This window comes from Enterobacter asburiae (genome assembly GCA_011754535.1).
Lineage (GTDB): Bacteria > Pseudomonadota > Gammaproteobacteria > Enterobacterales > Enterobacteriaceae > Enterobacter > Enterobacter cloacae_N.
The window spans coordinates 1612012-2529575 of the sequence record JAAQVN010000001.1; the positions used below are offsets into that span (position 1 = coordinate 1612012).

Here is a 917564-nt window from a genome sequence, read left to right on the forward strand (position 1 = left end):
AAATATTCAAGCATCAGCCTGGTCTCCGTTCAAAGCGCGTCGCACGCAGGTCAATACGCTTGAGGATGTACTGACTGAGCAACGTGATCACCAGGTAGATAGCCGCCGCCACGATGTACCACGTAAAAGGCTCCTGGGTACGGGTGGCGATGCTTTTGGTTTGCAGCATTAAATCGTTAACGCTGATCAGGCTCACCAGCGCGGTATCTTTCAGCAATACCAGCCACTGGTTACCCAGCCCCGGCAGGGCGTGACGCCACATCTGCGGCATCACCAGACGGAAGAAGATGGCTGATTTCGACAGGCCTAACGCCTGACCGGACTCCCACTGCCCCTGCGGTACGGCCTTCAGCGCACCGCGCAGGGTTTGCGACGCGTACGCGGAGTAGAGCAGGGAGAGGGCAATCACGCCGCACAGGAACGGGCTGACGTCGAAGTTTTCAATCTGCATCTGCACCGGGATCTGCGTAAAGCCAAGATTGAGGGTGAAGCCGTCCGACAGCGTGAGCAGCAGCTGCGAGGAGCCGAAATAGATGAACAGGACCACCAGAATTTCCGGTAGCCCACGCAGCACGGTGACCAGCGCGGAGCCTGTCCAGGCGACGGGGAACCATTTCGCCGATTCCCACACCGCAAAGAACATCGCCAGCACGAGGCCGATAATCAGTGCGCAAACGGCAAGGCCGACGGTCATCCCGGCGGCGCTTGCTAAAGGAAATATTTCATTCATCAGGAATTACTTCTGGAACCATTTTTTGTAGATGGTTTCGTAGGTGCCGTCTTTCTTCACTTTTTCCAGCGCAGCGTTGAATTTCTGCTGCAGCTCGGTGTTGCCCTGACGAACGGCAATCCCCAGACCGGTACCGAAGTAATCCTTATCGGTCACTTTGTCGCCCACTGGCGCCAGTTTGTCGTTGGCTTTCAGCCACTCGGTCACGACAGCGGTATCACCAAATACGCCGTCGATACGGCCATTCTGCAGATCCAGCTTCGCGTTCTGGTAGCTGTCATACGGAACGGTGGTGATTTCCGGGTGTTTATCCATGATGAATTTCTGGTGCGTGGTACCGTTCTGCACGCCCACTTTTTTGCCTTTCAGCTGATCGACAGAGGTGAATTTACCTTTCTGACCAATAAACAGGGCGGAGTTGTCGTAGTAAGGGGTGGTGAACAGCACCTGCTTTTCACGCTCCGGGGTGATGTCCATACCGGCCATGACGGCGTCAATACGGCGGAACTTCAGGCTTGGGATCAGGCTGTCGAACGCCTGGTTGCTGAAGGTACAGGTTGCATCGATCTCTTTACACAGGGCGTTTGCCAGGTCTACGTCGAAGCCAACAATTTTGTTGTTCGCATCAATGGACTCAAACGGAGGGTAAGAGGCTTCCGTGGCGAAACGAATGGTCTGGGCTGCGGTAGCGGAAAGGGTAACGCCAGCAAGCAGCACGGCAAGTAATACTTTTTTCATTATATTTCCCCTGACACAATCAATGAGATAAATAGTTTTTGAAGGCATCGGTTTGCGGGTTCGCGAAGCAGCTCGCGTCACCTTGCTCAACGATGTACCCGTTTTCCATGTAGACCACACGGCTGGCGGTTTTACGCGCCACTTCCACTTCGTGGGTAACGATGACCTGCGTGATATTGGTTTCCGCCAGCTCGCGAATAATGCTCACGATCTGGGCAGTGATTTCCGGGTCCAGCGCCGCGGTCGGTTCATCAAACAGCAGTACCGCAGGCTCCATCATCAGCGCGCGGGCAATGGCTACGCGCTGCTGCTGACCCCCGGAGAGGTGCAGCGGATAGCGGTCGCTGTAGGGCTTAAGGCGCAGACGTTCCAGCAGCTTTTCGGCACGCGCGATGGCCTGCTCCTTGCTTAACCCCAGCACGCGGCACGGGGCTTCAATCAGGTTTTGCAGGACGGTCAGATGCGGCCAGAGATTGTATTGCTGGAAGACCATGCCGACGTTTTGACGCAGCTCGCGAATCGCTTTATCTGACGGGGTTTTCGCGAAATCAAAATGGTTACCAGCGATAGCCAGCGTACCGGAACGGGGCATTTCAAGCAGATTAAGGACGCGCAGAAGGGAGCTTTTGCCTGCACCGCTTGGGCCAAGTAAAACCAGCGTTTCGCCTTCCGGGCAGTTCAGCGTGATGTCAAACAGCGCCTGGTGTGCGCCGTAGAAGCAGTTAATGCCGTTTAGTTTAATACTCATCGGGGCAGTCTTTACTCATCCAGGCAATCTATAGCAATTGAGGCCGCAGATAGTACCGTTGACAGAATAGTTATGCAATATTTCTGCGTTAAAAGTTAAATATAACCCGTATTTCCTCTTAAACATAGCACAAAATAGCGAACGGCAAGGTCGGCGAGTATAAATGTCGGCATTCCGCACGAAATGCCGGACATTTTACGGGGGTAACATTTTTATCACTGATGATTTAGCGGTTCTCAATCGACTGGCGCAGCGTGCCGGCCGGGGCATGAACGCTGCCGCCGATGTAGCGCACGTCGTCCACCGCCCAGCACTGACCTTCACGGATCATCAGCACTTCATCCTGCCAGGTCTGGGTTCCCTGGGTCAGCTTCACGCGCAGCGGAATGTTCCGCGCATCGGTGTTCGGGATGGTTGACGCGCTGGCCACCTCGGCGCTGTCCGGCAGCGTGGCGCGGCTGGAGAACGAATCGGATTTCAGCAGGGCGTTATGCTGCGGATCGCGGGTTGCGTCGTTGAGCAGTTTTGCCAGGTTATCGCTCAGGTACGGGCGCAGGGCGGTCAGGTCATTCCCGCGATGCTGAATGCGGTAATCATAAAATTGTTGCGCCACGGCATCCGGGCCGCCGTCGATGCAGGGGCCGCTGCGGGTACCGATATCCTTAAAGGCTGGCGTGACCGTGGTGGTACAGGCGCTGAGCACCAGCGCGCAGGGCACTAAAAGTGTTAAAGCAGAGTAGCGCATGTTGATTTCCTTATTTATTAACTATCCTTTCAATCATAGCGTAACGAACCGATAATGCTGTGCCTAAGGCATTGAACGCTAAAGAAGGAGAAAAGAATGCAGTTTTCAACAACGCCAACCCTGGAAGGACAAACCATCACCGAGTATTGCGGCGTGGTTACCGGCGAAGCGATTCTCGGCGCGAACATTTTCCGGGATTTCTTTGCCGGCATTCGTGACATCGTCGGTGGACGCTCCGGCGCGTACGAAAAAGAGCTGCGTAAAGCGCGAGAAATTGCGTTTAAGGAGCTCGGCGAGCAGGCAAAAGCGCTGGGCGCGGACGCCGTTGTGGGAATCGATATTGATTATGAAACCGTCGGCAAAGATTCCAGCATGCTGATGGTGAGCGTAAGCGGCACGGCGGTGAAAACCCGTCGATGAAGCGTTCGCTTTCAACGCTCCTGCTGGCGATGTTGCTGGCAGGATGCGCCCCGGAAAAAGGTATTGTTGATAAAGGCGCCTACGAGCTGGATACGCGCCATCAGGCGCAGGCGGCCTATCCGCGTATCAAGGTGCTGGTAATCCACTATACCGCCGATGACTTCGACACCTCGCTTGCGACCTTAACCGACAAAAACGTCAGTTCGCATTATCTGATCCCCGCGAAGCCCCCGGCACCGGACGGCAAGCCGCGCATCTGGCAGCTGGTGCCGGAGAGCGAGCTGGCCTGGCACGCCGGCATCAGCTTCTGGCGCGGCACCAACCGCATCAATGATACGTCTGTCGGCATTGAGCTGGAAAATCGTGGCTGGCAGAAAACGGCCGGGGTGAAGCATTTTACGCCATTTGAGCCTGCGCAGATTGCGGCGCTGGTGCCGCTCGCGAAAGATATCATTGCCCGCTACAGCATCAGGCCTGAAAACGTAGTGGCCCATTCGGACATTGCGCCGCAGCGCAAAGACGATCCTGGCCCACTGTTCCCGTGGCGGGAGCTGGCTCAGCAGGGGATAGGTGCATGGCCCGATCCCGCGCGCGTGGCGTTCTATATAAACGGACGACCGCGCTTTCAGCAGGTAGATACCGTCGCGTTGCTCGATGTGCTTGCGCGCTATGGCTATGACGTGCCGGTTAACAGTACCCCGGCGCAGCAGAAACGCATCATCATGGCATTCCAGATGCACTTCAGGCCTGACCTGTGGAACGGCATCGCCGATGTTGAAACGATGGCCATAGGTGAAGCGCTCTTAGAGAAGTACGGGCAGGGGTAATCCTTCGGAATACCCCGAATCAGTTGTTTTTCCTGAAAACCCTTCAGATTAATCTTAAGTACAAACTCAATTCATTTTTAGTTAATTGACTTAAAATTATCCGGATTTAAGATAGACACATAGCTTGCTAACTAATGCAGCAGATAAATATATCGCATTCAGTTCTTAATTGTTCTCCTTGAGAACATCTTCAGAAAAATTTTCGAAGATTAAGGCTTTTATAGCCTTGGTCCTGCATCTTTAAAATTTCATATCTTAAATCGGGTATAACAATGTTAAGCATCTACGCAAAAAAATTACGTCCGCAACATGAAATGGAAGCCATTATTTCCGCAACTTCAGGTTTTGAAGAAAAAACTTTAAAGAAATGGCAAAAAATATCCACGTCTGATTCGCAATATATTCATATTATCGTCAGCGGCGAAGTGGAGTTCCGACGCGAATCCGACGAGCTGTGCATGTTCACGGTAACGGGTCAGTGCATTTTTGGCCTCGCGGCTATGTACTACAATGCGACCCACATGTACGGCCTCGTTCGCGCCAACACCGTGGTGCGCTCAATCAAAAAAGACGTCTTCGCGCAGCTGATGACCGATAAAAACTTATGGCCTGAACTGACCAAAGTGCTCTCCTGGTACATTTGCATGCTGAGCAAACGCGATGATGTGCTGGTTGCCCGCAGTGCTTATTCTGTCGTACGTGAATTTTTGTACGAAATTAACGATCTAATTGTTCATCATCAGCGCGATATCAATATTTATGATTATATTCAGGAATACACCAACCTGGCGCGCAGTACCATTATTAAAATCCTCTCCGATCTGAAAAAAGGTCAGTATATTGTCGTGGAAAAGGGTCGACTCCTTAACCTGACAACGTTGCCTGAAAAATATTAACTACTCCAGCCGGTCTCCTTTCTTACTCAAAGGTGACCGGGGATCCACTTTCTGCAATGAACCTTTCTGCGAATTATCCTGCGTCTCGTCAACCGGCGGCGCGGGAATTTTGCCTTGCGAATAATCCTGCTCTTGTTCTTTTAATGCCTGCTTAAATAATTCGGTTATTGAGGCATCGTCACCGCTCGCGCTGGCGGGTACCGCATCGTGCGCTTCGGTTCCGGGTAAAGTATCCCGCGAGGTATCGTGCGGCACGCCGCCGTCAGGTGCCTGCTGCCAGTCAGCATCATCGCTGTTGATGGGCAGATCCTGCATGGCGGGAACATCAGCGTGTACCGGCGCGGGTTTCGGATGCGGATGCGGGAACGGCTTACTTACATACACGTAGTGCATATCTGAAAGCTGTGTTTCGGGTTTCGCGACGCTCGCTTTAACCGGTTCCGGCACAGGATGGCGCAGGTTCCAGTAAACGTGCGCGTACAACCCTGCCATGACCATGGCGCACAAACCTAACGCCCATAAAAGGGTATTACCGCAAATTTTTCTCAGGCTGGGGAAGCGGTATGAAAACCAGACCGCCTCCCCGGTGACGTAGCTGCGCTGAGCCGCAAGACAGATGGTAGACATTAGGAATGCTTCTCCTGCGTTTTGGCGTCTGATGTGGCCTGGAGCAATACGCTCGGCGTGGTATGGGTTTCACGCATGAGCTGCATCAGCGTGTCTTCCCCAGGAATGCCATCCACGTGCAGATTCATTTTTTGCTGGAACTCGCGGGTGCGTTTCATCATCTCCGCCGTCCAGGTCTGAGCATGGGTTTCAGGCTGGGCAAGAGCCAGGCTCAGTTGCTGATCCAGCCAGCCCATGTCTTTCGCATCGCTGGCGGCACTGATGGCGTCTTTACCTTCCGGCGTCAGGCGGTGCAGCTGGGTATAGTTCCCGGTCGCATGCTGGTTAAACCAGCTGCGGCTTACCTGCCAGGTGCGGTTGTTCATCAGCAGGTCGATAGAGGTATCCCCAACGCGGGCGACCACGGCGTAGTTAAGATGGTCACCGGTTTTGAGTTCACTGACCCACGGATAACCCTCTCGTGCCAGCGCATCCGGCGAGGCGTTGCCCTGTTTACACATCAGGTTCACCTTCGCGGCGTTTTGACACAGGGCGTCATCCGCCAAGGCGTCGTACCCCCACGTCAGGTAAAGCTGGTGCATCGCATCCGGCTGATTAACCATTTCGTTGTCGATAACCGGCAACGCGGGTGCCTCAACTTTTGGTGCCTGCTGTCTCCAGCTGACGGGCACCGGCAGTTGAACGGGAAGTTTTGCGGTGATCGAGGAGGTTAAATACCAGCCGCAGGCGGCGAACAGCACGGAAGCGAACAGTCCCACGGTCGCCAGGCGCTTACCGTGTTTTTTCGCAGGAAGGATCTCACCGGCCGCCAGGCGTAAATGACGCGGGCTAACCTGTAGCGCACGTTCGGTCCAGGCGGCCAGCATTGACAGGTGTGCCAGTTCATTCAGCTTGCTGATATTCCCTTTGGTCAGCGCGTGCATCTTACGCACGCGCGCCGGCGTAAGCGGCGAGTTCTCGCACCCGTGCTCTTCACACTGCGCCTGCACTTAGCCGAGAAATTCCCGGCAGGTCAGGGGGCGAAGCGTGTGGCGGGTATGCGCATATTCACGCAGTTCAGATTGCTGCATCAGAACGGCGTCCTGATCCTTCGTGCCCATCAGCACCACGGCCAGGCGAAACTCCAGCTCCTGGGCGCGCGTGAGCAACATACCCAGCACCTCGCGGCAGCTCTCTTTCATGGCTTCGGTATGGGTAATGACCAGCACTTTCGTTCTGGCTTTCCCACCCTGCCACTGCTGCAGCACCGCATCTACCGCCTGAATCCGGTTCTTGTTCTCTTTCGTTCCCGGGTTGAGCTTGTACAGCAGGCTACTGGCGCTCAGTTTTGGAAACGCGTTGATGGCAAGAACGCCGGGCGTCGCGGTTTTCAGCGCATGGCTGAACTGACCTAACAAACGGGCGTCGTCACAAAAGAGACCGCTCACGCCCGCCTGTTGGGTTTTCTCTTTCAGCAGGTTGAACACGTCCTGATGATAGGGCACCAGAAAATCCCCGGATGAGCGGGCAATCTCCCTGAACGGCGGGTTTTTAAAATGAAAGTGGCTCTGATACATAACGACTTACCGTCTCTGATTAGGAATAGCAACAGGACGAGAAAGTAAAGCAACGCTATAGGGTGGTCAATTTGCGTGCAGGGTAAAAATATCCAGTGGATGATGCCTAACATCTGGATTTTATACGGTCAATATTTTTCTTTATGAAAGTTAGCGGCAAAGTCAGTGGTCGTATTTACAGCAGCTAATTACTATTTTCTCACATATTGGCGCAGCACGACGCTGCTTATTTTCGCTTTGTTAAAGGCCAGATGAAAAATGAGGTTCTCATTTCTGTCACGGTGGATAACGCCTTGCATTATGTTTGCGCTGTTAATTTTTTGCGGCCAGCAAGGCTATCTGACGTTTAAAGATTATAAAAAAGTTACGAATAAGTTGGCTAAATCTGATGAACAGCCACTGAAAAATCGTCGTGAAGAAAAAAAGTTCACCCTTTTCACGGCTGCGGTGCGTCAGGACAACTTACCGACTGCGACGAAAGCCCCGCTGGCAGCGGAAATAGAAGGTATCGTGCGTAGCGATGACGCCTGGCTTTCCTTCGCGGTTATCAAAACACCGGGGGGGGAGAAGAGCTATCGTGAAGGCGAGCCTCTGACCGGTTTCAACGATGCGTTTATTCAGGAAATTAACAAAGACAATGTGGTGGTTAATTACGAAGGTGCTACGCAGGTACTGGCGTTAAATAAGCCTGACTATTTTAAGGGTGGCGTTGACAGCGGCCCGGTAACCAAATCGACGAAAGATGCAGGTGCGGAAAGCGTGCATCTGGATGATTATCTGGTGCTCAAACCGTTAATCGAAAAAGGCCAGCTGGAAGGCTACAACATTAATCCAAGGAATGCCTCCTCGTTCTATAGCCATTCCGGGCTACAAAAGGGCGATGTGGCGGTAGAAGTTAACTCTGTCGATATGACCGATGAAGCAAAGGCAAAAAGTATTATTGCCAACTGGTCGACAATGAAAGAAGCGGAGGTCGTCGTCAGACGTCACGCTCACCTTGAAAATATTCGGGTCAATGTTCTAAACAATTAACAAGTGTACAGACATGAAGAAATTTCCTTGGGCGTGCGTGGCGCTGACCGCATTGTCGTTATATTCCAGTTCGCTGCTTGCAGCCAACTTTAGCGCGAGCTTTAAAAATACCGATATCCGCGAGTTTATCGATACGGTAGGCCGCAATCTTAACAAAACCATTCTCGTCGACCCGTCCGTTCAGGGCACGGTGTCGGTCAGAACCTATAACGTGCTGACGGAAGATGAGTATTACCAGTTCTTCCTGAGCGTGCTGGATCTGTATGGTCTGTCGGTGATCCCGATGGACAACGGGATGGTGAAAGTGGTGCGCTCAAGCGTAGCCCGCACCGCGGGTGCGCCGCTGGCCGACAGCAAAAACCCGGGCAAGGGCGATGAGATCATCACCCGCGTGGTGCGCATGGAAAATGTGCCGGTGCGCGAGCTTGCCCCGCTGCTGCGTCAGCTTAACGATGCCACCGGTATCGGGAACGTGGTCCACTTCGAACCGTCCAACGTGCTGCTGTTAACCGGTAAAGCCTCGGTGGTTAACCGCCTGGTTGACCTGGTGCAGCGCGTCGATAAAAACGGTGTTCAGCGTCGCGAAATTGTGCCGCTGCGTTTTGCTTCCGCCAAAGATCTGTCGGATATGCTGAATAACCTCAACAACGAGGAGCAGAAAGGGCAGAACGCACCGCAGCTGGCCACAAAAGTGGTGGCCGATGACGAAACCAACAGCCTGGTGATCAGCGGCCCGGAAGACGCGCGCGCGCGTACCCGTTCCCTTATTCATCAGCTGGACCGTGAGCAGAACAACGAGGGGAATACCCGCGTCTTCTATCTCAAATATGCCAGCGCCACCAAAGTGGTTCCGGTTCTCACCGGGATTGGCGAGCAGCTGAAAGACAAGCCGGGCACCGCCAAAGCGAAAACCGCGAGAGCCTCAACGGATCTGAATATTACCGCCGACGAGTCAACCAACTCCCTGGTGATCACCGCGCAGCCTAACGTGATGAACTCCCTGGAGAAGGTGATCGACAAGCTGGATATTCGTCGTCCGCAGGTGCTGGTGGAAGCGATCATTGCTGAAGTGCAGGACGGCAACGGCCTGGATCTCGGCGTGCAGTGGACCGGCAAGCACGGTGGCGTACAGTTCGGCTCCACCGGCCTGCCAATCAGCCAGATTAAGAACGGCACCATGAAGGGGGCGAGCTTCACCGGCCTGGCGACCGGCTTCTTTAACGGTGATTTCGGCGCCCTGATGACCGCGCTCTCTACCGACGGTAAAAACGACATTCTCTCCACGCCAAGCGTCGTTACGCTGGATAACAAAGAAGCGTCGTTTAACGTCGGCCAGGACGTGCCGGTCCTTTCCGGTTCGCAGACCACCAGCGGCGACAACGTCTTTAACTCCGTTGAGCGTAAGACCGTCGGTACCAAGCTGAAAATTGTGCCGCAAATCAACGATGGCGACATGATCCACCTGAAGATTGAGCAGGAAGTGTCCAGCGTTGACAACAGCGCAACGGAAGACGCCAGCCTCGGCCCAACCTTCAACACCCGCACCATCAATAACGAAGTGATGGTGCACAGCGGTCAGACGGTGGTGCTTGGCGGCCTGATGGAAAATGTCACTAAACAGTCGGTCTCCAAAGTCCCGCTGCTGGGCGATATCCCGCTGGTCGGGCAGCTGTTCCGCTACACCTCGCAGGATACCTCCAAGCGCAACCTGATGGTGTTTATCCATACCACCGTCCTGCGTGACGACGAAAACTACAGCGCGGCGTCGAAAGAGAAATATGACCAGATCCGCGTTCGCCAGATGCAGCGCGCGGAGGAGAAAAAGCTCGGCATTCTTGAACCGGCGGATAACGCCGTTTTACCCGCGTTTCCGTCGACCGGCACCAGTACCCACGCCGCTCCGGTGAAAACCAGCGCGACGCGCAATCCGTTTAAAGAGTAAGGCGGAGGGGCAACGTGGACGAACTGAGTAAAACTCTGTGTAGCAGCAGCTACGCAAAAGATAACGGCGTTTTATTTTATAACAATGACGTCTATATCCGTGATGACACTCCGGCATTTGCACTGCTGGAGGTGCGCCGGGTGCTGGGACGCGCGTTCGTCCCGGTCACCCTGACGCCGGAAGCGTTTGACGAGATGCTGGCCAAAATCTGGCAGCAGAGCAGCGGCGTGTCGCAGCAGCTGGTAGACGACATGGACGCGGACATCGACCTGATGGCGTTAACCGAGGAGATCCCGGACAACGAAGATCTGCTCGATAACGACGAAAACTCGCCGGTGATCCGCCTTATCAACGCCATTCTCGGCGAGGCGGTGAAAGACGGCGCGTCGGATATTCATATCGAAACCTTTGAGCGCACGCTGAGCATTCGCTTCCGCGTCGACGGCGTGCTGCGCCCGGTGCTTCAGCCGGCGCGCAAGCTCGCGCCGCTGCTGGTGTCGCGTATTAAGGTCATGTCGAAGCTGGATATCGCCGAGAAGCGCCTGCCGCAGGATGGCCGTATCTCCCTGCGCATTGGCCGCAAGGCGATTGACGTGCGTGTCTCGACCATTCCGTCCCAGTACGGCGAGCGCGTGGTCATGCGTCTGCTCGATAAAAGCAATCTGAAGCCCGACATCAACAAGCTGGGGCTGATTGATGAAGAGCTGGAGAAGTTAAAGGGGCTGATTGACCGCCCGCACGGCATTATCCTGGTCACCGGGCCGACAGGTTCCGGTAAAAGTACCACCCTGTACGCCATTCTTTCGGCGCTGAACGGTCACGAACGCAACATCCTGACCGTTGAAGACCCGATTGAATACGAGCTGGAAGGGGTGGGGCAGACGCAGGTTAACCCGCGCGTGGACATGACCTTTGCCCGCGGGCTGCGCGCCATTCTGCGTCAGGACCCGGACGTGGTGATGATCGGGGAAATTCGCGACGGTGAAACCGCGCAAATCGCGGTGCAGGCGTCGCTCACCGGTCACCTGGTCATGTCTACGCTGCACACCAACAGCGCCGCAGGGGCGATTACGCGTCTGCGGGATATGGGGCTGGAGTCGTTTTTAATCGGATCATCGTTGCTCGGTGTCATTGCCCAGCGTCTGGTGCGCCGGCTGTGCACGCACTGCCGGACCACCAGTCCGCTGGACGCCAATGAAAAAGCGCTGTTCAGCTTTATGGACGCGCCGCCAAAAGCAATCTATCGCGCGGTGGGCTGTGAACACTGCCGCCAGAGCGGCTATCAGGGCCGGGCCGGTATTCATGAGTTCCTGGTGGTGGACAGCACCATGCGCCGCGCCATTCATGAAGATAAAGACGAAATGTCGATTGAAACGCAGCTTTTTAAGCAGGCCTACAGCCTGCGTGAAAACGGGCTGCTAAAGGTGATTAGCGGCGTGACCTCTCTGGAAGAGGTGATGCGCGTCACCGCCGAGCGTGGGGGGGATGCGTAATGGCCTTCTACGCCTGGACGGCGACGGATGCCGCGGGGAAAACCCAGCGCGGTACGCTGCAGGCCGAGGGGCAAAAGCAGGTTCGCCAGATGCTTCGCGAGCAAAAGCTGATGCCCGTCAGCATCACCGAAACCCGTGAAGCGGCGTCCGCCGGAAAAGCAAAAACCGGGGCAAAGCTCTCAACGCCGGTGCTGTCGATGTTTACCCGCCAGCTTTCCACGTTGGTCAACGCCGCGCTGCCGCTGGAGAGTGCGCTGAAGGCGATCTCTAAGCAGACGGAAGACAAAAAGCTGGCAGCGATGGTGGTGGAGATTCGCGAGAAGGTGGTGGAAGGGCACACGCTGTTTGACGCCTTCAGCCAGTTTCCGCGCACCTTCGACAAGCTCTACTGCACGCTGGTGATGGCCGGTGAAAAGACCGGCCACCTGGGCGACGTGCTGGAGAAGCTGGCGGAGTACAACGAGCAGCGCCAGAAGATGAAGAGCAAGCTGACGCAGGCGATGGTCTACCCGATCACCCTGACCGTGGTGGCCATCGCGGTCATCAGCATTCTGCTGGTGGCGGTGGTGCCGCAGGTGATTGAGCAGTTCACCCACATGAAGCAGCAGCTGCCGATCACTACCCGCACGCTGATTGCGGTGAGCGATTTCCTGCAGGCGTACGGCATCTATATTGTGGGCATCCTGGGGGGCGGCTTTATCGGCTTTAAAACCTGGCTCAGAAATGTCAAAAACCGCTTTCGCTGGAACAGCTGGCTGGTGAACGGTTCGCCGATTAAAAAGCTGGTGTGCGCCATCAACAGCGCCCGCTATATCCGCACCCTGAGCATTCTGCAGGCCAGCAGCGTGCCGCTGCTGGAGGGGATGTATATCGCGATGGACGGTATCGAAAACCTCTACGCCCGGCAGGTGCTGGAGCAGGCGGCGGATACCGTGCGACAGGGGGCATCCCTTTACGCGGCGCTTGAACAGGCGAAATTATTCCCGCCGACCATGCTGTATATGATTGCCTCCGGCGAAGAGAGCGGGGAATTAGGTAATTTAATGGACCGCGCGGCGGAAAACCAGGAATCAGCATTACAGCATCGCATTACATTAACGCTGTCGGTATTTGAACCGGCGCTGGTGGTATCCATGGCAACGATTGTTTTATTCATCGTACTGTCAATATTACAACCGCTTCTGCAACTTAATAATATGGTAGGTTAAATCATGGCTTTAAAACGTAAAAACCTGGCGCGCCAGGCGGGCTTCACGTTGCTCGAATTAATGGTGGTGATTGTTATTCTCGGTGTTCTGGCGAGTATGGTAGTGCCAAACTTAATGGGGAATAAAGAGAAAGCGGACGAACAAAAAGCGACCAGCGATATTGTTGCGCTCGAAGGTTCACTGGATATGTATAAGCTGGATAACCACCGCTATCCGACCACAGAGCAGGGCCTGCAGGCGCTGGTGACCAAGCCTGAAATCGCGCCAATTCCGAACGGCTACCGCGCCGATGGCTATATCCGCCGCCTGCCGCAGGATCCGTGGGGCGGGGATTACATTCTGGTGAGCCCGGGCGAACACGGCGCGGTCGACGTCTTCTCAGCCGGTCCGGACGGTGAAGCGAATACCACCGATGATATTACGAACTGGTCTCTGGACAAGAAAGAGAAATAATGAATAAACAACGCGGCTTTACGTTGCTGGAAATTATTCTGGCGCTGGTGATATTTGCCAGCTGCGCCATGATGGTAGTGTCAACAATACCTTCGCGTAGCGGTGCGGATATATTTGGCCAGCAATTAAAAGCCCTCGTTGATTATGGTTCAGACCGTGCGGTGATGGACGGAAATATCGTCGGGCTGGTGATTACCACCGATAACTATCAGCTGGTGACGCTCGAAGATAAAAATGGCGAACGTCGCTGGGTGCCTTTATCCGCGGGGCGAATTACCACCAAAGGCGATTTCCCGGAGGAGATGCACGTTTCGCTCTCGCCGCAGCGCCTTGCCGCCACGGTAACCTCCGACCCGCAGGTGCTCTTTTTACCGGACGGCGAAATCAGCCGCTTCACGCTGACGCTGCAAAGCTACGACAAACAGCACCATTTCCGCGTGGTGTCGCAAGGCGCGGCCCCGGTATCGGTAGAAAACGATGGCTAACGGCAATAAAAAGCAAAAGGGGATGACGCTGCTGGAGGTAATGGTCGCGCTGGTGATCTTCTCCACCGCCGCGCTGGCGCTGATGAACTCCGTCACCCTGAACGTGCGTTTCACCCACGGTCTGGCCGAAACGCTGCAGGCCGGCTGGGTGGCGGAAAATCAGCTGGCGGAAGCGCAGCTCACGAAAACCGACTTCCCGGACGCCGAGGAGCAGGGGACGGAAATCATGGGCGGGCGCAGCTGGAACTGGCGCAAGCAGCGGGTAAAAACCGCCGACAACGTCTGGGCGAACGCGATTCGCGTCTACGCGGAAGGCGACGACAGCCAGCCGGTTATTGCCCTGCACATCATTCCGCCGGGAGAGAGCAAGTGAAAAAAACGCGACGCCAGCGCGGATTTACCCTGCTGGAGATCATGATTGCCCTGACCATCTTCGCGGTGATCAGCACGCTGGCCTGGCAAATTCTGGACGGCGCGATGCGCACCAGTTCGGCGACGGATGCCAGCGCCGCAAAGCTCAACCAGTTGCAGCGGGCCTGGAATCTGATGGAGCGCGATTTTTATCAGCTTCAGGCGCGCGCGCCGCGTAACGAGCCGGAACTGTTTCGTCAGGAGGGCGATGCCCTTGAGCTGACCACCCTGAACGGGGTGAGTGGAACGGTTCAGCTGGAGCGCGTGCGCTGGCGGCTGGAAGAGGGGCGTCTGTATCGCGACGTCTGGCCGGTGATTGACGGCCCGGCGGACGTTAAACCCGATGAGGTGCCGATTGTCAGCGAGGTGAAATCCCTGCAGTGGCGTTTTTACCGTCAGGGCTGGCAGAAAAGCTGGAGCGACGCGGCGCATCTGCCGGACGGCGTGGAGCTGACGCTGACCATGGAAAACGGCGACACCTGGCGCTGGGTCTTCACGACCCCGGGCGATATGCCCGAAGCGGCTGCGCCCGCCGCTGCGTCTGCGCCGCCACCAGCACCAGCACCAGCACCGGAAGCAAAATCATGAGTGCATTACGTAAACAAAAAGGGGTCGCGCTGCTGGTGGTGCTGATCCTGCTGGTCATGATGTCGGCGCTGGCCGCCAAAATCAGCCAGCAGTTCTGCCGCAACCTGCAGAAAACCCATTACCAGGTGAGCCAGCAGCAGCTGCGCTGGGCGATGCAGGCGCAGGAAAAGGTGGTGAAAGACCGCCTGCAGGCCGACGCCAGCGGTGAAAACAAGGCCCTGAACCTTGACGGCGACTGGCATCAGCCGCTGGAAACCCGGGGCGAAGATTACACGGTGGTCAGCCAGGTGGAAGACGCGCAGGACTGCTTTAACGTCAACAACCTGCTGGCCGCAGAGAAAATACCGCAGGGGCAAAACGCGCCCGCGGTGCCGGAAAAACCGCGTAACGAGCAGATTGTTGAACAGATCCTGACGGAAAGCGGCATCAGTCACGCTACGGCGGAAGAGGTGTATCAACAGCTGGTGGACTATCTCGATGGCGACGCGACGACGGCCAAAGACGGTGCAGAGAGCGATGCCTGGGCCGGCGTCGTGCCTGCCCGCCAGCCCGCAAACCAGATGATGCGCACCATTGCTGAGATCAAACAGCTGCCCGCGTTCCCGGCAGCGGCATACCCGAAGGTGAGCAAGCTGCTCTGCGCGCTGCCGGACTCTGCCAGCAAAGTGGATGTGAATACCCTGAAACCGGAGCAGGCCGCCTTACTGGCCGCCCTGTTCCCCGGAAAATTAACGGTAGATGACGCCGTTCGCCTGATTGATTCGCGTCCAGAAACCGGCTGGGAAAATATGGAAACCTTCAGTAAGGCGCTGGAGCAGACCTTCCCGCAGTTGAAAGACGATCTCCCACAGGTGGCTGAGCTTCTCTCCATCAGCAGCCGGTATTTCCGGGTGAACTATACCGGCAATACCGATGAATTAACGCTTCGCGTGGTTAGCCAGCTTCAGGTCAATAACGAAGCCGGTGAGATCGTGACGTGGCAACGTCGTTACCGAATGATTGAATAAGAAAAGTAGATCGCTATGAAACAGGTACTTTTTGTTCGTCCCGATAACCGCGAGGGCGGGAAAATTATGGGGTGTGTCTCCGGCAGCCAGCAGGTTGAGACGCTGGAGAGCCTGGACGCGCTGGCGGACCATCCACTGGCGTCCCGTGTTTGTCTGCTGCTGCCCGCCAGCAGCATGATCTTCCGTCATTTTACGCTGCCGAAAAAAGTCGCCTCTCAGGCGACGGCGTTCTCCTGGATGGCGGAAGAGACGCTGATTGGCGACGTGGATAATCTCCACTGGACGGTGCTGAACAAAAAAGGTGCCGAAGTGGATGCGGTGGCGATAGACGCCGATCTGCTGCGCGGGTGGTTAAACCGCTGTCAGGAGGCGGGGTTAAAGGTGATTCAGGTGCTGCCGGATGCCTGGCTGCTGCCCGTGACGGCTGGCGGAAGTACCCTCGTCTCCCTGGATGACAGCTACTGGCTGCGTTTATCACCGCATATTGCCAGTGAGATGGAAGCGAGCCTGCTGCCGCTTCTGATGCAGAAGGCCGGAGAGGGGGAGGTGTGCTGCTACGGTGAAGCGCCTGCCGGCGTCGCGGTCGACATCGCCCAGCCCTGGCAGCATCCGCTGGTGCTGATCCAGCCCCAGTGGCAAGCCTGCCGCGTCACGCTCCTGCACGGCGAATTCAGCGCGAAAGCGGGCTCGGGGAAAGCCTCGAAGGGCATCAAAGCGGCAGTTGCCGCGGCGGGTCTGCTCTCTCTCGGCCTGTTGCTGGGCCCGCGCGTCGCCATGGCCTGGATGCTGGTGCAGCAGGAAAATCAGATTCAGCAGGAGATCCTGCAGGTTTATCAGCACCATTTTCCGAGCATGCGCCAGCAGACCAATATCAAATATCACTTTGGTCAAAACATGAAAAAGCAGAGCAAAGGGGTGTTTCTGCAGCTGGAAGATCTGGAGAAAGCCAGGCAGGCCGTACCCGCGCTGGAGATCACGCTGCTCGAATACGATGCTCAGCAAAACACGCTAACGCTGAGCGCCAGTTCGCAAAGCCAATCCGCGTTGCAGACGTTTGTAAACCAGGCGGGGGAATATTTTGATTTCACCTTACAGCCTGTTTCGACCTCTGCTCCTTATACCGCCATGATCGCAGGGAAATATAAATGAAAGAGCGAATCACGCAGCTTAAGTCTCGTTACCAGAATTACAGTGCCAGGGAAAAAATTATTCTGAAAATATGTGCCGTCGCGATAGCGGGGGCAGTTATTTATTACGCGGGAATGGTTCCGCTGGATAATATGATTCAGAACAGTAAGGCCACGCTGAGCAGACAAAAAGAGACGCTGAACTGGATGCGCAGTGAAATAGATAAAAACCATCTTCAGGTCCAGATTGTCAAAACGGATAATCCGCGCACGGTGGTGGAGAACAGCGCCCAGGAAATTCATCTGCCTCTGACAGACGTGCGTCAGGATGGGCAAACCTTATCGTTCGTGGTCAGTCGCGTAAATGTCTATGAATTAAAGAGCTGGCTGCGGGAAATAAACCAGACCTCCGGCGTCAGGCTGCAGAAAATGAACCTCACGCCGGTCGACCACCTCAGCGATGTGAAAGCGGAAGTCCAGCTCACCTGGAGCAAAAAGGCATGAACACGTTCGCGCTGATGCGGGACGTATACCCGGTGGGGTTCCCGGTAATGAGTGCGATCTTCGGCAGTATTATCGAGAGCTTTCTTGGGGTGGTTGCCGAACGCGTGCCGGGCATGGTGATGCAGGAGGAGGGGGGCGGTAATCTGCTCTTTCCGGCCTCGCACTGCCCGGTGTGCCAGCACAGCCTGACCGCCTGGGAGAATATCCCGCTGGTCAGCTGGCTTGTATTACGCGGGCGCTGCCGCCAGTGCAGAACGGCTATCCCCTTGCGGCTATTTTTAATCGAACTTTTTTCCGCACTGTTTTGCGGCATCACCGCCTGGTGTATGCCAGACATCCTGTCCCTTTTCGCCCTGTGGCTGCTGGCCGCTTTTTTGCTGCCCCTGGCAATGATTGACTGGCGGCATCAGCTCCTGCCGGATTGTCTGACGCAGCCTCTGCTGTGGGCAGGATTATTGTTCCATGCGTTTGACCACCAGATGCCGCTGCGCGATGCGCTGTTCGGTGCGGTCGCGGGCTATCTCTCCCTCTGGCTGCTCTACTGGGCATTCCGTCTGATTACCGGGCGGGAAGGGCTGGGATATGGCGATTTTAAACTGCTGGCGGCCCTGGGCGCCTGGTGCGGCTGGCAGGCGCTGCCTTCAATTGAACTCGCGGCAGCGTTGAGCGGTATTGTGGGTTATTTCACATTAAATAATTTAAATAAAAATAACCTCACTATTTCTTTCGGACCGTATCTCTCATTTGCTGGAATAGTGGTGTTTATTGGACAGCAGTTTGCTTTCATATTTTAAATATACAGGTCAAGTTTTTTTATAAATTTTTTTGACGGTGGAAGAGAAGGACGCCTCTTTGCGCTCAGTGTATCGTAAAGGATATAAGCTACACGGAATTTGGGCTTGTATCTTTTTATGGAGGAATACAACGCAGCAAAACGTTTTTTGTCACGGTTTTCAGGTTGGTTAAATACGCATTACGCGAAGAGATCCCATGCTCTCAAGGAAGACATGGATTATTAACGTTACGAATAAATTTATCAGGAAATAAAAATGAAATTTATGAAGCCTAAATATCTGGCGCTCTTTATTGCGGCGGCAACCAGCTCCGCATTTGCAGCGGCACCAGGCGCACCGACGATCGGCTATGGCAATGACAAATTTGCCCTGGTGGAAATCGATCAGACCGCTCAGGATTATAACAATCTGGTCAAAGTGCATAACGATGGCGTGGATGTAAAAGTGGAGTGGAACGTCTGGAGTGGCGATGCGCCAACCTCAGCTAAAGTTCTGCTGGACGGACAGACCGTATGGACCGGTGCAGGCGGCGCGACAGGCTCTGCAACGTTCAAGGTGAAGAAGGGCGGACGCTATCAGGAACAGGTTGAAGTCTGTAACACCAGCGGCTGTGCGAAAAGCGCCAGCAAGCTGATTATCGTTGCGGATACCGACGGTAGCCACCTGCTGCCGCTGAATGCGCCACTGCAGGAGAACAACAAAGCCTTTGCGAAACACACTGACAAAGTGGTTGCCGCCTACTTCCCGGAATGGGGCGTTTACGATCGTAACTTCCCGGTAGATAAAATTCCTGCGGCTAACCTCAACCACATTCTGTACGGCTTCATTCCAATCTGTGGCGGTGACGGTATCAACGACGGCCTGAAAACCATCGAAGGCGGCAACAGCTTCCGCGTGCTTCAGAACGACTGTAAAGGCCGTCCTGACTTCACCGTGGCGATCCACGACCCATGGGCTGCGATTCAAAAATCTCAGGCTGGCGTTTCCAACTGGGATGACCCGTACAAAGGTAACTTTGGCCAGCTGATGGCGCTGAAAAAAGCGCATCCGGACCTGAAAGTGCTGCCATCCATCGGTGGCTGGACGCTCTCCGATCCGTTCTTCCACATGGGCGACCCGGCAATCCGTGCCCGCTTCGTCTCCTCTGTTAAAGAGTTCCTGCAGACCTGGAAATTCTTTGACGGTGTGGATATTGACTGGGAATTCCCTGGCGGCGGCGGTGTGAGCGAAACGCTGGGCAACCCGCAGCAGGATAAAGCGACCTATACCGCGCTGATGCATGACCTGCGCACCATGCTGAACGAGCTGTCTGCTCAGACTGGCCGTACCTATGAACTGACCAGCGCCATCGGTGCCGGCCGCGATAAGATTGAAGACGTGGATTACACTGCGGCTCAGCAGTACCTCGACCACATCTTCCTGATGAGCTACGACTTCTACGGCGGCTGGAGCAACACCGTTCTGGGCCACCAGGCTGCACTGCGTGCGCCAGCATGGCGTCCTGACACCGATTACACCACTGAAAACGGCGTAAATGCGCTGCTTTCCCAGGGTGTACAGCCAGGCAAGATCGTGGTGGGTGCGGGCATGTATGGCCGTGGCTGGACCGGCGTGCATGGCTACACCGGTAACAATCCGTTCACCGGTACCGCAACCGGTATGGTGAAAGGCACCTGGGAACCAGGCGTGGTTGACTATCGTCAGATCGTCAACGAATACAAAGGCAAACCGGGCTGGGAATACGGCTACGATGCTGACGCGGAAGCGCCTTACATCTTTAACAAAACCACCGGCGATCTGATCACGTATGAAGATGCGCGCTCAACGACGGCGAAAGGTAAGTATGTTCTGGCGAATAAACTGGGCGGTCTGTTTGCATGGTCTATCGACTCTGATACCGGCGACATTCTGAACGCGATGAACGAAAGCCTGCTGGGCGGTGATTCTACTCCGGTTAACCCGGTCGTCACTAACCACGCGCCAATCGCGTCATCAGCGGATCAGAACGTATCTGGCCCGGCAACCGTCACGCTTGATGGTTCTGCTTCCAGCGATCCGGACGGCGATGCGATCACCTACAAATGGACCCAGGTTTCTGGCCCATCTGTAACCATCGCTAACAGCACCAAAGCGAAAGCAACCTTCAACGTTGCAGCAGCGACCACCGACCAGACCATGACGTTCCGCCTGACGGTAACGGATGCAAAAGGTCTGAGCAACGCGATTGATGTGCAGGTTGTGAACAAAGCGCCGAAAGCGAACCAGGCACCCGTTGTCAACCAGATGGAAGCGGTAACGCTGCAGGCAGGGGAAACCTATTCTCTGCATGCACAGGCTGCGGATCCAGACGGTGATGCGCTGACCTACGTCTGGAGCGTTCCAGCGGACATGCACGCTACCGGTACTGATACCGCTAACGTGAGCATCACTGCGCCAGACGTTGCTTCTACATCGACTTACACCCTGAGCGTGGTTGTCGGCGATGGTAAAACCAGCGTGCAGTCTAACGTGCAGGTGACTGTGAATCCGAAACCGGCTGACGTAACGCCACCGGCTGATGAGGTGACCCCACCAGCTGACGACGTGACCCCTCCGGCTGATGACGTGACTCCGCCATCTGACGAGGGCACGGCAACCGGCAGCTGCGACGCGCCTGTTGATGCTAACGCCAGCAAGCATGCCGCGTGGGATGCCAGCAAAATCTACAACAATGGCGATACCGTCAGCTTCGACCATCTGGTGTGGAAAGCGAAGTACTGGACGCAGGGCAACCAGCCTGGCTTCGGTGTGGACGCATGGGAACTGGTCAGCGACGTGAAGATGAACTGGCGTTCTGACCTGGTCTACAACGGCGGTGATACCACCACCTACGAGGGCAACGTTTACCGTGCCAAATGGTGGACTCGCGGTGATAACCCGGCTAACAGCGATGTATGGGTGAAAGAAGGTCCTTCAACAGACTGCAAATAATATAGCCCGATAAACACTCACCATCCCCGTGAGGGATGGTGAGTGATTCAAAATTCATTTTACAGGATGTTGCTAAGGAGAAATCACTGACGCTTACAGCAGGTAAAAATGAAAAAGGTAATATTGTTGTTATTAATAATAAGCCAAAGCGCACTGGCAAATTGTTGGGACAGAGCAGCGCACTATTATCATGTCGATCCGTATTTATTGTATGCCATAGCCAATGTTGAATCCGGTATGAATCCGTATGCGGTTGGGCAAAATCATGACGGCACGCGTGATGTCGGGCTGATGCAAATTAACAGTACACATTTTACGGAGCTGGAAAGCAGAGGCATTGACGAATATCGGCTGATGACCGAACCCTGTACCTCCATCATGGTCGGCGCCTCCATCCTTTCAGGGATGATCAAGGTGTACGGCTATAACTGGGAAGCGGTAGGTGCCTATAACGCCGGTTTAAAAAAAGAGAATTATCCGCAGCGAATGAAATATGCGCATAAGGTCTGGAAAAAATATCAACAATTGAAATTAGCGGCGCAATATTAAGGTTTTTTATTTTTGAAGAATTCCCGAGGGTGTTCTTCGAAAAGTGAAAACAGCTGTCTGTGGTTTATTTATTAACGGATTAATACATAAGCCGGGATTTAACTTTAACTTCAATTAACAGGAATACTGAAATGAATAAAAGGACGTTACTGAGTGTACTCGTTGCCGGCGCATGCGTAGCACCGTTTATGGCGCAGGCTGCCTCGCTGCAGGCGACCACCAGTGAACCATACACCATGAAAGCCAGCGATCTGGCGAAGAAAGAGAAGGAATTGACGGATTTCCCGCTGATGGCCTCCGTTAAAGAGACCATCAAGACTCTGGACAACGCTCAGGTTGAACTGATTGAACCAGGCCGCGCGGCGAACCCGGAAAACGTGAAGCGCGTGGAAGGGATTGTGAAAGCCAGCGACTGGGAATACCTGTTCCCGCTGCGTGCTCAGGCATACACCTACAGCAATTTCTTGAAAGCGGTAGGTAAATTCCCGGCGCTGTGTAAGACCTACAACGACGGCCGTGACAGCGACGCGATCTGCCGCAAAGAGCTGGCAACCATGTTTGCTCACTTTGCCCAGGAAACCGGCGGTCACGAAAGCTGGCGTCCGGAAGCCGAATGGCGTCAGGCGCTGGTGCACGTGCGTGAAATGGGCTGGAGCGAAGGCCAGAAGGGCGGCTATAACGGTGAATGCGATCCGAATGTCTGGCAGGGTCAGACCTGGCCGTGCGGTAAAGACAAAGACGGCGACTTCCTGAGCTACTTCGGCCGCGGTGCGAAGCAGCTGTCCTACAACTACAACTACGGTCCATTCTCTGAAGCGATGTACGGCGACGTGCGTACGCTGCTCGACAAACCTGAGCTGGTGGCGGACACCTGGCTGAACCTGGCGAGTGCGATCTTCTTCTTCGCCTACCCGCAGCCGCCAAAACCAAGCATGCTGCAGGTTATCGACGGCACGTGGCAGCCGAACGATCACGATAAAGCCAACGGTCTGGTCCCAGGCTTCGGCGTGACCACCCAGATCATCAACGGCGGCGTAGAGTGCGGCGGCCCGACTGAAATTGCCCAGTCTCAGAACCGTATCAAGTACTACAAAGAGTTCGCGAACTACCTGAAAGTGCCCGTTCCGGCCAATGAAGTGCTGGGCTGCGCCAACATGAAGCAGTTCGACGAATACGGTGCCGGTGCCCTGAAGATTTACTGGGAACAGGACTGGGGATGGAGCCCGGATACACCGACGGGTTCAACCTATGCGTGCCAGCTGGTGGGCTACCAGACGCCGTTCAGCGCCTTTAAAGACGGTGACTACACCAAGTGCGTGCAGAAGTTCTATAACGTCAACATCGTAAACGATGACGGCTCTGCCGTAACGCCGGACGAAACCCCGGTAACGCCAACGCCTTCCGAAGATGAAACGCCGGCACCAGCACCAGCGCCGACGCCGGATGAAACTCCGGCAGAGCCTGTAGTGGCAAACCATGCACCGGTTGCGCATATTGCGGGTCCAATCGGGGCTGTTGAGGCGGGCGCACAGGTCTCTCTGAGCGCGGAAGGTTCTACCGATGCAGACGGCAACAAGCTGACCTACACCTGGCGCTCTCAGGACGGCCAGACCGTGACCGGCGAAGACAAAGCGGTAGTGACCTTCACTGCACCTGAGTCCGCAACGGCGCAGCAGATTGAAGTGAGCCTGACTGTCAGCGACGGCGAGCTGAGCAGCACCACCTCATATCTGCTGAACGTGAAGGCGAAAGCGACCCCGTCTCAGGACGAAGGCACTTCCGGCTCTTACCCGGCGTGGAGCGCGAACAGCAAGTACAACGCAGGTGATATCGTGAACAACCACGGTAAACTGTTCCAGTGCAAACCGTTCCCGTACAGCGGCTGGTGTAACAACGCCCCGGCATACTATGAACCAGGCGCAGGTCTGGCATGGTCTGATGCCTGGACGGCATTATAAACAGCAAACGGCAACCGAAAGGTTGCCGTTTTAGTATTTGCACCCTCTCCCGGTGGGAGAGGGCCGGGGTGAGGGCATCAGGCCGCACACTCTGTCTTTTGCCGGGTGGCGCTGCGCTTACCCGGCCTACATGAGGCTGGAGGCTTACCGGTGCAACTTCCCGTGATCCCGTAACCATGCCGCCGTGCGCATAATGCCTTCATCCAGCGTCACTATCGGCTTATACCCCAGCTCGTTCTCCGCCCGCGAAATATCCAGCGTAAAATCAAAGTTGAGCTTCGATACCCCATAGTGCGTCAGCGCAGGCTCTTTGGCGGATTTACTGCCAAAACGCTCCATGCTGCGGGCGATCATGTCCAGCATCGGGTAGGGCACGGAACGGATACGGCAGTCGATCTGCAGTTCATCAATCAGCCGCTGCACAATACTGCGCAGCGTACAGGGTTCGCCGTTGGTGATGTTATACGCGCGCCCGGAAATCAGCTTGTCGCAGTCTGGCTGGCTCGCCAGCCACATGGCGTGGACGGCATTTTCGTAATAGGTCATATCCACCAGCGCATCGCCGCCGCGCGGCAGCAGCACGCTGCCGTAGTGGTGCATCATCTGCGCCAGACGCGGAATAAACACCTTGTCGTGCGGCCCAAACAGGCTCTGCGGGCGCAGGACCGTAAAACGGGTGTGCGGGTTTGACTGGGCCAGCAGGTCGATCACCTCTTCGCTGGCCGCTTTACTGCGGGCAAACTCACAGGCAAAGCGAGCAGGACGGAAATCCTCCTGCACGTCGCGATGGTGGTGATAGTCGAAATAGAGCGACGGAGAGGAGATATGGATAAAGTTACGCACGCCCCAGGCGACGGCCCATTCGCCCAGACGACGCGTGGCGCGCACGTTGGCGAGATCGAAGGCTTCCTGGGTTCCCCACGGGGAGGTAAAACTGGAGCAGTGCCACAGCGTGTCGATACCGGCGAGCATCACCTTCGCCTGCGAGGAGACCAGCTCCGTCAGGTCGGCATGGACGAACTCCGCGCCCATTTTTTGCAGCAGTTTACCCATCGCTTCGTTGCGACCGGTGGCCCTGACGCTGATGCCCTTGTTGCGCAGAAATTCGACCGCATTTCGGCCTAAGCCGCTGGTCGCCCCGGTAACCAGTACCTTCATATCAATCCACTGTGTTGAAAAGAATTTCGTGCGCATTCTTTCGTGAATTACGATGTGTTGCAATGGGAAAGGTGAAAGAAAGAGGGTTTTATTGAGTTATTTTCGTCTTTTGTTCTGCCAGTTGCGCAATGCGTTTCGCCATCCCCCTGAAGATAAACAGGTGCGCGGGGATCATCAGTAGCCAATAGAACAGACCCGGCATCCCGTGCGGGTGCCACCAGGCGCGAACGTCCAGTTCCCGGTGGTCGCCTTTGTCCCTGAGCGTAAAGCAGAGCCGCCCCAGGCCCGGGGCCTTCATGCCGAACAGCAGCGCCAGCTGTTTTTCCGGTTCGACGATGATGACTTTCCAGCTGTCGACCGTGTCGCCCACGTTGAGATATGGGGCGGCAGGGCGACCTTTCGCCAGACGATGGCCTACCAGCAGATCCAGCGCGCCGCGCGTTTGCCAGAGGATATTGCCGAAGAAATAGCGCTCTTTGCCGCCGATCTGGTTCACCACTTCCCACAGCGCGTGAAGGCTGGCAGAGGTTTTTACCGTGCAGCCCGCCTGCTTCGGGTAATAGCCGTATTCGGGCCGCCAGCGGGCAAAGGCCTGGGCGTCGTAACCCCAGTCGCTGGAGTTCACCAGCTTCTCTTCTTCCTTCAGCGTTTGGCGCACCGCGTCGTCAAAGCGGATCAATTCCTGGGGGATCAACGCGCGCAGCGCGCGATCGTCCGCCAGCAGATCGTGCTTCAGCCCCTGGATCAGCGCTTTCGCGGTCGTCGGGGGAACCGAGGTGATCACATTCAAAAACCACACCGATATCCAGCGGGTCGGGAAGGGGATGGGGATCAGCCAGCGGCGGCGGCCGCTGACGCGCATAAAGTGTTCGAACTGTTCCTGATAGCTCAGCACCTCCGGGCCTGCCGCCTCCAGCGCGCGGTGTTGCTCTGTCGGGTGATCCAGCAGGGCCACCAGATAATGCAGCAGGTTCTCCAGCGCAATCGGCGTGGTGCGCGAACGCACCCAGCGCGGTGGCGTGAGCACCGGCAGGTTGTAGACCATGTCGCGCATCACCTCGAAGGCGGCGGAACCCGCGCCGACGATGATCCCGGCGCGCAGTTCGGTGACGGGAATATTCGCCCCGCGAAGCGTGTCGGCCGTCAGCTGGCGGGCGCGCAGGTGATCGGACTGCTCGTGTTCGGGCGCCTGAAGCGAGCTTAAAAAAATCACCTGCTTCACCGGCGTTTGCAGCAGGGCATCGCGGACGTTCATCGCCACCTGCCGCTCGTGGGCGATGAAATCGCCGCCTTCGCCCATGCTGTGAACCAGGTAGTAAAGCGTGTCGACCCCTTCCAGCAGCGCGGGAAGCTCCTTCGGCCAGTTGAGATCGACGTTGTGACAGGTCACGCCTGGCAAAGTGAGTTTTTGCAGACGCTCGGTGCTGCGTGCCGCTGCCCGCACCTGATGCCCCTGCTGGCTTAACGCAGAGGTGAGATGCTGACCAATATATCCGCTGGCGCCAAGCACCAGAATGCGTTGCGGCACGTGATGCTCCTTAGCGCGGTAAAAACGCCTGCCAGTGTTTCACCACGTCCGCCAGCTGTTCGCGGCTCGCGTCGAGATGCATCACCAGACGCACGATCGGGGAGGCGTTGATCAGCACGCCACGCGCTTTCATAAATTCGCCCAGCGCAGCAGCGTGCTCTTCGCCCACGCGAACGAACAGCATGTTGGTGTCGTGACGCATCACGTCTGCGCCGATCTCGCGCAGCTGCGTCGCCATCCACGCGGCGTTGTCGTGATCGTCCTTAAGGCGGGCGACGTTATTTTTTAACGCGTACAGCCCCGCGGCCGCCAGAATGCCGGCCTGACGCATGCCGCCGCCGGTCATTTTACGCCAGCGGTTGGCGCGCTTGATGTAGTCCGCATTGCCGACCAGCAGGGAGCCCACCGGTGTACCCAGACCTTTTGAGAGGCAAATGGTGAACGAGTCGCAATACTGCGTTATCTCTTTCAGTTCGCAGCCGTACTCCACCACGGCGTTGAAGATACGCGCGCCGTCAACGTGCAGGCCGAGCCCTCGCTCGCGGGTAAATTCCCACGCCGCTTTCAGGTACTCTCGCGGCAGGACTTTGCCGTTGTGGGTGTTTTCGAGGCTGAGCAGCCTGGTGCGGGCGAAGTGAATATCGTCGGCTTTGATTTTCGCCGCTACCTTGTCGAGCGGCAGGGAGCCGTCCGGTGCGGCGTCAATCGGCTGCGGCTGAATGCTGCCGAGCACGGCAGCACCGCCGGCTTCGTAGAGATAGTTATGTGCGCCCTGGCCGACGATATACTCTTCACCTCGCTCGCAGTGGCTGAGCAGCGCCACCAGGTTCGCCTGCGTGCCGGTTGGCAGGAACAGGGCGGCCTCCTTGCCGCTCAGCTCTGCCGCATAGCGCTGCAGTTCGTTGACCGTCGGGTCATCGCCGTAGACGTCATCCCCGACCGGGGCGGCCATCATCTCTTCTAGCATGGCGCGGCTCGGGCGGGTAACGGTATCACTACGCAAATCAATCATTTCACATCCCTTTAGTTTAAGAGGTCATGCGAAATGTTTTACCTGAGCCAGTTGGTTTTTGCCAGTTCGATCACTTCGTCACCGCGCCCGCTGATGATGGCGCGCAGCATGTAGAGGCTAAAACCTTTGGCCTGCTCCAGCTTGATCTGCGGCGGGATGGCCAGCTCTTCTTTGGCGACGACGACATCTACCAGTACCGGGCCGTCGATAGAGAAAGCGCGCTGCAGGGCTTCATCCACCTCGGAGGCTTTCTCTACCCGAATACCGGTGATGCCGCAGGCTTCGGCGATGCGCGCGAAGTTGGTGTCGTGCAGCTCGGTGCCGTCCGTGAGATAGCCTCCGGCCTTCATCTCCATCGCCACGAAGCCCAGCACGCTGTTGTTAAAGACCACGATTTTCAGCGGGAGCTTCATCTGCACCACCGACAGGAAATCCCCCATCAGCATGCTGAACCCGCCGTCACCGCACATCGCTACCACCTGGCGCTCCGGTGCCGTCGCTTTTGCGCCCAGCGCCTGCGGCATGGCGTTGGCCATCGAGCCGTGGTTGAACGAGCCGAGCAGTCGGCGTCTGCCGTTCATCTTCAGATAGCGTGCCGCCCAGACGGTTGGCGTGCCGACGTCGCAGGTAAAAATGGCGTCGTCGTCCGCAAAATGGCTGATCTGCTGCGCCAGATACTGCGGGTGAATGGCTTTGTCGCTCGGTTTGGCGAGGTCGTCCAGCCCCTTGCGCGCGTCGCGATAATCGCTCAGGGCTTTATCGAGGAACTTGCGATCGGTTTTCTCTTCGAGAAGCGGCAGCAGGGCGGCAAGGGTGGATTTGATATCGCCCACCAGCGCCATATCGACCTTACTGTGCGCGCCGATGCTGGCCGGGTTGATATCAATCTGAATAATTTTGGCATCCGTCGGGTAGAAGGCACGGTACGGGAACTGGGTGCCGAGCAGAATGAGCGTGTCGGCGTTCATCATGGTGTGGAAGCCGCTGGAGAAACCGATAAGCCCGGTCATGCCCACATCAAAGGGGTTGTCGTATTCCACGTGCTCTTTGCCGCGCAGGGCGTGGACGATCGGCGCTTTGAGCTTACCGGCGAACTCAAGTAATTCTTTATGCGCGCCCGCGCAGCCGCTGCCGCACATCAGGGCGATATTGCTGGAGTAACGGAGCAGCTGCGCCAGCTTTTTCAGCTCTTCTTCTGCAGGCGTCACCACCGGCTGCGGGGCGTGGTACCAGTGGGTGCTGGCCCCTTCCGGCGCGGCCTTGAGCGCCACGTCGCCGGGGATAACGACAACTGACACACCACGGTTCAGCACGGCCTTGCGCATGGCGATCGCCAGCACCTGCGGGATCTGCTCCGGGGATGAAACCAGCTCGCAATAGTGGCTGCATTCACGGAACAGCTCCTGCGGATGCGTCTCCTGAAAATAGCCGCTGCCGATTTCGGAAGAGGGGATATGGGCGGCGATGGCCAGCACCGGCACGTGGTTACGGTGGCAGTCGAACAGGCCGTTGATCAGATGCAGGTTGCCCGGCCCGCACGAGCCCGCACACACGGCCAGCTCTCCGGTAAGCTGCGCTTCGGCACCCGCGGCGAAGGCGGCGACCTCTTCATGGCGGGTGGACATCCACTCGATGGTTTTCATCTTGTTGAGGCTGTCGCTAAGCCCGTTCAGGGAATCGCCGGTTACGCCCCAGATACGTTTTACACCTGCCTGTTCAAGGGTCTTCGCTATGTATGCAGCCACGGTTTGTTTCATGGTTGTCCGTCTCCTTTTTGTGATATCGCTTACAAGCTTAGAAGAAAGTCACTGTATTGCCTGCTCTATACCCCTCAATTAAAGGTGGTTTTCCTGTGCAATTATTCAGCATAATCTGGTCATCACTTGGATGAAAACAGGAATCATTTCAAATGGTTAAATCATTGTTAATTGCTGTTAATGAAAAGCTGTCGCACGACGATTTTGGCAAACTCTTGTTACGACTTACCGTCGGCGGGCTGATGCTGTTTCACGGTTTGCACAAGCTTTTCGGCGGCGTGGGCTTTATCAGTGGCATGCTGGCGGAGAAAGGGTTGCCGGGGTTTATCGCTTACGGCGTGTTGGTTGGTGAAGTGGTGGCACCGATACTGATTATTGTCGGCCTCTTCACGCGCCCGGCCGCGCTGGTGCTGGCGTTTACGATGATCGTGGCGTGGCTGATGGTGGGAATGGATGAGACATTCGCGCTCGATAAGGTCGGTGCATGGGCGATTGAAAGCCTGGTGTACTTCTTTATTGGCTCGCTGGCGGTGGCGTTTTTAGGGGCAGGGCGGTTTGCGCTGGGGAAAGGTCCGGCGTGGCGGTGAAAGCAACAAAAGCCCGGTGGCGCTAACGCTTACCGGGCCTGCGAAGAGCCAGCACGTACAAAGTAGGCCAGGTAAACGCAGTGCCACCCGGCAAAAATGGTGGCACCGCATCACATTACGCCAGCACCAGATCGCCCTGCGGGTGGCATGAACATGCCAGCACGTAACCCTCGGCAATCTCCGCGTCGGACAGCGTCATGGTGCTGGTGACGGTGTACTCCCCGGAAACCACTTTCGTCTTACAGCAGCCGCACATGCCCGCCCGGCAGGCCGCTGCTACCGGCACCTTGTTGCTTTCCAGCGCTTCCAGCAGCGTGGTGCCCACGCGGCCAAAGAAGGTCTGCGCGGGCTGCAGCTTGGTGAACTGAATCCCGCTGCTTGCCGCTTCCGCCACCGGCGTGAAGAACTGCTCTTTAAAGAAACGGGTTACGCCGAGCGCTTTCACCTCTTTCTCCACGATATCCATGTACGGCGCGGGGCCGCAGGTCATTACGGTACGGTTCGCAATGTCCGGCACGCTTTGCAGCATCTCGCGGCTCAGGCGGCCGGGCACAAAGCCGTGCGTCGCGTTGTGTTCCGCCACCAGCGTCACCGGATAATCACGCCACTCCTCGGCGAAAATAACGTCTTCCGGAGAGCGCACGCTGAAGATCGCCTGCACGTCGGCCTGCGGGCGGTTCTTCGCCAGCCAGCGGCGCATCGACATGATCGGCGTTACGCCGCAGCCCGCCGCCAGCAGCAGGAATTTATCGTCTGTCTTGTCGTCACAGGTGAAATCCCCCTGGGCGTCGGACAGCCAGATGTAATCTCCGCGCTTCACGTCACGGGTCAGCCACTGCGAGCCGGCACCGTCATCAATGCGGCGGACGGTGAGCGTGATGTACTCGCTCACGCCCGGCGTGGAGGAGATCGTGTAGGCGCGCAGGGTGTCCGCCGAATGGCGGACGCTGACCAGCGCATACTGGCCTGCACGGTACGGATAGTAGTCGTGACAGAGCAGCGAAAGCGTCCACACATCCGGCGTCTCCTGATGGATGTGATGAACCTGCATCCGCCACGGACATTGTGAGGTTGGCATGGTCATGAATAGCTCCTTACGCGCTCAGCAGTTGCTTCATATCATCTTCAACGTTGGTGACTGAACGCAGACCGAATTTCTCGTTCAGCACGGCCAGCAGGTCCGGCGTCAGGAAGCCTGGCGCGGTCGGGCCGGTCACGATGTTGGTCACGCCCAGAGAGAGCAGGGTGAGCAGGATGACAATCGCTTTCTGCTCAAACCAGGAGAGCACGAGGGAGAGCGGCAGATCGTTGACGCCGCAGCCCAGTTTTTCCGCCAGCGTGACCGCCAGAATAATGGCCGAGTAGGCATCGTTACACTGGCCTGCATCAATCAGGCGCGGCAGGCCTTCGATGTCGCCGAAGTCCAGCTTGTTGAAACGGTATTTACCGCACGCCAGGGTCAGGATCAGGCAGTCTTCCGGCACGCGGGTGGCGAAATCGGTGAAGTAGTTACGTTCGCCGCGCGCGCCGTCGCATCCGCCGACGAGGAAGATGTGGCGCAGCTTTTCACGGCTGACGAGATCGATCAGCGAGTCAGCGGCGCCGAGAAGCGTCTCGCGACCGAAGCCGACGGTGATCAGGTGCGGAATTTCGCTGTACGGGAAGCCCGCCATCTGCTGCGCCTGGGCGATAACCGGACCGAAATCGTCGCCTTCGAGGTGGCTCACGCCCGGCCAGCCGACGATGCTGCGGGTCCAGATGCGGTCGTCATACGCGCCCACGGTCGGGTCGATGATGCAGTTAGAGGTCATCACGATAGGGCCCGGGAAACGGGCAAATTCCACCTGCTGGTTCTGCCAGCCGCTGCCGTAGTTACCGATCAGATGCCTGAATTTACGCAGCTCCGGGTAGCCGTGCGCCGGCAGCATTTCGCCGTGGGTATAGACGTTAACACCGGTGCCTTCGGTCTGCTTCAGCAGGTTGTAGAGATCTTTCAGATCATGACCGGAAATCAGGATGCACTTGCCTTCGGTCGCTTTCACGTTGACCTGCGTCGGCGTCGGGTGGCCGTAGGTGCTGGTTTCACCTGCGTCCAGAATGCTCATCACCCTGAAGTTCATCTGGCCGATTTCCATTGAGCACTCAAGCAAGGCGTTCATATCGGCAGGCCAGGTACCCAGCCACGCCATGATCTTGTGGTACTGGGCGTAGATGTCATTGTCGTACTGACCGAGCACGTGCGCGTGCTCCATATAGGCCGCAGCGCCTTTCAGGCCGTACAGGCACAGCAGGCGCAGGCCGAGAATGTTCTCGCCAATCGCCGCTTTGTCTTTATTCGGGGTGAATTCTGCCGCCTGACGCTGGAGGTCGCCCAGATCGTCGCTCACCAGCTGAAGCTCTGACATAGGATTGTCCACATGAGCGTTAGCATCCACCTTCAGGCACTGCGCCTTCAGCGCTTCGCGCAGGGCAATCGCTTCACGGGCATAGCCGACAATGCGCGGAGAGTCGAAGTTAACGTTGGTCAGCGTGGAGAAGAAGGCGCGCGGGGCGAAGCTGTCGACGTAGTGGTCGACAACGCCGTATTCGCGGGCTTTGAACGCCCATGCGGAAAGGCCTTGCAGGGCAGCAATCAGCAGGTCCTGCAGGTCAGATGTTTCTGCGGTTTTGCCGCACATACCCTGTGCGTAAGAGCAGCCATTGCCTGCCGGGGTACGGATGGTTTGTTCACATTGCACACAAAACATAATCACACCTGTTAAAGTTATATTTGATATACATGTTTAAGGTTATGCCTGTGCCTGAACGGTGAAAAGGGCTTTCTGCGACAAAATAGGGGGAGATTGATTTAGCGCAATTTTGGCGGCAGGAAACCTACCGCCAAAGAAGTATCAGGCGGAGAAGAAGGCCATCATAACCGGAACCAGCAGACTTAAAATAAAGCCGTGTACGATGGCGGCGGGCACCATCTCCAGCCCGCCTGAACGCTGAAGGACCGGCAGGGTAAAGTCCATCGACGTCGCGCCGCACAAGCCCAGCGCCGTTGAGCGGCTGCGGCGAACCAGACCCGGGATCAGCATGATGGCAATCAGCTCTCGCGCCAGATCGTTAAAGAAGGCGGCGCTGCCGATGACCGGGCCGAAGGATTCGGTCAGCAGAATACCGGAGAGGGAGTACCAGCCGAACCCGGAGGCCATCGCCAGGCCGGTCTTCAGAGGCAGATCGAGAATAAAGGCATTAATGACGCCCGCCACCATTGAGCTGGCGACAACCATAACGGCAACGATCATTCCCCGACGGTTCAGGACGATCTGTTTCAGCGTCATGCCGTTATTTCGCAGCTGAATGCCAATCAGGAACAGCAGGAAGATCAGGGTATATTCGCTGGCCTCTGTTGCGTGCTGTAAAAATGTCCATCCGGTAAGGCCCAGAAGAAATCCGAGCACCACGACGCCGCAGAGCTTTAATGATTCCAGTGCCATTGCAATTCGGGAGGGCAGCTTTTCCTGGTGGTGATTATTTTTCCACGGAATAGTGCGTTCCAGCCACAGCAGGGCGGCAATATTGCACAGCAAAATAACCACCACGGTGACCGCAGAATAATGCAGGATGGAAAGTAAATTCGTCGCCAGATTATCCAGGAAGGCCAGGCTGATCCCCATAAAGAACAGAATGACGTAAACAATCCAGCTGAGAAAACGGTTGATAAGCTTTAAGGCCGATTCATGACGCAGCGGAATAAGATAGCCCGCAATCAGAGGCAGCAGAATAATGAGGAGTCCTGAAAACATGAACAGCCGGTCCTTTTGAGTATTCGTTAAGCGCCAGAGACACTACCCAATAAAGGCTATTCAGTAAAGCGGCAAAAGAAAGCCGGGTGGCAGCTGCGCCTTACCCGGCTTGTATGTGCGGCCTGTTGCCCTCACCCCGGCCCTCTCCCATGGGGAGAGGGAGGGATAGATTAATCGCGTTTTTCCAGCAGGGTGCGGTACAGCACGCCGCCCAGGATACCGCCGACGATCGGCATCACCCAGAACAGCCACAGCTGCTCAAGCGCCCAGCCGCCCTGGAAAATGGCCACCGCGGTGCTGCGCGCCGGGTTAACAGAGGTGTTGGTGACCGGAATAGAAATCAGGTGGATAAGCGTCAACGCCAGACCGATGGCAATAGGCGCAAAACCTGCTGGCGCATATTTGTCGGTTGCGCCGTGGATCACCAGCAGGAAGCCTGCAGTCAGCACAATTTCAATGACGATGGCAGACAGCATGGAATAACCGCCCGGAGAGTGTTCGCCGAAGCCGTTAGAGGCGAAGCCGCTGGCCGCTGCGTCAAAGCCCGCTTTACCGCTGGCAATGACGTACAGAACGCCCGCCGCAATAATACCGCCAACCACCTGCGCCACGATGTAGCCAATAACCTCTTTCGCCGGGAAACGGCCGCCCGCCCATAAACCTAATGTCACCGCCGGGTTAAAATGACCCCCGGAAATATGCCCTACGGCAAACGCCATGGTTAATACGGTTAAACCAAACGCCAGCGCGACGCCGACAAAACCAATGCCTAATTCCGGGAATGCTGCTGCCAGAACGGCACTACCGCAGCCACCAAATACCAGCCAGAATGTACCAAAGCACTCTGCTGCCAATTTTCTAAACATAACCACCTCAAAATTATTTTCCACGCGTTTTCCCGCGCGCGGGATATATCGCCATAAAGGGATGACGACTCAAAGAGCCCGTATTTTAAAAACCAACAACACCCCTTCGCCACTTAAATAAATTCGATTAATTTGATTTAAGGCAATGTGATGTCAATCCTTGTTCAAGTCAGCGGTAAATAGAGCATAGTTCAAATCTCACAAGGATGAATGTTCTGCTGTCGTGCCAGGATTCCTGCCGCTATACTGCTGATAACTTAAAGGAAAAAGTGATCATTTCGCGGGGGATTTATGCTTCTCGAACGTGTGGAAATTGTCGGGTTTCGCGGTATTAACCGCCTGTCGCTTCAGCTGGAGCAGAACAACGTCCTGATCGGCGAGAACGCGTGGGGTAAGTCCAGCCTGCTGGATGCGCTGACGCTGCTGCTTTCACCCGAAGATGATTTGTACCACTTTGTTCACGATGATTTCTGGTTCCCGCCCGGCGACGTGACGGGCCGCGAGAAGCATCTGCATATCATCCTGACGTTCCGCGAATCCGAGCCCGGCCGTCACCGCGTGCGTCGCTTCCGTCCGCTGTCGCCCTGCTGGGTGCCCTGCGACGATAGTTTCCACCGGATTTTCTATCGTCTGGAAGGGGAGATGGCGGAAAACGAGGGGGTGCTGACCCTGCGTGAATTCCTCGATGAGAAAGCCAACCCGATCCCGCTGGAGAATATCGACGATCTTGCGCGTCATCTGATCCGCCTGACGCCGGTGTTACGCCTGCGCGATGCGCGCTTTATGCGCCGTATTCGTAACGGCACCGTACCGAACATGCCGGAAGTGGAAGTCACCGCCCGCGAGCTGGATTTTCTGGCGCGAGAGCTGGTGTCGCGTCCGCAGAATCTTACCGATGGTCAAATTCGTCAGGGGCTGTCCGCGATGGTGCAGCTGCTAGAGCACTACTTTTCCGAGCAGGGCACGTCGGAGTCCCGCCATCGTTTGATGCGCCGCCGCTCTCATGATGAACAGCGCAGCTGGCGCTATCTCGACATCATCAACCGGATGATTGACCGGCCCGGCGGGCGTACCCATCGGGTGATATTACTGGGGCTGTTTTCAACGCTTCTGCAGGCGAAGGGCACCGTGCGTCTTGACCGGGATGCCCGGCCGCTGCTGCTGGTGGAAGACCCGGAAACGCGCCTGCACCCCATCATGCTCTCCGTGGCATGGCACCTGCTCAATCTGCTGCCGCTCCAGCGGATTACCACCACCAATTCCGGTGAACTGCTATCGCTGACGCCGGTGGAGCACATCTGCCGTCTGGTGCGCGAGTCCTCCCGCGTATCCGCGTACCGCCTCGGACCCGGCGGGATGAATGCCGAAGACGGGCGGCGTATCGCGTTTCACATCCGCTTTAATCGCGCTTCGTCGCTCTTTGCCCGCTGCTGGCTGCTGGTTGAGGGGGAAACGGAAACCTGGGTCATCAACGAACTGGCGCGCCAGTGCGGCCACCATTTTGATGCAGAGGGCATTAAGGTCATCGAATTTGCCCAGTCGGGATTAAAACCGCTGATAAAATTTGCCCGCCGAATGGGAATTGAATGGCATGTGCTGGTGGACGGTGACGAGGCGGGGAAAAAATATGCCTCAACCGTGCGCAGCCTGCTGAACAACGAGCGCGAAGAAGAGCGCGACCACTTAACGATGCTGCCCGCGATGGACATGGAGCATTTTATGTACCGTCAGGGCTTTGACGACGTATTCCACCGCATTGCGATGGTGCCGATCGACGTACCAATGAACATGCGGCGCGTGATCGCCAAAGCTATTCACCGTTCGTCGAAACCGGATTTAGCCATTGAAGTGGCGACGGAAGCGGGAAGGCGGGGCGTGGAGGCCGTTCCGACGCTGCTGCGGAAAATGTTCTCCCGCGTGCTGTGGCTGGCACGCGGAAGGGCGGATTAACGCCGGGTTGCCTGTTCTACCTGCTGAATCAGGCTATCCAGCAGCGCGTAGCGGCGGCGATATTCAGAACGTTTTTTGCTCGCAATCTCGTCCATCGGTTTACGCGGCATGGCAAGCGGCAGCATAAAGTGGCCGCTATCCTGTTTTTCCCCACCGAGGGAACTCCAGAAGCTGTCGTAATCGGCCAGCAGTTTCCCCTCTTTTTTCTTGCGGTAGCGCCAGCTGCGATAAATATGGGTGGCGTTACTGACGGCAACAATTTGCGCGACCGGGAATGCGGCGCCGAACGTCATGGCGGCTTCAACCAGCAGGCGTTTCGGGAACAGGCCGTGGCAGGCCTTCGTCGCTTTCTGGATCTGCTCATGGGGAACATGCACTTTCGCGCCCTGCAAACCGCCGATGAACAGCGTTGATTTTCCTTCAAACTGGCAGAGCGTAAAGGTTAGCTCCGCCAGCACCGTATTCTGACCGTCGCAGAAGGTGAGTGTGGCCTCGCCCTCTTTATCCAGAAACGCATCGGCACACAGGCGGACGGTAAATGGCTGGTCATCTTTCCCGGTTAAGGTCAGCAGCGTAGTCCCCTGCGTCGAAAGATAGCCCTTCAGGAGCGTGGCCGGAAGCTGGCGGCTCATGGCCTCATAGTGCCAGTTCAGGGATTCCAGTGCATGCTGACGGTCCATTTTCACCGTCAGCCAGGGACGGTGAAGCCGACACGGCAGACCGGGCTGCACCTGCAACATCTGCATCAGACGAGGCTGCTTAGCGAGGTTCGTTAACAGGCGAGACGTGCTCACGGGCGTTGCCAGCGAACGCAGCATGAACTTACGGCGATAGGCGGGGTTCTGCCATGCAAGGCCGGGCGCGATCTTACCGAACGCCAGGTTTTTGAAGAGCTGCCAGCCGGATGTCGGCTGCGTCAGGTTTGAAAGAGGTGTATCGACGATAGAAGACATGATAAATCCTGAGTCTTTTGGAATACCGCTATTTCAGCAGGGGAAATATCAACGTCTTGTAAACAAATTAAGGTGATTTCGGAGAACGGGGGTTTCGTTAAGGAGTCGTTTAGATAGAATCAACGTTTATTATTGCCAGAACATTTAATTGGAATATTTATGAACCTCAAGGGAAAACGCAGAACGCTGTTTCTGCTGCTGGCGCTGGTGATTGTAGCCGGTGGATTCTGGTTATGGCAGGTGCTCAACGCGCCTGTGCCGCAGTACCAGACGCTGATCGTTCGTCCCGGTGAACTGCAGCAAAACGTCCTTGCGACGGGCAAACTTGATGCGCTGCGCAAAGTTGACGTCGGCGCGCAGGTCAGCGGCCAGCTGAAAACGCTGTCGGTAGAGATTGGCGACAAGGTGAAAAAAGGCCAGCTGCTTGGCGTTATCGATCCCGAGCAGGCTGAGAACCAGATCCGCGAAGTGGAAGCTACGCTGATGGAGCTGCGCGCGCAGCGTGCGCAGGCGCAGGCAGAGCGTAACCTGGCGCAGGTAACGCTGACCCGCCAGCAGGCCCTGGCGAAAACCCAGGCTATTTCAAAGCAGGATTTAGACACCGCCGCGACTGAACTGGCGGTGAAACAGGCGCAGATTGGAACGATTGAGGCGCAAATCAAGCGTAATCAGGCCTCGCTGGATACGGCGAAAACCAACCTTGATTACACAAAGATCGTCGCGCCGATGGCCGGGGAAGTGACGCAAATTACCACGCTGCAGGGCCAGACGGTAATTGCCGCCCAGCAGGCGCCAAACATTCTGACGCTGGCGGACATGAGCACCATGCTGGTGAAGGCCCAGGTCTCCGAGGCGGATGTGATCCATCTTAAGCCGGGGCAGAACGCCTGGTTTACCGTACTCGGCGACCCGCAAACCCGCTACGAAGGCGTGCTGAAAGATATCCTGCCGACGCCGGAAAAGGTTAACGACGCCATATTCTACTATGCGCGTTTCGAAGTCCCGAACCCGAAGGGCGTGCTGCGTCTGGACATGACCGCCCAGGTGCATATCCAGCTGACCGGCGTGAAGAACGTGCTGACCGTTCCGCTCTCCGCGCTGGGTGAATCCGCCGGGGACAATCGCTATAAGGTGAAAGTGCTGCGCAACGGCGAGACGCGCGAGCGCGAGGTGGTGATTGGCGCGCGCAACGACACCGACGTGGTGGTGGTCAAAGGGCTGGAAGAGGGCGAGGAGGTTGTTGTCAGCGAAAGCCTGCCCGGAGCCGCTAAATGACCGCGCTGCTTGAACTGAATGACATTCGTCGCAGCTATCCGTCGGGCGACGGCCCGGTGGAGGTGCTGAAGGGCATCTCCCTGCGGGTGGAGGCGGGCGAGATGGTGGCGATCGTAGGCGCGTCGGGTTCCGGTAAATCGACGCTGATGAACATTCTCGGCTGCCTGGATAAGCCCACCAGCGGTACCTACCGCGTGGCCGGGACGGACGTCTCAACGCTGGACGGCGACGCCCTGGCGAAGCTGCGCCGGGAACACTTTGGCTTTATCTTCCAGCGTTACCATCTGCTCTCTCACCTTAGCGCGGCGCAAAACGTAGAGGTGCCCGCGGTGTATGCGGGCGTTGAGCGGAAGAAACGCCTTGAGCGCGCGAAGGGGCTGTTAACGCGTCTGGGGCTGGCGGAGCGGGTGGATTACCAGCCGTCGCAGCTGTCCGGCGGCCAGCAGCAGCGCGTGAGTATTGCCCGTGCGCTGATGAACGGCGGGCAGGTGATCCTCGCGGATGAACCGACCGGAGCGCTCGACAGCCATTCCGGCGAAGAGGTGATGGCGATCCTGCATCAGTTGCGCGATCAGGGCCACACGGTGATTATCGTTACCCACGATCCGCAGGTGGCGGCCCAGGCTGAACGCATTATCGAGATCCGTGACGGTGAGCTGGTGAGCAACCCGCCGCCGCGCGAGGCCAGAACGGCGGCACCGAAGGAAGCGCTGCCTGCTTCGACCGGCTGGGGACAGTTCTCCAGCGGCTTTCGTGAAGCGCTGACCATGGCCTGGCTGGCGATGGCGGCCAATAAAATGCGCACCCTGCTGACCATGCTCGGCATCATCATCGGTATTGCCTCGGTGGTGTCGATAGTGGTGGTGGGCGATGCGGCCAAGCAGCTGGTGTTGGCGGATATTCGCGCTATCGGCACCAACACCATCGACGTTTATCCCGGCAAAGACTTTGGTGACGACGAGCCGCAGTATCAGCAGGCGCTGAAGTATGACGATCTGGCGGCCATCCAGAAGCAGCCGTGGGTGAACTCCGCCACGCCTGCGGTTTCGCAAAACCTGCGTCTGCGCTACGGCAATATCGACGTGGCGGCCAGCGCTAACGGCGTGAGCGGCGATTACTTTAACGTCTACGGCATGACCTTCAGCGAAGGCGCCACCTTCAACGCCGAACAGCTGGCGGGCAGGGCGCAGGTGGTGGTGCTGGACGCCAACTCGCGCAGACAGCTCTTCCCCAATAAAGCGAACGTGGTGGGCGAAGTGATCCTGGTCGGCAATATGCCTGCCACGGTTATTGGCGTGGCGGAAGAGAAGCAGTCGATGTTCGGCAGCAGCAAGATCCTGCGCGTCTGGCTGCCGTATACCACCATCTCCGGGCGGATTATGGGCCAGTCCTGGCTCAATTCCATCACCGTGCGCGTGAAAGAGGGCTATGACAGCGCGCTGGCGGAAGAGCAGCTGGAGCGGCTATTGACATTGCGCCACGGGAAGAAGGATTTCTTCACCTGGAATATGGACGGCCTCTTGAAAACGGCGGAAAAGACCACACGTACTCTTCAGTTGTTCCTGACGCTGGTGGCAGTGATCTCGCTGGTTGTTGGCGGTATCGGGGTGATGAATATCATGCTGGTGTCGGTGACCGAACGCACCCGGGAGATTGGCATCCGCATGGCGGTAGGGGCCAGGGCCAGCGACGTGCTCCAGCAGTTTCTGATTGAGGCGGTGCTGGTGTGTCTGGTGGGCGGCGCGATGGGCATTGCGCTCTCGATGATGATTGCCTTTGCGCTCCAGCTCTTTTTACCCGGCTGGGAGATTGGCTTCTCGCCGATGGCGATACTCACCGCGTTTTTGTGCTCCACCTTTACCGGCATTTTGTTTGGCTGGCTGCCTGCGCGCAACGCGGCGCGGCTGGATCCTGTGGACGCGCTGGCTCGGGAATAACCCGAAAATAAAAATGCCAGCCGATCGGGCTGGCATTTTGACTGCGGGATGTACACAATAAAACAGAGAGCTATGCAACCGTTTCTGCTTCAACGGGTACGATAAGGCTTGCATGATTGCCTTTTGGCCCCTGGTGTACATCGAACCGGACGGATTGCCCGGCTTTGAGCGTCCTGTAACCATCCATCTGAATGGTGGAATAGTGAGCGAAGATATCTTCGCCGCCGCCTTCGGGGCAGATGAAGCCAAACCCCTTGGCGTTGTTGAACCACTTAACAGTACCCATTTCCATGCTTCGACATCCTTCGTAAATCTTATAAATTAAGATGGAATGAACCGGTGGTGGAGTGGGGGCTGTTCAAAACCTCGCCATCTCACGCTTGTACAATTTAGATAAACGAAAGACGTCGTCAAGCGTTTGGCGCTGGAGTTGGGACAATAATCAACCAAAGTTTGAAGCAGTTAACGCTATTGCAACAGTTTGTGACAGACATCGCGGATGACAGTAATAGATGATTGTTATCTAACATCTGAGGTAGATTCAAAGTGGTTATGCAAAATGGGTAAGACCAACGACTGGCTGGATTTTGACCAGCTGGCGGAAGACAAAGTGCGTGACGCGCTAAAACCGCCATCTATGTATAAAGTTATGTTAATGAACGATGATTACACGCCGATGGAATTTGTTATTGACGTGCTACAAAAGTTCTTTTCTTATGATGTAGAACGTGCAACGCAACTGATGCTTACCGTTCATTATCGTGGCAAAGCTATCTGCGGCATCTTTACCGCCGAGGTGGCGGAAACCAAAGTGGCGATGGTGAACGACTATGCGAGGGAGAACGAGCATCCGTTGCTGTGTACGCTGGAAAAGGCCTAATAAGGCATAAAATTGGGGGAGGTGCCTATGCTCAATCAAGAACTGGAACTCAGTTTAAACATGGCTTTCGCCAGAGCGCGTGAGCACCGACATGAGTTTATGACCGTCGAGCATTTACTGCTCGCACTGCTTAGCAACCCATCTGCCCGCGAAGCGCTGGAAGCCTGCTCCGTGGATCTGGTGGCGCTACGTCAGGAACTCGAAGCCTTCATCGAACAAACCACACCGGTGCTGCCAGCCAGTGAAGAGGAGCGCGACACGCAGCCGACGCTCAGCTTCCAGCGCGTGCTGCAGCGCGCGGTATTCCACGTCCAGTCTTCCGGACGTAGCGAAGTGACTGGCGCAAACGTCTTAGTCGCCATCTTCAGCGAGCAGGAGTCACAGGCTGCCTACCTGCTGCGCAAACACGAAGTCAGCCGCCTCGACGTGGTTAACTTTATCTCTCACGGAACGCGCAAAGACGAGCCTAACCAGGCATCGGACTCCAGCAATCAGGTCAATAACAATGAAGAGCAAGCAGGCGGGGAGGATCGTATGGAAAACTTCACCACCAATCTTAATCAGCTTGCTCGCGTTGGCGGCATCGACCCGCTGATTGGCCGCGATAAAGAGCTGGAGCGTGCGATCCAGGTGCTGTGCCGTCGCCGCAAGAACAACCCGCTGCTGGTGGGGGAATCCGGCGTGGGTAAAACCGCGATTGCCGAAGGCCTTGCCTGGCGCATTGTGCAGGGCGACGTGCCGGAAGTGATTGCCGACTGCACCATCTACTCGCTGGATATCGGCTCGCTGCTGGCGGGCACCAAATACCGCGGTGATTTTGAAAAACGCTTCAAGGCGCTGTTAAAACAGCTGGAGCAGGATACCAACAGCATCCTGTTTATCGATGAGATCCACACCATCATCGGCGCAGGGGCGGCCTCCGGTGGCCAGGTGGATGCCGCGAACCTGATCAAACCGCTGCTCTCCAGCGGCAAGATCCGCGTGATTGGCTCCACTACCTACCAGGAGTTCAGCAACATCTTTGAGAAAGACCGTGCGCTGGCGCGCCGCTTCCAGAAAATCGACGTGACCGAACCGTCCGTCGAGGAAACGGTGCAGATCATCAACGGCCTGAAGCCGAAGTACGAAGCGCACCACGACGTGCGTTACACCGCGAAAGCGGTCCGTGCGGCGGTGGAACTGGCGGTGAAATACATCAACGACCGTCATCTGCCGGATAAGGCGATTGACGTGATTGATGAGGCAGGGGCGCGTGCGCGTCTGATGCCGGCCAGCAAGCGTAAGAAAACCGTTAACGTGGCGGATATTGAGTCCGTGGTGGCCCGCATCGCGCGTATCCCTGAGAAGAGCGTTTCTCAGAGCGACCGCGACACGCTGCGCACCCTCGGCAATCGCCTGAAAATGCTGGTCTTTGGTCAGGATAAAGCCATTGAGGCCTTAACCGAAGCGATCAAGATGGCCCGTGCCGGACTGGGGCATGACCACAAGCCTGTCGGTTCCTTCCTGTTCGCCGGTCCGACCGGCGTGGGGAAAACCGAGGTGACGGTTCAGCTCTCCAAAGCGCTGGGCATTGAGCTGCTGCGTTTTGATATGTCCGAGTACATGGAGCGCCACACCGTCAGCCGTTTGATTGGTGCGCCTCCGGGCTACGTGGGCTTTGACCAGGGCGGCCTGCTCACCGACGCGGTGATCAAGCATCCGCACGCGGTACTGCTGCTTGATGAAATCGAGAAAGCGCACCCGGATGTGTTCAACATCCTGCTGCAGGTAATGGACAACGGGACGCTGACCGACAACAACGGGCGCAAGGCGGACTTCCGTAACGTGGTGCTGGTGATGACCACCAACGCCGGGGTGCGTGAAACCGAGCGTAAATCCATCGGCCTGATCCACCAGGATAACAGCACCGATGCGATGGAGGAGATCAAGAAGATCTTCACGCCGGAGTTCCGTAACCGTCTGGACAACATTATCTGGTTCGATCACCTGTCTACCGAGGTGATCCATCAGGTGGTGGATAAGTTCATCGTCGAACTGCAGGTTCAGCTGGATCAGAAAGGCGTGTCGCTGGAAGTGAGCCAGGAGGCCCGCAACTGGCTGGCCGAGAAAGGCTACGATCGCGCGATGGGTGCCCGTCCGATGGCGCGTGTGATTCAGGACAACCTGAAGAAACCGCTGGCGAACGAGCTGCTGTTTGGCTCGCTGGTGGACGGCGGTCAGGTGACCGTGGCGCTGGACCAGGCGAAGAACGAACTGACGTACGATTTCCAGAGTGCGGCGAAGCACAAGCCGGAAGCGGCTCACTAAGTTGTTTTAGTTCAAAAGCCGGGTTTTTAACCCGGCTTTTTTGTGCCCGCTTTTCTTCCTCTCACTGTGGGCTGAGGAATCTCCACAAATTAATGCGAGCAGTGAACAATCCCCTCGCCCCTTTGGGGAGAGGGTTAGGGTGAGGGGAACAGACCGCAGAAGAATTTTGCGAGGCGCTTTCCAGTTTCTTTCGAAGACTGTTGCTGGATAAATCCACAGTAATAAAATGGCGGCGTACCTGCAAAATCAGGTGCCGGGATTGGCGTCCTGAAAGTGTGTGCACAGACAATCTTACGTGCATAAAGGATCACCTATGACTGATATTAATAGCTTCGCCCAACTCTACACCGAACTCTCCCTCAACCCCGATCTCCCAACCCTCGCCGAGCGCTGCAAACTGCTCACCGAAATCCTCCTCGACTGCAAATCACTCCCGCAAACGTAGCCCGTTTGCCGTTGTCTCGGAGCTGACCTGGAAGAGTTGAAATCCGGCCTCACTGAATCAATGCGTGATTTTCAGGTGGTGGAATTTGAGGACGAAGCGGAACAACCGCGACAAAAAGAGTGGTTGCTGGAAGATACAGAAACGAAATGCGACTACTGCCGGGCGTTAAACCACGTACTCCTGGTTTCGCATTTTGACCGCGATATGTTGCCGCACCTGACGGGATTACTCCACGACATGGCCCATTCTATGGCGGGGGATTTAATCGCTCCTGTACAACCTTGGATGACAATACATCTTCCGACGCAGCAACATTAAAACCATAAATAAAAAAGGCCGGGATAATCCCGACCTTTTAAATATTCATCTGCCATTACAGGCGAAAACAATTAGCGACTACGGAAGACAATGCGGCCTTTGCTCAGGTCGTACGGGGTCAGTTCAACAGTCACTTTGTCGCCCGTCAAAATGCGGATGTAGTTTTTGCGCATTTTACCGGAGATGTGCGCAGTTACCACGTGACCGTTTTCCAGCTCTACGCGAAACATGGTATTAGGCAACGTATCAAGTACGGTACCCTGCATTTCAATATTGTCTTCTTTGGCCATCTAATCCTCTGGGGTATCACTACCAAGTTTTGAACCGGCAAGATAATGCCGAAATTCATCAATTAAGTAAAGAATTGCGCGTTTAAAACGCAGCAAAACAGTTTCGGCGCATTGCCCAAGCGTCACGGTACAACCGAACGGAAAGCGCATTCGTAAAGGGGATACAACAGGATAAACGTCAGGACGTTATCTGAAGCGAAGGTCCCAAACGGCGGCGGGGCAACAGGCAGAAGCTACTCTGCGGCATAATTATAACACCCTCACAAAAAATATGCGGAAAACATTTAGGCATTGGGCATAAAGAGCGTTCTGGGGATCCAGAAGTCGCGCGGGAGCTTCTCCTGACGGCAGGCGTCCAGATGCTCGATATACTGTCGTCGCGGGATGTCAACGGCACCGAGGGAGGCGGTGTGCTCATTGAGCACCTGACAATCGATCAGACGCCCCCCGCGTTGGGCAAAGGCCTGGCAGAAGACCAACAGCGCGGTTTTCGAGGCGTTGACCGCACGGGAGAACATCGACTCGCCGCAAAATAGCGTCCCTTGCGCCACGCCGTACATGCCGCCAACCAGTTCTCCGTTTTCCCAAACCTCAATGGAGTGGGCGTAGCCAAGCTCATGGAGCTGATGATAGGCGTTGACGATATCGCGGGTGATCCACGTCCCTTCATGGCGATCTTCGGCACAGCCTTCGATCACCTGTCCAAAGGCGTGATTCAGCGTTACACGGTACGGGGATTTTGCATGGAATCGCTTCATGCTGCGGCTTACGTGAAACTGCGCTGGCCACAGCACGGCGCGCGGGTCGGGAGACCACCATAAAATCGGGTCGCCCGGAGAAAACCACGGGAAAATGCCGCGCTGGTACGCCATTAATAGCCGCGCAGGGCTAAGGTCACCGCCAAGGGCCAGCAGCCCGTTGGGCTCACGCAGCGCTCCCTCCGGCGAAGGGAACGCGATGTTATGACGAGAAAGCTGGACCAGGCGCATGACAGCAAAACTCCATTACGCGAGTGAGGACGCTACAAATATAGTCTACAGACGCTGTTTGAACTGATAGTAGCGACCCTGTTTCGCCAACAGCTCTGCGTGACTACCTTGCTCAATAATGTGCCCGTTGTCCATCACAATTATCCGATCAAAACTTGCCAGCCCGCGCAGGCGGTGCGTCACCATCAGGACGGTTTTTCCTGCCATCACGTTCGCCAGCAAATCAAGGATTTGACTCTCGGTTGTCGCATCAAGCCCTTCTGTCGGTTCGTCGAGCAGCATCAGCGGCGCATCATGCAGCAGCGCGCGCGCAATGGCCAGACGGCGTAGCTCTCCGCCGGAAAGCTGACGACCGCCTTCGCCCAGCCAACTGTTGAGACCTTCGTCCTCAAGCAGCTTTTGCAGTCCGACCTGCTCCAGTACGGCGCGAAGATCATCGTCCGAAGCCTCTGGCGCGGCCAGCAGCAGGTTATCGCGCAGGGTGGCGCTAAACAGATGCACGCGCTGTGGAACGACGCTCACGGTCTTGCGCAGGGCCTGCTCGCTGAAATCGGTCAGCAGCGTATTATTAAAACGAATCTGACCGCGCTGTGGATCCCAGGCCCGCGTCAGCAGCTGCAGCAGCGTCGACTTACCGCAGCCGGTACGGCCGAGGATCGCCATCCGCTGCCCTGCATTAACAGAAAGGTTGATACCGTCCAGCGCGTTCTGGGCCTGCTTGTCATAGGCGAAGGCCACGTTATCAAGCTTCAGCGCCACCTGCTCAGGCACGGCGGTTTGTGCTGCGCTGAACCTGACTTCAGGCTCCTGCTCGGCAATCTGGGTGATGCGCAGGGCAGAGGCGATCACCTGTCCAAGATGCTGGAAGGCGCCCGTCACCGGGGCCAGTGCCTCAAAAGCGGCCAGCGCGCAGAAAACGAAGAGCGCAATTAGAGGGCCTGGCTGGGTATTACCGCCAATCCCGCCGGAAGCCAGCCACAGCATGGCGATCACCGCCACGCCGCCGATTAACACCATCAGCGCCTGCGAGAAGGCCGTCAGTTCAGATTGACGGCGCTGGGCGTCATGCCAGTTCAGCTCCGTATTTTCCAGTCGGGCGCGGTAGCGCTTGCTGGCACCAAAAATAGTCAGCTCTGCCTGCCCCTGAAGCCAGGAGGTCAGCTGCTGGCGATAATCCCCGCGCAGACGCGTCAGGTTTTCCCCGGTGGATTTCCCGGCGCGATAAAACAGCGGCGGCAGAATAAGGAGCGTCAGCAGCATAATTCCACCCAGCGTCAGCGCAACGGGAACATCCAGAACGGACAGCCCCAGCGTGACCACTACAATCACCACAAACGCGCCCACTATCGGGGAGATCACCCGCAGGTAAAGGTGGTCCAGCGTGTCGACATCCGCAACGACACGGTTAAGTAACTCACCCTGACGAAAACGCGCCAGCCCGGCAGGGGAGAGGGGCAGCAGTTTGCTGAAGGTGTAAATGCGCAGGTGCTGCAGAACACGGAACGTCGCGTCGTGGCTGACCAGCCGCTCGAAATAGCGTCCGGCAGTTCGGGTAATGGCGGTACCCCGCACGCCTGCCGCCGGCAGCATATAGTTGAAGCTGTATAATCCGGCGAACCCTGCGACGGCGGAGGCCGACAGGAACCAACCTGAAAGCGTGAGCAGGCCGATGCTGGCGAGCAGCGTCACAATCGCCAGCACGATTCCCAGCGTCAGCATCCATTTGTGGCGTTTATAGAGCGCAAGATAAGGCAGCAGAGCACGCATCAGATGTCCTCCTGACGGTTCGCCAGCAGGGCGGCGAACGGCCCCTGCGCGGCAACGAGAGCGGCGTAATCGCCTTGCTCAACAATTCGGCCGTTCTCCATGACCCAGATCTGGTCCCAGTCGGTAATGCCTTCCAGTTGATGGGTGACCATCAGGGTGGTTTGCTGCCGGGATGCGGCGTTCAGGGCCGCCATGACGCGCTGTTCGCTGTGGGCATCCAGGCTGGCAGCGGGCTCATCCAGCAGCATCAGTTGGCACGGGTTAAGCAGCGCGCGGGCAACGGCCACACGCTGCGCCTGTCCGACTGACAGCCCGGAGGACTGGTCGCCGACCACGGTATCAACTCCTTGCGGGAGCAGCGGCAGAAACTCGCTGACCCAGGCGCGGTCGAGAACGGACTGTAGTTCATCTTCACGGGCATCCGGGCGCGCCAGGAGCACGTTTTCGCGCAGCGTGGAGGCAGGAAGCTGCGGGTTTTGTCCGACCCAGCTGAGCTGCTTGCGCCAGGCGTCGGGATCGAGATTACGCAGTTCAGCTTTGTTTATCCGCAGCGAACCGGTGTAGGCGATAAAACCGGATAGCGCATTCAGCAGAGAACTTTTCCCTGAACCGCTGGTGCCGACCAGCACCACGCGTTTTCCGGCTGGCAGGGTAAAGTTCAGCGGACCCGCGAGCACTTTGCCTTCAGGTGACAGAATGGAAAAGTCCTGCGCTTCAATGGTCACGGGATCTTTAGCATTCAGCGTCACGTCACCGCGCTCCGGGTGCGCCAGCGGCGTCTCCAGGAAGGTTTTCAGACTGTCGGCCGCGCCAACGGCCTGCGCTTTGGCATGATAGAAGGTCCCCAGGTCGCGAAGCGGCTGGAAAAACTCCGGGGCCAGGATGAGCGCCAGGAAACCGGCAGAGAGGGTGACTGCCGTGCCGTAGTGGCCGAAATCCAGCGCGCCGAGATAGGAGAAACCGAAGTAAACCGCCACGAGGGCAATCGACAGCGAGGTAAAGAATTCCAGCACGCCGGAAGACAGGAACGCCAAGCGTAACACCTCCATCGTGCGCTGGCGGAAGTCCTGTGATGCCAGGCGAATATTCTCAGTTTCCGCTTCACCGCGACCAAAAATACGCAGGGTTTCCATCCCGCGCAGACGGTCGAGGAAATGTCCGCTCAGCCTGCCCAGTGCCAGGAAGTTGCGGCGGTTGGCATCAGCGGCCCCCATGCCGACCATCGCCATAAACAGCGGGATCAGCGGGGCGGTGCCCAGCAGGATCACTGCCGCCACCCAGTTGACGGGGAAAATGGCGATAACAATCAGCAGCGGAACAAAAACCGCCAGCGCCATCTGCGGAAGATAGCGCGCGTAGTAATCGTGCATATCGTCAATCTGCTCAAGGATCAGCGTCGCCCAGCTTCCGGCCGGTTTACCCTGGATCCACGCGGGCCCGGCTTCCTGAAGGCGATCCAGCACCTGACGGCGGATCTCGTAGCGGATATGCTGTCCGGCGTGGAAGCCGACGCGCTCACGCAGCCACACCACCCAGGCGCGCAGGACAAAAACCAGGATCAGAACAATAAAGGGCAGCAGGAGCGCTTCGCGGGGAATGTTCTCCATGATCATGTGATTAAGAATGCGGGCCAGCAGCCATGCCTGGGCAACAATCAACAGACCGCTAACGAACCCCAAAAGACGGGAGATCGTAAGCCAGCGGCGGGAAATAACGCTTTGCTGTTTCAGCCAGCGTGTTAACTCTTGTTGACGGGTTTTTTCCATTGCGTATTTTGCAGGTGACGTTATAAGAAATTAGACATCTGCATGTTACACGCGAGCAAAAATAAAGGCGACCTGTGGCCGCCTTTATTTACGTTTGTTACTGACTTGTAAAGATTATTTACCTTGTTCAGCCAGTCCATCGAGATAGCGTTCAGCGTCCAGCGCGGCCATACAGCCGGTGCCCGCAGAGGTGATCGCCTGACGGTAAATATGGTCCATTACGTCACCGGCAGCGAACACGCCCGGGATGCTTGTCTGGGTCGCGTTACCGTGGCTGCCGGACTGCACTTTGATGTACCCGTTTTCCAGCTCCAGCTGGCCTTCGAAGATCGCGGTATTCGGGCTGTGGCCGATAGCCACAAACAGACCCGCCACCTCCAGCGTTTCGACGTTATCGGTGTTCTGGGTATCACGAATGCGCAGACCCGCAACGCCCATCTGATCGCCCGTGACTTCTTCCAGGGTACGGTTGGTGTGCAGCACGATGTTGCCGCTCGCCACTTTATCCATCAGGCGCTTAATCAGGATCTTCTCGGCGCGGAAGGTGTCACGACGGTGGATCAGATGCACTTCAGAGGCAATGTTCGCCAGGTAAAGCGCTTCTTCCACCGCGGTGTTGCCGCCGCCGATAACCGCGACTTTCTGGTTACGATAGAAGAAACCGTCGCAGGTGGCGCAGGCAGAGACGCCGCGGCCTTTGAACGCTTCTTCAGACGGCAGGCCGAGGTAGCGGGCAGAGGCCCCGGTAGCGACGATCAGCGCGTCGCAGGTGTATTCGCCGCTGTCGCCCGTCAGGCGGAACGGACGGTTCTGCAGGTCAACCTTGTTGATGTGGTCGAACAGGATTTCGGTTTCGAACTTAGCAGCATGCTCGTGCATGCGTTCCATCAGCAGCGGCCCGGTCAGGTCGTTCGGGTCGCCCGGCCAGTTTTCCACTTCCGTGGTGGTGGTCAACTGACCGCCTTTTTCCATGCCAGTGATCAGTACCGGCTGCAGGTTTGCGCGTGCAGCATAGACCGCCGCGGTATATCCCGCAGGTCCAGAACCAAGGATTAGCAACTTACTGTGTTTGGTCGTGCCCATGAGATCCCCATTGTTGTTGGCAGGCAATGGGCTGGATTGTAGGGAATTTGTTGCCGTAAAAAAAGAGCGCTGGGATTTTGCTTTCGATATATGCAATAGCTGCGCCTGATGAATCTTGCGCCGTTACATCACGTTTTCTACTTAAAACCGCTCGTTTATAAGGCAGTAAAATGAGGATTAATACCCCCCCGTAATGAATATCCGGCATCTTGTACTAAAAAACGATGTTTTGCTTTGACAATCCCCTGCGCATTTGCGAAAACATTCAAGGAAGAAAAAAAACCGCGTTAACCGTATGCCGCATAGGCATGCACGTAAATGCCATTTTTACCGTGTCAGTGAAATCTACGCATGGCGTGGACAGACGCCATACGTGATGTCGGTGACAGCCTTCGGGCAGCGGTCTTCTTACCAACAGAACCCGAATCCGCATCGCGTCTAATACATAACCAGGCGATGTGATGACTAACGGGTACAGGCTCTGAACAGTGATGTGCACAGGGTCCAGGCAGGAGTAGGGAAGGAATACAGAGAGACAATAATAATGGTAGATAGCAAGAAGCGCCCTGGCAAAGATCTCGACCGTATCGATCGTAACATTCTTAATGAATTGCAAAAGGATGGGCGTATTTCCAACGTCGAGCTTTCAAAACGTGTGGGACTTTCCCCGACGCCGTGCCTTGAGCGTGTGCGCCGACTGGAAAGACAGGGTTTTATTCAGGGCTATACGGCTCTGCTGAACCCGCATTATCTGGATGCCTCACTTCTGGTATTTGTTGAGATTACTCTGAATCGTGGTGCGCCGGATGTGTTTGAGCAATTTAACGCCGCTGTACAAAAACTTGAAGAAATTCAAGAGTGTCATCTGGTGTCCGGTGATTTCGACTACCTGTTGAAAACCCGTGTGCCTGATATGTCCGCCTACCGTAAGCTGCTGGGGGAAACCCTGCTGCGTCTGCCAGGCGTGAACGACACCCGTACCTATGTGGTGATGGAAGAGGTCAAACAGAGCAATCGTCTGGTTATTAAGACGCGCTAACACGGAACAGGTGCAAAATCAGCGTAGTTTGATTACACTCCTGTTAATCCATACAGCAACAGTGCCGGGGAGCCCCGGCGCTGTTGTCCGTTTTAGCAAACAGGCAGGATATGCCTGATACCTGGAGAGCCTTTCTTGAGCCAGGAATACACTGAAGACAAAGAAGTCACACTATCGAAGCTAAGCAGCGGACGTCGTCTCCTCGAGGCTTTGCTGATCGTTATTGCCCTTTTTGCCGTCTGGCTGATGGCAGCCTTACTCAGTTTCAACCCTTCCGATCCCAGCTGGTCGCAAACCGCGTGGCATGAGCCTATCCATAATTTAGGCGGCGTACCCGGAGCCTGGCTTGCGGACACGCTCTTTTTCATTTTCGGTGTAATGGCCTACACCATTCCCGTCATTATTATTGGCGGATGCTGGTTTGCATGGCGTCATCGTCAGAACGATGATTACATCGATTATTTCGCGGTTTCCCTGCGCCTGATTGGCGCGCTGGCGCTGATCCTCACCTCCTGCGGGCTGGCGGCGATTAACGCCGATGATATCTGGTACTTCGCCTCCGGCGGGGTAATTGGCAGCCTGCTGAGCTCTGCGCTACAGCCGATGCTTCACAGTAGCGGCGGCACGCTGGCGCTGCTCTGCATCTGGGCGGCAGGGCTGACGCTGTTTACCGGCTGGTCATGGGTGAGCATTGCCGAGAAGATCGGCAGCTTTATTCTTACGATCCTGACCTTCGCCAGCAACCGTACCCGCCGCGACGACACGTGGGTCGATGAAGAAGAATATGAAGATGAGTACGAAGAGGAAGACGATGTTCCGGTGCAGCGTCGTGAATCTCGTCGTGCTCGTATTCTGCGCGGTGCCCTGGCGCGTCGCCAGCGCGTTGCTGAAAAATTTGCTAACCCGCTTGGACGCAAAACCGATGCGGCGCTCTTCTCCGGTAAGCGTATGGATGAAGATGAGCAGGTTGAGTACCGCGCAGCGGGTAGCGCAGTAGATCCAGATGATGTGCTTTTCTCCGGCAACCGTGCGATGCCGGGTGATTTCGATGAATACGATCCGCTGCTTAACGGGCATACCGTTACCGCGCCGGTTGCCGCAGCCGCAGCAGCAACGACCGCAGCACAGGCGTATGCCGCCCCTGTCGAAGCCGTGATGCCATCCGCGCCGGTTCCACCACCGGAATCCGCTATCCAGCAGCCTCAGGTTGCCTGGCAGACTGCACCGGGTGTCCACACGCCGGAGCCCGTTATCGCGCCTGAACCAGAGAACTATGTCCCTGTGCAGCAGGAGCAGTGGCAGCAGCCTTATCAGCCGCCGCAACCTGAGTATGAACCGAAGCACTATGAGCAGCCTGCGGCCCAGCCTTATCAGGCGTATGCGCCTGAACCGGTTGAACCCGCGCAGCCTTATGTGGAGCCTCAGCCTGAACCTGAGGTGGTGGAAGAGGTGAAACCGTCTCGTCCGCCAATGTACTATTTTGAAGAAGTTGAAGAACGCCGGGCTCGTGAACGCGAACAGCTGGCGGCATGGTATCAGCCTGTGCCTGAACCGGTGCAGGAGCCGGTTACAAAGGCACCTTCAGTTTCGGTTCCGCCGGTCGACCCGACGCCTGCTGTTGCCCCCGTAGCGGAAAGCGTGAAGCAGGCTACTGCGGCCTCAGCGGCGGCAGCACCGGTATTTAGCCTGGCAACGGGCGGTGCGCCGCGTCCGCAGGTGAAAGAGGGAATTGGTCCCCAACTGCCTCGCCCTAACCGCGTCCGCGTTCCAACCCGTCGTGAGCTTGCCTCCTATGGTATCAAGCTGCCTTCCCAGCGGATGGCCGAAGAAAAAGCGCGTGAGACGGACTATGAAGATGATGCCGATGAAATGCAGCAGGACGAACTGGCCCGCCAGTTCGCCGCGCAGCAGAATCAGCGCTACGGTGAAGCCTATCAGCACGATGAACCGATGCTGGAAGACGAAGATGACGCGGCTGAAGCCGAATTAGCGCGTCAGTTTGCGGCAACCCAGCAGCAACGTTACTCCGGTGAACAGCCTGCTGGCGCGAACCCGTTCTCATTATCGGATTTCGAGTTCTCACCAATGAAAGATCTGGTGGATGATGGTCCGAGCGAGCCTCTGTTCACCCCGAGCGTGATGCCTGAAGCAGAGCCTGTGCGCCAGCAGCCGGCGCCGCAGGCACAGACATACGCGCAGCCGCAGCAACCTGTTCAGCAGCCGTATGCGCAACCGCAGCAGCCGCAACAACAGCCGCCGCAGTTCCAGCAGCCAGCGCCACAGCCTCAGGAGAGCCTGATTCACCCGCTGCTGATGCGTAACGGTGACAGCCGTCCGCTGCAGCGTCCGAGCACGCCGCTGCCGTCGCTGGATCTGCTGACGCCGCCGCCGGCTGAAGTCGAGCCGGTTGATACGTTTGCTCTGGAGCAGATGGCCCGTCTGGTGGAAGCCCGTCTGGCAGACTTCCGCATCAAGGCGGACGTGGTGAATTACTCACCGGGCCCGGTTATTACCCGTTTCGAACTTAACCTGGCGCCGGGCGTCAAAGCCGCGCGCATTTCTAACCTGTCCCGCGATCTGGCGCGTTCTCTGTCGACAGTTGCGGTACGTGTGGTGGAAGTGATTCCGGGTAAACCGTACGTTGGCCTTGAGCTGCCGAACAAGAAACGTCAGACCGTTTACCTGCGCGAAGTGCTGGATAACACCAAGTTCCGCGATAACCCATCCCCGCTGACCGTAGTGTTGGGTAAAGATATCGCCGGCGACCCGGTGGTGGCTGACCTCGCGAAAATGCCTCACCTGCTGGTAGCGGGTACCACCGGTTCCGGTAAGTCCGTCGGTGTGAACGCCATGATCCTCAGCATGCTCTACAAAGCGCAGCCGGAAGATGTGCGTTTCATCATGATCGACCCGAAAATGCTCGAACTGTCGGTCTACGAAGGCATTCCGCATCTGCTGACGGAAGTGGTCACCGACATGAAAGACGCCGCCAACGCCCTGCGCTGGAGCGTCAACGAGATGGAGCGCCGCTACAAGCTGATGTCTGCGCTGGGCGTGCGTAACCTGGCCGGCTATAACGAGAAAATCGCCGAGGCGGCGCGCATGGGCCGTCCAATCCCGGATCCTTACTGGAAACCGGGTGACAGTATGGATGCACAGCATCCGGTGCTGGAGAAACTGCCTTATATCGTCGTGCTGGTGGATGAATTCGCCGACCTGATGATGACCGTCGGTAAGAAAGTGGAAGAGCTGATCGCGCGTCTGGCACAGAAAGCGCGTGCGGCAGGTATTCACCTGGTGCTGGCGACCCAGCGTCCGTCCGTGGATGTTATCACCGGCCTGATTAAGGCGAACATACCGACTCGTATCGCGTTTACCGTTTCGAGCAAAATTGACTCCCGTACCATTCTCGACCAGGGCGGCGCTGAGTCTCTGCTGGGAATGGGGGACATGCTGTACTCCGGCCCGAACTCCACCTCACCGGTGCGCGTACACGGTGCGTTCGTTCGCGACCAGGAAGTACACGCGGTGGTGCAGGACTGGAAAGCGCGCGGACGTCCGCAGTACGTTGACGGTATTACCTCCGACAGCGAAAGCGAAGGTGGCGGCGGTGGCTTTGACGGCGGTGAAGAGCTGGATCCGTTATTCGATCAGGCGGTTAACTTCGTCACTGAAAAACGTAAAGCCTCCATCTCTGGCGTGCAGCGTCAGTTCCGCATCGGCTATAACCGCGCGGCACGTATCATCGAGCAGATGGAAGCGCAGGGCATCGTGAGCGAGCAGGGGCACAACGGTAACCGTGAGGTGCTGGCTCCGCCGCCGTTTGATTAACCCTCAACATTTGCAAAGAAGGGTAAATCAGCAAAAATTAAGCATTTTCTTCTGTCGCCTGCCTGCGGGCAGGTCCAGAATAGATGACGGAACCCCCATTTCGGGAAGACGTATTTTAAGGAATAACAATGAAAAAAATCGCCATCGCCTGTGCATTACTCACCAGTTTTGTTGCCAGCAGCGTCTGGGCTGATGCAGCCAGCGACCTTAAAAGCCGACTGGACAAAGTCAGCAGCTTCCACGCCAGCTTCACGCAAAAAGTGACAGACGGCAGCGGCAACGCGGTGCAGGAAGGACAGGGGGATTTGTGGGTGAAACGCCCTAATCTGTTTAACTGGCATATGACCCAGCCTGATGAAAGTATTTTGGTGTCAGATGGTAAAACCCTGTGGTTCTTCAACCCGTTCGTTGAGCAGGCCACGGCGACCTGGCTGAAGGACGCGACCAGCAACACGCCGTTTATGCTGATTGCCCGCAACCAGGCCAGCGACTGGCAGCAGTACAATATTAAACAGAAGGGTGACGAATTTGTCCTGACGCCGAAAGGCAGCAACGGCAACCTGAAGCAGTTCACCATCAACGTAAGCACCAACGGTACCATTAACCAGTTCGGCGCGGTTGAGCAAGACGATCAGCGCAGCAGCTACCAGCTTAAATCTCAGCAGAACGGCGCCGTTGACGCATCGAAATTCACCTTTACCCCGCCGCAGGGCGTAACGGTGGACGACCAACGCAATAAGTAAGAGGCATGAGTGGGCAATCTGTCGCTCGATTTTTCAGATAACGCGTTTCAACCTCTGGCCGCCCGTATGCGGCCAGAAAATTTAGCGCAGTACATCGGTCAGCAGCATCTGCTGGCTGCGGGGAAACCCTTGCCGCGCGCCATTGAGGCCGGGCATTTACACTCGATGATCCTCTGGGGACCTCCGGGCACCGGCAAAACCACGCTTGCAGAAGTGATCGCCCGGTATGCTAACGCGGACGTTGAGCGTATCTCTGCGGTGACGTCGGGGGTGAAGGAGATCCGCGAGGCGATCGAGCGAGCGCGGCAGAACCGCAATGCCGGACGCCGCACCATTCTCTTTGTCGACGAAGTCCACCGCTTCAACAAGAGCCAGCAGGATGCCTTCCTGCCGCATATTGAAGACGGCACAATCTTCTTCATCGGGGCGACCACCGAAAATCCATCGTTTGAATTGAACTCGGCGCTGCTGTCCCGCGCGCGCGTTTATTTGCTTAAATCCCTGACCACCGAGGATATCGAAAAGGTCCTCACGCAGGCGATGGAGGATAAGGCGCGGGGCTACGGCGGGCAGGATATCGTGCTGCCTGACGACACGCGACGTGCGATTGCGGAGCTGGTCAACGGCGATGCGCGTCGGGCGCTAAACACGCTGGAAATGATGGCCGATATGGCCGAAGTGGATGATGCCGGGAAGCGGGTGCTGAAGCAGGAGCTGCTGACCGAAATTGCCGGGGAGCGCAGCGCGCGTTTCGATAATAAAGGCGACCGTTTCTACGACCTGATTTCGGCGCTGCATAAGTCCGTGCGCGGCAGCGCTCCGGATGCAGCGCTGTACTGGTACGCGCGTATCATCACCGCGGGTGGCGATCCGCTATATGTTGCGCGCCGCTGCCTGGCAATTGCGTCAGAAGATGTTGGTAATGCCGACCCGCGCGCCATGCAGGTTGCGATCTCGGCCTGGGACTGCTTTACCCGCGTAGGCCCGGCGGAAGGCGAGCGTGCCATTGCCCAGGCGATTGTCTATCTGGCCTGTGCACCGAAAAGCAACGCCGTCTATACCGCATTTAAAGCCGCGATGTCGGATGCGCGCGAACGTCCTGACTACGATGTGCCGGTCCACCTGCGCAATGCGCCAACCAAATTGATGAAAGAGATGGGTTACGGGCAGGAGTATCGCTACGCCCATGATGAACCCAACGCCTACGCCGCTGGCGAGGAATATTTCCCGCAGGAAATGGCACAAACCCGCTATTATCGCCCCACAAACAGAGGTCTTGAGGGCAAGATTGGCGAAAAGCTCGCCTGGCTTGCCGGACAGGATCAAAATAGCCCTATAAAACGCTACCGTTAGCGCTATCGTTGCGGTAATGTTGGCGTAGTATCCCTGTGGCCGCAGGCTGTGGTCACATTTTCCTATTTTAATTCGATAAGCACAGGATAAGCATGCTCGATCCCAATCTGCTGCGTAATGAGCCAGACGCAGTCGCTGAAAAACTGGCACGCCGGGGCTTTAAGCTGGATGTAGATAAGCTGCGCGCTCTTGAAGAGCGTCGTAAAGTTCTGCAGGTACAAACTGAAAATCTGCAGGCAGAGCGTAACTCTCGATCGAAATCCATTGGCCAGGCGAAAGCGCGCGGGGAAGATATTGAGCCATTACGCCTGGAAGTGAACAAACTGGGTGAAGAGCTGGATCAGGCGAAAGCGGAGCTGGACGTTCTTCAGGCCGAAATTCGTGATATCGCCCTGGCGATCCCGAACATTCCTGACGACAGCGTGCCTGTCGGCAAAGACGAGAACGACAACGTTGAAGTGAAACGCTGGGGCACGCCTCGCGAGTTCGACTTCGAGGTGCGCGATCACGTGACGCTGGGCGAAATGCACGCGGGCTTGGACTTTGCAGCAGCGGTTAAGCTGACCGGTTCTCGCTTCGTGGTGATGAAAGGCCAGATTGCCCATCTGCACCGCGCGCTGGCGCAGTTCATGCTGGATCTGCACACCGAACAGCATGGCTACAGCGAAACCTACGTTCCGTATCTGGTTAACCACGATACGCTGTACGGCACGGGCCAGCTGCCGAAATTTGCCGGCGATCTGTTCCATACCCGCCCGCTGGACGAAGAGGCAGACAGCAGCAACTACGCGCTGATCCCAACCGCGGAAGTACCGCTGACCAACCTCGTACGTGATGAGATCATCGACGAAGATGACCTGCCAATTAAGCTGACAGCACATTCTCCGTGCTTCCGTTCTGAAGCGGGCTCTTACGGTCGTGACACGCGCGGTCTGATCCGTATGCACCAGTTCGACAAAGTTGAGATGGTGCAGATCGTTCGTCCGGAAGAGTCCATGGACGCGCTGGAAGAGATGACCGGCCACGCTGAGAAAGTGCTGGAGCTGCTGGGTCTGCCGTACCGTCGTATGGCGCTATGCACTGGTGACATGGGCTTTGGTGCCTGCAAAACCTTCGACCTGGAAGTCTGGGTACCTGCGCAGAATACCTACCGTGAGATCTCCTCCTGCTCTAACGTCTGGGATTTCCAGGCGCGCCGCATGCAGGCACGCTGCCGCAGCAAGTCTGACAAGAAAACCCGTCTGGTGCATACCCTGAACGGCTCTGGTCTGGCCGTTGGCCGTACGCTGGTTGCCGTGCTGGAAAACTACCAGCAGGCAGATGGCCGCATCGAGATCCCTGAAGTGCTGCGTCCATACATGAAAGGCCAGCAGTACATCGGCTGATAATTTGTCTTAAAACAAAAAAGCGCCTCAGGGCGCTTTTTTTATGCCTTTGATTTGATACGAAGCAATAACCTCTCCCTCTAAAGTAGTAATACTCTTCCGAATGAAAGTCAGCATAAAAAGCTGATAACGAAGAAATTCGTTATAAATAAAACTATATAGCGGTCTATGCCGCCTCTCATTTCTTTGTGAGCAACCAAAGTGAGTCTTTATGAAAATCAACGCGCCTGAAGCGTTAATGGCTGCCGAGGTCACTCGCCGTGGGTTGATGAAAACCACGGCAATTGGCGGCCTGGCCGTAGCCAGTAGTGCCTTCACGCTCCCTTTCACCCGACTGGCGTCGGCGGCAGATGCACTGTCCCCAGCCTCAGCTCCGGAAAAAGTGGTGTGGAGTGCCTGTACCGTAAACTGCGGTAGCCGTTGTCCGCTGCGTATGCATGTAGTGGATGGTGAAATTAAATATGTCGAAACCGACAATACCGGGGACGATAACTACGAAGGGTTACATCAGGTTCGCGCCTGTCTGCGCGGTCGCTCCATGCGTCGTCGCGTGTATAATCCGGACCGCCTGAAGTATCCGATGAAGCGCGTCGGTAAGCGTGGGGAAGGGAAGTTCGAGCGTATTAGCTGGGATGAAGCCTACGACATCATCGCCACCAATATGCAGCGCCTTATCAAAGAGTACGGCAACGAATCCATCTACCTGAACTACGGCACCGGGACGCTCGGCGGCACGCTGACCCGCTCCTGGCCGCCGGGTAAAACGCTGGTGGCGCGCCTGATGAACTGCTGCGGCGGTTATCTCAACCACTACGGCGACTACTCTTCCGCGCAGATTGCAGCGGGTCTCAACTATACCTACGGCGGCTGGGCGGACGGCAACAGCCCGTCTGATATCGAAAACAGTAAGCTGGTCGTGCTGTTTGGCAATAACCCGGGCGAAACCCGCATGAGCGGCGGCGGGGTAACCTACTACCTGGAACAGGCCCGCGCAAAATCCAATGCTCGCATGATCATCATCGATCCGCGCTATACCGACACCGGTGCCGGACGTGAAGACGAGTGGATCCCAATCCGTCCGGGTACCGATGCGGCGCTGGTTTCCGCGCTGGCGTGGGTGATGATCACCGAAAACCTCGTCGATCAGCCTTTCCTGGATAAATACTGCGTCGGCTATGACGAGAAAACCCTGCCCGCCAGCGCGCCGGCTAACGGTCACTACAAGGCGTATATTCTCGGTCAGGGCAGCGATGGCGTGGCGAAAACGCCCGAGTGGGCCTCCACCATCACCGGTATTCCGGTGGCGCGTATCGTTCAACTGGCGCGTGAGATTGGCTCAGCCAAACCGGCCTATATCAGCCAGGGCTGGGGACCGCAGCGTCATGCGAACGGCGAAATCGCGACCCGTGCCATCTCAATGCTTTCTATTCTGACGGGTAACGTGGGCGTTCACGGCGGAAACACCGGCGCGCGTGAAGGCTCTTATGAAGTGCCGTTTGAACGTATGCCGACGCTGGATAACCCTGTTCAGACCAGCATCTCCATGTTTATGTGGACTGATGCGATCGAACGCGGCCCGGAAATGACCGCCCTGCGCGATGGCGTGCGCGGCAAGGACAAGCTGGACGTGCCGATCAAGATGATCTGGAACTATGCCGGTAACTGTCTCATCAACCAGCACTCTGAAATCAACCGCACTCATGAAATCCTGCAGGATGACAAGAAGTGCGAGATGATAGTGGTGATTGACTGCCACATGACCTCCTCGGCGAAATATGCCGATATCCTGCTGCCGGACTGCACCGCCTCTGAGCAGATGGATTTCGCGCTGGACGCCTCCTGCGGCAACATGTCCTACGTGATCTTTACCGACCAGGCGATTAAACCGCGCTTCGAGTGTAAAACCATCTATGAGATGACCTCTGAGCTGGCGAAACGTCTTGGCGTTGAGCCGCAGTTTACCGAGGGACGTACTCAGGAAGGGTGGATGCGCCATCTGCATGAACTTTCCCGTAAAGCGATCCCTGACCTGCCGGATTTCGATACCTTCCGCAAGCAGGGTATGTACAAACAGCGCGATCCGGAAGGGCACCACGTGGCGTACAAAGCGTTCCGTGAAGATCCGCAGGCGAATCCGCTGACCACGCCATCGGGCAAAATCGAGATCTACTCCGAAGAGCTGGCAAAAATCGCGTCGACCTGGGAGCTGCCGGAAGGGGACGTTATCGATCCGCTGCCGATCTACACGCCTGGTTTTGAAAACTATAACGATCCGCTGACGGCGAAATTCCCGCTGCAGCTGACCGGTTTCCACTACAAAGCGCGAGTGCACTCCACCTACGGCAACGTCGACGTACTGAAAGCCGCCTGCCGTCAGGAGATGTGGATCAACCCGATGGATGCCAAAGCTCGCGGCATCGGCAATGGCGATCGCGTGCGTATCTTCAACGGTCGCGGCGAGGTACACATTGAGGCCAAAGTGACGCCGCGCATGATGCCAGGCGTGGTGGCGCTGGGGGAAGGGGCCTGGTACAGCCCCGATGCCAACCGCATCGACCAGGCGGGCAGTATTAACGTGCTGACCACGCAACGTCCGTCGCCGCTGGCGAAGGGCAACCCATCCCACACAAACCTTGTCCAGGTTGAAAAGGTTTAAGGAGTAACCGATGACAACCCAGTATGGATTTTTCATTGATTCCAGCCGTTGCACCGGGTGCAAAACCTGCGAGCTGGCCTGTAAAGATTACAAAGATCTTACTCCGGATGTGAGCTTCCGCCGCATCTACGAATACGCCGGGGGCGACTGGCAGGAAGATAACGGCGTCTGGCATCAGAACGTCTTTGCATATTACCTGTCGATTGCCTGTAACCACTGTGAAGATCCGGCCTGCACCAAGGTCTGCCCGAGCGGGGCGATGCACAAGCGGGAAGACGGTTTTGTGGTGGTGGATGAAGATGTCTGCATCGGCTGCCGCTACTGCCATATGGCGTGCCCGTACGGCGCGCCGCAGTACAACGCCGCCAAAGGGCATATGACCAAGTGCGACGGCTGCCACAGCCGCGTAGCGGATGGTAAGAAACCCATCTGCGTCGAGTCCTGTCCACTCCGCGCGCTGGACTTTGGTCCTGTTGAAGAGCTGCGACAAAAACACGGTGAGCTTGCCGCAGTGGCGCCGCTGCCGTCAGCGCACTTCACGAAGCCGAGTATTGTCATTAAACCTAACGCCAACAGCCGTCCAACGGGTGACACCACCGGCTACCTGGCAAATCCGAAGGAGGTGTAAGATGGGAAGTGGATGGCATGAATGGCCGCTGATGATCTTCACGGTCTTTGGTCAGTGCGTAGCGGGCGGCTTCATCGTACTCGCGCTGGCGCTGTTGAAAGGCGATCTCAACGCTGAACAGCAGCAGCGTCTGGTGTTGAGCATGTTTGGTCTGTGGGTGCTGATGGGAATTGGCTTTATCGCCTCCACGCTGCACCTGGGTTCGCCGATGCGCGCGTTTAACTCTCTGAACCGCGTAGGAGCGTCGTCCCTCAGTAACGAGATTGCGAGCGGGGCAATTTTCTTTGCCGTCGGCGGGCTGGGCTGGCTGCTGGCCGCGATGAAGAAATTGCCTGCGGGTCTGCGAAGCCTGTGGCTGATCGTCACCATGGTGCTGGGCGTAGTGTTCGTGTGGATGATGGTGCGCGTCTATAACACCATCGATACCGTCCCAACCTGGTACAGCGTCTGGACGCCGATGAGCTTCTTCCTGACGATGTTTATCGGCGGGCCGCTGCTGGGCTACCTGCTGCTGCGCGTGGCGGGTATCGACGGGTGGGCAATGCGTCTTCTGCCCGCCGTTTCGCTGCTGGCGCTGGTGGTGAGTGCGATGGTTGCTCTGATGCAGGGGGCTGAGCTGGCAACTATTCACAGCTCCATTCAGCAGGCGTCCGCCCTGGTTCCTGATTACGGTTCTCTGATGGCCTGGCGCATCGTTCTGCTGGTCGCGGCGTTGGTATTCTGGATCGCTCCTCAGCTTAAAGGTTATCAGCCCGCGCTGCCGCTGCTGTCACTGGCCTTTGTGCTGGTACTGGCAGGGGAGTTGATTGGTCGCGGCATTTTCTACGGGTTGCATATGACCGTTGGTATGGCTATCGCCAGTTAACGTTGCATTTAGTTATATCAAGCCGGGCCTGAGCGCCCGGCTTTTTCTTTTTTCGATCATGAAATTTTTCGACTGTCGTTTTGTTTTAATTTCGGTCATTAATAAATAAAAACAGACACATAATTAATATCTATAGCAGGCGCTGCATTAGCAGGATAAGTTTTTTAAATCGACAGGGAACATATTGTGCGAGCCAGCTAAATCAGTGGATTGACTTTGTTTTTGCCAGTGGCATGATGCGCACGAAATCTGAACTTCCTCACGGTTTTTAATCCATGACCACCTATACCCGGCCAGTGCTCCTGTTGCTCTGTGGCCTGCTTCTGTTGACCCTGGCGATCGCAGTGTTAAACACGCTCGTCCCGCTGTGGCTCGCCCATGAAAACTTACCGACCTGGCAGGTGGGTATGGTCAGCTCGTCCTTTTTCACCGGGAACCTGCTGGGCACGTTATTAACCGGGAGCCTGATTAAGCGCTTCGGCTTTAATCGCAGCTATTATCTGGCGTCGCTGATTTTCGCTGCCGGGTGCGCCGGGTTGGGTCTGATGGTCGGCTTCTGGAGCTGGATGGCGTGGCGCTTTATCGCCGGTATCGGCTGCGCGATGATTTGGGTGGTGGTTGAAAGTGCGCTGATGTGCAGCGGCACCTCCCGCAACCGCGGACGTCTGCTGGCGGCCTACATGATGGTTTACTACGTCGGCACCGTGCTGGGTCAACTGATGGTCAGCAAGCTGCCAACCGACCTGATGAGCGTGCTGCCGTGGGTGACAGGCATGGTGCTGGCGGCGATCCTGCCGCTGCTCTTTACGCGCATTGTGAACCAAAACAGCGAACATCAGGAAGCGACCCACGTCTGGCCAATGCTGAGACTCCGTCAGGCGCGTCTGGGCGTTAACGGCTGCATTATCTCAGGGATTGTACTGGGCTCGCTCTACGGCCTGATGCCGCTCTACCTGAACCACCAGGGGGTCAGTGATTCCGGAATTGGCTTCTGGATGGCGGTGATGGTGAGCGCGGGTATTGTGGGTCAGTGGCCGATTGGCCGCCTGGCGGACCGCTTTGGTCGTCTGCTGGTGCTGCGCGTTCAGGTCTTCGTGGTGATCATGGGATGCCTCGCCATGCTCAGCAACGCCGCGATGGCGCCCGCGCTGTTTATTCTCGGGGCCGCCGGCTTTACGCTCTATCCGGTCGCGATGGCCTGGGCCTGTGAGAAAGTCGAACATCACCAGCTGGTGGCAATGAACCAGGCGCTGTTACTGAGCTATACCATCGGCAGCTTATTAGGGCCGACGTTTACCGCGATGCTGATGCAGAATTATTCCGATAATTTATTGTTTATCATGATCGCCAGCGTGTCGTTTATTTATCTCTTAATGCTACTGCGTAAAGCAGGCGAGCATCCAACGCCTGTGGCTCACGCCTGATTAAATAAAAGCCTGTCATAGACAGGCTTTTTTATCCCTGTCACATATAAGACTTTTACGTATTGTTTGTTTTTCCCGCCTGGCGATAATTCAAATGAGTTCTACCACTAAAAGGCAACAATCATGTCTATACGTCGTTTTTCCACTACCGCACTTGCCGTAGTGTTGTCTTTAACGTTTGCAACGGCTCCGGTCATGGCTAATCCTGGTAACGGGAACGGCGGTGGTCACGGAAACGGTGGCGGACAAGGTAATGGCGGCAATCATGGTAACGGGAATTCTGGTAACTCCGGTAACCATGGTAATAAGCAAAATAGCGGAAAGGATAACCCTGGAAAATCGGATAAGAGCTTCAAAAACAGCAAAGATGTCGGTAATGACGTTGATGCTCGCGTGAGCTTCGATCATGCCCGCCACCTGGCACTGAATTACGGCTTAACGGGCTATGAGTCTCTGCCTCCGGGTATTGCAAAAAACCTCGCTCGCGGTAAACCACTGCCTCCGGGCATTGCGAAGAAAACCGTGCCAGCGTCTATGCTCGGCCAGCTTCCTTCCTACCCTGGCTATGAATGGCGCGTCGTGGGTGACGATCTGGTCTTAATTGCGCTGAGTACGGCGATTGTGACTTCCGTTATTAACGGCGTCTTTAAATAGAATATAAAAAGGCCCGGTTCTCACCGGGCCTTCTCTTTAATACATGACCTTGTGACCGTACTGCTCAAGAATACCTTTCACGCGCTCCATCGTATCTTTCTTCGGCGGCTTCACGCCATCGAGTTTGTACTCTTCGCCCATCGCCACCCATTTATGCTTACCCAGTTCGTGATAGGGCAGAAGCTCAATTTTCTCGACGTTGCCCATGTCGCGGGTAAATTCCCCCAGGCGGTGCGCGGAATCATCGTCATCTGACCAACCGGGAACTACAACGTAGCGGATCCAGGTTTTGATGCCTTTGTCGGCAATGTACTTGGCAAACTCCAGCGTACGGTGGTTAGAAACGCCAACCAAATTCTGGTGGATCTCATCGTTCATCTGTTTGAGATCGAGCATCACCAGATCGGTCACTTCGAGCAGTTCATCAATAACCGGATCGTAGCGGCGCACAAAGCCGTTGGTGTCGAGACAGGTATGAATACCTTCTTTACGGCAGGCGCGGAACCAGTCGCGGACAAACTCAGCCTGCAGAATAGCTTCACCGCCGGACGCGGTCACGCCACCGCCGGACGCATTCATAAAGTGGCGGTAGGTCACCACCTCTTTCATCAAATCTTCCACGGTGACTTCTTTACCGCCGTGCGTGTCCCAGGTATCACGGTTATGGCAGTACAGGCAGCGCATCAGGCAGCCCTGGAAAAAGGTAATAAAGCGGATCCCCGGGCCATCGACGGTACCACAGGATTCAAAGGAGTGAATGCGACCAATAGTTGACATTGCGGTGATATCTCCGAATTTGGCCCATCCGGGGGCCTGTGTAGTTGCACAGCTCAAAGGCTATGTCGAGTCTGTTTTGGCTGTTATCCATAGAGTATAGATAGCGGACAAAAGAGACTGATGAAGCGAGGGTGTTAAAAAGGCCCCACTTGCGTGGAGCCTTTATTGTACGCTTTTTAACGCGTGATTTCAGTCAATTCCACTTACATGGACTGAGTGAAAGTACGGGTGATAACGTCCTGCTGCTGTTCTTTAGTCAGGGAGTTAAAACGTACTGCGTAGCCAGATACGCGGATGGTCAGCTGAGGATATTTCTCAGGGTGTTCCATCGCGTCGAGCAGCATTTCACGGTTCATTACGTTCACGTTCAGGTGCTGACCACCTTCGATGGACGCTTCGTGGTGGAAGTAACCATCCATCAGACCCGCGAGGTTAGTTTTACGCACTTCGTCGTCTTTACCCAGCGCGTTTGGCACGATAGAGAAGGTGTAAGAGATACCATCTTTCGCGTAAGCAAACGGCAGTTTAGCAACGGAGGTCAGAGAGGCAACCGCACCTTTCTGGTCACGACCGTGCATTGGGTTAGCACCTGGGCCGAATGGCGCGCCAGCACGACGACCGTCTGGGGTGTTACCGGTTTTCTTACCATACACAACGTTAGAGGTGATGGTCAGAACAGACTGAGTCGGGATAGCGTTACGGTAGGTAGTCAGTTTCTGAATTTTCTTCATGAAACGTTCTACCAGGTCAACCGCCATGTCATCAACGCGAGCGTCGTTGTTACCAAACTGCGGATATTCGCCTTCGATTTCGAAGTCTACGGCCAGGCCGTCTTCGTCACGAATTGGTTTAACTTTCGCGTATTTGATTGCAGACAGGGAGTCAGCAGCAACGGACAGACCAGCGATACCACACGCCATGGTGCGGATAACGTCACGGTCGTGCAGCGCCATCAGAGAGGCTTCGTAGCTGTACTTGTCGTGCATGTAGTGAATAACGTTCAGTGCAGTGACGTACTGTTTAGCCAGCCAGTCCATGAAGTGGTCCATGCGCTCCATGACTTCGTCATAGTTCAGCACGTCACCTTTGATTGGCTCAGACTTAGGACCAACCTGCATTTTCAGTTTTTCATCAACGCCGCCGTTGATAGCGTACAGCATGGTTTTCGCCAGGTTTGCACGCGCACCGAAGAACTGCATTTGTTTACCAACAACCATTGGGCTTACGCAGCAAGCGATAGCGTAATCGTCGTTGTTGAAGTCCGGACGCATCAGGTCATCGTTCTCGTACTGCAGAGAAGAGGTGTCGATGGACACTTTAGCGGCGAATTTCTTGAAGTTCAGAGGCAGTTTTTCAGACCACAGAACGGTGATGTTCGGCTCCGGAGAAGGACCCATGGTGTACAGGGTGTTCAGGAAGCGGAAGCTGTTTTTGGTAACCAGCGTACGGCCGTCAACGCCCATACCACCGATTGATTCTGTTGCCCAGATTGGGTCACCAGAGAACAGTTCATCGTATTCAGGGGTACGCAGGAAGCGAACCATACGCAGTTTCATGACCAGGTGGTCAATCATTTCCTGAGCGTCTTGCTCGGTGATTTTGCCTGCTTTCAGGTCACGTTCGATGTACGCATCCAGGAAGGTAGACACGCGACCGAAGGACATTGCTGCACCGTTCTGAGACTTAACCGCAGCCAGGTAGCCGAAGTAGGTCCACTGGATAGCTTCCTGAGCGTTGGTTGCAGGACCAGAGATATCGCAGCCGTATTTCGCAGCCATCTCTTTGATCTGACCCAGTGCGCGGTGCTGTTCAGCAATTTCTTCACGCAGACGGATAGTCGCTTCCAGGTTTACGCCGTTTTCCAGATCGGACTGCAGGGAAACAAACTGCGCGTACTTGTCTTTCATCAGGAAGTCGATGCCGTACAGCGCAACGCGACGGTAGTCACCGATGATACGACCACGACCATATGCATCTGGCAGACCCGTCAGAACGCCAGATTTACGGCAGTTCAGAATGTCTTTGGTGTAAACATCGAATACGCCCTGGTTGTGGGTTTTGCGGTATTCGGTGAAGATTTTTTTCAGCATTGGGTCCAGCTCGCGGTTATACGCTTTGCAGGAACCTTCAACCATTTTGATACCACCGAACGGGATGATTGCGCGTTTCAGTGGTGCTTCAGTCTGCAGACCAACGATTTTCTCAAGGGCTTTGTTGATGTAGCCAGCATCGTGAGAAGTGATGGTGGAAGCAACGGAGGTGTCAAAATCAACTGGCGCGTGAGTGCGGTTTTCCAGTTTAACGCCTTCCATTACGCTGTCCCACAGCTTGGTGGTCGCATCAGTTGCGCCAGCCAGGAAGGATTCGTCACCTTCATACGGGGTATAGTTTTTCTGAATGAAGTCGCGGACGTTTACTTCATTCTGCCAGTCACCTTTCGCAAAACCTTCCCAGGCTGTGGCTAACTTTTCATTAAGCTCGGACATGTAACACCTACCTTCTTAAGTGGATTTTTTATTTACTGCCTGAGAAAACCATCAATGATGATCGTCGCCACGCAGGTAAATGACCCAGTATGTCAACCCAACTAACAGACCCCCACCGATAATGTTCCCGATAGTGACGGGGATCAGGTTATCAGTAATGAAATTCATAATAGTCAGGTGAGAGAAACTTTCCGGGGATGAACCAACTGCGGTCCAGAACTCCGGGCTTGCAAAGTTGCGGATAACAATCCCCATCGGGATCATGAACATATTCGCAATACTGTGCTCAAAGCCGCTGGCAACAAACATCGCAACCGGCAGAACCATAATCATGGCTTTATCCATCAGGCTACGACCCGAGTAGCTCATCCAGACCGCCAGGCAGACCATCAGGTTTGCGAGGATGCCGAGAGCAACGGCTTCGATAAATGTGTGATGCATTTTGTGGTCGGCGGTCTGCAGGACGTTAAGGCCCCAGCCGCCGTTGGCGGTCATATACTCGCCAGAGAGCCACATCAACAGAACAAAGAGCAGACAGCCAATCAGGTTACCAACGTAGACGTTAAGCCAGTTGCGCGCCAGTTGACCCCAGGTAATTCTTCCGCTGGCCTTTGCCACGACAATCAGCACCGTTGAGGTGAAGAGGTCGGCGCCGCAGATGACGCAGAGAATCAGGCCCAGTGAGAAGCAAATACCGCCAATCAGTTTAGCTATGCCGAAAGGCATTCCGGCAGTACCGGTGGTGGCGGTGATGTAGAAGACGAAAGCGATTGAGATGAACACACCTGCGGTGATCGCCAGATAGAACGTCTTCATCGGGTGTTTCGTTGCTTTATAGACACCCGCTTCTTCGGCAACTTTTGCCATCGCGGCGGGGAGTAAAAGATCAAAAGGGTTGTCAGCTTTCACACTAACTCTCTCTTTATTAAGTCGGCGACGAGATACTAACAAAGCATTATAGAAGAGAAATTGATATAGATCATATCTCGCCTGGCTTATAGGCCCGCAGTGTGTATGGTTTTACAACAAATGCGGAGTAAGTATTTGATTATCCGTATAAAAATAAATTTTAAAAGTTATGAAAAGAGTTGAATTTTTTCGTTCGGCCCCCTTCGAAACAGTTAATTAATATGGGGTATTTACCATAAAAAGTAACAATAAAGCCCAGGCAAATATTATTATATTTACCCATGTTTAACTTTATTATTACAATCAATAATCATTGCCGAAGAGAATAAAAAACGGGGCAATGAAATTGCCCCGTAATATAGCCCAGACGATTGAATACGCCTACTGCTGTTAATGTTATGTGCGCTTATTTTGACCAGTAAGCGGCTTTTGCTTTCTGCAGCTTTTCATAGGCCTTCAGCAGAGACTGATGCGCCGGGAAGGCTTTCAGATCGCTGTCAACTGCCTGCAGACCGTAGAACGGCTCTTCACCGCTCAGCGCCGCGCTGGCGGCTTCAACCGCTTCAGCACCGTACATACGTACGAAAGCGTTCAGGTACTGCAGTGGCTCGCGATCGTCTTCCTGTGCAAGCAGCAACAGGGTTTGCAGGCAGCGGTAATAGTTGGTGCGCTCGGCGGAGAAGACCGACTGGTTAAACTCCATGGTCCATTCGGTCCAGGCCAGGGCCTGATCCAGATCGCCGCCCGCCAGCGCCAGCATCGCTTTCAGTTCGCCGATGCGCAGGGTGTACCAGCCGTTGTCTTTCCCGGTCGCCAGACCCAGCAGTTCGCGCACGCGGGTAAAATCATCGTGGCCCTCATCGTCCAGCTGGGCGATCAGGTTGAGATAATCTTCTTTCTCCCACTCGCTGCCCGGCAGGGACAGCAGGGTCTCACGCAGGTGCGCGCCCATGCTGTTGTTAGCCAGCCACAAATCTTCCGCCGGATAGATGTCGGACATGCCGGGCACGATGATGCGGCACGCGTAAACGCCCAGGTGTTCGTAGTCGGCAATGTAGACTTCCTGATCTTCGGCGTTGAAGATTGCCATCAGCGTGGCGAACTCTTCTTCCGTGGTACCGGCAAAGCTCCAGTCCACGAACGGATAGTCCGCGTCCTGCTTGAACATATCCCAGGAGATCAAACCGCTGGAGTCGATGAAGTGGGTTTCGAGGTTGGTATGCTCGGCCACTTCTTCATCGTCAAACGTTGGCGGGGTAAACACGTCGAGATCTTTCAGGCTACGGCCCTGCAGCAGCTCGGTCACGGTACGCTCCAGCGCCACACCGAAGTCAGGATGCGCGCCGAAGGAGGCAAAGCAGGTGCCGTTAGTCGGGTTAAACAGCACGACGCAGATAACCGGATATTTACCGCCCAGCGAGCCGTCGTAGGCAAAGATTGGGAAACCTTCCGCTTCCAGTTTCGCGATGGATTCCACCACGCCCGGGTAGCGCGCCAGAACGTCCGCCGGGATCTCCGGCAGGCTGATGGATTCAGCGATGATGCGGTTTTTAATGTGACGCTCGAACACCTCAGACAGGCCCTGTACGCGCGCTTCGTTGCGGGTGTTACCGGCGGACATGCCGTTGGACACATACAGGTTGCCGACGATGTTCATCGGAATATAAACGGTCTGCTCGTCAGACTGACGGGTGAACGGCAGGGCGCAGATACCGCGATCTTCGTTACCCGACTGCAGATCGATCAGCATGCTGGCAGTCAGTTCGTTTTCTGGATCGTAGAAAGCGCGCAGGCGTTGATCGAGGATCCCTTCCGGCAGTTCGTCGTCTTCGGTCAGTGGGAACCATTTTTCGTTCGGATAGTGAACGAAAGGACCTTTGGCGATGGTTTCACCCAGCCAGAAGTCAGCAAAGAAATAGTTGGTGGACAGACGCTCAAAATACTCACCCAGCGCAGAGGCCAGTGCCGCTTTTTTCGTCGCGCCTTTACCGTTGGTAAAGCAGAGCGCGCAGTCTTTGTCGCGAATGTGCACGGACCAGACGTGAGGCACCGGGTTGAGCCAGGAGGCTTCTTCGATGTTAAAGCCCAGGTCGGTCAGTTTCTGCTGGAAGCGAGTGATGGAATCTTCCAGAGCGGCGTCTTTGCCGGGGATAAACGTTTGAGTCATGGCGTTCACTTTTATCGTACGTAAAGCGCGCAATGATACGGGTTTTGCGTGACGGGTGCTATCTCCGGCGAAAATAAATGGCTGGGCTATGCTTAGTGACAGTAACTGACTGTTAAGGCATAGAAAAATGAAAGCATTTGATCTCCAGCGGATGGCGTTTGATAAAGTTCCTCCTGAATTTCTGGGCGAAGTGGCGCTGCGCAGCCTGTATACCTTCGTACTCGTCTTCCTGTTTCTTAAAATCACCGGCCGTCGCGGCGTTCGGCAGATGTCGCTGTTTGAAGTGCTGATCATTCTGACGCTGGGCTCGGCGGCGGGAGACGTCGCCTTTTATGACGATGTGCCGATGGTGCCGGTGTTTATCGTTTTTGTCTCGCTGGCGCTACTTTACCGTCTTGTCATGTGGCTGATGTCGAAAAGCGAAAAGCTGGAAGATCTGTTCGAAGGGAAGCCGGTGGTTATCGTCGAGGACGGCCAACTGGCCTGGCAAAATGTGCAAAGCGCCAATATGACCGAGTTTGAGTTCTTTATGGAGCTTCGCCTGAACAGCGTTGAGCAACTGGGGCAGGTGCGTCTGGCGATTATGGAAACCAACGGCCAAATCAGCGTCTATTACTATTCTGACGACGAGGTGAAGCCGGGACTGTGTATCCTGCCGGATATGCTCATAGAGCGTTTCAGAACGGTACCTGAATCAGGCGAGTATGCTTGCGTAAGATGTAGCCATGTTGTCGCGATGCAGCCAGGGGATCGTCAATTATGCCCCCGCTGTGCAAATCCGGAATGGACGAAGGTTAGCCGGGCCAAACGTATTACCTGACAGCCATTTTGTCGGTTTTGTCGTATCGAGGCGGCAGAATGTTTTGTGTGACGCGGGGCACATTTCCCCGGTCATAAGTTTTAGACATTGCGGCGCGTGTCACTGAATGATAAAACCGATATCCACAGTTATAACTTATGGCTTTTAGCGTGGTGAGGGGAAATGGCTCAAGTCTTTAATTTCAGTTCAGGTCCGGCAATGTTACCGGCAGACGTGCTTAAACAAGCTCAACAGGAGCTGTGTGACTGGAACGGTCTGGGTACGTCGGTGATGGAAATCAGCCACCGTGGTAAAGAGTTTATTCAGGTGGCCGAAGAGGCAGAAAAGGATTTTCGCGATCTGCTGAATATTCCCTCGAACTACAAAGTATTGTTCTGCCACGGCGGCGGCCGCGGTCAGTTTGCAGGCGTACCGCTGAATATCCTCGGTGACAAAACGACGGCTGACTACGTTGACGCGGGTTACTGGGCGGCAAGCGCCGTTAAAGAAGCGCACAAGTACTGCGTGCCGAACGTTATCGACGCCAAAGTGACCGTTGACGGCCTGCGCGCCGTGAAGCCTATGAGCGAGTGGCAGCTTTCTGATAACGCCGCCTATCTTCACTACTGCCCGAACGAAACCATTGACGGGATTGCCATCGACGAGACGCCAAACTTTGGCAAAGATGTTGTGGTTGCCGCCGACTTCTCCTCCACCATTCTGTCTGCGCCACTTGACGTCAGCCGCTACGGCGTTATCTATGCGGGCGCGCAGAAAAATATCGGTCCTGCGGGCCTGACTATCGTCATCGTGCGTGAAGACTTGCTGGGTAAAGCGCATAAATCCTGCCCGTCGATTCTCGACTACACCGTGCTGAACGATAACGACTCCATGTTCAACACCCCACCAACGTTTGCCTGGTACCTCTCCGGCCTGGTCTTCAAATGGCTGAAGCAAAACGGCGGCGTGGCGCAGATGGACAAGGTGAATCAGCAGAAAGCCGAACTGCTGTATGGCGTGATCGACAAGAGCGATTTCTACCGCAACGATGTAGCGAAAGCTAACCGTTCCCGCATGAACGTGCCATTCCAGCTGGCGGACAGCAGCCTGGACAAAGTGTTCCTGGAAGAGTCCTTCGCGGCAGGCCTGCACGCGCTCAAGGGCCACCGTGTGGTGGGCGGCATGCGTGCCTCTATCTATAACGCGATGCCGCTGGAAGGCGTTAAGGCCCTGACGGATTTCATGATCGACTTTGAACGTCGTCACGGTTAATTTGCTGTTTTTCACCCCCGCAGCGTCCCTGCGGGGTTTTTATTATGTTGAGTTGAGAGTTTAGTTTTCATGGAATCCCTGACGTTACAACCTATCGCGCGGGTAGATGGCACCATCAATCTGCCTGGTTCAAAAAGTGTCTCGAACCGCGCTCTGCTGCTGGCAGCTCTGGCAAACGGCACCACCGTCCTCACTAACCTGCTGGACAGCGATGACGTGCGCCATATGCTCAATGCGCTGAAAGCGTTGGGCGTTCATTACACACTCTCTGACGATCGTACCCGCTGCGAAGTGACCGGCAACGGCGGCGCGCTGCAGTCGAGTGAAGAGCTTGAGTTGTTTCTGGGCAACGCGGGTACCGCGATGCGTCCGCTGGCGGCGGCCCTGTGCCTGGGGAGCAACAACATCGTGCTGACCGGCGAGCCGCGTATGAAAGAGCGTCCGATCGGTCATCTGGTAGATGCCCTGCGTCAGGGCGGCGCGCAGATTGACTATCTGGAGCAGGAAAACTATCCGCCACTGCGTCTGCGCGGGGGTTTTACCGGCGGACACGTCGAGGTTGACGGCAGCGTCTCCAGCCAGTTCCTGACGGCATTGCTGATGACCGCGCCGCTGGCCCCACAGGATACGGTTATCACGATTAAAGGTGAGCTGGTCTCCAAACCGTATATTGATATCACGCTGCACCTGATGAAAACCTTCGGCGTTGAGGTGGAAAACCAGTCTTACCAGCGCTTCGTGGTGCGCGGGGCACAGCGGTATCAGTCTCCGGGTAACTACCTGGTGGAAGGGGATGCGTCATCCGCGTCCTACTTCCTGGCCGCGGGGGCGATTAAAGGCGGTACGGTAAAAGTGACCGGCATTGGCCGCAACAGCGTGCAGGGCGATATTCGTTTTGCGGACGTGCTGGAAAAAATGGGCGCTATTGTCACCTGGGGCGATGACTTCATCTCCTGTACCCGCGGCGAACTGAACGCCATCGACATGGACATGAACCATATCCCGGATGCGGCGATGACCATTGCCACGGCGGCGCTGTTTGCCAAAGGCACCACCACGCTGCGTAACATCTACAACTGGCGCGTAAAAGAGACGGACCGCCTGTTCGCAATGGCGACAGAGCTGCGTAAAGTCGGCGCTGAGGTAGAAGAGGGCGAAGATTACATTCGCGTTACCCCTCCGGCAAAACTGCAGTTTGCCGAAATCGGGACCTATAACGATCACCGTATGGCGATGTGTTTCTCGCTGGTGGCGCTGTCCGATACCCCTGTGACCATTCTCGATCCGAAATGTACGGCAAAAACCTTCCCGGACTATTTCGAACAGCTGGCGCGCATTAGTACCCTGGCATAATGAATACCTGCCGCATCACCTGATGCGGCATTTCCTTACGCTTCCTGACGATCTTTCCCGCTCATTTCTTCTACACTCTGCTTCAATCATTCCGCAATTTGCACGCAAAGGTAACAGTTGCGCACGTTGGCGCGTATAATGCGCGGCGTTCATGTTAACGGTATGCCTTATTTAAGGAGAAAAAGATGACGGCAATTGCCCCGGTAATCACCATTGATGGGCCGAGTGGCGCAGGGAAAGGTACTCTGTGCAAAGCGATGGCGGAAGCATTGCAATGGCATCTTTTAGATTCGGGAGCAATCTATCGCGTGCTGGCGCTGGCTGCGCTGCATCATCATGTGGATGTCGCCTCTGAAGAAGCGCTGGTACCGCTGGCTGCGCATCTGGATGTGCGTTTTGTTTCCACCGATGGCAACCTGGAAGTGATTCTGGAAGGTGAAGACGTGAGCGGCGAAATCCGTACGCAGGAAGTCGCTAATGCGGCCTCTCAGGTGGCCGCTTTCCCACGCGTTCGCGAGGCGCTGCTACGTCGGCAGCGTGCGTTTCGTGAAGCCCCGGGTCTGATCGCTGACGGACGCGACATGGGAACCGTAGTATTTCCTGATGCACCAGTAAAAATTTTCCTTGATGCCTCTTCGGAAGAGCGTGCTCAACGCCGCATGCTTCAGTTGCAGGAAAAGGGGTTTAGTGTTAACTTTGATCGCCTTTTATCCGAGATAAAAGAGCGCGATGACCGCGATCGTAACCGCGCCGTCGCACCACTTGTTCCTGCAGAAGATGCTTTAGTACTGGATTCAACCAGTTTAACTATTGAGCAAGTGATTGAAAAAGCGCTACAATATGCGCGCCAAAAACTGGCACTCGCGTAATTGCGACCGATTTAGCAGTACCCCCGCTGCAATGGACTGACGGCGGGTATGTGAAACAACCCCATCCGGCACGGAGCCAGGTGGACGTTAATATTAACCTGAAGATTAAACATGACTGAATCTTTTGCTCAACTGTTTGAAGAATCCTTAAAAGAAATCGAAACCCGTCCGGGTTCCATCGTTCGCGGTGTTGTTGTTGCTATCGACAAAGACGTAGTACTGGTTGACGCCGGTCTGAAATCTGAGTCCGCCATTCCGGCTGAGCAGTTCAAAAACGCCCAGGGCGAGCTGGAAATCCAGGTTGGTGACGAAGTTGACGTTGCTCTGGACGCAGTAGAAGACGGCTTCGGCGAAACCCTGCTGTCTCGTGAGAAAGCTAAACGTCACGAAGCATGGATCACGCTGGAGAAAGCTTACGAAGAAGCTGAAACTGTGGTCGGTGTTATCAACGGCAAAGTTAAAGGTGGCTTCACTGTTGAGCTGAATGGTATTCGTGCGTTCCTGCCAGGTTCACTGGTAGACGTTCGTCCAGTCCGTGACACCCTGCACCTCGAAGGCAAAGAGCTTGAGTTCAAAGTAATCAAGCTGGACCAGAAGCGTAACAACGTTGTTGTTTCCCGTCGTGCCGTTATCGAATCCGAAAACAGCGCAGAACGCGATCAGCTGCTGGAAAACCTGCAGGAAGGCATGGAAGTCAAAGGTATCGTTAAGAACCTCACTGACTACGGCGCATTCGTTGACCTGGGCGGCGTTGATGGCCTGCTGCACATCACCGACATGGCGTGGAAACGCGTTAAGCACCCAAGCGAAATCGTGAACGTGGGCGACGAAATCACTGTTAAAGTGCTGAAGTTCGACCGCGAGCGTACTCGTGTATCCCTCGGCCTGAAACAGCTGGGCGAAGATCCATGGGTAGCTATCGCTAAGCGTTACCCAGAAGGTACTAAACTGACTGGTCGCGTAACCAACCTGACCGACTACGGCTGCTTCGTTGAAATCGAAGAAGGCGTTGAAGGCCTGGTGCACGTTTCCGAAATGGACTGGACCAACAAAAACATCCACCCATCCAAAGTTGTTAACGTTGGTGATGTAGTGGAAGTGATGGTTCTGGATATCGACGAAGAACGTCGTCGTATCTCCCTGGGCCTGAAACAGTGCAAAAACAACCCATGGCAGCAGTTCGCGGAAACCCACAACAAGGGCGACCGTGTTGAAGGTAAAATCAAGTCTATCACTGACTTCGGTATCTTCATCGGCCTGGACGGCGGCATCGATGGCCTGGTTCACCTGTCTGACATCTCCTGGAACGTTGCAGGCGAAGAAGCAGTTCGTGAATACAAAAAAGGCGACGAAATCGCTGCAGTTGTTCTGCAGGTTGACGCAGAGCGTGAGCGTATCTCCCTGGGCGTTAAACAGCTCGCAGAAGATCCGTTCAACAACTGGGTTGCACTGAACAAGAAAGGCGCAATCGTAAACGGTAAAGTGACTGCAGTTGACGCTAAAGGCGCAACCGTAGAACTGGCTGACGGCGTTGAAGGTTACCTGCGCGCTTCTGAAGCTTCACGTGACCGCGTTGAAGATGCCACTCTGGTTCTGAACGTTGGCGACGACGTTGAAGCTAAGTTCACCGGTGTTGACCGTAAGAACCGTGCAATCAGCCTGTCTGTTCGTGCTAAAGACGAAGCTGATGAGAAAGATGCAATCGCAACTGTTAACAAACAGGAAGATGCAAACTTCTCTAACAACGCAATGGCTGAAGCTTTCAAAGCAGCTAAAGGCGAGTAATATCAGGTTCTCGGCATCATTTGAGCTGTAACGCATTTACAGCGCGAAGGATGAGGAGCAGACTTGACAGATTGCAGGATTCGTCCTGTAATCAATAACAAAGGGCGGCTACGGCCGCCCTTGTTTAATGAGCTGTTCAGCTAATTGGTTTGAAAGGAACCGGAGGAATCATGACCAAGTCAGAATTGATTGAAAGACTTGCCAGTCAGCAACCGCATATCCCTGCCAAGGCAGTGGAAGATGCCGTAAAAGAGATGCTGGAGCATATGGCCTCCACTCTTGCCCAGGGCGAGCGCATTGAAATCCGCGGTTTCGGTAGTTTTTCTCTGCACTATCGTGCTCCACGTACCGGGCGTAACCCGAAAACTGGTGATAAAGTCGAGCTGGAAGGTAAGTACGTTCCACACTTTAAGCCGGGTAAAGAGCTGCGCGATCGCGCCAATATTTACGGCAACTGAGTTTAGCCAGCCGGTTAAACTGGGTTCGAAAGAAAGCACCTGCGGGTGCTTTTTTTGTACCCGTCGCTTTCTTTCTGAAGGTGCCTCGCATTTTCCGTTTCGTTTTCTGTAACGCATAAAATACATTGCTGCGCTTGCTGTAAATCGCATCCTTCTTACCTGACGACCCGCACCACCCGCTAGCATACTGCCACCCTGAAACAGGGAGGTAGCAATGGGAATTCCCGCTTTAGGTATCTGCGCCATTCTGGCGATAGCCCCGTTACTCTGGTTACCCGAACTGCCATCGCGTTATACCGTGTGGATAATGATGGCTGGCGGGGCTGCACTGGCCGCACGCCAAAACATACGGCTTAAGTATGTGGGGCTTACGCTGCTCTTTTGCGTGTGGGGCATTCTGGCTGCGCAAGAGAGCGTCTGGCCGATGCAGCATTTAACCACAGGTGCCGTACAGGCCGAGGTAGAAATCTCCACCACTGATGGTGCCACTGTGCATCAGGGAAAAATACTCACCGTTGATGGCCAACGCTGGTGGGCGTCAACGGGCGTAACGCTTTATGGTCATTATCTGCCGCAGAAAGCGTGCGCCGGTCAGCGCTGGGCAATGACCCTCAGGCTCAGGCCGGCTCACGGCGAACTGAACGACGGAGGGTATGATCCCCAGCGCAGCGCTATTGCCCGCCATCAAACGCTGAGCGGGCGCTTTACCCATGCAGAACTCGTCGATGGGCGTTGCAGTCTGCGAGCGCAATACCTGACGTCGCTGCAAAACCGACTTTCTGCATATCGCTGGGGCGCAGTGATCCTCGGGCTGGGGATGGGGGAACGTCTGGATGTTCCAGAAGAAATAAAAGACCTGATGCGTGAAACCGGCACGCTGCATCTGATGGCGATTTCGGGCCTGCATATCGCGCTGGCGGCCTCCATCGTCTGGTTGCTCACGCGCGGGCTTCAGTTTTTATTACCTTGCCATCGTGTCCACTGGCAAATGCCTCTGCTGGCCGGGTTATGCTTTGCCGCTTTCTACGCCTGGCTGACCGGCCTGCAGCCGCCCGCGCTACGCACGGTCATCGCACTTGCCGTGCTGGCGGCACTGCGCATCGGTGCCCGGCAGTGGTCTCCCTGGCAGGTGTGGATCTGCTGTGTCGCGGCGATCCTGATAAGCGATCCCTTAGCCATGCTATCGCAGAGTCTGCTTCTGTCTGCATTTGCCGTCGCCGCGCTGATTTTCTGGTTTCAGTGGCTACCGCTTCCTGACTGGCAACGGGCTCGACGTATTCGGCCGCTGCTGAACCTTCTCTATCTTCAGGTCGGCATGCTGTTGCTTCTCATGCCGTTACAGGTTCTGATTTTCCATGGCTTTAGCATTTCATCGTTGATCGCCAATCTCTTTGCCGTTCCGCTGGTGACGTTTGTCTGCGTACCGCTGATTTTACTTGGCATGCTGCTCCATCTGCTGCCACTGGCGGGGCTGGAAAGCGGCATCTGGTATACGGCCGATAAGGCGCTTGCCGGGTTGTTCTGGCTGCTGATGCGCCTGCCAGACGGCTGGCAGAGTGTGGATCAACGCTGGCAATACATAACGTTACTGCCCTGGCTTATCATCATCGGCTGGCGTTTTCGTGCCTGGAAAACCGTTCCTGCCGTTTGTCTGGCTGGAAGTGTCTTACTGGCTTTTCCCCTCTGGCGAACGGCGAAAAGCGACGCATGGACGCTACATATGCTGGATGTAGGGCAGGGGCTGGCAATGGTCATTGAACGGCAGGGTAAAGCCATTCTCTATGACACCGGGCTCGCCTGGCCGGGCGGGGATAGCGCGCAGCGGTTAATCATACCGTGGCTGCGCTGGCATCACCTGCGGCCAGAGGGGGTTATTCTCAGCCATGAGCACCTCGACCATGCGGGAGGCCTTGCATCGCTACAAAAAGCATGGCCTGAGATATGGGTAAGAAGTCCGCTGCGCCTGGCGGGGCATCTTCCCTGTTTTCGTGGGCAAAAATGGCGATGGCAGGGGTTAACCTTCTCCGTCCACTGGCCTCCTGAAAATTATCCGGCTCAGGGGAACAATCACTCCTGCGTGGTAAAAATTGACGACGGCGAGCAGAGCGTTCTGCTGACGGGAGACATTGAAGCACAGGCAGAACAGGCTATGCTTAGCCATTACTGGAAACATCTTACGTCAACACTCATACAGGTACCGCATCACGGCAGCAATACCTCGTCATCTTTGCCGCTGGTACAGCGGGTGGATGGACAGATTGCGCTGGATTCAGCGGCCCGCTACAACGCATGGCGGTTCCCGTCGGTTAAAGTGGTCCGGCGTTATCGAAAAGAGGGGTATATCTGGCACGATACCCCCCATTCCGGGCAAATATCGGTGACGTTTTCGCACCATCGCTGGCAAATCCGGCTCTTGCGGGATCAATTTTTACCACGTTGGTATCATCAGTGGTTTGGCGCGCCCGTAGATAACGGGTAGAATATGCGGCTATTTCAACAAATGCTGGTTTTTTGAATGCATAACGACAAAGATCTCTCCACGTGGCAAACCTTCCGCCGACTCTGGCCGATGATTGCACCTTTTAAAGCAGGCCTGATCGTGGCGGGTGTAGCGTTAATTCTCAACGCAGCCAGCGATACTTTTATGTTATCGCTCCTCAAACCGTTACTGGATGACGGTTTTGGTAAAACGGATCGCTCAGTGTTGCTATGGATGCCTCTGGTGGTTATCGGGCTGATGATCTTACGTGGTATCACCAGCTATATCTCCAGCTACTGCATCTCCTGGGTTTCCGGGAAAGTGGTTATGACCATGCGCCGTCGTCTGTTCAGCCACATGATGGGCATGCCGGTCTCATTCTTTGACAAGCAGTCTACCGGGACGCTGCTGTCCCGCATCACCTACGACTCAGAGCAGGTAGCCTCCTCGTCCTCAAGCGCACTGATTACCGTCGTGCGTGAAGGGGCGTCGATCATCGGCCTGTTCGCGATGATGTTCTATTACAGCTGGCAGCTGTCGATCATCCTTATCGTTCTGGCGCCGATAGTTTCTATTGCTATCCGTGTCGTCTCGAAGCGCTTCCGCAATATCAGTAAAAATATGCAGAACACCATGGGGCAGGTGACGACCAGCGCAGAGCAGATGCTGAAAGGGCATAAAGAAGTGTTGATCTTCGGCGGTCAGGAAGTCGAAACCAAACGCTTTGACAAAGTCAGCAACAAAATGCGTCTGCAGGGGATGAAGATGGTCTCGGCCTCTTCCATCTCTGACCCGATCATTCAGCTGATTGCCTCACTGGCGCTGGCGTTCGTTCTCTATGCGGCAAGCTTCCCGAGCGTAATGGAGACACTGACGGCGGGTACCATCACCGTGGTCTTCTCCTCTATGATCGCCCTGATGCGCCCGCTGAAATCCCTGACGAACGTGAACGCCCAGTTCCAGCGCGGGATGGCCGCCTGCCAGACGCTGTTCAGCATTCTGGATTCCGAACAGGAAAAAGACGAAGGTAAACGCGAGGTAGAGCGTGCGCGCGGCGACGTTGAGTTCCGCAACGTGACCTTCACCTATCCAGGCCGCGAAACGCCGGCTCTGCGCAATATCAACCTGACGATTCCGGCAGGTAAAACCGTTGCGCTGGTAGGCCGCTCCGGCTCCGGTAAATCCACCATTGCCAGCCTCATCACCCGTTTCTACGACATTAACGAAGGTGAGATCCTGCTGGATGGCCACGACCTGCGGGAGTACACCCTGCAGTCGCTGCGTAACCAGGTTGCGCTGGTTTCTCAGAACGTGCATCTCTTCAACGATACGGTTGCCAACAACATTGCTTATGCGCGCACTGACGAGTACAGCCGCGAGCAGATTGAGAACGCCGCGCGTATGGCCTATGCAATGGACTTTATCAACAAGATGGATAACGGTCTGGATACGATAATCGGTGAAAACGGCGTACTGCTCTCCGGCGGTCAACGCCAGCGTATCGCCATTGCGCGCGCGCTGCTGCGCGATAGCCCGATTCTGATCCTGGACGAAGCAACCTCTGCTCTGGATACGGAATCTGAACGCGCGATTCAGTCGGCGCTGGATGAACTGCAGAAGAACCGTACTTCGCTGGTGATTGCGCACCGTCTGTCCACTATTGAGCAGGCGGATGAGATCGTCGTGGTTGAGGACGGCATCATTGTTGAACGCGGAAGCCATGCTGATCTGCTGGAACACCGCGGCGTTTACGCCCAGCTTCATAAGATGCAGTTCGGCGAATGATTGCACGCATCTGGTCCGGTGAATCCCCGCTGTGGCTGCTGCTTTTGCCGCTTTCCTGGCTGTACGGCCTGGTGAGCGGCACTATTCGCCTGTTTTACCGTCTGGGGATCAAGCGCGCCTGGCGCGCGCCGGTGCCGGTTGTAGTGGTGGGTAACCTCACGGCGGGCGGCAACGGCAAAACGCCGGTGGTGATCTGGCTGGTAGAGCAGTTGCAAAAGCGCGGTATTCGCCCCGGCGTGGTGTCGCGCGGCTATGGTGGCAAAGCGGCGCATTACCCATTGCTGCTGTCGGCGGAAACCACGACCGCAGAAGCGGGGGATGAGCCAGTATTGATTTTCCAGCGTACCGGCGCGCCGGTTGCGGTCTCCCCGGTCCGCAGCGACGCCGTTCAGGCACTGCTTGCCGAACAGGCGGTACAAATCATCATCACTGACGATGGCCTGCAGCATTACGCTCTGGCGCGTGATAAAGAGATTGTGGTTATTGACGGCGTTCGCCGTTTCGGCAACGGCTGGTGGCTGCCTGCTGGCCCCATGCGCGAACGCGCTTCGCGACTGAAGTCCGTTGATGCAGTGATTGTGAACGGTGGTGAGGCAAAATCGGGTGAAATCCCGATGAACCTGCAGCCGGGTCTGGCGGTCAACCTGGCGACGGGTGAACGCCGGTCGGTTGCTGAGCTACCTTCACTGGTGGCGATGGCGGGAATTGGTCATCCGCCGCGCTTCTTCGCGACGCTGGAGCAGTGTGGCGCCCGGCTTGAAAAACGCGTTCCGCTGGCCGACCATCAGGCGCTGGTGGAAGGGCAGGTGGATGCCCTGACCGTGCCCGGACAGTCGCTGATCATGACCGAAAAAGATGCGGTGAAATGCCGTGCCTTTGCGAAAGAAAACTGGTGGTACCTGCCGGTTGACGCTGAACTCAGCGGCGAAAAGCCGGAACAATTGCTCAAGGAACTGATTGCGTTGGTGCAGTAGAGACTTACGCGGTTCTGGTGGCGCTTTGACTGACAGGAAAACGCATGTCTTTACCGCAACTCTCGCTTTCAGCCGCACGTCATTTACACCTTGCCGCGCAGGGGCTGCTCAAAAAGCCCCGCCGCCGCGCGCAGCCTGCCGATATCCTCTCTACCGTCCAGCGCATGTCGCTGCTCCAAATCGACACCATTAATATTGTGGCCCGTAGCCCTTACCTGGTGCTGTTTAGCCGTCTGGGAAGTTATCCTTCGCAGTGGCTGGATGAGGCGCTCTCCAAAGGGGAGCTGATGGAGTACTGGGCGCACGAAGCCTGCTTCCTGCCCCGCAGCGACTTTGCCCTGGTGCGCCACCGTATGCTTGCCCCGGAAAAGATGGGCTGGAAATACCGGCAGGCGTGGATGCAGGAACACGCGGCCGAAATAGAGCAGCTTATCAGCCATATTCAGGAAAAAGGCCCCGTTCGCTCCGCTGATTTTGAACATCCCCGCAAAGGTGCAAGCGGCTGGTGGGAGTGGAAACCGCACAAGCGTCATCTGGAAGGGTTATTCACGTCAGGCAAAGTCATGGTCATTGAACGGCGTAATTTTCAGCGCGTTTATGACCTGACGCATCGCGTGATGCCCCACTGGGACGACGAGCGCGACATGCTTACTCAGGAGGCCGCCGAAGCCATCATGCTGGAAAACAGCGCCCGCAGCCTGGGTATTTTCCGTGCGCAATGGCTGGCAGATTATTACCGCCTTCGCCAGCCCGCGCTGAAGCCGCTGCTGGAGATATGGCAGCGCGAACAGCGAGTCATTCCCGTCACGGTGGAAACGCTGGGAGAAATGTGGCTGCATGCGGATCTCCTCCCTCTGCTGCCCGAGGCCCTGGAGGGGAAACTCCGGGCAACGCACAGCGCGGTGTTGTCACCTTTCGATCCGGTGGTCTGGGACAGAAAGCGCGCTGAGCAGCTATTCGATTTCAGCTACCGGCTGGAGTGCTATACCCCGGCGCCAAAGCGGCAGTACGGCTATTTTGTTTTACCGCTGCTGCACAAGGGGCAACTGGTCGGCCGCATGGATGCCAAAATGCACCGCAAGACCGGCACGCTGGAAGTCATTGCGCTTTATCTGGAAGAGGGCGTCAGGGTCACTGCGAGCCTGGAAAAAGGGCTAACCTCCGCCATTAGCGAGTTCGCGCGTTGGCAGGGAGCTCACGACGTGACGCTTGGCCGGGCACCTGACGGGTTATTCACATCCTGTCGAAGTGGCTGGGAAACAGGCACTCCCTGAAAAGGGAATGTGTTAAGCTTTAGCGATTACCCATACGGAGGAACTATGGATCACCGTTTACTTGAAATTATTGCCTGCCCGGTATGCAACGGCAAACTCTACTACAGCCAGGATAAACAGGAGCTGATTTGCAAGCTGGACAGTCTGGCCTTCCCGCTGCGTGACGGCATTCCGGTATTGCTGGAAAACGAAGCCCGTTCCCTGGTGGCAGAAGAGAGCAAACCATGAGTTTTGTCGTCATTATTCCTGCGCGTTATGCCTCAACGCGTCTGCCGGGTAAACCTCTGGTGGATATCAACGGCAAGCCGATGATTGTGCATGTCCTTGAGCGGGCGCGTGAGTCCGGTGCCGACCGCATTATCGTTGCAACCGACCATCCTGATGTCGCCCGCGCGGTTGAAGCCGCAGGCGGTGAGGTGTGCATGACCCGCGCCGATCACCAGTCCGGCACCGAGCGTCTGGCGGAAGTGGTTGAGAAGTGTGGTTTCAGTGACGATACGGTCATCGTAAACGTGCAGGGCGACGAGCCGATGATCCCGGCGGTTATTATCCGTCAGGTGGCGGAGAATCTGGCGCAGCGCCAGGTCGGTATGGCGACGCTCGCGGTGCCCATTCACCACGCTGAAGAGGCATTTAATCCGAATGCGGTGAAGGTTGTCATGGATGCCGAAGGCTACGCGCTCTATTTCTCGCGCGCCACGATCCCCTGGGATCGCGATCGCTTTGCGGTATCAAAAGAGACCATCGGTGATTCCTTCCTGCGTCATATTGGGATCTACGGCTATCGCGCCGGCTTTATTCGTCGCTATGTTGCCTGGGCGCCGAGCCCGCTGGAGCATATCGAAATGCTGGAGCAGCTTCGCGTCCTCTGGTATGGCGAAAAAATCCACGTTGCCGTTGCCCGCGAAGTACCGGGAACGGGTGTTGATACGCCGGAAGATCTTGAGCGCGTCCGCGCCGAGCTGCGCTAATCCCGCCTGCATCCCTCCTTTCGGGGGGATGTCCTCTCCCCGCTAATTCCCCTTTCTTTACCCTAATTGATCTCTTCCGGGTGACATCTTCACGCTGTGCGCTCATTATAAAAGCAGTAGTCTTAATGGGGGTAATCTCATATGGAACAGCTGCGTGCCGAACTTAGCCATCTGCTGGGTGAGAAGTTAAGCCGGGTCGAATGCGTGAGTGAAAAGGCCGATACCGCACTTTGGTCGTTGTATGACAGCCAGGGCAACCCGATGCCGCTGATGGCCAGAAGTTTCACCTCGCCGGGCGTTGCCAGGCAGCTTGCGTGGAAAATGTCGATGCTGGCGAGGGAGGGGACCGTCCGTATGCCGACCGTGTACGGCGTGATGACGCATGAGGAACACCCCGGTCCGGATGTACTGCTGATTGAGCGTTTGCGCGGCGTGCCCGTTGAAGCGCCCGCGCGCACGCCGGAACGCTGGGAGCAGCTGAAAGACCAGATTGTCGAGGCGCTGCTGGCCTGGCACCGCCAGGATAGCCGCGGGCTCGTCGGGCCGGTCGACAGCACTCAGGAAAACCTGTGGCCGCTGTGGTATCGCCAGCGGGTGGAAGTGCTGTGGGGGACGCTTAACCAGTTCAACAATACCGGTTTAACCATGCAGGACAAACGTATCCTGTTTCGCACCCGCGAGTGCTTACCGGCACTGTTCGAAGGATTTAATGACAACTGCGTTCTGATCCACGGCAATTTTACTCTGCGCAGCATGCTAAAGGACTCCCGCAGCGATCAGCTTCTGGCAATGTTGGGGCCGGGGATCATGCTCTGGGCGCCGCGCGAATATGAGCTGTTCAGGCTCAGCGACAGCGGGGCGGCGGAAGGGTTACTGTGGCACTACCTTCAACGCGCGCCCGTTGCAGAGGCGTTTCTCTGGCGACGCTGGCTCTACCTGCTCTGGGACGAAGTGGCGCAGCTGGTCAACACCGGACGTTTCAATCGCGCCAACTTCGATCTTGCGGCGAGGTCACTCCTGCCCTGGCTCGCCTGACGATCCTTTCAGCCACTGCCAGAGGCGTCCGAGCGTCTCGTAGCCGACGCGATCGCTATGCATCAGCCACATCGGAGATGGAATAATCCGCTCCCATGGGTTGAGCGGCGCGCTGATGGCCATCTGGTTTGCCGGTGCGGGAAGCGGGTGCAGGCCTTGCTTCTCGAAGAAAATCATCGCTCTTGGCAGGTGCGAGGCGGAGGTCACCAGTAAGAACGGAACATCGCCAATCGCCTGCTTCACCGCAGCGGCCTCTTCCTCGGTATCCTTTGGGCTGTCCAGGGTGATAATCGAGGAACGCGGGACGCCGAGCGATTCCGCGATTCTGGCGCCCGCTTCAGCCGTACTCACCGGGTTCGTTTTTGCCGCCGCGCCGGTGAAGATCATTTTTGATCCCGGATTCGCCAGCCAGAGGCGAATGCCCTCGTTTAGCCGCGGCAGGCTGTTGTTAATCAGGTTCGAGCTGGGGGCCCAGTCAGGATCCCAGGTATATCCGCCGCCCAGCACCACGATGTATTCAACTTTCTGGTTTCCCTGCCACGTTGGGTACTTAGCTTCGATGGGACGTAACAGGCCATCCGCCACCGGTTGCAGGCTCAGCAGCAGCAGGACAAGCCAGCCGAACGTGATAAGCGTTTTGCCACTTTTCTGAAAGCGACTAAACCACACCAGCGCCAGCCCCAGCGCAATGATGATGAGTAGCAGCGGAAGGGGAAGCATCATCCCTCCAACGTATTTCTTAAGGGTAAAAAGCATCCTTTTTGGTTCCTTTTTTGACCATATAGCAGGTGATTACCCGTGATATTACACCAGAGAGGTTCATTCTCCGCGCGGGTGTGACAAAATAGCGGTTTTGCAGTTAGCGAGTGGAACTCTCCCAATGCGGGATCGCAATTTTGATGACATCGCGGAAAAGTTTTCGCGCAACATTTATGGCACCACGAAAGGACAGCTCCGTCAGACGATCCTCTGGCAGGATCTGGACACCATTCTGGCTACCTTTGGCGGCCAAACGTTGCGCGTACTGGACGCCGGAGGCGGTGAAGGGCAGACGGCGATAAAAATGGCCGGGCTCGGTCATCACGTCACGCTTTGCGATCTTTCTGCTGAAATGGTCGCCCGCGCGACGCGTGCCGCAGAAGAGAAAGGTGTGAGCGACAACATGCATTTTATACAATGCGCCGCTCAGGACATCGCACAGCATTTGGAAACCCAGGTTGATCTGATATTGTTTCATGCGGTGCTGGAGTGGGTAGCCGATCCGCTAAGCGTGTTACAAACCCTGTGGTCGATGTTGCGCCCGGGCGGCACGCTGTCGCTGATGTTCTACAATGCTAACGGCTTCCTGATGCACAATATGGTGGCAGGAAACTTCGACTATGTTCAGGTCGGGATGCCTAAAAAGAAAAAACGCACGCTTTCCCCGGACTATCCGCGCGATCCGCAGCAGGTTTACGGCTGGCTGGAAGAGATTGGCTGGCAGATCGTCGGGAAGACGGGCGTCAGGGTGTTTCATGATTATCTGCGTGAAAAACACAAACAGCGTGACTGTTTTGACACCTTAACAGAATTAGAAACGCGGTATTGCCGCCAGGAGCCTTTTGTCAGCCTTGGCCGCTATATTCACGTCACCGCGCACAAGCCGCAGATGCAAGGATAACCTATGAGTGAATTTTCCCAGACAGTCCCCGAACTGGTTGCCTGGGCCAGGAAAAACGATTTCTCCATCTCGCTGCCGGTAGACAGACTCTCTTTCCTGCTGGCGGTTGCCACGCTGAACGGCGAGCGGCTGGACGGTGAAATGAGCGAGGGTGAACTGGTGGATGCGTTCCGCCACGTCAGTGATGCGTTTGAGCAAACCAGCGAAACCATTAGCGTGCGTGCCAACAACGCGATCAACGATATGGTGCGTCAACGTCTGCTGAACCGCTTTACCAGCGAGCAGGCGGAAGGAAACGCCATCTATCGCCTGACGCCGCTGGGCATCGGCATCACCGATTACTATATTCGCCAGCGCGAATTTTCCACGCTGCGTCTTTCCATGCAGCTCTCGATCGTGGCCGGTGAGCTTAAGCGCGCCGCCGATGCGGCGGATGAAAACGGTGACGAATTCCACTGGCATCGCAACGTTTACGCGCCGCTGAAATACTCGGTGGCCGAGATTTTCGACAGTATCGATCTCACCCAGCGCCTGATGGACGAACAGCAGCAGCAGGTGAAAGACGATATCGCGCAGCTGCTGAATAAAGACTGGCGAGCGGCCATCTCCAGCTGTGAACTTTTGCTGTCAGAAACCTCCGGTACTCTGCGTGAACTGCAGGATACGCTGGAGGCCGCAGGGGACAAGCTGCAGGCCAACCTGCTGCGCATCCAGGACGCGACCCTGGCGCACGACGATCTGCATTTTATCGACCGTCTGGTGTTCGATCTGCAGAGTAAACTCGACCGCATTATCAGCTGGGGCCAGCAGTCGATCGATCTGTGGATCGGCTATGACCGCCACGTGCATAAATTTATCCGTACCGCGATTGATATGGATAAAAACCGCGTCTTTGCCCAGCGTCTGCGTCAGTCGGTACAGACCTACTTTGATGCGCCGTGGGCGCTGACCTATGCCAATGCCGATCGTCTGCTGGATATGCGCGACGAAGAGATGGCATTGCGCGATGAAGAGGTGACCGGTGAACTGCCGCCGGATCTGGAGTACGAAGAATTCAACGAAATTCGCGAGCAGCTTGCGGCCATGATCGAAGAACAGCTCGCTGTCTACAAAACCAGACAAGCGCCGCTGGATCTTGGACTCGTGGTGCGCGACTATCTGGCGCAATATCCTCGCGCGCGCCACTTCGACGTTGCCCGCATTGTGGTAGACCAGGCGGTGCGCCTGGGTATCGCGCAAGCAGATTTCACCGGACTGCCGCCGAAGTGGCAGCCAATTAACGATTACGGAGCCAAGGTACAGGCGCATGTCATTGACAAATATTGAACAAGTGATGCCAGTTAAGCTGGCACAGGCGCTGGCGAATCCGTTATTTCCGGCGCTGGACAGCCAGCTACGTGCCGGTCGTCACATTGGCCTGGACGAGCTGGATAATCACGCCTTTTTGATGGACTTCCAGGAGTACCTGGAAGAGTTTTACGCCCGCTATAACGTGGAGCTTATCCGCGCGCCGGAAGGCTTTTTCTACCTGCGCCCGCGCTCCACGACCCTGATCCCGCGCTCTGTTCTCTCCGAGCTGGACATGATGGTCGGCAAAATTCTTTGCTATCTCTATCTCAGCCCGGAACGTCTGGCGAATGAAGGGATCTTCACCCAGCAGGAACTTTACGACGAGCTGCTGACGCTGGCGGATGAAAGCAAGCTGCTCAAGCTGGTGAACAACCGCTCCACGGGGTCGGATCTCGATCGTCAGAAATTACAGGAAAAGGTTCGCTCTTCCCTGAACCGTCTGCGCCGTCTGGGGATGGTCTGGTTTATGGGCCACGACAGCAGCAAATTCCGCATTACGGAATCGGTCTTCCGCTTCGGCGCCGACGTGCGTGCGGGCGATGACGCGCGTGAAGCGCAGCTTCGCATGATCCGCGACGGTGAAGCGATGCCGGTGGAAAACCATTTGCAGCTCAACGACGAGCATGAAGAGAATCTGCCGGATAGCGGGGAGGAAGAGTAATGATTGAACGCGGTAAATTTCGCTCACTGACGCTGATTAACTGGAACGGCTTCTTTGCCCGAACGTTCGATCTGGATGAGCTGGTCACGACGCTCTCCGGCGGTAACGGGGCGGGGAAATCCACCACCATGGCGGCGTTTGTTACGGCGCTGATCCCCGATCTGACGCTGCTTCACTTCCGTAACACCACCGAAGCGGGCGCGACAAGCGGCTCCCGTGATAAAGGTCTGCACGGTAAGCTGAAAGCGGGCGTTTGTTATTCCGTGCTGGACGTCATTAACTCGCGTCACCAGCGCGTGGTGGTGGGCGTGCGCCTGCAGCAGGTCGCCGGTCGCGACCGTAAAGTGGATATCAAACCGTTTGCCATCCAGGGGCTGCCAACCTCCGTGCAGCCGACCGCGCTGCTCACGGAAACCCTGAACGAACGCCAGGCGCGCGTGTTGACGCTGCAGGAGCTGAAGGACAAGCTCGAAGCTATTGAAGGCGTGCAGTTCAAGCAGTTCAACTCGATTACCGATTACCACTCCCTGATGTTCGATCTGGGCGTGGTGGCGCGCCGTCTACGCACCGCATCAGACCGTAGCAAATACTACCGTCTGATCGAAGCCTCCCTGTACGGCGGTATCTCCAGCGCCATTACCCGCTCCCTGCGAGACTACCTGCTGCCGGAAAACAGCGGCGTGCGTAAGGCCTTCCAGGATATGGAAGCGGCGCTGCGTGAAAACCGCATGACGCTGGAAGCCATTCGCGTTACCCAGTCTGACCGCGACCTGTTTAAACACCTGATCAGCGAAGCCACCAACTACGTGGCGGCGGACTATATGCGTCACGCCAACGAGCGCCGCGTGCATCTCGACCAGGCGTTAGAATACCGCCGCGAGCTGTTTACCTCCCGTAAACAGCTGGTGGCCGAGCAGTACAAGCACGTCGAGATGGCGCGCGAGCTGGGCGAGCACAACGGTGCCGAAGGCGATCTGGAAGCTGATTACCAGGCTGCCAGCGATCACCTGAACCTGGTGCAGACCGCGCTGCGCCAGCAGGAGAAAATCGAGCGCTATGAAGCGGATCTCGATGAGCTGCAGATTCGTCTTGAAGAGCAAAATGAAGTGGTGGCCGAAGCCGCCGAGATGCAGGAAGAGAACGAAGCCCGCGCCGAAGCTGCCGAGCTGGAAGTGGACGAGCTGAAAAGCCAGCTTGCTGATTACCAGCAGGCGCTGGACGTGCAGCAGACGCGTGCGATTCAGTACAACCAGGCGCTGCAGGCGCTACAGCGTGCGAAAGAGCTGTGCCATCTGCCAGACCTGACGCCGGACAGCGCCGACGAGTGGCTGGATACCTTCCAGGCCAAAGAGCAGGAAGCCACCGAGAAACTGCTCTCGCTTGAACAGAAAATGAGCGTCGCGCAAACGGCGCACAGCCAGTTTGAGCAGGCTTATCAGCTGGTGGTCGCGATTAACGGCCCGCTGGCGCGTAATGAAGCCTGGGACGTAGCCCGTGAACTGCTGCGCGACGGCGTGAACCAGCGCCATCTGGCCGAACAGGTGCAGCCGCTGCGTATGCGCCTGAACGAACTGGAACAGCGCCTGCGCGAGCAGCAGGAAGCCGAGCGTTTGCTCGCTGAGTTCTGCAAGCGCCAGGGCAAACAATACGATTTCGACGAGCTTGAGGCACTGCATCAGGAGCTGGAAGCACGTATTGCGGCCCTGTCTGATACCGTATCAAACGCCAGCGAACAGCGTATGACGCTGCGTCAGGAGCTGGAGCAGCTTCAGTCTCGTTCGAAGACGCTTCTGGAGCGTGCGCCGGTCTGGCTGGCAGCGCAAAGCAGCCTGAACCAGCTCAGCGAACAGTGTGGCGAGGAGTTTGAATCCAGCCAGCAGGTGACCGAATACCTGCAGCAGCTGCTGGAGCGCGAGCGCGAAGCCATCGTTGAGCGTGACGAAGTGGGCGCGCGCAAGCGTGACGTGGATGAAGAAATCGAGCGCTTAAGCCAGCCGGGCGGGTCAGAAGATCCGCGTCTGAATACCCTGGCCGAGCGTTTTGGCGGCGTACTGCTGTCTGAGATTTACGATGACGTTGGCCTGGACGATGCGCCGTATTTCTCCGCGCTGTACGGTCCATCCCGCAACGCAATCGTGGTGCCGGATCTGTCACTGATTTCTGAGCAGCTGGCAGGGCTTGAGGATTGTCCGGAAGATCTCTATCTGATCGAAGGGGATCCGCAGTCGTTCGATGATAGCGTCTTCAGCGTTGACGAGCTGGAAAAAGCGGTGGTGGTGAAAATCGCCGATCGCCAGTGGCGCTATTCCCGCTTCCCCGAGCTGCCGCTGTTTGGCCGCGCCGCGCGCGAAAGCCGCATCGAGAGCCTGCACGCCGAGCGTGAAACGCTGTCTGAACGTTTTGCGACCCTGTCGTTTGACGTGCAGAAAACCCAGCGTTTGCACCAGGCGTTCAGCCGCTTTATCGGAAGCCATCTCGCCGTGGCGTTTGAAGCCGACCCGGAAGCGGAAATCCGCAAGCTCAATACCCGCCGTGGCGAGCTGGAGCGCGCGATTACCAGTCATGAAAGTGACAACCAGCAGAGCCGCGTCCAGTTTGAACAGGCGAAAGAGGGCGTCGCTGCCCTTAACCGCATCCTGCCGCGCCTCAACCTGCTGGCGGATGATACGCTGGCCGACCGCGTGGATGAGATCCAGGAGCGTCTGGATGAAGCCCAGGAAGCCGCGCGTTTCGTGCAGCAGCACGGCAACCAGCTGGCGAAGCTGGAGCCCGTGGTGTCTGTACTGCAAAGCGACCCGGAACAGTTCGAGCAGTTAAAAGAAGATTATGCCTGGTCGCAGCAGGTGCAGCGCGAGGCGCGCCAGCAGGCGTTTGCCCTGACGGAAGTGGTGCAGCGTCGGGCCCATTTCGGCTACTCCGATTCGGCTGAAATGCTGAGCGGTAACAGCGACCTGAATGAAAAACTGCGTCAACGCCTTGAGCAGGCGGAAGCCGAACGTACCCGCGCTCGCGAAGCGATGCGCAGCCACTCGGCGCAGCTGAATCAGTACAACCAGGTGCTGGCCTCGCTGAAAAGCTCCTTCGACACCAAGAAAGAGCTGTTAAACGACCTGCAGAAAGAGCTGCAGGACATTGGCGTCCGTGCCGACAGCGGGGCGGAAGAGCGCGCGCGCATTCGTCGTGATGAGCTGCATAGCCAGCTCAGCAATAACCGTGCGCGTCGTAATCAGCTGGAGAAAGCGCTCACCTTCTGCGAAGCGGAAATGGATAACCTGACCCGTCGCCTGCGCAAGCTGGAGCGCGACTATCACGAAATGCGTGAGCAGGTCGTGACGGCGAAAGCGGGCTGGTGCGCCGTGATGCGCATGGTGAAAGACAACAACGTTGAACGTCGCCTGCACCGTCGCGAGCTGGCATACCTCTCTGCCGATGAGCTGCGTTCGATGTCGGATAAGGCGCTGGGTGCGCTGCGTCTGGCGGTGGCGGATAACGAACATCTGCGCGATGTATTGCGCATGTCAGAGGATCCGAAACGTCCTGAACGTAAAATTCAGTTCTTCGTGGCCGTTTATCAGCACCTGCGCGAGCGTATTCGTCAGGACATCATCCGTACCGACGATCCAGTCGAAGCCATCGAACAGATGGAAATTGAGCTGGGGCGTCTGACGGAAGAGCTGACCTCCCGCGAGCAGAAGCTGGCGATCAGCTCCCGCAGTGTGGCGAACATCATTCGCAAAACCATTCAGCGCGAGCAGAACCGTATCCGCCAGCTGAACCAGGGGCTGCAGAGCGTCTCGTTTGGTCAGGTCAACAGCGTGCGTCTTAACGTCAACGTCCGTGAAGCCCACGCGACGCTGCTGGAAGTGCTCTCTGAGCAGCACGAGCAGCATCAGGATCTGTTCAACAGCAACCGTCTGACCTTCTCCGAAGCGCTGGCGAAGCTGTATCAGCGCCTGAATCCGCAGATTGATATGGGCCAGCGTACGCCGCAAACCATCGGTGAAGAGCTGCTGGACTACCGCAACTACCTGGAAATGGAAGTTGAGGTTAACCGTGGTTCAGACGGCTGGCTGCGTGCGGAATCCGGGGCGCTCTCTACCGGTGAAGCCATCGGTACCGGGATGTCAATTCTGGTGATGGTGGTGCAGAGCTGGGAAGATGAAGCACGTCGTCTGCGCGGGAAAGATATCTCCCCATGCCGACTGCTGTTCCTGGATGAAGCGGCGCGTCTCGATGCCCGCTCTATTGCCACGCTGTTCGAGCTTTGCGAACGTCTCGATATGCAGCTCATTATTGCGGCACCGGAAAACATCAGCCCTGAAAAAGGCACCACCTATAAACTGGTGCGTAAAGTGTTCCAGAACAGCGAACACGTGCACGTTGTCGGGCTGCGTGGCTTTGCGCCGCAGCCGCCGGAGTCATTGCCGGAAACCACGGCAGACGCGTCCTGAGGCGTTTTGTTACAAAGAGCGGCGCAGAAGCGCCGCTTTTTTTATTCACTTAACTTGTGCTCAGGGCTGCGTTATCTTTAAACTTCTTTACATAAGGTAAGGCAGCAGAGTTGTCGTCTACCTATAATAAAAGAAAGCCCCACCGTGATGGGCATGTCGTGAAAACAGGGGGCAAGGGATGTTGCTGAAGAAAGAATGTGGTCGTCAGCTGTCAGCGCTGAGTTTATGCCTGGCAGTGATGTTTGCTCCACTGTTAACCGCCCAGGCCGACGAGCCTGAAATTGTGCCGACTGACAGCTCCGCAGCGACAGGCGCGCAGCCGACGTCATTGTCTCAGCCGCTGGAACAGTCTCCGGCAACGGCCATCATGGCCGGGATTAAGCCGTTGCCGGAAGGCATTGACGTCGAATCGCTCAGCCAGCAGCTCCAGACGGGGCTGCCGTCAGGCTACACGCCCGCCTATATCAATCAGCTCACGCTGCTTTATGCTGCCCGCGATATGAAACCCATGTGGGAAAACCGTGAAGCCGTGCGCGCCTTCCAGCAGCAGTTGGCGGAAGTGGCGATTGCGGGCTTTCAGCCGCAGTTTACGAAGTGGGTTGAACTGTTAACCGATCCTGCCGTCACCGGTCAGGCGCGGGATGTGGTCCTTTCCGATGCCATGATGGGCTACCTGCAGTTTGTGGCGGGTATTCCGGTTAACGGTAACCGCTGGTTGTACAGCGATAAGCCCTATAAGCTGGCGACGCCAGCCCTGTCGGTGATTAACCAGTGGCAATTAGCGCTGGATAACGGCGACCTGCCGCGCTTCATTGCCAGCCTCGCGCCGGCGCATCCGCAGTATGCCACCATGCACCAGTCGCTCCTCGCGCTGGTGGGGGACTCGCGGCCATGGCCGCAAATGCGGGGGACCGCAACGCTGCGTCCGGGTCAGTGGAGCAGCGATGTGCCTGCCCTGCGCGAGATCCTGAAACGCTCCGGTATTCTTGATAGCGGGCCGAAGATTGCCTTGCCGGGCGACGATCCGCAAAGCGCGGTGGTCAGCCCGTCAGCGCCCGTGAAAGAGAGCAAGGCCATTACCCTGAGTAATAAGCCCGCGGCCTATGATCGCGAACTGGTCGCCGCGGTTAAACAGTTCCAGGCCGCTCAGGGGCTAGGGGCCGATGGCGTCATTGGCCCGTCAACGCGTGACTGGCTTAACGTATCGCCTGCGCAGCGGGCAGGGGTGCTGGCGCTCAATATTCAGCGTTTGCGCCTGCTGCCGGGCACGCTGTCAACCGGCATTATGGTTAACATCCCGGCCTATTCACTGGTCTATTATCAGGATGGTAGCGAGAAGCTGGCCTCGCGCGTGATTGTCGGGCGTCCTGATCGTAAAACGCCGATGATGAGCAGCGCGTTAAATAACGTGGTGGTTAACCCACCGTGGAACGTACCGCCGACGCTGGCGCGTAAGGACATTCTGCCTAAGGTCTGGAACGATCCGGGTTATCTGGAACGTCATGGCTATACGGTAATGCGTGGCTGGAACAGTAAAGAGGCGATCGATCCTTATATGGTCGACTGGTCGACGATCACGCCATCTAACCTGCCGTTCCGCTTCCAGCAGGCACCTGGCGCACATAACTCGCTTGGACGCTATAAATTCAACATGCCGAGTTCAGATGCTATCTATCTGCACGATACGCCGAACCACAATCTGTTCCAGAAAGATACCCGGGCACTGAGTTCAGGCTGCGTGCGCGTGAATAAAGCCTCGGAGTTGGCCAACATGCTGTTGCAGGATGCGGGCTGGAACGATACGCGTATTTCTGACGCCCTGAAGCAGGGGGATACGCGCTACGTGAATATTCGCCACAACATTCCGGTCAATCTTTACTATCTGACGGCGTTTGTGGGCGAAGACGGGCGCACTCAGTACCGTACAGATATTTACAATTATGATCTCACCGCGCGATCCGGCGCACAAATTTTGCCAAAAGCGGAACAATTAATCAGGTAAATGAAGCAGTTCGGGAAAAATGATTGTCGTAAGTTATGGTGAATCGGGGCCAATATCGCTGTAAGCCGCGTATTCACTGGGGTTGGGCGCCTTGACGTACCCCGTTTTGCCAGTTAAGGTGCCCTTCGTGCGCTAAGCATATTACGATTTCTTTGACCTGTAGACCTGATTATCATGGACAAATTTGACGCTAATCGCCGCAAGCTGCTGGCGTTAGGTGGTGTTGCGCTTGGCGCAGCGGCCATCTTACCGACGCCAGCATTTGCCACCCTCTCGACACCTCGTCCGCGCGTTTTAACGCTCAGCAATCTTCACACCGGTGAGTCGCTAAAAGCGGAGTTTTTCGATGGCAGAGGCTATATTCAGGATGAATTAGCAAGACTCAACCATTTTTTCCGTGATTTCCGCGCGAATAAAGTAAAAGCCATCGACCCTGGACTGTTTGATCAGCTTTTCCGCCTTCAGGGCCTGCTGGGCACCAGCAAGCCGGTGCAGCTTATTTCTGGTTATCGCTCAATTGATACCAATAACGAACTGCGCGCCCATAGCCGTGGGGTAGCGAAAAAAAGCTACCACACGAAGGGACAGGCAATGGATTTCCACATTGAAGGCGTTTCGTTAGCCAATATTCGCAAAGCCGCGTTATCTATGCGCGCTGGTGGTGTAGGATATTACCCACGTAGCAACTTTGTGCATATTGATACCGGGCCGGTTCGGCACTGGTAATAACGAAACACAGGAGCAGTATGAACTATCGTATTATTCCGGTTACCGCGTTCTCCCAGAACTGTTCATTAATCTGGTGCGAACAAACCAAACTGGCCGCGCTTGTCGATCCCGGCGGTGACGCTGAGAAAATCAAGCAGGAAGTTGCCGACAGCGGCGTGACGCTGATGCAGATTTTACTGACGCATGGTCACCTCGACCATGTGGGTGCAGCGGCTGAACTGGCTAAATACTACGGTGTGCCGATTATCGGCCCGGAAAAAGAAGATGAGTTCTGGCTGCAGGGGTTACCCGCCCAAAGCCGCATGTTTGGCCTTGATGAGTGTCTGCCTTTGACGCCCGATCGTTGGCTAAACGAAGGAGAGCGCGTTAACGTAGGGAATGTGACTTTACAGGTGTTGCATTGTCCTGGGCATACGCCAGGCCATATCGTCTTCTTTGACGACCAGTCCCGTCTGCTGATATCCGGCGATGTGATTTTCAAAGGTGGCGTAGGACGCAGCGATTTTCCGCGTGGCGACCACGGGCAGCTGATTCAGTCGATCAAACAGAAGTTATTGCCGCTGGGTGATGACGTAACGTTTATCGCAGGACACGGTCCGATGTCGACGCTGGGCTATGAACGGCTCCATAACCCGTTCCTTCAGGATGAAATGCCTGTCTGGTAACCAGCATAAAAAAAAGCCTGCTTAACGCAGGCTTTTTTGTGGGCGCTATTACAGGACGGCGACAATCGCTTCGCACAGTGGCGCCATGTTGTCAGGGGTCATGCCTGCAACGTTCACGCGGCCAGAGGCTACGGCGTATACGCCGAACTCTTCGCGCAGACGCAGAACCTGCTCTTTGGTCAGGCCGCTGAACGAGAACATGCCGTTCTGTTTGATGATGAAGCTGAAGTCGCGGTCTGCGCCTTTCTCAGCCAGGGTGTTCACAAACAGCAGGCGCATGCGCTGGATACGCTGACGCATATCGTTCAGCTCTTGTTCCCAGATCGCGCGCAGCGCATCGTTGCTCAGAATGGTCGCAACAACAGACGCACCGTGTGCCGGCGGGTTAGAGTAGTTAGCGCGAATAACGGATTTCATCTGGCTGAAGGCGCGATTGGCGGTTTCATCGTTAGCCGCAACCAGCGTACAGGCACCTACACGCTCATTGTACAGACCAAAGTTCTTGGAGTAGGAGCTTGCAACGATCAGCTCCTGATGCACGGCTGCGAACGCGCGCAGGCCTTCGGCATCTTCTTCCAGACCGCGGGCGAAGCCCTGGTAAGCAAAGTCAAACAGCGGCAGCCAGCCTTTCTCAACGGAGAGCTTCGCCAGGTGTTCCCACTGCTCAAGCGTTGGATCGATACCGGTCGGGTTGTGGCAGCAGCCGTGGAACAGCACCACGTCACCCGCCTGCGCTTCGCTCAGACTTGAAAGCAGGCCGTCAAAGTCCAGAGCGTGGTTTGCCGCGTCGTAGTATGCATATTCGCGCACTTCCAGGCCCGCAGAATTAAAGACGCTCTTGTGGTTCGGCCAGCTTGGGTTGCTCACCCATACGCGCTTAACAGAGGTGTTTTTCGCAAGGAAATCCGCCGCCACGCGCAGCGCGCCGGTACCGCCAGGGGTCTGCGCCGTGCGCGCACGTTTGTCACTCACAATTGCGCTGCCTTTACCGAACAGCAGCTCCTGGGTGCAGCGACCAAATTCAGGGATACCATCAATACCGAGGTAGTTTTTGGTGGTTTCATTTTCCAGCAGATACTGCTCGGCTTTCTTAACGCTGGTCAGTACCGGAGTTTTGCCGGTTTCATCTTTATATACACCAATACCCAGGTTGATTTTGCCAGGGCGGTCGTCGGCACGAAACAGATCGGCCAGGCCCAGAATAGGGTCGGCAGGAGCGGCGGTAATGTTCTCAAACATGACGAAGTTCCATTGTGATTACAGAAGTGAAATCCGCTATCAGGTTAACGGTAGATTTACAAAATGCCAACCGTTTGCGACGAAAAGCGTGCGGCTTTTCAAAAGTCGCCATTATTTTCTGTCAGGCATAAAAAAACAGGGCCGAAGCCCTGTTCATTATGCATATAACAAAGTGGTGTTCTGATTAGAACTGGTAGGTTACGCCCACAGCAGCCATATCGTCATTGCCGTTCAGACCGCCAACAGCTTTCGCGTAGTCGGAGTCTTTGTCCAGCAGGTTGATGTAGTAGTCAGCCCACACGTTGAAGTTTTTGTTGAAGTAGTAAGTGGTGCCAACCTGGATGAATTTAGCCAGATCTGCATCGCCACCGCTGAAGCCATTGACGGCAGCCAGGTCTTTACCTTTGGTCTGCACGTAGGAGATTGCCGGACGCAGGCCGAAATCGAACTGGTACTGAGCAACCACTTCGAAGTTCTGGGTTTTGTTAGCGAAGCCAGCGTCACCGTTAGAACCGGTACGGGTGGTGTTACGGGTTTCAGCATAGGTGGTCGCCAGGTAGAGGTTGTTGGCGTCGTATTTCAGACCTACACCCCATGCTTCAGCTTTATCGCCCTGGCCATCAGCTTTCTGATTCAGAGTACGGTTAGCGTTGCTGTAAGATGCGATTGCACCGAAGCCTTCGCCGAAGTCGTAACCCAGGGAGTAGCCTACGCCGTCACCGTTAGAGGTTTTAACATCAGCACGGTCGTTTTTGCCCTGGTACTGAACGCCCAGGCTCAGACCATCAACCAGACCGAAGAAATCGCTGTTACGGTAGGTCAGCAGGCCGGTGCTGCGGCTGGTCATAAAGTTATCAACGTAGTTACCGCCCCAGGTCATACCTGAGAAGGACGGCGCCATATCGGTGTAAGATTCTACGTCGTATACGATACCGTAGTTACGGCCGTAGTCGATGCTGCCAGCGTCGCCCGCTTTCAGACCAGCAAAGGCCAGACGGTTTTTGTTAGACTGAGCGGTGTTCTCAGCCTGGTTAGCCATGAAACGGTATTCCCACTGGCCATAACCGGTCAGCTGGTCGTTGATCTGAGTTTCGCCTTTGAAACCGATCTGCGCATAGGTAGCGTCGTTATTGTTGGTGTCATCACCAGAGGTCACGAAATCGTGCTCGGCGTTAACTTTACCGTAGAAGTCCAGCTTATTGCCGTTCTTGTTATAGATTTCTGCAGCGTTAGCTGCACCGGCTACCAGCAGGGCAGGGATTACCACTGCCAGAATATTGCGCTTCATCATTATTTATTACCCTCATTGGTTTTTTTATGACACTCGCCACTGCCGTCAATAAATTCTGTCAATAAATATTTCCGGAACTATTGATGAGAGTTAGGTGTCTTTATGTATCTGACAGGCATCTTTCCATTCACCGAAGCGTTTCGCTAGCCTGAAAGTGCTACAATTCTCAAGATTGAGTTACAGAAAGAAAATATGTGTAACTAAATATGTATTTTTCGGAACTTTGTGAACCATCTCAAATTTCAGAGCGACCTGGCGAACTAAGCAACAGCACCTTTCCTATATATATGAATTCCTTATGTTTAATTTGAATAAAGGCAATTCCTATAAACGAATGTTAAACGACTCGTTTTTTCTTATGACCGTAGAAAGACTTCTGGATGGCTGAAAAATTGGTTGAAATTTGTGCTATTACTTCAGGATGTAATAATCGCAATAAGACTGAGGTTTATTTTTTGTGGCTGGATATTTCGCGGAAACAAAACGTAACAGGTAGTGGTTGTGACGGGGTGGTGGTTTATAAACGCTGACTTTACGCTGACAAAAACTGACAGGGCAGAATAAAATAATGGCCAGCAAATGCTGGCCATCGTCTGTTGTGTTACTTAGAAGCTGGCGTTGCGTGGAGTACGCGGGAACGGAATCACGTCACGCACGTTCTGAACACCGGTAACGTAGGCGATCAGGCGCTCGAAGCCCAGACCAAAACCGGCGTGCGGAACGGTGCCGTAACGGCGCAGGTCGCGATACCAGCTGTAGTCCGCAGGGTTGAGACCCATCTCTTCCATACGTGCATCAAGCACGTCCAGACGTTCTTCACGCTGGGAACCACCGATGATTTCACCGATGCCCGGCGCCAGTACGTCCATCGCTGCCACGGTTTTCCCGTCTTCGTTAAGGCGCATATAGAAGGCCTTAATGTCTTTCGGGTAGTTTTTAACGACAACCGGCGCTTTGAAATGTTTCTCGGCGAGATAGCGTTCGTGCTCAGACGCCAGATCGACGCCCCAGTAAACCGGGTTCTCGAACTTCTCACCGCATTTTTCAAGGACCGCTACCGCGTCGGTATAGTCCACCTGCGCAAAGTCGGCGGAGACGAAACGCTCCAGACGCGCCACCGCATCGCTGTCTACGCGCTCTGCGAAGAATTTCATGTCGTCAGGACGCTCTTCCAGAACCGCTTTGAAGACGTACTTCAGCATCGCTTCTGCGAGACCTGCAACGTCATTCAGATCGGCAAACGCCACTTCCGGCTCCAGCATCCAGAACTCCGCCAGGTGGCGGCTGGTGTTGGAGTTTTCGGCGCGGAAGGTTGGGCCGAAGGTGTAGATCTTAGACAGCGCACAGGCGTAGGTTTCGCCGTTGAGCTGGCCGGATACCGTCAGGAAGGCTTCTTTACCAAAGAAGTCTTTGTCATAGTCCACTTTACCTTCCGGCGTGCGCGGCAGGTTTTCCATGTCCAGCGTCGAGACGCGGAACATTTCGCCTGCACCTTCCGTATCGGACGCGGTGATCAGCGGAGTAGACACCCAGAAATAACCCTGCTCATCGAAGAAGCGATGCAGCGCCTGGGCCAGCGTATGACGCACGCGGGCCACCGCACCAATCAGGTTGGTACGCGGACGCAGGTGCGCCACTTCACGCAGGTATTCGATGCTGTGACGTTTTGCCGCCATCGGGTAGGTGTCCGGATCTTCAACCCAGCCGGTCACTTCAATAGCAGAGGCCTGGATCTCGAAGCTCTGGCCCTGACCCGGGGATGCCACAACCACACCGGTGACGATAACGGAACAGCCCGTCGTCAGGCGCAGAACGTCATCATTGTAATTGGGCAGAGAATTATTAATGACGGCCTGTACAGGATCAAAGCAGGAACCGTCATAGACGGCAAGGAAGGAGATGCCAGCTTTAGAATCTCGGCGAGTACGCACCCATCCGCGCACGGTGACCTCCTGGTCAACGGCGACACGGCCCTGGAGTACGTCGGCTACAGGCACAACGCTCATAATATTCTCTCTGTTAATAGTCGGAAAAAATAAACACTTGTCCACCCTTATGGGGGGATATCTATGTTACCTGCCATCCGCTATCAGACAAGTAAATTTCGCAGTCAAAAGAGAAGAATTGAGAAATAAATAAGGGAAGGGAGCCCTGAAGGCTCCCGTAAGCGCTTAACTGGCTTTTTTGATCTGAGGGAGATCGAACGCTTTGCGCAATGCGCGGACAAACGCTTTGTCATGGCAGATGGTTTTACCCGGGCTGTCGGAGAGCTTTGCCACCGGCTTGCCGTTACATTCCACCAGCTTTATAACGATATTCAGAGGTTTTACCTGAGGAATGTCGCAGGTCAACCGGGTACCGATCCCGAAGCCCAGATTAATTCTGGCATTGAAATGACGATACAGTTCTACGGCTTTCGCCAGGTCGAGATTATCGGAGAAGACCAGCACCTTGCACATCGGGTCAATACCGAGTTTTTGATAATGGGCAATCGCCTTTTCGCCCCATTCAACCGGATCCCCGGAGTCGTGGCGTAACCCCTGGTAACGTTCAGCGAACTCGGGACCAAAGTCGCGCAGGAAGGCATCCATCGTAATGCAGTCGGTCAGGGCGATCCCGAGTTGATCCGGGTACTCTTCAAGCCAGGCGGCCAGCGCCGCACGCTGGCTATTAGCCAGGTCAGGGCTAATTTGCTGATGTGCCTGGAACCACTCGTGTGCCTGGGTGCCCATTGGCGTCAGGTTGAGGCGACGCGCCAGATCGTAGTTACTGGTGCCCACGAACCACGGCTCCTGCTGCAGACGTTCAACGATAGCCTGCTGAACCTCGCGAGAGAAGCGGCGACGGGTGCCGAAATCCATCAGGCGGAAACGGGACATATCCAGCCCTTCGGTCAGGGTAGAGAATGCTGCAAGTTTGTTTTCCAGCGAGGCGACCGCCTGTTCGACGCCGGTTTCAGGCGAACGGTAGCGGTGAGCCAGCTCGCTGATAACGGCGAGGAGCGGCACTTCCCACATGATCACTTCCCGCCACGGACCTTCAAGACGAATATCCAGCTTGCCGTTTTCGTTGGTCACGGTGACCTGTTCAGGCTTATAGCGGAAGTCGCGCAGCCAGTTCAGATAGTCCGCTTTGAAGAAAGGCAGGCCAGAAAGCCACTGGTATTCATCGTCCTGCAGCGTCAGATGCTGCATCGCATCGACCTGTTCACGAATGGAGTCTGCGTAGATACCGAGCAAGTCGTCACCACGGCAGCGGAATTCCGCCGCGACGTGAACGTCATAGTAATGGTGGAAAACGGCTTGCTGCATATGCAGTTTATACGCGTCGGTATCCAGCAACGTATGCAGAACCGGAGAAGCGAATTGAGTCATAGGTGCGCTGTAGCATCCTCTCACGGGAGCGTTTAGTACAATAAACAACTCCGGAGTATACCTTGTTTAGTGATTTATTGAACCCCGATCACAACATAAGCACACTTTATGGTCGAGCGCATTTCGTGCCCCGTGTTATACAAATGTAGCGAAAAAGGTGTTTCTGCCTGAAAAGATGAACATTCTGCATAGCGCGTTTTGCGCAACAGGAATATATTGAAACGTTACTCGACAAACGATGCATAAGGTTTTCTATGACACAACAGCCACAAGCCAAATACCGCCACGACTACCGCGCGCCGGAATACCTGATTAGCGATATCGATCTGACTTTTGACCTGGATGCCGCAAAAACCGTTGTGACAGCGATAAGCCAGGTGACGCGCCACAGCGCGACAGCCGTACCGCTGCGTCTGGATGGCGAAGATCTGACGCTGGTCTCCCTGCATATTAATGATGAACCCTGGTCAGACTATAAAGAAGAAGGCAACCAGCTGGTCATCGACAACCTGCCGGAACGCTTTACGCTGCGCATCGTGAATGAAATCAGCCCTGCCGCCAACACGGCGCTGGAAGGGCTTTACCAGTCAGGCGTGGCCCTGTGTACCCAGTGTGAAGCAGAAGGTTTCCGCCACATTACCTGGTATCTGGACCGCCCGGATGTGCTGGCGCGTTTTACGACGAAAATCATTGCCGATAAAACGCTCTACCCGTTCCTGCTCTCCAACGGCAACCGCGTCGGTGAGGGTGAGCTGGAAAATGGCCGTCACTGGGTGCAGTGGCAGGATCCATTCCCGAAACCATGCTACCTGTTTGCGCTGGTGGCCGGTGATTTCGACGTGCTGCGTGATACCTTTAAAACCCGCTCTGGCCGTGAAGTGGCGCTGGAACTGTTCGTTGACCGCGGCAACCTCGACCGCGCGCCGTGGGCGATGACCTCGCTCATCAACTCCATGAAGTGGGACGAAGAGCGCTTTAGTCTCGAATATGACCTCGACATCTATATGATCGTCGCCGTCGACTTCTTCAACATGGGCGCAATGGAGAACAAAGGCCTTAACGTCTTTAACTCCAAGTACGTGCTGGCACGTACGGATACCGCCACCGATAAAGACTACCTCGATATCGAGCGCGTGATCGGCCACGAATATTTCCACAACTGGACCGGTAACCGCGTCACCTGCCGCGACTGGTTCCAGCTGAGCCTGAAAGAGGGCCTGACCGTCTTCCGTGACCAGGAGTTCAGCTCCGATCTCGGCTCGCGGGCGGTCAACCGCATCAACAACGTGCGTACCATGCGCGGCCTGCAGTTTGCGGAAGATGCCAGCCCAATGGCGCACCCAATCCGTCCGGACAAAGTCATCGAGATGAACAACTTCTACACCCTGACGGTGTACGAGAAGGGCGCTGAAATTATCCGCATGATCCACACCCTGCTGGGTGAGGAGAACTTCCAGAAAGGGATGCAGCTCTATTTCGAGCGCCACGACGGCAGCGCGGCCACCTGCGATGACTTTGTGCAGGCGATGGAAGATGCGTCCAATGTTGATCTCTCTCACTTCCGCCGCTGGTACAGCCAGGCCGGGACCCCAATTGTCACCGTTAAGGACGACTACAATCCGGAAACCGAGCAGTACACTCTGACCATCAGCCAGCGCACGCCGCCAACCGCCGAGCAGGAAGAGAAATATCCGCTGCACATTCCGTTCAGCATTGAGCTGTACGACAATGAAGGCAACGTCATCCCGCTGCAGAAGGGCGGCCACCCGGTGCACCACGTGCTGAACGTGACTCAGGCAGAGCAGACCTTTATCTTCGACAACGTCTACTTCCAGCCGGTGCCTGCGCTGCTGTGCGAATTCTCCGCGCCGGTGAAGCTGGAGTACAAGTGGAGCGACCAGCAGCTGACGTTCCTGATGCGTCACGCGCGCAACGATTTCTCCCGCTGGGACGCCGCGCAAAGCCTGCTGGCAACCTACATCAAGCTCAACGTGAACCGCTACCAGCAGGGCCAGCCGCTGACGCTGCCGGTGCATGTGGCAGACGCGTTCCGCGCCATCCTGCTGGATGAGAAGATTGATCCGGCGCTGGCGGCTGAAATTCTGACCCTGCCGTCTGCGACGGAAATTGCGGAGCTGTTTGACATCATTGACCCGATTGCCATCGTGGCCGTGCGTGAAGCGCTGACCCGCACGCTGGCGACCGAACTGGCGGATGAGTTCCTGGCACTCTACAACGCCAACAAGCTTGACGCGTATCGCGTGGAACATGCGGACATCGGTAAACGTTCTCTGCGCAATACCTGCCTGCGCTATCTTGCGTTTGGCGAGGCAGAGCTGGCAAACACGCTGGTGAGCAAGCAGTATCACGAAGCGGATAACATGACGGACGCGCTGGCCGCGCTGTCGGCAAGCGTTGCCGCCGAACTGCCGTGCCGCGATGCGCTGATGCAGGAGTACGACGACAGATGGCACCAGGATGGCCTGGTGATGGACAAGTGGTTCATCCTGCAGGCGACCAGCCCGGCGGCGGATGCCCTCAGCAAGGTCCGCAGCCTGCTGAAGCACCGTTCGTTCACCATGAGCAACCCAAACCGCGTGCGCTCGCTGATTGGCGCATTTGCCAGCAGCAACCCGGCCGCGTTCCACGCCGAAGACGGCAGCGGCTATCAGTTTATGGTAGAAATGCTGACCGAGCTGAACAGCCGTAACCCGCAGGTGGCTTCCCGCCTGATTGAGCCGCTGATCCGTCTGAAACGCTACGATGCGAAGCGTCAGGCGAAGATGCGTGCCGCGCTTGAGCAGCTGAAAGGGCTGGAGAACCTGTCTGGCGATCTGTACGAGAAGATTGCTAAGGCCTTAGCGTAATACGAAAAAGTGCCCGGTGGCGCTACGCTTACCGGGCCTACATATGGATTTCTCCCTCTCCCCGTGGGAGAGGGCCGGGGTGAGGGCATCAGGCATTGGCCTTAGCTCGTTCTAACTCCGTACCCCCGCGCTTCATCACCCGATCCAACACCTCCGCTTCCAGCTCCGCCAGTCTTGCTGAGCCCACGCGACGAGGCCGCGGAAGATCCACTGTCAGATCAAGACCTATTTTCCCATCCTCTATTAACAGCACCCGGTCAGCCATCGCCACGGCTTCGCTCACGTCATGCGTCACCAGCAGCACCGTAAATCCGTGCGCCTGCCAGAGCGATTCAATCAAATCCTGCATTTCGATCCGCGTCAGGGCGTCCAGCGCACCGAGCGGCTCGTCAAGCAGCAGCAGGCCGGGACGGTGAATCAATGCCCGCGCCAGCGCCACGCGCTGCTTTTGCCCTCCCGAGAGGGCCGCAGGCCATTCACCTGCGCGGTTTTCCAGCCCGACGGCGGCCAACGCCCTACGGGCTTCCTCCCGCCAGTTTCCTTTGAGCCCCAGCCCGACGTTATCAATCACAGTTTTCCATGGCAGCAGGCGCGCGTCCTGAAACATCATGCGGGTATCGTCCTGAATATTGGCCAGCGGCGTTGTTCCCGCCAGTATGTCGCCGCCGTTGGGGGCTTCCAGTCCGGCCAGAAGACGTAGCAGCGTACTCTTCCCACCGCCGCTTCGCCCGACAACGGCCACAAATTGCCCGGCGGGAATATGCAGATCCAGCCCGTTGAGAATGGTGTTTTCGCCGTAGCGTTTGGTTACGCCGTTCAGCAGCAGCGGCGTGCCCTGATTTAGTCGTGCAGTATTCATGCTTTCGCCTCCTGAAGGGTGTAGGCCGGGTTCCAGCGCAGCCAACTGCGCTCCAGCCACTGGGCGCTAACGTCAGCGAGTTTGCCGAGCAGGGCATAAAGAATAATGGCAACTACCACCACGTCCGTTTGCAGGAATTCGCGGGCGTTCATCGCCAGATACCCGATGCCGGAGTTGGCCGATATAGTTTCCGCCACAATCAGGGTCAGCCACATCAGGCCGAGCGCAAAGCGCACCCCGACCATGATGGAGGGCAGGGCGCCCGGCAGGATCACGTGAGTAAAGAGAGAAAAACCCGACAAGCCGTAGCTTCGTGCCATCTCCACCAGACCACGATCGATATTGCGGATGCCGTGCCAGGTGTTGATGTATATCGGGAACAGCGTGCCCAGCGCCACGAGGAAGATCTTGGCGCTTTCATCAATCCCAAACCATAAAATCACCAGCGGGATCAGCGCCAGATGCGGCACGTTGCGCAGCATCTGAATGGAGGTATCCAGCAGCCGCTCGCCCCAGCGGGAAAGGCCGCTGAGCAACCCCAGCACCAGACCAATGCTGCCGCCGATGGAAAACCCAATCACCGCGCGCCAGGAGCTGATTGCCAGATGCTGCCACAGCTCGCCGCTGACGCTCAGCGACCAGAACGCTTCGATAACGCCCTCGGGAGAGGGCAAAATGCGGCTCGACAACCAGCCGGTGGACGACGCGAGCTGCCAGAGAGCCACGATGCCGACGGGCAAAAACCACGGTGCGGCGCGCAGCAGCCATTTTTGTGAAGTGGCAGACATGGTCACTCCTTAGCTTTGTGCGGCTTTACGTGGAATAAACTCGTTTGCCACCGCTTCGCCCTGCAGCTGGAGCCGCTGCGGCTGCGGAATTTCTGGAATGGCGACGTCCAGATGTGGGAATAACAGCTCGCCCACCTTGTAGGCCTCTTCCAGGTGCGGATAGCCGGAGAGGATAAAGCTGTCGATGCCCAGGTCAGCGTATTCATTAATCCGCGCGGCCACGGTTGGCCCGTCGCCGACCAGCGCCGTGCCCGCGCCGCCGCGTACCAGACCGACGCCCGCCCACAGGTTCGGGCTGATTTCCAGATTCTCGCGCTTGCCGTTGTGCAGAGAGGCCATGCGGTGCTGCCCGACGGAATCGGTTTTGGCAAACGCAGCCTGCGCCTTTGCGATGGTCTCATCGTCCAGGTGGGAGATCAGACGGTCTGCCGCCTGCCAGGCTTCTTCATTGGTTTCACGCACAATCACGTGCAGGCGAATCCCAAAGCGTACCCTGCGGCCATGAGCGGCGGCTTTGGCCCGGACCTGGGCAATTTTCTCTTTCACCAGCTCCGGTGGCTCGCCCCAGGTCAGATAGAGATCGACCTGCTCGGCGGCCAGATCCTGAGCCACATCCGACGATCCGCCAAAATAGAGCGGAGGACGCGGCTGCTGCACCGGCGGGAAGTAAAGCTTCGCGTCGCGAACGTGAATATGCTTGCCTTCGAAGGTGACGGTCTCTCCTTCCAGCAGGCGCCGCCAGACGTGGGTAAACTCGGCGGAGGCTTCATAGCGCTCGGTATGGTCGAGGAACACGCCGTCGCCCGCCAGCTCCTGCGGATCGCTGCCCGTCACCAGGTTAAACAGGGCGCGGCCGTTGGAGAGTCTGTCCAGCGTTGCCGCCTGACGCGCCGCCACGGTGGGGGAGACAACGCTCGGGCGCAATGCAACCAGGAATTTAAGGCGCTGAGTGACCGGGATCATCGACGCAGCCACCAGCCAGGCATCCTCGCACGAGCGTCCGGTCGGGATCAGCACGCCGGTAAAACCGATTCGGTCCGCCGCCTGCGCAATCTGCTGCAGGTAGGCATGGTCAACCGGGCGCGAGCCCTCTTCTGTGCCAAGATAGTGTCCATCGCCGTGGGTGGGTAAAAACCAGAAAAGATTCAGACTCATGATTTAGCTCCTTCTTTGCCTGCGGGCTGCCAGATGCGTTCGCGGATATCGACCTGTTTTGGCACCAGACGGTTTTGATAGAAGAGGTCAGCGGTTTGTTGCTGAAGTGCGGCGACGTGTGCATCCACGGGCGCAATGGTGGTGGGCGGACGGTGGTTGAGATAGCTCGCGATCACCGGTTCAGGCAACCCCATGGTCTTCGCCAGCAGGGCAATGCTCGCCTGACGCTGGGTCTGGGTCAGCGCATCGGCCTGGGTAAAGGTATCCAGTACGCCCTGAATAAATGCGCCGTTCTTTTCCGCGTAAGGGCGCGCGGCGAGATAGAACGAGCCGGTCTGTTTCAGCGTAGTGCCATCTTTCAGCACCCGAACGCCCCCTTGCAGTAAGGCTGCGGAGTAGTACGGATCCCAGATAGCCCAGGCATCAACGTTCTTCTGCTGGAACGCGGCGCGCGCGTCGGCAGGCGTCAGGTAAACGGGCTGAATGTCCGTGAACTTGAGCCCGGCTTCCTGTAAGGCGCGCAGCAGCAGGTTGTGCGAGCTGGAACCTTTCTGGAAAGCGACTTTATGCCCTTTAAGGTCTGCGACGCTTTTAATCTCACTGTTTTCAGGTACCAGAATGACTTCGGCTTTCGGTTTAGCGGGTTCTACGCCGACATATACCAGGTCCGCCCCGGCAGCCTGAGCAAAAATAGGCGGGATATCGCCCGTGCTGCCCAGATCGATACTGCCGACGTTCAGCGCTTCAAGCATCTGTGGCCCTGCCGGGAACTCTACCCAGGAAAATTTGGTGTCCGGGAAGCGTTTTTCCAGCAGCTGGTGGCTTTTTGCCAGCACCATGCTGACGCTGCCTTTCTGATAGCCAATGCGTAAGCTGTCCGGTGCGGCTTCTGCAGCCTGCGCCTGCGCGGTAAACGCCATCAGGCCAGCCAGTCCGAGGTAGGTTAAGGTTTTAAACATGTGCGACCCCCTGCGGCGGATTAAAAGAAGGAACCTGGATATCCCGGCGATGCAGCGCGTGCCAGAAGGTTTCCAGCGCAGCATCAAGGCGGGTTTGCAGATTCGGCGTAAAGTGCGGCTTATGCTGGTAGTCAATGACCTGTGAATCATCCGCGAAAACCCCGTGAAGGATCTCCTGAGCCTTCAGGGCGTTCAGCACCGGCTTCAGGGCATAATCCACCGCCAGTAAATGGGCAACCGTACCGCCCGTTGCCAGCGGCAGAACCACTTTGCCGTCCAGTGCGCGCTCGGGGAGAAGATCGAGCAGGGTTTTCAGCGCGCCCGAAAACGAGGCTTTATAAATCGGGGTCGCAACGATGAGGCCGTCCGCTTCCTTGAGCTGCTCAATGAGGGTTTTCAGCGCGGGGCTGTCGAAGCGGGCATACAGCAAATCTTCAGGTTCGAAGTTATGCAGATTCCAGTGGCACACTTCCACGTCGAGGGCGTTGAGCTTTTCACGGGCATATTCCAGCAGGGCGCTGGAGCGCGAAGGGAATCGTGGACTTCCGGCCAGGGTAATGACGCGCATATCTCCTCCTTATAACTAATTGTTTGCTTTTATCTAACATTCATAACAATTTTCAGGAGTGTGACATCGCGCGGTTATTCCACTAAATGATTTATCCGCAATTAAAATGCGAAAAAGCGCATAAGAAATAGACAGGGAGGTAAACGATTGCGTTTTACGCCGATTTTTTGCCGCAGGTCAATTCCCTTTCTGAGCGGGATCGCCCATAATCCCCTCCCGGTTTGCACACCGGGAATCCAGGAGAGTTCATGTACTACCCCTTCGTTCGTAAAGCCCTTTTCCAGCTCGACCCCGAGCGCGCTCATGAATTTACATTCCAGCAATTACGTCGTATTACCGGAACGCCTTTGGCCGCTCTGGTGCGTCAGAATGTGCCGGAAAAACCTGTGCAGTGCATGGGTCTGACCTTTAAAAACCCGCTGGGTCTGGCGGCGGGTCTGGACAAAAATGGCGAGTGCATTGATGCCCTGGGCGCGATGGGCTTTGGCTCTATCGAAATCGGTACCGTCACGCCGCGCCCACAGCCGGGAAATGACAAGCCGCGCCTGTTCCGCCTGGTTGAAGCCGAAGGGCTGATCAATCGCATGGGCTTTAATAACCTCGGTGTTGATCACCTTGTTGAGAACGTAAAAAAAGCCCATTTTGACGGGATATTAGGCATCAATATCGGCAAAAATAAAGACACGCCGGTAGAGCAGGGTAAAGATGACTATCTGATTTGTATGGAAAAAGTCTACGCCTATGCCGGTTATATTGCGGTGAATATTTCTTCACCCAATACCCCGGGGCTGCGTTCCTTACAATATGGCGAAGCGCTGGACGATCTTCTGAGTGCCATTAAAAATAAGCAAAATGAACTCCAGACGATCCATCATAAATATGTTCCGGTCGCGGTTAAGATCGCCCCGGATCTTTCTGCCGAAGAATTGATCCAGGTTGCCGACAGTTTGGTTCGCCATAATATTGACGGCGTGATTGCAACGAATACCACGCTCGATCGTTCGCTCGTTCAGGGAATGAAAAACTGTGACGAAGCGGGTGGGTTAAGCGGACGTCCGGTACAATTAAAAAGCACCGAAATTATTCGCGCTTTGTCTGCGGAATTAAAAGGCCGTTTACCGATTATCGGCGTCGGCGGTATCGACTCGGTGATTGCTGCGCGCGAGAAGATGGCGGCCGGTGCATCACTGGTGCAAATCTATTCCGGCTTTATTTTTAAAGGACCGCCGCTGATTAAAGAAATCGTTACTCATATCTAATCTTTTCTCTTAATCAGACAACCAGGGCTTTATTTCCAGCCCTGGTTGTTTTATATTCCGTCACTGTTGCTTATTTAGACATTATAGTCTTTTATTACTAATGTTATAAACGAAGCGGCGAACAGGACATTTTTAGTACAGGACGTTTGGGGACGGGAGAGACACATGCGAATTAAACCTGACGATAACTGGCGCTGGTATTTTTGCGACGAGCATGATCGTATGATGCTCGATTTAGCCAATGGCATGCTGTTTCGTTCTCGTTTTGCCCGCCGAATGTTAACCCCGGACGCGTTTTCCCCGTCGGGCTTTTGCGTTGATGATGCAGCGCTTTATTTCTCCTTTGAAGAAAAATGCCGCGATTTGATGCTCTCTAAAGAGCAGCGTGCCGAACTGGTATTAAATGCGCTGGTGGCTATCCGTTTCCTGAAACCGCAAATGCCGAAAAGCTGGCATTTCCTGCCTCACGGCATGGACTGGACGCCAGCAACGGGCGATGCGGCCAGCGTTAACCTGAGCGATACCGCCGAAGAGGTGAGTTTATTAGTCGTTGAGCCGGGCGAAAATGCCGCACTCTGTCTGCTGGCGCAGCCCGGCGTGACGATTTCCGGGCGGGTTATGCAGTTAGGTGATGCGATCAAAGTCATGAATGACAGGCTGAAGCCACAGCTGCGCGTAGATTCCTTCAGCCTCGAACAGGCAGTTTAAGCTTCCAGCTGTACCGACGTTTTCGGTACGCAGCTACAGCACAGAATTGTGCCGTCATTTCCAATTGCAGATTTCTTCAGCGCACTCACTTCACCCTCCAGCAGCTTGATGCGGCAGCATCCGCAGATTCCCGCGCGGCAGGAATACGGTACGCGAATACCGGCTTGCTCCAGTTGCTCCAGCAGCACCTGCTGATTGTTGCCACGAATAATCTTGCCCTGCCAGTGAATATCCACCGCAGAGGCGACGTTCGTCTCGGCCTCGACCATTTCTTCTTCCTGGCCTGCGCCATACACTCTGGCCGGCCCGCGGGCGAGAATTTCAACCTCATCGCCTACGCGAATCACGCCGCTGGAGCGGGGGATCAGGTTCTGGCCGAAATCGACATCACCGTTATCCTGCGCGGTACGGAATGATTGCAGGGTTTTCAGCGGCTCGCCGGAAGGGTGCTTCTGGCCTTTTTCAGGACTTACCGTCGTGAAAATGCAGCGACTGCAGGGCTTCACCACGTCGAAAATAACGCTGCCGATGCGGATCGTTTTCCAGGTGTCTTCTTCCCATGCGTTAGCCCCCGTTACCACCAGGTTCGGGCGGAACTGCTCCATCTGCACGCTGGCTTTGCAGCGGTTTTGTAAATCACGCAGCGACGCCTCGTTGGTCAGCAGGAACGGGAAGCCATCGGCGAAGGAGAGCGGTACGGCCTCGTGGCGCTTTACGCGACGCGTCAGTTCCGGACCAACCCAGCGCAGCTGCACGTCGCGGGAGAAGAAACCGCTCAGCCAGCGGTTAATCTCATCCGGGGCGATGCGCGCGGTAAAATGATTACCCCATACTTCCGTTGGCGCGTCGACAGCCGCAAAATCAGCAAAGCGAATCACCGTGCTGGAACCGTCCGGCGCGGTCAGATGCAAACCGTCATAAAGCGGGGAAGGCGTAAAGCGAACCATCTGCGGGAACTGGCGTGCGGTAATGAACGTGCCGTCAGGCTCGGTGACCATAAAAATACGATCGAAGGCGAATCCGCTCATGTCGGCCAGCGCGTGAGAGACGCCGATGCCGCGCATGGATTTCACCGGATGAATAAAAAGCCTGGATAACGTCGCCACTGCACACTCCCGCAAATGAAAATAAGCCTTCAACTTTATGACATACACGCCATATTAGCTATAATGCGCGACAATTTTCTAAGAGTAAAAGTGACGATATGAATTCTCTGTTTGCCAGTACGGCCCGTGGGCTGGAAGAGCTGTTAAAAACTGAACTGGAAGCCCTGGGCGCGCAAGAGTGCCAGGTGGTTCAGGGTGGTGTCCATTTTGAGGGCGACACGCGGCTTATTTACCAGAGCCTGATGTGGAGCCGTCTGGCGTCGCGCATCATGCTGCCGATGAAGGAGTGCAAGGTCTATAGCGACCTGGATCTCTACACCGGCGTACAGATGATCGACTGGACAGAGATCTTCACGCCGAACGCCACCTTCGCGGTGCATTTCAACGGCGTGAACGATGAGATCCGCAACAGCCAGTACGGCGCCCTGCGCGTCAAAGACGCCATTGTGGACTGCTTCACGCGTAAAAATAAGGAACGTCCGAACGTCGATCGCGAAAACCCGGACCTGCGCATCAACGTCTGGCTGAACGGCGACACGGCGAGTATTTCTCTCGATCTGAGCGGCGCAGGCCTGCATCTGCGCGGCTACCGTGATCGCACCGGTATGGCGCCGATCAAAGAAACCCTGGCCGCCGCCATCGTGATGCGCTCCGGCTGGCAGCCGGGCACGCCGCTGCTCGATCCGATGTGCGGTTCCGGTACGCTGCTGATTGAAGCGGCCATGCTGGCTACCGACCGTGCGCCGGGGCTGCACCGCGGCCACTGGGGCTTCAAAGGCTGGGCACAGCACGACGAAGCGCTCTGGAAAGAGGTTAAAGACGACGCGCAGACTCGCGCGCGTAAAGGTCTGGCGGAGTACACCTCGCATTTCTACGGTTCGGACAGCGATCCGCGCGTGATTGAACGCGCGCGCAGCAACGCCCGTCGCGCCGGTATCGGCGAGCTGGTCACCTTCGAGGTGAAAGACGTGGCGAACCTGACCAACCCGCTGCCGAAAGGCCCGTACGGGACCGTGATCAGCAACCCGCCATACGGCGAGCGTCTGGACAGCGAGCCGGCGCTGATTGCCCTGCACAGCCTGCTGGGACGCAATATGAAGGACTACTTCGGCGGCTGGAACCTGTCTCTGTTCAGCGCCTCGCCGGAGCTGCTGAGCTGCCTGCAGCTGCGTGCCGATCGCCAGTTTAAAGCGAAAAACGGCCCGCTGGACTGCGTGCAGAAAAACTACCATCTGGCGGAGAAAGCGGCGGACAGCAAGCCTACCGGCGTGGCGGAAGATTACGCCAACCGTCTGCGCAAGAATCTGAAGAAGTTTGAGAAGTGGGCTAAGCAGGAAGGGATCGAGTGTTACCGCCTGTACGATGCCGACCTGCCGGAGTACAACGTGGCGGTTGACCGCTACGCGGACTGGGTAGTGATTCAGGAATATGCTCCGCCGAAAACCATTGATGCGCAAAAAGCGCGTCAGCGTATGCTGGACGTTATTGCGGCAACTATCGCCGTGCTGGGGATTGCACCGAACAAGCTGGTGCTGAAAACCCGCGAGCGTCAGAAGGGTAAAAACCAGTACCAGAAAATGGGCGAAAAGGGCGACTTTATCGAAGTGGGCGAATACAACGCCCGCCTGTGGGTGAACCTGACCGACTATCTTGATACTGGCCTGTTCCTCGACCACCGTATCGCCCGCCGCATGCTCGGCCAGATGAGCAAAGGGAAAGATTTCCTCAACCTGTTCTCCTATACCGGGAGCGCCAGCGTGCACGCCGGTCTCGGCGGCGCGCGCAGCACCACTACGGTGGATATGTCCCGTACCTATCTGGAGTGGGCGGAGCGCAACCTGCGTCTCAATGGCCTGACCGGACGCCAGCATCGCCTGATGCAGGCCGACGTGCTGGGCTGGCTGCGCGATACCGACGAGCAGTTCGACCTGATCTTTATCGATCCGCCGACCTTCTCCAACTCCAAGCGCATGGAGGATAGCTTTGACGTTCAACGCGATCACCTGCGCCTGATGACCGACCTGAAGCGCCTGCTGCGCAAAGGCGGCACCATTATGTTCTCGAACAACAAACGCGGCTTCCGTATGGATCATGACGGCTTAGCAGCCCTGGGCCTGAAAGCACAAGAAATCAGCCAAAAAACGCTGTCTCAGGACTTCGCCCGCAACCGTCAAATTCATAACTGCTGGTTGATTACCGCGGTCTGAAAGGAAAAATAAATGTCATTAATTAGTATGCACGGCGCGTGGCTCTCTTTCAGCGACTCGCCGCTTCTCGATAATGCAGAGCTGCATATCGAAGATAACGAGCGCGTCTGTCTGGTGGGCCGTAACGGCGCGGGTAAATCCACGCTGATGAAAATTCTCAACCGCGAGCAGGGGCTGGATGACGGCCGCATCGTGTACGAGCAGGATCTAATTGTCTCCCGCCTCCAGCAGGACCCGCCGCGCCATGTGACCGGCAGCGTGTACGATTTCGTGGCGGAAGGCATCTCTGAGCAGGCCGAATACCTGAAGCGCTATCACGAGATTTCGCATCTGGTGATGACCGACCCGAGCGACAAGAACCTCAACGAACTGGCGAAAGTGCAGGAGATGCTCGATCACCACGGCCTGTGGCAGCTGGAAAACCGCATTAATGAAGTGCTGGCCCAGCTCGGTCTCGAAGCGGATATGGAGCTCTCGGCGCTCTCCGGCGGCTGGCTGCGTAAAGCGGCTCTGGGCCGCGCGCTGGTCAGCGGGCCGAAGGTGCTGCTGCTGGACGAACCGACCAACCACCTGGATATCGAAGCGATTGACTGGCTGGAAGGGTTCCTGAAAACCTTCAGTGGCACCATCATCTTTATCTCTCACGACCGTTCGTTTATTCGCAATATGGCGACGCGCATTGTCGACCTCGACCGCGGCAAGCTGGTCACCTATCCAGGCGATTACGACACCTATCTGCTGGAGAAAGAAGAAAACCTGCGCGTGGAAGAATTGCAGAACGCCGAGTTCGACCGCAAGCTGGCGCAGGAAGAGGTGTGGATCCGCCAGGGCATCAAGGCCCGTCGCACCCGTAACGAGGGCCGCGTGCGCGCGCTGAAGGCCATGCGTCGTGAGCGCAGCGAACGCCGTGAAGTGATGGGCAGTGCCAAAATGCAGGTGGAAGAGGCGTCCCGCTCTGGCAAGATCGTCTTCGAAATGGAAAACGTCAACTACCAGGTAGACGGCAAGGTGCTGGTGAAAGATTTCTCCGCGCAGGTTCAGCGCGGCGATAAAATTGCACTGATTGGTCCGAACGGCTGCGGTAAAACCACGCTACTTAAGCTAATGCTGGGCCAACTGCAGGCTGACAGCGGCCGCATTCACTGTGGCACGAAGCTGGAAGTGGCCTACTTCGACCAGCACCGCGCGGAGCTGGATCCGGATCGCACGGTAATGGATAACCTCGCTGAAGGTAAGCAGGAAGTGATGGTAAACGGTAAGCCGCGCCACGTGCTGGGCTACCTGCAGGACTTCCTGTTCCACCCGAAACGTGCGATGACGCCGGTGCGCGCGCTCTCCGGCGGGGAGCGTAACCGTCTTCTGCTGGCTCGTCTGTTCCTGAAGCCAAGCAACCTGCTGATCCTCGATGAACCGACGAACGATCTGGATGTCGAAACGCTGGAATTACTGGAAGAGCTGATCGACGGTTATCAGGGAACCGTGATGCTGGTTAGCCACGATCGTCAGTTCGTGGATAACACCGTGACCGAGTGCTGGATCTTCGAAGGTGAAGGGCGAATTGGCCAATACGTCGGCGGTTATCACGATGCAAAAGGCCAGCAGTCGCAGTCTCTGGCGCAGAAACAGTCGAAGTCCAGAACAAGTTCTGAACCTGCTGTAACAAAAGCAGAAACTGTCAAGAAAACCTCGGCTAAACTAAGCTATAACCTGCAGCGCGAACTGGAGGGGCTACCTCAGCGTCTCGAAGAGCTGGAGGCCGCGCTTGAGGAGCTGCAAGCGCAGGTGGCTGATGCGTCATTCTTCACCCAATCGCATGACTATACTCAGAAAGTACTGGCTGAAATGTCCGCGGCTGAAAAAGCCCTGGAAGAAGCATTTGAGCGCTGGGAGTACCTTGAGTCTCTGAAAAACGGCGCATAAACAGGGATTAAATATGTGTGACCAGCACCATGCCGACAGGCATATATTATGCTCGCAATGCGATATGCTCGTGGCGTTGCCAGAGCTTGGTCACGGACATAAAGCCCTGTGTCCACGCTGTGGCGCGACGTTGACAACCGAGTGGGACGCGCCGCGGCAGCGTCCCACTGCCTACGCGCTGGCAGCACTGTTCATGCTGCTGCTCTCCAATCTCTTCCCCTTCATCTATATGAAGGTCGGTGGGATGACAAGCCAGGTGAATCTGCTTGAAATCCCGGGCGTGATGTTCTCGGAAGATTACGCCAGCCTCGGCACCTTTTTTCTGCTGTTTGTCCAGATAGTCCCGGCGTTTTGCCTGGTCGTCATCCTGTTGCTGGTCAACCGCGTCAGAATGCTGGCATCACTGAAAATCCGGCTCGCGCGTATCCTTTTTCAGCTCAAAAGCTGGGGGATGGCCGAGATTTTTCTGGCGGGGATACTGGTCAGTTTCGTGAAGCTGATGGCGTACGGCGATGTGGGGATTGGCAGCAGCTTTATTCCCTGGTGTCTGTATTGCGTTCTGCAGCTGCGCGCTTTCCAGTGCGTGGACAGGCGCTGGGCCTGGGATGATATCGCCCCGGCACCGACGCTCGCGCAGACGGTGAAGGTGGGCGTGCCGGGTATTCGTCAGGGGCTCCGTTCTTGTCCGTGCTGTACCGCCGTGCTGCCTGCCGATCTCGAGGTTTGTCCGCGCTGCGAAACGAAGGGCCATGTTCGCCGTAAAAACAGCCTGCAGTGGACGATGGCGCTGCTGGTGACCTCCGTCATGCTGTATCTGCCCGCCAATATTCTGCCGATTATGATCACCGATTTGCTCGGCGACAAAATGCCCTCGACGATCCTCGCCGGGGTCATACTGCTGTGGGGCGAAGGATCCTATCCTGTCGCCGGCGTGATTTTCATCGCCAGTATCATGGTGCCCACCTTGAAAATGATCGCGATTGCCTGGCTCTGCTGGGATGCAAAAGGCCACGGAAAGCGCGACAGCGAACGCATGCACCTGATTTACGAAGTGGTCGAATTTGTCGGTCGTTGGTCAATGATCGACGTGTTTGTAATTGCCGTTCTCTCTGCGCTGGTGCGGATGGGCGGTTTGATGAGTATTTATCCCGCGATGGGGGCTTTAATGTTTGCACTGGTCGTGATTATGACCATGTTTGCGGCCATGACCTTCGACCCTCGTTTATCGTGGGATCGTGAGCCTGAATCAAGCCATGAGGAAGAGTAAGAGCATGGAAAATAAGAGTGGAGAGGCGAAAGTGCAGAAGGTCAAAAACTGGTCGCCGGTGTGGATTTTTCCCATTGTGACTGCGCTGATCGGTGCCTGGATCCTGTTTTATCATTACAGCCATCAGGGGCCGGAAGTGACGCTGATTACCACCAATGCCGAGGGGATTGAGGGCGGTAAAACGACCATCAAAAGCCGTAGCGTGGATGTGGGCGTGGTGGAAAGCGCAACCCTGACCGACGATCTAACCCATGTGGAGATTAAGGCGCGCCTTAATGCCGGCATGGAAAAACTGCTGCACGGCGATTCTGTTTTCTGGGTAGTTAAACCGCAGGTGGGGCGTGAAGGGATCAGCGGCTTAGGGACGCTGCTTTCGGGTGCCTACATCGAGCTGCAGCCAGGTGCAAAAGGCAACCAGCCGGCGCAGTACCAGCTTCTGGATTCACCGCCGCTGGCACCGCCTGATGCAAAAGGTATCCGCGTGATCCTCGACAGTAAAAAAGCGGGCCAACTCACGGCGGGTGACCCGGTACTGTTCCGCGGCTATCGCGTGGGGTCGGTGGAGAAAAGCACGTTCGATCCTCAGAAAAGAGCTATCAGCTATCAGCTGTTCATCAATGCGCCTAACGATCGTCTGGTCACCAGCAACGTCCGTTTCTGGAAAGACAGCGGCATCGCGGTGGATCTGACCTCGGCGGGCATGCGCGTTGAAATGGGATCGCTGACAACGCTGTTTGGCGGCGGCGTGAGCTTTGACGTACCGGAAGGGCTCGACCTGGGGCAGCCGGTTGCGGAGAACACCGCTTTCCGCCTGTTCGACGATCAAAAAAGCATTCAGGATGCGCTCTACACCGATCACGTTGACTTCCTGATGTTCTTCAAAGATTCCGTCCGCGGTCTGCAGCCGGGAGCGCCTGTTGAGTTCCGCGGTATCCGCCTTGGTACGGTTGGACAAGTTCCGTTCTTTGTGCCTGGCCTGCAGCAGGTACTGGATGATGATTACCGCATACCGGTGCTGATTCGTATTGAACCCGAACGCCTGATCAACCAGATTGGCGAGAATCAGGATATTGCCACCCACATCAGCCAGCTGATGGAACGCGGTCTGCGTGGATCGTTGAAGACGGGTAACCTGGTGACCGGTGCGCTGTATGTGGATATGGACTTCTACCCGAAAGCACCGCCGATTACCGGTATTCGTGAATTCGGTGGCTATAAGATCATCCCAACGGTGAGCAGCGGTCTGGCGCAGATCCAGCAGCGTCTGATGGAGACGCTGGATAAGATCAACAATCTGCCATTGAACCCAATGATTGAAGCAGCGACAGGTTCATTGCATCAAAGCCAGGCGACAATGCAACGCCTGCAGGCCACGCTGGATAACATCAATAAGATCACCGCCAGCCAGAGCATGCAGCAGCTGCCGCAGGATATGCAGAAAACGCTGCGTGAGCTGAACCGCAGTATGCAGGGCTTCCAGCCCGGCTCGGCGGCATACAACAAGATGGTCGCAGATATGCAGCGTCTCGATCAGGTCTTGCGTGAACTGCAGCCGGTTCTGAAAACGCTCAACGAGAAGAGCAATGCGCTGGTGTTCGAAGCGAAAGATAAAAAGGATCCTGAGCCGAAGAGGGCGAAACAATGAAAAAATGGCTAGCGATTGCAGGAGCGATGGTACTCACGGCCTGTAGCTCCGGGAGCGAAACGAAAAGCTACTACCAGCTACCGATGGGGACGCAGGCGGTTACGCAAAGTAGCGCCTCGCAGGGCAACCGTCTGCTGTGGGTTGAGCAGGTCGCCGTGCCAGATTACCTGGCCGGCAACGGAGTGGTCTATCAGACCAGCGATGTGCAGTACGTTATCGCCAACAACAACCTGTGGGCCAGTCCGCTGGATCAGCAGCTACGCAATACGCTGGTGGCGAATCTTGGCAGTCAGCTTCCGGGCTGGGTTGTTGCCTCCCAGCCTCTGGGAAGCGATCAGGACACGCTGAACGTCACGGTAACGGGCTTCCATGGTCGTTATGACGGTGCCGTTGTCATCAGCGGCGAGTGGCTGTTGAATCATCAGGGACAGCTGATTAAGCGTCCTTTCCATCTGGAGCTGAAGCAGCAGAAGGATGGCTATGATGAAATGGTGAAAGTGCTGGCCCAGGGCTGGGCGCAGGAATCAGCCAGTATCGCCAGGGAAATTTCCCGGCTGCCATAAGTAAAATTCATCGTCAAAAACCGCAATCGGCCTGGTGCTGATTGCGGTTTTTTTTTTCGTTTTGGCGTCAGGTTGTTACTTGTGCCGCGTCACAATTTTTGTACAAATGATCTTCTGGCTAGCTCACAAATATGACACCCGTATGAATTTTGAACATTGACGCTGGGACTAATTCGGGGTATTCGTTATCTGTGCCTGCGCATCTGGCGCAGACACTGTTTTCTTTCCACCAGACAAAAGAATGAGGGAAACGAGGCATGAAGAGACAGAAACGAGATCGCCTGGAACGGGCTCATCAACGTGGTTATCAGGCTGGCATCGCTGGACGTTCGAAAGAAATGTGTCCTTATCAGACGATAAACCAAAGGTCACAATGGCTGGGAGGCTGGCGAGAAGCCATCGGCGACAGGGCACTTATAGCCTGATAACGTCTCTTTAAAAAAAGAAACCTCCGCACTGCGGAGGTTTCGCCTTTCTGGATGGGGCTAAAAGCCGTTATCAGAAAGCAGAGGTATCCTGGAACAGACCCACTTTCAGGTCGTTAGCGGTATAGATCAGACGACCATCTACCAGCACTTCGCCATCTGCCAGGCCCATAATCAGGCGACGGTTAACGATGCGCTTGAAGTGAATACGATAAGTCACTTTCTTCGCCGTAGGCAGAACCTGACCGGTGAATTTCACTTCGCCCACGCCCAGCGCGCGGCCTTTACCTTCACCACCCAGCCAGCCCAGATAGAAGCCAACCAGCTGCCACATGGCATCCAGGCCCAGGCAGCCAGGCATTACCGGATCGCCAATAAAGTGGCAACCGAAGAACCACAGGTCCGGGTTGATATCGAGTTCTGCTTCTACGTAACCCTTATCGAAGTTGCCGCCGGTTTCGGTCATTTTCACGACACGGTCCATCATCAGCATGTTCGGGGCCGGTAACTGTGGGCCTTTCGCGCCAAACAGTTCTCCGCGACCAGAGGCAAGAAGGTCTTCTTTTGTATAGGATTCGCGTTTATCTACCATGTTCTCAGTAAGCCTTATTTTAGTGAAGGACGCAGGATAGCTAACACGTGTACGCTGAACAAGTCCGATCAGTTCGAACTGAACCAACCCAGCCAGCGTAACGGCCATGGATAACGATGACGAGCGTCCTGCTGTGTCGCCTGAGCAATGCGCTCCTGGATAGTCTGCATCAGGGTCGTCTGCCCCTCGCCATCCCATACCAGGTTTGTCAGTAAGGGTAGTGCATCCTCAATCCCTTCGATTGCCCAGATGGCGAATTGTTCCTGTTCAACCGCGTCCAGAATATCCTGGCTCAGGCTGAGATGGCGTACGTTGGGCGCGGGAATAATCACCCCCTGTTTGCCGTTTAAACCACGCTGCTGACAAATAGAGAAGAAGCCTTCAATTTTTTCGTTCAGACCGCCAACGGGCTGAGCACGACCAAACTGATCGACCGAACCGGTGATGGCAATATTCTGGTTGATCGGCACGTCCGCCAGGGCGCTGATTAAGGCGCACAGCTCTGCCATAGAGGCGCTATCGCCATCCACTTCGCTGTAGGACTGTTCGAACGTCAGCGAGGCGGAGAAGGGGATTTGCTGCTCGAGCTGCAGCTCGGACATCAAAAACGCCTGCATGATCATCATGCCTTTGGCGTGAATGTTTCCGCCCAGCTCGGCTTTGCGTTCAATATCGGTAAACTCGCCATCGCCAATATGCACAACGCAGCTGATACGGGACGGTTCACCGAACGCGCGCGGATGGCCGGGAAATTCAATCACCGACAGGGCGTTAATCTGACCGACGCGTTCGCCTTCGGTCTCGACCAGAATTTGTTCCAGCAGAATTTCATCCTGCATGCGGTCAGCAAGATAGCCTTCACGCCACTCCCGCTGCGCCAGCATCTGGGTGAGCTGTTCGCCAGTAAACGCGCCGTTACCGCCGATGGTACCCACCTCACGCAGCTGCTTGCCGATCCAGAGCGGGCAGAGCGGCAAGGTCTCTTGGTCACCGGTATAGCGAACGGCTTCACGGATCAAACCCGGCCACGCGTCGGCGGCAGGCGTTGGCAATGCGAAACGTTCCGCCACGGCCATCACCCACTGACACCACTGCGCCATGTCGTCAGCATCGGCAATCTGGATGTTGTCTTCATATTCGCTGTAAACTGCCTGCTCGGCCAGTTCCGGCTCCATTTCCTGGAAGTCCGCCAGCGATTCGCGGTCGCCCGTCAGCACGACGGTCAGCGACAGCGGCATTGACGGCACGGAGACAGGAAGCGGACGAGACTCATCGTAACCGACCCAGTCAAAGCGCTGTTGGGTAACAATGGTTTTCAGGCGCATCCACAGCAGCGGCTGCGAGAGCAGGGTGCGCAGTGAGATGATGAGCACGCCGCCGTTTGCGCGATGCACCAGCCCCGGCTGCAGGGAAAGCTCGCCGTTAAACTGGCGCAGACAGCCAAAGAGCTGTTCAGCCTCGACCCAATTAGCGGTTATCACCTCGCCTTTAGCAGCAAAACGACCGTCGGCCTGGTCCGCCGGTTCGAAGGTAATAGTGTGCCCTACGATACGATACTGGCCGCCAAAGACCGCGTTGGTGTCCGGCTGCAGCTGGCGCATGGCATCCCCAAGCAGCGTCAGATATTCCGCTTCTTCCGGGGCTTTCAGCAGCATGAAGGGCGATGTCGCCCACGGACTTAACGCCTGCTCCAGCGCATAATGTAAGCGTGGTTGCGTATCGCTAAGGATGAATTCGTGTTCTTTTGCGAGATCGGGCTGTGCAAACAGTTCCTGATAGCTCTCGGCATCCGGAACAAGGTCACGCCATGCTAGTTTCGTAATGGTCAAAGTTGATGTTTTTTAGTCAGATGTAAAAGCGTGGAGTATACCGTAAGCGGGGGGCTCTACCCAAGCAGGATCGGGTATTTCAGCAGGCGGATTGGCCGCATTCACTCACAGGATATGATTTCTTTTCAGCAGATTGCTAAAAAACTGATATTCTGAACAGAGTTACGTGGTAACACTGAGATCGCAATGAAATATCAACAACTGGAAAATCTCGAAAGCGGCTGGAAATGGAAGTACCTGGTCAAAAAGCACCGTGAAGGGGAGCTGATCACCTGCTACATCGAAGCCAGCGCTGCGCAAGAAGCCGTGGATATTTTGCTGACCCTCGAAAATGAACCGGTACAGGTTAATGGCTGGATTGAGAAGCACATTAATCCTGCGTTGCTAAACCGGATGAAGCAAACTATCCGCGCGCGACGTAAACGGCATTTTAATGCTGAGCATCAGCATACCCGGAAAAAGTCCATCGATCTTGAATTCGTGGTCTGGCAGCGTCTGGCTGGGCTGGCGCAACGGCGTGGTAAGACCCTGTCGGAAACCATCGTGCAGTTGATTGAGGATGCCGAACATAAAGAGAAGTACGCTAACCAGATGTCGTCGCTGAAAAACGACCTTCAGGCGTTGTTGGGCAAAAAGTAGATTTTTGTTTTCTTAAGACAATAAAAAACCCCGCATGGCGGGGTTTTTTTTATAAGACGATAACTTATGCCGCTGGCTGAGTTACAACGTCTTTAACGCCTTTAACTTCGATCTCTACGCGACGATCTGGTGCCAGGCAGTCGATCAGTGCAGCGCGAGCTTTAACGTTGTCACAGGTGTTGCCAGTAACTGGGTTAGATTCGCCCATACCACGTGGGGAGATCTTGTTAGCTGGGATACCTTTAGAGATCAGGTAATCAACAACAGACTGAGCACGTTTCTCAGACAGTTTCTGGTTGTAAGCGTCAGAACCGATGCGGTCGGTGAAGCCCAGAACCACTACAGAACCGTCTTTAGGATCCAGGTTGCTCAGCTGGGTGTACAGCTGATCCAGTGCCTGCTGACCTTCTGGTTTCAGGGTCGCTTTGTTGAAGTTGAACAGAACGTCAGACTTCAGAGTGAAGTGCTTGGTCTGTACTTCTGGAGCTGGAGCCGGCGCTGGAGCAACAACTGGTGCTGCATCTTCCTGCTGGCCGAAACGGTAGGAAACACCTACGCTCAGCATGCCGTTGTCTGGACGAACGCCAACGGTAGCACCGTCACCGATGTTGTTAACCCACTGGTATTCCAGACGGGTAGCGATGTCACGGGTCATAGCCCACTCAACGCCACCAGCGAATACTGGGGAAACGCCAGTGTCATGGTCGTCGCCAGCGATGTTGTTGCTGGAGTCTGCACGCCATACCATGCCGCCCAGACGGGTGTACACGTCCAGATCGTCAGTTACTGGGTAACCCAGTTTAGCGGTCAGCTGAACGCCCTGAGCTTTGAAAGCGCCATTGATGGTGTCGCCTTTGTATGGCATACGACCTAACCAGTCGTAACCCATTTCAAAGCCAACATACGGGTTAACCTGATAGCCACCGAACGCACCTGCACCAAGCTGGCTCTCGTGAGTAGGGCCATCGTTGTTCAGGCTGCTGTTGTACCAGCCAGTGTCATGGAACTGAGACCAGCCCAGTTTACCACCTGCATACCAGGTATTATCTTTCGGAGCGGCCTGCGCTACGGTAGCGAAGCCAGCCAGTGCCACTGCAATCGCGATAGCTGTCTTTTTCATTTTTTGCGCCTCGTTATCATCCAAAATTCGCCATGAAGGTCTCAAGAGAGAATCACGGTTAAATCCTTCACCGGGGGGCGTGGTCAAATATAAATCTACCGATATCTTCGGCTTAGGCCGAGCACCCCTGGCGATGTAAAGTCTACAACGTAGCTGAAAACTTACAAGTGTGAAGTCTGTCAGGCATATGAAAAAAAAAGTTCCGTATACCTATTATTTAACATTTTTAGAACGAATTTTGTGCAATAAAATTAAGGAGAACCGCACCAGACAAGCCTTGCCGTAATTTTGAGGCCGGGAACTAAAACCGCATCTTGCGGTCAAAAAAAATTCCAGGAAAAATCTTAATTTCACTCAATGATACAAATTTGAGTGAATTTTTAGCCCAGAAAGTTGTCCTCTGCGATAAGAATCTGGACGAACCGGGCGCATGATAAACCCGATCGCATTCCCTTCTTCAGCCGCTTCGGTCAGACGAAAATGTTCCTCTTCCGTCAATTCTTCCGGTAACCACCCGATCACCACGCTGTAATTTCCGGTGCGCAACGCTCGAATCATCGACTCGACGGTATCACACGGTGAAAGTTGGTTGATCTGCATCACCTTTGCCAGGGGCAGGCCTGCGGACTGCACCCATTCACGGCTCAGTTTCTGCTGTGGCGTCAGCCAGAGTTGCCAGCGAGATTGCTGACCAAGCTGCTGTAATAGCGGCAGCAGCAGGAGTTGGGTCAACAGGGGCTGGTCTTCACGATAAACCACTTCACTAATAAGCCCCGTCGAAGCACCACCAACGGCGTTTTGCGCGACATTGCCCGCGGTAGAGGTGAGAGAAGTTGAGCGATTTGCATAGCCTGAAGTGTACATTTTCATTCCAGCCCTGTAGTTACTGTATGAATATACAGTAACCCCTGTATGCATAAAGATCAACCTCATTTTCGGAAAGCGACTCGCAAAATTCATTCAATATTGATGCCCTTCGAAAAATCATCTTGCTCAACGACGCTAAGTTGCCTATTTTCCTGCTAACGGATCCGCTAGTAAGAAACTTCGTTGTTACTTTATGATTTTGAAGGGAAATATCATGAAAAAGATATCTTATGAACGGATTTATAAATCCCAGGAATACCTCTCACCGCTGGGTGAAATTCATCATCGTGCGCTGTTCGGCGGCTATACCCTGGCGGTGGATGACGCGGTTTTTGCCATGGTGTCAGATGGCGAGCTTTACCTCCGCGCATGTGAAGAAAGCGCCAAATACTGTGTAAAAAATGCTGCGTCTTTTTTGACCCTGATGAAGCGGGGTCGCCCGGTGCTTCTCAACTATTACCGGGTGGATGACGGGTTATGGCAGGACAGGGAGCGTCTGCTTCAGCTCTCTTCGTTCGCGCTCAATGCGGCGAGAAAAGAGCGTTATCAGCGCCATCAGCGCAATCGACTTAAAGATCTGCCAAACCTGACCTTTCAGCTGGAAGTGTTGCTCCTTGAAGCGGGCATTACCAACGAAGAAACGCTGCGGGCGCTTGGTGCCAGGGAGAGCTGGCTGAAAATGCGGGCGAAAAATAAAGCGCTTGGTATCAAAGTGCTTTTCGCGCTGGAAGGGGCTATTGAAGGGCTACATGAGGCGGCACTCCCGGCCGGCATTCGCCGGGAGTTGACGGAGTGGTTTAATGCGCTGCCTGAGCCACAGGAAAATCACTCCTCAAGGTAGCGATTTGCTGTTGCAGCCGGCAAATTTCAGGCAGCAGGGCGATGAGCAGGCCAATCTGCTGTAACACCAGAGGCGCTTTGCTGTCGTTTCCGGGCTCCAGATGCGCTATACGTTGCGTCAGTTCATCCAGCGCTTGTCTCACGCGCGGTTCATCGGCTGGCCGGTGATGCAAAGCGTCATCGACATAACAGACCGCGTCATCCAGCAGGCTGAGGATACCTGGGTTGGTCAGTTTCTCGCGGTGGGCACCCAGCGTCGAAATATAGCTCGTGAAGGTATGGTTCAGGCAGAGCAGCCGGAAAGCCGTCTCACGAATCTCCGCCGTGGCGCGCGGCTCCGTTGACATGTTGGAGACGACCGAGGCCAGCTCGGCATCGCTGTTGTGCGCATCGCGGCGGGCTATACGGTAAGCCAGACGGTTATCGCGACCCTGATGGTATTGCTCAAGGATGGCATCCAGATATCGACAGTTGGCGTTCATGGCCCTGTCTAACACGCGCGGTAAGTTACGGAAACGCCAGTCCGGCCAGATAAAGCTGACCGCGGCCCAGGCGATAGCGCAGCCTATCAGGGTATCGATCACGCGGGGCAGGGCGACCTCGAAACCTTCACCCAGCAGGTTAAAGCAGAGCAGAACCAGCAGCGTGATGAACATGGTGGCATGAGCGTACTGTACGTTGCGAAACGCGAAGAACAACACGCCGGTGATCACGATCAGGATCAGCTGTCCTTCAACGGAGGGCACGAAATAGAGTACCGGAAGGCCGATTGCGACGCCGACCAGCGTGCCGATAATACGCAGCGCCAGGCGGTGTCGGGTGGCGTTATAGTTCGGCTGGCAGACGAACAGGCTGGTCAGCAGGATCCAGTAGCCGTGGTGCAAACCGGTTATCTGGATAAAAGCATACCCAACGCATAAGACCACGGACATTCGCACCGCGTGGCGAAACAGCGCCGACTCCGGCGTAAAATTGCGGCTCAGCCGCAGCCACATATCGCTCACGCTATGCACGCTGTCATCTGCAAGCTGGTTATCCACCTCGCTGCCCGGCAGTGCCATCGCCTGCTCGGACTCAATCGTCGCTAGCTGTGCATCAATCGCCCGCAGGTTGTTCAGCAGAAAACCCAGCGCTTTGATCTGTTCCGGTGACGTTCCGCTGGCCTGCACGCGGTCAAGCGCCGCATCAAGATGGCTAAATACCCGTTCGAAGCGTGAGTCATGCTGATAGGGCGTGCGCAGCAGAATGGATCGTGCGAGCTGCTGGCATGCCTGAGACTGCATGGATAGCAGGCGCTGGAAGCGGAACATCACGTCGCTGTAGCGGAACTTCTCGCGCAGAGCGGCGTACTGAACGTGCGAAGAGCTGGCGCGTTCATGGATATCCTGAGCAGCAAAATAGTAGTGTAAGGTCCTTCGCGTTCCGCGCTGGCCGCGATCCCCGCGCAGACGGGTAAGCAGCGAGGCTTTCGTCTGGTTTAGGGTGGCGACCAGTTGGCCGTTGGCCAGCGCCAGATCGTAAAGCGGCGCCTGGCTTTCTTCCTCGATATCCGGGTCGAACAGTCGGGATTTCAGTTCCAGATAGTGGGCTAACTGCTCAAAGCTGCGGGCGAGATTATCCTGCAGAGGGCGAACCGGGAAGATCAGATGCCCGGTTAACGTCAGCAGGTTATACCAGATGGCGCCCAACAGCAGCAGCACAGGCTGCTGGTACCACTGGTCGTACAGGGAAACGCCCAGCATGGTATAGATGGCGATGAGCAAGGCACCGAAGGCGATAGTGGCATAGCGCTGCCCCAGACCGCCCAGCAGAATAAACCCGCTGGTTGAAAGCGTAAGGCCCAGGGCAAACAGCCAGGGCCAGGGAAAGAGCAACTCAACGGACGCGGAGGCGATAAAAAAACAGACGAGCGTAATCACCAGGTTACGCAAACGGCCGGCCAGGCGATCGTCCAGATCTGCCAGCGCCCCGGCCACCACCCCCAGCGTGAGCGGGATGGTGAGTTTCACATCATTCAGCCACCACGGCAGGGCAGCCGTGCCGCAAAGCGCGATAAAAATCCTGACGTTGTAGAGCCAGGCGCTGTTCCAGGTATAACGGCGAAGCAGTGGGCTTAGCATAAACGCGGCCAGTCCTTATTTACTGAAAACGACGACGTGCGTTCGCTTCACGCGCCGCCTGGGCCACTTCGACCGGAACCACCCTGCGACCGACGGGCCAAAGGGCGATGGCGGCGATCTTAAAGTTTGCGAGCCCGACCGGAATACCAATTATTGAGATGCACTGCGCAATACCGGCAAAAATATGCATGATGCACAGCCACCAGCCGAAGAAAATCAGCCACAGAATGTTCAGCAAAGTTCCCCCCGTATTCATCAGGGCGCTTTTGCTCTCCGGGTTCAGCTCGTTAACGTGGATAGCTTCGTTACCGTAGGGGATGAACGACAGTTTCGTGATTTCCCAGCAGGAACGAGTCAGGGGAAGCGTGAAAATCAGGACGATGCTCACCAGCGTGGCAAAAAGCCAGGAAAGGGTGGTGGCAAAACCGCCCAGCACAAAATTCAACACATTCAGAACGGTACGCATAAACCCTCACTTCCTTTCGATAAAATTAACGCCCAATGATTGTAACGTTTTTTTAGGCTGGAGCACCTTAAAACTGGCAGTTAAACTGTCAGGTAAATTATCTCTTCGTGGATTTGGCGGGACATGGAACTGAAAGCAACTTCTTTAGGCAAACGCCTGGCGCAACACCCCTATGACAGAGTTGTTCTGCTCAATGCCGGGGTGAAAGTCACCGGAGAACGCCACGAATACCTTATTCCGTTTAATCAGCTTCTGGCTATTCACTGCAAGCGCGGGCTGGTGTGGGGCGAGCTGGAGTTTGTTCTGCCTGACGATAAAGTCGTACGTCTTCACGGCACCGAGTGGGCGGAAACCCAGCGTTTCCATCATCACCTGAACGCGCTCTGGCAGCAGTGGAGTCACGACATGAGCGTCATTGCCGCTCAGGTACTGCAGCAGGTGCTGGACGATATTGCCCATAGCAACGCGCAACAAACGTGGCTGACACGTCAGCAGACCGCCGGGCTACAGCAAAAGATCCGGCAGGCACTCTTGGCGCTGCCGCTCTCCGTGACGCGTCTTGATGAGTTCGACAACTGTCGCGACGCCTGGCGTCAGTGTCAGGCCTGGCTGAACGATATGGATAAAAGCCGGCTGGCGCATAATCAGGCCTGGACAGACGCCATGCTCACCCAATACGCCGACTTTTTCAGCACGGTGGAAACTTCACCGCTCAACCCTGCTCAGGCGCGCGCGGTGGTCAACGGCGAGCAGTCGCTGCTGGTGCTGGCGGGGGCCGGAAGCGGTAAAACGTCGGTGCTGGTGGCGCGTGCGGGCTGGCTTCTCACGACCGGGGAGGCCGTAGCCGAGCAGATCCTGCTTCTGGCCTTTGGCCGCAAGGCGGCACAGGAGATGGATGAACGTATCCAGGAACGCCTGCACACCCGGGATATCACGGCCAGAACCTTCCATGCCCTCGCGCTGCATATCATTCAGCAGGGCAGCAAAAAAGTGCCTGCCATCAGTAAACTGGAAAACGACGCGCAGGCGCGGCAGGCGTTGTTTATTAAAACGTGGCGTCAGCAGTGCAGTGAGAAAAAGGCGCAGGCGAAAGGGTGGCGCCAGTGGCTGGAGGAGGAACTCAACTGGGAGGTGCCGGAGGGCAGTTTCTGGCAGGATGAAAAACTGGCGCGTCGGCTCGGCTCGCGACTTGACCGCTGGGTCAGCCTGATGCGAATGCACGGCGGCTCACAGGCAGAGATGATTGAAAGCGCGCCGGAGGCGATCCGCGATCTGTTTTCGAAGCGGGTCAAGCTGATGGCTCCGCTGCTGAAAGCCTGGAAAACCGCGCTGAAAGAGGAAAATGCCGTCGATTTCTCCGGTTTGATCCATCAGGCTATCATCATTCTTGAGAAGGGGCGCTTTGTCAGCCCATGGAAACATATTCTGGTGGATGAGTTTCAGGACATCTCACCCCAGCGTGCTGCACTGCTCTCGGCGCTGCGGGCGCAAAATAAACATACCTCGCTGTTTGCGGTGGGGGACGACTGGCAGGCCATCTACCGCTTCAGCGGGGCGCAGCTTTCACTGACGACCGCGTTCCACCACTATTTTGGCGAGGGTGACCGCAGCGATCTGGACACGACATACCGCTTCAATTCACGAATTGGTGAGATCGCCAACCGCTTTATCCAGCAGAACCCGCATCAGCTGGCAAAGCCGCTCAATAGCCTGCGCCCGGGGGATAAAAAAGCGGTCACCCTGCTGGCGGATGATCAGCTGGAGCCGCTGCTGGACAAGCTCAGCGGCTATGCGAAGCCCGATGAGCGTATCCTTGTGCTGGCGCGCTACCATCACCTTAAACCCGCGGCGCTGGAAAAAGCCGCCACCCGTTGGCCGAAACTGCAGCTTGAATTTATGACCATCCACGCCAGCAAAGGGCAGCAGGCCGATTATGTGATTGTGGTGGGGCTGAAAGAGGGCAGCGACGGTTTCCCGGCCCCGGCCCGCGAGTCGGTCATGGAAGAGGCCCTGCTGCCGGTGCCGGAAGACTTTCCTGATGCCGAAGAGCGGCGTTTGCTGTACGTGGCCATCACCCGCGCACGTCATCGCGTGTGGCTGCTGTTCAATAAAGAAGAGCCATCCGTGTTTGTCGATATCCTGAAGAGTATTGATGTGCCGGTGGCGAGAAAGCCGTAACGGCGTCAGGCAAGATTTTCCATGCCGGGTAAGGCGTAGCGCCGCCCGGCAAAAAAGCTACTTCAGTCTTTCGGACAGATAGCGCTGATAGTCCGGAATAAGGATCTCAACCGGCGAGTTAAACTGCGGTGATTCAATGATGAAATCCGCCGTCGACAGGTTCGTCGCCACCGGAATATTCCACACCGTCGCCAGGCGCAGCAGCGCTTTGACGTCCGGATCGTGCGGAACCGCGTTCAGCGGATCCCAGAAGAAGATCAGCACATCAATTTTCCCTTCGGAAATTTGCGCGCCAACCTGCTGATCGCCGCCCATCGGGCCGCTCAGCATCGCATTCACCTCCAGACCCGTTTCGCGCTGGATCAGGTTACCGGTGGTACCGGTCGCCGAGAGGGCGTGCTTTTGCAGCAACGGCTGATGGCGGCGAACCCAGTTAAGCAGCATTTGTTTACAGTGATCGTGCGCCACCAGCGCAATGTGTTTACGTTCAGGCAGCGTGCGTGTTGTCAGTTCCATAATCATTTCCATCAGGTTAACTGACTACACGATGACGGGAACCGTCTGACCCTGCAAGAGAAAGGCGTAAAAAATGTGGCTTATGATGAAGGTTGCTGTTTTGCCCACTGTAAAAAGCGGGCCCGCGTGTCGGGATCGGCCTGCTGGAACCAGAATTTAAGACGCTGTTCCGTCAGCGTCTGGGACTGCGGCGGAATAACGTCCAATTCCGAGACGCCGGATAACAGCGTACTGTCGTCCGCCATCATGGTGGCAAACTGCGGAAGGGAGGCTCGTTTACCGGCTTTGTTATAGACCTGCGTCGCGGCCTCGTAGTCCGGGCTTTTCGGGGAGTGGGTCAACGCCAGAATATCCAGCTTCACCGGAATCGGCATCGCATTCCCGTCCAGCAGCTCAACGCGCGGCGAGGCGTCAAAGGCCGCTGATTCCTTCTCCGTTTCAAGGCGAGGCAGGGTAATGTTCACCTGACTGATTTGCCGGGTGTTAAAGCTGACAATCAGCGGCGGAGAGATGTACATCCGTTGCTCATGGTTGTTCAGGCCGATCGATTTTTCGACCCGGAACACCAGCTGATGCGGCCCGTTATCTAATTCAATGCTGTCAGCACCGCGCAATAACGAGCTGGAGACCTTTTTTCCGTCCAGTACCAGGAGATCAATATCGCCAGAAAGCCGGAGCGTGGTGGCAAATACGCAGACCGGCATCACTAACGCAATCAGAGCAGTGGCAATACCGGTTTTCATAGAAGGCTCCCGTCAGAAATCCTTTCGCCGCATTAATGTATCTAAATCTTTCGATAATCACGTTTACTAACATATAGACATATTTCGCCGTTTTGCCCTCATACATCTGTATGGGATGGATGGTTGAGATTTGCGCTTTGGCGTACACTTTTAAAAAAGCCAGGAGAAAAACCATGAAAGAGAACGATATTGCCGAGATTCTGACATCCACGCGTACCATTGCGCTGGTGGGCGCGAGCGATAAACCCGACCGTCCAAGCTATCGGGTGATGAAATACCTTCTCGATCAGGGCTATCACGTTATCCCGGTGTCGCCAAAAGTGGCGGGGAAAACATTGCTGGGTCAGCAGGGTTACGCCACGCTCGCTGACGTGCCGGAAAAAATCGATATGGTCGATGTCTTCCGTAATTCCGAGGCTGCATGGGAAGTGGCGCAGGACGCTATCGCCGTAGGGGCGAAAACGCTGTGGATGCAGTTAGGTGTAATTAACGAGCAGGCCGCCGTGCTGGCGCGTGATGCGGGGTTGAAGGTTGTCATGGATCGCTGTCCGGCGATCGATATACCTCGTCTGGGGCTGGCGAAATAATAAAAAAAAGCCCGTCATCGGGCTTTTTTTACACGCTTAGTTCCGCAGGCGCGGAGCCTGTAACTGTTTGCGGATAGTCTGAGCAAGTTCATCCATCGTGGGTTGTTCCGGATGCTCTTCCTGCAGCTCGCTACTCAGCTGCGCTTCGGCAAGGTAGGTATGAACGGGTTGTCCGTCGTCACCTTCCATCACCACATGGTACCAGGGCGCAGCGCGAAGCTCTGCGTTGACCGCCAGCTCGTCTGCTGACGGTTCATCAAGGGAATACTCCGGGTCGATATCCACGACCACACCCAAATACCCTAGCAAAGTGTGGCGGACCTGCTGGCCGATACCGAATTTGCTGGCAATCATAGTCACCTCCCGGGAAACACTACTTACACATTACGTGTGGGCAATATTTCTCTTTTCAAGTTACATGACGCGACAGGCAAACCCTTTCAGATACAGTCCTTCCGGGTAGGTAGCAATCACGGGGTGATCGGCTGCCTGACGGAACTGCTCTATAAATTGTACATCACGCCCGGCATCTATTGCGGCATCGGCGATGATTTTTTGGAATAAATCGGTGGTCATCAGGCCGGAGCAGGAGAAGGTGAGCAGAACCCCGCCCGGATTCAGCAGCTGGATAGCCAGCATGTTGATATCTTTATACCCGCGGCACGCGCCCATCAGCTGGCTTTTGTTTTCCACAAACTTTGGCGGATCCATCACGATGACGTCGAACTTCTCGCCCTGGTCGCGATATTTACGCAGCAGCTTGAACACATCATCGCGGACAAACTCCGCTTTGCTCAGATCCAGCTTGTTTAGCTCGACGTTCTGTTTTGCCACGCCCAGCGCTTCCTGCGAGGTGTCCACGCTGACCACCTGAGCACAGCCGCCCATCAGCGCCGAAACGGCGAAACCGCCGGTGTAGGAGAAGCAGTTCAGCACGCGTTTGTCGGCAACATACTGACGTGTCGCCAGACGGCTGTCGCGCTGGTCAAGGTAGTAACCCGTTTTGTGCCCGCCCTGAATATCCACCAGCAGCTTCATGCCGTGCTCTTCAATTGGCAGCAGGGCAGGCGGCAGTTCACCCGTGACCGGCCCCTGAGTCAGCTCCATACCCTCTTTTTTGCGCACCGCCACATCGCTGCGGTCGTAGATAGCGCATTCAGGGAACAGGGTTTGCAGCGCGCTAATCAGCGCGGCACGCTGGTATTCCGCCCCTGCGCTCAGGAGCTGCAGTACGAGGAAGTTACCGAAGCGGTCAATGGTGACGCCCGGCAGGCCGTCGGATTCACCGGCAATCAGGCGGTAGCTGTCCAGACCGTCGCGCTTTGCCAGCCAGTCGCGCCACTGCTGCGCCTGCTGCAGGCGGCGGACGAAGAAGTCGATATCAATGGTTTCGTCTTTATCAAAGGTCCAGACGCGAGCACGGATCTGGGACGCTGGCGAGTAGGCGCCTCGCGCTAACCATTTCCCCTGGTGGTCAACGATATCAATGGTTTCACCGAGGCTGGCTTTGCCTTCCATACGGGCAACCGCGCCGGAAAAGACCCAGGGATGACGGCGCAGTAATGATTTCTCGCGCCCTTTGGTTAACACTAAACGGGAAAACCTTGTAAAATCTGTTTTTTGGCTTTCTTCTGATGTATTCATTAGGTACTCCCATGGAAAAACGCAAACTGTATAGTTATATACGTTGGTCAAGTGATAAACAGGCAAAAGGTTCATCATTGCAACGACAGTTGGAAACGGCGCGTAGGGTAGCACATGAAAACGGTTTAGAGCTTGTTGAAATCATCGATGCCGGATTGTCTGCGTTTAAATCTAAGCATCTTGAAAAGGGCAGTTTAGGCGCATTTATCGAGGCAGTTAAAGAGGGGGAAGTCGCTAACGATTCATGGCTTACAGTCGAAAGTTTAGATCGGATAAGTCGCAATACAATTCTGAAAGCACAACTGATCTACCCCCAGGTTTAGATACAACCTTCAGTTAGTAATATCGGTTGGTTTTTCTTCATATTTCCTGTTTCGCCAGTCCGTTGCGAATTCAGCTGGTGTCTGGTAATCCAGCGATGAATGGGGACGGCACTCGTTATAATCCTGCCGCCAGTCATTAATCGTTTTCAGGGAATGAAGAATATCGCTGAACCCGTGTTCATTCAGACACTCATCGCGAAAGCGTCCGTTAAAACTCCCAATAAATCCGTTCTGCGTTGGCTTACCTGGCTGGATAAGCCGTAGTTCCACACCATGCTCAAAGGCCTATTGATCGAGCTCGCGGCAGGTAAATTCCGGGCCCTGATCGGTTCTTATTGTCGCCGGATAGCCCCTAAACAGCGCGATGCTGTCAAGAATACGCGTAACCTGAACGCCTGAAATACCGAAAGCAGCGGTGATCGTCAGACACTCCTTCGTGAAATCATCTACACAGGTCAGGCACTTGATCCTCCGACCGTTAGCCAGTGCGTCCATAACAAAATCCATCGACCAAGTTAGGTTCGGCGCATCCGGGCGCAGAAGCGAAAACCGTTCGGTTGCCAGCCCTTTACGGCGTCGTCTGCCTTTTACGCTCAGTCCATTAAGGTGGTAAATACGGTATACCCGCTTGTGATTGACGTGAAGGCCCTCCCGACGCAACCGCTGCCAGATTCGGCGGTAGCCAAAACGCCTGCGCTCCAGTGCCAGCTCAGTGTTGCGCCCTGATAAATGCGCATCAACTGCCGGACGCTGAGCCTCATAGCGGCAGGTCGAAAGGGACAAACCTGTAAGCCTGCAGGCACGACGTTGCGACAGACCGGTCGCATCACACATAAACTCAACGACTTCCCGCTTCTGGCTTGGCGTCAGTACTTTCGACCCAGAGCCACCTGAAGCGCCTCCTTATCCAGCATGGCTTCGGCGAGTAGCTTCCTGAGGCGGGCGTTCTCCTCTTCAAGAGATTTGAGCCGCTTCACCTCAGGAACTTCCATGCCACCAAACTTTTTGCGCCAGGTGTAGAAAGTGGCGTCGGAAAGGGCGTGCTTACGGCAGAGCTCACAGGCAGAAACTCCGGCTTCCGCTTCGCGAAGAATACTGATGATCTGTTCGTCGGAAACACGCTTCTTCATGGGGATGTCCTCATGTGGCTTATGAAGAAATTACTAACATCGGGGTATATTAATCAATGGGGAGTAGGTTAGCTGCATTTACATTTATTTACATAAATTCACTTTATCCATACATTTCTGTCGTGTGATAGTGAAATAGCACTTTATGTTAAAATGGAAAAGAGGGATTTTTATGTCAAATATCAGAGAATTAACTTTAAGTGAAATAGAACTGGTCAGTGGTGGTGGAAACTCTGGCGACCATGAACACAACTACAATAAACAATCTCAAACTGGAGCACGTAACACTCTGGGACGGAATGCACCGACACATATTTACAGTGACCCAAGCACAGCTAAATGTGGTGATGCTGTCTTCAGTGGGATGGTAGGTGGTGCAATCAAAGGTGGCCTTGTTGGAATGGCCAGAGGAACTATTGGTGGAGCAGTTGTTGGCCAGTGTCTCTCCGGTGGTGGAAATGGTAACGGAGGGGGAAACAAAGCTGGTTCCAGTAATTGTTCAGGAGGTAACTTTGGTGGTACCTGTAGCCGATAAGTAAGTATCAACGGAGGATGCTACAATGGTTATTAAAATAATGTCTTTTATCTTAAGTTTATTACTGGGTTTTGCGCTATTAAGTGGCTCCTCCATTATTGACCTATCTTGGTTTTCCTTTCCTGAGGAGTTTTCAAAGTTAGTAATTACATTGATCACCTTGTTTTCCACTGCTAAATTTACTGATATGATTTTAGCAAAAATAAAAACTTTCATAAAGTGACGCCCTTGTAATGAATGAGCGTACGAGCCAGTTTATATATAGTAAACAAAGCGCTATCGTTTTTCTTGTAGTGGTTATTATATCAACCATTGTAACTCTATCCCCAGCCTTTACGCTGCGTTATGTCGGGCTGGACACAGCTTTTACTATTGTTTTCATTACAGAGATTCTAATTTCTACTTTCGTTTATTTGTTTTGCCTGAAAAATATCCCTGGGTGTCGAATAAAAGTAAGTGCAAGCCCAGCCTCAGTTAAATTTTCAGCTGCAACATTTCTTATAATTATTTTTATACAACTTGCTGTTTATTGCTACAGAGACTATTTATACCATTACGAACCATCACAGATAAACTGGATCACAGTTTTAGTGATGACAATAGTAGTACCCTATTACGAAGAAATTATCTACAGAGGATGTGCCTTCGAAGTTGCATGCTCAATTTACCGGAAGAATCTGGTTATTCCGTGTGTAATAACATCTTTATTTTTTTGTCTAATGCATGGACAGTATTATGATATACTGGATCAGATCATTCTGTTTGTTGTTTCGATGTTATTGTTCGCGGTTAAAATAAAAAGCAAATCTCTTTTCTATCCTATATTGATACACTCAGGCATGAATGGGTTTGTTATATTGTTAAATATTCAGAACGTTTTATAACTATGAGTATATTCAGGGAGGAAGCATTAAATCATCATAATGATACCGGATACGGAGATATTGTCTTACCCGCTTCATTCGGCATGTCAGTATGCGCCGTTACTACAATATTCTTGGTTCTGAGCGTCGCATTATTCGTTTATTTTGGTAGCTATACTCGCAAGGCACATCTTACAGGCATCGTTATGCCTTCATCCGGACTGGTGAAAATAACACCTCAATATGCAGGGTACGTCACGCGACAGACTGTTTCAGAAGGTCAGCACGTCATTGCAGGTGAGTCCGTTTACCATATCAGCGGCGAGCATTATAACGAACAGGGCACAGGTACGCTGGCTGCCATGAGCATATCCTTGAGAACTCAATATGCCATGCTGTCTTCTCAACAGGCTCTGGAATTGCGTGACAACAGTCAGCAGCAGCAAGCCATACAACAGCGAATTGTCTCCCTGAAACCTCAGATTAACAGTGCAGAGCAGCGTTTGTCGCTTGCCGAGCATCAGGTTGCGCTGGCTGTGTCCGTCATGGAACGCTATAAAAAACTTGCCGGCACGCATTACGTTTCTGATATCGAATACCAGCAGAAACAGATTGACGTCTCCACGGCACAGCAAAACGTTGAGGATCAACGTCAGGGGCTTCTGCAACTACACACAGCAATGGAGTCTGCTGAAGATGATCTTACCCATCTCATCGTACAGGGCGAAAGCCGGAAAGCTGAATTGGACAGGCAGTTGCAGGGTATAAGACAACAGCAGGATGAACTGGCCGGACAGGAGCATTTTACGCTGACCGCTCCAGTATCCGGAACCGTTGCCGCCGTTCTGGTCAGACAGGGACAGTCGGTCAGGGCATCTGAACCTGTCATGACGCTTGTCCCCGACAATGCTCGTCTGCAGATAGAACTCTATGCCACCAGTCAGAACGCTGGCTTCGTCCAACCGGGGCAACGTGTTGCCCTCCGATTCGCCGCTTTCCCCTATCAGAAGTTTGGTGTTCAGTACGGGACTATTCGAGAGATAAGCCGTACAACGCTGACGCCGTCAGATTTAATCTCCGTATCCCCTGTCACCTGGAAGGAGAATGAAGGGCACTACCGTGTCATTGTCGAACCTGAGAATACTTTTATTCTGGCTTATGGAAAAAAAGAACCTCTTCGACCCGGTATGACCCTTGAGGGGGACGTCAGCTTGGATACGCGTCATTTGTGGGAGTGGCTTACAGAACCGCTCTGGAGCCTGAAAGGAAAACTGTAATGGGATCACTGAACTGGACAGGGAAAAGACGGCTTCCCCTCATCCGCCAGACAGAGTCAGCGGAGTGTGGCCTGGCGTGTCTGGCAATGATGGCCAGTTGGCACGGTCTGCAGACGGATCTACCCACGCTCCGTGAACGCTTCAGTATCAGTACTCAGGGAATGACCCTGCAGAGACTGATTGAATGTGCAGCCGGTATCCATTTGTCTTCCCGCGCCGTCAGGCTGGAGCCGGAAGACCTGAAGTCTCTTTCTCTACCCTGTATTCTCCACTGGAACATGAATCATTTCGTTGTACTTCATAAGGTTCGCGGTAGCAGGCTGGTTATACATGATCCCGATAAGGGGAAGGTGACAATTTCCCTGACGTACGCAGGGAAGCACTTCACCGGCGTCGCGCTGGAGCTGATGCCAGCCAGCGATTTCACCGCCAGGGATGAAAGAAAGAAAATTCGTCTGCGCCAGCTGACAGGAAAAACACCCGGCCTGCTGCCGGCAATGTCACGCATCATCGTTTTTGCCCTGGCACTGGAGATACTGACATTAGGAAGTCCTCTTCTCAACCAGTTGGTGATTGATGAGGTCCTGGTTGCCGCCGATCGAAGCCTGTTGACCGTTATTATCATCGCCCTGTTGTTGCTGTCACTTACCCAGATGCTGCTGTCGCTGGCCCGTCAGTGGGCCAGTCTCACCCTGTCTGTTAATTTTAATATGCAGTGGACTGCCCGGGTGTTCCATCATCTGGTCCGTCTCCCTCTCTCCTGGTACGATGCACGCAGTAAGGGGAGTATTAACGCGCGTTTTGATGCGGTAGATACCATCCAGCAGGCGCTGACCACGCAGGTACTTGAAGGCATTCTGGATGTGCTGCTTGTGGTGACTGCACTCTGTATGATGTTGTTATACAGTCCTGAAATGACGCTGATAGCGGTACTGGCAGCCGTCATCTACGGCGTGCTGAGAGTGCTCTGGTATCCGTCTCTTCGACAGTCTGCAGAAGACGCTTGGGATGCTGGTGCCAGGGAATCAGGATATTTTCTTGAAACCCTTAACGGGATCCTAAGCCTGAGAATAAACGGTGTGACTGCATTTCGGGAAGCCGCCTGGCTGAATCTCAACGTCACCCGGAGAAATACGCAGTTGCGCCAGAGTCGTCTGCTGATGTGCTATGACATTGCGCACACCTTGACCGGCAGTGTGGTATCGGCGGTTATTTTGTGGAAGGGTGCTGGCGAGGTGATGAATGGCACTTTTACTGTCGGTATGTTGGTTGCCTATTTGTCTTATCAGATGCGTTTTTCTTCGAGTATTAGCAGCCTTACTGACAAGTTTTTTTCCTGGCGAATGCTTGATGTTTATAATGAGCGTCTGGCTGACATTGTGCTAACCCAAACAGAAGGGCATCAGCAACGGTCCGTTCATGAAGATGTCAGTACTTCTGTCATTACCTCCGTAGTCAGTGGGACTCCGAAAGCTCATCCCCCGTTATCTATCGAGCACATCGTATTCAGCCACAAGGGCGGGAACAAACCGATACTTCGCGGAATTTCACTGGTGCTTCAGCCAGGTGAAGTAGTGGCCATTACGGGTAAATCTGGGTGCGGAAAATCGACGCTGGTAAAACTTATCTTGGGAATTCATATTCCTGATGAAGGGACAATCAGAACATTTGGCATACCGCAAACGCACCCCGATTATTTTCAGGTACGACGGCGGATTGGTACCGTATTGCAGGATGATCACCTTTTCAGAGGATCCATTGCAGATAACATCATTTTCTTCAGCGAAGACCGCAATCAGGAAAGAATGATCCAGTGTGCCCGTCTGGCGCTAATTGACACTGATATCATGGCAATGCCGATGGGATATCAGACATTAATCGGTGAAACCGGTGGTGTACTCTCCGGAGGGCAAAAGCAACGTATTTTGCTGGCAAGAGCGTTGTACAAACAACCGGGGTTTTTGTTACTGGACGAAGCGACCAGCCACCTTGATGTTGAGAGTGAAATACAGATAAGCCAGACACTACGCCAGTTGGGGCTACCTGTCCTGCTGGTTGCCCATCGCCCGGAAACCATTGCCTCTGCCGACCGGGTTCTGTATCTCGCAGATGGATATTTGGAAGAACAAAAATGCCAGTACACAGGTGATAACGATTATATAGTTTATGAAGCCAATGATGATAATGTGGTTAAGGAGACCTGACTATGGAATATGCTATATTCAGCGGGATATTTACACTCGCATGACCAAAAGAAAGTATGCAATATCTGCACCTTGCTCAGGGCGGGCGGTCATATCCGAGAGCATTCTTCCGATCTAATTCAAATATAATTAGTTTACTAACTCCTTCTTGATGCGGTAGAACGTTGCACGGCTGATATCTGCAGCTTTCATGATGTGGGCTGGTTTAACATTCTGCGCCAGCATTTCACGCACTGTATCACGGGCTTCCATATCTTTTTGTTTTCCCGTATACAAGCCTGCCTGTTTTGCTCTTTCGATCCCCTGTGCCTGGCGTTTACGGCGGGTTTCATAATCTTGTCGTGCCATTGTCGCAAGGATATCGATCATCATAGCATTGACGGCCCGAAGAATGCCGCTGGTAACGTCGTTACCGTACATTTCAACCATCTGCCAGCTTGTTGGCAAATCCATTATTTGCTGTTCTGTCGATTTCAGGGAAATGGCGCGTAGAGTAGCACATTCAGCCAGGCGCAATCCTCTGCGGATGCCGTTGAGCGTTTCGGCACAAAATCAAATCGCTTAAGCACATTACGTTATTGCGGCCGGCATTACAGTGGGGCTTCCGGTAAAGCAGAGGGAGCACCCATGAAAAAGCGAAGTGTGATCGCAATAGCCGCTCTGGCGGCAATCAGTTTTCAGGTTTCAGCGGCAACGCCTTTCAGCATCACCAGTCAGGATATTTCCGGCGAGCGCCATTTAGCGCAGCCGCAGGTATTCGAGGGATTCGGCTGCCACGGTGGTAACCAGTCTCCGCAGCTGGCGTGGACAAATCCGCCCGCGGGTGCGAAAAGTTTTGCCATTACGGTCTATGACCCGGATGCCCCCACCGGCAGCGGCTGGTGGCACTGGACAGTAGCCAACATTCCCGCGAAAACAACGACGCTGCCCGCTGGGGCCGGAAACCCTAATGGCGAGAAATTACCTGCCGGTGCGGTGCAGGGGCGTAATGATTTCGGTTATTCTGGATTCGGCGGAGCATGTCCGCCCGCAGGAGATAAGCCTCACCGTTATCAGATTACCGTCTGGGCGCTGGACGTGGATAAACTGCCTGTCGACAAAAATGCCAGCGGCGCGCTGGTCGGCTTTATGCTTAATAGTCACGTTCTGGCAAAGGCGCAGTTAACCGCAACCTACAGCAGATAAGGATGAACCGGTGCAGGAGTTCCATTTTCGACATAAACACCTGACGGCGGGTGAAGTGACCGCCAGCAAAATGCATCGCCTGCACCAGGTTAAGCTCTTTTTTCCGGCCATTTGTCATATCACGCATGGCAGCAAGGTGATTGTGCAGGACGACAACCGACTGGTGGCAACCCGGGATGAGCTGATTATTATCCCGGCCAATACGGCGATGGAGATTATCAATCAGCCTGTAAACGGTCTGTTTCACTCGGATTTGCTGATGTTGTCCCCGGAGATCGTCGCCGAGTTTAAGGCACATTACCTGAAATCCTGGCCGCGCACGACGCTGCATTCGCTTTGTGCTCCGCTGAGCGAAGGGCTGGCGTTTATGTGGGATAACCTGCTGCACGCCGTGCGTCAGGAGTTACCGGAGGCGTTGCAAAAACATCAGGCCTTCGGTCTGTTGCTGGCCTTGCTGCATGACGGCATGGCAGGTCCGCTGCTTGTTGAGCGGAGCAGTAACCTGACCGAGCAGGTGCGGCAGTTCATTATGCTGTCGCCCGCCAGAGCATGGACCGCGCAGGACGTTGCCAGCCGTCTCGCATTAAGCGTGCCGACGCTACGCAGGCGGTTACGCGAGGAGTCGCAGAGTTTTCGCCAGATTGTCGAGGAGGTGAGGATGGCCGTTGCTTTGTCGCAGCTACAGTCAACCCGATTACCGATTGGCGAAATCGCATTACAATGTGGGTATCTTTCCAGCTCTCGTTTCACCGCCCGTTTCCGGCAGCACTATGGTTGTTTGCCGAAAACGCTACGTTAAGGAGAAGAATAATGTCAAAAGTCTGCACCATTGCCTGGGTTCACGGCGTCGTTCAGGGCGTCGGGTTCCGCTACAGCACTCAGCGCGAGGCCGTTCAGCTTGGGCTTACGGGATACGCGCGAAATATGGACGACGGCAGCGTTGAGGTGGTCGCCTGCGGCGAAGCGGAGCAGGTCGACAGGCTGGTGGCGTGGCTGAAGGCGGGCGGGCCGCGCAGCGCGCGGGTTGATAAGGTGCTAACGGAACCGCATCAACCCGGCCGGGAGTACGTTAACTTCGGTATACGCTACTAAATGCACTTCACCGGTTTTGGCAGGCCGGCAATTTTAGTGGCCTGTTTTGCCGGGCCCTTCGGGAACAGACGATACAGATAGCGGCTATTGCCTTTCTCTTCGCCGAACTTGTTGGCCATGGCTTTGACCAGCATGCGGATCGCCGGAGAGGTGTTGAATTCGAGATAGAATTCACGCACGAAACGCACCACTTCCCAGTGTTCGGGGGAGAGGGCGATGCCTTCGTTTTCGGCGATTTTCTCCGCCAGCGGCTCGCTCCATAGCGTCGTGTCTTTCAGATAGCCTTCGCTATCGGTCTCAATTTCCTGGCCTGCAAAAATGAACATAGTGCTCTGTCGATAAAGTAAAAACCGCCCCTAGTCTAGCAAATAAGGGGCGGAGTGAGAAACCTCGACCTACAGAAGAAGCTGGAGCAGATTGTTGGCATTAAGCTTTTTCAGCGCGTTGCATTTATACGTCGAGACCTGTTTTTCACTCATCTGTGTCATATGCGCGACGTGCCTTACCGATTGTCCGTTCACCAGCCTGTCGAGAACGTTGAACTCCATGCCCGTCAGGCAACAATTCAGGGTCCGCACCCGGCGGGGCTCTCTGGCAAGCAGATATGCCGCATCCGCAACGGCAATCCGGTCGTCAATGATATATAAGGTCAGCGTGGCAAACCGCTTTCGCAGATGGGTAGCCAGCGCCCAGCCTTTTTCATTGCACACCAGATACACCGTTCCTTCCCAGCACCTGGCCTCCAGCTGCAGCAGAATGTCGACCAGCGCCAGATGCGCCCCCGAGACGGAAAAGCGGCAGCGAACAACGAGGGTGTCGCAGGCCAGCAGCGAACGGCACCACTTTACAGTACCGCTCTCAACCTGCGTCTGAGCGTTACGACGCAGAAGGGCATAGCGCAACCCTTCTGCATAAAAACGATTATTGTCGAGAATGGCGTAACTCACGATGGCCTCTTTATAAGGTACTGGGCGTATAGATAACGCGCAGCGTGCCGGTGTAATCCCCGGCATTTTTACTGCTGGCAGCAAACGCGGGCGTTTTCAGAACGATGGGGGCGGGGACACAAAGTACGCTCTCCCGTCCACCCGGCAGTACAACCTGACGCAGATATTGCGGGTCATTAGTGCCCTGCCAGACCAGCGTTTTGCCATTCGCCGCGGTTTCTACTGCGCCCGTTACCGGGTTGATCACCGTAACCTGATAATCGAGCCGATCCCGCGCTTCGGTCTGGCTTCCACCGCGTCGTCTGACGGAAAACGCCCCCTCAGTACGGCCCGTTGCCGCTAAACCGTCATCCTCAAAGCGCAGATAGACGCGCGTGCTGGCACTGTTTTTGCCGTCATACAGGCACATATCCAGCGCGCTCTCGCCCTGGATTTCGCTGCCGCCGGGCCGCCCCGGAAAATGGGTCAGATTGAGGTTAACCATCGGGGTTGAGTGGGGGAACGCCGGCAGATAAATCTGCTGGTTACCCGGATCGACCACCTCAATACGTATCGTCGCCTGCCAGCGGGCAATGGTGAGGTAGCCTGGGCATCCGACGTTGGCATCGTTAAAGTTGCCCCCGCACTCGGCGCTTCCCCATTCGCGCAGGTTCTGCTTCAGCGTTGCGGTCCAGATGCCCGGCTGGGCGAGCTTGTCCAGTTCGCCTTTAACGATGTAAAAATCAAAATAGGGCTCCCGCTTCCAGGCCGAGAGAATGTCGGTGCCGCCGGTGACAAAGCTGGCAAAGGTGAAGGTTATATTATTGAAAAACATATGTTTTTCCCCGTAGACCTTCACATCTGCGGTTTTATTTGTCGACGTGTGGGTAAAACGCAGCGTAATGGCGTAGGGGGCGGCCGGGTTCGCGGGAAACCAGACCGGTGCTGTCATACACGCCCCGTACGTCGGGTCGGTGCGGGACTCGCAGGTCAAGGTGTTGCGTCCCCACTTTTGCGGGTCGATAGTGTCGTAACCGCTCGGTTCATGGACCCAGATATCAAAACGCGCAGGCGGCACCGCGCGATCGTAGCTAATCCCTACGCTGGAGTTTCTTCCGGCAGGGACTCCCGCCAGCGTCTGGCAGCTCCACAAGGTCAAAAAAAGCAAAATAAAGAGGTAGTTGTTCACATCATTTCCCTTTGGTGAGGTGCTCTGCATTCATGGCCGTAGGCCCCGTCGGCACGTTACGTCCGGCGAGCATCAGTTGCGCCTGGTGCTGGACCGAATCCGGCAGGGCGGAGAAGGTGAGTTCCCGACACGGGATCGACCCGACGTAACGCACCACGTCGCGCATGCTTTTTACGCTCAGCTCACACTGATAAAACTGCTGCTGACGCACCAGATAAAGGTTGCGGAGCAGGGCGTCGCTCTGGGCGCTGAAACCGCCATTACCGAGATCGTTCCAGCCGTTCACGTTAAGCGGCACGCCGCCAACGAACGGTGAATGATGTTCGTCAGTGAGCTGGCCGAGCCAGGTGTAGCGGGTGGTGGTTTGCACGTCCCGGCGAAGCATTTTGCCCGGCACCATAAAGAGCGTTCGGCTCCCGGAACCCTGCGTGATTTCACTGCTGGCACCTGATGAGACGTTCAGCGACTCATTAACCGTCAGCGTTGTTGGCTGATAACCAGGCACCGCAAAAAGGGCGCGGCTGTTGGCCGGGATATCCGCGCTGCCGCCGTTATCCAGCGAGACGGCGACGCGTGAATCCCGGGAGTCCTCAGGCGTAGCCACGTTTACCGCAACGGCAGAAGCCGGGCGTCCGTCGCCCCAGCGGCCAAGCCACAGCCCGGAGCGCGACAGGGCGAGGGTGGAGCTGTAGTTGCCGCTGCTGCTTAACGTATGGCGCCGATCCTGGCGATCCCACGCGTCGCTCACCGTCAGGCTGGCGTTACCAAAACGTCCGCCCTGGCGCGTATACGCCGAGGCGTTGAGCGAATCGCTGTTGATCCCCGACGCGCTCAGGCCGTATTCATTCTCGCCGCGCGCGTCGGCATACCAGTTATGCGCCACGTTGTAGCTCAGCTGGTTTTTCTGATTCTGCTGGTGCTGCCAGGTTGCCCCAAGCGAGGTATAGCCTGACGCATCGCCCTGACGCTTATGCGCAAGTGAGAGGCTAACGCTCAGATAGCCGCCTTTGTCTTTCCCATCGCGAGAGTGGTCGTTGCGCATAAACAGGTTAATGCTGCTGTTGATGTTCAGACCGCGCGCGCTAAAGGTATTACTCAGCCCGCCCTGCCAGGCCTGCGTGCGGGAGCGGGTCACATACACCGGCTCCCACGGCAGGCCAGCGTCGTGACGATCGTCATGGTCAGGCAGTTCCCGGCGCGTAACGTAGCGCCCTTCGTTGCGGTTATCCGAATACCCCAGGTTGGCGTACCACGTGCCAACAGGCACGGAGAACATGACCGAGAGGCTACGATAACAGCCGTTGACGGCGTCAAAACCTGCGCTGCGGGTATTACAATTTTCAGCGGATAACGCGTTGCGGTAGAAGCTCAGCGAAAACCCGTCGTTATAGCTGATTTGCTGAATATTGCCGCGCTGACCCCTGCTGCCGTAGAGGTAGCTAAAGCGCGTGCTTAACACCCCGTCTATCGGACCCGCGTTAAAGCCGCGGCTCCAGTCGAGGGCATTTTCCAGAAAATGTTGTCTTTTCAGGACGGTTGCGCCGCTGGTCAGCGCCAGCGTCGGGGTTACGGGCAGGCGTACGCCCGCCTGCGCGACCGGGCTGCGTACGTCATTAGGATCGTTATTGGCCGTTTCTCCTGTCTGCATAAACCACTCGACGCGGTCGAATGGCGTAATGCCCGTACGGGTAAACGGAACCTGCTCGGTACGCGTCAGACGGTTATTTTCGTAAACTGACAGCGTCACGGTATAGCTTCCATCAGGAAACGCGCGGGTATCCAGGGTTTGCGCCCCGGCATTGAGGTAAAAGCTGGCCAGAAGCTCCTTGCCGCGGCGCGCGTCGATGCGCGCATCGTGCGAAAGCAGCACCGTAACGGGCGTGCCCTTCGATTGCTGAACCGGGTTGATCCAGGCCCGGGTCGAGCCCGCGCGCAGGCCACGAATTTTGCCCAGCGGCAGTTGGCTGAGGTTAATATTTCCCCCGGCGTTGCTGAACAGATCGCGCGTATCCATCTCGCCTATCTGTGCATAATATTCACGCCATAAATCTTGGCGGAACCAGGCATTGTTAACGGTTATTTCCTGCTGCTGCTGGTGACGCGAGCGTTGTCCCAGCCAGGTCCAGTCGAGGTTAAGATAGCCGTCCCGGGTCAGCGCCAGTGCCCCGTTGCCCTGAATGGTGGCGGACTGATAATCCCTGTCGGCAACAAAATTGATATTTTGCTGATGAATCAACGCATTCTCGGTCTCCTGCGTGGGCTGATACCACTGGTTTTCCACCGAGGGCTTTGGCAAAAAGCGCTTATCAAAAAACAGGTTTATACGGGCATTGTTTTCGTCATAGATGATGGCCGCACGGCGGGTTTCGAGATAATCACATCCCGTCGCGGAGCCGTTGCTGCTGCAGGCCAGGTTGCCGTTACGGGCAAGCGGAACGGCCAGCGCCGCGGAAACGGAGCCGATAAGGGCAGGATCGTCGTTAAACTGACGTTTGATGGCCGCGACCACGGTTTCAGGCGCGACAAAACTGACCGTTTCAAGATTGATATCGGTTTCAAAAAGGCCAAGCGACTCGCCGTATAAGCTCACTTCTGTCCACATGCGCTGCGTTTTTGCCAGGTCCTCGAATCCGGCCGGGACGGCCATCTCAGCGCAGGCGAGGTGGACAGATGCGGGTAATAAAGCAACAAAAAGGAGGGTATTTCTGTGAAACGCCATGAACGAGCCTCGACATCATCCTGACGTCAGAGGGCGGGCGCCCTCTGACGTTATTCCTTAGGTGCTGTGGTGTTACGCACCGCCTTCCGTGGTGGTCGCCTGAGTCAGCATCAGGCTCACAACGCCGCTGTACTGGCCGGTTTTCAGAATGCCTTTGGTAGTCTGGGAAATGGTCAGAGGCAGAACCGCAGAACCGTTTTCGACGCTGCCCGGGAACAGTTCGGTTCCGGTAAATTCGGCATCGGTGGTGGAGAGGGTTTTATCACCGAGAAGAACCGTCATCGGTACAATCTGATCCCCATCTGTGTTGGTGAGCTTAGCTGCGCTAACGAGGCGTACTTTGACGTTACTGGTAGCGGAGTTGGACCATACCTTGGTGTTCAGGCGGTAGCTTTCCAGGCCACGACCCGGCAGGTACTGCATGTCGATGCTGGCTGGCAGCGGCGTGTTATCGGCCTGGGTCATATCCAGCTGTGAATCAACGCTGGCGTTGACGGTAATATCTTTCTGGATCGCCAGCGCGCTGGCAGATGTGGTCATCGCGGCAACGATCATCAGAGGTTTAATAAATTTACGCATTGATATCTCCATATTTTACAAATGAGCACCCTGGCTCTTTAAACAAACCACAAGGGTTTTTACAGTGACGTCGTGTTATTGCACGACGGGTAAGTCAGCTTCTTCAGCGGTTTTTTTCACCCAGTTGAAGTAGCGGAATTTGTATTTTTTGCCGTTTACCTGATTAAGCGTTTTTAATTTCCGCTCGGTATCCGGGTAAATCGTGGCGTCTTCTTTAATCCATTTACAGGTGTCGTCTGACTGACAAATACCTATCTCCCTGAGCGGCACGCGCAGGGTGCCGGCATTAGTGACGGTCCCCCGTGCGGGATCGATATGCAGCGAAACGCGCTCCGTGGCAGGGGCCAGATGTACCAGCGCCCCCCAGATAACATTGACCCCTAGCCTTGCCGTCGCTGCCGTGCTTTCGGGCTGGCCGGCAATAATGCTGTCCGGCTGTTTTACCCCTTCAAAATAGACTCGCCAGGTGGTCTCTTTTTCCGGCGGCGTCAGTGAAACAAGGCGCACCACGCGCATTGCGCCTGCCGCCAGGGCAAATTTATCGGGCGTCACCACGACGCCGCCTTCCTTCCACGAAGCAACGTCAATCTCTTTTTCCTGGGCCGTTCCGGGGTTAAGAATTTTCTTTTGCCTCACCCGGATGAACTGAATATCATCCGTTTTCGATGCCACTTTTATTTGCGCTGCGCCGGTGCTATCCACGTTAAGTTCCATTGGATAGACGCTCATATTGGCCATTGTCATTTCTGAGAAAAATGACAGCGACAGCGCGGCGACATAAAACGCGGTTGTCATATTCACTTTTTGTTTCTGTTTCACATTCAGCCTGCCTGCTCTGAGTTCTTGTACGGTTTTTAACACCAGGACACCGTCTGCTTTCGTATCGCTTCAGGGCAGGGAAACTTTAACCAGAACAGCAGGTTGTGAAAATTTGTATTAGTTAACTGCTGATATACAGTGATTTATCCTGCTTTGATGGGCTTAAAGTTGTATAGTTAAAAGAAAATGCCGCTACCCAGGATGGGGAGAAAATTCCTGTTGATGAAAAAACAACCTGCTCAGGACGTGATTTTCTTGCCGATGTCACAGGGATAAAAGAAGCCTGCGGTAATAGCTGAGAGTGAAATATGTTTTTTATATGCAATAATTCGTTGTTATTTGATCCTGAAGCACATGCAATTAGTCTTGTTGGTCAACCGGAGTCTGTATTAACGCTCTCGGCGCCAGCCGTTCGCCTTTTGCAGGAGTTTATTCGTCATAAAGGGCACGATCTGAGTCGGGAAGAATTAATTACGCGCGTCTGGGAGGAGTATGGCTTTACGCCGTCTGGAAATAACCTCAACAAAGCGGTCAGTGAATTACGGAAAGGCTTCCAGTCCCTCGGTGAACATCACAATTTTATTGTGACGATACCCCGGTATGGATTCCGTTTTGTTGCCGATGTGATTTGCCAGCCTGCGCAAACCGTTCACCCTGCTGAACCGCAACCGCACTCTGTTGTGGTTCCGCCAGAGGCAAAACGTCAGCGTATTTCTCTGAAATGGGGCGCCGCGGCGGCGGTATTGTTAGCATCATCACTGGGGTTAGGCCTGCTGTTTAACCAGCAGCAGAAGATTGCTCTACCGATGACGCCAAAGCCCGTCGCGCAAAAAATAGCGGGCTGCAGCATCTGGCTTATTAACGATCATGGCCGGCTACTGGTGCTCTCGAAACTGACGGCGCTGCTGGAGGCGAATAACGTGGCGTGCGCGCGCGAAGCGTACAATATCTATTATTTCAGCGCCCGCTTTAACCTTGCAGCTGCGGATGAAGTGTTTATTGGTGCATGCCCGGTCAATAAAACCAGCCTGTGCAAAACCATTCGCTATAAAAGCGGGGCAGAAAAATGAAAACTAAACTTCTGTTCGCCGCGGGCGGTGCGCTTGTCGGCGGCGCGCTGGCGCTGTTTATCTATTCGGGCGGCCTGTATAAGCGTGATGCGCTGGCCTGCAGTACGGAATTTAACTTTACGCGCAACGAGGGAAAAGCGAATGAGGTCCGGGTCAATACCGTGGCCCAGTTCTATTTTCATCGGGACGGTACCGGCTTTACAACGTACAAAGGGGCTGCCATGGCTGAAGGCCGGGGCATGATCGTTGACAGGGATGTGGATTTTACCTGGTCGCGACGGGATGATGATAACGTTATCGTGTTGAGCTACACCAAAACCTGGCGTCGGCATAATGACAATACCCCGGACGAAAAGTGGGGAGGCTTTGCGAGGCCGACAGCCCGCTATTACCTCACGATCTCCGAGGTCGAACCCGCCGTGTGGCTGATACAGGACCGGCTCTATCCCACCTATATTTGCCGCGGTGACTAGGGCATAAAAAAAGGAGAATGCCTGAGGCATTCTCCTTTTTGTTTCAGCAGGTCAGCTTAATCCCGGCTGGCGAAGCCCAGGATGCTCAGCAGGCTGACGAAGATATTGTACAGCGACACATACAGGCTCACGGTCGCGCGGATGTAGTTGGTCTCACCGCCGTGAATGATGTTGCTGGTTTCGTACAGGATCGCGCCGGATGACAGCAGGATAAACACCGCGCTGATTGCCAGATGCAGGGCAGGCAGCTGCAGGAAGATGTTTGCCACCATGCCAATCAGCACCACCACGATACCCGCCATCAGCATACCGCCGAGGAAGGACATGTCCTTGCGCGTGGTCAGCACGTAGGCCGAGCAGCAGAAGAACACCAGCGCGGTGCCGCCCAGCGCCATGCCAATCACGTCACCCATGCCGGCAGACAGGTACGCGTTCAGGATCGGCCCCAGGATGTAGCCCAGGAAGCCGGTGAAGGCGAATGCGGAAAGAATACCGACCGGTTTGTCAGCGGTTTTGTAGGTCAGGAACATCAGGCCATACATGCCCACCAGGGTCAGAATCAGCCCCGGAGACGGCAGCATCAGCACGGTGCTGGCGGTAGCGGTGATCGCCGAAAACGCCAGCGTCAGGCTGAGCATGAAGTAGGTGTTGCGCAGCACCTTGTGGGTACTGAGTAGCGATGTGCGGTCGCGTGAGGAAGTAATTATACGATCCATGAGTCACTCTCTTATGACAGATGTAATTAACGGAAAGAATAGGAAACGGCGCGTCAGTCTCAAAGTGGTTTTACCCATCTTTACTCAGCAGGTTAGCGCCGGAGCTGGTTATTTCTTCTGCAGAAATACGTTTCATCAGTATGAACAACGGTTTGTCGAGATTAATCAGATCAACCTCTTATAGGTTACTGAAAAATATTGCTTTATTACCATAAGGCCGCTAAGAGTTATTTCCGGATCGTCACAAAACAGACAATAAGGCGAAGGAAATGAAACCACAAACACGCACGCGCTTTACGCTCTCTTTACTCACCGCAGGGATCCTGTGCGCCAGCACGGCGACCTGGGCGGCGAATGTGCCGGCAGGAACCGCGCTGGCCGAAAAACAGGAATTGGTCAGAAACAACGGTAGCGAACCGGCCTCGCTCGACCCGCATAAAGTCGAAAGCGATGTCGAATTTAATATTATCAGCGATTTATTCGAAGGTCTGGTGAGTGTTTCCCCGTCAGGGGAAATTCAACCACGGCTGGCAGAAAAATGGGAGAACAAGGACAACACCGTCTGGACGTTCCACTTGCGTCCGGGCATCACCTGGAGCGACGGCACGGCGATTACCGCAGAGGATGTGGTCTGGAGCTGGCAGCGTCTGATCGACCCTAAAACGGCTTCTCCCTATGCCAGCTATCCGGGCAACATGCATATCGCCAACGCGGCCGATATCGCTCAGGGGAAAAAATCCCCCGACACGCTGGGCGTAAAAGCAATTAACGACACCACGCTGGAAGTGACGCTCACCCAGCCCAACGCGGCGTTTCTGGCGATGCTGGCGCACCCGTCGCTGGTGCCAGTGGATAAAGTGCTGATTGGCCGTTTCGGCGAAAAGTGGACTAAACCGGAGCATTTCGTCAGCAGCGGCGCGTATAAACTGTCTCAGTGGGTGGTCAACGAACGCATTGTGGCGGAGCGTAACCCGCGCTACTGGGATAACGCGCATACCGTCATCAAAAAGGTGACCTACCTGCCCATCACCTCGGAGGCCTCCGATGTGAACCGCTACAAAGCGGGCGAAATTGATATTGTGTACACGGTGCCGATTAACCAGTTTGCCCAGCTCAAGAAAAACCTGGGCAGCCAACTGGATGTCTCCCCGCAGTTGGCGACCTATTACTACGAATTCAACACCACCCGGCCGCCGTTCAACGACGCGCGGGTGCGTAAGGCGCTAAATATGGCGCTGGATAAAGACATCATTGCCGGAAAAGTGTTAGGGCAGGGACAGCGCCCGGCGTGGCTGATTAGCCAGCCGGACATTGGCGGGGTCAAGCTGCAGAATCCGGATTACGCCAGCTGGCCGCTGGACAAGCGCATTGCTGAGGCGAAAAAACTGCTCAACGAGGCCGGGTATAACGAAAGCCATCCTCTGAGATTCAACCTGCTCTATAACACCTCTGAATCGCACCAGCGCATCGCGATTGCGGCCAGCTCTATGTGGAAGAAAAACCTCGGCGTAGACGCGAAGCTGCAAAATCAGGAGTGGAAAACCATGCTGGATACCATGCACACCCACAACTTTGACGCGGTACGTTACGCCTGGATTGCCGACTATGACGACGCGGCGACCTTCCTGAACAACTTCCGTACCGGCGACAGTGAAAATACCAGCCAGTACAGCAACCCGGACTACGATCAAGCCTTGATCAACGCCGCAAAAGCCAAAACGCCGGCAGAGCGGGGTAAGTTCTACCAGCAGGCGGAAGACCTGTTGGGCCGTGATGTGCCGGCCATTCCGGTTTATCACTACGTCCGTACGCACCTGGTCAAACCGTGGGTCGGTGGCTTTACGCCGGATAAGCTGGGGTACTACTTCACAAAAGATATGTACATCAAAAAGCACTAAGCGAGAGGGCTGGATTTTATGCTGATAAAATCGCCGATATGTTGTCAGTTCAACCGATTAAACACGTTTTGGCTATTTTTACAGCGAACGAGTGCAGCCGCTCTTTACAGCATGCGGTGAGGTGTTTATAGTTCGCCTCACTCAGGAAGTGTGGCCGAGCGGTTGAAGGCACCGGTCTTGAAAACCGGCGACCCGAAAGGGTTCCAGAGTTCGAATCTCTGCGCTTCCGCCAGATATAAACCCCAGCTTACTCGTTAAGCTGGGGTTTTTCTTTTGCGCTTATCTGTAAACCTGACGTCTAGGAACGAATAAAGGCCAGAATATCCGCGTTGATGGTATCCGCGTGCGTGGTATGCATCCCGTGCGGGAAGCCCGGATAGATTTTCAGCACGCTGTTCGCCAGCAGCTTATCCTGCAGAAGGGCGGCATTCTTATAAGGCACAACCTGATCGTCGTCGCCCTGCATCACCAGAACGGGAACCGTAATGGTTTTCAAATCCTCTGTCTGATCGGTTTCTGAAAACGCCTTGATCCCCTCATAGTGGGCTTTGGCGCTTCCGATCATCCCCTGACGCCACCAGTTCTGAATCGTACCCTGTGAAACCTCGGCTCCCTCCCGGTTAAAACCGTAAAAAGGACCGCTGGCGACGTCGAGGTAAAACTGGGCGCGATTAGCCGCCAGCGCTTTACGGAAGCCGTCGAAAACCTCAACGGGCGTCCCGCCGGGGTTAGTGTCCGTTTTGACCATCAGAGGAGGAACGGAACTGACGAGCACCGCTTTGGCGACGCGCCCCTGCGGTTGGCCGTACTTCGCAACATAGCGGGCAACCTGACCACCGCCGGTCGAGTGGCCGACGTGCACGGCATTGTGCAGGTCCAGGCTTTCAACCACGGCTGACGCGTCGGCCGCATAATGATCCATATCGTGCCCTTCACTGACCTGATCAGAACGGCCGTGACCACGACGATCGATAGCGATAACGCGATAGCCTTCTGCAAGGAAGAAGAGCATCTGGTTATCCCAGTCATCGGCACTCAGCGGCCAGCCGTGATGGAAAACAATGGGCTGAGCCTCTTTCGGACCCCAGTCTTTGTAGTAAATGTTGACGCCGTCTTTCGTTGTTACGAATGCCATACCGCAGACTCCTCTGTGAAAGACACAACGATCGCTGGCTGAACGCATAGCGAACCATTATTGTCCTGATGATGTTGGCTTGTTTTTTTCCCGTACCGACAGTACCCCTAAAGTGTAGGAGAAATAGTAAAAGCGGTGGGTTTCATTCCTGTGAAAGATATCCAGAAGGGGAGAGCGAATGATGGGCCCCGGTGAGATCCCCGGAGCCATCAGAGGAGCGGGCGTTAACGGTTCTCTTCAATATAGCGGGCAAGATCTGCCGGGGTTTTCAGCACCGTCGCCACGTCGGTCGGCGGGATCGTACAGCCGTAAACGTCCTGCACCTCCAGCACCATGTCGACCGCCAGAATGGAGTCGAGAATGTCGGATTCAATCAGTTCATCGTGAAAGCCCACCTTGCGGGATAACACTTTTTCAAACAGGGCGAGAATATCTTGTTCCATCATTTTTCCTGGGATAATTAATGTGTGCGGGCGTAAGCGTCCAGCAGCTTGCGGTCAATTTTGCCGTTAGGATTCAGCGGCAAAGCGTCTTTTACGATAATTTGTGAAGGCACCATATAGTGGGGAACCACCTTCGACAGCGAGGTTTTGATCGCATCCGGTGCCATATCCGTCACGCAGAACGCGGCGATGCGCAGCACGCTGCCGCAGGGTTTCATCAGCGGCATCACCACCGCTTCGTTAATGCCGGACATGGCTAGCAGGCGGTTTTCGATCTCGTTGATCTCAATGCGGTAGCCATTCAGCTTGACCTGGCTGTCGTTGCGGCCCTGGCAGTAGATAAGCCCGTCTTCATAGCCCAGATCGCCGGTCCGGTAGCCGCGGAACGCGTCATTTTCCCGATGCAGCAGTTTTGCCGCGTTCTCCTGCGGCAGGCCGAGGTAGCCGCGCATGACGTTTTTGCCCCAGATAATCAGCTCGCCCTCGGCGGAAATTTCCATTCGGCTGTCAGGCATCATGACTCCCACCGGCAGCACGGCGCTGTCGCTATTCAGGATCTCATCCGTGATTTCAACCACGGTCGTTGCGATGGTCGCTTCCGTTGGGCCATAGGAGTTGATGATTCTGGCCAGCGGGAAGCGGCGGCGCAGCTGTTTAACCAGCACTTTATTGAGCACTTCGCCAATAAAGATAAAGACGCTGAGTGCAGGTAAATACTCGCTGTTAAAGTGCGGGGAAAGCAGCTGCTGGTAGGCAAAAGAGGGGGTGGAAACCCAGGCGGAAACCGCGTTGCTTTTCAGCCGCGCCAGCCAGTTCTCTTTCTGGATATCCTCTTTAGCGTTCAGCACGATGTGGCCCCCCATCGCCAGATTCGCCAGTAAAGGGATCAGGGAGAGGTCAAAGCTGAACACCGCGTGGTTCATCAGCACCGGTTTTTCCGGCAGCGAAAAGTCCTGACTGACCCACTTCATGAAGTGCCATACGCTTTCACGACCAATCTGCACGCCTTTCGGTTTGCCGGTGCTGCCTGAGGTAAACATGATATAGGCCAGATCCTGCTCCTCCAGCACCTTGCCCGCCTCGCCGGTGGCGAGGAACTGCCGCGTCGCCACGTCGTAATAGTAAGGGGCGCTGGCCAGATGGCAGATCTCCCGCAGGCGCTCCTGCGGGTAAATGCAGTCCACCGGAATGTACGGAATGTTGTGCAGCAGGCAGCTATAAATCGCCACGGCGAACTCGGCCTGCTGATGTCCGTACAATACGACCGGCGTACCGGCAACAGGCTGGCAACGCTCATAGCGCTGTGCCCAGTCCGTCACGGCAGCGGAAAGCTGCAGCCAGCTTAAGGCCTCGTCGCTGCCGCTGATGGCCAGCTGCTGCGGGGAGGCGGGATCGTATAATGCCGCACGCAAGAAATCCTGCAGTTCCTGCAGATCGGTGTGATTTTTCATAGAGGTGACATTCCACTAAAGATGTAAAGGGAGCCCGCGGCGCTTCCCAGCGTCAGAATTCGCCCTAAAAACGCAACGGCCGGATACTGCAAGCCACGTTGTAACGCCGGGCTGCGTTTGGCTGACCACAACAGCATGTTGTGCGCGACGGAAATCGCGCCAAACAGCGCGCCGCTGATCACGTAATGGCGTTCCAGGCCGTTCCACGCCCCCATGCAGAACAGGGTGCAAAAAATACCGATATTTTGCGCCAGCGTTTTGTTCTGGCGGAAAAAGTTGAACTTCATCAGGTTCATATAAATGGGCATAAACACCACGTCGCGCAGCCATTCAGACAGGCTGATGTGGAAGCGGCGCCAGAAGTCCTGCGGATTTTTCGCCAGAAGCGGCATATTGAAGTTTGCCGGAATGTTCAACCCAAACAGGCGGCCTGCGCCGATGGCCATATTGCTGTAGCCCGCAAAATCAAAGTAGAGGTAGGCGCTATAGGCAATCGACATCACCACGCCCACGGTCAGCGTAAACGGCTTATGGCTCCAGGGCTGCACGACAAGTGAATCAACCAACATAGCAAACAGGAACTTCTGGATAATGCCGGTAATAATTTGCTCTAACGCGACTAAAAACTGCTCGCGGTTAAGGGCAAAGACGGGCTTGCTGACGTCGCTCATCCATGTCCGCCAGCGGTACATTGGGCCAGCCAGAATAATAAAAGGCATAAACAGATAGCAGAAATAATGCAGGAAATTCTGCCCTTCTTTTTTACTGCGATAGAGCAGCACGTCCACCGCGCGGAACGTCATAAAAGAGAGGCCGATCATGCCGAGATGATGATTAACGTGCAATTTCACCAAAAATAAAGGAAGCAGCGTTAACACAATAGCCTGCCAGGTTTTTAACCATCCTTTTTCTTTTAACGTGGCGACAAGGAAAAAACTGAAAAAAACGACCGCGGGAACACGGTAATCACCCTGAAAAATATAGCCCCAGCTTAATGCAGCCAGGACGGATAAGGCCGATAAATAAGTCAGACGATGACGTAATACGCGATTGACCAGCGCAAACACCAGGGCGGATGAAAACAAATACACAAAAAACATTCCTGAGCTATACATCATTCGGCCTCAGAACTTTTGATATTCAAAATGCAGCTGCATACTCATGCTGTCATCGACAGCGGTCCACGCGACGATGGTGATCGCCAGCAGGAGATAAAGGAAAAAAAGACGGATCGCGATTTTCATTATTTAAAGCTCTGTGCAATAAAGCGAATCATAGGAACCCAGGCCAGTTCGGAAGGGTGCAAACGATCCCAGTTCCAGCCATTCTGATAAGGCATGGCGTACATATCTAAATAAGGGATCTGGTTCTCTTTCAGAATGGTTTGAATTTGCTTATCAACCGGGCGGAAGGTGTCGGTATTGTAAAGCGCCCAGGGGTTTACCGGGTCGACGATCGCAATCACCTGCACGTGACGGTCTTTCAGCAACTGGACGGTTTTTCTGAATGCGGCGATTTGCGCAGGTACGACCGGCGTGTCATCCCACTGCTGCCGTGTACCGTCCTCCTCGTAAATCGTTTTGTCCATCCACAGGGTGGCCGCGCTCTGCTGGCGTTTTTTATTTAACTCGCGGGCATTCGCCAGCTCTTTATCCCAGTCAGGGGCAATGTGGGTGGTTGGCTGCGGCGGCCAGGGTTGCGCCGTTTTTGGCGTAATGTTGAGCAGCGACAGCCAGTCGTTTTTTATCAGGGTGCAAAAATTTGCAAATTGAAAACTGAGTTCATCCCAAATCAGGTCGGGGTGCCAGCCGTAGATACGCATTTGGCCAAAGGTTAAATGGCTTATCCCTTTAGGATCAATATGCTTTACGTCATTCACCAGTATCGGACGCGCTTGCGGATCTTTCATCAGAGGATTAAAAACAGAACCCGGGAAATTATCCGCATAGATAGCGGGCGGCAGACCTTTTGAGTAAAAGGCATCGGGTGCGAGAAGCAATACCACTTTGCTGTTTGCATTAAGGCTATTTTTAAAACGCGAGAGAAGTAAAAATTGCGTTTCGTCATCGACAAACGCATCGCCATAGGCCACGACGGGCTGGTGTAATTGCTTATTAAAATAATTATATACGGCGTAATGTTCATCTTCTGAGGTGGCAACCTCAGATGCACCGATGAAAAAAATAGCGTTCCCTTCGAGGGCATGAGAAATGGTGGCTATTTTTTCCGCCTGTTCTTTAGCCGTCCCCGCCATGGATTTGATCAGCGGCTGGAATGTAAGCGGCGGATCAAAGCTTGTCACCAGCGGGTGAAAGCTCAGGGCTAAAATGGCCAAAACCGCCATCAGGATATGTAAGCAAAACGTATTTTTGATTTTCATCATCAACCAGTAAGGTTATATGGCGGTAATGCGTTAAAACCCGCGTTACCCGGGTTTATTACAATTACACAACAATTGACCGTCTATTTTTGGGGCATTCTATACCACGGTGATTTAAAAGAATGAGCGTTGCTGTGTAACGGTATGTACAAGGTAGGAGGAAGCGATGTAAGGGCGGCGTCCGGGTGACTTTTTGCGCAGTCAAACGCCTGTGGGGAAAAATAGAAAAATTCCTGCTTTACAAGGCGCTAATAGATGTTTATAGTGCGCCTCACTTTGGAAGCGTGGCCGAGCGGTTGAAGGCACCGGTCTTGAAAACCGGCGACCCGAAAGGGTTCTAGAGTTCGAATCTCTACGCTTCCGCCAAATTCGAAACCCAGGTCGTTATGCGACCTGGGTTTTTTTGTGCACAGAAGACCCCCGGCCAGGCTGGAGGTTCAGCAAACCCGTCCGCTTTGATCCAGCGTTCAAAATCCCCTTTGATTTGTTAAAACCGCCCTAACAGGGAATTCTGGTGCAGCGGATACTGCGTCGATACTGCAGTGGCGTCTGACGCATCATCTTTTTAAAGCAGGTGATGAAATAGGTCACCTCGCTAAACCCGACTGCCAGGGCGATGGCGTCAATAGGCTCATCGCTGTACCGTAACAGCTCGCAGCTGCTTTTTATTCGCCGGGTCAGCAAATATTCGTGGATAGTACCGCCGGTCTGCTGGCGGAAAATGCGTGAGGTATAGCTGCGCGAAAGCCCCAGGTCGTGCGCTAGCTGGTCGAGCGAAAACTTGCTGGCATAGTGGGCTTCGACCCAGCTCATAATCCGCGAGGCGACGGTCTGCTGGCGCGGAGGGTAGGGCTGCGGCTGCTCGGGCAGAAACGTCATGAGCTGCATCACCAGAAATGCAACCTCGCAGGCCTCGGTCTGCTCGTTGCCCTCCAGGCGCTGAAACTGTTCAAGGATCCTCTCGATAAACGCCGCGTGATTGCTGAGATCGTAAATCTGTGCTGGCAGATTGCTGGCGGCCAGCGCGGCGAACCGGGCCTGATGGCGCGGGAAGGCGCTGAGCGCACTTTCGACGACCGATTGCTCAATGTGCATGGTAGTGCGGTGATAGGGGTTCTTATCGCTATGATCCACCTGCACTTTGTGCAAGCGGAAGGGTGGGAAGATAAATAATCGCCCCGGACGGGCGGTGTAGTGCTGATTATCCACCACCACGATGCCGTAGCCGCTGGAGATATAGAGCAATTCAACGCATTGATGCCAGTGGTAGTAAATCGCGCTGGTGGTGTACATGCGGTTGAAAGAAATGGCCTGCCGATCGAGCGTAATGCGTTCCAGCAGCTGCGCTTCACCCATTTTACCTCCAGAACAACAGATTTAAATTTTTAGGCCATCATTTGTAATTTATCCCCCTCGCGTTCGACAAAATCCAGTAAAAATGAAATGGCGGTTTAATTTTGTGAGTCTGCTCACTCAGCGCCGGGAATAAAAGCAGATACTCTTCATTCAGACGTCGCCCTCGTGGCTTTAAAAAGCCTAATAACAATAAGTTATCTCTACCCTCGTGTAATGCGGGAGGACCCTGTGCAACCTGAAAATATTCATCTGGATAATCCACTGACAAGCCGGGAAGAGGTGCAACGGCTGGTCAACGATATGCTGAACGCGGTGGCGCCCTGGTTTAAAAAAGACGCCAGCCGCATTGATTTAGCGAACTTTACCGCTCACTACGGCCAGCGTGTCGCGAGCATGGAAACGTTTTCCCGCCTGCTGTGGGGCGTGACGCCGCTGTTGGCTGGCGGCAGCGAGCCGCAGCACTTCTCATTCTATTTACAGGCAATAAAAAACGGCACCAATCCGCACCATGCCGATTACTGGGGCGACGTCGGGCCTTACGATCAGCGAATCGTTGAGATGGCGGCCTACGGGCTGCTGCTGGCGCTGGCGGGTGAAACCGTACTGGCACACTTCACCGAGACGGAGAAAGAGAATTTATGGTGCTGGCTAAAGCAGTGTGAGACTCAGGATATCCCCGATAACAACTGGCACTACTTTCCAATTCTGGTGCAGGTCGGCTTCCATTATTGCGGCATGCCAACCAACCCGCAGGCGCTGGAAGCTCATTTTGCTGCCATGGAGCACTACTACCTCGGCGATGGCTGGTATTCCGATGGTCCGGGACGGCCGCGCGACTATTACATCTCGATGGGCTTCCATTTCTATGGCCTGATTTACGCGAAGCTCATGGCCGGGGTCGATCCAAAGCGTTGTGCAACGCTGCGTGACCGGGCTGCGCGTTTCTCCTCTGACTTCATCCATTTCTTTGCCGAAGATGGCGCGGCGATCCCGTTTGGCCGCAGCCTGACCTACCGCTTTGCTGAGGCGGCGTTCTGGAGTGCGGCGGCCTTCGCCGGGCTGGAGGTCTTTTCGCCCGGCGTGATTAAGGGCATCGTTCTGCGCCATCTGCGCTGGTGGCTGAAGCAGCCGATGTTCGACCGCGACGGCGTACTCAGCGTCGGCTACAGCTACCCGAATCTGGCGATGGCGGAAGACTACAACGCGCCGGGTTCACCGTACTGGGGCCTGAAGACCCTGCTGGTGCTGGCATTAGATGAGGGCAATGCCTTCTGGCAGGCGGCTGAGCTGCCGCTGCCGCCGTTGCCCGCGCAGCACACGATAGCCCACGCGGATCAGGTGGTGGTGCATCAGGCCGATCACCTGTGGATGCTGACTTCCGGCCAGCTGGAGCTGAACAACTTCGTCAATACCGAAGCGAAATACTGCAAATTTGCCTATTCCACCCGCTTTGGCTTCACCATTGAACGCGGGCGCTACGGCCTGAACCATGCCGCACCCGATTCGATGCTGCTGCTGGCCGAAAAGGATAACTACTGGCGTGGCCGCCGCGAATGCCAGCACGTGGTAACCACAAACGGCACCATTTACAGCCGCTGGCTGCCGTGGCGCGATGTGGTGATTGAGACCTGGCTGCTGGCGTTGGGTGACTGGCAGCTGCGCGTCCATCGTATCGATACCCGGCGCGCGCTGGACTGTGCGGAAGGTGGCTTTAGCCTGGCAAACCGCCCGCAACCGCAGGTCCACGAGAGTGACAGCGCCTGCTGGTTACGCAATGTCCGGGATGTATCAGCCATTTTCTGTCTCCATGCGCACGCCCGCCGCGGCGAGACGGTGTTGACGCCGCCAAACAGCAATCTGTTGTTCGCCGAGCGCGCGGCGGTGCCGCTGCTGCGCGGTGAACTCGACCCCGGCAAGCATGTGTTAATCAGCGCGGTGTGGGCGGGAAATGCCGCCGACTTCGAGCCGCAACGCTGCCCACAGGCCATCATTAGCGATGACGCGGTACGCTTCGTGACGGCACGACAAGAAACGACGCTCGTTCTGGCTCCGGAGGCATCACTATGAGCACATCATCGTCCGTACGCGCCGCGCAGTACAAAATGAGTACCTTTATTTTCCTTTACTTCTTCACGTGGTCATCCAGCTTTGGCCTGTACGCTCTGTGGCTGAGCCAGAAAGTAGGCCTTGATAGCGTCACCATCGGCAGCGTGTTCGCTATTAATGGCGTCTTCGCGGTGGTCCTGAAGCCGGTGTACGGCTACATCATGGACAAAATCGGCATGAGCAAGTGGCTGCTCTATTTTGTCTGCGCCATTTCTGCGCTGATGGCGCCGTTTTTTGCGCTGGTATACCAGCCGCTGCTGCAAAGCCATGCGATGGCGGGAATTATCATCGGCGCGCTGTATCTGAGCCTGGGCTGGTACGCCGGCGTGGCGGCGTCTGAATCTTACGCCGACCGCTTTAGCCGCCTGTACGGGCTGGAGTTTGGCCGCATCAGAATGTGGGGTTCGCTGGGCTGGGCGATGGCGGCTTCGGTCTCCGGGTTGTTGTTTAACGTCACGCCGCTGGCCAACTTTCTGCTCAGCAGCGGTACCTCGGTACTGATGCTGCTGGTGCTGATTAGCCTCAAAATCGGCGACGAGCAGCTGCGCAACAACAGCGTCATCTCCGCCAATAAGATCGTCTTCGCCGACGTGCTGATGCTGCTGAAAAACCGCAAATTCTGGATGTTCAGCCTCTACGTTGCCGGGGTGGCGTGGATGATGTTTATCGCCGAACAGCAGTTCCCGCGCTACTTCGTGTCGTTCTTCGCCACCAAAGAGCAGGGGAATGCCTGGTACGGCTACCTGAGCACCGTCCAGTCGGGGATGGAGTTCGTGATGATGATGTTTATCCCGTGGCTGGTGAACCACTACGGCGCTAAGCGCGGCCTGCTGTTCTGCGGCTGTGTGGTCGGAGCACGGCTGATCGCCTCCGGACTGACCAGCGACCCGATTGTTATCTCCATCATCAAACCGTTTTATGGCGTCGAGATCGCGCTGCTGCTGATTTCGGTCTTCAAATACATCGCCGAACATTTCCATCGTCGGGTTAACGCCACGATGTACCTGCTGGGCTACCAGGCGATGATTTACGTTGGCTCGATTGTGGTCGCCCCGCCTGCCGGCTACCTGTACGACAGGATAGGCTTTGAGCATACCTATCTGCTGATGGGCTGCTGCGCCCTGATATTTACGCTGATTTCCGCCTTTACGCTGTCGCGCTGCCAGTCGACGCGCGATGACTCACGACCCTTTGCTCCGGCTTTAGATACCGCCCCGGTTGAACCGGCCAAACATTAATTCAGGAGTTGTTATGACCAAATCTGTTATCACCGAAGCGCTGCGGCCGATCGAACTGCTTCAGGTCGATCGCCTGGCGCTGAGCCAGAAGCTGGAAGCGGCGTTATCCCGCGTCACGCGCAAGCTCGACAAGAATATTGTCGCCTTCGGCGATAAGTTCCCCGGCGAAGCCTGTGAGAAGGGTGTCTGGCCGCGCACCGATAACGTGGAATGGACCACCAGCTTTTGGCCCGGCCAGCTGTGGCTGGCGTGGGAGATGACCGGCAAAGCGCATTATCGCGAAGCCGCCGAGCGCTATTTACCGTCGTTCGCCCGGCGTATTGAGCAGCGCATCGACACCGCAACGCACGATCTCGGGTTCCTCTATTCGCTCTCCTGCATCAGCGCCTGGCGGCTCACCGGCAACGAAGCCGCTCGCCAGTCGGCGCTGCTGGCGGCAGAGCGCCTGATGGAGCGTTTTAATCCGACGGCCAACATTATTCAGGCGTGGGGTGATTTAAACGACCCGGAGCAGCAGGGACGAATGATCATCGACTGCAATATGAACCTGCCGCTGCTGTACTGGGCCAGCGAACAGACCGGGGATCCGCGCTATGCGCAAGCGGCGACGGCGCACGCCGGACAGGCAGCGAAGTATATCGTGCGTGAAGATGCCTCGACTTATCACACTTACTATATGGATGTGCAGACGGGTGAGCCGCGCTTTGGCAATACCCATCAGGGCTACAGCGATACCTCGTGCTGGTCGCGCGGCCAGGCATGGGGCATTTACGGCTTTCTGCTCAGCTATCAGCACACCGGCGATAAGCAGATGGTTGAGCTATCACGCAGCCTGGCGCATTACTTCCTCAACCGTCTGCCGGAAGATGATATTTGCCACTGGGATCTGGCCCTGCTCGGTACCGACGCCGTGCGCGACAGTTCAGCGGCGGCGATTGCCGCCTGTGGCCTGCTGGAGCTGGTCAAGGCGCTGCCGACGCTCGACGCAAACCGCGCGTATTATGAAGAGATGGCGCTGCGTATTGCGCAGTCGCTGACCGATAACTACCTTGCCCATGACGACGATCCGACCGAAGGGCTGCTGCAGCACTCGGTTTATCACATGGGCAGCGGTAAGGGCGTCGATCAGTGCTGTAGCTGGGGTGACTATTTCTATCTTGAGCTGCTGGCGCGGTTGCGACAGATTTGGCATCCGTACTGGTAAGCCTTAAGCAATGGAGAGCAAGATGAAAAGCGTAGCCGTGCTATTAGCCCCCGGTTTTGAAGAAGGGGAAGCGATCGTCACTGTCGATATCCTGCGCCGCCTGAATATTACGGTGCAGACAATTGCCTGCGGCGAGAGTCGCGAAGTGGTGAGCTATCACGCCATCTCTGTGATGGCGGACAGCACTCTGCAGGTCAGCCTCGACCAGACCTTTGACGCCGTGGTGTTACCAGGAGGCCCGCAAGGCAGCGTTAACCTGGCGAAAAGCGCGGAGGTTATTGCCTTCGTCCGCCGCCACGATGAAGCGGGCAAATATATCTGCCCGATCTGCTCCGCCGCCGCTCGCGTGCTGGGCGGCAACGGACTGCTGAAGGGGCGTCGCTATGTCTGCTCCGGCGAGTTGTGGAAAACGGTCAGCGATGGCATTTACGTCAATGCCGACGTGGTGGAGGACGGCAATCTGCTGAGCGGCCGCGGGCTGGGCAACGTATTTGATTTCGCTTTTACCCTGGCGGCGCGATTACAGGGCGATGAAGCGTTGGCGCGCGAGCAGGCCAGCCATATTGATTACGCGTGGCAGCCGGGACGCGTCTGATAACAAAGCCTTACCGGCACATCTGAAAAACCTCCGGCTGTGCCGGAGGATATTTATTTCGTTTTACAGCCCGATCACCAGCTCCCTGGAATGGCTCCGAGAACAGCACAGCGCCACCTGCTGGTCCGTTGCGCTTTTTTCCGCCTCCGACTGCACGCTATCCCGGTGATCCACCACGCCGTCAATCACCGGCGTCAGGCAGGCACCGCAGATCCCCATTTCGCAGGACAGCGGCACGTCCACGCCGTTTTCCTGCAGTACCCGGGCGATGGTTTTATCCGCAGGCACAGGCCAGCGCTCCCCGGTGGAGGCGAGTTTGACCGTAAAGATCTCGCCGGATTCACCGCCCGTGACAGGCGCAGCGGGCTGAAACGCCTCGCTGTGGATATGGTCGTCCTCCCATCCCTTCGCCGTCGCCACCTCACGCACTTTTTCCATAAAGCCCGCAGGTCCGCACACCCAGGCGCGCAAACCTGCCTCGGGCGCGGGAAGGTGCTCTGCCAGGGTGGATCGCGGGCTGGTGGTATGAATAAAGCACTTACCGCACTGCAGGAGTTCGCGAGCAAACGCCGCGCTTTGACGGTTTTTGACGTAATAGTGCAGCGTAAACGGCGTACCGGACGCCTTCAGCTGCAGGGCCATCGCATACAGCGGCGTAATGCCAATCCCCGCCGCCAGCAGCAACACCCGCTCAGCCTGATGCAGTGGAAACAGGTTGCGCGGGGCAGAGATCGAAAGCGTCTGTCCGGGACGCAGCGTCTCGTGAACGTAGCGCGACCCGCCGCGCGAGGCGGCTTCACGCCCCACGCAGATAAGATAGCTCTCGTCCTGACATGCCCCGGTCAGGGAGTACTGGCGCACCACGCCGCTGGGCAGGTGTACATCAATATGCGCGCCGGGCTGCCAGGACGGCAGCGTTTCGCCGTTTTCGGCCACCAGCCTGACGGCAAGGCTTTTATCCCCCTCACGCCACAGCCCGTCGACAATCACGTTCAACATATCGGCCTCCGTCATACCAGGAAAAATTCGCCAAAGCCCATTTTTTTCAGTCCCCGGCGGTAGGCAATTGAGCTTTTATCGGCGGGAATATGGGCTTCCAGCGTCAGATCCAGCGGCAGACTTTCCGGGCGCTGGGTTTCCACCATCAGTCGATCTTCCTCGAAGATGCGCAGGTTAAAGGCATGCACGTCCTCCACCGGAATATGCAGGTCAAAGTTGCGCGCAATAGGGGCGAACATGCGGGTCACGCGCGATGACACGGGCGAGGCGGCGTTCATAATCACCAGCCGCGATTCACCCGGAAAATGAATCGTCAGCGTGGCGGTAAACGGCAGATGCATCTCGAAATGACGCAGCCACTGGAAGCCGTCCGGAGCCTGCACGTCAGAGCTGGCAGGGTAATTGCTCACGGAGCTCCAGTAATCGGCCACGAAGCCGAACGGCGTCTCCTGCGGCTGATAGGTGGGAACCAACTGATTATTGGGATCCGCAAAGGTATCGGTGTGGATCCATGCAAAGTGCGCCACGTCCAGAAACCCCTCCACCTGACGCCCGGCGAAGCCGTTCACCTCAAACGCCGGGCAGTTAATCTGCTGAAATCCATCGTCATCCCAGTGCGGCATGGCGGGCAGCGGCGCAGGATTGTCCGGGTCAAACGCCAGGCAGGTCCAGATCAGGCCGAAGCGCTCCTCCACGGCATAGTTAATCAGGTTCAGCTTCGCCGGAACGGGCTGGTCGGGGCTGGACGGAATACGGTTGCAGCGCCCGTCCTCCCCAAAGCGTAAGCCATGATAGGGGCAGATAATCCCGTGCTCGTCGTGAAAGCCGAGCGTCAGCGGCACGCCGCGGTGCGGGCACACGTCACGGGCGACCACGACCTGGTCGTGGATCCGGTAAATCACCAGCTGTTCATCCAGCAGGGTCGCTTTGACCGGTGCCGGGCCGACGTCGCAGGCGCGCGCAACCGGATGCCAGCATTTCGCCAGGCGCAGCCAGTCCTCTGGCTCAAACGTGCAGTGGGCGGGTGGAGTCGGTTCTCTTTTCATCGTTGTCCCTCTTGTTCAGCCTAACGGGCCGCCCTGAATGGTCTCGCACAGACCGTTGATAATGCGCTCCCCGGTCTCCTCTTTGAGCTCCTGATACCAGGCCTGCGTCAACGCCATATCTTTCCCGTGGGTGACGTCGCAGCGTTTACGCGCCTTCAGCACCAGGTCGCGCACCCGGTCGCAGCGCAGCGCCTCGTACTGCCGCAGCGCCAGCGTAATGCTGTGGTTTTCACGCAGGCACTCCCCCAGCACGACGGCGTCTTCCATCGCCGCACAGCCGCCCTGGCCGATATCCGGCGTGGTGCTGTGCCCGGCATCGCCGAGCAGCGCGACGTTGCCGCGCACCAGGCTGTCGAACGGCTCAATGTCGTGGATTTCAATGCGGTTGGTGGTTTCAGGATCCAGCGCCGCGATAAGCCTTTGCACCGGCGGCGCCCAGCCGCGGAAGTAGCCAGTGAGGTCGGCGCGCAGGGTGGTACGATCCTCCGCCAGGCCCGCGGGCAGCGGCACGTCAAAAAAGAAGTAGAAGCGGCCGCCGGAAACGGGCATCAGCGACACGCGCTTACCCTCGCCAACGAAGGTGGTCCACTGGTGCGCCGGGGCAATCTCTTCATCAATCTTTACCAGCCCGTTCCAGTTTACGTAGCCGGCGTAGCGGCGCTCCGGCGTATAGCCCAGCACATACGGGCGAACCGCAGAGTGGCTGCCGTCGGCGGCAATCAGGAAATCCCCGGTTGCCGTGGTGCCATCGGTGAAGGTCACGTTCACGCCCGCGTCGTCTTCATGCACATGTTCCACGCGCTTGCCGAACTGCACCTTGTCGCGTCCCCAGAAGTCCAGCATTTCGCGCTGGAGTTCAGTGCGCGAGACGGGGCAGGGGCGCCCGCCAGTACGCTCAACCAGCGGGGCGAGACTGAAGCGGGTCAGGGTGTCGCCGCGCCGGTAATCCTTGTAGGCCATAAAACGCATCGGCCCGCCGTACGTCTCGATGATGTCGCCCATGCCGAGGTGCTGCATGCATTTCACGCCGTTCGGCCAGATGGAGATGGCCGCCCCGACGGGCCTGATCTCTTTTACGGCTTCAAACACGGTACAGTCGATGCCCGCTCTCTTCAGCGCGACGGCGGCGCTCAGGCCGCCAATACCCGCGCCAATCACGATTGCTTTCATGCTTCTCTCCTTTTGCAGGGTGTAAAGGCATTCAGCAATTTGCGTACCAGGCTGCAGAGTGGCGAAAACGGCGTTGTGAGGGAGACGTTTGCACTGCTAAGGTGCGCAAACGCGGTGAGCGTGCCTTTTTATGAATCAAAAATTTCCAGTTGCGCTACAGGGAATCGACTGTTTCACGCCTGCGCTCAAGGTGGCGTGGTTTGTGCAATAGCCTGGAGAAGGACAATAAAGGAGACACTATGATCGCACTGCACGACTTCAATCATCTTCCCCACGAAAAGGCGTTAGCGCTGATTCACCCCTGTGTGGCGCTCCCCGACTGGGCCGATGCGCTGGTTCACGGGCGGCCTTACGCCAGCCGGGACGAATTGTTCAGTACGGCAAAATCGCTGATGCAAAACTGGGACGAAGCGGCGCTGGCGCAAGCTCTGAGCGCCCATCCGCGCATCGGGGAAAAGCCCGCGGGCTCACAGGCGGAGGCGGCGCTGTCGCGCCAGGAGCAGGGCGCGGTCAATGACCGCGATGCTGACCTTGCCCGGGCGCTGCGCGAGGGGAATGCCCGCTACGAGGCCCGCTTCGGACGCGTCTTTCTGATCCGCGCGAAGGGCCGCAGCGGCGAAGAGATTTTACAGGCGCTGCACGCGCGGCTGGAGAACAGCGACGCGCAGGAAGTTCGTGCCGCGCTGGAACAGCTGCGGGAAATTACGCTGCTACGGCTGGAAGGAGCTATTAGCGAATGAGCACGCTCAGCACCCATATTCTCGATATCTCAACCGGCAAACCCGCAGCGGGTGTGACAGTCCATCTGCAACAGGAGGGGGGCACGCTGGCCACGGGCGTGACCAACGCGCAGGGTCGCATCACTGCGTTCGTTCCCTCTCTGCCCGCGGGCCGCTATCGGCTGGTGGCGGAGATCGGCGCGTGGTTTAGCGAAACCGGTCGCGATACGCTCTATCCCTGCGCGCAAATTGATTTTGTGACGGGAGAGGCGGCAGACGAACACTACCATCTGCCTTTTGTGATTGCCCCTGGCGGGTGGTCAACCTACCGGGGTAGCTGACCACACCCGCTCGCCGTTGACCCAGGTCTCGCTGATGTTGCGCTCGTCGCCCAGGGTCATCAGCACGAAAAGCTGCTCGTAAATATCCTTGCAGCGGGAGTTGCGCAGGCGCTGCAGCGGCGTTACGTCAGGGTCGATAACCACAAAATCCGCCTCTTTGCCGGGCGCGAAGTTGCCAATCTTATCGTCCAGCCTGAGGGCATGCGCGCCGCCCAGCGTGGCGTGGTAAAACGCCTCGCTGGCGCGCAGGCGGTAGCTCTGCAGCTGGCCCACCTTGTAGGCTTCCCCCAGGGTGCGCAGCATGCTGAAGGTGGTGCCCGCGCCGACGTCGGTACCGATGCCCATCCGCACCCTGTGCTGCCAGCAGGCGGGCAGGCGAAACAGCCCGCTGCCGAGAAACAGGTTAGAGGTGGGGCAAAACGCCACCGCCGAACCGGTGTCATGCAGGCACTGCCACTCGCTGTGGTGAAGGTGAATCGCGTGGGCAAATACGCTGCGCTCGCCGGTCAGGCCGTAGTGGTGATACACGTCCAGATAGCGCTCATGCTCCGGCCAGAGATCGCTTACCCAGGCCACTTCGTTGGGGTTTTCGCTCAGATGGGTCTGCAGCCAGGTATCCGGGAACTCCTCTCTGAGCAGGCTGACCGCGGCAAGCAGCTCGGGGGATGAGGTCGGGGCAAAGCGCGGCGTGATGGCATACCCCAGCCGCCCCCGGTGATGCCAGCGCTGGATCAGCGCCCGCGTCTGCCGGTAGCTCTGCTTCGCGTCTTCGCTCAGGTAGTCCGGCGTGTGTCTGTCCATCATCACCTTTCCGGCGATAAGGCGCATGTTCAGGCGCAGGGCCTCGGTAAACAGCGCCTCGACCGATTCCGGATGCAGCGTGCAAAACACCAGCGCGGTGGTGGTGCCGTTACTCACCAGCTGCTGAATGAAAAATTCGGCGATCTCTTTCGCGTAGGCTTCATCGGCAAACTGGCTCTCCACCGGGAAGGTGTAGGTAGTCAGCCATTCCAGCAGCTGTTCGCCAAAGGCACCGATCATCTCCGTTTGCGGGTAATGAACGTGAGTGTCGACAAAACCGGGCAGCAGCAGCCTGCCGCGCAGGTCGGTGTAGCCCTTGCGGGGGTCAAGATACTGCTCGCCCTCCTGCCACGGCATCTGCGCCAGAATTTTTCCGTGCTGGATAAACAGCAGGCCGTCCTCAAGGTAGCGCGCGTGTTGGGCGATGGCGTCTGCGCTGTCGCAGACCCGGGCAATATCGAAAAATGCACCGCGTATCGCAGTCTGGTATTCCATCATGGTTCCTGCCTTAGTGTTTGCGTAGCGGGGTAAGAGGGCTTAGCAAGAACGGTGCCAGAATGAACGGGCCGCAGATAAACTGCGGCCGGAGGAAGGGGTTACTCTTTTTGCGTCGCCACGCGGGAGCTGAACGAGGTCGCGCCTGCCGTCTCGCGCTCTTCCCGCGCCAGCCAGCGGTAGGTCACGCCGCCCAGGAAGACGCCGATAAACCAGCTGAAGTTTGCCACCTCATGCAGGGCCGGGATAAAGCCAATCACCAGCCCCACGGCAACGGACGGGATTAGCGCGCCAATGGCTTTCGGGTTGAAGCCGTTGCGGTACCAGTATTTGCCCTTTGGCGTGTCGTCGAACAGATCGTCCACCGACACCTTGCCGCGCTTAATCAGGTAGAAATCGGCAATCAGAATGCCGAACAGCGGGCCGATAAACGCCCCGAGCACGTCCAGGGTGTAGTGAATAAGCTCCGGCGAGTTGAACAGGTTCCACGGGGTGAGCAGGATCGAGCCGACGGCGGCAATCATGCCCCCGGTGCGGAAGCTGATTTTCTGCGGCGAACAGTTAGAGAAATCAAACGCCGGCGAGACAAAGTTCGCGACGATGTTAATCCCGATAGTGGCGGTGATCATCGTCAGCAGGCCAATCGCCACGGCCAGATCGTTACCCACGCGGCTGACGGTTTCAATTGGGTCGGTGATCATGCGGCCAAACAGCGACTGGGTGCCGGAGACAATGACCACGGTGACGATGGAGAACAGCAGGAAGTTAAACGGCAGGCCCCAGCGGTTGCCGCGGCGGATCTCGCCCATGCTTTTGCCGTAGCGGGAGAAGTCGCCAAAGTTGAGCAGCGGGCCGGAGAAGTAAGAAACCACCAGCGCGGTCGCGGTGATCATCTGCCAGGTCTGCTCGCCCGCGCTAAGGGATTTGCTGGCGAGGGTGAAGGAAATGCCGTCAAAGCCGGTCTTGTATACAATCCAGCCTGCGAGGGCCAGCATCACCACATAAACCGCCGGACCGGCGATATCAATAAAGCGCTTGATGGCGCTCATGCCGTGCCAGAAGACCATCGCCTGGAGTACCCACATGATGGCAAAGCAGATCCAGCCCAGCGGCGACAGGCCCAGGAAGGCACCGATGGTAAGGCTCGCCAGAGAAGGCCAAAACTTCAGCACCACCAGCATCAGCGCGTTGGCGGCCAGCCAGGTCTGGATGCCGTACCACGCAAAGGCAATCAGCCCGCGGATCACCGCCGGAATATTGGCCCCGAAGACGCCAAAGGCCTGACGGCTGATCACCGCGTAGGGCACGCCCGCCATCTGGCTCGGTTTGGCTACCAGGTTGGCGCACAGCTGCACGATGCAGATCCCCACCAGCAGGCAGAGCAGCACCTGCCAGCTTGCCAGCCCGAGCGTGAAGAAGCTCGCGGCGACAACATAACCCCCCATGCTGTGGACGTCCGACATCCAGAACGAAAAGATGTTGTACCAGCTCCAGTTCTGGTCACGCGTCGGTGCCAGATCCTCATTGCAAAGACGTGGGCTGTAAACCGCACCGGAATCAGCGGCCGTACCTTGCTGCGCGTTTTGACTGTTTGGCATGAAACCTGCTCCTGTGTTTGAAAACCCGTTGAGTGGGAGTGGAGTCGGTGTTGCAGGATTCAGGCCAAAATATTAAATCTTGTATGCAATATTTTAATTTTATGTATACGATTCGATAAAGAAGAGTAAAAGACGGAGTGGTGAATGAATAACGTAAATGCCTTGCAGACCGCGCCAGACCTGCATGACAAAGACGAATCGATCTTTCAGGCGCTGATGACCGCGATTGTCGAACATCAGCTGCTGCCGGGGAGCAAACTGCCGGAAGAGGCGCTGGCCGAGGTGTTTGGCGTAAGCCGCACGGGCATCCGTAAGGTGCTGCAGCGACTCGCCGCTGTGCAAATGGTCACCTTAACGCCCAAGCGTGGTGCACACGTCGCCAGCCCGACGGTGGAAGAGGCGCAGCACATCTTTCGCACCCGCGCCCTGCTGGAGGTCGCCAACCTGCCGGACGTGCTGGCCCACTGTCAGCCGCCGCATCTCGCCGCGCTGGAGGCCATTATTCGCCAGGAGCAGCAGGCGCACGAGGCGTACGACGGGCCGGCGGCGATCCGTCACTCCGCCAATTTCCACATACAGCTGCAGGCCATCTCCGGTAACCAGGTGCTGACGGAGATGGTGACAAGCCTGAGCCAGCGATCCTCGCTGGTGATTGCCGCCTGGGGCGCGCCGTGGCGCCAGGGCTGCCGCTGCAACGACCACGAAAAGCTGGTGGAACTGTTGCGCCAGAAGGCGCTTGAGCCGCTCAGCGATGCCTTAATGCACCATTTTGAACATATCGTCGCCAGCCTCTGCTTCGAGCGGGCGGGCGAGTGCCTGCCTGATTTTGCCCGGCTGTTTGCCGGCCACAAGGAGTCGTAATGTCGTCTGTCTGTATACAAGTGATCAACCCCAACACCAGCCTCGCGATGACGGAAATCATCGGCGCGGCGGCCCGCGCGGTGGCGGCGCCAGGTACGGAGATCCTCGCGGTCTGTCCGGGCGCGGGCGTGCCGTCTATCGAGGGCCACTTTGATGAAGCCATCGCCGCCGTGGGGGTTCTTGAGCAGGTCAGGCTCGGCAGAGAGCAGGGCGTGGACGGTCACGTCATCGCCTGCTTTGGCGATCCGGGCCTGCTGGCGGCGCGTGAGCTGGCGCACGGGCCGGTGGTGGGCATTGCGGAAGCCGCCATGCATATGGCGACGCTGGTGGCGACGCGCTTTTCGGTGGTGACCACGCTGCCGCGCACGCTGATTATTGCCCGTCATCTGCTGCACCAGTATGGCTTTCACGATCGCTGCGCGGCGCTGCACGCTATCGATCTCCCGGTGCTGGCGCTGGAAGACGGCAGCGGTCTGGCGCAGGAGAAGGTGCGCGCGCGCTGTATTCAGGCGCTGAAAGAGGATGGCTGCGGCGCCATCGTGCTCGGCTGCGGCGGCATGGCGACGCTGGCACAGGAGCTGACCCGCGAGCTGCGCGTGCCGGTGATCGACGGCGTCAGCGCGGCGGTGAAGATGGTGGAGTCGCTGGTGGCGCTGGGGCTCTCGACCAGCAAGCACGGGGATCTGGCATTTCCGGAGAAAAAAGCGTTAAGCGGACATTTTCAGGCATTGAATCCATTTTAATTTTTGGGGGTGGCAATGGGACTTTTTGAACAGGATTACCCGCGGGATCTGCGCGGCTACGCGGGCAACCCGCCGCACGCGCGGTGGCCAAATCAGGCGCGCATCGCCGTGCAGTTTGTGCTCAATTATGAGGAAGGGGCGGAAAACCACGTTCTGCATGGCGATGCCGGATCCGAGCAGTTCCTGTCGGACATCATCGGCGCGGCCAGCTACCCGGACAAACACATGTCGATGGACTCCCTCTACGAATACGGCAGCCGCGCCGGGTTCTGGCGGATCCACAGTGAATTTCAAAAGCGTGGCCTGCCGCTGACGGTCTTCGGCGTGGCGATGGCGCTGGCGCGTCACCCGGAGATCGTCGAGGCAATCAGGGCAGCGGATTACGACGTGGTGAGCCACGGCTGGCGCTGGATCCACTATCAGCACATAGATATCCAACAGGAGCGCGAACATCTGCACAAGGCGGTGCACGTGCTGACCGACCTGTTCGGCAAGCCGCCGACGGGCTGGTACACCGGACGCGACAGCCCCAACACGCGCCAGCTGGTGGTGGAGCACGGCGGCTTCGACTACGACAGCGACTACTATGGCGACGACCTGCCCTTCTGGACGGAAGTGGCCTGCGGTGACGGCACCCAAAAACCTCACCTGATCGTGCCGTATACGCTGGATGCTAACGACATGCGCTTCGCGACCGCGCAGGGGTTTAACACCGCCGAGCAGTTTTACACTTATCTGAAGGACAGTTTTGACGTGCTGTACGAAGAGGGGGAAAGCGCGCCGAAGATGATGTCCATCGGCATGCACTGCCGTCTGCTGGGGCGGCCGGGGCGTTTTCGCGCGCTGCAGCGCTTCCTGGATTACGTGCAGCAGCATGAGCAGGTGTGGGTCTGTACCCGCCAGCAGATTGCCGACCACTGGCGGGAGGTGCATCCGTTTCAGAAGTAAATGTGCCGTGTTTAGCCGGGAGGCGGCTGCGCCTTACCCGGCCTACGGAACCATGTATTCCCGGTGGGGTTACACCATCAAACTCACCTGCGCTGCAACAATGCGCCACCCATATGCAAACCGCACCCACGTCTGCTGCTGGCGGCCAATCCGCTCCGTGCCCTCGCGGGTAAACTCGGTGCTGCACACCGCGTAATCCTCCCCGAAGGTGGTGATGACGGTGTGGCGCAACGTCCGCTGCAACCCGGCGGCGGGGCGCGCCGCCCGGAAGGCGCGAATTTCATCAATCCCGTACAGGTTTTCACCCGCCCCCAGACGCACCGTGTTTTTGTCGTGCCAGAACAGCTCGTCCAGCACCGCAATGTTGTTACTCACCAGCGCGTCTTCATAGCGGTAAAACGCGGCGGTCACCTCGGCGACTACCCACGGCAGGTTAATGTCATCGTGATTCATCATGCGGCCACCTCCGCCGGACGCGCGTCGGCGATGCCGCTCTCTTCCAGCACGTGCGCGACGCGCAGGCAGGCCTGCTCGTTAAACGGCGCGGCAATCAGTTGCAGGCCAATAGGCGCACCCTGCGCGGTACGCAGCGGAACGGTGGTCACGGGCAGACCCAAAAATGATATCGGCTGGGTCAGCATGCCCATGCTGGCGCGAATGGGAAGCGGCTGACCATTAATCTCCATGGTTTGTTCGCCAATCCGCGTGGCGCTGCGCGGCGTCGCGGGGGCGATCAGCACGTCGGCCTGGGCAAACAGCGCGTGAAACGCCTGCCGGGCCTGCGCGCGGAACCGCTGGGCCTGAATATACCAGGCGGAGGGGATCATCGCCCCGGCCAGCAGTCGTTCGCGGGAGTGCGGCTCAAAACGCTCGGGCTCGCGGCGAAGCGCGGGCAGATACTGATTTCCGCCCTCGGAGGCGCTGATGATAAACGCCGCCGAGCGCGCCAGTTCGGCGTCCGGTAACTGCAGCTCATCCTGCACGTCCAGCGCCTTCGCCACCCGCGCCACGGCGTCTCTGGCATCCGTGTCGCACCAGGTGGTGAAGTAGCCGCCGAGCACCGCGCAGCGCAGGCCGTCAAGCCCGCGATCGAGCAGGGGGCGCGTCTGCTCGCGCGAGCTCTCTGCCTGAAAACCGTCGCTGCTGTCCCGACCCTGCAGCGCGTCGTACACGGACGCCAGGTCGCACACCCGACGGGCAAAGGGGCCGATATGATCCAGGCTCGCGACAAACGGATGGCTGCCGGAGCGCGACAGGCGGCCAAAGGTGGGCTTCAGGCCGTAGATGCCGCACAGGGAGGCCGGAACGCGAATCGACCCGTTGGTATCGGTGCCGAGCGAAAAGTTCACCAGCCCGGCGGCCACGGCGGCAGCTGAACCGCCGGAGGACCCGCCCGCAATGCGCGTCAGGTCGTGTGGGTTACGCGTCGCGCCGTAGCGGCTGTTCTCGGTGGTAAAGCCGTAGGCGTAGGCGTCCATATTCACCATCCCGGACAGCAGCCCACCCGCGCTGCGCAACTGGCGCACGGCGAAGCTGTCGGCGGCCGCGGCGGGGCGCTGGCTGAACAGCTCTGCCCCCGCGAGGGTGGTGTGTCCGGCAACGTCGAACAGGTTTTTCACCGCGTAGGGCACGCCCGCCAGCGGCGGCAGGGGGCGCTTTTCGCGCCGCAGGGTGTCGATGTTCTCAGCCTCGGCGAGCATGCGTGCTTCCGTCACGGCGGTCCAGGCGTTGATCTGCGGGTTAACGCGCGCAATGGCCTCCAGCGTCTGGCGGGCAATCTCATGGGCGCTCAGCTCGCCCGCGCTCAGCGCCTGCTGAATGTCGCTGATACTCATCTCATGTAGCGTCATGCTTTATACACTCCTGCGATCTCCAGACGGTCGTCGAGCGGCAGCGCCATCAGCGGGGCGGCCATGCTGGCAATGCGGCTGAACTGCACATGCAGCTCGGCGCGGCGGGCATCGTCCAGCTCTACGCCGAGCACAGACTCCATTTGCGCAAGATAGGCCTGCCAGTTGGGTTGTGGTGTCGTCATTTTTTTCTCCTCAGAATCCGGCGGCTGCGCCGTTGCTGCGCGGGTCAAATGCCCCTTCGAATAGCCCGTTGGGATGGCGGACAATCGCGCCCGCGTGGCCCATCGCTTCACTGAAATCAGGGAACATTTCCACCTCATGTCCCCGCGAGCGAAGCCGAGAGACCGCCTCAGCGCTGAAGCGTCCTTCAAGTTTTAACGTGTCAGAAGTTTGTCCCCAGGTGCGCCCCAGCAGCCAGCGTGGGCGGGAGATACTTTCCTGTAAAGGCAGGCCCTGAACCACGTAGCGGGTAAAAAGCGCGGCCTGGGTTTGTGGCTGTCCGTCACCGCCCATCGATCCGTAGACCATCACGCGCCCGTCCTTAAGACGCGCCGCCGCCGGGTTCAGGGTATGGAAAGGCTGCTTGCCCGGCGCGAGTGCCAGAAGATGATTGGGATCGAGGCTGAACGATGCCCCCCGGTTCTGCCAGACGATGCCGGTGTCGGGCAGCACCACGCCGCTGCCGAACTCGTGATAGATACTCTGGATAAACGACACGGCGAGCCCGCTGTTATCCATTACCCCCATCCACACCGTATCGCCGGGGCCTTTTCCGGTGCCCCACGGCGCGGCGCGGCCGTCGTCAACCCTCTCGGCAAGCGCCTGCAGAGCGGCGGGATCCAGCAGACCCTGAATATCGGTTTTCAGCTCGCGCGGGTCGGTGATGTGGGCATCGCGCAGGCCAAAGGCCAGCTTGGTGGCTTCAACGATGCGGTGAATGGTGTCGGCGTCGTCTGCCTCCGCCATGTTCAGGCGGTCGGTGATGCCGAGTATCGCCAGCGAGACCAGCCCCTGCGTCGGCGGGGCGTGGTTAAAGATCTCGCCCTGCTGATGCAGCAGCTTCAGCGGCGCGGTGCGCCGGGCTGCGTGCGCGTTAAGATCGGCCAGCGTCAAGGGCAGGCCCAGCGTCTCCATGCCGTGCGCCAGCACGTCCGCCAGCGGGCCGCGGTAAAAGCTGTCCAGGCCGTCTTCCGCCAGGCGCGTCAGGGTTGAGGCCATGGCGGGCTGATAAAAGCGGCTCCCGACCTGCGGCGGCCTACCGTCCACCAGCCAGGTTTCCGCGAAGCCGGGGACGTCTTTCAGCTCGTCGAATTTGCTGGCCGTGGCATGAGCCTGTGAGGCCGTGACCGGCGTGCCGTTCTGTGCATACTCAATGGCGTCGGCCAGCAGGCGAGCCAGCGGCAGCGACTTGCCGGTCATCTCGCGGGAGACCTTCAGCGCCTCGTCCCAGCCGCTCACCGTGCCGGCGACGGTCAGCGCCGCCTGCGGCCCGCGATGGGGAATGTGCGTGAGCCCCTCGTAGGCGGCGAGCGTTGCCCGCGAACCCGCCGCGCCGCTGGCATCAATGGCGACAGGGTCGCCTTCCGGCGGCACGATAAGCCAGAAGCCATCGCCGCCCAGCCCGTTCATATGCGGGTAAACCACGGCGATGGTGGCCGCCGCGGCGACCATCGCTTCTATCGCGCTGCCGCCTTCGCGCAGCACCGCCAGCGCGCTCTGGCTGGCAAGATGGTGGGGCGCTACGGCCATGCCGTGCGTGGAGACATTACTTTGCATGAGGAGTCCTCGTAACCCTGAAAGTCACAAGGTGCTGCAAAAGCTGTTCCAGTTCTGAAAGAAAAGTTTCAGTAAACTGGCACGTATAATGAAAGGTAGAATGAAAGGCAAAATGTGATGAAACAAAAGTTACAGAGGCGCTATGGAACAACTGGATGAACGTCTGAAAGCACAGTACCCGTCGCTGTCGCCGCAGGAGCAGCGGGTGGCGGACTTTATATTCGACCATTTTGACGACCTGATCAGCTACAACAGCGCCGAGCTGGCGCAGCTGAGCGGGGTGTCGAAAGCCACGGTCAGCCGTCTGTTTAAGCGTCTGGGCTACGAGAAATATAAGGACATGCGCGACGAGCTGCGCACCCTGCGCCAGAGCGGGATGCCGCTCACCGATAACCGCGACGCGGTGCAGGGCAACACGCTGCTTGCGCGCCACTATAAGCAGGAGATGGCGAACCTGACCCAGTGGGTCAATGCCCTCGACGCGCAGCAGTTTGCCGACGGCATGGCCTGCATGGTCAAGGCGCGGCGCATCGTCATTATCGGCATGCGTAACGCCTATCCTGCGGCGCTCCACCTGCGCCAGCAGCTGCTGCAGGCGCGCGGCCAGGTGCTGGTCCTGCCGCAGCCGGGGCAGAGCCTGAGCGAGGAGATGGTGGACTTAACGCCGGACGATCTGGTGGTGATGATGGCCTTTCGCCGCCGCCCGCGCATTATCCGCCCGCTGATGCAGCAGCTTCATAGCAGCGGTATTCCGGTGCTGCTGATGTGCGAGCCGCAGGCGCACAGCCTGTTTCCGCTCGCGAGCTGGCAGCTCTGCGCCCCGCTGGACAGCGTCTCGGCCTATGACAGCTACTCCTCGGTCAACAGCCTGATTAACCTGCTGGCGAATGCCTTCCTGCATGAGATCCTCGATAAAGGGCGCCCGCGCATTCACGAGATTGCCTCCCTCTATCAGCAGCTGGACGAACTCGAACAACGATAATGGGGCATCAGACTGGTGCTTTTGCATTGAAATGGTGCAGGTGACGGGTCGGAGAAACGCACGTTTTTTCGACCCGTCCTTGTTTTATCAGGCTTCACAAGAATATTCCCCGCTTCGCCTTATCTGGCACATTAGTTGCAAAAACACATTCAAAGAATCTTTTGTTTCATGTTAACGTTACGGGGAAGCACCATGAAAAAACTGTTAATTGCACTGGCCGGGGCCGCATGTCTCTTCACACAGCTGCCGGCAAAGGCTGATCAGCTTCAGGATATCGAGAAGCGCGGCACTATCCGCATTGCCGTTCCGCAGGACTTCCCGCCGTTTGGCTCGGTGGGGACCGATCTGCAGCCGCAGGGCTATGACATCGACATGGCGCGCTATCTGGCCAAACAGATGAAGCTCAAGCTGCAGCTGGTGCCGGTGACCAGCGCCAACCGCGTGCCGTACCTGCAAACCGATAAGGTGGATCTGGTTATTTCAAGCCTCGGTAAAAACCCGGAGCGCGAGAAGGTGATCGACTTCAGCCGCGCCTACGCGCCGTTCTTCCTCGGCGTGTTTGGTCCGAAAGGGGCCGAGCTGAAGGACGCCGCCGCGCTGAGCGGAAAAACCATCGGCGTGACGCGCGGGGCGGTGGAGGACATGGTGCTGACCGGCCTGGCGCCGAAAGATGCCAACGTGAAACGCTACGAAGACAACAACACCACGCTCTCCGCCTACCTCTCCGGCCAGGTGCAGTATGTGGCAACAGGTAACCTCGTGGTGGCAGCCATTTCGCGCCAGAACGCGGATAAAGCCCCGGTGCCGAGCTTTATGCTGAAAGACTCGCCGTGCTTTATCGGCCTGAAGAAAAACGAACCGGCCCTGAAGGCAAAAGTGGATGCGCTGATTGAGCAGGGCATCAAGGACGGCACGCTGAACGGCCTGTCTGAGCAATGGCTGAAGGCTCCGCTGCCGGCAAACCTTGGCGCCTGAGCCGATGACGGAGCAACTTGATTTTTCAGCCCTCTGGCCGCACTGGCCGGAGCTGCTGGCGGGATTGTGGGTCACCATTCAGCTGACGGTAATGGCAACCATCGGCGGGCTGGCAATCGGGATTTTCGGCGCGGCGATCCGCAGCGGACGCACCACCTGGTACAGCCGGATCTGGGGCGCGTACGTGGAAATCATCCGCAACACGCCCTTTGTGGTGCAGCTGTTTTTCATCGTCTTCGGTCTGCCGAATCTTGGCCTGAAGATGACGGCGGGGGAAGCGGCGCTATTGGCAATGGTGGTGAACCTGGGCGCGTACAGCACCGAAATTATCCGCGCGGGCATTCAGGTCACGCCGAAAGGGCAGTGGGAGGCCGGGCGCGTGTTGGGGCTGACCCGTCTGCAGACCTTTATTCGCGTGGTGCTGCCGCCCGCGCTGCAGCGCATTTATCCGGCGCTGGTGAGCCAGTGCATCATCGTGATGCTCGGCTCGTCGGTGGTGTCGCAGGTCTCGTATGAAGAGCTGACCTTCGCCGCCAACCTGATCCAGTCCAGAACGTTTCTGAGCTTCGAGGTTTATCTGGTGACAACCGGGATTTACTTAGCGCTGTCGATTACCCTGCGCCAGCTGATGATGGCGGCGGGACGCAAATGGCTGGGGGTGCAGGCATGATGACCACCTTTACCGACTGGGACATTATTCGCAACCTGCTGCTGGCCGGACGCTGGACGGTGCTGCTGTCGCTGGTGGCGTTTGTCGGCGGGGCGGTGGTAACGCTGCCGCTCCTGCTGCTGCGCCTGACGGGCGGACGCACGGTGAAGCGCATCATCCGCGGCTATATTGAGCTGTTTCAGGGCACGCCGCTGCTGATGCAGTTGTTCCTGGCCTTCTTCGGCGTGGCGCTGTTCGGCATCGACGTCTCGCCGTGGACCGCCGCCTCGCTGGCGCTGACGTTTTACACCAGCGCGTTTCTGCTCGATATCTGGTACGGCAGCATTCGCGCGCTGCCGAAGGGGCAGTGGGAAGCCTCGCGCTGTCTGGGGCTGACCTTTGGCCAGACCCTGTTTCGCGTGGTCGCCCCGCAGGCGCTGCGCATCGGCATTGCGCCGACGGTCGGCTTTGCCGTACAGGTGATCAAGGGGACCGCGCTGGCGTCGATTATCGGCTTTATCGAGCTGACCAAGGCCGGGACCATGCTGACCAACGTGACGTATCAGCCGTTTAAGGTCTTTGCGCTGGTGGCGCTCGGCTACTTTATTCTGTGTTATCCGCTGTCGCGCTACAGCCGCTATCTGGAGACGAAATTCAATGCCTCTCATCACCATTAATCAGGTGCAGAAATACTACGGCGATAACCACGTGCTCAAGGGCGTCGATCTGGATATCGACATGGGCCAGGTGATCTCCATTATCGGGCGCAGCGGGTCGGGTAAAAGCACGCTGCTGCGCTGCATCAACGGGCTGGAAGGCTATCAGGACGGCAGCATCAAGCTGGGCGGTATGACCATTACCGACCGGGATTCCCAGGCGCGTGAAATCAGCCGCTCGGTCGGGATGGTGTTCCAGAGCTTCAACCTGTTCCCGCACATGACGGCGCTGGAAAACGTAATGCTCGCCCCGCGTCGGGTGCTGAAGAAAAGCGCCGCCGAATGCCGCGAGCTAGCGCAGCGCATGCTGGAGAAAGTGGGGCTTGGCGATCGTCTGGATTACTACCCGTCGAGCCTCTCCGGTGGCCAGCAGCAGCGCGTGGCGATTGCCCGCGCGCTGGCGATGTCGCCTAAAGTTTTACTCTGTGACGAGATCACCTCAGCGCTCGACCCGGAGCTGGTGGGCGAAGTGCTCAAGGTGCTGGAGCAGCTGGCGGCCGAGGGGATGACCCTGATCCTCGTGACCCATGAAATGAATTTTGCCCGCGAAGTGGGCGACCGCGTGGTGTTTATGCACCAGGGGAAAGTCTGGGAGCAGGGCGACAGCAAAACGCTGTTCGCCAACCCGCAGACCACGGAACTGAAGCAGTTCATCTCCTCCGTGCGCGGCCTCAACTGATAAGGACTGATAAATGGATATCGCACGCTTTCCGCAAATCAACCCGCCCCAGCGTCTGCTGATGGGGCCGGGCCCGATCAACGCCGACCCGCGCGTGCTGCGCGCCATGTCGAGCCAGCTGGTCGGCCAGTACGATCCGGCCATGACCCACTACATGAACGAGGTGATGGCGCTCTATCGCGGGGTGTTCCGCACCGAGAACCGCTGGACGATGCTGGTGGACGGCACCTCCCGCGCGGGGATTGAAGCCATTCTGGTCTCCGCCATCCGCCCGGGAGATAAGGTGCTGGTGCCGGTCTTTGGCCGCTTTGGTCATCTGCTGTGCGAAATTGCCCGCCGCTGCCGCGCGGAGGTGCACACCATTGAGGTGCCGTGGGGCGAGGTGTTCACCCCGGACCAGGTCGAGGATGCGATTAAGCGCATTCGTCCGCGCCTGCTGCTGACCGTGCAGGGCGACACCTCTACCACCATGCTGCAGCCGCTCGCCGAGCTTGGCGCCATCTGCCGCCGCTACGACGTGCTGTTCTACACCGACGCCACCGCGTCGCTCGGCGGCAACGCGCTGGAGACCGACGCCTGGGGGCTGGATGCTGTGTCAGCCGGGATGCAGAAGTGCCTCGGCGGCCCGTCGGGCACGTCGCCGATCACCCTGAGCGCGCGCATGGAGGAGGCGATCCGCCGCCGCAAATGCGTTGAGGAGGGCATTCGCACCGACGCCCACCGCGACGGGGACGAGGAGATGATCTACTCCAACTATTTCGATCTCGGCATGGTAATGGACTACTGGGGGCCGGAACGCCTGAACCACCACACCGAAGCCACTACCGCGCTGTTTGGCGCCCGCGAATGCGCGCGTCTGATTCTTCAGGAAGGGCTGGACAACGGCATCGCTCGCCACAAGCTGCACGGCGATGCGCTGCTGAAAGGCATTCAGGCGATGGGGCTGGAGACCTTCGGCGATCTGAAGCACAAGATGAACAACGTGCTGGGCGTGGTAATCCCGCAGGGCGTCAACGGCGACCAGGTGCGTAAGCTGATGCTGGAGGATTTCGGGATTGAAATCGGCACCTCGTTTGGCCCGCTGCACGGCAAAGTGTGGCGCATCGGCACTATGGGCTATAACGCGCGCAAGGACTGCGTGATGACCACCCTGAGCGCGCTGGAGTCGGTGCTCAATTACCTGAAATTCACCACTACGCAGGGGGCAGCCATGCAGGCCGCGTGGGACCACTATCGCCGCGAGACGCCGCAATGAGCCCGGCGGCAGAACGGGTGATGGCCCGCGCCGACGCGCTGGCCGCCATCAGCGAAACCCCGGATGCGCTGACAAGGGTCTATCTCTCCACGCAGCATCTGCAGGCCAACCAGCTGGTGGGGCAGTGGATGAGCCAGGCGGGAATGACCGTCTGGCAGGACAGCGTGGGCAATATCTGCGGCCGCTATGAGGGCGCGCAGGAAGGGGCGCAGGCGGTACTGCTCGGCTCGCATCTGGATACCGTGCGCAACGCCGGGCGCTACGACGGCATGCTCGGGGTGCTCACCGCCATCGAAGTGGTGGACAGCCTGCACCAGCAGGGTGTGCATCTGGCACAGGCCATCGAGATTGTCGGCTTTTGCGACGAAGAGGGCACCCGCTTCGGCATTACGCTGTTAGGCAGCCGGGGACTGACGGGCACCTGGCCGCAGGGCTGGCTGGAAAAAGCCGACGCCAGCGGCATCAACGTGGCGCAGGCGATGACCCAGGTGGGGCTCGATCCCGCCCGCGTGTCGAATGCCGCGCGCCGTCAGGAGGATTTCAGCGCCTATCTGGAGCTGCATATTGAGCAGGGGCCGTGTCTTGAGCAGGAGGCGCTCGCGCTTGGCGTGGTGGAAGCCATTAACGGCGCGCGTCGTCTGAACTGCCGCTTCACCGGCGAGGCCGGGCACGCGGGAACCGTGCCGATGCATCACCGCAGGGACGCGCTGGCCGCCGCCGCCGAGTGGATGGTTATCATTGAAAACGCTACCCGACAGCAGGGCGGCAACCTGGTGGCGACGGTCGGGGAATTGCGCTGCCTGCCGGGGGCGGTGAACGTGATCCCCGGCGAGGTTGAGCTCTCGCTGGATATTCGCGGCCCGCAGGATGTGCCGCTGGATCGGTTGCTTGACGACCTGCTGGAACATGCCCAGGCGATCGCATCGCGCCGCGGGCTGGCGTTTAGCGCCGAGGAGTTTTACCGCATTGCCGCCACGCCGTGCGATCGCCACCTGCAGAGCGTGCTGGGGGAGGCCGTAAAATCGGTACAGGAGCGGTCGCTCTCGCTGCCAAGCGGTGCGGGCCACGATGCGATTGCTATCGCGGAACGCTGGCCGGTAGGCATGCTCTTCGTGCGCTGCAGTGGAGGCGTCAGCCACCATCCGGCGGAATCGGTGATGGCTGAGGATGTCGCGCTGGCGATTGAGGCGTTTTCGCGCGCGGTGATTCAGCTGGCGGACCGCGTTACTCCAGCCCCAGCGTATATTGCGCGATCTTGAAGTAGATAATCAGCCCGGTACCGTCGATAAGCGTCGCGATAAACGGCGCGGAGACGACCGCCGGGTCAATGCCGCAGCGCTTGAGCACCATTGGAATGACGGACGACACGATCGCGCTCCAGAGCGTAATGCACACCAGCGTCAGGCTGACGATAAGCGTAATTTCCAGCCCAATCCCCATCATCCAGGCGCGGATACACCCGGCGATACCGAGCGTCACGGCAATCATTAGCGAGGTGGTCATCTCTTTGCGCAGCACGCGGCCCACGTCGCGCAGACGCACTTCACCCAGCGCCATGGCGCGCACCAGCGTGGAGGTGATCTGCGTTCCGCTGTTGCCGCCCGTGCCGATCAGCAGCGGAATAAAGAACGCCAGCGCGATGGCGGACTCCAGCGCTTCTTCAAAGTGCTGGATCACCGAGCTGGTGTAGGCTTCCGCGACAAACAGCAGCAGCAGCCAGACGGAGCGTTTCTTCCACAGGCTGAAGGCGCTGGTTTCCAGATAGGGCTTCTCCAGCGGCAGCGTCGCCCCCTGAAGCTGAGCATCTTCGGTGACGTCGTCTTCCAGCAGGTGGGCGATTTCGCGCTCGGTCAGGCAGCCGACGAGCTTGCCGTGGGTGACCACGGGCACGACGTCCGCCTCGCCGTGGGCCAGCAGCCCGGCAACATCGGCACGTTCATCCTCCGGTTTAACCTGCAAAAACTGCGAAATCATCAGGCTTTTAATTGGCTGCACGGTATCCGTGACCTGCAATAATTTGCGCACGGCAATCATGCCCGCCAGGCGTCCATGGTCTTCAATAAAAATATGCGACGGAATATCATCGTCTTTTAATTTTTCGAAGAATTGCTCGCGCGCCAGCGCGACGCATAATGAAATGTCGAGGACGATAAAATCGGTATTCATATATTGCGCGACCGCGCTGTCATTGAATGCCAGGTTCTGGTTGTGAATAGCGTAAGACATAGTGAATTCCCTTTGAATAATAACATCTCTCAGGGGCGAGCAAGACAGGGCATGTCGAAGAGGAGATCCCCACGTCCTGGGTTCAGCACTGTACACCGTATCCCGCAAGGGAAGTTATACTGACAAAGCCTTGATTCGACAGTGCCTGTTTTACCCTGTGCCGGTTCTCTCGAACCCACCAGAGCGATAACGTGTATTTGTACAGGAGCCTCGCCATAACGAGATCGTTGTAAAACGAGAGAAATAATACGCTTATTTGATATTACCGCTCGGGAAATTAAATAATGTTTAAGAACGGTTTAGGAGAATCTTATTAATAAAGCGTTGACGGTTTATTTAAGGTAATTCTTTTCTAATGGAGGATTATATAATCAACGGAGGAGAGGAAAATGGCGTGGTTTGATAATCTGCTGAATCATTTTGCGCTGTATCCGGCACATCTGTTCGCGCTGTTATTCGTGATGGCGCTGAGCAAGTCGACGGTGCTGGTCTCCTCCGTGTTGCCGCCCGCCTCGGTGATGCTGCTGGCGGGCATAACCGTCAGCCACGGGAGCATGCATCCTGCGCTGGCGTGGCTCGCCGTGGTGCTGGGGGCAACGGCGGGGTCGGTGCTGAATTACCATATCGGCCAGCTGATGGGGCACACCCGGCTGGTCACGCGTTTCACCTCAAAGCATGCCGATAAGTTCTTGCGGGTACAGCATCAGCTGCAAAAGAACGGCGTTGTTGTGCTGTTTACGTCGCGCTTTCTGGCGGTGTTGCGTTATATCGTGCCGCTGGCGGCGGGGATGCTCAGGCTGAACGCCGTCAAGGTCTACGCCGTCAGCCTGCTTTCCGCCAGCGCGTGGGCGGCGCTGTATGTCGGCGCGGTCACCGGCATCAGCGCCTTTTGAGTTACAGACTTCCCATACCGCCGTCCACCAGCAGCTCCGTCCCTACCGTGTAGCTCGACTCGTCTGACGCCAGATAGAGCGCGGCTTTTGCCAGCTCCGTCGTCGAGCCCATTCTGCCGAGCGGCACCAGCTTGATGATGTCCGCCATCATCGCGCTAAGCGTCTCTTCGCTTAAGCCTGTCTTCGTAAACGCCGGGGTTTCCACCGGGCCGGGGCTCAGGCCGTTGACGCGGATCCCGCGCGGCAGCAGCTCCGCCGACAGGGTGCGCGCCAGCGACAGCAGGGCGGCCTTGCTCGCGGCATACACGCTGCTGGTGGGCAGGCCGATGCGCGTGCTCACGGAGCCGCAGAGGATCACCGACGACGGATTATTCAGCAGCGGCAGCAGCGCCTGAATTAAAAAGAACGGTCCCTTCAGGTTGATGCCCATCAGGCGGTCCCAGGCTTCTTCCTGCCACGCTTCCAGCGGCGCGTGCGTCACGTCGCCTGCGTTGAGAAACACCGCGTCCAGGCGCGGCCAGCGGGCGGCGAGGGTTTCCGCCAGCGCGCGTTGCGCTGTGATATCTCCCGCATCGGTCGGGATCACCCAGGCCTTATCGCCCAGAATACGTTCTGCTTCGGCAAGGGTGGCCGGGTTGCGTCCGGTCACGGCGACGTGCGCCCCTTCGGCGATAAACGCCTGCGCGGTGGCAAGACCAATGCCGCTGGTGCCGCCGGTAATCAGCGTATATTTATCTGTTAAACGACCCATGTTCTTCTCCTGAAAAGTCACTGGAGAAAGCACTATAGAAACGTTAGTATCGAAAGGAAACCAGGTACCAAATGGATACTAAAGAGGCAAGAGGTGTGCTATGGCGGAAATGCTGACTGAGTGCTGTGAAAAAAAATCTGAGGTTTATACCTGCCCGATGACGCAGTTTGTCAACCTGATTTCCGGCAAGTGGGCAATCCCGATCCTCTATCGCCTGATTGTGATCAACGCGCCCGTCCGCTTCGGCGATCTGCTGCGGGCGGCTGCCCCCATCACCCAGAAAGAGCTGACGAAGCAGCTGCGCCTGTTTGAACAGCGCGGGCTGGTGACGCGGACGGTCTACCCGGAGATCCCGCCGCGCGTGGAGTATCAGATAACCGGGCTGGGGTTAACCCTTCAGGACGCACTCTCCCCGCTGGCCGCCTGGATGAGCGAGTACGGCGACCAGCTGGAGCGTTAAGCTACTGCCTCACGTAGCGCGGTGCCGGAATACCTGTGCGCGCGCTGTTAAACAGCTCAAGGCGTGCCGCTTCGTAGCGATCCCACAGGCCTGCGTCATGCATCGGCGGAATAGTGATCGCTTCGCCCTGATCCAGACCCACCAGCGACGCATCGACCATATCGTCGGTGGTCATCACCGACCCTTCCGGCAAATCGTTCACCGTAACCCCTGAATGGCTCCAGATCTCCGTCGCCGTGGCGGCGGGCAGCACCGCCTGAATGCGCACGCTGCTGTCGGCAAATTCTTCCTGCAGCCCACGGGTAAAGCTCAGCACCCAGGCTTTGGTGGCGCTGTAGAGCGCGCTGCCCGCACGGACATGCAGCGATAGCACAGAGGCGATATTGATCAGCGTCCCGCGATTGTTCTGCGCCAGACGGGGCAGGATGGCGTAGGTCAGACGCATCAGCGCCGTGGTGTTGAGGGTATTGATGGCCTGGTGCTGCGCCACATCGCCCGCGAGGAACGGCGCCATCTGTGCGGTGCCCGCGTTGTTTACCAGCGTATCGATGGCGGTATTGCTGCGTAGCTCCTCTTCCACGGCGCGGATCCCGGCTTCATCGGTGAGATCGGCCACCAGAATGTCGACGGCCACGCCATAGCGCGCGCGCAGGTCGGCAGCGAGGGTTTTCAGGCGTTCCTCGCGGCGGGCAACCAGCACCAGGTTGGCACCGCGCGCGGCAAGACGATCGGCATAAACGGCACCGATCCCGGAAGAGGCACCCGTAATCAGGGCGGTAGTGATTTGCGTAGTCATCGTGTGTTACCTCAAAGCAAAGTGGATTATTTGGTTTCAATATGAAACTGAATTAACTCTCCGCTATTTGGTTTTATAATGCAACCATTTTGCTGGGCATTTTGTGCTTTGCCGTCGGGAACGATCAGGAGGGGAGTTTAGCCACGATCTCTTCAGGTGTCAGTTCGCGCCCGTCGTCGGCGATAAGCTTCAGTTTACGCAGCGGTTTGCGCTGTTCGCTATCGACCAGCACGGTGCCGCATTCGTTTTCCGCAAACAAAAATTCATTGCCCCACTGGGAGAGGGCGACCAGCACCGTTTGCAGGGCGCGCCCTTTATCGGTCAGGACATACTCCTGCCAGGCGCTGCCATCGGAGGCGGGCTGCAGTTGGAGTATCCCTTCGTCGACCAGCAGTTTTAGCCGCGTGGTCAGCATGTTTTTCGCGATACCGAGGCTTTTCTGGAACTCGCCGAAGCGTTTAATCCCGCGCAGCGCGTCGCGTACAATCAGCAGCGACCACCAGTCGCCGATGATATCCAGCGAACGGGCGACGGGGCAGGTGCTCTCTTCAAGGCGGGTACGTTTCACGGTCAATTCTCCGGTGGTGTGTGGTTTTATTATAAAACTTATTGGTACCCACCGTAAGCACGTTAATTATCAGTTTGAGAAATGCTTCCCGAAAAAACTGTCACGAATCTGTCACACTCACTGGAACATTAAAAAAGCGTGAGGAACGAGGGATGAGAAAAGCACTACTCGCAGTTGCCGTGGCAGTTACCCTTTCAATGACCTTTGGCGCACAGGCGCAGGAGACGCCGGAAGGCTATCAACTGGAGCAGGTGTTAATCATGAGCCGTCACAACCTGCGTGCGCCGCTCGCCAATAACGGCAGTGTGCTGGAGCAGTCCACGCCGAAGCAGTGGCCGGAGTGGGAAGTGCCGGGCGGTCAGCTCACTACCAAGGGTGGCGTGCTGGAAGTCTATATGGGCCATTACATGCGCGAGTGGCTGGCGCAGCAGGGGATGGTGAAGACGGGAGAGTGCCCGCCAGCAGATAGCGTGTATGCTTACGCCAACAGCCTGCAGCGTACCGTCGCGACCGCGCAGTTCTTCATTACCGGTGCGTTCCCGGGCTGCGACGTTCCCGTACATCATCAGGAAAAAATGGGCACCATGGACCCGACCTTTAATCCGGTGATTACCGACAACTCGCCGGAATTCCGCGAAAAAGCGCTGAAGGCGATGGAGACCGAGCGGCAGAAAATGCAGCTTGGTGAAAGCTATAAGCTGCTGGAGCAGATGACGAACTACGCGGATTCCCCGTCCTGCAAGGAGAAAAAGGTCTGCTCGCTGGCAGACGCGAAAGATGCCTTCAGCGCCGACTATGAAAAAGAGCCTGGCGTGTCCGGGCCGCTGAAGGTGGGTAACTCGCTGGTGGACGCGTTCACGCTGCAGTATTACGAAGGCTTCCCGGCCGACCAGGTGGCCTGGGGCGAAATCAAAACCGACCAGCAGTGGCGCGTGCTGTCGAAGCTGAAGAACGGTTATCAGGACTCGCTGTTTACCTCGACCGAGGTGGCGCAAAACGTGGCGAAGCCGCTGGTGAAATATATCGATAAAACCCTGGTCACCGAACAGGCAAAAGCGCCGAAAATCACCCTGCTGGTGGGGCACGATTCGAACATCGCTTCACTGCTCACCGCGCTGGATTTCAAGCCGTATCAGCTGCACGACCAGCAGGAGCGTACCCCGATTGGTGGCAAAATTGTCTTCCAGCGCTGGCATGACAAAAACAGCAATCAGGAGCTGATGAAAATTGAGTATGTCTATCAGAGCTCGGAGCAGCTGCGAAACGCCAGCGTGCTCTCGCTGCAGTCGCCCGCGCAGCGCGTGACGCTGGAGCTGAAGGGCTGCCCGGTGGATGCGAACGGCTTCTGTCCTGTCGATAAATTCAATGCGGTGATGAATAACGCGGCGAAGTAAAGGAGAACCCCCCGCTGCGGCGGGGGGAAACGCTTAAACGTTTTTACGTTCGATGGTTTGCTCGCCCCAGAAGAGCGAGTCTTTGTCCGTTTTTTCGAAGGCGCGCACCAGCACTTCGTCGCTGCCTTCTTCCCAAATCTGCTCCGCCAGCTTTTCATCGTACTTCGCGACTTCAAAGATAGCTTCGGCAATCTCCGGAGAGGTATTGCGTAAACTTGCCCATTCGCCCACGCGGTGAGCTTTGGATTCTTGAGTTGGCATGCTTGTCCTCCTGTTGGGTATTAGCCGTTGAGTTTTTTGGCGAGACCCGCGACGTATTCACCCTGATAGCGGGCGATAGAGAGTTCTTCATTGCTTGGCTGACGTGAGCCATCCCCACCGGCAATGGTGGTTGCGCCGTACGGCGTGCCGCCGCGCACCTGGGAAACGTCAAACAGCTCCTGCGCGCCGTAGCCAATCGGCACGATTACCATCCCGTGATGGGCAAGGGTAGTCCAGGTTGAGGTAATCGTCTGCTCCTGGCCGCCGCCGGTGCCGGTAGAGCTGAATACGCTGGCGAGTTTGCCGTAGAGCGCCCCGGACGCCCAAAGCCCGCCGGTTTGATCGAGGAAGGTTCGCATCTGGCCTGACATATTGCCGAAGCGGGTCGGGGTGCCGAAGATAATCGCATCATACTCCGCCAGCTCCTGCGGAGTGGCGACCGGGGCGTTTTGTGTTTTTCCCCCGGCTTTGGCGAAGGCTTCCGCCTGCATGGTTTCCGGTACGCGCTTTACCACAACCTCAACGCCGTCCACCCTGTTTGCGCCTTCTGCTACCGCGTGAGCCATGGTTTCAATGTGTCCATACATGGAATAATAGAGCACCAGAACTTTTGCCATTTTGCATCACTCCTCGTTGGTTTTTCTGACAGCGGATCGCTGCGTTCTTTTAAAGATATGTCATCACGGCCAGACTGCAAAAATGAACGGCATTTCTTTGATTTATAACAATATGGTGGGTAAACAGGTTTGTAGCAAAATGAAACAACTTTCTCGCCGCCGTTTTTTGAAATGATAAGAAAGGTTTATGAGTCTCCGTCGCGTCAACTCACCCGAAAGACTGAGATCATGTTGCAGGATATTACCTGTGACTTGCCGGATAGCCTCAGTCCACTAAGCTTAGTTTCACGCGGCACAGATAAAGGCGCTGTCCTTGAGCCGCGAGGTGAAAGAATCCTCTTTTACTGAATGCAATATGATGTCTAATGTTTCACACTCTGGAGGTTAGAGATGGCAAACCATCGTGGTGGTTCAGGTAATTTCGCTGAAGACCGTGAAAGAGCATCAGAAGCAGGTCGTAAAGGTGGCCAGCACAGCGGGGGGAACTTCAAAAATGACCCTCAGCGCGCATCAGAGGCTGGTAAAAAAGGGGGGAAAAACAGCCACGGCAGCAGTAAGTAACACGCCGGGTTGACTCCCTGCCGCCGGGTTTCCCCCGGCGGTTTTTTTATTTCTGCAACATTGAACTGTAACCAAAGGCGACGCACACTAGAGAATTGATCTCACTTGCTGGTGCCGCATGTCCGTCTCACGCTTTAAATTTTCCGTAAAACCGCAGGAAGCTATCCTCATTCTCATCACCATGTTCTGGGGCGGGACCTTTCTGGCCGTCCAGTACGCGGTGACCCTCAGCGATCCCTTCTTTTTCGTTGGCCTGCGCTTCGCGACGGCGGCGATAGCCGTGGGGCTGATATCCCTTAAAACGCTGCGGGGCCTGACGCTGAAAGAGCTCAAGGCGGGCGTGGCGATTGGGGTGGCAATAGCGATGGGCTACAGCCTGCAGACGTGGGGTTTGCAGACCATCTCCAGCAGCAAATCCGCGTTTATCACAGCGATGTATGTGCCGCTGGTGCCGCTTTTGCAGTGGCTCTGTCTCGGCAGAATTCCGGGCCTGATGTCCTGTATTGGCATCGTGCTGGCGTTTATCGGCCTGATCCTGCTGGCCGGGCCGGAAAATAACCTGCTGGCGCTGGGGCCGGGCGAAATCATCACCCTGATTGGGGCGATTGCCATTGCGGCGGAAATTATTCTGATTAGCGCCTGGGCGGGCAAGGTAGACGTCAAACGGGTGACGGTGGTGCAGCTCGCCACCGCGTCGCTGGTGGCGTTTGCGACGATGGTGCCGGCAGGGGAGTCCGTACCGCCGATGTCCACCGGGCTGGTGGTGGTCGCGCTTGGGTTGGGTATTTTTAGCGCCATTATTCAGGTCACCATGAACTGGGCGCAGCGCAGCGTATCGCCAACCCGCGCGACGGTGATTTATACCGGTGAACCGGTCTGGGCGGGGATTTTCGGACGCATTGCCGGTGAGCGTTTACCGCTGCTCGCGCTGGTGGGCGCGGCATTTATTGTCGCCGGGGTGCTGGTGAGCGAGTTAAAGCTCAGAAAGCGTCGGAGTGAGGTCAGGGATTTGACGGCAAAAGAAGGTTTAGATTGAAAAAAAGAACGAGCTTATCTACGATGTGTACGGATAAATACCGTACACGGTGAAGTAAACCATGCCAGCACTTAAAAAACAGCGTATCGATCTTCGCTTAACGGACGAAGACAAAACAATGATTGAAGAAGCGGCGGCGATGACGAACCAGACCATCACCCAGTTTATGGTGAACAGTGCGTCAGAGCGTGCTGCAGAGGTCATTGAGCAGCACCGTCGTCTCGTATTAAACGAAGCATCATGGAATGCGGTGATGGATGCCATTGATAATCCGCCTGAGCCAAACGAACGCCTGAAACGAGCAGCAAAACGTCTTCGAAACATGGAGTGAAGCGTCGTGGCAAATCTCACGATCGAAATGTTATCTGAGGGAACCGATTACGACTTCGAGGATTTTGATTGTGGAGAACCCTCGCTAAATGCCTTCCTTGCAGAACACCTGGTACGTCAGCACAATGGGCGTATTTTGCGAGCCTACCTGCTTAAAGAGCGCGATCGTCCGCGCGTCCTGGGTTATTACACGTTATCGGGGAGCTGCTTTGAAAGAGCGATGCTTCCTTCTAAGACGCAGCAGCGCCGGATCCCTTATATCAACGTACCCAGCGTGACGCTGGGACGTCTGGCTGTAGATAAAACACTACAGGGAAACGAGTGGGGAGCAACGCTCGTTGCGCATGCTATGCGCGTTGTCTACCGGGCATCACAGGCTGTGGGAGTACACGGAATATTTGTTGATGCCCTTAGCGAGCAGGCAAAACGATTTTATCTGAAGCAGGGGTTTATCCCGCTGACAGGTGAAAACAGCCATTCTTTGTTCTTCCCTACAAAATCTATCGAACGGCTGTTTGAGCAAGAGTGATAGCTTTACATCCTGGCTCTCTTAAGAAATCTCCAGGTCGGGTCACCCGACCTGGAGATTTCACGAATCCTGATGTACCACCTCGCCCTGCGGCGCAGCGGCCATCCGGCGGCTCAGCAGGGCGTTAAGCAGGATCGCGCCGAAGGTCGCCGTACCAATTCCGCCAATCGTAAACCCGCCCAGCGTCAGGGCAAAATCACCCGCGCCCAGCACCAGCGTGACGGCCACCATGATCAGGTTGCTGTTCTGGCTGAGGTCGACCCGATGCTGCACCCAGATGCGCGCCCCGGCCACGGCGATCAGCCCGAACACCACAATCGACGCGCCGCCGATGACCGGTGACGGAATGGTGTGGATCAGCGCGCCGAACTTCGGTGAGAAGCCGAGCAGCATCGCCATCACCGCCGCCGCCACGAAGACCAGCGTGGAGTAAACTTTGGTCACCGCCATCACGCCGATGTTTTCCGCGTAGGTGGTGACGCCGCTGCCGCCCACGGAACCGGAGAGCATAGTCGCCAGCCCGTCGCCGACGAACGCGCGGCCCATGTACGGGTCCATGCTGCGCCCGGTCATCCCCGCCACAGCTTTCAGGTGCCCCAGGTTTTCCGCCACCAGGATCACCGCCACCGGGGCGATAAGCATCATCGCCTGGGTGTTAAAGGTGGGTGAGGTCACCTTCGGCAGGCCGAACCAGGCGGCCTGGTGAAGCAGGGTAAAATCAACCGGCTTGCCGAGGCCAAAAACGTTGGCCAGCAGCGCATAAACCAGACAGGCAACAATCAGCCCGACCAGAATCAGCAGCCGCTGGATCATCCCCCGCGTAAATACCGCCACCAGGCCAATGCACAGCACCGTGATCACCGCCATCCAGCTTTCAAACGGCGAGGCGGAGACGCTTTTTACCGCAATAGGCGCAAGGTTCAGGCCAATCGCCATCACCACGGCGCCCGTCACGACGGGGGGCATCATCCGTTCGATCCAGCGTGTGCCGATCTTCATCACCACCAGACCAATCAGGGTGTACACCAGACCGCAGGCGATGATGCCGCCGAGGGCCACGCTCAGGTTGGGGTTGATCCCATGGCCGTTAAATCCGGTAGTGGCGATGACAACGCCGACAAAGGCGGCGCTGGATCCGAGGTAGCTGGGCACGCGCCCGCCGGTGACGAAAAAGAACAGCAGCGTGCCGATACCCGACATCAGAATAGAGAGGTTGGGGTCCAGCCCCATCAGCATTGGCATCAGTACCGTGGCGCCAAACATGGCGACCGCATGCTGAACGCCCATCACCATCGTCTGCCCGAGCGGGAGGCGTTCATCCGGCGCGACCACGCCTGCTTCTGTGGAGGTCGATTTCAACTGCCAGTGGGGAAATCCGAACATGGTCTGTCTCCTTAGAGCGGGTTAACAGGCGGGTCGCATAAGCGCGTGGTAGCCACGGTCAAACCACACCAGCCCTTGCGGCGCGGGGTGGCGAACAATCGAAACAATGTCGCAAAACAGAATGTCGTGGGTGCCGACGCTCACCACCTGGCTGATGCGGCAGTCAAACGAGGCCAGCGCATCCTCCAGGCGCGGGCAGCCCGTGTCGCCCGTCTGCCAGCGGGCAGCGGCAAAGCGTTCCTCCATCGGCGTTTTCCCGCCAAACAGATTGGACAGCGGCTCCTGCCCGGCGCGCAGGGTATTCACGCACAGGGTGCGGTTTTCGCTAAACGTTGGCCAGACGGACGCGCCGCGGTTCAGGCACACCAGCAGGGTGGGCGGTGAATCCGTGACGCTGCACACCGCGCTGGCGGTGAAGCCTGCTATCCCCGCCGCGCCGTCGGTGGTGATGATGTTGACCGCCGCGCCAACGCAGGCCATGGCGTCGCGAAAGGTTTGTTTATCCAGTGTCATCACGATCGCTCCTTACGCCAGTCCGCAGGCATCGTCGAAGGCCAGGCGCGGCAGGCGCCCGTAGAGTTTGCGGGTATCGCCGTAGCCAATGTTGATCAGCAGATTGCTTTTAAGCGTTGTGCCGGTGAAAAAGGCCTCGTCAACCTTTTGGCGGTCAAAGCCCGACATCGGGCCGGTGTCCAGCCCCAGGGCGCGACAGGCGAAAATCAGGTAGGCGGCCTGCATTGAGCTGTTGCGAAAGGCGGTCTCTTCCGACAGCGCGTGGCTTGCGGTAAACCAGCTTCTGGCATCGCCGTGCGGGAACAGTTCAGGCAGGCGCTCGTAGAATTCACCGTCCCAGGCGACAATTGCCGTAACCGGGGCGGTGAGCGTTTTCTCCAGGTTGCCGCTGGAGAGCGCCGGGCGCAGCTTCTCTTTTCCCTCTGCGCTTCGCACAAACACAATCCGTGCCGGGGAGCAGTTGGCGGAGGTTGGCCCCCATTTCATCAGGTGGTAGATCTCGCGCAGCGTCTCGTCGCTGACCGGAATATCCAGCCAGCCGTTGTGGGTGCGGGCGCTGGTAAACAGGGTTTCCAGCGCAGCGGGCGTAATGGCTTCGCTCATCAAGGCTCCTTATAAAGCGGGTTCAGGGCTGTGCAGCAGGCTGGCAAGCCCGTTCAGCAGCAGGGTGTTAAAGGTGTCCGGCTCGGTAACGTTGCAGGCATGCCCGCCCTGGCGCATTACCGCGCTGCGGCTGTGCGGGATCGCCGCCTGCAGCTCGGACGAGCAGACAGAGGGCACCAGCATGTCGTCGGCGGAACAGATGATCTGTACCGGGCAGCGGATCCGCGCGGCATGGCGGCTGAAGTCGGCCTTTTTCAGGGCGCTGAGCCTGTGCAGCAGGTTGGCTTTGCCCTGGAAATGGGCCAGCGCCAGCGCTTCTTCTGCCTCCAGGCGTGGCGCGCGGGCCGCCATCCAGTCTGCCGGATAAAGAAACAGCGGCTGCGCCTCGACCCACGCCTGGGCGCCGCCATAATGGAGCAGGCGCTCGCGGATCTGAAAGCAGCGGCGAGTGTGGGCGTTGAGGGTCAGCCAGCCGTTGACGCACACCAGCGCGGTGAGTGCTTCGGGCCTGTCGATGGCCAGCTGCAGGCCGACCAGCGCCCCCAGCGCGTGACCCACGACGCTGTAGCGGGCAATCCCGGCATCAGCCAGCGCCTGGGCCAGCTCGTCCGCCATCTGCGCAAGGCTGTACCCTTCCGGCAGGGTGTCGGGGTTATTGCCTGTTCCCCGCTGGTCATAGCACACCACCTGATACTCCGGCTCCAGCGCGGCCAACTGGGGCAGCCAGTAACTGCCACTGCCGCCGAGACCGGAAATAAAGACCACTACTGGCGCGCCCTCATACGGGGGCGGCGAGACGGAGAGTTTCATGGCTGCCTCACTTCGCGATGTGCGCAACGGTGGCGATTTCAACCAGCGCGTCCGGCTTCACCAGCCCGCACTGAATGCAGAACCGGGCCGGTTTATCGCCGGGGAAGAACTCGGCGTAAATCTCGTTAATCGCGGCGTAGTTTTTCCAGTCGGTGATAAAGATGCTGTTGAAGGTCACGTCCTCCATGGTGCCACCCGCCGTTTCGATCACGGTTTTGATCGTCTCCAGCACGTGGCGGGTTTGCGCCTTTGGGTCGTTGATAAACACCACGTTGTTGTCTTTATCAAACGGCAGCGTGCCGGAGACATACACCACGCCGTCGGCGAGGGTGCCGGGAACAAACGGGGCAATCGGGGTGCTGGTCCCCGGCGGAATAATCACGGATTTTGGCATCAGGTGTCTCCTCAGGCGATACGGGCGAGCGGGGGATTCAGGGCGTCGCAGAAATCTGCAACGTTACTGACCCAGCCAAAAAAGGTTTCGATATTGAACAGGGCCGCTTTCTGGGCGAATTCCGGCCCGGCCTGATGGGTCGCGTCTTCCAGCACCACGCCAAAATATTCGAGGAAAAAGCCGTCGCGCAGGGTCGACTCCACGCAGACGTTTGTGGCGATCCCGGTGAAGACCAGATGGCGAATGCCCCGGCTGCGCAGCAGGCTGTCGAGCGGGGTGTTAAAAAAGCCGCTATAGCGCGGTTTCGGCAGGACGATATCACCCGCCTGCGGTACCAGTTCGTCCACCAGTTGATAGTCCCAGCCGCCTTTTGCCAACAGCTTGCCCTGCAGTTCGGGCCGCCTGCGCATGGTTTTCAGGGCGTTCGACTTGTGGAAGTTGGGCGAGCCGGGGCCGCCGGCCTCGACGTACTGGTCATCCCAGCCGTTCTGAAACCAGATGATGAGCATCCCCGCTTCGCGCGCGGCGGCGACGGCGGTTTTGATGTTCTCGATCACAGGCCTTGTGGCGGAGACGTCGAACCCCGCCAGGTCCAGATAGCCGCCTTTACTGGCGTAGGCGTTTTGCATATCCACCACGATCAGCGCGCTCTGCTCAGGCGCAAAGGTGATGGCTTCCGGGCGTGCGTTAAGGGTCGTCATTACGCCACCTCCTTCGTGACGGCAGGGATGTGGGCGCGGCACTGCATCAGCGGCTGGACGCGCTCGCCGAAGGTCTCCACGCCGGTGAGGAAATCATCAAAGGTAAGCAGGACGCCCTCGGCACCGGGCACGGCCGCCACTTCGTCAAGCATTCTGGCGACGCTGGCATACGAGCCGACCAGGGTGCCCATGTTGATATTGACGGCAGAGGTCGGGTCGGCCATCTGGCGCACGTTGGTATCCGCGCCGGAGCGGGTATCCTTCTGGCTCTGCTCGGTAAGCCAGCTCAGGGCCTCCTCGTCGGCACCATCCTTATAGCGCTGCCATTTGGCGCGTGCGGCCTCGTCGGTTTCGTCGGCAATGATCATAAACAGCACGTAGGAGCCCACGTCGCGCCCGGTCCTGTCGGCGGCCTCTTTCATCCGCGCGGCGGTCGGGGCGAAGGCGGCAGGGGTGTTGACTCCTTTACCGAAGCAGAAATTGAAGTCGGCGTATTTGGCGGAGAATTCCATCCCCGCGTCGCTCTGCCCGGCGCAAATTACCTTCATCGGCACCGACGGCTGCGGGCTGACGCGGCAGTCGTTCATGGTGAAGAAGTCCCCCTTGAAATCGCTTTTGCCGGTGCCCCACAGATCGCGCAGCACCTGCACGTATTCGGTCAGGTAGTCGTAGCGACGGGAGAAGTAATCGTCACCCGGCCAGAGCCCCATCTGCTCGTACTCCGGCTTTTGCCAGCCGGTGACCAGATTAACGCCAAAGCGCCCGCCGGAGATGGAGTCGATGGTGGACGCCATGCGCGCCACGATCGCCGGGGGGAGAGTGAGGGTGGCGGCGGTGGCGTAGATCTGGATCCGCGAGGTGACCGCGGCCAGCCCGGCCATCAGGGTAAAGGACTCCAGGTTGTGATCCCAGAATTCGGTTTTACCGCCAAAGCCGCGCAGCTTGATCATCGAAAGCGCAAAGTCGAAATGGTAGTGCTCCGCTTTCTGCACGATGGCTTTATTCAGCTCGAAGGTCGGCATGTATTGCGGTGCAGTGGTCGAGATAAGCCAGCCGTTGTTGCCGATGGGTACAAATACGCCAATTTTCATCACGAACCTCTCTTCATTACGTCGCAGGTGTAACGGTGGTTTTGCAAAGGCGGTGCCAGTTTTGAAAATGGCTGTGTTATTAATGTGTTAATCAGAGGTTGGGGAATTGATGTCGGCAAATGTGGACTAACTGGTCAAAAACGTTGCACAGAAAACAGGCATTCATGCGCGATGGGAGTGCAGAATGTCGTGGCGAGACGGGGGTTTTGCTATGCTGAGGGCAACGCAGAATAAGGAGAGCGGGAATGGCACAAGGCGCAGTGAAAACACCAGGTAAACGTTCGCAGGCGGTGAGCGCCAAGAAGCAGGCGATCCTCAGCGCGGCGCTGGAGACCTTTTCGCAGTTTGGCATTCACGGCACGCGCCTGGAGCAGGTGGCGGAGCAGTCCGGGGTATCCAAAACCAATCTGCTCTACTATTACCCGTCGAAAGAGGCGCTGTACGTGGCGGTGATGCAGCAGATCCTCGATATCTGGCTGGCACCGCTGAAGGCCTTCCGCGAAGAGCTGGCCCCGCTGGTGGCGATCGAAGAGTATATTCGCCTGAAGCTGGAGGTGTCGCGCGATTACCCGCAGGCATCAAGGCTGTTCTGTCTTGAGATGCTACAGGGCGCGCCGCTGCTGCAGGCGGAACTCACCGGAGATTTAAAGCAGCTGGTGGACGATAAGTCGGCAATTATTGCCGGATGGGTCGCCAGCGGTAAGCTGGCCCCGGTTGACCCGCAGCACCTGATCTTTATGATTTGGGCCGCCACCCAGCATTACGCTGACTTTGCGGCCCAGGTTGAGGCGGTGACCGGCAAAACGCTCCAGGACGAGGCGTTTTTCCAGAGTACGCTGGAAAACGTGCAGCGGATGATTATTGAAGGGATCCGCGCGCGCTAGTTCCCCCCCTCACCCTAACCCTCTCCCCAAAGGGGAGAGGGGACTGTTCTGTGCTGTCTTTTAGCCCTCGCCCCTATGGAGAGAGGGGACTGCTCTGTGCTGTCTTTTCTCCCTCGCCCCTATGGGGAGAGGGCCGGGGTGAGGGGGCAGCTTAGGTCGCCCTCTTCACACTGCATCAGCGAGGCCAGAAACGCTTCACGCTCCACGGTTTTTTCCGCCAGGCACTGGTTAACAATCATTGGCTGGACGCTCCCGCCTTCCGTCCCCGAACCGATAAACGCGCAGTCCGCGTCGCGCAGGGCAATCCAGGCCTGCTGCGCCTTTTTCAGCAGGTCGCGCTGGGGAGCCGCTGCACGTTTAATGGCGGCCTGATAGGTCTGGTTGAGCTTTTTATCGGCAGCCTGGTACTGCTGCGCGCTACAGGTATTCATTTCAAGCTGGGTGGTTGCTTTGTCGCACTCGTTGGCCAGCGCGCTGGCGCTCAGCAGCAGTGCGGCACCAGCGATAAGATATCGTTTCATATACTCCCCAATAAAATAAGGCTCCGTCTCCGGAGCCTTATTAGCACAGCGTTAGCCGATTGTCATCAGGCTGGCGTTACCCCCCGCCGCCGCGGTGTTGACGCTGAGCGAGCGCTCCACGTACAGGCGCTCCAGCAGCAGGTTAGTTTCCCCGCGGGCGAAGCCCTGCACCGAAACAATCGCCCCGCTGCGGGCTGCCACCTGCTCGCAGAGCTCGCGCAGCTGGTCGGAATCGCCGTGGTAAATTACGGCGTCAAACGGCTGGGTCAGCAGGGCATCGGCCTTCGCGAAGCGAATGCGGGCAGAGACCGCTTTCGGCAGCTGTTTGGCGAGATCGCGATGCAGCGCATCTTCCGGCCACAGCACCTCACAGCCGGTTGCCATCGCCGCGGCCAGCTGCACCAGCGCGTCCTGCTCGTTATCGGCCACGCACAGCACGCGCTCGCGCGGCATCAGCGTCCAGGTGTTGCGCTCGCCGGTTGGCCCCGGCAGCAGGCGCTGGGTGCCCGCCTGCGCCAGCTCCCCGTACTGCCGGGCAACCGCACGCAGCTCAGGACGTTTTTCCGCCCAGGCGATCATCGCCTCCAGCGGCTGCGTCAGCACGGTTTTCACCTGTGTATCCACCGGATAACTTGCGTCCTGGCGCGCCAGGGTGACGCCCAGGGCGTTTTCCGGACGGTTCGCCAGCAGACGGTACAGGTAGAGCGGACCGCCCGCTTTTGGACCGGTGCCGGAGAGGCCTTCGCCGCCGAACGGCTGCACGCCCACGACCGCGCCAACCATGTTGCGGTTAACGTACAGGTTGCCGACTTTGGCATTGCCGGTGACCTGCGCAATGGTTTCGTCGATACGGGTATGCACGCCGAGCGTCAGACCATAGCCGGAGGCGTTGATCTGATCGATAAGCTCCTTGAGGTTGTTACGGCTGTAGCGCACCACGTGCAGCACCGGGCCGAAGACCTCTTTTTTCAGCTCGTCGAAGCTTGCCAGCTCAATCAGCGTTGGTGGCACAAAGGTGCCGGTCCGCCACTCGCGGGCATCTTCGCTGTTCTCGCGCACCGCCTGGAACACCGGACGGCCTTTCGCGCGCATGGCCTGAATGTGGTTTTCAATGTTGGCTTTGGCTTCCGCGTCGATCACCGGCCCAATGTCGGTGGTGAGACGGCCCGGGTTGCCCATGCGGCATTCGGCCATCGCGCCGCGCAGCATCTTCAGCGTGTGGTCCGCCACGTCGTCCTGCAGGCACAGCACGCGCAGGGCGGAGCAGCGCTGACCAGCGCTGTCGAAGGCGGAGGCCAGCACGTCGACCACTACCTGCTCGGTGAGGGCAGAGGAGTCAACGATCATGGCGTTCATGCCGCCGGTTTCCGCGATGAGCGGGGTAGGACGGCCCTGCGCATCCAGACGGGTGGCAATATTGCGCTGCAGCAGAGACGCCACTTCGGTCGAACCGGTAAACATCACGCCACGCACGCGGTTATCGGAGGTCAGCTTAGCGCCGACGGTTTCACCGCGGCCCGGCAGCAACTGGACCACGCCCGCCGGCACGCCGGCTTCCAGAAGAATGTTGATGCCCTGCGCGGCAATCAGCGGGGTTTGCTCTGCCGGTTTTGCCAGCACGCTGTTGCCTGCGGCAAGAGCGGCGGCAATCTGGCCGGTGAAGATCGCCAGCGGGAAGTTCCACGGGCTGATACAAACGACCGGACCCAGCGGACGGTGGGTTTCGTTATCGAAATCATCGCGCACCTGACCGGCGTAGTAGTGCAGGAAGTCAACGGCCTCGCGTACTTCGGCGATGGCGTTGCTGAAGGTTTTACCCGCTTCGCGCACCAGAATGCCGATGAGCGACTGCATCTGATCTTCCATCAGCACCGCGGCGCGTTCCAGAATCGCGGCACGCTCCTGCGGCGGGGTGGCGAACCAGATTGGTGCGTTGTTCACCGCGCTTTCCAGCGCCTGGTCAACCTCCGCTTCGGTCGCTTCACGCACGTAGCCGACGATGTCTTTTGGCTCTGCCGGGTTGATCACCGGCTGCATTTCGCCGTCTGCAACGGGCTGCTCCAGCATCGGTTTGGCGTGCCACTTCTGCAGCGCGCTGTTGAGGAGGGCAGAGGAGAGGGACGCCAGACGGTGTTCGTTGGCGAGATCCAGACCCGCCGAGTTAACGCGACCGGCGCCATACAGCTCGCGCGGCAGGGCAATCTTCGGATGCGGCAGGCCAATCTGGCCTTCCTGCGCCGCCATCTTCTCAACGGCCTGCACTGGATCGGCCACCAGTTCGTCCAGCGGCAGGGTGGTGTCGGCGATGCGGTTAACGAAGGAGGTGTTCGCGCCGTTTTCCAGCAGACGACGCACCAGGTACGCCAGCAGGGTTTCGTGGGTTCCCACCGGAGCATAGATGCGGCACGGGCGGTTCAGCTTGCCGTCCGCCACTTTCCCGGTCACCTGCTCGTACAGCGGTTCACCCATGCCGTGCAGGCACTGGAACTCGTACTGTCCAGGATAGTAGTTTTGACCCGCGAGGCTGTAAATGGCGGCCAGGGTGTGGGCGTTGTGGGTGGCGAACTGCGGATAGATCAGGTTCGGCACGCCGAGCAGCTTTTTCGCACAGGCGAGGTAAGATACGTCGGTGTAAACCTTGCGGGTATAAACCGGATAGCCTTCCAGCCCTTCCATCTGGGCGCGTTTGATTTCGCTGTCCCAGTAGGCGCCCTTCACCAGACGGATCATCAGGCGACGGCGGCTGCGGCTGGCCAGGTCAATCAGGTAATCAATGACGAACGGGCAGCGCTTCTGGTAGGCCTGAATAACGAAACCAATGCCGTTCCAGCCTGCCAGCTCCGGCTCGAAGCACAGTTTTTCCAGCAGATCGAGAGAGATCTCCAGACGGTCGGCCTCTTCGGCGTCGATGTTAATGCCGATGTCATACTGGCGAGCCAGTAGTGTTAAAGACTTCAGGCGGGGGTAGAGCTCTTCCATCACCCGGTCGTACTGCGCGCGGCTGTAGCGCGGGTGCAGGGCGGAGAGCTTAATGGAGATGCCAGGACCTTCATAAATACCGCGACCGTTGGACGCTTTACCGATAGCGTGGATCGCCTGCTGGTAAGAGACCATATAGGCCTGCGCGTCGGCGGCGGTCAGGGCCGCTTCGCCCAGCATGTCGTAGGAGTAGCGGAAACCTTTATCTTCCAGCTTGCGGGCGTTCGCCAGCGCTTCGGCAATGGTTTCCCCGGTGACGAACTGCTCGCCCATCAGGCGCATTGCCATGTCCACGCCTTTGCGGATCAGCGGCTCGCCGCTCTTACCGATGATGCGGTTCAGGGAGCGGGAGAGGTTGGCTTCGTTATGGGTGGAGACCAGCTTGCCGGTAAACAGCAGGCCCCAGGTCGCCGCGTTGACGAACAGCGACGGGCTGCGGCCAATGTGGGAGTGCCAGTTGCCGTTGCTGATCTTGTCGCGGATCAGCGCGTCGCGGGTGGCTTTATCCGGAATACGCAGCAGCGCTTCCGCCAGACACATCAGCGCCACGCCTTCCTGTGAAGAGAGGGAAAACTCCTGCAGCAGACCCTGAACCATCCCGGCGCGGCCGGTGGCGGTTTTCTGGTTGCGCAGCTTGTCAGCTAACTGATACGCCAGGCTATGCGCCTGTGCGGCAATGGCTTCCGGCAGGCGAGCCTGCTCCAGCAGCATCGGCACGGCATCGGTTTCTGCACGGCGGTAGGCGCCGGTAATGGCGGCGCGGCTGACGGACTGCGGCAGGATCTGCTCGGCAAATTCGAGGAACGGCTGGTGATTCTCTTCTACCCCCGTCGCGGCGTCGTCGCTTTCGTTCGCTGCGCCCGCCAGCAGTGCAGGCAGCTCCGGCAGGCCTTCTTCGCTCTCCAGCCTTTCCAGATAGTTGAAAATCGCCTGCTTGATTAACCAGTGCGGTGTGCGGTCAATGCGGGTTGCTGCGGTCTTAATCCGTTCGCGGGTCGCGTCATCCAGCTTAACCCCCATGGTGGTCATCCCCATGCCAAAACTCCTGTTGTTCTGTAATAGCGTTCTGTAGATAGCGTGAAATATCCACCATGTTGCAACTTTGTGCAACCGTGTTAAATGTGACCTGGTTTGCAACCCGGAAAATGAATGGATTGTTAACGAATGGTTAGCTGGAAAAACGCGCTGGCTTTTGTGCGGGAAGCCTGTTTTTATGCGGGAGTTAACACTTTTCAAAGGTGCAACCCGTAAAAGCGTGAGCGAGTGCAACCTATAGGAAACTCGTATCAAACCGGGGATGAATTTGATGTAAATGCAGTGTTAAATCGTTTGTCAGCGGGATGCGCATACGGCAGGATAGCGCGCCCAACGGAAACACATACACACATCACTACGTTCCGGTGATGACATAACAAGGCAGCCCGGACGGCTGTCGCTCGACATTTTGGAGAATTTGAATGGCTATTAGCACACCGATGCTGGTGACATTTCTCGTTTATATTTTTGGCATGATCCTGATAGGGTTTTTGGCATGGCGTTCGACGAAGAACTTTGACGACTACATCCTGGGCGGCCGCAGTTTAGGCCCGATGGTGACCGCACTCTCTGCGGGCGCCTCCGACATGAGCGGCTGGCTGCTGATGGGGCTGCCGGGCGCGATTTTCATCTCTGGTATTTCCGAAAGCTGGATCGCCATCGGCCTGACCGTCGGCGCGTGGATCAACTGGAAGCTGGTGGCAGGCCGTCTGCGCGTGCATACCGAGGCCAACAACAACGCCCTGACGCTGCCGGACTACTTCACCGGACGTTTTGAAGACAACAGCCGCATCCTGCGCATTATCTCTGCGGTAGTCATCCTGCTGTTCTTCACCATCTACTGTGCCTCCGGCATTGTGGCCGGCGCGCGTCTGTTCGAAAGCACCTTCGGCATGAGTTACGAAACCGCCCTGTGGGCCGGTGCCGCGGCGACCATCCTCTATACCTTCGTGGGCGGTTTCCTGGCGGTAAGCTGGACCGATACCGTGCAGGCGAGCCTGATGATCTTCGCCCTGATCCTGACCCCGGTGATTGTGATTTTCACCGTCGGCGGCTTTGGCGAATCGCTGGAAGTGATCAAGCAGAAGAGCATCGAAAACGTCGACATGCTGAAAGGGCTGAACTTCGTGGCCATCGTCTCCCTGATGGGCTGGGGTCTGGGCTACTTCGGTCAGCCGCACATTCTGGCGCGCTTTATGGCGGCGGATTCTCACCACACCATCGTGCATGCCCGTCGCATCAGCATGACGTGGATGATCCTGTGTCTGGCGGGGGCGTGCGCGGTCGGCTTCTTCGGTATCGCGTACTTCAACAATAACCCGGCGCAGGCGGGCGCGGTGAACCAGAACGCCGAACGCGTGTTCATCGAGCTGGCGCAAATTCTGTTCAACCCGTGGATTGCCGGCATTCTGCTCTCCGCGATCCTGGCGGCGGTGATGTCCACCCTGAGCTGCCAGCTGCTGGTCTGCTCCAGCGCAATCACCGAAGACCTCTACAAGGCCTTCCTGCGTAAAGACGCGAGCCAGAAAGAGCTGGTGTGGGTAGGGCGCTTTATGGTGCTGGTGGTGGCGCTGGTGGCGATTGCGCTGGCGGCCAACCCGGAAAACCGCGTGCTGGGCCTCGTGAGCTACGCGTGGGCGGGCTTTGGCGCCGCGTTTGGTCCGGTCGTCCTGTTCTCCGTCATGTGGTCACGCATGACCCGCAACGGCGCGCTGGCGGGAATGATCATCGGTGCGGTCACCGTTATCGTCTGGAAACAGTTCGCATGGCTGGGCCTGTACGAAATCATTCCGGGCTTCCTCTTCGGCAGCATCGGTATTGTGGTGTTCAGCCTGCTGGGTAAAGCCCCGTCAGCCTCCATGCAGAAGCGCTTTGCGGAAGCGGACGCGCATTACCACACTGCGCCGCCGACTAAGCTTCAGGCAGAGTAATTTTCCCCTCACCCTAACCCTCTCCCCAAAGGGGAGAGGGAATAAACCTCTCTTGCTAAATTCTGCAATTTACGTTGATATCGCTGTGCTTATAACAATGAGGATAGCGAAGCATGATCATCAAAACAGGGGTAATGGCAGCGGCATTATTGATGCTGGCTGGCTGCAACGCGCCATCGCAACACGCAGCGGTAGAGACCTGCAAAGCGGATAACCAGATGCAGCAGACCACGCTCTATTTTGGCTTAAATCGTCCTGCCGGGGCGCAGATCACCGGCAGCGAGTGGCAGCAGTTTGTTGACCAGGATGTGACGCCGCGCTTTCGCGATGGCTTAACGGTGTTTGATGCGCGCGGCCAGTGGCTGGGGAATGACGGGAAAGTGGCGCGCGAGCCGAGCAAGGCGCTGATGCTGATCCACGGGAAAGATGCCCAGAGCGAGAAGAATATCGAAGCGTTGCGCGGGATTTATAAGTCACGCTTCGCGCAGGAGTCGGTGATGCGCGTCGACCAGCCGGTGTGCGTGCAGTTTTAATAAAAAACGGCGGGAAATCCCGCCGTTGTTGTTTTGTAGCAAAGCAATTTACAGCACTAATCCCGCAAAGCTCGCCGACAGCAGGCTCACCAGCGTCGCACCGTACACCAGGCGCAGACCAAACCGCGACACCACGTTGCCCTGCTGCTCGTTCAGCCCCTTAATCGCCCCCGCGACGATGCCGATGGAGGCGAAGTTTGCGAACGACACCAGGAAGACGGACAAAATGCCCAGCCCGCGCGGTGACATTTCATGGGCAATTTTTTGCAGCTCAATCATCGCCACAAATTCATTTGCCACCAGCTTGGTTGCCATAATGCTGCCCGCATTGAGCGCATCGCTCAGCGGAATACCGATAAGCCACGCCAGCGGATAAAACACATAGCCCAGGATCTGCTGGAAGCTCATGCCGAATACGCTGGAGAAGAGGGCGTTAACCGCGCTGATGAGGGCGATAAAGCCAATCAGCATTGCCAGAATAATCATCGCTACCTTAAAACCGGCCAGAATATACTCGCCGAGCATTTCAAAGAAGCTCTGGGATTCGTGCAGCTTCTCCAGCTTGATATCCGGCTCGGCTTCCGGACGCACCGGGTTAATAACCGAGAGAATAATAAAGGTGCTGAACATGTTCAGGATCAGCGCGGCAACGACAAATTTGGCGTCGAGCATGGTCATATAGGCGCCGACAATCGACAGGGAGACCGTCGACATGGCCGTGGCCGCCATGGTGAACAGGCGACGTGAGGAGAGATCCCCCAGCACGCCTTTGTAGGCAATAAAGTTTTCCGACTGGCCGAGGATCAGCGAGCTCACCGCATTGAAGGATTCCAGCTTGCCCATGCCGTTCAGTTTTGACAGCAGCGTCCCGATGATTCGAATAAAAATCGGCAGGATCCGCCAGTGCTGGAGAATACCAATCAGCGCTGAAATGAAAATAATCGGGCAAAGCACGCCGAGGAAAATAAACGCCAGCCCTTTTTCACCCATTCCTCCAAAGACGAAATTCGTCCCTTCCGAGGCAAATTTCAGCAGTGACTCAAAGAAGCCGGAAACATATTTAATCAGGAAAAGCCCGCTTTCGGCGTGCAGGAAAAAGAACGCCAGCGCAATTTCAATAGCTATCAGCTGTAAAACATAACGAATGCGAATTTTTCGGCGGTCGAAACTCACCAGCCAGGCGAGCGCAAGAATAATCACCAGCGCCAGCAGGAAATGGACAATCTTAAACATGGGTTATTTTCAGTTGGTTTTTGAGGCGGATATTTAGCCACAGCGCTGGTTAACCGTAAATGGGCATTTTTATTATAACTTATAAAGTTAACGGTAACGGCAGTAACTATTAACAGGCTTTGCGTTTACAACTCGTCATCAAATCACCACACATTTCGCTTGTGTTTCTTTTCGCCGTAATGATAATCACTATCACAAGAATTTACCTTTCTTTGCATCAGTTGACCGCGATAAACATTTAAGGTGTCGGCATGTTTGTTCCATTTCTCATTATGTTACGTGAAGGCCTTGAAGCGGCCCTGATTGTCAGCCTTATCGCCAGTTATCTGAAGCGCACCCAGCGCGGGCGCTGGATTGGCGTGATGTGGGTAGGCGTTTTCCTTGCCGCGGCGCTCTGCCTGGGTTTAGGTATCCTCATCAATGAAACTACCGGCGAATTCCCACAGAAAGAGCAAGAGCTGTTTGAAGGTATCGTCGCCGTGATTGCGGTGTTCATCCTGACGTGGATGGTGTTCTGGATGCGCAAAGTCTCCCGCAACGTGAAGGTGCAGCTGGAGCAGGCGGTGGATAACGCCCTGCAGAAGGGGAATCACCACGGCTGGGCGCTGATTATGATGGTCTTTTTCGCCGTTGCGCGCGAGGGGCTGGAATCGGTCTTCTTCCTGCTGGCGGCATTCCAGCAGGACGTGGGCATCTGGCCGCCGCTGGGCGCCATGGTCGGTCTGGCAACGGCGGTGGTGCTGGGCTTCCTGCTCTACTGGGGCGGCATTCGCCTTAACCTGGGCGCCTTCTTTAAATGGACCAGCCTGTTCATTCTGCTGGTGGCCGCGGGGCTGGCGGCAGGGGCGATCCGCGCCTTCCACGAGGCGGGCCTGTGGAACCACTTCCAGGGCGTGGCGTTCGATCTCAGCAACGTCCTCTCCACCCATTCACTGACCGGCACCCTGCTTGAAGGCATTTTCGGCTACCAGGAAACGCCGAGCGTCAGCGAAGTGGCGATGTACTTTATCTATCTGGTTCCGGCGCTGGTGCTGTTTGCAATGCCGCCGCGTACCGGTTCGCAGACGTCGCGCGTTGCGCCGTAATTATCGTTTTAGTTACAACATACTTTTAAGGGAAGAGTCATGGCAATTCAGTTTCGTCGTAGTGCATTGTGCGCAGGCATTGCCGCGCTGTTCGCTTCTGCCTTCACCGCGCAGGCTGCGGAGATTCCGCAGGTGAAAGTCACCGTCAACGATAAGCAGTGCGATCCGATGACCATCACGGTTAACAGCGGCAAAACCCAGTTTATCATTCAGAACCATAGCCAGAAGGCACTGGAGTGGGAGATCCTCAAAGGCGTGATGGTGGTGGAAGAGCGCGAGAATATCGCCCCGGGCTTCAGCCAGAAGATGACCGCCAACCTGCAGCCGGGTGAATACGACATGACCTGCGGCCTGCTGACCAATCCGAAAGGCAAGTTGATCGTCAAAGGTGCAGCGACGGCGGACGCCGCCAAAGGCACGGCCCTGCTGAGCCTGGGCGACGCCATCACCGCCTATAAAGCCTACGTCACCAAAGAGACGGCGGACCTGGTTACGGGCACCAAAGCCTTCACTGACGCGGTGAAAGCGGGCGATATCGAAAAAGCGAAATCCCTGTATGCGCCAACCCGCCAGCACTACGAGCGCATCGAGCCGATTGCCGAACTGTTCTCTGACCTTGACGGCAGCATTGATGCCCGTGAAGACGACTACGAGCAGAAGGCCGCCGATCCGAAATTCACCGGCTTCCACCGTCTGGAAAAAGCCCTGTTTGGCGATAACTCCACCAAAGGAATGGAGAAATATGCCGGGCAGCTGAACGCTGACGTGCTGGAGCTGCAAAAGCGCATCAGCGAGCTGGCCTTCCCGCCGTCAAAAGTGGTGGGCGGCGCGGCGGGGCTGATTGAAGAAGTGGCCGCGAGCAAAATCAGCGGGGAAGAAGATCGCTACAGCCATACTGACCTGTGGGACTTCCAGGCCAACGTCGACGGCGCGCAGAAAATTGTCGACCTGCTGCGTCCTCAGCTGCAGAAAGAGAACGGCGAACTGCTGGCGAAAGTGGATGCCAACTTCAAAAAAGTGGACACCATTCTGGCGAAATACCGCACCAAAGACGGGTTCGAAACCTACGACAAGTTGACCGACGCTGACCGTAATGCGCTGAAAGGCCCGATTACGACCCTGGCGGAAGATCTCTCCCTGCTGCGCGGCGTACTGGGTCTGGACTAAGCACGATGAACAAGCATGACGAGCACGACGTGGCGGAACCTTCCCGACGTCGTTTGTTAAAAGGGGTCGGGGCGCTGGGCGGCGCGCTTGCCCTGGCAGGTGGCTGCCCGGTTGCGCATGCGGCGAAACCGCAAAGCGCTCCCGGCACGCTGTCGCCGGATGCCCGGATGGAGACGCAGCCGTTTTACGGTGAGCACCAGGCGGGCATTCTGACGCCGCAGCAGGCTTCCATGATGCTGGTGGCCTTTGATTCGCTGGCCAGCGATAAGGCGGATCTGGAGCGGCTGTTCCGCCTGCTGACGGCGCGCATCGCGTTTCTTACCGCGGGCGGTCCGGCACCGGAGACGCCAAATCCGCGCCTGCCGCCGATGGATTCCGGTATCCTCGGGGCGTTTATCGCGCCGGATAACCTGACCATCACCGTGTCGGTGGGGGACTCGATGTTTGATGGCCGCTATGGCCTGGCAAAGCAGAAGCCAAAAGCGCTGCAAAAAATGACGCGCTTCCCGAATGACTCCCTCGACGCGGCGCTGTGCCACGGCGACCTGCTCCTGCAAATTTGTGCCAATACCCAGGATACGGTGATCCACGCCCTGCGCGATATCATCAAGCACACGCCGGATCTGCTGAGCGTGCGCTGGAAGCGGGAAGGGTTTATCTCCGATCACGCCGCGCGCAGCAAGGGGAAAGAGACCCCGGTGAACCTGCTGGGCTTTAAGGACGGTACGGCCAACCCGGACAGTCACGATGGTGCGCTCATGAAGGAGGTGGTGTGGGTCACTGCCGATCAGGGCGAACCGGCGTGGGCGGTGGGCGGCAGCTACCAGGCGGTGCGGATTATCCAGTTCCACGTGGAGTTCTGGGACCGCACGCCGCTGAAAGAGCAGCAGACGATTTTCGGCCGCGACAAGCAGAGCGGGGCACCGCTGGGTATGAAGCACGAGCATGATGTGCCTGACTATGCGAGCGATCCGGATGGCGACGTTATCGCGCTCGACAGCCATATTCGCCTTGCTAACCCGCGCACCAAAGAGACGCAGTCCAGCCTGATGATGCGCCGTGGTTACAGCTATTCGCTGGGCGTGACCAACTCCGGGCAGCTTGATATGGGGCTGCTGTTCGTCTGCTATCAGCACGATCTGGAGAAAGGTTTCCTGACGGTGCAGAAGCGGTTAAACGGTGAAGCGCTGGAAGAGTACATTAAGCCCATCGGCGGCGGCTATTTCTTTGCCCTGCCCGGCGCGCGCGATGCTGGTGCGTATCTCGCTCAAGGGCTGCTCGAAGCCTGATAATTGTCCCTGCGATAGTTCGCAGGGACATTATTTTTTCATATGACTAACATATTGTTATATTTCTGTAATATTTCTATATAAGACTGAATCCGCTGCAGGAGCAGTCTGAAAAGTTGCATTCAGGTAAAATAAATGTTGCATTTATGATAACTCCTGATGTACTTAAGATAAGACAGCGGTAGTTCCCGGCAGTGATGCTGAATCACTATGGAGATCGCGAATGGTTGCGTCCTGTACTGGACATGGTAAACATAACAACCGCAGCACCCGGCGCGGAGGCTTAGACTCCGGCAGCGATTTCCTCACCACTAAATTCTCCCCCACACCTCAAGAATCTGATTCGACCGACGTGCAGACCGGTGCGCGTAGCCGTTCTGTATCGTCATCTGATAAAGCAAGCAATGGCTTACAAGGAAGCCAACCCTCTGATGTTCGTGCGCATAATCGTGCCGAAGCTGGCGCGTGTGATGAATACCAACAACTCAAGGTGCTATCCATGGGAAGACAAAAAGCAGTGATCAAAGCTCGTCGCGAAGCAAAACGTGTGCTGAGACGGGACTCACGTAGCCATAAACAGCGTGAAGAAGAATCGGTCACCTCGCTTGTGCAGATGAGTGGCGTAGAAGCAATTGGCATGGCCCGAGACAGCCGTGATAATTCTCCAATTGTGGCGCGCAATGAGGCTCAGGCGCACTACCTGAATGCTATCGAGAGTAAACAGCTCATCTTTGCAACCGGTGAAGCCGGATGCGGGAAAACGTGGATCAGTGCGGCCAAAGCGGCGGAAGCGCTGATTCATAAGGACGTGGAGCGCATTATTGTTACCCGTCCGGTACTGCAGGCGGATGAAGATCTCGGCTTCCTGCCCGGAGACATTTCGGAGAAGTTTGCCCCTTACTTCAGGCCCGTCTATGACGTGCTGGTGAAGCGACTGGGTGCATCCTTTATGCAGTACTGCCTGCGGCCAGAGATTGGCAAGGTGGAAATCGCGCCGTTCGCCTATATGCGCGGACGTACATTTGAAAATGCGGTCGTCATTCTTGACGAGGCTCAGAACGTGACCGCTGCGCAAATGAAGATGTTCTTAACGCGCCTCGGGGAGAACGTGACGGTTATCGTTAACGGCGATATTACCCAGTGTGACCTGCCGTCCGGCGTAAAATCCGGGCTGAGCGACGCCATGTCACGTTTTGAGGAAGATGAGATGATTGGGGTGGTACGCTTCACCAAAGAGGACTGCGTGCGTTCAGCGCTGTGTCAGCGCACGCTGCAGGTCTATTCCGACTAAAGGTAAAGCATTATCGTTTTACCGCTTTCCTGTAATTTCTTCCCGGCGTCATGCCGGGAAGCGTCTTTTATTCTTTGCAGAATTCACCTGTTATTGATAATTAACCAATTCGATTATTAATTTTTTTACGGCTGATTTTTATTTGAGCGGTAGAAGTGTGACATATGTTTATAATACCCACAAAATATCTATGAAGATAATGATCGCGCTAATCGTTAATTGAAAATCAAACGTGAATGTTGTCACAGAACATTACTACGGAGTAAAAATTAAGTTGTGTCTTCAGGGGAGTTATCTATGTTTCGTACTTGTTCGAACAAAATTCTAAGAAGAAACGCAACAGGGGATCCGTTCCCCCGAAACATCACGCTGAGGGTCATACATGAACGAACTGGTTGGTGCTATTAATGGTGTAATCTGGAGCCCTGCGTTAATATTTTTATGTCTGGGTGTTGGCCTCTATTTCTCTCTTCGTAGCCGCTTTCTGCAGTTACGCCATATGAAACACATGATTACCCTGATGTTCCAGGGGCGTCCTACGGATGCAGGCGTGTCGTCGTTTCAGGCGCTGACGATGACGCTGGCAGGCCGCGTGGGGACAGGGAATATCGCTGGTGTGGCCACGGCAATTACTTTTGGCGGTCCGGGCGCGCTTTTCTGGATGTGGATAGTCGCTTTTTTAGGCGCCAGTTCAGCATTTGTCGAATCCACCCTGGGTCAGGTTTATAAAGAAAAAATTAACGGCGAATATCGCGGTGGTCCTGCCTTTTATATTGAAAAAGGTTTAGGCGTTAAGTGGTACGCATGGTTATTTGCCATTGTGACTATTTTCTCCTGCGGGTTATTACTTCCGGGCGTGCAGGCAAACTCAATTGGTGCGAGCCTGGATATTGCCTTTGGTCTGAGTCCGAACGTGACCGCGGCATTACTTGCTGTGCTGTTAAGCTTTATTATTTTCGGCGGCGTGAAAAGGATCGCCAGCTTTAGCAGTATGGTCGTTCCATTTATGGCGCTGGGCTATATTATTGTCGCCTGCGTGATTATTGCCATTAATATTAACCAGCTCCCTTCGGTTATTCTGTTGATCTGGAAAAGCGCGTTCGGCCTGGAAGCAGGCTTTGGCGCCATCCTCGGTCAGGCGATTATGTGGGGCGTTAAGCGCGGCGTCTATTCTAACGAAGCGGCGCAGGGGACCGGGCCGCATGCGTCATCCGCGGCGGCGGTAAGCCATCCGGTGAAGCAGGGGCTGGTACAGGCATTCTCGGTCTATATCGACACGCTGTTTGTCTGCTCTGCGACCGGGTTTATGCTGCTGATTACCGGGCTGTATAACGTCCAGGGCGTCGACGGCGCCGCGCTTTATACGGGAATTGCAGGCGTGGCCGCAGGTCCTGGCTACGTGCAGACGGCGATGGAAAGTATGATGCCGGGCTTTGGTAATTACTTTGTTGCCATTGCGCTGTTCTTCTTTGCCTTCACCACGATTATTGCCTACTACTATATTGCCGAAACCAATATCGCCTACATCAACCGTAAAATTCACCGCCCGTGGCTGACGTTTCTGCTCAAGCTCTGTCTGATGGCCTCTACGGTCTATGGGACGGTTCGTACCGCGGATCTGGCATGGGGGCTGGGGGATATTGGGGTAGGGCTGATGGCATGGCTCAACATTATTGCCATTGTTCTGTTGCATAAAAAAGCGTTTGTTAGTCTGAAGGATTATGAAATTCAGAATGCGCAGGGGCTGGATCCACAGTTTGATCCGGTGCGTCTGGGGATTAAAAATGCGGATTACTGGCTTGATGGGCGTAAGGATGAGGATGATGTTCAGCCTGAGCAGATATCGTCTCTTGAAAGAAATCAGCCGGCAGGGAAGTTGAATACCTAAGGAATAGAATAAAAAAAGCCCGTGCATTAGTTCGGGCTTTTTTTTGTCGCTTAGGCGGCTCAGTCCGCACCGGGGGGGATTGACTCGCTTCGCTCGCCCTTCGGGCAGCCTGTTCGCTTCGCTCTCAGTCTGTCCAACTGGCTGCCGCCAGTTGTCGAACCCCGGTCGGGGGTTCTCATCCCCCCCTTTTCGGAGAATATAAAAGAAAAAAGCCCGTACTTTCGTACGAGCTCTCATCTCAAATATGGCGGTGAGGGGGGGATTCGAACCCCCGATACGTTGCCGTATACACACTTTCCAGGCGTGCTCCTTCAGCCACTCGGACACCTCACCATATTGTTTTGTTGCCTGACCGCTTGGGGGGCAACGGGGCGCTACTATAGGGAGTTGCGCTAACACGGTCAAGCAGATTTTCAGCTTTAGTGCCTGTTCGGTTAAGCATTAATCAGCTCCACGGTTTTTACGCCGTGGAGCAGGGGATTAACGCTGTGAATCGAGCACTTCGCTGTTTTTAACCACTTCCTGTGCTTTGCCGTAGCTTTCGATCAACAGCTGGTAAGCCGGGAAGATGTGGGTATACACCTCAGCCCACTCTGCCGCGTCTTCACGATTCCATGTGCGCTGGATCTCTGAGGCCACCGCGGCGGTATCCATCGGCACAACGCCTGCCTGGACCACACGTGCCAGGGTGATCTCCTGCGCCATTTTGCTGTAGGTGCCGGAAGCATCAATCACCGCAAACACTTTATAGCCGTCCGCCACCGCGCTGATGGACGGGAAGGCCATGCAGACGCTGGTGATTGTGCCGGCAATAATTAACGTCTTGCGACCGGTGGCTTTTACCGCCGCCACGAACTCCGGATTATCCCAGGCGTTGATCTCACCTTTGCGTGCCACATACTGGGCATGATGCGCGTTGGCGTGGATCTCCGGGATAAGCGGGCCGTTCGGTCCCTGTGGAACGGAGGCCGTGGTGATCACCGGGATCTTGGCCAGCGTAGCAATTTTTGCCAGCGCCGCCGCACGGGCGCGCAGCTCCGGCATGGGCATGTCGCCGACGGTCTGGAACAGCCCGCTCTGGTGGTCGATAAGCAGCATGACGGCATCATTTACGTCAATGACCGGACGTGCACCGTTGAAGTTTGCAGGGGTAGACATATTGCGCTCCTTTATTACGTTCAGATCTGGCCGAAGCGGCCGGAATTGAAATCACGAATGGCTTCGTTGATTTCGCTTTTACTGTTCATCACAAATGGGCCATAGCCCACGATGGGTTCATTCAGCGGCTCGCCGGCCATCAGCAGCACTTTCGCGTCGCTGTTCGCTTCCAGATGCAGCTTGTTGCCTTCCTGACTCAATACGACCAGCTGGGCTTCACCTGCCTGCGTTGTACCGTTCACCGTTATGTTGCCTTCAAGCACGACCAGCGCGGTGCTCCAGCCTTCGGGCTGATTGAGCGTCAGATGGCTTCCCTGGTTCAGCGCGATGTCCCAGACGTTCAGCGGTGAGAAAGTGTGCGCAGGGCCGGTAACCTCGTCGTAGCGACCGGCAATCACCCGCAGGGTGCCGCTGTTATCCGGTAGCGTCACAACCGGGATATCGCTTTTGGTGATGCTCTGGTAGCCCGGTGCCGCCAATTTGTCTTTCGCCGGCAGGTTGACCCACAGCTGCATCATTTTCAGCTCGCCACCTTTCAGCGCGAAGGCGCTGGAGTGGAACTCCTCGTGCAGGATGCCTGCGCCTGCCGTCATCCACTGCACGTCGCCCGGGCCAATAACGCCACCTCTGCCGGTTGAGTCGCGGTGCTCCACTTCCCCGGAGTAGACGATAGTGACCGTTTCAAAGCCGCGATGAGGATGCTCGCCCACGCCGCGTTTCGCGCCGTCCGCCGGGAAGGTGTACGGTCCGGCGTAGTCCAGCAGCAGGAACGGGCTCAGCGGCTCGCCGTGCGTCTGGTAAGAAAACATTGAACGAACCGGGAAACCGTCACCGACCCAGTGCGGACGAGGTGCGGTATAAACGCCTGTTACGTTTTTCATGATGAGCTCCTGATGTTCTGTTGATGTAATTAGCTTATATTCAGGGTTAATATCCCGGTAGATAGTGAAATTGACATTCACTGTTCTGAAAATGGAACGATGAGGGCGTATGCAGGATCTCAATGATTTCGCGTGGTTTGTGAAGGTGGTGGACCATGCTGGGTTTGCGGCGGCGGGTCGGGCGCTCGATCAGCCCAAGTCGAAACTGAGCCGCCGGATTGCTCAGCTGGAAGAGCGCCTTGGCGTGCGGTTGATCCAGCGCACTACGCGGCAGTTTACGGTGACCGAAGTCGGGCAGACCTTCTATCAGCACTGTAAAGCGATGATGGTGGAGGCCGAAGCTGCGCAAGAGGCGGTGGCGGCTTTACAGGCCGAGCCGCGCGGTGTGGTCAGGATCACCTGCCCGGTAACCTTGCTGCACGTTCACGTGGGGCCGATGCTGGCACGGTTTATGGCACGCTATCCGGGGATCAATCTTCAGCTTGAGGCCACCAACCGGCGAGTCGATCTGGTGGGCGAGGGCATTGACGTGGCGATCCGCGTTCGTCCACGTCCCTTTGACGACAGCGATCTGGTGTTAAGAGTGCTGGCAGACAGGGGGCACTGCCTGGTGGCGAGCCCTGCGCTGATTGAGCAGATGGGCAACCCTGCCGTGCCCTCTGAGCTGAGCGAATGGCCGGGGTTGAGCATGGGGGCGGGAAAGCAGCTGCATAAATGGGAACTGGGCGGGCCGGACGGGGCAAAAGCGGAGATTCACTTTACGCCGCGCTTGATTACCACCGACATGCTGGCGCTGCGTGAGGCGGCAATGGCGGGGGTAGGGGTCGTGCAGCTGCCGATTTTGATGGTCAAGGATCAGCTGGCATCAGGGGAACTGGTGCGGGTGCTGGACGCATGGGAACCCAGACGGGAAGTGATTCACGCGGTTTATCCTTCCCGGCGCGGTCTGCTGCCGTCGGTCAGAACGCTGGTGGATTTTCTTACCGAAGAATATGCCCGGATGGTGGAGGAGTAACAATCCCCTTGCCTTGCGGGCTGAGGAATCCCCAGAAACTAATGCGAGCAGTAAACAATTCCCTCGCCCCTTTGGGGAGAGGGTTAGGGTGAGGGGCTCAGGCCGCAACGAGCTGCTTATAGCACTGGGGGGGATTGACTCGCTTCGCTCGCCCTTCGGGCAGCCTGTTCGCTACGCTCTCAGTCTGTCCAACTGGCTGCGCCAGTTGTCGAACCCCGGTCGGGGATTCTCATCCCCCCCTTATGGAGAATATAAAAGAAAAAAGCCCGTACTTTCGTACGAGCTCTCATCTCAAATATGGCGGTGAGGGGGGGATTGACTCGCTTCGCTCGCCCTGCGGGCAGCCTGTTCGCTACGCTCTCAGTCTGTCCAACTGGCTGCGCCAGTTGTCGAACCCCGGTCGGGGTTTCTCATCCCCCCCTTATGGAGAATATAAAAGAAAAAAGCCCGTACTTTCGTACGAGCTCTCATCTCAAATATGGCGGTGAGGGGGGGATTCGAACCCCCGATACGTTGCCGTATACACACTTTCCAGGCGTGCTCCTTCAGCCACTCGGACACCTCACCATATTGTCATCCCGTTGTTGTCGGGACGGGCGCTAATGTAAGGAAAAGCCGAACTGCCGTCAACTCAATTTTTCAGTAATTTAGCGCGTTTAGACAAACTTCAGGCAACATGATTCTTAAATGTGCTGAAAGCGTCTTTTTTATCAACAACACAGTCGCGCAATAAATTTGCTATGCTGACCGTCCAGTTAAAAAGCAAACTAAATCAGCGCAATAAAAGGCAGGAATGACTATGGATATACTCTTCTATCACCCCACTTTTGATACGGCTTACTGGATTGAAGCGCTTTCTGCGGCGCTGCCGGGCGCTCGCGTTCGTGAATGGAAGCGGGGCGATAACGAACATGCCGACTACGCGCTGGTCTGGCATCCTCCGGTGGAAATGCTTCAGGGCCGTAAGCTGAAAGCCGTGTTTGCACTCGGGGCCGGCGTGGATTCCATTCTGAGCAAACTAAAGGCACACCCTGAAATGCTGCCGGAAGAGATCCCTCTGTTCCGCCTGGAAGATACCGGAATGGGGCAGCAAATGCAGGAATATGCCGTGAGCCAGGTGCTGCACTGGTTCCGCCGCTTCGACGATTATCAAGCCTTTAAACAGCAGGCCCACTGGGAGCCGCTGCCGGATTACCGTCGCGAAGATTTTACAATCGGCATCCTCGGCGCCGGCGTGCTGGGCTCAAAAGTGGCTGAAGCGCTTGCCCCGTGGGGCTTCCCGCTGCGCTGCTGGAGCCGCAGCCGTAAGGATTATCCGGGCGTTGAGAGTTTTGCCGGAACGGATGAGCTTCCGGCCTTCCTGAGCGGCACGCGCGTGCTGATCAACCTGCTGCCCAATACGGCGGAAACGGTAGGGATCATCAATGAAGCCTTGCTCAATCAGCTGGTCGATCAGAGCTACCTGATGAACCTGGCGCGCGGGGTGCATCTGGTCGAGCCGGATCTGCTGAAGGCGCTGGACAGCGGGAAGCTTAAAGGCGCCATGCTGGATGTTTACAGCCGTGAACCGCTGCCGGAGGAAAGCCCGCTGTGGCGACATCCGCGCGTGGCCATGACGCCGCACGTGGCCGCCGTCACGCGACCGGCCGAGGCGGTGGCCTATATCTCGCACACGATTGGTGAAATAGAGAAGGGTAACCCGGTTACCGGGCAGGTCGACAGACAGCGCGGCTACTGAGAGAAACCCGGCGTTCGCCGGGTTTTTGCTAATATTCGCCGCTGATAACTGCTATCCTTTGGAAAAAACGCAGAGGAGAGAAAGATGTATCCCGTTGACCTGCATATGCACACCGTCGCCAGTACCCACGCGTATAGCAACCTCCATGATTATATCGCTCAGGCGAAGCTTAAAGGCATCAAGCTATTTGCGATAACCGATCACGGCCCGGATATGGCGGATGCGCCGCACTACTGGCATTTTGTGAATATGCGTATCTGGCCGCGTCTGGTGGACGGCATCGGGATACTGCGCGGCATTGAGGCGAACATCAAAAACACCGACGGTGAAATTGACTGCACCGGCCCGATGCTGACCTCCTTAGATCTGATCCTCGCCGGTTTCCATGAGCCGGTTTTCCCGCCGCAGGATAAAGAGACTAATACCGCGGCGATGATTGCCACCATTGCCAGCGGCAATGTGCATATCATTAGCCACCCGGGCAACCCGAAGTACCCGATTGATATTCAGGCCGTGGCGCAGGCCGCGGCGAAACACCGCGTGGCGCTGGAGATTAATAACTCCTCGTTCGTGCACTCGCGTAAGGGCAGTGAAGCCAACTGTCGCGAAGTGGCTGCCGCCGTGCGTAATGCGGGTGGCATGGTGGCGCTGGGCTCTGATTCGCACACGGCCTTCACGCTGGGGGATTTCAGCGAGTGCCTGAAAATATTGCAGGATGTGGATTTCCCGGAAGAACGCATCCTGAACGTCACGCCGCGTCGTATGCTCGATTTCCTTGAGTCGCGCGGCATGGCGCCGATTGATGAATTTGCCGATCTTTAATTGAATAACGGAATAAAATAATGAATGAATTCTCCATCCTTTGCCGCGTGCTGGGCTCCCTCTATTATCGCCAGCCGCAGGATCCGCTGCTGGTTCCGCTGTTTACGCTGATTCGCGAAGGTAAGCTGGCGCAGAACTGGCCGCTGGAACAGGATGAGTTACTGGAACGCCTGCAGAAAAGCTGCGATATGCAGCAGATCTCAACGGACTACAACGCGCTGTTCGTAGGCGAAGAGTGCCGCGTGTCGCCGTATCGTTCTGCCTGGCAGGAAGGGGCGACCGAAGCGGAAGTGCGGGCATTTCTCTCCGAACGCGGGATGCCGCTGAGCGATACGCCAGCCGATCATATCGGTACGCTGCTGCTGGCAGCCTCCTGGATCGAAGACAACGCAGGCGACGATGAAAATGAAGCCATCGGGATCCTCTTCGAGACGTATCTGCTGCCGTGGGTCGGAACCTTTCTGGGTAAAGTGGAGGCCCATGCCACCTCTCCGTTCTGGAGAACGCTGGCCCCGCTGACGCGTGACGCCATCGCAGCAATGTGGGACGAGCTGGAAGAAGAAGCTGAAGAGTGATTTTCATCACAAAAATTCTGCAACGATACATTTCCGCATGCACGTACTGTGCTTTCGATCTCATTTCTATGGCGCGCATCTGCTAAGATGCGCGCCATGAACATATTACTTTGTATTGCGATCACGACAGGCATTCTCTCCGGTGTTTGGGGATGGGTAGCGGTGTCTCTCGGTTTATTAAGCTGGGCTGGCTTCCTGGGCTGCACGGCCTATTTCGCCTGTCCTCAGGGCGGGCTGAAAGGGCTCTTTATCTCAGGCTGCACGCTGATGAGCGGCGTGATCTGGGCGCTGGTCATCATGAAGGGCAGCGCGCTGGCGCCGCATCTGGAGATGCTGGGGTACGTCATGACGGGGGTTGTCGCCTTCCTGATGTGCATCCAGGCGAAGCATCTGCTGCTGTCGTTCGTGCCGGGCACCTTTATGGGGGCCTGCGCGACCTTCGCCGGGCAGGGGGACTGGAAGCTGGTGGTTCCTTCCCTGGCGCTGGGACTGCTGTTTGGCTACGCCATGAAGAACAGCGGCCTTTGGCTGGCGGCGCGACGGGAAAAAACGCAAAACATCACCGCGGTGAGTGAATAAAAAAAGGCGAGATAATCATCTCGCCTTTTTTATGCGCTGCCTGTCAGGATTCCGGAGGCACCGACATATCACGGTATTTCACCAGGATCGGGTTCTGCACGTCCGCTTTGTTTTGCAGATCCCACAGCCCGCGATCGATACCATCGTTAATTAAGAAGATCACGCCGGTTTCAATGGCTGACATCAGACACATCATGACCGGTTCGTTAGAGGTGTAGCCAATTTCACCCTCCAGCAGACGCTGGTAGTCGATGAAGCGGAATACCCCAGCCTGAACTTCATAAGACAGTATCGTTTTGCTGGTGTTGACCGAGGAGAGCACTTCACCGGTACTGACGTTAACGACGCGCAGGTTAACCGCAATTTGGTCGAGCTGGTACTGGGTATCCGCGCCGATACCGAAGTAGCGCGCCCCAACGCCGCCCGATTTTACGTTACTCTCGTAACCGATAATCGAACCCTCAATCATCACGTTTGCGGCGGCCAGCGACTGCAGAGGCATCCGGTTATTGTCCGCGACGGTGCCATTCTCCTGCGCGGCGCGAATGATTTTGCGTTCATTTAACAGGTTCTGAAGCCCCTGGCGTTCCAGCGGTATAAACCAGTGCGAATCCTTCAGTGCGGTCACCAGCATGGCGGTGGCGCTTTGCGGCACCGCGGTGGAGAAGTTACTTGCCGGGTAAGGCTTAAATTGCCCGGTTTCATCCTGAATGTTGTATACCGAGACAAATATCTTGCCCGTAGGTGAAGGCAAATGGGTTAAATCACGATAACTCTGGGCCCGGGGCATTAATGTTGGTTTTGCAGCTTCTTTAGGTGGAGCAGTTAAACAACCGCTCAATAAGCACACTGCAACAAATATCAGGAAGCGCTGCATGATCGTTGTCCTTATTTAGCTATTGTTTAAAAGTCAGTTGAATTATTTTGCAGGCCGGAAACCTCTATGGTGGAGGTTTTTCCGGTTTTACGATCGGTCACATTCAACTGGAGCTGTCCGTCCCTGTTGGCGATGTCGACAATAAAGTCGTTGGTCATCATTCGGCCGGGTTTGCCGGTATTAATGTTGGTCAGCAATCCCCCTAAAATCTGCGACTGGATAGCCTGGGTGAAGTTATCCAGTGCGGAAGGGGTATCAACGGTAAAATCCTGATAGCTCGGATCTTTATAAGAGTTTTGTGCCTGGGCTTGATTCAGCAGAAAGGCACCGTTGTTGGGGTTGCCGCCAAAGTTAGGGTTACGGAACTGGAAGGTCATATTTCCGGCCCAGCTAAGGGGAGCAATAAGCATGATCGAAACAACTGCATATGCAATACGCATGACAGCCTCCGCATATCGGTTCGCTAGAACTCATCTTTTGCTAAATCGCTGGTGCTTAATAGGGCTTTATCTATTTGCAGGCGATTAATAGCGTCTTCAGTTTGAGCCAGTGCTAAGGCTACGTTTTTATCGAAGTCTGTTTTCGAGGGGAATAAAAACGTTTGATAAATAACGTCCTGATTGGCCGTTATGGTTATCCAGCTTCCCCAACGTGCACTGGGCCGCTCGTTGATTGTTAAATTACCCGTGTAGGGACTGTCCCATTTATCGCTGAAGGCCCGGTAAAAGCTGTGCCCGATCGATGAGACCGTGTGGTCAGTTAACAATCCGGGAACTTCGACCTCAACGGCCTGTAGGTTCCCAGCAGCGAGCAGGAGACTCGCTGCGGCGATCCAACTCAACGTGCGCTTCATGTCATTAACGCCTGAGGTTATCGTTTGCCCATGAAACAGCCTGAGTTCGGTTTTTAACAGCTATCTTCTTGAAAAGATTATAAAGGTGCGTCTTCACCGTATTTTCGCTGATAAATAACGAACGGGCGATTTCAATATTTGAAGCACCAATGCGTAATTTGTTCAGGATCTCTTTCTCACGGTGGGTGAGTAGCGCTGATTCCGAACTGTTATAGCGGTAATTTCCGGAGTGCGTGATGAGGTAGCTGGCCAGCTTTTGCGAGAAATAGCATTCGCCGCGCAATATGCCTTGCAGACCATCTACCACCCGAACCTCTTCTTCAGTGACGTAGAACACGCCATTGATATGCGGCCAGCTTTCAATATCTCTGAAAGGATATTCATCAGGCGTATTCAATAATAACACGCGGATATTATTGTTTTTCCTGCTTAAGTTATCTTGCCAGTAATGGATAAGCTTTTTATCGGCCTCCATCATATCAAACAGAATGATGCTGCCAGGCGCAATATCATCAAAAGAACGTTGAATATTATGCAATTTCCCGTTCAGTGATAAAGATTGCTTTAAATGTTGTAATAAAGCTGTCGCTTGCAGAGAAGGTTTTGTGATCAACAGTAATGTATGACCATGTAAACTATGGACTTCATTATACATGATGAAACCCCACTTATTTTTGGCACCTGACAGCCGCCCTCTCTGTAAACAAGAGGGCACCAGAAGTACTGACAGATGTTGCACTGCTGTGTGTAGAAACAGAACATAACCTCCACAGGGAGGTAAATATAAAACCAATTTCGTACATCTAATTTCAATCTAGCTTTTACGAGTTTTAAAGCAAGTGTTAATCATGTAACAAGATGTAAAAATCAATATTAATTTGTGTAAATTGCAGATTTTTAATGTTGTTATTTGATATGAAAGTTGTACATGTAAATAGTTGTGCATAGATTTTAAAAATCATACAAATATTATCAATCAATTGATATTTAAAAGTATTTATTATTTTATTTGGTATGTGTCAAGGTATGAGTAACTGATACTTTCTAAGTCATACCGTTCTGGTTTTTCTGGCTTAAGAAAACTCGCCTTGTGTCACGCACTAAAGAAAATGTCATCCTGGCGTTACGCTTAAACAACGCGGGAAGGGGCATGGGCGGCTTTCTCGCCGTTGTACAGCATGCCACGCATAAATATTTCATAAAAAATAAAACCGGCCTGAGTAATGCCTTTTATGGTGCAAGTTACAACTTTGTGGTGAGCTGAAAAATAAAAATAAGCCGCGCGGGTGAGATATTTAAAATGTTTCAGCGGACATACTCTTCACCGTAACGACGCGTTAACAAAAAAACGAGTCGTTTAATACGAAATACGATCAAGGTGTTTTCAGGTAGCCGGGTCCAGGGTGACAACATGAAAAACACAGCGTTATTTTTGATGTTTACATTACTGGGTGCGCCTGGATTTGTAACCGCATCGAATTCAGATTTGGCAAACGCTGAATATAATTTTGCGGTTAATGAATTAAGTCATTCATCATTAAATCAGGCAGCCATTATTGGTCAACAGGGCGTGTTTAATGACGCTCAGCTTCGCCAGGAAGGATCGAAACTCTTGTCCGTCATTTCCCAGGATGGGGCAGGCAACAGAGCGAGAGTTGATCAATCAGGGACTTATAATATTGCCTGGATCGATCAGAGCGGTAACGGGAACGATGCAGGCATTACGCAGGATGGATATGGTAATAGTGCGAAAATTATCCAGAAAGGGTCGGGTAATAGAGCAAATATTACGCAGTACGGTACGCAGAAAACCGCAGTTGTAGTGCAGAAACAGTCGCAGATGGCAATTCGCGTTATTCAGCGCTAGTTATTTCGCGACGACGTTAATCAATCCGATGGGGGTTTACCATGAAATTTATCAAAGTGGCAGCACTTGCAGCAATCGTAGTTTCTGGTAGTGCTATGGCTGGTATGATTAATCAGGGCGGATGGGGTCATGGACACGGTCATGGTCAGGGCGGATACAGTGGTCCAAATTCAACTCTGAATATTTACCAGAACGGTGGCGGTAACTCAGCGCTGGCCCTGCAGACGGATGCCAGAAATTCCGTTCTGAATATTAGCCAGACCGGTGGTGGTAACGGGGCTGATGTCGGTCAGGGTTCTGACGACAGTAAAATCAACCTGACCCAGAACGGTTTCGGCAACAGTGCGACACTCGATCAGTGGAACAGCAAAAAATCCGTTATGAATGTTAGCCAGTACGGCGGCCTTAACGGTGCGCTCGTAGACCAGACGGCGTCTAACTCCACTGTCAACGTGACCCAGATTGGGTTTGGTAACCACGCGACAGCGCATCAGTACTGATACTGAAATCTGGACTACAAAAAAACAGGGCTGATGCCCTGTTTTTTTTCGGGAGTTCCTCATGAATACCTTCATTCTCCTTGCCGCGCTTTCCGGGCAGATCGCTTTTAAAACGTCACAGCAGGGAAATATGACAACCATTATTCCGCAGGTCATTTTGTCGGAACCGTGTGATTGTCAGGTTCAGATCCTCTCACTGAAAGAAGGGCAGAGTGGGCAAAGTGCTTCACGGCAGCAAAATACCCTTTTTATCCCCGCTAATCAGGCGATTGATTTAACGCGGTTGAGTTTAACTATTTTTGCGGGAGACACGGTAAAAATCGTAGTCACCGTCACGGATGGAAAAGCGCTTCATTTATCACAGCAGTGGTCGCCAGCCGGGGGTACGCTGTAAATATTCATGAAATCAATGTATTGCGAATATTTGCCGTTGAACTAAGCTGTTATCAGGAACTGCGTTGTTTGGTTCCGTAACGTCAGCCTTCGTTTGCATAATGAAGCGCGTTTGCCCCTCATGGACGATTTTCATTGAGGAGTACATATCGTGACCCACTATTTTGCTCATCTTATTTCAGGTCTGGGCCTGCTCGTTTCTGCTTTTATCGCTCCAGCTTATTCAGCCACTATTGCAGAAGGTGGTGTTATTCACTTTCGCGGTGCAATCGTTGCTGACCCTTGTGAAGTCACACCGCAACAGCGGCAGCTTGCGCTGTCATGCCCGGAAAAAAACCGTATGCAAACGCGTACGATCAGCTATGACGATGCGCTGAACGGCAAGTCGACGGCTTCCAGCCTGGCGACAGTGAATATGACGTACCTGAATCCTGAAAAAACGCTCGCGGTTGTTCAGATCCAGTACCGTTAGTACCCGTGCGCGCCCGCTGGTGGGCGCGGTTTTAGGCCTGTCGTTTTCTCAATAACCCCTCTGCGATACACTTATAAAAAAGGCGGGCAGCAGAGGGGCTTTATGAAACCGCAAATTGAAGTTATTCATGGCGATATTACGACCGTCCATGTCGACGTCATCGTCAATGCGGCCAATCCTTCCCTGATGGGGGGAGGAGGAGTAGACGGCGCTATTCATCGGGCTGCCGGACCGCAGTTACTGGAAGCCTGTAAAATCGTGCGTCAGCAACAGGGTGAATGCCCTCCGGGACATGCGGTGATTACGCTTGCGGGCAACCTTCCCGCCAACGCGGTGATTCATGCTGTCGGGCCCGTGTGGCATGGCGGCGATCGGAATGAAGCGAGTCTTCTGGAAGAGGCATACCGGAACTGTCTACGGCTTGCCGCCGACAACGGCTTCAAAACGATGGCGTTTCCGGCCATCAGCACCGGCGTGTATGGTTATCCAAAGGCGGCTGCGGCGGCCATCGCCGTAGATACCGTCTACCGTTATCTTTCACTCAAGCCGCTGCCAGAGAAGGTGATTTTTGTCTGCTTCGATGAAGACACCACGCATCTGTATCAGCGTCTTTTGACTCAGCGCAGGCAAGAGCTGGAAAGCTGAAGCAAGGGCGGCGCACTCCGTGCGCCGCGCTGCTCAGGCGGCTTTCGGCTGTGGTTTTCCTGAAAACAGGAAGCGCAGGAGAGGGATCCGCAGATGGATCTCATAGAGTACGACGGCAATCCCCACCACAAACACCAGCCCGGTAAAGAAGCCCAGCGTGTTGGATGCGATATGCGGCGTGATGTATGCCCCGAAGAACAGCGTCAGAGGATGATGCACCAGATAGATAAACAGTGAAGCGTTGACGAAGTAGGTCACGCGGCTGGACTTGAAGTTCAGCAAACGGTGGCCGAGGGCGAACACCACATTCACCATCCACAGGCCCAACAGCATAGTGATCACGCTTTCTGTTTCATACATCCAGGCATCGCCGCTCCCGTATCGCTGGTTCAGCAGATAGGCCACGAAGGCGATGGCCGCACCTACCGCGCACCACGGTGACGGGGTAGTAAACAGCGCTTTAAGCTTCGGATGAATAAAGGCCAGCGCGCCGATTAAAAAGAACGGAATGTAGAACAGCGACTGCATCACCACAAAATTGAACAGGCCGTCGCTCAGTATCGGTGGATAGACGATAAACAGCGTGCGTCTCACCGCGGCATAAGCGATCCCCAGCAGTAAGAAGAGCACCGACAGTCTGCCCAGCGTGATGTTGGTGAAGAAAGAGTCGGCCGTCGTGCTGAGATGGCGGCGCAGGCGGCTGAAAATCACCAGACTGACCGTGGTCAGCACCACCAGAACCAGCAGGAACCAGAGGTGAGACACCAGTTCCCAGACCAGCGTGTTGTACTTTTCGTACAGCGAGAGATTCGGCCAGTTTTCCGCCTTGCCTTTAACGTACTGCAGCATAATGAACTGCGGCAACGTCAGCAGCGGGATGGCGGTTAACATGGGAATACCGACGCGCTCCACGCGCACTTTCCACCAGCGCTTAAGCGGGTAGCGTAAAAAAAGCATGTACGAAAAATAGCCGGATATGACAAAAAACACCTGCATGCGGAAAGCGTGAATAAAGTCATTAAACAGCGTCAGCCACCAGGAGGGCATCTGGCTATTAACATGCCACGTGTGGCTGGAGTAAATCAGTGAAATATGAAAGGGGATCCCCAATAGCATCAGCCATGCCCGGATCGAGTCGAGGAAATATTCCCGTTGTATCGGTGTTGTGCTCATATAACGTTGTGCATTCTCAGACTTTTCGCCTTATCCCTAAGACTCATAATGGTTACATTCGAAGCCAACCCTACACCAAGACCGACACACTGTCTCCAGGATAAGCACGCAAATTGAATAGCGGGTTCTTTCATTTGCTTAATCCATGAGCCAGCAGCTGAACAAAGCAGTGATTATGTTGTCGGATTGCCTGAGTTTCCATTAAAATGGATCGGATCGATATAAGCACACAAAGGGGGAAGTGCTTACTTATTATGAAACATAAACCACAGATGATGAAAATGCGTTGGTTGGGTGCTGCAGTGGTGTTATCACTGTATACCTCATCGGCACTGGCCTTTAACATCGACGATGTCGCAAAACAGGCAAAATCGATGGCAGGCAAGAGCTACGAAGCGCCGAAAAGTAACTTGCCCTCCGTTTTCCGCGACATGAAGTATGCGGACTATCAGCAGATCCAGTTCAACCACGATAAAGCGTACTGGAACAACATTAAAACCCCGTTCAAGCTTGAATTTTATCATCAGGGTATGTACTTCGACACGCCTGTTGCCATCAATGAAGTGACGGCAACCGCGGTACGCAAGATCAAGTACAGCCCGGATTACTTCAATTTTGGCAATGTGCAACACGACAAAGATACGGTGAAAGACCTGGGCTTCGCAGGCTTCAAAGTCCTTTACCCGATCAACAGCAAAGATAAAAACGACGAAATCGTCAGCATGCTTGGCGCCAGCTACTTCCGCGTGATTGGCGCGGGTCAGGTGTACGGGCTTTCTGCGCGCGGTCTGGCTATTGATACCGCGCTGCCATCAGGTGAAGAGTTCCCGCGTTTCCGTGAGTTCTGGATTGAACGTCCAAAACCAACGGACAAACGTCTGACTATTTATGCGCTGCTCGACTCTCCGCGTGCAACCGGTGCCTATCGCTTTGTGATTATGCCGGGTCGTGACACGGTCGTTGACGTGCAGTCTAAGGTTTACCTGCGTGACAAAGTGGGCAAACTGGGCGTTGCACCGCTGACCAGTATGTTCCTGTTTGGGCCGAACCAGCCGTCACCAGCCACCAACTTCCGCCCGGAACTGCATGACTCCAACGGTCTGTCTATTCATGCCGGCAACGGTGAGTGGATCTGGCGTCCGCTGAATAACCCGAAACATCTGGCGGTCAGCAGCTTTGCGATGGAAAACCCGCAGGGCTTTGGCCTGCTGCAACGTGGCCGTCAGTTCTCTCGCTTTGAAGATCTTGACGACCGCTATGACCTGCGTCCAAGCGCCTGGGTTACGCCGAAAGGCGACTGGGGTAAAGGCAAGGTAGAGCTGGTTGAAATTCCAACCAACGACGAAACCAACGACAACATCGTTGCATACTGGACGCCGGATCAACTGCCGGAAGCCGGTAAAGAGATGAACTTCAAGTACACCATTACCTTCAGCCGCGACGAAGATAAGCTGCATGCGCCGGATAACGCGTATGTTACGCAGACTCGCCGCTCTACGGGTGACGTGAAGCAGTCTAACCTTATCCGTCAGCCTGACGGTACGGTGGCGTTTGTCGTGGACTTCACCGGCCAGGATATGAAGAAACTGGCTCCGGATACTGCGGTGTCGGCCCAGGCCAGCATCGGTGACAACGGTGAAATCGTAGAGAACACCGTGCGTTACAACCCGGTAACCAAAGGCTGGCGTCTGACCCTGCGCGTGAAAGTGAAAGATCCGAAACAGACCACTGAAATGCGTGCTGCGCTGGTCAGTGAAGATCAGCCGCTGAGTGAAACCTGGAGCTACCAGCTACCTGCCAATGAATAATACATCTGAATATATTGATGCCATGCCGCTGACGGATATCGAAAAAGCGGCGCTGCCTAAGAGCGACATCCGCGCGGTTCATACCGCGCTGGATGGCGAACATCGTCAGTTTTCCCGTGATGATGATACGCCGCTGGGGTCAGTCAAGGCGCGTCTGGAGCAGGCCTGGCCGGACTCGCTGGCAGAAGGGCAGTTGATTAAAGACGACGAAGGACGCGATCAGCTTCAGGCCATGCCGAAGGCGACGCGTTCCTCAATGTTCCCCGATCCATGGCGCACCAACCCGGTTGGCCGCTTCTGGGATCGCCTGCGCGGGCGTGACGTCACGCCGCGCTATCTGTCGCGTCTGACGAAAGAAGAGCAGGCCTCAGAACAGAAATGGCGTACCGTGGGCACAATCCGCCGTTATATCCTGCTGCTTCTGACGCTGGCGCAGACGGTTGTCGCGACCTGGTACATGAAAACCATTCTGCCTTACCAGGGCTGGGCGTTTATCAACCCGACTGACATGATGGGCCAGGATCTCTGGGTCTCCTTCATGCAGCTGCTGCCGTACATTCTGCAAAGCGGCATTCTCCTGCTGTTCGCGGTTCTCTTCTGCTGGGTATCTGCCGGTTTCTGGACCGCGCTGATGGGCTTCCTGCAGCTGCTGATGGGACGGGACAAATACAGCATTTCGGCGTCAACGGTCGGGGATGAACCCCTCAATCCTGAGCACCGTACCGCGCTGATTATGCCTATCTGTAACGAAGACGTTGACCGCGTATTTGCGGGCCTGCGTGCGACCTGGGAGTCCGTAAAGGCGACCGGTAACGCGGAGCATTTCGACGTTTACATCCTGAGCGACAGCTACAACCCGGATATCTGCGTGGCAGAGCAAAAAGCCTGGATGGAGTTGATTGCGGAAGTGCAGGGCGAAGGGCAGATCTTCTATCGCCGCCGCCGCCGTCGCGTGAAGCGTAAAAGCGGCAACATCGATGACTTCTGCCGTCGCTGGGGTAACCAGTATAGCTACATGGTTGTGCTGGATGCTGACTCCGTCATGAGCGGTGACTGCCTGAGCGGTCTGGTGCGCCTGATGGAAGCCAACCCGAACGCGGGCATCATTCAGTCTTCGCCAAAAGCGTCCGGTATGGACACCCTGTACGCGCGCTGCCAGCAGTTCGCCACCCGTGTTTACGGGCCGCTGTTTACCGCCGGTCTGCACTTCTGGCAGCTGGGTGAATCGCACTACTGGGGCCACAACGCTATTATCCGCGTGAAGCCGTTCATTGAGCACTGTGCGCTGGCGCCGCTGCCGGGCGAGGGTTCGTTTGCCGGTTCGATTCTGTCGCATGACTTCGTGGAAGCGGCGCTGATGCGTCGTGCTGGCTGGGGCGTCTGGATTGCCTACGACCTGCCGGGATCGTACGAAGAGCTGCCGCCGAACCTGCTGGACGAGCTCAAGCGAGACCGCCGCTGGTGTCACGGTAACCTGATGAACTTCCGCCTGTTCCTCGTTAAAGGGATGCACCCGGTTCACCGTGCGGTGTTCCTGACGGGCGTGATGTCTTATCTCTCCGCACCGCTGTGGTTTATGTTCCTCGCGCTCTCCACTGCGCTGCAGGTCGTCCATGCCCTGACGGAGCCGCAATACTTCCTGCAACCGCGCCAGCTGTTCCCGGTGTGGCCGCAGTGGCGTCCTGAGCTGGCGATTGCGCTGTTTGCTTCCACCATGGTGCTGCTGTTCCTGCCTAAACTGCTCAGTATCATCCTGATCTGGTGCAAAGGCTCGAAAGAGTACGGCGGTTTCTTCCGCGTGACCCTTTCTCTGCTGCTGGAAGTGCTGTTCTCCGTGCTGCTGGCGCCGGTGCGTATGCTGTTCCACACCGTGTTTGTGGTCAGTGCGTTCCTGGGCTGGGAAGTGGTCTGGAACTCACCGCAGCGTGATGACGACTCCACGCCATGGAGTGAAGCCTTTATGCGCCACGGTTCTCAGCTGCTGCTGGGGCTGGTGTGGGCGGCCGGAATGGCCTGGCTGGATCTGCGCTTCCTGTTCTGGCTGGCACCGATTGTCTTCTCGCTGATCCTGTCGCCGTTTGTGTCTGTGATCTCCAGTCGGTCAACGGTGGGGCTGCGTACCAAGCGCTGGAAACTGTTCCTGATCCCGGAAGAGTATTCCCCGCCGCAGGTGCTGGTGGATACCGATACCTACCTGGAGCAGAACCGCAGCCGCACGCTGGATGATGGCTTTATGCACGCTGTGTTTAACCCGTCATTCAACGCCCTGGCGACGGCGATGGCCACTGCGCGCCACCGCGCAAGCCAGGTGCTGGAGATTGCCCGCGATCGTCACGTTGAGCAGGCGCTTAACGAGACCCCGGAAAAACTCAATCGCGACCGTCGTCTGGTGCTGCTGAGCGATCCGGTCACGATGGCAAGGCTTCACTATCGCGTATGGTCCGCTCCGGAGAAGTATTCTTCGTGGGTGAACTACTACAAAGAGCTGAAGCTGAACCCGCTGGCGCTGAAGGCCAAGTAAGTGGTTAAGCAGGGTGGGTAAGCATAGCGCCACCCTCCAGATAAAATACCGGCTGCGAGGCCGGTATTTTTTTAGAGGTTACTGATGAAAATAATCATCGTCGTTATGATGACATGCCTGCTAAGCGGCTGCGGCAGTATCATCAGCCGCACCATTCCAGGGCAGGGCCATGGCAACCAGTACTATCCGGGCGTGAAATGGGATGTACGCGATTCCGCATGGCGCTATCTGACGGTGCTCGATCTGCCGTTTTCGCTGATTTTCGACACGCTGTTGCTGCCGATTGATGCCAGCCACGGCCCGTACGAGTAGCGTAAATTAACGCTCGTCCCACTCATCGGCTGCGGTTTGACCTTCTTCCGTATCCAGCGGTGGCTCGAGCTGAAACTCGCCCTCATCCCACTCGTGCAGCGTATTCTCCTCCAGCCATTCCTGCCGAAGTTCGATTTCGTCATAGTCGCCATCAAAAACGGCCTGCGCACCTTCACCGCTCAGGACCGGCAAACATTCCCCTTCTTCGCCTTCATCGGCAAAGAATTCGGCCTGCCACATAATATCCCCATCCTGCAGAACGTATTTTTGGATATTAAGTTGTTGCACGTCAGCATCTTCTTCCTCAACACCGGGATTATCGGCAAGGAACTCTTCACGAGCGGCATCAATAGCTTCTTCCAGCGTGGCGTACATGGTCATTGGTGTCTCCCTGTTTTCCAGAAGGTTTCAGGGAAAGAATAGCTGAATATCAGATTCTGCAAGTATGAATGCGAAAATAAGCCGTCAGGCGTTCGTCTTATTCCATCACCGGCCGTAACGCGCGGGATAAACTGAACCACGAATAAATCGCGTTGAACAGCACCACGCCAGCCGTCACGATAAAGACGGCGCGAAAACCGAAGCTGGCGGAAATACCCGCGCCGAGAAGCGGCCCGGTGACGTTACCGATATCGCGAAATGACTGGTTATAGCTAAAGATTCGCCCGGCAATCTGGTTCGTGGAGTTGTAGACCAGCAGGGTCTGTACGGCGGGCAGCAACGCCCCGTCGGCGGCGCCCAGCAAAAAGCGAAGCACGCCCAGCTGCCACGGAGAGTGCACCATCGACATGGGGATGAGCAGCAGGACGGAGATAACCAGCGCACAAATCAGGATCTTCTCAGGACCCACGCGGTCCCCGAGCTTCCCCAGCCGCGGCGCACTAAGCAGCGCCGCCACGCCGGGCACGGAGGCAATTAGCCCGCTGATAAAGGCAATATTGCTAACATTACCCGCCAGGTCGCGAACGTACAGCGTCAGAATAGGGGCAATCGATCCGGTTGCTACCTGAATGATCATTGTCGTTACGAACAGGCTCAGCACCAGCCTGGGATTTTTAAGCGAGGTCAGCACGTCTCTGGCGTGAAGCAGCTCTTTTTTGGCGACGGGCGTAAATTTTTCACGGATGCAGAGCAGGGTGACAATAAAGCACAGAAACAAAACGCTCGCGGTGATGAAAAAAACCGGGCGCAGGCCGTAGTTATCCGCCAGTAACCCCCCCGCCAGCGGCCCCAGCAGGGCACCGCTCACGCCACCGGTTGAGAGCGTTCCAAGCGCCCAGCCGCTCTTATGGCGAGGCATTTGCGTGGCGATCAGGGCGTTTGCGTTGGGAATAAATCCGCCCAATAAGCCCAGCAATGCGCGCAATATCAGAAACTGCCAGACGTTCTGCGCCACGCCCATCAGCGCCATGATAATGGCCATCCCCAGTGCCGAACGCAGCAGCATGATTTTACGTCCCTTGCGGTCAGCAAGGCCGCCCCAGAAGGGCGAGGCGATGGCGGAAAAGAGAAACGTGATGCTGAATACCAGGCCAGACCACATGTTGAGCGCGCCGTGGCCCGTCACGCCCAGCTGCTCGACGTAGAGCGGCAGGAAAGGCATGACCAGGCTAAACGCCGCGCCGGTAAGAAAACAGCCAAGCCACGCAACCGTGAGGTTACGCTTCCAGTTTATGGGGGCATCTGAGGGTGACATAACAATCCGCATAGTGAGGTGCAGAGCACCTGAAGCATGAAGTAATAAGCCTGCTAATTATGCGCCTGGGTTATGATTGCCGCAATGAGGGGGAGCTTTTAAAGCTAAAACAGCATGCGGCCCTGGAGGCCGCATGAGAGATTAATAGCGGGACGGCGTGCCTTCTGGCCGCGTTTTAAAGCGGCGATGCAGCCACATGTACTGTTCTGGCGCCAGCATGATGCACTTCTCCACAACGCCGTTCATCCAGCGCGCGGTGGTTTCCGCATCTTCCAGCGGCGGCGCGAGTTCCGGCTCAAGCATCATCAGCTCGTAGCCTGAGCCATCCGGCATACGGCGGGGAACAAAGGGAACAATGGCGGCTTTGGACATCCGCGCCAGCATCCAGGTGCCGGTCGTGGTGGCGGCCTCGTCGACGGCGAAGAAGGGAACAAAGACGCTGGCCTGTGGGCCATAGTCGTGATCGGGAGCATACCAGACTACTTCACCGGACTTTAGCGCGCGGATCATGCCCTTCAGATCCTTACGGTCGATCATGCTTTTGTTGGAGCGCATGCGGCCGTTGGTCTGAATGAGATCGATAACCGGGTTGTCGTTAGGACGATAAACCCCGATGCCGGGCGCCTGCATGCCGAACATGCGCGCCCCGATTTCCAGCGTCAGGAAATGGACGCCGATCAGCAGCACGCCGGTCTGATTGGCCTGAAGAGTATGCACCGGCTCCATGCCGGTTCCGGTCACCTTGCTCCAGCGCGCCATGCGTTTGTCCGGCCAGAACCACGCCATGCCGGTTTCCATGAGCCCCATGCCGACGGATTCGAAATTCTTCGAGACCATATCATGACGTTCTGCCTCGCTCATCTGCGGAAAGCACAGCTCAAGGTTACGATACGCGATGCGGGCGCGGCGTTTCATAAAGATTTGCGCGAGTCGGCCTAATGATTTACCTAACCGGAAGATAACAGGGTAGGGAAGCTGTACCAGTAGCCATAAAAAGCCAATGCCAAGCCAGGTCATCCAATAGCGGGGGTGCAAAAGGGCGACGGTAAATTTTGGTAACTGGGTCATGTCTTTCCTGTGTTCAAACGTCCTGTTTCGCTATTGTCGCATTTTTTGAGACGTAGCCAAAATATCTGCCGCCGAAACCTGCGCGACGACGGCAATTGTTAAGCCTGATTCATCAGGGTGTGTGAAATGTAGCGTAAATTGTGTGGATGTAAATTGGTTTTGTTTGCTATATGATGCCGACCGATTTTTCATTCTCTCTGACGATTGCAGGACTTGTACACCATGCCAGTGTTACACAACCGCGTTTCGAATGAGATGTTAAAGGCGCGTATGTTGGCTGAAACCGAACCGCGCACAACCATCTCTTTCTACAAATATTTCACGATCGACGATCCGCAGGCGACCCGCGATGCGCTTTATCAGGCCTTCACGGCGCTGAACGTCTTCGGGCGCGTCTATCTTGCCCGCGAAGGCATTAACGCACAGATTAGCGTACCGGAAAGCAAGGTGAACGCATTCCGTGACGTACTTTACAGCTTCGATCCGGCCCTCGACGGCCTGCGCCTGAACATTGCCCTGGATGACGACGGGAAATCGTTCTGGGTGCTGCGCATGAAGGTGCGTGAACGCATCGTGGCGGACGGTATCGACGATCCTGAGTTTAATCCTGCGGATGTCGGTGAATATCTGAAGGCCGCGGAAGTGAATGCGATGCTGGACGATCCGGATGCGGTGTTCATTGATATGCGTAACCACTATGAGTACGAAGTGGGGCATTTTGAAAACGCGATGGAAATTCCGGCCGATACCTTTCGCGAGCAGCTGCCGAAAGCGGTGGAGATGATGCAGGAGCATAAGGATAAAAAAATCGTTATGTACTGCACCGGCGGTATCCGCTGCGAGAAGGCCAGCGCGTGGATGAAGCACAATGGGTTCAACAAGGTCTGGCACATTGAAGGCGGTATTATCGAGTACGCCCGCCGCGCCCGCGAGCAGGGCTTACCGGTACGCTTTATCGGTAAAAACTTCGTCTTTGACGAGCGCATGGGCGAGCGTATTTCAGAAGATGTGATTGCCCAGTGCCACCAGTGCGGCGCGCCGTGCGATACCCACACCAACTGCAAAAACGACGGTTGCCACCTGCTGTTTATCCAATGTCCGGCCTGTGCCGAGAAGTTTAACGGCTGCTGTAGCGAGCTGTGCAGCGAGGAGAGTATCCTGCCGGAAGAAGAGCAGCGTCGTCGTCGCGCAGGACGTGAAAACGGCAATAAGATTTTTAATAAATCACGCGGCCGTCTGAATACTAAACTGGGCATTCCTGACCCGGAATAATAATAACGCCCGGCACGGCGAGAGCCTGCCGGGCGAATCTATTACGACTTCTGCTGCACACCTTCAACGGAAATAACCAGCTCAACGTCCTGAGACGCCGGGCCTAAATCCGTTGTGATATTAAAATCTTTCAGGTGAATTTTACCCGCCGCTTCAAAACCTGCGCGTTTACCGCCCCACGGATCGTCACCCTGACCGATCAATTTTGCGTCCAGAGTGACGGGTTTGGTTACGCCATTCAGCGTCAGATTACCGGTAATAGCCAACTTATCACCCTCTTTCTTCACTTCCGTTGAGGTGAAGGTGGCCTGCGGGAATTTTGTGACGTTCAGGAACTCTGCGCTGCGCAGGTGTTTATCGCGCTCAGCATGGTTTGTGTCGACGCTGTTCGTATTAATGGTCACATTGACTTTATCTGCCGCAGGGTTTTTCTCGTCAAAAGTGAATGTGCCGTCGAAATCTTTAAAGGTACCGTACAGCCAGCTGTATCCCAGATGCTGAATGCGGAAATTGACGAAAGCGTGCTGGCCCTCTTTATCAATTTTATAGTCAGCCGCCACGGCAGAACCGGCGGTGAATAACAGAGAACCCAGGGCGATACCCAGCAGGTGTTTTTTCATTTTATGCTCCAGAGTCAACTGACGAGCGGCCAAGCATGCGCTTAAGCGTATCGTCTTTATCAATAAAATGGTGTTTAAGGGCGGCGAGCCCGTGCAGTACGGACAGGATCACCACGCTCCAGGCAAGCCAGAGGTGAACGACGCCCGCCGTGTCGGCCTGAGCCCCGGCATCGCTGAGCGTTGCCGGAACCTCGAACAGGCCAAAAACGCTAATCGGCTTACCGTCTGCCGTTGAAATGAGATAGCCGCTGATCAGAATGGCGAAGAGCAGTGCATACAGCGCAATATGCGCGGCGACAGCGCTAACGCGGGTTATTTTACTGTATGTCTTTAGTGGCGCGGGTGGTGGAGAAACATGTCGCCAGATTACGCGAAATACCAGCCCCAGCATCAGGAGGACGCCAATGCTTTTATGCAGCTCGGGTGCCTGATGATACCAGCCATCGTAATAGCTGAGCGTGACCATCCAGAGTCCAAGTCCGAACATACCATAGACGGCAATGGCAAATATCCAGTGCAAGCTTATGGATATTATTCCGTAGCGCCGGGAGGAGTTACGCAATTGCATCAGAATGTCCATTTTCAAATTAACCGAAAGATAAAAATGAACGGGAAGGCGCGATATTGCAACTAAAATAATTGACTATTGATTTTTATTTTATTTATTTCAGCGATTTTGAAAAGGAACCGCAAATTTAATTCAGTGGCTTCGTGCAAGACGTATTTAGCTGAAGAAAAAAGCTTAAATAAACATAAAGTAACGTCAGCTAATGTCAGTTATCGCTTTCAATAAAACACAATGTAAATAACATCGACGATAGCGAGCAGCGCCCACAATAAGATATAGAGCATAAAGTGCTCGCGAATGTTATTGACGAGAAAACCCACGATCCTGCGCATAACGCCCCACAGTTAAGTATGAAAAAAACGGGCCCCGGTACCGCCGGAGCCCGTGGCCGATTATTCGTTAAAACGCGAGAGTGAGAACGGCGTCAGATCAAACTGCGGCGTGATACCCTGGGCAAACTGCGCGGCGATTTCACCCAACACCGAAGCGAACTTAAAGCCATGGCCGCTCAGCCCGGTAATCAGCAGGGTGTTGTCATGGCCCGGCAGCGTATCAATGATAAAGTCTTCATCCGGGGTGTTGTCGTAGGTGCAGGCCGCGCCATAAAGCAGTCCACCGACGCCCGGGAGAATATTGCGCAGGAACGAGAAGGCTTCTGAGCCGTCCTGCGGGCTGGCGCCAAAGGGTTTGCGCTCCTCCGGTGAGGAGATGACCTGCCCGCCGTTGTGTTTACCAATCTTGAGGGCGTCCTTCTCGGAAGGGAAACCGTAGAACTGGTCGCCGTTGGGTAACTCGCCGGTAAACGCCGGGAATTTATTTTGCGCGCTGTAACGCCCGTCCGACTGGAACCAGGAGAAGACCTTGCGCACCGGCTGGATCGGCAGGTACGGGAGCAGGCGGGTAACCCAGGTTCCTGCGCTGATAAGCAGGCGGGAAGCCAAATATTCCCCGTCTACGGTTTTCACCGTAACGCCGTTTACATCATGCGTGATGGCCTCAACGGGGCAATTGAACAGCTGCGCGCAGCCTGCTTTGGCGGCAAGATCGATCCAGGTTTTGATCGCCGTTTCACTGTGTAGCACGCCGGAGTTGGCTTCAAAGAGTCCAATATAATCCTCCGGGACGGTAATTTCTGGCCAGCGTGCTGTGATAGCCGACGCATCCAGCTTCTCAACGTCAAGATTAAACGCCTTCGCGCTGCGTTCGACGTTGGCGAGAAATTCCGAACGAGCCGGACCAAGGTTGATGACCCCCGTCCGCTCGAAAACACGCTCTTCGGTCTGTTTTGCCAGCTCGTCCCACAGCGTCTGCGCGCGAAGCACCAGCGGAACGTAGCGCTCGCCCTCGCCATAGGCGTGGCGAATGAGGCGTGTGTCGCCATGATGGCTGCCTTCGCTGTGCGGCGGCAGGTGGGCGTCAATCATCAGGACGTTTAGCCCTGCCTGCGTTGCGTAATAACCGGCGGCCGATCCAACGGAGCCGCTACCAATAATGATTAAGTCGTATCTCATATGCATCTCGTAAACTTACGGTTTGTTAACAGAGTAATTAACAACGCGGGCGCAAACAAGCGGGAAATAAATAAGGCACCGCGAGGGTGCCTGTTGAGTGAAAAGTGGGCATACGGTTAGTGCCGTTTATACTCATTTTCCTGATAGTCGCCAGATTCTATTTTTGCAATGCCTGCCTCTAAAATAGAAATAAACTGACGGGCGACGTCTGTTGTTAGCCACAGCGTCTGTCCAACTTCCGCTTCGTCACGGTTGAGTTGATTTGGGGTCTGGTAGTGCAAACGCAGCATCAGCGCATCGTAGCTATCTACGGTACTGATATCCCAGCCTACAAGCGGATGGGTCTGGATGACTTCGTTATTCTTTTCCATTATAACCCCCTAAATGCGTGTTAGAAGACAACGGCTCTGAGGTTCAATGCATGTTTTTCTGAAAGCTTCTTCAGTATACCAAGTAATAAGGGTTCCAACGGGAAAAATAAACAGGTAGCAACACATTTTTCTGCTTTTTAGGATTGTTCGAACAATAAAACACCATGTCGTTCACGATTTTCTAAGAAGATGCTGAATTAATTTGAACGTCAGGAATGACAGGCAAAAAAAAGCCGGGGCGACCCGGCAAAAAAACACAATGAGGGAGCAGTGTTAATCGGTAATGAACCAGTCGTCTGCGCTTTCCCACGTTTCCTGCAGGATTTCGCTGATGCGATCTTTATCTTCTTTTGCGGCACCCATGACGGAAAGGTTGTTCGCTGCGGCGTAACGAACCGTTACGGCGCCCGCGTTATCGGGAAAAGTGTTGTTAATACGACGGGATAATTCGCCTGCCAGTGCATCAAGCGCGCCGGCAGGCAGAACGGTAGTTTTGGCTATGGTGACTTCAATACGCATAAATGCCCCCTGTGTAATATACTGTTTATTTATACAGGCATATTATCGGTTTGACAACAAGGGGCGTTGATTTTTTAGCGTTTTACCGTCCAGTTTACGGTTTCACCTGCCAGGAAGGGGATCAGCGCGTCATCCGTCAGCGCAATGGACTCCTCAACCTGGCTCGCTTTACGCTCGAGCTCAATGAAGGTCTCATTGACCGGCAGGCCGTAGAAGCGCGGGCCGTTGAGGGAGCAGAACGCTTCGAAATGCTCCAGCGCGTTCATCTCTTCAAATACGGTTGCGTAGCTGGCAAGGGCCGTTGGAGCGTTGAAACATCCCGCGCAGCCGCAGCTTGCCTCTTTGCGATGGCGGGCGTGAGGCGCGGAGTCTGTGCCAAGGAACGCACGCGTGAATCCGCTGGCGACCAGCTCGCGCAGCGCCTGCTGGTGAACGTTGCGCTTGAGGATCGGCAGGCAGTACAGGTGAGGGCGCACCCCGCCCACCAGCATATGGTTACGGTTAAACATCAGATGCTGTGGGGTGATGGTCGCGGCGATCAGCTCGTTGCCGTCGCGAACATACTCTGCCGCGTCTTTGGTGGTGATATGCTCAAAGACGACCTTAAGCGCCGGCAGACGCTGGCGCAGAGGCTCCATCACGGTCTCGATGAAACGGGCTTCACGGTCAAAGATGTCAATCTCCGCATGCGTTACTTCGCCGTGTACCAGCAGCGGCATGCCCAGCTTCTGCATACGCTCCAGAACCGGCATGATGGCATCAATGCTGGTGACGCCGTGGCTGGAGTTGGTGGTGGCGTTCGCCGGGTAGAGTTTCGCCGCCGTAAATACGCCTTCGTTAAATCCGCGTTCCACCTCGTTCGGGTCCAGCGAATCGGTCAGGTAGCAGGTCATCAACGGGGTGAAATCATGTCCTGCCGGAACGGCATCCAGGATGCGCTGGCGGTAGGCTATCGCGGCATCGACGGTGGTGACTGGCGGAACCAGGTTTGGCATGACAATCGCGCGGCCATAAATTTCACTGGTATAGGGCACGACGGTTTTCAGCATATCGCCATCACGCAGATGGATATGCCAGTCGTCAGGGCGGCGGATTTTAAGAACCTGGGGTTGTGCAGTCATGGAAGCTCCGGCTTGTCAGGAATCAGTCATAAGGATGGCTGTTTTTGCCGGACACAAATCATATGCGGAAACGTTTTCGTTTGCACACTTTTCCGTAAAAAAAAGGCGCCGCAGCGCCCTTCAGGTTAATCGGTGAAAGGAATGATGATCTCTCCCGGCTTCACCTCTATCCCTTTTGCGTATTTCTTCGCGAGGGCTTCACCCTTGCTTTTGTCTTCGCTTAAGACGTACGCAGGCTGCTGATTAAAGTAGTTACGCAGCGACTGGTTCAGATAGGGCATCAGGGTTTGCAGAACCGGTGCCATCTTGTCCGGCGAAACCTGCGCATCGACCACTTCCATCTCCTGCAGGAAAATCGCCCCTTTCTCTTTATTGAAAACGGGGAGCGCCTTCAGCTTGAGCTTGATGTTGGCTTTCTGATTGCCAAATAGAGACGTCATATCAAGCGCGGCATCGCCTGCCAGCGTGACTTTATTCGGCTCTTCACGACCAATCTGGCTGGTGAGATTGGTGAGAACGATGTGGGCATCGGCCAGCCCCGGCACGCCAATGTCTTTAGAGAAATTGTTATGTTTTTCCAGCGCCTGATTAATTTCCTGCTCACTGACTGTATATTGCGTAAGCTGGTTACAGCCCACCAGCAGACCGCTGACGATAAGTGCGGCGGCAATGACAATTTTCTTCATAGTGTTCCTCAACGAAAAATCGGCGCTACTGTCCTGTTTCGTCAGTATGTCAGTGTGAAATGGCAGAAACCAGCAGAAAATACTGAGAAGTGTGGCGGGAGCATTCTCCCGCCGGAGGGAAGGGCTACGCGCCGGGTTCGAGCATGCCGCTCGCGCTGCGCTTCTGGCTGAACTGCCACCACAGGGCGAGAAGCGTCATGACGCCCACCACGCCGAGCATCATCCAGGGGAGCTCCGGCTGGTTCAGCGCTTTGCCGGCATCGAACAGCCAGCCGCCGCCGGCGTAACCCAGCGCACCGCCAAAGGCCAGTCCCAGGCGGCTGAAGCCCATATAGCTGCCGCGCGCACGCGCATCCGCAAGCGAGGCGCTCAGCGTTTCCCGGGCGGGCTCGGCGATGATGGAGCCGATGTAGAAGGTGCATATCAGCATGAAAAGCTGCTGGAGCGTGTTTACCAGACCGATAGGCATCATGCTCAGCGTCATCAGAAACAGACCGGCCATCAGGCGATGCTCCAGGCGAAAACGCCGTTCACTCCAGCGGGCGATGGGGTAAAGCAGCGTCAGCGACAGGCAGGCTTCGATGGCGTACATCCATTTCACGGCGGCAGGCGTGCCCGCAATATCGTTCACCATGATTGGCAGCATCAGCATCACCTGTACGGCCAGCATGTAATAGCCGGTCAGGGTCAACACGTAGGTGACAAAACGCCTGTCGCGAAGCACCCTTCCGAGCCCCTCGCGTACCGGCGCTTTTACCGTAGACAGCTTCCAGGCCGGGAGATAGAGACCGTTAAACAGTGCGCACAGAATAAACAGCACCGCCCCGGCCGCGCAGACCAGACGGAAATCGTACTGCAGCAGCCAGCTGCCCAGCAGGGCGCCAACAACCGCCCCGGCGCTGTCCTGCATCATCAGAATGGAGAAGAAGCGGCCGCGGTGCTGCGGACGAATAAGCTTTACCACCAGCGCGGTACGCGGCGGGTCAAACAGGGTGCCCCCGATACCGGAGAGGAAGCAGGAGAACCACAGCAGCCAGGGCTCGTGGGCAACCGCCATCGTGGCAAAGCCTGCCGCGCGGAGCAGCATACCGGTAACGATCATCGGTTTAGCGCCAAAGCGGTCAGCGATCGCGCCGCCAAAGACGCCAAGACCCTGCTGGACAAACTGGCGTAGCCCCAGCGCAATGCCGACCATCAACGCCGCCCAGCCCATTTGATCGACAAAGCGGATCGAGATGAGGGGGAACACGACAAAAAAGCCGAGCACGACCAGCATGTTATCGACGAGCAGGAAATATTTACCCAGGCTCCTGGCCTGTGATACGCGGGACATTTTCCCTCCAGGGAAAATAAGAAGGTGAGCACGCTAACATTCTGCGGTGTCGCCGCGCTTTTTCCCACCCCTGCGCGCGACAATATTTTTTTATCAAAACGGTGCTTTGATAGAGAGTTCTCATCGAAAAATGTGAAAAGAGGTCAAAATGGTATGTCACTGTTTTCACAGACGGCACAGGCGCAGGTATAGTAAAGCTAATGGGTAAGCTGAAGCGACGGGAAGGAGTGGTATTGATGTTTGGCTATCGCAGTAATGTGCCAAAAGTGCGTCTGACAACGGACAGGCTGGTCGTTCGTCTTGTGCATGAGCGTGATGCCTGGCGTCTGGCGGATTATTACGCCGAGAATCGCCAGTTTTTAAAACCCTGGGAACCCGTTCGGGATGAGAGCCATTGTTACCCCTCCGGCTGGCAGGCGCGCCTCAGCATGATCGCTGAATTTCATAAGCAGGGCAGCGCGTTTTATTTCGCGCTGCTCGATCCGGAAGAGAAAGAGATTATCGGAATTGCCAATTTTTCAAACGTGGTGCGGGGTTCGTTCCACGCTTGCTACCTTGGCTACTCTATCGGCCAGAAATGGCAGGGGCAGGGGATGATGTACGAGGCGTTAACGGTGGCCATTCGCTATATGCAGCGCACGCAGCATATCCATCGCATTATGGCGAACTACATGCCGCATAATCAGCGCAGCGGCAATTTGCTGGCGCGTTTAGGGTTCGAGAAAGAGGGTTATGCCAAAGATTATCTGCTGATAGACGGAGAGTGGCGCGACCACGTTCTGACGGCGTTAACCACCCGAGACTGGACCGCAGGTCGTTAAGGAGAAAAGATGAAGTATCAGCTAAACGGTACGGAAGCGCGCGTGATTGGGTGCTTACTCGAAAAACAGGTCACCACGCCGGAGCAGTATCCGCTCTCAGTTAACGCCGTGACCATGGCCTGCAACCAGAAGACCAACCGCGAGCCGGTGATGAACCTCAGCGAGCATGACGTTCAGGACGTGCTGGACGCGCTGGTAAAGCGCCACTATTTGCGCACCGTCAGCGGCTTTGGCAACCGCGTGACCAAATACGAGCAGCGCTTCTGTAACTCTGAATTTGGCGACCTGAAGCTGAGCAGTGCGGAAGTGGCGATTATCACCACGCTGCTGCTGCGCGGGGCGCAGACGCCGGGGGAACTGCGAACGCGCGCTTCCCGCATGCATGAGTTCAGCGACATGCAGGAGGTCGAGCAGACGCTGGAAGGGCTGGCCGCGCGTGAGGATGGCCCCTTTGTGGTGCGTCTGGCGCGCGAGCCGGGCAAACGTGAAAGCCGCTATATGCACCTTTTCAGCGGTGACGTTGACGCCGCAAGCGTGGCGACGGAATCGGGCCCCGCAATCAGCGACGACCTTTCAGCACGCGTAGAGGCGCTGGAAGAAGAGGTAGCCGGGCTGAAGCAGCGGCTGGACGCGTTGCTCGCACATCTGGGAGACTGACGGTGAAAAAATTACGTATTGGCGTGGTGGGGCTGGGCGGTATTGCGCAAAAAGCCTGGCTGCCTGTTTTAGGTGCGGCGACAGACTGGACCCTGCAAGGGGCCTGGTCACCCACGCGCGAGAAGGCAGAGCGTATCTGCGAAACCTGGCGCATCCCGTATGCCGCCTCCCTGCAGGATCTGGCCCGCGAGTGCGATGCGGTATTCGTGCATACCTCAACGGCAACCCACTATCAGGTGGTGAGCGAGCTGCTCAATGCGGGTGTTCACGTCTGCGTGGATAAACCGCTGGCGGAAAACGTTCAGGACGCGGAGCGGCTGATTGAGCGGGCGGCACGTAAAAACCTGACGCTGATGGTCGGTTTCAACCGCCGCTTCGCGCCGCTTTATCAGCAGCTGAAGGCGCAGTCGGGCACGCTCGCCTCGCTGCGGATGGATAAGCACCGTACCGACAGCGTGGGTCCGAACGATCTGCGCTTTACCCTTCTTGATGACTACCTTCACGTGGTGGATACCGCGCTGTGGCTGACCAACGGCGAAGCGCTGCTGAAAAGCGGCACTCTGGTCACTAACGAACAGGGGCAGATGGTGTATGCGGAACACCATTTTGCCGTTGAGCACCTTCAGGTCACCACCAGCATGCACCGCCGCGCAGGCAGCCAGCGGGAATCCGTGCAGGCGGTAACCGACGGCGCGCTGTACGACGTTACCGACATGCGGGAGTGGCGGGAAGAGAAGGGCAGCGGCGTGGTGACGCTCCCGGCGCCAGGCTGGCAAAGCACCCTCGAGCAGCGCGGTTTCGCGGGATGTGCCCGCCACTTTATCACCTGCGTGCAAAATCAGACGGTTCCTGAAACGTCCGGCGAGCAGGCCATTCTGGCGCAGCGCATTGTGGAAAGACTCTGGCGCGATGCCATGAGCGAATAACTCGCTGTAACATCTGCAGATAGTAATTCGTTGAAATCCGGTTAGACTAAGCGCCGCCTGTTGGCTTTGCCGGGTGGCGCTTACGCTTACCCGTCCTGGAAATCCGTATGGTTCTGGAAATTCACGTTAATGAACTTATTAAAATCGCTGGCGGCCGTCAGCTCGATGACCATGTTCTCTCGCGTACTCGGTTTTGCGCGCGATGCCATTGTGGCAAGGGTCTTTGGTGCAGGGATGGCAACGGACGCCTTTTTCGTTGCGTTCAAGCTGCCTAACCTGCTGCGTCGCATTTTTGCTGAAGGGGCGTTCTCCCAGGCGTTCGTTCCCATTCTGGCGGAATATAAAAGCAAGCAGGGTGAAGATGCGACGCGCGTATTTGTCTCTTATGTCTCTGGGTTGCTGACCCTGGCGCTGGCCGTGGTGACCGTCGTCGGTATGCTGGCCGCGCCCTGGGTGATTATGGTGACCGCACCTGGTTTTGCCGACACGGCAGATAAATTTGCCCTGACTTCGCAGCTGCTGCGCATTACCTTCCCCTATATTCTGCTGATCTCGCTGGCCTCGCTGGTGGGGGCGCTCCTGAACACCTGGAACCGCTTCTCCGTTCCGGCGTTTGCGCCGACGTTTCTCAACGTCAGCATGATCGGTTTTGCGCTGTTCGCCGCGCCGCACTTCAACCCGCCGGTGCTGGCGCTGGCCTGGGCGGTCACCGTGGGCGGCGTGCTGCAGCTGGCGTATCAGCTGCCGCATCTGAAGAAAATCGGCATGCTGGTGCTGCCGCGCATCAATCTTAAAGATGCCGGGGCGATGCGCGTAATTAAGCAGATGGGGCCTGCCATTCTTGGCGTCTCCGTCAGCCAGATCTCGCTTATCATCAACACCATCTTTGCCTCTTTCCTGGTGTCCGGTTCCGTTTCGTGGATGTACTACGCTGACCGTCTGATGGAGTTCCCGTCCGGCGTGCTGGGCGTGGCGCTGGGGACCATCCTGCTGCCGTCGCTGTCGAAAAGCTTTGCCAGCGGCAACCATGATGAGTACTGCCGCCTGATGGACTGGGGCCTGCGTCTCTGCTTCCTGCTGGCCCTGCCCAGCGCGGTGGCGCTGGGGATCCTCGCCAAGCCGCTGACGGTGTCGCTGTTCCAGTACGGGAAATTCACCGCGTTTGACGCCGCGATGACCCAGCGCGCGCTGATAGCCTACTCGGTGGGATTGATGGGGCTGATTGTCGTCAAAGTGCTGGCGCCGGGGTTCTATTCGCGTCAGGACATTAAAACGCCGGTGAAAATTGCCATCGTGACGCTGATTATGACCCAGCTGATGAACCTGGCATTTATCGGCCCGCTGAAGCATGCCGGACTGTCGCTGTCTATTGGTCTGGCGGCCTGCCTGAATGCCGGGCTGCTTTACTGGCAGCTGCGCAAGCAGGATATCTTTACGCCGCAGCCGGGCTGGGCAAGTTTCCTCGTGCGTTTGGTTGTGGCGGTGCTGGTGATGTCTGCGGCACTCATCGGGATGATGTACGTCATGCCGGAGTGGTCCCTGGGCACGATGCCCTATCGTCTGATGCGCCTGATGGCCGTGGTGGGCGTCGGGGTGGTAGCGTATTTCGCCACGCTCGCCGTGCTGGGCTTCAAAGTGAAAGAGTTTACCCGCCGTACGGCATAAACGCCAAAAGGGGAGTTCACCTCAGGGTGCTCCCCACTGCATGATTTGTCGCTGATGCGTCAAATCGAAATCTTTTTTACACCCGCAATACGCGCAGTCGCCGTCTGACCATCCGCGCCGTACAGTCCGGTTTCTTTATGCGGCTTCAGCACCTCAAGCGCCTGCTGATTGCGCTCAATCTGCCCTTCAAGCAGCCAGCCGTTATGCTGGTTGAGATCGCGCAGATGCTGGGTTTTTTCGGTAATGGTCTGCCAGCGCTCAACAATATCGTCATTGGCGCTGCGCTTCGGATCCTGCTCGGCGCGGCGCTGCTGCTCCAGATAATCCAGCGTCGCCAGCAGCGAACTCTTATCTTCAGTAATACGCTGCAGCGCGCTGCCGTTGATGTGGCCGGAAGAGAGATGCTGCTGTTCAGCGTCCATTACCGTTTTCAGGTCGTTCAGGACAACCGTCATTTGATCCAGTATTTCTGACAGTCGACTCATACGGTTAGTTACTCTGTAAGAAACTCTGTGCTTCCTGAATCAGGGCGTCAGCGATTTTGCTGGTGTCCATTTTCAGCTCACCGTTGCGAATAGCCGTTTTCAGCGCTTCAACACGTTCCATATTGATATCGTTGCTGCCTGGCTGCATCAGTTTTGCCTGGGCATCGCTCAGGGTCACGCTGGTGCTGTTAGACGTTGACGGTTTTTCCAGACGCGTTTTCTGAGGGGTAGCGTCGTTCGTTTCGCGAGGCTGTACAGCGCTTACCGGCTTCAGGGCTGATGTACGATCAATGCTCATAGTGTTGTCCTCATCGAGGGTTCGCGGCGTTTGCGCCTGACATCATCATTAGTTGAATATTTATCGGCACGCGCCGCGGAATCTTTAAAAAGATTATAGGTTAATCAGAATATTCCCATCAGAATCGACGGTTCCGCTAACCACCTGGCCCGAGGACATTCTGACACGGGCGTTTTGCGCCACCGCAGCATTGTTTAACGCTTTCCCTTCACTGTTGATGCTAAAGCCATCTCCGTTGGCGACCACCATCACCTGCTGTCCTGCTTTAACACGCCACGCCTGGCGAAGCATGGAGAGCTGAATCGGCTGGCCCGGGGCCACGTCGCGCAGGCTGACGGCGTCCTGTGCCTGGTTCATTTCCAGCATTGTCCGTGGCGGAAGCTGGTCCAGACGCCCGCGCTTCAGCGTCACGCTGTTTGCCTGGAGCGTGCTGCCACGCGCAATGGGTACGGCGGCGACAACATAATTGCCCGTCGCCTGAACTGCAACCTGTAAATAGCGTTTTTCGTTGGCGCAGCGTGCCAGCACGTTCACATTGCCCCACAGCTTCGTGGTCCCCGTCACGCTGAATGACGGTTGCTCGCAGGTCGGATACAGATTCGGCGGCGTACGGATGGTCACGTTAACTTCGTCGCTAAAGCCCGCCAGCTTCTGGGCAAAAAAATTCGTCAGCGCATTCTGTAAATCCCCGGCCTGCACCAGAGGGCTAAACAGCAAGACGGTTGCCATCAGGCCACGTTTTAACGTTTGCATCGCAAGTTCCACCGTTTCCAGAGTTGGGTAAATTCTACCTGCAGTGGTTTTGCATCAACGGAATAAATAGCGACGCATTTTGCGCTTATTCCGTCGATAGGGGAGACCGGGTGAGATTTAAGCTGTGAACTGAAATTTTGCCATCAGCGGAGGAGACATGCTCGATAAACTCGACGCCGCGTTACGTTTTCAGCAGGAAGCGCTCAATTTACGCGCCCAGCGGCAGGAGATTTTAGCCGCCAACATCGCTAACGCCGATACGCCCGGGTATCAGGCGCGCGATATTGATTTTTCCAGTGAACTCAAAAAGGTGATGGAGCGTGGACGTGCCGAAGGAACGGGTGTTGCACTCGCCATGACATCCTCTCGCCATATTCCTGCTCAGGCGATGACCGCGCCAGCGACCGATTTACTTTATCGCATCCCCGACCAGCCTTCACTCGACGGTAACACCGTGGATATGGACCGGGAGCGTACGCAGTTTGCCGATAACAGCCTGAAATACCAGACGGGCCTGACCGTACTCGGCGGACAAATCAAAGGCATGATGAACGTCCTGCAGGGGGGCAACTGATAAATGGCCTTGCTGAATATTTTTGATATCGCCGGCTCGGCGTTAACCGCTCAGTCAAAACGGCTGAACGTGGCAGCCAGTAACCTGGCGAACGCCGACAGCGTGACCGGACCTGACGGTCAGCCTTATCGTGCTAAACAGGTTGTGTTTCAGGTCGACGCTGCGCCAGGTGCGGCAACGGGCGGCGTGAAGGTGTCTGACGTGGTAGAGAGCCAGGCGCCGGACAAGCTGGTGTACGAGCCCGGTAACCCGCTTGCGGACGCTAACGGATACGTGAAGATGCCTAACGTGGACGTGGTGGGCGAGATGGTGAACTCCATGTCGGCGTCCCGTAGCTACCAGGCGAACGTCGAAGTGCTTAATACCGTGAAGAGCATGATGCTCAAAACACTGACTCTCGGCCAGTAAAGGAGACATGCATGTCCATCGCCGTAAATGTGAATGATCCTACGAACACAGGTGTTAACAACACCAAAAGTTCGACAAGCTCCAGCTCCCTGACGGGAAGCAATGCCTCCGATTTGCAGAGCAGCTTCCTGACGCTGCTGGTAGCGCAGCTTAAGAACCAGGATCCGACTAACCCAATGCAGAACAACGAACTGACCACGCAGCTTGCGCAGATCAGCACCGTGAGCGGCATTGAGAAACTGAACACCACCCTGGGTTCCGTCTCCGGTCAGATTAATAGCGCCCAGTCCCTGCAGGCTGCAAGCCTGATCGGTCACGGCGTGATGATCCCGGGTACCACTATTCTTGCGGGTACCAGCACCACCGAGGGTACATCGACCACCACCACTACGCCGTTCGGCGTGGAATTGCAGCAGGCGGCTGACAAAGTGACCGCGACGATCACCGACTCAACCGGCGCCGTGGTTCGCACCATCGATATTGGCGAGTTGAAGGCGGGCGTTCACACCTTTACCTGGGACGGCAGCCTGACCGACGGCACGAAAGCACCAAATGGCTCCTACAAAGTCGCGATTAGCGCCAGCAACGGGACAACCCAGCTGGTGGCGCAGCCGCTGCAGTTCGCGCTGGTTCAGGGCGTGATTAAAGGGGGCGACGGCAACAAACTGGATTTGGGTACCTCCGGTACCACCACACTCGACGAAGTTCGGCAGATTATCTAAGCCTTAACACTTATCAGGAGTAAGTCATGGCCTTTTCTCAAGCGGTCAGCGGCCTGAATGCTGCGGCCACCAACCTGGACGTCATTGGCAACAACATCGCCAACTCCGCGACCTATGGTTTTAAATCCGGTTCTGCTTCCTTTGCAGACATGTTTGCCGGTTCCAAAGTGGGTCTGGGCGTAAAAGTTGCGGGCATCACTCAGGACTTTACCGACGGTACCACCACCAACACCGGTCGTGGCCTGGACGTTGCCATCAGCCAGAACGGTTTCTTCCGTATGGTCGATGCAAACGGCTCGGTGTTCTACAGCCGTAACGGCCAGTTCAAGCTGGACGAAAACCGTAACCTGGTGAACATGCAGGGCATGCAATTAACGGGTTATCCGGTTGCCGGAACGCCATCAACGGTTCAGACCGGTGCGAATCCACAGGCGATTAATATCCCGACCACACTGATGGCCGCGAAATCCACCACCACGGCTTCCCAGCAGATTAACCTCAACTCCACCGATGCCGCACCGACCGCCGCCTTCGATCCGGCTAACCCGGATACCTACAACAAAAAAGGTACGGTAACCGTCTTTGATAGCCAGGGTAATGCGCACAACATGAACCTGTTTTACGTCAAAGATGCGACCCCGGCTAACTCCTGGAAAGTGTACGCCCAGGACGGCAGCGTAGCAGGCAGCACGGCGGCAGTGGCCACGACGTTGACCTTCGATAATAACGGTACGTTGATTGGTGGTGGAAACATCAACATCACTACCGCGACTATCCCAGGTGCGGACCCGGCGACCTTCGCCATGAGTTTTGCTAACTCCATGCAGCAGAACACCGGTGCGAACAATATCGTGGCGACCAACCAGAACGGCTTCAAGCCGGGCGACCTGGTGAGCTATCAGATCAACGATGACGGCACCGTCGTCGGGAACTACTCCAACGAGCAGACTCAGGTGCTGGGCCAGATCGTGCTGGCGAACTTTGCCAACAACGAAGGCCTGAAATCTGAAGGCGATAACGTCTGGTCGGCTACCCAGTCCTCCGGCGTGGCGCTGCTGGGTACGGCGGGAACCGGTAACTTCGGCACGTTGACCAACGGCGCGCTGGAAGCCTCTAACGTGGACCTGAGTAAAGAACTGGTGAACATGATCGTCGCGCAGCGTAACTATCAATCGAACGCGCAGACCATCAAGACCCAGGATCAGATCCTCAACACGCTGGTTAACCTGCGTTAAGCGGCTAACAGGAAAGCGCAATGGATCACGCAATATATACCGCGATGGGCGCGGCAAGTCAGACGCTCAGCCAGCAGGCCGTTACCGCCAGCAACCTGGCAAACGCCTCGACGCCGGGCTTTCGCGCGCAGCTGAATGCGCTGCGCGCGGTGCCGGTGGAAGGGCTCTCCCTGCCGACCCGTACGCTGGTGGCGGCATCGACCCCGGGCGCAGACATGACGCCAGGGCAGATGGATTACACCTCACGCCCGCTGGACGTTGCCCTGCAGCAGGACGGCTGGCTGGCGGTGCAAACGGCGGACGGCGGTGAAGGCTATACCCGTAACGGGAATATCCAGGTCAGCGCGACCGGCCAGCTGACGATTCAGGGGCATCCGGTGATGGGTGAAGCGGGCCCGCTGAACGTGCCGGAAGGCTCTGAGCTGACCATCGCCGCGGACGGCACCATCTCGGCGCTGAACCCGGGCGACCCGGCCAATACCGTTGCCCCTGTTGGTCGTCTGAAGCTGGTCAAAGCGGAAGGCAAAGAGGTGCAGCGCGGCGACGACGGCATGTTCCGTCTGACCCAGGCGGCCCAGGCTACTCGTGGTGCCACGTTACAGGCCGATCCGAGCATCCGCGTGATGTCCGGCGTTCTGGAAGGCAGCAACGTCAAGCCGGTCGAAGCGATGACCGACATGATCGCCAGCGCCCGTCGTTTTGAAATGCAGATGAAAATTATCAGCAGCGTGGATGAAAACGCGGGCAAGGCTAACCAACTTCTGTCTATGAGTTAACAGGACTCTTTATGATCAGCTCCTTATGGATCGCGAAAACTGGCCTGGACGCGCAGCAAACCAACATGGATGTGATTGCCAACAACCTGGCAAACGTCAGCACCAATGGTTTCAAGCGTCAGCGCGCCGTTTTCGAAGATTTGCTTTATCAAACCATCCGCCAGCCGGGCGCGCAGTCTTCTGAACAGACGACGCTGCCGTCAGGTCTGCAGATCGGTACCGGCGTTCGCCCGGTGGCGACCGAGCGTCTGCACAGCCAGGGCAACCTGTCTCAGACCAACAACAGCAAAGACGTGGCAATCAAAGGTCAGGGTTTCTTCCAGGTGCAGCTGCCTGACGGAACCTCTGCCTATACCCGTGATGGTTCCTTCCAGGTCGATCAGAACGGTCAACTGGTGACGGCGGGCGGTTTCCAGGTTCAACCTGCGATCACCATTCCGGCGAACGCCCTGAGCATTACCATCGGCCGTGACGGCATCGTGAGCGTGACCCAGCAGGGGCAGGCCGCGCCGGTCCAGGTCGGACAGCTCAACCTGACCACCTTCATGAACGATACCGGCCTGGAAAGCATTGGTGAGAACCTCTACACCGAAACGCAATCCTCCGGTACGCCAAATGAAAGTACGCCGGGCCTGAACGGTGCCGGTCTGCTGTATCAGGGGTATGTAGAAACCTCCAACGTGAACGTGGCGGAAGAGCTGGTAAATATGATCCAGGTCCAGCGCGCGTATGAAATTAACAGTAAAGCAGTCTCGACGACCGATCAGATGCTGCAGAAACTGACGCAACTCTAAGGCGTAGCCCGGTGCGGTAAACCCCGCACCGGCTCCCTGTTTTCGAAGATGAAGGCAATGCAAAAAAACGCGGCGTTTCGTTATCCGATACTGACTGTTCTGGCTGTCACTCTCAGCGGGTGCGCTTTGATCCCGTCTAAACCATTGGTCCAGGGTGCGACGACTGCCCAACCCGTTCCTGGCCCTGCGCCAGTGGTAAACGGCTCCATTTTCCAGACCGCGCAGCCGATTAACTACGGCTATCAGCCGCTGTTTGAAGATCGCCGCCCGCGCAATGTTGGCGATACATTGACCATTGTGCTGCAGGAAAACGTCAGCGCGAGCAAGAGCTCGTCGGCGAACGCCAGCCGCGATGGCAAAACCAATTTTGGCTTCGACACCGTTCCACGCTATCTGCAGGGCCTGTTCGGCAATGCCCGTGCGGATGTTGAGGCTTCCGGCGGCAACACCTTTAACGGTAAAGGTGGCGCAAACGCCAGCAATACCTTCAGCGGTACGCTGACGGTTACGGTTGACCAGGTGCTGGTTAACGGCAATTTACACGTCGTGGGTGAAAAACAGATCGCCATTAACCAGGGCACTGAATTCATTCGCTTCTCGGGCGTGGTGAATCCACGCACCATCAGCGGCACCAACACCGTTCCGTCCACCCAGGTGGCGGATGCGCGCATTGAGTACGTCGGTAACGGCTACATTAATGAAGCGCAGAATATGGGTTGGCTGCAGCGCTTCTTCCTTAATTTATCGCCGATGTAAGCGAGGTGACCCATGTTTAAATCGATCTTCGCCGTGGCGCTGGTTCTTGTAGCAACGTTTGCCCAGGCTGACCGCATCCGCGATCTCACCAGCGTTCAGGGCGTCCGCCAGAACTCGCTGATTGGCTATGGCCTGGTGGTGGGGCTGGACGGTACCGGTGACCAGACGACCCAGACGCCGTTTACCACCCAAAGCTTGAACAACATGCTTTCCCAGCTCGGCATTACCGTGCCGGCAGGAACCAACATGCAGCTGAAAAACGTGGCCGCGGTAATGGTCACTGCCTCTTACCCGGCGTTTGCGCGCCAGGGGCAGACCATTGACGTGGTGGTCTCCTCAATGGGTAATGCCAAAAGCCTGCGCGGCGGTACGCTGCTGATGACCCCGCTGAAAGGCGTCGACAGCCAGGTCTATGCTCTGGCGCAGGGTAACATTCTGGTTGGCGGTGCGGGTGCATCGGCAGGCGGAAGCAGCGTGCAGGTGAACCAGTTGAACGGCGGACGTATTACCAACGGCGCGATCATCGAGCGTGAGCTGCCGACCCAGTTTGGCGCAGGCAACACCATCAACCTGCAGCTGAATAATGAAGACTTCACGATGGCGCAGCAGATTGCCGATACCATCAACCGCAGCTATGGCAATGCCACGGCGCTGGATGCGCGTACCGTGCAGATACGCACCTCTACCGGCAGCAGCAACCAGGTGCGCATGCTGGCGGATATCCAGAATCTGGAAGTGAACGTGCCGGTGCAGGATGCCAAAGTGATCATCAACTCCCGTACGGGGTCCGTGGTGATGAACCGGGAAGTGTCGCTGGATAGCTGCGCCGTGGCGCAGGGTAACCTGTCGGTGACGGTTAACCGTTCTGCCAACGTCAGCCAGCCGGATACACCATTTGGTGGCGGCCAGACGGTGGTGACGCCACAAACGCAGATTGATTTACGCCAGAGCGGCGGCTCTCTGCAGAGCGTGCGCTCCAGCGCCAACCTGAACAGCGTGGTGCGTGCCCTGAACGCGCTGGGCGCGACGCCGATGGATCTGATGTCCATTCTGCAATCCATGCAAAGCGCGGGCTGCCTGCGCGCCAAACTGGAAATCATCTGATGCTGACCGATAGCAAACTGTTGACCAGTGCCGCCTGGGACGCCCAGTCGCTCAACGAACTGAAAACCAAAGCAGGTAAAGACCCGGCGGCGAATATCCGTCCGGTCGCCCGCCAGGTAGAGGGGATGTTTGTTCAGATGATGCTGAAAAGCATGCGCGAAACCCTGCCGAAAGACGGGATGTTCAGCAGCGATTCAACGCGTCTTTACACCAGCATGTATGACCAGCAGATTGCGCAGCAGATGACCGCCGGTAAAGGCCTCGGTCTGGCTGACATGATTGTCAAACAGACCGCCGCCGCACAGGGTGTTCAGCCAGAAGAGCAGCCGCAGCAGGTGCCGATGAAGTTCGATCTGGAAACGGTGACCAGTTATCAGAACCAGGCGCTGACGCAGATGGTGCGTAAAGCGATACCGAAGGCAACGGGCAGCGGCGACGAGGCGCTCTCCGGTGACAGCAAAGACTTCCTGGCGCAGCTATCTCTGCCTGCGCGACTGGCCAGTGAACAGAGCGGCGTGCCTCACCATCTGATTCTCGCCCAGGCCGCGCTGGAGTCGGGCTGGGGCCAGCGCCAGATCCGCAAGGAAAACGGCGACCCGAGCTTTAACATCTTCGGCGTGAAGGCCACCTCCAGCTGGAAAGGGCCGACCACGGAGATCACCACCACCGAATACGAGAACGGTGCGGCGGTGAAGGTGAAAGCGAAATTCCGAGTTTACAGCTCTTATCTGGAAGCACTGTCCGATTATGTCGGGCTGCTGAGTCGAAATCCGCGTTACACCGCCGTTACGCAGGCGGCGACGGCGGAGCAGGGCGCTCAGGCCCTGCAAAACGCGGGCTACGCGACCGACCCGAACTACGCGCGCAAGCTTACCAGCATGATCCAGCAGCTGAAATCCATGGGCGAGAAGGTCAGCAAAGCCTATAGCGCAGATATTGAAAATCTGTTCTGAAAGTTCTCAAGTCCCGGTGGAGGTTGCCGATAACCTTCATCAGGACTCGTGTCTGAACGTATAAAAGGAACCCCCATGTCCAGTTTGATTAACAGCGCCATGAGTGGCCTCAGTGCCGCGCAGTCGGCACTCAATACCGTCAGTAATAATATTTCAAGCTACAACGTGGCAGGTTACACCCGCCAGACGACGGTGCTGGGTGCATCTAACAGCACGCTGACCGGCGGTGGCTGGGTGGGTAACGGGGTGTATGTCTCCGGTGTCCAGCGTGAATATGACGCTTTTATCACCAACCAGCTACGCGCCGCGCAGACGCAGAGCAGCGGCCTGACCACACGCTATCAGCAGATGTCAAAAATTGACGATGTGCTCTCCGATACTACCAACTCGCTTTCCACCACCCTGCAGGATTTCTTTAAAAGCCTGCAAACGCTGGTGAGCAACGCGGAAGACCCGGCTGCGCGTCAGACGGTGCTGGGAAAAGCGGGCGGCCTGGTCAATCAGTTCAAAACTAACGATCAGTATCTCCGCGATCAGGATACGCAAGTCAATACCGCAATTGCGACCAGCGTTTCGCAGATCAACAACTACGCCAAACAGATTGCCAATCTGAACGATCAGATTTCCCGCCTCACAGGCGTCGGCGCGGGCGCATCGCCTAACGATCTGCTCGACCAGCGCGATCAGCTTGTCAATGAGCTGAACAAAATCGTGGGCGTGGAAGTCTCTGTTCAGGATAGCGGCACGTTTAACATCTCTTTCGGCAACGGCTACAGCCTGGTGCAGGGCAGCAAAGCTAACCAGCTGGCGGCCGTGAAGTCCAGCGCCGATCCTTCCCGTACCACTATCGCCTACGTCGATGAGGTTGCGGGCAATGTCGAGATCCCGGAAAAGATGGTTACCACCGGCTCGTTAGGCGGCTTGCTGACGTTCCGCGCTGAAGATCTGGATAAGGCCCGTAACACTCTGAACCAGATGGCGCTGGCATTTGCTGACGCGATGAACAAACAGCATGAGGCCGGCTTTGATGCCAACGGCGATGCGGGCGGCAAGCTGTTCGGCTTTGGTTCTCCGGCTGTGCTTTCTAACAGCAAAAATAGCGGCTCGGCGGTCGTCAATGCCACCGTTGCGGACAGCACCAAAGTTCAGGCAACGGACTATAAGCTGCAGTTTAACGGCACCGACTGGACCATTACCCGTACCTCGGACAAGACCAGCTTTACAATGAGCCCGGATGCCAGCGGCAATCTGTCGTTTGATGGTCTCAACGTGAACGTCAGCGGTTCGGCAAACGCTAAAGACAGCTTTACCGTGAAGCCTGTGTCCGACGTCATCATGAACATGGAACTGTCCATCAGCGACGAGTCCAAACTGGCCATGGCCGCGGTGCAGAACGGCGGTGAGAGCGACAACCGCAACGGGCAGAAAATGCTCGATCTGCAAAACAGCAAAGTGGTTGGCGGAAACAAAACCTTCAACGATGCCTATGCCTCACTGGTCAGCACCGTGGGTAGCACCACCGCTTCACTGAAAGTAAGCAGCCAGACGAAAGCCAACGTGGAAACGCAGTTAATCAAGCAGCAGCAGACCATCTCTGGGGTAAACCTTGACGAAGAGTATGGCAACCTGCAGCGTTATCAGCAGTATTACCTCGCCAACGCGCAGGTGCTTCAGACTGCCAGTACGCTCTTCGATGCAATTATCAACATTCGTTAAGGTTGAGGTGAAAAATGCGTATTAGCACCCAGATGATGTACGAACAGAACATGCGCGGGATCACCGATTCCCAGAGCAGATGGCTGAGCTACGGTGAGCAGATGTCCACCGGCAAACGCGTTAATCGTCCGTCGGACGATCCTATCGCGGCTTCGCAGTCTATTGTTCTGTCGCAATCTCAGTCACAAAACAGCCAGTTCGCGTTAGCGCGCACCTTTGCCACGCAAAAAGTGTCGCTGGAAGACAACGTGCTGACCCAGGTGAACACTGCGTTATCAAGCGTGCGTGAGAAGCTGGTCTACGCGTCAAACGGCACCTTAAGCGATGACGACCGTCTCTCTCTGGCGACCGATATCCAGGGGATCCGCGACCAGCTCATGAACCTGGCTAACACGACGGATGGCAATGGTCGCTTTATCTTTGCGGGTTACAAAACCGAGAGCGCACCGTTTGATGCCGCAACCGGCACCTACAATGGCGGCACTGAGGCGATCACCCAGCAGGTTGATACGGCGCGAAATATGGCAATCAGCCATACCGGCCAGCAGATTTTCGAAAGCATTACCAGCAATGCGCAAGAGCTGCCGGGCGGAGGCTATGGCGAAACAAACATGTTTAAAATCCTTGATTCCGCCATTGCTTCGCTGAAGACGCCGATTGAAAACGATCCGGCCGCGGCTGCCGCACAAAGCCAGACAATTTCCAACGCACAGATCGGTATTAAAAACGCGCAGAACAACGTCCTGACGGTCGTTGCGGATGTCGGCACCAAGATGAACGAACTGGAAAAACTCGATACCCTGGGTGACGACCGCGCGCTGGGCCAGACTAAGCAGATGAGTGACCTGGTGGACGTGGACTGGAACGAAGCAATTTCCTCTTACACCATGCAGCAGGCGGCCCTGCAGGCCTCTTATAAAGCGTTTAGCGATATGCAGGGCATGTCTCTGTTCCAGCTGAACAAATAACATCTTGACCTCTTGGAACATGTCTTGAAACTGGGCATGTTTTACTGCCCAATCCGCCTGGATTGGGCATTTTTTTATGCCATTTCTGCTGGTGCTGAGGCGACGCGCGCGCTTTCAATCAGGCGGATTGCCAGCGCAATGATACCGCAGACTGTTGCCAGCGCGACCACACCCGTCCAGCCAGCCAGTGTGTAAATATTGCTGCCTAACGCGGAACCCAACGCCATGCCGATAAAGATCACGGTAAAGAGCAGGCCGTTCAGGCGGCCACGAGCCTGCGGCTCAAGGCTGTAGACCAGGTTCTGGTGCGCGACCAGGCTGGACTGCAGGCCCAAATCGAACCCGATGGCAGAGACGGCAATCAGAATCAGCTGTCCGTGAACCCCCAGTGCGGGCATCAGGAACATCAGGGCAAACGAGATGGTCACAAGGATTGCGCCAAGCTGCGTCACTTTCCCGGCCCCCAGTTTATCCGCCAGGCCGCCTGCCAGCGGTGCGGCTAATGCACCGGCAGCACCTGCAATACCAAAACCACCGGCGACGGCACTGCCGAGGTGATAGCGTTCCAGCAGCATGACTGCAAGCGTTGACCAGAAGGCGCTAAAGGCAATCGACAGAAAACCCTGGGCCAGCGCCGCACGGCGCAGAGCGGGATAACGACGCCACAGATGTTCCATCGAGCGCATCAGTGCGGGATAGCTCAGCGTGGAGTGAATAGCGAAACGAGGGAGCACGGCCCACATCACCACCCCGATAAACGCAATACTTGCCGCAGCCAGCTGGTACATCACGCGCCAGCCAAACGCTTCGCCCACCACGCCGCTGACGGTTCTGGAGAGCAAAATGCCCAGCAGCAGACCGGTCATCACCGTACCGACGGTTTTTCCCTGTTTACCTTCCGGCGCAAGAATCGCCGCTGCCGGGACAATATCCTGCGCCATGGTGGCGGCCATGCCGATGAGCAGGCTTGCCAGCAGCAGGGAGTGGATCTGTCCGGTCAGGCTACAGCCCAGGAGAAACAGCGCCAGCGCCGCACTCTTTATCAGGATTAACGTTCTGCGGTCGTGGCGATCGCCGAGCGGCAGCAGGAACAGGATCCCTAAGGCGTATCCCGCCTGGGTGAGCGTCGGGACCAGGCCCATTCCTTCGATACTCAGGTGAAGGTCAGCGCCCATCAGGGGCAGCAGCGGCTGGGCATAATAGATGGATGCCACGCTGAAGCCTGCACCGAGCGCCAGCATTAAGATGACCCAGCGGCTTACGGCATGGGCGGCAGTTGTTGTGTTCATAAGACGTTCCTCATTCATCGTGTGAGGCTATTTTTTATCAGTACGCCTTGCGACGGTAGCGGGTGCGGTGGTAAAACGCTTATACGTTGAGCGTATAAATGCGAACAAGATGAAAAGAACTGAGCGTATAGACAGGGTGGAGCTAATGCGGACGTTTGTCCGCATTGTGGAGGCAGGGTCACTCTCTGCGGCGGCACGGCAGTTGGACACAACCCAGGCAACGGTGAGCAGGCGGCTGCAGTCGCTTGAGACAATGCTGGGCGTGCGCCTGATGTTGCGAACGACCCACACGACGCGGCTCACGGATGACGGCGAGCGCTGCTATCAGCACGCCCGTCGGGTGATTGACAGCTGGCTGGCGCTGGAAGATGAGGTGGGACAGACGGAAGATGAACCTGTAGGCGTGCTGCGGGTGCGGGCACCGCACGCGTTTGGTCAGGATCAGCTCCTGAAACCGCTAACCGAGTTTTTGCAGCGTTACCCGCAACTTTCGATTGAGTGGATGCTCAACGATCGGTCGGCTGATTTTCTGGGCGACAACCTTGACTGTGCTATTCGGGTGGGAATGGAAGTCGATCCGGCGACCGTTTCCGTGCTGCTGGCCGAAGTGCCACGTTCGGTGGTGGCTTCTCCGGCACTGCTGGACCGTTTTCCGACGGTTAATACGCCGGAGGATCTGCAGCAGCTGCCCTGGATTGCTATCAGCTCTTTCTACCAGCGCCATGTGGAGCTCTTTCACGAGGCATCATCCGCTACCGCGCGAGTGAATATTACCCCACGCCTCAGTACCGACAGCCTGTATGTCGCACGCAATACGGCACTCACCGGGCTCGGCGTGGCGGTCGTATCCAGCTGGACGGTTCAGGACGATATTCGGGAAGGGCGGCTGGTGCATTTACTGCCAGAGTGGCAGCCGGCGGCGTTACCGGTGCATCTGGTTTACCCCTGGTCCCGGTATTATCCGGCGCGCTTGCGGCGATTTCTGGAGCTGATGCGGCAGATCATGCCGGAGGTCACCGGGATGAGAAAGCCCGTGCAGCAGGCATAAAAAAGCCGACCCGAAGGTCGGCTTTTTACTTTCTGTGTCGTTATTCGACAGACTGCGGACGCGTCGCCGGTGCAGTCGCCTGATGCGTTGCACTGTGGCCGCCTGCAGCGCCCTTACCGTCGAAGCTGAACGCCGGGCGAACCCAGTCGCTGTGACGCGGGGCTTCAGGCACATACTCTGGTGCCGGAGCACGCGTCATTGGCGCTGTCGCAACGTGAGCTGGCGCAGGCGCGGCAACAACCTTAACCGGCTCAGGCTTCACTTCAGGCGCTTTCACTTCTTCGACAACCGGCTCAACCTGAATCTCAACGTCCTGAACGACTTCTTCAGTGGTGGTTTCAACGAGGGTTTCAGCGGCTTCTTCTACCGCGGCTACAGGTTCAGCCTCTTCAGCGACTTCCTCAGCCACCACGACATCCTCTTCAGCGATAATCTGCGGTGCGGCATCAACCGGCGCGGCAATCACTTCAGGGTGGGTGGTTTCGACGTCCACTGCGTGTGGTTCTGCCGCTTCAACAACCTGAGGTTCAACCACGGTTGCTGCTTCGGTCACCGCGTCTTCAACCGGTGCTACAGGGGCAATTACCTCTTCGGTCACAGTCTGTTCTTCAACAGCTTGCTCCAGGCGAGCGACCGGGTAACGGATCCAGACTTTGCCGGATGCCATTTCTGGCGACGCGCACGCCACGGTCAACGGCATTGGAGACTGAGTCGGGTAACGCTCGTCACGATAGCGACGACGACGCTGGCCGCTGACGCGCAGATGACGTGGAGAACGGCGGGAGCGACGCGGCATACCTGCGTTGTCACGGTTTTCACCGTTTTCATCCTGCTCAACGTTATTGTCAACGACGGCTGGCAGGTCAACTTTTGCAACCTGAGTAACTGTTGCGGTTTCTGCCGCTTCAGCCGCCACAACTGCAGTTTCTTCTACCGGAGCCGCACCGATGCGCACTTTCTGCGCCAGCTGGCGCTGCTTACGACGTGGCATAACCTGAGTACGTTCTTCCTGCTCGACGTCCTGCTGCTCAGCAGGCTCTTCCCGGTTCAGGTTTTTAACTTCCTGCTGCGCCTGACGCTTCTCGTCGTTACGACGACGGTTGCGTTCGCGGCGTGGCTGCTGCTCGTCGCGCTGTTTGCTCTTCTCGGACTCATCGCCCGCCTGCTGGCGAATTTCACGATCTTCAACATTCTGCTGCTGTTTCTCGCGACGGTTGCGACGGTTGTCTTCGCGCGGCTCACGGCCTTCGTTGTTATCTGAACGGCTGTCGCGACGCTCGTTACGGTCGCTGCGGTCGTTACGATCGCGGCGGTTGTTCTGACGTTTGCGACGGTCCTGCTGACGCTCAGGTTTGGCTGCTTTTGGTTCTTCCTTCGGCTGCTCTGGCTGAACGTCTTCACCCGCAAACATCTTCTTCAGCGCGCCGAAGAAGCGGCTCAGCAGACCCGGTTGCGCCGGCTGGGCCTTCGCGGCCGCGGCTTCTGGTTTCTGCGCTGCAGGCTTGGCCGCCGGTTTTTCCAGGGCTGCTTCCGGTGGAGCTTCAGGCATGATGAAGGTCGCTAACGCTGGCTGCTCTGGCAGTTTGCGCTCTGCGGGTTCTTCATCGGAAGGCAGCGCCATCTCTTCTTCATGCAGCTTCGGCAGCAGGTAGCTGAGGGTGCTGGTCTCTTCGCCTTTACGGACACGCAGCACGTGATAGTGCGGGGTTTCCATCTGATCGTTCGGTACGATGATGCAGCGAACGCCGCCCTGACGCGCTTCAATCGCACTGACAGCTGCACGTTTTTCGTTCAGCAGGTAGGAGGCGATTGGCACAGGCACAATGGCGTGAACCTCTTTGGTATTCTCTTTCAGCGCTTCTTCTTCAATCAGACGCAGGATAGAGAGAGACAGCGATTCGTTGTCACGCACGGTACCGGTGCCGGAACAGCGCGGGCAGACGTGATGGCTGGACTCACCCAGCGACGGGCTCAGACGCTGGCGGGACATCTCCAGCAGGCCAAAGCGCGAGATATGGCTAATCTGGATACGCGCGCGATCCTGACGCACCGCTTCACGCAGGCGGTTTTCAACCGCACGCTGGTGGCGAACAGGGGTCATGTCGATGAAGTCGATAACAATCAGACCGCCCAGGTCGCGCAGGCGAAGCTGGCGGGCGATTTCATCAGCGGCTTCAAGGTTGGTGTTGAAGGCCGTCTCTTCGATGTCGCCGCCGCGGGTTGCACGCGCGGAGTTGATGTCGATAGCGGTCAGCGCTTCCGTGGTATCGATGACGATAGAACCGCCGGACGGCAGGCGCACTTCACGCTGGAAGGCGGACTCGATCTGAGATTCGATCTGATAGTGGCTGAACAGCGGGATTTCACCGGTGTACAGCTTGATTTTGCTGGTGAAATCCGGACGACCCAGCGCGGCGATGTGCTGGCGAGCCAGCTCAAGCACTTTCGGGTTATCGATCAGAATCTCACCGATGTCCTGACGCAGGTAGTCACGGAAGGCACGCACGATAACGTTGCTTTCCTGGTGAATCAGGAACGGAGCAGGGCGGCTTTCAGCGGCTTTCTGGATCGCTTCCCAGTGCTTCAGACGGAAGCTCAGGTCCCACTGCAGCGCTTCGGCTGATTTGCCGACGCCTGCGGTGCGTACGATAAGTCCCATGCCGTCCGGCAGTTCGAGACTTGCCAGAGCTTCTTTCAGCTCGGTACGGTCATCACCTTCGATACGGCGAGAGATGCCACCCGCACGCGGGTTGTTTGGCATCAGCACCAGATAGCTCCCCGCCAGGCTGATAAAGGTGGTCAGTGCGGCACCTTTGTTGCCACGCTCTTCTTTATCAATCTGTACGATAACTTCCTGACCTTCACGCAGAACATCTTTGATGTTTGGGCGGCCATGGGCGTTGTAGTTTGCAGGGAAATATTCGCGAGCGATTTCTTTCAGAGGGAGGAAACCATGACGCTCAGCACCGTAGTCGACAAATGCAGCTTCAAGGCTTGGTTCAATGCGGGTGATTTTACCTTTGTAAATGTTCGCTTTTTTCTGTTCGTGTCCAGGACTTTCGATATCCAGATCGTACAGGCGCTGCCCATCCACAAGGGCGACACGCAACTCTTCTTGCTGAGTTGCGTTGATTAACATTCTTTTCATCGTAACTTACTCGTTATTCTTACATTGACGACAAAGCTGCGGGCAAGGTGACGCTTTCCGGGGTATGAACCGATGGCCTCGTGTCTGTTCACGTCGCCAACCTCACGGTTGTCGCTCGCTTAAGAGGCGCAGAGTGTCGGTTGCCTGTGTTTCATACGGAAACACAGCGCAATTATCAGGGGAATTGCCTGGGTAGAACTCTCCAGAGAACAATCCTTATACCGGGAAGTACTGCAACCCGCAGCCCGCTAACTGCCTGAAAGATCAATACGTCTTACGCCATTGCTGCGTTGATGATCGGTCAGACAAAATTGGTCATTCCGTCGACATCCTTACAAAACCCGGATTTAACGCGGAAAACAGCCTCATTATTCCACTGCTCGCCAGGTTATAGCAAGATGACTTTTACCAATTATCACCCGGTTACTCACAGTTTCTTCACCTCAAGGTGGTGATTGGTTTAATAACCACCAAATCGATTGCGTGAAACAGGGCGCAGGCCGGATAAAAGTAAATATAAGCATAGAAAAATGAGTGGCGCTAATGGCTGACGATATTTAGAATCGCCAACCATGAAAACAGAGACTCCAGCCGTAAAAATGGTTGCTATCGCGGATGACTACGCGGGGCAACGTATCGATAACTTCTTGCGCACCCAACTGAAGGGTGTGCCAAAGAGTATGATTTACCGCATCCTGCGTAAGGGCGAGGTGCGGGTGAACAAAAAACGCGTGAAGCCTGAGTATAAGCTCGAAGCGGGCGATGAAGTGCGTATTCCACCGGTGCGCGTGGCAGAACGCGAAGAAGAGGTGGTTTCTCCGAAGCTGCAAAAAGTCGCGGCCCTGAGCGATGTTATCCTTTATGAGGACGATCATATTCTGGTGCTTAATAAGCCATCGGGTACCGCCGTCCACGGTGGTAGCGGTCTGAGCTTCGGCGTGATTGAAGGGTTACGTGCGCTGCGTCCGGAAGCTCGTTTCCTCGAACTGGTTCACCGTCTGGACCGTGATACCTCAGGCGTGCTGCTGGTAGCGAAAAAGCGTTCTGCGCTGCGTTCCCTGCACGAGCAGCTGCGCGAGAAGGGAATGCAGAAAGATTATCTGGCGCTGGTGCGCGGTCAGTGGCAGTCCCACGTGAAGGTGGTGCAGGCGCCGCTGCTGAAGAACATTCTGCAAAGCGGCGAGCGCATTGTCCGCGTGAGCCAGGAAGGGAAACCGTCTGAGACGCGCTTTAAGGTTGAAGAGCGCTATGAGTTTGCCACGCTGGTGCGCTGCAGTCCGGTGACGGGACGTACTCACCAGATTCGCGTCCATACGCAGTTTGCGGGCCATCCGATTGCGTTTGATGACCGCTACGGCGACCGCGAATTTGATAAACAGCTGGCGAGCACGGGGCTGTCGCGTCTGTTCCTGCATGCGGCCGCGCTAAAGTTTACCCATCCTAATACCGGTGAAATTATCCGTATTGAAGCGCCGCTGGATGAGCAGTTGAAACGCTGCCTGAAGGTTCTGCGCGGCTGATTTTGCCTTCCTCCCTCTCCCTGTGGGAGAGGGCCGGGGTGAGGGCATCAGGCCGCAGCGTCCCAGTCATATTGTCAGCGGATTACACTCTTCACGCCTTAACATCTGGCACAAGGCAATCAGCGGCAATCCCACCAGTGTGTTCGGATCCCGACCGTCCAGCTTGTCGAACAGCGCAATCCCCAGTCCTTCACTTTTAAAGCTCCCCGCACAGTTCAGTGGACGTTCCCGGCGCACGTAGTCCGTAATCTCCTGCTCGCTTAAATGGCGGAAGTGCACGTCGAACGGCTCGCATTCGGTTTGCAGATGGCCGGAGGCGGAGTTATAAAGCGCCAGGCCCGTATAAAAGGTCACGATACTGCCTCGCGCACGCAGAAGCTGCTGGCAGGCGTTCTCTTCCGTATGGGGCTTGCCGGTGATTTCGCCATCCAGCACGCAAACCTGATCGGAGCCTATAATCAGATGTGCAGGATAACGTGCGGCCAGCGATTGTGCTTTCTCCTTCGCAAGACGCGTCACCAGATGACGCGGCGACTCGCCCGGCTGCGGCGTCTCATCAACGTCCGGCGCGGCGCATTCAAACGGGATCCCGAGCTTTTCCAGCAGCATTCGACGGTAGGGGGACGTGGAAGCAAGTACGAGATTTGGCATATTTTTATCACCAGATATAGCGTATCGATGCCAGCCATTTTAAACTACAGGCCGCAATGTGTGCGAATAATTGGCAAAAGGCAGCTCTGGTTGCCTTTTTCTTTGACTCTATGACGTTACAAAGTTAATATGCGCGCCCTATGCAAAAGGTAAAATTACCCCTGACTCTTGATCCGGTTCGTACGGCTCAAAAACGCCTCGATTACGAAGGTATCTATACTTCCGATCAGGCTGAGCGTATTGCCGAATCTGTAGTCAGTGTGGACAGTGATGTAGAATGCTCCATGTCGTTCGCTATCGACAACCAGCGTCTCGCCGTTTTAACCGGTGATGCGAAGGTAACGGTAACGCTCGAGTGTCAGCGTTGCGGGAAACCGTTTGTACAGCATGTTCACACAACGTATTGTTTCAGTCCGGTTCGTTCTGACGAACAGGCTGAAGCACTCCCGGAAGCGTACGAGCCGATTGAGGTTAACGAATTCGGTGAAATCGATCTTCTGGCTCTGGTTGAAGATGAAATCATCCTCTCCTTGCCAGTAGTTCCGGTGCATGATTCTGAACACTGTGAAGTGTCCGAGGCGGACATGGTCTTTGGGGAACTGCCTGATGAAGCGCAAAAACCAAACCCATTTGCCGTATTAGCCAGCTTAAAGCGTAAGTAATTGAGGAGTAAGGTCCATGGCCGTACAACAGAATAAACCAACCCGTTCCAAACGTGGCATGCGTCGTTCCCATGACGCGCTGACCGCAGTTACCAGCCTGTCTGTAGACAAGACTTCTGGTGAGAAACACCTGCGTCACCACATCACCGCTGACGGTTTCTACCGCGGCCGCAAGGTTATCACTAAGTAATCACGCGTCAGCGTGATTAGGCTTAGTGAGGATTTCCCCGTGCAAACGGGGAAGTTACCGAACCAGGCTGCGACGATACCTTGACACGTCTAACCCTGGCGTTAGATGTCATGGGGGGAGATTTCGGCCCTTCCGTGACAGTGCCTGCAGCATTGCAGGCACTGAATTCTAATTCGCAACTCACACTTCTTTTAGTCGGCAATCCCGACACAATCACGCCATTACTTGCAAAAGCTGACTTTGAACAACGTTCGCGTCTGCAGATTATTCCTGCGCAGTCAGTTATTGCCAGTGATGCCCGGCCCTCGCAGGCGATTCGCAATAGCCGCGGCAGTTCTATGCGCACCGCGCTGGAACTGGTAAAAGAAGGGCGTGCGCAGGCTTGCGTCAGTGCCGGCAATACCGGCGCGCTGATGGGGCTGTCGAAATTACTGCTCAAGCCGATTGAGGGCATTGAGCGACCGGCGCTGGTGACGGTGTTACCGCATCAGCAGAAGGGAAAGACGGTGGTGCTCGATTTGGGCGCTAACGTGGATTGTGATAGTACCATGCTGGCTCAGTTCGCCGTGATGGGGTCGGTGCTGGCAGAAGACGTGGTCGGGATTAGCAATCCCCGCGTTGCGTTATTGAATATTGGTGAAGAAGAGACCAAAGGCCTGGACAGCATTCGCGAAGCTGCTGAAATGCTCAAACAGGTTCCCTCCATCAACTATATTGGATATCTCGAAGCCAATGAGTTGCTGACGGGAAAAACGGATGTTCTGGTGTGCGATGGCTTCACCGGAAACGTAACGTTGAAGACCATGGAAGGGGTCGTGCGCATGTTCCTTTCTCTGCTGAAATCTCAGGGAGAAGGCAAAAAAAGCGCCTGGTGGTTGATTTTATTGAAGCGTTGGTTACAAAAGAGCCTGACGCGGCGATTCAGTCACCTCAACCCCGACCAGTATAATGGCGCCTGTCTGTTAGGATTGCGCGGCATCGTGATTAAGAGTCATGGCGCCGCCAATCAGCGAGCATTTTCTGTCGCCATTGAACAGGCAGTGCAGGCGGTGCAGCGACAAGTCCCTCAGCGGATTGCCGCTCGCCTGGAATCTGTATTAGCTAAAAGTGACTGAGCGTACATGTATACGAAGATTTTAGGTACCGGCAGCTACCTGCCAAAACAAGTGCGTACCAACGCCGATCTGGAAAAAATGGTAGATACGTCTGACGAGTGGATTGTCACGCGCACAGGTATCCGCGAACGTCGTATCGCCGCGCCAGACGAAACCGTATCCACTATGGGTTACGAAGCCGCACAGCGCGCTATCGAAATGGCGGGTATCGATAAAGAAGAGATTGGCTTGATCGTGGTTGCCACGACGTCTGCCACGCATGCTTTCCCAAGCGCGGCGTGTCAGGTGCAAAACATGCTCGGCATTAAAGGCTGTCCGGCATTTGACGTCGCTGCCGCGTGCGCTGGCTTCACCTATGCCCTGAGCGTTGCCGATCAGTACGTGAAATCCGGTGCCGTTAAATATGCGTTGGTAATCGGTGCTGACGTGCTGGCGCGCACCTGCGATCCAACCGATCGTGGAACGATCATTATTTTCGGTGATGGTGCCGGTGCGGTGCTGCTGGGGCAGTCCGAAGAGCCGGGTATCATCTCAACGCATCTGCATGCCGATGGCAGCTATGGCGAACTGCTGACCCTGCCTAACGCCGATCGCGTTAATCCGGACAACTCGATTTACCTGACCATGGCAGGGAACGAGGTGTTCAAGGTTGCGGTGACAGAGCTTGCACACATCGTTGATGAAACGCTGGAAGCGAATAACCTTGAGCGTTCCGCGCTTGACTGGCTGGTACCGCATCAGGCGAACCTGCGTATCATCAGTGCGACCGCCAAAAAGCTGGGCATGTCGATGGATAACGTTGTGGTGACGCTGGATCGTCACGGCAACACCTCTGCGGCGTCGGTACCGTGCGCATTTGATGAAGCGGTACGCGACGGACGAATCAAACGGGGCCAGCTGGTCTTGCTTGAAGCCTTCGGTGGCGGGTTCACCTGGGGTTCCGCGCTGGTTCGTTTCTAGGATAAGGAATAAAAAATGACGCAATTTGCTTTTGTGTTCCCGGGCCAGGGTTCTCAAACCGTTGGGATGTTGTCTGAAATGGCAGCAAACTACCCGGTCATTGAAGAGACTTTTCGTGAAGCTTCTGATGCGCTGGGTTATGATCTGTGGGCACTGACCCAACAGGGGCCGGCCGAAGAGCTGAACAAAACCTGGCAGACTCAGCCAGCGCTGCTGACCGCGTCCGTTGCGCTGTGGCGAGTATGGCAGCAGCAGGGTGGTAAAGCGCCAGCGCTGCTTGCGGGTCACAGCCTGGGTGAATACTCTGCGCTGGTGTGCGCCGGTGTGATCGCGTTTGCTGACGCGGTGCGCCTGGTAGAACTGCGTGGTAAGTTCATGCAGGAAGCGGTGCCAGAGGGTACCGGCGGAATGTCTGCCATTATTGGTCTGGATGATGCCGCGATTGCAAAAGCGTGTGAAGAATCCGCTGAAGGTCAGGTGGTTTCTCCGGTTAACTTCAACTCGCCGGGCCAGGTCGTTATCGCTGGTCATAAAGAAGCGGTTGAACGTGCCGGCGCTGCCTGTAAAGCCGCTGGCGCGAAACGCGCGCTACCTCTGCCGGTCAGCGTACCGTCTCACTGTGCGCTGATGAAGCCCGCCGCTGAGAAACTGGCGGCTGAGCTGGAAAAAATTACCTTTAACGCACCGACGATTTCCGTTGTGAACAACGTCGATGTGAAATGCGAAACCGCGCCGGAGGCTATCCGTGACGCACTGGTTCGCCAGCTCTACAGCCCTGTACAGTGGACCAAAACCGTTGAGTTTATGGCCTCTCAGGGCGTTGAGCACCTGTATGAAGTCGGCCCTGGTAAAGTCCTCACCGGTCTGACAAAACGTATTGTTGACACCCTGACTGCCTCGGCGATTAACGAGCCGGAAGCGATGTCAGCGGCACTCTCGCAATAAAAGAGGAATACCATGAGTTTTGAAGGAAAAATCGCCCTGGTGACTGGCGCAAGCCGCGGTATCGGGCGCGCAATTGCTGAAACACTGGTTGCGCGCGGCGCGAAGGTGATTGGTACAGCAACCAGCGAGAAGGGCGCTCAGGCCATAAGCGAGTATCTGGGTGCGAACGGTAAAGGTCTGGTACTGAATGTGACCGAACCTGCATCTATCGAATCTGTTCTGGAAAATATTCGTGCAGAGTTTGGCGAAGTGGATATTCTGGTCAATAATGCCGGGATCACACGCGACAACCTTCTGATGCGAATGAAAGATGATGAGTGGAACGATATTATCGAAACCAACCTGTCATCTGTATTCCGTCTGTCAAAAGCGGTAATGCGCGCTATGATGAAAAAGCGTCATGGTCGTATTATCACTGTTGGTTCTGTGGTTGGTACCATGGGAAATGCTGGTCAGGCTAACTACGCTGCGGCGAAAGCGGGTCTGATTGGTTTCAGTAAGTCGCTGGCGCGTGAAGTCGCGTCCCGCGGTATTACTGTAAACGTTGTTGCTCCGGGCTTTATTGAAACGGACATGACGCGTGCGCTGACTGATGATCAGCGTGCGGGTACGCTGGCGGCAGTTCCGGCGGGTCGTCTTGGCGACCCTAAAGAAATCGCCAGTGCGGTTGCATTTTTAGCCTCTGACGAAGCGGGTTACATCACTGGTGAGACCCTCCACGTCAACGGCGGGATGTACATGGTTTAATCACGATCGAAAATATTTGCGTTATTAGGGCAAATGGCCTCAAAATAACGTAAAATCGTGGTAAGACCTGCCGGGATTTAGTTGCAAATTTTTCAACATTTTATACACTACGAAAACCATCGCGAAAGCGAGTTTTGATAGGAAATTTAAGAGTATGAGCACTATCGAAGAACGCGTTAAGAAAATTATCGGCGAACAGCTGGGCGTTAAGCAGGAAGAAGTTGTGAACTCCGCTTCCTTCGTTGAAGACCTGGGCGCAGATTCTCTTGACACCGTTGAGCTGGTAATGGCTCTGGAAGAAGAGTTTGATACTGAGATTCCGGACGAAGAAGCTGAGAAAATCACCACCGTTCAGGCTGCCATTGATTACATCAACGGCCACCAGGCGTAAGTGAACATCTCCAGGCGGTCATTCGACCGCCTGAGTTTTATCTTTTTTAGTCCCACGAATCTCTTTTTTTATCCCTCCCTGGAGGACAAACGTGTCTAAGCGTCGTGTAGTTGTGACCGGACTTGGCATGTTGTCTCCTGTCGGCAATACCGTAGAGTCCACCTGGAAAGCTCTCCTTGCCGGTCAGAGCGGCATCAGCCTAATCGACCATTTCGATACTAGCGCCTATGCAACGAAATTTGCTGGCTTAGTAAAGGATTTTAACTGTGAAGAGATCATCTCGCGCAAAGAACAGCGCAAGATGGATGCCTTCATTCAATATGGAATTGTCGCTGGCGTTCAGGCCATGCAGGATTCTGGCCTTGAGATTACGGAAGAGAACGCAACCCGTATCGGCGCTGCTATCGGCTCCGGGATTGGCGGTCTTGGCCTGATTGAGGAAAACCATACATCACTGATGAATGGCGGACCGCGTAAGATCAGCCCGTTCTTCGTTCCGTCCACGATTGTTAACATGGTGGCAGGTCACCTGACCATTATGTTCGGCCTGCGTGGGCCAAGCATTTCTATCGCTACCGCGTGTACGTCTGGCGTGCATAACATCGGCCAGGCCGCGCGTATTATTGCGTACGGCGATGCAGATGCTATGGTTGCGGGCGGTGCTGAAAAAGCCAGTACCCCATTGGGTGTCGGTGGTTTCGGCGCGGCGCGTGCGCTCTCTACCCGTAACGATAACCCTCAGGCGGCGAGCCGTCCGTGGGATAAAGACCGCGATGGTTTCGTGCTGGGTGACGGCGCAGGTATGCTCGTGCTGGAAGAGTACGAACATGCGAAAAAACGTGGCGCAAAAATTTATGCTGAAGTCGTTGGCTTCGGTATGAGCAGCGATGCTTACCACATGACGTCTCCTCCGGAGAACGGCGCGGGCGCTGCGCTGGCGATGGAAAACGCGATCCGTGATGCGGGTATTACCCCGGCGCAGATTGGCTACGTTAACGCGCACGGCACTTCTACGCCGGCAGGCGACAAAGCAGAAGCTCAGGCGGTTAAGTCTATCTTCGGCGAGGCTGCCAGCCGCGTAATGGTCAGCTCCACGAAATCCATGACCGGTCACCTGTTGGGTGCGGCGGGTGCAGTAGAGTCTATTTACTCTATCCTTGCGCTGCGCGATCAGGCTGTTCCGCCAACCATCAACCTGGATAACCCGGATGAAGGTTGCGATCTGGACTTCGTTCCGCACGAAGCGCGCCAGGTTAGCGGTATGGAGTATACCCTGTGTAACTCCTTCGGCTTTGGCGGCACGAATGGTTCTCTGATCTTCAAAAAGGTCTGAGCCTGACTGCCCGAAAGCTATAAAAAAAGGTCCGCTTGCCGGGCCTTTTTTATTAGGGAAAATCCCCTTGTCCGGCTTATAACATACTGCCAGACTGAGCCTCCACGCATAAGGAGCCACCATGTTTTTAATTAATGGCCTTGAGCAAGAAACGCTGCCGGCAAGCGACAGGGCAATTCAGTTTGGCGATGGCTGTTTCACCACTGCGCGTATTCTTGACGGTGAGGTATGTCTGTCTGACGCCCACATTCGTCGTTTACAAAAAGCCTGCGAGAAATTGCTGATTCCCTTCATCCAGTGGGACATTCTCGAACGCGAGATGCGTCGGCTGGCGTCAGGCAAAACAAGCGGCGTCTTAAAAGTTATCATCAGCCGCGGCAGTGGCGGGCGAGGGTACAGCGGGTCCGCCTGTCAGCATCCCACGCGTATTCTTTCTGTTTCAGCTTATCCCGCTCACTATGCGCGCTGGCGTGAGGAGGGGGTGACGCTGACGCTGAGCCCGGTACGCCTGGGGCGAAACCCGATGCTCGCCGGAATAAAACATCTTAATCGCCTTGAACAGGTACTTATTCGTACTCATCTTGAACAGACGGACGCCGATGAGGCGCTAGTTCTTGACAGCGAAGGGTTCATTACGGAATGCTGTGCGGCTAATTTATTCTGGCGGAAGGGCCGCGACGTATTCACGCCTTCGCTGGAACAGGCTGGGGTTAACGGCATCATGCGCCAGTTTTGTTTGCAACAGCTGGCACGTGCGGGCTTTTACGGTGTCGAAGTACACGCAAAGGAAGAGGTGCTGCTGACCGCCGATGAGGTCGTTATCTGCAATGCGTTGATGCCTGTTATACCCGTCCGGGCATATGGGCAACAACGCTGGTCTTCGCGCGAGCTGTTTACGTTTTTAGCCCCGATATGTGAGCAAATCAGATAGTCATGAAGAAAATGTTGCGCTTTGTCCTTCTCCTGATCGTTGCGCTGGGTATCGCCGGCGGAGCGGGAGTATGGAAGGTTCGCCAGCTGGCGGACAGTAAAATCCTGATTAAAGACGAAACGATTTTTACCCTGAAAGCAGGTACCGGGCGGATGGCGCTGGGCGAGCAGCTTTACGGGGATAAAATTATCAACCGTCCACGCGTGTTCCAGTGGTTATTGCGTATTGAGCCTGAACTGTCTCACTTCAAGGCTGGCACCTATCGCTTTACGCCTGGCATGACCGTCAGAGAGATGCTACAGCTGCTGGAAAGTGGTAAAGAGGCACAGTTCCCGCTGCGTTTTGTCGAAGGGATGCGCCTGAGCGATTACCTTAAACAATTACGTGATGCGCCTTACATCAAGCATACGCTCAAAGATGACCGTTACGAGACGGTCGCCGAGGTGCTGAAATTTGAACATCCTGAGTGGGTAGAAGGCTGGTTCTGGCCTGACACCTGGATGTATACGGCAGGCACGACCGATGTGGCGATTCTTAAACGGGCACACAAAAAGATGGTTGCGGCGGTTGATTCCGCCTGGGAAGGGCGCATGGACGGGCTGCCTTATCAAGATCAAAACCAGTTTGTGACAATGGCCTCGATCATCGAGAAAGAGACGGCCGTTGCTGCTGAGCGCGATCGTGTCGCTTCGGTATTCATCAACCGTCTGCGCATCGGCATGCGTCTGCAAACCGACCCGACCGTCATCTACGGCATGGGCGAGAGCTACGCCGGCAAGATCTCCAGAAAAGATCTGGAAACGCCAACGGCGTATAATACCTACGTGATTAACGGTTTACCGCCGGGCCCGATAGCCACGCCGAGCGAGGCTTCGCTCAAAGCCGCCGCGCACCCGGCCAAAACTCCGTACCTCTATTTTGTGGCTGATGGAAAAGGGGGGCACACCTTTAACACCAACCTTGCCAGCCATAATCGCTCTGTTCAGGACTATCTGAAGGCACTTAAGGAAAAAAATGCGCAGTAAATACATTGTCATTGAGGGACTCGAAGGGGCGGGTAAAACCACAGCCCGCAACGTGGTGGTCGATACGCTGAAATCGCTCGGCATTTCCGACATGGTTTTCACCCGCGAGCCGGGCGGTACTCAGCTGGCGGAGAAACTGCGTAGCCTGGTGCTGGACATTAAATCCGTTGGCGACGAAGTTATCACTGACAAAGCCGAAGTGCTGATGTTTTACGCGGCCCGCGTCCAGCTGGTTGAGACCGTTATTAAACCTGCTCTGGCCGAAGGCAAGTGGGTGATTGGCGACCGTCACGATCTGTCGACTCAGGCCTATCAGGGCGGTGGGCGCGGTATTGACCAGACGATGCTGGCAACCCTGCGTGATGCCGTACTGGGGGATTTTCGCCCGGACCTGACGCTCTATCTGGATGTGACCCCGGAAGTGGGCCTCAAACGCGCCCGCGCGCGCGGCGAACTGGATCGCATTGAACAGGAGTCTTTCGACTTCTTTAACCGCACGCGCGCACGTTATCTTGAACTGGCCGCACAGGACAGCGCAATTCGTACCATTGATGCAACGCAATCTCTGGAAAACGTGACGCGAGATATCCGGCAGACCGTTACGCAGTGGCTACAGGAGCAGCAGGCATGAAATGGTATCCATGGTTGCGCCCGCACTTTGAACAGCTCATCGGCAGCTATCAGGCCGGGCGGGGGCATCATGCGCTACTGATTCAGGCGTTGCCGGGAATGGGGGATGATGCATTGATCTACGCCATCACCCGCTTCCTGATGTGCCAGCAGCCGGAAGGGCACAAAAGCTGCGGTAAATGCCGCGGCTGCCAGCTGATGCAGGCGGGCACGCATCCTGACTACTATACGCTTGAGCCTGAGAAGGGCAAAAGCGCGCTCGGTATTGATGCCGTGCGTGAAGTCAGCGAGAAACTGTATGAACATGCGCGACTGGGCGGGGCGAAGGTTGTCTGGCTCAACGACGCTGCGCTGCTCACCGAGGCGGCGGCGAACGCTCTGCTTAAAACCCTGGAAGAGCCGCCGGAAAAAACGTGGTTCTTCCTCTCATGCCGGGATCCGGGACGATTGCTGGCTACGCTGCGCAGCCGTTGCCGCCTTCATCACCTGACGGTACCCCAGGAATCGTGGGCGCTGAGCTGGCTGGAACGAGAGGTGACAACGTCACAGGAGAGTGCGCTGTCTGCGCTGCGCCTCAGCAGCGGCGCACCCGCGGCGGCGCTGGCGTTACTGCAGCCTGACGTCTGGTCGCAGCGAGAAGCGCTCTGCCGGGCCCTTGAGGCTTCACTTAACACCCAGGACTGGCTGGGTTTACTGCCTGCGCTGAATAGCGATCGGGCCGTTGAGCGTCTGCACTGGCTGGCCTCCCTGCTTCTGGATGCGCTAAAAATCCAGCAAGGGGCAACCCTTCTGACTAACCCGGACGCGTGGCCTCTGGTGAACATGCTGGCCAGCCGCCTTACAGGCGCGTCTCTGCACGCTATCCTTCATGATGTTTGCGAGAGCCGCGAACAGCTTTTAACCGTGACGGGTCTTAATCGCGAGCTTTTGCTGACAGACCAGCTGTTGCGTATTGAACATTACCTGCAACCAGGCGTTACGCCGCCTGTTTCCCATCTCTGAGAGAGACATTATGTTTTTAGTCGACTCACACTGCCATCTTGATGGCCTGGATTATCAATCCCTGCACAACGACGTGGATGACGTGCTGGCGAAAGCCGCTGCCCGCGATGTGAAATTTTGTCTTGCGGTGGCGACGACGCTGCCGGGGTATCGCTCAATGCGTGAGCTGGTGGGCGTTCGCGATAACGTGGTGTTCTCCTGCGGCGTTCATCCGCTGAACCAGGATGAAGAGTATGACGTAGAAGATCTGCGCCGACTGGCAGCAGAAGAGGGCGTCGTGGCGATGGGTGAAACCGGGCTGGATTATTTTTACACGCCGGAAACGAAACCGCGTCAGCAGGCGTCCTTCCGCAACCATATCCGCATTGGCCGCGAACTGAACAAGCCCGTCATCGTTCATACCCGCGACGCACGCGCCGATACGCTGGCGATCCTCCGGGAAGAAAACGTGACGGATTGCGGTGGCGTACTACACTGTTTCACAGAAGACAGAGAAACGGCGGGTAAACTGCTTGATTTGGGGTTTTATATTTCGTTTTCCGGGATCGTGACGTTCCGTAACGCTGAGCAACTCCGTGATGCTGCGCGTTATGTTCCGCTCGATCGCATTCTGGTGGAAACAGACTCTCCGTATCTGGCGCCGGTACCGCATCGCGGTAAAGAGAACCAGCCGGCCATGACGCGAGACGTAGCGGAGTACATGGCCGTGCTTAAAGGCGTCAGTATTGAAGAACTGGCCCGCGTCACGACGCAAAACTTCTCTGCGCTGTTCCATATCGACCCCGCCCGCCTGCAATCCGTCTGATAAGCCTGTTTTTTTTAGGCTCGTAATTAATAAATAAAACGAGTAAAGTTCACCGCCTCATTTGAGGCGGTAACGGTCTTCTTAGAAACATCCAGACATGCTTTTTGTAAATTACTGAAAGTTTTTCGACCGCCTTAAGCTGAAACGTGATAGCCGTCAAACAAACTCAGAGGGAATTATTTTACTCTGTGTAATAAATAAAGGGCGCTTAGATGTCCTGTCCACGGCACGGTACTCCCCCCGGGCCAATGCGTGAAAGCGTAAAAAAAGCACAAATACTCAGGAGCACTCTCAATTATGTTTAAGAATGCATTTGCTAACCTGCAAAAGGTCGGTAAATCGCTGATGCTGCCAGTATCCGTACTGCCTATCGCAGGTATCCTGCTGGGTGTCGGTTCTGCTAACTTCAGCTGGCTGCCAGCCGTAGTTTCCCATGTGATGGCTGAAGCAGGCGGTTCCGTCTTTGCTAATATGCCTCTGATCTTCGCTATCGGTGTTGCGCTGGGCTTCACCAATAACGACGGCGTTTCTGCGCTGGCTGCAGTGGTTGCTTACGGCATTATGGTGAAAACCATGGCCGTGGTTGCGCCACTGGTTCTGCATTTACCGGCAGAAGAGATTGCCGCGAAACACCTGGCAGATACCGGTGTTCTGGGCGGTATCATCTCCGGTGCGATTGCAGCGTATATGTTCAACCGCTTCTATCGCATCAAGCTGCCTGAGTATCTGGGCTTCTTCGCGGGCAAGCGTTTTGTTCCGATCATCTCTGGTCTGGCAGCGATTTTCACTGGTGTGATCCTGTCCTTCATCTGGCCACCAATCGGTTCCGCTATCCAGACCTTCTCTCAGTGGGCTGCTTACCAGAACCCGGTTGTCGCGTTCGGTATCTACGGCTTCATCGAGCGTTGCCTGGTGCCATTCGGTCTGCACCACATCTGGAACGTTCCATTCCAGATGCAGATTGGTGAATTCACCAACGCAGCGGGTCAGGTGTTCCACGGCGATATCCCACGTTACATGGCGGGTGACCCAACTGCAGGCAAACTGTCTGGTGGCTTCCTGTTCAAAATGTACGGCCTGCCGGCTGCTGCGATTGCTATCTGGCACTCTGCTAAGCCAGAAAACCGTGCAAAAGTGGGCGGTATCATGATCTCCGCAGCGCTGACCTCGTTCCTGACCGGTATCACCGAGCCGATCGAGTTCTCCTTCATGTTCGTTGCGCCGATCCTGTACATCATCCACGCTGTACTGGCTGGCCTGGCGTTCCCAATCTGTATCCTGCTGGGTATGCGTGACGGTACGTCCTTCTCTCACGGCCTGATCGACTTCATCGTTCTGTCCGGTAACAGCAGCAAGCTGTGGCTGTTCCCAATCGTGGGTGCGTGCTATGCCGTTGTTTACTACACCATCTTCCGCGTGCTGATCAAAGCACTGGACCTGAAAACTCCGGGTCGTGAAGATGCAACAGAAGACAGCAAAGCAGGTGCGACCAGCGAAATGGCTCCGGCACTGGTTGCCGCGTTCGGCGGTAAAGAGAACATCACTAACCTGGACGCGTGCATCACTCGTCTGCGTGTGAGCGTTGCTGACGTTGCGAAAGTAGACCAGCCGGGTCTGAAAAAACTGGGCGCAGCAGGCGTGGTTGTTGCAGGTTCGGGCGTTCAGGCAATCTTCGGTACTAAATCCGATAACCTGAAAACCGAAATGGATGAGTACATCCGCAACAGCTAAGCTGTGACCTGGGGAGACTAAGGCAGCCGAATGGCTGCCTTTTTTATTGCTGTAGTTTGTTGTGCCAGGTGGCGGCTTAACGCTCAGAAGTCGTAGCTCGCGCTCAACGAGACGTTCAGCGGCGCGCCATAAACCACGTAAGAGCCGACGTAGTCGTAATACTCTTTGTCGAACAGGTTGTTAACGTTCGCCTGAACAGCAAAATCTTTGGTCACCTGATAACGGCTGAACAGGTTAACCAGCCCGTAGCTGCCTTGCTCTGCGCGGGATTGTCCCGCCGGGCCACCGTCCACATCTGTCCACACTTTGTTCTGCCAGTTTACGCCACCGCCTACCGTCAGCGCTGGCAGCATTGGCAGTTGATAACGGGTAAACAGCTTCAGTGTCGTGCGCGGCTGATCGGAACTGACAGCGTTGTCGTTCTTATCTTCCGCAATGTAGCGGGTTGCGCCGAACGTCAGCTGCCAGTTATCGGTCAGGGCGCCGTTTAGCTCGAACTCAATCCCTTTGCTGACCACGCCGTCCAGCGATTCATAAATCGACTCACCGCTCGGCATGTAGGTATAGGTGTTGCTCGCCACGTTATCCTGTTCAATACGGAAAATCGCCAGCGAGGTGGTCAGGCGGGTATTGAACCAATCCGCTTTTACGCCGGCTTCATAGCTTTTGCCCGTCGTTGGGTCGAGATAGCGTCCGCTGGCGTCACGCTTGTCCTGTGGCTGGAAGATGGAGGTATAGCTGACGTAGGTCGACCAGTCTTCGTCGATATCGTAGACCAGGCCCGCGTAAGGCGTTACGTCATCTTTGGTGCTTTCAAGACGGGTATCAGGAGAGCCCGCCGGGTTATAGCGAATGTTGTAGTTGGTGTAGCGCGCCCCGAGGATCAGGTGCAGCGGGTCGGCCAGCGAGAAGCGGGCGGAAGTATAGGCCGATGACTGGCGGATGTCGTCCTGGCTGTAGAGCTTCCACGGCGTCCACTGCGGATCGGCGATATTCCCGTTCCAGTTTTTGAAATTCCCCACGTCAACCATGCCGTACAGCGCATCCGGTATTCTGTTGTCATAATGGTTGCGCTGTCGGCTGAAGCTGCCGCCAAACATCATCTCGTGCTGACGGCCGAAAAGATCGAAGCCGCCGCGCAGGAAGGCATCAACCGCATCCTGTTTGCGTTCACCTTTGTTCCAGCCGCCGTAGCCCACCATGCCCGCACCGGTCTGTTTATCGGGATAGCCGGACATATACATCAGCTTGCTGTCGAAGTTGGTCTCCGCGTGCATGCCGTTGACGTGCGCTTCCCAGCCGTTATCGAAACGCTGCGTCAGGTTAGCGAAGATGCGGGTACTGTCCTTGTCCGAGTAGGCCCAGTCAGGCGCGACGGTCTGGCTACGGCTGTAATCGGTTTTACTGCCGTCGCTGTACCAGGTCGGCAGCCCGCCCCAGGTAGGATCGGCGGTGTGGCTTTCCTGATACTCATACCCCACTGAGAGGGTCGTGCTGTCGGTGACGTCAGCATCCATCACGCCGTAAAGGAACTTCTTCCGGTAGTGATAGTTGTCCACGAAGCTGTCGTTGTCCTGATAGCCCGTAATCAGGCGTCCCCGCACCTTCCCGGACTCCACCAGCGGTGCCTGCAGATCCAGCACGTAGCGCTGTTTGTCCCAACTGCCGTAGCTGGCGGAGACATTGCCTTTGAATTCATTGCTGTCTGCATGTTTGCGCACCATATTGACGTACGCCGCCGGGTTGCCGGTACCGGACATCAGCCCGGTTGCGCCGCGGACCACTTCGATACGGTTGTAAATCGCGGTATCGGCGGCAGTGTCGCCGAAGTTCCACACTTCGCTGATGGAGGTTGGCAGGTCGTCAAAGGCGTAGTTGCTGACGAAAAATCCGCGTGAATAAAATACGGTACGGTCGCTGTCCTGGACCTGCGCCGTTACGCCAGTCGTGTTGTTTAACACCTGGCCGATAGACTGCAGGTTCTGATCCGCCATGCGCTGTTGGCTAATGACGCTAACGGACTGCGGAATATCGCGGGGCACGAGGAGCAGTTTGGTCCCCGTGGTAGTGGTCTTTACGCTGTAATCCCGATCCTGCCCGCTGGAGGCATCCGGGACGCTATCGAAACCGCCATCAACCACAACGGTATCTTCGCCTGTGGAGGCGGCAAAACTCACGGCTGGCATCAATGCCATGGCAATACAGGCTGCCAGCAACGAAGGCGTTGCGACAGACTGACGTTGCCCATCCCTGGTGTGATGATTGAAAGACATTATCAAACCCTTAATGAACGGTGAAGGTTAGCTGCGTCAGTCCCGAAGACACGGTCTGACGTCGTTTTCTATGTTAAAAATGCGCATGAAAATGCAAATGCGAAATATACGCATTGCTATTAATGCTGTAAACAGATGTGTCGAGCGGAACTGAAATAATGTTTCAGCTCGTTTAGACGCGCGAGCGGTCACTCTTCAGTCAGCTGATGAATATTCAACAAAGAATTCGGGGGAGGAGGTTGAAAGGACAGGAGAAACTCGCTCATACTCATGAATTGTGTCGCGCACTCATTCAGAGAGTGTGTTAACAGCGGACGCACCACGCCAGATTTAACAAAAAAGGAAAAGGTCATGGCCGAAGAAACGATTTTCAGTAAAATTATTCGCCGCGAAATCCCGTCGGATATCGTCTATCAGGATGAACTGGTAACGGCTTTCCGGGACATTTCCCCTCAGGCACCGACACACATCCTTATCATTCCCAATATTCTGATTCCGACCGTAAACGACGTAAAAACCGAGCATGAAGTGGCATTAGGTCGTATGCTGACGGTGGCTGCGAAAATTGCCGAGCAGGAAGGCATAGCGGAAGACGGCTATCGACTGATCATGAACTGTAATCGTCACGGCGGCCAGGAAGTTTATCATATTCACATGCATCTGCTGGGTGGACGTCCGCTGGGACCGATGCTGGCTCACAAAGGTCTGTAACATGTTTAAAGGGCGTATTGCAGCGCTGGTAATGACGATGATGATTGTAGGATGCAGCACGCGTCCGGCGATCCCCGTGAGCGATGAACAGACGCTGGTGATGGAATCCTCCGTGCTGGCCGCGGGCATTACGGCGCAACAGCCCGCGTTAACGATCAGTGAAATTAAGTCTTCTGCTTCCTCTGCGCTCTTTAACGAAAGAAATGAACCTGTAACGGTCCACTACCGTTTTTTCTGGTATGACGTAAGAGGTCTTGAGATGCATCCGCTGGAGGCGCCGCGCAGCGTCACCCTTCCGGCAAGGTCGTCGGTAACGCTCTATGACAGCGCCAGCTATCTGGGTGCGCATAAGGTGAGACTTTATCTTTATCTGTAAGGGGTGAACCTTGATTAAAAATTTGAGCCGTTATGCGCTCGTGACAGCTTTCGCTCTGTTCCTTGCAGGGTGTGTGACCCGTACTGAACAGCCTGCGCCCGTGGAAGAGGCTAAACCGGGTACTAAACAGCCGACGACGCCAACGCAGCCGCAGCCAACCGTGCCGTCGGTACCGTCGATTCCGTCCCAGCCTGGCCCGATTGAACATCCGGACCAGACGTCACAGCCTGCGCCGCGCGTGCGCCACTATGACTGGAACGGTGCGATGCAGCCGATGGTCGGCAAAATGCTGCAGGCTCAGGGCGTGACGGCAGGCAGCGTGCTGCTGGTCGATAGCGTGAACAACCGTACCAACGGTTCGCTGAACGCGGGCGAAGCGACAGAAACGCTGCGCAACGCTCTGGCAAACAACGGTAAGTTTACGCTGGTCTCTGCTCAGCAGCTCGCGGTAGCCAAACAGCAGCTGGGGTTGTCGCCGCAGGATAGTCTCGGCACCCGCAGCAAGGCGATTGGCATTGCCCGCAACGTTGGCGCACAGTATGTGCTGTACTCTAACGCGACCGGCAACGTGAATACCCCAGCCCTGCAAATGCAGCTGATGCTGGTTCAGACAGGCGAAATTATCTGGTCAGGTAAAGGTGCGGTTACGCAACAATGACAGCACGCGTGAAGACATTCTGACGCGCTTTTTTCCGCAGTACCGCCTTATCGCGCCGCAGGCCCACTCCGGGCTTGGCGGCGCGAGTTGCATTATAGCGCAGGGCGAGCACCGCCTGGTCTTGCGGCAGAATCACGATCCTTTCGCGCCCGCTTTCCATTTTCGCCGTCAGTTTCGCGCCCTCAGGCGTCTTCCGTCGGATCTCGTGCCGGAACCCCGTTTTTTCAGGCAGGGCTGGATGGCCGTCGACTACCTGGAGGGGGAGGTAAAAAGCGCGCTGCCGGACACGCAGGCGCTTGCGGCGATGCTGTATCATCTGCACCAGCAACAGCGTCTGGGATGGCGAATCACCTTACTTCCGCTGCTGGAAAACTACTGGCAGCAAGCCTCTCCAGCAAGACGTAACCCAGTGTGGCTTGCGCATCTCAAACGGCTGCGTAAAACGGGCGAGCCGCAACCGATTCGGCTCTCCCCGTTGCATATGGATGTGCATGCCGGGAACATCGTGCATACGCCACAGGGAGCCAGGCTTATCGACTGGGAATATGCCGGAGACGGCGATGTGGCGCTGGAGCTGGCCGCGGTCTGGACGGAAAGTGAAGCCGCGCGGCAGAAACTCATCACAGAGTATGCCAGAGTGGCGCACTTTGACGCCGATGCGCTGGCGCGCCAGGTAAGACGCTGGCGGCCATGGGTCATCATGCTGATGGCGGGCTGGTTTGAGATGCGTTTACAGCAGTCTGAAGATAAACAATTTATTGCGCTGGCAGACGATGCCTGGCGCCGGTTACAAACGAAAGGATAAGAGAGGTGAGTGTGGGTCCAGTCATGTTGGATGTTGAAGGGTTTGAGCTGGATGCGGAGGAGCGTGAAATTCTGGCGCATCCGCTGGTGGGTGGCCTGATCCTGTTTACCCGCAACTATCACGATCCGGCGCAGCTGCGTGAACTGGTGCGCCAGATCCGCGCCGCGTCGCGCAATCATCTGGTGGTGGCCGTCGATCAGGAAGGCGGTCGCGTGCAGCGTTTTCGCGACGGTTTTACCCGCCTGCCTGCAGCCCAGTCTTTTGCCGCGCTGCTCGGCATGGAAGAGGGGGCAAATCTGGCTCAGGAAGCCGGCTGGCTGATGGCCAGTGAAATGATTTCCATGGATATCGACATCAGCTTTGCACCGGTGCTGGACGTGGGACATATCAGCGCCGCGATTGGCGAGCGCTCCTACCATGAAGATCCGCGTATTGCGCTGGCCATGGCGACCCGCTTCATTGACGGCATGCACGATGCCGGGATGAAAACTACCGGGAAACACTTCCCGGGCCACGGGGCGGTAACGGCGGACTCGCATAAAGAGACCCCTCGCGATTCGCGCCCGGAAGCGGAGATCCGCGCGAAAGATATGTCGGTGTTCCGCTCACTTATCACCGATAACAAGCTGGACGCCATCATGCCCGCGCACGTCATTTACAGCGACGTCGACCCGCGTCCGGCCAGCGGCTCTCCGCACTGGCTGAAGACCGTTCTGCGTCAGGAGCTGGGTTTCAACGGCGTGATTTTCTCTGACGATTTATCGATGGAAGGGGCGGCGATCATGGGCAGTTACGCTGAACGCGGTCAGGCGTCGCTGGATGCAGGTTGCGATATGATCCTGGTCTGCAATAATCGTAAAGGTGCCGTTAGCGTGCTGGATAACCTGTCGCCGATCAATGCCGAGCGTGTTACACAATTGTATCATAAAGGTTCATTTAGCCGTCAGGAGCTGATGGATTCGGCGCGCTGGAAGACGGTCAACGCCCGGCTTGAAGACCTGAACGAGCGCTGGCAGGCACATAAAGCCAGCCTGTAAACCCTCCCGGAAGGCGTAGCGTGGTGAGAAGACAATGATCATCTATTTACACGGTTTTGACTCAAACAGTCCTGGTAATCATGAGAAAGTGCTGCAGCTGCAGTTTATCGATCCTGATGTACGGTTGATCAGCTACAGCACGCGCCATCCAAAGCATGATATGCAGCATCTGCTCAAAGAGGTGGACAAAATGCTGCAGCTCAACGTTGACGACCGCCCGTTGATTTGCGGCGTGGGGCTGGGTGGCTACTGGGCGGAGCGGATTGGTTTCCTGTGCGACATCCGCCAGGTGGTCTTCAATCCTAACCTTTTCCCGAACGAGAACATGGAAGGCAAGATCGACCGCCCGGAAGAGTATGTCGATATTGCGACCAAATGCGTCAGCAATTTTCGGGAGAAGAACCGTGACCGCTGCCTGGTGATCCTGTCGCGTAATGATGAGGCGCTCAACAGCCACCGGGCTGCAGAACTCCTGCATCATTACTATGAGATAGTCTGGGACGAAGAGCAGACCCACAAGTTCAAAAACATCTCCCCGCACCTCCAGCGCATCAAAGCCTTTAAAACACTGGGCTAAACCACAGCCTGCCACTTCAGAAACCCGGTCGCGAACGCGCACCGGGTTTCTTTTTGTCCAGAATTGTCTACTTTTAAGCCATCAAAACTTGATGCATATCAATTTTGGTATGACCAATGCGCCTGACGTGTTATTCTCAATGCACCTGAATGGTTTCAGTGCTGTAACCTGTTGTTAATTAAGGATTATTTTCATAACTTTTAATTAACAATTGGTTAATAATTTGAGGGGGTCACGTTGACTACGCCATTGAAAAAGATAGTGATTGTAGGCGGTGGTGCTGGCGGGCTGGAGCTGGCCACACAGTTGGGCAAGAAGCTGGGGCGCGGTAAAAAAGCCAAAATCACGCTGGTGGATCGTAACCACAGTCACCTGTGGAAACCGCTGCTGCACGAAGTGGCGACCGGCTCACTGGATGAGGGCGTGGACGCGCTGAGCTATCTGGCGCACGCGCGCAACCATCATTTCCAGTTCCAGTTGGGCTCGGTGGTGGACATCAACCGTGAGAGCAAAACCATTACCCTGGCCGAGCTGCGTGATGAAAAAGGCGAGCTGCTGGTTCCTGAGCGTAAACTGCCGTATGACACGCTGGTGATGGCGCTCGGCAGTACCTCCAACGACTTCAACACGCCGGGCGTTAAAGAGCACTGTATCTTCCTCGATAACCCGCACCAGGCGCGTCGTTTCCATCAGGAAATGCTGAACCTGTTCCTGAAGTACACCAGCAATCTGGGTGCGAATGGCAAGGTTAACATTGCCATTGTCGGCGGCGGCGCGACGGGCGTTGAGCTGTCCGCGGAGCTGCACAATGCGGTGAAACAGCTGCACAGCTACGGTTACAAAGGGTTAACTAACGAAGCGCTGAACGTCACGCTGGTTGAAGCGGGTGAGCGTATTCTGCCTGCGCTGCCTCCGCGCATTTCCGGCGCAGCGCACAATGAACTGACGAAACTGGGCGTGCGCGTCCTGACGCAGACCATGGTGACCAGCGCTGACGAAGGTGGACTGCACACCAAAGACGGCGAGTACATCAAAGCGGATCTGATGGTCTGGGCGGCAGGTATCAAAGCGCCTGACTTTATGAAAGAGATCGGCGGTCTGGAGACGAACCGCATTAACCAGCTGGTTACGGAGCCAACGCTGCAAACCACGCGTGACCCTGATATTTTTGCTATTGGTGACTGTGCCTCCTGCGCGCGTCCTGAAGGGGGCTTCGTGCCGCCGCGTGCTCAGGCCGCTCACCAGATGGCAAGCCTGGTGCTGCACAATATTCTGGCGCAGTACAAAGGTAAGCCAATGAAGGCGTATATCTATAAAGACCACGGTTCCCTGGTATCGCTGTCAAACTTCTCTACCGTCGGTAGCCTGATGGGTAACCTGATGCGTGGCTCGATGATGGTGGAAGGGCGCATTGCACGCTTCGTGTATATCTCCCTGTACCGTATGCACCAGATCGCGCTGCACGGCTACTTTAAAACGGGCCTGATGATGCTGGTGGGCAGAATCAACCGCGTCATTCGTCCGCGTCTGAAGCTGCACTAATCTTTCACTCCCTCCGGGCCCTCCGGGGGGAGTTTTTAGCATATCATGCTGCTCGTCGTGGATTAGGGACTTAAGAATTCTCCTAAACACGATATATCTCTCCCCGATGTCCCCTTTTTGAGCCTTTGTCTTATTGGCGAAGCCGCGCCTCCATTGCAGAATTGTTACCAATAGCAACAAAGGAGGAAGTCCCGTGAATAAATCAATGTTGGCGGGTATAGGGATTGGTGTCGCAGCTGCGTTAGGTGTGGCAGCTGTTGCCAGTCTCAACGTTTTAGATCGCGGCCCGCAGTATGCGCAGGTGGTTTCCGCAACGCCTATTAAAGAAACCGTAAAAACCCCTCGTCAGGAGTGTCGTAACGTCTCCGTAACCCATCGTCGTCCGGTACAGGATGAAAACCGTATTGCCGGCTCTGTTCTCGGCGCGGTAGCGGGTGGGGTGATTGGTCACCAGTTCGGCGGCGGCCGGGGCAAAGATGTGGCGACCGTGGTCGGCGCGCTGGGTGGCGGCTATGCCGGTAACCAGGTGCAGGGCGCGATGCAGGATAATGATACCTACACTACGACTCAGCAGCGCTGCAAAACCGTCTATGACAAGTCGGAGAAAATGCTGGGTTATGACGTGACGTATAAAATTGGCGATCAGCAGGGCAAAATCCGCATGGATAAAGACCCGGGTACCCAAATTCCACTGGATGGAAATGGTCAGCTGGTACTGAACAACAAAGCGTAAAAAAGATGTTCTCTGAATTTAGCTCCTCATGCGCTCAGGCTGAGGAGCTTTTTTTTTTCAGATTTTCAGTAGCTCAGGCCACAGCCGCAGCGTGGTGTCGCTAATATTCTGCAGCTTTTCCAGCGTCGCCCCTTCACGGGCGCTGATCGACATCCCCTGCAAAATACAGCTCAGGTATTGCGCCAACAGCTGAGGATTGCATTGCGCAGGGATTTCACCGCGCTGCTGGCGCTGAGCCAGAAATGCGCTGAGCGTCTCTTCCTGCATTGCATGACGCGATTTCACCGTATTGGCGATCTCTTTCGACGCCGCCGCCAGGGTGGCAGAGGTGTTAATCATAAAGCAGCCCGCGGGCGTCTCTTTACTGGTGAAACAGGTGGCAACGGCGGTGAAGTAATCCCGTAGTGCCTGTTCAACGCTTTTCTCTTCACAAAATAGCTGCGCTTCGTGTTTCGCCGCAAAGCGCGAAATGTACCTGTCCAGCACCGCCCTGAACAGCCCCTCTTTATTGGTAAATTCAGCATAAAGCGTCGGCGCTTTGGCTCCGGTGGCTTCTACCAGATCGGAAAGCGAGGTCGCTTCATACCCATGTTGCCAGAAGAGAGTCATGGCCTTATCAAGCGCTGCATCCCTGTCAAACACTTTTGGTCGGCCACGGCTTTTCTTCGCACAACTCGTGACGTCGGTTGTCATTTGCCGTTGGTCCTCTGTTGGTTTGTTGAATGACCATTATAAAAATAAACGCTACCCACCACCAGTGCAGAATGCTTAAAAATAAATTAATCATATATGTATGAAAAATAACGACTTTAAAATTTAATTAATGCTCGTTATAAAAATATGTTGACGCGTGAGCTGGATCACACTTATGATTTACCTATCGATCGTTAACTAAATAGATAGCGACCTCCAAATTCATCTGCCAAAGGTAAACATTATGAAAAACGTAAAAACCCTCATCGCTGCTGCTGTCCTGAGTTCACTCTCTTTCGCAAGCTTTGCTGCTGTACAGGTACAATCCACTCCAGCCGATCAACATAAAGTCGGGACGATCTCTGCGTCTGCCGGGACTAACCTGGGCTCACTGGAAGATCAGCTGGCGCAAAAAGCGGAAGCAATGGGTGCAAAATCTTACCGCATCACTTCTGTGACCGGTCCTAACACCCTGCACGGCACCGCTGTAATCTACAAATAAGCCGGGCATAAACCCTCACTTATGCCACTGCAATAAAAAACGCCCTGCTCAGCAGGGCGTTTTTTATTTCTGATTTACATCGGCTGCGGGACGACATCGTGATGCCGGGTGACATCGGTCGGCATCCCTGACCGTGCCTCCATCGCGCGCTCCATCACCAGGCTATCGGTGTTCGCATTCGTTTTGAAGCTCACCATCGCGGCATTCAGCTTAATGGGTAACGTCTGCGGATCGTCGCCGATATTTTTTGACAGCGGCTGGTGAATCTCAACCAGCCGCACGCCGCCTGGCTCTTCAGAGACCTTAATCGGCGTATTGATAATATTCACCTTCGTTCCCGGCGTAACGACGTTAAAAAGCGTTTTGATATCGTTATCGCGCAGACGAATACAGCCGGAGCTGACGCGCATGCCGATGCCAAAATCCGCGTTCGTCCCGTGCAGCAGGTAAACGCCACCGTACGCGGCAAGGCGGATCGCGTGGTGACCCATCGGGTTATCCGGGCCTGCCGGCACCACGGCAGGAAGATCGATGCCCTGGGCCTTATAACGGGCGCGAATGTTGGCCGTCGGCGTCCAGGTTGGGTTGGCGCGTTTATCCGAGACGGTCGTGACCATCGTCGGTGTCAGCGTATCGCCGCCCAACTGACCAATACCGATAGGGTAGACGGTAACCTCATTTTTACCCGGCGGGTAATAGTACAGACGCAGCTCCGCCAGGTTGATCACGATCCCCTCGCGCGGGGCATCCGGCAGGATAGTCTGTAACGGGATGGTCAGCACGCTGCCCGCGCGCGGGACGTACGGGTCGACGCCGGGGTTCGCCTGCAGCAGGGCCAGAAAACCGACGTTATATTTTTTGGCTATCGCTTCCAGTGAACCGCCATTGTTTTCTACCACATGAAAGCGGTTCTCGCCCACCACCTTGCTGCCGGGCGGGGGAAGGGGCCAGGTGTTTGCGCGCGCAGGAAGCGCAACCGCGACGGTGGCCGCCAGCGCAAAAAGGGTTATCCAGCGGGTAAAACGCGAAGAGGTCATCATCACCATAGTCCATATAAATGATAAGGTTATTGTTTTATAAGACGTTAAAGATAATTATGGCGAATGGGTGTGTCGGGAAGATCGGATGAAGTGCAAAGAATTTGTAAATTGTCCCCCCGGCAGCACTGCACTGAAGGGGGGAAGGGCGAGTTATGCGACGGCGTTCTCTTCCAACTGACGCATAAAGTTACGCACCCAGTCCATGCGGGTTTTGCGCTCCGTCAGCTCCTGGGTAAATTTCAGACGGGTTGGACCATCCAGACGGAAATGCTGCGGCTGTTTTTGCAGCAGACCGATCAGCCACATCGGGTTGACGTGATTCTTCTCGGCAAACTCAATTACGCCGCCTTTTTCGTTGCCTTCAAGTTTGCGAATGCCCAGCTTCTGCGCCTGCTGGCGCAGACGCGCGATATCCAGCAGGTTTCTCGCCGCATCTGGCAGCAGGCCGAAGCGGTCAATCAGCTCCACCTTAATCTCTTCCAGCTCGTTCTCATTTTTCGCACTGGCGATACGCTTGTAGAACGACAGACGGGTATTCACATCCGGAATGAAATCGTCTGGCAGCAGGGAAGGCATGCGGAGTTCAACCTCGGTCTGCTGGCTGGTCAAATCTTCCAGAGACGGTTCACGTCCGGCCTTCAGGGCATCGACCGCGTTTTCCAGCAGCTCCATATAGAGCGAGAAGCCGATGGTCTCCATGGAGCCGCTCTGATCTTCACCCAGTAGTTCGCCGGCACCGCGGATCTCAAGATCGTGCGTGGCCAGCGCGAAGCCTGCGCCGAGATCTTCCAGCGAGGCGATGGCTTCCAGGCGCTTTTGCGCGTCGGTGGTCATCGCTTTCGGATGCGGCGTCAGCAGCCACGCGTAGGCCTGATGGTGCGAACGCCCGACGCGGCCGCGCAGCTGGTGGAGCTGGGCCAGACCAAAGTGATCCGCGCGTTCGATAATAATCGTGTTCGCGGTCGGAATGTCGATCCCGGTCTCAATGATGGTGGTACACACCAGCACGTTAAAGCGCTGGTGGTGGAAGTCGTTCATCACCCGTTCCAGCTCGCGTTCGCGCATCTGCCCGTGCCCGATGGCAACGCGCGCCTCCGGTACCAGTTCAGCCAGCCTGTCGGCGGCTTTCTGGATATTTTCGACGTCGTTATACAGGTAATACACCTGGCCGCCGCGCAGCACCTCACGCAGGATCGCCTCACGCACCACCAGATTGTCATACTCGCGGACAAAGGTTTTTACCGCCAGACGGCGCGCCGGCGGCGTGGCGATAATCGACAGATCGCGCATGCCGCTCATCGCCATGTTCAGCGTGCGCGGGATCGGCGTTGCGGTCAGGGTCAGGATGTCGACGTCCGCGCGCATCGCTTTGATGCGCTCTTTATGACGCACCCCGAAGCGGTGCTCTTCGTCAACGATCAGCAGCCCCAGATCTTTCCACTTCACGTCGCTTTGCAGCAGCTTGTGGGTGCCGATCAGAATGTCGATTTTGCCTTCGCTTGCCTGCTCCAGGATCTGCGTTTGCTCTTTTGTGCTGCGAAAACGCGACAGCATTTCTATACGTACCGGCCAGTTGGCGAAACGGTCCCGGAAGTTGTCGAAGTGCTGCTGGGCGAGCAGGGTGGTCGGCACCAGCACCGCCACCTGCTTGTTGTTTTCCACCGCAAGGAAGGCGGCGCGCATCGCCACTTCGGTTTTTCCGAAGCCGACGTCGCCGCAGACTAAGCGGTCCATTGCCAGCGGCTGGCACATGTCGCTCAGCACGGCATTAATGGCCTGGGCCTGATCCGGCGTGGTTTCAAACGGGAAGCTGTCGCAGAACAGCTGGTACTGTTCTTTGTCGTGCTTAAAGGCGAAGCCCTCTTTGGCCGCGCGCTGGGCGTAGATATCCAGCAGCTCGGCCGCCACGTCGCGCACTTTTTCCGCTGCCTTCTGGCGCGCACGCGCCCAGGCATCGCCGCCCAGCTTGTGCAGCGGCGCGTTCTCCTCCGCACCTCCCGCGTAGCGGCTGATAAGGTGCAGGGACGAAACAGGCACATAGAGTTTGGCATCGTTGGCGTAGGTCAGCATCAGGTACTCACCTTTGATACCGCCCGCTTCCAGCGTGGTCATCCCCTGATATCGTCCGACGCCGTGCTCCAGGTGAACAATCGGCTGGCCCGGATGCAGCTCGGCCAGGTTACGGATCAAGGTGTCCGGGTTGATGGTCCGACGGCTGTCCTGCCGACGGCGCGCGACGCGCTCGCCCAGCAGGTCGCTTTCGCAAATCAGCGCCAGGTTATTGAGCGTGTCAATGAACCCGTGCTCGGCGGCGCCAATCATCAGGTAACGACCATTCCCGGTCGCTTCGCTTAACCGCAGAATGCGCTTCGGCGCAACTTTGATGCGTCCCAGCAGCTCACCGAGCGCTTCGCGGCGGCCTTCACTCTCAACGGAAAATACGACCGGGCCGGTAAAGGACTCCAGGAACTTGCGCAGATTATCCAGCGGCGATTTCTGCTGCGCCTGAACGGCCAGGTCCGGCAGCGTCCGGAAGGCGAGGTTCGTATTGGCGGCTTTATCGGCAAGCGAGTCGGTTTTGAGCTGCATGCGCGGCCAGCGCTTCAGCTCGGCGTTAAGCTCGTCGGTGCGCAGCCATAGCGCTTCCGGCGGCAGGAGCGGACGCATCGGGTCAACGCCCCGGTTTTCGAAGCGCGCGCGGGTTTCGCTTTCAAAGCGGCTGGCGCTGGCGTCGATATCGCCGGTGTTTACAATCAGCGTATTCGCCGGGAAATAGCTGAACAGGGCAGGCAGCGGCTCGTTGAAGAACAGCGGCTGCCAGTATTCGATCCCGGCCGGGAGCGTGCCTTTGCTGACCTGCTGATAGATATGTTCTGCATCACGCTTCACGTCGAACCTGTCGCGCCACTGGCTGCGGAACAGTTCGATGGCAGTTTTGTCCGTCGGGAACTCATGCGCGGGCAGTAAATTGATAGACTCCACTTCCTCCAGCGTGCGCTGGGTGTCGGCATCGAACACGCGCAGGCTGTCGATTTCATCATCAAAGAAATCCAGACGATACGGCTGGTCGCTGCCCATCGGGTAAAGGTCGAGCAACGCGCCGCGGGTCGCGTATTCCCCGTGTTCCATGACCTGATCGACATGGCGATAGCCAGCACCGTCAAGCTGGTCGCGCAGGGTGTCGCGAGACAGGCGCTGGCCTTTTTTCATCACAAGCGCGTGACCGTGCAGATAGCTGTGCGGGCAGACGCGCTGCATCAGGGTATTGACCGGCACAATCAGCACGCCGCGCTGCATAGTCGGGAGTTGATACAGGGTCGACAGGCGCGAGGAGATGATCTCCTGATGCGGAGAGAAGCTGTCATAAGGCAGCGTTTCCCAGTCGGCCAGGCTGAACACCAGGCTATCGGTGAACTGGCGGATTTCGTCGTGCAGGCGCAGGGCGTTTTGCATATCCGGGGCAACCAGTACCACCGGGCCAGGGTGCCGCTCGGCGATTTCTGCCACCAGCGTGGCGCACGCCGCGCCCGTGAGTTCACCCAGCTGACGCTGGTCGCCCGCTTTGACGGGCAAGGAATAACGATAGTGTTCAGGCATGGCTATGTCAGAGTCTCTTATGGATATACCAACAGTATTGGGGCATATCACTGATACGCAATGTCTTTATTATCCTCGATCGTTTTACATAAGCAAATCGTAACCGCACGGCAGGGCTAAACGCCCCCAAAACGGGGGCGGAGGGGCATTAACGGGTGGCAGGTGACAGGCTCCGCGTAGACGGAGGAGAGAAGAAAAGGTCTCCGAACAGTGCGGTGGAGATTTTACGCACCCCGAGCCCGGCAAGGGTACAGATAAGCAGGCTGGCAAACGGGTAGACCAGTATTAAGCACAGTTCTGCCCAGATCGGCCACAGGGCGGCATTCATCTCGCCAATCAGAATCAGGCTGAAGGCCTCAATTAATATGCGGTGGGTGGTATAGATCGCAATGGTGTTTGAGCCAATCACGTTCAGCAGGTTGTTAGGATGCACGGCATAGCGCTGCTCGAAGCTATAGAACAGCTTCATGATCAACACAATCGACAGCAGGGAAAGCAGGAGAGGAACGTTTGCAAACCACAGCACCACGGAGACGGCCGCGAAAGCGCCAGTTGCCAGCCATGTGCGGCGCAGGTTGAAGCTTTTCATCCACGTCATCAGCTCCGCGCCATACCACGCCCCCATGCTGTAGTAGATCATGTTGCGTACCACGCTGTTCATTCCCCACCACGGCAGAGGCAGGAAGTTGATCGCGATGCTCGCCAGCGCCAGCAGTCCGAGTACCGGCAGCTTCCAGCGGCTCAGCAGTTTACACAGCGTGAAGTAGACCACCAGAGCATACAGATACCACAGGCTGGTGCTGGCGGTGACCATCCCCAGCACAAAGCCTGAGAACGAGTCGGCGTAGGCCGCATTTGACGAGGTGGCAAGCTCGCGGTCGGGCGCCAGCCAGGCATTCAGGTGGGTCAGGGCCTGCCATTGCAGGACGCCCCACAGCGCCAGAACCCAGACGATGCTCCAGATCCGCTTGTCGAGGCTGGTGCGCCAGTCCACCTCATCAATATAACGACGGATCAGATAGCCGGAGATAAAGAAGAAGACCGGCATCCGGAACGGGGCGAGATAGAGGTTAAAATAGACCCAGCATTTGGCGAGAAGACCGGAGAGCGGGTGTTGCAGCCCGCTCAGATGCGGGTAAAAGGTGATGACCGAATGATAGATAACCACCAGGCAGATACAGAGCCCTTTTATCTGGTTAATCCATAATGCTTTTTGCTTCATTGTTCGCGACTACCTTATTGCCATAAACGAACGAGCAATTGTTGTTAAACGAAGCCGGGATGTAACGGGTAACAGTCTGTATCAGGTGGTTTTTCGGAAAAGGTGGAGGCTGTATGGTGACGATTCAGACAATAGCACTCTGATTTATCTGAATTTTTCGGAAAAATGATTACCAAAGCTTACGGTTTCAGTCATTTACCCTTAACGGATTCGCTTATATACTCGTGGGTCTGCTATCAGCAAACAGACGGACTTCATGTATCAACCTGTCGCACTCTTCATAGGCTTACGTTACATGCGTGGGCGCGCCGCGGACCGCTTCGGTCGCTTTGTCTCCTGGCTTTCGACTATTGGCATTACGCTTGGCGTGATGGCACTGGTGACGGTACTTTCCGTTATGAATGGCTTCGAGCGCGAGCTGCAAAACAACATTCTGGGGCTGATGCCGCAGGCCGTTCTCTCCTCAACCAACGGTTCGGTGAACCCGCAACAGCTGCCGGAAAGCGCGGCGAAGCTACAGGGCGTCACGCGCGTTGCGCCGCTCACAACGGGCGACGTGGTGCTGCAAAGTGCCCGCAGCGTGGCGGTCGGCGTGATGCTGGGAATTGACCCGGCGCAAAAAGACCCGCTGACGCCGTTCCTGGTTAACGTCAAGCAGACCGATCTGGAAGCCGGAAAGTACAACGTGATTCTGGGTGAGCAGCTTGCCGGCCAGCTTGGCGTCAACCGTGGCGACCAGCTGCGCGTGATGGTGCCGTCCGCAAGCCAATTTACGCCGATGGGACGTTTGCCAAGCCAGCGCCTGTTTAACGTGGTCGGCACCTTTGCCGCCAACAGCGAAGTTGACGGCTATCAGATGCTGGTGAACATCCAGGACGCGTCACGCCTGATGCGTTACCCGGCGGGAAACATCACCGGCTGGCGCCTGTGGCTCGATCAGCCGCTGAAGGTCGATACCCTCAGCCAGCAAAAACTGCCGGACGGCACCAAATGGCAGGACTGGCGCGAGCGTAAAGGCGAACTGTTCCAGGCCGTGCGAATGGAAAAAAACATGATGGGGCTGCTGCTGAGCCTGATCGTCGCCGTGGCTGCATTTAACATTATCACCTCGCTGGGCCTGATGGTGATGGAGAAGCAGGGCGAAGTCGCCATTCTGCAAACTCAGGGGCTCACGCCGCGCCAGATCATGGCGGTGTTTATGGTGCAGGGGGCCAGTGCCGGTATCATCGGCGCGCTGCTCGGCGCCGTGCTGGGGGCACTGCTTGCCAGCCAGCTTAATAACTTAATGCCGATCATCGGCGCGCTGCTTGACGGCGCGGCGCTGCCGGTGGCTATCGAGCCGCTGCAGGTGGTCGGGATTGCGCTGGCCGCGATGGCCATTGCGCTGCTTTCTACGCTTTATCCTTCCTGGCGCGCTGCCGCCACCCAACCCGCTGAGGCTTTACGTTATGAATAAGATCCTGTTGCAATGCGACAACCTGTCCAAACGCTATCAGGAAGGCACTGTGCAGACCGACGTGCTGCACAATGTGAGCTTTAGCGTGGGCGAGGGCGAGATGATGGCGATTGTCGGCAGCTCCGGCTCGGGCAAAAGTACGCTGCTGCACCTGCTGGGCGGGCTCGATACGCCAACCAGCGGCGATGTGATCTTCTCCGGCCAGCCGATGAGCAAAATGTCCTCTGCAGCGAAGGCCGAGCTGCGTAACCGCGAGCTGGGCTTTATCTACCAGTTCCACCACCTGCTGCCGGATTTCACGGCGCTGGAAAACGTGGCGATGCCGCTGCTGATTGGCAAAAAGAAACCGGCAGAAATTAATGCCCGCGCCAGCGACATGCTGAAAGCGGTAGGGCTGGGGCATCGCGGTAACCATCGTCCGTCAGAGCTTTCCGGCGGCGAGCGCCAGCGCGTGGCGATTGCCCGCGCGCTGGTCAATAATCCGCGCCTGGTACTTGCGGATGAACCGACCGGTAACCTGGACGCGCGCAATGCGGACAGTATTTTCCAGCTTCTCGGCGAGCTGAACGCCTCGCAGGGGACCGCGTTTCTGGTGGTGACCCACGATCTGCAGCTGGCAAAACGCATGGGGCGCCAGCTTGAGATGCGCGACGGTCATCTGAACGCGGAACTAACCCTGATGGGGGCGGAGTAATGGCGTCACCGTTATCGTTACTCATCGGGTTACGCTTTAGCCGCGGCCGCCGTCGCGGCGGCATGGTGTCGCTCATCTCCGTGATCTCGACCATCGGTATTGCGCTGGGCGTGGCGGTGCTGATTGTGGGCTTAAGCGCCATGAACGGCTTTGAGCGGGAGCTGAATAACCGCATTCTGGCGGTGGTGCCGCACGGGGAAATCGAGCCGGTTAACCAGCCGTGGGCCAACTGGAGCGACGCCCTGACTAAAGTGGAAAAAGTGCCCGGTATTGCGGCGGCCGCGCCCTACATTAACTTTACCGGGCTGGTAGAGAGCGGGGTAAACCTGCGCGCCATCCAGGTGAAAGGGGTCAACCCCGCCCAGGAAGCGCGACTGAGCGCGCTGCCGAACTATGTGCAGAACGGCGCGTGGGCGAACTTTAAGGCCGGCGAGCAGCAGATCATCATGGGCAAAGGCGTTGCCGATGCCCTGAAGGTGAAGCAGGGCGACTGGGTGTCAATCATGATCCCCAACGCCAGCGCTGACCACAAACTGCAGCAGCCCAAGCGCGTGCGCCTGCACGTCACCGGTATTCTCCAGCTGAGCGGCCAGCTTGACCATAGCTTTGCGATGGTACCGCTGGAAGATGCGCGCCAGTATCTCGACATGGGCGACAGCGTGACGGGCATTGCCATTAAGGTGAACGACGTCTTTAACGCCAACAAACTGGTGCGCGATGCCGGCAGCGTCACCAATAACTATGTCTATATCAAAAGCTGGATCGGTACTTACGGGTACATGTACCGTGATATCCAGATGATCCGCGCGATTATGTATCTGGCGATGGTGCTGGTGATTGGCGTGGCGTGCTTTAATATCGTCTCGACGCTGGTGATGGCGGTTAAGGACAAGAGCGGCGACATCGCCGTGCTGCGTACCCTCGGGGCAAAAGACGGTCTTATTCGCGCCATCTTCGTCTGGTATGGTTTGCTGGCGGGGCTGTTCGGCAGCCTGTGCGGCGTGGTGATTGGCGTGGTGGTTTCCCTGCAGCTGACGCCGATTATCAACGGAATTGAAAAGCTTATCGGCCACCAGTTCCTGTCCGGTGACATCTATTTTATTGACTTCCTGCCGTCTGAACTGCACTGGCTGGACGTTTTTTATGTGCTGCTTACAGCACTTTTACTGAGTCTGCTGGCAAGCTGGTATCCGGCGCGTCGCGCAAGCCGAATCGATCCGGCGAGGGTATTAAGTGGCCAGTAATTACGTCATGGTGTAGCGGTCCTGAGGCCGCTATGTCAGAAAGAGGAATGCACTATGTATTATGGATTTGATATTGGCGGCACCAAGATTGCGCTCGGCGTGTTTGATAAAAACCTCAAACTGCAGTGGGAGACCCGCGTTCCCACGCCGCGCGAAAGCTACGATGAATTTTTAACCGCCATTGCCGCGCTGGTTGCGCAGGCGGATGAACGCTTTGGCGTGAAAGGTAGCGTCGGTATCGGGATCCCGGGGATGCCCGAAACCGATGACGGCACGCTGTATGCCGCCAACGTGCCTGCCGCCAGCGGTAAACCGCTTCGCGCCGATCTTTCAGCCCTCCTTGAACGCGACGTGCGTTTAGACAACGATGCCAACTGCTTTGCCCTCTCTGAAGCCTGGGACGATGAGTTCCGTCAATATCCGCTGGTGATGGGGCTGATCCTCGGTACCGGCGTCGGCGGGGGGATTGTCATCAACGGTAAGCCGATTACCGGGCGCAGCTACATCACCGGGGAATTTGGTCATATCCGCCTGCCGGTGGATGCGCTGGAGGTGGTGGGGCGCGATTTTCCGCTGACCCGCTGCGGCTGCGGCCAGCACGGCTGTATTGAGAACTACCTCTCCGGCCGCGGGTTTGCATGGCTTTACGAACACTTCTATCATCAGAAACTTGAGGCCCCTCAAATCATTACCCTGTGGGAGCAGGGGGATGCGCAGGCGCGTGAACACGTCGAGCGCTATCTGGATCTGCTGGCGGTGTGTCTGGGAAATATTCTCACCATCGTCGACCCGGATCTGCTGGTGATCGGGGGAGGGCTATCAAACTTTACCGCGATTACGGAAAGGTTGTCCGGGCGTCTGCCCCGACATTTATTGCCGGTCGCCCGCGTGCCGCGTATTGAACGTGCGCGCCACGGGGACGCAGGAGGCATGCGCGGAGCCGCATTCCTTCATCTCACCGATTAGTTTACGAGGTCTTTATGCTGTCGCGTCGCCAGGGTCGACTCAGCCGTTTTCGCAAAAACAAACGCCGCTTACGAGAGCGCTTGCGCCAGCGGATCTTTTTCAGAGACAGAATAATGCCAGAAGCGATGGATAAACCCAGAGTGGTGGTGCTGACCGGCGCGGGGATCTCCGCCGAGTCAGGAATTCAGACCTTCCGTGCAGCGGACGGTCTGTGGGAAGAGCACCGTGTCGAGGACGTGGCGACGCCGGAAGGCTTTGCCCGCGATCCGGACCTGGTGCAGGCGTTTTACAACGCTCGCCGCCGGCAGCTTCAGCAGCCTGAGATTGCGCCGAACGCGGCGCATCTGGCGCTGGCGAAGCTGGAAGAGGCGCTGGGGGATCGTTTTCTGCTGGTGACGCAGAATATCGATAACCTGCACGAGCGGGCCGGCAACAAGAACATCATCCACATGCACGGTGAGCTGCTCAAGGTTCGCTGCGCCTGGAGCGGTCAGGTGCTGGACTGGAAAGAGGACGTGCTGCCGGAAGACAAATGCCACTGCTGCCAGTTCCCGTCGCGCCTGCGTCCGCACGTGGTCTGGTTTGGCGAAATGCCGCTGGGGATGGATGAGATCTACAGCGCGCTGGCGATGGCGGACGTGTTTATTGCTATTGGCACATCAGGTCACGTTTACCCGGCGGCGGGGTTTGTTCACGAAGCGCGACTGCACGGGGCGCATACGGTCGAGCTCAATCTGGAGCCAAGCCAGGTGGGCAGCGAGTTTGAAGAGAAGCAATACGGCCTGGCGAGTGAGGTGGTGCCGGCCTTTGTGGATAAGCTTCTGAAGGGGCTGTAAGAGTAACGGGCGACGCTGCGTCGCCCGTTATGTATTGCATTAACGACCTGCTTTTAACTTCTGATAATACTCTTCGTAAAGGCGACTCGCGTCGCCAACGTCGTTCTGCCATTCACCTTTGCTGATGGTGTCGGCGTCCGGATAGAGTGACTTATCGTTAGCCACGTCAGGCTTCAGCAGCTTGCGGGCGGCCAGGTTTGGCGTCGGGTAGCCAATCGTCTCGGCAACCTGTTTCGCCACGTCCGGGCGCAGCAGGAAGTTGATCAGCTTCAGCGCGCCGTCCACGTTTTTCGCGTTGGCCGGGATCGCGAGGCTATCCATCCAGAAGATGCCGCCTTCCTTCGGCCAGACCACCTCCAGCGGCGTACCGGCCTGGCGGGCAACATACGCAGAGCCGTTCCACACCATTCCCAGGTTCACTTCACCTTCCATATACGGGTTTGCTGGGTTATCAGAGTTGAATGCCGCCACGTTAGGCATCAGCTTTTTCAGCTCGTTGTAGGCCGCTTCAATCTCTTTCGGATCGGTGGTGTTACCGGAATAGCCAAGTTTACGCAGCGCGATCTGGAACACTTCACGCGCATCGTCGGTTAACAGCAGGCTGCCTTTGTATTCCGGTTTCCACAGGTCGGCCCAGCCGGTGACCGTTTTCGGATCGATGGCCTCGCTGTTAACGCCAATCGCCGTTGCCCCCCAGATGTAAGGAATGGAGTAGTCATTATTCGGGTCGAACGGCTTGTTGAGCATCTCAGGATCGAGGTTTGAAAAATGGGTTAGCTTCGTTTTATCGATCTTCTGGATCATCCCCTCTTTGCGCATTTTGTCGACAAAGTAAGTGGAGGGAACGACCAGATCGTATGCACCGTCTTTATAGGTTTTCAGCTTGGCGTACATGGTTTCATTCGACTCGTAGGTCGAGTAGATAACCTTAATGCCAGTCTCTTTGGTGAACTGCTCCAGCAGGCCCGGCGGCACATACTCGGTCCAGTTGTAGAAGTAGAGCGTTTTGCTGTCATCAGCGTGCGCGGCACCCATGCCAAGCACCAGCGCCGCAGCGGCGAGCATTTTTTTCATTTCATTGTCCCCTGAGATTTTGTTTTATCACGAGCAATAACCTGGCTGGCGATCACCAGAACCAGCGAAAACACCAGCAGAATGGTCGCCAGCGCGTTCACCTCTGGCGACACGCCGACTTTGACCATCGAATAGATCTTCAACGGCAGAATTTCGTAGCTCGGCCCGGTCACGAAGGAGGAGACCACCACGTCATCCATCGACAGCGTAAAGCTGAGCAGCCATCCGGCCGCCACGGCGGGCATCGCCAGCGGCAGGATGATTTTGCGCAGGATGGTCATTTCGCTGGCACCCAGATCCTTCGCCGCCTCCAGCATGCGCACGTCGAACCCTTTCAGGCGCGCGAAAACGGTCACCACCACAAACGGCAGGCAGAAGGTGATATGGGAAAACAGCAGCGACCAGAAGCCAAGCTGTACGCCCAGCAGCATAAACAGCACCAGTAGCGAAATCGCCATCACGATGTCCGGCGACATCATCACCACAAACAGCATGCCGCTGACGAACGGCTTGCCGCGAAAGCGATAGCGGTACAGCGCCACGGCGGTGAGGGAGCCAATCAGCGTGGCGAAGGTGGCGGAGACGATCGCCATCGTCAGCGAGTGCTGGGCTGCCTGCAGCAGGCTGTCGTTGTTCATCAGCAGGCTGTACCAGCTGGTGGTAAATCCTTGCCAGTTAATCCCGAACCGCGAGCTGTTAAAAGAGTTCACGATTAAAATGATAATCGGGATATAAAGATAGGCGTAGATGGCGGTCATAAAACCGCCGCGAAGCAGTCGACCGATCATTCGAGTTCCACCCTTTTATTCAGCAGGCGCGACGCGCGCCAGTAGACCAGCAGCATCAGCCCCATCACTACCGTCAGCGTAATGCTTGTCGCGGAACCGAACGGCCAGTCGCGGATGTTCAGGAACTGACTCTTGATCACGTTACCGATCAGCAGGTTTTTCGCTCCGCCCATCAGGTCGGACACGTAGAACAGGCCCATCGCCGGAAGCATCACCAGCAGACAGCCGGCAATAATGCCGGGCATGGTCAGCGGAATAATAATGCGGATGAAGGTCTGAAGCTTGTCAGCCCCCAGGTCTTTTGCCGCCTCCAGTAGCGGTTTATCAAGCTTCTCGATACTGGAGTAGAGCGGCATCACCATAAACGGCAGCAGGATATAGACCAGACCAACGATCACCGCGCTCGGGGTAAACATGATGCGTATCGGCGTATCGATTACCCCCAGCCACAGCAGAAATTCATTGAGGTAGCCTTTGGTGCTGAGGAAGATTTTCAGCCCGTAGATGCGAATCAGCGAGTTAGTCCAGAACGGCACAATCAGCAGAAACAGCAGCAGCGGGCGCACCTTCTGTGGCAGCCTGGCCAGGAACCATGCGAAAGGGTACCCCAGCAGCAGGCAGGCCACGGTAGCCATCAGCGCCATATTAAGCGAGTGCAGCAGCACGTCGAAATAGAGCGGATCGAGCAGGCGCGCGTAGTTGTCCAGCGTAAAGACCAGCGAAACGAAGTTTGTATCGTCCCGGGTCAGGAAGCTGGTGGCAACGATCATCAGGTTGGGTAAAAAGACAAACAGCACAAGCCAACCGACGATAGTGGCAATCACCACCTTCTGGAACTTACTTGTGTTCTTCATCAGCCAGCACAACCTCCCAGCTTTCTACCCAGTTGATAACCATTTTCTGGTCGAGAGAGTGGTCGAAGTCAGGATCGTCCTCGTTAAAGAATTCGCTGACCATTACCATTTTGCCGTTCTCCAGCTCGACGACAGATTCCAGCGTCATCCCTTTGTAGTTGCGCTCGCGGATATAGCCGATTAACCCTTCGGCCTCGGTATTGCCGTGAATTTCATCGACGCGCAGATCTTCCGGGCGCAGCAGAACGTTGAGCTTTTGCCCCTTTTCGACGGGGAAATTCACCGTGATATTGCACTCGCGTCCTTCAACGCTGGCGCGCACGCGCTGGTCGTCCAGACGCTCAATCACCGTGGCGTTAAAGATATTGATTTCGCCAATGAAGCTGGCGACAAACAGGTTTTTCGGCTCTTCGTAGATTTCGCGCGGCGTACCGTCCTGCTCAATCTTGCCGTCGCGCATCACCACGATACGGTCTGACATGGTCAGTGCCTCTTCCTGGTCGTGGGTGACGAAGACAAAGGTGATGCCAAGCTTGCGCTGTAGCGCTTTCAGCTCGTTCTGCATCTGCTTGCGCAGCTTGTAGTCCAGCGCGGAGAGGGATTCATCCAGCAGAAGCAGGCGCGGTTTATTGACCACGGCGCGGGCAATCGCCACGCGCTGCTGCTGACCGCCGGAGAGCTGGTGGGGCTTACGCTGGGCAAACGCTTCCAGCTGTACCATGCGCAGGGCGTCGGTGACGCGCGGTTCAATCTCATTAGCCGGGGTCTTTTGCATCCGCAGGCCAAACGCCACGTTCTCAAACACGGTCATGTGCGGGAACAGGGCATAGCTCTGAAAGACGGTATTGACGTGGCGATCTTCGGCAGGAACCTGGGTTATGTCCTGGTTCTCAAGATGGATGCGGCCATTATCAACGCTTTCCAGCCCGGCGATAAGGCGCAGTACGGTGGTTTTGCCGCAGCCGGAAGGACCAAGCAGCGTAAGAAACTCACCATCATTGATGGTCAGGTTGAGGTCGGAAATGACGTCTTTGCCATCAAAGCTTTTACGAATTCGTTCCAGTTGCACCAGCGGTGAACGAGAACGGGATTGTGTATTCAATTTTTGCGCTGTCCCATATAGACGCCTCAGGCAGCAGACTGAAGCGGGGTTTGTGTGTAACCACCTTGGTGACTCGTAATGAGGGCGGACATTCTACGGCAATCCCCCGTAATCGCCAATCCTTGTCACTGATTCATAAGCTACATTTATTAACGCATAAAGATATAAACGTAAAAAGTTCTCGTTTGCGGGATAAAAGTGACCTGACGCAATATTTGCGTTTTGATGCTTATTGATAATGTTGTCACGAAAAGTGAGGGTGACTGCATGGATAAATTACTTGAGCGTTTTTTACAGTATGTTTCGCTGGATACCCAATCTAAGCCGGGTGTCCGCCAGGTGCCAAGCACCGAAGGCCAGTGGAAGTTGTTAAACCTGCTTAAAGAGCAGCTTGACGCCATGGGGCTGGTCAACGTCACGTTAAGCGAAAAAGGCACTGTGATGGGAACGCTGCCGGCGAATGTGCCGGGTGATATTCCGGCGATTGGCTTTATCTCCCATGTCGACACCTCTCCGGATTTTAGCGGTAAGCATGTTAACCCGCAGATCGTGGAAAACTACCGCGGCGGCGATATTGCGCTGGGTATTGGCGACGAAGTGCTGTCTCCGGTGATGTTCCCGGTGCTGCACCAGTTGCTCGGCCAGACGCTGATCACCACCGACGGTAAAACGCTGCTGGGGGCGGATGACAAGGCGGGCATCGCGGAGATCATGACCGCGCTGGCGGTGCTGAAAGAGAAAAATATCCCGCACGGAGATATCCGCGTGGCCTTTACGCCGGACGAAGAGGTCGGCAAAGGCGCGAAGCACTTCGACGTGGAAGCCTTTAACGCGCAGTGGGCCTATACCGTTGACGGCGGCGGCGTCGGTGAACTGGAGTATGAAAACTTCAATGCCGCGTCCGTCACGATCAAAATTGTCGGTAACAACGTTCACCCCGGTTCGGCGAAAGGCGTCATGGTGAACGCCTTGTCGCTGGCGTCGCGTATTCATGCGGAAGTCCCGGCGGAAGAGAGCCCTGAACAGACCGAAGGTTACGAGGGCTTTTATCACCTCACCAGCATCAAAGGCACCGTGGACAGCGCGCAGATGCACTACATCATCCGCGATTTCGACCGCAAAGCCTTTGAGGCCCGCAAGCGCAAGATGATGGAGATCGCTAAGAAGGTTGGTAAAGGATTACACCCTGATTGCTATATTGAGCTCATTATCGAAGATAGCTATTACAATATGCGCGAGAAGGTGATGGCCCATCCGCACATTCTTGATATCGCCCAGCAGGCGATGCGCGACTGTGATATTGAACCGCAGCTGAAGCCGATTCGCGGCGGCACCGACGGTTCTCAGCTGTCGTTTATGGGACTGCCGTGCCCGAACTTGTTTACCGGTGGCTATAACTACCACGGCAAGCATGAGTTTGTGACGCTGGAAGGGATGGAAAAAGCAGTGAAGGTGATAGTGCGGATAGCGGAACTTACTGCAAAAGGCTAAAAAACGCCCGGTGGCGCTAGGCTTACCGGGCCTACATTCGGATCGTAGGTCGGGTAAGGCGAAGCCGCCACCCGACAATGAGGCAAGGAGTGCCCATGTCAAACTATCGTCGCCACTACATCCCCGGCGGTACATGGTTTTTCACCGTAAACCTGCAAAACCGCCAGAGCGATTTGCTTACCCGTTATATCGACAGTCTGCGCGCTGCCACCTCTTTGGTTAAACGTGCAAAGCCGTTCACGATCAACGCATGGGTTATTCTGCCTGAGCATATGCACTGTATCTGGACCTTACCGGAAGGAGATAGCGACTTTTCGGCACGCTGGCGGGATATCAAAAAAACGTTTAGCCGCAACATCGACATGCGCCACGTATGGCAGCCGCGTTTCTGGGAGCACACCATTCGCAATGAAAAGGATTACCTGCGACATATGGATTACGTCTACATCAATCCGGTGAAGCATGGCTATGTCAGTAAGGTTATTGACTGGCCTTTTTCAACGTTTCATCGCGATGTGGCTGAAGGTTTGTATCCGGTGGATTGGGCGGGAGAGATCGAGGATTTTGCGGCGGGTGAGCGGAAGTGAAAAGCCGGGTGGCGGCTACGCCTTACCCGGCCTACATTCGGATCGCAGGCCCGGTAAGCGAAGCGCTACCGGGCATTAAAGCAACTCAGTCCTCAAAGAACCAGTACCCGCTGTTGACCAGCGCGGCCAGCATCGCGAGGAAGGACGGGTCTTCCAGCGCATCGCCAAAGGTGTCGGCAGTCAACACCAGATGGCTGGCAATGGCTTCCAGCGCCGGTCGGTGTGGAGAGTCCAGCTTCTCGCCGTTGACGAACACCTCTTCACCAATGCGCAGCACGCGCAATCCGCCCAGACGTACCAGCTTGTCGCCTTGCTGGAGCGCATCGTAAATCTCGTCCGCCTGATACGGCGGCTCCGGTGGCGCAACGTCCAGCTCGTGGCGGGACTGGCTGATAAACTCGCCAAACCATTGTTTAAAGTGTTCCGGCTCGTTGATCAGATCCAGCATCATGCCGCGCAGTTTATCCAGCTCTTCTGGCACAATATCTGCCGGATGCTCTCGCGCAGGTACATCCGGATCGCTGTAGCGATAGCTGCCCAGCTCGCGCTGCAGAACATAGTCGGCAAAGCCGCTGATCATCTCGCGACCGCTCGGCGCGCGGAATCCAACGGAGTAGTTCAGCGAGTTCTCCAGGGAGTAACCTTCATGAGGGAATCCCGGCGGAATGTAGAGGATATCGCCCGGCTCCAGCTCTTCGTCGATAATTCCTTCGAACGGATCCACCTGAAGCAGATCCGGGTGCGGGCAGTGCTGTTTCATTGGCACTTTTTCGCCCACGCGCCAGCGGCGGCGGCCCGTACCCTGAATGATAAACACGTCGTACTGGTCCAGATGCGGACCCACGCCGCCGCCCGGTACAGAGAAGGAGATCATCAGATCGTCCATTCGCCAGTCGGGCAGGGCGCGGAACGGGCGCATTAGCGCGGCAGTTGGCTCGTGCCAGTGGTTGACCGCCTGTACCAGCAGCGACCAGTTGCTTTCGCCGAGGTGATCGTAGCTTTCGAAAGGACCGTGGCTGACCTGCCATTTCCCGTCCTGGTGGCTGACCAGGCGGCTGTCGACTTCGTTTTCCATGGCCAGACCGGCCAGCTCGTCAGGCGAGATAGGGTCGACAAAGTTGCTGAACCCGCGTTTCAGAACCACCGGGCGCTTTTGCCAGTAACGTTCGATAAACTCGGGCCAGTTAAGTGTTAAGTGATAATCCATATTTTTTTATTCCGCAGGCTCTTACTGACTCGGATTATAACGGAAGCTCAGGCCCCCGGCTGCGAGATCCTCGCATTTTTCACATAACGGGTTAACTATCGTCCGAAGTGGGCTGCTGTCGACCAAAAATCACTTCCATTCTGGCCCCACCCAGCAAGCTTTCGCTGGTTTCGATTTTGCCATCGTACTGGTCGACAATCTCGCGGGCCACGGCTAATCCCACCCCCTGACCGGGACGCAGCGTATCCGCTCGCTGACCGCGATCGAACACCACATCACGTTTATTGCGCGGGATCCCCGGGCCATCATCCTCGACGATAATATGTAATTCGTTATCCGTCTGGCGCGCCGACACTTCCACAAACTCCAGGCAGTACTTGCAGGCGTTATCCAACAGGTTGCCCATCACTTCCATAAAGTCATTTTTTTCGCCGACAAAGCTAATCTCAGGCGAAATATCGAGGCTGATATTCACCCCTTTACGCTGATACACCTTGTTGAGCGCGGACGTGAGATTATCCAGCAGCGGGGCTACCGGGTGCAGCTCGCGGCTCAGGAGCGCGCTGCCGGAACGCATGCTGGCGCGGTGCAGATAATAGCCAATTTGCTGCGAGATTCGGCTGATCTGTTCCAGCATCACCGGCTCGGCATCGTCGACGCTCAACTTTGAGCTGCGCATTGAACGCAGGGTGCTTTGCATCACGGCCAGCGGTGTTTTCAGGCTGTGCGTGAGGTCGGTCAGGGTCGTACGGTACTTATCATAGCGTTCACGCTCGCTTTTCAGCAGGCGATTGAGGTTACGCACCAGGCTGGTCAGCTCACGGGTGGTTTCCGGGTTGAGCTTTTCACGATGATGTTCCTCAAGCTCGCGCACCTCTCGCGCCAGGGACTCAATAGGGCGCAAGCTCCACCACGCCGCCACCCAAAGCAGCGGGATCACCAGCAGCAGGTTTGCGGCGAGAACATAAACGAACCAGCCCCAGACCTTATAGGAACGTTTTAGCTCAACCGGGATGGTGTCAATCACCACAATGGTCAACTGCGGCATGTTCATGGTCGCCGGGTAGATATTGATCGCCACCGAGTGCGTCATCTCCGTCTCGGCATCGTCAGCGCGGATTTCATTGAGCTTTTGCTGCATTGAGCGATCTTCGCGGATCAGGGTGCTGGTGGTGTTGAGATCGGCTTCAATCTCATGAAATCCGTTGGTTTTGAGCCATTCAGGACGAATGCTATTCACCAGCCACGGAATATCGCGCTGCGCCCAAAGCAACTTTCCCTTTTCGTTATAAATCATTGCCAGGGTTGGGCTCTGCTGATTCAGATTTTCCGGCATTTCAACGGTGATGTGGTTGTCTTCCCATTTCGCCAGGGTATAAAACAGATTGCTTTCGCCGCGTAACAGACGAAAGGTCGTTTTATCGAAGCTGACGCTGTACCCTACGAGGGCGACCATACCGTAGGAGAGCGACAGCACCAACACCACCGCGGCCGTAGCCAGTAAAAAGCGAACCCGCAGCGAGAGGGGCAGAATATGGCGCAAAATCCGTCTCATTTAGCGTAATTCAAACAGGTAGCCCTGACCGCGGACGGTGGTAATCACATCCTGCGGATACTGCGCCTGAATTTTCTTACGCAAACGCCCCATCAGCACGTCGATGGTGTGACTCTCGCGCAGCTCAGCGTCAGGGTAGAGCTGGAGCATTAAGGAGTCTTTGCTCACTACCTTGCCGCTGTTACGGATCAGCGTTTCCATAATGGTGTATTCGAATGCGGTCAGCTTGATCGCTTCATCGTTAATTGAGAGCTCGCGCCGGGAGAGATCCACCTGGAAAGGCGGAATGGAGATAACCTGTGAAGCCAGCCCGCTGTTGCGGCGTAACAGCGCCTGCATGCGCGCCGCCACTTCTTCAATATGGAACGGTTTGGTGACGTAATCATCCGCACCGGCGCTGAGCACTTCAACTTTGTCCTGCCAGCCTTCGCGTGCCGTCAGAACCAGAACCGGCAGAGAAACATCATGGCTGCGCCAGCGACGAATTAACGACAGGCCGTCTTCATCAGGCAGGCCTAAATCGACAATGGCGATGTCCGGCAGGTGTTCATTGAGATAATAATCGGCTTCTTTTGCATCTTCAGCATCGTCCACCTGATGTCCCATCTCCTGAAGCTGAACCTTCAGGTGGTGGCGTAGCAATGCGTTATCCTCAACAACCAGTACGCGCATCATCTTTTCTCCGGGAATAAATAGTATGAATAGTTTAACGCTGATTATGTTGCTGTGGGGATAAACATTCAGTAAACCGGGGAAAAGCAACCCCCTTTCCGGGCGGAAAGGGGAGGAAGGACGTTATTTCAGCTCGTCAACCATGGTGATGGCGCGGCCAATGTAATTCGCCGGGGTCATGGCTTTCAGGCGGGTTTTCTCTTCTTCCGGCAGTGCCAGACCGTCGATAAACTGCTTCATGCCTTCGGCGTCAACGCGTTTACCGCGGGTCAGCTCTTTCAGCTTCTCGTACGGCTTTTCGATACCGTAACGGCGCATCACGGTCTGAATCGGCTCTGCCAGCACTTCCCAGTTGTGATCCAGTTCGTCCAGCAGACGATCGCGGTTCACTTCCAGTTTGCTCATGCCTTTCAGGGTGGACTGATATGCGATCAGCGCGTAGCCGATGCCCACGCCCAGGTTACGCAGTACGGTGGAGTCGGTCAGGTCGCGCTGCCAGCGGGAAACCGGCAGTTTGCTCGCCATATGCTGCAGCACGGCATTCGCCAGGCCCAGGTTGCCTTCAGAGTTTTCGAAGTCGATGGGGTTCACTTTGTGCGGCATGGTGGAGGAACCGATTTCACCGGCGATGGTTTTCTGCTTGAAGTGGTTCAGCGCGATGTAGCCCCAAACGTCACGATCGAAGTCGATCAGGATGGTGTTGAAGCGCGCGATGCAGTCAAACAGCTCGGCGATGTAGTCGTGCGGCTCAATCTGGGTGGTGTACGGGTTCCACTGAATGCCCAGAGAGGTCACGAACTCTTCGCTGAACTGATGCCAGTCCACTTCCGGGTAAGCGGCGATGTGGGCGTTATAGTTACCGACCGCGCCGTTGATTTTGCCCAGAATTTCAACCTGTTCCAGCTGACGATACTGGCGCTCCATGCGGTACGCCACGTTCGCCATCTCTTTACCCATGGTGGATGGGGTGGCCGGCTGGCCGTGGGTACGGGAAAGCAGTGGAATATCGCGGTATTCCACGGAGAGTGCTTTCACCGCGTCGATAATTTTACGCCAGTAAGGCAGCACAACCTCTTTACGCGCGGTGGAGAGCATCAGCGCGTGAGACAGGTTGTTGATATCTTCGGAAGTACAAGCGAAGTGAATGAATTCGGATACCGCGTGCAGGGCAGGGACGCTTTCCACTTTCTCTTTCAGGAAGTACTCAACCGCTTTCACGTCGTGGTTGGTGGTGCGTTCAATGGTCTTAATGCGCGCGGCGTCTTCTTCGCTAAATTCAGCAACGATTTTATCAAGGTAATCGTTTGCCTTTTCATCAAAAGCAGGAACTTCCTTGATTGCTGCCTGGGCGGCCAGCTTCTGCAGCCAGCGTACTTCAACCTGAACACGGAACTTCAGCAAACCATATTCGCTGAAGATCCCGCGCAGCGCGCTGACTTTATCGCCGTAGCGTCCATCGACAGGGGATACGGCGGTCAGTGAGGATAATTCCATAATTCGCAACTCCGGGAGGTTAACAATGAGCAAGAATTTGTTTTGCCTGAGTGGTCAGGCGATTACGAGAAAACATTAACTGCAGGCGGCCACCGCCAACCTGGTGCCACAGCACGGCAGCGCGGATCCCTGCCAGCAGGGACGCGCGCACTTTTGCCTGTACCTGCGGACTTTGCAGTACGGCAGGGGATCCGGTGACCTGAATACGCGGGCCCAGCGGGCTGATGACGTCAACGTAAATGCCCGCCATGGCGCTCAGCAGCGTTTCGGACTGCAGGTCGAAATGGTCGAGCTGACGCTGTAACCCGGCGATGCGATCGCCCAGGGTATTAAGCGCGCCTTTCGCGGCGCTCAGCTTACGCTCCAGCACCATCAGGCTTAAGGTGTAGCGGGTCAGCTCCGCGTTTAACCCCTGACGGCTGCTGGCGTTAAGTACGCCAAGCAGGGTTTCAAGACCGAGACGAAGATTGGTTTCACTGCCGCCGAACACACCCAGAGTTGAACCGGGGTTGAGGTCGATAACGCTGTTGAGCGAAACGTGCAGGGCGTCAGCGTCGCAGTGACCCTGATGCGCCAGCTGTTGCACCAGACGAGCTGACTGGCAAATTCCCGCCAGCGCCAGGGTGATGTCATAGTAATTCTTCGCCACACGGTCTCCTTTATGTGTGCAATCGGTTAAACAGCGGGCAGCGGCAGGCGCTGTTCAATGATCCCGCCGCCCAGGCAGATCTCACCGCTGTAGAAGACAGCGGACTGACCCGGGGTAACGGCGGCGACCGGCTCGTCGAAACGCACGTCAATGCGGTCGTCATCTAGCGCGGTAATGGTGCAAGGAATATCGGTCTGACGGTAGCGCGTTTTCACCGTGCAGCGCAGCGTGCCTTTCAGCGGCTCGCGATCGACCCAGTCCAGCTGCTGTGCGATAAGGCCAACGGACATCAGACGCGGGTGGTCGTGACCCTGAGCCACCACCAGAATATTGTTTTCGACGTCTTTGTCGACCACGTACCACGGATCTTCGCTGCCTTCTTTCGTCCCGCCAATACCCAGGCCTTTACGCTGGCCTAAGGTGTGGTACATCAGCCCCTGATGCTGACCAATCTCGTCGCCATCAACGGTGACAATTTTACCCGGCTGCGCAGGGAGGTAGCGGCCAAGGAAATCACGGAACTTTCGCTCGCCGATAAAGCAGATACCGGTAGAGTCTTTTTTCTTCGCGGTGATCAGGTCCAGCTCTTCAGCGATTTTACGCACTTCCGGTTTTTCCAGTTCGCCAACCGGGAACAGGCTTTGCGCAATCTGTTCGTGGCTCAGCGTATAAAGGAAGTAGCTCTGATCTTTGTTGCCGTCCAGGCCGCGCAGCAGCTGGCTTTTGCCATTCACGTCTGCACGACGCACGTAGTGACCCGTCGCAATGTAGTCAGCGCCCAGATCTTCCGCGGCGAATTCCAGGAAGGCTTTAAATTTGATCTCTTTGTTGCACAGAATATCCGGGTTCGGCGTACGGCCCGCTTTGTACTCTTCAAGGAACAGTTCAAAGACGTTATCCCAGTATTCTGCGGCAAAGTTAACGGTGTGCAGTTCAATGCCGAGCTTATCGCATACGGCCTGCGCATCGGCGAGATCCGCAGCGGCAGTGCAGTATTCCTCGCCATCATCTTCCTCCCAGTTCTTCATGAACAGGCCCTCCACCTTATAGCCCTGTTGCTGTAACAGGTAGGCGGAAACGGAGGAATCGACACCGCCGGACATGCCGACGATCACTTTTTTCTGGCTGTTATCTGACATGGAATACTCACGACATTGAACTTCAAGGCGGCGTATTCTATCACGCCCCCCCACCGTTGACACCCTCTGTAAACGGCCAGTTAAATTCTCCGATGACACCCAGCGGCAAGCGCGTGTCTGACTGCCAGCAGCGGATGCTTTCCGCAACCAGCGGCGAGCGCAGGTTTGGCGCGTTCAGGATCTCCTCGGCGGTGACCCACAGGCAGCGATCGATATCGTCATCGTGCGGTTCAGTGGCGCACGTTTCGCTAAGCTCAACGGCAAATAAAAAGCGCAGGAATGGGGTGCTGTCGGGTGCAATCCACTGGTGCATGCGGATGAAGTGCTGCGGTTCAGCGTGAATGCCCGTCTCTTCCCAGAGCTCGCGCTTCGCAGCCTGCAGCAACGTTTCATTGGCTTCAAGATGCCCGGCAGGCTGATTCCACAGCGCCTTGCCGTTGATGCTCTCTTCCACAACGAGGAATTTTCCCTGCGCATGCACCACGCAGGCGACCGTAACATGAGGTTTAAACATCGTTTCTCCTTAAGGGGCAACGTCGCGCCATTCGCCGTTTGCCAGCGTATCCAGCGTATAGCTGCCCATGGCGTAGCGAATCAGACGCAGGGTAGGGAAGCCGACGTGTGCGGTCATGCGCCTCACCTGACGGTTGCGGCCTTCATACAGGGTGATTTTGAGCCAGCTTGTCGGGATGGATTTGCGCTCGCGAATGGGTGTGTTACGCGGCCACAGCCACTCCGGCTCATTCACGCGTTCAATACCGGCGGGCAGGGTGGGGCCGTCGTTCAGCGTCACGCCGCTGCGTAATTTCGCCAGCGTCTCTTCGTCCGGCTCGCCCTCGACCTGCACGAAGTAAATTTTTCCGGTGCGTTTGCCCGGCTGCGTGAGCTTCGCCTGCAGAGCGCCGTCATTGGTTAAGACCAAAAGTCCTTCGCTGTCCCGGTCCAGACGCCCGGCGGCGTAAACACCCTGAACAGGGATGTAATCCTTCAGCGTGCTGCGCCCGGCCTCATCGGTGAACTGCGGCAAAACATCGTAGGGTTTATTGAACAAAATCACCCGCTTCGGCTGGGTTTGCTGGGGGCGTCTGGTGGCTTGTCGCGAGCTGAATCGCTCAACCCGGTGTTTTGTAAAAGAAGTTTTCTTCATGGTATTTTCAGGCGTTATCAATTGCCGCATTATAGCCTAATAACGAAGACCTTTCATGGCGCAGGACAATCAGGTACTATCGAAGGGCTCATTACAATTTATTAACATAAGATCAGTAACAACCAGAAGCGCTCGAAGGAGAGGTTAATGGAAAGCAAAGTAGTTGTTCCGGCGGAAGGTAAAAAGATCACCCTGCAAAACGGCAAGATTAACGTTCCTCACAATCCGATTATCCCGTTCATCGAAGGTGACGGTATCGGTGTAGACGTTACCCCGGCAATGCTGAAAGTGGTTGATGCCGCTGTTGAGAAAGCCTACAAAGGCGAGCGTAAAATTTCCTGGATGGAAATTTACACCGGTGAGAAATCGACTCAAGTTTATGGCCAGGACGTCTGGCTGCCAGCGGAAACGCTGGACCTGATCCGCGAATACCGCGTTGCTATTAAAGGCCCACTGACTACCCCAGTTGGTGGCGGCATCCGTTCCCTGAACGTGGCACTGCGTCAGGAGCTTGACCTGTACGTGTGTCTGCGTCCGGTTCGTTACTATCAGGGCACCCCAAGCCCGGTTAAGCACCCTGAACTGACCGACATGGTTATCTTCCGCGAAAACTCAGAAGACATCTACGCGGGTATCGAATGGAAAGCGGACTCTGCTGACGCAGAAAAAGTGATTAAATTCCTGCGCGAAGAGATGGGCGTGAAGAAAATTCGCTTCCCTGAGCATTGCGGTATCGGCATCAAGCCGTGTTCCGAAGAAGGGACCAAACGTCTGGTGCGTGCGGCCATCGAATATGCGATCACCAACGACCGTGACTCTGTGACCCTGGTTCACAAGGGCAACATCATGAAGTTCACCGAAGGCGCGTTCAAAGACTGGGGCTACCAGCTGGCGACCGAAGAGTTCGGCGGTGAGTTGATCGACGGCGGCCCGTGGCAGAAGATTAAGAACCCAAACACCGGCAAAGAGATCGTCATTAAAGATGTGATCGCCGATGCGTTCCTGCAGCAGATCCTGCTGCGTCCTGCAGAATACGACGTCATTGCCTGTATGAACCTGAACGGTGACTACATTTCTGACGCCCTGGCAGCGCAGGTTGGCGGTATCGGTATCGCCCCTGGTGCGAACATCGGTGACGAGTGCGCCCTGTTCGAAGCGACCCACGGTACTGCGCCTAAATACGCAGGCCAGGACAAAGTGAACCCAGGCTCTATCATCCTGTCCGCTGAGATGATGCTGCGTCATATGGAATGGTTCGAAGCCGCAGACCTGATCGTCAAAGGTATGGAAGGCGCGATTAACGCGAAAACCGTAACTTACGACTTCGAACGCCTGATGGAAGGCGCTAAGCTACTGAAATGTTCAGAGTTTGGCGACGCCATTATCGCGAACATGTAATCCAGATTCTGGGTTTAACAAGAGCGGGGGCCTGAGGGTTCCCGTTTTTTTTGCCTCTGCCTGCAGGAAATAACACGATGCTCGCTACTGTTCTTATTGCTGTCGTTGCATTCATCCATGTCTACATTCTTGTGCTGGAAATGTTCCTGTGGAACACCAGAACAGGGCACAAGGCCTTTAATTTGCGTCCCGACTTTGCGCGGGAAACCCGCGTGCTGGCCGCGAATCAGGGGCTCTATAATGGTTTTCTGGCGGCGGGCCTGGTCTGGAGCCTCTGGCTTGGCGAAAAAGGCGTCCATGTGGCCATCTTCTTCCTGGTCTGCGTGCTGATTGCCGGTCTCTTTGGCGCAGCGACGGCCAGCCGGAAGATACTGTACGTTCAGGCATTACCTGCTCTCGCGGCCCTGCTTGCGCTGCTTCTCTGACGCAACGCGTTGGTCAACCGTCCGTCGTCGGATATTCTTTTGGCTTCACCCTGAAAGGTTAAAACTGTTATGAATAACGAAATCCCACTGAAGTATTATGACATCGTCGAAGAATACGCGACGGAAGCGACAAAGCCCGTGAGTGAATCGGAGCAGGACCCGCTGGCGCATTATTTCCAGCTGCTTCTCACGCGTTTGTCGAATAATGAGGAGATTGATGAGGAAGCCCAGCAAGAGATGGCGCGTGAAGCTGGAGTTCATGCCGAACGTATTGATGATATTGCGAATTTCCTCAATCAGTGGGGAAATGAATAACCTAACGAGCGACGCCAGTGAGCTGCTTCGCAAGCTCACTCCGGGTGACCGATTTTGAGAAATACCATCCCTGAACGAAAGCCTCGGGATATCTTTCTGCAATAAAGCGATACTGTATTTCGCTCTCAACGCCTTCGAAAACAAGCGTTTTATTCAGTTTTGCGAGGGCGTCACAAAAGATAACAAAAATATTCTGCTTATAATGCTCGCTGATGCCGTCGACCAGCGACTTGTCGATTTTGATCTCATCATATTCCAGAAGAGAGAGTCGGGCCAGGTTTGAGTTTTGCACCCCGAAGTCATCAATGGATATCTTCACGCCAAGCGATTTTAACTCCTTACAAAAATCCTCCAGAATAGTCTCCGTGGAAACGGCTTTTTCAGAAAGCTCGATTTTAACCAGAGACAGGGGAATGTTATTAGCTAAACACAGACGGCGTAAAATGCTGATAAATTGTCCATCTTCTATTTCCGTTCTTCCTACATTGAGCGAAACCACCAGTCGATGTTTAATAACAAGCGGTGCGATATCCGCAAGGGATTTTTCGAGAATATTAATGTAGTATTTTTTATACAGGCCTATTTTTTTGATTAGTGGAATAAACAGTTCCGGTGAGACGTCACCGTATTTTACATCACGCCATCGGGACAAAACTTCCACACCCACTATTTTTTTATCCTGAATCCTGACAATAGGCTGGTAGTGCACGCCGATAGTGTTGGTAAAAACGGCTTTAACCAGCGTCCGCTCCAGTGAGAATCGATCTTCATTGAGTCGAAAGAAAAATAGCGTTATCGCCACCCAGATAAAACATAAAATGACTGCGAGCACGGTAAACACGACGGGCGACAGGGAGGCCAGTCCCGCATTGTGGTGCTTCACAATGACGCACAAATCCCAGGATGCGCTGCACTGGGTGAGTGTAAGGGTAAACAAAGAGGAATGCAGTCCGCTCTGCTGTTTTAACTCCGGGGTCGCCGAAAAAAATATTCTGCCGAAGTCTTTTGTGGTTGTGCTGAGAGAGTAGTTTGCGGTGACCGGGATGAATTTATCGTAAGCGTTGCGGGAGGTGAAGATAATAAGATTATTATAGATGGCCGCATTGCCGGTAAAAAAATCTTTTCTGGAAAATTGCGCGAGGAGGAATCCTCTGGGCGTTTTATGCAGTTCCGCAGGAAGCGGGACAGGATTAGCGAGTTTTCCCCAAAAAGCGGTACAGATTATTTTTCCCTGTTCTATATAACCGATGTCTGCAAGATAGCGGCTTTCAAGCTTTATCTGCCGGTAGCGATCGAGACTGCTTTTGTCACATCCCTGAGCGCTCAGGCTTTTGAGTGTCTGTGCCACGCTCTGGGTCAAACTTTCCGAATAGTGTAAAAGGGTACGGGAAATTTCAAGCTGCTTGCTTTTCTGCTGACCCACGATAACCGCGTTGACCGCATAAAGAGACAGGAAGACCAGAAACGCTGAAACGATAGCAACGGCAATGATCTTTTTCATTTTCCGGATACCCTGTCTGCTCCCTGATTTCTCAAATCTTAACACAGGCAGGGCAAGCTACAAGCGTGATAATAACGGCAGCCGGGCTACTCCAGAGAAATGAACGCCTGCCTAAGTGCAATTCATTTTCCTCTTAACCAGAGCTTTGTTACAGTGACAACAGTTGTCAGCCAGGGATGACTGGCGTGATAAGGTGGAAAAGCTCGTGCATGTGAAAAATACTTTTTACACAACAACCATTACCGTCATCATTGTCTCACTGATCGTTTCATTGTCGCTTGCCGTCCAGATTGCCACGTCCCGACAGCAGTCAATCCAGCAGATCAATACCAGCGTTGCCAATTTGAGCCATACCCTGAACGTCTACACTGAAGGGATCATCCGCCAAAGTGAAATGTTGATTACCACCGTTTCTGACACAATTGAAATTTATGGCATGACCCCTCAACAGGCGATCAATATTCAGCGAATGATAAGCAATCAGGATAATCTTCTTACTCAGATTAATAATGTAGTTGTCTATGATGCGCATGGGGATATCTTCACCGCGTTGCACAAAAATTTTGCGGGTCCCCGTAAAGGCGCGGACAGGGCATTTTTTGTCTACCACAAGGAAAATAAAAGTCAGCAGATTTATATTGGTGAGCCGGTGATAAGCAGAACCAATGGTAAATGGGTTATTACCCTTAGCCGACGACTTGAAACCCACACCGGTGCGTTTAACGGTGTTGTGGTGGTGACACTGGGTATCGAAAATTTTCTGGCCCTGTATGGACAGATAAAAATTGGTCACGCGGGTGTTATCGGTTTAACGACACAAGCAGGCGTTTTACTGATTCGTTATCCTTTTAAAAATAACTATATCGGTACGATTTTTTCTGATTCACCTCTCTTCAGAAAATACCTCAAGGTACAAAATACAGGTATAGCCAGCTCTGTCTCCCGGTTTGATAAAATCGAACGCATTTATGCCTATGAGAAAAACAGACGCTACGGACTGGTTACGACGGTAGCGGTAAGCATCGATGAAGCCCTTTCACCGTGGCGCAAGCAGGCGATTCAGCTTGCCGCACTTATTTTGGTCTTTACCGCGACACTCATCGTGGCGTCCTGTTTCCTCTATTCCGACTTATCCAGAAAAACACGGGATAACAAAGCGCTAAAAATTATTGCCTCGGAGGATGCGCTGACAGGGCTTTATAACAGGCGCATCTTTGATGAAAAAATCCTCTCGGAAATTGCGGCGTGTGCGGTAAAGGACGCGCCGGTTTCGCTGCTCCTTGTGGATGTGGACTACTTCAAAAAGTACAACGATAACTACGGCCATCCGGAAGGAGACAGATGCCTGGCGTTGCTGGGAAACTGCCTCAGGGAAAGTCTCACCCGGGACAACCAGATTGTGGCACGTTATGGCGGGGAGGAGTTTGCGTTGATTTTGCCTGAAACGGATATTCAGGAGGCGCTCCGCCTTGCGCAGACGATTATTCGCAATGTTTTCTCTCAGCAAATTGAACACGCGTTTAGTCCCTTCGGGCGGGTCACGGTAAGCGTAGGGATCTCCAGTGCGCGTGCTGTCAACATCGCGGATAGCCAGCAGAATATTATTAATGCTGCCGACCAGGCGCTCTATCAGGCGAAACGCGGGGGACGCAACCGGCACGCTTTTGTTGGGGCATGATCAAAAAAAAGCCCACTCATGAGTGGGCAAGAAATACTGGAAGCAATGTGAGCAATGTCGTACTGAATACCTGAGTGTTTTTCTCAACTATTCAGCGTTGAGAAAGATAATCTTTCTCAACAAAAGATGCAACCCCACATTTCTTGTGGAAGGGCATATTGATGAAGAAATGTTCACATGCTCTCTGTGAGGCTTATCACAAATTTCCTTTCTCAGATCCTGTGCTATCCTTTTTGTGTCGTTGATTTAATGACAAAAACCATACAGAGAGGAAAGTTATGGGAATTTTATCCTGGATTATCTTTGGGCTTATTGCGGGTATTCTGGCGAAGTGGATCATGCCGGGCAAAGATGGCGGTGGGTTTATCGTCACCATAATACTGGGTATTGTCGGCGCGGTAGTCGGCGGTTGGATCAGTACGCTGTTCGGTTTTGGTAAAGTCGATGGCTTTAACTTCGGCAGTTTCGCGGTCGCGGTGATCGGCGCGCTGGTTGTGCTGTTTATCTACAGAAAGATCAAAAGCTAATACTGAAGCGTTAAAAAGGCTGCCAGATGGCGGCCTTTTTACGTAGCGGGTTTACCACCAGCCAAACTGTGTGCCGGCAAACGCCACGACGGCAACGAGCAACATAATGAGGGTGGTTTTTCTCATTTATGCCCCCGGAGCTGCGTAACCACCGACAAAAAACCACGCCAGAAAGACTACCGCCGTTATAAAAATAACGACCGGGAAGAGGATCCCTATTCTCATATCATCACCTGTTTCGGTTTCTGTAACGCCGTAGAGTGTACGGGGTTAATCCATAACGAGAAAGCCTGTTTTGCTTTTTCCTTTCTTATCCTGATACATCGCGATATCTGCGGCACGTAACGCACTGTCCGGATCGGTTACACCGGGATCCACTTCGATAACGCCGAGGCTGGCGCCCGGATAAATGATGCTGATGGTACCCAGCCAGTATTCCCCCGCAATGCGGGCGCTGAGACGCGTTCTGAGAAGGTTAATTTGCTCCTCATTCCCGGCATTGCTCAGGGAGGCCACCAGAAACTCATCGCCGCCCAGCCGACCGATGATATCGTCCTGCTGTTTTTCTGCGGTCAAACGCTTGCCCACTTCAATCAGGAACTGGTCGCCTGCTTCATGCCCGTAGCGATCGTTAATCAGCTTGAAATCATCCAGATCGATAAAGGCAATGATGGCGTTACGTTTCAGATGTCGCGCCAGTGAAAACAGGGTGGTCAGATCCTCAAAAATGGCGCGACGGTTGGGTAACCCTGTAAGGGCATCTGTGTAGGAGTGTGCAATAAGGGCCGCATTGGCTTCACGAAGCTGGGTCACCAGAGACTCTTTCTGGATGGACTGGGCAATCAGCCCGGCGAATAACTTCAGAACCTGTTCACCGCGCTCGCTAAGCGGCTTTCTGGCCGTGCTGGTGGCGCAGAGCGTTCCGTAGAGTGAACCATCCGCAAGATGGACAGGAATACTCATGTAGGTCGTAATGCCGAGCGCTTTCGCCGCTTCGCACTCTGGCCAGCGTTCGGGAACGTCGTTGCTGAATACGGTATCACTGTCCAGCGCACGCTTACACAGAGTTTCATCCCACGGGACGCTCAGCCCCTCAGGGATTATCATCTGCTTGCTGTTGCGGGCATACAGGATATGCTGCAGTCGGGCTTCGATATCGATCTTAGTGAGGTAAGTCGACTCCATATCCGTCACGATCTCCAGCATCTCCAGCAGCTGACGAACGAGACCTTCAAGGGATTGTTCAGTGGCGAGGGTTTCTGAAACACGGGCAAGGATAATATCCGACATGACGTAGAAAGACTCCCAGCAGAAGACGTCTGCATCTGCATGCTATGCTGAATTCGTAGGCTTCCGGCATAGTTAAACATGAATGCAGAAAATTTAATACAGGCTGAAAGAAGGGGGATTGGGCGGGGAAAAAAGCCCCGTTGTTGTGAACGGGGCAAAGACATCTTGATTACGGAATGATGTTCTCTGGTCATAGTGAGAACATGCCGGACTATAGCGCTGAAAAGTGCAGTTAGAATGGAGAAATCATGGAGAATACGGCGACAAGCCGTTACCCTTAGCTAACGATGATGCTAAAAGGATCAATGAGATGAGATTTCTGCTTCTGGCGCTGGCGCTTCCCCTGGTTGCCTGCACCGCAAAAACAACCCCACCCGACGCCCCGAAACCGCCGCACGCCGTAGGCATGGCGAACCCGGCTTCCGTTTACTGCCTTGAAAAGGGTGGGGAACAGGTCCCGATTCAAAGCCCGCAGGGTGTCCGCACCGAGTGCAGGCTGCCTGGCGGCGAAGCGATCGACGAATGGACGCTCTATCGTCGCGATCATCCGCAACCCACCAGGTGACAAAGGGATAGTCGCTGCGATACACTTCTCTTTAGGATTATTCTTAGCCAGTACCTGGCTACCGTTACCGCGAGAGAAGTATGTTTCAGCTAAAACCGGGCAGCATGGCGATGATCATCGGTGCCCGTACGGCGTCTGGACGTCGCAATATTGGTAAATCTGTTGAGCTATTTGGTCTTTGCCAGCCAGGCCTGCGTTTCGTTAACCCGGTCAACGGCGTGATGACGCAGTTGCCCGCAAGCGCGGACCGCGCGCTCTGGCTGGTGACGGGTGATGTTTACGCCTTTGACAATCAGCTCGGTTTTGCGTTTGTTCGCGCCGAACACCTGATGCCGCTCACCCCGGACGAAGCTCCACAAATCCAGGATGCGCTGGCGGTCGGCTGATCACAGATGGCGCAGCCAGTCGGCTAAAACCAGAGCGTGATTCTGCTTCGTGTCCTTCGCGCCGTAGAGCAGGGTTACGGTCTGCTTGTTCGCCAGCGCCGCCAGACGCTCTCCTTCGTCCTTATGCTGCGCCAGCTCTTCCTTGTAGGCTTGAGTGAACGCCGCGAAATCAATCGCTTCGCTATGAAAGTCCTTGCGTAACGCACTGGACGGCGTGAGCGTTTTACACCATTCGTCATACGCGAGGTCCGTTTTTTTCATCCCGCGGGGCCAGAGCCTGTCCACCAGAACCCGATACCCATCGTCCGGGCTTGCCTGCTCATAGACGCGTTTGCATTGGATCATGATTCCACCCTCCCAATTTAAGGTATTGTGATAATTGCAGAAGATCGGTAGTCTGAGGTTCCTTATGTTATCTGATAATACTCTGGCATAAGGAACCTTTCATGGAACACCTCCCGGTTAAAACGACGCTGCGCATTGCGCTGGTTGGCGATTACAATCCTGATGTTATTGCACACAAGGCGATCCCACTGGCCATTGACGACGCCGCCGCGGTCCTTGACCTCACCGCCGATTACGACTGGCTAGCCACCACGGAATTAACCAGTTCTGAGGATCTGGTGGGCTACGATGCCATCTGGCTGGTTCCCGCAAGCCCCTATAAAAACACCGAGGCGGCCTTTATTGCCGCACGCTACGCGCGTGAAAACAGCATTCCGTTCCTGGGCACCTGCGGTGGATTCCAGCATGCGTTGATTGAGTATGCCCGTAACATGCTGGGCTGGAGCGACGCGGCACATGCTGAGACGGATACCGAAGGCACGATGGTGATTGCGCCGCTGACCTGCTCGCTGGTGGAAAAAACCGATGCCATTGAGCTGCGTAATAATACGCTGATCGCGAAGGCCTACGGAAAGCCGGAAATCGTTGAGGGTTATCACTGTAACTATGGCGTGTCGGCGGCGTTTGCGCAGGAACTGGAGAGCGGTGATATGCGCGTGACGGGCTGGGACGAGCAGGGGGAAATCCGCGCTGCGGAGCTGGTGACCCATCCGTTCTTTGTGATCACCTTATTCCAGCACGAGCGTGCTGCGCTGGAAGGGCGTCCGGTGGTGCTGGTGCAGGCAATGCTGCGCGCGGCGCGCGGTTAAAAAAAGGCAGACCCTATGGTCTGCCACCGTGTTTAACGAGGCGTGATTTCGCGGTCGCGCCCGGCAAGTACGCCGCAGATGGCCATGACGACAGCGGCCAGCGCGCAGGCGAGAAGCGGGATGCGCCAGTCTCCAGTCGAATCGTGAATTTTACCCATCAGCGGCGGACCGCAGGCGGCGAGCAGATAGCCAATCGACTGCGCCATACCTGACAGCGCCGCGGCCTGGTGCGCGGAGCTGGCGCGCAGCCCGATAAACGTCAGGCCGAGGATCATCGTTGCCCCGGTACCAAAGCCGAACACCAGCGTCCACATCACCGCCATGTCAGGCATAAACCATAGCCCCGCCGCGCTTACCGCGCACAGCAGCGCCACTGCGCCTGCAATGGTTCGCTGATCTTTCAGACGGTGGAGGATCAGCGGCACGGCAAGCCCAGGCACGGCCGTGGCCAGCTGCAACAGCCCGTGCACCGAGCCGGCCTGCGCTTCGCTGTAGCCTTGGCTGAGCAATATCGCCGGCAGCCAGCCGATGATGACGTAGTAAATCAGCGAGTTAATCCCCAGAAAGAGCGTCACCTGCCAGGCGAGGGCCGAGCGCCAGATGGCGCGATTATGCAGCGCGCCGGCGCCTGTTACCGTCGCAACGTGTTTCTGACGCCACTGGGGCAGCCAGAGCAGCAGCGCGACCAGCGGAAACGCCATCAGCATCAGCAGCGCGCCATGCCAGCCCGCGCTACCCTGCGCCAGGGGAACAATCATCGCTGAGCCAAACGCCGCCGAGACGCCCATTGTCAGGGAATAGGCGCCCGTGAGTCGGGCAACTTGGCCCGGGAAATCACGTTTGATTAAGCCGGGCAGCAGCACATTCCCGAGCGCGATCCCGCAGCCAATTACCGCCGTTCCGATGAAAAGCAGGGTGGCGGAAGGCAGGGAGCGAACCGCAATTCCGGCGCAAATCAGCAGCAAGGCGACAAACAGGCTGCGCTCCATGCCGATACGCCGGGCAACGCCTGCCGCGAGCGGCGAGACAAGGGCGAAAGCCAGCAGGGGCAGGGTGGTCAGCAGACCGGTTTGCGCCGTGCTTAAGCCATAATCGAGGCGAATAGTATCGAGCAGCGGGGCTGCTCCGGTAAAGGTGACGCGAAGCGTGGTGGCAATCATCAGGATGCCTGCAATCAACAGCGCGCCGTGTTTTCCTGAGGTGCGAAGAGCAGTAGTCATTGTGTTCTCATACGTTCAAGCGAGCGCACACAATACCGATTTTTTCAGCGGTTGAAATCAGGCTAAAATGACAGTTTATCGCTCATATCGGACAAACTGATGATTGGTCTGGGACTGGACGGCTACGATCCTGATAGCCAGCACGATGCGGCCGTCGCGTTTCGCATCCGCGTGGTGGCGGAGGAACAATATATTCCCCGGCATCAACACCGTAAGGGGCAGCTGATTCTGGCCCTCGGCGGCGCGATCACCTGCGAAGTGGAAAATGCCATGCTGATGGTACCGCCTCAGTATGCCGTCTGGATCCCTGGCCAAATGCAGCACAGCAACAGGGCCACGCCGGGGGCGCAGCTCTGCTTTTTGTTCATTGAGCCAGGTGCCGCCAGCCTGCCCGACCGCTGCTGCACTCTGAAAATTTCCCCCCTCGTGCGGGAGCTGATTTTATCGTTGGCTGAGAAATCACGTGAACAGCTTCAGCTTGCGGCCACATCGCGTCTGGTGGACGTCCTTTTTGACGAGCTGCCGCTCCAGCGGCAGGAGCATCTGCAGCTGCCCGTCTCACCCCATCCTAAAATCCGGCTGATGAGCGAGAAGATGGCGGAAGAGCCCGCCACCTGGCAGACGCTGGCACAGTGGGCGAGCCACTTTGCGATGAGCGAACGTAATCTGGCGCGGCTGGTGGTGAAAGAGACCGGCTTAAGCTTTCGACGCTGGCGTCACCAGCTGCAGCTGATTTTGGCGTTACAGCATCTGATAAGCGGGAAATCGGTTCAGCAGGCGGCACAGTCGCTGGGCTACGACTCTACCACCGCGTTTATCACCATGTTCAGGAAGGGGCTGGGCCAGACGCCGGCACGTTATATGGCCAGCCTGACTATGACTTCCCGATAAACAGGGAAACCAGCCCTGCCGCAATAAGCGGGCCCACCGGCACGCCGCGAAAGAGCGCCACGCCCAACACGGTACCCACCAGCAGGCCGGCAACCAGTGAAGGCTGGCTGCTCATCAGCGTAACGCCGCGCCCGCCCAGCCACGAGACAAAAATGCCTACCGCGATCGCCACCAGCGATTTCCAGTTCACAAACGAGTGCAGTAGCGTCGAGGCGGGAAGCGTTCCGCTGGCAATGGGCGCCATCACCCCGATGGTTAAAATGATGATCCCGATGGTGAGGCCTTGTTTTTCTATCCACGGGAAAAATGTGTTTAACGGGGTCACGCGCACAATAATCAGCACCAGAATCGAGATGGCGACTGTGGTGTTATGGCTGATAAACCCGAGCGCGGCGAGAGCCAGAAGAATGAGCAGAGTAGGGTCAAACATGGGAAGTCCTTGCCAGAATAGTTACCCTGCTTACTGTACGCGGAAAAGCGGCGGAAGACAGTTTTAAAAAGATTCTCTTGCTGTCATAACCTTGTCATTTACGCGGATTAAAACGAAGGCAGGTATCGCAACGGGGCCGCCATCATGAACGATCACATGTTTGTTGAAGCGCTGATCATCTCCTCATCGTTTTTCGCTATTGCCGCGATTCTCATCGCCTCCGTCCTGTTTCTGGAACGAAAAGGCTGACAGCGCCGTCACGACGACGCTTTATGGAAGTTGACAAGCTCAGGACGGGCAATGCGCAGGTAATCCTGGGTATCCATAATCACGGATTTCTCCAGTAAGCCGGCGTTAAAGGCGATTTCGTCGAAACGCTCAAACAGCAGCGGGTCTGCAACCAGCGCTAAATCAGGATGAAAGCTAAAGGGCGGGATAGCGCCAAAAACGCAGGCGGTAAGGGTATCAACTTCGGCCGGGCTGGCGAGGGAAGCCTTAAGCCCGCCAAAATGGCTGGCAAGCTGGCTCAGATCGGCCTGCAGGTCTGCGGCCAGAATCGCCAGTACGTGTTTTTTAACGCCGTTGCCCTTCACTTTGCAGACCAGGGCTTTTGCACCCTGGCGCAGATCGGTCCCGCGAATTTCACTCACCGCTTCACATTTCCCGACCGCCTCATGCTCCATGACGCGAAAACGCGCGCCCTGCTCGGTGAGTAAGGTAATCAGCTTCTGGTGGGTTCCTGCCCCAATAGCGTCGTCAGTCATCACAATTTTCCCGGTGATAATCCAGTATGCAGCTTGCTACATTAGCACGGGATGAACGGGGTCGAAAGAAAACAGCCAGCGGATTCGCTGGCTGCAGGGTTATACGTTGCTGGTGGCAGATTGCTTGTGGAAGAGCTCTCTGAATACCGGATAAATATCATCCTGATCGCGGATATGCTGCATGGCGAAGTTATCGAACATGGACTGCAGATGTTCATACTCCCGCCACAGGGTCTGGTGAGCACGACGGGTGATTTCGATATAGCTGTAGTAACGCACCACCGGCAGAATTTTCTTCGCCAGGATCTCGTGACACAACGGTGAGTCGTCGGCCCAGTTGTCGCCATCCGACGCCTGCGCGGCATAAATGTTCCACTGAGCCGGGTCATAACGCTCTTTCACCACTTCGTCCATCAGTTTCAACGCGCTTGATACGATGGTCCCCCCGGTCTCCTGAGAGTAGAAGAACTCATGTTCATCCACCTCTTTCGCCTGGGTGTGATGGCGGATATACACCACTTCCACGTTCTTATAGGTTCTGCTCAGGAACAGATAGAGCAGAATATAAAAACGCTTCGCCATATCCTTGGTGGCCTGGTCCATTGAGCCGGAGACGTCCATCAGACAGAACATGACCGCCTGGCTGGAGGGTTCAGGGCGTTTTTCGTAGTTCTTATAGCGCAGGTCGAAAGTGTCGATAAACGGCACGCGGTCGATCTTTGCTCTTAACTCGGCAATCTCTTTACGCAGGCGCTCCTCTTCCAGCAGCTGCGCCGGCTCCGTGTTTTCCACGACCTTCAGGCTGCTTTCCAGCTCGCGCAGCTCACGACGTTTGCCTGCCGTCATGGCCGTGCGTCGCGCCAGCGAATTCTGCAACGAACGAACAACGCTGATATTGGCGGGCACGCCGTTGGCGGTATAGCCCGCGCGATGGGTTTTGTACTCGTTAAGCTGACGGTGCTGATTTTTTTTCAGGTTCGGCAGCGCAAGGTCCTCGAACAGCAGGTCGAGATATTCATCTTTCGAAATCTGGAAAACGAACTCATCCTGACCTTCACCGTCCTGGCTGGCCTGTCCCTGACCGCTTCCTGAACCACCACCGCCGCCCTGAGGGCGCTCAATTCTGTCGTTCTGAACAAAGTGGTCATTACCTGGGTGTACGCGATGGCGCAGGCCCCCGCGCCCCTGATGAAACATCGGTTCGCTGATGTCATCGGTAGGGATGGAGACAGACTCGCCGCTGTCGACGTCGGTCACCGAGCGTTTGTTGATGGCCTCGGAGATCGACTGTTTAATTTGCGCTTTATAACGGCGCAAGAAGCGCTGGCGGTTCACCGTGCTCTTGTTTTTGCCGTTAAGACGCCGGTCAATAAACCAGGTCATATACCCCCCGTACTGCGTTTGCCAACTTGCGTTTTTGTTGGCCCGGCAGGCGCAGGCGCTACCGGGCACTTGTTTTAGGACGATTTACGCACGCGCAGATACCATTCGCAGAGCAGGCGAACCTGCTTGCGGGTGTAGCCTTTTTCCATCATACGGTCGACAAAATCGTCGTGTTTCTTCTGCTCGTCGGTTGAGGTTTTGGTGTTAAACGAGATCACCGGCAGCAGCTCTTCGGTATTGGAGAACATTTTCTTCTCAATGACCGTGCGCAGCTTCTCGTAGCTGGTCCAGTTCGGATTGCGACCGTTGTTATGCGCTCTGGCGCGCAGGACGAAGTTTACAATCTCGTTACGGAAGTCTTTCGGGTTGCTGATCCCGGCAGGCTTCTCAATTTTTTCCAGCTCCGCGTTCAGGGATTCACGGTCAAACAGCTGGCCGGTATCCGGGTCGCGGTACTCCTGATCCTGAATCCAGAAGTCAGCGTAGGTGACATAGCGGTCGAAAATGTTCTGCCCGTATTCTGAATAGGATTCCAGATAGGCCGTCTGGATCTCTTTGCCGATGAACTCAGCGTATTTCGGAATCAGGTAGCCTTTCAGGAACTCAAGGTAGCGTTCAGCCTGCTCCTGCGGGAACTGCTCGCGCTCAATTTGCTGCTCCAGCACGTAGAACAGGTGAACCGGGTTGGCCGCCACTTCCGCATGGTCGAAGTTAAAGACGCGGGAGAGGATCTTAAACGCGAAACGCGTGGACAGACCGTTCATCCCCTCATCGACCCCGGCGTAGTCACGGTATTCCTGATAGGACTTCGCTTTCGGATCGGTATCTTTCAGACTTTCACCATCATAGACGCGCATTTTCGAATAGATGCTGGAGTTTTCCGGCTCTTTCAGGCGCGACAGGATGGAGAAGCGCGAGAGCGTTTCCAGCGTACCCGGGGCGCATGGCGCGTGTACCAGCTCGCTGTGGTTAAGCAGTTTCTCGTAAATTTTGATCTCTTCGGAGATCCGCAGGCAATAAGGCACCTTGACGATGTAAACGCGGTCAAGGAAGGCCTCATTGTTTTTATTATTACGGAAGGTCACCCATTCTGATTCGTTAGAGTGGGCGAGAATGATGCCGTTAAACGGCAGGGCGGAAATACCTTCCGTCCCGTTGTAGTTCCCTTCCTGGGTCGCTGTCAGCAGAGGATGCAGCACTTTAATCGGTGCTTTGAACATCTCAACGAATTCCATAATCCCCTGGTTGGCGCGGCACAGCGCACCGGAATAGCCATAGGCATCCGGGTCGTTTTGTGCGTAGTTTTCCAGCTTACGGATATCGACTTTGCCCACCAGCGCCGAGATATCCTGGTTGTTCTCATCACCCGGTTCCGTTTTGGCGATAGCGATCTGCTCCAGTATGGATGGCCATACTTTCACCACTCGGAACTTAGTGATATCGCCGCCAAACTCGTGGAGGCGTTTTGCCGCCCACGGCGACATGATGGTACCGAGGTAGCGGCGCGGGATGCCAAACTCTTTATCCAGAATTTGCGCATCTTCCTGCGGATTAAACAGGCACAGCGGATGGTCGTTAACCGGGCTGCGTTCGCCGTTGGCGCTCAGCACATAAATCGGTACGCGCTGCATCAGCGACTTCAGGCGTTCAGCCAGCGAGGATTTACCGCCGCCGACGGGGCCGAGTAAATAAAGGATCTGTTTCTTCTCTTCCAGACCCTGGGCGGCATGCTTCAGATAGGAGACAATCTGTTCAATGGCATCTTCCATACCATAGAACTCTTCGAACGCCGGATATCGGGCGACCACCCGATTCGAAAACAGACGGGAAAGCCGTGGCTCCAGGGCAGTATCAACCATGTTTGGCTCACCGATAGCCATCAATAGCCGTTCTGCCGCATTGGCATAGGCACTGCGATCTTGCCGACAAATGGTAAGAAACTCCTGCAGTGTGAACTCTTCGTCCTTGGCAGCTTCATAGCGCTGGCGATAGTGATCGAATATATTCATGGCATGCCGTCCTTTCGTTTTTTAGCACAGGATAAGAGCCGTTCGTATGAGTAGTGGAGGCTCCCGGAAGAGAATCTCTCGCACCCCACTGCCAGAGCAGCAACCTGTGTGCCAGGTCAGACGCTAAGAACCGCAGGTGTTCAGGAAAACTCTTCTTAAATTTAAGCGTAGATGGCATTTGCCAAACTTGCATGCTGAGAAAAACTAATTTCAATGACATATCAATAACTCATCCAAAAATTTCCACCTGAGTTATAAGGCTTAAGGACGTTTTTCATTCAGCGGTCATATAAATGAAAGCGGGCTGTCATCTGAAAAGTTAAAAATAATGGGTTAATCAGACTGATTAGCAGGCAAAAAATTTTGGGATGTACGGGAATGGCGGTTACACTTCACCCGCTGATTATTTGACTACAGGAAAGAATGGATTGTGACCAAACTCAAACTTCTGGCATTGGGCATCCTTGCCGCGACCGCAGTTAGCACCGCTCAGGCGGAAAGTCAGTGGACGGTGGGCGCGGGCGTTGGCGTCATTAACAGCCCATACAAACAGTATGACCGCGATGTTTATCCTGTTCCCGTTATCACCTATGAAGGCGATAATTTCTGGTTCCGTGGTCTCGGCGGCGGCTACTATCTCTGGAACGATACGGCCGACAAACTATCTATCATGGCCTACTACGATCCAACGCACTTCAAGCCGGGAGACAGCGACAGCCATGCGCTTCGCCAGCTCGACAAGCGCAAAAGCTCTATGATGGCCGGGCTTTCGTACGTGCATAACACCCAGTATGGCTTCCTGCGTACGGCCCTGGCGGGTGATACGCTGGATAACAGCAACGGGTTTATCTGGGATCTGGCCTGGCTGTACCGCTATACCAACGGTGGGCTCACCCTGACGCCGGGTATCGGGGTGCAGTACAACAGTGAAAACTACAACGACTACTACTACGGCGTCTCTAAAAACGAGTCCCGCCGCAGTGGGCTGAAAAGCTACAGCGCTGATGACGGCTGGAATCCTTACCTGGAGCTGACCGCGAGCTATAACTTCCTTGGCGACTGGAACGTCTACGGCACCGGTCGTTACGAGCGTCTGAGCGACGAAGTGAAGGATAGCCCGATGGTCGATAAGTCCTGGGCTGGCATCTTCTCTGTGGGGGTGACCTACAAGTTCTGATTGTGCATTATTTTAGTGCAATCTTTGCATCAAAACGGGGCGCTTGCGCCCCGTTTGCTTTGGCGTGGTGCGGCGGCATTATCGCTTAACGATGCGGATCGTCTGTCCTAAACGAGACGGCTTTTCTTCACTCGCTTTCTGCGGGGTGGTCACGCAGGCCGTTTCCACGCAGACGAACGTTTTATAACCGTCGTCAGGCACGTCGGCCATGCTTACAGACAGAGCAGGACCCGGGTTCCAGCCCACCACGTTGCTGTGATGGTGATGGACCACCTCAATGCTGCGGTTCAGGGCACCGTCGTGGATCACGCTGCATGCTTCCGGATGCAGATAGACGCGGTCGGTACGGTCAGGGAACGCCTGAACGCCGTCGCTCAGTTTGCCTTCTTTGGCGTTATCCACTTTATCGATAAAGGTATCGCCAAGGCCGCTCACTTTCACTGCGCTGATATCACCCACGTTGAAGTAGGTATGCAGGGCCGAGGTGGTGTCGAACTCGCCGTGGGCTTCCAGCTCAATTTCGCAGGTTTTACCCAGCTTGAAGCGGGCATACAGGGTGAACTCGTGCGGCCACAGGGCGCGGGTCTCGTCATTTGCCTGCAGCTCAAAGGTCAGCACGGCGCCATTATCGTCTTCGTTATGCGCTTTCAGCGTCCACTGCTGGTTGCGGGCAAAACCGTGAGAAGGCAAACCCGGCTGTGCAGACGGGCCAAACCACGGCCAGCAGATCGGTACGCCACCGCGAATAGCCGCCCCTTTTTTGAAGGAGGTCGCATCGCTCAGCCACAAACCTTCGGCTTCGCCTTCCGGTTTCCAGGAGAGCAGGTGAGCGCCGTTCAGCGCCACGGACGCTTTAACGCGGGGATGGTCAACGACGATAACGTCGGCACCGTCAATCTGACGGCGGGAGAGCACAGGGGTAAGTTGTTCGACTACCGGAAGTGCAAAAATTTTATTAATCATTAAGCAATCCTCTGTCTAAAAAACAATAAAAAAGGCGACCGAAGTCGCCTTTTTGGATCAAGCACTCATCTCAACTTATTTGGAGATGTGAGCGATCAGGTCCAGTACTTTGTTAGAGTAGCCAGTTTCGTTGTCGTACCAGGAAACCAGTTTCACGAAGTTGTCGTTCAGTGCGATACCTGCTTTAGCATCGAACACGGAAGTGCACACTTCGCCGTTGAAATCGGTAGATACAACGTCGTCTTCGGTGTAACCCAGAACGCCTTTCATTGCGCCTTCGGAAGCAGCTTTGATTGCTTTCTTAATTTCTTCATAAGAAGCAGCTTTTTCCAGACGGACAGTCAGGTCAACAACGGATACGTTAGGAGTTGGAACGCGGAACGCCATACCAGTCAGTTTGCCATTCAGTTCTGGCAGTACTTTACCTACAGCTTTAGCAGCACCGGTAGAGGATGGGATGATGTTCTGAGCCGCGCCACGGCCGCCGCGCCAGTCTTTGTGAGACGGGCCATCAACGGTTTTCTGAGTAGCGGTGGTAGCGTGAACGGTAGTCATCAGACCTTCGATGATGCCGAAGTTGTCGTTGATGACTTTAGCCAGCGGTGCCAGGCAGTTGGTGGTGCAGGATGCGTTAGAAACGATGTCCTGGCCAGCGTAAGTTTCGAAGTTTGCACCACGAACGAACATTGGGGTGTTGTCTTTGGAAGGACCGGTCAGAACAACTTTCTTCGCACCCGCAGTGATGTGTTTACGTGCAGTTTCGTCGGTCAGGAAGATACCGGTTGCTTCAGCAACAACGTCAACACCGATTTCGTTCCATTTCAGGTTAGCTGGGTCTTTCTCAGCAGTAACGCGGATGGTTTTACCGTTAACAACCAGGTGGCCGTCTTTCACTTCAACGGTGCCGTCGAAACGACCGTGAGTTGAGTCGTACTTCAGCATGTACGCCATGTATTCAGCGTCCAGGAGATCGTTGATACCAACGATTTCGATGTCAGAACGTTTCTGAGCAGCACGGAAAACAATACGGCCGATACGGCCAAAACCGTTGATACCTACTTTGATAGTCATATATTCCACCAGCTATTTGTTAGTGAATAAAAGGTTGCCTGTAAAATTACAAAAACCTTACGCAGCGTCAAGCGGAATCGTGTCAATCATTGCGACAAATCAATCCTGTGACTAACGTTTGTGCGACTGACTCGCCTCACTTTCCCTTTGAGCTTGCAACCACATGGGGGCTGCGCCCGGAATTTTAAAGTCCTCGCAGGATAAAAATGTGAACATGATCACAATTGCCTGACCGCCTTTTCGCGACACATAAGTTTAGAACAAAAGTGCACGCAAGGGTGTTAATGTTTTGTTAGAATCGGGGTTAAAAGATGTCTGTTTCTACAGCGAGATGTAAGCATATGTCGAACCAACGTAACCCTGACGATTTGAAAAAAAACCTCACAGAAATGCAGTTTTACGTGACGCAGAATCACGGAACGGAGCCGCCATTTACCGGGCGTTTACTGCATAACAAGCGAGACGGCGTTTACCACTGTCTGGTCTGCGATGCCCCGCTGTTTAATTCACAAACGAAATACGACTCTGGCTGCGGCTGGCCGAGCTTTTACGAGCCGGTGAGCGATGAGGCAATCCGCTATCTGACCGACTCGTCGCACGGTATGGTGCGCACGGAAATTCGCTGCGGTAACTGCGACGCGCACCTGGGGCATGTTTTCCCGGATGGCCCTCAGCCAACGGGCGAGCGTTTCTGCGTAAACTCAGCTTCTCTGAGCTTCAGCGACGATGAAAACGGCGACCAGATTAAGGGTTGAAAAAACGATTCAGCAAATTATTCCTTTGAAAGGGAGAGATCGTGAATATTGAGGACATGATTAACGGGATGACCCCGGAAGTTTATCAGCGTCTGGTGACCGCCGTTGAGCTGGGTAAATGGCCCGACGGTGTGGCCCTGACGCCTGAGCAAAAAGAGAACAGTTTGCAGTTGGTGATGCTGTGGCAGGCGCGCAACAACACCGATGCACAGCACATGACTATCGATACCAACGGTCAGATGGTGATGAAGAGCAAGCGCGAGCTTAAGGAAGATTTTGGCATCACGCCGAAGCCGATTGCGACTTTCAAATAACGCTCTCCGTGTGTGCCGGGTAAGCGCTAGCGCCACCCGGCACATACACCTTAGTGCTTAATTCCGAGTGATTCCGCCAGCTGTTTCGCTAACTGATTGTTATCATCAGCCCCGTACTCCCAGAACATCGCCCCGGCGAGGCCTTTCTCTTTGATGTAGTCTGCCTTGATCGCGACGGAACGCGGGTTCTCATACGAAATCGCAAACAGCGCGTTGCCATCAGAACCCTTTACCGAGAGCCACGGCACCTTCGCCTGGTCGTCCCAGTGCTCGGTAAAACGCTTCTGCGGATCGTTCAGCAGCTTCTTCACGATATCGTTGTACTTCACGTAGGTATCTTTGGTCAGGTCATAGCCGAGCGATTTAAACAGGCCGATCTCCTGCGGCCCGAAGTAGGGCTGGGTGACCGGATTTTTTTGCGCGTCCGGCTTGCTCCAGTCAATGCCCGGTTCAACCGCACGTTTCGGTACGCGACCGTAAAAACCGATCCCGAGGTTCATCTGCTTCGGCTTAAGTCCGGCGGCCAGATAGTTGCTCACCACAAAATCGACGCTGTATTTATCGGCGGCAGCCACCGTTGGCCAGGCGCTGGAGTCATACAGGTTCGCGTTGAAATACTGGGTACCGTACGCCATGTCGTAGGTCATCAGGTTGATATAGTCGAGCAGGGGCGCGATGGCTTTGACATCTACCCAGCTTTTCGGACTTTCCGCATTCGCGCCCACCGCAATGGTCACCAGCTTTTTCTGCCCAAACGCCGCGCGCATCTCTTTCAACAAGGCGGTGAAGTTATCCCGATCGGCTGGCTGGCTTGCAACCAGCCCCCACGCGCCGTTAACCGGATACTCCCAGTCGAGATCGATCCCATCCAGGCCGTATTTGTCGACAATTTCCTGCGCAGAGCGGATAAACACCGCGCGACTCTCTTTGGTTGCCGCTGCGCCAGAGAAACCACGCGCGCCCCAGCCGCCAACAGAGAGCAGGACTTTCAGGTTCGGGTTTTGTTTACGCAGGGCCGGTATGAGGGCCAGATCGGACGCCACTTTTGGCGACAGCCAGATTTGATGCAGTTTCGTCGGATCTTTCAGCGCGGCGTTGGTCTCGTCTTTCTCGTCGTTATAAACAAGTCCAAACGAGTAGTTCAGATGGGTGATCTGGCGAACGTCCAGCTTATTAATATCGCCACCCGGTCCGGCGGTGACATCGCCACCCCCGTTAAAGTAGCCGACGGACATCAGCGGCGCGGCGGAAGCAAGTGACGCGCAAAGCAAGGGTAATGCTGCCAGCAGGGGCAAACGTTTCATACAAGTTCCTCTTTGACTTAATAAAAATAACCACGCCACAGAAAAGGCGTGGCGAAAAAACAGCCTGATGAGAATAGCATTGCCGTTTCGCTTGTGATGCGAGGGAGTTCACTTTATGGGGATTGGGGAAGAAATGCCGGGTGGCGGCTGCGCCTTACCCGGCTTAAAAGACTACGCCTGCGTTTCCAGCCAGTCTGCCAGCGTATACAGCGTAGCACCTTCAGCGGCCATATCCATAAACGCCTGAGCGCTGTCCTGTGGGTGAATGTTCACCCCACGACAGCCATCGGTGATGACGCTGACGGTATAGCCTAACTGGAGCGCGTCCAGCACGGTAAACTTCACGCAGTAATCCGTCGCCAGACCCAGTACGATCAGCTCCGTGATTTCATGGTGACGTAACCACGCGTCCAGCGCCGTCTTCTGACGATGCCCGTTATCGAAAAACGCGCTATAGCTGTCGATAGCCGCGTTTTCGCCTTTATGGAACACCGCGTCGATGGCTTTCTGATTCAGGAGCGGATGCAGCTCCGCGCCTTCCGTCTGCTGTACGCAGTGATCCGGCCAGAAAGTTTGCGCCAGCCCGTCGAGTTCACCCTGGGTGAACGGCTCGACGTTGTGCTGGCTGGCAAAGCTGCCGTGATTCGACGGGTGCCAGTCCTGGCTGGCGACAACCGCTTCACTGCGTGCTTTGCACCAGTCAATCAGCGCGTTGGCCACGTCAACGGTGCTGTCACCTTCGGCGACGGCAAGCGCACCGCCCGCGCAGAAATCATTTTGCAAATCGACCAGTAGCAGGGCGCGTTGCTTCATGAGACCTCCTTATTCGTCCGGGGTCAGTTCGCCGCGCAGGTTTTGCATCATGGCGCGGCGAATGGACTGAATGTCCAGATCCTGACTCAGTAAATAGTGAAGTTTAGTCAGCGTCGCCTCAACGGTCATATCGAAGCCGCTGATCACCCCCGCGTGCGCCAGCGCGTTGCCGGTGGCATAGCCCCCCATATTCACTTTGCCGGACATGCACTGGGTCAGGTTCACGACCACAATTCCGCGCTCGCTGGCTTCCTGAAGCTCTTTCAGGAACTCGCCGTTCTGCGGAGCATTGCCCACGCCATAGGAGCGCAGGATCAGCGCTTTCACCGGCTGGCGCAGGAAGTTGCGCACCACGTCTGCGGAGATCCCCGGATAGATGGTGACCACGCCAATCGGCTGCGGGGTAATCGGATGCACGATCAGCTCGCCAGCGGTGTTCGGTGCCGGAGGCGTTCCCAGACGACGGATATGAATCCCGGCTTCCAGCAGCGGCTGCAGGTTAGGGGAGGCGAAGGCGTCAAAACCGTCGGCATGGGCTTTGGTGGTGCGGTTGCCGCGATACAGACGGTTGTTGAAGAACAGCGACACTTCGTTGATCGGGTAATTGGCCGCCACGTACAGGGAGTTCAGCAGGTTGATCTGCCCGTCAGAGCGCAGCTCGGCCAGCGGAATTTGCGACCCGGTGACGATCACCGGCTTGCTCAGGTTCTCCAGCATGAAGGAGAGTGCCGAAGCGGTGAACGCCATGGTGTCGGTGCCGTGCAGGATCACGAAGCCGTCGTACTGGTCGTAATGGGCTTTAATGTCATCCGCAATGTGCTGCCAGTCTTCCGGCGTCATGTCGGAGGAGTCCATCAGCGGCTCGTATTCATGGATGGTAAAGTCAGGCATTTCCGGACGGTGGAATTCAGGCATCAGCGCAAGCTGACGCTGCAGGTGGCCGGAGACCGGAATATAGCCGTTTTCAGAGCGCTGCATCCCGATGGTACCGCCAGTGTAGGCGACATAAATCGATTTCTTCTGCATGGTAGTGAGTTCTTGTTCTTCAAAAGAAAAAATCCCCTCTTCACGGGAAGAGGGGACGGTTTTTAACGGACGTTCGCGCAGGTCAGGCAAAACGCGTAACGACTTTGTGGATCGTTAAAGGCCGCGAGCTTATCGCTTTCCGCCTTCATTGCTTTCGCAGCCGTGGCCACCGGGGCAGGCAGGTACGCCTGCAGCGCCTCCGGCAGCATGGCGCGAACGGAAACGGACATGCTGTCCATCACCATATCGAAGAACGACGGCTCGTCCTGGTAATACTCAATATGCCACTGCTTGAGCTTCGCCAGTTCGGCGGCTTTCTTCACCGCGTCGTCGAAGTCGCCCAGGCTGTCGACCAGACCGTTACTCTTCGCATCCTGCCCGGTCCAGACGTGGCCCTGAGCAATCTGGTCGATCTGCTCAGGCGTCTTCTTACGCGAGTCGGCAACCAGCGTGATAAAGCGCTTATAGCCGTTCTCAATGCTCAGCTGCATCATCTCTGAAACTTCCGGCGGCAGGGATTTGGTCATCGACACATCCGCCAGCGGCGACGTGGAAACGCCATCGGTATGCACGCCCAGATAATCCAGACTGTTTTCCACGGTATTAATCACCCCGAAGATGCCGATCGAGCCGGTCAGCGTGCTTGGGTTCGCCACAATGTAGTTGGCAGGCGTGGAGATCCAGTATCCGCCAGACGCGGCCATACCACCCATGGATACGACGACAGGCTTGCCGGCGGCACGCGCCGCGGCCAGTTCAGCGCGGATCACCTCGGAGGCGCTGACGCTGCCGCCAGGGCTGTTGACGCGCAGAACAATTGCTTTCACTTTCGGATCAAGACGTGCGTCGCGGATTTGCGACGCGGTGGTGTCACCGCCGACGTTGCCCGGCGTTTCCTGACCGTCCATGATGGCGCCGTTAGCAAAGACCACGGCTACGCTGTCACCGCTATCGTCCGGTTTTTTCGCAGCATAGTCATACATGCTGATGGCGCTGTAGTTTTTGTCCTCTTTGCTCCAGCCAAACTGTTTGGTCAGGGCCTTTTCGATATCCGCACTGGTGCCCAGCGCGTCAACCAGCTTATTGTCGAGCGCGTATTTCGCAGTATCGCCTTCGACCTTACGCAGCCCGTCCAGCACGCCACGAGCGCCAGGGAACACCTGCTCAGCGGTAATTTGACGGTTAGCGGCAACGGTGCCGAGATAGTTCTGCCACAGCTCGCCAATCCAGCGGCTGTCCGCTTCACGGGCGGCAGGAGACATATCGTCGCGGATAAACGGCTCCACGGCAGATTTATAGGTGCCGACGCGGAAGACGTGGGTGGTGACCTTCAGCTTGTCGAGCAGCGATTTGTAGTACAGGCCGTTGGTGGCAAAGCCGTGCAGATCGACCGTCCCCTGCGGAGAAAGCCAGATCTTATTGGCGAAGCTCGCCAGATAATATTGCCCCTGGCTGTAGCTGTCGCCCACGGCAATCACCGGCTTGCCGCTGTCGCGGAATTCGCGCAGCGCTTTCCCGATGTACTGCATGGAAGGCTGGTCGCCGCCGGCAAAATCTTTCAGATCCAGCACGATCCCGGTGATGTTACGGTCGTCTTTGGCCTGTCGGATGGTATCGACGATATCGAACAGGGAGTTCTCCTGCAGGCGGTCTGACGTCGCGCCAAACAGCTGTCGGCTGATAACCCCCAGACGGTTGCTGGTGGACGGTTTATCAACGATCACGCCGGTGATATCGAGTAACAGGGCCCCGCGAGTCGAATGCTGAGCCTGATTCGCGTTGCTGATATGCATCCAGATGCCCGCGCAAACCAGAACCAGCAGGATGAAGAAGATATTCATCACCAGGTTGCGGACGAAGTTGAGCAGTCGCCACGTCCATTTAAAGAAACCGGCAAAGATTCGCCAAAGGGTTCGCATGTATTCTCCCTAACCAGAAAATGACTGTTTCCGTCGCCACTGGACGGTAATGTTGGGTTATCGTAATGACCCAACCGCCACTTGTCAGCAGGAATCGCCTGCCAGGCTGTAACAAAATCTGCCGTCGTGTTAATTTTGTGAGTAAATTTCAAGAAAGGAGTTAACCAATGGATGCACTCGAACTGCTTGTTAACCGTCGTAGCGCGTCACGTCTGGCCGAACCTGCCCCTGTGGGCGAGCAGCTGGAAAACATTCTGCGTGCCGGCATGCGTGCCCCGGATCACGGCACGCTGCAGCCATGGCACTTCTTTGTGATTGAGGGTGAAGGCCGCGAACGTTTCAGTCAGTTGCTGGAGCAGGGGGCGATTGCCGCTGGGCAGGATGAGAAGGGGATTGATAAAGCCCGCAACGCGCCGTTCCGCGCCCCGATGATCGTTACCGTCGTGGCCAAATGCCAGGCTGACCATAAGGTGCCGGTCTGGGAGCAGGAAATGTCTGCCGGCTGTGCGGTGATGGCGATGCAAATGGCTGCCGTTGCACAGGGGTTTAACGGTATCTGGCGCACCGGTCCGCTGACCGAGAGCGCTGCCGTGCGGGCAGGATTCTCCTGCGGTGAGCACGACAAAATTGTCGGCTTCCTCTATCTCGGTACCCCACAGCTTAAAGCCTCCAGCACCATTAGCGTGCCGGACACCACGCCTTTCGTCAGCCGTTTCTGATAACGCGCGCTAAACTGTCTGGATTCTGAGCATCTGCCGCAGAATTCAGACAGTCATACTTACCTCTTTATGGAATGAGCGCTACCATAGCGCGATTGAGATGACAGGAGACGTCCATGAGCGAGCAAACCATTCGTTTAACGCAGTACAGCCACGGAGCCGGTTGCGGTTGTAAAATTTCCCCGAAAGTGCTGGAGACCATTCTGCACAGCGAACAGGCGAAGTTTGTCGACCCGAACCTGCTTGTCGGCAATGAAACGCGTGACGATGCGGCGGTTTATGACTTAGGTAACGGCACCAGCATTATCAGCACCACTGACTTCTTTATGCCGATTGTCGACAACCCGTTCGACTTCGGGCGCATCGCGGCCACCAACGCCATCAGCGATATCTTCGCTATGGGCGGTAAGCCGATCATGGCGATCGCCATTCTGGGCTGGCCGATCAACACCATTCCACCAGAAATCGCCCGCGAGGTGATTGATGGTGGGCGTTTCGCCTGCCAGCAGGCGGGAATTGCCCTGGCCGGCGGCCACTCGATTGATGCGCCGGAGCCGATCTTCGGCCTGGCCGTGACGGGCGTGGTGCCGACCGAGCGCGTGAAGCGCAACAGTACCGCGCAGGCGGGCTGCAGGCTCTTCCTCACCAAGCCGCTGGGCATTGGCGTGCTTACTACCGCCGAGAAAAAATCCCTGCTGAAACCGGAGCACAAAGGCCTGGCAACGGAAGTGATGTGCCAGATGAACCTCGCCGGTGCGGCGTTCGCCAATATCGACGGCGTGAAGGCGATGACCGACGTCACCGGTTTTGGCCTGCTGGGGCACCTCTCTGAGGTCTGTCAGGGCGCAGGCGTGCAGGCGCAGGTCTGGTATCAGGACGTGCCGAAGCTGCCGGGCGTGGAAGAGTACATTGCCCAGGGCGCGGTCCCGGGCGGTACCCAGCGCAATTTCGCCAGCTACGGTCACCTGATGGGTGAAATGCCAGAGGAGTGGCGCAACCTGCTGTGCGATCCGCAAACCTCCGGCGGTCTGCTGCTGGCGGTCACGCCGGAATCCGAAGCCGAGGTTCAGGCAACCGCGGCCGAGTTTGGCATCACCCTGACGGCGATCGGCGAGCTGGTGACCGCACGCGGTGGCCGACCGATGATTGAGATCCGTTAATTCGATGCGGTTGTTTATTGCCGAAAAGCCGAGCCTGGCCCGAGCCATTGCCGACGTGCTGCCTAAGCCGCATCGCAAAGGCGACGGCTTTATCGAATGCGGTAACGGACAGGTGGTGACCTGGTGTATCGGCCACCTGCTTGAGCAGGCGCAACCGGACGTCTACGACAGCCGCTACGCCCGCTGGAACCTCAACGATCTGCCGATTGTGCCGGAAAAGTGGCGCCTTCAGCCTCGCCCGTCCGTTACCAAACAGCTCAACGTTATTAAACGTTTTCTGCACGAGGCGACGGAAGTGGTCCACGCGGGTGACCCGGACAGAGAGGGGCAGCTGCTGGTGGACGAAGTGCTGGACTATCTTGAGCTGGCGCCGGAAAAGCGCCAGCAGGTGCAGCGCTGCCTGATCAACGACCTCAACCCGCAGGCGGTTGAGCGTGCCATATCGCGTCTGCGCGCCAACAGCGAATTTATCCCGCTGTGCGTCTCCGCGCTGGCGCGTGCACGCGCCGACTGGCTTTACGGGATCAACATGACCCGCGCCTACACTATCCTCGGGCGCAACGCGGGCTATCAGGGCGTGCTTTCCGTGGGCCGTGTGCAGACGCCGGTGCTGGGGCTGGTGGTGCGTCGCGATGAAGAGATTGAGAACTTCGTCGCCAAAGATTTCTTTGAAGTGAAAGCCCACATCGTCACGCCAAAAGACGAACGCTTTACCGCCGTCTGGCAGCCGAGTGATGCCTGCGAGTCGTATCAGGACGAAGAGGGGCGGCTGCTGCATCGTCCGCTGGCGGAGCACGTGGTCAACCGTATTACCGGCCAGCCCGCTATCGTCACCAGCTATAACGATAAACGGGAATCAGAACCCGCGCCGCTGCCGTTCTCCCTTTCTGCTCTGCAGATTGAGGCCGCGAAGCGCTTTGGTCTCAGCGCGCAGAACGTGCTGGACATCTGTCAGAAGCTTTACGAAACCCACAAGCTGATCACCTATCCGCGTTCGGACAGCCGCTATCTGCCGGAAGAGCACTTTGCCGGACGCCACTCGGTGATGAACGCCATCGGCGTCCACGCGCCGGATCTGCTCCCGCAGCCCGTCGTTAACCCGGATACCCATAACCGCTGCTGGGATGACAAAAAGGTGGATGCCCACCACGCGATTATCCCGACGGCGCGTGCCAGCAGCGTCAACCTGACCGATAACGAAGCGAAGGTGTATAACCTGATCGCCCGTCAGTACCTGATGCAGTTCTGCCCGGACGCGGTATTCCGTAAGTGCGTGATTGAGCTTGAGATTGCCAAAGGCAAGTTTATCGCCAAGGCGCGTTTCCTTGCGGAAGCAGGCTGGCGCACGCTGCTCGGCAACAAAGAGCGCGACGAGGAGAACGACGGCACGCCGCTGCCGGTGGTGGCGAAAGATGACGAACTGCTGTGTGAAAAAGGCGAAGTGGTTGAACGACAGACTCAGCCGCCGCGCCACTTCACCGATGCGACGCTACTTTCCGCCATGACCGGGATCGCCCGCTTTGTGCAGGATAAAGATCTGAAGAAGATCCTGCGCGCCACCGACGGTCTGGGTACGGAAGCGACCCGCGCGGGGATCATCGAACTGCTCTTTAAGCGCGGTTTTCTCGAGAAAAAGGGACGCTACATCCACTCAACGGAACCGGGCCGGGCGCTAATTCACTCTCTGCCGGAGCTGGCCGCCCGGCCGGACATGACCGCACACTGGGAATCGGTGCTGACGCAGATCAGCGAGAAGCAGTGTCGTTACCAGGACTTTATGCAGCCGCTGGTCGGGACGCTTTACCAGCTGATCGATCAGGCGCGTAGCACGCCGGTGAAAACGTTCAGAGGGATGGTTGCACCCGGTAGCGGCGCGAAGAAACCGTTTAAAAAGAAAAAGAGCGCGGCCTGATACGCCCGGTTTTCTCCCTCTCCCTGTGGGAGAGGGCCGGGGTGAGGGCACCCGGCCGTACGATATAAACCTTAAATCACACCCTGCCCAATCATCGCATCCGCTACCTTCACGAACCCGGCAATATTCGCGCCGCGCACGTAGTTGGTCTGTGACGCTTCACCGCCGTACTCCACGCAGGCGTGGTGAATATCCAGCATGATGTGGTGCAGACGGGCATCCACTTTCTCCGCCTTCCAGCCGAGACGCGCGGCGTTTTGCGCCATCTCCAGACCGGACGTTGCCACGCCGCCCGCGTTAGCGGCCTTGCCCGGCGCAAACAGCACGCCCGCTTCCAGGAACAGATCCGTCGCCTCGATAGTGGTCGGCATATTCGCCCCTTCGGCTACCGCCTTCACGCCGTTGGTAATCAGCGTGCGCGCGGCGTCCGCGTCCAGCTCGTTTTGCGTGGCGCACGGCAGGGCGATATCCACCGGCACGCCCCACGGCTGTTTACCTTCCAGATACGTCAGGCCAAACTCTGCGGCATAATCGGCAAGTCTGCCATCGCGGCTGGCTTTGATTTCGCACAGGCGCGCCAGCTTCTCAGCCGTAAAGCCCGCTTCATCCACGACCGTGCCCTTAGAGTCGGAGGCCGTCACCACGCGGGCGCCAAACTGCATCGCTTTTTCGATAGCGTACTGCGCCACGTTACCGGAGCCGGAAACCGCCACGCGCATCCCTTCAAAACCTAAGCCGTGACGCTTGAGCATTGCCTCGGTGAAGTAAACCAGGCCGTAGCCGGTCGCCTCCGGGCGGATCAGACTGCCGCCAAACGAAAGCCCTTTACCGGTAAAGACGCAGGCGCTGTTATTGGAGAGTTTTTTCATCATCCCGGCCATAAAGCCCACTTCGCGGGCCCCCACGCCGATATCCCCCGCCGGTACGTCGGTGTCCGGGCCGAGGTGGCGGTAGAGCTCGGTCATCAGCGCCTGACAGAAACGCATCACTTCGCCTTCGCTTTTGCCTTTGGGATCGAAATCACTCCCGCCTTTACCGCCGCCCATTGGCAGGGTGGTGAGCGCATTTTTAAACGTCTGCTCAAAGCCGAGGAATTTCAGAATCGACAGGTTCACGGAAGGGTGGAAGCGCATGCCGCCCTTAAACGGACCGATGGCGGAGTTAAACTGCACGCGCCAGGCGCGGTTGACCTGCACCTGGTTATGGTCATCCACCCAGGTCACGCGGAACTGGATCACGCGTTCTGGCTCAACCAGACGTTCCAGCAGCGACAGTTGACGATAGCGCGGGTTTTCTTCAAGGAACGGCCAGAGGGTGGTCATTACTTCACGAACGGCCTGAGCAAACTCGCTTTGGTGCGGGTCGCGCTGCTGAACATGGGCAAGGAAACTTTCCAGAGAGCGTGTCTGATCCATAGATATAAGAACCTCTTATAGTAATTTATGTCTGTTGCTTATGCGATTTGTGTTGTTTTTTTGACTATACCACCCGTACCGCTTTGTGAAGCAAGCGGAAATGTATGCCGAAAGGGAAATTAATGACCCGGGCCGCGTCATAACAAAAAGCGATGATGCGCGAAATTAAAGATTCTGCCCGATTTACCGTTATAGTCATTAACAGGAGACAACAGGAAGAGAAGTCTATGAACCGTTACGTGATGGCCGCGTTATCATTGATGTTGACCGCAGGCGCGCAGGCTGACCGCATTCGCCCGGATGTAGAAGTGAATGTGCCGCCGGAGGTGTTTAGCTCCAGCGGCCAGCGCGCGCAGCCGTGTAACCAGTGCTGCATCTACCAGGATCAAAACTATTCTGAAGGGGCCGTCGTGAAGGCCGATGGCGTGCTGCTCCAGTGCCAGCGCGATGAACGTACCATCAGCACGAATCCGCTGGTCTGGCGGCGCGTAAAAGAATAAACGCCTCCAGCAGCGGGATATCCGCAGGGGCCAGGCTGTAGCAAAGCGCCTCTTCCGGCGTACACCACACCAGCGCGCTGTGGTAGTGCGCCGTTAACTCTCCGCTGAAGGTGGGCACGTGCCAGGCATGCAGGTTAATTAACCGCTGTGATACCTCGCGCTGATGGCTTGCCACGTACTGCTCAGGCTGTGCCTCAATACCCAGCTCTTCACGCAGCTCGCGGATAAGCGCCTCGGGATGGGTTTCTCCGGCCTCCACTTTGCCGCCAGCGAACTCCCACATACCCGGCTGGTCGGCGTGAGCAGGGCGCTGCGCCAGTAAAATTTTGTCGTCTTTTTCGATGATGGCCGCAACGACATCGACTGTTTTTAGCATGGTCGTCAATACTTGATAGCGAAAAACGCCATATTATCGTGCCCTTTCAAAGAGTCCAGCCATCAGGAGAATCAGGTGAAAGAGACGTCCACCTGGGTAGAGCCCATCCCAACCCTTCCGGCGAGCGTAAAACCCATTGCCGCCGCGCAGCGAAAACACTTCGGCGCCGTGCTGAACCCCACGCGCTGGTGGGGACGCATGCCGCGTCTGTTCTGGCTGGTCGCCTTGTTCGTGGCCTTTCTGGAGCGCAGAAAAGCGCGCCTGACGCCAGTGCTGCGCTCGCTGCTCATGACGCGCGTATCGCAGCTGTGCCACTGTGCGTTCTGCATTGATGCCAACAGCCTGCGCCTGGCCGAGCGCTGCGGCGCGCTGGATAAAGTCCAGGCCGTGAGCGGCTGGACTGATTCTGACTTGTTCAGTGAACAGGAGCGCGCGGCACTGGCCTATGCGGAGGCGGTGACCGCCACGCCACCCCGGGTGGATGAGGCCGTCAAAACGGCGATGAAACGCCACTTTACGGATGATGCCATCACTGAAATGACGGCACTCATTGCTTTTCAGAATCTCTCGGCCCGGTTTAATGCCGCGCTGGATATTCCGGCTCAGGGGCTGTGCGCCACGTTTAAAGGGAAGCCAGATGCTTGACCGTCACCTGCACCCGCGGGTAAAGCCCGCTCTGAACCGTCTGGTTTCCATGCTGGATAAGCCGGGCATTACGCCCGACGGGCTAACGCTTGCCGGGTTTGCCATCGGCCTGCTGGCGCTGCCGTTTCTGGCCCTCGGCTGGTATCTGGCGGCGCTGGTTGCCATCGTTCTGAACCGCCTGCTGGATGGTCTGGACGGCGCGCTGGCGCGTCGGAGAGGGCTGACGGATGCGGGAGGGTTTCTGGATATCGCCCTCGATTTTCTGTTCTACGCGCTGGTGCCGTTTGGCTTTGCGCTGGCTGCACCCGCAGAGAATACGCTGGCCGCCGCCTGGCTGCTGTTTGCGTTTATCGGTACCGGCAGCAGTTTTCTGGCCTTTGCCGCGCTGGCCGCGAAGCATAACATCGACAACCCCGGCTATGCGCACAAGTCGTTTTACTATATCGGCGGATTAACGGAAGGGACGGAAACCATCGCGCTGTTCGTGCTGTGCTGCCTGTTTCCGGCCCACTTTACGCTGTTCGCGTGGATATTCGGCGCGCTGTGCTGGCTGACCACCACAACGCGCATCTGGAGCGGCTACGTGACGCTGAAGTCACTCGCCCCTTAGAGAGTGCTTTCCGGCCCGCGCTCGCCGGTAGTGACCGGGTTCTGCGGGTGGCTGCTCCATTCATACCAGCCGCCGTCATAGACGGAGACGTGCTTCCAGCCCATCGCCCGGGCGTACATAAAGGTTTCTGACGCTCGCCAGCCGGTGCCGCAGTAAAACGCGACCTGCTGTTCCGGCAGGATGTTCCAGCTTTTCCACTGGGCGGCGATATCGTCCGCGCTGCGCATGGTGCCATCCGGGTTATGGAAGTCTTCCATATGGGTGGCATCGCTGCCCGCATGGCCCCAGCGGGCGCCGGCAATTTCACCTTTTGGCTTGATGTAGCTGTAGCCGCTGGTTTCGCCGATAAACTCCGGCCACGAACGAATGCTGACCAGGGAGGCATCCTGGCGGTGCAGCATGCCGCGCGCCTGTTCCATATCCACCATCAGCTGCGGCTGGCCGGGGATCGGCGCGCCAAAATCAGCGGCCGGAGCTACTTTAGCGGGCATGCCGCGCTCAACTGGCAGACCGGCATCTGACCACGCCTTCCAGCCGCCATCGAGAATGCGCACATCCTTCACGCCCGCGTACAGCATAATCTGTGCCACGCGCGCGGCGGCGTAAACGTCACGGCCATACAGAATGACGGTGGTATCGTGACGGATCCCGTGCTTTGCCAGCATCGCTTTCAGTCTTTCGTCGGAGACTTTATTCCACAGCGGCTCGCTTTCCACCTCATTAGTGTCGATGTAGCCCGCGCCGGGAATGTGGTTCAGCAGGTAAAACTTCGGCGCGCCCCAGGCAGCTTCAATAACTTTCCATTCGCCCGCCGGCGCGGCGGTCACCGGTTTACCCTGCTGGAGCTGGTGGATCCACTGCGGGTAGACGAGCTGTTCAAAGTGCGCCAGACGCTGAAGGCGGTCGGGCACCTGCAGGGCATCGCTGAGAAGCGAAACGTGGCGGTATCCGACTTTCTCCAGGCGGGCTTTCACCGCCTGGCTGGCGCCACTGTCGCCGTATAGCGCGATGGCCGTCCCCGGCGTCAGCTGATGCTGCCTGGCCCAAAGCGCAATCTGCTCGTCGCTCATTGCATCAAGCCAGGCGGCAGCCAGGTTGAGCGCTTTGGGTTCATGCCCGGATGGGCCGCTGAGGGTCTGCGGCCAGCCGTTATAGAAGGCGCTGGGGCGGGTGTCGATTGCCGCGCCGTGCTGTGCCTGAAGCTGAGACAGCGTCATCGTATTGGTCATATCAGCTGCCAGAGAGGAAAAAGAGGCGAGGCCGCAGATCAGGGCCAGCGCGGTCAGTTGAGAAACACGTTTCATCGAATAACCTGACGTCAGTAAAAGAGGGGGGCATTGTCGTCTCTCCCGAAACGGAAAACATTGCGTTAGCACATTATTGCCAGCGAGAAATCTCCATCACCTCGCCGCCGGGCGGAATATCGTCCTCGTCATGGGTGACCAGCACCACCGGAATATTGCGCGCGCGGACGGTGTCAAACACCCATGCCCGGAACGTCGTGCGTAACGCTTTATCAAGGCGGCTGAACGGTTCGTCCAGCAGCAGCGCCTGCGGCTCTGCGAGCAGAGCGCGCAGCAGGCTAACCCGGGCACGCTCGCCGCCGGAAAGCGTGGCCGGATCGCTGGCGTAATGACCGCTCAGCCCGGCGGAAGCCAGCGCCTGCTCGACCGCTTCCCGACGCGCGCGTCCGACGATCCGCTCGGGCAGCGCCAGCATCAAATTCTGCCCGACGCTGAACGGGTCAAACAGCAGCGCGTCCTGAAAAAGAATGCCCAGACCGCGGGATTCGACGGGCAAACCGTCGCAGCGGCGTTCGTCGAGCCACATTTCGCCCCGCGCCTGAAACTCGTCTGACAGCGCGCCGGCCATCCAGGCAAAAAGGGTCGATTTGCCGCTGCCGGACGGCCCCATCAGGGTGACAATCTCCCCGCGGGGTACGCAAAAATTGACCCCGCGGAAAAGCGGTTCGATGGTGAGATTGCTTACCTTCAGCATTAACGTAATCCTTGACGGTAGCGGCCCGCGAGCCGGGATAACAGCGCGGCAAGGCCGAATACGACGCCCGTGACGAGCAATAATCCCAGGGCACGGTTCGCGAGAACCGGGATACTGCCCCCGCTGCTGAGCGCGACGGTCTCAGTGGTCAGCGTGGCGAAACGCCCCGCGCCCAGCCAGAGCGTCGGCATATATTGCGCCATGCTGACGGAAAATCCGGTGGCAAAGGCCAGCAGCGCAGGGCGCACCAGCATGGGGCATTTCAGCAGTAAGAATATTTTTTCCCGCCGCCAGCCGAGCGTTCTGGCGGTAAGGATAAGCCGGGGATCGATCTGCCGCCAGGCCGGTTGCAGCACCAGCAGCATCCACGGTAGCACCCACAGAAGATGGCTCCAGAGGACGGCGGCAAAGCGTCCATCGAGCCCCAGATGCAAAGCAACCGCGTATTGCCCGGTGACGAGCGGCAGGGCCGGAAGGGCGAGCGGTAACCACACCCACGCCGCGCCTCGTTGCGGCCCCCATTCCAGCCAGAGAAAAATGACGATAAGGGCGATAAGGCTCGAAAGCAGACCGAAGGAAAGGCTGATGCCCACGGGACCCACGTCGTCCCGTTGCGCCAGCATCAACAGCACGGCGGCGCACAGGATGCCGCAGGCGGGCAGAAACCCGCTGAATGCGCGTTCAGGCAGCACGATATGCGACCTGCGACGCGTACCTGTCTGGTCTGGAATCGCGCGACGCCAGGCCTTCCACAGACCGTACCCCAGCGCGGCAAGCACGGCCAGCAGGCAAAGGAGCAGCAGGCACAGCAGCGTCCCTTTTGCCTGCTGCTGCGTGTCGCCCTGGCTCAGCCACTGCCAGGCCAGCACGGCCAGCGTGGGCGGGTTGCCGGGCCCGAGAACGATCGCCACGTCCACGACCGACAGCGACCACGCCAGCACCGCCAGCATCACCGCCCCGAGAACGGGCGCGATCGCCGGAAGGATCAGCCAGCTGAGCGTCTGAAAACGCCCGTAGCCGAAGGTCTGCAGGACGATCTTCTGCTGCGCGAGCCCTTTTTCCGGCAGCACGGCGTAAATCGCCCACAGCACAAACGCGCTCTCTTTGACCGCGAGCGTCAGGCCCAGCCCGGCGCCGTAGCGGTCAAACGGCGGCGAACAGACGGTACAAACCTGATACAACAGACCGCCCTCGGCAAACAGCAGTAGCGCGCTGGTGGCGAAGGCTACGTGGGGGATCGCCAGCAGCCACGGCAGGCGCGTGCTGAGGCGCCGCCAGCGGTTGCCGGGCCAGAAAAGGGCCACGAGAGAAAGGGCGATAAACAAGGCCCCCAGCGTGGCGATAAGCGTTGAGACCAGCGTGGCTACGGCTGCCTGCGGCAGCTGCGGATCGTTCAGCAGCCGCTGCCAGTTCGTTACGGAAAAGGCCGGTGCGAACAGCATGGCGCCAGCGGGCAGGATCGGCAGATAAATCACCGCCATCGCCAGCCAGACAAGCCAGCTTAACGGGTGCCGTAACGACGCAGCCATTCCTGCTCCAGCGCGTTCACCCAGGCGGACTGCGGCTCCGCGAGCATCTTCGGCAATCCCTGAGGCGTATGGACCATCAGCTGTTTCGCTTCACCTTCGGGCAGCGTTTTCGCATCCAGCACGCTCGGATCTCCCCAGACTGCCGGGTCGGCCTTGCGGATCTGCGCCTGCGGCGACAGCAGGAAATTGGCGACCACTTTCGCCCCCGCACTCGCGCTGGCATTGGCCGGAACAGCCACAAAATGCACGTTGCCGAGCATCCCGTCGCGAAAACCAAAGCTGTAGCTGTCGGCAGGCAGCTCGCCGCTCGCCACTTTTTGCTGCGCGTGCGCCGGGTTAAAGGTCAGCGACAGGTTCAGGCTGCCGCTGGCAAGCAGGGCATCCATCCGGGCGGGCGAGGGAGGGAAATCTTTTCCTTCACGCCACAGCAGCGGGTGCAGCTTATCGAGGTAGGCCCAGAGCGGCGCCGTAACCTGAGCAAACGTAGCGTCAGGCGCTTTTTGTAACGCCTCGGGATGCGCCGCAAGCGTCAGCAGCAGCTGCTCCAGAAAGGCCGTGCCGGTAAAATCGGGCGGGCGAGGATAGCTGACTTTGCCCGGGTGCTGCTGCGCGTACGCCAGCAGCGCCTGAGGATCTTCTGGCGGCGTCGGCATGCTGACCCGGCGGGCGATAAAGGTCAGCTGCGCGCCGCCCCACGGCGACTCCGCGCCGTCTGTGGGAATGGCAAAATCTTCCGTGACGGGTTTGCGGGTATCGACATAGCGCCAGTTAGGCAACCTCTGCGCCCACCCGGTTTGCAGCAGGTTAGCCTCTTTCAGGGTGCGGAAGTTTTCGCCGTTGACCCACAGCAGGTCGACCGAGCCGTTGGTCTTTCGCCCTGAAGTGGCTTCGGTCTGGATACGTTTGACCGCATCGGCGGCATCCGCCAGCGGGACGATTTTTAGCGTAATGGCATAGTGCGTTTGCATCTCACCGCTAACCCACTCAAGGTAGCGGTTGACCGCCGGATCGCCGCCCCAGGCGTTAAACCAGACGGTCTGGCCTTTGGCCTGCTGTTGAACAGTTTGCCAGCCTTCGGCGGCATAGAGGGGGGCTGCCAACAGCAGACCGGTCAGAAACGTGCAAAAACGCACACGGCGCATAATGCCTCACTTTTTAGCAGAAGGGAGATAGCGGGATAAGAGCCGGCGCGTGGCCAGCGGTAATAACCCCAGTAGTGTAAAGGCGAATACCATGCCCGGCGACAAAATATCGCGAAGCGATGCCACTTTTCCCAGCTCCCGCCCGGCGTTCAGAAAGACAACCGTCGCGGGCAGCATGGCGACTTGGCTGACCCACCAGTAGCGCCGCACCGTGATGCGTGTCAGCCCCATGAGCAAATTCACCAGAAAAAACGGGAACAGCGGCATCAGGCGCAGGGCAAAAAGATACCCCGTGCCGTCGCGCGCCATGCCGGCATTCACCGTTGTCATCTGACGGGCAAACTGCCGTTGCACCCAGTCGCGCAGCAGGTAACGGCTGGCGAGCATCGCCAGCGTGGCCCCGAGCGTGGAGGCAAACGAAACCAGCACGGTGCCTTCCCACAGCGTGAATAACGCCCCGCCCAGCAGGGTCAGAACTGCTGCGCCGGGTATCGACAGGGCGGAAACCGCAACATAAAGCGCAAAGAAGATCAGCGCGCTACGCAGCGGCGCGCGGTCGACATGGGAGAGTAACGTCTGCTGATGCGTTTTAATTCCTGCCAGAGAGAGCGTGTCAGGCGGCAGAAAGACAAATGTCATAAGAAATGCGCCCAGAAGGGCGCACAGGAAAAGTGTTTTTCGCATGTTCACGCGCGATTACAGCTTGAATTTAGCCCATACTGGCGCGTGGTCCGACGGTTTTTCCATGCTGCGGATGTCGTAGTCGATTCCGGTTTCGATGCAGCGCTCTGCCAGCGGCGTGCTGGCCAGCAGCAGATCGATACGCAGGCCGCGGTTGTCGTCAAAGCCCTTTGAGCGGTAGTCAAACCACGAGAAGCGATCCTGCGTTTCCGGGTTGGCACTGCGGAAGGTATCCACCAGGCCCCAGCCCAGCAGGCGCTCCATCCACTCACGCTCTTCCGGCAGGAAAGAACATTTGCCGGTGCGCAGCCAGCGCTTGCGGTTCTCTTCGCCGATGCCGATATCGAGATCCGTCGGGCTGATGTTCATGTCGCCCATGATCAGCACCGGATTCTCTTTTTTCAGTTCGGTCGTCAGGTAATTCTGTAGATCCTGATAAAACTTCGCTTTGGCCGGGAATTTTGTCTCGTGATCGCGGCTCTCGCCCTGCGGGAAATAGCCGTTAATGACCGTGATGTTCCCGAGCGCGGAAGGCACTTCCGCCATGATGATGCGGCGCTGCGCTTCTTCTCCGTCGCCGGGGAAGCCGCGGCGCACGGAAACCGGCGTATCTTTGGTGAGCAGCGCGACGCCATAGTGACCTTTCTGACCGTGGTAAAAGACGTTATAGCCAAGTTTCGCCACCTCTTCGAGGGGGAACATGTCGTCGTGAACCTTGGTCTCCTGCAGGCCGATCACATCTGGCTGATGTTGCTCAACAATGGCTTCAAGCTGATGGGGGCGGGCGCGCAGGCCGTTGATATTAAAAGAGACAAATTTCATAGTCGCTGCCAGTGCAAGGTGAATAGTGCATGGATGGTAGCAGAATTTGCGTCAACTGTTACTGGGTTCGACCAATAACTGCGACAGATCATGCCGGTGGTGCAATATTTGCACCATTCTGACGCGCTTCGCCCCGAAAGAGGGCGTAAATGGCCGATAAATTTCGCGAGTGATCACAATTCCAGAATTATATTTGGCCTCTGCATACTCTTTCTGATTTTCATGCGGCAAAGCGCCGCTTGTCGTAAAAATATTCACTTTTTATGCACTAACAGTGAATAACTCCATGTTGTAACTTGTTGATATTCTGTTACCTCAACCCGTTTATGCAATTTTATCGCTGGCTGGCACGAAGGCTGCAATCTACATTCACAATGCAAACACTCAATTATTTAACATTCAAATAACTTTTTATTTACCGGATGAGGTCGCTATGTCTCTGTCAATTACGCGTGAAAATTTCGATGAATGGATGATGCCGGTTTACGCTCCGGCGGCTTTTATTCCGGTTCGCGGGGAAGGCTCACGCCTGTGGGATCAGCAGGGTAAAGAGTATATCGACTTTGCAGGTGGGATTGCGGTCAATGCGCTGGGTCATGCGCACCCTGCGCTGCGTCAGGCGCTGAATGACCAGGCGGCGAAGTTCTGGCATACCGGCAATGGCTTTACCAACGAACCCGCACTGCGCCTGGCGAAAAAGCTGATTGACGCGACATTTGCCGAAAAAGTCTTTTTCTGTAACTCCGGGGCGGAAGCCAATGAAGCGGCGCTGAAGCTGGCGCGCAAATATGCCCACGATAAGTTTGGTACGCACAAAAGTGGGATTGTGGCGTTTAAAAATGCCTTCCATGGACGCACGCTCTTTACCGTGAGCGCGGGCGGCCAGCCTTCTTATTCACAGGATTTTGCCCCGCTGCCGCCGGATATTCGCCACGGCATCTATAACGACCTGCAGTCCGCCAGCGAGCTGATTAACGACACCACCTGCGCGGTGATCGTCGAGCCGATGCAGGGCGAGGGCGGCGTGCTTCCGGCGCAAAAGGCATTCCTTCAGGGGCTGCGCGAGCTGTGCGACCGTCACAACGCGGTCCTGATCTTCGACGAAGTGCAGACCGGCGTGGGCCGCACCGGCGAGCTGTATGCCTATATGCACTACGGCGTGACGCCGGACGTGCTCTCTACCGCCAAAGCGCTGGGCGGCGGCTTCCCGATTGGCGCGACGCTGACTACCGATAAATTCGCCAGCGTGATGACCGTGGGCACGCACGGCACGACCTACGGCGGCAACCCGCTGGCGACCGCCGTCGCCGGACAGGTTCTTGACATCATTAACACACCTGAGGTGCTGAAGGGCGTTAAACAGCGTCACGAGTGGTTCGTTGAGCGCCTGAACGCCATCAACGGCAAGCTTGGCCTGTTTAAAGAAATTCGCGGTCTGGGGCTGTTAATCGGCTGCGAGCTCACCGCTGAGTTTGCCGGAAAAGCTAAACTTATTTCACAGGAAGCGGCAAAAGTGGGCGTGATGGTGCTGATTGCCGGTGCCAACGTGGTGCGTTTTGCGCCTGCGCTGATCGTCAGCGAGGAAGAGGTGCAAACCGGTCTGGACCGTTTTGCGCTGGCGTGTGAAAAGGTGAAATCCGGGGTGTCATCATGATGGTCATCCGTCCCGTTGAGCGCGACGATATCGCCGGGCTCATGCAGCTTGCCGGTAAGACGGGAGGCGGGCTGACCTCGCTTCCTGCCGATGAAAAAACGCTGTCGGCGCGCATTGAGCGCGCCCTGCAAACCTGGCAGGGGACGTTGCCAAAAAGCGAACAGGGTTACGTGTTCGTGCTGGAAGACACCGACACGGGGAGCGTGGCCGGGATTTGCGCCATCGAAGTGGCCGTCGGGCTTAACGACCCGTGGTACAACTACCGCGTCGGCACCATGGTTCATGCCTCGAAAGAGCTGAACGTCTATAACGCGCTGCCCACGCTGTTTCTCTGTAATGACCACACGGGCGCCAGCGAGCTCTGCACGCTGTTCCTCGACCCGGCGTGGCGCAAAGAGGGCAACGGCTATCTGCTCTCCAAATCTCGCTTTATGTTTATGGCCGCCTTCCGCGATCGCTTTAATGAAAAAGTGGTGGCAGAGATGCGCGGCGTGATCGACGACAAAGGCTACTCTCCCTTCTGGGAAAGCCTGGGCGAGCGCTTCTTCTCGATGGAGTTCAGCCGGGCGGACTATCTCTGCGGCACGGGCCAGAAAGCCTTTATTGCCGAGCTGATGCCTAAACATCCTATCTATACCCATTTCTTAACGCCGGAAGCGCAGGCGGTGATCGGTGAAGTGCATCCGCAAACCGCGCCTGCCCGTGCGGTGCTGGAGAAAGAGGGCTTCCGCTACCGTAACTACGTCGACATCTTTGACGGCGGACCGACGCTTGAGTGTGATATTGACCGCGTGCGCGCGATCCGCAAAAGCCGCCTGGTTGAGGTATCCGAAGGCCAGCCTGCGCCGGGTGACTGGCCGGCTTGCCTGGTGGCGAACGAAAATTACGCCAACTTCCGTGCCATGCTGGTGCGGGCCAACCCGAAATGTGAACGTCTGGTGCTGACGGCTGCTGAGCTGGATGCCCTGAAATGTAACGCCGGCGATACGGTTCGCCTGGTGCGTCTCTGCCCTGAGGAGAAAACAGCATGACATTATGGATTAACGGTGACTGGGTCACGGGCGAAGGCGAACAGCGCACAAAGACCAATCCGGTTGGAAAAGAAGTTCTCTGGAGGGGGAATGACGCCAGCGCCGCGCAGGTCGAGCAGGCCTGCCGTGCCGCGCGCCGCGCATTTCCCGCGTGGGCAAAACATCCTTTCACCGAGCGCCAGGGGATTGTTGAAAAGTTTGCCGGTCTGCTGGAGGCGAACAAAGCCGAACTGACGCGCATCATCGCGTCTGAAACCAGTAAACCGCGCTGGGAAGCGGCAACCGAAGTGACGGCGATGATTAATAAGATCGCCATTTCGGTCAAGGCGTACCACACCCGCACCGGCGAACAGCATACCGAGATGCCGGACGGCGCGGCCACGCTGCGCCACCGTCCGCACGGCGTGCTGGCGGTGTTTGGCCCGTATAACTTCCCGGGGCATCTGCCGAATGGCCACATTGTGCCCGCGCTGCTGGCGGGCAATACCGTTATCTTCAAACCGAGCGAGCTCACGCCGTTAACCGGCGAGGCGGTGGTGAAGCTGTGGGAACAGGCTGGCCTGCCGCCGGGCGTACTGAACCTCGTGCAGGGCGGACGGGAAACCGGCCAGGCGCTCAGTGCGCTGAGCGATATTGACGGCCTGCTGTTTACCGGCAGCGCCGGAACGGGTTATCAGCTGCACCGCCAGCTGGCGGGCCAGCCGGAAAAAATCCTGGCGCTGGAGATGGGGGGCAACAACCCGCTGATTGTGGAAGACCCTGACGATATCGACGCCGCGGTGCACCTGACGATCCAGTCCGCCTTTATTACCGCCGGACAGCGCTGTACCTGCGCTCGCCGCCTGCTGGTCAAGCGCGGCGCGCAGGGGGATGCCTTCCTGAAACGTCTGGTAGAGGTGAGCGCGCGTCTGGTGCCTGCCGCGTGGGATGCCGACCCGCAACCGTTTATCGGCGGGCTGATTTCCGAACAGGCCGCGCTGAACGTGCTGAAGGCCTGGCAGGACCACGTCGCGCGCGGCGCGAAAAGCCTGCTGGAGCCGAAGCAGGTTCAGCCGGGTACCTCGCTGCTGACGCCGGGCATCGTTGAGATGAGTGGCGCGAGCAACGTGCCGGATGAAGAGGTGTTTGGCCCGCTGCTGTGCGTCTGGCGTTACGACGATTTTGACGCGGCCATTGCGATGGCCAATAACACCCGCTACGGCCTGTCGAGCGGGCTGATTTCACCGCATCGCGAGAAGTTTGATCGCCTGCTGCTGGAAGCGCGCGCCGGGATCGTGAACTGGAATAAACCGCTGACCGGGGCGGCGAGCACCGCGCCGTTCGGCGGCGTAGGGGCATCCGGTAACCATCGCGCCAGCGCGTGGTATGCCGCCGATTACTGTGCGTGGCCGATGGCGAGCCTGGAAACCCCGGCGCTGACGCTGCCGGAGACGCTCAACCCGGGGCTGGACTTTAGCGAAGGGGCTCGACATGAAAGCGCGTGAAGTTAACTTTGACGGGCTGGTGGGGCTTACGCACCACTATGCCGGTCTCTCTTTTGGTAACGAAGCCTCGACGAAGCACCGCTTTCAGGTCTCCAACCCGAAACTGGCGGCGAAGCAGGGGCTGCTAAAAATGAAGGCGCTGGCGGATGCCGGTTTCCCGCAGGCGGTGATCCCGCCGCAGGAACGCCCGAACGTGGCCGTGCTGCGCCAGCTCGGTTTCACCGGCAGCGATGAGCAGGTGGTCGAAAAAGCGGGCACGCAGACGCCGCACCTGCTCTCTGCCGCGAGCTCCGCCTCCTCAATGTGGGTGGCCAACGCGGCGACCGTCGCCCCGTCAGCCGATACGCTGGATGGCAAAGTCCACCTGACGGTGGCGAACCTGAACAACAAATTCCACCGCGCCACCGAAGCGGACACCACCGAGCGCGTGCTGCGCGCCATTTTCAAGCATGACGCCCATTTTGAGGTCCATCAGGCCCTGCCGCAGGTGGCGATGTTTGGCGACGAAGGTGCGGCCAACCATAACCGTCTGGGGGGCGATTACGGCGATCCCGCCGTGCAGCTGTTTATTTACGGGCGCGAGGAGGGCGGGCATTCCGCCCCGGTCCGTTATCCAGCGCGTCAGACGCTGGCGGCCAGCCAGGCGGTGGCCCGCCTGAACCAGGTCAATCCCTCACAGGTTATTTTTGCCCAGCAGAACCCGCAGGTGATCGATCAGGGGGTGTTTCATAACGACGTGATTGCTGTATCCAACCGCCAGGTGCTGTTCTGTCATGAGCAGGCCTTTGCCCATCAGGAGAAGCTGCTTACCACGCTGCGCGAACGCGTGCCCGGCTTTATGCCGATTCAGGTGCCAACGCAGGCGGTCAGCGTGCAGGACGCGGTCGAAACCTATCTGTTCAACAGCCAACTGCTGAGCCGCGATGACGGTAGCATGATGCTGGTGCTGCCGCAGGAGTCCCGGGATCATCAGGGCGTGTGGCGCTATCTCACTGAACTGGTGAAGGCCGATAACCCGATTGACGAGCTTCGCGTCTTTGACCTGCGCGAAAGCATGGCCAACGGCGGTGGTCCCGCCTGTCTGCGCCTGCGGGTCGTGTTAACGTCGAATGAAATGCAGGCCGTTAACCCGGCTGTGATGATGAATGAGGCGCTGTTCAACACCCTGAACGACTGGGTAGATCGCTACTATCGCGACCGGTTAACGCAGGCCGATCTGGTCGACCCGCAGCTGCTGCGCGAAGGGCGCGAGGCGCTGGACGCGTTATCGACAATCCTGCAGCTGGGATCGGTTTATCCGTTCCAGCGCTAGAGGAGTGGGTATGGAAAATTTACTGGCGCTGACCCTGGCGGATGAAACGCCGGAACAGAGCGAGGGGGAAGGCCCCTCATTCCGCTGGCGGTGGCAGGGGCGCGGGGTGCTTGAGCTGACGCCGAGCGCAAAAAGCGATCTCTCGCTGCTGCTTTCCACTGGGATTCACGGGAATGAAACCGCACCCGTTGAGATTGTCGATGGGCTGCTGCGCGCGCTTTATCGCGGAGAAATCACCCTTGCGTGCCGCGTGCTGGTGGTGCTTGGCAACCCGCCTGCGCTGGCGCAAAACAAACGGTACCTGGTGAGTGATATTAACCGCATGTTTGGCGGTCGCTGGTCGCAGTTCCCGCAGAGCGACGAAACGGCGCGCGCTCAGTGGCTGGAGAACGTCGTGACGACGTTTTTTGCCGCGGTGGGGCCAGCGCGCTGGCATCTCGATCTGCATACGGCGATCCGCGCCTCTTACCATGTGCGCTTCGGCGTTCTGCCGCAGCGCAATCAGCCGTGGGATGAGGGCTTTTTGAGCTGGCTCGGGGATGCCGGGCTGGAGGCGCTGGTGTTCCATCAGTCGCCGGGCGGAACGTTTACGCACTTTACCTGTGAAAACTTCGGTGCGCTGTCCTGTACGCTGGAGCTGGGAAAAGCACTACCGTTCGGACAGAACGATCTTACGCGCTTTGCGCCAACGCGTCTCGCGCTTCGGGAGCTGCTCGGTGGGACAGCTCCCGAGCACGCACATCAGCCCGTTGAGCGGTACCGGGTCGTACAGCAGATCACCCGCCGTAGCAATGCTTTCCAGCTTCATATGGCCGCGCATACCCTGAACTTCACGCCGTTTCGCAAAGGGGCGCTGCTTGCGGAAGATGGCGAAGATCGTTATGAGGTGCAGAAAACAACCGAATATGTGCTGTTCCCTAACCCCACAGTGGCGTTTGGCCTGCGAGCCGGTCTGATGCTGGAAAAACTCTCCTGACCTTTCCCCTCTCGTCATCCGGGAGGGGAAGTAGAAATGTTTTCTTAGCGATTAAAGCGTTCTGACTTGTTTTACGGAATATTCCTGGCGAATTGCTTTATTATTCACCTTCACTCCGTTATAGTTCTGCTAAATATATTTAAAATCATCGATTTGAATATTTTTTGTTGCAACTCTCCACGCTTTATCCTTATTTCCTCCACATTTGGCGAAAAATTGTTTTTTACACTTTCATTGTTTTACCGTTGCTCTGACTAATTGACGATAAACCCCGTAAAGTTAATCTCGTCAACACGGCATAGCGCCGAAGAATAACTGAAAGAAAGGAAATAAATTATGCGTAAGTTTACTGCACTGTTTGTTGCTTCTACCCTGGCTCTGGGCGCTACCAGCATGGCGTTCGCCGCAGATACCGCAACCACCGCTGCCGCGCCGGCTGAGGGCAAAATGATGATGCATCATCAAGGCAAGCCGGGTATGCACCATGAAATGATGATGTTTAAAGATCTGAACCTGACGGACGCGCAGAAGCAGCAGATCCGCGAGATCATGAAAAGCCAGCGCGACCAGATGAAGCGTCCTCCGCTGGAAGAGCGCCGCGCAATGCATGACATCATTGCCAGCGACAGCTTCGATAAGGCGAAAGCTGAAGCGCAGATCGACAAAATGGCCGAGCAGCATAAAGCCCGCATGCTGGCTCACATGGAAACCCAGAACAAGATCTACAACATTCTGACCCCGGAACAGAAAAAACAGTTTAATGCCAATTTTGAGAAGCGTCTGACAGAACGTCCGGCGATGGAAGGTAAAATGCCAGCACCAACCGAATAATCGGTTCACTCTCTTAAGACCGCCGGGATCCTGTCCACAAAAGCGCAATCGCTGTGGACAGGACCGGCGGTTTTTCTATTCTGCCCTCTTGTCTGCCGCCGCCAGCGCGGTATTCTCCTGTAGTCGCTTCAGAGAATGTTTGTAGAGTCATGGCGTTAGCTTTTTTTACTAACGCTCCTCTAAGGCCTGCCCGCTCTGCTGCCGATACTGTGTCTGTGAATCTCTAACGATAACAAACAAGACTGCAAGGATAGCGATATCCTTGCCCTGGCACGGGTTGTGCCATTCAGGAGTGGTGATGGAGTTCTTTGATATTCGTAAGATGCCGGTCAGCCTCTGGCGCAATGGTGCCGGCGAAACGCGAGAAATTTGCTGTATTCCTCCCGCGACGCGCGATTTTTTCTGGCGTGCCAGTATCGCGACCATCGCCAGCAACGGCGAATTCTCTTCGTTTCCCGGTGTCGACCGGGTAATTACGCTGCTGGAAGGCGGGGAGGTGACGCTGGATGCCGGTCAGGCGTTCTGCCATACCCTTAAACAGCATCAGCCTTACAGTTTTGCCGGCGATTTGCCGGTGAAGGCGCTGCTTTCCGATGGCAGGATGGCGATGGACTTCAACATCATGACCCGGCGCGACTGCTGTCAGGCGAAGGTACGGGTTGCCGATCGTACCTTTACCACCTTTGGCTCGCGCGGAGGCGTGGTGTTTGTATTAAGCGGGGCATGGCAGCTGGGTGATAAATTGCTGACGGCCGATCAGGGCGCCAGCTGGCAGGAGGGGACCCATACTCTGCGTCTGCTGGAGTCACAGGGTACCCTGCTGTTCAGTGAAATTAACTGGCTGCCGGGTCACTGAGCGCGATGACCTCGAACTTGCCCGCTAAGACGGGCTTGCAGAGGATTTTGTAGCCGTCGTGGTCGAATCCGGCGGGGGTGCGCAACAGGGTTGCCGCGTCGCTTAAATCATCGACAGCCCCCAGCCAGAGCCAGTTATTGACGATGTGATACTGCGTCATGGTTTCACCCACCTCTTTTAGCGCAACGGCGCCGTCCCACGGCCAGCAGTTGACGCTGATGGCCGCCAGACCGCTGAGGAGACGGGTGTGATGCGCCTCAAGGCTCTCTTTCCCGCAGCAGGCGCCTGCGCAGCGCTTCAGCGCGGAGCGAAAACAGGCACGGCCCCGCGTGGTGCCCTCTAACCTTAAAAGGCTGTAGCATAGCTGCAGCTCGTCGGCGAGCGCCTGGAGAGACTGCAGGGCCGCACGCTTGTTTGCGAATAATCCAAAGAGATTAGGGGCATGTGAAAAATCGACTTCGCGGGCGTACACCACCTGCGGCTTGCCGTCGGCGATCTGCAGGGAGCAGAGCTGACGGTTGCGTCGCAGGCGCTTATTAAAGAGCGGCTGCTGCTCCTTTATCAGCCGGGCTTCCAGCAACAGCGCGCCCATTTCTCCCGCCGTCTGGAACCAGGTAATGCGTCGCGACTGGCGCAGCATGGCGGCCTCGTCCGGGGTACGCAGGTGAGATAACACCCGGCTGCGAATGTTAACGCTTTTGCCGATGTAGAGCGGCAGGGTGTCGCTTTCACCGTGAAAGATGTACACGCCCGGCTGTTTGGGCAACGCCTCAAGCCAGGGGCGGAGATGTTCGGGATATTCATAGATAGCCGCCGCTTCAAACTCAAGACGCGGGGCGGATTGACGCCTGCTCACATACTGCTCCATATACTGTTCAGGTATACAGTGTAGCAGGTGTGCTGTGGTTAAAAAAGAGCCGGGTGGCGGCTACGCCTTACCCGGCCAGGACGTGCGGCCTGATGCCCTCACCCCAACCCTCTCCCACGAGAGAGGGCGCAAACATTAAAAGCGGTAACCTGGTTACCGCTTTGCTTTATTTTTTCCAGAAGTCGTCAAACACCGTAATTGGCGTGTGGCGCTTGTGCTCGGTTTTCAGATACCAGCCTTCGATAATTTTCGCGGTACCTTCATCCAGCGTTTTGCCTTCCAGATAGTCATCAATGTTGTCATAGGTGACGCCAAGGGCGGCTTCATCCGGCAGGGAAGGGCGATCGTCTTCCAGATCCGCTGTCGGCGCTTTCTTGTACAGGTGCTCAGGGCAGCCCAGCGCGGCGAGCAGCTGCTTGCCCTGTCGCTTGTTGAGACGGAAAATCGGGTTTATGTCGGTGCCGCCATCGCCGTATTTGGTGAAGAAACCGGTGATCGCTTCTGCCGCATGGTCGGTGCCTACCACAACGCCTTTGGTCATCCCAGCGATGCTGTACTGCGCTTTCATGCGCTCGCGCGCTTTCTCGTTGCCGCGCACAAAATCGCTCAACTCAATACCCGCTTCGCGAAGCGCCTGCTCGCTTGCCAGCACCGAGCCTTTAATATTGACGGTGAGCACGCGGTCAGGCTGGATGAAGGCGATGGCATCCTGGCAGTCCTGTTCGTCCGCCTGTACGCCATAAGGCAAACGCACGGCGATAAACTGCAGCGCGTCATCGCCCGTCTCTTCGCGAAGCTCTGAAATCGCCATTTGACAGAGTTTACCGGTCAGGGTTGAGTCCTGCCCGCCGCTGATGCCCAGCACCAGGGATTTCAGGAAAGCGTTCTTTTTTAAGTACGACTTTAAAAAATCCACGCTGCGGCGGATCTCTTCATGTGCATCTATTGCAGGCTTTGCGCCCAGCGCCTGAATAATCTCTTGTTGCAGAGCCATCATGCCCTCCATATGCAGAACATAAACAGAATGTGTTAACTGTTAAAACTAAACCTTTGAGCGGAAAACGACAAGGATCACAGTTTCGAGTGCGTTAATTTGCGGCGATTTAGCAGGTTATCGTTGTTTTATTAGAATTTTCCGAAATTCGTCTGGCATAAATCACAAAGTTGAACAATAGTACTTTTTATTCCATGCTTAGATAACACGCTGATAAACAAGAGGACGGAATATGAACAAGAACGTAGCAGGAATTCTTAGCGCAGCGGCGGTACTGACGATGCTGGCAGGGTGTACAGCTTACGATCGCACCAAGGATCAGTTTACCCAGCCCGTGGTTAAAGACGTTAAAAAAGGGATGACCCGTTCGCAGGTGGCTGCAATCGCCGGCAAGCCTTCTTCTGAAGTCACCATGATTCACGCGCGCGGTACGTGTCAGACCTATATCCTGGGTCAACGTGATGGTAAGGCAGAGACCTACTTCGTCGCGCTGGATGATACCGGACATGTGATTAACTCCGGCTATCAGACCTGTGCTGAATACGACACCGATCCGCAGGCACCTAAGGCGCAGTAACCCTGCTTGCCTGACGATGTTAATAAGCCGGCCCATGGGCCGGTTTTTTTATGCATACGTAAATCTTATTTCTTTGCGCGAATTATTTGCCTGAAATGTGAAGGGAGTCAACAAGCCAGGTCAATGAGAGACAATTTGAGTCTATCCAGAATTATCCCCTGTCTGTACCATTGCGTATACTCACTCCAACGATAAACAACAGTATGCAAGCTACCTGTCTGCCGGGACAGCGAGTCGAGTGATAGCGCGACGGCAGGTAGTCCTACAAGAGGGAAATTACGATGGAAAAGAAACATATCTACCTGTTCTGCTCAGCCGGCATGTCAACCTCGCTTCTGGTGTCAAAGATGCGCGCGCAGGCTGAAAAGTATGAAGTCCCTGTGGTGATTGAAGCGTTTCCAGAGACGCTGGCGGGCGAAAAAGGCCAGAAAGCCGATGTTGTTTTACTGGGGCCTCAAATTGCCTACATGCTGCCCGAAATTCAACGACTGTTACCGAATAAACCGGTCGAGGTGATCGACTCGGGGCTGTACGGCAAGATTGATGGTTTAGGTGTACTAAAAGCTGCTGTGGCAGCCATTAAAAAAGCTGCTAATTAATTTTTATTTTTCCCGTCAAAGAGTTATTTCACACACAATTACGCCGTAACATGCGTTACGGCATTTAAGGGTATTTTCCTATGAGTAAAGTCATCGCTTCACTTGAAAAGGTACTCCTTCCTTTTGCTGTTAAAATAGGAAAGCAGCCTCACGTTAATGCCATCAAAAACGGTTTTATTAAATTAATGCCGTTGACGCTGGCAGGGGCCATGTTCGTTTTAATTAACAACGTTTTTCTTAGCTTTGGTGAAGGTTCCTTCTTTTATTCATTAGGAATTCGGTTAGACGCTTCCACTATTGAAACCCTTAATGGTTTTAAAGCCATCGGCGGCAACGTCTATAACGGTACGTTGGGTATTATGTCGCTGATGGCGCCTTTCTTTATCGGGATGGCGCTGGCTGAAGAGCGGAAAGTGGATCCGCTGGCCGCCGGGTTATTATCCGTTGCCGCGTTTATGACCGTCACGCCATACAGCGTGGGGGAGGCGTATGCCGTCGGCGCGAACTGGCTGGGTGGCGCCAACATTATCTCCGGTATTGTTATCGGCCTGGTGGTGGCAGAAATGTTCACCTTTATTATCCGTCGCAACTGGGTCATCCGTCTGCCGGATAGCGTACCGGCCTCCGTTTCTCGTTCATTTTCCGCGTTGATCCCAGGCTTCATTATTCTCTCCATCATGGGGATTATCGCCTGGGCGCTCTCTCACTGGGGCACGAACTTCCACCAGATCATCATGGACTCTATCTCTACGCCGCTGGCGTCGATGGGTGGCGTGGTCGGTTGGGCGTATGTGATTTTCACCTCTCTGCTGTGGTTCTTCGGCGTGCATGGTTCACTGGCACTGGCCGCGCTGGACAGCGGGATTATGACCCCATGGGCACTGGAAAACGTTGCGCTTTACCAGCAGTACGGCTCCGTTGATGCGGCGCTGGCGGCAGGTAAAACCTTCCATGTGTGGGCGAAGCCGATGCTTGACTCCTATATCTTCCTGGGTGGTACCGGGGCGACCCTGGGTCTGATCATCGCGGTCTTTATTGTCTCTCGTCGCGCTGACTACCGTCAGGTGGCGAAACTGGCGCTGCCATCGGGCATCTTCCAGATTAACGAGCCGATTCTGTTCGGTCTGCCAATCATCATGAACCCGGTAATGTTTATCCCGTTCATTCTGGTGCAGCCGCTGCTGGCAGCGATCACCCTGACGGCCTATTACATGGGTATTATTCCACCGATCACCAACATTGCACCGTGGACCATGCCGGCAGGTCTGGGCGCGTTCTTTAACACCAACGGTAGCGTCGCGGCCTTCCTGCTGGCGATATTCAACCTCGGGATTGCCACCCTGCTGTACATGCCATTCGTGGCGATTGCGAACAAAGCCGCCACCATCATTGATGAAGAAGAGAGCGAAGAGGAAATTGCCCTCTCACTGAAATTCTAAGATTGACCGGCGCGGGGAAGCCCGCGCCAGCCACAAGGAGCTTAAACATGTTAGATTTGGATAGTATCGTCGCAGACGAAGCCGCAGAGAACGATCTCGAAGAAGTGGTGATGGGCCTCATCATCAACTCCGGTCAGGCGCGCAGCCTGGCGTATGCCGCACTGAAGCAGGCCAAGCAGGGCGATTTCGCCGCCGCGAAAACCATGATGGAGCAGTCCCGCACGGCGCTGAACGAAGCGCACCTGGTGCAGACAAAGCTGATTGAAAGCGACCAGGGCGAAGGGAAGATGAAGGTCAGTCTGGTGCTGGTACACGCACAGGATCACCTGATGACGTCCATGCTGGCGCGCGAGCTGGTGGCGGAGTTGATTGAGCTTCACGAGAAAATGCATTAAGTCGGATTGAGCAGCAGGAGGTCAGCACGATGGAAATCAAAACCGCATTTGAACAGCAACTGTTTAATGGCAAAAATTTTCACGTGGTTATCTACAACAAGACGGAGAGCGCCAGCGGTCTGCACCAGCATGACTACTATGAGTTCACGATTGTTCTGACCGGGCGCTACTACCAGGAGATCAACGGTAAGCGCGTCCTGCTAGAGCGAGGGGATTTTGTCTTCCTGCCGATGGGTTCCTATCACCAGAGCTTTTACGAATTTGGCGCGACCCGCATTCTGAACGTGGGCGTCAGCAGACGCTTCTTTGAGAAGCACTATCTGCCGCTGGTGCCGTTCTGCTTTGTGGCGTCCCAGGTCTACCGTGTGAAAAACGAGTTCATGACCTGGATTGAAACGGTCATCGCCTCGCTTAACTTCCGCGACAATGAATTTGATGAGTTTATTGAAACGGTGACCTTCTACGTGATGAACCGGTTGCGGCATCACCGTGAAGAGCAGCAGGTGACGGATGATGTTCCACAGTGGCTGCGCAGCACCGTGGAACTGATGCACGATAAAGGCCAGTTCAGCGAAAATGCGCTGGAAAATATGGTATCCCTCTCGGGGAAATCCCAGGAATATCTGACCCGCGCGACGCAGCGTTATTATCGTAAAACGCCGGTGCAAATTATTAATGAAATCCGCATTAACTTTGCCAAAAAACAGCTGGAAATTACCAACTATTCTGTCACCGATATTGCGTATGAGTCAGGATACAGCAGTCCCAGTCTGTTTATTAAAACTTTTAAAAAATTGACGTCATTCACACCGAACAGCTACCGGAAGAATTTAACGGTAATTAATTAACTTTCGGCGGGTTACCCGCCACAAATATTGCTTTAATGGCTTGCCCAAATAGCGGGAAGAGTACGCTATACCTTGCAGGCGATTAACCTGATACGCTAAGGGAGATATTATGCAAAAGAAATTAAAAGTCGTAACCATTGGCGGCGGCAGCAGCTATACCCCGGAATTACTTGAAGGCTTTTTAAAACGCTATCACGAATTACCGGTCAGCGAATTATGGCTGGTGGATGTTGAGGAAGGTCAGGAGAAGCTGGATATTATTTTCGACCTGTGCAAGCGCATGGTTGAGAAAGCGGGCGTGCCTATGACCGTGCATAAATCCGTCGATCGTCGCCTGGCGCTGAAGGATGCGGATTTCGTCACTACCCAGCTGCGCGTCGGCCAACTGAAAGCGCGCGAGCTGGACGAGCGTATTCCGCTGAGCCACGGCTATCTGGGGCAGGAGACCAACGGCGCGGGCGGCCTGTTCAAAGGCCTGCGTACCATTCCGGTGATTTTCGACATCGTAAAAGATGTGCAAGAGGTCTGCCCGAACGCGTGGGTGATTAACTTCACTAACCCGGCCGGAATGGTGACCGAGGCGGTTTATCGTCATACCAGTTTCAAACGCTTTATCGGCGTCTGCAATATCCCGATCGGCATGAAGATGTTTATCCGCGACGTGCTGGAGCTGACCGACAGTGACGATCTTTCTATCGACCTGTTCGGCCTGAACCACTTGGTGTTCATTAAGGACGTCATCGTGAACGGAAAATCGCGCTTTGCCGAGCTGCTCGACGGCGTGGCTTCCGGTCGCCTGACCGCGGCCTCCGTGAAGAACATCTTTGACCTGCCGTTCAGCGAAGGGCTTATCCGCTCGCTGAATCTGCTGCCGTGCTCGTACCTGCTTTACTACTTCAAGCAGAAAGAGATGCTGGCCATCGAAATGGGCGAGTACTATAAGGGCGGCGCGCGCGCGCAGATCGTTCAGAAAGTTGAGAAGCAGCTGTTCGATTTGTATAAAGATCCGAACCTGAACGTTAAACCGAAAGCGCTGGAGCAGCGCGGCGGGGCCTATTATTCTGATGCGGCGTGTGAAGTGATCAACGCCATCTACAACGACAAGCAGGCGGAGCACTATGTCAACGTGCCGCATCACGGCCATATCGACAATATCCCGGCTGACTGGGCGGTTGAGATGACCTGCATCCTGGGACGCGATGGCGCTAAACCGCATCCACGCATCACCCACTTCGATGATAAGGTCATGGGCCTGATCCACACCATCAAAGGCTTTGAAGTGGCGGCAAGCAATGCAGCGCTGAGCGGCGAGCTCAATGACGTGCTTCTGGCGCTGAACCTTAGCCCGCTGGTGCATTCCGACCGCGATGCGGAGCAGCTGGCCAGCGAGATGATCCTGGCGCATGAAAAATGGTTGCCGAACTTTGCCGCCACGATCGAGAAGCTGAAGTTCAAACATCACTGAGAGGACGCACAATGGAAAACCTGCTGATCGTTAATGCTGATGACTTTGGCCTCTCTAAAGGTCAGAACTACGGCATTATTGAAGCCTGTCGTCGGGGGGTTGTAACCTCTACCACGGCACTGGTGAATGGTGAGGCGGTTGAACACGCGGCGCAGCTGAGCCGCGAGGTGCCGGAGTTGGGCGTCGGCATGCATTTTGTGCTGACGCTCGGGATGCCGCTTTCGCCAATGCCGGGCCTGACGCGCGACGGCCTGCTGGGCAAATGGATTTGGGAGCTGGCGGAGCAGGACGCTCTGCCGCTCGAAGAGGTTGCCCGTGAGCTGGACTGCCAGTACAACCGCTTTGTTGATCTGTTTGGCAAGGCGCCGACGCATATTGACAGCCACCATCATGTGCACATGATCCCGGCGATTTTCCCGATCGTTGCGGTGTTTGCCCAACGCAAAGGCGTGGCGATGCGCGTGGATCGTGAGGTGCAGGGCGTGCCGGACTGTGCCGTGAAAACAACTGAGGGGTTCAGCAGCGCCTTTTACGGCGACGAGATCGACGAAGCGCTGTTCCTGAAGGTGCTGGAAGATTCCGCCGCCAGGGGGGAACGGTCGCTGGAAGTTATGGCGCATCCTGCTTTTGTCGATAACATAGTGCGGAAAAGCGCCTACTGCTGGCCGCGCCTCGCTGAGCTGGACGTGTTAACGTCGGCCTCGCTTAAGTATGCGATTGCCGAGCGTGGGTATCGTCTGGGGACGTTTGGGGATCTGTGAGATAAAGCCCGGCGGCGAGGTAAAAGCAAAACGGTAACCTGGGTTACCGTTTTTATTGTTTTCTCCCTCTCCCGTGGGAGAGGGGCGGGGTGAGGGCATCAGGCCGCACAACCGGGAATGGTTTTTACGCCGGTATCTGGTCAATCTTACTGCTGCGCGACCAGACGCGGTGCGCGGCGAGCAGGTCAAACAGCTTCGTCATAAAGGCATCGTCCACGTTATCGCCCTCGACAATGCCATCCTCACCCTGTTCGGCAACCTTCAGCTGCGCCTTAAACTGTCGCGCGTCGCCGGACAGCGCGATCGGTTTCAGGTGCTTATAGGCTTCCAGCAGATAATACACGGCATCACCGTTGTTCAGCAGACTGTCAATATCCCCGCACGGCACAATCACTGCATCGACGGTCAGCGATGGTGCCCCGGCAAAGGTCGCCGCCACCGGCAGCACGGAGCCGTCATCGGCGGTCACTTCCCCCATGCGGGAATAAAGCAGTTTCGCATGCACGCCCTGGGTTTTCAGCGCCTGCATGATCCCCAGCACGTCGCTGGCGCGGGTTTTATCGTTCAGCAGGATGGCGACCACGCGGCCTTTAATCGAGCCTCCAGGCACCGCATACAGGCTCAACGACGGATCTTTCTTCACGCCGTTAACCTCTTTCGGCGGAGCAAGGTTGCGCTGCTCGTCCGTTAGCGCAATGCCCAGGTTATCCGCCACGCTCTGGGCAAGCTGAATATCAATATGTGCCAGCTGATCGACCACCCGCTCGCGGATGTAGGTGCGCACCACTTTGCTCAGTTCGAAGCTAAAGCCGCCAATGATGTGCTGTTGCTCAATCGGCGTCTGGCTGTTCCAGAACAGGCGAGGGTGGGCGTAATACTCGCCGAACGAAGGGCTACGCTCGCGAATTTTGTTGCCGTCGATACGATCCTGATAAGATTCGAATCCGCCGCGTTTCGGCCCCGGCGGGGTTTCTCGCGGCCAGTTATCGTTGATGGAGTTCGGCTCATAGTTCGCCGGGTTGGTATCAATATCCTGACGGTGCATCCCGTCGCGCTGGAAGTTATGGTACGGGCAGGTTGGGCGGTTAATCGGGATCTCGTGGAAGTTCGGCCCGCCAAGACGGCTAATCTGCGTATCGGTATACGAGAACAGACGGCCCTGTAAGAGCGGATCGTTGGTGAAATCCAGCCCCGGTACGATATGGCCCGGGTGGAACGCGGCCTGCTCGTTTTCGGCAAAGAAATTATCCGGGTTGCGGTTGAGCACCATTTTCCCCACCAGCTGTACCGGCACCAGCTCCTCAGGAATGAGTTTGGTCGGGTCAAGCAGGTCGAAATCGAACTTAAACTCGTCCTCTTCCGGTATAAGCTGCAGGCCCAGTTCGTACTCCGGGAAGTCGCCGGCTTCAATCGATTCCCACAGCTCGCGACGATGGAAGTCCGGATCGCGCCCGGTGAGCTTCTGCGCTTCATCCCACACCAGCGAGGCTTTGCCCGCTACCGGCTTCCAGTGGAAGCGCACAAACGTGGCTTTTCCTTCCGCATTGATCATGCGGAAGGTATGAATACCGAACCCTTCCATCGTGCGATAGCTGCGCGGAATGCCCCGGTCGGACATCGCCCACATCACGTTGTGTAAGGTTTCAGGCTGCAGGGAGACATAGTCCCAGAAGGTATCGTGCGCGCTTTGGCCCTGGGGTATGGCCCAGTGGGGCTCCGGTTTTACCGCATGGACAAAGTCAGGAAATTTATGCGCATCCTGAATGAAAAACACCGGGGTATTGTTGCCCACCAGATCGAAAATACCCTCTTCGGTATAAAACTTAGTGGCAAAGCCGCGGATATCACGGACCGTGTCTGCCGAACCTGCGCCGCCCTGCACGGTGGAGAAACGCACAAATACCGGGGTGATTTTATCCGGGTCGGAAAGGAAATCCGCTTTGGTGATCGCTTTCAGGCTCTTATAGGGCTGGAAGTAGCCGTGTGCAGCCGAGCCGCGCGCGTGAACGATGCGTTCAGGAATGCGCTCGTGGTCAAAATGGGTAATTTTTTCCCGCAGGATGAAATCTTCCAGCAGGGTCGGCCCGCGCGCGCCTGCGCGAAGGGAGTTTTGATCGTCAGCAATCCGCACGCCCTGATTGGTGGTGAGCGCAAAACCTTCGCTGCCTTTGCGGTGCGGCTCAAGTGATTTCAGCTTCTCGTTTCCAGTATCCGGCGATTTCATGCTTCCCGGCGCGGTTGGCTGTTCGCCAGGGGCTGAAGGGCCAGGCGAGGGGCGGTGAGAGCCGTCAGCAGGGGCGAGAGAGTCCATACCCGGTTGAGATTCTTCAGTGCCATGAATCGGTGATTGATGTGTTTTATCTTTGTTCGACATTGCACGCTTCTCCTTTATCCATTGCTAAAAACCCTATTAAGGATAGAACAATGTCGTGAAATGGCTCGCGAACTAAGAGTTTTCACATCTCGCCATTAACGAAAGGAGCCATCTCACCCACTCGGAACGCGACGTAAGGTAGCAGGATCGGCTATCATAGAATTTTCCTGCTCCAAGAATTTGCTTTAGTGAATCCGTCGCTTATGAAACCTCTTCGTCAACAAAACCGCCAGGTTATTAGCTATGTGCCCCGCGTTGAGCCCGCGCCGCCTGACCATGCCCTGAAAGTGGATGGTTTTCGTGATGTCTGGCTGCTTCGCGGTAAATATGTGGCTTTTGTCCTGATGGGTGAACATTTCCGCCGGTCGCCGGCGTTTTCCGTGCCGGAGTCAGCCCAGCGATGGGCGACGCAAATCCGCCAGGATGAAGAGGTTGAAGAATAACAGCCATAAAAAAACCGCCATCAGGCGGTTTTTTTATTTCTACCGTGATTAACGGTGCGCCAGCTCGGCGTCGTCTTCACTTTCCAGAATGGCTTTGTCGGTCTGCTTCAGCCACTGGCTGGTCAGCGTACCGGCAGTCATGGAACCGCTCACGTTCAGCGCGGTACGGCCCATGTCGATCAGCGGTTCAACGGAGATCAGCAGGGCGACCAGCGTCACGGGCAGGCCCAGCGCGGGCAGCACAATCAGCGCGGCGAAGGTTGCGCCACCACCAACACCTGCAACGCCTGCGGAGCTGATGGTAACAATCCCGACCAGCGTGGCGATCCAGACCGGATCCAGCGGGTTGATACCCACGGTCGGGGCAACCATCACTGCCAGCATCGCCGGGTAGAGCCCCGCACAGCCGTTTTGACCAATTGTGGCACCAAAGGAGGCAGAGAAGCTGGCGATGGATTCCGGCACGCCCAGACGACGGGTCTGCGCTTCAACGTTCAGCGGAATAGACGCGGCGCTGGAACGGCTGGTGAAGGCGAAGGTCAGTACCGGCCAGACTTTGCGGAAGTATTTCAGCGGGCTGACGCCGTTTACGCCGAGCAGGATACCGTGCACCACGAACATAATGCCCAGACCCAGATAAGAGGCGACAACGAAGCTGCCCAGCTTAATGATGTCCTGCAGGTTAGAGCCGGCTACCACTTTGGTCATCAGCGCCAGAACGCCGTATGGCGTCAGCTGCATGACCAGACGGACCAGCTTCATCACCCAGCTTTGCAGGGTATCAATAGCGGTCAGCACGCGTTCGCCTTTCGGCGCATCGTCTTTCAGCAGCTTAAGCGCCGCCACACCCAGGAAAGCCGCGAAGATCACCACGCTGATAATAGAGGTTGGGCTTGCACCGGTCAGGTCAGCAAACGGGTTCTTCGGAATGAAGGAGAGCACCATCTGCGGAACCGTCAGGTCAGCCACTTTACCCACGTAGTTAGTTTGAATGGCGGTCAGACGCGCCGTTTCAGCGGTACCCTGAACCAGACCTTCGGCGGTCAGGCCAAACAGGTTGGTAACCAGCACCCCCACCAGCGCGGCAATCAGCGTGGTAAAGAGCAGCGTACCAATCGTCAGAAAGCTGATTTTACCCAGCTGGGTCGCATTGTGCAGGCGGGCAACGGCGCTCAGAATAGAGGCGAACACCAGCGGCATAACGATCATCTGCAGCAGCTGGACGTAGCCGTTACCGACAATGTTGAACCACTGGATGGACTCTTTCAGTACCGGGCTATCGGAGCCGTAGACGGCGTGTAAGGCCAGACCAAACGCCACACCCATGACCAGGCCCACCAGCACTTTTTTCGCCAGGCTCCACTGTTTGTGGCGCGCCTGCGCGAGAAGCAATAGTAATACGACGAACACGACTATGTTCGCGATGAGTGGAAAATTCATCCCCGTTCTCCTGATTTATTATGTGGGATCGGTTTTTCCCGATCCTGTTGGCGGAAGGTTAGCAGAAGTGTGATGTGGCGCTTATATCCAAATGGAATGGTTTATGACAAATGGAATGATTTTGTTGGTTTACTGTTCAATCTGGTGATGAATAAAACGATTGAACTGAAATTGCAGCGAATTGATCATCTGGGAAGACCAGCGCACTGCACTGTTTTCGGGAAAGGTTTGCGGCATCCAGACGGCGTACGCGAACAGCGCCATGCACAGCACGCGTTCAAGCTGGTTCCCTTTCTGCGGCGCAAGGATCGGAAAACGAAAACGCCAGCGGCAGGGCCACAGCAGCGGCACGCCCGCAGGCGTCAGCATATCGGCGAGGATATGGCTTAAATAACCCAGCACCATCCCCTGGATGGCATCGCCCGGCACTATCCAGCTTTCTGGGACTTTTAAATAGAAAAGCGTTAGCAGGCCAAACACGGCCAGCAGACTGTGGGTAAACCCGCGGTGGCCGAACGCGCGGGCGATGGGCTTAGACACCCACTTCAGCCGCTGCCCGAGGAAGGATTTCGGGTGGTCAATATCGGGCAGCAGGCAGGTTAATACGGCGGAAGGGACAATATGCCACCAGTCTCCCTGTGCAAGCACGGGAGTGAGCTCTGCGTTTTTGGCAAATACTGCGCACGCAATTGAAAAAAGCAGGTGGCCTTCCGCCGTCATGATAAAACCCACGAAACTGTCAATTTATACAGTATAGGGTTTTTATACAGTGGGCGAAAGAGGTGACGGTGTAACTGTTTGTCACAAAACGCGCGTCAGCGCGCCAGCCAGCCGCCGTCGACGGCTAAGGTGTGGCCATTTACGTAATCCGAGGCGGAAGAGGCTAAAAAGACGACCGGTCCCTGAAGGTCGTCCGGTGTTCCCCAGCGACCCGCCGGAATGCGCGCAAGGATCTCGGCATTGCGTTGTTCGTCCGCGCGCAGCTGCTGCGTGTTGTTCGTCGCCATGTAGCCCGGCGCGATGGCATTCACGTTGATGCCATGTACCGCCCACTCATTCGCCAGCAGGCGCGTTATCCCCAGTACGCCGCTTTTCGAGGCGGTATACGACGGTACGCGAATGCCGCCCTGGAACGAGAGCATAGAGGCGATATTGATAATTTTGCCGCCCTGGCCCTGGGCGATAAACTGTTTAGCGACCGCCTGCGAGAGGAAAAAGAGCGATTTGAGATTCAGATTCATCACGTCATCCCAGTCCTTTTCACTGAACGCCAGAGCATCCTCCCGGCGAATCGTCCCGGCATTGTTCACCAGAATATCGACCCGCCCCATCTCCGCCACGGCGGTATCCACGACGTGCTGAAGGCTTTCCTGCTGGCTCAGATCGGCCCGAATAGCCAAAAAACGTCTTCCCAGGGCGGTGACGGAGCTGGCCGTTTTCTCTGGATCTTTGCGATTTACCCCAACGATATCGCAGCCTGCCTGCGCCAGCGCAATGGCCATGCCTTGTCCCAGCCCGGTATCGCACCCGGTGATGAGGGCCACTTTGCCTGAAAGAGTAAAGGTGTCCAGTATCATACGCGCCTCAGAAGCTGGTTATCGTCGTTCTGACGTTAAAGATAGGAGGCAGGAATAAGAAAAGCAAATAAAATGAAACGGTGTTTTGTTTTTCAGGCAGCATGATGCTGCCTGAAGGGGGGCGTTACTCGCCGCGCAGGTGTTGCACCGTCAGTTCAGCCAGCGAATTGAGTTTAACGTCGGCAAGAGCAAACCGGGGATCGTGGCGGTTTTCTTCAGCAGGAACCACAATGGAGCGCATACGCGCGGCTTTGGAGGCCACCATGCCGTTAACGGAATCTTCCAGCGCGACGCAGGTAAGCGGATCAAGACCCAGCTTCGCGGCGCAGTCCATATAGACCTGCGGATGCGGCTTGCTGTAGGGCAATTTTTCCGCAGACGCCAGGGCGTCAAAACTGTCGCGCAGCTCAAACATGATCAGCACTTTTTCCAGCATATGCAGCGGTGAAGCAGAAGCCAGGCCAACCTTCAGCCCCTGAGACTTGCACAGCGCGACAGCGTCACGTACGCCGGGCAAGAGCGGCTTGGTCTCCTCCACCAGCGCGATGGCGCGGCTGATAATGCGTGCGGTGACTTCGTCGCGATCGGGCCCAACCCACGGCTGTTGGGCGTACCAGAGGTCAACGACCATATCAATACGCAGGCCCAGCGTGTCGGGAAGTTCATTACGGCGGCTGATATCAACGCCCAGGCTGGCCATCACGTCCAGCTCGGCGCGATCCCACAACGGCTCGGAATCAATCAGTAATCCATCCATGTCAAAAATAGCGGCAAGTATCTGGCGCGGTGTCGACATCACAACGTCTCCTTATCCAGGGTGTTCGACAGACGATAAGTGCTAAGCACAGTCTGCAATTTAGCATATTGCTTTCAAAGAGCGGGCGAAATTGATGTCCAGCAGGTAGACTTAGGCACACATAACGCGTCTTTATGAAGAGGAACTGATGACGTATCAACAAGCTGGACGCATTGCTGTCTTAAAACGTATTGCAGGCTGGGTGATTTTTATTCCCGCCGTCATTTCTACGCTGATCTCCGTGCTGAAGTTTATGTACGATCACAGCGAAAAACAGCCGGGCATTAATGCGGTAATGCTTGATTTTGCACATGTCATGATTGAGATGGTGCGGTTTAACACCCCGTTCCTGAACGTCTTCTGGTTCAACTCGCCAACGCCGGACTTTCACCAGCAGCTGAATATTGGTTTCTGGATTATCTATGCACTGATTTTTATTGCGATGGCGCTACAGGCATCAGGTGCACGAATGAGCCGCCAGACTCGTTTTTTACGCGAAGGGGTGGAAGATCAGCTTATCCTCGAGAAGGCGAAAGGCCCTGAAGGAATGAGCCGGGAGCAGATTGAATCCCGCATTGTGGTACCTCGTCACACCATTTTCCTGCAAATTTTCCCGCTCTATATCCTGCCGGTTATTATCATCGTGGCGGGATACTTCTTCTTCTCACTGCTCGGTTTTCTATAACAGATAAGGGTGGCGGCAAGGCCACCCGTTTTGTCTTTATACCGCAAGCACGCGTTCAAGCGCACGCTGGGCGTTGACCAGATGTTGCCCGCCAAAAAGAATGGCTCGGTTCATCAGCGTATAGAGCTGGTACACGGGCTGGCGCTCAAGGAAGTCCGGCGGCAGGGGGGAGACAGACTGATAGCCATCGTATATTTGCGGCGGCTGTTCGGGATGCAGGGGCAACATGGCCAGATCGCACTCTCTGTCGCCCCAGTAGCAGGCCGGGTCAAAGATATACGGGCCGTTGGGGCCCAGCGCGCAGTTATCGGACCATAGATCGCCGTGCAGCAGAGAAGCCTGAGGCTGGTGGGAGGCCAGGCGCTGTTGCACATGCTCGACGATGGCATCAATGTTGCCAAATTCCAGCCCTTTCTCAGCGGCCAGCTCAAGCTGCCATCCGATGCGCTGCTCGGCAAAGAATGTTGCCCAGCGGCGCTGCCAGGCATTGGGCTGCGGCGTGGTGGAAAGGTCGTTGTCAAAGTCGAGGCCAAACTGGGGCTGGTCGCTCCACTGGTGCAGACGCGCTAACTGTTGCCCGAGAATAAAGGCATTATGGGCATCCAACGGACGGGCAGGGAGATAGTCCATCACCAGAAAGCTGTAGTCCCGGTCGCTACCCACGGCCAGTACCTCAGGTACCGTCACCGTTTTACTGCGGGACAACAGTTCAAGCTGATCGGCTTCAGCGGTAAAGATCGGGAGCAGCTCTCGCTCGTCGCATTTAACGAACAGATCGCGTCCTGAGTAGCGTAAATGCCACGCGGCGTGAATTTCACCGCCCGGCAGCTCGTTACGCAGTTCAATTTCACCTTCACCCAATTGCTCATGTAAAAGATGACTGATAGCCTGCCACATGTTGACTCTCCCATGTTGTCTGCCAGATCATAAAGTTAGCGCATAATTGCGGTAAAAAAATACGAACTAACGCACACCTGAGCGGTTTAATTTCATGCAGGGCACTTATTGTTCTTTTTTCTGCCAGCGCTCCCACGTTTCCACGGTAATGTCGGCAGGCTTGTCGGTGACACTTTCCACCAGACTTGCGGCCAGCGCATGCACCTCTTCTTCACTCAGGGCAGCGATCAGGCCAAACGCCAGGGTGCCTAAATCATGAATATGACCTTCGTCATCCGTCAGCGTGAGCAGGAAGTTCGCCCGTGTAAAGGCGTTGTTGAGCTCATTAAGCTCGGTCAGCGATGCTTCATGAAGGCTGATGGTCACGACGTAGCGGGTGATATCACCACTGCTCATAATTCACCTCGTTGTTATCCTGAAAGTTTTTTTAGCATAGTCGATACGCCATATTTGGCGACTTCGACGTTTATCCCCCTCCGTCAGGAAGGGGAATAGCGGTCAGCTTCGTGACAGGTAATCGACGATTTTCTGCGTATCGGCAAGCGAACACAGGCGCGTTCCCTGATTGATGGTGGCGGCACTCCCCGCTGCGACGCCATAACGGGTCATCTCCAGAAGTGACGCGCCCTGTGCCAGCTTCAGCGCCATCGCGCCCACCATACTGTCACCTGCGCCGACGGTGCTCTGGCTCTTCATTGGGGGCGGCACAACCTGCACAAATCCCGTCTTGTCGACGGCCAGCGCACCCTGAGGACCGAGAGAGACGACAACGCGGTGCGCTTTGCCGCTGCGAACTAGCTCTTCTGCGGCAGTACGCACGTCATCCGGCTGGCTAAGTTCGCGATTAACAAGCGCACTGAGCTCTTTCTGGTTAGGCTTAACGAGCTCAAGCTGTCCGGGTTCCAATGCTGCCTGCAGGGCTTCGCCTGAGCTGTCGACAATGCAGCGGATGCCGCGCTGAAGTACGGCCCCAACCAGCGCTGTCAGCTTTTCTGTTCTGACGCCCGGCGGCAGGCTACCGCTGATGACCAGCAGCGAGCCGCTTTCAATAGTCAACACCTTCTCTTCCAGTTGACGAAACTCATCATCGCTCAGCCTGGCGCCCGGCATAACGAAGCGATACTGTTCACCGCTGGACTCAACGTGGACATGCAGGTTCTGCCGGGTCCAGTCTTTGGCGTCGACGGTATCCACGGCAACCTGTTCATCGGCCAGCAAGGTAACAAGATGCTCCCCCGTGGCGCCACCGGCCGGGAATATGGCCGTTGCTTTACCGCCGAGGTGAGTAATCGCGCGCGCCACGTTAATCCCGCCACCGCCCGGCTCAAATACGGGTGCGCTACAGCGTAGTTTACCTTCCGGGTAAATTTGCGGCGTTATGGTCGCGGAGTCGAGGGAAGGGGAGAGCGTCAGCGTATAAATTGAAGCCATCATAACCTCCTTTTAGCATGGGTTCTTTTAAGCCTGGCACCGATCGACAGGAAGGCAATGTAAATAACAGTATGATTTTAAAAATGAATGCTGACATAAATGCGATGAGGGATATATAAAATAAAACGCGTTTTGAGATCGTTCTTATTCAAAAAATGAAATAAGAAAATATTGCTATGTTATTTGCGCCTTTTTATAATTTGTTACCTTTCTCTGGACGCCTTGTCATTGATCCTCAAGAAAGTTTCCGAGACCGTGGTGGTCTCTTTTTTTGTTGTACGGACTCCTTAAATAAAATGAAGCTTTTGAAGACAGTACCCGCAGCACTGATGCTGGCGGGTGGCGTTTTTGCATCACTGAATGCAGCCGCCGATGACACCGTTTTTACTGTCATGGACGATCCCTCCACTGCCAAAAAACCGTTTGAAGGTAACCTGAACGCCGGGTATCTCGCCCAATCGGGTAATACGAAAAGCTCTTCTCTGACGGCGGACAGCACCCTGACCTGGTACGGCAATACCACTGCATGGTCGCTGTGGGGAAATGCCAGCAACACGTCCGCTAACGATGAACGCTCATCCGAGAAATATGCGGTAGGTGGACGTAGCCGTTACAACATGACCGACTATGACTACATCTTTGGTCAGGCTAGTTGGTTAACAGACCGCTTCAACGGCTATCGCCAGCGCGATGTGTTCACCGCCGGTTATGGTCGTCAGTTCCTGAATGGACCGGTACACAGCCTCCGTTTCGAATTCGGTCCTGGTGTCCGCTATGACGAGTACACCAATGGCGAAAATGAAACCCAGCCGCTGGGTTATGCTTCTGGCACGTATGCCTGGCAGATGACCGACAACACCAAATTTACGCAGGGTGTTTCTGTGTTTGGTGCCGAGGATACGACGCTGAACTCCGAAAGTGCTTTGAACGTGGCTATCAATGAACACTTTGGTTTGAAATTGGCCTACAACGTGACCTGGAACTCTTCGCCGCCAGAAACGGCACCGGATCATACCGATCGCAGAACCACGATTTCTCTGGGCTATAAAATGTAATCATAGCGGGCCGATGATGGTGTCGGCCCGTTTTCATTATTATGGTTAACCCGCGCCAATAAATTCTCTTCACGCGCAACGGCATTTATTTTATTTGGACAGCTAAAGTTGTATTTAGCCCCAAATCATTGCCGCCCACCGAAATAACAGCATTGCGCCGCAGATGGCAACCAGCACCAGCACCATTTTCCAGTGTTTTACGGCAAATCGTTTTGTTGGCATAACCTAATCCTTGTTCGTTGATACGCATAGTCTATCAAACGGGGCTAAAAGATGCGCCTTCCCGGGAGCGATCGGGTTATGCCAACGAGGGTTCGGCTCAGAACCAGTGGAATCGTTCGGCGAGGATCAACAATAAACCTGTTGCGGAAAGGACGTTCAAAATCACAACCGTTCTACTGGATACATTCATGGTATGCACCTGTTGATTTAAAGGCATGTTCAAGAGTAGCCCAGCATGTCTGAAATGCGAGCACCGGAGAGATGCAGCCTGCAAATTAGCGCGAAATGCCAGCCCATCAATCTGGCTGCAGAGGGTGCAATCTCCTTGCTGATAGTGTTAACATTACGTCGCTTGCCGTAAATCCGCATTAATCTGAATTCGGCAGGTGCATGATGACGAACCAATTTGACGATTGTTGGTCAGATGGTGTCGTAATCTATTGTCAAATCACGATTATTTTCTTTGTATATGCTCTTATGTGTGGGGCATCACTGCAAATAAGGATATAAAATGCCTGTAATTACTCTTCCTGATGGCAGCCAACGCCATTTCGACCACGCTGTTAGCCCTATGGATGTTGCCCTGGACATCGGTCCTGGCCTCGCGAAAGCGACCATCGCCGGCCGTGTGAACGGTGAGCTGGTTGATGCGTCCGATCTGATTGAAAACGATGCGACGCTTGCAATCATCACCGCGAAAGACGAAGAAGGTCTTGAGATCATTCGTCACTCCTGCGCGCACCTGTTGGGTCATGCTATCAAGCAGCTGTGGCCAAACACCAAAATGGCGATCGGTCCGGTTATCGACAACGGCTTCTACTATGACGTTGATCTTGACCACACCCTGACCCAGGAAGATATCGACGCGCTCGAAAAACGTATGCACGAGCTCGCCGAAACCAACTATGACGTCATCAAGAAGAAAGTCAGCTGGCACGAAGCGCGTGAAACCTTCGTCAAGCGTGGCGAGAGCTACAAAGTCTCTATTCTCGATGAAAACATCGCTCATGATGACAAGCCTGGCTTGTACCATCACGAAGAATACGTCGACATGTGCCGTGGACCGCACGTGCCGAACATGCGCTTCTGTCATCATTTCAAGCTGATGAAGATCGCCGGCGCCTACTGGCGTGGCGACAGCAACAACAAGATGTTGCAGCGTATCTATGGTACCGCGTGGGCTGATAAGAAAGCCCTGAACGCGTACCTGCAGCGCCTGGAAGAGGCCGCGAAGCGTGACCACCGTAAAATCGGTAAGCAGCTCGACCTGTACCATATGCAGGAAGAAGCGCCGGGCATGGTGTTCTGGCATAACGATGGCTGGACTATCTTCCGTGAACTGGAAACGTTCGTACGCTCCAAGCTGAAAGAGTACCAGTATCAGGAAGTGAAAGGCCCGTTCATGATGGACCGTGTGCTGTGGGAAAAAACCGGCCACTGGGACAACTACAAAGATGCGATGTTCACCACCTCGTCTGAGAACCGTGAATACTGCATCAAGCCAATGAACTGCCCTGGCCACGTACAGATCTTCAACCAGGGTCTGAAATCCTACCGCGACCTGCCGCTGCGTATGGCGGAGTTCGGTAGCTGCCACCGTAACGAGCCATCAGGCGCGCTGCACGGTCTGATGCGCGTTCGTGGCTTTACTCAGGATGATGCGCATATCTTTTGTACTGAAGATCAGGTCCGTGATGAAGTTAACGCCTGTATTCGTATGGTCTACGATATGTACAGCACCTTTGGCTTCGAGAAGATCGTGGTCAAACTCTCAACGCGTCCGGAAAAACGTATCGGTAGCGATGAGACCTGGGATCGCGCAGAAGCGGATCTCGCCGTAGCGCTGGAAGAGAACGGCATTCCGTTCGAATACCAGCTTGGCGAGGGCGCGTTCTACGGTCCGAAAATTGAATTTACCCTGTATGACTGCCTCGATCGCGCATGGCAGTGCGGAACGGTACAGCTGGACTTCTCCCTGCCGCAGCGTTTAAGCGCCTCTTATGTTGGCGAAGACAACGAGCGTCAGGTGCCGGTCATGATTCACCGTGCCATTCTCGGTTCTCTGGAGCGCTTCATTGGCATCCTGACCGAAGAGTTCGCGGGCTTCTTCCCAACCTGGCTTGCGCCAGTGCAGGTCGTGGTGATGAACATTACCGATTCTCAGGCAGATTACGTTAAAGAATTGACGCAGAAACTACAAAATGCGGGCATTCGCGTAAAAGCAGACTTGAGAAATGAGAAGATTGGCTTTAAAATCCGCGAGCACACTTTACGTCGTGTCCCGTATATGTTGGTCTGTGGTGATAAAGAGGTGGAAGCAGGCAAAGTTGCCGTTCGCACCCGCCGTGGTAAAGACCTGGGCAGCCTGGACGTAAGTGAAGTGATTGAGAAGCTGCAACAAGAGATTCGCAGCCGCAGTCTTCAACAACTGGAGGAATAAGGTATTAAAGGCGGAAAACGAGTTCAAACGGCACGTCCGAATCGTATCAATGGCGAGATTCGCGCCCAGGAAGTTCGCTTAACAGGTCTGGAAGGCGAGCAGCTGGGGATTGTGAGTCTGAGAGAAGCGATCGAAAAGGCTGAAGAAGCTGGAGTAGATTTAGTTGAAATCAGCCCTAACGCCGAACCGCCAGTTTGTCGTATCATGGACTACGGCAAGTTCCTTTATGAAAAGAGTAAGTCTTCTAAGGAACAGAAGAAGAAGCAAAAAGTTATCCAGGTTAAGGAAATCAAATTCCGTCCTGGTACCGACGATGGCGATTATCAGGTAAAACTCCGCAGCCTGATTCGCTTTCTGGAAGATGGCGATAAGGCCAAGATCACGCTGCGTTTCCGCGGTCGTGAGATGGCCCACCAACAGATTGGTATGGAAGTGCTTAACCGCGTCCGTGACGATCTGAGTGAACTGGCAGTAGTCGAATCCTTCCCTACGAAGATCGAAGGCCGCCAGATGATCATGGTGCTCGCTCCTAAGAAGAAACAGTAAGGCCTTCAAGCAGCAAAATCTGTGGAGCCTTCGGGTTTCATAGGTTTTGTTCGCCTATGTTTCGTTTATTTAACAATGCGAAGTGGAAGTTATTAAGATGCCAAAAATTAAGACCGTACGCGGTGCTGCTAAGCGCTTCAAAAAAACCGGTGGTGGTGGATTTAAGCGTAAGCACGCAAACCTGCGTCATATTCTGACCAAAAAATCTACTAAGCGTAAACGTCACCTGCGTCCAAAAGGCCTTGTTTCTAAAGGCGATCTGGGTCTGGTTATCGCGTGCCTGCCGTACGCATAAGCCGTTAACGTTTAATTTTTTACTAAGAATATAGATACAGGAGAGCACATATGGCTCGCGTAAAACGTGGTGTAATTGCACGTGCACGTCACAAGAAAATTTTGAAACAAGCTAAAGGCTACTACGGTGCGCGTTCACGCGTATACCGCGTTGCCTTCCAGGCTGTTATCAAAGCAGGTCAGTACGCTTACCGTGACCGTCGTCAGCGTAAGCGTCAGTTCCGTCAACTGTGGATTGCGCGTATCAACGCAGCAGCACGTCAGAACGGTATTTCTTACAGCAAATTCATCAACGGCCTGAAAAAAGCCTCTGTTGAAATCGACCGTAAGATCCTGGCTGACATCGCAGTATTCGACAAAGTAGCGTTCACCGCTCTGGTCGAAAAAGCGAAAGCAGCACTGGCATAAGCCAGTTGAGAGAGGGGGCTTTGCTCCCTCTTTTCATTTAACACCATCAGAAGATTGACATTTATCCGTCCAGGCTTTTCAATAAGGTCTTAACGGTTTTTACCACACAAGGTAACGCAAGCATGAATGCTGCTATTTTCCGCTTCTTCTTTTACTTTAGCACCTGATCTCAGGAGGCTAGCGCGTGAAAGATGAAACGAAAAACAGCGCCAGATAAGCCTCCCGATGGAGGCTTTTTTTGTGCCTGAATTTGAGAGAATAACTCCACCAAATCGGTGTCTGCACCGACATAATGAGGAAAATCATGTCACATCTCGCAGAGCTGGTTGCCAGTGCAACAGCCGCCATTAATCAGGCCTCAGATGTTGCCGCGTTAGACAATGTCCGCGTCGAATATCTTGGGAAGAAAGGGCACCTGACCCTTCAAATGACAACCCTGCGTGAACTGCCGCCTGAAGAACGCCCTGCAGCGGGTGCGGTGATTAACGAAGCCAAAGAGCAGGTCCAGCAGGCGCTGAACGCACGCAAGGCCGAGCTGGAAAGCGCGGTGCTGAACGCACGTCTGGCGGCAGAAACCATTGACGTTTCTCTGCCGGGCCGTCGTATCGAAAACGGCGGTCTGCACCCGGTCACCCGCACCATCGATCGCATTGAAAGTTTCTTCGGTGAGCTCGGCTTTACCGTGGCGACTGGCCCGGAAATCGAAGATGATTACCACAACTTCGACGCCCTGAACATTCCAGGCCATCATCCGGCACGCGCTGACCACGACACTTTCTGGTTTGATGCTACGCGTCTGCTGCGTACCCAGACCTCAGGCGTTCAGATCCGTACCATGAAGGAGCAGGAACCGCCAATCCGCATCATCGCGCCAGGTCGCGTCTATCGTAACGACTACGATCAGACCCACACCCCAATGTTCCACCAGATGGAAGGCCTGATTGTTGATAAAAATATCAGCTTCACCAACCTGAAGGGCACGCTGCACGATTTCCTGAACAACTTCTTTGAGGAAGATCTGCAGGTTCGTTTCCGTCCTTCCTACTTCCCGTTCACTGAGCCGTCTGCGGAAGTTGACGTGATGGGCAAAAACGGCAAATGGCTGGAAGTGCTGGGCTGCGGCATGGTGCATCCAAACGTGCTGCGCAACGTGGGTATCGATCCGGAAGTTTACTCCGGCTTTGCGTTCGGTATGGGCATGGAGCGTCTGACCATGCTGCGCTACGGCGTCACCGACCTACGTGCATTCTTCGAAAACGATCTGCGTTTCCTCAAACAGTTTAAATAAGGGCAGGACAGAACAATGAAATTCAGTGAACTGTGGTTACGCGAGTGGGTGAACACCACGCTGGACAGCGAAGCGCTTTCCAACCAGATCACCATGGCGGGCCTGGAAGTTGACGGCGTTGAGCCGGTTTCCGGTGCCTTCAACGGTGTGGTCGTCGGCGAAGTGGTAGAGTACGGCCAGCACCCTAACGCTGACAAACTGCGCGTGACAAAAGTGAACGTGGGCGGTGACCGTCTGCTGGATATCGTCTGCGGTGCGCCAAACTGCCGTCAGGGCCTGAAGGTGGCCGTGGCGACCGTCGGTGCCGTGCTGCCGGGTGATTTCAAAATCAAAGCCGCCAAGCTGCGCGGCGAGCCGTCTGAAGGCATGCTGTGCTCTTTCTCCGAGCTGGGTATTTCCGACGATCACAACGGCATCATTGAGCTGCCGCTGGATGCACCAGTTGGCACCGATATCCGCGAATACCTGAAGCTTGATGACAACACTATCGAAATCAGCGTTACGCCAAACCGTGCCGACTGCTTAGGCATTATCGGCGTGGCGCGCGACGTGGCCGTACTGAACCAGACCGAACTCAACGCGCCGGACATTGCGCCGGTTGAAGCGACCATCAGTGACGTGCTGCCGATTCAGGTTGACGCTGCTGACGCGTGCCCGCGCTACCTCGGCCGCGTGGTGAAAGGCATCAACGTTAAAGCGCCAACCCCGCTGTGGATGAAAGAGAAGCTGCGCCGCTGCGGTATCCGCTCAATCGACGCCGTGGTTGACGTCACTAACTACGTTCTGCTGGAGCTGGGCCAGCCGATGCACGCGTTCGATAAAGATCGCATTGAAGGCGGCATCGTTGTGCGCATGGCGAAAGAGGGCGAAACCCTGGTGCTGCTGGACGGCACTGAAGCCAAACTGAATGCCGACACCCTGGTGATTGCTGACCACAGCAAAGCGCTGGCAATGGGTGGTATCTTCGGGGGCGAGCATTCTGGCGTGAACGATGAGACGCAAAATGTCCTGCTGGAATGCGCGTTCTTCAGTCCGCTCTCCATCACCGGTCGCGCACGCCGTCACGGCCTGCACACCGATGCCTCTCACCGCTACGAGCGCGGCGTTGACCCGGCGCTGCAGTACAAAGCGATGGAACGTGCGACCCGCCTGCTGATCGACATCTGTGGCGGTGAAGCGGGGCCGGTTATTGACGTCACCAACGAAGCGACGCTGCCTAAGCGTGCGACCATCACCCTGCGCCGCAGCAAGCTGGATCGCCTGATTGGCCATCACGTTGCCGATGCGCAGGTGGCCGACATCCTGAAGCGTCTGGGCTGTGAAGTGACCGAAGGCCAGGACGAGTGGAAAGCCGTTGCGCCATCATGGCGTTTCGACATGGAAATTGAAGAAGATCTGGTGGAAGAAGTGGCCCGCGTTTACGGCTACAACAACATCCCTGACGAGCCTGTCCAGGCGGGTCTGGTAATGGGTACCCACCGTGAAGCTGACCTGTCCCTGAAGCGTGTGAAAACCATGCTGAATGACAAAGGCTACCAGGAAGTGATCACCTACAGCTTCGTTGATCCTAAGCTGCAGCAGCTGATCCACCCGGGTCAGGAAGCGCTGATCCTGCCAAGCCCAATCTCCAGCGAAATGTCCGCGATGCGTCTGTCCCTGTGGACGGGCCTGCTGGGGACTATCGTTTACAACCAGAACCGCCAGCAGAACCGCGTGCGCATTTTCGAAAGCGGTTTACGCTTTGTGCCGGATAATCAGGCAAATTTAGGCATCCGTCAGGATCTCATGCTGGCTGGCGCCATCAGCGGTAACCGCTACGAAGAGCACTGGGATCTGGCAAAAGGCACGGTTGATTTCTACGATATGAAGGGTGATCTGGAAGCGATTCTGGATCTGACCGGTAAATTATCTGAAATTGAATTCCGCGCGGAAGCGATTCCTGCGCTCCATCCGGGCCAGAGCGCTGCGATTTATTTAGACGGCAAACGCGTTGGTTTCATTGGGGTTGTTCATCCTGAGCTGGAGCGTAAGCTGGACCTGAACGGCCGTACCATCGTGTTCGAGCTGGAGTGGAACCCGGTTGCAGACCGCGTTATTCCTCAGGCGCAGGACGTCTCTCGCTTCCCGGCGAACCGCCGTGATATCGCGGTTGTGGTCGCTGAAAACGTGCCCGCAGCAGATATTTTGGCCGAATGTAAGAAAGTTGGCGTAAATCAGGTAGTTGGCGTAAACTTATTTGACGTGTACCGCGGCAAGGGCGTAGCAGAAGGTTTCAAGAGCCTCGCTATTAGCCTTATCCTTCAGGATACCAGCCGTACACTCGAAGAAGAGGAGATTGCCGCTACCGTCGCCAAATGTGTAGAGGCATTAAAAGAGCGATTCCAGGCATCATTGAGGGATTGAACCTATGGCGCTTACAAAAGCTGAAATGTCAGAATATCTGTTTGATAAGCTTGGGCTTAGCAAACGGGATGCCAAAGAGCTGGTAGAGCTGTTTTTCGAAGAGATCCGTCGTGCTCTGGAAAATGGTGAGCAGGTAAAACTCTCCGGTTTTGGCAATTTTGATTTGCGAGACAAAAACCAACGTCCGGGCCGTAACCCGAAGACGGGGGAAGATATTCCCATTACAGCCCGCCGCGTGGTGACCTTCAGACCCGGCCAGAAGTTAAAGAGCCGCGTCGAAAACGCAACGCCTAAAGCAGAGTAATATGAACTAACCAAAAAGGCCGCCCACGCGGCCTTTTTTCTTTGCGCTCTTCGGCAAAGCCGCCGTAAAATCAATTACATCACTCGCTAACAAACCGTACACATGCTTGATTATGCTCATCGTCAGCACCGTTCCGATCGGCGTCGCCTGCTTCTGCTGGTGCTGCTGCTTATTCTCGCCGCGGGTATCAGCCTCTGCGCAGGCGACAGCTGGATCGGGCCTGAAAGCTGGATGGGGCCTGACGGGCAGCTCTTCGTCTGGCAGATTCGTCTGCCGCGCACCGTCGCGGTGATCCTGGTCGGCGCCGCGCTGGCGCTGTCTGGCACCATTATGCAGGCGCTGTTCGAAAACCCGCTGGCGGAGCCCGGCCTGCTCGGCGTGTCGAACGGTGCAGGCGTCGGGCTGATTGCGGCGGTAATGCTGGGCGGGGGAGAGCTGTCCGGCTGGAGTATTAGCCTGAGCGCCATTCTCGGCGCACTGCTGATCACCGTCATTCTTCTTCGCTTCGCCAGACGGCACCTGTCGACCAGCCGGCTGCTGCTTGCCGGCGTCGCGCTGGGGATCATCTGTAGCGCGCTGATGACCTGGGCGGTCTACTTCTCGACGTCCTTTGACCTGCGTCAGCTGATGTACTGGATGATGGGCGGCTTTGGCGGCGTTGACTGGCAGCAGGGCTGGCTAATGGCGCTGCTGGTGCCTGTCATCGCGTGGGCTGCTCTGCAGGCCCAGCCGTTGAACCGGCTCGCGCTGGGGGAAATCTCTGCTCGCCAGCTCGGCATGCCGATTGGTTTCTGGCGTAACGTACTGGTCATTGCCATTGGCTGGCTGGTGGGCGTGAGCGTGGCCCTGGCGGGGGCGATTGGCTTTATCGGGCTGGTCATTCCGCACATGCTGCGTCTGTGCGGTTTCACGGATCATCGAACCTTGCTTCCGGCCTCGGCGGTTGCCGGGGCCGCCACGCTGCTGGTGGCCGATATCATCGCCCGGCTTGCCCTGACGGCCGCAGAGCTGCCGATTGGCGTGGTGACCGCTACGCTGGGCGCGCCAGTCTTTATCTGGCTACTATTAAAAGCCGGACGTTAAAAACTACCCGTAAGACAACCTGAGGGAATGCTATGCAGTCAGATATCCTGAATACCGAAGTGACCACCATTGATGGGGATAACACCACGCTGGAAGGCTACAAAGGCAAGGTGTTGCTCATCGTCAACGTGGCATCGAAATGCGGCCTGACGCCGCAGTACGAGCAGCTGGAGAATATTCAGAAGGCCTGGGAGAAAGACGGTTTTACCGTGCTGGGCTTCCCGTGCAACCAGTTCCTGGGCCAGGAGCCGGGCAGCGAAGAAGAGATCAAAACCTTCTGCAGCACTACCTATGGCGTGACGTTCCCGATGTTCAGCAAAATTGACGTCAACGGTGAAAACCGCCATCCGCTGTATGCGAAGCTGATTGCTGCCGCGCCGAAGGCCGTTGCGCCGGAAGAAAGCGGTTTTTACGAGCGTATGGCCAGCAAAGGCCGTGCGCCGCTCTATCCGGACGACATTCTGTGGAACTTCGAAAAATTCCTGATTGGTCGTGACGGCCAGGTCGTTCAGCGTTTTTCGCCGGATATGACGCCTGAGGATCCGATCGTCATGGAATCTATCAAGCTGGCGCTGGCGAAATAATGCCACTCCTGATGCAGCTCACGGACGTCGCCGAGAAGGGGCGTCTGGAGCCGATAACCTGCGGCATCGATTCGGGCGAAATCCTGCATCTCGTCGGACCAAACGGCGCGGGTAAAAGTACGCTGCTGGCGCGGATGGCGGGGCTGACCACCGGGCCTGGGCAGATTACGCTGCTGGAACATGCCCTGGCCGACTGGTCACCCGCCTCGCTGGCCCACCGGCGCAGCTACCTGGTGCAGCAGCAGGTACCGCCTTTTGCGATGCCGGTCTGGCATTATCTGATGCTGCATCTGCACGACAAACAGCATACGGCACTGCTGGAGGAAGTGGCTGCGGCGTTAGGGCTGGAAGATAAACTGTCCCGGCATGCCAGCCAGCTTTCCGGTGGTGAATGGCAGCGGGTGCGTCTGGCGGCGGTCATTCTGCAGATCCATCCCGCGGGCAATCCTCACGGGAGGCTGCTGCTGCTGGATGAACCGATGAGCGGTCTGGATGTTGCCCAGCAGGCGGCGCTGGATAGCCTGTTAAGCACTCTGAGCAGGAAAGGTATCGCCGTAGTGATGAGCAGCCACGATCTTAACCATACGCTGCGTCACGCCCATCGGGTATGGCTCCTGTCGCGCGGCAGAATGATTGCCAGCGGCACGCGGGATCGGGTCCTTACGCCGCCAAATCTCGCCCGCGCCTACAGCATGTCGTTCCGCAGGCTGGATATAGAGGGACATAAGATGCTGATTTCTACCGGGCAGGAGTAACCGTTTCTTGCCTGTGAACACAATTGCACGCTAAATTACCGAAAGAACAATAAAAGCAGAGGATTCGTCTGAAAATGCGATTCTGGTTTCTCCTCGTGGCGGCACTCTTTCTTGCGGGATGTAGCAGCCATCGTGCACCGCCGCCTAACCCACGGCTATCAGATTCTATCACCGTCATTGCCAGCCTTAACGATCAGCTGAGCAACTGGCGCGGTACGCCTTATCGCTACGGCGGCATGAGCCGCGGCGGGGTGGACTGCTCAGGCTTTGTCCTGATGACGTTTCGTGACAAGTTTGATCTACAGCTTCCGCGAGACACGCGCAAACAGGCGGAAATAGGAACAGAAATTGATAAAGACGATCTCCTGCCCGGGGACCTGGTTTTTTTCAAAACCGGCTCGGGAGAAAGCGGTTTGCATGTTGGCATATATGATACAGACAACCAGTTTATTCATGCCTCTACCAGCCGCGGCGTGATGCGCTCTTCTCTCGATAACGTGTACTGGCGTAAAAATTTCTGGCAGGCGCGACGTATTTAGTCTGCCCGAACACGTTTTTTATGTCGGCATGGTAACTATTAAACCATGCCGTTTTTCTCAAATAAGCTGATTAAAGTTAAATTTACCTAAATTAGCAACATCCTTATGTGTCTGTTTTATCTAAAACTGGCTATTACTCTGTAACCAGGATAAGATTATTTTAGATTCAGGGATAAATCTGAAAATTAATACGGAACTAATGAAATTAAACTTATTAAAATCAAGACAGTGGAATTGTGTCAGCAATTGCTCCAGGATGTCCTCTCTCATCTTTAATGCGGGGCGAGTGCAATGATTATTACGCTAGATAATGCTTACCAGTCTGAACTGATGCTTCTGCCTGCCCGTAATAGTGCAGGCGAGCTAAAAGGTTTAGAAATACTGGTTAACTTTACTGGCGTCGGCACCGATGTGAGGATCCCTACCGAGCTCGTTATCCCCCGGCTTTCAGCGGCAGAAGAGTTAGCGCTGTTTAACGAAAAACTGCAATTGCTTGATACCTGTAAACTGTTTTTTATTCAGCATCAGTTAATTGCATGGATCAATATTACACCAGCAATTGTTGAGTTTTTATTAAGTAATGGGAATGCTGTTTCAATTCTTGAGCGTTATCCGTTTCTTGAGTTTACTGTTAATGAGAACTATCCAGGTTTAAATAACGGAAAGGACGATCTGCAACTGGCAAGAATGGCGATCCATTTTCCGCTGGTCCTGGCAAACTTTGGTGCCGGTGCTGCATCGCTCAAGGCCGTCTATGATGGATTATTTAAACGGGTTATTCTTGATAAAGGATTCATCCAGCAGCGTGCTTCGGAGCTTTCTTTCGAGCCTTTTATGCGCGCGATCCTCTGGCAAATAACGCCGCACTGCCAGTCGGTGATCGTCTCCGGCATTGACGACCACGCTCTGCTGCAGCGCGTCCTGTCCTTTAATTTTGGTGCCATGCAGGGCGCGCTCTGGCCAGCCGTCTCGCCGGAGCACGTCACAACGCTCGTTCAGCAGCGATAACCCTGCCTTTCGCCCGTGTTTAAGTCCGGGTAAACCCTCTACACTAAAAGCAGGAGGACTTATGACCCTGTCTTTTACCGCTCACTGGCATGACGAGTTGCCTGGCTTTTACACCGCACTCAAACCAACACCGTTACATAATTCACGTCTTATCTGGCATAACGATCGGCTGGCCGATGAGCTGGCCATTCCGCCTGATATGTTTCAGCGTTCAGACAGCGCTGGCGTCTGGGGAGGAGATACGCTTCTCCCCGGTATGCAGCCTCTGGCTCAGGTCTATAGCGGACACCAGTTTGGTGTCTGGGCGGGGCAGCTGGGCGACGGCAGGGGGATCCTGCTCGGCGAACAACGCCTTCCCAACGGAGAGACGGTTGACTGGCATCTCAAAGGCGCAGGTCTTACCCCATATTCACGGATGGGCGACGGGCGGGCGGTATTGCGGTCTACAATACGCGAAAGCCTGGCATCCGAAGCGATGCATGCGCTGGGTATTCCCACTACCCGCGCGCTGTCGATCGTCACCAGCGACACGCCGGTGACGCGCGAAACGGTGGAAAAGGGGGCGATGCTGATGCGCATTGCGCAAAGCCATCTGCGCTTTGGTCATTTTGAGCACTTTTACTATCGCCGCGAGCCGGACAAGGTTCGCCAGCTCGCGGACTTCGCCATTCGCCACCACTGGGCGCATCTGCAGGATGAGGCGGATAAATACGTTCTCTGGTTCCGGGACGTGGTTGCCCGTACCGCCACGATGATTGCGCGCTGGCAAACGGTAGGCTTTGCTCACGGGGTCATGAACACGGACAATATGTCGATTCTTGGCCTGACCTTTGATTACGGTCCGTTTGGTTTCCTGGATGATTATCAGCCGGGGTATATCTGCAACCATTCCGACTATCAGGGGCGTTACAGCTTTGACAATCAGCCCGCGGTTGGGCTGTGGAACCTCCAGCGGCTTGCACAAACATTATCGCCGTTTATCGACGTCGATGCCCTGAACGATGCGCTCGACAGCTATCAGGACCTTTTGCTGCGGGAATACGGCACGCTGATGCGTAACAAGCTGGGGCTGATGACCCAGGAGAAGGGTGATAACGACATCCTTAACGGACTGTTTGCCCTGATGGCGCGTGAAGGGAGCGATTACACCCGCACCTTCCGCATGCTGGGCCAGACGGAGCAGCACAGCGCCGCCTCGCCGCTGCGCGACGAGTTTATTGACCGGCAGGCGTTTGACGACTGGTTTACACAGTACCGCACGCGGCTGCAGCAGGAGCAGGTAGACGATGTTACACGTCAGGTACAGATGAACGCAGCGAATCCGGCAATGGTGTTGCGCAACTGGCTGGCGCAGCGGGCGATTGAGCAGGCAGAGCAGGGCGAGTATGACGAGCTACACCGTCTGCATCTGGCGTTGCGCACGCCGTTTGCCGACCGGGATGATGATTACGTCAGCCGCCCGCCCGACTGGGGCAAGCGGCTGGAAGTCAGCTGCTCAAGTTAAGGATTTTGGCCGGGCGGCGGGGGCGCCTTACCCGGCCTGTTCATCACTGAGCAACCCAGCCGCCATCCATATTCCACGCGGCGCCGCGAACGTTCACGGCGCCCTCGCTGCACAAAAACAGCGCCAGTTCACCCAACTGCTCCGGGGTAACAAACTCCCCTGAAGGCTGTTTCTCTGCAAGGAGCTGTTCGCGAGCCTGCTCCGGCGGCACGCCATCCGCGATGCGCTTATCAATTTGCTGTTGTACCAGCGGCGTCAGTACCCAGCCGGGGCAGATGGTATTGGCGGTAATACCCGTGCGGGCGGTTTCCAGCGCCAGCGATTTGGTAAAGCCCACTACGCCATGCTTGGCCGCAACGTAGGCCGATTTCTCTTTCGACGCGACCAGCCCGTGAACGGAGGCAATATTGATAATGCGCCCCCAGTTTTTCTCGCGCATGGCCGGCAGCGCCAGCCGGCTGGTGTGAAACACTGCGGAGAGGTTTATGGCGATAATGTCGTTCCACTTCTCCACCGGAAAGGCGTCGACCGGGGCCACGTGCTGGATCCCGGCGTTGTTCACAAGAATGTCCACGCCGCCAAACTGCGATTCGGCGTAGCGCATCATGGCTTCAATCTGCAATACGTCCCGCAGATCCGCATCGTGATAGCCCGGCTTTTTACCCAGTTGCGCAATTTCTTCCCGTGCCGATGCGCTGTCGCCAAAACCGTTTAGGATCAGCTGCGCGCCCGCCTTTGCCAGCACGCGGGCGATCCCCAGGCCAATGCCGCTGGTCGAGCCGGTCACCAGGGCGGTTTTACCGTTCAGATTCATTTTTCTCTCCTTACACAATGCCGGTCAGATAGAACACGGCAATGACAAAAAGCACTGCCAGACTTTTAATGATGGTGATTGCGAAAATGCCGCCGTAGGCCTGGCGATGGCTCAGGCCGGTGATAGCCAGCAGGGTAATCACCGCGCCGTTATGGGGCAGCGTATCCATCCCGCCGCTCGCCATCGAGGCCACGCGGTGCAGCACCTCAAGCGGGATATTGGCTGCGTGGGCGGCAGCAACAAAGGTATCGGCCATCGCCGCAAGGGCGATGCTCATTCCGCCGGACGCCGAGCCGGTGATCCCCGCGAGAACGGTCACGCTGATGGCCTCATTCAACAGCGGATTCGGGATAGTCGCCAGCGCTTTGGATAACACCAGAAACCCGGGCAGGGCGGCGATAACCGCGCCGAAACCGTATTCGGAGGCGGTATTCATCGCCGCCAAAATGGCACCGCTCACCGCGGTCCGGCTGCCTTCAGCCAGACGCCCCCGGATATTGCGAAAGCCAAAAATCAGCACCAGCACAATACCGGAGATCAGCGCCGCTTCCACGGCCCAGATGGCGGTGATCTTGCCCACCTCGGTGACAATCGGTTTCGCCAGACCTGGCAGAGTAAGCTCGTGGGTCGTGCCGTACCAGCCGGGGATCCAGCGGGTAAACAGCAGGTTCAGTATGCCCACCAGCAGCAGCGGGGAGATAGCAATCAGCGGATGCGGGAGGTTAATGTCATCCGGCGTTTCGGGCTCATTTTTCAGATCCGTGCCGTAACCTTCATTGTTATTCAGCGCCTTACGACGCTGGCGCTCCAGCCAGAGCAGGCCAAAGACGATAATAAACAGTGAGCCGATAAGCCCCAGCCACGGCGCCGCCCAGGCGTTCGTACCAAAGAAGCTGGTGGGGATGATATTCTGGATTTGCGGCGTGCCGGGCAGGGCGTCCATGGTAAACGAGAACGCCCCCAGCGCGACGGTGGCCGGGATCAGCCGCTTAGGGATGCCGCTCTGGCGAAACAGCTCGGCGGCAAACGGGTACACCGCAAACGCCACCACGAACAGTGAAACGCCGCCGTAGGTTAATAGCGCACACACCAGGACAATCACCGGGATGGCGTGTCGACGCCCGAGGATCTGGATCGCGGCGGCGACGATGGAGCGTGAAAAACCGGAAAGCTCAATCAGCTTGCCAAACACCGCACCCAGCAGGAACACCGGGAAGTAGAGCTTGACGAAGCCCACCATCTTTTCCATAAACAGGCCGGTAAACGTCGGGCCGACGGCACCCGGATCGGTCAGCAGCACGGCGCCGAGCGCCGCGATCGGCGCAAACAAAATAACGCTATATCCGCGATAGGCCGCCAGCATCAGCAGCGCCAGCGCCGCCAGGGCTATTAACACACTCATTACGACTCCTCACTTTAATTATTATTCGGGTACCAACGAGAGGCTTAACGCTCGACGGTGAGAGCAATGCCTTGCCCGCCGCCTACGCACAGGGTGACGAGCCCTTTTTTAACGTCACGGCGCTGCATTTCGTACAGCAGGGTCACGAGGATGCGGCAGCCGGAGGCGCCAATCGGATGACCCAGGGCGATAGCGCCGCCGTTAACGTTCACCCTGCGTTCATCCCAGCCAAGCTGCTGGCCCACCGCCAGCGCCTGGGCGGCAAAGGCTTCGTTAGCTTCAATGAGGTCCACCTCGTCGAGCGTCCAGCCCGCCCGCGCCAGTGCCGTCCGGCAGGCGCTGACCGGGCCGATACCCATTACCGACGGATCAACGCCCGTCACGGCGTAACTTACGATGCGGCCAAAAACAGGCAATCCGCTCTCCCGCGCCTTTTCCTCGCTCATCAGCAGCACCGCGGCAGCACCGTCGTTGAGCGTGGAGGCATTCCCCGCTGTGACGGTGCCTTCCTCGTGTAAAAATGCGGGGCGCAGCTGGGCCAGCTTCTCAGCGGTGGTGCATGGCCGGGGCTGTTCGTCACGGCTGACGATAAGCGGCGGTTTTTTACCCTGTTTCACCGTCACCGGCGCTATCTCGTCGTCAAAGCGACCCGCTTCGATGGCGGAGGCCGCTTTTTGCTGCGACCGGGCGGCGAAGGCGTCCTGGTCCTCGCGGGAAATGTCATACTCACGGGCGACGTTTTCAGCGGTGAGCCCCATGTGGTAATCGTTGAAGGCGTCCCACAGGCCGTCGGTAATCATGCTGTCCTTAAGGCCCGCATGCCCGAAACGCAGCCCGGCACGTGCGCCGTCCAGCAGATACGGCGCGTTGCTCATGCTCTCCTGACCGCCGGCGATAGCCACCTCCGCGTCGCCGCAGCGGATCGCCTGGGCGGCGAGCTGCACCGCTTTTAAGCCCGCGCCGCACACCAGGTTGACGGTGGTCGCCGGCGTGCTGACAGGCAATCCGGCGCTGATGGCCGTCTGGCGGGCGGGGTTTTGCCCGCATCCGGCCGTCAGCACCTGTCCGAAAATCAGTTCGTCTATGTGCTCTGTGCTGAGACCGCTGTTCTCAAGCAGGTGCCGTACCGTGACGGCCCCAAGCTCAACCGCAGAAAGGGACGAGAGCGATCCGCGAAAACTGCCTATGGGGGTTCGCGTTGCCCCGACAATCATGACCTTTTTCATGCTGACCCCTCAGTTGAAGCGCATCTCGCGCACGTCATCCGCCACAATGATTTTCCCTGCCGTTTTACGCACGATCTCGTCAATACTGATGCCCGGGGCGTATTCCCGCAGAATGAACGCGCCGTCCTCGATTTCCAGCAGCGCGAGATCGGTCAGGACCCGACGGATGCAGCCCGCGCCCGTGAGCGGCAGCGTGCAGCGCGGCAGCAGCTTTGACTCACCGCTTTTTGAGGCGTGGGTCATCACCACGATGATGTTCTGTGCCCCGGCGACAAGATCCATCGCGCCGCCCATGCCCTTCACCATCTTTCCGGGGATCATCCACGAGGCGATGTTGCCCTCCACGTCCACTTCAAACGCGCCCAGCACGGTCAGGTCGACATGGCCGCCGCGGATCATGGCAAACGACTGGGCCGAGTCGAAAATGGCCGCGCCGGTCCGCGCGGTCACGGTCTGTTTACCGGCGTTGATCATGTCGGCGTCAAGGCTCTGCTCATCAGGAAACGCGCCCATCCCCAGCAGCCCGTTTTCCGACTGGAGCATCACATCCATCCCGTCCGGAATGTAGTTCGCCACCAGGGTAGGGATGCCGATCCCCAGGTTGACGTAGTAACCGTCGCGCAGCTCGCGGGCGACGCGCATGGCCATCTGTTCACGGGTTAACATCGTCACACTCCTTCCGCGCGCAGCGTGCGCTGTTCAATGCGTTTTTCAAACTGGCCGACAATCAGCCTGTCGACGTAAATTCCCGGGGTGTGAATGGCCGAGGGGGGCAGCTCACCCGGCGGAACAATCTCTTCCACCTCCACCACCGTGATCCGGCCTGCCGTTGCCATCAGCGGATTGAAGTTTTGCGCGGTATGGCGATAGATAACGTTGCCGTACCAGTCTGCTTTCCAGCCCTTAATGAGCGCGAAATCACCGGTAATAGCCTCTTCAAGGATGTAGTGCTTCCCCGCAAACTGGCGCACGTCTTTACCGACAGCCACGGGCGTGCCGTAGCCGGTGGCCGTGTAAAATGCCGGAATGCCCGCGCCGCCCGCGCGCACCTTTTCCGCCAGCGTGCCCTGCGGCGTGAGTTCAATCTCCAGCTCGCCGCTCAGCACTTGCCGCTCGAACAGCGCGTTTTCGCCGACGTAAGAGGCCACCACTTTGCGCACCTGCCGCGTTTCGAGCAGTATCCCGAGACCGAAACCGTCCACGCCGCAGTTGTTTGACACCACGGTCAGATCTTTCACCTGACGGCGTCTGACCTCTGCAATAAGGTTCTCCGGAATGCCGCACAGACCGAAGCCGCCTGCCAGCAAGGTCATTCCGTCCGTCAGCCCATCCAGCGCCTGCGCATAGCTGCCGACGCGCTTATCCAGTCCTGCCATAGTCATCCCTCCCGTTAACCGTGCCGGTATCATTAGGGGCGGCGACTCATTTGTTAATTTTGAATTTGTGACCCACTCATTTGGTTTTCTTATTAATTTACTGTTAACTAATTCTTTTCAATTGGTTAACAGGATGAAAAATGAGAATGAGTGTCAAACAGTTACGCGCGTTTTTAGCGGTAGCTCACACTCTCAATTTCGCGCACGCCAGCGAACGCTTAAATCTCTCCCAGCCGGCACTGAGCCTGACGATTAAAAGTCTGGAAGACGCGCTCGGTGGCCCGCTGCTGCAGCGGAGCACGCGCAAGGTCGCGCTGACGCAGGAGGGAGAGACGTTTTTGCCGATGGCGCGCCAGCTGCTTGCCGACTGGGATAACGTCGAAGAGGCGATGCACCAGTGCTTTACCCTGCAGCGCGGTAAAATCTCGGTCGCCGCCATGCCGTCGTTTGCCGCGAATGTCCTGCCCGAGGTGCTGAAAGCGTTTCGCGATCGCCACGCCGGGATCAACGTCACCGTGCATGACGTCATCAACGAGCAGGTGATTGAGATGGTGCGTGAAGGGCGGGTTGAGATGGGGATCGCCTTCGAACCGGCCCCCACGCACAACCTGCTGTTTACGCCGCTGGGGCTCGACAGGTTTGTTGCCATTGTGCCGAAAGATTCCTCGCTGGCGGGCAAAAAGCGGCTGGCATGGGAAGAGCTGCTGACGCTGGATTTCATTACCCTGCAGCGCCCTTCGGCGGTACGTCTGATGATGGAGGAGGAGCTGGCGCGAAGCGGCAGAAAGCTGGACGTGGCGCTGGAGAGTCATCAGTTGGTGACAGTAGGGCGCATGGTCGCCAGCGGACTGGGCGGCAGCGCCGTACCGGCGCTCTGCGAGGCACAGATGACGGCACTGGGCGCGGTCTGTATCCCGCTGGATAGCCCGCCTATTGAAAAGTGCATCGGAGCAATCCATCCAGGGCACACGCAGCTCTCTAAAGCGGCGCATGCCCTGCTGGAAACGCTGAAGGATTTTTACCAGCCCGCTCAGGGGGCGAGAAATACCTGCGGTACGGGGTGATCCGGGTGGCTGCCAACGCACACCTGCGCGCCGTACCAGCGCGCCAGCGTCCCGGCCTGCAGCACGTCCTCCGGCGCGCCGCGGGAGACCAGCCTGCCGTTGTGCATCAGCAGAATGCGATCTGCCCACAGCGCCGCCAGATTGAGATCGTGCAGCACCACGCAGACGTGGAGGTGACCCCGACGGGTCAGGGATTTCAGCAGGCGCAGCAGATGCTGCTGGTGGTAGAGATCCAGCGCGGAGGTGGGTTCATCAAGAAACAGCCAGCCGCGCGGTGCCCCGTCGCACCAGAGCTGGGCCAGCGCGCGGGCGAGCTGGATCCGCTGCTGCTCGCCGCCGGAGAGCGTCGAATAGTGTCTGCCCGCCAGCGGTAAACAGCCCGTAATCGCCATCACTTCCTCAACCACTGATGCTTCAGGGGCGCGAGTCCAGGGCGCCCGGCCCATACCGACCACCGCTTCTACCGGCCAGTCGAATCCAGGCTGTGTATTCTGGCGCATCACCGCCCGGTAGCGGGCGAGGGTATCCGGCGGCCAGTCCGCAAGCGGCGTGCCGGCCAGAGTGCAGCGTCCGCTTGCGGGCTTGAGGTAGCCGGTAAGCAGCCGCAATAATGTCGACTTCCCGGCACCGTTGGGGCCAATCAGTGCGACCAGCTCACCCTGAGAGAGAGTAAGCGACACATCGTCGATCAGCGTCCGCTGCCCGGCGTGAAAGAAAATGTTCTCCGCACAATAGCGTTCAGCCATGCGTACCTCCGCGACGAAAGATAAGCCACAGGAACCACGGCGCACCGAGAAGGCTGGTCAATAACCCGACGGGCATCTCCGCCGGGGAGACCAGGGTGCGCGCCAGCGTGTCGGCAACCAGCAGCAGCAGCGCGCCGGCCAGCACCGAGCCGGGAACGACGGCCCGGTGGTCGGCTCCCAGCCACATGCGCATCAGGTGCGGCACCACAAGGCCAATAAAGCCGATCACGCCGCTGACGGCCACCGCCGCGGCAACCAGCAGGGCGCTGCACAGCAGCAGGATCCTCTGCACAGTGGCAACATCCACCCCGAGATAGTGCGCCTCTTCATCGCCCAGCTGCAGCAAATTGATCGGGGCGGCCAGCCGCCAGATAATCAGCACCGCGGGCACCATCAGCGACGTTACCGCCAGCAGGGTGGACCACTGCGCCTGCCCGAGGCTGCCCATTCCCCAGAGGGAAAGCTGGCGAAGCTGGGCATCGTTGCTAAGCCAGGAGAGTACCCCGACGGCCGCGCCGCACAGGGCGTTGATGGCGATCCCCACCAGCAGCAGGCGGGACAAGGAGCCGTGACGCTGCTGGCTGAGCAGGAAGATAAGGACGGTTGCGGCCAGCGCGCCGAGGAACGCCGCAAGCATCGGGGCATACAGCATCAGCAGGGCAGGTAAAGCGGCGGGAATAACCACCCACAGCGCCACCGCCAGCGCCGCGCCGCTGCTGATCCCCAGCAAACCCGGGTCCGCCAGCGGGTTACGGAACAGCCCCTGCATCACACAGCCGGCCAGCGCCAGCGCACCGCCAATCACCAGCGCCAGCAGCACGCGGGGCAGGCGAATGGTAAGCCAGATCTGACGCATTGCCTCATCGCTGCCGCTCCACAGCAGGCTGACCGGCAGGTGCAATGCCCCAAACCCCGTCGCCGTGAGCGTCATGATGCTCAGGATCGCGGCCAGCATCCACAACGACAATGCGATCCGTCGGGACATCAGGGCAGTTGCTCCGCTTTGGCGCGCAGCTTCTGGATGGCATCCGGCGTTCGCACGCTGAAGCCCAGCAGGGCCATATCATCAATCGCCAGCATCTGCCTGTTGCGTCCCGCCGGGGTTTGCGCCAGGCCGGGCAGCTTCCACAGGTTTTCCTCGCCGCCCAGCGCGTTCACGCCGTCCTGCGAAATCACTACCAGGTCGGGCCGGCTGGCAATGACTCCTTCCTGCGACAGCGGCTGATAGCGGGTGAATCCCTGCATCGCGTTCTGCAGCCCGGCGGCCCGGATGGCGGCGTCTGCGCCGGTCTGCTGCCCGGCGGCCATCGCGGTCATTCCCCCGTGGTTGAGGATAAACAGCACCCGCTTGTTAAGGGGCGCTGCGGGCAGCGCCGCCAGCGCCTGACGCAGCGTGTTGCGCAGGGCTTCCCCCTCGGCTTCACGGTGCGTGGCGTCGGCAATCACCCGAACCTTTTCGTCAATGACGCTCAGGTCGTTGCGGCCAGGAACGGTAACCACCCTGACGTGACTTTGTTCGACCTGCTTCAGCGCAAGAGACGGCTGCGCCTGGTCGCTGGCCAGCACCAGCGTGGGGCGCATGGACAAAATGCCTTCGGCGTTGAGCTGACGTAAATATCCCACGTCAGGCAGATCGTTTGCCGCCTGCGGCCACTGGCTGGTGCTGTCGCGTGCGACCAGAGAAGACTGCGCGCCAAGCGCATAGACAATCTCCGTCACGTCGCCGCCAAGGGCGACAATTTTCTCCTGCGCGGCGGCAAACGCTACCAGAGGCAGGGCGCACAGCAGGGCTAACCACGTTTTCATGCGGCCAGCCCTTTTGGCGTCAGGGCGTCAATCTGGCTGCGCCACTGGCTCTGCTCCGGCTCGCCTTCGGTACGCTGGCCATAAAGCTGCGCGATTTGCGTGCCGTCGGCGGCAAACAGCTCCAGGCTGGTGACGTGGCCGTCTGCGGTTGGCTTGCGCGTCACCCAGCTCTCCGCGATGGTTTCTTCCAGCAGATGCAGCGTAAAGGCGGGATTAAAGATGTTCAGCCAGCCTTTCATCGGCACGACTTTCTGTACTGCACCGGTGAAGATCTGCACGCAGCCGCGGTTACCGACGAATACCATGATTTCGTTGCCGTCCTGACGTGCCGTTTCCAGCAGTTGTGCCAGCGCGCTATTCTCCACCTTACAGGCAAGATCGTCGCCCACCAGGCGAAACGCCTGCTGGCGGCTGAGATTGTGGCGTTTGAGCAGGCTGAAGAACTGATGCACATCAGTCATGGCGCGCCACTCCTTATCCACGAGAGCGGCATCCGCGTTTTCGGCGTGAGCCGGGGCATCCGCAGCGCCCAGCTCAAGCGGCGGATTATCGGCAAATATAAAGCGGGTCAGCACATCGCCCCAGGCGGCGAGGTCGGTGTTGTCCGTGGTATAGACCTTGAGCACCGCATCGCCCTGGCGATCGAAGAACTGAATGCTCTGCCGCTCGCCGCGTGGGGTGGCTTCGCTGAGGTGAAACGCGCTCGCCCATTGGTTGAGGAACAGGCGAAGATCCAGCGCGCGCGGGTTCAGCACCAGCCCGGCGTGGCCCTTCAGGTGCTGGTTGGTGAAGCTGCCAACCTGCTCGTGCACGGCATACTCGTTGCGGCAGATGCATTTGGTTTCACCCACGGCTTCCAGCGCGCCCAGGATATCGCGGATGTCGCCGCGCAGGCGCCAGGCGTCATGGCCCACGCGCGCGAAGGTCAGCTCCGCCTCGCTGATGTTCATTAACCCTGCGATGTCTCGCGCGTACTTACCCGGATGTTCTTCTTTTAGCTCAAGCCAGCGTGTGTAGTGATTCATTGTCTTATCCTTCTGAAGAGTGGCCCCGAAGGGAATTACCACTGATAGCTTACGAAAATCTTGCCGTTACGCCCGTCCTGCGGAATGCCCTGAGGTGACCAGTACGCTTTGTCAAAGGCGTTGCCCAGCACCAGCGTGGTGGTGACGCCCTTGAGCTTCTCCTGGCCCTTATAGCTGACGTAAAAATCGTTGACCGCATAGCCCGGCTGCTTGCTGTAGCTGCTGCTGACGTGAGTTGAGCGATCGGCAAAAGTGCCGATCCAGCCGACGGAGAACCCGCTTTGCGCCACCGGAACGTCCAGCCTGCTGGTGACGGTGTCCGGGTTGATGCTGGAGATGTACTCCCCGGTATTGGTATCTTTCCCGCGCGTGCGGTTATAGGCCACGTCAAGGTTAAACAGATCGGCCGAATATTTTGCCATTACGTCCCAGCCCCATATTTTGGCGTCTGGAACGTTGTACGACATGGTGGTCGCCGCGGCGAAGTTGACGGTGGTGGAGATGTAGTCTTTCGCTTTGGTATCGAAATAGCTGGCCTTGAACTCCAGCGCATCGTTGGCGAGCATCAGATCGTCAAAGCGCAGGCCAAAACCAAACTCCTGCGTTTCGTTGGTTTCCGGGCGCAGGTTCGGGTTAGGCACCCAGTAGTTGGTGTAGAACCGGCCGATGGAGAAGTGTTTAGCGTCGTTATACATTTCACCCATGGTAGGCGCGCGGAAGGCCTGCGCGTAAGAGCCGAACAGCATCAGCCAGTCGGTGGGGCTGACGGTTAACCCCGCCCGGGAAGACCACTTATCGGCATTGACGTCATCGTAGCCATCGCTGCTGCCGCGATAGTTGTCATAGCGCGTGCCGCCCAGAAGGGTAACGGGCAGATCGCGCAGGGTGATCTCATCCTGCAGCCAGCCGGAGCTAAAGTCGATTTTCGCCTCCGGGAAGCCGGTCGTGGCACCGCCCGGACGCTGCTCCTGGCGATAGTATTCTCCGCCGTAGGTCAGAAGGTGAGATGCAAAGGAGTCGCTGAACAGGCGGGAACGGTTTTCCACCTTGCCGCCTTTGGTGGTCTGCTTGCGGAACTCGCCGGTGCTGTCGATGTTCTGGGCATTAATGCGCGCTTCAGACCAGTAAACCTTCGCATCGGCGTTCAGCCAGTCGTACCCTTCCGGCGCAATGCGGTAGCCAACCTGCGCATCTCGCTGGATGGTGGAGCGGTCGGTCATCGGGTTGCTGCTGTTGGCATCTGATGTTTGCGGGTTTTTCGGCTCCTGTGCGGCGTTGTTGTAGTAGCGCAGGGCGCCACTCAACGTCTGAGCCGGGTCGATTTTCCAGCTGCCTTTCGCCAGCATGTTATTAATGGATTCGTCGTTCGGCGCCGTTGCACCGTCGCTCTGGCGGATATCATCGCGGTCGCGGCTGGACCACGACACCAGGCCGTCCAGGGTATCGGTGCGGCCATAGGCGCTGGCCCCCAGGCCTAGGCTGTGGTCACCCGTTGCACCGGTACCAAACACGCGATAACCGCTGTTTTTACCCGGCTCCAGCAGGTCTTTGGCGTCGACGGTGTCATAGGAAATCACGCCGCCCAGCGCGCCGCTGCCGTAGAGCAAGGCCGACGGGCCGCGCACCACCTCGATACGTTTGATGAGCGCGGGATCGAGGAAGGTGCTGTTCAGGTGGCCGGTATCGGTTCCCTGGCGCACACCGTCAACCAGTACCAACACGCCGCGACGGTCGTAGCCGCGCAGGTTAACGTCCTGACCGTTGGTGCGGCCGGTGCCGTCAAGCGTCAGGCCGGGGACGTTGCGCAGCAGATCGGCGGCAGAGCTGGCGGTCTGTTTTTCCGGGGCGGTGGCGTCAATCACGCTCACCATCATCGGGGCTTCGAAGGCGCTACGGGCGTTGCCTGTGGCGGTGACGGTTATTTCATCTGCGGCAGCAAACGCGACGCCCGGCAGGGTGCTGACAATCGCCAGCGCCAGAAGGGACGGGCGTAAACGTGCGGTGTGCAGGTGTGGCATAGCAACTCTCCATAAAGTATCGAAAGCGCTGGCTGCCTGGGGATGACCTGGGTGGCTGGCGAAGGTTTTAGTTTATTTTGTGAGGATCAATTTTCCGGCATTCGTCTGGCGCAGCAGGTAGTGCTGGCCGTCATGCTCGATAATCACCCGGCCCTCATCACCCAGCAGAGTTTTGCTGTCGATGCGGCGATCGCCAGGGGCCGGGGACGGTGCTGTGTGTGTTTTTGCTGGCGTTGCCGCGCTGTTATCCGTAGGTGACATCATGTTTATAAATAACAATCAATGTAACAATGATAATCATTATCAATAAACTGCAAATTCACGGCAAGCGTTTTTGTGAAAATTGTGTGACGGGATCAAATTCAGGGGGCGAGGTGCGGCCTGATTCCCTCACCCCAACCCTCTCCCTAAGGGAGAGGGAGAAGGGCGCCACCCGACAATAACATCAGAAGCGAGAATCAACCGCAGCTGCCAGCTTCTCCAGCAGCAGCTCGCTGTCTTCCCAGCTCAGGCACGGATCGGTGATCGACTGGCCGTACACCATCTGCTGGCCGGCAATGATTTTCTGCGTGCCTTCCTTGATGAAGCTTTCGGCCATAATCCCGGCAACGGCAGTCGAGCCGCTGCGGATCTGCTGACAGATCTCATCGCAGACGTCCAGCTGGCGGCGATGCTGCTTCTGGCAGTTGCCGTGGCTGAAATCCACCACCAGGTGTTCCGGCAGGTCGAACTCGGCCAGCGTTTCACAGGCCGCCGCAATATCTTCTGCATGGTAATTGGGCTTCTTCCCGCCGCGCATAATGATATGCCCGTACGGGTTACCGCTGGTCTGGTAGATGGTCATATGACCGCTTTTGTCCGGCGACAGGAACATGTGGCTGGCACGCGAGGCGCGGATCGCATCTACCGCGATACGGGTATTGCCGTCGGTCCCGTTTTTAAAGCCGACCGGACAGGAGAGGGCGGAGGCCATCTCGCGGTGGATCTGGCTTTCGGTGGTCCGCGCGCCAATCGCGCCCCAGCTGATCAGATCGGCGATAAACTGCCCGGTCACCATATCGAGAAATTCGGTGGCCGTCGGCACGCCCAGCTCGTTGACCTGCAACAGCAGCTTGCGCGCCAGTTCGATGCCGTGGTTCACGCGATAGCTGCCGTTAAGGTCAGGGTCGGAAATCAGCCCTTTCCAGCCCACCACGGTACGCGGTTTTTCAAAGTAGGTGCGCATCACAATCTCAAGGCGATGCTGGTATTTATCCCGCAGCCCCTGAAGGCGTTTTGCATAGTCCATTGCCGCATCCAAATCGTGGATGGAGCAGGGGCCAATCACCACCAGAAGACGCCTGTCTTCACCATTGAGGATTTTTTCAATGCGGCGGCGGGAGGCCGTCACATGTTCCGCGACCGTGGCGGAAACGGGGTGCCGCTCGGCCAGTTCAGCCGGGGTGACCAGGCTGTCTATGCGCGCCGTGCGGAGTTCATCGGTTTTATTCATGACTTGTCTCAGAAAATTTTTGCTTCATCGGCAGACTACCGGGAAGTGATGGGCATCACATTAAACCAATCCCTGCTGATTTCAAGTTCGGGGCGACACCGCCCCGCTGTTGAAATGGATGATACATGAATCCGAGCTAATGTACTAGCTTGTTAGTACATTCGGCGGTTAAGTCCCATGATGTCGAGAATTTTGGTGGCGATCTCTTCAACCGAATAGTTGGTGCTGTTCAGCCACGGGATCTGGTTTTTGCGGTACAGCGCCTCTACTTCGGAAACCTCCATGCGGCACTGGCGCATCGAGGCGTAGCGGCTGTTCTCGCGGCGCTCTTCGCGGATCGCCGCCAGGCGTTCCGGGTTAATCGTCAGGCCGAACAGCTTGTGCTGCAGCGGCTTAAGAGCAGCGGGCAGCACCAGGTTATCCATGTCATCAGCGATAAACGGGTAGTTTGCGGCGCGGATGCCGAACTGCATCGCCAGATAGAGGCTGGTTGGCGTTTTGCCGCAGCGCGACACCCCGAGCAAAATCACCTGGGCCTGGTCGAGATTGCGCAGCGAAATCCCGTCGTCGTGCGCCAGGGTGTAGTCGATGGCGGCGATACGCGCATCGTATTTGGTCAGGTTGCCGGGGTTCAGCCCGTGGGTGCGGTGCGCGATAGGCGTCGGGTCAAGCTTCAGTTCGCTCTGGAGCGGAGCCACCAGCGCCTGCACGATATCCTGGCAGAAGCCCTCACTTTGCAGAATGATGTGGCGAATTTCGGGAATCACGATGGAGTAGAACACCAGCGGGCGCACGCCGGTCTGCTGGTAGATGGCATCGATCTGATCCTTCACCGCTTTGGCGCGACTCTCATTTTCCACAAACGGCAGCGTGATGCTGTTGATCGAAACGGGGAATTGCGACATCACCGCGTGGCCCAGCACCTCGGCGGTGATCGCCGTACCATCAGAAATATAAAAAACGTGACGATCGACAGCATTATCCATTTTACCCACCCTGAATATCATACGTAATTGTCTGAAAGCATAAATTAAAAAAGGTAATTACACAGCAAAGAACTTATCCTAATTATAAATGAAACGCTGTTTTTGATTTTCCTGAAAAGCGGATTTCATTTTTCAAATAGCGACTTTATTTTTGGGGTTTCTGGCTGAATATAAAGGAATCATCGGGTTATTGGCTGGTGGGAAACTATCCGAAAAGTTGAAAATTTAAATTGCTTACACGATTCACCGTTTTTTTAGCGCAAATAATTATGCCAGTATAAATACGTAGTCAGGTGTTACTTACTCCGATCAAATATCACAAAAGGATTGTTTCGATGTCCAACAATGGCTCGTCACCGCTGGTGCTTTGGTATAACCAACTCGGCATGAATGATGTAGACAGAGTTGGGGGCAAAAATGCCTCCCTGGGTGAAATGATTACAAATCTGTCCGGTATGGGTGTCTCCGTACCAAACGGGTTTGCCACGACCGCCGACGCGTTTAACCTGTTTTTAGACCAGAGCGGTGTAAACCAGCGCATTTACGACCTGCTGGATAAAACGGATATTGATGACGTCACCGAGCTTGCAAAAGCCGGGGCGCAGATCCGCCAGTGGATCATCGACACACCTTTCCAGCCGGAACTGGAAAAAGCCATCCACGACGCCTACAACCAGCTCTCCGCTGACGATGCGCAGGCTTCCTTTGCCGTGCGTTCTTCCGCGACCGCAGAAGACATGCCGGACGCCTCGTTTGCCGGACAGCAGGAAACTTTCCTGAACGTTCAGGGCTACGATGCCGTGCTGGTGGCGGTGAAGCACGTGTTTGCCTCCCTGTTCAACGACCGCGCCATCTCCTATCGCGTGCACCAGGGCTACGACCATCGCGGCGTGGCGCTCTCCGCGGGCGTGCAGCGTATGGTGCGCTCCGACGTTGGCTCCTCCGGCGTGATGTTCTCCATTGATACCGAATCCGGCTTCGACCAGGTGGTGTTCATCACCTCCGCGTGGGGTCTGGGTGAGATGGTGGTGCAGGGCGCGGTTAACCCTGACGAGTTCTACGTCCACAAGCCTACGCTGGCCGCTGGCCGTCCGGCGGTGGTGCGCCGCACCATGGGCTCGAAAAAAATCCGCATGATCTATGCCCCGACCCAGGAGCATGGCAAGCAGGTTAAAATTGAAGATGTACCGCAGGAGCAGCGCGACCGCTTCTCCCTGACCGACGCCGAAGTGCAGGAACTGGCGAAGCAGGCGGTGCAGATAGAAAAACACTACGGCCGTCCGATGGACATCGAATGGGCGAAAGACGGGAACACCGGCAAGCTCTTCATCGTTCAGGCGCGCCCGGAAACCGTCCGCTCACGCGGTCAGGTGATGGAGCGTTATACGCTGCACGCGCAGGGTAAAATCGTGGCGGAAGGCCGTGCCATCGGTCACCGCATCGGTGCCGGCCCGGTCAAAGTGATCCACGACATCAGCGAGATGAACCGCATTGAGCCAGGCGACGTGCTGGTGACCGATATGACCGACCCGGACTGGGAACCGATCATGAAGAAAGCCGCGGCCATCGTCACCAACCGCGGCGGTCGTACCTGTCACGCGGCGATCATTGCCCGCGAGCTGGGTATTCCTGCGGTTGTCGGCTGCGGTGATGCCACCGAGCGCATGAAGGACGGGCAGAACGTGACCGTCTCCTGTGCCGAAGGCGATACCGGCTACGTGTATGCCGATATTCTCGACTTCAGCGTGAAGAGCTCCAGCGTGGATACCATGCCGGACCTGCCGCTGAAGATCATGATGAATGTCGGCAATCCGGACCGTGCGTTTGACTTCGCCTGCCTGCCGAACGAAGGCGTTGGCCTGGCGCGTCTGGAGTTCATCATCAACCGTATGATCGGCGTTCACCCGCGCGCGCTGCTGGAGTTTGACGATCAGGATCCGAAGCTGCAGAACGAAATCCGCGAGATGATGAAAGGCTACGACTCGCCGAAAGAGTTCTACGTCGGCCGTCTGACCGAAGGGATCGCCACGCTGGGCGCAGCGTTCTACCCGAAACGCGTGATTGTGCGTCTGTCTGACTTCAAGTCAAACGAATACGCCAACCTGGTGGGCGGCGAGCGCTACGAGCCGGAAGAAGAGAACCCGATGCTGGGCTTCCGCGGCGCCGGACGCTACGTGTCCGACAGCTTCCGCGACTGCTTCGCGCTGGAGTGTGAGGCGGTGAAACGCGTGCGCAACGACATGGGGCTGACCAACGTCGAAATCATGATCCCGTTCGTGCGTACCGTGGATCAGGCGAAAGCGGTGGTGGACGAGCTGGCGCGTCAGGGGCTGAAGCGCGGTGAAAACGGGCTGAAGATCATCATGATGTGCGAGATCCCGTCCAACGCCCTGCTGGCCGAGCAGTTCCTGGAGCACTTCGACGGCTTCTCTATCGGCTCGAACGACATGACGCAGCTGACGCTGGGCCTGGACCGCGACTCCGGCGTGGTTTCCGAGCTGTTTGACGAGCGTAACGAGGCGGTGAAAGCGCTGCTCTCCATGTCCATCCGCGCGGCGAAGAAGCAGGGTAAATACGTCGGCATTTGTGGTCAGGGTCCATCTGACCATGAAGACTTTGCCGCCTGGCTGATGGAGGAGGGGATCGATAGCCTGTCCCTGAACCCGGACACCGTGGTGCAAACCTGGCTGAGCCTGGCAGAACTGAACAAGTAACGACATCACGATCGGAAAAAGGCGAGGATATTATTCCTCGCCTTTTTTATTTCACCGCTAATTTGCTCCCCATCACAAATAAACTAAAAAACCAAATATCATAATTTGTCTGTTAATTAAGACAATTGTTAGTGCGCAAAGCGTTGCTAATACTTGAGCCTTACTGCGCATTTCCCTTCGGAAGATGCGCAACTGGTTGAAATACGTTTTAACCTGATAAAAAGGCAAATAACAATGACACTTTCCTCTGTATTGCGTACCAAAGATAAAATAGGTTATGGCTTAGGCGATATGGCCAGCGCGCTGGTCTGGCAAACGGCCACGTTATTTCTTGCTTATTTCTATACCGACGTTTTCGGTTTACCCGCTGCCATTATGGGCACCATGTTTTTAGTGGTGCGCGTGGTCGATGCGTTTGTCGACCCGTGCATTGGCGCGCTGGTTGACCGCACGCAGACGCGTCACGGCCGTTTCCGTCCCTGGCTGCTGTGGTTTGCTATTCCCTTTGGTGTAAGTTGCCTTATCACCTTCTACGTACCGGACGTCGGGCCGACGGCAAAAATTGTTTATGCCTGCGCGACCTACGCGATTTTAAGTCTGATTTACTCCGCCATTAACGTGCCTTACTGCGCCATGCCGGGGGCGCTGACGCTGGATCCGCGCGAGCGCCACTCCCTGCAGTCCTGGCGTTTTGGCCTGTCGTTTATCGGCGGGCTGATCGTAACGGTTATCGCCTTGCCGCTGGTCTCATTGTTAGGACAGGGCAACGTGCAGAAAGGCTATTTCTACGCCATGAGCCTGATGGGGCTGCTGGGGATTGTGCTTTTTTTCTGCTGTTTCCTGATGACCCGCGAGCGTTATTCCCCACGCAATGATACCTCCGGCTCCATGCTAACCGATTTAAAACTGCTGGCCGGGAACAGCCAGTGGCGTATTGTCTTCCTGTTTAATATTTTGCTGTTAACGGCGGTGGTGACGCGCGGCTCTGCCACCATGTATTACGTCAACTATGTGCTGTTGCGCCCGGAGCTGGTTTTTGCCTTTATTGTTTCCGGCATGGTGGCCTCCTTAAGCGGCGCATTATTATCTGAACGGCTGCTGGGGAAATTTGACCGCGTCCGCGCCTATCAGTGGACGATTATTTCCTTCGTCATCTTCGGCGCGCTGATTTTCTTCCTGCCGCCTTCTCAGGTGTGGCTGATTTTTGGCCTCAACATTGTCTTTAGCTTTGTACAAAACCTCACCACGCCGCTGCAGTGGACCATGTTCTCAGATGTGGTCGACTACGAAGAGCACCGCAGCGGCCGCCGTCTGGACGGGCTGGTCTTCTCCACCGCGCTGTTTGCCATCAAGTTTGGGCTGGCGCTGGGCGGGGCGGTGGTCGGCTGGGTGCTCGGCATGGTGGATTACGCCCCGGGCCAGGCAGCCCAGGCGCCGCACGTGCTCTCCACCATCAACGCGCTGTTCACCCTTATTCCGTGCGCGCTGTTCCTTTGCATGGTGGCGCTGCTTTCCATCTACAAGCTCAACAGCCGGCTGGTGGATTCCATCGCCCGGGAACTGGCGAGCAAGCGTGAGGTAAGACCCGACGCGGGGCAGCTCAGCCCGGCAACCCCTTCCGCACTACAGGAGTAAAATATGACTGCTATCTATAAGGACGCGGGACGTCCCGTACACGAGCGCGTCGCCGATTTACTGGCGCGTATGACCCCGGAAGAGAAGTTCGCCCAGATGCATGCGTACTGGCTGATCCTCGATGAAAACGGTAACCACCGCGAGCGCAGCGATCTCAGCGATGAGTTCGCTGGCGTGAGCCAGCAGGCTGCACTCAGCGAACGGCTGAAGCTGGGCGTCGGGCAAATTACGCGCCCGCTGGGCACCCACATCGTTGATGCGAAAACCGGCGTGCGCGCCGCTAACCGCCTGCAGCGCATGATGATGGAGGAGACGCGTCTTGGCATTCCGGCATTGTTCCATGAAGAGTGCCTGGTGGGGCTGCTGTGCAAAGACGCCACGCTGTTCCCGTCGTCGCTGAACTACGGCTCCACCTGGGACCCTGAACTGGTGCAGCGCGCGGCAGAGCAGATTGGTAAAGAGGCGCGTTCCGTCGGCTGCCAGCAGGGGCTGGCCCCGGTGCTGGACGTTTCCCGCGACGTGCGCTGGGGGCGAACCGAAGAGACCTTCGGGGAAGATCCCTGGCTGGTGGGGGTGATGGCCACCGCCTACGTGAAAGGCTTACAGGGCGATAAGCGCGATCTGCTGGCGACGCTCAAGCATTACGTGGGCCACTCGTTCAGCGAAGGGGCGCGTAACCACGCCCCGGTTCATCTCGGCTTCAGCGAGCTGAACGACACCTTCCTGCTGCCGTTTGAAATGGCGGTTAAGCTGGCAAACGCCGGTTCGGTCATGCCCGCCTACCACGATATCGATAACCAGCCGGGGCACAGCGACAGCTTCCTGCTGACCACCGTCCTGCGTGAACAGTGGGGCTTCGACGGCATTATTGTCGCGGACTACGGCGGCGTCAGCCTGCTGCACCAGCATCACGGGATTTCCCACGACGCAGCGGAGTCCGCTGCGCTGGCCTTTAACGCCGGGCTGGACGTTGAGCTGCCGAAAGACGACTGCGCGAGCCATCTGGCAGATGCCGTTGAGCGTGGATTGATTTCCATGACGAAGGTGGATGAGATCGTAGCGCGTACGCTGACCGAAAAATTCCGCCTCGGCCTGTTTGAGAACCCGTATGCCGATGAAAACGGTATCGATCTGCAAAATGAGATGACCCGAGAGGTCGCGCGGGAGGTAGCGACCAAATCGATCACGCTTCTGGAAAACGACGGCATTCTGCCGCTGAACGGTAAGCCCCGCGTGGCGGTGGTGGGGCCGACGGCAGACGATCCGCTGGCGTTACTTAGCGGCTACAGCTTCCCGGTGCATTTGATCATCAGCGATATGGTTGAGGAAACCTCGCAGGTGACGACCCCGCGCGCGGCGCTGGAGCAGTACCTGGGGGCATCGAACGTGCGCTATGCAAAAGGGTGCCACATTATCGAAAAACGGATGGCGGGCGCGCCGGTCTTCCCCGGCGACAGCGGCGGCAAGCCGATGCAGCAGTCTCCCGTGTCGCAAAGCACGGCACTTATCCCCGAGGCGGTCAACGCCGCGCAGGAGAGTGACGTGGTGGTGGCCTGCGTGGGCGATCTCGCCGGACTGTTCCAGAGTGGCACGGTCGGGGAAGGATCTGATACCGATTCTCTGAATCTGCCCGGCGTGCAGCAACAGCTGCTGGACGCCCTGGTCGCCACCGGCAAACCGGTGATTGTCGTGATGACCGGCGGGCGCCCGTACAACCTTCAGGGGCTGGAGGACAAGGTTGCCGCGCTGATGATGGCCTGGGCGCCGGGGCAGGAAGGGGGCTGGGCGATTGCCGATGTGCTGACCGGTCGCGCGGAGCCGCAGGGGCGGCTGGTTGTCAGCGTGCCGAAAAGCGCCGGGGCGATGCCGTACTACTACAACCACAAGCTGAAAAGCGGCGGCACGCCGTTTGCGTTCCATTTCGGTGCGCGTTATCCGTTTGGTTTTGGCCTTGGCTGGACGCAGTTTAGCTGGGGCGCTGCCCGCGTCGCTGAAAGCCGCGTGCCGGTCGACGGTGAGGTGACGCTGAGTGTGGATATCACCAATACCGGCGAGCTCAGCGGGAGTGAAGTCGTGCAGGTCTACGTGCGGGACAGGGTCGCTACCCAGGTGCGCCCGCTTCAGGAGCTGAAGGCCTTCCAGCGCGTCACGCTCTCGCCGGGCGAAACCGCCACGCTCACCTTCACGCTGCCGGTTGAGATGTTCAACTTCACCCGTCGTGACGGGAAACGCATTGTTGAGCCTGGCGAGTTTGAACTGCAGATTGGCGCATCGTCGGCGGATATCCGCGAGGTCGTGACGGTCAACGTAACCGGAGAGACGCGGGTTCTGCCTGCTGAATGGCGAATGCTCAGTCGCTGTGACGTGAAGCGCGCGTAGTCAGGATAAAAAAAAGCCCATCGTGGGAGATGGGCAAAGACTACACACAGCAATTCGTTGTTTCACTCAGGGGATTTCCATGCTTATAAACCAAGGTGTTGATTTATAACCGTGAGCTAATAGTAGGCATTGTGTTATTTAGCGTCGATCAGATTCGTCTCAATAGTTAAAGAGACGTAAAGATTTCTTGAGGATAATAGCGGACTTACTGTTGAAATAGCGGGTCTGACCAGTGAGTGACGAATAAATAGTTTAGTAATGCTTAAGTGTTGATGAGGGTAATGTAGACCGGGTGCGCGTTAGCGCCACCCGGCCAAAAGGCTTACTGCGTGTTCTTCTCTTCCAGCTCTTCCAGCTCGCTCAGAATCACGTCCGGGTCGGTTCCCGGCGGCGGCACTTCATGAACCCAGGCGGAGAACAGGCGCCAGGTGACGGCGAGCAGCACCGGGCCAATGAACAGACCGATCATCCCGAAGGCAATCAACCCGCCGATAACGCCGGAGAGTATCAGGATCAGCGGCAGGTCTGCACCCATACGGATGAGGATGGGGCGAATCACGTTATCCATGGTGCCGACCACGCAGCTCCAGACCAGCAGAACCGTCCCCCACGTGGTATCACCCGTCCAGTAGAGCCAGATAATACTCGGAACCAGCACCAGCAGCGGCCCCAGTTGCGCAAGGCAGGTCATCAACATGACCACGGTAAAGACGGTGGCGTACGGTACGCCGGAAATCGCCAGGCCGATACCGCCCAGCACCGCCTGCACCAGCGCCGTCACCACGACGCCCAGGGCGACCGCGCGCACGGCCTGCGCGGCCAGCAGTACCGCGGCATCGCCCCGTTTTCCCGCCAGGCGGGTGGCAAAGTGACGAACGCCTAAAGCCACCTGCTCACCGCGCCAGTAAAGCAGGGCGCTGAAGACCAGCATCAGGGTACAGTGCATCATAAAGCGGCCGATATGCGCGGCCTGACCGACAAACCAGGTGGTGGTGGTGCCAATATACGGACGCACTTTCGCCATCAGCGCGCTGCCACCCATCTCCAGCAGGCTATGCCAGCCGCTGTAGAGTTTAGCGCCCACGACCGGAATGCTGTTCAGCCAGGCAAGATCCGGCAGCGTCAGGTCGCCGCTGGTCACGGCGCGGATCACCGGGCCGCTGGAGTCGACAAGGCTGTTAACCAGCAGGGCAATCGGAATAATAAACAGCAGGAACAGCAGCAGCGTCATGACCAGCACGGCTAAGCCGCGGCGGCCAAACAGCAGCTTCTGCAGGCGTAATAAAAGAGGCCAGGTTGCGACGACAACGGTCGCGGCCCACGCAAAGCCGAGAATAAAGGGTTGAACAATCCACAGACACGCAATAATCATGAGGGCTAAGAACAGCACCGACAGCAGAATTTGCGCAACATCCCTGGGCTGACGAAGATTGACCATAAACGAAACATTTCCTTAAATGAACGCCAGCCGGGCTGGCGGGAACGTAAACCGCATCTCTCTAATCATTAGTGATATCAGCGATTTTTGACAGGCGAATTCTGCCTGTAATTCAGCAGAGATTATAAGAAAAAAATGTGATAAAACTTTTAAGATACACGCAAACGATTCCCACAACTCTAATTAGGGTCGACAGTAATGATCCCACAGATTTCTCAGGCACCTGGCGTCGTTCAGCTGGTGCTTAATTTTTTGCAGGCACTGGAGCAACAGGGTTTTACAGGTGATACCGCCACGAACTATGCCGACAGGCTGACGATGGCAACCGATAACAGTATCTACCAGCTTCTTCCCGATGCCGTCGTTTTCCCTCGATCTACGGCCGATGTGGCGCTTATCGCCCGGCTGGCAACGCAGGAGCGCTTTGCCTCTCTGGTCTTCACGCCGCGCGGCGGTGGCACCGGGACCAATGGTCAGGCGCTGAACCAGGGCATAATTATTGATATGTCGCGCTATATGAACCGCATCATTGAGATCAACCCTGAAGAGGGGTGGGTGCGGGTCGAAGCGGGCGTCATCAAAGATCAGCTTAATCAGTATCTCAAGCCTTACGGCTACTTTTTTGCCCCTGAGCTCTCCACCAGCAACCGCGCGACCATTGGTGGAATGATCAATACTGATGCTTCCGGCCAGGGCTCGCTGGTCTACGGTAAAACCTCCGATCACGTGCTGGGTGTGCGTGCGGTGCTGCTGGGCGGCGACATCCTTGATACCCAGCCGATGCCGGTTGAACTGGCGGAAACGCTGGGCAAAGATAACACCGCCAGCGGGCGCATCTACCGTACCGTGCTGGAACGCTGCCGCGACAACCGCCAGCTTATTCTCGACAAATTCCCCAAACTGAACCGCTTTTTAACGGGCTACGACCTGCGCCACGTGTTTAATGACGACCTGACGCAGTTTGATTTAACCCGCGTGCTGACCGGCTCCGAAGGGACGCTGGCGTTTATTACCGAGGCGCGGCTGGATATCACCCGCCTGCCGAAGGTGCGTCGTCTGGTGAACGTCAAATATGACTCCTTCGACTCCGCGCTGCGCAATGCGCCGTTTATGGTGAAAGCGCAGGCGCTGTCGGTGGAAACCGTCGACTCGAAGGTGCTCAATCTGGCCCGGGAAGATATCGTCTGGCACTCCGTTAGTGACCTCATTACCGACGTGCCGGATAAAGAGATGCTCGGTCTCAATATTGTGGAATTTGCCGGCGATGATGCGGAGCTGATTGAACGCCAGGTCACCACGCTCTGCCAGCGTCTGGATGAGCTGATTGCGCAGGGAGAAGGCGGTGTGATCGGCTGGCAGCTCTGTAACGATCTGGCCGGTATCGAACGTATTTACGCCATGCGTAAAAAAGCCGTGGGCCTGCTCGGCAATGCGAAAGGGGCGGCGAAGCCCATTCCTTTTGCCGAAGATACCTGCGTGCCGCCTGAACATCTGGCGGATTATATCGTTGAGTTTCGCGCCCTGCTGGACAGCCACGGCCTGAGCTATGGCATGTTCGGCCACGTGGATGCCGGGGTGCTGCACGTGCGTCCGGCGCTGGACATGTGCGACCCGCAGCAGGAGATCCTGATGAAGCAGATCTCCGACGACGTGGTGGCCTTGACCGCCAAATACGGCGGTCTGCTGTGGGGAGAGCACGGGAAAGGATTCCGCGCGGAATACAGCCCGGCCTTCTTCGGGGAGCAGCTCTACGCGGAACTGCGTAAGGTGAAAGCGGCATTTGACCCGGATAACCGCCTTAACCCGGGGAAAATCTGCCCGCCAGAAGGCGTGGACGCGCCAATGCTCCAGGTGGATGCCGTCAAGCGCGGCACCTACGACAGACAGATTCCGATTGCGGTGCGCTCGTCCTGGCGCGGCGCGATGGAGTGTAACGGCAACGGCCTGTGCTTTAACTTCGACGCGAAAAGCCCGATGTGCCCGTCAATGAAAATCACCAGCAACCGTATTCACTCGCCGAAAGGGCGGGCGACGCTGGTACGCGAGTGGCTGCGTCTGCTTGCGGATCGCGGCGTCGATCCCCTGAAGCTGGAGCAGGAGCTGCCGGAAAAACGGGCCAGCCTGCGCTCGCTGATTGAGCGCACCCGCAACAGCTGGCATGCCAACAAGGGCGAATATGATTTCTCCCATGAGGTGAAAGAGGCGATGTCCGGCTGCCTGGCCTGTAAAGCCTGCTCTACCCAGTGCCCGATTAAAATCGACGTGCCGGAATTCCGCTCGCGCTTCCTGCAGCTTTACCACACCCGCTACCTGCGCCCGGTGCGCGACCATCTGGTGGCGACGGTGGAAAGCTATGCGCCGCTGATGGCGCGCGCGCCGAAGACCTTCAACTTCTTTATCAACCAGCCGCTGGTGCGCAAGCTTTCCGAAAAACACATCGGCATGGTCGATCTGCCGCCGCTGTCGGTGCCGTCTCTGCAGCGCCAGCTCGTCGGCCATCGCTCGGCAAACATGACCCTGGAGCAGCTCGAAGCGCTTACCCCTGAGCAAAAAGCGAACGTGGTGCTGGTGGTCCAGGATCCGTTTACCAGTTACTACGACGCCCAGGTCGTGGCCGATTTCGTCCGTCTGGCGGAGAAAGTGGGTTACCAGCCGGTGGTGCTGCCGTTCTCGCCTAACGGCAAGGCGCAGCACATCAAGGGTTTCCTGAACCGATTTGCGAAGACAGCGCAGAAAACGTCTGACTTCCTGAATCGCGTGGCGCAACTCGGAATACCGATGGTCGGCGTCGATCCGGCGCTGGTGCTTTGCTATCGCGATGAATACAAACAGACGCTGGGTGAGAAGCGGGGCGATTTCCACGTGATGCTGGTGCACGAGTGGCTGCCGTCGGCCCTGGAAGAGAAGACCGTTCAGGAGGCTGGCGGTGAACCGTGGTATCTGTTCGGCCACTGTACCGAAGTGACGGCGCTGCCGGGGGCCCCGGCGCAGTGGGCCGCTATTTTTGCGCGTTTCGGCGCGAAGCTGGAGAGCGTCAGCGTGGGCTGCTGCGGGATGGCTGGTACCTACGGCCACGAAGTGAAAAATCACGCCAACTCGCTCGGCATCTATGAGTTGTCCTGGCATCAGGCGATGCAGCGTTTACCGCGCAACCGCTGCCTGGCGACGGGCTACTCCTGCCGCAGCCAGGTCAAGCGGGTAGAAGGTAACGGCGTACGCCACCCATTGCAGGCTTTACTGGAGATAATTGGATGATCTGGAAACGTGCCGTGACGCTGCAGGCGCTGAACGCCATGGGCGAGGGGAATATGGTGGGGCTGCTGGATATCCAGTTCACCCGCATCGGGGAAGACGATCTGGAGGCGACGATGCCTGTCGATAGCCGCACCCACCAGCCGTTTGGTCTGTTGCACGGCGGGGCCTCCGTCGTGCTGGCGGAAACCCTGGGCTCTGTCGCGGGGTATCTCTGCACCGAAGGCGAGCAGAAGGTGGTCGGGCTTGAGGTGAATGCTAACCATATTCGCTCGGTGCGTAGCGGACGCGTGCGCGGTATTTGCCGCGCTCTGCACGCCGGTAGCCGCCACCAGGTGTGGCAGATTGATATTCTTGATGAGCAGGATCGCCTGTGCTGCTCGTCGCGGCTGACGACGGCAGTCGTGTAAAGTTTTCAGATGAATTGGCTTTGGTCAAAAACTAGCCAGAACGTTGTGATATACTGGTCAGGATTTGTACATAAGCGAGGACATCATGGATACTGAAATAACCCCAACACAGCTGGCAATTGAATATTTACGTCGCGATAAGAGCAACCTGTCTCCGGCGCAGTACCTGAAAAAGCTGAAACAGCTTGAGCTGGAATTCACGGATTTGCTGGCGCTCTCTTCGAATGAGCTGAAAGAAGAGATCTACTTTGCCTGGCGGTTGGGCGTTCACGTCCATTGAGCGAGTGTTGTTGAAAAGGCCGCGACTGCGGCCTTTTTTGTGTCCGGAATTCAGTATCGGGCAGGAAGCTTGTTGATCCTGATGAGTCGGCCTTCTTCGATTTCGATAAATCCGCCGGTTTTTAAATCCGCCAGAATACGCATTACGCCGCTGCGGGAGAGCTGGGTTTTCTCCCGGATATACCTTTCCGCCGTCACGCTGCTGCGATAGCTCTCATCTTCCTCCATCAGCTTTATCAGCTGCTGGCGAATCATCTCATACGCCGTCGGGGCGCCCTGCGGCATTACATTGTTATAAAGACGGCTATACACAAACATGAGTTGCTTCGAGAGCAGCCCCCACAGCGCCTTATCTTTAATAATCTCATTCACCCGCGCGGTGGAGAGCGTGCCAATCAGGCACGGGCTAACCGTCTTGATATAATCATTAAAATAGATATCGGTGAGGTTAGCGAGGCCGAACACGGCGGGGCTGCGGGCCGTAGACAGCATCATATCGTCGCTTCTTCTGTAGATAGCGACCGTCCCCTCAAGAATTAAATAGCACATTCCCTGACCGTTGATCTGGAGGTCAAGCCGCTCGCCGCGAGCGGTGCGTCGCGTTGTGCAATCAGGCTGTAAGTGTGAAATAAGCTCTTGTGCGTAAGGTGAGCCGCGGTGAGACGTTTCTGGAAGGGACATGGTAGCCGGTAACCTTAAGAATAACCTGGCTAATTATAGCGTCTCTCGCTGATACAGGCACGGTGGCAATCAATATTTACGTGGCAGATGGTGAATTTCACGCAGCACACCGCGCTCCATGGTGATGTACTTGCCGGTCCGCAGTTCCGACAGAATACGCATAATTCCGCTACGTGAAAGATACGTCCGGCTTTTGATGTAGGCTGCCGCCGTCGTATTGTGCCGTATGGCGTCCGGCTCCTGCATCAGCTCAACAAGCTGGAACCGGATGATATCGTAGGCAGACATTTGCGATATTTGCGCGCAATGTTCGTATACCCGCGAGGCGGTATAAATAAGCAGCTTTGAAAAGTGCTCCCATAAATCATGCTGCGACACAATCTGGTTAAAGCTTTCCAGGGGCACGCGGGCGATTTCCGCGGTTTCCAGCGCCCTGACGTAAAGATGCTCAGAGGAGAATTGACTGCTCACGCCCAGAATAAAAGGCGCTGACTCAGAGTTTAATACAATACCGTCACCGCGGCGATGAAGCGCCACGCTGCCCTGGATAAGCAAAAAGCACTGCCGTACATCATCTTTATAATAATGAACCGTTTCACCCCGGGCGATGATCATTCTCTTCGCTGCCGGGACCACATGGTTAATCAGCGTGTCTATATGGAATAACGGTTTTAAATCCAGAGCGGATGACGGCTGATTATTCAGCGGGGTGGTTAAACGTGTATTCATAAGATACCTCACATCGACTGCTTGTGTGATCATTTTTTGATCTGCGAAGAGAATTATCTTAAAAATTAATAACTCAGGGAACATTCTGCAGAGGTCTAAAAGTAGACCGGGGAGCTTTTTCTATCTAACTGTTTGAATGCTAGAGAGAATTTATTTAAGTCTATTAATAGACCTGAAGCAATACGTGATAAGAATTGTCAAAAATGAATGTTTCTTTTTTGTTAAATCTGAGTCTACAGCTAGACCATATAACCGTTGTCCTGGTGAAAAGAATTATATAAATTTTAACCAGGCAGTAAGAAAATACTTAAGCCGTTTATTGGAGAATAAAAACCTTCAGGGTTTTTATCGGCTTTCTACTGCATGAATCTCAGTAATAAATAAAGTGATACAGGGTAGAGCATTATGAAAAAGCAATTAATGATGGCAATGTTTGCAGCCAGTTCTGTACTGACCATGACAAATGCATTCGCAGCGGCAGGTACCGTTAATTTTAACGGTAATATTCTTGATTCTGCCTGCGATGTAGATGTGGCTTCGCAGAACCAGGTGGTGGTGCTGGGCGATTATAATAAAACGGAATTCCCGGTTACGGGTTCCAGAACGGCTGCAACACGATTTGATATTGTACTGAAAAACTGTCCGGTTACGGTTACCAGCGCAAAAGTCCGTTTCGACGGCACGCCGGATCCAACCAATGCCAACCTTCTGGCAATTGATTCGTCGGTGGCAGGGGCGGCAACAGGGGTGGCGATTAACCTGATGTCAGCGGATAAGGCCGATCTGCCGTTACACAGCAGCAATAATTATTCCTATGTACTCAGCAGTACAACGGATAATACGCTAAATTTTTACGCGCAGTATATTTCCACTGAAGCAACGGTAACCGCCGGTCCTGCAAATTCCGTGGCTAATTTCTCCGTTGTCTATAACTGATTTTTCTTGACGGAAACAATTGGGGGGCCGTCTGTTGGCCCCTTTGTTATTGAGGTATAAAATGTATTTTCTGAGTAAAACTTTACTTGCCTGCGTGTTTCTTTCAGCCGGTATTTCTCAAGCCACTGCGGGTGTGGTCATTGGCGGGACGCGCGTTATTTATGATGGCAATAAAAAAGAGTCTTCTATTAGCGTCACGAACCCCGACACGGCACCGTATTTAATTCAGTCGTGGGTAGAGTCGCAAAACGGAAGTGCTGAGAAAACACCTTTTATTATCACGCCACCACTCTACCGCCTGGATAAAGGCCAGCAGAACGTGGAACGTATTGTATTAGCAGGTTCGGTTGCCCAGGATAAAGAGTCGCTCTACTGGCTAAATATTAAGTCTATTCCTGCGGCATCGCGAAAAGAAAATACGCTGCAAATTGCGGTAAAAACCCGCATTAAATTGATCTATCGTCCAGCGGCCCTGAAAGGGGTCATTCCTGAAGAGCTGGCAGATAAATTAACCTGGCAGCGTAGCGGGAATCAGATTCAGGTCACTAACCCAACTAACGTGGTAATGAATTTCAATGAAATCCGCGTGAATGGTAAAAAGCTCGAGGACGTAACTTATGTACTTCCCGGGGCTAGCGCACGGTTTGATTTGCCGAAAGGTATTACCGGCGGTTCGGTAACGTTCAGGTTAATTAATGATTACGGTGGTACCGGAAATGTGCATAACGCCACCCTGTAATTCGTATTGTGCCAGAGGCCCTCTTTATTCTCGGTATGGAGTAACGTCGTGATTAGTCATAATAAGCAGGCGGTTTTATTTAATCCGGCACTGTTAATCGCTGTCGTACTCGGTTCGGTTACCGAGACCGCTTATGCAGGTGAGTATTTTAACCCTGAGTTGATTGAACTGGACAACCCTGGCATGAAAGGCGCCGATCTTTCGGCGTTTGAATCCGGTTCGCAACTGCCCGGCACCTATCGCGTTGATGTGCTCATCGGCGGGCAGGTTGTTGACACGCGCGAGATCAGATTTGACGCGGTAAAAAACGCGGAAGGCGAGACGTCCTTGCAGCCCTGCCTGAGCGTGGCGCAGCTTAAAAGCTGGGGGGTAAAAACCGAGCTATTTCCTGACCTGAATTCAGGCGGCGAATGTGCGAAGCTCTCGGCGATCCCGCAGGCGTCAACCGCGTTTATTTTCAGTGCCCAGCACCTTGAGATTACGATTCCACAGGCGGCGCTGTCACCGCAGGCTCGCGGATATGTGCCGCCAGAAATGTGGGACGAGGGGATCACCGCCGCGCTGCTTAACTACAGTCTGAGCGGCTCAAACAGCTGGGGACGTGACGGCAACAGCAGTAACACGAACAGCCAGTACGCCAACCTGCGTCCGGGCATTAACGTCGGTCCATGGCGGATCCGCAACTATTCCACCTGGAGCCGCGACGGCAGCGGTAAAGACAAATGGGACACGGTCTACACCTACGTGCAGCGGGCGATCGTTCCGCTGAAGGCTCAGCTCACGACCGGCGACAGCGCCTCTCCGGCTGACGTATTTGACAGTATTCCATTCCGGGGGGCGCAGCTGGCCTCTGACGATGACATGATGCCTGACTCGTTGAAAGGCTATGCTCCGGTGGTGCGCGGTATTGCCCGCACCAATGCACAGGTCATCATTCGTCAAAATGGCTACCAGATTGCTCAGAGCGATGTGGCGCCGGGGGCGTTTGAAATTACGGATATATACCCCACTGGCGGCGCGGGTGACCTCGACGTTACCGTGAAAGAGAGCGACGGCAGCGAGCAGCACTTCACCGTGGCCTTTGCTTCACTGCCGGTATTACAGCGTGAAGGGCGTTTTAAGTATGCGGTAACCGCAGGCCAGTACCGATCCTATAGCAGCGAAGTTGATAAAACCCCGTTCGCACAGTTGACCGGGATCTACGGCCTGCCGCATGGCCTGACGCTCTACGGCGGTTTCCAGGAATCGAGCAAGTATCAGTCTCTGGCTGCAGGGATCGGTAAAAACATGGGCGACTTAGGCGCCTTCTCGACGGATGTTACTCAGGCGTGGTCAACCCCACAAAATCTGCCGGGAAGTAGCGGTCAGTCCTGGCGCATTCGCTACAGCAAGAACTTTGTTGAGACGGGAACCAACTTCGCCATCGCGGGCTACCGCTATTCAACCAGCGGCTACTACGGAATGCAGGAGGTGCTGGATTCCTATGGTGACAGCAGCGCGCTGCAGAACCGACGTCGTAACCGGGCCGAGCTGACGATGAGCCAGAACATCGGTCAGAACCTGGGATCGCTCATGCTCAGCGCCGTACGTGAAGATTACTGGAATTCAGGCAGGACCACAGCGTCTTACAGCGCCGGGTACAACAACGCCTGGAAAAGCGTGAGCTATGGGATCACCTATACCTACAGTGAAAACGGCAGTACTGACGGCAACAGTGGTTCATCCCGCAACGGTAAGGATCAGCAGATTGCACTGAACGTCAGCGTGCCGTTAGAGGCCTTCTTGCCGCGTACCTGGGCTAATTACAGCATGAACGCCAGCAAGAACAACGGCACGACGCACAGCGTCGGCCTTAACGGCACCGCGCTGGAAAACAACGCGCTCAGCTGGAACGTACAGCAAGGTTACGGAACGGATTCCGTGGGATATACCGGCAATGCCAGCGCTGATTTTAAAGGCACGTATGGTGAAGTCTATGCGGGGTACGGTTACGACAAGGGCAGCGATCGTCTGAACTATGGATTGCAGGGGGTGATCCTTGCCCACGCCGACGGGGTGACCTTCTCGCAGCCACTGGGTGAAACCAATGTGCTGATAAAAGCACCCGGCGCGAAAGGGGTGAGCATCCAGAATCAGAGCGGCGCAAAAACCGACTGGCGTGGCTACACCGCAGTGAGCAACCTGACGCCGTATCGCAAGAACGACGTGGCGCTGATGACCGATACGCTACCGGATGACGTGGAGCTGGAACTGACCAACAAGACCGTGATACCGACCCGCGGTGCGGTGGTCAGGGCGGATTATGTGGCAAATGTAGGGATGCGGGTGTTGATGACGCTTAAATACCGTAATGGACAGCCGGTACCGTTTGGCGCTACCGCCACTGTCAAAGGGCAGAACGGCAACAGTTTTATTGTTGGGGATAAAGGCCAGGTTTATTTGACTGGGTTAAGTCCAGACGGAACGTTATTGGTTAAATGGGGTAGTGATAATTCAGAACAATGTCAGGTTAACTATGCGATTAATGAAAAAGATAAGTCAAATAATATTCCTGTCGTTGTTTATGATTGTCGTTGAGGATTAATTATGTATTCAGTAAAAAAATATCGGCCGTATGGGCAATTCATTTTTCTGGCACTGTTATGGTTATGCTCTCTGCGTGTTGAAGCAGACTGTAAGGTTGATGGGAGCAGTGGATTTAATCCAGTACCACCCTTTAACATACAGCAGCCCGCCGTGACGGTTCAGCGTGATGCTCCCGTTGGGACGGTAATCAGTCGCTTTATTACCAATGGCAGTGGTGATATGGATCTTTGTATAGGTCCGGGGACGATTACTTATGAAATGAGTATGTTCAACACGCCTTCGTCAATAACTAATTATTATAATACAAATGTCCCTGGTGTGGGTCTTAGTTTGCAATTTGTTACTACAGACTTTTACTTTTCCAAAGTCAGACAGTATTCATTTCCGATACCGACAAAAATCGTTGTTTATCCTCTGGAGGTGACGTTAATAAAGACGGGGGATATTACGTCAGGCGTGATCGGCTCTGGATTACTGGCAACGGCTCATGGTGATGATAATGTTCAATCGTTAACGGTTAACTATGCTGGCAATAAAGTGACGCAATTAGCATGCGCAATAACAACGCCTAATTTAACTTTTCCTATCGGTGATATATCGGCATCGGCTTTTGGCAATACTGTCGGCACCATTCCTTCTGGTGCTCAAAGCACGCAGAATCTGGGCCTTGATTGCGATGCCGATGCGAATATTAACGTCATGCTGCAGGGGATGCAAAACCCGGACGTCAGCACTGACAGCGTATTAGCCTTGACTGGGCAAGGGAACGCGGACGTGGCGAAGGGGGTCGGCGTACAATTGCTATATAATGGGGCGCCTTTAGCGTTAAATAACCGAATTGTTTTGAAACAATCCGCGGGTGGCCAGGAAACGTTCCCGATAACCGCCCGTTATTATCAGACTCAGGCGAGTGTTTCAACAGGCAAGGCCAACGCATCAGCCACCCTTGACTTAACGTATCAGTAATGGATAACGCGATGAATATTTTGCACGCGGCAGCGCTTGCCGCCACGTTAATAAGCTGCAATACCTTTGCAGGGGACGCTGTTAACGTCAGCGTTACCGGAAATATTATTGCCTCGCCCTGCATATTTAACGGAGGGAATGACAATATGGATATTAACCTCGGCAATATTCAGGCATCAAACATGTCTACGCCGGGGTCATCTTCCGATCCTGTGCCGTTTAACCTGATGTTTACCCAGTGTCCGGCTGGCACTAGCAGCGTAACGGTCTCATTTACCGGTAACCCCGATCCCGTCGCGGGGGCGGATTACTACATGAACAGCGGTTCTGCCACTAATGTCGCGATAGCAATGAGTGAGGCGGCAACCGGTGCGTTAAAGGGGACGGGGACAAGCATTACGCAGACGATCGCAGCAGACAGAACCGCAACGATGGCCATGCAGGCCGCGGTGACATCCTTTACCGGCGGGGCGACGCCGGGGAACATCAGCGCTGTTGTTGTCATGACGATGCAGTACAACTGATCGCTACGTGGAGATAATGGTGATGATTGACTGCTGGCGGTAACTGCTATGCTGAATATTCTCATTAAAGAGACTGATTTATTTTTTAGAGACGGATTGCAGCGTTTTCTTGTGGATTTCTTCACCCATAATTTCAGGCATTCGCTCCATTTTGACGTTGAACTTTCTCATGAACATGTTAGTGCCGCCGATATTATTTTTCTCGCGTTATGTCAGGGGGAAACCCTGACCTGCTATCCTGAATTACTGGCGCGCAAAAAAGGAATTGTGGTTGGTCTGGTCGAGGATGAGCACCGTTTCTCGGCATGTCCGTCCTGTTATCAGGATATGATATTTCTCTCTCGGCGCACCTCGCTTGACAGAATGACCGAGACGCTGTTTATCGCATGGTATCGCACCCAATTACCCAGCTTTCGCTGGAAAAATAAAAGCTGCGATGAATGCCAGCACAAGATATTATCGCTGCAGCAAATTCGCGTTATGGTGCATTTTTACAGAGGATTATCGGTAGGGCAGATTGCGGATAAGCTTAACACCAGTGATAAAACCATTTTTACCCATAAATATCTGCTGATGCAGAAATTCGACCTGCGTAGTGATTTTGAACTCATGGCCTTGATCCACCGGATGGTAGAGAAGAATACCTGTCCGAACCGGTTGCGTGACTATCTAATTGATAATCAGCTGCAAAGCTAACGCGTGGTGTAGTTGCCGGGTGGTGTGGTGCTGATACCACCCGGCAGATGCATCAGACATTCACTGCGTTAATCAACCGCGTTTTCATCGTCTGGTAAGACGACGCCGCATAATCCTCCGCCCAGCGCTGGTCCTCAATCGCCTCCAGCTGCACCGCGCAGTACTTCGTTTCCGGGGTTTTGGAGATGGGATCGAGGTTATCCTGGGTTAGCTCGTTGCAGGCGCCAATCCACCACTGATAGGTCATATAGACCGCCCCGGCGTTGATGCGCTCGCTGATGCTGGCGCGGGTAATTACTTTCCCCCGGCGGGAGCGTACCCAGACCAGTTGACCCTCAGTAATGCCCAGTTTGTCCGCATCGGCAGGATTCATTTGCACCCGACCCGGCTCATCGGCCAGGCTCTGCAGCGCGGCGCAGTTCCCGGTCATCGAGCGGCAGGAGTAGTGGCCTACCTCGCGCACCGTGCAGAGTACCAGCGGATAATCATCATCGGGCGTCTCTGCCGGCGCGCGCCACGGCGCGGCAAACAGTTGACCCTTGCCTGTTGGCGTGTCGAACTGATTGTTTTTGTACAGGTACGGCGTTCCCGGATGATCGAGCGTCGGGCACGGCCACTGCACGTGCCCCATCTCGCCCATTTTTTCATACGTCACGCCATAGAAGAGAGGGCACAGCTCGCGCATCTCGTCCCAGATCTGCTGGTTGGAGTCATAATCCATCGGGTAGCCCATCTCGGTGGCGAGCAGGCTGACGATCTCCCAGTCGCGCTTCACGTTGCCGCTGGCCTCAATGGCTTTGCCAAAACGCTGGAAACCCCGGTCGGCGCAGGTAAAGACGCCGCCGTGTTCGCCCCAGGAGGTGGCAGGGAGCAGAACGTCCGCCACTTCCGCCGTTTTGGTCATAAAGATGTCCTGAACCACCACAAAATCGAGGGCGTCAAAACCGCTGCGGACGAGACCGAGATCGGCTTCCGTCTGAAGCGGATCTTCCCCCATGATGTAGTAGGCCTTGACCTTGCCTTCCAGCGCCAGATGAGGCACCTCGGTAATACGCGTCCCGACCCGATCGTCCATTTTATTGACGTCAATCCCCCAGGCATCAGCGAACTTCTGCCTGACCGCCGGATCGGTCACATCCTGATAGCCGGGGAACATATTCGGCAGAACGCCCATATCACAGGCACCCTGAACATTGTTTTGTCCGCGTACGGGGCCGACGCCGACGGCAGGACGGCCCAGGTTGCCGGTCAGCAGTGCAAGGCTGGAAAGCCCTTTGACGACATCGACGGCCTGACCAAACTGGGTCACGCCCATTCCCCACATTACGGTGGCGGAAGGAGCCGCCGCGAAGGTGCGCATTGCCTGACGTACGTCTCGGGCGGGAATGCCGGTAAGATGCTCGACCTTCTCCGGCGCATAGTCTTTCACCGTCTGACGATAGGCCTCAAGCCCTTCCGTAAACCGCGCGACATAGTTTTTGTCGTACAGCTCCTCTTCCAGCAGCACATAGCCAAAGGCGTTCACCAGCGCCATGTTGCTGCCGTTTTTCAGCTGCAGGTGCTGATCGGCAATGCGCGCCGTTTCGATGCGGCGCGGATCGCAGACGATGATTTTCGCGCCGTTTTCACGGGCTTTAAGCACGCGGCGGGCGACGATAGGGTGAGAGTCTGCGCAGTTATAGCCGAATACCAGCAGACATTTAGAGTGCTCAATATCGTTGATGGAATTACTCATCGCACCGTTGCCGAGGGTCTCCTGTAACCCTGCCACGGAAGGACCGTGACAGACGCGCGCGCAGCAGTCGACGTTGTTGGTGTGCAGCACCGCACGGGCAAATTTTTGCATGACGTAGTTGGTTTCATTGCCGGTTCCGCGTGATGAACCGGTAGTCATGATTGACCGCGGCCCGTGTTGCGCTTTAATGCTGCTGAGCTTCTGGGCGGTGTATCGGATAGCCTCCTCCCAGGTCACGGGAGTGAATGCTTCGCCTTTACGGTAGCGGATCATTGGCTGGGTCAGGCGTGGGGTGAGGAGGCGGGTATCGTTGAGGAAGTCCCAGCCGTAAAATCCTTTCAGGCATAAAGTGCCCTGGTTTGTCACCCCTTCTGCCGCTTCGGCACGGATGATACGGTTATTCTCAACGACAAGGTTTAATTTGCAGCCTGCACCACAGTAAGGGCAGACGCTGGCGATTTTTTTCATCAATAACAGACCTGTTAAGAAATGAAGCAAAATGACTGGTAAGCCCAGTCCCGTAAAAGGGAGTAAGCAGAAACCATGCCATCTTTATAGTGCTTATTTAACAGGGGATTATGAAGAGAAAGCGTGTCATCGTCAGAACGTTCGTCAGTTTTGACGATGACACGATTGCGGAATGGCAGGGTGCTTAAACGTCATCCATGGTGTAGCCCACCACGATTTCAAGCGTCTTACGAATGACATCCGTCTGAACAACGTCGTTGGTCGCTTCCAGCGTCTGAATGAGCCAGAGGATGATGGCTTTATTGGACAGATGTCCTTCAGAAGCCAGAACACAGCGTACTGCAGTAGAAAAAACAGCAGACTCTTCAGCAAAACGATCGCCTGCATGACGGAAATACTCCGACAGCGCGCTTTCTAAAAAAGCAGAATGGTATTCGGGTTGTAGCTGAATATTTTGTCTCATTTGTTCTCACCGTAGCTGTTAAATTGCAGTCAATGTATTTTTTTGGGATCGGACGGTTTTCCCTTTCCAAATAACGGCACTACATTGTCTCTTTGATAACTGAGAGGTCCCTCTCTGTTCATTCGTCCTTGTGCGGCTCTGCGACGTTTTAATCCGAGGCTTTTTGATCCGATATCGGCAATCACCCTCGCAAGTGTCTCCCGCCGCCGGGGATCCTTTTCATGTGCTTTCATATCCCGCAGACGCAGAACCAGCGCTTCCGTTGTAACGGGACCGTGCTCCTTCAAAAGTGAAAGAACGGCTTGTCCAATCAGCTGGTCAGTCAGCGTGTCTGCGTCACTGCTTTTCATAACATTATCGTTCGAAGAGAAGACCAAGCAGCATGTGGTAATGCTGCTCCTCTTCCGGGCCATCGGCTCTTTCGAGGCGGCTTAATAGTTTGGTACAGAGCGATTTACGATTGAGGTTCCGCCCGTCGCTAAGGATCTCAACAACCACCTGACCGAGCGTTTCTTGCTGGGTAGGAAGAGAGGCTTTTTCGAAGTACTGTGCGATTGCTGCTGCGGAATCTGCGACGTGACCTTTCTGCTGCATGTTTCGCTCCTGTAAAATTTTGTAATCAGTAACGTTACATTTAAGGTATACACAATTTATAAATCTGTACATTAAAAATGTACAATTTTTTAAATTTAGTATGATATATTTTATAAAGTGCTTTTTATTCATGTGGTTAAGATGGTGTGGCGCATCGGTGAAATCACAGGATATATTGTACAAAGCTGTGCGTTGCAGTTAAGTTGTACAGCACGGAAAAAGGTCTCATTAAAAGCCGTAAATGGTTGAGATGTAAATTATTTGTCAGCCAATTAATGTGCTATAAATGATCCTTACCCACCTTTATTGTGGCCAAAACCCTAACCCCCAGGAATAGCATGCTTACAACCATCATTTACCGCAGTCATATCTGCGAAGACGTTCCAGTGAAAGCGCTGGAAACAATGGTCGCTGCTGCAAATAGTAAAAACCGGCAATCCAATGTCACGGGGATCTTGCTGTTTAACGGCACACATTTTTTCCAGTTGCTTGAGGGGCCAGCGGATCATGTTTCTGCTATTTATGAGCAGATCTGCAACGACACCCGCCACCATAACGTGGTAGAGCTGATGCGGGATCACGGGCCTGTCCGGCGTTTTGGCAAGGTGGGCATGGAGCTTTTTGATTTACGCCAGTTCGACAGGGATGAGGTGCTGCAGCAGGTGCTCAACAGAGGCACGACGCGCTACCAGCTGACGTATAATGACCGCCCGCTGCAGTTTTTCCGTACCTTTGTTGAGGCCACAGAAAAAGCGAACTATTTTGAACTGCCTCCTGCAGATTCATGGGATTTTGTGCCTGAAGACACGCACTTATCTGCACAACCTGAGGTGGTCGCGAAAGGGGCGGATTGTAGCTTTGCCTTTCAACCGATAGTCGATCCGTTTATGCAGCGGGTCGTCTCCTGGGAGGCGCTTCTCCGCACCCCGTCCGGCGACTCGCCGGGGGTCTACTTCGCCAACCGCTCGCGCGAGGACGTGTATGCCTCTGATTTGCAAAGCAAGCAGGTGGCGCTCTCAATGGCCAGCGCGCTGGGGTTACAGGACCAGACGTTGTCTCTTAACCTGCTGCCTATGACGCTGGTCAATCTCCCCAACGCCGTGGACTTTCTGCTTACCGCCATCGAAGCAAATGGTTTTGTGCCCGAGCAAATTATGGTCGAGTTCACCGAGAGCGAAGCCATTTCCCGTTTCGATGAGTTCACAGACTCGGTCAGACAGTTAAAAAGTGCGGGGATCAGCGTAACGATCGATCACTTTGGTGCCGGTTTTGCCGGGCTACAGCTGCTGGCCCAGTTCCAGCCGGACAGAATTAAGATTAATCGTGATCTGGTAGCGAACGTGCACAAAAGTGGTCCGCGTCAGGCTATTATTCAGGCGATTATCAAATGCTGTTCTTCGCTGGAAATTCAGTTCTGCGCGGTCGGCGTGGAGAAGGCGGAAGAGTGGATGTGGCTGGAGTCTGCGGGGATTTCCCAGTTCCAGGGACATCTTTTCGCCAGCCCCCGGCACGGCGGTATTCCGGCCATTGCATGGCCAGAGAAAAAATTCGACTTTTGATAAAGCCGGGCGCAATTGAGTCGGTCTGGCTGTACGAATGGCAAATTTTGTACAACAATGTATTAACAGATGGGTGGTGGAATGTCCCATTCACCTGGGCAAAATACGGTCTTAGTTATACAAATGGTTTGTACAATCTGATAAGGTTGGTGCAGTTAGGTATGGAAGTTCTGAGCGTGAGGGAGTTAATGGCCTATTACAGTATCGGCGAAGTAGCCGAACGATGCGGTATCAACCCCGTTACGCTGCGTGCCTGGCAGCGCCGTTATGGATTGTTGAAGCCGCAGCGCAGCGAAGGGGGTCATCGTCAGTTCGACGATGAAGATATCCTGCGTATCGAAGAGATCAAGCGCCTGATGAAAAGCGGCGTTTCGGTCGGAAAAGTCAAAGCCCTGCTGGAAAACAAAGAAGTTCTGACCCAGGGTAACTGGGCCTCGTTCCAGGAAGAGATGATGACCGTTCTGCGCTACGCCAGCCCGGCAAAGCTGCGTGCCAAAATCGGCGAATTTCGCCGCGACCACGCGATGGATGCGCTGATCGATAACATCATTTCCCCCGTCCGCCAGCGAATGAATCAGGATCAAAATACCGTACGCCACATGGCGAGCATGCTTGACGGTGTTCTGATTGAATTCGCGATTGCAAGCCTGGCGGAGTCGCGCAAGAAAGCGGGTAACGATGCGTTGCTTATCGGCTGGGAATGCGATGACCGGACCCACCTGTGGCTGGAAGCCGCGCGCTTATCGCACAAGGGCTGGCACATTGATGTTCTGGCCGAGCCGATTGATTCCCCGCGTCCTGAGCTCTTCCCGGGGCAAAAAATCTTCGTCTGGACGGGAAAAGCGCCAACACCGCGTCAGCAGGAACAGCTCGATCACTGGCGTGAACAGGGTTTTACCGTTTCATTTCATCACTCATAATCAGAGGCCTTGAGGGCCTTTTTTTGTTTTGGTCCCTTCCTGAACAAAAGCTATCTCAAAAATAGGCATTTCCGATGCATATTTTACTTTTCCTTTCGTCGCTGTTTCCTCCGTTCAATAATCCATTAATTTTCAAAGTATTGAACAATTAAATCCATCCCGCCCGCATCTCCTGACAGGGTCTATGCTTAATAAAAGTAGACAAAAAGGGCGGTTTAGCCGAATGCCCCTGCTGACAGAGGGTTGAAGTGATAATCGTTATCACTAACATGGTGTTATGCCCTGATGGCTAATCAGATGAGGTGGACCTATGGAACTGCATTCAGAAACCTTCAATCCTGCCGATTTTGCCTGGCGTGGTTTAACGCTCACGCCTGCGGCGGCAGCGCATATCCACGAGCTGGTGGCGAAAAAGCCCGAGATCCTCGGCGTACGCTTAGGCGTTAAGCAGACCGGCTGCGCGGGCTTTGGCTACGTGCTGGATACCGTCACCGCACCGGAAAAAGATGACCTGGTGTTTGAAACCGATGGCGCAAAGCTGTACGTCGCGCTACAGGCTATGCCGTTTATCGACGGTACAGAGGTGGACTACGTACGGGAAGGTTTAAACCAGTTATTCAAATTTCATAACCCGAAAGCCCAGAACGAATGCGGCTGCGGCGAAAGCTTTGGGGTATAGGCGGTACTATGTCTCGTAATACTGAAGCAACGAGTGATGTAAACACCTGGAGCGGCGGACACCTCAACTATAAAGAGGGTTTTTTCACGCAGCTGCAGACCGACGAGCTGGCGAAAGGGATTAATGAAGATGTCGTGCGCGCCATCTCGGCCAAACGTAACGAGCCCGAGTGGATGCTCGAATTTCGCCTGAGCGCTTTCCGCGCCTGGCTGGAGATGGAAGAGCCGCACTGGCTGAAAGCCCATTACGACAAACTGAACTATCAGGATTACAGCTACTACTCCGCGCCCTCCTGCGGCAGCTGTGACGATACCTGCGCTTCGCAGCCCGGCGCGGTACAGCAGACCGGTGCCGAGAACAGCTTCCTGAGTAAAGAGGTGGAAGAGGCCTTTAATCAGCTTGGCGTCCCGGTTCGCGAGGGCAAAGAGGTGGCGGTGGACGCCATTTTCGACTCCGTCTCGGTGGCGACCACCTATCGCGAAAAGCTGGCCGAGCAGGGGATTATTTTCTGCTCCTTTGGCGAAGCGATTCATGACCATCCCGAGCTGGTGAAGAAGTACATCGGCACCGTGGTACCGAGTAACGATAACTTCTTCGCCGCGCTAAATGCCGCGGTAGCCTCTGACGGCACCTTTATCTACGTACCGAAAGGCGTGCGCTGTCCGATGGAGCTCTCCACCTATTTCCGCATTAACGCCGAAAAAACCGGCCAGTTCGAACGCACCATTCTGGTTGCGGACGAAGGCAGCTACGTCAGCTATATCGAAGGGTGTTCTGCACCGGTGCGCGACAGCTATCAGCTGCACGCTGCGGTGGTCGAGGTCATCATTCATAAAGACGCGGAGGTGAAATACTCCACGGTGCAGAACTGGTTCCCCGGCGACGGCAACACCGGCGGTATCCTGAACTTCGTCACCAAGCGCGCGCTGTGCGAAGGTGAAAACAGCAAAATGTCCTGGACGCAGTCGGAAACCGGCTCTGCTATTACCTGGAAGTACCCGAGCTGCATCCTGCGTGGGGATAACTCCATCGGTGAGTTTTACTCGGTGGCGCTCACCAGCGGGCATCAGCAGGCCGATACCGGCACCAAGATGATCCACATCGGTAAAAACACGAAATCTACCATCATTTCGAAAGGGATCTCTGCCGGGCATTCCCAGAACAGCTATCGCGGGCTGGTGAAAATCATGCCGACGGCCACCAACGCGCGTAACTTCACCCAGTGTGACTCAATGCTGATTGGCGCAGACTGCGGGGCGCATACCTTCCCTTACGTTGAGTGTCGTAACAACACGGCCCAGCTGGAGCACGAGGCGACCACGTCGCGCATTGGGGAAGATCAGCTCTTCTACTGTCTGCAGCGTGGGATCAGTGAAGAAGATGCCATTTCGATGATTGTGAACGGCTTCTGTAAGGACGTGTTCTCTGAACTGCCGCTGGAATTTGCCGTTGAAGCACAAAAACTCCTCGCCATTAGTCTTGAACACAGCGTCGGTTAAGGAAAGCACATGTTAAGCATTAAAGATTTACAGGTTAGCGTGGAAGAGAAAGACATCCTGCGCGGTCTCAATTTTGACGTCAAGCCGGGTGAAGTTCACGCCATTATGGGGCCTAACGGCTCCGGGAAAAGTACGCTTTCTGCAACGCTGGCGGGACGTGAAGATTACGAAGTGACTGGCGGTTCGGTCGGATTTAACGGCAAAGATCTGCTGGAGATGTCGCCGGAAGACCGCGCGGGTGAGGGCATCTTTATGGCCTTCCAGTACCCGGTGGAAATTCCGGGCGTCAGCAACCAGTTCTTCCTCCAGACGGCGCTGAATGCGGTGCGCAAGTATCGCGGCCAGGAGGCACTGGATCGCTTCGACTTCCAGGATCTGATGGAAGAGAAGATCAAGCTGCTGAAAATGCCGGAAGACCTGCTGACCCGCTCGGTCAACGTTGGCTTTTCCGGCGGCGAGAAAAAGCGTAACGACATCCTGCAGATGGCGGTGCTGGAGCCCGAGCTGTGCATTCTGGATGAGACCGACTCCGGTCTGGATATCGACGCCCTGAAGATTGTCGCTGACGGGGTGAACGCCCTGCGCGACGGCAAGCGTTCATTCATAATCGTCACCCACTACCAGCGCATTCTGGACTATATCAAGCCGGACTACGTGCACGTGCTTTACCAGGGACGCATTGTGAAATCCGGTGATTTTACGCTGGTTAAACAACTGGAGGAGCAGGGTTATGGCTGGCTTACCGAACAGCAGTAATGCACTCCAGCAGTGGCACAGGCTGTTTGAGGCGCAGGGTAATACGCGCTCCGAGCAGGCGCAGCAGCATCTCCAGCAGATGCTGCGTCTCGGCCTGCCGACGCGCAAGCATGAGAACTGGAAATACACCCCGCTCGACGGCCTGCTGAACGGCGAGTTTGTGACGCGCCTGGCGGAGATCGACCCGGCCCGGCGTGACGCTCTGGCGCTGACGGTGGATGCGGTGCGTCTGGTCTTTGTCGACGGCGTCTGGCGCCCTGAACTGAGCGACGACGTTCAGGGGAGCGGGTTCGATATCGTGATTAGCGACGACCGCCAGAGCCTGAGCGCCCCGGTTCAGCCGGAAGTGTTTCTCCACCTGACCGAGAGCCTGGCCCGCAGCGTGACGCATATTCAGGTTAAGCGTAACCAGCGCCCGGCCAAACCGCTGCTTCTGATGCACATCACGCAGGGCGTGGAGGGCGATGAGATCAACACCGCGCACTATCGCCATCACCTTGATCTGGCGGAGGGAGCGGAGGCCACGGTAATCGAACATTACGTCAGCCTCAACGAGACCCGCCACTTTACCGGGTCGCGGCTGACGATGAACGTCGCCGCAAATGCGCAGCTTCACCACATTAAGCTGGCGTTTGAGAATCCGCAGAGCCACCATTTTGCCCATAACGATATAGCGCTGGGTCAGGATGCCGCGGCGTACAGCCACAGCTTTCTGCTCGGCGGCGCGGTGCTGCGCCACAACACCAGCACGCAGCTTAACGGTGAAAACACCACGCTGCGCATCAACAGCCTGGCGATGCCGGTCAAATCAGAAGTGTGCGACACGCGCACCTGGCTTGAGCACAACAAGGGCTACTGCAACAGCCGCCAGCTGCATAAAACCATCGTCAGCGATAAAGGGCGGGCGGTGTTTAACGGCCTGATTAACGTGGCCCAGCACGCCATTAAAACTGACGGGCAGATGACCAACAACAATCTGCTGTTGGGGCGCCTGGCGGAGGTGGACACCAAACCGCAGCTGGAGATCTACGCCGATGACGTGAAATGCAGTCACGGCGCGACGGTCGGGCGGATTGACGACGAACAGATGTTTTACCTGCGTTCCCGCGGCATCGACCGGCAGGCGGCGCAGAAAATGATTATCTACGCCTTTGCGGCGGAGCTTACGGAAGCGCTACACGATGGCGTATTGAAGCAGCAGGTGCTGGCCCGCATTGGTCAGCGTCTGCCCGGAGGCGAAGCATGAGTTTTCCTGTAGAGAAAGTGCGGGCTGACTTCCCGGTTCTGACCCGTGAAGTGAACGGCCTGCCGCTGGCCTATCTCGACAGCGCGGCCAGCGCGCAGAAACCGAATCAGGTGGTGGATGCGGAAGCCGAGTTCTACCGCCATGGTTATGCTGCGGTGCACCGGGGTATCCATACCCTGAGCGCCGAAGCGACCCAGCGCATGGAGAACGTGCGCACGCAGGTGGCCGCTTTCCTCAATGCACGTTCGCCTGAAGAGCTGGTCTTCGTGCGCGGAACCACAGAAGGGATCAACCTTGTCGCCAACAGCTGGGGCAACGCGCAGGTCCACGCGGGGGATAACATCCTCATCACCCAGATGGAGCACCACGCCAATATTGTGCCGTGGCAGATGCTCTGCGAGCGTGTCGGCGCACAGCTGCGGGTCATTCCGCTGAATGAGGACGGCACGCTGCAGCTTGAGCAGCTTGACGCCTTGCTGGACGATAAAACGCGGCTGGTGGCGGTCACACAGGTCTCTAACGTGCTGGGCACCGAAAACCCGGTGGCAGAGATTATCGCAAAAGCCCATCAGGCCGGTGCGAAGGTGTTGATTGACGGCGCGCAGGCGGTAATGCACCACGCGGTGGATGTGCAGGCGCTGGACTGCGATTTCTACGTATTCTCCGGGCATAAGCTCTATGGTCCAACCGGCATCGGCGTGCTGTATGTGAAAGAGGACATTCTGCAGGCGATGCCGCCGTGGGAAGGCGGCGGATCGATGATTGCCACCGTAAGCCTTTCGGAAGGGACAACCTATGCCCGTGCGCCGTGGCGTTTTGAGGCGGGTACCCCCAATACCGGCGGGATTATCGGCCTGGGGGCGGCGGTGTCTTACGTTTCCGCAATCGGCCTGGACGCCATCCAGGAGTACGAACAGTTGCTGATGCACTACGCGCTGCAGGAGCTTGCCAGCGTGCCGGATCTTACCCTGTATGGCCCGGCCGACCGCCAGGGCGTGATTGCGTTTAACCTTGGGAAACACCACGCCTATGACGTGGGCAGCTTCCTTGATAACTACGGCGTGACCGTCCGTACCGGGCACCACTGCGCCATGCCGCTGATGGCCTTTTACCAGGTACCGGCAATGTGCCGCGCGTCGCTGGTGATGTATAACACAATGGAAGAGGTCGACAGGCTGGTGGCGGGGCTTAAGCGCATTCACCAGCTGCTGGGCTAACGAAGAGGCACAAGATGGCAGAACTGCCGGACAGAGACAAATTGCTGCGCAACTTTGGGCGCTGCGCAAACTGGGAAGAGAAGTACCTTTATATCATCGAGCTGGGGCAGCGTCTGCCGCCGCTCGGCGAAGAGGCGCATAACCCGGAAAACATTATTCAGGGCTGCCAGAGCCAGGTGTGGATTGTGATGGAGCAGTCGGACGACGGCACTATCGCACTGCACGGCGACAGCGATGCGGCCATTGTAAAAGGGCTGATTGCGGTGGTCTTTATTCTTTACCACCGGATGTCGGCGCAGGATATCGTTGCGTTCGATGTCCGCCCGTGGTTTGAAAAAATGGCCCTGACCCAACACCTCACCCCGTCCCGTTCCCAGGGGCTGGAAGCGATGATTCGCGCCATTCGCGCCAAAGCTGCAATCCTTAGCTAGACTTACAGAACAGCATTCATTCTGTTTCGCGAGGTGGTTCCCGCCTCGCTGGTTTTTCAGCTTTCTGGCGTCCTGCCAGTGAATAAGGAATCTCAGCATGAAGCGCGCGTCTCTAATAACTCTATTACTCGTCAGTTCGCTCGGTACGTTTAATTCGGCCCGCGCGATGGACTATCCGTTGCCGCCCGCAGGCAGTCGCCTGATTGGGCAAAATCAAACCTACACGATACAGGAAGGGGATAATAAGCTTCAGACCATCGCCCGTCGGTTTAATACGGCGGCGCAGGTGATCCTTGAAACGAACAATACCATTGCGCCGGTGAACCCGGCACCGGGTACCGTTATCACGATTCCGTCGCAGATGCTGCTGCCGGATACCCCGCGCGAGGGCATTGTGGTGAATCTCGCTGAGCTCCGGCTCTACTACTTCCGGCCGGGAGAAAATATTGTCCAGGTCTTCCCGCTCGGCATCGGACAGCTGGGGCTGGAAACGCCGGTGAGCACCACCCGCGTAAGTCAAAAAATCCCTAATCCAACCTGGACGCCTACGGCGGGCATCAGAGCCCGTTCGCTGGCACAGGGTATTAAATTGCCTCCGGTCGTCCCGGCCGGGCCAAATAACCCGCTGGGGCGCTACGCGCTGCGTTTGGGTATTGGTAATGGGGAATATCTTATTCACGGCACCAGCGCGCCGGACAGCGTAGGCCTGCGCGTCAGTTCAGGCTGCATGCGTATGAACGCCCCGGATATTAAAGCCCTGTTCGAACAGGTACGGGTTGGCACGCGGGTACAAATTATCAATGAGCCGGTGAAGTTCTCGGTTGAGCCGGACGGGAAGCGTTATATTGAGGTTCACCGTCCGCTGGCGCAGGTGGAGGGCGAGAACCCGCAGATTTCGCCCATTACCCACTCCGCAGAGTTTGCGACCTTTGTGTCTCAAGCCGGAAGCGACAAAGCGCTTATTGATAAAGCGCTGGCACGCCGCGCGGGGATCCCGGTTGTCGTATCCGCGGGTAGCGGCCCGTCGGCCAGCAATAGCGTGCTGTCGGTACAGAACAGTCGGGTGTCGGCTGCGGTAGCTGAAGAGGAAGGGGAGAAGGTAACGCAGTAGTCGTTTGACGCAGGCAAAAAAAATGGCGCACAATGTGCGCCATTTTATTAACAGGTACTATTACTTACGGTATTTAGTAGCCTGGTTGTCCAGACGCTGGTTAGCGCGAGCTGCGTCGTCTTTAGCAGCCTGAACGTCGGAACGCATTGCGTTCACGTCGTTGCTCAGCTGGTCAACTTTAGCGTTCAGAGTCTGAACGTCAGAAGACAGCTGATCGATTTTAGCGTTGCTGGAGCAACCAGCCAGCAGAGTAGAACCCAGGATTACCGCGCCCAGTACCAGTTTAGTACGATTCATTATTAATACCCTCTAGATTGAGTTAATCTCCATGTAGCGTTACAAGTATTACACAAACTTTTTTGGGTTGAGAATATTTTTTTGATGGGAATACGCCTATTTTTGATCGTTCGCTCAAAGAAGCATCGAATCAGCCCTTTTTGAGTAAAAAGCTATGTAAAAAAAGGCATTTTTCATCGGATTCATCTTAGATAATTCGCAATTAAATAGAAAAACCCGATTTGCTTTTTGAATGAATTTGGCTAATGACGGTAATAAAAAAAGCGCCCATTGGGCGCTTTTTATCAAAACTAATTCGTTCCTGAATTATTACAGCACGTGAACGGAGGCCGTATTGGTCGTTCCGCTTGGTACCAGCGCACCAGAAACCATCACAACAACGTCGCCTTTCTGCGCCAGACCGCTTTCCAGAGCCAGTGCTTTACCCTGAATGTAGAAATCGTCAGTAGAGGCGATCTCTTTGACCAGGTGCGCAACCACGCCTTTGCTCAGCACCAGCTGACGTGCGGTGGTTTCGTTGGTGGTCAGGGCCAGGATGGTGGCATCCGGGAAGTATTTACGTACTGCGCGCGCAGATTTACCGCCCTGGGTCGCTACCACAATCAGTGGTGCTTCCAGTTTCTCAGCGGTTTCTACTGCACCGCGGCATACTGCTTCGGTGATGCGCAGCTTGCGGCTGTCGTTGTTGAAGTCCAGACGGCTTGTCATCACGCGGTCAGTACGTTCGCAGATGGTTGCCATGATGCCGACCGCTTCCAGAGGGTATTTCCCTTTCGCGGATTCACCGGACAGCATCACTGCATCAGTACCGTCGAGGATGGCGTTCGCCACGTCACCTGCTTCAGCGCGGGTAGGGCGTGGGTTTTTGATCATGGAGTCCAGCATCTGCGTTGCGGTGATAACCACTTTACGCGCGCGAACACACTTCTCGATCATCATCTTCTGCGCGAAGATTACTTCTTCAACCGGGATTTCAACGCCCAGGTCGCCACGTGCAACCATGATGCCGTCAGATGCTTCAAGGATTTCGTCGAAGTTGTTCAGGCCTTCCTGGTTTTCAATTTTGGAGATGATCTGGATCTTCTCGCCGCCGTGCGCTTTCAGGTGCTCACGAATTTCAACCACGTCGGAACGCTTACGGATGAAGGACGCCGCAACGAAGTCAACGCCTTGTTCGCAGCCGAAGATCAGGTCCTGTTTGTCTTTCTCAGCCAGTGCCGGCAGTGCGATGGAAACGCCCGGCAGGTTAACGCCTTTGTTTTCGCCCAGGTCGCCGTTGTTCAGCACTTTACAGATAACCTTGTTGCCTTCGATAGCGGTCACTTCCATACCGATCAAACCATCGTCGACCAGCACGGTGTTACCCACGGAGAGATCGCTGGTGAAGCCTTCATAGGTTACCGCAACGATTTCGCTGTTACCGACAACGGATTTATCGGTAGTGAAGGTGAAGGTCTGGCCCGCTTTCAGAGAAACGTCGTTACCGCCTTCCAGTTTGATGGTACGGATTTCCGGACCTTTAGTATCCAGCAGAATAGCGGCTTTTTTGCCAGTCTTGCTCATCACGTTGCGCAAGTTCTGGATACGCTGACCGTGCTCAGCATAGTCACCGTGGGAGAAGTTCAGACGCATCACGTTCATGCCGGCGTCCAGCATTTTGCTCAGCATCTCTTCGGATTCGGTTTTCGGGCCGATAGTACAAACAATTTTCGTCTTTTTCATGACAGTCTTAGTCTTTAAGTTGGGAAGGATATGGAAATCTCGCTCCGGGGGCGCACCGCCGCGGAGTCAAACCTGTGTTGCAAAAGAGTATATGACACGCACTAAGGATAGGAGACATCAAATGAGCGTGCAGAAGAAAGTGTGCCTGAGTGTCAGCCCAACGAAGGAGAGGAGAAGTTGTACGTTGTTTTTTGTATTCCAAGCGCTGAAACCATTCACCAGGGATTTGGCGCGCATTATACGCTGATTTTAAGATAAAAGGAAAATGGATACGGCGTTTCAGAATTAATCAATGCCGTTTCACATAATATTGTTATCAAGGCGTTAAGCCATGATGACAACTTTTGGCGGCAGGCGTTTGACCTGCCGCATTTTGCTTATTTTTGCAGCGCCTGACTGAGGTCGGCAATCAGGTCTTTCGGATCTTCAATGCCCACCGACAGTCGAATCAGCTGCGGCACAATGCCGTTTGCCAGGCGTTGTTCCAGCGGAATCGAGGCGTGCGTCATGCTGTAGGGCTGGCTCACCAGGCTCTCTACGCCGCCCAGGCTTTCCGCGAGGGTGAACAACTTCAGGTTGCGAATCACCTCTGTGGCGCGTTGCGCATCGCCTTTTACCACGACGGAAATCATCCCGCCTGGCAGGGCCATCTGCGTGCGGGCAAGCTGATATTGTGGATGCGATTCCAGCCCGGGATAGAACACCTTTTCAACCAGAGGATGCTGCGCCAGCCATTGCGCAATCGCCAGCGCGTTGCTGCTGTGCTTTTCTACCCTCAGCGCAAGCGTGCGAATTCCGCGCAGGGTCAGGAAGCTGCTAAAGGGATCCAGGACGCCACCGACCGCATTTTGCAGGTAGCCAAGCCGGTCCGCCAGCGCCGGGTTATCACCCACCACCGCCAGCCCGGCCACCACGTCCGAATGGCCGTTAAGGTACTTGGTGGCGGAGTGCACCACGATATCGAAACCCGACGCCAGAGGGCGGTGGATCGCCGGCGACGCGAAGGTGTTATCCGCCACGCTGATGACGTTATGGCGCCGCGCGATAGCGGCAATGGCCGCCAGATCCGCCAGCTTCAGCAGCGGGTTGGTCGGCGTTTCCACCCACACCATGCGCGTATCCGGGCGAATGGCGGCCTCAAGCCCCGCTAAGTCGTCAGGCTTAACCCAGCTGACCTGCAGGCCGGTGCTGCGCTTGCGCACGTTTTCAATCAGGCGGTACGTCCCGCCGTAAACGTCGTCAATGGCGACGATATGGCTGTCTTTGTCCAGCAGTTCGAGCACCGTGGAGATGGCGGCGAGACCGGAAGCAAAGGCGTAACCGCGCGTGCCGCCTTCCAGTTCAGCGATAGCGGTTTCCAGCGCGTGGCGGGTAGGGTTGCCGCTGCGGGAATACTCAAAGCCGGTATGCTCGCCGGGTGACGGTTGCGCAAACGTTGAGGTGGCGTAAATCGGCGGCATGACCGCGCCGTGCTGGTCGTTGAACGCGCCGCTGTGGACGCTCAGGGTTGCCAGGTTTTTCATCGTTTATTCCTTTATTGCTGTAGACGATTGCGCCACGCGGTCAGAACGTCGCTGCGCGTAATCAGGCCGAGAAAACGGTCATTGTCGTTAATCACGGCCACCAGACCGCGGTCGAAGATGGCGTGAAGGGCGCTCTCCGGGGCGCGTTTGTCGAGGAATTCCACCTGACGCGTCATGGCTGCCGTCACCGGAAGGGCAAAGCGGTCGCCGTCGCCGCCGATATGCCGCAGCAGATCCCACTCGTCGATAATGCCCACCACCTTGTCGTCCTCAAGGACCGGCAGCTGGGAGATGTCATACAGGCGCATGCGTGCCAGTACGGTGGAAAGCGTGTCGTCCGGAGTGGCGGTGACGGTGGCGCCTTCATCGTGTCGCAGGGCGATGTAGTCGGAGAGATCGCCGGCCTGAGGGCGCGTGATGAGCCCTTGCTGACGCATCCAGTCATCGTTGAACATCTTCGAGAGGTACTTATTGCCGCTGTCACAGGCGAAGGTCACCACGCGTTTCGGCGCGGTTTGTGCCTGGCAGTATTTCAGCGCGGCCGCCAGCAGCGTGCCGCTGGAGGAGCCCGCCAGAATGCCTTCCGTTTTCAGCAGATCGCGCGCAGTGGTGAAGGCTTCGCGGTCGGTGATGCGCCAGGCGCGATTCACCCCTTCGATGTGAGCCAGCGGCGGAATAAAGTCCTCGCCAATGCCCTCAACCAGCCAGGAGCCCGCGTCGTGGTAGCGTCCGGTTTCCACCTGGTCGGCGAGAATCGATCCGGCGGGGTCTGCCAGGACAAACTCCGTGTGTGGAGAGTGCTCGGCGAACCACGCCTGCAGGCCGCCGAGCGTCCCGCCTGAGCCGACGCCCACCACGATGGCGTCGATCCTGCCGTCAAGCTGCTCAAACAGCTCCGGTGCCGTGGTGGTGCGGTGCGCAAGCGGGTTGGCTTCGTTATTGAACTGGTCGATGTAAAACGCGCCGGGCAGCTCGTTAGCCAGACGCCGGGCGTAATCCTGGTAATAGGCGGGGTGGCCCTTGTTGACGTCGGAGCGGGTCAGCACCACCTGGGCACCCAGCGCGCGCAGGTGGAAAATCTTCTCGCGGCTCATTTTGTCCGGCACCACCAGGATCAGCGAGTAGCCTTTCTGGGCGGCGATCAGCGCCAGGCCCAGACCGGTATTCCCCGCCGTTGCTTCAATAATCGTGCCGCCCGGCTGCAGCTGACCGGTGCGCTCCGCTTCGTTAATCATCGACAGCGCAACGCGATCCTTGATAGAGCCGCCCGGGTTCTGGTTTTCCAGCTTCAGGAACAGCGAGCAGGGACCGGTATCAAGCTTATGCAATTGGATAAGCGGGGTACGACCAATCAGTTCAGTGACCGAGTGATAAATCGTCATGATGTTTTCCTTTCTGGATGTCATGACGGGATGATAGGGCGGTGAAATTTTCGCAATAAAGAACCATTCACTGCCGTTTAGAACGGAATGGAATATAAATGCCGTTTTTGGATGGCAGGACAGCAAGACGTAAAGTTGTCCGGAAGTGAGGATGGCTATATCCGCATAAAATGCTGCAAAAATGACCGTTTTTTGAGCGAGTCAGCCAGCGGATATGCGTCTGGCAGATAATCATTGCTGAAATTGGTCTAAATGCTTTCGACCCTGTAAATCCGCTGCTTATTATCTCAGGTTATAACACATGCTTTTTTGTTCATTTAAAAGCTGATAACGCCTGTTTACTATCTTTTGGACATCCATACTGCTAAACCGCCAGGGGCGGATCGGATAACGAATAAGAATGATCGTACTCAGGAATATTTCGAAGGTTTTCGACAACGGAAAGGTCGCGCTGACTGCCGTTGATAACGTCAATTTGACGATAGAGCAGGGACAGATTTACGGCATTATCGGCTACAGCGGCGCCGGGAAAAGCACGCTGATTCGTCTGCTGAACGGTCTGGAAAAACCCAGCGCCGGAAGCGTCACCATTAACGGGCAGGATATCTCTGCGGCAAAAGGTGAAGCGCTGCGTCAGGCGCGTCTGAAAATCAGCATGGTGTTCCAGCACTTCAACCTGCTGTGGTCGCGCACGGTGAGCGAGAACATCGCTTTCTCGATGCAAATCGCCGGTGTGCCAAAAGCCCGGATTAAGGCGCGCGTGGCCGAGCTGGTGGATCTGGTTGGCCTGAAGGGGCGTGAGCATGCGTATCCGTCGCAGCTGAGCGGCGGGCAAAAGCAGCGCGTGGGTATTGCGCGTGCTTTGGCTAACAACCCTGACGTGCTGCTCTGCGATGAAGCCACGTCCGCGCTCGACCCGCAGACCACCGATCAGATCCTCGATCTGCTGCTGGACATTAACCGTCGCTTCAAACTCACCATCGTGCTGATTACGCACGAGATGCACGTGGTGCGCAAAATCTGCGACCGCGTGGCGGTGATGGAGAACGGTAAAGTCATGGAGGAGGGCGACGTGCTGAGCGTCTTTACCCATCCGCAGCAGCCGATTACGCAGCAGTTTGTCCGCCAGGTGAGCCAGTACGCTGAGGAAGAAACCTTCAATACCGAACTGGCAAACGATCTGGAAGGCACGGTCATCAGGCTGACCTTTACCGGGCACAGCACCCATAAGCCGATCGTGGGTGAACTAACCCTGCGCTACGGCCTGCCGTTTAACATCCTGCACGGGAAAATGACCCAAACCGCCCACGGTGTGTTTGGCCAGCTCTGGGTGCACGTGGTGGCATCCGACGAACAACTGAACAATATCCTCGCCGACCTGCAGCACAGCGATATTGAAGGCGAGGTGATTAAACATGGCTGAGAATCTCTTTCCGCATCTCAAGTGGGATCAACTCTGGGCGGCAACGCTGGAGACGCTTTACATGACCGCGCTTTCAGGCGTAGCGACTTTTGTGCTGGGCATCGTGCTGGGTCTGGCGCTGTTTTTAACCGCGCGCGGCGGGCTGTTCCACAACCGCACGGTTTACAGCGTGATTTCGATTGTGGTGAACGTGTTCCGCTCTATTCCGTTCATCATTTTGATTGTATTGCTGATCCCGTTCACGAAAACCATCGTGGGGACCATCCTTGGCGCCAACGCGGCACTCCCGGCGCTGATTGTGGGCGCAGCACCGTTCTACGCACGCCTGGTGGAGATCGCCCTGCGTGAAGTGGACAAAGGCGTTATAGAAGCAACGCGCTCGATGGGCGCACGACTGAGCACGTTAGTGTTTCGGGTTTTGCTGCCGGAATCATCACCTGCACTGGTATCAGGCATAACGGTGACGCTCATTGCGCTGGTGAGCTACAGCGCCATGGCGGGGGTGATTGGTGCCGGCGGTTTGGGAAATCTGGCTTATCTGGAAGGATTCCAGCGCAACCATGGTGACGTCACGCTGGTGGCAACGGTGACCATTCTGATCATCGTTTTCATTATCCAGTTCTGCGGCGATGTCATTACATCACTGTTAGATAAACGCTAATACCCGTCATATTTCGAGCCTCAGGCGCGTTGGCTGCATTCGTTCACCCCAGTCACTTACTGTATGTAAGCTCCTGGGGATTCGCTCACTTGCCGCCTTCCTGTGACTCGAACTATTTAGGGTAACAACAACACACAGGAACCACATCATGAAAAAGACACTGACGCTGATTGCCGCCGCAACCCTGAGCGCCCTGAGCTTCGCCTCCTGGGCCGACACCCTGACCGTGGGCGCGTCCAACACGCCGCACGCCGAAATTCTGGAGCAGGCCAAGCCAATTCTGGCGAAGCAGGGTATCGACCTGGAGATCAAACCGTTCCAGGACTACATTCTGCCCAACACCGCGCTGGCGGGACATGACATTGACGCCAACTATTTCCAGCATATTCCTTACCTGAACAGCGTGCTGAAAGATCACGCGGGCGATAAAGACTATGACTTTGTCAGTGCGGGCGCGATCCACATTGAGCCCATCGGCATCTACTCCAAAAAATACAAATCGCTGAAGGACCTGCCGGAAGGCGGCAAGATCATCATGCGTGATGCGGTTTCCGAAGAAGGCCGTATTCTCTCCATCTTCGAAAAAGAGGGCGTGATCAAGCTGAAGCCGGGCATCGATAAAGTGACCGCGCGCATCAGCGATATCGTCGAGAACCCGAAAAAGCTGAAGTTCACGCCGAACGTGGAAGCGTCTCTGCTGCCGCAGATGTATAACAACGACGAAGGCGACGCGGTGGTGATTAACGCCAACTACGCGATTGACGCCGGTCTGGACCCGGTTCATGACCCGATTGCGGTCGAGAGCGGTGAAAACAACCCGTACGCCAACATCATTACCGTGCATCGCGGCGACGAGAAGAAGAAAGACATTGTCGCGCTGGTGAACGTGCTGCACTCCAAAGAGATTCAGGACTGGATCCGCACTAAATACAAAGGCGCGGTCATTCCCGTAAACAACTAATTATCTGATTTTCAAGATGAAGCCCGGCGAGTTTCTCGCCGGGCTTCTTTTTTGTATCCGGCAGGAGAATCATTTAAGCTCAACGTTTAACAGGCAATGGAGTGATGACGATGGGTAACGTGACCAAAGATGAAGCGCTGTACCAGGAGATGTGCCGGGTGGTCGGGAAGGTGGTGCTTGAGATGCGTGATTTAGGGCAGGAGCCAAAGCATATTGTCATTGCCGGAGTCCTGCGAACCGCGCTGGCGAACCAGCGCGTTAAACGCAGTGAATTGACAACCGAAGCGATGGAAACGGTGGTTAAAGCGCTGGCCGGGTAAGGCGCCAGCGTTTCGCAAGCTGCTCGAGCGAGCAGCAGAGCAGGTAGTAGACCACGCCCGTAAAGATAAAAATGGCCGCCGGGTAGATTTGCACCCGGTTGTTGACCTGGCCCGCTACAGTCGTCAGTTCCGGGACGTTCACGATAAACGCCAGCGACGTATCCTTCAGCAGGCTGATAAATATCCCCACCAGAGACGGCAGAATATTGCGCATCACCTGCGGGAGCAGCACGCGCCACAGGGTTTGCCGCGTGCTGAACCCCTGGGTCAGTGCCGCTTCATATTGCCCGGCGGGCAACGCGTTTAGCCCGGCGAGAACCGAATGCATGACCGATGCCGCCGTGAACCAGGCCAGTGCCAGCGTGACGGTAAGCGCCCCCGGCAGATCGCCGCCGGTCATCAGCGGCAGCAGATACCACATCCAGAAAATCACAAAGATGAGCGGAATACCGCGTATCAACTCTGCCCATAAAAACAGCGCCTTACGCCCAGGTCCGGGATAGCGCCACGCGGCGCACGCCAGCGCAATACCGCCGGGCAAAGCAAGTATGGCGGCACCCGCGGCCATCAGCAGCGAGAGCAACACGCCTCCGGGCTCACCCGCAGCGGCACGTCCCCACAGCAGATAATCCAGGTTATCAGCAATCACGTTAAATCCGGCAATCATGCTGAGCCCTCCCTGCGCGGGGGCCGAGTCGCGTCAGTAGCATACCCATCACAACGCCGGTAAGCAGATACAGTGCGGTTCCCACGGTAAAGGCCTCCAGCGCGTGCGCGTTGTAGCTTTCGATCTGCCGCACCTGACAGGTGAGTTCGGCAAAGCCAATTCCGCTGGCGAGGGAGGAGAGCTTCATCAGGTTGAGATACTGACCGACGACAGGCTGCCAGGCGTTCGCCAGTCCTTGCGGCAGCAGAATGTAGCGAAATAACCGCCAGGCAGAAAACCCCTGCGCCAGCGCCGCTTCCCGCTGTCCGCCGGGGACGGAACGCAGCCCGGACTCAATCTCCTCAATTAAAAATGCTGAGGTGAACACGCCCAGCCCCCAGGCAGAACATAAAAATTCAGGGGTGAACCACCAGACGTCACCGGGCAGAATCGACCAGGCGTGATCGGCATTCACGACGTCCCTAAGCCCGAGCGGCAGGCCGTTCCAGGCGGCGAAGTACCAGAACAGGAGCTGCACCAGCAGCGGCGTGTTGCGAAACAGCGAGACCCAGCCGCTGACGACGGCATGACCAAACCGTCCTGCGGAGAGGCGAAGAAGCAGAAACAACAGCGCTAGCAGGGTGGCAAGCGCCAGTCCCGCAAGCGTGACCCACAGCGTGGTGAGAAAACCGGATAAAATCCACTGCAGGGGCTGCCCGGTCAGCACGCCCTGCCAGTCGAACGCGTGCATTACAGCGGCTCCTGGTGAAGTGGGTCGAGCACTTTTTGCAGGAACCGCCGCGCGCGCGGATGTGACGGCTGGCTGAAAAACTGTGCCGGCGGAGCGGTTTCCAGAATTTGCCCGCCGTCGATAAAGACGATCCGGTCAGCAATCTCCCGGGCAAACTGCATCTCGTGCGTCACCACAATCATGGTGATCCCGCTGTGGGCAAGGGCCTTCATCACGTACAGCACTTCGCCAATCATCTCCGGATCCAGCGCGGAGGTGGGCTCATCGAACAAAATGATTTGCGGCGACGAGGCCAGCGCGCGAGCAATCGCCACGCGCTGCTGCTGGCCGCCGGAGAGCTGCGCGGGAAAGTGGTGGGCTTTTTCGAGCATCCCGACCTTTTCCAGCAGTGCCAGGGCGCGCGCCTGGGCAGGCTGCGGCTTCCAGCCGTGCACGTGCTCCAGTGCCAGGGTAATGTTCTGGCTGGCGGTGAGGTGGGCGTAAAGATTGAACTGCTGGAAAACAAAACCGACGCGGCTGCGTAACTGGCGCAGGGCTGCTGCGGCAAGTCGGGCGGTGGGTTTGTTATCAATCAGAATGTCGCCGTCACTGAGGGTTTCAAGCTGGTTGATAAGACGGATCAACGTCGATTTACCTGAACCGGATGGACCGAGGATTGCCACCACTTCACCCGGAGAGATGCTGAGGTTAATGCCTTTTAATACCTCGTGGTCGCCGTAACGTTTAACGACGTCACGAAACTCGACGCTGGCGTGTTCCAGATGTGAAAAATCCGCGGCGCCGGCCGCGGAGTGTGAAAATAAACCTGAGAGCATATTACTGAGCTTCTATTTTAAAGGCGCGAGGCTGTGGAGCGGGGGTGTTTGGGCCAAACCAGACATCGTAGATTTTTGCCGCCTGACCGTTCTTCTCAAGATTAACCAGCTCGTCGTTGACGGCCTTCAGCAACTCAGCTTCGCCCTTTTTCACCCCAACGCCAATCTCTTCCTTGCTGAGCAGATCGGGGAGGATTTTAAAGTTCGCTTTATCCGGGGCCTGTGCCAGCAGGCCTGCAAGAATAGTGCTGTCCTGGGTGATGGCCTGCACGTTGCCGTTGCGCAGCGCCGTCAGCGCCAGAGGAATATCATCATAAGAAAGCACGCGAGACTGCGGGAAACGCTGGTGCAGCGCCTGTTCACCCGTTGTCCCTTTCACCGCACCAATGCGGGCCCGGCTATAGTCATCAAGCTTGTCCGATGATTTAGCCGGAACCAGGAACTGTTGTCCGGTCACGAAATAGGGGGTGGAGAAATCAATCACCTGCGCGCGTTCCGGGGTGATGGTGATATCCGCCACAATCAGATCCGCTTTACCGGACTGCAGCAGTGGAATTCGGTTCGCCGGATTGGTGGCAACCAGTTCAAGCTTCACGCCGAGCGATTTTGCCAGCGCTTTGGCGAAGTCCACGTCATAACCCACGATCTCGTGCGTTTTGGCATCAATAGAGCCAAACGGCGGGTTGGCGTCAAACGTGGCCACTTTCACCACCCCTGCGGCCTTAATATCCGCCAGCCGATCGGCCTGTGCCTGTGCTGAAAGCAGGCTCCCGGCTGCCAGTAATCCCAGAACCAGTGTCCGTTTGGTAAACCCTTTCATGTTTGCTGCCATAGTCATTCGCCATCCTGTTGTTTTTGTTTTACCCCGCTACGCTCCCATAAGCGAAAGCTATCGCCAAATAAGAAATCGTTCTTTGCTATGAGAAAAAAAGCATTAGTGAACAGGGTGTTATGAACAGGTAAATAAAAGGGAAGGCTATTTGCAGATACTGCACATGAACAGTCGATATTGGTATTTCCCCCGCGCCAAATTTGAGTGTTTAACTTAGATCAGGTGAAGCAAGAGGAGTAAAGACGATGAAAAAATGGATCAGCACGTTACGGCGGTTTTTTGCGACCCGACCCGCGAATGCGGAGAACAGCGCGCAGCGTGTTCTTGAGTCGATACTGCCTGTTGCCAGCCTGTATGGCGTGGACGTTGCCAACATCGACCCGGAGTGGTTCCATGATAAAACGTCACGCTGAACTGCGCCGCACGCGCGAAATGTACTGGAATGAGCTGTGCGTGCTGCATGTAAAGCAGGGATGAACGGAAAAATACGCGGGCAAATCCTCGGTAAACCATAGCCGTTTTGTTACCAATATCTCCTTTCTCAGAAGGAGATGATAATGAAACGGACAGTATTAACCCCGGCACTTTCTGCCACCGCACTACTGATTGCCATGCAGGCGGCACACGCTGCGCCACAGGCGCATGTCGTCTGCGGTTACTCCCACACGCTCGGCGACGATGCCATTATGATGTACGGCATGCCCAACGAGGCCATGCTGCACGATTTTTTTGGCAACGCGCAAACGGATGCCTTCTCCAGCCGTGAATCGCTGCGTAAAGATGAAAAGACCACCTGCGATAACAAAGCAGACAGCTCGGCCTACTGGGCACCCTCTCTGAGATTGCCTGACGGAACGGTGGTTAAACCTGCCTATCAAAAAACCTATTATCAGGCATCGAACGTGGACGCCTGGCCGCTGCACCCATTCCCGGCGGGGCTGTCGCTGCTGGCGGGCGATCATCACGGCACCGCGCCGAATCCACATATCACCTTCCTGTGCGCTAACGGCAATGGCTACACCACCAAAACGGGTGAGGTCTGCGGCTTACGCAAGGCGAACGATGCCGTGCAGTTTAATATCGGCATTCAGTTTCCGAACTGTTGGGACGGGGTGAACCTGAAGCCCGCCCACGGTCTGATCAACGCCACCTACGACACCAAAGGGCAGTGCCCGTCCGATTTCCCGGTGAAAATTCCCACCGTGAACATGAACATTGCGTACGTGCTCCCGACAATTAGCTCGCTCGATACCAGCAAAGCGCAGCTTTCCCTCGACCCCATCATGCACGGCGACGAGCGTGAAGAGCGATGGGGAAGCCTGTATACGGCGCATGCTGACTTTATGAACGGCTGGACGGAAGACGCCGCGCGCTTTATGACCGACCTGTGCATGAATCGCGGGCTGGATTGTGGTACTACCGTTCCGTATGGTTATTCAAAAGCGAAGGCCAACGTCTGGCTCAGCAGCCTGGAGCCAGCGCTTTCCCAGCCCGATCCCCAGGCCCTGCTGGTGCAGGATAACTGGCAGAACGGCGGACGCACGAGAAACAGCGAAACGCTGTCGCTGGTGAAGTTCCATATTCCGCCGCTGCCTGCCGGACAGGATCCTGCGCAGTTTAAATACCGCGTGCGGATTTATGGCGGGAAAGTGGAAACCAACGGCGCGGATCAAATCTTCTTCTATCCGGCAAGCAACGACTGGGATCCGGCCAGCGTGAGCTGGCAGTCGCGGCCAGCCTGTAACTACCGTTCGGATGCGGTGCTTTACCTTAACCACTCCCGCGAATACCGGATGGTGGACGTGGATAAAGCGGTGCGCAAGGCGCTGGCAGAAGGGAAAACCGAGATTTCGTGGTACATCGGCGGCGATCGTCAGGGCAATCACTACCAGTTTGAGACGGCAGCATCCCCACAAAGCCTGATCCTCATGCTGACCGGCTTTAGCAAAACGCCGGAGATCTGATCGCGCCGCGTTTTTTTGTTCTCATCAACGTTAACTGGTAATGTCGATAGCCTGAATGACGGTGCCAGTTAACGCTATGAGCATAAAAAAAATGATAAAGCGCAGCATCGCGGTATGGGTGCTGGTCTGCCTGATAAGCGGCGTGCTGCTGTATGCGGAACAGATACGCCGCCAGTTCTGGGAGCGCGATCGCGAGTTTACGGCGCTGTATTCGGCGATCGGCGCCGTGCTGACGCAAAACGAGTCGGTGCTTCCGCTTCTGAATGGCGATGAAGACCTCGCCGCGTTGCGCAAAAAATTCCCCCACATTAAGGCCCTGGAAAAAACCACCGGTCGTGCGCTGGACGCCGCGCGCGTGGAGCCGTTTCGCGGTGTTCAGTACTGGCTATACAACCCGTGGCGGCAGATCCGCGTCCTGATCGACTTAACCGCGCTGCTTGCGCCGGGCCATCGCTTTGCAGAGCTGCATCTGAACCTCTCGAATGACGATCAACCGGGGTCTACAGGCGCGTTCTGGCACTGGCAGCGCGCCTTCCCGCAGCATACACAACCCTTTATTCTCTCTGCCGCGGCAGATCCGGACTGGTTCAGGGTCTCCTGGCTGGCGTATCCGCTACTCTTTCTGACGTGGGGAATGGTGATTGCAGGCGCGGGAACCGTGATCTGGCAGCGCAAACAGCGCCAGCAGGCCGAGCAGCGTGCACTTTATTATCAGCATGCCAGGCTTAACACGCTGGGAGAGATCACCGCGGGCATCGTCCATGAAATCAACCAGCCGCTTACCGCCGTGCAAACCTGGATCCAGGGGGCGCAGCGACAGCAGCAGGATAATCCGCAGGCCGTCTCGCAGGCGCTCGCGGCCGCGCTGCTGCAAACGCAGCGTATCAGCGCTTTGCTGACGCGGTTTCGCGAGCATGTGGTACAGGAGAAGGTGACCCTGCGCGAAACCGATCTGGTGCAGTGCTGGCAGCAGGTGGAGAATTTACTGGAGCACGAGCGTAAATCCCGGCGTGTCGCGGTCATTCATGCGTTTGCTGCGGATGCCACGATCGTGATGGCGGACCGACTCTGGCTGGAACAGATCCTGCACAATCTGCTCAGCAATGCGATTCAGGCGCAGCAGGAGAGCACGCACGGCTGGGTGCGAATCGACAGTCAGAAAAATGAGAAGGGCATTCTGGTGACTCTGACCGACGGCGGGCCCGGGTTTAGCCCTGATGCCCTGCAGAACGCATTTATGCCATTCTTTAGCGGACGTCCCGGCGGAATTGGGCTGGGGATGACGCTAACGGAGACGCTGATGACGCGCATGAACGGCTCGATAGCCCTGGGCAATGCCCCGCAGGGTGGGGCGCAGATCCGCTTGCAGCTGGCAGCAGGAAAGGAGATAAAGCATGGATAAGGTGGTCTGGCTCATTGATGACGACGAGTCCATCAGAGAATCCCTGGCGTTTTTACTGTCAGGGATGGGCTGGCAGGTTAAGGCCTTTGAGAGCATCGAGGCCTTTACTAAGGCGCAGCGCGATGAATCGACGCTCGTCGGCTGTCTGCTTCTGGATATGCGCATGCCGGGCAAAGGCGGGCTGACGTGGCTGGAGGAGGGCGAATGGCCGTGGCCGCTGCTGCCGGTCATTATCATGACCGGGCACGGAACGATTGACGCCTGCCGTCGCGCGTTTCGCAACGGCGTGTTTGAGTTTTTCACCAAACCGTTAGACGCCGATAAACTCATCGAAACGGTTGGGCTGGCCTTTGAGGAGAGCCAGCGACGGTCTGCCGCCTGGCAGGATCTTTCGCAGATCAAAGCACGCTTTGAACAGCTAACCGCGCGGGAGCACGAGGTGCTGACTGTACTGATGGAAGGGTGCAGTAATAAAGAGGTGGCTGCACGTCTGAATCTTTCCCCGAGGACCGTGGAAGCGCACCGCGCAGCGGCGTTTGCCAAGCTCGGCGTTACTAGCCTGGTACAGGCGAGCCGGGCGTACGACAAATTGCAATCCGTATAACTACCAGGTGGAGTGCGTAATCAACCGAATTACGTTTCATCGCGCCGTTAAGTAACCTCCGGGATGTCTAACAACACGCGAGGAAGTGCGATGAAAAAAGTCATGATGGTTGCGGCACTGGTCGCGGGTAGCGTAAGTCTGGCCGCGCAGGCCGAGACGTTGACCCAAAAAAATCTCTCTCTGACCCAGGCTAACGCGCTGGCAACATCCGCCATTCAGTCCTGTGCAGCGAAAAATTACCAGGTCGCGGTCACGGTGGTTGACCGTGCGGGCGTGGTAAAAGCGGTGCAGCGTATGGATAACGCCGGTCCTCACACGGTAAAAGCCAGCGAAATGAAAGCGTTTACGGCGCTTAGCGCAAAGAATGCGTCAGGCAAAGTAATGGAAGCGGCGCAGAGCAATGCGGGCGCACAGAATATGCGTGATATTCCAGGCTTCCTGCTGCTGGCAGGTGGTCTGCCGGTAAAAGAAGGTGATGAGGTGATTGGGGCTATCGGCATCGGCGGTGCGCCGGGCGGTCATCTTGATGAAGCCTGCGCTCAGGCGGCCATTGACGGGCTGAAAAAGTAGTAAAAAAAAGCACCGGTTTTCCGGTGCTTTTCTTATCAAATTTTGCAGGCATCACCGCAGTCGTCGTCAGCAACAACCGCCTGCGCTTTTTTATCCGCGTCGTCCAGACGTTCCGCGTTACGCTCTTCCGCTTCATCCAGTCCGTTAAAAACTAAGTTATCGAGATCAATTTCCATGTTGCACCTGCTCTTTTCGGGTTTTGATACTGGCACAGTATAGGGTAAAAAACGCCGGCAATGTACCTCGCAGCACATAAGGATAATCCCTGCCATACTCAGTGCTTTATCACCGAGGAGCGCTCATGATTACACTCTGTAGAACCTGCGGTACTTCCTATGATGGAAAGCCGGAGAGATGTCCGATTTGCGAGGATGAACGCCAGTATGTCCCGGCCAGCGGTCAGGCGTGGATTGATTACGCGACGGTGACGGCCACACACGCGAACAAGTGGCAGCAGCTGGAGCCCGCGCTGTTCAGTATCAAAACGGTACCGTCCTTTGCTATTAACCAGCGAGCGCTGCTTCTGCGCACCCCCCACGGCAATATTCTGTGGGACTGCATCGCCAACCTCGATCCCGCAACCCAAACGCTCATCACCGCGCTCGGTGGCCTTCACGCCATTGCGATTTCGCACCCGCACTATTACACCACGATGCAGGCGTGGGCCGCGGCTTTCGATGCGCCGGTCTATCTCCACGCCAGCGATAAGGAGTGGGTGATGCGCGACAGCCCGGCGATTCATTTCTGGGATGGCGACGCGCTGGAGATTATGCCCTCGGTCACGCTGCTGCGCCTCGGCGGGCATTTTGCGGGCGGGGCGGTGCTGCACTGGCAGGAAGGCGAGGGCGTTTTGCTGGCAGGGGATATTTTGCAGGTCACCCCGGGGAAAGATGCCGTGTCGTTTATGTGGAGCTACCCGAATATGCTTCCGCTGCCTGCCCGTACGGTTGAGGACGTTATCCGGCGCCTGGCAGGAAAACCGTTCGCTCGTCTTTACGGCGCGTTCGAAGGGCAGAACATCCAGGCCGGTGCCGACGACATCGTGCAGCGGTCGGGCCAGAAATATATTGCTTGTCTCAGGTAAAGTACGGTGGGTAAACTTTACGAGTGTGATCGCGATCATACCTAAACGAAAACAGATAAAAGAGAAATTGCTATGCAACATATCATTGAAGGTTTTCTCAGCTTTCAAAAAGAGATTTTCCCGCAACGTAAAGAGCTCTTTCGCAGTTTAGCGTCCAGCCAGAATCCCAAAGCGCTGTTTATCTCCTGCTCCGACAGCCGTCTTGTTCCTGAACTGGTCACCCAGCAAGAGCCGGGACAGCTCTTTGTCATTCGTAATGCTGGCAACATTGTCCCTCCGTTCGGGCCGGAGCCAGGCGGCGTCTCTGCAACCATCGAGTATGCGGTAGTGGCGCTGGGCGTGACCGACATCGTGATCTGCGGCCACTCCAACTGCGGCGCGATGAAGGCGATTGCCGATAACGCGAACCTGGAGCCAATGCCTGCTGTATCGCACTGGTTGCGCTATTCCGACGCGGCAAAAGCCGTGGTTGAGAAAAAAAGCTGGGATAAGCCGATCGATAAAGTGAATGCGATGGTGCAGGAGAACGTGTTTGCGCAGCTCAGCAACATCAAAACCCACCCGTCCGTCGCGGTGGGCCTGCGTAATAACTCGCTTCGCCTTCACGGCTGGGTGTACGATATTGAAAGCGGCAAAATCCTTGCCCTGGATAAGAACACCAAAACGTTCGTATCGCTGTCGGAAAACCCGGAGGTCTTCTTCGAGTAATGACCGATAGCAGGGCATGGAAGCCCTGTCAGTTCTCCACATACGGTAATCGACGCCGTACCCCTGAGGCAGGTTTTTCAGCCGCCTTCGCCATCGCTTCTGCAATCTCCGCGCACTCCGCCAGCCCCTGAACGAAGGGACGATCGTGCATCAGCCAGGGTATCGCGCCGAAAGCGATGCGCCCGCGAACCGATTCAGGCGCTTGTAGCGTGTAATCCTCGCCGATATCGGGTATTTCTTCCCCCGTTGCTTCCAGTCGTTTGCGTATCGTCGGGAAGGGCAGATCTTTCGTTTTGAGCGGCTTTTGCCCGCGAGCGTCAATAAAAACGTCGAAACGATAAACGGTCTCTCGTGTGGTGATGACTGTCCGATCGCTGCCGGCATCAAGCGTGTAATCATCGCCGAGCGCTGTCACGCTAATGATGCCTGCCTCGCGAAGCGCGAGAAGCCTGCGAATAGACTGCGGCGGGATGGCGGCATAGTTGTCGATAAACACGCGCGCCAGGCCCTGCTTAAAGCGTTTTCTGTCCTGCTCGCTGAGATGCGGAACGATCTCCTGAACGACCTCATGCAGCCGAAGTACGGTGTAGCGCCAGGCCACGGTACGGCGTTCACGTTTGTTCCGCTCAACCTCGCTGAGGTTCTCTTCCGCCCAGGTGAAGGGCCCGTGCCGTTTACGATCCTCAAACCACGCCTCACGAAGGCTGTCGGCATCCTGGTTACGCAGAGAAATTTTCTCGCACCACGCCGGGTCGGCGAGTTCAAGCTCTTTCACCATCAGAGCAAAGATGCGGTCAAGCAGGCCATCCGATCCTTTGGCTATCTCGCTTTCAACCACGAATTCGGTCAACACCGACAGCGGTTCATAAGGGATAGGGCAGTAAAAATCGGCTTCCGGCAGAATGCCCGTTCGGGACATTAGCGTAATGTTTAACCCCTCGCTGCCTTTGTCGAGGATGAATTCACCATCACGAAACTCACCGTGCTGCATCACCACCGCCATAGCCGCGTCCAGACCGCTCAACGAGGTTCCCATAATGCCCACGCGGCAAGGAGGAATGCTGGCGTCCATCAAACCGGACCACGGGCTTGGGAAGAACGTGCGCGTGGCTTCATCCTCTTCTGGCCAGACATGGCCGGTGGCGATAACCGCCAGGTCGAATTGATCGGGCAAGGTGTCGTCATTGACTGAAAGCGTTACGCCGGATGTCGAGGGGATGATGTCCGTTACCTTCGCGGATTCATGGACCGTAACCTGGAACCCCAGCTTTTGAGCCTCTTTTACAATTGAACGAAAGCTGTCGCGAAAATACTCTCCCAACAGGAGTCTGGGCAGGAACTGCCGATCATGCAGGCTGGCTTTATCAACCTTAAAGCGCGCCAGATGGGTGTCGCTCTGTTCCTTGAGCCAGTCGAGGTAGGTCATAAAAATGGGGGGAATTTCAATGCTCGCAATGTTCGCCAGCATCAGCCGGGAATTATCGTCGTCATTATAGGGCATGCCCACGCCGGCTTCATCGGCCTCTTCAAAGACTGACACGGAGAGCGGGGTGCTGTTATTCAGCAAATGATAAAAGGTGTAAATCCCTGTGGGGCCGGAGCCGATAATCGCGATATTCTTCATTGACGCGCTTCCTGTATTTTTTCCATAAGAAAAGCGTAGCAGGAGAATAATGATGGAAATAAGGGATTAAGAAAATTCAGGGTAACAAGAGAGGATTTGCACCATTTCAGGACTGAAATGGTGCGTCCGAGTGGACTCGAACCACCGACCCCCACCATGTCAAGGTGGTGCTCTAACCAACTGAGCTACGGACGCAGAATGGTGCGTTCAATTGGACTCGAACCAACGACCCCCACCATGTCAAGGTGGTGCTCTAACCAACTGAGCTATGAACGCAACGTGTTGTCGGTGACAACGGGGACGAATATTAGCGGCACAGCACCAAGGAGGCAAGAGGGAAAACGCATTTTTCTCTCTGATTTCACGCGATTGCTTCATTACCGCGCAAAGTGAAGAGAAAGTAGCCGCCAGACGGCGGCTACTGCGTAGTTAACGTGCAGCGCGCTGCAAAATCACTGTTGACGGCTGGCGCTGCAGGAAGCGCATGCGCAGCATCATCATGATCGCCGCCGATGTGAGTCCGATGATAAAGCCCATCCAGAATCCGGCTGGCCCCATGCGATCAACGACCAGATCGGTCAGCGCCAACACGTAGCCAGCCGGCAGACCCAGCACCCAGTAGGCGATAAAGGTAATAAAGAAGATCGAACGCGTGTCTTTATATCCGCGCAATACGCCGCTGCCAATCACCTGGATGGAGTCAGAAATCTGATACACCGCAGCCAGTAGCATCAGGTGTGAGGCCAGCGTCACCACGTCCGGGTTGTCATTGTAAAGCAGGGCGATCTGCTCACGCAGCGCCACCGTGAACAGTGCCGTACAGATGGCCATACAGACACCGACGCCCAGCCCGGTGCGCGCGGCCGTTTGCGCATCCAGCGTCGAGCCCTGACCCAGGCGGAAGCCAACGCGAATCGTCACCGCCGCCGCCAGCGACATCGGCAGGACGAACATCAGAGAGCTGAAGTTGAGGGCAATCTGGTGCCCGGCCACGTTAACAATCCCCAGCGGGGAGACCAGCAGGGCGACCACGGCAAAGAGCGTCACCTCAAAGAACAGGGCCAGCGCAATCGGCAAGCCTAGCTGTACCAGACGCGTCATGATGCTCCAGTCCGGCGTGCTGAAGCTCTTTGCGTTGCGAATATCGCGCATTGAACGGGCGCGTTTCACATAGGCGATCATACTGAAGAACATTACCCAGTAAACGGCCGCCGTCGCCACGCCGCAGCCGACGCCGCCCAGCTCTGGCATGCCGAAATGACCGTAAATAAAGACATAGTTCACCGGAATATTCACCAGCAGGCCGATAAAGCCCATCACCATGCCGGGTTTGGTTTTCGCCAGCCCTTCACACTGGTTACGTGCTACCTGGAAAAAGAGGTAACCAGGCGCTCCCCAGAGCAGGGCGCGCAGATAGCCCACGGCTTTGTCTGCCAGCGCCGGGTCAATATTGTGCATGGCACGAATGATATGGCCCGCGTTCCAGAGCACGACCATAATCAGCACGGAGACAAACCCTGCCAGCCAGAAACCCTGGCGGACCTGATGGGCAATACGCTCGCGACGACCCGAGCCATTGAGCTGAGCGATAACCGGCGTGAGCGCGAGCAGCAGACCGTGGCCGAACAGGATGGCCGGAAGCCAGATTGACGTGCCGATGGCAACGGCCGCCATATCGGTGGCGCTGTAGCCGCCCGCCATTACCGTATCCACAAATCCCATTGCGGTCTGGGCCACTTGCGCGACGATCACTGGTATAGCCAGTGCCAATAACTGGCGCGCTTCATTCATGTACTTCTGCACGTGAACACCTTTATTTTGTAGTTATATGAGAGACAAAAAAGCCGCCGTAACTGGCAGCAAGAAGAAAATGCAGGGGGGTGCCAGCTATTGTAGCGGGCTTTAGCTATTTATCTAGTGAAAAAATCGCCAGAAAATGCGCTCCGCTGGCAACCTGTTTTTCCAACTGTTATTGTGGTGGGATTAAACGGTGTTACCACCGTCCGGAAAAAACAGGAGTTGTAAGCATGTTTACTGGTATTGTGCAGGGCACCGCCAAAGTGGTGTCCATTGATGAAAAACCTAATTTTCGTACGCATGTTGTAGAGCTGCCGGAATATATGCTTGATGGCATCGAAACCGGCGCCTCGGTTGCCCATAACGGCTGCTGCCTGACCGTCACCGAAATTAATGGCAACCAGATTAGCTTTGATTTAATGAAAGAGACGCTGCGTATTACCAACCTGGGCGAGCTGGTGGTGGGGGACACCGTCAACGTTGAGCGGGCGGCGAAGTTCAGCGATGAGATTGGCGGCCACCTGATGTCCGGGCATATCATGACCACCGCCGAAGTGGCGAAAATCGTGACCTCGGAAAATAACCGACAAATCTGGTTTAAAATGCAGGATCCTTCATTAATGAAATACATCCTCTATAAAGGGTTTATTGGCATTGATGGGATTAGTCTGACGGTGGGAGAAGTGACGCCAACCCGTTTTTGCGTGCATTTAATTCCTGAAACGCTGCAGCGCACCACGCTGGGTTCGAAAAAACTGGGGCATCGCGTGAATATCGAAATCGATCCGCAAACCCAGGCGGTTGTCGATACCGTTGAGCGCGTGCTGGCCGCCAAAGAAGCCGCAATAATAAAGACCGCAGAAGAAGAATAAAAAATACCCCCGGCAAGCCGGGGGTATTTTTCTAGCGTGCGACCCGCAAGCCGTGTTCAATCCCTCGGCTGAAAACAACCTGCCAGAGCTGAATATCGCGCGCGCGAAACGCCCCCGCGCAGGCATTCAGATAATAGCTAAACATCCGCTTGAATCGTTCAGAATAGTTGTCCGCAATTTCAGGCCAGGCTTCCTGAAAACGCGCATGCCAGGCCATTAACGTGGTGTCGTAATCCGCGCCGAAGTTATGCCAGTCTTCCATCACGAAATGGGATTCGCTGGCGTTGGCAATCTGGCGAACGGACGGTAAACAGCCATTCGGAAAGATGTGTTTGTTGATCCACGGGTCGACGTTATTGTCGGTCCGCTTCGAGCCGATGGTATGCAGCAGGAAGATGCCGTCCGGTTTCAGATTACGGTCCACCACCTCAAAATAGGTGTCGTAGTTTTTTGGCCCCACGTGCTCGAACATGCCGACGGAAACGATCCGGTCGAACTGCTCGTTCAGGTCACGGTAGTCCTGCAGCCGGATATCCACATCAAGATCCTGACAGCGCTCTCGCGCCATTTTTTGCTGTTCTGCTGAGATCGTCACGCCGACCACGCTGACGCCGTAGTGCTTCGCCATAAAATACGCCAGCCCGCCCCAGCCGCAGCCGATATCCAGCACGCGCATGCCGGGCTGTAGCTGCAATTTCTCGCTAATCAGGCGCAGTTTGGCCTGTTGAGCCTCTTCAAGCGTCGACGCCTCTTTCCAGTAGGCGCAGGAGTATTGCATGAAGGGGTCCAGCATGCGGCTGAACAGATCGTTGCCGAGATCGTAATGCTCTTTGCCGACGATCCACGCACGTTTTTTACTTTGCAGATTAAACAGGCGGGCAGAGGCGACACGCAGGGTGTCTTTCAGATTGCGAGGGAGCTGTTTTTCAAGGCCGGCACGCAGCACGCTGGCGAAAAAGGTATCCAGCCGTTCGCACTCCCACCAGCCGTCCATATAGCTTTCTCCCAGACCTAACGATCCCTCCCGCAACACGCGTTTATAAAAATCGGGATGTTTAACCTGAGGATCGGATGGCGATGATCCATTGATAGTGATGCCTGCCCGACCTAACAGTTCACTGACGATCCGGGACCAGTTATCGTCCGGAACGCTGACTTCTTCTATACACGATGAACTCATAGCTTCTCCATCACCCTACTGTGATCAGAACCTTAAAACAGCGTAGACGCTTTTTTTGGTTTGTGAGAAATCTCACGGTAAATACCGCGAGGCTAGTATCCGACGTAGAACAGAGGAAGGGAGATAACCCTTGCCGAAATGCCTTCCATGGTAAAACGGGAGCACTCCGGCTCCCGTTAACACTTAATATTTATCGTATTTAATCGAACCAAATTTAGTATAGGCCTCAAAATTTGGTGATTCAATAGAAAATTCTTAGCAACCTAATCACTGAAAATTAACATAGTTCCTGGTGCGATCAGGCGTGCGAGGTTTCAACCTGCGTACTCTCATCCTGTGCGGCAGCCTGCATGCGATAGCCTATGACGGCCAGCGCAACGGTAGCCAGCATTACGCTGGTTGTCGTCAGTAGCGGCGTGGCAATCAGCGCTGAGACTACCAGACTTGCCAGGAAGCACAGCCCCAGCTGCAGGGTGTTCTGCAGCGCGGCCGCGCGGCCTGTCGCCTGCGGGAACGGACGCAGCGCCTGCGCCACAACAATAGGGTAGATCGCCCCGTTCGCGACGGCCATCACGCAGAATGGAATCAAAATTTCGGCCAGACCGGCACCCGGAATAAAGCCAACGGCCCAGGTCCCGATGACGCTCAGCGCATACAGTACCAGCAGCCATGGCAGCATCTGCTGACCTTCCCACTTTTGCAGCGCCGCGCGGCAGCCATACCCGCCCACCAGGAACGCGATAGTCTGTGGAACATAGCTCAGGCCGATGGCTGCCGGGCTGTAGCCCATATCGTGCAGAATGAACGGCGAACCGGTGAGCCACGCGAAGAAGCTTGCCGAGCAGGCGGCATAGATCAGAACGTTGCCGCGATACGCTTTTGTGCTGAGCAAGGAAGTGAAGGTGATCGGCTTCGCGTCTGCGTGCACCTCTTTTTTATGCGCGGGCTTGAGGGCGAATGCCGGCAGCATCAGCACCAGCGTGATGGCAAACAGCGTGGCAAAGATGGCCTGCCAGTCAAAGTGCGCGAGGATCCAGCTGCCCAACAGAGGGGCGAGGGCAGGAGAAAGCCCTACCAGCGGCATAATGGTGGCGAAAATACGGTTGGTGCGGTTTGCCGGATAGTAGTCGGTGACCAGCGCCTGCCAGGTCACGGCAGCGGCACAGACGCCGACCGCCTGAACAAACCGCAGTACCAGCAGCCAGGTGGCATCGCGCACCCATAGCATTCCCAGGCAGCCCACGGCAAAAATGGCCAGACCCAGCAGCAGTACCGGTTTACGGCCAAAGCGATCCGAAAGCGGTCCCCAGAGCAGCTGCGCGAAGGCAAAACCGGCAAGGAACAGGCTCAGGCTGGCGCTGATGGCGGCAGCAGGGGTTTGCAAATCTTCCTGCATGGCGGCGAAAGCCGGCAGGTACATATCGGTGGCCAAAAAGCCCAGCACGCTTAAGCCGCCGAGCCAGACTAAAAAACCTTTCCTGGGTTGCACTGTTTTATTCTCCTGAGGAGGCAGGTATACGTTGGCGCTGAGTGTAGGGAGTGCAAAGCCGCTTGTGAAACGCTAATATTTGGCGGGTGCATTCAAATTTTTTGCAGGCAGAAAATGTGGTCAGATTATTCTCTTGAAGTGGTCGATGCTGTCGCGCGTAACGGCAGCTTTAGCGGGGCGGCGCAGGAGCTGCACCGCGTCCCTTCGGCTATCAGCTATACCGTACGTCAGCTTGAGGAGTGGCTGGCGGTACCGCTGTTTGAACGGCGGCATCGTGATGTGGAATTAACGCCTGCAGGGGCGTGGTTTTTGAAGGAAGGGCGTTCTGTTATCAAAAAAATGCAGATCACCCGCGAGCAGTGCCAGCAGATCGCGAACGGCTGGCGGGGACACCTTTCCATTGCGGTGGATAACATCGTTAAGCCCGAGCGCACCCGGCAGATGATTGTCGATTTCTACCGTCATTTTTCTGACGTCGAACTGCGGGTTTCGCAGGAGGTGTTCAACGGCGTCTGGGATGCGCTGGCGGACGGCAGGGCAGAGATGGCCATTGGGGCCACGCAGGCGATCCCGGTCGGGGGGCGTTACGCCTTTCGCGATATGGGGATGCTGAGCTGGAAATGCGTGGTGGCAAGCGATCATCCGCTGGCGAAGATGGAAGGGCCGCTGAGCGATGATACGCTGCGCGGCTGGCCGTCGCTGGTGCTGGAGGATACCTCCCGCTCGCTGCCCAAGCGTATCACCTGGCTTTTGGACAACCAGCGGCGGGTGGTGGCCCCTGACTGGGAATCGTCGGCGACGTGCCTCAGCGCCGGGCTCTGCGTCGCGATGGTACCCGTTCATTTTGCGAGACCGCGAATCGACACCGGTGAGTGGGTTGAGCTGGCCCTGGAGAATCCGTTCCCGAATGCGGCCTGCTGCCTCACCTGGCAACAAAATGATGTTTCGCCGGCGATGGCCTGGCTTCTGGATTATCTGGGGGACAGCGAAACGCTTAACCGGGAGTGGCTGAGGGAGCCAGCCTGACTGGCTCCGCAATGAGATTAACGACGGTAGTCGCGGAACGGGCCATCCGCAACGGAACGGCGTTCGATAAGGCGAGGGTGAACTTCGATGGACTGCGACTCTTCACGTTTGTTGACGATCCTGTCCAGCAGCATATTGAAGGCGGTTTCACCCAGCGAATCTTTCGGCTGGTGAATGGTGGTCAACGCTGGCGTGAAGAAGCGCGCGTTGCGCACGTTGTCATACCCGATCACGGAGATGTCCTGCGGGACGCGCAGACCCAGCTCATCGGCCGCACAGAGGGCGCCCATCGCCATGATGTCACCCCCGCAGAAGACGGCGGTCGGGCGGTGCGGCTGGGAGACGATCTGCTGCATCGCGCGGTAGCCTGATTCCGGCTCAAAGTCGCCCTGCACGATCCAGTTTTCCGGCACGGTAATCAGCGCTTCTTCCATCGCTTTCATAAAGCCGGCCAGACGGCCCGCGCCGGTGTTGCGCTCCAGCGGACCCGGGATCACGCCAATCTCGCGATGGCCGCGCTCAATCAGATAACGGCCGGCCATATAGCCGCCCTCAAAGGCGTTATCGATAACCGAATCGGTGAAATCCGCGCGCGCTTCGCCCCAGTCCATCACCACCATCGGAATATGGCGATACTCTTCCAGCATCGACAGCACGGATTCCGGGTACTCGGAACACATTACCAGCAGGCCATCCACGCGCTTTTGCGCCATCATCGACAGGTAGGCGCGCTGTTTTTCAATGCTGTTCCATGCGTTGCCGAGAATCAGGGTATAGCCTTTCTGGAAGCAGTTTTTCTCCACCGCTTCAATGATCTCGGCAAAATAGGCCGCTTCACTGCTGGTCGCCAGTAATCCAATGGACTTGGTGTGATTGACCTTGAGGCTGCGCGCAACCGCGCTTGGCGAATAGTGCAGCTCTTTGATCGCTGCCCAGACCGCGTTGCGCGTCTCTTCCGCCACGAAGCGGGTTTTGTTAATTACATGTGATACGGTTGTAGTGGAAACGTTTGCGCGTTTTGCTACGTCTTTAATTGTTGCCATTAAATGTCACTCCAGACCATATCCTAAGCTCCTGAAAAACTTGAAGGTAAACGTTTGCCTTCTCTCACCCTTATCACGCAATTTTGGATTGCGGCACGCCAGGAAAACGACACGGGACGTCAGGAGGGGGTCAATGGCCGGTACGCTAATAAATTTAGCGTGGAATTTTGGCCTATCTTGATGAAAAGGGGAAGAGGTAAAGTGGTTATCAGTATAAATCCAGGAAGATTTTTGACGGAATCTGTGCAAAAATGAGCAAGCTCACTTTTCGTGGGGGGATTAAAAGGAGAAAAATTGATGAGTTCCGATCTGAAGTTTTCGCTGTTCACCACCGTTGTTGTGCTGGCTCTGATTGTCGCGGCCGGTCTGACGGCTGCACTGCACTGATTTACGCGGAGGGAGATCCTTCTCCCTCCCCATCGCCGCGATTGTTACTTCTCTGGCAAAAATCTTTTGCCATTTTGTTAACTTCTCATTTTTTGTGATTGATGTCATGCTTTCTGCTTCTTTGTTCTGTGTCACCACATGACACGGCATCCGGAGTTGACGCATGAAAATCAATTTTCCCCTGCTGGCCCTGGCGATTGGCGCTTTTGGGATTGGCACCACTGAATTCTCCCCGATGGGGTTACTGCCTGTTATTGCCCGGGGCGTAGACGTCTCGATCCCTGCGGCAGGCATGTTAATCAGCGCTTACGCCATCGGTGTGATGGTGGGGGCGCCGCTGATGACGCTTCTGCTTTCTCACCGGGCGCGCCGCAATGCGCTGATTTTCCTGATGGCGATTTTCACTCTGGGCAACGTGCTTTCGGCCATTTCGCCGGACTACACCACCCTGATGCTGTCACGCATTCTGACCAGCCTGAACCACGGCGCGTTCTTTGGGCTGGGCTCGGTCGTGGCCGCAAGCGTAGTGCCAAAACACAAGCAGGCAAGCGCTGTAGCGACCATGTTTATGGGGCTGACGATTGCCAACATTGGCGGGGTGCCGGCGGCAACCTGGCTGGGGGAAGCGATCGGCTGGCGTATGTCCTTCCTGGCGACGGCCGGGCTGGGCGTGGTCGCAATGGTGGCGTTGTTCTTCTCTCTGCCGAAAGGCAGCGCAGGAGAACGTCCGGAAGTACGTAAAGAGCTGGCGGTGCTGATGCGCCCGCAGGTGCTCTCCGCGCTGCTCACCACGGTGCTGGGGGCAGGGGCGATGTTTACCCTCTACACCTATATTTCACCGGTGCTGCACGATATCACCCACGCAACGCCTCTTTTCGTTACCGCGATGCTGGTGCTGATTGGCGTCGGCTTCTCGATCGGCAACTATCTCGGCGGGAAATTTGCTGACCGTTCCGTGAGCGGGACGCTGAAAGGCTTCTTAACCCTGCTGATTGTCATTATGGTTGCTATCCCGTGGCTGGCGCGTAATGAGTTCGGAGCGGCGATTGCGATGGTCGTCTGGGGGGCCGCAACCTTTGCCGTGGTGCCGCCGCTGCAGATGCGCGTGATGCGTGTTGCCCATGAGGCGCCGGGCCTCTCGTCTTCCGTGAATATCGGGGCGTTCAATCTCGGCAATGCGCTGGGCGCAGCCGCCGGAGGCGCCGTGATTTCAGGTGGTCTGGGGTACAGTTTTGTGCCGGTGATGGGGGCCATTATTGCCGCGCTCGGCCTGCTGCTGGTAATGATGTCCGGCCGTAAACAGCCTGAAGCCGTTTGCACGGCGGAATAAGAAAAACGCAGAAGGGCGAACCCTTCTGCGTGTCTTTTACGCGGCGAAATTCTTCGCGACAAATTCCCAGTTAACCAGCGCCCAGAAGTGTTCCAGGTAGTTCGGGCGCGCGTTGCGGTAATCAATGTAGTAAGCGTGTTCCCACACGTCCACGGTCATCAGCGGCGTAGCGCTGGTGGTCAGCGGGGTGCCCGCGTTGGACGTGGACACGATAGCCAGTTTGCCATCCGCCTCTTTTACCAGCCACGTCCAGCCAGAACCGAAGTTCTTGATGGCTGCATCGGTAAACTTCGTCTTAAACTCGGCGAAGCTGCCAAAAGCGGCGTTAATGGCGGCCGCCAGCTCACCGGCAGGTTCGCCACCGGCATTGGGTGCCAGGCAGTGCCAGTAGAAGGTGTGGTTCCACACCTGAGCCGCGTTGTTAAAAACGCCACCCTCTGAGCTGCGAACGATCTCTTCCAGCGTTTTGCCTTCGAAATCGGTGCCCTTGATCAGGTTGTTCAGGTTGGTGACGTACGTCTGGTGATGTTTGCCGTAATGATATTCCAGGGTTTCCGCTGAAATGTGCGGTGCCAGGGCGTCTTTTGCATACGGTAGTGCAGGTAATTCGAACGACATTGCTTCTCTCCTTATTGTATTTTGCGTTGCCAATAACCACACAGACAACAGGGACAGGATAGCAAATTGAAAGGGTATGCAAAAGAGGAACTTACCCTGCCACGGATGTGGCAGGGCAGGGATTAGCGAATGGTTTTTGGCGTCATCACGCGACGCGCGCCGACGTAGTGGCGCATCCAGTAGTCTTCACTGAGCGAGGTGATCTGAATATCCTGGCCGCTGCGCGGTGACTGGATGAATTTCCCGTTGCCAACGTAGACGCCGACGTGGTCAGCCGTGCCGCGACCCTGGGTACGGAAGAAGACCAAATCGCCGTTTTCCAGCTCCCCACGGTTAACCGGTGACGCATCGCGCAGGTGATACATCTCGTTGGCGGTACGCGGAATGCGGAATTTAACCAGATCTTTATAGGCGTAATAGACGAGGCCGCTGCAGTCGAAACCGGTGCGCGGCGAGCTGCCGCCCCAGCGATAAGGTTTGCCAATCTGTCCCATCAGCTTATTCATCGCGGTTTTTTGCGCTTTTTGCACACGCACTTTATGCACATCCGCCAGTTTCGTCACCTTCGTGCATTTTGCTTTATGCCCTTTACGGGTAATGCATTTTTCTGTAACGAGGTTAGCGGCGGTCAGCGAAGCTTTATTTTTGGTGGTGCGGGTAGTGCGGGAAGATTTTGTTTTCGTCTTGCTGGAAGCGGTCTGTTTAGTCTGAGCGGTGGTTTTTTTCTTGACGTTCTTAGTGGTGGTTTTTTTCTTACGTTCTGTGGCTTTTACCAGATGGCTTTTTTGTACAGCAGATTGCCGCGCCTGCTGAGAGGCGTTTGCCGCTGGCGTGAAAGTGAGTGAAGTAAACAGTAAAGCACAGAGCGTGATCGAGATTTTAGTTATCCGCGCCACTGGGCAGTCCCCTGATATATGCAGGTCATCAATAATACCCGCGTGTGATTTACAAAGCCCGTCGATTCTAATCCATAAAAACCCGAGAAGTTAATAGCATTTTTCAATCTAAAAACCTGTTTCGTTAGCAAGTGCAAAAAAAATCATCGTTCTACCGCACAATTGTTCACTCCCTAAGCAAAACCCTGACGGTCGCAGGGGTAAACACCATTTGCAATGCAACTTTTGTAGAGTCGCGGTAAAATATATAAACGTGACGAAAATGTTATTTTCCGATGCCAGCCTGACCCGCTACAATGTCAGACTATTGCCGTAACAGAAGTTAAAGGAAGCAAGACATGAGCACCACTATTGAAAAAATCCAGCGCCAGATCGCTGAAAACCCGATTCTGCTGTATATGAAAGGTTCTCCGAAGCTGCCAAGCTGCGGCTTTTCCGCGCAAGCGGTTCAGGCGCTGTCAGCCTGTGGTGAGCGTTTTGCTTACGTTGATATCCTGCAGAACCCGGACATCCGCGCAGAGCTGCCAAAATACGCTAACTGGCCGACTTTCCCGCAGCTGTGGGTTGACGGCGAACTGGTTGGCGGCTGCGATATCCTGATTGAGATGTACCAGCGCGGCGAACTGCAGCAGCTGATCAAAGAGACGGCGGCGAAGTACAAAACCGAAGAGCCAGACGCTGAGTAATTTTCTGCGTTAATAAAAAAGCGACCTGATAAGGTCGCTTTTTTTTATTCTTCACTGTCGCCCATCGGCAGCGGCCAACCGCCCAGACGCTTCCAGCGGTTGACGATCTCACAGAACAGCTCTGCGGTGCGCTCCGTGTCGTATAAGGCGGAGTGTGCCTGGGTGCCGTCAAACGGTATACCCGCCGTAATGCAGGCCTTTGATAACACCGTTTGTCCCAGCGCCAGGCCGCTCAGCGCGGCGGTGTCGAAGGTCACAAACGGGTGGAAAGGGTTGCGCTTGAGCGACGCGCGCTCGGCTGCAGCCATGGTAAAGCTGTGATCGAAGGTGGCGTTATGGGCCACCATGATGGCGCGGCTGCAGTTGCTCTCTTTCATGCCTTTACGCACCATTTTAAAAATGGCGTGCAGCGCATCATATTCGCTGACTGCACCGCGCAGCGGGTTATGCGGATCGATACCGTTAAACGCCAGCGCCTCCGGCTGTAAGTTTGCCCCTTCGAAAGGTTCAACGTGGAAATGCAGCGTGGTGTCCGGTGTAAGCCAGCCCTGTTCATCCATCTTCAGCGTGATGGCGGCAATTTCAAGCAGCGCATCGGTTTTAGCGTTAAATCCGGCTGTTTCTACATCAATGACAACGGGATAAAAACCACGAAAACGGTCGCACAGACCGCTAAATTGAGCGTTATCGGACATCAGGGTCTCTTACCAGGGAAAAAGCAGAGCGCATTATGGCAAATTTTGCGGGGGGATGCAGTAAAACTACGGGCGCATGTTGCGCCCTGAGGGATCAGTTGCCCAGACCGCGGCCCGCGTCTTTGGCTTCAATCAGCTCGATCTTGTAACCGTCCGGATCTTCGACAAACGCAATCACGGTGGTGCCACCTTTTACCGGGCCCGCTTCGCGCGTGACGTTACCGCCATTTTTGCGAATGCGTTCGCACGCTTCGGCCGCGTTGTCCACTTCCAGCGCGATATGGCCATAGGCGGTACCCAGCTCATAGCTGTCCACGCCCCAGTTGTAGGTCAGCTCAATGACCGATTCATCCGTTTCCGGGCCGTAACCCACGAACGCCAGCGAGTATTTGTATTCCGGGTTTTCGCTGGTGCGCAGCAGCTTCATGCCCAGGACGTTAGTGTAGAAATCGATCGAACGTTGCAGGTCGCCAACGCGCAGCATGGTGTGAAGTAGGCGCATAATTTCCTCATTAACCAATGGAATAGACTATTTTTTTTAACAGAAACGATGTTTTAGTATAGCGGCGAAGTGTCGCCGCTATCAATGAACAATGGCAAGATTACAGAGAAGGATAGTCGGTGTAGCCTTCCGCGCCGCCGCCGTAGAAGCTCTCAGGACGCTGCGGGTTCAGGGCCGCTTTCTGCTGCAGACGGGCTACCAGATCCGGGTTGGCAATATAGTCGCGGCCAAATGCCACGGCGTCGATCAGCCCTTTATTAATCAGGTCTTCGGCTTTCTCTGGGGTATAAGCACCCGCACCGATGATCACCCCGTGGAAGCGCTCGCGCACTTTCTGACGGAAGGCTTCTGTGTAAGGCTTGCCGCCAGCCCAGTCCGGCTCGGACATGTGCAGATAAGCGATGCCACGTTTAGCCAGTTCTTCGATCAGGTACAGGGCATCGGCTTCTTCGTTCGGACCGTTGTCGACGTTCTGGAAAGAACCGATTGGGGAGACGCGGATCCCGATACGGTCCGGGCTCCACTCCTGGCATACGGCGTCAACCACTTCCAGCACCAGGCGAGCGCGGTTTTCGACACTGCCGCCGTACTGGTCGGTGCGATGGTTAGACGACGGTGACAGGAACTGGTGCAGCAGGTAACCGTGCGCGGAGTGCAGCTCAATCAGGTCAAAACCGGCTTCACGGGCGTTGGCTACGGCCTGGCGGAAATCGTTCACGATACCCGGGATCTCGTCCAGCTCCAGCGCGCGTGGCGTAGAGGTATCGACGCGGATCGCGTTGCCGTTTTCATCGCGCAGCGAGGTACGGGTATTCGCATTCAGGGCAGACGCTGAAACCGGTGCCTGACCGCCAGGCTGTATGCTGCTGTGGGAGATACGACCGGTATGCCACAACTGGACCGCAATGCGACCCTCTTCAGCGTGAACACCCGCGGTGATTTTCTGCCATGCGGCGATCTGCTCCGGGCTGTGCAGCCCCGGTGCACCCGCATATCCCTTGGCCTGAGCAGAAATCTGCGTAGCTTCGGTGATAATCAGGCCAGAGCTGGCGCGCTGACGATAGTATTCACCCATCAGTGGGGTTGGGATGTCACCCGGCTCAATGCTGCGCAGACGGGTAAGCGGAGCCATAAACACGCGGTTTGGCGCGGTGACGGCACCCACTTTTAAAGGGGTAAATAATTTTTCAGCTGACATAAAGACTCCTGAGTAGACCAGTCGACTAGTAATAATGGAAATAAAAACGCCTGCTAAGCGCCAGGCGCAGTAATCGTACTTTTCACATGCGCCAGCGCGCTTTCGAGCGGCACGGCACTGCGAGAAATTTTAGCCTGCAGGTTGGCCCCTAACCAGAGAGAGTAGAGCACCTGAGCCTGCGTTAAGGGATCGCCGGGGAAGGCGAGCGTATTTTCTTCGCGCCCCTTCGCCAGCGCCTGTGCCAGAAGGGCGATAACGCCGCTGGCGCCTTTATCCATTGCCGTGCGCATATCTTCTGAGAGATCGCACACTTCGGCAGAGAGTTTAACCGTCAGGCATCCGCTGATAATGCCCTGCTGACAGAACTGGTTCAGCGTTTCCTGATAGTAGTTCAGAACACGATCCCGATAGTTACCTTTCCCCGTGGCGAAGTGGGTCGCGAGGCGCTGGTGGTAGGCAGCATAGTGCCGCTCCAGCATCGCCACGCCAAAGGCCTCTTTGGACCGGAAGTAGTGATAGAACGACCCTTTCGGTACCTCAGCGGTTTTTAATAGCTCACTCAGCCCCATACCGGTAAAGCCGCGGTGCATGCACAGCCGCTCGCCGGTCGCCAGGAGATGTTCTCGGGTATCGTGTTCAGTATTTCTGCTCATGGATTCACTCTAATAGACCGTTCGGTCTAATGCAAGCTCTGTTACTGGCGACACGCGTTCAGAATGTCCAGCTGTTGCTGATAAACGCTTGATTTAACGTCCATCATGCCCAGCACCGTCGAGAATAAATTGTCCTGCGAAACCGCATTTTTTGCTGCGTGGTCGCGTAAACACTGCTCGTTGATGCCAAAGTTTTTCGCATAGTCCGGGGACAGCCAGAACATAAACGGAATGTGCGTCTGCTGCTCCGGCGCCAGCATGTACGGCGTGCCGTGCAGATAAATACCGCTCTCACCGAGCGATTCCCCGTGATCCGAGAGGTAAATCAGCGCGGTGTTCATGTTCGCCTGACGGGCTTTCAGTGCGTCAATGGTTTTGCTGACCATGCTGTCGGTATACAGAATGGTATTGTCATAGGTGTTCATCAGCGCCTGATGATCGCAATCCTGAATCTCATTGGTATCGCAGGTGGGGGTGAATTTACGGAAATTATCCGGGTAACGGCGATAGTACGCCGGGCCGTGGCTACCCATCAGATGGATAACCAGCACCGTGTCCTGCTTCAGACCGTCCAGCACGTTGTCCAGGCGGTAGAAGTTCACGTCATCTATACAGGATTGGTCTTTGCAGAACTGATCCAGCTTCCACTGCGTCATGTCGGTATGGGGAATACGATCGCACGCGCCTTTACAGCCACCGTCGTTGTCGCGCCACAGGAGGTTGAAACCCGCATGCTTGAGCACGTCGAGCAGCCCTTCCTGATGGTGCGCCAGGTCGGCATCGTATTTGCTGCGCGTCATACCGGAGAACATGCAGGGAACGGATACGGCGGTTTCAGTGCCGCACGACGAAGCCTGGGGGAAGTTGATCACATCCTGCTTTTTCAGTTCGGGGTTGGTTTCACGGCCGTAGCCATTCAGGGAGTAGTTCGCCGCGCGCGACGCTTCGCCGATGACCAGCACCAGAACGGTTTTCTTGTGCTGACCCGAAATCAGCGCGCCTTTGTGCGCATCTTCGCCAATCCGTACCAGCGTTTGATCGCCGGCAAACCAGCGCATTTTGCTGTATTTCAACACGGCGCTGACGTAGTTCGCCGGGGTGACCATTTTGACGATGCTTTTATTATTGCGGAACAGCGATGCGTAATCTTTATAAAACACGGCGGCGATAAGAATAATCACCAGCAGGGCACCGAGCATCGCAGCAACGCGCGTCAGCAGGGCGTACCACCATTTTCCGGTACGAATACGGGTCAGCGCCAGCACCAGGGATGGAACAAGACCGGCTATGACAATCCACAGAATCATCTGTGGGGTCACCAGGGCGGTGGCTTCCTGGGAGTTAGTTTCGAACACGTTCACAATCATGTTTTGATCGATGACCGCGCCGTAGGTAAACATAAAATAAGTTGCCGCAGCGCACCCGACGGTTAAGACGATCAGCAGCGGCTTGCGGATATACGGAATATTGAGCAGGCTAAAAACAATTACCCAGCCACAAAACAGCACCACCGGTACGGACGCGGCAAAGAGAATGTCGTGTAGATGAGCAGGGGCAATAATGGCCCAGCTGCGCTGAATAAACAGCCCGTTTAGCAGCGTAAAGAAGAGTGCACAGCCCAGAGTGAATTTAATGTCGTTACACTGTAACTTTTTACTTAACCACATCGATCGCAAAACCTGTCATTGTATTGATGTGGCGAGTATAGAGAGTGAAGATTAGTGAAACCTTAATGCCATAAAACTGTGGTAAAGCCCTTGCACGCGGCGCTGTTAGCGTCTTCACTGTAGGTGAGAGTGGTTAACCGGAGGTGAGTGTGGCAGAGCAACTGGAGTTTTTCCCCATCCAGAGCCCGTGCCGGGGGATTTGTCAGGTAGATGAGCGCGGTTATTGCCGCGGGTGCATGCGTACCCGTGACGAGCGTTTTAACTGGCAAAACTTCAGCGACACGCAAAAGCAGGAGGTGCTCCGCCTCTGCCGGCAGCGACTTCTGCGCAAAATCCGCGCAAACAAAGCCAGCGAGGCCGAAGAACCCCAGCAACCTTCACTGTTTTAATGCGGTAATTGCGTATACTCATGACATCACGTCCTTGAGGAAAATGTTATGGTTCAGCGAATTACCCTTGCCCCCCAGGGGCCAGAATTCTCCCGTTTTGTGATGGGCTACTGGCGCCTGATGGACTGGAATATGTCCCCCCTCCAGCTGGCAAGCTTTATTGAAGAGCACCTCGATTTAGGCATCACCACGGTCGATCATGCGGATATTTACGGAGGCTATCAGTGCGAGGCCGCCTTTGGCGAGGCACTCAAGCTGGTTCCGGCGCTGCGCGATCGCATGGAGATCGTCACAAAATGTGGGATTGCCACCACGGCAAAACCTGAACATGCCCTCGGTCACTACATCACCGACAGCGCCCATATCATCAAGAGCGCCGAGCAGTCTCTGGTCAATCTGGCAACCGATCGTATCGACCTGCTGCTGATTCACCGTCCTGACCCGTTGATGGATGCCGATGAGGTGGCGGAAGCCTTCCTGAGCCTGCATCAGAGCGGGAAAGTGCGACACTTCGGCGTCTCCAACTTTACCCCGGCCCAGTTTGCGCTGCTTCAGTCTCGTCTGCCGTTTACCCTGGCCACTAACCAGGTTGAAATCTCCCCGGTACACCAGCCGCTGCTGCTGGACGGTACGCTCGATCAGCTGCAGCAGCTGCGCATTCGCCCGATGGCCTGGTCCTGCCTGGGCGGTGGACGCCTGTTTAATGACGAGGCGTTCCAGCCGCTGCGCAATGAGCTGGAAACCATCGCCCGCGAGCTGAACGCGGAGAGTATCGAACAGGTGGTTTATGCCTGGATCCTGCGTCTCCCGTCAAAACCGCTGCCGATTATTGGCTCCGGAAAAATTGAACGCGTCCGTTCCGCTCTGGCCGCCGAAGAGCTGCAAATGACCCGCCAGCAGTGGTTCCGCATCCGCAAGGCCGCGCTGGGTTACGACGTGCCATAAACCGCCAGATGGTGACTTTCCGGTGAAATCTGTGCCCCTGGTATACACTTAAGGGGCAAAAAATAACCCGCGGAGGTCATTATGAAGCGTTTTGCTCTGGCAATGGTCGCGCTGGTTGTTTGCGCAGGGGCGCAGGCAGCCAGCGACGAAGTAGAAATGAATCTCGTCACCTCACAGGGGGTGGGTCAGTCAATCGGGACGGTGAAAATCACTGAGACCGATAAAGGGCTGGAATTCGCACCCGATCTTAAAGCACTCCCGCCGGGCGAACACGGCTTTCACGTTCATGCCAAAGGGAGCTGTCAGCCAGCCATGAAAGAGGGTAAACCGTCGGCGGCGGAAGCAGCAGGGGGCCACCTCGACCCGCAGAACTCAGGTAAACATGAAGGGCCTGACGGAATGGGGCACCTGGGCGACTTGCCGGTGCTGGTGGTAAACAATGACGGTAAAGCCACGGATCCGGTCGTGGCCCCGCGGCTTAAAAAGCTGGATGAGGTCAAAGGCAAAGCGCTGATGATCCATGTGGGCGGGGATAACATGTCCGATCAGCCTAAACCGCTTGGCGGCGGTGGGGCACGCTATGCCTGCGGCGTAATCTGATCTCCAATCGTGCCCGGCGGTGGCGCCTGCTCGAGCTGCGACAGCGAGCAGTGCAGGCGCCAGATAATCGAGGCCAAATCGCGGGCTGCGGGCAGGTGATGCCGTGCAAGGGTATCGCAGATGCGCTGCAGTTCAGCAAGCGTGGCCTCCAGCGGACGCTGCTGAACCCCGCGCTCGCTCATGACATCGCGCAGCAGGGAAATGCAAACGTCACGCACCTGCGACAGCGGATCGGAACGCGTTTCCCACGCGCGAAGCTGCCAGACTACATGTGAACAGTTCAACAGCACCACGCCCCAGCGTAGCAGCCAGCGGCGGGAAAGCGCGTCCTGGCTGTTATTTAACTGGCTGACGTGGTGATACACCAGCGATTCATACTCGCTTTCACGCAGATGCGGTTTGCGGCTGAGCTGGTCTACAAACCCTCTGCGCAACTCCCGAATATGCCTGCGGCTTTTGCGCGCGTCAGAGCCGGGACGCAACACCGCGAAGGCCAGCCACGCCAGCCCCACGCCCAGGATCTTCGCCAGGTTGTCATTGAGAAAGTCGGCGTAATCGTAAACCGGCGGATTCGTCACGGAGATAAACGAGCCCATAAAGACAATCAGCTGTCCCCAGAGGCCCGCCAGTTTCGGCATTTGCAGCTTAAGTAGCTGCATGGTGGTTAACAGCGGAAACAGGAACAGCAGAAACTGCCAGAGATCGCTTATCTGTACCATCAGGCCAAACTTCACCACAAAACTGAACAGTGACAGCAACACCAGCGTTCGCAGCAGCAGCGTAAGGGAGTTAAACGGCGAGGCCGCGACGGAGTATAGCACGCAGCTGATGGCGGCCAGCGTCAGGGCCGCCGAACCGGACTCCCACTGCGTGGTGATGCTCCATGCCCCCACCAGCATCAGCGCACAGAAGGTGCGAAAACCGCTCCACAGCGCTTCCAGATAATCGGTGTGCCGCGCGAGAGCCGGGCTGCCGGGAACGGTGAACTCCGTGACCGGGGTGGCATTCTCTACCGCCTTAATCCAGCGGCTGCTGCGCAGGTATAGACGGCAAAAATAATTCAGACGCTGCCAGAAGGCGCGATGGCGGTAATCATATTCATCCACCGGAGCGAGCGGGGCAATGATCTTCGCAACGGTGTAGATATCTGCATCCGGGCGGGCAAGCGCCGCGAGTAGCGTTTCGATCACGGCGCGCGTGTTTTCCGGCGGCGTTGGCCAGTTGAGCAGCATCCGGCGCAGGCTGGAGATGGCGCTGGTCCTGCGCAGCTGCTGGTGCAGCAAATAGTTAAGCAGGGTGTTCTGACGGCGAAAACGGTAATGGCTCCAGAAAGCCTGAATCCGCAACAGATTCATGGTCAGGATCTGCCCGATAACCTTTTCATGCGCGAGGCGGATGTCATCGCTGGTATCCGGTTGCCACAGCAGGCTCGCGTGTTCCAGCAGCCGGGTATGCATGGTTTTCAGCGCTGTGATAAGCGCGGTCCCGTCGGAGGTGCTGGGCAGGACCATCATCATAAATCCGCCGCAGAGGATCCCGACAATCACTTCGCAGACGCGCGCCTGAGCGATATCCCACAGCTCGGTAGTGTCGAGCACGTTGACGACCGGGAAGGCGATAATGGCGGCCGTATAGCCCGCCAGCTGAAAAGCGTAGGCGACATTATTGGTGAAATGGGCGCAGGCCCATGTACAGCATCCCAGCCATGCCGCCATGCTCAGCAGGAACAGCCACGGATCGTTCAGCGTGTGGCCCGCGATAATTAACGCTGCGGTGGCACCCAGCAGGCTGCCTGCGATACGGCCAAGGCTTTTGCTGATCACTCCGCCAACGGTCGGGAAACTCACCACCGCCGCGGAGGTCATCGCCCAGTAGGGTTCGTCCAGGTTCAGGTAATAGGCGACGGTCAGCGCCAGGCACATGGCTATGCCGTTACGCAGCGCGTAGCGCCACTGGGGACGCGTCGCTTTCATCCACGGCGTGTTTTGCCAGGAGAGCGCCTGCAGCTTCATTAACGGGTTCCGATGGAGACAGTGCAGGTGGTGCCGGATACCAGCGTGATGTCCTCGGGTAAATGGTCAAACTCCACGCGCACAGGCACGCGTTGAGCCAGGCGCACCCACGGTACATTCGGTTTGATGTCCGGCACCAGCCCGGAATCGGTTTCAACGCTTTGATCGTAAATGGCGCGGCCAATGCTGGATACGTGACCCCGTAACTTCTGCGAGCCGCTGTAAAGCGTTATGGCGGCGGGTGCGCCTTCACGGATGTGCCGAAGCTTGGTCTCTTCGAAATAGCCCACTACGTAGAAGGAGTGGCTGTCGACGAGGGCAAAAATCGGCTGGCCGGTGGTGGCATAATTCCCCACGCGGGCGGAGAGGTTGGTCACCCATCCGTCGACGGGGGCGGTAATCACGGTTTGAGTCAGTTCCCACTGCGCTTGCTTCAGCGTCGCCTCTGCCGCGTTAACGCTCGCCTGCATCGCCTTAACGTTGATGTTGGCGGTATCCAAATCTTCCGCAGAGATGTAGTTTTTCGACAGATGACGGCGGCGGTTGGCCTCGTTGTTGGCCTTTGCCAGATCGGACTGGGCTTTCGCCAGCTGTGCCTGGGCGTTCAAAATCGCAATATGGTACGGGGTGTCGTCGATGCGGAATAACACCTCTCCCTTTTTAACGTACTGGTTATCCTTAATCAGCAGCGACGTAATGCTTCCTGACACCTGCGGGGTGATGCTGACCTGCTCAGCGCGAATTTTACCGTCGCGGGTCCAGGGGGACTGCATATAGAAATTCCACAACCACCAGCCAGCGACCAGGGCGAGGACCAGGACAAACAGGGTGGAAAAGTACTTCAGCGTTTTCAGAGGCATATTCACCACACGATCAGAACAGCAAGGCCCAGGCACACGGAGAGGGCAAACAGGGAGAGATCCATCAGCATGGGATGCCAGATTTCGCCGGAGTACATCCAGTCGCGAAGCAGGCGATGCGCGATGAGCCAAAGAATAAAGCCCACCAGCACGGCTTTAAACAGAGGGGGAAAGTAGACTGACGCACCGAAGATCAGGTCCTGGAGGGGTAAACCCTCTGAGCGATGAAAAAAGGTCACGAGCAGAGATCCTTTGCAGTGAACAGAATGCCGCGTTGGCTTGTCTGAGTATGAAGAAGCATCACGATTCAGTGTAAGTCATACTTTTGAGTTAGATGAATGCAGTATTGCATTTGTTTTGCCAATACAAATGCTGCACACTATTCTAAAATCAGTATAATAACTTAGCAAGCTAATTATAAGGAGATGAAATTGGAATCGCCATTAGGTTCTGATCTGGCAAGGTTGGTACGCGTCTGGCGTGCTCTGATTGACCATCGCCTGAAACCTCTGGAACTGACACAGACGCATTGGGTCACGTTGCACAACATTCATCAGCTGCCGCCCGACCAGTCGCAAATTCAACTGGCTAAAGCGATAGGCATTGAGCAACCGTCGCTGGTGCGCACGCTTGACCAGCTGGAAGAGAAGGGACTGATCTCCCGACAAACCTGCGCCAGCGATCGTCGCGCCAAGCGGATTAAGCTGACCGAGAAAGCGGCTCCTATCATCACTGAAATGGAAGCCGTAATTACCAAAACGCGCGGTGAAATCCTTTCAGGGGTTTCACCGGCGGAGCTGGAAATGCTCATCAGCCTGATTGCACGCCTTGAGCAAAACATCCATGAGCTGCAGTCTCGCGACTGACAAACACCAGGCCTTGCAGCAGCAAGGCCTTTTTATTACGTAAAGACGACCACCCGATTACGGCCGGTCTCTTTCGCTTCATACATCGCCTTGTCGGCACTTTCCACGCACGTTTCAGCGGTTATCAATGATGAGGTTGCCGTGAATACCCCCATGCTGATGGTAATCGGCTCCGGTAACTGCCCCCCGCTGCTGGCTTTATCAAAGCTGCTTAGCTTTAACCGTATACGTTCCGCCACCTGACACGCTGCCTCAGAGGAGGTGTTTGCCAGCATCAGGACAAATTCTTCGCCACCGATTCGCGCCGCGATGTCCTGCGGGCGCACGGAATCCATCAGCAGATTGGCGACAAACTGCAGGACTTTGTCTCCCTGAAGGTGACCATAGTTATCATTGATGCGCTTGAAGCGATCGAGATCGCTGACGATAACCGAAACGGGCCGGCTGGATTTCGCGATTTCCAGCGCCTGGTTTAACGATTCATAAAAATAGCTGCGGTTATAAAGGCGCGTGAGCGGATCGCGAATCGAATTCTGATACGACTGCTGATATTTTAAATGGGAATCACGGTACAGCATGAAAACGTCGTAAAGCAGAACAAAAATAATCATCAGCGTAGCGACGGTTTCAAATAGCCGGGCGCGATACCACGATATATCTTCAGCATGTCCGCCCACTAACAGCATTACGAGCGTAACGATATAGCACACGCACAGAAAATTACCGCCCACCCAGAACAGATTACGCACCCGCGTAATAAACATCAGGCTTGCTAATGTTACAACCCAGAGAACAATTAATGAAATATTGATGCAATGGCTCCACAGAACCATAAACTGCCGCGTTTCATTATCAACCAGGTCGATGGATAAAAACGCAGAATGGCTGGAATATAGCCAGGCTAACAGTACGCCACAGACGGTAAACAGAAATATACCGCTGACGATGGTGATATGGGCCGCACGGGAAAGGGACTGATTCCGTGTGGGATAGAGTAATGCCGAAGCGATCATCAGCACAGCCATTAAGAGATGGCGGAACATATAGTAGATCATCGCATCGTTGTAGTTAACGACGTTAAACTGATAGAGGTCAAGCCACGCTGGAAAGCTGGACAGCGTTCCGACCATCAGCAGTGCCGAACCGGCAAAGGCAAAGGCGATCGCAATCAGATAGAGCCGCCTCTTATCGCACCAGTATTTCATAGCCATAAAACAGGCAATAAACAGGTGAAACACGAGTAAAAAAATGGTGAGCGTAGGGAACACAAGAGGCGAGAAGGATGGTACCCATTCAACCAGTTTTGAAAAGAGAGCTTGTAGTATTCCGATAACGACAAGGCACCCGAAACAGAACGAGATATAACGACCTTTTAGACAAAGACTATTCGCAAGCATATAAATTTTTACAAAATGAGAAATAATTTATGAAGAGGTAATTGCGAAGAGTCTAATCAATTAATGCAATAAATACTTTGCGCAGAAACAATATACGGTGAGGTTAATTATTGGCGGGGTGAATGAATTTTGTAAATATATTCGTTCAAGTGATATATATTGTAAATGGATGTGGCCCGACGGCCACATCCATTTTTAATTAACGTGGGGACACGGTAACCTGGCTTCCGTTGCTTGCCAGCACAACGCGCTGACCTGCTGAGAAGCGGGTATTGCCCTGTTTCTGAACAACCATAATGGTGCTGCCGTCGTCTTTACGAATTTCCAGCTCTACGCCCTGCGTTTTGTTCATCGCACCCTGGACGCCCTGGCCTGCCACGCCACCGGCAACGGCGCCCGCTGCGGTTGCCAGAGAGCGGCCTGTGCCACCGCCAACGGTGTTACCCAGGAAACCACCCAGAACAGCACCACCGATTGCGCCCATGACGTTGTTTTCATCACCACCCTGAATTTGTACAGGACGGGCGTTAACAACGGTACCGTAAGTCACGCTCTGAACCTGTTTAGCTTCAGAAGCGCTGTAAACGTCGCCAGACAGTGAGCTGTCGTTCACACAGCCAGCCAAGGTTAAACCAATCAGCGAAACGCCCAGTACACGTACAATCATTTGAATCTCCTGTTCACCAAAAACGCCCATTTGGAGGCATCCGTTATGGCTAAATTATATGGCATAAAGGGCCATAGTTCATATCTTTGCACTAACAATAAGAAAATTGTACTTGAATTTGACTTAACGAGACATAAACAGGATCCGCTCGCGTTACCGGCATGACATTGTTAAAAAATATTATCGTCGGATGGCAAAGCAGCGTCGTTTATGGTTGAGTGGATATCCTTAGCCCACGCAACGTAAGGAAAGCGCATGAAATCGGGTCGCTACATTGGTGTGATGTCAGGCACCAGTCTGGATGGGGTAGATGTCGTTCTGGCCGCCATTGACGAACATATGGTAGCACAGCAGGCGAGCCTGACCTGGCCAATCCCCATTTCGCTGAAAGAGGATATTCTGAGTATCTGTCAGGGGCAGCAGCTGACTCTCTCCCAGCTTGGTCAACTTGATGTTCGCCTGGGGGCGCTGTTTGCGGATGCGGTGCAGGCGTTAATGCAAAAAGAACATCTTCGACCTCAGGATGTGGTCGCCATCGGGTGCCATGGACAAACCGTCTGGCATGAGCCGGTTGGCGAGGCGCCGCATACGTTGCAAATCGGCGATAATAACCAGATAGTGGCAAAGACGGGCGTGACGGTCGTCGGGGATTTCCGTCGTCGCGATATTGCCCTTGGCGGGCAGGGCGCACCGCTGGTGCCTGCTTTCCATCAGGCGCTGTTGGCGCATCCTTCAGAGCGTCGCATGGTGCTCAACATTGGCGGGATTGCTAACCTCTCGATGCTTATTCCGGGGCAGCCCGTTCGCGGCTACGATACCGGCCCCGGGAATATGCTAATGGATGCCTGGATCTGGCGGCAGTGCGGTCAACCGTATGATAAAAACGCCGAGTGGGCGAGCGAGGGTAAAGTGATCCTCCCGCTGCTGCAGTCTATGCTCAGCGACCCATATTTTGCCTTGCCGGCGCCGAAAAGCACTGGGCGTGAATACTTCAACTTTGGCTGGCTTGAGCGCCAGCTGGCGCTGTTCCCGGCACTGGCCCCGCAGGATATTCAGTCGACGCTTGCCGAATTAACGGCCGTGTCTATCTCTGAGCAAGTGCTGCTCAGCGGCGGCTGCGAACGCCTGCTGGTGTGCGGCGGCGGAAGCCGAAACCCGTTGGTGATGGCGCGCCTTGCCGGGCTGCTGCCGGGTACAGAAGTGACGACGACGGACGAGGCTGGCATCAGCGGTGATGATATGGAAGCGCTGGCTTTCGCCTGGCTTGCCTGGCGCACCATCGCCGGGCTACCGGGCAATTTGCCGTCGGTAACCGGCGCACGCGAGGCCAGCGTCCTCGGGGCGATTTTCCCGGCAAATCCGCGTCATAATCAGAGTTAACTGAAATTCAGCGCGTCGTCTGGTCGTTAGAATGGAGTAAAACAGGAGGGCGGTCATGCCCTCCAGGACCAGGAAAGTCTTCGGAATACGCCATGAAAAAAGTTCTTCTTATTGTCGCGCCTTTATTGCTGTCAGGGTGCAGCGTCTATAACCAGTTCCTTGAGCGCATGCAGACCGATACGCTGGAGTATCGCTGCGATGAAAAACCGCTGACCGTGAAGTTGAATAACCCACGTCAGGAAGCCAGCTTCGTTTACGACAATAAGCTGCTGACCCTTAAACAGGGGATCTCGGCCTCCGGGGCACGTTATTCTGACGGTATCTATGTGTTTTGGTCAAAAGGCGACAGCGCTACGGTTTACAAACGCGACCGCATTGTGCTGAACAACTGCCAGCTTGAAAATCCGAAGCGTTGAGATTTTTACAGGGGCGGCGCACAATAGCGCCACCCAATCTCAAGATCAGCTAACGCCATGTCAGATAACGATGAACTGCAGCAAATTGCGCATCTGCGCCGTGAATACACCAAAGGCGGCCTGCGCCGCCAGGATCTTCCCGCTGAACCCCTCGTGCTCTTTGAACGCTGGCTGAAACAGGCCTGCGATGCGAAGCTGGCTGACCCAACGGCCATGGTCGTCGCGACGGTAGATGAAAACGGTCAACCGTATCAGCGCATCGTCTTGCTCAAGCATTACGACGAGAAAGGGCTGGTGTTCTATACCAACCTGGGCAGCCGCAAGGCGCACCATCTGGAAAATAATCCCCGCATCAGCCTGCTGTTCCCCTGGCACATGCTGGAACGTCAGGTGATGGTCACCGGCAAGGCGGAACGTCTTTCGACGCTGGAGGTGGTGAAGTATTTCCACAGCCGTCCGCGCGACAGCCAGATTGGCGCCTGGGTGTCAAAACAGTCCAGCCGGATCTCTGCCCGCGGCGTGCTGGAAAGTAAGTTCCTGGAGCTGAAACAGAAGTTCCAGCAGGGGGAAATTCCCCTGCCAAGCTTCTGGGGCGGCTTCCGCATTCCGATTGAGCAGATGGAGTTCTGGCAGGGCGGTGAGCATCGCCTGCACGACCGCTTTTTATACCAGCGCGAGAATGGCGGCTGGAAAATCGACAGACTGGCACCGTAATCCCCGAAATTTGTTGATTTAAGCGCTAGCGCACACCGCGCTTGCGCTTTATTCTATTGTCCTTTCGCATCAGGCGAAAAGTCGTGTACCGGCAAAGGTGCAGTCGTTTATACATGGAGAATTTGATGGCAAGCAGTAACTTGATTAAACAATTGCAAGAGCGGGGCCTCGTGGCCCAGGTGACGGACGAGGAAGCGTTAGCAGAGCGACTGGCGCAAGGCCCGATCGCGCTCTATTGCGGCTTCGATCCCACCGCTGACAGCTTGCATTTGGGGCATCTTGTTCCATTGTTATGCCTGAAACGCTTCCAGATGGCGGGCCATAAGCCTGTTGCCCTGGTGGGCGGCGCGACCGGTCTGATTGGTGACCCAAGCTTTAAAGCCGCGGAGCGTAAGCTGAACACCGAAGATACCGTGCAGGAGTGGGTGGATAAGATCCGCAAGCAGGTTGCACCATTCCTCGACTTCAACTGTGGTGATAACTCTGCCATTGCCGCCAACAACTACGACTGGTTTGGCAGCATGAACGTGCTGACCTTCCTGCGAGACATCGGCAAGCACTTCTCTGTTAACCAGATGATTAACAAAGAAGCCGTGAAGCAGCGTCTGAACCGTGACGATCAGGGTATCTCCTTTACCGAGTTCTCCTACAACCTGCTGCAGGGCTATGACTTTGCCTGCCTGAACAAGCTGCACGGCGTTTCTCTGCAGATCGGCGGTTCTGACCAGTGGGGGAACATCACCTCCGGTATCGACCTGACCCGTCGTCTGCATCAGAACCAGGTGTTTGGCCTGACCGTTCCATTGATTACCAAAGCGGACGGCACCAAATTCGGTAAAACCGAAGGCGGCGCGGTGTGGCTGGATCCGAAGAAAACCAGTCCGTACAAATTCTACCAGTTCTGGATCAACACGGCGGACGCCGATGTTTACCGCTTCCTGAAGTTCTTCACCTTCATGGACATTGCAGAGATCAACGCGCTGGAAGAGGAAGATAAGAACAGCGGTAAAGCACCGCGTGCCCAGTACGTGCTGGCGGATGAAGTGACCAAACTGGTTCACGGTGAAGAAGGTCTGGCCGCGGCAAAACGCATTACTGCAAGCCTGTTCAACGGTACCCTGAGCGATCTGAGCGAAGCGGACTTCGAGCAGTTGGCGCAGGACGGTGTGCCGATGGTCGAAATGGAAAAAGGGGCTGACCTGATGCAGGCGCTGGTGGACTCTGAGCTCCAGCCTTCCCGCGGTCAGGCGCGTAAAACCATCGCGTCCAACGCTATCACCATCAACGGTGAAAAGCAGGCTGACCCGGAATACACCTTCGTTGACGGCGATCGTCTGTATGGCCGCTACACGCTGCTGCGCCGCGGTAAGAAAAACTACTGTCTGGTCTGCTGGAAATAATTAAAAGTCTTCAGGGGCGTGGGAAACCACGCCCTTTTTGTTTTTTTCGGGTTTGGTAAGTAAAAGATGAAGAACATCCTCGCCATTCAGTCCCACGTTGTATTTGGACATGCTGGCAATAGCGCAGCGGAGTTCCCGATGCGCCGCCTCGGAGCCAACGTCTGGCCCCTTAATACCGTGCAGTTCTCTAACCATACGCAATACGGCAAATGGACCGGCTGCGTGATGCCGCCTTCACACCTCACCGAGGTTGTGCAGGGTATTGCCGATATCGACCAGCTCAAACGCTGTGACGCCGTGCTGAGCGGCTACCTCGGCTCAGCGGAACAGGGGGAACATATCCTCGGTATCGTGCGTCAGGTTAAAGCGGCAAACCCGGCGGCAAAATACTTCTGCGATCCCGTCATGGGACACCCGGAGAAAGGCTGCATCGTGGCGCCTGGCGTAGCGGAGTTTCACGTTCGTCATGCGTTGCCCGCCAGCGATATCATTGCGCCCAACCTGATTGAGCTGGAGATCCTCTGCGAGCATTCGGTTAATAGCGTAGAAGAGGCGGTACGCGCGTCTCGCGAGCTGATAGCCCAGGGGCCTGAAATTGTGCTGGTAAAACATCTCGCCCGCGCAGGACTGACCCAGGAGCGTTTTGAGATGCTGCTGGTGACGAAAGATGACGCATGGCATATCAGCCGCCCGCTGGTGGATTTCGGCTCGCGTCAGCCGGTGGGTGTGGGTGATGTGACCAGCGGGCTGCTGCTGGTGAAACTGTTGCAGGGCGCAACGGTGAGAGACGCGCTGGAGCACGTTACGGCAGCGGTGTATGAAATTATGATTGCGACGAAAGATATGCAGGAATATGAACTGCAGGTGGTCGCGGCACAGGATCGAATCGCTAAGCCGGAGCATTATTTCAGCGCAACGCAGCTTTAAACGATGCCGGGTGGCGCTGCGCTTACCTGGCCTACTTAATCCGTAGGCCCGTGCAAGCGTAGCGCCGCCGGGCGATATTAGTTAAGACCTTCCGCTTTTAGCGCCGCAGCCACCGCTGGACGCTCCGCCACGCGCGCCATATACGATGCGATGTGGTCCAACCCCTCCAGGTTCAGCTTAACCGCACGCGCCCAGCGCAGGACGGTAAACAGGTACGCGTCGGCAATGGTGAAACGTGAACCACAAATCCACTGATCGTCTTTCAGCGCTTCATTCACAAACTGCAGCTTTTTCTCCAGCAGAGCTCGCACGGTTGGCTTGTACTCTTCCGGGGTATCCGGGCGGAACAGGGGGGTAAAGCCTTTGTGCAGCTCGGTGGCGATATAGTTTAACCACTCCAGCGTCTTATAACGTGCGACGCTGCCGGTAGGGGCAAGGAGCTGGCGATCCGGTACGTTGTCCGCCAGGAATTGCATAATCGCCACGCCTTCGGTCAGCAGAGTACCGTCATCCAGCAGCAGGGCCGGAACCTGCCCTTTTGGGTTAATCGCAAAAAAGTCATCCCCGTTTTCCAGGCGCTTTTTCATCAGATCAACGCCATCCAGCGTGAAATCTTTGCCGCTCTCGCGCAGGGTGATATGGGAAGCAAGAGAGCACGCGCCCGGTTTGTAGAACAGTTTCATCGGTAACTCCTTTTTGCTGAGGTTTCAGCTATGTTAGTGCGCGAAGGGACAAAAAAAAAGCCGCTAATCTCTTAGCGGCTTCTGTTCAGTCGTTTCTCTCAGATATTACGCGGTAGCGGTTTTGGTCGTTTCAGCCGTCTTGTCGTCGTCCTGAGTCATTCGATTCAGTTTCGGCGCGGTCAGCAGCATCAGCGCCGCGATAACCGCCGTAGCAATACCAATCTGCATGAACACGGTACCGTAGACGTTCAGGGAGACCAGTGGATCGGTCACGTTTTCCGGCACCGCCATCAGGTTCGCGATCTTACCGGCGATGATTGCCGCACCGGCAGTGGTCAGGAACCAGCTACCCATAATGAAGCCCATCAGACGCTGTGGCACCAGCTGTGCAACCATCGCCAGACCCAGACCGGAGATCATCAGTTCGCCAATAGACTGCAGCGCGTAGCTCAGGATCAGCCAGTTCACGGACACGATACCTGCGTCAGTCGCAAACCTGGTACCCAGCGGCAGCACCAGGAACGCACCGGAGCACAGCACCATTCCGATGGCGAACTTGTGCGGCATCGGCAGGCGGTCGCCCATCTTGTTATAGATAGCGGCCAGAATCGGGCTACCAATCATGATCCAGAACGGGTTCAGCGCCTGATACTGCTCCGGCTCGAACGCGATGCCCAGGATAGAGTGCTCAACGTTACGAATCGCGAAGAAGTTCAGAGAGGTTGGCATCTGGCTGTACAGCACGAAGAAGATAATCGCTTCCAGCATCAGAATGAACGCCACAATCATCTTACGGCGCGCAGCACCCTGCATAGCGAACGCTTCTTTCGCGAAGATGACCACGATACCCAGCGCAACCACGCCCAGAACGGCACGAGCGATACCCTGGTTGTGCAGCAGCCAGGTGGCGATCGCCGCCAGGACGACAACGCCCACGATAGTCGCCAGCAGTTTACCCATGTGTACTGGCTCGAAGTCAGGTTTTGAACCGTAGTCTTTTACCCAGCTGCGGCAGAACAGGAAGTTCACCACAGTGATCAGCATACCCACGAAGCTCAGCGCAAACGCCACGCTCCAGCCAAATTTCGCGGCCAGCCATGGGGTTGCCAGCATGGAGAAGAAGGAACCAATGTTGATGGACATGTAGTACATGGTAAATGCACCGTCCAGACGTGGGTCATCTTTGCTGTAGCAGGTTGAGAGCAGGGAAGACGGGTTCGCTTTGAACAGACCGTTACCCACGGCGATGGTTGCCATGCCCATATAGACCACAGCCGCATCATGTCCAGACCATGCAACCAGACCATAGCCAATAGCCAGAACAATAGCGCCCAGCATAATGACGCGCTTAGTACCAAGAACTTTATCACCCAGCCAGCCGCCAATGGCAACCAGACCGTAGACGAGGGCACTGAAGGAGGAGAACAGCGTGATGGAATCGGCTTCGGACATACCCAGCTGTTTAACCAGGTAAACCGCCATGATCCCTTGCAGGCCGTAGTAACCAAAACGCTCCCATAACTCGATAGAGAAGATGAGATAAAACGCTTTCGGTTGTTTAAAAGCGTTCAGACTCACGCTTTCATCTGTTGGTTTATTGTTTGCAGTCGACACATATACCTCTTTTTTTACATCCCATATTAACGGGGGTGTTCATAGCGTGATGGCCGTAGCCCATCCGCCTTATAGTTATATTGGGAGGAGAAACGGCGGGTAATGTTCACTATCCTGACCCGTCTGGCAATACGTTTGTAATACTCTGTTACATATATCTGGAGCGGTATAATCGTCGGTTTCTGTAAATGTTATTCAGCGTTAAATTTTATACGATAACTAAAGGTAGTTTTTTCGACTGCTATACACCCTGTGTGATGGGCTTTTGGCGATATGTTCTGCTATTTGCCGTCTGTTGCAGTGATATAGCCCATATTCTGAAAAATAGCTGGTCTTATCTTCCGGGTAAGCACAGTTATATCTTGCCCGGCAAAGGGTTTGCGATGACTTTGACTACAAAAAATCAACATGACGTTATCAGAGTGATCGCGATCACAGATGTATAGAAATTTTTGGCTATGAAAAAACTATTAACCTGTTTGAGCGTTATAGCGCGGAAGAAGTGACAGGCTGGAGGATAAAGAAGGCGGATGATTTATGGTCAGGAGAAGGGTTTCTGGAAGGCCCTCTCCTGGTGTGGGATTGTGATTGCGGATAAAAGTCAGGGATACACTTTTTCTTTATATTCGCAGAGATCTTCAATAATACAGGAGCCGCAGCGCGGCTTTCGGGCTATGCAGGTATAACGACCGTGCAAAATCAGCCAGTGATGGCAGTCAACCTTGAATTCGGCAGGGACCACTTTTAACAGCTTCTCTTCTACCTGCTCGACATTTTTCCCTGGGGCGAAGTTAGTCCGGTTTGAGACGCGGAATATATGGGTATCAACGGCTATCGTCGGCCAGCCAAACGCGGTATTGAGTACAACGTTCGCGGTTTTACGTCCCACCCCCGGTAATGCCTCCAAAGCCGCGCGGTCTTCCGGCACCTCGCCTCCGTGCTGTTCCAGCAGGATCCGACATGTCTTAATGACGTTCTCCGCCTTGCTGTTAAACAGGCCGATGGTTTTGATATAAGACTTAACGCCCTCCACGCCCAGCTCCAGCATCGCTTTTGGCGTATTGGCGACCGGATAGAGCAGGGCAGTGGCTTTGTTGACGCTCACATCGGTCGCCTGCGCAGAGAGCAGCACCGCGATCAGCAGCTCAAACGGGGAGGTAAAATTCAGCTCCGTCGTCGGGTGCGGGTTCTCGTCCCGCAGACGAGTCAGGATCGCAATGCGCTTTTCTTTATTCATGAAGCCTTCTCGGGTGTCCCTTCCAGAACGCTGCGCTCTGCCGCGCGGCGCTTACGTTTTTCATCAATCAGGTATTTTACCGCCAGCATCATGCCAAGGCCAATGAACGCGCCAGGCGGCAGCATCGCCAGCAGGAATGGCGTGTCGGTGTGGAACACTTCTATGCGCAGCACCTTGGCCCAGCCGCCCAGCAGGGCATCGGCACCGTCGAAGAGCGTCCCGTTGCCGAGAATTTCACGCATGGACCCGAGGACGAACATGGCGGCAGTCGCGCCCATGCCGATGGAAAACCCATCCAGAGCGGAAATGGCCGGGTTGTTTTTTACCGCGAAAGCCTCAGCGCGGCCAACGACGATGCAGTTGGTCACGATAAGCGGAATAAAAATCCCGAGCGACTGGTACAGGCCAAACGCGTAAGCGTTGATAAGCATCTGCACGACGCTCACCACCGACGCAATGATCATCACGTAAATCGGAATACGGATCTCCGACGGCGTCCAGCGGCGCAAAACAGAAATAGAGAAGTTGGTCAGGGTCAGCACCAGCGTGGTCGCCAGGCCCAGCCCGAGCGCGTTGGTAGCGGTAGATGTCACCGCCAGCAGCGGACAGAGTCCCAGAAGCTGTACCAGCGCGGAGTTGTTCTTCCACAGCCCCTGGACAATAACCTCTTTAACCTGGCTCATGATGACTCCCCACAGGCCGGAAGATTGTTGATTTGCGCGGGCAGCGTTTCAGCATATAGCCCGGCTCGTTTTACGGCGTTCACCACGGCGCGCGGCGTGATGGTTGCGCCGGTGAACTGGTCAAACTCACCGCCGTCTTTCTTCACCGCAAACGCGGTGTCACCTTCGCCATGGATTACTTTACCGGCAAAGTGCAAAATCCAGTCGCTCAGCCGGGTTTCAATTTTATCGCCCAGGCCCGGCGTTTCATGGTGTTCCGTCACGCGGGTGCCCAGTATGGTTCCGGTGAAATCGCTGCCGACAAGCAGTTGAATGGAGCCAGAATAGCCATCGGGCGCCGTCGCTTCCATCACTGCGCCTACGGGTTTATCTCCTTTGCGGGCGATAAAGACACGGTGCGTGCCTTTTCCAAGCTGCGTCGCGTCTACCACAAAGCAGCTTTTTTGCAGGTCATTATCGTAGAAATCGGACGGGATCACCTGATCGAACAGCGCCTTTTGCTGCTTCAGCGCCTGTTCTTCAATGGTCGTTTTGGTCAGCGCATTGACCAGTGCCGTCAGCCCGGTCAGGACCGCGGCGAAGACTGCCAGCGTGACGCCGTGTTTTTGCATCGTTTTTAGCATGGCGAAACCCTTAGCGATGGCCGTACACGCGGGGGCGCGTGTAATAGTCGATGAGCGGAACGGTAATATTGGCAAGCAGCACGGCAAACGCCACGCCGTCCGGGTATCCGCCAAAGCTGCGAATAAGCCACACCAGCAGCCCGGCCAGCGCGCCGAAGATCAGACGGCCGCGGTTAGTCGTTGATGCCGTAACCGGATCCGTCAGGATAAAGAAGGCACCCAGCATGGTCGCACCGGAGAGCAAATGCATCTGCGGGCTGGCCAGTGATTCAGGAGAGAAGAGCCAGCCCAGCGTGGCGCAGAACGCCAGCGTCACGAGGAAGCTCACCGGAATATGCCAGCGAATGGCTTTTTGCTGCAGCAGGAACAGGCCGCCCAGCAGATACGCCAGGTTGACCCACTGCCAGCCCGCGCCCGCCAGCATGCCGCTGTAGATCGCGGATTTCATGGTCTGCTCAACGCTGTGCCCGGCATGCAGGGACGTTTTGAAGGTATCGAGAGGCGTCGCCTGGCTGATGCCGTCCACGCCCATACGCAGCGCGTTCATATCAGCCCCCCGCGCCGTATGGCCGGTAAAGATCACGTGCAGGGCATCCATAAAGCCCGGAACCGTGGCCGCAATCTCGTGCGGAGGAAGCCAGCTGGTCATCTGCACCGGGAAAGAGATCAGCACCACCACGTAGCCAATCATCGCCGGATTAAACGGGTTATGGCCCAGCCCGCCATACAGCTGTTTAGCAATAATTACGGCAAACACGGTACCAAGTACCACCATCCACCACGGGGCAAACGGCGGAATACTGATGGCCAGCAGCAGGCCAGTCAGCAGCGCGGAGTTGTCGGCCAGGATGCGTGAAACGGCCATCTTGCGCAGCTTCAGCACGAGAGCCTCTGCTGCTATAGCGCTGGAACAGCCCAGGGCTATCTGGAACAGGGTTCCCCAGCCGAAAAACCAGCACTGAACGGCAATGCCCGGCAGCGCGGCCAGGCAGACCAGCATCATGATGCGCGAGGTCTGACGCTGGTTGTGGGTGTATGGGGAGCTTGCGATTCTGAAAACCATTTAATCCTCGTTTACGGCTTGCTGTGCGGCTTTCTTCGCCTGAACGCGCGCGATCGCGGCCGCGACGGCGGCCTTGCGCGGGTCGTCGTTTGCGGCCTGCGGCTGCTCTTCCTGCTGTGCCGCTTTACGCGCTTTGGCGCGAGCAATCGCGGCTTCAACGGCGGCTTTACGCGGGTCGACCGGTGCTTCGGGTTCTGCGGCAGGCGCCTGCTGCGCCGCTTTGCGCGCTTTGGCGCGGGCAATTGCGGCTTCAACGGCGGCTTTACGCGGATCGACCGCTTCCTGTTCAACCACTACCTGCTGCTCCCCGGCCTTGCGGGCTTTGGCGCGGGCAATGGCCGCTTCAACGGCAGCTTTGCGTGGATCGACTTCAGCTTCCGGCTGTGCCGTTTGCGCTTTTTCCGCCTGGCGGGCGCGGGCCGCAGCCTTACGTGCTTCGCGGGCGGCAATCGCTTCGCTGTTATCCGGTTTTTCACCGGCCTGGATCACCAGCGTCTGGGCGGCATTGGCTTTTTTCTCGCGAACGCGCGCCAGGGCGGCGTTAATCGCATCCTGATCTTTTTCGGCAGGCTGAACGGCGGCCTGCTTATGTCGCTCCTGACGAGCCATCTTCTCACGTTCGAGACGCGCCTGGCGCGCTTCGAAGCGAGCCCTGGCTTCCGCGGCGCGTTTTTCTTCCATGGAGATGGCATAAATCTCGGCCTTCTCCTGGCGGAAGTACTGCACCAGCGGAATGTTGCTTGGACAGACCCAGGCGCAGGCGCCGCATTCGATGCAGTCGGCCAGGTTATGGGCTTTGGCTTTATCGTGCAGCTGGCCTTTGCTGTACCAGTACAGCTGCTGCGGGAGCAGATCCGCCGGGCAGGCATCGGCACAGGCGCTGCAGCGGATGCAGCCTTTCTCTTCCTGCTCCTCGCCCATCTCAGTCGGGGAAGGGGCAAGCAGACAGTTGGTGATTTTCACTACCGGGACATCGAGCCACGGCAGGGTAAAGCCCATCAGCGGGCCGCCCATGATCACCATCTGGTCGCTGGCCGGGCAAAATTCAGCCTGTTCCAGCAGGTGGCGCACCGGCGTACCAAGACGTGCCCAGACGTTGCCCGGACGAGAGACCGACTCTCCGGTCAGCGTCACCACGCGTTCGGTCAACGGCTCGCCGTCAATCACCGCGCGCTTCACGGCGTAAGCGGTTCCGACGTTTTGCATCAGTACGCCGATATCCGACGAGCGTCCGCCATGCGGCACCTGCTTTCCGGTGAGGATTTGCGTCAGCTGTTTTGCGCCGCCAGAAGGGTACTTGGTCGGAATGACGCGCAGGGCGATATCATGGCTACCGGCCAGCACGGCGCGCAGCATTGAGATAGCCTGCGGTTTATTGTCTTCAATACCAATCAACACTTCTCGCGGCTGTAAGATGTGCGCGAGGATGCGGATGCCTTCCACCACCTGGGCGGCGCAATCCTGCATCAGACGATCGTCAGCGGTGATATACGGCTCGCACTCGGCGGCATTGATAATCAATGTCTGAATGTTATCGCCGCCGCCGCGCAGCTTGACGCCGGTCGGGAAGCCCGCGCCGCCGAGGCCCGCGACGCCGTACTGATGAATACGCTCGATAAGCGCTTCGCGACTCTGGCTGCGGTAGTCGCTCCAGCCGTCACGGTCAATCCAGCGATCTTCGCCGTCGGCTTCAATAATCACGCTCAGTTCCGACAGCGCGGACGGATGCGCCACCGTATGAGGGGCAATCGCCACCACTTTACCGGATGTTGGGGCGTGAATCGGCAGCATACGTCCACGGCCAAAGGTCAACGGCTGACCGCGAAGGACCGTATCGCCTTCTTTCACGCACAGCTCGCCCTCAGCGCCAATATGCTGCTTGAGCGGCATGACGAAACGGGTCGCCAGCGGAATTTGACGCAGCGGCGTGCCGTTGGACTGGGTTTTCATCTCCGGCGGATGGATCCCGCCGTCAAAGTCCCAAATCTTCTCTTTTCTGAAAGCAGAAAATAACTTAAGCATGTTGTTCCACAGGAATATTGCGAACCGGAATGGTTTGAAGATCCCACTTCCAGCTTTCGGTAGTCGTTTCAACCGGGCGCAGCTCAATACATTGCGTCGGGCAGGGGGCCACGCAGAGGTTACAGCCGGTGCACAGATCCGCCACAACGGTGTGCATGGCGCGGGTCGCGCCGACAATGGCGTCAACCGGACAGGCCTGAATACATTTGGTGCAGCCGATGCAGTTTGCTTCGTCGATCACGGCGAGGGCGCGAACCGGCTCCTGCACCTCCGCATCGCCATCTACGGGCTGCGGATCTACGTTAAGCAGGGCGGCAATTTTCAGCATTACCGCTTCGCCACCGGGCGCACAACGGTTAATTTTTTCACCCTGAATCCCTACCGCTTCAGCGTAAGGGCGGCAGCCCGGGTAGCCGCACTGCCCGCACTGACTTTGCGGCAAAAGCTCATCAATTTTTTCAACAACAGGATCGTCCTCTACCGCGAAACGGCGGGAGGCGTAGCCCAGGATAAGGCCAAACACCAACCCCAGGACGCTGATAGAGGCGATGGCAATCCAGATAGCACTCATTACAACTTCACCAGACCACTAAAGCCCATAAAGGCCAGAGACATTAAACCCGCGGTGACCAGCGCAATGGCATTTCCGCGAAATGGCGCAGGGATATCCGCTGCCGCCAGACGTTCGCGAATCGACGCGAACAGAACCATAACAAAGGAGAAACCGACGGCGGCGGAAAAACCGTACAGCGCCGACTGCATAAAGTTATGCCCAAGGTTGATGTTCAGCAGCGCCACGCCGAGTACCGCGCAGTTGGTGGTGATCAGCGGCAGGAAGATACCCAGCAGGCGATAGAGCGCCGGGCTGGTTTTACGCACCACCATTTCAGTAAATTGCACCACAACCGCAATAACCAGAATAAACGCCAGCGTACGGAGATAGATTAACCCCAGCGGGATGAGGATCCAGGTGTCAATCAACCACGCGCAGATAGACGCCATCGTCATGACAAAGGTCGTCGCCAGCCCCATGCCCATCGCCGTTTCCAGCTTTTTGGACACGCCCATAAACGGGCACAGGCCAAGGAACTTCACCAGAACGAAGTTGTTAACCAGCACGGTGCCGACAAAGAGCAGTAAGTAATCGGTCATTATTTAGCCTGAAATAAAAAAGCCGCCTATTATCGGACAAACCGGGTCAGGCGACAACAGGTTATCTGTAAGGTTATTACGGGTTCACGAAGGTGTTTTTCACACGCGTTGAACGCTTGAAATAGGGCACCAGCAGCGCCGCAGCCAGTAACGGGAAAAGCAGCTGGCGGACAGCAAGCGCGTCAGACACGGGCGAGAAAGCAAACGCTTTAACCGCCAGCAGAACCGAAATGAGCAGCCAGATAATATAGTGCTTAGGCACGCTCTTGCGGCGCTTAAAGAAGGCGATGGTCAGCCACAGGGTGTAGTACCACATCCCAATCGCGAAAACGAACGACACAAACCACATTGCTATATTCAGCACGCTTTGCGACATCAGGGTCTGGATGGCGTGAGGGGTAATCAATGCGGTGGTATAAAGCAGCAGCGCAAGCGATGCGCTTAATAAGGCAACCAGCAGCCATGCCAGTGGGGCGATTAACCAGCCTCCGATGCGTTCTCCAGGCGTTGCGGTCATGAACTCTCCCATTATCTGCGCGAAATGTTGTACAGCCAGTTTGCAGGGCGGAGAGTATATAACATTTCGCGCGGATGGCTACTTTCTTATAAAACGTAGCGCCATACGGACTTCGGCACCTCGCCGACGTTGAACAAGCGTCCGCCGGAGACCAGCTCCGCACGGCGGTGGTCAGCGGCGCGATACATATTGATAATGTCCTGATTATCCGACAGGGTGTAGTTCAGATGGTCAAACAGTTTTTCCAGGCTCTCAAGCGAATTGATCTTGCGAAATTTTAATAAATAGTCCTGAACTGTCATATTAATAAGTTTCCATATAAAAGTGAGTAATACCAGTTAAGGTAATTCGGTCGAATAATAAACGGATTAATAAAGACGTAAACAGCCCACTCAGGTAACGCGACGAAATTAGGAGTTTTCTTTGCTGAAATTCAGGCATCGAAGGCGATGCCTGGAAGAGAAGGTTAACCGCGTTCACCAGGGCTGGCAATATGAAACTGACATATTATGTCACTCTTTATCGCAGCAACCGGTTACTTAGGATGGGTGACGGCAGCAGGCTCCGGCGGCTGGTAGTTATCAATATGGCTGGCTACGCCGAGCAAAATGACCGAAACCCCAAGAACAATCCATCCCGCTAATTCAATGATTCGATTAATAATTGATGTCATGATTTGCTGTTGTAATTTATCCATAAATACAGGGCGCAAATGTTACAGCGCTGTTTCTCTGACGGCAAGCGCTTTGGGAACGATTCCCTTAAACAAAATCAGAAGGTTAATACTATGTAACAAAAATAACCGCTACAGCCTGCTATTTTAAGCGCCATGGCTCATTATTAATGAGGGCAATGCCAGACAGGCCAGTATGAAATAAGAAACGCAAAAAGAGGACAACACGATGAGTGATAACATCCGCGTCGGGCTTATAGGCTACGGTTACGCGAGCAAAACGTTTCATGCGCCTCTGATAGCCGGGACGCCGGGGATGGCGCTGGCTGCGGTATCCAGCAGCGACGCTGCTAAAGTCCACGCTGACTGGCCCGCTGTGCCGGTTGTCTCTGAGCCAAAACATCTCTTCAACGATCCGAATATCGATTTAATTGTTATCCCCACGCCTAACGACACGCACTTCCCGCTGGCGAAAGCTGCGCTGGAAGCGGGAAAGCACGTCATTGTTGATAAACCTTTCACCGTGACGTTGTCACAGGCGCGTGAGCTGGAGGCGCTGGCAAAAAGCCTGGGAAGGGTGCTGTCCGTTTTCCATAACCGCCGCTGGGACAGCGATTTTCTGACGGTAAAAACGCTTCTCGGTGAGGGTACGTTAGGGGAGATCGTTTTTTTTGAATCGCACTTTGACCGCTTTCGCCCGCAGGTAAGAAACCGCTGGCGCGAGCAGGCCGGTCCGGGCAGCGGCATCTGGTACGATTTAGCCCCGCATCTGCTGGACCAGGCCGTTAATCTGTTTGGTCTGCCGGTGAGCATGACGGTCGATCTGGCCCAGCTCAGGCCCGGGGCACAGACAACCGATTACTTCCACGCGGTGCTCAGTTACCCGCAGCGCCGGGTTGTGCTGCACGGCACGATGGTCGCGGCTGCGGAATCTGCCCGCTATATCATTCACGGCACGCGCGGGAGCTACGTGAAGTTCGGCCTCGATCCGCAGGAAGACCGGCTTAAAAACGGTGAACGTCTGCCGCAGGAAGACTGGGGCTATGATATGCGCGACGGCGTCGTGACGCGGGCAGAAGGTGAGGAACGGGTCGAAGAAACGCTGCTGACGATACCGGGTAACTATCCGGCTTATTATGCAGCCATCCGCGATGCGCTGAACGGAACGGGGGAAAACCCGGTTCCGGCCAGCCAGGCGATTCAGATTATGGAACTGATAGAGCTGGGGATTGAATCTGCCAAACATCGCGCAACGCTTTGTCTGGCATAATTTTTGTAAGTCGGGTAAGCGCCAGCGCTACCCGGCAGCGCGTTAACCGCGCGCCACTTTATCTCGCAGCGCCTGCTTCTCTGCAGACGTCAGGAAGGCTATTTCCAGCCCATTAACCTGCGCCTGACGGATCTGCTCGCGGCTCAGACCTGCCTGCGGTGCCGCAATGTTGTACTCGTGGATGATATCCACGCCCTGGACCGCCGGATCGTCCGTGTTCAGTGAGGCCAGCACGCCGTGCTCAAGGAACGTTTTCAGCGGATGCTGCGCCAGCGTTGCCACGGTGCTGGTCTGAATGTTGGACGTCAGGCATGACTCAATCCCGATACGCTGCTCCGCCAGGAAATCCATCAGGGCGCGATCTTCTACCGCCTTCACGCCGTGGCCGATACGCTCGGCGCCCAGCTCGCGGATGGCCTGCCAGATGCTTTCCGGACCCGCTGCTTCCCCCGCATGCACGGTAATGTGCCAGCCGGCATCGCGCGCGCGGTTGAAGTGGGAGAGGAACAGGCTGCCGGGGAAGCCCAGCTCGTCACCGGCGAGGTCGACGGCGGTGATGGCATCGCGATGGGCCAGCAGCGCTTCCAGTTCCTGCAGGCAGGCGGCTTCACCGAACGTACGGCTCATAATACCGATCAGACGGGCCTGAACGTCGAAGGTTTTACACCCTTCGCGGACGCCTTCAATGACGGCTTCCACCACGCCTGCAACGGGCAGGCTGTGAGTCATCGCCATGTAGCCCGGCGAGAAGCGCAGCTCGACGTAATGCAGGCCGTTACGTGCCGCATCTTCAATGTTCTCAAACGCCACGCGGCGACAGGCATCCAGCGAGGCCAGCATCTTCACGCCCCAGTCGAGCTTGCTCAGGAAGCTGACCAGATCCGGTTCATTGGAGGTCACCTGTACGTGAGGGATCAGCGACTCAAGCGTCTGCGCAGGAAGCGTTAAATTGAACTGGCGGCCAAGATCGAGGATGGTTTGGGCACGAATGTTACCGTCAAGGTGACGATGAATATCAGTTAAAGGCAGGCGTGTATCAATCATGGTCGCACTCTTTTCTGGTTAAAGTGCGCCATATTATAAAAACAAAACGGGGTAAAAAGCTATTTGCGCAAGGGAAAATTCCGTTGCGCAAACAAATTACAGCAGCGTGTTGATCCCGGCGATGAGGCGCTGAACCCCTTGTTCCAGCTTGCTGCGCGGACAGCCGGCGTTCAGCCGCACGAAGCCGTTACCTTCGTTTCCGTACGTGTATCCCGGCATGATGGCGACTTTTTGCTGCTCGATCAGTACTTTTTGCAGCGCTCTGTCGTCAATGTTCAGCGGGCGCAGGTCGATCCAGGCCAGATAGGTTGCTTCCGGCGGCTGCCAGTTCAGTTTCGGAAAAGCACTGTTTACTTCCTGCGCGACGTACAGCAGATTCTCCTCCAGATAACGCCGTAAGGCATCCAGCCACGGCTCTCCCTGCTGGTAGGCGGCAATATGGGCCGTCAGCGCCAGTACGGAAGGAGAAGAGAGTCCATCCCGGCCTTTTAGCGCGCTGAGATAGCCGTCGCGGCTCTCTTCATCGCCAATCAGGCCGTATGCGCCCGTCAGCGCCGGAATATTAAAGCTTTTCGAGCCGGAGGTGAGAAGCGCCCATTTGCCGCGCGCCACCGCGTTCCACGGGGTGTGGCGATGCGCGCCCCACACCATGTCCATATGAATTTCATCGCTGATAACCGCCACGTCATAGCGTGCGCAAAGCTCCGCCATATGGGTCAATTCTTCACGCGTCCATACTTTTCCGGTTGGGTTTTGCGGGCTGCACAGTAGCAAAATTTTGTTTTCCGATTTCGCCAGCGCCGCTTCAAGCGCCGCCATATTGCCCTGCCAGCCTGCCGCCTGTTTCTCCATCTCAACGGGCACCACAAGGCGCGAATTGCCCTCAATGGCCTTAAAAAACGCATCGTACGCCGGGGTGTGAACCACCACGCCGTCACCGGGCTTTGACCAGAGGCGAATCAGCTCTGACACCATGTAGATGACGGAAGGTCCATAAACGACGGTTTCCGTATCAATCGGGCTGTTGAAGCGCTGCCGGAACCAGTGCGCGACGGCAGCGAGAAACTCGTCGTTCTTCCAGCGGCTGTAGCCCAGCACGCCGTGGTTAATGCGCTGATGCAGCGCGTCGGTTATGCAGGGGGCGGTGGCGAAATCCATATCAGAGATGGTGAAGGGCAGCAAATCCGCCGCGCCAAAGCGGTCGGCGACGTAGTCCCACTGCGTACACCAGGTGCCGTGTCGATCCACGACGGTAGAAAAATCAAACATGACGTAAATCCTTAAAGTAAAACCGCCTCATGAGAGGGGGTTGAGGCATCAGGCTTCTACTGTTCGCATCAGGGTGGCCAGCTCATCCTTCACTGACTGAACCTGCGGGCCGATAACTACCTGCAAATTGTGCTGGTTTAACTGTACCACGCCGATGGCCCGGTTGGCCTTCAGGGCGTTGGTATCCACTTTTGCCATATCCGCCACCGACAGGCGCAGGCGGGTAATGCAGTTGTCCAGTGAGGTGATGTTATCCGCACCGCCCAGCGCCGCCAGAATGGCTGGGGTGTTATACCCGGATTTGCCCACGGTACCGGTAACCGCCTGCTCAACGCTGGTGGCCGTATCAGTATCGCGGCCCGGCGTTTTCAGGTTAAAGCGGGTGATGGCGAAGCGGAAGATACCGTAGTACACCGCGAACCAGATAGCCGCCACGACCGGCACCAGATACCACTTGGTGGACAGACCGTGCAGGATCCCGAACACCACGAAGTCAATCACGTTACCGTCGGTGTTGCCGATGGTGACGCCCAGCACCGCCATCACGGTGAAGCCCAGACCGGTCAGCAGCGCGTGAATGAGATACAGCACCGGCGCAACAAACAGGAACAGGAATTCGATAGGCTCGGTGGTGCCGCCGACGACGCAGGCAATCACGCCGGAAATCAGCAGCCCTTTAATTTTATGACGGTTTTCCGGGCGCGCACAGTGGTACATCGCCAGCGCGGCACCCGGCAGGCCGCCGAGGAAGGCCGGCATTTTGCCCTGAGACAGGAAGCGGGTGGCGCTTTCGGAGAAGCCGTGGGTGGTCGGGCAGCTCAGCTGCGCCTGGAAGATGGTCAGCGCACCGCTCACGTCGTGACCGCACACTTCCATGGTGCCGCCCGCTTCGGTGAAGCGAATCAGGGCCACCAGGATATGCTGCAGGCCAAACGGCAGCAGCAGACGTTCGCCGGTGCCAAAGATCATCGGACCAAAATCGCCCGCGCCGTTGATGATGCGGCCAATGCCGTTGATGCCCATCGCAAAGACCGGCCAGATCAGCGGAATGATCAGGCCGAACAGACCCATGACCACCAGAGTGACAATCGGCACGAAGCGGGTACCGCCGAAGAAGGCCAGGGCATCCGGCAGGCGGATATTGTGGAAGCGCTCGTGCAGCATCCAGATAATGACCCCCGCGATCACCGCCCCGAGGATCCCGGTATCAATAGACTGGATACCAATCACGCTCTGGATGTTGTTAGCCTTCAGCACGGCAGCGTCGGTGGTCGGCAGAATGCCTTTCGCGGTCAGCCAGAAGTTAACCGCCAGGTTCATCACGGCGTAACCCACAAACCCGGCAAACGCCGCGACGCCTTTGTTCTCGCGGGCCAGGCCCAGCGGGATGGCGATGCAGAACATCACGGGCAGGAAGCTAAACGCGAAGGAGCCGACCTTACTCATCCAGATAAAGATCGCCTGCAGCACAGGGGTACCGAGGAACGGGATCAGCGTGATGACGTCTTTACTGCTTAGCGAACTGCCGATCCCGAGCATGATCCCGCAGAATGAGAGGAGTGCCACGGGGAGCATAAAGGTTTTACCCAGTTGCTGGAAAAACTCCCACAGCGATATTTTTTGTGCCGCTTTCGCCGTCATAAAACGACTCCTTTATTGTTAAAATCAGTTTATCTGCTTCAATGCTGCGAGAAGATAAAACGTTTTATCAAAGTTTAGTGCGCGCTGAATCACATTCTCAGGCTTTGACTGGTAGTATAAAGATAACGTATTGATAAAACGTTTTACCGATCTCATTTCAGGGAGTCACGCCGACACATGGCTGTAGCGAAAAAAGTCACCATCAACGATGTCGCGCTGGCAGCGGGGGTTTCCGTCAGCACCGTTTCTCTGGTACTGAGCGGAAAAGGGCGCATCTCTCCCGCGACCGGTCAGCGGGTGAACGAGGCGGTTGAGCAGTTGGGCTTTGTGCGAAACCGCCAGGCGTCGGCGCTGCGCGGCGGGCAAAGCGGGGTGATTGGCCTGATTGTCCGTGACCTGACGTCACCGTTCTATGCGGAGCTGACCGCCGGCTTAACCGAGGCCCTTGAAGCGCAGGGGCGGATGGTCTTTCTGCTGCACGGCGGGCGCGAGGCCGGGCAGCTTCTCTCCCGGCTCGATATGCTGCTGAATCAGGGAGTGGACGGGGTGATCGTCGCCGGGGCGTCGGGCGTGGGCAGCGAGCTGTGCGAGCGTGCCGCTGAAAAAGGCGTGCCGCTGGTGTTTGCTTCACGCGCCAGCTACCTTGATGAAGCCGATACGCTGCGCCCGGATAACATGCAGGCTGCGCAAATGCTGACCGAGCATCTTATTCGTCGCGGCCATCAGCGCATTGCCTGGCTGGGCGGCAAAAGCTCGTCCCTGACGCGCGCCGAACGGGTCGGCGGCTACTGCGCGACGCTGATTAAATACGGCCTGCCGTTCCACAGTGAATGGGTCGTGGAGTGCGAATCCAGCCAGAAGAAAGCGGCGGAAGCGATTGGGGCACTGCTGCGAAGCAGCCCGACGATCAGCGCCGTAATTTGCTACAACGATGTGATTGCCATGGGGGCGTGGTTTGGCCTGATCCGCGCCGGGCGTCAGAGCGGTGAAGGGGGCGTTGAAACCTTCTTCGGCCACCAGGTGGCGCTGGGGGCGTTCGCCGATGTTGGTGAGAACGCGCTGGACGATCTGCCGATCGTCTGGGCCACGACCCCAGCGCGGGAGATGGGCTATACCCTGGCGGACAGGATCATGCAGCGCATCGACAATACGGATGTCCAGGCCGGGCACCAGATTGTGGCGGCGCGGCTGGTGACGGTGAAGTAAATCAGCTCTGCCGCGTAAGCGGGCTGAGCGTCAGCTGTGTCTCCAGTGCCTCTATAAATTTTCGCACTTTTGCCGGGATCAGGCGAGAAGTCGGGTAAACAGCCCAAATGGCCAGCGATTCCGGCTGAGCATCTTCAAGGACGATCCGCACGAGTTTACCCTCTGTAATTGCAGGCTCTACGTACCAGCGAGATAAATTTGCGATGCCGAGTCCCCCCTGGCAAGCCTCGAAAATTGCCTCAATCGAGTTAGCCGAGAATCGGCCTGACACCTTTTGCTTGTAACGCTGTTCACCCTTTTCAAATGACCAGTGTGTCGTATCTGAGGTGGTCAGGCAGCTATGTCCAGCCAGATCGTTAAGTAATTTCGGTGAACCGTACGCAGCCAGATACTCCGCGCTGGCGCAAAGCTCGCGGGGATTATCACAGATGCGGTGTGCAACCAACCGGTTATCGCGCAGCGGGGCAATGCGTAACGCGACGTCTATGCCTTTCCCGACAATATCAATCTGATCATCGGTTGCCAGCAGGTCGACCTGCAGGGCCGGATGTTGCTGCATAAACAGCGGCAGCATTGGCGCGACGATCTTGCGTCCAAACGCCGCTGAGGCGGTAATGCGAAGGCGTCCGGACAGGTGCGTACCATCGGGAAACAGATCGGCAAGCGCGTTATTTTTATCTTCCAGCAACGCCTGTGCATGAGGCAAAAAAACCTCCCCATCGCTCGTGGGTGAGAGGGAGCGCGTGGTGCGATGCACCAGCCTGACACCCAGCTCAGCCTCAAGATTATTAAGAGACCGTGACGCCGCCATGGCGCTCATTGAGAGCCGACGCGCGGCGCCCGCCAGGCTACCTGCCTTAATGGCTTCGACAAACACTTCAACGTCTTCAAGTTTCATTATATCGTTTTTCGTTACGCTGCCTTATCAAAGTACATATCTACAGTATTTATCGTTGTGCTGCCATAGTCTCTTCACATCCTGAAAACATGAATCTGGAGTGAAGATGAAAAAGTTGAAAACGGTTCTGGCATTCAGCAGCCTGTTCCTGGTAAGTGCCGCCTGGGCTGATGCACCTGCGCAGGTGAAACAGCAGGTCCCCGGCTATTATCGTCTGGCGGTAGGGGAATACGAGGTCACGGCGCTGTTCGACGGCTATAATGACCTTTCGCCGTCATTACTACACGGGCTTTCAGGCGACAAGGTTCGTAAGCTGCTGGATCAGAATAAAATTGATGTCGAACGCATGCCGACCGCGTTTAACGCTTTCCTGGTTAATACCGGGAAACATCTGGTCATGATTGACAGCGGAGCGGGACACTGCGTGCCGCAAACGGCAGGCCAGCTGGTCAACAATATGAAAGCATCAGGCTATCGTCCTGAGCAGGTTGATACCATTTTCCTGACGCATCTTCATCTTGATCATGTTTGTGGCCTGAGCGACGCGGACGGTAAAGCGTTGTTCCCCAATGCGACCGTCTACGTACCGCAGGGGGAGGCCGACTACTGGCTCGATCCGGCAAAAGAAGCGAGCGCGCCGGCTAATGCGAAGGATTATTTCGCTATCGCCCGAAAAGCGTTATCTGAGTATAAAGCGTCAGGACACCTTAAAACCTTCGTTCCGCCAGCTTCGCCTATCCCGGAAGCCCAGACGGCCTATGCCGTTGGTCATACGCCTGGCAGTACCGTTTATCGCTTTGCGTCCCAGGGAACGGCTATTAACTTCATTGGGGATCTGATCCATGCGCCTGCCGTTCAGTTCCCGCATCCTGAAGTATCTATTCGCTTTGATGTCGATTCGAAAAAAGCCATCTCGTCCCGGGCGCAGGAGTTTAACGCGCTGGCGAAAGACGGTGAGTGGATGGCTGCAGCGCATCTGCCTTTCCCCGGTATTGGGCATATCACCGCCTGGCAGCAGGGATATAGCTGGAACCCTGTAAATTACGGTCCTTATCAACGTGCGGCCAACGTGCCTCTGCTGAAATAAAGTGAGGTTACGACCATGAAAAGTTACACCGTAACGGCAAACGGCATCCGCCAGTTTGTGGTTGAAGAGGGGGAAGGCGCGCCGGTTATTCTCCTGCACGGTTTTCCTGAAACAAACTATGCCTGGCGCTACCAGATACCGGTATTGTCCCGGCACTACCGCGTAATCGTGCCGGATTTACGAGGATATGGCGAAACGGATAAACCGGCTTCTGGCTATGATAAACGGAACATGGCGCGGGACATCCGGGAGCTGATGCGTGCGCTGGATTTACAGAAGGTGGTGCTGGTGGGGCACGATCGCGGCGCGCGCGTCGCGACACGGTTCGCAAAAGATTACCCTGAGCTGGTGGATCGTCTGGTGGTGATGGATAACGTGCCAACGCGCATTGTGGCGCGCGATTTGAATGCGTCCATCGCCCGCGCATACTGGTTCTTCCTGTTCCATCTCGTGCCCGATCTCCCGGAAGCGCTGATTGCAGGTCGAGAAAATATCTGGCTGCGCCACTTTTTCTCGGACTGGACCTACGATCCGTCAACCATCAGCGGCGAGGCGTTTGATACCTATGTTCGGGCGTATCAGGCACCCGGAGCCGTGCGAGGCGCGATGGCTGACTATCGCGCTAACGCAGAAGATGTGGCGCAGGATCTTGCCGACGCTGACGTGAAAATCGCGTGTCCGGTAATGTCGCTGTGGGGCAATGATTTTCATGCGGTCGGCAAGCTCTTCGATATGCAAAGCGTCTGGGCTGAAATGGCGGATAACCTTCGGGCGTACGGTATCGACGAGTGCGGCCATCTTCCTCAGGAGGAACAGCCTGAGAAAGTTAACGCACTGCTGTTGGATTTCCTGCAGGGATGGAAGGGATAACGGTAATAAAAAAACCCCTCATGCGAGGGGTTTTGCTGTTTACTGCTGCGGTGCCGCCGGGTCGGCTGGCGCTGCCGGTTCAGCCGGTTCCGGCATCCCCAGCGTTGGCATACCAAACATGCCGACAAACTCTTCCAGCGGCATTTTGTCGCCGTTGAGCGTGACCTGGCCGTTGGCGTACTGCAGGCTGGTAGAAATTGTGTTGTTATCCACCTTCGTGATGCGGAACATCTGGCCCATGGCCGCCAGACCTTTCACCTGCTGGTTCGCCAACTTGCCGGCATCTTCATCGCCGTAGCCTTCCAGCTTCGCAATCTGGGTCATAAACTCGGTCGCCATATCCATCGGGATGGTCAGCTTGCTGTCGAGCGACTTCACGCTACGATCCACTTCCTGCGCCAGCGTCTGCGGTTCACCCGTTGCGGCTGCAGGATCTTTCAGGAACAGCGACAGGTTAAAGCTGGTTTCGCCTTTGCTGTTTTTCCAGCTCAGCGGCGCAACGGTGACCACCGGCTCGCCTTTCAGCAGGATCGGCAGGTTATTGAACAGCACCGCCATCGCCTGCTGCTGGTACACCTCAGGGTTCTGCTGCAGCGCGGCGTCGGTCAGCAGCGCCTGGCTCTCTTTGCTGTATTTCTGGCTAAACTCGTGCCACGCCTGACCGTCGATATTGCCGATCTTCAGCGACAGCTTGCCAGTGCCCAGATCCTGATTCTGCACTTTCAGGCTCTTCAGGGTGTAATCCAGCTGAGTGTTGATGCTCTTACCGTCTTTAGATACGTCGGATTTACCGTTAACGTCCATGCCTTCCAGCACGGCCATCTCTTTCCCTTCAATTGCGATAGCAATCTTATCAACGGAGAGCTTCTGGTCGCCGATACGCTCTTTAAAATCGGTCATACGGCTGTTGCCGTCGGCTTTCAGGTTGTTGAAGGTGAGCTGAACCTTCTGATTATATTCGTTCACGGCGTTGACCAGGCCACTTTCCGCTTCACCCGTCATGGAGAAGACGTTGCCATCCCGATCTGCATCAAGTTTGAAATGACCGCCGCTGAAGGCGACTTTCTCGTTCTCTTTCTCGTAGTTCAGCGCTTTCAGCGCGATATCAGAGCTGGTATCACCGGAGTAGCTAATACGGGTGTTAATGTCGAAAGGTGACTCATTCTTTGCCAGGTCAAACAGCGGTTTGGTGACGTCGTTATTCACCAGCACGGTATGAACGGACGCCATGGACGGGATCAGGTTAAACGACTTCAGCTGCGCCAGCGGCAGCGGACCGTGGCTTACCACTTCATCCAGCACCACGCTCTGGCCGGGCTTCAGCCAGCCGTTTGCCGCACCGGCCACCGGCTTCACCACCAGCTGCATATGGCTGGTAAACACGCCGCGCTGATAGTTCTGATAGCTCAGCTCCAGACCCGCCTCCGGCGCGCTGCGCTTAATTTCTCCGTTAGCCTGTGCCACCATCTCAGCCAGACGGCTTTCCAGCTGTTTCCCGGTAAACCAGGAGGCACCCGTCCAGACCACGCCTAACGCTACAATCACTCCAACCGCTACGACCGATTTTTTCATTGCGACTATCCCTAAAATGAAACCAGGCGGTAAAAACCGCCCGGAGATATTAAGCCTGCAACTAGCTTAGCAAGAGTTGTTAAAAAATTCAGTAAGTGCTTAAAGCTTATTAAAAACGCGCGCCAGGCGACCGGCGCCGCTTACGCTAACCGGAGACTCATTGGCTGCAACGAATGCTGATTCACCGGGCTTAAGCACCAGACGCTGTTCGCCTTTATGCAGCGTCGCTTCGCCCTCCACGCAGAACAGGATCGCCGCGCTCTCCTGCGCAATGGCGGTCTCGGCATGGCTCAGGTCATGCAGAGAAAACGCAAAATCCTCAACCGGAATCGGGAAGTCCAGCTCTGCGCCGTTTTTCACCGGCTGAGTCAGCAGCTCCGCGGCAGGCTTCGCCACAAACTTCACGTTGGCAACCAGCTCAGGGATGTCGATGTATTTCGGCGTCAGACCCGCGCGCAGCACGTTGTCGGAGTTGGCCATCACCTCCAGTGCCACGCCCTGCAGATAGGCGTGAGGGGTTTCGGCAAACAGGAACATCGCTTCGCCCGGGTTCAGCTTCACCACGTTCAGCAGCAGAGGGGAGAACAGGCCGCTGTCGTCCGGGTAGAATTCGGAAATCAGGCGGATGGTCTCCCACGGCTCACCCTGCTGGCTGTCCAGGGCCGCTTTCAGCACCGCCAGCGCGTGAGATTTCTCTTCACCCTGCATATTCAGCAGGCTGGCGAACAGCTGGCTCAGCGCGTCTGCGTTCGGGTTTTCGAGGAAGTGGGCGATAGCCTTGTTGGCACCCGCGACCGGCTGCAGCAGGGAAATAATCTCTGAAAACTCGCGGAACGCGTTCATCGCCAGGAACGGGGTCAGCGCAAACACCAGCTCCGGCTTGTGGTTAGGATCTTTGTAGTTACGCTCTGCGGCGTCTAACGGGATACCCGCCGCGTTCTCTTTCGCGAAGCCAATTTCAGAGGCTTTCTTGTTCGGGTGAACCTGGATCGAGAGCGGCTGGTCGGCGCACAGCACCTTAAACAGGAACGGCAGTTCGCCGAAGCGCTGAGCCACCTTGTCGCCCAGCAGCGCGGCTTTATCGGCATCAATCACGTCACGCAGGCTGCGAACCTGGCCGCTGGCGTCTTCAATTTTTGAGCTGCTCTTCGGGTGCGCCCCCATCCACAGTTCCGCCATCGGCAGGTTGTTCGGGTTCGCGATACCGTAGAGATCCGTTAACGCAGTTTTACTTCCCCAGGCGTAGTTTTGCACTGAGTTAATGAGTTTTTGCATTATCAAGCCCTGATTCAAATGTGGAATTAACTCCGGGTATTAAAGCAATAAACCACGTGGAAGTAACCTGTGGATGTAAAAAGTCGTACTAGTCTCAGTTTTTGTTAAAAAATTGTGTAGGATAAGCTGACTCGCTTTTAAGCCGGGCAGCGGAACATCTGCCCTGAATAAACAGACCGAAGCAGTAAGTGAGAGAACAATGTCGAATAAACCCTTCCATTATCAGGATCCTTTCCCCCTCAGCAAGGATCAGACCGAGTATTACCTGTTAACCCGCGATCACGTCTCCGTCTCTGAGTTTGAAGGACAAGAGATCCTCAAGGTGGATCCGCAGGCGCTGACGCTGCTGGCGCAGCATGCTTTCCACGACGCCTCGTTTATGCTCCGCCCCGCGCATCAGCAGCAGGTTGCCGATATCCTGAGCGACCCGCAGGCCAGCGAGAACGATAAATACGTTGCCCTGCAGTTCCTTCGTAACTCAGACATCGCGGCGAAAGGCATTCTGCCAACCTGCCAGGACACCGGCACGGCGATCATCGTCGGTAAAAAAGGCCAGCGCGTCTGGACCGGCGGCGGTGATGAAGCGGCGCTGGCGCATGGCGTCTACAACACCTACACCGAAGACAACCTGCGCTATTCGCAAAACGCGGCGCTGGATATGTACAAAGAGGTCAACACCGGCACCAACCTGCCCGCGCAGATCGATCTCTACAGCGTCGACGGTGACGAGTACAAATTTCTCTGTATCGCCAAAGGCGGCGGTTCAGCCAACAAAACCTATCTCTACCAGGAAACCAAAGCGCTGCTCACCCCGGGCAAGCTGAGGAACTACCTGGTTGAGAAGATGCGCACCCTCGGCACCGCGGCGTGTCCGCCGTACCATATTGCCTTCGTGATCGGCGGTACCTCGGCGGAAAGCACGCTGAAAACCGTCAAGCTGGCCTCAACCAAATACTATGACGGCCTGCCTACCGAAGGTAACGAGCACGGCCAGGCATTCCGTGACGTGCAGCTTGAGCAGGAGCTGCTGGAAGAGGCGCGTAATCTGGGCCTCGGCGCGCAGTTTGGCGGCAAATACTTTGCCCACGACGTACGCGTGATCCGTTTGCCGCGTCACGGCGCATCCTGTCCGGTCGGGATGGGCGTCTCCTGTTCTGCAGATCGCAACATCAAGGCCAAGATCAACCGCGAAGGCGTGTGGATCGAAAAACTGGAAAATAACCCGGGCAAATACATCCCGGAAGAGCTGCGTAAAGCGGGTGAGGGTGAAGCGGTTCGCGTTGACCTGAACCGTCCGATGAAAGAGATTCTGGCGCAGCTTTCGCAGTACCCGGTCTCGACCCGCCTCTCCCTGAACGGCACGATTATCGTGGGCCGCGACATCGCGCATGCGAAGCTCAAAGAGCGTCTGGACAACGGTGAAGGGCTGCCGCAGTACATTAAAGATCACCCGATCTACTACGCGGGCCCGGCGAAAACGCCTGAAGGCTACGCCTCTGGCTCGTTAGGCCCGACCACGGCAGGGCGTATGGACTCGTACGTTGACCAGCTGCAGGCCAACGGCGGCAGCATGATCATGCTGGCGAAAGGCAACCGCAGCCAGCAGGTGACGGACGCCTGCCACAAGCACGGCGGCTTCTACCTCGGCAGTATCGGCGGCCCGGCGGCGGTGCTCGCGCAGGGCAGCATCAAGAGCCTGGAGTGCGTGGAATACCCGGAACTGGGTATGGAAGCGATCTGGAAAATTGAAGTGGAAGACTTCCCGGCGTTTATCCTCGTGGATGACAAAGGTAACGACTTCTTCAAACAGATCCAGTCGTCCCAGTGTTCGGCGTGCGTGAAGTAATTCTGTAAATTGCCGGGTGGCGCAGCCGCCACCCGGCATCAAAAAGAGCGCACAAAGCGCCATATCGTTTCCCAGAAGTCATCAATACTTATCCCTTAAGCATGTGAGCAATCCCTCTTTTGTTATCAAGGAGAAAGTAATGACAACGGTACGCCATGAGAAAGATTCTATGGGCGCAATCGCGGTTCCGGCCGACAAGCTTTGGGGCGCGCAAACCCAGCGTTCGCTGGAGCATTTCCGTATCTCGACTGAAAAAATGCCCGTCTCGCTGATTCAGGCGCTGGCGCTCACCAAACGCGCCGCCGCGAAGGTGAACCAGGATTTGGGCCTGCTGGACGCCGATAAAGCCACCGCTATCATCAACGCCGCCGACGAAGTGCTGGCGGGCAAGCATCCCGACGAATTCCCCCTCGCTATCTGGCAGACCGGTTCCGGCACCCAGAGCAACATGAACATGAACGAAGTGCTGGCGAACCGGGCCAGCGAGCTGCTTGGCGGCGTGCGCGGCATGGAGCGTAAGGTCCACCCGAACGATGACGTCAACAAAAGCCAGAGCTCTAACGACGTCTTCCCGACGGCGATGCACGTGGCGGCGGTAATTGCCATTCGCGAGCAGCTGATCCCGCAGCTCAACGTGCTGAAATCCACGCTTAACGAGAAAGCGCAGGCCTTCCGCGACATCGTCAAAATTGGCCGTACGCACCTGCAGGACGCCACGCCGCTGACCCTCGGCCAGGAGATTTCCGGCTGGGTGGCGATGCTGGAGCACAATCTGAAGCATATCGAGAACAGCCTGCCGCACCTGGCGGAGCTGGCGCTCGGCGGGACGGCGGTCGGTACCGGGTTAAATACCCACCCCGAATACGCGGTACGCGTGGCGGAAGAGCTGGCAAGCATTACCGGACAGCCGTTCGTCACGGCGCCCAACAAGTTCGAAGCGCTGGCGACCTGCGATGCGCTGGTCCATACCCACGGCGCGCTGAAGGGGCTGGCGGCCTCGCTGATGAAAATTGCCAACGACGTGCGCTGGCTGGCTTCCGGTCCGCGCTGCGGCATCGGCGAAATCAGCATCCCGGAAAACGAGCCGGGCAGCTCTATCATGCCGGGTAAAGTGAACCCGACCCAGTGCGAAGCCATGACTATGCTCTGTTGTCAGGTGATGGGCAATGACGTGGCCGTCAACATGGGCGGAGCGTCCGGCAACTTTGAGCTGAATGTCTATCGCCCGATGGTGATCCACAACGTGCTGCAATCTGTTCGTCTGCTGGCAGACGGGATGGAGAGCTTTAACGAACACTGTGCGGTAGGGATTGAGCCCAACCGCGAACGTATCAGCCAGTTGCTCAATGAATCCCTGATGCTGGTGACCGCACTCAATACCCATATCGGCTATGACAAAGCCGCGGAGATCGCTAAAAAAGCGCATAAAGAGGGGCTGACGCTGAAAGCCTCCGCCCTGGCGCTGGGCTATCTCACGGAGGCGGAGTTTGACGCCTGGGTTCGTCCGGAAGCGATGGTCGGCAGCCTGAAATAATCATCCCGCCACGTACAGGTGCAGCCGCGGAATAATCAGCTGTAGCGGCTGCGCCTGAGGTCTGTAACGGTGCTGAACATTTTCAGCATCGTAATTCAGCAGTTCCCCAATATCGGGCACCACCGCGCCCTGGTCGGCATCGTAAAGCGCAATCAGCGGCGTCGGGCAGGCATACTGCACCTGCTTTTGCTGACCAGAATACCAGACTCGGGCGATAGGCTGCACCTTCACCGGCCGCTTTATCTTGAGGCGCGTATCCGCCGGAAGCGAGGCGATGCTGTGGTACTCCTGCTCCAGGCGCTCAATCCACTGTTCACGCGACCACGGCGCGACGGTGCGCGGCGTCTTCAGGCTTTTTTCCAGCTGCGCCAGAATCTCATCCCGGGTGAAGTTTTTGATGATGTGTTTATTCGCCCAGCCGAAGCGCAGCGTGGCGGGGTGACGCAGTACCGTCAGGGTTCGGTAGGCATTCAGAGTAATCAGCCCCGGAAGCTGGCGGTGCACCCACTCAAACCGCGCGGCAGGCGCGAGGCCGGACTCTTCGGTGATGATCTTTTCAAAGGCCGCTTTCAGGGTGTTGATATGCGCAATCTGGCTTTCCAGCGCTTCACGCGTTGTCGCATCGGTTTGCAGACTGATGACGCCCGGCAGGCGCACGGCGGCCTTACTGCTGCGGTTTTCTGACTGCTGTTGGATAAACAGGCGACGATAGTGCTTCAGCGCCCGTTCAAGAGCGGCATTGCCGATGTGCTGTTCGACCTCGATGGCATCCAGCGGATCGTGCTCGGCCCCTTTAGCCACATCGGGCAGGGTAAAGACGCGCGCGGCCAGCAGACGGCAGGCCTGCAAGCGCTCGGTCAGGGTCAGTAGTTCATGTTCTATTTCCCGAAACGTGCTGTTCAGCCGTTCGATGAGATCGTAAGTTGCCATAAACACCCTCATTAGTTACAACATACTTATCATATAGCACAGCACGCCGGGTCAGGCCAGCGTGCGGGTGAGGTCAGGCAGGAACGGGAAGGGCGATGTTATGGTACACCGGCCAGCTAAAACAGAAGCGCGCGCCGCCGAGCTCGCTCTCCTCGCAATGCACCGTGCCCCCCATCGCCTGCGCGATTGAGTAAACAATTGCCAGCCCCAGGCCGCATCCACCGGTGGCGCGATCGCGGCTGGGGTCGAGGCGGACAAACGGTTCAAACACGGTTTCTCGCGCTTCCGGGGCAATTCCCGGTCCGTCGTCCTCCACCGTCAGGCTGGCCCGGTTGCCCTGCAAATCCAGGCCAATCTGGAGCGTACTCTCGCTGTAGCGCATGGCGTTGTTCATCAGGTTGTCCAGCACGCGCTCCATCAGGCGCATATCGAGCGCGCCGTAATCACCCGGCGTGACGCGCGTCAACAGCGTGCGCTGCGGGTTTACGCTCTGAACATCATCAATGTGGGTTTGCAGCCAGGCGGGCAGGTCCGGCGTGCTGAGGTTCAGCTCGTTCTGCGGACGATCGAGACGCGCGTAGGTCAGCAACTCCTCAATCAGCGCTTCAAGCTGGCCAATGTCGCGGTTCAGGGCCTGAGACTCTGCTTCCGTCAGATTTTCGCTCATCTCCAGACGGTAGCGCAGGCGAACCAGCGGCGTGCGCAGCTCGTGCGCAATTCCGTCGATCAGCTGCTTTTTACTGGCGATCAGGGCATTGATGTTATCAGCCATCTGGTTAAAGGCCACGCCAAGACGCTCAAAGCTGGAACCGCTGTCGAAGTGAATGCGCTCGGTAAAATGCCCCTCGCCAAAACGCTGCGCGGCGGACTCCAGCTTCAGCATGTCCTGCCAGTGGGGGCGCATCCAGATAAAGACCGGAAACGCGAGTGAAATGGCGATAAAGGCCATCAGCGCCATATCCAGCAGACGCATCTGGTGCAGATAATAGAGATAGGGCACCGGCCCGACGGCCAGCACGTAATGGCTGCGCGGGATGCGCTGGATAAAGGTGTATTTCTCATCCAGCGCGACGATATCCCCGTCGCGCAGGCGCTGCATCGCGGGTGGATCCAAATCGAAATCTTTTAACGGCTCGATGCGTAAATCAAACGACAGGTTCAGATCGAGCTCTTTGAGGGTTTTTGCCCAGTCGTGCGGCGGGATCTCTCTCAGCTCGCTGCGCATCAGATACAGCGAGCTTTTCATCAGATCGTCCAGCGACTGCCTGCCCGCACGTTCGGCGGTGAACTTATAGACCAGCCCGACCAGCATGGTCATCACCAGGAAGCAGACAAACAGCAAAAGATAAAACTGCACAAACAGCTTTTTCATTGGATCTCACCGAAAAAACGCTTTGTGCAGAATATACATGAAAACCCGTCGATATTTTCATGTCTGTGAAGCGTGTTACATGGCTTTCGCGCTGTTTTTTAACCTGGCGATGAGTGTTTCCGTTACGGCCAGGCCTTCCGAAATGTGCGGATCAATCACGGCGGTCCCAAATTCGTTAATTAAATCCAGAAGAATTTCGTAAAACTGGATGAGTTCAAGGAGATCAATGAGCGCTTTTTGATCGGCGCGTGAGGGGGAGGAATGGCTAAGCGCAGCCTGATTAACAATCCATTCAAGATTGGTTTTGATGGCTTCGACTTCGTGGTAGCTATACATATTTCATGGGCTTAAATCCTCATTTCAAGATTTTATGGGAGAAATGTGCTGAAAAGATGTGGGGTTATAGCCGGCCCGGTGAGGCTTTAAGAAAAGATTGTAGGAATGTTAATTATGGATTAGTTCGCGGGCTTATCAAGTTAATTGTTGCGCAAACGGGCAAATTAACGCGCGAAAGAGGGGACATCGACGGGTAATGCCTTCATTTCGCGCACGTTATCGTTTATCAGGTTTCCCAGGCGTGCGGGGCAAACAGATAACCCTTATTACGCACGGTTTTAATGCGGTAGGGCTCGGTGGCGTTATCCTGCAATTTTTTGCGCAGACGCGAAATCGCCACGTCAACGCTGCGATCCATTCCGTCATAGCTCACGCCACGGAGGTTTTTCAGCAGCGCGTCGCGGTCCATGATTTGCCCGGCATGCGTTGCCAGCTCCCACAGCAGGTCAAAGTCTGCGGTGGAGAGGGCGATAAGCTCACCGGAAAGCAGGACCTGGCGGTTAACCGGGTCAATAGACAGCGTACCGAAGCGCATCGCTTTGTGAGGCGTCAGAGACGGTGCGGGCGCTTCGCGTTCGATACTGGCGTGCTGGCGCAAATGCAGGCGCAGGCGGGCCAGCAGGACGGCAGGCGGTGTGGTTTTCAGAATGTAATCATTGGCGCCCATCTCCAGCGACAGAATATGGTTCATATCGCTGTCCAGTGAGGTGAGCAGAACGATAGGGCCGTCCCAGCGCGCGCGCAGGTCACGGCAGAGCGTCATGCCGTCTTTGCCTGGCAGCATGATGTCCAGCAGCACTAAATCCGGATTTTCACGGACGACCACCTCTTCGGCACGATCGCCGCGAGGCTCAACAATGACGTCCATATCATGTTTACCCAGATAGGCGGCGATCAATTGCCCGACTTCGGGTTCGTCTTCAACATAAACAATCTTATTCATACAACGTCTGTTTTCGTGAAAAAAGCCAACATACACCGCGGAACCTTAACCTTCCATTAATCTTTCAAAATTAACGCCGCTTCCGTTATTCTGACGTCTATTGCTACTTGATTTTTATAGGGAAAAATATGGGGCTGGTGATCAAAGCCGCGCTGGGGGCGCTGGTGGTGTTAATGATTGGCATTCTGGCAAAAACCAAAAACTACTATATTGCCGGGCTGATCCCGCTGTTCCCGACCTTCGCGCTGATTGCCCACTATATTGTGGCTTCTGAACGGGGCACGGAGGCGTTACGTACGACCATTGTGTTTGGCATGTGGTCGATCATCCCGTATTTTCTCTACCTGCTTTCGCTGTGGTATTTCACCGGTTTTCTGCGGCTTCCCCTGGCGCTGGGCGGGGCGGTGATCTGCTGGGCACTCAGCGCCTGGGTGTTAATATTCTTCTGGGGCCGCTTTCACTAGCGCAGCGGGCGTCCACCGTCCACGGCAAAGGTTCTGCCGGTGACATAGCAGCTGGTGAGGAGGTAATCCACAAGGTCGATCACCTCTTTCTCGCCTGGGGCAATTTTCATCAGCGACTTATTCAGCGCCTGCTGGCGGTACTCCGCATCATCGTTTTCGTTAAACAAAATCATCGCCGGGGCGATGGCGTTCACCTTCACCTCGGGCGCAAGCTTGCGGGCAAAGGAGCGCGTCATGTTGTCCAGCGCGGCTTTACTGGCCGCATAAGCGATGTGCTTGTCGCTGCCGCGCTCAACCACATAATCGGTGAAGTGGATAATGTCACCCGCAGCATGGCCGTGACCGCGCAGCAGATCCTGCAGGGCGTGGTTAAGCAGATAAGGGGCGTTGACGTGGATCTGCAGCATGGCAGATAGCGTATCGCTGAGGGACGTGCCGGGCTTCTCGGCACACCAGGCGCTGGCGTTATGGATCACAGCGCGCAGCCCCGTCGCGGTGGATTTCACCTGCTCCGCAAAGGCCAGGATGCCTTCATCGGTGGAAAAATCAGCCTGAATGCAAACCGCTCCGGCTTTGCGCAACCCCTCAATCGACGGGTATTCCGTACGGTAGCTGACAATGACCGGATGGCGAAGGTTGAGAAAGTGATGGGCGAGGGCGAGGCCGATACGGCGGCCTCCACCGGTGATCAATATTGGGCGAAGCGGTGCATTTCCCATCGTATTCTCCTTTACAGTTCAACAATGGGAAAGACAGTGCTATCCCATTAACATCCAGGTTGCCGGTACGGCAGCAACCAGTAACAGCCCGATTAAGGCCATTTCACGGCGTTTCAGCGCGTTCTCCAGCTGATGCGTGCGGCGGGCGTAGATAAATACCAGCAGGCCCGGCGCATACAGCACTACCGACAGCAGCAGATGCATCGGCCCGGAAGCATACAACAACCACAGGCCGTAAATACAGGCCCCAACGCCCACGACATAGTGCGCCGGACGCGTGGCGATTTTTAACAAATACGCACCCACTAAGAAATAGGGTACCAGAATCATCTCGGAGGCGATGGTCAGCAGGGTGTTATAGTCTGAACCTGTGAGCCAGATCAGCACCAGGCAGACCTGAACGCTGATGTTGGTCAGCCAGAGTGAGGCTGATGGCGCATTATTTTTGTTTTGTCGGGCAAACAGGCGTGGAAACGCCTTGTGCGTCGCGGCCAGGAACGGCACTTCAGCCGCCATGATGGTCCAGCTCAGGTAAGCGCCGCAGACGGAGACGATCAGCCCTGCGGCAATCACCACGTCGCCCCAGGGGCCGAGCATTTTCACCATCAGGCCTGCCATCGACGGATTACGCATTTCGGCCAGTTCAGGACGCGCCACCACACCCAGCGACAGCAGCGTTACCAGCAGATACACGCCCAGCGCCGCCAGGACGGCCAGCAGCGTGGCGCGGCCCACATCGCGTTTATTACGCGCGCGGGCAGAAACCACCACCGCGCCTTCAACGCCGATAAACACCCACAGTGTAATCAGCATCGTGTTTTTCACCTGTTCCCAGACCGGAACGCCAAGCGCAATTCCGCTGAAATCAAGCGTAAACACGTCGAGACGGAACGCAATGAAGGCCAGCACGATGAACAGGCCAAGCGGCACCAGTTTCGCCAGCGTCGCTACCAGGTTGATGCTGGCGGCGGTCTGGACGCCGCGCAAAATCAGCCAGTGAACAATCCACAGCAGCGCCGAGGCGCCGACGATAGACTGCCAGGTATTACCGTCGCCAAACAGGCGCAGCTCAGGGGTATCGGTAAAGAAACTGAGCGCCGAGAAGACAATCACCAGATAAGAGACGTTAGCGATGACCGCGCACAGCCAGTAGCCCCAGGCGGAGCAGAAGCCAATCAGCTCGCCAAAACCTTCACGTGCATAGGTGAAAATGCCGCCGTCCAGATCCGGGCGAACGCGGGTCAGCAGCAGCATGGCGAATGCCAGCAGCAATATCCCGACACCGGTAATGCCCCAGCCAATGAGCAAGGCGGCAGGGCTTGCAACGGCCGCCATGTTCTGCGGTAAACTGAATACGCCCGCACCCAGCATTGAGCTTAAAACGAGTGCAGTCAGAGCACTCAGGCCAAGTTTCTTTTCCATTGGCTTCCTGTTATGAAAAGTCCCAATCCAGAATAATTATTTCGCTAAGGCGCATAAAAATGGTGGATCACACTAAGGCGCGGGATTTTACGGAGTGTAACGAAAGCATGCAATGATGTGTGGCAGAAATTCGAAAAAAGTAACAAAAAAAGGCGGCATTGCGCCGCCTTTCGTCAACGATTTTGTTACTTGTACAGATCGGCGCTGATGGTCACGTTGTTGCCACGTTCCTGCCACTGGCGGGTGATGTGGTAATACTTCGCCCCTTTCTTCGCCGCACGCTTCGCGACCTGGTAAGAGACTTCCGTCATATTGCCGTAGTTGCCGGTGAACTTGATGCTGTCGAACGGCACCATTTGCGCGGCAGTGGCTTTGTTCAGCTCTTCAATTTTAGTGCCGTCCGGCAGCGTAACGGAGTAGCGGCCACCTTTCGTGGATTGTGTTTCAAAGAAACGGCCCACTTCAGCGCTTGGCGCAGCAGAGGTCGCGACGCCTGGAATTTCAACTTTCTTCGCTTCTTCGCCGCCTTTGGCTATCGCTGCGCGACCCGCTTCAGAGTCCGCAGGGATGGCATCCGGGCTCTGCAGAACGCGTTTTTTCGCATCTTCTTTGTAGATGAATGCGGTAATGCGCTGGTTGCCACCCTGGTTAGCATCCACCTGACGCACGATATAGAAAGAGTAGGCACCTTTCTCTTTTGCGGCTTTGGTGATGGCATCGTTCACTTCAGGCTGGCTGCGATAGAAGCCCTGAACGGTAACGGTGTCGTAAGGTTCCAGCTCAATGGCCTGATCTTTCGGCAGCTCAACGATACCGTTGATCACGCGGTTTTTCGGTGCGTCAGCCTTTGGCGCATTATCTTTATACAGCGCAATGGTCACGCGCTGGTTACCGCTGTTGCCGTAATCGGACTGGTCAACAACGTAAAACGAGGCCGCCCCGTTTTTATCAGCGGCTTTTGATGCGGCGGCGACGGCATCGCCAATAGAATTATAACGACCCACAATGACCGTATGGTCAAAAGGTTTTAATGCTGCCGCTTGCTCCGGCGTTAACTCTGTTGCGGCATTCGCAGACAGGGCGGTCGCACAGAGAAGTGCGGACGCCAGGAGTGTGTTCTTAAGCTTCATAAAAATAATCCTTCGCCTTGCGCAAACCATGTACTGGTATTGTTGTTTATTTGAGACGGTCCCGATTATGGCATTTAAAACCCGTCGCTGTCTGCGCCATTTTTCACAGCCTGTGCTCACTGAATTACCGAATTCGATAACATTTAGTGATATGTTGAAAAAACAGGCGTTTGACAAGCAAAACTGATAAAGCATATGACTTTTACAAGTTAATTTAATGTTAATAACTTGTTCTCTTATGGCGCTATATCATGTTTTTACCGCTTCGCTTGCGCGATTTATCGGTTCTGGCGATGAATTTAAGGTAAATATCACTGTCAGTGACGCCGATCGCTTATTTTTCACAGATAAAGTAAGAAATAGTGTTTTCTGGCGGTAGATCACAAGCGCTATTTTCAGTAGGTTATAGACAGTTTGTTACTGTTTTATTTTGCGGGGGTACTCATTTCTCGTCGCTATCATACTGGCGAAAATTGATACAAACCGCGGGCATTTATCGACAAACCATCATCAAAAACCGATGGAAGGGAAAACTATGCGTATTGGGGTACCAAAAGAACGGTTAGCCAATGAAACCCGCGTAGCGGCAACACCGAAAACGGTGGAGCAACTGCTTAAGCTGGGTTTTACCGTCGCGGTTGAAAGCGGCGCAGGCAAACTGGCGAGTTTCGATGACGAGGCCTTTATTCAGGCTGGCGCGGAAGTGGTGGACGGTGCTGAAGTCTGGCAGTCTCCCGTGATTCTGAAAGTCAACGCGCCGGAAGAGAGCGAGATTGCGCTGCTGAATCCGGGAACAACGCTGGTTAGCTTCGTCTGGCCTGCACAAAATCCTGAACTGATGGAGAAGCTGGCGGCCCGTGGCGTGACCGTGATGGCGATGGACTCCGTGCCGCGTATTTCGCGCGCGCAGTCGCTGGATGCGCTCAGCTCCATGGCAAACATTGCCGGCTACCGCGCCATTGTTGAAGCTGCTCACGAATTTGGACGCTTCTTTACCGGTCAAATCACCGCGGCGGGGAAAGTCCCGCCGGCGAAAGTGATGGTGATTGGCGCGGGCGTGGCGGGTCTTGCTGCAATCGGTGCGGCAAACAGCCTGGGCGCTATCGTGCGCGCGTTCGACACCCGTCCCGAAGTGAAGGAACAGGTTCAGAGTATGGGGGCCGAATTCCTTGAGCTGGACTTTAAGGAAGAAGCGGGCAGCGGTGATGGCTATGCGAAGGTGATGTCAGAAGCCTTTATCAAAGCCGAAATGGAACTCTTCGCCGCGCAGGCGAAAGACGTCGACATTATTGTTACCACCGCGCTTATTCCGGGTAAACCCGCGCCGAAGCTGATCACCCGCGAGATGGTGGACTCCATGAAGCCAGGCAGCGTGATTGTCGACCTGGCGGCGCAAAACGGCGGTAACTGCGAGTATACCGTTGCCAATCAGGTGACCACGACTACTAACGGCGTGAAGGTTATCGGCTATACCGATCTCCCTGGCCGCCTGCCAACCCAGTCTTCCCAGCTGTACGGTACCAACCTGGTTAACTTGCTGAAGCTGCTTTGCAAAGAGAAAGACGGCAACATCACCGTTGATTTTGATGACGTGGTGGTGCGCGGCGTCACCGTGGTACGCGAAGGTGAAATTACCTGGCCTGCGCCGCCTATTCAGGTTTCTGCTCAGCCTCAGGCGGCGCAGAAAGCGGCACCCGAGCCAAAAGAACCTGCTAAACCGGCTTCACCGTGGCGTAAATACGCCATCATGGCGCTGGTTATCATTCTGTTCGGCTGGTTGGCTGACGTTGCGCCGAAAGAGTTCCTCGGCCACTTTACCGTCTTCGCACTCTCCTGCGTCGTAGGTTATTACGTGGTGTGGAACGTCTCCCACGCGCTGCATACGCCGCTGATGTCGGTCACTAACGCCATCTCGGGGATCATCGTGGTGGGGGCGTTACTGCAGATTGGACACGGCGGCTGGATCAGCTTCCTGAGCTTTATCGCGGTGCTGATCGCCAGTATCAATATTTTCGGTGGTTTCACCGTGACTCAGCGCATGCTGAAAATGTTTCGTAAAGGCTAAGGGGTAGCATATGTCTGGAGGATTAGTCACAGCCGCATACATTGTTGCTGCAATCCTGTTTATTTTCAGTCTGGCGGGGCTTTCCAAACACGAAACGTCTCAGCAGGGAAATAACTTTGGTATCGCCGGGATGGCGATTGCGCTGATTGCCACCATCTTCGGGCCGGATACCGGCAACGTGGCGTGGATCCTGGTGGCGATGATCATCGGCGGCGCGATTGGTATTCGCCTGGCGAAGCGCGTTGAAATGACCGAGATGCCTGAGCTGGTGGCGATTCTGCACAGCTTCGTGGGGCTGGCGGCGGTGCTGGTGGGCTTCAACAGCTACCTGTATCACGAACCGGGCATGGAACCGATTCTGGTCAACATTCATCTGACCGAAGTGTTCCTCGGCATCTTCATCGGTGCCGTGACCTTCACCGGTTCTATCGTGGCGTTCGGCAAGCTGCGCGGTAAGATCTCTTCTAAACCGCTGATGCTGCCTAACCGTCACAAGCTGAACCTGGCGGCGCTGGTGGTGTCGTTTGTGCTGCTGGTGGTCTTCGTGCGTACCGAAAGCGTGGGCCTGCAGGTGCTGGCGTTGCTGGTGATGACCATCATCGCGCTGGCGTTCGGCTGGCATCTGGTGGCGTCCATCGGCGGTGCGGATATGCCGGTGGTTGTCTCAATGCTGAACTCCTACTCCGGTTGGGCAGCGGCGGCTGCGGGCTTTATGCTGAGCAACGACCTGCTGATCGTCACCGGTGCGCTGGTGGGTTCTTCCGGTGCGATCCTGTCTTACATCATGTGTAAGGCGATGAACCGCTCGTTCATCAGCGTTATCGCCGGTGGTTTCGGGACCGATGGGTCTTCTTCCAGTGCGGATGAAGAAGTGGGTGAGCACCGTGAAATTTCTGCGGAAGATACCGCAGACATGCTGAAAAACTCGCATTCCGTGATCATCACCCCGGGCTACGGCATGGCGGTGGCGCAGGCGCAGTATCCGGTGGCGGAAATCACCGAGAAGCTGCGCGCGCGAGGCATCAAGGTTCGCTTTGGTATTCACCCGGTGGCGGGCCGTCTGCCGGGCCACATGAACGTGCTGCTGGCGGAAGCGAAAGTGCCTTACGACATCGTGCTGGAAATGGATGAGATCAACGATGATTTCGCCGACACCGACACCGTGCTGGTCATTGGGGCCAACGACACCGTTAACCCTGCTGCACAGGACGATCCGGGTAGCCCAATCGCCGGGATGCCGGTTCTGGAAGTGTGGAAGGCGCAGAACGTCATTGTCTTCAAGCGTTCCATGAACACCGGCTATGCCGGGGTACAGAACCCGCTGTTCTTCAAAGAGAACACTCACATGCTGTTTGGCGACGCCAAGGCCAGCGTGGATGCGATTCTGAAAGCGCTGTAATTCGCTTTCTCCTGACAAACCGCCCTTCGGGGCGGTTTTCTTATTTCTGCGGTCAGCTTTTCTCCTCTGTCTATACTTTACCCTTTGTGTAATACGAGGAGGTGTAATGCAATTTCTGTCCCGCTTCGACTTCATCGCGTTGATGATGACGCCGACATTCTGGATAGGCGCCGCCACGGTTGTCTTTGTGACGCTGCTGGTGTACTGGCTGCTGACGCGCCTGATAGCGTTCGTTAAGAAAGGCATCACCACCTGGGGCGACAAGCACCCGGCCACCAACCGGATGCGTTTTATCCTGACGGATATGCTTAACCGCACCAGCCGCTTCCTGCTGTTTGTGGTGGCACTGCTCCTCAGCCTGCGTTTCGTTGACCTGCCCGATCATCTTTTTGGCACCGTCAGCCACGCCTGGTTCCTGGTCTTCGCCATCCAGGTAGCGCTGTGGATGGATCAGGGGGTCGTGTCGTGGCTTCGTCACGTCATGCTGGCGCCGGGAAGCCATAAAAACCCGGTTACGCTGGTGATCACGGGGCTTATTCTCCGTGCCATCGTCTGGTCAGTGATGCTGCTGTCTATCCTTGCTAACGCGGGCGTCAACATCACTGCTCTGGTTGCCAGCCTTGGGGTAGGGGGTATTGCCATTGCCCTTGCCGTACAAACGATTCTGAGCGACGTGTTTGCCTCGCTTTCTATCGGCTTTGATAAACCGTTCGAAATTGGCGATTTCGTGGTGTTCAACGACGTGGCGGGGACGGTAGAGCACATTGGCCTGAAAACGACCCGTATCCGCAGCCTGAGCGGAGAGCAGATCGTCTGCGGCAACGCCATTTTGCTTCAGCAGACGCTTCACAACTACAAACGCATGCAGACGCGCCGCATCGTCTTTACCTTTGGCGTTGCCAGCGACACGCCGCCCGATAAGCTCCGCTACGTGGGGGATATGGTCAGGCAAATCATTACCGATGTCGGTGAGACAAAATTCGATCGCGCCCATTTTCTCGGATTCGACCGCGACCGCCTGACGTTTGAAGTCGTCCATATTGTTAATACCGCGGATTACAACAAATACATGGACATCCAGCAGGAGATCAATATCCGTATTCTTGAAGGGCTGAACGCCCAGGAGATTAAGCTGGCGCTGCCCAGCATGGTATTGCACGCGCCGTGGATGCAGGATGAGTCAGGTGAACAGCCGAAGCCGGTAATGGAGAGCTGATGAGAAAAGCCCGCCGGAGCGGCGGGCTTTTAAATTACGTTAATCGTCTTCCGGGTCGTCCAGCTCAATCGGCGTCTGATACTCATCCGGCTTAATGACCAGCAGGTCGCAGCGCAGATGGTCGATCACCTGTTCGGCAGTATTGCCGAGGAAAGCGGCAGAAATACCGGTCCGGCCAATGGTTCCCAGGACCACAATCCCGGCCTGCAGATGCTCGGCTAAATCCGGGATCACCTCTTCAGGCAGCCCTTTTTCCACGTGCGTCATGTTCTCGTCGATGCTGAACTTCTGGCGCAGCGCTTTCATCGCCAGCAGATGCTGGCCGCGGATGGCGTCGTTATAGACGCTAGGGTCAAATTCCGGCAGCTCGATGGCGATATTGATCGGGGTAACCGGATAGGCACCCACCAGATGCACTTCGGTGTGGTTGACCTGGTCAGCAAGCTGGATGGTCTCCTTCACCAGCTTTTCGTTGAGCGAATTGTGATAATCCTCTTCGCTCGCAAGGTTCACCGCCACAACGGCTTTCCCGCCTTCAGGCCACGGCTGGTCTTTCACCATCCAGACCGGGCAAGGGCATTTACGCAGCAAATGCCAGTCGGTCGGGGTGAAGATCACGGATTCCAGCTTGTCGTGCTGGTGCGCCATCTTCAGCAGCAGGTCGTGCCCGCCGGCAACCACTTCCTGGATAATGGCTTCAAAAGGTCGGTTATGCCAGACCACTTTAATATCAATAGGCACACCCGCTTCCAGGTAATACTTCGCCTGTTCACGGATCCACGCGGTACGCTGGCTGATGACGCCCTGACGCATAGCGGTGCGCTCGTCAGGCGACAGAAGGGTGGTCATCTCATACGAGAAGTCATAGATCGGCAAAAACGCTTTGATTTTGCCACCAATCCGTTGATGTAAATACACAGCACGTCGTAATGCCGGCTGATCGTCCTGATTCGGATCGATAGCCACCAGCATGTTTTGATACTTTGCCATACAGGTCTCCTTACTACTGTCACCACAGTCTGTAATTAAAAGAGTAACCTATATATCCTGAATGAAACAGAGGGGAGCTTTTGCCAGATCAATAATTCATGAAAATTTATCAGAGGAAAAGTACGGTGGTTGTCACCGCGATAAACGCAATGAACAGCAGCACCATTACCGCTATCGCAAAGGTCGTGGAATCCTGAACGTAGGTTTTTTCCTCCCCCTTCATTGGGCCGACAAGCATGATCCAGATGAAGATAAAGGTCACAGAGGCAATCACGACTGAAACGAAAAACAAACTTTCTCTCAATTCATAACCTCAACGACAACCTTTCAGGCGCTGTGTAGGGACGTGCTACGGTGAAAATGTCTTGAAACGGGGGCGATTATACCAGACCAATAAATCACGTGAATTTATCAGTCTGGTCATCAGCATGCGGAGAGTTATGCCACGTTGCGGGCGTGCCCGGCAAGAACGGCCAGCGCTTCACCGTTTTCGATAGTGATGTATTTACCCTTAACGGCCAGCATACCGCTCTTCTGGAAACGGCCCAGCAGACGGCTGATGGTTTCCACGGTCAGGCCCAGGTAGTTACCGATATCGCCACGGGTCATGGTCAGACGGAACTCACGCGGCGAGAAACCGCGCTCGGCGAAGCGGCGGGAGAGGTTATAGATAAACGCGGCCAGGCGCTCTTCTGCATTCTTTTTGGAAAGCAGCAGGATCATGTCCTGATCGCCTTTGATCTCACCGCTCATCAGACGCATCATCTGCTGACGCAGGTTAGGCATCTTGCCGGACAGATCGTCCAGGGTTTCAAACGGGATTTCGCAAACCATCGAGGTTTCGAGTGCCTGAGCAAAGCTCGGGTGGTGGCCAGTGCCGATGGCATCAAAGCCCACCAGATCGCCAGCCAGATGGAAGCCGGTGATCTGCTCGTCACCCTGTTCGGTGATGGTGTAGCTCTTGATGGTGCCAGAACGGATTGCATAGAGCGATTTCAGTTCGTCTCCCGCTTTAAACAGCGTCTGCCCTTTCTGAATAGGCTTTTTGCGCTCGATGATGTTATCAAGCTGATCGAGTTCATGCTCATTCAGGGTAAACGGGATACAGAGCTGGCTGATGCTGCAATCCTGGCAATGGATAGCACAACCGCCAGACTGAATGCGTCGTATAATTCGCTTTTCCGGGATCATAGGTTTGCTCAAGCCTTAATTGATATTGGTCAATTTTAACATCTTTTTGGTAAGTACGTAAGCCTGACAAACCCTCAATAAGGACAAGTGGCGACATTGTGTCGCCATCTTCTTGAAATTCCACAACTTGATTATGGATTTTTAGCCTAACCGGAAGAAAATTAAGCACAAAAAGCCTGGGATCTAGAGCAAGAGATACCCTTCGTGACGCAGCAGCCATTCTTTTCGCTGCACGCCGCCGGCATAGCCTGTCATGGTACCGTTGCGGCCAATGACGCGATGGCAGGGCACCACAATGCTGACCGGGTTAGAGCCGTTCGCGGCACCCACCGCGCGTGCGGCCCCCGCGCGGCCTAGCTGCTCCGCGAGCTGGCCGTAATGCATGACCTGCCCGCAGGGTATCGAACGCAGGGCCTGCCACACTTCGCGCTGAAAAGGGGTGCCTGCCGTGGCGGTCGGCAGAGTATTGATGATGCTGAGATCGCCTTCGAAGTAGGCCGCAAGCTTATCGCTCAGACCACCCGGATTGGTGGCGCTGATGCGTTCATAACCCTGTGAGCGGTAGTGAACATTCAGCAGTTCTTCCATGCGATCGCTGTGCTCTTCCCATTCGACGGCGCGCAGGCAGAACTGCTCGTCCGCGATCACCCACAGCGGCCCAAGCGGCGTTGCAATCTTATCTTCGAGTAATCTCAGCATTTTCAATCCTTTAGTTCAGCCTCGGGTATATCCCCGGCCCAATCGGCAGGCCGACAAGATACCATGCCACCAGCATCACCAGCCATACCCCTAAAAAGATAAGCGGGTAGGGTAAAACCAGCGAATAATAGGTACCCAGTCTGGCCTCGGGCTTATAGCGCTGCAGGAAGCCTAAAAACAGCGGAACGAAAGGTGAGACGGGGGCCAGCGGGATCACCGACGAGTCAGCGATACGGAACAGGATCTGCGCGAACGCCGGGTGGAACCCCAGCATCATGAACATCGGCACGAAGATCGGCGCCAGAATCGACCAGATTGCGGAGCCGCTGGCGATAAACATGCACAGCAGAGATGACAGCAGCGCCAGGCCGACAAACGCCGGCACGCCGCTTAGCCCGGCGGCCTCCAGCGCGTCGGTCAGACCCACGGCCATAAACTTGCCCATATTGCTCCAGTTAAACATGGCAACGAATTGCGCCAGCGGGAACACCATCACAATAAAACCCGCCATCTCTTTCATCGGCTCGATCATCAGCTGCGGCAGATCGCCCTGACGGCGGATTTTGCCGGTGGCGATACCGTAAGCGAGCGAAACGACAAAGAAAAAGAGAATAATCAGCGGCACGATGCCCTGAATAAACGGCGACGGCAGGACGGTATGTTTAACCGGATCGCGCAATATGCCGTTTTCCGGCACCACCATCAGCGCCACCAGCGCGATAAAGGCCAGCGAGACCGCGCCAGCCACGCGCAGGCCGAAGCGCTGCTCTTTGCTCAGGGTCTCCAGCTTTTCATCGCTACGGCCTTCCCATTTGCCCAGACGCGGCTCGACGATCTTATCGGTAATCAGCCCGCCGACAAGCGTCAGGACAATCACTGAGCTCGCCATAAAGTACCAGTTGTCGATCACGCTGACGTGCATCCCTGCGTCAATGGTTTTCGCCGCCTCCGTGCTGATGCCTGAGAGCAACACGTCGGTGGTGACGATCAGCAGGTTAGCGGTAAATCCACAGCCCACGCCCGCAATTGCCGACAGCAGGCCCGCCACGGGATGACGTCCGACGGCGAGGAAGATCAGCGCCCCCATCGGCGGCATAATCACCAGCGCAGCGTCGGATGAAATGTGGCTGAAAAAGGCGATAAACAGCACCATGTAGCTCGCGTATCGCGCGCTGACGTGGGACGCCATTTTCACCATCAATGCGGGCAGCAAACCCACGCGTTCAGCCAGCCCGGCTCCCAGCACCAGCGCCAGAATGGCTCCGAGCGGGGCGAAGCCGCTGAAGTTCTTAATCACGTTGGGTAAAAACCAGTGCAGCCCGTCAACGCTGAGCAGATTTTTCACCGCCACCAGGCTGCCGTCAGCCGGGCTGCGCACGCTGACGTCAAAGGCTGAGAGCACGGCGGTGGCGACCATCAAAATCACAATCAGATAGATAAACAGCAGGAAAGGGTGCGGCACTTTATTGCCGATCCTTTCAACCCAGCCATAGAGCTTACCGGATGGGGAATGCGAAGGTATGGATGACATACTCATGGGCGTTCCTCGGGAGTGTTGTGTTGTTGTGTTGTGTTTTTTATTTTAAAGGTGACGGTGTCACGTCTTGTGGGATCGGACACACGTACGGTTTTTCTTGTAATTGTTGTTCGAACTCTTCACGGCATTTTTTCAGCAGCGCTGCGTCCTGCAGCAGATTGAGCGCGGTCGCGCCCATCACTTTTCCCGCCAGCAGCATGCCTTTGTGGGCAATGGAGGTTCGCCCCTGCGCCACCAACTGCCAGGTGTGCAGCGGCGTGCCGACGGTAAAGCAGGGGCTGAAGCACTGGGCGACCGGCATTTTCCAGCTGACGTCACCCACGTCCGTTGAACCCGCCAACACGTTATCGGTGATGGCATAGGGCGCGACTTCATCCACCAGAAGCGTCTCCTGATGGCGGCGGGCAAAGGCTTTGCCTGCTTCTCCCCCCGTGGCGGCAATGTTTTTCAGGCTGTTCTGCAGATCGTTGGGCGTCAGCGTGGCGCGGATTTCGCGGGCAAAGTCGCGCTCTTCATCGGTCCACTCCGGCGTGCCGTAGTGCTGCAACGCGCGGTACATTGCCGCCTCAAGCGTGCGGTTCGGCAGGTAGCTGGAGCAGGCTTTATCAAAGCGGCACTCGACGGTGGTTTCGGTCATCATTGCCGCGCCCTGGGCAATTTTTTCGATGCGTTGGTAGATCTGCTGCGCGTCGGCCATCTCCGGGGCGCGGATCAGGTACAGCACTTCAGCCTGCGCCTGCACCACGTTGGGCGAAATCCCGCCGGTGTCGGTGATGGCGTAATGGACGCGCGCTTTCTCTATGATGTGCTCGTTAAGGAAGTTGGTGCCGGTAGTCATCAGCGTCACGGCGTCCAGCGCGCTGCGCCCTAAATGGGGCGAGTTGGCCGCATGCGCCGCCACGCCGTGAAAACGCCAGGCCGCCTGAATGTTGGCGAGCGTGCTGACGTTAAACATCCCGGCAAAGGCCTCCGGGTGCCAGGTGACGGCGGCATCAACGTCATCAAACAGACCTTCACGTACCATAAAGGTTTTCCCGGAGCCGCCTTCCTCACCGGGACAGCCGTAAAAACGCACCGTTCCGCTGCCGCCGTGCTGCTCCAGCCAGCTTTTTACCGCCACCGCGCCCGCAAGCGCTGCGGTGCCCAGCAGGTTATGCCCGCAGCCGTGGCCGTTTGCCCCCGGCGTGGCGGATTGCGCCGTCGCGCAGTGCGCCTGCTGGCTTAGCCCGGCCAGTGCGTCGTACTCGCCCAGCAGAGCGATAACCGGTTTTCCGCTGCCGAAGCTGGCAATAAAGGCATTTGGGATACCGCCTGCCTCGCGGGTCAGCGTAAAGCCCTCGGCTTCCAGCTCGTCAGCGAGCCGTCTGGAGGACCAGACCTCTTCAAAGCGGGTTTCGGGATGATCCCAAATTGCGTCGGCAATATCGGTTAGCGTCTGACATCGCGTATCGATGGCATCGGCAATAAAAGCGTAGTTCTCCTGCATTACACACCTCGCGTCCACGGGAAATTGAGCGCAGTTCGCGCCAGCGTTTCAATGGCGACAGCCATGACCTGCTCATCGAAGTCGAATTTTTCGTTGTGATGTCCGGCGCTCAAATCCGTGCCAAACACCATATACGACGCCATGCCGCCGTTCTGCTGCACGCGGGCCATCATCAGCGTGGCGTCTTCAGAGCCTGCTGGCGCTTTCACCTTATCGATTGCGTGCACAATTCCCGATACCTGGCTCGCCTGTTCACGCAGGTAATCAACCCAGGCCGGCGTCGGCGCGCTGGAGGTGGCGGCCCCCATCAGGCGCATCTCCGCGCTCACGCCATAGAGCGCGGCCGCGCCGGTAATGACAGCCTGCGCGCGTTCAAAGACATACTGGTTTATTGCTTCGCTTTCGCCGCGGGTTTCAACCTTAATCAGTGCATTTGCGGGCACCACGTTGCGGCCGCTACCCGCCTGCATCACGCCGACGTTGACGCGGGAAGCGCCTTCGCTGTGCGGGGCGATGCTGTGCAGGGAGAGGGCGGCCTGCGCGGCGGCAAGCAGGGCGTTACGACCATCCTCCGGTTTGCCGCCCGCGTGTGCGGCAACGCCGGTAAAGTTCACGTCGAACTTGGTGGTTGCCATAAAGTTATCGCTGCCGCAGATCGCCGTTCCGGCAGGGACGCCGGTACCAATATGGATGGCGGTAAAATAATCCACGTCGTCCAGCGCCCCGGCGGCGACCATGGCGCGCGCGCCGCGGGTGCCTTCTTCGGCAGGCTGGAAGATCAGCTTGATGGTACCGTTGAGCTGCGCTTCATTCTGCTTAAGCACCTGGGCCAGCCCCAGGCCAATGGTGGTGTGGCCGTCGTGCGCGCAGGCGTGCATCATTCCCGCGTTGCAGGAGGCAAAACCGTCGCGGAACGGGCGATGGCTGTCGTCGAGCGCTTCACTTAAATCCAGGGCATCCATATCGACGCGAAACGCCAGCGTCGGGCCAGGGCGGCCGGTATTCAGGGTCGCCACAATGCCGGTAAATCCGCCTTCAAACGGTGCCAGCCATTTCTCAGGCACGCCTTGCGAACGCGCACGGGCAAACTCTTTTTCCAGGATGGCGTTATCGGGCAGCCCCATACGGCTCCCGGCATCGACCACGTCGCGACCCATCGCCAGTTTGTAACCCAGCGAGTCCAGGGTTTCCGCGACCTTCGCGGCGGTACGAAACTCTACCCAGCCTGATTCCGCATAATGGTGAAAATCCCGACGCCATGCGATCAGCTGGGGAGCCAATGTCTGGATGTACTGTGCCAGTGTGTCCATGTCTGTTCCTGTCATCATTAAAAAATGTGAACTGCTTCACGCCGTGATAGTTTTTACTTATCACTAACCGTTTTTTCACAGTTTTAACCGTTCAGGAATTACCCTCGCACATCCCTTTCCATTAAAGTAGATGACAGTTTCTTTACTCTGATAAACAACGGTTATCGGTTGAGCTATGTCATTTCAGATTAAATTTCATCAAATTCGGGCGTTTGTTGAGGTTGCGCGCCAGGGCAGCATTCGCGGCGCCAGCCGGACGCTGAATCTCTCACAGCCGGCGTTGACCAAATCCATCAAAGAGCTGGAGGAGGGCATGGCGGCGCAGCTTTTCGTGCGCAGGAGTAAGGGCGTCGCGCTGACCGAATGCGGCGAGGGGTTTTATCAGCGCGCCAGGCTGATTCTGGAAGAATTGCGCGCGGCGCAGGATGACATTCGCCAGCGGCAGGGGGAGCTGGCCGGGCAGATCAATATCGGGATGGGGGCCAGCGTGTCACGCAGCCTGATGCCCGCCGTCATCACTCGTTTTCACGCCCAGCATCCGCAGGTCAAGGTGCGGATTATGGAAGGGCAGCTGGTGTCGATGATCAATGAATTGCGCCAGGGTGAACTGGATTTCACCATCAACACCTATTATCAGGGGCCTTACGACCATGAATTTACGTTCGAAAAACTCTTCGAAAAACCGTTTGCGGTATTTTGCCGGGAAGGGCATCCGGCGACAGGGGCAACATCCATTAACGATCTTCTGCATTATAACTGGACAATGCCAACGCCGCGTGGAAGTTATTATAAGCAATTAGAAGATTTATTTAGCCACCGCTCGCAAATACCGCGAATTGGCGTGGTGTGCGAAACTTTTTCTTCCTGCATTAGCCTTGTCGCGCAAAGCGATTTTTTAAGTATCCTGCCGCAGGAATTAGGCTGTGACCCGCTGCTGGCGCACCGTCTGGTCATCCTGCCGGTTGTCGAATCGCTTCCCAAAGCCGCATATTATTTAATTCAGCGCCGGGATTCTCGACAAACTCCGCTTGCCGAATCATTAATTACGCAATTCAGAAGGGAAGCAAGAAAAATAGTTTTAGGGTGAAATTATCATAATAAAAAAACAGAGCCTGTCCGACATCAGACAGACCCTACAGTACACACAGCAGTGCGTCCTTTCGCAAGTCCTGGGTATTATATCCATGAGGCAGGTAAATTTAGTTATAACACCTTTCCCGAAAAATGAAAGGAAGGTGAATGATTGATTTCACGAAAATTTAACGTAAATCACTTATTTTATCGTTGCTATGGTTTTAGTTAAGTCAGATTTAAGTGCATTTTGTAATTACTATATATATTCATCGGGTTAATATTTGTCTCGCGCCTCACCTTCTAAGGGTTATTGAGGCGCCGGTCTGGCGCAGGTATAGTACAAGCCCAGATGTAGCCGGAGGATTTCCATGAACCCTGACGACAAATCTCTTTTTCTTGACGCCATGGAGGATGTCCAGCCCCTGAAGCGCTGCACCGATATCCACTGGCAGCAAAGCCGTAATACCCGGGCTCGCCAGGACATCGATACCGAACAGCTCGACAACTTTCTGACCCTGGGTTTCCTTGAGCTATTGCCCCTTGACGAGCCGCTGGCTTTTCAGCGCGAAGGCGTTCAGCAGGGCGTTATTGATAAGCTGCGTTCGGGTAAATACTCCCGACAGGCCAGCCTGAATCTGTTGCGCCAGCCTGCTGAACGCTGCCGCCAGATGCTGTATTCCTTTATTCGTCAGGCCAGTCGTGACGGACTACGTAACCTGATCGTCATTCACGGGAAAGGGCGCGAGCAGAATTCGCACCCTAATGTGGTGCGCAGCTATCTTGCTCGCTGGTTAACCGAGTTCGAGGAAGTGCAGGCTTTCTGCGTGGCGCTGCCGCATCACGGCGGCAGCGGGGCATGCTATGTTTCCCTGCGAAAATCCGATGAAGCAAAACAGGACAACTGGGAGCGGCACGCCAAGCGCAGCCGCTAGCGGGCGATATCTTCGCCCGCCTGAGGCTTAAAACGTTTCCCAGTTACTGTCGGGGGTGGCGGTTGCCGTTGCCGGACGCAGCAGCTGCGGCGTTTTAACGTTGGCCGGGCGCGGGGCGGTGGCGTTGACTTTACCGTTCAGGCGAAACGCGGCCACGGCCTGGCGCAGCTGTTCGGACTGGTCTTCCAGCGCCGCTGCCGCCGTGGCGGACTGCTGCACCAGCGCGGCGTTTTGCTGCGTCACGCTGTCCATCTGCGACACGGCGAGGCTCACCTGCTCAATACCGCGGCTCTGCTCGTCGGACGCGGACGAAATCTCGCCCATGATATCGGTCACGCGGGTGACGGCGGCGACAATCTCCTTCATGGTGGTGCCAGCCTCGCTGACCTGCTCAGAACCGGTGTTCACCCGGCTGACGGAGTTCTCGATAAGCCCTTTAATCTCTTTCGCCGCCTGCGCGCTGCGGCTGGCCAGCGTACGGACTTCACCGGCGACAACCGCAAAACCGCGGCCTTGCTCGCCGGCGCGCGCGGCTTCCACCGCGGCGTTAAGCGCCAGAATGTTGGTCTGGAACGCAATGCTGTCAATCACGCCGGTAATATGGGCGATTTGCTGCGAACTGTTGGCAATTTCGTTCATGGTGCGAACCACGTTATCCACGACGTGGCCGCCGCGAGCCGCTGTTTCAGAGGCGTTCTTCGCCAGCAACGTCGCCTGACGGGCGTTATCGGAGTTCTGTTTAACCGTCGCGGTCAGCTCTTCCATGCTGGCGGCAGTTTCTTCGAGCGAGGCAGCCTGCTCTTCGGTGCGGGCGGAGAGATCGTTGCTCCCTGCGGCAATTTCACCCGCGCCGGTGTAGATGGAATCGGTGCTGCCGCGCACGGCGCTGACGGTGGTTACCAGCGATTGCTGCATCTCATGCAGGCCGGCGGCCAGCTGACCCATTTCATTGCGGCCAGAGAGGGCGATATTCTGCGTCAGGTCGCCTCCTGCAATGGCGCGAATATGGTTCATGATGGCGTTGAGCGGTTTTAACAGCAGGTGCTGTAAACCCTGCCAGATCACCACCAGAACGGCAATAACGGCCAGGAAAATAGCTGCCAGCGTCCACTGCATCTGGGTGAAGCTGCTCTGGTTCTCTTCGGTTGCCGCTTTCAGCAGCGTGTTGTTTTCGGCGCGCCAGCGGTTGTAGACCGCTTCCATATCGTCCTGAGCCTGCTGAGCGTCCAGATCGCCATAGGCCTGATAGTTGTCGGCACGCAGATACTCAATCGACAAACGCATCACTTCATGCATCTGATTCCAGGATTTCTGCATCTCGTCGGTTAACGCCGCATTCTGGCCGTTAACCTGCGGCATTTTCTGCCATTCTTTGTTATAGGTTTCCGCTTTAGCCAGAGAGTCGCCTGCGGTGCCGAGCAGTTTGTTAATTGCGGCAAGGGATGCCGGATCGCGCTGGTTTTTCAGGTAGCGAATTGCCACGCGGGTGACGGTGACACGTGTTTTCACCAGCGTGTTCACGCTGTCGCTCAGGCTTTCCTGCTGGGCATTCAGCACGCCGGAGTTCTGGAAGTTATGGCGATCGTTGCTGACGGCAGAGTAGAACAACCCTCCCGTGACAACTTGCAGCAGACAGAATATGGTGAGGGCAAAGATAATTCCGGTAATCACGTGCAGATTTTTCAGCATAGCGGTCGTCCGTTAGAAAAGATGCAGAGGTACACCAATACTATCGTCGTATAGAATTTAAACTTTAATTTAACTCGCGCTTAACTTAGGGCTTCGGTCAGGAACCTGTTGTAAATCCGGATCATTTTGATGAGGAAGGTTAATATGAGCAGCATTGATAAAAGCGGGACGTACGCGCTCGGAACGCGAACGGTTAAACGACTGGGCTACGGGGCGATGCAGCTTGCCGGGCCGGGCGTGTTTGGCCCGCCGAAGGATAAACAAGCCGCGTTGGACGTGCTGCGCGAAGCCGTGGCGGCGGGCGTGAACCATATTGATACCAGCGATTTTTATGGTCCGCATGTGACGAACCAGCTGATCCGCGAGGCGCTTCATCCTTACCGGGACGATCTCACCCTCGTCACCAAGATCGGCGCCCGCCGTGATGACAAAGGGGCCTGGCTGCCCGCCTTTTCCGCGCAGGAACTGACTCAGGCGGTGCATGACAACCTGCGTAATCTGAAGCTGGATGTGCTGGACGTGGTGAATCTGCGGATCATGTTTAGCGCACACGGCCCTGCGGAGGGATCGATTGCTGAACCGCTTTCCACCCTCGCAGAATTACAGCAGCAAGGCCTGGTGCGCCACATTGGCCTGAGCAACGTCACGGCCACGCAGGTGGCGGAAGCGCGGAAGATGGTGCAGGTCGTCTGCGTGCAGAACATGTACAACATTGTGAACCGCGGCGATGATGCGCTGGTAGATTTACTGGCGCAGCAGGGGATTGCGTATGTGCCGTTCTTCCCACTGGGAGGCTTTACGCCACTGCAGTCTACCGGCCTGCAGGCCGTCGCGGATTCCCTGGGCGCAACGGCGATGCAGGTTGCGCTGGCATGGCTGTTGCAACGGTCGCCGAACATCCTGCTGATCCCCGGTACTTCATCCGTGGCGCATCTGCGGCAAAACCTTGCGGCGGGAGAGGTGCAATTGCCGCCTGAAGCACTTGAAAAACTGAATGCTCTGATGGGTTAATCACGGCATGGGCAAAGCCGGAAGGACACTTCCAGACTTTGCCCGATCAGACTCCGCATTGACTTTTCTGTCTGTGAAGCGCTAACGCTTCTGCCACAATCTCCTGCTTGCTTTTACGCGTCTCAAAGGCGGTGATTCTGATGTATTCCATCAAATCAGGCTCAATGCGGGCGCTCAACATCCTGAGATCGGCCTCCTTTGCTAAACCGCGGGCAACTCGCTTGTCGGGATAGTCACGGGCTGGCATAGAAAACGTCCTCCAAAAGTCTTGATAATTCGTGCCCTAAAATATGCGTCACTCTTATATAAAAGTCAATTGATAGTGTTTGTGTAGTAATTTGGTGATCTTTCGTTTTTCACTTTAAGTGATTTTAAAGTGTTTGTTTGTGACTTTCTTATGACTTGCGTTTAACCCATCTGCGACCGCCCGCACAAGAGATGGCTGAATTAAATCCGCTCAAACTTCAAGGCGTTTGCGGTCTTTGTCGGAAATGACCTTGATCCTGTGCCGTAATCCGTAATACTGTGTTTATATACAGTATCTGGCGGGAAAGGCATTTATGGACACTCTCTTTTCTTATCATCCAAAACAACCTATTGAATTACCTCTCTATCTTGAGCGCGTTGCCTGTGGCTTCCCAAGCCCTGCGCAGGATTATGTGGAGGATCGTCTCGATCTTAACCGGCTGGCAGTCAGGCACCCCAGTGCGACTTACTTTATCAAAGTGAGCGGGGACTCCATGATCGACGCGGGGATTAGCGACGGCGATCTGCTGGTGGTCGACCGTTCGTTGAATGCTGAACATGGGGATATCGTTGTGGCGTCGGTCGCCGGTGAGTTCACGGTGAAAGAGCTACAGACCCGTCCGGTTCTGAGACTGTTGCCGCGTAATGCCCGCTATCAGCCGATCGCCTTTCAGTCCGAAGAGGAGCTGCAAATCTTCGGTGTCGTCACTCATACGCTTAAAACGCATAAACATGTTCGCGCTGGTTGATGTGAATAGTTTCTATGCCTCCTGCGAGAGGGTGTTTCGCCCCGATCTGGTGGGTAAACCCATCGTGGTGGTGTCCAATAACGACGGCTGCATTATTTCGCTGTCGCGAGAGGCAAAGCAGTTCGGCATAAAAATGGGGGAACCCTATTTTAAATTCAAAGAGAAGGGTTATCCGTCGCGGGTTTACGTCTTTAGCTCGAACTATGCGCTGTATGCCGACCTCAGCAGCCGGGTGATGCAAACGCTGACCGATCTCGCGCCGGCCATTGAGATCTACTCCATTGATGAAGCATTTGTGAACGTTTCGGGTGTCAGCAACTGCCTGTCGCTGGAAGCATTCGGTCATCAGATGCGTACGCAGGTCTTCAAAAACACAGGCTTAACCGTTGGCGTCGGGATTGCGCCGACCAAAACGCTGGCGAAGCTGGCCAACTATGCGGCGAAGCGGTGGTCAGCCACCGGGGGCGTGGTCGATCTCTCGGATCGTGAACGGCAGCGTAAGCTGCTGGCAAAGGTTCCGGTGGAGGAGGTGTGGGGAGTAGGACGACGCATCACGAAAAAGCTCAACGCGATGGGGATTACCACGGCGCTGGAGCTGGCGGAAGCGTCATCCTGGGTCATCCGCAAACATTTTAACGTGGTTATGGAGCGCACGGCACGCGAGCTTCGCGGTGAGCCCTGCCTCGATCTGGAAGAGTTTACCCCTACGAAGCAGCAAATTATCTGTAGCCGCTCGTTTGGACACCGTATTACGCAGTACGAGGAGATGCACCAGGCCATTTGCGCCTATGCGGAACGCGCAGCAGAGAAACTGCGCGGCGAGCATCAATACTGTCGTTTTATCAGCGTGTTTGTACGCACCAGCCCGCACGCGGACAACGAAATTTATTACGGCAATCAGGCTTCCGTCACCCTGATGACGCCCACCAATGACTCGCGCGATATCATCCGCGCCGCCACGGAGGCGCTGGGGCGTATCTGGCTTGACGGGTATCGCTATATGAAAGCCGGGGTCATGCTGGCGGACTTTTTCAGCAGCGGCGTCGCTCAGCTTAACTTGTTTGACGATAACCGCCCGAGCGTCAACAGCGCGGCGCTGATGGAGACGATCGACAGCCTGAATCATTCCGGCAAAGGGAAGATATGGTTTGCCGGGCAGGGGATTGAGAAATCCTGGGCGATGAAGCGTGAGATGCTGTCACCGGCTTATACGACGCGGTACGCGGATTTACCGGTGGCGCGGTAGGAGGCGGTTATTTTGCGGGGGCGTGCTCCGCGATCTCAATCAGCAATTGCTCAATCACGCCGACGACGCTTCGCACGCGTTGCGGAATAAAGCGGGCGTCAGGATAGACGGCATAGAGAACGCGATCGGGCAACCGCCAGTCGGGCAATACCGGCACCAGCGTGCCGGTTTTCAGCGCCCTGGCCGCAAGCGGTCGCTGCATACCGCCGATACCGATGCCCGCCTCCAGCGCCCGTAGCAGCGCGTCGCTGGTGTTGGCGCGGAAAACGGTATTCACTTTTACTTCGATCGCTTCTTCATCCGTGATGAGCCGCAGGGGGGCATCCAGCGGGATGCCGCTAAAGCGCACGTGGGGCAGCGTGGTCAGCTCGCTCACGTCGTGCACCGCCTGAAAGCCGGGGGCGGCGAACAGCGCGCTTTCAATACGCGCCAGCACGCGGGCCGCATGCGCCTGCGGGGGCTCACTGCCCAGCCTAATCGCGACGTCCACGCCCTCCGTCACCAGGTCTGCAAGGCGGTCATCAAGAGAAAGTCTGAGATGTAATTCTGGATGCAGGCGCTGCAGCTCCAGTAGATGTGGCAAGACGATCTTCCCCAGGCCGCTCGGCAGCTGGACATGAACGTTTCCCTGAAATTGATGATCGACCGGCGCCAGCCGTCCCTCCGCTTCCCGCATGGCGTCCAGCAGCAGCTGCATGTCGCGGCGGTAACGTTCTCCCTGTTCGGTCAGCTTCATTGCACGCGTTGTTCGGTGCAGTAACACCACGCCCAGTTCTTGTTCAAGGGCGGCGATCTGCTGGCTGACGGCGGACTGCTTCATCCCGCTCCGACGGGCTGCGGCAGAAAAAGAGCCTGCGTCCGCGACGCAAAGAAAGGTGGAAATGGCGTTGAGCTTATTATTCATTTAATGGTTTTTCTGATAAGTGCTATCGGATGGAGGGGGTATTCACTAAAAAAATAATATATGACACTGCATCTGTCACCCTTTCTGGAGAAACACGATGGATAAGATGCAGCAACAAAATGTCGCCCTGGTCGCGGGCGCGAGCGGAATTGTCGGCAGACAGCTTGTTAAAACGCTTCTGCACAATGGATGGGAAGCGATCGGCCTGAGCCGTCAGGCGTTATCCCATCCTGACGGCATTCCAGTGGTGAACGTCGATTTGCTGGATGCTAAGGACAGCGCGCGGGCGCTGCAATCGCTGAGCAGGGTTACCCATCTCTTTTACAGCGCCTGGGTTAACGCCGCGAACTGGACAGAGATGGTTGAGCCGAACGTCACTATGCTGCGTAACCTGGTCAGCACCCTCGAAAAAACGGCACCTTTGCAGACGGTCAGCCTGATGCAAGGCTACAAAGTGTATGGCGCACACCTGGGGCCGTTTAAAACTCCGGCACGCGAAAGCGATCCTGGCGTGCCCGGTGCAGAATTTAACGCCGCGCAGCTCGCGTGGCTCAGCCAGTTTCAGCAGGGGAAACGCTGGCACTGGAATGCCATTCGGCCGGGCGTGGTGGGCAGTGCGGTGCCCGGTAATACCATGAACCTTGCGCTGAGTATCGCCCTGTATGCCTCTTTGTGTAAGGCGCTGGGGTTACCGCTGCGTTTTCCCGGTTCGGAACAGACCTGGCACAGCATTGTGGATTATACCGATGCCGGACTGCTGGCGGAGGCCACGCTGTGGGCGGCTACGTCACCGGCAGCACATAATCAGGCGTTCAACGTGAATAATGGCGATATCTGGCGCTGGAGCGAACTGTGGCCGCGCATTGCCCGCTGGTTTGAACTGGACTCTGCGCCGCCGGTGAGGTTGTCGTTTCACCAGCTGTTTACGGACTATCGCGGCGTATGGCGCGATCTTGCCGGGGAAGGGCTGGTGGAAGCGGATATTTTGCAGCTGAGCGATGGGCAGTTTGCCGATTTCGTCTTCAGCTGGAACTACGACATGTTTGGTGACGGGAGCAAGCTGCGGCGGTCGGGCTTCACGCGGATGCAGGCGACGGATGAGATGTTTTTCAGCCTGTTCGCGCAGCTGAGAGCGGCGCGGATTATTCCCTGATAAATCTGGGCGTCCAGGTGCAAGCCAGGACGCCGGGGGATTTACTCAACCGTTAAGGCATTAACAACCTCGGCCACGCTTTTCACGCTGCGGATGTTCCCAATCCCCGTGCCGAGCGCGATATAGCCTTCATCGGTATTATCTTCCAGCATGCCCAGGCGCAGACCCCGTAATCCTCCCATCGCCTTGCCCAGCGCTTCGTTGCTTGCGCCTGCTTTATCCATCGACGCCAGTTTTTCCGCCAGCTTGCCGGGAAGAGCGCGGTAGTAATGGGGCACGGTGCGGAAAAGCAGCAAATCGAGACCGTTGGCAGCAACAATTTTCTCTTTGACTCCCTGCGGCACGCGGCTTTCTTCCGTGCTGATAAAGACCGACCCGGCAAACACGCCTTCCGCGCCTAATGCATGGGCCGCTCTGGCGGTGCGATTATCGGTAATGCCGCCCGCGGCCATCACCGGGATGTGCTTCACGGCATCGGCAATCAGCGGCACGATGGAAAAGGTGCCAAGCACCGTTGCGGGTAACGTTCCGCCCTCATCAAAACCGGTAGCAACAATAATGTCAGCCCCCATTTCTTCTGCGAGGCGGGTGTTCTCCGGCGTTGGATTGATGTCGCGGTAGATAATGGCGATACCCGCCTCTTTTAACTCGCTGAACAGCGCGGGAATAATGCTGCCTTCCCCGTAGCCCGTATACACCACGGCCCTGACGCCTTCGTCTTTCACCACCTGAAGAATAGGCCCAGTCCAGACGTCATTAACGGCCGTGGGGATCAGGTTCACGCCAAACGGTTTTTCGGTCAGCCGTTTGGTTTTACGAATTTCTTCGCGCATTTTTTCGGCGGTCTCTTCCGGCGTGGAGACCGCCGTGTCGGCGGTTAAACCGGCATTGGGCCCCAGCACGCCGAGCCCGCCGGCATTGCTGACCGCGGCGACCAGGCGGGCATCCGTGAGCCAGGATAACGGCCCCTGAATAACAGGTTTTTCGATACCCAGGATCTGACAAATACGGTTATTTTTCATAGCAGACTCTCCCTTACGTTTGAATGGGGAAGAGTGTAGGGCGCAGGATTGTTAGGAAAAATAGCCAAAAAAATTCATCACTGTTATAAAATTAATAACAATAACGTTATTCTGATCGCGGCAAAAGCATCCCTTATGCAAATAAACCTCTTTGAAGCTATTCGAATTTTTATTGAAATTGTCGAGTCGGGGAGCCTGACCCAGGCTGCGGAAAATCTGCAGGTCCATCGCCCGGCGGTCACCAAAGCGTTACAGCTTCTGGAGCAGCACAGTGGCACGCGTTTGCTGCAGCGAACAACGCGTCGAATCAGTCTGACGCCGGATGGCGATGCGTTTTATCGCCGGAGTAAACCTCTGCTGGCGCAGGCGGACGAATTACTGGAGTCGTTTGGTACGGACCGGGCAATACACGGTCAGCTGCGTGTGGATATGCCGGTCTCTTTTGCCACGCTACGGGTGATCCCTAATCTGCCTGATTTTTATCGGCAGCATCCTGAAATCGACATCATTCTGAGCAGCTCTGACCGCCGTCGGGATATGCTCAGGGACGGTCTTGACTGCGTGCTGCGGGTGGGAGAGCTGGAGGACGGCGAGTATATCGCGCGTAAAATCGGGAACATCAACATCACGACCTGCGCCAGCCCGGCCTGGCTGGCAAAACACGGTACGCCAGAAACGCCGGATGATTTACGCAAGCATCAGGCCATCAACTGGATTAATAACCGCAGCAGACACATTCAGCCGTGGACGTTTACCACGCCGGAAGGCATCGCGGAGATTACCCTGCCCGGTAAGCTTGTCGTGGATAACTCCGAGGCCTACATTGCGGCTGGCCTTGCCGGGCTGGGGTTAATGCAGGGGATGAATCTTTTTCTCCAGCCTTACATTGACCGCGGTCTTCTGGTTGAAGTCTTGCCAGACTATCGCTCGCCGGACCGCAAGCTGTCGCTGCTCTATCCACACCGTCACCTCTCCCGCAAGGTGCGGGTCTTTACCGAGTGGCTGGAGAGTCTGGTGTGAAAGCGGCCAGCTCGTGACACAGCGCGCCAATCTGGTCCACGGCGTTCAGCAGGCGGGGCGTGGGTTCGTTTGCGCAGTTCAGCCGCAGAAAATGCGTTAACTCTGCTCTCGGGGAAAACAGGGGGCCAGGGCTGACGCCGATGCCCAGCGCCAGCGCACGACGGTGCACCTCCAGCGCACTGACCTGCTGAGGCAGTTCTACCCACAGCAGGAAACCGGCTGCGGGTACGCTAACGCGCGTGCCGGGTGGGAAGCTGGCCTCGACCCGCGCGACAACGGCGTGGATCCCCTCTGCGACCCGGCGCTTTAGCCTCCGGAGATGGCGATCGTAGTCGCCGCTTGCCAGCATCTCGCTCGTTGCGGCTTCCAGCAGCGGCGTGCCGGCCCAGTCTCCGGCCATGCGGGCCTGTAAGACCTGCGGGTGGTAGCGTCCGGCGGCAATCCAGCCGATTCGCCAGCCCGGCGCAAGCGTTTTAGACAGGGAACTGCAGTAGATCACATTCCCGCTCTGGTCGAACGCCTTGCAGGCCGGAGGACGTTGCCCCTCGCCGACCAGGTCACCGTAAACATCATCCTCAATCAAAGGAATTTCTGCCTCTTCAAGCAGGGCAACCAGTTCCTGCTTGCGCGCGACGGGCATGCTGGCACCCAACGGGTTTTGCACGGTGGGCGAGGCCAGAACGGCAGCAGGGCGGTGGCAGCGAATGGCGTCCGCCAGCGGTTCCAGCAGCAGGCCTTCGACAGGGTCGGTGGGGATCGCTAAGGCCTTCAGGCCTAAATCCTCCAGCAGCAGGAGCGTGCCAAAGTAGGCGGGCTGCTCAATCGCCACGACATCGCCTGGCTGGCACACGGCCCGAAGGGCCAGGCGCAGCGCCTGCGTCGCACCTGCGGTAATAATCAGATCGTCTGCGCCGAACCGGGCTCCCCACTGTGCAGAACGCGCGGCAATCTTACTTCGCAAATCCCCTCTTCCCGGAGGCAGGCTGTAGCTCTGTCCATGCGCGTCCAGACGACGACCCGCAGAGTGCAGCGCCCGCTGCAGCGCATCTCCCGGCAGCCACGCGGGATCGGGCAGGGCGGCGCCCAGCGGGATCAGCCTGGCTTCTGCACTGCTGAACAGCGACCGGGCCACGGCGGACATGGTGACGGGGACCGGGCCAGGTGAGGAACGTGCGGGCTCCACGCGCGGAGGCAGGCTGGTCTGGCGGATGTAATAACCTGAACGCGGGCGCGCAACAATCAGCCCTTCAGCCTCAAGGCAGCGAAGGGCCTCCAGCGCCGTCGGAAGGCTAACGTGCTCGCGCTCGGCCAATTTACGTGCGGAGATCATCCTGTCACCGGCGCGCAGCGCGCCAGAGGTCAGCGTGAGGCGCAGCATCTCAGCAATTCGGCGATAGTGTGGGGACGACTGGGACGGGGCGGACATGGGGATCTGTTCAGGCTAATTTTCGATAAAACTGACTATACAGCCAATGATGCACGCCATCTATAGTGTCCGGCATGTTCAGGACAAGGAGGCATTATGCACAGCGATAATTTCAACATTTCCACCTATTTCAAACGTATAAACTACACCGGACCGGCGGCTGCCGATACGGCCACCCTGCATGCGCTGATGCGCCATCAGCTCTTTTCCGTTCCCTTTGAGAATCTGGACGTGCAGGCGGGTAAAATTGTCTCGCTGGCGCCAGACGACATTGCCGATAAGGTGTTAACGCAGAGGCGCGGCGGCTACTGCTATGAGGTGAACGGGCTTTTTGCCATGGCGCTGGCGGCGTTAGGGATACCTTACCGATTCGTGGCGGCGCGGCCGATGTTCTACCCCGTGCGGCGGCCGAAAACCCATATGGCGCTCATCGCTGAGGTAGATAGCCGACTGTGGCTTTGCGACCTCGGGTTTGGCAGCTACGGAATTCGTGCGCCGATGGCGCTGGACACGCTTGATGTGGATATCACGCAGGATTTCGACACGTTTCGACTAAGCCGCAGCGCGGAGGGCGAATATCTGCTTGAGGCGAAGGTGGGGGGAGAATGGGCCCGGCAGTATGGCTTTGATCTCACGCCTCAGGAATGGATTGATTTTGTTCCGGCCAACTACCTTAACTCCACGCACCCGGATGCGATCTTTGTGCAGAAGCGGGTGGTAGTGCAGCATGGCCCCGAAGGACGCGAGATTTTGCTGGGCGATATGCTGAAAACCATCACGGCGAACGGCACTGAAACGCGGCAGCTGGCGGAGGATGAAATTCGCCATGTCCTGAAGGACCGTTTTGCGCTGACCGCCGCGTAATCAGCCGGGGAACGGTGGAGCCTCAGCGCAGTCCGTCTTCTGTGGCGTTGCGCTGAGCTCCCCACTGTAACAGCAGGCTAAACGACGTGGGTAACACGGTCAGCGTCACCAGCGTCGCAGACAGCAGCCCGCCGATAATGGCATAGGCCATTGGGCCCCAGAATACCTGGTGAGAAATGGGGATCATGCCCAGAATGGCGGCACAGGCGGTCAGACAGATGGGCCTGGCCCGGTGTTCCGCAGCCGCCATAATCGCGGCATCGTTTGTCATCCCCTGAGCAAGATTGCTGTCAACCTCGCTAATCAATATCACCGCGTTACGCACGATCATCCCCGCCAGTGTGATGACGCCCAGCAGCGCGACAAACCCCATCGGCGTTCCGCCGGGCAGCATAGCCAGCACGATCCCCGGTAAACCAAACGGGGCCATCAGGAGTGCCAGCAGCATCCGGGAATATCGCCGCAACTGAAGCATCAGCAGCAACAGCATGATGACCAGCGTCACCGGAAGAACGGTGAAGACGGAGCTGTTCCCCTTATCCGATTCGGCAACCGCGCCGCCTTCTTCAATGCTGTAACCTGCCGGCAGGCTCGCGCGCAGTTTATCGACCGCCGGACGCAGCGCTGCAGATACCGCTTCAGCCTTCAGCCCCGGGGCAAGATCCGTTTGCACCGTGATAAAGGGCACGCGTTGCCGACGCCAGATGACCGGATCGTCCACGCCCCAGACCGGCGTCGCGACGGCGCTGAGCGGAATTTTTTTACCGTCATTCCCCTGAATCGTGAGCGAGGAGAGGGTGGCGGTGCTGTGACGTGCATCGTCCGTGGCCCGGAGCACCACGTCGACAAGGCGGTCGTTATCCCTGATAGACGTGACAACGCTGCCGGACCAGACGGTATTCAGCGTGCGGGCGAGGCTCTCTGATGATATTCCCGCCGCCCTGGCCGCCGTCTGATTCACCTCAAGGGTTATGACCCTCTCCGGCTCTCCGGCCGTCTGGTTAACGTCGCGTGAGAACGGGGACTGCCCAATCGCGTCCGTGAGACGGTTCGCAAACGCCCGAACCTGCAGATAGTCAGGCCCGCTCACCCGGTATTTGATTGGCCAGCCGACGGGGGGCCCCAGCTCAAGGGGCGACACGCGCGTGATGATATCGCTAAACTGCGTCGCCAGGATCCTGTTGAGCTGCGCATGCAGACGATCCCGCGCCTCAAGATCCTTAGCCACCACAACCATCTGGGCGATATTTTCATTTTCCAGCAGCACGTCCATCGGCAGGTAAAAACGGATGGCGCCGGACCCGACGTACGTCGAATAGCGATTGATGTTGCCGTTGCCTGCCAGCGCCTTTTCCAGCTTTTCCACCTCTCTTAGCGTTTCCGCCTGCGACGCGTTGGCCGGAAGCGTCAGGCTGACCAGCAGCTCAGGCCGGTCCGAGGCGGGGAAGAACTCGCCCTGCATAAATGTCGTGCCGTACGCTGACAGCCCCAGCGCGAAAAGCGCAATCAGTACGGTAGCGAGCCGGTGGCGCAGTGCCAGGCGTAAAAGCCGTCCGTACCCGCGCGCGATCCTTCCGGGGCCCGCCGCGTGATGTCTGACTTTTTCCGGCAGCAGCCACGTACCCGTCAGCGGCGAAAACAGGATCGCGACAGCCCAGGAACAGAGCAGGGCAATGAGCACCACGGCAAACAGGGAAAAACAGTATTCACCGGCGCTGGAGGCCGCAAAACCAACGGGAATAAAACCGGCAATCATCACCAGGGTACCGGTGAGCATCGGGAAGGCCGTCGTTTTGAATGCATGGGTGGCCGCATGCCGACGGGAATCCCCCGCTTCCAGCCGGGAGACCATCGTTTCGACGGCGATCATGGCGTCATCCACCAGCAGGCCCAGGGCAATAATCAGCGCCCCGAGCGAGATGCGCTGAAGGCCAATGCCGGCGAACATCATGCCGGCAAACGTCATGGCGAGCACCAGCGGGATGGCCGTCGCCACCACCAGCCCGGCCCGTAAACCCAGTGAGACAAATGAAACCGCCAGCACGATAATAACGGCTTCGATAAGCACCCGGATAAACCCACTTACCGCGTCACTGACCACCGCTGACTGATCGGCGACTTTCACCATCTCGATACCGTGCGGCAGCCCGGCGCTGAGGGCCGCCATTCTGGCGTTCAGCGCAGCACCGAAACGCAGCATGTTGCCCGTTGGCGCCATCGACACCGCCAGCCCGATAGCCGGTTTGCCGTTCACCCGGTAGGCCGGGGCCGGTGGCTCGGCGATTTCCCGGGTGACGGTGGCAATGTCGGTCAGCGGTATATAGCGATTGTTCACGTGCAGCGTGACGGCCCGTAAACTCTCTTCGGTCGTGAGCGCCCCGCTGACTTTTATCGCCATGTTCTCCTGTCCGGTACGCATAGTGCCTGCCGGGACAACCGCGTTCTGCGCCCGGAGGGCGTCGGCGATCGTCTGAATATCGAGCCCCATCCCGGCCAGGCGTGCTGGAGAAAAGGCGAGAACCCACTGCTCCTGCTGTTCGCCCAGCAGGGTTGTTTTGCCCATATCCGGCAGGGACATAAGCTCGCGTCGTAAGGTCTCTACGCGATCCCGCACCTCCCGCAGGGTGAAACCTTCGGGAATAAAAGCATAAATTGTGCCGAACGTGTCGTCAAATTCGTCGTCCACGGCAGGAACCTGCACCCCTTCAGGCAGGGACGGCGCGATGTCCTGCATTTTTTTGCGAACCTGATACCAGATGTCCGGCACGCTTTGCGGGGGCGTATCGTCACGGAGGTTGACATGGATAACGGTGCGTCCGGCCCGGGTTTCACTTTCGAGATAGTCCAGCCAGGGTGTTTCCTGCAGCTTTTTTTCAAGCGTATCGGTCAGCAGGCGGGTGGTATCCGCCACGGATGCTCCCGGCCACTGCGCGGAGACGACGGCCGTTTTAATGGTAAAAGCCGGATCTTCGTTACGCGGCAACTTCTCATAGCAGAACACGCCCATCGCAATCACCAGCAGCATAAAAAAGCTGACCATCTGCTGGTTCTTCAGCGCCCAGGCGGAGAGGTTAAATTTGGCTTCCTGTCCTGTGTTCATGGCTGAACCTCTCCGGCCATCACCGGCTCGCCGGACCGCAATGTGCTCACGCCCGCGGTAATCACCCGATCGCCGGGCTCAAGGCCGGAGGCAATCATGACGGAGGTAGCCGTATAGCTCGCGGGTACCACCACGCGCAGCTGCGCCCGCGACTGCGGGGTAATCACAAAAACCGCCGGTTTGTCGCCGGCACGGGTCAGCGCGGATGCGGGAAGGGTGTACCCGTGCGGGGCTGACGATGGCAACGTGACGGTAACGCTGGCACCCAGCGCCATGGCCGACGGCGGGTTTTGCAGGGTGGCTCTGACGCGCCAGGTGCGGGTCTGAGGATCGGCCTGCGGGGTGATATCCCGCAGCACGGCAGACGCCTGTACTGACGGGGCGCTGAGAAGGGAAACCCGCAACACCGCCTTATCCAGAGGCGGGATCGCATCGGGAGTGGCAATATCAAACATCACATCGCGTTCTTCCCCGGTCGCCAGCGTCAGCACGGACTGAGCGTCGCTGACAACCTGTCCCACAGAGGCGTTCACGGCCGTGATGATGCCCGCTTGTGGCGCGATCAGGCGCGTCCAGCCGAGGCTTTCGCGGGCATTTCGCCGCGCGGCCTCGCTGCTTTTTAAGCGCGCGCGGGCGACAAGCCAGTCCGCACGGGCGCTGTCGAGCTGCGTGCGGGCTATTGCCCCCGTTGGCATGAGTTTTTGCATTCGACTGACGTTAAGCGCGGCGACCTGCGCGGAGGCTTTGGCGCCTTCATAGTCGGCCTCAGCGCTGTCGAGCTGATTCTGCCCGGTCGTATTGTCAAGCGTGGCCAGCAGTTGTCCGGCAGTGACCCGGTCACCAATATCAACGCTGCGGGTCAGTATCCGGCCCCCGGTACGAAAGCTCAGGGTCGTTTCATCGTGGGCATGGATCTCACCGGTTCTTTCCAGCGCGGGAAGGGTTTGATCGGTGCCAACGACGACGTAGCGTACCGCCCGTGCAGGAACGGGCTTATTTTCGTGTTTATCACCACAGCCGGTCAGCGGAAAAATCGCCAGCGCAAGCAGGGCCAGGGGAAGAAAATGCAGCCAGGAAAGGGTGCGCGCCACGCCGTACAAATGATGCAGGCAGTGGCGGAGGGAGAGAAAAAATTCGTCTGACATAACGCCGCTCCATAAAGGGAATGGCGTTATTAAATGCGCGCTACGTCGAGAAAGATTCGATGTTCTGTCAAGGCTTTATCAAGAGTGGCGATTTTCATTATCGGACGGATGCCAGGGCAGCAAAATGCGCACGGCGAGGCCGCCGGTTTCCGGTAATGACGCGCTAATCTCACCCCCATGCGCCTGACAAATCGCCCGTGCGATGGACAAGCCGAGGCCGCTGCCGCCGGAATGCCGCGCGCGGGACTGCTCCTCGCGGCTAAAACGTTTAAACATTTCCGGTAAAAACTGGGGCGATACGCCCGGCCCGTCATCGGTAAATTCAAGGGTGTAATGCCCGCGGGCGTAGTACAGTGCCACCTCAAGGTGGCCGCCATCGCGTCCGTAACGTAGCGCATTTTCCATGAGGATAGTAACGACCTGTCCCAGGCGGAACGCATCGCCTCTGAAGGGGCAGGTACGCGGGTTACGAAGGATTATCCGGAAATTATGCGCATCAGCCTGGGGCATGATCCAGGCTGCCCGCTCCTGAATCAGCTCATCCAGACAGAACGGCTGGTCCTCCAGCACAAGGTTACCCGCGTCGGCCAACGAGAGAAGGTGGAGCTCATCGGTGAGGCGGTTGAGGTGCTGGAGCTGTTTCATCACCATGCCCAGCTGCGCCGGGCTGGCATCAAACACGCCGTCTAACATGCCTTGCAGACGCCCAATGGCGGCCGTCAGGGGCGAGCGCAGCTCGTGCGCCATCGCGACGTGTGAGGCGCGGAGCTCTTTTTCATAGCGGGCGAGTTGCCCCGTCATGGAGTTAAAATCGGTCGCAAAGCTGACCATTTCCGCCGGTGCATCCTTGATGAGCTCTGCCTGACGGCCAAACTGCCCGTCGGCGACATCCTTTGCTGCATCGCGAAGGCGGCTGAACTGCTGCGCCAGCGGCCGGGCGTGTTTTAGCCCCATCACCACAATAAACGGGATCATTACCAGCACCAGCAGGGCCACCGTGACCCAGTCGGCTGAGGCGATAGACGGCGTGGAGTAGCTCAGGCCCCACCAGGTGTCCACAATCGTGTGGAAGCGGGCCGGATTGGCCTGCGGGTTCTGGCTGAGCGTAAGAAACTCCTGCCGGACCGCCGCTGGCATTTTGCCCAATATCCAGTAGTTCTGCACCGCATAACGTAGCCACATGCAGGTGGCAATGACGATCACGCTGCCGATGGCCAGCGCTAAGATGCGGGCGCAAATCCAGCGCCACAGAGACGAGTGCCGGTTTTTTATCATGGCTGTCTGAACCTGTAACCCACGCCGCGAACGTTGATCAGCACGCCGGAAATACCCGCCACTTCGAGTTTTTTACGCAGGTTATAAATATGGGTGTCCACCACGCGTTCCAGCGCCTCGCTTTCCGGCAAGCAGTGTTCCAGTAAATACTGGCGGGAGAACGGGTGCGCAGGAGAACGCAGCAGCGTTGCCAGAATCGAGAATTCCGTTGGCGTAAGATCGAGCATCACAGGCGCGTCGCCGCCGTTATCCACGCTCGCCACAATGGCGCCCACATCCACCTCCAGCGTTTGCCAGCGAAGGATCGCTTCGTCAGTCTCTTTTTTACTGCTGCGCCGCAGCACCGCCTGTACCCGAGCCACCACTTCCCCCGGATGATAAGGCTTCACAACGTAATCATCGGCACCGTACCGCAGGGCCCCAATGCGGTCGGGGGTATCCCCCATGGCCGTGACCATAATCACCGGCACATCGCTTTTACGGCGCAGACCAGCCAGCACCTCGGTGCCGTTAAGCCCCGGCAGCATCACGTCCAGCAGGATGAGGTCGGGCTTCCACCGCTGCGCCATATCCAGCCCGGAAAGACCGTCTCCGGTAATGGTCACGTCGTAATTTTCACGCCGTAAATAGGCTTCGAGCACGCCAGCCGCATCGGCGTCATCTTCAATAATCAGCACTCTTCTCGACAACATCCGTTCACCTTGACCATTTCTTAACACTATCCCGACGATTCATTGATTCAGCCAAATCATACTGCGCCAACATTATGTGGCCGCCCCTGTATCAAGTGACGCCAGCGTCTGTATGGAGAGCAATATGATAGCGATAAAAAAAGTCCTGTATATGTCCGTCCCGCTTCTGATGGTCGTGACGTCCGGCGTGCAGGCGGATGATGGCTCCGCGTCCGATTCCTTAACCGTCGGGCTGGGAGGGCAGTATGCCCCGCGTTACTCAGGCTCAGACAAGCAGGTGTGGCAGGTGGTTCCGGTGCTGCAGGGTCGTAAAGGCGCTTTCTTTATTGATGCGCAAAAAGGGGTGGGATATGACCTGCAAAACGACAGCGGTTGGTACTTCGAACACACGCTGGGCTATGACTTCGGAAGGGCTGAGAAAAATTCTGGCTGGCGTGAGGGCGCAAACAATCTGAAAGGGATGGGGGACATTGATACCACCCTGAATACCGGCCTTGCAGTGGGCTGGCAGGCCGCGCCCTGGCTGAGTGTGGAGGGGAAAGCGACGCTGCCTTTAACGGACAGCCAGGGGGCCAGCTATCAGGCCTCCGTGACGCTAGTCCCCGTACAAAATAACCAGGATACGGTCGCCTTTCAGTCTGCGGCCCTGTTTGGCGACAGCCATTATCTGAATACCTGGTATGGGGTCAGCGAGCAGCAGAGCCGCCGCAGCGGATATCGCCGCTATTCAGCGCCGGGTGGATTTTATGGCGTCGAAACCAGTCTGACCTGGAGCCATCAGTTCGATGCCCACTGGGGGACGGTGCTGAGTGCGGACTATACCTGGCTTGGCGACCATGCCAATGATAGCCCGATTGTGATGCGGCGCAATGAGGGGTCTGCAACCGCCGCTATCACCTGGACATTCTAATTCGCGGAGCGCGATGTGGGCGAGGGGATTATTTCTTCTTATCCATCATCGCTTTTAAATCGGCAAACGGGTTAAAGGTGGCGACGCCCACATCTTTTTGCGCATCTTCACCGGCGACCACGGTGGTGCCGTACTGATCCGCTTCGGTGTATTTCGAATGCTCGTGATCGTGGCAAAACAGGCACAACAGTTCCCAGTTGCTGCCATCTTCCGGGTTGTTGGTATGGTCGTGATCGATATGGTGAACCGTCAATTCACGCAGGTTGGAATAGACGAACTCCCGCGAGCAGCGTCCGCAGACCCAGGGATAGATTTTTAATGCTTTTTCGCGATAGCCGCTTTCCAGTCGCGCGTAGTTTTTAGGGATCAGAGCCATTGCCGGTTTTACCTGCCATGAAAAAAGTGGGGGATATTATATCCCATTATGAAGCGGAATGACGAACCGCTCAATTCCGTCAATTTATTTGACGCTTTCCGTTAAATAAACGGCATTTATTCTCACCGGGTAATGCGTAAAGTAGAGAGAACGCAATGCATTATCAGGACACACTGTTATGAAAAAGATCGGGTTTTTATCATTTGGTCACTGGACGCCTTCTCCGCAGTCCGGCACGCGTTCGGCGGCAGATACGCTGCTGCAGTCCATCGACCTGGCCGTGGCGGCCGAAGAGCTGGGGGCAGACGGCGCGTATTTCCGCGTGCACCACTTTGCCCGACAGCTTAGCTCGCCGTTCCCCCTGCTGGCGGCAATAGGCGCAAAAACAAAAACCATCGAAATCGGTACCGGCGTGATTGATATGCGCTATGAAAATCCGATGTACATGGCTGAAGATGCGGGCGCGGCGGATCTGATTTCCGGCGGTCGTCTGCAGCTTGGCATCAGCCGGGGCTCCCCGGAGCAGGTCATTGATGGCTGGCGTCATTTCGGCTATGTCCCGCAGGAAGGAGAAAACGAAGCGGACATGGCGCGCCGTCATACCGAGGTGCTGCTTGAGGTACTGCGCGGAGAAGGGTTTGCAAAGCCGAATCCACAGCCGATGTTCCCGAATCCTCCGGGGCTGCTGCGCCTGGAGCCTTATTCAGAAGGTTTGCGGGAGCGTATCTGGTGGGGTGCCGGTTCGAATGCGACGGCCGTATGGGCCGCAAAGCTGGGAATGAACCTGCAAAGCTCAACCCTGAAAGACGATGAAACCGGCGAGCCGTTCCATATTCAACAGGCAAAACAGATCCGCGCGTACCGCCAGACCTGGCAAGAGGCCGGTCATGCGCGTGAGCCGCGCGTCTCGGTCAGCCGCAGTATTTTTGCCCTGATGGACGACCGCGACCGGATGTACTTCGGCGCCAGCCGCAACGACAGCGACAGCGTGGGGTATCTTGATGAGAAAACGCGCGCGATCTTCGGACGCAGCTATGCCGCAGAGCCTGACAAGCTGATAGAGCAGTTGAAAAAGGACGAGGCGATTGCCGAGGCTGATACATTATTACTGACCGTACCGAACCAGCTTGGTGTGGATTACAATGCGCACGTGATTGAGTCCATTCTCAAACATGTCGCACCGGCAATGGGCTGGCGCGATTAGGTATTCCGCCATCAGCCGTGAGATCGTAATGGAAAATCTGGCCCTCTGGTATCGCCGTTTTGGCGAGCCAGAATCTGTTCTGCAACCTGAAACCGCGTCGCCGGGCGCGCTTGCACCGGGGCACCTCCGCGTGCGAATGCTGTTTGCGCCGGTGAACGCGTCCGATCTCATTCCCATTACCGGCGCCTATCGCCACAGGACTCCGTTACCCGCCGTCGCGGGGTATGAAGGCGTCGGCGTTGTCATTCAGGCGCCCGCGTCGTTTGCGCATTTGCAGGGTAAACGCGTTCTGCCGCTGCGCGGGCAGGGCACCTGGCAGCGCTATGTCGATTGCCCGGCAGAGTATGCTATCCCCGTTCCGGACGATCTCGATTCATGCCTGGCCGCGCGGGCCTATATCAATCCTCTGGCGGCGCAGATGATGCTGACCCACTATCCACCGCAGGGAAAGCGGGTGCTGCTCACGGCCGCCGGTTCTGATTGCGCCGTTCTGCTCGGGCAGTGGGCGCGTCTGGCGGGGGCTGACGCGGTGTACGGTATTCATCGTTCGCCCGTTCACGCCGAGCGGCTGGCGGCGATGGGGATTGTTCCTGTCGCACAGCATGACATGCAGAAGATCTCCAGCGTCGTCTCGCGTGTCGACGTCGTTTACGATGCAACCGGCGGGGCGCTTGCGGAAGCGATCCTGAACGTGATGCCTGAGCAGGGTATATTTGTCTGCTACGGGCTGCTCTCCGGGCAGACCTTCCGCCAGCAGCGGCCCCTGCCTCGCGTGGCGTGGTTCCATATTCGTAACTATCTGGACAGGCTCAGCGCTGAGGCGTGGCGCGCGGAGTTCGATCAAATCTGGCCCCGGATGCGCGCCAGCGAGTACAGCCCCGGTACGGTATACCCTCTGACGGACTGGCAGAAGGCGCTCAGGGTTTATCGTGAAGGCGGAAGGGCAAGCAAGCCCCTCCTGTCGATGGCGGAATGACGGCTACTGATGGCTCATATCGCTCAGCAGTACGGCGATGCTTTGCCCGCCCGCCGTCTGTTCCAGACCAATCTTCACGATGATGGTCAGCGGAACGGAGAGCAGCATGCCTACGGGGCCGAGCAGCCAGCCCCAGAAAATCAGGGACAAAAAGACGACCAGCGTCGAAAGCCCCAGCCCGCGTCCCATCATTCGTGGTTCAAGAATATTACCGAATACCAGATTAATCGCCAGATAGCCGGCCAGCAGAATCAGCGCATCATAAAATCCGCTGAACACCAGCACCTGAAGAATAGGGGGGATCGCTGCCAGCACGGAGCCGATGTTGGGAATGTAGTTGAGCGCAAACGCCAGTAACCCCCAGACGAACGCAAAGCGAACGTCCAGCGCCACCAGCATTCCCCAGACCACCACCCCGGTAACCAGGCTAATGGCGGTTTTCAGTACCAGATAGCGGGAAACGCTGTCCAGCGCGCGCTGAATAGCCCCCATTCCTTCAACCGGACGAACCATAATATGCTGTAACTTTGCGGGCAGCTGTGGCACCTCCAGCAGCATGAACACGACCGTTAAAAACAGCAGAAAAATGGAGGTCATGGCATTGGAAAGCTGCGTCAGCAGGCCTGTGACGATCGTCATTGCCGCATTAGGGTCGATATATTTAAGAAGCTCCTCAACGGAGACTTCTATTCCCGCGCGCTGTAGCCAGGGCTCAAGCTGCAGCAACGGTATCGCCAGTGAGGAGCGGTATTTCGGCAGCGTTCGCGCCAGTTCGTTCAGCGAGGTACCCAGATAAGCAACCAGTAACACCATGGCGAAAATAATGACGCTAATCAGCAGGGTAATGGCCAGCACGCGCGGGATGCGCAGCCGCGTCATGCGCTGTACCAGCGGGTTAAGGATCACCGCAACGAACAGGGCCAGAATAAAGGGCACAATGATGTCGGCGGCAAAACGAACGCCCGTCAGTATGATCACCAGCATGCCCAGCATGATGACAATTTTTATCCCGTTCAGGGTAATAATGGGTTTAGCCATGGTGACTCCGAAAAACGCTTTTTCTTCATAATAAAGGGTAAACGCTCTGCAATAAACTAACCAAAATCAAACGGGACGGGTAAAGAATTGAAAAGACTTTGAGTAAAATCCTGGCTTATGGTACAAATCTAGCGTGTTCAACTACCGAGGACAATTTTCATCCGCAAAGACGAGAAGCAACAACGCGGATAATTGTAATTTTATGGACAATTTGTTCAGGACGTATTCTTCAAACAACACTGCTGTATTTACCACCTCCTTCTCCCTGCTTGCTGGTGAGCAACACTGGCGCACCGCACTATAGTTATCTCTTCTGCCTGAGCTGGCGCTACGCGCTTAGCTGTCTGATTTAATTTCATATTTTTTGGGTTTGCTGCATGCGGCGGGCCACGATGGATTATATTCTCAAGCAGGAGAAAAACATGTTTTACTGGATCTTATTAGCTCTGGCGATTGTCGCTGAAATTACCGGCACGCTGTCTATGAAGTGGGCAAGCGTCAGCGAGGGTAATACCGGTTTTATTTTAATGCTGGTGATGATTTCACTTTCCTATATTTTCCTTTCGTTTGCGGTGAAAAAAATTGCGCTGGGCGTGGCGTATGCGCTTTGGGAAGGTATTGGTATTTTATTGATTACGCTGTTCAGCGTCCTGTTATTTGACGAAACATTAACAACAATGAAAATCGCAGGATTAACGACGCTGGTTGCGGGCATCGTGCTGATTAAATCAGGTACCCGTAAACCGACTAAACAGCAGAAGGAGCAGAACCATGCAACAGTTTGAATGGGTTCATGCGGCCTGGCTGGGCTTCGCTATCGTGCTGGAAATTTTCGCTAACGTTCTGCTGAAATTCTCCGACGGTTTTCGCCGTAAAATATACGGCCTGATGTCGATTGCCGCGGTGCTGGGAGCGTTTAGCGCCCTGTCACAGGCGGTCAAAGGTATCGATCTTTCAGTGGCCTATGCGCTGTGGGGCGGTTTTGGTATCGCCGCCACCCTGGCCGCCGGGTGGGTGCTTTTCGGGCAGCGTTTAAATAATAAAGGCTGGATAGGGCTGATATTGCTGCTTGCGGGCATGATCATGATAAAACTCGCCTGATCAATCGGTAACCCTTACTCACCGACAACTGCGCTGGCTTACTCTTTAGCCAGCGCTTCCAGCTTATCGCGAAAGCCGGTGACGGACAGGGCCCGGTTATCGGCTCGCCAGCGGTCTTTCGCCGCCGGGGCGGAGCTTTGAACGCCAATCAGCTGCCAGCCGTTATCGGTTTTCAGCATCAGCGGTGAACCGCTGTCGCCCGGCAACGTATCGCACTGGTGCGAAAGCACGCTGGTTTGTGCCCAGCCCGTCACGATACAGTCCGTGTGGGTGTAGAGCGCATCCAGATGATCGACCGGATAGCCAGACTGCGTCACCTTGCGGTCGGCGGCTTTCAGCGCGGCGGTCAGCGCCGCTTTATCTCCGTCAAACAGGGGCAGCGGCGTAATACCCGAAGGCGGGTAGCGTAAAATAATCAGGCCAAAATCCCATGAGGCTGCCGCGGGCGGCACTATCCAGCCGTCACCATCCGGCTTCAGGCGCTTCCCGAGAGAAGGATCAACCCGGCCTTCAATGCCGTGGATTTCATAGCGCCAGATCCCTTTTTGCGACACAAATCGTAAGGCTACCGCTTTGTCTGGCTTACCGTTGGGTGGCGTCAACAGGCAGTGGCCCGCCGTCAGAGCTAATTGCGGGGTAATCAGGGTTGCAGTACACAGGTTACCGCTGGCGGTTTCCAGTTGCCCGATCGCATCCCAGCGGGCCTGGGTAGGGTCGGAGACGCGAGTACGATCGTCATGACCGAAAAAAAGCGTCTTTAGCTCTTTCGCGCTAATGGCACCATCATCGCCATCATCCGCCTGTGAAAATCCAGAAAAAAGGCCAAACGTTCCCAGCAACAACACAACAGATTTACGCATATCACACTCTGGTGGGGGTAATTATGATTATTAAAAGTGAACCCTATGAAAATACTATAGACGGGACGGCGCTAAAGTGGGAGTAAAATCAGCGTGCTACAGTCAGGAAAGATAAAAATGGCTTGCGATGAGCGCGCATAAAATAAGCAGGATCAGAATCAGCTCAAACCGATAGCGTCGCAGCATACGCCCTCCGGATAAAAAAACGGCGCAGAACCTTTTCCGGTTCAGCGCCGGTTTACCAACGTGCCCCGCAGGGCACGGTTAAGCTTGTACTCTTACGCAGCTGGCTGTGCAGCTGGTTTAGCAGCTTCGTGTTTTACTGCTTTTTTGTGATGCTTTTTCGCCGCCTGGGCTTTTTGCTCTACGGCTGGTTTAGCGGCTTTTTTGTGGTGCTTTTTCGCCGCCTGGGCTTTTTGCTCTACGGCTGGTTTAGCGGCTTTTTTGTGGTGCTTTTTAGCCGCCTGCGCTTTTTGTTCTGCAGCCGGTTTAGCGGCTTTATGGTGTTTCTTGTGATGTACGGTTTTTGCTGGCGCCGCGGTGATCGTTGCAGCAGGTGCCGCAGCCGCTGGTGCAGCGGTGGTTTCAGCAGCGAACGCAGCAGAAGACAGACCCATAGCAGCGGCAACAACCAGAGCTAATACTTTTTTCATGTTCATACCCTCGAATTTGGTTTTTCATTTAACCCCACTGCGGGGCCGTTGAAATAACTATATCCCTGTAAATTCGGGGTTTCCGTGAGTGATTGGTATCGGCGTGTAACCATATGTACAAGGCCGGGGTTCTGCACGGACGACCCCCTCTCCCTTGAGGGAGAGGGCTGGGGTGAGGGGGAACATACGGCTCTTTTACTTGAGGTCCCTCACCCCCGGCCAAACAGATTACAAATAGCGCGAGGTCAGATGTTCGCGGAAGTAACGGATATTCAGATCCTCGCCCGTCGCCTGGGTGATTAACTGCGACGTGCTGAAGCGGCTGCCGTGCTGCCAGATGTTCTGACGCAGCCACTCAAAGAGGGCGGAAAAATCGCCTTCGGCGATGGAAGCCTGCAGTCCCGGAAGCGCGGTCTTTGCCGCATGGAACAGCTGCGCGGCATACATCGCGCCCAGCGTGTATGACGGGAAGTAACCAAACCCGCCGTCGGTCCAGTGGATATCCTGCATGCAGCCGTTGCGGTAGTTGTCTTTGGTGGATAACCCGAGCCAGGCCTGCATTTTTTCATCCCACAGGGCGGGGATATCGTCCACCTCGATCTCGCCGTTGATCAGCGCGCGCTCAATCTCATAGCGCAGCACCACGTGTGCCGGGTAGCTCACTTCGTCCGCATCGACGCGGATATAGCCAGGCTTCACGCGCTGGTTCCAGGCAATAAAGTTCTCTTCGCTAAACGCCGCCTGGCTGCCAAAGCGGGCGTGTACCGCAGGGAGGAGGTGCTTGAGGAAAGCTTCGCTGCGCCCCAGCTGCATTTCAAAGAACAGGCTCTGGGATTCATGGATCGCGGTTGAGCGGGCGAGGGCGATGGGCTGGCCTGCCCACGTACGCGGCAGGTTTTGTTCATAGCGCGCGTGTCCGGTTTCGTGGATCACGCCAAACAGCGCGCTGAGCAGTTCGTCTTCATCATAGCGTGTGGTGATGCGCACGTCTTCCGGAACGCCGCCACAGAACGGGTGCGCGCTTACGTCCAGCCGTCCGCTGTTAAAATCGAAGCCGAGCATCTTCATGGCTTCCAGACCCAGCTCGCGCTGGGTTGCCGTCGGGAAGGGACCCTGCGGGGGAATAAACGACCGCTGAGCCTGTTTTTCCACCACGTTTGCCAGCAGGTCCGGTAGCCAGGACTTCATATCGCCGAACAGAACGTCCAGACGGGCGCTGGTCATGTCCGGCTCAAAAATGTCCAGCAGCGCGTCGTATGGCGTACAGCCTTTAGCTTCGGCGCGCAGGCGGGCCTCTTCGCGGCTGAGTTTCACCACTTCTTTCAGGTTGGCGGAAAAGCCCTGCCAGTCGTTGGCGGGGCGCTGTGTGCGCCAGGCGTGCTCGCATTTGCTGCCCGCGAGCGATTTGGCTTCCACCAGCGATTCCGGCAGCAGGGTCGCCTGCTGGTAGTGGCGCGTCATTTCGCGCAGATTAGCCTGTTCAACGTCGTTCAGATCTTCTCCTGCTGCGGCCGCTAACAGATCGCCGACTTTTTTATCGGTCAGGATCTGATGTTGCAGAACGCTCATTTCCGCCAGCGCTTCACCGCGCGCGGCGCTGCCGCCTGGCGGCATCATGGTGAACATGTCCCAGCTGGCGATGGAGGTAAGGTGCGAGAAGCGGGAGAGACGCTGGAAGGTTTTGACAAGTGACTGATAGGCTGATGTTTTTTGCAATTCTTATTTCCTCATGCCAGGGATGTGTTTCAGGGAGCATACAATGAAACAGACCAAATTCCCCAACATTTCCCACACAGAGGAAATCTGTGCCGATCTCCTCCGTTGAAACCGTCCCCCGGCATTCCGGGAGACGGTTTTCGGTGGGCACTCAGGACTTATCACGCATAACCTGTAGCAAGATCGCCAGCGCCTGGGTGAACTGGGCATCCGGAATCGTCAGCGGATAAAGGAAGCGGATCACGTTGCCGTACTGGCCGCAGATCAACAACAGCAGGCCCTGGGCGAGCGCCTTTTGCTGGATCGCCTGCGCGATGGCGGCCGAAGGTTCACGGCTCTCGGGGTCAAAAAACTCCGCCGCAATCATCGATCCTCTTCCCCTTATCGCCACGAGCGCAGGAAAGCTGCCCTGAATCTCCTCCAGCGTGGCTTTCAGTCGATCGCCCAGGTGGCAGGCGCGGGAGCACAGTGACTCGTTGTCGATAATATTCAGCACCGCGTGCGCGGCGGCCACCGCCAGCGGGTTGCCTGCATAGGTTCCTCCCAGACCGCCGGAAGCCGGCGCGTCCATGATTTCGGCGCGGCCCACCACGCCGGACAGCGGCATTCCGCCTGCCAGGCTTTTCGCCATCGTCATCAGGTCGGGCTTGTCCGCATAGTGTTCCATGGCAAACAGTTTACCCGTACGGGCGAAGCCGCTCTGCACTTCGTCAGCAATCATCACGATCCCGTGCTCATCGCAGATGCGGCGGATGGCGGCCACCAGCTCTGGCGGGGCGACGTTGAATCCGCCTTCACCCTGGATGGGTTCAAAAATAATCGCCGCCACCTGTTTCGCCTCAATATCCGCTTTGAACAGGCGCTCTATCGCCGTGATGGCATCCTGCGTCGTAATGCCGTGCAGCTCAGAGGGATACGGCACGTGATAAACCGACCCGGGGAACGGACCAAACCCCAGCTTATAGGGCGCGACCTTGCCGGTTAAGGCCATGGTCATATAGGTTCGGCCATGAAAGCCTCCCCCGAACGCAATCACACCCGGTCTGCCGGTGTGGGCCCGGGCGATTTTAATGGCATTTTCCACCGCTTCCGCGCCCGTTGTGAAGAACGCCGTCTTGGCCGGGCCCTGCACCGGGGCCAGCTCGTTAAGTTTTTCGGCTAAGGAAACGTAGCTTTCATACGGCACAATCTGGTAGGCCGTGTGGGTGAACTGGTGAAGCTGTTTTTCCACTGCGGCCACCAGTTCAGGGTGACGATGGCCGGTATTTAGTACCGCGATCCCTGCGGCGAAATCAATATAGTCATTGCCTTCCACGTCGGTGAGAGTGGCATTCTCCGCCGTGCGGGCAAAGAAATTACACATTACGCCTACGCCGCGCGGGGTGGCAGAAAGTCTGCGCTGATGAAATTCCTGGTTACTCATGTCAGATACCCTTTTGTCGAAACGATCATACGCCAAGACGATCGCGCAGGCTGTAGTACGCCGCGCCCATCGCCGTGAATGGAATCCGCAGGCTGCGACCGCCCGGGAAGGGATAGTGCGGGAGGTTGGCAAACGCATCAAAGCGCTCAGCGTCACCGCGCAACAGTTCCGAGATCAGCCGTCCGGCCAGGTGGGTGCAGGTCACGCCGTGACCGCTGTAGCCCTGCATGTAATAGATGTTCTTGTCCAGACGACCAAACTGCGGCATCCGTGACAGGGTCAGCAGGAAGTTGCCCGTCCAGCGGTAGTCGATTTTGACGCCTGCCAGCTGCGGGAAGGTTTTCAGCAGCTTTGGCATCACCAGGCGCTCGACATCGTCCGGATCGCGCGCGCCATAGACTACTCCACCGCCGTACAGCAGGCGGTTGTCGGCGGTGAGACGGTAGTAATCCAGCAGGTAATTGCAATCCTCCACGCAGTAGTTATTGGGGATCAGCGTGCGGACGACCGCTTCCGGCAGCGGGGCGGTGGTCACCACCTGGGTGCCGCAGGGCATGCTGCGTTTTGCCAGCTCCGGTTCTATCTTATCGCCCAGATAGGCATTCCCGGCGACGATCACATAGCGGGCCGTCACCTGGCCATGCTGTGTGCTCACCACGGCCGGGCTGGTGTGCTGAATGGCGGTCACCGGGGACTGTTCATACACCCGCCCGCCGTTGAGGCGAATGGCGTCCGCTTCGCCGATTGCCAGGTTCAGCGGATGAATGTGTCCCCCGCTGCGGTCCAGCAGCGCGCCGGTATAGCGTTCGCTGTCAACTTCCCGGCGGATGGCGTTAGCGTCCAGCAGCTCCAGCTGCGTGTTGCCGTAGCGTTCCCAGTTGGCTTTTTGCTCCTCCAGCGTCTCCAGCTGCTTATGGTTTAGCGCCACAAACAGGCCGCCGGGACGATAGTCGCACTGGATCTGGTAGCGCTGGATACGCTCCCGGATGATTTCCCCGCCCTCAAACATCATGCTCCCAAGGACTCTGGCGGCATCAGGGCCGTAGTTTTTCTCAATCACGTCGATATCGCGGCTGTACGAGTTAACCAGCTGGCCGCCGTTGCGTCCGCTGGCGCCGAAACCGATGCGCGCTCCTTCAAGGAGCACGACGTTGTAGCCCATTTCGGCGAGATGCAGCGCGGAGGAGAGGCCGGTATAGCCGCCGCCCACCACGCACACATCACAGCTGATCGACTCGTTTAGCGTCGGGAAAGGTTCGTAAGCGTTCGCGCTGGCCGCGTAGTAGCTGGTGGTATGTTCGGTCATGATTGAGGCTCCAGGGCAATCCAGATGGTTTTCAGTTCGGTAAATTTTTCCAGCGCGTGCAGGGACTTGTCGCGACCGTTGCCGCTCTGCTTATAGCCGCCAAAAGGTACAGTCATATCGCCATCGTTATAGTTATTGACGAAGACCGAGCCTGCTTTCAGACGGCGGCTCATGCGGTGCGCGCGGGAGAGATCGCGGGTCCATACCGCCGCGCCAAGCCCATATTCACTGTCGTTGGCCAGCGTTAAGGCTTCTTCTTCGGTTTTAAAACGGGTGACGACCAGCACCGGCCCGAAAATCTCCTCCCGGCACAGCGGGGAGGCTGGGTCGATGTCGACAAAAATGGTGGGACCGACTGCGGAAGGCCATGCTTGTTCCCGCCCGTCCAGCAGCAGCGCACCTTTCCGGGTTCCCTCGCGAATAAACGTGTGGACGGTATCGGCGTGCGCAGCGTCGATGAGCATTCCCATCGTGCTGTCGGGGTCGAGCGGATCGCCCGGCTGCCAGTGACGGGCCTGCGCTTTTAGCTTTGCCAGGAAGTCATCGGCGATGCTGTCTTCGAGCAGCAGGCGGGTACCGGCGATACAGACTTGCCCCTGGTTATAAAAAATCCCGGCGGCGGTCGCGCTCACGGCCTTGTCCAGGTCCGGACAGTCGGCAAAGATAATGTTGGCGCTCTTGCCGCCCGCCTCCAGCCAGACGCGCTTCATGTTGCTTTCTCCCGCGTCCTTCAACAGCTGCTTGCCGGTACGGGTAGAGCCGGTAAACGTCAGCACCTCGACCTCCGGATGCAGTGCCAGCGCCTGGCCCGCTTCGTGGCCGTAACCGCTTATCACATTCAGCACGCCGTCAGGCAGGCCCGCCTCTTTCGCCAGCCCGGCCAGCCGCAGGGCGGTGAGGGGCGATTTCTCCGACGGTTTCAATACCACGCTGTTGCCCGCGATCAGCGCCGGGCCCAGCTTCCAGCAGGCCAGCAGCAGCGGGAAGTTCCAGGGGACGATGGCCGCGACCACCCCGATCGGCTCGCGCACGATCATCGCCAGCTCGCCCGGACCCGTAGGCGCCACTTCGCCGTAGACTTTATCCGCCGCTTCGGCGTACCAGCGAATGGCGCGAGCCGCGCCGGGAATATCGTCGCGCAGGCTGTGGCGGATGGGTTTACCGGTGTCCAGCGTTTCCAGTAAGGCCAGCTCTTCGGCGTGGCGTTCCATCAAATCGGCGAGCTTATTCAGCACGGCCTTGCGCTGCGCCGGAGACGCCTGCGACCAGTCACCGCGCTCAAATACCTCACGCGCGGCCTGAACCGCACGGTCTACGTCCGCCTGCTTGCCGCGGGCCACGTTCGCCAGCGTCTGTTGGGTAGCAGGATTGACGGTTTCAAACGTGGCGTTATCGGCGGCGTCACAATAGGCACCGTTAATAAATAACCGGGTCTCAATGGCGCTGTTTTTTGCTTTATCCTGCCAGTAAGTCAGGTGCTGAAAATGCATATTCACTCCTTTCTTTCGCAATCAGATAAATAAAGGCATGGCCGTTTCAGGCAATACGAAGCCGTGAGGCATCCCGGGAATTAACCCGTTGAATGCCGACATTGATCGTTTTTATTTGTCCCGGCGTAAGCGTGCTTACGCCGGGACTGAGTGGTTATTAGAACGTGGTGGGGGTGTGGGCACTGATAATGCGGCAGATGCCTGCCGAGGTGTTGCTGAAGCTGTGCGGTATGCCGGTATTGATGGCATAGCTCTGTCCCGCAACCAGGTGATAAGGCTGACCATTAATGGTCAGCACTATTTCACCTTCCAGTATCGTACCAATCTCCTCACCCTGGTGTTTGATCCTCTCTCCGGTCGTGGTTCCAGGCTGGTAAGTTTCAAAAATCATCGCCAGCGTACGGTTCGGATTTCCGTTATGAACCAGCTTCATCGAAACCCCCTGACTGCCTATTTCGATAAGGTCTTCCTGATTAATAACCACCTGCGGTTCATCAGGTTTTTCCGGTTCCGAAAAGAATTCCGAGAGCGACAGCCCATAAACTTTCAGCAGCTTTTGCAGCGTACTGATGGCAGGACTGACTTTGTCCTGCTCAATGGTGCTGATGGCACTGTGTGTTAACCCAGACAGTTCGGCGGCACGCCGCTGCGAGAGACCCAGCTGCTGGCGGATCTCAGACAGACGTTTCCCTGGCGCCAGTCCGTCATCGCTCATAGTTGCATTTCCTTTACGGTAGAGGTCAAAGCCGTTGCTTCTCGGCAATGTGGCTTTGACAGGCGGTGATAAAACCTTCAAACAACATGCGTGACAGGGCGTACTCGCTGCTGTTCCATTCGGGGTGCCATTGCACGCCGAGGGCAAAAGGGTGGTCCTGAACGCTGACCGCTTCGACCAGCCCATCCGTCGAGCGGGCCTCCACGCGAAGCCGTGGTCCTAACGTTCGTGCACCTTGCCCGTGTAACGAGTTTACCCAAAATGTGTTACAGCCTGGTATTAATTGAGACAGCAGTCCTCCCTCCTGAACCTGAACTTCATGAGACGGGGCGTATTGTAGCTCAACCGGCAGTTCAGGGTCTTCCCGGTGCTCAAGCAGGTCGTTCTGCTCGAACAGGCGGCGATACAGCGTCCCTCCCGTCGCAACAACCATTTCCTGCAGCCCCCGGCAGATGGCGAAAATGGGGATGCGCCTTTCGAGCGCGGCACCAATCAGCGCCATACTCAGAAGATCTCGCCCGGGATCGGCGTCAGGCTCATCGCCGTTTTCACCATAAAGGTGCGGCTGCACGTTACTTGGGCTGCCCGGCAGGTAAATCCCGTCCAGGGTGGGCAGCAGAGCGGTAAGTAGCTCTGGCTCTGCCAGCGCATGCGGTAAGGCAATGGGTAAGCCCCCCGCGTTAATAACGGCATTCAGGTACTTTTCTTGCAGGGTCTGGGTCTCATGACCCTTAAGCCTGTTTCTGCACATCACCACGCCAATAACTGGCTTGTTCATTATATTTTCCATGATCGCCCTCACAAAGTGGACTAAATTTAGGCCATTTTCGCCTGTGAAACGGCCTTTTCGTTCAATATTTTCTCAATCTAGCAACGGGATCTGCCTTTTGCAAACTTAATTTAACATTTGACAAACATTTTATTTGCATGCAGATTCGATAGAGTGGACATTATATTTGACAGTCCAGAGCAGCGAACGCAAATCCCAAAAACGGTGGTAAATCATGGAAACCAATATCGTAGAAGTTGAGAACTTTGTGCAGCACACGGACGAGAGGCGGGGCAGCGCCTTTACGCAGGAAGTGAAGCGCTATTTAGAAAAGTATCCTGACACCCAGTTTATTGATGTCCTCCTGACCGACCTGAACGGCTGTTTTCGCGGCAAACGTATCCCGGTTGCCGGACTGAACAAGCTTGAAAAAGGCTGCTATTTCCCGGCATCGGTTTTCGCCATGGACATTTTGGGTAACGTCGTGGAAGAGGCGGGGCTGGGGCAGGAGCTCGGCGAGCCGGACTGTATCTGCGTGCCGGTACCGGGCACCCTGACACCGTCCGCCGCCGACCCGGAATACATTGGTCAGGTGCAGCTCACCATGGTTGATGAAGATGGCGCTCCCTTTGACGTTGAGCCGCGGAACGTACTCAACCGACTCTGGCAGCAGCTGCGCCAGCGCGGTCTGTTCCCCGTGGTAGCGGTAGAGCTGGAGTTCTATTTACTTGACCGTCAACGCGATGCCGACGGCTATCTGCAGCCTCCCTGCGCGCCGGGCACCGACGTGCGTAACACGCAGAGTCAGGTCTACTCGGTAGATAACCTGAACCACTTTGCTGACGTGCTGAATGACATTGACGAGCTGGCGCAGCTGCAGCTGATCCCCGCTGACGGGGCCGTGGCTGAGGCCTCCCCGGGCCAGTTTGAGATTAACCTGCACCATACGGAAAACGTGCTCGACGCCTGCGATGATGCGCTGGCGCTAAAACGTCTCGTCAGGCAGATGGCGGAAAAACATAAGATGCACGCCACGTTTATGGCAAAGCCGTATGAAGAGCATGCGGGCAGCGGGATGCATATCCACATCAGCATGCAAAACAACAGAGGCGAAAACGTGCTCGCAGACGCCAGCGGCGAGGATTCCGCGCTGCTGAAACGCGCGCTGGCCGGGATGATCGATCTGATGCCGGCGTCCATGGCGCTGCTGGCACCTAACGTCAACTCCTACCGCCGTTTCCAGCCGGGAATGTACGTGCCGACGCAGGCATCATGGGGACACAATAATCGCACGGTTGCCCTGCGTATCCCCTGCGGCGATCGCCATAACCATCGGGTCGAGTACCGGGTGGCGGGAGCAGACGCGAATCCGTATCTGGTGATGGCGGCGATTTTTGCCGGCATTCTTCACGGGCTGGATAACGATTTACCCCTGCAGGAAGAAGTGGAAGGCAATGGTCTGGAGCAGGACGGGCTGCCGTTCCCGATCCGTCAGAGCGATGCGCTGTGGGAATTTATGCAAAACGATCATCTTCGCGAGCGGCTGGGCGAACGTTTCTGCCACGTATATCACGCCTGCAAAAATGATGAGTTACTGCAGTTTGAACGCCTGATTACCGAAACGGAAATTGAGTGGATGTTGAAAAACGCCTGATGACGAGCCCCGGTAAGGGGCCGCTTTGTTTCATCGCATACGTATCACCAAATGGCCTGCGCGGAGCCTGGCCTAACTGTTCGCTGGCACGCCAGCTATCTCCCGGGAGTCGCGTTATGGAGCGCAGGCGGCACAGGGATTTTCTTAACGACACTGTGTGACGAGGTAGGAAATGATGCAGATGTTCAACTATCCGCAGGGCGAAGGGGGCCAGTCAGGCGCCTGCTGTGAGTGCGAGCGAGAGATGCTGCGCTGGTACGATCGCGTATGTTCTTTACAACTACCCCCTTTGCTAAGCAGGTTTGCGTTAAGGACAACGCGATTGCAAACCACGGTAAGCATGGGGGGGACGGTTTATGGCGACTAACACCTCTCTTGACTCGCCGGGCATGGCCGGAAGAACCCGGCTGCGCAGTTCCCTCAAGCTCTGGCAGGTGGTCATGATGGGCCTGGCTTATCTCACCCCCATGACCGTGTTTGATACCTTCGGCATTGTGTCCGGTATCAGCAATGGCCACGTGCCCGCTTCGTATCTCCTGGCGCTGGCGGGCGTCATGTTTACCGCCATCAGCTACGGTAAACTGGTGCGTCAGTTCCCGGAAGCGGGCTCTGCGTATACCTACACGCAGAAATCGATCGGACCCCACCTGGGCTTTATGGTCGGCTGGTCATCGCTGCTGGACTATCTCTTCCTGCCGATGATCAACGTGCTGCTGGCGAAGATCTACCTTTCCGCGTTGTTCCCGGAAGTCCCACCGTGGGTCTGGGTGGTGGGGTTTGTGACGATCCTGACGCTGGCGAACCTGAAGAGCGTTAATTTGGTCGCCAACTTTAACACCCTGTTTGTGCTGGTGCAGATCGCCATCATGGTGGTGTTTGTCATACTCGTGGTGCATGGTCTGCACAAGGGTGAGGGCGTCGGCACCGTCTGGTCGCTGCAGCCGTTTATCAGCGAGAACGCCCACCTGATCCCGATTATTACCGGCGCGACTATCGTCTGCTTCTCTTTCCTCGGCTTTGACGCGGTCACCACGCTGTCGGAAGAGACGCCAAACGCGGCGCGGGTGATTCCCAAAGCCATTTTCCTGACTGCACTGTATGGCGGGCTGATATTCATTGTTGCCTCGTTTTTCATGCAGCTCTTTTTCCCGACGATCGCGCGCTTCAAGAACCCGGACGCCGCGCTGCCGGAAATTGCGCTGTACGTAGGCGGCAAGCTCTTCCAGTCGGTATTTCTGTGTACCACGTTTGTGAATACGCTCGCTTCAGGCCTGGCCTCGCACGCCAGCGTCTCACGCTTGTTGTATGTGATGGGGCGTGACAACGTCTTTCCGGAGCGGGTGTTTGGCTACGTGCATCCGAAATGGCGGACTCCGGCTCTGAACGTCATTATGGTAGGGATAGTGGCGCTGTCGGCCCTTTACTTTGATCTCGTGACCGCGACTGCGCTGATCAACTTTGGCGCGCTGGTGGCGTTTACGTTTGTTAATCTCTCGGTGTACAACCATTTCTGGCGGCGTAAGGGGCTGAACAAAACGTGGAAAGATCGGTTCCACTATTTCCTGCTGCCACTCATTGGTGCCGTAACGGTCGGCGTGCTGTGGATAAACCTCGAAGCGACGTCACTAACGCTTGGCCTCATCTGGGCGGCGCTGGGGGTCCTTTACCTGGCATGGCTAACGCGCCGTTTCCGCAAACCGCCTCCGCAGTTTGAAGCCGGTAAGATAGAGCAGGCCTGGGATTCCTGAACGTGAAACGGCACCAGTACGCTGGTGCCGTTTATCGGGATCGCTCATCTACCGGGCATCAGCCCGCAGGCTTATTATCTCAGACGTTTATGAAGACTTGCTCCCACCAGCAGCGCAGCGCACAGCATCAGCGCGATAAACCCGCCCACGCCGTTCCAGCCGTAGTGATGCCAGAACACGCCCCCGAGGGTCCCGGCGATGCTGGAACCCAGGTAATAGCTAAACAGATACAGCGACGATGCCTGCCCTTTGGCGCGACGCGCGCGCGGGCCAATCCAGCTGCTGGCGACCGAGTGTGCGGCGAAGAACCCTGCGGAGAAGAGCAGCATTCCGGCAAAAATCAGCCACAGAGAGGAGAAGAGCGTCAGCAGCAGGCCGACCAGCATCACCGCCGTGAAGAAGAGCATCACCGGGCCTCGGCCGAAGCGTGCGGTCATCGCCCCGGCTTTCGGCGAGCTCCACGTGCCAGTGAGATAGGCCACGGAAAGCAAACCCACAACGGCCTGATTCAGATGCCACGGCGAGAGCATCAGGCGATAGCCAATATAGTTAAACAGCGTCACGAAGGAGCCCATCAGCAGGAATCCCATCAGAAACAGTCGCGGTAAACCTTTGTCGCGCCAGTGCAGGCGGAAGTTGATAAACAGCGTTTTCGGCCGCAGAGAGGTCGGGCGGAAATGGCGCGATTCCGGCAGGATTTTCCAGAACATCAGGGCTGATGCCAGCGCAAAACACCCGATTACCGCCAGCGCAATACGCCAGTTAAAGAAATCCGTGAAGACCCCGCTCAGCAGGCGTCCGCTCATGCCGCCAATCGAGTTCCCGCTGATGTAGAGCCCCATCGAGAAGGCAACAAAGCTCGGGTGGATCTCCTCGCTGAGGTAGGTCATTCCGACCGCCGCCACGCCGCTGAGCGAGAGCCCAATCAGCGCGCGCATCACCAGAATACCGTGCCAGCTGGTCATCATGGTCGAGAGTAACGTGCAGACCGAGGCCAGCATCAGGGCGGTTACCATCACCGGTTTACGGCCAATGGCGTCGGACAGCGGCCCGGTAAAGAGCAGGCCAATCGCCAGCATGCCGGTAGAAACAGACAGTGAAACGCTGCTGCTGGCAGGCGATACGCCAAACTCATGAGAGAGAACGGGCAGGATCGGCTGAACGCAATAGAGCAGGGCAAATGTTGCCAGACCGGCGGAGAAGAGCGCCAGCGTGACGCGCATAAACTGGGGGGTACCACGTTTAATGAACTGGACCGGCTGCGGTGCTGCGGGTAAATCATTGATATCTCTTGCCGGATCGATATCAATAGTAGTTGTACGACTCACACAGTTTCCTTGCTTAAACATCCCCGTGATTTCGGGTGACGGGTATGACCACCTGTTCAGGGTAGGAAAATGTAAATATTCTGTCTAATATATTAATAATCTCAAATGATACCTTAAAAATATGAATATCGAGCTGCGTCATCTTCGCTACTTTGTCGCCGTCGCTGAGGAGCTGCATTTTGGTCGCGCGGCGGCGCGGCTGAATATCTCTCAGCCACCCTTAAGCCAGCAGATTCAGATCCTGGAACAGCAGGTCGGGGCGCGCCTTCTGGCCCGCACCAACCGCAGCGTGAGCCTCACGGCGGCGGGGAAGCAGTTTCTTATCGACAGCCGACAAATCCTGAGCATGGTTGATGACGCCGCCGCTCGCGCGGAACGGCTTTATCTCGGGGAAGCCGGAGAGCTGCGAATCGGGTTTACCTCGTCCGCGCCGTTCATCAGCGCCGTCTCGCAGACGCTCTCGTCATTCCGCCGTCATTTTCCGGATGTGCATATTCAGACGCGCGAAATTAATACCCGCGAGCAGATTGCGCCGCTGAATGAAGGTGCGCTCGATCTGGGGCTGATGCGTAATACCCAGCTGCCGGACACGCTGGCGTGGGAGGTGATCCTGCGCGAACCGCTGATGGCCATGATCCCGCTCGATCACCCGCTGGCGTCGCGTCCGGCGGTCTCGCTGGCAGAGCTGGCAAAAGAGCCGTTTGTCTTTTTTGACCCGCAGGTCGGAACGGGTCTGTATGACGATATTCTGGGGCTGATGCGCCGCTACGATCTGGCGCCGGTCATTACCCAGGAAGTGGGAGAGGCGATGACCATTATTGGCCTGGTCGCCGCCGGGCTGGGCGTGTCGATACTCCCGGCCTCCTTTAAGCGGGTACAGCTGCGCGAAATGCGCTGGGTTGCCATTGCCGAAGAGGATGCCGTTTCGGAGATGTGGCTGGTGTGGTCAAAACATCGTGAACAGAGTCATGCTGCGCAGCGCTTCAAACAGCAGTTAATCCAGGCCTCCGCAGCCTGATTTTTTCCGGGAAAACGGGTAAAAATGTGCGGTAAATCACATGGCTAAGTAAATATTTGACGACACCCATGGAAGTGCTTCACCATAGCCAATAGTTTATTTCGAAGCTCGAAAATAAGGGAGTACGAGGTGGTTGCTGATAGTCAGCCAGGGCATATTGATCAGATTAAGCAGACCAATGCTGGCGCGGTGTATCGCCTGATTGATCAGCTTGGTCCGGTTTCGCGTATCGATCTGTCGCGCCTGGCACAGCTGGCACCTGCCAGTATCACCAAGATTGTCCGCGAAATGCTGGAAGCGCACCTGGTTCAGGAGACGGAAATTCAGGAGCCGGGCAGCCGTGGCCGTCCGGCGGTCGGGCTGGTAGTTGAGACGGAAGCCTGGCACTACCTCTCACTGCGCATCAGTCGCGGAGAGATCTTCCTTGCGCTGCGCGATCTCAGCAGCAAGCTGGTGGTGGAAGACCGGCTTGAGCTACCGCTCAATGCCGAGGAACCGCTCCTTGACGCGATTGTCTCGCACATCGATCGCTTCTTTATCCGCCATCAGCAGCGGCTTGAGCGCCTGACGGCGATTGCCATCACCATGCCGGGAATTATTGATACCGAAAACGGCATTGTGCACCGCATGCCGTTTTACGACGACGTCAAAGAGATGCCGCTGGGTGAGGTGCTGAAAAACCATACCGGCGTGCCGGTCTATATTCAGCACGACATTAGCGCCTGGACGATGGCGGAAGCGCTGTTTGGCGCGTCTCGCGGTGCGCGGGATGTCATTCAGGTGGTCATCGACCATAACGTCGGGGCGGGGGTGATCACCGACGGTCGTCTTCTCCACGCCGGCAGCAGCAGCCTGGTGGAAATCGGCCACACCCAGGTCGACCCGTACGGTAAGCGCTGCTACTGTGGGAACCACGGCTGTCTGGAGACGATTGCCAGCGTGGAAAGCGTGCTGGAACTGGCGCAGGTCCGGCTCAGCCAGTCCATGAGCTCCTCGCTTCACGGCCAGCCCTTAACGGTGGACTCGCTCTGCGCCGCCGCGCGCCAGGGCGATCTGCTGGCGAAGGACATCATTACCGGAGTGGGGAATAACGTTGGCCGCATTCTGGCTATCATGGTGAACCTCTTTAACCCGCAAAAAATCCTGATTGGCTCACCGCTCAGCCAGGCGGCGGAGATCCTTTTTCCGGCGATTACGGCCTGTATTCAGCAGCAGTCGCTTCCCGCCTACAGCAAAAATATTGCGGTAGAAAGCACCCAGTTTTCCAACCAGGGAACGATGGCCGGTGCGGCGCTGGTCAAAGATGCTATGTACAACGGCTCGCTGCTTATCCGCCTGTTACAGGGTTAACTCTTTTTTGCAGATGTAAGAAAAATTGCGCTATCTCAAGCCGGGTAGCGCACGCATCCCGTAGACTTCCTCCACTGAATTATTTACCTGGTTTATATTTTCGAAGCATACCCAAGAGGTGGAGTGAGTCATGCTTAAGCGTTTCTTTGTTACTGGTACAGATACCTCTGTCGGCAAGACCGTCGTATCCCGCGCGTTGCTGCAGGCGCTGGCAGCAAGCGGTAGACGCGTTGCAGGGTTCAAACCGGTCGCAAAAGGGAGTAAAGAGACGCCAGAGGGATTGCGTAATAAAGACGCCCTGGTGCTGCAAAGCGTCTCGTCGCTGGAACTGCCTTATCACGCGGTTAATCCCATTGCGTTAAGCGAAGAGGAGAGCAGCGTGGCGCACAGCGGCCTGATTAACTACTCCCTGTTGTCCGACGGGCTGGCGAACCTGAGCGAGCAGGTCGATCACGTGGTGGTGGAAGGCACGGGCGGCTGGCGCAGCCTGATGAATGACCTGCGCCCGCTCTCCGAATGGGTCGTGCAGGAGCAACTGCCGGTGGTGATGGTAGTGGGTATTCAGGAAGGGTGCATCAACCATGCGCTGCTGACGGCGCAGGCGATTGCCAATGACGGCCTGCCGCTGATTGGCTGGGTGGCAAACCGCATTAATCCGGGCCTCGCGCACTACGCTGAAATCATCGACGTGCTGAGCGCCAAGCTGCCTGGCCCGCTGGTGGGCGAGCTGCCTTATCTGCCGCGCGCCGAGCAGCGCGAGCTAGCGCAGTACATCGATCTCTCTGCCCTCGGTGGCGTGTTGACCGTAGATCGAGTCGTGGCGTAACGTCCGCGACAGCACGGACGCCATCACGCAGGCGACCAGTAAACCGGGCAGTAAAAAATATTGCCCGGTCATTTCACTGACCATCAGCGCCGACATAATGGGCGCATGCGTGGTCGCGGCAAGTAGCGTCGCCATTCCTGCCAGCCCCAGCAGAATCGCCGTCTCAGAGCCCGGCAGCCATAGCGCGAACAGCTGCGCGAACAGCATCCCCGTTGCCATGCCGACAAACAGCGTGGGCGTAAACACCCCGCCCGGCGCGCCCGAACCGCTGCTCGCCAGTACCGCCAGCAGCTTACAGATGAACACCCCGGCAATCACCGACAGCAGCGGCGGCGCGAGCAGAAAAGCCTGAACCACGCTGTAGCCATTCCCCCACACCTTCGGCGTCAGTAGAGACAGCAGCCCGACGATCAAGCCACCAAGCGCCAGCTGCCACGGTGGCGAAAGCCTGAGGCGCAGGAAAAGTCCGTGGCTGAAGGCCATCAGCCACATCAGCAGTGGCCCGCAGAGACCCGCCAGCAGGCCCATGGCGACCAGCAGGGCATAATCGGCCGCGGTGAGAATGCCGCTCAGATGGACCACGTAGAGCGTACCGGCGCCCGGAGCCAGAAGCTGCGTGGTGAGAAGCGCCACCACCGCCGCAATCACCACCGGACCGAGCGAGGCCAGCATCAGCGTGCCAAACAGAATCTCAGCGATGAACAGGCTTCCGGCTAACGGTGCATGGTAGGCGCTGGCCATCCCGGCGGCGGCGCCACAGGCGATCCAGAGCTTCCATTCCGATTTGGGCGTAAAACGACGGGCGAAAAAGGAGGCGGCGAGGGCGGCAAGCAGGATCATCGCACCTTCCCGGCCGATGGCGCTTCCGCTGGCAACGACCAGCAGCGAAGCAAGGGATTTAACGAGGCTGGCGCCGTAGTCAAACTGACCGTCGCCGGTCTCCAGCGCTTCCATATAATCGGTCGGGGCGTGGGGACGCTGGGCGGTCAGGCGCTGCCATCCCCAGAGCAGCAGTCCGGCAGCCAGCCCTCCAAGCGCAGGCGTTAGCGCGCGTCGCCAGGGTGAGAGCGACGCGGCGGCATTCACCAGGCTGCCGCTGTCGTTGCTCAGAAGTAGCCACTCCAGCAGGAACATGCTGTGGCGGAACGCCGCAACGGCCAGCGCGGCCAGCACGCCGGTTACGGTGGCAATCAGCAGTCGGCGAAACATCGCGCGGATGTCGGGGTAGGTATGAAGACGTTGCATGGGTCGCGTTTTAACGGGAACGATACGATATTGTGGCGGGAAAACGCGGGGTTAGCAAAAGGTCTGCGTGCGAAAAAGCCGGGCGATGCCCGGCCAGAAAGGTTAGCTGTCGCTATGAATATTCAGCGCCCGACGCGTACGCCCGGAGCTCAGGTACTCGGCAATATAGTCCTGCGAAATCTCGCCGTTATAGCGCCCGTCCTCATCCACGATCGGCATCCAGCTGGTATTACTCTCATACAGACGGGAAAGCACCACGCGCAGGTTGTCCTCGGCCTTGCCGGTCATGCGGAACGGATGCAGGATGTCGGCACAGGTGCCGCTGGCGTTACGCGCTTCGCGACGCTTCACAAAGCCCAGCGGTTTGCCGTGCTCGTCGACCACCGTAACGGCACGAATATCATTATCATCCATGGTCGCAAAAGCTTCGGGAAGCGGAGTAGAGCCCCGCACCGTAATGGTCGGCTGCTGGTCGGTGACGTCTCCCGCGGAGACCAGCAGCAGGCGCTTCAGCGTACGGTCCTGACCGACAAACGAGCCGACAAACTCATTCGCCGGTTTCGCCAGCAGTTCATCCGGGCTGGCGCACTGCACGATTTTCCCCTGACGGAACACCGCAATACGGTCGCCGAGCTTCAGAGCTTCGTCGATATCGTGGCTCACCAGCATGACGGTTTTTTTCAGCTTGCGCTGCATCTCCAGAAACTGGTTCTGGATCACCTCGCGGTTGATCGGGTCCACCGCGCCGAACGGTTCATCCATCAGCAGTACCGGAGGATCCGCCGCCAGGGCGCGGATGACGCCGATACGCTGCTGCTGGCCGCCGGACATCTCGCGCGGATAGCGGTGAAGGAACTTGTGCGGATCCATCGCCACCATGTCCATCAGCTCTTCGGCGCGGGTTTTGCAGCGCGCTTTATCCCAGCCCAGCATGCGCGGCACGACGGTGATGTTCTCTTCAATGGTCATGTTCGGGAACAGGCCAATCTGCTGGATCACGTAGCCGATGTTGCGGCGCAGGGTCACGGTGTCCATCCCGCTGGTGTCCTCGCCGTTAATCAGGATGTTCCCGCTGCTTGGGGTGATGAGGCGGTTAATCATCTTCAGGGTGGTGGTTTTCCCGCAGCCGGACGGGCCGAGCAGGACGCACATTTCCCCTTCAGGCACGTTCAGGTTGACGTTATCGACGGCCTTAAAGGTCTGGCCGTGCTTCTGTGAAAATTGTTTGGTGAGGTTTTCCAGTTTTATCATTATCGAATCCCCTTCGGAGTCAGAACCACCTGCAGACGGTGCAGCAGCCAGTCGAGTACAATCGCTAAAAGACAAATCATCAACGCGCCCGCAATCAGCATGCGAATATCGCTTCCGCCGATGCCGTTAAGCAGCAGAAGGCCCAGCCCACCCGCGCCAATCACGGCGGCGATTGCCATCACGCCGATGTTCATTACCACGGCGGTGCGGATCCCGCCGAAAATCACCGGCAGCGCCATCGGAATTTCCACCCAGCGCAGACGTTGCCAGAACGTCATGCCAATGCCGCGTCCGGCTTCGCGCAGGCCCGGCGGCAGGCTGTCGAGCGCCGTGTGGGTGTTACGCACAATCGGCAGCAGCGAGTAAAGAAACACCGCCGTAATGGCGGGCAGGGCGCCAATCCCCTGACCGATCAGCGAAAACAGCGGGATCATCAGGCCAAACAGCGCGATAGATGGAATGGTCAGCACGATGGTGGCTATCCCCAGCACCGGCGTCGCCAGCCACTTGTGGCGGACAATCAGAATGCCCAGCGGGACGCCGATGAGAATCGCTAAGCCCACGGCCAGCGCCACCAGCCACAGATGCTGCAGCGTCAGGGTTAACAGATAGTCCCAGTTGTCCAGAATGTAGTGAACGGTATCCATAGCGCCTCCTACAGCAGCTGTTTGCTACGCAGGAAATCGCGGGCGACCTGCTGCGGTGACTGATGGTCGATATCCACCTTTTTGTTCAGCTCGGTAATAACGTCGTTGTTGAGCTGGGCAGAGAGGGTATTGAGCGCCTCTTCCAGACCGGGATTGGCCTCCAGGGTGTCCTTACGCACCACCGGGGTGACCGCGTAGCTCGGGAAGAAGCCTTTATCATCCTCAAGCACCTTCAGGTCGAATCCTTTCACGCGCCCGTCGGTGGTGTATACCAGGCCGGCGTCAACGAAGCCGTCGCGCACTGCGTTATAGACCAGGCCGGGGTCCATCTGGCGGATTTGCGGGCGGTCCAGATCCATCTTATAGGCCTGCTGCAGGGGCTTCATGCCGTCGCTGCGCCCGGCAAATTCGAGGTCTAAGCCCAGCAGCCAGTTTTTGTCCGGGTTGGTTTTACGGATCTGCTCAATCTTCGCCACCATCTCCGACATAGTGTTGATATGCTCCGCCTCGGCGCGCTTGCGCTGCATGGCGAAGGCATAGGTGTTGTTCATGTCGGCGGGGTTGAGCCAGACCAGACCGTGCTTCGCGTCGAGGCGCTTCACCGTCTCGTAAGATTCCTGAGGCGACATGCGCTTATTGATGTGGTTGAAGATGATCAACGACGTACCGGTGTACTCCCACGTCATATCAATCTGCTTGTTGATCATCGCGTTGCGGGAGATCACCGTGGCGATATTGGTTTTTGGCTGAACCTGGAAGCCTTTTTTTTGCAGGTACTGCACGGTCATCGCCGAGAGAATGTGCTGCTCGGTAAAGCTCTTGGTCGCCAGAATCAGCGGGGCTGCCATCGCCTGGCCGGTGAACAGCGCCGCGGCACACAGCGCCGTCAGGCTGGAAAACAGTCTCATAGAAGCTCCTTGTTATTGTTATCGAGCGAGATGGGGGCTCATCACGCGACCCAGCGCGGCCAGCAGGGTGTCGAGGATCAGGGCGAACAGAGCGGTGGCCGCCGCGCCGAGGATCAGGGTCGGGAAATCGTTCAGGTAAATGCCCGGGAAAATCAGCTCGCCGTAGCTGCTGGCGCCAATCAGGAAGGCCAGCGGCGCGGTACCGACGTTAATGGCCGTGGCGATGCGGATCCCCGAGAGCATGACCGGCCATGCGTTGGGCAGTTCAACCTGGCGCAGGCGCTGCCATTTGGTCATCCCAATCCCATTTGCCGCTTCCAGCAGCGACGCAGGGACCGAGCACAGACCGGCGTAGGTATTGCGCACTATCGGCAGCAGCGAGGCGAGGAACAGGGCGATGATGGCAGGCGTATCGCCGATGCCAATCACCACCATCGCCAGCGCCAGCACCGCCAGCGGGGGCAGGGTGTTGCCGACGTTGAAGATTTGCATCACATATTCGGCGACGCCCCGCGCGGCCGGGCGGCTCAGCAGAATCCCGGCCGGAATGCCCACCAGCAGGGCAAAAAACATCGAGGAGAAAACCAGAATCATGTGCTGTTGCCCGAGGTAAATCAGGTCAACCTGGCGCGTCTTGATTGTCTCAAGCCCAATACCCCAGACGAGGAGGGCGAGGACCACGATAATGGCGCCGACAAACAGCAGCGAACGTTTGAGTAATGGGTGCATTGCGGTGTGTCTCCCTGTGCGCATGCGTTATAGCAACCACCGGTTGCCTGTTGTTATGCCATGTTTCGGCAGGGGGTAATTGAGCTATAGCAAGCGTTTGGGAAGGGTTCCAGCGAAGGGGGGAAATCAGTAACCCTATGAAATTAGTGACAACCTTAATTAAAGCCTTACGGCGTAAGGGCTGGTTGCGTGCCAGGCAGAATAGTCCTAAAGCGAATTTGTACAAGTGACAGTGTCACAAATTATAGGGCCCTTACGCCGATGTCATCGTTATTTACAGAGGGAGGCTCGAACCCGGCGAACGCGAACCGAGATGCTAATGATAGAAAAAATGGCAACAATCGCGAGCATCAGTCCCAGCGCCAGCATGGCGTTAAACCCAATCCACCTGAACAGCAGCAGCCCCGCGATACCGCCCGTAATAAACGAGAAAAGGGTGGTTAAGTGGGTCTTGAGCTGACTTTTTTGCGCTGCGGTATCTTTCGAGTAATCCCTGCGAAGCATCGCCACCAGCACGGAGGCCAGTGATATTCCCGCATCCGTCAGGGTGCCGGTAATGTGCGTCGATCTTACCCGCCCTCCGGAGAGCTGCGTCGAGGTCGAATTATGAATGCCCATCAGGCCGCACAGGAAAATAATAATCTCGCGGTTGCTCGTGAGGGCGTGGAAATACATTTCGTAGAGAGATACGCCGGTCAATAATATCCCCTCGACGAATAGGATTTGGCAAAAAACCAGCCGGATATTATGGATAATCCCCCATAACACAATGAGACGCGCAAGGATTGCACCTGCAACAAAGGAGAGAATGATCGAGCCAAAGAAAATGATATCGCTCAGATCGGTGGAGGAGACTTCGCTGGATAATTGTGAGGTGTTGCCGGTCATGTGAGAGGGGAAGAAGCCAAACGCCCCAAGGGCGATGGCGTTCAGTAAACCTGCCGAGGTCGCCAGCCAGAGAGCAAGCCGGCGATCCTCCTTATGCGTTCGTTCTTTCTTGAGTCTAATCAGCAAGAATACCTCCGGGTTGAGCTTTGCCTGAATAGTCAGGCTAGCAAAGCGGTGCAACGGGCTGTCCAGGATATGGCTTAATTATTATTCCCTCTGACGCCAATCAGGGTTTAGTAATTAAATAAAATATCCTTGCTCAAGGTGGGGGCGTAAATACTTTATATCATGCCGTTATTGCCGTGACGCAAAAACGCCGGGCGCTGGTTAAGACGTTCAAACCAGGCCTCAATCGCCGGCACGTCGGGCTTGTCAAACGGCGTCATCTTCCAGCGATTCACCGACAGCCCAAGCACCACGTCCGCAAGGGTAAACGTCTCTCCCGCCGCAAAGGCCCCGGTGCGCTGCAGCTGGTTTTCCAGAATGGTGATGCAGTGGTTCCACTCTTTTATTCCCGCCGCAATGCGCGCAGGGTCGTTAAAGTCCGGGTTTTTTCGTCCCAGCGCCGGGAAGACATAGCGCCAGGCGTTATTGAATTCAGTTGCCTGCCAGTCCATCCAGCGCTCAACGTTGGCGCAGGCCTGCGGCTCTGCAGGCAGCAGATCGTGACGTCCGGCCTTGCGCACCAGATAGCGGCAGATGGCGTTGGACTCCCACAGCACGAAATCGTCATCCATCAGCACCGGCACCATGGCGTTGGGGTTCAGCGCGCGGAAGTCATCCGTTTCTGTTGAGGCAAAACCGCTGCCGTAGTCTTCCTGCAGATAAGGGATGCCCGCTTCTTCACAGGTCCAGAGCACTTTACGAACGTTGATGGAGGTGGTTTTACCGAGGATGTTAATCATGACGCCGCTTCTCTTCAGTGGGATTAATCATTTAAAAACAATACACCCTTTGCGCGAAGAGGGAGGGGTAATATTGAGTGAGGAGTGCTCTGTACGGGCAGGTCAGCGTGTTTTAAGCGGAAACGTTACGTCTTCAGGGTGCGTAATGTGGATTATTCCGCGCCGTTTTCTCCAGAGGCGCCTGCTTGCTTAATGCAGGGAAAAAATTTAGGCTAACATCAGAGATATGCTTGCTCATTAAAGGCTTAGAAATGGAAAAAATAACCCCTGAATATACGTCCGTTGACTTATCTCGTTGGGCAAGGAAAGAACATTTTGAGATATTTCAGGGCTTTGCTCAATCGACATTTAATCAGACGGTTTTAATTGATATTACTGCGCTGTTAAAACATATCAAAGCGGTTGGCTGGAAATTTTACCCGACTATTATTTTTCTCATTTCGAAAATCGTCAACAGTCATCCGGAGTTCCGTATGGCTATGAAGGACAATGAGCTTATTATATGGAACGAAGTCCATCCAAACTATACCATTTTCCATAATGAAACAGAGACCTTTTCATCATTATGGAGCCATTACGATGGCAATATTCAGCACTTCCAGAACACCTATACTGAAGACATTGCACGCTACGGTAATAATTTTTCTTATTGGCCTAAAGAAGAATCCCGGGAGAATATCTTTTTCATATCAGGTATTCCCTGGGTAAGTTTTACCAGCTTTAACGTCAACGTTGCGCACATGAAGAACTTTTTTGCCCCTATGTTTACGCTTGGAAAATACTACGAACAAGATGGCAAAGTATTATTGCCCCTCGCCGTTCAGGTTCATCATTCCGTGTGCGATGGTTTCCATGTGGCAAGACTGTACAATGAGCTACAGGCGATGATCGATGCCATGCCGTGCCACTCGGCGCAATCCGGTGCGTGATGCGCCAGGCGCTGACGTTAATAAAAAAAAGCCGCAAGCAGCATGCTGCTTACGGCGTCAGGCTCGGTGACGATGTGGCGATCAGGCAGCTTTTACCGCTCTGATTTTTTTACTGTCAGCTTCAGCTGGCTCGGCTTTATCGTCAGCCGTTGGGGCATCGGGAGCAGGGAGCTTGCTGGTGCGCAGAATATGCTGCACGGTCTCTTTCTGCTCGGCGAGATACAGACCAAGATCTTCAGCCTGGTTTTCATCCATCTGCATTCCGCTTTGCAACAGCCAGTCGGTGAACGCGTCTGCCATATCGAGCAGCTTGTCGTGAGCGTCAGCCTCTTTCTTACTGGCAAATGTCATTTTCTCTTCACCTTTTCTTACGACAACATATTTTATTTCAACAGCCATCACGCACCTCTCATACTGTATTTATATACAGTATAACAGATCCGGGATGATGTTGCAGTAAAAAGTGACTACTGGTGCATCGGCTGGGTTTCACGGCTGCCGATACTGCGTCGCCATGCGCCCGGAGCCTGGCCGTATTGACGCTTAAAGCTGCGGTTGAAGGACTGCTGAGAGTCAAAACCGAGCGCGATTGCCACGTTCAGGATAGGCTCATCGCTGTGGGCTAAGCGTTCAACCGATTTTTGCAGCTTTTGCGCGCGAATATATCCGGCGAGGGGGTAGCCCGTGTGCTCTTTGAACAGGCGCTGGAGGTGCCATTTCGAATAGCCGGAGCGTCTGGAGACGGTCTCAATGTCCAGGCGACTGTCGAGGTTGTTATCGATCCAGTCGAGTAAATCATGCATAAATGCGCCAGTGTTCATCAGGTTTCCCCCACGCAGCGATAGAAAAGTATCTTTGTCTGTTGCACTTTAAGGTGGCCTGGTTTTACGGTAATTGCAAGTTTTATTGTTGCATTTAAATCCTTGCCCGAAACGGGCCTTTTATCGTCGACGCAAATAGCACATAAAGTGCAACAATTATTCTTGCACTTAGTTAGGCGCATTCCTACAATCGCCGCGATAGTGTATTCGAAACTGTTACAGTTTTGTGGCGATGAACGACACAAATGGCCTTAAGCCAGCCCGGACAAAGGAAGTGGCGCGGCGCCTCCCGCTGCGTCTTGCCCGGCGGCTACAATTACCGGAATAAAAATAATGAGCCTGCAAAAAACCTGGGGAAACTATCATCTGAATGCGCTGGGAGCGATGCTGCTCTCCGTGCTGCTCGTCGGATGTGATGACAGCGTCGCGCAAAACGCCGCGCCGCCCGCGCCCGCCGTCAATGCTGCTGACGTGGTTGTGAAATCCATTAGCCAGTGGGATAGCTTTAACGGCCGGATTGAAGCTGTGGAAAGCGTGCAGCTTCGCCCCCGCGTCTCTGGCTACATCGACAAAGTGAATTTCACCGACGGCCAGGAAGTGAAAAAGGGCGAGGTGCTGTTCACGATTGACGACCGAACCTATCGCGCCGCGCTGGAGCAGGCGCAGGCAACGCTGGAAAGGGCCAAAACGCAGGCCAGCCTGGCGCGAAGCGAGGCTAACCGTACCGATAAATTAATCAATACCAACCTGGTATCCCGTGAAGAGTGGGAGCAGCGCCGTTCGGCCGCCATCCAGGCACAGGCCGATATTCGCGCAGCCCAGGCTGCGGTCGACGCCGCGCAGCTGAATCTCGACTTTACCAAAGTGACGGCACCTATTGATGGCCGCGCCAGCAGGGCGTTAATCACCAGCGGCAATCTGGTCTCCGCGGGCGACAGCGCCAGTGTACTCACCACGCTTGTCTCGCAAAAGACGGTTTACGTCTACTTTGACGTGGATGAGTCAACCTATCTTCACTATCAAAATCTGGCGCGCAGCGGGCAGGGGGCGTCCAGCCATCATACGGCGCTACCGGTTGAGATCGGCCTTGCCGGCGAGGAGGGCTACCCCCATCAGGGTAAAGTGGATTTCCTGGATAATCAGCTCACGCCGAGTACCGGTACGATCCGCATGCGCGCGCTGCTGGATAACGCGCAGCGTCAGTTCACGCCGGGGCTCTTTGCCCGCGTTCGCCTGCCGGGCAGCGCAGAATTCCAGGCGATGCTTATCGACGACAAAGCGGTGCTGACTGACCAGGATCGCAAGTATGTCTATATCGTGGATAAAGAGGGCAAAGCGCAGCGTCGCGATATTACGCCGGGGCGTCTGGCCGACGGTTTACGCATCGTGCAGCAGGGGCTGAAACCTGGCGATAAAGTCATCGTCGACGGTTTACAAAAAGTGTTTATGCCGGGTATGCCGGTGAACGCGAAAACCGTCGCCATGACCGCCAGCGCCGCCCTCAACTGATCACTTGACCTGAGAATCCTTCCCATGGACTTTTCCCGCTTTTTCATCGACAGGCCCATTTTCGCTGCCGTACTGTCGATTCTGATTTTTATCACAGGATTAATCGCCATCCCGCTGCTGCCTGTGAGCGAGTATCCTGACGTCGTACCGCCAAGCGTGCAGGTGCGCGCAGAGTATCCGGGCGCCAACCCGAAAGTGATTGCCGAGACCGTGGCGACGCCGCTGGAAGAGGCGATCAACGGCGTCGAGAACATGATGTACATGAAATCCGTCGCCGGCTCGGACGGCGTGCTGGTCACGACCGTCACGTTCCGTCCGGGTACCGATCCGGATCAGGCGCAGGTACAGGTGCAAAACCGCGTAGCGCAGGCCGAGGCGCGTCTGCCGGAAGACGTGCGGCGCTTGGGCATCACGACGCAGAAGCAGTCGCCAACGCTTACGCTGGTGGTGCATCTGTTCTCGCCCAACGGTAAGTACGATTCACTGTACATGCGCAACTACGCCACGCTGAAGGTGAAGGACGAGCTGGCGCGTCTGCCCGGCGTCGGGCAGATCCAGATTTTTGGCTCCGGTGAATACGCCATGCGCATCTGGCTGGACCCGAACAAGGTTGCAGCCCGCGGGCTGACCGCCTCGGACGTGGTCACGGCAATGCAGGAGCAGAACGTGCAGGTGTCCGCCGGGCAGCTTGGCGCCGAGCCGCTGCCGAAAGAGAGCGATTTCCTGATCTCCATTAACGCTCAGGGCCGTCTGCATACCGAAGAAGAGTTTGGCAACATTGTCCTGAAAACGTCGGAGGACGGTTCGGTCGTCCGCCTGCGCGACGTGGCGCGTATCGAGATGGGTTCCGGCAGCTATGCGCTGCGTTCCCAGCTTAACAATAAAGACGCGGTCGGGATTGGTATCTTCCAGTCACCGGGAGCAAACGCCATCGATTTGTCTAACGCGGTGCGCGCGAAAATGGAGGAACTGTCCACCCGTTTCCCGGAAGATATGAAGTGGGCGGCACCTTACGATCCGACGGTTTTCGTGCGCGATTCTATCCGTGCGGTGGTGCAAACCCTGCTGGAAGCGGTGGTGCTGGTTGTACTGGTGGTGATCCTGTTCCTGCAAACCTGGCGCGCGTCGATCATTCCGCTGATCGCGGTGCCGGTGTCGGTGGTGGGGACGTTCAGCATTCTCTATCTGCTGGGCTTTTCGCTTAACACCCTCAGCCTGTTCGGGCTGGTGCTGGCCATCGGCATCGTGGTGGACGACGCCATCGTGGTGGTGGAAAACGTCGAGCGAAATATCGAAGAGGGGCTTGCGCCGCTTGCGGCGGCGCATCAGGCGATGCGTGAGGTCTCCGGGCCGATTATCGCGATTGCGCTGGTGCTGTGCGCGGTGTTCGTGCCGATGGCGTTCCTCTCCGGCGTTACCGGTCAGTTCTACAAGCAGTTTGCGGTGACGATCGCGATTTCCACGGTGATCTCCGCCATCAACTCGCTGACGCTCTCTCCGGCGCTGGCCGCGCTGCTGTTAAAACCGCACGGCGCGCCGAAAGACTTCCCGACCCGGCTTATTGATCGCCTGTTCGGCTGGATTTTCCGTCCGTTTAACCGCTTTTTCCATCGTAGCTCGAACGGCTATCAGGGGCTGGTGGGCAAAACGCTTGGCCGACGCGGCGCGGTGTTTGTGGTTTATCTTCTGCTGCTGTGTGCCGCGGGCGTCATGTTTAAAGCGGTGCCCGGCGGGTTTATTCCGACCCAGGATAAGCTGTATCTGATTGGCGGCGTGAAGATGCCGGAAGGCTCGTCGCTGGCCCGCACCGACGCGGTGATCCGCAAAATGAGCGAAATTGGCATGAACACCGAAGGCGTGGATTACGCGGTCGCGTTTCCAGGGCTGAACGCGCTGCAGTTCACCAACACGCCGAATACCGGGACGGTCTTCTTTGGCCTGAAGCCGTTTGACCAGCGCAAGCACTCAGCGGCGGAAATTAACGCGGAGATCAACGCCAAAATCGCGCAAATCCAGCAGGGCTTTGGTTTCTCCATCCTGCCACCGCCGATTCTGGGCCTGGGTCAGGGGTCAGGCTACTCGCTGTACATTCAGGATCGCGCGGGCCTGGGCTATGGTGCGCTGCAAAACGCGGTGAACACCATGTCCGGTGCAATTATGCAGACGCCGGGAATGCATTTCCCAATCTCCACTTACCAGGCTAACGTTCCGCAGCTGGACGTGCAGGTTGACCGCGATAAGGCAAAAGCGCAGGGCGTGTCGCTGACCGATCTGTTCGGTACGCTGCAAACCTATCTGGGCTCGTCGTACGTGAACGACTTCAACCAGTTCGGACGTACCTGGCGCGTGATGGCGCAGGCAGACGGGCAGTTCCGCGACAGCGTGGAGGATATTGCGAATTTACGCACCCGGAATAGCCAGGGCGAAATGGTGCCGATTGGCAGCATGGTAAAAATCACGACCACTTACGGGCCGGACCCGGTGATCCGCTACAATGGCTACCCGGCGGCAGATCTGATCGGCGATGCCGACCCGCGCGTGCTCTCGTCCGCTCAGGCGATGACGCAGCTGGACGCGATGTCTAAGCAAATCCTGCCGAACGGGATGAACATAGAATGGACGGACCTGAGCTTCCAGCAGGCCACCCAGGGTAATACGGCGCTGATCGTCTTCCCGGTCGCGGTGCTGCTGGCGTTCCTGGTGCTGGCGGCGCTGTATGAAAGCTGGACGCTGCCGCTGGCGGTGATCCTCATCGTGCCGATGACGATGCTCTCCGCACTGTTTGGCGTCTGGCTGACCGGTGGCGATAACAACGTCTTCGTGCAGGTGGGGCTGGTGGTGCTGATGGGGCTGGCGTGTAAAAACGCGATTCTTATCGTGGAGTTTGCCCGCGAGCTGGAAATTCAGGGCAAAGGCATCATGGAAGCTGCGCTTGAAGCGTGCCGCCTGCGTTTGCGTCCGATTGTGATGACCTCCATCGCCTTTATCGCCGGGACCATTCCGCTGATCCTCGGCCACGGCGCGGGCGCAGAAGTGCGTGGCGTCACCGGGATCACGGTCTTCTCCGGGATGCTCGGCGTAACGCTGTTTGGCCTGTTCCTGACACCGGTGTTTTACGTGACGCTGCGTAAGTTCGTCACGCGCGGCAAAGTGGAAAGAGAGGTTCTGCCTGCGTAGGGATATCGCAGATAACAAAAAACCGCCTTTATCGTAAAGGCGGTTTTTTTTCGCGAAAATTAATGGGCTTTTTTGTACTGGGCAATAAGTTCAGGTAAAGGATCGCACCCGCTGGTATCGGCTTTTTTGACCTCGTCCAGCGCGCTTGCCACGGTGTGGCGCGCTAGTACCGCGAGCGATGCCTGCTCCGCTTCTTCGGAAATCGATTTAAAGTACCAGCAGGCGTTCGCGCTGACCACGCAGCGGGCCGGCACGTCAGGGCGCGACGCCCAGAGTTTTTTATCTTCGGTGACCGAAAGGTAGATATCGCGCAGGGTGATCTCTTCCGGCGGTCGACCAAGATGAATAGAGCCGTTGCGGCCAAGCGTTGAGACGATAATGCCGTCGCGCGTGAGTGGAACCATCAATTTGCGGATAAAGCTCGGATTGGCTTCCAGGCCGTAGGCCAGAATTGCACTTGTCGAACGTTCACCTAGTTGCTCCGCCATCGCTACGCTGAGAACCATCTGCAAAGCTGTCGGGAAGCGGTAATCTAACATTTCTCTTTCCTGGGTAGCGGTGAATCTTGTTCTTTTTGGCACCGCAGAGGTGAATAAGCAATAAACAACAATATAACAAATACGGTAATTTTTTTGAAGCAATCTGCGGCATTTGCGATCGAACACCCTGTTCCGGTTTAGCTAAACGTGCGGTCCGGGAAGTCAACCGTCACCAGGAGGCCACCTTCCGCTGAGGTACTCAGGTTTACGCTGCTGTTATGTTGCAGTGCAACCGCTTTGACGATGGCAAGCCCCAGTCCGCTTCCGCTCTGCATCTGATTGGGATCGCGGAAAAACCGGTCGAAGACGCGCTCGCGCAATTCAACCGGAATGCCCGGCCCCTCATCGGAGACGCGTATTTGGGCTGATTTATCTGCTGAGCGTATCTCTACCTGAATCCGTCCGCCTTCAGGACTGTACTTCACGGCGTTTTCAATAAGATTGTCTATCAGCGACATCAGACGTTCCCGGACGCCAGCGATCCAGATTTCATCCTCAGCGAAGAATTCCAGCTCAATCCTGCGCCCGGACGCCAGCGGCTCCAGCGCAGCCATTCGCTCTTGTATGAGTGACGTCAGCGGCACGGGCTCCATCGCGGTGTCAATGCGCGCTTCACTGTGCATCATCAGCAGCAGCTGGTTGACGAGCCGAGCCGCCCGGCTGTTGCTGCGCACAATCCCTGCAAGCAGCTGCCGCTGGCTCTCGCTGCTCGCCCAGGACTGCAGCGCCTCCACGTTGATGCGCATCGCTGCCAGCGGCGTACGCAGCTCGTGCGCGGCGTCAGCAATGAAAACCCGTTCCCGTTCAGCGCTTTCCCGCACTCTGGCAAGAAAATCGTTTATCGCGTCCACCATTTTGCGAAGCTCCCTGTGCCTGGGGCCGGCTTTTAAGGGAGAGAGATCGTCTGGCCTGCGTAATGAAATTTCATTCACCACCTTGCTCCAGGGACGCATCGCAATGCGGATCGACAGCCACGCGGGAAACAGAAGAAAAGGAATACAGACCAGCAGCGGCATAATGTAATAGCCGCGTGAGTTCAGATAGATAAAGAAGTTCCAGCTACCGGCCGGGGTGAAAAGCGTAACTTCCACGTCGGAACGAGGGGACTTAAGGGTACGGCTGGTCCAGGTACGACCGTCACTCTGAACACGCTGCATTTCCCCCAGCCTGGTGTTCATTACCCCCGTCGGAGCGCCATCCGATGAATAAATGATTGCGTTATTCTTGCGAACGATGAGGTTGATTGATAATGCGGGATCTTCGCCGCCGCCATAGCCTTCCCGCAACGCCTTACTGAACGCTTCCAGCACCTCGTTACGGTCCTGCGGGCGCTCGCCAATATGATCAACAAGAGTAAAAATGGTTTCGTAGGTCTTACTGCCCGTGAGTATCGGAGGGCTACGCAGGTCCTCCAACAATATGAAGGTCAAAAAAATACACCACAGCAGGGTGAGCAGCACCATCTGAGCGATGATAATTCGCCGTACCAGCGTGGGACGCTTCAGGAGGTACCAGACGTTTCGCATTACCCCGTCACCTTCTGAACAGCAACGGTATCAATGACGTACCCGACGCCCCGCACCGTTCGCACATAGCCTTCACCAATTTTCCGCCGCAAATTCCCCATATGGACGTCGAGCGCATTACTGAGATTTTCTTTGTTGCCGAATATCCTTTCTTCCAGAAAACGTCGGGTAATCACCCGGTCAGCGCGCAGCATCAACGTTTCAAGAAGCGCATATTCACTGGCCGTCAATTCAACGTGACGCGCGCTCACCGTCACGCGACGCGTCGGTACATGAAGCGATAAGCCCCGGATCTCTATTGCCTCATTTTCAAAACCGTAGCTGCGTCGGGCAAGAGCCCTGACTCGCGCCAGCAGTTCGGCGAGAACGAAGGGTTTGACAAGATAGTCGTCTGCACCGGCATCCAGCCCGCACAGGCGATCCTGCAGCGTACCTCGCGCCGTTAGGATGATGACGGGGATCCCCTTCAGCTGCTGGCGCAAACGCGTCATCAGGCTCATGCCGTCGCCGTCGGGCAGCCCCAGGTCGAGCAAAACAAGTTCCGGCGCGCAGACGTCAAGCTGATGCAGCGCATCCTCTTTACGGCGAACCCATATGACATCAAATCCTTGATCTGAAAGGGCGATACGCACGCCATTGCCGAGATCCAGGTCGTCTTCGATTAGTAAAATTTTCACATTGATAACTGTAACAACCGTGGATGAAGAACAACTTAAGAAAAAAACGGTAGCAGGAAATCCGTCCGGTTTACAGCACCGGCTCGCGCTTCAGCGTTTCTTCATTTTCGGCTCATAAGAACCTTAGGGTCGGTATTCAAAATGGGCGTCCTGGCGTTTAACCGCTTGCATCGCAACCATTTGAATCCATAAGGGCTTCTTTAATGAGAAACATCGAACTGCGTCATACGTTCCTCCATTCACTTTCGGGCTTCAGACTAAAAAGCATAGTGCCGGGCGTTGTTCTGGCGTTACTGGCCACCCCGGTAATGGCGGCAGAGCAGAAGGACAATGTCTTAACTCTGGGGGGCGGCGCGGACGTCGCGCCACGCTACTCGGGTTCGGATAAAAGCCGCGTCAGCGCGGCTCAGGTGGTGGATTACTCGATGGCGAATGGCTTCTTTATCAGCACCACGCGGGGTATCGGTTACGGCAATAACATCGGTAATTTCGATTACAGTGCAGCCCTGAGCTATCGCGCAGGCCGTAAAGATAAAGACGTCAGCAGCGATTCGATCGCCTCCGGCAGCGACGAGCTGCGTGGAATGGGCGAGATAAAAGGCTCGGCAATCGTTGTGCCCGGGCTGGGGTACAAGGTGACCGATTGGCTTAACCTGCAGCTGCAGGCTGAGGTGCCGGTTTCTGAGAGAGACAACGGAGAGGCGGTGCATTTCGGCATTTCCAGCCCGCTCTATGCCTCCTCAAAAAATGAGGTGACGCTGGCGCTGACCGGCAGTTGGGGATCCGGCAAGTATATGCAGACGTACTATGGCGTCAGTGACGCGCAGTCGAGCGCATCGGGGTTTGCCCGACATGACGCCGGGGCCGGGATTTATGCCTGGTCTATGAATCTTGACTGGGCCCACAAGCTCACCTCGCGCTGGAGCGTGCTTGCCGCTGCGGGGGTTACGCAACTGACGGGGGATGCGGGTGACAGCCCGATCGTACAACGTAAAACGTCCCCCACGGGGAGCTTGAAGGTGACGTACAGTTTTTGATGGCGGTTGCTTATGAGTTTGAGCGCGCAATAGCGACGAATTTTAGCCGCTCCGGTTAAGATGACGGGGCGGTGCTTTTGATGACGGGAATAATAATGGATTATTTAAATTCATTGCAGAGAATATTGTCACTTGATCCTTCACGAATGCAGGTGCTTTACGCGGTTCGTGATTTGCAACTTCCTGATTGCTGGATAGGCGCGGGTTTTGTCAGGGATGCCGTATGGGATCACTTGCATGCCTATTGGAAAAAGTCCTTTTCAGGCGATGTGGATGTGGTCTGGTTCGATCCCGAATGGTGTACGCCAGACGATGAACGTCATCTGGAAGAAAAACTTAAGCAACGGATGCCCGCTTTTGACTGGTCCGTAAAGAATCAAGCCAGGATGCATCTGCGTAATGGTGATAATCCCTATCGCTCAACAGAAAATGCGCTGTTGTACTGGCCCGAAACTGCGACGGCTGTAGGCGTCAGGCTGGGCGCTAACGATGTTATTGAGGTCATTGCACCCTATGGTCTTAATGACCTGTTTGAGCTGAGTTTAAGACCAACGCCTGCGTTTGAGCGGGAAAAATATGACGTCTTCAGGCGGCGCGTTGAAAAGAAGCGGTGGTTAGAACGTTATCCTCAACTGCGGCTTATTAATTGAGCATAGTTAATAACTTAAAGTCTAATCTGTCTATTGGGCGCTTATGCCTGTGAACCTTACAGATGACCTGTTGCACACGATCGGGAGCCTTATGTTACGCAAGATATATTACTCAATTTCTGATGCATGAAATCTATGAGTGCTCGTGTTTTAGCAGGCAAGTAGCGCCGATCTGAATAAAGTGCGAACAATTGCAGTGGAGCAGGGGATTGTTCAAAGTTAAGCTCGATTAGCCGTCCATCGTTGATGTAGGGTTGGCAGGCTTGTTTCGATAGAATGGCAAAACCGACACCTGCTACAGCCGCTCGTCCTGCCATCTCTCCGCTGTTTACCCGGTAATGGCCTTTAACCTTTATCGTCTCGAATCCCCCCTTTTTATTAACAAACTGCCAGGGAGCACCTTTAAGTGCGCTTACGGTTGTAATACAGGGTAATTCTTCAAAATGCTGTATATGAGAAGGGGTGCCATAACGTTGAATGACAGAAGGTGCAGCAACGATGGTACAAGGGATAGTCACCAGATGGCGAGCGATGTAGTCACTGTCATCCATCTGGCCACGGGTGACAATGATCGCTAAATCCAGATCGTCACGAACGGATTCAAAGCCAGACAAATTTGTGACGCAGCTAATTTCCAGATCCGGGTGCTGACAGGCGAAATCGGCAACTATAGATCCCAGCAAGACCGGGCCTATTTCATTAGGAATACAGATACGTAACGGGCCCTTAAGCTGCATTTGCCGCAACGTTAATTCTGTTTCAGTTTGCTCAAGTGCCTCCAGTATTGGCTTCGCTCGGTTATAGAGCAGGTGGCCCGCCTGGGTGAGTTTCATATGGCGGGTACTGCGCTCTATAAGCTGAAGATTGAGTTTGTCTTCTAACTGAGAAATACAACGACTCACATTTGATGTCGGCATTTCCAGCGCCCTGGATGCCCCAACAAAACTCTCTTTTTCAACCACAGCAATGAACACTTTCAGGGTATTAAAATCCAGAGGCGGCCGCATTGATTATCCCATAAATGATAACAATAAGTGCCATTTTTACCATCTAATGAACAGATTTGATAGCGGTTAAACTCGGATATCTTTCATCCACAGGTCGCCTGCTATGCCACTGGTCACAAAAACGTTAAATCATAAAACCCTCATACGAATCGCTGCTGTAATTGCTTTTATCCAGTTCACGAATGCGCTGGAATATATGATGTTCAACCCTATTTTTGCTTTTATGGCGGCTGATTTTGCTGTTCCCGTATCCTTCTCAGGCTACGTTTCTGGCCTGTACACAACAGGTGCCGTTCTGTCGGGCATTATCGCTTTTTACTGGATCGGTCGTTTTAATAAGAAACGCTTTCTCATCGCCAATATGGCTCTCCTGGGGCTGCTGACCTTTTTAACGACATTGACTTCCAGTTTTAGCCTTTTGCTTACATTACGATTCTGTGCAGGATTGTTGGGCGGTACCACAATGGGGGTGGGTATCAGTATATTGATAAACCACGCACCGACTCACTTGCGTGGAAAAATGTTAGCGACGGTGATTGCGTCATTTTCGATAGTAAGCATTGCGGGAATGCCCACAATATTATTTTTATGTACTCATTATGGCTGGCATATCGCTTTGTGGTTCATCAGTACGCTGTGTTTGTTGGCGTTGCCACTGATTGTCACCATCATTCCACAAGATCGCGTTTCTTTCGAGACACCCCATTCGCAGCCTCTCAATGTGGATATTTTACTGTTTGCTTCCGCTAATGCGCTTGTACAGTTTAGCCCAATGCTGGTCGTTCCTGTTCTGGTACCATTACTGTTACAGCAGCCTGGCGCTTCTCAGGACATGTTGTCCTGGCTATTCTTCGGCGGGGGGATGGCAGGGTACCTGTCGACAAAAATGACAGGCGTGTTAACGACACGTTTTTCTGCTGTGGTTCTGGCGACAGCTTCAACTATCGTTTTTATTCTGAGTTTGCTCATACCAATCCTGGGGCTTCCGCATCCGGCGCTATTTATTACTTTATTTCTCGGTGCATCTTATAGTCGTCTGGTTTCATCTTCGGCGGTTACGATTCAGTTTCCTGATAACAGGCAACGCGCAGGATTCATGTCATTACAAACATCAATGATGTATTTGATTACAACGATCGCATTTTTTTTGTCTTCTTTTTTATTACCTGGGTATGACATGACACAACAAAAAATGAACACGTTACTAACGGTTAGCGCCATTTCCGCATTAGGGTTCCCAATCATCGTTATCTTTTTGCAAAAGAAACTGGCTAAACGTAAGAACCAACCCGACCTTCTCGTCATTGATTAGCATAACGTCCGCTTTTGGCTGTGAGTACAACGGGTCGATGCAACGCTATCCTTTATCCGGAGCATTTGAAAGCCAGAACCTCGTAAAGAAGTGTGCCAATATTACGTGGGTGATATCTATATCCGGAGAATAACGTGTTCGGAAGAGTTTTATTAAACTACATGCCAGGGCTACAAAATTTGTTAGCCTACGATAAAAGTTGGCTGAAACAGGATGTTAAAGCCGGGTTATCCGTTGCGGCTGTAGCGCTACCCGTAGCTATTGCTTATGCTGAGCTGGCAGGGGTTGGGGCAATAGTCGGGCTTTATTCGTGCGTTTTACCGATGATAGCGTATGCACTGTTTGGTTCTTCACGTCAGCTTATTGTTGGCCCTGATGCCACAACCTGCGCGGTGATTGCGGCCGTCGTCTTTCCGCTTTCTGCAGGTAATCCCGAACTGCACTGGCAACTGACGATTATCATGACATTGATGATGGGCGGGTGGTGCCTGCTTGCCAGTAAGTTTCGTCTGGGCGCACTTGCCGATCTGCTTTCTCATCCCATTCTTACGGGTTTGCTAAATGGCGTAGCCGTGACGATTATTGTCGGGCAATTAGGCAAGGTTTTAGGGATCAAGCTAGATGAAGCACAGGTTATTGAAAAAATAATAGCCTTGCCAGGCCGATTGTCAGACAGCCATTTATTAACCATAGGGATATCACTTTTAACGTTAATTATTTTAATGGTTATTAAAACGTATCGTAGCCACTGGCCAGCACCGTTGATTGCCATTGTACTGACAACGGTTCTGGTGTGGGGAACAGCTGCGCAACAGTATGGTATTGCCACGATTGGGGGAGATGGCTTCCAGTCTGGCTTACCCGTCGTTAACTGGGGGGAATTCCAGCCTGGTCCGATGCGTGATTTGGTGATCCCGGCGCTGAACCTGGCTTTGGTCAGTTTTGTGAGTCTGATGCTGACCGCCCGCAGTTTTGCCGCGAAAAATGGTTATGAAATCAATGCTGATGCTGAGTTCAGAGCGCTGGGTATTGCGAACATTATGTCTGGGTTATCCCAGGGGTTTGCTATCAGTGGTGCTGATTCCCGGACCGCGGTTAATGATTCAGTGGGTGGGAAAAGTCAGCTGGTTTCCATAGTCGCGGCCTTACTCATCGGTATCGTTGTGGTATTTTTCACCCAGCCATTACAATTTATTCCGGTATCTGCATTAGGTATTGTTCTAATGTATGCCTCGTGGTCATTAATTGATTTACGTGGGCTCTGGAACCTGAGGCGCAGAAATAAACAGGCATTCCGCCTGGCCTTCTTCACTTTTGGCTGTGTTTTAATTATCGGCGTTATCCAGGGGATCGGCCTTGCGGTGTTGCTTGGCCTGTTACAGTTCCTTCGTACAGTGTTTCGTCCCTCTGAGCACTTGTTGGGCACTGACGAAGATGGAATGATTCACTCATTAGGTAATACAACCGATATTAAAATGGTCCCGGGCGTGCTGATGTATCGATTTAACTCACCGTTGACCTATTTTAATGTGGCTTATTTTAAACGTCGGGTATTGAACCTGGTTGATGGTACTGCATTACAACCTAAATGGGTGGTCATTGATGCCGTTGCTTGCTTCACCTATTCAGACATCAGCGTCCTGGCAACCATTAATGAGTTAAAGCGTGACCTGAAGGGGCGAAAGATTACGTTAATCCTGGCGGGCAGAAAAACGGAATTAACGCGCTGGTTTAAAGAGAGTCGGCCAACGATGAATGATGATGACATGATTCTGGCGCCAGACCTCTATCTGGCACTTCGGTTCATTCAGAGTAAAGAGAGTGCGAGTGAATCAGGTGGCGAGGTATAAGTTAAAGGCTTGCCCGCCACCGGCGAGCAAGCCACACCTCTAGCGATACAGCGTCTTTTCCGCAACCGGAATAAGCAGTCCGGATCGCCAGTCCGCCAGCGTCAGCTGCGCAAGCCTGCCCAGCGCGGTATAAAACGGATGCCCGGCGTTATCGACAAACACTGACAGGAAGCGGGTGCTCCACGGCAGGAGGTGCCACGCCAGAAGCTGAGCGCACTCCGCTTCGCGGCCATTCTCGGCCAGCCACGCCGCGAGCATTAGCAACGTGCCAAAGTGATCTTCCGGTTCCTGTTGCTGCATCTCAAACGCGATATTGTTCTCCCGCATCCACTGTCGCAGCGCGAGGGTCGAATCGCCAAACAGCACGGATTCACGGTCCAGCCAGACGGAACCCCACGGCGGAGCGGGCAGGGCATAAGGACCAATAAACAGCCGTTGCCAGGCGTCGGTCAGCGGTTCATCGGAAGATGAGGCAAACGTATCGGCAACGGGCTGCAGCGCTTCCGGCGGCAGGGGCCAGTCCTGAACCCATTCGCCAGCGGTAAGAGCGCTCACCAGCGGCGCGGCCTGCTCGCTGTCGGGAGCGAAATAAAACAGCGCGCCCAGTACCCTGGCGCTGAACGCGAACGATTCACGATGTGAGACGTCTTCCATTAAACTTTCCTTGCTTGCGCGGACGACGCCCGCGCGACTGTGATAACCGATAATACTGACCATTGAATAAACTATGGTCTCGCGTTTCACCTTTTACACCTTCTCAATCCGCACCAGATTGGTGTGCTGCGGGTTGCCTTTTGCCAGCGGAGAAGGTCGATGGGTCGTCAGCGTGTTGATGCATGAGCCGTGGTCGATACGATCGCCACTCATATTGGCATCGTGCCAGGCTCCCTGGCCCATCGCGCTCACGCCGGGCATGATGCGCGGCGTCACTTTTGCTTCAGTTCGCACCTCACCGCGACTATTAAAGACGCGCACCGTATCGCCGTTCTTAATGCCGCGTTTTTCGGCATCGACAGGATTAAGCCAGACCTCCTGGCGGCAGGCCGCTTTCAGCACGTCGACGTTGCCATAGCTCGAGTGGGTTCGGGCTTTAAAGTGGAAACCGAACAGCTGTAGTGGGAACTGCGCGCGCTCGGGCGCATCCCATCCGTCAAAGGTTGATGCGTACACGGGCAGTGGGCTAATGGTCTCGTCTTTTGCCAACTCCCAGGTCGCCGCAATCTTCGCCAGCTTGCTGGAGTAAATTTCAATCTTGCCCGATGGCGTTTTCAGCGGATTGGCTTCCGGGTTCTCGCGGAATTTTTTATAGGCCACAAAGTGTCCGTTCGGATCTTTGCGCTTATAAATGCCCATTTTTTTCAGCTCGTCATAGGACGGTAGTGCGGGATCTTTTGCGAGCATTTTGGCATACAGATACTGCAGCCACTCTTCCTGCGTGCGCCCTTCGGTAAATTTCTGATGAATATCCGGCCCGAGGCGTTTTGCCACTTCGCTCATGATCCAATAGATGGGCTTACGCTCAAACTTCGGTGCAGTCACGGGCTGGAGGAAAATCAGGTAGCCCATGTTGCCTGCATAATCGTTAGGAATGATGTCTTCCTGTTCGACGGTCATCAGGTCCGGCAACACGATATCGGCGTACTTCGCTGACGAGGTCATGAAGTTATCAATGACGACGATCGTTTCGCATTTACTTTCGTCCTGCAGGATCTCGTGAGTTTTATTGATATCGGAGTGCTGGTTAATAATGGTGTTGCCCGCGTAGTTCCAGATGAACTTAATCGGCACGTCCAGCTTATCCTTACCGCGCACCCCGTCGCGCAGGGCAGTCATTTCCGGGCCACGGACGATGGCATCCGTCCAGCTGAAGCAGGATATTTGCGTTTTAACCGGATTTTCCGGCAGCGGCATACGTTCGATAGTGATGGTGTAGCTGGATTCGCGCGCGCCGCTGTTGCCACCGTTGATCCCCACATTACCTGTGAGGATCGGCAGCATCGCGATGGCGCGGGAGGTCAGTTCTCCGTTTGCCTGTCGCTGTGGTCCCCAGCCCTGGCTGATATAGGCCGGTTTTGCAGAGCCAATCTCGCGGGCCAGTTTAATGATGCGATCTACCGGAATGCCGGTGATGTGCGAGGCCCATTCAGGCGTTTTCGCCGTGTTGTCATCCCCCTGGCCGAGAATATACGCTTTATAGTGACCATTCGCGGGGGCGCCTTCCGGCAGCGTTTTTTCGTCATAGCCAACGCAGTATTTGTCCAGGAACGGCTGGTCGACCAGGTTTTCGTCGATCAATACCCAGGCAATACCTGCCACCAGTGCGGCATCAGTACCCGGACGGATCGGGATCCATTCATCTTCGCGTCCGGCTGCCGTATCGGTATAGCGTGGGTCGATAACGATCATGCGCGCGTTGGACCGCTCGCGAGCCTGCTCCAGATAATACGTAATCCCGCCGCCGCTCATGCGCGTTTCCGCCGGATTATTGCCGAACATCACCACCAGTTTGGTGTTTTCAATATCCGAGGTGCTGTTCCCGTCATTGCTGCCGTAGGTATAGGGCATGGCGCAGGCGATTTGCGCCGTGCTGTAGGTGCCGTAGTGGCTCAGAAAACCGCCGTAGCAGTTCATCAGGCGCGCCACCAGCGAAGCGTAAGGAGAGGAACGGGTGATATTGCCGCCGACAATGCCGGAGGAGTAGTTAATATACACCGCTTCGTTGCCGTATTTGTCGACCACGTCTTTCAGGCTGGCAGTGATAGCGTCCAGCGCTTCATCCCAAGTGATGCGCTCAAATTTGCCCTCACCGCGTTTGCCCACGCGTTTCATCGGGTAGTTCAGGCGGTCAGGGTGGTTGATGCGGCGGCGAATAGAGCGCCCGCGCAGGCAGGCTCGGACCTGGTGATTACCATAGATATCCTCACCGGTGTTATCCGTTTCGACCCAGTACACTTCATTGTCGCGGACGTGCAGGCGCAGCGCGCAGCGGCTGCCGCAGTTGACCGAGCAGGCACCCCAGACCACTTTATCTTCCGCAGGCTGGACGGCATTTTGCACCGCAGCGGCTGCGCTTTTTAGACCAAAAGGAAGCGAGATCCCGCCAGCGGCAAGCGCCAGAGAACCTATTGCGGTAGATTTCACGAGAGTTCGGCGGCTAATACCGCCGTGATGATCGACCTCAGACATGGCTCACCCCAGGATTGAGATTACGTATTATTTTTACCCGTGATTACAACCGGGCTAATGATGGGGTGAGTGTTACTTATTTGGAGGTATTAGATCTTAATCCTAATCAAGTCAAAGGGGATTGAGGGTAAATTACTGAGCTTCAGTAGCCCCGCTGCCTGTACGGGTGTACAAAATTTTAAAGGTGTCGTTGGCGCAGTGGCCCACCACCTGCGCGTCCGGCTGGTCAGCTTGATCATTCGGCACAATGCTCAGCGTAAAACCTGACTCCGGCACGCCGTTGTTGATAATCTTCTGCTGAATGTCGCTTTTCACGCGCTCGCAGGAGTCGGGTGCCGCCAGCGCGGCGGTTGAAGCACTCATTAACAGCAGGGCGGTAATCCAGGGTAACCGTTTCATCTGTAGCTCCTTTTCTCTGTGTATAGATTAATTTTAGCATGCTTCGTGTAAACAACTGTATTTGCTAATATGATTGGGAATAATCTCTCTGTATTGGTAAAGAATGTGAAGAAATATGCAGCGATAACGCTCCTGGCAGCCGCTCTCGCAGGGTGTGACAACAACTCCGCGCCGCTGTCGTTTACACCGGAGATGGCGAGTTTTTCAAACGAGTTTGATTTTGACCCTCTGCGCGGCCCGGTCAAAGACTTTACCCAGACGCTGTTCAACGAGAAGGGCGAAGTGTCCAAACGGGTCACCGGTACCGTGTCGGCGGAAGGGTGTTTCGATACGCTGGAACTGCACGACCTGGAGGCTAACACGGGCGTAGCGCTGGTGCTGGATGCCAACTACTACATTGATGCAGAAACCCAGCAGCGTAAGGTGAAGCTGCAGGGCAAATGCCAGCTGGCCGAACTGCCGTCAGCCGGGGTGACGTGGGATACCGACGACAATGGCTTTGTGGTGGCCGCGCACGGCAAAGAGATGGAAGTGAAGTATCGATACGATGCGGATGGCTATCCGCTGGGCAAAACCACTGTCTCCGGGGATCAGAATTTATCGGTGCAGTCGACACCGTCAAAGGATCTGCGCAAAAGAATGGATTACTCGGCCGTGAGCCTGTTAAACGACAAGCCGCTCGGCAACGTGACGCAGAGCTGCGACTACGATCGACACAACAACCCGGTCAGCTGCGATCTCACCATCATTGACGACAGCGTTAAGCCTGCCGTTGAGCGCAAGTACACCATCAAGAATACGATTGAGTACTACTGAGAATAAAACCGCGCAGGTTACTGCGCGGTTGGTTTCAGCAGGCTGGCGCCTGACGGCTTGTGTCCCGCCAGGTGCTGATGCTGGAAGATGCACATGCGGATGGTGTTGCGGTATTCGCCGTTGATAAAGAACTCGTGAATCAGCTCGCCTTCTACCATAAAGCCCAGCTTACGGTAGATATGGATCGCTTTCTCGTTCTCTTTATCCACGATCAGGTAAAGCTTGTAGAGGTTCAGGACGTTAAATCCGTAATCCATCGCCAGCTTCGCCGCCCGTGAGGCCAGGCCTTTCCCCTGGTGCTCAGGCGAAATAATGATCTGGAACTCCGCCCGACGGTGAACGTGGTTGATCTCAACCAGCTCCACAAGCCCCGCTTTTTCACCCTCACACTCCACCACAAAACGACGCTCGCTCTGATCGTGAATGTGCTTATCGTAGAGATCGGACAGCTCGACAAAGGCCTCGTACGGCTCTTCGAACCAGTAGCGCATTACGCTGGCGTTATTGTCGAGCTGGTGGACAAAGCGCAGATCTTCACGCTCCAGCGGCCGGAGTTTTACGTCACAGGGCGCCGACATTATGGGGCAACCGTACGACCAGTGCGGCGATCCAGGCAGCGCAGGGTGTTCGGCTCCCAGTAGGCATTGACGTTCGCACTTTGCTGACACTTATCGCGCGCGTCGAAGGCGACATCTTCTTTGTCCCACTCTTTCTCAGCACGTTTGTTGACCTTCTGACGAAGGCTGCGGGTGTCATTCCATTGTTCTTTGTCCATCGCGGCGTTCTGGCGGCTTTGCGCGCTGTCACCAGACTCGATAACGAGCTTGCTGGTTTCCGCTGTCGCAGAGGCGGCAAAGGCGAACGATGACAGCGCCAGCAGGGCTGTCAGACAAAGGCGTTTGCTTAATGTAGTCATAGCGTTTCCTTTAAAATGGGTGCAGATGAGCAAGTTTCCCCGTTCAGATTCTACACCAAAGAGCAATAACGGCATACCCGCGGCACAGGTATGGAAAAGTAAAGGATATCTTCAGGTATGCTGCCTAAATGAATCGTCACCTGAAGTGAAACAGGCACGAAATGATGGGTTTTAGGGATACGCGGAGCCGACAGTTTTTGTGACCGTTAGCTGATTTTATGATCATTATACTTGTATGGTAGTAGTGCGGATGGGTAAATTTCCGTCATCACAACGAACGATGTAAGGAAAGGAATTATGAAGATTGTCGCGGCTGACGTGTTTGTTACCTGCCCGGGGCGGAACTTTGTCACCCTAAAAATCACCACCGATGAGGGGATTGTGGGCCTCGGTGACGCCACGCTGAACGGGCGTGAGCTCTCCGTTGCCTCCTACCTGAAAGATCATCTCTGCCCGCAGCTGATTGGCCGCGACGCGCACCGTATCGAAGACATCTGGCAGTTTTTCTATAAGGGCGCCTACTGGCGTCGCGGGCCGGTCACTATGTCGGCCATCTCCGCCGTGGATATGGCGCTGTGGGACATCAAAGCCAAAGCGGCCAACATGCCTCTTTACCAGCTGCTGGGCGGCGCATCCCGTGAGGGCGTAATGGTCTACTGCCACACCACCGGGCACACCATTGACGACGTGCTGGAAGATTACGCCCGCCATAAGGAGATGGGCTTTAAGGCCATCCGCGTGCAGTGCGGCGTGCCGGGCATGAAAACCACCTACGGCATGGCCAAAGGGAAGGGGCTGGCCTACGAGCCCGCCACTAAAGGCGACTGGCCGGAAGAGCAGCTCTGGTCCACCGAGAAATACCTCGATTTCACGCCAAAGCTGTTTGACGCGGTACGCAGCAAATTTGGCTTCAATGAACATCTTCTGCACGACATGCACCACCGCCTGACGCCCATCGAAGCGGCGCGCTTCGGCAAGAGCATTGAAGCATTCCGCATGTTCTGGATGGAAGACCCAACGCCCGCGGAAAACCAGGAATGCTTCCGCCTGATCCGCCAGCACACCGTCACGCCAATTGCGGTGGGGGAAGTGTTTAACAGTATCTGGGACTGCAAGCAGCTCATCGAAGAGCAGCTTATCGACTATATCCGCACCACCATCACTCATGCCGGCGGGATCACCGGGATGCGCCGCATCGCGGACTTCGCGTCGCTCTACCAGGTGCGCACCGGCTCGCACGGTCCGTCGGATCTCTCGCCTGTATGCCACGCGGCCGCGCTGCATTTTGACCTGTGGGTGCCAAACTTTGGCGTCCAGGAATATATGGGCTACTCCGAACAGATGCTGGAAGTCTTCCCGCACAGCTGGCGCTTTGATAACGGCTATATGCACCCGGGCGACAAGCCGGGCCTGGGCATCGAGTTTGACGAAAAGCTGGCGGCGAAATACCCCTACGATCCGGCCTATCTGCCGGTGGCCCGTCTTGAAGACGGCACGCTGTGGAACTGGTAAGCGAGGAACGAACGATGAAAAGCGTAGTGATTCAACAGCCGAACGAACTGGTGATTGAAGAACGGCCACGACCGGAGCCCGGCGCAGGCGAAGTCCGCGTCAAAATCATGCTGGCGGGGATCTGCGGTTCGGACAGCCACATCTATCGCGGCCATAATCCGTTTGCGAAGTATCCACGCACGATTGGCCACGAGTTCTTTGGCGTGATTGACGCCGTGGGAGAGGGCGTAGACAGCGCGCGCCTGGGCCAGCGCGTCTCGGTTGACCCGGTGATTAGTTGCGGGCACTGCTATCCGTGCTCCGTCGGAAAACCGAACGTCTGCACCTCGCTGGTGGTGCTGGGCGTACACCGTGACGGCGGTTTCAGTGAATATGCGGTAGTGCCCGCTAAAAATGCCTGGCCTGTTCCGGACGGCATTCCTGATAAGCACGCCGTCATGGTTGAGCCCTTCACCATCGCCGCCAACGTGACAGGGCAGGCTAATCCCACCGAACTGGACATTGCGCTGATCTACGGCGCAGGGCCGATGGGGCTGGTCACCGTGCAGGCGCTGAAGGGGGTCTATAAGGTGAAGGAAGTTATCGTTGTTGACCGCATAGACGAGCGCCTGGCGATGGCCCGGCGCAGCGGCGCGGACTGGGTATTAAATAACAGCGAACAGTCGCTGCAGGCCGCGCTGGACGAAAAAGGCATCAAGCCGACGTTAATCATTGATGCCGCCTGTCACCCGGCGATTTTGCAGGAAGCGATAACCCTGGCCTCTCCGGCGGCGCGCATCGTGCTGATGGGGTTCTCCAGCGAGCCGAGCCAGATAGTCCAGCAGGGCATCACCGGCAAAGAGCTGGCGATCTTCTCTTCGCGCCTGAATGCTAACAAATTCCCGGTCGTCATCGACTGGCTGCAAAAAGGGCTGATCGACCCGGACAAACTGATCACCCATACCTTTGACTATCACCATGTAACAGACGCCATCGAACTGTTTGAAAAAGACCAGCGGCAGTGCTGCAAAGTCTTGCTCACGTTCGGACAATAATCCTATACGCGGTTAAGAGCCTGCGCAGACAGGCTCTGGTGGTACGCATCTTACCTTTTAGAGATAGCCATTATGACGCAAGCACAACCTCAAAGAACCACCTCCGATCTGGTGAAAGCCGCCGTCTCCGGCTGGCTGGGCACCGCCCTGGAGTTTATGGATTTCCAGCTGTACTCGCTGGGCGCCGCACTGGTCTTCCATGAGATCTTCTTCCCGGAACAGTCCGCCGCGATGGCGCTGATCCTCGCGATGGGCACCTACGGCGCTGGCTATATTGCGCGCATCGTCGGGGCCTTTATCTTTGGCAGAATGGGCGACAGCATAGGTCGTAAGAAGGTGCTGTTCATTACCATCACCATGATGGGGATCTGCACCACGCTGATTGGCGTGCTGCCGACCTACGCGCAAATCGGCATTTTTGCACCCGTACTGCTGGTGACGCTGCGTATTATTCAGGGGCTGGGCGCCGGGGCGGAGATCTCCGGGGCCGGGACCATGCTGGCGGAGTATGCGCCAAAGGGGAAGCGCGGCATCATCTCCTCGCTGGTGGCGATGGGTACAAACTGCGGAACGCTGAGCGCCACGGCGATCTGGGCCATTATGTTCTTTGCCCTCGACCGTGAACAGCTGCTCGCCTGGGGCTGGCGCGTGCCGTTCCTCGCCAGCGTCGTGGTGATGATCTTTGCCATCTGGTTGCGGATGAACCTCAAGGAGAGCCCGGTGTTTGAGAAAGTGAACGATGCAGAAACCGTGCAGCCGGACACCTCACTGGGTTCAATGGTGAAAAGTAAATCTTTCTGGCTGGCGACCGGCCTGCGTTTCGGTCAGGCGGGCAACTCGGGGCTGATCCAGACATTCCTCGCGGGTTATCTGGTCCAGACGCTGCTGTTCGATAAAGCGATTCCCACCGATGCGCTAATGATAAGCTCCATTCTCGGGTTTATCTCCATCCCGCTGCTGGGCTGGCTTTCCGATAAAGTAGGGCGCAGGCTGCCGTACATTATCCTCAATATCTCCGCCATTATTCTGGCCTACCCGATGCTGTCGATTATCGTCGATAAAAGCTATGCGCCGGGGACAATCATGCTCTCGATCATCGTTATCCATAATTTCGCCGTGCTGGGGCTGTTTGCGCTGGAAAATATCACCATGGCGGAGATGTTTGGCTCGCGGAATCGCTTTACCCGCATGGCTATCTCTAAAGAAGCGGGCGGGCTGGTAGCGGTGGGCTTTGGTCCGGTTCTGGCGGGGATCTTCTGCAACATGACCGGCTCCTGGTGGCCGATCGTTGCCATGCTGGTGGCCTATTCCGCAATCGGCCTGGTTTCGGCGTTCCTGATGCCGGAAGTACGCGACCGCGATTTAAGCGCGGCGGAAGATGCTGCGGAGGCCGCGCCAAAAGAGAGCGTGGGCTACGGTGCGGTCTCCACGCGGCGCTAGTGGTTTATATCTTGCGTGACTTATCACACAACTTTTTGTTTATGTCACACCACATGAGCAAAAGTTAATATAAATCAAAATCTCAAACGGTAGTATCAGTATGGTTGATGGCAGTTATTTTTTACCCCAACTGCCATTCTAGTTGGTGTAGTCAGCAGACGCTGCCGCTTCAGAAGGAGCGGCAGCGATCCACAGCTTACTAATTAGCGAGTCTTAATCATGGAAAACACCTTATTACAGGCCAACGCGACGCTGCCTCAGTACGATCGCGACAGTCTTAAAGCACGCATTGTACATTTAGGCTTCGGCGCATTTCACCGCGCGCATCAGGCGGTGTATGCCGATATCCTCGCGGCTGAACACAGCAGCGACTGGGGCTACTGTGAGGTTAACCTGATTGGTGGCGAGCAGCAGATTGCCGATCTGAACGCGCAGGATAATCTCTACACCGTGGCGGAAATGTCTGCCGATGCCTGGACCTCCCGCGTGGTTGGCGTAGTCAAAAAGGCATTGCATGCGCAGGTTGACGGGCTGGAGAGCGTGCTGGCCGCGATGTGTGAACCTCAGGTGGCGATTGTTTCGCTGACCATCACCGAGAAGGGGTACTGTCACTCGCCGGCGACGGGGCAACTGATGCTCGATCACCCGTTTATCGTCGCCGACCTGCAAAACCCGCACCAGCCCAAATCCGCGCCGGGGGTAGTGGTGGAAGCGCTGGCGCGTCGCAAAGCGGCGGGTCTGCCTGCGTTTAGCGTGATGTCCTGCGACAACATGCCGGAGAACGGCCACGTGATGCGCAACGTGACCTGCGCATACGCCCGGGCGGTAGACGGCGAGCTGGCGGACTGGATCGAGGCAAACGTCACCTTCCCGTCAACCATGGTGGATCGTATCGTGCCGGCGGTTACTCCCGATACGCTGGATAAAATCGAAAAGCTGACCGGCGTGCGCGATCCGGCGGCGGTGGCCTGTGAACCGTTCCGCCAGTGGGTGATCGAAGATAACTTTGTGGCAGGGCGCCCCGAGTGGGACAAAGCGGGCGCCGAGCTGGTTTCAGACGTGATCCCGTTTGAAGAGATGAAGCTGCGCATGCTCAATGGCAGCCACTCGTTCCTGGCGTACCTGGGCTATCTGGCCGGATACCAGCATATCAACGACTGTATGGAAGATGAGAGCTACCGCGTCGCCGCCCACGCGCTGATGCTCAACGAGCAGGCGCCGACCCTGAAAGTGAAGGGCGTCGATTTAGAACGCTACGCTGACCTGCTGATTGCCCGTTACAGCAACCCGGCCCTGCGTCACCGCACCTGGCAAATTGCGATGGACGGCAGCCAGAAGCTTCCGCAGCGTATGCTGGACTCCGTACGCTGGCACCTGGTGCACCAGACGCCTTTCCCACTCCTGGCGCTGGGTGTGGCAGGGTGGATGCGCTATGTCGGCGGCGTTGACGAGCAGGGTAATGCCATCGACGTGAGCGACCCGCAGCTGGCGGTGATTCAGGCGGCGGTGAAAGGGAGTGCCGAAGGGGAAAACCGGGTTAACGCGCTGCTCGGCATTGAGTCCATTTTTGGGAAAGAGTTGCCGCGAGAAAAAGCCTTCACAGACGCCGTGATGAGCGCATATCTGACGCTGCTGCAGAAGGGGGCAAAGAACACGGTGGCGGAGTGCGTGTCACATCTGTAATTCAACACATGCCGCCGTTCGCGGCGGCATGTTGGCGCACAATTTAGTGCATACCCAGACGAATCAGTTCAATTGGTTCGAACTTACCTTCGCATCCTTCCACTTCCACCGTTTTGCCACGGCGCACCTGCGCGGCATCGAGCCCGTCGCTGTGGATTGCCTTAATCACGCCGGTTTTGCCGGTGCCGCTAATCATGACGCGGCTGCCGGTGGTGATTGCATTGCGGTTACGGTCGTATGTCAACATGGTATTTTCTCCTCTCTAAACTATCCGTTACGGCGCTATTACAGCTTTTGCCGTTCACGGGGCACTATAAATACGCCTGTCTGCCAGCTATGTTTTTGTTTTTGATCAAACTCACACTTTTTTCTTTATTCCGTGGGGTGCTGACGGTTAACAACGCCAATTTACAAAGCAGACCGTTATTTTCATTTGTTTATAGTTTCGAAGAGGAAGCGTTGAGGGTTGGTTTATATTCCCGATGCCATTCTGGGTACAGGAAATAACCCTTCATCGGAATAAGGAGTCAGGCTTATGTATAAGAAGATTTTGATGCCTGTTGACGTGTTTGAAATGGATTTGAGCGACAAAGCGGTTCGCCACGCGGCTAACCTCGCGAAGGCTGAGGGCGCGTCGATTACCCTGGTCAATATTCTGCCAGCCAGCAGCCGGTCTCTGCTGCGAGGATTCAACGCCGATATTAAAAAGTTTGAAGAGTATATGACCGCGGAATCCGCGAAGAAAATGAACGCGTTAAAAAGACTGTTCGATATCTCTGCGGAGAATATTCACTCTCTGGTTCGTTTTGGTAACGTCCGCGATGAAATTATCAGACTGAGCAAAGAGGGGGAATATGACGTGATTGTCATCGGGTCGAAAAATCCGGGCATCACTACCCATCTGCTGGGATCAAATGCGGAATCTATTCTGCGCTACGCCACCATCCCGGTGTTAGTCGTTCGCTAATCACAACGCCGCCCGCGAATGGGGCGGCAAATATCACTCTTCGCTAAACCACTCGCTATTTTCCTGACGAATAAGCTGCACGGATTCGCCGATCTCCTGCAGATGCAGCGTCATCGCTTTTTCCACGCCGTCCGGGTCGCGTTTTTCCAGCGCGCTGAAAATATCGTGATGCTGTCGGAGCAGCATTTCCGGCGGGGAGACGTGATCGAGGCTCATATAGCGCACCCGGTCAATGGTGGCCTTGATGTTCTCGATGGTATCCCAGGCCAGCTGGCAGTCCGCAATTTGCGCCAGCTTCTGGTGAAACTCGTCATCAAGCTGGAAGAAATCGTTGAGCTGCTTACGGTCAATCGCAATGCGCTGCTGATGCAGGTTTTGCTCCAGCAGGTAACACTGGTTGTCATTAATAAGCGTTGCAGCACGGCGCACCACCGCGCATTCAATCGCCTGGCGGACGAAACAGCCGTTGCGCACCTGAGAGAGTGAAATTTTGTTCACGTAGCTGCCGCGCTGCGGGCGGATCTGAATCAGGCCGTTCTCAGCAAGCTTAATAAACGCTTCACGCACCGGCTGGCGGGACACGTCAAAACGCACGGAGACCTCTTTTTCAGAAAGCGGCGTTCCCGGCGGGATCAGGCAATGGACAATATCACGTCGCAAAATGCGATAGATTTGCTGGTTTACGGGCTGGGTGGGATTGAGTTGCGATTCAGCGGCCATGAGTTGTCAGTTCTCAGAGAGTTAGCCTGAACATACTACCATTCTTTTACAACCCGAAACAGACCCGGCCCGCAGGCCGGGAAGGGCATAGTTAGCCACGATGGACGCTAAGTCCGGCAAAACTCTGGCTGACCGGCATCATCTCTACGGTATTGATGTTGACGTGTTTTGGCAGCGTTGCCACCCACCAGACCGTTTCGGTCACATCTTCCGGCGTCAACGCGTTGGCGTTTTCGTAGGTTTTATCCGCTTTCGCGTCATCGCCCTTGAAGCGCACGTTGGAGAATTCGGTGCCGCCCACCAGGCCCGGTTCGATATCGGTGACGCGAATGGCGGTGCCGTGCAGATCGGTACGCAGGTTCAGGCTGAACTGGCGAACAAAGGCTTTGGTTGCGCCGTAGACGTTACCGCCCGCGTAAGGCCAGCTCCCGGCGGTAGAACCGATGTTGATAATGTGGCCGCGGTTGCGCTCCACCATGCCCGGCAGCACCGCGCGGGTCATGTACACCAGCCCTTTGTTGTTGGTGTCGATCATGTTTTCCCAGTCCTCAACGCTGGCTTTGTGGGCAGGCTCCATGCCCAGCGCCAGACCGGCATTGTTGACCAGTACGTCGATGGCGCGCCACTCTGCCGGCAGGTTAGCAATCATCTCTTCAATGGCCGCGCGGTTACGCACGTCCAGCTGTGCGGTCAGGATGCTGTCACCTAATTCGTCCTTCAGCTCCTGCAGGCGCTCCTGACGACGGCCGGTTGCAATAACCTTGTGTCCGTTGGCGACGAAGCGACGCGTGATGCTTTCACCAAAACCAGCCGTTGCCCCGGTAACTAAAATAATCATCTCACTGTTCCTCAACGCTTTTTGTGTTGTACTAACATAGCACGGTCGCAGAGGGTGCGTTAAGGCAACATTTGTATGACGGCGTTGCAGGCGATGGCGGCCTGGCCTACTCTGGGAGGATACCCGTTCTGAGGAGTGAAAGATGACGGCCACGAATCCCTTTTTTGACATCAGCCTGTTGCCCTATCAGGCTCCCCATTTTGATACCATCAAAGACGAGCACTATCGTCCGGCCTTCGATGAAGCGCTTCGTCAGAAGCGGGCGGACATAGACGCGATAGTCTGTCAAACCGCTGCGCCAGACTTCACTAACACCGTGCTGGCGCTTGAGAAAAGCGGCCTCATGCTCGCGCGCGTCAGCAGCGTTTTCTTCGCCATGACCTCCGCGCACACCAATGCGTATCTGCAGGAACTGGAAGAGCAGTTCTCCACCGAACTTGCCGCGCTGGCGAACGACATCTGGCTGAACGACATCCTTTTTGCCCGCGTCGGGAGTGTCTGGCAGGACCGCGCCGCGCTGGACGCCGAATCCCGTCGGCTGGTCGAAGAGACGTATCAGCGCTTTATTCTGGCCGGCGCGCGCCTGAATGAAGCGGAAAAAGCCGAGCTGAAGGCGCTGAATACCGAGGCCGCATCCCTGACCAGCCAGTTTAACCAGCGCCTGCTGGCCGCCAACAACGCGGGCGGGCTGGTGGCGGATTACGCGCACCAGCTTGAAGGCCTCAGCGCAGAAGAGATTGCTGCCGCGGCGCAGGCCGCCGCGGAAAAAGGGCTTAACGACCGCTGGCTGATCCCGCTCCTGAATACGACACAGCAGCCTGCGCTAGCCGCGCTGCGCAATCGCCAGACGCGTGAAAACCTGTTCAACGCCGGCTGGACGCGCACCCAGAAAGGGGATGAAAACGACACCCGCGCATTGATCCTGCGTCTTACGGCGCTGCGCGCGCGCCAGGCCCGTCTGCTCGGCTTTGAAGATTACGCCAGCTGGAGCATCGCCGACCAGATGGCGAAAACTCCAGACGCCGCGCTGGCCTTTATGCGCGGGATTGTGCCCGCGGCGCGTGCCCGTGCAGAGCGCGAGCAGGCCGATATTCAGAAGGTCATTGATGACGAGCAGGGCGGTTTCACCGCGCAGGCCTGGGACTGGGCCTTTTATGCCGAGCGCGTGCGCCAGGCGAAATACGCCCTCGATGAATCGCAGATTCGACCCTATTTTGCGCTCAATACCGTATTGCAGGATGGCGTATTCTGGGCGGCCAGCCAGCTGTTTGGCATCCGCTTTGTGGAACGTTTCGATATTCCGGTTTATCACCCGGACGTCCGGGTCTGGGAAATTTTCGACCACACCGGTGAGGGCATGGCGCTGTTTTACGGCGACTTCTTTGCCCGCGATTCCAAGCAGGGCGGTGCCTGGATGGGGAATTTTATCGAGCAATCCTTCGAGTTTGCTGCCCGTCCGGTGATCTACAACGTCTGCAACTACCAAAAGCCGGGTAACGGCGGCGTCGCGCTTCTCTCCTGGGATGACGTGATAACCCTGTTCCACGAGTTTGGCCATACTCTGCACGGTCTGTTTGCCAGCCAGCGCTTCGCTACGCTGTCCGGTACCAATACGCCGCGTGATTTCGTTGAATTCCCGTCGCAAATCAATGAGCACTGGGCCAGCCATCCTCAGGTGTTTAGCCACTATGCCCGTCACTACGAAACCGGTGAACCCATGCCGGACGCGCTGCGGGAAAGCATGCTCAACGCGACCCATTTCAACAAGGGTTATGACATGACGGAGCTGCTGAGCGCGGCGCTGCTGGACATGAATTGGCACGGCATCAGCGAGGTCGTGTCGAGCGTTGAAGAATTTGAAGCTGCGGCGTTGAAAAAAGAGGGGCTGGATCTGCCCGCCGTACCGCCGCGTTATCGCAGCAGCTACTTTGCCCATATTTTTGGCGGCGGCTACGCTGCGGGGTATTACGCCTACCTGTGGACGCAAATGCTGGCGGACGATGGCTATCAGTGGTTCGTTGAGCAGGGGGGCTTAACCCGCGAGAACGGGCAAACGTTCCGTGAGGCGATTTTGTCTCGTGGCAACAGCGCTGATTTAGCCGAACTGTATCGAAACTGGCGCGGGCACGATCCGAAGATTGAACCGATGCTGGAGAATCGCGGATTGAGCGAATAGCGTCATGTTTGGGTGAAAACAGAACCGGGCCCGAAGCCCGGTTTTTTATCTCCTTTCTCTTCTTCTGCTATTTCAATAAATATCAGTGACATTTTCCAGAATATACGCGGTGCAATTATCTTTATCACGAATAGCGCCTTTTATTAAAATTTTCCGGGTTATAAAAATAAACGCTGATTTAAGGTGTGTTTTTCACTGTAAATTTTTCCCTTTTTATGCCGATAAATGAAGATGAGAAAAAATTGACGTTATAGCAGTTAAGAAGGCGAATGATGACCCTACCTCTGACCACCTCTGGCTTTACGGATGTCGAGCAATCTAAAAGGCTGATAAATAAAACCTTTACCTATGTTGTAACGTTGCTGGTCGGTATTTTTGCGGCGGCAATAGTATCTTTGCTGGTAATAAAAAATAATGTTAATGAAATCAGCGACAAGCATGACGAATTTTTATTAAGAAAAGCGTTAGAGGCCCGCCAGGAGAGCATCCGCAGTCATCTGAAAGACTATGCAGAGTGGGGCGATGCCTACAAACACCTCCATCAGAAAATGGATACGCACTGGGCATGGGACAAGCAGAATCTGGGCAAGTCGCTGTATGACAACTTTGGCTATGAGGGCGCGTTTGTCCTCTCCCCGGAAGGCACCACGCGCTACAGCGTGATTGACGGGAAACTGAAACAGGAAGAACTGGAGCGCTGGTTAGGTACATCGACAAAAGACCGTTTACTCAGCGAACTGAGCAAAAATAAGGGATTGCCGGTTTCTGTACTAACGCTAATTGATTCCATGCCTGCCATTGTATCTGCTGAATGGATAACAACGGGCGATGATACCAGTGTACACCCCCTACCGGGCCGGCCTTCGGCAATGGTGTTTGTAGATAAATTAACGGCTAAGAAACTTCTCACGATGGGGCATGATGCCGCCATTAAAAATGTTCGCATCTTACCCAACGCGTTGGTTTCTAAAATAAACGATCGGACGGAATTAACATTAAGCACCCAGAAGGGTGATGTGCGGATTATCTGGGACAGCGAAAATCCCGGCCAGGCGTTGATCGTCTATTTTCTGCCGTTACTTATTCTTTCCGTACTGCTTACAATAACGATGACGGTAATTCTCATGCGTCATATTATGCACAAGGCGAAAATTCATGACGAAAATGCCTTTCTCCTTGAGCAGGCACGGTTGAATCTTATCACCAGTGAAAAACGATTCAGGGATGTCAGCGAAACAACCAGCGACTGGTTCTGGGAAACAGATTTATCGTTAACTATAACGTGGCTATCAGGCCGATTTTCCACTGTTACGGGATATGAAAACAGCAAATGGATAGGTCGCAGGCTGGATGAACTCTTTCCTTCAACAGGAGACCTGCTTCGTGATTGTGTCAGCCATCGGGAATTAACAGGACGCTTTGAATTCAGGAACTGTCCTTATATCAATAATCAGCACTCCACCTCTTATTGCACGCTTTTGGCAAAATTTTCTGCTCAGGCTGATGGAACGGTAGTTTTACGCGGGGCGGCAACGGATGTCTCTCTGGAAGTAGAGGCAATAAAACGCGTGGAGTTTCTCTCCCGCCATGATGAATTAACGGGGCTCCCGAACCGGTACCACATCAAGGAGTTTCTGGCGGGCCAGTTAGCTCAAGAAGGCGTCAACGCGAGCCCCTTTGCAATGATTTGCCTCGATTTAGACAAGTTTAAGCCCGTCAACGATATATTTGGGCATTCCACGGGCGACGCCCTGCTTGGTGAAGTCGCGTCACGACTTAAGGGCTGTATTCGTGACGGTGATTTTGTTGCACGGCAGGGAGGAGATGAATTTATGCTGCTCCTCGGCAACACCAGCCAAATAGATCGTATTGAAGAGGTGTGTCAACGCATCGTGCAGGAACTTAACCGTCCTTTCTCCATTGAAGGTAATGAGGTGACAATAGGCGTCAGCATGGGAATTGCATTGGCTCCGCGCGATAGCAGCAGCGCAAACGAGCTTCTACGCTATGCGGATATTGCGCTTTATCAGGCTAAACAATCCGGCAGAAACAGATGGGTCTATTATCGTCCGGATATGTCAGAAAAGTTGACCGAGCGCAGCAAGCTGGAATTAGAACTGAAGACGGCAATTCGTGAAGACCAGCTCTGCCTGCTCTACCAGCCGCGTTATAACCTCAGATATTCCCGAATAGATGCCGTGGAAGCGCTTGTGCGCTGGCAGCACCCGGTTAGAGGAACCATAATGCCCGATCGGTTCATTCCGCTGGCTGAAGAAACAGGATTAATTATTAGCCTCAGCAACTGGGTTATTCGTAAAGCGTGTGTAGAAACAAAAGGTAAATTACCAGGACTATCGGTATCCGTAAACATCTCTGCTATTGAATTCCAGGCAAGCGATCTCGCTGAACGGATAAAAGAGATCCTCCATGAAACAGGGCTTGAGCCCAACCGTCTGGAAATTGAAGTGACTGAAAACGTCACGCTTTCCGATCCTGAACAAACGCTGCTGACCATGAAGGCCCTTAAAAAAATGGGCGTGCGCATTCTGATTGATGATTTCGGTACGGGCTATGCGTCTCTGAGCTATCTTCGGAAGTTTCAGTTTGATGGCCTCAAGCTCGACAAAAGCTTTATTTTTGCTTTAGGCGATTCACCGCAGAACCAGTCGGTCGTCGAGAAAATTATCGATCTGGGTAAAGCCTATTCGATGGAGATAACCGCAGAAGGGGTGGAAACCATCGAACAGCTGTCGTTCCTTAAAAAAAATAAGTGCGATGAGGTTCAGGGCTACCTGCTTGGAAAACCGGCTGCCATTGCCGATCTCAATTTAAACGCGAACGTACTGAGTGTTTAAACGCGTTTTTTCAGCCCTGACTCAGGGAAGCATCAACGAAAAAAACCGGGCTTCTCGCCCGGTTTTCTATCTTACGACCAGTACCGGACATTTCGCATGCCGCACCACTGCTGCAGCATTTGAGCCTAACAGATACGTTGATATGTCAGGCTTGTGGGATGCGATGATAATCAGGTCAGCGCCGATCGTGTCAGCGAGCTTAAGAATCTGATCTTTAGGGGATCCCGTCACTGCGTGAGTCTGTATCTTGTCTGGAGGAATTTTGAACTGCTTAACAATTTCATCCAGTTTTGCTAAGGCCGCATGCTGGAACTCTTTTATCTTCGGCATTTCCACTGAGTATGCCAACCCTAAAGATGAATAGTAGGGTAGCGAGGGAATAACAGTTAGAAAATGGACTTTAGCCGTATTGAGTGCTGTATGTGCCTGAACGAACGGGATAACCATGTGGGTCAGGCTATCCTCGGAAATGTCAATCGGAACCAAAATAGAGTTGTACATTTGTCCCTCCTGAGTGTTTTTTACACAGTTCAGGTTAGACCGTTAATTTCAGGAAAACAGAGAGCAACGTGTCATAACGGGTACAAATTTCTGTTCTGTAGTATTTGTGCAGTCAAACTTGCCTGGCATTTCGTCGTGACTAAGTACATTCTCGCTTTATGGGCGAGTTGGCGCTCAGCCTTGATCGGCACATGTCCTTTTTTATGGGCAGCGAGCAGAGTAGCGTAAAATTATGCTAAAACAGAACCGGGCGTAATGCCCGGTTTAGTATTTATACTGCGTGACAGCTGACGGACGCGATAATTTTATTTCCGCCCATACTCCCCATAATCAGATCGAGTAATTTTCGGTATTCCTCACGGGTCATCACCTCAGCCCGAATTTCGGTTTTTCCCTCGGCGTGCGCCGTAGCGGAATAAATCGCTTTCAGACTTAACGTCAACTCTTTGGCCATATTTACGATGCTATTCCGCACTGCATCTTCATGCTCATCATTGCAGGTGATTGTCAGGACATAGCATTTTTCGTCTTCGTGGAGCGCGGGCAGCTGATTGATTCGCTGCGCGGCTTCACGAAGCAATATGTTGGCGCTGAGAATAATTAAGCTTGCCGTGGCGGCATTCCAGAATTGGCCTAAGCCGCACAGTACGCCAATTCCGGCCGAGCACCACAGCGTTGCGGCGGTATTCAAACCGCGAATGTTCATGCCTTCGCGCATAATGACGCCTGCGCCAAGAAAGCCTATTCCGGAGACGATCTGCGCTGCGATGCGCCCAGGGCTATCAGAAGACGTAGATATGGAACTTAAAATAAACACGGCCGCACCCGTGGCAACCAGTGCATTGGTACGAAGTCCGGCCATGCGCTGGCGCCACTGTCTTTCCGCGCCAATAATTGCGCCCAGCAGCATTGCTGCGAGCAGATGAGAGATATAAGGGAACATCAGCCTGTCGCCTGTTAACGTATTAAATAATAAGCGTCAGCGCTTCACAAAGCGCGCGATAACGCCGTTTAAACGCAAAGCATTTCAGGCGAAGGCGGCGGGAAAAGGGAATGTTTAAACATGACCATCGCGATTACCCACAATTTTAGTCTTTGTAAATGTATCGGGAGGCAATCGTCTGGAAGAGATTGCTGCCCACCGTTAAGGTAAGCAGCGAGAAAATCGCGTTAGCTTACCTTCGTATCGTATATAAAATGGCTGTCCAACGAAGAGCTCCTGTATGAATTTATCGTCAGTATAATCAGACGTATTAATGAGTAAAGCGAAAAAGAAGGGTCCGTGAGGATTTGTTTAAGATCGGGAAAATTGTTTTTTAGCGTTCATCTGGTTTTCAAAATACCCGGTATACTACGTTTTGTTCTTTTCAGGCGACAATATGCAAAGGCAGGAAGTATGTCCCTTCGTTCGCTGCGGGCGTTATGCCTCACAAGTTTTTTCATTGCCGACGTCCGCGATGGCCTCGGCCCTTTTCTCGGTATTTTCCTCACTGAGCGTCACTGGACCCCCGATGATATCGGCTTTCTGATGACGGCAGGTGGGCTGGCGGGATTACTGGCCACGTTGCCGGCGGGGGTTATCACCGACACCTCCCGGAACAAACGTGCCTTGCTGGCGCTGCTCTGCATGTTGATCACCCTGAGCACGCTGCTGCTCTGGTTTAGCCAGCAGACCAGCGTTGTCGCCGTCTCACAAATGGTCACCGGCATCTGTGCGGCGTTTGTCGGGCCGCTCGTCGCCGGGATTACGCTGGGGCTGACCGGCCAAAGCGGGTTCAGCGCACAGATGGGCAAGAATGAGGCGTTCAATCACGGCGGCAACTTTGTTACCGCGCTGATTGCAGGCGGCATTGCCTGGTACTGGGGCGTCGGCGGGATTTTCCTGCTGATGACCTGTACCACGCTGTTAACGCTCTGCGCGCTACTTGCCATCCGCAACGAGGACATTGATAACGACGCGGCGCGGGGGCTTTCATCCTCAGGAAGCGTGCCTGTCCCCGGCTTCGCGGTGCTGATTAAAAACCGGGCGCTGTTTGTGACCGGGCTGACGCTGCTGCTGTTCCACCTGGCGAACGCCGCGCTGCTGCCGATGCTGAGCATGAGGGTGGCCGCGGCACCCGCCTCGATCAACCCAGGCCTGTACGCGGCGGGCACCGTCATCATCTCGCAGGCGGTGATGATCCCCGTTGCCATCTGGGTCGCACACCGAATAGAACGCTACGGCTATTGGCGCCTGATTATGCTGGCGCTGCTGGTTATGCCGGTGCGCGCGGCGCTGGCGGCATCCACGGACGCGCCGCTGATGATGATCCCGGTACAAATTCTCGACGGGCTGGCCGCAGGGATCCTGGGGGTGGTGGTGCCGTCGTTTATCGTGGTGCTGTTGCGCGGGAGCGGGCACGTCAATGCCGGACAGAGCGTGGTGATGCTGATGCAGGGCGTTGGCGCATCCATGAGCCCGGCGTTAACCGGCACGATTGCCGGTCACTACTCCTTTGCGGCGGCATTCAGCGTCCTGAGCGCGATTGCGCTGGTGGCCGTCCTGCTTTGGTGGCGCTTTGCGCACCGGAGCTGGGAAACTGACAGCATGCCGGGTGGAGCATAGCGCCACCCGGGGTCACGTTAAACCAGTTCATTAGGGCAGGTTTCGCCCTTTTCCAGCTGCTGCAGGTTGCCCAGCGTGGTTTCTGAAATGCTGATCAGCGCTTCGGCAGTCAGAAATGCCTGGTGGCCGGTAAACAGCACGTTATGACAGGCAGACAGGCGGCGGAACACGTCATCCTGGATCACATCGTTGGACTTATCTTCAAAGAACAGATCGCGCTCGTTCTCATAGACGTCCATCCCCAGCGCGCCAATTTTCTGGGTTTTCAGCGCTTCGATAGCGGCCTGAGAGTCAACCAGACCGCCGCGGCTGGTGTTGATGATCATCACGCCGTCTTTCATCTGGTCAAACGCCGCCTGGTTAAGCAGGTGGTAGTTTTCCGGCGTCAGCGGGCAGTGCAGGGAGATCACGTCTGACTGCGAGAACAGGGTCGCCAGGTCAACGTACTCTACGCCCAGCTCCAGCGCCGCGGCGCTTGGGTACGGATCGAATGCCAGCAGACGCATGCCGAAGCCTTTCAGAATGCGTAGAGCGGCGACGCCGATTTTTCCGGTGCCGATCACGCCCGCGGTTTTGCCGTACATGGTAAAGCCGGTCAGCCCTTCCAGAGAAAAGTTGGCGTCACGGGTGCGCTGATAAGCGCGATGAATACGACGGTTGAGCGACATCATCATGCCAATAGCGTGTTCCGCGACGGCTTCCGGGGAGTATGCAGGAACGCGCACCACTCTCAGACCCAGCTCTTTCGCCGCGTCGAGGTCCACGTTATTAAAGCCCGCGCAGCGCAGGGCGATGTACTTCACCCCCTGTTTTTTCAACTCTTCCAGCACCGGACGACTGCCGTCGTCGTTAACAAAAATGCAGACGCCTTCACAGCCGTGCGCCGTTTTGGCGGTTTTTTCGGACAGTAGAAAGTCGAAAAATTCAAGCTCAAACCCGTAAGCCTCGTTAACATGTTGCAGATACTTTTTGTCGTACTGCTTTGTGCTATATACCGCGAGTTTCATAAGACTTTCTCCAGTGATTTTGCATTCACGTTAGCATGATTAAAATTATCTTACAATTTATAAAATATTATTGAATTCAATGAGTTCTATCAATTATTCTAGAGCATCTAAGCATTCTAACTCCATGATATTCAGTTCCATCAAATTCATAAGCAGGAATTTTATCCGAGGCACGCCTGCAAGTCCTGGCGTAGGGTTGAAAAGAACGAAGTGACCGTCACGGCACGCATGTATGTTTATATAAGAGATTTAACAACATCTAGCACGCAATACGTTCAGATTTGATATGCCCGGCGCCCTTGAATGTCTTGATATTGAAGGTAGTATTATGAGGAATGTTTAAAAATGACAGGGAGACCGAATGTACAACCATAATCGGGATAAAAGTCATTTCGAAGTGAAAGCGGTAGAGATAGAAAATCTTGCACAACGAATTGGCACAAAGCATTTGCTTTATGGTACTTCTGGCATATTTTTCGAGACTCAACAACTTGTTGATCGTCTAAGGAAGGAGATCGAATCGCATTGCCTGACCTGGTCAGGTGGGATTGAAATACTTGATGAACACATAGATCATCTGAAGGAACAGGATGATTTGCTTACCTTTAACAGAGCCAAAATGTTCATTGTCGTTGAAAAAAATCGCACAACCACGACGACATTAGCTCTTAAACAGATTGGTTTCGTTGCTGGCGGTGCACAAGTTTATGGTGGTGCTAGTTTATGCGTCGGTTCTCTTGGTTTGGCATGTGCAGCATATGGAGCACCTATGATTACGCATGGGTTAAATAATATGTATGAGAATGGGTACTATCTTCTCTATCGCGAAGATCGGTCAGGAACGCTAAGAGATGCATACCGATATGCAGCAGCGAAACTTGGCTATGGAAATAATGAAGCTGATATTGTCTATGGTGTGGTAGATATCTCATTATCAGCCTATGGTGCGGGCAGGCGAGTCCTCGCTCCAAGGGAAAAATCATGGAGTTTATTTCGCAACATAGAATCTGATTATATCAGAGGATGGCAAGAGGCCTCTAAAACCGCGATGGCTTTGGATTTGACCAGTGGAAGCGTCACCGGTTGGCAGATGTACCAGATAGCAAAAGAGAATTGATTATGTCGGAACAGTTTGAGTTGTCATTAACCCCACCCATACTTCCTGCTTTGTGCTATTTCATTGTATCCATTGCCATTTTCTTTTTTCTGTACATGGGAAAACTCACGGTAAACAGGCTTCGAAAATATCCCCTTTTTATTGCTTATACCCTGTTTGTGATAGCGTTCGCAGCAATACAGATTAACGTTTTTGCCAACGGCTATGAATTTGTTAGCGGCTTTTTACACATTGACTTTGATCCTTGGCGGTACGATTCAGTGTATTGGGGGTCATTGGTTTTCTCCATGCTTTACCTGCTGGCGATGCCGCGGAACAGATTCTAATTTGTAATCAACGCTACACCAGGCATAACCCATTGAATAATAAATCTGTTCAATGGGTTATGCCTTGCAAAAATTTACCACTTAACCCTACAACATCTATCCTTAAATCTGGCTTTGGCTTCAACTGACCCGCTAAACATGCGACAATAATCGGTATTGTCGGCTTAATTCTTTCGAAAAATCAGGATATTAACTGCCCATGAAGGGTAAATACAAAGCCGCCATTGCGGTTTTACTGCTGTTAATTTTGGTGCCGCTGACGCTGCTGATGACGCTCGCCCAGTGGGTGCCGACGCTCGCCGGGATCTGGCTTCCCGTCGGAACGCGCATCGCTTTTGAAGAGAGTCCAAAACTTACCCGCCATGCGCTGGTGATCCCCGATCTTCGCTATCTGGTTGAAGACTGCGAAATTGCCCGTATCAATAACGTGACGCTGTCACATCCGAGCCGCTGGAAACTGGATGTCGGCTCGCTGGACCTTAACGCCGTCTGTCTGAGCAAGATTCCTCAGTCAGCCCCGTCCACGGTAGCACCAAAAACGCTGGCCCAGTGGCAGGCGGTGTTACCGAATACCTGGCTCACCATTCACCGTCTGACGCTCTCGCCCTGGCAACAGTGGCAGGGCGAGCTGCATGCGTCGCTGACTCCGTCCATTCAGGAGATCGCCTATAAAGGCGAGCAGGTCAGCATTAAAGGCACGCTTCGCGGCCAGACGCTATCGGTCAGCCAGTTTAATGTTCAGCTCCCGGACCAGCCGCAGCCGATTAAGCTGGTGGGCGAGTTTACCTTGCCGCTGGTACCGGATGGCGTGCCGGTGAAAGGCCACGCGGTGGCGACCTTTAACGTGCCTCAGCTAACGTCTCTGGTCGATGCCGATCTGGACTGGGAAGACAATCAGGGGCAGCTGGTGGTCATGGCGCGAGACAACCCCGAGCCGCTGCTCGATCTGCCGTGGCAGATCACCGCGGAACAGCTGAACATCAGCGACGGGCGCTGGAACTGGGATCTCTCCGGTATGCCAGCGAGCGGCCGGGTTTCCCTTCGCGCCGACAACTGGCAGCAGGGGCTGGAGAAAACCACCCTGACCGGACGTCTGAATGTGCTTACCCACGGCGATGCGGGGAAAGGCAACGCGGTACTGAATATTGGGCCCGGCAGGCTCAGCATGGAAAACAGCGACATGCCACTGCATCTCAGCGGCGAGGCGAAGCAAAACGATCTCATTCTTTACGCCAGATTGCCGGCAAAACTGACCGGCAGCCTGTATGAACCGCAGCTGGCCTTTGCGCCGGGCGCGCTGCTTCGCTCGCGCGGGCGCATCATTGACTCGCTAGATATCGATGAAATCCGCTGGCCGCTGGCGGGCGTGAAGCTCACGCAGAAGGGTGTCGACGGTCGTCTGCAGGCTATTCTGCGCGCCCATGAAAACGAGATGGGTGATTTTGAACTCCACCTGGACGGCCAGGCCAACGATTTTCTCCCTGACAACGGCCTGTGGCAGTGGCGCTACTGGGGCAAAGGGCATTTTACGCCAATGAATGCCCGCTGGGATGTCGCCGGGAAAGGCGAGTGGCGCGACAACCTCATTGAGCTGACGGCGCTTTCCACCGGTTTTGACAAGCTCCAGTACGGCACGATGGACGTCAGCAAGCCGCGCCTGGCGCTGGAGCAACCGGTGCGCTGGGTCCGCGATCCCGAAAAGCCTACCTTCAGCGGCGCGCTGTCGCTCAATGCCGGGCAAACCCGTTTCTCCGGCGGCAGCGTTTTGCCGCCGTCGGTCCTGACCTTCAGCGTCGACGGCACCGACCCGACCATTTTTCAGTTTAAGGGTAACCTGCATGCGGACGCCATCGGCCCGGTGCAGGTGAACGGTCGTTGGGATGGGGAGCGCCTTCGCGGACAGGCCTGGTGGCCGAAACAGTCGCTCACCGTCTTCCAGCCGCTGGTCCCGCCGGACTGGAAAATGACGCTGCGTGACGGGGAACTTTATGCGCAGGTTGCCTTCTCTGCGGCCCCCGATCAGGGCTTTGAGGCGGGCGGGCACGGCGTGCTGAAATCCGGTAGCGCCTGGATGCCGGATAACCAGATCAACGGCGTCGATTTTGTGCTGCCGTTCCGCTTCAGCGAGGGGACCTGGTCCCTGGGTACCCGCGGCCCGGTCACGTTACGCGTTGGCGAAGTGGAAAACCTGGTGACCGCGCGCAACATTACCGCAGACTTGCAGGGGGATTATCCCTGGACGGAGGACAACCCGCTGCTGCTCACCAACGTCAAGGTGGAAATGCTCGGCGGGAAAATCACCATGCAGCAGCTGCGGATGCCGCAGCACGATCCGGCCCTGCTGCGCGTGGACAATATCTCCTCAAGCGAGCTCATTAGCGCTGTCAACCCGAAGCAGTTTACCCTGTCGGGTCCAGTGAGCGGGGCGCTGCCGTTCTGGCTGGACAATGAAAAATGGATCATTAAAGATGGCTGGCTGACCAACCCTGGGCCAATGACGCTGCGCATCGACAAAGATACGGCAGACGCCATCGTGAAAGATAATATGGTCGCGGGCGCGGCGATTAACTGGCTCCGCTATATGGAGATCTCGCGGTCGTGGACGAGAATCAATTTAGATAACCTGGGTGAATTAACCATGCAGGCGACCATCAAAGGGACCAGCCGGGTGGACGGCAAAAGCAGCTCCGTCAATCTGAACTATACCCATGACGAGAATGTCTTTACCCTCTGGCGCAGCCTGCGTTTTGGAGACAACCTGCAAACCTGGTTTGAGCAACATGCGGTGATACCTGCTCCCCGCAGTTCGACCGGCAAGGAAAGTGAGGAACAACAATGAAAAAGATGGCTGGTGCGCTCACCGTTGCCGTTGCCGCGCTACTGACCGGCTGTACGCCGCGCATTGAAGTCGCTGCGCCAAAGGAGCCGATTACCATCAACATGAATGTCAAAATCGAACACGAGATCCATATTAAGGTCGATAAAGACGTTGAAACCCTGCTGAAATCGCGCAGCGATCTGTTCTGAGGACGCCATGAAACGAGTAGCTCTGCTTTTACTGGCACTGGGGATGAACGTGCAGGCGGCTGCGCTGACCTTAAACGATGCCCGCGCGCAGGGGCGCGTGGGGGAAACCCTGAGCGGTTATCTTGCTCCGATCCAGCAGGATGCCGAAACGCTGGAACTGGTAAATCGCATTAACGCGGCGCGCACGGAGAGCTATCAGAAGCTCGCCGACAGCAACAATTTACCGGTTGATGAAGTGGCGAAAATGGCGGGGCAAAAGCTGGTAGCCCGCGCGCAGCCGGGCGAGTACGTGAAGGGCATTAACGGTAAGTGGCTGAAAAAATAGCTAGCGGTAGCGCTTGCGGTATTCCCCCGGCGAGACGCCAAAACGCTGCTTAAACGCCGTTGAAAAGTGGCTATGGTCGGTGAATCCCCAGCTGAAGCCAATGCCCGCCAGCTTTTCGTCATCTCCGGTTGACTGCAACGCCTGCGCGCAGAGATCCAGACGACGGTTTTTAATGTACTGCGCCACCACCAGCCCCTTCTCGGCAAACATGCGGTACAGGCTGCGCACGGACATTCCGCTCTCGGCGGCAATCCATTCCGGGCGCAGCGATTCAGACTGAATATGGTCGTCAATCAGCGCTACCACGTGCTGGAACTGGCGCTCCTTGCGCGGCTGAATGATTTCGCGCTGCTGGAAAGCGGGGCGCAGCAGGCAGATCATCGCTTCGAGCGCCGCTTCGCTCTCCCGGTCACTCAGGTCGGCATTGCTCATGCTCTCCATCAGCAGGCGATGGCTCAGCTGTACAGTGGGCAAGGTGCGGGAAAGGGCGGTTGCGCAGCTTATCTCCTGAAAGCGACACTGCTGCTCAATAATCTGACGGGGAACCAGCAGCGAAATCTGGCGGGACTTTTCCTGCCAGTTGATCGAGCAGGGGCGAGCGGCGTCAATCAGCGTAATATCGCCGGTTCTGAGCACCGCGCGACGCTCATCCTGCTCAATTTGCGCGCTACCCTCAAGCTGGAACACGGTATAGAACCAGGCATCGTTACTCTGTGTAATCTCCTGGCGGGAGCGGAACAGGTTAACGCCGCCTGCGGTAACGGTACTGAGCTTCAGGCTGCGCGCGTAGCTGGTCTCCAGCTCGCCGAAGAATTTGCCTTCGGTGGGCTGCGCGTTAAAACGGCCGCAAACCTGGTTAATTTGCGCCAGCCACTGCTGATACTGTTCCTGCTCACTTGCACACGCCATCGTTTCTCTCGCCGCACCGTCAACGTTTTCGCATTGTTGCATTTGTGTTGCATTTTGTCAGAGCTATGAGGCTGACTATAGGAAAGAACACTCACCGGTAACAGCGATATAAGCGACGATTATCGCGAATTGCGGCACCTGTCACAGGTGGCAAAGCGAATGTCACAGAGACAAAAGCGAGAATGCAAAACCGCACGTAGACTGGATGAACACCCTGAGAATAACAACGAAGGAGTATCCTATGTCTGAATCACTGGTGGCCATTCTGCCTGCCGTGCAGAAGTTTTTAGACCGACACCACGGCCTGTGGATTGAAGGGCGTCAGGCCGCGTCGGACAGCGAAAAGCGGCTGAACGTCTACAACCCGGCCACGGGCGAGGTGATTGCCTCGACCGCCGATGCCAGCGTCGATGACGTTGACCGGGCCGTTATGTCCGGCTGGCGCGCGTTTGTCGCCCGCTCCTGGGCCGGAAAATTACCGGCAGAGCGCGAGCGGATCCTGCTTCATTTCGCCGATCTCGTCGAACAGCACGGCGAGGAGCTGGCCCAGCTTGAAACGCTGGAGCAGGGCAAATCGATTAACATCTCCCGGGCCTTTGAAGTCGGCTGCACCCTCAACTGGATGCGCTATACCGCCGGGCTGACCACCAAAATTGCGGGCAAAACCCTCGATCTCTCCATCCCGCTGCCGCAGGGGGCGCGCTATCAGGCGTGGACGCGTAAGGAGCCGGTTGGCGTGGTGGCCGGGATTGTGCCCTGGAACTTCCCGCTGATGATCGGAATGTGGAAAGTGATGCCTGCGCTGGCCGCGGGCTGCTCTATTGTCATCAAGCCGTCGGAAACCACGCCGCTGACCCTGCTGCGCGTGGCCGAGCTGGCAAGCGAAGCGGGTATCCCGGACGGGGTCTTCAACGTGGTAACCGGGAGCGGCGCGGTGTGCGGCGCAGCGCTGACCTCGCATCCGCATATTGCAAAGGTGAGCTTTACCGGCTCAACGGCGACGGGTAAGCAAATCGCCCGCGCGGCGGCGGACACGCTAACCGGAGTAACCCTGGAACTGGGTGGGAAAAACCCGGCCATCGTGCTGAAGGATGCGGATCCGGCGTGGGTGATAGAAGGGTTAATGACCGGCAGCTTCCTGAACCAGGGGCAGGTGTGCGCGGCGAGCTCACGCATCTATATTGAAGCGCCGCTGTTCGACACGCTGGTCAGCGGGTTTGAGCAGGCGGTGAAATCCCTCAGCGTCGGGCCGGGCATGTCGCCGGAGGCCTTTATCAACCCGCTGGTGTCACGCGCTCACTGCGATAAGGTGCAGACCTTCCTCGATGAAGCGACGTCGCGCAACGCGGAGCTGATCGTCGGTAACCGCGGCCCGGAGGGCAAAGGCTATTACGTGTCGCCGACGCTGGTGGTGAACCCGGATGCCGCGCTGCGGTTAACCCGAGAAGAGGTGTTTGGTCCGGTGGTCAACCTGGTGCGGGTATCCGACGGAGAAGAGGCGCTCCAGCTGGCAAACGACACCGAATATGGCCTGACCGCCAGCGTCTGGACGCAGAACATCAGCAAGGCGCTGGCGTATACCGACAGGCTGCAGGCAGGCACCGTCTGGGTGAACAGCCATACGCTGATCGACGCTAACCTGCCGTTCGGCGGGATGAAGCAGTCCGGTACAGGACGTGATTTTGGCCCGGACTGGCTGGACGGCTGGTGTGAAACCAAGTCGGTGTGCGTGCGCTACTAGTAAAAGCAAAAGGCAACCGGGAGGTTGCCTTTTTAGTGTATGTTCCCTCTCCCGTGGGAGAGGGTCAGGGTGAGGGCATCAGGCCGCACCCGGCGTTATTTAAAGCGACCACCGATCCCGCCCGGCCTCCTTCGCCCGGTACAGCGCCGCATCGGCACGAGCAATGATCTCGGTGCCGGCTAAGCCCTCCACCATGCCCGCAATTCCCATGCTCACGGTGACATGGTCGCTGACGGTTGACGCGTTGTGCGGTATGGACTCCGCGCGCAGGCCGTCCTGAATACGTAAGGCAACCTTTTCAGCGATGTTTTCCGGGCAGTTAAACAGGATCACCACAAACTCCTCCCCGCCGTAGCGTGACACAACATCGTCAGGCGTCCGCACCGACTGCTTCAGCACCCGCGCCACGCGCGTCAGACAGTCGTCACCCGCCTGATGCCCGTAGGTGTCGTTGTAGCGCTTGAAATAGTCGATATCCAGCATAATCAGCGAGAACGGTTTCTTCTGCTCAACCGCGTTCTCCAGCACCACTTCCATCCTCCGGCGATTGGCGGTTGTGGTTAACGGATCCTGATGCGCCAGCGCATCCAGTCGTGAGATCAGCAGCTGGTTCTGCTGGTTACGTCGCCAGGCCTCGTCAAACCAGCTCAGCAGGATGAAACGCCCGCAGATCAGGATCAGCGAAAAAACGCTCCAGATGATAACGAAATGAAGATTAAGGCCATCATTAAGTACCCAGCTCGCTATCGGCAGGGTGATCCAGAGCGGGAGCACGAAGGCGAGCAGCCCCTCGGGGTAAAAATAGAGCGCCGTTAAGCCGGCGAGCAATAAAATGACGCACAGCGGCCAGACGTGCGGTAGCAGAAGCTGGGTGATAAACCAAAAGCAGGAGACCGACCAGATGGCGCTGCAGATAAACAGCACCACGCTGATGCCGGCGATGCGGCGCCAGGCCATCAGGATCAGCGCAGCCGAGAGGATGATGATGCCGAGCATGGAGGCATCGACCATTTTCGTTAGCGGCGGCGAGTGGGGATAAAGAGGATCGCTGGCCTTAAGCAGGACGTGGCGCAGCAGGATCATCACGGCGAAGCTAACGTTGACGAAGGCCAGCCAGGGCAGATTCATCGCCAGCCCGTGCATGACCATGGCATGGCGCGTCGGCCAGGTTGCCCGTTCAAGCGTCGGTTTTTTTCTTTTTTCCATAAAATCCTTTCCCGTCCGGGGGATAAATCATTCAGGTGAGATATCAGTAACTATAAGCAAGCCCGGACGATCCTCAAACGCTGGGGCAAAAAAAACCGGGCTATTGCCCGGCAGGTGGTTATTTTTCGTCTTTTTTCTTCCCAAGCGTTGGCGTCTCGTCGAAGAAGTTCCACGGTTTAAGCAGGGTATGCACCCATTCCGTCGGCATGATCGGCCACTCTTCCGCGCGCGCCACGTGGGTTGTACCGGTGGTCATCCAGACTACGTCATCCTGGCCGTTGAGCGACTCGTTATCCTTGCTGTACTGACCGAGGCCCGTGTCGTGGATGGAACGGTTGGGGAATTTCCCTTCCGGGTAGAGCTCATCCGGGTGGTAGCGGGTCACCCAAAGCTGTTTGTCCATAAAGCTAAGGCGATGGTAGATCCACTCGTCCGGGGCAAATTTCGCGCCGGTCGCCACCGGATGGGTACCGCCCGCGTAAGGGATGATCTGGTACGAGACCGGGTTGCCCATGCGGTTCTCCTTGCTGGTGTTGCTCAGCAGGCGGATGGTGCCAGGGTCGAACTTCTGCGCCGCCTGCTGTTCGGTATCAATATCGTACTGATTGACCTGCATGGTGCTGGTGCGCGGGCCGCCGGCGGTATTCGGCTTCACTTCCGGATCCATCGCCACCAGCTTGTTGTTGATGCCGTCCACGTCCATATCAAGCCGGAAGTTATAGATGTGCTGGTGTGTAGTGCCCACGATGTTATGGTCGATTAGCGTGCCGTATCGGGTGTCATCTTTAGCGGTGGCATCGTGCATGGTTTTCGCCTGAACGCCTTTCACCGCCTCGATACCCGTCGCGCCGGCATCAATGCCGATGGTGCCGTTTTCATGGAACACCCAGTCGAAGATGTAATCATAGTTGCCCACTGTGCTGACCCAGCGCACCACCAACTCGCGGCGCTCGGCGCTGACGTTGGGCTTACCCATCTCCTGATGCTTATATTCCGGGCCCGCGTAGCGTTCGAAAATGGCGATCGCGCGCGGGATCTCCATCGGCGTACCGGTGTAGTCCGGGATGGTTTCATTGAGCATCACGGCGTTGGACGGCACGTCCTTACCGCGCACCAGCGGCGAGGTCAGGGTGCCCATGCCGTAGTCACCGGAGTCGAGATAGGCTTTAAAGTACCAGCCCACGTCCGGATCGCCGTAAGGGACGATCATGCCGCCGAGCGATCCCTGATACATCACCTGACGCTTTTTGCCGTTGTCGTTATACGTGACGGTCGAAATCATCGGGCCGACGCGGGAGTCGAGGCTCAGGTGGAAATCCCAGTTCTGCCAGTGCACCATATCGCCGGTAATGGTGTAGTTCTTGCCTTCCGGCTCAATGATGTCGAGCGGTTTTTTCGGCATCTCTATGCGGTCTCGGCCGTCATAGGGGCGCGGGGTCATGGGAACCGGCACAACGGCGCCTTCTTCAATTTTCTGGATCTTTTTCTGCTCAAGATCGACCACTGCCACGAGGTTCTCAATCGGGTGCGCCCAATAGTTGCCGTCGCCGACGTCCAGATAGCTCACCACCTTCAGCAGGCGGTCTTCCTGCTTCAGGCCGTCTTTTCCGTCGAAATAGCCGACGGTCAGCGGCGTGGTAATCACTTTTTTCGGGTCGGTGATGCCGTGTTTTTTAAGCACCTCGGCGAACTCTGTACTTTCGTTGATGATCTGCTGAACCGCGGTGAAATCATCCAGCAGCACCATGCCGTGCGCGTCTTTCACCGGTTCCCAATGCAGGATTTTCTTATCCTTCAGATCCACCACGCTTTCGATGACGTGCTTGCCGTCGAGCATGACGATTTTCGCCTGGCGAGGGGCATCCACTGCCGTACCGTTGAGGACAAAGTCCCACACTTTGGCCTTCTCTGGTTCCGCAAGGGCAATCTGGGTAAAGCGGGTATTCGGTTTAAAATCCGCAGAGGCTTTCACAATCTCAACGGCCTGCTTAATTTCGTCCGCCGTCAGCGCGTTTAGCGGGTGAGGGCGTTTTTCAACCTGGAAGGTCTGGTCAAGACCAGACTGGAAAACATCGTTGATGAAGGTCTCTGAGATAAAGGCTTTTTGGCCCTTCATCACTACCGGCACCTCAAGCTTGAGGGGTTGACCGTTAACGATGGCCGTCTTTGCGCCCGGTTTGACCTTCACAAAGGCGCCGTCCTTCGCAATGGTGAACATCTGTGCGTAATCATCCCACTGCACGTCCGCGCCAAAGTCCTGCAGCGTTTTGTCCATCGGGACCATATGCGCCTCGCTGCCGTGGGCGAAAACAGGGGATTGCCAGGCGCAACACAGCGCAACGGCCATGGCCAGCGCCGTTCTACGGGCAGAAAAAGAAGAATTGCTTCCCATCGTAGACCTCATCTTGTTGTGTTTATTGTGTTGTGACAGCCTTATCCTGACAGGCGCCTGAGAAAAGCGTTTGCCTGCATCTGCCAGGTTATTTGTTGGTCTTGCCAGGTTAAAAAAAGAGCGGGGGGTAAATCACAGGGTCGTGCAGAACATTCCCCTCTCCCCTTCGGGGAGAGGGTCAGGGTGAGGGGCGACGTTACCTGAAATCACCCTGCTGGCGCGCCACCAGCGTCAGAATGGAATAGAGCGCCACGGCCTGCTGGTGCTGGTTGAAGATCTCAACCGCCCATTCCACCACGCCGGTCGGTCTTTCCTCGGCGGTACGCTGTTTCTTCAGCGTTTTACGTTTGCAGGTCAGACGCACCTGGATGGTATCGCCCGGCTTGACCGGCTCGATAAAGCGCAGGTTTTCCATGCCGTAGTTGGCAATCACCGGCCCGACGCCCGCATCAACGAACAGTCCCGCCGCGGCGGAGATCAGGAAGTAGCCGTGCACCACGCGCTCGCCAAAGATCGACTCTGCCGCGCCGATCTTGTCCATATGGGCATAGAAGTGGTCGCCGCTCAGGCAGGCAAAGTTCACAATGTCCGCTTCCGTGAGGGTGCGGCGCGGCGTCAGCAGGCTGTCGCCCGGCTGCAGCTCCTCGAAGTATTTGCGGAACGGATGTACGCGATCCTCCTGCACCGCTGCGCCGCGTACCCACTGTTTGCCAATCGCGGCCAGCATCGACGGGCTGCCCTGAATCGCGGTGCGCTGCAGGTAGTGCTTCACCGCGCGCAGGCCGCCCAGCTCTTCGCCGCCGCCCGCGCGGCCCGGACCGCCGTGCACCAACTGAGGCAGCGGGGAGCCGTGGCCGGTGGACTCTTTTGATGATTCCTCGTTAAGGATCTGAATACGCCCGTGGGCGCGCGCCGCACCGGCAATAAACTGGCGGGCAATCGCCGCATTTGCGGTTACCAGCGTGCCCGCCAGGCTGCCGCCGCCCGCGCGGGCAAGCTGCATCGCGTGGTCTGCGCTGCGATACGGCATCAGCGTGGCGACCGGGCCGAAGGCTTCGGTATCGTGTACGGCGGGCGTTTCGTCCGGCTGCGCACAGAACAGCAGGGTCGGCGGGAAGAACGCCCCCGCGGCCTGCAGGTCCGCTTTGCCGCCCAGACGGATCTGGCAGCCTGCGGCGACCAGCCGATCCACTTTCTCCTGCACGTCCGCGCGCTGCTCGGCGTTGACCAGCGCCCCCATCTTCACCCCTTCCTGCGCCGGGTCGCCCACCACCACCTTTTCCAGGCGGGCAATCAGCGCCTGGCTCACGGTGTCAATCTGGTTTTGCGGAACGATAATGCGGCGAATGGCCGTGCATTTTTGCCCGGCCTTAGCGGTCATCTCGCGAACTACTTCGCGGATGAACAGCGCAAACTCCGGCTGCTCCGGCGTGACGTCTTCCCCCAGCACGCAGCAGTTCAGGGAGTCGGCTTCCATGGTGAACGGTATCGAATTCGCCACAATATTCGGGTGCACGCGCAGGCTTTGCCCGGTGCTGGCAGAGCCGGTAAAAGTGACCACGTCCTGGCCGTCGAGCTGGTCGAGCAGATCGCCCGCGCTGCCGCAGATCAGGCTGATGGCACCGTCTGGCACCAGCCCGCTGTCGACGATGGATTTCACCATCGCCTGCGTCACCTGCGCGGTAGCGGTAGCGGGTTTAATGATGGCGGGCATCCCGGCAAGCCAGGTCGGCGCCAGCTTTTCCAGCATTCCCCAGCAGGGGAAGTTAAAGGCGTTGATATGCACCGCCACGCCGGATTTGGAGGTCAGGACGTGGCGCGCCGCAAAGCCGCCTTCTTTCGACAGGGGGATTAACTCATCTTCCGGCCACAGCGTGTCGTCCGGCAGCTCGCGGCTGCCCAGGCTTGCATAGGTGAAGAGGGTGCCGATCCCGCCTTCAATATCTACCCAGCTGTCCGCCTTCGTTGCCCCGGTCTGGGCTGACAGGGCATAAAACGTCTCTTTCTCGCTGAGCAGGTGCTTTGCCACCGCCTTCAGCATGGCGGCACGTTCGATAAAGGTCATGGCGCGTAATGCCTCGCCCCCCTGCTCAATGGCATAGCGACGGGCGGCCGCCATGTCCAGCCCTTCGCTGGTCACTTCCCAGAGTGCTTCGCCGCTGATGGCGTGATGTATCGCGCGTTCGCGGCCCCGGCCAGACTGCCAGGTACCGGACACGAAGCTGGCTAACTGCTGCATCGCTTATCTCCAAGTGTTTCGTTATTTCACTATTAATAGTTTGATCGCGAATCATAAAAATCAAGCTGTGTTTTTAATGAATTGTTAACGTTGTGATCTGGCTGGACGAATCGCATCGCGTAAAGGCGCTTTCTGCAAGGCCTGTAGTAAAAGCCTTGCGAGCAGCATCACAAAACTGGGAAACAATTCTTGGGGTTATATTTAACCTTTGTGTAACTTTTAAAAAACAAAGTGATTCAACATTTCGCTTTAATTTGCAAACTAACGAATCATAAAGGTGAAGACGTGACGCAAGAACAACGGTTTGAGCAGCGCATAGCGCAGGAGACGGCGATTGAGCCTCAGGACTGGATGCCGGAAGCCTACCGTAAAACGCTGATCCGCCAGATTGGTCAGCACGCGCACTCCGAAATTGTCGGCATGTTGCCGGAAGGAAACTGGATCGCCCGCGCGCCGACGCTGCGCCGTAAAGCCATTCTGCTGGCGAAGGTGCAGGACGAAGCCGGACACGGGCTCTACCTCTACAGCGCGGCGGAAACGCTGGGCTGCGCGCGGGAAGACATCTACCAGAAGATGCTCGACGGCAGGATGAAATACTCCTCCATTTTCAACTATCCGACCCTGAGCTGGGCCGATATCGGCGTGATCGGCTGGCTGGTGGACGGCGCCGCCATCGTCAACCAGGTGGCGCTGTGCCGGACCTCCTACGGTCCGTATGCCAGGGCGATGGTGAAAATCTGTAAAGAAGAGAGCTTCCACCAGCGTCAGGGCTTTGAAGCCTGCATGGCGCTGGCGCAGGGCAGTGAGGCCCAGCGCCAGATGCTGCAGGACGCCATCAACCGCTTCTGGTGGCCAGCGCTGATGATGTTCGGGCCGAACGACGACAACTCGCCGAACAGCGCCCGCAGCCTGGCCTGGAAAATCAAACGCTTTGGCAATGACGAGCTGCGCCAGCGCTTTGTTGATAACACGGTGCCGCAGGTTGAGATGCTGGGCATGACGGTGCCGGATCCCGACCTGCGCTTTGACGAAGAAAGCGGCCACTACCGCTTCGGCGAGATCGACTGGCAGGAGTTTGACGAGGTCATTAACGGGCGCGGCATCTGCAACCACGAGCGCCTGGCCGCGAAACGTAAAGCCTGGGAAGAGGGGGCGTGGGTGCGCGAAGCCGCACTGGCGCATGCGGAAAAACAACGTACCCGTCAGGCCGCATAAGAGGAAGTAACAATGAGCAATGTCTACTGGCCGCTGTACGAAGTGTTCGTACGCAGCAAACAAGGGTTATCCCACCGTCACGTGGGCAGCCTGCATGCCGCCGACGATCGCATGGCGCTGGAAAATGCGCGCGACGCCTACACCCGCCGCAGCGAAGGGTGTTCTATCTGGGTGGTAAAGGCGAGCGAGATTGTCGCCTCCCAGCCGGAAGAGAGCGGTGAGTTCTTCGACCCGGCGGAAAGCAAGGTTTACCGCCATCCGACGTTCTATACCATCCCTGACGGCATCGAGCATATGTGAGGCAAAGAATGAATTCAGTGACTGCCTATGCCCTGCGTCTGGGCGACAACGGTCTGGTGCTCTCCCAGCGCCTCGGCGCCTGGTGCGGCCACGCGCCGGAGCTGGAGATTGACCTCGCGCTCGCCAATATCGGTCTCGACCTACTGGGGCAGGCGCGCAATTTCCTGACCTATGCCGCGGAATCAGAAGGCCAGGGCGATGAAGACACGCTGGCGTTTGGCCGCGACGAGCGTCAGTTCCGCAACGTCCTGCTGGTGGAGCAGCCGAACGGCAGCTTCGCCGACACCATTGCCCGCCAGTACCTGATGGATGCCTGGAACGTGGCGCTGTATGAGCGTCTGACCCAAAGCCGCGACGCCCAGCTTGCCGCCATTGCCGCCAAAGCGATTAAAGAGGTGCGCTACCACCTGCGCTTCAGCCGCGGCTGGCTGGTGCGTCTGGGCGACGGGACCGAAGCGTCCGCGCAAAAAATGCAGCAGGCTATCGACAATCTGTGGCGTTTTACGGCGGAGCTGTTTGAAGCCGATGACGTCGAGCTGGCGCTGATTGACGCCGGCGTGGCGGTGGACCCGCGAACTCTGCGCCAGCCGTGGGAAAGCGAAGTATTTGCTGGTGTGCATGAAGCCTGCCTGCAGGTTCCCGCAGAGGTGGCGTACCGCACCGGGGGCAAGAAGGGGCTGCATACTGAACATCTGGGTCCGATGCTGGCGGAAATGCAGTATCTCCAGCGCGCGTATCCCGGTCAGCAGTGGTAAAGGAGAACGCCATGCAACGCCTCGTCGACATCGCGCCTGCGCAAATTCCGCAGATATGGTCGCTGTTAAGCCAGATCCCCGATCCGGAAGTGCCGGTATTAACCATCACCGATTTAGGCATGGTGCGCAGCGTGAAGGCGCAGGGGGAAGGCTGGGTCATTGGCTTCACGCCAACCTACTCGGGCTGCCCCGCAACGGAACATCTGCTGGGGGCGATCCGCGACGCGATGACCGCGCACGGCTTTACCCCGGTGCACATTGTGCTCCAGCTTGAACCCGCCTGGACCACCGACTGGATGACCGCCGACGCGCGCGAGCGCCTGCGGGCGTACGGCATTAGCCCGCCCGTGGGGCATAGCTGTCACGCGCACGCGCCTTTGGAGGTGAGCTGCCCGCGCTGCGCCAGCACCGACACCTCGCTTATCAGTGAATTTGGTTCGACGGCCTGCAAAGCGCTCTACCGCTGCAACACTTGCCGCGAGCCATTCGACTATTTCAAATGTATTTGAGGCTGCCATGACAACGTTTTATTCATTAACAGTGGCAAAAGTGGAACCCGAAACCCGCGACGCGGTGACCATTACCTTCGCGGTGCCGCAGGCGCTGCAGGACGCCTACCGCTTCCGCCCCGGCCAGCACCTGACGTTAAAAACGAAGCTTAACGGGGATGAGCTGCGCCGCTGCTACTCCATCTGCCGGAGTAACGCCCCGGGTGAGATCAGCGTGGCGGTCAAAGCCATCGACGGCGGGCGCTTTTCCCGCTTCGCCCGGGATGAGATCAAAACGGGTATGGCTCTGGAGGTGATGGTGCCTCAGGGGCAGTTTGGCTACCAGCCGCGGGCCGAACGTGAAGGCCACTATCTGGCGATTGCGGCAGGCTCCGGGATCACCCCGATGCTGGCGATTATCTCCGCTACGCTTGCGACCGAACCCAACAGCCATTTCACCCTGATCTACGGCAACCGCAGCAGCCAGAGCATGATGTTCCGCCAGGCGCTGGCGGACCTGAAGGACAAATACCCGCAGCGGCTGCAGCTGGTCTCTATCTTCAGCCAGGAGCGGCTGGACAGCGATCTGCTCTTTGGCCGCATCGACGGAGAAAAGCTGCAGGCGCTGGCGAAAACCCTGATTAACTTCCGTCAGTACGACGAGGCGTTTATCTGCGGCCCGTCGGCGATGATGGATGATGCCGAAGCCACGCTGAAGGCGCTGGGGATGCCGGACAAAGCCATTCACCTTGAGCGCTTTAACACGCCGGGCACTACCGTTAAACGCGCGGCGCACGTCCAGGCGGAAGGGCAGAAAGTGACCGTTCGCCAGGACGGGCGTGACCGTGAAATCACCCTGACGGCGGACGACGAAAGCATCCTCGACGCCGCCCTGCGTCAGGGGGCGGATCTGCCGTACGCCTGCAAGGGCGGCGTGTGCGCCACCTGTAAATGCAAAGTGCTGCGCGGGAAGGTGGATATGGCGACCAACTACAGCCTGGAGCCGGACGAGCTGGCCGCCGGGTATGTGCTGAGCTGCCAGTCGCTGCCGTTAACCGCCGACGTGATTGTCGACTTCGACGCGAAGGGGATGGCATGAGCGAACTGATTGTTACCCGCCATGGCCGCGTGCTGCAGCTGACGCTCAACCGTCCGGCGGCGCGCAACGCCCTCAACAATGCGCTGTTGACGCAGCTTGCGGAAGAGCTGGAGGCCGCGGCTGCTGACATCGAGATTTCCGTCTGCGTGATTTACGGCAGCGAGCGCTGCTTTGCCGCCGGGGCCGATCTCAACGAAATGGCGGAGAAAGACTTGCCCGCCACCCTGAACGATATCCGCCCGCAGCTGTGGGCGCGCATTAACGCGTTTAGCAAACCGCTGATCGCCGCCGTGAACGGCTTCGCGCTGGGGGCAGGCTGCGAGCTGGCGCTGCTGTGCGACGTGGTGATTGCTGGCGATAACGCCCGCTTTGGCCTGCCGGAAATCACGCTGGGCATTATGCCCGGTGCGGGCGGCACCCAGCGTCTTATCCGCAGCGTCGGTAAATCCCTTGCCAGCAAAATGGTGCTGACCGGCGAGAGTATTTCCGCGCAGCAGGCGCTGAGCGCCGGGCTGGTCAGCGATGTTTTCCCGGCCGCGCTGACGCTGGAGTATGCCCTGAAGCAGGCGGCGCTGATGGCGCGCCACTCGCCGCTGGCGCTGCAGGCGGCGAAACAGGCGCTGCGCCAGTCTCAGGAGGTGCCGCTCCAGGCTGGGCTCGCGCAGGAGCGTCAGCTGTTTACGCTGCTTTCTGCCACCGAAGACCGCCGGGAGGGCATCGACGCCTTCTTACAAAAACGCACCCCCGACTTTAAAGGACGCTAATTGTGGAATTTATTCTCAGTCATGTAGAACAGGGCGTGATGACCATTACGCTGAACCGTCCGGAGCGTCTGAACAGCTTCAACGACGTGATGCACCAGCAGCTGGCCGAGTGCCTGAAACAGGCCGAGCGTGATGACACCGTGCGCTGCCTGCTGATCACCGGGGCAGGACGCGGCTTCTGTGCCGGTCAGGATCTGAACGACCGCAACGTCGACCCCAACGGCCCGGCGCCGGATCTGGGCATGTCCGTTGAAACCTTCTACAACCCGCTGGTGCGCCGCCTTGCAAAGCTGCCGAAGCCGGTCATCTGTGCCGTTAACGGCGTGGCGGCGGGCGCAGGGGCCACGCTGGCGCTCGGGTGCGACATGGTGATTGCCGCCCGCTCCGCCAACTTCGTGATGGCCTTCAGCAAGCTCGGCCTGGTGCCGGACTGCGGCGGCACCTGGCTGCTGCCGCGCGTGGCCGGACGCGCCCGCGCCATGGGGCTGGCGCTGCTCGGCGACAAGCTCAGCGCCGAACAGGCGCAGGCGTGGGGGATGATCTGGCAGGTGGTGGATGACGAACAGCTCTACGCTACGGCGCAGCAGATGGCGCTGCACTTTGCCTCGCAGCCGACCTTCGGGCTGGGGCTGATCAAGCAGGCCATCAATGCCGCGGAAACCAACACCCTGGACGCCCAGCTCGATCTGGAGCGTGACTATCAGCGGCTGGCAGGGCGCAGCGACGACTACCGCGAGGGCGTCAGCGCCTTCCTGGCGAAGCGCACGCCGAACTTTACGGGGAAATAAGATGCTGAACGTACGGACTGTCGCCGTGATTGGCAGCGGCACGATGGGCGCAGGGATTGCCGAAGTGGCGGCCAGCCATGGGCATCAGGTGCTACTCTACGACATCTCCAGCGATGCGGTATCCCGCGCTATCGACGGGATCCGCCAGCGTCTGGCCTCCCGGGTGACGCGCGGAAAACTCTCCGCCGATGCCGGGAGCCAGATCCTTGCCCGGCTGGTTCCGGTCACGGATATCACCGCGCTCTCCACAGCTGAACTGGTGATTGAAGCGGCATCCGAGCGGCTGGAGGTGAAAAAGGCGCTGTTTGCGCAGCTGGCTGACATCTGCCCGCCGCAGACGGTGCTGACCAGCAATACCTCTTCCATCTCCGTCACGGCGATTGCCGCGGACATCCACCACCCGGAGCGGGTCGCAGGGCTGCATTTCTTTAACCCGGCACCGGTGATGAAGCTGGTGGAGGTGGTCAGCGGGCTGGGGACCTCTCCGGAAGTGGCCGACGCGCTGTGCGAGCTGGCGCTGAACTGGGGCAAACAGCCCGTTCGCTGCCAGTCAACGCCGGGGTTCATCGTCAACCGCGTCGCCCGTCCTTTCTATTCCGAAGCCTGGCGCGCGCTGGAAGAGCAGGTCGCGCCGCCGGAGGTGATTGATGCCGCCCTGCGCGAAGGCGGCGGTTTCCCGATGGGGCCGCTGGAGCTGACCGACATGATTGGTCAGGACGTTAACTTCGCGGTGACCTGCTCGGTATTTAACGCCTTCTGGCAGGAGCGTCGGTTTCTGCCTTCGCTGGTGCAGCAGGAGCTGGTGCTGGCGGGAAGGTTGGGCAAAAAGAGCGGGAAGGGCGTCTACGACTGGCAGGGTGACAGGCCCGAGGCGCGCTGGGCTGATGCTGTGAACGACAGCTACAGCCCGATGCGCGTGGAAAAGAGACGTGACGGTGTCACCGAAATTGATGATGTATACCTGATTGAAACGCACGGAGAAACCGCCCAGGCGCTGGCGCTACGGCTCAACGGCCCGGTGGTGGTGGTGGACCGCATCGAGCGCGACGTGGCGGTGATCGCCGCCGCTGCCAGCAACCCGCATACCGCAACGAAAAAAGCCATCCGCTATCTGCAGCAGCAGGGTAACCGGGTAGTGCAAATTGCCGATTATCCCGGCCTGCTGGTCTGGCGCACGGTGGCGATGATTGCCAACGAAGCGCTGGATGCCCTGCAAAAAGGGGTCGCCAGCGAGAAGGACATCGACACCGCCATGCGCCTGGGCGTCAACTACCCGAGCGGGCCGATTGCCTGGGGCGAGCGTCTGGGCTGGCAACGGCTGCTAACGCTTCTGGAAAACCTGCAGCGTCATTACGGCGAAGAACGCTATCGCCCCTGTTCCCTGCTGCGCCAGCGCGCGCTTCTGGAGAGTAGCTATGAGTCATAACGCCTGGCATAACGCCCGCGCCATGTACGAACGGGACGCCTGCGCGCAGGCGATGGGGATGGATATTGTCGAGATGGACGAGGGCTACGCGGTGGTGACCATGACCATCACCCCGCAGATGCTTAACGGCCACAAAACCTGCCACGGCGGACAGCTATTTTCGCTGGCAGATACCGCCTTTGCCTACGCCTGCAACAGCCAGGGGCTGGCGGCGGTAGCCTCCGGCTGCTCGATTGATTTTCTGCGTCCGGGCTTTGCCGGGGACACGCTCACCGCCACCGCGCGGGTGATGCATCAGGGCAAGCTGACCGGCGTGTATGACATTGAAATCCAGAATCAGCAACAGAAAACCGTCGCCCTTTTTCGCGGAAAATCTCACCGCATCGGCGGCAATGTGACAGGAGAGGCCTGATGCGTGACGCATTTATATGTGATGGCGTTCGAACTCCGGTGGGGCGCTACGGTGGCGCGCTTTCCGCAGTCCGAACTGACGATCTTGGTGCCGTGCCGCTGCGCGCGCTGCTGGCCCGCTACCCGCAGCTCGACCTGGAGCGGATTGACGACGTGATTTTCGGCTGCGCTAACCAGGCGGGGGAAGATAACCGCAACGTAGCACGCATGTCGTCCCTGCTGGCCGGGCTGCCGCAGACGGTGTCCGGGACCACCATTAACCGCCTGTGCGGGTCGGGGCTGGACGCGATTGGTTTTGCGGCGCGCGCCATTAAGGCGGGCGATGGCGATCTGCTGATCGCGGGCGGCGTGGAGTCGATGTCCCGCGCGCCGTTTGTGATGGGTAAAGCCACCGCCGCGTTTCAGCGTCAGGCGGAGATCTTTGATACCACCATCGGCTGGCGATTTGTGAATCCGCTCATGCATCAGCAATTCGGAACTGACAGTATGCCGGAAACGGCAGAGAATGTAGCTGAATTGTTAAATATCAGCCGTGCCGATCAGGACGCGTTCGCGCTGCGCAGCCAGCAGCGTACCGCGCAGGCGCAGCAGAACGGCATCCTGGCGCAGGAGATTGTGCCGGTTTCGATCCCAGGTAAAAAAGGGGCAGTCACGGAATTCAGCGTGGATGAACATCCGCGGGCGGACACTACGCTCGAGCAGCTTGCTGGTCTGAAAACGCCGTTTCGTAAGAACGGGGTGGTCACGGCGGGAAATGCCTCCGGCGTCAACGACGGTGCGGCGGCGCTGATCGTCGCCAGCGAGAAGATAGCGCTGGCGCAGGGTTTAGTCCCGCGCACCCGGATCGTGGCGATGGCGACGGCAGGCGTGGAGCCACGTCTGATGGGCCTCGGCCCGGTACCGGCCACCCGCAAGGTGCTGGAGCGCGCCGGACTCAGCATTAACGATATGGACGTGATCGAGCTTAACGAAGCTTTCGCCTCGCAGGCGCTGGGCGTTCTGCGTCAGCTGGGCCTGCCGGATAATGCCGCGCACGTCAACCCGAACGGTGGCGCGATTGCGCTGGGTCACCCGCTGGGAATGAGCGGCGCCAGGCTGGCGCTGGCCGCGAGTAATGAACTGCACCGACGCGGCGGGCGCTACGCGCTGTGTACGATGTGCATCGGTGTGGGTCAGGGCATTGCCATGATCCTTGAGCGTGTTTGAGCATAAAAACAATGTGAGTACCCTGCGATGACAAATACAACAAAGCTTGATCCGATTGAAACGGCCTCCCTTGATGAACTGCAGGCGCTGCAGACCGCGCGTCTGAAATGGACGCTGCACCACGCCTATAGCAACGTCCCGATGTATAAACGCAAGTTTGACGCCGCGGGCGTTCACCCTGACGATTTCAACGAGCTGGCGGATATCCGCAAATTCCCGTGCACCACCAAGCAGGATCTGCGTGATAACTATCCGTTCGATACCTTTGCCGTGCCGATGGAGCAGGTGGTGCGTATTCACGCGTCATCCGGCACCACCGGCAAACCGACCGTTGTCGGCTACACGCAGGGCGACATCGACAACTGGGCCAACCTGGTGGCCCGTTCTCTGCGCGCGGCGGGCGGCAGCGCGAAGGACAAAATTCACGTGGCGTATGGCTATGGCCTGTTTACCGGTGGGCTGGGGGCACACTACGGCGCCGAGCGTTTAGGGGCGACGGTGATCCCCATGTCCGGCGGCCAGACGGAGAAACAGGCGCAGCTGATCCGCGATTTCCAGCCGGACATGATCATGGTGACGCCATCCTACTGCCTCAACCTGATTGAGGAGCTGGAGCGCCAGATGGGCGGCGATGCCAGCGGCTGTTCCCTGCGCGTGGGCGTCTTTGGCGCCGAGCCGTGGACGCAGGCCATGCGTCGCGAAATTGAAAAACGCTTAGGGATTACGGCGCTGGACATTTACGGCCTCTCCGAGGTGATGGGGCCGGGCGTGGCGATGGAGTGTATCGAAACCGCCGACGGCCCAACCATCTGGGAAGATCACTTCTACCCGGAGATCGTCAACCCGAACGACGGCACACCGCTGGATGACGGTCAGCAGGGCGAACTGCTGTTCACCACGCTGACCAAAGAGGCCCTGCCGGTGATCCGCTACCGCACCCGCGACCTGACGCGACTGCTCCCGGCCACCGCGCGCAGCATGCGCCGCATGGACCGGATCAGCGGCCGCAGTGACGATATGCTGATCATCCGCGGCGTCAACGTTTTCCCGTCGCAGCTGGAAGAGGAGATTGTGAAGTTCGAACACCTTTCTCCGCACTACCAGCTGGAGGTGAACCGTCGTGGGCATCTTGATTCACTTTCCGTGAAGGTGGAGCTAAAAGAGAGCAGCCTCACGCTGACGCACGAGCAGCGTTGCCAGGTGTGCCACCAGCTGCGCCACCGCATAAAGTCGATGGTGGGGATTTCCACCGACGTAATGATTGTGAACTGCGGCAGCATTCCGCGCTCCGAGGGGAAGGCCTGCCGGGTGTTTGACTTACGTAAAGTTGCGGCCAACGGTTGAGTTTCCCTCACCCCAGCCCTCTCCCAAAGGGAGAGGGTGTAAAAAGTTCCCTCTCCCTTTGGGAGAGGGTTAGGGTGAGGGGGAAACCCCAGATTCCTATGCTATGATTCATCCAGGACAAAAATAACAACAGAATGAATCACATGAATAAACTCGACGCCTTTATCCAGCATGCGGTCAGCTCCGTTCCCGTCAGTGGGACATCGCTTATCTCCTCGCTATACGGTGACGCGCTTTCCCACCGCGGCGGCGAGATTTGGCTCGGCAGCCTGGCCGCCTTGCTGGAAGGCATGGGATTCGGCGAGCGTTTCGTGCGCACCGCGCTGTTTCGCCTCAACAAAGAGGGCTGGCTGGATGTTTCCCGCATCGGGCGTCGCAGCTTTTACCGCCTGAGCGATAAGGGGCTTCGCCTGACGCGCCGCGCAGAGAATAAGATCTACCGCGCGGAACTCCCCGCCTGGGACGGTAAATGGCTGTTGCTGCTCTCCGAGGGGCTGGATAAAACCACCCTTGCCGACGTCAAAAAACAGCTGATCTGGCAGGGTTTCGGCACGCTGGCGCCGAGCCTGATGGCCTCGCCGTCGCAGCATCTGGCGGACGTGCAGTCCCTGCTTCACGATGCCGGGGTGGCGGAAAACGTGATTTTCTTTGAAGCCTACTCGCCGCTGGCACTCTCCCGCGCCGCGCTGCGTTCGCGGGTGGAGGAGTGCTGGCAGTTAACCGAGCAAAACGCGATGTACGAGTCGTTTATCAACTCGTTCCGCCCGCTGCTGCCGCTGTTAAAAGAGGCCGCGCCGGAGGAGCTGACGCCGGAACGCTGCTTCCAGATCCAGCTGCTGCTGATTCATTTTTATCGTCGCGTGGTGCTGAAAGATCCGCTGCTGCCGGAAGAGTTGCTGCCCGCGCACTGGGCGGGGCAAAGCGCCCGACAGCTCTGCATTAATATCTATCAGCGTGTCGCGCCGGGGGCGCTGGCGTTTGTCAGCGAGAAGGGCGAAACCTCCGTGGGCGAACTGCCCGTGCCCGGCACGCTCTACTATCAACGCTTTGGTGGTCTTACAAGCGCATAAGGAGTGAAGATGCCAGTTTATCAAATTGACGGTCTGACGCCGGTCGTGCCTGACGAGAGCTATGTTCACCCGACGGCGGTGGTGATTGGCGACGTGATCCTGGGTAAAGGCGTTTATGTTGGCCCTAACGCCAGCCTGCGCGGTGATTTTGGCCGTATCGTCGTGAAAGACGGTGCGAACATTCAGGATAACTGTGTGATGCACGGCTTCCCGGAGCAGGACACGGTGGTGGAGGAGGACGGGCATATCGGCCACAGCGCCATTCTCCACGGCTGCGTGATCCGCCGTAACGCGCTGGTGGGAATGAACGCGGTGGTCATGGATGGCGCGGTCATCGGTGAAAACAGCATCGTCGGCGCGGCGGCGTTCGTGAAGGCGAAAGCGGAGATGCCCGCCAACCATTTGATTATCGGCAGCCCGGCCAAAGCGATCCGTGAGCTAAGCGAGCAGGAGCTGGCGTGGAAGCGGCAGGGCACGCGGGAGTATCAGGTGCTGGTGGAGCGCTGCAAGCTGACTATGCACCAGGTTGAACCGCTGCGCGAGGTAGAGCCTGACCGGAAACGGCTGACGTTTGACGAGAATTTAAGGCCGAAGTCGGCGAACCAGGGGTAAGGTCGTCTTTTTTCGCCATATCCATCAATAGCGCAATGCCAATGTAATTACTCCAGTTAAAGGTATTTTGCAGCACCACCACCGCATTGCCTTTTTCTTTGTCATAACCGATAAAGCTGGAGTAGCCGCCGATATAGCCGACCTGATAGGTGATTTTTTCCAGGCCGATAAAGTCGGTGGTCCAGGCAATACCCTGCACTCCGTCGGGGCGTTGAATATCGGTATTTCTGACTTCGTCAAAAACGCTGTCCAGCAAGGGACTGTGGGTCGTTGAGACGTGATAGCGGGCATAGGCCGCCAGATCTTCGGCGTTGCTGTACAAGCTCGCTGCCGCCACCATGTTGTTAGAAAAATGCCAGTCCGGGGTGAGCTGCCCGCGCGGGATAAATTTCGGCTGATCGCCCGCGTGGCCGAGCGCCCGCTGCGGGTAGCCTTTGAGCTTCTGGGGCGTAAAACTGCTGTTAGCCATGTGCAGCGGACGGAAAATATAGCGTGAGGCTAAACTCTGAATATCTTCCCCGGTTTTGTGCTTCAGGATATAGCCGATCAGGGCGTAGCCGGTATTGGAGTATTGCGGCGTTTTATCCTTCGGCGCTCGCCAGTTGGCGAGATAATTCAGCACGTTATCGCTGTCCAGCTCACCGTAGAAGTTATCACCCGTGCTTAAATAGCGGATGAATTTTCCGAGCATCGGAACATCCATATTCTGGCGCGGCAGGCCGGAGGTGTGGGTTACCAGCTCCAGAAGAGTGATTTTTTGTGCATCCTTGCTTAGCGGCGTTCCCGCCGGTAGCAATGTCGCAAGGCTGTCGTTCCAGTTCAGTTGCCCCTCACTCACCAGACAGGCCACCACTTCCGCCGTGATCCCTTTGCTGAGCGAGCCGAGCGCAAACAGGGTGTCGGGCCTGACCGGATAGCGATTGACCGCATCGGTTACTCCCCAGGTATAAAACTGCGGTGAGCCGTGATTATGGATCACCGCGACCGTCATCCCGGGAACGGACTTTTGCGCCATGTAGTGACGCACCACGCTGTCAACGTCGCCATCCAGCGACTCATGGGTGAGAAGTTCCTGAGTACCTTCCGGGGAGGACATTTGTGAGAGCGTGCCGCAACCGCTGAGGAGTGGGAGAGTAAGCAGAAGCCAGTGAATTTTTTTTGTTATGTTCTGCATACCTGATAGCGAGTGTGGTAATCATTGACGCGCCAGGAATGTACCACACTTAGCCTGCCATGAGGGAATTTTTCAGGTGACCCAATTACCGTCAATTTTGTGCCGGGAACGGAAGCGATATTCATCTGAAAATGTTGCTGATATGATAATTTATTGTTAATCTGGAGGGAAAAATGGACACAAGCACGATTGTCACGTTATTCAAATTCAAACGCTGGGCAGACACGGAAACCTTACAAGCAATACAGAGGGTTGATGCCTCAGTCAATCCTGAAAAGCACCATCTGATGCTCAGACTTATGAATCATGTTTATGTCGTGGATATGATTTTCAGAGCAAATATTACTGGTCAAACGCATCAATACACCGCGTTGAATACGCCAGAAACGCCGTCTGCAGACGAGCTTCTGAATAACATGACTGAATGCACTGACTGGTATATTAAGCACGCAGGTTCAATGGACATTCCCGGACTTTCTGAAATCATCAAATTCCGCTTCGTCGATGGCGGACACGGTGAAATGAAAGCGGTGGATATGCTTAATCATGTGCTGTTTCACGGTACCTATCATCGCGGCGCTGTGGGCTGGATGCTTTCTGAAACGGGCATAACCCCTCCAAAGGATGTGCTAACCGTTTTTCTAAGAGATCATCATTAACATGACTCATTTTCATCAGCTTACCGCCGCCCGTCTGGATGGGCAGCTTATCTCTATGGCCGACTATGCGGGGAAGGTGGTTCTGGTCGTGAATACTGCCAGCCACTGTGGCTTTACGCCGCAATATGCGGGTCTTGAAGCGCTATACAAAAAATATGCCGAACGAGGGTTAGTGGTGCTGGGCTTCCCCTGCAACCAGTTCGGCAAACAGGAACCTGGCGGCACCGACGAAATCTCGAAAACCTGTTACATCAACTACGGCGTGAGTTTCCCGATGTTTGAGAAAGTCGAGGTCAACGGTAACGCAGCGCATCCGCTGTTTCGTTATCTGAAAGATGAATTGCCCGGCGTGCTGGGGGGGCGTATCAAGTGGAACTTTACTAAGTTTCTGATTGGACGCGACGGTAAACCGCTCAAGCGTTTTGCACCGATGACTACGCCCGAGAAAATGGAGGGGGCGATTGTCGCCGCACTGGGAAGCCAGGCGTTGTAGGTGTTGGAACTTGCCTGGCGTCGATAACGTCCGAAATGCTGATGTTCACTTTTGTAACGAGCGACATTGCTATAAATGCCGGCCCGTTTCTCTATCCTACAGCACCTCAGTCACTTCAAATTCTTCTGCAATCAACTCCATATCTTCAGAAAAATGACCTTCGCTGGTGAAAAATCGCTGATGCTCTTTCTGCCAGTATTCAAGGCTTAAATCACCTTCACCTTCTTTACGGGCAAACGCCTCAGTAACATCACAAAAACGCACCAGCCGCATTGAAACGAGCCTGGTTACGCAAACAGGGACATTCTGACCATCGAGGATAATGTTATAGCTCCCGATCCTGGGAGCAGATTGTTCCTGCTGGTAAGAGGCAAAAGATCCGCAGGAGGCCGTTTTAATCCCTTTTTTAATCAGATCCGCAAGCTCGCTGGCCAGCTCCGGACTGTCACCCATTTGCCAGGCCTCTGCGCCTGAATATTTCACTCTAATTTCCTCAATCGTAACCATTAAGAACCCTTTAAAACTGTCGATGATAAGAAACGTTATACGGGTTTTAGCATGCGCTGTCCCGACTTCATGTGTGAGCATTCTGTAGCCATGGATTCAGTAAAGCCTCGAAATGAGGGCAGCCGCGCCATTCAGGCAACCGAGCAATGACTGCTGACGTTTCCGTCTAATCAACCAGGTGATAAGTTACGGGGGCGATAAAAAACGCCACGATCAAACCTCATTAAAAGGGAACGTATGTCTTTACCGCCACTGTATGCGCTGCGCGCGTTTGAAGTTGCCGCGCGGCTGAACTCCTTCAGCAAAGCCGCTGAAGCATTGAATATCACTCCGGGGGCGGTCAGCAGGCATGTCCGGACCCTTGAACAGTGGTTCGACTGCGAGCTGTTTAAGCGGCAGGGGCCGAGAGTGGAGGTCAGTGACGCCGGGCGTATTCTTGCCGGGCAGCTAAGCGAAAGTTTCTCGAATATTGAGTGGGCCTGCCGCGCGTTCAGGAGTGAAAATCACCTTCTGCGCCTCAAGGCCCCCAGTACCCTGACGATGCGATGGCTTCTTAGTGTCCTGAAATCTTTTCGCGAGAACCATGCGAAGCCGAAAATCGAAATTGCCAGCGTCTGGATGGATTTCGACACCGTTGACTTCAGCCGTGAGCCATACGATTGTGCGATCCTCCTCGGTAACGGTTATTTCGGCGAGTCAACGGAGAGCAGCCTGCTTTTCAGCGAATGGCTTATTCCGGTTTGTCCCCCGTCGCTGCTCGAACCTGCCCGGCATCGGCTTGAACAGTGCGATCTTATCCATCCCTCACCGGACAGGCGGGACTGGAAGCGCTGGCTTAAAACGACGGGGTTATTTCCCGGTCTCGACATGAGCGGCGGGATTGTGTTCGACACGTTAGAGCAGGGAAGCCTGGCCGCCATGCACGGTCACGGCGTGGCGATGGCCGATCTCCGCCTCACGCTCGACGCGCTGAAAAGCGGCCTGCTCGCGCTGCCCTTCAGGGAGGCGATAGCAACGGGAGATGGCTACTACCTCGTCTGGCCGAAACATTCGCTCAGAGGACAGAGTATTGAACGTTTGCTGGCCTGGCTTAATCTTAACGCGCCGGTTGTTCCTTCGTTGGATATCGTCTGTCTTGATTACAATGAAAAGCGTGTATGAAATAAAAAGCAGGATATTTCTCGCGGAATATCCTGCCTGTTAAATGTATTCAGGCGTAGGGAATATTTGCCATTTTCTTATATCTTTCCGGCAGCGCACTGTTCAGATCGAGTAATTTGTCCAGAATATAAAGCGCAGGCGTTCCTTTTGCGCGCTCGGCGTCGATCAGTGCCGCGCGTATCACATTGGCAGCCGAGGTCATTTTGCTGAAATACTCTTCTGATTCCGGCGTCTGGACTTCCCCGGACACTGCGTAACGCACCCGAGGCCAGTCAGCGAAGTCAGGCAGGGTAAGGGCTGAATCGTCTTTTGGAACGTGTGCCGAGAGCAACGCTTCGGCGTTACCCGGATTGCGTTGAGCGAAAGACAGGAGATGCAGTCGATGGATAAATGGAGAAAGCGCTTCAGCGCGATCGCTATCTGACGAAAGTAACGTGATGAGCGCATGTATATTTTCACCGGCGGTGTTTTTTTCAGGTGAGATCGTTTTCATTAGATGAAATAAAACATCGAGTGTCATAGGTGCTCCATATACATATATTATTATTTGAATTTTGCTATCAATTTCTGGCCAGCAATATACCAGGGATGAAGGGATGGTATTTCAACGCGGATAGGTTTGAAAAACGATAAATAGTGGCAGTCAATGTGAGTTTTACTCAACGTGGGATGATGATCTACTATCCTTCACACTACCTCATGGGTACGCATGAAAAACCGGATTCATTCATTAACTCATTGTTAATTATGAAGAAGAAAGAAATGTTGTTTGCATTGCTTTTATACTGTTTTTCGGCGTTGCAGTTGAGTGTGTATTGCAGAATGAGGTGTTATGGCGGGCGAGAACAAGTTAAGCGACAAGGTGTTAAAAGCCTACATGGTAAACCGCTGCCGCGTCAAAAGATGTTGGCCGATGGACGGGAACTGTCCGCCAGAGTCAGTATGAGTGGCGCTGTGAGCTTTGTTTATTTCTTCAGACATTCCGGCCGACAAAGCGCCCCCGTCTGGATGACGTTAGGCAAGTATCCAGATATGACACTTAAACAGGCCAGAGAGAAAAGGGACGAGTGCCGGGCATGGTTTTCTCCGGGACTCGATCCACGGAAAGAGAACAAACTCACCAAAGAGAAACTGTTCACTCCAGTAACTGTGTAGAACGCTATCGATTACTGGTGTGATATCTATGCCAGTGAAAAGCGCAAAGAGCAAAGAGACTGTACTTATTTTAATTTTTTCTACCTGGTCCAAATATTTTTCCGATTAAATTCATCTCTTCAAGGTCAGGGGTGAATTGCAGCATTAAAAACTCTTCTAAGGGATGACCGAAGCTAGCCTTTGATGTATTAAGATCCATCGTAGGATTATCTTGCATAAACTTAATTAAATGTTGAAATGTTGTGTAAGATAATACATCGGAAATAAACGTGATTGCTGAGTTTTCAACGCGAATATCAACTTCGAACTTCCCATTTTTGGGTCTCGGATCATGTGATAAATTGGTTATTTCTGATTCGACATATTCGGTTTTGGTTATGTATGTTCTATTCCTTGCCCCATTTAAAAAATTAACTATTCGGGAAAAATCTTTTTTCATTGTTTTTAATACGCCGGAATCTATGTTATCACTTACAATTTGTAATTTCACATCGGTGTTGAACTTTTCAATTATACGGGTACAGAGTGATAGAGCTGTAATTAAGATGTTTTGTAGTAACTGAGAGTGCATGGACTCTTTTTGTTGTTCCGGGTTGAGTCCAACAAAAGATGCATATGATGAGGTATATATTACAGAATAAAAAAACTTTAGATTAAATTTTTTAAATAACTCTTTGATTAAATCAATGACTTTGGCTTGCTGAGTTTTATCTAACTCTGACATGTGAAGTTTTTTTATGGGATCGAGGTTGAGTTTGCTTAATCCACTCTCTATCTTTTCTTGTAGGATTGGGACATTCCAGTCATTAATAAGGAATCCTGCCATTACTCCTATTTCGTGGAAGGGTCTTGAGTTTGAATAACCTTTGTCACCAGATTCATCTATGAAAAAATATATTGTTGTTTTATTCATACAATCTCCTTAAATCAATATCTTGTCGGTTTAATTACGCGCTGTTGATATTTTTTAAAAATCCCATTAACCTTTAGGATCTATTCCACTTTTGCGAATTTTTTCTCTGCACTCTTTTTTTACCCATGAGCTAAAATTGCCTTCACCAGCCAAAATGTCTATTTGATTAAGTAATTCATCTTCGAGGCGGATGATCTTTCTTGTGCTATTTGAACGATCAGTTTTGTTTTTGGCATTCTTCTCTTACATTGGTTCATGCTACTGTGTTAGCGTTAATTTGAATAGTATGAACCACTTTATATGCGAATACCATAAAAAGCAACGCCCTGAAGTGGTGGAACACTGCCGAGGCGTCTAACCAAATCGTTAATAGGAGTAACGACTATGGCTGGAACTCAGCATACCCAAACACGGCCCTGATTTACATGACTATTCCCTGGTACGCCGCGAGGTCACTCCTGTCTCCAGGTAGTTCTGCGCACCGTTGCAGACACTGAAGACACTGGCCCGTGCAAAGTTCTGCGGCTGGGACTTAACCTTTGCCGCTAAAATCCGAACCGAAAGCCCGCTCTCAGTGGCGTGGGTGGATTATGAGAACCACACCCTGTGGAGCAATTCAAATAATTCATATGCAACTCGCAATATTAGAGTTGCATATATTCAATATTTAACTAATTGCCTCGTAAGGTTCTTGATATGATTTCATCTATATTTGGGCTGTAGAGTGATATTGTATAGTAACCATCAATCCCAGCTAAATAATTGTCATAAATATCTTTTGTTACACGCTCGGAATCTGCGAAGTAGACGTAATTCCCCTTGAGTTCTGTATCGGAGTAACTTATTTCAGAATAATGATGAAGTTCAATGTTTATTAGATTGATACCTTTATCGTTAACATTTTTTATGATTTGTTTTTTTAGGTTGCTGAATAATAAGATGTTGTTCTCACCTATGCCCCCTGACATGCGATCTTTTCCGCCGGACTTCTTTGATTGTACAGAGAAGTAATCAACGTAGAATTTTTTTTCATATGATTTGTTGTTAAGGGTATATGCAACATTCATGATTGAATGGAGTTTATAGTTATAATTGTTTATGGAATAACCTTCGTTGAATATATCAAATTTTTCTGATTGTGTTGGTGTGTAATCTTTTCCGAAAAGTTGGTTGATGCTTAAAATAAAAAGTGGTGAGTATTGGAGTTTTGATATTCTATTTTGCTCAAGGCTGAAGGTTACACTAAGTATAAAAGTTGCGAACGCTAATATGAATTGTATTGTAGGCGAAATAAATGAAGTAATTTTAAATCCAGACTTTGTCATTTTTTAATCCACTGCGTTAATGAAAATGGGGGCGCTTGTGTATAGCAGGTGTTTAGCAGTTCCCGTTTAAAGGGGTAATTGTAAACTAAAAGATTAGTAAGTTCAGAGGGGTATTTTCATAGCATTGCATAATGATCCACTATACTTATGCCCCGAACCAGTGGCATGAGGATGGTATGTCTGGCGAGAACTTATCCAGAATGGGCGCAGCAAAAGTCCGCCTGATTGCGGATCGCCATGGCAATCAGGTAATAGAAAAATGCCCTGTTAGCGATGTTGAATATGGCTTTTATACGCGTGCGGCGGAACCACTCAGCGGCGTTGTTGAATCCCCGCGGCTGCTGCACGCCGACCCACACCGACGCAGCCTGACGCTCGAATACGTTCCTCATAAGATCTCCCAGGATGAGGTTGCAGGGAACGAGATATTGAGGCAACTTTCACGCCTTCACAATTATCCTGCCGACGCCGAATGGATATATCACCCCCATACCTGGTCTGCGTCAGCGCTTGAAAAATCTCTGTCTCTTCTGGAATTGCCCGCCCGCGCTGAGCGGCAGATGCGACGTTTTCAACAAGCGGGCAGCGTTTTGTTTCTTCAGGAATGTTTAATTTCAGGCGATACCAATGCGGGTAACTGGGGCAGAAGAGAAAACGGCGATACGATACTTTTCGACTGGGAAAGATTCGGCACCGGCAGCCCGGCTATCGACCTTGCTCCGCTGGTTAAGGGGATGGGCTCAAAACAAAGCATTTTACAACTTGCCGAGCGCTACTGTGTTTTTGCCACGCATTTGGACGCAGACAGGTTAGCCAGAGAAATCGCTCTCGCCAAGGCATGGATTGTTACTGAAGTCGTGTTACTCCTGCACGAAAGGAAAAAGAGCGACCTTAATCTCTATCTTACCTGGTACAGAGAACATCTGCCCGGCTGGCTGGATGAGTTCCTCTCTCTGCTTTGAGCACGTTGTAACAGAACATGCGAACCCCATGCAGCGTTTTGTTTCATAAATGCCATCGCTCATCGACCTTTCAGGATGGTATAACGTCTTGCGGCAATCGGATTGCCGTAGACTGCCCACATTCACAAAGGCTTATATGAAACAAATTACCTTCAGTGACCTGCAGCAGCAAAGCGAGCAGGCCGCAAATTCTCCTCGCTTACGGGCGCACCGTAATTTACATCCTGAGCTGAGCGACCCGGTGCAGCGCCTGGCTATCGCCATGGAGCCCGGCACCTATGTTCGCCCCCATCGCCACCCGCATACGTTTGAGCTGCTGACGGCGCTGAGCGGTCGCTTTTTGGTATTGAACTTCGATGACAGCGGGAACGTGACCCGGCGCGTGGTGTTAGGCGAAGAGTGCAAAGTGCTGGAGATGGATGCCGGCACCTGGCATGCCGTGCTGTCGCTGGATAAAGGCGGCGTTATTTTTGAGGTTAAGCACGGCGGCTACCAGCCTGTTCCTGAGCAGGATACCGCCCCCTGGTCACCAGCGGAGAACGCGCCCGGTACCGCGGCGCTGATGAAATGGTACGCTCAGGCGCAGGTGGGTGACGGGGGTTTTACCCTGTAATTGTGCTCTCATATCCCCGGCGCGCTGAAAGGCGCGCAGGGAAAGAGGGAGACGATTCCACCAACTCAACTGACCGTATTAAAATGCCAGTCTCCGGCAGTCGACAGTGTCACGAACGGACCGGCAAGCGTGCTGTTGTGATGCGCGATGATGTCATTGGCGGATAAATGTGCATTATCCATTGTGGTATGCGCATCTGAAATCAATATCGTCCTGAAACCCAGCTCCGGCGCGGCCCGGCAGGTGGTGTCGACACAAAATTCTGTTTTCATCCCGGCAATGACCAGCTGTTTGATGCCTCTCTGATTAAGCTCACGCTGCAAACCGGTTTCCCGAAAACAGCTGGGATAGCGCTTGGTGAAAACAACATCATGGTCCTTCACGTCCAGCTCCGGTATCAGCTGTGTTAAGGGACCCTTCTCTGAGAAGGGGGAGTCGTCTGGTCCGATATGGCGGGCAAAAAAGACGGGTACCTGCGCGTGCCGCGCGTTGGCTATTAATAAACGGATATTTGCCAGAACGGCATCGGCGGAACTGGGGGAAACTGGGCCCCGGAAGAGGCCCTGCTGCATGTCGATGATTAAGAGAGCATTGTCAGATGAAACCATTTTCTTTCTCCATTCAGAGGGTGGTGAACGGAGAGATATTTCCCCGTCCTGGCCGGCGGGGATTGAGGTTCTGTTTGTCAGTCGTTCGCTACAGATACGCTCGCACCGCCGAAGGTTCCGGTGGTGGTGAGGGTGGTTGTTGGCTGAACTGACTGATACATAACATGGCCTTTGTTAATACATTCCGCTGTATACGGAATTATCGCGTTAGTTATAACGTTGCTTAACTCATTCCTTCAATACACCAACTTGAGTAGGGGCCTGATGCAGCGGCAGGAAGGCGTCTGCAAACATGTCAGGCTCATAGCCTGCAGCGGTATAAAGATGCTGACGTGATTCATCAATCGCTGCACGGAGACGTGCTCTGTCCACGCCCAGCACGTTGCCGCCTTGCTTAACGATGCGTCCGCCAATCATCACGGTGTCAATATTGCTGCGCTCTGCTGCATGCACGACCGTGCCAAAGGCATTTCCGGAGGGGTAAAGGTTCAGATCCCCCGCGTTAATCAGGATCAGATCGGCCTCCTTGCCCGGCGTCAGGCTGCCGACTTTCTCCTGCAGACCGGCGCACGCCGCGCCATCGAGAGTGGCGGCCTTCAGAAGCTGGGCTGCCTGAAGCGTTTTCGGGGAATGTGCGCTGCGACAGCCGTGTTGTTGATGCATACCCATAACGCGCTGCAGGTAAAACGCTACGCGCATCTCCATAAACATGTCACCGCTGTAGGAAGTTTCATTATCCACGCTTAGGCCAGGGTGAATGCCGTGGCGCATCGCTGACTGAATGGCAAACATCCCGTCCTCAATGCCGTAGTGTGCGTCGGAGCGAGGGCAGACGTTTACCCTCACGCCAGCATCTCTCAGGATCGCCCAGCCTTCGTCAGGCAGCGCCGTGCAGTGATTAAAGATATTATCCGCGCCCAGCAGTCCCTCCTGCTGCAATACCGCAAGCCGTGAGGCCATCTCACCGCCGAAAAATTCAGTGACGATCGGCAGCCCGAGCCTGCGCGCCTCAGCCCACATCTCCGGCTCCAGCTGCGCCATCACCGCCAGCGACACAAGTCCGTCCGGGTTGTCCCGGAAATACTTTTCCTGCAGGCGTTGCCAGTTTCCTGGCCAGTGTGCGGTATCCCATTCCCCGGAAACCGGTGCGCCTGAAGCGTGAATGGCGCGGATCCCCGCATCCAGAAGCGCCTCGACGGCGGCATCCGAATGGGCTGCGCTGCGGCTGTTGTGGGAATTATCAATGACGGTGGTGATCCCGGCGTCAATACAGCCCAGCGCGGAGAGGAGGTTGCCAACGTACATATCGGCAGGGCGGTAGTATTTCGCAAATGAGAAATGCGTGGCGTTGCAGTAGTCTTCCAGCGATTCCGCGTTGGGGTTGATGCGACGCAATTGCCCCTCCCAGGCGTGGCGATGGGTGTCCACCATCCCCGGCATAGCAATCATGTTTGTAGCATCAATAACCCTCGCTCCCTTTGCCTCCAGGTTTTCGCCGACAGCCACAATGGTGGGCCCGGCGATCAGGATCTCGCCGCGTTCAATATTGCCCACGCTCTCATCCATGCTGAGGATCGTAGCGCCACGGATGAGCGTCGCCGGGGAAGTGGTGTTTTGATTATTCACAATATTTCTTGCGTAGCCGGTCATTTTCAGTCTCTTTCTGTCATTAGTACCGAAACGCTACGCCACTTAATTAACGCGAAAAAGATGCGCAATGCGTTTTCATTATTCATAATTAGCGAATAATTAAATTTATAAAGGCTTTGGGACAAATGGATCGTATCCAGGCAATGCAAATCTTTGTGCGGGTGGCGGAGTCCGGCAGCTTCGTTCGCGCGGCTGAAACACTCTTCCTGCCTTCATCAACGGTCACCAGCACGATTAAAAATCTGGAAAAATACCTGCAGGTGCGCCTGCTGAACAGGACGACACGGCGGGTGAGCGTGACGCCGGAAGGTTTACAGTACCTGACGCACTGTCGGGAAATTCTCTCATTAATCGAGCAGGCGGAGTCCAGCCTGAGCGATTCCGGCAGTCGGCCACAGGGACGCCTGCGGGTAGATATGCCTGCCGGGATTGCTCATCACATCGTGATGCCACATCTGGACGAGTTCTGCCGTCTTTATCCGGATATCTACCTGACGATCGGCGTCAGCGATCGCCAGGTTGACCTGGTGCAGGAGGGCGTCGACTGTGTAATTCGAACAGGGGAACTGAATAACTCCACGCTGGTAGCCCGTCCTCTGGGCCGTTTTCGCTGGGTCACCTGCGCCTCGCCGGACTATCTCCGGGAATACGGTATTCCCCAGTCGCCCGATGCGCTGAGCGGGCACCGGGCGGTTCACTATTTTTCCGGGCAGAGACGACGCGCGAACGAATTGCGCTTCGTTCAGGGCAATGAAATGCGGTCTGTTCCAGTGAGCGGTGCTGCCGCCGTCAATGATACGGAGCTTTATATCCAGATGTGTCTTAAGGGTTTTGGGCTGGTGCAGGTTGCCGGGAATATTGTCGCAGAGCATCTGCGCGAGGGAAGGCTGGTGGAGGTGCTGGCGGACTGGCAGCCGCCGTCGGTGCCCGTCACGCTGCTTTATCCCCACCAGCGTTATCTTTCTCCTGTCGTGCGCGCTTTTGCTGACTGGATAGCCGGGATTATTTAATACTCCCAAGCCCCTCCAGAAAATCCTCAACCTGCTCAGGCGTAGCCGTGTCTGCCTGGTAAAGGATATCGAGCTTAACGTTCTTCAACCCGCAGAAGCCAAATACACCTTCGATAATCTGCGTCTGAATCGCCGTCGAATAGCCATGTTTGTCGAATCCGGCGAGATCGCTGCCGCCGGTGGCAATCAGGCGGACGGGAACGTCCCGTAGGTTGCCCACAATCCGTCCGTCGTCGGCCACCTTATACGCCCAGTTCAGGGTTAAAACGCGATCGAACCAGCCTTTCAACAGCGCGGGGACCGACCACCAGTACACCGGGAAGACAAACACCAGCATTTCCGCCCGCTCGACGCGCTGCTGCTCGCGCAAAATATCGTCGGGAAGCGCGCTCGGATCGCCGTGATAGAAATCGAGATCGGCGCGGGTCATCGCCGGATTAAACCCTTCAGCATGCAGATCGGCGATCTCAACCTGTGTACCTTGCTCGCGTAATTTCCCGGCAATGCGGGTAGCCAGCGTATGGGATAAGGACGTGTCGACAGGGTGAGCCGTCACGATCAGCGCGTTATTGATGGCGTGTGTTGCAGACATAGCGACCTCGCAATGGGTGAGAACTGATGTCTATATTACTATTGGTAACTTATGTGTCAATCCGCCCCAGGCGATCATTTTGTGCTATTCACGTAGGTCTCCAGCACCCCGATCATCGCGCCGCTGAGCGTATCTTCCGCCACGTTCCGGGCGAGCACGCCGTTACCCGCGGCCGTGCTGAGCGCGTCTGCCGCACCGATAATGGCCGTCAGAGCTGCTTCTCCCTGAACGCCTTTCAGTACGACGAACGGGGAAAGCGCGGTACGCAGGCAGTCGGCACATTCGGCCACGCATGCCTCCCGAAACGTCTGCAACGCGCGGGAGCCGGATAGCGCCGCTGCGATTGGCCCGGTTTCAGGCCCGGCGGAAATGGCGCAGTCGATATAAGCGGCGCTGAAAAAGCGGATCGTCTTTTCCAGCGTTTTGCTGTCGACCGCCAGCGTCTCACGGAATTTCGCCAACTGCCGATCGCTATAGTCCTGGTACAGCGCCATCAGCAGCCCTTCACGATCGCCGAAGTGGTCGTAGGGGATAGGCTTGGTCACGTTGGCTCGCTCCGCCAGGTAGCCAAGGGTCAGCGCCTCCGTGCCTTGCTGACGAACGATTCCGCGCGCAACCTCCAGTAGCTGCACGCGGCGGTCCTCTTTTCTCAAGCGCTTAACAACCATGTTTTCCTCTGAACTGTTATCTACTCATGGTAGTTTACACGTTTTCTGCGGGGTGCTGCACCCGTTGTTCCGCAGGGCGGATCCGGAACCAGATCGCATACATCGCGGGCAGGAAGACGAGCGTGACAATCGTCCCGCCCAGCGTTCCGCCGATTAGCGTGTAAGCCAACGTGCCCCAGAACACCGAATGCGTCAGGGGGATGAACGCCAGCACGGCCGCCAGTGCCGTCAGCAAGACGGGCCTGGCTCGCTGGACCGTTGCCTCGACCACCGCCCGGAACGGATCGAGCCCCTCGTTCTGGTTATGATTGATTTGGCCAATCAGGATCAGCGTATTGCGCATAAGAATCCCGGAAAGGGCGATCAGGCCGACCAGCGCGTTGATGCCAAACGGCTGATTGAAAATCAGCAGGGTCGGCACCACGCCAATCAGCCCCAGCGGGGCGGTTAAGAACACCATCACCATCGCCGAGATTGAGCGCACCTGCAAAATGATGATCAGCAGCGTCAGGGCAATCATGATCGGGAACAATGGAATCATTGCCTGCGTGGCTTTTCCCGATTCCTCAATCGAACCCGCCATGTCAATACGGTACCCGGCCGGCAGCGTCTCAACAATCGGCTGGAGCTGCTTCATGATGGCGACCGACACGTCCGGTGGCTGAAGGCCGTCGGCGATATCACCGCGCACGGTGATTGTGGGGGTACGATCGCGACGGCGCAGAATCGGATCTTCCATACCGATCTCAATCTTGCCGATTTGAGACAGCGGAAGGCGCTGTCCCGCATTGCCGACCAGGGTGAAGCCCTCAATTTTCGCCGGATCGAGACGGATATCACCCGCCGCGCGTCCAATGACCTCTACCGATCGAATATCTTCCCGTACGGAGGTTATCGGCACGCCTGATAGCAGGAACTGAAGCTGCTCGGCAACGGCGCTGGAGGTTAAGCCGGTCGCCTGCAGGCGGCTTTGATCGAGAGTGAAATGCAATACCGGAACGCGCGACCCCCAGTCGGTGTTGACGGTCCGCATCATCGGGCTTGCCTGAAGCACGGCTTTCACCTTATCAGCAATGTCGCGCACCTTGCCCACGTCCGGGCCTGACACACGCCAGGCGACCGGGAAGGGCGAGTACGGGCCAAACACCAGTTGCGTCACCCGTACGCGCGCTTCGGGCGCAAGGCCGTTGGCGACAGCGTCTCTCAGCCGGAGCTTGAGCGCCTCGCGTGACGTCTCGCTGTCCGTCAGGATCACAATTTTCGCAAAAGACGGGTCGGGCAGTTCAGGCGCCATCGCCAGATAAAAGCGGGGCGAACCCTGACCAATATAGGCAGTGACAATGTTGGCTTCAGGCTGCTGGCCCAGCCACGCTTCGATTTTTGACGCTGCGGCGCTGGTTTGTTCAATCGAGGTGCCGTAGGGCATCTGCACCTCAACCAGCACTTCCGGGCGATCGGAGGTCGGGAAAAACTGTTTTTTTACCAGACTCATGCCGAGCACGGCCAGGATGAAAATGGCGACCACCGACCCAGCCACTCGCCATTTTCTGGCGATAACACGGGCAAGCAGCTGGCGAAAACGGTTATAGCGAGGCGTGTTATAGATGGCGGCATGGCCTCCTTCTACTTTAGGGATCGTTGGCAGGATCTTCACCCCCAGATAGGGCGTGAACACCACGGCGACGAACCACGAAGCAATAAGAGCAAGACCAACTACCCAGAACATGTTGCTGGTGTATTCTCCGGCGGTCGACTGGGCAAAACCATTCGGCATAAAGCCAATGGCCGTCACCAGGGTACCGGCCAGCATCGGCGCGGCGGTGTGGCTCCAGGCGTAGGCCGAGGCTTTGATTCTGTCGTAACCTTCCTCCATTTTCACCACCATCATTTCAATGGCGATAATGGCATCATCAACCAGCAGGCCGAGGGCGAGGATCAGGGAGCCCAACGTGACGCGGTCAAAGTTTATCCCCGCCGCCTCCATCACCACGAAGACCACCGCCAGCGTCAGCGGCACCGCCGCCGCAACCACCACCCCCACACGCCAGCCCATGCTGACAAAACACACCACCATGACAACCAGCAGGGCGACGAAGAATTTAATCATGAACTCGTCAACCGACGAGCGAATATTCACGGACTGGTCGGTGACCTTGGTCAGGGTCATGCCAAGCGGCAGACTCTCATTAATTTTCGCCGTTTCCGCATCCAGCGCTTTACCCAGCGTCAGGCCGTTCCAGCCCTCGCGCATCACGATGCCGAGCAGCAGGGCGGGCTCATGCTGGTTACGTATCAGCATCGTCGGGGGATCTTCGTAGCCGCGTTCAACCGTGGCGATGTCGGACAGCCTGAGCGTTTTGCCCCGGGCCACAACGGGCGTATCGCGGATCTTCTGCAGTTCGTCGAACGCGCCGTCGAGGCGGATAAAGATTTGTGCGCCTCGGGTCTCGATGGAGCCCGCCGCGGTCAATGCGTTCTGGCCGTTAAGCGCGTTAAAAATGTCCTCAGGGGCGAGGCCCATCGTCGCCAGACGGTCATGAGAGAAGGCGATATAAATCCGCTCGGCCTGTTCGCCAATAATGTTCACTTTCTTGACGCCGGGAACGTGCAGAAGCTGCTGGCGCAGGCCTTCGGCATCACGTACCAGCTGCCGCTGCGGTTCGCCTTTTGCTTTCAGGGCAAAAAGGGCAAAGGTGACATCCGAGAATTCGTCGTTGATCATCGGGCCGATGACGCCCGTCGGAAGACGCTGCGATTCATCTCCAAGCTTCTTCCGCGCCTGATAGAACTCCTCCTGCACCTCGGCAGGCGGGGTTTTGTCCTGCAACGACAAGGTGATAAACGCCATGCCGGGACGGGTATAAGTTTCCGTCCGGTCATACCATTTAAGTTCCTGCAGCCGCTTTTCCAGCGGCTCGGCGACCTGATCCTGGATCTCCTGCGCGGTCGCCCCCGGCCAGACGGTTATCACCGTCATTTGCTTCACCGTGAAGGGCGGGTCTTCCGCGCGCCCGAGCCCAAAGAAGGCGTAAATTCCGGCGATGGTAACGAGAACGATCAGAAACAGCGTGACGGAACGCTCACGCACGGCCAGCGCTGACAGGTTGAAGCGGCTTCCGCTCATGGCGCGTTCTCCGCAAGCGTGGCATTGCGTTGCGCGACAAGCCTGACAATTTCACCTTCATGCAAAAGGTGTGCGCCTAACGCCACAATCTTCTCGCCGGGCTTCACGCCGCCCGCGATCTGCACCGCATCTTCACCCACGCTCAGCACCCTGACGGGCGTCCAGGCGACCTTTGCAGGCGGAGCAGAAATGCGCCAGACGCCGGGGCCGTTGCCCGCATCGTAGAGCGAGGCCAGCGGGACCTGCATGACCTGACCTTCCGCTTTATTGTGCTGAATGTTAATCGTGACGGTCGCCCCCAGCGGCGCGTTCGCCAGCGGCCCGTCCAGCACGTAACGTGCTTCGTAGGTGCGGGTTGTGGCATCGGCCGAGTCAGACAGCAGGCGCAGCGTTGCGGTGACCGGGTGTTCTTCATTGCCATACAGCGTGGCCTGCGCTTCGCTGCCGACGGCAGGGCGCAGCGTTTCCGGAAGCTGCACGAGCGCTTCACGCTGTCCCGCTCTGGCGAGCCTGATCGCCACCTGTCCGGCACTGACGACCTGACCCGGCTCGGCGAGCGTCTCCATGACCACGCCGTCAGAATCCGCCAGCAGGACGGCATAGCCCGTGGCGTTGTGCGCCACGCTGGCCTGCGCCCGTGCCGCGCTGAGTTCTGCTCTGGCGGTATCCGCCGCCGCTTTGATTTGGTCATACTCGGAGGCGGACACCGCGCCGGTGGCCACCAGACCACGATAGCGCGCCTCATCGCTGGAGGCTTTTCGCGCGCGCGCCTGGGCTGCGTCCACCGCGCGCTGCTGCGCCTGGGCCTGTAATTTCAGGTCAATTGGATCCAGGCGCAGCAAGGGCTGGCCCTGTTTGACGGTCTGACCCGTATCAACCAGGCGTTCAAGGATTTTCCCCTGAACCCTGAAGCCTAAATCGCTCTGCGTTCTGGCAACCACCACGCCCGTGAAGGCACGGGCGGTATTGTTCGCAAGCTCGACGGATACGGATCGGACAAGCGGTGGCTTTGTGCGCGGATCGTCATTCGCGGAAATATCGCCGCATGCCGCGAGGGCAAACGGCAGGAGACAAACGGCAACGCGGGCTGAAGTGAGCCTGAGCATGGGAAACCCTTATTGAGGTAACAGGACAGTTTCCGCATTCTGTGATTAGTGACCAATAAAGTCAATGGTCACTAATCAGGGGGCCAGGCTTCTTAAGATCAGTGAGGAGAGAAGTACCGCTGCCGTTGGGGCGGTTTCAAGGTTGTACTGCAGCTGAACGGGGTTAATGTAAGGGCACATCACCATGTAGACGGCACAGGTCACCTCATCCAGCGGCGTCTTCCTTTCAAACTCGCCGGACTGTCTGCCTTCGATAATGATGCTCTCAATCAGCTTCATCAGGCTTTCACAATACTTTTCAGTTGAAGGCCACTGCTCCTGCGCGGCGACGGCGGCGATGTCGTAAAGCTTACGATCGTGGAAAAACATCTCGCTCCCCGCTTCGGTGAGCGCCTTGAAAAGACGGCGTAATTTTTCGCTTGCTGACGGTGCATCCTCGATGGCGGAAAGCACCGCCGCCATAATCAGCTCCAGGCGGTTAGCGCAGATCACTTCGCCGATAGACTGCTTGGAATCGAAGAACTTATAAATGTAGGATTTTGAAAAACCGATAGATTTCGCCAGCTCGGCGACGGTGGTTTTTTCATAGCCGTAGTGACCGAAGTGCTCAAAAGCGGCTTCGACGATTTGTTCTCTGACAGCGTGGTCAAGGGGACCACGTGCTGATGGGGGATTCATATTTTTAGTCATTATTTAAGCTTAGCGTGACAGGCTACGATTAACAACGAGTGACCATTTTGTACTTTGGTTACCGTCATTCATCATGCGCCGTCCAGACGGGACGATCAACCAGGTGGGGTGAGTGTATCACTGTTTTTCGCGCACTATGGCATCTATCTGTCTGCGATAAGCGAGGATTTCAGCGCAACTCCCTTGCACTGAACAAAGCCGTTTTTGCTTAAGCCGAGCGTGGACGCAATAATTTTTCGACGATGAGCACCAGACGCCTGCGCGTCACGAAGCGGTGTAGCTGCCCCAGAAGCCAGTTACCGCATCCGGTAATCAGGTAGCTACGGTTACTCTCCACGGCCTTCAGCGCCAGGGTGACCACTTTGTCAGCGGGCATTCTTTTACCTACCGAGGCTTCCTCAGCATTCACCACATCAAAAAAGGCCGTATCCGTTGCGCCGGGGCAAAGCGCCAGCACGCGGATGCCCTTTGAGCGATACTCTCCCCACAGCGCATTCGAAAAGTGTTTTTTTTCGAGGTGAGGGCGACGCGATGCGAATTGGTGAACTGTGTGCGAAAACGGGATTGTCGAAAGAGACGGTGCGTTACTATGAGCGGCAGGGGCTATTAGAGAATATCCCGCAGCCCAATCGCAGTAATAACTACAAAGTTTATTCCGCCGTCGATTTACAGCGTTTAAACATGATCAAGCATGCCAAAATGCTGCTTTTTACCTTATCCGAAATTTCAGAGGTTTTAGCTGTCTGGGTTGACGACAAATTTACCGCTGAGCAAAAACGCGATTCTTTGCAGCGCAAGTTGCAGCAGCTTGAAGAGAAAGAAGCGGCGTTAATTGAGCTCAGAGCCAGGATAAAAAACGCCATTAACAAAGTCGGCCAGCCTTGTATCGATACGTTTTAATCGACAAGTGGGAAGAGGCCGCAAAACCGATGCGGCCTTATATTTCTGACAGCCAGTTCAGGCATCTGCTCCTTCACGAAATTCAATACTTTCTTCGCGTCCACAGATGCATACGGATATTTATGAAATCGATGATGGAAAGATTGTGGCTAACTGGCTCATCGAGAACAATACGGCCCGGTTGATGCGAAAATCCTATAAGCCAAGATCGCTCAGCGAGGGGTGATCGTCCGGGCGTCTGCCCAGCGGCCAGTGGAACAGGCGCTCGGATTCTTTTATCGGCATATCGTTAACGCAGGCATAACGCCGCTTCATCAGTCCGTCAGGCTCAAACTCCCAGTTTTCATTGCCATACGAGCGGAACCAGTTGCCGGAATCATCATGCCATTCATAGGCATAGCGCACCGCGATCCGGTTCTCCGTAAATGCCCAGAGCTCTTTAATCAGACGATAGTCCAGCTCTTTTTTCCATTTCCGCTCCAGAAACGCCCGGGCTTCTTCTCGGTTGGTGGCGAACTCTGCGCGGTTGCGCCACTGGGTATCCAGCGTATAGGCCAGCGCGACTTTCGCCGGATCGCGGCTGTTCCAGCCATCTTCTGCCAGCCTGACTTTTTCGATGGCGCTTTCACGAGTGAAGGGCGGTAAAGGAGGACGTGTGTTCATTGCGGTAACCTCAGCGTTAGATGAAGTAGACAGGTCTGTCTACCTGATGTAATCTATGCTTGTGAAATAACGCTGTCAATATCCGTTTTGAGGCCGCCGAAAAAATGAAAACACAATCCGCAAGCAACGATACAAAAATTAGCGTCAGGGATAAGATATTATTGACGGCGCACGATCTGTTTTATTCCACGGGCTTCAGGGCGACGGGGGTGGATACGCTTATTAAAGCGTCAAAAGTGACCAAGGTGACTTTTTATCGCCATTTCCCGAGTAAGAGCTTGCTTATTCTCGCCTATTTGCACTATCGGCATGAAATATGGATGAACTGGTTTGAGGCCTCTCTGCGCCGTAACCTCGCCGAAGGTCAGATACTTTCTGACGCGATATCTGCAACGCTTTGCGAATGGTTTAATTCGTCCGAATTCCACGGCTGTGCGTTTATTAACGCCAGCGCAGAGGCAAAGTCCGAAGAGATTGAAAATGAAATAAAAGAGATATGCCGCGACCATAAAGCAGAAACAAAGAAAAAAATCGAAACGCTCGCCGGTATAACGGATGAAAAGACCAGTAATGACATTATGATGCTTATTGACGGGGCTATTATTCATGCTCAAATGGGAATGGATACCGAAGCGGTAATAAACGTGTTAAAAACGGGCTTAGAAAAACTGACGGGTCAGTGATATTTCCCCGTGCTTAATCGGCCCTTATCCCGGGCCGATTAAGCCCCCGCGTCATACCGTCGGGATGGTGCCGCCATCAATGACAAATTCAGTACCGGTAATACTCGCAGCATGCGATGAGGCGAGGAAGACGATGAGGTTAGCCACCTCAATTGGTCTGGCGGGGCGTCCGAGCGGTATTCCACCTAACGCCTTCATAATGATCTGCTTGCCACCTTCGTAGTCTGTTCCTGCCTGCTTCGCCAGTCTCTCCGCGAGTGCCACCGCCGCTTCAGTTTCGATCCAGCCGGGTGCAACGCGCACTACCCGAACGCCCTTCGGCGAGACTTCCTTTGACAGGCTCTTGCTGTAGGTTGAGAGGGCTGCTTTTGCCGCCGCATAGCCCGTGGTTGATTCCGGTAACGGCAGGTCGCGCTGAATAGACGTCACGTGAATAATCACCCCATTTCCCTGCGCGAGCATTCCGGGAAGCAGGGCGCGGTCTAAGCGTACCGCAGGTAACAAATTAAGATTGAGTTCCTGCTGCCACGCTTCTTCGTCAAGCGCAGCAAAACCGCCACCGGGGGAGGTTGAACCGCCTGCAACATGGATAATCACGTCGACCCCTCCCATCTGTTCCTGCACCGCAGATGCGACAGCGGCACATCCGGAGACCGTAGTAAGGTCAGCGGCTACGAACGTATCAGCGATATTTACGTCTGGCTCGTGGCGCGCAGTGGTGAATACCGTTGCGCCGAGCTGTTTTAAAAGCCCGACAACTGCTTTTCCCAGCCCTTTCGTGCCAGCGGTAACAAGCACGCGCTTACCGGTGAAATTAATATCTAATGACATGACCAATAACTCCCGTTATTTACAGTACAGGCATATTCAACATAGACTGAGAAATTGACAAGTACGCACGAAAAAGTGAGTTACTAAATTATGAGTAAGTTATATAGTCCGGAATCTGCCGCAAGCGGCGTGGAGCAAGTATTACGGCTGCTGGAAGGGCGCTGGAAATTAATTATTCTTTTTCATCTTTTCGACGGAAAAGTGCAGCGCTACTCTGATTTCGAAAAGCTGATCCCCGGTATTTCTCAGAAGATGCTGGCGCAGCAGCTTCGACAGCTTGAGTCCGACGGTATTGTTTCGCGGATGGTCTACCCTCAGGTACCACCGAAAGTGGAATATCGCCTCACCGATTGGGGGCAGGCACTGTGCCCGGCGCTGGATGCCATGCTGAAATGGGCAGAAAAACGCGAGGCTTACGCGAGCCAGGCAACCGATGGAAGTGCTCTCAACATTCCCAACGGCGAATGACACCTTAAAATTGTTGTCATTCGCCGTTCGTTAACGCGGGTTGTTAGCACGGAGAGCGCCCATGACCCCTCGCAGCAGAGCATTCTCTGGATTATGAGGATGCCTCTTTAGAAAGCGTATCATGCTGTGCCAGCGACAGCGCGCTGGCGCTGGCGGGGTCGAACAGCGAGATGCTCTCAATCTGATTGAGTAAAATCACCTTCCGGAACGACATGGCGCTTTGGGGTTCAGAGTCGAGCGTGATGTCATGCTCTGCATACCATCTGCTGTAATTATTCTCGATGCGAAAGTTCATCGTCTTCGCGTCCCTGTACCCGCTTAACATCGGGATCAACACGATATTGGCCGTTTTTTCATATTCCAGCGTCGCGGTGTGGATCATGCCGACGTAAATCCGCCTCGACCGGAGCGTGACCTGCGCCAGTTCGCCTTGCTCCATACACTGGTACAGCAGTTGTTCGATACCGCTCGACTGGGCCAGACGTTTGTAGAGCTTTTTACGGCTTTCACCGTCCAGCCTGGCGCTGCCCGCCCAGTTAGAGCGGTAGAGGCAAAACAGGATGGCAAACGCCAGCATCACGACCACCGGTGCCTGAATGCCCAAAAAACTCCAGTTCATAAAGTCGACTTGCCAGTCGGCATACTGCTGCGACGTAAAGTGAAACGTGTTGTCGGCGGCGGAGAGGGCGAGCAAGAATAGCCAGAGCAGACCGGTGGCAATCACGCCCTGCAGAACGAAAATACAGCCATAAAGCGCAACGAGAAAATAGACGTCCCAGCCGAAGGAACGCTTGATTTTAAAGCGCGTCGACAGATCCCGGCTGGTGTACCAGTACCCGCATACCATCAGCACCATAAATATCGCCGTTCCCATTTCAGGCCCTCTTCAGCGTGTTGACGTGACGCAGAAAATCCTGCCGCACCTCGTTGCTTTTGTAGTTCACCGAGGCGTTCCCGTCCTGGTCGATAATGATGCGATCGCCATCTTCGACGGCTTCAATAATTTCCTGCTGGCTCATCACCTGGAGCAAAGATTCGGGGCTGGAGAAAAGCGAGAGAAAGAAGCGTTTCATGTCAGGCATCCTTATGAATTAAAAAGAATAAGCCTGGAAGATGACCGACGAATTTGCCTTAAGGATATCCTGAAAGTGAAAGCCGGGTGGCGGCTACGCCTTACCCTGAATACAAAAGCTACTTATTTGAAAGTCAATAAGCTATTGATATGTCTACGTAATAAAAAATAAATAATCACAAACTTGGACAAATAACGTTAATTGTGTAAGTTTTAATTATGCGATTACGCCACGTTGTTTACAGCCAGGATGTGACCCATGAGCACTTTGCCCTCTGTCGTGAGTCGGTTTGTTGAGTACTACGCCGCACTGGATAGCCAGCCGCCTTCCGCGCTGGTGGGGCTTTACCATTCGAATGCCACGCTTATCGATCCATTCGGCGAGCACGACGGGATTTTCGCGCTTCAGCGCTATTTCACCCATCTGCTGGCCAATGTCGAGAAGTGCCGTTTTACCATCGACACGCCGCTGTGCAGCGGTAACCGGTTTGTTGTCACCTGGATAATGCACTGGTCGCACCCGCGGTTCGCCGGGGGCGAGCCGCTTGAACTGCCTGGGTGTTCAGTGGTGGAGACGGAAAAAGATCTCATCATGCATCAGCGGGACTACTACGATGCGGGAGAGATGATCTACGAACACCTCCCTCTGCTGGGCTGGGCGGTACGCGGCGTGAAGCGGAGGGTCAAATCATGAAGACGGTGCTGATTACCGGAGCAAGCTCGGGCATCGGCGCGGGGCTGGCGAAGTCCTTTGCCGCTGACGGCTTCCACGTGATTGCCTGCGGGCGCGATCCGGCGCGGCTTGAAGCGCTGCATCAGACCTGCCCCAATCTCACCGTTCGCCTGTTCGATATGACAGACAGGGACGCCTGTCGCCAGGCGCTTAGCGGCGTTTACGCCGATCTGGTTATTCTCTGCGCCGGAACCTGCGAATACCTCGACGGTGGCGTGGTGGATGCGGCGCTGGTGGAGCGGGTCATATCCACCAATTTCCTCGGTCCGGTGAACTGCCTGGCCGCGCTGCAGCCGCAGCTGGCCGCCGGCAACCGCGTGGTGCTGGTGAGCTCGATGGCCCACTGGCTTCCCTTCCCGCGGGCAGAGGCCTACGGCGCGTCCAAAGCGGCGCTGAGCTGGTTTGCCGAGAGCCTGCGGCTGGACTGGGAGCCAAAGGGGATTGACGTGACGGTCGTCTCTCCGGGCTTTGTCGATACCCCGCTGACGCGCAAAAACGATTTTGCCATGCCGGGCAGGGTGAGCGTCGACGAGGCGGTCAAGGCGATCCGTACCGGGCTGGCGAAAGGCAAAATGCATATCGCGTTTCCCGCCGGGTTCGGCTTCATTTTGCGGCTGCTCTCCGGGCTGCCCGCGTTTTTGCAGCGCGCGCTGCTGCGCAGGATGGTGCGCTCATGAACATTGCGATTATCGGCAGCGGCATCGCCGGGCTGACCTGCGCCTGGCGTCTGGCCGGGCACCATCAGGTAACCCTGTTTGAAGCGGGCGCCACGCCCGGCGGCCATACCGCGACGGTTGACGTCTCAACGCCACAGGGCACATACGCGATCGACACCGGGTTTATCGTCTACAACGACCGCACCTATCCGCGCTTTATGGGCCTGCTCAGCGAGCTTGGCATCAGTGGGCAAAAAACGCAGATGAGCTTTTCGGTGCACAACCCCGAGACGGGGCTGGAGTACAACGGCCACACCCTGACGTCGCTGTTTGCCCAGCGCCGAAACCTCGTGAATCCGGCATTCTGGCGGCTGCTTGGGGAGATCGTCCGCTTCAATCGTCTGGCAAAACAGGCGCTGGACGGGGAGGTGGACCCGAACGCCACGCTGCAGACGTTTCTGGACCAGCACGGCTTCACGCCGTTTTTTGCGCGCCACTACATTCTGCCGATGGGGGCCGCCATCTGGTCATCGTCGCTGCAGGAGATGAAGCGTTTCCCGCTGCCGCTCTTTTTGCGCTTCTTCCACCACCACGGCCTGCTGGATATCACCCAACGCCCGCAGTGGTACGTGGTGCCGGGCGGCTCGCGGGAGTATATCCGCGCCATGCTCGACAAGCTGGGCGACCGTCTGAATCTGCATCTTAATTCACCGGTGCAGCGCGTGAGCCGCCAAGAGCATGGGGTCACGCTTCAGCTCGAAAACGGCGGCCATACCTTCGATCGGGTGATTTTTGCCTGCCACTCCGCCAGCGCGCTGGCAATGCTTGAGGACCCGACGCCCGCCGAGCGCGAGGTGCTGGGCGATATCGGCTGGCAGCGCAACGAGGTGGTATTGCACAGCGATCCGCGCTGGCTGCCGGTGCGGCAGCGGGCGTGGGCCAGCTGGAACTACCGCCTGAGCGTGCAGGAGCAGGCCAGCGCCTGCGTGACCTACAACATGAACATTCTGCAGGGGCTGCCTGCGGGCAGTCCGCTGTTCTGCGTCACCCTGAACCCGGACGTGCCGGTGGATGAACGCTTCGTCCTGCAACGCTTTGTCTATGAGCATCCGCTGTTTAACCCGAAAAGCTGGCGGGCGCAGGCGCGTCGCGGCGAGATCAACGGTCATAACCGAAGCTGGTTCTGCGGAGCTTACTGGTACAACGGTTTTCATGAAGACGGTGTGCGCAGCGCGCTGGACGTGGTCAATGAAATAGCCGCCGGGGAGGGGAACTGAGATGAATAGCTGCCTCTATCACGGCGTACTGCGCCACCGCCGCCTTCAGCCGAAAACCCACGAATTCAGCTACGGCGTCTTTATGGCCTGGCTGGATCTTGATGAGCTGCCGCTGCTGGCCTCCGTCGGCGTGCGGCGCAACCGCTTTGCCGCCGCCTCGTTCCACGACGCGGACTATCCGCTCGGCTCGCCGCTTAAAGACAACGTGCTCAACAGGCTGGAGAGCCTGACCGGAGAACGTCCGGACGGGCGGGTCATGCTTCTGACGCAGCTGCGCTACTTCGGGTTCCATTTCAATCCGGTCAACTTTTACTACTGCTATGACGGTAAGGGAACGCTTCGCTGGGTGCTGGCCGAGGTGCGCAACACGCCGTGGAACGAGCGTCATTATTACGCGGTCGACGGGCAAAATGCCCGGCCCACGGAAAAGGCGTTTCACGTTTCCCCCTTCAACCCGATGGACATGATCTACCACTGGCGCTTCAACAACCCGGACAACACGCTGCATATGCACATTGAAAATCATCAGGAGGCGAAGGTCTTTGACGCCACCCTGGCGCTGCGCCGGGAACCTCTGACCCGCCCGACGTTGCGCTCGCTGCTGCTGCGCATCCCGCTGATGACCCTGAAAACCGTTTTCGCCATTTACTGGCAGGCGCTGAGGCTGTGGCTCAAGCGCGTGCCGCTGTATAACCATCCCGTCAGCAGGAGTGAACGCTCATGACCGATCCCGTCTTTGCGCTAGAACCCGATTTCCCGCGCAACGCTCGCATTGCGCGCTGGCTGCTGTTTCGTCTGTTAAGCGGCATTCGTGGCGGCTCGCTCACCCTGCGTGAAGGGGCGCAGACCTTCCATTTTGGCGAGACATCCTCCGCGCTGCACGCGGAGGTGCAGATCCTCACGCCCGGCGTCTACTGGCGCGTCTTAACGGGCGGGAGCCTTGCTGCGGCAGAAGCATGGATGGACGGCGAATGGGAAACCGCGCAGCTTACGCCGCTTCTGCAAATCCTGGCCCTAAACTGCGAGGTGCTTGGTCGTCTGGAGAAAGGGTTCCGGCTGCTCGGCAGGCCGCTGGAGCGTCTGCGCCACTGGACGCGGCGTAACTCTCGCGCCCAGGCTCGCGAAAATATTGCCGCCCATTACGACCTGGGCAACACCTTCTATGCCCATTTTCTGGATAAGGAGCTGCTTTACTCCAGCGCGCTGTTTACCGCTGACGAGCAGGATCTGACTGCGGCTCAGCAGGCCAAAATGGCGCGCCTGTGCGACCAGCTGGCGCTAAGTCCGGGTGACCACCTGCTGGAAATTGGCACCGGCTGGGGGGCGATGGCGGAATACGCCGCCCGTCATTATGGCTGTCGGGTGACCACCACTACGCTGTCGCAGGAGCAATATATCTGGGCGACCGAGCGGATCGCCCGCGCCGGGTTGCAGGATCGCGTTGAGGTACTGCTCTGCGACTATCGCGACCTCACCGGACAGTACGACAAGCTGGTCTCGATAGAGATGATTGAGGCCGTCGGGCAACGCTATCTGCCGACGTTCTTCCGTACCTGCCAGGCGCGCCTGCGCCCCGGAGGACGGATGGCAATTCAGGCCATCACTATTCAGGACCAGCGCTATCGCGACTACAGCAAAAGCGTCGATTTTATCCAGCGCTACATTTTTCCCGGCGGCTTCCTGCCGAGTATCACTGCGATGAACGAGCTGATGACGCGCCACACCGATTTCGTGGTGCGCAATCTCTTCGACATGGGCCCCGACTACGCCCGCACGCTGGCCCACTGGCGGCAGCGCTTTGTCCACGCCTGGCAGGAGATAGAAAAGCTCGGCTTCGATGAACGGTTCCGCCGCATGTGGCTGTACTACTTCGGCTACTGTGAAGCCGGGTTTAACGCTCGCACTATCAGCGTGGTGCAGCTGACCGCCGAGCGCGTATGAGACGTTACCTTCAGGTCTTTCTGCTGGCCGTGGCGTTCGATGTCTACTGGGCGCTGGTGGTGCTTTTTCGCGAACAGGGCCTGATTATCTGGCTCGGGCTGGCGGTCCTGGCGTGTATGTTATTGCCGTCAGCTTACCGTCTATACGCCATTGGGCTGGCCGCGGCGGGCAGCCTGCTGGATGCGCTCTGGGCGTTGACGGGGCTGATTGCCTTCACGGGCGACTCCCTGATGCCGCTCTGGATGGTGGCATTGTGGCTGATGTTCGCCACCGTCTGGACGCAGCTAACGCGCACCACCACGTTACCCGGCTGGCTGCTGACCCTGCTGGCCGCCGTGGGGGGGCCTGTGGCCTACCTGTTTGGCGAGCGGCTGGGCGCCATCACGTTTCTGGAGCCGACCTTTATCGTCGTCAGCTGGATGGTGCCGGGCTGGCTGGTGTTGATGCTGTTTTTCCACCTGCTGATGGGGAGACAAAAATGAGAGCTGCGATTCTGCTGCTTTGGCTGATGCTGGTTGTTCCCGGGGCTCAGGCCGCCGACTGGCTGGCCTGGCGTAAGGTGGGCGACGCCACGCTGACCTGGGGGCCGTTCACCGTTTATACCTCCCAGCTGCGTACTCCGGACGGGCGTTACGGTCGGGAGAACCAGGATCAGGCGCTGATTATTACCTATGCGCGCGATATCGATCGCGATGAGCTGGTCGAGGCGACCCGCGATCAGTGGCAGGCGCAGGGGATCCTGAAACGGGAACCCCGGAGTGAAGCCTGGTTACAGATGCTCCGCTCGCTGTGGCCGGATGTCCGGCCAGGCGCACAGCTGGCGTTTGTGCTCGACGACGGGCAAGGGCAGTTCTGGTATCGCGCGTCAGCGGCGCAAACATCCTTTATTCCGCTCGGGCCGCGACAGTCAGAAGCGTTCAGCACCCTTTTTCTGGCCATCTGGCTCGATCCCCGCACGCAATATCCTGAGCTGCGTCAGCAGTTAATCGGAGGCCAAAAATGAAACGAATCCTGAGGCTGGCGCTGGCATTCACGATGCTGCTGGCCGGCTGTAGCACCGACGTGTCCGAGTATCGCCAGCAGCAGCCGCGGCTTGATATTTTTAACTACTTTCAGGGCAAAACCGAAGCGTGGGGCATGGTGCAGGATCGCAGCGGCAAGCAGATACGTCGCTTTCACGTTGAGATTGCCGGGGACGTTATTGGCGATACGCTGACGCTGAACGAGCAGTTCGTTTACGACGATGGCGAGAAGCAGCAGCGGTTCTGGCATATTCGCCGCGTGGGGAACGACCGCTACGAGGGAACGGCAGGGGATATTGAAGGGGTTGCGACGGGGCAGGCCGCTGGCAACGCCTTTAACTGGCATTACAGCATGAACGTGAAGGCCAAAGGCAAAACCTGGCTGCTGAACTTTGACGACTGGATGTACCTGCAGGATGAAACGCATCTGTTTAATAAAACCGAGATGAAGAAATTTGGCGTCACCGTCGCCACGGTGACGCTGTTCTTCACCCGGAAGACGTAAGCTTAGTCGCGAACATTGCCGGTTTTGCTGCTGGAGTAAATGAAGTACAGGGCAATCCCCAGGCACACCACCGCGCCCAGACGGCTCGATGAAAACGGAATGGCGGGATTGTTCAGCCAGCCAAAGTTATCAATCAGCATGCTCATGGTGAGCTGGCCGAAGATCACCGCGACCGTGGCGACGGCGGTGCCGATGCGCTGAACGGCGAGCACCATGATTACGATATAGGGCACGCCAAACATAGCGCCGAGGAGCTGCCATTTCGGCACGTCCAGCAGGCTGACGGCCTGCTTAGGTTCAAAGAAGAAAATCAGCAGGGCGGTGACCAGCGCGCCGACGGAAAACGTCAGAAACGCGCTCTTAAATACCCCGACATTGCTGCCGAGCTGCCCGTTAATCGCGGCCTGAATGCTCAGCGTTGCGCCGCCGCAGACGGCGAGAAGAATCATTATCAGCGTCATATCATCACCCCTGTGCGACCAGAATCAGTGCCGCAATAATAAAAACCAGCGCCACGATACGTTTTGCGTTTATCTTCCTGTGCGGCGTACCCAGCAGGCCAAAGTGGTCAATGATCAGGCTTTTAAAAATCTGGCCCGCCAGAATACCGATCATCGTCAGGGCGATGCCGATGGCGGGCGTGGCGATAGTCAGAATGACAACGTAAACAGGACCCAGAACGCCGCCGAGCAGCTGCCAGCCGGGCTGGGCGAAAAACGACGGGCTGTTACGCGGGCTGAAAAACAGCATCAGCAGAAAGGTCAGCGCAGCGCCGACCCCGAAAATGCTGAACGTGGCCCATAAATCGCCCACTTCTCCCCCTAATGGCCCCAGCAGCCCAGCCTCGACGGAAAGGCCCATCCCGCCGGCAATCACCAGTAAAATCAAAACAAACTGCATTAAGCTTCCTCCGTTTTCAGGCGAAGAAGATTACGTCGGTAGACCCGTGAGAAAAATGCCATAATGCAGGAAACACCTTTGCAGGAAATGCATTAATGCCAGATGCCGGAAGCATGAACCTTCGATCGCTGCTGCTGTTTATTGCCGTCTATGAAACGCAAAACTTTTCCGTCGTTGCTCGGCGGGAGGGGATTTCTGCATCGCAGGTGTCGCGCATTGTTCATCAGCTTGAGGACGCGCTCGGCCAGCAGCTCTTCTATCGCAATACCCGGGCGGTGATCCCCACGGAAAGCGGGCATCTGTTTATCCGCTATGCCCGGGCGATGGTCGATAACTTCGAAGAGGCGCGGCGGGAGCTGGATGAGCGTTCGACCGAACCTTCCGGCACGGTCCGCATTAACGGGCCGGTATTTTTTGGACAGAGGCACGTTGCACCCGGCCTGGCAGGCCTGGCAGAGCGTTATCCACGGTTAACCATAGAGTTGACGCTGACTGATGACTTTATCGACCCGCACCGGGATGCCGCCGATCTCATCTTCCGCATCGGCACGCTGACGGATTCAACGTTCCACGCCCGTGTTTTCGGGCAGCAGCGCTACCACCTTGCCGCATCGCCCGCGTACCTGCGTCAACACGGCGTACCGGTCGATCCGGCCGAGCTGAGCCAGCATAAATGCCTGGTCTATCGCGGTTCGTCCGGGCCTAACCGCTGGCTGGTGCGGCGCAAGGGGGAGAATTGGGTGCACTATCCTGTCACGGCGCTGATGACGTCCAATAGTGCGGAGTCGCTGCTCGTTGCCGCGCTGGGTGGGATGGGGATCGTCCTGTTTCCGGACTGGCTGATTGGCGACAGGCTGCAGCGGGGGGAGCTGGTCGCCCTTATGCCGGAAATGGCCTGCGCCATCAACACGGAGCAACTGAATATTGCGGCGATTTACCCTAACGCACGTCATCCGCCCCTGAATGTCAGGGCGGTGATTGATTATTACGTAGCGTTTTTCGGCTCGCCGCTATACTGGCAAGCGTAAGGCAATTACGCGCCGAGCTCCTTGCGGATGATCTCTGCGCCGGCGCTGAGTGCTTTCAGCTTGCCGTTAGCCACCTGGCGTGAAAGCGGAGCCATGCCGCAGTTGGTTGACGGGTAAAGCTTGTCTGCATCGACGAACTGCAGCGCTTTACGCAGCGTATCGGCTACTTCCTCCGGCGTTTCAACGGCGTTGGTTGCTACGTCAATCGCGCCGACCATCACTTTCTTACCACGGATCAGCTCCAGCAGATCCATCGGTACGCGGGAGTTGTGGCACTCCAGGGAGATGATGTCGATGTTAGAGGTCTGCAGCTTAGGGAAGGCCTCTTCGTACTGGCGCCACTCGGATCCGAGCGTCTTTTTCCAGTCGGTATTGGCCTTGATGCCATAGCCGTAGCAGATGTGTACCGCGGTTTCGCACTTCAGCCCTTCGATTGCGCGCTCCAGCGCGGCGATGCCCCAGTCGTTGACCTCGTCAAAAAAGACGTTAAATGCCGGTTCATCAAACTGGATTATATCCACGCCTGCGGCCTCTAACTCACGCGCTTCCTGATTGAGGATTTTGGCGAATTCCCAGGCCAGCTTTTCGCGGCTTTTATAATGCGCGTCGTAAAGGGTGTCGATCATGGTCATCGGCCCGGGCAGGGCCCATTTGATCGGCTTGTCGGTAAGCTGGCGCAGGTACTTCGCATCGTCCACGAATACCGGCTTCTGACGCGCAACAGCAGAAACCACGGTCGGCACGCTGGCGTCATAGCGGTTACGAATGCGCACCGTCTGGCGGTTCTCAAAATCGACGCCGCTCAGGTGTTCAATAAAGGTGGTGACGAAGTGCTGGCGGGTCTGTTCCCCATCGCTGACAATATCGATTCCCGCACGGATCTGCTCATCCAGAGACAGGCGCAGCGCATCCTGTTTACCCGCCAGCAGTTCCTGATCCTGCAACTTCCACGGAGACCAGAGCGTTTCAGGTTGCGCAAGCCAGGTCGGCTTAGGCAGGCTGCCTGCAGTAGACGTCGGGAGCAATGTTTTCATAATAAAAGACCTTTTTTGATAAATTAAAGCGCGTAGTTATCAGACCACTGCTCAAGAATGTGTTTATAAGGCTTAATGAAATATTCTTCGGTAAATCGACCCTGTTCAATCGCCAGGCGGCTACGCTCTTCGCGGTCATAAACAATTTTGGTTAATGAATGGTCCTGTTGGTTCAGATCCGGGCGATAAAACAGTCCCGCCGCCGAGTTCGCGTTATAAATTTCCGGGCGATAGATTTTCTGGAACGTCTCCATCGTGCTGATGGTGGCAATCAGTTCCAGATCGGTATAATCACTCAGTAAATCCCCGGTAAAGAAGAACGCGAAAGGCGCCACGCTATTCTCCGGCATGAAGTAGCGCACCTTCAGGCCCATTTTGGCGAAGTACAGTTCCGTTAGCGACTCGCCATCGGGCTGATACTCAATGCCCAGCACAGGATGCTGGTTGCCGGTGCGGCGGTAGGTGTCTTTGCTGGAAACGCTCAGGCAGATTACCGGGCCCTTTTTGAAGTTCTCTTTATATTCCGGGGAATTTATAAAATGGCGGAAAATATTGCCGTGCAGTTCGCCAAATTTTTCCGGAATGCTAAAGTGCTGCTGGTTCTTATTGTGTTCCAGCAGCCGCACGCTGAAATCATAATCCCGCACGTAAGAAGAGAAATTATTCCCGACAATGCCAGGGATGCGCTGGTTATTTTTCTTGTCGACAATATACGTTTGTAATACCTCAATGGCCGGGAAGGGCTTTTCCGCGCCAATGTTCAGGTCAACAGAGATAATTTCAAGCTCAACCGCGAAGCGATCGGCATTTGGGTTATCCCAGTGCGCCAGGGCGTTAAAGCGGTTGTTGATCATCACCAGCGTATTGCGCAGGTTTTCCTGACGTTTTTCCCCGCGCGCCAGGTTGGCAAAGTTGGTGGTCGTACGCGTATTTTCAGACGGGTTGTAATTCTCATCGAAGCAACTGCGCTTAAGGGTATATGTGAAAGCTTTGCTCATTGTGGTTATGCATCCTAAGTTCATGTTGCTAAGAAGTTACCGATGCATAATTTATGCCTGAGCCCGCGGCGCAGGGGAAGTGACTTAATTTCAATGCAACATGAGCGAAGTTCATGATGTTGATCACAAATTCCCACGACTCTCGTGCAGCGCCAGTGTTTTTGCGAAACAGACGGCTTCTTGCCTGCCGATGTAGGGGCCATAGTTATCAATTACACGGTAGCCATTTCGCTCATAAAATTTCACCGCACGTGCATTAACGTGTCGGGTTTCTAGCCAGATTTGGCTATAGCCTAGACGTAGTGCCGACGCTTCAAGAAAAGCCAGTAAAGCCTTACCAATCCCCGGCTCGCTCCTGTCGGAATACATGCGTTTCAGCTCCGCAACCTGTCCGGAGAGGGGGCGCAAAGCCGCACATCCAACGGCTTTATCTTTTTCATTCCTGGCGACAACCCACAGGGCGCGTTCGGCCATCATCGAGTCGACGTTAAAATGACGCCTGCCGCCATCCCCGGTGATATTCGCCAGTTCTGATGACAATTTTTCAATCAGACGCAGGGATTCAGAAGTGTGCAGGTCGGCTTTTTTAATCGTTATCATTGGAGGATTCCATTGAGCTTTATTTTTCAGACGTCAAATTATCAGACGGTTAAGTTGAGTCGTCCTATGTTTTACTTATGTTTCGGCACGCGCTTAATGACGCTATAATCCCCAAAATTTCCAACCGGTTTAGAAACGATCATGACAAAACTCACCTTACAAGAGCAGATGCTGAAAGCGGGCCTGGTCAGCAGCAAAAAAGCGGCGAAAGTGCAGCGCACGGCAAAGAAATCACGCGTTCAGGCGCGTGAGGCTCGGGAAGCGGTAGAAGAGAACAAGAAGGCGCAGATCGAGCGTGACAAGCTGCTGAGCGAGCAGCAGAAGCAGGCCGTGCTCGCGAAAGAGTTTAAAGCGCAGGTGAAGCAGCTGATCGAGATGAACCGCATCACCGTCGCGAAAGGCAACATCACCTTTAACTTCACCGACGGTACTCTCATCAAAAAAATCGAGGTCGACAAGCAGACGCAAACCCAGCTGATCAACGGTCGTCTGGCGATTGCCCGTCTGGTGACTAACGCCAGCGGCGAGTGCGATTACGCGATTATTCCGGCGGTAGTGGCCGATAAAATCGCCCAGCGCGATGCCGACAGCATCGTGCTTAACAGCGCGCTGAGCCAGGAAGAACAGGACGAAGACGATCCGTACGCGGACTTCAAAATCCCTGACGATTTGATGTGGTAAACCGCATTCAGAACGGGGCGGCGTGACGGGCGTTAACCGGCTCTCCGCTCACGGGATGAATAAAATTCAGAACGCTTGCATGCAGCATCAGCCGGGGCGTTCCCTCAGCCCCCGGCGCGTCAAGACCGCCATACAGATCGCAGCCCAGAATCGGGTGCCCCAGCCGCTGGCAGTGGATGCGCAGCTGGTGGGTTCGCCCGGTTTCCGGCGTGAGTTCAACCCGCGTTAACGGCAGTCCCGTACCCTGATAAAACCGTTCCACCACCCGATAGCGGGAGCGGGCGGGTTTACCGTTGATGGCGCAGATCGACATCAGCGGAAACAGCGCCGGGTCTTTGGCAATCGGTGCGTCTATGACTCCCTCATCGTTTTCCAGATGTCCGCAAAGCAGAGCGCTGTAGACTTTCTCCACGCTGCGCTGGCTGAACTGCTGGCACAGCGCCGCGTTGATGGCCTTATTGCGCGCAACCACCATCAGCCCGGACGTGCCGAAATCCAGACGGTGTACCAGCGTGCAGCCGGGGAACGTCTGGACCAGACGATAATGGACAGAATCGAGGTTTTGCGGATTTTTGCCCGAGAGGCTGAGCAGGCCGGAAGGCTTATCGATCAGCAGCAGATGTTCATCCTGCCAGAGGATATTGATGTCGTCGTGACACGGTGGGGCAATAAAAGAATCGATAATCGCAGACATCAGGCCGCCCGGCTGGAGAGTGGGAGCGGATGATAACGAAATGCGGGGAAAAGAAAAACCCTCCCACCGGGCGGTGAGAGGGCAAAATCTTACGCTGCTACCAGGCTGTCGATGGCGGCTTTCGCATCGGTCTGCGCTTTGGTCGCCACTTCCGGACCGTAAGCGATACCTTCAGCGAACACGAAGTTCACGTCGGTGATGCCGATGAAGCCCAGGAACAGGCTCAGGTACGGCGCAACCAGGTCGGTTGGGGTATCTTTATGGATGCCGCCACGGCTGGTCAGGACGATCGCACGTTTACCTTTCACCAGACCTTCAGGGCCGTTCTCGGTGTAGCGGAAGGTTACGCCAGCGCGCGCCACCAGGTCGAAGTAGTTCTTCAGCTGGGTAGGGATGTTGAAGTTGTACATTGGGGCGTTGATAACGATAACGTCGTGCGCCTGCAGCTCAGCAATCAGCTCGTCGGACAGGGCCAGCGCTTCCTGCTGACGTGGAGACAGCGGTGCATCGCTTGGGCGCAGCGCGCCAACCAGCTCGCCGTCCAGCACAGGAATTGGGTTTGCAGCCAGGTCACGCACGGTGATTTGATCTGCGGAATGCTGTTCACGCCACTGTTCAACGAAGTAATCAGACAGCTGACCAGACTGAGAGTACCCTGCCAGAATGCTGGATTTCAAAACTAATACTTTGCTCATGGGTGATTCCTGTTTTTGCATTTGATTGAAGGGGGTTGCCCCGTTGCTTGTTGACACTCTATTCACAATCCTGTCGCAGGGATAGCGCAATATATCGAAGCCTATGTTCGAATTTTTTGAATAAGGCGCTGAAAGCGTCGATGTGGTACTCTATAGCAATCATTAAAAAGAGATTTTACCCGGCAGAGCACTGCCCATTAATGCTATGACAGAACAACAAAAAATCACCTTCCCGATGCTCCTGCAACAGCTTGATTCCCTGATGCTGCGCGATAAACAGCGGTTTTCACGCCGGCTGCACGGCGTGAAGAAGGTTAAAAATCCTGATGCACAACAGGCCATTTACCAGGAGATGGCTAAAGAGATTGAACAGGCGGCAGGGAAGGTTGTGCTGCGCGAAGCCGCACGTCCGGCGATTACCTACCCGGAAAACCTCCCCGTCAGCCAGAAAAAACAGGACATCCTTGAGGCCGTACGCGACCACCAGGTGGTGATTGTCGCGGGTGAAACCGGTTCGGGAAAAACCACCCAGCTGCCGAAAATCTGTATGGAGCTGGGACGCGGTCTAAAAGGGCTGATTGGACATACGCAGCCGCGTCGACTGGCGGCGCGCACCGTGGCGAACCGTATTGCCGAAGAGCTGCAGACGGAGCCGGGCGGCTGCATCGGTTACAAGGTGCGATTCAGCGACCACGTTAGTGATAACACCATGGTCAAGCTGATGACCGACGGTATTCTGCTGGCGGAAATTCAGCAGGATCGCCTGCTGATGCAGTACGACACCATCATCATTGACGAAGCGCACGAGCGCAGCCTGAACATCGACTTCCTGCTCGGCTACCTGAAAGAGCTGCTGCCGCGTCGCCCGGATCTGAAAATCATCATCACCTCCGCAACCATCGACCCGGAACGCTTCTCGAAGCATTTCAACAATGCGCCGATTATCGAGGTGTCAGGACGCACATATCCGGTTGAAGTGCGCTATCGCCCGATTGTGGAAGAGGCGGATGATACCGAGCGCGACCAGCTGCAGGCCATCTTCGACGCCGTTGACGAGCTGGGCAACGAAAGCGCGGGCGACATTCTGATCTTCATGAGCGGCGAGCGCGAGATCCGCGATACCGCCGATGCGCTCAGCAAGCGCGACCTGCGCCACACGGAGATCCTGCCGCTTTACGCGCGTCTGTCAAACAGCGAGCAGAACCGCGTCTTCCAGCCGCACAGCGGACGCCGTATCGTTCTGGCGACCAACGTGGCGGAAACCTCGCTCACCGTGCCGGGGATTAAATACGTGATCGACCCGGGCACGGCGCGCATCAGCCGCTACAGCTACCGCACGAAGGTTCAGCGGCTGCCGATTGAGCCGGTCTCTCAGGCTTCTGCTAACCAGCGTAAAGGCCGCTGCGGCCGCGTGTCGGAAGGGATCTGTATTCGTCTCTATTCCGAAGATGATTTCCTGTCACGCCCTGAATTTACCGACCCGGAAATTCTGCGCACCAACCTGGCGTCCGTTATCCTGCAGATGACCGCGCTGGGGCTGGGCGACATCGCGGCGTTCCCGTTCGTCGAAGCGCCGGACAAGCGCAACATTCAGGACGGCGTACGTCTGCTGGAAGAGCTTGGCGCCATTACCACCGACGAACAGGCGAGCATCTATAAGCTGACGCCGCTGGGCCGCCAGCTCAGCCAACTGCCGGTGGATCCGCGTCTGGCCCGTATGGTGCTGGAAGCGCAAAAGCACGGCTGCGTGCGCGAGGCGATGATCATTACCTCGGCGCTCTCCATCCAGGACCCGCGCGAGCGTCCGATGGACAAACAGCAGGCGTCTGACGAAAAGCATCGTCGCTTCCACGACAAAGAGTCCGACTTCCTCGCCTTCGTGAACCTGTGGAACTATCTCGGCGAGCAGCAGAAAGCGCTCTCCTCGAACCAGTTCCGCCGCCAGTGCCGCGTGGATTTCCTCAACTATCTGCGCGTGCGCGAGTGGCAGGATATCTACACCCAGTTGCGCCAGGTGGTGAAAGAGCTGGGCATTACGGTTAATAGTGAGCCGGCGGAGTACCGCGAAATTCACATCGCGCTGCTGACCGGCCTGTTGTCGCATATCGGGATGAAAGATGCGGACAAGCAGGAGTACACCGGCGCGCGCAACGCTCGCTTCTCCATCTTCCCTGGCTCCGGCTTGTTCAAGACACCGCCGAAGTGGACCATGGTTGCCGAGCTGGTAGAAACCAGCCGCCTGTGGGGGCGCATTGCCGCGCGTATCGATCCGGAATGGGTCGAACCGGTGGCGCAGCACCTGCTGAAACGCTCGTACAGTGAACCGCACTGGGAGCGCGCGCAGGGCGCGGTAATGGCGACCGAGAAAGTGACCGTTTACGGCCTGCCGGTGGTCGCCGCGCGTAAGGTTAACTACAGCCAAATCGATCCGGCACTCAGCCGCGAGCTGTTTATCCGCCACGCGCTGGTGGAGGGGGACTGGCAGACGCGTCACGCCTTCTTCCGTGAAAACCTGAAGCTGCGTGCCGAGGTAGAGGAGCTTGAGCACAAGTCCCGCCGTCGCGATATTCTGGTGGACGATGAGGCGCTGTTTGAGTTTTACGACCAGCGCATCAGCCACGATGTTATCTCCGCCCGCCACTTCGACAGCTGGTGGAAAAAGGCCAGCAAAGAGACGCCGGACCTGCTCAACTTCGAAAAGAGCATGCTGATTAAAGAGGGGGCGGAGTCGGTCAGCAAGCTCGACTACCCGAACTTCTGGCATCAGGGAAACCTCAAGCTGCGGCTGACCTATCAGTTTGAACCGGGTGCCGACGCGGATGGCGTGACCGTTCATATTCCGCTGCCGCTGTTAAACCAGGTCGATGAGGGCGGCTTTGAGTGGCAAATCCCCGGCCTGCGCCGGGAGCTGGTGATTGCGCTGATCAAATCCCTGCCGAAACCGGTGCGCCGTAACTTTGTACCTGCGCCAAACTATGCGGAAGCGTTTTTGGGCCGCGTCACGCCGCTGGAGCTGCCGCTGCTGGACGCGCTGGAGCGCGAGTTCCGCCGCATGACCGGTACCACCATCGACCGCGAAGACTGGAACTGGGATCAGGTGCCCGATCACCTGAAAATCAGCTTCCGCGTAGTGGACGATAAAAACAAAAAGCTGCTGGAAGGGCGTTCGCTGAGCGAGCTGAAAGAGGCGCTGAAGGGGAAAGTTCAGGAGACGCTTTCTGCGGTGGCGGACGACGGTATCGAGCAAAGCGGGCTGCACATCTGGAGCTTTGGCCAGCTTCCGGAAAGCTACGAGCAGAAGCGCGGGAACTATAAGGTCAAGGCCTGGCCTGCGCTGGTGGACGAGCGCGACAGCGTGGCGATCAAACTCTTTGATAATCCGCAGGAACAGCAGCAGATGATGTGGCGCGGGCTGCGCCGCCTGCTGCTGCTGAACATCCCGTCGCCGATCAAGTATCTGCACGAGAAGCTGCCGAACAAAGCCAAGCTGGGGCTGTACTTTAACCCGTACGGCAAGGTGCTGGATCTGATTGACGACTGCATCTCCTGCGGCGTGGACAAGCTGATCCACGAGGCAGGCGGTCCGGTCTGGACGGAAGAGGGCTTTGCACAGCTTCATGAGAAGGTGCGCGCCGAGCTGAACGACACCGTAGTGGAGATTGCCAAACAGGTCGAGCAGATCCTCACTACTGTGTTCAATATCAACAAGCGCCTGAAGGGGCGCGTGGATATGACCATGGCGCTGGGGCTCTCGGACGTGAAGGCGCAGATGGCGGGGCTGGTGTACCGCGGCTTTGTCACCGGGAATGGCTTCGCACGCCTGGGCGACACCCTGCGTTATCTCCAGGCGATTGAAAAACGTCTGGAGAAAATGGCCATCGATCCGCACCGCGATCGCGCGCAGATGCTGAAGGTCGAAAGCGTGCAGCAGGCGTGGCAGCAGTGGCTAAACAAGCTGCCGCCGGCGCGCCGCGACGATGAAGACGTGCAGGCGATCCGCTGGATGATCGAGGAGCTGCGCGTCAGCTTCTTTGCCCAGCAGCTCGGTACGCCGTATCCGATTTCGGATAAGCGTATTCTGCAGGCGATGGAGCAGATTTCCGCTTAAGCCCCGGTTTTCTCCCTCTCCCTGTGGGAGAGGGGCGGGGTGAGGGCATCAGGCCGCACAATTTTCACCCGTTCACAATTGCCAGCGTAAACCCATCCCAACCCTTAACCCCCACCGTTTGCAGCGCGGTGGCGGTTAAGCGCGGGTTATCCCCAATCATCTCGATAAAACGCCGCACGCCCTGCACGCGCGCGTCGTCGCTTTCCCCGTTAATGACTTCGCCGTCGCGCACCACGTTATCGCCAATGATTATCGTGCCGGGACGGGAATAGTGCAGCGCCCACTCCAGATAGCCGGGATTGTTGGGCTTATCGGCATCGATAAAAATTAAATCGAACGGGGAAACGTCACCGAAATTCTCCAGCGAGTTCAGCGCCGGGCCTTCAATCAGTTCAATGCGATCGTTTAGCCCCGCGAGGTGAATATTCTGGCGGGCAACATTGGCATGCGTCGGGTCAGCCTCAAGCGTAATCAGCTTTCCATCCGGCGGCAGGGCGCGCGCCATCCAGATTGAGCTATAGGCACCCAGCGTACCGATCTCAAGTATCCGCCGCGCCTGCGTCATGCGTACGAACAGCGCCAACAACTGCCCCTGATTGGCCGCTACGTCGTGTTCGGGTAGCCCGGCGCGTTTGTTGTTTTCCAGTACCTGATGAAGTACGTCATCGTCAGGGATAAGCGAAGAAATCATGTAATTATCTACTGCAGACCATTGTTGTTGCATAGAGTGACTCCTTGGATTTTTCTCCCTCTCCCTGTGGGAGAGGGTCGGGGTGAGGGCATCAGCGCGCAAGGCGGTTCATGCGTTCTTCCAGCCGCCGCCCAGCGCCCTGTACAAATCGATCTGCGCCAGCAGCAGGTTATTTTTCACCTGCACCACGCTGGTCTGGACCGAGTACAGCGTGCGCTGCGCGTCCAGCACGTCCAGATAAGAGGAGTAGCCGTTGCGATAGCGATTCTGGGCTATGCGCAGCGTCTCCTGGGCCACGTCCTGCTGGGCAAGCAGCTCCGTCAGCTGTTCCTGATAGCGCGTAATGGCATCAAGGCTGTTGTTCACCTCGGCAAACGCGTTACGCACGGTTTTTTCATAGGCGTACAGCGCCTGGTTACGCTGGGACTGGGAAATATCCACCTGCGCGTTCAGCGCCTGGCGGTTAAGGAGCGGGGCGAGAATACTGCCGCCTGCGCTCCAGAGCTGAAGCGGGTTGTCCAGCAGGCCGGAAAGCGTACGATCCTGAATCGATCCGGTTGCGGTCAGGTTGATCGACGGCAGCAGGCTGGCGCGTGACGCGGCAAGCGAGGCGTCAGCCGCAACCAGCTGTCGCTCGGCCTGAACGATATCCGGCCTGCGATTCAGCAGCGTAGAAGGCAGCTGCGACGGCAGCGTGAGCGGCGTCAGCGCCGCAAAGCTTTCGCTGCGAGCCACCGCGCCGGGATTGCTTCCCAGCAGCAGGCTCAGGGCATTCTCCTGTTGCGCTATCTGATGCCGCAGCACGGGCACCTGCGCCCGCGTTGAGCGAAGCTCGGAATCCGACTGCATCAGCTCCAGGCGAGAGCTGTAGCCCGTCTCAAGCTGGCGTTTGGCGAGCTTAAACGCCTCCTCGCGCGATTTCAGCGTGGATTCGGTCACGCGCAGCTGTTCGTCAAGCGAGAGCAGGGTGACGTACCCGGACGCAACGGAAGACGCGACGGTCAAATCCGCGGCGGCGGCGGCCGCTTTTTGCGCCTCCAGCGAGGCTTCGGCGGCATTGGACGTGCTGCGGTTGACGCCCCAAATATCAACGTTATAGCTCGCCGTCAGGCTGCCTCTGTACAGTGTGCCGTAGACCGGCAGCCCGGTCGCGGCGGATTGCGACCGGGCGTGCGTCCCCGTTACGCCCGCGTCAAGGGACGGAAACAGGCTGCCGTCGGCAGCAAAGACCCGCGCCTGATACTCGTTAATTCGTTCGCGGGCGATCAGCACGTCGCTGTTGTTCTTAAGCGCCTGATCCACGTAGCGGTTGAGGTTGTTGTCATGAAAATTACGCCACCAGAGCTGCTCCGTCGGGCTGGCAGGACCGGCGTCAGCACGCCACTGGGCAGGAATTTGCAGCGTCGGCTGCGCCGGTTTGACATCGACGGACTGGCATCCGGCCAGCATGACCGCCAGCACCAGACCGGCTATCGGGCGAAGAGTCATTGCTTCGCCTCCCGCGTATCAATCGTCACCTGTACCGACATACCCGGACGCAGCAGTTTGTACGCGTCTTCTTCACCCAGCACCTCAATACGCACCGGAATACGCTGGGCGATTTTGACAAAGTTGCCGGTAGCGTTGTCCGGCGTGATGGCGCTGAATTCAACCCCGGTCGCCGGGGAGATGCTCTCCACGCGGCCCTGATACGCCTTGTTGTTTAAGGCATCGACGGTGAATTTCACTGGCTGGCCGACGCGCAGCTCCGCCAGCTGGGTCTCTTTGATGTTGGCGATCACCCAGTGCTGAGGCGGCACAAGGGTAGTGAGGTGCGTTCCGGCGGTTACATACGCCCCGAGACGCACGGCAATCTGACCGAGCTGGCCGTCGCGCGGGGCGATAATGCGGGTGTTTTGCAGGTCAATCTGCGCCAGCTCCAGCGCCGCTTTGGCGTTTTCAACATCCGCCTCCAGCGCGCCGCGGTTCACAATCACCGTCTGCAGATCCTGACGCGACATCTCAAGCGTGGCTTTCGCCTGGTCGATGTCGGCGCTGCCCTGGGCGGCGCTGGCCAGCGCGGCATCACGTTCGCGAATGGAAAGCGATCCGTCTGCCGTCAGATCCTTCACGCGCTTTAGATCCGCCTGGGTTTTCAGGCTCTGGGCGCGGGCATTTTTCAGCGCGGCGTCATTTTTGGCGATGGTCGCTTCGGCGCTTTTACGCTGCTGCAGGTTGTTATTCAGGGCGGCAATTTTCATCGCCAGCTGTGCCTCGGCCTGATGGACGCGCTGACGATAGATCCGGTCGTCGATCTGCAACAGCAGGTCACCTTTTTTGACCTGCACAAAGTCCTGAACCTTCACCTCGGTGATATAGCCGTTAACCTGGGGGCTGATGAACGTCGTCTGGCCGCGCACGTAGGCGTTGTCGGTAAACTGCGCGTGGCGGGTAAACGGCGGCAGCTGCCATGCATAAAGGATCACCAGTACGCCGACAATACCGATGGCGGCAGCGGTAAAAACGGACACAATGCGCACATTTTTGCGGGTGTTGGCCTGCTCTTTGGCGGCATCCTGCTGACTCATAAATTCTCCAGAAATAATTCAATTATTTGTTGCCGGTGGCATTCTTCAGCGCCATACGGGCAGTGATGCGCAGGCGCAGCAAGCGCCATAAAATCCAGACCAGCGTGGCGGCGGCAATGCTCGCCGTCAGAAGATAAGTATCGTTGTAAGCCAGAATGTTTGCCTCAAGGGTGGTCACCGCCTGTAGCTGAGTAATGGCCTGCGTTCCCAGCAGCGAGCTGTCGCCAATCAGGCTTTTATACATCTGGGTATATAGCTGTATCCGCTCGTTGACCAGCGGGTTGAGCGTGGTGAGCTGATCCGCCAGCAGGCTGGAGTGGTACTTCTCGCGCCAGGTCTGGAAGGTGCCGAGAATCGCCGACCCCAGCAGGCCGCCGAGGTTCTGGCTCATACCGAACATGACCGAGAAGCTGACCAGGTTACGCGGGTCGGCGATCACCCCGCCAATGGCTGCCAGCATGGCGGGTGCCAGGAAGAAGGCGCTGCCGAAGCCAAGCAGGAACTGGCTTAGCATCAGCTGATCCGGGCGGGTCAGGTTGTTGGATTGGCTGTCCAGCAGCGAGGCAACAATCATCAGCGCCAGAGAGGTGATGATTGGCCACGCAAGTTTCGTCGGCTTGATGGTGAGACAGCTGGTGACGATCCCGCAGACGATCCCGGCGAAAATGGACCACGCCAGGTGGGTCATCTGCTCGTTCTGTAATCCCACGTACTGCAGCCAGCCGATGACGCCGGTGTTTTGCTCCGCCAGCACGATGCGGATCAGCAGCATAATGAGCCCCAGACGGACGATGCTGCCGCTCGACAGCCAGCGGGTGTTCAGGAGCGGGTTGCTGCGGTTATGTTCAAACACGATGGCGGAAACAATGAGCACCAGCGATAGCGCCAGCGACCAGCCGATCCACGGCGCCTCGAACCACCATTCAAGGCGGCCTAACGAGAGCACGGCGCAGAGCAGGGCCATACCAGGAGCCAGTAAAAAGAAGGTGATGAAGTCTTTCTTCTCAAAGACCTTGCGCCGATCCCCCGGCGGCAGCTTTAAGGCTATCACGCAGGCAAGGGAGATCAGCGCCAGCCCGAGCTCGAAGAAATAGAGCCCGCGCCACTCGTCCAGCTGCAGCAGTTCGGTGGAAAACAGACGCGCCAGCGGAATAGCGAGCGACGATCCGGTGATGCCGATGGTGAGCGCCTTCAGGCGGTGCTTCGCAGGCCAGGCTTGTATTTGATAATAAATCCCCAGCGAGCTGAGCGCCGCGGCCACCATCCCGTGCGCGGCGCGCACCATCAGCGCCGAGCTGAGATCGTTAACGAACAGGTGGAAAAAGGTGACCAGTACGTACAGCACCAGAAAACCTTCCGTAAAGGCGCGCAGGCCGTACTGCTGGCGGAATTTGACCAGCAGCAGGTTGATGGAGATGTTGGTCATCACATAGACCGCGGGTAGCCAGGCGATTTCGGTCGACCAGGCCCCGAAGGTTCCCTGCAGGTTTTGCAGGTTGGCGGTCACCACCGCATTTCCCAGCGCCCCCGTCAGACATACCAGCAGGCCAACGACGCCGTAGGCGATGCGTTTTGGCGTACTGTGCTCCGGGGTGGAAGGTGAACCCAGCAGGGCGGGTTTCTCATGTGGCTGCCACTCGCGAGGAGCATAAGGGTCGCGTTCGGGCAGGCGCATAACGTCATTACCTTAGAAATAATTGAATAATTAGCGGGCTGGCGATTCTACGTCTGCCGCAAATGATAATTCAAGTGAATATGATTTACGCATGTTAATCAAATGTAGAAGAAAAATTTAAGTAAAAAGAGCGGCCCGGGGGACGGGCCGGGAAAGGTCAGAGACGTTCGGGCTGCGCCTGGATGAGTGTTGCACGCTTAACGCGGCTGGCGCAGAAGATCGCGATTAAGGAGATGACCACCGTGACGGCAAGATACCAGGCCACCGGAACCCAGTCGCCGTCATATTTTGCCAGCAGACCGGTGGCAATCAGCGGGGCAGTACCGCCAGCCAGCGCGGCACCGAGCTGATAACCGAGGGTAATGCCGGTGTAGCGTACGTTTGCGCTAAAGATTTCAGAGCACAGCGTGCCGAGTACCGCCGTTACCGGTGCCCACAGCACGCCAAAGGCGATGACCGTTGCGAGCACGATGCCCCAGGTTGTACCGGTATTGAGCAACATAAACCACGGCACGATAAACAAACCGAGGATAAAGACGCTTGTGGCATACATACGCTGACGGCCAATTTTATCCGAGAGCAGCCCCATTAACGGAATCATTATCGTAGCCACCAGGGCTCCCAGCGTCACGGCCTCCAGCGCCTGCGATTTTTGATAGGTCAGCGTGCTGGTGGCGTAACTCACCACAAACGTAGAGAAAATATAGAACGGCGCGGTTTCCACGACTTTGAGACCGGCGGCAATCAGCACTTCACGCCAGTGGTGCTTCAGCGTATCGCGCAGGGGAGCCTTAGCCACCTGACCGGACGCTTTGACTTTCTTAAAATCAGGCGTTTCATCGATATCTTTGCGGATCCACAGGCCAAGCAACACCAGAACCGAACTCAGCAGGAACGGGATGCGCCAGCCCCAGGAGAGGAAATCTTCCTCACTGAAAAGCGTCATCAGCGAAACGATGAAGGTCGCCATCAGCATGCCGATGGTCACGCCCGCCTGTGGAATGCTGCTGAAGAAGCCTTTACGTTTTTCGGGCGCGTATTCGTAGGCCAGCAACAGCGCGCCGCCCCATTCACCGCCTATGCCCATCCCCTGAATAATACGCATCAGGATCAGCAGAGCGGGCGCCCACAGGCCAATCATGTCATACGTTGGGAGCAGGCCGATCATGACGGTTGCACCTCCCATCAAAGAGAGGGTAAGTACAAGGGTTTTTTTACGGCCAATGCGGTCGCCGATATGGGCGAAAAGTACCCCGCCAATCGGACGGATAAAAAAGGTTAATGAGAAAGAGAGATACGAGAGAATGAGTCCGATCACCGGATCGACCATCGGGAAAAAGATCTTATTAAAGACCAGCGCGGCCGCCGTACCGTAGAGAAAATAGTCAAACCATTCAATGGCGCTCCCGGTAAGGCTAGCGATTAACACCTTCTTATTTTTTCGTAATACCGTCGTCGTACTTTCATGTTCTGTCATGACCTGAAACCCCGCCACGTTGATGATGTATGAGGTGTCACCTGGCGCGCTTCAGGTGCAACCCGTGATGATGAAAAAGGTTGTCAAATTGTTAAGCAACTTAGGGTTGGATGTTGTATTTGGCAAGCGCAGGGGGGTGGAAACTGGTCAGATCACGGCGAAATAAGCAGCGTTGGGTGCTTTTCCATGACGTCTGTACAATACAATGTTTTGTAAGGCTGGAAATCAAAAGCATAATAGGCAGGTGCAACCTGATGATATTTGGATGTTTCTGGTTATTTCAGAAAAACGATAAATTCGGCGATTCAACAACATGAGGAGTTGACCATGGTTCAGCCCCATTTTCCCATTCTGGCGGATGCCACGCTGGCGGCCATCAATACTGTCGGCGCATGGCTGGCGCAGGACGACCTGAGCGAGACCCGTCAGCCCCCGGCGGTCGATGTGGTGATTCTGGCTGGCAACGCGGTGATCCCGACCATTGACGCGGCCTGCCGTGTTGCCTTTCAGAAAAACGTGCCGCTTCTGATCAGCGGCGGCATCGGCCATTCGACCACGTTTTTATATGAAGCGATCCGCAACCACCCGCGTTATCACACTCTATCGGTCGCGGGGCGGGCGGAAGCAAGCATTCTTGCCGACGTTGCGCGGGAGTTCTGGCAGATCCCCGATGAGCGCCTGTGGGTTGAAGATCGCTCCACTAACTGCGGTGAGAACGCGCGTTTTAGCTGGAACATGCTGAAGCAACGCCAGCGGACAAGCGGGCGGGTGCTGGTGGTGCAGGACCCGACGATGCAGCGCCGCACGATGGCAACCTTTGCCCGCGTGTGCCGCGATGAGCCCGCGCCACCGCAGTGGATAAGCCATCCCGGATTTACGCCGATGCTGCAAAACGGAAAAGAGGGCGTGGAATTTAGCGAGGACACCGCCGGGCTGTGGCCCGTTGACCGCTATCTTTCACTGGTTCTGGGTGAACTGCCGCGGCTGTATGATGACGTTAACGGCTATGGCCCGGCCGGGCGTGATTATATCGCTCACGTTGAGTTCCCAGAGGTCGTCACCGCCGCATGGAGACGGTTACAACAGGACCCGGTCCTGAAGGGCGCACGTAAAATAATCTGAGCACGGAACAATTCCCTCGCCCCTTTGGGGAGAGGGTTAGGATGAGAGGTAGGGTTGTAAAATTAAAGCGCCGCAAACTTATCCAGCGTGCGCACCAGCTGGGTCACAAAACCATATTCGTTGTCATACCAGGCCACGGCTTTCACCAGCTGCAGATCTCCCGCTTCTGACACTTCCGTCTGCGTGGCGTCGAAGACCGAACCATAGTGCGAGCCAACCACATCGGACGAGACAATCTCCTCATCCGTATACCCAAACGATTTATTCCCCTGGGTCGCCTTTTTCAGCGCGGCGTTGATCTCCTCGACCGTCACCTTTTTACCCAGAATCGCTACCAGCTCGGTAACGGAGCCGGTTTTCACCGGCACGCGCTGGGCGTGGCCTTTCAGTTTGCCGCTGAGCGCGGGGATCACCAGACCGATGGCTTTCGCCGCACCGGTGGTATGCGGAATAATATTTTCTGCCGCCGCCCGCGAGGCGCGGAGGTCTTTCCCGCGCGGCCCATCCACCAGCGCCTGGGTGCCGGTGTAGGCATGAATGGTGGTCATAGTGCCCACTTTAATTTCAAACGCGTCGTTCAGGGCTTTTGCCAGCGGAGCGAGGCAGTTGGTGGTGCAGGACGCGACGGAAATAATGGTATCGCTGGCGTCAATGGTGTCGTCATTCACGCTGTAGACGATGGTTTTCATCTCACCCGCAGGTGCCGAGATCAGCACTTTCTTCGCTCCGGCGTCCAGGTGCGCCCGCGATTTCTCTTCTGAGGTATAAAAGCCGGTGCACTCCACGACGATATCCACGCCCGCGGCTTTCCACGGAATGTGCTTTGCCTCTTTTTCGGCGTACACCGCGATGGTTTTACCGTCGACGATCAGCGCATCCTCGGTGAAGTCCACGCTCCACGGGAAGCCACCGTAGTTGGAATCATGCCTGAGCAGGTAGGCCAGGACTTTCGGGGAGGTTAGGTCGTTGATGGCGACGACGGTATTGCTGTCCTGGGTTTCAAGAAGGCGGCGCAGCACAAGGCGTCCAATGCGTCCAAATCCGTTAATGCCAATTTTACTCATGATGTTCTCCTGTGAACGTGTCGATACGACAGTTTGAACTCATCCAGGCTTAGACCATCACGGGCAGGGCGGCAATTGAAGATACTTCATACGACGGGAAGTATTTGAAAAACCATACAGAAAAGTTAATGAATTTTTAAGGAAAGGAGATTATGTTGGCGCGGTGACTGTTTTTTTTCAGGAAATCCCATGCGCACTAAATATACAAGCCTGCAAATCACGATTCACTGGCTGGTGTTTTTGTTAATCGTCGTCGCATACAGCGCGATGGAATTCAGAGGCTTTTTCCCGCGTACTGACCGTCCGCTTATAAACATGATCCACGTTTCCTGCGGGATCTCGGTTCTGGTGCTGATGGTGGCGCGATTGCTGATCCGCCTCAAGTTTCCCGCACCGCCCATTCAGCCGAAACCCAAAGCGATGATCACCGGTATGTCTCACCTTGGGCATCTGATTGTCTATCTGCTGTTTATTGCGCTGCCGCTGATTGGCATTGTGATGATGTATAACCGCGGAAACGACTGGTTCGCCTTCGGTCTGGCGATGCCGCACGCGGCGGAGGGGAATTTTGACCTGGTGGATGTGCTGAAGGAGTGGCATGAGACGCTGGCAAACCTGGGCTATTTCGTGATTGGTCTGCACGCGGCGGCGGCGCTGATGCATCACTATTTCTGGAAAGATAATACTCTTCTGCGCATGATGCCGAAAAAGCGTCAGTAGTGCTGATACATTGTCGCCGCCTTTCTTGCCCGGCGGCGCTTCGCTTGCACGGGCCTACAAACGGCTCTGAATCGTAGGCCGGGATCGCTACGCGTCACCCGGCTTGTTTTTTAACCCAGCAGCGCGCGCTCTTCATCAGTTAACGCCAGCGTCTGCGTTGACCCCGTCTCTGACGATATCACCGCCGCTTCCAGAACAGCCATGACCGCTAACGCCTCGACAGGATGGACAGGATTGGTGATTTTCCCGAGTAGTGCATCACGTACGTCGACGTAATACTGGCGCTGATCGCCTTTCGGGGTCGGGATCGTCTGCGGTTCGCCGTCAGCCCCAAAGAACACCAGACTGTCGTCGTCTTCGCCCCAGGCGTCGCTGCCGGGGATCACGCCAGCAAGCAGCTGCGCTTCCTGCTGGTCGATTCTGGCTTTCACCACGCTGCCTTTGTCGCCATGGACGGTAAAGCGCGCCGTACCGCCAGCCACCAGCATGCTGGCGTGCAGAACCACCTTATGTTCCGGGTAATTTAAGACCACGTGCGCCCAGTCGTTAATCTCTGCGCCGTCGCGCAGCGTTGCGATATTTCCCTGCACAGAATCTGGCAGGCCAAACAGCTGAAGCGTCTGGTCGATCAGGTGCGGCCCCAGGTCAAACCACAGCCCGCTGCCGGGCACGTTCTGCTCGCGCCAGCGCACGCGCACTTCCGGGCGGAAGCGGTCAATATGCGACTCCAGATGCTTAACCTTGCCGAGCGTACCCTGCTCGATAATTTGCTTAATGCCGAGGAAATCGCTGTCCCAGCGACGGTTGTGGAAAACGGAGAGCAGAAGCTGCTTTTCATCCGCCAGGGCAATCAGGTCCCGGGCTTCCTGCATAGCAAGAGTGAAAGGCTTATCCACGACCACGTGTTTACCCGAGTTCAGGGCCAGCGTCGCCAGCGGCGCGTGGGTGGCGTTAGGGGAGGCAATCACCACCAGGTCGATATCGGGATGCTGAATGGCCTCTTCCGGGGTTGCCACCACCTGTACGTCCGGCAGATCGCGTTTAACCTTCTCTTCATCACGGGAAGAGACCACCGCCAGCTTAAGCCCGTCCACGGACTGGATCAGCGGGGCATGGAACGTTTTCCCCACAAATCCATACCCGATCAGCGCAATGTTGATTGTTTGAACTTTACTCATGACCTTCTCCACGTTAATTCACGCACACCGTGACCTGCAATGCGCCTGGGTCCCCAAGTTCAGGCCAGGGACGATCTAAAAAGAGTTGATGAATGTCGGTTAACCCGGAGACCAGATACGGTTCGCAGCGGTTAACCTTCAGGTGATCGGCGACAATCCAGCCTGCCTGGCTGGCGGCGAGCATCGCGCGTTTTACCTCGGCATCCGCTTCTTTACCGGCGCTCAAACCGAGTTCGGCATGAAGGGCGCACGCCCCAAGAATGGCGATATCTGCCCGATAGCGGGACAGCAGGGACAAGGTGGCGCTTCCGGCAAACAGGCGCTGCTTCCGGTCCCAGTTTCCGCCGAGCAGAACAAGCTCTATGTCCTCCCGGTCACTAAAATGCTGGGCGATATCCAGCGAGGTAGTTATCACGGTGTGAGGCCCCTGTAGAAAAGTGGCCACGGCCATCACCGTGCTGCCGGCATCCAGAAACAGGGTGGAACCCGGCGGAACCGCCTGCGCAACCCGTTTCCCGAGGTGCTGCTTGGTTTCCGGCAGCAGGGTATTGCGGCCCTGACGATTCATGGCCGAAAGATTTAGCGCAATTGCCCCGCCGTGATTCTTATGGGCAAGGCCCTGATTTTCCAGATCGGTTAGATCCCGACGAATGGTATCCGCTGAAACCTGCAGCTTTTCTGCCAGTTCGGTGATGCTGGCCTGACCTTGTTCACTGAGAATATCAAGGACATAGCGTTGACGTGCGGTTTTGTGCATGGCAGTAATCCTGCAAAATGTCGCAATAGTTTGCATAATACAGCATTTTAAAGCAGAGGGAAGGGTGAGAATGGAATCGCAATGACGACGAGAGAAATCGTTCAGATAGGTGATTATTGAAATTATATTAAACAGATATCATTAAGCCGTTCTGAATGTTAACCAGAGTGTTACTGTTTTGTTTTTATTAATGATTTGGATTATGTAACCAGTGCGCACCCCTTAATGGGATTAATGTTCTGATAAAAACAATATAAATAGCATTTAATTGCTTACATTAGTTTTTTAATGGAATTTAATGTCAACATAAGTGTGTTGGTTACTTAAATTGACACTTCTTTGAAAATCTTTGTGTCTGACCCGCCGAGAAATTAACGCAAAAATGTACGCAGAGGAGATTAAGAATTTTCCTTAAATAACAGAGGGTTTTGATGTTTCATCTGAAAGGCCATTTTCGGAGTTTTGTCCAGAAACCCCATGTTTTTTCTTATTTGTAACACCACATTAACATTGCGGGTGTAGTGGCCTATACCACATTTTGTTATGCTGCAAATCAACTTAAGAAATAAGTAAGTTCTTATTTTTAATAAGACGAAGGCGCTTCTCATCTCCAATGGAAATGGGTATGGGACGTTTTACCTGAAATTCAGTGAGGGAGCGAAAAAGATATTTGTCTAATTATCTATACCTCTTTTTGGGTAATTGTTTTGAGTATCACTCAGAGTCAGGGAGATAAAAATGACGATATTGCACAAGCCTGTGTCACGCCAATTTATAGCTGCGCTGGCATTAATTTCACTAGCCATTAATACGGCTTACGCCAATAGTCGCCAGGTGGGTATTGCCCCGGTGGCAACGACAACCTTAAAAGAAAGTATCCTTTTTGCTATCGATCGCGACCCCTCTGTTAGCCAGCAGGCCGCGCAATTAGGTATTGGTCAGGCACAAATAGATGAGGCGCGCAGCGGCTGGATGCCGCAAATAGCCTTAAACGGGAGCACGGGGCACAGCCAGACCACCGATTCCAGCGGTTCGCTGAAGAATTCTGCGGCCTGGGGGCTAAGCCTTACCCAGCTGATATACGATTTTGGCAAGACCAACAACAGCATCAGCCAGTCTTCCGCCCGGCGCGATAGCTACCGCTATCAGCTCATGAGCACACTTTCTGATGTGGCGGAAAAAACGGCGCTCGGCTACGTGGAGGTTAAACGCTATTCCGACCTGTTACAGGCGGCAAAAGAAAACGTTCAGGCGCTGAAAAACGTAGAGCAGCTGGCCAAACTGCGCGCCGATGCGGGCGTGAGTTCCACCTCCGATGAGCTCCAGACCCGCACGCGGATTGCCGGCATGCAGGCGACGGTGGCGCAGTATAACGCCGCGTTGAACAGCGCCCGCGCGCGGCTCGCGGTATTAACCGGGATGCAGGCGGATAACTATTCGCCGGTACCCGCAAACCTTGCGGTTGAGCCGGATTCGCTCAACCGCATTGATTATTCGTTGATACCGGCGGTAATGGCTGCGCAAAACATGGAACGTTCTGCCCAGTATGGCGTTGAAACGGCGAAGTCCCAGCACTGGCCAACCCTGAGCCTGAAAGGGGGACGCACGCGTTACGAATCGGACAACCGTTCCTACTGGGACGACCAGATCCAGCTCAATATTGACGCACCGCTTTATCAGGGCGGCGCGGTATCCGCACGCGTGCGGCAGGCTGAAGGCGCACGGGCGATGGCGTCCTCTCAGGTCGATCAGGCGCGTTTCGACGTGCTGCAAAAGGCCTCCGTCGCACAGGCTGACTGGACCGGCGCACGGGGAAGAATGGAGGCCGGGAAGCGGCAGCTGGAAAACGCGCTGCGGGCCCGCGAGGTTTATAAAAATGAATACACCCTGAGCAAGCGGAGCATTAATGATTTGCTCAGCGTTGAGCAGGATGTCTGGCAGGCCACGTCGGCGAAAATAATTGCCGAGTATGATGGCTGGAGTTCGGCAATTAATTATGCTTCCGCGGTTGATAATTTAATGCCGCTTATTGGAATAGAGAAAAACGCTGCCGCAAAATTACCCGATTTGAGTTAACAAAAGCCACGCATAGCTGCGCGAAATAAGTCTGAAAATAATGGGTGTTTTTTCCCAGGGATAGCTACATCCGTCTGGTGGACATATCCACAGGAATCCGTACACCTGCAAGGAGAAGAATATGAGTAACGTAAAGGTTGTTGATGTCATCATTCGTAAAACGGCGGAGAAAACTAAATTAACCGGCGAAGGAAATCTGTCGGTGTCAATTTCATCGCCGAGCGTGATTGAAATTCAGGGCTCTGCTCAGGACGTGGTGCGTTATGTCCGCCAGGGTAAAGACCTTCTCATTTATATGAAGGACGGCAGCGTTATTCGCTGCAATAACTATTTTGTCGAAGATCCTGACACCCAACATCAGTCAGAGCTGGTGTTCAACGACGGGCAGGAGCTGTCTCATATCTCTTTTGCCGATGCCGGTGAAGCGTCAGGCGTTGCCGTCACTGAATTATCCGCGCAGGCCACACCCATTAGCAGCATTGAACCCTTCCTGGAGCAGGGAAGCGTCCTGAGCGATGCGCCGTGGGGCTGGATTGCAGGGGCGGCATTAGGCGGTGGTGCTATTGGCGCCCTGCTGGCCCACGGCGGAGATGGCGAAACAAAAACCAAAGTTATTGATAATACAAAGGAAGTAGAAAGCGCCACGCCGACCTTTTTGCTGTCAGACAAGGTGGGCGACAAGCAGGGAGTACTGAGCGCAAACGCGATCACGGACGACAACGCGCCGACCTTTAGCGGTACCGGTCAGCCGGGCGCGACCATCCAGATTAAAGACGGCAGCGGTAGCACCATCGCCAGCGCGATGGTCAGTAAAGACGGTACCTGGACGGTAAAACTCCCGACCCAGGCCGACGGAGAGCACACCTGGTCGGTGGTGCAGATCGACGGCAGTAAAACCACCTCTGCGGGCAGCATCACCGTCACCGTCTCTACGGCCGAGGCCACGCTTACGCTGGCAACAACGGCGGGGGACAACGTGATTAACGCCAGCGAGCAGTCCGCAGGCTTTACGCTCTTCGGTAGCAGCCAGCATCTGGCTGAGGGAACCGACGTCTCCGTGACGCTGAACGGTAAAACCTACACCGCTCAGGTGGGGGCAGACGGCGCGTGGCGCGTTAACGTGCCTGCGGCAGACGCGCAGGCGCTCGGCGACGGCACCTGGACGGTCAACGTCAGCGGCAAAGACGCGGCGGGGAATACCGTGAGCGGAAGCCAGACGATTGGCGTGGATACCGCCGCGCCAACCCTCTCCGTCGATACGCTCGCGCAGGACAACATCATTAATGCCGCCGAGCACAACCAGCCGCTGACGCTGAGTGGTAAAACCAACGCGGAAGCCGGGCAGATAGTGACGGTGACGCTGAACGGCAAAAATTATAACGCCACGGTGGGCAGCGACGGCTCCTGGTCCGTCACGCTGGCGGCCAGCGAGGTGCAGGCCCTTAATGAGGGAAACCACACCCTGACGGTGAACGTCAGTGACAAAGCGGGCAACGGCTCGTCCGTGACCGCAGATTTCACGGTGGATACCACCGCGCCGGTCGTCACCATCAATACTGTCGCGGGTGACGACATTCTGAACACCGGCGAGCAGGGCCAGGCGCAGATTATTTCCGGGCAGGCGAGCGGCGCGGCGGCAGGGGATGTCGTCACCGTGACCGTTGGCGGCCAGACCTTCACCGGCGTAGTACAGGCAGACGGCAGCTGGAGCGTGGGTGTTCCTGCCTCCGTCATCGGCGCGCTGGGTGAGGGCAACCACACCATTGCCGTCTCCGTCACCGATGCGGCGGGGAATACCGGTAGCGCCACGCACGGCATTGCACTGAGCGGCAACCCGCCGGAATTCACGATTGACGCCATCAGCCAGGACAACGTGCTGAATGCCCGGGAGGCGATGCAGCCGCTGAGCCTGACCGGAACCAGCAACCTGCCGGACGGCAGCGCCGTCACCGTGACGCTGAACAACGTCAGCTATCACGCTACCGTCGAAAACGGTATCTGGGCGGTCCAGGTGCCGGTGTCCGACGTCCTGAATCTGGCGAACACCCTTTACACCGTCAGCGTCAGCGGCACCGACAGTGTGGGCAACAGCGGCTCTGCCGGGGCGACGCTGCTGGTGGATACCGTGCTTCCGCAGGTTATTATCAACACCTTTGCGGGCGACAACCTGGTCAATAACGCCGAAGCTGGCGTGGACCAAACCCTCAGCGGTCGCGTTACCGGCGCGGCGGCGGGCGATACGGTGTCTGTTACCGTGGGCGGTAAGAGCTACAGTGCCACGGTGGGCAGCGATCTGACCTGGAGCGTGAAAATCCCGTCAGCGGATCTTCAGGCGTTTGGCGACGGGGATTTAACCTTCACCGCATCGGTGACCAATTCGCACGGCAATACCGGCACCGGCGAGCGCGATATCAATATCAACGCGGAACTGCCGGGGCTGCGCGTAAACACCATTTCCGGCGATGACGTTATCAACGCCATCGAGCAGCAGCAGGACCTGACCGTCACCGGCGCCAGCACCCACCTGGCCGCTGGCACGCCGATCGTCGTCACCATTAACAACGTCGAATATAACGCCGTGGTTACAGCCAGCGGCGGCTGGAGCATTGGTGTTCCTGCTGCGGACCTTCAGGCCTGGACGGCGGGAGAGGTGACGGTTAGCGTCAGCGCAAAAGATGCCTGGGGCAATACCGTTGCGGCTGAACACCCGATTGAACTCGATCTCAACGCCGTGGCGGTCACCATTGATACCGTCTCCGGCGATGACCTGCTGAATGCGGCTGAAAAAGGCAGTGATTTAACCCTTTCCGGCCAGACGCAGGGCGTGGAGGCGGGGCAAACCGTGGTGGTGAAATTTGCCGACCAGACCTTTACCGCGCAGGTGCAGCAGGATGGCTCCTGGAGCCTGACCGTGCCCGCCAGCGCCATGGAAACGCTGATTGACGGGCGCGCGCAGGTGAGCGTCAGCGTCACTAACATCAGCGGCAACAGCGCGGACGCCGCGCGCGTGGTCACGGTGGATACGCAGCCTCCGGCGATTACGCTCGATAACCTGACCGACGACAACATTATCAACGCGGCGGAAGCGCAGCAGGATTTAGCGTTAAGCGGCAGCAGCACGGCGGAACCCGGCCAGACGGTCACCGTGACGCTGAACGGCAAAAACTATCAGACCACCGTCCAGGCGGACGGTACCTGGCAACTGAGCGTGCCCGCGGCCGACGTGGGCGCGCTGGCAGACGGCATTGTTACCGTGACGGCAACCGTCAGCGACGTGGCGGGCAACACCAGCAGCGCCGATCGCGTGGGTCTGGTGGACGCAACCGTACCGCAGGTAACCATTAACGAGTTTGTCACCGCCACCAACACTGTTAATCAGCTCGCCCATTCACAGGCGCAGATCCTGAGCGGCTCCGTCACCGGCGCGGCAGCGGGCGATCTTGTGACTGTCACCATTAACAGCGTGGATTACACCACCGTGGTGGACGCGGCGGGCAACTGGAGCCTCGGCCTGCCCGCGTCCGTCGTGCAGGGGCTGGCGGACGGCACCTGGACCATTAACGTCTCCGTGACCGACCAGTCCGGAAATACCGGCAGCAGTTCACTGGACGTGGTGGTGAATACCGTGACGCCAGCTATCGGCATTAACACGCTGGCGGCGGACGATGTGATCAATGCGACAGAGAAAGGCGAAGATCTGCAGATCTCCGGCTCCAGCAATCAGCCGGAAGGCACGACCATTACCGTGACCCTGAACGGTATCCACTATACGGCCACCGCTGACGCCAGCGGCAACTGGAGCGTGACCGTGCCTGCGGCCGCGGTCAGCGCGCTGGGCGAAGCCAGTTACACCGTGACGGCGAGCGTCACCGATAGCGTGGGCAACAGCGCCTCAACCTCACACGACGTGCTGGTGGACAGCTCGCTGCCGGTTGTAACGATCGACGCGCTGGCGGGCGACAATGTCGTTAACGCGGCGGAAGTGGCTGCAGGGCAAACCCTGACCGGCAAGGTGACGAATGCGGCGCCAGGTGACACTGTCACGATTGCTCTTGGCGGCCAGACATACACTGCAACCGTGCAGGACGATCTCTCCTGGAGCCTGCCGTTAACCCAGAGCCAGCTAACCGCGCTCGGCAACGGCGATTTGACCGTATCCGCCAGCGTTACCAACGCGCACGGCAATACCGGTTCGTCTTCGCTGGACTTCACCATCGACGCCCAACTGCCGGGCCTGCGTATTGATACCGTGGCGGGCGATGACGTCATTAACGTCATCGAACACGCGCAGAACCTGATTGTGTCCGGCTCAAGCACCGATCTGGCAGTGGGCAGCACCGTCACGGTGACCATTAACGGCAACGCCTATTCCGCCACCGTGCTGGCGGACGGCACCTGGCAGGCGGCGGTACCGGCGGCCGATGTGTCACAGTGGGCGGACGGTTCGCTCACCATCAGCGCCAGCGCAAAAGATGCCTCCGGCAACCCGGTGACCATCGGCACCGTCGTGGACGTCGATCTCGCGCCTGTCGCCATCACCATCAGCAGCGTGACCGACGATAACGTGCTCAACGCGGCGGAAAAAGGCCAGGACCTGGTACTTTCCGGCTCCACGTCCAACGTTGAAGCGGGTCAGACCGTAACCATCACCTTCGCCGGTAAAACCTATACCACGACGGTGGATGCCAACGGCGACTGGACGTACACCGTTCCGGCAGCCGATCTGAGCGGCCTGAAAGACGGCGACGCCAGCGTGCAGGTGAGCGTCACTAACGTCAACGGCAACGCGGCTTCGTCTGCGCAGGAATTCAGCGTCGATACCGCCGCGCCGACGGTCACGATTAACACCATCAGCGGCGATAACATGCTGAACGCGGCAGAGGCGGCGCAGGATCTGACCCTGAGCGGGACCTCTACTGCCGAGGTGGGCCAGACGGTCACCGTGAACTTCAACGGCAAGCAGTACAGCGCGCAGGTTCAGGCGGACGGCAGCTGGACGCTGGACGTGCCGGCAGCCGATCTGGTGGGTATTTCCGACGGCAGCGCCACGGTCACCGCTTCCGTTTCCGATAAAGCCGGCAACCCGGCCAGTGCGGATGCTTCCGTGCTGGTGGATACCACCGTACCGCAGATTAGCTTTAACATCGTTGCGGGCGACGACATCGTGAATATTGCCGAGCACGGCCAGGCGCTGATCGTCTCCGGTAAGGTGGCGGGCGCGCAGGCGGGCGACGTGATTACCGTCACCCTGAACGGTAAAGACTACACCGCCATGCTGGACGCGTCCGGAAGCTGGAGCGTGGGCGTTCCGGCGACGGACGTGGGTGCGCTGACAAACGGCGACCAGACGATTTCCGCGACCCTCACCGATAAAGCCGGTAACAGCACCACCGCGACGCACGAGTTTGACGTCTCCCTGACTGCGCCGGTCATTGCCATCAATACCCTGGCGGGTGACGACGTGATTAACGCCGTCGAGAAAGGTCAGGATCTGCAGGTGTCCGGTACCAGCAACCAGCCTGAGGGTACCACCATTACGGTGACCCTGAACGGCATCAATTACACCGCTACTACCGACGCCAGCGGCAGCTGGAGCGTCACCGTTCCGGCGGTAAACGTTGCTGCGCTGGGCGAAGCGAACTATGCCGTGACGGCAGCAGTGACCGACGCGGCGGGCAACAGCGCAAGCGCCAGCCATGACGTGCTGGTCGACAGCGCGCTGCCGCAGGTGTCCATCAACCCTGTTGCCACGGACGATGTCATTAACGCAGCGGAAGTGGCTAGCGGGCAGACCCTGAGTGGCAAAGTGAGCGGTGCGGCGAGCGGTGACACTGTCACTATCTCAGTCGGCGGCAATACGTATACTGCCACCGTTCAGGACGATCTGAGCTGGTCGGTCAACGTGCCGTCCACGGTCTTAACCGCCATCGGTAACGGCGATCTGACGGTGTCAGCCAGCGTCACCAACGGCCACGGCAACACCGGCTCCGGCGAGCGCGACATCACCATTGATGCCAACCTGCCGGGCCTGCGCGTCGATACCGTGGCGGGCGACGATGTCATCAACAGCATTGAGCACGCTCAGAACCTGATTATCACCGGCTCCAGCGACGGCCTGGCAGCGGGCGCGGCGTTAACAGTCACCGTCAACGGCAAAACCTACGCCGCAACGGTGCTGGCGGACGGCACCTGGACGGCGGCCATTCCGGCGGCAGACGTCAGCGCGCTCGGTGCAGGCACGGTCACCGTGAAGGTCGAGGGGAATAGCGCGGCGGGCAACCCGGTCTCCATCAGCCATGACGTGACGGTGGATCTGGCGGCGGTCGCCATCAGCATTGACGCGATTGCCACCGACGACGTGATTAACGCGGCGGAGAAAGGCGCGGACCTGGTGCTGTCCGGCTCCACCACCAACGTAGAAGAAAACCAGACCGTCACCATCACCTTCGGCGGCAAGTCGTACACCGCGACCGTGGATGCCAGCGGCAACTGGACGGCGACCGTACCGTCTGCCGATTTGGGCAGCCTGAAGGACGGCGATGCCAGCGTGCAGGTGAGCGTCACCAACGTGAACGGCAACAGCGCGTCGGCAGGCCGCGAGTACAGCGTGGACGCCACCGCGCCGACGGTGTCTATCGAGATCGTCAGCGACAATAACATCATCAATGCGGCCGAGGCGCAGCAGGATCTGGTCGTTAATGGTGTAACCAACGCCGAAGCGGGCCAGACCGTTACCGTGACGCTGAACGGCGTGGACTACAGTACCACCGTGCAGGCAAACGGCAGCTGGAGCGTGACCGTGCCGTCCGCGGATCTGAGCGGCATTAGCGACGGTAGCTACACCATCAGCGCCGCCGTGTCTGATAAGGCGGGCAACCCGGCCTCTGCGGATCGCGACGTGCTGGTCGATACCACCGTCCCGCAGCTGACCATTAACACCGTTTCCGACGACGACGTGATCAACAGCGTCGAGCACGCGCAGGCCCTGATTGTCACCGGTTCCGTGACCGGCGCGGCTGCGGGCGACGTGGTCACCGTTACCCTCAATAACAAATCGTACACCGCCACCCTGGACGCCTCCGGCAACTGGAGCGTGGGCGTACCTGCGGCAGACGTTACCGCTCTCACTGCCGGGGATTACACCATCACCGCGGCGCTGACCGATAAAGCGGGCAACAGCAACAGCGCCACACACGGCGTGGAGGTGAACCTGACCGCGCCGGTGCTGACCATTGACACCGTTTCCGGTGACGATGTGATCAACAATACCGAGAAAACCGAGGAACTGACGATCTCCGGTACGGCCTCCGGCCTGGCGACGGGCGCGGTAGTGACCGTGATGCTGAACGGCAAAGCGTACAGCGCGCAGGTAGACAGCAACGGAAAATGGACTACCACCGTTCCGGCTAGTGAGGTAGGTCAACTGGGCGAGGCGCTTTACACCGTCACCGCATCGGCGACGGACAGCGTTGGCAACAGCACCAGCGCGTCGCACGCCGTGAACGTCGAGTCCGTTCTGCCGGGGGTTATCATCAACACCGTCGCGGGTGATGACGTTATTAACGCGGCGGAGCTGGCAGCCGGGCAGACCATCAGCGGTAAGGTGGTGAATGCCGAAGCGGGCAACACCGTGACCGTGACCATTGGCGGCAACAGCTACACCGCAACGGTGCAGAGCGATCTCACCTGGTCCGTGAACGTGCCGTCCGACGTGCTGACCGCGCTGGGTAACGGCGATCTGACCGTGTCAGCCAGCGTTACCAACGACGTGGGCAATAGCGGAACGGGCGAGCGCGAAATCGTGATAGACGCTAACCTGCCGGGCCTGCGCGTGGATACCGTGGCGGGTGACGACGTGATCAACAGCATCGAACGTACTCAAAACCTGATTATCACCGGCTCCAGCGACGGCCTTGCAGCGGGCGCGACGCTGACCGTGACTGTAAACAACAAAACCTATCCGGCGACCGTGCTGGCCGACGGCACCTGGAGCGCGGCTATTCCGGCGGCAGACGTCAGCGCGCTGAACGCAGGCACGGTCACCGTGACCGTCACGGGCCAGAGCAGCGCGGGTAACCCGGTTTCCATCAGCCACGATGTGACGGTGGATCTGGCAAGCGTCGCCATCAGCATTGACGCCATCGCCACGGATGATGTGATTAACGCGGCCGAGAAGGGCGCGGATCTGCTGCTCTCCGGCACCACAAGCAATGTGGAAGAAAACCAGACCGTCACCATCATCTTCGGCGGCAAGAGCTATACCGCGACCGTAGGCCCCGATGGCAAGTGGACGACCACGGTGCCATCAGCCGATCTGGCGGGCCAGAAAGACGGCGACGCCAGCGTGCAGGTGAGCGTCACCAACGTCAACGGCAACAGCGCCTCGGCGGGCCGCGAGTACAGCGTGGATGCGACCGCGCCGTCCGTGACCATAAACACCCTGGCGACGGACGACATTCTGAACGCGACGGAGGCGAAAGCCGATCTGACCGTATCCGGTACCAGCACCGCCGAAGCGGGCCAGACGGTCACCGTCTCGCTGAACGGTAAAGACTACACCACAACCGTCAGCGCAGACGGCAACTGGACGCTGAACGTTCCGGCGGCAGATCTGGCTGGGTTAACCGACGGCAGCGTGACCGTCACCGCATCGGTAAGCGATAAAGCGGGTAACCCGGCGTCCGTGGATCACAACCTGGCGGTAGATATCACCGCGCCTGCGGTGACCATCAACACCGTTGCGGGTGATGATGTCATTAACATTACAGAGCACGGCCAGGCGCAAATCATCAGCGGCACCGCCACAGGCGCGGCAGCGGGCGATAAGGTCACCGTCACGATTGGCGGCCAGACCTACACCACCGTGCTGGACGCGGCGGGTAACTGGAGCGTGGGCGTACCGGCGAACGTGATTTCCGGCCTCAGCGACGGCACCGTGACCATCACGGCGTCAGTCACCGACGCGGCGGGCAATACCGGCACCGGCACGCATAACGTGACCGTGGATACCGGGCTGCCATCGGTGGCCTTCAACGCCATCAGCGGCGATAACGTTCTGAACGCGGCAGAAAAAGGTCAGGATCTGAACGTCAGCGGCACCAGCGCCAACCTTGCGGAAGGCACCGTGGTGACCGTAACCCTGAACGGTAAAAACTACACGGCGACAACGGCGGCAGACGGCACCTGGAGCCTGACGGTTCCGGCCGCCGATCTGGCCGGCCTCGGCCAGGCTAACTACACCCTGAACGCGACCGCCACCAACGGCGTGGGCAACAGCGTGAGCAACACCGCGAACCTGCTGGTGGACACCGCGCTGCCGACCGTCACTATCAATACCGTGGCGGGCGATAACGTCATTAACGCGGCGGAAGTGGCAGCGGGCCAGACCCTGAGCGGCACCGTGGCGAATGCCGAAGCGGGTAACACCGTTACCGTCACCCTCGGCGGAAACACGTACACCGCAACGGTGCAGGACGATCTGACTTGGTCCGTGAACGTGCCGTCTGACGTGCTGGCCGCCCTGGGCAACGGCAGCCTGAGCGTGACGGCGACCGTCACCAACGGCCACGGCAACACCGGTTCCGGCGAGCGTGACATTGCCATTGACGCTAACCTGCCGGGTCTGCGCGTGGATACCGTGGCGGGCGACAATGTCGTCAACAGCATTGAGCACGCGCAGAACCTGATTGTCACCGGCTCCAGCGACGGGCTGGCATCGGGCACGGCGCTGACGGTGACCGTCAACGGTAAAGACTATGCGGCTACAGTGCTGGCGGACGGCACCTGGAGTGCGGCGATCCCGTCCACCGACGTGAGCGCGTGGCCGGAAGGCACCGTCAAAATCAGCGTTACCGGCGACAGCGCGGCGGGCAACCCGATTACCATCAGCCACGACGTGACGGTGGATCTGGCGACCGTTGCCATCAGCATCAATTCCATCGCTACCGACGACGTGATTAACGCGGCGGAGAAGGGCGCGGATCTGGTGCTGTCCGGTGCGACCACCAACGTGGAAGCCGGGCAGACCGTGACCATCAGCCTGAACGGCAAAATCTATACCGCGACAGTAGACGACAGCGGTAACTGGACCTGGACCGTGCCGTCTGCGGATCTGGTACACCTCAAGGATGGCGACGCCAGCGTGCAGGTGAGCGTCACTAATGTGAACGGCAACAGCGCCTCGGCGGGCCGCGAGTACAGCGTGGATGCCACCGCGCCGTCCGTGACCATCAATACCCTGGCATCCGACGATATTCTGAATGCTGCAGAAGCGCAGTCCGATCTGACCATTTCCGGCACCACCACCGCCGAAGCGGGCCAGACCGTGACCGTGACGCTGAACGGCAAAGACTACACCACAACCGCAGGCGAGGACGGCAGCTGGACGCTGAACGTTCCGGCGGCGGATCTGGCATCGCTCGGCGACGGCAGCGTCACCGTGACGGCGAGCGTCAGCGACAAGGCGGGCAACCCGGCGTCGGTTGATCACACTCTGACGGTGGACGTGACCGTGCCTGCGGTGACCATCAACACCGTGGCGGGAGACGACGTGATTAACATCGCTGAGCACGCTCAGGCGCAGATCGTCAGCGGCACCGCCACCGGCGCGGCGGCGGGCGATAAGGTCACCGTCACGATTGGCGGCCAGACGTACACCACCGTGCTGGACGCGGCGGGCAACTGGAGCGTCGGCGTACCGGCCAGCGTCATTTCCGGCCTCAGCGACGGCACCGTAACCGTTACTGCGTCAGTCACCGACGCGGCGGGCAACACCGGCACCGGCACGCATAACGTGACCGTCGATACCGGCCTGCCGTCCGTGGCGTTCAACGCCATCAGCGGCGACAACGTGCTGAACGCGGTGGAGAAAGGCCAGGACCTGAGCGTCAGCGGCACCAGCGCCAACCTGGCGGAAGGCACTGTGGTGACCGTGACCCTGAACGGTAAAAACTACGCGGCCACGACGGCGGCAGACGGCACCTGGAGCCTGACCGTTCCGGCAGCGGATCTGGCGGGGCTGGGCGAAGCGAACTACACCCTGAGCGTCGCCGCCACCAACGGCGTGGGCAACAGCATCAGCAATACGGCGACCCTTCTGGTGGACACCGCGCTGCCAACCGTCACCATCAACACCGTGGCGGGCGATAACATCATCAACGCGGCGGAAGTGGCGGCAGGCCAGACCATCAGCGGTAAGGTAGCGAACGCGGAAGCGGGCAACACGGTAACCGTGAATATCGGTGGCAACAGCTACACCGCAACGGTGCAGAGCGATCTGACCTGGTCCGTTAACGTGCCGGAATCCGTCCTGACAGCCCTGGGCAACGGCAATTTGACCGTATCGGCGACCGTCACCAACGGCCACGGCAACACTGGCGCGGGCGAGCGCGAAATCGTTATAGACGCCAGCCTGCCGGGTCTGCGCATTGATACCGTGGCGGGCGACGATGTGATCAACAGCATCGAGCACGGACAGAACCTGATTATCACCGGCTCCAGCGACGGGCTCGCGGCGGGCACCACGCTCACCGTGACCGTCAATGGCAAAACCTATGCGGCCTCCGTGCTGGCAGATGGCAGCTGGAGCGCGGCGATCCCGGCGGCAGACGTTGGTGCCCTTGCTGCGGGCACGGTCACCGTGACCGTTGCTGGCCAGAGCGCGGCGGGCAACCCGGTGACCATCAGCCACGATGTCACCGTCGATCTGTCTGTCGTTGCCGTCAGTATCGATGCGATTGCCACCGACGACGTGATTAACGCGGCGGAGAAGGGCGCGGATCTGGTGCTCTCGGGCAGCACCTCGAACGTGGAGGAAAACCAGACCGTTACCGTTACCTTCGGCGGCAAGACGTACACCACGAAAGTGGACGCCGACGGTAACTGGACGGCAACCGTACCGTCTGCGGATCTCGCGGGCCTGAAAGAGGGCGATGCCAGCGTGCAGGTGAACGTCACCAACGCGCACGGCAACAGCGCCTCGGCGGGCCGCGAGTACAGCGTGGATACGACCGCGCCTGCCGTGACCATTGATACGGTGGCCGGTGATAACGTGATTAACGCCAGCGAAGCGGCTGCGGGCGTGACCGTCTCCGGTACCACCACGGCGGAAGCCGGGCAGACGGTCACCGTGACGCTGGGCGGTAAGAGCTATACCGCGCAGGTGCAGCAGGGCGGCATCTGGAGCGTGAACGTGCCGGGCACAGACCTGTCCGCACTGGCGGATAACGGCTACACCGTGCAGGCCAGCGTGAGCGACGCCGCGGGTAACCCGGGCAGCGCGGGCAAGACGATAACGCTTGATACCACGCCGCCGACCGTCAGCTTTAACGCTGTCGCGGGCGATAACGTCATCAACAGCGTGGAGCACGGGCAGGCGCAGATTGTCAGCGGCACGGCAACCGGCGCGAGCGTCGGCGATAAGCTGGTCATCACCATCGGTTCGAACCAGTACACCACCACCGTTGACGCCAGCGGTAACTGGAGCGTGGGCGTTCCGGCCAGCGTGATTTCCGCGCTGACCGACGGCACCGTGACCCTCAGCGCGACGATTACCGACAGCGCGGGCAACAGCAGCACCCGCACCCACGATGTGGAGGTCAATACTGCATCGGTCGGGCTGACGGTTAACACCATCAGCGGCGATGACGTCATTAACGCGGCAGAAGCGGGCAGTTCACTGGTGATTAACGGCTCCAGCGCCCAGTTCGCCAGCGGAACCCAGGTCACCGTGACGCTGAACGGCAAGACCTATACGGCCACCATCCAGAACGACGGCAGCTGGACGACCACCGTTCCGGCCGCCGACGTTGGTGCCCTGGCGGATGGCGCGAGCTATCAGGTGTCTGTGTCGGCGCAGGACAGCGCGGGCAACAGCGCGTCGGCGACGCACGGCATCAGCGTGGATACCACCGCGCCGGTCGTGAGCATTGCGACGCTGTCGGGTGACGACATGCTGAACGCGCTTGAAGCGCAGCAGCCGCTGACCGTGCACGGCTCCTCCAGCGCGGAGGCGGGCCAGAGCGTCACCGTTTCCCTGGGCGGTAAGACCTACACCGCCACCGTGGCAAACGACGGCACCTGGACGCTCGACGTGCCGGCGGCAGATCTGGCCGCCCTGAGCCAGGGCGCGCTGACGGTCACCGCATCGGTCAACGACAAAGCCGGCAACGGCGGCCAGACCACGCATACCTTAACGGTAGACACCGTCGCGCCAACCGTAACCATCAGCACCGTGGCCGATGACGATATCGTCAACAACGCGGAGCAGCTGGCGGGCCAGACGATCCGTGGTACCACCACGGCGGAACAGGGCCAGACGGTGACCGTCTCCTTCAACGGGCACAGCTATCAGGCAACCGTTGGTGCGGACGGATCGTGGTCGGTCTTCGTGCCGGGCCGCGATTTCCTCGGCCTGAGCGACGGGGATTACACCATCACCGCTTCAGTAAGCGACAGGGCGGGCAACCCGGGCAGCGCAACGCACGACGTGACGCTGAACGGCGATGTCCCAACCATCACCATTAACACCTTTGCGCAGGACGATATCGTCAACGCCGCCGAGCACGGAACGCCGCTGATTATCAGCGGCACCACCGACGCCCCGGCGGGCCAGACGGTGACCATCACCCTGAACGGTAAAACCTATACGGCGACCGTGCAGAATGACGGCTCCTGGAGCTACACGCTGGGCAGCGCAGACGTGGCCGCGCTGGCGGACGGCGGTTCGTACGTGATTAACGCGCAGGTCAGCAACGCCATCGGCAACAGCGCCAGCGATAACCACACCGTCACGGTGGATCTCACCGCGCCGTCGATGGGCATCAGCATTGATTCGCTGCAAAACGACACCGGCCTGAGCGCGAGTGATTTCATCACCAACGACGCTCAGGTGGTGGTCAACGGCTCGCTGACCTCGCAGCTCGGCAATAACGAAAAGGCGCAGATCAGCCTTGACGGCGGCACCACCTGGATTGACCTGACCGTGACCGGCACCAGCTGGCGCTACACCGATGGTCGCACCCTGACGGACGGTACGTACCAGTACCAGGTGCGCGTTATCGATAACGCGGGCAACGTCGGGGCGACGGACAGCCAGGACGTGGTGATTGACCTGACGAAGCCAGCGGCTACGACGATTACGGTCGATTCCATCACCCATGATACCGGCCTGTCCGGCAGCGACTTTATCACCAGCGACAACCAGATCAGCCTGAAAGGGACGCTCGGCGCGGCGCTGGGCAGCGGCGACCACGCGCAGATCAGTCTGGACGGCGGCGTTACCTGGATCGACGTCAGCGTCAGCGGCCTGAGCTGGACGTACGTTGATGGCCGCACGCTGGCCGACGGGGATTACAACTACCAGCTGCGCGTGATTGACGACGCGGGCAATATCAGCGCCACCGCCAGCCAGGTGGTGACCATTGATACGGTTGCACCGGACGCCAGTAAAACTATCGCCATCGATAGCATCAGCGACGATACCGGTCTGAGCGGCAGCGACTTTATCACTAACGATACGTCCCTGACCCTGCACGGCTCGCTCGGCGCGACGCTGGCGGACGGTGAGTATGCCCAGATCAGCATCGACGGTGGCGTTACCTGGCAAAACGTGATTGTCACCGGCAACAGCTGGTACTACGTGGACGGTCGCACGCTGGGTAACCAGACCTATGACTACTACGTTCGCGTTGTGGATGCGGCGGGCAACGTGGGCGCCAGCGCCCATCAGCAGGTGACCGTCGATACGGTCGCCCCGGATGCGGCGATTACGGTGACCGTGGATAACATCACCGTGGATACCGGCTTCGACAATAACGACTTCCTGACCAGTTCGACCTCGTACACGCTACACGGAACGCTCGGCGCAGAACTCGGCGCGGGTGAATTCGTGCAGGTGAGCGTGGATGGCGGCAGCACCTGGGTGTACGCCACCGTAAGCGGTACGCAGTGGAGCTACAGCGACACCCGTACCCTGACCGACGGTAGCCATAACTATCAGGTGCGGGTCGTTGACCAGGCAGGCAACGTTGGGGCAACCACCTCGCAGGCGGTGACGGTTGATACCCAGGCGCCACAGTACGGCATCACCATCGACAGCATCAGCGAAGATACCGGACAGTCCGGCAGTGATTTCATCACCATGGACACCACGCTGACCATCAACGGTTCGCTGGGCAGCGCGCTGGCAAACGACGAGCGCGTACAGATCAGCCTGGACGGCGGGAATACCTGGTCAGACGCCACGGTCACCAACCAGCGCTGGAGCTACACCGATACCCGCGATCTGCCTGACGGGGACTACACCTACCAGGTGCGGATTATCGACCAGGCGGGCAACGTTGGCTCCACCGCGTCGCAGGTGGTGACGGTGGACACCACGCCGCCTACCACGGTCGGCAGCGTAGTGAGCTATACCGACGGCGAAGGCGAGCGTCAGGGCTCCTTTGGCAGTGCGGTGGCAACGGACGATAACGCGCCGCTGATCAACGGGACGCTTAACCGCGCCCCGGATGACGGTGAAATTGTTCAGCTCTACCGTGACGGCGTTCTGCTCGGCCAGGTGACCATGAATGGCAGCGCAAGCTGGTCCTTCCAGGACAACGGCCTGAGCGATGGCAACCACATCTACATTGTGCGCGTCACCGACAGGGCCGGTAACTACACGGAATCCGATGGCTTCGTGCTGAACGTGGATACCAGCATCCCGACCACCACAGCGGCGATTACCGCGCAGACTACGTCGGACACCACGCCGATCGTCAGCGGTACCGTCTCCGCTGACCTGGTGAACGGTGAATACCTGGTGGTAACGGTGAACGGAAAAACCTACACCTCCCAGACCGGCGGCGCGGTGGTGGTCGACCCGGATCATAACACCTGGTATCTGCAGATCCCGGATGGCGACGCCCTGAGCGTGGCGAGCTACAGCGTGACGGCGCAGGTGAAGAGCAGCGCGGGTAACGGCAATACCACCGGTACGGCGACGGGCAGCCTGGTGATTGATACCACCTCGGTGAATACCGACTGGGCGACCACGGCGGGGAACAGCAACAACTCGACCATGACCTTCGGCATCAACAGCAGCGGTCTGTGGAATATCATCGCTAACGGTCAGTCTTACTCCAGCAGCGATAGCTCGACCTATGCCGGCAATACGCTGACCAATACCCGTAACTACTACGTGGTGAGCCAGACCGCCGCCGACTTTGACCGTAACGGCACGCAGGATATCTTCGCGACGGAGAACACCTACGCTGGCTCGACGCAGGTGATGTGGACATATGATGGCAGCACCTATAACGCCAGCCAGTTGGCAATGGGCACCACCATCTGGTACGGCGGCGTGATTGCGTACGATAAAACCGGCGATGGCTATCTGGATCTGGCGTACGGTGACTCAGGCGCGGACTCCATCACCTATTTGATCAACAACAACGGAGTACTCTCGCCTGACGGCACCTACGGCGGCGCGGGTTTCTGGGGACAGTTCACCACCATGCGTGAAATCTCCGGCGTCGATATTAACAATGACGGCACCGTGGATGTGGTTCAGCACACCAACCGCAGCGGCGCGAACTCGTTAACCGTGATCAACAACAACGGCAACGGCACGCTATCCATCGGCCAGAACCTGACCAACGTGTTTGTAGGGAACGCCTCGAATACCACCACGGCGGCGTCGATGACGTGGGCGGACTTCAACGGCGATGGCTACATGGATCTGTACCTGGGCAGCAGCTACAACAACAACGGCGGGGTGATTTACTACAACGACGGTACCGGGAAGCTCTCTGCCACCAAGAGCGCGGTGGAAGCCTCTAACGCCACGGCGGGGTATTTGTCGGTGGCGGTGGACTGGAACGGGGACGGGCAGATGGACATCATCAAGCTCAGCACCTACGGCGGTTCACAGACGGCGACGCTGTTCACTAACAACGGTTACGGTTCTACCTGGACCTCAAGCCAGCTGGCGTCCGGTATTGCCTACGCCACCGGTGTGGCGGCAGTGGACTATAACTGGGACGGCGCGAAGGATCTGCTGGTGTCGCAGCAGAACGGCAAGGTGGTGCTGGTGCAAAACAGCGCCAAAATTGCTGACGGTACCGCGATGCACCTGCACATTGTCGACAGCGAGGGCATCAACGCCTACTACGGCAACACGGTCAATCTGTACAACGCCGCGGGCGTGCTGGTGGCCTCGCAGATCATCAACGCCCAGTCCGGTATCGGTTCGAACGATACCTCTGCGCTGGTGAGCTTCTACGGGCTGGATCCGAATGAAACCTATTCGGCCGAGATCCTGAAGATCGCCAACGGCGTGTCAGATAACGTCACATGGAGTGGCCTGGAGGCGGGCAACGGCAAAGAGGGCTATGTCCTGACGGCCGAAGCCGCCACCGGGGGCCACAGCGGGACCATTACCGGAACCGGGTATAACGACACCTTTATTGCAGAGGATGGCACCTATACCTACAACGGCTCCGGCGGCTGGAATACCCATTCCGACTACGACACCTGGAGCAACACCGGCGGGATGGACGTGGTGGATTACCGCAATGCGACCTCCGGCGTGACCGTTGACCTGCGCCTTTCAACCGCGCAGGACACCGGGTTCGGTACGTCACGACTGCTCAACATTGAGGGAATCAACGGCTCGAACTTCGACGACGTCATTACCGGCAACAGCGGTGATAACCAGTTCGAAGGCCGCGGCGGGAACGACACCTTCAACATCGGCAGCGGCGGTCACGATACGTTGCTCTACAAGCTGATCAACGCCTCGGATGCGACGGGCGGTAACGGTCACGACGTGGTGAACGGCTTTACGGTCGGCACCTGGGAAGGGACCGCGGACACGGATCGCATCGACCTGCGCGATCTGCTCTCCGGCAGCGGCTATACCGGCACGGGCTCGGCGAGCTACGTGAACGGCGTGGCCACGCTGGACAGCAGCGCGGGCAATATCAGCGATTACATCCGCGTGGTGCAAAACGGCAGCAATACCGAGATCCAGGTTGACCTGGACGGTACCGGCGGTCAGTTCTCGCCAACCACCCTGGTGACCCTGAACGGCGTGCAGACGGATCTGGCAACGCTGCTGGCGAACCATCAGCTGTTAATTGCGTAAAACAACGCCGCGGGGAGCGATCCTCGCGGCCTTTTGCGTTTCTTTACATGAATAGCCTTAACCCTATATTTCACAAGATTATTTTGCGGGCTCGTTTAAAGAGTGTTCGAATTTTAATCACCCCGTAAAGGTATCATTTCAGGGCGAAATTATCGCCCTGGACAGGACGTAGCATTATGAAGACACATCCACAGTACGAACCCTGGCTGCAGGGCATGCTCATCATCGCGAAGCACTACCGGCTGGACTTTTCCGCGGAGCATGTTCGGGTCACGATTAACCATGAAAGCCAGTCTCCGCGCCAGCTGGTGCTGGAGGAAATGGCGCGCCAGCTTGGGCTGGGGATGCGTGTGGTGGCGGCCGAGGCGGTCTCTCTCGATCCATGGCGCCTGCCGCTTCTGGCGGAATTCACTGGCGGACAAATCGCGGTCATTAACCGCATGGACAACGATGGCAACGTCAGCCTGCAGTTCAGCGGGGACGGCGGGCTGGAGACGACGCTGACGCGTGACGAACTCGGGGCACGGTTAAAGGGGCTGATGGTGTTACGCCCCCTCGAATCCACGCCGGATGCCCGCGTGGACGACTACATCAAACCGTATGAGAAAAACTGGTTCTGGCAGCTGGCGCTGAAGGACTGGCGACGCTACAGCGACATTATGCTGGTGGCGCTGGTGGCTAACGTGCTGGCGCTCTCCGGCATGGTCTTCTCCATGCAGGTCTATGACAGGGTGGTACCGTCCCAGTCGGAAGCCACGCTGTGGGTGCTGTTTGGCGGCGTGATGATTGCCATCGTGTTCGAATTCATCATGCGCATGCTGCGGGTGCATATTTCTGACGTGGTGGGGAAGCGCGCCGACCTGCGCATCTCTGAACGCGTTTTTGCCCACGCGCTGCGGATTAAAAACGGCGCGCGCTCGAAATCAACCGGATCCTTTATCGCCCAGATCCGCGAGCTGGAGTCGGTGCGCGAGCTGATCACCTCGACCACCATTGCGGCGATTTCCGATCTGCCGTTTTTCCTGCTGTTCGTCTTTATTCTGTGGATGATTGGCGGCCCGCTGGTGCTGGTGGTTCTGCTCGCCGTGCCGCTGCTGCTCATCCCCGGCCTGCTGGTGCAGCGCCCGCTGGGGAAGCTCTCCAGCGAAGGGATGCGCGAATCCGCCATCCGTAACGCCACGCTGGTGGAGGCGGTGCAGGGCATTGAAGACATCAAGCTGATGCGCGCCGAGCAGCGTTTCCAGAACCAGTGGAACAACACCAACGACGTGGCCGCCAGCGTCGGCATGAAGCAGCGCTGGCTGACGGGCCTGCTGCTCACCTGGACGCAGGAGGTGCAGTCCATCGTCTATGCGGTGGTGCTGCTGGTGGGCTGCTACCTGGTCATCAGCGGCGACATGACCACCGGCGCGCTGGTCGGGACCTCGATTCTGGCGTCGCGCACTATCGCGCCGCTGTCGCAGATCTCAGGCGTGCTGTCGCGCTGGCAGTCGGCAAAAGTGGCCCGCAAGGGGCTGGACGACCTGATGCAGCGTCCGATTGACGATCCGCAGCACGGCAAAAAAGTGCACAAAGCCCACCTGCGCGGCGACTATGCACTTGAAGACGTCGGGTTCTATTACGACGAGGAAGAGAAACTTACCGTGCTCAACATCAGCAAGCTGCAGATCCGCGCCGGGGAGCGCGTGGCGGTGCTCGGGCGTAACGGCTCCGGCAAAAGCACGCTGCTGCAGCTTCTTGCGGGCATGCAGGAGCCGCAGCAGGGGAGCATTTTGCTGGACGATATTGCTCTCAATCACCTGGACCCGGCCGACCTGCGTCGCGACATGCAGCTGCTTAGCCAGCAGGCCCGGCTTTTCTTTGGCTCCGTGCGGGACAACATCCTGATGGGGAATCCGCTCGCCACCGACGATGAAATTCATCAGGCGCTGGTCAACAGCGGCGCGCTGGAGTTTGTGCGCAAGCAGAAAATGGGGCTGAACTATATCATCAACGAAGGCGGGGCTGGCCTGTCGGGCGGCCAGCGTCAGGCGCTGCTGCTGGCGCGCGCGCTGATCACTTCCCCTAATATCCTGCTGCTGGACGAGCCTACCGCCTGGCTGGACGAAATGAGCGAGAAGCAGTTTATACAACATCTTCACAAATGGCTGGGCAAGCGCCGGACGCTGGTGGTGGCAACCCATCGCCTGCCGATTCTGGACCTGGTCGACCGCATCATCGTGCTGGAAAACGGCAAAGTGGTGATGGACGGCCCGCGCGACGCGATCCTGCATCAGCACGGTATGGCGCCGCAGAAAGCAGCGCAGCGTACTGTTACCATGAAAACGGAGGGCGTGGCATGAACGATTTCTCCCGTTTTAACAGCCGTCTGAAAGAGCCTCGCCTGCCGCGATCGTCACTGGTGGCATGGTCGCTGTTCGCCCTGCTGGCGGTGTTTATCGCCTGGGCGAGCTTGTTCCAGCTGGATGAAGTCACGACCGGCAGCGGCAAGGTGATACCGTCTTCCCACGAGCAGGTGATTCAGTCCCTGGAAGGGGGGATTATTTACAGCCTGATGGTGCGCGAAGGTGACATTGTGGAACGCGGTCAGCAGCTGGCACAGCTTGACCGGACCAAAACCGAGTCCAGCGTGCTGGAGAGCGAGTCTCGTCTGAACGCGGCGCTGGCAACGGCTGCGCGTCTGAAGGCCGAAGTCAACGACACGGAGCTCGCGTTTCCCGAGGAGCTGGACGATGACGTTGAGCTGGTTAAACAGGAAACGGCGCTTTATCAGTCCCGTCGCGAGAGCCTTGAAAAAGGGCTGGCCGGCTTACGTCAGGGCGCCGAGCTGGTCCAGCGCGAGCTGTCGCTGACCCGTCCGCTGGTCACCCAGGGGGCGGCCAGCAAGGTTGAGGTGTTACGTCTTGAGCGTCAAAAAAATGAGCTTGAGAACAAAATTACCGAGATGAAAAACCAGTATTACGTCCGCGCCCGCGAAGAGCTGGCGAAAGCCAACGCGGAGATTGAAGCCCAGCGTTCGGTGATGAAAGGGCGTGAGGACTCCCTGACCCGGCTGACCTTCAACGCGCCGGTGCGCGGGATCGTGAAGGATATTGACGTTACGACCGTGGGCGGCGTTATCCCTCCGAACGGCAAGCTGATGAGCCTGGTGCCGCTGGACGACCAGATGGTGGTTGAGGCGAAAATCTCGCCGCGTGATGTTGCGTTTATCCACCCCGGCCAGAAAGCGCTGGTGAAAATTACGGCCTATGACTACTCCATTTACGGCGGGCTGGAGGGCGAGGTGACCATGATTTCACCGGACACGTTGCAGGACGAGGTGAAACGAGATGTCTACTACTACCGCGTCTACATCCGTACCGACAGTAACCATCTGACCAATAAGCAGGGCAAAGCCTTTCCGGTCTTTCCGGGCATGATTGCTACCGTTGATATCAAAACCGGCAGCAAAACTATCCTGGATTATCTGCTGAAACCGCTGAACAAGGCAAAAGAGGCGCTGCGCGAGAGATAAGGGTTGGCGTTCGGGATACCGAACGCCATCTGCATTATACCGTTGACGTTACGATGTTTGGGTGGCGTCGCTCCTTCGGCACCACGTTAATGTAATGTGTGACGTAGGCGAAATATAATCCGGCATAGTTTTCGACCAGTTCGAAAAACGCCGGATACACCGACAGGCGACCGTCACCGCGATCTTTCAGATAGCCTGCCTCTTGCGCCGATTTGATAATTCGGTTGACGTGGATCCGGGAGACAAAGAATTCTTTCGCGAGCGTGCTGGCGGAATATTCAATAACCGCGCCATGGGCAGATTTGTTTTTTATGGCCTGCAGGTAAAGATACAGCATAATCATGCGGCCTCCGTCCTTATCTATAAATAACCCTACCTCCGGTAAAACTTTTCTGAACGTTAATCCACGAAAGAGATACTCCGCCGCGCGGCGGAAGAAATTATTTCTCAACGTGTCATTATCGAGCAGGTTTACATCAATATTAAACGTCGGGTAAAGAGTGCTGACGGGCAAAAATGCACCGGACATATAGCGCTTGAGTTCATTCAATCCTTTTTCGGTTGGGGCAATTCTTGTTTTACGCCGATCTTCCGTACAGCGCCAGGTCCTGATGCGCCCCGTGGTTCGAAGTATAGTAATGATCGCAATTACGCTGTTGGGGCTGGCTATTTTATAGCGGGAACATAACTCTTTAATCTCTGAAACAGATTCGGCCTGATTGCCAAATATAAAGCAACACATGGAGAGGATAATGTTAAACCGTGATTCCTGAAGCATTGTCTTATAGAACAAAGGTTGTTTTTTGTAGATGACGTCATTGATTGTGTAGTGCTCTAATATTGCCTCACTAAATCGCGGGTTGCTCTTTATAACATCCCTTCGATGTAGCAAGGCCCTGGATGAGATGTGATTATCCATAGCATTTTTCTCGTATTTGATGAGCCGATAGATGAAGTATCCAGCCTTCTTTTTCGGAATTTTCATTATACCTGAGAAAAAGTGGCTTGCGGTCGTTATTTTAAAAGAAACATATATTTATATCGGTGCGTGGAAAAGGGTGATTAACGCAAAGATGTTCCGGTGCGTGGCGTTGATAACAGTATCTTAACCTGGAGGTGTATTGTAAAATTATTATACACACCGCTGTTGGTTTACATATTCATAATAATAATGGCGCTTTCGTGCCCAGGAGCAGGTTATGACCCATAAAGTTTCTCTCAGGAATGTCGCGAGCAATGAGCAAAGATTTGTCATTTCAACCTGCGGTTTTACGTTTCAGGGGTATCGCCTGCTGCTCAAAAAGTACGGAATAGAGGCTGCGCATATTCATTTTGATGGAGATGAGCTATCTCAACTGGACAAGGAAAATATCCTTATTCATCAGAATGCTCACATCGTAGTGTTCCTGGGAAAAGGTACGGTAACTCTGCTGGAGAGCCTGACGCGACTGGCTTCCGTACTCAATGCACTTCCTGTTATTCGTTGTGTAACCCTGTATGGTGATATACCCGACAGCTGGCTCTATCGAACTCTGGGTAGCCTTTTAAATAACAGCTATCAATTATCACTGATTCGTATAGCCAGCGTTTCTGATGTAATAACCTGCTTCCACACCCACAATAATGGGTTTAGAGACCGCTCGCGCTTATTACGCGATTACTATCTGGATTGCTCGCCGCGTGAAAACCTTAAATGGCTGACAAGAAGAGAGGTTGATGTTTTATTAAATTTCTATCGCGGCATGTCCATAAAAGATATGTGCGACAGACTGAGGCTTTCTAATAAAACGGTTTATACCCATCGTAAAGAAGGTTTGCAGAAATTACATTATATTAAACAATGGTTGAATGAACCGCACACATTCAAAGTGGAAAAGCGGATTAAAAGCCAAAGTCAAAGAGTGGACTTCACGGATAAAGAAGCGGAGGTTTTTAATGCGCTGGTAAAAAGGGAAATATTCCCCGCTTATCAAATTATTACCGATTGTGACAAAAAAGGAGTGGGGTTTGAGATACTCATTCGCTGGAATAAAAACGGAAAAATAGTCAAGCCCGCCCGTTTTTTGAATGATATCGATAATTATGAAGTATGGCTAAAAATTACGGCATTGGTGATTCATGCCGCCGTTTCCGGGATTAATAAATATAATGGTAAGTTCTATTTTTCAGTGAATATACCGCCTCGCCTGGCGTCCGGGAATGCACTGCCAGAGATGGCCAGGAAAGCCATCGGCATGCTGCTCAACCCCCAGTGGGCGGAAAAGCTGGTCTTTGAATTCGCGGAAGATATTGATGTTACGAAAGACAAAAATATCCCTGAAACCATGCGCCATCTGCGTAATACGGGGTGCAGACTGTTTCTTGACGACTGCTTCTCAAGCCATCACGCCATGTTCCCCGTCAGGCAGGTGCATTTTGATGGGCTAAAGCTGGACCGGGACATCGTCGATCATTTTGTGGCGAACGACAACGATTATAATCTGATTAAAGCGATACAGATTTACAGCGACATGACAGGAACGGCTTGCATTGCAGAGGGCGTTGACAGTGAAGAGAAATTTGAAAAATTAGTTGAGCTGGGTGTGAAAAACTTTCAGGGATATTATCTTTCGCGCGCCGTGAAAGAGGAGGAGTTAGACCGTATGGTGAGATTGTTCAGCTAAAAAATAAAGCCCCGAAGGGCCTTGATTATTTACGTCCCAGCAACAAGCCAAGCACAATACCGACGGCACCCGCTGCGATGAGACCGGTCAGCGGATTATTTCTGACCGCTTCAGTGACGTCAGAGACGGCATCGCTGGCCTGAGCCGCATATTTTTTCGCAGCGCCTTTTACCTGGTGTTTTGGTGAATCAACAAATTCACCGAACTGCTGCTGGGCTGAACCTGCAAGCTCATCAAATTTATTTTTTGCTTTGTCTTCAGCAAACTGGGTGTTTTTATCAGTACCGAAATCAGACATTTTTGCCTCCTTTTGTTGATAGTTAAAGGATAGCCTCTCTTTGAAAAGATGAGAGGCGTAACGCTAAATTTCGGAGGGGATTGACCTGTTTTCGGATATATCTACACGAGATGAGAGCGTTATTTTTCGTTCTCATCCTGGCCGTAATACAGTTTTCCAATCCGGATAAGCGGGCGGCCCTGAGACTTGCGGTGCAGGTTGCTGTCCCGAAGGGAATACACGCAGCCGCAATATTCCTGCTGGTAAAACTGTTCCCGCTTGCTGATCTCAATCATGCGTGATGAGCCGCCCTGTTTGCGCCAGTTGTAGTCCCAGTAGACCATCCCCGGATAGCGCGCTGCCGCACGTTGGCCGCAGTCGTTTATCTGCTGCATATTTTTCCAGCGGGAAATCCCCAGCGAACTGCTGATAACGCTAAAACCATTTTCTGCCGCATAAAGCGCTGTGCGCTCGAAACGCATATCGAAGCACATGGTGCAGCGAACGCCGCGCTCGGGTTCCCACTCCATGCCTTTCGCGCGTTCAAACCAGTTATCGGTGTCGTAATCGGCATCGACAAACGGCACGCCGTGTTTTTCCGCAAAACGGATATTCTCCTCCTTGCGGATGAGGTATTCCTTTTGCGGATGGATATTGGGGTTATAGAAGAAAATGGTGTAATCAATACCCGAGGCCTGAATGGCTTCCATTACTTCACCGGAGCAGGGGGCGCAGCAGGAGTGCAGCAGAAGTTTATCAGCGCCGTTGGGCAGGGTGAGTTGCGGGCGGACGAAAGGAGTCGTACTCATGTTGCTCTACAATATGTTAATGAAATTTATGGAATTGTAGCACACGTTATTAATCTATTCAGACTGTACTGATGAGCTGAGGGATCCTCATAAATAAACGCAAGCAGCGAACAATCCCCTCGCCCCTTTGGGGAGAGGGTTAGGGTGAGGGGAACATACGGCTCAGGTGGTCATTATTCGGCAAATTTGAGCAGCGCTTCGCCGTCAAGACGGTAGCGCACCCATTCGGACTGCGGCAGCGCGCCAATGCTCAGATAAAAATCGATGGCGGGCTGGTTCCAGTCCAGCACGCTCCATTCAAGGCGGCCACACTGCCGTTTTACCGCGAGCTGCGCGATATATTTCAGCAGCGCTCTGCCCGCGCCTTTACCGCGATAGTCCGGGGAAATATAGAGGTCTTCCATATAAATACCGTTGCGTCCAAGCCAGGTCGAATAGCTGGTGAAGAACACGGCATAGCCGGCGATCCTGCCGTCAAACTCAGCGATCAACGCCTCGGTTTTACTGCCCGCACCAAAGAGGGTTTCCCGGATCTCGTCCGGCGTGGTTACGACCTCTTCGGGCGCTTTTTCATATACCGCCAGCTCATAGATCATGGCGTAAATGGCCGCGGCATCTTCGGGACGGGCCTGACGAAGGGTTATGCTCATTGTTTTTCCTGTTTTTTTGCATGGTTCGCGATTGATGGCGTTAAGCATACGGAGTATTGTCCGAAGAATTAAGTGCAATGAAATCAACAAATGATGAATATTATGCATCCGGCTCTGAGACGTCTTGATTTAAACCTGCTGCCCGTTTTTGACGCCATTTACCGCCACCGTTCCGTTCGCCTCGCAGCCGACGAGCTGGCAATGAGCACCTCGGCGCTAAGTCATGCGCTGTCGCGTCTGCGCATGACCCTTAACGATCCGCTCTTTTTTCGGGAAGGGCATCGTATGTCCCCCAGCGTGTATGCTTCTCAGCTCGCGCCTTCCATTGCTTCCGCATTGTCATTTCTTAATCAGGAGCTTACCCCGCAGCCGGAGTTTGACGCGGCCAGCAGTACCGAAAGCGTACAAATTGGGATTACGGACTTTACCGCGCTGTGCATTTTTCCCGCCCTGATGCACAAGCTGCAGCTTGCTGCCCCGGGGCTGCGTTTTGAATTGCGCTATCTGCCGCACAGCCCGGCGCTGACGGAACTGCTGGCGGGTGAAGTGGATCTGGCACTCGGTTTCAGCACGCCGGATGATATCCGCCATCCGGAACTGGAGGAGATCGGCTGGTTTGAAGATGAGTATGTGGTCATCAGCAACGCGCGCCGGACGCGGCTGACGCTGGAGGATTATCTCGCTGCCCGACACCTGGTGGTGACGCCGTGGAATGAGAAGCAGGGCGTTCTGGATTTAAGGCTTGAGCAGCTGGGTTATACGCGGCACATTGCGATCAAAACGCCGTCGATGCTGAGCGCACCGTTTATCGTTGCGGAAAGCGACCTGCTGATGGCGATCCCTCGTTTTGCCGCTGAGAAGCTGACGACGGCAGCGGACCTGAGGATTTTTCCTTTACCGTTTTCGATACACACGTTTGAAGTGAAAATATACTCGCATAAACGCAGCGGCCAGCGGGGCGCGACCCGATGGCTTAAGGAGGAGCTGCAAACGCTGGCGCAGGCTGGCAGGGGACTGTAGGCCGGGCAAGCGCTGTGCCGCCCGGCAGAAATGGCGGTCAATAAGGGATAGTCACTTTAACGGCAGGTAGATATCCGTTTGCAGCGCATGTTCTGGCACCTCGTGAATAAAATTGAGGTAATGGAAAAACACCGGGGCATCGCGCAGCGTTTCGCCGCTGGCCGGTAGCCAGTCGCGAAACATTGCCCACACCGTGGCGGAAATGGTATCCAGCGAACCGGTGTGACGGCCAACAGCGTAACGTCCGCCGTCAATTTCACCACTGGAAACGCCAAATTCATTCTCTGGTATCGGTTCCGAGATACTGCCGCAGATATCGAAACGAAAGGCGTCTGCGGGTGTGGTTGCCGGGTCATCCCAGGCAATGCCAAACGTGCTGCTTTCGTGTACTGGCGATAGGCCCGTGCTTTTACGCCAGGCAATAAATTTCGCCGCGCTGTCATTAACCCGATCCGGGCTGCCACGGTGCTGCAGCATTGCCACCTGGGTCTGTGGGAAATCGACAATCTTAACTTCCATCGTTTTTTGCTCCTGAAAGGTCATTTTCGGTACGCGCTGGTGCCAGTTCAGCCAGTCCGGCTGCTGCCGAAACTGACGCGGGCTTTTTCCAAACGCGTTTCTGAAGGCGCGACTGAACGATTCAGGGCTCTGGAACCCGGCATCGAGCGCAATATCAATCACCTTATCCTGAGGATTAAACGCCAGTCGCCAGGAAGCATGACGCAGACGCAGCCACTGGATATAGCGATACAGAGGCTGACCGCTAAATGCCAGAAACTGTCGGTGAAAATGATAAGGCGAACAGCAGGCTAACGCGCTGAGCTTCTCCAGCGTAAGCGGTTCATCGAGATGGTTGGCGATATAGTCGCACACCATCGTGAAGCGCTCGCGGTAGGCCGTTTTGATTGCATCGTTCATTGCATCCTCCTGATGACCCACTTTGCCTCACCGAATGGACATAATCCTGACCGATCTTGCTGACTAGTTTCATCGTTGACAAAGTTTTTTCCTGTGAGGGCCATATTGTTCTGGCTTTAACCCGCGTCATTACGCAGGTGCGGGGAAGGAATCTGGGACACGAATGCCAGGTTGATCCCCTGGCATTACAATATTTTCGGCGCTATCAACGCTGAATGGACTGAGGGATGAAGTTAAATTTGTCCTCCGAAAAAGGTGGACTATTTGTCAGCGATCAGCCCTAACAACTTACAGTGCTCGTCAATTGCTTCCCATATCATGTCCTGCTCATCACCGTCCCATTCTTCAGCCATCGCAAGCTCTGAGCGGAACTGTTTGAGCCTGATATGGATAGCGGCTATCTCATTGCGACCACATTGCTTTGCCATTTTTATCAATAAGGATTCGGGCGTTTTTTCGTAGGGGGACAGCCCAGCGCGCGCTTTAATGTAGAGTGTTGTTAGTTTGTCCATAGAAGCTTAGGTCGTGAAGGTTCTATCAATCCAGTAACGGTTTGCGACTTTCTTTCGCCGGCTCTGGCTTGAGTTTTTCAACGGGAATACTGCACATGCTTTCAGCTATTATCCCAAAAAGAGAGCCTTTCGGGAAACTTTCCCATTGCCCCACATCCTGTGACACATGTATGACATCGCCTTCCGCGAACGGTTTGGAAAAATAGGTTCGCGCCATAATGGCACGCTCGTTTTTGTCGCAATTAATCACGTCGATTGCCCGGGAACTCGCTACGTAGACGGGAGGATTTTTTATGATGAGTTCCTGCTCGGCGTAGTTATTGATGAAATAAAAGCGGCGCAAGTGGTCGTTACCCTGATAAGTTGAAATCACCCGAAGATCGATATATGAAGTGACTTTTTGATCTTCAAGAATTTTTATGACGCCAGCCGGTGGCTTGGGCGTAGACTGCAGCAGGGGTTTACCTATCCCGGTACAACCTGTCAGCATAAGTAATACCAGCCATGTTAGCTTTTTCATTTCGCACCCCCTGCGGATAAATCAGGTCGTAATGTCGTCAGCATGTCAGGCGTTACATTCCCCTGAACGGTACAGAGCAATAATGTCCCGTCTTTACCTTTGCTGAGCATTAACAGCTTTTCGGTACTTTCTTTTGCCGGAGCAATACCTGACACCGCCTGCGCGTTGTCTTCCCAGTCACTGTTTGGGTTGATTTTAATCATCGTCTGAGAAACATAATCGTCTCCCGCCTTTTTCCAGGATAAACGATCGAGTTTGGACATTACTTCTTCCGGTGACTCTTTGAAAATTAGTCCCCAGTAATAGTACTTACCGTAATTGATTTCATCGAGATTGCTGGTTTGTATATAATATCCCGATACCGTCAGATTTAATTCATGCAGTGGTTGGGTAAACCAGACGTTGCGATTGCCGTCTTCAGGGGCTTTGAACCAGGCCTGCGAATGCTTGTTAAGCGTTAAGGGGGCTAAGCGGCTGAGTTTGGCTCGCTGATGATAAATCTCGCTGAAAAAGGTTGAGTCGCAACGGGTCAAACTTTGTGTCAACGTGCTGGCGTGAACTGCGGGTGAGGCTGCAGCCATACCCGCTATGAGCCCAATGGAGGAGATGAGTTTACGCATGTAATTTCCCTATAATAAAAAAGACCCTGTTTTTATCGGCTCATCAGGATGAGACTTTACGTTTTTTCTTTTACTACATTATCAAGCGTATTGAATGCCTAACCTACAGTCAGTTAATCCTGCTCATCGAGCGTCTAGCGATGGGTTATTGCCTTCGTTTAAAAACCTGCGAAGTTTTAGTATCCATGAAAGAAGTAGCGAATCTTCAGGCCGATAAACTTCAATACAGGCCAGACATAATGCTGAATTAAATATAAGACAGGTGGCACAACTAATGTCGCACCAGTTGCGCAGATTGCGTATGCCGCCGAATCCTTTGCAATTAATTCATAGTTTAGGTTAAGTGTTTCAAGATTAATTGCATTGGCTGTACTCGAACCTACAAATCCAGAACTAAAAACTACCAGGAACACATAAAGTGATGCTGTTATGAGTTTTAAAATTAGCCAAAAAAATTTCACGATGACCACCTGCTGATTGATGTCACCATTTAACACAAAAACGTCCTGCTTAGCTAGTTTATGGTTTGCGTTTTTCTGAATAGTATTCAGATCTTGACACATCCTCATTTTCCCTGACTGTCGCCGGGTATTTAATTCAGGCAGCAGAAAATCATTTTCAGATACCTCTTCGCTTTTTATCTAATATCACGAATAGGGCAGGGAGAATAAGAGTTGCGTACCGAAACTTTTAACATGTTAAGAAACCGGCTAATAACCATATAAAACTTAATGTTTACATAAAGTTGCTTTAAAAGATACAATACCCCCCTATAGTATCAGGAGGGCGTATGCCGCATTCACCCGAAGATAAAAAACGTATTCTTACTCGCGTTCGTCGCATTCGGGGCCAGGTTGATGCCCTTGAACGCGCGCTGGAGTCGGGCGACCCCTGTCTGGCCATCCTGCAGCAAATTGCCGCCGTGCGCGGCGCTGCCAATGGTCTGATGGGCGAAATGGTTGAAATTCATCTCAAAGACGAGCTGGTGACGGGAGACACAACGCCGGATCAGCGAGCCGTACGCATGGCGGAAGTCGGCCATTTGCTGCGCTCTTATCTAAAATAAACTCACACACTTCACAATAAGGGACGTCACTATGAAATCTCGCGCTGCTGTCGCATTTGGCCCCGGCCAGCCGCTGAAAATCGTCGAAATCGACGTAGCACCGCCGAAAAAAGGCGAAGTGCTGATCAAAATCACCCATACCGGCGTGTGCCATACCGATGCGTTTACCCTCTCCGGTGACGATCCGGAAGGCGTCTTCCCGGCGGTGCTGGGTCATGAAGGCGGCGGGATTGTGGTGGAAGTGGGCGAGGGCGTGACCAGCCTGAAGCCTGGCGATCACGTTATCCCGCTGTATACCGCGGAATGCGGCGAGTGTAAGTTTTGTAAATCCGGCAAAACTAACCTCTGCCAGGCCGTTCGCGCCACCCAGGGGAAAGGGCTGATGCCGGACGGCACCACCCGTTTCTCCTACAACGGTGAGCCAATCTATCACTACATGGGTACCAGTACCTTCAGCGAATACACCGTTTGCGCGGAGATCTCCCTGGCGAAGGTGAACCCTCAGGCGCCGCTGGATAAAGTCTGCCTGCTGGGCTGCGGCGTAACCACTGGCATTGGCGCGGTGCATAACACGGCAAAAGTCAAAGAGGGCGACACCGTGGCGGTTTTTGGTCTTGGCGGCATTGGTCTGGCGGTGATTCAGGGCGCAGTCCAGGCGAAGGCCGGTCGTATCATCGCGGTCGATACCAACCCGGAAAAATTCAAGCTGGCGGGCGAAATGGGCGCGACCGATTTTGTGAACCCGAAAGATCACGAGAAACCGATTCAGGAGGTCATCGTAGAGATGACCGACGGCGGCGTGGACTTCAGCTTCGAGTGTATCGGCAACGTGAACGTGATGCGTTCCGCGCTGGAGTGCTGCCATAAAGGCTGGGGCGAGAGCATCATCATCGGCGTGGCCGGGGCGGGCCAGGAGATCAAAACCCGTCCATTCCAGCTGGTGACAGGACGCGTCTGGCGCGGCTCCGCCTTTGGCGGGGTGAAGGGGCGTACCCAGCTTCCTGGCATGGTGGAGGATGCTATGGTCGGTAAAATTCAGCTCGACCCGTTCATTACCCACCGTTTGCCGCTGGAGCAGATCAACGACGCGTTCGATCTGATGCACGAAGGAAAATCCATCCGCACCGTCATTCATTTCGGCGACAAGTAACTCTTCTGCCAGCGGTTTTTAGCCGCTGGCATTTCTTTAATAATCTTCTCTAAAGTGTGACCAGTGCGGCGTTTTTAGCCGTAATCTAAATCCCCACCGTGCCGATGACTATTTAACACGCATGTTTTTACGCATCTTCCCTACAAGAGAGTCGACGGTCATGGACAACACTACTTCGATGCAGGCGCAGCGCAAGCTGGGCTTCCTGCATCACATCAGGCTGGTTCCGCTGTTTTCCTCCATTCTCGGTGGCATTATTCTGCTGTTTGCCTTGAGCTCAGGGCTGGCGGGGTATTTCCTGCTGCAGGCCGATAACGATCAGCAGGACGTTACATCTGAAATTCAGGTGCGTATGGGGCTGTCGAACAGCTCAAACCATCTGCGAACCGCGCGTATCAATATGATCCACGCCGGGGCGGCAAGCCGTATCGCGGAGATGGAAGCGATGAAGCAGAACATCCGCGAGGCGGAAACGCGAATTAAGCAGTCCCAGGATAGCTTTACCGCCTATATGAATCGTTCCGTGCGTAGCCCGGCGGACGAAGCGCTGGATGCGGACCTGAAGGCACGCTACGACGCCTATATCGCGGGCCTGCAGCCGATGGTCAAATTTGCCAAAAACGGCATGTTCGAGGCGATCATCAACCACGAAAATGAAACCGCCCGCCCGCTGGATGACGCTTATAACGCCGTTCTGCTGAAGGCGATTAAGATCCGTACCGACCGCGCCAATGCGCTGACGGCACAGGCGCACAGCCGCACGCAGCTGGGCCTGATGTTTATGGTGGGGGCGTTTGCGCTGGCGCTGGTGCTGACCGCCATGACCTTCGTTGTGCTGCGCCGCACCGTCATTAATCCGCTGCAGCGTGCAGCGAAACGTATCGAGAATATCGCCAAAGGCGACCTGACGATGCCGGACGACGTGGCCGGACGCAGCGAAATTGGCCGCCTGACGCGCGATCTGCAAACCATGCAGCACTCCCTTGAAACAACGGTCGGCACCGTCCGTCAGGGGGCGGAGGAGATCTACCGGGGTACCAGCGAGATTTCAGCCGGTAACACCGATCTCTCTTCGCGCACCGAGCAGCAGGCCGCGGCCATTGAGCAGACAGCCGCGAGCATGGAGCAACTGACCGCGACGGTGAAGCAGAACGCCGATAACGCGCATCATGCCAGCAAGCTGGCGGAGGATGCCTCCGGAAAAGCCAGCCGCGGCGGCCAGATGGTCTCCGGCGTGGTGAAAACCATGGGCAATATTTCGACCAGTTCGAAGAAAATCTCTGAGATTACCGCGGTGATCAACAGTATTGCCTTCCAGACCAATATCCTGGCGCTTAACGCGGCGGTAGAAGCGGCGCGCGCGGGCGAGCAGGGGCGCGGGTTCGCCGTGGTGGCCAGCGAAGTCCGAACTCTGGCCAGCCGCAGCGCCAACGCCGCAAAAGAGATCGAAAGCCTGATCAACGAATCGGTGTCGCTGATTGACCAGGGTTCCGGTGAGGTCGTTGCCGCAGGCAACACCATGAATGAGATCGTCGAAGCGGTTAAGCGCGTGACCGACATCATGCTGGAAATTGCCGCCGCATCTGACGAGCAGAGCCGCGGTATCGTGCAGGTCAGCCAGGCCATTTCGGAGATGGATAAAGTGACCCAGCAGAACGCCTCACTGGTGGAAGAAGCCTCCGCGGCGGCGGCGTCGCTGGAAGAACAGGGGGCGCGTCTGACCGAGGCGGTCGGGGCGTTTCGTCTGAGCAGTGCGAAGCCGAACCGCGCGGTGGCGTCAGCGCCAGTGGCGACGAGCGCGCCGTTGCGCCCGGCGGCGACAGTTTCGGGGGATAACTGGGAGACGTTCTGAGCCGTGAGTTTTGTCGGGTGGCGGCTTCGCCTTACCCGACCTACTTGTATTTGTAGGCCCGTTTAAGCGTAGCGCCACCGGGCAAAAAAAAGGGACCTTTCGGTCCCTTTTTCATTTGTTACTGCTTATCGGGTAACGCGTACGCGATAACGTAATCACCGCGATCCGGCGACTGGCGGGCGCCCCCGGCGTTAATCACGATGTACTGCTTGCCGGTTTTCGGCGAGACGTAGGTCATCGGGCCGGACTGGCTGCCGACCGGCAGACGGTCCTTCCAGATCTCTTTCCCGGTGGCGGTATCAAACGCGCGCAGGTAGAAATCCTGGGTGCCGGCGAAGAACAGCAGGCCGGACTGGGTTGACAGTGACGCGCCCAGCGTCGGCATACCGATCGGGATTGGCATGTGCATGCGAATGCCCAGAGGGCCGGTATCTTCCACCGTGCCGACAGGGACCTGCCACACCAGCTTGCCGGTTTTCAGGTCAACGGCCGACATGGTGCCGAACGGCGGCTTCTGGCACGGAATGCCCAGCGGCGACAGAAAACGTTCGCGCATCGCGCCGAACGGCGTACCGTCCATCGGGACAATCCCCATCTCAATGCCGCTGGCGTTTTTCGCCACGTTCGCGCGCGGCACCATGTAGTTTGCCAGGCCCAGGCGCATATCGTTGACGAACATCAGGCTGTTGTTCGGGTCAACGGAGACGCTGCCCCAGTTCATTCCACCGAGCGAGCCGGGGAACTGCAGGGAACGGTCGAGACCCGGCGGGGTGAAGACGCCCTGATGACGCATCTCTTTAAACTGAATGCGGCACAGCAGCAGGTCAACAGGCGTCGCCCCCCACATGTCGGACTCGGTCAGCGTCTGGTTGCCAATCATCGGCATGCCCACGGAATACGGCTGGGTCGGTGAGTAGCGTTCACCTTCAACGTTACCCGCCGGAACGGGACGTTCCTCTACCTTCGCCACCGGCTTGCCGGTTTCGCGGTTAAGCATGAAGATCATGCCCTGCTTGCTGGTCTGGACGAGCACAGGTGTGGTGCCGCCTTTGCCGTCCGGCAGGTCGTACAGCAGGGGCTGGGAAGGCAGGTCAAAGTCCCACAGATCGTGGTGGGTGGTCTGGAAATGCCAGCGGACCTGTCCGGTGGCGGCGTCAACGGCGACGATGGAAGAGCTGTATTTATCGTCCAGCGCGGTGCGCTCACCCGCCCAGAAGTCCGGAGTGGCGTTGCCGGTTGGCAGATAGATCAGGTTTAGCTTAGCGTCGTAAGACATCGCTGACCAGACGTTCGGCGTGCCACGCGTGTAGGTCTGGCCTTCCGGCGGCAGGCCGGTCAGGTTCGGATTACCCGGATCCCACGCCCACGCCAGTTTACCGGTGTGAACGTCGTAGGCGCGCACCACGCCCGGCGGTTCGCCGGTGGAGAAGTTATCCGCGACGCGGCCGCCGACGACAACGACATTGCCGGCCACCAGCGGCGTGGAGGTCTGCTGATAATACCCGGGCTTGATCTCGCCCATGCCGACGCTCAGATCAACGGTGCCATGGTCGCTGAAGTCTTCGCAGACCTTGCCGGTATCCGCATTGATGGCAATCAGGCGGGCATCGGTGGTCGGCAGGAACAGACGGCGAGGGCAGGCCGCAGGCGATGTGTCTGTTTGTGACGTTGTCACGATTTCGCGATCTTCAAAATAGCCCAGGCCACGGCAGCGCTGCCAGTTAGGGGCGGTGGCTTTGGAATCATAACGCCATTTCTCTTTACCGGAATCCACGTCCAGCGCCAGTACTTTACTGTACGGGGTACAGACATACAGCGTGTCGCCAACCTGCAGCGGCGTGTTCTGATCTTCCGCGCCGGAGCCGTTGCTTTGCGGAATATCGCCGGTGTGCGCAACCCAGGCAACTTTTAGATCGCTGACGTTTTGCTTGTTGATCTGATCCAGCGCGGCGAAACGGTCGCCGTGGGTGGTATTGCCCCAGTGCTCCCAGTTCTTTTGCTGCTCGTCGGGTGCGACGGGTTTAACCGGAACGGGCTCGTTCGCGGCCACGAGGTTTTGTGGCTTAAACATCCAGCCGAGGCTCACCAGCATCGCCAGCGCGAGCACGGCCGCGACGCCAAAAGCGGGCGCCTTGTTCGCGGCGCTGTGGTTCGCAGCACGCAGGAAAGGCCAGACGATGGCGCAGAGGAAGGCCAGTACGGCAAAGGTGAACAGGCGAGAGAAGAGCGGCCAGAAATCCCAGCCCGCATCGCTTACTGCCCAGAACAGCGAGGCAATAAACGCGATGCCGTAAAGCAGGATCCCGCTGCTGCGATTGAGGAAAATTAGGAGCGCGGCAACGACCATCACCACGCCCATTATCAGGAAGTAAATACTTCCGCCTACGGTGGCGAGCTTAAAGCCCAACCCGCCGACCGCCAGACCGATGAGCATCATCAGTCCGACAAGAAGCCACTGCAGAATACGAGGTACCCCGCGCGGCGCGCTGCCAAATGCCATTTCTGTCTCCTTTAAATCCCCCGCCGTGCTGGGTGTGTACCATCTGGGTAATAAATGCGGGGAATGCAATGATTAACACGAGTGAATTCGTATTTATAAAATGATATGCGAACCATTTGGTGAATTCGTGGCTATGATAAAACTGTTAAATTGTTTTGCGCAATTGTTAATGAATCATTCCGCATTATTTGATTAACGCACAGGCCAGTTCCCTCTCCCCTAAGGGGAGAGGGTGAGGGGTAAGAGGTCAAACAGGCATGGATTTGCGAATGGCGCTCAGCAGCGTCTGTGCGCCCGTGGAAAGTGGGGTATCCACACGGGTCAGAATGCCGATAGGTTCGCCCGCACCGGGGGAGGTGATCGGCAGGGCGGTCAGCGTCCCCTGGCGCAAATCGTCTTTTACCGCACCGGAAGGCACGAACCAGACGTAGTCATAATCCAGGGTGAGCTGACGCGAAAGGGAGGCCGAAAGCGTTTCGATACATCCTGAAGGCAGCGTACACCCCTGCATCTGCAGCAAAGTTTCAGCGGCCTGCCGCGGAACGGTCCCTTTCGGGCAAACCACTACCGGCCACTCCATCACCCGGCTTAACGTCACGGTGTCCTGAAGCAGGGGATGATCGGGACGAACCACCAGCTTCAGGGATTCCAGAAACAGCAGTTCATAATTGAGGCCGCCCATCAGTTCAGGGTCGGACATTCGACCGATACCGAGATCCAGTTCACCGGATTTAAGCCCCGCGAGCAGCATGGTGTTATTCATGGTGGCAACCTGAATAGTAGTATTGCGCTGCTGCTTGTGGAACTGACCAATAACGGGCGGCAGAATCCCCAGCGCCGCGGTTGGCAGGGCGCCGACGCGAACCACCTCGCTGGAGAGCTCTTCTTTTCGGTGCAGGGACTGGCCGGCGGTGTTGAGCGCATCCAGCACCTTTACGGCGTGCGTCAGGAACTGTTCGCCTACCAGAGTCAGCTGTGCCCCAAGCCGACCGCGATCAAATAGCCGGGCGCCGGTCAGCTGTTCCAGCTCGTTGAGGGTTTTCGAGAGCGCAGGCTGGCTCAGGTTAAGAGTTTCAGCCGCACGCCCCAGCGTTCCCTGTTGAGCGACGGCCACAAATGTATGCAAATGGCGCAAGCGTATGCGCTGACTGAACAGACCATTTTTTTCCATAGGCGATGTTAAAAACAGAGCGATGCGGGTGACAAGTTAAGTTGTTTAATTTTGATAACCTGATAGCAAAATATTTTTAACATTTGATCTGTTTGAGTTACAACATGTTTTTCAGGCAAGGCGGGTGATGAACGTCCTTGTTCATTTATTGCTCACTGCGAGGAAGGGAGAAAAGGATAACGCATTTTTAAATCACGCCGTCCCCGCCGTCAGAACACCACACCTGACCGGAGGTAAAGGAACATTCATCGGAGGCCAGCGTAACGTACAGCGGAGCAATCTCGACGGGCTGCCCCGGACGACCCAGCGGGGTATCACCGCCGAACTCCTTCACTTTTTCCATCGGCTGCCCGCCGCTGGACTGCAATACCGTCCAGTACGGGCCGGGGGCGACCGCGTTGACGCGAATCCCTTTCGGACCCAGCTGTTTGGCTAAGGATTTGGTAAACACCGCCAGGCAGGCCTTCGTCTGGGCATAGTCTAGCAGCACGGGGCTGGGCTTCACCGCCTGAACGGAAGAGGTGTTAATGATCACGGACGACGCTTTCAGGTGGCGCAGAGCCGCCTTAGTGATCCAGAAGGGGGCGTAAACGTTGGTTTTAAACGTCGCGTCAAAATCTTCGGTGGTCAGCTCTTCAAGGGATTCCCGGTATTGCTGACGGCCTGCGTTGTTGATCAGAATATCCAGCCCGCCCAGTTTCGAGACGGCTTCTTCGACCAGATTCTGACAGAAGGTTTCGTCCCGGACGTCACCCGGGAGCGCGACGGCCTTACGACCTTCCGCTTTGATCAGATCGATGACCTCGGCGGCATCTTTCTCTTCTTCAGGCAGATAGTTGATCGCAACGTCAGCGCCTTCACGCGCATAGGCGATAGCCACCGCGCGACCAATACCGGAGTCACCACCGGTAATCAGCGCTTTTTTGCCGGCAAGGCGGCCATGTCCTTTGTAGCTTGTTTCCCCGTGGTCGGGTACCGGCTGCATTTCGGATGCCAGTCCCGGCGGCGTTTGCGGCTGTTCCGGGAACGGGGGTTGCGGGTAAGCGTTCGTACGTTGTGTAGTATCACTCATAGCTGACTCCTTAAGCCAAGGGGTGAGATTTGATGGATAGTTGCAGCGTTAACGCTTCGCTGAATTATTTCTGCAAACGATCAACACGAACGACGGCAGGAGATGATTTTTTATCAAGCGAACCGTTGATACTGATCATCTGATCGGGTTTTACCGTTCTGCCGTCGAAGACTGCCTGGGGAATAATAACGTCGATTTTTCCGGTTTTATCCTGGAATACAAACTTATCGCCGCTACCGTCAATAAGATTACCGCGCAATGAAATTGTCGCGCCATCGTGCATTTGTTTTGCCTGTTCGATGGTCATAATACGCGCGTCGTCGGTTCCACGATATCCGCTGTCCAGCGCGTGGGGTGGCGGCGGTACTTCACCTTTTTGTAACCCGCCGTTATTATCAGCCCATGCGGCTGGAACCAGAAATATCAAAAAAGCGGAAATAAGTGATAATTTCATCTGATATCCTTCATTTTTGAGTGTCTTGACATATTAAGTATTGTTGCTATTCCTTTATGTGGCAAATGTGATAAGTCTTAAAAACATTCTCTTTTGAAATCAAAACTATCATTAAATAAGCGAAACGGTGACGACGGCCATGAAGCGTGAAAATGAAAAGTTACCCGGGATAGATGAGAGTTATCGCTTGCTGAGGTTCGAATATACATTTCGGCAGGTGGGTTTTGTGGTCCTCCTGGTTATTATCATCGCAGCGGTTGCCGGTCTTTTTTCCAGCGGAATGGTGAGCGAGACGGCCAAAACCAATACCGCTAACTCATTGAGCATAAACTATGAACGTTTTGGCAGGCGGGAGACGGAGTCAAGAATGCAGTTCACGTTCCCGGTGAAAACGGAGGGCAGCTATACCCTCAGCCTGACCAGCGACAGCAGCGACGTGTACGAGCCCGGCAGCGTCTGGCCGCAGCCGGACAAAATGTATAGCCATGAAAAAACCCTCTATTTGGTCTATGACTACCTGCAAAAATCAGACAATTTCTCAGTTTTATACTTCACGACACCTTCCAGAGCCGGTAAATGGAACACCGTCATCCGCGTCAACAACGAGCCAGAGATAAATATCTGGCAATTTATTTATCCGTAGGAGGCTGATATGGATATGGTCTTTCGCGCGCTGGCGATTTATCTGTTTCTCGTGGTGGTATTTAAAGTGGCGGGGCGTCGCGCGCTGCTGCAGATGACCAGCTTTGATCTCATCCTCCTCTTGATTATTAGTGAGGCGACGCAACAGGCGCTTCTGGGTCAGGATTTCTCCGTCACCGGCGCGATGATTACCATTACCACGCTGGTGGTAGTTGACATTATATTTGGGCTTATGAAGAAGTATTTTTCACCGGTGGAGAATATTCTGGATGGTACGCCGGTAATTCTGGTTGAAAACGGCGTGCCGCTAGCGGATAAGCTAAAAAAAGTCGACGTGTCCTGTGATGATATTCTGGTGTCAGCGCGACAGAATAATGGCATTACAGAAATGAGTGGAATTAAATATGCCATACTTGAGCGCAATGGTCATATTTCAATCATTCCTTTTGAGAAATAAGAGGCGGCAAGATGAGCAATCTTTTACACGACAGTCATTTTACCGTGAGTGACCTCACCAAAAAGCTGGCGAGTAAATTAACCGATGCCGGGCTGCGGTTAACCACGGCGGAATCCTGCACGGGAGGAAAGCTCTCGGTGGCGCTGTGTGCAGAGGAAAACACGGCCGATTTTTATGATGTCGGGCTGGTTGTGTTCAGCGATGAAGCCAAATCGCGGATCCTCGGCGTGCGTCCTGAGACGCTGGCGCGCTACACCGCCGTCAGTGAACAGACGGTCACCGAGATGGCCGCCAGCATCCGTGACATTGCCCGGGCGGATATCAGCATCGCTATCAGCGGCTATGCGGGCCCGGAAGGGGGCGATGACGGCACCGTGGCGGGTACGGTCTGCTTTGCCTGGAATGTGCGCGGCGAGACGGAAACCCGCACCGTCCTTTTCTCCGGCGACTGTGAGGATGTGGTGGAGAAAGCGGTGCACTACTCGCTCGCGGAACTGGTAACAAAACTGTCGGACGGCAATAACGGCTAAATTCACGCGGAGGTTCTATGGCGGTCATAGTGATTACCGGCGGGACGGCGGGCGTGGGAAAAGCCACGGCGCTGTACTTTGCAAAGGCAGGTTACAATGTGGGGATTATCGCCCGCGATGAAGCCAGCCTGCACTCAACCCAGGAAGAGCTGCGCCGCTTTGGTGTTAATGCCCATGCGGTGCAGGCGGACGTCGCCGATAGCCAGGCGGTAGTGGATGCGGCTAATGAGATCGAGTATCGCCTCGGGGCGATTGATGTCTGGGTCAACAATGCGATGGGGGCCGTGCTGGCACCGTTTCGTACCCTGACGCCGGATGAGTTTCGTCGCGTGACGGATGTCACCTACCTCGGGTTTGTCAACGGCACACGCGCCGCGCTGGAGCTGATGGTGCCCCGCGACAGGGGCGTGATTATTCAGGTGGGTTCCGCGCTGGCCTACCGTTCCATCCCTTTGCAGTCGGCCTACTGCGGAGCCAAAGCGGCGATCCGCGGGTTCACCGATGCGGTGCGAACCGAGCTAATGCACGAGAACAGCCGGGTACAGCTTTCGATGGTTCAAATGCCGGGCCTCAATACGCCGCAGTTCGAATGGGCGAGGAATAAGTTTGCCTGGGCTATGCGCCCGGTGCCGCCGGTCTTTGAGCCTGAAGTCGCCGCCAGGGCCATCTTTAAAGTTGCACAAAAACCGGTGCGCGAGCTGTGGGTGGGCAGCAGCACCATCCAGTCCATCGTCGGGCAATTTCTCTTCCCGGGCTATCTTGACCGGCTGATGGTGAAAAAGGCCTGGGAAGGCCAGATGACCGACGATCTGAACGCAGCGGATCGCCGGGACTATCTCGACCAGCCGGTTAACGACCTGCACAAAATCCATGGGCGTTTTACGGACGAAGCAAAAGACCGCGCCCCGTCCGTCACCTCCGGTATGCCGGGTAAGGTGGCGCTGGGGGCGCTCGCGGTGGCGGGGATTATGCTGACCCGTCTGATCGCCCGGCGGAAACGCTAATCAGCGCAGCGCGCTGCGGTGCGTCCAGAACCATCGGTAGCCGTAGCCGCTAATACTGAGCTCGACGGTTTTGCCGCAAACCAGCGCGTCGTCTTAGCGTTTGTCCTCAAGGCAGGCGGTCCAGGTGGCGTGGCGGATCCCCTTTGCGGTGAACTGAACGGGCTGGTCGCTGAAGTTAACGAAGGTCAGGATGCTGCGCTCGTCGGTCTCGTAATAGATCCCCAGCACCGCGTCATGATCGAGGGTGATGAGGCGAAAGGGCGCCACGGCAATTTCGGGGAACTCCGAGCGGGTATTGGCAATATCGATTATCCGGTGCAGGAGCGAGTTGCGGTGAAGCAGCGAATCGGCGACGTTGATTTTCTGATAGCGATAGGGGCCGTGGTCGATTATCGGCGCAATAAATTTTTCAGGATCGGCCGCCGAAAAACCGCCGCCCTGCGAACCTGCCCACTGCATCGGGGTACGAACGGCGTAGCGTTCCTCCAGCTCCAGGTCATCACCCATGCCGATCTCATCTCCGTAGCGCATCACCGGCACGCCCGGCAGGGAGAAGAGCACCGCGTGGCAGAACGCCAGCCGCTTTTGATCGCCATTCAGCATCGGCGCAAGGCGTCTGCGGATCCCGCGCTGATAGACGTTCATCTCCTCGTCAGGGGCGAAGGTGTCGAGGACAAACTGTTTATCTTTCTGACTAATCCCTTCCAGATCCAGCTCGTCATGGTTGCGCAGCCAGTTGGCAAAGCAGCATGAATCGGGCGGGACGATCATTTTCTTCACCGCGTTGCGCAGTGGGCGGGCGCTTTTCCTGGCCAGGCTGACGTAGAAATACTTGTTGAGCCAGAAATTAAGCACCAGATGCAGGCGGTCGTTATTGCCGAAGTAGTCTTTATAGGTCTCAACGTCCACGTCCACTTCACCGAGCAGGATGGCGTCCGGATTGCGCTGCTCGATAAGACGGCGCATATGCTCCAGGATCCACAGGCCCTTCTTTTCGTCACCGTTTCCCGCCTGCGTGGTGAGGTGGGACGCGGCATCGAGGCGAAACCCGGACACCCCCAGCTTGAGCCAGAAGAGGATAATATTCTCAATTTCCTTAAGCACGGCGGGTGAGGTCAGGTTCAGATCCGGCTCGTGACGATAAAACATATGCCGGTAATACTGTCCCGCCTCGTCATCCCAGCTCCAGATGCTCTTTTCCACGCCGGGGAACATGGGTGGCGTGTCGTCGTCGTCGCTATCCGACCAGATATAGTAGTCGCGATACGGCGAGGTGGGGCTGCGGCGAGCCTGCTGGAACCAGGGATGGGCGTCGGAGGTGTGCTGGATCAGCAGCTCAATAATGACCTGCATGCCCAGCTCCCGGGCCTGTTCGATAAAGGCGATGATATCGGCCAGTTTTCCGAAGCGGGGATCCACCTGCAGATGGTCGCTGACGTCGTAGCCTTCATCCAGAAAGGGCGTGAGGTAAAACGGGGTGATCCAGATAACCGTCGCCCCCATGCGGCGAATATAGCGCAGCTTGGCCGCTATCCCGGCGATATCCCCGCAGCCATCGCCGTTTATATCGTAAAAAAGCGCGGTATCAATCTGGTAGATAATGGCTCGTGTATGCCAGTCCGTCATAGCGTTCCTCAGTGATAGCCTTCAGTATCCGACACTTTACCCCGGAAAACATAGTAGCTCCAGGCGGTGTACACCAGAATCACCGGAATAATCAGCAGGGTCCCGACCAGCATAAACAGCTGGCTGGCGGGGGGCGCCGCGGCTTCCCACAGAGTGATGCGCGGCGGAATAATGTTCGGCCACAGGCTGATACCGAGCCCGCTAAACCCGAGGAAAATCAGCCCCAGCGTAAGCAGGAAGGGACGCGAGTGGCTGGCCGGGTTGCGGGTCAGGCGCCAGATCAGCACGCTGAAAAGCCCGACTAGCAGCGGAACCGGCAGGAACCAGAAGAAGTTGGGCAGGGTAAACCAGCGGTCGGCTACGTACTGCCAGCCGAGCGGCGTCCAGACGCTGACGACCGCGATGACCACCACCAGGGCCAGCAGCACGTGGCGGGTCAGCTCGCGCATCCGGTGCTGCAATGCGCCTTCACTTTTCATGATAAGCCAGGTGGTGCCCAGCAGCGTGTAGGCGACGACCAGTCCGATACCGCAGAAGAGGTTAAAGGGCGTCAGCCAGTCGAGCGGCGAGCCCACAAATCGTCTGCCCTCAACCTCAAAGCCGTTGATCACCGCCCCCACGACGATCCCCTGGCTGAAGGTGGCGAGCAGGGAGCCACCGGCGAAAGAGTAGTCCCAGAATTTGCGGTGCGAAGGCGTCGCTTTAAAGCGAAACTCAAAGGCTACCCCACGAAAGATGAGGCCGATCAGCATCGCGGTAAGGGGGATGGTCAGCGCATCAATAATGACCGCATAAGCCAGCGGGAACGCGCCGAACAGCCCGGCGCCGCCGAGCACCAGCCAGGTCTCGTTGCCGTCCCACACGGGTGCTACGCTGTTGACCATCACATCCCGCTCTTTCGCATCGCCCACGAAGTTAAATAGCAGGCCGATGCCCAAATCAAAGCCATCCATAATGATGTACATCAGCGTGGCAAAGACGATGATGGCAAACCAGATAACAGAGATATCGACGCCCATCAGTTTCTCTCCTGTTCCGGAACAGACTCCGCGGCAGACAGCGGACGGGCGGGGGTGCCCGACGTGTTTGAGGTCAGCGTATCGACAGGCTGCGGGCCTTTCTTAATCAACCGGATGAGGTAAACATAGCCCACGCCAAACACCGACGAGTAGACAACGAAGAACGCCAGCAGGCTGATGCTCATCTGCAGGGTGCTGTGCAGGGAGACCGCGTCAATCGTGCGCAGATAACCGTAGACGACCCACGGCTGGCGGCCCACTTCGGTGGTTACCCAGCCGGCTAGCAGCGCCACCAGACCCGCGGGCCCCATGCAGAGGGCAAACCACTGGAACGGGCGCGAGTGATAGAGCCTGTGGCGATAGCGTAGCCACAGGCTGACCAGGCCGAGGGTAATCATCAGCAGGCCCATCCCGACCATGATGCGGAACGACCAGAAGACGATGGTTGAGTTTGGGCGATCCTCTTTCGGGAAGTCTTTCAGCGCCGGCACCTGCTTATCCAGGCTGTGCGTCAGGATAAGGCTGCCGAGGGCGGGGATCTCCAGACCGTATTTGGTGCGCTCCTCGTCCATATCCGGCAGGCCAAACAGCAGCAGCGGCGTGGCCTCGCCGGGCGGATTTTCCCAGTGCCCCTCGATGGCGGCAATTTTGGCAGGCTGATGCTCAAGCGTGTTCAGGCCGTGCATATCGCCCACCACGGCCTGGATGGGGGCGACCAGCAGCGCCATCCACATCGCCATCGAGAACATGGTGCGTATGGCAGGGGTATCGTTTCCGCGCAGCAGGTGCCATGCGCCCGACGCGCCGACGAACAGCGCGCTGCTCAGAAACGCGGCGATGGCCATATGGATAAGGCGGTAAGGGAAGGAGGGGTTAAAGATAATCGCCAGCCAGTCCTGCGGAATAACCTGTCCGTTTTCGATAGTAAAACCCTGCGGGGTGTGCATCCAGCTGTTGGAGGCGAGGATCCAGAAGGTCGACATCAGCGTGCCGAGCGCCACCATGCAGGTTGAAAAGAAGTGCAGCCCGGGGCCGACCTTGTTCCAGCCGAACATCATAACGCCCAGGAAGCCGGCTTCCAGGAAGAAGGCGGTTAACACCTCGTAGGTCAGCAGGGGGCCGGTAATGCTGCCCGCGAACTGGGAGAACCCGCTCCAGTTGGTACCGAACTGATACGCCATGACCAGCCCGGAAACCACCCCCATCCCGAAGTTAACGGCAAATATCTTGAGCCAGAAGTGGTAAAGCGAACGCCAGACGTCGTTTTTGGTGCGCAGCCACATGCCCTCCAGCACGACAAGATAGCTGGCAAGACCAATGGTTATCGCCGGGAAAAGAATGTGAAACGAGACGGTAAAAGCGAACTGAATTCTGGCTAGATGGAATGCATCAAGTTCGAACATTGTCCGTACCTCTGAAGCGATGGGGCACGAGAATTACCGGTAGCGCAGGGCTACCGGCAAAACCGATTACGGTTTAGTCTTTCCGGCGCCCAGCTCGGCACCGGTCAGCGGGTCGGAATGTGGATCGGACTTCGTGCGGGCAGACATCGCCTTAACCAGGGTTGCCTGTTCGGTTGTGAGCGTCACACTGGCGCTGCCGTCACCGCCATCCACCGCAGGCTGGGGGGACTCAACGTAATCAAAGTGCTTATCGCTGTTCCAGCTTCCGCGAACCTCTCCACCTTCTGACATATTGTAGTACTTGTTGGTGAATTCCTCGATTGGCGGCAGTTTCCCCGGCGGGAAATTATTACGAATGGACTGTAACGCTTTTTCAAAGGAGAGCTGATGCGCCGCCTCACGCGTCATCAAAAACGCCAGCGCATCTTTTACTCCGGGATCGTCAGTGACGTTGATCAGCCGTTCGTAGATGATCTTCGCCCTGGCCTCTGCCGCCACGTTCGAGCGCAGATCTGCAGTTGGCTCGCCGATGGTATCGACGTAGGCCGCCGTCCAGGGCACGCCCGCCGAGTTAGTGAGCGGTGTGCCGCCGCCGTAGAGCAGGGAAGTGATGTGGCTGTCGTTCCCGTTTTCGGTCATGGACCGATAGAGCTCAGCCTCATTTTCCACCCCTTCCGCCAGCGCGCCTTTGGCACCTTTGTTCAGCATGCCGACCAACGTACCGATGATTTCGAGGTGGCTTAACTCCTCGGTTGCAATGTCCATCAGCATATCCTTACGGCCAGGATCGTCATCGCTCAACCCTTGCGTAAAGTAGCGGCAGGCGGCCGCCAGTTCGCCCTGCGGCCCGCCAAACTGTTCCAGGAGTAGATTGGCGAGACCCGGGTTCGGTTCAGCAACGCGAACCGTGTATTGCAGCTGTTTAACGTGTCGAAACATATAGACTCTCCTGAGTTATTTTTTCGCTTCGACACCCGATGCGTCTGAACGCAGCAGGAACTGTTCCGTCGTCTGCGGGATGTGGCGAATCAGCCAGTCGGCCATCTCGCGCTCTTCCGCCAGGATCGTCTCAATGGCGGGCACGGAGGCACTATCGCCCGCTTTTTTTGCGGCGGCGAGCAGGGAGGTGTAGCAGGCGATTTCAAACTGTTCGAAAACATAGCCGCTGATTGAGCCCTTAACGATTTCATCAGACGGGAACATGCCGCCGATGGACTGACCCAGCGCCGCCATTTTGCTCATCGAGTCTTTTAAAACCGAACGAGAAATATCATTACGGTCGAGGATTTCCTCCAGCAATGTAATTTGCCGTTTTGTCTCATTAATATGCTGTTCAATTCTGGCGCGAACATCGGGATAATTATCGATGCGGCTGGCCATGGATTCCAGCATTGACTCGGCTTGCTTTTCCATCGCATGGGCATCGCGTAGCCAGTCATGGTAGTGTTCTACGTGATTCATCATTGTATCCTCATTAGGGGTTCGCTTATTTGGTCTCACTCTCAGCAGCCTGATCGGCACGCGCGGCACTGTAGCCAGATAAATGGCCGACAATATTGGCGTAAATACTGATGATAATGACCCATAGCACGCTGTTCTTCCACCATATTACGGAAGGGATAGCGAGAATGAACCATATTATAGCTGCCGTTAAATGGCACCGTTTAATTGTCCTGGGACTGATGCTCATTTTATTTAACCTGTGTTATTGCGTCATTTCTGCGCTTTTTGGTTAATATTTACAACGGCCAGATCGGTGAGTTTAAGGTCGGTCTCTTTTTCTTCTTCCAGCGTTTCGGCAAGAAGCTTAACGGCTTTTTTATAGCCAAGTTGTTCTGCAAGCGTTGCTAGAGTACCGTAACTGGCAATTTCGTAATGCTCTACTTTTTGCGCAGCGGCAATTAGGGCAGCATCACGGACTTCATTTTTTTCCGTGCTTTCGATGACTTCGTTGGCTTCTTCAATTAAGCCTTCCATCGCCACGCATTTCATGCGCTTGAGTTTGATACCGTCTTCTTGTTCGACGATCTGGTCGATACGCTCGATCTGGCCCTGCGTCTCTTCAAGGTGTGCGGTAAAGGCCGCGCTCAGTTTCTCGCTGGATGCGGCGCGGGCAAGCTTACTCAGCGCGCGGGTAAGCTGTTTTTCCGCACTGTAGGTATCCGAGAGAAGATGAATAAATACATCCTCAACACTTTTCATATTCATAATTATTACGCTCCGGTAAAATAAGGAGAGGGTACTGCGAGCTTTTCAGCCCGCAGCATGCTCTCTGGTTTTATTAAAAGAGTACTAAATAAGATCAGGAGTTATCAGATTTACGGCCTCCGCCGTGACTGTTCTGTCCCCCTTTCTTACCCGCTTCAGATGCGCGTTGCGGATCGTTTTTAAAATTACCACCGCTGTGCTGGCCACCTTTACGTCCAGCTTCTGATGCTTTTTCACGGTCTTCAGCGAAATTACCGGAACCACCACGATGCTCTGCCATATTAAACCTCATATTCATATATTGGTTATGTCAGTACGATACGAAAATATTCCGTATCACTCGTCGTTCGATTAATAACTTTAGTCGCTATGGGGCATTCGTCAAATGCGTCTTGCTATTTGCGGTTGCGTTATTTTTGAATATTGAACGCTTTGCGCTTCGCCTGACGGGAAAATATTGAGAAGTGGGAGGGACTTGTAAACGTTAGCTAAGATTAGTCCTAAGTTTCGACTAAAAAGTTGAAAGGTGAAGATAAAATAAAGGGCGTGCCATGACTGATTATTTTGCAATCGGCACCGTGCGAAAAATTAATACTTTATAGCTAGAAAACTGAGCCATAAATAATTATAAGGAAAATCCTGGAAAAAGATGACGAGGCGAAAAGCGCGTTTCGGCAGGGAGCGTCAGCGACCGGTAGCACACGGTTTGACCACTGTCGTCTTAAGATCACAAATCAGAAATTCTTCCCCCCGGAAGGAACGGGTTTCTCTACACTCCAGGTAATATTCACTGGAGGCATGACATCATGGCGAACACCATCACGGCTGATGATATTCGGGAACATTTTTCGCAGGCTATGTCGGCGATGTACCAGCAGGAAGTTCCGCAGTACGGCACGTTGCTTGAACTGGTTGCGGACGTAAACCTGGCGGTTCTGGAAAATAACCCACTCTTACATGAACAACTGGCGAATGCCGACGAGCTGGCGCGCCTTAACGTGGAGCGTCATGGGGCGATCCGCGTCGGGACGGCACAAGAGCTTTCCACCCTGCGCCGTATGTTTGCCATTATGGGCATGTATCCGGTCAGCTATTACGATCTCTCCCAGGCGGGGGTGCCGGTCCACTCGACGGCGTTTCGTCCGGTTGATGATGCGGCGCTGTGCCGCAATCCGTTTCGTATCTTTACCTCTCTGCTGCGCCTTGAGCTGATTGAAAACCTGGCGTTACGCGAGCGGGCGGCAGAAATTCTCTCTCACCGAAACATCTTTACGCCACGCTGTCTGGAACTTATTGATCTCCACGAGTTGGAAGGGGGCTTTACCGAAACGCAGGCGCACGAGTTTGTACAGGAAGCGTTAGAAACCTTCCGCTGGCACCGTCATGCAACGGTCGACCAGGAGACCTACCTGGCGTTGAGTCACGAGCACCGTCTGATTGCCGACGTGGTCTGCTTCCCCGGGTGCCATATCAACCACCTCACGCCGCGCACGCTGGACATTGACCGTGTGCAGGAGCTGATGCCGAAGTATGGCATTGAGCCAAAAATTCTGATCGAAGGGCCGCCGCGTCGTGAAGTGCCGATCCTGCTGCGTCAGACCAGCTTCAAGGCGCTGGAAGAGCCGGTGCTTTTCGCCGGTGAACACAAAGGCACCCACACCGCGCGCTTCGGTGAAATTGAACAGCGCGGCGTGGCGCTGACCCCGAAAGGTCGGGAACTGTACGATAGCCTGCTGGCCCAGGCCGGAACCGGTAAAGATAACCTCACGCACCAGCTGCATTTACAGGAGATTTTCAGCGCCTTCCCGGACAGCGAAATGTTCCTGCGCCGTCAGGAGCTTGCCTATTTTCGCTACCGCCTGACCCCGGCGGGAGAAGCCCATCGCCACGCGTTTCGTCCGGGAGACGATCCGCAACCGCTGATCGAGCGCGGTTGGGTGGTTGCTCAGCCGATCACCTACGAGGATTTCCTCCCGGTCAGCGCGGCGGGGATTTTCCAGTCCAATCTCGGGAACGAAACCCAGGCCCGCAGCCGCGGTAATGCCAGCCGCAATGCGTTTGAAGCCGCGCTCGGCTGCCCGGTGTATGACGAGTTTTCGCTCTACGAGGAGGCGGAAACGCGCAGCAAACAGCGTTGCGGTTTGCTCTGAAATCGTTACTCTTCAGGGGTGTGATGGAAAAAATAAGGTTGTTATGCAAAATCCTTCCGCCCCTGTGGTTGAAACGCGCCAGGGCGCACTGTCTGGTTTAACCGATGAAAACGTTCACCGCTGGTGCGGTATTCCCTATGCCGCACCGCCCGTTGGCGAGTGGCGCTGGCGCTCGCCGCGGCCTCCGGAACGCTGGGAAGGCGTGCGTGAAGCCACCGCCTTTTCGCCCTCAAGCTGGCAAAGCAGTGAATATTGTCAGGAGCTGGGCGGGGGCGATCCAGGCCAGTTTTCTGAAGACTGCCTCTATCTTAACGTCTGGTCCCCCGTTGACCGTACCGGGCCGCTCCCGGTCATGGTCTGGCTGCACGGGGGCGGGTTTACGATCGGCGCCGGTGGCCTGCCGCCGTACAACGGCAAAGCCCTGGCATCACGCGGGGTGGTTGTCGTCACGATTAACTACCGTCTCGGCCATCTCGGCTTTTTCGCCCATCCCGCGCTGGAGGGGGAAGAAGAGCGGGTGGTGCATAATTTTGCCCTGCTGGACCAGATCGCCGCGCTCGAATGGGTGAGGGAGAATATCGCCGCGTTTGGCGGCGACCCCAATAACGTCACCCTGTTTGGCGAATCCGCCGGCGCGCGCAGCGTGCTTTCTCTGCTGGCCTCGCCGCTGGCAGCAGGATTGTTCCATAAGGCGATAGTGCAAAGCGGATACACCTTGCCGGACACGCCGCGCGAGCAGGCCCTGCAAAAAGGGGAAGCGCTGGCCGCCCATTTTGGTCTGGAGAACGCGACGGCAGAGCAGCTGCGCGCCATTCCGCCCGAGGCGTTCTGGCCGTTGACCGCGCCGCTGAACATCGCCCCGGCGCCCATCGTCGGGGATTGCGTTCTGCCGGAGGCGATGCTGGACGTCTTTTTCGCCGCCCGCCAGCATCCCGTGCCGGTGATGATTGGCTCCAACAGCGATGAAGCCAGCGTGATGGCGGTGTTTGGGGTCGACCTCGCAGGGCAAATCCAGAAGCTTCGCCGGGAGCGCCGCTTCGGTCTGGGGCTCATCAAGCTGCTTTATCCGGGCGTGAAGGGCGATGAGGAGCTCGGCAGGCAGGTATGCCGCGACATGGCCTTCACCACCATGGGCTACGTGGTGATGCAGGCCCAGCAGCGCGTCGGCGGGCTTTGCTGGCGTTACTGGTTTGACTATGTGGCCGAAGCGGAACATGGCACGTATATCAACGGCGCCTGGCACGGCAACGAAGTTCCCTATGTCTTCGATACCCTCGGCCAGGTGGAGCCTTCACGTCAGTATGTCAATGAGCGGGATCTACAGTTTGCCGCCCAGGTGGCTGATTACTGGGTAAGCTTTGCGCGCGATGCCGGAACGCATGACTGCCTTCACGGGCCGACGCGCTGGCCAGCCTGCCGCAAAGGGCGGGACGTGCTGTTACGTATTGGCGTGAATAAATATGCGGGTTTCAGGCTTGAAAACCGCTTTATGCGCGCCCGCATGAGTCTCTTCAAACGCGTGATGAAGCACCACGTCAGCCTCGATTAAGCAAACAGGCGCGAAACGCCGACAGACCATTTTCCTGGCAAGGCGTTTCGCGTAGCACCAGCCGGTAGCTCGCGCCGGTTTTTACACTTGCTTCATAGGGGCGCATCAGCCTTCCGGCGCGGACATCTTCTGCCACCAGCGTTTCGTCGGCGATGGCAACACCAAGCCCCTGAATGGCGGCGGTGATGGCGAGATCCATCGTATCGAAGTGTTGATTTTTGTGCATAGCAAAGCCCGGACCTTCCTGATTCGCCAGCCACAGTGACCAGTCTGTCTTATCCCTTGTCGGGTGAAGAAACGTCAGCGAACCCAGTGCGGCACCCGCCCTGACGGGGCTGAATACCGGGGTTAGCGCCTCTTCGAACAGCAGATCGCCTGCGCTCATGTGCGTGCCGAAGACGATGGCCGCGTCGTAAGATTCGGTTTTGAAATTGACGTTATGATCGGTGGTGGTGGTGAGCGCGATCTGCAGGTCCGGCTGCTCGCGCTCTACCTCCAGCAGACGCGGCACCAGCCAGCGCATGGCGCAGGTAGGCGCCTTAAGCCGGATCACCGTGTGCAGGCTGCGGGCCTGGTCGGCTACGGTCAGCAGCTGCCCGAAAGCGGACTGCAGCTCAGGCAGCAGGGCGCTGCCCTGGGGCGAGAGGCGCAGCCCGCGCGCGTGGCGCTCAAAGAGCGGAAAACCAAACCACGTCTCAAGAGAAGAAATCTTGCGGCTCACAGCCCCCTGCGTCAGACACAACTCTGCGGCGGCGTGGGTCAGATTCAGGTGACGCGCGGTGACTAAAAATGCGTCGATGGCATTGAGCGGGAGCGAACGGCGCGACATGAAAACACCTCAGCTATGCATTTTTCTCATGGCTATTATGACAACAATTCGATTGTCCCGGCAACGCACTTGTTGTTTGAATAGTTATGCAATGTCCATGAGAAGGGAAAGAGGATGACTTTACGAACGCCAGTGCAAACGCGCTCCAAGCTGCCAGACGTGGGAACCACCATTTTTACCGTTATTGGCCAGCTTTCGGCCCAGCATAATGCCATTAACCTTTCTCAGGGCGCGCCGAATTTTTCCTGCGACCCGAAGCTGATCGCCGGCGTCACCCGCGCGATGGAGGCTGGGCATAACCAGTATGCGGCAATGACCGGCCTGCAGCCGCTCAAGGAACGTATTGTTGATAAAATTGCCGCCCTCTACGGCACGCAGTATGACCCTGCCAGCGAGGTGCTGGTGACCGCCAGCGCCAGCGAAGGGCTCTATTCAGCGATAAGCGGGCTGGTGCACCCGGGCGATGAGGTGATCTACTTTGAGCCGTCGTTTGACAGCTATGCGCCCATTGTTCGCCTGCAGGGGGCAACGCCTGTCGCCATCAAGCTTACGGTCCCGGATTTTGCCGTCAACTGGGACGAGGTCCGTGCCGCCATCACCCCGCGCACGCGCATGATCATCATCAATACGCCGCACAACCCGAGCGGCCAGGTCTTCACGACCAATGACCTGCAGCAGCTGGCGGCGCTGACGCGCAATACCGACATCATTATTTTGTCTGACGAAGTGTACGAACACGTCGTGTTCGATGGGGAACCGCACCACGGGATGGCCACGCACCCGCAGCTGGCGGAACGCAGCGTGATTATTTCTTCTTTCGGAAAAACCTATCACGTCACCGGCTGGCGCGTGGGTTATTGTGTGGCACCCGCAGAGCTGATGGACGAGATATGTAAAGTCCATCAATTTTTGATGTTCTCTGCCGATACGCCAATGCAGCACGCGTTTGCAGAACACATGACCGATCCGCAAACCTGGCTGTCGCTGTCGGCATTTTACCAGCGCAAGCGCGATCTGCTGCACGGCCTGCTGGCCGATTCGCCGTTTACCCTGCTGCCGAGCGCCGGATCGTTCTTTATGCTGGCGGACTACAGCCGGTTCAGCGACGAGCGGGACAGCGAGCTGGTGAAACGGCTGATCGTTGAGTACGGTGTTGCCACCATTCCGCTGTCGGCGTTTTATGCGGACGGCACGGATAATAAATTGATTCGTCTCTCTTTTGCGAAAGATGAGGCGACGTTACGGGCAGGTGCCCAGGCCCTGTGTCGGGTTAAACCACGCTAAGGAGTATGAGATGAAATTACGCGCGTTAGTTGTCGGCATGGGATTGCTGTGTACCTTTTCGTCCTTCGCGGCCACCGAGCTGCGCTACGGTCTGGAAGCGGAGTACCCGCCGTTTGAGAGCCGCAATGCCTCAGGCGAGCTGGAAGGGTTTGACGTTGAGCTGGGTAACGCCATCTGCAAAGTGGCAGCGATGAAGTGCAGTTGGGTGGAAACCTCGTTTGACGCGCTGATCCCGGGGCTGGTGGCGAAGAAGTTTGACGCCATCAACTCGGCGATGAATATCACCGAACAGCGCCGCAAGAGCATTGATTTCACCCAGCCGATCTACCGTATTCCGTCGCAGCTGGTCGGCAAGGCCGGGACGGCGGTTGAGGCGACGCCTGAAGGGCTGAAGGGGAAAACCATCGGCGTGCTGCAGGGCTCCATTCAGGAAACCTATGCCAAAGAGCACTGGGAAAAGCAGGGTGTCACCGTGGTGTCTTATAAAGATCAGAATATGGCCTGGGGCGATCTGCTGAATGGCCGTATCGACGCCTCGCTGGTCATGTCCGCGGCCGGGCAGGCAGGTTTCCTCAGCAAGCCGCAGGGGAAAGGGTTTGGCTTCATCGGCAAACCGGTGTCTGACGACACTATCCTCGGCAGTGGGATCGGTTTTGGGCTGCGTAAAGGGGACGAGGCCACCAAAAAGCAGCTTGATGCCGCGATTGATAAAGTACGTGCCGACGGCACGATCGCTAAACTCGCTGATAAGTACTTCCCGGGTATCGATGTCAGCGTAAAATAACCGCCTCATTTGCCCCGTCAGCTGATGTCCTGACGGGGCATTTTTATACACATTTTCCAGGCTTTCTTTACACCACTTTCGGGCCGTTCTGGTCGACAGAAAATATTTCTCACTTTGTTCAGATAATCACCGGCCAACAATTGGATTCTTAACCATTTTTGTTTAGGCTGTGCGTTCTTTCTTGCCGTCATTTCGCCGAGCGCGAAACACATTCACACGACCATAAGGACGTTTTTCCAGGCATGAATCGCAGACGTTTTCTAAAAGGCTCGCTGGCAGTGGCAGCCCTGAGCGGTACCTCTGGCCTTGCTTCCCTGTTTTCCAAAGCGGCATACGCGGCCGACTCTGACATTGCTGACGGCCAGAGCCGTCGTTTTGACTTCTCCGTACTGCAATCCATGGCGCATGACCTGGCGAAAACCCCGTGGGGGGGCGCGCCGCGTCCGCTGCCGGAGACGCTGGCGACCATGACGCCGCAGGCGTACAACGCCATCCGCTACGATGAAAAGCAGTCACTGTGGAACAACATTGAAGGCCGTCAGCTGGACGTGCAGTTCTTCCATATGGGAATGGGGTTCCGCCGCCGCGTGCGGATGTTCTCGCTGGACCAGTCGACCTCGATGGCGCGCGAGATCCACTTCCGTCCTGAGCTGTTCAGCTACGGCGAAACGGGTGTGGATACCAAACAGCTGGAAGGGCAAAGCGATCTCGGCTTTGCGGGCTTCCGCGCCTTTAAAGCACCAGAGCTGGCGCGTCGCGATATCGTCTCTTTCCTGGGCGCGAGCTATTTCCGCGCGGTGGATGACACCTACCAGTACGGCCTTTCCGCCCGCGGTCTGGCGGTAGATACCTTTACCGACACGCCGGAAGAGTTCCCGGACTTTACCTCTTTCTGGTTTGAAACCGTTAAGCCGGGCGACACTACCTTTACCGTCTACACGCTGCTGGACAGCCCGAGCATCACCGGTGCCTATAAATTCGTGATCCACTGCGAAAAAAGCCAGGTGATCATGGAGGTGGAAAACCATCTCTACGCGCGTAAGGACATCAAGCAGCTCGGCATCGCGCCAATGACCAGCATGTTCAGCTGCGGCAATAACGAACGCCGCATGTGCGACACCATTCACCCGCAAATCCACGACTCTGACCGCCTTGCCATGTGGCGCGGCAACGGGGAGTGGATCTGCCGTCCGCTCAATAACCCGCAGAAGCTGCAGTTCAATGCCTACCTCGACAAAAACCCGAAAGGGTTCGGGCTGCTGCAGCTCGATCGCGATTTCTCGCACTATCAGGACGTGATGGGCTGGTATAACAAGCGCCCGAGCCTGTGGGTTGAACCGCGCAACGACTGGGGTAAAGGATCCATCGCGCTGATGGAGATCCCGACCACCGGTGAAACGCTGGATAATGTGGTCTGCTTCTGGCAGCCGGAAAAACCGGTGAAAGCGGGCGCCGAGCTGGACTTCAAATATCGTCTGTACTGGAGCGCACAGCCGCCGGTGCGCTCCCCGCTGGCGAACGTCTACGCGACCCGCACCGGCATGGGCGGTTTCCCGGAAGGCTGGGCGCCGGGCGAAAATTACCCGAAAGTGTGGGCCCGTCGCTTTGCTATCGACTTCGTCGGCGGCGACCTGAAGGCCGCCGCACCGAAGGGCATCGAGCCGGTGATTACGCTCTCCAGTGGTGAAGCAAAGCAGGTTGAAATCCTTTACGTTGAACCGTTTGACGGCTATCGCATTCTGTTTGACTGGTACCCAACGTCGGATTCGACGGAGCCGGTGGATATGCGCCTGTTCCTGCGCTGCCAGGGCGATGCCATCAGCGAAACCTGGCTGTATCAGTATTTCCCGCCAGCGCCGGATAAACGTCATTACGTTGATGACCGGGTAATGCGTTAACGATCGATTCCCTCTCCCTCCGGGAGAGGGTTAGGGTGAGGGGCAATGACCGCAACACAATCCGAAACTATTCCCGTATCTGACGCTCTCGAGCTTCGCGCCGTCGAAGAGCGCTATACCACCGAACTGCATAACCTCGTCGTCAAAAACAGAGCCTTTCTGCAAACCGCTTTTGACTGGGCGCAGCACGTGGGCAGCGAGGACGATACCCGACGCAACGTGCAGAGTAACCAGATGCTGCACCAGCGCGGCTACGCCAAAATGTTTTTGATCTTCAGGGAGGATGCGCTGGTCGGCGTACTGTCGTTCAATGCGATTGAGCCAGCCAACAAAGCCGGGTACATCGGCTACTGGCTGGATGAAGCACATCAGGGGCAGGGGATCCTCTCGCAGTCGCTGCAGGCGTTTATGCGCTACTACGCTGAGCGCGGTGAGATCCGCCGTTTTGTGATCAAGTGTCGGGTGGCGAATCAGCAGAGCAACAGCGTGGCCCTGCGCAACGGTTTTACGCAGGAAGGGTGCCTGCGGGAAGCGGAATACCTGAATGGCGCCTATGACGATGTGAACGTCTACGGCAAAATTTATACCCTATAGCGCCCCCAGCAGCGGCGTACGGGTGATGCGCTGGTCGCCGTTGATCACCTTTTCACCGCGCAGGTGAATGCTCTCACCAGCAAAGGCTTCAATCACCGCATCGTCGGTGATTTCAACCCGATGCTCTATCAGCACGTCGCCGCTGATCCGCGCGCGTCCCTGAATCACCACTTTATCATCCAGCATGATTGGCCCGCCGCGCAGCCAGGCCTGCCCGCCGATCAGGACGTGGTGCTTGATGACGCAGTTTCCTTCCACCACGGCGTTCTCTGCAATCTGCGAGCTGTAGCGCACCGTCGGGATGGCATCGTCATCAAAGCCGGCAATCACGCGGGCGTTGCCGTACACTTTGGCGCAGTCGCACACCCAGACGTTGTTGAGTTCGTTACCTTCGAGGATCGCGCAGTCGAACACTTCGGCGCGGTGCTCAACAAACGCGTTATTCACCATCGCCTCGCCGTAAATTTGTGCCTGATGCACAATGCGCGACCGGCTTACCGTCGCCCTGTCGTATATTTGCAGGATCTGGTCGTGGTCCGGCGTGAGGCCTTTGGCACCTATGATGACGCTGTTGTGCAGGACGCGCGCGTCGCCGAAGAGATGGCATTCGCCACGCACGCAGGAGTGCTGAACGGTGACGTTGTCACTTATTCGCGCCCCGTGGCTGACCTCTGCTGCGTCCAGCCAGCAGTTACCGCCGATATGCGCGTCGTGGCTGACGGTACACGGCAGGGTCAGGCGCGCGTTGCCGGACACGGTTGCACCGGCAAACACCACGCTGTTTTCATCGTAGATCCAGCAGTCTCCCTCCTGGGACAGGGCACGCTCATCGTCAACCCAACCGCCTTTCGTGCCGGCCGTCACGTCGCTAAAATCTACCGTGGCGATAACCTGCCGCAGCGTCGTTGAGTGGGGTGTTTCGCCGTTTTTCCATTGCCAGAGGCGGGTCTCGTCGCTAAGGCGATATTTGTTCATCTTCAAGTCTCTGATAAGCATCTTCACTAAACGTAGCAAATTTTTCGATTTTCGAACGGCTGGCAACCAGACGGTAAACGCCTTAAAATGGCATGTAAAATGCACTTTCAATTTATGAGAACGCAGGAAAAACAATGACCGTCGATGAGAATTACTTCACAGAGAAATATGGACTCACCCGCACGCATTCAGAAGTGCTGTACAGCGCGGGGATTGTAAAGCCCGGTAAGACGCTGGATCTGGGCTGCGGTAATGGCCGCAACAGCCTTTACCTGGCGGCCAACGGCCACGAGGTGACCGCCTGGGATAAAAACCCGATGAGCGTTGATAACATCGAGCGCATCAAGGCGGCAGAAGGGATTGAGAATCTTCATACCGCCGTCAAAGATCTTAACAGCCTGAGCTTTGACGGCGAGTACGACTTTATTCTTTCCACCGTGGTGCTGATGTTCCTGGAGGCGAAAACCATCCCGGGCCTTATCGCCAACATGCAGCGTTGCACCAAACCTGGCGGCTACAACCTGATCGTTGCCGCGATGGACACGGCAGATTATCCGTGCACCGTCGGCTTCCCGTTTGCGTTCAAAAGCGGTGAACTGAGCAACTACTATGAAGGCTGGGAGCTGCTCAAATACAACGAAGAGGTTGGCGAGCTGCACCGCACCGATGAAAACGGCAACCGCATCAAGCTGCGGTTTGCCACCATGCTGGCGCGCAAGCACGCCTAACGGGCGGCCAGCAGGCAGATCTGCAGGGCAGTGTTATAAGACGCCTCGAACGACGACAGCGGCAGAAATTCAAACTTCGAGTGGAAGTTATGCGCGCCGGTGAAGAAGTTCGGGGTGAGTAACCCTTTTGCCGAGAGTGCCGCGCCGTCGGTGCCGCCGCGCATAGGGATCGGTTTTGGGGTGATGCCGAGCGATTCCATCGCCTCAAACATCAGGTTGATGGCGCGCCGGTCTTCGCCAATCGCATTGCTGATGTTGCTGTAGGTATCTTCAATGCTAAAGTCGACCTTCGCCGTCGGGTGCTGGGCGGCAATCAGCGCGGCGACGTCCGCGATCTGCTGCTTGCGGGCGGCAAAGCCGGCTTTATCAAAATCACGAATGTTGGCCTTTAGCACGGCGTCGTTCTGTCCGGCCTGAATGCCGTTAAACCAGATGTAGCCCTCGCGACCCTCGGTGCACTCTGGCGTTTGCTGGCGGTCGAAATGGCTGATGAAATCGGTCGCCATCAACAACGGGTTCACCAGTACTCCTTTGGCGGACATCGGATGCGCCGTCACGCCGGTGAAGCGGATCTCAGCGGCTGCCGCATTAAAGTTCTCGTAGACAATTTCCCCCAGCTCGCAGCAGTCGATGGTCCAGGCAAAGTCGACGTCGAAGCGCTTAAGATCCAGCGCCTTTGCACCGTTCAGGCCGATCTCTTCATCAGGCACAAATGCCACGACGATGTCCCCATGCTGATGCTCTGCCGTCAAGTTTTCCAGCACCGTCATAACGACCGTGACCGCCGATTTATTATCTGCGCCCAATACGCTGGTACCGTCGCTGAAAATAATCTCTTCATTTGGGTAAGCCAGAATTTCAGGATGCTCTTTCACCCGCAGCCAGATCTCTTTTTCTTTATTCAGACAGAGATCTTCACCGGTAAAGGTTAATATTTGCGGATGAATATCCGGTGATAATCCTACGTCCACGGTATCAATATGGGTAATAAAGCCAATGCGCGGCACGCCGGGCACGTTGCCTTTTTTTACCGCCGTCACGGTAGCGAACTCGTCAATCACGATGTCGTCTAAACCCAGCTGCGCCAGCTCCTGCGCCAGTTCTCGCGCCATGTCGTGCTGGCCCGGGGTTGAGGGCAGAGTTTTTACTTTCGGATCGCTCTGGCTGGTAATCGCAAGATAGCGGAAAAAACGGTGCGTTAATTGTCTGGAAAGCGGCGAGCCCATAGTGTTTTCTTCCTTATTTATTTTTCAGGTGTTTGCCACTTCACTTTAATGTTATTTATGAAATGGCAAAAGAATTAATTAGCCGTCGAATTAAAAAGACAGGAATAAATGATGACAAGCAAACGCACAATGTTAACGCTGGCACTCGCTGCGCTCACGGTCAGTTCTACCGTAGCCGCGAAAACGCTGGTGTATTGCTCCGAAGGGTCACCGGAAAACTTTAATCCTCAGTTATACACCTCGGGCACCAGCGTGGACGCCAGCGCCGTGCCGGTCTATAACCGGCTGGTCGATTTCAAACCCGGCACCACGGAGTTGGTGCCGAGCCTGGCTGAGCGCTGGGAGGTGAGCGACGACGGCAAGGTTTACACCTTCCATCTGCGTCAGGGCGTGAAGTTCCAGAGCAATAAATTCTTCACGCCGACCCGTGACTTTAACGCCGATGACGTGATCTTCTCGTTTATGCGCCAGAAGGACGTGAATCATCCGTATCACAATGTCTCTAACGGCAGCTATTCCAACTTCGAAAGCCTGGAGTTTGGTAGTCTGATTACCGCCATTGATAAAGTTGATGACCATACCGTTCGCTTTACCCTGGCACACCCGGAAGCGCCGTTTGTCGCCGACCTGGCATGGTATTTTGCCTCGATCCTCTCCGCGGAATATGCCGATGCGATGCTGAAAGCGGGCACGCCGGAGAAGGTGGATATGCAGCCGATCGGCTCCGGGCCGTTTAAGCTGGCGCAGTATCAGAAGGATTCCCGCATTCTGTTCACGGCATTTGCCGACTACTGGCAGGGAAAATCGAAGCTGGACAGGCTGGTCTTCACCATCACCCCGGATCCCTCCGTGCGTTTTGCCAAAATTGAGAAAAACGAATGTCAGGTGATGCCGTTCCCGAACCCGGCGGACCTGCCGCGCATGAAGGCGAAAAAAGAAATCAACCTGATGAGCAAGGCCGGGCTGAACACCGGTTTCCTGGCGTTTAATACCCAAAAGCCACCGCTGGATAACGTGAAGGTTCGCCAGGCGCTGGCGATGGCGATCAATAAACCGGCCATCATTGACGCGGTATTCCACGGCACCGGAACCGCCGCGAAAAACCTGCTGCCGCCGGGCGTCTGGAGCGCTGACAGCGAACTGAAGGATTACGATTACGATCCTGAAAAAGCGAAAGCGTTGCTGAAAGAGGCCGGCCTGGCCAGCGGCATGAGTATCGACCTGTGGGCGATGCCCGTCCAGCGGCCCTATAACCCGAACGCCAGACGGATGGCGGAGATGATTCAGGCCGACTGGGCGAAGGTGGGGGTGCAGACCAAAATTGTCACCTACGAATGGGGTGAATATCTCAAGCGCGTGAAGGGCGGTGAACATCAGGCCGCGCTGATGGGCTGGACGACCGCAACGGGCGACCCGGATAACTTCTTTGGCCCGCTCTTTACCTGCACCTCGGCAAACGGCGGTTCGAATTCGGCGAAGTGGTGCTATAAGCCGTTTGATAAGATCATCGCTGAGGCAAAATCGATAACCGATCGCGATAAACGCGTGGCGCTGTACAAAGAGGCGCAGCAAATCATGCATGACCAGATGCCGGCGGTCATGATTGCGCATTCAACGATCTTCGAACCGGTGCGCAAAGAGGTGACAGGCTACGAAATCGATCCGTTTGGCAAGCATTTATTCTGGCAGGTGGATATTAATCAGTAATTTTTCACTGCCCGGTACGCTGCCGGGCACTCTTTTCGCAATTTGTGCTGTCCGCATCATTTTTTGTCACAACAAACCCACCAGACTTTTGCTATAACTTCAAATGCATACTTGCAGATAACATGGAAAACTATCATGCGTCCTCAAACTTTTATTAAAGTTGCAGTGCTTACGGGTCTGTTGGCACTGGCGGGCTGTTCTTCAAAAGTCGCCGCGCCAGAACAATATTCAGGCTTTTTAAAAGATTACTCCGGCCTGCAGCAGACGACCTCTGCGACGGGTAAACCCACGCTGCGTTGGGTCGATCCTTCCTACAACGAAGCCAATTACGACAGTATTATCTGGACGCCGATTACCTATTATCCTGCGCCTAAGCCAACCACGCAGATTGGTAAAAGAACGCTTGATGAGCTGTTGAATTACACCAATAACAAAATGAAAACGGCGATTGGTACCCGTAAGCCGATTGTGAGCACGCCGGGTAAACACAGCCTGATTTTCCGCGGTGCAATCACCGGGGTGAGTTCGCAGAAAGAGGGTCTGCAGTTCTATGAAGTGGTGCCGGTCGCGCTGGTGGTTGCGGGGACGCAGATGGCAACCGGCCATCGCACCATGGATACGCATCTCTTCTTTGAAGGTGAGCTGATCGATGCGGCCACCAACAAACCGGTGATGAAGGTGGTTCGTAAAGGCGAAGGTAAAGAGCTGACCAACGAAAGTACGCCAATGACGTTTGCCACGCTGAAGCAGGTTGTTGATGACATGGCGACGGATGCCACCATGTTCGACGTGCATAAAACGGCGAAATAACAGTAAGCGGCCTGCAGTTTGCAGGCCGTTTTTTTATGCTGTCCGCAAGCGCCTGAACCAGGTCTCTGGTTTTGTGAACATCACCATATTCCCGCCCAGAATCAGCAGTAACCCGACGATACCGTTAATGTGCCAGACGTAGCCTTCATACACCGTTGAGATGGAGAGCGCCACCAGCGGGAAGAGCAGCGTACTGTAAGCCGCTTTACCGGGGCCGATACGTCCCACCAGCGTGAAGTAGGCGCCAAAGGCTATCACCGAGCCGAACAGGGCCAGATAGAGCAGCGCGCCCATGTAGGTGACCGTCCATTCCGGGGTAAAACTGTCGCCTCTGCAAAGCGCAATGCCGCCCATCACCAGCGTGCCGTAAAGCATCGCCCAGGCGTTGGTGGTCATGGTTTCCAGACCTCTGCGCTGATGGCGCATGCTGATCATATTGCCCAGCGAGAACCCATACGTGCCGAGGGCGGAAAGGCCAATGCCCGTCAGAAGCGATACGCTCCAGCCGCTGGCCAGCAGGTCGTCCCAGAAAAGGGTCACGATCCCCACAAGACCCAGCGCCGCCGCCGTCCAGAAACGCGCGGGCGGGCGCTGTCCGAAGAAAATAAAACAGTTAATGGCGTTGTAGAGCACCGCCATGGAGAAGATCACCGATTCCAGCCCGGTGTTGATGTGCGCGGCCGCGGTATAGAAGCACCAGAAGTTAAAGCAGAAGACGCAGCATCCCTGAAGCATGCAGAACAGGTGATCCCGCAGGGCCAGCTTGCGCAGACGGCGCAGGGCAAGTAACACCACCATCATTGTGGCGCTGGCCACCGCGAAGCGCCAGAAAATTGACACCGGGGCCGCCACGGGACCCTGCTGCAGGAAAATGGCAATCCAGGTGGTTCCCCAGATGATCACCACCAGTCCGTATAATAATGCGTTCATTTTTTTTCTCTTCTCAAACCACGGAAGCCCGCAGTATGGCGCGGAGAGCGACAGGGGACTTTCACCGACTTGCGGTAGACTTGCAAAATCTTGCGCTTTTTTCTTTTCCGGGGGCTGGCAACGGGGGACAACAGTTCTTAGACTGACAGTTCACTCAATAATGCGCTAACGGTTATGTCTCACGCTTACGATACCTTTGAAACGCTACGCCAGCAGAATGCGGTCCTGCGGGAAACCGTTTCTCTGAATTCCGGCATTCAGCTGGCGGCGTGGTACAACAAGCGCGATACGATAACGGTTAAGAGCAACCATCACACCCTCAGTCTGTACGTCGCCGACGGTTACGAGAGCTATCAAAAGACGCCGGGCGGCTGGAAGAACGGCGGGGGACCGGATCGTTTCTGTTTAATGCCGAAAGAGAGTGAATCGACGTGGGATATCCGCGACGACCTGTCTTTTGTCCATCTCTACTGCACCGACGAACACCTGCGCGATGTGGGCGAAAAAATCTGGGACAAGCGGCCGCTGTCGCTGACGCTGGACGAGCGCATTTTTGGCAGCGACCCGAAGATCACCGCGCTGTACCGCCAGTTTCTTCTCGGCTGCGACTGGCAGCAGCAGGCCAATCAGCTCACCCTGAGTACGGCCTCCACGCTGCTCTTGACCCACCTGCTGCAAAACTACGCTAACGTTCAGTGGAAGCTGCCGGTCGTTACCGGCGGGTTATCGCCGTTTGTTCTGCGCAACGTGCTGGCTTTCATTGAAGAAAACCTCGGGCAGCCCCTGACGCTGGCTGAGCTCGCGGCGCAGGCTGCCCTCAGCGAATACCATTTTGCCCGCATGTTCCGCCAGTCGACGGGGCTGGCGCCGCATCAGTACGTCATGCAAAGGCGCATGGAAAAAGCGAAAAACCTGGTACAGCATACCTCGACGCCGCTCACGGATATCGCGCTGGCCTGCGGGTTTAACTCCGCCAGCCACTTCAGTAACCGTTTCCGCAGCGTCATGGGCATCACGCCGTCTCAGCTACGCGCGGCGAGCGCGTGAGAACAGGGCGTAGCACACCCCACCCAGCACCAGCCCCCAGAATGCCGAACCGATGCCGAGGATCGTAACGCCGCTCGCGGTCATCAAAAACGTGACGATGGCCGCGTCGCGCTCCGCTTCATGATTCAGCGCCTGATATAAACTTCCGCTAATGGTACCCAGCAGCGCCAGACCGGCAAGGGTCTGGATCCAGCTGAGCGGCAGTGCTGCCATTATCGCGGTGATAGATCCGCCGAACACCCCCGCCAGCAGATAAAACCCGCCGGCCGCGATTGCCGCCAGCCAGCGTTTAGCGGCATCCGGGTGGGCATCCGGGCTTTGACAGATAGCGGCGGTAATGGCGGCAATGCAGATGGAAAAGACGCCGAAGGGGGACAGCAGCAGCGCGAGCCCGCCCGTAAAAATAATGATCGGTGAGACCGCCAGCGGATAGCCGGACGCTTTCATCGTCGCGAAACCGGGCGCATTTTGCGAGGCCATGGTCACCAGAAAGAAAGGCAAACCGATACTTACCAGACTGGTGAAGGTAAAGGCGGGGGCAATAAACTCAGGCATCACGGGGGAGAGGGTGATTTTATCGGTGACAACGTCACCTCCGGCCCACGCGACGATCCCGCCCACCAGCAGCGTAACGACAATGGCATACCGCGGTGCCAGCGCTTTCGCTACCAGCCACGCCGCAATCATGCTGCCGCACAGCAGAAAGTGCCCGTCCAGATGGGCAAACGCATGCAGCCCAAACTGCAGGAGTACGCCTGCCAGCATGGCGGCCGCAAGCGAATGGGGGATTAGCTTCATCAGACGGGCAAAAAGCCCGGTAACGCCGCAGAGTAAAATGAGCGCGTTGGCGAAGATGAACACGCCGATCGTCTCAGCCAGCGTTACGCCGTGCAGGCTTGTGGCGAGCAGCGCTGCGCCGGGCGTAGACCAGGCGGTCAGCACCGGGGCTTTATACCACCAGGAAAGCGCCAGGGTGCTGACGCCCATTCCTGTCCCCAGCGCGGTCATCCAGCCCGCGATCTGCTGCGCGCTGGCGCCCGCCGCCGCCGCGGCCTGCCAGATAATGGCTGCAGAACTGGCGTAACCGACCAGGACGGCGACAAATCCAGCCAGTGCGGCTGGAACGAGATGAGAGGAAGGGCGCATGGAAACTCCGTTGTGCGTTATAACGTCCGAGATAAGGTAACACTGTGCGTTATAGCGTACAAGTGGTATGCTCATCGCCATCAGGAGGGAGCATGGACATTACACAACATCTTGCAGCAACGCTGAAAACGCTGCGCCAGGCCCGCGGCTGGAGTTTGTCGAAGCTGGCGGACGAAACCGGCGTGTCGAAAGCGATGCTCGGGCAAATCGAGCGCAATGAGTCCAGCCCGACGGTGTCGACGCTGTGGAAAATTGCCACCGGGCTGAACGTCCCGTTTTCCGCGTTCATCACGCCCGAGGCGGACAGGCCGGCGGTGTTTGATTCGCAGCAGCAGGCGATGGTGATTAAACCGCTCTTTCCCTGGGATGAGACGCTCAGGTTCGATCATTTCTCCATCACGCTGGCACCGGGCGCCCTGAGTGAGTCCACGCCGCACGAGGCGGGGGTGATCGAACATGTGGTGGTGATCGACGGCGAGCTGGAGATGAACATCGACGGCGAGTGGCAGACGGTTTATGCCGATTCTGGCGTTCGTTTTGCCGGCGATAAAGCACACGCCTACCGCAACAGCACCGACCGGCCGGTGCATTTTCACTCTCTGATCCATTATCCCCGCTGAGACTACGCAAAACTGTTTCGCTGTCGCATACTTCTGACTACAATAGCCGCCATTTTGACCATAACGGATAACGACGAAGTATGCGCCTGCAATCCCATCATCTTGAACTTTTAAGCCCGGCCCGCGACGCCGCCATTGCCCGTGAAGCAATCCTTCACGGCGCTGACGCCGTCTACATCGGCGGCCCTGGCTTCGGTGCCCGCCATAACGCCAGCAACAGCCTGAGCGATATCGCCGAGCTGGTGCCGTTCGCCCACCGTTTCGGGGCGAAAGTGTTCGTGACCCTGAACACCATTCTTCATGATGATGAGCTGGAGCCCGCGCAGCGTCTGATTACCGATCTCTACCAGACCGGCGTTGATGCCCTGATCGTTCAGGACATGGGCGTCCTGGAGCTGGATATTCCGCCCATTGAGCTGCACGCCAGTACCCAGTGCGATATCCGTACGGTAGAAAAGGCGAAGTTTCTCTCCGACGTCGGCTTTTCGCAGATTGTTCTGGCGCGCGAGCTGAACCTTAATCAGATCCGCGATATTCACCAGGCGACGGACGCGACGATTGAATTCTTTATCCACGGGGCGCTGTGCGTGGCCTATTCCGGCCAGTGCAACATTTCCCACGCCCAGACCGGCCGCAGCGCCAACCGCGGCGACTGCTCTCAGGCCTGCCGTCTGCCGTATACCCTGAAAGACGATCAGGGCCGCGTCGTGGCGTTCGAAAAACACCTGCTCTCCATGAAGGATAACGATCAGACGGCTAACCTGGGCGCGCTGATCGACGCGGGCGTGCGTTCCTTCAAGATTGAAGGGCGCTACAAAGATATGAGCTACGTAAAGAACATCACCGCGCACTATCGCCAGATGCTCGACGCCATCATTGAAGATCGCGGCGACCTGGCGCGCGCGTCAGCCGGGCGTACCGAGCATTTCTTTGTTCCGTCGACGGACAAAACCTTCCACCGCGGCAGCACGGACTATTTCGTGAATGCCCGTAAAGGGGATATCGGCGCGTTTGACTCACCGAAGTTTATCGGCTTACCGGTTGGTGAAGTGCTGAAAGTGGCGAAAGATCACCTTGACGTTGAAGTGACGGAACCGCTGGCGAACGGTGATGGCCTTAACGTGATGATTAAGCGTGAGGTCGTGGGCTTCCGCGCCAACACGGTCGAGAAAACCGGCGAGAACCGCTACCGCGTATGGCCGAATGAAATGCCTGCCGATCTCTACAAGGCAAGGCCGAACGCGGCGCTTAACCGTAACCTGGATCATAACTGGCAGCAGGCGCTGCTTAAAACCTCCAGCGAGCGTCGCATCGCGGTGGATATTGAGCTGGGCGGCTGGGAAGAGCAGCTGATTCTGACCATGACCTGTGAAGACGGCATCAGCGTGACGCATACGCTCGACGGCCTGTTCGAGGTGGCAAACAACGCGGAAAAAGCGCTTAACAGCCTGAAGGATGGCGTGGCGAAGCTGGGCCAGACAATTTACTACGCACGCGCGATAGAGGTTAATCTGCCGGACGCGCTGTTCGTACCGAACAGCCTGCTTAACCAGTTCCGCCGTGAAACGGCAGAGATGCTGGATGCAGCGCGTCTGGCCCAGTATCCGCGCGGCAGCCGTAAGGCCGAATCTGTTCCTGCGCCCGTGTATCCGGACACCCATCTATCCTTCCTCGCGAACGTTTACAACCATAAAGCGCGTGAATTCTATCATCGTCACGGCGTGCAGCTGATCGACGCGGCCTATGAAGCGCACGAAGAGAAGGGCGATGTGCCGGTGATGATCACCAAGCACTGCCTCCGCTTTGCTTTTAACCTGTGTCCTAAGCAGGCGAAAGGGAATATCAAGAGCTGGAAGGCGACCCCCATGCAGCTGGTTAACGGCGACGAAGTTCTGACCCTGAAGTTTGACTGCCGTCCGTGCGAAATGCACGTTATTGGTAAGATGAAAAACCACATCTTCAAAATGCCGCCGCCGGGCAGCATCGTCGCGTCCGTCAGCCCTGACGATCTGATGAAAACCCTGCCGAAGCGTAAAGGCAGTTAACTACCTTACGTGCGTGTCCGGTTTGCGCGATTTCTGCCACTGGTGGTGTTCGCGCAAACCCTCCGCCGACTCTTCAGCCGCACTGCGTAACTCATCGCTGTCGGCCTCATGCCGCAGTTGATGTTCAACATTTTTTACCCATATGTATTCATGGCCCTTGTGCCCGGCCATAAGCTGGCCTGAAAACAAAGCACAAATAAGCAGGACGACAGATAACCCTTTTTTTAGCATGGTGTTCACCGCTGAATAACATTGCGGAATAAGCATGCCGATCGTTTCTTCGTGTTATTATTCTTTTATTCAAAGTACGGCAAAGAAAATGTCAAATACTGTTGGATCGGAATTCGTATTAGGAAATTTCCTAAATATGATTGTGGCGTTGTAAACTACCTGTTCTGGTACTGAAAGAGACGTTTACTTTAAGGATAATCCTATATAATAGAGGTTCTCTGGCTAAGGAATGGGTCTTAATTAATGAAAAAAATAATCGCGCTAGCGCTCCTTGTGGCGGCCGTAGGGGCTACCGCAGGGTTGCGCTATATCGAGAATGGCGAACCAGAATATATTCAGTCCGCAGAAACCCGCGTTGGTTCCTATTTAACCAGCGACTACGGACGCGTAGCCTGTAATAGCAAAAAAGTAAATGAACAACGCTGGGAATTAGACTGCACGCATCAGGCTGGGGGAAAAACATTCCAGTTCGCGGTGTATCCCTCTGAAAAAGCACCCTATGGTGTCTCGCGATCGTTTTATCTCGAAGCCCTTAACGATGATGCAAAACAGAGCGCTGAGCAGGGTCTGATGCGCTATTTGCAAATCAACACCAGGTCGAGTTAATCCTTAATAAGGCTGTTGAGCTTTCGTTGAGGAAGCCGGTGTTAGTTTGTTCGAGATCCGCTGCCCGACCATGGAGTGTCGGGGACGTAGAGACCAAAATACAAATCTATCCATGCAAGCATTTACCGCCAGATAATGGCGGTTTTTTTTTGCCAACTCGCTTGTGCCATGCCCCTATGATCTCACCTGATAGTGTGACTGTACCAGTCCCGAAGGGAAGCTGCGGCTTGATACCAGGGTTAAATCAATATCCCGGGACAGCGTGCCAAAAAGCGGTTTTCCTGAGCCGAGCAGCACGGGTACGGTAGTGATAACAATATCGGCGACCAGCCCTTCGCGCAGGAAGGACTGTATCACCTGCCCGCCATCGATATAGACGCGATTTACGTTTTGTGCCGCCAGATCGCCGAGAACCTCTTTTGGCGTGCTGCGTGAGAACTGCACTTTGCCCTTCAGCGCCTCGGGTACGGGCGTTCCGGCCAGCTGTCGGGAGAGCACCAGCACGGGCCGGTCATAAGGCCATGCGTCAAAGGTCAGCACCTTTTCGTAGCTACCCCGGCCCATCACGATCCACTCTTTATCGGCGATGAACGCGTCATAGCCATGATCTTCTGTCGGGTCATCGCGCTGCAGCAGCCAGTCGATATCGTCATTTTCTCTGGCGATGTAGCCATCAAGACTGACAGCGATAAAAACGTGTGTGGTGACCATCAGGAGCTCCGTATTCAAACGTAATCGAAAAGACTGACCGTTCAGCGGCCAGCATCAGGGGGCGAAAACTGTTTACGATACTGGGCAGGCGAAAGCGCATACTGCTGGCGAAAATGATGGCGCAGCGTCGAGGCCTGACCGAACCCGGTCTGTTCAGCAATGCTGTCGATGCTCAACCGGCTGCTTTCCAGATAATCTTTCGCTCTCAGCAGGCGTTCATTGATCAGCCAGCGTGCGGGCGTCATCCCCGTCGCCGCCTCGAAGCGGCGCAGGAAGGTGCGCTGGCTCATACCGACCCGACGCGCCAGCGAGTCGAGGCTGTGCGGCTCGATAAGATGCTGGTGCAGATAGTCAAACAGCTGGCCCAGGCGCTGGCTCTCACGCAGCTGCGCCACCGGGCGGCTCAACTGCTGCGGCTGCGAGCCGTCACGGTGAGGGGGGATCACCAGCCGCCGCGCCACGCTGTTGGCGGTTTCCAAACCGTAATCCCGCCGGACGACGTGCAGACAGAGATCGATCCCTGCCGCGCTGCCCGCAGAGGTCAGGATGTCTCCCTCGTCCTGGTAGAGCACGTCCTCAACCACTTCGATTTCAGGGTTGCGGGCCTTAAGCGCGTCAATATAGCGCCAGTGCGTTGTGGCCTTGCGGCCGTTCAGTAGCCCCGTAGCGGCCAGCACGAACACGCCCGAACAGATGGACAGCAGCTGGCACCCGCGCGCGCTGGCCTGGCGCAATGCCTCGCAGAGCGCGTCCGGAACCGGTGCATCCAGCCCGCGCCAGCCGGGAACCACGATCAGATCTGCCGACGCAATCAGGCTCAAATCGCCATCAGTAACCATGCGGATCCCGCCGGTCGCCCGCAGTTCTCCGCTATCCACGCTCGCCACCGCAAAACGATACCAGTCGTCGCCCAGTTCCGGACGCGGCAGGCCAAAAATCTCCACCGCGACGCCAAACTCGAAGGTACACAGTCCGTCATAAGCCAGCACCACCACCTGCGGGCGGGAAATCTGCCTTAAATTTGTCATCTTTTTGCTGTTTTCTGGCATAAGCAAGCGCATTCATGAGCTGAATTTGTGGATAGAGTAGTGTTAACACAAACGCCAAAGATGAGGAAGGATCATGAGCTATGTTACTGAATTTCCGGCTGCCGAGCCGCAGGAAGCCGTTACCCATTTTCTGCGTCGCCTGAGCGTCGAAACCGACTGCGCCGACGTGCATCATGCCATCGCTAATAATGAGCAGGACTTTGTACTGCTGCACGTGGTGGGGAGCCCGGAACAGTTTGCCCGTCGCCATGTGCCGGGGGCACTGCATATGCCCTGGAGCCAGATCACAGCTGAGCGGATGTCCCAATGGCCGGAAGGGACGCTGTTCGTCGTCTACTGCGCGGGGCCGCACTGCAACGGCGCAGACAGAGCCGCGCTGAAGCTGGCGCGCCTCGGGCTGCCGGTCAAAATTATGCTTGGCGGCATTACCGGCTGGGAAGATGAGCGCTACGCGTTTGCCAGCCTGTCGTCCGTCGCCGCGCTGTGAATATGAATTTTTTTCAACACCCGTGAAATTTTCTCGTTTGCCGGTAGCGGTGAGGTATGACATCTTTTTTGGACATTTAGACATCCAGAAGTCTAAATATTCAAATGATGAATTATCACTGCCGGCAATTATCGCCGGCAGACTGAGGAGATTTCCATGCAACGACAGCACGCCCCATACCGCGCCGACGTAGTCGGCAGCTTTTTACGTCCGGATGCCGTTAAACAGGCGCGCCTGAAGTTCGCCAGCGGCGAAATTGATGCCGGACAGCTTCGTGCGGTGGAGGACGAGGCCATTCGCCACGTCGTCGAGCAGCAGTGTGCGTGCGGCCTGCATGTAGTGACCGACGGTGAATTTCGCCGTGCCTGGTGGCACTTCGACTTCTTTGACGGTCTGCAGGGCGTTGAGCGTTACGATTCGCAGCAGGGCATTCAGTTCAACGGAGTACAAACCAAGGCCCACGGCGTGCGCGTGACCGGCAAGCTGGGCTTTGGCGACCACCCGATGCTGGAAGATTTCCGCTATCTGAAAAGCATCAGCGGCAATGCCCAGCCGAAGATGACCATTCCCAGCCCAAGCGTGCTCCATTTCCGCGGCGGGCGCAAAGACATCGACGCGACGGTTTACCCGGATCTGAACGACTATTTCGAGGACCTGGCGACCACCTGGCGCGACGCCATCCGCGCATTCTACGACGCGGGCTGCCGTTACCTGCAGCTGGACGACACCGTCTGGGCCTATCTCTGTTCGGACGATCAGCGCCGTCAGATCCGCGAGCGCGGCGATGATGCCGATGAGCTGGCGCAAATCTATGCCCGCGTGCTGAACAAGGCGCTGGAAGGCAAGCCGGAGGATCTGACCATCGGGCTGCACGTCTGCCGCGGCAACTTCCGTTCCACCTGGATTTCCGAAGGCGGCTACGAGCCGGTGGCGGAAGTGCTGTTCGGAACGGTTAACGTTGACGCCTTTTTCCTCGAATACGATAACGACCGCAGCGGGGATTTCGCGCCACTGCGCTTCGTTCGTCCGGGCAAGCAGCAGGTGGTGCTGGGGCTGATCACCACCAAAAACGGTGAGCTGGAGAACCCGGAAGGCATCAAGGCGCGTCTGGAAGAGGCAGCGAAGTACGTGGCGAAAGATCAGATTTGCCTCAGCCCGCAGTGCGGTTTTGCCTCGACAGAAGAGGGCAACAGCCTGAGCGAAACCCAGCAGTGGGATAAAGTCCGTCTGGTCACGCAGATTGCCAGCGAAGTCTGGTAAACCTTCCGGCACAGCGCTGCATTATAAAAGTGCAGCGCTGTGCCATTCTGAGTCGTTCTCTTTACATCCTGCACTCTGTTTCCTGCAATAGCGCATTTTTCATTCTGGCATCCTTTTTGCTCCTGCTTCGCTGACACCTTTATTTCCGCGTCCATGCCGTTACGGACGTTTTCGCACAGCGTTCTTTTTCAGGAGTGAAAATATGCAGCGTCGTACCTTATTAAAAGCCTTTGCGTTATCCGCGTCCGTCGCGGCGATGGGAATGAGTTTTGGCGTGCAGGCGGCCGATACCATCAAAGTGGGGATCATGCATTCTCTGTCCGGCACGATGGCCATCTCCGAAACCCCGCTGAAAGACGTCGCGCTGATGACCATCGATGAGATCAACGCCAAAGGCGGCGTGCTGGGTAAGAAACTGGAGCCGGTGGTGGTGGATCCGGCCTCGAACTGGCCGCTATTTGCCGAGAAGGCGCGTCAGCTGTTGAGCCAGGATAAAGTGGCGGTAGTGTTCGGCTGCTGGACGTCGGTTTCGCGTAAATCGGTGCTGCCGGTCTTCGAAGAGCTGAACGGCCTGTTGTTCTATCCGGTGCAGTATGAGGGCGAAGAGATGTCGCCAAACGTCTTCTATACCGGCGCAGCGCCGAACCAGCAGGCCATTCCGGCGGTGGAATACCTGATGAGCGAAGACGGCGGCGGGGCGAAACGCTTCTTCCTGCTGGGGACCGACTACGTTTACCCGCGCACCACCAACAAGATCCTGCGCGCGTTCCTGCATTCGAAAGGGGTGGCGGATAAGGACATCGAAGAGGTTTACACCCCGTTTGGTCATAGCGACTACCAGACCATCGTCGCCAACATCAAGAAATTCTCCGCAGGCGGCAAAACCGCCGTGGTCTCGACCATCAACGGCGATTCCAACGTACCGTTCTACAAAGAGCTGGCTAACCAGGGACTGAAGGCGACCGACGTCCCGGTGGTGGCGTTCTCCGTAGGTGAAGAAGAGCTGCGCGGGATCGACACCAAACCGCTGGTCGGCAACCTCGCGGCGTGGAACTACTTTGAATCCGTGGATAACCCGACCAACCAGGCCTTCGTCGCGGATTACAAAGCCTATGCCAAAGCGCACAAGCTGCCGAACGCCGATACCGTGGTGACCAACGACCCGATGGAAGCTACTTACGTGGGGATTCATATGTGGGCGCAGGCGGTGGAAAAAGCGGGCACCACCGACGTGGATAAGGTGCGTGCGGCGATGGCCGGTCAGTCGTTTAAGGCGCCTTCAGGCTTTACGCTCACCATGGATGCCACCAACCATCATCTGCATAAGCCGGTCATGATCGGTGAAATCGAAGGCAACGGCCAGTTCAACGTGGTCTGGCAGACGGAGCAGCCGGTACGCGCCCAGCCGTGGAGCCCGTTCATCGATGGGAATGACAAAAAGCCCGACCAGCCGATGAAAACCGCCAGCAACTAAGCCATCACCGCAGGGAGAAACGTCATGAACGCCATGCGCATGTTCATCGCTCTTGTATGGCTTTCCGGACTGCTGCCAGGGATGGCGCAGGCATCGGATGCCGATCGTTTTGTTGCCGCCACCCGCAGCCAGCAGGCGGATTTACTCACGCAGTGGGCCGCCGCGCCGGATGCCGCACGGCTGCCGCTGCTTCAGTCTCTGCAAAAGGAAAACCTGTATACCGACAGCCAAAAGCACGCCTTTGCGCAGCGCAATGGTCAAATGGTTTCGCTCGGTGAAGCCCGCGTGGCCGAAGGGCCAGCCAAAGCCGTTCGTCTGACCAACCGGCTGCGCGTGCTGGCTGCTACGGCCATCGCTACACATCAGCTGGTGAGTGACAGTGTCACAGAAAGACGAGCAGCGGCGCGTCAGCTTCAGCGGGATGCCCAGCCGGGGATGCTCGCTTTTCTCGAAAAGCGGGTAAACGATGAAACGGACGCTGTCGCGCGCCAGGCGCTTTTACTGGCGGTGGCGAATCTCCAGCTGGCCAGCCCGCAGGCAGAGGTGCGCCACAAGGCTGTCGAATTATTAGGCCAGTCAGACGATCCGGACGTTCAGTCCAGACTCACCCCGTTCACTCAGGCGCAGACCGAGCCGGACGCCAGCGTGCGCGCGGCCGCGCAGGAGAGTCTTAGCCAGATCCAGCATCGACTGATGTGGGGCGACCTGCTGGGCCAGGCGTTTATGGGGCTGTCCCTGGGATCGGTGCTGCTGCTGGCCGCGCTGGGGCTCGCTATCACCTACGGCCTGCTGGGCGTCATTAATATGGCGCACGGCGAGATGCTGATGCTGGGCGCGTACGCCACGTGGATGGTGCAGCAGGCGATGGCCGGGCTTGCGCCCCAGTGGCTGGCGCTCTATCCCGTTATCGCGCTGCCGGTGGCGTTCTGCCTGACGGCGGGCATCGGGATGGTGCTGGAGCGCACCGTGATCCGTCACCTGTATGGTCGCCCGCTGGAAACGCTGCTGGCAACGTGGGGGATCAGCCTGATGATTATCCAGCTGGTGCGCATGATGTTTGGCGCCCAGAACCTGGAGGTCGCCAACCCGGCATGGCTGTCCGGCGGGGTGCAGGTTTTTGCCAACCTGACGCTGCCGTGGAACCGCATAGTGGTGCTGGGCTTTGTGCTGATGGTGCTGTTCTTTACCTGGCTCATTCTGAATAAAACCCGTCTGGGGCTCAACGTGCGGGCGGTAACGCAGAACCGCAGCATGGCCGCCTGCTGCGGGGTACCGACAGGTCGCGTCGATATGCTGGCGTTTGGGCTGGGCTCAGGGATCGCCGGGCTAGGCGGCGTGGCGTTATCCCAGCTTGGGAACGTCGGGCCGGAGCTCGGTCAGGGTTACATCATCGACTCGTTCCTCGTGGTCGTTCTCGGTGGCGTGGGCCAGCTGGCAGGCAGCGTAGCCGCCGCATTTGGGCTGGGCATTTTCAATAAAATTCTTGAGCCCCAGATGGGGGCCGTACTGGGCAAGATTGTGATTCTGGTAGCGATCGTGCTGTTTATTCAGAAGCGTCCTCAGGGGCTGTTTGCGCTGAAAGGGAGGGTGATTGACTGATGAGCCAGCCGCTAACCTTAACGCTGACGCGTAAAGCGCCGCGCGTCACGCAGATTGCAGGCAGCCTCCTGGTGGCATGTCTGCTGATATTACCGTTTTTTGCCTTGCTGCCTGCGACGCATCCGCTGGCGCTGTCGACCTGGATGCTGACGCTCATCGGCAAGATCCTCTGCTATGCCATCGTTGCGGTGGCGCTGGATCTGGTGTGGGGCTATGCCGGGATGCTCTCTCTTGGGCACGGCATCTTCTTCGCCCTGGGCGGCTATGCGATGGGGATGTACCTGATGCGTCAGGCGTCAGGCGACGGCCTGCCCGCGTTTATGTCGTTTCTCTCCTGGAGCGAGCTGCCGTGGTTCTGGTGGGGCACCCAGCACTTTGCCTGGGCGCTGGTGCTGATTGTGATGGTACCGGGCCTGCTGGCGCTGGTGTTTGGCTGGTTTGCCTTCCGCTCAAAGATCAAAGGTGTCTACTTCTCGATTATGACCCAGGCGCTGACCTACGCGGGCATGCTGCTGTTCTTTCGCAACGAAACCGGATTTGGCGGCAATAACGGCTTTACCGGCTTCACTACGCTGCTCGGGTTTTCGGTGACGGAAACGGCCACCCGCATCGCGCTGTTCCTGGCAACCGTGCTGCTGCTGCTCCTGGCGTTGGGTACCGGATTTGCGCTGGCGAAGAGCAAGTTTGGCCGCATCCTGACCGCCGTGCGCGATGCCGAAAACCGCCTGACGTTTTGCGGCTACGATCCGCGCGGGTTCAAGCTGCTGGTATGGACGCTCTCTGCCGTGCTGTGCGGCCTGGCGGGGGCGCTGTACGTCCCGCAGGTGGGCATTATCAACCCCGGAGAGATGTCGCCGACCAACTCGATAGAAGCCGCCATCTGGGTGGCGCTGGGCGGGCGCGGCACGCTGGTGGGGCCGGTGATTGGCGCGGCGCTGGTCAACGGAGCGAAGAGCTTTTTCACCGTCGCCATGCCAGAGTACTGGCAGCTTTTTCTGGGACTGATTTTTATTGCCGTCACGCTGTTCCTGCCGCGCGGCGTCTACGGTCTGTTGCGTAAGGGAGAGAAATAATGCAGCCAGGGGAAGGATTATTTACCCGCCAGCTGCCCGGCGATCGCTACCGGGAGCAGACTGACCCGGTGCTTCAGCTTGAGGCCATTAACGTCAGTTTCGACGGCTTTCAGGCCCTGACCGATCTCTCGCTGAATATCGGCGTGGGCGAGCTTCGCTGCGTGATTGGTCCCAACGGGGCCGGTAAAACCACGCTGATGGACGTCATTACCGGCAAAACGCGGCCAAAGAGCGGCAGGGCGATTTACGATCAGTCCATCGACCTGACCGCGCTTGAGCCTGCGGCCATTGCCCGTCAGGGGATTGGTCGAAAATTCCAGAAGCCCACGGTCTTTGAAGCGCTGACGGTGTGGGAAAACCTCGAGATCGCCATGAAAACCGACAAATCCGTCTGGGCGAGCCTGCGGGCAAAACTCAACGGCGAGCAGCGCGACCGGATCGATGAAATGCTGGTGTTGCTGCGCCTTAGCAGCGAGCGCGAACGCCGCGCCGGGCTGCTTTCGCACGGGCAGAAACAGTTCCTGGAGATCGGCATGCTGCTGGTGCAGGACCCGCACCTGCTGCTGCTGGATGAACCCGCCGCCGGGATGACCGACGCGGAAACGGAATACACCGCCGAGCTGTTCAGAACCCTGGCGGGCAAGCACTCCCTGATGGTGGTGGAGCACGATATGGGCTTTGTTGAAACGATTGCCGACCACGTCACGGTGCTGCATCAGGGGCGGGTGCTGGCGGAGGGCTCGCTTCGCGAGGTGCAGGCCAACGAGCAGGTGATTGAGGTCTATCTGGGGCGCTAAGGAGCGATGATGTTACAGGTTAACGAACTGAATCAGTATTACGGCGGCAGCCATATCCTTCGCGGCGTGAGCTTTGAAGCCGTCACCGGCGAAGTAACCTGCCTGCTGGGGCGCAACGGCGTCGGGAAAACCACGCTGCTGAAGTGTCTTATGGGGCTGATCCCGGCGAAAACCGGGGAGGTCATCTGGCAGGGTAAAACGATCACCCACAGCAGGCCGCACCAGCGGGTGCAGTCTGGCGTGGCGTATGTCCCGCAGGGGCGCGAGATTTTTCCGCGCTTAACTGTGGAAGAGAACCTTCTGCTGGGGCTGTCGCGATTTCCCGCCCGCGAGGCGAAGCAGGTGCCTGACGAAATCTGGCAGCTGTTTCCGGTACTTAAAGAGATGAAGCATCGTCGCGGGGGCGATCTCTCGGGTGGGCAACAGCAGCAGCTGGCGATTGGACGCGCGCTGGCGAGCCGTCCGCAGCTGCTGATCCTGGATGAACCCACCGAAGGCATACAGCCATCCGTCATCAAAGAGATTGGCCACGTGATCCGCACCCTGGCAAACAGAGGCGACATGGCGATCCTGCTGGTCGAGCAGTTTTACGACTTTGCCGCAGAGCTGGCCGACAGCTATCTGCTGATGTCCCGCGGCACCATTATTCAGCGCGGGCGGGGTGAAAATATGGAGCAGGAGGGCGTTCGCGGGCTGGTTGCGATCTGAAATGTTATAATATAACATTCTCGTTCTTATAAAACGGAACGAGGGCGTTACTTTGGCTGCACATATTGGAAAATTTGCCATGACTCTGGGGGCGCTGCTGGTCAGCGGCCAGCTGTTTGCTCACTCGCACGGTCATCAGATGACCGAAGCGGAACAGAAGGCGGCAAACGGCGTGTTTGAGGATAAGGACGTGAAGGACAGAGCACTGTCAGACTGGGACGGGACCTGGCAGTCGGTTTATCCGTTCCTGCTGGACGGCTCGCTGGATCCGGTCTTCAGGCAGAAAGCGCAGAAGGATAAAAGCAAAACCTTTGACGAGGTGAAAGCGTACTACCGCAAGGGATATGCGACGGACGTGGATGCCATCGGCATCGAAAATAACGTGATGGAATTTCATAAAGGCAAAGCGGTCAGCCGCTGTCAGTATGGTTACAGCGGCTACAAAATTCTGACCTATGCGTCAGGTAAGAAAGGCGTTCGCTATCTGTTTGAGTGTAAAGATGCCGACAGCAAGGCGCCTAAATTCGTGCAGTTCAGCGACCACACCATCGGACCGAAGGCCTCTTCGCACTTCCATATTTTCATGGGCAACACCTCCCACGAGGCGCTGCTGAAAGAGATGGATAACTGGCCGACCTATTATCCAAACGAGATGTACAAAGAGCAGGTGGTGGAGGAGATGTTGCACCACTAGGCTGTTGCTTTTGCCGGGTGGTGGCTTAGCCATACCCGGCACACGATTAGGGTTTTGTAGGTCGGGTAAGCGCAGCGCCACCCGACACGCTATCTTCACTTTTCACGCTCATCCCGCGCAAAATCATCAGCCACGCAATGACGATGGCGACCATCATGATGACAAACAGCGACCAGTGCGGCAGGTTGGTCAGGATAATACCGGTGATCATCGGGTTTGCCGCCGCGCCGAGCCAGCCCAGCGCCTGGGCTGAGAAATAGCTCGCCTTCATCCCCGGCGGGGCAATGTTGTCGATCAGCATGTATTCACCCGGTGCGTAGATAATCTCACCCAGCGTAAAGACGGCGGCGGCGATGCCCCAGTAAATCAGGTTCTCCCCGGAGAGCATAAAGCCCCCCAGCCCCAGGATAAAAAACAGCGTTGCGGCGGTCATTAAAGGCCGAATATTGCTGGCGGAGATCTTGCGCCCCAGCGCGTACTGCAGCGTCACCACCACGGCTGCGTTAACGGGCAGCACCACGGCGACCACCTTCTGGGCAAAATCGCTGTCGGCATTGGCGGCCAGAACATACTGCGAAATGCAGCTGGCGAACGATCCGCCCACGTAAGACGCGAGCAGGCCGGAGAGGGTGAACCAGAACAGGGCGCGGTCTTTCAGCAGTACCGACGGCTGCCAGGGCATCTTCTCCTCGGCGGTATCCAGCGCGACGCTTTTCTGCACGAAGAAATGAATAAACCCGAGCGGCAGCGCGGCGCAGAAGGCGGCCAGCCAGAACGGCAGCTGCAGGCTGTACATCACCAGCAGGGTGCCAATGGGCGGCCCGATCGTCCAGCCAATGTTCAGGAAGCTGTAGTTCAGCGAGAAGACGCGCGCTTTCTGGCTTGCGGTGAGCACGTCGGAGAACCAGGCCTTCAGCACCGTCGAAAAGACGGAATAGGCGCAGTTGATCAGGGAAAAGAACAGCACCACCAGCGTGACGTTATCCACCAGCGGGATCGCGACAAAACCGGCGATAAAGGCCACGATCGCGATCAGCATGTAGCGCTTTTTATCAAACTTATCGGCCAGAATGCCAAACCCCAGGCTGAACACTACGCCGACGGTGAGCGCAATCGTCAGGGCATAACCAATATTCTCGACGCTCATATTAAACACGCGCGTGAGATAAATGGTCATGAACGGCAGCGTTGCCCCCCGACCGATGGTTAATAACAATGACGATGCCAGTAGCGCTGCGGTTGAGCGCCTGAGAGATGGTTTCATATTCCTGCCCGACAATTGCTTATGCTTTTTATGTTGTGTCCTAAAAGGAGTATCACGACATAAGGGGCTTGTATAGCACCCGATTTATCCCTAAGTGCTTCAGCTCCCTGCCAGAAATAATGATCTTCTCGCGACACACTTTTTTCTGTTACCTTGAAGTGTTAACAAATTATTAATAATTCAGGGGCAGGGTATGACGCGTAAAGACGGGCTGCTGGCGTTGCTGGTGGTCGTGGTGTGGGGGCTGAATTTCGTGGTCATCAAGCTGGGGCTGCACAATATGCCCCCGCTGATGCTGGCCGGTTTGCGTTTTATGCTAGTGGCGTTCCCGGCGCTCTTTTTCGTCGCCCGTCCAAAAATTCCGTTAAAACTGCTTTTGGGCTATGGCCTGACCATCAGCTTTGGCCAGTTCGCGTTTCTCTTCTGCGCCATTAAGTTCGGGATGCCGGCCGGTCTTGCCTCGCTGGTGTTACAGGCGCAGGCGTTCTTTACCATTATTCTCGGCGCCTTCGTGTTTGGCGAACGTTTACAGGGCAAACAGCTGGCGGGGATCGCGCTCGCGGTGTTTGGCGTGCTGGTGCTGATTGAAGCCAGCCTGAACGGTCAGGACGTGGCGCTGCTCGGGTTTATGCTCACGCTGGCGGCGGGGCTGAGCTGGGCCTGCGGCAATATCTTCAACAAGCTGATTATGCAGCACGAGGCAAGGCCTCAGGTGATGTCCCTGGTGGTCTGGAGCGCGTTGATCCCGATAATCCCGTTTCTGGCGGCGTCGTTTATTCTGGATGGCCCGGAGGTGATGCTGAACAGCCTGGTCGACATCGATCTGACCACGATACTTTCTCTTATCTATCTGGCGTTTGTCGCCACCATCGTGGGCTACGGGATCTGGGGCTCGCTGCTGGGGCGCTATGAGACCTGGCGCGTCGCGCCGCTGTCTTTGCTGGTTCCGGTGGTGGGGCTTGCCAGTGCGGCGATACTGCTGGATGAAACGTTAAGCGCGCTGCAGCTGCTCGGTGCCGTGCTGATCATGGCCGGTCTGTACATCAACGTGTTTGGTCTGCGTGTACGTCGGGCGGCGCGGGTGAGTGGGAAGGCATAAAAAAGCCCCGCGTATGCGGGGCAAAAACGAATCAGAGGCCGTGCCGATTATAATAAGGCACGCCTAATTCGTCGGATTTGTCGCTACCAGCACCCATATGGTTGAAATCAAAAGGTGACTGGTCATGTGCTGACGGCAAAATCATCGTGTCACGATTATTTTGCTGCGTTGCACCTGGGGTTTGCTCCGCGAAGGTCTGGCTGGAAAACAGCACCAGCAAGGCGAGGGCGGCGGAGGCGGTAACGTTCATTTTTTCCTCGGTTACGTCTGTTACAGGCGATGTTTAACTACAGTGTTTTAACGGATACAGATAACGGGATTCACCCGGTACGCTGGTGATTCGGTACTTATGAGGCGGCACGTCAAAGTAGTTCTTGAACGTACGCGTCAGGGTTTGCTGTGATTCAAATCCGTAACGCTCCGCCAGATAAAGGATCGGCTCATTGCTTTCTTTCAGTTTCTGGGCAATTTCCGTCAGTTTGCGGCTGCGAATATATTGACCTAATGAATGACCGGTCTCTTTTTTGAACATCCGTTGCAGGTGCCATTTGGAGTAACCTGAACGCTCAGACACTTTTTCAAGGGAGAGCGGCGATTCCAGGTTATCTTCGATCCAGTCCAAAATGCTATGAATAGTGATAGCGTCAGTATTGCGTCTGGACATCGTCATACCTCTTTTTCTGTTTACGGCAGTATTTTCTTCAGCAAAAGCTCAAGGGTTGCCACTTCATCTGCCGTTAAGTTTTTTGTTAGTTCCTGATGCAGTGTTTGTCCTACTAATTGATGACATTGCTCGCACATAGCCGCGCCATCGCTGGTGAGCCTGACCAGTACGCCGCGTTTGTCATTTGGGTTAGGGCTTCGTTCTACCCATCCTTTGCAGACGAGACGATCGAGCATGCGCGTTAACGCACCCAGATCGACAGAGAGCACCTTTTTCAGCTCAACCGGCGTGATACACCCTTCGCAGCGAATGGAGCACAGCACTTTGAACTGTGTTGCGGTGATATCCAGCGGTGACAGATAGTCATTGAGCAGGCGATCTTTTTTCTGGTTAACCATATGAATAAGACGACCCAGTGGAACAACGTCGTTGAAGATATCACTGGTGTTTTTCACAATGGTTGCCCTGGCAAGTAGTTTAGTCACGGCAGATATTATTGCTCAGGCAAGTATAAGTCAACTGAATGAATCGGCCGATGCCACGAATTGCTAAAACGTTTCATGAACTTTATTTGAAAGCTTGTAAATCATATAGATAACTGCTGGTTATCATTACCTTAAGAAAATAATCGTTACGTTGCGCAGATGGCTGAGCGTCACACTTTCACCCTATAATTGCGATGTTAAATGTGGATAAGGACAACGACGCACTATGTTGGATTTGATTAAAGCAATTGGGCTTGGGCTGGTGGTACTGCTGCCGTTGGCTAACCCGTTAACGACGGTGGCGCTTTTCCTCGGGCTGGCAGGGAATATGAACAGCGCCGAGCGCAATCATCAGTCGATGATGGCTGCCGTGTATGTCTTTGCCATTATGATGGTGGCTTACTATGCGGGACAGGTGGTGATGAACACCTTCGGGATTTCCATCCCTGGCTTGCGTATCGCCGGGGGGCTGATCGTGGCCTTTATCGGCTTCCGCATGCTGTTCCCGGCGCAAAAGGCGCACGAGTCGCCCGAGGCGGCCAGTAAATCCGAAGAGCTGGAAACCGAACCGAGTGCCAATATCGCCTTTGTACCGATTGCCATGCCGAGCACGGCGGGGCCGGGTACCATCGCGATGATCATCAGCTCCGCGTCGACGGTGCGCGACAGCGCAACCTTCCCGGACTGGGTGCTGACGGTTGCGCCGCCGCTGATTTTTGCGATTATCGGGCTTATCGTCTGGGCGTCGCTGCGCAGCTCTGGCGCCATTATGCGCTGGGTAGGCAAGGGCGGGATTGAAGCCATTTCGCGGCTGATGGGCTTCTTGCTGGTTTGTATGGGCGTGCAGTTTATTATTAACGGCGTGCTGGAGATTATTAAGACCTACCATTGAGTTTATTGCCGGGTAAGGCGAAACCGCCACCCGGCATAAACAAACCTCACCCGTGCTGCCCCTGTTCCTCCAGCGCCACCGGCCACTTGCGGAAGATGAGTACCGACCAGATCAGCGCCACCAGGGCTGGAATGGCTCCCAGATAGCCAATCGCCGACATCGACACGTGCAGGCTAATCTGATTTCCCACCAGCGCCCCCGCGCCAATCCCCAGATTGAATATCCCCGAGAACAGCGACATCGCCACGTCCGTGGCATCCGGCGCCAGGGCCAGGACTTTCACCTGCATGCCGAGACCAATAATCATAATCGCTACGCCCCAGAACAGGCTCAGGATCGCCAGATGGCTTTCGCTGCCTGACGCAGGCAGCAGCAGCACCAGGCACGCCAGCAGCAGGCCGATGGCGCTGCTCACAAGCAGGGAGGCATGCTGGTTACCCAGTTTGCCAAACAGCACGCTGCCAATAATGCCCGCGCCGCCAAGGATGAGCAGTAAGAGGGTGGCAAAGTTAGCGCTAAAGCCCGCGACCATCTGCACAAACGGCTCAATGTAGCTGTACGCCGTGTAATGCGCGGTGACCACGATAACGGTGAGCAGGTAGATACTCAGCAGCGCCGGGCGACGCATCAACAGCGGCAGACTTTTCAGCGAGCCGGAATGTTCGCTCGGCAGCGCGGGCAGCAGCTTAATCAGACACACCAGCGTCACCAGCGCGCCCATGCCGATGGCGAAGAAGGTGGTACGCCAGCCGAAGTATTGTCCCACGATGCGGCCAATGGGCAGCCCCAGCACCATTGCCAGCGCGGTACCGGTGGCAATCAGGCTCAAGGCCTGGGCGCGTTTACCCGCCGGCGCGAGTCGAATAGCCAGCGACGCGGTAATCGACCAGAAGACCGCGTGGGCAAAAGCGATGCCGATGCGGCTAATGACCAGCACCGTAAAATTCCACGCCATAAACGACAGGACATGGCTGGCAATGAACAAAGTAAACAGACCGATCAACAGCCTGCGCCGCTCCATCTGGCTGGTCAGCAGCATAAACGGCAGCGACATCAGCGCCACGACCCAGGCGTAGATGGTCAACATAATGCCCACCTGCGCCGTTTCCATCTGGAAGCTTTCGGCTATGTCAGACAACAGCCCAACCGGAACAAATTCTGTGGTGTTAAAAATAAACGCGGCAATGGCCAGCGTGACCACGCGTAGCCACGCAACTCTGCGGGAAACTGTGTTCGTTGTCATAGGGATGTGGAGATACGTTGCTGGAAAGAAGAGGAGACGATCTTAAAACGTTGAACGGCGAAAACTCAACCATTATGTGACGCAGATCTCAATATTTACCTTATGAAAGCGGTAGCCGGAGGCACTGTTTTCATTGAATATAAAAGTACAACACAACAAAAACAGGCGGTAAGACAATGCAGGAGATTGATTTTTATCTGGTAGATGCGTTCAGCAAAAGCGCTTTTGGCGGCAACCCGGCGGCGGTTTGCCCGCTGAAAGCGTGGTTACCCGATGAGACGCTACTGAAAATGGCGCAGCAGCATAATCAGTCGGAAACCGCATTTTTCGTCTGCACTAAAGGCGGCATTGAGCTACGCTGGTTTACCACGCTCGCCGAAGTCAATCTTTGCGGTCATGCTACCCTTGCCGCCGCGTACGTTCTGTTTAATGAACTGGATTATCCCGATTCACGGATCCACTTTGACACTGCGTCCGGTCGCCTCACGGTCAGCCGGGAGGGAGAGTGGATGACGCTGGACTTCCCGGCGTGTCCGACCTGTGAAGAGACGCCGCCGCCGGAAATGCTTGCGGCGCTAGGTATCCGCGATTACGTTGAAGCCCGTAAGGGCCGCGCCTGGGTGATTGTGCTGGAAAACCGCCAGCAGGTTGAAGCGCTTGAGCCGCGCTTTTCGGCGATGACGCCGGGCGAGCATAAGGTGAGCGTGACGGCACCGGGCGAAGGGGAGTATGACTTTGTCAGCCGCTTCTTCTCGCCGGGCGTTTCCGTTCCGGAAGATCCGGTCACTGGATCCGCGCACACGATGCTGATCCCCTACTGGAGCGAAAAGCTGGGGAAAACGGCGATGTTTGCCCGTCAGGTCTCGGCGCGCGGCGGGGATGTACGCTGCGAGCTGCGAGGGGAGCGCGTATTGATGAGCGGTCAGGCGTCGTGCTACCTGAAAGGCACTGTGTATCTGCGCTAAAACTGATAACAAGAGAGGAAGAGACAATGCGGGAAATTGATTTTTATCTGGTGGATGCCTTCAGCGACAAAACCTTTGGCGGCAACGCCGCGGCGGTATGTCCTCTGGAAGAGTGGCTGCCCGACGAGACCCTTTTCAAGATGGCGCAGCAGCATAACCAGTCTGAGACCGCCTTTTTTGTGCGAACAGACGGTGGGTTTGAACTGCGCTGGTTTACCACGCTGCATGAAATTAACCTCTGCGGCCATGCGACCCTCGCGGCATCGCACGTCATTTTTGAGTATCTGGACTACCCACATACGGAAATTCACTTTACCACGCGCTTTGTGGGCGAGTTGACGGTCAAACGCAGCGGCGACTGGCTGACGCTGAACTTCCCCGCGTGGTCGACGGAAGCCGTCGATAACCCGCCGCCGGCGCTGTTTAGCGCGCTGGGCATCCCGGCGGCGAAAGAGGTGCGCGTCGGGCGAGATTATATGGTGGTGCTGGAGAGCCAACAGCAGGTGGAGGCGTTAACGCCTGATATTGGCGCGATGGTACCGCTGGATAAAATGGTCTGCGTGACCGCGCCTGGCGAGGGTGAATATGACTTCGTCAGCCGCTTCTTCTGCCCGGGCGAAGGGGTACCGGAAGATCCGGTTACCGGGTCCACGCACAGCATGCTGATCCCTTACTGGAGCGAAAGGCTGGGTAAGACGTCGCTCAACGCCCGCCAGGTGTCGTACCGCGGCGGGGATCTTCGCTGTGAACTGAAGGGCGACCGCGTGCTGATTGGCGGCCAGGCAACGCTGTATCTGAAAGGGCGTGTCTTTTTGCGCTAGCCGGACGGCGTATAAGTTAATACTATGATGCACCCAGGCAGGCCTGCGCTATGTTGAAATAAAAACAACAAGGAGCCTGCCATGTATTCCATTACCTCTGAATCTGCCCGCCATCCGGACATTACCAGACTGATCGCGGCGCTTGACCGCTATCAAAGCGAACTCTATCCCGCCGAAAGTAATCATCTGCTCGATCTGGCTGCGCTGCCGGAAACGTCGCTGATCCTGATGATCGTCCGCGACCAGCAGCTTCAGGCCGTCGGCTGCGGCGCCATCGTGCTCAACGGGGACGGAACGGGAGAGATGAAGCGGGTCTATATCGATCCGGCCCATCGGGGCCAGCATCTCGGTGAGACGCTGCTGGCCGCCCTGGAAGACGAGGCCCTGAGCCGTCATTGCCACACGGTGCGGCTGGAAACGGGCATTAAGCAACGCGCTGCGGTTCGTCTCTATGAACAGTGCGGATACGAACTGCGTCCGGCCTTTGCCCCCTACGTTGACGACCCGCTCAGCCTGTTTATGGAGAAGGCGCTGGTTGAAGACGTTCGTTTAGCAGCGCTATAAACGCCTCCAGCTGGCGGGTCATCGCCCCGCGACGCCACACCAGCCAGGTGGTGAGCCAGCGCCAGTTTTCCGCCAGCGGCCAGGCTTCAACCTGATGATGGCCCGGCATACTTTCCAGCATTGAGCGCGGCATCAGGGCAATGCCTGCCCCCGCAATGACGCAGGCGAGCATGCCGTGGTAGGACTCCATCTCATGAATGCGACCGGGCGTGGCTCTGTCCGCATGAAACCAGCTTTCAAGGTGTCGGCGATACGAGCAGTTCGCGCGAAAGGCATAAACGTCGCTGCCGCTCACCTGCGCGGCGCGCGTGACCTCCGCCTGCCCGGCAGGCGTGACCAGCATCATCTCTTCCCTGTAGACCGGCATCCCCTCCAGCTCCGGGTGCGACAGCGGTCCGTCGACAAAAGCGGCGCTCAGGGTTCCCTCCAGTACGCCGTCAATCATCGTCCCGGATGGCCCGGTAGAAAGGGCAAACTGGATGCGCGGGTAGCGCTGGTTAAACTGCGCCAGCGTCTCAGGGATGCGCACGGCAGCGGTGCTCTCCAGCGCGCCGAGGGCAAACAGCCCCTGCGGCTCATCGCCCGCGACGACCATGCGCGCTTCATCCACAAGCGCCAGAATCTGCCTGCTGTAGCGCAGGAAGTTATGCCCGGCGGGAGATAAGCGCAAACGCTGGTTCTCACGAATAAACAGCTCAACGCCAAGATCGGCCTCCAGCTGGCGGATGCGGGTCGTCAGGTTCGAGGGAACGCGATGCACCTTCTGTGCCGCCTGGGTGATGCTGCCCGTCTGCGCGACGGCGTTAAACATTTCAAGCTGGGTTAAATCCATAGCATTCTCGTTTCGTGAATAAGGTGGTCAGTATTATTCATTTTTAAGAAATAGCAGAGTGAGCCACACTTAATCAACCGTAATGCGTGGAGAACATCATGAAATATTCATCTGCTACACATGCCCTGTCAGTTAACCCGGCTACGGGCGAAACGCTCGCCGCCTGTCCGTGGGCGACGCAGGAAGAGGTTGAACGTGCCATCGCGCTGGCTGATGCGGGCTTTCGTCAGTGGCGGTGCGAAAGCGTTGCCCACCGGGCGCAGAAGCTGCGCGATCTCGGCGCCGCGCTGCGCGGCCGTGCGGAAGAGATGGCCCGGATGATGTCCCGCGAGATGGGAAAACCCATTCAGCAGGCGCGGGCGGAAGTGGCGAAATCAGCGGGTCTGTGCGACTGGTATGCCGATCATGGCCCGGCGATGCTGCATGCGGAACCTACGCTTGTGGAAAACCACAACGCGGTCATTGAATACCGTCCGCTGGGGCCGATTCTGGCGGTAATGCCCTGGAACTTCCCGCTCTGGCAGGTTCTGCGCGGCGCGGTGCCGATCCTGCTGGCAGGTAATAGCTATCTGCTCAAACATGCGCCGAACGTGCTCGGCTCGGCGGAACTTATCGCGCAGATTTTTGCAGATGCCGGTTTTCCTGAAGGGGTGTTCGGCTGGGTGAATGCCACCAATGACGGCGTAAGCCAGGCGATTAACGATCGCCGCATTGCGGCGGTGACCGTCACCGGCAGCGTGCGCGCCGGGGCCGCCATTGGCGCGCAGGCGGGGGCGGCGCTGAAAAAATGCGTACTTGAGCTGGGTGGCTCCGACCCGTTCATCGTACTCAACGATGCCGATCTGGACCTTGCCGTGAAGGCGGCGGTAGCAGGGCGCTACCAGAATACCGGGCAGGTGTGTGCGGCGGCCAAACGCTTCATTGTGGAAGCGGGTATTGCGGATACCTTTACCCGACGCTTCGTTGACGCCGTCGCCGCGTTAAAGATGGGCGCGCCGGATGAAGAAGAGAACTACCTTGGCCCGATGGCGCGCTATGACCTGCGCGATGAACTGCATCAGCAGGTGCAGGCGAGCCTGGCAGAAGGGGCAACGCTGCTGCTGGGCGGTGAGAAAATCAGCGGCGACGGGAATTATTACGCGCCTACCGTGCTGGCGAACGTCACTCCGTCGATGACAGCCTTCCGCCAGGAGCTGTTTGGTCCGGTTGCGGCCATTACGGTCGCGAAAGATGCGGATCACGCTCTCACGCTTGCCAACGACAGCGACTTTGGTTTGTCTGCGACGGTCTTTACCGCTGACGCAGCGCTTGCGGATAAATTCTCTCGCGAGCTGGAGTGCGGCGGGGTGTTTATCAACGGTTACAGCGCCAGCGACGCGCGCGTGGCCTTTGGTGGCGTGAAGAAGAGCGGTTTTGGCCGCGAGCTTTCTCATTTCGGGCTGCATGAATTCTGTAATGTGCAGACGGTGTGGAAGAACAGAGTGTAATTTATCGCCCGGCGGCGCCGCGCTTGCACCTCTGGCAAGACGGCGTCGCCTGTCATTTTTCTGCAATGGTTCTGTCATTTTCGTTTCGTAGACTTGCACGCGTCTAACGTGTTGTTACTGAAGAAAATTATGAACCTAACGCAAATTTTTCGTCGTATTGCGCAGCGTATTATCCCTCGCCAGTTTGGCCTGCTGACGGGTATCTTCTGCATCATTGGCCTTTTCTCCGCGCTGCAGCTCTCCTCATCCTTTCTGCTTAACGCCTCCCTGAAGGAAGCTCAGCGCAACGAACAGCAAAATCTGCTGGCGTACCAGCAGCAGAACAAGCTGGATCTGGCGCGCGTCTCCCTGCTGGCAGCAAGCGATCTGCTCAACCGCTCCGGCGTCTGGTTTATGCAGGATAAAGAGACCGGCTCGGAAGGAAGCTGGCACAGCCTGATGGAGGAGGCGCAAAAGTCGCTGGCGGTTTCACAGCAGGCGTGGAAGGCCTGGCTGGCGCTCAGCCCGCAAAAAGATGAGGCGCTGATTAACAGCTACCAGCTTTTCTACGATGCCATTAAAGAGCAATCGGAAGCACTTGTCAGAACCAACTCGATTGATGCCTTCTTTGCCGTGCCGGCGCAGGCGTTTCAGACCGACTTTAACGACAACTACGCGCGCTACCAGCAGGCCAGCGAGAAGCAGGCGATGCAGGGGCGTCAGGCCCTGATGGCACAGCTCTCCGGTCTGCAAACGCTGTTCCTGCTGGCGCCTGTTCTGCTGCTCGCCATCGCCGTAGCGGTCTGGTTCGGCATGTCCCGTTGGGTGATTACGCCGCTGCGTCGCCTGATTGCGCATATTAACCGGCTGGCGGCCGGGGATCTCTCCGGCACGCCGCCCGACGTTATGCGTTTTAACCGGGAGACCGGGCAGCTCAGCGACAGCGTTGCCACCATGCAGCGCGGCCTGCAGCAGCTGGTGACCCAGGTCAGCCACGCCACAGCCACGATGGTGGAGAACATTGGCTCCCTCGCGGAGGGAAACCAGAAGCTGTATCAGCAGTCGGCGCGTCAGGCAAAGGAGCTGGAGGAGGTGACAACGCATATCGCGGCGCTGGAAACCCACGTGGAAGGCAATACCGGCTATGCCCGGCTCGCCAGCTCGCGTGCGGATGAAGCGCGTCAGGCCGCGGTGGGCGGCGACCAGATGATGTCGACCGTGAATGCGTCCATGCAGGCGATCGTCGAGCGATCTTCAGAGATGCGCGGGATCGTGGCGATGATAGACAGCGTAGCGTTTCAGACTAACATTCTGGCGCTGAACGCCGCCATTGAGGCCGCCCATGCCGGAAACCAGGGGCGCGGGTTTGCCGTCGTCGCGCGGGAAGTCGGGCTTTTGGCCAGAAAAAGCAGCCATTCGACGCAGACCATTCAGGAACTCATTAACCGCTCGCTGCAGGGCATTGAAGACGGTTCTCGTGCCGTTAACCTGATGGAAGAGAATCTGCAGCAGGTCACCGGTCTGGTGGGCAATTTAAGCAGTTTGCTGAATGAAATCTCGACCGCCACGCTCAGTCAGGGAGAAAGTATTCACCAGATGACGCGCCAGCTTCAGGCGCTGAATCAGGTCTCCCGCCAGACGGATTTGCTGGTTTCTGACGCCTCGGAAGCCTCAGAACGCCTGCAAAAGCAGTCCGATCTTTTATTGCAGGCCGTTTCGCGTTTTCGTCTTAGCGCCTGACGCAATACATTAGCCTCTGTTATACTCGCAGCCCGTTTTAGCCTGAGGGCAAGGAGCAATAAGAGTGGCTGCGGTCATCCATAATGAGATGCTGGACGAGATTCTGGCGCAGGTTCGTCCGTTATTGGGAAAGGGGAAGGTTGCCGACTATATACCGGCCCTTGCCTCGGTGAGCGGGAATAAGCTGGGCATCGCTATCTGTACCATAGACGGACAGCGATACCAGGCCGGCGATGCGACTGAACGTTTCTCCATTCAGTCCATTTCTAAAGTGCTGAGTCTGGTCGCGGCGATGCGCCAGTACGAGGAAGAGGAGATCTGGCAGCGCGTGGGGAAAGATCCGTCCGGCCAGCCTTTTAACTCACTGCTTCAGCTCGAAATCGAGCAGGGTAAACCGCGCAACCCCTTTATCAATGCCGGGGCGCTGGTGGTCTGCGATATGCTGCAAAGCCGCCTCAGCGCACCGCGTCAGCGAATGCTTGAGATCGTGCGTCAGCTCTCGGGCGTGGACGACATTGCCTATGATTCGGTGGTGGCGCGCTCGGAGTTTGAACACTCCGCCCGCAACGCGGCTATTGCCTGGCTGATGAAATCCTTCGGCAATTTCCACAACGATGTGGCGACCGTGCTGCAAAACTACTTCCATTACTGCGCCCTGAAGATGAGCTGCGTTGAGCTGGCCCAGACGTTTCTGTTCCTTGCGCACCAGGGGCACGCGCCGCATCTCGATCAGGAGGTGGTTTCCCCGCTTCAGGCGCGTCAGGTCAATGCTCTGATGGCAACCAGCGGCATGTATCAGAACGCCGGCGAGTTTGCCTGGCGGGTTGGCCTTCCGGCCAAATCGGGTGTTGGTGGCGGAGTGGTGGCGATTGTGCCGCATGAAATGGCGATTGCCGTCTGGAGCCCGGAGCTGGACGAAACGGGAAATTCACTTGCCGGCGTGGCAGTTCTGGAGAAGCTGACTCAACGTCTTGGACGTTCCGTATACTGATGTCTGACCTGGATCCTCTCTTTTCCCGCCTGGCGCGATCGACGTTTCGCTCGCGCTTTCGACTGGGCAATAAGGAACGGCAGTACTGCTGGGACAAAGGCCCCGAAACCATTGACCAGCATGCCGCCGATTTTGTCGCTAAACGCCTTGCACCGGCGCAGCCCGCAAACGACGGTAAGCAGACGCCCATGCGCGGCCATCCGGTGTTTATCGCCCAGCATGCCACCGCGACCTGCTGTCGGGGTTGTCTGGCAAAATGGCATAACATTCCCCAGGGCGTGCAGCTGAGCGCGCAGCAGCAGCACTATATCGTCAACGTTATCCGCCACTGGCTGGTGATACAGATGAACGCCCAAAAATGATATTTAATGCGTTCTGCTCTTAACGCCATCGGGCATTCCAGCCTCGCGCCCGGCTGGCGGACGAGCAAATCGTCATAACGCATTGACGTAAAAATGGATAGCGGCTTAACAGGATGTCGAACACTGACAATGTCTCTGTTTAAGCTACGCTTTGAGTAACGCTTTACGTCAGGAGACATTATGAAAGCACCTGCAACACCTGAAAATGAAATGGACAGACTTAACGCGCTGCGCGAATCGGGTCTGCTTGAGATTGACAGTTCCCCGGCGTTTGACCGCTTAACGCGTCTGGCAAAGCGCTTTTTCCAGGTACCGCTGGCAATGGTCAACCTTATTGATGAGCATACGCTGATCGTTAAGTCGGCTGATGGGCAGGCACCCGGTTCCGTTCCGCGTAATATCTCATTTTGTGGTCATACCATCCTCACCGAAGCACCGCTAATTGTGGGGGATATGCTTCAGGACGATCGTTTTGCAGATAACCCGCTGGTGGCCGGCGAACCTCGTGTGCGGTTTTACGCAGGCTTTCCGCTGCGCCTGCGCAACGGCGCAAGCGTTGGCTCGCTTTGCCTGATTGACTACGCACCGCGGGAGTTCTCAGCGGCCGATCTCGCCGTGCTGGGGGATTTGGGCGCGCTTGCTGAAGACGAGTTTGCAGCAATCAGCGCGGCGACCACCGATGAATTGACCGGATTATTCAACCGACGGGGCTTTAACCAGCTCGTGCGCTTCACGCTCTCCATAGCCCGACGCCGGGCTGAGCCGTTAACGCTCGGCTGGCTGGATCTGGATCGGTTTAAGGAAATTAACGATCGTTACGGGCACGAAGAGGGGGATAAGGCTTTAAAAACCATGGCGCAGTTGATGCGCACCTCTTTCCGCGAAGCGGATCTGCTGGTTCGTTTCGGCGGCGATGAGTTTGCCGTGCTCTTTGCCGATACGGATGAGAAGGGCGCGTGGATTGCCATGCAGTATCTCGCCGAGCAGGTTGAAAACTACAATGCGCGCAAGCTACATCCGTGGTCGCTTATGTTCTCCTGGGGGCTCAGCGAATTCGATCATAACAGCAACGACCTGCAGCAGTGGCTCAAAGATGCCGATGAAAAAATGTATGCCATGAAGCAGCAGCGGCAGCGGGCCAGGTAACATAACAAAACCGTATGGCCGTTTCGTTTGCGTTAATAAAATGTTAAATGCAAAGTGAGGGTATTCAACGTAAGGACTCAACAATGAATACCCCACTGCAAATTAAAATCCTCACCCGGGACGATATTCTCACCCATCTTGATGCGCTGTCCGAAATCCTCGAAAACTGCGTTAACGGCGGCGCATCCGTCAGCTTCATGCTGCCTTTTAGCCCGGAAAAGGCCCGTTCATTCTGGCTCAGAATAGCTGACAGCGTAGGGCGCAACGAGCGCGTTGTGCTGGCCAGTATCGATCCGCAGGAGGGCGTTATCGGCACGGTGCAATTGATTACCGACCAGCCGGAAAACCAGCCACACCGTGCGGATGTGGCAAAGCTGCTGGTTCATGAAAAGGCTCGGCGTAAAGGAGCCGCAATGGCGCTGATGGAAGCGCTGGAGGCTGAGGCCCGGTCAAGAGACATTTCGGTTCTGGTGCTCGATACCTCCACCGGCAGCGGCGCGGAAACCTTCTACCAGCGTGCCGGCTGGCAAAAGGTCGGTGAGATCCCACGCTACGCCCTGATGCCGGACGGCGCCATGACGGCCACGTCGGTGTTCTATAAATTCCTGTAATTATTTCACAACCACGCCCGGGATTGATCGAAACAGGGTTTCTGGTCGTAAAGTTTTGATAAGTTATTGTACCAATCTTATCAGGCTGTATGACTAATCATAAAAGGAACCCCCTTGTGAACACGCTCAACCGTCGTGATTTTCCCGGTGCGCAGTACCCCGAACGCATCATTCAGTTTGGTGAAGGCAATTTCCTGCGTGCGTTTGTCGACTGGCAAATTGACCTCTTGAATGAACATACCGATCTCAACGCCGGTGTGGTTATCGTTCGTCCTATTCAGAGCGACTTCCCGCCTTCGCTAAGCACACAGGATGGGTTGTACACCACCATCATTCGTGGCCTGAATGAGCAGGGCGAAGAGGTGAGCGACGCTCGACTTATCCGCTCCGTTAACCGTGAAATCAGCGTCTACGACGAATACGACGCATTTCTTAAGCTGGCCCACAACCCGGATATGCGCTTTGTTTTCTCGAACACCACCGAAGCCGGCATCAGCTACCACGCGGGGGATAAGTTCGACGATGCCCCTGCGGTGAGCTATCCGGCGAAGCTGACGCGGCTGCTGTTTGAGCGCTTTAGCCACTTCAATGGCGCGCCTGACAAAGGCTGGGTCATCATTCCGTGTGAACTGATTGACTACAACGGTGACGCATTGCGTGAACTCGTGTTGCGCTATGCGCAGGAGTGGACGCTGCCTGCCGCCTTTATCCAGTGGCTGAACGAGGCGAACAGCTTCTGCTCAACGCTGGTTGACCGCATCGTGACCGGTTATCCGCGCGACGAAGCGGCCACGCTGGAGGCTGAGTTGGGGTATCACGACGGGTTTCTGGATACGGCTGAACATTTCTATCTGTTTGTCATTCAGGGGCCTGAATCTCTTGCCCGCGAGCTGCGCCTGGATCAGTATCCGCTAAACGTGCTAATCGTGGACGACATCAAGCCCTACAAAGAGCGCAAAGTCGCCATCCTGAACGGTGCGCACACGGCGCTGGTGCCGGTGGCATTCCAGGCCGGGCTGGATACGGTGGGCGAGGCGATGAACGATGCAGCGATCTGCGCATTTGTCGAAAAAGCGATTTATCACGAGATAGTCCCGGTCCTCGATCTGCCCCGTGACGAGCTGGAATCTTTCGCCAGCGCGGTGACAGGGCGCTTCCGGAACCCCTACATCAGACACCAGCTGCTTTCCATTGCGCTCAATGGCATGACCAAGTATCGCACGCGTATTCTTCCGCAGCTGCTGGCGGGGCAGAAGGCAGTGGGAAAATTACCCGCACGTTTGACGTTTGCCCTGGCTGCACTGATCGCATTTTATCGCGCGGAGCGTAACGGGGAGAGCTACCCGGTGCAGGATGATGCGTTCTGGCTGGAACGGTATCAACAGCTATGGGCGCAGCATCGCGATAATCAGATCGCTACCCGTGAACTGGTGCACGCCGTGCTGAGCGAGGAAGCGCACTGGGAGCAGGACCTGACGAAGTTGGATGGTCTCGTCGACCAGGTAACGCTCGATCTTGATGCCATTCTGCTGAAGGGTATGCGCGCGGCGGTGAAGCCGCTTTGCTAATCACGTGACCCGGCTTCGGCCGGGTTTAAACAGGTATTGCTTTAGTTACAACATACTATTTGCCATTACTTAAAAAACAGATGCAGCACCGTGCGGTTTACGTTCTTCAGATGAGAAAATGCAATGTTCCGTTAACATGCTTGCAACCGTGACGGGGATCACGTTTAATAGCCACGCTCTTTTCTTGCCTGAAACTCACTATGATCGTTCGTCCTAAACAGCACTGGCTACAACTGATTTTTGTCTGGCATGGTTCGGTACTTCCTAAAATCTATACCCGACTGCTGCTCAACTTCCTGCTTTCTATCGCCGTTATTCTGATGCTGCCGTGGTATACCTCACTCGGCATCAAATTTACCGTGGCACCGTTTAGCATTCTCGGCGTGGCAATTGCTATCTTTCTGGGTTTCAGAAACAACGCCTGTTATTCGCGCTACGTTGAGGCTCGCCTGCTCTGGGGGCAACTGATGATAGCGGCACGCTCGCTGTTTCGCGAGGTAAAAAACACCTTGCCTGACGATAAGCACCTGGGGGAGTTTGTCCGCCTGCAGATCGCCTTTGCCAACTGCCTGCGCATGACCCTGCGCCGGGATATGGATGCTGAGCAGCTCTCTCGCTATCTGGCTCCGGACGTTTTACATCAGGTAATGGGCGCCAACTCGCCGGCGAACCGTATTTTACTGATCATGGGGGAGTGGCTGGCCGTACGGCGGCGTAACGGGCTACTCTCAGACATCCTGTTCCACAGCCTGAACAACCGTCTGAACGATATGTCCATCGTCCTTTCCGGGTGCGAGCGCATTGCGACAACGCCAGTGCCGTTTGCCTATACGCTGATTTTGCACCGCACGGTGTATCTCTTCTGCATCATGCTGCCGTTCGCGCTGGTTGTGGACTTGCACTACATGACGCCGTTTGTGTCGGCGCTGATCTCCTACACCTTTATCTCGCTGGATACCCTGGCAGAAGAGCTGGAAGACCCGTTTGGCACAGAAGATAACGACCTGCCGCTGGACGCCATCTGTAACATGATGGAACGCGATCTGCTGCAGATGAACGATGAAGAGAACATTCCGGAAAGGCTGATGCCGGATAAGCACTATCAGCTGACCTGACGGGCGTTCCACTCGTCGCGGGTGATCTCCCACAGTTCGGAGTCCAGCATCCCGCTGACGTAGGCTTTCTTTTCCGTTCTGATAAGCCGCATGCCGCTGCTGTCTGAAATACGACGGGAGCGGCTGTTCGCGGCGGCCTTCGGCGCCCGCAAAACGGGTTTGTTCAGCGTATTAAACCAGTAATCCGTCGCCGCAATGCTGGCCTCACGCATATACCCCTGTCCCTGAAACTCCGGCGCCAGCCAGAATCCGCGGTTATTATCGTCAACGTCGTACAGGCAGATAATCCCCATCAACTCATCCGGCACCTCGCGACGGCGGATGCTCCAGAACCAGGCAATCCCTTTTGCCATATCCGGCAGCGCGACGTTGTTGACATAATTTTCCGCGCCGTTATCCGGGTAGGGCCAGGGCACTGTAGAGACCATATAGCGGACAATCTCCCAACGCGGATACAGCTTTTGAATCTGAACCGCATCTTCGGCAACCAGCGGTTTCAGCAGGAGACGTTCTGTCGTGAGTGTCGGTATCGTCATCTGCGGATCTCCATATTTAAGCGTTATGTTTTTGTTTGCGTTCTGGTATTTTCACCTTAGCAGCACTCTATCCCAGGGAGAGCCCTTTCCCATACTACTAACAATTGCAGAGGTCAGCATGGTATTAAGACGGGCCAACTCCCAGGAAGCCGAAATACTCTGGAATATACGCAATCAGGCGATTCGTCACGGCTGCAAAACCAGCTACGACGCTGACGTGATTGCACGCTGGACGCCGGATCTGATGCCCGAGCATTACCGTCAAACGATCATTCAATACCCTTTTTACGTGGTGGAAGACGAGAAGGGCGTCATTGCGGCAACCGGCTACCTGGATCTTGATACCCATTGCCTGGAGGCCATATTCACCTTTCCCTCAGCCACCGGGAGAGGCATGGCGACCCGGATTATCAAGGCGCTTACAAACGAGGCGCGCAGTCGGGGAATCACCCGCCTGAGGCTTGATGCAACGCCTAACGCCCAGTCCTTTTATCAGAAACTGGGGTTTGTGACGCTGCGCGAAAACTATCATCACTCGCGTATGGCGGGGGCTGATTTACGCTGTTTTGAAATGGCAATCGACTTGTAATGTGAGGAACGCATGGCTGTCACGGTAAGACCTCTCCGCGAAGACGACTATTCCCAGTGGCGACCGCTGTGGGATGGCTATACCCATTTTTATGATTGCTACCTTGACGAGCCCGTCACCGCATCGACATGGGAAAGGGCGCTCTCAGCGCATTCTCCGATGTTCTGCCGCGTGGTAGAGAAAGACGAAAAGGTCATCGGTTTCGCAATGTGTGTTCTTCACGAAGGAACCTGGTCAACCGTGCCCATTTGCTATCTGGAAGATCTGTTTGTTGATGCCGACGAACGCGGCGCGGGAGCGGGTAAGGCGCTTATTGATGCCCTGATAGCGGAAGGCAAGCGTGAAGGGTGGTCAAAACTTTACTGGGTCACCCGGGAGAACAATCCGGCACGTAAACTCTACGATCGATACGGTGACGCTGACGATTACGTCCGCTATCGAATCTCTCTGTAAGGCAACAGCGCCTGTGTTTGTATCACACTGTATCTGCATACCGGATACATACGCAGGCTTGCAATAAACCCGCTTTCGCACATATCCGCTATACATTGCAGTGTTGTTATATCCCCGTGAATTGTACTCAACCGGAGATACCAACATGTTCAGCAAACTCGCTTATTCAACGCTTGCTCTCACCGTTTCCCTTGGCACCGTCATGTCATGTCAGGCCGAAGTCACCGGCACTAACTTCGCGGCGGCTTTCGATCGTCCACAGCAAATTAACGCAGGCGATCTTAACGTCGGGTATGTCGACATTGGTCCTAAAGACGGCCAACCGGTTATTTTATTACACGGCTGGCCCTACGATATTCACAGCTACGCTGAAGTCGCGCCTGCGCTGGCGGCAAAAGGCTACCGCGTGATTGTACCTTCCCTGCGCGGCTACGGCACCACGCGCTTCCTGTCTGCAAAAACACCGCGCAACGGCCAGCCTTCCGCAATGGCGAAAGATATCGTGAACCTGATGGACGCCCTGAATATCAAGCAGGCGGTATTTGCAGGCTATGACTGGGGCGCCCGTACGGCGGATATCGTTGCGGCGCTGTGGCCAGAACGCGTTAAGTCGCTCGTTTCGGTGAGCGGTTATCTCATCAGCAGCCAGCAGATTGGCAAACAGCCGTTGCCGCCAAAAGCGGAGCAGCAGTGGTGGTATCAGTTCTATTTCGCCACCGAGCGTGGTGCTGAAGGCTATGCCAAAAACACCCATGACTTCGCTCGTCTGATCTGGTCTCAGGCCTCGCCTGACTGGAAATTTAGCGATGCAACCTTCAACGCCAGCGCCAAATCCCTTGATAACCCGGATCACGTTGCGGTGACGCTTAGCAATTATCGCTGGCGCTTAGGGCTGGAAAAAGGCGAGCGCAAATACGACAGCTACGAGCAAAAGCTGGCCACACTGCCGAATATCACCGTTCCAACGATCACCATCGAAGGCGGAAACAACGGGGCGCCGCATCCGGCACCGCAGGCCTACGCGGGTAAATTTACCGGTAAATATGAACACCGTACCTTCGGCGCAACCGTGGGGCACAATCCCCCTCAGGAAGATCCGCAGGATTTCGTCAAGGCAGTTGTTGACGCTGACAAACTCTGAAATGTGCTATTTTCAATACGTTACCCTTCGGTCTGGAGATTTCGGTGGAGCATATTGATCATATCCTTGTCGTCGATGACGACAGGGATATTCGTGAATTGATTATCGACTATCTCGTTAAGTCCGGTTATCGCGCCACTGGCGCGGCAAACGGCAAAGAGATGCGCGTCGTGCTGGATAAGCAGCATATCGACCTGGTGGTGCTGGACGTTATGATGCCCGGCGACGACGGGCTTACGCTGTGTCGGCAATTACGCGTCGGGAAATATAAAGATCTGCCCATCCTGATGCTGACGGCGCGCAATGAGGAGACGGACAGGATCCTGGGCCTGGAAATGGGAGCAGACGATTACGTCGTAAAGCCTTTCGTCGCACGAGAATTGCTGGCGCGTATCAAAGCGATTTTACGTCGTTTTCGCACGATGCCGCCCAATTTACAGGTCACGGAAGCAGGGCGGTTGGTGACGTTCGGTGAATGGCAGCTCGATACCGTTGCCCGCCACCTGATTGACCCGGAAGGGGTGATCGTGGCGCTCAGCGGGGCAGAATATCGCCTGCTGCGCGTTTTCCTTGACCACCCGCAGCGGGTGCTGACCCGCGATCAGCTGCTCAACCTGACTCAGGGGCGTGACGCCGAACTGTTTGAACGCTCAATCGATCTACTGGTTAGCCGGGTTCGCCAGCGTCTGAATGAAGATGCCCGCACGCCCGCGTATATCAAAACCGTGCGCAGCGAGGGCTACGTTTTTACCATGCCGGTCACTATCAAAGAGGCTAACGAATGACGCTCTGGCCCCGCTCGCTGCTGGCCCGCTTGCTGATCGTCGTGCTGCCCGGACTGTTGCTGGCCAACGCCCTGAGTCTGACGCTGGTCATGATTGAGCGAATGCACAGCGCCCGAACGGTGATGCTCGGTAATCTGGAATACGATGTCGCGACCAGCGTGGCTATTTTAGACCGCTTACCCGCCAATGAACGCGCGGCCTGGCTGCCGCGACTTGAACGCGGTAACTACCGCTATATTCTGGGGCCGGGAGAACCCGGCAACGCGCCGACGGATAAGCGTTCGCGGGACGCCATCCGAACCTTAAAAGCGACGCTTGCGGCACGGTATCCGCTCAGCTTCACTGCCGTTCCCGGCGCCATTTCACACATCCAGGCGCATCTCACGTTACGCGATGGCGCGCCGCTGACCATCGATCTGATCCCACGGATGCCGCCGGTCGCCAGTTGGCTGCCCGTGGTTCTGATTCTGCAGCTGCTCGTGCTGGCTGCCTGCTCCTGGATCGCCGTGCGGCAGGTGGTACGGCCTTTTTCGCAATTTACCCGCGCGGTAGATTCCCTGGACCCGGCCGCCAACACGACAATGACGGAAAAGGGGCCGGTTGAGGTGCAGCGTGCAGCGCATGCCTTCAACGCGATGCAGGCGCGAATTCAGTCCTATCTCAGGGAGCGGGCGCAGATCCTGGCGTCCATTTCGCACGATCTCCAGACGCCCATTACCCGCATGAAGCTTCGTGTTGAGATGGCCGAACAGCCTGAACTGCGCGACAAGCTTTTAAACGACCTTGATAATATGACGCGTCTGGTGCGGGAGGGTATTGCGTATGCCCGGTCATCAGAATTGCTGGAAGAAACCTCGCTGAAGCTTGAGCTGAATGCCTGGATAAACAGCATCGCCTGCGATTATCAGGACATCGGTAAAAACGTGCAGTTTCAGGCAGGTGAAACCCGTTTGCCCATCGTCACGCGTCCTCAGGCGCTTCGCCGGGTGATGACCAATCTGTTGGATAACGCCCTGAAATTTGGCGAGTACGCCACCATTAGCATTGATGACTCGACTACCGGAGAGGTGACCATTCACATCATGGACGGCGGGCCGGGTATACCGGATGCCGAACTGGAGGCAGTTTTACAGCCGTTTTATCGTGTGGAAACATCACGCAACCGCGATACCGGCGGGACAGGCCTTGGCCTGGCGATCGCTGCGCAGCTCACCGCACAGCTGGACGGAAAGCTGAAGCTGGCAAACCGCGCAGAGGGCGGGCTGGACGTCTCAATTACACTCCCGTGCCGTTAATTGTACGGCTTTGTATCTGCCGGAAAGGGCGATACAGAGCCAGACAAAAACCACGCTTTTACACATATCCTGAACACATCCGCACGATGAAATAACCTCACTGCAGCGTCGCAGGACTTGTATTGTGAGGTGTTTATGTTTCTGATAATTGCTTTTCTGGGCGGGATGATAAGCCTGCTCAGTCCATGTACGCTCCCGGTTATTCCACTCCTGTTCGCCGGTTTTCAGGGGCAGCGGCGGCACATTCTGGCGCTGCTCGCGGGGATGATCGTCATGTTCACCCTGGTGGCGATGGTGGTCACCGTTGCCAGCGAGTGGATAACAGACGCAACTATCATCGGGCGCTGGATTGCGCTTATCGTTCTGGCCGCGGCCGCGCTGGCCTTAATTTTTCCTGCTTTTGCCCAGCGTATTGCCGGGCCGGCTGTCAGCGCGGGAAATGTCCTCAACGCGCGAAGCGGGCAAACGCGCGGTATGGCATCGGCATTTCTGGCCGGGCTTGCGGTCGGGCTGCTCTGGTCTCCCTGCGCGGGACCGATCCTGGGCGCCATTTTCAGCATCAATATTGCCGGACATTCGGCCATTGCCACAGGCGCTTTGCTGGCCGCCTATGGTAGCGGCTGCGCGCTGATGCTGGGTTTACTCGTTCTCGGAGGCCGCACGCTGATGGCGCCGCTGAAAGCCAAATCGTCGCTGATGGAAAAGCTACGTCAGGGGGCAGGCGTGGTAATGTTAGCGGCCGTCGTCTTTAACGCAACGGGGATGACGTCGGTTCTGCAGGGCGCGAACGGCGTCGCGGATCGCCTTGAAACCACGCTGCTGAATCTGGCGAAACCCGCCACGCAGTCGCCGAAGCTTCAGCCGGTAGTGATGACCGAGCCCAGCAGCCAGCTGCCTTCATTAAGCGGTGGGACAGGGTGGGTGAACGGTGACCCTGTCACGTCTGAATCCTTGCGCGGGAAAGTGGTTCTGATCGATTTCTGGACCTGGGACTGCATTAACTGCCAGCATACGCTTCCGCACGTGCGCGACTGGGCAACAAAATACCAGTCTCAGGGCCTGGTCGTCATAGGAGTACACACGCCTGAATATCCCTGGGAGAAACCGATCGCCTCGGTGAAAAACGCGGTAAATAAATGGCAACTACCGTACCGGGTTGTAACGGACAACAACTATCAAATCTGGAACGCTTTCGGCAACCAGTACTGGCCCGCGCACTACTATTTCGACGCAAAAGGCCAGCTGCGCTATACCGCCTTTGGTGAAGGTGATTATGAGCAGCAGGAAAAAGTTATTCAGCAGCTGCTCAAAGAGGCCCGTTCATAGCCCCGTTCAGGGCTGACGCTGAGCCACAATAAACAGCCGCGGGAAAGCCAGCAGTATCTGCCCGTTTTCCTGGAGTGGATACTGCTCTTCCAGCAGTTCGTGATAGCGTTTCAGGAAACGTTTCTGCTCGCTCTCGTTCAGATCCTGGAGCCACGGCCGCAAACCGGTGGCGCTGACCCAGTCAATAATGGCCTGGTGCGAGCTCATTTTATGGAAATAGGTTGTCCGCCAGATATCCACATCGCAGCCGGCCTCCGACAAGATATCGTAATAGGCATGTACGCCTGGCAGAGGCTCGCGACCGCGGTCAGGATAGTCCTGCTCCAGCGCCACTTCGCGCATCGCTACGTGAGTGGGCTCGAGCCAGTTGTCAGGCATCTGGATCGCCAGTACGCCATTTAGCGCGAGCAGAGAGACAAGATGAGGCAGAAGATCGTAATGGTCAGGAACCCATTGCAGCGAAGCATTGGCATAAATCAGACTCAGCGGCTGGCCAGGCTTGTACTGGCGGATATCGGCCTCAACGAACTGGCAGCCGGGCAGTGCACTGCGCGCCTCTTCCAGCATGGCTGGTGAGTTATCGACGCCGACGATCTGAGCTTTCGGCCAGCGATGGTGCAGCAGCGCCGTGCTATTGCCCGGCCCGCAGCCCAGATCGGCGATGGTGGCGACGTCATCGAGGGGAATTCTGGCAAGCAGCTCAGCGGCGGGGCGCGTTCGTTCGGCGCCATATTGCAGGTAAAGCGAAGGGTTCCAGTCAGCCATCTTCAGATCTCCGTTTTGCGTGTTTCAGCAAGGATAGCACAGGCCGACACCTGCACCGGGGCAGGCGTCGAGAGCGGCAGGTTACAGAATGCCTTTTAGCGCAATATGATAGAGCAGCATGATGGTTTTTCCGTCGACGATCTTGCCCGCATCAATTGCCCGCAATGCCTCTTCAAAGGGCATTTCCAGTACGTCGATATCTTCTCCCTCCGCTTTGATACCGCCGCCTGCGCTGGTTTTGTCCTTCGGCTGATACTCGGCAAGATAGAAGTAGAGTTTCTCCGTGACGGAGCCAGGGCTCATATAGGCTTCAAAGATTTTCTGCACGCTCGACACGTTAAACCCGGTCTCTTCTTCCGCCTCTGCTTTAATGCGGCTTTCCGGATCCATGTTATCGAGCAGGCCGGCCGCCGCCTCAATCAGATCGTCCTCATGGCCATTAATAAAGACCGGGAAGCGGAACTGGCGGGTCAGAATCACCGTTTTTTGGTCACGGTTGTAGAGCAGGATCGTGGCGCCATTTCCCCGGTCATAAACTTCACGCGTTTGCCGCTGCCATTCGCCATCGCGTCTTTGCAGGTCAAACGTATATTTTTTAAGTAAGTACCAGTTATCGGACAGCGTTTCACTGTCAATGATGCGCACATCTGCACGTTTTGATTGCACGTTTCATCCTCCTTACGTAGAGTAACTATCAATAACAGCATTAACGTGCAGTTTCAAGATTAAACATGCAACATCAGGAATCCATGATGCTCACCAGTCAGCGAAAGCAGTTGATCCTCGAAAAGCTCGGCACCGAAGGTCAGGTTCAGTCAAAAGCGCTAAGCGTTCTCTTCGACGTCTCTGAAGACACCATCCGACGCGATTTACGCGAGCTGGCGGCAGAAGGGCGTTTACAACGGGTTCACGGCGGCGCGCTGCCGTCGTCTTCCGCTATTGTGCCTTTCGCGGAACGACAGTCCGTCAAAATGGATGCCAAAAGAAAGGTGGCGCAGAAGGGAGCGCAGCTGATCTCTTCGGGCCAGGTGGTGATCGTTGACGGAGGAACGACCACCTCAGAGCTGATCGCCTTCTTACCGCATGACCTGCGTATTACCGTGGTGACGCACAGTCCGAGCATTGCTCTGGGGCTTGTTAATCATCCTTACATCGAAGTGATTCTGATCGGAGGCCGTTTGTATAAGCATTCGATTGTGGCCATCGGCGCGGCGGCTATTGAAGGCATTGAGAACATTCATGCGGATCTGTTCTTTATGGGCGTGACCGGCATCCATCCGGAAGCAGGGCTGACGACCGGTGATTTCGAAGAGGCGTGCATCAAACGTGCATTTTCCGGCAGAGCCGCGGAGACGGTTGTCCTTGCGTCGCCGGAAAAAATAAACACGGCGTCATCATTTGTAATAGGCGATGTGTCCCTGGCAAATACGATTGTCGTCGAAGGCGATACCGATCGTGGCTGGGTGAATGCGGTATCGGAAAAAGGGGTATCGATCGTGCTGGCTACCGCGTGAGCCAGCCAGAAAACTGGCTGGCGCGGGCACCGTTAAGCCTGAGGAATGCTTTCAAGTGCGGTATAAATCGTGAGGCCGTGTTTACGGGCAACCTCTATGTCCATATCCGCGCCCTGAGACGCGCCGGCAATACGATAAATCGCATCGCACTTTGCGATGAGCCGGTGCGCAATGGGATATAGCATCGATTCTGCGAACTCATCGGCTACAGACTTTGAGCCCGCGGCCTTCGCCAGTGGAAGCGCCAGCCATTCACCAATCACCGGAACGTGGCCGAGCTGGTAAACGGCTAATGCAGCACGTTCAAGACGGGCAAGATTTTCATCAATGCGGGACTGAACGCCTTCGGTTCCGCTGCGATAGGGGCCGGCAATTAAAATCAGCTGTTGTGTCATAGATACCTCTGTCAATGTGATTGCATGAAATTGCACGTTTACTACCAATACCATACGGGATTGTTGCATCGTCATGAAACACTTTCGTGCATTATCGTGCAAAAAAGATGCATAACAGATCATTTAATCGCTTCTGACAGAAGGGCTGAGCTACAGACTTTCCGGCACATGGCACACCGCCTCGATATTATGGCCATCAGGCGAGATGACAAACGCGGCATAGTAATTTTCACCGTATGACCTCAACCCCGGCCCGCCGTTATCACGTCCGCCGGCGCGCAGGGCGGCATGGTAAAACGCATCGACCTGCTGGCGCGTGTTGGCCACAAACGCCAGATGCAGAGGAGCAGGTTTATCATTTGTCTGAAAAAGACAAAGCGAAACGTCGCCTGAACTCATTTCGACACCGTAGTCTGGCGTCCCTTCATCGATGAGTTCTACGCCAAGCGGCTTAAGCGCATGGAGAAAGAAGGTTTTACTTTTTTCATAATCACTGACGCCAAATTTCACATGATCGAACATAATAGCTCCTTAAGGGGTGCGAAAGATAAGGAGTATAGAAGTGAAATCAAACCGAAGACGAAAAAGAGCCTATCAGTGTGACAGAAATCAATGTTACATGGTAACCACAAGCGCTTATCGCTTCAATAATCAGTGCATACAAAATAGGGAACCGGCGCAGTTGTGAATATCCAGGCACCATTTTTAAGGTTTTTTATTCTGATATGATGAGCCGGTACAGTATTGGAGAGATAAAAATCAGGAATAAAATTCTCAAGAATTGATTTATCTCCAGGCGTGACGTCTAAAACACCATCGCTAATTTGACTGAGTAAATATTCCCCTTCTTTTTCCCTGTAACGGAATTGTTTTGACAAACTCACCTCGGAGATCTTCATCTCGCTCTCATAATACTCACCGCTAAGCGTCAAAAAACCCTGTCCATCTTCCATATGGTAGTTTAAAACCGCGCTTAACAATTTGTTATGGTTATGTAGGTTCACATTAGCCGTACAATAGAAGCCATCACTTGAGATATTATTGTCATTGCCCAGGTAGCCAGCGATACCTGAAGAAACAATCAACACGACAGCAATTATATATTTTAATGGAGTCACGCTCATAACCACACCTTAAAAATAATAATCAGAACTGCATAACACATCGTCTTTTTTACTTTCTTTTAAAAGAAAGTCAGTTGAGCATCGTAATATTAATGTTTTTGACGCTGGCGGATAATTAAAAATGAACCACCACTTTTGTTCTCCGCACGTGATGTTATTCCTATTGAGAAACTCATAAAAATACGAGTCGTCACGTAATGATTGGTTTCTGTATATATGGCAATCACCATTCAGATGAAGTGCGGAGAAGGTGGGGCGAATAAACTTTTCGCCATCCTTTTGCAGACGTTTCCCAGCCTCAAAAGAGAGTAGAGATAGCACTACGGTGAGAAGCATGAGAATTAATACATATTTCTTCTTTTTTTTAGAATTTACCTCCGCACCAGTCATGTGAGGTACATCAATGGCAGGCGTGATGTGCTGACCAGGTGCTGGAGGAGTTTCTGGATTGCTTTCATTTTCAGCATGTAAAAAACTGGTGGATAAAATAACGAATCCACGCTTAGGAATGGTTTTAATGATATCTCCTGATAAACCTGCTTTGACGAGGCTTTTCCTGAGAATAGACAGGTTCTGATAAATTGCATTGGTAGAAACGTTAATGCCACGGGATTGCCATGCAAAGGCGTGAAGCTCATTGAGTGATACCGTTTCATCTTTATTCTGCAACAAAGCGAGCAAGCAAAGACTGGCTGGAATGGCCAGGGTGACCTGCGTCTCTCGCCGGTCATTTATGCACAATGAATGCGTAGACGAATCATAGATGACTTTGTCTTCAAGAATAAATTTTGCCATATCCGTTTATATGCCGCAGTAGTAAGCCACTAATTACTCAATAAAAGAATATCATGCAATTTTAAAATGTACAATTCAATACACTTGAAAAGGTTTCACGAAACCTTCACAGCACGCCCATTACCACATAAGCCCGTGAAAAATAAGGAATTAAAAATTAAAAAAGCATTCAGAATTTTATGAGTTGCTTCTGGATTGTCATTTTAAGAATATTAATAGTAAAGAGGGCGACAAAGCCTTTCAGGTATATAAAGCTGTGTGTTTAACTACCTAAATATGAGAAGAAGATGTGAGAAGTGCAGACAAGACAAAATCATATTCGAAAGTCCTTAACGAATTAACTAAAAAGAATTTAACAAAAACCCTTCAGTTTTATGGATTTATAGAGTGCGCAAAAATACTGCGTTTTCTTTCACTAATGGTAGAGGGTGAAACGTTGGACTTGCCAGCCTTGAGGTATATACTTGCAAATCTTAACGAATGTATTAATAAGCACGCTCGTGATTACAGGGATGAGGTTCACCTCAACTATTTTCACTCACTTTTTGAACTGCGAACCAAAATAGAGTTTGTGACATCTGTTAACATTACTTAAAACTTTAATCTCATGAGTTATCATAACTATGTCTGAAACTCCAAAGCTTTTCACCAGTGAACACACAACTAATGCATGTATTGTTCTTACGGATAATTATTATCTTTATTTTGGGGTAGCATCAAGCTTACCGGATTACACATGTATTCATGTGCCATTAACTGATTACAAAGCTATCAACATTGATTGTTCCACTCCTTTTGTTCTCATTGATAGTAAAATATTATTTATTCGAGCATGGGGTAATTTCACGGCACTGTTTGAGCGTTACCCACTAGGAAGGTTTGTTTGGTTACCCTGTGGTCCTAAAGAGCGATATTTACGGGATGACGCCTTAGCTATACGCTCTTGCGATCTGTGCGATATTATGTCGTTTCGAAATGCTATAGAAAGATGTTCGGCCGAGAACATGCTTGCGCTGGGGAAAAAGAAAGTCCTTTCAAGGATAGAAGAGCGATTTCTGGCCTGCTTTTTGACGGGAATGACAGTCGATGAAATCTCAATATTTCTGAAGAAACAGACAAGCTATAGCTATGCTCAACGAAGTAAGCTGTCTGAGATCATCGGCCTAAATAATTCATGCTATCTTTCATTTCATCTGGAAAAAATGTCCGCTTATGTTCTCTACTATAATGTCCTGCAAGTTGTATAAATTTGTCTTTAAAGTCGCTAAGCCTGTAATTCTCATCTTTTGCCTGGCTGTTTCATTACCAGCTCTTGCTACAGGAGGAACTGACTCACCGAGTATAACTTTACATATAAGTCATAAACAATACTCAGCTATGTTAGGCCAGACCGATTATGCATTTCCGGATGAGGTGGCTTTACCTCTGGCGGACTTTATCATTGGGGATAAAAATCCCCCAGTGAGTGTGCAGGTGGTGTGGACCGATAGTTGCACTCCGTTAAATGGTACTACAGGTTTAAATATTAGAGCGCAAGGTATTAAGGATCTCAAAGAAATAGCTGATAGCCTGCAAATCCCTGATGAATCAGCGCTTATACATTCCACAAGGCTATGGTTTACAGTTAATAAATCAGCTCAGCCAATGACCCCAAAACAACAATACGAATGTGATTTATTGGGATCACAAAGCTGGTCTAATTCGTTTAACAAAAAGCCGGTAACCAGACTTATTCTCTCTTTCGATACAGAAAAGTCTGCCTGTAGTATTTCTACGTTAGGTTCCTTACGTCTACCGCCGGTGTCAACGAATAATAAACGTTCGTTTGCTGAACTCCCAGTTACGGTGACCTGTAATAATTTTGATTCACCCCCTAATGTCTACTTGACGCTAAAAGGAGGGCAGGGGAGCAATGGTGATAGCCTGTATGATGACAGTAACGTGATGATGGAAGCGCTGTACAATGAGACAGGGCAGCGCTGGAAAGCAGATGGGGAAATGAAATATGAAGTGGGTGAAGTCGATTCCGTTAAAACCATTACCCCCATAATAAGCTCGGCCCTCAAGGAGCGGGCACATGCTGGGCAATACAGTACTTCTGCAACGATTACGCTCGACGTTGAATGAGAACCCAGGTGGGATAAGTATAAAATACAATAGCCTGCTATTCTTTCCATAAAAAACCGGCCTTACCAGGATGACGGTAAGGCCGGCATTCGCTTTCCCTTCTTATTCGTATGTCATATTCAAGGTGGCTATTCCTGATGCGGTTCCCGGTTTAACGGGCCCAGTTGATACAAGTTCAGCCATAAAAGGCATTTCAATAGATGTACCATCACCACCAATTTTATACTCCATCTTTCCCGAGTTCGGCCAGTTCGGTATGAGAGGGGATTGGTCCGGTCCCGCCAGCAACATAAACGCCACATTTTTAGCGGCGTTGTCCCCAGACTCAGTATTTGCAAAGGCCTGATGGTTGAGTGTGTCCGCAGTGCCTGTAGCTGAGACTTGAACACCGGCCACGTTTTGACAGCCTGTAAGCCTAAGTGTGAATGGACGCTTGGCAATTCCACCTTCGTTCAGATTTTCCGAACGAACTTTGTCAAAGTTGATATTGATTCCGCTGGCTGTATTCCAGTCTGGAACGCAAGTCGATTCCGTCACTGTCGCTGTAAATCTAACATTTGTTGAGGCGGGAGCATCGGCATACGCATCAGAATATGTTGCAAACAGCGCGACCGCGATGGCACAGGCTGAGACAGTTTTTCTTACATTATGCATCATACTTATTTCCTTCTTTTTTGTGGTCTATGAGTGATTGTGGATCCCCACTGATAAAATTCGGCATCTGAGGTCAACGGCACATCTCCTGCACCTGAACAAGCCGAGCCGTAAGAACCTTTTCCGTCAGGTGGTAATACACCGTGCACCGCTCATCTGGAGCATCGCCCCATTTAGCGTTTAACTTCCCGTGGAGCGGGAGGCCCGTTAACCACACCTGACCGTTGTCTCCGACAAGCCCGCTGGTATTGCCACTTTCTGCACTAACTGTCGTCCCGAAAGGCAAAGGCGCGCCATTGTGCGTTAGCGTAAACAGCCCATGGATCCCCGTATGCGTGATAAAACTGGCGATGACCACCGCGCCGCGTGTTGGAACAACACGGGTTACGGCATTCTCAATATCCGTATGATCATCAAGTTTGCTGATATCCAGGGCGACCCTGTTTTCTCTGTATGGTCCGGCATACGGTACAACCGTGTAACCACGCCCGTCGGTGCGGATACCGATGTTGCTTTCCACGGGTATGCCTGCTGCACCCGGCGCAGCAACCAGAATGCTGGTTTCACCCAAAGGCTGGCTCAGGGTCAGACCGTGGCTGTGCACGATAGCCCCACCGGACATGCCATAGCGGAGCTGCCGGTAGTCCTGGCTATACCCATATCCGAGGGAGGCGTTCCCGGTTCCGCCCTGATAACTCAAGCTGGCGTCACCGCTTGTGCTTTCTGCGCGGCCATAACCCTGCGTCACGCTCCAGTCGAGGTTGTCATCATCGAGGGCGGTCCCGCTCAGCCCTACCTGGTGGCTGATATTCCCGTCCGTGTTCTGGCTGGCGCTGTAGTTGACCATCAATTGATGGTCGCGGTCAGTGACAGCGTCATGTGAAAGCAGGGCCAGTAATGGCATTGACGTTGAGAGCCAGAGCGTCTTGTCGGCCTCCAGTTGGCCACTGATATGGCTATCCCCCCATGAGAGGCTGTAGCTAACAGGGCCAATCGTGCTGCTGAAGCCTGCTTGCACCGTGTCAGAACTGGCGTTGTTCTGCCAGTACGTCTGATGGCTGGCCGTAACGAACAGCGAGCCGAACGCAACAAGCTTCTGGGAGAGACTGAGCTGGATACGCTCACGCCTGCTGTTGTAGAGGTTATAGTGGCTTGCCCAGTTGTGCTTAACCGGCCTGCCATCAGCATCGTTCTCATTATCGTTCTGCAGCCAGCCGGAAATGTCCTTGAGCGCGACATCCGCCAGGGTGTAAAAGCCTTGGCTGGAGTAACGGTAACCTGCCAGCTGAAATGATGTCCCCGTTGATGCCAGCGAGCTGCCATACATGAAGCGCAAGGACTGGCCCTGATGGCGTGAACCATCCGCAAGGGTACTGTCGGACTGACTCACATCGGCTGACACCGCACCCCATTGCCCCATGCTGAGGCCCGTTCCGACGGCTACAGCGTCGTAATTGTCAGCATACTGAATGCCTCCATAGGCCGTGATGTTATGAGCCAACCCCCAGAGTAACGTTCCCTGCGCAAAGGCTGGTGCAGCATAGCGGTCGCTGCTGCTGCGGTAGCGTCCCGCAACCAGGCCAAAGCGAACATGCCCCTCACGCTGCAGAATGGGAAGGGAAGAATAGGGCACGGTGAAGCTGCGTTTCGTTCCATCCGCCTCAGTCACAGTGATATCAAGATCGCCACCTGACGAGAGCGGGAAGAGATCGCGGATGACGAAAGCTCCCGGAGCCACAAAGGTCCTGTAGACTTCGCTGCCGTTCTGCCGGATGCTGACCTGGGCGTTACTGTTTGCTGTTCCTCGAATAACAGGGGCATAGCCTCGCATGTTGTCAGGAAGCATTCCCTCATCCGTTACAAGTTTGATGCCCCGGAATGAATTAGTATCAAACACGTCTCCATTGGTATTGCTATCACCAAGCGTCAGTTCGCTTTGCAAAGGAATAATAGTTCGCTGTATATAGGTGCTAAGATGCTGCCAGCGATGCACATTGCTGTATCGGTTGCTGTTATCACTCCATGTACTGACGTCGTGTAGTCTCCAGGGCCCGACGTTCAGGCCGCTGGTCAGATTAAGGTAGCTGCTGCGACTGTCGCCATAGCTGCCCCGACTATCACTGCCGCTAAACTGGTAGCTCAACAATGCCGCGTTAATACCTTCATCCCACTGTTCCGGAGGTATCCAGTCTTGCGGCTGGCTGTTCATCGCCGCCTGCGGAATACTGATATCCAGACGCATTTTCTGAAAGTCGAAGGCCGTATAGGCTTGCGGGATGAATTGCCCGGGTGATACACACCGATCTTCAGGCAATGATGCCAGTTGGGGAAAAGCGGAAACGTTTACTCCCATGCGGGCAAGGTCGCGCCGATTGAGGCAAGCCATCAGGTCGGTACTGTCGTGAATATCTTCCCGGTGGGCCTCATTAGGTACCGTGTCAAATTGCAGAGGTTGTGAACGGAAAAAAATGCCGTTCAGATAAATATCTACCGGGTAGCTCCCAGCTACTTGCGCGTGCCCCGTCTCAAAACGTGAAAGATCTGCAACCGCATGCGGATCGTCAGACAGCATGGCCGGATCAAAATGCAATCCGGCAAAGGCGTTACCGAAGATTCCTCCTCCAAGGAGAATGAAAAACCGACTGCATCTGAAAGACATACCATTCACCCGGTAAACTAAAGGCATCACGTCAGAATCAACTGAAGCTATTTAATTGCTGTCTCATTTGCTGGCGTGATGGTGCCGTAATCGTTAACGGTACGGTAAGAAACTGTGCTTCCGTGGTCAGCCGGCAGAGACTCTGTCGCCGTTCCAAGAGGCGAAACCATGAGGTCTTTTAGCGCTTTCCTGCCAGTCGTCACCGCCGTCAGCGTCAGGTAATAAGGAGAGGTATTACGGATAACCAGCTCCGAACCCTGTTGATGAAACTCCAGCAGCGAAGGAGCCATGTCCGGGGAGGGTTTCAGCCCGGAAGGGCGCACAAACAGTTTTATTCTGTTGGCAAGGGCGAAATGCAAGACGTCGTTATTGGCTTTGTTAGTGTCATCGACCGAAGGAATGGCTCTGGCAGTAAAGTAATAAAGCGTTTCACGGTCTTTTGAGAGAGCTCCGCCTGTATGAATAATACGTAATGTGTTTTCATTTTTAGGGCCACTAAGATAAAGCGGTGGCGTCACAATAAAGTCTGAGGTTTTATGTCCTGACGCATCCTCAACCCAGGATTGCACAAGAAAGGAGTCAGTAGCAGAAGAGTTAATTATCGCCAGATTTACCTGCTCAGAGCTCTGCGGGTAAACAATGCGTGTCCCCATAATGGAAATCCCCCCCTCTGCCAGAACCGGTTGGGTCAGGCAGGCAAAGATACCAGTAAAAATAATTGCCAGTGATTTTTTTATGGCACACTTAGAACCGGAAGACATCATTATTCTCCTGTCTGTCAATACCAGGACATCAGTAAAAGTACGAACGTAAAAAAAACAACTGCATGTGGCGGGAAGTATAATGAAGGTTGAATGGCATGAGCAATATTTCCTCAGCGATCAAAAAATATATTTTTTAACATATCATCGGAGCATTATATGATATCCTTATGAAAACAATTTGTTTTGTTTAACCTTTAAAAACAATGAGTTAAATATCTTCGCGTAGTCATTGATAAACAGATCCGCAACAAATATTGCGTTCGTTATAAACACTCAATAGAAAGTCTGTTTATGGTCCGTTTAAAAGGTAAAATCGTAATGCCATTTGATTCCTTATATACTTGACGCAATTCACTAAACAATGAGGGAAAGAAGATGGATCATTTGATTAAGAAAGGTATGTGCATTGCGTTAATTCTGTCCGCAGCAGGGACTGTACAGGCAGCGGATAAAACTCCCAATGATAACTTTTTTACAGGGATTAAAATTTTTTCCGAAAAAGTGGCTCAGGGGAGCCAATGGGACAGTACTACCGGTGAAGCCAAGTACATGGTGAGCTATAAAGTCTCACTTGATAACTTTTCTAATAAAAGTATTGAGCCGGGAAAAAACAATAAAATGTGCTTCTTCCTCTTTGATAAAAGCGGAAAATCTTTCATGAGCACAGGCATTGAGCTCGAAATGTTGAAAAAATACAAGCCGTTAGACAACAGAACAGGTATGGTTTATTTCGCCAGCTCAAACCCTGATGTGCTGAATATGCCATTCGTGCGATTCGGGATTGGAAAAGACTGTATCTCTGAATGATAAAATCAACACCTGCAGTTGATGCAGGTGTATACTCACACTTTTATTTACACTGTTCCATCATTGACAGGATGGATTTATGTAACTCAGGATCGCGAGGTGCATAGTAAAATTCAATGGAAGTCTGTTTTTCGCTGAATTTACTGACTTCGACCCAGGCAACATCGGTATAATCGCTATCCTGGAGATTATATCTTTCGCTACCATCAGGAAGGGTATCATCAAATTCCAGCGATAAATGTTCTCTGGAGGATGCGTACATAAGGCAATCTGCGACCTGGCTTTTAGGATGATTGATATAGAAGGATGCCACTTCCGGATGCGTTCCAACTTTACCCAGATCCACGCAACCGCTTAGACACAGAGCGGGGAAGAGTATAAGAAGTTTATTCATATAGCGGCGCCTCACTGCTGATTGTCAATCAAGAACGCCAGTTCACCCCCGCGCGCTATAACGCACAACCGCTACATAGCAACCCGTTTCCGTCCAACAAATATCCACCGCAGATAGTCGTATAGCCAGTTAAACAGCATTGTGTATGGCAGAAAAAACAGTACCAGACTAATCTCAACGAAAAATGCCTCAGTCATGGTTAAATTCAGCATAACCATCGCGACGGGGATTAGGGTGACGATCAGTCCTGTTTCAAAACCCACCGCATGTATAGTACGAACGAGAAATGTTCGTTGAAACTGATGTTTTTTTTGCAGGGAGTCAAAGAGTTTATTAAATACAAAATTCCAGGCCGTTGCGGTAAGTGCAGATATCACGGACAGGGAGCCTGACTGGAGTATCGACACGTTCATTAGCCAGGCAAGCGAAAGCGCGATGATAACGTTAGCTATCACTTCAAAAATGACAGCATGGAAGATTCTCTCTTTAATACTTTTATTTAATTCAATTTCCATTTGCTTAGGGCTGCGTTTTTCAAAAGCTGAAGTATATCAGACATCGTTCAACTCTTTCTAAACGTACAGGTTAGGATTATGTTAAATGCAGCCCATACCCGCTAATGTGGAATGCACGGCCTCAATAAGAGGGGTATGCGGTTCATGGCCTAAAAAGGTAATCAGTTTTGAATTATCCATCTCTATTGTCTGCTTCCAAAGATAGCGCATCTCCCGCATTTCATGCAGCGTAGCGTTAAAGGTACTCATCGCAGAGATAAGCCACCAGGGAAATGACTTTACCTTCGCCGTAATTCCGGCACGCTCCGCGACGTGCTTTATGGCTGCGGTCATCGCTGTCCCATCAGGATCCCAATGCCCGCGCATATGGAAACTGGCAAACGGTTCGAGCTCATCCCGACGCGCCAGCAGCGCTGCGAGCGTTTCGGCGACATCCGGCAGATAAGCCCACTGATGACCTGCGCCGATTTTTCCGGGGTTTTTAATTACCTTCGGCGGATGCCCCGGTTTGACTAATCCCTGTGAAAACCAGCTGTTGCCAGCATGGGGACCAAAAAAGTCGCCAGCCCGCAAAATCAGCACCTTTCCGCCACGCTGTGCATAGGCTGCGAGCTCTTGCTCCATTTGCATACGTATGACTCCTTTTCGGGTAACCGGATCCTGAAGGGAATCCTCGCGTAAGAGAGGAAAAGCATCAGGGCCGAAGTTATAAACCGTCCCCGGCAGAACGATTAATGCACCGTTTCGCTCCGCTGCGCTGATGGTGTTATGCAGCATGGGCAAAATGACGCCCTTTATTTTACAAACACTTAAACAGTTCCCACAGATAAACCGCGAACTGTTTACCGTGCGAACCGACAGTGATGTTGCGCAATTAAACCTCATACGCGCCGGGGCAGGTATCGGTATGTGTCAGGTTCAGCTCGCCGATTTTTCTCCGCCGTTACAGAGGATAATGCCTGATTTCTTTGCGTTTCATCTCGACACCTGGCTGGTGATGCATGAGGATCTACGCCATAGCCAGGCCTGTAAAACGGTGTTTGATTTTCTTGCTGAGGGTTTACAGGCCTATATCAACAGGGCAAAACGGTAAGCCATGCACTGTGAGATGATCAGCGTGACGATAACAGCACTTGAGAAGACACACTCAGAGGCCATTATCATCCAGGCCAAGGATGTCCACAAAACGCCAGATTTCTCCTTATTTCATATTGGTGCGTATAATGTATATTATGTTAAATGCCATCTGGTAGTTAATCACGAGCCGATACATCAATCTGTTACTAATTCTGACCTCCCTCACGCTTCTCGTCTTTCACTGTCGATTACGACGATTTGTGAAAAAAACTCAAAACACCATTCGATGGCGCATGCTGTTTCCCTTCATGTCTGTGCAATACCCTGTCACATACAGAATTGCTGGCAATAAAAGAAGGAACACAGAATGAAGTATGTGAATCTGGGTCGTAGCGGTTTGCAAGTCTCCCGTCTTTGTCTCGGTTGTATGAGCTATGGTGAACCTGAACGTTTGCCTCAACCCTGGTCCCTGGATGAAAAGGCGTCACGTCCGCTCATTCGTCAGGCGCTTGAAGCGGGCATTAATTTTTTTGATACCGCGAATATCTACTCGGGCGGAAGTTCTGAAGAGATCACTGGAAAAGCGCTGAGAGAAATGGCCAGACGCGATGAGATCGTTGTGGCGACAAAGACCTTCTTTCCGTGGCGCAACTCACCCAATACCGGGTTTCTTTCCCGCAAGGCCATTTTTCAGTCTATTGACGATAGCCTGATGCGCTTAGGTATGGATTATGTGGATCTCTTTCAGATTCACCGCTTTGACCACTCCACGCCTGTTGAAGAGACCATGGAGGCTCTGCATGACCTCGTTAAATCAGGAAAAGTACGTTACATCGGCGCATCATCTATGGAAGCCTGGCGCTTTGCAAAAATGCAGCATACTGCAGAGCGTAACGGCTGGACCCGATTTATTACGATGCAACCGCAATACAACCTGCTTTACCGGGAAGAAGAGCGCGAGATGTTGCCCCTGTGTGAAGACCAGGGCGTTGGTGTGATCCCCTGGAGTCCGATGGCACGCGGCAGGCTCACGCGCGACTGGAGTGTCACGTCCCGACGAACGCAAAACGATGCCTTTGCGTTAAAAATGTATGAGAACGCAGCCCTTCTGGATAAGCCCGTTATTGATGTCGTTGCCAGAATTGCCGAAAAGCACGATGTGCCAAGAGCCCATGTTGCAATTGCCTGGTTGCTATCAAAAACGGTCATCACAGCACCGATCGTAGGCGCGACGAAACCAGAACATCTTTCTACGGCTATCAGCGCGCTGGACTTTTCACTTAGCGATGCCGAAATCATGGAACGTGAGGTTGGCTTCCCCTCCTCCACGCCGAAACCGAACTTAGTGGCAATCACCACACGATCGCGAACGGGGGCCAGTGCTTCCCCGACAAATTCTTCACTGAGATGGGGGCCATACACCTCGGCAGTATCAAAGAACGTGATGCCTTGTTCGAAGGCGGCCCGGATGAGCGAAACCATGGCTTTACGATCGCGCGGACCACCGCCGTAATACCCCACCATAGGCAGACACCCGAGTCCCATGCTGGAAACCTCCAGCGAGCCGAGTTTACGCGTGGTTAAGGTCTCCTTCTGGACGGGAACAGCATCCGAAGGGGCGCTCGACGTGTCCTGACCAGCCGGTTTAGCCATCACGGCTCCGCTCCTGCCAAGGGTGATAGCGGCCAACGCCAGACCGGCGCCGGCGATCAGAAAATTGCGACGATCCCGGGAAGCGGGTACGGAAGCAGAATGCTGGTCATGCATCATCTTACTCATAAACTGGAACTCCCTATAGCGAAGAAAGGATTCATTAATTTGGGCATTACCAGGCATAAGCCTGGGGCGCTTCTCCCCCGGGGCCGGGCCAGATTTCGTCGAGACAGCTCATGGTGTCGTCTGATAGCGTGATTGTTGTTGCGTGAAGCGCCTCCCGGAGTTGTTCCGCCGTACGAGGCCCGATAAGTGGAGCAGTAACGACAGGATTCTGCAGGAGCCACGCAAGCGCCACATCGGAAGGGGTTTCGCCGAGGTCCTCACATAATCCTTCGTAGGCTTCCAGCTGCGGACGATACTGTTCGATTAGACGGGCAAACGCGGGCCTCGCACGGCGCCCGCTGGCCATCTTTTTCAGTACGCCGCCAAGCAACCCTCCGGCAAGTGGACTCCAGGGAATCAGTCCCAGGCCAAAATGACGGCATGCGGGAATGACCTCCAGCTCAACAGTTCGGGCAGTCAGATTGTAGAGACTTTGCTCAGCAACCAGGCCCAGGGAATGACGGGCCGTGGCAACTGACTGCGCAGTCGCAATGTCCCAGCCTGCGAAATTGCTGCTACCGATATAAAGCACTTTTCCCTGCTGAACAAGGAGCTCCATGGCCTGCCAGACCTCTTCCCATGGTGTATAACGATCGATGTGATGCATCTGATAGACGTCAATATGGTCGGTCTTAAGCCGTCGCAAACTGTCCTCGCAGGCCTTGCGAATATGGTAAGCAGAAAGACGGCGATCGTTCGGACCTGGTCCCATAGGCTGATAGGCTTTCGTCGCCAGAACGATACGGTCACGGCGGCCACCCTGCTGGAGCCAGCGACCAATAATCTCTTCGGACAGCCCCGAACCTTGCTGGATATCGGGTGATTGCTCGGTGCCATACACGTCTGCTGTATCAATGAAATTGATACCCGCCTCAAGCGCTTCATCCAGAATGCGGGCGCTGGTTTTCTCGTCGGTGACGTCACCAAAATTCATGGTTCCGAGACAAAGGCGGCTGACTTTCAGGCCGGTGCGGCCAAGATGCGTATAGTTCATACACGGCTCCGTTAGGTGAATATTCCGCCCTGACCGACGGCCAGAGCGCATAATTTTCAAGAATAACGAAGCACAACGTGTTCAGTGAGAGGCGATGAGTGGATGGACTTGTGAAATAAATTCAGCAACGGATTAGCCCTGGTCGGTCTATGGTGTATATCATTTCCGTATCAACGCATTCGGGCCTTAACGCACAAGGAAAACGATTCTGTATGCAAATAAGCAGAGCTGATGTCGCCGATCTCATTTATTTCATGGCTATTGCACGTCATCGCAGTTTCAGCCGTGCGGCGATTGAATTAGGTGTCAGTGCATCAGCGCTTAGTCATGCCCTGAAGGGACTGGAAACAAGGCTCGGGGTTCGCCTGCTTAATCGCACGACCAAGAGCGTTACCCCTACGGCTGCAGGTGAAGAACTGGTTCAGTCTGTCCTTCAGCCTTTCGACAAGATAGAAGGCGCGCTTGAATCGCTTAACCGGTATCGTAATACGCCTACCGGGCGTATCCGCATCAATGCTGCCGTTGAAGCAGCCAATCTTTTGCTTGCACCGGTTATGCCCGCTTTTATGGATCGCTATCCCGATATTGAAATCGATATTGTGGCCAGCAACCGTATGGTTGACGTCACTGATGCGGGCTTCGATGCCGGTATCCGCTATGGTGGCACCGTTCCGGAAGACATGGTTGCCCGGCGTTTATCTGCCGATATTCGCTGGGTTATCGCAGCATCCCCCGACTACCTTGAACGCTACGGAACGCCTGAACATCCGGATGATTTATTACACCATCGCTGTATAAGCAATCGTCTCGGCGACGATCGGATTTATCGCTGGGAACTTGAACGAAACGGCGAAACGTACCAAATCACTGTGCCTGGCTCAGTGACGGTCAACCAGGCTGAAACGGGCCTTGTGGCCGTATTAGGTGGAGCCGGCCTGATGTATTTTCCGGAGCCTCTTGTTGCACCCTATGTGAAGGATGGACGGCTCCGCCTGGTGCTTACGGAATGGTCCCCGCTGGAGGAAGGTTTTTATATCTATTATTCAAGCCGCCGGCAACTGCCGACCGGGCTTCGCCTTCTGATTGAGTTCATACAGGAGGCCAGGCCGCTGGGGTTGTGAAATAGCGCTTCCATACGGGACGATGCGTTATCGTCTTTATCGCCCCGTAGCGGATATCAGAAAATCAATCAGGGCCTTCACTCTTTTCGTTTTACCCGCGTTTTTGGGGTAATAGAGATAGACTGGCGGGTAGGTTTTCCAGTAACTCTCCATCACGGGGATAAAGTGCTCTCTGTCGGGCTGTAACTGCCAGATGGGTTCAAACAGGCGTCCAATTCCCAGTCCGTTACGGATCCCGTCAGCCATAACGTCGATATCGTTACTGATTAACTGCCCGGGCATCTCAACCGTCAACTGCTCTCCGTGGTCGTTCAGGATCAACGGAAGGATGCGGTTGTTAGTAATAAAACGGTAGCCAATCAGCTTGTGTTGACTGAGGTCAGCCGGCACCTCGGGCATTCCATACTCGCGAATATAAGCTGAGGATGCATATAACCCTTCACGAAAGGGTTTCATTAACGGCCGCGCCACCACCCCACCTTCGAGAATATCGCCAAAACGGATCCCAAGGTCAAAACGCTCTTCGATGATATTCACGGTACCGTCGTAAACCGATATTTCCAACTGTATACCCGGGTATTGCTGACAGAATTCCGCCATTGCAGGCTTGAGAATTAACAGATAGGCAAAACGCGAGAGCGTAATTCTCACCACACCAGAGGGCTCCTGATTCTGGTCGCGAATGCTTTCAAGCGAATTTTCCAGCGACTCCACCGCCGCGGCGGTCTGTTCCAGCAACAGCTGCCCGGTTTCCGTCAGCTCAATACGGCGGGTCGTACGCACAAAAAGCGGATGCCCAATATGCTCTTCCAGCAGTTTAAGCGCATTGCTGACGGAGGGAGGCGTAATTTCCAGTTTTCTTGCGGCTGCCGAAATATTGCCCTCACGTGCAATGCTCTGAAAGATGCGTATCTGGTTATACAGGGCGTTATTCATAATGTGTTCCTTAAGCAATCACTGCTTAATTATTAAGTACAGCCTAAAGATGCTTAAGTCAATGCCCCTCTAATCTTCGTGAAATTCGCCTCTTATACTTTTATCTCTTTCTACAACAACCTGAGTTCAGGAGACTATGATGCGAATTTTATGTCTGGATATCCCCGCACCTGGAGCATCGCTGGAAAAATATGCTCCACACCTTAACGCTGAAGCGCTGCACGCCTGGGGATTGTATAAATCCGGCTTCATCCGCGACATTTACTTCCGTCAGGACAGACCTGGCGTCGCTATTTTTCTTGAATGTGACTCTGTCGATGAAGCGATGAACGTAATGGCCGAATTCCCGCTGGCAAAAGCAGGCTTATTAAGCTTTGAGTGCATTCCGCTTGGCTCCTTTATTAACTGGGAAAATCTCTTTGCCGCTGAATTTAAAAATAAAGAGTGAGGCCCGATATGAAACCTGCAGATAAACCCGTGCTGTGTGTCGTTTCCAGCCATCCGATTAAAGGCGCATCCGGTGTACCAACCGGTTTTTTCCTGGCTGAGCTGACGCATCCGCTGAAAGTACTGGAAGATGCCGGACTAAAAACGACGATAGCCAGCATTCGCGGGGGACAGCCGCCGGTGGATGGATTTGACCTCAGTGACTCTGTCAACGCCTGGTTCTGGAACGAAACCGATTTTCAGCAGCGCCTGGCCACAACGCCTTCGTTATCCGAGCTGAACGGTACCGATTACAGCGCCGTTTTCTTTGCGGGCGGGCATGGAACCATGTGGGATTTCCGCGACAGCCAGGATGCCCAGCGTATTATCCGCGAAGTGTATGAAAGTGATGGGATTGTCTCAGCCGTCTGCCACGGACCTGCGGCACTGGTTGACGCAAAGCTCAGCAGCGGCGAATACCTGGTGAAAGGCAAAAACGTGGCGGCCTTTACCAACAAGGAAGAGGAAGAAGTTCACACCACAGATGTGGTTCCCTTCCTGCTTGAGACTGCACTCCGCGAGCATGGCGCGCTTCATCATGAGGCCCCGAACTGGTCTGAAAACGTGGTTACCGACGGACGCCTTATCACGGGGCAGAATCCCGCTTCAGCGCACGGTGTGGGTGTGGCGCTGTTAAATGCCCTCCGCCAGCCAACTTAATTCATTCATTTGTCTTTCATCGTTACTCACCCTCTTTGGCCGGTTTAAGTCAGCAACGTTCCGGCCTTTTTACAGGAGCTGAATATGAAAACACTACCTTCCGTCGCGCTGGGCACATGGTCCTGGGGCACAGGCTTCGCCGGTGGCGACACCGTCTTCGGCAATCATCTTTCTGATACTCAGATGGCAGACGTGTTCACCACGGCCATGAGTAAGGGTCTGAATCTCTGGGATACCGCAGCAGTATATGGCATGGGGAGTTCCGAGGCAGCGTTGGGAGCATTAGTCCGTCAGTTCCCCCGCGAGGATATGATTTTATCCACCAAATTCACGCCGCAGATTGCGAACGAACAGTCAGCGCAGCCTGTCAGCGATATGCTTGAGGCCAGCCTCGGACGCCTGGGTGTGGACGCGATTGATATCTACTGGATCCACAATCCCCTCGACGTCGAGAAATGGACGCCAGGACTGATCCCACTTTTACAAAGCGGTAAGGTCAAACGCGTCGGGGTTTCCAACCACAATCTGGCACAAATCAGACGCGCCAACGAAATCCTTAACGCTTCCGGTTATTCCCTCAGTGCAGTACAGAATCATTACAGCCTGCTCTATCGCGCCTCTGAAGAGGCCGGGATCCTTGATTACTGCCGACAAAATAACATCACGTTCTTTGCTTACATGGTCCTGGAGCAAGGCGCGCTCAGTGGTCGTTATGATTCAAATCATCCCATGCCTGCCGGGAGTGGCCGGGCCGAAAGTTATAACGCAGTACTGCCGCAGATAGAAAGATTAACCGCCGCCATGAAAAAAATGGGAACCGAAAGGAATGCCAGCGTGGCACAGATAGCCATCGCATGGGCTATTGCAAAAGGTACCCTTCCCCTCGTTGGTGCGACTAAAGTCCATCACGTTCTGGACGCCGCCTGCGCTTCAGACATCCAGTTACGCGATGAGGAAATCATCCTGCTGGAACAACTCGCCACAGAGACCAGAGTGGATACACGAGGCGCCTGGGAAAAACCGATGGTGTAAACCCTGTCCGGGACAGACTGCCATGAATGACACTCACGAACGGGCTGTTCCGGGCGATCCTAATCTGCATCACTTTTACTGCTTTGTATGAAGGGTGAGAATATGAAAATCATTTGCCTCGAAGAACATTATCTCGACAGCGAGTTAGGGCGAGCGTGTATGCCTGTTGCGCTTGAGCAGGCACCTTTCCTTGGCGACTGGGGGAAAACTGTCGCTGATGGTCATAATCCTGACCGAAGCCGGCCGCAGATAGAAAAGAATGCGCTGATAAACGCGAAAGGCGCTGATTTGGGAAGCCGCCGCCTCAGGGATATGGATGACGCTGGAATTACCCTGCAGATCCTCTCTGTGGGCGGATTCCCCCAGCTGGCTCCCGGTGATAAAGCGGTAACATTAAATACGGCGGCAAACGACCGCCTTGCCGGGGCGGTAAGAAATCACCCGGATCGCTTCGCGGCATTTGCCACACTTCCCTGGGCACAGCCGGAAGAGGCTGAAAAAGAGCTTGTCCGCGCAGTTGAAAAACTGGGGTTTAAGGGGGCTCTTCTGAATGGCCGACCCTCTTCATGCTTTCTCGATCATCCTGACTATGACTCCCTGCTTTCCCGCTTTAATAAACTGAATGTGCCACTCTATCTTCATCCCGGATTACCGGTTAAAAGCGTGCAACAGGCCTACTTCACGGGCTTCAATGCAGAGGTCAACGCCCGGCTCTCCATGTTTGGCTGGGGCTGGCATCACGAAGCCGGGATCCATTTGTTACGGCTGATGTTATCGGGCGCATTTGATAAATATCCCCACCTGCAGGTAATCAGTGGCCACTGGGGGGAGATGCTGCCCTTCTGGCTGCAGCGTCTTGATGACAGCCTTCCGCTGGCTGCAACGGGTCTGTCACGCACGCTAACGAGAACCTTCCAGGAGCACGTTTACGTTACCCCGTCAGGTATGCTGACACTGCCGCACTTCCAGTTTATCTACGCGTTAATGGGGGCAGACAGGATCCTGTTCTCCGTTGATTACCCCTATCAGACCCTGGACGGTGTAAAAACATTTATCGACAGTCTGCCCGTCAACAAGGCTGAAAAAGAGGCCATCGCGTTTCGCAATGCAGAACGTTTACTGGGCATCACGGCGTAGTTCACGGGTTCATGATGACCGGGCACAATGAAATCCGTCGACCATTATTAGTTTTTGTCTAAAAGTGAATGAGCCTTTACTGCTCTAAAAAAAATAATGGTGTCACTCTATACTGGGTTAAAAATCCACCAGCCTCTTTAACGTATTGAAATGAAAAATATCCTTGTTATTTCAGGTCATCCTGAGCTGAACCATTCCGTCGCCAACGCCACTATCCTTGATGAAGTGGCAACCGCCCTTCCCGATGCTGAAATTCGTCGTCTGGACTGGCTCTATCCGGACGGCAAATTCAATATCGCTGCGGAGCAGGAAAGCCTGCTCAGGGCCGATGTGATTGTCTGGCAGTTTCCTTTTTCCTGGTATGGGCTGCCCGGGTTAATGAAACAATGGCTGGACGAGGTCTTTGTCCACGGCTTCGCGCATGGCTCAACGGCGAAACTGGGCGGTAAAAAGCTGATCCTCTCCTTCACTACAGGGGCGCCACAGGCGCTCTATACCGCTGACGGTTTCTTTGGCCATGCCATTGAAGAGTATCTTATTCCGTTCGAGACCACGGCAAAACTGTGCAATCTTGAGCTGCTGGCGCCGGTTTATACCTGCGGTATCAGCTATGCCGACCGGGATGCCGACAAAATCGCGCAGCATAAAACGCTTGCCCGGGAACATGCTTCAAGGCTTGTCGATCTGCTTAATTCCGTCGTGAATAATCCAGAGGGAGAATAACGATGCAGTATACCCGGCTCGGTAAAAGTGACTTACTGGTCTCCCGCATCTGTATGGGATGTATGGGGTTTGGCGACCCGTTAACGGGCCAGCATCGCTGGACGCTGGACGAAACAGCAAGCCGGGACATCATCCGCTACGGTCTCGAAAAGGGTATCAATTTTTACGATACCGCCATCGCCTATCAGAACGGCTCCAGCGAGCGATACGTTGGCCGGGCGCTGCGGGAGATGGCAAAACGCGAGGATGTGGTGCTGGCCACCAAGTTTCTGCCGCGAACCGCCGCGCAAATCGCCGCGGGGATCGGCGGAAAAGAGGCAATAGCCCGATCGCTCGACCAGAGCCTGCAAAATCTGGGGATGGACTACATCGACCTCTACATCTACCACATCTGGGATTACAACACGCCCGTTATTGAGGTGCTTGAAGCGCTTCATGCCGCCGTTACTGCGGGCAAAGTGCGCGCTATTGGTATTTCCAATTGCTATGCCTGGCAGCTTGCGAAAGCGAACGCCCTTGCCGAACGCGAAGGGCTGACGCCCTTTGTTTCCGTGCAAAGCCACTACAACCTGATTATGCGTGAAGATGAACGAGAGCTCTTCGGTCTGTGCGCTGAAGATGATATCGCCATGACCCCCTATAGCGCGGTGGCCAGCGGTCGTCTCTCCCGGAAAGAAGGCCACACGCGGCGAGCCACGGAGGATGATTATGCGCGCGGGAAATATGACAGCACGGCTGAACAGGATCGGCTCATTATTGAGCGTGTCGCCGAACTTGCCGAACGGCATCAGGTGTCCATGACGGAAATCTCACTCGCCTGGCTGCTGACAAAAGTCACGTCACCTGTCGTAGGGGCCACAAAAAAAGATCACGTCGATGGCGCGGTAAACGCCGTAAATCTTCAACTGAGCCCGGAGGAAATCCGGTTTCTGGAAGAAACCTACCAGCCGCACGTTCTGACGGGGATCATGGCGCAAAACACGCCGCAAACGAAAGACGTTAAGCAGGTCTGGACGCGGTAGCAAACAGTAATTTTAGTAAAAGGATCAACGTGAAAAAGCCCCTTATGTTTTTAATTTGTATGCTAATAAGCAGCCCTGTCTTTGCAACAAAACCGGACACGCAGAATAAGCCCGTGATGAATATCTTTGAGCTCGGCGTCAAGCACGATCGGGACAAAGAGTTTGAAGACGTGGCCAGGCAGACGATTTCCGCTTCGGTTGATCATGAAGCAGGTACGCTGGCGATGTACGCCCTGCAACGAAGCGACAATCCACGTCAGGCATTCATGGTCGAACTCTATGAAAACGAGCGTGCTTACCGCAAACATCTGAATGCTGAACCGTACAAGGCATTCGCTGCCCGGGCACCTGACATTATCGATCGGAAAAATAAAATCACTCTGGAGCCCCAATTTCTGGGGGACAAACACATCCTACCGAATGAGCGAACCATTAATAATCTGGTGATCGTTGATGTAAAGCCTGAATTTCAGACCGAATTTAAAAACATCGTTCTGCCTGAAATGGCTGAGTCGCTCAACGTTGAGAAAGGCGTGTTAGCCATGTATGCCGCTACAGACTCACAGACGCCAAACCGCTGGTATTTCTATGAGGTTTACGCCAGTGAGGAAGCGTATCAACTGCACCGACAAACGCCACACTTCCGGGACTATCTCAGGCAAACGGCGCATATGAGCGCCAGTAAGGACGCTATCCCGGTAAAACCGGTATTTCTTCATAACAAAGGCGGAATCAAACAGGATCCGCACCGTTGACCAGTGAGGATTAACATGAAAAGCGTAATTGCAGTGGCGGCCATGTCGCTTGTTATTTCTGATTTTGCTAATGCTGAGGAAACAAGAGGTAAAGCTATGATGAAAATTGAACCTTCAGCGACTCCTGAAGCTGATATTCGTTCTGTCTCACCGGCTCTTGCCCGCTTTGGTCGAGAAGCTATTACTGAAGATCTGTGGACAAGCGATGCCCTCTCGCCCAGAGATCGTAGTATGGTGACCGTCGCCATGCTAATTGCCAGAAACCAGCCTGGCGACCTTAAGCACTATATAGACATTGCCCTTGATAATGGCGTTACGCCAGCGGAATTGTCAGAAATCATTACCCATCTGGCGTTCTACTCAGGTTGGCCAAATGCAATGTCAGCCGTCAGCGTGACCAAAGCAGTATTTGAATCTCGTGGCGTCACGGCAGATGCACTTCCTGAAGCTTCTCCGGACCTGCTTCCTCTCAATCAGGAAGCAGAAAAGCAGCGTTCAGAGACAGTGGAAAAAAACGTGGGACCGATATCACCTGGTCTGGTTAAATTTACTGCTGACCCACTGTTCCTGGATCTCTGGCAAAGACCCGCGCTGAAACCCCGCGACAGAAGCCTGATTACGGTCAGCGCGTTAATCGCATCTGGACAGAGCGCGCAGATTGGCTATCACCTCAACAGAGCGATGGATAATGGACTTTCTGCTGAGGAAGCTGGGGAGATCGTTACCCAAGCCGCGTTTTACGCTGGCTGGCCAAACGCATTTACAGCTGCTCCTGTTGTCGGAGAGGTATTAAGCAATCGCTCATCGAGTAAAAGGTAATATTACTTAACACGAAAACCTGAAGTACATCATAAAATTAGAACGAACAGTTCATGAACTAACAGACGTAACATCGAGTGATTTCTGGACAGCGTTTAACACAGTTATGAACCAAAACTGAGTTCATAACTGTGAGTTTGAATTGCCATTTGATTAATATCCATTTAAAACAGTTTGTTATACTGTTTCTGTTGCTGAAGTAAATTATGTATATTCCTCAAACCCAGAATAGTTAAATCAAATATGGCCGTTACCCTAACCTCAATTCCTTCAGTTGCATCCTGGGTTTATCCATAAGAAACACCCTCTTCCTTAGCTGATCGGGAAAACTCGCGATGCACACATGCCGCACTAAGTATGCACCCCGTAAAAATACCGCGCTCATTATCCAAGACGCGACACCTTTAATCTCGCCTCGTCCAGATGGCTGCGCAATGCGGCAAGACATGGCGCAAAATTGGCCGAAAAACGGCTGCAACCGGTGGCCAGTGTATAAAAGCGCTCGGCCAGCGCCAGTGCTTCATGCCAGGTTTCTCCCGCGATCGCGTCAATAAGCATGGCCGGACGCAGCGTATTCACCAGTGCGCCTCCTGATTTCGGGGCAAATCCCATGGGCAGCATGTCATAGGCTGGCGCAAGATCATATGGCCGTCCATGGGAACCGATAAACGACAGATTTCCATGGTGCATGTCGGTATTGCCGATCAGCATGCCAAACGCCCAAAGCCGTGAGGTGCGGGCGACCGCATCCGGGTGAACGCAACCCTGATTTGCCAGCTCATTAACCAGAACTGGCCAGGCCTCTCTTGCCCGGCCGACAAATTCCGCCTCAAGCGCACGTAAAGAAAAAAGCCCCTTACGACCAAGCGGCCCCGTACGGTCGAACCGTGGGATTTCAAGGAAGCGCTGTCCTCCAAAATCAAACACCTCTGTTTCGACGCCAAGCACGCTCAGCGCCAGATGTTCCGCCAGCAGCAAATCTCGCCAACGTTCACTTACAGGGTTATCGTCAGGTGCCGTGAATTTCACAATGACGTGGCCACGTTCTGTATAAGTACAGAATTTCGGCTGCTCACCGCCAGCAGAGGAACCCGGTACATCGCCGGCGCTCACGGCCTGCGCCAACGACGGGTATGCGATTGCCCGGTCCACTGCAACAGGAGACGGCATCTCTATAAAATGATTCCGCGCCTGCTCTCCGATTAGCAGGTTGCCCACCGCATCGTGTCCATGAGCCAGCAAGGCCCTGATAACCTCAGTGTCGCTCCAGTTCTCAGGATTCGGCGGCAGGCCCAGCTCGGATGAAAACCGGGAGGCATACGCGCGGCCAAGGTATCCCTGAGGCCGCATGTCAAACAACCACCACGGCAACCCATCGCTATGGAGGCATATATTATCCGCTTGCTCCATTACAAATCCGTCGGGATAAACCGGAATGAGTTTACCCAGCGATTTAACCTGACCCTCTTCCGATATTCGGTAGACAGGAGCCGAACTGAATCCACGATGCGTATCCCGAAGCACATAGTGAATAGATGGACCAGAGCCAATGCGAACAACCTCATCGCCAAGCGCTTTAATCGAACGCGAAACAGTAGGCTGACTAATACCCATAATATCAGTGAGTTGCTTTACCGATACAGGGCCTTGTCTCAGCAATTGTCGTAGCGTTTCGGATCGATTTATCATGGCATTGAATAGCTTTATGAATAGGTTATTGAATAGCTAATTTATCAGGTATTAACTCCCCTGTCATCTCAACAAATGGCTGTGTTTGTTTTATACCTGCGCAACCAAATCAACTTATACGCCGCAGGAATAATAAACAGCGACAGCAGCGGCGCCGTGATCATCCCGCCAATCATAGGCGCCGCTATCCTGCTCATGACCTCTGACCCGGCACCGGTTCCCCAGAGAATGGGCAGCAGACCGGCAATAATCACCGCCACGGTCATCGCCTTCGGCCGCACGCGCAGCACGGCGCCATGATAAAGCGCGTCATCAAGCTCCTGCTCGGTGAACGTGTCCCGATGGGACAACGCCGGATTCTCCTCAATGGCATGACGTAAATACATCAGCATGACCACCCCAAACTCTGCCGCGACCCCCGCCAGAGCGATAAACCCGGTGCCGGTTGCGACAGACATGTGGAAGCCCTGCCAGTACAGGAACCAAATGCCTCCGACCAGGGCGAACGGCAGACTCATCAGGATTAGCAACGCTTCTTCCACGCGACGGAACGCCAGATACAGCAGAATAAAGATGATCATCACCGTCATCGGCACCATCAGCTTCAGCTTCTTGTTGGCATGTTCGAGGAGCTCAAACTGGCCGGAGAATGACACGCTGGTTCCCGGCTTCAGCTTCACGTTCTGGCTGATGGCCGTCTTCATGTCGTTCACCACCGACACCATATCCCTGCCACGGGCATCGATGTAAATCCAGCTGGCAGGACGCGCATTCTCCGTTTTCAGCATGGTCGGGCCAGATACGACCTTAATATCAGCCACATCGCCCAGCGTGATCTGCTGTTTCATCGGCGTCAGGATCGGCATCTGCTTCAACGCGTTCGGGCTGTTCCGGTAATCCTGAGGATAGCGAATATTAATCGGGTACCGGGCAACGCCCTCCACAGTTTCACCCACCGTCGCCCCGCCGATGGCCGAGGAGACAAACAGCTGCACGTCACCCACCGTCATTCCGTAGCGGGAGGCTTTTTCCCGGTTGATATCAATATCAATGTAGCGCCCGCCCTCCAGACGTTCAGCCAGGGCAGACACCACGCCCGGCACGGTTTTCGCTACCGTCTCGATGCTTTGCGCCGTCGCGTCGATATCCGACAGAACGGTACCGGACACCTTGATACCAATCGGGCTTTTGATCCCGGTGGAAAGCATGTCTATCCGATTGCGGATCGGCGGAACCCAGAGATTCGCCAGACCGGGCAACCGAACGGTCTTGTCGAGCTCGTCAATAATCTTGTCAATCGTCATGCCGGACCGCCACTCATTCTCAGGCTTGAGCTGAATGGTGGTTTCCACCATTTCGAGCGGCGCGGAATCCGTAGCCGTTTCGGCTTTACCCGTCTTGCCGAAAACTGAGGCCACTTCAGGCACGGTTTTAATTAACTTGTCCGTGGTCTGTAACAGTGCGGCCGCTTCTGCCGGAGAAACGCCCGGCAATGTTGAGGGCATATACAGCAGATCGCCTTCGTTGATCTTCGGTAAAAACTCGCCGCCCACCTGGCTGAGCGGCCAGATCACCGTGAGGATCGATAAGGCTGCGACTAACAGCGTTGTTTTTGGCCAGTGAAGAACCCTGATAAGCAACGGGTGATAGGCTTTAATCAGCAGCCTGTTCAATGGGTTACTGGTCTCAGCGGGAATCTTACCCCTGATCCAGAACCCCATCAAAATAGGAATAACAATGATGGCAAGCGCAGCCGCGCCCGCCATGGAGTACGTTTTGGTGAAGGCCAGCGGACCAAACAGCCGCCCTTCCTGTCCCTCCAGGGTGAAAATGGGAATGAATGACAGGGTGATGATCAGCAGGCTGATAAACAGCGCGGGGCCAACTTCGACAGAGGCGTTGGTAATCACCTTCCAGCGCGTGGCGTTATCAATCTGCTCTCCCGGATGCTGGTGATCCCACTCTTCTAACCGCTTGTGCGCGTTTTCAATCATGACGATAGCGGCATCCACCATCGCGCCGACCGCAATGGCAATGCCTCCCAGGGACATAATATTGGCGTTCAGCCCCTGGAAATGCATGACGATAAAGGCAATACACAGGCCCAGCGGCAGAGAGACAATCGCGACCAGCGCAGAGCGAACGTGCCACAGGAACAGCGCGCAGACAATGGCCACCACGATAAACTCTTCGAGCAGCCTGGAACTCAGGTTGTCTATTGCCCGGTCGATCAGTTGGCTGCGATCGTAGGTGGTCACAATCTCAACGCCTTGCGGCAGGCTGGCCTTCAGCGTCTCCAGCTTATCTTTTACCGCCGTAATGACTTCACGCGCGTTTTTGCCCGAACGCAGGATCACCACACCACCAGCGACTTCCCCCTGCCCGTTCAGCTCCGCAATACCGCGCCGCATTTCCGGTCCCGCCTGTACGCGGGCAACATCACGAAGGTAAATCGGTACCCCGTTTTCTCCGGTTTTCAGGACGATGTTATTGAAATCGTCCATCGTCTGCAGATAGCCGCTGGCCCGGACCATATACTCCGCTTCCGCCATTTCAACTGACGATCCCCCTGCCTCCTGGTTAGACGACTCAAGGGCCTGCTTAACCTCAGGCAGGCTAACGCCGTACTGAGCCAGTTTTAACGGATTGACCTGAATCTGATACTGCTTAACTACGCCGCCCACCGACGCCACTTCAGCCACGTTCGGGATTGTTTTCAGTTCAAATTTCAGGAACCAGTCCTGCAGCGAGCGCAACTCTGCGAGATCGTGTTTTCCGCTGCGATCCACCAGCGCATACTCAAATATCCAGCCCACGCCTGTGGCATCAGGACCGATTTCAGAGCTCACGCCGGCAGGCAGTTTGCCCTGAACCTGGTTCAGATACTCCAGCACGCGCGAACGGGCCCAGTACAGATCGGTGCCATCTTCAAAAATGACATACACGTACGAATCGCCAAACTGCGAAAAACCGCGCACGGTCTTTGCGCCGGGAACCGAGAGCATGGTGGTAGTCAGTGGATAGGTCACCTGGTTTTCAACAATCTGCGGTGCCTGGCCAGGATAGCTGGTTTTGATAATCACCTGAACGTCAGAGAGATCGGGCAAGGCATCGACCGGGGTGTTGATAATGGTCCATGTCCCCCAGACGCTGAGGAACAGCGCCCCCATCATGACCAGGAAACGGTTGGCGACTGACCGCCGGATAATCCATTCAATCATCATCGTCTCCTTAATGGCCGGAATGCGCGCCGTCAGCAGCTTCAGCGTGACGCATGCGCTCCAGCGCGCCGGTAATATTGGCCTCCGAGTCAATCAGGAACAGGCCGCTGACCACGACTGAATCCCCTTCATTCAGGCCAGAGCCAATGCCGGACTGCTGCTGAGATTCGTGCAGAACGTGGATCCTTTTCGGGACAAAATTCCCGTCCGCATCTACCGTAATAACGCGCTGTTCTTTGCCAGTATCGATAACGGCCTGGGAGGGGATCAGCAGCATCTCCTGACTTTGGGTATTCAGCTTCAGGTAGGCGTTCATGCCCGGTTTCAGCAGCTCGTCCTTGTTAGAGACCTGCAGGCGAACCTGCAGCGTGCGGGTGGTCTGGTCCACGCTCGGCAGAAGACTCCATTTTTCAACCGGGAAGGTTTTATCCGGATAAGCTGGTACCGAAACAGCAAACTGCGAGGTATCTTTCAGCAGATAAGCAATGGATTCAGGCACTGCCGCGCCGATCCAGACCGGATCCATCCCCTGAATTTGCGCCACTACCTTATCTTTGGAAATATTCATGCCGGTACGCAGGTCAAAAGCCGTGATCACTCCGTCGATCGGCGCCTTGATGGTAAAGCGGGTCTGGATCGTTCGGGTGGCACGCAGCCTCTGAATATCCTCATCCGGCATACCGCCCAGGCGAAGACGTTCCAGAACGCCTTTTATTTGCGTCGGCGTTCCGCCGGTGCCGGATAACAGCAGAAACTCGCTCTGCGCCTCTACCCAGTCAGGAATGGTAATATCAATAAGTGGCGTGCCTTTCTTCACCTTATCGCCCGTCGTCAGCGGGTACACTTTCTCCACGAAGCCTTCCGCGCGCGCCTGCACAATGACAAACTGATAGTCGTTATAGCTGACGTTGGCCGGGATGGTCTGGGCATAATTCAGCGTTCCGCGCGTCACCTTTTGCGTTTTTAATCCGAGGTTCTGAACCTGGGTCGGGTCAATACGGATACCGACACTGATTTTATTGTCGTTTTCATCCGCATATTTCGGCACCAGATCCATATCCATAAACGGCGATTTACCGGGCTTATCGAATTTCACGTCGGGCTTCATCGGGTCATACCAGAAAAGCACCTTTCTTTCTGGTGCGCTATTTTCCGTTTTTACAGATGAATGAAAAACCTGCAATGCCGTCACCGATATCAGCCCTCCCGCAATTAGGCTGCTGACTATCATGGCAGCATATTTTATTTTTAATGAGGCCATGCCGTTTCTCGCTATTTAATGCTCTTCAGTAAAGAGATATTGCCCTGCTGAATAAACGAAAAATCAACGTGACTGCCGACTTTTAAGGCATTGATACTCTCGTCAGCCTGAATAAAGGTGAAACGCATGGTCATCGCGGGCCAGCCAATCGCCGGGATAGCGTCATGAGAGATGGTGATTTTTTTATTCGTAAGATCGACCGCTTTCACAACGCCCTTACCGTGGATGATTTGCTCTGATGCCTCATTACTGGCGGCATTCATTTCCCCATGCGAATGAACCTCAGCCTGGAGGCTGGCAGAAAACACAATGGAGACCGCACCGAATACAACGGCTTTAAGTGAATTACGCATTTTTATTTTCCTCTTTAATGAAGTTATTCAACCCAACCGCCGCCGAGCGCGGTGAAGAGATTAATCTCATTCACCTGGCGGGCGTAAATAAGGTCGAGAATGGTTTGCTGCGTGGAGAAAAGAGAACGTTCCGCGTCGAGCACCTCGATATAGCTGACCACACCGCTGGAATATAATCCTCTGGCCCGCTGCAGGGTAATTTGCAACGAATCAAGATAACGCTGCTGCGCTTCAACTTGCTGGTTAATGCTGTCCCGCAGCGCGAGCGCGTCGGCAACCTGTTTGAAGGCGGACTGAATTTTTTGTTCGTAATTCACAACCGACTGCTGCTGGCGAATTTCGGCCAGCTTCAGGTCGGCCTTATTCCTGCCCGCATTAAAAATGGGAATGTCGATTTTAGGAATAAAATTCCACATCCCGCTCCCTGACGTGAACAGGCTGGACAACTCCGTGCTGCCGGTTGAAAGCCCGCTGGTCAGCGAAATGGACGGGAAAAAAGCAGCACGTGCCGCGCCGATATTTGCATCGGCCGCTTTAAGCTGATACCCCGCCTCCATAATATCCGGGCGTTGCAGCAGTATCGCTGATGAAAGATGGGGAGGCAGTTTCACCGGCGCAACGTCACTGGCGTTCATGCCGCCGTCGCCCGGCAGCGCGCGATACGTGCCGAGGAGCAGCTGCAGGGCATTATTGGCCTGCGCCAGCTCCCCCTCTCTTTTGGCAATCTCTGCCTGCGTGCTTTCGATCTGTCCCCGGGCCTGTTCCAGCGCCAGAATGTTCGTGCTGCCCGTCACCAGCTGCTGCTCAACGAACGCATAGGAGTGCTGGTAATTGGCCAGCGTATCCCGCGCAATACGCAGCTGTTTATACGCCAGCTGCTGGTTGAAATAGCTCTGCGACACGTTAGAGACGAGCAGGATATGCACCGCTCGGCGGGCTTCTTCGCTGGCGAAATAGTTTTGTCGATCGGCCTCGCTCATGTTTTTCAACTTGCCGAAAAAGTCGAGCTCGTAGCTAAGCGCTAGCCCCGCGTCATACTGTTGTGAAGTGGGTTTGTCACTTTTCAGCCCGCCGCTGTACGTGATGCCCGAGGAGGCATTCAGTTGAGGATAACGATCCGCATCCGTCACGTTGAACTGCGCGCGGGCTTCCTCAACCTTCAGGGCGGCCATTTTTATATCCCGGTTGTTCTTCAGGGCTTCCGTAATCAGCCCGGCGACCTGAGGATCGACAAAAAAGCGTCGCCAGCCGGTGTCCTGGTACCCCGCCGCCGCGGGCGTCAGGCCGTTACGGGAAAGCGAAAACTGCTGGGGTACCGGTGCTTCCGGCCGCTGGTATTCAGGCGCCAGCGAGACGCAGCCTGCCAGAATAAATACCGTACTGATGCTTAGTCGTTTTAACAGGAACATAACGGTTTAAATGAAGTCCAGAGTAGTTTTAGGGTTACTCTACGGAACGCATCCTGTTTGACGGGTGACAGGATAATGACAATGTTGTCATTTTTAGCGTAAGTCATTGTTAACGGTCGCAGGCTCACTAGAATGTCGTCAGCAGCCAGTCAGGGGGAGCACGATGAAAATACTGATCGTCGAAGATGAAATGAAAACCGGTGAGTACCTCAGCAAGGGGCTGACGGAAGCGGGGTTTGTCGTGGACCACGCGGATAACGGCCTGAACGGCTACCACCTCGCCATGACCGCTGAATACGATCTGCTGATTCTGGATATCATGCTGCCCGATGTGAACGGCTGGGATATTGTCCGCATGCTTCGCTCGGCCGGTAAAGGGATGCCCATCCTGTTACTCACGGCTCTCGGAACGATTGAACACCGGGTTAAAGGGCTTGAGCTGGGCGCGGATGATTATCTCATTAAGCCGTTCGCCTTCGCTGAGCTGCTCGCCAGGGTAAGGACGCTGTTAAGACGCGGGAATACGGTGATCGCGGAAAGCCAGCTCCAGGCGGCTGACCTGACGGTTGACCTCGTATCGCGAAAGGTCAGCCGGGCGGGCAATCGCATCCTGCTCACCAGCAAAGAGTTCAGCCTGCTGGAGTTTTTCCTGCGTCATCAGGGAGAGGTACTTCCCCGCTCCCTGATTGCCTCCCAGGTGTGGGACATGAACTTTGACAGCGACACGAACGCAATTGACGTGGCAGTAAAGCGGCTGCGCGCAAAGATCGATAACGATTTTGAACCGAAGCTGATCCAGACGGTGCGCGGCGTGGGTTATATGCTGGAGGTACCGGATGCACGTTAAGCTTCCCAGGCGCCCTTTTTCTCTTGCCTTGCGGCTGACCTTTTTTATCAGCCTCTCCACGATACTGGCCTTTTTCGCCTTTACCTGGTTTATGCTCCATTCCGTTGAAAAGCATTTCGCCGAGCAGGACATCAGCGACTTACAGCAGATCAGCAGCGCGATGCATCGCATCCTCCAGTCTCCGGCCGATCCCGACCAAAAGAAAATCAGCAAGCTCAAAGAGTCGGTCGCCAGCTACCGCAACGTGGCCGTCCTGCTTCTGGATCCGCAGGGCAATACCCTGTTCAGCTCGGCGCAAGGGGCGGCACTGCGCCCGGCGATGAATACGGCGAACTTTAGCGCACACCGTCGTGCACAGGATGTGTTTCTCTGGACGGTTGAAGACCCTGCCGCCCCCCTGCACGCCGGGTCCGACATGAAGATGCAAACCTACCGAATTATCGCCTCTTCAGGCACGGCGACACTGCAGGGCAAAACCCAGAACTACGTCATGCTGATCGGGCTCTCGATAAATTTTCATCTCCACTACCTTGAGGCGCTGAAGAAGAATCTTTTTGCCATAGCCGCAGCGATCAGCCTGCTGATTGTGCTGGTTATTCGTATCGCGGTGCGCCAGGGACACTTGCCCCTGCGTAACGTCAGCACCGCCATTAAAAATATCACCTCCGAAAATCTGGATGCGCGGCTGGAGCCGTCCCGCGTGCCCGTTGAGCTGGAACAGCTGGTGATCTCCTTCAACCATATGATTGGGAAAATTGAAGATGTCTTTACCCGGCAGGCGAATTTTTCCGCCGATATCGCCCACGAAATCAGAACCCCCATCACCAACCTGGTGACGCAAACGGAAATTGCGTTGAGCCAGAACCGCTCCCAGAAAGAGCTGGAAGATGTCCTCTACTCCAGCCTGGAAGAGTACAACCGGATGACCCGCATGGTCAGCGATATGCTTTTTCTGGCGCAGGCGGATAATAACCAGCTGATCCCAGACCGGGTGATGTTTGATTTAAGCGCCGAGGTCATGAAAGTGTTCGATTTCTTCGAAGCCTGGGCGGAAGAACGCCACATCTCACTGAAATTTAACGGGATGCCCTGCCTGATAGAAGGCGATCCGCAGATGTTCAGAAGAGCAATCAATAATCTGCTCTCCAACGCCCTGCGCTATACGCCGGAAGGGAAAACGGTAACGGTCTCCATCAGAAAACGGGATAACGACGTTGAGCTGGTGACAGAAAACCCCGGCACGCCGATCCCACAGGCGCATCTGCCAAAGTTGTTTGACCGTTTTTATCGCGTCGATCCGTCCAGACAGCGCAAAGGTGAAGGCAGCGGAATTGGGCTTGCCATCGTGAAGTCCATCGTCACGGCGCACCACGGCAAAGTCCGCGTGGAATCGGATGCGGTGTCGACGCGCTTCATCCTCACCGTGCCCGCAAAAGTGTTCTGAGCGTCAGCAAACAGCGCGGCATACCTCAAGGACCTTTTCCCTGAGCCAGCGATGCGCCGGGTCCCGCTCCATGCGAGGATGCCACATCTGTGACACCGTAATGGTGCGGGTCTTAAAGGGCAGTTCAAAGACGTGCACGCGCTCGGTCATCGCCTGATTGAGCAGGTACAGCGCCGGCACCATGGCAATAAGATCGGAGGCCAGCGCCACGGATAACGCCGTCGGGAATCCAGGCACCACACTGGCGATCTTTCGTTTCATCCCCCGTTCCGCCAGCGCATCGTCAACAGACCCGTGTAATGCCCCATCAGGCGACGCCACCACATGGCCCCACGCGACATAATCGTCAAGGCTGACATCAGGCTGTGACGACAGCGGATGCCCCTTGCGCACCGCGCCAACAAACCGATCCTGAAAAAGCCGCTGCAGGCGTATTTCAGGCCCCATATTGTTCTGCACGCCGATCTCCAGGTCGACAAGCCCCTCCCGCAAATAGCGCGACGTTTTCTCTGGTTTGGGAGCGAAGCGGATGCACACTCCGGGCGCAACGCTCGCCACGGCGGCTATGAGCAGTGGCCCAAACGCCACCACAAAACCGTCGTTGGCCCGGATGGTGAACAGCCGCTCGAGACTTTCCACCTTCAGCGTGTCGGTGGAGGGCTGGAGCACCGCTCTCGCCTCATGCACGGCGCTTCGGGCTCGGTCCCGCGTGGCTTCAGCCCAGGGGGTCAGCACCATCTGCCGACCAGCCCGCACCAGGATAGGATCGCCTGTCACCTCCCGCAGCCTGCTCAGGGTACGGCTCATGGCGGAGGTGCTCAGGTTCAAACGTCGCGCCGCGCCCGCCACGCTGGCCTCGGCCAGCAGAACGTCGAGCGCAACCAGAAGGTTAAAGTCAGGATCGGACACGATGGCTCCTCAGATAAGGCGTTCTATGCAACGATAAAGTGCAAACGCTGCGTCTTCCGCCCTGTATACCCCATGATTATAGTTTCGTCATCACTATTCTTATCCGGAGTAACGACGATGACGCTATTTTCAAACCTGCCCGGCGATGAAGGATTACCCGGTCATGAACGCGCCAGGGTGATGGCCGCCGTCATGACCACCACGCTGATGGGCGTCTTTGACGGCACCATGATCAACATCGCGCTGCCCTCCATGGCAAAGGCAATGCAGGTGCCCGCGAACGTTGCGGTTTGGTTTGCCAACGGCTATCTGCTGTCAGCGGCCATGACGCTGGCCATCTTCGCGGCGCTGGCGGCGCGAGTGGGCTATCGCCCGGTGTTTCTTGCCGGGCTTGCCACCTTTACGCTCACCTCGCTCGGCTGCGCGCTGGCGAAGACGCCCGACATGTTGATCGGCATGCGTATTCTGCAGGGCATCGGCGGGGCGGCCACCCTGAGTATCGCCCCGGCGATCCTGCGATCCGTATTTCCGGGTCGACTGCTTGGCCGAATTCTGGGGCTGCACGCCCTGCTTATCGCCTCCAGCACGGCGATTGCCCCTGTCCTGGGCGGAACCATACTGGACGCGCTGAGCTGGCAGTGGCTGTTCGCCATTAACATCATCCCGGGCAGCGTTGCCCTGCTGCTGGCGTGGCGGGCGTTACCGCGCCAGCCGGACGTTGATCGGTCCCCCTTTGATACGCCGGGCGCCGTGCTCTCCGCCGTGCTGTTAGGTTCTGCAATCATGCTGGCCGACAGCCTTCAGCACATAACGCAAAGTATCAACCCGGCGGCCACAGGCTGGGGGCTCCTCACGCTGGCCAGCGCCCTCGCCTTTATCTGGCGTATTCGGCGCGCGCAAAGTCCCATACTGCCGCCCGTTATTTTCAAAAATGGGTGCTTTACGCTTGCAGCCCTGACCTCGCTGGCCTCGTTTGTCAGCCAGGGCATTACCTTTGTCGCGCTGCCGTTCCTGTTTCAGAGCGTGTATGGCTACAGCCCGGTGGTTTCGGCGCTGCTGTTCACCCCGTGGCCGATTGGCATCGTGCTGATCGCGCCGCACGCGGGGCGCTGGGCGGATACCGTTTCCGCGCCGCTGATCTCGACTGTCGGGCTGATGATTTTTGTCGGTGGGCTGGTTCTGCTGGCGACGTTGCCGGATAGCCCTTCCGCATGGAATATCTGCCTGCGCAGTCTGGTGTGCGGGATTGGGTTCGGCTGCTTTCAGAGCCCCAATAACCGGGAAATGCTCGCTAACGTGGCGCGGGAATATGCCAGCTATGCCTCCGGCGTGTTGTCGATTGTGAGGACATTTGGCCAGTGCCTCGGCGCCGCCGCGGTGGGCGTGCTGCTTGCGACGACCGAATCAGACCATGACCGGGCCGTGCATTTTGCGCTGTGGATCGCCGTCATCGCCTCGATGGGGTCGGTGTTGTTTAGCGTGAGTCGGCTGCGCCCTGCGGTTCGGGCATCAGCCTGATTCGCCCGGCGGCGCTACGCTTGCACAATGCAGGCCGGGTAAGCGCAGCGTCACCCGGCAAAAAAGACGACTCGCTCGTTTACTCCAGCGCCAGCAGCGCAAAGCTCGCCAGCCAGTGCCCGCCGCTGTAGTGGCTGCCCACCACGTGCTCGACGCTTGCCGTCAGGTGTTTCGCCACGGCATCACGCAGCGCCTGCTGCGCCGGATGGTTTGCGGGAAGCGCTTTAGCAATATGCTTCATGCACCACGCACGGCTGAGGTTTAACCCGTCGAGATGGGAAATTTTCGGATCGGTACGGTCGCTCACCTCCGCCGGGTTCATCAGCGCCGCAACGGAGTCGACATCCGGCAGAAACGCGTCAAACCAGGCCGGGAAATCTTCCAACACCTTGCTCATCAGCAGCGCTTCCGTCAGCGCCCCGGAAATGTACTCATCACCACCGGGTTCGTAGTGGGCAGGATAGCGCGTGTCGGCGAGATAAAACCGCTCCGCCGCCGTCACAATCGCCTGCTCAAGCGCGCTATCCTCCACGCCTCGCGCGTAATCGAGCGCCAGCGCGAGGGCAAACGCCGTGTTGTAATGCGTCCCGACGCGGATTGGATAGGTGAGCTTGCCGAGGTAATCCACCAGCCTGTGGCGAATATCCTGCGTTAGCGGCTCAAGCGTTTGATACCAGCCTGCGGCCTGCGGCAGCGACGACTGTTTCAGCTCCTGGGCCAGCGCCAGCAACCAGCCGTAGCCGTACGGGCGCTCGAACGAGGCGCGGAACGGCGCGGTGAAATAGGCCAGCTCTTTCGCCACGTTCTTTTCCGTCAGGTGCTCGTCGAAAAGCGCGAAGATCGCGTCCCGGCTCGGCAGCTCCGGATAGAGGCGCACGCAGCGCAGCAGCAGCCAGTAGCCGTGCACCGCCGAGTGCCAGTCGAAACAGCCGTAGAAAATCGGGTGCAGCTCGCGCGGCGGCAGAACGTCACCATCATCATTCAGCAGGTGCATGATGTGGTTCGGGTATTCCTGGCGCAAATAGGTTAAAGGCATGCGGGCAAACGCGTCAGCCTGATGTTGCGTCAATTCCATAACAGCTCCTTAGCGAAACACGAGGAAATACATGAGGAACACGTTCACCACCAACAGGGTTAACGCGGTCGGGATCTGGATCTTGATCACCTGATATTTGTCTTTCAGCTCCAGCAGCGCGGCGGGAACGATATTGAAGTTCGCAGCCATCGGCGTCATCAGCGTGCCACAGTAGCCCGCGTACATGCCAATCGCCAGCAGCGGCGCCGGGTTGCCGTGATGCACGTTGATCAGGAACGGCAAGGCGATCCCCGCGCTCAGCACAGGGAAAGCGGCAAAGGCGTTACCCATGATCATGGTAAACAGCGCCATCCCCACGCAATAAATCACCACCAGCATGAAGCGACTGTCCGGGTTCACGAACAGGCTGACCACCTTCTGCACCGAATCCCCGGTATTGGCCGCGACGAACACGCCGCCGAGCATCGCCAGCATCTGCGGCAGGATCACCGCCCAGCCGATAGTGTCGACAAGACGACGAGACTGGCGAATAGCATGCAGCGGTGTCCCCTTCGTCAGCCACCAGCCGGTGAGGATCGCCGCGACGCAGGCCACGCACAGCGCCGCCAGGGTGAGCTGTTTCTGATCGAGCAGGAACACGCCGCCAACCGACACCCCTTTCAGGAACAGCGTCCCGATAACCGTTACCACCGGGATCATCAGCGCGGGCAGGAACAGCCAGTTTTTAAGGCGCTTTGACGAGGCAACGCGCTCCTCCTCGGAGGCCATTTTGTAGTGCCCTTTCCCGACCAGGCCAAAACCCGCCAGCAGCGCGATAGCGATGACGCACCCGCCAACGATCCGGTACGCCAGCGATTTCCCCAGCTCCTGCACCATCAGGTCACCGAACAGGAAGATCCCGCCGAATAAAAACCAGAACAGCGCGGTGGTAAAACGCTTCGGATTGGCGCGATCGCGCAGGGTCATCACGACCAGCAGCATCACGACGAAGCCGATCAGGTAATACACGCGGTTAATGGTGATAAGCGTCATCATTGCGCCACCTCCTGGTTACCCTGCTCTGCACGCCAGGCCATCACGTCGCGACGAATGCTGGCATCCAGGCGCAGCAGGCGCGTCATATGAATAATCAATGCCGCAATGGCGGTTGGGATAGCCCACAGGCCGATATGCAGCGGTTCGATGCCCTGAATACCGTTCTCTTTCAGGAACGCGTCGATCAGCAGCACCGCGCCAAAGGCGATAAAGATGTCTTCTCCAAAGAAGACCGCAATGTTGTCGCACGCCGCAGCATGGGCCTTGATTTTGTCGCGAATGTGCTGCGGCAGCTCGCCATATTCGTTCAGGGCGGCCCCTTCAGCCATCGGTGCCAGCAGCGGACGTACAGTCTGGGCATGACCGCCCAGCGACATCAGCCCCAGCGCGGCGGTGCCTTCACGCGCCACGAAGTAGAGCATCAGGATACGCGCCGAGGTGGCGCTGGCGATCTTCGCGACCCAGGCCTGGGCGCGCTCTTTAAGCCCGTAGTATTCCAGCAGACCAATCACCGGCAAGATCAGGATGAAGGTCGCCAGCGATCGGCTATTGACGAACTTCTCGCCGAAGGTTTCCAGCAGCATCCCGAAATCCATCCCGACCAGCAGGCCCGTCGCCAGCCCCGCCACCACGACTACCAGCAGCGGGTTGAAGCGCAGTGCAAAACCAATAACCACGATCGGTATCCCGATCAGCGGCAACAGCGTAGTACCGTCCATAACGTTTACCCTATCGAAAGTGAGCGTTGCGCGCCGACGGCTATTTTTTTAATTTGCGGCGAGCGATGTTGTGTTTTACGTCAGGCTTCACAAAACCTGCGCTAAAAAGCTATATCTGAACCTCAAAAACATGTAAACAAATTATCAATAAAATGTTCTTATTTTATCGACGAGTTTACATTTCTGGCTAAGGAACGTTATGACCTCGAAAAAGAGTGCTTCACCCGATCGCGACGATATCAACGATGGCCGGATCGTCTCTTCCCGCCATCTGGTTTCCGAGCGCTGCGCAGAACTGTCAGAGCTGGAGTACGCGCTGATCATGACCGGCAACGCGTTCAACAAATGGATGGTGCGCTGCATGACCGCAGCCGGCGAACCGGATATGGGCGCCTTTGACGTTTCGCTGCTGCATCACGTGAACCACCGCGACCGCAAGAAAAAGCTGGCCGACATCTGTTTCGTGCTTAACGTGGAAGATACCCACGTGGTGACCTATGCCCTGAAGAAGCTGGTCAAAGCGGGCTACGTGACGAGTGAGAAAGCGGGTAAAGAGCTCTTTTTCTCCACCACGGAGGAAGGGAAAGCGTTGTGCATGAAGTACCGGGACGTGCGGGAAGCGTGTCTAATTGCCATCCACGCGGAGAGCGGCATTTCCGGGAAAGCGATCGGCGAAACCGCGCAGCTGCTACGCGCGATCTCCTCCCTGTATGACACCGCCGCCCGCGCGGCGGCATCGCTCTGAACTACGGACGTCTGAACAGGGTAATGCTGCGTCCGGCCAGCTCGTACTCTACGGTGTCGGTGATCGCTGTTCCGGCGGCAGCGTCATCCGCCGTAGACAGTTCAAGAACCCATCCCCCTTCGCCAAACTGCGGGATCTGGAACGGCACGGTGCCTTCGAACGGGTTAAACAGCATCAGCACGTCGTGCCAGATGCCGTCCTCCTGCCTGAGATCCGGCCTGCTGATGGAGACCCCAAGCGTCGAACCTTCATCCCACTGCTCGGCCTGCTGCGGGCCGCCTCCGGCATTGAACCAGCGGATCTCCAGCCCATCGCGCCAGCTTTCACGGCGCAGCAGCGGCTGTTGCGCGCGAAGGGCAATGAGACGACGAGTAAACTCGCGCAGCGCAGCGTCGTTTTCGGAGAACCCCTTCCAGTCAATCCACGAGATCTCGCTGTCCTGACAGTAGCCGTTGTTGTTGCCCTTCTGCGTGCGGCCAAACTCGTCCCCCGCCAGCAGCATCGGCGTGCCGTGGGAGAACAGCAGCGTGGTCAGGAAATTGCGCTTCTGCCGTTCGCGTGTAGCAATAATATCCGGGTTCTCCGTCGGTCCTTCTTCCCCATAGTTGTACGAGCGGTTATCGTTATGCCCGTCGTTATTGTCCTCTCCGTTATCGGCGTTATGCTTCTCGTTGTACGACACCAGATCATTCAGCGTAAAGCCGTCGTGAGCGGTGATGAAGTTGACGCTGGCCCACGGACGACGCCCGCGCAGATCGTACAGATCCCCGGAGCCCAGCAGACGCGCGGCAAAGTCGGTGGAGACGTTATCCCCCTTCCAGTACTCGCGAACGGTATCACGATACTTATCGTTCCACTCCCCCCAGCCCGGCGGGAAACCGCCGACCTGATACCCGCCGGGGCCAATATCCCAGGGTTCGCCAATCAGCTTGAGTCTCGATAACACCGGATCCTGAGTCATGGCGTCGAAGAAACCGCCGCGTGGGTCAAACCCCTCGGGCTCGCGGCCCAGTATCGTCCCCAGGTCGAAACGAAAACCGTCAATATGCATCGACTCCGCCCAGTAGCGCAGGGAGTCCATCACCATCTGCAGCACGCGCGGGTGCGAGGTGTTGACCGTATTTCCCGTCCCGGTGTCGTTGATGTAGTACCGGTGCTGGTCCGGCAGGGTTCGGTAATAGCTGTAGTTATCGATCCCCTTAAACGAGAGCGTAGGCCCTAGCTCGTTACCTTCCGCCGTGTGGTTATAGACCACGTCCAGAATCACCTCAATGCCCGCGTCATGATAGGCGCGCACCATGTCGCGAAAGCCCTGGATCCCCGCCGGGCCGTAGTAGCGCGACGCGGGGGCAAAAAAGCCCAGCGTGTTATAGCCCCAGAAGTTTTTCAGGCCACGGTCGAGGAGATGCTGGTCGTCCGGGAACCAATGAACCGGCAGCAGCTCCACCGAGGTAATGCCCAGGCTTTTGATGTAGTCGACCGAGGCTTTATGTCCCATCCCCTCAAACGTTCCGCGCAGCTCGGGCGGGATGGCCGGGTTCATCTGGGTAAAGCCCTTGACGTGGCTCTCATAGACAACGGTATGCGGCCAGGGCACGTTTGGCCGGTTGTTATCCTGCCAGTCGAAAGCGTTCGGGTCGATAACCTTGCATTTCGGCGTGAACGGCGCGCTGTCCCGCGTATCAAAGCTTAAATCTAACTCGTCATGCCCCAGCTCATAGCCGAAATGGGCATCGTTCCAGTCGATATCGCCCACCAGTTCACGGGCATACGGGTCGATAAGCAGCTTATGCGGGTTAAAACGGTGACCGTTTTCAGGGTTGTAAGGTCCGTAGACGCGATAGCCATACAGCGCGCCGGGCTTCAGATCGGGCACATAGCCGTGCCAGACCTCATGGGTATATTCCGGCAGCTCCAGCCGGGCGATTTCCGTTTTCCCGGACGGGTCAAACAGACAGAGCTCCACCCGCTCAGCGTGCGCGGAGAACAGCGCGAAGTTAACCCCCTTCCCGTCATAATTCGCCCCCAGCTGTTGGCCATGACCGGCCCGAATTTCAAACGTAGTATCCTTTGCCATTTTCGTTCTCCACGATTATTCGCAGGTAAGCAGAACCAGTACACATCCCTTTTCTGACGTTAAATCCAGCGTCTCTTGCAGAATGCGGCTCTCACCGCTGAACAGATCCCGATAGCGCTTCCCGGCCAGTTCGTCGGGTATCGCTACCGTGGTATTGACCCACAGCTGATGATTATCGGTGACGCCAAAAACCAGACGCGGCACGGCAACGATCAGCGCCTCGTCGTCCTTAACCCGCGCATAGACAATCAGGTTTTCCTCGCGCTCGCCGGAAACCTTGAGCGGCAGCCAGTCGCCGTAGCGGAAAAGCGCGTCGTAATGCGGTCGAAGTCGTAACAGCGTGGCGGTAACGAACTGTTTAACGCGCCCGTCACGCCAGCAGGCCGGGTTGTCAAACACCGTGGCATCCGCCGCGCTGAGGTTTTGCACCAGGGCCGGGAAGTCCGGCTCCCGTCGGTTATCCGGGTCGACCAGGCTAAAGTTAAGCGCCTCGCTGCCCTGATAGATATCCGGCACGCCGGGAGCTGTCAGCTTGATCAGCGTCTGGCTGAGGCTGTTTATCAGCCCGGCGCGGATAAAGGGCTGCATCGCCTCGCTGAAATCGTGCAGGAACAGGCTGTTATCCGAGGACAACAGGTGCCGCGCGTAGCTCAACACCACGCTCTCGTAGCTCTCGTTGCTGTCGATCCAGTCGGTGCGCTGCTTCGCCTCGCGAAGCGCTTTCTCAAGGAAGCCGAGGAAGCGCGTCTCCAGTGATGCAAGCCCTTCAGCGTCGTCCGGCGACAGCGTGGCGGGCCAGACGCCCGCCAGCGCCTGGTAGATCATCCACGTATCTGCGGCGTTCGGCGCGGTGCCGTCATTAAGAAAACGCACCCGGGTCTGGTTAATCTGCCGCCAGCGGGCGAGATTTTCTCCCCAGCGTTCCGGCGCCTCCGTCAGGGTATAGAGACGCGCCCGGGCGTCTTCTCCGCGCTTGGTATCGTGCGTGGAGGTGCCCAGCAGCGCGTCCGGCTGACGGGCCAGACGAATGCGCATCTCCTGGTGAAAGCGGGATAGTGAAAACGCGCGCGGCGTCGGGTCAGCGCCCACTTCATTGAGCGCAAGCTCAAGGTTAAGGCGGAAAAACAGCGTATCTTCCACCGACTTCGCCATCAGCGGCCCGGTCAGCTGCTGGAAGCGTGTTCTGAAAAGCGCGGCGGACTCGCGGCAATCTTCCGGCAGGTCGCCGGTAAGAATGCGCACAATCAGACTCAGGGCCGCCTCGGACGTATTTACGCCGGCGACCACGCGGCTAAGCAGCGCCACGTCTGGCGGGGTTAACCCCTCCCGGGTGCCATAGGTGCGGTACACCGGAAACGCAATAAGCAACTCGCGCAGCGCGTGACGGATTTCCTCGCGCGGCAGCGCAACCTCATTACGGCGGGCCAGATCGTCAGCAAGGTTTAGCAGCGTGGTGAACTCGCCCTCAAAATTACGATCGGTCATCAGGCCCTTGGCATCGCGCAGTTCCGCATGGCGATCGACCGTCATTCCCAGCGTCTCGTCGTGGATGGTCTCCAGACGCGACAGGTTATCGTCATCGACCAGCACCTCCGCCAGCGAGGCGATAAACTCGTACCCGGTGGTACCGGAAACCGGCCAGTCGGTGGGCAGCTGCTCTCCCTTCGCGAGAATTTTCTCGACCGTGATGTAACAGTCGGGTCCGGCTGCCTGCCGCAGCTTCTGCAAATAACCCTGCGGATCGGCCAGGCCGTCAATATGGTCAATGCGCAGGCCGTCTACGACGCCCGCGTGAACCAGCTCAAGGATCAGCCGGTGCGTATCGTCGAAGACCGCCTCGTCTTCAACCCGAACGCCCACCAGACCCGTGATCTCGAAGAAGCGCCGCCACGAGAGCTGCTTCGGCGCTTCCCGCCAGGACATCAGCCGCCAGCTTTGCGCGTCGTGCAGTTCGGCAATGCTTTTCTCCTCGCTGTAGGTGCCCGGGTTGAGCGGGTACGCGGTGTCGTAATAGACCAGAGAGGCTCTGTTAGTGACAGTGTCACGTTCTAGCGTGATAGCCCCCTTCTCCAGCTCCGCCTCAAAGGTGTCGCCGAGAAACGGCAGCGTCAGTGGTCGCGACGCGTCGATATCGAAATAGCGGAAATAGCGGCTCTGCTGGCCGTATTCAATCACGTCCCGCCACCAGGTGTTCTCCAGCGAGGTGGACATATGGTTTGGGACAATATCCAAAATCAGCCCCATGCCGGCCTGCCTGAGCGCCGCGGCCATGCGGTCAAAGCCTTCCCGACCACCGATCGCGGGGTCAATTTCATTCGGGTTGGTCACGTCATAGCCGTGAGTGGAACCCGCTGTGGCGGTAAATACGGGCGAGGCATAGAGGTGGCTGATGCCGAGGTCTTTCAGATACGGCACCAGTTCGACAGCGCGGTCAAACGTCATGCCGTTGCGGAACTGGATACGGTACGTGGCGGAAGGGATCATAACGATGCGTCTCCATCAGCAAAGCGAACGACAATACTGTTCGGCGGCAAAACGTCCGTTACCTCCGGCCAGGCAAAGCGCGTCTCCCCTGAAAGCACAGGCAGATCGACAGGCTTAGGGCCGATATTCAGCGCCAGAGAGAGCGTCCCGGACGGGAAGTGCCAGCTCACCACCACCATGCCGGGCACGGTCTTGATTACCTTGCCCTGAACGGTGCCGCCATGACGCAGAAGCGGAACGATATGGCGATGGCGCAGCGTCAGCAGGTGGCGCGTGAAGCGCAGCCACGTTTTACCTTCGTCGGTGGCAATCTTATGCCAGTCGAGCTTTGATCGAACGAAGGTGTTCACGTCGTTCGGATCCGGGACGGTTTCATCGTGCCCGGCGTGGCCGGTGAACTCTTTCGCGCGCCCTTCCCGCACCGCTTTTGCCAGTTCGCCGTGAAAATCGGTGAAGAACAGGAACGGGTGCGTTTCACCGAACTCTTCGCCCATAAACAGCAGCGGGATATGGGGAGAAAGCAGCAGCGCGGCAAGCAGCACCCGCGTCTTATCGGCCCCCGCGAGGGTGATAAGACGCTCGCCCTGGGCGCGATTCCCGGTCTGATCGTGGTTCTGAATAAAATCGACGAAGAACTGCGGCGGCTGCGTGCTGCACTCCACCCCGCGAGATTCCCCGGTTTGCAGCGAAATCTCACCCTGGTAGACAAACCCTTCCGCCAGCGCACGAGCGAACTTTTTCTCCGGCTCAAAGGCAAAATCCTGGTAGTAGGCGTGCGTTTCGCCGGTAGCAAACACGTGGGCAGCGTTGTGGAAGTCATCATTCCACTCGGCGGTGAACAGCGGCGTGTTGCCCTGTTCATCGCGCGGATGCAGGAAAATCACGTTGCGGCTGTCTTCCGTGGTCAGGTGAACGTGACGGTGCGGGAGCGCCTCGCGGATCTTCGCGGCAATCTCCTCAAGAATGTGCGTCTCCGCGCTGTCTTTAATCTGGTCGATGGCATCAAAGCGCAGGCCGTCCAGACGGTATTCCGTCAGCCAGTAGAGCGGCGCATCGGTAATGTAATGCCTCACCGGCTCGCGCTCGTAAGCGATGCCGTTGCCCCAGGGCGTCATCCGCTTCGTATCGAAAAACGCGGGCGACAGCAGAGGCAGATAGTTCCCCTCCGGGCCGAAGTGGTTGAGCACGATATCCAGCACTACCGAAAGCCCCAACCCGTGCGCGGCATCGATAAACGCGTGGAAATCCTCCGGCGTGCCGTAGGCAGAGTGCGGGGCATACAGCAGCACGCCGTCGTAGCCCCAGCCGCGGGATCCGCCAAACTGGGAGACGGGCATAACTTCAAGCTGGGTGATACCCAGCTCTGCCAGATAAGGCAGCTTGTCGATGGCCGCCCGGAAGGTGCCCTCCGGGGTAAAGGTGCCGATGTGCAGCTCGTAGATAACCGTCTCTTCCCACGGCCGTCCTGCCCAGTCCCGGTTGACCGGCTGATAGCGTCGGGGATCGATAACGACGGAGGGGCCGTTAACATCGCCCTTTTGCGCGCGCGATGCCGGGTCGGGTACCGCCATGCCGTCCTGCAGGACAAACTGATACTCTGCGCCGTGCGTGACGCCATGAACGTCTGCCTGGAACCAGCCGTGCCCCACCGCCGTCATCGGCACGTCGGTGGCGGCCAGACGTAGCGTAAGTTCTTTCTGTCCTTCTGCCCAGACGCGAAAACGTACAACGTCATCGGAAATAAACTCAGCACCCCACTGCTTTTGAAATGTCCTGAATTCCATTCATTGTCCTCGAATGACCCACATTTTACGCGGAACGAAGTACAAGCTTAGTTCAGGATTAAAAGTCCGTTAGCTCAGCGGATTTAACCGCTTCGTCTATTCTTTATGAAATAACTCACTACCGGGAATACTATGCAGATTCGAAAAGGATTAAATACCGATCTCCCACGCCTTGAATGCTGTGACTTTTCTTTCACCATTAGCCGCATCGCCAGAGAGCCTTTTATCCACGGTGATTTGCATATCGAAGCCGTTGCCGAGCCCTGGATAAAAACCTACGAGCTCGACATCCAAACCCTTGAAAACCACTGTGTTAATCCGGATGCCATCTTTCTTGTTGCTGAAACGGATGACGGTCAAATAGCCGGATTTATTACCGCTTCGATCGGCTGGAATAAGTTTATTTCGGTGGATTACATCGCCGTGGAGCGCACGAAACGCCGAACCGGCGCCGCGCAAAAGCTGATGGCCGCCGCGCACGTCTGGGCCCGGAGCGTAAACGCGCCGGGATTACGGCTTGAAACACAAAATGTGAACGTCTCTGCCTGTCTGTTTTACCGTCACTACGGGTTTACCCTGGGCGGATACGATCGTTATCTCTATAACGCCTTGCCGGAAAAAGACGAAGTCGCCCTGTTCTGGTATTACATGCTGGTGTAGCGATGCAGCCTTCATATTTCTGTCATTGAACTTCATTACGCTTTCGGGATTTTAACCACGGTGTTGAGGAAAGAAGTGTGAATTCAATGGCTAAGGCATTACTGCTGGTATTACCTGTTATGAGTGCAGCGGCGACGGCCGCCGGGCGAGACCTGTGTGAACCCAAAGCGTACGAAATGGCGCTGCGCTATCAGCAGAAATCGGCAGAGATTATGGCCCTTCAGCTGCAGACGTATCGGTTTGCCACCGAGCGCTTCAACGAGAAGTTAAAGGATCTGAAAACGCCTGAAAATTACGCCGTAGTAATGGACCTGGATGAAACGGTACTGGATAACACCCCCCTGCTGGTGCGCGACATGGAGCAGTGTCACGACTATACGAAATGGGATACCTGGAGCGACTGGGAGAAACAGGGAAAACCCGGCTTAATTCCGGGAGCGAAGGCATTTCTTGACCACGTTAATCAAAGCAAGGTCCGTATCTATTACGTCTCGGACCGCATGCAGGAAAATAAAGCCGATACGCTCAGAACGTTAACAGCCCTGGGACTTCCGCAGGTGTCCGATGAAAGCGTGCTTCTGGATACGGTCAGCAAGGAAGAGCGTCGCCAGAGCATCCTCAAAAAGCAGCAGATCGTGATGCTGTTTGGCGACAGCCTGCCGGATTTCGCCGTGCAGTTTAAAAACAAAAAGCCGAGCGAGCAGCAGCGCGAGCTGGTTGAGGCCAGCATGGAACACTTCGGTAATGACTGGATTGTGCTGCCTAATGCCGCTTATGGCTCCTGGTCGAAAGCCACGCCGGACGGCTGGAACGCATCGCTGAAAAAATAACGTTTTACGAGCCGGGAAAGGCTTCACTGTCACCCGGCTTTTGCGCTGAGCTATTTATCTCGTTTATAGGTCCTATCATTTCCGGGCAGGTTCTTATACTTTTACGGAGCAGTAAGATGAGCACTTTCAAAGGAGACTCGTATGCTTACCGTGAAAAAACTTGCTCTTTCCACGCTGATTTCAAGTTCAATGCTTTTTTACCCTACGCTGCAGGCCTCGGCGGAAACGCCGCAGCACGTCGTTAAACAATCGGCAGGCGGTTACAGCGTGCAGGTCGGCGACGTTGTGGTGACCTCGTTTACCGACGGGACCGTCGCGCAGGATCTGCACAAACTGCTGCGCCGGACCACAGAGCAAAAAACTGACGCACTGCTCGCGAAAAATTTCCAGACCAACCCGGCGGAAGTGTCCATCAATGCCTTTCTGATTGCGATGCCCGGACACAAAATCCTGGTCGATACCGGCTCCGGCCAGCTCTTTGGCCCCGGTAACGGCGGACGTCTGATTGAGAGCCTCGCCACCAGGGGAATCAAACCCGGGGACATCACTGAAGTCCTGCTGACCCACGCCCATTCCGACCATGCGGGCGGCCTGGTGAAAGACGGCAAGGTGGTGTTCAGCAACGCGCGCGTTTACGTCGGCAAACCGGACGTCGACTTTTTCTTTAACGAAGACAATCAGAAAAAAACCGGCTACGACCAGAACTACTTTGACGTCGCGCAGAAAACCTTAAAGCCCTATCTTGACGCCGGCAAAGTGGTGCCGTTTAGCGGAACCTCTGAGATTCTTCCGGGGCTTACCGGCACGGTTCACCCCGGACACACGCCGGGTTCGGCCTTCTACACGCTTGAAAGTAAAGGCGAGAAGATCACCTTCATCGGTGACGTTATTCACGTTGCGGCGGTCCAGTTCCCGCAGCCTGAGGTTACTATCGCCTACGATCAGGATCAGGACGGCGCAGCACGCGTGCGCGAGCATGCGTTCGCAGAGTTTGTGAAAAACAGAGACCTGGTTGCCGCACCCCATCTGCCTTTCCCGGGCATCGGGTATGTGACGAAAGGAGAGAAAGGCGGCTATGTCTGGGTACCTGTCACCTATACCAACCGGGACGCCAGCAGCGCGAAATAAGATGGCGCCCGTTTCTGAGATGGACATAGACCTGCTCCTGACGCTGGACGCTCTGCTTCAGGACAGGAACATCACCCACGCGGCCGCGCGGCTGGGCATCAGCCAGCCCGCGCTGTCCGCTCGCCTGGCGCGTCTGCGCGCGCTCTTTGGCGAACCGCTATTTATTCCTTCTCCACATGGACGCGGGGTGTTACCCACGCCGAGAGCGGAAGCGCTGAAGCCGCAGGTAGAGAGCGTTTTGCGCGGCATTAGCGCGATGTTTGCCCCCGCCGCGTTTGATGGGAAGACCAGCACCCGGACCTTTGTCATCGCGCTGCATGAAAACCCGGCGCTGATGCTGGGCACCGGGCTGCTTAATCAGGTGATGGCCGATGCTCCCGGCATCCGCCTGCGCTTCGCCCTGCCGGAGATGGCTGCCCTGCCGCAGCAGCTGGAAAACGGTGATGTCGATATCTATATCGGCGTGAGCGCGGGTGCCCATGACGGCTGGGTAAGGCGCAAATTGCTCGACGACGCGTTTGCCACCGCCCAGCGCAAAGGCCATCCGCGCGGGACCGGTACGTTAGACCTGGAAAGCTACTGCGCACTTTCCCATCTGATAGTGTCGTCAGCCGGGGATCCGTTTACCGGCTTTGTCGATCAAACCCTGGCCGGGCTGGGCCATCAGCGGCACGTCGCGATGTCCACCCAGAGCTACGCCATGGCGCCTGCGCTTGTCGCCGGTACCGATCTCGTTTGCACCTTACCGGAACGGATGCTGCGACAGTTCGCCAGCACGCTGGATATTTTTCCCCCGCCGCTGCCGCTCCAGCCGATTACCATTTACATGTACTGGCACCCGAAAAACAGCCGGGATCCGGCGAGCGTCTGGCTGCGCGAGCAGCTGCTGGAGGCGGCCGGGCGTCAGATGTGATCGAGGGTAACCAGAAACTTTTTAAGCACTTCTGAGCGAATAATCCGGTGGCAAACCAGCGTCAGCTCGCTTTCCCGGAGCCGGTCCAGGATGTCCACGTAAACCACATTCTCGACGCTCACCGCCTTTGCCGACGCCGGCAACAGCGCCAGGCCAAATCCGGCCGAGACAAGGCTTATCACCGTGGGCACGTCAGTCGCGTTTTGTACCACGTCCGGCTGAAAGCCCGCGCCGCTACAGGCGTCAAAAAAATACTGTTCCAGCCCCATTCCCTCCGGGTCGCGCAGGGAGATCCATTTTTCATCTTTCACCGACGAAAGCGTCAGCGCGGACGATCCCGCCAGCGGATGCTGACGATAAAGCGCCAGGACCGTTTTCTCTGACGCGAACGGGCGGCTTTGCAGATCGTCAGGCAGCGACGGCAGCGGTGCCCGGATAATGGCCACATCCAGCTGGTTACTCTGCACAGCAGAGTAGAGCGTCTGCACGTTTCCCGTCACCAGCGACATGGTAATGGCCGGCCAGCGCGTGTGCATCTGGCGCAGCGCAGTGGGCAACCTGCCGTCAAACATCGCGCTCGATACGCACCCCAGGTTTAACACCCCCTGCTCACCTCGTGCCGTTTGTCTGGCGTCCAGAACCGCCTGCTCGGTCAGGGAGATGGCGAGCCTGGCTTTCACCAGAAACGCTTCGCCCGCAGGTGTCAGGGTTAAGCGGCGGTTCGCCCGGCTAAAGAGCGTAACGCCTAAACGTTCTTCCAGCGCCTTTATCTGCTGGCTTAACGCCGGCTGCGCCATGTTCAGACGCTCGGCGGCCCGATGCATGTGGAGCTCTTCGGCAACGACGATGAAATGGCGCATCTGACGAAACTGCACGGAACGCCTCCTTATTTTGATATGAATTCAATTATCAATTGAACAGTAATGATGCAATTGATGCTATTGGTCATTGCCATAAAAATGGAGGTATTCAAACGAGGGAGGAAAATATGGAAAACCCGATCAACGATCTCCGCAGCGCCATCGCCCTGCTTCAGCGCCACGAAGGGCACTATCTTGAAACCGATTATCCGGTCGATCCCAACGCGGAGCTGGCGGGTGTGTACCGTCATATCGGCGCGGGCGGTACGGTAAAACGTCCGACGCGCATTGGCCCGGCCATGATGTTCAACAGCGTGAAGGGCTATCCGGGCTCCCGCATTCTGGTGGGCATGCACGCCAGCCGCGAGCGCGCGGCGCTGCTCTTGGGCTGCGAGCCCTCTGAGCTGGCAAAACGCGTCGGCCAGGCGGTGAAAAAGCCGGTCGCCCCCGTTGTCGTCCCCGCCTCGCAGGCGCCGTGTCAGGAGCAGGTTTTCTACGCTGACGATCCTGACTTCGACCTGCGTAAGCTCCTTCCGGCACCGACCAATACGCCGATTGATGCAGGCCCGTTCTTCTGCCTGGGGCTGGTGCTGGCAAGCGATCCTGAAGATAGCTCGCTGACGGATGTCACCATTCACCGCCTCTGCGTCCAGGATCGCGACGAGCTTTCTATGTTCCTTGCCGCCGGCCGCCATATCGAAGTCTTCCGCAAAAAGGCGGAAGAGGCTGGAAAACCGCTGCCGGTGACCATCAACATGGGGCTCGACCCGGCCATCTATATCGGCGCGTGCTTTGAGGCCCCTACCACCCCGTTTGGCTACAACGAGCTGGGCGTCGCCGGGGCGCTGCGCCAGCAGCCGGTCGAGTTGGTACAGGGCGTGGCGGTAAGAGAGAAAGCGATAGCGCGGGCGGAGATTATCATCGAGGGTGAACTGCTCCCGGGCGTGCGCGTTAGAGAAGATCAGCACACCAACACCGGCCACGCGATGCCGGAGTTCCCGGGCTACTGCGGCGAGGCGAACCCCTCCCTGCCCGTGATCAAAGTGAAAGCGGTGACCATGCGAAACCACGCGATCCTGCAAACGCTGGTGGGACCGGGAGAAGAACATACCACGCTGGCCGGTTTGCCGACGGAGGCCAGCATCCGCAATGCCGTTGAGGAGGCGATTCCAGGCTTCCTGCAAAACGTCTATGCGCACACCGCAGGCGGCGGCAAGTTCCTCGGCATACTGCAGGTAAAAAAACGCCAGCCGTCGGACGAAGGACGTCAGGGCCAGGCGGCGCTTATCGCCTTAGCCACCTATTCGGAATTGAAGAACATCATTCTTGTCGACGAAGACGTGGATATTTTCGACAGCGACGACATCCTGTGGGCGATGACCACCCGCATGCAGGGCGATGTCAGCATTACCAATATTCCGGGGATCCGCGGCCACCAGCTGGATCCGTCCCAGTCGCCGGAGTACAGCACCTCGATTCGCGGAAACGGCATCTCCTGCAAGACCATCTTCGACTGCACGGTGCCGTGGGCGCTGAAGGACCGCTTCGAGCGCGCACCGTTTATGGAGGTGGATCCGCGTCCGTGGGCGCCGGAGCTGTTTAAAGACAAAAAGTAAACGGACATTTCTCTTTTCTTCACCCCTCAGGGGTGAAGAATCTCACGCTAAAATTGCCGCTTCCCCTGCTTTCTTGTACCCTTTCACCGGTAAACCCACCCCCACTAAAACTGAGACCTTCGACACCTATGACTGCACACATTTCCAAAGATCCTTTACATGGCGTAACGCTGGAGATGATGGTCAACGCCCTGGTGGCGAAATATGGCTGGAGCGAGTTGGGTGACCGCATCAAAATTAACTGTTTCAGAAAGGACCCCAGCGTTAAATCGAGCCTGAAATTTCTGCGCCGCACCCCATGGGCGCGGGCGGAAGTTGAAGCCCTGTATCTGGACTCCCTCAACGACGAGGAAAGTGCAGAACAGGCGGTGCCCACCTTTAATCCCTGGGCTAACAGTCGGATTATCAAGAGCTAATACGCAAATGACGCGACACGTAAAACGGATCGGTGCGCTGGCTGCCTGCGCACTTTTACTTGTAAGCTGCTCCTCAAAACCACCCAAATCACTGGTTACCCCTCTCCCCACCGCGAGCAAACCGACACCGCAGGCCAACGCGCCGATGCGCGGGATCTGGCTGGCGACCGTCTCGCGTCTCGACTGGCCGCCGGTGGCCTCGGTGAATGGCCGCAGCGACGACCAGCGCATCGCCATGCAAAAGCAGGCGCTCACCAGCAAGCTCGACAATCTTAAGCACCTCGGGATTAACACGGTATTTTTCCAGGTGAAGCCGGACAGCACCGCGCTCTGGTCATCAAAAATTTTACCGTGGTCGGATATGCTGACGGGCAACATCGGCGAGTACCCGGGATACGATCCGCTGCAGTTTATGCTGGATGAAGCGCACAAGCGCGGCATGAAGGTCCATGCCTGGTTTAACCCATACCGCGTGTCGACCAACACGAAGCCGTCAACCATCGCCGCGCTGAACCGAACCTCATCTCTCTCTCCGTCCAGCGTCTATGGGCAGCATCCGGAATGGGTGCGCGTCTCCGGCGATCGTTTTGTTCTCGACCCAGGCATTCCCGAAGTGCGCGACTGGATAACCAAAGTGGTAACCGAAGTGGTGGCAAACTACCCGGTAGACGGCGTGCAGTTTGATGATTATTTCTATGCCGAATCGCCGGGATCCGCGCTCAACGACGCGCAGACCTGGCGACAGTACGGTCAGGGATTTGCCTCAAAGGCCGACTGGCGAAGACACAACACGCAGCAGCTGATCGTGCAGGTGTCCCGCGCGATTAAACAGACAAAGCCCGACGTTGAGTTTGGCGTCAGCCCGGCGGGCGTGTGGCGTAACCGCTCCTTTGACCCGGCAGGCTCGGACACCCGCGGCGCCGCGGCTTATGATGAATCCTACGCCGATACGCGGCAGTGGGTGCAGCAGGGCCTGCTCGACTACATCGCGCCGCAGATTTACTGGCCCTTCTCCCGGGACGCCGCGCGCTACGACGTGCTGACCAAATGGTGGGCCGACGTGGTGAAGCCGACCCACACGCGCCTGTATATCGGCATTGCGTTCTACAAGGTGGGCGAGCCCTCGAAAAATGAGCCGGACTGGACGGTTCAGGGCGGCGTGCCGGAGCTGAAAAAGCAGCTCGATCTCAACGATTCGCTGCCCAACGTCAACGGCACCATCCTGTTCCGGGAAGATTACCTGAACCAGCCGCAGACGCAGCAGGCGGTGAACTATCTGAAAGGGCGCTGGGGAAGCTAAGTAACCATCAGGCAGAAACGGGGCGTTTCTGCCTGATTTTTTTACGGCTTCGGCCCGAACATCGCCTCAAGCTGCTGCGCGTCCGGCATTCCGACCACCTGCTGTAGCTCATTGTCTGCATTCAGATAGTAAATGGCCGGCGTGGCGTTAGCGCCCAGGCTGTCCATCAGCGTCTGGTGCTTCTGCAGGATTGCTACCGTTTCACGGGAAGCGTCCCCTTCTGGCCTGGGCAATTTTTTCCCACCGGAAAGCTCGTATTCACGCCAGGCGGAGACCGGATCTTTCGCATTCAGGATCGCAGAGGCGTTGCGCCCGCTGTTAGGGTTGAGAAACGCCACCAGCAGCGTGTTGAGCTGAACCTTGCCCGCCTTCACCCACGGCTGCGCTTCGGCCCAGAACTGCTTGCAGTACGGGCAGAACGGATCGGCGAAGACGAAGACCTTACGCGGGGCGTTTTCCGCCCCTTCCTTCAGGGGATGCGCAGCGTTCAGGTTCTTCCACATCTCGCGTCCCATCGGAGCGTAGATCTCTTTCTGGAAATAGCCCTCGCTGAGGTTTTTTCCTTTGTCATCGTACAGATAGCCCGAAATGACGTGCTTGCCGTCCGGCGTTAAAAAGATCGTCACGCCCATGTCCTGATATTGCCCCAGCCAGGCCGGTGCGCCGCCGGGAGCATCAAGTTTTTTAATGATTTTAATCTGCTGCTGTTCGCTGAACTGCTTCACCACATCCGGTATTGTATCAGCGGCCTGGGTCAGCCCTGAGGTCACCAGCGCCGAAAGTAACAATAATTTTTTCATTTCCCTCTCCGGTTTGTCGGGGGCATTCCGCCCCCTTCAGGTTAGCGGTTTTTCAGAGCGTCACTGACCATTTCGTCGAACTGTTCAAACGGAACCCAGCCGGGCAGCAGCCCTTCGCCGATAAGCGTGGCGGGCGTGCCCTGAATTCCCATTTTTTCTGCGACGATCAGGCTGCGTTTGATCGACACCATACTCTCATCATCCGGCGCGGTGACGCTCACCCCGGCCCGTTTTTGCGCCTCCTGAATGCTGGCATCATCGTGGTATCCCTTTTTTGCCATCAGGGTATGGTTAAATTTCATAAACTGCTCGGGATGCGCGCGCCAGACGGTTAACGCGTCACGTGCGGCGGTCAATGAACTTTCCGAGCGGAAAGGTAAAAACTTAAAGACCACCGCAACATCCGGGTGTTTTTCGACGATCTTCTCCAGGTATGGATCGAATTTCTTACAGTACGGGCAGTTGTAGTCGGTAAACACCACCAGGGTGAGCTTTGGATTTTTCGCGCCGATACGCGGTGTGTTCGGATCGTTAAACAGGAAATCAGCGATCATTTTCTGCGCGCGCTGCTCCTGGTCCGGCGTCAGCGGCTGGGCAGCGAACACCTGAAGCGGGGCCAGCAGGAGCAGAAGCGTTATAAGGAATTTTTTCATGACACAGTTAGCCTTTTGCGTTGTTCAGGGTGGTGACCAGGGTGCGCTTATCCAGCAGCGGGGAGAGGATCTCCCCCTCAGGCGTGCCGGGGCCATAGACCTCATTAAAGGGAATGGCGTAGCGGTTTCGCTTCGCCAGGAAATCCGCGATTAGCGCGGACGGCTGGCTCCAGTCTCCGCGCAGGGCCACCACGTCCGGCTGGCTCAGCGCGGCAATAACGTCCGGCTGGGTCAGTACCCGGTGCTCGTTAACTTTGCAGGTCACGCACCAGTCCGCGGAGATATCCACAAACACCCGTTTCCCCTGCGCCAGCGCCAGCTGGATGGCCTCCTCGCTGAGCGGCTGCCACGGGATAGTCTGAGCGTCATTCCGCGCCACGGCGTCAGACGGTGAGTTAAGCAACCCGCGCAGCTGATACCCGCCGAACACCGACAGCGCGATAACCACGATCCAGAACAACGGCGAAGAGGTTTGCCCCTTCTTCGCGAACAGCGCCAGCGCGATAGCGATCAGCACCAGCATCACGATCTGGCTGACCGCCTCGCCCAGATGCAGGCTCAGCAGCGTGACCAGCCAGAGGCTGGAGGCCAGCATCATCAGGCCCAGGATCGCTTTGAGCGTGTTCATCCAGCGACCGGGTTTTGGCAGCAGCATGGCCGTTTTCGGCACCAGGGCGACAAACAGCCACGGCAGGCTCATGCCCACGCCGAGCATCAGAAAGATGAGCCACAGGGAGTGCAGCGGCGCGCCAAGGGCAAAGGCAACCGCCGTACCGAGAAACGGTGCGGAGCACGGCGTCGCCAGCAGCGTGGCGAACATCCCTTCGCAGAAGCTGCCGCCGATCCCCGCTCCCCCTGCCGTCGCCAGCCGTCCTGCCGCAGAGGAAGGCAGCAGCATTTCAAACGCCCCAAACAGGTTCAGCGCAAACAGGAAGGTGACGGCGACCATCAGGCCGATAAACCACGGGTTCTGGAACTGAATGCCCCACCCCAGCGACGCCCCGGCCAGCTTCAGCGCGGTCACCATCGCAGCCAGCAGCATAAAGGAGGTAAGGATCCCGGCGCTGGTGGCCAGGAAGCGCAGCCTGATGGCGCGCCTGTCCGACCCTGCCTGCAGGATGCTGTTAAGCTTCATGCCCATGACCGGCAGCACGCAGGGCATCAGGTTCAGGATCAGCCCGCCCAGCAGGGCAAAAAGCACCATTTTACCCGTTCCGCCTGGAGTGGAAGGCTCTGCGGGAGTTGCCCCAACGGTCATGGTGGTTTGCTGCGCGTTACCGCCATTAGTCAGCACAAACGACAGCCTCTTGCCTTCCAGCGAGGCGGGTTTATCGCCCCATTCGTCGGTCACGGGTACCGTCACCCGAAGCGTATTGCCGTCGTGCTTAATAACCGGCTCGCCGGGAAGAATGTCTCCCTCCAGGGGGTCAAAATAGATCCCCGGATTGACCCACTTCCCGTCCGTGGTGCCGGTAATCACCAGCTTGTCGCCAGAGAGCCAGGCGGAAAGATCTGCGGATAGGCCAGACGTGCCCGGAACAGTGCGCATCGCTTGCTCGAACTCGCTACGGAAGCCCTCATCCACCGGCTGGGTAAAATCGAGATGCAGCGGGTAGTCCGTCAGCAGGCAGACGTTGCTGCACGTCGAGAGTGTGAGCGTTCCATTGAGCGCGTCGCTCTTCACCCCGTCGAGAACGATCGGAATCGTGACCTTATCGTGATACCCCTGCGTCGTCATGCCGGAGATATCGAAGCGCGATGGAACCGGCCAGGACCAGCTGTCCGTTACGCCTTCCGGCCAGCTGATTTTTGGCGCGACGCCGCCCTCTCCCGGCGATCGCCAGTAGGTTTTCCAGCCGGGCTTTAGCTCAACGGTGAGCAGGCCTTTTACGTGCGTTTGTTCCCTCTCCGCCTGAAAGCGGATGCGGGCGTGATCGTTTTGTGGGGAGACCAGCCAGCCGGTGTCCGCCGCATGGGCAATGCCGATGCAGGACAGCCACAGGAAGACGAATCCCCTGAAGAGGTTAACCATGTATTACTCCGTGAACAGTGAAAAATTATCGTGTGGTGACGATGATTTTCATTCACGGAAAACGCAGTTTTTAAGGTGTATTCGGGGAGGCGGTGCCTGAACGGGCTGTTCCGCGGGAGCGAATGCCCGCCCTTGCGTCAGCAGCTGTAACAGCGCGAAGAAGATAATGATGGCCGGCAGCGCGCCGTCAAAGAACAGCGGCTGGGCACAAAGAAGCGACTGGGCGCCTAACTGGCAGGGCGATGGCCCGGACTGCTCAGTCTTGCTGCTTTGCGTTGGGGCATCTGCACTCAGTGAAATCTGCGGATCCAGTCCCTGTAAAAAATGGTTGAGCATCACCGTACGCTGCACGAGGCAAAGCGCCATCGCGAGACAGGTGATAATCAAAAGCCATTTTCCGAGGAGCTGACGGTTGCGCATAATATTCCAGAGTAACAAGACGCCCCGATCATAAACGATAGTGATGAATCTACAAGTGCCCGGAGTGTAAGGTTTTGTCTGTCGCCGCTATTCACCCGTCAGCGCGTCGTAGATATCCCGCAGCCGCGTACGCAGAAACAGCACCGCCTTGTGCTTGCGGGATAACAGCGCCTGCTCTGTGGCCCCCGTCTCCTCTGCCAGCATTTTAATGCTGTAGCCGTGCAGCTCGGTCTTTTCAAACACCTCGCGCTGCGGCGGCGGCAGTTCTGACAGCGCCTGCCCCAGCTCTTCCCACAGCAGCGTTTTGAGATACTCCTCCTCTGGCGTTTGCGGTACGCCGAACAGGGTTTCGGCCAGCTCGTCTTCCGGGAAACCCTCTTCGTCTTCGCCAGTAAAATAGCCGGAGAGCGACACCTCGCGCTTTTTACGCGCCCGGTCGGTCATCTCGTTACGCGCCGCGCGGAACAGCCAGGCGGCGACGTTTTCGACCGGCTGCTCCACTTTCATCAGCTGATAGGTCACTTCCTGCAAAATGTCGTCGGCATCATCGCGAACGGACGTCCGTCCGCGAATAAAAGCTTTCAGCCGGGCGCGGCAGGCATTGAGCGCCGACATCAGCATGGATCCGCCCGCCTCCCCGGCTTTCATTTCGCTCACTCTGCTTCCTGCGTTTTTGGCGCGGCGTCATCGCGCTTATCGTCACGATGACCGTGCCAGCCGCAGTGCCCGCGACCGTGGCGACCAAAGCCTTCGCGGCGCTGCTGAATAAACGCCTCACGCTGCTCGGGCGTCATGTTCATCCAGCGCTCGTGCATCCGGCGGTGCGCGCCAAACATCCCGGGGCGGAAACCTAACCCGCCAAACAGAATGCGGCTCAGCACCAGAATGCCCAGCGCCTGCCAGAATCCGATGGCCTTCACGCCGAGGATCGCCGGGAGCAAGGCGTTCCACAGGGACATCACCAGCAGGCCGAGCACGATGAAAATTACCGCGCCGATGATTAAACCCTTGCCCATACGGTGGCGACCGAATCCGCGCCCGTGACCTCTGCCGTGCATATCAAAATCTCTCATGGTGTTTACCTCGTTTACAGTAACTGATTATGGCTTGTGATGAGGTAGACGGATGAGGAAGGGAAATATTGCTGGGGTGAATATAAAATTTTTTGTGCTGCGGAAACTGGACTCATAGCGGTTAGGGCTGGCGCTCGCTATGAGTCGCCTTCAGACAATCATTTTTTTGCGAATAATTCGCTTAACGAATGCGATAGCGATGGCGGCCAGTATGATCGACACCAGAGCGAGGAAGATGAGCAAGGACAATAGTGGATTTAACAAGCCACCTAAACTGGTGAAGTCGCTGATACGACCAAGTTGCTCGGACGTGCATACACGCAGAATGATCTCAGGAATAATAAGCAAAAATATAATGACGGTCAGGACATAAACCAAAGCACTCTTGCGCTTTCCCATTTCCGTTGTTGCTCCTCTATCAAACATGATAAATGATAATAAGGTAATGATATTGCAAGGTTATTTAAAATGGCACAGAAATCATAAGCAACATCCTGTTCAAGGCATTAAAGTTTCACTTAAAACTGCCGATTTATAAGTTACCACTTAATTTTGAGACCCCAAAATGCTTTCTGATATTTTTAAAAATAAAGATTTTATTATTTATTTTATCTATGGCGCTATATTTATATTAATTGTATACAGAGCGTACGGAATGTCTAATTTACTAAGGTTTATCTTTCGCTACTTGGCAATTGGCTACTCAGATGTAAGAATGAAAGAACTTGATGAGAAATGGTTTGATATCCAACTATTCAAAATCACCAACGGAATTAACACCACCAACCTAAACGACGCGCGACTAATCCAAAGAGGGTTAAATGAGGGGGTGTTAAAGCCATCATGGTTTTTATTTACCAGTTCATGGGGAGACATCACCATAAAAATGTCGAAAAAGAAATTAATCTTATCCTCTTTAATGGGGTTGGTTATATTTTGCATGGGAAATTATGCATGGATTGAGCAAACCAAGATTGTAGATGGATTCGTCAAGATCGACCACAAGGAATTTAGTTATTACCTTTCTAAAGAAAAGCTGATCATAACATCACTTAACAGATCCATTGATAACGCCACCGTTCATAGTAAAGAGGATTGCAAGAGTATCCCGAACTCTATCGCTAAGGACTCGATGTTCTCCATAGCATGCATGAAGCTACTTGATGATAGATTGTCGTATATATGGTGGCTTGAAAAAGAAATCCAGTCTGTAAATAACAGAAAAAACACGCTAAAACTTATATCTTACATTTATTGCATCACTAGCGTCCTGTGGGGTTTTTCATTATACCAATTCAACCGTGCTAGCACTCATGTAGTAAATTACAAATTATCAATGCAAAATCAGACCTCATAGAAAAAAGTAAAAGACCACCTTCGACCACTTTTATAGAAGGTGGCTTTCGCGAATACCCCTATAAGAGGCATTGCAACTATAAAGCCACCCATTTTAGCTCCATATATTTTACAGATATCTTGTTTTGTATTGTTTGTTTCGAATGTAATTTCAGACAGAGCGATATACAAACATACTCCGGTAAAAATAGATTAATAAAAAGACCTACCGAACACTAAAAATGTTCACTACATGTGCGAATAGCTACCTCGCTCCATAGCAAATAAAAAAAAGCATGTTAGTCATTACAAATGTAAAAAATCACCGCCGAAAACTGTCAGAATTATAAAATTGCGGTGGAAGTAGTAAACGACGAGGCCCTCTCAGGGGCCTCACTTCAAATCAAGCCCGCACCGGCAACCTAAAACTCGAAATACTCCGTGAAAGCTGCTGCGCCTGTTCTTCCAGCGAGGCCGCTGCGGCGGCAGACTGCTGCACCAGCGCGGCGTTCTGCTGGGTGACGCCATCCATCTCGGTCACCGCCTGCCCGACCTGGCTGATCCCGCGGCTCTGCTCTTCGGAGGCGACGGAGATCTGCTCCATCAGCGTATTCACTTTATTCACCGACGAAATAATCGAATCAATCACCTCGCCCGAGCGGCTGACCAGCTCCGCACCGTTTTTCACGCTGGAGACCGACTGCGTAATCAGGCTCTCGATATCCTTGGCTGCCACCGCGCTTTTCTGCGCCAGGGTGCGCACTTCGCTGGCCACAACCGCAAAGCCGCGACCTTGCGTACCGGCGCGCGCCGCTTCAACCGCCGCGTTCAGCGCCAGAATATTGGTCTGGAAAGCGATGCTGTTAATCACGCTGGTAATGTCTTCGATGCGCTTCGAGTTCGCCGCGATGGTGTTCATCGTGTCGATCACTTCACGGGTCACCGCTTCACCGGTATGGGCATTTTTCACCGCGTCCTGCACCAGTTTACCGGCCTGATAGACGTTGTCGGTATTGTTCGCCACCGTCGCGCTCAGCTCTTCCATGCTCGCTGCCGTCTGGGTCAACGCGGAAGCCTGCTGTTCGGTACGTGACGCCAGGTCGATATTCCCGGAGGCAATCTCCTGCGCCGCGTGCGTTACGGTATGGCTCGCATCGCGCACCTGGGCGATGGTCGCCAGTAGTGCCTGACGCATCTGCTCCATCGAGCCCATCAGGTGGTCGATTTCGTTATGTGAACTCCCCTTCACCGGCACCGGAGTGTCCAGCTTGCCCGCCGCAATCTGGCTGCAGTGCTCGCGCGCCAGGTTAACCGGGGCAAAGACGAAGCGCTTCATAAAGAGGCTGACCGCGACAATCACCGCCAAAAACAGGCAGGCAATAACGGCAATCATCGCCAGGCCGGAGACAAAATTACTGCGCGCATCCTCGTTCAGGCTTTTGGCGTATTTCTGATGGACCGAAAGCACCTGGTCGAGAACGATTTCGTACTGACGGTCGAGGCGGGAAACTTCCGGGATCAGCGCGTTAAATTTAGCGACATCGTGCGCCGCCGCGGCATCGATCAGCGGTGCCAGCCCCTGGTTGCGGTAGTTTTGCCAGGCGTCCTGATAGGCACTCACCAGCGGCGCTTCATTCGTCAGACGCGGCGAAGCCATAAAGGCCGCAAAGGCATTGTCGGCTTTGGTCAGCGCCTCTTTCACTGCGGCAAGCTTTGCAGACTCGTCTGTCGAGTTGCCCGCTTCCACCATCTTCACGTACTCCATCACCCGCACGCGCAGCGTACGGCTGTGGTTGATGGGATCGATAATGGACAGCACCACCTGGATCTCTTTGTTCACGTTATCCAGGGAGTTATTACTTTTAATGATGAGGCCAACGCTCGTCACGGTGCTGACGATAAAGAACAAAAGCAGCGAGAACAGGACAATCAGGGACGACTTTTTCAACGACATAAACCAATACCTCAAGGAGAATTATTCCTTATGGTTATCGGCGCTTCCAAAACTTAAATTAATTAAAGTTATTGATGTATCGCGCGAGGCTATACCGCTGGCTTATAGCGCCGCTGCAGAGTGGCATCCAGCTTGCGCTGCAATGGTTGCGGCGTCTCCCCTTCGATCAATTTGCCTATCAGATCAAAGCAGTGCCACGCCAGCTGGCGGTTGTCCTGTCGAATGGTATCCACCGGGATCGTCAGCGAATCGTAGAGATAGTGATCGTCGAAGCTGGCTAACCTGATATCGCTTTGCAGCAGATTATGCTGGCCCATATAGCGCAGAACCCCCTCCAGCAGCCCACAGGCGGCGGTGAACAGCGCTTTTGGCGGACGCCCAAGGCGGGCGCAGAGTTCGGCAAACATCTCGTACCCGGAGCTCGGGTGATAGTTGCCGTGAACGATCCACTCGGGGCGCAGCGCCACGCCGGCCTCTCGCAGACCTTGCTTAAACCCTTCCAGGCGGTCGCGTGTCGGAGACAGGCGCGGCTGTCCGCCGAGGAAGTAGAACTCATCCGGATGCTGACGCGCAATGTCCGCTACCAGCGCCGTCGTCGGGGTAATGGAGTCGGTGATCACCAGCGGCAGCGCGCTGTCGTTCATGTGGCGGTCAAAAAGCACCACGGGCAGCTGCTCGCTGAGCTTCAGGTAGTCCGCATCGTTCAGCATGCTGGAGGCCACAATCAGCCCGTCCACCTGACGCGCCACCATGTTGTTCACCACCACTGTCTCCTGCCCCGGGTTTTCATCGCTGCATGAGATCAGCAGCTGAACGCCGGCCTCGCGGCACAGCGTTTCCAGCTCGTGAGAAAACACGGCAAAACCGTAGTTGGTGATCTCCGGAACGACAAGACCAATGGTGTGGCTGCGGTTATCGCGCAGCGACCGGGCGTGAATGCTGGGCTGATAGTGGTGCTCTTTTGCAATCGCCAGCACGCGCTCGCGCGTCTCTTCCGCCACGCGAAGCTCTTTGCTGCGCCCGTTCAGGACCAGGCTGGCGGTGGCTTTTGACACCCCCGCCAGCTCCGCGATGTCTTTGATGGTGACGCGTTTTGTTTTTCTCACAACGACTTAGATCCGGCTGCCAAAACCCTCATTCTATCATGCAGGCGCGCAGCGACCAGTAGCGTAATGTGATGTCGGAAGCACCTTCGAATCGTACCCGGGCCGGATGGTCAGGAAAATAGCGGCTGCTCATCACCCCTTCACCGTGATTGATGAAAATTTCAACGCTGGAGCAGTCGCACAGAACGCGTAAATGACGAACCACCCCCTGCCAGTAGCGGGTCAATGTTTCACCGGTTTTCAGGCTCGCGCGTTCAAGGCGTAAACCCTGCTCATCGACCGTGAGGCGCAGCGCGCCGGCAAAATCGATATTCACCTGCGATGCGCCCAGCTCAAACTCCAGGCGCGTCGCGTCCAGTTCCGGCGCCTCGCTGGCGCTCCCCTGCCAGCGCTGCTCATCTTCACGCAGCGCCGCCAGCTCGCGCGCCGGGGTCTGCCAGAGCCTGCCGTCGCTAAAGCGCAATTCTCTCGGGCAGGTCATCTGGTGCATCCAGCCGTGCGCCCGCGTGGGCTGAAGCATCTCTTCCCCGTCCGGTACGCCCATCCAGCCGATCAGAATGCGGCGTCCGTCCTCCGCCAGCGCGGTTTGCGGGGCGTAAAACTCAAAGCCCGCGTCCAGCTCGTGCAGCTCGCCGTGATCGAATGCGGCGTTTGCATAGTCAAACGCCCCGCTAATCCAGGTGGCCGGATAGGTATTGAGATAGCGATGCGGCTCGCGCGCCAGCCCCTGCGGGCAGCAGATCAGCACGTGCGTCCCGTCGAGGGCGAACAGGTCCGGGCACTCCCACATGTACCCTGCGTCCGTCAGGCCGTTGACCCCGTGACCGGCGATCTCCCCGCAGGACGCCCAGGCGTGCAAATCGGCTGATTTAAACAGCAGCACTTTGCCGCGCTTTTGCACATCCTGCGCGCCGAGCACCATGTACCACTCCCCGTCGTGTTGCCACACCTTCGGGTCGCGCACGTGTCCGGTGTAGCCTTCCGGCAGCGCCAGCACCGGCCCCAGCTTCTTAAAGGTTCCGTCCGCTTGTTCCTCCGCCAGGCACTGCCAGGCGGTGCGGCTGCCATCATCAAACTTAACGTTGCCGGTGTAGCACAGCGTGAGGACGCCGTGGTTATCCACGGCGCTACCGGAGTAGCAGCCGTTGCGGTCATACGCTTCGTCGGGCATCAGCGCCAGCGGCTCGTGCCGCCAGTGCACCAGATCCGCAGAGCTCCAGTGTCCCCAGCACTTAAAGCGATGCTCGCAGTCCAGCGGGTTCCACTGATAGAACAGATGGTAACGGCCAGCAAACCAGATAAACCCGTTCGGGTCGTTCATCAGCCCCGTCACCGGCGCGGGGTGCCACTGCGGGTAGTGGCTATCCGCCTGCGCGCGGGGCTGACCTTTCATAACGGCCTGCAGGATCGCAGGCCAGCGGGAAGGTAACGTCATTATTCAGAGTCCGTTTTATATTTCAGCAGCAGCGAGACGGTAAACGCCACGCCGAAGGCAATCACCATGCCGATAATATAGTTAAGGAGCGAGCTGGCCTGCACGATAGCCATGCCCGGAATAGCGGTCAACCCGACGGCGGTCATGTAGACATGCACTGACACCACCCAGGCCCCGCCCGCCGCGCCGCCGATCAGCGCGGCGATAAACGGCTTCACGAAGCGCAGGTTGATACCAAAAATGGCCGCTTCGGTGATGCCCAGCATGGCAGAGAACGCCGACGGTAAGGTAATGGCTTTGATTTTGACATCTTTGGTTTTGAACCACACCGCCAGACAGGCGCCGCCCTGGGCCACGTTCGCCATGGCCCAGATCGGTAGCAGGAAGTTAACGCCAATCGACGGGTTACCCAGCAGCCCGGCTTCAATCGCGTGGAAGCTGTGGTGAATACCGGTGATCACAATCACCGAGTAAAGCCCGCCGAACAGCAGCCCGGCCAGCCAGCCTGCGTGGGCGATCAGCGTGCTCAGGATAAAGGAGATGCCGTCGCCCAGCGCGCGCCCCGCCGGGCCGATAATCAGCAAGGCGATAAAGCCGGAGATAACGACGGTGAGGAACGGCGTCAGGATCAGGTCTAACGCGTCCGGAATCGCGCGGCGCAGGTTTTTCTCGACGATGCTCATAAACCAGACGGCCAGCAGGACCGGGAATACCGTGCCCTGATAGCCAATCATCGCGATCTCAAGGCCGAAGAAGTTCATAGTGTGGAAGCCGGAGGCCACGCCCCAGGCGTTGGTCAGCGCCGGGTGGGTCAGAATGCCGCCCAGCGTCGCTCCGAGATACGGGTTGCCGCCAAACTCCCGCGCGGCGGTAAAGCCGATCAGAATAGGCAGAATGATAAACGCCGCCGAGCTGCACATGTCCAGCATGATGTAGAGGGCATTATCCGCGTTGACCCAGCCGTAGGTTTTCACCATGCCGAGCAGGCCCATCAGCAGGCCGGACGCCACAATCGCCGGAATGATCGGAACGAAGATATTGGAAAGCAAACGAGCAATGCGCTGGAACGGGTTCAGCTTGCGCGCCGCGATATCCGCCGCTTCAGACTTGCTGGACTCGCTAATCCCCGCCGCCTGAATAAACGCGGCGTAGACTTTATTCACCACGCCCGTGCCGAAAATCACCTGCATCTGCCCGGCGTTACGAAAACAGCCTTTTACGCCGTCGACCTTACCGATCGCCTGCTGATCGGCAAGCGCGTCATCGACCAGCACCAGACGAAGACGCGTAGCGCAGTGCGCCGCGCTGGCGATATTTTCCTTACCACCGAGCAGCGGAATAAGCTCGCGGGCGATTTGATTAACATCCATAGATACCTCTGCCTGACTTCTTTTTATGATGTGCGAAACGCCCCCGCCGGGCGGGAACGTGATGGGTTAAAACCAGGTTTCCATCTGGACCCCAAAGTTCCATTCCCCGCCGGCGTTGAAGCCGCTGCTGCCAAAGGCATCATCGCTGGCGTAATTATCGAGCTTGCTGCTCCAGTCCATCCAGGTGGCAAACAGGCGCAGCTCCGGACGGCTGAAGAAATCGCCGATTTTGCTCGCTTTTAACGTTGGCGCAAAGGTCAGCTTGTAGAAACTGCCGTTGACGGCGTTGCGGTCCTTATAGCCTTCCGGATTTAAGTCCATGTACTGATAGCTTCCCTCAAACGCCAGCGCGAAGTTCTGGGTTACCTCTTTAATCAGGCGGGTGTTAAGCGTCACCCACTCATAGCTGTCGCCCTTGACGTAGCGATCTTTACTGCTCTGCGCCAGCACGGCAGGCGCAACGCTCCAGCCACCGCCGATTGGCGTGACACCGTAACTTGCGAAGCGCCAGGTATCAGCATCAGACAGCAGCGCGCCGTCGGAGCCGATGCTTTTTACTTCCGCACCCAGGCCGTGGCCGTACAGCAGCGCCGTTTTGGCACTTCCTTCACGCAGGCCGTAGAAGCTCTCGTTGTGCAGCCCCACCAGGGCATGAACGCCGTTATTTGCCGCGTCGGTTTTGATGAGATCGCCGTTAGCGTCTTTCCGGTCGTCGTTATCCTTCGCCCGCAGGCCGCTCACCATTACCTGCAAAGGCCCGGCGAAGTGGTTCATGCTGAGGATGTAGTTCTGAACGTTGTTGTCTGTCTGCTCCACGCTGCCGAAGTTGCGGCCGTAGATCGAGAAGTTGCTGCGCAGTGAATCGTTCCACTTCACGTCGTAGACGCCGCCGCCGGTACCGGCCAGAAACACCACGTCGGAATCCAGCCAGTGAATATCAAAGTTGTCGCGGTCGAAGCGTTTACCCGCCCAGAAGGTACTGCCCTTCAGCGCGCCGGTAAAATCAGGCAGGTTGCCCAGCTCCGCAAAAGCCTGGCGAATGTTGAGATCGCTGGTATCGGCTGACCAGTCGTTATAGGTTCGCTGACCGTCGGCCAGCATCGCCTTGAAGCGCGTGGTCGCCCCGTTATCCAGAGTTTGCTTGTGCTCCAGGTTCAGCTCGACGTAGGTGTCGGCTTCGTTACCCAGACGCCCTACCGCACCGCCGGTTTCCCCGGCCGGGGTCAGGTAAGGACCGCTTTTGCTGCTGGAGGCCGCATCGTTCATCAGCAGGCCGGAACGGGCGTAGCCATGGAACTCAAACCCGCTGCTCTGGTCCGCTTTTTTCTCCAGCGCGGTGGTGCGCTGCGCCACCGCCTGGGCCGTGGTTTGCGTCTGCTGCTGGGCGGCTACCAGCTGCTGCGTTTTTTGTTCGGCTTCGGTGGCCCGTTTTTCAGCGACCTGCGCACGCGCTTCAGCAGCCTGCAGGCGCTGCTCCATTGCGGCAAGGCGCGCTTCGATACTTGTCATATCCGTCTGAGCAAAAACAGAGGTACTGCCGGCCAGCATGCCTATCATCACGGCAAGTCTGCGTTTTTTATACATTTTGTCGCATCCCTAAAAGTATTAATCGAACGTGCTAAATTGCTAAACCGGTTTAGGTTGCTGATACTAAACCCCGGAATTTTGGATCGGCAATCTTTTTTGCTAAACCGTTTTAGTAAGTGTGATCGAGGCGACAATTCAGGCCGCCGGTCGGCGGCCCGTGAAGGAAGGATTACAGGTCGTGCTGCCAGGGCAACGCGGTCATCGCCCCCTTTGCCGTAGTGGCTAACGCGCCGCAGCGCTGGGCTAAGGCGATTACCGGGACCAGCTCCTGACCGGCGGCCAGCCCGTAGAGCAGCCCGGCGACGAAGGCATCGCCCGCGCCGGTGGTATCAACGCATTGCACGGGGTTAGCCGGGTAGTGTTTCACCTCGCCTTGATGCCAGGCGATAACGCCCTCTTTACCCTGCGTCACCAGCACCAGACGCGCCGGACAGCGCTGCATCAGCGCGTTCAAACCGTCTTGTACATCCGTATCGCCGGTTAAAAACGTCAGTTCCTCAACGGAAAGTTTCACAACGTCGGCGCTCTGCAGGGCCTGTTGCAGGCAGCGACGCAGCGCGTTTTCATCCGGCCAGAGATCAGGGCGAATATTGGGGTCAAAGCTTACATAACCGCCCGCTTTCCGGATGGCGTCCATCGCCTGAAAGGTCGCAGAACGGCTCGGCTCTGCGCTTAACGCGATGGAACAGACGTGCAGCCACTCGCCCGCGCTGAACGTCGGCAGGTCAGCGGGTTCAAGAAACAGATCGGCGCTCGGGCGCACCATGAAGGTAAACGAACGTTCGCCGTGGTCGTCCAGATCGACCACTACCGTAGAGGTGCGGTGCGTCGGGTCAAGGCGCATGTACTTCACGTCGACCCGCTCCTTAGCAAGAGTTTTCGCCATAAAGCGCCCGAAAGGATCGTCGCCAACCCTGCCGATAAACGCGCTCTGACCGCCCAGACGGGCAATGCCCACCGCGACGTTTGCCGGTGCGCCGCCGGGGCACTGCAGTAATTTCCCTTCACCATCGGGCAATAAATCCACTACCGCATCGCCAAGTACCCAAATTTTTTCCATGTGCCCCTCGAAGCTAAACTATGTTAAACCGTTTTAGCTATTTAAGCACAGGCAGGCCAAAGGGGAAATAACGCGGGAGGAAAATTGCCTAACGTTTCAGATGCGGCCAGCGGATATCGCCGACGCCGTTAAGCTGCGGACGAGCAAAAAGAAAGCCCTGGAAGCGGCGGATCCCGGCAGATTCGAGCCAGCACCACTCCTCTAACTTCTCGATCCCTTCGGCCACCAGGGTAATTTCAAGATCGGAGCAGCAGCTGATGATGGAGCGCACAATCGCCTGCTTCGGGCCGCTGAGGTGGATATCGCTAACTATCTCCCGGTCAATCTTAATTTTATCCGGCTGGAACCGGGTCAGCAGCGAAAGACCGGCATAGCCGGAACCAAAATCATCAATTGCCAGCCCAACGCCCTCGCCGCGAAGCTGCTTAATGGCGCTGTTGAACTGGTTAAGTCCGGAGATCATCTCGTTTTCTGTGATTTCAATAACCACCTGCTCCGGCTGAAGCCCATGCTGTTTAATCTGATCAACCAGAAACGCCACTGCGCCAGGAACATTCACCAGCGACATCGGCAGCAGATTGACCGCAATCTTATGGCTGCCAATCCCCAGCTTTTCGGCCAGCGCGAAGGCATACGCTTTCGTCTGTAGATCGACTTCATAAACTTTGGCCGGGTCCAGAGAGCTGAAGAAATGCTCCGGGCTGCCGCCGTCATTGCCGCGGATAAGGGCTTCAAAGGAGCTGATCTTGCCTTCCGAGGGCTCAACAATGGGCTGAAGCGCAAACTGGCAATGCTGGCTGGCAATCAGACCCAGGCTCTCACCCAGAGGCAAGGTTTCCGTTGAGAGCGTCCACTTTGCCGGATCGTAGCGTCCCCCCGACGGGGCCGGACGTTTGCCCATAATAAAGGTCTGAATAAATTTGAACACCCGGTCATCGGATGTCAGATAGCTGTCCAGCCTGCTGTAATTCAGAACCGACTGCAGCACCTCTTTCGGTGACTGCGTCTGCAGATCGAACAGCAGCATACCGACATTTTCAAAACGCCTGCGCGGGCCATAATCCCGCATCAGTTCAACCACCCCACTGTGCCGCTTGTCATCGCGGATTTTATGGAACAGCTTAACCACGCTCTCCTCAGAACCTTCGAGTATTTGCAGCACGTCACTGCCCTTTGCGAGCAAAACCCCGGTGATATTCAGATTGGCATTGCGGATCCGGGCGTGCTCCACCAGCTCCCTCAGCACGGAGGACTGACAGGATAATTTTAACTGGCTTCGGTAAATCAGCGTGGTCAGCACAAAAAGGTGTTCCGATGAATGAAAGGTGCCTTAAAGCTACTGTTTAACATACTTTAACAATGTGACCTAACACATTCACACCACGTATATAACGCTATTTTTTCTCGTCGCCAATCCGGCTGTTAATCCTCTCCTGCATATAGCCATAAAACGGGTTTGAGGTGACCCGCATCAGCGCCTCTTTTCCGACGCTCAGCACGGACGTTTCTCCCCACAGCGCAATCGTCCCCAGGCTGATGCCATAGCGGTTTTTCACCCCAGGTTCGCGACCATAGAGATTGTCATCCGGTGGGAACGGCACCGCAACGTGCGACAGGGAATAGACATCCTGCGGCCAGGCCTGCGCAAGCGGCACAACCGTCTCCCGCATGCTGCCTGCCGGGGTGGTTTTCGCCACCGTCGAGAAACTGTGCTCGCTGGCATTGGTGATAATCGTGACACTGTAACGTCTCTGCGCAACCGGCAGAAGCGCCGAGGTTGCCGTCCACGACGACGGCTTGAACAGCGGACGGAAGCTGGCCGCCTGGTTGATATCAAACACCACCAGTTCGCTGCCGTTTGCCGGAAGCTGGTCAAACAGGCCGGTCACCACCGCGCGGGTGCTGACCGTGGAATCCATGACCGACTGGAACGCCAGCACCGGCGGCAAATTCGCCAGCCTGTTTTCCCGCGCCTCGCGTCCTGTCTGCTCCTGCAGTGCCTTCGTCAGAAGCCAGGACTGGCGGGCGGCGTTCACCGGGAACGAGTTGTATTTATACGGGTTATATTCCGGGGAGATATTCAGCCACGCCGCTTTGGCAAACGCTGGCAGCAGCGCCGGTAGCCCGGCGAAACCGGCAAAGCGCGCAAAGGCCGTCACGCCGATCATTGGTGAAAGCAGTACCACCTGCTGCGGCCGACGAAGCGCCGGCGATTCCAGCGCATCGAGGGCATATTTCATCGCCAGCGCCCCGCCGTTGGAATAGCCCACCAGATGCAGAGGCACGTTCTCCCCTGCCAGGCGCGTGGCTTCCCGCACCCCAAGGCGCGTCGCCGCCAGCCACATCTCCCAGTCAACGTCCGTCAGCGCACCGGGCGCGGTGCCGTGTCCGGGCAGGCGCGGAGCCACGGCCACAAAGCCGCGCTGCTGATAGTTCTCGGCGAGGTGCCTGACGCTGTAAGGCGAATCCGTCAGCCCGTGCAGCAACACCACCGCGCCGCGCGGCTTCCCGGCAGGTATCAGCACAAAGGAGCGGTTGGCATCGGGCGTAAACTGCCCCGGCCATACCAGGCTCTGGCGATAATAACGGTTTAGCGGCGTTTGTTCCTCGCGCCCCGTTTTCGCCGTCACGGCGTTATCGAGATCGGCGAAAATGGCGTTTTCCCGGGCGACATAACCGGCAAAGTCGGCGTTATCCATTTCACGTACGGACATCTCATCTGCCCGCCAGGTGTGCCAGAGGTGCAGTTCCGGCCCCTGCTGCGAGAGATAAACCCGCACCGCCAGCAGGACGACAAGGACGATCCCCACGACCATCCCTGTTTTCTTTGCAAGCGCCACCAGGCGCATGCTGATTCGCCAGGGCAAATTCGCCATGCCGGGATCCTTTTTATGTTCACAATGCTTCTATCTTATCAAAAATGTGAACGGGCTGACGTATTCACCAAATTCATACCTGCCGCGTCAGCTACTGCACCAAAAGTGAACTACTCTGCACAAATGTTGATCATCGGTTAACCAAATATTGCATGAAGTTTACAGCACAGCGGGCTTTGCCCGCTCTGTGAACATGGCACGCGTCGTGCATTGTTAACCAGATAACACTCATCCAGCTTTTGACAGCCAGTTAACAGCGAGGCGGTATGACGACGAAACCCGAGATGTTGAGCCGTATCGAAGCGACGTTCAGCCAGCTCACGCCCAGCGAAAAGCGGGTCGGAAGCTGGCTGCTGGCGCACGCCGCGCAAATCCCGTTTGAAACGGCGGAGAGCGTCGGCCAGGCGAGCGGGACCAGCGGAATTACCGTCGGACGCTTCCTGCGCAAGCTGGGGTATCGCAACCTGGAAGATGCCAAAAAAAGCCTGCGCGATCCGTATCAGCCCTGGGGCATGAACGAGCGGCTGGACTCCTGGCAGCAGCAGCCCCCCTTGCCCAACCGCCTTCAGCACGCCCTGGCGCTGGAGGTGGACGCCATCACGCAGGTGTATCAGTTGGCGCAAACGGACGCCTTCCGGCAGGTGGTGCACAACCTCGCCCACGCCGACGCGGTGTTTGTGCTGGGGATCCAGTCCACGCGCGGGATTGCCAACGCCTTCTTCAGCCACCTCGAATATCTCCGCCCGCGCGTGAGCTATTCAGAGGGGGCTTCCGGCAGCTGGGTGGAATCCCTGAACTCGGGTTTTTCGCACCCTTATGTTGTGCTGACCGACACGCGCACCTACTCGGCGACGGCCCGCCAGTACTGCCGCGTCGCCAGCGAGAAAGGCATTCCGCTGGCCTTGATCACCGACATCTGGTGCCCGTGGGCACGGGATTACCCGATGGATTTACTGCAGGTGAAAACCGATACCGGTCATTTCTGGGATTCACTTGCCCCCGTGAGCTGTCTGTTCAACCTGCTGCTGTCGGGCGTGGTGGAAGCGCTGGGTGATGCACTCCCGGCGCGCCTGGCGGTAAACCGACAATTACAACAAGAGTTTGGTCAATTCGAACGTTAAAGGAGCGGAGCTATGCCCGAAGAGAGTGAACTGATTGATGTGGCGAAGACGTTTCCCACGCTGCATATCGATCTGAAGTACGCCACCGCCGACAACATTACCGGCCGCCCGATCTACCAGGAGGCGCTGTGCCTGCTGCATACCGACGCGGCCACCGCGCTGGCAAAAGCCATCAGCATTGCCGCGCTGGCCGGGCTGAAGCTGGTGGTCTACGACGCCTATCGCCCGCAGCAGGCGCAGGCCCAGCTGTGGGACGCCTGCCCGAACCCGGAATACGTGGTCGACGTGGCGATTGGCTCTAATCACAGCCGCGGGACGGCCATCGACGTCACCCTGATGGACGAACATAACAGCGTGCTGGATATGGGCGCCGGCTTTGACGAAATGCATGACCGATCGCATCCCTATCACCCTTCCGTACCCCCGCACGCCCAGCGCAACCGTCTGCTGCTGAACGCCATCATGTTCGGCGGCGGTTTTGTGGGGATTAGCAGCGAATGGTGGCACTTCGAACTGCCGAACGCCGCCAGCTACCCGCTGCTGGAAGACCGTTTTGCCTGTTTTCCCCTGACGCACACCACTCTTTAACCTGGAGCACTGCCATGAAAACAACGCTTCTCACAACCCTGATTGCCGCCACGCTGGTTTTAAGCCCCCCGCTGGCGCTGGCTGCCGTTCCGAAAGACATGCTGGCGATCGGTAAAGCCGCCGATCCGCAAACGCTCGACCCTGCCATCACCATTGATAACAACGACTGGACCGTCACCTATCCGTCCTACCAGCGTCTGGTCAAGTACAAGCCCGGCTCTACCGAGGTGGAGGGCGATCTGTCGACGGGCTGGAAGGCATCCGACGACCAGAAAGAGTGGACCTTTACCCTGGCGGATAACGCCAAATTCTCCGACGGTACGCCGGTCACCGCCGAGGCGGTCAAGCTCTCCTTTGAGCGCCTGCTGAAGCTCGGCCAGGGGCCGTCTGAAGCCTTCCCGAAAGATCTAAAAATTGATGCCGTGGATGACCACACGGTGAAATTCACCCTCAGCCAGCCGTTCGCGCCTTTCCTCTACACGCTCGCAAACGACGGGGCGTCTATCATTAACCCGGCGGTGCTGAAGGCGAATGCCGCTGACGATGCGCGCGGTTTTCTGGCGCAAAACACCGCCGGCTCCGGGCCGTTTATGCTCAAAAGCTGGCAGAAAGGCCAGCAGCTGATCCTGGTGCCTAACCCCCACTGGCCGGGCGACAAGCCGCACTTTAAGCGCGTCTCGGTGAAAATTATCGGCGAGAGCGCCTCGCGCCGACTGCAGCTTTCCCGCGGCGATCTGGACATTGCCGACTCCCTGCCGGTCGATCAGCTCGCGGCCCTGAAGCAGGAAGGCAAAGTCGCCGTCGCCGAATACCCGTCCCTGCGCGTGACCTATCTCTACCTCAACAACAGCAAAGCGCCGCTCAATCAGGTGGATTTACGCCGGGCTATCTCCTGGGCGACGGATTACCAGGGGATGGTAAAAGGCATTCTGAGCGGCAACGGCAAGCAGATGCGTGGCCCGATCCCGGAAGGTATGTGGGGCTTTGACGCCGCGGCAATGCAGTACAGCTTCGACGAGGCCAAAGCCAAAGCGGCGCTGGAGAAGGTCAAAGACAAACCCGCCAGCCTGACCTTCCTCTACTCGGACAACGATCCGAACTGGGAGCCAATCGCCCTCTCCACTCAGGCCAGCCTTGGCAAGATCGGCATTAACGTCAAGCTGGAAAAACTGGCCAATGCCACCATGCGCGACCGCGTCGGCAAAGGCGATTACGACATTGCCATTGGCAACTGGAGCCCGGACTTTGCCGACCCGTACATGTTCATGAACTACTGGTTCGAATCGGACAAAAAAGGGCTGCCGGGCAACCGTTCGTTCTATGAGAACAAAGAGGTCGATTCCCTGCTGCAGGCCGCGCTGAAAACGACTGACCAGGCGGAACGCACCAAAGATTACCAGCAGGCGCAAAAGGTGGTCATCGACGAGGCGGCCTACGTTTATCTGTTCCAGAAGAACTACCAGCTGGCGATGAACAAAGAGGTCAAGGGCTTCACCTTTAATCCGATGCTGGAGCAGGTATTCAACATCGCCACCATGAGTAAATAACGGTTCTCGCCGGGGGAAAGCGTATGACGTTCTGGAGCATAGTGCGCCAGCGCTGCTGGGGGTTACTCCTGGTGGTGGCCGGTGTCTGTATCATTACCTTTATTATTTCACACCTGATCCCCGGCGATCCGGCCCGTCTGCTGGCAGGCGATCGCGCCAGCGACGAAATCGTGCAGAACATCCGCCAGCAGTTAGGGCTGGATCGGCCGCTGTACGTTCAGTTTGGCCGCTACGTGGACGCACTGGCCCACGGTGATTTAGGCACATCCATCCGTACCGGACGCCCGGTTGCGGAAGACCTGAAGGCCTTTTTCCCCGCCACGCTGGAGCTGGCCTTTTGTTCTCTGCTGCTGGCGCTGGTGATCGGCGTGCCGCTGGGGATTTTGTCGGCGGTCTACCGCAACCGCTGGCTGGATCACCTGGTGCGTTTAATGGCGATGACCGGGATCTCCACCCCGGCCTTCTGGCTTGGGCTGGGCGTCATTGTCCTGTTCTACGGGCACCTGCAGCTTCTGCCCGGCGGCGGCAGGCTGGACGACTGGCTTGACCCGCCGACGCACGTCACCGGGTTTTATCTGCTGGACGCCCTGCTGGAGGGCAACGGTGAAGTGTTCTTCAACGCGCTTCAGCACCTGATTTTACCCTCGCTGACGCTGGCGTTTGTTCACCTGGGCATCGTGGCGCGCCAGGTGCGCTCGGCGATGCTGGAGCAGCTCAGCGAGGACTACATCCGCACCGCGCGCGCCAGCGGCCTGCCCGGCTGGTACATCGTCCTGCGCTACGCCCTGCCCAATGCGATGATCCCGTCCATTACCGTGCTCGGGCTGGCGCTGGGCGATCTGCTTTACGGCGCCGTGCTGACCGAAACCGTCTTTGCCTGGCCTGGCATGGGCGCCTGGGTGGTGACGTCCATTCAGGCGCTCGATTTCCCTGCCGTAATGGGCTTTGCCGTCGTCGTTTCGCTGGCCTACGTGCTGGTTAATCTGGTGGTCGATCTGCTTTACCTGTGGATTGACCCGCGAATCGGGCGCGGAGGTGCCGAATGATGTTAACGCAGGAAACACCCGTCCCGGTTAAAACCGCCAGACAACGCATCAACTGGGCAAAGCTGTTCTGGATGCTGCGCCAAAGCCCGCTCACGATCGTTGGCGGCGTCATTATGATTGCGATGCTCTTTCTGATGGTGACCTCACCGTGGATTGTGCCGCATGACCCGAACGCGCTGGATCTGACCGCCCGCCTGCAGGCGCCGTCTGCGCAGCACTGGTTTGGTACCGATGAGGTAGGACGCGATCTGTTCAGCCGCGTGCTGACGGGAAGCCAGCAGTCGATTACCGCCGGGCTGGCGGTCGTGGTGATTGCGGGCGGCATTGGCTCACTGCTGGGCTGTTTGTCCGGTGTACTGGGCGGGCGCGGCGACGCCATCATCATGCGGGTGATGGATATTATGCTCTCCATTCCCTCTCTGGTACTGACCATGGCGCTGGCCGCTGCGCTCGGTCCGAGCCTGTTCAACGCCATGCTGGCGATTGCGATTGTCCGCATCCCGTTTTACGTCCGCCTGGCGCGCGGGCAAACCCTGGTGGTGCGCCAGTTTACCTACGTGCAGGCCGCACGCACCTTTGGCGCTTCCCGCTGGCATTTGATCCGCTGGCATATCCTGCGCAACGCCCTGCCGCCGCTGATTGTGCAGGCTTCGCTGGATATCGGCAGCGCCATTTTGATGGCCGCCACGCTGGGGTTTATTGGCCTGGGCGCGCAGCAGCCCACTGCCGAATGGGGCGCGATGGTGGCCGTTGGCCGTAACTACGTCCTGGACCAGTGGTGGTACTGCGCGTTTCCCGGTGCGGCGATTTTGATTACTGCCGTGGGCTTTAACCTGTTTGGCGACGGCATCCGCGATCTGCTGGACCCGAAATCGGGAGGAAAACAGTGATGACCGAATCGGTACTCAATATTGAAGACCTGCATCTGAGCTTCCCGATTTTTCGCGGTGAGGTTCATGCGCTGAACCACGTCTCGCTGGAGATCGGCAGGGGCGAAATTGTCGGTGTGGTGGGCGAATCAGGGTCGGGCAAATCCGTTACCGCCATGCTCGCCATGCGCCTGCTGCCGGAGGGCAGCTACCGTATTCATCACGGTCAGGTGAGATTACTCGGTGAAAACATCCTGACGGCGTCCGAGAAACAGCTCCGTCAGTGGCGCGGCGCTAAAGTGGCGATGATTTTTCAGGAGCCGATGACCGCTCTCAACCCGACGCGGCGGATTGGCAAACAGATGGTGGAGGTGATCCGCCAGCATCAGCCGCTTTCCCGGCGCGAGGCGCAGCAGAAGGCGATCGCCCTGCTGGAAGAGATGCAAATCCCGGACGCGAAACAGGTCATGGATCGTTATCCGTTTGAACTCTCCGGCGGCATGCGCCAGCGGGTGATGATTGCCCTTGCCTTCTCCTGCGAGCCGGAGCTGATCATCGCCGACGAGCCAACCACCGCGCTGGACGTTACCGTCCAGCTCCAGGTGCTGCGGTTGCTGAAGCATAAGGCGCGGGCCAGCGGCACCTCGGTGCTGTTCATCAGCCATGATATGGCCGTGGTGTCGCAGCTCTGCGACAGAATGTACGTGATGTATGCCGGCAGCGTGATCGAGAGCGGCGCCACGCAAACGCTGATCCACCGCCCCGTGCATCCTTATTCCATTGGGCTGCTGCGGTGCGCGCCGGAAAACGGCCAGCCGCGCGCCCCGCTTCCCGCCATCCCCGGCACGGTGCCCAACCTCAGCCAGCTTCCGCAGGGTTGCGCGTTCCGCGAGCGCTGCTTTGCCGCCGGGGCGAAATGCAGCGAAACCCCGCGCTTAGTGCCCACTGGCGCAGAAGGCCAACAGGCTGCCTGCTGGTATCCACAACGGGAGAAACACCATGTCTGATGTACTGCTGGAACTGGATAGCGTGCACGTCAATTTTGCGGCACGTAAAAACTGGCTGGGCCGCGTGACGGAACAGGTCCATGCGCTTAACGGGCTGGACCTTGAGATCCGTCGGGGAGAAACGCTCGGCATCGTCGGGGAATCCGGCTGCGGGAAAAGCACGCTGGCCCAGCTGCTGATGGGCATGCTGAAGCCCAGCACCGGCGCGTGCCTGCGGGCGCACCACGCGGGCGGCATGCAGATGGTGTTTCAGGATCCGCTCTCCTCGCTCGACCCGAGGTTGCCGGTCTGGCGCATCATCACCGAGCCGGTGTGGGTGCAAAAACGCAGCAGCGAGCGCGAGCGCCGTCAGCTGGCGGAGGATCTGGCGCTGCAGGTGGGCATTCGCCCGGAATATCTCGACAGACTTCCGCACGCCTTCTCCGGCGGGCAGCGCCAGCGCATCGCCATCGCCCGGGCGCTCTCGTCCGACCCCGATATTATCGTGCTTGATGAACCCACCAGCGCGCTGGATATCTCCGTGCAGGCGCAAATCCTCAACCTGCTGGTGACCCTGCAGCAGCAACGTAATCTGACCTACGTGTTGATCTCGCATAACGTCTCGGTGGTCAGACACATGAGTGACCGCGTGGCGGTGATGTATCTTGGGCAGATTGTTGAGCTGGGCAGCGCCGCGCAGGTGCTTGGCGAGCCGCGCCATCCCTATACTCGCCTGCTGCTCGACTCGGTTCCCCGCACCGGTGAACCGCTGGATGAAACGCTGGCATTACGCAAAACGGAGCTTCCCGGCAACCGTCATCTGCCCGAAGGCTGTTTTTTCCGCGACCGCTGCCCGATGGCAGCGCAGGGGTGTGAACGTCCCCAGCCGTTACAGCCCTCACGCGAGGGCCGTAACGTTCGCTGCTGGCGTAATCTGGGTTAAATTTGCGCCATCCCGCCGTCCACAAACAGCTCGGTGGCGTTAATAAAGCTGGCAGCGTCGGAGGCCAGAAACGCCACCGCTTTACCCACCTCACCCGGCGCGCCTAAACGCCCCAGCGGTACCTGCGCGGCCAGCGCGTCGTACAGACCCTGACGGTGCTCTTCCGGCACCAGATCGCCGAGACCCGGCGTTTTGATCGGTCCCGGGCTTACCACGTTGACGCGGATCCCGCGGCCCTGCAAATCAAGCGCCCAGGAGCGGGCAAAGTTGCGTACGGCGGCCTTACTGGCGCTGTAGACGCTGAAGTTGGCCGTCCCTTTAATGGACACCGTCGAGCCGGTCAGAATAATCGACGATCCGGCGGAGAGCAGCGGCAGCGCCTTCTGCACCGTGAACAGCACCCCGCGAACGTTGGTGCCGAAAATACGGTCAAACTGCTCTTCGGTGATCGCGCCCAGCGGCAGCATATCGCCGCCACCGGCATTGGCGAACAGGATATCAAGACGCCCTTCATCTTTGGCTATCCGGGCATAGACCTCATCCAGATCGGCAAGCTTTGAGACATCCGCGCGGATGCCTACCGCAGTTGAAGCAATTTCAGCCACCGCCGCGTCCAGCTCGGCCTGCCGACGTCCGGTGATGTATACCTTCGCGCCCTGAGCCGCCAGCTCCTGCGCCGTGGCAAGACCAATACCGGTGCTGCCGCCGGTGACCAGTGCGATTTTTCCTGAGAGAGTCGTGTTCATGTCATTTACCTTTTGTTGGGTTTGCGTTGGACAGACTTTAGCCCTTGCGGCATTAGTGAAAAACAGGCAAAAATGAAAATGACTATTCATCCACAGAAATAATCAGAGGTCATTATGGACCAGCTCATGGCGATGCGCGCTTTTACACGGGTCGTGGAGTCCGGCAGTTTTACCCGCGCGGCGGACTCGCTGAATATGCCGATCGCCACCCTGAGCAAGCTGGTAAAATCGCTTGAGACGCATCTGGAGATACGCCTCCTGCACCGGACGACTCGCCGGGTGGTGGCGACGCCGGAAGGGATGGAATACTATGAAAAAGCGCTCAGGGTGCTGATAGATATCGAAGATATCGACACCTCGTTTCGCGTTTCCCGCGCGACGCCAAAAGGGCATTTGCGGGTTGACGTGGGCGGCTCCACCGCCCGGGACGTGCTCATCCCCCTGCTTCCGGAATTCATGCGGCGCTACCCGGATATCCGCATCGACCTTGGCGTAGCCGACCGGCCGGTCGATCTCATCAGCGGTAACGTAGACTGCGTGATCCGCGGCGGGCCGCTGGACGACTCGACCCTCATCGCCCGTCATCTCGGTAACGCCGAAATGGTCACCTGCGCGACGCCGGGTTACCTGAAAAATCACGGCGTCCCGGCCTATCCGCAGGAGCTGTGCAACGGGCACAAGCTGATAAGCTACCTTTCGCCCGTCACCGGGCGGGCATTTCCGTTTCGTTTCAGACAACACGGCGAGGCGCTGGAAATCAATATTCCGCACTATCTTGGCGTCAATGAAAGTAATGCCCATCTGGCTGCTGCCGCGGCGGGGCTGGGGATCGTTCAGACCTTTGAGTATTCGGCAAAGTCGTATTTGCTGGCGGGAACGCTGACGGCGATTCTCGGCGACTGGCGCCCTGCCGCCTATCCGTTTCATGTGGTTTACCCGCAGAACCGGCATTTGACGCACAGGCTGAAGGTATTTATCGCCTGGCTGGCTGAGGTGTTCCCCGCCGCGCTGAAGGGATAGCCGGGCGCGAACCCGGCTGGGGCTTAGTTAAGCTTATAGTCCAGGGTAATCTCGGCTTTCAGGAGCTGCGACACCGGACAGCCCGCTTTGGCTTTCTGAATAATGCCATCAAACTGCTGTGGCGCAATGCCCGGAACGGTTACCTTGCTTTGCAGTGCAACCTTAGTGATGGCAAAGCCGCCGTCGGTTTTATCCAGAGAGACGTCCGCGGTCGTATCAATCGAATCAGCGGTATAGCCCGCTTCACCCAGCATCAGCGACAGCGCCATTGAGAAACAGGCCGCATGTGCCGCGCCAATCAGCTCTTCCGGGTTGGTCCCCTTTTCACCCTCAAAGCGGGTATTGAAACCATAAGGCTGTTGATTGAGAACGCCGCTCTCGGTGGAAACCGTTCCTTTTCCGCGCTTAATGTCGCCAGACCAGTGTGCCGAACCGTGCTTATGAATAGTCATTCTTGCTCTCCTTTTGGCTTACAAAGGGTTAAGTATAGACTACGCATCTGACACGCCCAGGAACACAGACGATTCCGGGACTTTCACCTGCTGTACCGACAACAAGGATAACGATATGACGCTAAAAATCAGGATGGCCGTCGCGGTAACCACGCTGGCTCTCTCACTGTCTTCACTGGCCAAAACGCCGGAGAACTTTATCTATACCAGCTCGGGCGACCTCGACGCGGCGCTCCCGCTTGTTGCGCGTAGCGACATCGGCGGCGTGCAGATCGTGTACAACTGGCGCCTGCTTGAACCCGAGAAGGACAGCTATGACTTCACGCGAATTGAGCAGGATCTGGCGCGCGTTAAGTCCGCCCGGAAAAAACTCTTTATTCAGATCCAGGATCGTTTTTTTGAGCCGGACGCCCGCTACGTGCCGGACTATCTGATGCACGATAAGCAATACAACGGCGGGATTGCACCCCAGTTCGATAACCCCGGAGAAGGCAAGCCTGTCGGCGCGGGATGGGTAGCGCGCCAGTGGGACCCCACGGTGCGCCAGCGCTACCAGGCATTGCTGGCAGCGCTCGCAAAACGCTTTGACGGCGAGGTGTATGGCGTAAACCTGCCTGAAACCGCCATTGATATCGACGAAAAAAATCCGCCAGCGGGGTTTACCTGCGACAGCTATTTCGCAGGGGAGATGGAAAATCTGGCCTTTGCGCGCAAGGCTTTTCAGAAATCACACGTGGTGCAATACGTGAACTTCTGGCCGTGCGAGTGGGACAATGACCACAACTACATGGGGCGTCTTTTTGCGTATGCCAGCGCCAACAATATCGGCCTGGGCGGGCCGGACATTGTTCCCAACCGCAAGGCACACATGAAGAATGCCTATCCCTTCTTCCATAAAAATAAACAGACGCTGCCGCTCATCGCCATGGCGGTTCAGGAACCGACCCTGACCTATAAGAATCCTCAGACCGGAAAACCGTTCACCAAAGCGGAATTTGTCCGCTTCGGCGAAAGCTATCTCGGGGCCGATATTATTTTCTGGAGTACGTCGTCTCCCTGGCTAAAGGCGAAGTAATCCCCTCTTATGCCAGGTAGCGCGAAAGTTCGTCGAGGAACACGCGCAGCGCGGCAGGCTGATACTCCCGGGACTGATAAATGCCATGGATGGCAAGCGGTTTAGGCTTAAGCGCCTCCAGCACCGGCACCAGCAATCCCTTCTCCAGCGCGGCACGCGCTTCGCGCTCCGGCAGCATAGCAATGCCGCAGTGCTCGATCGCCGCGTCCATCAGCAGCGAAGAGATGCTGGCGCTCAGGTTGCCGCTGACGGCCACGCTCAGGCTTTCGCCTTCCGGCGTCAGGAAGTGCCAGGACTGCCCGGCGAAAAAGCTGTAGTGCAGGCAGTTGTGCTGCGCTAATTCTTCGGGGCTGGCGGGTGTTCCGTGCTGCGCCAGATACGCCGGCGAGGCGCAGAGTACGGAGCGACACTCCCCCAGCCGGCGGGCAATTATGCCGGGTTCGGGGTTATCCGTAATGCGCACGGCGACGTCTATGCGCTCTCCCACCAGGCTGACCGGGTGATTGTTCACGTCCAGCTCGATGCGCAGTTGCGGGTAGCGTGAGAGCAGCCCGGGCAGCACGGGCGCAATCAGGTGCATCGCGGTAAAGTGCGCGCAGGCCACCCGCAGCGTGCCGGACGGCAAATCTTTTACCGACTGACCTTCGATTTCCTGCGAGATCTGCGAAAGCGTCCGCGTTTTTTGCAGCACCTTTTCCCCCGCCGCGGTCAGCGTTAGCTTGCGCGTGGAGCGATTTACCAGCCGCGTACCCGCCCACTTCTCCATTTGTTCCAGGTAGCGGCTCACCATCGGCCGGGAAATGCCCAGCGCACGCGCCGCCGCGCTCAAACTTCCCAGCTCGCATATCCGGTTGTAGACCTGAGCGGCAATAACGCGATCCATAAAAGCTCCATCTGCTCGATTTATGAAACTAAGCATGTCTTGTTTCAGGAATTCTGGCAAATGAGAATATCCGTACAATAGCGATATTCCTGAACAACTGAGACAACAGCATGAAACTCACTCATATTGCCCTGCTTTCCACCCTTTTCGCTCCGGCTGCTTTTGCCACACCGTTGACCATTGATACCTATAACCCGCAGGAAAAAGGCATTTTCGCGGTCTCCTCCACGCTGGTGTCCGGCCCGAAAGAGGCAGTGCTGTTTGACGCGCAGTTCAGCGTGAAGGATGGCGAAGCGCTGGTAGAGAAAATTCGCCGCAGCGGTAAGACCCTGAATAAGATTGTGATCACCTCCGGCGATCCGGATTTCTACTTTGGCCTGCAGCCGCTGGTGAAAGCCTTCCCGAATGCCAAAGTGGTGGCCACGCAGCAGGTGGTTGACCATATTAAGGCCACCAAAGACGCCAAGCTTGCCTTCTGGGGTCCGCAGATGAAGGACGGCGCGCCGACTAAGCTGGTGGTGCCGCAGGTGCTCGCCTCCACCACGTTCATGATTGACGGTGAAAAGATCGATATCGAGCAGCCGGACAGCTATGCGGCCTATGTGTGGATCCCGTCGGCAAAAACGATCCTCGGCGGCACCGGGGTAGCCTGGGGCATTCACGTCTGGACGGCAGACACCCAGACGCCGGTTCGCCGTCAGGAGTGGCAGCAAACCCTGGACAATATGGCCGCGCACAAACCGGAACGCGTGATCCCGGGCCACTATCTGGGTACTCCGCCAGCCGGAACCGGGGCGATTGATTTTACCCGTGGCTATCTGCAGCATTTTGAACAGGCGTTATCGGCACATAAAGACTCAGCGGGCGTCATCGGTACCCTGAAAAAACAGTATCCGGGCCTGGCTGAAGAGAGCTCTCTGGAATTAAGCGCCAAAGTGAATACTGGCGAAATGAAGTGGTAACTTAAAAACGGCTCCTGCTATATTTTCGTGATGGCAGGAGCTCCCAAAAATATCTTCACCGCTACATATCAATATATCCCCACATTTTAAAAGCGCATAAAAGCATACACTTATGTCGTTTTTATTTCTAAGATGAATCTGAGCCACAACCGGGAAAATATTTGCCATTCTGTTTGTGAATTAAATTTTTTGCGAGCCGTACCATTAAACAGACAACGACACGGAGGCAGCATGTTTACTTATTACCCGGTTAATACCGCAGCAGCACAACCTGAACTCGTTAACGCGATTGCGCAGGGTCTTCACGCCGAGCACGGTGCTGTGACTGAAGATGACATTTTGATGGAACTGACCAAATGGGTGGAATCCACGGATAATGACATCCTCAGTGACATCTACCAGCAGACCATTAACTACGTCGTCAGCGGGCAAAACGCAACTTTGTAAAAACCTGCTAAGCTGGATCTGCAACCTAAGGGGTTACATTTCGTTTGCGAAAGCAAACTGGTCCTTAAAACTATCAACAGGATTGAGGAGTTAACATGAAATCGAACCGTCAGGCACGCCACATTCTTGGACTGAACTACAAGCTTTCTAATCAGCGTAAAGTGGTGATTGAAGGCGACCACGAAACGCAGGTCACTCACGCCACCGGCAGAAAACGCCACGCGGGCAAGTAAGTTCCAGACTGAGATCCAGAACACCATCGGCAAAACCGATGGTGTTTTTGTTTATGTGTTGCGGTAATTAATATTTAGCTCCTTTATAATACCGCCCGACCGCACCCCGTAGCACAGGCCAGAAAGATGACAAACAGCAGTGTCAGGGACGGATCTTCAAAAAAAGAGTGAGTGACATGGACAACAAACTGAAAAAACATCGTTCCTTATATATCCCTTATGCCGGCCCGGTTTTACTCGAATTCCCCCTGCTCAACAAAGGTAGCGCCTTCAGCATGGAAGAGCGCAGCAGCTTTAACCTGCTAGGACTCTTGCCTGAAGTGGTTGAAACCATTGAAGAACAGGCAGAGCGTGCGTGGATCCAGTATCAGGGCTTCAAAACTGAGATCGACAAACACATTTACCTGCGCAACATCCAGGACACCAACGAAACCCTCTTCTATCGCCTGGTGCAAAACCATCTCGAAGAGATGATGCCGGTGATCTACACCCCAACGGTGGGTGCGGCGTGTGAACGCTTCTCTGAGATCTACCGTCGCTCACGCGGCGTCTTTATCTCTTATCAGAACCGTCACAATATGGACGACATCCTGCAGAACGTGCCGAATCACAATATTAAAGTGATTGTGGTCACCGACGGGGAACGTATTCTCGGCCTCGGCGACCAGGGCATTGGCGGGATGGGGATCCCAATCGGTAAGCTCTCTCTCTACACCGCCTGCGGCGGCATCAGCCCGGCGTATACCCTGCCGGTAGTGCTGGACGTCGGCACCAACAACCAGCAGTTGCTTAACGATCCGCTGTACATGGGCTGGCGCCATCCGCGCATTACCGACGACGAATACTACCAGTTTGTCGACGACTTCATCCAGGCCGTGAAGCACCGCTGGCCGGACGTTCTGCTGCAGTTTGAAGACTTCGCGCAGAAAAACGCGATGCCTCTGCTGAACCGCTACCGCGATGAGATCTGCTCCTTTAACGACGACATTCAGGGCACCGCAGCCGTTACCGTGGGGACGCTTATCGCCGCCAGCCGCGCGGCCGGCAGCCAGCTGAGCTACCAGAAAATCGTCTTCCTGGGCGCAGGCTCTGCGGGCTGCGGTATCGCCGAGCAGATTATCGCCCAGACGCAGCGTGAAGGCTTAAGCGAAGAGCTGGCCCGCTCCCGCGTCTTTATGGTGGACCGATTCGGCCTGCTGACCGACGGCATGCCGAACCTGCTGCCGTTCCAGACCAAGCTGGTGCAGAAGCGCGAGAACCTAAAAAACTGGGATACCGACAACGAAGTCCTATCCCTGCTGGACGTGGTGCGCAACGTGAAGCCAGATATTCTGATTGGTGTTTCCGGGCAAACCGGTCTCTTCACCGAAGAGATTATTCGCGAGATGCACAAGCACTGCGCGCGCCCTATCGTGATGCCGCTCTCCAACCCGACCTCCCGCGTGGAGGCGACGCCGCAGGACATCATCGCGTGGACTGAGGGTAACGCGCTGGTCGCCACCGGCAGCCCGTTCGATCCGGTGGTGTGGAAGGATAAAACCTATCCGATTGCCCAGTGCAACAACTCCTATATCTTCCCGGGCATTGGTCTGGGCGTGATCGCCTCCGGCGCGTCCCGCATTACCGATGAGATGCTGATGTCGGCGAGCGAAACCCTTGCGGGCTACTCGCCGCTGGTCAACAACGGTGAAGGGCTGGTGCTGCCGGAGCTGAAAGACATTCACAAGGTGTCGCGCGCTATCGCGTTTGCGGTAGGTAAAATGGCGCAGCAGCAGGGCGTGGCGGTGAAAACCTCTGCCGACGCGCTGCAGCAGGCTATTGACGATAACTTCTGGATGCCTGAATACCGCAGCTATCGCCGGACCTCGATTTAATCCGCTCCGACCGTTTCCTCTCCATGTGGGAGACGCGGTGCGGCCCAATCGCCCGGTGGCGCTTCGCTTACCGGGCCTACGGGTGGGGTGTTTTCCCTCTCCCTGTGGGAGAGGGTTAGGGTGAGGGCATCAGACCGCACCATTGAATACCCACTAGCCAAACCCCTTTTCCCCCGCTACACTCCTTTCATCCATTAACTCACTGAATATATAAGGAGGCCATTTATGCTGTATCGTGAAATTTTCAATGTTTCACATACATTTGGTGATCGCACCAGCTCAAGCGTTATCGGTATCGTGCTGCGATAACTTCTGCTTGAGCGAAGACACCAACCCCTGAAATCCCTTCTCTCGGGCTTACTGAGTTATCGTCAGCGATGTTTGACGAGGCATAAACATGCCTGTAACTCTTGGGTAAGCAACAATGAGCACTTTACTCACTGCACAATCTTTACGCGTTGATACGGCGTTTGGCACGCTCTTCGACTCTCTCTCCTTTACGCTGAAAAAAGGCGACCGCATTGGCCTGCTGGGCGACAACGGCTGCGGCAAAAGTACGCTGCTGAAGGTGCTGGACGGCACAGATTCCCCTACCGCCGGAATGGTCGCGCTGGCCGGGCACTGCCTGATGGCACGCGTGGAGCAACATCTCCCGGACGCCATTTTCCCGCTGACCATGCTGGATGCGGTACTCGCACAGCTGCCCTTAGCTGAGCGCGATAGCCTGCGCTGGAAAGCCGAAACCCTGCTGGCGAGCATGGGCTTCACGCCGCAGGATATGATGCTGCAATCCGCCACGCTGAGCGGCGGGCAACACACCCGCCTGCTGCTGGCGCGGGCGCTGATTCACGAGCCGGATTTGCTCCTGCTCGATGAACCCAGCAACCACCTGGACCTGCCGACCATGCTCTGGCTGGAAAACTTCCTACAGAACTGGTCAGGCAGCTTCGTGCTGGTCTCGCACGACAGACAGCTGCTGGATGCCGTCACCAACGGCAGTTGGATCCTGCGCGATAAAACGCTGCACTACTTCGCCCTTCCCTGCACCGCCGCGCGCAGGGCGCTTGAAGCAAAAGATGAAAGCGACGCGCAGCGCCACAAGGCGGAGCAAAAGGAGATCGACCGCGTAGCCGCCAGCGCGAAGCGTCTGGCGACCTGGGGCAAGGTTTACGACAATGAAGACCTGGCCCGCAAAGCCAAACAGATGGAAAAACAGGTCGAACGGCTGAAGGAGAGCCAGACGGAAGTAACGGCAGGCAGCCAGTGGACGTTAACCCTGCGCGGTGACGCGCTGCGGGCAGACCGTCTGCTGGAGATGGAAAACCTCGACGTTCCGCCTGCTCCGGAGCTACCGCCGCTGTTTAACATCGACGTTGCGCGGCTAAAAAGCGGCGACCGCGTGGCGATTGTCGGTCGTAACGGCTGCGGTAAATCGTCGCTGATGAGGCTTATCTGGCAACAATTTGCCGATATGCCCGCAGACAGCGGGTTGAAAATCCATCCGCGCGTGTCGCCAGGCTATTACGACCAGACGCTGAATCAGTTGCCGGATGACGCCACGCTGCTCGACGCGCTGGAGCCTTTCGCGCCGGATCAGCAGAACCGCAAAATGGCACTGATAAGCGCGGGATTCCCATGGGCGCGTCACGGGCAAAAAGTCAGTACGCTCAGCGGTGGCGAGCGCTCTCGCCTGCTGTTTGTCGGCCTGACGCTTGCCCGCTATAGCCTGCTGATACTGGATGAACCCACCAACCATCTCGACATGGAAGGCAAAGAGGCGTTGGCGGAAACGCTGCAACAGTTCGAAGGGGGCGTGCTGCTGGTCAGCCATGACCGACAGTTAATCAGCCAAAGCTGCAACCGCTTCTGGCTGATTGAAGAGGGAAAGCTGAGCGAGTGGCACGATGCAGAAGCGGTGTTTGAGCGCCTGCGTGAAAGCGCGGGGCTGGTGACATCCACCGCGCCCGTCATCGCCGCTGGTGAGGTTCAACCCTCCTCCCCGTACGACGATCTGCTTGAACGGCTGGTCGCGCTTGAAACGCTGCTGGAAGACGATCTGGCGCGTAAGCCGAAGCATCAAAAGCCGCAGCTGCAGGCGCAATGGCGTAAAGAGATTGAGGAGATAGAAGCACTGCTGTAAATCTGCGCCCGGCGAGTCTCTCTCGTCGGGCCAGTATTTTCCCCCTTAATTATTAGAGGAACGCCGTATTCTTAATCTGAAATCGGCTTAAATGATGACATTATGTTGCTGCAGCCTTGCATTACCAGGCTAATGTATTAATCCTTAAGAGGTATTACCCTGCTATGCAGATACTTATCATGAACAAGGAGATACACATGAAGGCTGCTGTTGTTACTCAGGATCATCAGGTCAACGTCACCGAAAAAACCTTACGCCCGCTAAAGCACGGGGAAGCCCTGCTGAAGATGGAGTGCTGTGGCGTATGCCATACCGACCTTCACGTGAAGAACGGTGATTTCGGCGATAAAACCGGGGTGATCCTGGGCCATGAAGGGATTGGTATCGTGAAAGAAGTCGGCCCTGGCGTGAAGTCGCTGAAAGTCGGCGACCGCGCAAGCGTGGCCTGGTTCTTTGAAGGCTGCGGCCACTGCGAATACTGTAATACCGGCAACGAAACCCTGTGCCGCGATGTTAAAAATGCCGGTTACTCCGTTGACGGCGGCATGGCGGAAGAGTGCATCGTCACCGCTGACTACGCCGTAAAAGTGCCGGACGGTCTGGAATCCGCTGCAGCCAGCAGTATCACCTGCGCTGGCGTTACCACCTACAAAGCGGTGAAGGTCTCGGGTATCAAACCGGGCCAGTGGATCGCCATTTACGGTCTCGGCGGGCTGGGTAACCTCGCGCTGCAGTACGCTAAAAACGTCTTTAACGCCAAAGTCATCGCCCTTGACGTTAACGACGAACAGCTGAAGCTGGCGGCCAGCATGGGTGCGGATTTAACCATTAACTCCCGCAGCGAAGATGCCGCGAAAATTGTGCAGGAGAAAACCGGCGGTGCCCATGCCGCAGTCGTCACCGCCGTCGCCAAAGCGGCATTCAACTCCGCCGTTGATGCCGTGCGTGCCGGTGGCCGCGTGGTGGCAGTTGGCCTGCCGCCGGAAGCGATGAGCCTCGATATTCCGCGTCTGGTGCTGGACGGCATTCAGGTGGTGGGTTCGCTGGTCGGTACCCGTCAGGATCTGCAGGAAGCCTTCCAGTTTGCGGCCGAGGGCAAAGTGGTGCCGAAAGTGACGATGCGTCCGATCGAAGACATCAACGCCATCTTTAAAGAGATGGAACAAGGCCAGATCCGTGGCCGTATGGTGATTGACCTGCGTTCGTAATCCCCCACCGTACATCACCGCTCCTTACCGGGGCGGTTTTTTTATAGCCATTTTCCGGCAATCCTTATCTTAATTCCTTTGTTCACTTGTTTTCCCGCGCGCCCGATGATGAATCCGACGCTAACAAGAAGATAACAAAGGAATTCACCATGCAAACCCCATTTCGCCTGCCGCTACTGACGGCGCTGATTCTGACGACCACCGCAGCCTGGTCCGCGGATGCGCCTGTTAAAGGCGGCACGCTGATTTATCTGGAGCAACAGGCGCACACCAACCTCTATCCGCCTGCCGGCGGCTTCTACCCGAACGGCGGCATTCTGAACCAGATCACCGACAAACTGACGTGGCAGAACCCAAAGACGCTGCAGGTGGAACCCTGGGTGGCAGAAAGCTGGACCACCAACGCCGATAAAACCGAATACACCTTTAAACTGCGTCCCGGTATTACCTTCTCCGACGGCACGCCGCTGGATGCTAACGCCGTGGCGAAAAACTTTGATACCTACGGCTTAGGTAACAAGGCGCAGCGCCTGCCGGTGTCAGAAGTGATCAATAACTATGATCGTAGCGAAGTCATCGACCCGCTGACCGTGAAGTTCTACTTCAAAAAACCGTCGCCGGGGTTCCTGCAGGGCACCGCCACCATTGGCTCGGGTCTGGTCTCGCTCAGCACGCTGAAGCGCAACTTTGAAGAACTGGGTGACGCCCGCCACATCATTGGCTCCGGGCCGTTTGTGGTGAAGGACGAGAAGTTGGGGCGTGAAGTGACGCTCGAAGCCCGTAAAGACTACCAGTGGGGGCCCAAAAACCTGCCGCAGCAGGGGCCAGCCAATCTGGACGGCATCAAGTTTATCGTCACTCAGGAAGACAGCGTGCGCATCGGCGCCCTGCTGGCCGGCCAGGCCGACTTTATTCGCCAGGTGCAGGCGTATGACGAAAAGCAGGCGACCGACCAGGGCTATAAAATCTACGCTGCCCCAACGCGTGGGGTGAACGACAGCATCAGCTTCCGTCCGGATAACCCGCTGGTCTCCGATATTCGCGTACGCCAGGCGCTGCTGCATGCCACCAACGCAAAACAGGTGGTCGAGACCCTCTTCTCGGCCAACTATCCGCAGGCGAAGTCGGTGATTGCCGATTCCGCAGCAGGCTTTGTCGATCTCAGCGACAAATTGACCTTTGACCCGGTAAAAGCCAACCAACTGCTGGACGACGCGGGCTGGAAAGCTGGCAGCGACGGGGTCCGCGCCAAAGACGGCCAACGTCTGGCGCTAACGGTGTATGAATCCCTGCCGCAGCCGCAAAACAAAGAGGTGCTGCAGCTGGTTGCCCAGCAGTGGCGACAGGTGGGCGTGGCGCTGAGCGTCAAAGCCGGTGACGCAGGCAGCCGCACGCTGGATAACCTTGACCCGCTGAAAACCCCGTTAACCGTCTCCGAAGTAGGCCGCGCCGATCCTGACGTGGTGAAAAGCATGTTCTACCCGGCTAACCGCGACGCGCTGCTGCAAAAGGGCGGCTCCAGCGACAAGGTCAAAAACTTCCGCGACGACAAGCTGAATGAGCTGCTGGTGAATATTTCGACTGAGGTCGATCCGCAAAAACGCCTGCAGCTGACGGGCGACGCCCAGCGCTACCTGCTGGATAACGCCTACGTCATCCCGATTTTCGAGGAGCCGCAGGTCTTTGCCGGTGCGCCGTGGCTGAAAGGCGTCAATTTTGAAGCGGTAGGCCGCCCGTCGTTCTACGGCGCGTGGATTGAGAAACACTGAGGAGCTGACGATGCGCCACGCACTTCTTCAACGCTTTGGGCACGGGCTGCTGGTACTGTGGGCCGCCTTTACCCTCTCGTTCGTGTTGCTCCAGGTGCTGCCGGGCGACGCGGTGCTGATTAAATTTCAGAACCCGGACCTGGGCTTAAGCCCGGCGCAAATCGAGGAGATGCGCGTGGCCTACGGTGCGGACAGCCCGCTGTGGCAGCAATACGGCCACACGCTGCTGGCGATGCTGCGCGGGGATTTCGGCTATTCGTTACAGGCAGGGGTGCCGGTCAGCGAGTTGATTGCCAGCAATCTGCCGGATACCCTGAGTCTTGCCCTGCCCGCGTTTGTGCTCGCGGTCCTGCTGGCGTTTGCGCTGGCTTTTGCATCGCGTCTGCCGGGTCTGCGCTGGCTGAGCAATACCCTCCAGTCGCTGCCGGTCCTGTTTATCTCCTTACCCACTTTCTGGCTGGGGATTGCCCTCATCCAGCTCTTTTCATTTCAGCTGCGGCTGATCCCGGTGATTAACCCGACGCCGCTGCAGGGGTTGATCCTGCCAATCGTCACCGTCGCGATCCCGATCTCCGCCCCGCTGGCGCAAATCCTGATGCGCAGCCTGGACCAGGTGGCAACGCAGCCGTTTGTCGCCGTCGCCCGGGCCAAAGGGCTGAGTGAAACCGCCGTTCTGTGGCGTCACGTCACCCGCAACGCCCTGCTACCGGTCCTGAACATTGCCGGGCTGCTGCTGGGCGAGCTGATTGCCGGGGCGCTGATCACCGAAACCGTTTTTGGCCGCAGCGGGCTCGGCCAGCTGACCCAGCAGGCGGTGAATAACCAGGATATCGCCGTGCTTCAGGCGGTAGTGATGATTTCCGCCCTCGGTTTTGTCCTGATTAATCTGCTGGTGGATCTGCTGATGCCGCTGCTGGATCCCCGTCTGCAAACCGTTACCGGAGGTGCTTCATGAGCCTGGTCGATTACGCCGCCGCCGCGCGAAAGCGCGTTCCAGCGTGGCAGGAAGTGGAATGGCAACCGGGACTGTGGCTGGCATGGGGGGTGATTATTCTCGCCGCTTTTGCCGCCGTGGCGCCCGGCCTGTTAACCCACTACAGCCCGATTGAGGGCATCGCCGGGGCACAACGCCTGGCGCCGCAGGCGGGACACTGGCTCGGCACCGATCAGCTTGGCCGCGATGTTTACACGCGCATCGTGTACGGTGCCTCACACTCCCTGAGCGCAGCGCTGGCCGCCGTGACGATGGGTCTGGTGGTGGGTACCGGCTTAGGGGTGGTTGCCGGGGCGTTCGCCGGACGCGTCGAGTCTTTCCTGATGCGTTTTGTCGACGTGCTGCTGTCCATCCCGTCTCTGCTGCTCTCACTGACGGTCATTATTCTGCTCGGGTTTGGCACCGTTAACGCCGCGATTGCCGTCGGCGTGGCCTCAATCGCAAGCTTCGCCCGCCTCGCGCGCGGTGAAGTGGTGCGCATCCGGCACACGGATTACGTCGAGGCGGCGTTTGGCAGCGGCGGGACGTTTTTCGCCGTGCTGTGGCGACACATTCTGCCCAACGCGTTAACCGCCGTCCTCGCCTTTGCCACACTGCAGTTTGGTCAGGCCATCCTGGCGCTTTCCACGCTGAGCTTTCTCGGCTACGGTACCCCGCCACCCGTGCCGGAATGGGGCTTATTGATTGCCGAAGGCCGTAACTATCTCTCTACCGCCTGGTGGCTAACCACCTTCCCCGGCGTCGTCGTCATCGCCGTGGTGCTGGCCACCAACCGTATCAGCCAACAGTTCAGCGGAGGTCGCTAATGACCATTCTCTCAGTGGAAAATTTGACGATCAGCTACCGTACCGCGCGTCAGTGGCGAGAGGTGGTGCATAACGTCAGCTTCACGCTCGGGCGAGGGGAAATGCTGGCGTTTGTCGGTGAATCCGGATCCGGCAAAACGACCACGGCACAGGCGATCATTGGTCTGCTGGCCGACAACGCCCGGCGCGATGCGGGAAAAATATCGCTCAACGGCGAGGAGATTAGCCTATGGTCCGCCAGGCGTCTCGATACTCTTCGCGGGGCGCGAATTAGCCTGGTTCCGCAGGATCCGGGTAATTCGCTCAACCCGGTGAAAACCATCGGCGCGCAGGTCGGAGAAATCATTCAGCTACACCAGAAAGTGACCCGCGCCCGGCGCGACGAACAGGTGCTCGCCCTGCTGACAAAGGTCGGCCTGAGCCACCCCGAGCAGCGCATGACGCAGTATCCCCATCAGCTCTCCGGCGGGATGAAACAGCGCGTGCTGATTGCCATCGCCATTGCCCTGCGCCCGGACGTCATCATTGCCGATGAGCCCACCAGCGCGCTGGATGTGACGGTGCAAAAGCGTATTCTCGATCTGCTGGATATCCTGCGCCGGGAATCGGGTACCGCCGTTCTGTTTGTCACCCACGATCTTGCGCTGGCCGCGCAGCGCGCGGACAGGCTGCTGGTTTTACGCGATGGCGAGGTTCAGGAGCAAGGCAACACCGCCGATATCGTACGCACGCCTCAGCACGCCTACACCCGCCAGCTGTTGAGCGATCTCCAGGGCCAGCGCCTGACCATCGCCCCGGTGGCCGGCCGCCCGCTCGCGTCTCCGGCCATTCGCGCCCGCGCCATCAGCAAACAATTCTCCCTGGGCAAAGGTCATCAGCTTCAGGCGCTGGATCGGGTGACGTTTGACGTCAGGCGCGGTAGTACGCACGCGCTGGTCGGGGAATCCGGCTCCGGGAAAACCACCCTCGCCCGTATTTTGCTGGGTTTTGAACAGGCCGACAGCGGGCAGGTCATCATTGACGATATTGATGCCACCGCGCTCAGCCGCGAGGCCCGCCGCCAGCTGCGCCAGAAGATCCAGTTTGTTTACCAGAACCCGTTTGCCTCTCTCGACCCGCGTCAGACGCTGTTTGACATCATCGAAGAGCCCCTGAAGAACTTTTCTCGCCTCAGTAAGGCGGAGCGCAAAGTCCGGGTCGAGACCGTGGCACAGCGGGTTGCCCTGCCGGTCGATATATTGAGCCGCACCGCCCGGGAGCTTTCAGGCGGACAGCGTCAGCGCGTTGCCATCGCCCGGGCGCTGATCCTGGAGCCGACCATTCTGGTGCTGGACGAAGCCACCTCGGCACTGGACGTCACCGTGCAGGCGCAGATTCTGGCTCTGCTTCAGCAGCTGCAGCAGCAGCTGGGACTGACCTACCTCTTCATCACGCACGATCTGTCCACCGTCCGCCGGATCGCCCACAGCGTCACGGTGCTGCGCAGCGGTCAGGTGGTCGAACAGGGCGATGTCGGAACCTTATTCGCGTCGCCGCAGAACGACTATACCCGCGAGCTGATTGACGCCATTCCCCATTTTTCACCCGCTACGGAGGAGCTCGCATGACGCGAAAACGCCTGGGATTTTTCACCCGCCTGCTTGACGACGCCACGCCGAAGGAGCGCTATCGTCTGGCAACCGAACAGATCCGCCAAGCCGAACGCCACGGCTTTGACAGCGCCTGGATCGCGCAGCACCACTTCCATGAAAGTGAAGGCGGCCTGCCGTCGCCGCTGCTGTTTCTGGCGCACGTGGCCGCGCATACCGAAACCATCCGGCTGGGCACGGCCATCATTACCCTGCCGATGGAAAACCCGCTGCGCGTGGCGGAAGATGCCGCCGTGCTCGATTTACTCGCCGATGGCCGTCTTGAAGTCGGTTTTGGATCGGGCGGAACACCGACCTCCTTTCTGCCGTTCGGCCTGACGTTTGAGGATCGCGGCGCGGCCTTTGCGGACCATTTGCATGTGATCCAAAGCGCCTGGCGCGGGGATTCACTGACCCATCCTGATAACCACCTTTATCCGCCGGCGCCACAGCTTGCCGACCGTATCTGGATTGCCACCTTCTCCGTTGACGGTGCCGTTCGCGCCGCCCGGGCTGGACACGGTTTAATGCTCTCCCGCACGCAGCCTCGCCCGGCAGACCGCCCGGATTTAACGCTCGACGCGATCCAGAACCCGATTGTGGATGCCTACCTCGATGCGCTACCTGCGGACATCGCGCCGCGTATTCTGGCCTCCCGTACGGCGTTCGTCGCCGACAGCGATGACTATGCACTCAGGGTCGCAACGCCGGGCCTCACGAAACAGGCCCGGCAGCATCGCGCTGCCGGGTACGCAGTTAAAGGTGACACCGTCACCGATTATATCCGCCAGTTTGACGCGCATATCGGTTCCCCCGATACGGTCCTGCATTCGCTGAATGCTGACTCCGTTCTCAGGCGCGCCACGGATATTTCATTCCAGGTCCATTCGGTCGAACCCACGCACCGCGACACGCTGCGCTCCGTTGAGCTGCTCGCAGAAAAGATTGCCCCCCACATCCTTTGAGGAGACACCTATGTCATTAAGTCAGGACATTCTCGCCGAGCTGGCGGAAATTAAACCCGGTTCCCCTCTGGCAGAGGCGCGCGCTACGCGAGATGCCGCCACACGCCACGCCCAGGGCAGCTACGAAATTCTGTTTAGCCAGCAGGATAATGATTTTGCACTCGACGAGCGCTTCGCCGTGGCGGCCAAAGTCGCCAGGTGGCACAGCGCGGAGGCGCTGGCCGCGCACTATGCGGGGTTTGGACTGGCCGACCCCACCTCGGACCGCCTGACCCCGGCGCTGAACTTCGCGCGCCTGCTGACGTTTTCACCCGTCGAAGCCACGCCGGCCGCGTTAACGGCGCTGACCCAGGCCGGGTGGAGCAAGGAAGGCATCGTTACCCTGGCGCAGCTCGTCGCGTTTGTGAGCTTCCAGAGCCGACTCGTCGCCGGGCTGCGTCTGCTGAACGACAGGCCCGTCGCGGCAAGCGAAACGCCGGTGGCGGCAGGCGTCTGGCACACGACCGCAACCACGGTCACCGGGAAGGCGGCACCCGTCGCGTTCACCCAGCAGGAGCTGGGATGGGAACCGTGGATAGCGGCCAAACCGCTGGCGGACTTCCGTGACGATGAGGTTGCCATCCTGGCGAAATTTGGCCATACCGATTCCGACTACTTCCGCCTGCTGGGGCGCAACCTGCCGGTACTTGAACAGCGCACGCTAACGGATAAAGGAATTTTTTATACGCCGGGGGGATTGCCGCGCGCCGAGCGCGAGCTGGCCGCAACGGTCGCCAGTAAAATTAACGGCTGCATCTACTGCGCATCTGTCCATGCGCGTAAAGCCAGCCAGCTGTCAAAGGATGACGCTGCGGTAGAGGCCCTGCTGGCCGTGCGGCCGGGGCAGTCCCTCAGCGAGGGGCAGTCTGCACGCTGGCAGGCGGAAATTAACTTTGCGGGGGCGCTGTCTGTCACGCCGCCTGCCGCCACGCCGCTACACCTCGCCGCGCTGGAAAAAGAGGGGCTGGATACCCTGGCGCAGCTTGACCTGGTGCAGTCTGCCGCGTTCTTCGCCTGGGCCAACCGCCTGATGCTGACCCTGGGTGAACCCTGGCTTGCGTGAACCCCATCAGGCTAGCGCGCGAGCGTTAGCCTGAGCACGTCTCGCCCGCAGGTAACCGTAAATCAGCAGCGCGCTCATGGCCGAGAAAGAGAGTATTGCCGCTGGCAGCGTGACGTAACGCCAGCTAAAGCCGAGGGTAATCATCATCCCGCCGAAGTACGCACCGATCGCACTGCCGAGATTAAACGCCATCTGCCCTCCTGCCGCCCCCAGCATCTCACCGCCCTTCGCATTTTGCAGCAGCAGGATCTGCAGCGGCGCGGAGAGTGCAAACAGCCCGGCACAGCAGATAAAGCCCATGACCAGCGAGGCCGCTTGCAGTTCGCCAAAGGCAAAAAGCAGCAGCAGTGAGGCGACAATCACCATGTCGGTAGCCGCCGCAATGCGCAGCGGGCTAAACCGGCCAGAGAGCTTACCGCTCAGCAGATTACCTAACACCATGCCAAGCCCCATCAGCATCATGATGACCGTCATCAGCCCTTCCGAAAAGCCGGAAACATTGACCATAAAGGGCTTAACGAAGCTAAACCACGCGAACACCCCGGCATTACCAAACATCGTGGCGGCAAAAATCAGCCAGGGTTCAGGTTTCCTCAGAAATTTGAACTGCTCGGTCAATTTGATTTCTGACGTGTCGCGGATGTCCGGCACCCAGAGCAGAACTGAGAGGATCACCAGCGCGTCGAACACCGCAATCAGGAAAAAGGTATAGCGCCAGTTAAAGGCGTGCCCCAGCCAGGTCCCCAGCGGCACGCCCACCAGGTTGGCTACGGTCATACCGGCGATCATCCCGGCCACCGCGACCGTCACCTTACCCGGTGGCGCAATTTTGGAGAGGATTATCGCCCCGACGCCAAAAATGGCCCCGTGCGGAAAACCGGAAATCAGCCGCCCCAGCGCCAGCCAGAAATACGACGTAGAAAACGTAAACAGGGCATTGCCAACAGCGCACATCACCACCAGAAACAGCAGCGTGGTTTTTAAGGAGAACTTGCCTGAAAACAGCGCCACAATCGGGGCGCCAACCACCACACCGAAAGCATAAAACGAGATCATATTCCCGGCGGAGGGAATCGAAATGCCGGTGTCATGCGCCAGCTCGGTTAGCACGCCCATAATGCCAAATTCAGCCATTCCCAGGCCAAATGTGCCAAGCGCCAGCGAAAAAATTGTCTTTTTCATACCGCAACCACAGGTTAAAAACTCGCGACGGGCATTATTGAACAATCTTGTATGGTGAGCCAGTTCAAATCAGCTGGCTGACACATTAATCCATTAATTCAGGTGGATTACACTTTGTAGTGCGGCCTCGTTTTTCCCGTGCCGGACAACCAGAGGATGACAATTATGGGAAGTAAAAAGAAAGCCCCTGTCGCTGTTGAAGTCGTAAAGAGTGCTCCGCTAAAGACTAAAGAATATGAAAAAGAGCTGCGCCGCCTGCACGTCGAACTGGTCAAACTCCAGCAGTGGGTTGTCGCCAAAGGACTGAAGGTGTGTATCGTTTTTGAGGGGCGCGACGGCGCCGGTAAAGGCGGCACCATCAAAGCGATTACCGAGCGCGTCAGCCCGCGCGTCTTTCGCGTCGTCGCGCTTCCCGCGCCTACCGATAAAGAAAAAAGCCAGCTCTACTTCCAGCGTTACGTGCCGCATCTGCCCTCAGCGGGCGAAATCGTCATCTTCGACCGCAGCTGGTATAACCGCGCGGGCGTCGAGCGCGTGATGGGCTTCTGTACCGAAGAACAGGTGGAGAAATTTCTGGACGGCACGCCGGTCATGGAAAAAGCGATGGTCGATGCCGGCATTATCCTGCTGAAATACTGGCTGGAGGTGACGCCAAAAGAGCAGGAGCGCCGCCTGCGCGACCGCATCAACGATGGGCGCAAAATCTGGAAGCTGTCCCCCATGGACATTAAATCTTTTAACCTGTGGGACGAGTATACCCTCGCCCGCGACGCCATGTTTGAAGCCACCGATACAGCCTGGGCGCCGTGGTTTGTGGCCCGTTCAGAAGATAAAAAACGCGTGCGCCTGAATATTATTTCGCACCTGCTGACGCAAATCCCCTATAAAGAAATACACGTAGACAAGGTGGATTTACCGAAACGTAAAATTGGTAAAGTTAAACCCACAAAATATCCGTTCCGGTATGTGGAAGAGCGGTTCTGATATAGCAGGGGTAGGCCCGTGCAAGCGCAGCGCCGCCGGGCAAAGCCGACGGCGCAGGTCTTACTTGATCCCTTCCGTACTTTCCTGTTTCGCTTCCAGACGTTCCACATCACGATACCAGCGCGGATGGTGTTTCTGCGCCCAGCGGCGGCTCACCTTCCCTTCAATCATGCCTTTAATCGACCCTTTTACCCAGAACGCCATATACATATGGATCAGGATGGCGTGGATCAGAATGATGGCCGACGTGGCGTGGATCAGCAGCGCGTAGCGAATTACCTGAATGGGGAAATACTGGGCAAAATACGGACGCCAGATAATTACGCCGGTCACCAGCAGCACAAAAATCATGCTCATGATGGTCCAGAACATCATCTTCTGTCCGGCGTTGTATTTGCCCACCTTCGCGACTTTATGCTCGTTGCCCTTCAGGACTTCGACGATACCTTTCAGCCACGGGATATCCTGCTTGTCCGGGATGTTATGGTGGACAAAGCGCACGAACATAAACATCAGCACCACGAAAATCAGCACGCCGAAGAACGGGTGCAGAATGCGCCCCATCTGCGGCGTACCGAAGGTTTCGGTCAGCCACTGTAGCGTCGGGAAGAAGAACGAAATTCCGGAGACCGCCACCAGGAAGAAGCAGATCACTACCGTCCAGTGACAGGCGCGATCGACAAACTTCGTGCGCACTATCATTTTCGACTTACTCATGATGCTCCTCCTCGTCGTCATCCACCTCTTTGTTTGGCCCGATACCGATGTAGTGATAAATCAGCCCCGCGAAGGTGGCGATAAAGCCCGCCGCAGAGAGCGGTTTAAGCGCCCCTTTCCACAGGTTGATGGAGGTATCGATCGCCGGATCTTTCGGCAGATTATGATACAGCTCCGGCTGATCGTTATGGTGGAGCACGTACATTACGTGCGTGCCGCCCACGCCCTGCGGGTTGTAAATGCCCGCCTTGTCGTAGCCGCGCGCTTTCAGCTTGTCCACCCGCTCTTGCGCCACGTCCAGCATCTCTTTTTTTGTGCCGAAGTGGATAGCACCAGTGGGACAGGTCTTGACGCAGGCAGGCTCCTGCCCGACGCTGACGCGGTCCACGCACAGGGTGCATTTATATACCCGGTTATCCTCTTTATTGAGGCGCGGGACATTAAACGGACAGCCCGCGATGCAGTACCCGCAGCCGATGCAGTTGTCCTGCTGGAAGTCGACGATCCCGTTGGCGTACTGAATAATCGCGCCGGCAGACGGGCACGCCTTCAGGCAGCCCGGATCTTCACAATGCATGCAGCCGTCTTTGCGGATGAGCCACTCCAGCCTGCCGTTCTGGTCGGTTTCGCTAAAGCGCATCACCGTCCAGGATTTGGCGCTCAGATCCGCCGGATTATCGTAGACCCCGACGCAGTGCCCCACCTCGTCGCGGATATCGTTCCACTCCGAACAGGCCACCTGGCAGGCTTTACAGCCCACGCAGGAGGAGACATCGATAAGCTTGGCGACCTCTGCCTTATAGTCCCGCGCGCGGGGCGCGGGGGTGATCGGGTTGGTCGCGGAGCGTTTAATAATGTCTTGTGTTTCCATCGCCATTTAATCGCTCCTTACGCTTTCTCGATGTTGACCAGAAACGCTTTGTACTCCGGCGTTTGCGAGTTGGAATCGCCGACGTTTGGCGTCAGGGTGTTGGCGATGTAGCCTTTTTGCGCAACGCCCTCAAAGCCCCAGTGCAGCGGGATACCGACAGTTTCTACCTGCTGGCCGTGCACGTTCAGACTTTGCAAACGACGGGTGACCACCGCCACCGCGCGAATAAAGCCGCGCTTGCTGCTCACCTTCACACGGTCGCCGTTGGCAATGCCTTTCGCCTTCGCCAGCGTTTCGCTTATCTCCACAAACTGTTCCGGCTGCGCGATAGCGTTAAGCCGCGCGTGCTTGGTCCAGGTATGGAAATGCTCGGTCAGGCGGTAGGTCGTTCCGACATACGGGAATTTGTCCTTTTTACCTAAGCGCAGCACGTCCTCTTCGTAAATCCGCACCACCGGGCTGGAGACCACGTTCGGGTGCAGCGGGTTAGTGCCGAGCGGCGTTTCCATCGGCTCGTAGTGTTCCGGGAACGGCCCTTCCGCCAGCTTGTTGAGGGCGAACAGGCGTCCCAGACCTTCCGGCTGCATGATAAACGGCCCGGTGTTGCTGCCCGGAGCGGCGGTGTTGTAGTCCGGGATGTCGTTCCCCGTCCACTTCGTCCCGTTCCACTGGATCAGCATCCGTTTCGGATCCCACGGCTTGCCGTTCACGTCGGCGGACGCACGGTTGTACAGCACGCGACGGTTCAGCGGCCATGCCCAAGCCCAGCCCAGCGTGTTGCCCAGGCCTGACGGGTCAGCGTTGTCGCGGTTCGCCATCTGGTTACCCTGCTCCGTCCAGCTGCCGGTGTAGATCCAGCAGGATGATGCCGTGGTACCGTCGTCACGCAGCAGCGCGAAGCTGTTCAGCAACTGGCCTTTCTTCGCCACCAGGTTGCCGTTGGCGTCGTAGAGATCTGCCAGCGCCACGCCGTTGTTCTCTTTCGCGACTTCCTCAGACTCAGGACGATCCGGCTGCTTGTAGTGCCAGCTCATCTTCAGCAGCGGCTCAGCGCCTTTGCCGCCTTCAGTGCGGTACATTTCGCGCAGGCGATGGTAAATGCCAGCCAGGATTTCGCCGTCGTTACGCGCTTCGCCCGGCGCGTCCTGCCCTTTCCAGTGCCACTGCAGCCATCGGCCGGAGTTGGCAATAGAGCCGTCCTCTTCCGCAAAGCAGGTAGATGGCAGGCGGAACACTTCGGTCTGAATCGACGCCGGATCGACATCGTTTGACTCCCCGTGGTTCTGCCAGAAGGTGGAGGTCTCGGTCACCAGCGGATCGATAACCACCATGTACTTCAGCTTGCTCAGGCTGCGAACGACTTTGTTCTTGTCCGGGAAGGAGGCCACCGGGTTGAAGCCCTGGCAGATATAGCCCGTGACGTTGCCCTTATCCATCATGTTGAAATACTTGATGACGTCGTAAGCCTGGTCCCACTTCGGCAACCACTCAAAGCCCCAGTCGTTCTCCTTCTGCGCCGCGTCGCCGTAGAAGGATTTCATCAGGCTGACGTAGAATTTCGGATAGTTGCTCCAGTAGTTCACCTGATCCGGCAGCGTCGCTTTTGGCGTATTGGCCTCAAGATACGCTTGCAGATCGGCCTGCTTTTCAGACGGCAGCGTCAGGTAGCCCGGCAGGCTGGTGGAGAGCAGACCGAGATCGGTTAAGCCCTGAATGTTAGAGTGGCCGCGCAGCGCGTTCACGCCGCCGCCTGCCATCCCCATGTTGCCGAGCAGCAGCTGGATCATCGCCATGGTGCGGATGTTCTGCGCACCCACGGTGTGCTGCGTCCAGCCCAGCGCATACAGGAACGTGGTGGTTCTGTCGGCGGCGCTGGTGGAGGCCAGCACTTCACACACCTTCAGGAAGTCCGCTTTCGGTGTGCCGCAGATGTTCTCCACCACGTCCGGCGTATAGCGGGAAACGTGCTGCTTCAGCAGGTTCCACACGCAGCGCGGATGCGTCAGGGTTTCATCCCGCATCGCATAGCCGTTTTCGTCGAACTGATAGTTCCACGAGGACTTGTCGTACTGGCGTTTTTCAGCGTCATAGCCACTGAACAGCCCGTCATCAAAGGCAAAATCATCCCGCACCAGCAGGTTCGCGTTGGTGTAGTGCTTAACGTATTCCGCGTTGATTTTGTTGTTTTCGATCAGGTACAGCAGCACGCCGGACAGGAACGTAATGTCCGTACCGGAGCGAATCGGCGCATAGATATCGGCCACAGATGCTGTACGCGTAAAGCGCGGATCGACGACGATAAGCGTCGCATCGTTGTTGTTTTTCGCTTCCATCGCCCAGCGGAACCCCACCGGATGGGCTTCAGCGGCATTACCGCCCATCACCACCACGACGTTAGCGTTTTTGATATCAACCCAGTGGTTGGTCATCGCACCGCGACCAAATGTTGGAGCAAGACTTGCTACCGTTGGTCCGTGTCAGACGCGTGCCTGGTTGTCTACCGCCAGCATGCCGAGAGAGCGCACAAATTTTTGTGTCAGCATGCCGGTTTCATTGCTTGCCGCAGATGCGCACAGCATCCCGGTAGAGAGCCAGCGGTTGACCGTTACGCCCTGCTCGTTCTTTTCAATAAAGTTGGCGTCACGGTCGGCTTTCATCAGTTTTGCAATACGAGAGAAAGCCTCATCCCAGGAGATACGCTGCCATTTGTCGGAGCCCGGCGCGCGGTATTCCGGGTAGCGCAGGCGGTTTTCGCTGTGGACATAGTCCAGCAGGCCCGCCCCTTTCGGGCAGAGTGCCCCGCGGCTCACCGGATGATCCGGATCCCCTTCAATATGGTAAATCGCTTCTCTGGCGTTCTTCGCGCCATCGCCCAGGCTATACATCAATAGCCCACAACCCACGGAGCAGTATGTGCAGGTGTTACGGATCTCTTTCGCACGCAGCAGCTTATAGTTGCGTGCCTGAGCCAGCGCCATTTTGGGAGCAAATCCCAGCATTGCGGCTGTGGTTCCGGCCATACCGCCCGCGCAGATTTTGAAAAATTGTCTGCGGCTGACGTCCATTGTTGTCCTCGTTATCTGATAAGACTTCGCGCCGCAAACTAACAGCAAAGTCCCTGTTTTTTTTGCGTCAAATCAAGGTCGCCTGACTTCGCCCCCTTAATAGTCACCGCTGCCGCGTTTGAATAATCCTTTAGGGTTAAACGCCTGAGAGAATAATTCGCGACAGGGTCAGGATTAATGCGATACATTTTTCCTTTGTTTTTTTAGCGATGAAGACGTAATGGACAGAAAGAGAGCAACGCTCACGGGACTGGCGGCAATACTGTTGTGGAGCACCATGGTGGGCCTGATTCGCAGCGTGAGTGAAGGGCTTGGGCCGGTCGGCGGCGCGGCGATGATATATACCCTCAGCGGATTGCTTTGCCTGGTGACGGTAGGATTTCCTGATATTAAACGTTTTTCTCCCGGGTATCTTATTGCAGGCAGCGTACTGTTTGTCAGTTACGAAATTTGCCTGGCGCTGTCGTTAGGCTATGCCGCCACGCGAGCGCAGGCCATTGAAGTCGGTATGGTAAATTATCTCTGGCCGAGCCTGACGATCGTCTTTGCTATTTTATTCAATGGACAGAAATCAACGCTGTGGGTCATTCCCGGGTTAGCTATCGCGCTGCTCGGCGTGTGTTGGGTATTAGGCGGTGAGCAAGGGCTACATATTGATGAAATAACCCGCAATATCGTCTCGAACCCGCTCAGCTATGCGCTGGCCTTTGCGGGGGCATTTATCTGGGCCGCTTACTGCACGGTAACCGCTAAATTTGCCAGAGGCCAAAACGGTATTACCCTCTTTGTTTTGTTAACTGCGCTCAGCCTTTGGGTGAAATATTCTCTGAGCGATCAGCCGGAAATGGTGTTCAGTTTTCCGGTTATCGTGAAGCTCGTTATGTGCGGTATCGCGCTTGGGTTTGGCTATGCCGCATGGAATATTGGCATTCTGCACGGTAACGTTACGGTGCTGGCTGCCGTGTCCTATTTTACTCCCGTTCTCTCTGCCGCGCTTGCTGCCGTGCTGCTGAGTTCTCCCCTCTCTTTCTCGTTCTGGCAGGGCGCACTGATGGTCTGCGCCGGGTCATTGCTCTGCTGGTACGCCACCCGGAAATAGCGTCCAGATTTCTGCCGGGTGTGATTAAACCCGGCAGAAAATTAACATAAATTTAATATGTGATCGCACCAGAAAATATTAATCTGAACATTAGTGAGATCGTTTAGGTTCTGTTTATATTATCTTCCTTTCGTAAATGCCACACACCTTAAATTGACATAACCTGACACCTGCGCGTAACTACTTCCCTGCGAATATTACCGTCATTAATAGTAAGAAATGCAATAGTCCACGCCTCCGGAACCGTTTAAAAATAAATCCACACCGATTAAATATTCGCCACCTCAAATTATCATGGCGTCATTAACCCGATCTCGATCACACTAAATGAAATTATTACTCATATTTTGAAACTTATTATTGAAAGGCAGCGACAAGATTTTTAAAAATAGCACGCCGTTGTCGAACAGCCTCGTATAGAAATTGCTCGCAATGGTTCAGGAAATACTGAAAAAAAATTATAAGGAATATTTAAGATGAAACTTAAATTAGTTGCAGTGGCAGTCACTTCCATGTTGGCAGCAGGCGTTGTAAACGCAGCTGAAATTTATAACAAAGACGGTAACAAGCTGGATCTGTACGGTAAAGTGACAGGTCTGCACTATTTCTCTGATGACGCTGGCGCAGACGGTGATAAAACCTACATGCGTATCGGCTTCAAGGGTGAAACCCAGGTTAACGACCAGCTTTCCGGTTACGGCCAGTGGGAATACCAGATTCAGGGTAACAAAGACGAAGGCGACAACCAGTCCTGGACCCGTGTGGCCTTCGCAGGTCTGAAGTTCGCTGAAGCCGGTTCATTCGATTACGGTCGTAACTACGGCGTGATTTACGACGTGACCTCCTGGACCGACGTTCTGCCAGAATTCGGCGGAGACACCTACGGCGCAGACAACTTCCTGCAGTCTCGTGCAAACGGCGTAGCAACTTACCGTAACCAGGACTTCTTCGGTCTGGTTGACGGCCTGAACTTTGCCCTGCAGTACCAGGGTAAAAACGGCAGCGTAAGCGGTGAAAACACCAACGGCCGCAGCCTGCTGAACCAGAACGGCGACGGCTACGGCGCATCCCTGACTTACGATCTGGGTGAAGGCTTCAGCGTTGGGGGGGCAATGTCCTCCTCCAAACGTACCGCTGACCAGAATGCGGCTGGCGTATACGGTGAGGGCGACCGCGCTGAAGTGTACAGCGGCGGCGTGAAGTACGACGCGAACAATATCTACCTTGCCGCGCAGTACTCTCAGACCTACAACGCGACCCGCTTCGGTACCTCTAACGGCAACCGCAGCGACATTTACGGTTTCGCAAACAAGGCGCAAAACTTCGAAGTTGTTGCTCAGTACCAGTTCGACTTTGGCCTGCGTCCATCCATTGCTTACCTGCAGTCTAAAGGTAAAGACATCGAGAACTTCGGCGACCAGGATCTGGTTAAATACATCGATGTTGGCACGACCTACTATTTTAACAAAAACATGTCCACCTACGTGGATTACAAAATCAACCTGCTGGACGATAACCAGTTCACTCGCCAGGCAGGTATCGGTACCGACAACATCGTTGCGCTGGGTCTGACCTACCAGTTCTAAACCTTGTTTGTACAAAAGCCAGCTGAATAAGCTGGCTTTTTTCTTCTCTTTACCCCGCAGACGTCTCCCCGCCCGCAGCCCTGCGAAGCCAGTTTTGCAGCAGCTTACCGTCCTCGGTCATCTCTGAATCTGTACGTACGCAGAGGTGATAGTCGCGCCCGTCATCGATGGGTAGGTCAAATATCTTCACCAGCTCACCGCTCTCCAGGTAAGGTGCGATCAGCGGCTCGCGCATTAACGCGCAGCCCAGCCCGGCCTGCACACCTGCCAGCGTCAACAGCCCGTCTTCAAACAGAGGGCCGCTGCGCCGGAGAGGACGTTTTACCCCCTGCAACAGAAACCACTGCGCCCACGTGGTGCGCTCTTCATCATGCAGCAGCGGCATTTGCAGCAGCTGCTCAGGCGTGTCGATATGGCCATGAATACGCAAAAACGTGCGGCTGCACACCGGCACCATCTGTCCGGAAATTAGCTTTTCACTTTGATAGCCCGCCCACTGACCGTTACCAAAACGAATCGACATATCCGACGCATCGCTCAGATAGTTACGATGGTTGGCATACACTACGTTGATCTCGGTCTGCGGATTCGCGCGCATAAAAGCAGGCAGACGCGGGATAAACCACCCCATGCCAAAGAGCGGGATCAGACTGATGGTGACCTGACGCGTTTGCGCCTGCTCAGCCAGATGCTCCGTTGCCTGGCGCAGCACGTTAAACGCCGCACGGATCGAGCGGTAATATTCACGTCCGTGCTGGCTCAGCACCAGCCTTCGCCCCTGACGCTCCGTCAGTGGCATTTGCAGATAGCCTTCGAGCACCTTGAGCTGATGGCTGACAGCCGACGGTGAGATCTCAAGTTCCTGCGCGGCCAGCGTGACGCTGCCCAGCCGGGCAATGGCCTCAAAGGCACGTACGGCCCGAAGCGGTGGATCGTTTGCCAGGCGACTGTCTGCATAAGCAGACGCATCCGCTAATTGTTCTGTTTTATTCATATATTGATTTCTTTAGGCTTATCCGCCAAAAACAGGCTTACACTATCTTTATATAAATCATCAAGATAAAGCAATATCGGTTTATCATAAGAAATAATATATGTGTATTTTACAATTTAATTCATTTATCGGATGGTAGCCGCAGAAGAAGCTCTTTGCGGGTACAAACGTTGGATACATTCATACAACAACTGATCAACGGCGTGATGCTGGGAAGCATTTACGCGCTGATCGCGCTGGGCTATACCATGGTGTATGGCATCTTGCGCATTATTAACTTTGCTCACGGCGATATTCTGATGGTCGGGGCGCTCACCACGCTTTCCGCCATTAACGCCCTGAATACCGCCTTTCCGCACATGCCGGTGCTGTTGCAGCTTGGCGTTGCCCTGGTGATTGCGATGGCCGTCTGTGCCCTGCTGGCCATGGCCGTTGAGCGCTTTGCCTACCGCCGGCTGCGCAACGCCCCGCGCCTGGCGCCGCTGATCTCGGGTATCGGCGTCTCCGTCCTGCTACAAACCCTGGCGATGATTATCTGGACGCGCAACCCGCTGATGTTCCCTCAGATCCTCCCGATGGACCCTATCGCCGTCACATCCGGCAGCGAAGCGCATCCTCCTGCCATCGTCACCGTCACCGGTATCGTCACCGTTGTCCTGGCGCTGGCGGTAATGACTGGGCTGTGGCTGCTGGTGGAATACACCCGCCTGGGGCGCGGCATGCGCGCCGTTGCGGAAAACCCACGCGTGGCCACGCTGATGGGGGTTAACCCAAACGCCATTATTACCCTGACGTTTGCCATTGGTGGCGTATTTGCCGCGCTGGCAGGCGTGATGATGGCGAGCAACTACGGCAACGCCAGCTTCTCGATGGGCTTTTTGCCCGGGATTAAAGCCTTTACCGCCGCCGTACTGGGGGGCATTGGCAACATTCGTGGCGCAATGGTTGGCGGCATCCTGCTCGGTATTATCGAAGCGCTGGGCGCAGGTTACCTGGGTGAACTAACCGATGGCGTATTTGGCAGCAACTATCAGGACGTCTTTGCCTTTATGGTGCTGATCCTGGTGCTGGTCTTCCGTCCGGCTGGCCTGCTGGGCGAGCGCGTGGCGCACAGAGCGTAAGGAATACCATGACAACACTTCAACTCCAGACCCCGGCAACAACGCGTAAATTCTGGTCAGGCATGAGCCTGTTCTGCCTTGCGCTGCTGGTTGCCCCCATGGTAGCCACGCAGCTGGGCGGCAACTACTGGGTGCGCGTTATCGACTTCGCCCTGCTCTACATCATGCTGGCGCTGGGGCTCAATATTGTGGTGGGCTATACCGGCCTGCTGGATATGGGGTTTATCGCCTTTTACGCGGTCGGGGCTTACCTCGCTGCGCTAATGGCCTCGCCACATTTGCTGGAGGTATTTCCTCTCCTCGGCGTCTGGTTCCCGGACGGGCTGCACACGTCATATCTGTTGATTATTCCGCTGGCTGCGCTTGTTGCCGCAGTCTGCGGCATTTTACTGGGTGCTCCCACGCTGAAGCTGCGTGGCGACTACCTGGCGATAGTGACCCTCGGATTTGGGGAAATTATCCGCATCCTGATGCGTAACCTCGACCGTCCGGTGAACATCACCAATGGTGCAAAGGGCATTACCGGGGTGGATACGCTGAATCTGTTCGGCCTGAAGTTCAGCGGCGTATACCACTGGTTTGGTTTCAAAGTGCCTGCCCTGTGGCTGTGGTACTACCTGCTGATGCTGGTCATTGTGGCGATTATTGTTGTCTGCCTGCGCCTGCAGCACTCGCGTATTGGCCGCGCCTGGCACGCCATCCGTGAAGACGAGGATGTGGCCCGCGCGATGGGCATCAACGTACGTAACTACAAGCTGCTGGCCTTTGCAATGGGCGCCTCTTTTGGTGGCGTGGCGGGCGCCCTGTTCGGCGCGTTTCAGGGCTTTGTCTCCCCGGAATCCTTCACTTTACAGGAATCCATTGCCGTGCTGGCGATGGTGGTGCTGGGCGGTATGGGTCACATTCCCGGCGTGATCCTCGGCGCGGTACTGCTTACCGCCCTGCCGGAACTGCTGCGCAGCCAGGCAGCCCCGGTACAGCAGGCGCTGTTCGGCACGGTACTGATTGATCCGGAAGTGTTGCGTCAGCTTTTCTACGGCCTGGCGCTGGTGCTGGTCATGCTGGTACGCCCTGCCGGGATCTGGCCGGTACGCCACAAAGAGGTGAATACATGAGTCTGTTAACCGTGCGCAATATGTCAAAACGCTTCGGCGGCCTTACCGCCGTGGACGACGTTTCGCTCTGCGTAAATAAGGGTGAGATCTACGGACTCATCGGCCCTAACGGGGCGGGAAAAACCACCTGCTTTAACCTGATCACCGGGCTTTATCCGGCGGACAGCGGTGAGTTTTCTATTGCCGATAAGCCCTATTTCCCGAAGCACATTGAGAAAGTTACCGCCGCCGGGATTGCGCGCACCTTTCAGAACGTGCGCCTCTTTAGCGACATGTCGGTGCTGGAAAACGTGATGGTGGGCCGCCACGTGCGCACCCGTAACGGTCTGTGGGCCGCGCTGAGCCGCCACAGGCGTGCACGCGAGGAAGAGAGGCAGACCCGGGAGCTGGCCTGGCACTGGCTGGAGTACACCGGTATTGCGAAGTTCGCCCACTACCGCGCCCGCGATCTGGCCTATGGTCACCAGCGCCGTCTCGAAATTGCCCGCGCGCTGGCAACGGAACCGATGCTGCTGGCGCTGGACGAACCCGCCGCCGGGATGAACGCGGCGGAAAAAGTGGCGCTTGGCGAACTACTTACCCGTATTCGGGATGACGGTAAAACCCTGCTGATGATTGAGCATGACGTCAAGCTGGTGATGGGCATCTGCGACCGTCTGACGGTGCTCGATTACGGCAAAACGCTCGCCACCGGCACGCCGGAAAGCGTGCGTCGCGACCCGGCGGTGATCGCCGCCTGGCTTGGAGGCAACGGCCATGTCTGAATTACTGAAGGTAGAACGTCTGGACGTGCATTACGGCGGCATTCAGGCCGTACGCGATGTCTCCTTTACCCTTCACGAGGGCGAACAGGCTACGCTGATCGGCGCTAACGGCGCGGGGAAAAGCTCCACCGTGCGCGCCGTTACCGGGCTGGAAAGCTTTAGCGGCAGCATTGAATTCAGCGGTAAAGCGGTACGTAAACACAGCCCCGAAGCCCTGCTCCGCGACGGTCTGGTCATGGTCCCGGAGGGACGCGGGATCTTCTCCCGCATGACGGTACTGGAAAATCTGCAGATGGGCGCCTGGCTCAGGCGTGACACTGTCACCATCAAGCGCGAGATAAACGAGATTTTCGAGCGCTTCCCGCGTCTGGGCGAACGTCAGCATCAGCTTGCCGGCCTGCTGTCCGGCGGTGAGCAACAGCTGCTGGCCCTTAACCGTGCCCTGCTCAGTCACCCGCGGCTGTTGATCCTCGACGAACCCTCGATGGGCCTTGCGCCGAAGATGGTAGATAACATTTTTTCCGTCATCGCCGACCTGCGCGAGCGCGGCGTTGCCCTGCTGCTCATCGAACAAAACGCCCGTCTCGCGCTGGAAGTCACCGACAGCGCGTGGGTCATGGACAGCAGCAGCATTGTTCATCATGGCGAATCGAAAGCGCTGCTCAATGACGACCAGATTGCACAGATTTATTTGGGCGAAATGCCCATTTAACAACACCAGCCAACACCAGGGAAATACAATGAAAACAGTAAAAATCAGTGCGCTCAGCGCCGCTATCCTCCTCGGCAGCTTTGCCTCGACGGCAGCTTGGGCAGCCGAAGGGGAAACCGTGGTTATCGGTCTGGCAGGCCCGCTCACCGGCCCGTCCGCCCGTATCGGTAAAGATCTGGAAAACGGCGCGCAGTTGGCTATCGATGACATCAACAAGCAGCACCCGACCATCGGCGGCAAAGCGGTAACCTTCAAACTGCAGTCCGAAGACGATCAGTCAGACCCGCGCACTGCCGTAGCCGTCGCGCAGCGTCTGGTGGATAGCGGCGTGGCGGGCGTGGTCGGCCACTGGAACACCGGCACCAGCATTCCTGCCGCACGTATCTATCACGATGCGGGCATCGCCCAGGTGGCACCGGTCGCAACCGGCCATGCCTATACCAAACAGGGTTTTGACACCAGCTTCCGAGTGATGGGCCACGACGATGACGGCGGCCAGCTCGCCGGCCAGTACGCGGTCAACGCGCTGAAAGCCAAACGCATTGCGGTGATCGACGACCGTACCGCCTTTGGTCAGGGTCTGGCGGACCAGTTTATTAAATCGCTTGAAGCGCAGGGCGTGAAGGTTGTCGATCGTCAGTATGTGGATGACAAAACGGTGGACTTCAGCGCCGTGCTGACCGCTATCCGGAGTAAAAACGCCGATCTGATCTTCTTCGGCGGCGTCGACAGCCAGGCCGCACCGCTGGCGCGTCGTATCAAACAGCTGGGCATGAACGCCACCCTGATGGGCGCAGGCGGATTTGTCAGCCAGACGTTCCTGCAGCTGGCGCAGAAAGAAGGCGAAGGCGTGGTCGCCCTCGAACCAGGCCTGCCGGTTGAGCAGATGCCGGGCGGTAAAGCGTTCGAACAGGCGTACCAGTCACGCTACCACACCCATATCGAACTGCACGCCCCGTTCGCCTATGACGCCACCCGCGTGCTGGTTGCGGCGATGGAAAAAGCAGACTCCGTTGAGCCGTCCGACTATCTGCCCGCCCTGCGCGCCATCAGCTACGCCGGCGTCACCGGACAGATCGCGTTTGATAAAGAAGGCAACCTGAAATCGCCGTCTTTCACCGTTTACAAAGTTGTCGATGGCAAATGGCAGCCGCAGACCGTGCTGGGTGGCGCAAAAGCGAAGTAACGCAGTGAGGGCAATGTGATGAGTGATAATAACGAGCTGGGCATTCTCGCCCGCCGCAAAATTGAAGCAGAAATTATTAAGCCAATTTATGAAATCCTGGTGCGCGAGATAGGAAAAGCTCGCGCCCAGGCGGTCATTGGCGAGGCTATCGAGCAGGCCGCGATTGACGCAGGCAAAGCGTTTGCCAGCAAAGAACCCAACGGCGCGGACGTCAAGAGTTTCATCGCTCTGCAGTATCTGTGGGAAAAAGATAACGCGCTTGACGTGAAGGTGATCGACGCCGACGACCAGCAGTACAACTACAACGTGACCCGCTGCCGCTACGCGGAGATGTATCACGAAATGGGGCTGGGAGAGATTGGTCATCTGCTCTCCTGCGCGCGCGATGAAAAATTCATCGTTGGCTATGCGCCGGACGTAAAGCTGACCCGCACGACCACCATCATGCAGGGCGGTTCGTGCTGTGATTTCCGCTACCGCAGTAGTAAGGACAAGACATGATCCGCATTAACGCCGAACGGCTGTGGTCAACGCTTGAGATGATGGCGCAGATCGGCGGCACGCCCGCCGGTGGCGTGACCCGCCTGGCACTGAGCGAGGAAGATCGCATTGCGCGTAACCTGCTGCGCGACTGGGCGCTGGACGCGGGTTTCACCTGCGACATCGACAGCATGGGCACTATGTTTATCCGCCGCGCCGGGAAAAACCCGCAGCTTGCTCCGGTCATGACAGGTTCACATGTGGATACCCAGCCGCTGGGCGGTAACTACGACGGGGTGTACGGCGTGCTGGCCGGGCTGGAGCTGCTGCGTACCCTAAACGATCGTCACGTTGAGACTGAACGTGACGTTGTGCTGGTGAACTGGACTAACGAAGAAGGCGCGCGCTTTGCGCCGGCCATGCTCGCTTCAGGGGTCTGGACGGGACAATTTAGCGAAGCGTACGCGCATTCCCGCGCGGATAACGAAGGCATCACCGTGGGGGAAGCGCTGGATAACATCGGCTACCGGGGGAAAGCCCCTGCCCGCGCGTTTCCGGTTCACGCCTGCTACGAACTGCACATCGAGCAGGGCCCGATCCTGGAAGATGAAGCCGTCGATATCGGGTTAGTCCGTGCGGCTATGGGCCAGCGCTGGTTTACCCTCACGCTGGATGGATTCGCCGCCCATGCCGGCACCACGCCGATGCACAGCCGCCGCGATGCGTTAACCGCCTTTGCCGATCTGGCGCTGAAGGTGGAAGAGATTGGCTATCGGCATGCGCCGGACGGACGCGCGACGATCGGTATGGCGCAGGTTACG

The 917564-nt window shown here is 56.3% G+C and carries 861 protein-coding genes, 6 tRNA genes, 3 other RNA genes, 12 pseudogenes and 1 other annotated feature (2 of these 883 only partly in view); of the genes and pseudogenes, 466 read left to right on the forward strand and 416 right to left on the reverse strand.

Features of this window, described 5'->3' with window-relative positions; all coding sequences use genetic code 11:
* The 5 genes from artM to HBM95_07550 form a co-directional block, all read right to left on the reverse strand.
* Window positions 1-14: the start of an arginine ABC transporter permease ArtM gene (gene artM, locus HBM95_07530; GenBank protein NIH42781.1), read on the reverse strand. Its footprint begins 655 nt before the window's first position; 14 of the gene's 669 nt are visible here — the first part of the coding sequence; its start codon is at window positions 12-14; its stop codon lies off the left edge, out of view.
* The gene (gene artQ / locus HBM95_07535) at window positions 14-730 is read right to left on the reverse strand and encodes an arginine ABC transporter permease ArtQ (GenBank protein NIH42782.1); all 717 of its coding nucleotides are present in this window, start codon (window positions 728-730) and stop codon (window positions 14-16) included. The genes artM and artQ overlap by 1 nt, the downstream gene beginning before the upstream one ends.
* Before the next feature lie 6 nt (window positions 731-736).
* A complete protein-coding gene (artJ, locus tag HBM95_07540) occupies window positions 737-1468 on the reverse strand; it encodes an arginine ABC transporter substrate-binding protein (GenBank protein NIH42783.1) in 732 nt (243 codons plus the stop codon).
* A gap of 19 nt (window positions 1469-1487) precedes the next feature.
* A complete protein-coding gene (artP, locus tag HBM95_07545) occupies window positions 1488-2216 on the reverse strand; it encodes an arginine ABC transporter ATP-binding protein ArtP (GenBank protein NIH42784.1) in 729 nt (242 codons plus the stop codon).
* Window positions 2217-2442: 226 nt separating this feature from the next.
* Complete coding sequence (locus HBM95_07550; protein NIH42785.1) at window positions 2443-2961, reverse strand: lipoprotein; 519 nt, start codon at window positions 2959-2961, stop codon at window positions 2443-2445.
* A 96-nt stretch (window positions 2962-3057) separates the two neighbouring features.
* On the opposite strand from HBM95_07550, the gene HBM95_07555 reads away from it, so the two are divergent.
* The 3 genes from HBM95_07555 to HBM95_07565 all read left to right on the forward strand — a co-directional run bounded on the left by HBM95_07555 (window position 3058) and on the right by HBM95_07565 (window position 5104).
* On the forward strand, window positions 3058-3381 hold the full coding sequence (locus HBM95_07555) for a heavy metal-binding domain-containing protein (GenBank protein NIH42786.1): 324 nt from the start codon (window positions 3058-3060) through the stop codon (window positions 3379-3381).
* Window positions 3378-4208, forward strand: coding sequence for an N-acetylmuramoyl-L-alanine amidase (locus tag HBM95_07560; protein NIH42787.1), 831 nt, complete (start codon window positions 3378-3380; stop codon window positions 4206-4208). Before HBM95_07555 ends, HBM95_07560 begins: the two co-directional genes overlap by 4 nt.
* 272 nt (window positions 4209-4480) lie before the next feature.
* Entirely contained in the window at window positions 4481-5104 is a 624-nt protein-coding gene (locus HBM95_07565; GenBank protein ID NIH42788.1) for a cAMP-binding protein, read from the forward strand.
* On the opposite strand, the gene HBM95_07570 is transcribed toward HBM95_07565, so the two are convergent.
* The gene (locus HBM95_07570) at window positions 5105-5731 is read right to left on the reverse strand and encodes a hypothetical protein (protein NIH42789.1); all 627 of its coding nucleotides are present in this window, start codon (window positions 5729-5731) and stop codon (window positions 5105-5107) included.
* Window positions 5731-7287 (reverse strand): annotated as a pseudogene (locus HBM95_07575) (peptidoglycan-binding protein). The gene HBM95_07570 and the pseudogene HBM95_07575 overlap by 1 nt, the downstream one beginning before the upstream one ends.
* A 300-nt stretch (window positions 7288-7587) precedes the next feature.
* Here HBM95_07575 and gspC point away from each other — a divergent pair.
* The 15 genes from gspC (at window position 7588) to HBM95_07650 (ending at window position 23808) form a co-directional block, all read left to right on the forward strand.
* Window positions 7588-8319, forward strand: coding sequence for a type II secretion system protein GspC (gspC, locus tag HBM95_07580; GenBank protein NIH42790.1), 732 nt, complete (start codon window positions 7588-7590; stop codon window positions 8317-8319).
* A 13-nt stretch (window positions 8320-8332) separates the two neighbouring features.
* Window positions 8333-10261, forward strand: a complete 1929-nt coding sequence (gspD, locus tag HBM95_07585; GenBank protein NIH42791.1) for a type II secretion system secretin GspD — start codon at window positions 8333-8335, stop codon at window positions 10259-10261.
* 14 nt (window positions 10262-10275) lie between these two features.
* Window positions 10276-11754: a type II secretion system ATPase GspE gene (gspE, locus tag HBM95_07590; GenBank protein NIH42792.1), complete on the forward strand. Its 1479-nt coding sequence runs from the start codon at window positions 10276-10278 to the stop codon at window positions 11752-11754.
* Window positions 11754-12962, forward strand: a complete 1209-nt coding sequence (gene gspF, locus HBM95_07595) for a type II secretion system inner membrane protein GspF (GenBank protein NIH42793.1) — start codon at window positions 11754-11756, stop codon at window positions 12960-12962. Before gspE ends, gspF begins: the two co-directional genes overlap by 1 nt.
* Before the next feature lie 3 nt (window positions 12963-12965).
* Window positions 12966-13415, forward strand: a complete 450-nt coding sequence (gene gspG / locus HBM95_07600) for a type II secretion system major pseudopilin GspG (GenBank protein NIH42794.1) — start codon at window positions 12966-12968, stop codon at window positions 13413-13415.
* The gene (gene gspH, locus HBM95_07605) at window positions 13415-13900 is read left to right on the forward strand and encodes a type II secretion system minor pseudopilin GspH (protein ID NIH42795.1); all 486 of its coding nucleotides are present in this window, start codon (window positions 13415-13417) and stop codon (window positions 13898-13900) included. The genes gspG and gspH overlap by 1 nt, the downstream gene beginning before the upstream one ends.
* The gene (gene gspI / locus HBM95_07610) at window positions 13893-14273 is read left to right on the forward strand and encodes a type II secretion system minor pseudopilin GspI (protein ID NIH42796.1); all 381 of its coding nucleotides are present in this window, start codon (window positions 13893-13895) and stop codon (window positions 14271-14273) included. Before gspH ends, gspI begins: the two co-directional genes overlap by 8 nt.
* Complete coding sequence (gspJ, locus tag HBM95_07615) at window positions 14270-14899, forward strand: type II secretion system minor pseudopilin GspJ (protein ID NIH42797.1); 630 nt, start codon at window positions 14270-14272, stop codon at window positions 14897-14899. Before gspI ends, gspJ begins: the two co-directional genes overlap by 4 nt.
* The gene (gene gspK, locus HBM95_07620; GenBank protein NIH42798.1) at window positions 14896-15906 is read left to right on the forward strand and encodes a type II secretion system minor pseudopilin GspK; all 1011 of its coding nucleotides are present in this window, start codon (window positions 14896-14898) and stop codon (window positions 15904-15906) included. The genes gspJ and gspK overlap by 4 nt, the downstream gene beginning before the upstream one ends.
* A gap of 15 nt (window positions 15907-15921) precedes the next feature.
* Window positions 15922-17055: a type II secretion system protein GspL gene (locus tag HBM95_07625; GenBank protein NIH42799.1), complete on the forward strand. Its 1134-nt coding sequence runs from the start codon at window positions 15922-15924 to the stop codon at window positions 17053-17055.
* Window positions 17052-17537 carry a type II secretion system protein M gene (locus HBM95_07630; protein NIH42800.1) on the forward strand — a complete coding sequence of 162 codons (486 nt, stop codon included), beginning with the start codon at window positions 17052-17054 and terminating at the stop codon, window positions 17535-17537. The genes HBM95_07625 and HBM95_07630 overlap by 4 nt, the downstream gene beginning before the upstream one ends.
* Window positions 17534-18331, forward strand: coding sequence for a prepilin peptidase (locus HBM95_07635; GenBank protein NIH42801.1), 798 nt, complete (start codon window positions 17534-17536; stop codon window positions 18329-18331). Before HBM95_07630 ends, HBM95_07635 begins: the two co-directional genes overlap by 4 nt.
* Window positions 18332-18586: 255 nt before the next feature.
* Window positions 18587-21301: a glycoside hydrolase gene (locus HBM95_07640; protein ID NIH42802.1), complete on the forward strand. Its 2715-nt coding sequence runs from the start codon at window positions 18587-18589 to the stop codon at window positions 21299-21301.
* Between the two features lie 108 nt (window positions 21302-21409).
* Window positions 21410-21850 carry a type III secretion system invasion protein IagB gene (gene iagB, locus HBM95_07645; protein NIH42803.1) on the forward strand — a complete coding sequence of 147 codons (441 nt, stop codon included), beginning with the start codon at window positions 21410-21412 and terminating at the stop codon, window positions 21848-21850.
* Between the two features lie 131 nt (window positions 21851-21981).
* Complete coding sequence (locus tag HBM95_07650) at window positions 21982-23808, forward strand: chitinase (GenBank protein NIH42804.1); 1827 nt, start codon at window positions 21982-21984, stop codon at window positions 23806-23808.
* A 144-nt stretch (window positions 23809-23952) separates the two neighbouring features.
* Here the strand turns inward: HBM95_07650 and HBM95_07655 are convergent, their stop codons facing one another.
* The 4 genes from HBM95_07655 to poxB all read right to left on the reverse strand — a co-directional run bounded on the left by HBM95_07655 (window position 23953) and on the right by poxB (window position 29263).
* On the reverse strand, window positions 23953-24966 hold the full coding sequence (locus tag HBM95_07655) for an NAD(P)-dependent oxidoreductase (protein ID NIH42805.1): 1014 nt from the start codon (window positions 24964-24966) through the stop codon (window positions 23953-23955).
* Between the two features lie 88 nt (window positions 24967-25054).
* On the reverse strand, window positions 25055-26494 hold the full coding sequence (locus HBM95_07660; GenBank protein ID NIH42806.1) for an SDR family oxidoreductase: 1440 nt from the start codon (window positions 26492-26494) through the stop codon (window positions 25055-25057).
* A 10-nt stretch (window positions 26495-26504) separates the two neighbouring features.
* On the reverse strand, window positions 26505-27506 hold the full coding sequence (gene ltaE, locus HBM95_07665) for a low-specificity L-threonine aldolase (protein NIH42807.1): 1002 nt from the start codon (window positions 27504-27506) through the stop codon (window positions 26505-26507).
* A 38-nt stretch (window positions 27507-27544) separates the two neighbouring features.
* The gene (poxB, locus tag HBM95_07670; GenBank protein ID NIH42808.1) at window positions 27545-29263 is read right to left on the reverse strand and encodes a ubiquinone-dependent pyruvate dehydrogenase; all 1719 of its coding nucleotides are present in this window, start codon (window positions 29261-29263) and stop codon (window positions 27545-27547) included.
* Between the two features lie 152 nt (window positions 29264-29415).
* Here poxB and HBM95_07675 point away from each other — a divergent pair, with 152 nt between their 5' ends.
* Window positions 29416-29850 (forward strand): DoxX family protein, encoded by a 435-nt coding sequence (locus HBM95_07675; protein ID NIH42809.1) that lies wholly within the window; start codon window positions 29416-29418, stop codon window positions 29848-29850.
* A gap of 115 nt (window positions 29851-29965) precedes the next feature.
* Here the strand turns inward: HBM95_07675 and hcr are convergent, their stop codons facing one another.
* From hcr to aqpZ, 4 genes are all read right to left on the reverse strand, one after another.
* Complete coding sequence (hcr, locus tag HBM95_07680; protein NIH42810.1) at window positions 29966-30934, reverse strand: NADH oxidoreductase; 969 nt, start codon at window positions 30932-30934, stop codon at window positions 29966-29968.
* A 10-nt stretch (window positions 30935-30944) separates the two neighbouring features.
* Window positions 30945-32597, reverse strand: coding sequence for a hydroxylamine reductase (gene hcp, locus HBM95_07685; GenBank protein NIH42811.1), 1653 nt, complete (start codon window positions 32595-32597; stop codon window positions 30945-30947).
* 144 nt (window positions 32598-32741) lie between these two features.
* Window positions 32742-33641: a lysine exporter LysO family protein gene (locus HBM95_07690; GenBank protein ID NIH42812.1), complete on the reverse strand. Its 900-nt coding sequence runs from the start codon at window positions 33639-33641 to the stop codon at window positions 32742-32744.
* Window positions 33642-33811: 170 nt separating this feature from the next.
* Window positions 33812-34507 carry an aquaporin Z gene (gene aqpZ / locus HBM95_07695; protein ID NIH42813.1) on the reverse strand — a complete coding sequence of 232 codons (696 nt, stop codon included), beginning with the start codon at window positions 34505-34507 and terminating at the stop codon, window positions 33812-33814.
* Window positions 34508-34798: 291 nt separating this feature from the next.
* Here aqpZ and HBM95_07700 point away from each other — a divergent pair, with 291 nt between their 5' ends.
* Window positions 34799-36457, forward strand: a complete 1659-nt coding sequence (locus HBM95_07700; protein ID NIH42814.1) for an ATP-dependent endonuclease — start codon at window positions 34799-34801, stop codon at window positions 36455-36457.
* On the opposite strand, the gene HBM95_07705 is transcribed toward HBM95_07700, so the two are convergent.
* Window positions 36454-37410 carry a DUF535 domain-containing protein gene (locus HBM95_07705; GenBank protein ID NIH42815.1) on the reverse strand — a complete coding sequence of 319 codons (957 nt, stop codon included), beginning with the start codon at window positions 37408-37410 and terminating at the stop codon, window positions 36454-36456. The two genes, HBM95_07700 and HBM95_07705, sit on opposite strands and share 4 nt — an antisense overlap.
* Window positions 37411-37569: 159 nt before the next feature.
* On the opposite strand from HBM95_07705, the gene macA reads away from it, so the two are divergent.
* On the forward strand, window positions 37570-38685 hold the full coding sequence (gene macA / locus HBM95_07710) for a macrolide transporter subunit MacA (GenBank protein ID NIH42816.1): 1116 nt from the start codon (window positions 37570-37572) through the stop codon (window positions 38683-38685).
* Complete coding sequence (gene macB / locus HBM95_07715) at window positions 38682-40622, forward strand: macrolide ABC transporter ATP-binding protein/permease MacB (GenBank protein ID NIH42817.1); 1941 nt, start codon at window positions 38682-38684, stop codon at window positions 40620-40622. The genes macA and macB overlap by 4 nt, the downstream gene beginning before the upstream one ends.
* 70 nt (window positions 40623-40692) lie before the next feature.
* Here macB and cspD read toward each other — a convergent pair whose 3' ends face one another.
* On the reverse strand, window positions 40693-40914 hold the full coding sequence (gene cspD, locus HBM95_07720; GenBank protein NIH42818.1) for a cold shock-like protein CspD: 222 nt from the start codon (window positions 40912-40914) through the stop codon (window positions 40693-40695).
* Window positions 40915-41181: 267 nt separating this feature from the next.
* On the opposite strand from cspD, the gene clpS reads away from it, so the two are divergent.
* The 3 genes and pseudogenes from clpS to HBM95_07735 all read left to right on the forward strand — a co-directional run bounded on the left by clpS (window position 41182) and on the right by HBM95_07735 (window position 44572).
* Window positions 41182-41502 (forward strand): ATP-dependent Clp protease adapter ClpS, encoded by a 321-nt coding sequence (gene clpS, locus HBM95_07725; GenBank protein NIH42819.1) that lies wholly within the window; start codon window positions 41182-41184, stop codon window positions 41500-41502.
* A 27-nt stretch (window positions 41503-41529) separates the two neighbouring features.
* A complete protein-coding gene (gene clpA / locus HBM95_07730; protein NIH42820.1) occupies window positions 41530-43809 on the forward strand; it encodes an ATP-dependent Clp protease ATP-binding subunit ClpA in 2280 nt (759 codons plus the stop codon).
* Window positions 43810-44122: 313 nt separating this feature from the next.
* A pseudogene (locus HBM95_07735) lies at window positions 44123-44572 on the forward strand (hypothetical protein).
* Between the two features lie 71 nt (window positions 44573-44643).
* Here the strand turns inward: HBM95_07735 and infA are convergent.
* The 5 genes from infA to trxB all read right to left on the reverse strand — a co-directional run bounded on the left by infA (window position 44644) and on the right by trxB (window position 50467).
* Window positions 44644-44862 (reverse strand): translation initiation factor IF-1, encoded by a 219-nt coding sequence (infA, locus tag HBM95_07740; protein NIH42821.1) that lies wholly within the window; start codon window positions 44860-44862, stop codon window positions 44644-44646.
* Between the two features lie 284 nt (window positions 44863-45146).
* Window positions 45147-45851: a leucyl/phenylalanyl-tRNA--protein transferase gene (aat, locus tag HBM95_07745; protein NIH42822.1), complete on the reverse strand. Its 705-nt coding sequence runs from the start codon at window positions 45849-45851 to the stop codon at window positions 45147-45149.
* A gap of 45 nt (window positions 45852-45896) precedes the next feature.
* Window positions 45897-47618, reverse strand: coding sequence for a cysteine/glutathione ABC transporter ATP-binding protein/permease CydC (gene cydC, locus HBM95_07750; GenBank protein NIH42823.1), 1722 nt, complete (start codon window positions 47616-47618; stop codon window positions 45897-45899).
* Window positions 47618-49384: a cysteine/glutathione ABC transporter permease/ATP-binding protein CydD gene (cydD, locus tag HBM95_07755; protein NIH42824.1), complete on the reverse strand. Its 1767-nt coding sequence runs from the start codon at window positions 49382-49384 to the stop codon at window positions 47618-47620. Before cydD ends, cydC begins: the two co-directional genes overlap by 1 nt.
* A 114-nt stretch (window positions 49385-49498) precedes the next feature.
* Window positions 49499-50467, reverse strand: a complete 969-nt coding sequence (gene trxB, locus HBM95_07760; protein ID NIH42825.1) for a thioredoxin-disulfide reductase — start codon at window positions 50465-50467, stop codon at window positions 49499-49501.
* 544 nt (window positions 50468-51011) lie between these two features.
* Between trxB and lrp the strand changes: the two genes are divergently transcribed.
* The 10 genes from lrp (at window position 51012) to HBM95_07810 (ending at window position 65045) form a co-directional block, all read left to right on the forward strand.
* Entirely contained in the window at window positions 51012-51506 is a 495-nt protein-coding gene (lrp, locus tag HBM95_07765; protein NIH42826.1) for a leucine-responsive transcriptional regulator Lrp, read from the forward strand.
* Window positions 51507-51641: 135 nt separating this feature from the next.
* Complete coding sequence (locus HBM95_07770) at window positions 51642-55337, forward strand: DNA translocase FtsK (protein NIH42827.1); 3696 nt, start codon at window positions 51642-51644, stop codon at window positions 55335-55337.
* A gap of 128 nt (window positions 55338-55465) precedes the next feature.
* Complete coding sequence (gene lolA, locus HBM95_07775) at window positions 55466-56080, forward strand: outer membrane lipoprotein chaperone LolA (GenBank protein ID NIH42828.1); 615 nt, start codon at window positions 55466-55468, stop codon at window positions 56078-56080.
* Window positions 56081-56089: 9 nt separating this feature from the next.
* On the forward strand, window positions 56090-57433 hold the full coding sequence (gene rarA / locus HBM95_07780) for a replication-associated recombination protein RarA (protein ID NIH42829.1): 1344 nt from the start codon (window positions 56090-56092) through the stop codon (window positions 57431-57433).
* Between the two features lie 92 nt (window positions 57434-57525).
* A complete protein-coding gene (gene serS / locus HBM95_07785; protein ID NIH42830.1) occupies window positions 57526-58818 on the forward strand; it encodes a serine--tRNA ligase in 1293 nt (430 codons plus the stop codon).
* Between the two features lie 211 nt (window positions 58819-59029).
* Entirely contained in the window at window positions 59030-61474 is a 2445-nt protein-coding gene (gene dmsA / locus HBM95_07790; GenBank protein NIH42831.1) for a dimethylsulfoxide reductase subunit A, read from the forward strand.
* 10 nt (window positions 61475-61484) lie between these two features.
* Complete coding sequence (gene dmsB, locus HBM95_07795; GenBank protein NIH42832.1) at window positions 61485-62102, forward strand: dimethylsulfoxide reductase subunit B; 618 nt, start codon at window positions 61485-61487, stop codon at window positions 62100-62102.
* Window position 62103: 1 nt separating this feature from the next.
* A complete protein-coding gene (locus HBM95_07800; protein ID NIH42833.1) occupies window positions 62104-62967 on the forward strand; it encodes a dimethyl sulfoxide reductase anchor subunit in 864 nt (287 codons plus the stop codon).
* Window positions 62968-63242: 275 nt separating this feature from the next.
* Entirely contained in the window at window positions 63243-64391 is a 1149-nt protein-coding gene (locus HBM95_07805) for an MFS transporter (protein ID NIH42834.1), read from the forward strand.
* Window positions 64392-64514: 123 nt separating this feature from the next.
* Window positions 64515-65045 (forward strand): RcnB family protein, encoded by a 531-nt coding sequence (locus HBM95_07810; GenBank protein ID NIH42835.1) that lies wholly within the window; start codon window positions 64515-64517, stop codon window positions 65043-65045.
* A 36-nt stretch (window positions 65046-65081) separates the two neighbouring features.
* Here the strand turns inward: HBM95_07810 and pflA are convergent, their stop codons facing one another.
* From pflA to HBM95_07830, 4 genes are all read right to left on the reverse strand, one after another.
* Window positions 65082-65822 carry a pyruvate formate lyase 1-activating protein gene (pflA, locus tag HBM95_07815; protein ID NIH42836.1) on the reverse strand — a complete coding sequence of 247 codons (741 nt, stop codon included), beginning with the start codon at window positions 65820-65822 and terminating at the stop codon, window positions 65082-65084.
* A 203-nt stretch (window positions 65823-66025) separates the two neighbouring features.
* Window positions 66026-68308 (reverse strand): formate C-acetyltransferase, encoded by a 2283-nt coding sequence (pflB, locus tag HBM95_07820; GenBank protein ID NIH42837.1) that lies wholly within the window; start codon window positions 68306-68308, stop codon window positions 66026-66028.
* Window positions 68309-68359: 51 nt separating this feature from the next.
* On the reverse strand, window positions 68360-69217 hold the full coding sequence (gene focA / locus HBM95_07825; protein NIH42838.1) for a formate transporter FocA: 858 nt from the start codon (window positions 69215-69217) through the stop codon (window positions 68360-68362).
* A gap of 406 nt (window positions 69218-69623) precedes the next feature.
* Window positions 69624-71384: a 30S ribosomal protein S12 methylthiotransferase accessory protein YcaO gene (locus HBM95_07830; protein ID NIH42839.1), complete on the reverse strand. Its 1761-nt coding sequence runs from the start codon at window positions 71382-71384 to the stop codon at window positions 69624-69626.
* A gap of 127 nt (window positions 71385-71511) precedes the next feature.
* Between HBM95_07830 and HBM95_07835 the strand changes: the two genes are divergently transcribed.
* From HBM95_07835 to HBM95_07895, 13 genes are all read left to right on the forward strand, one after another.
* Window positions 71512-72204 carry a DUF421 domain-containing protein gene (locus tag HBM95_07835; GenBank protein NIH42840.1) on the forward strand — a complete coding sequence of 231 codons (693 nt, stop codon included), beginning with the start codon at window positions 71512-71514 and terminating at the stop codon, window positions 72202-72204.
* Window positions 72205-72366: 162 nt separating this feature from the next.
* Window positions 72367-73455 (forward strand): 3-phosphoserine/phosphohydroxythreonine transaminase, encoded by a 1089-nt coding sequence (gene serC, locus HBM95_07840; GenBank protein NIH42841.1) that lies wholly within the window; start codon window positions 72367-72369, stop codon window positions 73453-73455.
* A gap of 69 nt (window positions 73456-73524) precedes the next feature.
* Complete coding sequence (aroA, locus tag HBM95_07845) at window positions 73525-74808, forward strand: 3-phosphoshikimate 1-carboxyvinyltransferase (protein NIH42842.1); 1284 nt, start codon at window positions 73525-73527, stop codon at window positions 74806-74808.
* A 185-nt stretch (window positions 74809-74993) separates the two neighbouring features.
* Window positions 74994-75677: a (d)CMP kinase gene (gene cmk, locus HBM95_07850; protein ID NIH42843.1), complete on the forward strand. Its 684-nt coding sequence runs from the start codon at window positions 74994-74996 to the stop codon at window positions 75675-75677.
* A gap of 111 nt (window positions 75678-75788) precedes the next feature.
* Window positions 75789-77462: a 30S ribosomal protein S1 gene (gene rpsA, locus HBM95_07855; protein NIH42844.1), complete on the forward strand. Its 1674-nt coding sequence runs from the start codon at window positions 75789-75791 to the stop codon at window positions 77460-77462.
* A 170-nt stretch (window positions 77463-77632) separates the two neighbouring features.
* Window positions 77633-77920 (forward strand): integration host factor subunit beta, encoded by a 288-nt coding sequence (ihfB, locus tag HBM95_07860; GenBank protein ID NIH42845.1) that lies wholly within the window; start codon window positions 77633-77635, stop codon window positions 77918-77920.
* Between the two features lie 214 nt (window positions 77921-78134).
* Window positions 78135-80399 (forward strand): ComEC family protein, encoded by a 2265-nt coding sequence (locus HBM95_07865; GenBank protein NIH42846.1) that lies wholly within the window; start codon window positions 78135-78137, stop codon window positions 80397-80399.
* Window positions 80400-80435: 36 nt separating this feature from the next.
* Window positions 80436-82184 carry a lipid A ABC transporter ATP-binding protein/permease MsbA gene (msbA, locus tag HBM95_07870; protein NIH42847.1) on the forward strand — a complete coding sequence of 583 codons (1749 nt, stop codon included), beginning with the start codon at window positions 80436-80438 and terminating at the stop codon, window positions 82182-82184.
* Window positions 82181-83158: a tetraacyldisaccharide 4'-kinase gene (gene lpxK, locus HBM95_07875; protein ID NIH42848.1), complete on the forward strand. Its 978-nt coding sequence runs from the start codon at window positions 82181-82183 to the stop codon at window positions 83156-83158. Before msbA ends, lpxK begins: the two co-directional genes overlap by 4 nt.
* Before the next feature lie 44 nt (window positions 83159-83202).
* On the forward strand, window positions 83203-84432 hold the full coding sequence (locus HBM95_07880) for a winged helix-turn-helix domain-containing protein (GenBank protein ID NIH42849.1): 1230 nt from the start codon (window positions 83203-83205) through the stop codon (window positions 84430-84432).
* 45 nt (window positions 84433-84477) lie between these two features.
* Window positions 84478-84660 (forward strand): protein YcaR, encoded by a 183-nt coding sequence (locus HBM95_07885; GenBank protein ID NIH42850.1) that lies wholly within the window; start codon window positions 84478-84480, stop codon window positions 84658-84660.
* Complete coding sequence (kdsB, locus tag HBM95_07890) at window positions 84657-85403, forward strand: 3-deoxy-manno-octulosonate cytidylyltransferase (GenBank protein ID NIH42851.1); 747 nt, start codon at window positions 84657-84659, stop codon at window positions 85401-85403. The genes HBM95_07885 and kdsB overlap by 4 nt, the downstream gene beginning before the upstream one ends.
* Window positions 85404-85544: 141 nt before the next feature.
* The gene (locus tag HBM95_07895; protein ID NIH42852.1) at window positions 85545-86438 is read left to right on the forward strand and encodes a YcbJ family phosphotransferase; all 894 of its coding nucleotides are present in this window, start codon (window positions 85545-85547) and stop codon (window positions 86436-86438) included.
* Here HBM95_07895 and elyC read toward each other — a convergent pair.
* Window positions 86415-87194: an envelope biogenesis factor ElyC gene (gene elyC / locus HBM95_07900; protein NIH42853.1), complete on the reverse strand. Its 780-nt coding sequence runs from the start codon at window positions 87192-87194 to the stop codon at window positions 86415-86417. The genes HBM95_07895 and elyC overlap by 24 nt on opposite strands.
* A gap of 124 nt (window positions 87195-87318) precedes the next feature.
* Here elyC and cmoM point away from each other — a divergent pair, with 124 nt between their 5' ends.
* The 7 genes from cmoM to HBM95_07935 all read left to right on the forward strand — a co-directional run bounded on the left by cmoM (window position 87319) and on the right by HBM95_07935 (window position 97956).
* Window positions 87319-88098: a tRNA uridine 5-oxyacetic acid(34) methyltransferase CmoM gene (gene cmoM, locus HBM95_07905; protein NIH42854.1), complete on the forward strand. Its 780-nt coding sequence runs from the start codon at window positions 87319-87321 to the stop codon at window positions 88096-88098.
* A 3-nt stretch (window positions 88099-88101) separates the two neighbouring features.
* Window positions 88102-89424: a chromosome partition protein MukF gene (gene mukF / locus HBM95_07910; GenBank protein ID NIH42855.1), complete on the forward strand. Its 1323-nt coding sequence runs from the start codon at window positions 88102-88104 to the stop codon at window positions 89422-89424.
* Window positions 89405-90109 carry a chromosome partition protein MukE gene (gene mukE, locus HBM95_07915; GenBank protein NIH42856.1) on the forward strand — a complete coding sequence of 235 codons (705 nt, stop codon included), beginning with the start codon at window positions 89405-89407 and terminating at the stop codon, window positions 90107-90109. The genes mukF and mukE overlap by 20 nt, the downstream gene beginning before the upstream one ends.
* Window positions 90109-94560 (forward strand): chromosome partition protein MukB, encoded by a 4452-nt coding sequence (mukB, locus tag HBM95_07920; protein NIH42857.1) that lies wholly within the window; start codon window positions 90109-90111, stop codon window positions 94558-94560. Before mukE ends, mukB begins: the two co-directional genes overlap by 1 nt.
* Before the next feature lie 178 nt (window positions 94561-94738).
* Window positions 94739-96562: a L,D-transpeptidase gene (gene ldtD / locus HBM95_07925; GenBank protein NIH42858.1), complete on the forward strand. Its 1824-nt coding sequence runs from the start codon at window positions 94739-94741 to the stop codon at window positions 96560-96562.
* A 165-nt stretch (window positions 96563-96727) separates the two neighbouring features.
* Window positions 96728-97288, forward strand: coding sequence for a YcbK family protein (locus HBM95_07930; protein NIH42859.1), 561 nt, complete (start codon window positions 96728-96730; stop codon window positions 97286-97288).
* A 20-nt stretch (window positions 97289-97308) separates the two neighbouring features.
* Window positions 97309-97956: an MBL fold metallo-hydrolase gene (locus HBM95_07935; protein ID NIH42860.1), complete on the forward strand. Its 648-nt coding sequence runs from the start codon at window positions 97309-97311 to the stop codon at window positions 97954-97956.
* A gap of 48 nt (window positions 97957-98004) precedes the next feature.
* Here the strand turns inward: HBM95_07935 and HBM95_07940 are convergent, their stop codons facing one another.
* From HBM95_07940 to pncB, 4 genes are all read right to left on the reverse strand, one after another.
* Window positions 98005-99195 carry an aspartate/tyrosine/aromatic aminotransferase gene (locus HBM95_07940; protein ID NIH42861.1) on the reverse strand — a complete coding sequence of 397 codons (1191 nt, stop codon included), beginning with the start codon at window positions 99193-99195 and terminating at the stop codon, window positions 98005-98007.
* Between the two features lie 184 nt (window positions 99196-99379).
* Window positions 99380-100483, reverse strand: a complete 1104-nt coding sequence (locus HBM95_07945; GenBank protein NIH42862.1) for a porin — start codon at window positions 100481-100483, stop codon at window positions 99380-99382.
* 608 nt (window positions 100484-101091) lie between these two features.
* The gene (gene asnS / locus HBM95_07950; protein NIH42863.1) at window positions 101092-102492 is read right to left on the reverse strand and encodes an asparagine--tRNA ligase; all 1401 of its coding nucleotides are present in this window, start codon (window positions 102490-102492) and stop codon (window positions 101092-101094) included.
* Between the two features lie 165 nt (window positions 102493-102657).
* Entirely contained in the window at window positions 102658-103860 is a 1203-nt protein-coding gene (gene pncB, locus HBM95_07955; GenBank protein NIH42864.1) for a nicotinate phosphoribosyltransferase, read from the reverse strand.
* 254 nt (window positions 103861-104114) lie between these two features.
* Between pncB and pepN the strand changes: the two genes are divergently transcribed.
* Window positions 104115-106727 (forward strand): aminopeptidase N, encoded by a 2613-nt coding sequence (gene pepN / locus HBM95_07960; GenBank protein NIH42865.1) that lies wholly within the window; start codon window positions 104115-104117, stop codon window positions 106725-106727.
* An 88-nt stretch (window positions 106728-106815) separates the two neighbouring features.
* On the opposite strand, the gene ssuB is transcribed toward pepN, so the two are convergent.
* Genes ssuB through ssuE form a run of 5 tightly spaced genes read right to left on the reverse strand, consistent with a single transcriptional unit; the run spans window position 106816 to window position 111056 of the window.
* Window positions 106816-107586: an aliphatic sulfonates ABC transporter ATP-binding protein gene (gene ssuB, locus HBM95_07965; GenBank protein NIH42866.1), complete on the reverse strand. Its 771-nt coding sequence runs from the start codon at window positions 107584-107586 to the stop codon at window positions 106816-106818.
* Window positions 107583-108374 carry an aliphatic sulfonate ABC transporter permease SsuC gene (gene ssuC, locus HBM95_07970; protein NIH42867.1) on the reverse strand — a complete coding sequence of 264 codons (792 nt, stop codon included), beginning with the start codon at window positions 108372-108374 and terminating at the stop codon, window positions 107583-107585. The genes ssuB and ssuC overlap by 4 nt, the downstream gene beginning before the upstream one ends.
* 9 nt (window positions 108375-108383) lie before the next feature.
* Window positions 108384-109529: an FMNH2-dependent alkanesulfonate monooxygenase gene (gene ssuD / locus HBM95_07975; GenBank protein NIH42868.1), complete on the reverse strand. Its 1146-nt coding sequence runs from the start codon at window positions 109527-109529 to the stop codon at window positions 108384-108386.
* Entirely contained in the window at window positions 109526-110488 is a 963-nt protein-coding gene (locus tag HBM95_07980; GenBank protein NIH42869.1) for a sulfonate ABC transporter substrate-binding protein, read from the reverse strand. The genes ssuD and HBM95_07980 overlap by 4 nt, the downstream gene beginning before the upstream one ends.
* Window positions 110481-111056, reverse strand: coding sequence for an NADPH-dependent FMN reductase (ssuE, locus tag HBM95_07985; GenBank protein ID NIH42870.1), 576 nt, complete (start codon window positions 111054-111056; stop codon window positions 110481-110483). The genes HBM95_07980 and ssuE overlap by 8 nt, the downstream gene beginning before the upstream one ends.
* A 248-nt stretch (window positions 111057-111304) precedes the next feature.
* Here ssuE and pyrD point away from each other — a divergent pair, with 248 nt between their 5' ends.
* On the forward strand, window positions 111305-112315 hold the full coding sequence (gene pyrD, locus HBM95_07990) for a quinone-dependent dihydroorotate dehydrogenase (GenBank protein ID NIH42871.1): 1011 nt from the start codon (window positions 111305-111307) through the stop codon (window positions 112313-112315).
* Between the two features lie 165 nt (window positions 112316-112480).
* Window positions 112481-113023: a cell division protein ZapC gene (zapC, locus tag HBM95_07995; GenBank protein NIH42872.1), complete on the forward strand. Its 543-nt coding sequence runs from the start codon at window positions 112481-112483 to the stop codon at window positions 113021-113023.
* Here zapC and HBM95_08000 read toward each other — a convergent pair.
* Window positions 113020-114129, reverse strand: coding sequence for an MOSC domain-containing protein (locus HBM95_08000; protein ID NIH42873.1), 1110 nt, complete (start codon window positions 114127-114129; stop codon window positions 113020-113022). The two genes, zapC and HBM95_08000, sit on opposite strands and share 4 nt — an antisense overlap.
* Before the next feature lie 98 nt (window positions 114130-114227).
* On the opposite strand from HBM95_08000, the gene rlmKL reads away from it, so the two are divergent.
* From rlmKL to rmf, 6 genes are all read left to right on the forward strand, one after another.
* The gene (rlmKL, locus tag HBM95_08005; protein ID NIH42874.1) at window positions 114228-116336 is read left to right on the forward strand and encodes a bifunctional 23S rRNA (guanine(2069)-N(7))-methyltransferase RlmK/23S rRNA (guanine(2445)-N(2))-methyltransferase RlmL; all 2109 of its coding nucleotides are present in this window, start codon (window positions 114228-114230) and stop codon (window positions 116334-116336) included.
* A 12-nt stretch (window positions 116337-116348) separates the two neighbouring features.
* Window positions 116349-118256: an ABC transporter ATP-binding protein gene (locus HBM95_08010; protein ID NIH42875.1), complete on the forward strand. Its 1908-nt coding sequence runs from the start codon at window positions 116349-116351 to the stop codon at window positions 118254-118256.
* A gap of 13 nt (window positions 118257-118269) precedes the next feature.
* A complete protein-coding gene (gene pqiA, locus HBM95_08015; GenBank protein NIH42876.1) occupies window positions 118270-119523 on the forward strand; it encodes a membrane integrity-associated transporter subunit PqiA in 1254 nt (417 codons plus the stop codon).
* Window positions 119524-119527: 4 nt separating this feature from the next.
* Window positions 119528-121168: an intermembrane transport protein PqiB gene (gene pqiB / locus HBM95_08020; GenBank protein NIH42877.1), complete on the forward strand. Its 1641-nt coding sequence runs from the start codon at window positions 119528-119530 to the stop codon at window positions 121166-121168.
* A complete protein-coding gene (gene pqiC / locus HBM95_08025; protein NIH42878.1) occupies window positions 121165-121731 on the forward strand; it encodes a membrane integrity-associated transporter subunit PqiC in 567 nt (188 codons plus the stop codon). The genes pqiB and pqiC overlap by 4 nt, the downstream gene beginning before the upstream one ends.
* A 257-nt stretch (window positions 121732-121988) precedes the next feature.
* The gene (gene rmf, locus HBM95_08030; protein NIH42879.1) at window positions 121989-122156 is read left to right on the forward strand and encodes a ribosome modulation factor; all 168 of its coding nucleotides are present in this window, start codon (window positions 121989-121991) and stop codon (window positions 122154-122156) included.
* Between the two features lie 73 nt (window positions 122157-122229).
* Here the strand turns inward: rmf and fabA are convergent, their stop codons facing one another.
* Both fabA and HBM95_08040 read right to left on the reverse strand, forming a co-directional pair.
* Entirely contained in the window at window positions 122230-122748 is a 519-nt protein-coding gene (gene fabA, locus HBM95_08035; GenBank protein ID NIH42880.1) for a bifunctional 3-hydroxydecanoyl-ACP dehydratase/trans-2-decenoyl-ACP isomerase, read from the reverse strand.
* A gap of 68 nt (window positions 122749-122816) precedes the next feature.
* On the reverse strand, window positions 122817-124577 hold the full coding sequence (locus HBM95_08040) for a Lon protease family protein (protein NIH42881.1): 1761 nt from the start codon (window positions 124575-124577) through the stop codon (window positions 122817-122819).
* Window positions 124578-124763: 186 nt separating this feature from the next.
* Between HBM95_08040 and matP the strand changes: the two genes are divergently transcribed.
* Window positions 124764-125216 carry a macrodomain Ter protein MatP gene (matP, locus tag HBM95_08045; GenBank protein ID NIH42882.1) on the forward strand — a complete coding sequence of 151 codons (453 nt, stop codon included), beginning with the start codon at window positions 124764-124766 and terminating at the stop codon, window positions 125214-125216.
* 64 nt (window positions 125217-125280) lie between these two features.
* Here the strand turns inward: matP and ompA are convergent, their stop codons facing one another.
* A complete protein-coding gene (gene ompA, locus HBM95_08050) occupies window positions 125281-126336 on the reverse strand; it encodes a porin OmpA (protein NIH42883.1) in 1056 nt (351 codons plus the stop codon).
* A gap of 354 nt (window positions 126337-126690) precedes the next feature.
* Window positions 126691-127200, reverse strand: coding sequence for a cell division inhibitor SulA (gene sulA / locus HBM95_08055; protein NIH42884.1), 510 nt, complete (start codon window positions 127198-127200; stop codon window positions 126691-126693).
* A gap of 217 nt (window positions 127201-127417) precedes the next feature.
* On the opposite strand from sulA, the gene HBM95_08060 reads away from it, so the two are divergent.
* On the forward strand, window positions 127418-128044 hold the full coding sequence (locus tag HBM95_08060) for a TfoX/Sxy family DNA transformation protein (GenBank protein NIH42885.1): 627 nt from the start codon (window positions 127418-127420) through the stop codon (window positions 128042-128044).
* Here the strand turns inward: HBM95_08060 and yccS are convergent.
* Entirely contained in the window at window positions 128001-130163 is a 2163-nt protein-coding gene (gene yccS, locus HBM95_08065; GenBank protein NIH42886.1) for a TIGR01666 family membrane protein, read from the reverse strand. The genes HBM95_08060 and yccS overlap by 44 nt on opposite strands.
* 19 nt (window positions 130164-130182) lie before the next feature.
* Window positions 130183-130629, reverse strand: a complete 447-nt coding sequence (locus HBM95_08070) for a YccF domain-containing protein (protein NIH42887.1) — start codon at window positions 130627-130629, stop codon at window positions 130183-130185.
* Window positions 130630-130752: 123 nt separating this feature from the next.
* Here HBM95_08070 and helD point away from each other — a divergent pair, with 123 nt between their 5' ends.
* Window positions 130753-132807 (forward strand): DNA helicase IV, encoded by a 2055-nt coding sequence (gene helD / locus HBM95_08075; protein NIH42888.1) that lies wholly within the window; start codon window positions 130753-130755, stop codon window positions 132805-132807.
* A gap of 57 nt (window positions 132808-132864) precedes the next feature.
* Here the strand turns inward: helD and mgsA are convergent, their stop codons facing one another.
* Both mgsA and HBM95_08085 read right to left on the reverse strand, forming a co-directional pair.
* On the reverse strand, window positions 132865-133323 hold the full coding sequence (gene mgsA / locus HBM95_08080) for a methylglyoxal synthase (protein ID NIH42889.1): 459 nt from the start codon (window positions 133321-133323) through the stop codon (window positions 132865-132867).
* An 80-nt stretch (window positions 133324-133403) separates the two neighbouring features.
* Window positions 133404-134066 (reverse strand): DUF2057 family protein, encoded by a 663-nt coding sequence (locus HBM95_08085; protein ID NIH42890.1) that lies wholly within the window; start codon window positions 134064-134066, stop codon window positions 133404-133406.
* Window positions 134067-134239: 173 nt separating this feature from the next.
* On the opposite strand from HBM95_08085, the gene HBM95_08090 reads away from it, so the two are divergent.
* Window positions 134240-134653 (forward strand): CoA-binding protein, encoded by a 414-nt coding sequence (locus HBM95_08090; GenBank protein ID NIH42891.1) that lies wholly within the window; start codon window positions 134240-134242, stop codon window positions 134651-134653.
* A gap of 36 nt (window positions 134654-134689) precedes the next feature.
* Here HBM95_08090 and hspQ read toward each other — a convergent pair whose 3' ends face one another.
* Together hspQ and rlmI are read right to left on the reverse strand one after the other, a co-directional pair.
* Complete coding sequence (gene hspQ / locus HBM95_08095; GenBank protein NIH42892.1) at window positions 134690-135007, reverse strand: heat shock protein HspQ; 318 nt, start codon at window positions 135005-135007, stop codon at window positions 134690-134692.
* Window positions 135008-135067: 60 nt separating this feature from the next.
* Window positions 135068-136297 carry a 23S rRNA (cytosine(1962)-C(5))-methyltransferase RlmI gene (rlmI, locus tag HBM95_08100; GenBank protein NIH42893.1) on the reverse strand — a complete coding sequence of 410 codons (1230 nt, stop codon included), beginning with the start codon at window positions 136295-136297 and terminating at the stop codon, window positions 135068-135070.
* Between the two features lie 11 nt (window positions 136298-136308).
* Between rlmI and HBM95_08105 the strand changes: the two are divergent.
* Window positions 136309-136608 (forward strand): annotated as a pseudogene (locus HBM95_08105) (recombinase family protein).
* Between the two features lie 21 nt (window positions 136609-136629).
* Here HBM95_08105 and HBM95_08110 read toward each other — a convergent pair.
* A pseudogene (locus tag HBM95_08110) lies at window positions 136630-137750 on the reverse strand (IS3 family transposase).
* A 172-nt stretch (window positions 137751-137922) separates the two neighbouring features.
* Between HBM95_08110 and HBM95_08115 the strand changes: the two are divergent.
* The 4 genes and pseudogenes from HBM95_08115 to HBM95_08130 all read left to right on the forward strand — a co-directional run bounded on the left by HBM95_08115 (window position 137923) and on the right by HBM95_08130 (window position 142542).
* Window positions 137923-138285 (forward strand): hypothetical protein, encoded by a 363-nt coding sequence (locus HBM95_08115; GenBank protein ID NIH42894.1) that lies wholly within the window; start codon window positions 137923-137925, stop codon window positions 138283-138285.
* 233 nt (window positions 138286-138518) lie between these two features.
* Window positions 138519-139169 carry a CPBP family intramembrane metalloprotease gene (locus HBM95_08120; protein ID NIH42895.1) on the forward strand — a complete coding sequence of 217 codons (651 nt, stop codon included), beginning with the start codon at window positions 138519-138521 and terminating at the stop codon, window positions 139167-139169.
* Between the two features lie 2 nt (window positions 139170-139171).
* Window positions 139172-140425 carry an HlyD family efflux transporter periplasmic adaptor subunit gene (locus HBM95_08125; GenBank protein ID NIH42896.1) on the forward strand — a complete coding sequence of 418 codons (1254 nt, stop codon included), beginning with the start codon at window positions 139172-139174 and terminating at the stop codon, window positions 140423-140425.
* Window positions 140425-142542, forward strand: a pseudogene (locus tag HBM95_08130) (peptidase domain-containing ABC transporter). The gene HBM95_08125 and the pseudogene HBM95_08130 overlap by 1 nt, the downstream one beginning before the upstream one ends.
* Before the next feature lie 216 nt (window positions 142543-142758).
* On the opposite strand, the gene HBM95_08135 reads toward HBM95_08130, so the two are convergent.
* The gene (locus HBM95_08135; protein ID NIH42897.1) at window positions 142759-143082 is read right to left on the reverse strand and encodes a recombinase family protein; all 324 of its coding nucleotides are present in this window, start codon (window positions 143080-143082) and stop codon (window positions 142759-142761) included.
* 174 nt (window positions 143083-143256) lie between these two features.
* Between HBM95_08135 and HBM95_08140 the strand changes: the two genes are divergently transcribed.
* Genes HBM95_08140 through yccX form a run of 3 tightly spaced genes read left to right on the forward strand, consistent with a single transcriptional unit; the run spans window position 143257 to window position 144906 of the window.
* The gene (locus HBM95_08140) at window positions 143257-143814 is read left to right on the forward strand and encodes a kinase inhibitor (GenBank protein ID NIH42898.1); all 558 of its coding nucleotides are present in this window, start codon (window positions 143257-143259) and stop codon (window positions 143812-143814) included.
* Window positions 143815-143824: 10 nt separating this feature from the next.
* On the forward strand, window positions 143825-144613 hold the full coding sequence (locus HBM95_08145; protein ID NIH42899.1) for a helix-turn-helix transcriptional regulator: 789 nt from the start codon (window positions 143825-143827) through the stop codon (window positions 144611-144613).
* Between the two features lie 8 nt (window positions 144614-144621).
* Complete coding sequence (gene yccX / locus HBM95_08150; protein ID NIH42900.1) at window positions 144622-144906, forward strand: acylphosphatase; 285 nt, start codon at window positions 144622-144624, stop codon at window positions 144904-144906.
* On the opposite strand, the gene tusE is transcribed toward yccX, so the two are convergent.
* The 6 genes from tusE to HBM95_08180 form a co-directional block, all read right to left on the reverse strand.
* A complete protein-coding gene (gene tusE / locus HBM95_08155) occupies window positions 144903-145232 on the reverse strand; it encodes a sulfurtransferase TusE (GenBank protein NIH42901.1) in 330 nt (109 codons plus the stop codon). The genes yccX and tusE overlap by 4 nt on opposite strands.
* Before the next feature lie 69 nt (window positions 145233-145301).
* Complete coding sequence (locus tag HBM95_08160; protein NIH42902.1) at window positions 145302-145853, reverse strand: response regulator transcription factor; 552 nt, start codon at window positions 145851-145853, stop codon at window positions 145302-145304.
* Window positions 145854-145863: 10 nt separating this feature from the next.
* Window positions 145864-147021, reverse strand: a complete 1158-nt coding sequence (locus HBM95_08165; GenBank protein ID NIH42903.1) for a phage tail protein — start codon at window positions 147019-147021, stop codon at window positions 145864-145866.
* A gap of 1 nt (window position 147022) precedes the next feature.
* Window positions 147023-149740 (reverse strand): fimbrial protein, encoded by a 2718-nt coding sequence (locus HBM95_08170; protein NIH42904.1) that lies wholly within the window; start codon window positions 149738-149740, stop codon window positions 147023-147025.
* A 72-nt stretch (window positions 149741-149812) separates the two neighbouring features.
* A complete protein-coding gene (locus HBM95_08175) occupies window positions 149813-150319 on the reverse strand; it encodes a fimbrial protein (GenBank protein ID NIH42905.1) in 507 nt (168 codons plus the stop codon).
* A 75-nt stretch (window positions 150320-150394) separates the two neighbouring features.
* Window positions 150395-151138: a fimbrial protein gene (locus tag HBM95_08180; GenBank protein ID NIH42906.1), complete on the reverse strand. Its 744-nt coding sequence runs from the start codon at window positions 151136-151138 to the stop codon at window positions 150395-150397.
* 308 nt (window positions 151139-151446) lie between these two features.
* Here HBM95_08180 and HBM95_08185 point away from each other — a divergent pair, with 308 nt between their 5' ends.
* Both HBM95_08185 and HBM95_08190 read left to right on the forward strand, forming a co-directional pair.
* On the forward strand, window positions 151447-152208 hold the full coding sequence (locus HBM95_08185; protein NIH42907.1) for a transcriptional regulator: 762 nt from the start codon (window positions 151447-151449) through the stop codon (window positions 152206-152208).
* A complete protein-coding gene (locus HBM95_08190; protein ID NIH42908.1) occupies window positions 152205-152681 on the forward strand; it encodes a hypothetical protein in 477 nt (158 codons plus the stop codon). The genes HBM95_08185 and HBM95_08190 overlap by 4 nt, the downstream gene beginning before the upstream one ends.
* 56 nt (window positions 152682-152737) lie before the next feature.
* Here HBM95_08190 and yccA read toward each other — a convergent pair whose 3' ends face one another.
* A complete protein-coding gene (gene yccA / locus HBM95_08195) occupies window positions 152738-153397 on the reverse strand; it encodes an FtsH protease modulator YccA (GenBank protein NIH42909.1) in 660 nt (219 codons plus the stop codon).
* A 269-nt stretch (window positions 153398-153666) separates the two neighbouring features.
* Here yccA and HBM95_08200 point away from each other — a divergent pair, with 269 nt between their 5' ends.
* Both HBM95_08200 and HBM95_08205 read left to right on the forward strand, forming a co-directional pair.
* The gene (locus HBM95_08200; protein ID NIH42910.1) at window positions 153667-155295 is read left to right on the forward strand and encodes an oligopeptide ABC transporter substrate-binding protein OppA; all 1629 of its coding nucleotides are present in this window, start codon (window positions 153667-153669) and stop codon (window positions 155293-155295) included.
* 144 nt (window positions 155296-155439) lie between these two features.
* Window positions 155440-155527, forward strand: a tRNA-Ser gene (locus HBM95_08205).
* Between the two features lie 66 nt (window positions 155528-155593).
* On the opposite strand, the gene HBM95_08210 is transcribed toward HBM95_08205, so the two are convergent.
* The 5 genes from HBM95_08210 to HBM95_08230 form a co-directional block, all read right to left on the reverse strand.
* Window positions 155594-156430, reverse strand: a complete 837-nt coding sequence (locus tag HBM95_08210) for an alpha/beta hydrolase (protein ID NIH42911.1) — start codon at window positions 156428-156430, stop codon at window positions 155594-155596.
* A 224-nt stretch (window positions 156431-156654) separates the two neighbouring features.
* Complete coding sequence (locus HBM95_08215) at window positions 156655-156873, reverse strand: acyl carrier protein (protein ID NIH42912.1); 219 nt, start codon at window positions 156871-156873, stop codon at window positions 156655-156657.
* 17 nt (window positions 156874-156890) lie between these two features.
* On the reverse strand, window positions 156891-158324 hold the full coding sequence (locus HBM95_08220) for a D-alanine--poly(phosphoribitol) ligase (GenBank protein NIH42913.1): 1434 nt from the start codon (window positions 158322-158324) through the stop codon (window positions 156891-156893).
* Window positions 158321-159439 (reverse strand): membrane-bound O-acyltransferase, encoded by a 1119-nt coding sequence (locus tag HBM95_08225; protein ID NIH42914.1) that lies wholly within the window; start codon window positions 159437-159439, stop codon window positions 158321-158323. Before HBM95_08225 ends, HBM95_08220 begins: the two co-directional genes overlap by 4 nt.
* 128 nt (window positions 159440-159567) lie before the next feature.
* Window positions 159568-160704: a D-alanyl-lipoteichoic acid biosynthesis protein DltD gene (locus HBM95_08230; protein ID NIH42915.1), complete on the reverse strand. Its 1137-nt coding sequence runs from the start codon at window positions 160702-160704 to the stop codon at window positions 159568-159570.
* Between the two features lie 278 nt (window positions 160705-160982).
* Here HBM95_08230 and HBM95_08235 point away from each other — a divergent pair.
* Window positions 160983-161070, forward strand: a tRNA-Ser gene (locus tag HBM95_08235).
* A 132-nt stretch (window positions 161071-161202) separates the two neighbouring features.
* On the opposite strand, the gene HBM95_08240 is transcribed toward HBM95_08235, so the two are convergent.
* On the reverse strand, window positions 161203-162060 hold the full coding sequence (locus tag HBM95_08240) for an AraC family transcriptional regulator (protein NIH42916.1): 858 nt from the start codon (window positions 162058-162060) through the stop codon (window positions 161203-161205).
* A gap of 228 nt (window positions 162061-162288) precedes the next feature.
* On the opposite strand from HBM95_08240, the gene HBM95_08245 reads away from it, so the two are divergent.
* From HBM95_08245 to HBM95_08260, 4 genes are read left to right on the forward strand one after another with little or no spacing between them, the layout of a single operon-like run.
* Complete coding sequence (locus HBM95_08245; GenBank protein NIH42917.1) at window positions 162289-164127, forward strand: DUF2264 domain-containing protein; 1839 nt, start codon at window positions 162289-162291, stop codon at window positions 164125-164127.
* Window positions 164124-165404: an oligosaccharide MFS transporter gene (locus HBM95_08250; protein NIH42918.1), complete on the forward strand. Its 1281-nt coding sequence runs from the start codon at window positions 164124-164126 to the stop codon at window positions 165402-165404. The genes HBM95_08245 and HBM95_08250 overlap by 4 nt, the downstream gene beginning before the upstream one ends.
* Window positions 165405-165417: 13 nt before the next feature.
* Entirely contained in the window at window positions 165418-166608 is a 1191-nt protein-coding gene (locus HBM95_08255; protein ID NIH42919.1) for a glucuronyl hydrolase, read from the forward strand.
* A gap of 22 nt (window positions 166609-166630) precedes the next feature.
* Complete coding sequence (locus tag HBM95_08260) at window positions 166631-167203, forward strand: DJ-1/PfpI family protein (GenBank protein NIH42920.1); 573 nt, start codon at window positions 166631-166633, stop codon at window positions 167201-167203.
* Between the two features lie 63 nt (window positions 167204-167266).
* Here HBM95_08260 and HBM95_08265 read toward each other — a convergent pair whose 3' ends face one another.
* From HBM95_08265 to hpxO, 3 genes are read right to left on the reverse strand one after another with little or no spacing between them, the layout of a single operon-like run.
* The gene (locus HBM95_08265; protein ID NIH42921.1) at window positions 167267-168202 is read right to left on the reverse strand and encodes an oxidoreductase; all 936 of its coding nucleotides are present in this window, start codon (window positions 168200-168202) and stop codon (window positions 167267-167269) included.
* An 11-nt stretch (window positions 168203-168213) separates the two neighbouring features.
* The gene (gene hpxD, locus HBM95_08270) at window positions 168214-169248 is read right to left on the reverse strand and encodes a molybdenum cofactor-independent xanthine hydroxylase subunit HpxD (protein NIH42922.1); all 1035 of its coding nucleotides are present in this window, start codon (window positions 169246-169248) and stop codon (window positions 168214-168216) included.
* A 15-nt stretch (window positions 169249-169263) separates the two neighbouring features.
* Complete coding sequence (gene hpxO, locus HBM95_08275) at window positions 169264-170418, reverse strand: FAD-dependent urate hydroxylase HpxO (GenBank protein ID NIH42923.1); 1155 nt, start codon at window positions 170416-170418, stop codon at window positions 169264-169266.
* Window positions 170419-170657: 239 nt separating this feature from the next.
* Between hpxO and uraD the strand changes: the two genes are divergently transcribed.
* Entirely contained in the window at window positions 170658-171158 is a 501-nt protein-coding gene (gene uraD / locus HBM95_08280) for a 2-oxo-4-hydroxy-4-carboxy-5-ureidoimidazoline decarboxylase (GenBank protein ID NIH42924.1), read from the forward strand.
* Entirely contained in the window at window positions 171155-171478 is a 324-nt protein-coding gene (gene uraH, locus HBM95_08285) for a hydroxyisourate hydrolase (protein ID NIH42925.1), read from the forward strand. The genes uraD and uraH overlap by 4 nt, the downstream gene beginning before the upstream one ends.
* On the opposite strand, the gene guaD is transcribed toward uraH, so the two are convergent.
* Both guaD and HBM95_08295 read right to left on the reverse strand, forming a co-directional pair.
* Window positions 171458-172777: a guanine deaminase gene (gene guaD, locus HBM95_08290; GenBank protein NIH42926.1), complete on the reverse strand. Its 1320-nt coding sequence runs from the start codon at window positions 172775-172777 to the stop codon at window positions 171458-171460. The genes uraH and guaD overlap by 21 nt on opposite strands.
* A gap of 98 nt (window positions 172778-172875) precedes the next feature.
* Window positions 172876-174372, reverse strand: coding sequence for an NCS1 family nucleobase:cation symporter-1 (locus tag HBM95_08295; protein ID NIH42927.1), 1497 nt, complete (start codon window positions 174370-174372; stop codon window positions 172876-172878).
* A 144-nt stretch (window positions 174373-174516) separates the two neighbouring features.
* Here HBM95_08295 and HBM95_08300 point away from each other — a divergent pair, with 144 nt between their 5' ends.
* The 3 genes from HBM95_08300 to puuE (HBM95_08310) are packed head-to-tail and all read left to right on the forward strand — an operon-like array spanning window position 174517 to window position 176924.
* Window positions 174517-175233 (forward strand): GntR family transcriptional regulator, encoded by a 717-nt coding sequence (locus HBM95_08300; GenBank protein NIH42928.1) that lies wholly within the window; start codon window positions 174517-174519, stop codon window positions 175231-175233.
* A complete protein-coding gene (gene hpxA / locus HBM95_08305) occupies window positions 175233-175976 on the forward strand; it encodes an allantoin racemase (protein NIH42929.1) in 744 nt (247 codons plus the stop codon). Before HBM95_08300 ends, hpxA begins: the two co-directional genes overlap by 1 nt.
* Before the next feature lie 15 nt (window positions 175977-175991).
* Window positions 175992-176924, forward strand: coding sequence for an allantoinase PuuE (gene puuE, locus HBM95_08310; GenBank protein ID NIH42930.1), 933 nt, complete (start codon window positions 175992-175994; stop codon window positions 176922-176924).
* A gap of 69 nt (window positions 176925-176993) precedes the next feature.
* Here puuE (HBM95_08310) and hpxZ read toward each other — a convergent pair whose 3' ends face one another.
* Genes hpxZ through hpxW form a run of 4 tightly spaced genes read right to left on the reverse strand, consistent with a single transcriptional unit; the run spans window position 176994 to window position 180553 of the window.
* Complete coding sequence (gene hpxZ, locus HBM95_08315) at window positions 176994-177380, reverse strand: oxalurate catabolism protein HpxZ (protein NIH42931.1); 387 nt, start codon at window positions 177378-177380, stop codon at window positions 176994-176996.
* On the reverse strand, window positions 177377-178774 hold the full coding sequence (locus HBM95_08320) for an AtzE family amidohydrolase (GenBank protein NIH42932.1): 1398 nt from the start codon (window positions 178772-178774) through the stop codon (window positions 177377-177379). The genes hpxZ and HBM95_08320 overlap by 4 nt, the downstream gene beginning before the upstream one ends.
* On the reverse strand, window positions 178771-178959 hold the full coding sequence (gene hpxX, locus HBM95_08325) for an oxalurate catabolism protein HpxX (GenBank protein NIH42933.1): 189 nt from the start codon (window positions 178957-178959) through the stop codon (window positions 178771-178773). The genes HBM95_08320 and hpxX overlap by 4 nt, the downstream gene beginning before the upstream one ends.
* A 10-nt stretch (window positions 178960-178969) precedes the next feature.
* On the reverse strand, window positions 178970-180553 hold the full coding sequence (gene hpxW / locus HBM95_08330; protein NIH42934.1) for an oxamate amidohydrolase: 1584 nt from the start codon (window positions 180551-180553) through the stop codon (window positions 178970-178972).
* A gap of 142 nt (window positions 180554-180695) precedes the next feature.
* Here hpxW and hpxU point away from each other — a divergent pair, with 142 nt between their 5' ends.
* The 7 genes from hpxU (at window position 180696) to hpxK (ending at window position 187068) form a co-directional block, all read left to right on the forward strand.
* Window positions 180696-181535 (forward strand): MurR/RpiR family transcriptional regulator HpxU, encoded by an 840-nt coding sequence (gene hpxU / locus HBM95_08335; GenBank protein NIH42935.1) that lies wholly within the window; start codon window positions 180696-180698, stop codon window positions 181533-181535.
* A gap of 192 nt (window positions 181536-181727) precedes the next feature.
* The gene (locus HBM95_08340) at window positions 181728-182510 is read left to right on the forward strand and encodes a transporter substrate-binding domain-containing protein (protein NIH42936.1); all 783 of its coding nucleotides are present in this window, start codon (window positions 181728-181730) and stop codon (window positions 182508-182510) included.
* 4 nt (window positions 182511-182514) lie between these two features.
* Window positions 182515-183180 (forward strand): amino acid ABC transporter permease, encoded by a 666-nt coding sequence (locus tag HBM95_08345; protein ID NIH42937.1) that lies wholly within the window; start codon window positions 182515-182517, stop codon window positions 183178-183180.
* Window positions 183180-183836: an amino acid ABC transporter permease gene (locus HBM95_08350; GenBank protein ID NIH42938.1), complete on the forward strand. Its 657-nt coding sequence runs from the start codon at window positions 183180-183182 to the stop codon at window positions 183834-183836. The genes HBM95_08345 and HBM95_08350 overlap by 1 nt, the downstream gene beginning before the upstream one ends.
* Window positions 183817-184554, forward strand: coding sequence for an amino acid ABC transporter ATP-binding protein (locus HBM95_08355; protein ID NIH42939.1), 738 nt, complete (start codon window positions 183817-183819; stop codon window positions 184552-184554). The genes HBM95_08350 and HBM95_08355 overlap by 20 nt, the downstream gene beginning before the upstream one ends.
* A gap of 13 nt (window positions 184555-184567) precedes the next feature.
* Window positions 184568-185809, forward strand: a complete 1242-nt coding sequence (locus tag HBM95_08360; protein ID NIH42940.1) for an alanine--glyoxylate aminotransferase family protein — start codon at window positions 184568-184570, stop codon at window positions 185807-185809.
* Window positions 185806-187068 (forward strand): allantoate amidohydrolase, encoded by a 1263-nt coding sequence (gene hpxK / locus HBM95_08365; GenBank protein NIH42941.1) that lies wholly within the window; start codon window positions 185806-185808, stop codon window positions 187066-187068. Before HBM95_08360 ends, hpxK begins: the two co-directional genes overlap by 4 nt.
* Here hpxK and HBM95_08370 read toward each other — a convergent pair.
* Window positions 187034-188035 carry a magnesium transporter gene (locus HBM95_08370; GenBank protein NIH42942.1) on the reverse strand — a complete coding sequence of 334 codons (1002 nt, stop codon included), beginning with the start codon at window positions 188033-188035 and terminating at the stop codon, window positions 187034-187036. The genes hpxK and HBM95_08370 overlap by 35 nt on opposite strands.
* Before the next feature lie 389 nt (window positions 188036-188424).
* Here HBM95_08370 and HBM95_08375 point away from each other — a divergent pair, with 389 nt between their 5' ends.
* A complete protein-coding gene (locus HBM95_08375; protein NIH42943.1) occupies window positions 188425-188928 on the forward strand; it encodes a DedA family protein in 504 nt (167 codons plus the stop codon).
* A 1-nt stretch (window position 188929) separates the two neighbouring features.
* Here HBM95_08375 and HBM95_08380 read toward each other — a convergent pair whose 3' ends face one another.
* Window positions 188930-189679 carry an SDR family oxidoreductase gene (locus HBM95_08380; GenBank protein ID NIH42944.1) on the reverse strand — a complete coding sequence of 250 codons (750 nt, stop codon included), beginning with the start codon at window positions 189677-189679 and terminating at the stop codon, window positions 188930-188932.
* 100 nt (window positions 189680-189779) lie between these two features.
* Here HBM95_08380 and HBM95_08385 point away from each other — a divergent pair, with 100 nt between their 5' ends.
* Entirely contained in the window at window positions 189780-190139 is a 360-nt protein-coding gene (locus HBM95_08385; protein NIH42945.1) for a helix-turn-helix transcriptional regulator, read from the forward strand.
* Window position 190140: 1 nt separating this feature from the next.
* On the opposite strand, the gene HBM95_08390 is transcribed toward HBM95_08385, so the two are convergent.
* Both HBM95_08390 and HBM95_08395 read right to left on the reverse strand, forming a co-directional pair.
* Window positions 190141-190935: an SDR family oxidoreductase gene (locus HBM95_08390; GenBank protein NIH42946.1), complete on the reverse strand. Its 795-nt coding sequence runs from the start codon at window positions 190933-190935 to the stop codon at window positions 190141-190143.
* 124 nt (window positions 190936-191059) lie between these two features.
* On the reverse strand, window positions 191060-191503 hold the full coding sequence (locus HBM95_08395; GenBank protein ID NIH42947.1) for a helix-turn-helix transcriptional regulator: 444 nt from the start codon (window positions 191501-191503) through the stop codon (window positions 191060-191062).
* A gap of 152 nt (window positions 191504-191655) precedes the next feature.
* Here HBM95_08395 and agp point away from each other — a divergent pair, with 152 nt between their 5' ends.
* The gene (agp, locus tag HBM95_08400; protein NIH42948.1) at window positions 191656-192897 is read left to right on the forward strand and encodes a bifunctional glucose-1-phosphatase/inositol phosphatase; all 1242 of its coding nucleotides are present in this window, start codon (window positions 191656-191658) and stop codon (window positions 192895-192897) included.
* Window positions 192898-192930: 33 nt separating this feature from the next.
* Here the strand turns inward: agp and HBM95_08405 are convergent, their stop codons facing one another.
* Both HBM95_08405 and wrbA read right to left on the reverse strand, forming a co-directional pair.
* Entirely contained in the window at window positions 192931-193158 is a 228-nt protein-coding gene (locus tag HBM95_08405) for a hypothetical protein (GenBank protein ID NIH42949.1), read from the reverse strand.
* A gap of 20 nt (window positions 193159-193178) precedes the next feature.
* Window positions 193179-193775: an NAD(P)H:quinone oxidoreductase gene (gene wrbA / locus HBM95_08410; protein NIH42950.1), complete on the reverse strand. Its 597-nt coding sequence runs from the start codon at window positions 193773-193775 to the stop codon at window positions 193179-193181.
* A 390-nt stretch (window positions 193776-194165) separates the two neighbouring features.
* Here wrbA and HBM95_08415 point away from each other — a divergent pair, with 390 nt between their 5' ends.
* The 4 genes from HBM95_08415 (at window position 194166) to HBM95_08430 (ending at window position 196231) form a co-directional block, all read left to right on the forward strand.
* The gene (locus HBM95_08415; protein ID NIH42951.1) at window positions 194166-194336 is read left to right on the forward strand and encodes a general stress protein; all 171 of its coding nucleotides are present in this window, start codon (window positions 194166-194168) and stop codon (window positions 194334-194336) included.
* Window positions 194337-194454: 118 nt separating this feature from the next.
* Window positions 194455-195372 (forward strand): DMT family transporter, encoded by a 918-nt coding sequence (locus HBM95_08420; GenBank protein ID NIH42952.1) that lies wholly within the window; start codon window positions 194455-194457, stop codon window positions 195370-195372.
* Window positions 195373-195433: 61 nt separating this feature from the next.
* Window positions 195434-195703, forward strand: coding sequence for a DUF1778 domain-containing protein (locus tag HBM95_08425; GenBank protein ID NIH42953.1), 270 nt, complete (start codon window positions 195434-195436; stop codon window positions 195701-195703).
* Between the two features lie 6 nt (window positions 195704-195709).
* Window positions 195710-196231 carry a GNAT family N-acetyltransferase gene (locus HBM95_08430; protein ID NIH42954.1) on the forward strand — a complete coding sequence of 174 codons (522 nt, stop codon included), beginning with the start codon at window positions 195710-195712 and terminating at the stop codon, window positions 196229-196231.
* A 60-nt stretch (window positions 196232-196291) separates the two neighbouring features.
* On the opposite strand, the gene rutG is transcribed toward HBM95_08430, so the two are convergent.
* Genes rutG through rutA form a run of 7 tightly spaced genes read right to left on the reverse strand, consistent with a single transcriptional unit; the run spans window position 196292 to window position 201726 of the window.
* The gene (rutG, locus tag HBM95_08435) at window positions 196292-197614 is read right to left on the reverse strand and encodes a pyrimidine utilization transport protein G (protein NIH42955.1); all 1323 of its coding nucleotides are present in this window, start codon (window positions 197612-197614) and stop codon (window positions 196292-196294) included.
* A gap of 21 nt (window positions 197615-197635) precedes the next feature.
* A complete protein-coding gene (gene rutF / locus HBM95_08440) occupies window positions 197636-198130 on the reverse strand; it encodes a pyrimidine utilization flavin reductase protein F (protein ID NIH42956.1) in 495 nt (164 codons plus the stop codon).
* Between the two features lie 9 nt (window positions 198131-198139).
* Complete coding sequence (locus HBM95_08445; GenBank protein NIH42957.1) at window positions 198140-198730, reverse strand: malonic semialdehyde reductase; 591 nt, start codon at window positions 198728-198730, stop codon at window positions 198140-198142.
* Between the two features lie 9 nt (window positions 198731-198739).
* On the reverse strand, window positions 198740-199540 hold the full coding sequence (gene rutD, locus HBM95_08450; protein ID NIH42958.1) for a pyrimidine utilization protein D: 801 nt from the start codon (window positions 199538-199540) through the stop codon (window positions 198740-198742).
* A gap of 7 nt (window positions 199541-199547) precedes the next feature.
* Window positions 199548-199934 carry a pyrimidine utilization protein C gene (gene rutC, locus HBM95_08455; GenBank protein NIH42959.1) on the reverse strand — a complete coding sequence of 129 codons (387 nt, stop codon included), beginning with the start codon at window positions 199932-199934 and terminating at the stop codon, window positions 199548-199550.
* 11 nt (window positions 199935-199945) lie between these two features.
* Window positions 199946-200635, reverse strand: a complete 690-nt coding sequence (gene rutB / locus HBM95_08460; GenBank protein NIH42960.1) for a pyrimidine utilization protein B — start codon at window positions 200633-200635, stop codon at window positions 199946-199948.
* Complete coding sequence (gene rutA, locus HBM95_08465) at window positions 200635-201726, reverse strand: pyrimidine utilization protein A (GenBank protein NIH42961.1); 1092 nt, start codon at window positions 201724-201726, stop codon at window positions 200635-200637. The genes rutB and rutA overlap by 1 nt, the downstream gene beginning before the upstream one ends.
* A gap of 245 nt (window positions 201727-201971) precedes the next feature.
* Here rutA and rutR point away from each other — a divergent pair, with 245 nt between their 5' ends.
* Window positions 201972-202610, forward strand: coding sequence for an HTH-type transcriptional regulator RutR (gene rutR, locus HBM95_08470; protein NIH42962.1), 639 nt, complete (start codon window positions 201972-201974; stop codon window positions 202608-202610).
* Between the two features lie 119 nt (window positions 202611-202729).
* Here the strand turns inward: rutR and HBM95_08475 are convergent, their stop codons facing one another.
* Window positions 202730-203131, reverse strand: a complete 402-nt coding sequence (locus tag HBM95_08475) for a lysozyme inhibitor LprI family protein (GenBank protein NIH42963.1) — start codon at window positions 203129-203131, stop codon at window positions 202730-202732.
* A gap of 51 nt (window positions 203132-203182) precedes the next feature.
* Window positions 203183-207145 (reverse strand): trifunctional transcriptional regulator/proline dehydrogenase/L-glutamate gamma-semialdehyde dehydrogenase, encoded by a 3963-nt coding sequence (gene putA, locus HBM95_08480; protein NIH42964.1) that lies wholly within the window; start codon window positions 207143-207145, stop codon window positions 203183-203185.
* 422 nt (window positions 207146-207567) lie between these two features.
* On the opposite strand from putA, the gene putP reads away from it, so the two are divergent.
* Both putP and HBM95_08490 read left to right on the forward strand, forming a co-directional pair.
* Entirely contained in the window at window positions 207568-209076 is a 1509-nt protein-coding gene (gene putP / locus HBM95_08485) for a sodium/proline symporter PutP (GenBank protein ID NIH42965.1), read from the forward strand.
* 113 nt (window positions 209077-209189) lie between these two features.
* Window positions 209190-209609, forward strand: coding sequence for a DUF3574 domain-containing protein (locus HBM95_08490; GenBank protein ID NIH42966.1), 420 nt, complete (start codon window positions 209190-209192; stop codon window positions 209607-209609).
* Window positions 209610-209657: 48 nt separating this feature from the next.
* Here HBM95_08490 and HBM95_08495 read toward each other — a convergent pair whose 3' ends face one another.
* Window positions 209658-210842, reverse strand: a complete 1185-nt coding sequence (locus HBM95_08495; GenBank protein ID NIH42967.1) for a NupC/NupG family nucleoside CNT transporter — start codon at window positions 210840-210842, stop codon at window positions 209658-209660.
* Window positions 210843-211093: 251 nt separating this feature from the next.
* On the opposite strand from HBM95_08495, the gene HBM95_08500 reads away from it, so the two are divergent.
* The 5 genes from HBM95_08500 to HBM95_08520 all read left to right on the forward strand — a co-directional run bounded on the left by HBM95_08500 (window position 211094) and on the right by HBM95_08520 (window position 217562).
* The gene (locus HBM95_08500; protein NIH42968.1) at window positions 211094-211927 is read left to right on the forward strand and encodes an FTR1 family protein; all 834 of its coding nucleotides are present in this window, start codon (window positions 211094-211096) and stop codon (window positions 211925-211927) included.
* 39 nt (window positions 211928-211966) lie between these two features.
* Window positions 211967-213094 carry an iron uptake system protein EfeO gene (locus tag HBM95_08505; GenBank protein ID NIH42969.1) on the forward strand — a complete coding sequence of 376 codons (1128 nt, stop codon included), beginning with the start codon at window positions 211967-211969 and terminating at the stop codon, window positions 213092-213094.
* Between the two features lie 5 nt (window positions 213095-213099).
* Window positions 213100-214383, forward strand: coding sequence for a deferrochelatase/peroxidase EfeB (gene efeB, locus HBM95_08510; GenBank protein ID NIH42970.1), 1284 nt, complete (start codon window positions 213100-213102; stop codon window positions 214381-214383).
* Window positions 214384-214606: 223 nt separating this feature from the next.
* Window positions 214607-215674, forward strand: coding sequence for a phosphate starvation-inducible protein PhoH (gene phoH / locus HBM95_08515; GenBank protein NIH42971.1), 1068 nt, complete (start codon window positions 214607-214609; stop codon window positions 215672-215674).
* A 382-nt stretch (window positions 215675-216056) separates the two neighbouring features.
* Window positions 216057-217562: an alanine:cation symporter family protein gene (locus HBM95_08520; GenBank protein ID NIH42972.1), complete on the forward strand. Its 1506-nt coding sequence runs from the start codon at window positions 216057-216059 to the stop codon at window positions 217560-217562.
* A gap of 245 nt (window positions 217563-217807) precedes the next feature.
* On the opposite strand, the gene HBM95_08525 is transcribed toward HBM95_08520, so the two are convergent.
* The 3 genes from HBM95_08525 to HBM95_08535 all read right to left on the reverse strand — a co-directional run bounded on the left by HBM95_08525 (window position 217808) and on the right by HBM95_08535 (window position 219601).
* Window positions 217808-217895, reverse strand: a tRNA-Ser gene (locus HBM95_08525).
* A gap of 147 nt (window positions 217896-218042) precedes the next feature.
* Complete coding sequence (locus tag HBM95_08530; protein ID NIH42973.1) at window positions 218043-218720, reverse strand: isochorismatase family protein; 678 nt, start codon at window positions 218718-218720, stop codon at window positions 218043-218045.
* A 20-nt stretch (window positions 218721-218740) separates the two neighbouring features.
* On the reverse strand, window positions 218741-219601 hold the full coding sequence (locus HBM95_08535; protein ID NIH42974.1) for a pirin family protein: 861 nt from the start codon (window positions 219599-219601) through the stop codon (window positions 218741-218743).
* Between the two features lie 109 nt (window positions 219602-219710).
* On the opposite strand from HBM95_08535, the gene HBM95_08540 reads away from it, so the two are divergent.
* Window positions 219711-220616, forward strand: coding sequence for a LysR family transcriptional regulator (locus HBM95_08540; GenBank protein NIH42975.1), 906 nt, complete (start codon window positions 219711-219713; stop codon window positions 220614-220616).
* Between the two features lie 117 nt (window positions 220617-220733).
* Here the strand turns inward: HBM95_08540 and HBM95_08545 are convergent.
* The 3 genes from HBM95_08545 to HBM95_08555 form a co-directional block, all read right to left on the reverse strand.
* Window positions 220734-220870: non-coding RNA, RtT sRNA (locus HBM95_08545), on the reverse strand.
* Between the two features lie 44 nt (window positions 220871-220914).
* A non-coding RNA gene (locus HBM95_08550) (RtT sRNA) lies at window positions 220915-221051 on the reverse strand.
* A gap of 44 nt (window positions 221052-221095) precedes the next feature.
* A tRNA-Ser gene (locus HBM95_08555) sits at window positions 221096-221183 on the reverse strand.
* Window positions 221184-221415: 232 nt separating this feature from the next.
* Between HBM95_08555 and ghrA the strand changes: the two genes are divergently transcribed.
* The 4 genes from ghrA to HBM95_08575 all read left to right on the forward strand — a co-directional run bounded on the left by ghrA (window position 221416) and on the right by HBM95_08575 (window position 224330).
* The gene (ghrA, locus tag HBM95_08560; protein ID NIH42976.1) at window positions 221416-222354 is read left to right on the forward strand and encodes a glyoxylate/hydroxypyruvate reductase GhrA; all 939 of its coding nucleotides are present in this window, start codon (window positions 221416-221418) and stop codon (window positions 222352-222354) included.
* Window positions 222355-222438: 84 nt separating this feature from the next.
* Window positions 222439-223176, forward strand: a complete 738-nt coding sequence (locus HBM95_08565) for a phosphatase (protein ID NIH42977.1) — start codon at window positions 222439-222441, stop codon at window positions 223174-223176.
* 20 nt (window positions 223177-223196) lie between these two features.
* Entirely contained in the window at window positions 223197-223751 is a 555-nt protein-coding gene (locus tag HBM95_08570) for a molecular chaperone (GenBank protein ID NIH42978.1), read from the forward strand.
* A 96-nt stretch (window positions 223752-223847) separates the two neighbouring features.
* Window positions 223848-224330 (forward strand): DUF1097 domain-containing protein, encoded by a 483-nt coding sequence (locus HBM95_08575; GenBank protein ID NIH42979.1) that lies wholly within the window; start codon window positions 223848-223850, stop codon window positions 224328-224330.
* 43 nt (window positions 224331-224373) lie between these two features.
* On the opposite strand, the gene csgG is transcribed toward HBM95_08575, so the two are convergent.
* Genes csgG through csgD form a run of 4 tightly spaced genes read right to left on the reverse strand, consistent with a single transcriptional unit; the run spans window position 224374 to window position 226715 of the window.
* Window positions 224374-225207: a curli production assembly/transport protein CsgG gene (gene csgG / locus HBM95_08580; protein NIH42980.1), complete on the reverse strand. Its 834-nt coding sequence runs from the start codon at window positions 225205-225207 to the stop codon at window positions 224374-224376.
* A 26-nt stretch (window positions 225208-225233) separates the two neighbouring features.
* Window positions 225234-225647 carry a curli production assembly/transport protein CsgF gene (gene csgF / locus HBM95_08585; GenBank protein NIH42981.1) on the reverse strand — a complete coding sequence of 138 codons (414 nt, stop codon included), beginning with the start codon at window positions 225645-225647 and terminating at the stop codon, window positions 225234-225236.
* A 23-nt stretch (window positions 225648-225670) separates the two neighbouring features.
* Window positions 225671-226060, reverse strand: a complete 390-nt coding sequence (csgE, locus tag HBM95_08590) for a curli production assembly/transport protein CsgE (protein NIH42982.1) — start codon at window positions 226058-226060, stop codon at window positions 225671-225673.
* Between the two features lie 4 nt (window positions 226061-226064).
* Window positions 226065-226715 (reverse strand): transcriptional regulator CsgD, encoded by a 651-nt coding sequence (gene csgD / locus HBM95_08595; protein ID NIH42983.1) that lies wholly within the window; start codon window positions 226713-226715, stop codon window positions 226065-226067.
* A 435-nt stretch (window positions 226716-227150) separates the two neighbouring features.
* Here csgD and HBM95_08600 point away from each other — a divergent pair, with 435 nt between their 5' ends.
* The 6 genes from HBM95_08600 (at window position 227151) to ymdB (ending at window position 229937) form a co-directional block, all read left to right on the forward strand.
* Window positions 227151-227324 carry a hypothetical protein gene (locus HBM95_08600; protein ID NIH42984.1) on the forward strand — a complete coding sequence of 58 codons (174 nt, stop codon included), beginning with the start codon at window positions 227151-227153 and terminating at the stop codon, window positions 227322-227324.
* A 147-nt stretch (window positions 227325-227471) separates the two neighbouring features.
* Window positions 227472-227927, forward strand: coding sequence for a curlin minor subunit CsgB (csgB, locus tag HBM95_08605; GenBank protein ID NIH42985.1), 456 nt, complete (start codon window positions 227472-227474; stop codon window positions 227925-227927).
* Window positions 227928-227968: 41 nt separating this feature from the next.
* On the forward strand, window positions 227969-228427 hold the full coding sequence (gene csgA, locus HBM95_08610) for a curlin major subunit CsgA (GenBank protein ID NIH42986.1): 459 nt from the start codon (window positions 227969-227971) through the stop codon (window positions 228425-228427).
* A 61-nt stretch (window positions 228428-228488) separates the two neighbouring features.
* Window positions 228489-228821 carry a curli assembly protein CsgC gene (gene csgC / locus HBM95_08615; protein ID NIH42987.1) on the forward strand — a complete coding sequence of 111 codons (333 nt, stop codon included), beginning with the start codon at window positions 228489-228491 and terminating at the stop codon, window positions 228819-228821.
* Between the two features lie 150 nt (window positions 228822-228971).
* On the forward strand, window positions 228972-229292 hold the full coding sequence (locus HBM95_08620; GenBank protein ID NIH42988.1) for a type 1 fimbrial protein: 321 nt from the start codon (window positions 228972-228974) through the stop codon (window positions 229290-229292).
* A 102-nt stretch (window positions 229293-229394) separates the two neighbouring features.
* Window positions 229395-229937, forward strand: a complete 543-nt coding sequence (gene ymdB, locus HBM95_08625) for an O-acetyl-ADP-ribose deacetylase (GenBank protein ID NIH42989.1) — start codon at window positions 229395-229397, stop codon at window positions 229935-229937.
* Window positions 229938-229970: 33 nt separating this feature from the next.
* Here the strand turns inward: ymdB and mdoC are convergent, their stop codons facing one another.
* The gene (gene mdoC, locus HBM95_08630) at window positions 229971-231110 is read right to left on the reverse strand and encodes a glucans biosynthesis protein MdoC (protein NIH42990.1); all 1140 of its coding nucleotides are present in this window, start codon (window positions 231108-231110) and stop codon (window positions 229971-229973) included.
* Between the two features lie 254 nt (window positions 231111-231364).
* On the opposite strand from mdoC, the gene mdoG reads away from it, so the two are divergent.
* From mdoG to HBM95_08645, 3 genes are all read left to right on the forward strand, one after another.
* Entirely contained in the window at window positions 231365-232918 is a 1554-nt protein-coding gene (mdoG, locus tag HBM95_08635) for a glucans biosynthesis protein MdoG (protein NIH42991.1), read from the forward strand.
* Window positions 232911-235439 carry a glucans biosynthesis glucosyltransferase MdoH gene (gene mdoH / locus HBM95_08640; GenBank protein NIH42992.1) on the forward strand — a complete coding sequence of 843 codons (2529 nt, stop codon included), beginning with the start codon at window positions 232911-232913 and terminating at the stop codon, window positions 235437-235439. The genes mdoG and mdoH overlap by 8 nt, the downstream gene beginning before the upstream one ends.
* Window positions 235440-235523: 84 nt before the next feature.
* Window positions 235524-235751, forward strand: coding sequence for a YceK/YidQ family lipoprotein (locus HBM95_08645; GenBank protein ID NIH42993.1), 228 nt, complete (start codon window positions 235524-235526; stop codon window positions 235749-235751).
* Between the two features lie 6 nt (window positions 235752-235757).
* On the opposite strand, the gene HBM95_08650 is transcribed toward HBM95_08645, so the two are convergent.
* The 3 genes from HBM95_08650 to HBM95_08660 form a co-directional block, all read right to left on the reverse strand.
* Window positions 235758-236132, reverse strand: a complete 375-nt coding sequence (locus HBM95_08650) for a secY/secA suppressor protein (protein ID NIH42994.1) — start codon at window positions 236130-236132, stop codon at window positions 235758-235760.
* 97 nt (window positions 236133-236229) lie between these two features.
* On the reverse strand, window positions 236230-237447 hold the full coding sequence (mdtG, locus tag HBM95_08655; protein NIH42995.1) for a multidrug efflux MFS transporter MdtG: 1218 nt from the start codon (window positions 237445-237447) through the stop codon (window positions 236230-236232).
* 141 nt (window positions 237448-237588) lie between these two features.
* The gene (locus HBM95_08660; protein ID NIH42996.1) at window positions 237589-238515 is read right to left on the reverse strand and encodes an LpxL/LpxP family Kdo(2)-lipid IV(A) lauroyl/palmitoleoyl acyltransferasee; all 927 of its coding nucleotides are present in this window, start codon (window positions 238513-238515) and stop codon (window positions 237589-237591) included.
* Between the two features lie 222 nt (window positions 238516-238737).
* On the opposite strand from HBM95_08660, the gene HBM95_08665 reads away from it, so the two are divergent.
* The gene (locus HBM95_08665; protein ID NIH42997.1) at window positions 238738-239787 is read left to right on the forward strand and encodes a rhodanese-related sulfurtransferase; all 1050 of its coding nucleotides are present in this window, start codon (window positions 238738-238740) and stop codon (window positions 239785-239787) included.
* A 41-nt stretch (window positions 239788-239828) separates the two neighbouring features.
* Here the strand turns inward: HBM95_08665 and HBM95_08670 are convergent, their stop codons facing one another.
* The 9 genes from HBM95_08670 to mdtH form a co-directional block, all read right to left on the reverse strand.
* Window positions 239829-240407, reverse strand: a complete 579-nt coding sequence (locus HBM95_08670) for a YceI family protein (GenBank protein ID NIH42998.1) — start codon at window positions 240405-240407, stop codon at window positions 239829-239831.
* A 1-nt stretch (window position 240408) separates the two neighbouring features.
* Window positions 240409-240975 carry a cytochrome b gene (locus HBM95_08675; GenBank protein ID NIH42999.1) on the reverse strand — a complete coding sequence of 189 codons (567 nt, stop codon included), beginning with the start codon at window positions 240973-240975 and terminating at the stop codon, window positions 240409-240411.
* 218 nt (window positions 240976-241193) lie between these two features.
* Window positions 241194-241307 carry a DUF2770 family protein gene (locus HBM95_08680; protein ID NIH43000.1) on the reverse strand — a complete coding sequence of 38 codons (114 nt, stop codon included), beginning with the start codon at window positions 241305-241307 and terminating at the stop codon, window positions 241194-241196.
* Between the two features lie 60 nt (window positions 241308-241367).
* Window positions 241368-242486, reverse strand: coding sequence for an N-methyl-L-tryptophan oxidase (gene solA / locus HBM95_08685; GenBank protein ID NIH43001.1), 1119 nt, complete (start codon window positions 242484-242486; stop codon window positions 241368-241370).
* 116 nt (window positions 242487-242602) lie between these two features.
* Complete coding sequence (bssS, locus tag HBM95_08690) at window positions 242603-242857, reverse strand: biofilm formation regulator BssS (protein NIH43002.1); 255 nt, start codon at window positions 242855-242857, stop codon at window positions 242603-242605.
* A 273-nt stretch (window positions 242858-243130) separates the two neighbouring features.
* Entirely contained in the window at window positions 243131-243376 is a 246-nt protein-coding gene (gene dinI, locus HBM95_08695) for a DNA damage-inducible protein I (GenBank protein ID NIH43003.1), read from the reverse strand.
* A 74-nt stretch (window positions 243377-243450) separates the two neighbouring features.
* Window positions 243451-244497, reverse strand: a complete 1047-nt coding sequence (pyrC, locus tag HBM95_08700) for a dihydroorotase (GenBank protein ID NIH43004.1) — start codon at window positions 244495-244497, stop codon at window positions 243451-243453.
* 125 nt (window positions 244498-244622) lie between these two features.
* Entirely contained in the window at window positions 244623-245183 is a 561-nt protein-coding gene (locus tag HBM95_08705) for a lipoprotein (GenBank protein ID NIH43005.1), read from the reverse strand.
* Between the two features lie 124 nt (window positions 245184-245307).
* Complete coding sequence (gene mdtH / locus HBM95_08710) at window positions 245308-246516, reverse strand: multidrug efflux MFS transporter MdtH (protein ID NIH43006.1); 1209 nt, start codon at window positions 246514-246516, stop codon at window positions 245308-245310.
* Window positions 246517-246752: 236 nt separating this feature from the next.
* On the opposite strand from mdtH, the gene rimJ reads away from it, so the two are divergent.
* The 4 genes from rimJ (at window position 246753) to murJ (ending at window position 250585) form a co-directional block, all read left to right on the forward strand.
* A complete protein-coding gene (rimJ, locus tag HBM95_08715) occupies window positions 246753-247337 on the forward strand; it encodes a ribosomal protein S5-alanine N-acetyltransferase (GenBank protein ID NIH43007.1) in 585 nt (194 codons plus the stop codon).
* 9 nt (window positions 247338-247346) lie between these two features.
* Window positions 247347-247994 carry a DUF480 domain-containing protein gene (locus tag HBM95_08720; protein ID NIH43008.1) on the forward strand — a complete coding sequence of 216 codons (648 nt, stop codon included), beginning with the start codon at window positions 247347-247349 and terminating at the stop codon, window positions 247992-247994.
* A gap of 2 nt (window positions 247995-247996) precedes the next feature.
* A complete protein-coding gene (locus tag HBM95_08725; GenBank protein ID NIH43009.1) occupies window positions 247997-248920 on the forward strand; it encodes a Gfo/Idh/MocA family oxidoreductase in 924 nt (307 codons plus the stop codon).
* Window positions 248921-249049: 129 nt separating this feature from the next.
* Complete coding sequence (murJ, locus tag HBM95_08730; GenBank protein NIH43010.1) at window positions 249050-250585, forward strand: murein biosynthesis integral membrane protein MurJ; 1536 nt, start codon at window positions 249050-249052, stop codon at window positions 250583-250585.
* Window positions 250586-250644: 59 nt separating this feature from the next.
* Here murJ and flgN read toward each other — a convergent pair whose 3' ends face one another.
* The 3 genes from flgN to flgA all read right to left on the reverse strand — a co-directional run bounded on the left by flgN (window position 250645) and on the right by flgA (window position 252121).
* A complete protein-coding gene (flgN, locus tag HBM95_08735; protein NIH43011.1) occupies window positions 250645-251070 on the reverse strand; it encodes a flagella biosynthesis chaperone FlgN in 426 nt (141 codons plus the stop codon).
* Window positions 251071-251074: 4 nt separating this feature from the next.
* Window positions 251075-251368 (reverse strand): anti-sigma-28 factor FlgM, encoded by a 294-nt coding sequence (flgM, locus tag HBM95_08740; protein ID NIH43012.1) that lies wholly within the window; start codon window positions 251366-251368, stop codon window positions 251075-251077.
* Window positions 251369-251461: 93 nt separating this feature from the next.
* The gene (flgA, locus tag HBM95_08745) at window positions 251462-252121 is read right to left on the reverse strand and encodes a flagellar basal body P-ring formation protein FlgA (GenBank protein ID NIH43013.1); all 660 of its coding nucleotides are present in this window, start codon (window positions 252119-252121) and stop codon (window positions 251462-251464) included.
* A gap of 157 nt (window positions 252122-252278) precedes the next feature.
* Here flgA and flgB point away from each other — a divergent pair, with 157 nt between their 5' ends.
* The 11 genes from flgB (at window position 252279) to flgL (ending at window position 262127) form a co-directional block, all read left to right on the forward strand.
* Window positions 252279-252695 (forward strand): flagellar basal body rod protein FlgB, encoded by a 417-nt coding sequence (gene flgB, locus HBM95_08750; GenBank protein NIH43014.1) that lies wholly within the window; start codon window positions 252279-252281, stop codon window positions 252693-252695.
* A 3-nt stretch (window positions 252696-252698) separates the two neighbouring features.
* Window positions 252699-253103, forward strand: a complete 405-nt coding sequence (gene flgC, locus HBM95_08755) for a flagellar basal body rod protein FlgC (protein NIH43015.1) — start codon at window positions 252699-252701, stop codon at window positions 253101-253103.
* Between the two features lie 11 nt (window positions 253104-253114).
* Window positions 253115-253825 (forward strand): flagellar hook assembly protein FlgD, encoded by a 711-nt coding sequence (gene flgD / locus HBM95_08760; protein NIH43016.1) that lies wholly within the window; start codon window positions 253115-253117, stop codon window positions 253823-253825.
* 26 nt (window positions 253826-253851) lie between these two features.
* Window positions 253852-255060 carry a flagellar hook protein FlgE gene (gene flgE / locus HBM95_08765; protein NIH43017.1) on the forward strand — a complete coding sequence of 403 codons (1209 nt, stop codon included), beginning with the start codon at window positions 253852-253854 and terminating at the stop codon, window positions 255058-255060.
* A 20-nt stretch (window positions 255061-255080) separates the two neighbouring features.
* Window positions 255081-255836, forward strand: a complete 756-nt coding sequence (locus HBM95_08770; GenBank protein NIH43018.1) for a flagellar basal body rod protein FlgF — start codon at window positions 255081-255083, stop codon at window positions 255834-255836.
* An 11-nt stretch (window positions 255837-255847) separates the two neighbouring features.
* The gene (flgG, locus tag HBM95_08775) at window positions 255848-256630 is read left to right on the forward strand and encodes a flagellar basal-body rod protein FlgG (protein NIH43019.1); all 783 of its coding nucleotides are present in this window, start codon (window positions 255848-255850) and stop codon (window positions 256628-256630) included.
* Between the two features lie 57 nt (window positions 256631-256687).
* On the forward strand, window positions 256688-257386 hold the full coding sequence (gene flgH, locus HBM95_08780) for a flagellar basal body L-ring protein FlgH (protein ID NIH43020.1): 699 nt from the start codon (window positions 256688-256690) through the stop codon (window positions 257384-257386).
* Between the two features lie 12 nt (window positions 257387-257398).
* Window positions 257399-258490, forward strand: coding sequence for a flagellar basal body P-ring protein FlgI (locus tag HBM95_08785; protein ID NIH43021.1), 1092 nt, complete (start codon window positions 257399-257401; stop codon window positions 258488-258490).
* Window positions 258490-259443, forward strand: coding sequence for a flagellar assembly peptidoglycan hydrolase FlgJ (gene flgJ, locus HBM95_08790; protein ID NIH43022.1), 954 nt, complete (start codon window positions 258490-258492; stop codon window positions 259441-259443). Before HBM95_08785 ends, flgJ begins: the two co-directional genes overlap by 1 nt.
* 75 nt (window positions 259444-259518) lie before the next feature.
* On the forward strand, window positions 259519-261159 hold the full coding sequence (gene flgK, locus HBM95_08795) for a flagellar hook-associated protein FlgK (protein NIH43023.1): 1641 nt from the start codon (window positions 259519-259521) through the stop codon (window positions 261157-261159).
* A 14-nt stretch (window positions 261160-261173) separates the two neighbouring features.
* The gene (gene flgL, locus HBM95_08800) at window positions 261174-262127 is read left to right on the forward strand and encodes a flagellar hook-filament junction protein FlgL (GenBank protein NIH43024.1); all 954 of its coding nucleotides are present in this window, start codon (window positions 261174-261176) and stop codon (window positions 262125-262127) included.
* 74 nt (window positions 262128-262201) lie between these two features.
* Here flgL and HBM95_08805 read toward each other — a convergent pair whose 3' ends face one another.
* On the reverse strand, window positions 262202-263416 hold the full coding sequence (locus HBM95_08805) for an MFS transporter (protein ID NIH43025.1): 1215 nt from the start codon (window positions 263414-263416) through the stop codon (window positions 262202-262204).
* Window positions 263417-263483: 67 nt separating this feature from the next.
* Between HBM95_08805 and HBM95_08810 the strand changes: the two genes are divergently transcribed.
* Window positions 263484-264464: a LysR family transcriptional regulator gene (locus HBM95_08810; GenBank protein ID NIH43026.1), complete on the forward strand. Its 981-nt coding sequence runs from the start codon at window positions 263484-263486 to the stop codon at window positions 264462-264464.
* Between the two features lie 40 nt (window positions 264465-264504).
* On the opposite strand, the gene rne is transcribed toward HBM95_08810, so the two are convergent.
* Window positions 264505-267612, reverse strand: a complete 3108-nt coding sequence (gene rne / locus HBM95_08815) for a ribonuclease E (GenBank protein NIH43027.1) — start codon at window positions 267610-267612, stop codon at window positions 264505-264507.
* 572 nt (window positions 267613-268184) lie between these two features.
* Between rne and rluC the strand changes: the two genes are divergently transcribed.
* Window positions 268185-269132, forward strand: a complete 948-nt coding sequence (rluC, locus tag HBM95_08820; protein ID NIH43028.1) for a 23S rRNA pseudouridine(955/2504/2580) synthase RluC — start codon at window positions 268185-268187, stop codon at window positions 269130-269132.
* A 66-nt stretch (window positions 269133-269198) separates the two neighbouring features.
* On the opposite strand, the gene HBM95_08825 is transcribed toward rluC, so the two are convergent.
* A complete protein-coding gene (locus HBM95_08825) occupies window positions 269199-269783 on the reverse strand; it encodes a septum formation inhibitor Maf (protein NIH43029.1) in 585 nt (194 codons plus the stop codon).
* 140 nt (window positions 269784-269923) lie between these two features.
* On the opposite strand from HBM95_08825, the gene yceD reads away from it, so the two are divergent.
* The 14 genes from yceD (at window position 269924) to ptsG (ending at window position 282250) form a co-directional block, all read left to right on the forward strand.
* A complete protein-coding gene (gene yceD / locus HBM95_08830) occupies window positions 269924-270445 on the forward strand; it encodes a 23S rRNA accumulation protein YceD (protein ID NIH43030.1) in 522 nt (173 codons plus the stop codon).
* A 16-nt stretch (window positions 270446-270461) separates the two neighbouring features.
* Window positions 270462-270635 carry a 50S ribosomal protein L32 gene (rpmF, locus tag HBM95_08835; GenBank protein ID NIH43031.1) on the forward strand — a complete coding sequence of 58 codons (174 nt, stop codon included), beginning with the start codon at window positions 270462-270464 and terminating at the stop codon, window positions 270633-270635.
* A gap of 80 nt (window positions 270636-270715) precedes the next feature.
* Window positions 270716-271750, forward strand: coding sequence for a phosphate acyltransferase PlsX (gene plsX / locus HBM95_08840; GenBank protein NIH43032.1), 1035 nt, complete (start codon window positions 270716-270718; stop codon window positions 271748-271750).
* A 6-nt stretch (window positions 271751-271756) separates the two neighbouring features.
* Window positions 271757-272710: a ketoacyl-ACP synthase III gene (locus HBM95_08845; protein ID NIH43033.1), complete on the forward strand. Its 954-nt coding sequence runs from the start codon at window positions 271757-271759 to the stop codon at window positions 272708-272710.
* 15 nt (window positions 272711-272725) lie between these two features.
* Window positions 272726-273655 (forward strand): ACP S-malonyltransferase, encoded by a 930-nt coding sequence (gene fabD, locus HBM95_08850; GenBank protein NIH43034.1) that lies wholly within the window; start codon window positions 272726-272728, stop codon window positions 273653-273655.
* 12 nt (window positions 273656-273667) lie between these two features.
* Window positions 273668-274402, forward strand: a complete 735-nt coding sequence (fabG, locus tag HBM95_08855) for a 3-oxoacyl-ACP reductase FabG (GenBank protein NIH43035.1) — start codon at window positions 273668-273670, stop codon at window positions 274400-274402.
* Between the two features lie 154 nt (window positions 274403-274556).
* Window positions 274557-274793 (forward strand): acyl carrier protein, encoded by a 237-nt coding sequence (gene acpP / locus HBM95_08860; GenBank protein NIH43036.1) that lies wholly within the window; start codon window positions 274557-274559, stop codon window positions 274791-274793.
* Between the two features lie 91 nt (window positions 274794-274884).
* On the forward strand, window positions 274885-276126 hold the full coding sequence (gene fabF / locus HBM95_08865; GenBank protein NIH43037.1) for a beta-ketoacyl-ACP synthase II: 1242 nt from the start codon (window positions 274885-274887) through the stop codon (window positions 276124-276126).
* A gap of 121 nt (window positions 276127-276247) precedes the next feature.
* Window positions 276248-277057, forward strand: coding sequence for an aminodeoxychorismate lyase (pabC, locus tag HBM95_08870; GenBank protein ID NIH43038.1), 810 nt, complete (start codon window positions 276248-276250; stop codon window positions 277055-277057).
* Window positions 277058-277059: 2 nt separating this feature from the next.
* The gene (gene yceG, locus HBM95_08875) at window positions 277060-278082 is read left to right on the forward strand and encodes a cell division protein YceG (protein ID NIH43039.1); all 1023 of its coding nucleotides are present in this window, start codon (window positions 277060-277062) and stop codon (window positions 278080-278082) included.
* Window positions 278072-278713 (forward strand): dTMP kinase, encoded by a 642-nt coding sequence (locus HBM95_08880; GenBank protein ID NIH43040.1) that lies wholly within the window; start codon window positions 278072-278074, stop codon window positions 278711-278713. The genes yceG and HBM95_08880 overlap by 11 nt, the downstream gene beginning before the upstream one ends.
* Complete coding sequence (gene holB / locus HBM95_08885) at window positions 278710-279714, forward strand: DNA polymerase III subunit delta' (GenBank protein ID NIH43041.1); 1005 nt, start codon at window positions 278710-278712, stop codon at window positions 279712-279714. Before HBM95_08880 ends, holB begins: the two co-directional genes overlap by 4 nt.
* Window positions 279715-279724: 10 nt before the next feature.
* Window positions 279725-280519 carry a metal-dependent hydrolase gene (locus tag HBM95_08890; GenBank protein ID NIH43042.1) on the forward strand — a complete coding sequence of 265 codons (795 nt, stop codon included), beginning with the start codon at window positions 279725-279727 and terminating at the stop codon, window positions 280517-280519.
* Window positions 280520-280816: 297 nt separating this feature from the next.
* The gene (gene ptsG / locus HBM95_08895; protein ID NIH43043.1) at window positions 280817-282250 is read left to right on the forward strand and encodes a PTS glucose transporter subunit IIBC; all 1434 of its coding nucleotides are present in this window, start codon (window positions 280817-280819) and stop codon (window positions 282248-282250) included.
* Between the two features lie 83 nt (window positions 282251-282333).
* Here the strand turns inward: ptsG and fhuE are convergent, their stop codons facing one another.
* Window positions 282334-284523: a ferric-rhodotorulic acid/ferric-coprogen receptor FhuE gene (fhuE, locus tag HBM95_08900; protein ID NIH43044.1), complete on the reverse strand. Its 2190-nt coding sequence runs from the start codon at window positions 284521-284523 to the stop codon at window positions 282334-282336.
* A gap of 351 nt (window positions 284524-284874) precedes the next feature.
* Here fhuE and hinT point away from each other — a divergent pair, with 351 nt between their 5' ends.
* The 8 genes from hinT (at window position 284875) to HBM95_08940 (ending at window position 290962) form a co-directional block, all read left to right on the forward strand.
* Complete coding sequence (hinT, locus tag HBM95_08905) at window positions 284875-285234, forward strand: purine nucleoside phosphoramidase (GenBank protein ID NIH43045.1); 360 nt, start codon at window positions 284875-284877, stop codon at window positions 285232-285234.
* 1 nt (window position 285235) lies between these two features.
* On the forward strand, window positions 285236-285610 hold the full coding sequence (locus HBM95_08910; protein ID NIH43046.1) for a YcfL family protein: 375 nt from the start codon (window positions 285236-285238) through the stop codon (window positions 285608-285610).
* Between the two features lie 13 nt (window positions 285611-285623).
* Window positions 285624-286268, forward strand: coding sequence for a penicillin-binding protein activator LpoB (lpoB, locus tag HBM95_08915; GenBank protein ID NIH43047.1), 645 nt, complete (start codon window positions 285624-285626; stop codon window positions 286266-286268).
* Window positions 286249-287073 (forward strand): thiamine kinase, encoded by an 825-nt coding sequence (thiK, locus tag HBM95_08920; protein NIH43048.1) that lies wholly within the window; start codon window positions 286249-286251, stop codon window positions 287071-287073. The genes lpoB and thiK overlap by 20 nt, the downstream gene beginning before the upstream one ends.
* A gap of 11 nt (window positions 287074-287084) precedes the next feature.
* Entirely contained in the window at window positions 287085-288110 is a 1026-nt protein-coding gene (nagZ, locus tag HBM95_08925; protein ID NIH43049.1) for a beta-N-acetylhexosaminidase, read from the forward strand.
* A 34-nt stretch (window positions 288111-288144) separates the two neighbouring features.
* A complete protein-coding gene (locus HBM95_08930) occupies window positions 288145-288687 on the forward strand; it encodes an alpha/beta hydrolase (protein NIH43050.1) in 543 nt (180 codons plus the stop codon).
* Between the two features lie 237 nt (window positions 288688-288924).
* A complete protein-coding gene (locus HBM95_08935) occupies window positions 288925-290229 on the forward strand; it encodes an NAD(P)/FAD-dependent oxidoreductase (GenBank protein ID NIH43051.1) in 1305 nt (434 codons plus the stop codon).
* A gap of 193 nt (window positions 290230-290422) precedes the next feature.
* Complete coding sequence (locus HBM95_08940; protein ID NIH43052.1) at window positions 290423-290962, forward strand: glycine zipper 2TM domain-containing protein; 540 nt, start codon at window positions 290423-290425, stop codon at window positions 290960-290962.
* 57 nt (window positions 290963-291019) lie between these two features.
* Here HBM95_08940 and HBM95_08945 read toward each other — a convergent pair whose 3' ends face one another.
* On the reverse strand, window positions 291020-291655 hold the full coding sequence (locus HBM95_08945; protein NIH43053.1) for a TetR/AcrR family transcriptional regulator: 636 nt from the start codon (window positions 291653-291655) through the stop codon (window positions 291020-291022).
* A 244-nt stretch (window positions 291656-291899) separates the two neighbouring features.
* On the opposite strand from HBM95_08945, the gene HBM95_08950 reads away from it, so the two are divergent.
* Complete coding sequence (locus tag HBM95_08950; GenBank protein NIH43054.1) at window positions 291900-292157, forward strand: DUF1471 domain-containing protein; 258 nt, start codon at window positions 291900-291902, stop codon at window positions 292155-292157.
* 74 nt (window positions 292158-292231) lie between these two features.
* Here HBM95_08950 and HBM95_08955 read toward each other — a convergent pair whose 3' ends face one another.
* From HBM95_08955 to HBM95_08965, 3 genes are all read right to left on the reverse strand, one after another.
* A complete protein-coding gene (locus HBM95_08955; GenBank protein ID NIH43055.1) occupies window positions 292232-293197 on the reverse strand; it encodes a L,D-transpeptidase family protein in 966 nt (321 codons plus the stop codon).
* A 150-nt stretch (window positions 293198-293347) separates the two neighbouring features.
* The gene (gene mfd / locus HBM95_08960) at window positions 293348-296794 is read right to left on the reverse strand and encodes a transcription-repair coupling factor (protein ID NIH43056.1); all 3447 of its coding nucleotides are present in this window, start codon (window positions 296792-296794) and stop codon (window positions 293348-293350) included.
* Window positions 296795-296942: 148 nt separating this feature from the next.
* The gene (locus HBM95_08965) at window positions 296943-298016 is read right to left on the reverse strand and encodes an acyltransferase family protein (GenBank protein ID NIH43057.1); all 1074 of its coding nucleotides are present in this window, start codon (window positions 298014-298016) and stop codon (window positions 296943-296945) included.
* A 256-nt stretch (window positions 298017-298272) separates the two neighbouring features.
* Here HBM95_08965 and lolC point away from each other — a divergent pair, with 256 nt between their 5' ends.
* Genes lolC through cobB form a run of 5 tightly spaced genes read left to right on the forward strand, consistent with a single transcriptional unit; the run spans window position 298273 to window position 303212 of the window.
* On the forward strand, window positions 298273-299472 hold the full coding sequence (gene lolC, locus HBM95_08970; protein ID NIH43058.1) for a lipoprotein-releasing ABC transporter permease subunit LolC: 1200 nt from the start codon (window positions 298273-298275) through the stop codon (window positions 299470-299472).
* A complete protein-coding gene (lolD, locus tag HBM95_08975; protein NIH43059.1) occupies window positions 299465-300166 on the forward strand; it encodes a lipoprotein-releasing ABC transporter ATP-binding protein LolD in 702 nt (233 codons plus the stop codon). The genes lolC and lolD overlap by 8 nt, the downstream gene beginning before the upstream one ends.
* Complete coding sequence (lolE, locus tag HBM95_08980; protein ID NIH43060.1) at window positions 300166-301410, forward strand: lipoprotein-releasing ABC transporter permease subunit LolE; 1245 nt, start codon at window positions 300166-300168, stop codon at window positions 301408-301410. The genes lolD and lolE overlap by 1 nt, the downstream gene beginning before the upstream one ends.
* Window positions 301411-301464: 54 nt before the next feature.
* Complete coding sequence (nagK, locus tag HBM95_08985) at window positions 301465-302376, forward strand: N-acetylglucosamine kinase (protein NIH43061.1); 912 nt, start codon at window positions 301465-301467, stop codon at window positions 302374-302376.
* 14 nt (window positions 302377-302390) lie between these two features.
* Window positions 302391-303212 carry an NAD-dependent protein deacylase gene (gene cobB, locus HBM95_08990; protein ID NIH43062.1) on the forward strand — a complete coding sequence of 274 codons (822 nt, stop codon included), beginning with the start codon at window positions 302391-302393 and terminating at the stop codon, window positions 303210-303212.
* A 39-nt stretch (window positions 303213-303251) separates the two neighbouring features.
* Here cobB and potD read toward each other — a convergent pair whose 3' ends face one another.
* From potD to potA, 4 genes are read right to left on the reverse strand one after another with little or no spacing between them, the layout of a single operon-like run.
* Window positions 303252-304286 carry a spermidine/putrescine ABC transporter substrate-binding protein PotD gene (potD, locus tag HBM95_08995; GenBank protein ID NIH43063.1) on the reverse strand — a complete coding sequence of 345 codons (1035 nt, stop codon included), beginning with the start codon at window positions 304284-304286 and terminating at the stop codon, window positions 303252-303254.
* A complete protein-coding gene (gene potC / locus HBM95_09000; protein ID NIH43064.1) occupies window positions 304283-305074 on the reverse strand; it encodes a spermidine/putrescine ABC transporter permease PotC in 792 nt (263 codons plus the stop codon). The genes potD and potC overlap by 4 nt, the downstream gene beginning before the upstream one ends.
* On the reverse strand, window positions 305071-305928 hold the full coding sequence (gene potB / locus HBM95_09005; GenBank protein ID NIH43065.1) for a spermidine/putrescine ABC transporter permease PotB: 858 nt from the start codon (window positions 305926-305928) through the stop codon (window positions 305071-305073). Before potB ends, potC begins: the two co-directional genes overlap by 4 nt.
* Window positions 305912-307060 carry a spermidine/putrescine ABC transporter ATP-binding protein PotA gene (potA, locus tag HBM95_09010; GenBank protein ID NIH43066.1) on the reverse strand — a complete coding sequence of 383 codons (1149 nt, stop codon included), beginning with the start codon at window positions 307058-307060 and terminating at the stop codon, window positions 305912-305914. Before potA ends, potB begins: the two co-directional genes overlap by 17 nt.
* A 237-nt stretch (window positions 307061-307297) precedes the next feature.
* Between potA and pepT (HBM95_09015) the strand changes: the two genes are divergently transcribed.
* Together pepT (HBM95_09015) and HBM95_09020 are read left to right on the forward strand one after the other, a co-directional pair.
* Window positions 307298-308521, forward strand: a complete 1224-nt coding sequence (gene pepT / locus HBM95_09015) for a peptidase T (GenBank protein ID NIH43067.1) — start codon at window positions 307298-307300, stop codon at window positions 308519-308521.
* A gap of 95 nt (window positions 308522-308616) precedes the next feature.
* On the forward strand, window positions 308617-309108 hold the full coding sequence (locus HBM95_09020; protein NIH43068.1) for a transposase: 492 nt from the start codon (window positions 308617-308619) through the stop codon (window positions 309106-309108).
* 85 nt (window positions 309109-309193) lie between these two features.
* Here the strand turns inward: HBM95_09020 and HBM95_09025 are convergent, their stop codons facing one another.
* From HBM95_09025 to rluE, 8 genes are all read right to left on the reverse strand, one after another.
* Window positions 309194-310315 carry a cupin domain-containing protein gene (locus tag HBM95_09025; protein NIH43069.1) on the reverse strand — a complete coding sequence of 374 codons (1122 nt, stop codon included), beginning with the start codon at window positions 310313-310315 and terminating at the stop codon, window positions 309194-309196.
* A 91-nt stretch (window positions 310316-310406) separates the two neighbouring features.
* Complete coding sequence (phoQ, locus tag HBM95_09030) at window positions 310407-311870, reverse strand: two-component system sensor histidine kinase PhoQ (protein NIH43070.1); 1464 nt, start codon at window positions 311868-311870, stop codon at window positions 310407-310409.
* Window positions 311871-312542 (reverse strand): two-component system response regulator PhoP, encoded by a 672-nt coding sequence (gene phoP / locus HBM95_09035; GenBank protein NIH43071.1) that lies wholly within the window; start codon window positions 312540-312542, stop codon window positions 311871-311873.
* A 123-nt stretch (window positions 312543-312665) separates the two neighbouring features.
* The gene (purB, locus tag HBM95_09040; protein NIH43072.1) at window positions 312666-314036 is read right to left on the reverse strand and encodes an adenylosuccinate lyase; all 1371 of its coding nucleotides are present in this window, start codon (window positions 314034-314036) and stop codon (window positions 312666-312668) included.
* A 19-nt stretch (window positions 314037-314055) separates the two neighbouring features.
* Window positions 314056-314685: a high frequency lysogenization protein HflD gene (gene hflD / locus HBM95_09045; protein NIH43073.1), complete on the reverse strand. Its 630-nt coding sequence runs from the start codon at window positions 314683-314685 to the stop codon at window positions 314056-314058.
* A 26-nt stretch (window positions 314686-314711) separates the two neighbouring features.
* Entirely contained in the window at window positions 314712-315824 is a 1113-nt protein-coding gene (gene mnmA / locus HBM95_09050; protein ID NIH43074.1) for a tRNA 2-thiouridine(34) synthase MnmA, read from the reverse strand.
* Between the two features lie 40 nt (window positions 315825-315864).
* Window positions 315865-316338, reverse strand: a complete 474-nt coding sequence (locus tag HBM95_09055; protein NIH43075.1) for an NUDIX hydrolase — start codon at window positions 316336-316338, stop codon at window positions 315865-315867.
* A 9-nt stretch (window positions 316339-316347) separates the two neighbouring features.
* A complete protein-coding gene (gene rluE, locus HBM95_09060) occupies window positions 316348-317001 on the reverse strand; it encodes a 23S rRNA pseudouridine(2457) synthase RluE (protein ID NIH43076.1) in 654 nt (217 codons plus the stop codon).
* Between the two features lie 117 nt (window positions 317002-317118).
* On the opposite strand from rluE, the gene icd reads away from it, so the two are divergent.
* The 3 genes from icd to HBM95_09075 all read left to right on the forward strand — a co-directional run bounded on the left by icd (window position 317119) and on the right by HBM95_09075 (window position 319109).
* Window positions 317119-318369, forward strand: a complete 1251-nt coding sequence (icd, locus tag HBM95_09065; protein ID NIH43077.1) for an NADP-dependent isocitrate dehydrogenase — start codon at window positions 317119-317121, stop codon at window positions 318367-318369.
* Between the two features lie 77 nt (window positions 318370-318446).
* A complete protein-coding gene (locus HBM95_09070) occupies window positions 318447-318794 on the forward strand; it encodes a DUF1304 domain-containing protein (protein NIH43078.1) in 348 nt (115 codons plus the stop codon).
* A gap of 69 nt (window positions 318795-318863) precedes the next feature.
* A complete protein-coding gene (locus tag HBM95_09075; GenBank protein NIH43079.1) occupies window positions 318864-319109 on the forward strand; it encodes a YmjA family protein in 246 nt (81 codons plus the stop codon).
* A gap of 1 nt (window position 319110) precedes the next feature.
* Here HBM95_09075 and HBM95_09080 read toward each other — a convergent pair whose 3' ends face one another.
* Entirely contained in the window at window positions 319111-320610 is a 1500-nt protein-coding gene (locus tag HBM95_09080; GenBank protein NIH43080.1) for an EAL domain-containing protein, read from the reverse strand.
* 205 nt (window positions 320611-320815) lie between these two features.
* Here HBM95_09080 and HBM95_09085 point away from each other — a divergent pair, with 205 nt between their 5' ends.
* Window positions 320816-322288 (forward strand): GGDEF domain-containing protein, encoded by a 1473-nt coding sequence (locus HBM95_09085; protein NIH43081.1) that lies wholly within the window; start codon window positions 320816-320818, stop codon window positions 322286-322288.
* A gap of 278 nt (window positions 322289-322566) precedes the next feature.
* A complete protein-coding gene (locus HBM95_09090) occupies window positions 322567-322815 on the forward strand; it encodes a GlsB/YeaQ/YmgE family stress response membrane protein (GenBank protein ID NIH43082.1) in 249 nt (82 codons plus the stop codon).
* A gap of 126 nt (window positions 322816-322941) precedes the next feature.
* Here the strand turns inward: HBM95_09090 and yoaK are convergent, their stop codons facing one another.
* Entirely contained in the window at window positions 322942-323040 is a 99-nt protein-coding gene (gene yoaK, locus HBM95_09095) for a YoaK family small membrane protein (GenBank protein ID NIH43083.1), read from the reverse strand.
* Between the two features lie 45 nt (window positions 323041-323085).
* Window positions 323086-324105 (reverse strand): sensor domain-containing diguanylate cyclase, encoded by a 1020-nt coding sequence (locus HBM95_09100; protein NIH43084.1) that lies wholly within the window; start codon window positions 324103-324105, stop codon window positions 323086-323088.
* Between the two features lie 310 nt (window positions 324106-324415).
* On the opposite strand from HBM95_09100, the gene HBM95_09105 reads away from it, so the two are divergent.
* Both HBM95_09105 and HBM95_09110 read left to right on the forward strand, forming a co-directional pair.
* Entirely contained in the window at window positions 324416-324670 is a 255-nt protein-coding gene (locus HBM95_09105) for a DUF333 domain-containing protein (GenBank protein ID NIH43085.1), read from the forward strand.
* Between the two features lie 80 nt (window positions 324671-324750).
* Window positions 324751-325056, forward strand: a complete 306-nt coding sequence (locus HBM95_09110; protein ID NIH43086.1) for a hypothetical protein — start codon at window positions 324751-324753, stop codon at window positions 325054-325056.
* Here the strand turns inward: HBM95_09110 and HBM95_09115 are convergent, their stop codons facing one another.
* Entirely contained in the window at window positions 325057-325401 is a 345-nt protein-coding gene (locus HBM95_09115) for a DUF488 domain-containing protein (GenBank protein NIH43087.1), read from the reverse strand.
* A gap of 101 nt (window positions 325402-325502) precedes the next feature.
* On the opposite strand from HBM95_09115, the gene HBM95_09120 reads away from it, so the two are divergent.
* A complete protein-coding gene (locus HBM95_09120) occupies window positions 325503-326210 on the forward strand; it encodes a CTP synthase (GenBank protein ID NIH43088.1) in 708 nt (235 codons plus the stop codon).
* A gap of 32 nt (window positions 326211-326242) precedes the next feature.
* Here the strand turns inward: HBM95_09120 and HBM95_09125 are convergent, their stop codons facing one another.
* Window positions 326243-327430, reverse strand: coding sequence for a CynX/NimT family MFS transporter (locus HBM95_09125; protein ID NIH43089.1), 1188 nt, complete (start codon window positions 327428-327430; stop codon window positions 326243-326245).
* A gap of 99 nt (window positions 327431-327529) precedes the next feature.
* On the opposite strand from HBM95_09125, the gene HBM95_09130 reads away from it, so the two are divergent.
* Window positions 327530-328321 (forward strand): helix-turn-helix transcriptional regulator, encoded by a 792-nt coding sequence (locus HBM95_09130; protein NIH43090.1) that lies wholly within the window; start codon window positions 327530-327532, stop codon window positions 328319-328321.
* Here the strand turns inward: HBM95_09130 and HBM95_09135 are convergent.
* The 4 genes from HBM95_09135 to yeaG all read right to left on the reverse strand — a co-directional run bounded on the left by HBM95_09135 (window position 328305) and on the right by yeaG (window position 332907).
* Window positions 328305-328751 carry a DUF441 domain-containing protein gene (locus HBM95_09135; GenBank protein NIH43091.1) on the reverse strand — a complete coding sequence of 149 codons (447 nt, stop codon included), beginning with the start codon at window positions 328749-328751 and terminating at the stop codon, window positions 328305-328307. The genes HBM95_09130 and HBM95_09135 overlap by 17 nt on opposite strands.
* Before the next feature lie 257 nt (window positions 328752-329008).
* Entirely contained in the window at window positions 329009-329515 is a 507-nt protein-coding gene (locus HBM95_09140) for a YbaK/prolyl-tRNA synthetase associated domain-containing protein (GenBank protein ID NIH43092.1), read from the reverse strand.
* Window positions 329516-329614: 99 nt separating this feature from the next.
* The gene (locus HBM95_09145; protein NIH43093.1) at window positions 329615-330898 is read right to left on the reverse strand and encodes a YeaH/YhbH family protein; all 1284 of its coding nucleotides are present in this window, start codon (window positions 330896-330898) and stop codon (window positions 329615-329617) included.
* Between the two features lie 74 nt (window positions 330899-330972).
* Entirely contained in the window at window positions 330973-332907 is a 1935-nt protein-coding gene (yeaG, locus tag HBM95_09150) for a protein kinase YeaG (protein NIH43094.1), read from the reverse strand.
* Window positions 332908-333337: 430 nt separating this feature from the next.
* On the opposite strand from yeaG, the gene HBM95_09155 reads away from it, so the two are divergent.
* On the forward strand, window positions 333338-334084 hold the full coding sequence (locus HBM95_09155; protein ID NIH43095.1) for a MipA/OmpV family protein: 747 nt from the start codon (window positions 333338-333340) through the stop codon (window positions 334082-334084).
* A 78-nt stretch (window positions 334085-334162) separates the two neighbouring features.
* On the opposite strand, the gene HBM95_09160 is transcribed toward HBM95_09155, so the two are convergent.
* Window positions 334163-335047 (reverse strand): D-hexose-6-phosphate mutarotase, encoded by an 885-nt coding sequence (locus HBM95_09160; GenBank protein ID NIH43096.1) that lies wholly within the window; start codon window positions 335045-335047, stop codon window positions 334163-334165.
* 75 nt (window positions 335048-335122) lie between these two features.
* Complete coding sequence (gapA, locus tag HBM95_09165) at window positions 335123-336118, reverse strand: glyceraldehyde-3-phosphate dehydrogenase (protein ID NIH43097.1); 996 nt, start codon at window positions 336116-336118, stop codon at window positions 335123-335125.
* A 341-nt stretch (window positions 336119-336459) separates the two neighbouring features.
* Here gapA and msrB point away from each other — a divergent pair, with 341 nt between their 5' ends.
* Together msrB and HBM95_09175 are read left to right on the forward strand one after the other, a co-directional pair.
* Window positions 336460-336873: a peptide-methionine (R)-S-oxide reductase MsrB gene (gene msrB, locus HBM95_09170; protein ID NIH43098.1), complete on the forward strand. Its 414-nt coding sequence runs from the start codon at window positions 336460-336462 to the stop codon at window positions 336871-336873.
* Window positions 336874-336914: 41 nt separating this feature from the next.
* The gene (locus tag HBM95_09175; GenBank protein NIH43099.1) at window positions 336915-337187 is read left to right on the forward strand and encodes a YeaC family protein; all 273 of its coding nucleotides are present in this window, start codon (window positions 336915-336917) and stop codon (window positions 337185-337187) included.
* A gap of 50 nt (window positions 337188-337237) precedes the next feature.
* Here the strand turns inward: HBM95_09175 and HBM95_09180 are convergent, their stop codons facing one another.
* The 4 genes from HBM95_09180 to sppA all read right to left on the reverse strand — a co-directional run bounded on the left by HBM95_09180 (window position 337238) and on the right by sppA (window position 342249).
* On the reverse strand, window positions 337238-338491 hold the full coding sequence (locus tag HBM95_09180) for a glycoside hydrolase family 18 protein (GenBank protein NIH43100.1): 1254 nt from the start codon (window positions 338489-338491) through the stop codon (window positions 337238-337240).
* Between the two features lie 171 nt (window positions 338492-338662).
* A complete protein-coding gene (gene pncA, locus HBM95_09185; GenBank protein NIH43101.1) occupies window positions 338663-339304 on the reverse strand; it encodes a bifunctional nicotinamidase/pyrazinamidase in 642 nt (213 codons plus the stop codon).
* Window positions 339305-339313: 9 nt separating this feature from the next.
* Window positions 339314-340330, reverse strand: coding sequence for an asparaginase (ansA, locus tag HBM95_09190; protein NIH43102.1), 1017 nt, complete (start codon window positions 340328-340330; stop codon window positions 339314-339316).
* Window positions 340331-340392: 62 nt separating this feature from the next.
* Entirely contained in the window at window positions 340393-342249 is a 1857-nt protein-coding gene (sppA, locus tag HBM95_09195; GenBank protein NIH43103.1) for a signal peptide peptidase SppA, read from the reverse strand.
* Window positions 342250-342416: 167 nt separating this feature from the next.
* Here sppA and HBM95_09200 point away from each other — a divergent pair, with 167 nt between their 5' ends.
* The 3 genes from HBM95_09200 (at window position 342417) to HBM95_09210 (ending at window position 346040) form a co-directional block, all read left to right on the forward strand.
* Complete coding sequence (locus tag HBM95_09200) at window positions 342417-342968, forward strand: NAD(P)H nitroreductase (protein NIH43104.1); 552 nt, start codon at window positions 342417-342419, stop codon at window positions 342966-342968.
* A 116-nt stretch (window positions 342969-343084) separates the two neighbouring features.
* Window positions 343085-344128, forward strand: a complete 1044-nt coding sequence (gene selD / locus HBM95_09205) for a selenide, water dikinase SelD (protein NIH43105.1) — start codon at window positions 343085-343087, stop codon at window positions 344126-344128.
* A gap of 4 nt (window positions 344129-344132) precedes the next feature.
* Window positions 344133-346040 (forward strand): DNA topoisomerase III, encoded by a 1908-nt coding sequence (locus tag HBM95_09210; GenBank protein NIH43106.1) that lies wholly within the window; start codon window positions 344133-344135, stop codon window positions 346038-346040.
* A gap of 71 nt (window positions 346041-346111) precedes the next feature.
* Here the strand turns inward: HBM95_09210 and gdhA are convergent, their stop codons facing one another.
* The gene (gdhA, locus tag HBM95_09215; GenBank protein NIH43107.1) at window positions 346112-347455 is read right to left on the reverse strand and encodes an NADP-specific glutamate dehydrogenase; all 1344 of its coding nucleotides are present in this window, start codon (window positions 347453-347455) and stop codon (window positions 346112-346114) included.
* Window positions 347456-347682: 227 nt separating this feature from the next.
* Here gdhA and HBM95_09220 point away from each other — a divergent pair, with 227 nt between their 5' ends.
* Window positions 347683-347955: a YnjH family protein gene (locus HBM95_09220; protein ID NIH43108.1), complete on the forward strand. Its 273-nt coding sequence runs from the start codon at window positions 347683-347685 to the stop codon at window positions 347953-347955.
* Here HBM95_09220 and HBM95_09225 read toward each other — a convergent pair.
* Window positions 347915-348331: a pyrimidine (deoxy)nucleoside triphosphate diphosphatase gene (locus HBM95_09225; GenBank protein ID NIH43109.1), complete on the reverse strand. Its 417-nt coding sequence runs from the start codon at window positions 348329-348331 to the stop codon at window positions 347915-347917. The two genes, HBM95_09220 and HBM95_09225, sit on opposite strands and share 41 nt — an antisense overlap.
* A 75-nt stretch (window positions 348332-348406) precedes the next feature.
* Here HBM95_09225 and HBM95_09230 point away from each other — a divergent pair, with 75 nt between their 5' ends.
* Entirely contained in the window at window positions 348407-348976 is a 570-nt protein-coding gene (locus tag HBM95_09230; protein NIH43110.1) for a carboxymuconolactone decarboxylase family protein, read from the forward strand.
* A complete protein-coding gene (locus tag HBM95_09235) occupies window positions 348969-349586 on the forward strand; it encodes a CDP-alcohol phosphatidyltransferase family protein (GenBank protein ID NIH43111.1) in 618 nt (205 codons plus the stop codon). Before HBM95_09230 ends, HBM95_09235 begins: the two co-directional genes overlap by 8 nt.
* Here HBM95_09235 and HBM95_09240 read toward each other — a convergent pair.
* The 6 genes from HBM95_09240 to xthA form a co-directional block, all read right to left on the reverse strand.
* Window positions 349583-350890 carry a sulfurtransferase gene (locus tag HBM95_09240; GenBank protein NIH43112.1) on the reverse strand — a complete coding sequence of 436 codons (1308 nt, stop codon included), beginning with the start codon at window positions 350888-350890 and terminating at the stop codon, window positions 349583-349585. The genes HBM95_09235 and HBM95_09240 overlap by 4 nt on opposite strands.
* 73 nt (window positions 350891-350963) lie before the next feature.
* Window positions 350964-351584 carry an ATP-binding cassette domain-containing protein gene (locus tag HBM95_09245; protein ID NIH43113.1) on the reverse strand — a complete coding sequence of 207 codons (621 nt, stop codon included), beginning with the start codon at window positions 351582-351584 and terminating at the stop codon, window positions 350964-350966.
* Window positions 351584-353113: a thiamine ABC transporter permease gene (locus HBM95_09250; protein NIH43114.1), complete on the reverse strand. Its 1530-nt coding sequence runs from the start codon at window positions 353111-353113 to the stop codon at window positions 351584-351586. The genes HBM95_09245 and HBM95_09250 overlap by 1 nt, the downstream gene beginning before the upstream one ends.
* Window positions 353086-354255, reverse strand: coding sequence for an ABC transporter substrate-binding protein (locus HBM95_09255; protein ID NIH43115.1), 1170 nt, complete (start codon window positions 354253-354255; stop codon window positions 353086-353088). Before HBM95_09255 ends, HBM95_09250 begins: the two co-directional genes overlap by 28 nt.
* Window positions 354256-354261: 6 nt before the next feature.
* Window positions 354262-354945 (reverse strand): TVP38/TMEM64 family protein, encoded by a 684-nt coding sequence (locus HBM95_09260; GenBank protein NIH43116.1) that lies wholly within the window; start codon window positions 354943-354945, stop codon window positions 354262-354264.
* Between the two features lie 6 nt (window positions 354946-354951).
* Window positions 354952-355758: an exodeoxyribonuclease III gene (gene xthA / locus HBM95_09265; protein ID NIH43117.1), complete on the reverse strand. Its 807-nt coding sequence runs from the start codon at window positions 355756-355758 to the stop codon at window positions 354952-354954.
* Between the two features lie 433 nt (window positions 355759-356191).
* On the opposite strand from xthA, the gene HBM95_09270 reads away from it, so the two are divergent.
* The 7 genes from HBM95_09270 to ves all read left to right on the forward strand — a co-directional run bounded on the left by HBM95_09270 (window position 356192) and on the right by ves (window position 363902).
* A complete protein-coding gene (locus HBM95_09270) occupies window positions 356192-357412 on the forward strand; it encodes an aspartate aminotransferase family protein (GenBank protein NIH43118.1) in 1221 nt (406 codons plus the stop codon).
* Window positions 357409-358443 (forward strand): arginine N-succinyltransferase, encoded by a 1035-nt coding sequence (gene astA, locus HBM95_09275; GenBank protein NIH43119.1) that lies wholly within the window; start codon window positions 357409-357411, stop codon window positions 358441-358443. Before HBM95_09270 ends, astA begins: the two co-directional genes overlap by 4 nt.
* The gene (gene astD, locus HBM95_09280; GenBank protein NIH43120.1) at window positions 358440-359927 is read left to right on the forward strand and encodes a succinylglutamate-semialdehyde dehydrogenase; all 1488 of its coding nucleotides are present in this window, start codon (window positions 358440-358442) and stop codon (window positions 359925-359927) included. The genes astA and astD overlap by 4 nt, the downstream gene beginning before the upstream one ends.
* Window positions 359914-361239, forward strand: coding sequence for an N-succinylarginine dihydrolase (astB, locus tag HBM95_09285; protein ID NIH43121.1), 1326 nt, complete (start codon window positions 359914-359916; stop codon window positions 361237-361239). The genes astD and astB overlap by 14 nt, the downstream gene beginning before the upstream one ends.
* A 10-nt stretch (window positions 361240-361249) precedes the next feature.
* A complete protein-coding gene (gene astE / locus HBM95_09290; protein NIH43122.1) occupies window positions 361250-362215 on the forward strand; it encodes a succinylglutamate desuccinylase in 966 nt (321 codons plus the stop codon).
* Between the two features lie 336 nt (window positions 362216-362551).
* Window positions 362552-363046: an ATP-independent periplasmic protein-refolding chaperone gene (gene spy / locus HBM95_09295; GenBank protein NIH43123.1), complete on the forward strand. Its 495-nt coding sequence runs from the start codon at window positions 362552-362554 to the stop codon at window positions 363044-363046.
* A gap of 298 nt (window positions 363047-363344) precedes the next feature.
* Window positions 363345-363902, forward strand: coding sequence for an environmental stress-induced protein Ves (gene ves / locus HBM95_09300; protein NIH43124.1), 558 nt, complete (start codon window positions 363345-363347; stop codon window positions 363900-363902).
* Here ves and cho read toward each other — a convergent pair.
* Together cho and nadE are read right to left on the reverse strand one after the other, a co-directional pair.
* On the reverse strand, window positions 363880-364758 hold the full coding sequence (gene cho / locus HBM95_09305; GenBank protein ID NIH43125.1) for an excinuclease Cho: 879 nt from the start codon (window positions 364756-364758) through the stop codon (window positions 363880-363882). The two genes, ves and cho, sit on opposite strands and share 23 nt — an antisense overlap.
* 178 nt (window positions 364759-364936) lie before the next feature.
* On the reverse strand, window positions 364937-365764 hold the full coding sequence (gene nadE, locus HBM95_09310) for an ammonia-dependent NAD(+) synthetase (protein ID NIH43126.1): 828 nt from the start codon (window positions 365762-365764) through the stop codon (window positions 364937-364939).
* Window positions 365765-365996: 232 nt separating this feature from the next.
* On the opposite strand from nadE, the gene osmE reads away from it, so the two are divergent.
* The 7 genes from osmE (at window position 365997) to chbG (ending at window position 371848) form a co-directional block, all read left to right on the forward strand.
* Window positions 365997-366341 carry an osmotically-inducible lipoprotein OsmE gene (gene osmE, locus HBM95_09315; protein NIH43127.1) on the forward strand — a complete coding sequence of 115 codons (345 nt, stop codon included), beginning with the start codon at window positions 365997-365999 and terminating at the stop codon, window positions 366339-366341.
* Window positions 366342-366622: 281 nt separating this feature from the next.
* Window positions 366623-366940 carry a PTS N,N'-diacetylchitobiose transporter subunit IIB gene (gene chbB / locus HBM95_09320; GenBank protein NIH43128.1) on the forward strand — a complete coding sequence of 106 codons (318 nt, stop codon included), beginning with the start codon at window positions 366623-366625 and terminating at the stop codon, window positions 366938-366940.
* An 80-nt stretch (window positions 366941-367020) separates the two neighbouring features.
* Window positions 367021-368379, forward strand: a complete 1359-nt coding sequence (gene chbC, locus HBM95_09325) for a PTS N,N'-diacetylchitobiose transporter subunit IIC (GenBank protein NIH43129.1) — start codon at window positions 367021-367023, stop codon at window positions 368377-368379.
* A 47-nt stretch (window positions 368380-368426) separates the two neighbouring features.
* On the forward strand, window positions 368427-368774 hold the full coding sequence (gene chbA, locus HBM95_09330) for a PTS N,N'-diacetylchitobiose transporter subunit IIA (GenBank protein ID NIH43130.1): 348 nt from the start codon (window positions 368427-368429) through the stop codon (window positions 368772-368774).
* A 5-nt stretch (window positions 368775-368779) separates the two neighbouring features.
* Window positions 368780-369622, forward strand: a complete 843-nt coding sequence (gene chbR / locus HBM95_09335) for a transcriptional regulator ChbR (GenBank protein NIH43131.1) — start codon at window positions 368780-368782, stop codon at window positions 369620-369622.
* A 109-nt stretch (window positions 369623-369731) separates the two neighbouring features.
* Window positions 369732-371087: a 6-phospho-beta-glucosidase gene (locus tag HBM95_09340; GenBank protein NIH43132.1), complete on the forward strand. Its 1356-nt coding sequence runs from the start codon at window positions 369732-369734 to the stop codon at window positions 371085-371087.
* Between the two features lie 11 nt (window positions 371088-371098).
* Entirely contained in the window at window positions 371099-371848 is a 750-nt protein-coding gene (gene chbG / locus HBM95_09345) for a chitin disaccharide deacetylase (GenBank protein NIH43133.1), read from the forward strand.
* A gap of 124 nt (window positions 371849-371972) precedes the next feature.
* On the opposite strand, the gene katE is transcribed toward chbG, so the two are convergent.
* A complete protein-coding gene (katE, locus tag HBM95_09350; GenBank protein ID NIH43134.1) occupies window positions 371973-374222 on the reverse strand; it encodes a catalase HPII in 2250 nt (749 codons plus the stop codon).
* A gap of 188 nt (window positions 374223-374410) precedes the next feature.
* Between katE and cedA the strand changes: the two genes are divergently transcribed.
* Complete coding sequence (cedA, locus tag HBM95_09355; protein NIH43135.1) at window positions 374411-374665, forward strand: cell division activator CedA; 255 nt, start codon at window positions 374411-374413, stop codon at window positions 374663-374665.
* Between the two features lie 48 nt (window positions 374666-374713).
* Here cedA and tcyP read toward each other — a convergent pair whose 3' ends face one another.
* The 4 genes from tcyP to hxpB form a co-directional block, all read right to left on the reverse strand.
* A complete protein-coding gene (gene tcyP, locus HBM95_09360) occupies window positions 374714-376105 on the reverse strand; it encodes a cystine/sulfocysteine:cation symporter (protein NIH43136.1) in 1392 nt (463 codons plus the stop codon).
* 129 nt (window positions 376106-376234) lie between these two features.
* Window positions 376235-376825 carry a metal-dependent hydrolase gene (locus HBM95_09365; GenBank protein ID NIH43137.1) on the reverse strand — a complete coding sequence of 197 codons (591 nt, stop codon included), beginning with the start codon at window positions 376823-376825 and terminating at the stop codon, window positions 376235-376237.
* 95 nt (window positions 376826-376920) lie between these two features.
* Window positions 376921-377682 carry a 2-dehydro-3-deoxy-D-gluconate 5-dehydrogenase KduD gene (gene kduD / locus HBM95_09370; GenBank protein ID NIH43138.1) on the reverse strand — a complete coding sequence of 254 codons (762 nt, stop codon included), beginning with the start codon at window positions 377680-377682 and terminating at the stop codon, window positions 376921-376923.
* 124 nt (window positions 377683-377806) lie between these two features.
* On the reverse strand, window positions 377807-378478 hold the full coding sequence (gene hxpB / locus HBM95_09375) for a hexitol phosphatase HxpB (GenBank protein NIH43139.1): 672 nt from the start codon (window positions 378476-378478) through the stop codon (window positions 377807-377809).
* A 148-nt stretch (window positions 378479-378626) separates the two neighbouring features.
* Between hxpB and HBM95_09380 the strand changes: the two genes are divergently transcribed.
* Window positions 378627-379163 (forward strand): hypothetical protein, encoded by a 537-nt coding sequence (locus HBM95_09380; GenBank protein NIH43140.1) that lies wholly within the window; start codon window positions 378627-378629, stop codon window positions 379161-379163.
* 36 nt (window positions 379164-379199) lie between these two features.
* Here the strand turns inward: HBM95_09380 and HBM95_09385 are convergent, their stop codons facing one another.
* The 3 genes from HBM95_09385 to pfkB all read right to left on the reverse strand — a co-directional run bounded on the left by HBM95_09385 (window position 379200) and on the right by pfkB (window position 381491).
* Entirely contained in the window at window positions 379200-380060 is an 861-nt protein-coding gene (locus HBM95_09385; GenBank protein ID NIH43141.1) for a fructosamine kinase family protein, read from the reverse strand.
* A gap of 105 nt (window positions 380061-380165) precedes the next feature.
* Window positions 380166-380456 (reverse strand): type V toxin-antitoxin system endoribonuclease antitoxin GhoS, encoded by a 291-nt coding sequence (gene ghoS / locus HBM95_09390; GenBank protein ID NIH43142.1) that lies wholly within the window; start codon window positions 380454-380456, stop codon window positions 380166-380168.
* 102 nt (window positions 380457-380558) lie between these two features.
* Window positions 380559-381491, reverse strand: coding sequence for a 6-phosphofructokinase II (gene pfkB, locus HBM95_09395; protein ID NIH43143.1), 933 nt, complete (start codon window positions 381489-381491; stop codon window positions 380559-380561).
* A 296-nt stretch (window positions 381492-381787) separates the two neighbouring features.
* On the opposite strand from pfkB, the gene HBM95_09400 reads away from it, so the two are divergent.
* Entirely contained in the window at window positions 381788-382546 is a 759-nt protein-coding gene (locus HBM95_09400; GenBank protein NIH43144.1) for a YdiY family protein, read from the forward strand.
* A 114-nt stretch (window positions 382547-382660) separates the two neighbouring features.
* Here HBM95_09400 and HBM95_09405 read toward each other — a convergent pair whose 3' ends face one another.
* Window positions 382661-382768: a hypothetical protein gene (locus HBM95_09405; protein NIH43145.1), complete on the reverse strand. Its 108-nt coding sequence runs from the start codon at window positions 382766-382768 to the stop codon at window positions 382661-382663.
* Window positions 382769-382865: 97 nt separating this feature from the next.
* Window positions 382866-382958, reverse strand: a complete 93-nt coding sequence (gene yncL, locus HBM95_09410; protein ID NIH43146.1) for a stress response membrane protein YncL — start codon at window positions 382956-382958, stop codon at window positions 382866-382868.
* Between the two features lie 321 nt (window positions 382959-383279).
* Between yncL and thrS the strand changes: the two genes are divergently transcribed.
* The 14 genes from thrS to HBM95_09480 all read left to right on the forward strand — a co-directional run bounded on the left by thrS (window position 383280) and on the right by HBM95_09480 (window position 395924).
* Complete coding sequence (thrS, locus tag HBM95_09415; GenBank protein NIH43147.1) at window positions 383280-385208, forward strand: threonine--tRNA ligase; 1929 nt, start codon at window positions 383280-383282, stop codon at window positions 385206-385208.
* 3 nt (window positions 385209-385211) lie between these two features.
* Window positions 385212-385754: a translation initiation factor IF-3 gene (infC, locus tag HBM95_09420; GenBank protein NIH43148.1), complete on the forward strand. Its 543-nt coding sequence runs from the start codon at window positions 385212-385214 to the stop codon at window positions 385752-385754.
* Window positions 385755-385851: 97 nt separating this feature from the next.
* Entirely contained in the window at window positions 385852-386049 is a 198-nt protein-coding gene (rpmI, locus tag HBM95_09425) for a 50S ribosomal protein L35 (GenBank protein NIH43149.1), read from the forward strand.
* A 50-nt stretch (window positions 386050-386099) separates the two neighbouring features.
* Window positions 386100-386456, forward strand: a complete 357-nt coding sequence (gene rplT, locus HBM95_09430) for a 50S ribosomal protein L20 (GenBank protein ID NIH43150.1) — start codon at window positions 386100-386102, stop codon at window positions 386454-386456.
* Window positions 386457-386573: 117 nt separating this feature from the next.
* Window positions 386574-386698, forward strand: a sequence feature (Phe leader region).
* On the forward strand, window positions 386579-386623 hold the full coding sequence (pheM, locus tag HBM95_09435; protein NIH43151.1) for a pheST operon leader peptide PheM: 45 nt from the start codon (window positions 386579-386581) through the stop codon (window positions 386621-386623). (Overlaps the previous feature by 45 nt.)
* Before the next feature lie 62 nt (window positions 386699-386760).
* Window positions 386761-387744 carry a phenylalanine--tRNA ligase subunit alpha gene (gene pheS, locus HBM95_09440; protein ID NIH43152.1) on the forward strand — a complete coding sequence of 328 codons (984 nt, stop codon included), beginning with the start codon at window positions 386761-386763 and terminating at the stop codon, window positions 387742-387744.
* A 15-nt stretch (window positions 387745-387759) separates the two neighbouring features.
* The gene (pheT, locus tag HBM95_09445) at window positions 387760-390147 is read left to right on the forward strand and encodes a phenylalanine--tRNA ligase subunit beta (GenBank protein ID NIH43153.1); all 2388 of its coding nucleotides are present in this window, start codon (window positions 387760-387762) and stop codon (window positions 390145-390147) included.
* Window positions 390148-390151: 4 nt separating this feature from the next.
* The gene (gene ihfA / locus HBM95_09450; GenBank protein NIH43154.1) at window positions 390152-390451 is read left to right on the forward strand and encodes an integration host factor subunit alpha; all 300 of its coding nucleotides are present in this window, start codon (window positions 390152-390154) and stop codon (window positions 390449-390451) included.
* A gap of 102 nt (window positions 390452-390553) precedes the next feature.
* Window positions 390554-391534: a vitamin B12 ABC transporter permease BtuC gene (gene btuC, locus HBM95_09455; GenBank protein NIH43155.1), complete on the forward strand. Its 981-nt coding sequence runs from the start codon at window positions 390554-390556 to the stop codon at window positions 391532-391534.
* Window positions 391535-391566: 32 nt separating this feature from the next.
* The gene (locus HBM95_09460; GenBank protein NIH43156.1) at window positions 391567-392118 is read left to right on the forward strand and encodes a glutathione peroxidase; all 552 of its coding nucleotides are present in this window, start codon (window positions 391567-391569) and stop codon (window positions 392116-392118) included.
* On the forward strand, window positions 392118-392873 hold the full coding sequence (btuD, locus tag HBM95_09465) for a vitamin B12 ABC transporter ATP-binding protein BtuD (protein ID NIH43157.1): 756 nt from the start codon (window positions 392118-392120) through the stop codon (window positions 392871-392873). The genes HBM95_09460 and btuD overlap by 1 nt, the downstream gene beginning before the upstream one ends.
* Before the next feature lie 74 nt (window positions 392874-392947).
* On the forward strand, window positions 392948-393412 hold the full coding sequence (locus HBM95_09470) for an endopeptidase (GenBank protein NIH43158.1): 465 nt from the start codon (window positions 392948-392950) through the stop codon (window positions 393410-393412).
* Between the two features lie 291 nt (window positions 393413-393703).
* Window positions 393704-394420: an EAL domain-containing protein gene (locus tag HBM95_09475; GenBank protein NIH43159.1), complete on the forward strand. Its 717-nt coding sequence runs from the start codon at window positions 393704-393706 to the stop codon at window positions 394418-394420.
* Window positions 394421-394481: 61 nt separating this feature from the next.
* Window positions 394482-395924, forward strand: a complete 1443-nt coding sequence (locus HBM95_09480) for a YdiU family protein (GenBank protein ID NIH43160.1) — start codon at window positions 394482-394484, stop codon at window positions 395922-395924.
* Between the two features lie 43 nt (window positions 395925-395967).
* Here the strand turns inward: HBM95_09480 and HBM95_09485 are convergent, their stop codons facing one another.
* From HBM95_09485 to HBM95_09505, 5 genes are read right to left on the reverse strand one after another with little or no spacing between them, the layout of a single operon-like run.
* Complete coding sequence (locus HBM95_09485; GenBank protein ID NIH43161.1) at window positions 395968-396738, reverse strand: 3-hydroxybutyrate dehydrogenase; 771 nt, start codon at window positions 396736-396738, stop codon at window positions 395968-395970.
* Window positions 396739-396748: 10 nt separating this feature from the next.
* Window positions 396749-398140 (reverse strand): GntP family permease, encoded by a 1392-nt coding sequence (locus tag HBM95_09490; GenBank protein NIH43162.1) that lies wholly within the window; start codon window positions 398138-398140, stop codon window positions 396749-396751.
* A 44-nt stretch (window positions 398141-398184) separates the two neighbouring features.
* Complete coding sequence (locus tag HBM95_09495; protein ID NIH43163.1) at window positions 398185-399366, reverse strand: acetyl-CoA C-acetyltransferase; 1182 nt, start codon at window positions 399364-399366, stop codon at window positions 398185-398187.
* A gap of 9 nt (window positions 399367-399375) precedes the next feature.
* Complete coding sequence (locus HBM95_09500; GenBank protein NIH43164.1) at window positions 399376-400032, reverse strand: CoA transferase subunit B; 657 nt, start codon at window positions 400030-400032, stop codon at window positions 399376-399378.
* A 2-nt stretch (window positions 400033-400034) separates the two neighbouring features.
* A complete protein-coding gene (locus HBM95_09505; protein ID NIH43165.1) occupies window positions 400035-400742 on the reverse strand; it encodes a CoA transferase subunit A in 708 nt (235 codons plus the stop codon).
* 140 nt (window positions 400743-400882) lie between these two features.
* Between HBM95_09505 and HBM95_09510 the strand changes: the two genes are divergently transcribed.
* Window positions 400883-401806 (forward strand): LysR family transcriptional regulator, encoded by a 924-nt coding sequence (locus HBM95_09510; protein NIH43166.1) that lies wholly within the window; start codon window positions 400883-400885, stop codon window positions 401804-401806.
* Here HBM95_09510 and HBM95_09515 read toward each other — a convergent pair.
* The 8 genes from HBM95_09515 to ppsR all read right to left on the reverse strand — a co-directional run bounded on the left by HBM95_09515 (window position 401773) and on the right by ppsR (window position 409879).
* Window positions 401773-402552, reverse strand: a complete 780-nt coding sequence (locus tag HBM95_09515) for a heme ABC transporter ATP-binding protein (GenBank protein NIH43167.1) — start codon at window positions 402550-402552, stop codon at window positions 401773-401775. The two genes, HBM95_09510 and HBM95_09515, sit on opposite strands and share 34 nt — an antisense overlap.
* A complete protein-coding gene (locus HBM95_09520) occupies window positions 402545-403537 on the reverse strand; it encodes an iron ABC transporter permease (protein NIH43168.1) in 993 nt (330 codons plus the stop codon). The genes HBM95_09515 and HBM95_09520 overlap by 8 nt, the downstream gene beginning before the upstream one ends.
* Window positions 403537-404358, reverse strand: a complete 822-nt coding sequence (locus HBM95_09525) for a hemin ABC transporter substrate-binding protein (GenBank protein ID NIH43169.1) — start codon at window positions 404356-404358, stop codon at window positions 403537-403539. Before HBM95_09525 ends, HBM95_09520 begins: the two co-directional genes overlap by 1 nt.
* Window positions 404355-405383, reverse strand: coding sequence for a hematinate-forming heme oxygenase ChuS (gene chuS, locus HBM95_09530; GenBank protein ID NIH43170.1), 1029 nt, complete (start codon window positions 405381-405383; stop codon window positions 404355-404357). Before chuS ends, HBM95_09525 begins: the two co-directional genes overlap by 4 nt.
* Window positions 405384-405418: 35 nt before the next feature.
* Window positions 405419-407401 carry a TonB-dependent hemoglobin/transferrin/lactoferrin family receptor gene (locus HBM95_09535; protein NIH43171.1) on the reverse strand — a complete coding sequence of 661 codons (1983 nt, stop codon included), beginning with the start codon at window positions 407399-407401 and terminating at the stop codon, window positions 405419-405421.
* Window positions 407402-407473: 72 nt separating this feature from the next.
* Window positions 407474-407662 (reverse strand): hemin uptake protein HemP, encoded by a 189-nt coding sequence (gene hemP / locus HBM95_09540; protein NIH43172.1) that lies wholly within the window; start codon window positions 407660-407662, stop codon window positions 407474-407476.
* Between the two features lie 184 nt (window positions 407663-407846).
* Window positions 407847-408893 (reverse strand): 3-deoxy-7-phosphoheptulonate synthase AroH, encoded by a 1047-nt coding sequence (gene aroH, locus HBM95_09545; protein ID NIH43173.1) that lies wholly within the window; start codon window positions 408891-408893, stop codon window positions 407847-407849.
* 152 nt (window positions 408894-409045) lie between these two features.
* On the reverse strand, window positions 409046-409879 hold the full coding sequence (ppsR, locus tag HBM95_09550) for a posphoenolpyruvate synthetase regulatory kinase/phosphorylase PpsR (protein NIH43174.1): 834 nt from the start codon (window positions 409877-409879) through the stop codon (window positions 409046-409048).
* A gap of 335 nt (window positions 409880-410214) precedes the next feature.
* On the opposite strand from ppsR, the gene ppsA reads away from it, so the two are divergent.
* The 3 genes from ppsA to HBM95_09565 all read left to right on the forward strand — a co-directional run bounded on the left by ppsA (window position 410215) and on the right by HBM95_09565 (window position 416607).
* Window positions 410215-412593, forward strand: coding sequence for a phosphoenolpyruvate synthase (gene ppsA, locus HBM95_09555; protein ID NIH43175.1), 2379 nt, complete (start codon window positions 410215-410217; stop codon window positions 412591-412593).
* 234 nt (window positions 412594-412827) lie between these two features.
* Complete coding sequence (locus HBM95_09560) at window positions 412828-414228, forward strand: MFS transporter (protein ID NIH43176.1); 1401 nt, start codon at window positions 412828-412830, stop codon at window positions 414226-414228.
* Between the two features lie 3 nt (window positions 414229-414231).
* Window positions 414232-416607, forward strand: coding sequence for a beta-glucosidase (locus HBM95_09565; GenBank protein NIH43177.1), 2376 nt, complete (start codon window positions 414232-414234; stop codon window positions 416605-416607).
* 5 nt (window positions 416608-416612) lie between these two features.
* Here HBM95_09565 and rprA read toward each other — a convergent pair.
* Together rprA and ydiK are read right to left on the reverse strand one after the other, a co-directional pair.
* Window positions 416613-416720: antisense sRNA RprA (gene rprA, locus HBM95_09570), an RNA gene on the reverse strand.
* Window positions 416721-416929: 209 nt separating this feature from the next.
* Window positions 416930-418045: an AI-2E family transporter YdiK gene (gene ydiK, locus HBM95_09575; GenBank protein ID NIH43178.1), complete on the reverse strand. Its 1116-nt coding sequence runs from the start codon at window positions 418043-418045 to the stop codon at window positions 416930-416932.
* A gap of 198 nt (window positions 418046-418243) precedes the next feature.
* Between ydiK and HBM95_09580 the strand changes: the two genes are divergently transcribed.
* The 3 genes from HBM95_09580 (at window position 418244) to HBM95_09590 (ending at window position 421987) form a co-directional block, all read left to right on the forward strand.
* Complete coding sequence (locus HBM95_09580) at window positions 418244-421300, forward strand: FAD-binding oxidoreductase (protein ID NIH43179.1); 3057 nt, start codon at window positions 418244-418246, stop codon at window positions 421298-421300.
* On the forward strand, window positions 421297-421707 hold the full coding sequence (gene menI, locus HBM95_09585) for a 1,4-dihydroxy-2-naphthoyl-CoA hydrolase (GenBank protein ID NIH43180.1): 411 nt from the start codon (window positions 421297-421299) through the stop codon (window positions 421705-421707). The genes HBM95_09580 and menI overlap by 4 nt, the downstream gene beginning before the upstream one ends.
* An 85-nt stretch (window positions 421708-421792) precedes the next feature.
* Window positions 421793-421987, forward strand: coding sequence for a hypothetical protein (locus HBM95_09590; protein NIH43181.1), 195 nt, complete (start codon window positions 421793-421795; stop codon window positions 421985-421987).
* 50 nt (window positions 421988-422037) lie between these two features.
* Here the strand turns inward: HBM95_09590 and HBM95_09595 are convergent, their stop codons facing one another.
* Both HBM95_09595 and HBM95_09600 read right to left on the reverse strand, forming a co-directional pair.
* Entirely contained in the window at window positions 422038-422667 is a 630-nt protein-coding gene (locus tag HBM95_09595) for a Crp/Fnr family transcriptional regulator (protein NIH43182.1), read from the reverse strand.
* Between the two features lie 69 nt (window positions 422668-422736).
* Window positions 422737-423396, reverse strand: coding sequence for a cyclic nucleotide-binding protein (locus HBM95_09600; protein NIH43183.1), 660 nt, complete (start codon window positions 423394-423396; stop codon window positions 422737-422739).
* A 405-nt stretch (window positions 423397-423801) separates the two neighbouring features.
* Between HBM95_09600 and HBM95_09605 the strand changes: the two genes are divergently transcribed.
* The 6 genes from HBM95_09605 (at window position 423802) to HBM95_09630 (ending at window position 429843) form a co-directional block, all read left to right on the forward strand.
* On the forward strand, window positions 423802-424332 hold the full coding sequence (locus HBM95_09605) for a fimbrial protein (protein ID NIH43184.1): 531 nt from the start codon (window positions 423802-423804) through the stop codon (window positions 424330-424332).
* Between the two features lie 61 nt (window positions 424333-424393).
* Complete coding sequence (locus tag HBM95_09610; GenBank protein ID NIH43185.1) at window positions 424394-425071, forward strand: molecular chaperone; 678 nt, start codon at window positions 424394-424396, stop codon at window positions 425069-425071.
* 51 nt (window positions 425072-425122) lie between these two features.
* Entirely contained in the window at window positions 425123-427648 is a 2526-nt protein-coding gene (locus tag HBM95_09615; protein NIH43186.1) for a fimbrial biogenesis outer membrane usher protein, read from the forward strand.
* A 9-nt stretch (window positions 427649-427657) separates the two neighbouring features.
* On the forward strand, window positions 427658-428623 hold the full coding sequence (locus tag HBM95_09620) for a fimbrial protein (GenBank protein ID NIH43187.1): 966 nt from the start codon (window positions 427658-427660) through the stop codon (window positions 428621-428623).
* 11 nt (window positions 428624-428634) lie between these two features.
* On the forward strand, window positions 428635-429147 hold the full coding sequence (locus tag HBM95_09625) for a type 1 fimbrial protein (protein NIH43188.1): 513 nt from the start codon (window positions 428635-428637) through the stop codon (window positions 429145-429147).
* Window positions 429148-429195: 48 nt separating this feature from the next.
* Complete coding sequence (locus HBM95_09630; GenBank protein NIH43189.1) at window positions 429196-429843, forward strand: response regulator transcription factor; 648 nt, start codon at window positions 429196-429198, stop codon at window positions 429841-429843.
* Between the two features lie 52 nt (window positions 429844-429895).
* Here the strand turns inward: HBM95_09630 and fdhF are convergent, their stop codons facing one another.
* The 4 genes from fdhF to HBM95_09650 all read right to left on the reverse strand — a co-directional run bounded on the left by fdhF (window position 429896) and on the right by HBM95_09650 (window position 433103).
* Window positions 429896-432046, reverse strand: a complete 2151-nt coding sequence (gene fdhF, locus HBM95_09635) for a formate dehydrogenase subunit alpha (protein ID NIH43190.1) — start codon at window positions 432044-432046, stop codon at window positions 429896-429898.
* 184 nt (window positions 432047-432230) lie between these two features.
* Window positions 432231-432509: a two-component-system connector protein AriR gene (locus HBM95_09640; protein ID NIH43191.1), complete on the reverse strand. Its 279-nt coding sequence runs from the start codon at window positions 432507-432509 to the stop codon at window positions 432231-432233.
* A 29-nt stretch (window positions 432510-432538) separates the two neighbouring features.
* Window positions 432539-432859 (reverse strand): hypothetical protein, encoded by a 321-nt coding sequence (locus tag HBM95_09645; protein NIH43192.1) that lies wholly within the window; start codon window positions 432857-432859, stop codon window positions 432539-432541.
* A gap of 4 nt (window positions 432860-432863) precedes the next feature.
* Entirely contained in the window at window positions 432864-433103 is a 240-nt protein-coding gene (locus HBM95_09650) for a two-component-system connector protein YcgZ (protein ID NIH43193.1), read from the reverse strand.
* Between the two features lie 338 nt (window positions 433104-433441).
* On the opposite strand from HBM95_09650, the gene HBM95_09655 reads away from it, so the two are divergent.
* From HBM95_09655 to HBM95_09695, 9 genes are all read left to right on the forward strand, one after another.
* The gene (locus HBM95_09655) at window positions 433442-434662 is read left to right on the forward strand and encodes a diguanylate phosphodiesterase (GenBank protein ID NIH43194.1); all 1221 of its coding nucleotides are present in this window, start codon (window positions 433442-433444) and stop codon (window positions 434660-434662) included.
* Window positions 434663-434850: 188 nt separating this feature from the next.
* A complete protein-coding gene (locus HBM95_09660; GenBank protein ID NIH43195.1) occupies window positions 434851-435582 on the forward strand; it encodes a MerR family transcriptional regulator in 732 nt (243 codons plus the stop codon).
* A gap of 310 nt (window positions 435583-435892) precedes the next feature.
* Window positions 435893-436261 (forward strand): Fe-S cluster assembly scaffold SufA, encoded by a 369-nt coding sequence (sufA, locus tag HBM95_09665; GenBank protein ID NIH43196.1) that lies wholly within the window; start codon window positions 435893-435895, stop codon window positions 436259-436261.
* 8 nt (window positions 436262-436269) lie between these two features.
* Window positions 436270-437760, forward strand: coding sequence for a Fe-S cluster assembly protein SufB (gene sufB, locus HBM95_09670; GenBank protein ID NIH43197.1), 1491 nt, complete (start codon window positions 436270-436272; stop codon window positions 437758-437760).
* 9 nt (window positions 437761-437769) lie between these two features.
* Window positions 437770-438516: a Fe-S cluster assembly ATPase SufC gene (gene sufC, locus HBM95_09675; GenBank protein ID NIH43198.1), complete on the forward strand. Its 747-nt coding sequence runs from the start codon at window positions 437770-437772 to the stop codon at window positions 438514-438516.
* Window positions 438491-439762, forward strand: coding sequence for a Fe-S cluster assembly protein SufD (sufD, locus tag HBM95_09680; protein NIH43199.1), 1272 nt, complete (start codon window positions 438491-438493; stop codon window positions 439760-439762). Before sufC ends, sufD begins: the two co-directional genes overlap by 26 nt.
* Entirely contained in the window at window positions 439759-440979 is a 1221-nt protein-coding gene (sufS, locus tag HBM95_09685) for a cysteine desulfurase SufS (GenBank protein NIH43200.1), read from the forward strand. The genes sufD and sufS overlap by 4 nt, the downstream gene beginning before the upstream one ends.
* A 14-nt stretch (window positions 440980-440993) precedes the next feature.
* A complete protein-coding gene (sufE, locus tag HBM95_09690; protein NIH43201.1) occupies window positions 440994-441410 on the forward strand; it encodes a cysteine desulfuration protein SufE in 417 nt (138 codons plus the stop codon).
* Between the two features lie 97 nt (window positions 441411-441507).
* Window positions 441508-442521 carry a L,D-transpeptidase family protein gene (locus HBM95_09695; protein NIH43202.1) on the forward strand — a complete coding sequence of 338 codons (1014 nt, stop codon included), beginning with the start codon at window positions 441508-441510 and terminating at the stop codon, window positions 442519-442521.
* 60 nt (window positions 442522-442581) lie between these two features.
* Here HBM95_09695 and lpp read toward each other — a convergent pair whose 3' ends face one another.
* The 4 genes from lpp to HBM95_09715 all read right to left on the reverse strand — a co-directional run bounded on the left by lpp (window position 442582) and on the right by HBM95_09715 (window position 447445).
* Complete coding sequence (gene lpp, locus HBM95_09700; protein NIH43203.1) at window positions 442582-442818, reverse strand: murein lipoprotein Lpp; 237 nt, start codon at window positions 442816-442818, stop codon at window positions 442582-442584.
* 309 nt (window positions 442819-443127) lie between these two features.
* The gene (pykF, locus tag HBM95_09705; protein ID NIH43204.1) at window positions 443128-444540 is read right to left on the reverse strand and encodes a pyruvate kinase PykF; all 1413 of its coding nucleotides are present in this window, start codon (window positions 444538-444540) and stop codon (window positions 443128-443130) included.
* Between the two features lie 377 nt (window positions 444541-444917).
* Window positions 444918-446063 carry a PLP-dependent transferase gene (locus tag HBM95_09710; GenBank protein NIH43205.1) on the reverse strand — a complete coding sequence of 382 codons (1146 nt, stop codon included), beginning with the start codon at window positions 446061-446063 and terminating at the stop codon, window positions 444918-444920.
* Between the two features lie 11 nt (window positions 446064-446074).
* A complete protein-coding gene (locus tag HBM95_09715) occupies window positions 446075-447445 on the reverse strand; it encodes a pyridoxal-phosphate dependent enzyme (protein NIH43206.1) in 1371 nt (456 codons plus the stop codon).
* A 400-nt stretch (window positions 447446-447845) separates the two neighbouring features.
* On the opposite strand from HBM95_09715, the gene HBM95_09720 reads away from it, so the two are divergent.
* The 4 genes from HBM95_09720 to fumD all read left to right on the forward strand — a co-directional run bounded on the left by HBM95_09720 (window position 447846) and on the right by fumD (window position 450810).
* Window positions 447846-448868 carry an ATP-binding cassette domain-containing protein gene (locus tag HBM95_09720; protein NIH43207.1) on the forward strand — a complete coding sequence of 341 codons (1023 nt, stop codon included), beginning with the start codon at window positions 447846-447848 and terminating at the stop codon, window positions 448866-448868.
* Entirely contained in the window at window positions 448861-449529 is a 669-nt protein-coding gene (locus tag HBM95_09725) for an ABC transporter permease (GenBank protein NIH43208.1), read from the forward strand. Before HBM95_09720 ends, HBM95_09725 begins: the two co-directional genes overlap by 8 nt.
* A 148-nt stretch (window positions 449530-449677) precedes the next feature.
* A complete protein-coding gene (locus HBM95_09730) occupies window positions 449678-450490 on the forward strand; it encodes a methionine ABC transporter substrate-binding protein (GenBank protein NIH43209.1) in 813 nt (270 codons plus the stop codon).
* Between the two features lie 110 nt (window positions 450491-450600).
* Complete coding sequence (gene fumD / locus HBM95_09735; GenBank protein ID NIH43210.1) at window positions 450601-450810, forward strand: fumarate hydratase FumD; 210 nt, start codon at window positions 450601-450603, stop codon at window positions 450808-450810.
* Here fumD and HBM95_09740 read toward each other — a convergent pair.
* Genes HBM95_09740 through HBM95_09755 form a run of 4 tightly spaced genes read right to left on the reverse strand, consistent with a single transcriptional unit; the run spans window position 450791 to window position 453854 of the window.
* Complete coding sequence (locus HBM95_09740) at window positions 450791-451477, reverse strand: amino acid ABC transporter permease (GenBank protein NIH43211.1); 687 nt, start codon at window positions 451475-451477, stop codon at window positions 450791-450793. The genes fumD and HBM95_09740 overlap by 20 nt on opposite strands.
* Window positions 451461-452207: an amino acid ABC transporter permease gene (locus HBM95_09745; protein ID NIH43212.1), complete on the reverse strand. Its 747-nt coding sequence runs from the start codon at window positions 452205-452207 to the stop codon at window positions 451461-451463. Before HBM95_09745 ends, HBM95_09740 begins: the two co-directional genes overlap by 17 nt.
* Window positions 452207-453022: an amino acid ABC transporter ATP-binding protein gene (locus tag HBM95_09750; GenBank protein ID NIH43213.1), complete on the reverse strand. Its 816-nt coding sequence runs from the start codon at window positions 453020-453022 to the stop codon at window positions 452207-452209. Before HBM95_09750 ends, HBM95_09745 begins: the two co-directional genes overlap by 1 nt.
* A 1-nt stretch (window position 453023) precedes the next feature.
* Window positions 453024-453854, reverse strand: a complete 831-nt coding sequence (locus HBM95_09755; GenBank protein ID NIH43214.1) for an ABC transporter substrate-binding protein — start codon at window positions 453852-453854, stop codon at window positions 453024-453026.
* Between the two features lie 245 nt (window positions 453855-454099).
* On the opposite strand from HBM95_09755, the gene HBM95_09760 reads away from it, so the two are divergent.
* The 5 genes from HBM95_09760 to HBM95_09780 all read left to right on the forward strand — a co-directional run bounded on the left by HBM95_09760 (window position 454100) and on the right by HBM95_09780 (window position 458394).
* Window positions 454100-454267: a hypothetical protein gene (locus tag HBM95_09760; protein NIH43215.1), complete on the forward strand. Its 168-nt coding sequence runs from the start codon at window positions 454100-454102 to the stop codon at window positions 454265-454267.
* Between the two features lie 144 nt (window positions 454268-454411).
* Window positions 454412-455818, forward strand: coding sequence for a DUF1996 domain-containing protein (locus tag HBM95_09765; protein NIH43216.1), 1407 nt, complete (start codon window positions 454412-454414; stop codon window positions 455816-455818).
* A gap of 55 nt (window positions 455819-455873) precedes the next feature.
* On the forward strand, window positions 455874-457220 hold the full coding sequence (locus tag HBM95_09770) for a two-component sensor histidine kinase (GenBank protein ID NIH43217.1): 1347 nt from the start codon (window positions 455874-455876) through the stop codon (window positions 457218-457220).
* Window positions 457213-457824 (forward strand): response regulator transcription factor, encoded by a 612-nt coding sequence (locus HBM95_09775; protein ID NIH43218.1) that lies wholly within the window; start codon window positions 457213-457215, stop codon window positions 457822-457824. The genes HBM95_09770 and HBM95_09775 overlap by 8 nt, the downstream gene beginning before the upstream one ends.
* A 90-nt stretch (window positions 457825-457914) precedes the next feature.
* Window positions 457915-458394, forward strand: coding sequence for a heme-binding protein (locus tag HBM95_09780; GenBank protein ID NIH43219.1), 480 nt, complete (start codon window positions 457915-457917; stop codon window positions 458392-458394).
* A gap of 35 nt (window positions 458395-458429) precedes the next feature.
* Here HBM95_09780 and HBM95_09785 read toward each other — a convergent pair whose 3' ends face one another.
* A complete protein-coding gene (locus HBM95_09785) occupies window positions 458430-458570 on the reverse strand; it encodes a hypothetical protein (GenBank protein ID NIH43220.1) in 141 nt (46 codons plus the stop codon).
* Between the two features lie 125 nt (window positions 458571-458695).
* Here HBM95_09785 and HBM95_09790 point away from each other — a divergent pair, with 125 nt between their 5' ends.
* On the forward strand, window positions 458696-459478 hold the full coding sequence (locus HBM95_09790) for an MBL fold metallo-hydrolase (GenBank protein ID NIH43221.1): 783 nt from the start codon (window positions 458696-458698) through the stop codon (window positions 459476-459478).
* 72 nt (window positions 459479-459550) lie between these two features.
* Window positions 459551-460186, forward strand: a complete 636-nt coding sequence (locus HBM95_09795; GenBank protein NIH43222.1) for a carbonic anhydrase — start codon at window positions 459551-459553, stop codon at window positions 460184-460186.
* Between the two features lie 28 nt (window positions 460187-460214).
* On the opposite strand, the gene HBM95_09800 is transcribed toward HBM95_09795, so the two are convergent.
* From HBM95_09800 to mdtK, 4 genes are all read right to left on the reverse strand, one after another.
* Window positions 460215-461810 (reverse strand): FAD-NAD(P)-binding protein, encoded by a 1596-nt coding sequence (locus tag HBM95_09800; protein ID NIH43223.1) that lies wholly within the window; start codon window positions 461808-461810, stop codon window positions 460215-460217.
* 118 nt (window positions 461811-461928) lie between these two features.
* Window positions 461929-462005 (reverse strand) — tRNA-Val (locus HBM95_09805).
* A gap of 4 nt (window positions 462006-462009) precedes the next feature.
* Window positions 462010-462086 (reverse strand) — tRNA-Val (locus tag HBM95_09810).
* Window positions 462087-462239: 153 nt separating this feature from the next.
* Entirely contained in the window at window positions 462240-463613 is a 1374-nt protein-coding gene (gene mdtK, locus HBM95_09815) for an MdtK family multidrug efflux MATE transporter (protein ID NIH43224.1), read from the reverse strand.
* A 224-nt stretch (window positions 463614-463837) separates the two neighbouring features.
* Between mdtK and HBM95_09820 the strand changes: the two genes are divergently transcribed.
* Window positions 463838-464479, forward strand: coding sequence for a riboflavin synthase subunit alpha (locus HBM95_09820; protein ID NIH43225.1), 642 nt, complete (start codon window positions 463838-463840; stop codon window positions 464477-464479).
* A gap of 31 nt (window positions 464480-464510) precedes the next feature.
* Here the strand turns inward: HBM95_09820 and cfa are convergent, their stop codons facing one another.
* Window positions 464511-465659 carry a cyclopropane fatty acyl phospholipid synthase gene (gene cfa, locus HBM95_09825; GenBank protein NIH43226.1) on the reverse strand — a complete coding sequence of 383 codons (1149 nt, stop codon included), beginning with the start codon at window positions 465657-465659 and terminating at the stop codon, window positions 464511-464513.
* A 298-nt stretch (window positions 465660-465957) separates the two neighbouring features.
* Window positions 465958-467148, reverse strand: a complete 1191-nt coding sequence (locus HBM95_09830) for a Bcr/CflA family multidrug efflux MFS transporter (protein ID NIH43227.1) — start codon at window positions 467146-467148, stop codon at window positions 465958-465960.
* Window positions 467149-467262: 114 nt separating this feature from the next.
* On the opposite strand from HBM95_09830, the gene HBM95_09835 reads away from it, so the two are divergent.
* The gene (locus tag HBM95_09835) at window positions 467263-468174 is read left to right on the forward strand and encodes a LysR family transcriptional regulator (protein NIH43228.1); all 912 of its coding nucleotides are present in this window, start codon (window positions 467263-467265) and stop codon (window positions 468172-468174) included.
* A 17-nt stretch (window positions 468175-468191) separates the two neighbouring features.
* Here the strand turns inward: HBM95_09835 and purR are convergent, their stop codons facing one another.
* Window positions 468192-469217 carry an HTH-type transcriptional repressor PurR gene (purR, locus tag HBM95_09840; GenBank protein NIH43229.1) on the reverse strand — a complete coding sequence of 342 codons (1026 nt, stop codon included), beginning with the start codon at window positions 469215-469217 and terminating at the stop codon, window positions 468192-468194.
* A 297-nt stretch (window positions 469218-469514) separates the two neighbouring features.
* Between purR and ynhF the strand changes: the two genes are divergently transcribed.
* Together ynhF and HBM95_09850 are read left to right on the forward strand one after the other, a co-directional pair.
* Window positions 469515-469604 carry a YnhF family membrane protein gene (gene ynhF / locus HBM95_09845; GenBank protein NIH43230.1) on the forward strand — a complete coding sequence of 30 codons (90 nt, stop codon included), beginning with the start codon at window positions 469515-469517 and terminating at the stop codon, window positions 469602-469604.
* A 163-nt stretch (window positions 469605-469767) separates the two neighbouring features.
* Window positions 469768-470934, forward strand: a complete 1167-nt coding sequence (locus HBM95_09850) for an MFS transporter (GenBank protein ID NIH43231.1) — start codon at window positions 469768-469770, stop codon at window positions 470932-470934.
* Window positions 470935-470970: 36 nt separating this feature from the next.
* Here HBM95_09850 and sodB read toward each other — a convergent pair whose 3' ends face one another.
* Window positions 470971-471552: a superoxide dismutase [Fe] gene (sodB, locus tag HBM95_09855; protein NIH43232.1), complete on the reverse strand. Its 582-nt coding sequence runs from the start codon at window positions 471550-471552 to the stop codon at window positions 470971-470973.
* Window positions 471553-471674: 122 nt separating this feature from the next.
* Complete coding sequence (locus tag HBM95_09860) at window positions 471675-472448, reverse strand: C40 family peptidase (GenBank protein NIH43233.1); 774 nt, start codon at window positions 472446-472448, stop codon at window positions 471675-471677.
* Window positions 472449-472786: 338 nt separating this feature from the next.
* On the opposite strand from HBM95_09860, the gene grxD reads away from it, so the two are divergent.
* Window positions 472787-473134, forward strand: a complete 348-nt coding sequence (gene grxD / locus HBM95_09865) for a monothiol glutaredoxin 4 (GenBank protein NIH43234.1) — start codon at window positions 472787-472789, stop codon at window positions 473132-473134.
* A gap of 44 nt (window positions 473135-473178) precedes the next feature.
* Here grxD and rnt read toward each other — a convergent pair whose 3' ends face one another.
* From rnt to eptA, 5 genes are all read right to left on the reverse strand, one after another.
* The gene (rnt, locus tag HBM95_09870; GenBank protein ID NIH43235.1) at window positions 473179-473829 is read right to left on the reverse strand and encodes a ribonuclease T; all 651 of its coding nucleotides are present in this window, start codon (window positions 473827-473829) and stop codon (window positions 473179-473181) included.
* 94 nt (window positions 473830-473923) lie between these two features.
* Complete coding sequence (gene gloA / locus HBM95_09875) at window positions 473924-474331, reverse strand: lactoylglutathione lyase (protein NIH43236.1); 408 nt, start codon at window positions 474329-474331, stop codon at window positions 473924-473926.
* A 100-nt stretch (window positions 474332-474431) separates the two neighbouring features.
* Window positions 474432-475529: an alkene reductase gene (locus HBM95_09880; GenBank protein ID NIH43237.1), complete on the reverse strand. Its 1098-nt coding sequence runs from the start codon at window positions 475527-475529 to the stop codon at window positions 474432-474434.
* Between the two features lie 53 nt (window positions 475530-475582).
* The gene (locus HBM95_09885) at window positions 475583-476182 is read right to left on the reverse strand and encodes a TetR/AcrR family transcriptional regulator (GenBank protein ID NIH43238.1); all 600 of its coding nucleotides are present in this window, start codon (window positions 476180-476182) and stop codon (window positions 475583-475585) included.
* A gap of 41 nt (window positions 476183-476223) precedes the next feature.
* Window positions 476224-477849 carry a phosphoethanolamine transferase EptA gene (eptA, locus tag HBM95_09890; GenBank protein NIH43239.1) on the reverse strand — a complete coding sequence of 542 codons (1626 nt, stop codon included), beginning with the start codon at window positions 477847-477849 and terminating at the stop codon, window positions 476224-476226.
* 149 nt (window positions 477850-477998) lie between these two features.
* Between eptA and HBM95_09895 the strand changes: the two genes are divergently transcribed.
* From HBM95_09895 to sodC, 3 genes are all read left to right on the forward strand, one after another.
* Window positions 477999-478238: a DUF1289 domain-containing protein gene (locus tag HBM95_09895; GenBank protein NIH43240.1), complete on the forward strand. Its 240-nt coding sequence runs from the start codon at window positions 477999-478001 to the stop codon at window positions 478236-478238.
* Between the two features lie 48 nt (window positions 478239-478286).
* A complete protein-coding gene (locus HBM95_09900) occupies window positions 478287-479183 on the forward strand; it encodes an aldo/keto reductase family oxidoreductase (protein ID NIH43241.1) in 897 nt (298 codons plus the stop codon).
* An 81-nt stretch (window positions 479184-479264) separates the two neighbouring features.
* A complete protein-coding gene (gene sodC / locus HBM95_09905; protein NIH43242.1) occupies window positions 479265-479783 on the forward strand; it encodes a superoxide dismutase [Cu-Zn] SodC2 in 519 nt (172 codons plus the stop codon).
* Here sodC and HBM95_09910 read toward each other — a convergent pair.
* From HBM95_09910 to HBM95_09920, 3 genes are read right to left on the reverse strand one after another with little or no spacing between them, the layout of a single operon-like run.
* On the reverse strand, window positions 479762-481795 hold the full coding sequence (locus HBM95_09910; protein NIH43243.1) for an FUSC family protein: 2034 nt from the start codon (window positions 481793-481795) through the stop codon (window positions 479762-479764). The genes sodC and HBM95_09910 overlap by 22 nt on opposite strands.
* Window positions 481795-482655 (reverse strand): HlyD family secretion protein, encoded by an 861-nt coding sequence (locus tag HBM95_09915; GenBank protein ID NIH43244.1) that lies wholly within the window; start codon window positions 482653-482655, stop codon window positions 481795-481797. Before HBM95_09915 ends, HBM95_09910 begins: the two co-directional genes overlap by 1 nt.
* Before the next feature lie 2 nt (window positions 482656-482657).
* Window positions 482658-482894, reverse strand: a complete 237-nt coding sequence (locus HBM95_09920; GenBank protein NIH43245.1) for a DUF1656 domain-containing protein — start codon at window positions 482892-482894, stop codon at window positions 482658-482660.
* 186 nt (window positions 482895-483080) lie between these two features.
* On the opposite strand from HBM95_09920, the gene slyA reads away from it, so the two are divergent.
* Window positions 483081-483521: a transcriptional regulator SlyA gene (slyA, locus tag HBM95_09925; protein ID NIH43246.1), complete on the forward strand. Its 441-nt coding sequence runs from the start codon at window positions 483081-483083 to the stop codon at window positions 483519-483521.
* 35 nt (window positions 483522-483556) lie between these two features.
* Here slyA and HBM95_09930 read toward each other — a convergent pair whose 3' ends face one another.
* Both HBM95_09930 and slyB read right to left on the reverse strand, forming a co-directional pair.
* Window positions 483557-484918: a GGDEF domain-containing protein gene (locus tag HBM95_09930; protein ID NIH43247.1), complete on the reverse strand. Its 1362-nt coding sequence runs from the start codon at window positions 484916-484918 to the stop codon at window positions 483557-483559.
* Between the two features lie 199 nt (window positions 484919-485117).
* Window positions 485118-485585, reverse strand: coding sequence for an outer membrane lipoprotein SlyB (gene slyB / locus HBM95_09935; GenBank protein NIH43248.1), 468 nt, complete (start codon window positions 485583-485585; stop codon window positions 485118-485120).
* 255 nt (window positions 485586-485840) lie between these two features.
* Here slyB and anmK point away from each other — a divergent pair, with 255 nt between their 5' ends.
* The 5 genes from anmK to pdxY all read left to right on the forward strand — a co-directional run bounded on the left by anmK (window position 485841) and on the right by pdxY (window position 490422).
* Window positions 485841-486965 (forward strand): anhydro-N-acetylmuramic acid kinase, encoded by a 1125-nt coding sequence (gene anmK / locus HBM95_09940; GenBank protein NIH43249.1) that lies wholly within the window; start codon window positions 485841-485843, stop codon window positions 486963-486965.
* A 92-nt stretch (window positions 486966-487057) separates the two neighbouring features.
* Entirely contained in the window at window positions 487058-487381 is a 324-nt protein-coding gene (mliC, locus tag HBM95_09945; GenBank protein ID NIH43250.1) for a C-type lysozyme inhibitor, read from the forward strand.
* Between the two features lie 57 nt (window positions 487382-487438).
* Window positions 487439-488095, forward strand: coding sequence for a pyridoxamine 5'-phosphate oxidase (gene pdxH, locus HBM95_09950; protein NIH43251.1), 657 nt, complete (start codon window positions 487439-487441; stop codon window positions 488093-488095).
* Between the two features lie 125 nt (window positions 488096-488220).
* Window positions 488221-489495, forward strand: coding sequence for a tyrosine--tRNA ligase (gene tyrS / locus HBM95_09955; protein ID NIH43252.1), 1275 nt, complete (start codon window positions 488221-488223; stop codon window positions 489493-489495).
* Window positions 489496-489561: 66 nt separating this feature from the next.
* Window positions 489562-490422: a pyridoxal kinase PdxY gene (gene pdxY / locus HBM95_09960; GenBank protein NIH43253.1), complete on the forward strand. Its 861-nt coding sequence runs from the start codon at window positions 489562-489564 to the stop codon at window positions 490420-490422.
* Window positions 490423-490499: 77 nt separating this feature from the next.
* On the opposite strand, the gene gstA is transcribed toward pdxY, so the two are convergent.
* The 12 genes from gstA to blr all read right to left on the reverse strand — a co-directional run bounded on the left by gstA (window position 490500) and on the right by blr (window position 500713).
* Window positions 490500-491105, reverse strand: a complete 606-nt coding sequence (gene gstA, locus HBM95_09965; GenBank protein NIH43254.1) for a glutathione transferase GstA — start codon at window positions 491103-491105, stop codon at window positions 490500-490502.
* Window positions 491106-491210: 105 nt separating this feature from the next.
* On the reverse strand, window positions 491211-492719 hold the full coding sequence (gene dtpA / locus HBM95_09970; protein NIH43255.1) for a dipeptide/tripeptide permease DtpA: 1509 nt from the start codon (window positions 492717-492719) through the stop codon (window positions 491211-491213).
* A 601-nt stretch (window positions 492720-493320) separates the two neighbouring features.
* Window positions 493321-493956 (reverse strand): endonuclease III, encoded by a 636-nt coding sequence (nth, locus tag HBM95_09975; GenBank protein ID NIH43256.1) that lies wholly within the window; start codon window positions 493954-493956, stop codon window positions 493321-493323.
* Window positions 493953-494639 (reverse strand): electron transport complex subunit E, encoded by a 687-nt coding sequence (locus tag HBM95_09980; protein NIH43257.1) that lies wholly within the window; start codon window positions 494637-494639, stop codon window positions 493953-493955. Before HBM95_09980 ends, nth begins: the two co-directional genes overlap by 4 nt.
* On the reverse strand, window positions 494636-495262 hold the full coding sequence (gene rsxG / locus HBM95_09985) for an electron transport complex subunit RsxG (protein ID NIH43258.1): 627 nt from the start codon (window positions 495260-495262) through the stop codon (window positions 494636-494638). Before rsxG ends, HBM95_09980 begins: the two co-directional genes overlap by 4 nt.
* A gap of 10 nt (window positions 495263-495272) precedes the next feature.
* Window positions 495273-496325 carry an electron transport complex subunit RsxD gene (gene rsxD / locus HBM95_09990; protein NIH43259.1) on the reverse strand — a complete coding sequence of 351 codons (1053 nt, stop codon included), beginning with the start codon at window positions 496323-496325 and terminating at the stop codon, window positions 495273-495275.
* The gene (gene rsxC / locus HBM95_09995; GenBank protein ID NIH43260.1) at window positions 496326-498347 is read right to left on the reverse strand and encodes an electron transport complex subunit RsxC; all 2022 of its coding nucleotides are present in this window, start codon (window positions 498345-498347) and stop codon (window positions 496326-496328) included. It lies immediately after the preceding gene.
* Window positions 498340-498918: an electron transport complex subunit RsxB gene (rsxB, locus tag HBM95_10000; GenBank protein ID NIH43261.1), complete on the reverse strand. Its 579-nt coding sequence runs from the start codon at window positions 498916-498918 to the stop codon at window positions 498340-498342. Before rsxB ends, rsxC begins: the two co-directional genes overlap by 8 nt.
* Window positions 498918-499499 carry an electron transport complex subunit RsxA gene (gene rsxA, locus HBM95_10005; GenBank protein NIH43262.1) on the reverse strand — a complete coding sequence of 194 codons (582 nt, stop codon included), beginning with the start codon at window positions 499497-499499 and terminating at the stop codon, window positions 498918-498920. The genes rsxB and rsxA overlap by 1 nt, the downstream gene beginning before the upstream one ends.
* A 76-nt stretch (window positions 499500-499575) precedes the next feature.
* Window positions 499576-500016 carry a DUF2569 domain-containing protein gene (locus HBM95_10010; protein NIH43263.1) on the reverse strand — a complete coding sequence of 147 codons (441 nt, stop codon included), beginning with the start codon at window positions 500014-500016 and terminating at the stop codon, window positions 499576-499578.
* Window positions 500017-500102: 86 nt separating this feature from the next.
* Window positions 500103-500318, reverse strand: coding sequence for a transcription modulator YdgT (ydgT, locus tag HBM95_10015; protein NIH43264.1), 216 nt, complete (start codon window positions 500316-500318; stop codon window positions 500103-500105).
* Window positions 500319-500551: 233 nt separating this feature from the next.
* Window positions 500552-500713: a division septum protein Blr gene (gene blr / locus HBM95_10020; GenBank protein NIH43265.1), complete on the reverse strand. Its 162-nt coding sequence runs from the start codon at window positions 500711-500713 to the stop codon at window positions 500552-500554.
* Between the two features lie 205 nt (window positions 500714-500918).
* Here blr and HBM95_10025 point away from each other — a divergent pair, with 205 nt between their 5' ends.
* Complete coding sequence (locus HBM95_10025) at window positions 500919-501959, forward strand: oxidoreductase (protein ID NIH43266.1); 1041 nt, start codon at window positions 500919-500921, stop codon at window positions 501957-501959.
* A gap of 42 nt (window positions 501960-502001) precedes the next feature.
* Here HBM95_10025 and add read toward each other — a convergent pair whose 3' ends face one another.
* The 3 genes from add to HBM95_10040 form a co-directional block, all read right to left on the reverse strand.
* Entirely contained in the window at window positions 502002-503003 is a 1002-nt protein-coding gene (gene add / locus HBM95_10030) for an adenosine deaminase (protein ID NIH43267.1), read from the reverse strand.
* Window positions 503004-503099: 96 nt separating this feature from the next.
* Window positions 503100-504272, reverse strand: coding sequence for a pyridoxal phosphate-dependent aminotransferase (locus HBM95_10035; GenBank protein NIH43268.1), 1173 nt, complete (start codon window positions 504270-504272; stop codon window positions 503100-503102).
* A 48-nt stretch (window positions 504273-504320) separates the two neighbouring features.
* Entirely contained in the window at window positions 504321-505913 is a 1593-nt protein-coding gene (locus tag HBM95_10040) for a PTS maltose transporter subunit IICB (protein NIH43269.1), read from the reverse strand.
* 177 nt (window positions 505914-506090) lie between these two features.
* Here HBM95_10040 and HBM95_10045 point away from each other — a divergent pair, with 177 nt between their 5' ends.
* Window positions 506091-507119 carry a Mal regulon transcriptional regulator MalI gene (locus HBM95_10045; protein ID NIH43270.1) on the forward strand — a complete coding sequence of 343 codons (1029 nt, stop codon included), beginning with the start codon at window positions 506091-506093 and terminating at the stop codon, window positions 507117-507119.
* Window position 507120: 1 nt separating this feature from the next.
* On the opposite strand, the gene HBM95_10050 is transcribed toward HBM95_10045, so the two are convergent.
* A complete protein-coding gene (locus tag HBM95_10050) occupies window positions 507121-508017 on the reverse strand; it encodes a LysR family transcriptional regulator (protein ID NIH43271.1) in 897 nt (298 codons plus the stop codon).
* A 106-nt stretch (window positions 508018-508123) separates the two neighbouring features.
* On the opposite strand from HBM95_10050, the gene HBM95_10055 reads away from it, so the two are divergent.
* Entirely contained in the window at window positions 508124-509104 is a 981-nt protein-coding gene (locus HBM95_10055; GenBank protein ID NIH43272.1) for an MBL fold metallo-hydrolase, read from the forward strand.
* A gap of 15 nt (window positions 509105-509119) precedes the next feature.
* Window positions 509120-509974 carry an alpha/beta hydrolase gene (locus HBM95_10060; GenBank protein NIH43273.1) on the forward strand — a complete coding sequence of 285 codons (855 nt, stop codon included), beginning with the start codon at window positions 509120-509122 and terminating at the stop codon, window positions 509972-509974.
* Between the two features lie 39 nt (window positions 509975-510013).
* Here HBM95_10060 and HBM95_10065 read toward each other — a convergent pair whose 3' ends face one another.
* Complete coding sequence (locus HBM95_10065; protein NIH43274.1) at window positions 510014-511546, reverse strand: YdgA family protein; 1533 nt, start codon at window positions 511544-511546, stop codon at window positions 510014-510016.
* Between the two features lie 99 nt (window positions 511547-511645).
* The gene (manA, locus tag HBM95_10070; protein ID NIH43275.1) at window positions 511646-512821 is read right to left on the reverse strand and encodes a mannose-6-phosphate isomerase; all 1176 of its coding nucleotides are present in this window, start codon (window positions 512819-512821) and stop codon (window positions 511646-511648) included.
* Between the two features lie 199 nt (window positions 512822-513020).
* On the opposite strand from manA, the gene HBM95_10075 reads away from it, so the two are divergent.
* Both HBM95_10075 and fumC read left to right on the forward strand, forming a co-directional pair.
* The gene (locus HBM95_10075) at window positions 513021-514667 is read left to right on the forward strand and encodes a fumarate hydratase (GenBank protein NIH43276.1); all 1647 of its coding nucleotides are present in this window, start codon (window positions 513021-513023) and stop codon (window positions 514665-514667) included.
* A gap of 139 nt (window positions 514668-514806) precedes the next feature.
* Window positions 514807-516201, forward strand: a complete 1395-nt coding sequence (gene fumC / locus HBM95_10080) for a class II fumarate hydratase (protein ID NIH43277.1) — start codon at window positions 514807-514809, stop codon at window positions 516199-516201.
* Here the strand turns inward: fumC and HBM95_10085 are convergent, their stop codons facing one another.
* The 4 genes from HBM95_10085 to rstA all read right to left on the reverse strand — a co-directional run bounded on the left by HBM95_10085 (window position 516202) and on the right by rstA (window position 519782).
* A complete protein-coding gene (locus HBM95_10085; GenBank protein ID NIH43278.1) occupies window positions 516202-517131 on the reverse strand; it encodes a DNA replication terminus site-binding protein in 930 nt (309 codons plus the stop codon). It abuts the gene before it with no gap.
* Between the two features lie 73 nt (window positions 517132-517204).
* The gene (gene rstB / locus HBM95_10090; protein NIH43279.1) at window positions 517205-518503 is read right to left on the reverse strand and encodes a two-component system sensor histidine kinase RstB; all 1299 of its coding nucleotides are present in this window, start codon (window positions 518501-518503) and stop codon (window positions 517205-517207) included.
* Between the two features lie 75 nt (window positions 518504-518578).
* Window positions 518579-518839 (reverse strand): hypothetical protein, encoded by a 261-nt coding sequence (locus HBM95_10095; GenBank protein ID NIH43280.1) that lies wholly within the window; start codon window positions 518837-518839, stop codon window positions 518579-518581.
* Between the two features lie 226 nt (window positions 518840-519065).
* Window positions 519066-519782 carry a two-component system response regulator RstA gene (rstA, locus tag HBM95_10100; GenBank protein NIH43281.1) on the reverse strand — a complete coding sequence of 239 codons (717 nt, stop codon included), beginning with the start codon at window positions 519780-519782 and terminating at the stop codon, window positions 519066-519068.
* 128 nt (window positions 519783-519910) lie between these two features.
* Here rstA and HBM95_10105 point away from each other — a divergent pair, with 128 nt between their 5' ends.
* Window positions 519911-520246, forward strand: coding sequence for a GlpM family protein (locus HBM95_10105; protein ID NIH43282.1), 336 nt, complete (start codon window positions 519911-519913; stop codon window positions 520244-520246).
* Here the strand turns inward: HBM95_10105 and folM are convergent.
* The 3 genes from folM to HBM95_10120 form a co-directional block, all read right to left on the reverse strand.
* Window positions 520243-520965 (reverse strand): dihydromonapterin reductase, encoded by a 723-nt coding sequence (gene folM / locus HBM95_10110; protein ID NIH43283.1) that lies wholly within the window; start codon window positions 520963-520965, stop codon window positions 520243-520245. The genes HBM95_10105 and folM overlap by 4 nt on opposite strands.
* Window positions 520966-521004: 39 nt before the next feature.
* Window positions 521005-522387 carry an amino acid permease gene (locus HBM95_10115; GenBank protein ID NIH43284.1) on the reverse strand — a complete coding sequence of 461 codons (1383 nt, stop codon included), beginning with the start codon at window positions 522385-522387 and terminating at the stop codon, window positions 521005-521007.
* Window positions 522388-522572: 185 nt separating this feature from the next.
* On the reverse strand, window positions 522573-523517 hold the full coding sequence (locus HBM95_10120) for a DUF1471 domain-containing protein (GenBank protein NIH43285.1): 945 nt from the start codon (window positions 523515-523517) through the stop codon (window positions 522573-522575).
* 535 nt (window positions 523518-524052) lie between these two features.
* Between HBM95_10120 and pntA the strand changes: the two genes are divergently transcribed.
* From pntA to HBM95_10135, 3 genes are all read left to right on the forward strand, one after another.
* Window positions 524053-525582 carry a Re/Si-specific NAD(P)(+) transhydrogenase subunit alpha gene (gene pntA, locus HBM95_10125; protein NIH43286.1) on the forward strand — a complete coding sequence of 510 codons (1530 nt, stop codon included), beginning with the start codon at window positions 524053-524055 and terminating at the stop codon, window positions 525580-525582.
* Window positions 525583-525592: 10 nt separating this feature from the next.
* Window positions 525593-526981 carry a Re/Si-specific NAD(P)(+) transhydrogenase subunit beta gene (gene pntB / locus HBM95_10130; protein ID NIH43287.1) on the forward strand — a complete coding sequence of 463 codons (1389 nt, stop codon included), beginning with the start codon at window positions 525593-525595 and terminating at the stop codon, window positions 526979-526981.
* A 106-nt stretch (window positions 526982-527087) separates the two neighbouring features.
* Complete coding sequence (locus HBM95_10135; protein ID NIH43288.1) at window positions 527088-528197, forward strand: mechanosensitive ion channel family protein; 1110 nt, start codon at window positions 527088-527090, stop codon at window positions 528195-528197.
* 39 nt (window positions 528198-528236) lie between these two features.
* On the opposite strand, the gene uspE is transcribed toward HBM95_10135, so the two are convergent.
* The 7 genes from uspE to HBM95_10170 form a co-directional block, all read right to left on the reverse strand.
* Entirely contained in the window at window positions 528237-529187 is a 951-nt protein-coding gene (gene uspE, locus HBM95_10140) for a universal stress protein UspE (protein ID NIH43289.1), read from the reverse strand.
* Window positions 529188-529296: 109 nt separating this feature from the next.
* Window positions 529297-529491, reverse strand: coding sequence for a hypothetical protein (locus tag HBM95_10145; GenBank protein ID NIH43290.1), 195 nt, complete (start codon window positions 529489-529491; stop codon window positions 529297-529299).
* 134 nt (window positions 529492-529625) lie between these two features.
* Window positions 529626-530378, reverse strand: a complete 753-nt coding sequence (gene fnr, locus HBM95_10150; GenBank protein ID NIH43291.1) for a fumarate/nitrate reduction transcriptional regulator Fnr — start codon at window positions 530376-530378, stop codon at window positions 529626-529628.
* 183 nt (window positions 530379-530561) lie between these two features.
* Window positions 530562-531077: a methylated-DNA--[protein]-cysteine S-methyltransferase gene (gene ogt / locus HBM95_10155; protein NIH43292.1), complete on the reverse strand. Its 516-nt coding sequence runs from the start codon at window positions 531075-531077 to the stop codon at window positions 530562-530564.
* A 10-nt stretch (window positions 531078-531087) separates the two neighbouring features.
* Complete coding sequence (abgT, locus tag HBM95_10160) at window positions 531088-532614, reverse strand: p-aminobenzoyl-glutamate transporter (protein NIH43293.1); 1527 nt, start codon at window positions 532612-532614, stop codon at window positions 531088-531090.
* Between the two features lie 40 nt (window positions 532615-532654).
* Window positions 532655-534100: an amidohydrolase gene (locus HBM95_10165; protein NIH43294.1), complete on the reverse strand. Its 1446-nt coding sequence runs from the start codon at window positions 534098-534100 to the stop codon at window positions 532655-532657.
* Window positions 534100-535410, reverse strand: a complete 1311-nt coding sequence (locus HBM95_10170) for a M20 family metallo-hydrolase (protein ID NIH43295.1) — start codon at window positions 535408-535410, stop codon at window positions 534100-534102. The genes HBM95_10165 and HBM95_10170 overlap by 1 nt, the downstream gene beginning before the upstream one ends.
* Before the next feature lie 175 nt (window positions 535411-535585).
* On the opposite strand from HBM95_10170, the gene HBM95_10175 reads away from it, so the two are divergent.
* Complete coding sequence (locus tag HBM95_10175; protein ID NIH43296.1) at window positions 535586-536497, forward strand: LysR family transcriptional regulator; 912 nt, start codon at window positions 535586-535588, stop codon at window positions 536495-536497.
* Between the two features lie 355 nt (window positions 536498-536852).
* Window positions 536853-537416 carry a DNA endonuclease SmrA gene (gene smrA, locus HBM95_10180; GenBank protein ID NIH43297.1) on the forward strand — a complete coding sequence of 188 codons (564 nt, stop codon included), beginning with the start codon at window positions 536853-536855 and terminating at the stop codon, window positions 537414-537416.
* 27 nt (window positions 537417-537443) lie between these two features.
* On the opposite strand, the gene HBM95_10185 is transcribed toward smrA, so the two are convergent.
* Window positions 537444-539105 (reverse strand): HAMP domain-containing protein, encoded by a 1662-nt coding sequence (locus HBM95_10185; protein ID NIH43298.1) that lies wholly within the window; start codon window positions 539103-539105, stop codon window positions 537444-537446.
* A 144-nt stretch (window positions 539106-539249) separates the two neighbouring features.
* Here HBM95_10185 and HBM95_10190 point away from each other — a divergent pair, with 144 nt between their 5' ends.
* Window positions 539250-540116 carry an aldo/keto reductase family oxidoreductase gene (locus tag HBM95_10190; GenBank protein NIH43299.1) on the forward strand — a complete coding sequence of 289 codons (867 nt, stop codon included), beginning with the start codon at window positions 539250-539252 and terminating at the stop codon, window positions 540114-540116.
* Between the two features lie 46 nt (window positions 540117-540162).
* Here the strand turns inward: HBM95_10190 and HBM95_10195 are convergent, their stop codons facing one another.
* On the reverse strand, window positions 540163-540363 hold the full coding sequence (locus tag HBM95_10195) for a hypothetical protein (GenBank protein ID NIH43300.1): 201 nt from the start codon (window positions 540361-540363) through the stop codon (window positions 540163-540165).
* 313 nt (window positions 540364-540676) lie between these two features.
* Here HBM95_10195 and umuD point away from each other — a divergent pair, with 313 nt between their 5' ends.
* Window positions 540677-541111 carry a translesion error-prone DNA polymerase V autoproteolytic subunit gene (gene umuD / locus HBM95_10200; GenBank protein ID NIH43301.1) on the forward strand — a complete coding sequence of 145 codons (435 nt, stop codon included), beginning with the start codon at window positions 540677-540679 and terminating at the stop codon, window positions 541109-541111.
* On the forward strand, window positions 541095-542357 hold the full coding sequence (gene umuC, locus HBM95_10205; GenBank protein ID NIH43302.1) for a translesion error-prone DNA polymerase V subunit UmuC: 1263 nt from the start codon (window positions 541095-541097) through the stop codon (window positions 542355-542357). The genes umuD and umuC overlap by 17 nt, the downstream gene beginning before the upstream one ends.
* Window positions 542358-542364: 7 nt before the next feature.
* Here umuC and HBM95_10210 read toward each other — a convergent pair whose 3' ends face one another.
* Window positions 542365-543261, reverse strand: a complete 897-nt coding sequence (locus HBM95_10210) for a LysR family transcriptional regulator (GenBank protein ID NIH43303.1) — start codon at window positions 543259-543261, stop codon at window positions 542365-542367.
* 97 nt (window positions 543262-543358) lie between these two features.
* On the opposite strand from HBM95_10210, the gene HBM95_10215 reads away from it, so the two are divergent.
* Entirely contained in the window at window positions 543359-544414 is a 1056-nt protein-coding gene (locus HBM95_10215; protein NIH43304.1) for an SDR family oxidoreductase, read from the forward strand.
* A gap of 41 nt (window positions 544415-544455) precedes the next feature.
* On the opposite strand, the gene HBM95_10220 is transcribed toward HBM95_10215, so the two are convergent.
* The gene (locus tag HBM95_10220) at window positions 544456-545436 is read right to left on the reverse strand and encodes a nitronate monooxygenase (protein ID NIH43305.1); all 981 of its coding nucleotides are present in this window, start codon (window positions 545434-545436) and stop codon (window positions 544456-544458) included.
* Window positions 545437-545571: 135 nt separating this feature from the next.
* Here HBM95_10220 and HBM95_10225 point away from each other — a divergent pair, with 135 nt between their 5' ends.
* Window positions 545572-546456 (forward strand): LysR family transcriptional regulator, encoded by an 885-nt coding sequence (locus HBM95_10225; protein ID NIH43306.1) that lies wholly within the window; start codon window positions 545572-545574, stop codon window positions 546454-546456.
* Here HBM95_10225 and HBM95_10230 read toward each other — a convergent pair.
* Window positions 546428-547882: a PLP-dependent aminotransferase family protein gene (locus HBM95_10230; GenBank protein ID NIH43307.1), complete on the reverse strand. Its 1455-nt coding sequence runs from the start codon at window positions 547880-547882 to the stop codon at window positions 546428-546430. The two genes, HBM95_10225 and HBM95_10230, sit on opposite strands and share 29 nt — an antisense overlap.
* Window positions 547883-547978: 96 nt before the next feature.
* On the opposite strand from HBM95_10230, the gene HBM95_10235 reads away from it, so the two are divergent.
* Window positions 547979-548746 (forward strand): arylamine N-acetyltransferase, encoded by a 768-nt coding sequence (locus HBM95_10235; protein NIH43308.1) that lies wholly within the window; start codon window positions 547979-547981, stop codon window positions 548744-548746.
* 22 nt (window positions 548747-548768) lie between these two features.
* On the opposite strand, the gene HBM95_10240 is transcribed toward HBM95_10235, so the two are convergent.
* From HBM95_10240 to HBM95_10255, 4 genes are all read right to left on the reverse strand, one after another.
* Window positions 548769-551846, reverse strand: coding sequence for an efflux RND transporter permease subunit (locus tag HBM95_10240; protein NIH43309.1), 3078 nt, complete (start codon window positions 551844-551846; stop codon window positions 548769-548771).
* The gene (locus HBM95_10245) at window positions 551843-552991 is read right to left on the reverse strand and encodes an efflux RND transporter periplasmic adaptor subunit (GenBank protein NIH43310.1); all 1149 of its coding nucleotides are present in this window, start codon (window positions 552989-552991) and stop codon (window positions 551843-551845) included. Before HBM95_10245 ends, HBM95_10240 begins: the two co-directional genes overlap by 4 nt.
* 78 nt (window positions 552992-553069) lie before the next feature.
* Window positions 553070-554266 carry a two-component sensor histidine kinase gene (locus HBM95_10250; protein ID NIH43311.1) on the reverse strand — a complete coding sequence of 399 codons (1197 nt, stop codon included), beginning with the start codon at window positions 554264-554266 and terminating at the stop codon, window positions 553070-553072.
* Window positions 554263-554958 (reverse strand): response regulator transcription factor, encoded by a 696-nt coding sequence (locus tag HBM95_10255; GenBank protein NIH43312.1) that lies wholly within the window; start codon window positions 554956-554958, stop codon window positions 554263-554265. Before HBM95_10255 ends, HBM95_10250 begins: the two co-directional genes overlap by 4 nt.
* Before the next feature lie 124 nt (window positions 554959-555082).
* On the opposite strand from HBM95_10255, the gene HBM95_10260 reads away from it, so the two are divergent.
* On the forward strand, window positions 555083-555868 hold the full coding sequence (locus HBM95_10260) for a MipA/OmpV family protein (protein ID NIH43313.1): 786 nt from the start codon (window positions 555083-555085) through the stop codon (window positions 555866-555868).
* A 28-nt stretch (window positions 555869-555896) separates the two neighbouring features.
* On the opposite strand, the gene HBM95_10265 is transcribed toward HBM95_10260, so the two are convergent.
* Complete coding sequence (locus tag HBM95_10265) at window positions 555897-556244, reverse strand: HNH nuclease family protein (GenBank protein NIH43314.1); 348 nt, start codon at window positions 556242-556244, stop codon at window positions 555897-555899.
* Window positions 556245-556422: 178 nt separating this feature from the next.
* Between HBM95_10265 and HBM95_10270 the strand changes: the two genes are divergently transcribed.
* Window positions 556423-557448, forward strand: a complete 1026-nt coding sequence (locus HBM95_10270; protein NIH43315.1) for an LLM class flavin-dependent oxidoreductase — start codon at window positions 556423-556425, stop codon at window positions 557446-557448.
* Between the two features lie 28 nt (window positions 557449-557476).
* Window positions 557477-558424, forward strand: coding sequence for a zinc-dependent alcohol dehydrogenase family protein (locus tag HBM95_10275; GenBank protein ID NIH43316.1), 948 nt, complete (start codon window positions 557477-557479; stop codon window positions 558422-558424).
* A 3-nt stretch (window positions 558425-558427) separates the two neighbouring features.
* Here HBM95_10275 and HBM95_10280 read toward each other — a convergent pair whose 3' ends face one another.
* Window positions 558428-559462 (reverse strand): AI-2E family transporter, encoded by a 1035-nt coding sequence (locus HBM95_10280; GenBank protein NIH43317.1) that lies wholly within the window; start codon window positions 559460-559462, stop codon window positions 558428-558430.
* Between the two features lie 422 nt (window positions 559463-559884).
* On the opposite strand from HBM95_10280, the gene mdtJ reads away from it, so the two are divergent.
* Together mdtJ and mdtI are read left to right on the forward strand one after the other, a co-directional pair.
* Window positions 559885-560247, forward strand: a complete 363-nt coding sequence (mdtJ, locus tag HBM95_10285; protein ID NIH43318.1) for a multidrug/spermidine efflux SMR transporter subunit MdtJ — start codon at window positions 559885-559887, stop codon at window positions 560245-560247.
* A complete protein-coding gene (gene mdtI / locus HBM95_10290) occupies window positions 560234-560563 on the forward strand; it encodes a multidrug/spermidine efflux SMR transporter subunit MdtI (GenBank protein NIH43319.1) in 330 nt (109 codons plus the stop codon). Before mdtJ ends, mdtI begins: the two co-directional genes overlap by 14 nt.
* 38 nt (window positions 560564-560601) lie before the next feature.
* On the opposite strand, the gene HBM95_10295 is transcribed toward mdtI, so the two are convergent.
* The 8 genes from HBM95_10295 to puuD all read right to left on the reverse strand — a co-directional run bounded on the left by HBM95_10295 (window position 560602) and on the right by puuD (window position 569516).
* Complete coding sequence (locus tag HBM95_10295) at window positions 560602-561423, reverse strand: serine protease (GenBank protein ID NIH43320.1); 822 nt, start codon at window positions 561421-561423, stop codon at window positions 560602-560604.
* A gap of 278 nt (window positions 561424-561701) precedes the next feature.
* Window positions 561702-562076, reverse strand: coding sequence for an acid resistance repetitive basic protein Asr (gene asr, locus HBM95_10300; protein ID NIH43321.1), 375 nt, complete (start codon window positions 562074-562076; stop codon window positions 561702-561704).
* Window positions 562077-562304: 228 nt separating this feature from the next.
* Window positions 562305-563792 carry a carboxypeptidase M32 gene (locus HBM95_10305; GenBank protein ID NIH43322.1) on the reverse strand — a complete coding sequence of 496 codons (1488 nt, stop codon included), beginning with the start codon at window positions 563790-563792 and terminating at the stop codon, window positions 562305-562307.
* Window positions 563793-563943: 151 nt separating this feature from the next.
* Window positions 563944-565215, reverse strand: coding sequence for a 4-aminobutyrate transaminase (gene puuE, locus HBM95_10310; GenBank protein ID NIH43323.1), 1272 nt, complete (start codon window positions 565213-565215; stop codon window positions 563944-563946).
* 25 nt (window positions 565216-565240) lie between these two features.
* Window positions 565241-566521, reverse strand: coding sequence for an FAD-binding oxidoreductase (locus HBM95_10315; protein ID NIH43324.1), 1281 nt, complete (start codon window positions 566519-566521; stop codon window positions 565241-565243).
* The gene (gene puuC, locus HBM95_10320) at window positions 566518-568011 is read right to left on the reverse strand and encodes an aldehyde dehydrogenase PuuC (protein NIH43325.1); all 1494 of its coding nucleotides are present in this window, start codon (window positions 568009-568011) and stop codon (window positions 566518-566520) included. Before puuC ends, HBM95_10315 begins: the two co-directional genes overlap by 4 nt.
* Before the next feature lie 157 nt (window positions 568012-568168).
* Complete coding sequence (puuR, locus tag HBM95_10325) at window positions 568169-568726, reverse strand: HTH-type transcriptional regulator PuuR (GenBank protein NIH43326.1); 558 nt, start codon at window positions 568724-568726, stop codon at window positions 568169-568171.
* A 25-nt stretch (window positions 568727-568751) separates the two neighbouring features.
* Window positions 568752-569516 (reverse strand): gamma-glutamyl-gamma-aminobutyrate hydrolase, encoded by a 765-nt coding sequence (gene puuD, locus HBM95_10330; protein ID NIH43327.1) that lies wholly within the window; start codon window positions 569514-569516, stop codon window positions 568752-568754.
* Between the two features lie 214 nt (window positions 569517-569730).
* On the opposite strand from puuD, the gene HBM95_10335 reads away from it, so the two are divergent.
* Window positions 569731-571149 carry a glutamine synthetase gene (locus HBM95_10335; protein NIH43328.1) on the forward strand — a complete coding sequence of 473 codons (1419 nt, stop codon included), beginning with the start codon at window positions 569731-569733 and terminating at the stop codon, window positions 571147-571149.
* A gap of 356 nt (window positions 571150-571505) precedes the next feature.
* Complete coding sequence (locus tag HBM95_10340) at window positions 571506-572897, forward strand: APC family permease (GenBank protein NIH43329.1); 1392 nt, start codon at window positions 571506-571508, stop codon at window positions 572895-572897.
* A 74-nt stretch (window positions 572898-572971) separates the two neighbouring features.
* Here HBM95_10340 and HBM95_10345 read toward each other — a convergent pair whose 3' ends face one another.
* On the reverse strand, window positions 572972-574225 hold the full coding sequence (locus tag HBM95_10345) for an MFS transporter (protein ID NIH43330.1): 1254 nt from the start codon (window positions 574223-574225) through the stop codon (window positions 572972-572974).
* Between the two features lie 121 nt (window positions 574226-574346).
* On the opposite strand from HBM95_10345, the gene HBM95_10350 reads away from it, so the two are divergent.
* The 3 genes from HBM95_10350 (at window position 574347) to bioD (ending at window position 577419) form a co-directional block, all read left to right on the forward strand.
* Window positions 574347-575243 (forward strand): LysR family transcriptional regulator, encoded by an 897-nt coding sequence (locus tag HBM95_10350; protein NIH43331.1) that lies wholly within the window; start codon window positions 574347-574349, stop codon window positions 575241-575243.
* Between the two features lie 129 nt (window positions 575244-575372).
* Complete coding sequence (locus tag HBM95_10355) at window positions 575373-576593, forward strand: ROK family transcriptional regulator (GenBank protein NIH43332.1); 1221 nt, start codon at window positions 575373-575375, stop codon at window positions 576591-576593.
* 130 nt (window positions 576594-576723) lie between these two features.
* Complete coding sequence (gene bioD / locus HBM95_10360) at window positions 576724-577419, forward strand: ATP-dependent dethiobiotin synthetase BioD (GenBank protein ID NIH43333.1); 696 nt, start codon at window positions 576724-576726, stop codon at window positions 577417-577419.
* Here the strand turns inward: bioD and clcB are convergent.
* The 7 genes from clcB to HBM95_10395 form a co-directional block, all read right to left on the reverse strand.
* Complete coding sequence (gene clcB, locus HBM95_10365) at window positions 577354-578664, reverse strand: voltage-gated ClC-type chloride channel ClcB (GenBank protein NIH43334.1); 1311 nt, start codon at window positions 578662-578664, stop codon at window positions 577354-577356. The genes bioD and clcB overlap by 66 nt on opposite strands.
* Window positions 578665-578766: 102 nt before the next feature.
* Window positions 578767-579915, reverse strand: a complete 1149-nt coding sequence (gene osmV / locus HBM95_10370; protein ID NIH43335.1) for an osmoprotectant ABC transporter ATP-binding protein OsmV — start codon at window positions 579913-579915, stop codon at window positions 578767-578769.
* Window positions 579915-580562, reverse strand: coding sequence for an osmoprotectant ABC transporter permease OsmW (osmW, locus tag HBM95_10375; protein ID NIH43336.1), 648 nt, complete (start codon window positions 580560-580562; stop codon window positions 579915-579917). Before osmW ends, osmV begins: the two co-directional genes overlap by 1 nt.
* A gap of 8 nt (window positions 580563-580570) precedes the next feature.
* Window positions 580571-581470 (reverse strand): osmoprotectant ABC transporter substrate-binding protein OsmX, encoded by a 900-nt coding sequence (gene osmX, locus HBM95_10380; protein NIH43337.1) that lies wholly within the window; start codon window positions 581468-581470, stop codon window positions 580571-580573.
* Window positions 581471-581488: 18 nt separating this feature from the next.
* On the reverse strand, window positions 581489-582199 hold the full coding sequence (gene osmY, locus HBM95_10385; protein ID NIH43338.1) for an osmoprotectant ABC transporter permease OsmY: 711 nt from the start codon (window positions 582197-582199) through the stop codon (window positions 581489-581491).
* A 270-nt stretch (window positions 582200-582469) separates the two neighbouring features.
* Window positions 582470-583213 carry a DUF1275 domain-containing protein gene (locus HBM95_10390; GenBank protein ID NIH43339.1) on the reverse strand — a complete coding sequence of 248 codons (744 nt, stop codon included), beginning with the start codon at window positions 583211-583213 and terminating at the stop codon, window positions 582470-582472.
* Window positions 583214-583368: 155 nt separating this feature from the next.
* Window positions 583369-583992 carry a glutathione S-transferase family protein gene (locus HBM95_10395; GenBank protein ID NIH43340.1) on the reverse strand — a complete coding sequence of 208 codons (624 nt, stop codon included), beginning with the start codon at window positions 583990-583992 and terminating at the stop codon, window positions 583369-583371.
* Window positions 583993-584243: 251 nt separating this feature from the next.
* On the opposite strand from HBM95_10395, the gene HBM95_10400 reads away from it, so the two are divergent.
* Window positions 584244-584921: a type A chloramphenicol O-acetyltransferase gene (locus HBM95_10400; protein NIH43341.1), complete on the forward strand. Its 678-nt coding sequence runs from the start codon at window positions 584244-584246 to the stop codon at window positions 584919-584921.
* Window positions 584922-585002: 81 nt separating this feature from the next.
* Here the strand turns inward: HBM95_10400 and HBM95_10405 are convergent, their stop codons facing one another.
* Both HBM95_10405 and HBM95_10410 read right to left on the reverse strand, forming a co-directional pair.
* On the reverse strand, window positions 585003-585320 hold the full coding sequence (locus HBM95_10405; protein NIH43342.1) for a YebG family protein: 318 nt from the start codon (window positions 585318-585320) through the stop codon (window positions 585003-585005).
* A gap of 68 nt (window positions 585321-585388) precedes the next feature.
* Window positions 585389-585742, reverse strand: coding sequence for a helix-turn-helix domain-containing protein (locus tag HBM95_10410; protein ID NIH43343.1), 354 nt, complete (start codon window positions 585740-585742; stop codon window positions 585389-585391).
* A gap of 333 nt (window positions 585743-586075) precedes the next feature.
* Between HBM95_10410 and HBM95_10415 the strand changes: the two genes are divergently transcribed.
* On the forward strand, window positions 586076-587251 hold the full coding sequence (locus tag HBM95_10415; protein ID NIH43344.1) for an efflux RND transporter periplasmic adaptor subunit: 1176 nt from the start codon (window positions 586076-586078) through the stop codon (window positions 587249-587251).
* 24 nt (window positions 587252-587275) lie between these two features.
* On the forward strand, window positions 587276-590428 hold the full coding sequence (oqxB, locus tag HBM95_10420) for a multidrug efflux RND transporter permease subunit OqxB (protein NIH43345.1): 3153 nt from the start codon (window positions 587276-587278) through the stop codon (window positions 590426-590428).
* 59 nt (window positions 590429-590487) lie between these two features.
* Here the strand turns inward: oqxB and HBM95_10425 are convergent, their stop codons facing one another.
* The 3 genes from HBM95_10425 to HBM95_10435 all read right to left on the reverse strand — a co-directional run bounded on the left by HBM95_10425 (window position 590488) and on the right by HBM95_10435 (window position 593170).
* The gene (locus HBM95_10425) at window positions 590488-590967 is read right to left on the reverse strand and encodes an Rrf2 family transcriptional regulator (GenBank protein NIH43346.1); all 480 of its coding nucleotides are present in this window, start codon (window positions 590965-590967) and stop codon (window positions 590488-590490) included.
* Between the two features lie 137 nt (window positions 590968-591104).
* Window positions 591105-592493 (reverse strand): HAMP domain-containing histidine kinase, encoded by a 1389-nt coding sequence (locus HBM95_10430; GenBank protein ID NIH43347.1) that lies wholly within the window; start codon window positions 592491-592493, stop codon window positions 591105-591107.
* The gene (locus HBM95_10435; protein NIH43348.1) at window positions 592493-593170 is read right to left on the reverse strand and encodes a response regulator; all 678 of its coding nucleotides are present in this window, start codon (window positions 593168-593170) and stop codon (window positions 592493-592495) included. Before HBM95_10435 ends, HBM95_10430 begins: the two co-directional genes overlap by 1 nt.
* A 203-nt stretch (window positions 593171-593373) precedes the next feature.
* Here HBM95_10435 and HBM95_10440 point away from each other — a divergent pair, with 203 nt between their 5' ends.
* A complete protein-coding gene (locus tag HBM95_10440; protein ID NIH43349.1) occupies window positions 593374-594207 on the forward strand; it encodes a MipA/OmpV family protein in 834 nt (277 codons plus the stop codon).
* Window positions 594208-594302: 95 nt separating this feature from the next.
* On the forward strand, window positions 594303-594857 hold the full coding sequence (locus HBM95_10445; GenBank protein ID NIH43350.1) for a nucleotidyltransferase family protein: 555 nt from the start codon (window positions 594303-594305) through the stop codon (window positions 594855-594857).
* Between the two features lie 89 nt (window positions 594858-594946).
* Here HBM95_10445 and HBM95_10450 read toward each other — a convergent pair whose 3' ends face one another.
* Window positions 594947-595864, reverse strand: a complete 918-nt coding sequence (locus HBM95_10450; protein NIH43351.1) for a LysR family transcriptional regulator — start codon at window positions 595862-595864, stop codon at window positions 594947-594949.
* 103 nt (window positions 595865-595967) lie between these two features.
* On the opposite strand from HBM95_10450, the gene HBM95_10455 reads away from it, so the two are divergent.
* The gene (locus HBM95_10455) at window positions 595968-597176 is read left to right on the forward strand and encodes an MFS transporter (protein NIH43352.1); all 1209 of its coding nucleotides are present in this window, start codon (window positions 595968-595970) and stop codon (window positions 597174-597176) included.
* A gap of 134 nt (window positions 597177-597310) precedes the next feature.
* Complete coding sequence (locus HBM95_10460) at window positions 597311-599026, forward strand: SulP family inorganic anion transporter (GenBank protein ID NIH43353.1); 1716 nt, start codon at window positions 597311-597313, stop codon at window positions 599024-599026.
* Between the two features lie 39 nt (window positions 599027-599065).
* Here the strand turns inward: HBM95_10460 and dmsD are convergent, their stop codons facing one another.
* From dmsD to HBM95_10475, 3 genes are all read right to left on the reverse strand, one after another.
* Window positions 599066-599680, reverse strand: a complete 615-nt coding sequence (dmsD, locus tag HBM95_10465) for a Tat proofreading chaperone DmsD (GenBank protein ID NIH43354.1) — start codon at window positions 599678-599680, stop codon at window positions 599066-599068.
* Between the two features lie 93 nt (window positions 599681-599773).
* The gene (locus HBM95_10470) at window positions 599774-602212 is read right to left on the reverse strand and encodes a dimethyl sulfoxide reductase subunit A (GenBank protein ID NIH43355.1); all 2439 of its coding nucleotides are present in this window, start codon (window positions 602210-602212) and stop codon (window positions 599774-599776) included.
* A gap of 132 nt (window positions 602213-602344) precedes the next feature.
* Complete coding sequence (locus tag HBM95_10475; protein ID NIH43356.1) at window positions 602345-602611, reverse strand: DUF1161 domain-containing protein; 267 nt, start codon at window positions 602609-602611, stop codon at window positions 602345-602347.
* Window positions 602612-602716: 105 nt separating this feature from the next.
* Here HBM95_10475 and HBM95_10480 point away from each other — a divergent pair, with 105 nt between their 5' ends.
* Window positions 602717-603427, forward strand: a complete 711-nt coding sequence (locus HBM95_10480) for a YnfC family lipoprotein (GenBank protein NIH43357.1) — start codon at window positions 602717-602719, stop codon at window positions 603425-603427.
* 17 nt (window positions 603428-603444) lie between these two features.
* Here the strand turns inward: HBM95_10480 and speG are convergent, their stop codons facing one another.
* Together speG and HBM95_10490 are read right to left on the reverse strand one after the other, a co-directional pair.
* Window positions 603445-604005 (reverse strand): spermidine N1-acetyltransferase, encoded by a 561-nt coding sequence (speG, locus tag HBM95_10485; GenBank protein NIH43358.1) that lies wholly within the window; start codon window positions 604003-604005, stop codon window positions 603445-603447.
* A complete protein-coding gene (locus tag HBM95_10490; GenBank protein ID NIH43359.1) occupies window positions 604005-604343 on the reverse strand; it encodes a DUF1283 family protein in 339 nt (112 codons plus the stop codon). The genes speG and HBM95_10490 overlap by 1 nt, the downstream gene beginning before the upstream one ends.
* A 297-nt stretch (window positions 604344-604640) precedes the next feature.
* Here HBM95_10490 and rspA point away from each other — a divergent pair, with 297 nt between their 5' ends.
* The 4 genes from rspA (at window position 604641) to HBM95_10510 (ending at window position 610012) form a co-directional block, all read left to right on the forward strand.
* Window positions 604641-605855, forward strand: a complete 1215-nt coding sequence (gene rspA / locus HBM95_10495; GenBank protein ID NIH43360.1) for a starvation-sensing protein RspA — start codon at window positions 604641-604643, stop codon at window positions 605853-605855.
* A gap of 14 nt (window positions 605856-605869) precedes the next feature.
* The gene (locus HBM95_10500) at window positions 605870-606889 is read left to right on the forward strand and encodes a Zn-dependent oxidoreductase (protein ID NIH43361.1); all 1020 of its coding nucleotides are present in this window, start codon (window positions 605870-605872) and stop codon (window positions 606887-606889) included.
* A 72-nt stretch (window positions 606890-606961) separates the two neighbouring features.
* A complete protein-coding gene (locus tag HBM95_10505; protein ID NIH43362.1) occupies window positions 606962-608329 on the forward strand; it encodes an MHS family MFS transporter in 1368 nt (455 codons plus the stop codon).
* A 219-nt stretch (window positions 608330-608548) separates the two neighbouring features.
* A complete protein-coding gene (locus HBM95_10510; GenBank protein ID NIH43363.1) occupies window positions 608549-610012 on the forward strand; it encodes a fructuronate reductase in 1464 nt (487 codons plus the stop codon).
* A gap of 43 nt (window positions 610013-610055) precedes the next feature.
* Here HBM95_10510 and ydfZ read toward each other — a convergent pair whose 3' ends face one another.
* Complete coding sequence (ydfZ, locus tag HBM95_10515; GenBank protein ID NIH43364.1) at window positions 610056-610259, reverse strand: putative selenium delivery protein YdfZ; 204 nt, start codon at window positions 610257-610259, stop codon at window positions 610056-610058.
* Window positions 610260-610547: 288 nt separating this feature from the next.
* On the opposite strand from ydfZ, the gene HBM95_10520 reads away from it, so the two are divergent.
* Window positions 610548-610979 carry a universal stress protein gene (locus HBM95_10520; GenBank protein ID NIH43365.1) on the forward strand — a complete coding sequence of 144 codons (432 nt, stop codon included), beginning with the start codon at window positions 610548-610550 and terminating at the stop codon, window positions 610977-610979.
* 33 nt (window positions 610980-611012) lie between these two features.
* On the opposite strand, the gene HBM95_10525 is transcribed toward HBM95_10520, so the two are convergent.
* Together HBM95_10525 and ydfG are read right to left on the reverse strand one after the other, a co-directional pair.
* Entirely contained in the window at window positions 611013-611699 is a 687-nt protein-coding gene (locus tag HBM95_10525; GenBank protein NIH43366.1) for a GntR family transcriptional regulator, read from the reverse strand.
* A gap of 91 nt (window positions 611700-611790) precedes the next feature.
* A complete protein-coding gene (gene ydfG / locus HBM95_10530) occupies window positions 611791-612537 on the reverse strand; it encodes a bifunctional NADP-dependent 3-hydroxy acid dehydrogenase/3-hydroxypropionate dehydrogenase YdfG (protein NIH43367.1) in 747 nt (248 codons plus the stop codon).
* A gap of 142 nt (window positions 612538-612679) precedes the next feature.
* Here ydfG and dcp point away from each other — a divergent pair, with 142 nt between their 5' ends.
* Both dcp and HBM95_10540 read left to right on the forward strand, forming a co-directional pair.
* Window positions 612680-614713, forward strand: a complete 2034-nt coding sequence (gene dcp, locus HBM95_10535; protein NIH43368.1) for a peptidyl-dipeptidase Dcp — start codon at window positions 612680-612682, stop codon at window positions 614711-614713.
* A 272-nt stretch (window positions 614714-614985) separates the two neighbouring features.
* Window positions 614986-617568, forward strand: coding sequence for an EAL domain-containing protein (locus HBM95_10540; GenBank protein NIH43369.1), 2583 nt, complete (start codon window positions 614986-614988; stop codon window positions 617566-617568).
* Window positions 617569-617634: 66 nt separating this feature from the next.
* Here the strand turns inward: HBM95_10540 and uspF are convergent, their stop codons facing one another.
* Entirely contained in the window at window positions 617635-618069 is a 435-nt protein-coding gene (uspF, locus tag HBM95_10545) for a universal stress protein UspF (protein ID NIH43370.1), read from the reverse strand.
* Between the two features lie 271 nt (window positions 618070-618340).
* The gene (locus tag HBM95_10550; GenBank protein ID NIH43371.1) at window positions 618341-619012 is read right to left on the reverse strand and encodes an MgtC family protein; all 672 of its coding nucleotides are present in this window, start codon (window positions 619010-619012) and stop codon (window positions 618341-618343) included.
* A gap of 453 nt (window positions 619013-619465) precedes the next feature.
* On the opposite strand from HBM95_10550, the gene HBM95_10555 reads away from it, so the two are divergent.
* A complete protein-coding gene (locus HBM95_10555; protein ID NIH43372.1) occupies window positions 619466-620674 on the forward strand; it encodes an MFS transporter in 1209 nt (402 codons plus the stop codon).
* 17 nt (window positions 620675-620691) lie between these two features.
* Here HBM95_10555 and HBM95_10560 read toward each other — a convergent pair whose 3' ends face one another.
* Entirely contained in the window at window positions 620692-621681 is a 990-nt protein-coding gene (locus HBM95_10560; GenBank protein ID NIH43373.1) for a 2-hydroxyacid dehydrogenase, read from the reverse strand.
* A 361-nt stretch (window positions 621682-622042) separates the two neighbouring features.
* Between HBM95_10560 and HBM95_10565 the strand changes: the two genes are divergently transcribed.
* The 4 genes from HBM95_10565 to HBM95_10580 all read left to right on the forward strand — a co-directional run bounded on the left by HBM95_10565 (window position 622043) and on the right by HBM95_10580 (window position 626476).
* Window positions 622043-622798, forward strand: coding sequence for a DUF4225 domain-containing protein (locus HBM95_10565; protein ID NIH43374.1), 756 nt, complete (start codon window positions 622043-622045; stop codon window positions 622796-622798).
* Window positions 622799-623323: 525 nt separating this feature from the next.
* On the forward strand, window positions 623324-625963 hold the full coding sequence (locus HBM95_10570) for a YdbH family protein (GenBank protein NIH43375.1): 2640 nt from the start codon (window positions 623324-623326) through the stop codon (window positions 625961-625963).
* Entirely contained in the window at window positions 625960-626151 is a 192-nt protein-coding gene (locus HBM95_10575) for a YnbE family lipoprotein (protein NIH43376.1), read from the forward strand. Before HBM95_10570 ends, HBM95_10575 begins: the two co-directional genes overlap by 4 nt.
* A 7-nt stretch (window positions 626152-626158) precedes the next feature.
* Window positions 626159-626476, forward strand: coding sequence for a YdbL family protein (locus HBM95_10580; protein NIH43377.1), 318 nt, complete (start codon window positions 626159-626161; stop codon window positions 626474-626476).
* On the opposite strand, the gene feaR is transcribed toward HBM95_10580, so the two are convergent.
* A complete protein-coding gene (feaR, locus tag HBM95_10585) occupies window positions 626477-627385 on the reverse strand; it encodes a transcriptional regulator FeaR (protein NIH43378.1) in 909 nt (302 codons plus the stop codon).
* A gap of 241 nt (window positions 627386-627626) precedes the next feature.
* On the opposite strand from feaR, the gene HBM95_10590 reads away from it, so the two are divergent.
* A complete protein-coding gene (locus HBM95_10590) occupies window positions 627627-629126 on the forward strand; it encodes an aldehyde dehydrogenase family protein (GenBank protein ID NIH43379.1) in 1500 nt (499 codons plus the stop codon).
* Window positions 629127-629225: 99 nt separating this feature from the next.
* Here HBM95_10590 and HBM95_10595 read toward each other — a convergent pair whose 3' ends face one another.
* The 3 genes from HBM95_10595 to paaZ all read right to left on the reverse strand — a co-directional run bounded on the left by HBM95_10595 (window position 629226) and on the right by paaZ (window position 634963).
* Entirely contained in the window at window positions 629226-630332 is a 1107-nt protein-coding gene (locus tag HBM95_10595; GenBank protein NIH43380.1) for a diguanylate cyclase, read from the reverse strand.
* Window positions 630333-630450: 118 nt separating this feature from the next.
* Entirely contained in the window at window positions 630451-632724 is a 2274-nt protein-coding gene (gene tynA / locus HBM95_10600) for a primary-amine oxidase (GenBank protein NIH43381.1), read from the reverse strand.
* Window positions 632725-632920: 196 nt separating this feature from the next.
* Entirely contained in the window at window positions 632921-634963 is a 2043-nt protein-coding gene (paaZ, locus tag HBM95_10605) for a phenylacetic acid degradation bifunctional protein PaaZ (GenBank protein ID NIH43382.1), read from the reverse strand.
* Between the two features lie 231 nt (window positions 634964-635194).
* On the opposite strand from paaZ, the gene paaA reads away from it, so the two are divergent.
* From paaA to paaY, 13 genes are all read left to right on the forward strand, one after another.
* A complete protein-coding gene (gene paaA, locus HBM95_10610) occupies window positions 635195-636178 on the forward strand; it encodes a 1,2-phenylacetyl-CoA epoxidase subunit A (protein ID NIH43383.1) in 984 nt (327 codons plus the stop codon).
* 12 nt (window positions 636179-636190) lie between these two features.
* Window positions 636191-636478, forward strand: coding sequence for a 1,2-phenylacetyl-CoA epoxidase subunit B (paaB, locus tag HBM95_10615; GenBank protein ID NIH43384.1), 288 nt, complete (start codon window positions 636191-636193; stop codon window positions 636476-636478).
* 8 nt (window positions 636479-636486) lie between these two features.
* Window positions 636487-637233, forward strand: a complete 747-nt coding sequence (gene paaC, locus HBM95_10620) for a phenylacetate-CoA oxygenase subunit PaaC (protein NIH43385.1) — start codon at window positions 636487-636489, stop codon at window positions 637231-637233.
* An 11-nt stretch (window positions 637234-637244) separates the two neighbouring features.
* Window positions 637245-637742, forward strand: a complete 498-nt coding sequence (paaJ, locus tag HBM95_10625; protein NIH43386.1) for a phenylacetate-CoA oxygenase subunit PaaJ — start codon at window positions 637245-637247, stop codon at window positions 637740-637742.
* 7 nt (window positions 637743-637749) lie between these two features.
* Window positions 637750-638820 carry a phenylacetate-CoA oxygenase/reductase subunit PaaK gene (paaK, locus tag HBM95_10630; protein NIH43387.1) on the forward strand — a complete coding sequence of 357 codons (1071 nt, stop codon included), beginning with the start codon at window positions 637750-637752 and terminating at the stop codon, window positions 638818-638820.
* The gene (locus HBM95_10635; GenBank protein NIH43388.1) at window positions 638817-639584 is read left to right on the forward strand and encodes a 2,3-dehydroadipyl-CoA hydratase; all 768 of its coding nucleotides are present in this window, start codon (window positions 638817-638819) and stop codon (window positions 639582-639584) included. The genes paaK and HBM95_10635 overlap by 4 nt, the downstream gene beginning before the upstream one ends.
* Complete coding sequence (gene paaB, locus HBM95_10640) at window positions 639584-640372, forward strand: 2-(1,2-epoxy-1,2-dihydrophenyl)acetyl-CoA isomerase (GenBank protein ID NIH43389.1); 789 nt, start codon at window positions 639584-639586, stop codon at window positions 640370-640372. The genes HBM95_10635 and paaB (HBM95_10640) overlap by 1 nt, the downstream gene beginning before the upstream one ends.
* Window position 640373: 1 nt before the next feature.
* Complete coding sequence (gene paaC, locus HBM95_10645; GenBank protein ID NIH43390.1) at window positions 640374-641798, forward strand: 3-hydroxyacyl-CoA dehydrogenase PaaC; 1425 nt, start codon at window positions 640374-640376, stop codon at window positions 641796-641798.
* Complete coding sequence (gene paaI / locus HBM95_10650) at window positions 641788-642210, forward strand: hydroxyphenylacetyl-CoA thioesterase PaaI (protein ID NIH43391.1); 423 nt, start codon at window positions 641788-641790, stop codon at window positions 642208-642210. The genes paaC (HBM95_10645) and paaI overlap by 11 nt, the downstream gene beginning before the upstream one ends.
* Window positions 642210-643415: a 3-oxoadipyl-CoA thiolase gene (gene pcaF / locus HBM95_10655; GenBank protein NIH43392.1), complete on the forward strand. Its 1206-nt coding sequence runs from the start codon at window positions 642210-642212 to the stop codon at window positions 643413-643415. Before paaI ends, pcaF begins: the two co-directional genes overlap by 1 nt.
* Before the next feature lie 27 nt (window positions 643416-643442).
* Window positions 643443-644759, forward strand: a complete 1317-nt coding sequence (paaF, locus tag HBM95_10660; protein ID NIH43393.1) for a phenylacetate--CoA ligase — start codon at window positions 643443-643445, stop codon at window positions 644757-644759.
* 134 nt (window positions 644760-644893) lie between these two features.
* Window positions 644894-645829, forward strand: coding sequence for a phenylacetic acid degradation operon negative regulatory protein PaaX (gene paaX, locus HBM95_10665; GenBank protein NIH43394.1), 936 nt, complete (start codon window positions 644894-644896; stop codon window positions 645827-645829).
* Between the two features lie 9 nt (window positions 645830-645838).
* Window positions 645839-646441, forward strand: coding sequence for a phenylacetic acid degradation protein PaaY (gene paaY / locus HBM95_10670; protein ID NIH43395.1), 603 nt, complete (start codon window positions 645839-645841; stop codon window positions 646439-646441).
* On the opposite strand, the gene HBM95_10675 is transcribed toward paaY, so the two are convergent.
* The gene (locus HBM95_10675; GenBank protein NIH43396.1) at window positions 646344-647615 is read right to left on the reverse strand and encodes a beta-lactamase family protein; all 1272 of its coding nucleotides are present in this window, start codon (window positions 647613-647615) and stop codon (window positions 646344-646346) included. The two genes, paaY and HBM95_10675, sit on opposite strands and share 98 nt — an antisense overlap.
* A 173-nt stretch (window positions 647616-647788) precedes the next feature.
* Here HBM95_10675 and HBM95_10680 point away from each other — a divergent pair, with 173 nt between their 5' ends.
* Together HBM95_10680 and HBM95_10685 are read left to right on the forward strand one after the other, a co-directional pair.
* On the forward strand, window positions 647789-648274 hold the full coding sequence (locus tag HBM95_10680) for a diguanylate cyclase (GenBank protein ID NIH43397.1): 486 nt from the start codon (window positions 647789-647791) through the stop codon (window positions 648272-648274).
* Between the two features lies 1 nt (window position 648275).
* Window positions 648276-648767: a glutathione peroxidase gene (locus HBM95_10685; GenBank protein ID NIH43398.1), complete on the forward strand. Its 492-nt coding sequence runs from the start codon at window positions 648276-648278 to the stop codon at window positions 648765-648767.
* 96 nt (window positions 648768-648863) lie between these two features.
* On the opposite strand, the gene HBM95_10690 is transcribed toward HBM95_10685, so the two are convergent.
* Window positions 648864-649274 carry an ASCH domain-containing protein gene (locus tag HBM95_10690; GenBank protein ID NIH43399.1) on the reverse strand — a complete coding sequence of 137 codons (411 nt, stop codon included), beginning with the start codon at window positions 649272-649274 and terminating at the stop codon, window positions 648864-648866.
* Window positions 649275-649511: 237 nt separating this feature from the next.
* Here HBM95_10690 and HBM95_10695 point away from each other — a divergent pair, with 237 nt between their 5' ends.
* A complete protein-coding gene (locus HBM95_10695; protein NIH43400.1) occupies window positions 649512-650435 on the forward strand; it encodes a LysR family transcriptional regulator in 924 nt (307 codons plus the stop codon).
* Window positions 650436-650484: 49 nt separating this feature from the next.
* Here the strand turns inward: HBM95_10695 and HBM95_10700 are convergent, their stop codons facing one another.
* The gene (locus HBM95_10700; GenBank protein ID NIH43401.1) at window positions 650485-650955 is read right to left on the reverse strand and encodes a hypothetical protein; all 471 of its coding nucleotides are present in this window, start codon (window positions 650953-650955) and stop codon (window positions 650485-650487) included.
* Between the two features lie 383 nt (window positions 650956-651338).
* Here HBM95_10700 and HBM95_10705 point away from each other — a divergent pair.
* Window positions 651339-651587, forward strand: a pseudogene (locus tag HBM95_10705) (DUF4102 domain-containing protein).
* A gap of 73 nt (window positions 651588-651660) precedes the next feature.
* Here HBM95_10705 and HBM95_10710 read toward each other — a convergent pair.
* Both HBM95_10710 and HBM95_10715 read right to left on the reverse strand, forming a co-directional pair.
* Entirely contained in the window at window positions 651661-652503 is an 843-nt protein-coding gene (locus tag HBM95_10710; GenBank protein NIH43402.1) for a DUF3800 domain-containing protein, read from the reverse strand.
* Between the two features lie 671 nt (window positions 652504-653174).
* Window positions 653175-653828: a hypothetical protein gene (locus tag HBM95_10715; protein ID NIH43403.1), complete on the reverse strand. Its 654-nt coding sequence runs from the start codon at window positions 653826-653828 to the stop codon at window positions 653175-653177.
* Between the two features lie 176 nt (window positions 653829-654004).
* Here HBM95_10715 and HBM95_10720 point away from each other — a divergent pair, with 176 nt between their 5' ends.
* Both HBM95_10720 and HBM95_10725 read left to right on the forward strand, forming a co-directional pair.
* Entirely contained in the window at window positions 654005-654790 is a 786-nt protein-coding gene (locus HBM95_10720) for a phosphotransferase (protein ID NIH43404.1), read from the forward strand.
* A gap of 136 nt (window positions 654791-654926) precedes the next feature.
* Window positions 654927-655403 carry a WbuC family cupin fold metalloprotein gene (locus HBM95_10725; protein ID NIH43405.1) on the forward strand — a complete coding sequence of 159 codons (477 nt, stop codon included), beginning with the start codon at window positions 654927-654929 and terminating at the stop codon, window positions 655401-655403.
* Between the two features lie 65 nt (window positions 655404-655468).
* Here HBM95_10725 and HBM95_10730 read toward each other — a convergent pair whose 3' ends face one another.
* Window positions 655469-656011, reverse strand: coding sequence for a cysteine hydrolase (locus tag HBM95_10730; GenBank protein NIH43406.1), 543 nt, complete (start codon window positions 656009-656011; stop codon window positions 655469-655471).
* A gap of 228 nt (window positions 656012-656239) precedes the next feature.
* Complete coding sequence (locus tag HBM95_10735; protein ID NIH43407.1) at window positions 656240-657661, reverse strand: amidohydrolase family protein; 1422 nt, start codon at window positions 657659-657661, stop codon at window positions 656240-656242.
* Window positions 657662-657786: 125 nt separating this feature from the next.
* Here HBM95_10735 and HBM95_10740 point away from each other — a divergent pair, with 125 nt between their 5' ends.
* Complete coding sequence (locus HBM95_10740; GenBank protein ID NIH43408.1) at window positions 657787-658671, forward strand: LysR family transcriptional regulator; 885 nt, start codon at window positions 657787-657789, stop codon at window positions 658669-658671.
* On the opposite strand, the gene HBM95_10745 is transcribed toward HBM95_10740, so the two are convergent.
* From HBM95_10745 to HBM95_10770, 6 genes and pseudogenes are all read right to left on the reverse strand, one after another.
* The gene (locus HBM95_10745; GenBank protein NIH43409.1) at window positions 658664-659263 is read right to left on the reverse strand and encodes an NAD(P)H-dependent oxidoreductase; all 600 of its coding nucleotides are present in this window, start codon (window positions 659261-659263) and stop codon (window positions 658664-658666) included. The two genes, HBM95_10740 and HBM95_10745, sit on opposite strands and share 8 nt — an antisense overlap.
* Window positions 659264-659337: 74 nt before the next feature.
* A complete protein-coding gene (locus HBM95_10750; protein ID NIH43410.1) occupies window positions 659338-659931 on the reverse strand; it encodes a TetR/AcrR family transcriptional regulator in 594 nt (197 codons plus the stop codon).
* Window positions 659932-659965: 34 nt separating this feature from the next.
* On the reverse strand, window positions 659966-663055 hold the full coding sequence (locus tag HBM95_10755) for an efflux RND transporter permease subunit (protein ID NIH43411.1): 3090 nt from the start codon (window positions 663053-663055) through the stop codon (window positions 659966-659968).
* Window positions 663052-664161: an efflux RND transporter periplasmic adaptor subunit gene (locus HBM95_10760; protein NIH43412.1), complete on the reverse strand. Its 1110-nt coding sequence runs from the start codon at window positions 664159-664161 to the stop codon at window positions 663052-663054. The genes HBM95_10755 and HBM95_10760 overlap by 4 nt, the downstream gene beginning before the upstream one ends.
* A 75-nt stretch (window positions 664162-664236) precedes the next feature.
* Window positions 664237-664851 carry a TetR/AcrR family transcriptional regulator gene (locus HBM95_10765; protein ID NIH43413.1) on the reverse strand — a complete coding sequence of 205 codons (615 nt, stop codon included), beginning with the start codon at window positions 664849-664851 and terminating at the stop codon, window positions 664237-664239.
* Between the two features lie 208 nt (window positions 664852-665059).
* Window positions 665060-665353: pseudogene (locus HBM95_10770) on the reverse strand (oxidoreductase).
* Window positions 665354-665382: 29 nt separating this feature from the next.
* Here HBM95_10770 and HBM95_10775 point away from each other — a divergent pair.
* On the forward strand, window positions 665383-665751 hold the full coding sequence (locus HBM95_10775) for a MerR family transcriptional regulator (GenBank protein NIH43414.1): 369 nt from the start codon (window positions 665383-665385) through the stop codon (window positions 665749-665751).
* Window positions 665752-665946: 195 nt separating this feature from the next.
* Here HBM95_10775 and HBM95_10780 read toward each other — a convergent pair whose 3' ends face one another.
* The gene (locus HBM95_10780; GenBank protein NIH43415.1) at window positions 665947-666414 is read right to left on the reverse strand and encodes a nuclear transport factor 2 family protein; all 468 of its coding nucleotides are present in this window, start codon (window positions 666412-666414) and stop codon (window positions 665947-665949) included.
* Between the two features lie 104 nt (window positions 666415-666518).
* On the opposite strand from HBM95_10780, the gene HBM95_10785 reads away from it, so the two are divergent.
* Window positions 666519-667097, forward strand: a complete 579-nt coding sequence (locus HBM95_10785; GenBank protein ID NIH43416.1) for a TetR/AcrR family transcriptional regulator — start codon at window positions 666519-666521, stop codon at window positions 667095-667097.
* A 51-nt stretch (window positions 667098-667148) separates the two neighbouring features.
* Here HBM95_10785 and HBM95_10790 read toward each other — a convergent pair whose 3' ends face one another.
* A complete protein-coding gene (locus tag HBM95_10790; protein NIH43417.1) occupies window positions 667149-667928 on the reverse strand; it encodes an SDR family oxidoreductase in 780 nt (259 codons plus the stop codon).
* Between the two features lie 90 nt (window positions 667929-668018).
* Here HBM95_10790 and HBM95_10795 point away from each other — a divergent pair, with 90 nt between their 5' ends.
* Complete coding sequence (locus HBM95_10795; protein ID NIH43418.1) at window positions 668019-668396, forward strand: winged helix-turn-helix transcriptional regulator; 378 nt, start codon at window positions 668019-668021, stop codon at window positions 668394-668396.
* Window positions 668397-668487: 91 nt separating this feature from the next.
* Here HBM95_10795 and HBM95_10800 read toward each other — a convergent pair whose 3' ends face one another.
* Both HBM95_10800 and HBM95_10805 read right to left on the reverse strand, forming a co-directional pair.
* On the reverse strand, window positions 668488-669270 hold the full coding sequence (locus tag HBM95_10800; protein ID NIH43419.1) for a hypothetical protein: 783 nt from the start codon (window positions 669268-669270) through the stop codon (window positions 668488-668490).
* A gap of 1 nt (window position 669271) precedes the next feature.
* Window positions 669272-669469, reverse strand: a complete 198-nt coding sequence (locus HBM95_10805; protein ID NIH43420.1) for a hypothetical protein — start codon at window positions 669467-669469, stop codon at window positions 669272-669274.
* A gap of 258 nt (window positions 669470-669727) precedes the next feature.
* Between HBM95_10805 and HBM95_10810 the strand changes: the two genes are divergently transcribed.
* From HBM95_10810 to HBM95_10845, 8 genes are read left to right on the forward strand one after another with little or no spacing between them, the layout of a single operon-like run.
* Entirely contained in the window at window positions 669728-670162 is a 435-nt protein-coding gene (locus HBM95_10810) for a nuclear transport factor 2 family protein (protein NIH43421.1), read from the forward strand.
* Window positions 670159-670878: an SDR family NAD(P)-dependent oxidoreductase gene (locus HBM95_10815; GenBank protein ID NIH43422.1), complete on the forward strand. Its 720-nt coding sequence runs from the start codon at window positions 670159-670161 to the stop codon at window positions 670876-670878. Before HBM95_10810 ends, HBM95_10815 begins: the two co-directional genes overlap by 4 nt.
* Window positions 670875-672134, forward strand: a complete 1260-nt coding sequence (locus HBM95_10820; protein NIH43423.1) for an FAD-dependent oxidoreductase — start codon at window positions 670875-670877, stop codon at window positions 672132-672134. Before HBM95_10815 ends, HBM95_10820 begins: the two co-directional genes overlap by 4 nt.
* 1 nt (window position 672135) lies before the next feature.
* On the forward strand, window positions 672136-672858 hold the full coding sequence (locus HBM95_10825; GenBank protein NIH43424.1) for a DUF1365 domain-containing protein: 723 nt from the start codon (window positions 672136-672138) through the stop codon (window positions 672856-672858).
* Window positions 672855-674075: a class I SAM-dependent methyltransferase gene (locus HBM95_10830; GenBank protein NIH43425.1), complete on the forward strand. Its 1221-nt coding sequence runs from the start codon at window positions 672855-672857 to the stop codon at window positions 674073-674075. The genes HBM95_10825 and HBM95_10830 overlap by 4 nt, the downstream gene beginning before the upstream one ends.
* Entirely contained in the window at window positions 674072-674557 is a 486-nt protein-coding gene (locus HBM95_10835) for a DUF2878 domain-containing protein (GenBank protein NIH43426.1), read from the forward strand. Before HBM95_10830 ends, HBM95_10835 begins: the two co-directional genes overlap by 4 nt.
* Window positions 674554-675078, forward strand: coding sequence for a hypothetical protein (locus HBM95_10840; protein ID NIH43427.1), 525 nt, complete (start codon window positions 674554-674556; stop codon window positions 675076-675078). Before HBM95_10835 ends, HBM95_10840 begins: the two co-directional genes overlap by 4 nt.
* On the forward strand, window positions 675075-675602 hold the full coding sequence (locus HBM95_10845) for a DUF3833 domain-containing protein (protein ID NIH43428.1): 528 nt from the start codon (window positions 675075-675077) through the stop codon (window positions 675600-675602). Before HBM95_10840 ends, HBM95_10845 begins: the two co-directional genes overlap by 4 nt.
* Window positions 675603-675604: 2 nt before the next feature.
* On the opposite strand, the gene HBM95_10850 is transcribed toward HBM95_10845, so the two are convergent.
* Together HBM95_10850 and HBM95_10855 are read right to left on the reverse strand one after the other, a co-directional pair.
* Complete coding sequence (locus HBM95_10850; protein ID NIH43429.1) at window positions 675605-676063, reverse strand: DMT family transporter; 459 nt, start codon at window positions 676061-676063, stop codon at window positions 675605-675607.
* Between the two features lie 4 nt (window positions 676064-676067).
* Entirely contained in the window at window positions 676068-676502 is a 435-nt protein-coding gene (locus HBM95_10855; GenBank protein NIH43430.1) for a DMT family transporter, read from the reverse strand.
* Window positions 676503-676597: 95 nt separating this feature from the next.
* On the opposite strand from HBM95_10855, the gene HBM95_10860 reads away from it, so the two are divergent.
* Window positions 676598-677530, forward strand: coding sequence for a LysR family transcriptional regulator (locus HBM95_10860; protein NIH43431.1), 933 nt, complete (start codon window positions 676598-676600; stop codon window positions 677528-677530).
* Between the two features lie 5 nt (window positions 677531-677535).
* On the opposite strand, the gene HBM95_10865 is transcribed toward HBM95_10860, so the two are convergent.
* The 3 genes from HBM95_10865 to HBM95_10875 all read right to left on the reverse strand — a co-directional run bounded on the left by HBM95_10865 (window position 677536) and on the right by HBM95_10875 (window position 680162).
* On the reverse strand, window positions 677536-678564 hold the full coding sequence (locus HBM95_10865; protein NIH43432.1) for a methionine synthase: 1029 nt from the start codon (window positions 678562-678564) through the stop codon (window positions 677536-677538).
* 23 nt (window positions 678565-678587) lie between these two features.
* Window positions 678588-679562 carry a DUF1852 domain-containing protein gene (locus HBM95_10870; protein ID NIH43433.1) on the reverse strand — a complete coding sequence of 325 codons (975 nt, stop codon included), beginning with the start codon at window positions 679560-679562 and terminating at the stop codon, window positions 678588-678590.
* A gap of 123 nt (window positions 679563-679685) precedes the next feature.
* The gene (locus HBM95_10875) at window positions 679686-680162 is read right to left on the reverse strand and encodes a GNAT family N-acetyltransferase (GenBank protein ID NIH43434.1); all 477 of its coding nucleotides are present in this window, start codon (window positions 680160-680162) and stop codon (window positions 679686-679688) included.
* A 141-nt stretch (window positions 680163-680303) separates the two neighbouring features.
* Between HBM95_10875 and HBM95_10880 the strand changes: the two genes are divergently transcribed.
* Window positions 680304-680843, forward strand: coding sequence for a DUF2058 domain-containing protein (locus tag HBM95_10880; protein NIH43435.1), 540 nt, complete (start codon window positions 680304-680306; stop codon window positions 680841-680843).
* A 7-nt stretch (window positions 680844-680850) separates the two neighbouring features.
* Here the strand turns inward: HBM95_10880 and HBM95_10885 are convergent, their stop codons facing one another.
* Together HBM95_10885 and azoR are read right to left on the reverse strand one after the other, a co-directional pair.
* Window positions 680851-681537, reverse strand: coding sequence for an RluA family pseudouridine synthase (locus HBM95_10885; GenBank protein NIH43436.1), 687 nt, complete (start codon window positions 681535-681537; stop codon window positions 680851-680853).
* Between the two features lie 89 nt (window positions 681538-681626).
* Window positions 681627-682232 carry an FMN-dependent NADH-azoreductase gene (gene azoR / locus HBM95_10890; protein ID NIH43437.1) on the reverse strand — a complete coding sequence of 202 codons (606 nt, stop codon included), beginning with the start codon at window positions 682230-682232 and terminating at the stop codon, window positions 681627-681629.
* Between the two features lie 205 nt (window positions 682233-682437).
* Between azoR and hrpA the strand changes: the two genes are divergently transcribed.
* Window positions 682438-686340, forward strand: coding sequence for an ATP-dependent RNA helicase HrpA (gene hrpA, locus HBM95_10895; protein NIH43438.1), 3903 nt, complete (start codon window positions 682438-682440; stop codon window positions 686338-686340).
* Between the two features lie 64 nt (window positions 686341-686404).
* Here the strand turns inward: hrpA and HBM95_10900 are convergent, their stop codons facing one another.
* The 5 genes from HBM95_10900 to HBM95_10920 form a co-directional block, all read right to left on the reverse strand.
* The gene (locus HBM95_10900) at window positions 686405-687064 is read right to left on the reverse strand and encodes an O-methyltransferase (GenBank protein NIH43439.1); all 660 of its coding nucleotides are present in this window, start codon (window positions 687062-687064) and stop codon (window positions 686405-686407) included.
* Window positions 687065-687139: 75 nt separating this feature from the next.
* Window positions 687140-688519 carry an efflux transporter outer membrane subunit gene (locus HBM95_10905; protein ID NIH43440.1) on the reverse strand — a complete coding sequence of 460 codons (1380 nt, stop codon included), beginning with the start codon at window positions 688517-688519 and terminating at the stop codon, window positions 687140-687142.
* On the reverse strand, window positions 688516-689598 hold the full coding sequence (locus tag HBM95_10910; protein ID NIH43441.1) for an HlyD family secretion protein: 1083 nt from the start codon (window positions 689596-689598) through the stop codon (window positions 688516-688518). The genes HBM95_10905 and HBM95_10910 overlap by 4 nt, the downstream gene beginning before the upstream one ends.
* A 22-nt stretch (window positions 689599-689620) precedes the next feature.
* Window positions 689621-691273 carry an MFS transporter gene (locus HBM95_10915; protein NIH43442.1) on the reverse strand — a complete coding sequence of 551 codons (1653 nt, stop codon included), beginning with the start codon at window positions 691271-691273 and terminating at the stop codon, window positions 689621-689623.
* Between the two features lie 157 nt (window positions 691274-691430).
* Entirely contained in the window at window positions 691431-692750 is a 1320-nt protein-coding gene (locus tag HBM95_10920) for an MHS family MFS transporter (GenBank protein ID NIH43443.1), read from the reverse strand.
* Between the two features lie 327 nt (window positions 692751-693077).
* On the opposite strand from HBM95_10920, the gene HBM95_10925 reads away from it, so the two are divergent.
* On the forward strand, window positions 693078-693872 hold the full coding sequence (locus HBM95_10925; protein NIH43444.1) for a YdcF family protein: 795 nt from the start codon (window positions 693078-693080) through the stop codon (window positions 693870-693872).
* 62 nt (window positions 693873-693934) lie between these two features.
* Here the strand turns inward: HBM95_10925 and gap are convergent, their stop codons facing one another.
* Complete coding sequence (gene gap, locus HBM95_10930; protein ID NIH43445.1) at window positions 693935-694936, reverse strand: type I glyceraldehyde-3-phosphate dehydrogenase; 1002 nt, start codon at window positions 694934-694936, stop codon at window positions 693935-693937.
* 189 nt (window positions 694937-695125) lie between these two features.
* On the opposite strand from gap, the gene cybB reads away from it, so the two are divergent.
* Window positions 695126-695656, forward strand: a complete 531-nt coding sequence (gene cybB, locus HBM95_10935; GenBank protein ID NIH43446.1) for a cytochrome b561 — start codon at window positions 695126-695128, stop codon at window positions 695654-695656.
* Window positions 695657-695766: 110 nt separating this feature from the next.
* On the opposite strand, the gene HBM95_10940 is transcribed toward cybB, so the two are convergent.
* The gene (locus HBM95_10940; GenBank protein NIH43447.1) at window positions 695767-696834 is read right to left on the reverse strand and encodes an oxidoreductase; all 1068 of its coding nucleotides are present in this window, start codon (window positions 696832-696834) and stop codon (window positions 695767-695769) included.
* 13 nt (window positions 696835-696847) lie between these two features.
* Entirely contained in the window at window positions 696848-697591 is a 744-nt protein-coding gene (locus HBM95_10945; GenBank protein ID NIH43448.1) for a DeoR/GlpR transcriptional regulator, read from the reverse strand.
* 738 nt (window positions 697592-698329) lie between these two features.
* Between HBM95_10945 and HBM95_10950 the strand changes: the two genes are divergently transcribed.
* From HBM95_10950 to HBM95_10965, 4 genes are all read left to right on the forward strand, one after another.
* Window positions 698330-699667 (forward strand): TolC family outer membrane protein, encoded by a 1338-nt coding sequence (locus HBM95_10950; protein NIH43449.1) that lies wholly within the window; start codon window positions 698330-698332, stop codon window positions 699665-699667.
* A 121-nt stretch (window positions 699668-699788) separates the two neighbouring features.
* Window positions 699789-717794: an Ig-like domain-containing protein gene (locus HBM95_10955; protein NIH43450.1), complete on the forward strand. Its 18006-nt coding sequence runs from the start codon at window positions 699789-699791 to the stop codon at window positions 717792-717794.
* Between the two features lie 176 nt (window positions 717795-717970).
* Window positions 717971-720136 carry a type I secretion system permease/ATPase gene (locus HBM95_10960; GenBank protein NIH43451.1) on the forward strand — a complete coding sequence of 722 codons (2166 nt, stop codon included), beginning with the start codon at window positions 717971-717973 and terminating at the stop codon, window positions 720134-720136.
* The gene (locus HBM95_10965; protein ID NIH43452.1) at window positions 720133-721308 is read left to right on the forward strand and encodes an HlyD family type I secretion periplasmic adaptor subunit; all 1176 of its coding nucleotides are present in this window, start codon (window positions 720133-720135) and stop codon (window positions 721306-721308) included. Before HBM95_10960 ends, HBM95_10965 begins: the two co-directional genes overlap by 4 nt.
* A 34-nt stretch (window positions 721309-721342) precedes the next feature.
* Here HBM95_10965 and HBM95_10970 read toward each other — a convergent pair whose 3' ends face one another.
* The gene (locus tag HBM95_10970; GenBank protein ID NIH43453.1) at window positions 721343-722227 is read right to left on the reverse strand and encodes a MarR family transcriptional regulator; all 885 of its coding nucleotides are present in this window, start codon (window positions 722225-722227) and stop codon (window positions 721343-721345) included.
* A gap of 280 nt (window positions 722228-722507) precedes the next feature.
* Here HBM95_10970 and HBM95_10975 point away from each other — a divergent pair, with 280 nt between their 5' ends.
* Window positions 722508-723971 (forward strand): EAL domain-containing protein, encoded by a 1464-nt coding sequence (locus HBM95_10975; GenBank protein NIH43454.1) that lies wholly within the window; start codon window positions 722508-722510, stop codon window positions 723969-723971.
* A 25-nt stretch (window positions 723972-723996) separates the two neighbouring features.
* On the opposite strand, the gene HBM95_10980 is transcribed toward HBM95_10975, so the two are convergent.
* The 3 genes from HBM95_10980 to HBM95_10990 all read right to left on the reverse strand — a co-directional run bounded on the left by HBM95_10980 (window position 723997) and on the right by HBM95_10990 (window position 725707).
* On the reverse strand, window positions 723997-724269 hold the full coding sequence (locus tag HBM95_10980; GenBank protein ID NIH43455.1) for a DUF883 family protein: 273 nt from the start codon (window positions 724267-724269) through the stop codon (window positions 723997-723999).
* Between the two features lie 119 nt (window positions 724270-724388).
* Window positions 724389-725057, reverse strand: a complete 669-nt coding sequence (locus tag HBM95_10985) for an epoxyqueuosine reductase QueH (GenBank protein ID NIH43456.1) — start codon at window positions 725055-725057, stop codon at window positions 724389-724391.
* Between the two features lie 173 nt (window positions 725058-725230).
* Window positions 725231-725707 carry a GNAT family N-acetyltransferase gene (locus HBM95_10990; protein ID NIH43457.1) on the reverse strand — a complete coding sequence of 159 codons (477 nt, stop codon included), beginning with the start codon at window positions 725705-725707 and terminating at the stop codon, window positions 725231-725233.
* 90 nt (window positions 725708-725797) lie between these two features.
* Between HBM95_10990 and HBM95_10995 the strand changes: the two genes are divergently transcribed.
* Window positions 725798-726727, forward strand: a complete 930-nt coding sequence (locus tag HBM95_10995) for a LysR family transcriptional regulator (protein ID NIH43458.1) — start codon at window positions 725798-725800, stop codon at window positions 726725-726727.
* Window positions 726728-726778: 51 nt separating this feature from the next.
* On the opposite strand, the gene HBM95_11000 is transcribed toward HBM95_10995, so the two are convergent.
* The 5 genes from HBM95_11000 to HBM95_11020 form a co-directional block, all read right to left on the reverse strand.
* On the reverse strand, window positions 726779-727645 hold the full coding sequence (locus tag HBM95_11000) for an AraC family transcriptional regulator (protein NIH43459.1): 867 nt from the start codon (window positions 727643-727645) through the stop codon (window positions 726779-726781).
* A gap of 260 nt (window positions 727646-727905) precedes the next feature.
* On the reverse strand, window positions 727906-728157 hold the full coding sequence (locus HBM95_11005) for a hypothetical protein (protein ID NIH43460.1): 252 nt from the start codon (window positions 728155-728157) through the stop codon (window positions 727906-727908).
* 25 nt (window positions 728158-728182) lie between these two features.
* Window positions 728183-728647, reverse strand: a complete 465-nt coding sequence (locus tag HBM95_11010) for a hypothetical protein (protein ID NIH43461.1) — start codon at window positions 728645-728647, stop codon at window positions 728183-728185.
* Window positions 728648-728673: 26 nt separating this feature from the next.
* The gene (locus tag HBM95_11015; protein NIH43462.1) at window positions 728674-729297 is read right to left on the reverse strand and encodes a hypothetical protein; all 624 of its coding nucleotides are present in this window, start codon (window positions 729295-729297) and stop codon (window positions 728674-728676) included.
* Window positions 729298-729473: 176 nt separating this feature from the next.
* Window positions 729474-729860, reverse strand: coding sequence for a hypothetical protein (locus HBM95_11020; protein NIH43463.1), 387 nt, complete (start codon window positions 729858-729860; stop codon window positions 729474-729476).
* Between the two features lie 227 nt (window positions 729861-730087).
* Here HBM95_11020 and HBM95_11025 point away from each other — a divergent pair, with 227 nt between their 5' ends.
* From HBM95_11025 to HBM95_11035, 3 genes are all read left to right on the forward strand, one after another.
* Window positions 730088-730363, forward strand: a complete 276-nt coding sequence (locus HBM95_11025) for a metal/formaldehyde-sensitive transcriptional repressor (GenBank protein ID NIH43464.1) — start codon at window positions 730088-730090, stop codon at window positions 730361-730363.
* A gap of 31 nt (window positions 730364-730394) precedes the next feature.
* Complete coding sequence (locus tag HBM95_11030; GenBank protein ID NIH43465.1) at window positions 730395-731513, forward strand: S-(hydroxymethyl)glutathione dehydrogenase/class III alcohol dehydrogenase; 1119 nt, start codon at window positions 730395-730397, stop codon at window positions 731511-731513.
* Window positions 731514-731673: 160 nt separating this feature from the next.
* Window positions 731674-733365: a HAMP domain-containing protein gene (locus HBM95_11035; protein ID NIH43466.1), complete on the forward strand. Its 1692-nt coding sequence runs from the start codon at window positions 731674-731676 to the stop codon at window positions 733363-733365.
* Between the two features lie 118 nt (window positions 733366-733483).
* Here HBM95_11035 and HBM95_11040 read toward each other — a convergent pair whose 3' ends face one another.
* The 4 genes from HBM95_11040 to HBM95_11055 form a co-directional block, all read right to left on the reverse strand.
* On the reverse strand, window positions 733484-735865 hold the full coding sequence (locus tag HBM95_11040; protein ID NIH43467.1) for a glucose/quinate/shikimate family membrane-bound PQQ-dependent dehydrogenase: 2382 nt from the start codon (window positions 735863-735865) through the stop codon (window positions 733484-733486).
* A gap of 247 nt (window positions 735866-736112) precedes the next feature.
* Window positions 736113-737036, reverse strand: coding sequence for a LysR family transcriptional regulator (locus tag HBM95_11045; GenBank protein ID NIH43468.1), 924 nt, complete (start codon window positions 737034-737036; stop codon window positions 736113-736115).
* Between the two features lie 187 nt (window positions 737037-737223).
* Window positions 737224-738108, reverse strand: a complete 885-nt coding sequence (locus tag HBM95_11050) for an SDR family oxidoreductase (GenBank protein ID NIH43469.1) — start codon at window positions 738106-738108, stop codon at window positions 737224-737226.
* A gap of 64 nt (window positions 738109-738172) precedes the next feature.
* Entirely contained in the window at window positions 738173-738562 is a 390-nt protein-coding gene (locus HBM95_11055) for a YdeI family stress tolerance OB fold protein (GenBank protein NIH43470.1), read from the reverse strand.
* A 139-nt stretch (window positions 738563-738701) separates the two neighbouring features.
* Here HBM95_11055 and HBM95_11060 point away from each other — a divergent pair, with 139 nt between their 5' ends.
* From HBM95_11060 to HBM95_11075, 4 genes are read left to right on the forward strand one after another with little or no spacing between them, the layout of a single operon-like run.
* Window positions 738702-739205 carry a hypothetical protein gene (locus tag HBM95_11060; GenBank protein NIH43471.1) on the forward strand — a complete coding sequence of 168 codons (504 nt, stop codon included), beginning with the start codon at window positions 738702-738704 and terminating at the stop codon, window positions 739203-739205.
* A 9-nt stretch (window positions 739206-739214) separates the two neighbouring features.
* Window positions 739215-739661: a DUF421 domain-containing protein gene (locus HBM95_11065; GenBank protein ID NIH43472.1), complete on the forward strand. Its 447-nt coding sequence runs from the start codon at window positions 739215-739217 to the stop codon at window positions 739659-739661.
* Between the two features lie 11 nt (window positions 739662-739672).
* A complete protein-coding gene (locus HBM95_11070) occupies window positions 739673-740191 on the forward strand; it encodes a 2-oxo-tetronate isomerase (GenBank protein ID NIH43473.1) in 519 nt (172 codons plus the stop codon).
* Window positions 740192-740208: 17 nt separating this feature from the next.
* The gene (locus tag HBM95_11075) at window positions 740209-741195 is read left to right on the forward strand and encodes an SDR family oxidoreductase (GenBank protein NIH43474.1); all 987 of its coding nucleotides are present in this window, start codon (window positions 740209-740211) and stop codon (window positions 741193-741195) included.
* On the opposite strand, the pseudogene HBM95_11080 reads toward HBM95_11075, so the two are convergent.
* The 8 genes and pseudogenes from HBM95_11080 to HBM95_11115 form a co-directional block, all read right to left on the reverse strand.
* Window positions 741196-742821, reverse strand: a pseudogene (locus HBM95_11080) (glycosidase).
* Window positions 742822-742829: 8 nt separating this feature from the next.
* Entirely contained in the window at window positions 742830-743840 is a 1011-nt protein-coding gene (gene cydB, locus HBM95_11085; protein NIH43475.1) for a cytochrome d ubiquinol oxidase subunit II, read from the reverse strand.
* Window positions 743840-745243 carry a cytochrome ubiquinol oxidase subunit I gene (locus HBM95_11090; protein NIH43476.1) on the reverse strand — a complete coding sequence of 468 codons (1404 nt, stop codon included), beginning with the start codon at window positions 745241-745243 and terminating at the stop codon, window positions 743840-743842. The genes cydB and HBM95_11090 overlap by 1 nt, the downstream gene beginning before the upstream one ends.
* Before the next feature lie 66 nt (window positions 745244-745309).
* Entirely contained in the window at window positions 745310-746182 is an 873-nt protein-coding gene (locus HBM95_11095; GenBank protein ID NIH43477.1) for a manganese catalase family protein, read from the reverse strand.
* 15 nt (window positions 746183-746197) lie between these two features.
* Window positions 746198-746704, reverse strand: coding sequence for a ferritin-like domain-containing protein (locus tag HBM95_11100; GenBank protein ID NIH43478.1), 507 nt, complete (start codon window positions 746702-746704; stop codon window positions 746198-746200).
* 25 nt (window positions 746705-746729) lie between these two features.
* Window positions 746730-746933, reverse strand: coding sequence for a hypothetical protein (locus tag HBM95_11105; protein ID NIH43479.1), 204 nt, complete (start codon window positions 746931-746933; stop codon window positions 746730-746732).
* A gap of 23 nt (window positions 746934-746956) precedes the next feature.
* Entirely contained in the window at window positions 746957-747451 is a 495-nt protein-coding gene (locus HBM95_11110; protein NIH43480.1) for a ferritin-like domain-containing protein, read from the reverse strand.
* A gap of 94 nt (window positions 747452-747545) precedes the next feature.
* Window positions 747546-747731 carry a general stress protein gene (locus HBM95_11115; GenBank protein NIH43481.1) on the reverse strand — a complete coding sequence of 62 codons (186 nt, stop codon included), beginning with the start codon at window positions 747729-747731 and terminating at the stop codon, window positions 747546-747548.
* A gap of 526 nt (window positions 747732-748257) precedes the next feature.
* On the opposite strand from HBM95_11115, the gene HBM95_11120 reads away from it, so the two are divergent.
* Both HBM95_11120 and HBM95_11125 read left to right on the forward strand, forming a co-directional pair.
* On the forward strand, window positions 748258-749601 hold the full coding sequence (locus HBM95_11120) for a VOC family protein (protein ID NIH43482.1): 1344 nt from the start codon (window positions 748258-748260) through the stop codon (window positions 749599-749601).
* Between the two features lie 43 nt (window positions 749602-749644).
* Window positions 749645-751150, forward strand: coding sequence for a carboxylesterase/lipase family protein (locus HBM95_11125; protein ID NIH43483.1), 1506 nt, complete (start codon window positions 749645-749647; stop codon window positions 751148-751150).
* Here HBM95_11125 and HBM95_11130 read toward each other — a convergent pair.
* Window positions 751137-751979 carry a LysR family transcriptional regulator gene (locus tag HBM95_11130; protein ID NIH43484.1) on the reverse strand — a complete coding sequence of 281 codons (843 nt, stop codon included), beginning with the start codon at window positions 751977-751979 and terminating at the stop codon, window positions 751137-751139. The genes HBM95_11125 and HBM95_11130 overlap by 14 nt on opposite strands.
* 114 nt (window positions 751980-752093) lie before the next feature.
* Between HBM95_11130 and HBM95_11135 the strand changes: the two genes are divergently transcribed.
* The 4 genes from HBM95_11135 to rimL all read left to right on the forward strand — a co-directional run bounded on the left by HBM95_11135 (window position 752094) and on the right by rimL (window position 756539).
* Window positions 752094-753263 (forward strand): pyridoxal phosphate-dependent aminotransferase, encoded by a 1170-nt coding sequence (locus HBM95_11135; protein ID NIH43485.1) that lies wholly within the window; start codon window positions 752094-752096, stop codon window positions 753261-753263.
* 10 nt (window positions 753264-753273) lie between these two features.
* Window positions 753274-754047, forward strand: coding sequence for a transporter substrate-binding domain-containing protein (locus HBM95_11140; GenBank protein ID NIH43486.1), 774 nt, complete (start codon window positions 753274-753276; stop codon window positions 754045-754047).
* A 242-nt stretch (window positions 754048-754289) separates the two neighbouring features.
* The gene (locus HBM95_11145) at window positions 754290-755945 is read left to right on the forward strand and encodes a glucan biosynthesis protein (protein NIH43487.1); all 1656 of its coding nucleotides are present in this window, start codon (window positions 754290-754292) and stop codon (window positions 755943-755945) included.
* Window positions 755946-755990: 45 nt separating this feature from the next.
* Window positions 755991-756539 carry a 50S ribosomal protein L7/L12-serine acetyltransferase gene (gene rimL, locus HBM95_11150; protein ID NIH43488.1) on the forward strand — a complete coding sequence of 183 codons (549 nt, stop codon included), beginning with the start codon at window positions 755991-755993 and terminating at the stop codon, window positions 756537-756539.
* Here rimL and HBM95_11155 read toward each other — a convergent pair.
* Window positions 756534-757514 carry a hypothetical protein gene (locus tag HBM95_11155; GenBank protein NIH43489.1) on the reverse strand — a complete coding sequence of 327 codons (981 nt, stop codon included), beginning with the start codon at window positions 757512-757514 and terminating at the stop codon, window positions 756534-756536. The two genes, rimL and HBM95_11155, sit on opposite strands and share 6 nt — an antisense overlap.
* Window positions 757515-757648: 134 nt before the next feature.
* Between HBM95_11155 and tehB the strand changes: the two genes are divergently transcribed.
* Window positions 757649-758242 carry a tellurite resistance methyltransferase TehB gene (tehB, locus tag HBM95_11160; protein ID NIH43490.1) on the forward strand — a complete coding sequence of 198 codons (594 nt, stop codon included), beginning with the start codon at window positions 757649-757651 and terminating at the stop codon, window positions 758240-758242.
* Here tehB and pepT (HBM95_11165) read toward each other — a convergent pair.
* Window positions 758239-759468 carry a peptidase T gene (gene pepT / locus HBM95_11165; protein NIH43491.1) on the reverse strand — a complete coding sequence of 410 codons (1230 nt, stop codon included), beginning with the start codon at window positions 759466-759468 and terminating at the stop codon, window positions 758239-758241. The two genes, tehB and pepT (HBM95_11165), sit on opposite strands and share 4 nt — an antisense overlap.
* Window positions 759469-759579: 111 nt before the next feature.
* Between pepT (HBM95_11165) and HBM95_11170 the strand changes: the two genes are divergently transcribed.
* Both HBM95_11170 and HBM95_11175 read left to right on the forward strand, forming a co-directional pair.
* Window positions 759580-761175, forward strand: a complete 1596-nt coding sequence (locus HBM95_11170; protein NIH43492.1) for an ABC transporter substrate-binding protein — start codon at window positions 759580-759582, stop codon at window positions 761173-761175.
* Between the two features lie 135 nt (window positions 761176-761310).
* On the forward strand, window positions 761311-761985 hold the full coding sequence (locus HBM95_11175; protein ID NIH43493.1) for a DUF3313 domain-containing protein: 675 nt from the start codon (window positions 761311-761313) through the stop codon (window positions 761983-761985).
* Between the two features lie 33 nt (window positions 761986-762018).
* Here the strand turns inward: HBM95_11175 and HBM95_11180 are convergent, their stop codons facing one another.
* Window positions 762019-762915: a DMT family transporter gene (locus HBM95_11180; GenBank protein ID NIH43494.1), complete on the reverse strand. Its 897-nt coding sequence runs from the start codon at window positions 762913-762915 to the stop codon at window positions 762019-762021.
* A 174-nt stretch (window positions 762916-763089) separates the two neighbouring features.
* Between HBM95_11180 and HBM95_11185 the strand changes: the two genes are divergently transcribed.
* Entirely contained in the window at window positions 763090-763962 is an 873-nt protein-coding gene (locus tag HBM95_11185) for a helix-turn-helix transcriptional regulator (GenBank protein NIH43495.1), read from the forward strand.
* Here the strand turns inward: HBM95_11185 and benE are convergent.
* Complete coding sequence (gene benE / locus HBM95_11190) at window positions 763942-765189, reverse strand: benzoate/H(+) symporter BenE family transporter (GenBank protein ID NIH43496.1); 1248 nt, start codon at window positions 765187-765189, stop codon at window positions 763942-763944. The two genes, HBM95_11185 and benE, sit on opposite strands and share 21 nt — an antisense overlap.
* Window positions 765190-765200: 11 nt before the next feature.
* On the opposite strand from benE, the gene HBM95_11195 reads away from it, so the two are divergent.
* Window positions 765201-765728, forward strand: coding sequence for a helix-turn-helix domain-containing protein (locus tag HBM95_11195; protein NIH43497.1), 528 nt, complete (start codon window positions 765201-765203; stop codon window positions 765726-765728).
* 80 nt (window positions 765729-765808) lie between these two features.
* Window positions 765809-767773 carry a U32 family peptidase gene (locus tag HBM95_11200; protein ID NIH43498.1) on the forward strand — a complete coding sequence of 655 codons (1965 nt, stop codon included), beginning with the start codon at window positions 765809-765811 and terminating at the stop codon, window positions 767771-767773.
* On the opposite strand, the gene HBM95_11205 is transcribed toward HBM95_11200, so the two are convergent.
* A complete protein-coding gene (locus HBM95_11205) occupies window positions 767774-768004 on the reverse strand; it encodes a DUF2554 family protein (protein ID NIH43499.1) in 231 nt (76 codons plus the stop codon).
* Window positions 768005-768247: 243 nt separating this feature from the next.
* Between HBM95_11205 and HBM95_11210 the strand changes: the two genes are divergently transcribed.
* Entirely contained in the window at window positions 768248-768610 is a 363-nt protein-coding gene (locus HBM95_11210; GenBank protein NIH43500.1) for a hypothetical protein, read from the forward strand.
* 174 nt (window positions 768611-768784) lie between these two features.
* Here the strand turns inward: HBM95_11210 and HBM95_11215 are convergent, their stop codons facing one another.
* Together HBM95_11215 and ftrA are read right to left on the reverse strand one after the other, a co-directional pair.
* Window positions 768785-769321 (reverse strand): dihydrofolate reductase, encoded by a 537-nt coding sequence (locus HBM95_11215; protein ID NIH43501.1) that lies wholly within the window; start codon window positions 769319-769321, stop codon window positions 768785-768787.
* 41 nt (window positions 769322-769362) lie between these two features.
* On the reverse strand, window positions 769363-770370 hold the full coding sequence (ftrA, locus tag HBM95_11220) for a transcriptional regulator FtrA (GenBank protein ID NIH43502.1): 1008 nt from the start codon (window positions 770368-770370) through the stop codon (window positions 769363-769365).
* A 73-nt stretch (window positions 770371-770443) separates the two neighbouring features.
* On the opposite strand from ftrA, the gene HBM95_11225 reads away from it, so the two are divergent.
* The 8 genes from HBM95_11225 (at window position 770444) to zinT (ending at window position 778462) form a co-directional block, all read left to right on the forward strand.
* Window positions 770444-770857: a rhodanese-like domain-containing protein gene (locus tag HBM95_11225; GenBank protein ID NIH43503.1), complete on the forward strand. Its 414-nt coding sequence runs from the start codon at window positions 770444-770446 to the stop codon at window positions 770855-770857.
* Window positions 770858-771013: 156 nt separating this feature from the next.
* Window positions 771014-772117, forward strand: a complete 1104-nt coding sequence (locus HBM95_11230; protein NIH43504.1) for a cobalamin-independent methionine synthase II family protein — start codon at window positions 771014-771016, stop codon at window positions 772115-772117.
* 202 nt (window positions 772118-772319) lie between these two features.
* Window positions 772320-773591: an urea ABC transporter substrate-binding protein gene (urtA, locus tag HBM95_11235; GenBank protein ID NIH43505.1), complete on the forward strand. Its 1272-nt coding sequence runs from the start codon at window positions 772320-772322 to the stop codon at window positions 773589-773591.
* A 24-nt stretch (window positions 773592-773615) separates the two neighbouring features.
* Window positions 773616-775190 (forward strand): urea ABC transporter permease subunit UrtB, encoded by a 1575-nt coding sequence (urtB, locus tag HBM95_11240; protein ID NIH43506.1) that lies wholly within the window; start codon window positions 773616-773618, stop codon window positions 775188-775190.
* Window positions 775190-776263: an urea ABC transporter permease subunit UrtC gene (urtC, locus tag HBM95_11245; GenBank protein ID NIH43507.1), complete on the forward strand. Its 1074-nt coding sequence runs from the start codon at window positions 775190-775192 to the stop codon at window positions 776261-776263. The genes urtB and urtC overlap by 1 nt, the downstream gene beginning before the upstream one ends.
* Window positions 776263-777060, forward strand: coding sequence for an urea ABC transporter ATP-binding protein UrtD (gene urtD, locus HBM95_11250; GenBank protein NIH43508.1), 798 nt, complete (start codon window positions 776263-776265; stop codon window positions 777058-777060). The genes urtC and urtD overlap by 1 nt, the downstream gene beginning before the upstream one ends.
* A gap of 9 nt (window positions 777061-777069) precedes the next feature.
* Window positions 777070-777768: an urea ABC transporter ATP-binding subunit UrtE gene (gene urtE, locus HBM95_11255; GenBank protein ID NIH43509.1), complete on the forward strand. Its 699-nt coding sequence runs from the start codon at window positions 777070-777072 to the stop codon at window positions 777766-777768.
* Window positions 777769-777820: 52 nt separating this feature from the next.
* Window positions 777821-778462 (forward strand): metal-binding protein ZinT, encoded by a 642-nt coding sequence (gene zinT, locus HBM95_11260; protein NIH43510.1) that lies wholly within the window; start codon window positions 777821-777823, stop codon window positions 778460-778462.
* Between the two features lie 46 nt (window positions 778463-778508).
* Here the strand turns inward: zinT and ydeE are convergent, their stop codons facing one another.
* Window positions 778509-779726: an efflux MFS transporter YdeE gene (gene ydeE / locus HBM95_11265; GenBank protein NIH43511.1), complete on the reverse strand. Its 1218-nt coding sequence runs from the start codon at window positions 779724-779726 to the stop codon at window positions 778509-778511.
* Between the two features lie 193 nt (window positions 779727-779919).
* Here ydeE and eamA point away from each other — a divergent pair, with 193 nt between their 5' ends.
* Window positions 779920-780825, forward strand: a complete 906-nt coding sequence (gene eamA / locus HBM95_11270; protein NIH43512.1) for an O-acetylserine/cysteine exporter — start codon at window positions 779920-779922, stop codon at window positions 780823-780825.
* 31 nt (window positions 780826-780856) lie between these two features.
* On the opposite strand, the gene marB is transcribed toward eamA, so the two are convergent.
* The 3 genes from marB to marR are packed head-to-tail and all read right to left on the reverse strand — an operon-like array spanning window position 780857 to window position 781944.
* A complete protein-coding gene (gene marB, locus HBM95_11275) occupies window positions 780857-781075 on the reverse strand; it encodes a multiple antibiotic resistance protein MarB (GenBank protein NIH43513.1) in 219 nt (72 codons plus the stop codon).
* A 33-nt stretch (window positions 781076-781108) separates the two neighbouring features.
* The gene (gene marA / locus HBM95_11280) at window positions 781109-781489 is read right to left on the reverse strand and encodes an MDR efflux pump AcrAB transcriptional activator MarA (GenBank protein NIH43514.1); all 381 of its coding nucleotides are present in this window, start codon (window positions 781487-781489) and stop codon (window positions 781109-781111) included.
* 20 nt (window positions 781490-781509) lie between these two features.
* Window positions 781510-781944 carry a multiple antibiotic resistance transcriptional regulator MarR gene (marR, locus tag HBM95_11285; GenBank protein NIH43515.1) on the reverse strand — a complete coding sequence of 145 codons (435 nt, stop codon included), beginning with the start codon at window positions 781942-781944 and terminating at the stop codon, window positions 781510-781512.
* 256 nt (window positions 781945-782200) lie between these two features.
* On the opposite strand from marR, the gene HBM95_11290 reads away from it, so the two are divergent.
* Window positions 782201-782866: a MarC family NAAT transporter gene (locus tag HBM95_11290; GenBank protein ID NIH43516.1), complete on the forward strand. Its 666-nt coding sequence runs from the start codon at window positions 782201-782203 to the stop codon at window positions 782864-782866.
* A gap of 46 nt (window positions 782867-782912) precedes the next feature.
* Here the strand turns inward: HBM95_11290 and HBM95_11295 are convergent, their stop codons facing one another.
* A complete protein-coding gene (locus HBM95_11295) occupies window positions 782913-784109 on the reverse strand; it encodes a sugar transporter (GenBank protein ID NIH43517.1) in 1197 nt (398 codons plus the stop codon).
* A 176-nt stretch (window positions 784110-784285) separates the two neighbouring features.
* Between HBM95_11295 and HBM95_11300 the strand changes: the two genes are divergently transcribed.
* The 3 genes from HBM95_11300 to HBM95_11310 all read left to right on the forward strand — a co-directional run bounded on the left by HBM95_11300 (window position 784286) and on the right by HBM95_11310 (window position 786459).
* Entirely contained in the window at window positions 784286-785074 is a 789-nt protein-coding gene (locus HBM95_11300) for a PhzF family phenazine biosynthesis protein (GenBank protein NIH43518.1), read from the forward strand.
* A gap of 26 nt (window positions 785075-785100) precedes the next feature.
* Window positions 785101-785895, forward strand: a complete 795-nt coding sequence (locus HBM95_11305; protein NIH43519.1) for a PhzF family phenazine biosynthesis protein — start codon at window positions 785101-785103, stop codon at window positions 785893-785895.
* 81 nt (window positions 785896-785976) lie between these two features.
* Window positions 785977-786459, forward strand: a complete 483-nt coding sequence (locus HBM95_11310) for a GNAT family N-acetyltransferase (GenBank protein NIH43520.1) — start codon at window positions 785977-785979, stop codon at window positions 786457-786459.
* Here the strand turns inward: HBM95_11310 and HBM95_11315 are convergent.
* Entirely contained in the window at window positions 786413-787291 is an 879-nt protein-coding gene (locus HBM95_11315; GenBank protein NIH43521.1) for a LysR family transcriptional regulator, read from the reverse strand. The two genes, HBM95_11310 and HBM95_11315, sit on opposite strands and share 47 nt — an antisense overlap.
* Before the next feature lie 98 nt (window positions 787292-787389).
* Here HBM95_11315 and sad point away from each other — a divergent pair, with 98 nt between their 5' ends.
* The 8 genes from sad to HBM95_11355 all read left to right on the forward strand — a co-directional run bounded on the left by sad (window position 787390) and on the right by HBM95_11355 (window position 796290).
* On the forward strand, window positions 787390-788778 hold the full coding sequence (gene sad / locus HBM95_11320; protein NIH43522.1) for a succinate-semialdehyde dehydrogenase: 1389 nt from the start codon (window positions 787390-787392) through the stop codon (window positions 788776-788778).
* Between the two features lie 129 nt (window positions 788779-788907).
* Window positions 788908-790497, forward strand: coding sequence for a HAMP domain-containing protein (locus HBM95_11325; GenBank protein NIH43523.1), 1590 nt, complete (start codon window positions 788908-788910; stop codon window positions 790495-790497).
* Window positions 790498-790561: 64 nt separating this feature from the next.
* Complete coding sequence (gene glsB / locus HBM95_11330; GenBank protein NIH43524.1) at window positions 790562-791488, forward strand: glutaminase B; 927 nt, start codon at window positions 790562-790564, stop codon at window positions 791486-791488.
* Window positions 791488-791850, forward strand: a complete 363-nt coding sequence (locus HBM95_11335; protein NIH43525.1) for a DUF4186 domain-containing protein — start codon at window positions 791488-791490, stop codon at window positions 791848-791850. Before glsB ends, HBM95_11335 begins: the two co-directional genes overlap by 1 nt.
* Before the next feature lie 180 nt (window positions 791851-792030).
* A complete protein-coding gene (locus HBM95_11340; GenBank protein NIH43526.1) occupies window positions 792031-792996 on the forward strand; it encodes a sensor domain-containing diguanylate cyclase in 966 nt (321 codons plus the stop codon).
* An 83-nt stretch (window positions 792997-793079) separates the two neighbouring features.
* Complete coding sequence (locus HBM95_11345; protein ID NIH43527.1) at window positions 793080-793607, forward strand: GNAT family N-acetyltransferase; 528 nt, start codon at window positions 793080-793082, stop codon at window positions 793605-793607.
* A 116-nt stretch (window positions 793608-793723) separates the two neighbouring features.
* The gene (locus HBM95_11350; protein ID NIH43528.1) at window positions 793724-795175 is read left to right on the forward strand and encodes a tagaturonate reductase; all 1452 of its coding nucleotides are present in this window, start codon (window positions 793724-793726) and stop codon (window positions 795173-795175) included.
* Between the two features lie 200 nt (window positions 795176-795375).
* Entirely contained in the window at window positions 795376-796290 is a 915-nt protein-coding gene (locus HBM95_11355; protein NIH43529.1) for a hypothetical protein, read from the forward strand.
* On the opposite strand, the gene HBM95_11360 is transcribed toward HBM95_11355, so the two are convergent.
* A complete protein-coding gene (locus tag HBM95_11360; protein NIH43530.1) occupies window positions 796278-796826 on the reverse strand; it encodes a GNAT family N-acetyltransferase in 549 nt (182 codons plus the stop codon). The two genes, HBM95_11355 and HBM95_11360, sit on opposite strands and share 13 nt — an antisense overlap.
* Window positions 796827-796944: 118 nt before the next feature.
* Between HBM95_11360 and HBM95_11365 the strand changes: the two genes are divergently transcribed.
* The 6 genes from HBM95_11365 (at window position 796945) to HBM95_11390 (ending at window position 802415) form a co-directional block, all read left to right on the forward strand.
* Window positions 796945-797415 (forward strand): GNAT family N-acetyltransferase, encoded by a 471-nt coding sequence (locus tag HBM95_11365; protein NIH43531.1) that lies wholly within the window; start codon window positions 796945-796947, stop codon window positions 797413-797415.
* A gap of 12 nt (window positions 797416-797427) precedes the next feature.
* Entirely contained in the window at window positions 797428-797868 is a 441-nt protein-coding gene (locus tag HBM95_11370; protein NIH43532.1) for a GNAT family N-acetyltransferase, read from the forward strand.
* Window positions 797869-798013: 145 nt separating this feature from the next.
* Window positions 798014-799009, forward strand: a complete 996-nt coding sequence (locus tag HBM95_11375) for an alpha/beta hydrolase (protein NIH43533.1) — start codon at window positions 798014-798016, stop codon at window positions 799007-799009.
* A gap of 44 nt (window positions 799010-799053) precedes the next feature.
* Entirely contained in the window at window positions 799054-799794 is a 741-nt protein-coding gene (locus HBM95_11380; protein NIH43534.1) for a response regulator, read from the forward strand.
* Window positions 799791-801089 (forward strand): HAMP domain-containing protein, encoded by a 1299-nt coding sequence (locus HBM95_11385; GenBank protein ID NIH43535.1) that lies wholly within the window; start codon window positions 799791-799793, stop codon window positions 801087-801089. The genes HBM95_11380 and HBM95_11385 overlap by 4 nt, the downstream gene beginning before the upstream one ends.
* Before the next feature lie 135 nt (window positions 801090-801224).
* Complete coding sequence (locus HBM95_11390; GenBank protein NIH43536.1) at window positions 801225-802415, forward strand: redoxin domain-containing protein; 1191 nt, start codon at window positions 801225-801227, stop codon at window positions 802413-802415.
* Window positions 802416-802421: 6 nt separating this feature from the next.
* On the opposite strand, the gene tam is transcribed toward HBM95_11390, so the two are convergent.
* A complete protein-coding gene (gene tam / locus HBM95_11395; protein ID NIH43537.1) occupies window positions 802422-803180 on the reverse strand; it encodes a trans-aconitate 2-methyltransferase in 759 nt (252 codons plus the stop codon).
* An 81-nt stretch (window positions 803181-803261) separates the two neighbouring features.
* A complete protein-coding gene (locus tag HBM95_11400; GenBank protein NIH43538.1) occupies window positions 803262-803846 on the reverse strand; it encodes an NUDIX domain-containing protein in 585 nt (194 codons plus the stop codon).
* Window positions 803847-803932: 86 nt separating this feature from the next.
* Here HBM95_11400 and HBM95_11405 point away from each other — a divergent pair, with 86 nt between their 5' ends.
* Window positions 803933-804694, forward strand: a complete 762-nt coding sequence (locus HBM95_11405) for a DeoR/GlpR transcriptional regulator (protein ID NIH43539.1) — start codon at window positions 803933-803935, stop codon at window positions 804692-804694.
* 32 nt (window positions 804695-804726) lie between these two features.
* Here the strand turns inward: HBM95_11405 and HBM95_11410 are convergent, their stop codons facing one another.
* The 4 genes from HBM95_11410 to HBM95_11425 form a co-directional block, all read right to left on the reverse strand.
* Window positions 804727-805089, reverse strand: a complete 363-nt coding sequence (locus HBM95_11410; protein NIH43540.1) for a DUF4406 domain-containing protein — start codon at window positions 805087-805089, stop codon at window positions 804727-804729.
* A gap of 150 nt (window positions 805090-805239) precedes the next feature.
* Window positions 805240-805611 (reverse strand): VOC family protein, encoded by a 372-nt coding sequence (locus HBM95_11415; GenBank protein ID NIH43541.1) that lies wholly within the window; start codon window positions 805609-805611, stop codon window positions 805240-805242.
* Between the two features lie 122 nt (window positions 805612-805733).
* A complete protein-coding gene (locus tag HBM95_11420) occupies window positions 805734-806213 on the reverse strand; it encodes a hypothetical protein (GenBank protein NIH43542.1) in 480 nt (159 codons plus the stop codon).
* A 9-nt stretch (window positions 806214-806222) separates the two neighbouring features.
* Window positions 806223-807008: a transcriptional regulator gene (locus tag HBM95_11425; protein ID NIH43543.1), complete on the reverse strand. Its 786-nt coding sequence runs from the start codon at window positions 807006-807008 to the stop codon at window positions 806223-806225.
* A 623-nt stretch (window positions 807009-807631) separates the two neighbouring features.
* Between HBM95_11425 and HBM95_11430 the strand changes: the two genes are divergently transcribed.
* Entirely contained in the window at window positions 807632-808255 is a 624-nt protein-coding gene (locus HBM95_11430; GenBank protein NIH43544.1) for a hypothetical protein, read from the forward strand.
* Window positions 808248-809135, forward strand: coding sequence for a hypothetical protein (locus tag HBM95_11435; protein ID NIH43545.1), 888 nt, complete (start codon window positions 808248-808250; stop codon window positions 809133-809135). The genes HBM95_11430 and HBM95_11435 overlap by 8 nt, the downstream gene beginning before the upstream one ends.
* Before the next feature lie 102 nt (window positions 809136-809237).
* Here HBM95_11435 and HBM95_11440 read toward each other — a convergent pair whose 3' ends face one another.
* The 3 genes from HBM95_11440 to HBM95_11450 all read right to left on the reverse strand — a co-directional run bounded on the left by HBM95_11440 (window position 809238) and on the right by HBM95_11450 (window position 813209).
* On the reverse strand, window positions 809238-809792 hold the full coding sequence (locus HBM95_11440) for a type 1 fimbrial protein (GenBank protein ID NIH43546.1): 555 nt from the start codon (window positions 809790-809792) through the stop codon (window positions 809238-809240).
* Window positions 809793-809862: 70 nt separating this feature from the next.
* On the reverse strand, window positions 809863-812448 hold the full coding sequence (locus HBM95_11445) for a fimbrial biogenesis usher protein (GenBank protein ID NIH43547.1): 2586 nt from the start codon (window positions 812446-812448) through the stop codon (window positions 809863-809865).
* A 47-nt stretch (window positions 812449-812495) separates the two neighbouring features.
* Window positions 812496-813209: a fimbria/pilus periplasmic chaperone gene (locus HBM95_11450; protein NIH43548.1), complete on the reverse strand. Its 714-nt coding sequence runs from the start codon at window positions 813207-813209 to the stop codon at window positions 812496-812498.
* Window positions 813210-813587: 378 nt separating this feature from the next.
* On the opposite strand from HBM95_11450, the gene HBM95_11455 reads away from it, so the two are divergent.
* On the forward strand, window positions 813588-814019 hold the full coding sequence (locus HBM95_11455; GenBank protein ID NIH43549.1) for a DUF4354 family protein: 432 nt from the start codon (window positions 813588-813590) through the stop codon (window positions 814017-814019).
* Between the two features lie 43 nt (window positions 814020-814062).
* Here HBM95_11455 and HBM95_11460 read toward each other — a convergent pair whose 3' ends face one another.
* From HBM95_11460 to HBM95_11470, 3 genes and pseudogenes are all read right to left on the reverse strand, one after another.
* Complete coding sequence (locus HBM95_11460) at window positions 814063-814413, reverse strand: hypothetical protein (protein NIH43550.1); 351 nt, start codon at window positions 814411-814413, stop codon at window positions 814063-814065.
* A gap of 71 nt (window positions 814414-814484) precedes the next feature.
* Window positions 814485-814928 carry a PACE efflux transporter gene (locus tag HBM95_11465; protein NIH43551.1) on the reverse strand — a complete coding sequence of 148 codons (444 nt, stop codon included), beginning with the start codon at window positions 814926-814928 and terminating at the stop codon, window positions 814485-814487.
* 81 nt (window positions 814929-815009) lie between these two features.
* Window positions 815010-815717 (reverse strand): annotated as a pseudogene (locus HBM95_11470) (NAD-dependent epimerase).
* Between HBM95_11470 and HBM95_11475 the strand changes: the two are divergent.
* Both HBM95_11475 and HBM95_11480 read left to right on the forward strand, forming a co-directional pair.
* Window positions 815716-816021 (forward strand): annotated as a pseudogene (locus tag HBM95_11475) (LysR family transcriptional regulator). The pseudogenes HBM95_11470 and HBM95_11475 sit on opposite strands and share 2 nt — an antisense overlap.
* A 351-nt stretch (window positions 816022-816372) precedes the next feature.
* Window positions 816373-817302 (forward strand): annotated as a pseudogene (locus HBM95_11480) (aldo/keto reductase).
* An 8-nt stretch (window positions 817303-817310) separates the two neighbouring features.
* On the opposite strand, the pseudogene HBM95_11485 reads toward HBM95_11480, so the two are convergent.
* A pseudogene (locus HBM95_11485) lies at window positions 817311-817784 on the reverse strand (aldo/keto reductase).
* Window positions 817785-817830: 46 nt separating this feature from the next.
* A complete protein-coding gene (locus HBM95_11490) occupies window positions 817831-818817 on the reverse strand; it encodes an aldo/keto reductase (protein NIH43552.1) in 987 nt (328 codons plus the stop codon).
* 212 nt (window positions 818818-819029) lie between these two features.
* On the opposite strand from HBM95_11490, the gene HBM95_11495 reads away from it, so the two are divergent.
* The gene (locus tag HBM95_11495; GenBank protein NIH43553.1) at window positions 819030-819938 is read left to right on the forward strand and encodes a LysR family transcriptional regulator; all 909 of its coding nucleotides are present in this window, start codon (window positions 819030-819032) and stop codon (window positions 819936-819938) included.
* Window positions 819939-819974: 36 nt separating this feature from the next.
* Here the strand turns inward: HBM95_11495 and HBM95_11500 are convergent, their stop codons facing one another.
* A complete protein-coding gene (locus HBM95_11500) occupies window positions 819975-820874 on the reverse strand; it encodes a LysR family transcriptional regulator (protein NIH43554.1) in 900 nt (299 codons plus the stop codon).
* Between the two features lie 139 nt (window positions 820875-821013).
* On the opposite strand from HBM95_11500, the gene HBM95_11505 reads away from it, so the two are divergent.
* The 8 genes from HBM95_11505 to HBM95_11540 all read left to right on the forward strand — a co-directional run bounded on the left by HBM95_11505 (window position 821014) and on the right by HBM95_11540 (window position 827508).
* Window positions 821014-821322, forward strand: a complete 309-nt coding sequence (locus tag HBM95_11505) for a superoxide dismutase (GenBank protein NIH43555.1) — start codon at window positions 821014-821016, stop codon at window positions 821320-821322.
* Window positions 821323-821330: 8 nt separating this feature from the next.
* On the forward strand, window positions 821331-822020 hold the full coding sequence (locus HBM95_11510; protein NIH43556.1) for a type 1 glutamine amidotransferase domain-containing protein: 690 nt from the start codon (window positions 821331-821333) through the stop codon (window positions 822018-822020).
* 84 nt (window positions 822021-822104) lie between these two features.
* On the forward strand, window positions 822105-823052 hold the full coding sequence (locus tag HBM95_11515; protein NIH43557.1) for an aldo/keto reductase: 948 nt from the start codon (window positions 822105-822107) through the stop codon (window positions 823050-823052).
* A gap of 102 nt (window positions 823053-823154) precedes the next feature.
* Complete coding sequence (locus HBM95_11520) at window positions 823155-824189, forward strand: amidohydrolase (GenBank protein ID NIH43558.1); 1035 nt, start codon at window positions 823155-823157, stop codon at window positions 824187-824189.
* A 150-nt stretch (window positions 824190-824339) separates the two neighbouring features.
* On the forward strand, window positions 824340-824912 hold the full coding sequence (locus tag HBM95_11525) for an NAD(P)H-dependent oxidoreductase (GenBank protein ID NIH43559.1): 573 nt from the start codon (window positions 824340-824342) through the stop codon (window positions 824910-824912).
* A 2-nt stretch (window positions 824913-824914) separates the two neighbouring features.
* Complete coding sequence (locus HBM95_11530) at window positions 824915-825934, forward strand: aldo/keto reductase (protein ID NIH43560.1); 1020 nt, start codon at window positions 824915-824917, stop codon at window positions 825932-825934.
* Window positions 825935-825993: 59 nt separating this feature from the next.
* Window positions 825994-826689: an antibiotic biosynthesis monooxygenase gene (locus HBM95_11535; protein NIH43561.1), complete on the forward strand. Its 696-nt coding sequence runs from the start codon at window positions 825994-825996 to the stop codon at window positions 826687-826689.
* 15 nt (window positions 826690-826704) lie between these two features.
* Window positions 826705-827508 carry a carboxymuconolactone decarboxylase family protein gene (locus tag HBM95_11540; protein NIH43562.1) on the forward strand — a complete coding sequence of 268 codons (804 nt, stop codon included), beginning with the start codon at window positions 826705-826707 and terminating at the stop codon, window positions 827506-827508.
* Window positions 827509-827892: 384 nt separating this feature from the next.
* On the opposite strand, the gene yjjJ is transcribed toward HBM95_11540, so the two are convergent.
* The 5 genes from yjjJ to HBM95_11565 form a co-directional block, all read right to left on the reverse strand.
* Window positions 827893-829197, reverse strand: coding sequence for a type II toxin-antitoxin system HipA family toxin YjjJ (yjjJ, locus tag HBM95_11545; protein ID NIH43563.1), 1305 nt, complete (start codon window positions 829195-829197; stop codon window positions 827893-827895).
* A 68-nt stretch (window positions 829198-829265) separates the two neighbouring features.
* The gene (gene silA / locus HBM95_11550; GenBank protein NIH43564.1) at window positions 829266-832418 is read right to left on the reverse strand and encodes a Cu(+)/Ag(+) efflux RND transporter permease subunit SilA; all 3153 of its coding nucleotides are present in this window, start codon (window positions 832416-832418) and stop codon (window positions 829266-829268) included.
* Between the two features lie 10 nt (window positions 832419-832428).
* The gene (locus tag HBM95_11555; GenBank protein NIH43565.1) at window positions 832429-833679 is read right to left on the reverse strand and encodes an efflux RND transporter periplasmic adaptor subunit; all 1251 of its coding nucleotides are present in this window, start codon (window positions 833677-833679) and stop codon (window positions 832429-832431) included.
* 11 nt (window positions 833680-833690) lie between these two features.
* On the reverse strand, window positions 833691-834032 hold the full coding sequence (cusF, locus tag HBM95_11560) for a cation efflux system protein CusF (protein ID NIH43566.1): 342 nt from the start codon (window positions 834030-834032) through the stop codon (window positions 833691-833693).
* A gap of 23 nt (window positions 834033-834055) precedes the next feature.
* The gene (locus HBM95_11565) at window positions 834056-835441 is read right to left on the reverse strand and encodes an efflux transporter outer membrane subunit (protein NIH43567.1); all 1386 of its coding nucleotides are present in this window, start codon (window positions 835439-835441) and stop codon (window positions 834056-834058) included.
* Between the two features lie 163 nt (window positions 835442-835604).
* Here HBM95_11565 and HBM95_11570 point away from each other — a divergent pair, with 163 nt between their 5' ends.
* Both HBM95_11570 and HBM95_11575 read left to right on the forward strand, forming a co-directional pair.
* On the forward strand, window positions 835605-836288 hold the full coding sequence (locus tag HBM95_11570; protein NIH43568.1) for a response regulator transcription factor CusR: 684 nt from the start codon (window positions 835605-835607) through the stop codon (window positions 836286-836288).
* Complete coding sequence (locus HBM95_11575; GenBank protein ID NIH43569.1) at window positions 836278-837732, forward strand: Cu(+)/Ag(+) sensor histidine kinase; 1455 nt, start codon at window positions 836278-836280, stop codon at window positions 837730-837732. The genes HBM95_11570 and HBM95_11575 overlap by 11 nt, the downstream gene beginning before the upstream one ends.
* A gap of 3 nt (window positions 837733-837735) precedes the next feature.
* On the opposite strand, the gene HBM95_11580 is transcribed toward HBM95_11575, so the two are convergent.
* Entirely contained in the window at window positions 837736-838641 is a 906-nt protein-coding gene (locus HBM95_11580) for a LysR family transcriptional regulator (GenBank protein NIH43570.1), read from the reverse strand.
* 117 nt (window positions 838642-838758) lie between these two features.
* Here HBM95_11580 and HBM95_11585 point away from each other — a divergent pair, with 117 nt between their 5' ends.
* On the forward strand, window positions 838759-840159 hold the full coding sequence (locus HBM95_11585) for an MFS transporter (protein ID NIH43571.1): 1401 nt from the start codon (window positions 838759-838761) through the stop codon (window positions 840157-840159).
* A gap of 79 nt (window positions 840160-840238) precedes the next feature.
* Here HBM95_11585 and HBM95_11590 read toward each other — a convergent pair whose 3' ends face one another.
* Genes HBM95_11590 through HBM95_11600 form a run of 3 tightly spaced genes read right to left on the reverse strand, consistent with a single transcriptional unit; the run spans window position 840239 to window position 842949 of the window.
* On the reverse strand, window positions 840239-841234 hold the full coding sequence (locus HBM95_11590; GenBank protein ID NIH43572.1) for a DUF2891 domain-containing protein: 996 nt from the start codon (window positions 841232-841234) through the stop codon (window positions 840239-840241).
* 9 nt (window positions 841235-841243) lie between these two features.
* Window positions 841244-842230, reverse strand: a complete 987-nt coding sequence (locus HBM95_11595) for a DUF979 domain-containing protein (GenBank protein ID NIH43573.1) — start codon at window positions 842228-842230, stop codon at window positions 841244-841246.
* Window positions 842227-842949: a DUF969 domain-containing protein gene (locus HBM95_11600; protein ID NIH43574.1), complete on the reverse strand. Its 723-nt coding sequence runs from the start codon at window positions 842947-842949 to the stop codon at window positions 842227-842229. The genes HBM95_11595 and HBM95_11600 overlap by 4 nt, the downstream gene beginning before the upstream one ends.
* A gap of 199 nt (window positions 842950-843148) precedes the next feature.
* On the opposite strand from HBM95_11600, the gene HBM95_11605 reads away from it, so the two are divergent.
* Window positions 843149-843694: a winged helix DNA-binding protein gene (locus HBM95_11605; GenBank protein ID NIH43575.1), complete on the forward strand. Its 546-nt coding sequence runs from the start codon at window positions 843149-843151 to the stop codon at window positions 843692-843694.
* A gap of 1 nt (window position 843695) precedes the next feature.
* On the opposite strand, the gene glgX is transcribed toward HBM95_11605, so the two are convergent.
* The 3 genes from glgX to treZ are packed head-to-tail and all read right to left on the reverse strand — an operon-like array spanning window position 843696 to window position 850039.
* Window positions 843696-845771, reverse strand: a complete 2076-nt coding sequence (gene glgX / locus HBM95_11610) for a glycogen debranching protein GlgX (protein NIH43576.1) — start codon at window positions 845769-845771, stop codon at window positions 843696-843698.
* 15 nt (window positions 845772-845786) lie between these two features.
* On the reverse strand, window positions 845787-848255 hold the full coding sequence (gene treY, locus HBM95_11615) for a malto-oligosyltrehalose synthase (protein ID NIH43577.1): 2469 nt from the start codon (window positions 848253-848255) through the stop codon (window positions 845787-845789).
* On the reverse strand, window positions 848252-850039 hold the full coding sequence (treZ, locus tag HBM95_11620) for a malto-oligosyltrehalose trehalohydrolase (protein NIH43578.1): 1788 nt from the start codon (window positions 850037-850039) through the stop codon (window positions 848252-848254). Before treZ ends, treY begins: the two co-directional genes overlap by 4 nt.
* Window positions 850040-850171: 132 nt before the next feature.
* On the opposite strand from treZ, the gene HBM95_11625 reads away from it, so the two are divergent.
* The 4 genes from HBM95_11625 to HBM95_11640 all read left to right on the forward strand — a co-directional run bounded on the left by HBM95_11625 (window position 850172) and on the right by HBM95_11640 (window position 853570).
* The gene (locus tag HBM95_11625; protein ID NIH43579.1) at window positions 850172-850699 is read left to right on the forward strand and encodes a GNAT family N-acetyltransferase; all 528 of its coding nucleotides are present in this window, start codon (window positions 850172-850174) and stop codon (window positions 850697-850699) included.
* A 77-nt stretch (window positions 850700-850776) separates the two neighbouring features.
* On the forward strand, window positions 850777-851529 hold the full coding sequence (locus HBM95_11630; GenBank protein ID NIH43580.1) for a 5'-nucleotidase, lipoprotein e(P4) family: 753 nt from the start codon (window positions 850777-850779) through the stop codon (window positions 851527-851529).
* A gap of 141 nt (window positions 851530-851670) precedes the next feature.
* The gene (locus HBM95_11635) at window positions 851671-852657 is read left to right on the forward strand and encodes an MBL fold metallo-hydrolase (GenBank protein ID NIH43581.1); all 987 of its coding nucleotides are present in this window, start codon (window positions 851671-851673) and stop codon (window positions 852655-852657) included.
* Between the two features lies 1 nt (window position 852658).
* On the forward strand, window positions 852659-853570 hold the full coding sequence (locus HBM95_11640) for a LysR family transcriptional regulator (protein NIH43582.1): 912 nt from the start codon (window positions 852659-852661) through the stop codon (window positions 853568-853570).
* Here HBM95_11640 and HBM95_11645 read toward each other — a convergent pair.
* The gene (locus HBM95_11645; protein ID NIH43583.1) at window positions 853561-854445 is read right to left on the reverse strand and encodes a LysR family transcriptional regulator; all 885 of its coding nucleotides are present in this window, start codon (window positions 854443-854445) and stop codon (window positions 853561-853563) included. The two genes, HBM95_11640 and HBM95_11645, sit on opposite strands and share 10 nt — an antisense overlap.
* Window positions 854446-854558: 113 nt before the next feature.
* Between HBM95_11645 and HBM95_11650 the strand changes: the two genes are divergently transcribed.
* The 3 genes from HBM95_11650 to HBM95_11660 all read left to right on the forward strand — a co-directional run bounded on the left by HBM95_11650 (window position 854559) and on the right by HBM95_11660 (window position 857762).
* On the forward strand, window positions 854559-856046 hold the full coding sequence (locus HBM95_11650; protein NIH43584.1) for a UbiD family decarboxylase: 1488 nt from the start codon (window positions 854559-854561) through the stop codon (window positions 856044-856046).
* Between the two features lie 128 nt (window positions 856047-856174).
* The gene (locus HBM95_11655; protein NIH43585.1) at window positions 856175-856462 is read left to right on the forward strand and encodes a DUF2132 domain-containing protein; all 288 of its coding nucleotides are present in this window, start codon (window positions 856175-856177) and stop codon (window positions 856460-856462) included.
* A 7-nt stretch (window positions 856463-856469) separates the two neighbouring features.
* Window positions 856470-857762 (forward strand): family 10 glycosylhydrolase, encoded by a 1293-nt coding sequence (locus tag HBM95_11660; GenBank protein NIH43586.1) that lies wholly within the window; start codon window positions 856470-856472, stop codon window positions 857760-857762.
* Window positions 857763-857803: 41 nt separating this feature from the next.
* Here HBM95_11660 and dsbG read toward each other — a convergent pair whose 3' ends face one another.
* The 7 genes from dsbG to HBM95_11695 all read right to left on the reverse strand — a co-directional run bounded on the left by dsbG (window position 857804) and on the right by HBM95_11695 (window position 863139).
* Window positions 857804-858562 carry a thiol:disulfide interchange protein DsbG gene (dsbG, locus tag HBM95_11665; GenBank protein NIH43587.1) on the reverse strand — a complete coding sequence of 253 codons (759 nt, stop codon included), beginning with the start codon at window positions 858560-858562 and terminating at the stop codon, window positions 857804-857806.
* Between the two features lie 41 nt (window positions 858563-858603).
* A complete protein-coding gene (locus HBM95_11670; GenBank protein NIH43588.1) occupies window positions 858604-859215 on the reverse strand; it encodes a DsbA family protein in 612 nt (203 codons plus the stop codon).
* 7 nt (window positions 859216-859222) lie between these two features.
* Window positions 859223-861247: a DUF255 domain-containing protein gene (locus HBM95_11675; protein NIH43589.1), complete on the reverse strand. Its 2025-nt coding sequence runs from the start codon at window positions 861245-861247 to the stop codon at window positions 859223-859225.
* 48 nt (window positions 861248-861295) lie between these two features.
* Window positions 861296-861667: a hypothetical protein gene (locus HBM95_11680; GenBank protein NIH43590.1), complete on the reverse strand. Its 372-nt coding sequence runs from the start codon at window positions 861665-861667 to the stop codon at window positions 861296-861298.
* 87 nt (window positions 861668-861754) lie between these two features.
* Complete coding sequence (locus HBM95_11685) at window positions 861755-862324, reverse strand: RNA polymerase sigma factor (protein ID NIH43591.1); 570 nt, start codon at window positions 862322-862324, stop codon at window positions 861755-861757.
* On the reverse strand, window positions 862321-862740 hold the full coding sequence (locus HBM95_11690) for a hypothetical protein (GenBank protein ID NIH43592.1): 420 nt from the start codon (window positions 862738-862740) through the stop codon (window positions 862321-862323). Before HBM95_11690 ends, HBM95_11685 begins: the two co-directional genes overlap by 4 nt.
* A gap of 150 nt (window positions 862741-862890) precedes the next feature.
* Complete coding sequence (locus HBM95_11695; protein NIH43593.1) at window positions 862891-863139, reverse strand: hypothetical protein; 249 nt, start codon at window positions 863137-863139, stop codon at window positions 862891-862893.
* A 316-nt stretch (window positions 863140-863455) separates the two neighbouring features.
* On the opposite strand from HBM95_11695, the gene HBM95_11700 reads away from it, so the two are divergent.
* Entirely contained in the window at window positions 863456-864097 is a 642-nt protein-coding gene (locus tag HBM95_11700; protein ID NIH43594.1) for a hypothetical protein, read from the forward strand.
* Between the two features lie 381 nt (window positions 864098-864478).
* Here the strand turns inward: HBM95_11700 and HBM95_11705 are convergent, their stop codons facing one another.
* The 8 genes from HBM95_11705 to HBM95_11740 all read right to left on the reverse strand — a co-directional run bounded on the left by HBM95_11705 (window position 864479) and on the right by HBM95_11740 (window position 875463).
* Window positions 864479-866029, reverse strand: coding sequence for a HAMP domain-containing protein (locus HBM95_11705; GenBank protein ID NIH43595.1), 1551 nt, complete (start codon window positions 866027-866029; stop codon window positions 864479-864481).
* 89 nt (window positions 866030-866118) lie between these two features.
* A complete protein-coding gene (locus HBM95_11710) occupies window positions 866119-867135 on the reverse strand; it encodes a LacI family DNA-binding transcriptional regulator (protein ID NIH43596.1) in 1017 nt (338 codons plus the stop codon).
* A gap of 28 nt (window positions 867136-867163) precedes the next feature.
* A complete protein-coding gene (locus tag HBM95_11715) occupies window positions 867164-868570 on the reverse strand; it encodes a sucrose-6-phosphate hydrolase (GenBank protein NIH43597.1) in 1407 nt (468 codons plus the stop codon).
* A complete protein-coding gene (locus HBM95_11720) occupies window positions 868570-869940 on the reverse strand; it encodes a PTS sucrose transporter subunit IIBC (protein ID NIH43598.1) in 1371 nt (456 codons plus the stop codon). Before HBM95_11720 ends, HBM95_11715 begins: the two co-directional genes overlap by 1 nt.
* A gap of 66 nt (window positions 869941-870006) precedes the next feature.
* A complete protein-coding gene (locus tag HBM95_11725; protein NIH43599.1) occupies window positions 870007-871524 on the reverse strand; it encodes a carbohydrate porin in 1518 nt (505 codons plus the stop codon).
* A 172-nt stretch (window positions 871525-871696) separates the two neighbouring features.
* A complete protein-coding gene (locus tag HBM95_11730) occupies window positions 871697-872587 on the reverse strand; it encodes an aminoimidazole riboside kinase (GenBank protein ID NIH43600.1) in 891 nt (296 codons plus the stop codon).
* Window positions 872588-872675: 88 nt separating this feature from the next.
* Window positions 872676-873887: a diguanylate phosphodiesterase gene (locus HBM95_11735; protein NIH43601.1), complete on the reverse strand. Its 1212-nt coding sequence runs from the start codon at window positions 873885-873887 to the stop codon at window positions 872676-872678.
* A gap of 94 nt (window positions 873888-873981) precedes the next feature.
* Entirely contained in the window at window positions 873982-875463 is a 1482-nt protein-coding gene (locus HBM95_11740; protein ID NIH43602.1) for an alpha/beta hydrolase, read from the reverse strand.
* A 266-nt stretch (window positions 875464-875729) separates the two neighbouring features.
* On the opposite strand from HBM95_11740, the gene HBM95_11745 reads away from it, so the two are divergent.
* The 7 genes from HBM95_11745 to HBM95_11775 are packed head-to-tail and all read left to right on the forward strand — an operon-like array spanning window position 875730 to window position 882563.
* The gene (locus HBM95_11745) at window positions 875730-876584 is read left to right on the forward strand and encodes a MurR/RpiR family transcriptional regulator (GenBank protein ID NIH43603.1); all 855 of its coding nucleotides are present in this window, start codon (window positions 875730-875732) and stop codon (window positions 876582-876584) included.
* Between the two features lie 12 nt (window positions 876585-876596).
* On the forward strand, window positions 876597-877172 hold the full coding sequence (gene ddpX / locus HBM95_11750) for a D-alanyl-D-alanine dipeptidase (GenBank protein NIH43604.1): 576 nt from the start codon (window positions 876597-876599) through the stop codon (window positions 877170-877172).
* A 14-nt stretch (window positions 877173-877186) separates the two neighbouring features.
* Window positions 877187-878719: an ABC transporter substrate-binding protein gene (locus tag HBM95_11755; GenBank protein NIH43605.1), complete on the forward strand. Its 1533-nt coding sequence runs from the start codon at window positions 877187-877189 to the stop codon at window positions 878717-878719.
* Between the two features lie 23 nt (window positions 878720-878742).
* Window positions 878743-879765, forward strand: coding sequence for an ABC transporter permease (locus tag HBM95_11760; protein NIH43606.1), 1023 nt, complete (start codon window positions 878743-878745; stop codon window positions 879763-879765).
* A complete protein-coding gene (locus HBM95_11765; GenBank protein ID NIH43607.1) occupies window positions 879762-880655 on the forward strand; it encodes a D,D-dipeptide ABC transporter permease in 894 nt (297 codons plus the stop codon). Before HBM95_11760 ends, HBM95_11765 begins: the two co-directional genes overlap by 4 nt.
* A complete protein-coding gene (locus HBM95_11770) occupies window positions 880655-881641 on the forward strand; it encodes an ABC transporter ATP-binding protein (protein NIH43608.1) in 987 nt (328 codons plus the stop codon). Before HBM95_11765 ends, HBM95_11770 begins: the two co-directional genes overlap by 1 nt.
* Window positions 881634-882563, forward strand: a complete 930-nt coding sequence (locus HBM95_11775; GenBank protein ID NIH43609.1) for an ATP-binding cassette domain-containing protein — start codon at window positions 881634-881636, stop codon at window positions 882561-882563. Before HBM95_11770 ends, HBM95_11775 begins: the two co-directional genes overlap by 8 nt.
* Here the strand turns inward: HBM95_11775 and HBM95_11780 are convergent.
* Window positions 882560-883309, reverse strand: coding sequence for an SDR family oxidoreductase (locus tag HBM95_11780; protein NIH43610.1), 750 nt, complete (start codon window positions 883307-883309; stop codon window positions 882560-882562). The two genes, HBM95_11775 and HBM95_11780, sit on opposite strands and share 4 nt — an antisense overlap.
* 114 nt (window positions 883310-883423) lie before the next feature.
* On the opposite strand from HBM95_11780, the gene HBM95_11785 reads away from it, so the two are divergent.
* Complete coding sequence (locus HBM95_11785; GenBank protein NIH43611.1) at window positions 883424-884329, forward strand: LysR family transcriptional regulator; 906 nt, start codon at window positions 883424-883426, stop codon at window positions 884327-884329.
* Window positions 884330-884352: 23 nt separating this feature from the next.
* Here the strand turns inward: HBM95_11785 and HBM95_11790 are convergent, their stop codons facing one another.
* Window positions 884353-884781, reverse strand: coding sequence for an OsmC family protein (locus HBM95_11790; protein NIH43612.1), 429 nt, complete (start codon window positions 884779-884781; stop codon window positions 884353-884355).
* Window positions 884782-884896: 115 nt separating this feature from the next.
* Here HBM95_11790 and HBM95_11795 point away from each other — a divergent pair, with 115 nt between their 5' ends.
* Window positions 884897-885856 carry a hypothetical protein gene (locus HBM95_11795; GenBank protein NIH43613.1) on the forward strand — a complete coding sequence of 320 codons (960 nt, stop codon included), beginning with the start codon at window positions 884897-884899 and terminating at the stop codon, window positions 885854-885856.
* A gap of 7 nt (window positions 885857-885863) precedes the next feature.
* Here HBM95_11795 and HBM95_11800 read toward each other — a convergent pair whose 3' ends face one another.
* A complete protein-coding gene (locus HBM95_11800; GenBank protein NIH43614.1) occupies window positions 885864-886739 on the reverse strand; it encodes a LysR family transcriptional regulator in 876 nt (291 codons plus the stop codon).
* A gap of 110 nt (window positions 886740-886849) precedes the next feature.
* Between HBM95_11800 and HBM95_11805 the strand changes: the two genes are divergently transcribed.
* The 12 genes from HBM95_11805 (at window position 886850) to HBM95_11860 (ending at window position 900867) form a co-directional block, all read left to right on the forward strand.
* On the forward strand, window positions 886850-887701 hold the full coding sequence (locus HBM95_11805) for an MBL fold metallo-hydrolase (protein ID NIH43615.1): 852 nt from the start codon (window positions 886850-886852) through the stop codon (window positions 887699-887701).
* 231 nt (window positions 887702-887932) lie between these two features.
* The gene (gene bdm, locus HBM95_11810; protein ID NIH43616.1) at window positions 887933-888148 is read left to right on the forward strand and encodes a biofilm-dependent modulation protein; all 216 of its coding nucleotides are present in this window, start codon (window positions 887933-887935) and stop codon (window positions 888146-888148) included.
* Window positions 888149-888243: 95 nt separating this feature from the next.
* Window positions 888244-888381 carry a stationary-phase-induced ribosome-associated protein gene (gene sra, locus HBM95_11815; GenBank protein ID NIH43617.1) on the forward strand — a complete coding sequence of 46 codons (138 nt, stop codon included), beginning with the start codon at window positions 888244-888246 and terminating at the stop codon, window positions 888379-888381.
* A gap of 176 nt (window positions 888382-888557) precedes the next feature.
* Entirely contained in the window at window positions 888558-890255 is a 1698-nt protein-coding gene (locus HBM95_11820; protein NIH43618.1) for an NAD-dependent malic enzyme, read from the forward strand.
* Window positions 890256-890679: 424 nt separating this feature from the next.
* Complete coding sequence (locus HBM95_11825; GenBank protein ID NIH43619.1) at window positions 890680-892395, forward strand: ABC-F family ATP-binding cassette domain-containing protein; 1716 nt, start codon at window positions 890680-890682, stop codon at window positions 892393-892395.
* Between the two features lie 197 nt (window positions 892396-892592).
* A complete protein-coding gene (gene adhP / locus HBM95_11830; GenBank protein NIH43620.1) occupies window positions 892593-893603 on the forward strand; it encodes an alcohol dehydrogenase AdhP in 1011 nt (336 codons plus the stop codon).
* A 149-nt stretch (window positions 893604-893752) separates the two neighbouring features.
* Entirely contained in the window at window positions 893753-895372 is a 1620-nt protein-coding gene (locus HBM95_11835; GenBank protein NIH43621.1) for a TIGR04028 family ABC transporter substrate-binding protein, read from the forward strand.
* A gap of 10 nt (window positions 895373-895382) precedes the next feature.
* Complete coding sequence (locus HBM95_11840; protein NIH43622.1) at window positions 895383-896327, forward strand: ABC transporter permease; 945 nt, start codon at window positions 895383-895385, stop codon at window positions 896325-896327.
* Window positions 896324-897172, forward strand: coding sequence for an ABC transporter permease (locus HBM95_11845; protein NIH43623.1), 849 nt, complete (start codon window positions 896324-896326; stop codon window positions 897170-897172). The genes HBM95_11840 and HBM95_11845 overlap by 4 nt, the downstream gene beginning before the upstream one ends.
* Window positions 897172-898779, forward strand: coding sequence for an ABC transporter ATP-binding protein (locus HBM95_11850; GenBank protein ID NIH43624.1), 1608 nt, complete (start codon window positions 897172-897174; stop codon window positions 898777-898779). The genes HBM95_11845 and HBM95_11850 overlap by 1 nt, the downstream gene beginning before the upstream one ends.
* Window positions 898776-899765 carry a putative FMN-dependent luciferase-like monooxygenase gene (locus tag HBM95_11855; protein ID NIH43625.1) on the forward strand — a complete coding sequence of 330 codons (990 nt, stop codon included), beginning with the start codon at window positions 898776-898778 and terminating at the stop codon, window positions 899763-899765. Before HBM95_11850 ends, HBM95_11855 begins: the two co-directional genes overlap by 4 nt.
* Before the next feature lie 10 nt (window positions 899766-899775).
* The gene (locus HBM95_11860) at window positions 899776-900867 is read left to right on the forward strand and encodes an alkylhydroperoxidase domain protein (protein NIH43626.1); all 1092 of its coding nucleotides are present in this window, start codon (window positions 899776-899778) and stop codon (window positions 900865-900867) included.
* Window positions 900868-900873: 6 nt separating this feature from the next.
* Here HBM95_11860 and araJ read toward each other — a convergent pair whose 3' ends face one another.
* On the reverse strand, window positions 900874-902049 hold the full coding sequence (gene araJ / locus HBM95_11865) for an MFS transporter AraJ (protein NIH43627.1): 1176 nt from the start codon (window positions 902047-902049) through the stop codon (window positions 900874-900876).
* A 165-nt stretch (window positions 902050-902214) separates the two neighbouring features.
* Between araJ and ppk2 the strand changes: the two genes are divergently transcribed.
* Window positions 902215-903033, forward strand: a complete 819-nt coding sequence (gene ppk2 / locus HBM95_11870; GenBank protein ID NIH43628.1) for a polyphosphate kinase 2 — start codon at window positions 902215-902217, stop codon at window positions 903031-903033.
* A gap of 60 nt (window positions 903034-903093) precedes the next feature.
* Here ppk2 and fdnI read toward each other — a convergent pair whose 3' ends face one another.
* The 3 genes from fdnI to fdnG are packed head-to-tail and all read right to left on the reverse strand — an operon-like array spanning window position 903094 to window position 907686.
* Window positions 903094-903750 carry a formate dehydrogenase-N subunit gamma gene (gene fdnI / locus HBM95_11875; GenBank protein ID NIH43629.1) on the reverse strand — a complete coding sequence of 219 codons (657 nt, stop codon included), beginning with the start codon at window positions 903748-903750 and terminating at the stop codon, window positions 903094-903096.
* On the reverse strand, window positions 903743-904627 hold the full coding sequence (gene fdxH, locus HBM95_11880; GenBank protein ID NIH43630.1) for a formate dehydrogenase subunit beta: 885 nt from the start codon (window positions 904625-904627) through the stop codon (window positions 903743-903745). Before fdxH ends, fdnI begins: the two co-directional genes overlap by 8 nt.
* Before the next feature lie 11 nt (window positions 904628-904638).
* A complete protein-coding gene (fdnG, locus tag HBM95_11885; GenBank protein NIH43631.1) occupies window positions 904639-907686 on the reverse strand; it encodes a formate dehydrogenase-N subunit alpha in 3048 nt (1015 codons plus the stop codon).
* 220 nt (window positions 907687-907906) lie between these two features.
* On the opposite strand from fdnG, the gene yddG reads away from it, so the two are divergent.
* Both yddG and HBM95_11895 read left to right on the forward strand, forming a co-directional pair.
* Window positions 907907-908785: an aromatic amino acid DMT transporter YddG gene (gene yddG / locus HBM95_11890; protein NIH43632.1), complete on the forward strand. Its 879-nt coding sequence runs from the start codon at window positions 907907-907909 to the stop codon at window positions 908783-908785.
* Window positions 908786-909261: 476 nt separating this feature from the next.
* A complete protein-coding gene (locus HBM95_11895; GenBank protein ID NIH43633.1) occupies window positions 909262-910371 on the forward strand; it encodes a porin OmpC in 1110 nt (369 codons plus the stop codon).
* A 49-nt stretch (window positions 910372-910420) separates the two neighbouring features.
* On the opposite strand, the gene HBM95_11900 is transcribed toward HBM95_11895, so the two are convergent.
* Window positions 910421-911365, reverse strand: coding sequence for a LysR family transcriptional regulator (locus HBM95_11900; protein ID NIH43634.1), 945 nt, complete (start codon window positions 911363-911365; stop codon window positions 910421-910423).
* Window positions 911366-911535: 170 nt separating this feature from the next.
* On the opposite strand from HBM95_11900, the gene HBM95_11905 reads away from it, so the two are divergent.
* The 7 genes in view from HBM95_11905 to HBM95_11935 are tightly spaced (at most 28 nt apart) and all read left to right on the forward strand, a layout consistent with a single transcriptional unit that may run on beyond the window.
* Window positions 911536-912486 carry a branched-chain amino acid ABC transporter permease gene (locus HBM95_11905; protein ID NIH43635.1) on the forward strand — a complete coding sequence of 317 codons (951 nt, stop codon included), beginning with the start codon at window positions 911536-911538 and terminating at the stop codon, window positions 912484-912486.
* Window positions 912487-912494: 8 nt separating this feature from the next.
* Entirely contained in the window at window positions 912495-913601 is a 1107-nt protein-coding gene (locus tag HBM95_11910) for an ABC transporter ATP-binding protein (protein ID NIH43636.1), read from the forward strand.
* A complete protein-coding gene (locus HBM95_11915) occupies window positions 913598-914365 on the forward strand; it encodes an ABC transporter ATP-binding protein (GenBank protein ID NIH43637.1) in 768 nt (255 codons plus the stop codon). The genes HBM95_11910 and HBM95_11915 overlap by 4 nt, the downstream gene beginning before the upstream one ends.
* On the forward strand, window positions 914358-915077 hold the full coding sequence (locus HBM95_11920) for an ABC transporter ATP-binding protein (protein ID NIH43638.1): 720 nt from the start codon (window positions 914358-914360) through the stop codon (window positions 915075-915077). The genes HBM95_11915 and HBM95_11920 overlap by 8 nt, the downstream gene beginning before the upstream one ends.
* Before the next feature lie 28 nt (window positions 915078-915105).
* Entirely contained in the window at window positions 915106-916263 is a 1158-nt protein-coding gene (locus tag HBM95_11925) for a branched-chain amino acid ABC transporter substrate-binding protein (GenBank protein NIH43639.1), read from the forward strand.
* 18 nt (window positions 916264-916281) lie between these two features.
* The gene (locus tag HBM95_11930; GenBank protein NIH43640.1) at window positions 916282-916764 is read left to right on the forward strand and encodes an L-2-amino-thiazoline-4-carboxylic acid hydrolase; all 483 of its coding nucleotides are present in this window, start codon (window positions 916282-916284) and stop codon (window positions 916762-916764) included.
* Window positions 916761-917564: the 5' portion of a Zn-dependent hydrolase gene (locus HBM95_11935; GenBank protein NIH43641.1), read on the forward strand. Its footprint extends 423 nt past the window's final position; the window shows 804 of its 1227 coding nt (coding positions 1-804); it begins with the start codon at window positions 916761-916763; its stop codon lies off the right edge, out of view. Before HBM95_11930 ends, HBM95_11935 begins: the two co-directional genes overlap by 4 nt.

What these genes read in the sequence shown, in the direction of transcription:
- artQ (NIH42782.1), bottom strand. Translation starts at nt 730, where the DNA reads ATGAATGAAATATTTCCTTTAGCAAGCGCCGCCGGGATGACCGTCGGC.
- artJ (NIH42783.1), bottom strand. Translation starts at nt 1,468, where the DNA reads ATGAAAAAAGTATTACTTGCCGTGCTGCTTGCTGGCGTTACCCTTTCC.
- artP (NIH42784.1), bottom strand. Translation starts at nt 2,216, where the DNA reads ATGAGTATTAAACTAAACGGCATTAACTGCTTCTACGGCGCACACCAG.
- HBM95_07550 (NIH42785.1), bottom strand. Translation starts at nt 2,961, where the DNA reads ATGCGCTACTCTGCTTTAACACTTTTAGTGCCCTGCGCGCTGGTGCTC.
- HBM95_07555 (NIH42786.1), top strand. Translation starts at nt 3,058, where the DNA reads ATGCAGTTTTCAACAACGCCAACCCTGGAAGGACAAACCATCACCGAG.
- HBM95_07560 (NIH42787.1), top strand. Translation starts at nt 3,378, where the DNA reads ATGAAGCGTTCGCTTTCAACGCTCCTGCTGGCGATGTTGCTGGCAGGA.
- HBM95_07565 (NIH42788.1), top strand. Translation starts at nt 4,481, where the DNA reads ATGTTAAGCATCTACGCAAAAAAATTACGTCCGCAACATGAAATGGAA.
- HBM95_07570 (NIH42789.1), bottom strand. Translation starts at nt 5,731, where the DNA reads ATGTCTACCATCTGTCTTGCGGCTCAGCGCAGCTACGTCACCGGGGAG.
- gspC (NIH42790.1), top strand. Translation starts at nt 7,588, where the DNA reads ATGTTTGCGCTGTTAATTTTTTGCGGCCAGCAAGGCTATCTGACGTTT.
- gspD (NIH42791.1), top strand. Translation starts at nt 8,333, where the DNA reads ATGAAGAAATTTCCTTGGGCGTGCGTGGCGCTGACCGCATTGTCGTTA.
- gspF (NIH42793.1), top strand. Translation starts at nt 11,754, where the DNA reads ATGGCCTTCTACGCCTGGACGGCGACGGATGCCGCGGGGAAAACCCAG.
- gspG (NIH42794.1), top strand. Translation starts at nt 12,966, where the DNA reads ATGGCTTTAAAACGTAAAAACCTGGCGCGCCAGGCGGGCTTCACGTTG.
- gspH (NIH42795.1), top strand. Translation starts at nt 13,415, where the DNA reads ATGAATAAACAACGCGGCTTTACGTTGCTGGAAATTATTCTGGCGCTG.
- gspI (NIH42796.1), top strand. Translation starts at nt 13,893, where the DNA reads ATGGCTAACGGCAATAAAAAGCAAAAGGGGATGACGCTGCTGGAGGTA.
- gspK (NIH42798.1), top strand. Translation starts at nt 14,896, where the DNA reads ATGAGTGCATTACGTAAACAAAAAGGGGTCGCGCTGCTGGTGGTGCTG.
- HBM95_07625 (NIH42799.1), top strand. Translation starts at nt 15,922, where the DNA reads ATGAAACAGGTACTTTTTGTTCGTCCCGATAACCGCGAGGGCGGGAAA.
- HBM95_07630 (NIH42800.1), top strand. Translation starts at nt 17,052, where the DNA reads ATGAAAGAGCGAATCACGCAGCTTAAGTCTCGTTACCAGAATTACAGT.
- HBM95_07635 (NIH42801.1), top strand. Translation starts at nt 17,534, where the DNA reads ATGAACACGTTCGCGCTGATGCGGGACGTATACCCGGTGGGGTTCCCG.
- HBM95_07640 (NIH42802.1), top strand. Translation starts at nt 18,587, where the DNA reads ATGAAATTTATGAAGCCTAAATATCTGGCGCTCTTTATTGCGGCGGCA.
- iagB (NIH42803.1), top strand. Translation starts at nt 21,410, where the DNA reads ATGAAAAAGGTAATATTGTTGTTATTAATAATAAGCCAAAGCGCACTG.
- HBM95_07650 (NIH42804.1), top strand. Translation starts at nt 21,982, where the DNA reads ATGAATAAAAGGACGTTACTGAGTGTACTCGTTGCCGGCGCATGCGTA.
- HBM95_07655 (NIH42805.1), bottom strand. Translation starts at nt 24,966, where the DNA reads ATGAAGGTACTGGTTACCGGGGCGACCAGCGGCTTAGGCCGAAATGCG.
- ltaE (NIH42807.1), bottom strand. Translation starts at nt 27,506, where the DNA reads ATGATTGATTTGCGTAGTGATACCGTTACCCGCCCGAGCCGCGCCATG.
- poxB (NIH42808.1), bottom strand. Translation starts at nt 29,263, where the DNA reads ATGAAACAAACCGTGGCTGCATACATAGCGAAGACCCTTGAACAGGCA.
- HBM95_07675 (NIH42809.1), top strand. Translation starts at nt 29,416, where the DNA reads ATGGTTAAATCATTGTTAATTGCTGTTAATGAAAAGCTGTCGCACGAC.
- hcr (NIH42810.1), bottom strand. Translation starts at nt 30,934, where the DNA reads ATGACCATGCCAACCTCACAATGTCCGTGGCGGATGCAGGTTCATCAC.
- hcp (NIH42811.1), bottom strand. Translation starts at nt 32,597, where the DNA reads ATGTTTTGTGTGCAATGTGAACAAACCATCCGTACCCCGGCAGGCAAT.
- HBM95_07690 (NIH42812.1), bottom strand. Translation starts at nt 33,641, where the DNA reads ATGTTTTCAGGACTCCTCATTATTCTGCTGCCTCTGATTGCGGGCTAT.
- aqpZ (NIH42813.1), bottom strand. Translation starts at nt 34,507, where the DNA reads ATGTTTAGAAAATTGGCAGCAGAGTGCTTTGGTACATTCTGGCTGGTA.
- HBM95_07700 (NIH42814.1), top strand. Translation starts at nt 34,799, where the DNA reads ATGCTTCTCGAACGTGTGGAAATTGTCGGGTTTCGCGGTATTAACCGC.
- HBM95_07705 (NIH42815.1), bottom strand. Translation starts at nt 37,410, where the DNA reads ATGTCTTCTATCGTCGATACACCTCTTTCAAACCTGACGCAGCCGACA.
- macA (NIH42816.1), top strand. Translation starts at nt 37,570, where the DNA reads ATGAACCTCAAGGGAAAACGCAGAACGCTGTTTCTGCTGCTGGCGCTG.
- macB (NIH42817.1), top strand. Translation starts at nt 38,682, where the DNA reads ATGACCGCGCTGCTTGAACTGAATGACATTCGTCGCAGCTATCCGTCG.
- cspD (NIH42818.1), bottom strand. Translation starts at nt 40,914, where the DNA reads ATGGAAATGGGTACTGTTAAGTGGTTCAACAACGCCAAGGGGTTTGGC.
- clpS (NIH42819.1), top strand. Translation starts at nt 41,182, where the DNA reads ATGGGTAAGACCAACGACTGGCTGGATTTTGACCAGCTGGCGGAAGAC.
- clpA (NIH42820.1), top strand. Translation starts at nt 41,530, where the DNA reads ATGCTCAATCAAGAACTGGAACTCAGTTTAAACATGGCTTTCGCCAGA.
- infA (NIH42821.1), bottom strand. Translation starts at nt 44,862, where the DNA reads ATGGCCAAAGAAGACAATATTGAAATGCAGGGTACCGTACTTGATACG.
- aat (NIH42822.1), bottom strand. Translation starts at nt 45,851, where the DNA reads ATGCGCCTGGTCCAGCTTTCTCGTCATAACATCGCGTTCCCTTCGCCG.
- cydC (NIH42823.1), bottom strand. Translation starts at nt 47,618, where the DNA reads ATGCGTGCTCTGCTGCCTTATCTTGCGCTCTATAAACGCCACAAATGG.
- cydD (NIH42824.1), bottom strand. Translation starts at nt 49,384, where the DNA reads ATGGAAAAAACCCGTCAACAAGAGTTAACACGCTGGCTGAAACAGCAA.
- trxB (NIH42825.1), bottom strand. Translation starts at nt 50,467, where the DNA reads ATGGGCACGACCAAACACAGTAAGTTGCTAATCCTTGGTTCTGGACCT.
- lrp (NIH42826.1), top strand. Translation starts at nt 51,012, where the DNA reads ATGGTAGATAGCAAGAAGCGCCCTGGCAAAGATCTCGACCGTATCGAT.
- lolA (NIH42828.1), top strand. Translation starts at nt 55,466, where the DNA reads ATGAAAAAAATCGCCATCGCCTGTGCATTACTCACCAGTTTTGTTGCC.
- serS (NIH42830.1), top strand. Translation starts at nt 57,526, where the DNA reads ATGCTCGATCCCAATCTGCTGCGTAATGAGCCAGACGCAGTCGCTGAA.
- dmsA (NIH42831.1), top strand. Translation starts at nt 59,030, where the DNA reads ATGAAAATCAACGCGCCTGAAGCGTTAATGGCTGCCGAGGTCACTCGC.
- dmsB (NIH42832.1), top strand. Translation starts at nt 61,485, where the DNA reads ATGACAACCCAGTATGGATTTTTCATTGATTCCAGCCGTTGCACCGGG.
- HBM95_07800 (NIH42833.1), top strand. Translation starts at nt 62,104, where the DNA reads ATGGGAAGTGGATGGCATGAATGGCCGCTGATGATCTTCACGGTCTTT.
- HBM95_07805 (NIH42834.1), top strand. Translation starts at nt 63,243, where the DNA reads ATGACCACCTATACCCGGCCAGTGCTCCTGTTGCTCTGTGGCCTGCTT.
- HBM95_07810 (NIH42835.1), top strand. Translation starts at nt 64,515, where the DNA reads ATGTCTATACGTCGTTTTTCCACTACCGCACTTGCCGTAGTGTTGTCT.
- pflA (NIH42836.1), bottom strand. Translation starts at nt 65,822, where the DNA reads ATGTCAACTATTGGTCGCATTCACTCCTTTGAATCCTGTGGTACCGTC.
- pflB (NIH42837.1), bottom strand. Translation starts at nt 68,308, where the DNA reads ATGTCCGAGCTTAATGAAAAGTTAGCCACAGCCTGGGAAGGTTTTGCG.
- HBM95_07830 (NIH42839.1), bottom strand. Translation starts at nt 71,384, where the DNA reads ATGACTCAAACGTTTATCCCCGGCAAAGACGCCGCTCTGGAAGATTCC.
- HBM95_07835 (NIH42840.1), top strand. Translation starts at nt 71,512, where the DNA reads ATGAAAGCATTTGATCTCCAGCGGATGGCGTTTGATAAAGTTCCTCCT.
- serC (NIH42841.1), top strand. Translation starts at nt 72,367, where the DNA reads ATGGCTCAAGTCTTTAATTTCAGTTCAGGTCCGGCAATGTTACCGGCA.
- aroA (NIH42842.1), top strand. Translation starts at nt 73,525, where the DNA reads ATGGAATCCCTGACGTTACAACCTATCGCGCGGGTAGATGGCACCATC.
- cmk (NIH42843.1), top strand. Translation starts at nt 74,994, where the DNA reads ATGACGGCAATTGCCCCGGTAATCACCATTGATGGGCCGAGTGGCGCA.
- rpsA (NIH42844.1), top strand. Translation starts at nt 75,789, where the DNA reads ATGACTGAATCTTTTGCTCAACTGTTTGAAGAATCCTTAAAAGAAATC.
- ihfB (NIH42845.1), top strand. Translation starts at nt 77,633, where the DNA reads ATGACCAAGTCAGAATTGATTGAAAGACTTGCCAGTCAGCAACCGCAT.
- HBM95_07865 (NIH42846.1), top strand. Translation starts at nt 78,135, where the DNA reads ATGGGAATTCCCGCTTTAGGTATCTGCGCCATTCTGGCGATAGCCCCG.
- msbA (NIH42847.1), top strand. Translation starts at nt 80,436, where the DNA reads ATGCATAACGACAAAGATCTCTCCACGTGGCAAACCTTCCGCCGACTC.
- lpxK (NIH42848.1), top strand. Translation starts at nt 82,181, where the DNA reads ATGATTGCACGCATCTGGTCCGGTGAATCCCCGCTGTGGCTGCTGCTT.
- HBM95_07880 (NIH42849.1), top strand. Translation starts at nt 83,203, where the DNA reads ATGTCTTTACCGCAACTCTCGCTTTCAGCCGCACGTCATTTACACCTT.
- HBM95_07885 (NIH42850.1), top strand. Translation starts at nt 84,478, where the DNA reads ATGGATCACCGTTTACTTGAAATTATTGCCTGCCCGGTATGCAACGGC.
- kdsB (NIH42851.1), top strand. Translation starts at nt 84,657, where the DNA reads ATGAGTTTTGTCGTCATTATTCCTGCGCGTTATGCCTCAACGCGTCTG.
- HBM95_07895 (NIH42852.1), top strand. Translation starts at nt 85,545, where the DNA reads ATGGAACAGCTGCGTGCCGAACTTAGCCATCTGCTGGGTGAGAAGTTA.
- elyC (NIH42853.1), bottom strand. Translation starts at nt 87,194, where the DNA reads ATGCTTTTTACCCTTAAGAAATACGTTGGAGGGATGATGCTTCCCCTT.
- cmoM (NIH42854.1), top strand. Translation starts at nt 87,319, where the DNA reads ATGCGGGATCGCAATTTTGATGACATCGCGGAAAAGTTTTCGCGCAAC.
- mukF (NIH42855.1), top strand. Translation starts at nt 88,102, where the DNA reads ATGAGTGAATTTTCCCAGACAGTCCCCGAACTGGTTGCCTGGGCCAGG.
- mukE (NIH42856.1), top strand. Translation starts at nt 89,405, where the DNA reads ATGTCATTGACAAATATTGAACAAGTGATGCCAGTTAAGCTGGCACAG.
- mukB (NIH42857.1), top strand. Translation starts at nt 90,109, where the DNA reads ATGATTGAACGCGGTAAATTTCGCTCACTGACGCTGATTAACTGGAAC.
- ldtD (NIH42858.1), top strand. Translation starts at nt 94,739, where the DNA reads ATGTTGCTGAAGAAAGAATGTGGTCGTCAGCTGTCAGCGCTGAGTTTA.
- HBM95_07935 (NIH42860.1), top strand. Translation starts at nt 97,309, where the DNA reads ATGAACTATCGTATTATTCCGGTTACCGCGTTCTCCCAGAACTGTTCA.
- HBM95_07940 (NIH42861.1), bottom strand. Translation starts at nt 99,195, where the DNA reads ATGTTTGAGAACATTACCGCCGCTCCTGCCGACCCTATTCTGGGCCTG.
- HBM95_07945 (NIH42862.1), bottom strand. Translation starts at nt 100,483, where the DNA reads ATGAAGCGCAATATTCTGGCAGTGGTAATCCCTGCCCTGCTGGTAGCC.
- asnS (NIH42863.1), bottom strand. Translation starts at nt 102,492, where the DNA reads ATGAGCGTTGTGCCTGTAGCCGACGTACTCCAGGGCCGTGTCGCCGTT.
- pncB (NIH42864.1), bottom strand. Translation starts at nt 103,860, where the DNA reads ATGACTCAATTCGCTTCTCCGGTTCTGCATACGTTGCTGGATACCGAC.
- pepN (NIH42865.1), top strand. Translation starts at nt 104,115, where the DNA reads ATGACACAACAGCCACAAGCCAAATACCGCCACGACTACCGCGCGCCG.
- ssuB (NIH42866.1), bottom strand. Translation starts at nt 107,586, where the DNA reads ATGAATACTGCACGACTAAATCAGGGCACGCCGCTGCTGCTGAACGGC.
- ssuC (NIH42867.1), bottom strand. Translation starts at nt 108,374, where the DNA reads ATGTCTGCCACTTCACAAAAATGGCTGCTGCGCGCCGCACCGTGGTTT.
- ssuD (NIH42868.1), bottom strand. Translation starts at nt 109,529, where the DNA reads ATGAGTCTGAATCTTTTCTGGTTTTTACCCACCCACGGCGATGGACAC.
- HBM95_07980 (NIH42869.1), bottom strand. Translation starts at nt 110,488, where the DNA reads ATGTTTAAAACCTTAACCTACCTCGGACTGGCTGGCCTGATGGCGTTT.
- ssuE (NIH42870.1), bottom strand. Translation starts at nt 111,056, where the DNA reads ATGCGCGTCATTACCCTGGCCGGAAGTCCACGATTCCCTTCGCGCTCC.
- pyrD (NIH42871.1), top strand. Translation starts at nt 111,305, where the DNA reads ATGTACTACCCCTTCGTTCGTAAAGCCCTTTTCCAGCTCGACCCCGAG.
- zapC (NIH42872.1), top strand. Translation starts at nt 112,481, where the DNA reads ATGCGAATTAAACCTGACGATAACTGGCGCTGGTATTTTTGCGACGAG.
- rlmKL (NIH42874.1), top strand. Translation starts at nt 114,228, where the DNA reads ATGAATTCTCTGTTTGCCAGTACGGCCCGTGGGCTGGAAGAGCTGTTA.
- HBM95_08010 (NIH42875.1), top strand. Translation starts at nt 116,349, where the DNA reads ATGTCATTAATTAGTATGCACGGCGCGTGGCTCTCTTTCAGCGACTCG.
- pqiA (NIH42876.1), top strand. Translation starts at nt 118,270, where the DNA reads ATGTGTGACCAGCACCATGCCGACAGGCATATATTATGCTCGCAATGC.
- pqiB (NIH42877.1), top strand. Translation starts at nt 119,528, where the DNA reads ATGGAAAATAAGAGTGGAGAGGCGAAAGTGCAGAAGGTCAAAAACTGG.
- pqiC (NIH42878.1), top strand. Translation starts at nt 121,165, where the DNA reads ATGAAAAAATGGCTAGCGATTGCAGGAGCGATGGTACTCACGGCCTGT.
- rmf (NIH42879.1), top strand. Translation starts at nt 121,989, where the DNA reads ATGAAGAGACAGAAACGAGATCGCCTGGAACGGGCTCATCAACGTGGT.
- fabA (NIH42880.1), bottom strand. Translation starts at nt 122,748, where the DNA reads ATGGTAGATAAACGCGAATCCTATACAAAAGAAGACCTTCTTGCCTCT.
- matP (NIH42882.1), top strand. Translation starts at nt 124,764, where the DNA reads ATGAAATATCAACAACTGGAAAATCTCGAAAGCGGCTGGAAATGGAAG.
- ompA (NIH42883.1), bottom strand. Translation starts at nt 126,336, where the DNA reads ATGAAAAAGACAGCTATCGCGATTGCAGTGGCACTGGCTGGCTTCGCT.
- sulA (NIH42884.1), bottom strand. Translation starts at nt 127,200, where the DNA reads ATGTACACTTCAGGCTATGCAAATCGCTCAACTTCTCTCACCTCTACC.
- HBM95_08060 (NIH42885.1), top strand. Translation starts at nt 127,418, where the DNA reads ATGAAAAAGATATCTTATGAACGGATTTATAAATCCCAGGAATACCTC.
- yccS (NIH42886.1), bottom strand. Translation starts at nt 130,163, where the DNA reads ATGCTAAGCCCACTGCTTCGCCGTTATACCTGGAACAGCGCCTGGCTC.
- HBM95_08070 (NIH42887.1), bottom strand. Translation starts at nt 130,629, where the DNA reads ATGCGTACCGTTCTGAATGTGTTGAATTTTGTGCTGGGCGGTTTTGCC.
- helD (NIH42888.1), top strand. Translation starts at nt 130,753, where the DNA reads ATGGAACTGAAAGCAACTTCTTTAGGCAAACGCCTGGCGCAACACCCC.
- mgsA (NIH42889.1), bottom strand. Translation starts at nt 133,323, where the DNA reads ATGGAACTGACAACACGCACGCTGCCTGAACGTAAACACATTGCGCTG.
- HBM95_08085 (NIH42890.1), bottom strand. Translation starts at nt 134,066, where the DNA reads ATGAAAACCGGTATTGCCACTGCTCTGATTGCGTTAGTGATGCCGGTC.
- HBM95_08090 (NIH42891.1), top strand. Translation starts at nt 134,240, where the DNA reads ATGAAAGAGAACGATATTGCCGAGATTCTGACATCCACGCGTACCATT.
- hspQ (NIH42892.1), bottom strand. Translation starts at nt 135,007, where the DNA reads ATGATTGCCAGCAAATTCGGTATCGGCCAGCAGGTCCGCCACACTTTG.
- rlmI (NIH42893.1), bottom strand. Translation starts at nt 136,297, where the DNA reads ATGAATACATCAGAAGAAAGCCAAAAAACAGATTTTACAAGGTTTTCC.
- HBM95_08115 (NIH42894.1), top strand. Translation starts at nt 137,923, where the DNA reads ATGTCAAATATCAGAGAATTAACTTTAAGTGAAATAGAACTGGTCAGT.
- HBM95_08120 (NIH42895.1), top strand. Translation starts at nt 138,519, where the DNA reads ATGAATGAGCGTACGAGCCAGTTTATATATAGTAAACAAAGCGCTATC.
- HBM95_08125 (NIH42896.1), top strand. Translation starts at nt 139,172, where the DNA reads ATGAGTATATTCAGGGAGGAAGCATTAAATCATCATAATGATACCGGA.
- HBM95_08135 (NIH42897.1), bottom strand. Translation starts at nt 143,082, where the DNA reads ATGGATTTGCCAACAAGCTGGCAGATGGTTGAAATGTACGGTAACGAC.
- HBM95_08140 (NIH42898.1), top strand. Translation starts at nt 143,257, where the DNA reads ATGAAAAAGCGAAGTGTGATCGCAATAGCCGCTCTGGCGGCAATCAGT.
- tusE (NIH42901.1), bottom strand. Translation starts at nt 145,232, where the DNA reads ATGTTCATTTTTGCAGGCCAGGAAATTGAGACCGATAGCGAAGGCTAT.
- HBM95_08170 (NIH42904.1), bottom strand. Translation starts at nt 149,740, where the DNA reads ATGGCGTTTCACAGAAATACCCTCCTTTTTGTTGCTTTATTACCCGCA.
- HBM95_08175 (NIH42905.1), bottom strand. Translation starts at nt 150,319, where the DNA reads ATGCGTAAATTTATTAAACCTCTGATGATCGTTGCCGCGATGACCACA.
- HBM95_08185 (NIH42907.1), top strand. Translation starts at nt 151,447, where the DNA reads ATGTTTTTTATATGCAATAATTCGTTGTTATTTGATCCTGAAGCACAT.
- HBM95_08190 (NIH42908.1), top strand. Translation starts at nt 152,205, where the DNA reads ATGAAAACTAAACTTCTGTTCGCCGCGGGCGGTGCGCTTGTCGGCGGC.
- yccA (NIH42909.1), bottom strand. Translation starts at nt 153,397, where the DNA reads ATGGATCGTATAATTACTTCCTCACGCGACCGCACATCGCTACTCAGT.
- HBM95_08200 (NIH42910.1), top strand. Translation starts at nt 153,667, where the DNA reads ATGAAACCACAAACACGCACGCGCTTTACGCTCTCTTTACTCACCGCA.
- HBM95_08210 (NIH42911.1), bottom strand. Translation starts at nt 156,430, where the DNA reads ATGGCATTCGTAACAACGAAAGACGGCGTCAACATTTACTACAAAGAC.
- HBM95_08215 (NIH42912.1), bottom strand. Translation starts at nt 156,873, where the DNA reads ATGGAACAAGATATTCTCGCCCTGTTTGAAAAAGTGTTATCCCGCAAG.
- HBM95_08220 (NIH42913.1), bottom strand. Translation starts at nt 158,324, where the DNA reads ATGAAAAATCACACCGATCTGCAGGAACTGCAGGATTTCTTGCGTGCG.
- HBM95_08225 (NIH42914.1), bottom strand. Translation starts at nt 159,439, where the DNA reads ATGTATAGCTCAGGAATGTTTTTTGTGTATTTGTTTTCATCCGCCCTG.
- HBM95_08230 (NIH42915.1), bottom strand. Translation starts at nt 160,704, where the DNA reads ATGAAAATCAAAAATACGTTTTGCTTACATATCCTGATGGCGGTTTTG.
- HBM95_08240 (NIH42916.1), bottom strand. Translation starts at nt 162,060, where the DNA reads ATGGGTGAAGCGCAGCTGCTGGAACGCATTACGCTCGATCGGCAGGCC.
- HBM95_08250 (NIH42918.1), top strand. Translation starts at nt 164,124, where the DNA reads ATGAGCACATCATCGTCCGTACGCGCCGCGCAGTACAAAATGAGTACC.
- HBM95_08255 (NIH42919.1), top strand. Translation starts at nt 165,418, where the DNA reads ATGACCAAATCTGTTATCACCGAAGCGCTGCGGCCGATCGAACTGCTT.
- HBM95_08260 (NIH42920.1), top strand. Translation starts at nt 166,631, where the DNA reads ATGAAAAGCGTAGCCGTGCTATTAGCCCCCGGTTTTGAAGAAGGGGAA.
- HBM95_08265 (NIH42921.1), bottom strand. Translation starts at nt 168,202, where the DNA reads ATGTTGAACGTGATTGTCGACGGGCTGTGGCGTGAGGGGGATAAAAGC.
- hpxD (NIH42922.1), bottom strand. Translation starts at nt 169,248, where the DNA reads ATGAAAAGAGAACCGACTCCACCCGCCCACTGCACGTTTGAGCCAGAG.
- hpxO (NIH42923.1), bottom strand. Translation starts at nt 170,418, where the DNA reads ATGAAAGCAATCGTGATTGGCGCGGGTATTGGCGGCCTGAGCGCCGCC.
- uraD (NIH42924.1), top strand. Translation starts at nt 170,658, where the DNA reads ATGATCGCACTGCACGACTTCAATCATCTTCCCCACGAAAAGGCGTTA.
- uraH (NIH42925.1), top strand. Translation starts at nt 171,155, where the DNA reads ATGAGCACGCTCAGCACCCATATTCTCGATATCTCAACCGGCAAACCC.
- guaD (NIH42926.1), bottom strand. Translation starts at nt 172,777, where the DNA reads ATGATGGAATACCAGACTGCGATACGCGGTGCATTTTTCGATATTGCC.
- HBM95_08295 (NIH42927.1), bottom strand. Translation starts at nt 174,372, where the DNA reads ATGCCAAACAGTCAAAACGCGCAGCAAGGTACGGCCGCTGATTCCGGT.
- HBM95_08300 (NIH42928.1), top strand. Translation starts at nt 174,517, where the DNA reads ATGAATAACGTAAATGCCTTGCAGACCGCGCCAGACCTGCATGACAAA.
- hpxA (NIH42929.1), top strand. Translation starts at nt 175,233, where the DNA reads ATGTCGTCTGTCTGTATACAAGTGATCAACCCCAACACCAGCCTCGCG.
- puuE (NIH42930.1), top strand. Translation starts at nt 175,992, where the DNA reads ATGGGACTTTTTGAACAGGATTACCCGCGGGATCTGCGCGGCTACGCG.
- hpxZ (NIH42931.1), bottom strand. Translation starts at nt 177,380, where the DNA reads ATGATGAATCACGATGACATTAACCTGCCGTGGGTAGTCGCCGAGGTG.
- HBM95_08320 (NIH42932.1), bottom strand. Translation starts at nt 178,774, where the DNA reads ATGACGCTACATGAGATGAGTATCAGCGACATTCAGCAGGCGCTGAGC.
- hpxX (NIH42933.1), bottom strand. Translation starts at nt 178,959, where the DNA reads ATGACGACACCACAACCCAACTGGCAGGCCTATCTTGCGCAAATGGAG.
- hpxW (NIH42934.1), bottom strand. Translation starts at nt 180,553, where the DNA reads ATGCAAAGTAATGTCTCCACGCACGGCATGGCCGTAGCGCCCCACCAT.
- hpxU (NIH42935.1), top strand. Translation starts at nt 180,696, where the DNA reads ATGGAACAACTGGATGAACGTCTGAAAGCACAGTACCCGTCGCTGTCG.
- HBM95_08340 (NIH42936.1), top strand. Translation starts at nt 181,728, where the DNA reads ATGAAAAAACTGTTAATTGCACTGGCCGGGGCCGCATGTCTCTTCACA.
- HBM95_08345 (NIH42937.1), top strand. Translation starts at nt 182,515, where the DNA reads ATGACGGAGCAACTTGATTTTTCAGCCCTCTGGCCGCACTGGCCGGAG.
- HBM95_08350 (NIH42938.1), top strand. Translation starts at nt 183,180, where the DNA reads ATGACCACCTTTACCGACTGGGACATTATTCGCAACCTGCTGCTGGCC.
- HBM95_08355 (NIH42939.1), top strand. Translation starts at nt 183,817, where the DNA reads ATGCCTCTCATCACCATTAATCAGGTGCAGAAATACTACGGCGATAAC.
- HBM95_08360 (NIH42940.1), top strand. Translation starts at nt 184,568, where the DNA reads ATGGATATCGCACGCTTTCCGCAAATCAACCCGCCCCAGCGTCTGCTG.
- hpxK (NIH42941.1), top strand. Translation starts at nt 185,806, where the DNA reads ATGAGCCCGGCGGCAGAACGGGTGATGGCCCGCGCCGACGCGCTGGCC.
- HBM95_08370 (NIH42942.1), bottom strand. Translation starts at nt 188,035, where the DNA reads ATGTCTTACGCTATTCACAACCAGAACCTGGCATTCAATGACAGCGCG.
- HBM95_08375 (NIH42943.1), top strand. Translation starts at nt 188,425, where the DNA reads ATGGCGTGGTTTGATAATCTGCTGAATCATTTTGCGCTGTATCCGGCA.
- HBM95_08380 (NIH42944.1), bottom strand. Translation starts at nt 189,679, where the DNA reads ATGGGTCGTTTAACAGATAAATATACGCTGATTACCGGCGGCACCAGC.
- HBM95_08385 (NIH42945.1), top strand. Translation starts at nt 189,780, where the DNA reads ATGGCGGAAATGCTGACTGAGTGCTGTGAAAAAAAATCTGAGGTTTAT.
- HBM95_08390 (NIH42946.1), bottom strand. Translation starts at nt 190,935, where the DNA reads ATGACTACGCAAATCACTACCGCCCTGATTACGGGTGCCTCTTCCGGG.
- agp (NIH42948.1), top strand. Translation starts at nt 191,656, where the DNA reads ATGAGAAAAGCACTACTCGCAGTTGCCGTGGCAGTTACCCTTTCAATG.
- HBM95_08405 (NIH42949.1), bottom strand. Translation starts at nt 193,158, where the DNA reads ATGCCAACTCAAGAATCCAAAGCTCACCGCGTGGGCGAATGGGCAAGT.
- wrbA (NIH42950.1), bottom strand. Translation starts at nt 193,775, where the DNA reads ATGGCAAAAGTTCTGGTGCTCTATTATTCCATGTATGGACACATTGAA.
- HBM95_08415 (NIH42951.1), top strand. Translation starts at nt 194,166, where the DNA reads ATGGCAAACCATCGTGGTGGTTCAGGTAATTTCGCTGAAGACCGTGAA.
- HBM95_08420 (NIH42952.1), top strand. Translation starts at nt 194,455, where the DNA reads ATGTCCGTCTCACGCTTTAAATTTTCCGTAAAACCGCAGGAAGCTATC.
- HBM95_08425 (NIH42953.1), top strand. Translation starts at nt 195,434, where the DNA reads ATGCCAGCACTTAAAAAACAGCGTATCGATCTTCGCTTAACGGACGAA.
- rutG (NIH42955.1), bottom strand. Translation starts at nt 197,614, where the DNA reads ATGTTCGGATTTCCCCACTGGCAGTTGAAATCGACCTCCACAGAAGCA.
- HBM95_08445 (NIH42957.1), bottom strand. Translation starts at nt 198,730, where the DNA reads ATGAGCGAAGCCATTACGCCCGCTGCGCTGGAAACCCTGTTTACCAGC.
- rutD (NIH42958.1), bottom strand. Translation starts at nt 199,540, where the DNA reads ATGAAACTCTCCGTCTCGCCGCCCCCGTATGAGGGCGCGCCAGTAGTG.
- rutC (NIH42959.1), bottom strand. Translation starts at nt 199,934, where the DNA reads ATGCCAAAATCCGTGATTATTCCGCCGGGGACCAGCACCCCGATTGCC.
- rutB (NIH42960.1), bottom strand. Translation starts at nt 200,635, where the DNA reads ATGACGACCCTTAACGCACGCCCGGAAGCCATCACCTTTGCGCCTGAG.
- rutA (NIH42961.1), bottom strand. Translation starts at nt 201,726, where the DNA reads ATGAAAATTGGCGTATTTGTACCCATCGGCAACAACGGCTGGCTTATC.
- rutR (NIH42962.1), top strand. Translation starts at nt 201,972, where the DNA reads ATGGCACAAGGCGCAGTGAAAACACCAGGTAAACGTTCGCAGGCGGTG.
- HBM95_08475 (NIH42963.1), bottom strand. Translation starts at nt 203,131, where the DNA reads ATGAAACGATATCTTATCGCTGGTGCCGCACTGCTGCTGAGCGCCAGC.
- putA (NIH42964.1), bottom strand. Translation starts at nt 207,145, where the DNA reads ATGGGGATGACCACCATGGGGGTTAAGCTGGATGACGCGACCCGCGAA.
- putP (NIH42965.1), top strand. Translation starts at nt 207,568, where the DNA reads ATGGCTATTAGCACACCGATGCTGGTGACATTTCTCGTTTATATTTTT.
- HBM95_08490 (NIH42966.1), top strand. Translation starts at nt 209,190, where the DNA reads ATGATCATCAAAACAGGGGTAATGGCAGCGGCATTATTGATGCTGGCT.
- HBM95_08495 (NIH42967.1), bottom strand. Translation starts at nt 210,842, where the DNA reads ATGTTTAAGATTGTCCATTTCCTGCTGGCGCTGGTGATTATTCTTGCG.
- HBM95_08500 (NIH42968.1), top strand. Translation starts at nt 211,094, where the DNA reads ATGTTTGTTCCATTTCTCATTATGTTACGTGAAGGCCTTGAAGCGGCC.
- HBM95_08505 (NIH42969.1), top strand. Translation starts at nt 211,967, where the DNA reads ATGGCAATTCAGTTTCGTCGTAGTGCATTGTGCGCAGGCATTGCCGCG.
- efeB (NIH42970.1), top strand. Translation starts at nt 213,100, where the DNA reads ATGAACAAGCATGACGAGCACGACGTGGCGGAACCTTCCCGACGTCGT.
- phoH (NIH42971.1), top strand. Translation starts at nt 214,607, where the DNA reads ATGGTTGCGTCCTGTACTGGACATGGTAAACATAACAACCGCAGCACC.
- HBM95_08520 (NIH42972.1), top strand. Translation starts at nt 216,057, where the DNA reads ATGAACGAACTGGTTGGTGCTATTAATGGTGTAATCTGGAGCCCTGCG.
- HBM95_08530 (NIH42973.1), bottom strand. Translation starts at nt 218,720, where the DNA reads ATGTCTACCCCTGCAAACTTCAACGGTGCACGTCCGGTCATTGACGTA.
- HBM95_08535 (NIH42974.1), bottom strand. Translation starts at nt 219,601, where the DNA reads ATGAAAAACGTAACAGGCGTTTATACCGCACCTCGTCCGCACTGGGTC.
- HBM95_08540 (NIH42975.1), top strand. Translation starts at nt 219,711, where the DNA reads ATGCAGGATCTCAATGATTTCGCGTGGTTTGTGAAGGTGGTGGACCAT.
- ghrA (NIH42976.1), top strand. Translation starts at nt 221,416, where the DNA reads ATGGATATACTCTTCTATCACCCCACTTTTGATACGGCTTACTGGATT.
- HBM95_08565 (NIH42977.1), top strand. Translation starts at nt 222,439, where the DNA reads ATGTATCCCGTTGACCTGCATATGCACACCGTCGCCAGTACCCACGCG.
- HBM95_08570 (NIH42978.1), top strand. Translation starts at nt 223,197, where the DNA reads ATGAATGAATTCTCCATCCTTTGCCGCGTGCTGGGCTCCCTCTATTAT.
- HBM95_08575 (NIH42979.1), top strand. Translation starts at nt 223,848, where the DNA reads ATGAACATATTACTTTGTATTGCGATCACGACAGGCATTCTCTCCGGT.
- csgG (NIH42980.1), bottom strand. Translation starts at nt 225,207, where the DNA reads ATGCAGCGCTTCCTGATATTTGTTGCAGTGTGCTTATTGAGCGGTTGT.
- csgF (NIH42981.1), bottom strand. Translation starts at nt 225,647, where the DNA reads ATGCGTATTGCATATGCAGTTGTTTCGATCATGCTTATTGCTCCCCTT.
- csgE (NIH42982.1), bottom strand. Translation starts at nt 226,060, where the DNA reads ATGAAGCGCACGTTGAGTTGGATCGCCGCAGCGAGTCTCCTGCTCGCT.
- csgD (NIH42983.1), bottom strand. Translation starts at nt 226,715, where the DNA reads ATGTATAATGAAGTCCATAGTTTACATGGTCATACATTACTGTTGATC.
- csgB (NIH42985.1), top strand. Translation starts at nt 227,472, where the DNA reads ATGAAAAACACAGCGTTATTTTTGATGTTTACATTACTGGGTGCGCCT.
- csgA (NIH42986.1), top strand. Translation starts at nt 227,969, where the DNA reads ATGAAATTTATCAAAGTGGCAGCACTTGCAGCAATCGTAGTTTCTGGT.
- csgC (NIH42987.1), top strand. Translation starts at nt 228,489, where the DNA reads ATGAATACCTTCATTCTCCTTGCCGCGCTTTCCGGGCAGATCGCTTTT.
- ymdB (NIH42989.1), top strand. Translation starts at nt 229,395, where the DNA reads ATGAAACCGCAAATTGAAGTTATTCATGGCGATATTACGACCGTCCAT.
- mdoC (NIH42990.1), bottom strand. Translation starts at nt 231,110, where the DNA reads ATGAGCACAACACCGATACAACGGGAATATTTCCTCGACTCGATCCGG.
- mdoG (NIH42991.1), top strand. Translation starts at nt 231,365, where the DNA reads ATGAAACATAAACCACAGATGATGAAAATGCGTTGGTTGGGTGCTGCA.
- mdoH (NIH42992.1), top strand. Translation starts at nt 232,911, where the DNA reads ATGAATAATACATCTGAATATATTGATGCCATGCCGCTGACGGATATC.
- HBM95_08645 (NIH42993.1), top strand. Translation starts at nt 235,524, where the DNA reads ATGAAAATAATCATCGTCGTTATGATGACATGCCTGCTAAGCGGCTGC.
- HBM95_08650 (NIH42994.1), bottom strand. Translation starts at nt 236,132, where the DNA reads ATGACCATGTACGCCACGCTGGAAGAAGCTATTGATGCCGCTCGTGAA.
- mdtG (NIH42995.1), bottom strand. Translation starts at nt 237,447, where the DNA reads ATGTCACCCTCAGATGCCCCCATAAACTGGAAGCGTAACCTCACGGTT.
- HBM95_08660 (NIH42996.1), bottom strand. Translation starts at nt 238,515, where the DNA reads ATGACCCAGTTACCAAAATTTACCGTCGCCCTTTTGCACCCCCGCTAT.
- HBM95_08665 (NIH42997.1), top strand. Translation starts at nt 238,738, where the DNA reads ATGCCAGTGTTACACAACCGCGTTTCGAATGAGATGTTAAAGGCGCGT.
- HBM95_08670 (NIH42998.1), bottom strand. Translation starts at nt 240,407, where the DNA reads ATGAAAAAACACCTGCTGGGTATCGCCCTGGGTTCTCTGTTATTCACC.
- HBM95_08675 (NIH42999.1), bottom strand. Translation starts at nt 240,975, where the DNA reads ATGCAATTGCGTAACTCCTCCCGGCGCTACGGAATAATATCCATAAGC.
- HBM95_08680 (NIH43000.1), bottom strand. Translation starts at nt 241,307, where the DNA reads ATGCGCAGGATCGTGGGTTTTCTCGTCAATAACATTCGCGAGCACTTT.
- solA (NIH43001.1), bottom strand. Translation starts at nt 242,486, where the DNA reads ATGAGATACGACTTAATCATTATTGGTAGCGGCTCCGTTGGATCGGCC.
- bssS (NIH43002.1), bottom strand. Translation starts at nt 242,857, where the DNA reads ATGGAAAAGAATAACGAAGTCATCCAGACCCATCCGCTTGTAGGCTGG.
- dinI (NIH43003.1), bottom strand. Translation starts at nt 243,376, where the DNA reads ATGCGTATTGAAGTCACCATAGCCAAAACTACCGTTCTGCCTGCCGGC.
- pyrC (NIH43004.1), bottom strand. Translation starts at nt 244,497, where the DNA reads ATGACTGCACAACCCCAGGTTCTTAAAATCCGCCGCCCTGACGACTGG.
- HBM95_08705 (NIH43005.1), bottom strand. Translation starts at nt 245,183, where the DNA reads ATGAAGAAAATTGTCATTGCCGCCGCACTTATCGTCAGCGGTCTGCTG.
- mdtH (NIH43006.1), bottom strand. Translation starts at nt 246,516, where the DNA reads ATGTCCCGCGTATCACAGGCCAGGAGCCTGGGTAAATATTTCCTGCTC.
- rimJ (NIH43007.1), top strand. Translation starts at nt 246,753, where the DNA reads ATGTTTGGCTATCGCAGTAATGTGCCAAAAGTGCGTCTGACAACGGAC.
- HBM95_08720 (NIH43008.1), top strand. Translation starts at nt 247,347, where the DNA reads ATGAAGTATCAGCTAAACGGTACGGAAGCGCGCGTGATTGGGTGCTTA.
- murJ (NIH43010.1), top strand. Translation starts at nt 249,050, where the DNA reads ATGAACTTATTAAAATCGCTGGCGGCCGTCAGCTCGATGACCATGTTC.
- flgN (NIH43011.1), bottom strand. Translation starts at nt 251,070, where the DNA reads ATGAGTCGACTGTCAGAAATACTGGATCAAATGACGGTTGTCCTGAAC.
- flgM (NIH43012.1), bottom strand. Translation starts at nt 251,368, where the DNA reads ATGAGCATTGATCGTACATCAGCCCTGAAGCCGGTAAGCGCTGTACAG.
- flgA (NIH43013.1), bottom strand. Translation starts at nt 252,121, where the DNA reads ATGCAAACGTTAAAACGTGGCCTGATGGCAACCGTCTTGCTGTTTAGC.
- flgB (NIH43014.1), top strand. Translation starts at nt 252,279, where the DNA reads ATGCTCGATAAACTCGACGCCGCGTTACGTTTTCAGCAGGAAGCGCTC.
- flgC (NIH43015.1), top strand. Translation starts at nt 252,699, where the DNA reads ATGGCCTTGCTGAATATTTTTGATATCGCCGGCTCGGCGTTAACCGCT.
- flgD (NIH43016.1), top strand. Translation starts at nt 253,115, where the DNA reads ATGTCCATCGCCGTAAATGTGAATGATCCTACGAACACAGGTGTTAAC.
- flgE (NIH43017.1), top strand. Translation starts at nt 253,852, where the DNA reads ATGGCCTTTTCTCAAGCGGTCAGCGGCCTGAATGCTGCGGCCACCAAC.
- HBM95_08770 (NIH43018.1), top strand. Translation starts at nt 255,081, where the DNA reads ATGGATCACGCAATATATACCGCGATGGGCGCGGCAAGTCAGACGCTC.
- flgG (NIH43019.1), top strand. Translation starts at nt 255,848, where the DNA reads ATGATCAGCTCCTTATGGATCGCGAAAACTGGCCTGGACGCGCAGCAA.
- flgH (NIH43020.1), top strand. Translation starts at nt 256,688, where the DNA reads ATGCAAAAAAACGCGGCGTTTCGTTATCCGATACTGACTGTTCTGGCT.
- HBM95_08785 (NIH43021.1), top strand. Translation starts at nt 257,399, where the DNA reads ATGTTTAAATCGATCTTCGCCGTGGCGCTGGTTCTTGTAGCAACGTTT.
- flgJ (NIH43022.1), top strand. Translation starts at nt 258,490, where the DNA reads ATGCTGACCGATAGCAAACTGTTGACCAGTGCCGCCTGGGACGCCCAG.
- flgK (NIH43023.1), top strand. Translation starts at nt 259,519, where the DNA reads ATGTCCAGTTTGATTAACAGCGCCATGAGTGGCCTCAGTGCCGCGCAG.
- flgL (NIH43024.1), top strand. Translation starts at nt 261,174, where the DNA reads ATGCGTATTAGCACCCAGATGATGTACGAACAGAACATGCGCGGGATC.
- HBM95_08805 (NIH43025.1), bottom strand. Translation starts at nt 263,416, where the DNA reads ATGAACACAACAACTGCCGCCCATGCCGTAAGCCGCTGGGTCATCTTA.
- rne (NIH43027.1), bottom strand. Translation starts at nt 267,612, where the DNA reads ATGAAAAGAATGTTAATCAACGCAACTCAGCAAGAAGAGTTGCGTGTC.
- rluC (NIH43028.1), top strand. Translation starts at nt 268,185, where the DNA reads ATGAAAACAGAGACTCCAGCCGTAAAAATGGTTGCTATCGCGGATGAC.
- HBM95_08825 (NIH43029.1), bottom strand. Translation starts at nt 269,783, where the DNA reads ATGCCAAATCTCGTACTTGCTTCCACGTCCCCCTACCGTCGAATGCTG.
- yceD (NIH43030.1), top strand. Translation starts at nt 269,924, where the DNA reads ATGCAAAAGGTAAAATTACCCCTGACTCTTGATCCGGTTCGTACGGCT.
- rpmF (NIH43031.1), top strand. Translation starts at nt 270,462, where the DNA reads ATGGCCGTACAACAGAATAAACCAACCCGTTCCAAACGTGGCATGCGT.
- HBM95_08845 (NIH43033.1), top strand. Translation starts at nt 271,757, where the DNA reads ATGTATACGAAGATTTTAGGTACCGGCAGCTACCTGCCAAAACAAGTG.
- fabD (NIH43034.1), top strand. Translation starts at nt 272,726, where the DNA reads ATGACGCAATTTGCTTTTGTGTTCCCGGGCCAGGGTTCTCAAACCGTT.
- fabG (NIH43035.1), top strand. Translation starts at nt 273,668, where the DNA reads ATGAGTTTTGAAGGAAAAATCGCCCTGGTGACTGGCGCAAGCCGCGGT.
- acpP (NIH43036.1), top strand. Translation starts at nt 274,557, where the DNA reads ATGAGCACTATCGAAGAACGCGTTAAGAAAATTATCGGCGAACAGCTG.
- pabC (NIH43038.1), top strand. Translation starts at nt 276,248, where the DNA reads ATGTTTTTAATTAATGGCCTTGAGCAAGAAACGCTGCCGGCAAGCGAC.
- yceG (NIH43039.1), top strand. Translation starts at nt 277,060, where the DNA reads ATGAAGAAAATGTTGCGCTTTGTCCTTCTCCTGATCGTTGCGCTGGGT.
- HBM95_08880 (NIH43040.1), top strand. Translation starts at nt 278,072, where the DNA reads ATGCGCAGTAAATACATTGTCATTGAGGGACTCGAAGGGGCGGGTAAA.
- holB (NIH43041.1), top strand. Translation starts at nt 278,710, where the DNA reads ATGAAATGGTATCCATGGTTGCGCCCGCACTTTGAACAGCTCATCGGC.
- HBM95_08890 (NIH43042.1), top strand. Translation starts at nt 279,725, where the DNA reads ATGTTTTTAGTCGACTCACACTGCCATCTTGATGGCCTGGATTATCAA.
- ptsG (NIH43043.1), top strand. Translation starts at nt 280,817, where the DNA reads ATGTTTAAGAATGCATTTGCTAACCTGCAAAAGGTCGGTAAATCGCTG.
- fhuE (NIH43044.1), bottom strand. Translation starts at nt 284,523, where the DNA reads ATGTCTTTCAATCATCACACCAGGGATGGGCAACGTCAGTCTGTCGCA.
- hinT (NIH43045.1), top strand. Translation starts at nt 284,875, where the DNA reads ATGGCCGAAGAAACGATTTTCAGTAAAATTATTCGCCGCGAAATCCCG.
- HBM95_08910 (NIH43046.1), top strand. Translation starts at nt 285,236, where the DNA reads ATGTTTAAAGGGCGTATTGCAGCGCTGGTAATGACGATGATGATTGTA.
- HBM95_08930 (NIH43050.1), top strand. Translation starts at nt 288,145, where the DNA reads ATGATCATCTATTTACACGGTTTTGACTCAAACAGTCCTGGTAATCAT.
- HBM95_08945 (NIH43053.1), bottom strand. Translation starts at nt 291,655, where the DNA reads ATGACAACCGACGTCACGAGTTGTGCGAAGAAAAGCCGTGGCCGACCA.
- HBM95_08950 (NIH43054.1), top strand. Translation starts at nt 291,900, where the DNA reads ATGAAAAACGTAAAAACCCTCATCGCTGCTGCTGTCCTGAGTTCACTC.
- HBM95_08955 (NIH43055.1), bottom strand. Translation starts at nt 293,197, where the DNA reads ATGATGACCTCTTCGCGTTTTACCCGCTGGATAACCCTTTTTGCGCTG.
- mfd (NIH43056.1), bottom strand. Translation starts at nt 296,794, where the DNA reads ATGCCTGAACACTATCGTTATTCCTTGCCCGTCAAAGCGGGCGACCAG.
- HBM95_08965 (NIH43057.1), bottom strand. Translation starts at nt 298,016, where the DNA reads ATGAAGCAAAAAGCATTATGGATTAACCAGATAAAAGGGCTCTGTATC.
- lolC (NIH43058.1), top strand. Translation starts at nt 298,273, where the DNA reads ATGTATCAACCTGTCGCACTCTTCATAGGCTTACGTTACATGCGTGGG.
- lolD (NIH43059.1), top strand. Translation starts at nt 299,465, where the DNA reads ATGAATAAGATCCTGTTGCAATGCGACAACCTGTCCAAACGCTATCAG.
- lolE (NIH43060.1), top strand. Translation starts at nt 300,166, where the DNA reads ATGGCGTCACCGTTATCGTTACTCATCGGGTTACGCTTTAGCCGCGGC.
- nagK (NIH43061.1), top strand. Translation starts at nt 301,465, where the DNA reads ATGTATTATGGATTTGATATTGGCGGCACCAAGATTGCGCTCGGCGTG.
- cobB (NIH43062.1), top strand. Translation starts at nt 302,391, where the DNA reads ATGCTGTCGCGTCGCCAGGGTCGACTCAGCCGTTTTCGCAAAAACAAA.
- potD (NIH43063.1), bottom strand. Translation starts at nt 304,286, where the DNA reads ATGAAAAAAATGCTCGCCGCTGCGGCGCTGGTGCTTGGCATGGGTGCC.
- potC (NIH43064.1), bottom strand. Translation starts at nt 305,074, where the DNA reads ATGATCGGTCGACTGCTTCGCGGCGGTTTTATGACCGCCATCTACGCC.
- potB (NIH43065.1), bottom strand. Translation starts at nt 305,928, where the DNA reads ATGAAGAACACAAGTAAGTTCCAGAAGGTGGTGATTGCCACTATCGTC.
- pepT (NIH43067.1), top strand. Translation starts at nt 307,298, where the DNA reads ATGGATAAATTACTTGAGCGTTTTTTACAGTATGTTTCGCTGGATACC.
- HBM95_09020 (NIH43068.1), top strand. Translation starts at nt 308,617, where the DNA reads ATGTCAAACTATCGTCGCCACTACATCCCCGGCGGTACATGGTTTTTC.
- HBM95_09025 (NIH43069.1), bottom strand. Translation starts at nt 310,315, where the DNA reads ATGGATTATCACTTAACACTTAACTGGCCCGAGTTTATCGAACGTTAC.
- phoQ (NIH43070.1), bottom strand. Translation starts at nt 311,870, where the DNA reads ATGAGACGGATTTTGCGCCATATTCTGCCCCTCTCGCTGCGGGTTCGC.
- phoP (NIH43071.1), bottom strand. Translation starts at nt 312,542, where the DNA reads ATGCGCGTACTGGTTGTTGAGGATAACGCATTGCTACGCCACCACCTG.
- purB (NIH43072.1), bottom strand. Translation starts at nt 314,036, where the DNA reads ATGGAATTATCCTCACTGACCGCCGTATCCCCTGTCGATGGACGCTAC.
- mnmA (NIH43074.1), bottom strand. Translation starts at nt 315,824, where the DNA reads ATGTCAGATAACAGCCAGAAAAAAGTGATCGTCGGCATGTCCGGCGGT.
- HBM95_09055 (NIH43075.1), bottom strand. Translation starts at nt 316,338, where the DNA reads ATGTTTAAACCTCATGTTACGGTCGCCTGCGTGGTGCATGCGCAGGGA.
- rluE (NIH43076.1), bottom strand. Translation starts at nt 317,001, where the DNA reads ATGCGGCAATTGATAACGCCTGAAAATACCATGAAGAAAACTTCTTTT.
- icd (NIH43077.1), top strand. Translation starts at nt 317,119, where the DNA reads ATGGAAAGCAAAGTAGTTGTTCCGGCGGAAGGTAAAAAGATCACCCTG.
- HBM95_09070 (NIH43078.1), top strand. Translation starts at nt 318,447, where the DNA reads ATGCTCGCTACTGTTCTTATTGCTGTCGTTGCATTCATCCATGTCTAC.
- HBM95_09075 (NIH43079.1), top strand. Translation starts at nt 318,864, where the DNA reads ATGAATAACGAAATCCCACTGAAGTATTATGACATCGTCGAAGAATAC.
- HBM95_09080 (NIH43080.1), bottom strand. Translation starts at nt 320,610, where the DNA reads ATGAAAAAGATCATTGCCGTTGCTATCGTTTCAGCGTTTCTGGTCTTC.
- HBM95_09090 (NIH43082.1), top strand. Translation starts at nt 322,567, where the DNA reads ATGGGAATTTTATCCTGGATTATCTTTGGGCTTATTGCGGGTATTCTG.
- yoaK (NIH43083.1), bottom strand. Translation starts at nt 323,040, where the DNA reads ATGAGAATAGGGATCCTCTTCCCGGTCGTTATTTTTATAACGGCGGTA.
- HBM95_09100 (NIH43084.1), bottom strand. Translation starts at nt 324,105, where the DNA reads ATGTCGGATATTATCCTTGCCCGTGTTTCAGAAACCCTCGCCACTGAA.
- HBM95_09105 (NIH43085.1), top strand. Translation starts at nt 324,416, where the DNA reads ATGAGATTTCTGCTTCTGGCGCTGGCGCTTCCCCTGGTTGCCTGCACC.
- HBM95_09110 (NIH43086.1), top strand. Translation starts at nt 324,751, where the DNA reads ATGTTTCAGCTAAAACCGGGCAGCATGGCGATGATCATCGGTGCCCGT.
- HBM95_09115 (NIH43087.1), bottom strand. Translation starts at nt 325,401, where the DNA reads ATGATCCAATGCAAACGCGTCTATGAGCAGGCAAGCCCGGACGATGGG.
- HBM95_09120 (NIH43088.1), top strand. Translation starts at nt 325,503, where the DNA reads ATGGAACACCTCCCGGTTAAAACGACGCTGCGCATTGCGCTGGTTGGC.
- HBM95_09125 (NIH43089.1), bottom strand. Translation starts at nt 327,430, where the DNA reads ATGACTACTGCTCTTCGCACCTCAGGAAAACACGGCGCGCTGTTGATT.
- HBM95_09130 (NIH43090.1), top strand. Translation starts at nt 327,530, where the DNA reads ATGATTGGTCTGGGACTGGACGGCTACGATCCTGATAGCCAGCACGAT.
- HBM95_09135 (NIH43091.1), bottom strand. Translation starts at nt 328,751, where the DNA reads ATGTTTGACCCTACTCTGCTCATTCTTCTGGCTCTCGCCGCGCTCGGG.
- HBM95_09140 (NIH43092.1), bottom strand. Translation starts at nt 329,515, where the DNA reads ATGACTGACGACGCTATTGGGGCAGGAACCCACCAGAAGCTGATTACC.
- HBM95_09145 (NIH43093.1), bottom strand. Translation starts at nt 330,898, where the DNA reads ATGACCTGGTTTATTGACCGGCGTCTTAACGGCAAAAACAAGAGCACG.
- yeaG (NIH43094.1), bottom strand. Translation starts at nt 332,907, where the DNA reads ATGAATATATTCGATCACTATCGCCAGCGCTATGAAGCTGCCAAGGAC.
- HBM95_09160 (NIH43096.1), bottom strand. Translation starts at nt 335,047, where the DNA reads ATGATTAATAAAATTTTTGCACTTCCGGTAGTCGAACAACTTACCCCT.
- gapA (NIH43097.1), bottom strand. Translation starts at nt 336,118, where the DNA reads ATGACTATCAAAGTAGGTATCAACGGTTTTGGCCGTATCGGCCGTATT.
- msrB (NIH43098.1), top strand. Translation starts at nt 336,460, where the DNA reads ATGTCGAACCAACGTAACCCTGACGATTTGAAAAAAAACCTCACAGAA.
- HBM95_09180 (NIH43100.1), bottom strand. Translation starts at nt 338,491, where the DNA reads ATGAAACGTTTGCCCCTGCTGGCAGCATTACCCTTGCTTTGCGCGTCA.
- pncA (NIH43101.1), bottom strand. Translation starts at nt 339,304, where the DNA reads ATGAAGCAACGCGCCCTGCTACTGGTCGATTTGCAAAATGATTTCTGC.
- ansA (NIH43102.1), bottom strand. Translation starts at nt 340,330, where the DNA reads ATGCAGAAGAAATCGATTTATGTCGCCTACACTGGCGGTACCATCGGG.
- sppA (NIH43103.1), bottom strand. Translation starts at nt 342,249, where the DNA reads ATGCGAACCCTTTGGCGAATCTTTGCCGGTTTCTTTAAATGGACGTGG.
- HBM95_09200 (NIH43104.1), top strand. Translation starts at nt 342,417, where the DNA reads ATGGATGCACTCGAACTGCTTGTTAACCGTCGTAGCGCGTCACGTCTG.
- selD (NIH43105.1), top strand. Translation starts at nt 343,085, where the DNA reads ATGAGCGAGCAAACCATTCGTTTAACGCAGTACAGCCACGGAGCCGGT.
- HBM95_09210 (NIH43106.1), top strand. Translation starts at nt 344,133, where the DNA reads ATGCGGTTGTTTATTGCCGAAAAGCCGAGCCTGGCCCGAGCCATTGCC.
- gdhA (NIH43107.1), bottom strand. Translation starts at nt 347,455, where the DNA reads ATGGATCAGACACGCTCTCTGGAAAGTTTCCTTGCCCATGTTCAGCAG.
- HBM95_09220 (NIH43108.1), top strand. Translation starts at nt 347,683, where the DNA reads ATGAACCGTTACGTGATGGCCGCGTTATCATTGATGTTGACCGCAGGC.
- HBM95_09225 (NIH43109.1), bottom strand. Translation starts at nt 348,331, where the DNA reads ATGCTAAAAACAGTCGATGTCGTTGCGGCCATCATCGAAAAAGACGAC.
- HBM95_09235 (NIH43111.1), top strand. Translation starts at nt 348,969, where the DNA reads ATGCTTGACCGTCACCTGCACCCGCGGGTAAAGCCCGCTCTGAACCGT.
- HBM95_09240 (NIH43112.1), bottom strand. Translation starts at nt 350,890, where the DNA reads ATGAAACGTGTTTCTCAACTGACCGCGCTGGCCCTGATCTGCGGCCTC.
- HBM95_09245 (NIH43113.1), bottom strand. Translation starts at nt 351,584, where the DNA reads ATGCTGAAGGTAAGCAATCTCACCATCGAACCGCTTTTCCGCGGGGTC.
- HBM95_09250 (NIH43114.1), bottom strand. Translation starts at nt 353,113, where the DNA reads ATGGCTGCGTCGTTACGGCACCCGTTAAGCTGGCTTGTCTGGCTGGCG.
- HBM95_09255 (NIH43115.1), bottom strand. Translation starts at nt 354,255, where the DNA reads ATGCGCCGTGTGCGTTTTTGCACGTTTCTGACCGGTCTGCTGTTGGCA.
- xthA (NIH43117.1), bottom strand. Translation starts at nt 355,758, where the DNA reads ATGAAATTTGTCTCTTTTAATATCAACGGCCTGCGCGCCCGCCCCCAT.
- HBM95_09270 (NIH43118.1), top strand. Translation starts at nt 356,192, where the DNA reads ATGTCTCTGTCAATTACGCGTGAAAATTTCGATGAATGGATGATGCCG.
- astA (NIH43119.1), top strand. Translation starts at nt 357,409, where the DNA reads ATGATGGTCATCCGTCCCGTTGAGCGCGACGATATCGCCGGGCTCATG.
- astD (NIH43120.1), top strand. Translation starts at nt 358,440, where the DNA reads ATGACATTATGGATTAACGGTGACTGGGTCACGGGCGAAGGCGAACAG.
- astB (NIH43121.1), top strand. Translation starts at nt 359,914, where the DNA reads ATGAAAGCGCGTGAAGTTAACTTTGACGGGCTGGTGGGGCTTACGCAC.
- astE (NIH43122.1), top strand. Translation starts at nt 361,250, where the DNA reads ATGGAAAATTTACTGGCGCTGACCCTGGCGGATGAAACGCCGGAACAG.
- spy (NIH43123.1), top strand. Translation starts at nt 362,552, where the DNA reads ATGCGTAAGTTTACTGCACTGTTTGTTGCTTCTACCCTGGCTCTGGGC.
- ves (NIH43124.1), top strand. Translation starts at nt 363,345, where the DNA reads ATGGAGTTCTTTGATATTCGTAAGATGCCGGTCAGCCTCTGGCGCAAT.
- nadE (NIH43126.1), bottom strand. Translation starts at nt 365,764, where the DNA reads ATGGCTCTGCAACAAGAGATTATTCAGGCGCTGGGCGCAAAGCCTGCA.
- osmE (NIH43127.1), top strand. Translation starts at nt 365,997, where the DNA reads ATGAACAAGAACGTAGCAGGAATTCTTAGCGCAGCGGCGGTACTGACG.
- chbB (NIH43128.1), top strand. Translation starts at nt 366,623, where the DNA reads ATGGAAAAGAAACATATCTACCTGTTCTGCTCAGCCGGCATGTCAACC.
- chbC (NIH43129.1), top strand. Translation starts at nt 367,021, where the DNA reads ATGAGTAAAGTCATCGCTTCACTTGAAAAGGTACTCCTTCCTTTTGCT.
- chbA (NIH43130.1), top strand. Translation starts at nt 368,427, where the DNA reads ATGTTAGATTTGGATAGTATCGTCGCAGACGAAGCCGCAGAGAACGAT.
- HBM95_09340 (NIH43132.1), top strand. Translation starts at nt 369,732, where the DNA reads ATGCAAAAGAAATTAAAAGTCGTAACCATTGGCGGCGGCAGCAGCTAT.
- chbG (NIH43133.1), top strand. Translation starts at nt 371,099, where the DNA reads ATGGAAAACCTGCTGATCGTTAATGCTGATGACTTTGGCCTCTCTAAA.
- katE (NIH43134.1), bottom strand. Translation starts at nt 374,222, where the DNA reads ATGTCGAACAAAGATAAAACACATCAATCACCGATTCATGGCACTGAA.
- tcyP (NIH43136.1), bottom strand. Translation starts at nt 376,105, where the DNA reads ATGAATTTTCCACTCATCGCGAACATAGTCGTGTTCGTCGTATTACTA.
- HBM95_09365 (NIH43137.1), bottom strand. Translation starts at nt 376,825, where the DNA reads ATGACGGCGGAAGGCCACCTGCTTTTTTCAATTGCGTGCGCAGTATTT.
- kduD (NIH43138.1), bottom strand. Translation starts at nt 377,682, where the DNA reads ATGATACTGGACACCTTTACTCTTTCAGGCAAAGTGGCCCTCATCACC.
- hxpB (NIH43139.1), bottom strand. Translation starts at nt 378,478, where the DNA reads ATGTCGACACCGCGCCAGATACTTGCCGCTATTTTTGACATGGATGGA.
- HBM95_09380 (NIH43140.1), top strand. Translation starts at nt 378,627, where the DNA reads ATGACGTATCAACAAGCTGGACGCATTGCTGTCTTAAAACGTATTGCA.
- HBM95_09385 (NIH43141.1), bottom strand. Translation starts at nt 380,060, where the DNA reads ATGTGGCAGGCTATCAGTCATCTTTTACATGAGCAATTGGGTGAAGGT.
- ghoS (NIH43142.1), bottom strand. Translation starts at nt 380,456, where the DNA reads ATGAGCAGTGGTGATATCACCCGCTACGTCGTGACCATCAGCCTTCAT.
- pfkB (NIH43143.1), bottom strand. Translation starts at nt 381,491, where the DNA reads ATGGCTTCAATTTATACGCTGACGCTCTCCCCTTCCCTCGACTCCGCG.
- HBM95_09400 (NIH43144.1), top strand. Translation starts at nt 381,788, where the DNA reads ATGAAGCTTTTGAAGACAGTACCCGCAGCACTGATGCTGGCGGGTGGC.
- HBM95_09405 (NIH43145.1), bottom strand. Translation starts at nt 382,768, where the DNA reads ATGCCAACAAAACGATTTGCCGTAAAACACTGGAAAATGGTGCTGGTG.
- yncL (NIH43146.1), bottom strand. Translation starts at nt 382,958, where the DNA reads ATGAATGTATCCAGTAGAACGGTTGTGATTTTGAACGTCCTTTCCGCA.
- thrS (NIH43147.1), top strand. Translation starts at nt 383,280, where the DNA reads ATGCCTGTAATTACTCTTCCTGATGGCAGCCAACGCCATTTCGACCAC.
- rpmI (NIH43149.1), top strand. Translation starts at nt 385,852, where the DNA reads ATGCCAAAAATTAAGACCGTACGCGGTGCTGCTAAGCGCTTCAAAAAA.
- rplT (NIH43150.1), top strand. Translation starts at nt 386,100, where the DNA reads ATGGCTCGCGTAAAACGTGGTGTAATTGCACGTGCACGTCACAAGAAA.
- pheS (NIH43152.1), top strand. Translation starts at nt 386,761, where the DNA reads ATGTCACATCTCGCAGAGCTGGTTGCCAGTGCAACAGCCGCCATTAAT.
- pheT (NIH43153.1), top strand. Translation starts at nt 387,760, where the DNA reads ATGAAATTCAGTGAACTGTGGTTACGCGAGTGGGTGAACACCACGCTG.
- ihfA (NIH43154.1), top strand. Translation starts at nt 390,152, where the DNA reads ATGGCGCTTACAAAAGCTGAAATGTCAGAATATCTGTTTGATAAGCTT.
- btuC (NIH43155.1), top strand. Translation starts at nt 390,554, where the DNA reads ATGCTTGATTATGCTCATCGTCAGCACCGTTCCGATCGGCGTCGCCTG.
- HBM95_09460 (NIH43156.1), top strand. Translation starts at nt 391,567, where the DNA reads ATGCAGTCAGATATCCTGAATACCGAAGTGACCACCATTGATGGGGAT.
- btuD (NIH43157.1), top strand. Translation starts at nt 392,118, where the DNA reads ATGCCACTCCTGATGCAGCTCACGGACGTCGCCGAGAAGGGGCGTCTG.
- HBM95_09470 (NIH43158.1), top strand. Translation starts at nt 392,948, where the DNA reads ATGCGATTCTGGTTTCTCCTCGTGGCGGCACTCTTTCTTGCGGGATGT.
- HBM95_09475 (NIH43159.1), top strand. Translation starts at nt 393,704, where the DNA reads ATGATTATTACGCTAGATAATGCTTACCAGTCTGAACTGATGCTTCTG.
- HBM95_09480 (NIH43160.1), top strand. Translation starts at nt 394,482, where the DNA reads ATGACCCTGTCTTTTACCGCTCACTGGCATGACGAGTTGCCTGGCTTT.
- HBM95_09485 (NIH43161.1), bottom strand. Translation starts at nt 396,738, where the DNA reads ATGAATCTGAACGGTAAAACCGCCCTGGTGACCGGCTCGACCAGCGGC.
- HBM95_09490 (NIH43162.1), bottom strand. Translation starts at nt 398,140, where the DNA reads ATGAGTGTGTTAATAGCCCTGGCGGCGCTGGCGCTGCTGATGCTGGCG.
- HBM95_09495 (NIH43163.1), bottom strand. Translation starts at nt 399,366, where the DNA reads ATGAAAAAGGTCATGATTGTCGGGGCAACGCGAACCCCCATAGGCAGT.
- HBM95_09500 (NIH43164.1), bottom strand. Translation starts at nt 400,032, where the DNA reads ATGTTAACCCGTGAACAGATGGCCATGCGCGTCGCCCGCGAGCTGCGC.
- HBM95_09505 (NIH43165.1), bottom strand. Translation starts at nt 400,742, where the DNA reads ATGGCAGGACTGGATAAGCGCGTCGGCAGCTATGCGCAGGCGCTGGAT.
- HBM95_09510 (NIH43166.1), top strand. Translation starts at nt 400,883, where the DNA reads ATGAGAATGAGTGTCAAACAGTTACGCGCGTTTTTAGCGGTAGCTCAC.
- HBM95_09515 (NIH43167.1), bottom strand. Translation starts at nt 402,552, where the DNA reads ATGGCTGAACGCTATTGTGCGGAGAACATTTTCTTTCACGCCGGGCAG.
- HBM95_09520 (NIH43168.1), bottom strand. Translation starts at nt 403,537, where the DNA reads ATGTCCCGACGGATCGCATTGTCGTTGTGGATGCTGGCCGCGATCCTG.
- HBM95_09525 (NIH43169.1), bottom strand. Translation starts at nt 404,358, where the DNA reads ATGAAAACGTGGTTAGCCCTGCTGTGCGCCCTGCCTCTGGTAGCGTTT.
- chuS (NIH43170.1), bottom strand. Translation starts at nt 405,383, where the DNA reads ATGAATCACTACACACGCTGGCTTGAGCTAAAAGAAGAACATCCGGGT.
- HBM95_09535 (NIH43171.1), bottom strand. Translation starts at nt 407,401, where the DNA reads ATGCCACACCTGCACACCGCACGTTTACGCCCGTCCCTTCTGGCGCTG.
- hemP (NIH43172.1), bottom strand. Translation starts at nt 407,662, where the DNA reads ATGTCACCTACGGATAACAGCGCGGCAACGCCAGCAAAAACACACACA.
- aroH (NIH43173.1), bottom strand. Translation starts at nt 408,893, where the DNA reads ATGAATAAAACCGATGAACTCCGCACGGCGCGCATAGACAGCCTGGTC.
- ppsR (NIH43174.1), bottom strand. Translation starts at nt 409,879, where the DNA reads ATGGATAATGCTGTCGATCGTCACGTTTTTTATATTTCTGATGGTACG.
- ppsA (NIH43175.1), top strand. Translation starts at nt 410,215, where the DNA reads ATGTCCAACAATGGCTCGTCACCGCTGGTGCTTTGGTATAACCAACTC.
- HBM95_09560 (NIH43176.1), top strand. Translation starts at nt 412,828, where the DNA reads ATGACACTTTCCTCTGTATTGCGTACCAAAGATAAAATAGGTTATGGC.
- HBM95_09565 (NIH43177.1), top strand. Translation starts at nt 414,232, where the DNA reads ATGACTGCTATCTATAAGGACGCGGGACGTCCCGTACACGAGCGCGTC.
- ydiK (NIH43178.1), bottom strand. Translation starts at nt 418,045, where the DNA reads ATGGTCAATCTTCGTCAGCCCAGGGATGTTGCGCAAATTCTGCTGTCG.
- HBM95_09580 (NIH43179.1), top strand. Translation starts at nt 418,244, where the DNA reads ATGATCCCACAGATTTCTCAGGCACCTGGCGTCGTTCAGCTGGTGCTT.
- menI (NIH43180.1), top strand. Translation starts at nt 421,297, where the DNA reads ATGATCTGGAAACGTGCCGTGACGCTGCAGGCGCTGAACGCCATGGGC.
- HBM95_09590 (NIH43181.1), top strand. Translation starts at nt 421,793, where the DNA reads ATGGATACTGAAATAACCCCAACACAGCTGGCAATTGAATATTTACGT.
- HBM95_09595 (NIH43182.1), bottom strand. Translation starts at nt 422,667, where the DNA reads ATGTCCCTTCCAGAAACGTCTCACCGCGGCTCACCTTACGCACAAGAG.
- HBM95_09600 (NIH43183.1), bottom strand. Translation starts at nt 423,396, where the DNA reads ATGAATACACGTTTAACCACCCCGCTGAATAATCAGCCGTCATCCGCT.
- HBM95_09605 (NIH43184.1), top strand. Translation starts at nt 423,802, where the DNA reads ATGAAAAAGCAATTAATGATGGCAATGTTTGCAGCCAGTTCTGTACTG.
- HBM95_09610 (NIH43185.1), top strand. Translation starts at nt 424,394, where the DNA reads ATGTATTTTCTGAGTAAAACTTTACTTGCCTGCGTGTTTCTTTCAGCC.
- HBM95_09620 (NIH43187.1), top strand. Translation starts at nt 427,658, where the DNA reads ATGTATTCAGTAAAAAAATATCGGCCGTATGGGCAATTCATTTTTCTG.
- HBM95_09625 (NIH43188.1), top strand. Translation starts at nt 428,635, where the DNA reads ATGAATATTTTGCACGCGGCAGCGCTTGCCGCCACGTTAATAAGCTGC.
- HBM95_09630 (NIH43189.1), top strand. Translation starts at nt 429,196, where the DNA reads ATGCTGAATATTCTCATTAAAGAGACTGATTTATTTTTTAGAGACGGA.
- fdhF (NIH43190.1), bottom strand. Translation starts at nt 432,046, where the DNA reads ATGAAAAAAATCGCCAGCGTCTGCCCTTACTGTGGTGCAGGCTGCAAA.
- HBM95_09640 (NIH43191.1), bottom strand. Translation starts at nt 432,509, where the DNA reads ATGAGACAAAATATTCAGCTACAACCCGAATACCATTCTGCTTTTTTA.
- HBM95_09645 (NIH43192.1), bottom strand. Translation starts at nt 432,859, where the DNA reads ATGAAAAGCAGTGACGCAGACACGCTGACTGACCAGCTGATTGGACAA.
- HBM95_09650 (NIH43193.1), bottom strand. Translation starts at nt 433,103, where the DNA reads ATGCAGCAGAAAGGTCACGTCGCAGATTCCGCAGCAGCAATCGCACAG.
- HBM95_09655 (NIH43194.1), top strand. Translation starts at nt 433,442, where the DNA reads ATGCTTACAACCATCATTTACCGCAGTCATATCTGCGAAGACGTTCCA.
- HBM95_09660 (NIH43195.1), top strand. Translation starts at nt 434,851, where the DNA reads ATGGCCTATTACAGTATCGGCGAAGTAGCCGAACGATGCGGTATCAAC.
- sufA (NIH43196.1), top strand. Translation starts at nt 435,893, where the DNA reads ATGGAACTGCATTCAGAAACCTTCAATCCTGCCGATTTTGCCTGGCGT.
- sufB (NIH43197.1), top strand. Translation starts at nt 436,270, where the DNA reads ATGTCTCGTAATACTGAAGCAACGAGTGATGTAAACACCTGGAGCGGC.
- sufC (NIH43198.1), top strand. Translation starts at nt 437,770, where the DNA reads ATGTTAAGCATTAAAGATTTACAGGTTAGCGTGGAAGAGAAAGACATC.
- sufD (NIH43199.1), top strand. Translation starts at nt 438,491, where the DNA reads ATGGCTGGCTTACCGAACAGCAGTAATGCACTCCAGCAGTGGCACAGG.
- sufS (NIH43200.1), top strand. Translation starts at nt 439,759, where the DNA reads ATGAGTTTTCCTGTAGAGAAAGTGCGGGCTGACTTCCCGGTTCTGACC.
- sufE (NIH43201.1), top strand. Translation starts at nt 440,994, where the DNA reads ATGGCAGAACTGCCGGACAGAGACAAATTGCTGCGCAACTTTGGGCGC.
- HBM95_09695 (NIH43202.1), top strand. Translation starts at nt 441,508, where the DNA reads ATGAAGCGCGCGTCTCTAATAACTCTATTACTCGTCAGTTCGCTCGGT.
- lpp (NIH43203.1), bottom strand. Translation starts at nt 442,818, where the DNA reads ATGAATCGTACTAAACTGGTACTGGGCGCGGTAATCCTGGGTTCTACT.
- pykF (NIH43204.1), bottom strand. Translation starts at nt 444,540, where the DNA reads ATGAAAAAGACGAAAATTGTTTGTACTATCGGCCCGAAAACCGAATCC.
- HBM95_09710 (NIH43205.1), bottom strand. Translation starts at nt 446,063, where the DNA reads ATGAAAAACCTGGCAACCCTGAGCGTCCACAGCGGCGCGTTCAACGAC.
- HBM95_09715 (NIH43206.1), bottom strand. Translation starts at nt 447,445, where the DNA reads ATGACGATTTATCACTCGGTCACTGAACTGATTGGTCGTACCCCGCTT.
- HBM95_09720 (NIH43207.1), top strand. Translation starts at nt 447,846, where the DNA reads ATGATCGTACTCAGGAATATTTCGAAGGTTTTCGACAACGGAAAGGTC.
- HBM95_09725 (NIH43208.1), top strand. Translation starts at nt 448,861, where the DNA reads ATGGCTGAGAATCTCTTTCCGCATCTCAAGTGGGATCAACTCTGGGCG.
- HBM95_09730 (NIH43209.1), top strand. Translation starts at nt 449,678, where the DNA reads ATGAAAAAGACACTGACGCTGATTGCCGCCGCAACCCTGAGCGCCCTG.
- fumD (NIH43210.1), top strand. Translation starts at nt 450,601, where the DNA reads ATGGGTAACGTGACCAAAGATGAAGCGCTGTACCAGGAGATGTGCCGG.
- HBM95_09740 (NIH43211.1), bottom strand. Translation starts at nt 451,477, where the DNA reads ATGATTGCCGGATTTAACGTGATTGCTGATAACCTGGATTATCTGCTG.
- HBM95_09745 (NIH43212.1), bottom strand. Translation starts at nt 452,207, where the DNA reads ATGCACGCGTTCGACTGGCAGGGCGTGCTGACCGGGCAGCCCCTGCAG.
- HBM95_09750 (NIH43213.1), bottom strand. Translation starts at nt 453,022, where the DNA reads ATGCTCTCAGGTTTATTTTCACACTCCGCGGCCGGCGCCGCGGATTTT.
- HBM95_09755 (NIH43214.1), bottom strand. Translation starts at nt 453,854, where the DNA reads ATGGCAGCAAACATGAAAGGGTTTACCAAACGGACACTGGTTCTGGGA.
- HBM95_09760 (NIH43215.1), top strand. Translation starts at nt 454,100, where the DNA reads ATGAAAAAATGGATCAGCACGTTACGGCGGTTTTTTGCGACCCGACCC.
- HBM95_09765 (NIH43216.1), top strand. Translation starts at nt 454,412, where the DNA reads ATGAAACGGACAGTATTAACCCCGGCACTTTCTGCCACCGCACTACTG.
- HBM95_09770 (NIH43217.1), top strand. Translation starts at nt 455,874, where the DNA reads ATGACGGTGCCAGTTAACGCTATGAGCATAAAAAAAATGATAAAGCGC.
- HBM95_09775 (NIH43218.1), top strand. Translation starts at nt 457,213, where the DNA reads ATGGATAAGGTGGTCTGGCTCATTGATGACGACGAGTCCATCAGAGAA.
- HBM95_09780 (NIH43219.1), top strand. Translation starts at nt 457,915, where the DNA reads ATGAAAAAAGTCATGATGGTTGCGGCACTGGTCGCGGGTAGCGTAAGT.
- HBM95_09785 (NIH43220.1), bottom strand. Translation starts at nt 458,570, where the DNA reads ATGGAAATTGATCTCGATAACTTAGTTTTTAACGGACTGGATGAAGCG.
- HBM95_09790 (NIH43221.1), top strand. Translation starts at nt 458,696, where the DNA reads ATGATTACACTCTGTAGAACCTGCGGTACTTCCTATGATGGAAAGCCG.
- HBM95_09795 (NIH43222.1), top strand. Translation starts at nt 459,551, where the DNA reads ATGCAACATATCATTGAAGGTTTTCTCAGCTTTCAAAAAGAGATTTTC.
- HBM95_09800 (NIH43223.1), bottom strand. Translation starts at nt 461,810, where the DNA reads ATGAAGAATATCGCGATTATCGGCTCCGGCCCCACAGGGATTTACACC.
- HBM95_09820 (NIH43225.1), top strand. Translation starts at nt 463,838, where the DNA reads ATGTTTACTGGTATTGTGCAGGGCACCGCCAAAGTGGTGTCCATTGAT.
- cfa (NIH43226.1), bottom strand. Translation starts at nt 465,659, where the DNA reads ATGAGTTCATCGTGTATAGAAGAAGTCAGCGTTCCGGACGATAACTGG.
- HBM95_09835 (NIH43228.1), top strand. Translation starts at nt 467,263, where the DNA reads ATGTGGTCAGATTATTCTCTTGAAGTGGTCGATGCTGTCGCGCGTAAC.
- purR (NIH43229.1), bottom strand. Translation starts at nt 469,217, where the DNA reads ATGGCAACAATTAAAGACGTAGCAAAACGCGCAAACGTTTCCACTACA.
- ynhF (NIH43230.1), top strand. Translation starts at nt 469,515, where the DNA reads ATGAGTTCCGATCTGAAGTTTTCGCTGTTCACCACCGTTGTTGTGCTG.
- HBM95_09850 (NIH43231.1), top strand. Translation starts at nt 469,768, where the DNA reads ATGAAAATCAATTTTCCCCTGCTGGCCCTGGCGATTGGCGCTTTTGGG.
- sodB (NIH43232.1), bottom strand. Translation starts at nt 471,552, where the DNA reads ATGTCGTTCGAATTACCTGCACTACCGTATGCAAAAGACGCCCTGGCA.
- grxD (NIH43234.1), top strand. Translation starts at nt 472,787, where the DNA reads ATGAGCACCACTATTGAAAAAATCCAGCGCCAGATCGCTGAAAACCCG.
- rnt (NIH43235.1), bottom strand. Translation starts at nt 473,829, where the DNA reads ATGTCCGATAACGCTCAATTTAGCGGTCTGTGCGACCGTTTTCGTGGT.
- gloA (NIH43236.1), bottom strand. Translation starts at nt 474,331, where the DNA reads ATGCGCCTACTTCACACCATGCTGCGCGTTGGCGACCTGCAACGTTCG.
- HBM95_09880 (NIH43237.1), bottom strand. Translation starts at nt 475,529, where the DNA reads ATGTCAGCTGAAAAATTATTTACCCCTTTAAAAGTGGGTGCCGTCACC.
- HBM95_09885 (NIH43238.1), bottom strand. Translation starts at nt 476,182, where the DNA reads ATGAGCAGAAATACTGAACACGATACCCGAGAACATCTCCTGGCGACC.
- eptA (NIH43239.1), bottom strand. Translation starts at nt 477,849, where the DNA reads ATGTGGTTAAGTAAAAAGTTACAGTGTAACGACATTAAATTCACTCTG.
- HBM95_09900 (NIH43241.1), top strand. Translation starts at nt 478,287, where the DNA reads ATGGTTCAGCGAATTACCCTTGCCCCCCAGGGGCCAGAATTCTCCCGT.
- sodC (NIH43242.1), top strand. Translation starts at nt 479,265, where the DNA reads ATGAAGCGTTTTGCTCTGGCAATGGTCGCGCTGGTTGTTTGCGCAGGG.
- HBM95_09910 (NIH43243.1), bottom strand. Translation starts at nt 481,795, where the DNA reads ATGAAGCTGCAGGCGCTCTCCTGGCAAAACACGCCGTGGATGAAAGCG.
- HBM95_09915 (NIH43244.1), bottom strand. Translation starts at nt 482,655, where the DNA reads ATGCCTCTGAAAACGCTGAAGTACTTTTCCACCCTGTTTGTCCTGGTC.
- slyA (NIH43246.1), top strand. Translation starts at nt 483,081, where the DNA reads ATGAAATTGGAATCGCCATTAGGTTCTGATCTGGCAAGGTTGGTACGC.
- HBM95_09930 (NIH43247.1), bottom strand. Translation starts at nt 484,918, where the DNA reads ATGCTTGCGAATAGTCTTTGTCTAAAAGGTCGTTATATCTCGTTCTGT.
- slyB (NIH43248.1), bottom strand. Translation starts at nt 485,585, where the DNA reads ATGATTGTACGTGTACTGGGCGTTTCGCTGATTGGTTTAACCTTGGCT.
- anmK (NIH43249.1), top strand. Translation starts at nt 485,841, where the DNA reads ATGAAATCGGGTCGCTACATTGGTGTGATGTCAGGCACCAGTCTGGAT.
- mliC (NIH43250.1), top strand. Translation starts at nt 487,058, where the DNA reads ATGAAAAAAGTTCTTCTTATTGTCGCGCCTTTATTGCTGTCAGGGTGC.
- pdxH (NIH43251.1), top strand. Translation starts at nt 487,439, where the DNA reads ATGTCAGATAACGATGAACTGCAGCAAATTGCGCATCTGCGCCGTGAA.
- tyrS (NIH43252.1), top strand. Translation starts at nt 488,221, where the DNA reads ATGGCAAGCAGTAACTTGATTAAACAATTGCAAGAGCGGGGCCTCGTG.
- pdxY (NIH43253.1), top strand. Translation starts at nt 489,562, where the DNA reads ATGAAGAACATCCTCGCCATTCAGTCCCACGTTGTATTTGGACATGCT.
- gstA (NIH43254.1), bottom strand. Translation starts at nt 491,105, where the DNA reads ATGAAACTGTTCTACAAACCGGGCGCGTGCTCTCTTGCTTCCCATATC.
- nth (NIH43256.1), bottom strand. Translation starts at nt 493,956, where the DNA reads ATGAATAAAGAAAAGCGCATTGCGATCCTGACTCGTCTGCGGGACGAG.
- HBM95_09980 (NIH43257.1), bottom strand. Translation starts at nt 494,639, where the DNA reads ATGAGCCAGGTTAAAGAGGTTATTGTCCAGGGGCTGTGGAAGAACAAC.
- rsxG (NIH43258.1), bottom strand. Translation starts at nt 495,262, where the DNA reads ATGCTAAAAACGATGCAAAAACACGGCGTCACGCTGGCAGTCTTCGCC.
- rsxD (NIH43259.1), bottom strand. Translation starts at nt 496,325, where the DNA reads ATGGTTTTCAGAATCGCAAGCTCCCCATACACCCACAACCAGCGTCAG.
- rsxC (NIH43260.1), bottom strand. Translation starts at nt 498,347, where the DNA reads ATGCTTAAGTTATTTTCTGCTTTCAGAAAAGAGAAGATTTGGGACTTT.
- rsxB (NIH43261.1), bottom strand. Translation starts at nt 498,918, where the DNA reads ATGAGTGCTATCTGGATTGCCATCGCCTCTATCAGCGTCCTGGGGTTG.
- rsxA (NIH43262.1), bottom strand. Translation starts at nt 499,499, where the DNA reads ATGACCGATTACTTACTGCTCTTTGTCGGCACCGTGCTGGTTAACAAC.
- HBM95_10010 (NIH43263.1), bottom strand. Translation starts at nt 500,016, where the DNA reads ATGACCGCAACGCCTGGAGAACGCATCGGAGGCTGGTTAATCGCCCCA.
- ydgT (NIH43264.1), bottom strand. Translation starts at nt 500,318, where the DNA reads ATGACAGTTCAGGACTATTTATTAAAATTTCGCAAGATCAATTCGCTT.
- blr (NIH43265.1), bottom strand. Translation starts at nt 500,713, where the DNA reads ATGGATAAATTACAACAGCAAATCATGACATCAATTATTAATCGAATC.
- HBM95_10025 (NIH43266.1), top strand. Translation starts at nt 500,919, where the DNA reads ATGAGTGATAACATCCGCGTCGGGCTTATAGGCTACGGTTACGCGAGC.
- add (NIH43267.1), bottom strand. Translation starts at nt 503,003, where the DNA reads ATGATTGATACACGCCTGCCTTTAACTGATATTCATCGTCACCTTGAC.
- HBM95_10035 (NIH43268.1), bottom strand. Translation starts at nt 504,272, where the DNA reads ATGTTTGATTTTTCTACCGTCGTGGATCGACACGGCACCTGGTGTACG.
- HBM95_10040 (NIH43269.1), bottom strand. Translation starts at nt 505,913, where the DNA reads ATGACGGCGAAAGCGGCACAAAAAATATCGCTGTGGGAGTTTTTCCAG.
- HBM95_10045 (NIH43270.1), top strand. Translation starts at nt 506,091, where the DNA reads ATGGCTGTAGCGAAAAAAGTCACCATCAACGATGTCGCGCTGGCAGCG.
- HBM95_10050 (NIH43271.1), bottom strand. Translation starts at nt 508,017, where the DNA reads ATGAAACTTGAAGACGTTGAAGTGTTTGTCGAAGCCATTAAGGCAGGT.
- HBM95_10055 (NIH43272.1), top strand. Translation starts at nt 508,124, where the DNA reads ATGAAAAAGTTGAAAACGGTTCTGGCATTCAGCAGCCTGTTCCTGGTA.
- HBM95_10060 (NIH43273.1), top strand. Translation starts at nt 509,120, where the DNA reads ATGAAAAGTTACACCGTAACGGCAAACGGCATCCGCCAGTTTGTGGTT.
- HBM95_10065 (NIH43274.1), bottom strand. Translation starts at nt 511,546, where the DNA reads ATGAAAAAATCGGTCGTAGCGGTTGGAGTGATTGTAGCGTTAGGCGTG.
- manA (NIH43275.1), bottom strand. Translation starts at nt 512,821, where the DNA reads ATGCAAAAACTCATTAACTCAGTGCAAAACTACGCCTGGGGAAGTAAA.
- HBM95_10075 (NIH43276.1), top strand. Translation starts at nt 513,021, where the DNA reads ATGTCGAATAAACCCTTCCATTATCAGGATCCTTTCCCCCTCAGCAAG.
- fumC (NIH43277.1), top strand. Translation starts at nt 514,807, where the DNA reads ATGACAACGGTACGCCATGAGAAAGATTCTATGGGCGCAATCGCGGTT.
- HBM95_10085 (NIH43278.1), bottom strand. Translation starts at nt 517,131, where the DNA reads ATGGCAACTTACGATCTCATCGAACGGCTGAACAGCACGTTTCGGGAA.
- rstB (NIH43279.1), bottom strand. Translation starts at nt 518,503, where the DNA reads ATGAAAAAGCTGTTTGTGCAGTTTTATCTTTTGCTGTTTGTCTGCTTC.
- HBM95_10095 (NIH43280.1), bottom strand. Translation starts at nt 518,839, where the DNA reads ATGTATAGCTACCACGAAGTCGAAGCCATCAAAACCAATCTTGAATGG.
- rstA (NIH43281.1), bottom strand. Translation starts at nt 519,782, where the DNA reads ATGAATAAGATTGTTTATGTTGAAGACGAACCCGAAGTCGGGCAATTG.
- HBM95_10105 (NIH43282.1), top strand. Translation starts at nt 519,911, where the DNA reads ATGGGGCTGGTGATCAAAGCCGCGCTGGGGGCGCTGGTGGTGTTAATG.
- folM (NIH43283.1), bottom strand. Translation starts at nt 520,965, where the DNA reads ATGGGAAATGCACCGCTTCGCCCAATATTGATCACCGGTGGAGGCCGC.
- HBM95_10115 (NIH43284.1), bottom strand. Translation starts at nt 522,387, where the DNA reads ATGGAAAAGAAACTTGGCCTGAGTGCTCTGACTGCACTCGTTTTAAGC.
- HBM95_10120 (NIH43285.1), bottom strand. Translation starts at nt 523,517, where the DNA reads ATGAAGCTTAAGAACACACTCCTGGCGTCCGCACTTCTCTGTGCGACC.
- pntA (NIH43286.1), top strand. Translation starts at nt 524,053, where the DNA reads ATGCGTATTGGGGTACCAAAAGAACGGTTAGCCAATGAAACCCGCGTA.
- pntB (NIH43287.1), top strand. Translation starts at nt 525,593, where the DNA reads ATGTCTGGAGGATTAGTCACAGCCGCATACATTGTTGCTGCAATCCTG.
- HBM95_10135 (NIH43288.1), top strand. Translation starts at nt 527,088, where the DNA reads ATGCAATTTCTGTCCCGCTTCGACTTCATCGCGTTGATGATGACGCCG.
- uspE (NIH43289.1), bottom strand. Translation starts at nt 529,187, where the DNA reads ATGGCAAAGTATCAAAACATGCTGGTGGCTATCGATCCGAATCAGGAC.
- fnr (NIH43291.1), bottom strand. Translation starts at nt 530,378, where the DNA reads ATGATCCCGGAAAAGCGAATTATACGACGCATTCAGTCTGGCGGTTGT.
- ogt (NIH43292.1), bottom strand. Translation starts at nt 531,077, where the DNA reads ATGCTGAGATTACTCGAAGATAAGATTGCAACGCCGCTTGGGCCGCTG.
- abgT (NIH43293.1), bottom strand. Translation starts at nt 532,614, where the DNA reads ATGAGTATGTCATCCATACCTTCGCATTCCCCATCCGGTAAGCTCTAT.
- HBM95_10165 (NIH43294.1), bottom strand. Translation starts at nt 534,100, where the DNA reads ATGCAGGAGAACTACGCTTTTATTGCCGATGCCATCGATACGCGATGT.
- HBM95_10170 (NIH43295.1), bottom strand. Translation starts at nt 535,410, where the DNA reads ATGGACACACTGGCACAGTACATCCAGACATTGGCTCCCCAGCTGATC.
- HBM95_10175 (NIH43296.1), top strand. Translation starts at nt 535,586, where the DNA reads ATGTCATTTCAGATTAAATTTCATCAAATTCGGGCGTTTGTTGAGGTT.
- smrA (NIH43297.1), top strand. Translation starts at nt 536,853, where the DNA reads ATGAACCCTGACGACAAATCTCTTTTTCTTGACGCCATGGAGGATGTC.
- HBM95_10185 (NIH43298.1), bottom strand. Translation starts at nt 539,105, where the DNA reads ATGCTGAAAAATCTGCACGTGATTACCGGAATTATCTTTGCCCTCACC.
- HBM95_10190 (NIH43299.1), top strand. Translation starts at nt 539,250, where the DNA reads ATGAGCAGCATTGATAAAAGCGGGACGTACGCGCTCGGAACGCGAACG.
- HBM95_10195 (NIH43300.1), bottom strand. Translation starts at nt 540,363, where the DNA reads ATGCCAGCCCGTGACTATCCCGACAAGCGAGTTGCCCGCGGTTTAGCA.
- umuD (NIH43301.1), top strand. Translation starts at nt 540,677, where the DNA reads ATGGACACTCTCTTTTCTTATCATCCAAAACAACCTATTGAATTACCT.
- umuC (NIH43302.1), top strand. Translation starts at nt 541,095, where the DNA reads ATGTTCGCGCTGGTTGATGTGAATAGTTTCTATGCCTCCTGCGAGAGG.
- HBM95_10210 (NIH43303.1), bottom strand. Translation starts at nt 543,261, where the DNA reads ATGAATAATAAGCTCAACGCCATTTCCACCTTTCTTTGCGTCGCGGAC.
- HBM95_10215 (NIH43304.1), top strand. Translation starts at nt 543,359, where the DNA reads ATGGATAAGATGCAGCAACAAAATGTCGCCCTGGTCGCGGGCGCGAGC.
- HBM95_10220 (NIH43305.1), bottom strand. Translation starts at nt 545,436, where the DNA reads ATGAAAAATAACCGTATTTGTCAGATCCTGGGTATCGAAAAACCTGTT.
- HBM95_10225 (NIH43306.1), top strand. Translation starts at nt 545,572, where the DNA reads ATGCAAATAAACCTCTTTGAAGCTATTCGAATTTTTATTGAAATTGTC.
- HBM95_10230 (NIH43307.1), bottom strand. Translation starts at nt 547,882, where the DNA reads ATGTCCGCCCCGTCCCAGTCGTCCCCACACTATCGCCGAATTGCTGAG.
- HBM95_10235 (NIH43308.1), top strand. Translation starts at nt 547,979, where the DNA reads ATGCACAGCGATAATTTCAACATTTCCACCTATTTCAAACGTATAAAC.
- HBM95_10240 (NIH43309.1), bottom strand. Translation starts at nt 551,846, where the DNA reads ATGAACACAGGACAGGAAGCCAAATTTAACCTCTCCGCCTGGGCGCTG.
- HBM95_10245 (NIH43310.1), bottom strand. Translation starts at nt 552,991, where the DNA reads ATGTCAGACGAATTTTTTCTCTCCCTCCGCCACTGCCTGCATCATTTG.
- HBM95_10250 (NIH43311.1), bottom strand. Translation starts at nt 554,266, where the DNA reads ATGATAAAAAACCGGCACTCGTCTCTGTGGCGCTGGATTTGCGCCCGC.
- HBM95_10255 (NIH43312.1), bottom strand. Translation starts at nt 554,958, where the DNA reads ATGTTGTCGAGAAGAGTGCTGATTATTGAAGATGACGCCGATGCGGCT.
- HBM95_10260 (NIH43313.1), top strand. Translation starts at nt 555,083, where the DNA reads ATGATAGCGATAAAAAAAGTCCTGTATATGTCCGTCCCGCTTCTGATG.
- HBM95_10265 (NIH43314.1), bottom strand. Translation starts at nt 556,244, where the DNA reads ATGGCTCTGATCCCTAAAAACTACGCGCGACTGGAAAGCGGCTATCGC.
- HBM95_10270 (NIH43315.1), top strand. Translation starts at nt 556,423, where the DNA reads ATGAAAAAGATCGGGTTTTTATCATTTGGTCACTGGACGCCTTCTCCG.
- HBM95_10275 (NIH43316.1), top strand. Translation starts at nt 557,477, where the DNA reads ATGGAAAATCTGGCCCTCTGGTATCGCCGTTTTGGCGAGCCAGAATCT.
- HBM95_10280 (NIH43317.1), bottom strand. Translation starts at nt 559,462, where the DNA reads ATGGCTAAACCCATTATTACCCTGAACGGGATAAAAATTGTCATCATG.
- mdtJ (NIH43318.1), top strand. Translation starts at nt 559,885, where the DNA reads ATGTTTTACTGGATCTTATTAGCTCTGGCGATTGTCGCTGAAATTACC.
- mdtI (NIH43319.1), top strand. Translation starts at nt 560,234, where the DNA reads ATGCAACAGTTTGAATGGGTTCATGCGGCCTGGCTGGGCTTCGCTATC.
- HBM95_10295 (NIH43320.1), bottom strand. Translation starts at nt 561,423, where the DNA reads ATGCGTAAATCTGTTGTGTTGTTGCTGGGAACGTTTGGCCTTTTTTCT.
- asr (NIH43321.1), bottom strand. Translation starts at nt 562,076, where the DNA reads ATGAAAAAAGTATTAGCTCTGGTTGTTGCCGCTGCTATGGGTCTGTCT.
- puuE (NIH43323.1), bottom strand. Translation starts at nt 565,215, where the DNA reads ATGAGTAACCAGGAATTTCATCAGCGCAGACTTTCTGCCACCCCGCGC.
- HBM95_10315 (NIH43324.1), bottom strand. Translation starts at nt 566,521, where the DNA reads ATGACCGAACATACCACCAGCTACTACGCGGCCAGCGCGAACGCTTAC.
- puuC (NIH43325.1), bottom strand. Translation starts at nt 568,011, where the DNA reads ATGCATTTTCAGCACCTGACTTACTGGCAGGATAAAGCAAAAAACAGC.
- puuR (NIH43326.1), bottom strand. Translation starts at nt 568,726, where the DNA reads ATGAGCGATGACGGACTGGCGCCAGGGAAACGTCTGTCTGAGATCCGC.
- puuD (NIH43327.1), bottom strand. Translation starts at nt 569,516, where the DNA reads ATGGAAAATATAATGAACAAGCCAGTTATTGGCGTGGTGATGTGCAGA.
- HBM95_10335 (NIH43328.1), top strand. Translation starts at nt 569,731, where the DNA reads ATGGAAACCAATATCGTAGAAGTTGAGAACTTTGTGCAGCACACGGAC.
- HBM95_10340 (NIH43329.1), top strand. Translation starts at nt 571,506, where the DNA reads ATGGCGACTAACACCTCTCTTGACTCGCCGGGCATGGCCGGAAGAACC.
- HBM95_10350 (NIH43331.1), top strand. Translation starts at nt 574,347, where the DNA reads ATGAATATCGAGCTGCGTCATCTTCGCTACTTTGTCGCCGTCGCTGAG.
- bioD (NIH43333.1), top strand. Translation starts at nt 576,724, where the DNA reads ATGCTTAAGCGTTTCTTTGTTACTGGTACAGATACCTCTGTCGGCAAG.
- clcB (NIH43334.1), bottom strand. Translation starts at nt 578,664, where the DNA reads ATGCAACGTCTTCATACCTACCCCGACATCCGCGCGATGTTTCGCCGA.
- osmV (NIH43335.1), bottom strand. Translation starts at nt 579,915, where the DNA reads ATGATAAAACTGGAAAACCTCACCAAACAATTTTCACAGAAGCACGGC.
- osmW (NIH43336.1), bottom strand. Translation starts at nt 580,562, where the DNA reads ATGGATACCGTTCACTACATTCTGGACAACTGGGACTATCTGTTAACC.
- osmX (NIH43337.1), bottom strand. Translation starts at nt 581,470, where the DNA reads ATGAGACTGTTTTCCAGCCTGACGGCGCTGTGTGCCGCGGCGCTGTTC.
- osmY (NIH43338.1), bottom strand. Translation starts at nt 582,199, where the DNA reads ATGCACCCATTACTCAAACGTTCGCTGCTGTTTGTCGGCGCCATTATC.
- HBM95_10395 (NIH43340.1), bottom strand. Translation starts at nt 583,992, where the DNA reads ATGATTAACATCCTCGGTAAAACCACCTCCATCAACGTTCGTAAAGTG.
- HBM95_10400 (NIH43341.1), top strand. Translation starts at nt 584,244, where the DNA reads ATGGAAAAAATAACCCCTGAATATACGTCCGTTGACTTATCTCGTTGG.
- HBM95_10405 (NIH43342.1), bottom strand. Translation starts at nt 585,320, where the DNA reads ATGGCTGTTGAAATAAAATATGTTGTCGTAAGAAAAGGTGAAGAGAAA.
- HBM95_10410 (NIH43343.1), bottom strand. Translation starts at nt 585,742, where the DNA reads ATGAACACTGGCGCATTTATGCATGATTTACTCGACTGGATCGATAAC.
- HBM95_10415 (NIH43344.1), top strand. Translation starts at nt 586,076, where the DNA reads ATGAGCCTGCAAAAAACCTGGGGAAACTATCATCTGAATGCGCTGGGA.
- oqxB (NIH43345.1), top strand. Translation starts at nt 587,276, where the DNA reads ATGGACTTTTCCCGCTTTTTCATCGACAGGCCCATTTTCGCTGCCGTA.
- HBM95_10425 (NIH43346.1), bottom strand. Translation starts at nt 590,967, where the DNA reads ATGTTAGATTACCGCTTCCCGACAGCTTTGCAGATGGTTCTCAGCGTA.
- HBM95_10430 (NIH43347.1), bottom strand. Translation starts at nt 592,493, where the DNA reads ATGCGAAACGTCTGGTACCTCCTGAAGCGTCCCACGCTGGTACGGCGA.
- HBM95_10440 (NIH43349.1), top strand. Translation starts at nt 593,374, where the DNA reads ATGAGAAACATCGAACTGCGTCATACGTTCCTCCATTCACTTTCGGGC.
- HBM95_10445 (NIH43350.1), top strand. Translation starts at nt 594,303, where the DNA reads ATGGATTATTTAAATTCATTGCAGAGAATATTGTCACTTGATCCTTCA.
- HBM95_10450 (NIH43351.1), bottom strand. Translation starts at nt 595,864, where the DNA reads ATGCGGCCGCCTCTGGATTTTAATACCCTGAAAGTGTTCATTGCTGTG.
- HBM95_10455 (NIH43352.1), top strand. Translation starts at nt 595,968, where the DNA reads ATGCCACTGGTCACAAAAACGTTAAATCATAAAACCCTCATACGAATC.
- dmsD (NIH43354.1), bottom strand. Translation starts at nt 599,680, where the DNA reads ATGGAAGACGTCTCACATCGTGAATCGTTCGCGTTCAGCGCCAGGGTA.
- HBM95_10470 (NIH43355.1), bottom strand. Translation starts at nt 602,212, where the DNA reads ATGTCTGAGGTCGATCATCACGGCGGTATTAGCCGCCGAACTCTCGTG.
- HBM95_10475 (NIH43356.1), bottom strand. Translation starts at nt 602,611, where the DNA reads ATGAAACGGTTACCCTGGATTACCGCCCTGCTGTTAATGAGTGCTTCA.
- speG (NIH43358.1), bottom strand. Translation starts at nt 604,005, where the DNA reads ATGTCGGCGCCCTGTGACGTAAAACTCCGGCCGCTGGAGCGTGAAGAT.
- HBM95_10490 (NIH43359.1), bottom strand. Translation starts at nt 604,343, where the DNA reads ATGACTACATTAAGCAAACGCCTTTGTCTGACAGCCCTGCTGGCGCTG.
- rspA (NIH43360.1), top strand. Translation starts at nt 604,641, where the DNA reads ATGAAGATTGTCGCGGCTGACGTGTTTGTTACCTGCCCGGGGCGGAAC.
- HBM95_10500 (NIH43361.1), top strand. Translation starts at nt 605,870, where the DNA reads ATGAAAAGCGTAGTGATTCAACAGCCGAACGAACTGGTGATTGAAGAA.
- HBM95_10505 (NIH43362.1), top strand. Translation starts at nt 606,962, where the DNA reads ATGACGCAAGCACAACCTCAAAGAACCACCTCCGATCTGGTGAAAGCC.
- HBM95_10510 (NIH43363.1), top strand. Translation starts at nt 608,549, where the DNA reads ATGGAAAACACCTTATTACAGGCCAACGCGACGCTGCCTCAGTACGAT.
- ydfZ (NIH43364.1), bottom strand. Translation starts at nt 610,259, where the DNA reads ATGTTGACATACGACCGTAACCGCAATGCAATCACCACCGGCAGCCGC.
- HBM95_10520 (NIH43365.1), top strand. Translation starts at nt 610,548, where the DNA reads ATGTATAAGAAGATTTTGATGCCTGTTGACGTGTTTGAAATGGATTTG.
- HBM95_10525 (NIH43366.1), bottom strand. Translation starts at nt 611,699, where the DNA reads ATGGCCGCTGAATCGCAACTCAATCCCACCCAGCCCGTAAACCAGCAA.
- ydfG (NIH43367.1), bottom strand. Translation starts at nt 612,537, where the DNA reads ATGATTATTTTAGTTACCGGGGCAACGGCTGGTTTTGGTGAAAGCATC.
- dcp (NIH43368.1), top strand. Translation starts at nt 612,680, where the DNA reads ATGACGGCCACGAATCCCTTTTTTGACATCAGCCTGTTGCCCTATCAG.
- HBM95_10540 (NIH43369.1), top strand. Translation starts at nt 614,986, where the DNA reads ATGACCCTACCTCTGACCACCTCTGGCTTTACGGATGTCGAGCAATCT.
- uspF (NIH43370.1), bottom strand. Translation starts at nt 618,069, where the DNA reads ATGTACAACTCTATTTTGGTTCCGATTGACATTTCCGAGGATAGCCTG.
- HBM95_10550 (NIH43371.1), bottom strand. Translation starts at nt 619,012, where the DNA reads ATGTTCCCTTATATCTCTCATCTGCTCGCAGCAATGCTGCTGGGCGCA.
- HBM95_10555 (NIH43372.1), top strand. Translation starts at nt 619,466, where the DNA reads ATGTCCCTTCGTTCGCTGCGGGCGTTATGCCTCACAAGTTTTTTCATT.
- HBM95_10560 (NIH43373.1), bottom strand. Translation starts at nt 621,681, where the DNA reads ATGAAACTCGCGGTATATAGCACAAAGCAGTACGACAAAAAGTATCTG.
- HBM95_10565 (NIH43374.1), top strand. Translation starts at nt 622,043, where the DNA reads ATGTACAACCATAATCGGGATAAAAGTCATTTCGAAGTGAAAGCGGTA.
- HBM95_10570 (NIH43375.1), top strand. Translation starts at nt 623,324, where the DNA reads ATGAAGGGTAAATACAAAGCCGCCATTGCGGTTTTACTGCTGTTAATT.
- HBM95_10575 (NIH43376.1), top strand. Translation starts at nt 625,960, where the DNA reads ATGAAAAAGATGGCTGGTGCGCTCACCGTTGCCGTTGCCGCGCTACTG.
- HBM95_10580 (NIH43377.1), top strand. Translation starts at nt 626,159, where the DNA reads ATGAAACGAGTAGCTCTGCTTTTACTGGCACTGGGGATGAACGTGCAG.
- feaR (NIH43378.1), bottom strand. Translation starts at nt 627,385, where the DNA reads ATGGCGTGTGCAAGTGAGCAGGAACAGTATCAGCAGTGGCTGGCGCAA.
- HBM95_10590 (NIH43379.1), top strand. Translation starts at nt 627,627, where the DNA reads ATGTCTGAATCACTGGTGGCCATTCTGCCTGCCGTGCAGAAGTTTTTA.
- HBM95_10595 (NIH43380.1), bottom strand. Translation starts at nt 630,332, where the DNA reads ATGGAAAAAAGAAAAAAACCGACGCTTGAACGGGCAACCTGGCCGACG.
- tynA (NIH43381.1), bottom strand. Translation starts at nt 632,724, where the DNA reads ATGGGAAGCAATTCTTCTTTTTCTGCCCGTAGAACGGCGCTGGCCATG.
- paaZ (NIH43382.1), bottom strand. Translation starts at nt 634,963, where the DNA reads ATGCAGCAGTTAGCCAGCTTCGTGTCCGGTACCTGGCAGTCTGGCCGG.
- paaB (NIH43384.1), top strand. Translation starts at nt 636,191, where the DNA reads ATGAGCAATGTCTACTGGCCGCTGTACGAAGTGTTCGTACGCAGCAAA.
- paaC (NIH43385.1), top strand. Translation starts at nt 636,487, where the DNA reads ATGAATTCAGTGACTGCCTATGCCCTGCGTCTGGGCGACAACGGTCTG.
- paaJ (NIH43386.1), top strand. Translation starts at nt 637,245, where the DNA reads ATGCAACGCCTCGTCGACATCGCGCCTGCGCAAATTCCGCAGATATGG.
- paaK (NIH43387.1), top strand. Translation starts at nt 637,750, where the DNA reads ATGACAACGTTTTATTCATTAACAGTGGCAAAAGTGGAACCCGAAACC.
- HBM95_10635 (NIH43388.1), top strand. Translation starts at nt 638,817, where the DNA reads ATGAGCGAACTGATTGTTACCCGCCATGGCCGCGTGCTGCAGCTGACG.
- paaC (NIH43390.1), top strand. Translation starts at nt 640,374, where the DNA reads ATGCTGAACGTACGGACTGTCGCCGTGATTGGCAGCGGCACGATGGGC.
- paaI (NIH43391.1), top strand. Translation starts at nt 641,788, where the DNA reads ATGAGTCATAACGCCTGGCATAACGCCCGCGCCATGTACGAACGGGAC.
- pcaF (NIH43392.1), top strand. Translation starts at nt 642,210, where the DNA reads ATGCGTGACGCATTTATATGTGATGGCGTTCGAACTCCGGTGGGGCGC.
- paaF (NIH43393.1), top strand. Translation starts at nt 643,443, where the DNA reads ATGACAAATACAACAAAGCTTGATCCGATTGAAACGGCCTCCCTTGAT.
- paaX (NIH43394.1), top strand. Translation starts at nt 644,894, where the DNA reads ATGAATCACATGAATAAACTCGACGCCTTTATCCAGCATGCGGTCAGC.
- paaY (NIH43395.1), top strand. Translation starts at nt 645,839, where the DNA reads ATGCCAGTTTATCAAATTGACGGTCTGACGCCGGTCGTGCCTGACGAG.
- HBM95_10675 (NIH43396.1), bottom strand. Translation starts at nt 647,615, where the DNA reads ATGCAGAACATAACAAAAAAAATTCACTGGCTTCTGCTTACTCTCCCA.
- HBM95_10680 (NIH43397.1), top strand. Translation starts at nt 647,789, where the DNA reads ATGGACACAAGCACGATTGTCACGTTATTCAAATTCAAACGCTGGGCA.
- HBM95_10685 (NIH43398.1), top strand. Translation starts at nt 648,276, where the DNA reads ATGACTCATTTTCATCAGCTTACCGCCGCCCGTCTGGATGGGCAGCTT.
- HBM95_10690 (NIH43399.1), bottom strand. Translation starts at nt 649,274, where the DNA reads ATGGTTACGATTGAGGAAATTAGAGTGAAATATTCAGGCGCAGAGGCC.
- HBM95_10695 (NIH43400.1), top strand. Translation starts at nt 649,512, where the DNA reads ATGTCTTTACCGCCACTGTATGCGCTGCGCGCGTTTGAAGTTGCCGCG.
- HBM95_10700 (NIH43401.1), bottom strand. Translation starts at nt 650,955, where the DNA reads ATGACACTCGATGTTTTATTTCATCTAATGAAAACGATCTCACCTGAA.
- HBM95_10710 (NIH43402.1), bottom strand. Translation starts at nt 652,503, where the DNA reads ATGAATAAAACAACAATATATTTTTTCATAGATGAATCTGGTGACAAA.
- HBM95_10715 (NIH43403.1), bottom strand. Translation starts at nt 653,828, where the DNA reads ATGACAAAGTCTGGATTTAAAATTACTTCATTTATTTCGCCTACAATA.
- HBM95_10720 (NIH43404.1), top strand. Translation starts at nt 654,005, where the DNA reads ATGTCTGGCGAGAACTTATCCAGAATGGGCGCAGCAAAAGTCCGCCTG.
- HBM95_10725 (NIH43405.1), top strand. Translation starts at nt 654,927, where the DNA reads ATGAAACAAATTACCTTCAGTGACCTGCAGCAGCAAAGCGAGCAGGCC.
- HBM95_10730 (NIH43406.1), bottom strand. Translation starts at nt 656,011, where the DNA reads ATGGTTTCATCTGACAATGCTCTCTTAATCATCGACATGCAGCAGGGC.
- HBM95_10735 (NIH43407.1), bottom strand. Translation starts at nt 657,661, where the DNA reads ATGACCGGCTACGCAAGAAATATTGTGAATAATCAAAACACCACTTCC.
- HBM95_10740 (NIH43408.1), top strand. Translation starts at nt 657,787, where the DNA reads ATGGATCGTATCCAGGCAATGCAAATCTTTGTGCGGGTGGCGGAGTCC.
- HBM95_10745 (NIH43409.1), bottom strand. Translation starts at nt 659,263, where the DNA reads ATGTCTGCAACACACGCCATCAATAACGCGCTGATCGTGACGGCTCAC.
- HBM95_10750 (NIH43410.1), bottom strand. Translation starts at nt 659,931, where the DNA reads ATGGTTGTTAAGCGCTTGAGAAAAGAGGACCGCCGCGTGCAGCTACTG.
- HBM95_10755 (NIH43411.1), bottom strand. Translation starts at nt 663,055, where the DNA reads ATGAGCGGAAGCCGCTTCAACCTGTCAGCGCTGGCCGTGCGTGAGCGT.
- HBM95_10760 (NIH43412.1), bottom strand. Translation starts at nt 664,161, where the DNA reads ATGCTCAGGCTCACTTCAGCCCGCGTTGCCGTTTGTCTCCTGCCGTTT.
- HBM95_10765 (NIH43413.1), bottom strand. Translation starts at nt 664,851, where the DNA reads ATGACTAAAAATATGAATCCCCCATCAGCACGTGGTCCCCTTGACCAC.
- HBM95_10775 (NIH43414.1), top strand. Translation starts at nt 665,383, where the DNA reads ATGCGAATTGGTGAACTGTGTGCGAAAACGGGATTGTCGAAAGAGACG.
- HBM95_10780 (NIH43415.1), bottom strand. Translation starts at nt 666,414, where the DNA reads ATGAACACACGTCCTCCTTTACCGCCCTTCACTCGTGAAAGCGCCATC.
- HBM95_10785 (NIH43416.1), top strand. Translation starts at nt 666,519, where the DNA reads ATGAAAACACAATCCGCAAGCAACGATACAAAAATTAGCGTCAGGGAT.
- HBM95_10790 (NIH43417.1), bottom strand. Translation starts at nt 667,928, where the DNA reads ATGTCATTAGATATTAATTTCACCGGTAAGCGCGTGCTTGTTACCGCT.
- HBM95_10795 (NIH43418.1), top strand. Translation starts at nt 668,019, where the DNA reads ATGAGTAAGTTATATAGTCCGGAATCTGCCGCAAGCGGCGTGGAGCAA.
- HBM95_10800 (NIH43419.1), bottom strand. Translation starts at nt 669,270, where the DNA reads ATGGGAACGGCGATATTTATGGTGCTGATGGTATGCGGGTACTGGTAC.
- HBM95_10805 (NIH43420.1), bottom strand. Translation starts at nt 669,469, where the DNA reads ATGAAACGCTTCTTTCTCTCGCTTTTCTCCAGCCCCGAATCTTTGCTC.
- HBM95_10810 (NIH43421.1), top strand. Translation starts at nt 669,728, where the DNA reads ATGAGCACTTTGCCCTCTGTCGTGAGTCGGTTTGTTGAGTACTACGCC.
- HBM95_10815 (NIH43422.1), top strand. Translation starts at nt 670,159, where the DNA reads ATGAAGACGGTGCTGATTACCGGAGCAAGCTCGGGCATCGGCGCGGGG.
- HBM95_10820 (NIH43423.1), top strand. Translation starts at nt 670,875, where the DNA reads ATGAACATTGCGATTATCGGCAGCGGCATCGCCGGGCTGACCTGCGCC.
- HBM95_10825 (NIH43424.1), top strand. Translation starts at nt 672,136, where the DNA reads ATGAATAGCTGCCTCTATCACGGCGTACTGCGCCACCGCCGCCTTCAG.
- HBM95_10830 (NIH43425.1), top strand. Translation starts at nt 672,855, where the DNA reads ATGACCGATCCCGTCTTTGCGCTAGAACCCGATTTCCCGCGCAACGCT.
- HBM95_10835 (NIH43426.1), top strand. Translation starts at nt 674,072, where the DNA reads ATGAGACGTTACCTTCAGGTCTTTCTGCTGGCCGTGGCGTTCGATGTC.
- HBM95_10840 (NIH43427.1), top strand. Translation starts at nt 674,554, where the DNA reads ATGAGAGCTGCGATTCTGCTGCTTTGGCTGATGCTGGTTGTTCCCGGG.
- HBM95_10845 (NIH43428.1), top strand. Translation starts at nt 675,075, where the DNA reads ATGAAACGAATCCTGAGGCTGGCGCTGGCATTCACGATGCTGCTGGCC.
- HBM95_10850 (NIH43429.1), bottom strand. Translation starts at nt 676,063, where the DNA reads ATGACGCTGATAATGATTCTTCTCGCCGTCTGCGGCGGCGCAACGCTG.
- HBM95_10855 (NIH43430.1), bottom strand. Translation starts at nt 676,502, where the DNA reads ATGCAGTTTGTTTTGATTTTACTGGTGATTGCCGGCGGGATGGGCCTT.
- HBM95_10860 (NIH43431.1), top strand. Translation starts at nt 676,598, where the DNA reads ATGCCAGATGCCGGAAGCATGAACCTTCGATCGCTGCTGCTGTTTATT.
- HBM95_10865 (NIH43432.1), bottom strand. Translation starts at nt 678,564, where the DNA reads ATGAAAACATTGCTCCCGACGTCTACTGCAGGCAGCCTGCCTAAGCCG.
- HBM95_10870 (NIH43433.1), bottom strand. Translation starts at nt 679,562, where the DNA reads ATGAGCAAAGCTTTCACATATACCCTTAAGCGCAGTTGCTTCGATGAG.
- HBM95_10875 (NIH43434.1), bottom strand. Translation starts at nt 680,162, where the DNA reads ATGATAACGATTAAAAAAGCCGACCTGCACACTTCTGAATCCCTGCGT.
- HBM95_10880 (NIH43435.1), top strand. Translation starts at nt 680,304, where the DNA reads ATGACAAAACTCACCTTACAAGAGCAGATGCTGAAAGCGGGCCTGGTC.
- HBM95_10885 (NIH43436.1), bottom strand. Translation starts at nt 681,537, where the DNA reads ATGTCTGCGATTATCGATTCTTTTATTGCCCCACCGTGTCACGACGAC.
- azoR (NIH43437.1), bottom strand. Translation starts at nt 682,232, where the DNA reads ATGAGCAAAGTATTAGTTTTGAAATCCAGCATTCTGGCAGGGTACTCT.
- hrpA (NIH43438.1), top strand. Translation starts at nt 682,438, where the DNA reads ATGACAGAACAACAAAAAATCACCTTCCCGATGCTCCTGCAACAGCTT.
- HBM95_10900 (NIH43439.1), bottom strand. Translation starts at nt 687,064, where the DNA reads ATGCAACAACAATGGTCTGCAGTAGATAATTACATGATTTCTTCGCTT.
- HBM95_10905 (NIH43440.1), bottom strand. Translation starts at nt 688,519, where the DNA reads ATGACTCTTCGCCCGATAGCCGGTCTGGTGCTGGCGGTCATGCTGGCC.
- HBM95_10910 (NIH43441.1), bottom strand. Translation starts at nt 689,598, where the DNA reads ATGAGTCAGCAGGATGCCGCCAAAGAGCAGGCCAACACCCGCAAAAAT.
- HBM95_10915 (NIH43442.1), bottom strand. Translation starts at nt 691,273, where the DNA reads ATGCGCCTGCCCGAACGCGACCCTTATGCTCCTCGCGAGTGGCAGCCA.
- HBM95_10920 (NIH43443.1), bottom strand. Translation starts at nt 692,750, where the DNA reads ATGACAGAACATGAAAGTACGACGACGGTATTACGAAAAAATAAGAAG.
- HBM95_10925 (NIH43444.1), top strand. Translation starts at nt 693,078, where the DNA reads ATGGTTCAGCCCCATTTTCCCATTCTGGCGGATGCCACGCTGGCGGCC.
- gap (NIH43445.1), bottom strand. Translation starts at nt 694,936, where the DNA reads ATGAGTAAAATTGGCATTAACGGATTTGGACGCATTGGACGCCTTGTG.
- cybB (NIH43446.1), top strand. Translation starts at nt 695,126, where the DNA reads ATGCGCACTAAATATACAAGCCTGCAAATCACGATTCACTGGCTGGTG.
- HBM95_10940 (NIH43447.1), bottom strand. Translation starts at nt 696,834, where the DNA reads ATGAGTAAAGTTCAAACAATCAACATTGCGCTGATCGGGTATGGATTT.
- HBM95_10945 (NIH43448.1), bottom strand. Translation starts at nt 697,591, where the DNA reads ATGCACAAAACCGCACGTCAACGCTATGTCCTTGATATTCTCAGTGAA.
- HBM95_10950 (NIH43449.1), top strand. Translation starts at nt 698,330, where the DNA reads ATGACGATATTGCACAAGCCTGTGTCACGCCAATTTATAGCTGCGCTG.
- HBM95_10955 (NIH43450.1), top strand. Translation starts at nt 699,789, where the DNA reads ATGAGTAACGTAAAGGTTGTTGATGTCATCATTCGTAAAACGGCGGAG.
- HBM95_10960 (NIH43451.1), top strand. Translation starts at nt 717,971, where the DNA reads ATGAAGACACATCCACAGTACGAACCCTGGCTGCAGGGCATGCTCATC.
- HBM95_10965 (NIH43452.1), top strand. Translation starts at nt 720,133, where the DNA reads ATGAACGATTTCTCCCGTTTTAACAGCCGTCTGAAAGAGCCTCGCCTG.
- HBM95_10970 (NIH43453.1), bottom strand. Translation starts at nt 722,227, where the DNA reads ATGGATAATCACATCTCATCCAGGGCCTTGCTACATCGAAGGGATGTT.
- HBM95_10975 (NIH43454.1), top strand. Translation starts at nt 722,508, where the DNA reads ATGACCCATAAAGTTTCTCTCAGGAATGTCGCGAGCAATGAGCAAAGA.
- HBM95_10980 (NIH43455.1), bottom strand. Translation starts at nt 724,269, where the DNA reads ATGTCTGATTTCGGTACTGATAAAAACACCCAGTTTGCTGAAGACAAA.
- HBM95_10985 (NIH43456.1), bottom strand. Translation starts at nt 725,057, where the DNA reads ATGAGTACGACTCCTTTCGTCCGCCCGCAACTCACCCTGCCCAACGGC.
- HBM95_10990 (NIH43457.1), bottom strand. Translation starts at nt 725,707, where the DNA reads ATGAGCATAACCCTTCGTCAGGCCCGTCCCGAAGATGCCGCGGCCATT.
- HBM95_10995 (NIH43458.1), top strand. Translation starts at nt 725,798, where the DNA reads ATGATGAATATTATGCATCCGGCTCTGAGACGTCTTGATTTAAACCTG.
- HBM95_11000 (NIH43459.1), bottom strand. Translation starts at nt 727,645, where the DNA reads ATGAACGATGCAATCAAAACGGCCTACCGCGAGCGCTTCACGATGGTG.
- HBM95_11005 (NIH43460.1), bottom strand. Translation starts at nt 728,157, where the DNA reads ATGGACAAACTAACAACACTCTACATTAAAGCGCGCGCTGGGCTGTCC.
- HBM95_11010 (NIH43461.1), bottom strand. Translation starts at nt 728,647, where the DNA reads ATGCTGACAGGTTGTACCGGGATAGGTAAACCCCTGCTGCAGTCTACG.
- HBM95_11015 (NIH43462.1), bottom strand. Translation starts at nt 729,297, where the DNA reads ATGCGTAAACTCATCTCCTCCATTGGGCTCATAGCGGGTATGGCTGCA.
- HBM95_11020 (NIH43463.1), bottom strand. Translation starts at nt 729,860, where the DNA reads ATGTGTCAAGATCTGAATACTATTCAGAAAAACGCAAACCATAAACTA.
- HBM95_11025 (NIH43464.1), top strand. Translation starts at nt 730,088, where the DNA reads ATGCCGCATTCACCCGAAGATAAAAAACGTATTCTTACTCGCGTTCGT.
- HBM95_11030 (NIH43465.1), top strand. Translation starts at nt 730,395, where the DNA reads ATGAAATCTCGCGCTGCTGTCGCATTTGGCCCCGGCCAGCCGCTGAAA.
- HBM95_11035 (NIH43466.1), top strand. Translation starts at nt 731,674, where the DNA reads ATGGACAACACTACTTCGATGCAGGCGCAGCGCAAGCTGGGCTTCCTG.
- HBM95_11040 (NIH43467.1), bottom strand. Translation starts at nt 735,865, where the DNA reads ATGGCATTTGGCAGCGCGCCGCGCGGGGTACCTCGTATTCTGCAGTGG.
- HBM95_11045 (NIH43468.1), bottom strand. Translation starts at nt 737,036, where the DNA reads ATGGAAAAAAATGGTCTGTTCAGTCAGCGCATACGCTTGCGCCATTTG.
- HBM95_11050 (NIH43469.1), bottom strand. Translation starts at nt 738,108, where the DNA reads ATGAGTGATACTACACAACGTACGAACGCTTACCCGCAACCCCCGTTC.
- HBM95_11055 (NIH43470.1), bottom strand. Translation starts at nt 738,562, where the DNA reads ATGAAATTATCACTTATTTCCGCTTTTTTGATATTTCTGGTTCCAGCC.
- HBM95_11060 (NIH43471.1), top strand. Translation starts at nt 738,702, where the DNA reads ATGAAGCGTGAAAATGAAAAGTTACCCGGGATAGATGAGAGTTATCGC.
- HBM95_11065 (NIH43472.1), top strand. Translation starts at nt 739,215, where the DNA reads ATGGATATGGTCTTTCGCGCGCTGGCGATTTATCTGTTTCTCGTGGTG.
- HBM95_11070 (NIH43473.1), top strand. Translation starts at nt 739,673, where the DNA reads ATGAGCAATCTTTTACACGACAGTCATTTTACCGTGAGTGACCTCACC.
- HBM95_11075 (NIH43474.1), top strand. Translation starts at nt 740,209, where the DNA reads ATGGCGGTCATAGTGATTACCGGCGGGACGGCGGGCGTGGGAAAAGCC.
- cydB (NIH43475.1), bottom strand. Translation starts at nt 743,840, where the DNA reads ATGGGCGTCGATATCTCTGTTATCTGGTTTGCCATCATCGTCTTTGCC.
- HBM95_11090 (NIH43476.1), bottom strand. Translation starts at nt 745,243, where the DNA reads ATGTTCGAACTTGATGCATTCCATCTAGCCAGAATTCAGTTCGCTTTT.
- HBM95_11095 (NIH43477.1), bottom strand. Translation starts at nt 746,182, where the DNA reads ATGTTTCGACACGTTAAACAGCTGCAATACACGGTTCGCGTTGCTGAA.
- HBM95_11100 (NIH43478.1), bottom strand. Translation starts at nt 746,704, where the DNA reads ATGAATCACGTAGAACACTACCATGACTGGCTACGCGATGCCCATGCG.
- HBM95_11105 (NIH43479.1), bottom strand. Translation starts at nt 746,933, where the DNA reads ATGAGCATCAGTCCCAGGACAATTAAACGGTGCCATTTAACGGCAGCT.
- HBM95_11110 (NIH43480.1), bottom strand. Translation starts at nt 747,451, where the DNA reads ATGAATATGAAAAGTGTTGAGGATGTATTTATTCATCTTCTCTCGGAT.
- HBM95_11115 (NIH43481.1), bottom strand. Translation starts at nt 747,731, where the DNA reads ATGGCAGAGCATCGTGGTGGTTCCGGTAATTTCGCTGAAGACCGTGAA.
- HBM95_11120 (NIH43482.1), top strand. Translation starts at nt 748,258, where the DNA reads ATGGCGAACACCATCACGGCTGATGATATTCGGGAACATTTTTCGCAG.
- HBM95_11125 (NIH43483.1), top strand. Translation starts at nt 749,645, where the DNA reads ATGCAAAATCCTTCCGCCCCTGTGGTTGAAACGCGCCAGGGCGCACTG.
- HBM95_11130 (NIH43484.1), bottom strand. Translation starts at nt 751,979, where the DNA reads ATGTCGCGCCGTTCGCTCCCGCTCAATGCCATCGACGCATTTTTAGTC.
- HBM95_11135 (NIH43485.1), top strand. Translation starts at nt 752,094, where the DNA reads ATGACTTTACGAACGCCAGTGCAAACGCGCTCCAAGCTGCCAGACGTG.
- HBM95_11140 (NIH43486.1), top strand. Translation starts at nt 753,274, where the DNA reads ATGAAATTACGCGCGTTAGTTGTCGGCATGGGATTGCTGTGTACCTTT.
- HBM95_11145 (NIH43487.1), top strand. Translation starts at nt 754,290, where the DNA reads ATGAATCGCAGACGTTTTCTAAAAGGCTCGCTGGCAGTGGCAGCCCTG.
- rimL (NIH43488.1), top strand. Translation starts at nt 755,991, where the DNA reads ATGACCGCAACACAATCCGAAACTATTCCCGTATCTGACGCTCTCGAG.
- HBM95_11155 (NIH43489.1), bottom strand. Translation starts at nt 757,514, where the DNA reads ATGAACAAATATCGCCTTAGCGACGAGACCCGCCTCTGGCAATGGAAA.
- tehB (NIH43490.1), top strand. Translation starts at nt 757,649, where the DNA reads ATGACCGTCGATGAGAATTACTTCACAGAGAAATATGGACTCACCCGC.
- pepT (NIH43491.1), bottom strand. Translation starts at nt 759,468, where the DNA reads ATGGGCTCGCCGCTTTCCAGACAATTAACGCACCGTTTTTTCCGCTAT.
- HBM95_11170 (NIH43492.1), top strand. Translation starts at nt 759,580, where the DNA reads ATGACAAGCAAACGCACAATGTTAACGCTGGCACTCGCTGCGCTCACG.
- HBM95_11175 (NIH43493.1), top strand. Translation starts at nt 761,311, where the DNA reads ATGCGTCCTCAAACTTTTATTAAAGTTGCAGTGCTTACGGGTCTGTTG.
- HBM95_11180 (NIH43494.1), bottom strand. Translation starts at nt 762,915, where the DNA reads ATGAACGCATTATTATACGGACTGGTGGTGATCATCTGGGGAACCACC.
- HBM95_11185 (NIH43495.1), top strand. Translation starts at nt 763,090, where the DNA reads ATGTCTCACGCTTACGATACCTTTGAAACGCTACGCCAGCAGAATGCG.
- benE (NIH43496.1), bottom strand. Translation starts at nt 765,189, where the DNA reads ATGGCGATGAGCATACCACTTGTACGCTATAACGCACAGTGTTACCTT.
- HBM95_11195 (NIH43497.1), top strand. Translation starts at nt 765,201, where the DNA reads ATGGACATTACACAACATCTTGCAGCAACGCTGAAAACGCTGCGCCAG.
- HBM95_11200 (NIH43498.1), top strand. Translation starts at nt 765,809, where the DNA reads ATGCGCCTGCAATCCCATCATCTTGAACTTTTAAGCCCGGCCCGCGAC.
- HBM95_11205 (NIH43499.1), bottom strand. Translation starts at nt 768,004, where the DNA reads ATGCTAAAAAAAGGGTTATCTGTCGTCCTGCTTATTTGTGCTTTGTTT.
- HBM95_11210 (NIH43500.1), top strand. Translation starts at nt 768,248, where the DNA reads ATGAAAAAAATAATCGCGCTAGCGCTCCTTGTGGCGGCCGTAGGGGCT.
- HBM95_11215 (NIH43501.1), bottom strand. Translation starts at nt 769,321, where the DNA reads ATGGTCACCACACACGTTTTTATCGCTGTCAGTCTTGATGGCTACATC.
- ftrA (NIH43502.1), bottom strand. Translation starts at nt 770,370, where the DNA reads ATGCCAGAAAACAGCAAAAAGATGACAAATTTAAGGCAGATTTCCCGC.
- HBM95_11225 (NIH43503.1), top strand. Translation starts at nt 770,444, where the DNA reads ATGAGCTATGTTACTGAATTTCCGGCTGCCGAGCCGCAGGAAGCCGTT.
- HBM95_11230 (NIH43504.1), top strand. Translation starts at nt 771,014, where the DNA reads ATGCAACGACAGCACGCCCCATACCGCGCCGACGTAGTCGGCAGCTTT.
- urtA (NIH43505.1), top strand. Translation starts at nt 772,320, where the DNA reads ATGCAGCGTCGTACCTTATTAAAAGCCTTTGCGTTATCCGCGTCCGTC.
- urtB (NIH43506.1), top strand. Translation starts at nt 773,616, where the DNA reads ATGAACGCCATGCGCATGTTCATCGCTCTTGTATGGCTTTCCGGACTG.
- urtC (NIH43507.1), top strand. Translation starts at nt 775,190, where the DNA reads ATGAGCCAGCCGCTAACCTTAACGCTGACGCGTAAAGCGCCGCGCGTC.
- urtD (NIH43508.1), top strand. Translation starts at nt 776,263, where the DNA reads ATGCAGCCAGGGGAAGGATTATTTACCCGCCAGCTGCCCGGCGATCGC.
- urtE (NIH43509.1), top strand. Translation starts at nt 777,070, where the DNA reads ATGTTACAGGTTAACGAACTGAATCAGTATTACGGCGGCAGCCATATC.
- ydeE (NIH43511.1), bottom strand. Translation starts at nt 779,726, where the DNA reads ATGAAACCATCTCTCAGGCGCTCAACCGCAGCGCTACTGGCATCGTCA.
- eamA (NIH43512.1), top strand. Translation starts at nt 779,920, where the DNA reads ATGACGCGTAAAGACGGGCTGCTGGCGTTGCTGGTGGTCGTGGTGTGG.
- marB (NIH43513.1), bottom strand. Translation starts at nt 781,075, where the DNA reads ATGAACGTTACCGCCTCCGCCGCCCTCGCCTTGCTGGTGCTGTTTTCC.
- marA (NIH43514.1), bottom strand. Translation starts at nt 781,489, where the DNA reads ATGTCCAGACGCAATACTGACGCTATCACTATTCATAGCATTTTGGAC.
- HBM95_11290 (NIH43516.1), top strand. Translation starts at nt 782,201, where the DNA reads ATGTTGGATTTGATTAAAGCAATTGGGCTTGGGCTGGTGGTACTGCTG.
- HBM95_11295 (NIH43517.1), bottom strand. Translation starts at nt 784,109, where the DNA reads ATGACAACGAACACAGTTTCCCGCAGAGTTGCGTGGCTACGCGTGGTC.
- HBM95_11300 (NIH43518.1), top strand. Translation starts at nt 784,286, where the DNA reads ATGCAGGAGATTGATTTTTATCTGGTAGATGCGTTCAGCAAAAGCGCT.
- HBM95_11305 (NIH43519.1), top strand. Translation starts at nt 785,101, where the DNA reads ATGCGGGAAATTGATTTTTATCTGGTGGATGCCTTCAGCGACAAAACC.
- HBM95_11310 (NIH43520.1), top strand. Translation starts at nt 785,977, where the DNA reads ATGTATTCCATTACCTCTGAATCTGCCCGCCATCCGGACATTACCAGA.
- HBM95_11315 (NIH43521.1), bottom strand. Translation starts at nt 787,291, where the DNA reads ATGGATTTAACCCAGCTTGAAATGTTTAACGCCGTCGCGCAGACGGGC.
- sad (NIH43522.1), top strand. Translation starts at nt 787,390, where the DNA reads ATGAAATATTCATCTGCTACACATGCCCTGTCAGTTAACCCGGCTACG.
- HBM95_11325 (NIH43523.1), top strand. Translation starts at nt 788,908, where the DNA reads ATGAACCTAACGCAAATTTTTCGTCGTATTGCGCAGCGTATTATCCCT.
- HBM95_11335 (NIH43525.1), top strand. Translation starts at nt 791,488, where the DNA reads ATGTCTGACCTGGATCCTCTCTTTTCCCGCCTGGCGCGATCGACGTTT.
- HBM95_11340 (NIH43526.1), top strand. Translation starts at nt 792,031, where the DNA reads ATGAAAGCACCTGCAACACCTGAAAATGAAATGGACAGACTTAACGCG.
- HBM95_11345 (NIH43527.1), top strand. Translation starts at nt 793,080, where the DNA reads ATGAATACCCCACTGCAAATTAAAATCCTCACCCGGGACGATATTCTC.
- HBM95_11355 (NIH43529.1), top strand. Translation starts at nt 795,376, where the DNA reads ATGATCGTTCGTCCTAAACAGCACTGGCTACAACTGATTTTTGTCTGG.
- HBM95_11360 (NIH43530.1), bottom strand. Translation starts at nt 796,826, where the DNA reads ATGACGATACCGACACTCACGACAGAACGTCTCCTGCTGAAACCGCTG.
- HBM95_11365 (NIH43531.1), top strand. Translation starts at nt 796,945, where the DNA reads ATGGTATTAAGACGGGCCAACTCCCAGGAAGCCGAAATACTCTGGAAT.
- HBM95_11370 (NIH43532.1), top strand. Translation starts at nt 797,428, where the DNA reads ATGGCTGTCACGGTAAGACCTCTCCGCGAAGACGACTATTCCCAGTGG.
- HBM95_11375 (NIH43533.1), top strand. Translation starts at nt 798,014, where the DNA reads ATGTTCAGCAAACTCGCTTATTCAACGCTTGCTCTCACCGTTTCCCTT.
- HBM95_11385 (NIH43535.1), top strand. Translation starts at nt 799,791, where the DNA reads ATGACGCTCTGGCCCCGCTCGCTGCTGGCCCGCTTGCTGATCGTCGTG.
- HBM95_11390 (NIH43536.1), top strand. Translation starts at nt 801,225, where the DNA reads ATGTTTCTGATAATTGCTTTTCTGGGCGGGATGATAAGCCTGCTCAGT.
- tam (NIH43537.1), bottom strand. Translation starts at nt 803,180, where the DNA reads ATGGCTGACTGGAACCCTTCGCTTTACCTGCAATATGGCGCCGAACGA.
- HBM95_11405 (NIH43539.1), top strand. Translation starts at nt 803,933, where the DNA reads ATGCTCACCAGTCAGCGAAAGCAGTTGATCCTCGAAAAGCTCGGCACC.
- HBM95_11410 (NIH43540.1), bottom strand. Translation starts at nt 805,089, where the DNA reads ATGACACAACAGCTGATTTTAATTGCCGGCCCCTATCGCAGCGGAACC.
- HBM95_11415 (NIH43541.1), bottom strand. Translation starts at nt 805,611, where the DNA reads ATGTTCGATCATGTGAAATTTGGCGTCAGTGATTATGAAAAAAGTAAA.
- HBM95_11420 (NIH43542.1), bottom strand. Translation starts at nt 806,213, where the DNA reads ATGAGCGTGACTCCATTAAAATATATAATTGCTGTCGTGTTGATTGTT.
- HBM95_11425 (NIH43543.1), bottom strand. Translation starts at nt 807,008, where the DNA reads ATGGCAAAATTTATTCTTGAAGACAAAGTCATCTATGATTCGTCTACG.
- HBM95_11430 (NIH43544.1), top strand. Translation starts at nt 807,632, where the DNA reads ATGTCTGAAACTCCAAAGCTTTTCACCAGTGAACACACAACTAATGCA.
- HBM95_11440 (NIH43546.1), bottom strand. Translation starts at nt 809,792, where the DNA reads ATGATGCATAATGTAAGAAAAACTGTCTCAGCCTGTGCCATCGCGGTC.
- HBM95_11445 (NIH43547.1), bottom strand. Translation starts at nt 812,448, where the DNA reads ATGTCTTTCAGATGCAGTCGGTTTTTCATTCTCCTTGGAGGAGGAATC.
- HBM95_11450 (NIH43548.1), bottom strand. Translation starts at nt 813,209, where the DNA reads ATGTCTTCCGGTTCTAAGTGTGCCATAAAAAAATCACTGGCAATTATT.
- HBM95_11455 (NIH43549.1), top strand. Translation starts at nt 813,588, where the DNA reads ATGGATCATTTGATTAAGAAAGGTATGTGCATTGCGTTAATTCTGTCC.
- HBM95_11460 (NIH43550.1), bottom strand. Translation starts at nt 814,413, where the DNA reads ATGAATAAACTTCTTATACTCTTCCCCGCTCTGTGTCTAAGCGGTTGC.
- HBM95_11465 (NIH43551.1), bottom strand. Translation starts at nt 814,928, where the DNA reads ATGGAAATTGAATTAAATAAAAGTATTAAAGAGAGAATCTTCCATGCT.
- HBM95_11490 (NIH43552.1), bottom strand. Translation starts at nt 818,817, where the DNA reads ATGAACTATACGCATCTTGGCCGCACCGGCCTGAAAGTCAGCCGCCTT.
- HBM95_11495 (NIH43553.1), top strand. Translation starts at nt 819,030, where the DNA reads ATGCAAATAAGCAGAGCTGATGTCGCCGATCTCATTTATTTCATGGCT.
- HBM95_11500 (NIH43554.1), bottom strand. Translation starts at nt 820,874, where the DNA reads ATGAATAACGCCCTGTATAACCAGATACGCATCTTTCAGAGCATTGCA.
- HBM95_11505 (NIH43555.1), top strand. Translation starts at nt 821,014, where the DNA reads ATGCGAATTTTATGTCTGGATATCCCCGCACCTGGAGCATCGCTGGAA.
- HBM95_11510 (NIH43556.1), top strand. Translation starts at nt 821,331, where the DNA reads ATGAAACCTGCAGATAAACCCGTGCTGTGTGTCGTTTCCAGCCATCCG.
- HBM95_11515 (NIH43557.1), top strand. Translation starts at nt 822,105, where the DNA reads ATGAAAACACTACCTTCCGTCGCGCTGGGCACATGGTCCTGGGGCACA.
- HBM95_11520 (NIH43558.1), top strand. Translation starts at nt 823,155, where the DNA reads ATGAAAATCATTTGCCTCGAAGAACATTATCTCGACAGCGAGTTAGGG.
- HBM95_11525 (NIH43559.1), top strand. Translation starts at nt 824,340, where the DNA reads ATGAAAAATATCCTTGTTATTTCAGGTCATCCTGAGCTGAACCATTCC.
- HBM95_11530 (NIH43560.1), top strand. Translation starts at nt 824,915, where the DNA reads ATGCAGTATACCCGGCTCGGTAAAAGTGACTTACTGGTCTCCCGCATC.
- HBM95_11535 (NIH43561.1), top strand. Translation starts at nt 825,994, where the DNA reads ATGCTAATAAGCAGCCCTGTCTTTGCAACAAAACCGGACACGCAGAAT.
- HBM95_11540 (NIH43562.1), top strand. Translation starts at nt 826,705, where the DNA reads ATGAAAAGCGTAATTGCAGTGGCGGCCATGTCGCTTGTTATTTCTGAT.
- yjjJ (NIH43563.1), bottom strand. Translation starts at nt 829,197, where the DNA reads ATGATAAATCGATCCGAAACGCTACGACAATTGCTGAGACAAGGCCCT.
- silA (NIH43564.1), bottom strand. Translation starts at nt 832,418, where the DNA reads ATGATTGAATGGATTATCCGGCGGTCAGTCGCCAACCGTTTCCTGGTC.
- HBM95_11555 (NIH43565.1), bottom strand. Translation starts at nt 833,679, where the DNA reads ATGGCCTCATTAAAAATAAAATATGCTGCCATGATAGTCAGCAGCCTA.
- cusF (NIH43566.1), bottom strand. Translation starts at nt 834,032, where the DNA reads ATGCGTAATTCACTTAAAGCCGTTGTATTCGGTGCGGTCTCCATTGTG.
- HBM95_11565 (NIH43567.1), bottom strand. Translation starts at nt 835,441, where the DNA reads ATGTTCCTGTTAAAACGACTAAGCATCAGTACGGTATTTATTCTGGCA.
- HBM95_11570 (NIH43568.1), top strand. Translation starts at nt 835,605, where the DNA reads ATGAAAATACTGATCGTCGAAGATGAAATGAAAACCGGTGAGTACCTC.
- HBM95_11575 (NIH43569.1), top strand. Translation starts at nt 836,278, where the DNA reads ATGCACGTTAAGCTTCCCAGGCGCCCTTTTTCTCTTGCCTTGCGGCTG.
- HBM95_11585 (NIH43571.1), top strand. Translation starts at nt 838,759, where the DNA reads ATGACGCTATTTTCAAACCTGCCCGGCGATGAAGGATTACCCGGTCAT.
- HBM95_11590 (NIH43572.1), bottom strand. Translation starts at nt 841,234, where the DNA reads ATGGAATTGACGCAACATCAGGCTGACGCGTTTGCCCGCATGCCTTTA.
- HBM95_11595 (NIH43573.1), bottom strand. Translation starts at nt 842,230, where the DNA reads ATGATGACGCTTATCACCATTAACCGCGTGTATTACCTGATCGGCTTC.
- HBM95_11600 (NIH43574.1), bottom strand. Translation starts at nt 842,949, where the DNA reads ATGGACGGTACTACGCTGTTGCCGCTGATCGGGATACCGATCGTGGTT.
- HBM95_11605 (NIH43575.1), top strand. Translation starts at nt 843,149, where the DNA reads ATGACCTCGAAAAAGAGTGCTTCACCCGATCGCGACGATATCAACGAT.
- glgX (NIH43576.1), bottom strand. Translation starts at nt 845,771, where the DNA reads ATGGCAAAGGATACTACGTTTGAAATTCGGGCCGGTCATGGCCAACAG.
- treY (NIH43577.1), bottom strand. Translation starts at nt 848,255, where the DNA reads ATGATCCCTTCCGCCACGTACCGTATCCAGTTCCGCAACGGCATGACG.
- treZ (NIH43578.1), bottom strand. Translation starts at nt 850,039, where the DNA reads ATGGAATTCAGGACATTTCAAAAGCAGTGGGGTGCTGAGTTTATTTCC.
- HBM95_11625 (NIH43579.1), top strand. Translation starts at nt 850,172, where the DNA reads ATGCAGATTCGAAAAGGATTAAATACCGATCTCCCACGCCTTGAATGC.
- HBM95_11635 (NIH43581.1), top strand. Translation starts at nt 851,671, where the DNA reads ATGCTTACCGTGAAAAAACTTGCTCTTTCCACGCTGATTTCAAGTTCA.
- HBM95_11640 (NIH43582.1), top strand. Translation starts at nt 852,659, where the DNA reads ATGGCGCCCGTTTCTGAGATGGACATAGACCTGCTCCTGACGCTGGAC.
- HBM95_11650 (NIH43584.1), top strand. Translation starts at nt 854,559, where the DNA reads ATGGAAAACCCGATCAACGATCTCCGCAGCGCCATCGCCCTGCTTCAG.
- HBM95_11655 (NIH43585.1), top strand. Translation starts at nt 856,175, where the DNA reads ATGACTGCACACATTTCCAAAGATCCTTTACATGGCGTAACGCTGGAG.
- HBM95_11660 (NIH43586.1), top strand. Translation starts at nt 856,470, where the DNA reads ATGACGCGACACGTAAAACGGATCGGTGCGCTGGCTGCCTGCGCACTT.
- dsbG (NIH43587.1), bottom strand. Translation starts at nt 858,562, where the DNA reads ATGAAAAAATTATTGTTACTTTCGGCGCTGGTGACCTCAGGGCTGACC.
- HBM95_11670 (NIH43588.1), bottom strand. Translation starts at nt 859,215, where the DNA reads ATGAAAAAATTCCTTATAACGCTTCTGCTCCTGCTGGCCCCGCTTCAG.
- HBM95_11675 (NIH43589.1), bottom strand. Translation starts at nt 861,247, where the DNA reads ATGGTTAACCTCTTCAGGGGATTCGTCTTCCTGTGGCTGTCCTGCATC.
- HBM95_11680 (NIH43590.1), bottom strand. Translation starts at nt 861,667, where the DNA reads ATGCGCAACCGTCAGCTCCTCGGAAAATGGCTTTTGATTATCACCTGT.
- HBM95_11690 (NIH43592.1), bottom strand. Translation starts at nt 862,740, where the DNA reads ATGAGAGATTTTGATATGCACGGCAGAGGTCACGGGCGCGGATTCGGT.
- HBM95_11695 (NIH43593.1), bottom strand. Translation starts at nt 863,139, where the DNA reads ATGGGAAAGCGCAAGAGTGCTTTGGTTTATGTCCTGACCGTCATTATA.
- HBM95_11700 (NIH43594.1), top strand. Translation starts at nt 863,456, where the DNA reads ATGAAAGAACTTGATGAGAAATGGTTTGATATCCAACTATTCAAAATC.
- HBM95_11705 (NIH43595.1), bottom strand. Translation starts at nt 866,029, where the DNA reads ATGTCGTTGAAAAAGTCGTCCCTGATTGTCCTGTTCTCGCTGCTTTTG.
- HBM95_11715 (NIH43597.1), bottom strand. Translation starts at nt 868,570, where the DNA reads ATGACGTTACCTTCCCGCTGGCCTGCGATCCTGCAGGCCGTTATGAAA.
- HBM95_11720 (NIH43598.1), bottom strand. Translation starts at nt 869,940, where the DNA reads ATGGATGTTAATCAAATCGCCCGCGAGCTTATTCCGCTGCTCGGTGGT.
- HBM95_11725 (NIH43599.1), bottom strand. Translation starts at nt 871,524, where the DNA reads ATGTATAAAAAACGCAGACTTGCCGTGATGATAGGCATGCTGGCCGGC.
- HBM95_11730 (NIH43600.1), bottom strand. Translation starts at nt 872,587, where the DNA reads ATGGAAAAAATTTGGGTACTTGGCGATGCGGTAGTGGATTTATTGCCC.
- HBM95_11740 (NIH43602.1), bottom strand. Translation starts at nt 875,463, where the DNA reads ATGGCGAATTTGCCCTGGCGAATCAGCATGCGCCTGGTGGCGCTTGCA.
- HBM95_11745 (NIH43603.1), top strand. Translation starts at nt 875,730, where the DNA reads ATGACGACGAAACCCGAGATGTTGAGCCGTATCGAAGCGACGTTCAGC.
- ddpX (NIH43604.1), top strand. Translation starts at nt 876,597, where the DNA reads ATGCCCGAAGAGAGTGAACTGATTGATGTGGCGAAGACGTTTCCCACG.
- HBM95_11755 (NIH43605.1), top strand. Translation starts at nt 877,187, where the DNA reads ATGAAAACAACGCTTCTCACAACCCTGATTGCCGCCACGCTGGTTTTA.
- HBM95_11760 (NIH43606.1), top strand. Translation starts at nt 878,743, where the DNA reads ATGACGTTCTGGAGCATAGTGCGCCAGCGCTGCTGGGGGTTACTCCTG.
- HBM95_11765 (NIH43607.1), top strand. Translation starts at nt 879,762, where the DNA reads ATGATGTTAACGCAGGAAACACCCGTCCCGGTTAAAACCGCCAGACAA.
- HBM95_11770 (NIH43608.1), top strand. Translation starts at nt 880,655, where the DNA reads ATGACCGAATCGGTACTCAATATTGAAGACCTGCATCTGAGCTTCCCG.
- HBM95_11775 (NIH43609.1), top strand. Translation starts at nt 881,634, where the DNA reads ATGTCTGATGTACTGCTGGAACTGGATAGCGTGCACGTCAATTTTGCG.
- HBM95_11780 (NIH43610.1), bottom strand. Translation starts at nt 883,309, where the DNA reads ATGAACACGACTCTCTCAGGAAAAATCGCACTGGTCACCGGCGGCAGC.
- HBM95_11785 (NIH43611.1), top strand. Translation starts at nt 883,424, where the DNA reads ATGGACCAGCTCATGGCGATGCGCGCTTTTACACGGGTCGTGGAGTCC.
- HBM95_11790 (NIH43612.1), bottom strand. Translation starts at nt 884,781, where the DNA reads ATGACTATTCATAAGCACGGTTCGGCACACTGGTCTGGCGACATTAAG.
- HBM95_11795 (NIH43613.1), top strand. Translation starts at nt 884,897, where the DNA reads ATGACGCTAAAAATCAGGATGGCCGTCGCGGTAACCACGCTGGCTCTC.
- HBM95_11800 (NIH43614.1), bottom strand. Translation starts at nt 886,739, where the DNA reads ATGGATCGCGTTATTGCCGCTCAGGTCTACAACCGGATATGCGAGCTG.
- HBM95_11805 (NIH43615.1), top strand. Translation starts at nt 886,850, where the DNA reads ATGAAACTCACTCATATTGCCCTGCTTTCCACCCTTTTCGCTCCGGCT.
- bdm (NIH43616.1), top strand. Translation starts at nt 887,933, where the DNA reads ATGTTTACTTATTACCCGGTTAATACCGCAGCAGCACAACCTGAACTC.
- sra (NIH43617.1), top strand. Translation starts at nt 888,244, where the DNA reads ATGAAATCGAACCGTCAGGCACGCCACATTCTTGGACTGAACTACAAG.
- HBM95_11820 (NIH43618.1), top strand. Translation starts at nt 888,558, where the DNA reads ATGGACAACAAACTGAAAAAACATCGTTCCTTATATATCCCTTATGCC.
- HBM95_11825 (NIH43619.1), top strand. Translation starts at nt 890,680, where the DNA reads ATGAGCACTTTACTCACTGCACAATCTTTACGCGTTGATACGGCGTTT.
- adhP (NIH43620.1), top strand. Translation starts at nt 892,593, where the DNA reads ATGAAGGCTGCTGTTGTTACTCAGGATCATCAGGTCAACGTCACCGAA.
- HBM95_11835 (NIH43621.1), top strand. Translation starts at nt 893,753, where the DNA reads ATGCAAACCCCATTTCGCCTGCCGCTACTGACGGCGCTGATTCTGACG.
- HBM95_11840 (NIH43622.1), top strand. Translation starts at nt 895,383, where the DNA reads ATGCGCCACGCACTTCTTCAACGCTTTGGGCACGGGCTGCTGGTACTG.
- HBM95_11845 (NIH43623.1), top strand. Translation starts at nt 896,324, where the DNA reads ATGAGCCTGGTCGATTACGCCGCCGCCGCGCGAAAGCGCGTTCCAGCG.
- HBM95_11850 (NIH43624.1), top strand. Translation starts at nt 897,172, where the DNA reads ATGACCATTCTCTCAGTGGAAAATTTGACGATCAGCTACCGTACCGCG.
- HBM95_11855 (NIH43625.1), top strand. Translation starts at nt 898,776, where the DNA reads ATGACGCGAAAACGCCTGGGATTTTTCACCCGCCTGCTTGACGACGCC.
- HBM95_11860 (NIH43626.1), top strand. Translation starts at nt 899,776, where the DNA reads ATGTCATTAAGTCAGGACATTCTCGCCGAGCTGGCGGAAATTAAACCC.
- araJ (NIH43627.1), bottom strand. Translation starts at nt 902,049, where the DNA reads ATGAAAAAGACAATTTTTTCGCTGGCGCTTGGCACATTTGGCCTGGGA.
- ppk2 (NIH43628.1), top strand. Translation starts at nt 902,215, where the DNA reads ATGGGAAGTAAAAAGAAAGCCCCTGTCGCTGTTGAAGTCGTAAAGAGT.
- fdnI (NIH43629.1), bottom strand. Translation starts at nt 903,750, where the DNA reads ATGAGTAAGTCGAAAATGATAGTGCGCACGAAGTTTGTCGATCGCGCC.
- fdxH (NIH43630.1), bottom strand. Translation starts at nt 904,627, where the DNA reads ATGGCGATGGAAACACAAGACATTATTAAACGCTCCGCGACCAACCCG.
- yddG (NIH43632.1), top strand. Translation starts at nt 907,907, where the DNA reads ATGGACAGAAAGAGAGCAACGCTCACGGGACTGGCGGCAATACTGTTG.
- HBM95_11895 (NIH43633.1), top strand. Translation starts at nt 909,262, where the DNA reads ATGAAACTTAAATTAGTTGCAGTGGCAGTCACTTCCATGTTGGCAGCA.
- HBM95_11900 (NIH43634.1), bottom strand. Translation starts at nt 911,365, where the DNA reads ATGAATAAAACAGAACAATTAGCGGATGCGTCTGCTTATGCAGACAGT.
- HBM95_11910 (NIH43636.1), top strand. Translation starts at nt 912,495, where the DNA reads ATGACAACACTTCAACTCCAGACCCCGGCAACAACGCGTAAATTCTGG.
- HBM95_11915 (NIH43637.1), top strand. Translation starts at nt 913,598, where the DNA reads ATGAGTCTGTTAACCGTGCGCAATATGTCAAAACGCTTCGGCGGCCTT.
- HBM95_11920 (NIH43638.1), top strand. Translation starts at nt 914,358, where the DNA reads ATGTCTGAATTACTGAAGGTAGAACGTCTGGACGTGCATTACGGCGGC.
- HBM95_11925 (NIH43639.1), top strand. Translation starts at nt 915,106, where the DNA reads ATGAAAACAGTAAAAATCAGTGCGCTCAGCGCCGCTATCCTCCTCGGC.
- HBM95_11930 (NIH43640.1), top strand. Translation starts at nt 916,282, where the DNA reads ATGAGTGATAATAACGAGCTGGGCATTCTCGCCCGCCGCAAAATTGAA.